Annotated in this window: 829 protein-coding genes, 18 tRNA genes, 2 other RNA genes and 2 riboswitches (2 of these 851 only partly in view); of the genes, 523 read left to right on the forward strand and 326 right to left on the reverse strand. The window is 62.8% G+C overall.

From position 1 onward, the window contains the following. The 7 genes from ACFELO_RS02135 to ACFELO_RS02165 form a co-directional block, all read left to right on the forward strand. Nucleotides 1-101, forward strand: the 3' portion of a protein-coding gene (locus tag ACFELO_RS02135) for a hypothetical protein (RefSeq protein WP_440958930.1). Its footprint begins 322 nt before the window's first position; the window shows 101 of its 423 coding nt (coding positions 323-423); its start codon lies beyond the left edge, outside the window; its stop codon occupies nt 99-101. An 84-nt stretch (nt 102-185) separates the two neighbouring features. Continuing rightward, nucleotides 186-614, forward strand: coding sequence for a hypothetical protein (locus tag ACFELO_RS02140; protein ID WP_440958931.1), 429 nt, complete (start codon nt 186-188; stop codon nt 612-614). A gap of 83 nt (nt 615-697) precedes the next feature. Further along, complete coding sequence (locus tag ACFELO_RS02145) at nt 698-1,099, forward strand: hypothetical protein (RefSeq protein ID WP_440958932.1); 402 nt, start codon at nt 698-700, stop codon at nt 1,097-1,099. Nucleotides 1,100-1,183: 84 nt separating this feature from the next. Continuing rightward, on the forward strand, nt 1,184-1,570 hold the full coding sequence (locus ACFELO_RS02150) for a hypothetical protein (RefSeq protein ID WP_440958933.1): 387 nt from the start codon (nt 1,184-1,186) through the stop codon (nt 1,568-1,570). Between the two features lie 156 nt (nt 1,571-1,726). Continuing rightward, nucleotides 1,727-2,761: a DUF481 domain-containing protein gene (locus ACFELO_RS02155; protein ID WP_440958934.1), complete on the forward strand. Its 1,035-nt coding sequence runs from the start codon at nt 1,727-1,729 to the stop codon at nt 2,759-2,761. An 82-nt stretch (nt 2,762-2,843) separates the two neighbouring features. Beyond that, nucleotides 2,844-4,823, forward strand: coding sequence for a S9 family peptidase (locus ACFELO_RS02160; protein WP_440958935.1), 1,980 nt, complete (start codon nt 2,844-2,846; stop codon nt 4,821-4,823). A 72-nt stretch (nt 4,824-4,895) separates the two neighbouring features. Then, nucleotides 4,896-6,137 carry an MFS transporter gene (locus tag ACFELO_RS02165; protein WP_440958936.1) on the forward strand — a complete coding sequence of 414 codons (1,242 nt, stop codon included), beginning with the start codon at nt 4,896-4,898 and terminating at the stop codon, nt 6,135-6,137. Here ACFELO_RS02165 and gluQRS read toward each other — a convergent pair. Then, nucleotides 6,134-7,006: a tRNA glutamyl-Q(34) synthetase GluQRS gene (gene gluQRS / locus ACFELO_RS02170; RefSeq protein WP_440958937.1), complete on the reverse strand. Its 873-nt coding sequence runs from the start codon at nt 7,004-7,006 to the stop codon at nt 6,134-6,136. The genes ACFELO_RS02165 and gluQRS overlap by 4 nt on opposite strands. 101 nt (nt 7,007-7,107) lie before the next feature. Here gluQRS and ACFELO_RS02175 point away from each other — a divergent pair, with 101 nt between their 5' ends. Further along, nucleotides 7,108-7,770 carry an alpha/beta hydrolase gene (locus ACFELO_RS02175; RefSeq protein ID WP_440958938.1) on the forward strand — a complete coding sequence of 221 codons (663 nt, stop codon included), beginning with the start codon at nt 7,108-7,110 and terminating at the stop codon, nt 7,768-7,770. A gap of 209 nt (nt 7,771-7,979) precedes the next feature. Next, a complete protein-coding gene (locus ACFELO_RS02180; RefSeq protein ID WP_440958939.1) occupies nt 7,980-8,546 on the forward strand; it encodes an HNH endonuclease in 567 nt (188 codons plus the stop codon). Between the two features lie 38 nt (nt 8,547-8,584). Here the strand turns inward: ACFELO_RS02180 and ACFELO_RS02185 are convergent, their stop codons facing one another. Then, a complete protein-coding gene (locus tag ACFELO_RS02185) occupies nt 8,585-9,715 on the reverse strand; it encodes a serine hydrolase domain-containing protein (RefSeq protein ID WP_440958940.1) in 1,131 nt (376 codons plus the stop codon). 159 nt (nt 9,716-9,874) lie between these two features. Between ACFELO_RS02185 and ACFELO_RS02190 the strand changes: the two genes are divergently transcribed. Further along, nucleotides 9,875-10,711 (forward strand): HAD family hydrolase, encoded by an 837-nt coding sequence (locus ACFELO_RS02190; protein ID WP_440958941.1) that lies wholly within the window; start codon nt 9,875-9,877, stop codon nt 10,709-10,711. Here the strand turns inward: ACFELO_RS02190 and ACFELO_RS02195 are convergent. From ACFELO_RS02195 to ACFELO_RS02205, 3 genes are read right to left on the reverse strand one after another with little or no spacing between them, the layout of a single operon-like run. After that, nucleotides 10,708-11,274 carry a demethoxyubiquinone hydroxylase family protein gene (locus ACFELO_RS02195; RefSeq protein ID WP_440958942.1) on the reverse strand — a complete coding sequence of 189 codons (567 nt, stop codon included), beginning with the start codon at nt 11,272-11,274 and terminating at the stop codon, nt 10,708-10,710. The two genes, ACFELO_RS02190 and ACFELO_RS02195, sit on opposite strands and share 4 nt — an antisense overlap. Beyond that, complete coding sequence (locus tag ACFELO_RS02200; RefSeq protein ID WP_440958943.1) at nt 11,274-11,807, reverse strand: disulfide bond formation protein B; 534 nt, start codon at nt 11,805-11,807, stop codon at nt 11,274-11,276. The genes ACFELO_RS02195 and ACFELO_RS02200 overlap by 1 nt, the downstream gene beginning before the upstream one ends. A gap of 55 nt (nt 11,808-11,862) precedes the next feature. Further along, nucleotides 11,863-12,540: an exopolysaccharide biosynthesis protein gene (locus ACFELO_RS02205; protein WP_440958944.1), complete on the reverse strand. Its 678-nt coding sequence runs from the start codon at nt 12,538-12,540 to the stop codon at nt 11,863-11,865. Nucleotides 12,541-12,691: 151 nt separating this feature from the next. Here ACFELO_RS02205 and ACFELO_RS02210 point away from each other — a divergent pair. The 3 genes from ACFELO_RS02210 (at nt 12,692) to ACFELO_RS02220 (ending at nt 15,615) form a co-directional block, all read left to right on the forward strand. Then, nucleotides 12,692-12,778 (forward strand) — tRNA-Leu (locus tag ACFELO_RS02210). A gap of 340 nt (nt 12,779-13,118) precedes the next feature. Continuing rightward, complete coding sequence (locus tag ACFELO_RS02215; RefSeq protein WP_440958945.1) at nt 13,119-15,128, forward strand: tetratricopeptide repeat protein; 2,010 nt, start codon at nt 13,119-13,121, stop codon at nt 15,126-15,128. A gap of 1 nt (nt 15,129) precedes the next feature. Further along, nucleotides 15,130-15,615 (forward strand): hypothetical protein, encoded by a 486-nt coding sequence (locus ACFELO_RS02220; RefSeq protein ID WP_440958946.1) that lies wholly within the window; start codon nt 15,130-15,132, stop codon nt 15,613-15,615. Here the strand turns inward: ACFELO_RS02220 and cydC are convergent. Further along, nucleotides 15,612-17,339 (reverse strand): thiol reductant ABC exporter subunit CydC, encoded by a 1,728-nt coding sequence (gene cydC, locus ACFELO_RS02225; protein ID WP_440958947.1) that lies wholly within the window; start codon nt 17,337-17,339, stop codon nt 15,612-15,614. The genes ACFELO_RS02220 and cydC overlap by 4 nt on opposite strands. Then, the gene (gene cydD, locus ACFELO_RS02230) at nt 17,336-19,084 is read right to left on the reverse strand and encodes a thiol reductant ABC exporter subunit CydD (RefSeq protein WP_440958948.1); all 1,749 of its coding nucleotides are present in this window, start codon (nt 19,082-19,084) and stop codon (nt 17,336-17,338) included. Before cydD ends, cydC begins: the two co-directional genes overlap by 4 nt. A 160-nt stretch (nt 19,085-19,244) precedes the next feature. On the opposite strand from cydD, the gene ACFELO_RS02235 reads away from it, so the two are divergent. Genes ACFELO_RS02235 through cydX form a run of 3 tightly spaced genes read left to right on the forward strand, consistent with a single transcriptional unit; the run spans nt 19,245 to nt 22,123 of the window. After that, nucleotides 19,245-20,822 (forward strand): cytochrome ubiquinol oxidase subunit I, encoded by a 1,578-nt coding sequence (locus tag ACFELO_RS02235; protein ID WP_440958949.1) that lies wholly within the window; start codon nt 19,245-19,247, stop codon nt 20,820-20,822. Nucleotides 20,823-20,834: 12 nt separating this feature from the next. Next, complete coding sequence (gene cydB, locus ACFELO_RS02240) at nt 20,835-21,980, forward strand: cytochrome d ubiquinol oxidase subunit II (RefSeq protein WP_440958950.1); 1,146 nt, start codon at nt 20,835-20,837, stop codon at nt 21,978-21,980. Between the two features lie 17 nt (nt 21,981-21,997). Then, the gene (cydX, locus tag ACFELO_RS02245; RefSeq protein ID WP_009801810.1) at nt 21,998-22,123 is read left to right on the forward strand and encodes a cytochrome bd-I oxidase subunit CydX; all 126 of its coding nucleotides are present in this window, start codon (nt 21,998-22,000) and stop codon (nt 22,121-22,123) included. A 75-nt stretch (nt 22,124-22,198) separates the two neighbouring features. On the opposite strand, the gene ACFELO_RS02250 is transcribed toward cydX, so the two are convergent. Then, complete coding sequence (locus tag ACFELO_RS02250; RefSeq protein WP_440958951.1) at nt 22,199-22,852, reverse strand: helix-turn-helix domain-containing protein; 654 nt, start codon at nt 22,850-22,852, stop codon at nt 22,199-22,201. Nucleotides 22,853-23,071: 219 nt separating this feature from the next. On the opposite strand from ACFELO_RS02250, the gene ACFELO_RS02255 reads away from it, so the two are divergent. The 6 genes from ACFELO_RS02255 (at nt 23,072) to pgeF (ending at nt 29,076) form a co-directional block, all read left to right on the forward strand. Then, complete coding sequence (locus ACFELO_RS02255; protein ID WP_440958952.1) at nt 23,072-24,886, forward strand: long-chain-acyl-CoA synthetase; 1,815 nt, start codon at nt 23,072-23,074, stop codon at nt 24,884-24,886. A 2-nt stretch (nt 24,887-24,888) separates the two neighbouring features. Further along, nucleotides 24,889-25,488: a DUF924 family protein gene (locus ACFELO_RS02260; protein WP_440958953.1), complete on the forward strand. Its 600-nt coding sequence runs from the start codon at nt 24,889-24,891 to the stop codon at nt 25,486-25,488. A gap of 104 nt (nt 25,489-25,592) precedes the next feature. Continuing rightward, nucleotides 25,593-25,823 (forward strand): hypothetical protein, encoded by a 231-nt coding sequence (locus ACFELO_RS02265; protein ID WP_440958954.1) that lies wholly within the window; start codon nt 25,593-25,595, stop codon nt 25,821-25,823. Between the two features lie 61 nt (nt 25,824-25,884). Further along, on the forward strand, nt 25,885-26,820 hold the full coding sequence (locus ACFELO_RS02270; RefSeq protein ID WP_440958955.1) for an alpha/beta hydrolase: 936 nt from the start codon (nt 25,885-25,887) through the stop codon (nt 26,818-26,820). 29 nt (nt 26,821-26,849) lie between these two features. After that, nucleotides 26,850-28,292, forward strand: coding sequence for a protein adenylyltransferase SelO family protein (locus tag ACFELO_RS02275; protein WP_440958956.1), 1,443 nt, complete (start codon nt 26,850-26,852; stop codon nt 28,290-28,292). Nucleotides 28,293-28,296: 4 nt separating this feature from the next. Then, nucleotides 28,297-29,076, forward strand: coding sequence for a peptidoglycan editing factor PgeF (gene pgeF, locus ACFELO_RS02280; protein ID WP_440958957.1), 780 nt, complete (start codon nt 28,297-28,299; stop codon nt 29,074-29,076). Between the two features lie 31 nt (nt 29,077-29,107). Here the strand turns inward: pgeF and ACFELO_RS02285 are convergent, their stop codons facing one another. The 4 genes from ACFELO_RS02285 to ACFELO_RS02300 all read right to left on the reverse strand — a co-directional run bounded on the left by ACFELO_RS02285 (nt 29,108) and on the right by ACFELO_RS02300 (nt 31,862). Continuing rightward, the gene (locus ACFELO_RS02285) at nt 29,108-29,902 is read right to left on the reverse strand and encodes an SDR family NAD(P)-dependent oxidoreductase (RefSeq protein WP_440958958.1); all 795 of its coding nucleotides are present in this window, start codon (nt 29,900-29,902) and stop codon (nt 29,108-29,110) included. Between the two features lie 77 nt (nt 29,903-29,979). Continuing rightward, complete coding sequence (locus ACFELO_RS02290) at nt 29,980-30,396, reverse strand: response regulator (protein ID WP_440958959.1); 417 nt, start codon at nt 30,394-30,396, stop codon at nt 29,980-29,982. Nucleotides 30,397-30,681: 285 nt separating this feature from the next. Beyond that, nucleotides 30,682-30,758: transfer RNA gene (locus ACFELO_RS02295), tRNA-Arg, on the reverse strand. 51 nt (nt 30,759-30,809) lie between these two features. Then, complete coding sequence (locus ACFELO_RS02300; protein WP_440958960.1) at nt 30,810-31,862, reverse strand: phytase; 1,053 nt, start codon at nt 31,860-31,862, stop codon at nt 30,810-30,812. Nucleotides 31,863-32,103: 241 nt separating this feature from the next. Between ACFELO_RS02300 and ACFELO_RS02305 the strand changes: the two genes are divergently transcribed. The 10 genes from ACFELO_RS02305 to ACFELO_RS02350 all read left to right on the forward strand — a co-directional run bounded on the left by ACFELO_RS02305 (nt 32,104) and on the right by ACFELO_RS02350 (nt 42,834). Next, nucleotides 32,104-35,031, forward strand: coding sequence for a TonB-dependent receptor (locus ACFELO_RS02305; protein WP_440958961.1), 2,928 nt, complete (start codon nt 32,104-32,106; stop codon nt 35,029-35,031). A 250-nt stretch (nt 35,032-35,281) separates the two neighbouring features. Then, nucleotides 35,282-36,463: an acyltransferase family protein gene (locus ACFELO_RS02310; RefSeq protein WP_440958962.1), complete on the forward strand. Its 1,182-nt coding sequence runs from the start codon at nt 35,282-35,284 to the stop codon at nt 36,461-36,463. Between the two features lie 18 nt (nt 36,464-36,481). Next, entirely contained in the window at nt 36,482-37,090 is a 609-nt protein-coding gene (locus tag ACFELO_RS02315; RefSeq protein WP_440958963.1) for a hypothetical protein, read from the forward strand. Between the two features lie 11 nt (nt 37,091-37,101). After that, entirely contained in the window at nt 37,102-37,407 is a 306-nt protein-coding gene (locus tag ACFELO_RS02320) for a winged helix-turn-helix domain-containing protein (protein ID WP_440958964.1), read from the forward strand. Nucleotides 37,408-37,487: 80 nt separating this feature from the next. Continuing rightward, nucleotides 37,488-38,006: a winged helix-turn-helix transcriptional regulator gene (locus ACFELO_RS02325; RefSeq protein ID WP_440958965.1), complete on the forward strand. Its 519-nt coding sequence runs from the start codon at nt 37,488-37,490 to the stop codon at nt 38,004-38,006. Next, the gene (locus ACFELO_RS02330) at nt 38,003-38,617 is read left to right on the forward strand and encodes a 2-hydroxychromene-2-carboxylate isomerase (RefSeq protein WP_440958966.1); all 615 of its coding nucleotides are present in this window, start codon (nt 38,003-38,005) and stop codon (nt 38,615-38,617) included. The genes ACFELO_RS02325 and ACFELO_RS02330 overlap by 4 nt, the downstream gene beginning before the upstream one ends. Beyond that, nucleotides 38,614-39,342: an SDR family oxidoreductase gene (locus ACFELO_RS02335; RefSeq protein ID WP_440958967.1), complete on the forward strand. Its 729-nt coding sequence runs from the start codon at nt 38,614-38,616 to the stop codon at nt 39,340-39,342. Before ACFELO_RS02330 ends, ACFELO_RS02335 begins: the two co-directional genes overlap by 4 nt. A gap of 59 nt (nt 39,343-39,401) precedes the next feature. Continuing rightward, nucleotides 39,402-39,824, forward strand: coding sequence for a hypothetical protein (locus ACFELO_RS02340; protein WP_440958968.1), 423 nt, complete (start codon nt 39,402-39,404; stop codon nt 39,822-39,824). Between the two features lie 60 nt (nt 39,825-39,884). Continuing rightward, the gene (locus ACFELO_RS02345; protein ID WP_440958969.1) at nt 39,885-41,987 is read left to right on the forward strand and encodes a TonB-dependent receptor; all 2,103 of its coding nucleotides are present in this window, start codon (nt 39,885-39,887) and stop codon (nt 41,985-41,987) included. Nucleotides 41,988-42,039: 52 nt separating this feature from the next. Continuing rightward, nucleotides 42,040-42,834, forward strand: a complete 795-nt coding sequence (locus ACFELO_RS02350; protein ID WP_440958970.1) for a thermonuclease family protein — start codon at nt 42,040-42,042, stop codon at nt 42,832-42,834. A 3-nt stretch (nt 42,835-42,837) separates the two neighbouring features. Here ACFELO_RS02350 and ACFELO_RS02355 read toward each other — a convergent pair whose 3' ends face one another. The 7 genes from ACFELO_RS02355 to ACFELO_RS02385 form a co-directional block, all read right to left on the reverse strand. Then, nucleotides 42,838-43,743, reverse strand: a complete 906-nt coding sequence (locus ACFELO_RS02355) for an RNA polymerase factor sigma-32 (protein ID WP_440958971.1) — start codon at nt 43,741-43,743, stop codon at nt 42,838-42,840. A 180-nt stretch (nt 43,744-43,923) separates the two neighbouring features. Next, nucleotides 43,924-44,442 carry a CarD family transcriptional regulator gene (locus tag ACFELO_RS02360; RefSeq protein ID WP_009801788.1) on the reverse strand — a complete coding sequence of 173 codons (519 nt, stop codon included), beginning with the start codon at nt 44,440-44,442 and terminating at the stop codon, nt 43,924-43,926. Between the two features lie 282 nt (nt 44,443-44,724). Beyond that, nucleotides 44,725-45,060 (reverse strand): ferredoxin FdxA, encoded by a 336-nt coding sequence (fdxA, locus tag ACFELO_RS02365; protein WP_009801787.1) that lies wholly within the window; start codon nt 45,058-45,060, stop codon nt 44,725-44,727. Nucleotides 45,061-45,132: 72 nt separating this feature from the next. Beyond that, nucleotides 45,133-45,567, reverse strand: a complete 435-nt coding sequence (locus ACFELO_RS02370) for a TerB family tellurite resistance protein (RefSeq protein WP_440958972.1) — start codon at nt 45,565-45,567, stop codon at nt 45,133-45,135. A 24-nt stretch (nt 45,568-45,591) separates the two neighbouring features. Then, nucleotides 45,592-45,876 carry an RNA-binding S4 domain-containing protein gene (locus ACFELO_RS02375; protein ID WP_440958973.1) on the reverse strand — a complete coding sequence of 95 codons (285 nt, stop codon included), beginning with the start codon at nt 45,874-45,876 and terminating at the stop codon, nt 45,592-45,594. After that, nucleotides 45,873-48,689 (reverse strand): helicase-related protein, encoded by a 2,817-nt coding sequence (locus ACFELO_RS02380; RefSeq protein ID WP_440958974.1) that lies wholly within the window; start codon nt 48,687-48,689, stop codon nt 45,873-45,875. Before ACFELO_RS02380 ends, ACFELO_RS02375 begins: the two co-directional genes overlap by 4 nt. A gap of 46 nt (nt 48,690-48,735) precedes the next feature. After that, entirely contained in the window at nt 48,736-49,545 is an 810-nt protein-coding gene (locus tag ACFELO_RS02385; RefSeq protein WP_440958975.1) for a DUF3108 domain-containing protein, read from the reverse strand. A 204-nt stretch (nt 49,546-49,749) separates the two neighbouring features. Between ACFELO_RS02385 and rpmB the strand changes: the two genes are divergently transcribed. Next, complete coding sequence (rpmB, locus tag ACFELO_RS02390) at nt 49,750-50,037, forward strand: 50S ribosomal protein L28 (protein ID WP_009801782.1); 288 nt, start codon at nt 49,750-49,752, stop codon at nt 50,035-50,037. A 76-nt stretch (nt 50,038-50,113) separates the two neighbouring features. Here rpmB and ACFELO_RS02395 read toward each other — a convergent pair whose 3' ends face one another. From ACFELO_RS02395 to ACFELO_RS02415, 5 genes are all read right to left on the reverse strand, one after another. Then, nucleotides 50,114-51,133: an esterase-like activity of phytase family protein gene (locus ACFELO_RS02395; RefSeq protein ID WP_440958976.1), complete on the reverse strand. Its 1,020-nt coding sequence runs from the start codon at nt 51,131-51,133 to the stop codon at nt 50,114-50,116. Between the two features lie 48 nt (nt 51,134-51,181). Continuing rightward, entirely contained in the window at nt 51,182-53,014 is a 1,833-nt protein-coding gene (cobT, locus tag ACFELO_RS02400; RefSeq protein WP_440958977.1) for a cobaltochelatase subunit CobT, read from the reverse strand. A 9-nt stretch (nt 53,015-53,023) separates the two neighbouring features. After that, entirely contained in the window at nt 53,024-54,013 is a 990-nt protein-coding gene (cobS, locus tag ACFELO_RS02405) for a cobaltochelatase subunit CobS (RefSeq protein WP_440958978.1), read from the reverse strand. Nucleotides 54,014-54,131: 118 nt separating this feature from the next. After that, nucleotides 54,132-55,139, reverse strand: coding sequence for a hypothetical protein (locus tag ACFELO_RS02410; protein WP_440958979.1), 1,008 nt, complete (start codon nt 55,137-55,139; stop codon nt 54,132-54,134). Nucleotides 55,140-55,220: 81 nt separating this feature from the next. Beyond that, the gene (locus ACFELO_RS02415) at nt 55,221-55,769 is read right to left on the reverse strand and encodes a J domain-containing protein (protein WP_440958980.1); all 549 of its coding nucleotides are present in this window, start codon (nt 55,767-55,769) and stop codon (nt 55,221-55,223) included. A 136-nt stretch (nt 55,770-55,905) separates the two neighbouring features. On the opposite strand from ACFELO_RS02415, the gene ACFELO_RS02420 reads away from it, so the two are divergent. Further along, entirely contained in the window at nt 55,906-56,181 is a 276-nt protein-coding gene (locus tag ACFELO_RS02420) for a BolA family protein (RefSeq protein ID WP_440958981.1), read from the forward strand. On the opposite strand, the gene ACFELO_RS02425 is transcribed toward ACFELO_RS02420, so the two are convergent. The 3 genes from ACFELO_RS02425 to ACFELO_RS02435 are packed head-to-tail and all read right to left on the reverse strand — an operon-like array spanning nt 56,182 to nt 59,131. Then, entirely contained in the window at nt 56,182-57,468 is a 1,287-nt protein-coding gene (locus ACFELO_RS02425; protein ID WP_440958982.1) for an HlyC/CorC family transporter, read from the reverse strand. It lies immediately after the preceding gene. Next, the gene (gene aroB / locus ACFELO_RS02430; RefSeq protein WP_440958983.1) at nt 57,468-58,574 is read right to left on the reverse strand and encodes a 3-dehydroquinate synthase; all 1,107 of its coding nucleotides are present in this window, start codon (nt 58,572-58,574) and stop codon (nt 57,468-57,470) included. The genes ACFELO_RS02425 and aroB overlap by 1 nt, the downstream gene beginning before the upstream one ends. Next, nucleotides 58,571-59,131 (reverse strand): shikimate kinase, encoded by a 561-nt coding sequence (locus tag ACFELO_RS02435; protein WP_440959883.1) that lies wholly within the window; start codon nt 59,129-59,131, stop codon nt 58,571-58,573. The genes aroB and ACFELO_RS02435 overlap by 4 nt, the downstream gene beginning before the upstream one ends. Nucleotides 59,132-59,252: 121 nt before the next feature. Between ACFELO_RS02435 and ACFELO_RS02440 the strand changes: the two genes are divergently transcribed. From ACFELO_RS02440 to ACFELO_RS02455, 4 genes are all read left to right on the forward strand, one after another. After that, nucleotides 59,253-59,393 carry a hypothetical protein gene (locus tag ACFELO_RS02440; protein WP_440958984.1) on the forward strand — a complete coding sequence of 47 codons (141 nt, stop codon included), beginning with the start codon at nt 59,253-59,255 and terminating at the stop codon, nt 59,391-59,393. Further along, on the forward strand, nt 59,377-61,038 hold the full coding sequence (locus tag ACFELO_RS02445; RefSeq protein WP_440958985.1) for a hypothetical protein: 1,662 nt from the start codon (nt 59,377-59,379) through the stop codon (nt 61,036-61,038). The genes ACFELO_RS02440 and ACFELO_RS02445 overlap by 17 nt, the downstream gene beginning before the upstream one ends. Further along, on the forward strand, nt 61,035-61,976 hold the full coding sequence (locus ACFELO_RS02450; protein ID WP_440958986.1) for a site-specific tyrosine recombinase XerD: 942 nt from the start codon (nt 61,035-61,037) through the stop codon (nt 61,974-61,976). Before ACFELO_RS02445 ends, ACFELO_RS02450 begins: the two co-directional genes overlap by 4 nt. A gap of 100 nt (nt 61,977-62,076) precedes the next feature. Beyond that, nucleotides 62,077-63,057 carry an acetyl-CoA carboxylase carboxyltransferase subunit alpha gene (locus ACFELO_RS02455; RefSeq protein WP_440958987.1) on the forward strand — a complete coding sequence of 327 codons (981 nt, stop codon included), beginning with the start codon at nt 62,077-62,079 and terminating at the stop codon, nt 63,055-63,057. 6 nt (nt 63,058-63,063) lie between these two features. Here the strand turns inward: ACFELO_RS02455 and ACFELO_RS02460 are convergent, their stop codons facing one another. From ACFELO_RS02460 to secA, 3 genes are all read right to left on the reverse strand, one after another. Further along, the gene (locus tag ACFELO_RS02460; RefSeq protein ID WP_440958988.1) at nt 63,064-64,155 is read right to left on the reverse strand and encodes a DUF2235 domain-containing protein; all 1,092 of its coding nucleotides are present in this window, start codon (nt 64,153-64,155) and stop codon (nt 63,064-63,066) included. A 70-nt stretch (nt 64,156-64,225) separates the two neighbouring features. Beyond that, nucleotides 64,226-64,702: a GNAT family N-acetyltransferase gene (locus ACFELO_RS02465; RefSeq protein WP_440958989.1), complete on the reverse strand. Its 477-nt coding sequence runs from the start codon at nt 64,700-64,702 to the stop codon at nt 64,226-64,228. Between the two features lie 23 nt (nt 64,703-64,725). Continuing rightward, nucleotides 64,726-67,506, reverse strand: coding sequence for a preprotein translocase subunit SecA (gene secA / locus ACFELO_RS02470; protein WP_440958990.1), 2,781 nt, complete (start codon nt 67,504-67,506; stop codon nt 64,726-64,728). A 308-nt stretch (nt 67,507-67,814) separates the two neighbouring features. Here secA and ACFELO_RS02475 point away from each other — a divergent pair, with 308 nt between their 5' ends. The 3 genes from ACFELO_RS02475 to ACFELO_RS02485 are packed head-to-tail and all read left to right on the forward strand — an operon-like array spanning nt 67,815 to nt 69,256. Continuing rightward, complete coding sequence (locus ACFELO_RS02475) at nt 67,815-68,615, forward strand: peptidylprolyl isomerase (protein ID WP_440958991.1); 801 nt, start codon at nt 67,815-67,817, stop codon at nt 68,613-68,615. Between the two features lie 60 nt (nt 68,616-68,675). Continuing rightward, nucleotides 68,676-69,101, forward strand: coding sequence for a (deoxy)nucleoside triphosphate pyrophosphohydrolase (locus ACFELO_RS02480; RefSeq protein WP_440958992.1), 426 nt, complete (start codon nt 68,676-68,678; stop codon nt 69,099-69,101). Beyond that, nucleotides 69,098-69,256 carry a Flp family type IVb pilin gene (locus tag ACFELO_RS02485; protein ID WP_440958993.1) on the forward strand — a complete coding sequence of 53 codons (159 nt, stop codon included), beginning with the start codon at nt 69,098-69,100 and terminating at the stop codon, nt 69,254-69,256. Before ACFELO_RS02480 ends, ACFELO_RS02485 begins: the two co-directional genes overlap by 4 nt. Here the strand turns inward: ACFELO_RS02485 and ACFELO_RS02490 are convergent. After that, nucleotides 69,253-70,203 (reverse strand): methyltransferase domain-containing protein, encoded by a 951-nt coding sequence (locus tag ACFELO_RS02490; RefSeq protein ID WP_440958994.1) that lies wholly within the window; start codon nt 70,201-70,203, stop codon nt 69,253-69,255. The genes ACFELO_RS02485 and ACFELO_RS02490 overlap by 4 nt on opposite strands. On the opposite strand from ACFELO_RS02490, the gene ACFELO_RS02495 reads away from it, so the two are divergent. From ACFELO_RS02495 to ACFELO_RS02510, 4 genes are read left to right on the forward strand one after another with little or no spacing between them, the layout of a single operon-like run. Further along, nucleotides 70,179-70,979, forward strand: a complete 801-nt coding sequence (locus tag ACFELO_RS02495; RefSeq protein ID WP_440958995.1) for a ComF family protein — start codon at nt 70,179-70,181, stop codon at nt 70,977-70,979. The two genes, ACFELO_RS02490 and ACFELO_RS02495, sit on opposite strands and share 25 nt — an antisense overlap. A gap of 54 nt (nt 70,980-71,033) precedes the next feature. After that, the gene (gene grxC, locus ACFELO_RS02500; RefSeq protein ID WP_440958996.1) at nt 71,034-71,303 is read left to right on the forward strand and encodes a glutaredoxin 3; all 270 of its coding nucleotides are present in this window, start codon (nt 71,034-71,036) and stop codon (nt 71,301-71,303) included. Continuing rightward, a complete protein-coding gene (locus ACFELO_RS02505) occupies nt 71,300-72,139 on the forward strand; it encodes a carbon-nitrogen hydrolase family protein (RefSeq protein ID WP_440958997.1) in 840 nt (279 codons plus the stop codon). Before grxC ends, ACFELO_RS02505 begins: the two co-directional genes overlap by 4 nt. Beyond that, nucleotides 72,136-72,564, forward strand: a complete 429-nt coding sequence (locus ACFELO_RS02510; RefSeq protein ID WP_440958998.1) for a DUF1178 family protein — start codon at nt 72,136-72,138, stop codon at nt 72,562-72,564. Before ACFELO_RS02505 ends, ACFELO_RS02510 begins: the two co-directional genes overlap by 4 nt. A 3-nt stretch (nt 72,565-72,567) precedes the next feature. On the opposite strand, the gene ACFELO_RS02515 is transcribed toward ACFELO_RS02510, so the two are convergent. Together ACFELO_RS02515 and ubiG are read right to left on the reverse strand one after the other, a co-directional pair. Then, nucleotides 72,568-73,281, reverse strand: a complete 714-nt coding sequence (locus ACFELO_RS02515; RefSeq protein ID WP_440958999.1) for a ZIP family metal transporter — start codon at nt 73,279-73,281, stop codon at nt 72,568-72,570. A gap of 13 nt (nt 73,282-73,294) precedes the next feature. Beyond that, nucleotides 73,295-74,059 (reverse strand): bifunctional 2-polyprenyl-6-hydroxyphenol methylase/3-demethylubiquinol 3-O-methyltransferase UbiG, encoded by a 765-nt coding sequence (gene ubiG, locus ACFELO_RS02520; protein ID WP_440959000.1) that lies wholly within the window; start codon nt 74,057-74,059, stop codon nt 73,295-73,297. Between the two features lie 170 nt (nt 74,060-74,229). Here ubiG and ACFELO_RS02525 point away from each other — a divergent pair, with 170 nt between their 5' ends. From ACFELO_RS02525 to ACFELO_RS02545, 5 genes are all read left to right on the forward strand, one after another. Further along, a complete protein-coding gene (locus ACFELO_RS02525; protein WP_440959001.1) occupies nt 74,230-75,465 on the forward strand; it encodes an aspartate kinase in 1,236 nt (411 codons plus the stop codon). A gap of 100 nt (nt 75,466-75,565) precedes the next feature. Next, a complete protein-coding gene (gene ptsP / locus ACFELO_RS02530; RefSeq protein ID WP_440959002.1) occupies nt 75,566-77,869 on the forward strand; it encodes a phosphoenolpyruvate--protein phosphotransferase in 2,304 nt (767 codons plus the stop codon). Nucleotides 77,870-77,942: 73 nt separating this feature from the next. Beyond that, complete coding sequence (locus ACFELO_RS02535) at nt 77,943-78,818, forward strand: helix-turn-helix domain-containing protein (RefSeq protein WP_440959003.1); 876 nt, start codon at nt 77,943-77,945, stop codon at nt 78,816-78,818. 104 nt (nt 78,819-78,922) lie between these two features. Beyond that, nucleotides 78,923-80,065 (forward strand): flavodoxin-dependent (E)-4-hydroxy-3-methylbut-2-enyl-diphosphate synthase, encoded by a 1,143-nt coding sequence (gene ispG / locus ACFELO_RS02540; protein ID WP_440959004.1) that lies wholly within the window; start codon nt 78,923-78,925, stop codon nt 80,063-80,065. An 87-nt stretch (nt 80,066-80,152) separates the two neighbouring features. Then, complete coding sequence (locus ACFELO_RS02545) at nt 80,153-80,572, forward strand: MAPEG family protein (RefSeq protein WP_440959005.1); 420 nt, start codon at nt 80,153-80,155, stop codon at nt 80,570-80,572. On the opposite strand, the gene ACFELO_RS02550 is transcribed toward ACFELO_RS02545, so the two are convergent. Further along, nucleotides 80,569-81,819: a serine hydrolase domain-containing protein gene (locus tag ACFELO_RS02550; protein ID WP_440959006.1), complete on the reverse strand. Its 1,251-nt coding sequence runs from the start codon at nt 81,817-81,819 to the stop codon at nt 80,569-80,571. The two genes, ACFELO_RS02545 and ACFELO_RS02550, sit on opposite strands and share 4 nt — an antisense overlap. 96 nt (nt 81,820-81,915) lie before the next feature. Here ACFELO_RS02550 and ACFELO_RS02555 point away from each other — a divergent pair, with 96 nt between their 5' ends. The 5 genes from ACFELO_RS02555 to ACFELO_RS02575 all read left to right on the forward strand — a co-directional run bounded on the left by ACFELO_RS02555 (nt 81,916) and on the right by ACFELO_RS02575 (nt 85,746). Next, a complete protein-coding gene (locus tag ACFELO_RS02555) occupies nt 81,916-82,257 on the forward strand; it encodes an ArsC/Spx/MgsR family protein (RefSeq protein ID WP_440959007.1) in 342 nt (113 codons plus the stop codon). Between the two features lie 57 nt (nt 82,258-82,314). After that, nucleotides 82,315-82,899 carry a TIGR00730 family Rossman fold protein gene (locus tag ACFELO_RS02560; RefSeq protein WP_440959008.1) on the forward strand — a complete coding sequence of 195 codons (585 nt, stop codon included), beginning with the start codon at nt 82,315-82,317 and terminating at the stop codon, nt 82,897-82,899. 64 nt (nt 82,900-82,963) lie between these two features. Then, nucleotides 82,964-84,037, forward strand: coding sequence for a peptide chain release factor 1 (gene prfA, locus ACFELO_RS02565; RefSeq protein ID WP_440959009.1), 1,074 nt, complete (start codon nt 82,964-82,966; stop codon nt 84,035-84,037). Further along, entirely contained in the window at nt 84,034-84,891 is an 858-nt protein-coding gene (gene prmC / locus ACFELO_RS02570) for a peptide chain release factor N(5)-glutamine methyltransferase (protein ID WP_440959010.1), read from the forward strand. Before prfA ends, prmC begins: the two co-directional genes overlap by 4 nt. A gap of 255 nt (nt 84,892-85,146) precedes the next feature. Beyond that, entirely contained in the window at nt 85,147-85,746 is a 600-nt protein-coding gene (locus tag ACFELO_RS02575) for a DUF4167 domain-containing protein (protein WP_440959011.1), read from the forward strand. Between the two features lie 77 nt (nt 85,747-85,823). On the opposite strand, the gene ACFELO_RS02580 is transcribed toward ACFELO_RS02575, so the two are convergent. Then, a complete protein-coding gene (locus ACFELO_RS02580; RefSeq protein ID WP_440959884.1) occupies nt 85,824-86,900 on the reverse strand; it encodes a glycosyltransferase family 4 protein in 1,077 nt (358 codons plus the stop codon). Nucleotides 86,901-87,547: 647 nt separating this feature from the next. Here ACFELO_RS02580 and putA point away from each other — a divergent pair. The 6 genes from putA to ACFELO_RS02610 all read left to right on the forward strand — a co-directional run bounded on the left by putA (nt 87,548) and on the right by ACFELO_RS02610 (nt 96,903). Continuing rightward, nucleotides 87,548-90,691: a bifunctional proline dehydrogenase/L-glutamate gamma-semialdehyde dehydrogenase PutA gene (gene putA / locus ACFELO_RS02585; protein ID WP_440959012.1), complete on the forward strand. Its 3,144-nt coding sequence runs from the start codon at nt 87,548-87,550 to the stop codon at nt 90,689-90,691. 296 nt (nt 90,692-90,987) lie between these two features. Next, the gene (locus ACFELO_RS02590) at nt 90,988-92,868 is read left to right on the forward strand and encodes a ribonucleoside-diphosphate reductase subunit alpha (RefSeq protein WP_440959013.1); all 1,881 of its coding nucleotides are present in this window, start codon (nt 90,988-90,990) and stop codon (nt 92,866-92,868) included. A gap of 188 nt (nt 92,869-93,056) precedes the next feature. Next, complete coding sequence (locus tag ACFELO_RS02595; protein ID WP_440959014.1) at nt 93,057-94,016, forward strand: lipid A-modifier LpxR family protein; 960 nt, start codon at nt 93,057-93,059, stop codon at nt 94,014-94,016. 47 nt (nt 94,017-94,063) lie between these two features. Continuing rightward, a complete protein-coding gene (locus ACFELO_RS02600; RefSeq protein WP_440959015.1) occupies nt 94,064-95,074 on the forward strand; it encodes a lipid A deacylase LpxR family protein in 1,011 nt (336 codons plus the stop codon). 187 nt (nt 95,075-95,261) lie between these two features. Then, nucleotides 95,262-96,308, forward strand: a complete 1,047-nt coding sequence (locus ACFELO_RS02605) for a ribonucleotide-diphosphate reductase subunit beta (protein WP_440959016.1) — start codon at nt 95,262-95,264, stop codon at nt 96,306-96,308. A 112-nt stretch (nt 96,309-96,420) separates the two neighbouring features. Next, nucleotides 96,421-96,903, forward strand: coding sequence for a GNAT family N-acetyltransferase (locus ACFELO_RS02610; RefSeq protein ID WP_440959017.1), 483 nt, complete (start codon nt 96,421-96,423; stop codon nt 96,901-96,903). A 52-nt stretch (nt 96,904-96,955) separates the two neighbouring features. Here the strand turns inward: ACFELO_RS02610 and ACFELO_RS02615 are convergent, their stop codons facing one another. Continuing rightward, entirely contained in the window at nt 96,956-97,516 is a 561-nt protein-coding gene (locus ACFELO_RS02615; RefSeq protein WP_440959018.1) for a GcrA family cell cycle regulator, read from the reverse strand. A 232-nt stretch (nt 97,517-97,748) separates the two neighbouring features. On the opposite strand from ACFELO_RS02615, the gene ACFELO_RS02620 reads away from it, so the two are divergent. The 6 genes from ACFELO_RS02620 to ACFELO_RS02645 all read left to right on the forward strand — a co-directional run bounded on the left by ACFELO_RS02620 (nt 97,749) and on the right by ACFELO_RS02645 (nt 103,103). After that, nucleotides 97,749-98,585, forward strand: a complete 837-nt coding sequence (locus tag ACFELO_RS02620) for an ABC transporter permease (protein ID WP_440959019.1) — start codon at nt 97,749-97,751, stop codon at nt 98,583-98,585. A gap of 64 nt (nt 98,586-98,649) precedes the next feature. Beyond that, complete coding sequence (locus ACFELO_RS02625; RefSeq protein ID WP_440959020.1) at nt 98,650-99,834, forward strand: aspartate aminotransferase family protein; 1,185 nt, start codon at nt 98,650-98,652, stop codon at nt 99,832-99,834. A 26-nt stretch (nt 99,835-99,860) separates the two neighbouring features. Next, entirely contained in the window at nt 99,861-100,844 is a 984-nt protein-coding gene (locus tag ACFELO_RS02630; protein ID WP_440959021.1) for an Hsp33 family molecular chaperone, read from the forward strand. After that, entirely contained in the window at nt 100,844-101,341 is a 498-nt protein-coding gene (locus ACFELO_RS02635; protein WP_440959022.1) for a GrpB family protein, read from the forward strand. Before ACFELO_RS02630 ends, ACFELO_RS02635 begins: the two co-directional genes overlap by 1 nt. A 192-nt stretch (nt 101,342-101,533) precedes the next feature. Then, nucleotides 101,534-102,352, forward strand: coding sequence for an ABC transporter permease (locus ACFELO_RS02640; protein ID WP_440959023.1), 819 nt, complete (start codon nt 101,534-101,536; stop codon nt 102,350-102,352). Nucleotides 102,353-102,356: 4 nt separating this feature from the next. Further along, nucleotides 102,357-103,103: an ABC transporter ATP-binding protein gene (locus ACFELO_RS02645; RefSeq protein ID WP_440959024.1), complete on the forward strand. Its 747-nt coding sequence runs from the start codon at nt 102,357-102,359 to the stop codon at nt 103,101-103,103. Here ACFELO_RS02645 and ACFELO_RS02650 read toward each other — a convergent pair. Both ACFELO_RS02650 and apaG read right to left on the reverse strand, forming a co-directional pair. Further along, nucleotides 103,100-104,557, reverse strand: coding sequence for a TrkH family potassium uptake protein (locus ACFELO_RS02650; RefSeq protein ID WP_440959025.1), 1,458 nt, complete (start codon nt 104,555-104,557; stop codon nt 103,100-103,102). The genes ACFELO_RS02645 and ACFELO_RS02650 overlap by 4 nt on opposite strands. A 19-nt stretch (nt 104,558-104,576) precedes the next feature. Beyond that, nucleotides 104,577-104,969 (reverse strand): Co2+/Mg2+ efflux protein ApaG, encoded by a 393-nt coding sequence (gene apaG, locus ACFELO_RS02655; RefSeq protein WP_440959026.1) that lies wholly within the window; start codon nt 104,967-104,969, stop codon nt 104,577-104,579. Between the two features lie 182 nt (nt 104,970-105,151). Between apaG and ACFELO_RS02660 the strand changes: the two genes are divergently transcribed. The 7 genes from ACFELO_RS02660 (at nt 105,152) to ACFELO_RS02690 (ending at nt 113,698) form a co-directional block, all read left to right on the forward strand. Continuing rightward, nucleotides 105,152-106,171: a 2'-deoxycytidine 5'-triphosphate deaminase domain-containing protein gene (locus ACFELO_RS02660; protein WP_440959027.1), complete on the forward strand. Its 1,020-nt coding sequence runs from the start codon at nt 105,152-105,154 to the stop codon at nt 106,169-106,171. A 78-nt stretch (nt 106,172-106,249) separates the two neighbouring features. Beyond that, nucleotides 106,250-106,323 (forward strand) — tRNA-Gly (locus tag ACFELO_RS02665). Nucleotides 106,324-106,782: 459 nt separating this feature from the next. After that, a complete protein-coding gene (locus tag ACFELO_RS02670) occupies nt 106,783-109,533 on the forward strand; it encodes a glycosyltransferase (RefSeq protein WP_440959028.1) in 2,751 nt (916 codons plus the stop codon). After that, nucleotides 109,530-110,291 (forward strand): hypothetical protein, encoded by a 762-nt coding sequence (locus ACFELO_RS02675; protein ID WP_440959029.1) that lies wholly within the window; start codon nt 109,530-109,532, stop codon nt 110,289-110,291. Before ACFELO_RS02670 ends, ACFELO_RS02675 begins: the two co-directional genes overlap by 4 nt. Continuing rightward, complete coding sequence (locus tag ACFELO_RS02680) at nt 110,275-111,744, forward strand: hypothetical protein (protein ID WP_440959030.1); 1,470 nt, start codon at nt 110,275-110,277, stop codon at nt 111,742-111,744. Before ACFELO_RS02675 ends, ACFELO_RS02680 begins: the two co-directional genes overlap by 17 nt. A 4-nt stretch (nt 111,745-111,748) precedes the next feature. Beyond that, nucleotides 111,749-112,918 carry a hypothetical protein gene (locus tag ACFELO_RS02685; protein WP_440959031.1) on the forward strand — a complete coding sequence of 390 codons (1,170 nt, stop codon included), beginning with the start codon at nt 111,749-111,751 and terminating at the stop codon, nt 112,916-112,918. 120 nt (nt 112,919-113,038) lie between these two features. Beyond that, nucleotides 113,039-113,698, forward strand: coding sequence for a YqaA family protein (locus ACFELO_RS02690; RefSeq protein ID WP_440959032.1), 660 nt, complete (start codon nt 113,039-113,041; stop codon nt 113,696-113,698). A 68-nt stretch (nt 113,699-113,766) separates the two neighbouring features. Here ACFELO_RS02690 and ACFELO_RS02695 read toward each other — a convergent pair whose 3' ends face one another. Beyond that, the gene (locus ACFELO_RS02695; RefSeq protein WP_440959033.1) at nt 113,767-115,131 is read right to left on the reverse strand and encodes a glycosyltransferase; all 1,365 of its coding nucleotides are present in this window, start codon (nt 115,129-115,131) and stop codon (nt 113,767-113,769) included. A 266-nt stretch (nt 115,132-115,397) separates the two neighbouring features. Next, the gene (locus tag ACFELO_RS02700; RefSeq protein ID WP_440959034.1) at nt 115,398-115,895 is read right to left on the reverse strand and encodes a SixA phosphatase family protein; all 498 of its coding nucleotides are present in this window, start codon (nt 115,893-115,895) and stop codon (nt 115,398-115,400) included. Between the two features lie 117 nt (nt 115,896-116,012). Between ACFELO_RS02700 and ACFELO_RS02705 the strand changes: the two genes are divergently transcribed. The 5 genes from ACFELO_RS02705 (at nt 116,013) to ACFELO_RS02725 (ending at nt 117,838) form a co-directional block, all read left to right on the forward strand. Continuing rightward, nucleotides 116,013-116,648 carry a peroxiredoxin gene (locus ACFELO_RS02705; protein ID WP_440959035.1) on the forward strand — a complete coding sequence of 212 codons (636 nt, stop codon included), beginning with the start codon at nt 116,013-116,015 and terminating at the stop codon, nt 116,646-116,648. Nucleotides 116,649-116,793: 145 nt separating this feature from the next. Beyond that, on the forward strand, nt 116,794-116,931 hold the full coding sequence (locus tag ACFELO_RS02710) for a hypothetical protein (protein WP_440959036.1): 138 nt from the start codon (nt 116,794-116,796) through the stop codon (nt 116,929-116,931). Nucleotides 116,932-116,954: 23 nt separating this feature from the next. Beyond that, nucleotides 116,955-117,197, forward strand: a complete 243-nt coding sequence (locus ACFELO_RS02715; protein WP_440959037.1) for a hypothetical protein — start codon at nt 116,955-116,957, stop codon at nt 117,195-117,197. Between the two features lie 30 nt (nt 117,198-117,227). Continuing rightward, the gene (locus ACFELO_RS02720) at nt 117,228-117,641 is read left to right on the forward strand and encodes a hypothetical protein (RefSeq protein WP_440959038.1); all 414 of its coding nucleotides are present in this window, start codon (nt 117,228-117,230) and stop codon (nt 117,639-117,641) included. Continuing rightward, entirely contained in the window at nt 117,638-117,838 is a 201-nt protein-coding gene (locus ACFELO_RS02725) for a helix-turn-helix transcriptional regulator (RefSeq protein ID WP_440959039.1), read from the forward strand. Before ACFELO_RS02720 ends, ACFELO_RS02725 begins: the two co-directional genes overlap by 4 nt. Here the strand turns inward: ACFELO_RS02725 and ACFELO_RS02730 are convergent. The 4 genes from ACFELO_RS02730 to ACFELO_RS02745 are packed head-to-tail and all read right to left on the reverse strand — an operon-like array spanning nt 117,835 to nt 121,472. Continuing rightward, nucleotides 117,835-118,962, reverse strand: coding sequence for an ABC transporter permease (locus ACFELO_RS02730; protein ID WP_440959040.1), 1,128 nt, complete (start codon nt 118,960-118,962; stop codon nt 117,835-117,837). The two genes, ACFELO_RS02725 and ACFELO_RS02730, sit on opposite strands and share 4 nt — an antisense overlap. Then, nucleotides 118,959-119,879 (reverse strand): ABC transporter ATP-binding protein, encoded by a 921-nt coding sequence (locus tag ACFELO_RS02735; protein ID WP_440959041.1) that lies wholly within the window; start codon nt 119,877-119,879, stop codon nt 118,959-118,961. The genes ACFELO_RS02730 and ACFELO_RS02735 overlap by 4 nt, the downstream gene beginning before the upstream one ends. Further along, nucleotides 119,879-120,826 (reverse strand): HlyD family secretion protein, encoded by a 948-nt coding sequence (locus ACFELO_RS02740; protein WP_440959042.1) that lies wholly within the window; start codon nt 120,824-120,826, stop codon nt 119,879-119,881. Before ACFELO_RS02740 ends, ACFELO_RS02735 begins: the two co-directional genes overlap by 1 nt. A gap of 1 nt (nt 120,827) precedes the next feature. Beyond that, complete coding sequence (locus ACFELO_RS02745) at nt 120,828-121,472, reverse strand: TetR family transcriptional regulator (RefSeq protein ID WP_440959043.1); 645 nt, start codon at nt 121,470-121,472, stop codon at nt 120,828-120,830. 173 nt (nt 121,473-121,645) lie between these two features. Between ACFELO_RS02745 and ACFELO_RS02750 the strand changes: the two genes are divergently transcribed. The 8 genes from ACFELO_RS02750 (at nt 121,646) to ACFELO_RS02785 (ending at nt 127,425) form a co-directional block, all read left to right on the forward strand. Continuing rightward, nucleotides 121,646-123,241 carry a lysine--tRNA ligase gene (locus ACFELO_RS02750; RefSeq protein WP_440959044.1) on the forward strand — a complete coding sequence of 532 codons (1,596 nt, stop codon included), beginning with the start codon at nt 121,646-121,648 and terminating at the stop codon, nt 123,239-123,241. Between the two features lie 220 nt (nt 123,242-123,461). Continuing rightward, nucleotides 123,462-123,731 (forward strand): hypothetical protein, encoded by a 270-nt coding sequence (locus ACFELO_RS02755; protein ID WP_440959045.1) that lies wholly within the window; start codon nt 123,462-123,464, stop codon nt 123,729-123,731. 266 nt (nt 123,732-123,997) lie between these two features. Further along, entirely contained in the window at nt 123,998-124,249 is a 252-nt protein-coding gene (locus ACFELO_RS02760; RefSeq protein WP_440959046.1) for a hypothetical protein, read from the forward strand. 41 nt (nt 124,250-124,290) lie between these two features. After that, nucleotides 124,291-124,545: a hypothetical protein gene (locus ACFELO_RS02765; RefSeq protein ID WP_440959047.1), complete on the forward strand. Its 255-nt coding sequence runs from the start codon at nt 124,291-124,293 to the stop codon at nt 124,543-124,545. A gap of 112 nt (nt 124,546-124,657) precedes the next feature. Continuing rightward, nucleotides 124,658-124,807, forward strand: a riboswitch (FMN riboswitch). Nucleotides 124,808-124,909: 102 nt separating this feature from the next. Continuing rightward, nucleotides 124,910-125,599 (forward strand): 3,4-dihydroxy-2-butanone-4-phosphate synthase, encoded by a 690-nt coding sequence (gene ribB / locus ACFELO_RS02770; protein WP_440959048.1) that lies wholly within the window; start codon nt 124,910-124,912, stop codon nt 125,597-125,599. Nucleotides 125,600-125,972: 373 nt separating this feature from the next. Then, nucleotides 125,973-126,299 carry a UrcA family protein gene (locus tag ACFELO_RS02775; RefSeq protein ID WP_440959049.1) on the forward strand — a complete coding sequence of 109 codons (327 nt, stop codon included), beginning with the start codon at nt 125,973-125,975 and terminating at the stop codon, nt 126,297-126,299. A gap of 177 nt (nt 126,300-126,476) precedes the next feature. After that, nucleotides 126,477-126,740 carry a hypothetical protein gene (locus ACFELO_RS02780; RefSeq protein ID WP_440959050.1) on the forward strand — a complete coding sequence of 88 codons (264 nt, stop codon included), beginning with the start codon at nt 126,477-126,479 and terminating at the stop codon, nt 126,738-126,740. 154 nt (nt 126,741-126,894) lie between these two features. Continuing rightward, on the forward strand, nt 126,895-127,425 hold the full coding sequence (locus tag ACFELO_RS02785; RefSeq protein ID WP_440959051.1) for an adenine phosphoribosyltransferase: 531 nt from the start codon (nt 126,895-126,897) through the stop codon (nt 127,423-127,425). Between the two features lie 74 nt (nt 127,426-127,499). Here ACFELO_RS02785 and ACFELO_RS02790 read toward each other — a convergent pair whose 3' ends face one another. Both ACFELO_RS02790 and ACFELO_RS02795 read right to left on the reverse strand, forming a co-directional pair. Then, complete coding sequence (locus tag ACFELO_RS02790; protein ID WP_440959052.1) at nt 127,500-128,993, reverse strand: S10 family peptidase; 1,494 nt, start codon at nt 128,991-128,993, stop codon at nt 127,500-127,502. 169 nt (nt 128,994-129,162) lie between these two features. Continuing rightward, nucleotides 129,163-131,730, reverse strand: a complete 2,568-nt coding sequence (locus tag ACFELO_RS02795; RefSeq protein ID WP_440959053.1) for a zinc-dependent metalloprotease — start codon at nt 131,728-131,730, stop codon at nt 129,163-129,165. Nucleotides 131,731-131,879: 149 nt separating this feature from the next. Between ACFELO_RS02795 and ACFELO_RS02800 the strand changes: the two genes are divergently transcribed. Beyond that, the gene (locus ACFELO_RS02800) at nt 131,880-132,773 is read left to right on the forward strand and encodes a 23S rRNA (adenine(2030)-N(6))-methyltransferase RlmJ (protein ID WP_440959054.1); all 894 of its coding nucleotides are present in this window, start codon (nt 131,880-131,882) and stop codon (nt 132,771-132,773) included. A gap of 16 nt (nt 132,774-132,789) precedes the next feature. On the opposite strand, the gene ACFELO_RS02805 is transcribed toward ACFELO_RS02800, so the two are convergent. The 5 genes from ACFELO_RS02805 to ACFELO_RS02825 form a co-directional block, all read right to left on the reverse strand. Then, nucleotides 132,790-134,034: a multidrug effflux MFS transporter gene (locus tag ACFELO_RS02805; RefSeq protein ID WP_440959055.1), complete on the reverse strand. Its 1,245-nt coding sequence runs from the start codon at nt 134,032-134,034 to the stop codon at nt 132,790-132,792. A gap of 44 nt (nt 134,035-134,078) precedes the next feature. Further along, nucleotides 134,079-134,954 (reverse strand): enoyl-CoA hydratase-related protein, encoded by an 876-nt coding sequence (locus ACFELO_RS02810; protein ID WP_440959056.1) that lies wholly within the window; start codon nt 134,952-134,954, stop codon nt 134,079-134,081. 72 nt (nt 134,955-135,026) lie between these two features. Beyond that, nucleotides 135,027-136,124: a redox-regulated ATPase YchF gene (gene ychF / locus ACFELO_RS02815; protein WP_440959057.1), complete on the reverse strand. Its 1,098-nt coding sequence runs from the start codon at nt 136,122-136,124 to the stop codon at nt 135,027-135,029. 115 nt (nt 136,125-136,239) lie between these two features. Further along, on the reverse strand, nt 136,240-137,466 hold the full coding sequence (locus tag ACFELO_RS02820) for a methyl-accepting chemotaxis protein (RefSeq protein ID WP_440959058.1): 1,227 nt from the start codon (nt 137,464-137,466) through the stop codon (nt 136,240-136,242). A gap of 117 nt (nt 137,467-137,583) precedes the next feature. Then, nucleotides 137,584-139,284 carry a methyl-accepting chemotaxis protein gene (locus ACFELO_RS02825; protein ID WP_440959059.1) on the reverse strand — a complete coding sequence of 567 codons (1,701 nt, stop codon included), beginning with the start codon at nt 139,282-139,284 and terminating at the stop codon, nt 137,584-137,586. 288 nt (nt 139,285-139,572) lie between these two features. Here ACFELO_RS02825 and mnmA point away from each other — a divergent pair, with 288 nt between their 5' ends. Next, nucleotides 139,573-140,709 carry a tRNA 2-thiouridine(34) synthase MnmA gene (mnmA, locus tag ACFELO_RS02830; protein WP_440959885.1) on the forward strand — a complete coding sequence of 379 codons (1,137 nt, stop codon included), beginning with the start codon at nt 139,573-139,575 and terminating at the stop codon, nt 140,707-140,709. Between the two features lie 39 nt (nt 140,710-140,748). On the opposite strand, the gene ACFELO_RS02835 is transcribed toward mnmA, so the two are convergent. Then, entirely contained in the window at nt 140,749-142,002 is a 1,254-nt protein-coding gene (locus tag ACFELO_RS02835) for a beta-1,3-glucanase family protein (protein ID WP_440959060.1), read from the reverse strand. Between the two features lie 74 nt (nt 142,003-142,076). After that, a complete protein-coding gene (locus tag ACFELO_RS02840; RefSeq protein ID WP_440959061.1) occupies nt 142,077-142,442 on the reverse strand; it encodes a CPBP family glutamic-type intramembrane protease in 366 nt (121 codons plus the stop codon). Nucleotides 142,443-142,662: 220 nt separating this feature from the next. On the opposite strand from ACFELO_RS02840, the gene ACFELO_RS02845 reads away from it, so the two are divergent. Beyond that, complete coding sequence (locus ACFELO_RS02845; RefSeq protein ID WP_009801696.1) at nt 142,663-143,850, forward strand: thiolase family protein; 1,188 nt, start codon at nt 142,663-142,665, stop codon at nt 143,848-143,850. A 57-nt stretch (nt 143,851-143,907) separates the two neighbouring features. Here the strand turns inward: ACFELO_RS02845 and ACFELO_RS02850 are convergent, their stop codons facing one another. Next, nucleotides 143,908-144,351, reverse strand: a complete 444-nt coding sequence (locus ACFELO_RS02850; RefSeq protein ID WP_440959062.1) for a hypothetical protein — start codon at nt 144,349-144,351, stop codon at nt 143,908-143,910. A 276-nt stretch (nt 144,352-144,627) separates the two neighbouring features. On the opposite strand from ACFELO_RS02850, the gene ACFELO_RS02855 reads away from it, so the two are divergent. From ACFELO_RS02855 to ACFELO_RS02915, 13 genes are all read left to right on the forward strand, one after another. Beyond that, entirely contained in the window at nt 144,628-145,857 is a 1,230-nt protein-coding gene (locus tag ACFELO_RS02855) for a thiamine pyrophosphate-dependent enzyme (protein WP_440959063.1), read from the forward strand. A 3-nt stretch (nt 145,858-145,860) separates the two neighbouring features. Beyond that, nucleotides 145,861-146,874, forward strand: coding sequence for an alpha-ketoacid dehydrogenase subunit beta (locus tag ACFELO_RS02860; protein ID WP_440959064.1), 1,014 nt, complete (start codon nt 145,861-145,863; stop codon nt 146,872-146,874). A 2-nt stretch (nt 146,875-146,876) separates the two neighbouring features. Next, entirely contained in the window at nt 146,877-148,169 is a 1,293-nt protein-coding gene (locus ACFELO_RS02865) for a dihydrolipoamide acetyltransferase family protein (RefSeq protein ID WP_440959065.1), read from the forward strand. Nucleotides 148,170-148,807: 638 nt separating this feature from the next. Further along, nucleotides 148,808-149,257, forward strand: coding sequence for a DUF4442 domain-containing protein (locus tag ACFELO_RS02870; protein WP_440959066.1), 450 nt, complete (start codon nt 148,808-148,810; stop codon nt 149,255-149,257). Continuing rightward, nucleotides 149,257-149,877, forward strand: a complete 621-nt coding sequence (locus ACFELO_RS02875) for a TetR/AcrR family transcriptional regulator (RefSeq protein ID WP_440959067.1) — start codon at nt 149,257-149,259, stop codon at nt 149,875-149,877. The genes ACFELO_RS02870 and ACFELO_RS02875 overlap by 1 nt, the downstream gene beginning before the upstream one ends. A 68-nt stretch (nt 149,878-149,945) precedes the next feature. Further along, nucleotides 149,946-151,043, forward strand: a complete 1,098-nt coding sequence (locus ACFELO_RS02880; RefSeq protein ID WP_440959068.1) for a serine hydrolase domain-containing protein — start codon at nt 149,946-149,948, stop codon at nt 151,041-151,043. Between the two features lie 59 nt (nt 151,044-151,102). Further along, entirely contained in the window at nt 151,103-151,300 is a 198-nt protein-coding gene (locus tag ACFELO_RS02885; protein ID WP_440959069.1) for a hypothetical protein, read from the forward strand. Between the two features lie 114 nt (nt 151,301-151,414). After that, nucleotides 151,415-152,833, forward strand: a complete 1,419-nt coding sequence (gene lpdA, locus ACFELO_RS02890; RefSeq protein WP_440959070.1) for a dihydrolipoyl dehydrogenase — start codon at nt 151,415-151,417, stop codon at nt 152,831-152,833. Nucleotides 152,834-152,886: 53 nt separating this feature from the next. Continuing rightward, the gene (locus ACFELO_RS02895; RefSeq protein ID WP_440959071.1) at nt 152,887-153,846 is read left to right on the forward strand and encodes a cation diffusion facilitator family transporter; all 960 of its coding nucleotides are present in this window, start codon (nt 152,887-152,889) and stop codon (nt 153,844-153,846) included. A 168-nt stretch (nt 153,847-154,014) separates the two neighbouring features. Next, entirely contained in the window at nt 154,015-154,341 is a 327-nt protein-coding gene (locus ACFELO_RS02900; protein ID WP_440959072.1) for a TonB family protein, read from the forward strand. Nucleotides 154,342-154,423: 82 nt separating this feature from the next. Beyond that, nucleotides 154,424-156,463, forward strand: coding sequence for a methyl-accepting chemotaxis protein (locus ACFELO_RS02905; protein ID WP_440959073.1), 2,040 nt, complete (start codon nt 154,424-154,426; stop codon nt 156,461-156,463). A 107-nt stretch (nt 156,464-156,570) separates the two neighbouring features. After that, nucleotides 156,571-156,647, forward strand: a tRNA-Met gene (locus tag ACFELO_RS02910). A 167-nt stretch (nt 156,648-156,814) separates the two neighbouring features. Next, nucleotides 156,815-158,524, forward strand: coding sequence for a sensor histidine kinase (locus ACFELO_RS02915; protein WP_440959074.1), 1,710 nt, complete (start codon nt 156,815-156,817; stop codon nt 158,522-158,524). On the opposite strand, the gene ACFELO_RS02920 is transcribed toward ACFELO_RS02915, so the two are convergent. Together ACFELO_RS02920 and ACFELO_RS02925 are read right to left on the reverse strand one after the other, a co-directional pair. Beyond that, a complete protein-coding gene (locus ACFELO_RS02920; protein WP_440959075.1) occupies nt 158,500-159,162 on the reverse strand; it encodes a response regulator in 663 nt (220 codons plus the stop codon). The two genes, ACFELO_RS02915 and ACFELO_RS02920, sit on opposite strands and share 25 nt — an antisense overlap. Beyond that, nucleotides 159,159-160,364, reverse strand: a complete 1,206-nt coding sequence (locus ACFELO_RS02925) for a hypothetical protein (protein ID WP_440959076.1) — start codon at nt 160,362-160,364, stop codon at nt 159,159-159,161. The genes ACFELO_RS02920 and ACFELO_RS02925 overlap by 4 nt, the downstream gene beginning before the upstream one ends. Nucleotides 160,365-160,530: 166 nt before the next feature. On the opposite strand from ACFELO_RS02925, the gene ACFELO_RS02930 reads away from it, so the two are divergent. From ACFELO_RS02930 to ACFELO_RS02955, 6 genes are all read left to right on the forward strand, one after another. After that, on the forward strand, nt 160,531-164,622 hold the full coding sequence (locus ACFELO_RS02930; RefSeq protein WP_440959077.1) for a PKD domain-containing protein: 4,092 nt from the start codon (nt 160,531-160,533) through the stop codon (nt 164,620-164,622). A 195-nt stretch (nt 164,623-164,817) separates the two neighbouring features. After that, nucleotides 164,818-165,822, forward strand: a complete 1,005-nt coding sequence (locus ACFELO_RS02935) for an efflux RND transporter periplasmic adaptor subunit (RefSeq protein ID WP_440959078.1) — start codon at nt 164,818-164,820, stop codon at nt 165,820-165,822. Then, nucleotides 165,819-169,082, forward strand: a complete 3,264-nt coding sequence (locus ACFELO_RS02940; protein ID WP_440959079.1) for an efflux RND transporter permease subunit — start codon at nt 165,819-165,821, stop codon at nt 169,080-169,082. Before ACFELO_RS02935 ends, ACFELO_RS02940 begins: the two co-directional genes overlap by 4 nt. A gap of 116 nt (nt 169,083-169,198) precedes the next feature. Beyond that, nucleotides 169,199-169,678 (forward strand): hypothetical protein, encoded by a 480-nt coding sequence (locus ACFELO_RS02945; RefSeq protein ID WP_440959080.1) that lies wholly within the window; start codon nt 169,199-169,201, stop codon nt 169,676-169,678. Then, the gene (locus tag ACFELO_RS02950) at nt 169,675-171,111 is read left to right on the forward strand and encodes a peptidoglycan-binding protein (RefSeq protein ID WP_440959081.1); all 1,437 of its coding nucleotides are present in this window, start codon (nt 169,675-169,677) and stop codon (nt 171,109-171,111) included. The genes ACFELO_RS02945 and ACFELO_RS02950 overlap by 4 nt, the downstream gene beginning before the upstream one ends. Nucleotides 171,112-171,136: 25 nt before the next feature. After that, on the forward strand, nt 171,137-171,817 hold the full coding sequence (locus tag ACFELO_RS02955; RefSeq protein WP_440959082.1) for a hypothetical protein: 681 nt from the start codon (nt 171,137-171,139) through the stop codon (nt 171,815-171,817). 34 nt (nt 171,818-171,851) lie between these two features. Here ACFELO_RS02955 and ACFELO_RS02960 read toward each other — a convergent pair whose 3' ends face one another. Beyond that, nucleotides 171,852-172,427, reverse strand: a complete 576-nt coding sequence (locus tag ACFELO_RS02960) for a DUF3299 domain-containing protein (protein WP_440959083.1) — start codon at nt 172,425-172,427, stop codon at nt 171,852-171,854. Between the two features lie 125 nt (nt 172,428-172,552). Here ACFELO_RS02960 and ACFELO_RS02965 point away from each other — a divergent pair, with 125 nt between their 5' ends. Then, nucleotides 172,553-174,400 (forward strand): ATP-binding protein, encoded by a 1,848-nt coding sequence (locus ACFELO_RS02965; RefSeq protein WP_440959084.1) that lies wholly within the window; start codon nt 172,553-172,555, stop codon nt 174,398-174,400. A gap of 70 nt (nt 174,401-174,470) precedes the next feature. On the opposite strand, the gene ACFELO_RS02970 is transcribed toward ACFELO_RS02965, so the two are convergent. Next, complete coding sequence (locus tag ACFELO_RS02970) at nt 174,471-176,111, reverse strand: ATP-binding protein (RefSeq protein WP_440959085.1); 1,641 nt, start codon at nt 176,109-176,111, stop codon at nt 174,471-174,473. Between the two features lie 128 nt (nt 176,112-176,239). Next, the gene (gene cutA / locus ACFELO_RS02975; RefSeq protein ID WP_440959086.1) at nt 176,240-176,575 is read right to left on the reverse strand and encodes a divalent-cation tolerance protein CutA; all 336 of its coding nucleotides are present in this window, start codon (nt 176,573-176,575) and stop codon (nt 176,240-176,242) included. A gap of 48 nt (nt 176,576-176,623) precedes the next feature. Between cutA and queC the strand changes: the two genes are divergently transcribed. From queC to ACFELO_RS02990, 3 genes are read left to right on the forward strand one after another with little or no spacing between them, the layout of a single operon-like run. Next, a complete protein-coding gene (gene queC, locus ACFELO_RS02980; protein ID WP_440959087.1) occupies nt 176,624-177,343 on the forward strand; it encodes a 7-cyano-7-deazaguanine synthase QueC in 720 nt (239 codons plus the stop codon). Beyond that, the gene (gene queE / locus ACFELO_RS02985; RefSeq protein WP_440959088.1) at nt 177,343-177,972 is read left to right on the forward strand and encodes a 7-carboxy-7-deazaguanine synthase; all 630 of its coding nucleotides are present in this window, start codon (nt 177,343-177,345) and stop codon (nt 177,970-177,972) included. Before queC ends, queE begins: the two co-directional genes overlap by 1 nt. Continuing rightward, the gene (locus tag ACFELO_RS02990; protein ID WP_440959089.1) at nt 177,969-178,508 is read left to right on the forward strand and encodes a GNAT family N-acetyltransferase; all 540 of its coding nucleotides are present in this window, start codon (nt 177,969-177,971) and stop codon (nt 178,506-178,508) included. The genes queE and ACFELO_RS02990 overlap by 4 nt, the downstream gene beginning before the upstream one ends. On the opposite strand, the gene ACFELO_RS02995 is transcribed toward ACFELO_RS02990, so the two are convergent. The 3 genes from ACFELO_RS02995 to yczE all read right to left on the reverse strand — a co-directional run bounded on the left by ACFELO_RS02995 (nt 178,505) and on the right by yczE (nt 180,207). Then, a complete protein-coding gene (locus ACFELO_RS02995) occupies nt 178,505-178,723 on the reverse strand; it encodes a hypothetical protein (protein ID WP_440959090.1) in 219 nt (72 codons plus the stop codon). The genes ACFELO_RS02990 and ACFELO_RS02995 overlap by 4 nt on opposite strands. A gap of 90 nt (nt 178,724-178,813) precedes the next feature. Further along, complete coding sequence (locus tag ACFELO_RS03000; RefSeq protein ID WP_440959091.1) at nt 178,814-179,512, reverse strand: pirin family protein; 699 nt, start codon at nt 179,510-179,512, stop codon at nt 178,814-178,816. A gap of 101 nt (nt 179,513-179,613) precedes the next feature. Beyond that, nucleotides 179,614-180,207: a membrane protein YczE gene (yczE, locus tag ACFELO_RS03005; protein ID WP_440959092.1), complete on the reverse strand. Its 594-nt coding sequence runs from the start codon at nt 180,205-180,207 to the stop codon at nt 179,614-179,616. A 110-nt stretch (nt 180,208-180,317) separates the two neighbouring features. On the opposite strand from yczE, the gene yczR reads away from it, so the two are divergent. Then, nucleotides 180,318-181,757: a MocR-like transcription factor YczR gene (yczR, locus tag ACFELO_RS03010; RefSeq protein WP_440959093.1), complete on the forward strand. Its 1,440-nt coding sequence runs from the start codon at nt 180,318-180,320 to the stop codon at nt 181,755-181,757. Here yczR and ACFELO_RS03015 read toward each other — a convergent pair. The 5 genes from ACFELO_RS03015 to ACFELO_RS03035 form a co-directional block, all read right to left on the reverse strand. Then, the gene (locus tag ACFELO_RS03015) at nt 181,754-182,587 is read right to left on the reverse strand and encodes a class I SAM-dependent methyltransferase (protein WP_440959094.1); all 834 of its coding nucleotides are present in this window, start codon (nt 182,585-182,587) and stop codon (nt 181,754-181,756) included. The two genes, yczR and ACFELO_RS03015, sit on opposite strands and share 4 nt — an antisense overlap. Before the next feature lie 145 nt (nt 182,588-182,732). Beyond that, the gene (locus tag ACFELO_RS03020) at nt 182,733-184,778 is read right to left on the reverse strand and encodes a hypothetical protein (RefSeq protein ID WP_440959095.1); all 2,046 of its coding nucleotides are present in this window, start codon (nt 184,776-184,778) and stop codon (nt 182,733-182,735) included. Next, nucleotides 184,778-187,495: a DUF4159 domain-containing protein gene (locus ACFELO_RS03025; protein ID WP_440959096.1), complete on the reverse strand. Its 2,718-nt coding sequence runs from the start codon at nt 187,493-187,495 to the stop codon at nt 184,778-184,780. The genes ACFELO_RS03020 and ACFELO_RS03025 overlap by 1 nt, the downstream gene beginning before the upstream one ends. Next, entirely contained in the window at nt 187,492-188,379 is an 888-nt protein-coding gene (locus ACFELO_RS03030) for a DUF58 domain-containing protein (RefSeq protein ID WP_440959097.1), read from the reverse strand. Before ACFELO_RS03030 ends, ACFELO_RS03025 begins: the two co-directional genes overlap by 4 nt. Nucleotides 188,380-188,386: 7 nt before the next feature. Continuing rightward, nucleotides 188,387-189,385, reverse strand: coding sequence for an AAA family ATPase (locus tag ACFELO_RS03035; RefSeq protein ID WP_440959098.1), 999 nt, complete (start codon nt 189,383-189,385; stop codon nt 188,387-188,389). A gap of 66 nt (nt 189,386-189,451) precedes the next feature. Here ACFELO_RS03035 and ACFELO_RS03040 point away from each other — a divergent pair, with 66 nt between their 5' ends. From ACFELO_RS03040 to ACFELO_RS03060, 5 genes are read left to right on the forward strand one after another with little or no spacing between them, the layout of a single operon-like run. Next, on the forward strand, nt 189,452-190,036 hold the full coding sequence (locus ACFELO_RS03040) for a DUF1285 domain-containing protein (RefSeq protein WP_440959099.1): 585 nt from the start codon (nt 189,452-189,454) through the stop codon (nt 190,034-190,036). Then, a complete protein-coding gene (locus tag ACFELO_RS03045) occupies nt 190,033-190,701 on the forward strand; it encodes an NUDIX hydrolase (RefSeq protein ID WP_440959100.1) in 669 nt (222 codons plus the stop codon). Before ACFELO_RS03040 ends, ACFELO_RS03045 begins: the two co-directional genes overlap by 4 nt. Further along, nucleotides 190,698-190,979 carry a hypothetical protein gene (locus tag ACFELO_RS03050; protein WP_440959101.1) on the forward strand — a complete coding sequence of 94 codons (282 nt, stop codon included), beginning with the start codon at nt 190,698-190,700 and terminating at the stop codon, nt 190,977-190,979. The genes ACFELO_RS03045 and ACFELO_RS03050 overlap by 4 nt, the downstream gene beginning before the upstream one ends. An 11-nt stretch (nt 190,980-190,990) precedes the next feature. Continuing rightward, nucleotides 190,991-192,217, forward strand: a complete 1,227-nt coding sequence (locus ACFELO_RS03055) for a CCA tRNA nucleotidyltransferase (RefSeq protein ID WP_440959102.1) — start codon at nt 190,991-190,993, stop codon at nt 192,215-192,217. Next, a complete protein-coding gene (locus ACFELO_RS03060) occupies nt 192,214-193,734 on the forward strand; it encodes a hypothetical protein (RefSeq protein ID WP_440959103.1) in 1,521 nt (506 codons plus the stop codon). Before ACFELO_RS03055 ends, ACFELO_RS03060 begins: the two co-directional genes overlap by 4 nt. A gap of 7 nt (nt 193,735-193,741) precedes the next feature. On the opposite strand, the gene ACFELO_RS03065 is transcribed toward ACFELO_RS03060, so the two are convergent. Both ACFELO_RS03065 and hemF read right to left on the reverse strand, forming a co-directional pair. Then, entirely contained in the window at nt 193,742-194,566 is an 825-nt protein-coding gene (locus ACFELO_RS03065) for a hypothetical protein (protein WP_440959104.1), read from the reverse strand. Between the two features lie 87 nt (nt 194,567-194,653). After that, complete coding sequence (hemF, locus tag ACFELO_RS03070; RefSeq protein WP_440959105.1) at nt 194,654-195,553, reverse strand: oxygen-dependent coproporphyrinogen oxidase; 900 nt, start codon at nt 195,551-195,553, stop codon at nt 194,654-194,656. A gap of 151 nt (nt 195,554-195,704) precedes the next feature. On the opposite strand from hemF, the gene ACFELO_RS03075 reads away from it, so the two are divergent. The 7 genes from ACFELO_RS03075 (at nt 195,705) to ACFELO_RS03105 (ending at nt 202,030) form a co-directional block, all read left to right on the forward strand. Further along, nucleotides 195,705-197,144: a sulfotransferase gene (locus ACFELO_RS03075; protein ID WP_440959106.1), complete on the forward strand. Its 1,440-nt coding sequence runs from the start codon at nt 195,705-195,707 to the stop codon at nt 197,142-197,144. Between the two features lie 247 nt (nt 197,145-197,391). Further along, nucleotides 197,392-198,009 (forward strand): ubiquinol-cytochrome c reductase iron-sulfur subunit, encoded by a 618-nt coding sequence (petA, locus tag ACFELO_RS03080; RefSeq protein WP_440959107.1) that lies wholly within the window; start codon nt 197,392-197,394, stop codon nt 198,007-198,009. A 14-nt stretch (nt 198,010-198,023) separates the two neighbouring features. Then, entirely contained in the window at nt 198,024-199,313 is a 1,290-nt protein-coding gene (locus ACFELO_RS03085; protein WP_440959108.1) for a cytochrome b, read from the forward strand. A 12-nt stretch (nt 199,314-199,325) separates the two neighbouring features. Next, a complete protein-coding gene (locus ACFELO_RS03090) occupies nt 199,326-200,132 on the forward strand; it encodes a cytochrome c1 (RefSeq protein ID WP_440959109.1) in 807 nt (268 codons plus the stop codon). Between the two features lie 90 nt (nt 200,133-200,222). Next, nucleotides 200,223-200,831 (forward strand): GrpB family protein, encoded by a 609-nt coding sequence (locus ACFELO_RS03095; RefSeq protein WP_440959110.1) that lies wholly within the window; start codon nt 200,223-200,225, stop codon nt 200,829-200,831. Further along, on the forward strand, nt 200,828-201,712 hold the full coding sequence (locus ACFELO_RS03100) for an S-methyl-5'-thioadenosine phosphorylase (protein WP_440959111.1): 885 nt from the start codon (nt 200,828-200,830) through the stop codon (nt 201,710-201,712). The genes ACFELO_RS03095 and ACFELO_RS03100 overlap by 4 nt, the downstream gene beginning before the upstream one ends. Nucleotides 201,713-201,772: 60 nt before the next feature. Next, complete coding sequence (locus ACFELO_RS03105; protein WP_440959112.1) at nt 201,773-202,030, forward strand: hypothetical protein; 258 nt, start codon at nt 201,773-201,775, stop codon at nt 202,028-202,030. 50 nt (nt 202,031-202,080) lie between these two features. Here the strand turns inward: ACFELO_RS03105 and ACFELO_RS03110 are convergent, their stop codons facing one another. Next, nucleotides 202,081-203,301, reverse strand: a complete 1,221-nt coding sequence (locus ACFELO_RS03110) for an alpha/beta hydrolase (protein ID WP_440959113.1) — start codon at nt 203,299-203,301, stop codon at nt 202,081-202,083. Between the two features lie 101 nt (nt 203,302-203,402). Between ACFELO_RS03110 and ACFELO_RS03115 the strand changes: the two genes are divergently transcribed. The 3 genes from ACFELO_RS03115 to ACFELO_RS03125 all read left to right on the forward strand — a co-directional run bounded on the left by ACFELO_RS03115 (nt 203,403) and on the right by ACFELO_RS03125 (nt 204,975). Then, on the forward strand, nt 203,403-204,179 hold the full coding sequence (locus ACFELO_RS03115) for a hypothetical protein (RefSeq protein ID WP_440959114.1): 777 nt from the start codon (nt 203,403-203,405) through the stop codon (nt 204,177-204,179). Between the two features lie 140 nt (nt 204,180-204,319). Then, nucleotides 204,320-204,739 (forward strand): hypothetical protein, encoded by a 420-nt coding sequence (locus ACFELO_RS03120; RefSeq protein WP_440959115.1) that lies wholly within the window; start codon nt 204,320-204,322, stop codon nt 204,737-204,739. 2 nt (nt 204,740-204,741) lie between these two features. Continuing rightward, nucleotides 204,742-204,975, forward strand: coding sequence for a helix-turn-helix transcriptional regulator (locus tag ACFELO_RS03125; protein ID WP_440959116.1), 234 nt, complete (start codon nt 204,742-204,744; stop codon nt 204,973-204,975). A 46-nt stretch (nt 204,976-205,021) separates the two neighbouring features. On the opposite strand, the gene ACFELO_RS03130 is transcribed toward ACFELO_RS03125, so the two are convergent. Then, a complete protein-coding gene (locus tag ACFELO_RS03130) occupies nt 205,022-205,648 on the reverse strand; it encodes a S24 family peptidase (RefSeq protein ID WP_440959117.1) in 627 nt (208 codons plus the stop codon). 138 nt (nt 205,649-205,786) lie between these two features. On the opposite strand from ACFELO_RS03130, the gene ACFELO_RS03135 reads away from it, so the two are divergent. Together ACFELO_RS03135 and ACFELO_RS03140 are read left to right on the forward strand one after the other, a co-directional pair. Beyond that, on the forward strand, nt 205,787-206,137 hold the full coding sequence (locus tag ACFELO_RS03135; RefSeq protein ID WP_440959118.1) for a DUF952 domain-containing protein: 351 nt from the start codon (nt 205,787-205,789) through the stop codon (nt 206,135-206,137). Next, nucleotides 206,134-207,177 (forward strand): quinone-dependent dihydroorotate dehydrogenase, encoded by a 1,044-nt coding sequence (locus ACFELO_RS03140; protein WP_440959119.1) that lies wholly within the window; start codon nt 206,134-206,136, stop codon nt 207,175-207,177. The genes ACFELO_RS03135 and ACFELO_RS03140 overlap by 4 nt, the downstream gene beginning before the upstream one ends. Here the strand turns inward: ACFELO_RS03140 and ACFELO_RS03145 are convergent. Beyond that, nucleotides 207,174-208,487: an MATE family efflux transporter gene (locus tag ACFELO_RS03145; protein ID WP_440959120.1), complete on the reverse strand. Its 1,314-nt coding sequence runs from the start codon at nt 208,485-208,487 to the stop codon at nt 207,174-207,176. The two genes, ACFELO_RS03140 and ACFELO_RS03145, sit on opposite strands and share 4 nt — an antisense overlap. A 43-nt stretch (nt 208,488-208,530) precedes the next feature. Continuing rightward, a complete protein-coding gene (locus ACFELO_RS03150; RefSeq protein ID WP_440959121.1) occupies nt 208,531-209,526 on the reverse strand; it encodes an NAD(P)/FAD-dependent oxidoreductase in 996 nt (331 codons plus the stop codon). A 40-nt stretch (nt 209,527-209,566) separates the two neighbouring features. Between ACFELO_RS03150 and ACFELO_RS03155 the strand changes: the two genes are divergently transcribed. The 5 genes from ACFELO_RS03155 (at nt 209,567) to ACFELO_RS03175 (ending at nt 212,113) form a co-directional block, all read left to right on the forward strand. Further along, entirely contained in the window at nt 209,567-209,989 is a 423-nt protein-coding gene (locus ACFELO_RS03155; RefSeq protein WP_440959122.1) for a thiol-disulfide oxidoreductase DCC family protein, read from the forward strand. After that, entirely contained in the window at nt 209,986-210,144 is a 159-nt protein-coding gene (locus ACFELO_RS03160) for a DUF2256 domain-containing protein (RefSeq protein WP_440959123.1), read from the forward strand. Before ACFELO_RS03155 ends, ACFELO_RS03160 begins: the two co-directional genes overlap by 4 nt. Nucleotides 210,145-210,282: 138 nt before the next feature. Next, nucleotides 210,283-210,633 carry a UrcA family protein gene (locus tag ACFELO_RS03165; protein ID WP_440959124.1) on the forward strand — a complete coding sequence of 117 codons (351 nt, stop codon included), beginning with the start codon at nt 210,283-210,285 and terminating at the stop codon, nt 210,631-210,633. Between the two features lie 302 nt (nt 210,634-210,935). Continuing rightward, complete coding sequence (locus ACFELO_RS03170) at nt 210,936-211,244, forward strand: UrcA family protein (protein WP_440959125.1); 309 nt, start codon at nt 210,936-210,938, stop codon at nt 211,242-211,244. A 146-nt stretch (nt 211,245-211,390) separates the two neighbouring features. Beyond that, the gene (locus ACFELO_RS03175) at nt 211,391-212,113 is read left to right on the forward strand and encodes a tetratricopeptide repeat protein (RefSeq protein ID WP_440959126.1); all 723 of its coding nucleotides are present in this window, start codon (nt 211,391-211,393) and stop codon (nt 212,111-212,113) included. Nucleotides 212,114-212,157: 44 nt separating this feature from the next. Here ACFELO_RS03175 and ACFELO_RS03180 read toward each other — a convergent pair whose 3' ends face one another. The 7 genes from ACFELO_RS03180 to ACFELO_RS03210 all read right to left on the reverse strand — a co-directional run bounded on the left by ACFELO_RS03180 (nt 212,158) and on the right by ACFELO_RS03210 (nt 219,435). Continuing rightward, nucleotides 212,158-214,395, reverse strand: a complete 2,238-nt coding sequence (locus ACFELO_RS03180; RefSeq protein WP_440959127.1) for a TonB-dependent receptor — start codon at nt 214,393-214,395, stop codon at nt 212,158-212,160. Nucleotides 214,396-214,718: 323 nt separating this feature from the next. Beyond that, entirely contained in the window at nt 214,719-215,132 is a 414-nt protein-coding gene (locus tag ACFELO_RS03185; protein WP_440959128.1) for a PaaI family thioesterase, read from the reverse strand. Beyond that, nucleotides 215,129-215,647 carry a PaaI family thioesterase gene (locus ACFELO_RS03190; protein ID WP_440959129.1) on the reverse strand — a complete coding sequence of 173 codons (519 nt, stop codon included), beginning with the start codon at nt 215,645-215,647 and terminating at the stop codon, nt 215,129-215,131. Before ACFELO_RS03190 ends, ACFELO_RS03185 begins: the two co-directional genes overlap by 4 nt. 41 nt (nt 215,648-215,688) lie before the next feature. Then, nucleotides 215,689-216,501, reverse strand: a complete 813-nt coding sequence (locus ACFELO_RS03195) for a hypothetical protein (protein ID WP_440959130.1) — start codon at nt 216,499-216,501, stop codon at nt 215,689-215,691. 77 nt (nt 216,502-216,578) lie between these two features. Next, complete coding sequence (locus ACFELO_RS03200; RefSeq protein WP_440959131.1) at nt 216,579-216,890, reverse strand: DUF6460 domain-containing protein; 312 nt, start codon at nt 216,888-216,890, stop codon at nt 216,579-216,581. Nucleotides 216,891-216,931: 41 nt separating this feature from the next. Next, on the reverse strand, nt 216,932-217,768 hold the full coding sequence (locus ACFELO_RS03205) for a mechanosensitive ion channel family protein (RefSeq protein ID WP_440959132.1): 837 nt from the start codon (nt 217,766-217,768) through the stop codon (nt 216,932-216,934). Between the two features lie 50 nt (nt 217,769-217,818). Continuing rightward, nucleotides 217,819-219,435, reverse strand: coding sequence for a cisplatin damage response ATP-dependent DNA ligase (locus tag ACFELO_RS03210; RefSeq protein ID WP_440959133.1), 1,617 nt, complete (start codon nt 219,433-219,435; stop codon nt 217,819-217,821). A 170-nt stretch (nt 219,436-219,605) separates the two neighbouring features. Here ACFELO_RS03210 and ACFELO_RS03215 point away from each other — a divergent pair, with 170 nt between their 5' ends. Both ACFELO_RS03215 and ACFELO_RS03220 read left to right on the forward strand, forming a co-directional pair. Beyond that, the gene (locus tag ACFELO_RS03215) at nt 219,606-221,255 is read left to right on the forward strand and encodes an AbgT family transporter (RefSeq protein WP_440959134.1); all 1,650 of its coding nucleotides are present in this window, start codon (nt 219,606-219,608) and stop codon (nt 221,253-221,255) included. Between the two features lie 54 nt (nt 221,256-221,309). After that, on the forward strand, nt 221,310-221,933 hold the full coding sequence (locus ACFELO_RS03220; RefSeq protein WP_440959135.1) for a glutathione S-transferase family protein: 624 nt from the start codon (nt 221,310-221,312) through the stop codon (nt 221,931-221,933). Here the strand turns inward: ACFELO_RS03220 and ACFELO_RS03225 are convergent. Further along, on the reverse strand, nt 221,930-224,497 hold the full coding sequence (locus ACFELO_RS03225; RefSeq protein WP_440959136.1) for a ligase-associated DNA damage response DEXH box helicase: 2,568 nt from the start codon (nt 224,495-224,497) through the stop codon (nt 221,930-221,932). The genes ACFELO_RS03220 and ACFELO_RS03225 overlap by 4 nt on opposite strands. Before the next feature lie 103 nt (nt 224,498-224,600). Here ACFELO_RS03225 and ACFELO_RS03230 point away from each other — a divergent pair, with 103 nt between their 5' ends. The 6 genes from ACFELO_RS03230 (at nt 224,601) to pdeM (ending at nt 231,540) form a co-directional block, all read left to right on the forward strand. Beyond that, nucleotides 224,601-226,805, forward strand: a complete 2,205-nt coding sequence (locus ACFELO_RS03230; protein ID WP_440959137.1) for a prolyl oligopeptidase family serine peptidase — start codon at nt 224,601-224,603, stop codon at nt 226,803-226,805. Nucleotides 226,806-226,807: 2 nt separating this feature from the next. Then, complete coding sequence (locus ACFELO_RS03235) at nt 226,808-227,737, forward strand: hypothetical protein (RefSeq protein WP_440959138.1); 930 nt, start codon at nt 226,808-226,810, stop codon at nt 227,735-227,737. Between the two features lie 79 nt (nt 227,738-227,816). Next, entirely contained in the window at nt 227,817-228,782 is a 966-nt protein-coding gene (locus ACFELO_RS03240; protein WP_440959139.1) for a hypothetical protein, read from the forward strand. A gap of 118 nt (nt 228,783-228,900) precedes the next feature. Continuing rightward, nucleotides 228,901-229,662, forward strand: a complete 762-nt coding sequence (locus ACFELO_RS03245) for a carbonic anhydrase (RefSeq protein ID WP_440959140.1) — start codon at nt 228,901-228,903, stop codon at nt 229,660-229,662. Nucleotides 229,663-229,770: 108 nt separating this feature from the next. Further along, complete coding sequence (locus ACFELO_RS03250) at nt 229,771-230,790, forward strand: ligase-associated DNA damage response exonuclease (protein WP_440959141.1); 1,020 nt, start codon at nt 229,771-229,773, stop codon at nt 230,788-230,790. A 39-nt stretch (nt 230,791-230,829) separates the two neighbouring features. After that, complete coding sequence (gene pdeM, locus ACFELO_RS03255; RefSeq protein WP_440959142.1) at nt 230,830-231,540, forward strand: ligase-associated DNA damage response endonuclease PdeM; 711 nt, start codon at nt 230,830-230,832, stop codon at nt 231,538-231,540. Here pdeM and ACFELO_RS03260 read toward each other — a convergent pair. From ACFELO_RS03260 to ACFELO_RS03280, 5 genes are all read right to left on the reverse strand, one after another. Next, on the reverse strand, nt 231,537-232,031 hold the full coding sequence (locus tag ACFELO_RS03260) for a DUF3429 domain-containing protein (RefSeq protein WP_440959143.1): 495 nt from the start codon (nt 232,029-232,031) through the stop codon (nt 231,537-231,539). The two genes, pdeM and ACFELO_RS03260, sit on opposite strands and share 4 nt — an antisense overlap. A gap of 30 nt (nt 232,032-232,061) precedes the next feature. Then, nucleotides 232,062-232,880, reverse strand: a complete 819-nt coding sequence (locus ACFELO_RS03265; RefSeq protein WP_440959144.1) for a TIGR02186 family protein — start codon at nt 232,878-232,880, stop codon at nt 232,062-232,064. Further along, nucleotides 232,880-233,806 carry a sulfite exporter TauE/SafE family protein gene (locus ACFELO_RS03270; protein ID WP_440959145.1) on the reverse strand — a complete coding sequence of 309 codons (927 nt, stop codon included), beginning with the start codon at nt 233,804-233,806 and terminating at the stop codon, nt 232,880-232,882. The genes ACFELO_RS03265 and ACFELO_RS03270 overlap by 1 nt, the downstream gene beginning before the upstream one ends. A gap of 11 nt (nt 233,807-233,817) precedes the next feature. Then, entirely contained in the window at nt 233,818-236,973 is a 3,156-nt protein-coding gene (locus ACFELO_RS03275; protein WP_440959146.1) for a peptidoglycan-binding protein, read from the reverse strand. Nucleotides 236,974-237,171: 198 nt separating this feature from the next. Beyond that, entirely contained in the window at nt 237,172-238,620 is a 1,449-nt protein-coding gene (locus ACFELO_RS03280) for a hypothetical protein (protein WP_440959147.1), read from the reverse strand. Between the two features lie 166 nt (nt 238,621-238,786). Here ACFELO_RS03280 and ACFELO_RS03285 point away from each other — a divergent pair, with 166 nt between their 5' ends. The 7 genes from ACFELO_RS03285 to ACFELO_RS03315 all read left to right on the forward strand — a co-directional run bounded on the left by ACFELO_RS03285 (nt 238,787) and on the right by ACFELO_RS03315 (nt 246,475). After that, on the forward strand, nt 238,787-239,278 hold the full coding sequence (locus ACFELO_RS03285; RefSeq protein WP_440959148.1) for a MerR family transcriptional regulator: 492 nt from the start codon (nt 238,787-238,789) through the stop codon (nt 239,276-239,278). A gap of 94 nt (nt 239,279-239,372) precedes the next feature. Continuing rightward, nucleotides 239,373-241,154, forward strand: a complete 1,782-nt coding sequence (locus tag ACFELO_RS03290; RefSeq protein WP_440959149.1) for an acyl-CoA dehydrogenase C-terminal domain-containing protein — start codon at nt 239,373-239,375, stop codon at nt 241,152-241,154. 73 nt (nt 241,155-241,227) lie between these two features. Then, the gene (locus tag ACFELO_RS03295) at nt 241,228-242,394 is read left to right on the forward strand and encodes an acyl-CoA dehydrogenase family protein (protein ID WP_440959150.1); all 1,167 of its coding nucleotides are present in this window, start codon (nt 241,228-241,230) and stop codon (nt 242,392-242,394) included. After that, a complete protein-coding gene (locus ACFELO_RS03300) occupies nt 242,395-242,802 on the forward strand; it encodes a hypothetical protein (protein ID WP_440959151.1) in 408 nt (135 codons plus the stop codon). After that, nucleotides 242,803-244,011, forward strand: coding sequence for an acetyl-CoA C-acetyltransferase (locus tag ACFELO_RS03305; RefSeq protein WP_440959152.1), 1,209 nt, complete (start codon nt 242,803-242,805; stop codon nt 244,009-244,011). Nucleotides 244,012-244,016: 5 nt separating this feature from the next. After that, the gene (locus ACFELO_RS03310) at nt 244,017-244,286 is read left to right on the forward strand and encodes a hypothetical protein (RefSeq protein WP_440959153.1); all 270 of its coding nucleotides are present in this window, start codon (nt 244,017-244,019) and stop codon (nt 244,284-244,286) included. Next, nucleotides 244,283-246,475 (forward strand): 3-hydroxyacyl-CoA dehydrogenase NAD-binding domain-containing protein, encoded by a 2,193-nt coding sequence (locus ACFELO_RS03315; RefSeq protein ID WP_440959154.1) that lies wholly within the window; start codon nt 244,283-244,285, stop codon nt 246,473-246,475. Before ACFELO_RS03310 ends, ACFELO_RS03315 begins: the two co-directional genes overlap by 4 nt. Nucleotides 246,476-246,529: 54 nt before the next feature. On the opposite strand, the gene ACFELO_RS03320 is transcribed toward ACFELO_RS03315, so the two are convergent. After that, nucleotides 246,530-247,114 (reverse strand): DUF6438 domain-containing protein, encoded by a 585-nt coding sequence (locus tag ACFELO_RS03320; protein WP_440959155.1) that lies wholly within the window; start codon nt 247,112-247,114, stop codon nt 246,530-246,532. A 169-nt stretch (nt 247,115-247,283) separates the two neighbouring features. On the opposite strand from ACFELO_RS03320, the gene ACFELO_RS03325 reads away from it, so the two are divergent. From ACFELO_RS03325 to ACFELO_RS03340, 4 genes are all read left to right on the forward strand, one after another. After that, nucleotides 247,284-248,348 carry a DUF5694 domain-containing protein gene (locus tag ACFELO_RS03325; RefSeq protein ID WP_440959156.1) on the forward strand — a complete coding sequence of 355 codons (1,065 nt, stop codon included), beginning with the start codon at nt 247,284-247,286 and terminating at the stop codon, nt 248,346-248,348. 69 nt (nt 248,349-248,417) lie between these two features. After that, nucleotides 248,418-248,819: a hypothetical protein gene (locus ACFELO_RS03330; protein ID WP_440959157.1), complete on the forward strand. Its 402-nt coding sequence runs from the start codon at nt 248,418-248,420 to the stop codon at nt 248,817-248,819. Between the two features lie 26 nt (nt 248,820-248,845). Continuing rightward, nucleotides 248,846-249,004 carry a hypothetical protein gene (locus ACFELO_RS03335; RefSeq protein WP_440959158.1) on the forward strand — a complete coding sequence of 53 codons (159 nt, stop codon included), beginning with the start codon at nt 248,846-248,848 and terminating at the stop codon, nt 249,002-249,004. 551 nt (nt 249,005-249,555) lie between these two features. Next, nucleotides 249,556-249,726 carry a hypothetical protein gene (locus ACFELO_RS03340; protein ID WP_440959159.1) on the forward strand — a complete coding sequence of 57 codons (171 nt, stop codon included), beginning with the start codon at nt 249,556-249,558 and terminating at the stop codon, nt 249,724-249,726. A 60-nt stretch (nt 249,727-249,786) separates the two neighbouring features. On the opposite strand, the gene ACFELO_RS03345 is transcribed toward ACFELO_RS03340, so the two are convergent. After that, nucleotides 249,787-250,563, reverse strand: a complete 777-nt coding sequence (locus tag ACFELO_RS03345) for a DODA-type extradiol aromatic ring-opening family dioxygenase (protein ID WP_440959160.1) — start codon at nt 250,561-250,563, stop codon at nt 249,787-249,789. 103 nt (nt 250,564-250,666) lie between these two features. On the opposite strand from ACFELO_RS03345, the gene ACFELO_RS03350 reads away from it, so the two are divergent. After that, a complete protein-coding gene (locus ACFELO_RS03350) occupies nt 250,667-251,557 on the forward strand; it encodes a LysR family transcriptional regulator (RefSeq protein WP_440959161.1) in 891 nt (296 codons plus the stop codon). On the opposite strand, the gene ACFELO_RS03355 is transcribed toward ACFELO_RS03350, so the two are convergent. From ACFELO_RS03355 to ACFELO_RS03370, 4 genes are all read right to left on the reverse strand, one after another. Beyond that, nucleotides 251,558-252,577 (reverse strand): hypothetical protein, encoded by a 1,020-nt coding sequence (locus ACFELO_RS03355; protein ID WP_440959162.1) that lies wholly within the window; start codon nt 252,575-252,577, stop codon nt 251,558-251,560. Between the two features lie 106 nt (nt 252,578-252,683). Beyond that, entirely contained in the window at nt 252,684-253,109 is a 426-nt protein-coding gene (locus ACFELO_RS03360; protein ID WP_440959163.1) for a very short patch repair endonuclease, read from the reverse strand. Next, the gene (locus ACFELO_RS03365; protein WP_440959164.1) at nt 253,103-254,284 is read right to left on the reverse strand and encodes an FAD-dependent oxidoreductase; all 1,182 of its coding nucleotides are present in this window, start codon (nt 254,282-254,284) and stop codon (nt 253,103-253,105) included. The genes ACFELO_RS03360 and ACFELO_RS03365 overlap by 7 nt, the downstream gene beginning before the upstream one ends. 2 nt (nt 254,285-254,286) lie before the next feature. Next, nucleotides 254,287-255,459 carry a DNA cytosine methyltransferase gene (locus ACFELO_RS03370; protein ID WP_440959165.1) on the reverse strand — a complete coding sequence of 391 codons (1,173 nt, stop codon included), beginning with the start codon at nt 255,457-255,459 and terminating at the stop codon, nt 254,287-254,289. 104 nt (nt 255,460-255,563) lie between these two features. On the opposite strand from ACFELO_RS03370, the gene ACFELO_RS03375 reads away from it, so the two are divergent. Then, nucleotides 255,564-256,469 (forward strand): hypothetical protein, encoded by a 906-nt coding sequence (locus tag ACFELO_RS03375; RefSeq protein WP_440959166.1) that lies wholly within the window; start codon nt 255,564-255,566, stop codon nt 256,467-256,469. A gap of 54 nt (nt 256,470-256,523) precedes the next feature. Further along, nucleotides 256,524-257,513 carry a tetratricopeptide repeat protein gene (locus ACFELO_RS03380; protein WP_440959167.1) on the forward strand — a complete coding sequence of 330 codons (990 nt, stop codon included), beginning with the start codon at nt 256,524-256,526 and terminating at the stop codon, nt 257,511-257,513. Between the two features lie 5 nt (nt 257,514-257,518). Here the strand turns inward: ACFELO_RS03380 and ACFELO_RS03385 are convergent, their stop codons facing one another. Next, nucleotides 257,519-258,442: an acyl-CoA thioesterase gene (locus ACFELO_RS03385; protein WP_440959168.1), complete on the reverse strand. Its 924-nt coding sequence runs from the start codon at nt 258,440-258,442 to the stop codon at nt 257,519-257,521. A gap of 86 nt (nt 258,443-258,528) precedes the next feature. Continuing rightward, the gene (locus ACFELO_RS03390) at nt 258,529-258,963 is read right to left on the reverse strand and encodes a transcriptional repressor (RefSeq protein ID WP_440959169.1); all 435 of its coding nucleotides are present in this window, start codon (nt 258,961-258,963) and stop codon (nt 258,529-258,531) included. A 181-nt stretch (nt 258,964-259,144) separates the two neighbouring features. Between ACFELO_RS03390 and ACFELO_RS03395 the strand changes: the two genes are divergently transcribed. The 5 genes from ACFELO_RS03395 (at nt 259,145) to ACFELO_RS03415 (ending at nt 266,029) form a co-directional block, all read left to right on the forward strand. Continuing rightward, on the forward strand, nt 259,145-261,271 hold the full coding sequence (locus ACFELO_RS03395) for a TonB-dependent receptor (protein WP_440959170.1): 2,127 nt from the start codon (nt 259,145-259,147) through the stop codon (nt 261,269-261,271). Nucleotides 261,272-261,402: 131 nt separating this feature from the next. Beyond that, entirely contained in the window at nt 261,403-262,050 is a 648-nt protein-coding gene (locus ACFELO_RS03400; protein ID WP_440959171.1) for an OmpW/AlkL family protein, read from the forward strand. Between the two features lie 189 nt (nt 262,051-262,239). Continuing rightward, on the forward strand, nt 262,240-263,052 hold the full coding sequence (locus ACFELO_RS03405; RefSeq protein ID WP_440959172.1) for a SapC family protein: 813 nt from the start codon (nt 262,240-262,242) through the stop codon (nt 263,050-263,052). A gap of 183 nt (nt 263,053-263,235) precedes the next feature. Beyond that, nucleotides 263,236-265,353 carry a protein-disulfide reductase DsbD family protein gene (locus ACFELO_RS03410; RefSeq protein WP_440959173.1) on the forward strand — a complete coding sequence of 706 codons (2,118 nt, stop codon included), beginning with the start codon at nt 263,236-263,238 and terminating at the stop codon, nt 265,351-265,353. A gap of 37 nt (nt 265,354-265,390) precedes the next feature. Beyond that, a complete protein-coding gene (locus ACFELO_RS03415; protein WP_440959174.1) occupies nt 265,391-266,029 on the forward strand; it encodes a redoxin domain-containing protein in 639 nt (212 codons plus the stop codon). Here the strand turns inward: ACFELO_RS03415 and ACFELO_RS03420 are convergent. Further along, a complete protein-coding gene (locus ACFELO_RS03420; protein ID WP_440959175.1) occupies nt 266,023-266,487 on the reverse strand; it encodes a hypothetical protein in 465 nt (154 codons plus the stop codon). The two genes, ACFELO_RS03415 and ACFELO_RS03420, sit on opposite strands and share 7 nt — an antisense overlap. Nucleotides 266,488-266,606: 119 nt before the next feature. Between ACFELO_RS03420 and hisS the strand changes: the two genes are divergently transcribed. Then, nucleotides 266,607-268,100: a histidine--tRNA ligase gene (gene hisS / locus ACFELO_RS03425; protein ID WP_440959176.1), complete on the forward strand. Its 1,494-nt coding sequence runs from the start codon at nt 266,607-266,609 to the stop codon at nt 268,098-268,100. Nucleotides 268,101-268,315: 215 nt separating this feature from the next. Here the strand turns inward: hisS and ACFELO_RS03430 are convergent, their stop codons facing one another. Continuing rightward, nucleotides 268,316-269,320 (reverse strand): hypothetical protein, encoded by a 1,005-nt coding sequence (locus tag ACFELO_RS03430; RefSeq protein WP_440959177.1) that lies wholly within the window; start codon nt 269,318-269,320, stop codon nt 268,316-268,318. Nucleotides 269,321-269,468: 148 nt separating this feature from the next. Here ACFELO_RS03430 and ACFELO_RS03435 point away from each other — a divergent pair, with 148 nt between their 5' ends. Further along, nucleotides 269,469-270,548 (forward strand): glycoside hydrolase family 3 N-terminal domain-containing protein, encoded by a 1,080-nt coding sequence (locus tag ACFELO_RS03435; protein ID WP_440959178.1) that lies wholly within the window; start codon nt 269,469-269,471, stop codon nt 270,546-270,548. A 19-nt stretch (nt 270,549-270,567) separates the two neighbouring features. Here the strand turns inward: ACFELO_RS03435 and ACFELO_RS03440 are convergent, their stop codons facing one another. Beyond that, nucleotides 270,568-271,137 (reverse strand): acyloxyacyl hydrolase, encoded by a 570-nt coding sequence (locus ACFELO_RS03440; RefSeq protein WP_440959179.1) that lies wholly within the window; start codon nt 271,135-271,137, stop codon nt 270,568-270,570. 418 nt (nt 271,138-271,555) lie between these two features. On the opposite strand from ACFELO_RS03440, the gene ACFELO_RS03445 reads away from it, so the two are divergent. Beyond that, complete coding sequence (locus ACFELO_RS03445; RefSeq protein WP_440959180.1) at nt 271,556-271,834, forward strand: hypothetical protein; 279 nt, start codon at nt 271,556-271,558, stop codon at nt 271,832-271,834. A 74-nt stretch (nt 271,835-271,908) separates the two neighbouring features. Here ACFELO_RS03445 and groL read toward each other — a convergent pair whose 3' ends face one another. Continuing rightward, the gene (groL, locus tag ACFELO_RS03450) at nt 271,909-273,549 is read right to left on the reverse strand and encodes a chaperonin GroEL (RefSeq protein WP_440959181.1); all 1,641 of its coding nucleotides are present in this window, start codon (nt 273,547-273,549) and stop codon (nt 271,909-271,911) included. A 52-nt stretch (nt 273,550-273,601) separates the two neighbouring features. Then, on the reverse strand, nt 273,602-273,889 hold the full coding sequence (groES, locus tag ACFELO_RS03455) for a co-chaperone GroES (protein ID WP_440959182.1): 288 nt from the start codon (nt 273,887-273,889) through the stop codon (nt 273,602-273,604). A 294-nt stretch (nt 273,890-274,183) separates the two neighbouring features. Here groES and ACFELO_RS03460 point away from each other — a divergent pair, with 294 nt between their 5' ends. The 3 genes from ACFELO_RS03460 (at nt 274,184) to ACFELO_RS03470 (ending at nt 277,175) form a co-directional block, all read left to right on the forward strand. Further along, nucleotides 274,184-274,834 carry an OmpA family protein gene (locus tag ACFELO_RS03460; RefSeq protein WP_440959183.1) on the forward strand — a complete coding sequence of 217 codons (651 nt, stop codon included), beginning with the start codon at nt 274,184-274,186 and terminating at the stop codon, nt 274,832-274,834. A gap of 196 nt (nt 274,835-275,030) precedes the next feature. Then, complete coding sequence (locus ACFELO_RS03465; RefSeq protein WP_440959184.1) at nt 275,031-276,278, forward strand: EAL domain-containing protein; 1,248 nt, start codon at nt 275,031-275,033, stop codon at nt 276,276-276,278. Nucleotides 276,279-276,326: 48 nt separating this feature from the next. Further along, a complete protein-coding gene (locus ACFELO_RS03470) occupies nt 276,327-277,175 on the forward strand; it encodes a TIGR01459 family HAD-type hydrolase (protein ID WP_440959185.1) in 849 nt (282 codons plus the stop codon). Here ACFELO_RS03470 and ACFELO_RS03475 read toward each other — a convergent pair whose 3' ends face one another. Further along, a complete protein-coding gene (locus ACFELO_RS03475) occupies nt 277,176-277,898 on the reverse strand; it encodes an SIMPL domain-containing protein (RefSeq protein WP_440959186.1) in 723 nt (240 codons plus the stop codon). Between the two features lie 179 nt (nt 277,899-278,077). On the opposite strand from ACFELO_RS03475, the gene ACFELO_RS03480 reads away from it, so the two are divergent. Next, nucleotides 278,078-278,154: transfer RNA gene (locus ACFELO_RS03480), tRNA-Ile, on the forward strand. Nucleotides 278,155-278,157: 3 nt separating this feature from the next. Here ACFELO_RS03480 and ACFELO_RS03485 read toward each other — a convergent pair. The 3 genes from ACFELO_RS03485 to ACFELO_RS03495 form a co-directional block, all read right to left on the reverse strand. Continuing rightward, the gene (locus ACFELO_RS03485) at nt 278,158-278,730 is read right to left on the reverse strand and encodes an alpha-ketoglutarate-dependent dioxygenase AlkB (RefSeq protein ID WP_440959187.1); all 573 of its coding nucleotides are present in this window, start codon (nt 278,728-278,730) and stop codon (nt 278,158-278,160) included. Then, nucleotides 278,727-280,106 carry a M24 family metallopeptidase gene (locus tag ACFELO_RS03490; protein ID WP_440959886.1) on the reverse strand — a complete coding sequence of 460 codons (1,380 nt, stop codon included), beginning with the start codon at nt 280,104-280,106 and terminating at the stop codon, nt 278,727-278,729. Before ACFELO_RS03490 ends, ACFELO_RS03485 begins: the two co-directional genes overlap by 4 nt. A gap of 119 nt (nt 280,107-280,225) precedes the next feature. After that, nucleotides 280,226-281,155 (reverse strand): LysR family transcriptional regulator, encoded by a 930-nt coding sequence (locus ACFELO_RS03495; RefSeq protein WP_440959188.1) that lies wholly within the window; start codon nt 281,153-281,155, stop codon nt 280,226-280,228. Between the two features lie 734 nt (nt 281,156-281,889). On the opposite strand from ACFELO_RS03495, the gene ACFELO_RS03500 reads away from it, so the two are divergent. Together ACFELO_RS03500 and ACFELO_RS03505 are read left to right on the forward strand one after the other, a co-directional pair. Further along, a complete protein-coding gene (locus tag ACFELO_RS03500) occupies nt 281,890-289,770 on the forward strand; it encodes a Calx-beta domain-containing protein (RefSeq protein WP_440959189.1) in 7,881 nt (2,626 codons plus the stop codon). 66 nt (nt 289,771-289,836) lie between these two features. After that, nucleotides 289,837-290,011, forward strand: a riboswitch (yybP-ykoY riboswitch). A gap of 15 nt (nt 290,012-290,026) precedes the next feature. Further along, a complete protein-coding gene (locus ACFELO_RS03505) occupies nt 290,027-290,611 on the forward strand; it encodes a TMEM165/GDT1 family protein (RefSeq protein ID WP_440959887.1) in 585 nt (194 codons plus the stop codon). A 63-nt stretch (nt 290,612-290,674) separates the two neighbouring features. On the opposite strand, the gene ACFELO_RS03510 is transcribed toward ACFELO_RS03505, so the two are convergent. After that, nucleotides 290,675-293,182 carry a TonB-dependent receptor plug domain-containing protein gene (locus ACFELO_RS03510; RefSeq protein ID WP_440959190.1) on the reverse strand — a complete coding sequence of 836 codons (2,508 nt, stop codon included), beginning with the start codon at nt 293,180-293,182 and terminating at the stop codon, nt 290,675-290,677. A 203-nt stretch (nt 293,183-293,385) separates the two neighbouring features. On the opposite strand from ACFELO_RS03510, the gene ACFELO_RS03515 reads away from it, so the two are divergent. From ACFELO_RS03515 to ACFELO_RS03530, 4 genes are read left to right on the forward strand one after another with little or no spacing between them, the layout of a single operon-like run. Next, nucleotides 293,386-294,495: a cytochrome-c peroxidase gene (locus ACFELO_RS03515; RefSeq protein ID WP_440959191.1), complete on the forward strand. Its 1,110-nt coding sequence runs from the start codon at nt 293,386-293,388 to the stop codon at nt 294,493-294,495. Nucleotides 294,496-294,497: 2 nt separating this feature from the next. After that, nucleotides 294,498-295,127, forward strand: a complete 630-nt coding sequence (locus ACFELO_RS03520) for a MotA/TolQ/ExbB proton channel family protein (protein WP_440959192.1) — start codon at nt 294,498-294,500, stop codon at nt 295,125-295,127. Between the two features lie 47 nt (nt 295,128-295,174). After that, complete coding sequence (locus tag ACFELO_RS03525) at nt 295,175-295,543, forward strand: ExbD/TolR family protein (protein WP_440959193.1); 369 nt, start codon at nt 295,175-295,177, stop codon at nt 295,541-295,543. Nucleotides 295,544-295,550: 7 nt separating this feature from the next. Next, nucleotides 295,551-296,258: a TonB family protein gene (locus tag ACFELO_RS03530; protein ID WP_440959194.1), complete on the forward strand. Its 708-nt coding sequence runs from the start codon at nt 295,551-295,553 to the stop codon at nt 296,256-296,258. Nucleotides 296,259-296,270: 12 nt separating this feature from the next. Here the strand turns inward: ACFELO_RS03530 and ACFELO_RS03535 are convergent, their stop codons facing one another. The 3 genes from ACFELO_RS03535 to ACFELO_RS03545 all read right to left on the reverse strand — a co-directional run bounded on the left by ACFELO_RS03535 (nt 296,271) and on the right by ACFELO_RS03545 (nt 301,112). Next, nucleotides 296,271-297,422, reverse strand: a complete 1,152-nt coding sequence (locus ACFELO_RS03535) for an ROK family transcriptional regulator (RefSeq protein ID WP_440959195.1) — start codon at nt 297,420-297,422, stop codon at nt 296,271-296,273. Then, nucleotides 297,419-298,387 carry a glycerophosphodiester phosphodiesterase family protein gene (locus tag ACFELO_RS03540; RefSeq protein WP_440959196.1) on the reverse strand — a complete coding sequence of 323 codons (969 nt, stop codon included), beginning with the start codon at nt 298,385-298,387 and terminating at the stop codon, nt 297,419-297,421. Before ACFELO_RS03540 ends, ACFELO_RS03535 begins: the two co-directional genes overlap by 4 nt. Nucleotides 298,388-298,469: 82 nt before the next feature. Then, a complete protein-coding gene (locus ACFELO_RS03545) occupies nt 298,470-301,112 on the reverse strand; it encodes a TonB-dependent receptor (protein ID WP_440959197.1) in 2,643 nt (880 codons plus the stop codon). Between the two features lie 161 nt (nt 301,113-301,273). On the opposite strand from ACFELO_RS03545, the gene ACFELO_RS03550 reads away from it, so the two are divergent. The 4 genes from ACFELO_RS03550 to ACFELO_RS03565 all read left to right on the forward strand — a co-directional run bounded on the left by ACFELO_RS03550 (nt 301,274) and on the right by ACFELO_RS03565 (nt 310,964). Further along, on the forward strand, nt 301,274-302,620 hold the full coding sequence (locus ACFELO_RS03550; RefSeq protein ID WP_440959198.1) for an MFS transporter: 1,347 nt from the start codon (nt 301,274-301,276) through the stop codon (nt 302,618-302,620). A 160-nt stretch (nt 302,621-302,780) separates the two neighbouring features. After that, complete coding sequence (locus ACFELO_RS03555; protein WP_440959199.1) at nt 302,781-303,596, forward strand: response regulator transcription factor; 816 nt, start codon at nt 302,781-302,783, stop codon at nt 303,594-303,596. A 109-nt stretch (nt 303,597-303,705) separates the two neighbouring features. Continuing rightward, nucleotides 303,706-308,433: an autotransporter domain-containing protein gene (locus ACFELO_RS03560; RefSeq protein WP_440959200.1), complete on the forward strand. Its 4,728-nt coding sequence runs from the start codon at nt 303,706-303,708 to the stop codon at nt 308,431-308,433. A gap of 95 nt (nt 308,434-308,528) precedes the next feature. Further along, complete coding sequence (locus tag ACFELO_RS03565; protein ID WP_440959201.1) at nt 308,529-310,964, forward strand: protein kinase domain-containing protein; 2,436 nt, start codon at nt 308,529-308,531, stop codon at nt 310,962-310,964. Here ACFELO_RS03565 and ACFELO_RS03570 read toward each other — a convergent pair. Next, complete coding sequence (locus ACFELO_RS03570; protein WP_440959202.1) at nt 310,891-311,478, reverse strand: ECF-type sigma factor; 588 nt, start codon at nt 311,476-311,478, stop codon at nt 310,891-310,893. The two genes, ACFELO_RS03565 and ACFELO_RS03570, sit on opposite strands and share 74 nt — an antisense overlap. A gap of 160 nt (nt 311,479-311,638) precedes the next feature. Here ACFELO_RS03570 and ACFELO_RS03575 point away from each other — a divergent pair, with 160 nt between their 5' ends. The 6 genes from ACFELO_RS03575 (at nt 311,639) to ACFELO_RS03600 (ending at nt 322,559) form a co-directional block, all read left to right on the forward strand. Further along, on the forward strand, nt 311,639-315,430 hold the full coding sequence (locus ACFELO_RS03575; RefSeq protein ID WP_440959203.1) for a hypothetical protein: 3,792 nt from the start codon (nt 311,639-311,641) through the stop codon (nt 315,428-315,430). 95 nt (nt 315,431-315,525) lie between these two features. After that, nucleotides 315,526-316,758 carry a hypothetical protein gene (locus ACFELO_RS03580; RefSeq protein WP_440959204.1) on the forward strand — a complete coding sequence of 411 codons (1,233 nt, stop codon included), beginning with the start codon at nt 315,526-315,528 and terminating at the stop codon, nt 316,756-316,758. A gap of 21 nt (nt 316,759-316,779) precedes the next feature. After that, nucleotides 316,780-317,784: a hypothetical protein gene (locus ACFELO_RS03585; RefSeq protein WP_440959205.1), complete on the forward strand. Its 1,005-nt coding sequence runs from the start codon at nt 316,780-316,782 to the stop codon at nt 317,782-317,784. After that, nucleotides 317,781-318,608, forward strand: a complete 828-nt coding sequence (locus ACFELO_RS03590; protein WP_440959206.1) for a hypothetical protein — start codon at nt 317,781-317,783, stop codon at nt 318,606-318,608. Before ACFELO_RS03585 ends, ACFELO_RS03590 begins: the two co-directional genes overlap by 4 nt. A gap of 9 nt (nt 318,609-318,617) precedes the next feature. Then, nucleotides 318,618-320,615, forward strand: a complete 1,998-nt coding sequence (locus tag ACFELO_RS03595; RefSeq protein WP_440959207.1) for a vWA domain-containing protein — start codon at nt 318,618-318,620, stop codon at nt 320,613-320,615. A 168-nt stretch (nt 320,616-320,783) separates the two neighbouring features. Continuing rightward, nucleotides 320,784-322,559 (forward strand): peptidase M61, encoded by a 1,776-nt coding sequence (locus ACFELO_RS03600; protein WP_440959208.1) that lies wholly within the window; start codon nt 320,784-320,786, stop codon nt 322,557-322,559. Nucleotides 322,560-322,586: 27 nt separating this feature from the next. Here the strand turns inward: ACFELO_RS03600 and ACFELO_RS03605 are convergent, their stop codons facing one another. From ACFELO_RS03605 to ACFELO_RS03615, 3 genes are all read right to left on the reverse strand, one after another. Next, nucleotides 322,587-323,696: a pyridoxal phosphate-dependent aminotransferase gene (locus tag ACFELO_RS03605; protein WP_440959209.1), complete on the reverse strand. Its 1,110-nt coding sequence runs from the start codon at nt 323,694-323,696 to the stop codon at nt 322,587-322,589. A gap of 242 nt (nt 323,697-323,938) precedes the next feature. Further along, nucleotides 323,939-326,938 carry a TonB-dependent receptor domain-containing protein gene (locus ACFELO_RS03610; protein ID WP_440959210.1) on the reverse strand — a complete coding sequence of 1,000 codons (3,000 nt, stop codon included), beginning with the start codon at nt 326,936-326,938 and terminating at the stop codon, nt 323,939-323,941. A 267-nt stretch (nt 326,939-327,205) separates the two neighbouring features. Next, a complete protein-coding gene (locus ACFELO_RS03615) occupies nt 327,206-328,987 on the reverse strand; it encodes a peptidase M61 (protein WP_440959211.1) in 1,782 nt (593 codons plus the stop codon). A 334-nt stretch (nt 328,988-329,321) separates the two neighbouring features. On the opposite strand from ACFELO_RS03615, the gene ACFELO_RS03620 reads away from it, so the two are divergent. From ACFELO_RS03620 to ACFELO_RS03635, 4 genes are read left to right on the forward strand one after another with little or no spacing between them, the layout of a single operon-like run. Beyond that, a complete protein-coding gene (locus tag ACFELO_RS03620) occupies nt 329,322-330,584 on the forward strand; it encodes an aminotransferase class V-fold PLP-dependent enzyme (RefSeq protein WP_440959212.1) in 1,263 nt (420 codons plus the stop codon). After that, entirely contained in the window at nt 330,581-331,534 is a 954-nt protein-coding gene (locus ACFELO_RS03625; RefSeq protein ID WP_440959213.1) for an ornithine cyclodeaminase family protein, read from the forward strand. The genes ACFELO_RS03620 and ACFELO_RS03625 overlap by 4 nt, the downstream gene beginning before the upstream one ends. Continuing rightward, nucleotides 331,535-332,854: an APC family permease gene (locus ACFELO_RS03630; protein WP_440959214.1), complete on the forward strand. Its 1,320-nt coding sequence runs from the start codon at nt 331,535-331,537 to the stop codon at nt 332,852-332,854. After that, on the forward strand, nt 332,841-334,310 hold the full coding sequence (locus ACFELO_RS03635) for a S10 family serine carboxypeptidase-like protein (protein WP_440959215.1): 1,470 nt from the start codon (nt 332,841-332,843) through the stop codon (nt 334,308-334,310). The genes ACFELO_RS03630 and ACFELO_RS03635 overlap by 14 nt, the downstream gene beginning before the upstream one ends. Before the next feature lie 19 nt (nt 334,311-334,329). Here ACFELO_RS03635 and ACFELO_RS03640 read toward each other — a convergent pair whose 3' ends face one another. From ACFELO_RS03640 to ACFELO_RS03655, 4 genes are all read right to left on the reverse strand, one after another. Beyond that, entirely contained in the window at nt 334,330-335,301 is a 972-nt protein-coding gene (locus ACFELO_RS03640; protein WP_440959216.1) for an ornithine cyclodeaminase family protein, read from the reverse strand. Further along, nucleotides 335,298-337,331, reverse strand: a complete 2,034-nt coding sequence (locus tag ACFELO_RS03645; protein ID WP_440959217.1) for an amidohydrolase family protein — start codon at nt 337,329-337,331, stop codon at nt 335,298-335,300. Before ACFELO_RS03645 ends, ACFELO_RS03640 begins: the two co-directional genes overlap by 4 nt. Nucleotides 337,332-337,478: 147 nt before the next feature. Beyond that, the gene (locus tag ACFELO_RS03650; protein WP_440959218.1) at nt 337,479-337,958 is read right to left on the reverse strand and encodes an Lrp/AsnC family transcriptional regulator; all 480 of its coding nucleotides are present in this window, start codon (nt 337,956-337,958) and stop codon (nt 337,479-337,481) included. Between the two features lie 134 nt (nt 337,959-338,092). Then, nucleotides 338,093-339,553 (reverse strand): S10 family serine carboxypeptidase-like protein, encoded by a 1,461-nt coding sequence (locus tag ACFELO_RS03655; RefSeq protein ID WP_440959219.1) that lies wholly within the window; start codon nt 339,551-339,553, stop codon nt 338,093-338,095. Nucleotides 339,554-339,817: 264 nt separating this feature from the next. Between ACFELO_RS03655 and ACFELO_RS03660 the strand changes: the two genes are divergently transcribed. The 5 genes from ACFELO_RS03660 to ACFELO_RS03680 all read left to right on the forward strand — a co-directional run bounded on the left by ACFELO_RS03660 (nt 339,818) and on the right by ACFELO_RS03680 (nt 347,205). Further along, nucleotides 339,818-340,333, forward strand: a complete 516-nt coding sequence (locus tag ACFELO_RS03660) for an RNA polymerase sigma factor (RefSeq protein WP_440959220.1) — start codon at nt 339,818-339,820, stop codon at nt 340,331-340,333. Beyond that, entirely contained in the window at nt 340,330-341,364 is a 1,035-nt protein-coding gene (locus ACFELO_RS03665) for a FecR family protein (RefSeq protein ID WP_440959221.1), read from the forward strand. The genes ACFELO_RS03660 and ACFELO_RS03665 overlap by 4 nt, the downstream gene beginning before the upstream one ends. A 133-nt stretch (nt 341,365-341,497) precedes the next feature. Then, nucleotides 341,498-344,179: a TonB-dependent siderophore receptor gene (locus tag ACFELO_RS03670; RefSeq protein WP_440959222.1), complete on the forward strand. Its 2,682-nt coding sequence runs from the start codon at nt 341,498-341,500 to the stop codon at nt 344,177-344,179. Nucleotides 344,180-344,260: 81 nt separating this feature from the next. Next, on the forward strand, nt 344,261-345,976 hold the full coding sequence (locus ACFELO_RS03675) for an alkaline phosphatase D family protein (protein WP_440959223.1): 1,716 nt from the start codon (nt 344,261-344,263) through the stop codon (nt 345,974-345,976). A 200-nt stretch (nt 345,977-346,176) separates the two neighbouring features. After that, the gene (locus ACFELO_RS03680; protein WP_440959224.1) at nt 346,177-347,205 is read left to right on the forward strand and encodes an alpha/beta hydrolase; all 1,029 of its coding nucleotides are present in this window, start codon (nt 346,177-346,179) and stop codon (nt 347,203-347,205) included. A gap of 37 nt (nt 347,206-347,242) precedes the next feature. Here the strand turns inward: ACFELO_RS03680 and ACFELO_RS03685 are convergent, their stop codons facing one another. From ACFELO_RS03685 to ACFELO_RS03695, 3 genes are read right to left on the reverse strand one after another with little or no spacing between them, the layout of a single operon-like run. After that, entirely contained in the window at nt 347,243-348,172 is a 930-nt protein-coding gene (locus ACFELO_RS03685; RefSeq protein WP_440959225.1) for a glutamate cyclase domain-containing protein, read from the reverse strand. Continuing rightward, nucleotides 348,172-348,672 carry a hypothetical protein gene (locus ACFELO_RS03690; protein WP_440959226.1) on the reverse strand — a complete coding sequence of 167 codons (501 nt, stop codon included), beginning with the start codon at nt 348,670-348,672 and terminating at the stop codon, nt 348,172-348,174. Before ACFELO_RS03690 ends, ACFELO_RS03685 begins: the two co-directional genes overlap by 1 nt. 9 nt (nt 348,673-348,681) lie before the next feature. Next, nucleotides 348,682-349,140, reverse strand: coding sequence for a YHS domain-containing (seleno)protein (locus ACFELO_RS03695; RefSeq protein WP_440959227.1), 459 nt, complete (start codon nt 349,138-349,140; stop codon nt 348,682-348,684). Between the two features lie 195 nt (nt 349,141-349,335). On the opposite strand from ACFELO_RS03695, the gene ACFELO_RS03700 reads away from it, so the two are divergent. Further along, on the forward strand, nt 349,336-349,836 hold the full coding sequence (locus ACFELO_RS03700; protein WP_440959228.1) for a GAF domain-containing protein: 501 nt from the start codon (nt 349,336-349,338) through the stop codon (nt 349,834-349,836). Here the strand turns inward: ACFELO_RS03700 and ACFELO_RS03705 are convergent. Together ACFELO_RS03705 and ACFELO_RS03710 are read right to left on the reverse strand one after the other, a co-directional pair. After that, a complete protein-coding gene (locus tag ACFELO_RS03705) occupies nt 349,833-350,264 on the reverse strand; it encodes a hypothetical protein (RefSeq protein WP_440959229.1) in 432 nt (143 codons plus the stop codon). The genes ACFELO_RS03700 and ACFELO_RS03705 overlap by 4 nt on opposite strands. Before the next feature lie 39 nt (nt 350,265-350,303). Continuing rightward, nucleotides 350,304-351,542: a hypothetical protein gene (locus tag ACFELO_RS03710; RefSeq protein ID WP_440959230.1), complete on the reverse strand. Its 1,239-nt coding sequence runs from the start codon at nt 351,540-351,542 to the stop codon at nt 350,304-350,306. Nucleotides 351,543-351,690: 148 nt separating this feature from the next. On the opposite strand from ACFELO_RS03710, the gene ACFELO_RS03715 reads away from it, so the two are divergent. Then, entirely contained in the window at nt 351,691-352,269 is a 579-nt protein-coding gene (locus tag ACFELO_RS03715; RefSeq protein ID WP_440959231.1) for a DsbA family protein, read from the forward strand. A gap of 59 nt (nt 352,270-352,328) precedes the next feature. On the opposite strand, the gene ACFELO_RS03720 is transcribed toward ACFELO_RS03715, so the two are convergent. Both ACFELO_RS03720 and ACFELO_RS03725 read right to left on the reverse strand, forming a co-directional pair. Beyond that, nucleotides 352,329-353,033, reverse strand: a complete 705-nt coding sequence (locus tag ACFELO_RS03720; protein WP_440959232.1) for an SIMPL domain-containing protein — start codon at nt 353,031-353,033, stop codon at nt 352,329-352,331. A gap of 109 nt (nt 353,034-353,142) precedes the next feature. Continuing rightward, on the reverse strand, nt 353,143-355,398 hold the full coding sequence (locus ACFELO_RS03725) for a S9 family peptidase (RefSeq protein ID WP_440959233.1): 2,256 nt from the start codon (nt 355,396-355,398) through the stop codon (nt 353,143-353,145). A gap of 147 nt (nt 355,399-355,545) precedes the next feature. On the opposite strand from ACFELO_RS03725, the gene ACFELO_RS03730 reads away from it, so the two are divergent. Further along, nucleotides 355,546-355,905 carry a hypothetical protein gene (locus ACFELO_RS03730; protein WP_440959234.1) on the forward strand — a complete coding sequence of 120 codons (360 nt, stop codon included), beginning with the start codon at nt 355,546-355,548 and terminating at the stop codon, nt 355,903-355,905. A 3-nt stretch (nt 355,906-355,908) separates the two neighbouring features. On the opposite strand, the gene ACFELO_RS03735 is transcribed toward ACFELO_RS03730, so the two are convergent. Both ACFELO_RS03735 and ACFELO_RS03740 read right to left on the reverse strand, forming a co-directional pair. Continuing rightward, nucleotides 355,909-356,664, reverse strand: coding sequence for an SIMPL domain-containing protein (locus tag ACFELO_RS03735; RefSeq protein ID WP_440959235.1), 756 nt, complete (start codon nt 356,662-356,664; stop codon nt 355,909-355,911). Between the two features lie 69 nt (nt 356,665-356,733). Then, complete coding sequence (locus tag ACFELO_RS03740; RefSeq protein WP_440959236.1) at nt 356,734-358,179, reverse strand: M61 family metallopeptidase; 1,446 nt, start codon at nt 358,177-358,179, stop codon at nt 356,734-356,736. Nucleotides 358,180-358,347: 168 nt separating this feature from the next. Between ACFELO_RS03740 and ettA the strand changes: the two genes are divergently transcribed. From ettA to ACFELO_RS03760, 4 genes are all read left to right on the forward strand, one after another. Beyond that, complete coding sequence (gene ettA / locus ACFELO_RS03745; protein ID WP_440959237.1) at nt 358,348-360,012, forward strand: energy-dependent translational throttle protein EttA; 1,665 nt, start codon at nt 358,348-358,350, stop codon at nt 360,010-360,012. A 10-nt stretch (nt 360,013-360,022) separates the two neighbouring features. Further along, nucleotides 360,023-360,700: a response regulator transcription factor gene (locus tag ACFELO_RS03750; protein ID WP_440959238.1), complete on the forward strand. Its 678-nt coding sequence runs from the start codon at nt 360,023-360,025 to the stop codon at nt 360,698-360,700. Between the two features lie 73 nt (nt 360,701-360,773). Beyond that, nucleotides 360,774-361,535, forward strand: a complete 762-nt coding sequence (locus ACFELO_RS03755; protein ID WP_440959239.1) for a lysostaphin resistance A-like protein — start codon at nt 360,774-360,776, stop codon at nt 361,533-361,535. Between the two features lie 85 nt (nt 361,536-361,620). Then, nucleotides 361,621-362,394, forward strand: coding sequence for a nucleotidyltransferase domain-containing protein (locus ACFELO_RS03760; RefSeq protein WP_440959240.1), 774 nt, complete (start codon nt 361,621-361,623; stop codon nt 362,392-362,394). Here the strand turns inward: ACFELO_RS03760 and ACFELO_RS03765 are convergent. The 3 genes from ACFELO_RS03765 to ACFELO_RS03775 all read right to left on the reverse strand — a co-directional run bounded on the left by ACFELO_RS03765 (nt 362,391) and on the right by ACFELO_RS03775 (nt 364,595). Next, nucleotides 362,391-363,065 (reverse strand): CatA-like O-acetyltransferase, encoded by a 675-nt coding sequence (locus tag ACFELO_RS03765; RefSeq protein WP_440959241.1) that lies wholly within the window; start codon nt 363,063-363,065, stop codon nt 362,391-362,393. The genes ACFELO_RS03760 and ACFELO_RS03765 overlap by 4 nt on opposite strands. Before the next feature lie 135 nt (nt 363,066-363,200). Then, the gene (locus tag ACFELO_RS03770) at nt 363,201-363,821 is read right to left on the reverse strand and encodes an MlaC/ttg2D family ABC transporter substrate-binding protein (RefSeq protein WP_440959242.1); all 621 of its coding nucleotides are present in this window, start codon (nt 363,819-363,821) and stop codon (nt 363,201-363,203) included. A 33-nt stretch (nt 363,822-363,854) separates the two neighbouring features. Then, nucleotides 363,855-364,595 carry an MlaA family lipoprotein gene (locus tag ACFELO_RS03775; RefSeq protein ID WP_440959243.1) on the reverse strand — a complete coding sequence of 247 codons (741 nt, stop codon included), beginning with the start codon at nt 364,593-364,595 and terminating at the stop codon, nt 363,855-363,857. A gap of 192 nt (nt 364,596-364,787) precedes the next feature. Between ACFELO_RS03775 and metF the strand changes: the two genes are divergently transcribed. Genes metF through ACFELO_RS03795 form a run of 4 tightly spaced genes read left to right on the forward strand, consistent with a single transcriptional unit; the run spans nt 364,788 to nt 370,716 of the window. After that, nucleotides 364,788-365,681, forward strand: a complete 894-nt coding sequence (metF, locus tag ACFELO_RS03780) for a methylenetetrahydrofolate reductase [NAD(P)H] (protein WP_440959244.1) — start codon at nt 364,788-364,790, stop codon at nt 365,679-365,681. A 13-nt stretch (nt 365,682-365,694) separates the two neighbouring features. Continuing rightward, a complete protein-coding gene (locus tag ACFELO_RS03785; RefSeq protein ID WP_440959245.1) occupies nt 365,695-366,756 on the forward strand; it encodes a homocysteine S-methyltransferase family protein in 1,062 nt (353 codons plus the stop codon). Between the two features lie 9 nt (nt 366,757-366,765). After that, entirely contained in the window at nt 366,766-369,453 is a 2,688-nt protein-coding gene (gene metH, locus ACFELO_RS03790) for a methionine synthase (protein WP_440959246.1), read from the forward strand. Nucleotides 369,454-369,513: 60 nt separating this feature from the next. After that, complete coding sequence (locus tag ACFELO_RS03795) at nt 369,514-370,716, forward strand: hypothetical protein (RefSeq protein WP_440959247.1); 1,203 nt, start codon at nt 369,514-369,516, stop codon at nt 370,714-370,716. 3 nt (nt 370,717-370,719) lie between these two features. On the opposite strand, the gene ACFELO_RS03800 is transcribed toward ACFELO_RS03795, so the two are convergent. Both ACFELO_RS03800 and ACFELO_RS03805 read right to left on the reverse strand, forming a co-directional pair. Beyond that, a complete protein-coding gene (locus tag ACFELO_RS03800; RefSeq protein ID WP_440959248.1) occupies nt 370,720-371,691 on the reverse strand; it encodes a glutathione S-transferase family protein in 972 nt (323 codons plus the stop codon). A 43-nt stretch (nt 371,692-371,734) separates the two neighbouring features. Further along, on the reverse strand, nt 371,735-372,571 hold the full coding sequence (locus tag ACFELO_RS03805) for a pirin family protein (RefSeq protein WP_440959249.1): 837 nt from the start codon (nt 372,569-372,571) through the stop codon (nt 371,735-371,737). Between the two features lie 185 nt (nt 372,572-372,756). Here ACFELO_RS03805 and rimK point away from each other — a divergent pair, with 185 nt between their 5' ends. Beyond that, nucleotides 372,757-374,184, forward strand: a complete 1,428-nt coding sequence (gene rimK, locus ACFELO_RS03810) for a 30S ribosomal protein S6--L-glutamate ligase (RefSeq protein WP_440959250.1) — start codon at nt 372,757-372,759, stop codon at nt 374,182-374,184. 42 nt (nt 374,185-374,226) lie between these two features. Here rimK and ACFELO_RS03815 read toward each other — a convergent pair whose 3' ends face one another. The 3 genes from ACFELO_RS03815 to ACFELO_RS03825 all read right to left on the reverse strand — a co-directional run bounded on the left by ACFELO_RS03815 (nt 374,227) and on the right by ACFELO_RS03825 (nt 379,084). Beyond that, a complete protein-coding gene (locus ACFELO_RS03815) occupies nt 374,227-374,763 on the reverse strand; it encodes a fasciclin domain-containing protein (RefSeq protein ID WP_440959251.1) in 537 nt (178 codons plus the stop codon). A 175-nt stretch (nt 374,764-374,938) separates the two neighbouring features. Beyond that, nucleotides 374,939-375,343 carry a BLUF domain-containing protein gene (locus tag ACFELO_RS03820; RefSeq protein ID WP_440959252.1) on the reverse strand — a complete coding sequence of 135 codons (405 nt, stop codon included), beginning with the start codon at nt 375,341-375,343 and terminating at the stop codon, nt 374,939-374,941. A 141-nt stretch (nt 375,344-375,484) separates the two neighbouring features. Continuing rightward, nucleotides 375,485-379,084 (reverse strand): hydantoinase B/oxoprolinase family protein, encoded by a 3,600-nt coding sequence (locus ACFELO_RS03825; protein WP_440959253.1) that lies wholly within the window; start codon nt 379,082-379,084, stop codon nt 375,485-375,487. Between the two features lie 210 nt (nt 379,085-379,294). On the opposite strand from ACFELO_RS03825, the gene ACFELO_RS03830 reads away from it, so the two are divergent. From ACFELO_RS03830 to ligA, 25 genes are all read left to right on the forward strand, one after another. Beyond that, complete coding sequence (locus ACFELO_RS03830) at nt 379,295-380,002, forward strand: TerB family tellurite resistance protein (protein ID WP_440959254.1); 708 nt, start codon at nt 379,295-379,297, stop codon at nt 380,000-380,002. Nucleotides 380,003-380,103: 101 nt separating this feature from the next. Beyond that, complete coding sequence (locus ACFELO_RS03835; protein WP_440959255.1) at nt 380,104-380,397, forward strand: hypothetical protein; 294 nt, start codon at nt 380,104-380,106, stop codon at nt 380,395-380,397. A 73-nt stretch (nt 380,398-380,470) separates the two neighbouring features. Next, on the forward strand, nt 380,471-381,382 hold the full coding sequence (locus ACFELO_RS03840; protein WP_440959256.1) for a DMT family transporter: 912 nt from the start codon (nt 380,471-380,473) through the stop codon (nt 381,380-381,382). A 9-nt stretch (nt 381,383-381,391) separates the two neighbouring features. Then, on the forward strand, nt 381,392-382,129 hold the full coding sequence (locus tag ACFELO_RS03845) for an N-acetylmuramoyl-L-alanine amidase (RefSeq protein ID WP_440959257.1): 738 nt from the start codon (nt 381,392-381,394) through the stop codon (nt 382,127-382,129). 68 nt (nt 382,130-382,197) lie between these two features. Then, nucleotides 382,198-382,572, forward strand: coding sequence for a DUF2141 domain-containing protein (locus ACFELO_RS03850; RefSeq protein WP_440959258.1), 375 nt, complete (start codon nt 382,198-382,200; stop codon nt 382,570-382,572). Between the two features lie 75 nt (nt 382,573-382,647). Further along, an RNA gene (gene rnpB / locus ACFELO_RS03855) (RNase P RNA component class A) lies at nt 382,648-383,051 on the forward strand. A 265-nt stretch (nt 383,052-383,316) separates the two neighbouring features. Then, nucleotides 383,317-383,736, forward strand: a complete 420-nt coding sequence (locus ACFELO_RS03860; protein WP_348764603.1) for a division/cell wall cluster transcriptional repressor MraZ — start codon at nt 383,317-383,319, stop codon at nt 383,734-383,736. Next, nucleotides 383,733-384,737, forward strand: coding sequence for a 16S rRNA (cytosine(1402)-N(4))-methyltransferase RsmH (rsmH, locus tag ACFELO_RS03865; RefSeq protein WP_440959259.1), 1,005 nt, complete (start codon nt 383,733-383,735; stop codon nt 384,735-384,737). The genes ACFELO_RS03860 and rsmH overlap by 4 nt, the downstream gene beginning before the upstream one ends. After that, nucleotides 384,734-385,096 carry a cell division protein FtsL gene (gene ftsL, locus ACFELO_RS03870; RefSeq protein ID WP_440959260.1) on the forward strand — a complete coding sequence of 121 codons (363 nt, stop codon included), beginning with the start codon at nt 384,734-384,736 and terminating at the stop codon, nt 385,094-385,096. Before rsmH ends, ftsL begins: the two co-directional genes overlap by 4 nt. Then, a complete protein-coding gene (locus tag ACFELO_RS03875; protein WP_440959261.1) occupies nt 385,096-386,931 on the forward strand; it encodes a peptidoglycan D,D-transpeptidase FtsI family protein in 1,836 nt (611 codons plus the stop codon). Before ftsL ends, ACFELO_RS03875 begins: the two co-directional genes overlap by 1 nt. Further along, entirely contained in the window at nt 386,928-388,385 is a 1,458-nt protein-coding gene (locus tag ACFELO_RS03880) for a UDP-N-acetylmuramoyl-L-alanyl-D-glutamate--2,6-diaminopimelate ligase (protein ID WP_440959262.1), read from the forward strand. The genes ACFELO_RS03875 and ACFELO_RS03880 overlap by 4 nt, the downstream gene beginning before the upstream one ends. Further along, nucleotides 388,382-389,785 carry a UDP-N-acetylmuramoyl-tripeptide--D-alanyl-D-alanine ligase gene (locus ACFELO_RS03885; protein ID WP_440959263.1) on the forward strand — a complete coding sequence of 468 codons (1,404 nt, stop codon included), beginning with the start codon at nt 388,382-388,384 and terminating at the stop codon, nt 389,783-389,785. Before ACFELO_RS03880 ends, ACFELO_RS03885 begins: the two co-directional genes overlap by 4 nt. 15 nt (nt 389,786-389,800) lie before the next feature. Further along, on the forward strand, nt 389,801-390,901 hold the full coding sequence (gene mraY, locus ACFELO_RS03890; RefSeq protein WP_440959264.1) for a phospho-N-acetylmuramoyl-pentapeptide-transferase: 1,101 nt from the start codon (nt 389,801-389,803) through the stop codon (nt 390,899-390,901). A 53-nt stretch (nt 390,902-390,954) separates the two neighbouring features. After that, nucleotides 390,955-392,094, forward strand: a complete 1,140-nt coding sequence (locus tag ACFELO_RS03895) for an FtsW/RodA/SpoVE family cell cycle protein (protein ID WP_440959265.1) — start codon at nt 390,955-390,957, stop codon at nt 392,092-392,094. Further along, complete coding sequence (gene murG, locus ACFELO_RS03900) at nt 392,091-393,188, forward strand: undecaprenyldiphospho-muramoylpentapeptide beta-N-acetylglucosaminyltransferase (protein WP_440959266.1); 1,098 nt, start codon at nt 392,091-392,093, stop codon at nt 393,186-393,188. Before ACFELO_RS03895 ends, murG begins: the two co-directional genes overlap by 4 nt. Before the next feature lie 8 nt (nt 393,189-393,196). After that, nucleotides 393,197-394,591, forward strand: a complete 1,395-nt coding sequence (gene murC / locus ACFELO_RS03905) for a UDP-N-acetylmuramate--L-alanine ligase (protein ID WP_440959888.1) — start codon at nt 393,197-393,199, stop codon at nt 394,589-394,591. Nucleotides 394,592-394,593: 2 nt separating this feature from the next. Then, a complete protein-coding gene (murB, locus tag ACFELO_RS03910) occupies nt 394,594-395,514 on the forward strand; it encodes a UDP-N-acetylmuramate dehydrogenase (protein ID WP_440959267.1) in 921 nt (306 codons plus the stop codon). Continuing rightward, on the forward strand, nt 395,515-396,429 hold the full coding sequence (locus ACFELO_RS03915) for a D-alanine--D-alanine ligase (protein WP_440959268.1): 915 nt from the start codon (nt 395,515-395,517) through the stop codon (nt 396,427-396,429). It begins immediately after the preceding gene. Beyond that, nucleotides 396,417-397,322, forward strand: coding sequence for a cell division protein FtsQ/DivIB (locus ACFELO_RS03920; RefSeq protein WP_440959269.1), 906 nt, complete (start codon nt 396,417-396,419; stop codon nt 397,320-397,322). The genes ACFELO_RS03915 and ACFELO_RS03920 overlap by 13 nt, the downstream gene beginning before the upstream one ends. A 12-nt stretch (nt 397,323-397,334) precedes the next feature. After that, nucleotides 397,335-398,654 (forward strand): cell division protein FtsA, encoded by a 1,320-nt coding sequence (ftsA, locus tag ACFELO_RS03925; protein ID WP_440959270.1) that lies wholly within the window; start codon nt 397,335-397,337, stop codon nt 398,652-398,654. A gap of 141 nt (nt 398,655-398,795) precedes the next feature. After that, nucleotides 398,796-400,370: a cell division protein FtsZ gene (ftsZ, locus tag ACFELO_RS03930; RefSeq protein ID WP_440959271.1), complete on the forward strand. Its 1,575-nt coding sequence runs from the start codon at nt 398,796-398,798 to the stop codon at nt 400,368-400,370. A gap of 213 nt (nt 400,371-400,583) precedes the next feature. Further along, nucleotides 400,584-401,483, forward strand: a complete 900-nt coding sequence (gene lpxC / locus ACFELO_RS03935) for a UDP-3-O-acyl-N-acetylglucosamine deacetylase (RefSeq protein WP_440959272.1) — start codon at nt 400,584-400,586, stop codon at nt 401,481-401,483. A 149-nt stretch (nt 401,484-401,632) separates the two neighbouring features. Next, entirely contained in the window at nt 401,633-402,466 is an 834-nt protein-coding gene (locus tag ACFELO_RS03940; RefSeq protein ID WP_440959273.1) for an outer membrane protein assembly factor BamD, read from the forward strand. A 24-nt stretch (nt 402,467-402,490) separates the two neighbouring features. Next, a complete protein-coding gene (recN, locus tag ACFELO_RS03945) occupies nt 402,491-404,191 on the forward strand; it encodes a DNA repair protein RecN (protein ID WP_440959274.1) in 1,701 nt (566 codons plus the stop codon). Beyond that, nucleotides 404,188-406,275: an NAD-dependent DNA ligase LigA gene (ligA, locus tag ACFELO_RS03950; protein ID WP_440959275.1), complete on the forward strand. Its 2,088-nt coding sequence runs from the start codon at nt 404,188-404,190 to the stop codon at nt 406,273-406,275. Before recN ends, ligA begins: the two co-directional genes overlap by 4 nt. Before the next feature lie 243 nt (nt 406,276-406,518). On the opposite strand, the gene ACFELO_RS03955 is transcribed toward ligA, so the two are convergent. From ACFELO_RS03955 to fumC, 8 genes are all read right to left on the reverse strand, one after another. Then, entirely contained in the window at nt 406,519-407,421 is a 903-nt protein-coding gene (locus tag ACFELO_RS03955; RefSeq protein WP_440959276.1) for an alpha/beta hydrolase family protein, read from the reverse strand. Continuing rightward, the gene (locus tag ACFELO_RS03960) at nt 407,422-408,012 is read right to left on the reverse strand and encodes a hypothetical protein (RefSeq protein WP_440959277.1); all 591 of its coding nucleotides are present in this window, start codon (nt 408,010-408,012) and stop codon (nt 407,422-407,424) included. Between the two features lie 12 nt (nt 408,013-408,024). Continuing rightward, entirely contained in the window at nt 408,025-410,325 is a 2,301-nt protein-coding gene (locus ACFELO_RS03965; RefSeq protein WP_440959278.1) for an ATP-dependent helicase, read from the reverse strand. 92 nt (nt 410,326-410,417) lie between these two features. Further along, complete coding sequence (locus ACFELO_RS03970; RefSeq protein ID WP_440959279.1) at nt 410,418-412,070, reverse strand: chloride channel protein; 1,653 nt, start codon at nt 412,068-412,070, stop codon at nt 410,418-410,420. Nucleotides 412,071-412,112: 42 nt separating this feature from the next. Further along, the gene (locus ACFELO_RS03975) at nt 412,113-412,331 is read right to left on the reverse strand and encodes a ribbon-helix-helix domain-containing protein (protein ID WP_440959280.1); all 219 of its coding nucleotides are present in this window, start codon (nt 412,329-412,331) and stop codon (nt 412,113-412,115) included. A gap of 5 nt (nt 412,332-412,336) precedes the next feature. Next, nucleotides 412,337-413,437 carry an NADH:flavin oxidoreductase gene (locus ACFELO_RS03980; RefSeq protein WP_440959281.1) on the reverse strand — a complete coding sequence of 367 codons (1,101 nt, stop codon included), beginning with the start codon at nt 413,435-413,437 and terminating at the stop codon, nt 412,337-412,339. A 224-nt stretch (nt 413,438-413,661) separates the two neighbouring features. Then, nucleotides 413,662-413,859: a DUF4169 family protein gene (locus ACFELO_RS03985; protein WP_440959282.1), complete on the reverse strand. Its 198-nt coding sequence runs from the start codon at nt 413,857-413,859 to the stop codon at nt 413,662-413,664. 50 nt (nt 413,860-413,909) lie between these two features. Then, nucleotides 413,910-415,301, reverse strand: coding sequence for a class II fumarate hydratase (fumC, locus tag ACFELO_RS03990; protein ID WP_440959283.1), 1,392 nt, complete (start codon nt 415,299-415,301; stop codon nt 413,910-413,912). Nucleotides 415,302-415,471: 170 nt separating this feature from the next. Here fumC and ACFELO_RS03995 point away from each other — a divergent pair, with 170 nt between their 5' ends. Together ACFELO_RS03995 and ACFELO_RS04000 are read left to right on the forward strand one after the other, a co-directional pair. Then, on the forward strand, nt 415,472-416,029 hold the full coding sequence (locus tag ACFELO_RS03995; protein WP_440959284.1) for a DUF6653 family protein: 558 nt from the start codon (nt 415,472-415,474) through the stop codon (nt 416,027-416,029). Nucleotides 416,030-416,115: 86 nt separating this feature from the next. Continuing rightward, entirely contained in the window at nt 416,116-416,475 is a 360-nt protein-coding gene (locus ACFELO_RS04000) for a RusA family crossover junction endodeoxyribonuclease (RefSeq protein ID WP_440959285.1), read from the forward strand. A 53-nt stretch (nt 416,476-416,528) separates the two neighbouring features. Here the strand turns inward: ACFELO_RS04000 and ACFELO_RS04005 are convergent, their stop codons facing one another. From ACFELO_RS04005 to ACFELO_RS04030, 6 genes are all read right to left on the reverse strand, one after another. Next, nucleotides 416,529-417,743, reverse strand: a complete 1,215-nt coding sequence (locus ACFELO_RS04005; protein ID WP_440959286.1) for a hypothetical protein — start codon at nt 417,741-417,743, stop codon at nt 416,529-416,531. Between the two features lie 177 nt (nt 417,744-417,920). Then, nucleotides 417,921-418,577: a hypothetical protein gene (locus tag ACFELO_RS04010; RefSeq protein WP_440959287.1), complete on the reverse strand. Its 657-nt coding sequence runs from the start codon at nt 418,575-418,577 to the stop codon at nt 417,921-417,923. A gap of 196 nt (nt 418,578-418,773) precedes the next feature. After that, complete coding sequence (locus tag ACFELO_RS04015) at nt 418,774-420,444, reverse strand: methyl-accepting chemotaxis protein (protein ID WP_440959288.1); 1,671 nt, start codon at nt 420,442-420,444, stop codon at nt 418,774-418,776. A gap of 120 nt (nt 420,445-420,564) precedes the next feature. Beyond that, the gene (locus tag ACFELO_RS04020; protein ID WP_440959289.1) at nt 420,565-421,776 is read right to left on the reverse strand and encodes an MFS transporter; all 1,212 of its coding nucleotides are present in this window, start codon (nt 421,774-421,776) and stop codon (nt 420,565-420,567) included. Next, nucleotides 421,769-422,212 (reverse strand): PaaI family thioesterase, encoded by a 444-nt coding sequence (locus ACFELO_RS04025; protein ID WP_440959290.1) that lies wholly within the window; start codon nt 422,210-422,212, stop codon nt 421,769-421,771. Before ACFELO_RS04025 ends, ACFELO_RS04020 begins: the two co-directional genes overlap by 8 nt. Next, a complete protein-coding gene (locus tag ACFELO_RS04030) occupies nt 422,209-422,667 on the reverse strand; it encodes an SspB family protein (protein ID WP_440959291.1) in 459 nt (152 codons plus the stop codon). The genes ACFELO_RS04025 and ACFELO_RS04030 overlap by 4 nt, the downstream gene beginning before the upstream one ends. A gap of 256 nt (nt 422,668-422,923) precedes the next feature. Between ACFELO_RS04030 and ACFELO_RS04035 the strand changes: the two genes are divergently transcribed. Continuing rightward, entirely contained in the window at nt 422,924-424,690 is a 1,767-nt protein-coding gene (locus ACFELO_RS04035) for an ATP-binding protein (RefSeq protein ID WP_440959292.1), read from the forward strand. Here ACFELO_RS04035 and ACFELO_RS04040 read toward each other — a convergent pair. From ACFELO_RS04040 to ACFELO_RS04055, 4 genes are all read right to left on the reverse strand, one after another. Next, the gene (locus tag ACFELO_RS04040) at nt 424,687-426,117 is read right to left on the reverse strand and encodes a methyl-accepting chemotaxis protein (protein ID WP_440959293.1); all 1,431 of its coding nucleotides are present in this window, start codon (nt 426,115-426,117) and stop codon (nt 424,687-424,689) included. The genes ACFELO_RS04035 and ACFELO_RS04040 overlap by 4 nt on opposite strands. A 136-nt stretch (nt 426,118-426,253) precedes the next feature. Beyond that, nucleotides 426,254-426,610, reverse strand: a transfer-messenger RNA (tmRNA) gene (gene ssrA / locus ACFELO_RS04045). Nucleotides 426,611-426,635: 25 nt separating this feature from the next. Beyond that, complete coding sequence (locus tag ACFELO_RS04050) at nt 426,636-427,013, reverse strand: VOC family protein (protein ID WP_440959294.1); 378 nt, start codon at nt 427,011-427,013, stop codon at nt 426,636-426,638. Between the two features lie 93 nt (nt 427,014-427,106). After that, the gene (locus ACFELO_RS04055) at nt 427,107-429,362 is read right to left on the reverse strand and encodes a heavy metal translocating P-type ATPase (protein ID WP_440959295.1); all 2,256 of its coding nucleotides are present in this window, start codon (nt 429,360-429,362) and stop codon (nt 427,107-427,109) included. A gap of 162 nt (nt 429,363-429,524) precedes the next feature. Here ACFELO_RS04055 and ACFELO_RS04060 point away from each other — a divergent pair, with 162 nt between their 5' ends. The 14 genes from ACFELO_RS04060 (at nt 429,525) to ACFELO_RS04125 (ending at nt 444,508) form a co-directional block, all read left to right on the forward strand. Continuing rightward, nucleotides 429,525-430,364 (forward strand): thymidylate synthase, encoded by an 840-nt coding sequence (locus ACFELO_RS04060; protein ID WP_440959296.1) that lies wholly within the window; start codon nt 429,525-429,527, stop codon nt 430,362-430,364. A 1-nt stretch (nt 430,365) separates the two neighbouring features. After that, the gene (locus tag ACFELO_RS04065) at nt 430,366-430,887 is read left to right on the forward strand and encodes a dihydrofolate reductase (protein ID WP_440959297.1); all 522 of its coding nucleotides are present in this window, start codon (nt 430,366-430,368) and stop codon (nt 430,885-430,887) included. A 102-nt stretch (nt 430,888-430,989) separates the two neighbouring features. After that, nucleotides 430,990-432,141: an FtsH protease activity modulator HflK gene (gene hflK / locus ACFELO_RS04070; RefSeq protein WP_440959298.1), complete on the forward strand. Its 1,152-nt coding sequence runs from the start codon at nt 430,990-430,992 to the stop codon at nt 432,139-432,141. Nucleotides 432,142-432,144: 3 nt separating this feature from the next. Continuing rightward, complete coding sequence (gene hflC, locus ACFELO_RS04075; RefSeq protein WP_440959299.1) at nt 432,145-433,026, forward strand: protease modulator HflC; 882 nt, start codon at nt 432,145-432,147, stop codon at nt 433,024-433,026. A 159-nt stretch (nt 433,027-433,185) separates the two neighbouring features. Then, nucleotides 433,186-434,586, forward strand: a complete 1,401-nt coding sequence (locus tag ACFELO_RS04080; RefSeq protein ID WP_440959300.1) for a trypsin-like peptidase domain-containing protein — start codon at nt 433,186-433,188, stop codon at nt 434,584-434,586. Between the two features lie 9 nt (nt 434,587-434,595). Continuing rightward, nucleotides 434,596-435,540, forward strand: coding sequence for a tRNA (adenosine(37)-N6)-dimethylallyltransferase MiaA (gene miaA, locus ACFELO_RS04085; RefSeq protein ID WP_440959301.1), 945 nt, complete (start codon nt 434,596-434,598; stop codon nt 435,538-435,540). After that, nucleotides 435,540-436,529, forward strand: a complete 990-nt coding sequence (gene ilvC / locus ACFELO_RS04090; RefSeq protein ID WP_440959302.1) for a ketol-acid reductoisomerase — start codon at nt 435,540-435,542, stop codon at nt 436,527-436,529. Before miaA ends, ilvC begins: the two co-directional genes overlap by 1 nt. Nucleotides 436,530-436,654: 125 nt before the next feature. Continuing rightward, a complete protein-coding gene (locus ACFELO_RS04095) occupies nt 436,655-437,446 on the forward strand; it encodes a TVP38/TMEM64 family protein (RefSeq protein WP_440959303.1) in 792 nt (263 codons plus the stop codon). Between the two features lie 56 nt (nt 437,447-437,502). Then, the gene (locus ACFELO_RS04100; protein ID WP_009801441.1) at nt 437,503-438,543 is read left to right on the forward strand and encodes a rod shape-determining protein; all 1,041 of its coding nucleotides are present in this window, start codon (nt 437,503-437,505) and stop codon (nt 438,541-438,543) included. Between the two features lie 78 nt (nt 438,544-438,621). Further along, nucleotides 438,622-439,467: a rod shape-determining protein MreC gene (gene mreC / locus ACFELO_RS04105; protein ID WP_440959304.1), complete on the forward strand. Its 846-nt coding sequence runs from the start codon at nt 438,622-438,624 to the stop codon at nt 439,465-439,467. Then, nucleotides 439,467-439,973 carry a hypothetical protein gene (locus ACFELO_RS04110; RefSeq protein ID WP_440959305.1) on the forward strand — a complete coding sequence of 169 codons (507 nt, stop codon included), beginning with the start codon at nt 439,467-439,469 and terminating at the stop codon, nt 439,971-439,973. Before mreC ends, ACFELO_RS04110 begins: the two co-directional genes overlap by 1 nt. Before the next feature lie 26 nt (nt 439,974-439,999). Then, nucleotides 440,000-441,877: a penicillin-binding protein 2 gene (mrdA, locus tag ACFELO_RS04115; RefSeq protein WP_440959306.1), complete on the forward strand. Its 1,878-nt coding sequence runs from the start codon at nt 440,000-440,002 to the stop codon at nt 441,875-441,877. A gap of 3 nt (nt 441,878-441,880) precedes the next feature. Further along, nucleotides 441,881-443,026 (forward strand): rod shape-determining protein RodA, encoded by a 1,146-nt coding sequence (rodA, locus tag ACFELO_RS04120; protein ID WP_440959307.1) that lies wholly within the window; start codon nt 441,881-441,883, stop codon nt 443,024-443,026. Between the two features lie 126 nt (nt 443,027-443,152). Further along, nucleotides 443,153-444,508, forward strand: a complete 1,356-nt coding sequence (locus ACFELO_RS04125) for a sodium-dependent transporter (RefSeq protein WP_440959308.1) — start codon at nt 443,153-443,155, stop codon at nt 444,506-444,508. Between the two features lie 68 nt (nt 444,509-444,576). On the opposite strand, the gene pip is transcribed toward ACFELO_RS04125, so the two are convergent. Further along, nucleotides 444,577-445,551 (reverse strand): prolyl aminopeptidase, encoded by a 975-nt coding sequence (gene pip / locus ACFELO_RS04130; RefSeq protein ID WP_440959309.1) that lies wholly within the window; start codon nt 445,549-445,551, stop codon nt 444,577-444,579. Between the two features lie 106 nt (nt 445,552-445,657). Here pip and ACFELO_RS04135 point away from each other — a divergent pair, with 106 nt between their 5' ends. Further along, entirely contained in the window at nt 445,658-446,317 is a 660-nt protein-coding gene (locus tag ACFELO_RS04135; RefSeq protein WP_440959310.1) for a hypothetical protein, read from the forward strand. Next, nucleotides 446,317-446,949: a class I SAM-dependent methyltransferase gene (locus tag ACFELO_RS04140; protein ID WP_440959311.1), complete on the forward strand. Its 633-nt coding sequence runs from the start codon at nt 446,317-446,319 to the stop codon at nt 446,947-446,949. The genes ACFELO_RS04135 and ACFELO_RS04140 overlap by 1 nt, the downstream gene beginning before the upstream one ends. Here ACFELO_RS04140 and ACFELO_RS04145 read toward each other — a convergent pair. From ACFELO_RS04145 to ACFELO_RS04155, 3 genes are read right to left on the reverse strand one after another with little or no spacing between them, the layout of a single operon-like run. Beyond that, on the reverse strand, nt 446,918-448,021 hold the full coding sequence (locus ACFELO_RS04145) for a hypothetical protein (protein WP_440959312.1): 1,104 nt from the start codon (nt 448,019-448,021) through the stop codon (nt 446,918-446,920). The genes ACFELO_RS04140 and ACFELO_RS04145 overlap by 32 nt on opposite strands. Beyond that, complete coding sequence (locus ACFELO_RS04150) at nt 448,018-448,740, reverse strand: methyltransferase domain-containing protein (RefSeq protein WP_440959313.1); 723 nt, start codon at nt 448,738-448,740, stop codon at nt 448,018-448,020. The genes ACFELO_RS04145 and ACFELO_RS04150 overlap by 4 nt, the downstream gene beginning before the upstream one ends. Beyond that, complete coding sequence (locus tag ACFELO_RS04155; RefSeq protein ID WP_440959314.1) at nt 448,737-450,038, reverse strand: glycosyltransferase family 4 protein; 1,302 nt, start codon at nt 450,036-450,038, stop codon at nt 448,737-448,739. The genes ACFELO_RS04150 and ACFELO_RS04155 overlap by 4 nt, the downstream gene beginning before the upstream one ends. A 106-nt stretch (nt 450,039-450,144) precedes the next feature. Here ACFELO_RS04155 and ACFELO_RS04160 point away from each other — a divergent pair, with 106 nt between their 5' ends. Genes ACFELO_RS04160 through ACFELO_RS04180 form a run of 5 tightly spaced genes read left to right on the forward strand, consistent with a single transcriptional unit; the run spans nt 450,145 to nt 454,894 of the window. Further along, nucleotides 450,145-451,320 carry an MFS transporter gene (locus tag ACFELO_RS04160; protein ID WP_440959315.1) on the forward strand — a complete coding sequence of 392 codons (1,176 nt, stop codon included), beginning with the start codon at nt 450,145-450,147 and terminating at the stop codon, nt 451,318-451,320. 49 nt (nt 451,321-451,369) lie between these two features. Beyond that, on the forward strand, nt 451,370-452,524 hold the full coding sequence (locus tag ACFELO_RS04165; RefSeq protein WP_440959316.1) for an MlaE family lipid ABC transporter permease subunit: 1,155 nt from the start codon (nt 451,370-451,372) through the stop codon (nt 452,522-452,524). Then, nucleotides 452,521-453,297, forward strand: a complete 777-nt coding sequence (locus ACFELO_RS04170; RefSeq protein WP_440959317.1) for an ABC transporter ATP-binding protein — start codon at nt 452,521-452,523, stop codon at nt 453,295-453,297. Before ACFELO_RS04165 ends, ACFELO_RS04170 begins: the two co-directional genes overlap by 4 nt. 8 nt (nt 453,298-453,305) lie before the next feature. Beyond that, entirely contained in the window at nt 453,306-454,262 is a 957-nt protein-coding gene (locus ACFELO_RS04175) for an MlaD family protein (RefSeq protein WP_440959318.1), read from the forward strand. Next, complete coding sequence (locus tag ACFELO_RS04180) at nt 454,259-454,894, forward strand: ABC-type transport auxiliary lipoprotein family protein (protein ID WP_440959319.1); 636 nt, start codon at nt 454,259-454,261, stop codon at nt 454,892-454,894. The genes ACFELO_RS04175 and ACFELO_RS04180 overlap by 4 nt, the downstream gene beginning before the upstream one ends. A 74-nt stretch (nt 454,895-454,968) precedes the next feature. Here ACFELO_RS04180 and ACFELO_RS04185 read toward each other — a convergent pair whose 3' ends face one another. After that, the gene (locus ACFELO_RS04185; RefSeq protein WP_440959320.1) at nt 454,969-457,071 is read right to left on the reverse strand and encodes a hypothetical protein; all 2,103 of its coding nucleotides are present in this window, start codon (nt 457,069-457,071) and stop codon (nt 454,969-454,971) included. Between the two features lie 128 nt (nt 457,072-457,199). Beyond that, a complete protein-coding gene (locus ACFELO_RS04190) occupies nt 457,200-457,520 on the reverse strand; it encodes a hypothetical protein (protein ID WP_440959321.1) in 321 nt (106 codons plus the stop codon). 183 nt (nt 457,521-457,703) lie between these two features. On the opposite strand from ACFELO_RS04190, the gene ACFELO_RS04195 reads away from it, so the two are divergent. Together ACFELO_RS04195 and ACFELO_RS04200 are read left to right on the forward strand one after the other, a co-directional pair. Beyond that, the gene (locus ACFELO_RS04195) at nt 457,704-458,918 is read left to right on the forward strand and encodes a DUF418 domain-containing protein (protein ID WP_440959322.1); all 1,215 of its coding nucleotides are present in this window, start codon (nt 457,704-457,706) and stop codon (nt 458,916-458,918) included. After that, on the forward strand, nt 458,915-459,304 hold the full coding sequence (locus ACFELO_RS04200; RefSeq protein WP_440959323.1) for a gamma-glutamylcyclotransferase family protein: 390 nt from the start codon (nt 458,915-458,917) through the stop codon (nt 459,302-459,304). The genes ACFELO_RS04195 and ACFELO_RS04200 overlap by 4 nt, the downstream gene beginning before the upstream one ends. Here ACFELO_RS04200 and maiA read toward each other — a convergent pair. After that, on the reverse strand, nt 459,301-459,945 hold the full coding sequence (gene maiA, locus ACFELO_RS04205; RefSeq protein WP_440959324.1) for a maleylacetoacetate isomerase: 645 nt from the start codon (nt 459,943-459,945) through the stop codon (nt 459,301-459,303). The genes ACFELO_RS04200 and maiA overlap by 4 nt on opposite strands. Before the next feature lie 151 nt (nt 459,946-460,096). On the opposite strand from maiA, the gene hppD reads away from it, so the two are divergent. After that, complete coding sequence (gene hppD / locus ACFELO_RS04210) at nt 460,097-461,164, forward strand: 4-hydroxyphenylpyruvate dioxygenase (RefSeq protein WP_440959325.1); 1,068 nt, start codon at nt 460,097-460,099, stop codon at nt 461,162-461,164. Nucleotides 461,165-461,166: 2 nt separating this feature from the next. Continuing rightward, a complete protein-coding gene (locus ACFELO_RS04215; protein ID WP_440959326.1) occupies nt 461,167-461,661 on the forward strand; it encodes a MarR family winged helix-turn-helix transcriptional regulator in 495 nt (164 codons plus the stop codon). Between the two features lie 37 nt (nt 461,662-461,698). Here the strand turns inward: ACFELO_RS04215 and ACFELO_RS04220 are convergent, their stop codons facing one another. Together ACFELO_RS04220 and ACFELO_RS04225 are read right to left on the reverse strand one after the other, a co-directional pair. Next, nucleotides 461,699-462,151, reverse strand: a complete 453-nt coding sequence (locus ACFELO_RS04220; protein ID WP_440959327.1) for a MaoC family dehydratase — start codon at nt 462,149-462,151, stop codon at nt 461,699-461,701. 24 nt (nt 462,152-462,175) lie between these two features. Continuing rightward, complete coding sequence (locus tag ACFELO_RS04225) at nt 462,176-462,442, reverse strand: CBU_0592 family membrane protein (RefSeq protein ID WP_440959328.1); 267 nt, start codon at nt 462,440-462,442, stop codon at nt 462,176-462,178. Nucleotides 462,443-462,585: 143 nt separating this feature from the next. Between ACFELO_RS04225 and ACFELO_RS04230 the strand changes: the two genes are divergently transcribed. Further along, on the forward strand, nt 462,586-462,900 hold the full coding sequence (locus ACFELO_RS04230; protein ID WP_440959329.1) for an Hpt domain-containing protein: 315 nt from the start codon (nt 462,586-462,588) through the stop codon (nt 462,898-462,900). Here ACFELO_RS04230 and ACFELO_RS04235 read toward each other — a convergent pair. Beyond that, the gene (locus tag ACFELO_RS04235; protein ID WP_440959330.1) at nt 462,897-463,241 is read right to left on the reverse strand and encodes a chorismate mutase; all 345 of its coding nucleotides are present in this window, start codon (nt 463,239-463,241) and stop codon (nt 462,897-462,899) included. The genes ACFELO_RS04230 and ACFELO_RS04235 overlap by 4 nt on opposite strands. A gap of 102 nt (nt 463,242-463,343) precedes the next feature. Here ACFELO_RS04235 and ACFELO_RS04240 point away from each other — a divergent pair, with 102 nt between their 5' ends. Next, complete coding sequence (locus ACFELO_RS04240) at nt 463,344-463,967, forward strand: glutathione S-transferase family protein (RefSeq protein WP_440959331.1); 624 nt, start codon at nt 463,344-463,346, stop codon at nt 463,965-463,967. 56 nt (nt 463,968-464,023) lie between these two features. Here ACFELO_RS04240 and ACFELO_RS04245 read toward each other — a convergent pair whose 3' ends face one another. The 6 genes from ACFELO_RS04245 to ACFELO_RS04270 form a co-directional block, all read right to left on the reverse strand. Beyond that, entirely contained in the window at nt 464,024-465,211 is a 1,188-nt protein-coding gene (locus tag ACFELO_RS04245) for a vWA domain-containing protein (RefSeq protein ID WP_440959332.1), read from the reverse strand. A 2-nt stretch (nt 465,212-465,213) separates the two neighbouring features. Beyond that, nucleotides 465,214-466,038, reverse strand: coding sequence for a hypothetical protein (locus tag ACFELO_RS04250; protein WP_440959333.1), 825 nt, complete (start codon nt 466,036-466,038; stop codon nt 465,214-465,216). Between the two features lie 54 nt (nt 466,039-466,092). Continuing rightward, nucleotides 466,093-466,935 carry an AAA family ATPase gene (locus tag ACFELO_RS04255; protein WP_009801410.1) on the reverse strand — a complete coding sequence of 281 codons (843 nt, stop codon included), beginning with the start codon at nt 466,933-466,935 and terminating at the stop codon, nt 466,093-466,095. Nucleotides 466,936-467,010: 75 nt separating this feature from the next. Next, entirely contained in the window at nt 467,011-467,736 is a 726-nt protein-coding gene (pseF, locus tag ACFELO_RS04260; protein WP_440959334.1) for a pseudaminic acid cytidylyltransferase, read from the reverse strand. A gap of 2 nt (nt 467,737-467,738) precedes the next feature. Then, the gene (locus tag ACFELO_RS04265; RefSeq protein ID WP_440959335.1) at nt 467,739-468,962 is read right to left on the reverse strand and encodes a DUF4915 domain-containing protein; all 1,224 of its coding nucleotides are present in this window, start codon (nt 468,960-468,962) and stop codon (nt 467,739-467,741) included. Continuing rightward, complete coding sequence (locus tag ACFELO_RS04270) at nt 468,959-470,191, reverse strand: N-acetyl sugar amidotransferase (protein ID WP_440959336.1); 1,233 nt, start codon at nt 470,189-470,191, stop codon at nt 468,959-468,961. Before ACFELO_RS04270 ends, ACFELO_RS04265 begins: the two co-directional genes overlap by 4 nt. A 120-nt stretch (nt 470,192-470,311) precedes the next feature. On the opposite strand from ACFELO_RS04270, the gene ACFELO_RS04275 reads away from it, so the two are divergent. After that, nucleotides 470,312-471,040 (forward strand): WbqC family protein, encoded by a 729-nt coding sequence (locus ACFELO_RS04275; RefSeq protein ID WP_440959337.1) that lies wholly within the window; start codon nt 470,312-470,314, stop codon nt 471,038-471,040. A 2-nt stretch (nt 471,041-471,042) separates the two neighbouring features. On the opposite strand, the gene hisF is transcribed toward ACFELO_RS04275, so the two are convergent. From hisF to pseI, 5 genes are read right to left on the reverse strand one after another with little or no spacing between them, the layout of a single operon-like run. Further along, nucleotides 471,043-471,828, reverse strand: coding sequence for an imidazole glycerol phosphate synthase subunit HisF (gene hisF / locus ACFELO_RS04280; RefSeq protein WP_440959338.1), 786 nt, complete (start codon nt 471,826-471,828; stop codon nt 471,043-471,045). Further along, on the reverse strand, nt 471,822-472,454 hold the full coding sequence (gene hisH, locus ACFELO_RS04285; protein WP_440959339.1) for an imidazole glycerol phosphate synthase subunit HisH: 633 nt from the start codon (nt 472,452-472,454) through the stop codon (nt 471,822-471,824). The genes hisF and hisH overlap by 7 nt, the downstream gene beginning before the upstream one ends. Nucleotides 472,455-472,465: 11 nt before the next feature. Beyond that, nucleotides 472,466-473,464: a hypothetical protein gene (locus tag ACFELO_RS04290; RefSeq protein ID WP_440959340.1), complete on the reverse strand. Its 999-nt coding sequence runs from the start codon at nt 473,462-473,464 to the stop codon at nt 472,466-472,468. Then, entirely contained in the window at nt 473,461-474,543 is a 1,083-nt protein-coding gene (locus tag ACFELO_RS04295) for a DegT/DnrJ/EryC1/StrS family aminotransferase (protein WP_440959341.1), read from the reverse strand. The genes ACFELO_RS04290 and ACFELO_RS04295 overlap by 4 nt, the downstream gene beginning before the upstream one ends. Then, the gene (gene pseI / locus ACFELO_RS04300; protein WP_440959342.1) at nt 474,540-475,601 is read right to left on the reverse strand and encodes a pseudaminic acid synthase; all 1,062 of its coding nucleotides are present in this window, start codon (nt 475,599-475,601) and stop codon (nt 474,540-474,542) included. Before pseI ends, ACFELO_RS04295 begins: the two co-directional genes overlap by 4 nt. A 90-nt stretch (nt 475,602-475,691) precedes the next feature. Here pseI and ACFELO_RS04305 point away from each other — a divergent pair, with 90 nt between their 5' ends. Further along, nucleotides 475,692-476,339 (forward strand): class I SAM-dependent methyltransferase, encoded by a 648-nt coding sequence (locus ACFELO_RS04305; protein ID WP_440959343.1) that lies wholly within the window; start codon nt 475,692-475,694, stop codon nt 476,337-476,339. Here ACFELO_RS04305 and ACFELO_RS04310 read toward each other — a convergent pair. Beyond that, a complete protein-coding gene (locus tag ACFELO_RS04310) occupies nt 476,336-478,135 on the reverse strand; it encodes a tetratricopeptide repeat protein (RefSeq protein WP_440959344.1) in 1,800 nt (599 codons plus the stop codon). The two genes, ACFELO_RS04305 and ACFELO_RS04310, sit on opposite strands and share 4 nt — an antisense overlap. A 167-nt stretch (nt 478,136-478,302) precedes the next feature. Between ACFELO_RS04310 and flbT the strand changes: the two genes are divergently transcribed. The 9 genes from flbT (at nt 478,303) to pseC (ending at nt 486,006) form a co-directional block, all read left to right on the forward strand. Beyond that, complete coding sequence (gene flbT / locus ACFELO_RS04315) at nt 478,303-478,704, forward strand: flagellar biosynthesis repressor FlbT (RefSeq protein WP_440959345.1); 402 nt, start codon at nt 478,303-478,305, stop codon at nt 478,702-478,704. Nucleotides 478,705-478,719: 15 nt separating this feature from the next. Beyond that, complete coding sequence (gene flaF / locus ACFELO_RS04320; protein WP_440959346.1) at nt 478,720-479,070, forward strand: flagellar biosynthesis regulator FlaF; 351 nt, start codon at nt 478,720-478,722, stop codon at nt 479,068-479,070. A gap of 230 nt (nt 479,071-479,300) precedes the next feature. After that, a complete protein-coding gene (locus tag ACFELO_RS04325) occupies nt 479,301-480,125 on the forward strand; it encodes a flagellin (RefSeq protein WP_440959889.1) in 825 nt (274 codons plus the stop codon). A 339-nt stretch (nt 480,126-480,464) separates the two neighbouring features. Next, complete coding sequence (locus ACFELO_RS04330; RefSeq protein WP_440959347.1) at nt 480,465-481,289, forward strand: flagellin; 825 nt, start codon at nt 480,465-480,467, stop codon at nt 481,287-481,289. A 110-nt stretch (nt 481,290-481,399) separates the two neighbouring features. After that, complete coding sequence (locus ACFELO_RS04335; protein WP_440959348.1) at nt 481,400-482,224, forward strand: flagellin; 825 nt, start codon at nt 481,400-481,402, stop codon at nt 482,222-482,224. A 106-nt stretch (nt 482,225-482,330) separates the two neighbouring features. Continuing rightward, entirely contained in the window at nt 482,331-483,158 is an 828-nt protein-coding gene (locus ACFELO_RS04340; RefSeq protein WP_009801393.1) for a flagellin, read from the forward strand. Between the two features lie 211 nt (nt 483,159-483,369). After that, nucleotides 483,370-483,669 (forward strand): flagellar protein FlaG, encoded by a 300-nt coding sequence (locus tag ACFELO_RS04345; RefSeq protein WP_440959349.1) that lies wholly within the window; start codon nt 483,370-483,372, stop codon nt 483,667-483,669. Between the two features lie 206 nt (nt 483,670-483,875). Beyond that, nucleotides 483,876-484,709, forward strand: a complete 834-nt coding sequence (locus ACFELO_RS04350) for a flagellin (protein ID WP_440959350.1) — start codon at nt 483,876-483,878, stop codon at nt 484,707-484,709. 121 nt (nt 484,710-484,830) lie between these two features. Further along, the gene (gene pseC / locus ACFELO_RS04355) at nt 484,831-486,006 is read left to right on the forward strand and encodes a UDP-4-amino-4,6-dideoxy-N-acetyl-beta-L-altrosamine transaminase (protein WP_440959351.1); all 1,176 of its coding nucleotides are present in this window, start codon (nt 484,831-484,833) and stop codon (nt 486,004-486,006) included. Here pseC and ACFELO_RS04360 read toward each other — a convergent pair. Both ACFELO_RS04360 and pseB read right to left on the reverse strand, forming a co-directional pair. Then, entirely contained in the window at nt 486,003-486,632 is a 630-nt protein-coding gene (locus tag ACFELO_RS04360) for a pseudaminic acid biosynthesis-associated methylase (protein WP_440959352.1), read from the reverse strand. The two genes, pseC and ACFELO_RS04360, sit on opposite strands and share 4 nt — an antisense overlap. 3 nt (nt 486,633-486,635) lie before the next feature. After that, nucleotides 486,636-487,751: a UDP-N-acetylglucosamine 4,6-dehydratase (inverting) gene (gene pseB / locus ACFELO_RS04365; RefSeq protein WP_440959353.1), complete on the reverse strand. Its 1,116-nt coding sequence runs from the start codon at nt 487,749-487,751 to the stop codon at nt 486,636-486,638. A gap of 110 nt (nt 487,752-487,861) precedes the next feature. On the opposite strand from pseB, the gene ACFELO_RS04370 reads away from it, so the two are divergent. Beyond that, complete coding sequence (locus tag ACFELO_RS04370) at nt 487,862-488,647, forward strand: glycosyltransferase family protein (protein ID WP_440959354.1); 786 nt, start codon at nt 487,862-487,864, stop codon at nt 488,645-488,647. A 112-nt stretch (nt 488,648-488,759) separates the two neighbouring features. Further along, nucleotides 488,760-491,528 (forward strand): hypothetical protein, encoded by a 2,769-nt coding sequence (locus ACFELO_RS04375; protein WP_440959355.1) that lies wholly within the window; start codon nt 488,760-488,762, stop codon nt 491,526-491,528. Between the two features lie 70 nt (nt 491,529-491,598). Here ACFELO_RS04375 and ACFELO_RS04380 read toward each other — a convergent pair whose 3' ends face one another. From ACFELO_RS04380 to ACFELO_RS04390, 3 genes are read right to left on the reverse strand one after another with little or no spacing between them, the layout of a single operon-like run. After that, nucleotides 491,599-492,036: a flagellar basal-body protein FlbY gene (locus ACFELO_RS04380; protein ID WP_440959356.1), complete on the reverse strand. Its 438-nt coding sequence runs from the start codon at nt 492,034-492,036 to the stop codon at nt 491,599-491,601. Further along, nucleotides 492,033-492,359 (reverse strand): rod-binding protein, encoded by a 327-nt coding sequence (locus ACFELO_RS04385; protein WP_440959357.1) that lies wholly within the window; start codon nt 492,357-492,359, stop codon nt 492,033-492,035. The genes ACFELO_RS04380 and ACFELO_RS04385 overlap by 4 nt, the downstream gene beginning before the upstream one ends. Further along, the gene (locus tag ACFELO_RS04390) at nt 492,359-493,462 is read right to left on the reverse strand and encodes a flagellar basal body P-ring protein FlgI (protein WP_440959358.1); all 1,104 of its coding nucleotides are present in this window, start codon (nt 493,460-493,462) and stop codon (nt 492,359-492,361) included. The genes ACFELO_RS04385 and ACFELO_RS04390 overlap by 1 nt, the downstream gene beginning before the upstream one ends. Before the next feature lie 233 nt (nt 493,463-493,695). On the opposite strand from ACFELO_RS04390, the gene ACFELO_RS04395 reads away from it, so the two are divergent. Together ACFELO_RS04395 and dksA are read left to right on the forward strand one after the other, a co-directional pair. Next, nucleotides 493,696-494,115 (forward strand): flagellar assembly protein FliX, encoded by a 420-nt coding sequence (locus ACFELO_RS04395; protein WP_440959359.1) that lies wholly within the window; start codon nt 493,696-493,698, stop codon nt 494,113-494,115. 162 nt (nt 494,116-494,277) lie between these two features. Next, nucleotides 494,278-494,700: an RNA polymerase-binding protein DksA gene (dksA, locus tag ACFELO_RS04400; protein ID WP_440959890.1), complete on the forward strand. Its 423-nt coding sequence runs from the start codon at nt 494,278-494,280 to the stop codon at nt 494,698-494,700. Nucleotides 494,701-494,726: 26 nt separating this feature from the next. Here dksA and ACFELO_RS04405 read toward each other — a convergent pair whose 3' ends face one another. The 5 genes from ACFELO_RS04405 to flgF all read right to left on the reverse strand — a co-directional run bounded on the left by ACFELO_RS04405 (nt 494,727) and on the right by flgF (nt 498,612). Next, nucleotides 494,727-495,101: a hypothetical protein gene (locus tag ACFELO_RS04405; RefSeq protein ID WP_440959360.1), complete on the reverse strand. Its 375-nt coding sequence runs from the start codon at nt 495,099-495,101 to the stop codon at nt 494,727-494,729. A 194-nt stretch (nt 495,102-495,295) separates the two neighbouring features. Next, nucleotides 495,296-496,096 carry a flagellar basal body L-ring protein FlgH gene (gene flgH, locus ACFELO_RS04410; protein ID WP_440959361.1) on the reverse strand — a complete coding sequence of 267 codons (801 nt, stop codon included), beginning with the start codon at nt 496,094-496,096 and terminating at the stop codon, nt 495,296-495,298. 3 nt (nt 496,097-496,099) lie between these two features. Further along, nucleotides 496,100-497,050 (reverse strand): flagellar basal body P-ring formation chaperone FlgA, encoded by a 951-nt coding sequence (flgA, locus tag ACFELO_RS04415; RefSeq protein WP_440959362.1) that lies wholly within the window; start codon nt 497,048-497,050, stop codon nt 496,100-496,102. A 14-nt stretch (nt 497,051-497,064) separates the two neighbouring features. Then, nucleotides 497,065-497,850: a flagellar basal-body rod protein FlgG gene (gene flgG / locus ACFELO_RS04420; protein WP_440959363.1), complete on the reverse strand. Its 786-nt coding sequence runs from the start codon at nt 497,848-497,850 to the stop codon at nt 497,065-497,067. Between the two features lie 27 nt (nt 497,851-497,877). Then, entirely contained in the window at nt 497,878-498,612 is a 735-nt protein-coding gene (gene flgF, locus ACFELO_RS04425) for a flagellar basal-body rod protein FlgF (RefSeq protein ID WP_440959364.1), read from the reverse strand. A 264-nt stretch (nt 498,613-498,876) separates the two neighbouring features. On the opposite strand from flgF, the gene ACFELO_RS04430 reads away from it, so the two are divergent. From ACFELO_RS04430 to ACFELO_RS04450, 5 genes are read left to right on the forward strand one after another with little or no spacing between them, the layout of a single operon-like run. Then, nucleotides 498,877-499,473, forward strand: coding sequence for a flagellar basal body-associated FliL family protein (locus ACFELO_RS04430; RefSeq protein ID WP_440959365.1), 597 nt, complete (start codon nt 498,877-498,879; stop codon nt 499,471-499,473). 12 nt (nt 499,474-499,485) lie between these two features. Then, nucleotides 499,486-500,643, forward strand: a complete 1,158-nt coding sequence (gene fliM / locus ACFELO_RS04435; protein WP_440959366.1) for a flagellar motor switch protein FliM — start codon at nt 499,486-499,488, stop codon at nt 500,641-500,643. After that, nucleotides 500,640-501,038: a DUF6468 domain-containing protein gene (locus ACFELO_RS04440; protein ID WP_440959367.1), complete on the forward strand. Its 399-nt coding sequence runs from the start codon at nt 500,640-500,642 to the stop codon at nt 501,036-501,038. The genes fliM and ACFELO_RS04440 overlap by 4 nt, the downstream gene beginning before the upstream one ends. A gap of 2 nt (nt 501,039-501,040) precedes the next feature. Next, on the forward strand, nt 501,041-501,769 hold the full coding sequence (locus tag ACFELO_RS04445; RefSeq protein WP_440959368.1) for a MotE family protein: 729 nt from the start codon (nt 501,041-501,043) through the stop codon (nt 501,767-501,769). A 40-nt stretch (nt 501,770-501,809) separates the two neighbouring features. Beyond that, a complete protein-coding gene (locus tag ACFELO_RS04450) occupies nt 501,810-505,088 on the forward strand; it encodes a tetratricopeptide repeat protein (RefSeq protein WP_440959369.1) in 3,279 nt (1,092 codons plus the stop codon). On the opposite strand, the gene fliP is transcribed toward ACFELO_RS04450, so the two are convergent. Then, on the reverse strand, nt 505,085-505,861 hold the full coding sequence (gene fliP, locus ACFELO_RS04455) for a flagellar type III secretion system pore protein FliP (RefSeq protein WP_440959370.1): 777 nt from the start codon (nt 505,859-505,861) through the stop codon (nt 505,085-505,087). The genes ACFELO_RS04450 and fliP overlap by 4 nt on opposite strands. Then, complete coding sequence (locus ACFELO_RS04460) at nt 505,858-506,229, reverse strand: flagellar biosynthetic protein FliO (protein WP_440959371.1); 372 nt, start codon at nt 506,227-506,229, stop codon at nt 505,858-505,860. The genes fliP and ACFELO_RS04460 overlap by 4 nt, the downstream gene beginning before the upstream one ends. A 149-nt stretch (nt 506,230-506,378) precedes the next feature. Here ACFELO_RS04460 and flgB point away from each other — a divergent pair, with 149 nt between their 5' ends. From flgB to fliE, 3 genes are read left to right on the forward strand one after another with little or no spacing between them, the layout of a single operon-like run. Further along, the gene (gene flgB / locus ACFELO_RS04465; RefSeq protein WP_440959372.1) at nt 506,379-506,795 is read left to right on the forward strand and encodes a flagellar basal body rod protein FlgB; all 417 of its coding nucleotides are present in this window, start codon (nt 506,379-506,381) and stop codon (nt 506,793-506,795) included. A 30-nt stretch (nt 506,796-506,825) separates the two neighbouring features. Beyond that, complete coding sequence (flgC, locus tag ACFELO_RS04470; RefSeq protein WP_440959373.1) at nt 506,826-507,242, forward strand: flagellar basal body rod protein FlgC; 417 nt, start codon at nt 506,826-506,828, stop codon at nt 507,240-507,242. A 36-nt stretch (nt 507,243-507,278) separates the two neighbouring features. Then, complete coding sequence (gene fliE, locus ACFELO_RS04475) at nt 507,279-507,593, forward strand: flagellar hook-basal body complex protein FliE (protein WP_440959374.1); 315 nt, start codon at nt 507,279-507,281, stop codon at nt 507,591-507,593. 110 nt (nt 507,594-507,703) lie between these two features. On the opposite strand, the gene ACFELO_RS04480 is transcribed toward fliE, so the two are convergent. Together ACFELO_RS04480 and ACFELO_RS04485 are read right to left on the reverse strand one after the other, a co-directional pair. Continuing rightward, a complete protein-coding gene (locus tag ACFELO_RS04480; RefSeq protein ID WP_440959375.1) occupies nt 507,704-510,814 on the reverse strand; it encodes a TonB-dependent receptor domain-containing protein in 3,111 nt (1,036 codons plus the stop codon). Between the two features lie 218 nt (nt 510,815-511,032). Then, the gene (locus tag ACFELO_RS04485; RefSeq protein WP_440959376.1) at nt 511,033-512,907 is read right to left on the reverse strand and encodes a DUF885 domain-containing protein; all 1,875 of its coding nucleotides are present in this window, start codon (nt 512,905-512,907) and stop codon (nt 511,033-511,035) included. Nucleotides 512,908-513,111: 204 nt separating this feature from the next. On the opposite strand from ACFELO_RS04485, the gene fliQ reads away from it, so the two are divergent. The 9 genes from fliQ (at nt 513,112) to ACFELO_RS04530 (ending at nt 524,652) form a co-directional block, all read left to right on the forward strand. Beyond that, nucleotides 513,112-513,375, forward strand: coding sequence for a flagellar biosynthesis protein FliQ (gene fliQ, locus ACFELO_RS04490; protein ID WP_009801362.1), 264 nt, complete (start codon nt 513,112-513,114; stop codon nt 513,373-513,375). Nucleotides 513,376-513,380: 5 nt separating this feature from the next. After that, nucleotides 513,381-514,139, forward strand: coding sequence for a flagellar biosynthetic protein FliR (gene fliR, locus ACFELO_RS04495; protein WP_440959377.1), 759 nt, complete (start codon nt 513,381-513,383; stop codon nt 514,137-514,139). A gap of 10 nt (nt 514,140-514,149) precedes the next feature. Then, complete coding sequence (gene flhB / locus ACFELO_RS04500; protein WP_440959378.1) at nt 514,150-515,226, forward strand: flagellar biosynthesis protein FlhB; 1,077 nt, start codon at nt 514,150-514,152, stop codon at nt 515,224-515,226. Nucleotides 515,227-515,362: 136 nt separating this feature from the next. After that, nucleotides 515,363-517,966: an ATP-binding protein gene (locus ACFELO_RS04505; RefSeq protein ID WP_440959379.1), complete on the forward strand. Its 2,604-nt coding sequence runs from the start codon at nt 515,363-515,365 to the stop codon at nt 517,964-517,966. A 133-nt stretch (nt 517,967-518,099) separates the two neighbouring features. Further along, a complete protein-coding gene (recA, locus tag ACFELO_RS04510; protein WP_440959380.1) occupies nt 518,100-519,182 on the forward strand; it encodes a recombinase RecA in 1,083 nt (360 codons plus the stop codon). A 170-nt stretch (nt 519,183-519,352) separates the two neighbouring features. Next, complete coding sequence (gene alaS, locus ACFELO_RS04515; protein WP_440959381.1) at nt 519,353-522,007, forward strand: alanine--tRNA ligase; 2,655 nt, start codon at nt 519,353-519,355, stop codon at nt 522,005-522,007. Next, nucleotides 522,007-522,465: a nuclear transport factor 2 family protein gene (locus ACFELO_RS04520; RefSeq protein ID WP_440959382.1), complete on the forward strand. Its 459-nt coding sequence runs from the start codon at nt 522,007-522,009 to the stop codon at nt 522,463-522,465. Before alaS ends, ACFELO_RS04520 begins: the two co-directional genes overlap by 1 nt. 103 nt (nt 522,466-522,568) lie before the next feature. Next, on the forward strand, nt 522,569-524,302 hold the full coding sequence (locus ACFELO_RS04525; RefSeq protein ID WP_440959383.1) for a cation:proton antiporter domain-containing protein: 1,734 nt from the start codon (nt 522,569-522,571) through the stop codon (nt 524,300-524,302). Beyond that, on the forward strand, nt 524,302-524,652 hold the full coding sequence (locus ACFELO_RS04530) for a hypothetical protein (RefSeq protein ID WP_440959384.1): 351 nt from the start codon (nt 524,302-524,304) through the stop codon (nt 524,650-524,652). The genes ACFELO_RS04525 and ACFELO_RS04530 overlap by 1 nt, the downstream gene beginning before the upstream one ends. Here ACFELO_RS04530 and ACFELO_RS04535 read toward each other — a convergent pair. Continuing rightward, nucleotides 524,649-524,960 (reverse strand): hypothetical protein, encoded by a 312-nt coding sequence (locus ACFELO_RS04535; protein ID WP_440959385.1) that lies wholly within the window; start codon nt 524,958-524,960, stop codon nt 524,649-524,651. The two genes, ACFELO_RS04530 and ACFELO_RS04535, sit on opposite strands and share 4 nt — an antisense overlap. A 144-nt stretch (nt 524,961-525,104) precedes the next feature. After that, nucleotides 525,105-526,328, reverse strand: coding sequence for an NADP-dependent isocitrate dehydrogenase (locus ACFELO_RS04540; RefSeq protein WP_440959386.1), 1,224 nt, complete (start codon nt 526,326-526,328; stop codon nt 525,105-525,107). 150 nt (nt 526,329-526,478) lie between these two features. On the opposite strand from ACFELO_RS04540, the gene ACFELO_RS04545 reads away from it, so the two are divergent. The 5 genes from ACFELO_RS04545 to rpsD all read left to right on the forward strand — a co-directional run bounded on the left by ACFELO_RS04545 (nt 526,479) and on the right by rpsD (nt 532,549). Next, nucleotides 526,479-527,222 carry an RNA methyltransferase gene (locus ACFELO_RS04545; protein WP_440959891.1) on the forward strand — a complete coding sequence of 248 codons (744 nt, stop codon included), beginning with the start codon at nt 526,479-526,481 and terminating at the stop codon, nt 527,220-527,222. Between the two features lie 193 nt (nt 527,223-527,415). Then, the gene (locus ACFELO_RS04550; protein WP_440959387.1) at nt 527,416-529,464 is read left to right on the forward strand and encodes a methyl-accepting chemotaxis protein; all 2,049 of its coding nucleotides are present in this window, start codon (nt 527,416-527,418) and stop codon (nt 529,462-529,464) included. Between the two features lie 144 nt (nt 529,465-529,608). Then, a complete protein-coding gene (locus tag ACFELO_RS04555; RefSeq protein ID WP_440959388.1) occupies nt 529,609-530,289 on the forward strand; it encodes a hypothetical protein in 681 nt (226 codons plus the stop codon). 16 nt (nt 530,290-530,305) lie between these two features. Continuing rightward, nucleotides 530,306-531,778, forward strand: coding sequence for a hypothetical protein (locus ACFELO_RS04560; protein ID WP_440959389.1), 1,473 nt, complete (start codon nt 530,306-530,308; stop codon nt 531,776-531,778). 153 nt (nt 531,779-531,931) lie between these two features. Next, on the forward strand, nt 531,932-532,549 hold the full coding sequence (gene rpsD / locus ACFELO_RS04565) for a 30S ribosomal protein S4 (protein WP_440959390.1): 618 nt from the start codon (nt 531,932-531,934) through the stop codon (nt 532,547-532,549). Between the two features lie 129 nt (nt 532,550-532,678). On the opposite strand, the gene grxD is transcribed toward rpsD, so the two are convergent. Further along, nucleotides 532,679-533,011, reverse strand: coding sequence for a Grx4 family monothiol glutaredoxin (grxD, locus tag ACFELO_RS04570; RefSeq protein WP_440959391.1), 333 nt, complete (start codon nt 533,009-533,011; stop codon nt 532,679-532,681). A gap of 70 nt (nt 533,012-533,081) precedes the next feature. Then, the gene (locus ACFELO_RS04575; RefSeq protein ID WP_440959392.1) at nt 533,082-533,315 is read right to left on the reverse strand and encodes a BolA family protein; all 234 of its coding nucleotides are present in this window, start codon (nt 533,313-533,315) and stop codon (nt 533,082-533,084) included. 96 nt (nt 533,316-533,411) lie between these two features. Between ACFELO_RS04575 and ACFELO_RS04580 the strand changes: the two genes are divergently transcribed. Both ACFELO_RS04580 and ACFELO_RS04585 read left to right on the forward strand, forming a co-directional pair. Beyond that, the gene (locus ACFELO_RS04580) at nt 533,412-534,362 is read left to right on the forward strand and encodes a M28 family peptidase (protein WP_440959393.1); all 951 of its coding nucleotides are present in this window, start codon (nt 533,412-533,414) and stop codon (nt 534,360-534,362) included. 159 nt (nt 534,363-534,521) lie between these two features. After that, on the forward strand, nt 534,522-534,992 hold the full coding sequence (locus tag ACFELO_RS04585) for a hypothetical protein (protein ID WP_440959394.1): 471 nt from the start codon (nt 534,522-534,524) through the stop codon (nt 534,990-534,992). A gap of 71 nt (nt 534,993-535,063) precedes the next feature. Here the strand turns inward: ACFELO_RS04585 and purL are convergent, their stop codons facing one another. The 4 genes from purL to purC are packed head-to-tail and all read right to left on the reverse strand — an operon-like array spanning nt 535,064 to nt 539,004. Further along, entirely contained in the window at nt 535,064-537,307 is a 2,244-nt protein-coding gene (gene purL / locus ACFELO_RS04590) for a phosphoribosylformylglycinamidine synthase subunit PurL (RefSeq protein ID WP_440959395.1), read from the reverse strand. Then, on the reverse strand, nt 537,304-537,969 hold the full coding sequence (purQ, locus tag ACFELO_RS04595; protein WP_440959396.1) for a phosphoribosylformylglycinamidine synthase subunit PurQ: 666 nt from the start codon (nt 537,967-537,969) through the stop codon (nt 537,304-537,306). The genes purL and purQ overlap by 4 nt, the downstream gene beginning before the upstream one ends. A gap of 31 nt (nt 537,970-538,000) precedes the next feature. Beyond that, complete coding sequence (gene purS, locus ACFELO_RS04600; RefSeq protein WP_440959397.1) at nt 538,001-538,243, reverse strand: phosphoribosylformylglycinamidine synthase subunit PurS; 243 nt, start codon at nt 538,241-538,243, stop codon at nt 538,001-538,003. Further along, on the reverse strand, nt 538,240-539,004 hold the full coding sequence (gene purC / locus ACFELO_RS04605; protein WP_440959892.1) for a phosphoribosylaminoimidazolesuccinocarboxamide synthase: 765 nt from the start codon (nt 539,002-539,004) through the stop codon (nt 538,240-538,242). Before purC ends, purS begins: the two co-directional genes overlap by 4 nt. Nucleotides 539,005-539,293: 289 nt before the next feature. Here purC and ACFELO_RS04610 point away from each other — a divergent pair, with 289 nt between their 5' ends. Beyond that, on the forward strand, nt 539,294-539,614 hold the full coding sequence (locus tag ACFELO_RS04610; protein WP_440959398.1) for a DUF1476 domain-containing protein: 321 nt from the start codon (nt 539,294-539,296) through the stop codon (nt 539,612-539,614). Nucleotides 539,615-539,682: 68 nt separating this feature from the next. On the opposite strand, the gene ACFELO_RS04615 is transcribed toward ACFELO_RS04610, so the two are convergent. The 6 genes from ACFELO_RS04615 to ACFELO_RS04640 form a co-directional block, all read right to left on the reverse strand. Continuing rightward, the gene (locus ACFELO_RS04615) at nt 539,683-540,114 is read right to left on the reverse strand and encodes a thioredoxin domain-containing protein (RefSeq protein ID WP_440959399.1); all 432 of its coding nucleotides are present in this window, start codon (nt 540,112-540,114) and stop codon (nt 539,683-539,685) included. 85 nt (nt 540,115-540,199) lie between these two features. Next, nucleotides 540,200-541,222 carry a D-Ala-D-Ala carboxypeptidase family metallohydrolase gene (locus ACFELO_RS04620; RefSeq protein WP_440959400.1) on the reverse strand — a complete coding sequence of 341 codons (1,023 nt, stop codon included), beginning with the start codon at nt 541,220-541,222 and terminating at the stop codon, nt 540,200-540,202. Between the two features lie 2 nt (nt 541,223-541,224). After that, complete coding sequence (locus ACFELO_RS04625; RefSeq protein ID WP_440959401.1) at nt 541,225-543,021, reverse strand: L,D-transpeptidase family protein; 1,797 nt, start codon at nt 543,019-543,021, stop codon at nt 541,225-541,227. 205 nt (nt 543,022-543,226) lie between these two features. Continuing rightward, complete coding sequence (purB, locus tag ACFELO_RS04630; protein ID WP_440959402.1) at nt 543,227-544,531, reverse strand: adenylosuccinate lyase; 1,305 nt, start codon at nt 544,529-544,531, stop codon at nt 543,227-543,229. Between the two features lie 68 nt (nt 544,532-544,599). Further along, entirely contained in the window at nt 544,600-545,886 is a 1,287-nt protein-coding gene (locus tag ACFELO_RS04635; RefSeq protein ID WP_440959403.1) for a spinster family MFS transporter, read from the reverse strand. A 109-nt stretch (nt 545,887-545,995) separates the two neighbouring features. Then, nucleotides 545,996-547,240: a threonine synthase gene (locus tag ACFELO_RS04640; RefSeq protein WP_440959404.1), complete on the reverse strand. Its 1,245-nt coding sequence runs from the start codon at nt 547,238-547,240 to the stop codon at nt 545,996-545,998. 36 nt (nt 547,241-547,276) lie between these two features. On the opposite strand from ACFELO_RS04640, the gene ACFELO_RS04645 reads away from it, so the two are divergent. Beyond that, nucleotides 547,277-547,666 (forward strand): VOC family protein, encoded by a 390-nt coding sequence (locus tag ACFELO_RS04645; RefSeq protein ID WP_440959405.1) that lies wholly within the window; start codon nt 547,277-547,279, stop codon nt 547,664-547,666. On the opposite strand, the gene ACFELO_RS04650 is transcribed toward ACFELO_RS04645, so the two are convergent. Both ACFELO_RS04650 and radC read right to left on the reverse strand, forming a co-directional pair. Further along, a complete protein-coding gene (locus ACFELO_RS04650) occupies nt 547,663-549,420 on the reverse strand; it encodes an amidohydrolase (protein WP_440959406.1) in 1,758 nt (585 codons plus the stop codon). The genes ACFELO_RS04645 and ACFELO_RS04650 overlap by 4 nt on opposite strands. 52 nt (nt 549,421-549,472) lie before the next feature. Next, complete coding sequence (gene radC / locus ACFELO_RS04655; RefSeq protein WP_440959407.1) at nt 549,473-550,171, reverse strand: RadC family protein; 699 nt, start codon at nt 550,169-550,171, stop codon at nt 549,473-549,475. A 70-nt stretch (nt 550,172-550,241) separates the two neighbouring features. Here radC and ACFELO_RS04660 point away from each other — a divergent pair, with 70 nt between their 5' ends. The 3 genes from ACFELO_RS04660 to ACFELO_RS04670 all read left to right on the forward strand — a co-directional run bounded on the left by ACFELO_RS04660 (nt 550,242) and on the right by ACFELO_RS04670 (nt 553,742). Then, nucleotides 550,242-550,715: a DUF2059 domain-containing protein gene (locus ACFELO_RS04660; protein WP_440959408.1), complete on the forward strand. Its 474-nt coding sequence runs from the start codon at nt 550,242-550,244 to the stop codon at nt 550,713-550,715. 97 nt (nt 550,716-550,812) lie between these two features. Next, nucleotides 550,813-552,216 (forward strand): glutathione-disulfide reductase, encoded by a 1,404-nt coding sequence (gene gor / locus ACFELO_RS04665; RefSeq protein WP_440959409.1) that lies wholly within the window; start codon nt 550,813-550,815, stop codon nt 552,214-552,216. Between the two features lie 149 nt (nt 552,217-552,365). Further along, entirely contained in the window at nt 552,366-553,742 is a 1,377-nt protein-coding gene (locus ACFELO_RS04670; RefSeq protein WP_440959410.1) for a class II 3-deoxy-7-phosphoheptulonate synthase, read from the forward strand. Nucleotides 553,743-553,877: 135 nt separating this feature from the next. Here the strand turns inward: ACFELO_RS04670 and ACFELO_RS04675 are convergent, their stop codons facing one another. Then, entirely contained in the window at nt 553,878-554,144 is a 267-nt protein-coding gene (locus tag ACFELO_RS04675) for an HU family DNA-binding protein (protein ID WP_009801323.1), read from the reverse strand. 206 nt (nt 554,145-554,350) lie between these two features. On the opposite strand from ACFELO_RS04675, the gene ACFELO_RS04680 reads away from it, so the two are divergent. Beyond that, nucleotides 554,351-554,542, forward strand: coding sequence for a hypothetical protein (locus ACFELO_RS04680; protein WP_440959411.1), 192 nt, complete (start codon nt 554,351-554,353; stop codon nt 554,540-554,542). Between the two features lie 82 nt (nt 554,543-554,624). Here ACFELO_RS04680 and ACFELO_RS04685 read toward each other — a convergent pair whose 3' ends face one another. The 3 genes from ACFELO_RS04685 to ACFELO_RS04695 form a co-directional block, all read right to left on the reverse strand. Continuing rightward, entirely contained in the window at nt 554,625-555,056 is a 432-nt protein-coding gene (locus ACFELO_RS04685; protein WP_440959412.1) for a PaaI family thioesterase, read from the reverse strand. A 208-nt stretch (nt 555,057-555,264) separates the two neighbouring features. After that, a complete protein-coding gene (locus ACFELO_RS04690; protein ID WP_440959413.1) occupies nt 555,265-556,266 on the reverse strand; it encodes an NADP-dependent oxidoreductase in 1,002 nt (333 codons plus the stop codon). Continuing rightward, nucleotides 556,263-557,054, reverse strand: a complete 792-nt coding sequence (locus tag ACFELO_RS04695; protein ID WP_440959414.1) for a hypothetical protein — start codon at nt 557,052-557,054, stop codon at nt 556,263-556,265. Before ACFELO_RS04695 ends, ACFELO_RS04690 begins: the two co-directional genes overlap by 4 nt. Nucleotides 557,055-557,212: 158 nt before the next feature. On the opposite strand from ACFELO_RS04695, the gene gltX reads away from it, so the two are divergent. Further along, complete coding sequence (gltX, locus tag ACFELO_RS04700) at nt 557,213-558,565, forward strand: glutamate--tRNA ligase (protein WP_440959415.1); 1,353 nt, start codon at nt 557,213-557,215, stop codon at nt 558,563-558,565. Nucleotides 558,566-559,146: 581 nt separating this feature from the next. Here the strand turns inward: gltX and map are convergent. The 4 genes from map to sfsA form a co-directional block, all read right to left on the reverse strand. Then, nucleotides 559,147-559,971: a type I methionyl aminopeptidase gene (gene map / locus ACFELO_RS04705; RefSeq protein WP_440959416.1), complete on the reverse strand. Its 825-nt coding sequence runs from the start codon at nt 559,969-559,971 to the stop codon at nt 559,147-559,149. Between the two features lie 99 nt (nt 559,972-560,070). Next, nucleotides 560,071-561,675 carry a M28 family metallopeptidase gene (locus tag ACFELO_RS04710; RefSeq protein WP_440959417.1) on the reverse strand — a complete coding sequence of 535 codons (1,605 nt, stop codon included), beginning with the start codon at nt 561,673-561,675 and terminating at the stop codon, nt 560,071-560,073. Between the two features lie 88 nt (nt 561,676-561,763). Then, entirely contained in the window at nt 561,764-562,273 is a 510-nt protein-coding gene (locus ACFELO_RS04715; RefSeq protein WP_440959418.1) for an acyl-CoA thioesterase, read from the reverse strand. Continuing rightward, nucleotides 562,270-562,971, reverse strand: coding sequence for a DNA/RNA nuclease SfsA (gene sfsA / locus ACFELO_RS04720; RefSeq protein WP_440959419.1), 702 nt, complete (start codon nt 562,969-562,971; stop codon nt 562,270-562,272). Before sfsA ends, ACFELO_RS04715 begins: the two co-directional genes overlap by 4 nt. Before the next feature lie 70 nt (nt 562,972-563,041). On the opposite strand from sfsA, the gene ACFELO_RS04725 reads away from it, so the two are divergent. From ACFELO_RS04725 to ACFELO_RS04745, 5 genes are all read left to right on the forward strand, one after another. After that, a complete protein-coding gene (locus ACFELO_RS04725) occupies nt 563,042-563,794 on the forward strand; it encodes a competence/damage-inducible protein A (protein ID WP_440959420.1) in 753 nt (250 codons plus the stop codon). 139 nt (nt 563,795-563,933) lie between these two features. Continuing rightward, a complete protein-coding gene (locus ACFELO_RS04730; RefSeq protein WP_306016800.1) occupies nt 563,934-564,554 on the forward strand; it encodes an ATP-dependent Clp protease proteolytic subunit in 621 nt (206 codons plus the stop codon). 95 nt (nt 564,555-564,649) lie between these two features. Next, nucleotides 564,650-564,738, forward strand: a tRNA-Leu gene (locus ACFELO_RS04735). A gap of 473 nt (nt 564,739-565,211) precedes the next feature. Then, nucleotides 565,212-567,431 (forward strand): hypothetical protein, encoded by a 2,220-nt coding sequence (locus tag ACFELO_RS04740; protein ID WP_440959421.1) that lies wholly within the window; start codon nt 565,212-565,214, stop codon nt 567,429-567,431. Between the two features lie 621 nt (nt 567,432-568,052). Then, the gene (locus ACFELO_RS04745) at nt 568,053-568,481 is read left to right on the forward strand and encodes a hypothetical protein (RefSeq protein ID WP_440959422.1); all 429 of its coding nucleotides are present in this window, start codon (nt 568,053-568,055) and stop codon (nt 568,479-568,481) included. Here the strand turns inward: ACFELO_RS04745 and ACFELO_RS04750 are convergent. Genes ACFELO_RS04750 through ACFELO_RS04760 form a run of 3 tightly spaced genes read right to left on the reverse strand, consistent with a single transcriptional unit; the run spans nt 568,478 to nt 572,699 of the window. Further along, nucleotides 568,478-569,980 (reverse strand): PepSY domain-containing protein, encoded by a 1,503-nt coding sequence (locus tag ACFELO_RS04750; RefSeq protein WP_440959423.1) that lies wholly within the window; start codon nt 569,978-569,980, stop codon nt 568,478-568,480. The genes ACFELO_RS04745 and ACFELO_RS04750 overlap by 4 nt on opposite strands. Nucleotides 569,981-569,988: 8 nt before the next feature. Next, on the reverse strand, nt 569,989-570,579 hold the full coding sequence (locus ACFELO_RS04755; RefSeq protein WP_440959424.1) for a hypothetical protein: 591 nt from the start codon (nt 570,577-570,579) through the stop codon (nt 569,989-569,991). Between the two features lie 17 nt (nt 570,580-570,596). Continuing rightward, on the reverse strand, nt 570,597-572,699 hold the full coding sequence (locus ACFELO_RS04760; protein ID WP_440959425.1) for a TonB-dependent siderophore receptor: 2,103 nt from the start codon (nt 572,697-572,699) through the stop codon (nt 570,597-570,599). Between the two features lie 137 nt (nt 572,700-572,836). Between ACFELO_RS04760 and ACFELO_RS04765 the strand changes: the two genes are divergently transcribed. Next, nucleotides 572,837-573,448: a DNA-3-methyladenine glycosylase family protein gene (locus ACFELO_RS04765; protein WP_440959426.1), complete on the forward strand. Its 612-nt coding sequence runs from the start codon at nt 572,837-572,839 to the stop codon at nt 573,446-573,448. A 188-nt stretch (nt 573,449-573,636) separates the two neighbouring features. Here the strand turns inward: ACFELO_RS04765 and ACFELO_RS04770 are convergent, their stop codons facing one another. Beyond that, nucleotides 573,637-574,683, reverse strand: coding sequence for a serine hydrolase domain-containing protein (locus tag ACFELO_RS04770; protein ID WP_440959427.1), 1,047 nt, complete (start codon nt 574,681-574,683; stop codon nt 573,637-573,639). A gap of 108 nt (nt 574,684-574,791) precedes the next feature. Here ACFELO_RS04770 and ACFELO_RS04775 point away from each other — a divergent pair, with 108 nt between their 5' ends. The 3 genes from ACFELO_RS04775 to ACFELO_RS04785 all read left to right on the forward strand — a co-directional run bounded on the left by ACFELO_RS04775 (nt 574,792) and on the right by ACFELO_RS04785 (nt 578,503). Next, nucleotides 574,792-576,276, forward strand: a complete 1,485-nt coding sequence (locus ACFELO_RS04775) for a LytTR family transcriptional regulator DNA-binding domain-containing protein (protein ID WP_440959428.1) — start codon at nt 574,792-574,794, stop codon at nt 576,274-576,276. A 59-nt stretch (nt 576,277-576,335) separates the two neighbouring features. Continuing rightward, the gene (locus ACFELO_RS04780) at nt 576,336-577,109 is read left to right on the forward strand and encodes a putative hydro-lyase (protein ID WP_440959429.1); all 774 of its coding nucleotides are present in this window, start codon (nt 576,336-576,338) and stop codon (nt 577,107-577,109) included. 149 nt (nt 577,110-577,258) lie between these two features. Continuing rightward, nucleotides 577,259-578,503: a hypothetical protein gene (locus tag ACFELO_RS04785; RefSeq protein ID WP_440959430.1), complete on the forward strand. Its 1,245-nt coding sequence runs from the start codon at nt 577,259-577,261 to the stop codon at nt 578,501-578,503. A gap of 61 nt (nt 578,504-578,564) precedes the next feature. On the opposite strand, the gene murD is transcribed toward ACFELO_RS04785, so the two are convergent. The 4 genes from murD to ACFELO_RS04805 form a co-directional block, all read right to left on the reverse strand. Next, nucleotides 578,565-579,881 (reverse strand): UDP-N-acetylmuramoyl-L-alanine--D-glutamate ligase, encoded by a 1,317-nt coding sequence (murD, locus tag ACFELO_RS04790; protein ID WP_440959431.1) that lies wholly within the window; start codon nt 579,879-579,881, stop codon nt 578,565-578,567. Nucleotides 579,882-579,886: 5 nt separating this feature from the next. Beyond that, complete coding sequence (gene tyrS, locus ACFELO_RS04795) at nt 579,887-581,176, reverse strand: tyrosine--tRNA ligase (RefSeq protein WP_440959432.1); 1,290 nt, start codon at nt 581,174-581,176, stop codon at nt 579,887-579,889. A gap of 87 nt (nt 581,177-581,263) precedes the next feature. Beyond that, complete coding sequence (locus ACFELO_RS04800; protein ID WP_440959433.1) at nt 581,264-582,136, reverse strand: crotonase/enoyl-CoA hydratase family protein; 873 nt, start codon at nt 582,134-582,136, stop codon at nt 581,264-581,266. A 1-nt stretch (nt 582,137) separates the two neighbouring features. Next, complete coding sequence (locus ACFELO_RS04805; protein WP_440959434.1) at nt 582,138-583,307, reverse strand: CaiB/BaiF CoA transferase family protein; 1,170 nt, start codon at nt 583,305-583,307, stop codon at nt 582,138-582,140. Between the two features lie 118 nt (nt 583,308-583,425). On the opposite strand from ACFELO_RS04805, the gene ACFELO_RS04810 reads away from it, so the two are divergent. Genes ACFELO_RS04810 through ACFELO_RS04825 form a run of 4 tightly spaced genes read left to right on the forward strand, consistent with a single transcriptional unit; the run spans nt 583,426 to nt 586,458 of the window. After that, nucleotides 583,426-584,259 carry a sulfurtransferase gene (locus ACFELO_RS04810; protein WP_440959435.1) on the forward strand — a complete coding sequence of 278 codons (834 nt, stop codon included), beginning with the start codon at nt 583,426-583,428 and terminating at the stop codon, nt 584,257-584,259. Further along, a complete protein-coding gene (locus tag ACFELO_RS04815) occupies nt 584,256-584,798 on the forward strand; it encodes an N-acetyltransferase family protein (RefSeq protein ID WP_440959436.1) in 543 nt (180 codons plus the stop codon). Before ACFELO_RS04810 ends, ACFELO_RS04815 begins: the two co-directional genes overlap by 4 nt. 47 nt (nt 584,799-584,845) lie before the next feature. Next, nucleotides 584,846-585,838: an NAD(P)H-dependent flavin oxidoreductase gene (locus tag ACFELO_RS04820; protein WP_440959437.1), complete on the forward strand. Its 993-nt coding sequence runs from the start codon at nt 584,846-584,848 to the stop codon at nt 585,836-585,838. Between the two features lie 17 nt (nt 585,839-585,855). After that, entirely contained in the window at nt 585,856-586,458 is a 603-nt protein-coding gene (locus tag ACFELO_RS04825) for a hypothetical protein (protein WP_440959438.1), read from the forward strand. A 13-nt stretch (nt 586,459-586,471) separates the two neighbouring features. On the opposite strand, the gene ACFELO_RS04830 is transcribed toward ACFELO_RS04825, so the two are convergent. After that, a complete protein-coding gene (locus ACFELO_RS04830) occupies nt 586,472-587,086 on the reverse strand; it encodes a TetR/AcrR family transcriptional regulator (protein WP_440959439.1) in 615 nt (204 codons plus the stop codon). 115 nt (nt 587,087-587,201) lie between these two features. Here ACFELO_RS04830 and ACFELO_RS04835 point away from each other — a divergent pair, with 115 nt between their 5' ends. Then, nucleotides 587,202-588,737, forward strand: a complete 1,536-nt coding sequence (locus ACFELO_RS04835) for an amidohydrolase family protein (RefSeq protein WP_440959440.1) — start codon at nt 587,202-587,204, stop codon at nt 588,735-588,737. Nucleotides 588,738-588,811: 74 nt separating this feature from the next. Here ACFELO_RS04835 and ald read toward each other — a convergent pair whose 3' ends face one another. Continuing rightward, nucleotides 588,812-589,930 (reverse strand): alanine dehydrogenase, encoded by a 1,119-nt coding sequence (gene ald, locus ACFELO_RS04840; protein ID WP_440959441.1) that lies wholly within the window; start codon nt 589,928-589,930, stop codon nt 588,812-588,814. A 211-nt stretch (nt 589,931-590,141) separates the two neighbouring features. Here ald and ACFELO_RS04845 point away from each other — a divergent pair, with 211 nt between their 5' ends. From ACFELO_RS04845 to ACFELO_RS04875, 7 genes are all read left to right on the forward strand, one after another. After that, entirely contained in the window at nt 590,142-590,603 is a 462-nt protein-coding gene (locus tag ACFELO_RS04845) for an Lrp/AsnC family transcriptional regulator (RefSeq protein WP_440959442.1), read from the forward strand. A 54-nt stretch (nt 590,604-590,657) separates the two neighbouring features. After that, on the forward strand, nt 590,658-591,122 hold the full coding sequence (gene queF / locus ACFELO_RS04850) for a preQ(1) synthase (protein WP_440959443.1): 465 nt from the start codon (nt 590,658-590,660) through the stop codon (nt 591,120-591,122). A gap of 186 nt (nt 591,123-591,308) precedes the next feature. Beyond that, nucleotides 591,309-592,202, forward strand: a complete 894-nt coding sequence (locus ACFELO_RS04855) for an alpha/beta fold hydrolase (RefSeq protein ID WP_440959444.1) — start codon at nt 591,309-591,311, stop codon at nt 592,200-592,202. A gap of 2 nt (nt 592,203-592,204) precedes the next feature. Next, on the forward strand, nt 592,205-592,597 hold the full coding sequence (locus ACFELO_RS04860) for a hypothetical protein (RefSeq protein WP_440959445.1): 393 nt from the start codon (nt 592,205-592,207) through the stop codon (nt 592,595-592,597). After that, complete coding sequence (locus ACFELO_RS04865; protein ID WP_009801282.1) at nt 592,594-592,797, forward strand: helix-turn-helix transcriptional regulator; 204 nt, start codon at nt 592,594-592,596, stop codon at nt 592,795-592,797. Before ACFELO_RS04860 ends, ACFELO_RS04865 begins: the two co-directional genes overlap by 4 nt. 153 nt (nt 592,798-592,950) lie before the next feature. Then, on the forward strand, nt 592,951-593,460 hold the full coding sequence (locus tag ACFELO_RS04870; protein WP_440959446.1) for a curlin-associated protein: 510 nt from the start codon (nt 592,951-592,953) through the stop codon (nt 593,458-593,460). 73 nt (nt 593,461-593,533) lie between these two features. Further along, complete coding sequence (locus ACFELO_RS04875; protein ID WP_440959447.1) at nt 593,534-593,968, forward strand: hypothetical protein; 435 nt, start codon at nt 593,534-593,536, stop codon at nt 593,966-593,968. Here ACFELO_RS04875 and ACFELO_RS04880 read toward each other — a convergent pair. Continuing rightward, entirely contained in the window at nt 593,965-594,507 is a 543-nt protein-coding gene (locus ACFELO_RS04880; RefSeq protein ID WP_440959448.1) for a TIGR00730 family Rossman fold protein, read from the reverse strand. The two genes, ACFELO_RS04875 and ACFELO_RS04880, sit on opposite strands and share 4 nt — an antisense overlap. A gap of 140 nt (nt 594,508-594,647) precedes the next feature. Between ACFELO_RS04880 and ACFELO_RS04885 the strand changes: the two genes are divergently transcribed. The 4 genes from ACFELO_RS04885 (at nt 594,648) to ACFELO_RS04900 (ending at nt 601,235) form a co-directional block, all read left to right on the forward strand. Next, nucleotides 594,648-595,646: a LysM peptidoglycan-binding domain-containing protein gene (locus tag ACFELO_RS04885; protein ID WP_440959449.1), complete on the forward strand. Its 999-nt coding sequence runs from the start codon at nt 594,648-594,650 to the stop codon at nt 595,644-595,646. A gap of 51 nt (nt 595,647-595,697) precedes the next feature. Next, nucleotides 595,698-597,530 (forward strand): ABCB family ABC transporter ATP-binding protein/permease, encoded by a 1,833-nt coding sequence (locus tag ACFELO_RS04890; protein WP_440959450.1) that lies wholly within the window; start codon nt 595,698-595,700, stop codon nt 597,528-597,530. A 95-nt stretch (nt 597,531-597,625) separates the two neighbouring features. Beyond that, nucleotides 597,626-599,827 carry a patatin-like phospholipase family protein gene (locus ACFELO_RS04895; RefSeq protein WP_440959451.1) on the forward strand — a complete coding sequence of 734 codons (2,202 nt, stop codon included), beginning with the start codon at nt 597,626-597,628 and terminating at the stop codon, nt 599,825-599,827. Nucleotides 599,828-599,951: 124 nt separating this feature from the next. Next, a complete protein-coding gene (locus tag ACFELO_RS04900; protein ID WP_440959452.1) occupies nt 599,952-601,235 on the forward strand; it encodes an NAD(P)/FAD-dependent oxidoreductase in 1,284 nt (427 codons plus the stop codon). Between the two features lie 81 nt (nt 601,236-601,316). Here ACFELO_RS04900 and ACFELO_RS04905 read toward each other — a convergent pair whose 3' ends face one another. From ACFELO_RS04905 to ACFELO_RS04920, 4 genes are all read right to left on the reverse strand, one after another. After that, entirely contained in the window at nt 601,317-601,520 is a 204-nt protein-coding gene (locus ACFELO_RS04905) for a YgaP family membrane protein (protein WP_440959453.1), read from the reverse strand. Nucleotides 601,521-601,688: 168 nt separating this feature from the next. Beyond that, nucleotides 601,689-603,224: a sodium/proline symporter PutP gene (gene putP, locus ACFELO_RS04910; protein ID WP_440959454.1), complete on the reverse strand. Its 1,536-nt coding sequence runs from the start codon at nt 603,222-603,224 to the stop codon at nt 601,689-601,691. A 53-nt stretch (nt 603,225-603,277) separates the two neighbouring features. After that, nucleotides 603,278-604,570, reverse strand: coding sequence for a glutamate-5-semialdehyde dehydrogenase (locus tag ACFELO_RS04915; protein ID WP_440959455.1), 1,293 nt, complete (start codon nt 604,568-604,570; stop codon nt 603,278-603,280). A gap of 56 nt (nt 604,571-604,626) precedes the next feature. After that, nucleotides 604,627-605,397 carry a pyrroline-5-carboxylate reductase family protein gene (locus tag ACFELO_RS04920; protein ID WP_440959456.1) on the reverse strand — a complete coding sequence of 257 codons (771 nt, stop codon included), beginning with the start codon at nt 605,395-605,397 and terminating at the stop codon, nt 604,627-604,629. 272 nt (nt 605,398-605,669) lie between these two features. On the opposite strand from ACFELO_RS04920, the gene proB reads away from it, so the two are divergent. Further along, on the forward strand, nt 605,670-606,824 hold the full coding sequence (proB, locus tag ACFELO_RS04925; RefSeq protein WP_440959457.1) for a glutamate 5-kinase: 1,155 nt from the start codon (nt 605,670-605,672) through the stop codon (nt 606,822-606,824). A gap of 162 nt (nt 606,825-606,986) precedes the next feature. Here the strand turns inward: proB and ACFELO_RS04930 are convergent. Further along, nucleotides 606,987-607,062, reverse strand: a tRNA-Asn gene (locus ACFELO_RS04930). 319 nt (nt 607,063-607,381) lie between these two features. Between ACFELO_RS04930 and ACFELO_RS04935 the strand changes: the two genes are divergently transcribed. Continuing rightward, nucleotides 607,382-607,738 carry an Mpo1-like protein gene (locus tag ACFELO_RS04935; RefSeq protein ID WP_440959458.1) on the forward strand — a complete coding sequence of 119 codons (357 nt, stop codon included), beginning with the start codon at nt 607,382-607,384 and terminating at the stop codon, nt 607,736-607,738. A gap of 47 nt (nt 607,739-607,785) precedes the next feature. On the opposite strand, the gene ACFELO_RS04940 is transcribed toward ACFELO_RS04935, so the two are convergent. Further along, nucleotides 607,786-607,859: transfer RNA gene (locus ACFELO_RS04940), tRNA-Cys, on the reverse strand. 191 nt (nt 607,860-608,050) lie between these two features. Between ACFELO_RS04940 and ACFELO_RS04945 the strand changes: the two genes are divergently transcribed. The 4 genes from ACFELO_RS04945 to ACFELO_RS04960 all read left to right on the forward strand — a co-directional run bounded on the left by ACFELO_RS04945 (nt 608,051) and on the right by ACFELO_RS04960 (nt 611,951). Next, nucleotides 608,051-608,707, forward strand: coding sequence for a protein-L-isoaspartate O-methyltransferase family protein (locus ACFELO_RS04945; protein ID WP_440959459.1), 657 nt, complete (start codon nt 608,051-608,053; stop codon nt 608,705-608,707). Nucleotides 608,708-608,835: 128 nt separating this feature from the next. Further along, on the forward strand, nt 608,836-610,185 hold the full coding sequence (locus ACFELO_RS04950) for a TolC family outer membrane protein (RefSeq protein WP_440959460.1): 1,350 nt from the start codon (nt 608,836-608,838) through the stop codon (nt 610,183-610,185). Between the two features lie 95 nt (nt 610,186-610,280). Beyond that, on the forward strand, nt 610,281-610,880 hold the full coding sequence (locus ACFELO_RS04955; RefSeq protein ID WP_440959461.1) for a DUF2497 domain-containing protein: 600 nt from the start codon (nt 610,281-610,283) through the stop codon (nt 610,878-610,880). A gap of 93 nt (nt 610,881-610,973) precedes the next feature. Next, entirely contained in the window at nt 610,974-611,951 is a 978-nt protein-coding gene (locus ACFELO_RS04960) for a DUF3137 domain-containing protein (protein WP_440959462.1), read from the forward strand. On the opposite strand, the gene ACFELO_RS04965 is transcribed toward ACFELO_RS04960, so the two are convergent. Both ACFELO_RS04965 and xth read right to left on the reverse strand, forming a co-directional pair. Then, nucleotides 611,935-612,339, reverse strand: a complete 405-nt coding sequence (locus ACFELO_RS04965; RefSeq protein ID WP_440959463.1) for a VOC family protein — start codon at nt 612,337-612,339, stop codon at nt 611,935-611,937. The genes ACFELO_RS04960 and ACFELO_RS04965 overlap by 17 nt on opposite strands. After that, a complete protein-coding gene (gene xth / locus ACFELO_RS04970) occupies nt 612,336-613,127 on the reverse strand; it encodes an exodeoxyribonuclease III (protein ID WP_440959464.1) in 792 nt (263 codons plus the stop codon). Before xth ends, ACFELO_RS04965 begins: the two co-directional genes overlap by 4 nt. Nucleotides 613,128-613,171: 44 nt before the next feature. Between xth and ACFELO_RS04975 the strand changes: the two genes are divergently transcribed. Continuing rightward, nucleotides 613,172-613,561, forward strand: a complete 390-nt coding sequence (locus tag ACFELO_RS04975; protein WP_440959465.1) for a hypothetical protein — start codon at nt 613,172-613,174, stop codon at nt 613,559-613,561. On the opposite strand, the gene ACFELO_RS04980 is transcribed toward ACFELO_RS04975, so the two are convergent. Then, a complete protein-coding gene (locus tag ACFELO_RS04980) occupies nt 613,558-614,235 on the reverse strand; it encodes a nitroreductase (protein ID WP_440959466.1) in 678 nt (225 codons plus the stop codon). The genes ACFELO_RS04975 and ACFELO_RS04980 overlap by 4 nt on opposite strands. Before the next feature lie 60 nt (nt 614,236-614,295). Continuing rightward, nucleotides 614,296-614,637 carry an iron-sulfur cluster insertion protein ErpA gene (erpA, locus tag ACFELO_RS04985; RefSeq protein ID WP_440959467.1) on the reverse strand — a complete coding sequence of 114 codons (342 nt, stop codon included), beginning with the start codon at nt 614,635-614,637 and terminating at the stop codon, nt 614,296-614,298. Nucleotides 614,638-614,735: 98 nt separating this feature from the next. On the opposite strand from erpA, the gene ACFELO_RS04990 reads away from it, so the two are divergent. The 8 genes from ACFELO_RS04990 (at nt 614,736) to tatC (ending at nt 621,105) form a co-directional block, all read left to right on the forward strand. After that, nucleotides 614,736-615,911, forward strand: coding sequence for a deoxyguanosinetriphosphate triphosphohydrolase (locus ACFELO_RS04990; RefSeq protein WP_440959468.1), 1,176 nt, complete (start codon nt 614,736-614,738; stop codon nt 615,909-615,911). 120 nt (nt 615,912-616,031) lie between these two features. Continuing rightward, on the forward strand, nt 616,032-616,865 hold the full coding sequence (locus ACFELO_RS04995; protein ID WP_440959469.1) for an SPOR domain-containing protein: 834 nt from the start codon (nt 616,032-616,034) through the stop codon (nt 616,863-616,865). After that, nucleotides 616,862-617,890: a beta-N-acetylhexosaminidase gene (nagZ, locus tag ACFELO_RS05000; protein ID WP_440959470.1), complete on the forward strand. Its 1,029-nt coding sequence runs from the start codon at nt 616,862-616,864 to the stop codon at nt 617,888-617,890. Before ACFELO_RS04995 ends, nagZ begins: the two co-directional genes overlap by 4 nt. After that, on the forward strand, nt 617,887-618,735 hold the full coding sequence (locus ACFELO_RS05005; RefSeq protein WP_440959471.1) for a segregation and condensation protein A: 849 nt from the start codon (nt 617,887-617,889) through the stop codon (nt 618,733-618,735). Before nagZ ends, ACFELO_RS05005 begins: the two co-directional genes overlap by 4 nt. Continuing rightward, on the forward strand, nt 618,728-619,492 hold the full coding sequence (scpB, locus tag ACFELO_RS05010; protein ID WP_440959472.1) for an SMC-Scp complex subunit ScpB: 765 nt from the start codon (nt 618,728-618,730) through the stop codon (nt 619,490-619,492). Before ACFELO_RS05005 ends, scpB begins: the two co-directional genes overlap by 8 nt. A gap of 144 nt (nt 619,493-619,636) precedes the next feature. Next, nucleotides 619,637-619,879: a Sec-independent protein translocase TatA gene (locus ACFELO_RS05015; protein ID WP_440959473.1), complete on the forward strand. Its 243-nt coding sequence runs from the start codon at nt 619,637-619,639 to the stop codon at nt 619,877-619,879. A gap of 3 nt (nt 619,880-619,882) precedes the next feature. Beyond that, a complete protein-coding gene (tatB, locus tag ACFELO_RS05020; protein WP_440959474.1) occupies nt 619,883-620,302 on the forward strand; it encodes a Sec-independent protein translocase protein TatB in 420 nt (139 codons plus the stop codon). Then, the gene (gene tatC, locus ACFELO_RS05025; RefSeq protein ID WP_440959475.1) at nt 620,302-621,105 is read left to right on the forward strand and encodes a twin-arginine translocase subunit TatC; all 804 of its coding nucleotides are present in this window, start codon (nt 620,302-620,304) and stop codon (nt 621,103-621,105) included. Before tatB ends, tatC begins: the two co-directional genes overlap by 1 nt. Before the next feature lie 18 nt (nt 621,106-621,123). Here the strand turns inward: tatC and ACFELO_RS05030 are convergent, their stop codons facing one another. Continuing rightward, a complete protein-coding gene (locus tag ACFELO_RS05030) occupies nt 621,124-622,020 on the reverse strand; it encodes a hypothetical protein (RefSeq protein ID WP_440959476.1) in 897 nt (298 codons plus the stop codon). Between the two features lie 176 nt (nt 622,021-622,196). On the opposite strand from ACFELO_RS05030, the gene serS reads away from it, so the two are divergent. From serS to ACFELO_RS05080, 10 genes are all read left to right on the forward strand, one after another. Further along, a complete protein-coding gene (serS, locus tag ACFELO_RS05035; RefSeq protein ID WP_440959477.1) occupies nt 622,197-623,471 on the forward strand; it encodes a serine--tRNA ligase in 1,275 nt (424 codons plus the stop codon). Further along, nucleotides 623,468-624,253 carry a 5'/3'-nucleotidase SurE gene (surE, locus tag ACFELO_RS05040; protein ID WP_440959478.1) on the forward strand — a complete coding sequence of 262 codons (786 nt, stop codon included), beginning with the start codon at nt 623,468-623,470 and terminating at the stop codon, nt 624,251-624,253. Before serS ends, surE begins: the two co-directional genes overlap by 4 nt. Continuing rightward, nucleotides 624,250-624,897, forward strand: a complete 648-nt coding sequence (locus ACFELO_RS05045; RefSeq protein ID WP_440959479.1) for a protein-L-isoaspartate(D-aspartate) O-methyltransferase — start codon at nt 624,250-624,252, stop codon at nt 624,895-624,897. The genes surE and ACFELO_RS05045 overlap by 4 nt, the downstream gene beginning before the upstream one ends. A 104-nt stretch (nt 624,898-625,001) precedes the next feature. Further along, nucleotides 625,002-625,412, forward strand: coding sequence for a hypothetical protein (locus ACFELO_RS05050; RefSeq protein WP_440959480.1), 411 nt, complete (start codon nt 625,002-625,004; stop codon nt 625,410-625,412). Nucleotides 625,413-625,478: 66 nt separating this feature from the next. Next, on the forward strand, nt 625,479-626,393 hold the full coding sequence (locus tag ACFELO_RS05055) for a LysM peptidoglycan-binding domain-containing protein (protein ID WP_440959481.1): 915 nt from the start codon (nt 625,479-625,481) through the stop codon (nt 626,391-626,393). A gap of 110 nt (nt 626,394-626,503) precedes the next feature. Then, on the forward strand, nt 626,504-626,872 hold the full coding sequence (yajC, locus tag ACFELO_RS05060; RefSeq protein WP_440959482.1) for a preprotein translocase subunit YajC: 369 nt from the start codon (nt 626,504-626,506) through the stop codon (nt 626,870-626,872). Nucleotides 626,873-626,934: 62 nt separating this feature from the next. Continuing rightward, the gene (gene secD / locus ACFELO_RS05065; RefSeq protein ID WP_440959483.1) at nt 626,935-628,566 is read left to right on the forward strand and encodes a protein translocase subunit SecD; all 1,632 of its coding nucleotides are present in this window, start codon (nt 626,935-626,937) and stop codon (nt 628,564-628,566) included. A gap of 12 nt (nt 628,567-628,578) precedes the next feature. Further along, a complete protein-coding gene (gene secF, locus ACFELO_RS05070; protein WP_440959484.1) occupies nt 628,579-629,562 on the forward strand; it encodes a protein translocase subunit SecF in 984 nt (327 codons plus the stop codon). After that, nucleotides 629,552-629,920 carry an Mth938-like domain-containing protein gene (locus ACFELO_RS05075; protein ID WP_440959485.1) on the forward strand — a complete coding sequence of 123 codons (369 nt, stop codon included), beginning with the start codon at nt 629,552-629,554 and terminating at the stop codon, nt 629,918-629,920. The genes secF and ACFELO_RS05075 overlap by 11 nt, the downstream gene beginning before the upstream one ends. A 90-nt stretch (nt 629,921-630,010) precedes the next feature. After that, complete coding sequence (locus ACFELO_RS05080) at nt 630,011-630,415, forward strand: hypothetical protein (protein WP_440959486.1); 405 nt, start codon at nt 630,011-630,013, stop codon at nt 630,413-630,415. 17 nt (nt 630,416-630,432) lie between these two features. On the opposite strand, the gene ACFELO_RS05085 is transcribed toward ACFELO_RS05080, so the two are convergent. Together ACFELO_RS05085 and ACFELO_RS05090 are read right to left on the reverse strand one after the other, a co-directional pair. Beyond that, nucleotides 630,433-631,767, reverse strand: coding sequence for a serine hydrolase (locus ACFELO_RS05085; RefSeq protein WP_440959487.1), 1,335 nt, complete (start codon nt 631,765-631,767; stop codon nt 630,433-630,435). 78 nt (nt 631,768-631,845) lie between these two features. Continuing rightward, nucleotides 631,846-632,442 carry a superoxide dismutase gene (locus ACFELO_RS05090; protein WP_440959488.1) on the reverse strand — a complete coding sequence of 199 codons (597 nt, stop codon included), beginning with the start codon at nt 632,440-632,442 and terminating at the stop codon, nt 631,846-631,848. Between the two features lie 139 nt (nt 632,443-632,581). Here ACFELO_RS05090 and ACFELO_RS05095 point away from each other — a divergent pair, with 139 nt between their 5' ends. Continuing rightward, a complete protein-coding gene (locus ACFELO_RS05095; protein ID WP_440959489.1) occupies nt 632,582-633,427 on the forward strand; it encodes a squalene/phytoene synthase family protein in 846 nt (281 codons plus the stop codon). On the opposite strand, the gene ACFELO_RS05100 is transcribed toward ACFELO_RS05095, so the two are convergent. Beyond that, nucleotides 633,424-635,364, reverse strand: coding sequence for an alpha/beta fold hydrolase (locus tag ACFELO_RS05100; protein WP_440959490.1), 1,941 nt, complete (start codon nt 635,362-635,364; stop codon nt 633,424-633,426). The two genes, ACFELO_RS05095 and ACFELO_RS05100, sit on opposite strands and share 4 nt — an antisense overlap. A gap of 70 nt (nt 635,365-635,434) precedes the next feature. Continuing rightward, nucleotides 635,435-636,838 (reverse strand): methylenetetrahydrofolate--tRNA-(uracil(54)-C(5))-methyltransferase (FADH(2)-oxidizing) TrmFO, encoded by a 1,404-nt coding sequence (gene trmFO, locus ACFELO_RS05105; RefSeq protein ID WP_440959491.1) that lies wholly within the window; start codon nt 636,836-636,838, stop codon nt 635,435-635,437. A 73-nt stretch (nt 636,839-636,911) separates the two neighbouring features. Here trmFO and ACFELO_RS05110 point away from each other — a divergent pair, with 73 nt between their 5' ends. The 8 genes from ACFELO_RS05110 (at nt 636,912) to ACFELO_RS05145 (ending at nt 644,873) form a co-directional block, all read left to right on the forward strand. After that, nucleotides 636,912-638,081 (forward strand): energy transducer TonB, encoded by a 1,170-nt coding sequence (locus ACFELO_RS05110; protein WP_440959492.1) that lies wholly within the window; start codon nt 636,912-636,914, stop codon nt 638,079-638,081. 3 nt (nt 638,082-638,084) lie between these two features. Further along, a complete protein-coding gene (locus tag ACFELO_RS05115; protein ID WP_440959493.1) occupies nt 638,085-638,807 on the forward strand; it encodes a hypothetical protein in 723 nt (240 codons plus the stop codon). Between the two features lie 55 nt (nt 638,808-638,862). Further along, the gene (locus tag ACFELO_RS05120; protein ID WP_440959494.1) at nt 638,863-639,741 is read left to right on the forward strand and encodes a hypothetical protein; all 879 of its coding nucleotides are present in this window, start codon (nt 638,863-638,865) and stop codon (nt 639,739-639,741) included. Between the two features lie 70 nt (nt 639,742-639,811). Then, complete coding sequence (locus tag ACFELO_RS05125) at nt 639,812-640,813, forward strand: hypothetical protein (protein ID WP_440959495.1); 1,002 nt, start codon at nt 639,812-639,814, stop codon at nt 640,811-640,813. Nucleotides 640,814-640,815: 2 nt separating this feature from the next. After that, nucleotides 640,816-641,772, forward strand: coding sequence for a hypothetical protein (locus ACFELO_RS05130; RefSeq protein ID WP_440959496.1), 957 nt, complete (start codon nt 640,816-640,818; stop codon nt 641,770-641,772). 1 nt (nt 641,773) lies between these two features. Beyond that, entirely contained in the window at nt 641,774-642,757 is a 984-nt protein-coding gene (locus ACFELO_RS05135) for a lysostaphin resistance A-like protein (protein ID WP_440959497.1), read from the forward strand. Nucleotides 642,758-642,816: 59 nt separating this feature from the next. Next, nucleotides 642,817-643,797, forward strand: coding sequence for a hypothetical protein (locus tag ACFELO_RS05140; protein WP_440959498.1), 981 nt, complete (start codon nt 642,817-642,819; stop codon nt 643,795-643,797). 143 nt (nt 643,798-643,940) lie between these two features. Further along, the gene (locus tag ACFELO_RS05145; RefSeq protein WP_440959499.1) at nt 643,941-644,873 is read left to right on the forward strand and encodes a hypothetical protein; all 933 of its coding nucleotides are present in this window, start codon (nt 643,941-643,943) and stop codon (nt 644,871-644,873) included. Here ACFELO_RS05145 and uvrA read toward each other — a convergent pair. Then, nucleotides 644,821-647,703: an excinuclease ABC subunit UvrA gene (gene uvrA, locus ACFELO_RS05150; protein WP_440959500.1), complete on the reverse strand. Its 2,883-nt coding sequence runs from the start codon at nt 647,701-647,703 to the stop codon at nt 644,821-644,823. The genes ACFELO_RS05145 and uvrA overlap by 53 nt on opposite strands. A 220-nt stretch (nt 647,704-647,923) precedes the next feature. Here uvrA and ssb point away from each other — a divergent pair, with 220 nt between their 5' ends. Both ssb and ACFELO_RS05160 read left to right on the forward strand, forming a co-directional pair. Then, entirely contained in the window at nt 647,924-648,442 is a 519-nt protein-coding gene (gene ssb, locus ACFELO_RS05155) for a single-stranded DNA-binding protein (protein ID WP_440959501.1), read from the forward strand. A 145-nt stretch (nt 648,443-648,587) separates the two neighbouring features. Next, complete coding sequence (locus ACFELO_RS05160; protein ID WP_440959502.1) at nt 648,588-649,610, forward strand: alpha/beta hydrolase family protein; 1,023 nt, start codon at nt 648,588-648,590, stop codon at nt 649,608-649,610. On the opposite strand, the gene ACFELO_RS05165 is transcribed toward ACFELO_RS05160, so the two are convergent. Continuing rightward, nucleotides 649,607-650,647 carry a Kelch repeat-containing protein gene (locus ACFELO_RS05165; RefSeq protein WP_440959503.1) on the reverse strand — a complete coding sequence of 347 codons (1,041 nt, stop codon included), beginning with the start codon at nt 650,645-650,647 and terminating at the stop codon, nt 649,607-649,609. The genes ACFELO_RS05160 and ACFELO_RS05165 overlap by 4 nt on opposite strands. Beyond that, entirely contained in the window at nt 650,648-651,223 is a 576-nt protein-coding gene (locus ACFELO_RS05170) for a superoxide dismutase family protein (RefSeq protein WP_440959504.1), read from the reverse strand. 329 nt (nt 651,224-651,552) lie between these two features. On the opposite strand from ACFELO_RS05170, the gene gyrA reads away from it, so the two are divergent. From gyrA to ACFELO_RS05190, 4 genes are read left to right on the forward strand one after another with little or no spacing between them, the layout of a single operon-like run. After that, on the forward strand, nt 651,553-654,321 hold the full coding sequence (gene gyrA, locus ACFELO_RS05175) for a DNA gyrase subunit A (RefSeq protein ID WP_440959893.1): 2,769 nt from the start codon (nt 651,553-651,555) through the stop codon (nt 654,319-654,321). Nucleotides 654,322-654,363: 42 nt separating this feature from the next. After that, nucleotides 654,364-654,855 (forward strand): pantetheine-phosphate adenylyltransferase, encoded by a 492-nt coding sequence (gene coaD, locus ACFELO_RS05180; RefSeq protein ID WP_440959505.1) that lies wholly within the window; start codon nt 654,364-654,366, stop codon nt 654,853-654,855. Beyond that, on the forward strand, nt 654,855-655,823 hold the full coding sequence (locus ACFELO_RS05185) for a peptidylprolyl isomerase (RefSeq protein WP_440959506.1): 969 nt from the start codon (nt 654,855-654,857) through the stop codon (nt 655,821-655,823). The genes coaD and ACFELO_RS05185 overlap by 1 nt, the downstream gene beginning before the upstream one ends. Before the next feature lie 26 nt (nt 655,824-655,849). Next, nucleotides 655,850-656,302: a peptidylprolyl isomerase gene (locus ACFELO_RS05190; RefSeq protein WP_440959507.1), complete on the forward strand. Its 453-nt coding sequence runs from the start codon at nt 655,850-655,852 to the stop codon at nt 656,300-656,302. A gap of 62 nt (nt 656,303-656,364) precedes the next feature. Here the strand turns inward: ACFELO_RS05190 and ACFELO_RS05195 are convergent, their stop codons facing one another. Then, nucleotides 656,365-657,339 (reverse strand): endonuclease/exonuclease/phosphatase family protein, encoded by a 975-nt coding sequence (locus tag ACFELO_RS05195; RefSeq protein ID WP_440959508.1) that lies wholly within the window; start codon nt 657,337-657,339, stop codon nt 656,365-656,367. Nucleotides 657,340-657,420: 81 nt separating this feature from the next. Between ACFELO_RS05195 and queA the strand changes: the two genes are divergently transcribed. Beyond that, entirely contained in the window at nt 657,421-658,485 is a 1,065-nt protein-coding gene (gene queA / locus ACFELO_RS05200) for a tRNA preQ1(34) S-adenosylmethionine ribosyltransferase-isomerase QueA (RefSeq protein ID WP_440959894.1), read from the forward strand. Here the strand turns inward: queA and ACFELO_RS05205 are convergent. Then, complete coding sequence (locus ACFELO_RS05205; protein ID WP_440959509.1) at nt 658,482-658,640, reverse strand: hypothetical protein; 159 nt, start codon at nt 658,638-658,640, stop codon at nt 658,482-658,484. The genes queA and ACFELO_RS05205 overlap by 4 nt on opposite strands. A gap of 117 nt (nt 658,641-658,757) precedes the next feature. On the opposite strand from ACFELO_RS05205, the gene ACFELO_RS05210 reads away from it, so the two are divergent. Next, nucleotides 658,758-659,471, forward strand: a complete 714-nt coding sequence (locus ACFELO_RS05210; protein ID WP_440959510.1) for a hypothetical protein — start codon at nt 658,758-658,760, stop codon at nt 659,469-659,471. On the opposite strand, the gene ACFELO_RS05215 is transcribed toward ACFELO_RS05210, so the two are convergent. After that, a complete protein-coding gene (locus ACFELO_RS05215) occupies nt 659,459-661,006 on the reverse strand; it encodes an acyl-CoA carboxylase subunit beta (RefSeq protein WP_440959511.1) in 1,548 nt (515 codons plus the stop codon). The genes ACFELO_RS05210 and ACFELO_RS05215 overlap by 13 nt on opposite strands. 32 nt (nt 661,007-661,038) lie before the next feature. On the opposite strand from ACFELO_RS05215, the gene tgt reads away from it, so the two are divergent. Beyond that, nucleotides 661,039-662,166: a tRNA guanosine(34) transglycosylase Tgt gene (tgt, locus tag ACFELO_RS05220; RefSeq protein WP_440959512.1), complete on the forward strand. Its 1,128-nt coding sequence runs from the start codon at nt 661,039-661,041 to the stop codon at nt 662,164-662,166. Here the strand turns inward: tgt and ACFELO_RS05225 are convergent. After that, entirely contained in the window at nt 662,163-662,795 is a 633-nt protein-coding gene (locus tag ACFELO_RS05225) for a hypothetical protein (RefSeq protein WP_440959513.1), read from the reverse strand. The two genes, tgt and ACFELO_RS05225, sit on opposite strands and share 4 nt — an antisense overlap. A gap of 108 nt (nt 662,796-662,903) precedes the next feature. Between ACFELO_RS05225 and ACFELO_RS05230 the strand changes: the two genes are divergently transcribed. The 3 genes from ACFELO_RS05230 (at nt 662,904) to ACFELO_RS05240 (ending at nt 665,879) form a co-directional block, all read left to right on the forward strand. After that, nucleotides 662,904-662,979 (forward strand) — tRNA-Lys (locus ACFELO_RS05230). Nucleotides 662,980-663,127: 148 nt separating this feature from the next. Continuing rightward, entirely contained in the window at nt 663,128-663,589 is a 462-nt protein-coding gene (locus tag ACFELO_RS05235) for a YybH family protein (RefSeq protein ID WP_440959514.1), read from the forward strand. Between the two features lie 139 nt (nt 663,590-663,728). Then, entirely contained in the window at nt 663,729-665,879 is a 2,151-nt protein-coding gene (locus tag ACFELO_RS05240; RefSeq protein WP_440959515.1) for a methyl-accepting chemotaxis protein, read from the forward strand. Between the two features lie 7 nt (nt 665,880-665,886). Here ACFELO_RS05240 and ACFELO_RS05245 read toward each other — a convergent pair whose 3' ends face one another. The 4 genes from ACFELO_RS05245 to recQ all read right to left on the reverse strand — a co-directional run bounded on the left by ACFELO_RS05245 (nt 665,887) and on the right by recQ (nt 670,837). Continuing rightward, complete coding sequence (locus tag ACFELO_RS05245; RefSeq protein ID WP_440959516.1) at nt 665,887-666,192, reverse strand: hypothetical protein; 306 nt, start codon at nt 666,190-666,192, stop codon at nt 665,887-665,889. An 86-nt stretch (nt 666,193-666,278) separates the two neighbouring features. Then, on the reverse strand, nt 666,279-666,989 hold the full coding sequence (locus ACFELO_RS05250; protein ID WP_440959517.1) for a TorF family putative porin: 711 nt from the start codon (nt 666,987-666,989) through the stop codon (nt 666,279-666,281). A gap of 93 nt (nt 666,990-667,082) precedes the next feature. Then, nucleotides 667,083-668,459 (reverse strand): ammonium transporter, encoded by a 1,377-nt coding sequence (locus ACFELO_RS05255; RefSeq protein ID WP_440959518.1) that lies wholly within the window; start codon nt 668,457-668,459, stop codon nt 667,083-667,085. Nucleotides 668,460-669,001: 542 nt separating this feature from the next. Then, nucleotides 669,002-670,837 carry a DNA helicase RecQ gene (gene recQ, locus ACFELO_RS05260; protein WP_440959519.1) on the reverse strand — a complete coding sequence of 612 codons (1,836 nt, stop codon included), beginning with the start codon at nt 670,835-670,837 and terminating at the stop codon, nt 669,002-669,004. 118 nt (nt 670,838-670,955) lie between these two features. On the opposite strand from recQ, the gene ACFELO_RS05265 reads away from it, so the two are divergent. The 7 genes from ACFELO_RS05265 (at nt 670,956) to astB (ending at nt 680,054) form a co-directional block, all read left to right on the forward strand. Continuing rightward, nucleotides 670,956-672,164 carry a CaiB/BaiF CoA transferase family protein gene (locus tag ACFELO_RS05265; protein WP_440959520.1) on the forward strand — a complete coding sequence of 403 codons (1,209 nt, stop codon included), beginning with the start codon at nt 670,956-670,958 and terminating at the stop codon, nt 672,162-672,164. A gap of 153 nt (nt 672,165-672,317) precedes the next feature. Further along, nucleotides 672,318-673,385 carry an OmpA family protein gene (locus ACFELO_RS05270; RefSeq protein WP_440959521.1) on the forward strand — a complete coding sequence of 356 codons (1,068 nt, stop codon included), beginning with the start codon at nt 672,318-672,320 and terminating at the stop codon, nt 673,383-673,385. Between the two features lie 256 nt (nt 673,386-673,641). Continuing rightward, nucleotides 673,642-674,934: a cystathionine gamma-synthase family protein gene (locus ACFELO_RS05275; protein ID WP_440959522.1), complete on the forward strand. Its 1,293-nt coding sequence runs from the start codon at nt 673,642-673,644 to the stop codon at nt 674,932-674,934. Between the two features lie 15 nt (nt 674,935-674,949). Next, on the forward strand, nt 674,950-676,209 hold the full coding sequence (locus tag ACFELO_RS05280; RefSeq protein ID WP_440959523.1) for a hydrolase: 1,260 nt from the start codon (nt 674,950-674,952) through the stop codon (nt 676,207-676,209). Between the two features lie 18 nt (nt 676,210-676,227). Next, nucleotides 676,228-677,250 (forward strand): arginine N-succinyltransferase, encoded by a 1,023-nt coding sequence (locus ACFELO_RS05285; protein ID WP_440959524.1) that lies wholly within the window; start codon nt 676,228-676,230, stop codon nt 677,248-677,250. Next, a complete protein-coding gene (gene astD / locus ACFELO_RS05290; RefSeq protein WP_440959525.1) occupies nt 677,250-678,701 on the forward strand; it encodes a succinylglutamate-semialdehyde dehydrogenase in 1,452 nt (483 codons plus the stop codon). Before ACFELO_RS05285 ends, astD begins: the two co-directional genes overlap by 1 nt. Nucleotides 678,702-678,704: 3 nt before the next feature. Then, nucleotides 678,705-680,054 (forward strand): N-succinylarginine dihydrolase, encoded by a 1,350-nt coding sequence (gene astB / locus ACFELO_RS05295; protein WP_440959526.1) that lies wholly within the window; start codon nt 678,705-678,707, stop codon nt 680,052-680,054. Nucleotides 680,055-680,107: 53 nt separating this feature from the next. Here astB and ACFELO_RS05300 read toward each other — a convergent pair whose 3' ends face one another. The 3 genes from ACFELO_RS05300 to ACFELO_RS05310 all read right to left on the reverse strand — a co-directional run bounded on the left by ACFELO_RS05300 (nt 680,108) and on the right by ACFELO_RS05310 (nt 685,018). Then, nucleotides 680,108-681,034, reverse strand: coding sequence for a beta/gamma crystallin-related protein (locus ACFELO_RS05300; protein ID WP_440959527.1), 927 nt, complete (start codon nt 681,032-681,034; stop codon nt 680,108-680,110). Between the two features lie 101 nt (nt 681,035-681,135). After that, on the reverse strand, nt 681,136-682,869 hold the full coding sequence (gene ggt / locus ACFELO_RS05305) for a gamma-glutamyltransferase (RefSeq protein ID WP_440959895.1): 1,734 nt from the start codon (nt 682,867-682,869) through the stop codon (nt 681,136-681,138). A 121-nt stretch (nt 682,870-682,990) separates the two neighbouring features. Continuing rightward, nucleotides 682,991-685,018, reverse strand: a complete 2,028-nt coding sequence (locus ACFELO_RS05310; protein WP_440959528.1) for an AsmA family protein — start codon at nt 685,016-685,018, stop codon at nt 682,991-682,993. Nucleotides 685,019-685,187: 169 nt separating this feature from the next. On the opposite strand from ACFELO_RS05310, the gene ACFELO_RS05315 reads away from it, so the two are divergent. The 3 genes from ACFELO_RS05315 (at nt 685,188) to ACFELO_RS05325 (ending at nt 687,020) form a co-directional block, all read left to right on the forward strand. Continuing rightward, nucleotides 685,188-685,982 (forward strand): M48 family metallopeptidase, encoded by a 795-nt coding sequence (locus ACFELO_RS05315; protein ID WP_440959529.1) that lies wholly within the window; start codon nt 685,188-685,190, stop codon nt 685,980-685,982. 113 nt (nt 685,983-686,095) lie between these two features. Further along, a tRNA-His gene (locus ACFELO_RS05320) sits at nt 686,096-686,172 on the forward strand. A gap of 197 nt (nt 686,173-686,369) precedes the next feature. After that, nucleotides 686,370-687,020, forward strand: coding sequence for a hypothetical protein (locus ACFELO_RS05325; RefSeq protein ID WP_440959530.1), 651 nt, complete (start codon nt 686,370-686,372; stop codon nt 687,018-687,020). A gap of 30 nt (nt 687,021-687,050) precedes the next feature. Here ACFELO_RS05325 and ACFELO_RS05330 read toward each other — a convergent pair whose 3' ends face one another. Then, nucleotides 687,051-687,548: a DUF6491 family protein gene (locus tag ACFELO_RS05330; protein ID WP_440959531.1), complete on the reverse strand. Its 498-nt coding sequence runs from the start codon at nt 687,546-687,548 to the stop codon at nt 687,051-687,053. Between ACFELO_RS05330 and ACFELO_RS05335 the strand changes: the two genes are divergently transcribed. From ACFELO_RS05335 to ACFELO_RS05345, 3 genes are all read left to right on the forward strand, one after another. After that, entirely contained in the window at nt 687,547-688,701 is a 1,155-nt protein-coding gene (locus ACFELO_RS05335; RefSeq protein WP_440959532.1) for an NAD(P)/FAD-dependent oxidoreductase, read from the forward strand. The two genes, ACFELO_RS05330 and ACFELO_RS05335, sit on opposite strands and share 2 nt — an antisense overlap. Nucleotides 688,702-688,757: 56 nt before the next feature. Then, entirely contained in the window at nt 688,758-689,558 is an 801-nt protein-coding gene (locus ACFELO_RS05340; protein ID WP_440959533.1) for a hypothetical protein, read from the forward strand. Between the two features lie 86 nt (nt 689,559-689,644). Further along, nucleotides 689,645-690,799: a DUF2336 domain-containing protein gene (locus tag ACFELO_RS05345; RefSeq protein ID WP_440959534.1), complete on the forward strand. Its 1,155-nt coding sequence runs from the start codon at nt 689,645-689,647 to the stop codon at nt 690,797-690,799. Between the two features lie 48 nt (nt 690,800-690,847). Here the strand turns inward: ACFELO_RS05345 and ACFELO_RS05350 are convergent, their stop codons facing one another. The 4 genes from ACFELO_RS05350 to ACFELO_RS05365 all read right to left on the reverse strand — a co-directional run bounded on the left by ACFELO_RS05350 (nt 690,848) and on the right by ACFELO_RS05365 (nt 693,799). After that, complete coding sequence (locus ACFELO_RS05350; RefSeq protein WP_440959535.1) at nt 690,848-691,339, reverse strand: Hpt domain-containing protein; 492 nt, start codon at nt 691,337-691,339, stop codon at nt 690,848-690,850. Nucleotides 691,340-691,363: 24 nt separating this feature from the next. Further along, complete coding sequence (locus ACFELO_RS05355) at nt 691,364-691,876, reverse strand: response regulator (protein WP_440959536.1); 513 nt, start codon at nt 691,874-691,876, stop codon at nt 691,364-691,366. Between the two features lie 66 nt (nt 691,877-691,942). Further along, entirely contained in the window at nt 691,943-692,701 is a 759-nt protein-coding gene (locus tag ACFELO_RS05360) for an NAD kinase (protein ID WP_440959537.1), read from the reverse strand. 51 nt (nt 692,702-692,752) lie between these two features. After that, nucleotides 692,753-693,799 carry a DUF2336 domain-containing protein gene (locus ACFELO_RS05365; protein WP_440959538.1) on the reverse strand — a complete coding sequence of 349 codons (1,047 nt, stop codon included), beginning with the start codon at nt 693,797-693,799 and terminating at the stop codon, nt 692,753-692,755. Between the two features lie 108 nt (nt 693,800-693,907). Here ACFELO_RS05365 and egtB point away from each other — a divergent pair, with 108 nt between their 5' ends. The 5 genes from egtB (at nt 693,908) to ACFELO_RS05390 (ending at nt 701,301) form a co-directional block, all read left to right on the forward strand. Further along, nucleotides 693,908-695,191 carry an ergothioneine biosynthesis protein EgtB gene (egtB, locus tag ACFELO_RS05370; RefSeq protein WP_440959539.1) on the forward strand — a complete coding sequence of 428 codons (1,284 nt, stop codon included), beginning with the start codon at nt 693,908-693,910 and terminating at the stop codon, nt 695,189-695,191. A 103-nt stretch (nt 695,192-695,294) separates the two neighbouring features. Then, a complete protein-coding gene (locus ACFELO_RS05375) occupies nt 695,295-696,065 on the forward strand; it encodes a class II aldolase/adducin family protein (protein WP_440959540.1) in 771 nt (256 codons plus the stop codon). 207 nt (nt 696,066-696,272) lie between these two features. After that, complete coding sequence (locus tag ACFELO_RS05380) at nt 696,273-696,971, forward strand: hypothetical protein (RefSeq protein WP_440959541.1); 699 nt, start codon at nt 696,273-696,275, stop codon at nt 696,969-696,971. Between the two features lie 80 nt (nt 696,972-697,051). Beyond that, nucleotides 697,052-698,170: an efflux RND transporter periplasmic adaptor subunit gene (locus tag ACFELO_RS05385; RefSeq protein ID WP_440959542.1), complete on the forward strand. Its 1,119-nt coding sequence runs from the start codon at nt 697,052-697,054 to the stop codon at nt 698,168-698,170. Beyond that, nucleotides 698,167-701,301 carry an efflux RND transporter permease subunit gene (locus tag ACFELO_RS05390; RefSeq protein ID WP_440959543.1) on the forward strand — a complete coding sequence of 1,045 codons (3,135 nt, stop codon included), beginning with the start codon at nt 698,167-698,169 and terminating at the stop codon, nt 701,299-701,301. The genes ACFELO_RS05385 and ACFELO_RS05390 overlap by 4 nt, the downstream gene beginning before the upstream one ends. Nucleotides 701,302-701,353: 52 nt before the next feature. Here the strand turns inward: ACFELO_RS05390 and ACFELO_RS05395 are convergent, their stop codons facing one another. Continuing rightward, nucleotides 701,354-701,773 (reverse strand): c-type cytochrome, encoded by a 420-nt coding sequence (locus tag ACFELO_RS05395; RefSeq protein ID WP_440959544.1) that lies wholly within the window; start codon nt 701,771-701,773, stop codon nt 701,354-701,356. Nucleotides 701,774-702,046: 273 nt separating this feature from the next. Between ACFELO_RS05395 and ACFELO_RS05400 the strand changes: the two genes are divergently transcribed. Both ACFELO_RS05400 and ACFELO_RS05405 read left to right on the forward strand, forming a co-directional pair. Beyond that, nucleotides 702,047-705,568, forward strand: coding sequence for an ankyrin repeat domain-containing protein (locus ACFELO_RS05400; protein ID WP_440959545.1), 3,522 nt, complete (start codon nt 702,047-702,049; stop codon nt 705,566-705,568). Nucleotides 705,569-705,578: 10 nt separating this feature from the next. Further along, a complete protein-coding gene (locus tag ACFELO_RS05405) occupies nt 705,579-706,142 on the forward strand; it encodes a hypothetical protein (protein ID WP_440959546.1) in 564 nt (187 codons plus the stop codon). Nucleotides 706,143-706,163: 21 nt separating this feature from the next. Here ACFELO_RS05405 and ACFELO_RS05410 read toward each other — a convergent pair. Next, nucleotides 706,164-706,239, reverse strand: a tRNA-Thr gene (locus tag ACFELO_RS05410). A gap of 160 nt (nt 706,240-706,399) precedes the next feature. Here ACFELO_RS05410 and metG point away from each other — a divergent pair. The 5 genes from metG (at nt 706,400) to ACFELO_RS05435 (ending at nt 711,692) form a co-directional block, all read left to right on the forward strand. Beyond that, the gene (gene metG / locus ACFELO_RS05415) at nt 706,400-708,106 is read left to right on the forward strand and encodes a methionine--tRNA ligase (protein ID WP_440959547.1); all 1,707 of its coding nucleotides are present in this window, start codon (nt 706,400-706,402) and stop codon (nt 708,104-708,106) included. Nucleotides 708,107-708,201: 95 nt separating this feature from the next. After that, a complete protein-coding gene (locus tag ACFELO_RS05420) occupies nt 708,202-708,693 on the forward strand; it encodes a hypothetical protein (protein ID WP_440959548.1) in 492 nt (163 codons plus the stop codon). A gap of 88 nt (nt 708,694-708,781) precedes the next feature. Further along, nucleotides 708,782-710,116, forward strand: coding sequence for an amidohydrolase (locus ACFELO_RS05425; protein ID WP_440959549.1), 1,335 nt, complete (start codon nt 708,782-708,784; stop codon nt 710,114-710,116). A 2-nt stretch (nt 710,117-710,118) separates the two neighbouring features. Then, nucleotides 710,119-710,535: a Rid family hydrolase gene (locus ACFELO_RS05430; protein ID WP_440959550.1), complete on the forward strand. Its 417-nt coding sequence runs from the start codon at nt 710,119-710,121 to the stop codon at nt 710,533-710,535. Nucleotides 710,536-710,552: 17 nt separating this feature from the next. Beyond that, a complete protein-coding gene (locus ACFELO_RS05435) occupies nt 710,553-711,692 on the forward strand; it encodes a DUF819 family protein (RefSeq protein WP_440959551.1) in 1,140 nt (379 codons plus the stop codon). A gap of 52 nt (nt 711,693-711,744) precedes the next feature. On the opposite strand, the gene ACFELO_RS05440 is transcribed toward ACFELO_RS05435, so the two are convergent. From ACFELO_RS05440 to ACFELO_RS05455, 4 genes are all read right to left on the reverse strand, one after another. Then, nucleotides 711,745-713,127, reverse strand: a complete 1,383-nt coding sequence (locus ACFELO_RS05440; protein ID WP_440959552.1) for a sodium:solute symporter family protein — start codon at nt 713,125-713,127, stop codon at nt 711,745-711,747. An 84-nt stretch (nt 713,128-713,211) separates the two neighbouring features. Then, complete coding sequence (locus ACFELO_RS05445; protein ID WP_440959553.1) at nt 713,212-713,949, reverse strand: ABC transporter permease; 738 nt, start codon at nt 713,947-713,949, stop codon at nt 713,212-713,214. Further along, entirely contained in the window at nt 713,946-714,866 is a 921-nt protein-coding gene (locus tag ACFELO_RS05450) for an ABC transporter ATP-binding protein (protein WP_440959554.1), read from the reverse strand. The genes ACFELO_RS05445 and ACFELO_RS05450 overlap by 4 nt, the downstream gene beginning before the upstream one ends. Before the next feature lie 47 nt (nt 714,867-714,913). Next, nucleotides 714,914-716,569 (reverse strand): acyl-CoA dehydrogenase family protein, encoded by a 1,656-nt coding sequence (locus ACFELO_RS05455; protein WP_440959555.1) that lies wholly within the window; start codon nt 716,567-716,569, stop codon nt 714,914-714,916. A 171-nt stretch (nt 716,570-716,740) separates the two neighbouring features. Between ACFELO_RS05455 and ACFELO_RS05460 the strand changes: the two genes are divergently transcribed. After that, complete coding sequence (locus tag ACFELO_RS05460) at nt 716,741-717,778, forward strand: GIN domain-containing protein (RefSeq protein WP_440959556.1); 1,038 nt, start codon at nt 716,741-716,743, stop codon at nt 717,776-717,778. Between the two features lie 2 nt (nt 717,779-717,780). On the opposite strand, the gene rlmB is transcribed toward ACFELO_RS05460, so the two are convergent. Beyond that, the gene (gene rlmB / locus ACFELO_RS05465) at nt 717,781-718,584 is read right to left on the reverse strand and encodes a 23S rRNA (guanosine(2251)-2'-O)-methyltransferase RlmB (protein ID WP_440959557.1); all 804 of its coding nucleotides are present in this window, start codon (nt 718,582-718,584) and stop codon (nt 717,781-717,783) included. 141 nt (nt 718,585-718,725) lie between these two features. On the opposite strand from rlmB, the gene ACFELO_RS05470 reads away from it, so the two are divergent. Together ACFELO_RS05470 and ACFELO_RS05475 are read left to right on the forward strand one after the other, a co-directional pair. Beyond that, nucleotides 718,726-718,811 (forward strand) — tRNA-Tyr (locus ACFELO_RS05470). Nucleotides 718,812-718,949: 138 nt separating this feature from the next. Then, nucleotides 718,950-719,522: a hypothetical protein gene (locus ACFELO_RS05475; RefSeq protein WP_440959558.1), complete on the forward strand. Its 573-nt coding sequence runs from the start codon at nt 718,950-718,952 to the stop codon at nt 719,520-719,522. Here ACFELO_RS05475 and ACFELO_RS05480 read toward each other — a convergent pair. Both ACFELO_RS05480 and ACFELO_RS05485 read right to left on the reverse strand, forming a co-directional pair. Next, nucleotides 719,519-721,066, reverse strand: a complete 1,548-nt coding sequence (locus ACFELO_RS05480) for a S9 family peptidase (protein WP_440959896.1) — start codon at nt 721,064-721,066, stop codon at nt 719,519-719,521. The two genes, ACFELO_RS05475 and ACFELO_RS05480, sit on opposite strands and share 4 nt — an antisense overlap. Nucleotides 721,067-721,759: 693 nt before the next feature. Further along, the gene (locus ACFELO_RS05485; protein ID WP_440959559.1) at nt 721,760-724,792 is read right to left on the reverse strand and encodes a TonB-dependent receptor plug domain-containing protein; all 3,033 of its coding nucleotides are present in this window, start codon (nt 724,790-724,792) and stop codon (nt 721,760-721,762) included. 176 nt (nt 724,793-724,968) lie between these two features. Here ACFELO_RS05485 and ACFELO_RS05490 point away from each other — a divergent pair, with 176 nt between their 5' ends. From ACFELO_RS05490 to ACFELO_RS05525, 8 genes are all read left to right on the forward strand, one after another. Then, the gene (locus ACFELO_RS05490) at nt 724,969-725,877 is read left to right on the forward strand and encodes a LysR family transcriptional regulator (RefSeq protein WP_440959560.1); all 909 of its coding nucleotides are present in this window, start codon (nt 724,969-724,971) and stop codon (nt 725,875-725,877) included. 79 nt (nt 725,878-725,956) lie between these two features. Further along, nucleotides 725,957-726,030: transfer RNA gene (locus ACFELO_RS05495), tRNA-Gly, on the forward strand. Nucleotides 726,031-726,201: 171 nt separating this feature from the next. Next, nucleotides 726,202-727,059: an RHS repeat-associated core domain-containing protein gene (locus ACFELO_RS05500; protein WP_440959561.1), complete on the forward strand. Its 858-nt coding sequence runs from the start codon at nt 726,202-726,204 to the stop codon at nt 727,057-727,059. Continuing rightward, nucleotides 727,060-727,416 (forward strand): hypothetical protein, encoded by a 357-nt coding sequence (locus ACFELO_RS05505; protein ID WP_440959562.1) that lies wholly within the window; start codon nt 727,060-727,062, stop codon nt 727,414-727,416. 227 nt (nt 727,417-727,643) lie between these two features. Continuing rightward, nucleotides 727,644-728,300, forward strand: a complete 657-nt coding sequence (locus ACFELO_RS05510; RefSeq protein ID WP_440959563.1) for a hypothetical protein — start codon at nt 727,644-727,646, stop codon at nt 728,298-728,300. 255 nt (nt 728,301-728,555) lie between these two features. Next, nucleotides 728,556-729,089, forward strand: a complete 534-nt coding sequence (locus tag ACFELO_RS05515; RefSeq protein ID WP_440959564.1) for a hypothetical protein — start codon at nt 728,556-728,558, stop codon at nt 729,087-729,089. A gap of 94 nt (nt 729,090-729,183) precedes the next feature. Beyond that, on the forward strand, nt 729,184-729,804 hold the full coding sequence (locus ACFELO_RS05520; protein WP_440959565.1) for an NAD(P)H-dependent oxidoreductase: 621 nt from the start codon (nt 729,184-729,186) through the stop codon (nt 729,802-729,804). Further along, the gene (locus ACFELO_RS05525) at nt 729,804-731,753 is read left to right on the forward strand and encodes a cation:proton antiporter domain-containing protein (RefSeq protein WP_440959566.1); all 1,950 of its coding nucleotides are present in this window, start codon (nt 729,804-729,806) and stop codon (nt 731,751-731,753) included. Before ACFELO_RS05520 ends, ACFELO_RS05525 begins: the two co-directional genes overlap by 1 nt. Here the strand turns inward: ACFELO_RS05525 and ACFELO_RS05530 are convergent. After that, nucleotides 731,750-732,391, reverse strand: coding sequence for an SDR family oxidoreductase (locus ACFELO_RS05530; RefSeq protein WP_440959897.1), 642 nt, complete (start codon nt 732,389-732,391; stop codon nt 731,750-731,752). The genes ACFELO_RS05525 and ACFELO_RS05530 overlap by 4 nt on opposite strands. Before the next feature lie 283 nt (nt 732,392-732,674). Here ACFELO_RS05530 and tuf (ACFELO_RS05535) point away from each other — a divergent pair, with 283 nt between their 5' ends. The 12 genes from tuf (ACFELO_RS05535) (at nt 732,675) to rpoC (ending at nt 753,252) form a co-directional block, all read left to right on the forward strand. Next, nucleotides 732,675-733,850 carry an elongation factor Tu gene (gene tuf / locus ACFELO_RS05535; RefSeq protein WP_440959567.1) on the forward strand — a complete coding sequence of 392 codons (1,176 nt, stop codon included), beginning with the start codon at nt 732,675-732,677 and terminating at the stop codon, nt 733,848-733,850. Nucleotides 733,851-734,329: 479 nt separating this feature from the next. Then, entirely contained in the window at nt 734,330-737,290 is a 2,961-nt protein-coding gene (locus tag ACFELO_RS05540; protein WP_440959568.1) for a TonB-dependent receptor domain-containing protein, read from the forward strand. Between the two features lie 561 nt (nt 737,291-737,851). Continuing rightward, nucleotides 737,852-740,926, forward strand: coding sequence for a TonB-dependent receptor domain-containing protein (locus ACFELO_RS05545; RefSeq protein ID WP_440959569.1), 3,075 nt, complete (start codon nt 737,852-737,854; stop codon nt 740,924-740,926). Nucleotides 740,927-741,117: 191 nt separating this feature from the next. After that, nucleotides 741,118-741,193 (forward strand) — tRNA-Trp (locus ACFELO_RS05550). Between the two features lie 50 nt (nt 741,194-741,243). Continuing rightward, the gene (gene secE / locus ACFELO_RS05555; RefSeq protein WP_440959570.1) at nt 741,244-741,528 is read left to right on the forward strand and encodes a preprotein translocase subunit SecE; all 285 of its coding nucleotides are present in this window, start codon (nt 741,244-741,246) and stop codon (nt 741,526-741,528) included. A 5-nt stretch (nt 741,529-741,533) separates the two neighbouring features. Continuing rightward, nucleotides 741,534-742,067 carry a transcription termination/antitermination protein NusG gene (gene nusG, locus ACFELO_RS05560; RefSeq protein WP_440959571.1) on the forward strand — a complete coding sequence of 178 codons (534 nt, stop codon included), beginning with the start codon at nt 741,534-741,536 and terminating at the stop codon, nt 742,065-742,067. A 144-nt stretch (nt 742,068-742,211) separates the two neighbouring features. Continuing rightward, nucleotides 742,212-742,640, forward strand: coding sequence for a 50S ribosomal protein L11 (gene rplK / locus ACFELO_RS05565; protein ID WP_440959572.1), 429 nt, complete (start codon nt 742,212-742,214; stop codon nt 742,638-742,640). 2 nt (nt 742,641-742,642) lie between these two features. Further along, nucleotides 742,643-743,353 carry a 50S ribosomal protein L1 gene (rplA, locus tag ACFELO_RS05570; protein WP_009801147.1) on the forward strand — a complete coding sequence of 237 codons (711 nt, stop codon included), beginning with the start codon at nt 742,643-742,645 and terminating at the stop codon, nt 743,351-743,353. A 314-nt stretch (nt 743,354-743,667) separates the two neighbouring features. Continuing rightward, on the forward strand, nt 743,668-744,183 hold the full coding sequence (gene rplJ, locus ACFELO_RS05575) for a 50S ribosomal protein L10 (RefSeq protein WP_440959573.1): 516 nt from the start codon (nt 743,668-743,670) through the stop codon (nt 744,181-744,183). 50 nt (nt 744,184-744,233) lie between these two features. Further along, on the forward strand, nt 744,234-744,608 hold the full coding sequence (rplL, locus tag ACFELO_RS05580; RefSeq protein WP_440959574.1) for a 50S ribosomal protein L7/L12: 375 nt from the start codon (nt 744,234-744,236) through the stop codon (nt 744,606-744,608). Between the two features lie 242 nt (nt 744,609-744,850). After that, nucleotides 744,851-748,930: a DNA-directed RNA polymerase subunit beta gene (gene rpoB, locus ACFELO_RS05585; protein ID WP_440959575.1), complete on the forward strand. Its 4,080-nt coding sequence runs from the start codon at nt 744,851-744,853 to the stop codon at nt 748,928-748,930. Between the two features lie 107 nt (nt 748,931-749,037). Beyond that, nucleotides 749,038-753,252 carry a DNA-directed RNA polymerase subunit beta' gene (rpoC, locus tag ACFELO_RS05590; RefSeq protein WP_440959576.1) on the forward strand — a complete coding sequence of 1,405 codons (4,215 nt, stop codon included), beginning with the start codon at nt 749,038-749,040 and terminating at the stop codon, nt 753,250-753,252. An 84-nt stretch (nt 753,253-753,336) separates the two neighbouring features. Here rpoC and ACFELO_RS05595 read toward each other — a convergent pair whose 3' ends face one another. Continuing rightward, entirely contained in the window at nt 753,337-755,262 is a 1,926-nt protein-coding gene (locus ACFELO_RS05595) for a DUF3422 family protein (RefSeq protein ID WP_440959577.1), read from the reverse strand. A gap of 367 nt (nt 755,263-755,629) precedes the next feature. Here ACFELO_RS05595 and rpsL point away from each other — a divergent pair, with 367 nt between their 5' ends. The 31 genes from rpsL (at nt 755,630) to rplQ (ending at nt 774,261) form a co-directional block, all read left to right on the forward strand. After that, nucleotides 755,630-756,001, forward strand: coding sequence for a 30S ribosomal protein S12 (gene rpsL / locus ACFELO_RS05600; protein ID WP_009801142.1), 372 nt, complete (start codon nt 755,630-755,632; stop codon nt 755,999-756,001). A 12-nt stretch (nt 756,002-756,013) separates the two neighbouring features. Further along, nucleotides 756,014-756,484 (forward strand): 30S ribosomal protein S7, encoded by a 471-nt coding sequence (gene rpsG, locus ACFELO_RS05605; protein ID WP_009801141.1) that lies wholly within the window; start codon nt 756,014-756,016, stop codon nt 756,482-756,484. Between the two features lie 39 nt (nt 756,485-756,523). Continuing rightward, nucleotides 756,524-758,599 carry an elongation factor G gene (gene fusA / locus ACFELO_RS05610; RefSeq protein WP_440959578.1) on the forward strand — a complete coding sequence of 692 codons (2,076 nt, stop codon included), beginning with the start codon at nt 756,524-756,526 and terminating at the stop codon, nt 758,597-758,599. Between the two features lie 53 nt (nt 758,600-758,652). After that, nucleotides 758,653-759,828 carry an elongation factor Tu gene (tuf, locus tag ACFELO_RS05615; RefSeq protein WP_440959567.1) on the forward strand — a complete coding sequence of 392 codons (1,176 nt, stop codon included), beginning with the start codon at nt 758,653-758,655 and terminating at the stop codon, nt 759,826-759,828. Nucleotides 759,829-760,318: 490 nt separating this feature from the next. Further along, on the forward strand, nt 760,319-760,633 hold the full coding sequence (gene rpsJ / locus ACFELO_RS05620) for a 30S ribosomal protein S10 (RefSeq protein WP_009801138.1): 315 nt from the start codon (nt 760,319-760,321) through the stop codon (nt 760,631-760,633). Nucleotides 760,634-760,655: 22 nt separating this feature from the next. Next, a complete protein-coding gene (gene rplC / locus ACFELO_RS05625; RefSeq protein ID WP_440959898.1) occupies nt 760,656-761,396 on the forward strand; it encodes a 50S ribosomal protein L3 in 741 nt (246 codons plus the stop codon). Continuing rightward, nucleotides 761,396-762,034, forward strand: a complete 639-nt coding sequence (gene rplD / locus ACFELO_RS05630) for a 50S ribosomal protein L4 (protein WP_440959579.1) — start codon at nt 761,396-761,398, stop codon at nt 762,032-762,034. Before rplC ends, rplD begins: the two co-directional genes overlap by 1 nt. A gap of 1 nt (nt 762,035) precedes the next feature. After that, a complete protein-coding gene (locus ACFELO_RS05635) occupies nt 762,036-762,329 on the forward strand; it encodes a 50S ribosomal protein L23 (RefSeq protein ID WP_440959580.1) in 294 nt (97 codons plus the stop codon). Nucleotides 762,330-762,350: 21 nt separating this feature from the next. Further along, nucleotides 762,351-763,187, forward strand: coding sequence for a 50S ribosomal protein L2 (gene rplB, locus ACFELO_RS05640; protein WP_440959581.1), 837 nt, complete (start codon nt 762,351-762,353; stop codon nt 763,185-763,187). 14 nt (nt 763,188-763,201) lie between these two features. Then, nucleotides 763,202-763,480, forward strand: a complete 279-nt coding sequence (gene rpsS / locus ACFELO_RS05645) for a 30S ribosomal protein S19 (protein ID WP_009801133.1) — start codon at nt 763,202-763,204, stop codon at nt 763,478-763,480. Between the two features lie 3 nt (nt 763,481-763,483). Next, complete coding sequence (gene rplV / locus ACFELO_RS05650) at nt 763,484-763,864, forward strand: 50S ribosomal protein L22 (RefSeq protein WP_292984317.1); 381 nt, start codon at nt 763,484-763,486, stop codon at nt 763,862-763,864. Further along, a complete protein-coding gene (gene rpsC, locus ACFELO_RS05655) occupies nt 763,864-764,568 on the forward strand; it encodes a 30S ribosomal protein S3 (RefSeq protein WP_009801131.1) in 705 nt (234 codons plus the stop codon). Before rplV ends, rpsC begins: the two co-directional genes overlap by 1 nt. A gap of 21 nt (nt 764,569-764,589) precedes the next feature. Continuing rightward, nucleotides 764,590-765,003, forward strand: coding sequence for a 50S ribosomal protein L16 (gene rplP / locus ACFELO_RS05660; protein ID WP_009801130.1), 414 nt, complete (start codon nt 764,590-764,592; stop codon nt 765,001-765,003). 12 nt (nt 765,004-765,015) lie between these two features. Then, nucleotides 765,016-765,210, forward strand: coding sequence for a 50S ribosomal protein L29 (rpmC, locus tag ACFELO_RS05665; protein WP_009801129.1), 195 nt, complete (start codon nt 765,016-765,018; stop codon nt 765,208-765,210). Between the two features lie 14 nt (nt 765,211-765,224). Next, nucleotides 765,225-765,461 (forward strand): 30S ribosomal protein S17, encoded by a 237-nt coding sequence (gene rpsQ, locus ACFELO_RS05670; protein ID WP_440959582.1) that lies wholly within the window; start codon nt 765,225-765,227, stop codon nt 765,459-765,461. Between the two features lie 39 nt (nt 765,462-765,500). Continuing rightward, nucleotides 765,501-765,869 (forward strand): 50S ribosomal protein L14, encoded by a 369-nt coding sequence (gene rplN / locus ACFELO_RS05675; RefSeq protein WP_009801127.1) that lies wholly within the window; start codon nt 765,501-765,503, stop codon nt 765,867-765,869. A 2-nt stretch (nt 765,870-765,871) separates the two neighbouring features. After that, nucleotides 765,872-766,186: a 50S ribosomal protein L24 gene (gene rplX, locus ACFELO_RS05680; RefSeq protein ID WP_440959583.1), complete on the forward strand. Its 315-nt coding sequence runs from the start codon at nt 765,872-765,874 to the stop codon at nt 766,184-766,186. Beyond that, complete coding sequence (gene rplE, locus ACFELO_RS05685; RefSeq protein WP_440959584.1) at nt 766,179-766,739, forward strand: 50S ribosomal protein L5; 561 nt, start codon at nt 766,179-766,181, stop codon at nt 766,737-766,739. Before rplX ends, rplE begins: the two co-directional genes overlap by 8 nt. A gap of 51 nt (nt 766,740-766,790) precedes the next feature. Beyond that, on the forward strand, nt 766,791-767,096 hold the full coding sequence (rpsN, locus tag ACFELO_RS05690; protein ID WP_022699730.1) for a 30S ribosomal protein S14: 306 nt from the start codon (nt 766,791-766,793) through the stop codon (nt 767,094-767,096). Between the two features lie 11 nt (nt 767,097-767,107). Next, nucleotides 767,108-767,506, forward strand: coding sequence for a 30S ribosomal protein S8 (gene rpsH / locus ACFELO_RS05695; RefSeq protein ID WP_440959585.1), 399 nt, complete (start codon nt 767,108-767,110; stop codon nt 767,504-767,506). 19 nt (nt 767,507-767,525) lie between these two features. Next, nucleotides 767,526-768,059, forward strand: coding sequence for a 50S ribosomal protein L6 (rplF, locus tag ACFELO_RS05700; protein ID WP_440959586.1), 534 nt, complete (start codon nt 767,526-767,528; stop codon nt 768,057-768,059). An 11-nt stretch (nt 768,060-768,070) separates the two neighbouring features. Beyond that, nucleotides 768,071-768,424, forward strand: coding sequence for a 50S ribosomal protein L18 (gene rplR / locus ACFELO_RS05705; protein ID WP_040612431.1), 354 nt, complete (start codon nt 768,071-768,073; stop codon nt 768,422-768,424). An 11-nt stretch (nt 768,425-768,435) separates the two neighbouring features. After that, complete coding sequence (rpsE, locus tag ACFELO_RS05710) at nt 768,436-769,017, forward strand: 30S ribosomal protein S5 (RefSeq protein WP_440959587.1); 582 nt, start codon at nt 768,436-768,438, stop codon at nt 769,015-769,017. A gap of 9 nt (nt 769,018-769,026) precedes the next feature. After that, the gene (gene rpmD, locus ACFELO_RS05715) at nt 769,027-769,221 is read left to right on the forward strand and encodes a 50S ribosomal protein L30 (protein WP_022699725.1); all 195 of its coding nucleotides are present in this window, start codon (nt 769,027-769,029) and stop codon (nt 769,219-769,221) included. 30 nt (nt 769,222-769,251) lie between these two features. Next, a complete protein-coding gene (rplO, locus tag ACFELO_RS05720) occupies nt 769,252-769,734 on the forward strand; it encodes a 50S ribosomal protein L15 (protein ID WP_292984328.1) in 483 nt (160 codons plus the stop codon). 82 nt (nt 769,735-769,816) lie between these two features. Continuing rightward, on the forward strand, nt 769,817-771,160 hold the full coding sequence (secY, locus tag ACFELO_RS05725; protein ID WP_440959588.1) for a preprotein translocase subunit SecY: 1,344 nt from the start codon (nt 769,817-769,819) through the stop codon (nt 771,158-771,160). Continuing rightward, a complete protein-coding gene (locus ACFELO_RS05730; RefSeq protein WP_440959589.1) occupies nt 771,157-771,720 on the forward strand; it encodes an adenylate kinase in 564 nt (187 codons plus the stop codon). The genes secY and ACFELO_RS05730 overlap by 4 nt, the downstream gene beginning before the upstream one ends. Nucleotides 771,721-771,912: 192 nt before the next feature. Then, the gene (gene rpsM / locus ACFELO_RS05735) at nt 771,913-772,281 is read left to right on the forward strand and encodes a 30S ribosomal protein S13 (RefSeq protein ID WP_009801115.1); all 369 of its coding nucleotides are present in this window, start codon (nt 771,913-771,915) and stop codon (nt 772,279-772,281) included. Nucleotides 772,282-772,293: 12 nt separating this feature from the next. Beyond that, nucleotides 772,294-772,683 (forward strand): 30S ribosomal protein S11, encoded by a 390-nt coding sequence (gene rpsK / locus ACFELO_RS05740; RefSeq protein ID WP_009801114.1) that lies wholly within the window; start codon nt 772,294-772,296, stop codon nt 772,681-772,683. A 91-nt stretch (nt 772,684-772,774) separates the two neighbouring features. After that, complete coding sequence (locus tag ACFELO_RS05745) at nt 772,775-773,794, forward strand: DNA-directed RNA polymerase subunit alpha (protein ID WP_348764665.1); 1,020 nt, start codon at nt 772,775-772,777, stop codon at nt 773,792-773,794. A 47-nt stretch (nt 773,795-773,841) separates the two neighbouring features. Beyond that, nucleotides 773,842-774,261, forward strand: a complete 420-nt coding sequence (gene rplQ, locus ACFELO_RS05750; protein WP_440959590.1) for a 50S ribosomal protein L17 — start codon at nt 773,842-773,844, stop codon at nt 774,259-774,261. 92 nt (nt 774,262-774,353) lie between these two features. On the opposite strand, the gene ACFELO_RS05755 is transcribed toward rplQ, so the two are convergent. Next, nucleotides 774,354-774,704, reverse strand: a complete 351-nt coding sequence (locus ACFELO_RS05755) for a VOC family protein (protein WP_440959591.1) — start codon at nt 774,702-774,704, stop codon at nt 774,354-774,356. A gap of 84 nt (nt 774,705-774,788) precedes the next feature. Here ACFELO_RS05755 and ACFELO_RS05760 point away from each other — a divergent pair, with 84 nt between their 5' ends. Then, nucleotides 774,789-775,523, forward strand: a complete 735-nt coding sequence (locus ACFELO_RS05760; RefSeq protein WP_440959592.1) for a helix-turn-helix transcriptional regulator — start codon at nt 774,789-774,791, stop codon at nt 775,521-775,523. A 7-nt stretch (nt 775,524-775,530) separates the two neighbouring features. On the opposite strand, the gene ACFELO_RS05765 is transcribed toward ACFELO_RS05760, so the two are convergent. Then, nucleotides 775,531-776,037 carry a YkvA family protein gene (locus ACFELO_RS05765; protein ID WP_440959593.1) on the reverse strand — a complete coding sequence of 169 codons (507 nt, stop codon included), beginning with the start codon at nt 776,035-776,037 and terminating at the stop codon, nt 775,531-775,533. Between the two features lie 160 nt (nt 776,038-776,197). Between ACFELO_RS05765 and ACFELO_RS05770 the strand changes: the two genes are divergently transcribed. Next, on the forward strand, nt 776,198-777,586 hold the full coding sequence (locus ACFELO_RS05770; protein ID WP_440959594.1) for a Do family serine endopeptidase: 1,389 nt from the start codon (nt 776,198-776,200) through the stop codon (nt 777,584-777,586). Here the strand turns inward: ACFELO_RS05770 and ACFELO_RS05775 are convergent. Further along, nucleotides 777,583-777,978, reverse strand: coding sequence for a hypothetical protein (locus tag ACFELO_RS05775; RefSeq protein WP_440959595.1), 396 nt, complete (start codon nt 777,976-777,978; stop codon nt 777,583-777,585). The genes ACFELO_RS05770 and ACFELO_RS05775 overlap by 4 nt on opposite strands. A gap of 150 nt (nt 777,979-778,128) precedes the next feature. Further along, complete coding sequence (gene purD, locus ACFELO_RS05780; RefSeq protein WP_440959596.1) at nt 778,129-779,421, reverse strand: phosphoribosylamine--glycine ligase; 1,293 nt, start codon at nt 779,419-779,421, stop codon at nt 778,129-778,131. A 130-nt stretch (nt 779,422-779,551) separates the two neighbouring features. Between purD and xseA the strand changes: the two genes are divergently transcribed. Then, nucleotides 779,552-781,009, forward strand: a complete 1,458-nt coding sequence (xseA, locus tag ACFELO_RS05785) for an exodeoxyribonuclease VII large subunit (protein WP_440959597.1) — start codon at nt 779,552-779,554, stop codon at nt 781,007-781,009. Here xseA and ACFELO_RS05790 read toward each other — a convergent pair. The 5 genes from ACFELO_RS05790 to folB form a co-directional block, all read right to left on the reverse strand. Then, nucleotides 781,006-782,409, reverse strand: a complete 1,404-nt coding sequence (locus ACFELO_RS05790; RefSeq protein ID WP_440959598.1) for a protoglobin domain-containing protein — start codon at nt 782,407-782,409, stop codon at nt 781,006-781,008. The two genes, xseA and ACFELO_RS05790, sit on opposite strands and share 4 nt — an antisense overlap. A 107-nt stretch (nt 782,410-782,516) precedes the next feature. Then, nucleotides 782,517-783,875, reverse strand: coding sequence for a protoglobin domain-containing protein (locus ACFELO_RS05795; RefSeq protein WP_440959599.1), 1,359 nt, complete (start codon nt 783,873-783,875; stop codon nt 782,517-782,519). 102 nt (nt 783,876-783,977) lie between these two features. Further along, nucleotides 783,978-784,559: a CDP-alcohol phosphatidyltransferase family protein gene (locus tag ACFELO_RS05800; protein WP_440959600.1), complete on the reverse strand. Its 582-nt coding sequence runs from the start codon at nt 784,557-784,559 to the stop codon at nt 783,978-783,980. Continuing rightward, nucleotides 784,552-786,462: an excinuclease ABC subunit UvrC gene (gene uvrC, locus ACFELO_RS05805; RefSeq protein WP_440959601.1), complete on the reverse strand. Its 1,911-nt coding sequence runs from the start codon at nt 786,460-786,462 to the stop codon at nt 784,552-784,554. Before uvrC ends, ACFELO_RS05800 begins: the two co-directional genes overlap by 8 nt. Before the next feature lie 31 nt (nt 786,463-786,493). Beyond that, complete coding sequence (gene folB, locus ACFELO_RS05810) at nt 786,494-786,907, reverse strand: dihydroneopterin aldolase (RefSeq protein WP_440959602.1); 414 nt, start codon at nt 786,905-786,907, stop codon at nt 786,494-786,496. 95 nt (nt 786,908-787,002) lie between these two features. Here folB and ACFELO_RS05815 point away from each other — a divergent pair, with 95 nt between their 5' ends. Together ACFELO_RS05815 and ACFELO_RS05820 are read left to right on the forward strand one after the other, a co-directional pair. Continuing rightward, the gene (locus tag ACFELO_RS05815; protein WP_440959603.1) at nt 787,003-787,764 is read left to right on the forward strand and encodes an SDR family oxidoreductase; all 762 of its coding nucleotides are present in this window, start codon (nt 787,003-787,005) and stop codon (nt 787,762-787,764) included. Nucleotides 787,765-787,796: 32 nt separating this feature from the next. Beyond that, on the forward strand, nt 787,797-788,288 hold the full coding sequence (locus ACFELO_RS05820) for a hypothetical protein (RefSeq protein ID WP_440959604.1): 492 nt from the start codon (nt 787,797-787,799) through the stop codon (nt 788,286-788,288). Here the strand turns inward: ACFELO_RS05820 and ACFELO_RS05825 are convergent. Next, complete coding sequence (locus ACFELO_RS05825) at nt 788,285-788,659, reverse strand: 6-pyruvoyl trahydropterin synthase family protein (RefSeq protein ID WP_440959605.1); 375 nt, start codon at nt 788,657-788,659, stop codon at nt 788,285-788,287. The two genes, ACFELO_RS05820 and ACFELO_RS05825, sit on opposite strands and share 4 nt — an antisense overlap. A gap of 104 nt (nt 788,660-788,763) precedes the next feature. On the opposite strand from ACFELO_RS05825, the gene ACFELO_RS05830 reads away from it, so the two are divergent. Further along, nucleotides 788,764-788,967, forward strand: coding sequence for a hypothetical protein (locus tag ACFELO_RS05830; RefSeq protein ID WP_440959606.1), 204 nt, complete (start codon nt 788,764-788,766; stop codon nt 788,965-788,967). Between the two features lies 1 nt (nt 788,968). On the opposite strand, the gene ACFELO_RS05835 is transcribed toward ACFELO_RS05830, so the two are convergent. Beyond that, a complete protein-coding gene (locus ACFELO_RS05835) occupies nt 788,969-789,385 on the reverse strand; it encodes a VOC family protein (RefSeq protein ID WP_440959607.1) in 417 nt (138 codons plus the stop codon). A gap of 62 nt (nt 789,386-789,447) precedes the next feature. On the opposite strand from ACFELO_RS05835, the gene ACFELO_RS05840 reads away from it, so the two are divergent. After that, the gene (locus tag ACFELO_RS05840; protein WP_440959608.1) at nt 789,448-790,764 is read left to right on the forward strand and encodes a replication-associated recombination protein A; all 1,317 of its coding nucleotides are present in this window, start codon (nt 789,448-789,450) and stop codon (nt 790,762-790,764) included. Here the strand turns inward: ACFELO_RS05840 and ACFELO_RS05845 are convergent. Continuing rightward, the gene (locus tag ACFELO_RS05845) at nt 790,761-791,369 is read right to left on the reverse strand and encodes a DUF805 domain-containing protein (RefSeq protein ID WP_440959609.1); all 609 of its coding nucleotides are present in this window, start codon (nt 791,367-791,369) and stop codon (nt 790,761-790,763) included. The genes ACFELO_RS05840 and ACFELO_RS05845 overlap by 4 nt on opposite strands. A 110-nt stretch (nt 791,370-791,479) precedes the next feature. Between ACFELO_RS05845 and crcB the strand changes: the two genes are divergently transcribed. The 5 genes from crcB to ACFELO_RS05870 all read left to right on the forward strand — a co-directional run bounded on the left by crcB (nt 791,480) and on the right by ACFELO_RS05870 (nt 795,888). Further along, on the forward strand, nt 791,480-791,866 hold the full coding sequence (gene crcB / locus ACFELO_RS05850) for a fluoride efflux transporter CrcB (RefSeq protein ID WP_440959610.1): 387 nt from the start codon (nt 791,480-791,482) through the stop codon (nt 791,864-791,866). Continuing rightward, nucleotides 791,863-792,840, forward strand: a complete 978-nt coding sequence (locus tag ACFELO_RS05855) for an RluA family pseudouridine synthase (RefSeq protein WP_440959611.1) — start codon at nt 791,863-791,865, stop codon at nt 792,838-792,840. Before crcB ends, ACFELO_RS05855 begins: the two co-directional genes overlap by 4 nt. Continuing rightward, nucleotides 792,837-793,526: an HAD-IA family hydrolase gene (locus ACFELO_RS05860; protein ID WP_440959612.1), complete on the forward strand. Its 690-nt coding sequence runs from the start codon at nt 792,837-792,839 to the stop codon at nt 793,524-793,526. The genes ACFELO_RS05855 and ACFELO_RS05860 overlap by 4 nt, the downstream gene beginning before the upstream one ends. Continuing rightward, nucleotides 793,523-794,263, forward strand: a complete 741-nt coding sequence (locus ACFELO_RS05865; protein ID WP_440959613.1) for an ATP12 family chaperone protein — start codon at nt 793,523-793,525, stop codon at nt 794,261-794,263. The genes ACFELO_RS05860 and ACFELO_RS05865 overlap by 4 nt, the downstream gene beginning before the upstream one ends. A 92-nt stretch (nt 794,264-794,355) precedes the next feature. Next, nucleotides 794,356-795,888, forward strand: coding sequence for an acyl-CoA carboxylase subunit beta (locus ACFELO_RS05870; protein WP_440959614.1), 1,533 nt, complete (start codon nt 794,356-794,358; stop codon nt 795,886-795,888). On the opposite strand, the gene ACFELO_RS05875 is transcribed toward ACFELO_RS05870, so the two are convergent. From ACFELO_RS05875 to ACFELO_RS05900, 6 genes are all read right to left on the reverse strand, one after another. Next, the gene (locus ACFELO_RS05875) at nt 795,885-796,697 is read right to left on the reverse strand and encodes a putative phage abortive infection protein (protein WP_440959615.1); all 813 of its coding nucleotides are present in this window, start codon (nt 796,695-796,697) and stop codon (nt 795,885-795,887) included. The genes ACFELO_RS05870 and ACFELO_RS05875 overlap by 4 nt on opposite strands. A gap of 743 nt (nt 796,698-797,440) precedes the next feature. Then, the gene (gene rnd / locus ACFELO_RS05880; RefSeq protein ID WP_440959616.1) at nt 797,441-798,595 is read right to left on the reverse strand and encodes a ribonuclease D; all 1,155 of its coding nucleotides are present in this window, start codon (nt 798,593-798,595) and stop codon (nt 797,441-797,443) included. Nucleotides 798,596-798,641: 46 nt separating this feature from the next. Then, nucleotides 798,642-799,949: an MFS transporter gene (locus ACFELO_RS05885; RefSeq protein ID WP_440959617.1), complete on the reverse strand. Its 1,308-nt coding sequence runs from the start codon at nt 799,947-799,949 to the stop codon at nt 798,642-798,644. Beyond that, nucleotides 799,946-800,659 (reverse strand): lysophospholipid acyltransferase family protein, encoded by a 714-nt coding sequence (locus ACFELO_RS05890; protein ID WP_440959618.1) that lies wholly within the window; start codon nt 800,657-800,659, stop codon nt 799,946-799,948. Before ACFELO_RS05890 ends, ACFELO_RS05885 begins: the two co-directional genes overlap by 4 nt. Nucleotides 800,660-800,705: 46 nt before the next feature. Further along, nucleotides 800,706-801,320 carry a TetR/AcrR family transcriptional regulator gene (locus ACFELO_RS05895; RefSeq protein ID WP_440959619.1) on the reverse strand — a complete coding sequence of 205 codons (615 nt, stop codon included), beginning with the start codon at nt 801,318-801,320 and terminating at the stop codon, nt 800,706-800,708. Nucleotides 801,321-801,535: 215 nt separating this feature from the next. Beyond that, a complete protein-coding gene (locus tag ACFELO_RS05900; RefSeq protein ID WP_440959620.1) occupies nt 801,536-802,261 on the reverse strand; it encodes a lysophospholipid acyltransferase family protein in 726 nt (241 codons plus the stop codon). A 149-nt stretch (nt 802,262-802,410) separates the two neighbouring features. Between ACFELO_RS05900 and aspS the strand changes: the two genes are divergently transcribed. Continuing rightward, complete coding sequence (gene aspS / locus ACFELO_RS05905; protein ID WP_440959621.1) at nt 802,411-804,228, forward strand: aspartate--tRNA ligase; 1,818 nt, start codon at nt 802,411-802,413, stop codon at nt 804,226-804,228. Nucleotides 804,229-804,290: 62 nt separating this feature from the next. On the opposite strand, the gene ACFELO_RS05910 is transcribed toward aspS, so the two are convergent. The 3 genes from ACFELO_RS05910 to ACFELO_RS05920 form a co-directional block, all read right to left on the reverse strand. Next, complete coding sequence (locus ACFELO_RS05910) at nt 804,291-805,736, reverse strand: pentapeptide repeat-containing protein (RefSeq protein WP_440959622.1); 1,446 nt, start codon at nt 805,734-805,736, stop codon at nt 804,291-804,293. A 66-nt stretch (nt 805,737-805,802) separates the two neighbouring features. Next, the gene (locus ACFELO_RS05915; protein ID WP_440959623.1) at nt 805,803-806,294 is read right to left on the reverse strand and encodes a pentapeptide repeat-containing protein; all 492 of its coding nucleotides are present in this window, start codon (nt 806,292-806,294) and stop codon (nt 805,803-805,805) included. Between the two features lie 54 nt (nt 806,295-806,348). Then, entirely contained in the window at nt 806,349-808,949 is a 2,601-nt protein-coding gene (locus ACFELO_RS05920) for a TSCPD domain-containing protein (protein WP_440959624.1), read from the reverse strand. A 243-nt stretch (nt 808,950-809,192) separates the two neighbouring features. On the opposite strand from ACFELO_RS05920, the gene ACFELO_RS05925 reads away from it, so the two are divergent. Genes ACFELO_RS05925 through ACFELO_RS05935 form a run of 3 tightly spaced genes read left to right on the forward strand, consistent with a single transcriptional unit; the run spans nt 809,193 to nt 810,602 of the window. Beyond that, nucleotides 809,193-809,606 carry an NADH:ubiquinone oxidoreductase subunit NDUFA12 gene (locus ACFELO_RS05925; protein WP_440959625.1) on the forward strand — a complete coding sequence of 138 codons (414 nt, stop codon included), beginning with the start codon at nt 809,193-809,195 and terminating at the stop codon, nt 809,604-809,606. Nucleotides 809,607-809,610: 4 nt separating this feature from the next. Further along, on the forward strand, nt 809,611-810,090 hold the full coding sequence (gene mlaD, locus ACFELO_RS05930; RefSeq protein WP_440959626.1) for an outer membrane lipid asymmetry maintenance protein MlaD: 480 nt from the start codon (nt 809,611-809,613) through the stop codon (nt 810,088-810,090). Nucleotides 810,091-810,134: 44 nt separating this feature from the next. Further along, nucleotides 810,135-810,602, forward strand: a complete 468-nt coding sequence (locus ACFELO_RS05935) for a DUF2155 domain-containing protein (RefSeq protein ID WP_440959627.1) — start codon at nt 810,135-810,137, stop codon at nt 810,600-810,602. Here ACFELO_RS05935 and aat read toward each other — a convergent pair. The 4 genes from aat to aroQ are packed head-to-tail and all read right to left on the reverse strand — an operon-like array spanning nt 810,569 to nt 813,574. Beyond that, nucleotides 810,569-811,219 (reverse strand): leucyl/phenylalanyl-tRNA--protein transferase, encoded by a 651-nt coding sequence (aat, locus tag ACFELO_RS05940; RefSeq protein ID WP_440959628.1) that lies wholly within the window; start codon nt 811,217-811,219, stop codon nt 810,569-810,571. The two genes, ACFELO_RS05935 and aat, sit on opposite strands and share 34 nt — an antisense overlap. 16 nt (nt 811,220-811,235) lie before the next feature. Next, complete coding sequence (gene accC / locus ACFELO_RS05945) at nt 811,236-812,585, reverse strand: acetyl-CoA carboxylase biotin carboxylase subunit (protein ID WP_440959629.1); 1,350 nt, start codon at nt 812,583-812,585, stop codon at nt 811,236-811,238. A gap of 9 nt (nt 812,586-812,594) precedes the next feature. Further along, a complete protein-coding gene (gene accB / locus ACFELO_RS05950; RefSeq protein ID WP_440959630.1) occupies nt 812,595-813,104 on the reverse strand; it encodes an acetyl-CoA carboxylase biotin carboxyl carrier protein in 510 nt (169 codons plus the stop codon). A gap of 23 nt (nt 813,105-813,127) precedes the next feature. After that, nucleotides 813,128-813,574 (reverse strand): type II 3-dehydroquinate dehydratase, encoded by a 447-nt coding sequence (aroQ, locus tag ACFELO_RS05955; RefSeq protein ID WP_440959899.1) that lies wholly within the window; start codon nt 813,572-813,574, stop codon nt 813,128-813,130. Between the two features lie 120 nt (nt 813,575-813,694). On the opposite strand from aroQ, the gene thiS reads away from it, so the two are divergent. The 3 genes from thiS to ACFELO_RS05970 are packed head-to-tail and all read left to right on the forward strand — an operon-like array spanning nt 813,695 to nt 815,181. Continuing rightward, nucleotides 813,695-813,904 carry a sulfur carrier protein ThiS gene (thiS, locus tag ACFELO_RS05960; protein WP_009801070.1) on the forward strand — a complete coding sequence of 70 codons (210 nt, stop codon included), beginning with the start codon at nt 813,695-813,697 and terminating at the stop codon, nt 813,902-813,904. 3 nt (nt 813,905-813,907) lie between these two features. Next, nucleotides 813,908-814,696: a thiazole synthase gene (locus tag ACFELO_RS05965; protein ID WP_440959631.1), complete on the forward strand. Its 789-nt coding sequence runs from the start codon at nt 813,908-813,910 to the stop codon at nt 814,694-814,696. Between the two features lie 56 nt (nt 814,697-814,752). Then, the gene (locus tag ACFELO_RS05970; RefSeq protein ID WP_440959632.1) at nt 814,753-815,181 is read left to right on the forward strand and encodes a VOC family protein; all 429 of its coding nucleotides are present in this window, start codon (nt 814,753-814,755) and stop codon (nt 815,179-815,181) included. A 1-nt stretch (nt 815,182) separates the two neighbouring features. On the opposite strand, the gene ACFELO_RS05975 is transcribed toward ACFELO_RS05970, so the two are convergent. The 4 genes from ACFELO_RS05975 to ACFELO_RS05990 form a co-directional block, all read right to left on the reverse strand. After that, nucleotides 815,183-816,097, reverse strand: a complete 915-nt coding sequence (locus ACFELO_RS05975) for a hypothetical protein (protein WP_440959633.1) — start codon at nt 816,095-816,097, stop codon at nt 815,183-815,185. A gap of 97 nt (nt 816,098-816,194) precedes the next feature. Continuing rightward, on the reverse strand, nt 816,195-816,923 hold the full coding sequence (locus ACFELO_RS05980; protein ID WP_440959634.1) for a DsbA family protein: 729 nt from the start codon (nt 816,921-816,923) through the stop codon (nt 816,195-816,197). Nucleotides 816,924-817,003: 80 nt separating this feature from the next. Continuing rightward, nucleotides 817,004-818,428, reverse strand: a complete 1,425-nt coding sequence (locus ACFELO_RS05985) for a M48 family metalloprotease (RefSeq protein WP_440959635.1) — start codon at nt 818,426-818,428, stop codon at nt 817,004-817,006. Nucleotides 818,429-818,551: 123 nt separating this feature from the next. Further along, entirely contained in the window at nt 818,552-821,239 is a 2,688-nt protein-coding gene (locus ACFELO_RS05990; protein WP_440959636.1) for a ribonuclease E/G, read from the reverse strand. A 534-nt stretch (nt 821,240-821,773) separates the two neighbouring features. Here ACFELO_RS05990 and ACFELO_RS05995 point away from each other — a divergent pair. The 3 genes from ACFELO_RS05995 to prfB all read left to right on the forward strand — a co-directional run bounded on the left by ACFELO_RS05995 (nt 821,774) and on the right by prfB (nt 826,860). Further along, nucleotides 821,774-822,985: an N-acetylmuramoyl-L-alanine amidase gene (locus ACFELO_RS05995; protein WP_440959637.1), complete on the forward strand. Its 1,212-nt coding sequence runs from the start codon at nt 821,774-821,776 to the stop codon at nt 822,983-822,985. Nucleotides 822,986-823,104: 119 nt separating this feature from the next. Next, nucleotides 823,105-825,633 (forward strand): penicillin-binding protein 1A, encoded by a 2,529-nt coding sequence (locus tag ACFELO_RS06000; RefSeq protein WP_440959638.1) that lies wholly within the window; start codon nt 823,105-823,107, stop codon nt 825,631-825,633. A 113-nt stretch (nt 825,634-825,746) separates the two neighbouring features. Further along, a protein-coding gene (prfB, locus tag ACFELO_RS06005; protein ID WP_440959639.1) for a peptide chain release factor 2 occupies nt 825,747-826,860 on the forward strand; the annotation gives its coding sequence in 2 pieces (ribosomal slippage) (nt 825,747-825,815 and nt 825,817-826,860; 1,113 coding nt in all). 75 nt (nt 826,861-826,935) lie between these two features. Here prfB and ACFELO_RS06010 read toward each other — a convergent pair. The 4 genes from ACFELO_RS06010 to bcp all read right to left on the reverse strand — a co-directional run bounded on the left by ACFELO_RS06010 (nt 826,936) and on the right by bcp (nt 830,185). Beyond that, entirely contained in the window at nt 826,936-827,418 is a 483-nt protein-coding gene (locus ACFELO_RS06010; RefSeq protein WP_440959640.1) for a bactofilin family protein, read from the reverse strand. A gap of 67 nt (nt 827,419-827,485) precedes the next feature. Continuing rightward, nucleotides 827,486-828,724, reverse strand: a complete 1,239-nt coding sequence (locus ACFELO_RS06015) for a M23 family metallopeptidase (protein WP_440959641.1) — start codon at nt 828,722-828,724, stop codon at nt 827,486-827,488. 154 nt (nt 828,725-828,878) lie between these two features. Further along, nucleotides 828,879-829,718 (reverse strand): ferritin-like domain-containing protein, encoded by an 840-nt coding sequence (locus ACFELO_RS06020; protein WP_440959642.1) that lies wholly within the window; start codon nt 829,716-829,718, stop codon nt 828,879-828,881. Beyond that, nucleotides 829,718-830,185, reverse strand: coding sequence for a thioredoxin-dependent thiol peroxidase (gene bcp, locus ACFELO_RS06025; protein WP_440959643.1), 468 nt, complete (start codon nt 830,183-830,185; stop codon nt 829,718-829,720). Before bcp ends, ACFELO_RS06020 begins: the two co-directional genes overlap by 1 nt. Before the next feature lie 91 nt (nt 830,186-830,276). Here bcp and ACFELO_RS06030 point away from each other — a divergent pair, with 91 nt between their 5' ends. After that, nucleotides 830,277-833,726 (forward strand): YhdP family protein, encoded by a 3,450-nt coding sequence (locus tag ACFELO_RS06030; RefSeq protein ID WP_440959644.1) that lies wholly within the window; start codon nt 830,277-830,279, stop codon nt 833,724-833,726. Then, complete coding sequence (locus ACFELO_RS06035) at nt 833,723-834,832, forward strand: anhydro-N-acetylmuramic acid kinase (protein WP_440959645.1); 1,110 nt, start codon at nt 833,723-833,725, stop codon at nt 834,830-834,832. Before ACFELO_RS06030 ends, ACFELO_RS06035 begins: the two co-directional genes overlap by 4 nt. Nucleotides 834,833-834,883: 51 nt before the next feature. On the opposite strand, the gene ACFELO_RS06040 is transcribed toward ACFELO_RS06035, so the two are convergent. Beyond that, nucleotides 834,884-835,567, reverse strand: a complete 684-nt coding sequence (locus tag ACFELO_RS06040) for an alpha/beta hydrolase (RefSeq protein ID WP_440959646.1) — start codon at nt 835,565-835,567, stop codon at nt 834,884-834,886. Between the two features lie 233 nt (nt 835,568-835,800). Here ACFELO_RS06040 and ACFELO_RS06045 point away from each other — a divergent pair, with 233 nt between their 5' ends. From ACFELO_RS06045 to ACFELO_RS06095, 11 genes are all read left to right on the forward strand, one after another. Then, nucleotides 835,801-836,268, forward strand: a complete 468-nt coding sequence (locus ACFELO_RS06045; protein ID WP_440959647.1) for an Rrf2 family transcriptional regulator — start codon at nt 835,801-835,803, stop codon at nt 836,266-836,268. Next, complete coding sequence (locus tag ACFELO_RS06050; RefSeq protein WP_440959648.1) at nt 836,265-837,404, forward strand: cysteine desulfurase family protein; 1,140 nt, start codon at nt 836,265-836,267, stop codon at nt 837,402-837,404. Before ACFELO_RS06045 ends, ACFELO_RS06050 begins: the two co-directional genes overlap by 4 nt. Before the next feature lie 21 nt (nt 837,405-837,425). Beyond that, the gene (gene sufB / locus ACFELO_RS06055; protein WP_440959649.1) at nt 837,426-838,937 is read left to right on the forward strand and encodes a Fe-S cluster assembly protein SufB; all 1,512 of its coding nucleotides are present in this window, start codon (nt 837,426-837,428) and stop codon (nt 838,935-838,937) included. 5 nt (nt 838,938-838,942) lie between these two features. Further along, the gene (locus ACFELO_RS06060) at nt 838,943-839,431 is read left to right on the forward strand and encodes a hypothetical protein (RefSeq protein ID WP_440959650.1); all 489 of its coding nucleotides are present in this window, start codon (nt 838,943-838,945) and stop codon (nt 839,429-839,431) included. A gap of 8 nt (nt 839,432-839,439) precedes the next feature. Next, nucleotides 839,440-840,078 (forward strand): hypothetical protein, encoded by a 639-nt coding sequence (locus ACFELO_RS06065; protein WP_440959651.1) that lies wholly within the window; start codon nt 839,440-839,442, stop codon nt 840,076-840,078. Nucleotides 840,079-840,180: 102 nt separating this feature from the next. After that, on the forward strand, nt 840,181-840,945 hold the full coding sequence (sufC, locus tag ACFELO_RS06070; RefSeq protein WP_440959652.1) for a Fe-S cluster assembly ATPase SufC: 765 nt from the start codon (nt 840,181-840,183) through the stop codon (nt 840,943-840,945). Further along, entirely contained in the window at nt 840,945-842,042 is a 1,098-nt protein-coding gene (gene sufD / locus ACFELO_RS06075; protein WP_440959653.1) for a Fe-S cluster assembly protein SufD, read from the forward strand. Before sufC ends, sufD begins: the two co-directional genes overlap by 1 nt. Next, nucleotides 842,042-843,283 (forward strand): cysteine desulfurase, encoded by a 1,242-nt coding sequence (locus ACFELO_RS06080; RefSeq protein WP_440959654.1) that lies wholly within the window; start codon nt 842,042-842,044, stop codon nt 843,281-843,283. Before sufD ends, ACFELO_RS06080 begins: the two co-directional genes overlap by 1 nt. Before the next feature lie 14 nt (nt 843,284-843,297). Beyond that, nucleotides 843,298-843,756 carry an SUF system Fe-S cluster assembly protein gene (locus ACFELO_RS06085; protein ID WP_440959900.1) on the forward strand — a complete coding sequence of 153 codons (459 nt, stop codon included), beginning with the start codon at nt 843,298-843,300 and terminating at the stop codon, nt 843,754-843,756. A gap of 10 nt (nt 843,757-843,766) precedes the next feature. Beyond that, nucleotides 843,767-844,126: a HesB/IscA family protein gene (locus ACFELO_RS06090; RefSeq protein WP_440959655.1), complete on the forward strand. Its 360-nt coding sequence runs from the start codon at nt 843,767-843,769 to the stop codon at nt 844,124-844,126. Between the two features lie 76 nt (nt 844,127-844,202). Further along, on the forward strand, nt 844,203-844,805 hold the full coding sequence (locus ACFELO_RS06095; protein WP_440959656.1) for a glutathione S-transferase: 603 nt from the start codon (nt 844,203-844,205) through the stop codon (nt 844,803-844,805). A 62-nt stretch (nt 844,806-844,867) separates the two neighbouring features. Here ACFELO_RS06095 and ACFELO_RS06100 read toward each other — a convergent pair whose 3' ends face one another. From ACFELO_RS06100 to ACFELO_RS06115, 4 genes are all read right to left on the reverse strand, one after another. Beyond that, on the reverse strand, nt 844,868-845,929 hold the full coding sequence (locus ACFELO_RS06100) for a GGDEF domain-containing protein (protein WP_440959657.1): 1,062 nt from the start codon (nt 845,927-845,929) through the stop codon (nt 844,868-844,870). 95 nt (nt 845,930-846,024) lie between these two features. Beyond that, nucleotides 846,025-847,482, reverse strand: a complete 1,458-nt coding sequence (locus ACFELO_RS06105; RefSeq protein ID WP_440959658.1) for a DEAD/DEAH box helicase — start codon at nt 847,480-847,482, stop codon at nt 846,025-846,027. A 170-nt stretch (nt 847,483-847,652) separates the two neighbouring features. After that, complete coding sequence (locus ACFELO_RS06110) at nt 847,653-848,924, reverse strand: amidohydrolase family protein (RefSeq protein ID WP_440959659.1); 1,272 nt, start codon at nt 848,922-848,924, stop codon at nt 847,653-847,655. Beyond that, nucleotides 848,924-850,351 carry an amidohydrolase gene (locus ACFELO_RS06115; protein ID WP_440959660.1) on the reverse strand — a complete coding sequence of 476 codons (1,428 nt, stop codon included), beginning with the start codon at nt 850,349-850,351 and terminating at the stop codon, nt 848,924-848,926. Before ACFELO_RS06115 ends, ACFELO_RS06110 begins: the two co-directional genes overlap by 1 nt. A gap of 204 nt (nt 850,352-850,555) precedes the next feature. Here ACFELO_RS06115 and ACFELO_RS06120 point away from each other — a divergent pair, with 204 nt between their 5' ends. Next, on the forward strand, nt 850,556-851,401 hold the full coding sequence (locus ACFELO_RS06120) for a penicillin-binding transpeptidase domain-containing protein (RefSeq protein WP_440959661.1): 846 nt from the start codon (nt 850,556-850,558) through the stop codon (nt 851,399-851,401). A gap of 51 nt (nt 851,402-851,452) precedes the next feature. Here ACFELO_RS06120 and ACFELO_RS06125 read toward each other — a convergent pair whose 3' ends face one another. From ACFELO_RS06125 to ACFELO_RS06155, 7 genes are all read right to left on the reverse strand, one after another. Next, complete coding sequence (locus ACFELO_RS06125; protein WP_440959662.1) at nt 851,453-852,244, reverse strand: hypothetical protein; 792 nt, start codon at nt 852,242-852,244, stop codon at nt 851,453-851,455. 154 nt (nt 852,245-852,398) lie between these two features. Further along, nucleotides 852,399-854,546 (reverse strand): DNA topoisomerase IV subunit B, encoded by a 2,148-nt coding sequence (gene parE / locus ACFELO_RS06130; protein ID WP_440959663.1) that lies wholly within the window; start codon nt 854,544-854,546, stop codon nt 852,399-852,401. A 101-nt stretch (nt 854,547-854,647) separates the two neighbouring features. Next, nucleotides 854,648-855,625, reverse strand: a complete 978-nt coding sequence (locus tag ACFELO_RS06135) for a 2OG-Fe(II) oxygenase (RefSeq protein WP_440959664.1) — start codon at nt 855,623-855,625, stop codon at nt 854,648-854,650. Nucleotides 855,626-855,773: 148 nt separating this feature from the next. Next, complete coding sequence (locus tag ACFELO_RS06140; RefSeq protein ID WP_440959665.1) at nt 855,774-856,403, reverse strand: transglycosylase SLT domain-containing protein; 630 nt, start codon at nt 856,401-856,403, stop codon at nt 855,774-855,776. A gap of 215 nt (nt 856,404-856,618) precedes the next feature. Beyond that, on the reverse strand, nt 856,619-859,969 hold the full coding sequence (locus ACFELO_RS06145; RefSeq protein ID WP_440959666.1) for an autotransporter outer membrane beta-barrel domain-containing protein: 3,351 nt from the start codon (nt 859,967-859,969) through the stop codon (nt 856,619-856,621). Nucleotides 859,970-860,173: 204 nt separating this feature from the next. Further along, the gene (gene glnA / locus ACFELO_RS06150) at nt 860,174-861,580 is read right to left on the reverse strand and encodes a type I glutamate--ammonia ligase (RefSeq protein WP_440959667.1); all 1,407 of its coding nucleotides are present in this window, start codon (nt 861,578-861,580) and stop codon (nt 860,174-860,176) included. 56 nt (nt 861,581-861,636) lie between these two features. After that, nucleotides 861,637-861,975 carry a P-II family nitrogen regulator gene (locus ACFELO_RS06155; RefSeq protein ID WP_009801031.1) on the reverse strand — a complete coding sequence of 113 codons (339 nt, stop codon included), beginning with the start codon at nt 861,973-861,975 and terminating at the stop codon, nt 861,637-861,639. A gap of 147 nt (nt 861,976-862,122) precedes the next feature. Here ACFELO_RS06155 and ACFELO_RS06160 point away from each other — a divergent pair, with 147 nt between their 5' ends. From ACFELO_RS06160 to ACFELO_RS06170, 3 genes are all read left to right on the forward strand, one after another. Further along, entirely contained in the window at nt 862,123-863,655 is a 1,533-nt protein-coding gene (locus ACFELO_RS06160; protein WP_440959668.1) for an NAD(P)H-hydrate dehydratase, read from the forward strand. 66 nt (nt 863,656-863,721) lie between these two features. Further along, nucleotides 863,722-865,992, forward strand: coding sequence for an NADP-dependent malic enzyme (locus ACFELO_RS06165; RefSeq protein ID WP_440959669.1), 2,271 nt, complete (start codon nt 863,722-863,724; stop codon nt 865,990-865,992). A gap of 128 nt (nt 865,993-866,120) precedes the next feature. Continuing rightward, a complete protein-coding gene (locus ACFELO_RS06170) occupies nt 866,121-867,485 on the forward strand; it encodes an MATE family efflux transporter (RefSeq protein WP_440959670.1) in 1,365 nt (454 codons plus the stop codon). A 7-nt stretch (nt 867,486-867,492) separates the two neighbouring features. On the opposite strand, the gene ACFELO_RS06175 is transcribed toward ACFELO_RS06170, so the two are convergent. Then, nucleotides 867,493-868,392, reverse strand: coding sequence for a hypothetical protein (locus tag ACFELO_RS06175; RefSeq protein ID WP_440959671.1), 900 nt, complete (start codon nt 868,390-868,392; stop codon nt 867,493-867,495). 62 nt (nt 868,393-868,454) lie between these two features. Continuing rightward, nucleotides 868,455-869,081 carry a methyltransferase domain-containing protein gene (locus ACFELO_RS06180; protein WP_440959672.1) on the reverse strand — a complete coding sequence of 209 codons (627 nt, stop codon included), beginning with the start codon at nt 869,079-869,081 and terminating at the stop codon, nt 868,455-868,457. A gap of 152 nt (nt 869,082-869,233) precedes the next feature. On the opposite strand from ACFELO_RS06180, the gene ACFELO_RS06185 reads away from it, so the two are divergent. Next, nucleotides 869,234-869,318, forward strand: a tRNA-Leu gene (locus ACFELO_RS06185). Between the two features lie 288 nt (nt 869,319-869,606). Here the strand turns inward: ACFELO_RS06185 and ACFELO_RS06190 are convergent. The 6 genes from ACFELO_RS06190 to ACFELO_RS06215 all read right to left on the reverse strand — a co-directional run bounded on the left by ACFELO_RS06190 (nt 869,607) and on the right by ACFELO_RS06215 (nt 873,380). Beyond that, nucleotides 869,607-869,798: a YqaE/Pmp3 family membrane protein gene (locus ACFELO_RS06190; protein ID WP_440959673.1), complete on the reverse strand. Its 192-nt coding sequence runs from the start codon at nt 869,796-869,798 to the stop codon at nt 869,607-869,609. Nucleotides 869,799-869,821: 23 nt separating this feature from the next. Further along, nucleotides 869,822-870,529, reverse strand: a complete 708-nt coding sequence (locus tag ACFELO_RS06195; RefSeq protein ID WP_440959674.1) for a PRC-barrel domain-containing protein — start codon at nt 870,527-870,529, stop codon at nt 869,822-869,824. A 187-nt stretch (nt 870,530-870,716) separates the two neighbouring features. Beyond that, nucleotides 870,717-871,271: a hypothetical protein gene (locus tag ACFELO_RS06200; RefSeq protein WP_440959675.1), complete on the reverse strand. Its 555-nt coding sequence runs from the start codon at nt 871,269-871,271 to the stop codon at nt 870,717-870,719. An 89-nt stretch (nt 871,272-871,360) separates the two neighbouring features. Next, nucleotides 871,361-871,624, reverse strand: coding sequence for a Rho termination factor N-terminal domain-containing protein (locus ACFELO_RS06205; RefSeq protein ID WP_440959676.1), 264 nt, complete (start codon nt 871,622-871,624; stop codon nt 871,361-871,363). Beyond that, nucleotides 871,624-872,811 carry a mechanosensitive ion channel family protein gene (locus ACFELO_RS06210; RefSeq protein ID WP_440959677.1) on the reverse strand — a complete coding sequence of 396 codons (1,188 nt, stop codon included), beginning with the start codon at nt 872,809-872,811 and terminating at the stop codon, nt 871,624-871,626. Before ACFELO_RS06210 ends, ACFELO_RS06205 begins: the two co-directional genes overlap by 1 nt. 59 nt (nt 872,812-872,870) lie before the next feature. Then, nucleotides 872,871-873,380: a Dps family protein gene (locus ACFELO_RS06215; protein WP_440959678.1), complete on the reverse strand. Its 510-nt coding sequence runs from the start codon at nt 873,378-873,380 to the stop codon at nt 872,871-872,873. A 255-nt stretch (nt 873,381-873,635) separates the two neighbouring features. Between ACFELO_RS06215 and ACFELO_RS06220 the strand changes: the two genes are divergently transcribed. The 5 genes from ACFELO_RS06220 to ACFELO_RS06240 all read left to right on the forward strand — a co-directional run bounded on the left by ACFELO_RS06220 (nt 873,636) and on the right by ACFELO_RS06240 (nt 875,629). Next, nucleotides 873,636-873,812: a DUF1328 family protein gene (locus ACFELO_RS06220; RefSeq protein WP_440959679.1), complete on the forward strand. Its 177-nt coding sequence runs from the start codon at nt 873,636-873,638 to the stop codon at nt 873,810-873,812. A gap of 78 nt (nt 873,813-873,890) precedes the next feature. Beyond that, nucleotides 873,891-874,112, forward strand: coding sequence for a hypothetical protein (locus ACFELO_RS06225; RefSeq protein WP_440959680.1), 222 nt, complete (start codon nt 873,891-873,893; stop codon nt 874,110-874,112). 44 nt (nt 874,113-874,156) lie between these two features. Continuing rightward, nucleotides 874,157-874,441 carry a hypothetical protein gene (locus tag ACFELO_RS06230; RefSeq protein ID WP_440959681.1) on the forward strand — a complete coding sequence of 95 codons (285 nt, stop codon included), beginning with the start codon at nt 874,157-874,159 and terminating at the stop codon, nt 874,439-874,441. Between the two features lie 10 nt (nt 874,442-874,451). Beyond that, nucleotides 874,452-874,814, forward strand: coding sequence for a hypothetical protein (locus ACFELO_RS06235; RefSeq protein WP_440959682.1), 363 nt, complete (start codon nt 874,452-874,454; stop codon nt 874,812-874,814). Between the two features lie 11 nt (nt 874,815-874,825). Further along, the gene (locus ACFELO_RS06240) at nt 874,826-875,629 is read left to right on the forward strand and encodes a formate/nitrite transporter family protein (protein WP_440959683.1); all 804 of its coding nucleotides are present in this window, start codon (nt 874,826-874,828) and stop codon (nt 875,627-875,629) included. Between the two features lie 488 nt (nt 875,630-876,117). On the opposite strand, the gene ACFELO_RS06245 is transcribed toward ACFELO_RS06240, so the two are convergent. Continuing rightward, a complete protein-coding gene (locus tag ACFELO_RS06245) occupies nt 876,118-876,843 on the reverse strand; it encodes a PRC-barrel domain-containing protein (protein ID WP_440959684.1) in 726 nt (241 codons plus the stop codon). 193 nt (nt 876,844-877,036) lie between these two features. After that, nucleotides 877,037-877,810 carry a response regulator gene (locus ACFELO_RS06250; protein WP_440959685.1) on the reverse strand — a complete coding sequence of 258 codons (774 nt, stop codon included), beginning with the start codon at nt 877,808-877,810 and terminating at the stop codon, nt 877,037-877,039. 168 nt (nt 877,811-877,978) lie between these two features. Between ACFELO_RS06250 and ACFELO_RS06255 the strand changes: the two genes are divergently transcribed. The 4 genes from ACFELO_RS06255 to ACFELO_RS06270 all read left to right on the forward strand — a co-directional run bounded on the left by ACFELO_RS06255 (nt 877,979) and on the right by ACFELO_RS06270 (nt 880,712). Continuing rightward, on the forward strand, nt 877,979-878,191 hold the full coding sequence (locus ACFELO_RS06255) for a NepR family anti-sigma factor (RefSeq protein WP_440959686.1): 213 nt from the start codon (nt 877,979-877,981) through the stop codon (nt 878,189-878,191). Nucleotides 878,192-878,228: 37 nt separating this feature from the next. Next, on the forward strand, nt 878,229-878,810 hold the full coding sequence (locus tag ACFELO_RS06260; RefSeq protein ID WP_440959901.1) for a sigma-70 family RNA polymerase sigma factor: 582 nt from the start codon (nt 878,229-878,231) through the stop codon (nt 878,808-878,810). A gap of 281 nt (nt 878,811-879,091) precedes the next feature. Next, nucleotides 879,092-880,513, forward strand: a complete 1,422-nt coding sequence (locus ACFELO_RS06265; RefSeq protein ID WP_440959687.1) for a sensor histidine kinase — start codon at nt 879,092-879,094, stop codon at nt 880,511-880,513. 61 nt (nt 880,514-880,574) lie between these two features. Then, the gene (locus ACFELO_RS06270) at nt 880,575-880,712 is read left to right on the forward strand and encodes an entericidin A/B family lipoprotein (RefSeq protein ID WP_440959688.1); all 138 of its coding nucleotides are present in this window, start codon (nt 880,575-880,577) and stop codon (nt 880,710-880,712) included. Between the two features lie 50 nt (nt 880,713-880,762). Here the strand turns inward: ACFELO_RS06270 and ACFELO_RS06275 are convergent, their stop codons facing one another. After that, nucleotides 880,763-881,440: a gamma-glutamyl-gamma-aminobutyrate hydrolase family protein gene (locus ACFELO_RS06275; RefSeq protein WP_440959689.1), complete on the reverse strand. Its 678-nt coding sequence runs from the start codon at nt 881,438-881,440 to the stop codon at nt 880,763-880,765. Then, nucleotides 881,437-882,732, reverse strand: a complete 1,296-nt coding sequence (locus ACFELO_RS06280) for an ATP-grasp domain-containing protein (protein ID WP_440959690.1) — start codon at nt 882,730-882,732, stop codon at nt 881,437-881,439. The genes ACFELO_RS06275 and ACFELO_RS06280 overlap by 4 nt, the downstream gene beginning before the upstream one ends. Before the next feature lie 95 nt (nt 882,733-882,827). Here ACFELO_RS06280 and ACFELO_RS06285 point away from each other — a divergent pair, with 95 nt between their 5' ends. From ACFELO_RS06285 to ACFELO_RS06330, 10 genes are all read left to right on the forward strand, one after another. Further along, nucleotides 882,828-882,998, forward strand: a complete 171-nt coding sequence (locus ACFELO_RS06285) for a hypothetical protein (protein ID WP_440959691.1) — start codon at nt 882,828-882,830, stop codon at nt 882,996-882,998. Between the two features lie 137 nt (nt 882,999-883,135). Further along, nucleotides 883,136-884,812, forward strand: coding sequence for an autotransporter assembly complex protein TamA (locus tag ACFELO_RS06290; RefSeq protein ID WP_440959692.1), 1,677 nt, complete (start codon nt 883,136-883,138; stop codon nt 884,810-884,812). Further along, entirely contained in the window at nt 884,812-888,840 is a 4,029-nt protein-coding gene (locus ACFELO_RS06295; RefSeq protein ID WP_440959693.1) for a translocation/assembly module TamB domain-containing protein, read from the forward strand. The genes ACFELO_RS06290 and ACFELO_RS06295 overlap by 1 nt, the downstream gene beginning before the upstream one ends. Nucleotides 888,841-889,056: 216 nt before the next feature. Further along, nucleotides 889,057-890,487: a trigger factor gene (gene tig / locus ACFELO_RS06300; protein WP_440959694.1), complete on the forward strand. Its 1,431-nt coding sequence runs from the start codon at nt 889,057-889,059 to the stop codon at nt 890,485-890,487. A gap of 178 nt (nt 890,488-890,665) precedes the next feature. Further along, on the forward strand, nt 890,666-891,289 hold the full coding sequence (locus ACFELO_RS06305; RefSeq protein WP_440959695.1) for an ATP-dependent Clp protease proteolytic subunit: 624 nt from the start codon (nt 890,666-890,668) through the stop codon (nt 891,287-891,289). A 244-nt stretch (nt 891,290-891,533) separates the two neighbouring features. Beyond that, nucleotides 891,534-892,808 carry an ATP-dependent Clp protease ATP-binding subunit ClpX gene (clpX, locus tag ACFELO_RS06310; RefSeq protein ID WP_009801001.1) on the forward strand — a complete coding sequence of 425 codons (1,275 nt, stop codon included), beginning with the start codon at nt 891,534-891,536 and terminating at the stop codon, nt 892,806-892,808. Between the two features lie 44 nt (nt 892,809-892,852). Further along, the gene (locus ACFELO_RS06315) at nt 892,853-893,509 is read left to right on the forward strand and encodes a heme NO-binding domain-containing protein (protein WP_440959696.1); all 657 of its coding nucleotides are present in this window, start codon (nt 892,853-892,855) and stop codon (nt 893,507-893,509) included. A gap of 4 nt (nt 893,510-893,513) precedes the next feature. Beyond that, entirely contained in the window at nt 893,514-895,403 is a 1,890-nt protein-coding gene (locus ACFELO_RS06320; RefSeq protein WP_440959697.1) for a putative bifunctional diguanylate cyclase/phosphodiesterase, read from the forward strand. Between the two features lie 228 nt (nt 895,404-895,631). After that, nucleotides 895,632-898,037 carry an endopeptidase La gene (gene lon, locus ACFELO_RS06325; protein WP_440959698.1) on the forward strand — a complete coding sequence of 802 codons (2,406 nt, stop codon included), beginning with the start codon at nt 895,632-895,634 and terminating at the stop codon, nt 898,035-898,037. 174 nt (nt 898,038-898,211) lie between these two features. Beyond that, the gene (locus ACFELO_RS06330; protein ID WP_440959699.1) at nt 898,212-898,640 is read left to right on the forward strand and encodes a MarR family winged helix-turn-helix transcriptional regulator; all 429 of its coding nucleotides are present in this window, start codon (nt 898,212-898,214) and stop codon (nt 898,638-898,640) included. Here ACFELO_RS06330 and ACFELO_RS06335 read toward each other — a convergent pair. Beyond that, nucleotides 898,637-899,236 (reverse strand): peptidylprolyl isomerase, encoded by a 600-nt coding sequence (locus ACFELO_RS06335; protein WP_440959700.1) that lies wholly within the window; start codon nt 899,234-899,236, stop codon nt 898,637-898,639. The genes ACFELO_RS06330 and ACFELO_RS06335 overlap by 4 nt on opposite strands. 249 nt (nt 899,237-899,485) lie before the next feature. Here ACFELO_RS06335 and ACFELO_RS06340 point away from each other — a divergent pair, with 249 nt between their 5' ends. The 4 genes from ACFELO_RS06340 (at nt 899,486) to ACFELO_RS06355 (ending at nt 902,018) form a co-directional block, all read left to right on the forward strand. After that, on the forward strand, nt 899,486-900,652 hold the full coding sequence (locus ACFELO_RS06340; RefSeq protein WP_440959701.1) for a bifunctional chorismate mutase/prephenate dehydratase: 1,167 nt from the start codon (nt 899,486-899,488) through the stop codon (nt 900,650-900,652). Between the two features lie 26 nt (nt 900,653-900,678). Beyond that, a tRNA-Val gene (locus ACFELO_RS06345) sits at nt 900,679-900,754 on the forward strand. A 129-nt stretch (nt 900,755-900,883) separates the two neighbouring features. Beyond that, entirely contained in the window at nt 900,884-901,099 is a 216-nt protein-coding gene (locus tag ACFELO_RS06350) for a hypothetical protein (RefSeq protein ID WP_440959702.1), read from the forward strand. Nucleotides 901,100-901,220: 121 nt separating this feature from the next. Continuing rightward, complete coding sequence (locus ACFELO_RS06355) at nt 901,221-902,018, forward strand: DUF4760 domain-containing protein (RefSeq protein ID WP_440959703.1); 798 nt, start codon at nt 901,221-901,223, stop codon at nt 902,016-902,018. Here the strand turns inward: ACFELO_RS06355 and ACFELO_RS06360 are convergent. After that, nucleotides 902,015-903,298 (reverse strand): glucuronyl esterase domain-containing protein, encoded by a 1,284-nt coding sequence (locus tag ACFELO_RS06360; protein WP_440959704.1) that lies wholly within the window; start codon nt 903,296-903,298, stop codon nt 902,015-902,017. The genes ACFELO_RS06355 and ACFELO_RS06360 overlap by 4 nt on opposite strands. Nucleotides 903,299-903,462: 164 nt before the next feature. Here ACFELO_RS06360 and ACFELO_RS06365 point away from each other — a divergent pair. Together ACFELO_RS06365 and ACFELO_RS06370 are read left to right on the forward strand one after the other, a co-directional pair. After that, nucleotides 903,463-903,539, forward strand: a tRNA-Asp gene (locus ACFELO_RS06365). Nucleotides 903,540-903,612: 73 nt separating this feature from the next. After that, nucleotides 903,613-903,689 (forward strand) — tRNA-Asp (locus ACFELO_RS06370). Between the two features lie 64 nt (nt 903,690-903,753). On the opposite strand, the gene ACFELO_RS06375 is transcribed toward ACFELO_RS06370, so the two are convergent. Then, nucleotides 903,754-904,307, reverse strand: partial view of a lysostaphin resistance A-like protein gene (locus ACFELO_RS06375; protein WP_440959705.1) — the 3' portion only. It continues 151 nt past the right edge of the window; the window shows 554 of its 705 coding nt (coding positions 152-705); the start codon falls outside the window, past its right edge — the gene reads right to left on this strand; its stop codon occupies nt 903,754-903,756.

Consider the following 904,307-nt stretch of genomic DNA (forward strand, 5'->3'; position numbering starts at 1 on the left):
GCCAGCAATGGCAGAGCGTTGAGGTCGGCGAGACCGCGTCCGATCCGTGCTGGGTCTCCTCACGGTCAGGCGAACCGATCCAGGTCACGCGCGAGAGCTAGATCCACCGATCAGAACGCTATGCCCTCGGCGGCGCTGGCAGGCGTCTCGCCGTATTCTGAATACCTTCAAGGGACGATCAGACCATGAGAACGCTTTTCGCGCTGGCAGCAGCAAGCTTCATCACCACGGGCGCCATGGCGACGGACGTGCAGCTTCCCGAGCGCGCTTCCTATACTGCTGTGGTGTTCGATCCGGACCTTCCTGCTGTATATCCTGGTACGGACATTCCCAGCAGACACAGGACGTATTCGTGCCGCCTGGATTTTGATCCCAATGACGACACTCACGAAACCGGGTCGATAAACCTGCAGTGCGGCCAGGATCAGTCATCGACGCTTTCCTGGTCTTACGCCGAAGGTCAATCCATTGAAATTAATGGGGAAGGAATGCCCCATGTAGAGTTTGGCGAGTGCGATGCATGGCCCAGCATTGCTGTGGGTGAGACCGTGTCTGATCCGTGCTGGATGACTTCGCTGACGGGCACACCTGTTCAGGTCACGCGCGAAAACTAGAGCCTGTCATACACCGCTCTGTCTCCGGCGGCGCTGGCAGGCGTCTCGCCGTATTCCGAATACCTGCAAGGGACGATCAGACCATGAAAACGCTTATCGCGTTGGCTGCGGCCAGCTTCATCACTCCCGGCGCCATGGCTTCAGGCGTCCCGTCACCTGAGGGTGAAAACTATTCCTTCGATACGATCTACGTACGCCAGACGCTACACTGTTATGTCCATTTCCTTCCCCATGATGAAGGCTCCCACTCTGGGCCGGTTACGTTTGGGTGTCGTGGTGATGACCCATCGCCTGGCTTTGAGAATTCGGGCGAGTGGTCGTTGGAAGGAGGGATGGTCTCTGTTGATGTCCCGCAGGCCCTTTGGACCATGCAATTCTCTGATTGTGCGCAATGGCCGAGCGTCGAAGTCGGTTACACCCTCATGGCTCCTTGCTGGATGATCTCTGAGACAGACGACAAGATCGAGCTCAGACGCGACAGTTAGAGCCTTGTTTCAGGACGTTATGTCAGCGGCGCAGCTGGCCGTAGCAGCGCCGTATTCCGAATACCCTTAGAGATGGATTTGACCATGAAAACTCTTATTGCGCTGGCAGCAGTCAGCTTCATCACGACGGGCGCCATGGCGACGGATGCGCCCTCTCTTGACGGCGAGCGTTACTCGGTTGAGCTGCCCAACTATGGACCGTGTTTCGTGACCTTCGCGTCTCACTCTCAAGGTGAGACGTCTGGAATGATCTCCATGGCGTGTGGGGAACAAGAGAGCGCTGACCCCGGTCAGTGGGACGATCAGGATTCAGGGGATTTCTCCATTTATGTTCCTGAAGTGTTTCCACAAAGACTCTGGACGTCTGATTGCGAGTCCTGGCCGAGCATTGAAGTGGGTGAGACGGTGTCTGACCCGTGCTGGATGACCTCGACCACCGGCGAACCGATCCAGGTTACGCGCGAGCGGTAGACCTTCACCGCCGTCCCGGCGCTGATTTGCGATTGCAATGGCCCCTCTTGATGCAGTGTTTCCGTGCAGGTCTGGCTGATGGGCCGGGCCTGCACGAAATCTAAACAGTGAGCGTCGCATAAAGGGTCAAAGACCTCGCCGCGTTCAGGATGATCCATGATTTTTCGCGCCTCTGCTCTGGCCATTGTACTGGCTGGAACCACCGCTCCCGCCTTCGCAGACATTCCGGCCGCTTATCGCAATCTGCTTGAGGAAGCGGATCGGCGCGGGGTAAGCGACGCCTATTTTCAGGAAACCGCGGACATGGTCGCGGTCCTGGTCGAGGGCGGACGCGCGGCGGTTCATGCCGATGTCATCGCCCATATGCCCGATCGCGCCAGCGCTCTGAGTGACTGGCCGCTGCCAGCGCCGGAACCGCAACCTGCGCCGGAACCAACCCCTGCGCCCGAGCCTGAACATCGTACGCTTGGCGGTGCGCCCGTGGATCTGGCAGAGGCGCCTGACGGCTCTGGCGGCTGGCTGGCGTCTCCGATCCGGGCCTTGCAGGGTGAGAACTGGTCCGGGCAGATCCGCGCGGGCGTTCAGGTCGAGGACGGCAATTCCGATCTGGTGGACTTCTCATTCGCGGTTGAGCTCGACCGGCAATTGCCGCGCGGCTGGCGGGTCGACAACCAGTTTGAATATTTTCTCACCGAGAACGGCGACCGCACCAGCCGTGATAACTGGCTGGTTGAAAGCCGGGTCTCTCGCGCACTGGAGTCCGGTTTTGGCTATTACGCTGGCGGGTCCTATGAGCGCGACCTGGTCGGCGCTTACGAGCAATCGGCTTTCGCGACTGCGGGCGGGGTCTGGCACGCTATCCAGCGAGAGCGGATGAATCTCGAGTTGCGTACGGGCGCCGGTCATCGCTGGCGTGAACGGGCGGGCAGCGGCGAGATGCTGGAAGACTGGGTGGCGGAAGCCGCGGCTGATTTCAGTTTCCAGATCAGCGAGACCAGCCGGTTTGAATCCAAGACCACAGCCTATGGCGGCGGCGGGTCCCGACTGGATCAGCGCTTCACGCTGACCAATCGGCTGTTCGGGCACTGGGCGGTGCAAACCGGTTTGCATATCGAGCATGAGTTTGAGACCGAACCCGGTTTCGAGCCGACCGATACGCGTCTGGATGTCTCGCTGCTCTATGGGTTCTAGGCCCCGTTATACGAGACAACTTTCACCGCTCCGCGTTTGCCCCTAGTCTTTTGTGAACGTGCAAAGACACCGGGGGACGCACATGACACGGCTTCTGACTTTCCTGCTTGCAGGCTCTACCCTCATGGGCGCTTCGGCGTTCGCCCAGACCGCTGGCGGTCAGTCCGGCTATGACGAAAGCCTTGAGGCCGTCTCGCCAACGGATGAAGCGGTGAGCATTGGTCTGGCGGGTGAAGACCCCGCAGACATTGCCCGGTACCTCTTGGCTGCAAACGGGGCTGCGGGCGGCGCCCAGCTGTCGCCCGATGGCTCAAAAGCCGCCTTCCGCTGGTCGATCACCGGCGAGCCTCAGCTCTGGATCATGGATGCCGAGGGCGGCCAGCCCACGCGTCTGACCTATGGCAATGGCATCACCTTCTTCCGCTGGACGCCGGACGGAGAGAGCCTGATCTATGGCGCGGACAATGACGGCAATGAGCAGGAAGCCTATTTCCGGATCTCGGCGGACGGGCTGAGCGAAGAGCAGGTTTTCCCCGCTGAAGCCGGCGCGTTCCGGGTGTTTGGCGATTTCGGCGCGGATGGTCAGACCATCGTTTTCGCCTCGACCGCACGCAACAATCTCGATTTCGACATCTACACGGCAGACCTTGAGACCGGCGAGCGGTCGATGGTCTATGAGGGCTCATACGCCAACTATCCCGGCGCGATCTCGCCCGATGGCCGCTTTGTGACCGTCAGCCAGTCGCGTGGCGAGGATTCCGATGATCTGGGACTGTTGAACCTTGAGACGGGTGTCTTCACCCGGATTTCTGCGCCGGAGCGGCGCGCCGCCCATGGTTCGGTGAGCTGGCAGGATGATTCCTCGGGTTTCTATCTCGTCTCCAATCGGGAACGAGAGCACAGCGCGCTCATGCGCTATGACGTCTTCACCAACAGCTTCAGCATCGTCGAAAGCGTCGAGCATGATATCGAAAGCGTCGATCTGTGTGGCGAAGCTGACCGGTATCTGATCTGGAGCGTGAATGAGGGCGGCTATTCCCGGCTTCACGCCAAGGATCTCTCCACGGGTGACATGCTCGAGACGCCGGAGCTGGCCGAAGGCGTCTATGGCGTCAGCTGCACCGATCATTCCAGCCGCGTTCTGATCAATGTGAACGGCTGGCGCACGCCGGGCGGCTTCCAGCTCTGGGACATGGAGAGCGGGGCGGTGTTTGACACCTTCCAGGCCTCCATGGCGGGGCTCGATGCAGACCGTCTCGTGCGTCCCGAAGACGTGCGCATCACGGCGCGAGACGGGGTGGAGCTGCAAGGCCTGCTCTATCTGCCCGATGACAGCTCGCGGGTGGATGATCGTCTGCCGCCGGTTGTGTTCTTCGTGCATGGCGGCCCGACGGGGCAGTCGCGTCCGAACTTTGATGCGGTGGTCCAGTATCATGTGGATCGCGGCATGGCGGTGTTTGAACCCAATGTACGCGGCTCGACCGGGTTCGGGCACACCTATGTGACCCTGGATGATCAGGAAAACCGCCTTGAATCCATCGCGGACCTTGTCGACATGCTCAACTGGCTGGGGGAGGACGGTCGCGTGGATGCCGGTCGCGCCGCGGTCGTGGGCGGGTCTTATGGCGGCTATGCGGTGAACGCGGTGCTGGCGAACTTCCCCGGACACTTCAAGGCCGGCGCGTCGTTATACGGCGTGGCGGACTGGGTGACCGCGCTTGATATCGCCTCTCCGGCCCTGAAAGCGTCTGACCGGATCGAGTATGGCGACATCACCGAGCAGCGCTGGCGGGACTATTACACCGAGAACTCGCCCATCCGTCAGGCGGACCAGATCAATGTGCCGGTGCTCTATTCGCACGGCGTCATGGACCCGCGCATTGATATCGCGGAGACCGAGGTGATGGTCCGCACCCTGCGTGAGAATGGCGTGCGGGCGGACTTCATCCGCATTCCCGATGAAGGGCATGGCTGGCGCAAGCTCTCCAATCAGCTCTTCTATTACCGTCGTCAGGCCGAGTTCCTTGAAGAGGTGCTGGGTCTGGAGGAAGGCGGTCAATAGCGGGGCGGGACGTCGCTGAGCTTCAGAAAACGGTCGCTTGCTCCAGAGGAAGGCTCAGCGCAAAGATGCGCCATGAGTTCTGACGCGTCTTCCCCCGCAAAATCCGCCCCTCGCGCCGCCGCCACCGTTTTCATCACGGGCACTGTGGCGATTGATGCGCTGGGCTTTGCGTTGATCATTCCGGTTCTGCCCAGTCTTCTGATGGAGCTGACGGGCGGCGGTGTCGGCGAGGCGGCGCGCTGGGGCGGCATCGCCACTTTTGTATTCGCGCTGATGCAGTTCGTCTTCTCGCCCATTATGGGCGGATTGTCCGATCGCTATGGCCGTCGGCCGGTGTTGTTATTGTCCCTGACCGCGCTGATGGTGGACTTTCTCCTGATGGGGCTCGCCCACGCGTTGATCGTGTTCTTCGTGGCGCGTCTGCTTTCGGGCGTGTTCGCCGCGACTCACTCCACCGCCAACGCCTATATCGCTGACATCTCGACCCCCGAACAGCGCTCGCGCCGGTTCGGGCTGTTGGGAGCGGCGATGGGGGTCGGGTTCGTGCTAGGGCCCGGACTGGGCGGACTGCTGGGTGAGTTGAGCCCGCGCGCGCCCTTCTTTGCGGCGGCGGCGCTGGCGGGTGTGAACGCGCTCTATGGCTGGTTCGTTGTGCCTGAATCCCTCAAGCCCGAGAACCGTCGTCCCTTCTCGTGGAAGCGTTCCAATCCCATCGCCACACTGCTGCGCCTGCGCCGGGCGGAGGGGCTTGGCGTTTTGATATGGGTCTATTTCCTGTCGCACCTGGCCGGCTTCGTCTATCCGGCGGTCTGGGCCTATGTGGGCATCGCCAAGTTTGGTTGGACCGAGGGGCAGATCGGCGTGTCGCTGGTCGCCTATGGCGTGCTGTTCGTGATCTGTCAGGCGGTGATCACACCGTTCCTGATGCCGCGAATCGGCGAACGGCGGGTCATCTGGATCGCCTTTGCGCTGGAGGCTGTCGCGCTGGTCGGGCTGGCTTTCGCCCCCACACCCTTGGTCCTTTACCTGTGGCTCCTGCCGGCCTTGTTCACGGGCATGGAAGGCCCTGCGCTTCAGAAGGTGATGACCGAGCGCACCCCGCCCGACGCCCAGGGCGAATTGCAGGGCGGGCTGTCTGGGCTCGGCGCGATCGTGCTGATCCTCAGCCCGCTCTTGTACACCCAGCTCTTCTTTGCGTTTCAGCAAGGGGTGGGCGGCGTGGTGTTTCCGGGCGCCCCCTTCGTGCTCGCGGCGCTGTTCAATGTCATCGCGCTCGCCCTGTTCGTGATGAGACGACGTCAGACGAGCGTCTAGAGCCCGACGCGATTGCGCAGGCTTTCGGGCGTCTCTCCCGCTTCCCGCAGCGCGCGCAGGGTGAGCGATTGATCGCGCTTGGCGAAGCGCTTGCCGGTTTCATCCAGCATCAGCGGGTGATGGCGATAGACCGGGACCGGCCAACCCATCAGCTCTTGCAACAGGCGGTGCAGATGGGTGGCGAAATACAGATCCACACCCCGGATCACATGGGTCACGCCCTGTAGCGCGTCATCATGGGTGCAGGCGAGGTGATAGCTCGTGCCTACATCCTTGCGCCCCAGGATCACATCGCCCAGCGTTTCAGGCCGGGCGCGCACCTCGCCGGACTCGCCGTCCGGGCCTTCACCGGTTTCGACAAAGCTGAGACGCTCAAACGCCTCGCCCAGATGATCGCGGCAGGCCTTGATGGAGAGCCGCCAGGAGAAGGCCTCGCCTTGCGCCAGCCGTTCTGCTTCTTCATCCGGACTCATAGGCGCTGACGGGCCGGGATAGATCACGCCTTCGGGCCCTTCGCCGGGATGGTGCGGCGCACGGGCGATATCCTCGGCGATTTCGCGCCGTGTCTTGAAACAGCGATAGACAAGGCCCCTGGCGTGAAGTTGCTCCAACGCCGCGTGATAGTCGGGGAAATGCTCGCTTTGCCGACGCACCGGTTTGGGCCAGTCACACCCCAGCCAGCGTAAATCCTCAATCACCGCCGCCTCGAACTCGGGCTTGCAGCGCGTGGTGTCGATATCCTCGATCCTCAGAAGGCAGGTCCCGCCTGCGTCCCGGGCCGCGTCAAACACGGTCATCGCAGAGAAGGCATGCCCCAGATGCAGATAGCCGGTGGGCGAGGGGGCGAAACGGGTGAGGAAGGCGCTCATGGCGCTTGCATATCATTGTGCTGAAGCGAGTGCGAGACTTGGGGTTTTCCTGATCGACCAGCGCTTTATGATCGCGCGGCATATATCAGAGGGGCTTTTCCATGATCTTGATCGACGGTCCGCGCATCGCGCCCAAATCGGGGCAGGCGAACAAGCTGGTCATCCTGTTTCATGGCTATGGCTCCAATGGCTCTGATCTCGCCGGTCTCGCCCAGCACTGGGCCCCGCATTTCCCGGACGTGGCCTGGGCTTCGCCCGATGCGCCTGAACCCGTACCCGGCGCGCCGGGCGGGTATCAATGGTTCCCGATCTCCCGGCTTGATCCTGTCGCGATGGAGCAGGGCGTGCGTTCGGCCCACGCTACGGCGGAACAGTTCGTGGCGTCTGAGTTGCGCCGCTGGGAGGTCGCGCCGGAGAACCTCGTCCTGATCGGGTTCTCGCAAGGCACGATGATGGCGCTGCACACTGCGCTTCGGCGCGAGGTCGCGCCTGCGGGCGTCATCGGCTATTCGGGCGCCTTGCCGGGGCCGGAACGGCTGAAGTCTGAAATGACCGCCAAGCCGCCGATTATGCTGATCCATGGCGATAGCGATGACGTGCTGCCGGTGGGCATGACCTTCATGGCGGCGCAGGGCCTGGCCGAGGCCGGCCATGGCGCGCAATTCCATATTTCGCGCGGCATTCCCCACTCCATCGGCCCGGACGGGCTGGAGCTGGGGCAGCACTTCATTGAGGCGGCGTTGTCGGGCCGTTTGCGCGGCTAGGCCGACTGTCAAACAAGCGTCGAGCCTGTGTCATAGCCATGTCATGCGAACAGGCGTATTGTCCTGTTGTCTCAAGGACCGGGTTGTTGATTCGCTGGATGGATCAGCCCGATGGCTAAGAGGGAGGCGCGTCTTCACGACGACGCTTGCATATCAGGGGGACATCCTCCTTCAGACGCGCCGCCCGGCGCTCATGTGCGGGGGCGGTCATGCGGGTCTTTAAGGCTGCGCCTGATGACCTGAGATGCCTTGTCCTGAACGCGGACTATCAACCGCTGTCCTATTATCCCCTGTCCACCTGGCCCTGGCAGGACGCCATCAAGGCGGCCTTTCTCGAGCGTGTGGACATTGTCTCTGAATACAATACCGAGATCCGAAGCCCGTCGCGCTCGATCCGCGCGCCTTCGGTGGTGGCCCTGCGCGACTATGTCAGCCAGGACCGCCCGCCCGCCTTCACGCGCTTCAACGTCTTCCTGCGCGACGGCTTTCGCTGCCAGTATTGCGGCACGGACAAGCTGGATCAGCTGACCTTTGACCATGTGGTGCCGCGCGCTTATGGCGGCCGGACCACCTGGGACAATATTGTCGCGGCGTGTGCGCCCTGTAACCTCAAGAAGGGCGGACGCACCCCGCGTGAGGCCAAGATGCCGCTCCTGCGCGACGCCGACCGGCCCAGCCAGCATATGCTGCAATCACAGGGGCGGCGGTTTCCGCCCAAATACCTGCACGAAAGCTGGCTCGATTATCTGTATTGGGATGTGGAGCTGGAGGCCTGAGCGCCAGCCTTCGGAAAGGCCAGCGCCTGGCAGGGCTCTTATTCCTCAGGCGCGCGCATCTGCGACAGCGCGCCCTGGATTTGCGGCATGGACATCAGCGTGCTGATCAGCTGGTTGTCGGGGTCAAAGGCGGTGATCAGGTGCAGAAAGCTGCCCAGGCCATTGCCGCCATTGACCATCACCACATATCCGTCCCCGCTCTCCATATCGTAGAGGGCGAGCGCGTTTTCCGCCCAGTCCGACCCGCCATGGAAGATGAAGTGCGCATCGTCAAAGCGTGACACGGACCAGCCCAGCGTATGGCCGTTCTCCGGGCATTCGCTCTGATCCTCCAGCATGCAGGGCGCTTCATTGGCGGTGGACACCTGCTGGGTTCCCCGCGCGCCCGCCATGGGGCCGTTGGCTTCCGCTTCCATCATCCCCAGAAGCAGAGTGGTGTAGTCGCCTGCCGTGACAAAGAGATTGTCAGCAGCGCCGGGGGCGTAGTCGGCCGACTGGATCTCGCCATACTGGCCGTCATGTCCCATGGGCGTCGTCAGATGCGCGGACGGCGCACCCTCTGCGCCCAGATAGGCTTCAGCGTGAAGCGGCGCGAACACCCAGGCCTGCATCAGGTCTTCAAACGGCGTATCCATCCGCCGGGCCAGAAATTCGGCCAGCATTTCATAGGCCGCGCCCGAGTATGAGTAGCCATTCCCCGGATCATAGGTGAAGGCGAGCCGGTCATCATCGTACTGATAGGCCCAGTTCTTCAGGCCCGTCTGGTGAGACAGGATGATCGCCGGGGTCAGAAGCTCATGGCGCGGGTCATCGGCCAGATCGGGATGGACGTACTCGCTGGAGATCGGTTCATCGAGATTGATCTCGCCCGCCGCCGCCAACCGCAAGGTCAGCTCCGCTGTCAGCGTCTTGGCGATCGAGGCGGTATTGAAGAGCGTGTCTTCAGTGACGGGAACGCCCGGCCCCTGTTCGCCGCCATAGGCCGCCCAGGAGCGCTCTCCATCCTCAATGCGGATGATCGCCAGCCCCGCCGACGGGTAGAGCGTCAACGACTCGTCGATCAGGGCATCAATATTTGAAGGCCGTTCGACCGGCGGTTCGGCTTGCGCCATCGCGGTCGCAGAGAGCCCGCCCGCAAGCAGGCCGGCAAGAAGAAGGCGAAAGGTCATGAAGCGTCCCCGTGTGTTTGCGTGTTTGTATGTTGCGGGGGGAAGATGCGCCTCGGGCCTCAATTGGATGCGCCAGCATGGCTTTAGGCGGTGAAGTCGGGGGCGAGCGGGGATAGGATCGGCCCGAATCTGACGCTCTCAGCACCGGACACAGTTGTCATGACCGCAACGCCCACCATCGCCATCGCTTATGATTTTGACGGCACGCTGAGCCCCGGCTCCATGCAGGAGCATTCCTTCATTCCCGAAATCGGTGAGGACAAGGAGGCGTTCTGGGCGCGTGTAAACGGTCGCGCCGCCGATCTGGGCGCGGACAATATCCTCATCTACATGCACGAGATGGTCAAAGCGGCCCAGCGGGAGGAAGTGCGCTTCCGGCGCGAGGATATCGAACGGCACGGGAAGTCTGTGTCATTCTTTCCCGGCGTGGCGGACGGCTGGTTCCAGCGCCTGCGCGACTATGGCGGCGAGCGTGGCGTACGCGTCCAGCATTACATCATCTCGTCCGGCCTGAAGGAGATGATCGCTGCGAGCGCCATTGGCGGCGAGTTCGACGCGATTTTCGCCAGCGAATTCAAATACGACAAGAATGACGTGCCTGAATGGGCGGCGTCGGCGGTGAACTACACCAACAAGACCCAGTTCCTGTTCCGCATCAACAAGGGCGCGCTGAACCTGTCCGACCATAAAGAGGTCAACGCCTACATCCCCGAGGATGATCGTCCCGTACCCTTCCGCAACATGATCTATGTGGGCGACGGGGATACGGACGTGCCCTGCATGCGCACGGTGAAGGAGCAGGGCGGCGTGTCGATCGCGGTCCATCCCGCCGGCGATGCAGAGGGCGCGGTGAAGACCGCCAAGCTCAAGGCGGAGCGCCGCGTTCATATCGCCGCGGACGCCGACTATTCAGACGGTGCAGCGCTGGATGTCTATGTGAAGGCGGCCATCGACAAGATGGCGGCGGTGGAGCGCCTGAAGAGCCTCGAACGCTAGATCCGCTTGCACAGGGCGATGGCGGTCAGGCAGCCCGTGGAGATCAGCGCTGAGAGCGCGGGATAGCCCGCAGCCTCCTTGGCGCCTTCCTCGACGGCGAGGTCCTTGTGCGCGGTTTCCTCGTCACGGAACTGGGCGAACTGGTCCGCCAGCTCGGTGCGGCCCGCCCAGCGCAACTCCTGAACCTGATCGTCGTAATGGCCCTCGATCACCGCCTCGACGGCTTCGGTGCAGGCGTGGGCGGCTTTCTCGCCGAGCAGAGCGGTGCCTGCGCCAAGCGCGAAACCTGCCAGATTGGCGATGGGTGACAGAAGAGTCGGGCGCGCCTTGCCATCCCGGATGTGATCGTCGAACGCCTGCAAATGATGCTGCTCGTCCGCTTCCATGTGCACGAGCTGGCTGGCGATGCGGGCCTTGTCCGGGCGGCCTTTGAAGACCGCGCGCTGGCCCTGATAGATCGCCACGGCGGCGTATTCGCCGGCATGGTCCACACGCACCATGGATTCAATGCGCGAGACGTCGGCCTTGCGGCCCGGGCGGCGGATGGTCTTACGTTGCGCCATTACACGCTCCGATAAGGTTTGCGGAACAGGACAAGGATCGAGATCAGCACAAGAACGCCGCTGATGAGTGCATTATAGCCCGCCATTGATACGCCGAAGAGCGTCCAGGCCGGTTCGTCGCACAGAACGACATTGGTCGCGGTGCTCAGAGATGACAGCAGGTCATCCACACTGATCGTGCTGGTGTCGGCGGCCAGGCAGTCGAGCCGCCAGAAGCCGTACTCGCCGCCTGCGTGGTAGCCCGCGCGCCAGGCGCTGAACGCGGCCAGGGCGGCGATCACCGCTGTGGCCGTCCGCGCCGCCAGGGTGCTTGCAGGTCTGAGAATACGCAAGGCGATGAACAGCAGAGCCCCGGCGATCAGCAGATAGGCATGCGCCCAGCGCTGTCCGATGCAAAGCGGGCAAGGGGCGTAGCGTCCGAAAATTTCAAACCCGAAAGCCCCCAGCAGCAGGCTGGCGGACACAAGCGCGCCGATCAGCGGCCAGGTGTCGGGACGGGTCCAGCGATCCAGAAGTGGGGGCAAGGCGAGCATGGTCATGAACCTAGAGCAGAGACGCGGGAAGGGCGAGCGACAGGGCGACGCAGGGTCAGCCGCGCGCTCCGAACAGGCCCAGAATGAACTCTTTGAGCAGGTCGATAAACGCCGCTCCAAAAAACGTGAAGCCGATGATCAGAAGGCTGATCCAGAAAATCCCGAGAATGAGGCCGGCGAGCACCAGAAGGCCGTCCCGCGTGATCAGTCCAATGGAGGCGATGGCGATGCCAATGCCGGGCGCGGTGTTGGTGGTGGGCAGCGGGATCAGGATGGAGGTGCAGAAGAGCACGAAGATTGCGCCGACCACGCGCTCGGCTGTGGGGCCGGAGAGCAGGGTCAGGCGAGGCCGGGCCAGCGCTTCAAGCCAACCAAACCATTTCTTTGACCAGCGGGCGATCCGCACAAGGCTGGCCTTGTCGAGCGGTCGGTCACGAAAGCTTTTCGGCATCCAGGGATGAGTGCGCCCCGCCGCCATTTGCACGGCGATCGCCATCATCGGCAGGGCGACGACTTGCGGCACGCCGTAAAGGAAAGGCATGCAGACCGGAATGGCGAGCGCAAACAACAAGGCGCCGAAGACGCGCTCACCCAGCGCATCGCTGAAGGCGCCCAGCGACAGCCCGTCTTCGGGGGCGGCCTCGGCGATGCCGGCCAGCGCTGCGGTCAGGGCGACGTCCTGATCGGCTTCGCTTGATCCCGCTTGCGTTTCCTCGGGCCCTGAGTGCGCCATGACGATCATCTCTTACAGGCTGAAATCATGTCTGTCTTAGTGTCAGGCGGGCACGTCGTCCATGCAATCGCGCCGTACACGCCCAACTGAAAAACCGGGCTCGACCAGGTTCGCTTTTCAAGGCATACAGGCCGCTTGCGTCGACATGCGTGCGGGCGTGGCGGAATTGGTAGACGCAGGGGATTCAAAATCCCCCGGGTGCAAGCCCTTGTCGGTTCGAGTCCGACCGCCCGTACCAAAAGCCCAGCCCCGCTGAAGGGCGTTCAGGGGCGTTGTCGCCTCAACTTTCCACAGCTAATTCTGTAGACTGTCTGGCGAGTTGGCTGGCGCCTGCTGAAGGCGTCTACAGGCATTAAGTCTTTGATCGGGCTTTCACTAATAAAATTAGATGAATGAATTCATGGGCTTGACGCCTCGCTCTCAAGGCCCGACTTTTGTCACAAATTCGCGTCTCGAGTGAGAAATCATGAGGTTAGGCGGGATGACATGGTCTACGCTCGGTTAATCCAGATGCATCGGAATCATTCAAAGGGTTATACAGGCAGCGGGGTCGCATCGTCGTTTCAGGAAATGAATCATTGAGCTCCAGCAAACAGCCTCTGGTGATCATCGCTGCTGCGATTACAGATCAGGCGCGCGCCAAGCGCGTCCAGCAAGCTCTGCTGGACCGGGGTGTTCGCGCTGTCCTGTCCACAGAGGTCGGCGTTGCTGAAAAGAATGCTCGCCTGATTGTCCTGTGTTCGCCTGCCTCCCTGAAATGCCAGCCGCTCAATAATTTCCTCGAAGACTTTACCTGGTCCCATGGGGTGAGGCACATCCATGTGGTCGGGATCGAAACCGAGCGCCCTGTCCTTCCTATGGCTCTTCGCGCCGAACGCCGGAGCAACGGATCCTTCTGGACGCTGCCCAAGCCGCCGGTTCTGGGCGCGCTCTATAATGATGAGGCCAGCGTCGAGGTTCTTGCAGACGAGATCACGCACGAGACGAATGCGGATGTCGGTTTGTCCCTGGCCCGGTCTGTGGCGACCAGCGTCGCCCATCGCCCCCTCGCTATCGGTCTGGCGTTCGCGTCGGCCATGATGCTGGGCGTCACCGTCTGGCAAGCGGATCAGATCAGCGCCTATCAGGACGAGGCGGCGCAAGCGCAGGCCTTCACCAGCCGCCTGTTGACCGACATTACCGAACATCTGCCCCACGCAGCGCGGCAGGAAACCCTGATCCGCCTCGCAGATGATCTGACGCGCACCTATCTGGGCTCTGACATTGCGGGATTGTCGGACGATGAGCTGGGTCGCCGCGCGCGCCTGTTCAATCTGATCGGTGAAGCGCGTGACCGTCATGGCCAGCCCCAGGAGGCGCGTGAGGCGTTCCAGGCGGCCTATGACATGACCGCCGCCTTGCTTGAACGGTCCCCCAATTCCCTCCAGCGCGTCTATGATCACGCCCAGGCAGCTTACTGGGTCGGCAACCAAGCCTATCGCAGCGGCGATATGGTAACAGCTTCGACCTATATGGATATCTATGCCGAGATGGCGGAGATGCTGGTGACGCGTGAGCCGGATAACCCCAGTTATCAGGCTGAGCGCGGATATGCGGCGCTGAATCTCGGCGTTATCGATCTCGATACAGGCAACCCTGTGTCCGCGACGGCGCTGTTTGAAGAAGCGGTGAGCATTTTCGAGAGTGGTCTGATCGACGAGCACGTCATTGGCTTGTCCGATCTTGGCAACACGCTGGGATGGCTGGCGGATGCGCGGCGGGATTCCGGTGAACTCGAGCAGGCGCTTGCAACCCGGGAACGCGAACTGGCGCTCTATCGTCAGGAGCTTGAGCAGTCGCCCGGCGTCTCCCGACTGCTGTCGCGGGTCGCGCATGCTCAAGGCGAGATGGCCGGGATCACCAGCGAGTTGGGGCAGGCCGAGCGCAGCGCCGAGTTGCTGGATGAAGCGCTGGATACCGTCAATGCGCTTTTCGAGACTTCTCCCGAGAACGACGCGTATGGCCGCCTTTATATCCAGCTGATCTATCAACGGGCGCGCATTGCGCTGAGCCGTGAAGAAATGGTCCGGGCGCAATTGCTGATCGGCGAAGCGCGTCGCTTGGCGGCGAGGACCAATGAGAACGGCGAGAATGACACGCTCTATCTCACCCGGACCTGGGCCCAGACCCTGGCCGGTGAGCTGGCGTTCAGGGTCGGCTCATACGAGACCGCTGTTCTGGAGACCACGCAGGCGATCAGCGCCGGCGAACAGGCGATCGCCAATGGCAAGGAAATCGCCCGGGCGGCGCTGGCCGATGCCTATTATATCCGTGGTGAAGCGTTGAATGCGCTGGGCCGGCAAGGCGAAGCGCAGACCATGTACCGTTCGGCGCTCAACCAGCTCGGCATGATCGCCGAACCCAAGCCTCTTCGTGCATTTGATCTGGAATCGCGACTGTACTGGCGTCTGGGTGACATGGCTCAGGCCATGCAGTTGCGCCGGTCTCTTGAGGCGCGGGGCTATGAAAGCCTGGCGTTTCGCGATTTCTGGCTCGAAGTGGATCAGGGGCTGACCGCGCAGGCGGAAACCTCGACTCAGGGAGGCTGATATGAGTGGTGTCCAAAAACAGGTCGAGCGGATCAAGGCTTTGGGGCTTCCCGGTCTCGATATCCGGCATATTGGCGTTTACGTCCAACCCAGCGTGCGTGAGGTTGACGGTGAGCTGGTCGACACTTTCACCGCCTATGTGGGTGAGCATGAAGGCAATTTCTCGATCAACTTTCCCACCAAGATGATCTTCGTGATCATGGCGCAGGATTGGGCGTTCGAGCAGTTTGATCTCGATGGCCGGACCTGGGACGGCATCGCTGTCATGCCTTCAGATCAGGATTTCATCGTCACCTTTGGTGATGACACGCGCCAGAGCGTGATCGTCATTGACGAGTGCAAACGCTTCTTCACCTATCGCTACCAGGTGGTCCTTCGGAACACCAAGACGGGTGAGCGTCTGGTCGTGGATCCGGGCGTTGGCAATCAGGATCGTGAAATCCCCGATTTTCCGCCGCCACCGCCGCCGCCGCCCGGCGACTGCTAAAGCTTCGGAAACAGGCGTTTGAGGGTCGGATCGGATTGGCTGAGCGCGTTGGCGTCACCGGCTGAGACGACCCGTCCCTCATCAAGCACCGTCACCTGACGGGCGCGGTCCAGAAGGCGACCGCGATGGGTGACGATCAGCGTGCTGCGGCGCGGATCTTCATCCAGCCACCGGTCCAGCGCATCCAGAAAGTCCGCTTCGGTTTTCTCGTCGAGCCCTTCGGTCGGTTCATCCAGCAGCAGCACAGGCGCGTTCTTCACGAAGGCGCGCGCCAGGGCGATCCGCCGGGCCTGCCCGCCGGAGATGAGCCCGCCCTTTTCCCCGATCCAGGTTTGCAAGCCGTCAGGCAGACGTTTGACGAAATCGGCCGCGCCTGCGCGCTCCAGCGCATCCCACAGGCGCGCTTCATCGGCGTCCGGATCGGCGAGCCTGAGATTGGCGCGCACGGTGGTCGACAACAGTTCGGCGCGCTGGTCGACAAGCGCGAACCGGTTCCGGCTCTGCTCAAGGGCCAGGGCATCCAGCGGAGCGCCGCCCAGCATGATCTGACCTGATTGCGGCGCATAAAAGCGCATCAGCAGCTTGATCAGGCTGGACTTGCCCGCTCCGGATGCGCCCACAAGCGCCAGACGTCCGCCTTCGGGCAGGGACAAGGACACCCCGGACAGGGCGTCGGCTGCCGTGTCGGGATAGCGGAAGCTCACATCCCGGATCTCGATGTCCCAGCGATCGGGCAGGGGGGCGGGTTGATCGGGATTGCTCACGGCAGGCGCAATCTCGCTCAGGGCTTTCAGGCGCCGGGCGGAGGCAGTCGTCTTGCCGTAAAGCTCGGCGGCCTGGACGAGGGGCGCGGCGGCTTCAAAGAGCGCAAAGGCGATGAAGCCTGCGAGGGAGGAGAGCGGGGCGCTGGCGCCGGAGGCGGCGGCGAGGCCGAAGCCGAGGACGAAGCTGACAGGCGCGGCGAGGGCGAGGATCGCGCCATTGATCATGGAGACCGCGGAGAGCTGTGTATGCGCCGCCACAAGACCCGCATTCGCCTGTTCAAGATGCGCGATCACCCGATCGGTGGCGCCATAGGCTTTCAGCTCAGCCAGGCCTGACACAAGATCACCAGCCTCAGCGCGGAGCGTGCTGGCCTCCTGGGTCAGATCCTGCCCGGCCTTGCGGGCGGTCCTGGCGGCCCAGAGCGGCAGGATGACGCTCGCCAGAATAAAGACCCCCAGGACGCCGGGCAGGGCGGCTGGGGCCAGAAAGGCGAGAATGACCGTCGCGAACAGGGCGCCGGTGACAGCCGCCGTCACGGGCGTGACAAACCGCAGATACAGGCTGTCGAGCGCGTCTACGTCCTGGGTGACCCGTGAGAGCAGATCACCGCCCCGCATCCGGCCAAGCCGGGCGGGCGCCAGCGGCGCAACCGTATCAAAAACCCACAGACGCAGGCGCGCCAGAATGCGGAAGGTCGCTTCATGGGTGACCATGCGTTCGGCATACCGTCCGACGGTCCGTCCAAGCGCAAACCCGCGCACGCCGCCAGACGCGAACAGATAGTTGAACGCCCGACCGGCGCCGGCCAGCCCGGCGACAGCGGAGGCGGTGATGAACCAGCCCGACAGGGACAGAAGGCCAATGCCCGCCAGCAAGGTCAGCGCTGCAAGCGCCGCCCCCAGACGCAACCACCAGCGGTCCGGGCGCGCAAGTTTGAGGAAGAAGCGCAGATCGGTCATGCCGCATCCTCCGGCGCCAGTTCAATCACGTGGTCAGCCAGCGCGCGAACCGCCGGGCTGTGGGTGGCGATCAGCACGGTGCGACCGGCGCTGATGCGCTTGAGGGCGTCGAGGAAGCGCGCCTCGGCTTCACCATCAAGATGGGCGGTCGGCTCGTCGAGCAAGACCAGTTTCATATCGACGGCCCAGGCGCGCGCCAGCGCGACGCGCTGGGCCTGGCCCCCGGAAAGTCCGTAGCCGTTCTCGCCGACTTTGGTTTCAAGCCCGTCCGGAAGTCCGGCGGCGAAGTCCATGACGCCCGCTGTTTCCGCTGCACGGATGATACGCTCCCTGGGCAGGGCGTCGTCATACAGGCTGATATTCTCGACAAGGTCGCCGAAGAACACATGGGGGCGCTGGGATATCCAGGCGGCCTGTCCGATCAGCGGCGCGGTCATCGCCTGTCCATCGACCAGAATCTGGCCTTCGGTCAGCGGCGCATAGCCCAGCAGCAGCTTGAGGGCGGTGGACTTGCCCACGCCGGACGGGCCCCAGAGCGCGGTGATCTGCCCGGCGGGCGCATCAAAGCTGAGCGGGGCCAGGCCGCGGCGACCATCGGAATAGACAGAGCCGACTTGTTCGAAGGTCAAAGACGGCGCGCTGTGCAGCGCCGGGGCGACCGGAGCACTTTGCCCGGCCTTGTCCGCAAGTTCGGCCTGTTGCGCGAGGGTCGCCTTCTCAGCCTTTTCCGGCCCGTCAAAGAGCGGCGCCAGCGCTTCGGCCCCTGCTTCGGCGTCAGCGCGGTCATGATAGGCGGCGGACAGGCGACGCAGCGGCATATAGAATTCCGGCGCGAGGATCAGGCAGAACAATCCGGTTCTCAGGGTGATCGTCTCACCGGGATCAAAGGGCAGCTCGCCCAGAAGCGCAAAGCCGATATAGATCGCCGAGCCGGCCACGGAGACGGCGGCGAAGAATTCCAGAACACCGGACGACAGGAAGGCCATCGCCAGAACCTTCATCGTGCGGCGGCGGAAATCGTCCGAAGCCGCGGCGAGCCCTTCGGCTTCACGGTCGGCTGCGTTAAAGGCGTTCAGGGTTTCAAGCGCGCGCAGACGGTCATTGAACCGGCCGGCCAGACGTTGAAGTGTGGTGAGCTGGTCCTTGGAGGCTGCGGCGGCGCCGGCGCCCACCAAGGCCATGAACAGGATCAGGAGGGGCGCTGTGACAAGGAAGATCAGGCCGACCACATAGCTGGCGGAAAACGCCGCCGCCATGATGATCAGCGGCCCCGCCATGACCACGCCCATCAACGGACGATAGCGGCCGAAATAGCCATCGAGCTTGTCGACGGCGTCGATGAGCGAAGATGCGGTCTCACCTGAATCCGAGCGCTCGACATAGGAGGGACCGCGCTCGACCAGCTGGCGCGCCGCTACGGACCGGACCGTTGAGCGCACTTTCAGGGAGGCCAGCACTCCGGTGCGGGTCTCCAGCGCCTGAAACACGGCGCGCAGGGTGGCGCTGACAAGCGCCAGACACAGGCCCGGCCACACAGGCTGGCTGTTCACAAGGGCGCTGACGGCCCAGGCCGCCCCCCAGGCGAAACCGACAAAGACGGCGTACTGAGCGGCGCCGAACGTCGTGCTCAGACGGGTCAGTGCGGATGCGGGCGCGCCCCAGGCTTTCAGACAGGCGGCCAGCCTCGCCTTGCGGGCTTTCTGAGCGGCCTTCATGTCCCCGGCGGACAAATCAGTGTTATTCATAGCCCCCGACATACACGCCCTTGTCCGGATTGAAGTGCGACGCCTCGTCCCATGCGACACCTTGCAGACGATACAAACTAACGCTCTTGGATCATAAAGACATCGGCTGCGCCTGAGGGCGTACTCTTTTAACCGCTGCCTTTTGGCATTGGAGGGTGAAATGGTCGACATGACCGTTGTGGAGCTGTCGCGCTGGCAATTCGCGCTGACAGCCATGTATCACTTCCTCTTTGTACCGCTCACACTTGGACTGTCCATCATCCTCGCCATCATGGAGAGCGTTTATGTGATGACAGGCCGTCAGGTGTGGCGGGACATGACGAAGTTCTGGGGCACGCTGTTCGGCATCAATTTCGTGCTGGGCGTGTCCACCGGGATCACGATGGAATTCCAGTTCGGCATGAACTGGTCCTATTACTCCCATTATGTGGGCGATATTTTCGGCGCGCCGCTCGCCATTGAGGGCCTGATGGCCTTCTTCCTGGAAGCCACGCTGGTCGGCCTGTTCTTCTTTGGCTGGGACCGGATGAGCAAGCTGGGCCATCTGGCGGCGACCTGGTTCATGGCGATCGCCACAAACCTGTCCGCGCTGTGGATCCTGATCGCCAATGGCTGGATGCAGAACCCGGTCGGGTCTGAATTCAACCCCGACACCATGCGCATGGAAGTCACCGACTTCATGGCGGTGCTGTTCAACCCGGTGGCGCAGGCGAAGTTCGTGCACACGGTCTCGGCCGGTTATGTGACGGGCGCGCTGTTCGTTCTGGGCGTTTCGGCCTTCTTCCTTCTGAACCGGCGCTTTGTCGGTTTCGCCAAACGTTCGATGACGGTTGCGGCCGCCTTCGGTCTGGCGGGGGCCCTGTCGGCGGTGGTTCTGGGTGATGAGAGCGGCTACGCCCTCACCGATAACCAGAAGATGAAACTCGCCGCCCTTGAAGCCATGTGGCACACCGAAGAGGCGCCTGCGCCCCTGACGGTGGTCGGTTTTCCCAATCGCGAAACCCATGAAACCGAGCACGCCATCGAGATTCCCTGGGTGCTGGGTCTGATCGCAACGCGGTCGCTTGATACCGAGGTTGAAGGCATTCTTCCGCTGGTCGCCCATGCCGAGACCCGCATCGAGAACGGGGTCCAGGCGTATGACGCGATGATGCGTCTGCGCGACAATCCCGAAGACGCCGAGGCGCGCACCCGGTTCGAGGAAGCCAAGTTCGATCTTGGCTACGCCATGCTGTTGCGTCGCTATGTCGAGGATCCGCGCGAGGCGAGCCCCGAGCAGATCGCACAGGCCGCCATGGACACCATCCCCAATGTGGCGGTGATGTTCTGGAGCTTCCGCTTCATGGCCGGGCTGGGCTTTTACTTCATCGCCCTGTTCGGAACGGCTTTCGTGCTGAGCTCGCTGCGCAAGCATGAAACCCGCTGGTTCCTGAAACTGGCGCTGGTCTCGCTGCCGCTGCCCTGGGTGGCCGCCGAGCTGGGCTGGCTTCTGGCCGAATACGGTCGCCAACCCTGGATCATTGAAGGCGTGCTGCCGACCTTTGAAGGGGTGTCGAGCCTTCATCCCACCCAGATGATCCTGACCATTGTCGGCTTCACCGCGCTTTATGGTGCGCTGGCCGTGGTCGAGGTCACCCTGATGATCAAATACATCCGCCGCGGTCCCTATCCTGACGGGCCGGCGCACGGATCATCCCTGAAACGCCAGGGCGGTTTCGAACCGCTGCCGGCTGAATAGGGAGGAGCGACAATGGACATTCCTCTGTCATACGAACTTTTGCGGGTGATCTGGTGGGCGCTTCTGGGCGTGCTGCTGATCGGCTTCGCAGTCACCGACGGTTTCGATCTGGGTGTGGCGGGGCTTCTGCCCTTCGTCGCCCGGACTGACACCGAGCGCCGTATCGCCATCAACACGGTCGGCCCGACCTGGGAAGGCAATCAGGTCTGGCTGATCCTGGGCGGGGGCGCGATCTTCGCGGCCTGGCCTCTGGTCTATGCCGTCTCGTTCTCGTCCTTCTATCTGGCGATGTTCGTGGTGCTGGCAGCGCTGATCCTGCGTCCCGTGGGCTTCAAGTATCGCTCCAAGCGCAATGACCCGCGCTGGCGCAGCTTCTGGGACTGGGCGCTGTTCATCGGCGGTTTCGTTCCGGCGCTGATCTTTGGTGTCGCGGTGGGCAATGTGCTGGTCGGCGCGCCTTTCCGGATGAATGACGACATGCGCATCTTCTGGGATGGCAATTTCTTCGGCCTGCTCAATCCGTTCGCCCTGCTGTGCGGCCTTCTGAGCGTGACCATGCTGTTCCTGCACGGCGCGGCCTGGTTGTCGATGAAAGCCGAGTACGGCCCGGTTCGTGATCGCGCGCGCACCTTTGCGCCGATCTTCGCCTTCGCGTCCATTGCGTTGTTCGCACTGGCGGGCGCCTGGGTGGCGTTCGGGGATCTGGGCTATCAAGTCACCAACACCGTCGCACCCGATGGCCCGGCCAATCCGCGTCTGACGGAAACCGTGCGCGAAGGCGGCGCCTGGCTTGCCAATTATGGCCGCTATCCGTGGATGATCCTGGCCCCGGTGCTGGGCTTTGGCGGGGCTGTGCTGGCGCTGTTTGGCCTGCGCTCCAATTCGGAGGCGTTGACCTTCATCGGCTCCAAGCTGTCGGTGGTGGGCATCATCTCGACCGTGGGGCTGTCGATGTTCCCGTTCATCCTGCCTTCGAGCATTGATCCCAATGCCTCGCTGACAGTGTGGAACGCCTCTTCCAGTCATACGACGCTGTTCGTCATGCTGATCGTGACGGCGATCTTCCTGCCGATCGTGCTCGCCTACACGGCCTGGGCGTTCAAGGTAATGTGGGGCCGGGTCACGACCGAACAGGTCGAGAGCGGCGATTACTACTAGGACAAGGAGAACAGACGATGTGGTATTTCACTTGGATTCTGGGCCTTGGACTGGCCTGCGCCTTCGCCATCCTCAACGCCATGTGGCATGAGCTGGCGCTGAGCGACACCGGGGACACCGGCAGCTCGGATGAAGCGTTCTGATCGTTTGATCACGGTTGGAAACAAAACAGCCCGGACCTGAGGTCCGGGCTGTTTTGCATCAAGCGTTGGCTTGGATCAGGCCGCTTCGGTGTCGTTGGCCGGGCTGGGCGTGTCTCCCGCTTCGTCATCGGCGAAGGTGCGAACCTTGATCGGACCATCCCAGTCCTTGAGGAGCTGTTCTTTTTCCTCGGTTGTGATCTGCACGTGCGCGCCATGCAGATACCAGCGACCGGCGTCGTCCCGCACGGGGATTTCCGTGGTCCGCCAGTGTGACACCGGATCGCCTTCATGATCGTAGGTCCAGGTCACCTGCATGGAGGCGATGCGCCCCGAAAAGGCGCCCAGATCCAGAAACGCGTCCAGAATCTCGATGACGTCCGAATTCTGTGATTCCAGAACTTCACCGGGTGTGAGGAGGTGGAACGGCGTGCCGTGATCACGCAGCGCTTCGCTGACGGTGTCGACGATGATCTTGCCGTCGACTTCAGCCAGCATGCTGATCAGGTGCGGAGAATGGCTGATCGTGGTGCGGAAGTGCTCGAACAGCGGACGGTGCTCGGGCTCCTGAAGCAGGCGCTCCAGCTTGGTTTCCAGCTGCGTTGACGGCGAAGCCGTGGAATTCTCGAGTCGGGAGACATACGCCTGGCTGACGCCAAGCAGATGAGCGGCAGCTTCCTGCTTCAAGCCGGTGCGCTGACGGAAAGCTCTAAGCTCTTTTCCCCAGTTCATAATTTTAGACCTATTCAATGGTTCTGAGCGATGTGTCGCGTTTATTGAATCTGACTCAGTCACTTATGTGGTCATATTCTCAATCTTGCTGCACTGCAACGCATTCTCGGTTGAAAAATGCGCCTCTGACATGCCGAGCCGAACTTGACCGGACGTTTTCGAGCCGTACTGTCCCCCTCAACTAAACCGCCGGCGGCGGGTACGAGGGAGGATTATGATATGGGCTTGTGGTCGACGATCCGTCGCGAGTGGTATTACACAACGCAGTTGGCGCGCATGCTGGGCGCGCTCAAGAAGATCACCCCGGACTCCGAATATCTGACGCCAGACCTGTTTGAAGACAGCGTCGACAAGCATGCGCAGCGGACGGCCTTCATTACCGAGAGCGGTGTGGAGATCAGCTATGCGCAGTTTGACCGCTATGCGAACCGGGTGGCGAACTGGGCGCTCGCGCAGGGCGTGAAGCCTGGCGACACTGTCGCGCTTTATATGGCGAACCGCTGGGAATACGTGGCGATCTGGTTCGGCCTGTCTAAGGTCGGCATTATGGGCGCGCTTCTGAACAACCAGATCACCGGCCATTCTCTGGCGCACTGCATTGATGTGTCCGAAGCCCAGCACGTGATCGTCGAGGGCGAGCTGGCCGAGCAGTATGAAAGCGCCTGCGCGCTGATCAACTGCAAGCTCATCCCGTGGGTCAGCGATGGCAAACACGCCAAGGCGCCGGGCGGTCAGGACTTTGATGCTGCGCTGTCGGGCCAGTCCGATGTTCGCCCGGACCGCTCCCACCGGGCGCACCTCAAAGCCTCTGATCCGTGCATGAAGATGTACACCTCGGGCACCACGGGCCTGCCGAAAGCAGCCATCGTGGCGCACACCCGCGCCCTCTATTACCTGCAGGTCTTCGGCGTTGCCGGTCATTCCAGCAAGGAAGACCGCATGATGATGGTGCTGCCCATGTACCACGCCACGGGCGGCCTGTGCGGTGTTGGCGCGGCGCTGTCTTTTGGCGGCGCGGTCATCGTGCGCAAGAAATTCTCCGCCACCCGCTTCTGGAAAGACGCCGCAGACACCGGCGCGACCATGCTGATGTATGTGGGCGAGCTGTGCCGCTTCCTGGTCGCCGCCGAACCCAATGAGTGGGAGAAGAAGCACAAGATCCGCATTGCGATCGGCAATGGTCTGCGTCCGGATGTGTGGCCGCGCTTTGTCGAGCGGTCCGGCATTCCGCGCATCATGGAATTTTATGGCGCGACCGAGGGCAATGTCGGCCTGATCAACCTGGATTCCAAGCAAGGCGCGATTGGGCGCGTGCCGCCGCACCTGTCCAAGCGTTTCAACATCAAGCTCGTCAAGTTCGACATGGACGAGGAAGCTCCGATCCGCGACGCCCAGGGCCGCTGCATCGAGTGCAAGCCGGGCGAGGTTGGCGAGGCGATTGGTGAAATCCGCGCCGATGACGCCCGCTATCGCTTTGACGGCTATGGCGATGAAGAAGCCACCAAGAAGAAGATCCTGCGCGATGTCTTCTCCGAGGGCGATGTCTACTTCCGCACCGGCGACCTGATGAAGCGCGACGCCCAGGGCTATTTTTACTTCATCGACCGGGTGGGCGACACCTTCCGCTGGAAGTCCGAGAACGTCTCCACCAACGAAGTCGCAGAAGTCTTCGGCACCCACGAGAAAGTCGTTCAGGCCAATGTCTATGGCGTGGAAGTGGCGGACTATTCGGGCAAGGCCGGCATGGTCGCCCTTGTCACCGAGGAGGGGTTCGACCTTCAGGCCCTGCATGCGCACGTCCATAACGAGTTGCCGCATTATGCACGCCCGCTCTTCCTGCGTCTGAGCAAGGAAACCCAGGACGAGAACACCACCGGCACCTTCAAGCTGAAGAAGACCGATCTGGTGAAGCAGGGCTGGGATCCGGAGCTGATCTCCGAGCCGGTCTATTTTGATGATCCGGATGCGAACGCCTATGTGCCGCTGACTGCGGAGATTCGCGCCCAGATCATTTCGGGTGAGAAGCGGGTCTGATCATGACGCTGCTGCCGGAAGACATTCTGGACTTCTGGTTTGAAGAGGCCGGTCCCCAGGCCTGGTTTGACGTGAACCCGGCGTTTGACGCCCGGGTGCGCCGCAAGCTTGGGCCGGCCTGTCACAGCTTTTTGCAGACGCGGTCGGTTCAGGGACATCCCTGGCTGGTGGAACCTGAGAGTGCGCTGGCCCTGGTCATTCTGCTCGACCAGGCCCCGCGCAATGTCTGGCGCGGCTCCAATGCGGCGTTTGCGCTTGACCCTCTCAGCCGGGAAGCGGCGATGTGCATGCTGGAGGCGGGCTTTGACTGGGCCCTGCCCAAAGAGCGCCGCGCCTTTGTGTATCTGCCTTTCTCCCATTCCGAGGATATCGAGGATCAGGCCCTGTCCGTGCTGATGTGCGAAGAGCGGCTTGGACCTGACAGCGAGAACACCCGCCATGCCCGCGCGCATATGGATGTGATCGCCCGCTTTGCCCGTTTCCCTCATCGGAATGCGGTGCTGGGGCGGACGCCCCGGCCCGAAGAGACGAAGTTTCTGCAAGAGGGCGGTTACGCCCCCGGCTCGAAACGCCCGGCAAAAACGACCCAAGGGCAGTCCTGACTCAGTCTGTGCGCGCTGGAATTATACTAAACAATTGATTTACAAGGGACCTGTTTCGGCAAGCCCTTTGCAGGACGGCTGGCGAACCCCTCAAGGAGCCGTCCATGCCTGCCCAACGTCAGTCCCGCATCACCCCGCTTGATATTCGCGCCATTGCTTTCACGCTGGTGGATCGTCACGGGGATATGGCGCTCAATTATGCCGACATGGCGGTGACCGAGCTTGAGCAGAAGGGTGAGGATGAAAGCGCGAACGCCTGGCGCGTGCTGCGTTGGGAAATCCAGGATGCGTTGGCGGGTGTGATTGAGCGCGAGAGCCCGATCCAGATGCAATAAGTCTGTCTCTGTCACGAGAGTATGTCTTGCGCTAATGCCCCGGCTCACCCAGCTTTAGGCGATGAGCGATTTATCCCTATTCGACACATGGATTAATCAGGCGGGCCTGAACGATCTGTTCAACCCGCAGAAAACCGTCACCGCCATGCGCGACGCCATGGCGAGGATGGAAGAGCTGGTCGAGGTTGCGCCTCCTCCTGTTGAGGAAGTTCACGATATCGAGATTGCGGGTGGTGATAGCCTGCGTCCCGCCCGGGTCTATATCCCCTATGGCGCGCAGCCTGATCACGGTCCGGGCCTGATCTTCTATCATGGCGGCGGTTTCATGGTGGGGTCGCTGAAATCTCATGACCCACTGTGCCGTCGACTGGCGGCGGTGTCCGGGGTGCGTATCTGTTCGGTGGATTATCGCCTGGCGCCGGAGCATCCGTTCCCGGCTGCCGTGGATGATGCCTTCGCGGCGATGGACGCGGCGCTCGCCGGTGAGCTCTCTGCCTATGGCTTTGACCCCGAGCGCATGGCGGTCGGCGGGGATTCGGCGGGCGGCAATCTGGCGGCCACCGTGGCGCGCGACCGTCGGGACCAGCTGCACTACCAGCTTCTGCTCTATCCACTGATGCAGCTTCTGCAGACCAAGAAGGACCGGCCGCGCTGGCAGGAAGGTCCGCTTCTGTCTGAATTCACGCTCGAGGAAATCCGCAAGCATTACATCCGCGACGCTGATCCGGCGGATACCCGGATCTCGCCGCTGCTTGCAGACGATCTCAAAGGCTTGCCGCCCGCCTATATCCTGGCGGCCGAGATGGATCCGTTGCTGGATGAGGGCGCGGCCTATCGCGACCGGATGATCGCGTCAGGCGTCAGCGTGGACTACAGGCTGTGGAAGATGGTGCCCCATGGCTTCCTGAACATGTCCCGCCTGTTCCCGGCCTGTGTAACGGCGATCGAAGAGTCGGCGAAGGCGCTCGACAAGGCGTTTCAAGCCAGACCCTTGTGAGGCGCTGCGGCAGGGCTTAGCTCTGCAGGATGAGCATGACGTCCCGATACCGCCCGGACCCGCGTTTCGCCGCCTTGGGCGATGCGTATTCCGACCCTGTGGAGCCAGCCGGTTTTCCGGAAGCGAACCTGCGCTGGTGGAATGAGCGCTGGGCGCAGGAGATCGGTCTTGGCGCGTTGGATGAGGCCGAGCGCGAGGCGCATTTTCATCGCTTCAAACCCTTGCCGGACAACCAGCCTGTTCCCCGAGCCATCCGCTATCACGGCCACCAGTTTCGCACTTACAACCCGCAGATCGGTGACGGGCGGGGCTTTTTATATGCTCAGTTGCGCGACCGGCATGATCGGTTGCTGGACCTGGGCACCAAGGGGTCTGGCCAGACACCGTATTCGCGCTCAGGCGATGGCCGCCTGACCCTGAAGGGCGCTGTGCGGGAAGTTCTGGCGTCAGAAATGCTGGAAGCCTTGGGCGTTTACACCTCCAAGACCTTTGCCGTTTACGAGACCGGCGAGCAGCTTCATCGCGGCGACGAACCGTCTCCGACGCGGTCCGCGGTTCTGACCCGGCTGCAGCACTCCCATTTGCGGTTTGGGGTGTTTCAGCGGCACGCCTATTTCGAACGTCCCGACCTCATCGGTGAGCTGGTCGAGTATGCGATCGCGCACCTCGTTCCGGAAGCGGCTGATATCGAAGGGGACCGGGCCGCCGCCCTTCTTGAGGCCGTCTCCCGACGATCCGCCCGTCTCGCCGCGCAATGGATGGCGGCGGGCTTTGTTCATGGCGTTCTCAACACAGACAATCTGGTGGTGACCGGGGAGAGCTTTGACTATGGCCCCTGGCGGTTCCTGCCGCATTTCGAGCCCGGCTTCACCGCAGCCTATTTTGACGAGCAGGGGCTGTATGCCTATGCCCGCCAGCCCGAAAGCGTGTTCTGGGCGCTCCAGCAACTGGCCGGCGCGCTGAGTCTGGTCGGGGATCAGGACGCCCTGATCTCAGTGCTGGAAGCCTATCCCGGTCATTACAAGCGCGAGATCATCACCGCCTTCCATCACCGTCTGGGGGTCGAGCCCAAGGGCGATGACAGTGATGGCGCGCTGGTCAGTGGCCTTCTCAACGCCAGTCGGGAGCTCGAAATCCCGTTCGAGGCGCTGTTCTTTGACTGGTTCTGTGGCGAGGCTTCACAAGAGCGGGCGCTCGGGTCGGAACGAGGCGCACTCTACGGCGAGGACGCATTCGCGGCTGTACAGGCTCAGCTGCTGGAGCGCACGCCCGTTCGGGCTGAGCGCCTGTCTCATGCCTGTTTCAGCAAGCCTGCGCCCGTTCACATGACGATTGAGCGGGTGGAATCGATCTGGGCGCCGATCGCAGAGCGGGATGACTGGTTCGCGCTGGAACAGACATTGTCGGATGTGAGCGCGGCGCGCGCCGCCTATGATCTCGGACGTGACCGGGTCGGCTTTCTATCGGAGTAGCGCCATGCTGGACATTCTGCGCGCAGACGGATTTGGCGATGACACTGTCAGTCACGGCTTCACCACACGCGCAGGCGGGGTCAGCCAAGTCCCTTACGCCAGCCTGAACCTGTCCTGGTCGCGGGGTGACGACAAAGCCGCGGTTGAGGAAAACCGTCGTCGTGTGGGGGCCGCGTTCAGCGCCCGCCCTGTCTTCGCCAAACAGGTGCATGGAAACACCGTGATCCGGGTGGATGAAGCCCCTGACGACTGGACGGCGGGTGAGGGGGATGCCCTGATCACAAACCGACCGGGGCTGGCGCTGTGCGCGCAGACCGCCGATTGCACGCCGGTGCTGATGTACGACCGTGAAACCCGCTCCATCGCCGCCATTCATGCAGGCTGGCGCGGTGTCGTGGCAGAAGTGATTCCCGCCGCCATTCGCGCTTTGTCCGAGGCATATGGCGTGCGAACCGAAACGCTTCAGGCGGTGATCGGCCCGGCCGTGAGCGCAGAGAATTACCGGGTTGGACCGGAAGTGCTGGACCAGTTCGAGGCGCTGTTCGGCCCATTGGATGACACATTCATCCTGCCTCGCGATGCTGGAGGCGGGGCGGGCCTGAATGTCTCTGAAGGCGCCCGGCGGCAGCTGATCGCCTCTGGCATTCCCGCTGCAAACATCAGCTGGATCAAGACCTGCACCTTCGCCGAGGAAGGCCGGTTCTTCTCCTGCCGCCGGGCGGCGCGGGACGGGCATGCGGGGCATTTCGGCGGCCAGTGCGGCGTTATCGCCCTGAACGCATAGAGCGGCCCGAAGGCCGCCCCCTTGGTTTTTTTTAAAGCGGGCGGCCGTTATTGGCCTCGACCAGCATACGGCGCAGCTTGCGCATGCCGCCCACCCAACGATCACGCTCGGCGCCTTTCATGGCGGCATAGCCAGCGGTCTGTTCGTGGGTCGTCACCATGAAGCGGTTTTCCTCCATCGCCTTGAGAAGGGTTTGCGCCACGTCCTCAGGCTCGAGATAGCCGCTCAACCCTTGCGCGCCGCCCTCAATGCCCTTCACCAGCGGGGTGTTCACACCTTCCGGACACAGGCACTGAACCTTCAAACCGTCATCGCCATGAGTGATGGCGAGGCTTTCGGCAAAGGACACCGCCGCCGCCTTGGTGGCGGAATAGGGCGCATCGCCGATCTGGTTGAGAAGGCCGGCGGCCGACGCGGTGATGATGAAGTGTCCATGGCGGCTGGCCATGGATTTCGCCAGCAGACGCGCCGCGAACACGCTCGCCATCACATTGACCTGCCAGCACGCATCCCAGGACGGGGTGGGGGCGTCGCCTGCCCCCCAGAGCGGGCCGTCGGACACACCGATGCCGGCATTGGACATGAAGATGTCGACCGGGCCCAGCTCGCGTTCGACCCGATTGATCAGACGCGCCAGCGCAGCCTCATTGGTCACGTCGATGCCTTGGCCGAAGCCGCCGAACTCGGCGCCGGCCTTGGCCGCAGAGTCTGCGTTCAGGTCTGCAATGACGACCTTCGCGCCCTTGTCGTGAAAGGCCTTGGCGCACGCCTTGCCGATGCCGCTGGCGCCGCCTGTGACGATTGCGATTTTACCGTTGAGATCCACGGCTCTGTCCTCCCGGATGGTTTTCCCGGAAGCTTAAACAGTTAAGGACGTGGAGCAAGCGTCGCGGACGTCTGGTCTCAGGCGACGTTCACGGCTGCCTGCAGAATCGCCATCACAATGGTGAGGGCGGCGCGATACTGTTCCAGCGTTTCAGGTTTGCGTACGGAGGATACGACATTGTCGTAGCGCGAACAGACCTGTTGAAGCCGTTCTGAGTCGCCGGAAAACACGATGACCGGGATGTGAGAGAGGGTTTTGTCGCCGGAGATCTGCTCCAGAACCCAGACACCATCCTCGCCAGAGAGTTTCAGGTCCAGGACGACGCAGTCATAGTGGGGATTGGCGCGGATAAACTCCAGAGCCTGCTCGCCTTTTATGGCTCGATCGATGGAGGCTGCGCCCGCTTCTTCCCGCAGCATTTTTTCAAAGAGAAAAGCTTCCTGATCATCGTCTTCAACCAGCAGCAGGGCCGGTTGAGGGTTGCCCGTCGCCATGCTTTCCCCCGAACCTAAATTTTTGTCCATGCTAACGCTAGAGCGCCCCTGTTTGCCTGAAAAGCCTTTATTTAACGGTTTGATGAATTTTGGTTGTAGGTGAGAGGCGTTTGCAGGAAGGCGTAAGGTCTGATCAGGCCTGAAAAGACTCATCAGAATTAGTGAATATTGAGCACTATAGGCGCCAGAACACGGGTGTTACAGAGGCGAAAACAAGAGTTGCGATCTTTTAATCTTGCCGTCATTGGGGGAAGCGTATCAGCCGGGGCTCGCAGCACTCCGGAATGGTGTCCCCGACTGGATTCGAACCAGTGGCCCTCAGATTAGGAATCTGATGCTCTATCCTGCTGAGCTACGGGGACACGAAGGCGCAAAATACGCCGGGATGACGCGGGCGTCACCCCGGCGAATGCTTATTCAGAAGCTTGTGTCAGAGCTGCGCGGATGGACGCCAGATCGGTGACTTTGAAGTTCTGTCCGCCGCTGTCTTCCTCATCATCCTGAGCAAGGAAAACGCCCTCGGGATGGCCCGGAAGGGGCAGGGCGTGAACATCGATGCCATCGGTTTCACTGGTACGGTCGATCTCGCCGCCATTCACCTCGAAGCGGCCGATCAGGCTGTTGTCGGCGGTATCGAATACGGCATAGGCGCTGTCGCCCTGGCTGGAGACGACGAGCCAGGGGGCGGCGTCAGCCTGCGGCCAGAGCGCGACGCCCTCGGCATCGGCCACCAGGCTGTCGGAATTGACGTCGGCGAGCTTGGTGCGCGCATCGCCGGTCGCAGGATCGACGTCATAGACCCAGACCGCGACGTTCTCTTCAGCGACATAGAGCTTGCCGGCTTCGTCATCGACGGCGCAGCCCTCTGCAATGGAGCCGATCTCGAAAGTGCGAACGGTTTCGCTGCGCATGGCGCCGTCTTCAAACCACAGGCGCTGCTGGGTTGCACGGCCGGTATCGTCCTCGGTGACAAAGGCGAACAGGGCGTTGTCGGACGGGCGTTGATAGAGGCACAGACCATAAGGGTCGACAAAATCGAGCGGTAGCACATCACCCGGAGCGGGGCTGACCTCACCGGTCGCCGGGTCAATGAAGAACACGGCCATGGCGATATTGGTGCGGTCCGAAGCGACAGCGATGTCGACGGTCAGCTCGCCGGTCTGGAAGCCATAGCGCACATCCACATTGTTCATACGGCCTGCGGGCAGGTATTGGGCGGTCGCGCCATCGAGCGTGTAGACGTAGAGACCGCTCTTCTTGTCGGTGCCAAGAATGCGCGACCGGGCCGGGTCTTCAGCGCGCCAGAATGCGGGATCGTCCGCCGCATCGCCTGCGCCCGCGACTGCGGCGGTTTCAAGGCTCGCCGGAACAGAGACGCGCGGCAGGACAGGGCCCGCTTCTTCGGCGCAGGCGCTCAGCCCGCCCGCCAGCGATAAAACAAAGAGTGTCGTAAGTGTTGCGCGCATGACGCACCCCCCTGGATCACATGTGAACAGCTCAACTGGCGCTTTGCATAACGGCATAAGCCCGGTTCGAACAAGAGCGCAGCCGCCGCTGTCATCTTGCATACATTCAGTCGACACAAAGCGGTGTCCAAGCCGACACGAAACTGTCGCCTCGGCTCTTCATAAGCCCCCCGTATACGCGCCTCAGGGCGCTCTTTGTTTATTCCGGCTTTGCTCATCGGGGGATTTCGAGATGAAGCGTATGACCACTTTGCTTGGCGCGGTGTCACTGGCGGCTCTGGCTGCAGGCGCAGCCCAAGCTGGCGAGATCACCGGCCGCGTTACCGAAGCGACCGGCTCTGTCGGCCTTCAGGGCGCGATCGTGCGTATTTCTGAAACCGGCCAGACCGTGACCACCTCCCGCGACGGGTCTTTCCGCCTCGGCAATGTGCCGGCGGGCGATTTCACCCTCGTGGTCGATTATCTCGGCGCCGACGCCCAGACCCGCGAAGTCACGCTGATCAGCGCGGACGCAGCGGTCGAGACTAATTTCGTGCTCGGCGCGGATGTGGCGGTCGAGGACAACATCCTGATCATCGGCCAGCGCGGTCAGCTGACCAGCGCGCTGAACCGTCAACGCGCCGCCGACGGCCTGATCTCGGTGCTGTCTGCCGACGCCGTGGATCGTCTGCCCGACGAGAACGTCGCTGAAGCCGCGCGCCGCATCGCCGGCATCAACGTGCTCAACGACCAGGGCGAAGGCCGCTTCGTCTCCATTCGCGGCATCGACCCGAACCTGAACACCACCACGGTGAACGGCGTACGCCTGCCGTCCCCGGAAGCGGACAACCGTCAGGTGCCGCTTGATGTGATCGATTCCGACGTCCTGTCCTCGATCGTCATCTCCAAATCGCTGACTCCGGACATGCCGGGCGACACCATTGGCGGCAATATCGAGATCGAGACCCTGTCGGGTCTGGATCAGGACGAGCGCCTGCTGCAGTTCCGCCTGCGCGGCATCTATGCTGATGTGGTGGAAGAGTACGGCTATCGTGGCTCTCTGACCTTCGCCGACAAGTTCTTCAATGATCGTCTTGGAGTGGCGCTGTCCATTTCCGATCAGGAGCGCTCCTTCGGGTCTGAAAACGCCGAAGTTGACGGGACCTGGAACACCGACGAGAGCGTGCCGTTCCCTGAAGAGTTCGAGAACCGCAATTACGACGTCACGCGGGAGCGCACCTCGGTGGTGTTCAATCTCGACTATGATCTGAACGAGAGCACCAACCTCTTCCTGCGCACGACGTATTCGGACTTTACCGATCAGGAATATCGCAACCGGATCGAGAACAAGTTCGAGGATCCGGACTATGCCGACGCCCTGTCATCGGGCAATGGCGCTTTCTTTGACGCGTCCACGGGCGACGAGTTCGAGGTCGATCGCGACATCAAGGATCGTCTGGAAGAGCAGACCATCTACGCCATCGCCGTGGGCGGCGAGACCTTCGCGGGTCCCTGGACGCTCGATTACCAGCTCGCATACGCCTATGCCGAAGAGGCTGAGCCGAACCGGATCGACTCCGGATTCCGCGCCAAGTTCGATGAGGGCATTTTCGGCGTCAATGTTACCGACGCCCAGATCCCGCAAGTGATCTTTGGCGATGCGATCGCCGAGCAGGCCTATTTCGACGCGGACTCCTACGAGTTTGATGCGCTCGAATTCCTCGACGGCGTCGCAAAGGATGAAGAATGGTCCGCAGAGTTCAACGCACGTCGCGAGATGAACTTTGGCTCCTATTTCGGCTTCATCCAGTCTGGCGTTCAATACCGCACGCGTGAAAAGTCCTATGACGCCACCACGCTGATCTATGACGGCTTTGACGGTCCGGACCTGCTGCTGAGCCAGTTTCAGACCTCTGTGGAATATCCGCTGGCGACCAATTTCGGCCCGGCTGTGGATGCCGGCGCACTGCGCGAGTTCTTCTTTGCCAATCGCGGTGACTTCGAGCTCAACGATATCGACACGGCAGTGGCTTCCAACGCCGACAATTACGGCGCCGAGGAAGACGTGTTCTCGGCCTATCTGATGGGCTCGGTGGATATCAATCGCCTGCGTCTGGTGGGCGGTCTGCGCGTTGAAGACACCCAGTATGACGCCCACGGCTTCGAAATTCTCGAGCAGGAAATCGACACCGCGATCGACGGCGATGTGACCGGCGCGTTTGAAAGCTACATTGCGCCGGCTCTGACCGGCGCGGAGCTACTGGCGAGCGACATTGATGTCGAATACGACGCGGGCGACGATGAAACGGTGATCGAAGGCGATCGCGTCTACCGTCGCGCGGTTACGGCCGAAAACTCCTACACCGATTGGCTGCCCAGCCTGAACCTCCGCTACGAAGCCTCGGACAACATGATCGTGCGTGCGGCCTACTACGCTTCGATCGCCCGTCCGAACCTGGCTCAGGCCGCTCCGCGCCTCGCTTTTGAAGAAAATGACGAAGGTGAAGTGGAAGCTGAGGCCGGCAACCCCGATCTCGAACGTCAGGAAGCGCAGAACTTCGATCTGGCGCTGGAATTCTACCCGACCGAGGATTCGGTCCTGTCTGCAGGCGTGTTCTACAAGTCGATCGACAACTTCATCGCGCAGGTTGTCTACGAAAACACGGTGATCAATGGCGTGGCGCTTGAAGAAGCCACGACCTACATCAACCTCGAAGACGCCAGCCTGACCGGCATCGAGCTGAACTACCAGCAGGCGCTGACCATGCTGCCGGGCCTGCTGCAGCACACGATTGTGGGCGCGAACTACACCTATGTGGACTCCGAGGCTACGCTGGCTGATGGCCGTGAAGTGACCCTGCCGCTGCAGTCGCAGAACGTGGCGAACCTGATCCTGGGCTATGACGATGGCCGTCTGGATCTGCGCGCTGCGGTGTCTTATCGCGACGAGTATATCGACGAGCTGGGCGATGAAGCCGCCGAGGATCGCCTGATCCTGGATCACACCCAGTTCGACTTCTCGGCCAAATACGACCTGACCGAGAATTTCCGCCTCTACTTTGACTACAAGAACGCTTTCGACGAACCGTTCCGTGCGGCTTTCCGCGATGGCGGTCGTGAGCTGAGCTCGCAGTACGAAGAGTATGGTTGGCAAGCCCAGTTCGGCTTCCGCTACACCTTCGGCGGCTAGGTCAGACTTTTTCACTGAGACGAACCCCCGGGGCCCGGCCCCGGGGGTTTTTCTTTGTCAGATACGTCGGGCGAGGCGCTGCGAAACAGGGTTTAGCTCGGGCCTGATTGAAAGCCTATATTTCACAGGACGTTATCGGTGCGTCTTCACCCGGAGACACGATCCGGCGACAAACATTTCGCACTCTGCCAATAAAAGTGGTTTATAAAATAAACTAGTTTGTGTACATGGGGCGGGAAAGGAGATTTCAATGACCACTTCCTCCCCAGAACGGCTTCATGCGCTGGACGCCTTGCGCGCCAGCGCCCTCTTGCTCGGGGTCGTGTTGCACGCGACCTTGTCCTACTTCCCCACGACGGGGGTCTGGCTGATCGCCGATACGGACCGCTCCTCGCTGATGTCGGGCCTGTTCTTCGTGATCCATGCCTTCCGCATGCCCTTGTTCTTCCTGCTTGCGGGCTTCTTCGGCCGCATGATGTACCGACGTATGGGTGCGGGCCGGTTCGCCCTCAGCCGTCTCAAGCGCATCGGGCTTCCATTTGTGAGCCTCTGGCCGATCATGTTCGTGGCCTTCATCGCCCTGTTCATCTGGGGCATGACAACCATGTACGGCCCGCTGCCCGAGGGCGAGGCGCCGCCACTGAACTGGCGCACCGTGCCGCTGAGCCATTTGTGGTTTCTGTATGTGCTGCTGCTGATCTATCCGGCGGCGATCCTGACGGCTCTGGCGGCCAGGATCATTCCGGGCGCCGACGCGCTGGGGCGCGCCGTCGACAAGCTGTTCGCCATGCTGGCCGGTACGCCGTTCCTGCTGGTTGCGCCGGCGGCTCTCGTCGCTGCCCTGGTGTTTTCAGACAGCTCCGGCCCGATCTGGTTTGGCGTGCGTTCACCCGATATGGGATTGTTGCCGAACACGCCTGCGCTGGTGACCTTCCCGTTCGCGTTCTGGATGGGGTGGATGATGCAGCGTCAGATACACGTGCTCGACCAACTCAAAGGTGTCTGGTTCATCAATCTGGGCCTGGCTGCGCTGGCGACGGCCGGGTGTTTTGCTCTGGTCGGATTCAGCCCGGACTTGATGATGGCGCTGTCTGAAATGAAAAAGGCCCTGTTCGGCCTGGCCCTGGGGGTCGCTATGTGGGGCTTCATCTTTGGCTTTATCGGTCTGTTTCAGGCCCTCATGAACCATCATAGCCCTGTCTGGCGCTATCTGGCCGACTCCTCGTACTGGGTGTATCTCGTTCACCTGCCTTTGGTGGTCACGCTCCAGATCTGGATGTTTGACTGGGGGCTGCCAGCGGAGGTGAAACTGGTTCTGATCCTGCTGATCGCAATGCCGATCCTGTTGATCAGCTATCATTTGCTGGTTCGTGGGACCTTCATTGGATGGATCCTGAACGGACGCACCAAGCCGGTCTTCCGGCGTAAATGAGCATAACGGTGGAGCCGCATGACAACCGAAACCGGTTTGGGTGATGACCTGACTTTTATCCGGTCGCTCTTGAAAGAGCGTCCCGTGCAGCTCCGCACCACCGGCCAGCTCTATGGGCTGGCCGGTCTGTGCTACGGGCTTTACGCGCTGGCTTGCGGTTTCGCATTGCTGGGCTGGTCGCCCCTGGGCGATGCCACCTTCTGGATCGGTACGCTGGCATCCAACGGCGTGTTCTGTGTCGGCGTAATCGTCCTGTCCGTACGCGCCAAAACTCCTGAAGGCGTCGCCAACCGCGCGCTGACGGGTGGTTTTGCCGGTGTGGGGATCGCCAATGCGGTGGCGGCCCTTGGCTTTTTCCTGGCTCAGCGCACAGGATTGGGAGCAGAGGTCTGGATTCTCTTTCCCATGGTGGTCGCGGCGTTTCAGGGCGCGTGCTGGTTTCTGGCCGCTCTGGTCACACGCCGTCTTTGGACCGCGGTGATCGCTGCCGGCTGGTATCTCAGCGTGCTGGTTCTGGCCCTGCTGATCAGCATGGTCTGGGCCTATATGCTGGTTCTGGGGGCGGTGCTGCTTCTGCTGATGGCGCTCCCTGGCTGGATCCTGATCCGCTCGGCGTCCAACCCTTAATCTGATCGCTTATGAGTTCGTTTGATATCGATAAGCTTGATGATGTGATCCACAGCCGCTTGCGGCTGGGGATCATGACCTTGCTGGCTGATTCTGAAGCAGAGACCTTCAACGCGCTTAAAGAGGCGCTCAAGGCCACCCAGGGCAATCTCTCCATCCAGCTCAGAAAGCTGGAGGAGGCGGGCTATATCTCCATCGACAAGCAGATCGTCTCTCGAAAGACCCTGACCACGGCTCGGCTGACCCCGGAGGGTCGCAAGGCGTTCGATGCGTATCTGGAAGCTTTGTATTCCATGGTGGGCCGCAAACCTGACTAATCAACACTGGGGTATTGGAGGACGTCGGCGCGCTCCCAATTTTAGTTGCCTTAAGAAACCAATTGGGGCAATCTTACCGTATGACCCGAACCTCCCTGTCCCGCTATCCCTGTCCGGTGGCCCGCGCCGTTGATGTGATCGGTGATCCCTGGTGCTTGCTGGTGCTCAGAGACGCCATCGCGGGCGTGCGCCGATTTTCCGATTTCAGGGACCGGCTCGGCGTGTCGGCGAAAATCCTGACAGACCGTCTGAACCGGCTGGTGGACCAGGATGTGCTGGAGCGTCAGGAGACGAACCCGGGCAAACAACGCTTTGAATATGAGCTCACAGCAAAAGGCCGAGAGCTCGCGCCCGCGCTGATCGCGCTCATGCAATGGGGCGAGCGCTGGACGTTTGAGCCGGGGCGCTCCCCGGTGCGTCTCAGCGTGCGCGACACCGGTGAAGCGTTGGCGCCGATCCGCCTTGAGACCGCTACAGGGCGCGAGGTTCAGGTCGATGACCTTGAGATGAGCGCCACAGAGGCAGCGCCGGACATCACCAAACACGCCTATGCCGCGCTCAAGGCGCGGGCGAACCGCAACAAGGACGCGCAAACATGATTGAACCGGATTTCATCACCGATCTGGGCAGCCCGAACGCCTACCTGGTTCACAAGGTCCTGCCCGGAATTGAGCAGCGCACGGGCGTTCGATTTCGCTATCGGCCTTGCCTTCTGGGCGGGATCTTCAAGGAGACGGGCAATCAGTCGCCCTTCTTCGCCTTCGCCGACATCAAGCACAAGCTTGATTACGAAATGCTCGAAATTCGCCGCTACGTGGCCGAGCACGATCTGGGGGCGTTCAAGTTCAACTCCCATTTCCCGATGAACACCCTGACCCTGATGCGCATGGCGACGGCGGTGGAGCTGGATGCGCCCGACACATTGCGCGCCTTTCTGGATGCGGGTTTTGCGGGGATGTGGGAGCTGGACCGGGATTTCACGCAGGACGACGTCATCAAGGCGCATTTCTCGGACGCCGGGTTTGACGCGGACGCCCTGCTGGCGCGCGCCGGTGACACCGAAGTGAAGGCGCATCTGATCGCTAATACCCAGGATGCGGTCGTACGCGGCGCTTTTGGCATGCCGACCATCTTCGTGGGTGACGAGATGTTCTATGGCAAGGAACGTCTGGCCCAGATCGAGGCCGAAATCAGAAAGCATCTGTCATGAACGGCGCGGCGGTGATCATCGGCGCGGGCGACGCCACGGGCGGCGCGATTGCGCGCGCCTTCGCTCAAGACGGTTACGACGCCTGCGTGGTGCGTCGTCCGCGTCATCTCGATCAGCTAGAAGCGCTGGCGCAGACGATCCGGGACACCGGCGGTCGCGCCCATGCCTATGGCGTGGATGCGCGGGATGAAGACCAGATGACGGCGCTGTTTGACCAGGTCGAGGCTGACGTCGGGCCGATTGAAATCATGGTCTTCAATATTGGCGCGAATGTGAACTTCCCCATCGAGGAGACCAGCGCGCGGGTCTATCGCAAGGTCTGGGAGATGGCCGCCTTTGCAGGCTTTCTTGCGGGCCGGGAAGCAGCGCGCAAGATGATCCCGCGTGAGCGCGGAACGATCATCTTCACCGGCGCAACGGCGTCGGTCCGGGGCGGGAAGGGCTATTCTGCTTTCGCCGGGGCGAAGTTCGCCCTGCGCGCCCTGGCCCAGTCCATGGCCCGGGAGCTGGGGTCGAAGAATATCCATGTGGCCCACGCCCTGATCGACGGAGCGATTGATTCCCCGTTTATCCGGGAGATGTTGCCCGATGTGGACGCGATGCGCGCCGAGGACCGGATTCTCGATCCGGAGGCCATTGCCCGGGCCTATGTCAGCCTGCATCAACAATCACGCTCTGCTTGGACCCATGAGCTGGACCTGAGGCCGTGGGCGGAAACCTGGTAGACCCAGGCTGAGACATTAGGGCCTCTTTGCAGGCGCGTTGCTCTGACCTATAGGGCGATATGTTTCGCCTGTCCCATCCGGTCCTGATCCGCTTCGCCGCGGTCCTCATCGCCCTTCAGGCGTTGTGGTCGTCGGCTGCGAGCACGGCGTACGCCGCCGGGTTTGACGCGGCGAAATACATGTGCGGGCAGGTCGTGCGGGATGCGCAAGCCCGCGCCGCCATAGCCGAACTGGCGGCCCTGACAGGTCTGGAAGACCCGCAACCCGCCCCTGACCATGACGCATCAGACTGTGTCGCCTGCATGCTGGGCCATGCCGTTGCGCTGGCCTCCGACGTCCCGGCGCTAGCCGTCCACTTGGGGGTTGGGCCCGATCCGCGTCCCTTGCGGATTGATCAGGCCAGTCCGCGCCAACCGGCCGGCCCGCCCGTCGGGCTTCGCGCGCCGCCGCTCATGAATGGATCTCTCTTTCGTCGCGCCTGATGGGTGCGTGTTGCGTCCGGTCCTGCCGGGCGCGTGATCTGTTCTGAGACTTTCAATTCCATGACCAAAATTCTGTTTGCCGGCGTATCCACGCTGGCCCTGACCTCTGCCGCTTTCGCCAACGAGGCCGCTCCCGCTCCGCAATCGCGCTGGGTGGATGTGATCACCGTGACCGGCCAGTCCCCGGTCTCCCCTGATCAGGACTCGGTGCTGATTGATCTGGCGCCCGCGACTGCCCCGGACGCCGCCGGTCTCGCCGCCCGTCTTCCTGGCGCAGCGCTGGTCGACAATGGCGCGCTGTCGGGCCAGGTGCAGTATCGCGGCCTTTATGGTGCGCGTGTCGCGGTGCGTCTGGATGGACAGGCCTTCCATTCGGGCGGCCCCAATCTGATGGACCCGCCGCTTCACTACGCGCCCGCGCCCTTGCTGGACCGTCTTGAGGTCACCCGGGGCCCGTCTCCCGTCCGTCAGGGGCCATCCCTGAGTGCAGGCGTGAATGCGGTGTTCAAGCATCTCGGTTACGCGCAGGGCGAGACGCCGGAGCTTCATGCCGACCTCACCGCCATTGTGCGCAGCGTGGATGAAAGCACGGCTGTGGGCGGCGTTGCGGGCCTGTCCACTGCGCGTCAACGGTTTGAAGTGCTGGCCTCGACGGAAAGCGGCGAGGATCTGGATACGCCCTACGGCACGCTCAACGGGACCGGCCATGAGCGCGATGTCTACGGCTTCGGCTATGGCGTGCGTCTGACCGAGACGACCGAGCTGACGGCTGATGTCCGCTGGCAGGAGGGCGGCAATACGGGCAATCCGCCTTTCCCCATGGACATTCGCTTCATGGATACGTCCTCAAGCCGTCTGGGGCTGAACACCGAGCTCGGCGAATGGAGCCTGTCGTTCAAGGCCGGGCACGCGCGTGTGGATCACGCCATGAACAATTACGATCTGCGCCCATCCCCTGCGCCCATGCAGATGCGTGAGACCTTCGCCAGCTCAGAGACCGTCAGCGTCAGCGCAGACGCCGAACGCGCCTTGCAGGGCGGGGTGCTGCGTCTTGGGATCGACCGGGCGGATATTCGCCACGATACGACCGTGACCAATCCGATGAATGCCGATTTCTTCGTCACCCCGTTCCCGGATGTGGAACTGGGCCGGACCGGCGTCTATGCCGAATGGGACGGGCCGTTCTCTGCCTATGAGGTCTATGCCGGTTTGCGGGTGGATGCCCATGACGCGGATGCCGGAACGCCGCGCCTGGGGGCAGCCCTGCCCGCAGGGCCGCGCATGCTGGCGATGGCATTGGCCAATGCGGATCGGTCCTGGGACGACGTGACTGTGGATGGCTTGTTGCGCATCGCTCGACCGATGTCGGAGACGCTGACCCTGCGCGGCGCACTGGCGCGTAAATCGCGGGTTGGCGGGCAGGTCGAACGCTATGGCTGGCTGCCGATCACGGCGTCGGGCGGTCTGGCGGACGGCAATACCTATGTCGGCTCGCTTGATCTCAAGCCCGAAGTCGCCACCAGCCTTGAGGCGGGTTTCGATCTGGAAACGCCACGCGCTTATCTGCGCCCGACGGCTTATGTCAGCTGGGTCGAGGACTATATCCAGGGTGTGCCCGCCGAGCCCAACACGCCCGGCGTGGTTGATACGCCGCTTGAGATGGTCTCGGCCATGAATGGCGATCCGACGCCCTTGCGCTTTTCCAATGTGGACGCCCGGCTTTACGGTTTTGACGCCGATTTCGGTCTGGTGCTGACAGAGCGCTGGCGCATGGACGGCGTGCTGACCTATGTGCGCGGCGAGCGCGATGATGTGAATGACGATCTGTACCGCATCACGCCCGCCACCCTGCGCCTGAGCGCGACCTATGAACAGGCGCGCTGGTCGGCCAGTCTTGAAACGCTGATGGTGGCCGAACAGGACAAGGTCTCAAGCGAGAACAGCGAACAGGTAACACCCGGCCATGTGCTCCTGAATGCGTATGGGCGCTGGGAGGTGAGTGAGCGGGTGAGCCTGTCGGCGGGGATCGAGAACCTTCTGGATCAGCCCTATCGCGACCATCTGGGCGGCTATAATCGCAATGCCGGACTGGGCGTGCCTGTGGGTGAACGTGTGCCGGGCGCCGGCGCCGGGGTCTGGATGCGTCTGAATACGCGCTTCTAGGCTTTGATCTTCTGCGGCTGACGGGCAGACTATTCCCCCGTCGGGGGAGTGGATGATGATGAGGATCGCGTATCTCGCGCTGGTTCTGATTGGCCTGTCAGCTTGCAGGGGGGCTGAGCAAGCGCCGGCTGAAACGGTGGAGCCTGTAGGGGCGCGGACCGGGCATGGCTTTCTGTATGAGACCTTAGAGGGCGTGCGTGAGTACGCGCTTCTCGCCGGAATTCGCGGCGCGGACTCAGATGAGTCTCGTGAGGCGTTGCAGAGTCTGCTCGATGAGGCGGGCGCCGGACTCAGCCTGATCGAGACCGAGGCCGGGCGAGACCGGTATGACCGCCCGGTGGTGATCGCAATGTTCAACAGGGCCGGTGAAACGGTCTTTCTCGATGCTGAAATGGTGACGTCTGGTCACGCGGTCGTCTGGCCTCGACCCGAGGCTGATGCGCGTGCAGACCTGTTGTATGCGCTGGAGGCGGACGCCCGATCTGCGGGTCGGGGCGGCTGGGGCGATGGCGCGTTCTTGATCCGCGCGCCCGACCCGGACCCTCTGGCCCAGCATCTGGATAGCGCGCAGATCATAGAGGGTCGGGTGGTCGCCATCGGGGAGGCGCGCAATGGCCGCCTCTATCTCAATTTCGGCATGAACTGGCGCACCGACTTCACCGTCAGTCTGAACCGCGATGACCGGGAACGGTTTGAGGCGGCCGGGCTTTCCGACCCCTCGGCGCTCGAGGGCGCGCAGATCAGAGTGCGCGGTTGGCTCTATGCCGAGAACGGCCCGATGATCCATGTGCAGAGCCCGTGGCAGATCGAGGTGCTGGATGCGCCTGAACCTGCGGCTCTGCCCTGAGGTCTAGCCTGTGGGCAGCAGCCCGGCTTCCTCGGGGTCGCCCACCACCTCGGTGAGGTAGAGCTTGAGCTTTTTCATCGCCTGATGCTCGACCTGGCGGACGCGCTCCTTGGAAATACCCAGCCGCTCGCCCAGCTTCTCAAGGGTGACGCTGTCTTCACCCAGACGACGTTCGCGGATGATCAACTGCTCTCGCTCGCTCAGACGGCCCAGAGCCTCGCCCAGCCATTGAGCGCGCCGGGCCTGATCGCGGTCTTCCATGACCTGGGTTTCAGGATCGGGGTTCTCATCGGCCAGAAGATCCTGCCACTCGCCCTCGCCATCCTCGGAGAAGGGCGCGTTGAGGGAACGGTCCACAGCAGCGAGGCGGCTCGCCATCTTCTCCACGTCATCCTCGCCCACGCGAAGCGCCTGGGCCACATAGGCGCGATTCTCGGGCGTCAGCTGGCCCGAGCTCGTATCCTTGATGAGGGCCCGCAGACGACGGAGGTTGAAGAACAGCGATTTCTGCGCGGCGGTGGTGCCGGTGCGCACGATGGACCAGTTGCGCAGCACATAGTCCTGGATCGAGGCGCGGATCCACCATGTGGCATAGGTAGAGAAGCGCACTTCGCGTTCTGGCTCAAAGCGGGCGGCCGCCTGCATCAGGCCGATATTGCCTTCGGAGACGAGGTCCGGAAAAGGAAGGCCGTAATGGCGGAACTTGGCGGCGATGGAGATCACAAGGCGCATATAGGCTGTGGTCAGCGCATGCAGCGCCTCTTCATCGCCCTTGTCTTTCCAGGCGGTGGCGAGATTGAGCTCTTCTTCCCGCTCAAGAAGCGGGGCGTCCATCGCGCGCTTCATATACCGTCGGTCGGGGTCGGCGGAACGCGCCGGGGCGGAGCGAGTCTGGGCAGAGTGTGACATCACATTCGCTTTCGTTTCGCATGGGCCTTTGATGTGTTCATCAGCCTATACGAAGCGGGCGGGCGTCTGGATCACGCAATGAGGTGATAGTTCACGAATGGCTGGTCATGAATGCAAAGCGCCCCGCCAGAACAATCTGACGGGGCGTTTGAAGTCTGGTGACTGACAGAGTCCGGCGGCTTAGGCGGCCTTTTTCGTCAGGGTCGTGGTCAGCATTTCCAGAGCCTTCTCGCGGTCGACTTTCTCGACGGCTGCGACTTCACGGACCATGCGGTCGAGTGCGGATTCATAAAGCTGGCGTTCGGAATAGGACGGCTCGGGCTGATCTTCCTGGCGGTGCAGGTCGCGCACGACTTCCGCGATGGAGATCAGGTCGCCTGAATTGATTTTCGCTTCATATTCCTGGGCGCGGCGGCTCCACATGGTGCGCTTGACCTTGGGCTTGCCCTTCAGGGTCTTGAGCGCATCCTTGAGCACGTCATCGCTGGCCAGCGGGCGCATGCCTGCAGCGGTCGCCTTGGCGGTCGGCACGCGCAGGGTCATCTTGTCCTGTTCAAAGGAGACGACGTAGACCTCGATATCAAATCCGGCGACGCTTTCTTTTTCGACGCCCACAACACGGCCCACGCCATGAGCGGGATAGACCACATAGTCGCTTTTCTTGAACGTCTTATTGTCGTTGGCGGATTTCTTGGTCATACGAGGCCCTCTCGTCCAAAGCCTGCCGAACTGATCATGTCTACGAGGTCTAATGGACCGCGCAAAAACCCGCTCTGATCTTGTACGAAGACCAGCGGTCGGGCTTTTTGTGAAACAGTTACATCAAGGCGGTTGCTGTCCCGGAATACGCGCATCTGCGCTCACCGAAGACAAAGACCATAACAGAAAAACTACAATAACTCAACTTGATGCGCAGCAGCGATCATTCCGCCCCCGGAAGGCGGTTAACCGATTGCTAACATTTTGAAGGCGTTCAGGGATTCACGAAGCCGGTTTTTCGGAGAAGTATTTCTCCAGCTTGTTCGTGATCGTCTCGAATTCCTTGTAGTCCGCCGGCGGGTCCTTGCGGACCGTGATGTTGGGCCACTCGGTCGCGTATTTGGAGTTCAGGGCCAGCCACTTGCCGTCCGCATCATCCTCGGTGTCCGGCTTGATCGCCTCGATCGGGCACTCAGGCTCGCACACGCCGCAATCAATGCATTCGTCAGGATGAATGACGAGCATGTTCTCGCCTTCATAGAAGCAGTCCACCGGACAGACTTCCACGCAATCGGTGAATTTGCAGCGGATGCAGGCGTCAGTGACGATATAGGTCATCGCGCAGGCGACCTCGGAACAATGTTGTTAGACAGAAAGTTGGGCGGGACATGGCCCCCCGGGGCGGGTTTGTCAACGGCCCGAGGCGGCATGTCGCGCTTCGGCGCGATCACGATCTGACAGGCCCAGAAGCGGCGCCAGGCGCCGGATCAGGGCATCCTCATGGGCGTCGCGCTCGCCATCAGCCAGAACCACGCGCCATAGATCGGCCAGGATGGTCAGGCGCTGTTCACGTGGCAACTGCTTGACCACATGGGTGAAGCGGTGGTGATCCACGGCCGCCTCGGCCAGGTCTTCGGCTTGTTCAAGCAGTTCTGCAGCGCGCGCTTCATCCAGATCAAATCCGGCGCACAACACCGAGATGATTTCCGCCTCTTCCACGTCTGCATAAATCCCGTCAGACAGCGCAGCCTCAACCAGCAGGACGGCGGTGGACAGCTCCGGGCTCAAAGTCTCTTCGTCCTGGTTTTGAGAACCTGCAAAGAGGCGTTTCAGGGTTTCAAACATGATCGATCCAGAAAAGATAAAGCACTACTCGGTTTCAAGGCTGTAGCATGACTGCGCTTCGGGCGCGGGTCCACGCCGCTCTGGCAGCGCCAGAATGGTCAGCCGCATCGGGTCGGGATCACGGCGGATCACCAGACAATCCCCGGGGCGGACAGGTGCTGCAGGCTTGGTCAGGCGCGTAACCTGGCCGTTGCGGTCAATCCGCACCGCGCCCTTTTCCACCATCTGACCTGCGAGACCGCGCGACTTGTAAAGGCGTGTCCGAAACAGCCACACATCGCAGCGCATGGACTCGCCGTGCTCGCTCATGAGCGGTCTTGATCTGTATCCGCCGTGTCAGACGCGGCAACGGCGTCGGTCGGCATCTGAGGCGCATTGGCGTCGGCTTCAGCCTGAGGCGCTTCGGGCGCCTCTGCTGCAGGCGTTTCACTGTTTGCAGTGTCTGCCTGGGCTTCGGCAGGCTTGGCCTTGGGCTTCTTGCGCGGTTTGCGACGCTTCTGGGAGGCCGGCTTGGGCTGTTCGAGCTCCAGCGCCGCCAGAGCGGCGAACGGTGAATCCGGATCAATCGGCTTGTCTTTCACCGGCGCGGGGCGCGGCTTGTGCGCATCCTTGCGCGGGCCTTTGCCCTGTGGCTTGCCTTTGCCTTGCGGCTTCTGACCCGCCTGAGCCGGGCGCTGGGTCGAACGCGAGCGGCCCGACCAAAGCTCAGGCTGATCCTCGGCGGCTTTCTGCACCCGGCGATAGCCAAGCGCCTTGAGCACTTCACGCAGATCATCGTTCGAGCAGCCCAGAAGCGCAGTCATCGGCGCATTGGGCTCAAACCGGCGTTCCTTGTTCTCCGAGCGTTGTTCGCGAATGAGGTCGGCCAGACGCTCGAGCATGTCCAGACGCACGGCGCGCGGCCCGCAGGGCTGGAAGCCCGCAGCGGCGTAGTCGGCCAGGGTGTGGCGACGCTCATTGGGAATGCTGGTCAGGCCCGGCGGCGGGTTCACCGCGCGCTCGATATCGCCTTCATGGATCGCCTTGAGCATGGACAGGAGCCGTGCGGCGCCCGGCTTGAGAAGCGCGGGCATGAAGACAGCGTGCTCGCCAATGCGCACACCCGCTCGGCGCAAGGACTGACGCTCGGGCACGGACAGGGCGGCCAGCTCGTCGGCCAGCTTGATGCGCGACATGGCGCCAAAGCTTTCCACCAGCTGATAGGCGACGCCGCGGGCGAGGCCATCAAGCTTGCCCTCTTCCTTGAGCGCCTTGCGCAGGGCCAGAAGCGGTTCCAGTCGGGTCTCGGCCTGGCTGGCCGCGAAAGCCATCAGGCGCTTTTCAGCCTGGGCGATCAGCTCGCTCGAGCCCAGCTCGCCGCCAATCAGCGCGACACCGGGGGTAAAGGGATCGCCGCCCGCCTTCAGGCGCCCGACCGGGTCATCCTTCCAGCGCAGCACGCCGTCCTCGCCCAGAGCAAGCTCTGCATCCTCGGCCTGTGAGAGCTGGGAGAGCAGGCGGTTCACCTCGGGGCGGACGGCTTTCATTGCGGCATTCGCCACCGCCCGGCGCGCCAGCGGTTCGCCCGCGGCGTCGGCTTCAAAGCTCAGCCCGTTCAATCGTCCCACGAAATGGCCCTCCACAGTGACCTCGCCCAGGCGGTTCAGCCCGGCTTCCAAATCGGTTTTCTCACGCAACCCCTTCATCAGCGCACTGGTGCGGCGATCGATGAAGCGGGCGGTCAGGCGCTCATGAAGCGCATCGGAGAGCTGATCTTCAACCTCTCGGGTACGGCTCGTCCAATATTCAGGGTCTTTTGTCCAGTCCTTCCGGTGCGCCGCGTAAGACCAGGTGCGCACATAGGCCAGTCTTTGGGCCAGCGCATCCACGTCGCCAGAGGTCTTGGACAGACGGCTTAACTGTGCATCCAGCCAGGCGTCCGGTAAATGACCCTTGGGACTGGTCAGATGCATGTAAAGCGTTGAAATCAGGCGCGCATGATCATCGGGGCTGGTTTTGCGGAAGTCCGGCGTCCGGCACACATCCCACAGGCGCGCCGTACCGCCGCGCGCCGCCGCGCGCGCGCGCACATCCGGAACCCGGGACACCAGATCGAGCACATCTTCATCCGCCGCGCTGCGCACCCGTTCCAGTACAGGATCCGGTGACGGCGCGTTCAGGGAGTGGCGCAGAGAGTCGAGCGAGCTGAGATCAAGATGGCTCTCACGCCAGGTCAGCTTCTTGATCGGCTCGAACACATGGTCCTCGACCCGCTCGATGATGTCCGGGTCCAGCGGACGGGCGTCCGCAGTGTCGCCAAACGTGCCGTCAGACCGGAAACGACCGGCCCGGCCCGCGATCTGACCCACTTCCTGGGGGAAAAGCCGTCGGCGTTTGCGGCCGTCAAATTTTGAATAGCTGGCGAAGGCCACATGATCGACGTCCATGTTCAGGCCCATGCCGATGGCGTCGGTCGCGATCAGGAAGTCCACTTCGCCCGATTGATAAAGCTCGACCTGGGCGTTGCGGGTGCGGGGGCTCAGGGCGCCCATTACCACAGCCGCCCCGCCGCGTTGACGCCGCACCAGCTCGGCGATGGAGTACACATCCTCGGAGCTGAAGGCGACGATGGCGGACCGGCGCGGCAGCTTGGTCAGCTTCTTGGTTCCGGCATAGCTGAGGGTGGAGAAGCGCTCGCGCTCTTCAATCTCGGCCTCGGGAATCAGGTGGCGCAGAATGGGCCGCATGGTGGCCGCGCCCAGAAACAGAGTCTCTTGCGTGCCTCGCGCATGCAGCAGGCGATCTGTGAAGATATGACCGCGCTCGGGGTCGGCGGCGAGCTGGATCTCGTCAATGGCCAGAAAGGCGGGCCGCATGTTCAGCGGCATGGCCTCCACCGTGCACAGGAAATAGCGCGCGGTAGGCGGGACGATCTTTTCCTCGCCGGTGATCAGGGCCACCGAGGCCGGCCCCTTGGCCTTGACCACCTTGTCGTAAAGTTCGCGCGCCAGCAGCCGCAGGGGCAGGCCGAACACGCCCGTCCCGTGCGCCATCATGCGCTCGAGCGCGAGATGGGTCTTGCCCGTATTGGTGGGGCCGAGGATCGCAGCGATACGGCTATCGCCTGCGCGGGCGCGCGACATGACGCTCTCCAGCGAGATTGGGCGAGGACCTTAGAAGGGAAGAGGCCTATTGCGTAGCGTCGCCTGCATATAGCTGCGTGGCCTGGATATTGATCGCGCCGATCCGGGTTTGCGCACGGAAGCGCACCGGGACATGCACGCCATCCACGGGCGCCAGCCAGATCGTGACCGGACGATTGGTCTCTTCCTCGTCAGGACGGTCGCCGGGATCATAACCGCTGATCGGCTCGATAAAGGCCTGACAGCGAATGGCCTCACCACTCCAGGCGCGGGTGTTGACGTCATCCAGACCCAGATTGTTGAAGCGCAGATCATAGCGCGCCTTGCCGTCAAAGACGGGCAGGCGGCCTTCGCACACACCGTTCTCGTCAGTGGGCAGGCTGGTCATCAGGCTCAGAAGGGTCGAGATCGGGTCCAGCGCTCCGGCCCGGTCCTCATCACTGGCGGGCGGTTCGCCCATCGAGCCGAAGGGCGGCTGGACGTCGGGCATGGCGACATCGTCTTCAAAGTTGATTCCGACCACACGCCCCTTGTTGCTGGCATGGTTGATGTGCTCGTAGCGGTAAGGGTGCAGGGCGTCCGCCTGACGATAGCCGTTCGAGGTGGCCTCGATATTGGTGTCGTCAAACCAGCGCAGCAGACCGCCGCTTTCGAAGGTGGCGGCGGCGGAATAGACGCCGTCATTGAAGCCTGCGGTCAGCGAGATGTTCGCGACCTTCAGAATCAGCACCGAGCCGGAATAGCGCACATACAGATGCTCGGGCGGCTCGACGCTTTGCGCCTGAGCGGTTGCGGGCAGAGACGCCATAACCAGCGCGGCGATGGCGGTGCAGGCTTGTTTGGACACTGTCAGCATAAAACTCTAATTCCTTTGGTCCCAGCCGGTCGGCTCAGACTATCTAACGCGGTCTGGCTGCAAGATGAACGCCAGTTTCTATGCGGCTGCGCCTTGACGCAGGCCCCCCGGACCGGTACATCGCCCGCTCTCGCGCCGCACCTTGGGTTCTCCCTCTCGCGGTCGCATATAATTTTACGACTGTTGTGGAACAAGGTGGAAGCCATGTCGCGCCGCTGCGAACTTACTGGGACGGGTCCGGTTTCGGGCAACAACGTGTCTCACGCCAACAACAAGACCAAGCGTCGCTTCCTGCCGAATCTGTGCCAGGTGACGCTCGCGTCTGAGGCCCTGGGCCGCTCCTTCCGTCTGCGCATTGCAGCCAAGGCGCTGCGCAGCGTCGACCATGTTGGTGGTCTGGACCAATTCCTGCTGAAAGCTCGTGATGAGCAGCTCTCCGGCAACGCGCTGAAAATCAAGCGCGAGCTGAAGAAAGCTGCGGCGGCTGCTTAAGCCGCTCACGTTCTGACGCGAGAAACAACGCCCGCCGGAAACGGCGGGCGTTTTTCTGTGTGCGATTGCGGGAAGCCTAGTCGCGCGGTTCGAGCGCGAAGCTCATCAGCAGGGTGCGCTGGCTGTCATTGTAATTGTCGTCCGAGATCAGGAAGAACCGGGTTCCGGCTTCGGTCTCGATGATCGCCATGCCTTCAAAATTATCCACGCTCATCTCATCAGGCTCGATGGCGGCCAGAAGGACGGGGTGCAGTTCGGTGACATTGGCGGCGTCCGCGATCTGCTCGGCGCTCAGATGGAAGATGTGGATGCGATTGCCCACATCCCGCGACCAGAAGCGCTGCAGGATATAAAGGCCGCCAACGCCATCCGCTTCCAGTTCGGTGACGCCGAATTCGGCTTGCATCGCCACCAGATAGGCGTTCCCGGTTATCTCGGGGTCCGTCAGGTGCGTGCGTGAGAAGATGTGCACAGGCGCATCGCCGGTGGTGTGTTCCTGCGCTGACCAGAGCCAGTCGCCAATCCGTGTCACGCCTTCCATACCCGCATTGTTGGACAACGCTTCGGTTCCAAGGGGCGTCCGTATGGGCGTGGGCAGGGCGTCATCCACGCCGCTCCAGTCTGACCCGAGCTCATAGCGCCAGATGCGGTGCTCGCGCTCGAAGCTGACGGCATAGGCGCCGTCGCCCAGATCGGCGAGGCCTTCAGAATCAGCGAAATCCCCGGAGACAGGCTCACCGGCTTCATCCAGAATCGCAGCGATGTGCGGGCTTTCGACACCGCTCAGCGCATCGCCGTCATAAGTGAGGCTGGCCGTCATCCAGTAGCCGCTGTCAGACACCGCCAGCAGGCGCTGGCCATCGTCAGAGACATCAAGCGCGGACCAGCCGCCAAAACGCTCATCGTCCAGATCAAGCGCGACCCCGCCCAGATAGCGCAGCGCGCCCAGCCGCTTACGGCCCGGATCATCGGGAAAGAGCGGAACGGGGCTGGCGGTGAGGCCGGCGGGTTCAGTGGCGGTTTGCGCCTCGCCGCCGCCGCCGCAGGCGATCAGAAGCGGGAAGAGACAGACGGACAGGCTGAGTCGGACAAGCATGCGATCCCCCAATTCAATCTCGCGGACTGGTTGCGGAGTATGCACGCCCTAGCGGCGCTTGTCCTCTTCAAACAGGGCCGCCAGCTGGTCGGTCATGGCGCCGGCAAGCTGTTCCACATCCACAATGGTCACGGCCTTGCGGTAATAGCGCGTCACGTCGTGACCAATGCCGATCGCCAGAAGCTCAACATCGGACTTGTTCTCGATCATGGCGATGACTTCGCGCAAATGCTTTTCGAGATAGGCCGGGGAGTTCGCCGATTGGGTGCCGTCATCCACGGGGGCGCCGTCAGAAATCACCATCATGATCCGGCGCTGTTCGGGGCGGGCCAGCAAGCGCTTGTGCGCCCAGAGCAAGGCTTCGCCGTCGATATTCTCTTTCAGCAGGCCATCGCGCAGCATCAGACCCAGATTGGGGCGGGAGCGCCGCCAGGGGGCGTCAGCGGCCTTGTAGATGATATGGCGCAGATCATTCAGGCGACCCGGATGGGGCGGTTTGCCCTGGCTGAGCCATTCCTCCTTGGAGCGCCCGCCTTTCCAGGCGCGGGTGGTGAAGCCCAGGATCTCGGTCTTCACACCGCAACGCTCCAGCGTGCGCGCCAGAATGTCTGCACAGGCCGCAGCCACAAGGATCGGACGGCCGCGCATGGAGCCGGAATTGTCGAGAAGGAGGGTGACGACCGTGTCGCGGAAGTCGGTGTCCTTCTCCATCTTGAAGCTCAGCGGCATCATCGGATCCATGATGATGCGCGGCAGGCGCGCCGGATCGAGCTGGCCTTCCTCTAGGTCGAAGGACCAGGAGCGTTGCTGCTGCGCCATCAGGCGGCGCTGCAGGCGATTGGCGAGGCGACCCACCGCGCTCTCAAGCCCTTTGAGGTGCTGGTCAAGCGTGCGGCGCAAGCGGCTCAGCTCATTGGCGTCGCACAGGTCTGACGCCTGGATGACCTCGTCGAATTTGGTGGTGAACACCTTGTAGGCGTTGGGATCCTCGCCCGGCGGGCTGACCCAGTTGGGTTTGGCCGATTGCTGGGTTTCGCTCGGCTCGTCATCGGCTTCGACGCGGGTCTGGCTGTCCTCGGCGAAATGGATGTCGTCGGTATCGGCCGCTGTGCCCTTGGCGTCGGCGGCGTCGTCTTCATCCTCGCCCTGATCGGGGTCGCTGTCGGTGTCGTCCTCGCCCGCTTCAGGCTCCTGCTCGACGCCGGCGTCATCCTCGCTGTCGTCGGTGTCATCCTCGTCCTGATCGTGCTCGCCCAGCTCATCAGTCAGATCGAGATCACGGATCACCTGGCGCAAAGCATCCGCGAAGGCCGTCTGATCATCCGCCGCCCCTGCGAGAGCATCGAGCGCCCCACCGGCATGCTTTTCCAGATCCTCGCGCCAGACCTGCATCAGGCCCTTGGCGTCGTCAGGGACCGGGCGTCCGGTCACCCGCTCGCGCACCAGCATGGAGATGGCGTCCTCCAGCGGGGCGGTCTGCCGGTCCTCGGCATGGTTCCAGCCTTCGCGGCGGCAGCGGTCCGCCAGCGCGGCGTCCAGATTATCCGCCACCCCGCGCATCGCCCGCGCGCCCAGGGCCTCGACCCGCGCCTGTTCGGCGGCGTCAAAGATTTTGCGCGCCTGTGCGCCAGGCGGCAGGGCGGACTGGTGGGACTTGGAGTTATGAAGCTGCAGGCGCAGCGCCAGCGCATCCGCCTTGCCGCGCAGGAGCGCGGCATCCTTCGCCGTCATCTTTTCAGGCGGGTTGGGCAGAACGACCTTGCCGCGCGCCAGCGCCGCGTCGCCGCCGAACTTCACGTCCAGCTCGCGATCATGGGAGATCGCGCGCGTCGCCGCGCTCAGCGCACGCCGGAACTGGTCTGCAGACGAAGCGTCAGACATCCCTTGCCCTTAGGCCGCAGCGCCGGGCGACACCGCGCTCTCGGGCAGGTCCTCTCCGAAGACGCGCTGGTAGAATTCCGACACGATGGGGCGTTCCAGCTCATCGCATTTGTTCAGGAAGGTCAGGCGGAACGCGATGCCGGGATTGCCGAAGATCTGGGTGTTCTCAGCCCAGGTCAGCACGGTCCGCGGGCTCATCACGGTGGACAGATCGCCATTGATGAAGGCTTCGCGGCTGAGATCAGCGACGGCCACCATGTCCGCAATCATCTTCGCGCCGGCCTCGGTCTTGCCGTACTCGCCCAGCTTGGCGGCGACGATCTGGCGTTCGGTCTCGGCGGGCAGATAGTTCAGCGTGGAGACAATCGACCAGCGGTCCATCTGGCCCTGGTTGATCTGCTGGGTGCCGTGATAGAGGCCTGTCGTGTCGCCCAGGCCCACCGTGTTGGTGGTGGCGAACAGGCGGAAATTCGGGTTCGGACGGATGACGCGGTTCTGGTCCAGAAGCGTCAGCGAGCCCGAGGCTTCCAGAACGCGCTGGATCACGAACATCACGTCCGGGCGGCCGGCATCGTATTCGTCAAACAATAGCGCGACCGGGCGCTGCACGGCCCAGGGCAGGATGCCTTCCTGGAACTCGGTGATCTGCTGGCCGTCTTTGAGGACGATGGCGTCCTTGCCGACCATGTCGATCCGGCTGACATGGCTGTCGAGATTGACCCGGATCATCGGCCAGTTCAGCCGCGCCGCCACCTGTTCCACGTGGGTGGATTTACCTGTGCCGTGATAGCCCTGCACCATGACGCGCCGGTTGAAGGCGAAGCCCGCCAGAATGGCGCGGGTCGTGGCCGGGTCGAACACATAGGTCGTGTCGATATCGGGCACATGGGCGTCGCGCTGGGAAAAGGCGGCGACCTCGAACCCCGGATCAAATCCAAACAGGGCCTGGCAATCGGCTTTGGTGTCGGGGGTGAGGCTGATCAGGGTATCATCGGTCATACGCGGAAAGGCTCTTTGCTAAAAGCGCGACAGGGTCGGACAAACCATAAGCCTCAGACATAGCCCGTCCAAGCCCTGTCGCCACTCCAGCTCAGCACACAATGTCGCGTCTGCGTGATCAGGCCTCGCAGCCTGACACGACATGGGCGGACAAGTCGCTGATCATCGCCTCTCGAGTCTGCGGGACGCCCTCGACGCCAACCTCCAGCCAGTCATCCAGCGACGCCCCCGATGACAGCGATTGCGCCAGCTGATCAAACACGGCTTCCGAGCCGGTCTTCACGGTCAGATAATCGATGAAAGCGCGCGTCAGACCATAAAAGTGCTGGGCGCCGATCATGTCCGCGCCTTGCGCCGCCAGCGCTTCGCCGGACATCACCATGATGCGCGGGCCCGAGCGGGTTTCCCCCGCCGCGCGCTCCGCCGCTTCAGCCTGCTCCGCCGCCAGGGCCGCCAGCTGCAGGAGCGGATGCTCCATCTCGAAATAGCGCTGGTACTGGCCGGGAAGGTCTGCGGGCAGGTTCTCGCACAAGGAGGCGCGGCGGCTGTCAGTCAGCGCTACGCTTTCCATCAGCACGGCGGCGACTTCATCAAACCAGTCCGGAGCCGCGGCAGCCCCATAGGCGCGGGCATCGCCCATGTCGACCTCGGGCCAGTCATACATGTCCTTTACCCACAGATGACCCAGCTCATGGGCGATGATCGCCTCGGCGTGGCGGACCTTTTCATTGTTCTCGACCCGACCGGCCAGGGCCGCTTCGATGGTCGCATCGATCACCGCTTGCGGAGAGCCTGACATCTGCGCCTCGACCGCCGGGCGGACCTGGGCCTCAAGCTGGTCGCGCATGGCTTGCGGCGACACCCAGGGTTTGACGGTGTAGCCATCCGCCGCCAGTCCGTCTGCGAAGCCGGGATAAAGCGTGCTGTCCTCAATGACGGCGGTCAGCCCGGGCATGCGATGAAACAGCTCGGCGAAACGGATCTCGGCGTCCTGCATGGCCGACAGGATCAGCTCGGCGCGGTCCGCATTGGCGGAAACGGCGAGCAGGTTGTCGTCCTCCAGACAGTGGGCGTCAGCGGGACAAGCCGCCAGCGTGAGCGTGAGTGCAAGTGATGATAGAAACATGTGGTCCTCCCCAGGGTGAAGGGGGAAGGTGACCATGGTCACGTTTCGGGACTCTGTCCGTCAGATTAAGTCTTGGACAGGTTAGCCCATGCCACAGCTTTTGAGGATCTGATAGGCCTCGACCACTTTCTGCAGAAGCTCTTCCATGGACCGGTCCCCGCCATTGGAGTCCGGGTGGTATTGGCGCACAAGCTCCGCATAGCGACGCCGCACAGCGGACTTGTCCGCCTTGGGGTCGAGATTGAGCGTGTCCAGCGCGCGCTTCTGCAAACGGCCCATCCCGGCATTGGGGTCTTCATATTCACGCTGGGCGCGTTCCTGACCGGGGGGCGGGCGATCGCCGAACAGGTCGAACGGGTCGACAAAGCCCTCTTCAAAGCTCTGGCTGGCGTTCTGGGCGGCGCGGCGGGCGCTGGATCCGGCGCCAAAGCTCCAGGTCGGGCGGTGGCCGTAGAAGTCGGCGGCGGCATGCGCCTTGGCCGCATCCTCGCTCATGCCTTCAAAGAAGTTCCAGTCCTTGTTGTACTGGGCGGCATGGGACTGGCAGAACCAGTAGAATTCTGTGCGATTGGCGGGGCTTTTGGGGGCGCGGGCGGTGGCTTTGGAGCGGCACTGGGGATGCTCGCACACCTTATCCTCTTGCCGCGCCTCGTTCTTGGGCGGCTTGATGCGGATGTCTTTAAACCGCGGCCGATATTTGTAAGCGCCATCCATGCGCCTAAGTATGGGGCGCACCGGCCTTAGGAACAATAAACAGAGGATGACAATGTCGAGCGTAAAGCAGCAAATCGAGGATCGTCTGACCGCGGCGCTCGCCCCTCAGAGCCTTGTGATCAAGGACGACAGCGCGCTTCACGCCGGTCATTCCGAGCAGGCCCGGGCGGGTGAAAGTCATTTCACCGTCGAGATCGTCTCGTCTGCGTTTGAGGGCCAGAACCGCGTCCAGCGCCACCGCCTGGTCAATCAGGCGCTGGATGAGCTTCTGAAGGCTCAGGTCCACGCGCTGGTGATCAAGGCGAAGGCGCCAGGCGAAGCAGCCTGATCATTCGTTCTCGCCTTCCGCCTCAGGCTCTTTCTTGAGGCGCATGCGGGTCACCTGATTGCGGCGACGCTCCAGGATCTCGAACTGCACGCCATGGAAACGGAAGATCTGCCCCGCTTCGGGAATGGTCTGGGCTTCGTGGATCACAAGGCCCGCAATCGTCACCGCCTCATCATCGGGCAATTCCCAGTCGAGCGCGCGGTTCACATCGCGCACGGGCGCGCCGCCATCCACGAGGATGAAACCGTCAGGCAGGGGCGTCACGCCCTCAACGGTCACATCGTGCTCGTCCTCGATCTCACCGACGATCTCCTCGATGATGTCCTCAAGCGTCACAACGCCCATCAACGCGCCATACTCGTCCACGACGAGGGCGAAGTGTTCACGCTTCTGACGGAAGGCGGTCAGCTGTTCGAGAAGCTCGGTGGTTTCGGGAATGAACCAGGGTTCGCGCTTGATCGCCTCGATGTCGAGCTTGCTGGCGTCGCCGCCCTCATTGTGAAGCTCGCGCGCCAGATCGCGCACATGCAGGATGCCGACAATGTTCTCGGTGTCGCCGCGATAGAGCGGCAGGCGAGTGTGCGGACAGCTCAGCGCGTCGGCCACCAGTTGCTCCACCGGCTGATCGATGTCGAACATGATCAGGCTTTTGCGGTGGACCATCACGTCATCCACCGTCAGTTCGCGCAGGTCGAGCACGCCGCCCAGCATGTCGCGGTCGGTCTTCACCACGCCGCCTTCCTGGTGGTGCAGGTCGATCTGGCCGCGAATTTCGTCATGGGCGGACAGCACCGGGCCTTCTACCGACAGGCCCAGAATGCGCAGCGTCACCCGCACCAGCCATTGCACGGCGGCGACCACGGGGGCGAAGACCAGCACGAAGATGCGGATCGGCAGCGACACCGCCAGCGCCATCCGGTCGGGGTTGGACAGCGCGTAGGTCTTGGGCAGCACCTCGGCGAAGATCAGCACCAGAAGCGTCATCACCAGCGTGGCGATGGGCACGCCCGCCTCGCCGAACATGGCGAGGAACACCGCCGACGCCAGAGACGCGGACAGGATGTTGACGAGGTTGTTGCCCAAGAGGATCGCTCCGATCAGGCTTTCGCGATCATCGATCAGCCGGTTCACCCGACGCGCGCGATGATCCTTTTCCTTTTCAAGGGTCAGCATCCGCGCCTTGGAGGTGGCGGTCAGGGCGGTCTCCGAGCCTGAGAAGAACCCGGAAAAGGCCAGAAGGCACAAAATGCCAAATCCGGTCCACGCCATCCACGGTTCAAAAGTCATCAGTCCTCAACCTCACTGGACAAAAACGCCGCCAGATCATTCCGATCTGTCTCGCGGGTGATAAAGGCGTCGCCGATCCCCCGCGCCAGGATCAATGTAATCGCGCCGCCTGAATTTTTCTTGTCGTCACCCATGCGCGACAACAGTCGGGCCGCATCATAGGGGCCGCCGGGCAGTTCGGAAATCCGTGCAGGAAGGCCAACCGCTTCAAGATGGTTTTCGACCCGGGCCGCATCCTCGGAGCGGCACAGACCCAGCCGGACGGAATAGCGCAAGGCGAGCGCCAGTCCGCAGGCGACCGCTTCGCCATGGATCAGCGCGCCTTTTTCGGCCTCGGCTTCAAAGGCATGGCCAAAGGTGTGGCCCAGATTGAGCAGGGCCCTTACGCCGCTTTCCAGCTCATCCTCGGCGACGATGCGCGCCTTGAAGGCGACAGCATCCGCAATGGCCTGAACCAGCCCGTCGCCGGTGACCGCATCAACGCCCTGCGCTTCAAGCCGTTCAAACAGTTCGGCGTCCTGAATGAGGCCCGCCTTGACGATTTCGGCATAACCCGCGAGCACTTCGCGCCTGGGCAGGGTGTCGAGAAAGGCCGTGTCAGCGATCACCAGATCCGGCTGATGGAAGGCGCCGATCAGGTTCTTGCCGTGGCGCGTATTGATGCCGGTCTTGCCGCCCACCGAGCTGTCGACCTGCGCCAGCAAGGTGGTGGGGATCTGGATGAAACGTGTACCGCGCTTGAGAATGGCCGAGGCAAAGCCGGTCAGATCGCCCACCGTGCCGCCGCCAAAGGCGATGACGGGTTCGGAGCGTTCCACATTCAGCTCCAGCAGCCGGTCACACAGATGTTCAAGGCTCGACCAGGTCTTTGCGCCTTCACCGCCTTCGATCTCGATGATCTCAAGGCGGACGCCCGCTGCGTCAAACGCCTGATTGAGGCGGGTCGCATGATGGGTGAGGGCTGCAGCGTCCGCCACCACGACGGCCCGGCCGCGTGGCGCCCGCAAGGACAGCCGGTCCGCCCGGCTCGACAGGGCGTCACGGCCGATCACCACTTCATAGGCTCGCGAAGCGGCTTTGACCTCGATTACGCGCAAAACGCTCATCTGGCTTTCGTATCCTGATATTGCGCCAGGGCGTCCAGCACCTGGTCGGCGGATTGTTCATGGCTGCCCACAGAGGTGTCCACCACAATGTCGGCCTGGGCGTAAATCGGCGAGCGTTCGCGTTCAAGTCGCGCCATGATCTCGGCGGGATCGCCCTGAGCCAGCAGGGGGCGGGCGCCGGGCTTGCGCGCCACGCGCTCGACCAGCACATCCAGATCGGCTTTCAGCCAGATCGAGATGGCCTGCGCCTTGATGAGCGCGCGCGTTTCATCATTGATGAATGCGCCGCCGCCCAGCCCGATGATCATGGGTTCGGGCTCTTCAAGCAGGCGGGCGATCACCTTGCGCTCGCCATCGCGGAAGGCCGGTTCGCCAAAATCTGCAAAAATTTCAGCAACGCTTCGGCCCGCCGCGCGTTCGACTTCCTCGTCCGCGTCCGCGAACTCCGCACCCAGACGCCGGGCGAGGCGACGGCCGATTGTGGTTTTGCCCACACCCATGAGGCCTACAAGCGTCACATGACGGCTCAGCACAGGCGGATTGTCAGAATTTGTCATCACACTGTAAGGCTATACGCCAATGCTGCGCAGGCGAGCAATCGCTGCTGACGTCTGGAAAACGCCGCAATCGGCTGCTTTAGTGTACGTTCAGGGCAAGCGACACGGAAAAGGGACCATCATGAAATCCATTCTGATCGGCCTGGGCGTTGGGCTGGTAGTGATCATCGGCGGCTTCATCGCTCTTTTGGGACTTGCGGACGCGAATGCGCCGACGCCCGAGGAAGTGCGTGTCGAGGTGACTGATGCGCTGGTCGATTAAGGCCGCTCTGCTGGCCGCCAGCGTATTGGCGAGCGGTCAGTCTTTCGCCCAGTTCCAGCCTGCGCCGCGCCAGATCGAAGTGGCCCAGCTGGGCGATGTCGATCCGTTCGAGGTTGGGGTGAACCCGGTGCTGCCCGACACGGTCTGGAGCACGGGCCATGCCGGCGCCTTGAATGGCGCCCTGTCGGTGCTGCCGGATCGCGCCAGCCCGGGTTGGACCAGCCCGGCTGCGGCGCGTCTGGCGCTGAACGCCCTGCGCTCGTCCGGTGAACCGCCCCGGGGCGGGCGCGATGATTTCCGCCTTGCCGCCAAACGGGCTGACCGGGCGCTGGCCGCCAGTCGCGCCCAACTGGCCTATGAGCTGTTGTCCCGGACGCCGCGCGTGAACGAATCAGACCCGCTGTCGCGCGTCTTCGCCGAGACCGCGCTTGCCATGGGCCGCACCCAGGAAGCGTGCCGCGCGGCCGATGCGCTTCTGGAAGGTCGGGATGCGGCCTATTGGCTGCGGCTTCGGGCAAGCTGTCTGGCGCTTGATGGCGCAATCCCTGCCGCAGAGCTGACGGCGGAGCTGGCGCGGGCCCAGGCGGAAAGCCCGAATTTCGACATCCTGTTCGACGCGCTGGTTCTGGGGCGGTCTGCGCCGGAAGATTTCCAGCCCCGCACCGCCCTGCAACTGACCTTGCTGGAAGCGTTGGCGCCGGGTGTGCGTCTGGTTCCGCATGAGGATGCGCCGGGCTGGCTGCATCTGGCCGCCGAGCGCACCGGGCCGGCCATCGCCTTGCCCGAGACGCTTCCTGAAGCGCTGGAAACCGCTGTGACCATGGAGGGCGCCGAGCGCGCCGCCGCGCTGGGTGCTCTGATCGGTCAGGATATTGATCGTGAGATTGCCGCTGAGGCGCTGGCGGTGCGTCTGTCCGATGCAGCCCAGCAGGGCCTGTTCATGGAAGCCGCGCTGACTTTCGGTCCGGAAGTGGCGAGTCTGCCGATCACCGAGGATACGCTGGCTCATGGCGTTCACTTCGTGCTGGCGGCGCTGGCGGCGGATGATCTCAACGCAGCCGAGCGCTGGCGTGAAGCGCTGATGGATGGCCCGCCTGCCCCTGCACCTGCGCCTTCGGAAGATCCGCTTGCGGCGCCTGCAACGGATCTGGGTACGCTGCCGTCTCTCGATGGTGAAGCGATTGAGCCGGGCGAAGAAATGGCGGCTGAAGAGCCTGAATGGCAACCGCCGGCGCCTGGCGTGCTTGTCGCGCTCGATTTTGCGCGGGCCATTGCGCTTGATGAAGTGCGCGATGACGCCTTCATGGCCTTGCTGGCGGCGCGGCTTGAGACCGCAACGCCTGAACGCTTGTGCCAGGCGGCAGGTCTGGTTGCGCTGGGCGCGAATGATCAGGGCGAGCTGCAACAGGCGCTGTCCGGGCTGACCCGGCAGAGCGGCGTGATCCCGCCGGCTTTTGGTCCGTTGTTGCTGGCGGCGGGGGCGGGTGCTCTGGGGGAAACCCAGCTGCATGCGGCCTCCTTGCTGGATCGCCATCCGGATGATGCGGAAACCTGCGGTGCCTCCATGCTGGCGCTTGATCATGCGGGGCTGCGGCGTCAGGCGTTGCAGTATCTTCTGGCGCGGGTGATCGAGGACGCCGCGTGAGCGCACGCTCGATCGACCTGTTTCTGGACATGATGGCGGCGGAACGCGGCGCCGCCCGCAACACGCTGGACGCCTACCGCCGCGATCTGGAAGACGCAGCGCAGCGGCTGGGGGCTCAGGGCGTCGGCCTTGAAGACGCCCAGACCAGGCATGTGGAGCGCTTCCTGTCTGATCTGGCCGCAGATGGCTTGTCGCCCGCGACGGCCGCCCGGCGCCTGTCCGCGCTCAAGCGCTATTACCGTTTCCTGCTCAAGGAAGGGCTGCGCGCTGATGATCCGGCGAAGACGCTTTCCGGGCCGAAAAAGCCGCGCCCGCTCCCCAAGGTTCTCAGCGAAAGCCAGGTTGAGGCCCTGTTTGACGCCGCCGATCGGATTGAGGGCGCGGACGGGTTCAGGCTGCGCGCTTTGCTGGAGCTGCTTTATGCTGGCGGATTGCGGGTCAGTGAGCTGGTGACCTTGCCGCTTGCGGCGTTTGCGCGCTCGGAACGCTGCCTCGTGGTGACGGGGAAGGGCGACAAGGAGCGTCTTGTGCCCCTGACCGATAGCGCAATCGCGGCGGTGGAAGCCTACAAGGCGGTGAGGGGGGATCATCTGCCCGCGCGCTCTGTTGCAACCCATGCCCTGGCGTCGCGCTATCTGTTTCCATCCCGGACGGCGAAAGAGGGGCATCTAACGCGGGAGCGCTTTGCGCAAATGCTCAAGGCGCTGACGCTTGAGGCCGGGCTTGATCCGCAAACGGTCAGCCCGCACGTGATGCGTCACGCCTTTGCGACTCATCTTCTGGCGAACGGGGCGGATTTGCGCAGCGTTCAGAGCCTTCTGGGACATGCGGACGTGTCCACGACCGAGATTTATACACATGTGCTGGAGGCGCGATTGAAAGCGCTGGTGCATGATGCGCACCCGCTGGCGCACAATGATACAGCTGACCAAGGGTGAAACCGGCCCGTCATTTGCTCATAACAGTGCATAGATTGCGTCGCGCTTGAGCGCCCATTAGTTTGCGCCCTCCACAAGGGCCCATCCACCAGGACCTTCCATGTCTGATACCACGCGCACCTATCTCGATTTCGAACGGCCCATCGCCGAGCTTGACGCCAAGATTGAAGAACTTGAAAGCGTCCTGTCCCGGAACGGTGAGGACGCCCCTGATGCGGCGGAAGAAATCGCCAAGCTGCGCCAGAAGTCGTCGGACCAGCTCAAAGCGCTGTATTCCAAGCTCGACGCCTGGCGCAAAACCATGGTGGCGCGTCACCCCGAGCGTCCGCACCTGCGCGATTACATTGCCGGCCTGATGACCGATTTTGAGGAACTGGCGGGCGACCGCCGGTTTGGCGAGGACCACGCCATCGTGGGCGGGCTGGGCCGTCTCAATGGCCGTCCGGTGGTGCTGATGGGACATGAGAAGGGTCATGACACCCAGTCCCGTCTCAAACACAATTTCGGCATGGCGCGCCCTGAAGGCTACCGCAAGGCGATGCGCCTGATGGATCTGGCCGAGCGCTTTGACCTGCCGGTCGTCACGCTGGTGGACACGGCGGGCGCCTATCCGGGCATTGGCGCGGAAGAACGCGGTCAGGCGGAAGCCATTGCCCGCTCCACCGAGCGCTGCCTGACGCTGGGCACGCCGCTGGTGAGCGTGATCACGGGCGAGGGCGGCTCTGGAGGCGCTGTGGCGCTGGCCTCGGCCAACACCGTCATGATGCTGGAGCATTCGATCTATTCGGTGATCTCGCCGGAAGGCTGCGCATCCATCCTGTGGCGCGACAATGCCCGTGCGAAGGATGCAGCTCTGGCGATGAAAGTCAGCGCGCAGGACCTGATCGAGCTCAAGATCATCGACAACATCATCGAAGAGCCGGTCGGCGGCGCCCATCGTGACCGCGCGGGCGCCATCCGCAAGGTGGGTGAAGCGATTGAAACGGCCCTGTCGAGCATGGACGGGCTGAGCCCGGTCGAGCTGCGTCAGCGCCGCCGCGATCGTTTCCTTAATATCGGCCGGTCCCTGCTTGAGGGCTAGGCCCTCTCAAAGCCACGCGTCCCGATCAATATCGGCCCAGTCGCGCATGGACTGGGGCCGGTAGTTCGCGTCTTCATGATCAAAGCGCACCCAGACGCTGGGGTGAAACAGCGCCAGCGCTTCGGCGGCTGGCGCCGGGGCTTCTCGCACGCGATCCCCCAGAGCCGCCAGCAGGCCGCCGGGGATCTTGAAGTCTGCCAGAGGATCGGGTTCGAGCCGGGAATCCAGAACCGCGTAATCAATCGCGAGACCCTTGCTGCGCGCTTCGTCGGCCATCCATTTGAGGGCGATGTCAGACAGCGGGGTATTGGCGCTTTCCCCGCCCCCTACGCCGCCATGGGGGCCAATGAACCAGATCTGCTTGAGCGGATCGGTTTTGTTGAGCGCCTCCCTGGAGGCCTCCATCGGGGTCAGCGGAAACGCCTTGCGGGTTTCATCCAGCGCACAGGCATGACGGGCGTTCAGCACCTTGCGGTTCAGCTGGTCGTCGTGGAAGCGATACTCTGCATTCAGTCGCTCATTGATGTCGTGATCGTCCGAGAGGTCCGGGATGCCCAGAGCCCCGACGGTATCCCAGCAGCCCAGGAAATGGATGTCGGGCTCAAACCCGTTGCGCTCCCGAAACTCCCGGCACATCCAGGACGTGGGTTTGAGCTCCTTGGAGCGATAAAGCGCGTAGGCGTCCGGCAGCTTGCCCAGATTGCGCCGGTGCAGGAGCCCTGAATTGTAGATCAGCCCGGCGAGGGAACGCACGGTGTAGGCGCCGCGGGAAAAGCCGAACAACCAGATCTCGTCGCCCTCGCGATAGTTCAGAGACAGGAAGCGGTAGGCGTCATAGATCTTTTCTTCCAGTCCGCCGCCAAACGCGCCCTGCCGCTTCTTGCGCAAGGAGGACAGCATGCGGCTGAACCAGCCCGAATTGCTCTGGGTGAAGGGCGTGCCGACACCGGAGTCGTAATAGACGATCTGCTCGACGGGCCTGTCCGGATTGGAGGTGTCGCAGCCGTCCAGCGAGAAGGCCAGCTTGGCCACATTGGTGGGCACTTTCTGGCTGATGGTTTGCCAGGTGCCGTCGCAACACACGATCAGCCGTTTCATCATTACCTCCGAAAACTGGTCAGGAACCATGACTCCGAAGGGAATTTTGCGCAATCGATGATTTATCGCCTCAGGCGAGCCGGTGTTCGAGCCAGGGCAGCATCCGGCCCGGCGTCAGCCTGGAAGGGCGATCCTCTATGAAACTCGCGCCCATCGCCGTGTAGAAGCCGCGCGCATTGGGATCGGACAGGATGTGCAGGACAGCGGCGTCCGCCATGCGCGCCTGATCCAGCGCCCAGTCATAGAGCGTCTTGCCCAGGCCTGAGCCAATGGCTTCGGGGGCGATGAAAAGAAGGTCCAGCATCACCGCGAGACCACCTTCGGCCTCATAGGGGGTGCTGATTTGCGCCAGCCCCATAGGCAGGCCGGTTTGCCAGGCTGCAATGGCGCGGCCTTCGCTGGCGGCGTCCGGATCAAGACGGAGCACCGTCTCCATCTTCGCCATCATGTCCGCATCATAGCCCCAGAACGCCTTGGAGCGCAGGATCATCGCATTGACAGCGTCAAACTGATCCGGCTCCAGGCGCGTCAGGCTAGTATCGGGCATGAAGCCTCACTTTGGCGTCAGGATCAGGCCTGGCCGATCGCCCCGTGGCAATGCTTGAACTTCTTGCCAGACCCGCACGGGCAGGCCGCATTGCGCGGCACGCGGCCCCAGGTGTCGGGGTCGTTGGGATCCACATCCTGAGCCGCGATACGCGTGGCTGACGGCGACGGCGTGGTTTGCGGCGGCTGGGAGTCACCATCCGCCATCTCGTTGCGGCCGGTCTGCGGGTCGATGTGCTGGGCCTGCATGTTTCGCGGCGCCTGAGGCGCTTCCGGCGCCGGGGCGCTCTGGGACATGCGCAGGGCGAACAGGACGCGCGTGGTCTCATAGCGCAGCTGGTCGAGCAGGTGCTCGAACAGGGCGAAGGCCTCGGTCTTGAACTCGTTGAGCGGGTCGCGCTGGGCGTAGCCGCGCAGGCCCACAGCCGAGCGCAGGGCGTCGAGATTTTGCAGGTGATCGCGCCAGTTCTGGTCGATGGTCTGCAAGAGGATCTGCTTCTCGATGCGGCGCATCAGGTCCGGGCCGATATTGGCGGCCTTTTCGGCATAGGTCTCGTCGACCACTTTCATCAGGCGCTCGCGCATTTCCTCGTCGGCGATGCCTTCCTCGGCCGCCCAGTCCTTGATCGGAAGCTCGAGGCTGAAATATTTCAGCACGTCCTCGTTCAGACCCTCGATATTCCACTGGTCGGCATAAGCGCGCGCCGGGATGTGCTGGGTGACAAGGTCCTCGACCGTGGTCTCGCGCATGTCCGTGATGACGTCAGAGACATCCTTGGAGGTCATGAATTCGATGCGCTGCTCGAAGATCGCCTTGCGCTGATCGTTCATCACATCATCGTATTTGAGGATGTTCTTGCGGATATCGTAGTTGCGCTGCTCGACCTTCTTCTGGCTGGTCTCGACCGCTTTCGTCATCCAGGGGTGCTGGATGGCTTCGCCTTCTTTCAGGCCCAGCGTGCGCATGATGCCATCCAGGCGTTCCGGCGCGAAAATGCGCAGCAGATCGTCTTCCACAGACAGGAAGAAGGCGGAGCGGCCTGGGTCGCCCTGACGGCCGGACCGGCCGCGCAGCTGGTTATCGATGCGGCGGCTTTCATGGCGCTCGGTGCCGATCACGAAGAGGCCGCCGGCTTCCAGCGCCTGCTTCTTCTTGTCGGCGACTTCGGCTTCAAATTGCTCGCGTTTGGCTTTCAGCGCGGCGTCATCGGGATCGCGGCCTGCGGCTTTCTCCGCCTCGACCCATTCCTGCAGATTGTAATCGACACTGCCGCCGAGCTGGATGTCGGTGCCGCGGCCGGCCATGTTGGTGGCGATGGTCACAGCGCCCGGCGCGCCGGCCTGTGCGATGATGCCGGCTTCCTGCTCGTGATAACGGGCGTTCAGCACCTGGTGCGGGATCTTTTTCTTCTTCAGGAAGTCCGAGAGCCGCTCGGACTTCTCGATGGATACCGTGCCGACCAGAACCGGCTGGTTCTTGGCGTGGGCGTCCACGATCGCCTCAAGGATGGCGTTGAATTTCTCGGCCTCGGTGCGATAGAGCTCGTCTTCCTCGTCGATCCGCTGCACCGGACGGTTGGTGGGCATTTCCACCACGCCCAGCGAGTAGATGTCGTGGAATTCGTCGGCCTCGGTGGCCGCGGTGCCGGTCATGCCGCCCAGCTTCTTGTAGAGGCGGAAATAGTTCTGGAAGGTGATCGAGGCCAGCGTCTGGTTTTCAGGCTGGATGTCGACGGTTTCCTTCGCCTCGATGGCCTGGTGCAGACCGTCCGACAGGCGACGACCGGGCATCATGCGGCCGGTGAATTCGTCGATCAGCACCACCTTGCCTTCACGAACAATGTAGTCCTTGTCACGCACGAACAGCTTGTGCGCTTTCAGGCCCTGATTGACGTGGTGGACGACAGAGATGTTCTCGATGTCATACAGATCGGCGTCGGCATCCAGCAGCTCGCGCTCTTTCAGGAGCTGCTCGATATGCTCGTTGCCTTCCTCGGTGAAGGTGCAGGAGCGGGCCTTCTCGTCGATGGTGTAGTCTTCTTCGTCCAGCAGCGGGATGATCGCGTCGATGGTCTTGTAGAAATCGGTGCGGTCTTCGGTCTGGCCTGAGATGATCAGCGGGGTCCGCGCTTCGTCGATCAGGATGGAGTCCACCTCGTCGACGATGGCGAAATGGTGCTCGGCCTTTTCAAGCGGGCGGCCGCCGAACTGGACCATGTCGTTGAGCGCGTACTTCATGTTGTCGCGCAGATAGTCAAAGCCCAGCTCGTTATTGGTGCCGTAGGTGATGTCGCAGCCATAGGCGGTGCGACGCTCGGGGTCGCTCATGCCATGGATTATGACGCCCGTGGTCATGCCCAGCTTGGCGAACACCCGACCCATCCATTCAGAGTCGCGTTGCGCCAGATAATCGTTCACCGTCACCACATGCACGCCCTTGCCCGGAAGTGCGTTCAGATAGGCGGCGAGTGTGGAGACCAGCGTCTTGCCTTCACCCGTGCGCATCTCCGCGATATTGCCCCGGTGCAGCACGATGCCGCCCATCAGCTGGACGTCGTAATGGCGTTGGCCCAGCGCCCGCTTGGCGGCTTCACGCACGGCGGCGAAGGCCTCGGGCAGCAGGCTGTCGAGGCTCTCGCCGTTTTCATGGCGCTCGCGGAATTCAACCGTTTTGTTCGCCAGCGCTGTATCATCAAGCTCGACAAAGTCAGGCTCCAGCGCATTGATCTTGTCCACGATGGGACGCATGCGCTTGACCTCGCGGTCGTTGGAGGAGCCGAAAAGCTTGCGGGCGATGTTGAGCATGACGTATCTGCCTTGACGGGCGAACAATGAATTAAGGACGGCGTGAGGACGACAGGCGGAGCCTGGTCGCATCTCTGACGTCGTAGAAGGTCACTGGTGACTTAAGGAGGCCCTGATTGACTGTCAATCAAGCCCGCCGTCTGCTTGTAGCAGCTGCGTTGATCACGACTGCGTTCGCAGGGGGCTGTAGCCCCCAAGATACTGAAGAATCACAACCTCGTGGGGCAAGTGCGTCACAGGCGGGACTGCGCTTCATCGCTGAGCGTGACGTTGCCCCGTCCGAGATTGCCGCTCGCGTCGGTGAAACCGTGATCACGGTCGAGGATGTGCGCCGTGAGGCGGTGACGCTGGGACTGACGGATACGCCGCAGGCGCTGATGCCGACCGATCAGGTGTTTCGGGACATTGTGTCAGACCTGATCGACCAGCGCCTTCTGGCTCTGGAGGCCGTGGCGCGCAACGTTCAGGATGAGGAGGAGGCCCGCTTGCGGCTGGCCGCCGCCGAGGAACGCATTCTGGGCAATATCCTGGTCGAGAACGCCATTGCGTCCGCCGTCACCGACGATGCGATCGAGCAGGTTTATGAGGAGCAGAGCCGGCTCGCTCCCCGCACGGAGGAAATCCGGGCGCGGCACATCCTTGTGGAGACGCGCGAGGAAGCGGTCGAGGTCGCCCGCCTTCTGGCCGAGGGCAGTGATTTCGGTCAGCTGGCCGCTCAAGTCAGCCGCGATCTGGCGACCCGGTTCAGCGGCGGGGATCTGGGTTATTTCACCCGCACGGGCATCCTGCCGGGTTTTGCGCAAGTGGCGTTCGCCACAGACGAGGGTGCGGTGAGCGCGCCGTTCGAGACCGAGTATGGCTGGCACGTGCTGCAGGTCATGGACCGGCGCTTGCAGCCGCGTGAAAGCCTTGAGGAAGTGCGGCCCAATATCGTGCGGTTCCTGACCTTGCAGGGCATTGATGACCTTCTGGAGGTGCTGCGCGAACGCTATCCGGTGACGCGTGTCGCCGGTCGGGCCCCGAGCGCCCTGCGCACGACCGAGCCGAGTGCAATCCCGCCTGAAGACCTTGATACGCCGGAAGAGGCGCCCGGGCAGGATGCGCCCTAGGCCTTAATGGCCCATATACCCTGTCCTCAAAGACCGCTTTAACCAGAATGGCCCAGTGTTATGAGTTCTAGTCTGTTGCTTGTGGTGGCGTGCGCGCTTGTCGATCCGGATGGTCGTGTGCTGCTGGCCCGGCGTCCTGAAGGCAAACAGCATGCAGGGCTCTGGGAGTTCCCGGGCGGCAAGGTGGAACCGGGCGAGAGCCCTGAGCAGGCCCTGACGCGGGAGCTGCGTGAGGAGTTGGGGATAGAGCCATGCGAGCAATGCCTGCAGCCCTTCGCCTTCGCATCCGAAAAGCTCGAGACGGGCGGGCATCTGCTAATGCCGCTCTATGTATGCCGGCGCTGGGACGGGTTCATCAATCCAACCGAGGGCCAGGCCATCGCTTGGGCGAAACCCGACCAGTTCCGCGACTACGCCATGCCTCCGGCCGACAAGCCGCTGGCGGCGGAATTGCGCGACAGGCTGGTCGGCTCACGCGTCGGTTGATCGAGGACGAGAGCGGGGCGACCGCCATCGAGTACGGTTTGCTGGTCGGTTTGCTGGGCGTTGTGGTGATCACCGCCGTGTCGCTTCTGGGCAATCAGCTCTGGGCGCTGCTTCAGACTGTCAGCACCACTATCAGCACTGCCTCGGGCGGCTAACCCGCCGTGTCGCCGCTCTTGTGCTCGGTAACGCCCAGAGCCTCCGCCAGACTGACTTGCGCCGAGCCGGGACGTTTGGGTTTGGGCTGATCGGGATGCGGCGCCCATCCGGCGAAATGAATGATCTCGAACGTCGCCGGGATTTTCCCGTCCGCTTCCGCGAAGGCCTCGGCATAGGCCTCGGCGGTTTTCACAAACAGGCTCTTGGTGCCCGGCGTTCGGGGGCGGTCATAAAGCGCATTGGTTTCGCCCATAGCTCGAAGATCGCGCATCAGGACGAAGGCATTGCCATAGCGCGCCTTCACCCGGTCCACATCTGACACGGGAAGCGTGAAGCCGGACCGGCTGAGCAATCCCGCCATGTCCACCGTGTCCGCAAAAGGCGATACGCGACGGGGCGCGGGGTCTTCGTCTGTGACCTTCTGAAAGCTCTGGCGCAATTCGGTCAGCGTGGCCCCGCCCAGCAGCGCGCCGGCAAAGAAGCCGTCAGGCTTGAGCGCGTGATTGATCTGGATCAGCGCGCCGACAATGTCATTGGTCCAGTGAAGGTTGAGACAAGAGATCACCATATCCACACTCTGCGGTGCAATGGGCAGGCGCTCTTCATCCAGACAGGCGGCGGTCACATCGCTCAGGCGCGCCATGTCGGGTGAAAGATCGGTTTCTATCAGGTGCTTGATCTTGGCTTGTGCACCGGGACGGTCTTTCAGGGCGCGTCCGATCGCGCCGCCGCCGCCCAGCACCAGACAGGTGTCGAAGTCGCGCGTTACGCTTTCTACGCGATCCAGAAGATCATCTGCAGCGCGAGCGTGTAAAAAGTCGTAGGCTTGAAACTCGCGCGCGGCGCGGTTCCGACGACGGGCCAGCAGCCGCCGGTCAAACAGGGCGGGCGGGCCGCCTTCGGGTTGAGGGGCGGGTTTGGATGAAATCAGCGTCACCGGGCTCATGGTCGAGATATGGACCCAATACGCTACGAGGCAAAGCCCTGGCGCTGTGGCGGGTCTGTGCGGACATCGTCTGGCCGCCGCTCTGCCCGGTGACAGGCGCGCCTGTTTCCGCGCCCGGCGAGCTCTCTCCCGGCGCCTGGTCGGATGTGCGTTTTCTCGACGCCCCCTGGTGCGCCAGTTGCGGGATGCCGTTCGACTATCCCATCGGCAAGGGCGCGGTGTGTGGCGCTTGCGCTGCGCAAGACACCCCGCCCTGCCGGATCAGTCGCGCCGCCTTTGTCTATGACGAAAAAAGCCGCCGCCTGGTGCTGATGCTCAAGCATGCAGGCCGTACGGATGGACTGGATGTATTCGGGCGCTGGATGATGCGGGCAGGCGGTGATGCGCTTGAAGGCGCGGACGCGCTCATCCCGATCCCGCTGCACGCCAGTCGCTTGCGCAAACGGCGCTTCAACCAGTCTTTCCTGCTGGCGCGGGCCTTGTCGCTACACTGCGGTCTGCCGGTCGAGCCGCATCTATTGGCGCGATCGCGTTCCACCCCCAGCCAGGGCGGGCTCAGCGCCAAGGCGCGCCAGCGGAATGTGGCGGGCGCGTTCTCGGTGCGCGCGGCGATGAAACCCTTTGTCCGGGGGCGGCGTTTTGTCCTTGTGGACGACGTGCATACGACCGGCGCAACCTTGCAGGCATGCGCAAGGGTTTTGAAACGCGCCGGCGCCGAAGATGTGACCGCGATCACGCTGGCGCGCGTTGTGAAACCTGTCGACCCGCTTAAATAAAGGGCGAATGCGGAATGATCCGCTCCCCCCGGATGAACAGACAAGGAGGGCCTTATGGCCGCCGTCACGATTTATACTCGCCCCATGTGTCCGTACTGCGTGCGCGCTGTCTCGCTTCTGAAAAAGAAGGGCGTCGCTTTTGACGAGATTGACGCGGGCTTCGATGTGAAGAAGAAAAAGGAGATGGTGGATCGCGCCAATGGCGCGCGCACCTTCCCGCAGATTTTCATCGGCGACACCCATGTGGGCGGTTGCGACGACATGATGGCGATGGAAAATGCGGGCAAGCTTGATGACCTGCTGCGAACCGAAGGAGCGCTATGAGCGCCGTTAAACTCGCCCTGATCCAGATGCGTTCCGGCGTCGACCCGGAACGCAATCTGGACGACGCCGAAGCCCTGATCCGCGAAGCGGCGGCTGCTGGCGCAAAATTCGTCCTGACCCCTGAGACCACGACACTGGTCCAGAAGGACGCCGATCAGCTGTTCGGGCAGATTCACACCTCCGAGGTGGAGCCCGCCATCGTGCGTTTCGCCGATCTGGCGGATTCCCTCGGCATCGATCTTCTGATCGGTTCGATGGCGCTCAAGGGCGGGGCGTCTTCGGATGGCCGCGAACGGGCGGTCAATCGCTCCCACCTCTTTGGTCCGAACGGGGCGCTGAAAGCGACCTATGACAAGATCCACATGTTCGATGTGGCGCTGGGTGGCGGCGAAACCTACTCAGAATCGACCAATTACGCGCCGGGCGATCGCGCTGTCCTGACCGAGGCGGCGGGCGGCAAGCTGGGACTGTCCATCTGCTATGATGTGCGCTTTGCGGCGCTCTATCGTCGACTCGCCAAGGCGGGCGCCCAGATGATTTCGGTGCCGAGCGCCTTTACCCGTCCGACAGGCCGCGCCCATTGGGAAACCCTGCTCAGGGCGCGCGCCATCGAGACCGGCAGCTTCATCCTCGCTCCCGCCCAGGGCGGCAAGCATGAGGATGGTCGCAAGACCTGGGGCCATTCCATGGTCATCGGGCCATGGGGCGAGATTGTCGCCGCCTTTGATCATGACGAGCCGGGCGTGCTTCATGCCCAGATCGACCTTGATGAGGTGGAGTCCGCCCGCTCGCGCATTCCGTCCCTGAACAATGACCGGGAGTTCACGGGCCCATGATCCGCTACGCGCTGTCTTGCGCGGACGGGCATGCGTTCGAGGCCTGGTTCCGCAATTCAGACGATTTTGACGTCCAGAAAGACCGCGGCCTGGTGGAGTGCCCCAGCTGCGGCTCCATTGAGGTCTCAAAGCAGCTCATGGCGCCCTCGGTGCGCACCGCGCGCAAGAAGGAAGCCACCGCCAACAGCGCGCCCGACTTCGAAACGCTGGCGCGGCAGGTGCAGGCCCATATCCGCTCCAATTTTGACTATGTGGGCGAGGATTTCGCTCGTGAGGCCCGCGCCATTCACAAGGGCGATGCGCCCGAGCGCCTGATCTATGGCGAAACCACCGCGGATGAACGTGAACAGCTGAGCGAGGAGGGCGTGCCCTGCGCGCCGCTGCCCGAACCCTTCGCACCGACGCCGCCCAAGAAGGCGAACTAGGCGCTAGAGGAAGAGGTCGCCGGCAAGGCCCAGCGAGAAGCCCAGCACGGCGCCCAGCGGCGGCGCCCAGCTCTTCTCAAGTTTCACTTCCGGAGCCACGTCCTGGAAGGTCAGGAACAGCACGCCGCCTGCCGCGAACACCATCAGCGCCCCCAGAACCATCTGATTGGGGGCGAAGATCATCACCCCGAGGGCCGCAGCGATTGGTCCCAGGAGCGGCATGAGCAGGAAGGGGAAGTAGGTCTTCATCGCGCTCTCCTCGCTGCTGGCGGCCCGTTCGCGGAAAGCGTTGAAGGCTTCGGGAAAGTTCTGCAGGCCGATCAGAAGCGCCAGCAGAAGGCCCGCCTCGGCGCCGGTCGCCAGCATGGCCCCGAGCGCAATGGCTTCAGGCAGATAATCCACCAGCATGGCCATGAGCTGGCCCATGGACTTGCCGCTGCGCCCCAGAGTGCGGTCGATGAAGAAGAAGCAGATCCCGCCCGCAATGAAGGCCGCGAGCGCCATCCAGCCCGGCATTAGCTCGACGCCCTCGGGCACCAGCACCAGCGCCACCGCCGCGATCAGCACTCCGCCGCCAAAGGCGATTACGCCGTGACGCAGCTCGCCAGACATCCAGTTGGGGTGAACCTTGTCCCACAAGGCCAGCGCCGCGCCGAGCGGGATCGTGGACCCGGCGAGCAAAGCGAACAGGACGGCCTGGGACAAGGGTTCAGACATCAATGCGCTCGTGTCAGGCGGGTTTCACCGATCCCATCAGATAGTTCACGCCAGAATCTGCGGAGATGAAGAACAGGTCCTTGAGCGGGTTATAGCTCACGCCCACTGGCTCCATCACGTCCAGCCCTTCGGCTTTCAGGGCGGCGCGCGCTTCCATCGGTTTGACGAGCTTGTTGAAACGGTGGGTGCCGCGCGGCAGCCAGCCCAGCACGTATTCGGCGCCAAAGATGGCCGTGGCGAAGGCGCGGGGCGTACGGTTGATCGAGCCCACGATCATCATGCCGCCCGGTTTCACCATGCGGGCGCAATCGCGCAGGAACTGGTCGGGATTGGCCACATGCTCGACCACTTCGAGATTGAGCACCACATCGAATTGCCCCGGTCCGCCTTGTTCCAGCAATTGCTCGGCGGTGCCGTGACGATAGTCGATGGAGAGGCCGTTCTCCTCGGCATGCACCAGCGCGGTCTTGATGTTCGCTTCGGCGGCGTCAACGCCCGTAACCGAGGCGCCGAGGCGGGCGATGGGTTCGGAGACCAGACCGCCGCCGCAGCCGATATCGAGCACTTTCAGGCCCTTGAGCGGTTCAGCGCCCTCGGTCTTGAAATGGCGGCTCAGAATCTCGCGGATATAGGTCAGCCGCGCCGGGTTGAACTTGTGCAAGGGCGCGAATTTCGACGTGGGGTCCCACCATTCCCCGGCCATGCGGGAGAATTTCTCGACCTCTTCAGGATCGATCGAGGGCGTGGACAAGGCAGTCGGGGCTTCGGCCTGGGCCATGACGGGCTCCTTACACATCCCGGCGGATGAACGGTGATGCGCATTTGCGCTGATATCGCCGGTTTTGTACCAATCGCGCCGCAATATGGTCCCATCGCTCGCGTTTATCGACCCTGTTGCGCCGTTTGCCGCATCTTCAATTCTGATCGATCCCTGACTGGAGGACGCCCATGACCGCTCCGCGCCTTGTGCTGAAATTTGGCGGCACCTCCATGGCCAATCCCGAACGCATCGCCCATTCCGCCTCCATCGTCGCGGCCGAGGCCCGTGCAGGCAAGCAGGTCGCCGTGGTCGTTTCGGCGATGGCGGGCGAGACGGACCGGCTTCTGGGCGCGGCGGAAGCGCTGGGCGGCGGTCTGGGCGAGATCGAGACCGATACGGTTCTGGCGGCGGGCGAACAGGCCAGCGCCGCCCTGATGGCGCTGGCGCTCAAGCGTGAGGGTTTCCAGTCTGAATCCGTGATGGGGTGGAGCCTGCCCATTCTGGTCGAGGGCCCGCCCGGCAGCGCCAAGATCACCGATATTCATGGCGCGCTGCTGGACGAGCTGATGACCGCCGGAGTGATCCCAGTGGTCGCGGGATATCAGGGCCTGAATGCCGAAGGACGGCTCGCGACTTTGGGCCGTGGCGGCACCGATCTCAGCGCAGCGGCTGTGGCGGCGGCGGTCGGGGCGGAATGCGACATCTACACTGATGTGGACGGGGTCTTCACCACCGATCCGCGTATTGCGCCTGAAGCGGTAAGGGTTGAGCGCATCAGCCATGACGCCATGCTGGAACTGGCGGCCATGGGCGCGAAAGTGCTTCAGACCCGCTCGGTCGAGTACGCCAAGGCCAAGGGCGTCACCCTGCGTGTGAAGTCGAGCTTCCTTCCGGCGGGGCAAAGCGCTGGCACCGAAGTGACGCCTGAAGCGGAGATCGCTGAAAAGCGCATCGTCTCCGGCGTCGCCTATGTGCGCGATCAGGCGCGCCTGTCCATTCATGGCGGGGAAGGGCCCCAGGCGGCTGAATTGCTGTTCGCGGCGCTGGGTGAGGCGGATGTGGATGTGGACATGATCGTGCAGGCGCGCGCCCGCTCGGGCGGCTCGGTCGTGGAGTGTTCGGTGGCGGGGCGGGACTTGCCGCGAGCATTGGCCGCAGCCGAGGCGGCGGCGCGTCCGAACGGGCTCGAGGTGCGCTCTGAAACCGGGCTCGCCAAGGTGTCGGTCGTGGGCACCGGCCTGCGGGGCCGGGCCGATGTAGCCCGCACCCTGTATGGGGTTCTGGCGCGGGAGGAGATTGCCGTGCGCATGACCGCCACTAGCGAGATCAAGATCTCGGCTCTGGTGGATGCGGATCATCTTGAACACGCTGTGCGTGCGCTTCACGCCGCCTACAGGTTGGGTGCGGCGCCGTCCAAGGCTTGACGAACCCCCCTTAAACAAGGCCTCTATCGCCTTACTGCCAGACTCGACCGGGTGCGCCCCCGTTTGTGACGGCCCCAGACAGGATGCCTGACAGAACGCCATGACGCCCAAAAGCCTGTCCACCGCGCGCGGCCCGCGCCGCCTGCTAAGCCGTATCCGCGACCTGATGGCGGCCCAGGAAGATGCGCAAAAGCGCCTCGACCGGCTGACGGATATCATCGCGGAAGAAACCGGCGCGGATGTGTGCTCGATCTATCTGGTGCGCCCCTCGGGCGCGCTGGAGCTGTCCGCCACTCACGGTCTTGACGCTTCTGCGGTGCACCGGGTGCGCCTGCATGCGGGCGAGGGCCTTGTGGGCGAGGTGGCGCGTCGGGCGCGACCGTTCGCTGTGGAGGATGCGCCCTCCCACCCCAGCTTCTCCTACAAGCCTGAAACGGGCGAAGAACCGTTCAAGAGCTTTGTCGGCGTGCCGATCCTGCGGGGCGGTCGTCTGGTCGGGGTTCTGACCGCCCAGACCGGCGCGGTGCGCCCCACGACAGAAGAAGAGATCGAGACGCTTCAGACCGTCGCCATGCTGCTGGCCGAGATCGTCACCTCGGGCGAGCTGGTGCAGGCGGAGGGCTTCGCCGAACTTGAAGTGCGCCTGTCCAAACCTGAACGCTTTCAGGGCCTTGCCCTGTCGGCGGGCGTTGTGCGCGGCGTTGCGGTGAAACACGAGCCGCATGTGCTCTCAACGCGTCTGGTGGCTGATGACGCCGCCGCCGAGGAAGCGCGGCTGAACGAGGCCATCACGCGTCTTCGTCGCTCGGTGGACCAGCTTCTGGATTCCGGCCGCGTGCCCATCGGCACGCCTTCGCGTGAAGTGCTGGAAACCTATCGTATGTTCGCCCATGACCGCGGCTGGCTGAACCAGCTGGGCGAGGCGATCCGCGCAGGTCTGACGGCGGAAGCCGCCGTGGAGCGGGTGCGGAACGAACATCGCGCACGCCTGATGAAGGCGCGCGATGCGCACTTCCAGGAGCGCCTGCACGACCTTGAAGACCTGGCCAATCGCCTGCTGCGTCACCTGGCGCGCACCGAGGAGTCCGAAGAGGACAGCCTGCCCGAGAACGCCATCATCGTGGCGCGTTCGGTGGGGCCGGCGGAGCTTCTTGAGTTTGATCGTACGCGCCTCGCCGGCATCGCGGTCGAGGAAGGTTCGGTCACGGGCCACGCCGCCATCGTCGCGAAGGCCCTGGGCATCCCCATGGTCGGCCGCCTTGATGGCGCGCTCGACCGGGTTGAAGAGGGTGACAGCGTCATTCTGGATGGCGAATTCGGTCTCTTGCATGTGCGTCCCAATGAGGAAGTGCGCACGGCCTATGACGAGCGCATCGAGGCGCTTGTGGAGCGCCAGCGCACCTTCGCGCATCTGCGCGACGCACCGACGAAAACGGCGGACGGTCAGACGCTGACCCTGGGCATGAATGCCGGACTTCTTGTGGAGATGAACCGGCTGGAAGACACAGGCGCGGCGGGCGTGGGCCTGTTCCGCACCGAATTCCAGTTCATGGTCGCCGACACCCTGCCACGCCTGAGCGCGCAGATCGAGCTGTACAAGGCTGTGTATGAGGCAGCAGGCGACAAGCCGGTGGTGTTCCGTACGCTCGACCTGGGCGGGGACAAGGTGACGCCTTTCATCCCCTCCATGCGCGAACCCAACCCGGCGCTGGGCTGGCGGGCGCTTCGCATGGGCCTCGATCGCCCGGCGCTGACCCGCTATCAGCTGCGCGCACTGGTGCGCGCGTCTGCCGGACGAACGCTCAATGTCCTGTTCCCGATGATCTCAGTGGCGGAAGAGCTGGCCGCGGCGCGGGATGTGCTCGAGCGGGAGCTGGATCTGGCGCGGCGTCATGGCCATGACGCGCCGGATGAATTGCGGGTGGGCCTGATGCTGGAAACCCCGGCGGTTGCCTTTGCCCCGGAAGCCTGTCTGGAGCTCGCCGATTTCGTCTCGGTCGGCGCCAATGACCTGATGCAGTATTTCTTCGCAGCGGATCGACAGAACCCCAGAGTCTCAGATCGTTACGATCCGATCAGCGCACCTGCCTTACGCTTGCTTAAAGATGTTCGGCAAGCGTGTGACAGCTCTGGCAAGCCTGTGAATGTGTGCGGCGAGCTGGCGGGACGACCGCTGGAGGCGTGCGTATTGGCGGCGCTGGGGTATCGCAGCCTCTCAATGGCGGCAGGATCGATCGGCCCGGTTAAACAGGCGCTAGCGGGCTGTGATCTCGGCCTTCTAACGCCTTGGCTGGAAGCCGAAATTCAGCAAGGCGCGAAAATCGGTCCCGTTTCCTTACGGGACAGGATGCTCCGCGCTGGAAAAGAAATCGGTTTGCCGCGAGAAGTTGTTGATAAAAACTAAAGCATTTGGTTGAATAACCTTGAGTGAGGCTGGGGCGCCACACTAGAGGGGAGCGTCCGTTGTGACGCAGAAAATGGCGAACGCGAAGATGCGCGATTACGAACCGATGTCTGACGAGACAGGCTATGTGCCTGTTGACGCGGTGTTTAGTGCGCCAGCCCCGGCGCTTGAAGGCGTGAGCCTTGGCGAACGCCTGCGACTGAGCCGCACCCATGCCGGTCTGACCCTGGACAGCGCCTCGGCGCGAACCCGCATCAAGCGCGATTATCTGGACGCACTCGAAGCGATGGATCCGCGCGGTCTGCCGTCCAAGGCGTATGCCGTCGGTTATCTGCGCACCTATGCCGCCTTCCTGGGGCTCGACGTTGCTGATTGCGTGCGTCAGTTCAAGGCCGAAGTGGATTGTGATGCGGGCCGCGGTGAACCGACCGCGCCGCAGGAACGTCGTGAGATCAAGCTGCCGCGCGGCCTGGTTGGCGCTGTGCTTATTCTGGGCGGTGTTGTGGTGGCGGCTGGCTGGTACGGCAATTACGTCACCCGCGCGGAAGCCTTTGCGGGCGCCGCTGCGCCCATGGACGCGCTGATGCGCGCCGAGACCCCGCTCGTGGAACTGGAAGCCTCGTCTGCGCCGAGCCGCGCCGCCATCTGGTCGGGCCTGCCGGACGCCAATGCCGGCAATACGCTGGTTCTGGAAGCGGGCGGGCGCGTGGATATCGAAGTGCGTGACGCCTCGGGTCGCATCCTGGCGGCGCGTGAGCTGGAGCCGGGCGAGCTGTACCGTGCGCCGGACGAGCCGGGCCTGACGATCTCCACCAATGATGCGGGCGCCGTTCTGGTGCGCGCGGCTGGGCGCCCGCTGGGCCCGCTGGGCGAGCCGGGTCAGGCGATCGACAATGTGTCCGCCGCCGAGTTCGTGCTGACCGCGCTGCGTGAAGCTGAAGCGGGCTAAAACTGCGCTTGAGTGATGCGTCGGCAGGAACGGGGCTCGCTAGGTCCCGTTCAAACGCTTATATCCCTTACTGACTGGAACCTGCTCCCAAGCGAGGCGGCGACATGGCGGTTGAAGACCACACCAAGGTGCGGCCCTGGCGGATGATTGACCGCCGCAAGAGCCGTCAGATCCATGTGGGCAATGTTCCCGTGGGCGGCGATGCGCCGATCTCGGTGCAGTCCATGACCAACACGCCCACCTCGGACGCCAATGCGACGATCAACCAGATTCGTCAGCTGGAAGAGGCGGGTGCGGATATTGTGCGCGTCTCCTGCCCGGACACGGACTCCACCGCAGCTTTCAAGACGATTGCGAAAGCCGCCAAGGTTCCGCTCGTCGCCGACATCCATTTTCACTACAAGCGCGGCATTGAAGCGGCTGAAGCGGGCGCGGCCTGCTTGCGGATTAATCCGGGCAATATCGGCTCGATGGACCGGGTGAAAGAGGTGGTCTCCGCCGCTCGTGATCATGGCTGCTCGATCCGTATCGGGGTCAATGCCGGGTCGCTGGAGCGTGAACTTCTGGAGAAGTATGGGGAGCCTTGCCCCGAGGCGATGGTGGAAAGCGCGCTCAATCACGCGCGCATCCTCGAAGACCTCGATTTCCGTGAATACAAGATTTCGGTAAAGGCGTCGGACGTCTTCCTCACGGTCGCCGCCTATCAGGCGCTGGCCGAAGCCACCGACGCCCCGCTCCATCTCGGGGTGACCGAGGCGGGCGGTCTGCGTACGGGCGGGGTGAAAAGCTCGATCGGCATGGGCTCGCTGTTATGGGCCGGGATCGGTGACACCATACGGGTCTCCCTGTCCGCCAACCCGGTGGAAGAGATCAAGGTCGGCTATGACATCCTCAAATCGCTGGGCTTGCGCACCCGCGGCGTGAACATCATCGCCTGTCCCAGCTGCGCGCGTCAGGGCTTTGATGTCATCAAGACCGTGGAGACGCTGGAACAGCGGCTCGAGCACATTTCCGAACCGATCTCGCTGTCCATCATTGGCTGCGTGGTCAACGGCCCGGGCGAGGCGGCCTATACCGATCTCGGCTTTACCGGCGGCGGCAAGGGGGCGGGCATGCTCTATTTCGCCGGACAGGCGGACGAGAAAGTCTCCAACGAGACCATGATCGAGCGCATTGTCGAAGCGGTCGAAGACAAGGCGTCAAAGATGCGCGCCGAGCGCGAAGCGTCCGAAGCCGCCGCGCAATAGCGCTCAGTTTGCGCTTTCCAGCCTGACCCGCATGCGCTTAGCTTGCCCCCGAGCCGCCGTCAGAGTGGCCTGTCAGGGGAGAAGACCATGTTTGTGACCATCATGACGCCCGTGCTGATGCTGGTGTGCTGGACGCTGATCATGTGGCTGTGGATGTACGCCACACGCATTCCGGCCATGCAGAAGGCCGGGCTGAAGCCCGCCGAACTCAAGGAAAAGTCCCAGCTTGATGTCTTGCCGCGCTCGGTGCGACAGGTCGCGGACAACTATAACCATCTGCACGAGCAGCCCGTCGTGTTCTATGCGCTGGCGATCTACAGCCATCTTGTCGGCGTTGCGGATCCGCTCAATATCGGACTGGCCTGGGCCTATGTGATCCTGCGCGTGGCGCACAGCATCTTCCAGGCGACCGTGAACTTCGTGCCGGTGCGCTTCGTGCTCTTCAGCCTGTCCAGCATTGTGCTGATCGTGATGGCCGTGCGCAATCTGCTCGCCCTGATGGTCTAGTCGGGCAGCCGGGCGTTTTCGGGCGTCCGGCCGGCCGCTTCGGCGAACAGGCGGGTGATTTCGGGCTCCACGCTCGAGAAATCGCCAAACTCGCGGGTCTCGGTGTTGATATTCACCGCGACCGCCATGCCCAGCTCGGGATACAGGATCAGCCAGCTCATCGCGCCGCGGCTGACCCCGCCATGGTGGACGATGCGCACGGGCGCATCCTCGCCAAATCGGGTCGTGCTTTCCGGGTTCACACGCCAGCCCAGCGCATAGCCTTGCTCATTCACTTCGCCGGAGTTCAGGCGCATGGGCGTCCAGAACCGCTCACGCGTGGCTTCAGAGATGTAGTTGTCATCCAGCCAGGCGCTGGCGACCTGCACCAGATCGACCGAGCGCGCATAGAGCCCGCCGCTGGGCCAGCGCTGGCTGACATTGACGGCGCCACGCGGGCGGACCTGTCCGTTCTGGCGGGACTGATAGAATTGGGCGACATGCTCAGGCGCAGGCCCGGCATTGGCGCGGACAGGCGTGGTCAGGTTCAGCGGCGCGCGAACCTCGCGCTCCAGCAGGCTGGCATAGTCCAGACCCGAGGCCCGCTCGGCCAGCACGGACGCCACCACCACGTCGAACGAGTTGTAGTAAAAGTCCTCGCCGGGCTCAAAGAGCAGGCGCGAGCCATCCACCAGGCCGAGGCTCTCTTCCACCGTCTCATACTGGCGCTTCATGCGTAGGGTTTCATAGGCGTCGGGCCAGTCTGAATTGTTTTCGTACCCGGGAAAGCCCGCCGTATGGGACAGGAGCTGGTCCAGTTCGAGTTCCAGCCAGTCTTCGTTCGGGGCGTCGGGGAAATAGTCGCCAACCGTACCGTCGGGATCGAGCACGCCCTGGTCGACCAGCCGGGCAATGACAGTCGCGGTCATGGCTTTGGAGGTGGAGCCGATGCGGAAGAGGGTGTCCGGTGTCGCAGGGGCTTCAGTGGCAAGGTCAGACCAACCGGCGCCTGCCGACCAGACCAGCTGGCCATCGATCGCGACGGCTGCGGTCACGCCCGGTACGCCAAATTCAGCGCGCATGGCTTCCAGCTCGGCGGCGGCTTTTGCGCCAGCTTGCTCAAACCGGTCATCATAGGCTTCAAAGGTCAGCGGGGCAGTGTCCGGCAACGCCTTCCAGCCCCATTGGGTGCTGAAGAAAACCCACGCAGCCACGATCAGGGCGAGGCCCAGGATCAGCTTCAGGATGAGTTTGAGTGATGACGGCATGACTGTCCCCCGCGGCGTCTTGAGATGCAGGGCCTGTCTTGCCTGAAAGGCCTGACCCGGCGATGAACAGGGCGTATACGATACAAGGGGTAGGGAATGAACCGGGTTTTCGGCCTAAAAAACTGCGATACCTGTAACAAAGCCGTGAAGGCGCTCAAGGCGGACGGCGTCGCGCATGACTTCATCGATATCCGCGCCGAGGCTGATCTGGCGGACCGGGTTCCGGTCTGGCTGAAGGCCGTGGGCGCAAAAGCGCTGATCAATACGCGCTCCACCACCTGGCGCGGTCTGGATGAGGCCCAGCGTGCGCGGGTTGAGGCAGACCCGGCAGGTCTGCTGATCGAGAATCCGACCCTGATCAAGCGCCCGGTCATCGAAAGCGGGGAAGCGATCAGTGTCGGTTGGTCAGATCATGTGCGCAAGGCGCTGCAGAGCTGACCCGTTATGCGCAAACGGCCCTATCGAAGCGGGGCCGGGCGCACTAGATTGATGCTCATGAAAAAATCTATCTGTGTGTATTGCGGCTCCAATCCGGGCGCCGCAGCTGAATACGCCCTGGCCGCGAAAGCGGTGGGCGCGAAACTGGCCCAGAACGATATCCGCCTGGTGTATGGCGGCGGTCAGGTGGGGCTTATGGGTCTGGTGGCGGACGCCTGCATCGATGCGGGCGGGCAGGTCTTCGGGGTGATCCCGGACTTTCTCCATCAGAAGGAAATCGCCCATCCGCGTGTGCAGGACATGCACATCGTCACCTCCATGCACGAACGCAAGCTGATGATGGCGGAAGCCTCTGACGCTTTTATCGCCATGCCCGGCGGCATCGGCACGATGGAAGAGCTGTTCGAGGTCTGGACCTGGTCACAGCTCGGTCGTCACAAGAAGCCGGTCGGCGTTCTGAATGTGAACGGCTATTACGACAAGCTGCTGGGCTTTATCGACCACATGACCGAGGAAGGCTTCCTCCTGGACAAGCACCGCGCCATGCTGGTGCGGGGCGAGACCATCGAGGAGCTTCTGGAGAAGTTCGAGGCCTTCGAACACCCCGGCATGATCGCCACGCTGGAGGCGGGGCAGGTCTGAAACCCGCTCTCGCTGCAGCCTCTCCCTCTTTCCAAAACGCGCGCTCGGGCGTAACTGATCGACCATGAGTATTCAGGACGCAAAGCTGGACCAGGTCATTGACCGGTTCGATCAGGTCGAGGCGCGTTTGAGCGCAGCCGCGGACCCCGACGAGATTGTTAAGCTCTCCAAGGAGCACGCCGAGCTCAAGACGGTGGCCGAGAAGGCGCGCGAGCTGAAGACGGCGCGCGAAAGCTTTGAAGAGGCCGAGGCCATCATCGAGGATGGCTCTGACCGGGATATGGTCGAGCTGGCCGAGGAAGAGCGTCAGGATCTGAAAAAGCGTCTGCCGGTTCTGGAGCGAGAGCTGCAGCTGTTGCTGATCCCCAAGGATCGCGATGACGACGCCTCCATCATGCTGGAGATCCGCGCTGGTACGGGGGGCGACGAAGCCGCCCTGTTCGCAGGCGATCTGTTCCGCATGTATGAGCGGTACGCCGCGAATAACGGCTGGAAAGTCGACGTTGTCGAAGCGTCTGAAGCCGAGGTCGGCGGCTACAAGGAGATTGTCGCCTCGGTCAACGGCAAGGGCGTGTTCGGCAAGATGAAGTTTGAATCCGGCGTCCACCGGGTTCAGCGCGTGCCGGTGACCGAATCCGGCGGCCGTATTCACACCTCCGCCGCCACCGTGGCAGTGCTGCCCGAGCCCGAGAATGTCGAGATCGACATCAAGGACGAGGATATCCGCATCGACACCATGCGCGCCTCCGGCGCGGGCGGTCAGCACGTGAACAAGACCGAATCTGCTGTGCGGATGACGCACTTGCCCACTGGCATTGTCGTGGTCAGCTCGGAAAAGTCCCAGCACCAGAACCGCGCCATCGCCATGCAGGTCCTCAAGGCGCGCCTTTATGAAAAGGAACGCCGGGAGAAGGACGAGGCGCGCGCCGCCGAGCGCAAGGGCCAGGTCGGCTCGGGCGACCGGTCAGAGCGCATTCGCACCTACAACTTCCCGCAGGGCCGGGTCTCCGATCACCGTATCAACCTCACTCTCTACAAGCTCGATGAAATCCTGTCCGGCGATGCGCTGGACGAGGTCATCGACGCGCTTCTGTCTGAAGACCAGGCCGCCAAACTGGCGGCGATGGAAGAGGCTTGAGCCTGACGCGTCGTACGGACCATCTGCGCGCCGCCGCCGAACGCCTGTCCGCCGCCGGGCTGGAGGACGGGCCGGATGAAGCACGGCGTCTGTTGCTGGCGGCGAGCGATCTGTCGTCGGCGCGGCTGCTGACCGAGATGAACGCGCCCATGCCGCCCGAAGAGCAGGCGCGTTTTGACGGCTTCATCGCGCGCCGTGAACAGCGCGAGCCGCTGTCACATATCCTGGGAACCCAGCCGTTCTGGACGCTGGAACTCAAGGTCACGCGCGATGTGCTGACTCCGAGGGCGGATACCGAAACTCTCATCGAGGCGGCCCTGAAGGCCTTTCCGGACCGATCCGCGCCTTTGCGCATTCTTGATATTGCGACTGGTTCGGGCGCGATCATCCTGGCGCTTCTGAGTGAGTTTCCGAACGCGACGGCAATTGCGACCGATCTGAGCGAGGCGGCTTTGGGCGTGGCGCGAGAGAATGCGGCGCTGACGGGACTGTCTGATCGTGTGCGCTTTCATCATCAGAGCTGGGCGGAGGGGCTTGAGGGCCCGTTTGATCTGGTCGTCTCCAATCCGCCCTATATCGCCGCTTCGGTGATCGATACGCTGGAGCCCGAAGTGCGGGTGTTTGAACCGCGCATGGCGCTTGAGGGTGGAGAGACCGGGTTCGAGCCTTACCCGCACCTCTTTGCGGAAGCGGGGCGTCTTCTGGCGCCGGGCGGGCTCGCCCTGCTCGAAATCGGCTATGATCAGGGGGCTGTGTCAGTTGAAGCCGCGCAGCAGGCCGGCGCGAAAGAGGCCAGGATCATCAAGGATCTGGCCGGTCATGACCGGGTTGTGAGCCTGCGGTTTTCAGTCTGATCGCGTTTGCGTGCAGAAAAGTGTTGGAATCTGCCTCCAGCTGCGTCTAGGGTGCGGACAAGTCCAGCGGGTGATGCAGGTCGGAGCAGGGGCTGTTCTGACGCGATTACCGGGCGCCCCGCTGACCCATTGGCCCATACGCTATCGAGTTCGACCGCAACCTTCTGATTGCGCTCGCGCTGATAGACGCGGATTTCGCGGATCGTATCGGCTGAAACGGTACCAACAAGCCGAAAAGAGACCAGGTTCTTGAACATGAAGCGTCAACGCGGACGAGGCCGAAAGGCCGGATCGCCCAGCAACCGCTCATATGAGAGCAACGGGCCGGACGTTAAGGTTCGGGGCGCGCCCTCTCATATCTATGACAAGTACATGCAGCTCGCGCGTGACGCCTCCTCTGCAGGCGATCGTGTGATGGCTGAAAACTATTACCAGCACGCCGAGCACTATCTGCGCATCATGCAGGCCAACCAGCCCAAGCGTGATGAGCGTGACGACCAGAACACTTCCGGTGACGATTCTGACGGGGCCGATGATGTCTCCGAGAACGGCGCCGAGAGCTCTGGCGACAATGGCGGCTCGGCTCAGCAGCCGGACGAAGCGCCGCGTGCGCGCCGCCAGCGTGGCCGTCGCCGTCGCGATGAGCAGCCGAGCGAGGATCCGCTGCAGGTTGTTGATCCGGAAGGCGCTGAATCCTCGTCCTCTTCTGATGAAGGCGGTGCTCAGCCCTCCAGCGAGGAAAAGCCCAAGAAGCGCACCCGCACCCGTCGTACCAAGGCGGACATCGACGCTCAGAAAGCGCTTGATGCGGCTGAAGGCGAGTCCGAGAAAAAGGATAAGGGCGAAGCAGCCTGAGCTGTTCGGCCTGACCCCGAACAAAAAAGGCTGGAGCATTGCTCCAGCCTTTTTTGTTTCGGCGTGTGTCGGCGGGATCAGCCGCCGCGGCCCAACCGGCGCAAACGGCGCCAGAAGCGGCGACGCTCTGGGCGGGGCTGGGGCTTGAGGTTCTGCACGAACTCCTCCGCGCAGGCGCGCCAGGAGTACTTCTCGGCATACGCCCGGCAATCCTCGCGCTTCATTTCAAGCGCCTCAAGGCAGGCGGTCTTCAGGTCATCATTGACCGAACCCGCATTGGAACCGGGGATGATGTCCTTGGGGCCGTTCGCCACATAGGCGGCCACCGGCGTGCCCGTAGCCATGGATTCCAGGATCACGAGGCCGAAGGTGTCGGTGAAGCTGGGGAAGACCATGACATCGGCGTCCGCGAAATGGCGCGCCAGCTCGTCGCCGGACTTGTTCCCGGTGAAGACGACCTCGGGATAGTTTTCCTTCAGCTCTTCCAGCTGCGGGCCGGGGCCAACGACGACCTTGGTGCCCGGCAGATCGAGATCGAGGAAGGATTCAATATTCTTTTCGACGGCGACGCGTCCGATATAGACGAAGATCGGGCCTTCGAGGCCTTCATAGACGCTCTTGCCGTCCATATGGCGCTTGTCAGGGTGGAACAGCTCGGTGTCCACGCCACGCGCCCAGGGGGTGATGTTGTTGAAGCCGCGCTCGGCCAGGAGGTCGCGCATGGAGGGCGTCGCCACCATCAGGCGGTTCCCCGAATTGTGGAAGCGCCGCATGAACCAGTATCCCGCCGACAGCGGAATGAACGGGAAGCGCGCATTCACATATTCAGGAAACTTGGTGTGGTAGCTGGTCGTGAAGGGCAGCTTCCACTTCAGGCAGATCGCCCGCGCGGCCTGACCCAGCGAACCTTCGGTCGCGATATGGATCGCTTCGGGTTCGAACGCCTTGAACCGGGCTTCGAGGTCCTTGCGGGCCCCGACGGCCATCTTGATCTCGGGATAGGTCGGCAGCGGGAAGGTCTTGAAGCCGAGGCCGGGGTGGATGACCTCCACCTCATGACCCATGGCGCGGCACTCTTCCACGGTGCGTGACAGCGTGCGGACCACGCCATTGACCTGCGGCTCCCACGCATCGGTGACGAGCATGATGCGCAGCGGCGCGCTTTCCTCCATGACGAGGACCTCCAGAACCTGTGTCTCTTAAGGCCGGTTTAGCGTGTTTTCGTCGTTTGTCGAAGGGCTGTCGGCGCCCGGCTGCGGCCGGCGCGTCAGCTGTGGAACGCTTCCCCGACTGCCCCGTTGATAAAATGTGCAAGCTTTGTCTGCGCTGCCACAGCGCAACAGAGGTTACGGAGGCAATCATCAGTGAAGGACCTGTTTGCAGGCAGGCGCTTTACCGAAAACCAGACTTTGCAGATATCCCGCGCAGCATGCGTGATATCCAACGCGAGTATGTGTCGAACGCAATAGATTTTGCGATCTATACAAAGACTTTCATGTTGGCCGAAATAGAAAATTTCGCCTCGGAAATCTGCCCCGGTTGCGATTGCTGAAATTAAAATCTGCGGTGAAGTAAAGTTTAAAGGGTGCTGACATGAGTCGATCTATGTTTGAATATGCTGAAAACAATTTAGATATTTTCAGCTCAAAATAAAATCTATGCAGTTATGCTGCAATGCGAAGCTGTGCGGACTTGTACTGATGCTGAATAGCCGGGGTTGAATTCTATGGCTTCAGCAAGCATTGTCCGCGGCAACAGGGCCGGATGCGCCGGCCGCTCTGGGTTCGAGAGGCTTTGGACCATGCGCGATTGGACAGACGTATCTATCGATTGGGATGCACTGGACGGCGAGAAATTCGCCGACGAACGCCAGGCGGCCCGAAAACTGGAAGCCGCGGTTGGCTTGAGCCCGGAAGGGCGCCAGGCAGCCAGCGACGCCGCGATCAAGCTTGTTGAGCAAGCGCGCGAGACGCGCCATGGCGGCGGCCTGATGGAAAGCTTCCTTCAGGAATTCGGCCTGAGCAACAAGGAAGGCCTGGCGCTGATGTGCCTGGCGGAAGCCTTGTTGCGCGTTCCCGATGCGGACACGGCGGATGACCTGATCGCCGAGAAGATCGGTTCGGGCTCCTGGGTCGAGCACGCCTGGAAATCCGATAACTGGCTGGTCAACGCCTCCACTCTGGGCCTGATGATGACCGGCTCGATCCTGAAGGTGGATTCGCGCGCCGAAAAGAATCCCGGCGAGTACTTCAAGCAGATGGCGGGCCGCATGGGCGAGCCGGTCATCCGCGCTGCAGTCAAACGCGCCATGCGTATTCTGGGCGAGCAATTCGTTCTGGGCCGCGATATCGAAGGCGCCATCAAGCGCGGTCGCGGCTGGAAGACCTATGGCAAGGTGAAGCCGCTTTTCAGCTTTGACATGCTGGGCGAGGGCGCGCGCACGGAAGAAGACGCCAAGCGGTATCTGGACAAGTATCGCCACGCCATTCGCGTTGTCGCTGAAAAGCGCCAGGACGGTTCGGTCGAGAATGTGGACGGGGTCAGCGTCAAGCTTACGGCTCTGCATCCCCGCTATCAGGCTGTGCGTCAGGCGCAGGTGATGGACGAGTTGTATCCGCGCGCGCTGGAACTGGCGCAAATGGCCAAGGACGCCGATATCGGCTTCAGCCTCGACGCGGAAGAGAGCGACCGTCTCGTTATCCAGCTCAAGATCTTTGATCGTCTGGCGCGCGAGCCTTCGCTGGCGGGATGGGATGGTCTTGGCATTGTGATCCAGGCCTATCAGAAGCGCGCCATGAGCGTGCTCGAAAAGCTGATCGAGCTGGGTCAGGAAACGGGCCGTCGCTTCATGGTGCGTCTGGTGAAGGGCGCCTATTGGGATACCGAGATCAAGTTCGCCCAGATGAACGGCCAGACCGATTTCCCGGTGTGGACGACCAAGCCGGCGACCGACCTCAACTATCTGGCCTGCGCCCGCAAGCTGCTGGCCGCGCCGGACGCCGTCTTCCCGCAATTTGCGACCCATAACGCGCACACCCTGTGCGCCGTGCGTCAGATCGCAGCCGAGACGGGCAATCCGCCTTATGAATTCCAGCGTCTGCACGGCATGGGCGAACCGCTTTATGCAGCCGCCGCTCAAACCTATGCCGATCTCGGCGCTGTGCGGGTCTACGCCCCGGTGGGCAGCCACCAGGATCTGCTGCCCTATCTGGTGCGGCGTCTGCTGGAGAACGGCGCGAACACCTCGTTCGTGCATGCGTTCCTTGATGAAGATGTGCCTGCCGCAGACGTGGCCAGCGGACCGTTCAAGGCGGCGGCGACGCTTGATCGTCACCCCTTCATCTCTATCCCGTCCAAGCTCTATGGCCCGGACCGTCTGAACTCCAGGGGCATGGACCTGACCCAGGCCAAGGTGCGCCAACGTCTGGCGGAGGCCCAGCAGGCCTTTGATGACGGCGCGCCCTATGCCTGCGGACCGATCATCAATGGTGACGCCCGTACGGCGGATGGCCAGCCGATGGTGAGCCCGGCGGACAAGGATTTCACCGTCGCCACGCTTCACGAAGCGACGAAAGACGATGTGAAGACCGCCTATGACATCGCCAAGGAGGCTCAGAGGGCCTGGAACGCCAAGGGCGGACCGGCGCGGGCGAAAATCCTGCGTGATATGGCGGACGCTCTGGAAGCCAATACCGACCGGCTGATGTCGCTGATGGCGCGTGAGACCGGCAAGACCTTGCCTGACGGCATCGCCGAAGTGCGAGAGGCCGTCGACTTCCTGCGCTATTACGCGGTTGAGGCTGAAACCAAGTTCGGCGATCCGGTGCGCTTGCCCGGCCCGGCCGGGGAGACCAACCATCTGGGTCTGGGCGGTCGCGGCGTCTTCGTCTGCATCAGCCCGTGGAACTTCCCGCTGGCGATTTTCACCGGCCAGGTGGCTGCGGCGCTGGCCGCGGGCAACGCCGTGCTCGCCAAGCCGGCCGAGCAGAGCCCGCTGATCGCGTTTGAAGCGGTGAAGATCTATCTTGAGGCGGGCCTGCCCAAGGATGTGCTCCACCTCTTGCCCGGTGACGGCAAGATTGGCGGCGCGCTGTCTGAGCTGCCCGGCGTGGATGGCGTGGCCTTTACCGGCTCCACCGAAGTCGCGCGCATCATCAACCGCACGCTGGCGGCCAAAGATGGCCCCATTGTGCCGCTGATTGCAGAGACGGGCGGGCTGAACGGCATGTTCGTGGACACTTCGGCCCTGCATGAGCAGGTGATCGATGACGCGATCAACTCCGCCTTCGGGTCTGCGGGCCAGCGGTGCTCGGCGCTGCGCGTCCTGCTGATTCCCGAGGAGATTGGCGATTTGCTGATCAAGGGGCTCAAGGGCGCGATGGACATGTTGACCCTGGGCGATCCGTCAGATGCCTCGACCGATATTGGTCCGGTGATCGACGCGGAAGCGCGTCAAATGCTGGAAGACCATGTCGCGGAGATGGAATCCAAGGCCAAGGTTCTGCACCGGGTGCCGCTGAGCGCCGAGATGGCGGCCAAGGGCGAATACTTCGCACCGACGCTGGTGGAGATCAGCTCGCTCGATCAGCTCACCGAAGAGAAGTTCGGGCCGATCATGCATGTCATGCGCTACAAGCGCGCTGACCTTCTGAAGGTCGCCCGGCAACTCGCGGACAAGGGCTACGGCCTGACCCTCGGGGTTCACAGCCGTCTGGATCGATTCGCGGATATGGTTCGTGCGGCGGTGCCTGCGGGCAATTGCTATGTGAATCGCAACATCACCGGCGCGGTCGTCGGCGTGCAGCCGTTCGGCGGCGAGGGCCTGTCCGGCACTGGTCCGAAGGCGGGCGGTCCGCATTATATCTACCGCTTCGCGACCGAGCACACGGTGACCATCAACGTGGCTGCGCAAGGCGGAGACCCCGAGCTTCTGTCTCTGGGTTAACCCGACGCTGATTGCGGGCTTTGCGGCCCGCATCAGATATCCACAAGAAACCGCATTTATCCCCGGGCCCGGACTCCTTAACGAGTCCGGGCCCGGAGCGTTTTCTGGTAGGACTTTGTTTACGAAAAAAGCGGCTGGGGACCGGTTTGACCCGTTGACGGTCAGTAGGGACCCAAGCACTATATGTAGCGGTTTCCGGGGGAAGCCGCACACCATGTATAGGTTTTTCTTAAGCAGCGCGCGGGAAAACGGCCTCTCGCAGGCATAACGCGCGACGCCAATTGGAGCGGGTAGAGATGACGCCTTTCGACCAAGCCCACGCTACCGGAGCCCGCGCACAGGAGTCCGCTTCTGCCCTGCGCGGTAAGCCCAAGGCTGTTCAGCTTCGTCTGGTTGATAAGGTTAAGACGGACCCGTCCCGGGATGCGCTTCTGACCGATTTCGGCAAGAAGACCCTGGTCGACCGTTATCTGCTCCCCGGCGAATCCTATCAGGACATGTTTGCGCGCGTTTCGACGGCTTACGCCGACGATCTGGATCATGCGCAGCGCCTTTATGACTACATGTCCAATCTGTGGTTCATGCCGGCGACGCCCGTCCTGTCCAATGGCGGCGCAGATCGCGGCCTGCCCATTTCCTGCTTCCTGAACTCGGTGGACGATTCGCTGGGCGACATCGTCTCGACCTGGACCGAAAATGTCTGGCTGGCGTCCAATGGCGGCGGCATCGGCACCTATTGGGGCAGCGTGCGCTCGATCGGCGAGAAAGTCGGTCAGAACGGCCAGACCTCCGGCATCATTCCGTTCATCCGCGTGATGGATTCGCTGACGCTGGCGATCTCTCAGGGGTCGCTGCGTCGCGGCTCTGCGGCTGTGTATCTCGACATCCACCACCCGGAAATCGAGGAATTCCTCGAGATCCGCAAACCGTCGGGCGACTTCAACCGCAAGAGCCTCAACCTTCACCACGGCCTCAACGTCTCTGACGCGTTCATGGAGGCCGTCGCCAAGGATGAGGAGTTCGAACTGATCTCCCCGCGATCCGGCGAAGTGGTGAAAACGGTCAATGCCCGCAAGCTGTGGCAGAAGATCCTTGAGGTCCGTCTGCAGACCGGCGAGCCCTACATCCTGTTCTCCGACACGGTGAACAACAATCTGCCCGCTCACCAGCGCAAGCTGGGCCTGAAAGTGCGCCAGTCCAATCTGTGCTCGGAAATCACCCTGCCGACCGGCATCGATCATCTGGGCAATGACCGGACTGCCGTGTGCTGCCTGTCCTCTCTGAACGCCGAGAAGTTCCTTGAGTGGAAGGATGACGAGCGCTTCCTGGAAGACATCTTCCGTTTCCTCGACAATATCCTGCAGGACTTCATCGAGCGTGCGCCGGATGAAATGGAGCGCGCGAAATATTCCGCTGCGCGGGAGCGGTCGGTCGGGCTGGGCCTGATGGGCTATCACTCCTTCCTGCAGAAGATGAATGTGCCGTTTGAATCCGCCATGGCCCAGTCCTGGAACAAGCGCATGTTCCAGCATATCCGCCAGGGCGCGGACAAAGCTTCGGTCAAGCTGGCCGAAGAACGCGGCGCTTGCCCGGATGCGGCCGAGAACGGCGTGAAAGCGCGCTTCTCTCACAAGCTGGCGATTGCGCCTACCGCGTCGATCTCCATCATCTGCGGCGGCACGTCTGCGGGTATCGAGCCGATCCCGGCCAATGTCTATACGCACAAGACCCTGTCAGGCTCCTTCACCGTGAAGAACCCGTATCTTGAGCAGGTTCTTGAGGAGAAGGGCAAGAACACCCCGGCGGTGTGGGCGTCCATCCTCGAGCACGAAGGTTCAGTGCAGCATCTGGATTGCCTCGATGAACTGGAGAAGGACGTCTTCAAGACCGCCTTCGAACTGGATCAGCGCTGGGTCATCGAGCACGCTGCGGACCGTTCGCCCTATATCTGCCAGGCGCAGTCGCTGAACCTGTTCCTGCCGGGTGACGTGAACAAATGGGACCTGCACATGCTGCACTGGTCGGCATGGGAAAAGGGCGTCAAATCCCTGTACTATTGCCGCTCGAAATCGGTGCAGCGCGCGGCTTATGCCGGTTCGGGCGAGAAGGACGAGATGGCCAAGTCGCTCAGCGATGCTGCGCCCAAGGATTATGACGAGTGTCTGGCCTGCCAATAGGCGAAAATTTTTTCGAATAAATGGAAAACCCCGGCCCTGTGCCGGGGTTTTCTGTATTCAACTCAATGAATCCAAAGGCCTAATTGCTTTTAGGGTCTGTTAACCTTAAAGAAGGCTCCTTGATCAAAGAATAGCCATTGTTCATGGTATGATTTCCATATTGCAGGTTGAAGCCGATGGGGACCGGTATGACCACGCCGTACGAAAGCAAAGCAATGAGAGTGAGCCAGAGCGCCAGCGCTCTTGCTGCGCTGTTTGCTGCAGCGGGCGTGGTGGTGCTTTTCGGTCCGTGCGAGCGTTCTATCGCCCAGCAAAATCAGGCGTCTCAAGAGACGCGCGCAATGATTCTGGGGCCCCTGCAGGCCGAGCTGCCGTCCAACCGTATCGTGTCGACGCGCTCCGATTTCACGGCTTCCCAGGTTCTGGGGCGCTCTCCGAGCTATATCGATTTCATCGGCTCTGATTCGGCCTCATCGCTTCCTGATGCCGCGCGCCTGGCTGGTGTTGCGCTCAGCGTGCGCTCTGACAGCGCCGCCATGGAAGGCTTCTCGGCTTTCTATCAGGCGGGCGCCACCCTGGTTGAAACGCCGTCTGGCGGTCGGATCTCCGTATCCCTGTTTGATGGACGCGCGCCGGATGCAGCGCTGTCGGCCCTGTCAGACTCCTATGCTGATATTGCAGGCAGCACTCTCGACCCGGCGGGGCGGTCCGCACGCCGGATGACGCTACGCTATGAGAACGCCTTTGATTCCCATGGCGGACCGGATGGTCTTGACGTGAGTGTTGCGCCGCGCGCCGGGGTCTCAATCGGTCAGAATGGTCCCGCGGCGGAAGCCGGGGCGACCGTGCGCCTTGGCCAGTATCTGGATGAAGGCTTTGGCGAGGATCGTCCGGCCTGGTGGTTCTTCGCCGGGGCGGATCAACAAGCGCTGATGTATGATCCGGGCGCCGGTTTCGACATGCGCAACGCCCTCGCCATGGGCCCGTACGCGACTGTGGGTGATGCACAGGCCGGCATCGCCGCTCGCTTTGGCGGCGCGGACATCTCCTTCGCCTATATCCAGCGTGAAACCCGCTATGCGCTTCCCAATGAATCCTGGGAAACCTCTGAAGGGTTTGCTGCGTTCTCATTGACGTTGCGTCGATAAGCTGAGAACGCTGCGCCTTCAGCGCGGCGGAAGGGTTGCAAGTGATCATGAGACGAATGTTCGCGCTTCTCGGAGCGGCGGCCCTGATGTGCGTGAACGTGCCGCGCGCCGAGGCGCGCGATCATCCGGTGGAGGCGCAGCCCGAGGATGGCGGCGTCCTGACCCTTGTGGTGGAGAACGATCTCTTCGGAGGCACGGACCGGCACTATACGAACGGCGTACGCCTGGAATGGGTGGCGCCTGAAGACGAGGTGAGCCGTTGGCTGACACAGGCGGCTCGCACCCAGCCCTTCGTCAATCTCAAGGGCGCACGCGTTCGGCAGGGCTTTGCGCTGGGCCACACGCTCTACACCGCCAGCGATATCACACTTGAGAATCCGCCGTTTGACGACCACCCCTATGCGGCGCATCTGAGCCTGAACTGGTTCGCTTCAGCACGGACACCCAATAGCGAACACACCATCCTCGTGGATGTGGGACTGATAGGTCCGAGCGCCCAGGGCGAGTTCATTCAGCGCACCTGGCACCAGATGATCGACGGACAGGAACCGCGAGGCTGGGACACCCAGCTGCATGACGAGCTGGTTTTCGCGATTTCAGGTCAGCGCACCGAGCGAATCCATCAATGGCGGATCGGTCAGTATACTGCTGACATCATGGGCCATGCGGGGATGACCCTGGGCACGCTGCGAACGGACCTGTCCGCAGGGGCGACGGTCCGATTCGGCACAGACCTTCAGGATGCCTTTGCGCCGCCCCGTCTTCGCCCGGCTCTGGCCCCGTCGAGTCTGTACACGCCGACACAACATATAGCCGCCTATGTCTTCGCGGGCGTGGGCGGCTATGCCGTGGCGCGGGATGTCTTTCTGGACGGCAATACGTTCCGCGACTCACGCTCGGTAGACCGAAATGTCTGGGTTGGCGATGTGCAGGCAGGCGCGGCCATTCACCTCAATCACTACCGGCTGGCCTTTACCTATGTGGTGCGCAGCGAGCAGTATGAGACCCAGAATGGTCCGCAGCGTTTTGGCGCGATCTCTGTGTCGCGCGCCTTCTAGCGTCGGGGCTGTTTGAGTCGCGCCGGGGTCAAGTTTCTTCCTTCGTGGAAAACCGGATTAATACACTGGAAACCAGACTCATTGCGACACAATATCTAGTGGACCTGAGGGGCTGAGGCGCTATCTGTCGTGTCAGACGCGCGCCAAGCCCTTCGAACAGAACGCGCAGAGCCGAGAAAGAATCGCCATGAAATCCGTCATCGTAGACCGTCCGGGCCTTTTGACTCCCAGCCTGACCTACAAGCCGTTCCGCTATCCGTGGGCGTATGATTTCTGGAAGATCCAGTCCCAGGTTCACTGGCTGCCCGAAGAAGTACCGCTGGGCGAGGACTGCAAGGACTGGGCGACCAAGCTGACCGACAAGGAGCGCAATCTGCTGACGCAGATCTTCCGCTTCTTCACCCAGTCGGATGTGGAAGTCGGCGCGAACTACATGGAAAACTACATGCCGCTCTTCAAACCGGTTGAAGTGCGCATGATGCTCGCCGCCTTCTCCAACATGGAGACGATCCACATCGCTGCCTACGCGCTGCTGCTGGAAACCATCGGCATGCCCGACACCGAGTTCTCCGCCTTCATGGAGTACGAGGAGATGGCGGCCAAGCACGACTATCTGGGCAAGTTCGGCTGTGAGACCGACAAGGACATCCTGACCTCGATGGCGGTGTTTGGTGGTTTCACTGAAGGCCTGCAGTTGTTCGCCAGCTTTGCGATGCTGATGAACTTTCCGCGCTTCAACAAGATGAAGGGCATGGGGCAGATCGTGTCCTGGTCGGTGCGCGATGAGTCGCTGCACTGCGAAGGCATGATGAAGCTGTTCCACACCTTCGCCGAAGAAACCGGCGCGCTGACCAAGGGCGTGAAGGACGATATCGCCGATTGCTGCAAGACGGTGGTCAGCCTTGAGGACAAGTTCATCGAGCTGGCGTTCGAGGCCGGTGAAGTCGAAGGCATGACGCCCGAGGACATCAAGAACTACATTCGCTACATCGCCGACTGGCGCATGAAGCAGCTCAAGTTGCCGACCATCTATGGCGTGGAAGAGCACCCGATTCCGTGGCTGACCGAGATCCTGAACGGGGTCGAGCACGCCAACTTCTTCGAGGCGCGCGCCACCGAGTATTCCAAGGGCGCAACCCAGGGCGACTGGCATGGCGATGCGGGCGTCTGGTCAAACTTCGACAATATGATGATGAAGCGCGCGATGACCGCGGGGGCGACCCCGGCGGAGTAAATCCGGCCTTCAGTCTGGTTGATGAAAACCCCGGCGGGTCAGACCTGCCGGGGTTATTCGTGTCACCAGCTCGTGATTGGGCGGCGGCGTCTTGGCTCTATAAAATAGGGCCATGATTGAACGCGATGCCTCATTACTCCGGTTTGCCGATCTTGGCGCAGTCCCGCCTGACGCACTCGTCGCGCATATGAATGATCCGCGTGTGGCGGCGCATCTGCCCTTGCTGACAGAGCGCTGGGGCATTGATGAGGCGCGCGCCTTCCAGAGCGCCAAGCAACAGCGCTGGCTGGAAGACGGTCTGGGCCATTGGGCGATCTATTCAGGGCAGCGCTATGTGGGCTGGGGCGGGTTCGAGAAAGAGGGCGAGGTCTGGGATTTCGGCCTGGTGCTGACCGCGGATGCATTCGGCCTGGGGCGTCAGGTCTTCCTCAAGGCGCTCGACTTTGCCCGCAAGGATGACCGGATCGAGCGGATCAGCCTCCTGCTGGCGCCGTCCCGCAAGCACCTCTCCGCCCTGACGCGCTATGGCGCGGTCTTTGTGGGTGAGGACGACTATGCCGGCCAACGCTTTCTGAGATACGAGCTCACGCCATGAAAAAAGCCCCGGCCGGTGACCGGGGCTTTTGTCTGTCAGGTTTGATCCCCGACTAGAAGTTCACGCGGCGGGCCGCTTGCAGGCTGTCCAGCACGGCCTTGGCGTCATCGCCGGGTTTGCGCTTGCGCTTGGCTTGCGGCTGGTAGGCCAGCTGGGCGTGGGCTTCGCAATAGGCGTTGCCGACGCCGGAATGGCGGCCGCAAAAGCGGAATTCGGTATCGGTCGGATCGCCGATCGGCCATTTGCACATGCCTTCGCGCAGGGTCAGCACGGTGGCGTATTCGCCGTTCGGCAGCTTGGCCGCATCCTTCGGCGCGGTCAGCGGCGCAGATTTGGCTTCTGCAATGACGGCCTTGGGTTTTGCAGGCGCCGCCTGCGGTGCGGCAGCCTTGGCGACTGCGGGTTTGGCTGCAGCCGGACGGGGCGCGGGGCGCGGCGCCGGACGACGGGCCGGACGCGAGGGCGCAGCGCGGCCGGACAGGCCCAGGCGGTGCACTTTGCCGATCACGGCGTTACGGGTGACCCCGCCAAGCTGCTTGGCGATCTGGCTGGCGCTCAGGCCATCGGCCCACAGCTTTTTCAGGGTTTCCACACGGTCTTCGGTCCACGCCATGGCGGTGCGCTCCTCGCCCAATTAAGCTCATCCACATATCCTACACCTAGTGATAGGGTCATTGCGTTGCCCTATATCTTGGGTGTGAACACGAGATACAGTATCTGCTGAGGCGCTAGGCACAAGATGCCGACTCGAATCGCCCGTGGATAACTTCTTACGCATTGCATGGCCTCAACAGGCCGCGACCGGCGTGCTAGATGCGCGTACAGAGCCTTAAGGGGAGTCGCTCATGTCAGATCAAGCCGCCTCGGCGCCGCAATCCACAGCTGTTTCGGATATCCCCCAGCCCAGGCCTCTGGGGGCGGTGAACTGGCTGGGTCTGTGGACCCTGTACAAGAAGGAGGTGCGCCGCTTCCTGAAGGTGAGCTTCCAGACCGTACTGGCGCCGGTGGCGACCACCTTGCTGTACATGATCGTGTTTTCGCTCGCGATCGGATCGCGCCGGGGCGAGGTGATGGGCGTGGATTTCACCGCCTTCGTCGCGCCGGGCCTGATCATGCTGGGCATGCTCAACAACAGCTTCGCGAACTCGTCCTCCTCGCTGATCGTCGCGAAGGTGCAGGGCAATACGGTTGACTTCCTGATGCCGCCGCTCTCGCCAGGCGAGCTCGCCGCCGCCTTTATCGGCGGGGCGGTGACGCGCGGCGTGATTGTCGGCGCAGCCACGGCGCTGGCGGTGGCGCCTTTCGTGGACGTCTCCATCAGCCATTTGTGGGCGATGCTTTATTTCGGCCTGTCGGCGGCGGCGATGATGTCGATGATCGGGCTGATTGCGGGGCTGTGGGCGGAGAAGTTCGACCATCTGGCGGTCATCACCAACTTCATCATCATGCCGCTGGCCTTCCTGTCGGGCACCTTCTACTCGGTCGAGATCCTGCCCGAGCCGTTCTACACGATCAGCCATGTGAACCCGGTCTTCTTCATGATCGACGGCTTCCGCTATGGCTTTATCGGGGCGCATGACAGTCCGCTTCTGATCGGCGGGCTTGTTGTTCTGGCGATCAATGCCGCGCTTCTGGTCGCGTCCTACCTGCTTCTGCGCTCAGGCTGGCGCTTGAAGAGCTGACGCGTCTGGTCCTAGATCACCCACTCATAGTTTTCTTATCCCCTTTCCACCCAGGGAGCCTTTCATGCCGAAGCCGTTGATGGACACCTATTCGCCGCCCAATCTCGATTTCGAGCGTGGCGAAGGCGCTTATCTGATCGAGAAGAGCGGCGAGAAATATCTCGACTTCATCTCCGGCATCGCCGTGAATGCGCTGGGCCATTGCCACCCCAAAGCCGTGGCGGCGCTCAAGGAGCAGTCCGAAAAGCTGTGGCACACCTCCAACATGTTCCGCGTGCCGGGGCAGCTGGAGCTGGCGGACAAGTATTGCCGTGACAGCTTTGCGGACCGGGTGTTCTTCACCAACTCCGGCACCGAGGCGATCGAATGCGCACTGAAATCGGCGCGGCACTATCATTTCGCCAATGGCCGCCCCGACAAGTATCGCATCATCACCTTCACCGGCGCGTTCCACGGTCGGACCTATGGCGGCATCAATGCGGGCGGCAATCCGAAATATCTCGAGGGCTTCGGCCCGGCGATGGAAGGGTTCGACCAGGTCGAATTCGGTGACTTTGAAGCGGTGAAAGCGGCCGTGACCGAAGAAACCGCCGCCATCCTGATCGAGCCGGTTCAGGGCGAGGGCGGCGTTCGTGCGGTTCCCGATACCTTCCTGCGGGGCCTGCGCGAGCTGTGCGACGCCCACGGCATGTTGCTGATCTATGACGAAGTGCAGTGCGGCGCAGGCCGGACCGGTAAGGTCTGGGCGCATGAATGGGCCGAGAACGCCAAGCCGGACATTATGGCTGTGGCCAAGGGTGTCGGCGGCGGCTTCCCCATGGGCGCCTGCCTGACCACCGAAGCGGCGGGCGCACACATGGTGATGGGCACGCACGGATCGACCTTCGGCGGCAACCCGCTGGCCATGGCGGTCGGCAATGTCGTCTATGACGAGATTTCGCGCCCGGGTTTCATGGATGAGGTCAATGCGATCTCCAACAAGCTGCGTCAGGCGCTGTCAGGTCTTGTGGATGCACATTCCGACAAGGTTGAAGAGCTGCGGGGCCGTGGACTGCTGATCGGACTGAAGCTCAAGGACGCCTATGGCAACCGTACGCTTGTCGGCAAGGCGCGCGATCACCATCTTCTCATGGGCGCGGCCGGAGACAATGTTGCTCGTATGGCTCCGCCGCTGATCATCACCGAAGATCATGTGCGTGAAGCAGTCAGCGCCCTCGACAAGGCGCTTGGCGAGCTGCAGCCTGAGTAACAGACAAGCGGAACGAGACGGAACGTATGACCGATAGCATTTCTACTTCTGGTCCCGACGAACTGGGCGCCGGCGACAACATCGTTCTTACGTTCCAGCTTGAAGGGTTAAGCGTGCGAGGGCGCTTTGTTCGTCTCGGTGAGACGATCAATCAGATCCTGTCCTCGCACGACTATCCCCCTTCCGTGTCCCGCCTGGTGGGTGAATGCGCCCTGGTGGCCATTCTGATCGGGGATTCCCTGAAGTTCGATGGCCGCCTGATCGTTCAGGCTAGCGGTCCGGGCTCTCAGGGCCAGAACATTGAAGGCAGCGGTGCGGTCGGTTTCGTGGTGGCGGACTTCGTGCCGGGCCGCGGCGTGCGCGCCTATGCCAAGTATGATGCTGATCGCGTGCAGGCGCTTGAAGCCCAGGCGGATGGCCCGTTAGGTCCGCTCGACCTTCTGGGCAAGGGTCATTTCGTCATGACGATCGATCCCGGCGAGGGGATGGAGCGCTATCAGGGCGTGACTGCGATCGAGGGTGAAACCCTGGCCGCCAGCGCCGAGCATTATTTCGCCCAGTCCGAGCAGGTGCCGACGCGTTTGCGACTGGCTGTCGGCCAGCAAGTACTGGATGGCGGTGAAACGGTCTGGCGCGCTGGCGGCGCGCTGATCCAGAAGCTGGCGGGTGATGACAGCCGTCCTTCCGACGCAGCTGACTTCGAGCATGCGCTGGCGCTGTTCAACACCGTCGAGGATGACGAGCTGATTGATCCCGAGCTGACGGCGGGGCGCGTGCTCTATCGTCTGTTCCACGAGGATGGCGTCCGGGTGCAGGCTGAGCGTGAAGTCCTGCGCTATTGCACGTGCAACCGGGAGCGTCTGGCTGAATTGCTGGCCCGATTCCCGGCCGACGACCGCGAGCACATGGCCAAGGATGACGGCTCCATCGCGATGACCTGTGAATACTGCAAGAGCGAGTGGAAGTTCACCGCGGGCGAGATCGACGCTGCAGCCAGTGCGAATGATTGATGAGCGATGACGCCGCGGTCTTTCAGCTAAGTCCCGATCCCGACGACGCGCGTCGCCGGGCTCAGGCGGCGTTCGAGACCTGGCGGCGTCAGCATGGTCGCCAGCTTCCGCGTTCGGCCGAAGTCGAGCATGTCGGCGCAACCTCTATCGAGGGCTGTGAAACCACTGGCGACCTCGACATCGCCGTGCGTGTTCCCGAAGACGATTTCAGTGCGGCCCGCGACTATCTCGACCGGACGCACAAGCCCAATCCGCGTACCGCCCGTCGCAAGGGTTTCGCGGTCTTTCAGGCTCCCGGCTATGCGCTTGATGTCAGCGTTCAGCTGGTTGTGACGGGCGATGAGCTTGACCGTCTGACGGACTTCCGCGACGCCTTGCTGGCGGACCGATCGCTTCTGGCGCGCTACAATGCGCTCAAGCGCGCCTATCGGGGACGCGAAATGGCGCGTTACCGTGAGGCCAAGGCGGCGTTTGTCAGAACGGTTCTGGGCGGCTGAACTTGAAGACGAGATTTAGCGCTCCGGGATGCACGCTTGGTGTGGACATCAGCCGCATTGGGGTTCATCAATGCGCCCTCTTTCGCCAGAGCGGCGAAACGGGTCCGAACAGCCTCGCCAATCAGACATCGCCACGCGATAAGGCTGTCGGTCCGTTCGGGTTAAACGCCTTGGCTGATAACGAGTTTGCGTGTGTCTGAGCCCTATCGTTACCGATCCGATTCCAATCCCGTCGCGGATGCCTGGTTCGACATCGTTGAGGGGCTGAGGCGTCATCCCTTGTGGGTCCGTCTGGGCCTGCAGGAAGTGAACCAGCTCTATCGCGGCTCCATGCTGGGCGCGATCTGGATCATTGTCTCCTTTCTCGTTTTCGGCGCGGCGCTGATCTGGTTCTTCGGCGCGATCAGCGATAGCGACGCCAACTGGTTTGCAGCCTATCTGCTGCTGGGCTTCTGGGTCTTCCAGTTCGCCTCGGTGTCCATCACCTCGGCGAGCACGGTCTTCATGGCGGCGGAGGGCTGGCTTCAGTCCCAGCGGCTGCCCTTGACCTTGTTTGTGTACAAGCTGGTCTTCCGGAACGTCTTCAATTTGATCCTGACCGGCGTCGCGGTGGTGATCGCGATGATCTATCTGCGCCACCCGATGACCTGGCAGGCCCTGTGGGCCATCCCGGGCGTCTTGCTGCTGATCTATAACGCCGTCTGGAGCACCTTGCTGATCGGTCTGATCACCACGCGCATCCGGGACCTTCAGCACATCATTTCCACCATCATGCGCTTCGCCTTCTTCGTGACGCCCGTCCTGTGGGAGATCGACAGCCTGGGCGATCGCGGGGCTGTGGCGCACTTCAACCCGCTGACCCATTACATCGCGATCATCCGTGATCCCTTGCTGGGAGATCCCATCTCGAGCATGCACTGGTGGGTGGTGTTGACGATTACGGTGATCGGTTCGATTGGCACCTTCTTCGCTTTCGCCCGTTTCCGCAGAAGCCTGATCTTTTGGTTGTGATGAGATGAGCCGGGTCATTCTGAGAAATGTCGACGTCACCTTCACGGCGCGTCGCGTCAAGTCCCGCAAGGGACCTGACCAGACCCCGGAGGGGGAGCGCGTCTCTGGTGGGCTGATCGAGCGCGAAGGCGGCAATCTGAATGTGCACGCCCTGCGCAAGCTGTCCCTCGTTCTCAAGCCGGGTGATCGGCTGGGCGTTGTTGGACGCAATGGTGCGGGCAAGACCACGCTCCTGCGCACCATTGCAGGCATCTATCCGCCGCGCTCGGGCACGGTCGCGGTGGAGGGCAAGATCGCCACCATGTTCAATATCGGCCTCGGTATGAGCATGGATGACACCGGATATGAGAACATCCGGATCGCGGGCATTGTGGCGGGCAAATCCCATAAAGAGATCGAGGCGATGATTGATGATATCGCCGCCTTCACCGGGCTGGGCGATTACCTCGATCTGCCGATCCGCACCTATTCACAGGGCATGGCCATGCGGTTGAAGTTCGCATGCGCGACCGCCTTTGACGCTGACATCCTGCTGTTTGACGAATGGCTGGGCGCCGGTGACGCTGCGTTTCAGTCCAAGGCGAAAGCGCGCATGGGCGAGATGGTGGAAAGCGCCGGCATTGTCGTTCTGGCGACCCACAATCCCGAGCTGATGCGCACGGTGTGCAACAAGGCCATTGGCATGGTCGAGGGCCGGATCGTCATTCGCGGCAGCGTGGATGACGTGCTTCAGGCCTTCAAGGACGGCTAGCCGCGCCAGAAGCGAGGCGCCATCAGCACGAAGATCACCATGATCTCGAGCCGACCGATGATCATATTCGCGGTCATCACCCATTTCGCCTGGGCGGGCAGGGCCTGAAACGAGCCGGCCGGGCCGATAATGTCGCCCAGCCCCGGGCCTACATTCGCAAGCGTCGTGGCGGCGCCGGTCACCGCCGTCACCGGATCAAGCCCGATCAGGCTGAGGATCGACGCGCTGACCCCGAAGGTCAGGAAGAACAGGAAGAAAAAGCCCAGCACCGAGCGCACGGTTTCGTCCGGGACGGTCTGGTTGCGATAGCGGATCGGCTTGACCGCGTTGGGGCGGGCGTATTGCGCGATATAGGCGTTCATCGCCGAAGCTGCGATCTGATAGCGGAAGATCTTCACCGAACAGCTGGTAGAGCCCGCGCAGCCGCCAATGAACATCAGGACGAAGAAGATGCCGGCCGCCCCGCCGCCCCAGAGCCAGAAATCGGTCACCGCATAGCCCGTGCCGGTGAGCACCGAGACCGAATTCACCGCCGCCAGGCGCCAGGCGGGGAGATGGGTGTGATCGTGGGGGTCATGGATCACCAGCCAGATGGTCAGCAGAACCGTGGCGGTCAGGGCGACCATCAGGAAGGCGCGCGCCTGCGGGTCAAAGATCAGAAGGTCCGGGCGTCCCTGGGCAGCGCGCAGGAACAGGACGAAGGGCAGGCCCGCCAGCACCATGAAAACCAGCGCCACGATGTCCGCCCCGCCATCGGAAAACGCGCCGATCGAGCTGTCATGGGTGGAAAAGCCGCCGGTCGCCACAGTGGTCATGGCGTGGTTGATGGCTTCAAAGGGCGTCATCTCCGCGCCCAGATAGGCGATGAAGCACAAGAAGGTCAGCACCAGATAGACAATCCCGACCGCAGCGGCGATCTGTCCGGCGCGGGGCAGGGCCTTTTCAGACTTGTCCGAGCTTTCAAGGCGGAAAAGCTGCATGCCGCCAATGCCCAGCAAGGGCCAGATCGCCATGGCGGTGACGATGATCCCCACGCCGCCAATCCACTGCAGGATGGAGCGCCAGAGCAGGATCCCGGCGGGCAGGTCCTGAAGGCCGGTCAGCACGGTGGCGCCGGTGGTGGTGATCCCGGAGGTGGCCTCGAACAGGGCATCCGTCCAGCTGATATCAAGCCCTGAGAGCTTGAGCGGGATGGCGGCTGCGATCGACAGCACGATCCACGCCCCGCCTGTCAGAAGGATGGCGCCGCGCGCCGACAAGTCCTTGGTGGCGCCTCGGCCCATCAACGTCATGATGCCGCCCAGAGCCAGACCCAGCCCGCCCGCGCCGAAAAAGGCGTGCGCCGCCTGGGCGTCGTCATGCAGGTCCGCAATCGCCGGCGCAAACATGGCGGCGGACAGGCTGGCGAGCATGACGCCCAGCACGAACAGAACGGTGCGACCGGATGCGCTCAAGGGATGCCTCGTCGCCGCACTAGTGCAGGGTCACGGTGTTGTAGGGGGAATCGAGCGCGAAGCCGGGGATCAGCGCCTCGAACTTCTCGCCGCTTTCGGTGCGCATGGCGTAGCTGCCGCGCATGAAGCCTGACGGCGTGCGCAGCGGCGCCCCCGAGGTATAGGCGAACACTTCGCCCGGTTCGATATGGGGCTGTTCGCCCACCACGCCGGGCCCCTGTACGATCTCGGTCTGGTTGAACGCGTCGGTGATGCGCCATTCCCGGCTCATCAGCTGCACGCTCTCAGCGCCCTGGTTCTCGATCTCGATGGTATAGGACCAGACATAGCGGCCTTCATCAGGCTCGGACTCATCCTCGCGGAAAGCCGGACGCACGCGGATCATGATGTTCCGGGTGACTTCTTCGTACATGGTCGGCCTTCCTTGTGAGCTCGCAAGCATCAGACCCAGATAGACGCCCGGGCTCAAGCAAAATAGTGCCCGGACGCAGCCACGCGCTTGTGCGACAGTGCCGCTTGCTGGACAAGGCCGGGTTCAAGCGCGGACACTCTGGGCGCTGAAATGATTCTGTTCGCCAGCCGGATTTAGACCCGATGACCCTTGCCCCCGGCATTCTGCCTGACCGCGCCCTGCATGACGCTCTGTCTCAGGGCTGGATCACCTCAAGTCTGGATCTCGAGCCGGGCCAGATCCAGCCTGCGAGCCTGGATCTGCGGCTGGCGCGCCGGGCCTGGCGCTTGCGGGCGAGTTTCCTGCCGGGGCCAGAGCGAACTGTTACGGCTTGTCTCGATGATGACGTCGTCATGCACGAGCTCGATCTTGAGGGCGGGGCGGTGCTGGAAACCGGCTGCGTCTATCTCGCCGAGCTTCAGGAAAGCCTGAGCCTGCCCGAGGCGGTCGCCGCCTTCGCCAATCCCAAAAGCTCGACCGGGCGGCTGGATGTCTTCACCCGCGTGATCGGGGATCGCTCCAGCGCCTTTGATCAGGTGCGCGTGGGCTATGATGGCCCGCTCTATGTGGAGATTTCCCCGCGCACCTTCTCGGTGCTGGCGCGGCCCGGCGACCGGCTGGTGCAGGTGCGGCTGCGCGCCGGTGAGATGAAAGCGCTCGATGCGGTCACGCTGTCAGTTGATCTCAAGGCCGGGGACGGCCAGCCCGTGGGCTATCGCGCCAAGCGTCACAGCCCGCTTGTGGACCTTGTGAAAGTGGGCGCGCACGATCCCGAGCGCTTCTGGGAGCCGATCTATGCCCCCAATGGCCGTATCGTGCTCGATCCCGGCGAGTTCTACATTCTGTGTTCGCGAGAGGCCGTTAGCGTGCCGGTGGATCAGGCGGCTGAAATGGCGCCCATCGCGCCCGAGATTGGCGAGTTCCGCGCCCATTACGCGGGCTTCTTTGATCCGGGCTTTGGCGTGGATGCGGCGGGCGGGGCCGGTTCGCGCGCCGTTCTGGAAGTGCGCGGCCGGGATGTGCCCTTCATCCTTGATCATGGTCAGGCGGTCGCCCGCCTTGTCTATGAGCCCATGTCGTCAGACGTTGGAACGCCCTATGGCGTGGCCGGTTCGAACTATCAGGCTCAGGGCCTCAAGCTCGCCAAGCATTTCAAGAGCTGAGGCGGCGCGGCGCTGATCGCTCCTGCGCCAGAGCGCTTGTCGCTGACCGGCAATCTGGTAAGAACATTTCAGCGCCTTGCGGGTGTAGCTCAATGGTAGAGCGAGAGCTTCCCAAGCTCCAGACGAGGGTTCGATTCCCTTCACCCGCTCCACGCTTTTCCTGAGATATCATGCCGGCGGCATGATCCGGTCTTCGCACAGATCGCCCCGCAGTATCGCAAGGCTTCGAACTGTATGAACGCCTCACGTCGGCTTTGATCTGACCGCGGGGCTGACAGGGAAGCCTGTCGCATTCGGATGCGCTGACGCCATAAAAAACGCAATAGTTTCAAGAAACTTGCGCTTGTCCAGAGTTCGCGTTATCGCATTCGTCGGACACTGGATTTCGCCTGTGAGGCAATTACATGAGCTCTGTTTCTGCCAAGTTTTCATGGCGGTCTGCACTGGTCTCGGTCAGGAAGGGTCTATGGCCTCATCGGTATTTTGCTGGGACAGTTTTTGTTCTTGCGGGTATATATTTTATTTTATCCGGCGCTAATTTTCACGCCCTCTCACAAGGTCAGGCCGCCTGGGACGCGCCCGGAGCCGCCAGTATTCGCGGTCTCGCGCAGGTGTTCGGGCTTGGCGTCCTTCTCGCGCTCTCCCTGTCGGCGCGGAGCCTGCTGCGCGCTTTTGACAAGGCGTCTGTGGGCTGGCTCGCGTTTGCGGGCGTCACGGGTGGATTTCTGGTTTATCGCCTGTTGCTGGCCGGTTTGACCTATCCGGGAATTCTGAGCCCGGATCTCGAGCACATGATCCATATGATCACGAGCTTTGAGATCACCGACAAATACAGCTTCCCGGCCACCCTTTTGACGCTGGCGGGGGCGGGGCTGACCGGCTCGATCACCGGCATCATCGCCCTGGAATCCGCGCTGCAGCTCTGCGGCGTCTATCTGGCGGTGAGCTATGCCTTGCGCAGCCGGATGAACCTTCTGGCGTCGGGCGCCTTGCTGGCGGCGCTTCTGGTGCTCCCCGCTTCGCTCTTCTTCTCGATCTATCCGGGGCGCGATGCGCTGTTTCTCTACACGCTCAACGCGGCGTTTTTCCTGCTGGCCCTGCGCAAGCTCAACGCGGATGAGAACCAGAACGTCCTGGCCGAGATCGCCACGGGCTTCACGCTTGCCCTGCCGCTGACCATGCGGGGGGAGGCGGTGGTCATGGCGCCGCTCCTGCTGCTCGGGATTGGCCTTGCGGCGAAGTCGCTGCGGGCGAAAACTCTAATGGCGGCGGGGTTCTTGCTCGCCAGCCTGGGGCTGACGCCGTTCCTGAGCGACCAGTCAGAGCGGATGTATGGCGAGCGCAACTATACTGCGACGGCGCTGCTCAATCCCGTGCACGAGATCATCTACCTGTCCGGGGAAGAGATGAGCGGTCGCGCCGGCTTCATGCGTCCGCGCGGCGATCTGCGTGAGCCTCTGGAGAAGGTCTCCCGTGTCGTGGACCTGGAGATCGCCAGACAGAGCTATGACTCCGGTAATATCGGGCTCTGGTTCAATCCTGACGCCATACGGCATGGCGCAAGTGATGAGGACTGGGCCGCCTTTCATGAGGGTGCGATCGAGCTTCTGGTTCAGAACCCGCATATCTATGCGGCCAACCGGGCCCGGGTTCTGGTCGCGACCAACGGGCTGACCCACACCATCCTCTATCCGCACCGGTCTCGCGCTGAGGATTATGAGCGAAGCGTGCAATTTCAGGCGCTGGCCCGGCCCGGATATGATCCGCAGCAGGTCGAGCGCACATTGCGTCTGGGCGCGTGGGCCAGCTATTTCACGGGCTATCACGGGTCTGCCAGCTGGATCATCTGGAGCATGCTGCCGGCGCTCGGTCTCAGCCTCCTGGTGCTGGCTTTCTGGAGAAGCGTGCCGCTCGCTGCGGTGCTCTGCCTTGCGAATCTGGCACGGTGCGGGGCGGTGGCGCTGACGGCGCCTGCGACCTTCGTGACCTACTATTCAACGCTCTATGTCAGCGTCTGGGTCATCGTGATGATCGCGCTGGGCGAATTCTCGGTTCGCCACGCGCGGGCACAAGCCGCCAACCATTTCAACGATCAGATCGGCAAGGTGAGCTCGCTGATCGTTTTCGCCGGCATTGGCGGTGTGGGCTGGTTGCTTGATTTTGGTCTGTTCACCGCGCTGACAAGCTGGGCGGCCGTTCCGCCCGGCCTCGCGAATGTCGCGTCTTCCCTGACGGGCGCCCTCTTCGCCTTCACCTGCTACGCCTTGACCCGATGGGGTGGCGGAGCCTCGCCGCGCCCCGGCCAGATCATTGTCTATGCAGGCTATCAGCTCATCGCCATCGGGGTGTTTTCGGCACTCGTCTCGCTCCTGTCCGGCTTTTTTGCTGCGGGCGGGCTGTCGATCACCGATTGGATTCTGGCGCCGCTCGCCGCAAAAGTGTGCGTGACGCCCGTCAATCTCCTGATGAACTATCTTGCCAGCCAGTTCATCCTCAAACCCGGTCAATCCAAACTGGTGAGCCTGTCCATGACGTCCAGCACCGCCGCCGCAGGGGCGAACAAGCCACGCACCCTGGTATTCATTCCCGCCTATCGGTGCGAAGCGCAGATCGGTCGTGTCCTTGCTCAGCTCAAAGGGCCGGCGGCCGACTGGGTGAGCCAGGTCATGGTCGTCGACAATCAATCCCCTGACGGAACGATCGAGGCTGCCCATGCCGCCGCCCGGGAGCTGTCCGTGCCCTGGGTGATCTGGCGGAATGCCGACAATTACGGGCTCGGGGGCTCTCACAAGGCGGCCATGCGCTATGCCCGTGAGAACGGCTTTGACTATCTCGTGGTGCTGCATGGCGACGATCAGGCCGACATCAACGACCTGAGAGGGGCCTTCGTGTCGGGCGAGGCCTTTGCGCATGACTGTTTCCTCGGCGCGCGCTTTGCGCCCGGGGCGCGCCTGCAGGGCTATTCGTGGTTCCGGACTTTCGGCAATCAGGTTTACAACCTGCTCTTCTCGATCGTGTGTCGTCGTCGGGTCTATGATCTGGGTTCCGGTCTCAATCTCTATCGCGTCAGCGCGCTTGAGATGGACACGATCAACCGGCTGCCTGACGATCTGACGTTCAATTATGGCATGCTCATGCTGAGCTATGCCCGTCAGCAGGACGTCGTTTTCTTCCCCATTTCCTGGCGGGAAGAGGATCAGTCGAGCAATGTGAGACTGTTCCGGCAGGCCATGCGCGTCCTCTCGCTTCTGGGGCAGCGCGCCTGGGATATGCGATCCTTCTTCGAGCAGGACCATCGTCTTGTCCGGCATGAGGCGTATACCGGCACGATCGTTCATCAATCCGAGACGACGGAAACTTGATTGATATCTCGGCCATAGCGATTGCACTCGCCTTCTATCTGGCCTCTCAGCTGTTGCGTGCTGTGCGGATCGCCATGCTGTGTCTGGATGACCGCACCATGATGCGTCGACTGGTTGCGGTGCATCTGGTCACGCTGCTGCCGGGCGCTATCCTGCCCTTCAAGAGCGGCGAGCTGCTCAGGGTCGCCGGTTTTGTCGCCGCTGCGCCCAATCGTCTGGCGGGCGCGCTGGTCTGGATCATCGAGCGGACCGCGGATTCAATCACGCTGGCCAGCCTGCTTGTGGCGTTGACGGTGCTCGGGCCGGCGGAGTCCGAGATGCGCCTTCTGATCATTACCCTGTTCCTGTTCGCGTTCAGCGCGCTGGGAAGCGGTCTGGCCATTCGCGAGATCGTCCCGTTCCTGCATGACGATCTGCTCCTGCGAAGCCGCAGTGAAAACGGCCTGAAGGCCCTGAAGCTCGTCATCGCGTCGCGTTCTCTGGTCGCCAGTGCGGAAACCATGCTCAAGGGGCGCGTGTCTTTGCTCGTCCTGCTGAGCGTGATGATCTGGATGCTGGAGCTGGCCTGTGTCGCCGTATTGCTCGACAGCGCCTCGCTGGCCCACGAGATCGGGGACGCTTTCAGCCGGGCGGTCATTTCGGGCTATGAAAATGACAATAAACGACTTTTCGTTCTGGGCTCGCTAACCGGCGCGGGCGTCATCCTCAGTCTGGTGCTTGTTATCGCGAAGAGGCGAAATCATGACGCTTCAAAATAGCTCCCAACGCCCTGTCATCATCTATGATGATCGCGAGGTCGTCCAACCGCCTCTGTCCCTGATTGTCGGCCATCGCGGTTTCGGCGCTGTTCGCGTGCGAAACCAGAGCCTGTTCTCGCGCTTGCGCGACGCCTTGCCGGACTGGGCTCAGGGCCAGCTGGTCCGGGTCACCGGCACGACACAACTGCACAGCCCGGACAACGCGCTGCCACATCTGTCTGACGCCAGGGGCGTCATCCTGATCGCCGCGCGCGGCGCCGTGCTTGATCCGGAAGGTTTTGCGCAGCAGATCGAACGCCTGGCGCTTTCGGACCGTTCAATCATTGACCGGCGGCGGCACCCGTTGATCCGGGGCTTCGTCACCGTTGCCGATTTTCTGGACGAATGGGAGGCGTTCGCCCGTGCGCCGCTTCATATCGAGGCTGGCGAATGGACAGACCCGGCGCTGTTCGCCGAGCCCCATACCCTGGTGGATATTTCGGACCGGTCACGCTTTCTCGACTTCATTGCCGGCGCGACCTCGCCTCGGGAGTTCAACCAGATCCAGATTGATCCGCTGGTCTACGTCAAACGCTCCAGCGACAAGGCCAAGCTCAAGGCCGAGCATGATTATTATGACCTGATACCGGCGTCTATGAAGCCGTGGATGGTTGGCGCCTACAACTATTCCGAGGCAGGCGAGACGGCCCAGTATGAAATGCCCCGGCGGTTTTATGCCGACGCGGCGATTCAGTGGATCCACAACGCCTGGGATGTCACGACCTTTGGCCGGTTTCTGGATCGCATTTTCGCGTTTCTTGATGGACGCCCGACCCGGAAGGCCCAGCGTTCAGAGGTCGAGGAGATCGCGCGCCGCCTGTATGTCGACAAGGTGCGCGAGCGGTTCGGTCAGTTGCAGAACAGCGAGCGCGGCGCACAGGTTCTCGCCTTGCTTCGCGCCTCAAATGGCGGATCAGAACTACTCGCCGCATACGACACCTATTTCGAACGCGTCGAGCGCCAATGGTCGAGCCTGCGCGGCGCAGACCAGCTGGCGATTGGCCACGGCGATCCGTGCTTGTCCAACATCCTTTATGATGACACCTCGCTGACCCTGCAGCTGATCGACCCCAAAGGGGCGACGGAGGAGGCCCAGCTCTGGACGCACGCGCTGTATGACTACGCCAAGCTCTCCCATTCCATTCTCGGAGACTACGATTTCATCAACAACCGGATGTTCAGGATCGAGCTGACGGCGGATGCCCGACTGGATCTGGCCTTGCTGGAGCAGACGCGAGAGGCCTTCAAGGCAGAGTTCCGCAAGCGCATATCCGAGCGTATGGACCCTGATGTGCTTCGTTTGGCCGAAGCCTCGCTCTTCCTCTCCATGCTCCCCCTGCATCTGGACCATATGGACAAGGTTGCGGCCTTCCTGATGCGGGCGAAGACAATTCTTGCGGAACTGAAACACTAAGATCATGACTGACCCCGTGCGAAACCTCATCGTGGATGTCGACGGCACGCTGTGCCCGACCAAAAGCGCAACCGATCGCTATTCCGATCTGGTTCCCTATCCAGAGATGGTGGAGATGCTGCGCAAGCGGCAAGGCGAAGGCTTCCGGATCATCCTGCATACGGCGCGCAACATGCGCACCCACAAGAGCGATCTCTCACTGATCAACCGCCATACCCTGCCTACGCTGATGGATTGGGTGGAGCGTTGGGATATTCCCTGCGATGGCGTCATCGTTGGCAAGCCCTGGCCGGGCCATGACGGCTATTACATTGATGACCGGGCGGTGCGTCCCTCTGAATTCCTGTCCATGGACCATGATGCGCTTAGCGCCAAGCTGGCTGATGAGCGCGAGGCTTTCGCCGCGCTGCGAGCGGGCCATGGTGCGGCGCCGACCAATATCGTGATCACGATGGCGGGGCTTGGAAGTCGTTTCAGGAAGGCCGGTTATACGCTGCCCAAATACGAGATCGAAGTGGGTGGCCGAACGCTTTTCGACTGGTCCATGCTCTCCCTGCGACAGTTTTTTGCGCGACCCTATCGGCTGATCTTCGTCATGCTCGACGAGATGCAGGCCGAACCCTTCGTGCGCAAAGCCTGCAGCCAGTCCGGTCTGGATATCCATGGCCTGGTCAATCTGCCCGAACTGACGGACGGGCAGGCGAGCTCGGCGCTTGCAGCCCGCGATCTGTGGAGCCCTGAAGCGCCGCTCCTGATCTATAATATTGATACCTTCGTTGAGCCTCAGGCCTTGTCCCCCGAGGATATTCCGGAGGGCGCGGACGCCTGGGCGCCGTGCTTCAAGGCGGGCGGGGATCACTGGAGCTTCATCCGTATGGATGAGAGAGGCGACTGGGCGGTCGAGGCGGCAGAGAAGCGGCGCATCAGCTCCAACGCGACGATCGGCTTGTACTGGTTTTCATCCGCGGGCTTGTACGAAAAGCTCTATCAGGACCACTTCGCATCAGGCCAGGGGGAAGAGGCGGGAGAGCGGTATGTCGCTCCCATGTACAGCACGTTGATCGCACAGAACGGCAAGCTTGGGGTCTCCATGGCGCCAACCCGGACAGTACACCCGCTGGGCACGCCTGCCGAGGTGGAGCGGTTCAATCCGCCACGTGATCTGTCGCGCTAAGCCGGACGAAAAGTGTGTGTGGGGATGTGGCTCTGCCCTGCACGGCATGAGCTGCTCAAACCCCACACTGCGGCGACGCGACCGGATGCGCTTTGGCGCTTTCAGGTGTAAATCGTTCTCATGAGCGAGACCCAAGCGCCCTCCAAACGCCCTCTGCGCTGGCGTCGCCGGATCCGGATCTGGCGGGCAAGGCTCGACCGGGCGGCGCGCGGCGCCTGGGCGTTGCCGGCGCTGTTTGCGGGATCGGTGCTGGAAAGCACGCTGCTGCCCTGGCCCATCGAGTTTCCGCTTCTGGCCTACATGCTGCGCGGTCGACGTCAGGTGGTCGAAGCGACGCTGGTGGTGACGCTGGGATCGGTGCTGGGCTGCGTGTTGAGCTATTGGGCCGGTCGTCTGGCGCTGGACCTCGCGGCGGATTTCATCAATGCGCGGCCCGGGCTGGCGGTGTCGCTGGAAGGGGCGCGAGAGAAGATCGACGCCTATGGCGCGTTCGCAGTGGGCTTGTCCATGCTGTCGCCCGTGCCGGTCCAGCTCAGCTCGTTCGCGGCGGGCGCCGCGCAGATCCCGGCTTTGCTTTTTGTCGTTGCGGCCCTGATCGGGCGTCTGATGCGCTATGGCGCGATGGGCGTGCTGATCTTCATCTTTGGCCAGCGCGTATTGTGGGCCTGGGCGCGTTTGCCGGTCTGGTTGCGCCAGTTGATCATGTTGGGCGTGCTGGTGCTGTTCGCGGTGATGATGGGAGCTGCGATCTATCTGGTTGCAGGCGCGCCTAGCGCATGAGGCGCTGACCGGTTTCCAGTCCGAACAGGCTGAAGACATGGGTCAGCAGCATCAGGAAGAACACCCCGCTAGCGAGGGCGATCAGCGTCCACGGAATAAGCCGCGGCTTGAGCGGATTTGAGGGCTTGCCGCTGCGCCAGGCGGCGAGCGCGAACAGGGCGGCTGCGGCGGCCATGAGCAGAAGCGTAATCGTAAGCGTCATCGGGCGTTTCTCTGCGGGCGCGGGAAACGCCATGCTGGGTCTTGTCCCACAGATAGGGTTGGCGTGGCAGTTCACGCAAGGCCTTCAGCGCGGCCGGCGCCTGAAGCAGCCAGTACGCCGGCATGCTCAACACATGTTCAGGACGGGGCGTGAACCCGGCGCGCCGGGCGGCGACCATGGCGCAAACCATGGCTGATGCGTAGGCGCAGGCCATCAGGGCGGCTCCGGCGGTCCAGAGCGCCCCCCAGCCCGGGATAAGCCCCAGAAGCAAGGCCCCGGCGCCCATGACCAGAAGGGAGGGCGCATGAATGAGGGCGCTCAGCATGTTGGCGAGAACTGTAAAGGTCAGGCTCAGCACTCCGCTCCAGCCCAATGTGTCGACGAGCCCTCTTGGATCGCGCATATGCACCAGCCAGGTGATGAAGTGTCCCTTGAGCCAGCGGCTGCGCTGGTGGGTCCACGCTTTCAGGGTGATCGGCGCTTCTTCCAGTGTCCCCGGTTCGATCAACGCGGCGCGCCAGCCCATTCGTCCCATGCGAAAGCCCAGATCCGCGTCTTCCGTGACGTTGAACGGATCCCAGCCACCACATTCAAGCAGTGCGTTCCGGCGGAAGACATTGCTGGTGCCGCCCAACGGCAAGGGCCAGCCGAGCCGGGACAGGAGAGGGAGCAGGGCATGAAACTGGGTTGCGTATTCAAGCGCAAACTGGGCCGTCAGCCAGTTTTCGGTGCGATTGTACCAGCCCAGCGGCGCCTGAACGACGCCCAGCTTCTCGTCAGCCGCGAATACCTCGGCGGCATGGCGCAGCTGGTCGGGGTGGGGGGCATCCTCGGCGTCATAGATCGCGATCAGATCACCACGCGCAATCTGCAAGGCGGCATTGAGGGCGCGTGGCTTGGTCATCGGGCCAAGCGGCGGCAACACCACGACCCGCAAGGGTGTGCGTCGTCCAAGCGCCCGGGCTGCGGCGCGGGTCGACTGATCCCGGTGCTCCAGTGCCAGAATGATTTCGAGCTTGCTGCGCGGGTAGTTCAGTCTTGAGAGCGCCGCGATGAGGCCGGGCAGAACCTCGGCCTCATCGTAAAGGGCGACAATGACGCTGATGACCGGAAGATCCTGTTCTGGCAGGGTTTGAGGCGATGGAGCCTGACGCGGCGCCAGGGCGGCGCTGATGCGCAGGGCGCTCTGCCCGATGACGCCCAGCGTCGCCGCCATAACTGGCAGAACCATCGTCTGGGCCGGCAGAAGGGTCGCCAGAACAAGCAGAAATGCGAACGGCCCAAGCATCAGCGCGAGGGGAGGGCGCAAAGTCCGGCCGGCGCTGGCGAGCGGATTCAGCTCGCGCAACCCGTAGGCCGCCTGATGCATGTCGAGAGGTTGTGCAGGCCGGTCGTTCCATGAACGCCGGTTCCGATGCGTTCTGAACGCCATGGTCATTGTCGCAGCCCCCTGAGTGCCCGAGCTGCGACGTAGTTAATATTCTCTTAAAAGGAGAATCAATCGGCTTTGGGGTTGAAATACAAAATTCGTCGGGAGGCGACGGGGCGCTTATTCTTCACTGTGACGTCGAAAGCGGCGAATGCGCTCGTGGGCCAGCCATAAGGCAAGTCCGCTGCGGCTTCGGCCTGGCCGGCGAGCAGATGCACCAGAGCGCCAATGCCGGGATTGTGACCGACCAGCATGATGGCCTCGGCCCCGCCTTCCAGTTGTTCGGCGATGGCGCGTTCAAGCATGTCCGGAGAAGCGTGATAGAGCGCCATCGGGTCGGTGACCGGCGGTTCGCCGACACTGGCGCTGATGCGTTTCCAGGTCTCTCGCGTTCGCCGGGCCGGGCTGACCAGTGCATGGGTGACCTTCAGACCTACGCTCTCAATCGCCTGTGCGGCCCGATCCGCATCCGACACGCCTCGTTCGGTCAGGCCGCGATCGAAATCGTCTTCGGCCTGCATCCGGTCAACGGCTTTGGCGTGGCGCATGGCGATCAGCAGCGGCATGGGGCATTATCCTCGGGCGACGGTATTTGCAGGGCAGACGGGTTGCGATGCGCCGCCCCTCTCTCCAAGTAAAGCCGTGTTTGACGCCCCTCGCAAATGCTCAGATGGAGATAAATTATGGGTCTGCTGCTTGGCGATATCGCCCCGAACTTCGAAGCGGAAACCACCGAAGGCAAGATCAAGTTTCACGACTGGATCGGCGATGACTGGGTGGTCTTCTTCTCCCACCCCGCAGACTATACCCCGGTCTGCACCACCGAGCTCGGTTACACCGCCAAGCTGAAAGACGAATTCGCCAAGCGCGGCGTGAAGGCCATCGCGCTTTCGGTTGACCCGATCGCCGATCACCATGGCTGGGTGAAGGATATCGAAGAGACCCAGGGCGTGAAGATGAACTTCCCGATCATCGCTGATACCGACCGCTCGGTGTCCGAGCTCTACACGATGATCCACCCCAATGCGGACCCGAAAGTCACCGTTCGCGCGGTCTACATCATCGACCCGAACAAGAAGATCCGCGCCACCTTCACCTATCCGCCGAGTGCGGGCCGGAACTTCAACGAGATCCTGCGCCTGATCGATTCCCTGCAGCTGACCGATGGCTACAAGGTGGCCACTCCGGTGAACTGGGAAGATGGTCAGGACGTGATTGTCGTGCCGTCCCTGTCCGATGCCGACGCCGACAAGCTGTTCCCTAAAGGCTATAACAAGATCAAGCCGTATCTGCGCACCACGCCGCAGCCGAACAAATAAGACTTACAGCGCTCTAGCTGAAAACAACGGCCGCTCCGATCTTCGGGGCGGCCGTTTTTTTTCGCTTTCTTGGTCAAGGGTGCTTGACGTGAAGTGAGCTTTACATCATATGTGAAGCACGCTTTACACAACACAGGAGGGCGAGATGTCTGCAGAAGGAATGAAAGCGATGTGCTGGATCGCGATGTACGCGCTGGCCTTCACCCTGGCGCCTCTTGGCGCAGCCACGGTTGATCCGCAGGCCGCATCGATCATCACCGCTCAAACCCGGGCTCAGGCCTGATCGTATCGGGAAAGGAGACTTCCATGACTTTTGCTCAATCCTTCCGCCGCATCGCGGCAATCGCGCTTGTCAGTGTTTGCGTCCTGTCCTGGGTCACGCTGGGTCTGACGGTGCTGTTTGACGGGCCGAACCCGCTTCTCATTGCTTCCGTGATCGCTGCTGCGGTCTCCACTGAAGCCCTGTTCTGGGTCGGCGGCGCGCTTCTGGGCTGGACGGCGTTCGCCAACCGTGCGCGCCTCTGGAAGCAACTGACCGGATCGGCTTAGAAAGAGATCAAAGGATCAGGGAGCGCGAGCGTGACACGAGTGCTTGATATCATCATGCCTGAAACCGCCTCGGCGCCGTCAAAGGCGCGCCAGCGGTATATCCTGCGCTCGTCCCTGATCGGCGGGGCGCTGGGCATGCTGATCGGCCTGAGCGCCGTAGGCAGCGTGCCCGATCTGGCGCTGATCGTGTCGCCGATCCTGCTGGTCGCGCTGGTTTATGAGTTCAGTGCACTCATGCGGGCGCTCGACGAGCTGCAGTCCCGCATTCACATGACCGCGCTTGCACTCGGCGGGGCCGCCTCCGCGACTTTCATGACCAGCTGGGCGCTTCTGGTGTCCGCAAACATTCTGCCGCGCTCTGACATCGAGCTCGCCTTTGGCCTGCCCCTGATGGGGCTCGGCTATTATCTTTCGCTCTTCTTTGTGTCGCGGCGTTACGAATGAAGAACGCCATCAAGCAATTGCGGGCGGAGCACGGATGGAGCCAGGCGGCTTTGGCCGACAAGCTCGACGTGTCGCGTCAGACTGTGATCTCCATCGAAAACGGCAAGTATGATCCGTCCCTGCCGCTCGCCTTCAAGATTGCGCGGGTGTTCAGTCAGTCCATCGAGACAATTTTTGACGACGAGAACGCTGTCTAGTCCAGTGTACGCCGGTACCGGCTCAGAGCCAGGGCGGCGATGACGACAAAGAGCGCTGCCAGCGGCCAGAGTTCGCCTGTAATGTCCGGCAATCCAGCCCCCTTCAACATGATCTCGCGCACCGCCTTGATGAAATGGGTGGTCGGCAGGGCGTTGCCCAGCACTTGCGCCCATCCCGGCATGCCGGCGAAGGGGAACATGAAGCCGCTCAGAAGGATCGAGGGCAGGAAGACGAAGAATGTCATCTGCATCGCCTGCATCTGGCTGCGCGCGATGGTGGAGAACAGGAAGCCCAGCGACAGGTTCACCAGCACGAACAGGCTGACTGCCGCCGCGAAGGCCAGCGGGTCTCCCAGGAAGGGCACGTTGAACAGCCCGAGCGCCAGCACGAGCATCAATCCGGTCTGCAAGACACCCACGACGATGTAGGGCGCGATCTTGCCCGCCATCACCTCGATGGGGCGCGTCGGCGTGGACAGGAGGGTCTCAAGCGTGCCGCGCTCGGCTTCGCGAGTAATCGCCATGGAGGTCATCATCGCCATGGTCATGGTCAGGATGGTCCCCAGAAGCCCCGGGACAATGTTCACCGCGGTCCGGCCTGCCGGGTTGTAGCGCCGGTGAACAATGGCCTCGACCGGGCTTTGATCCTCCACCCGGTGCGTTTCGGGGCTGAGGGCTTCGGACACGATGCGGGGGAAGGCGCCGGATGCGCCGCCAGCGGCGATAGGATCGGTCGCGTCCACATCCAGAAGGATTTGCGGACGTTCACCCCGGGCGTAGGCGCGCTCGAAATCGGGCGGAATACTCAAGACGAAACCCGCCTGGCCGCTGACCAGGGCTTCGTTCGCCGCCTCGGCCCCGTCCACGCGACCGACAATGTCGAAATAATTACTGGTTTCCATCGCTTCCACGATGGCGCGACTGGCCGGCCCCCAGTCGCCGGCTTCCACCAGTGTGCGCATGTGACGGGGATCAGAGTTGATGGCGTAGCCGAACAGCAAGAGCTGCATGACCGGGATGGCCACCATGATGGCGAAGGTCAGCCTGTCACGCCGCATCTGGACAAACTCCTTGGCGGCGACCGCCAGCACGCGGGCGAATGATCCCTGAAAGCCGTTGCTCATTGTCCGCCCTCCGTCCCGGTCATCAGATAGATGAAGGCTTCTTCCAGCCCGGTCTTGGCGGGGCTGACCTCCAGCCCATCCTGTTCGCGATAGGGAGCCAGCGCGGCTTCCAGCTGTTCAGGATCCTTGCCGCTGACATGGATGGCGGATCCGAAGCGGGCGATCTGGTCGACGCCGGACGCTGTCTTGAGTGCTTCATAGACTGGCGCGAGATTGCGGCCTTCAATGCGCCATGTAGTCAGGCCCACGGCGGCGGGGATGTCGCTCGCGGGCGCATCAATCAGTTTGTGACCATAGGCGATGAAGGCGATGAAATCGCATTGCACGGCCTCGTCCATATAGTGGGTGGAGACCAGCACGGTGACGCCCTTTGCGGCCAGCTTGCGGATGCGGTCCCAGAAATCGCGCCGCGCCTTGGGATCAACCCCGGCGGTGGGCTCATCCAGTAGAAGGAGGCCGGGATTGTGGAGCGAGGCGGCGGCCAGCGCCACGCGCTGTTTCCAGCCGCCGGACAATTGCCCGGTCAGCTGTTTCGCCCTTGGGGTAAGGTCATATTCCTCCAGCGCGGCGTTCACGACCGCCTTGCGGTCTTTCAGGGCGTGGAGGCGCGCCATGAATTCAAGGTTTTCCCGCACGCTCATGTCTTCATAGAGCGAGAAGCGCTGGGTCATGTACCCCACTCGCGCCTTGATGGCGCGTGTCTGGGTGCGGATGTCATAGCCGAGCGCGGTCCCCTGACCTTCGTCCGGGGTCAGAAGTCCGCACATCATGCGGATCGTGGTGGTCTTGCCCGAGCCGTTGGGGCCCAGAAAGCCATAGATCGCACCCTTGGGGACCTGCATGTTGAAGTCGTCAACGACGGTCTTGTCCCCGAAGCGTTTGGTCAGTCCCTGGACCTCGATCGCGTACTCGCTCATCAGCCTGCATCCGGCCGGGGGGTGAGGCGCAAAGGGGCGCCGGGTGGCGGAACTACGCCGTCAAACCGCGCTTCCGCCCTGAAAACCAGGCGTGAGCGTTCCTGATCGGAATAGATGATGGGCGGGGTGAACTCCGCTTCCGCATCGATCACACTCAACCGCGCCACCATCGTGTCAGGGCAGCCGTCACACTCGACCGCGAAGACATCGCCGATCTGATAGGCGCCAATCTGCGTTGCAGGCAGGAAGAGCACGGCATGGACTGCACCATCGGGCAGGAACCGCAATCCGGGTGCGCCGGGCCCGGCGACTTCGCCCTCTCGCGCGAGCACCCGCTCAACACGCCCATCCGCCGGAGCGCGGACCGTCCGGCGGTTCAGACTTTCTTCCAGACGCGCCGCATCGGCCTGTGCGGCGCGGGCGGTTGCGGCCAACGCTTGAAGCTGACCATCGCGCGCCGGCATTTCGGCGAGTGTGAGCGCTTCGCTGAGCTCAGCCACCCGGGCATTCGCAGTCGCCGCGGCGGCTTCGGCCTCATCCAGACGCGCGCGCGGGGCGAAGCCTTGATCGAACAGGCGTTGTGCCCGGTTGAGCGCGTCGCGCGCCCGGATCTGTTCGGCGCGCGCCTGGCTGAGACGGTCTCTGGCGGCTTCCACTTCCGGAGCGCGACCGCCGGTTGAGGCGTCAGCCAGACGCGCCTCGGCGGCCTGAGCCTGTTGCTGTGCGGCTTCAAGCGCGAGACGCTCCGCCTCGCTTTCCAGAGTCAGCAAGGGCTCTCCCGCCTCAACCCTTTGTCCGTCGACTACCCTGACCGTCTCTACGCGACCGCTGGATTCCGGCGCCAACATCAGAAAATCACCTTCGGCGTACCCGTAGCGCACGTCGGGTGATGGCGGATTGCAGGCGCAAAGCGCCAGGAAAAGGCAGACGGAAAAAGCCGTGCGCATGTCAGCGCTCCCTGTGATGAGGCGGTGCGGGTTTGAGGCCATGAAACAGAAGGTCGGCCAGCTGGTCGGCGAGTTCAATCGGATCAAGATCGGGATCGTCATCCTGGGCGAAGAGGGTCGTCACCAGGACATGTGCGAGCACCGGCCCCATGAAGGCGCGCAGAACAACTGGCGTGTGAACCGGGCGAAACGTTCCCTGATCCATCCCCGCCGTGATCAGGCGTGTGAGGGCGGCCTGACCCACATTGATGACACGCTGGCGATAGTATTGCGCCAGGTCCGGGAACCGCGCCGCTTCAGCGAGGATGAGACGCGGGGCCGCCGAGATATCCGGGCGTGAGAGTGTGCTGAGCGCCATGCGCAGGCCCGTGCGCAATGCGACCTCGGGGTCAAGCTCTGCGCCCGCTTCCGCAAGATCGCTCAGGGCATCGGCTACACGGGCGGCGGATTGCTCCACCAGGGCTTCCAGCATGGCTTCCTTGGAGGGGAAGTAGAGATAGACCGCACCTTTGGAGAGCCCCGCGCGTCGGGCGATATCCTCCACCCGGGTGCTGGCGAAACCGGTTTGCGTGAAGGCATCAAGCGCGGCGGCGAGGATTTCCTCGGGTCGGGCTTCGGGGCGGCGACGTCGTATGGATGCGGTCATTCGTCTTCATAACTGACCAATGGGTCACTAACAAGGCGGAACTGACTGCGTGGTCATTAAGCTTTCGTGACGTTCATTCACCTGCGTCCGCTCGCCATCAGAGTTGACCGGACGGGGCTGGAGTTCTACTTGCGCTGCTTCAATTCACTTCGCAGCAGGAAAAGAGACCCGCGATGACCGATTTCGCCGCGCTCGCCCAGAATGCCAAGGCCTGGCCCTTTGAACAGGCGCGCCTGGTGCAGAAACGGGTGGAGAAGAGCGGGCTCAAGGGCGACGCGGTCATTTTCGAGACCGGCTACGGTCCGTCCGGCCTGCCGCATATCGGCACGTTTGGTGAAGTGGCGCGTACCGCGATGGTGCGCCATGCCTTCCGCGTTCTGACCGAGGACAAATATCCCACCAAGCTCATCGCCTTCTCCGATGACATGGACGGCATGCGCAAGGTTCCCACGAACCTTCCTAATCAGGACATGCTGGTTGAACATCTGGGCAAGCCGCTGACCGATGTGCCCGATCCTTTCGGCACGCATGAAGGCTTCGCCCAGCACAATAATGCGCGCTTGCGGGCGTTCCTCGACAGCTTCGGCTTCGAGTACGAGTTCCGCTCCGCCACGCATGAATACCGCTCGGGCGCTTTTGATGAGACGCTGATCCGCGCGCTCGAGAAGTTTGATGACATCATGGCGGTGATGCTGCCGACCCTGGGGGCGGAGCGTCAGGCGACCTATTCGCCTTTCCTGCCGATCTCGCCCACCACGGGCCGGGTGCTGTATGTGCCGATGAAGGCGATCGACGCGAAAGCGGGCACGATCACCTTTGAGGATGAGGACGGGACCGACATCACCCTGCCGGTAACGGGCGGCAACACCAAGCTGCAGTGGAAGCCCGATTTCGGCATGCGCTGGGCCGCGCTGGGCGTGGATTTCGAGATGTTTGGCAAGGACCACCAGGCCAATGCGCCGGTCTATTCCAAGATTTGCCGCATCCTCGGCGTCGAGCCGCCGGTGCAATATGTCTACGAGCTGTTCCTGGATGATCAGGGCGAGAAGATTTCCAAGTCCAAGGGCAATGGCCTGTCGGTCGAGGAATGGCTGAGCTATGCGCCTCAGGAATCGCTGTCCATGTACATGTTCCAGAAGCCTCGGACGGCCAAGCGCCTGTATTTTGACGTGATCCCCAAGGCGGTGGACGAGTATCGCCAGCATCTGCGCGCCTATCCCGATCAGGCCGAGGACAAGCAGCTGGAGAACCCGGTCTACCACATCCATGCGGGTGAGCCGCCCAAGGCGGGCGCGGACATCAGCTATTCATTGCTGCTCAATCTGGTGTCGGCGGCGAACGCGCCGGACAAGGCGACGCTGTGGGGCTTCATCGCCAAATATGCGCCGGATGTGACGCCCGAAAGCGATCCGTTCCTGGATCGTCTGGCGGGCTATGCGCTGGCCTATTACGAAGAACAGGTCAAACCGCACAAGATCTATCGCGCCCCCACCGAGATGGAGCGGGCGGCGATGGAGGATCTGCTGGCGCGGTTCAAGGCGCTCGATCCGTCCGAGACCGACGCCGAGCTGATCCAGACCGAGGTCTATGCGGCGGGTAAGAGCCAGCCGTTCGAGAACCTGCGTGACTGGTTCCAGGGCCTGTATGAAGTGCTGCTGGGGCAGAGCCAGGGGCCGCGCTTTGGCGGTCTTGCCGCGCTGTATGGTCTGCCGGGGACGATCGCCCTGATCGAGCGCGCGCTGGCAGGTGAGGATTTGTCTAAAGCCTAGGTTGCGTCAAGGCCAAAGATGCGCCCCGCAGCTAGCAAGTTGCGGGGTTTTCTTGGTTTTTAAATGCAACTCCCGATGAGTTGACCGTTCAACCAGAGGCGTATTTCATTTCTCCTGTTCGGTGTGCGAATTCAATTCATGGTTTGCCATGTGGCCAGCCGCGATTGCGTCATCCTGAGCACAGCAAAGGGCTAGTCAGCCTGAAACAATGGAGACTTACATGAAAGCGTTCACTCTTGGTCTTTCGCTTGTCGCTTCGGCTGCGGCGCTTGCTGTCCTTCCGACCTCTGCGGTGTCTGCAGGGCAGCCTGAGCCTGTCTATTACATCACCTATTATGCGGATGCGGCGATGACCCAGCCGGTCGGCTATGTTCAGCAGGTCTGCGACAGCTGGGGCGTCGGCTATGGACCGACCTTCGGTGAGTATGGTCCCTATGAAGACCGTTTCCTTGCTGGCTATTGCCAAGATGGCGTCCTGATCTGGATCTAGGACGTCGCCATCGTCTGGACATGCTTTTCCAGCGCTGAGACTCCGAACCCCGCTGTTCTGAACGGCGGGGTTCTGGTTTTCGGGTTGTTGACGAAACAACCAACAGGGGTATTCTGTCCTTGTGGGTCAGTCACCGGCGTCGCACAGGCAATCAACTGTATGCCGTCGCCGGGGAACTCAAACTGCGTCGATTCCGGCCCTTGGAAGGGCCTCAATCACCGCTGCGGGCTGGCGCCCGTCTGGCGGACCGAGGAGGAGACGACATCATGACGTTCAGGATTGTCAGTGCGGCTGTTGCAGCCGGGATCGCGGTGAGTGCGGCATCCATGGCGATGTGGCCGAATACCGAACGGATGTACGAGTACACCTATTACAGCGACGCCAGCAAAACCACGCAGGTCGGCTTTTCATTCGATCAGTGCATCAATGGGCATGTCGTGCCCGGCCAGGCCCATGGTACCGCGACGCAATACTATACGCGTCATGTGATCGGTCAGTGTCCCGGCTATCTGTACTAGGTCCGATCTAGTCCCAATTCCTTGAAAAAATGGAGATATCCATGCTGAATATGAAAGCTGTGCTGGGCGCTGCGACGCTCGCCATTGGCGCTGCCGCAGGCCTGACTTCGCAGGCGGGCTCTGCCGAACCCATGTATTTCTATTATTTCTATTCTGACGCCAGCAAGACCGACATGGTCGGCTTCCGTCGGGATATCTGCAACAATGGCTATATCACTTCGGGTCCGGTCGCGGGCTATGTCACGGCCTATTACGACACCGAGTTGATCGGGCAATGCCCGGGCTATCTGTACTAGGTGACGCCAGGCGAGGCGGGTGGGTGTCTGTCCATTCCGCCTCGCGCCACCTTGCGAAGATCAATCCCTGCCGCCAGACTGCCAAGGCGCTGGATCGTCTCCGGCGCGTATTGCTTGTTCTCAGGGCAGGGTGAAACTCCCGACCGGCGGTATCCGTATGTTTTACGGGAGCCCGCGAGCGCCCGCCGCTTTTTGCGACGGGGTCAGCAGATCCGGTGAAACGCCGGAGCCGACGGTATAGTCCGGATGGAAGAGAACACAGATGGCGCATGCCTTCAGGCCGCAAGCTGACTTGCGGCGTGCAGGGCTATGGGCTGTCTCTCTGACGCCCTGGTTCAGGCCTGTTCAACGCAAAGGCAGGACCATGAATCAGATTGATAAAACCGGTTTTCACTCCGACAGCACGCCGCAAAGTCGCGTCAGGGCCGCTATCGCGTCCATTCGCGCGGGCCGGGGTGTTGTGATTACAGATGATGAGGGGCGCGAGAATGAAGGCGATCTCGTCTTCGCTGCGGATAGCCTGACTTCATCGCAGATGGCGCAGTTGATCCGCGACTGCAGCGGCATTGTCTGCCTGGTTATGGATCAGGCGAGGGCTGACCAGCTGGCCCTTCCGCCCATGGTGACGGACAATTCCGCGCGCTATGGCACCAATTTCACCGTCACCATCGAGGCCAGGGAGGGCGTGACGACAGGCGTCTGCGCAAGAGATCGCGTGACGACCATTCAGGCCGCTATCAAGGCGGATGCACGGCCAGAGGATCTCGCTCGGCCAGGCCATGTCTTCCCGCTGGTCGCTCATCCCGAGGGGCTGGCGACGAGGCGGGGCCATACCGAAGCCACGCTGGCCCTGATGGGGCTTGCAGGTCGCCAGTCTGCTGGCGTGCTGTGTGAGTTGATGCACCCGGATGGCGAAATGATGCGATTGGATGCACTCAGGGCGTATTGCACAACGCATGAGCTGGCCTGGGTCACCGTGGATGATCTCGCCACCTGCGATCCTGCTCAAGAGTCTGAAAAGAAGGCGGAAGTAGAATTATCCACAGCCTTGTGAAATTCGTGACACAAAACTGCAAAATATCTCCGCCGCGATAAGTGCTTCAGAAATTTACCAGTTTTGATCCGTCGAGAAAGCCGGCCCGCGAGCATCGCTCGTCGGGGCGGCTTTTTTGTTGTTTAATATCAATGGCTTTCAAATTTTAGGGATTCGTGAAGTTTAAGTCGAGGCCCCACTTTTCATCCGTATCCAGATGTATTACATTTATATGACTGTTGGGTGACAGATCGATAACCAAGGCGACGGTCAAGGCTTCAGCGCGCAGGATTCACCCCCCTGGAGAAGGACTGAACTGGCCCAAGCCCCAATAGCGGATCGCAATGCCGAGAGGCGCGGCGGTCCGTGGCAAAAAAAGTGAGGAGTGAACCCAATGAAGCATCTGATCAAAACCGTCGCCGCTGCGTCCGTTCTGGCCTCTGCCGGCCTGTTCGCCGCCACGGCGCAACAAAGCCAGGAATTCACCTTTGCGGTGGATCGCGCTGAACTCACCTCGCCGCAAGCGGTGCGCGTGGCCTATCAGCGCCTGAACGTCGAAGCCGAGCGCTATTGCGAAGCCATGGCCCTTCCGATCAATGAGCAGGCGTACTGCCGCGCGGATGTGGTCGAGCATGTGGTCAGCGCCGTGTCCCATCCGGGTCTGAGCGATCTGCATGTGGAACGCACCCGTGAAGCCCGTTACGTGGCTGATCGCGGCTAAGCCCTGACGCTCTATCGGCGTTGGTTCGCCAGCGCCTATCAAGACGGCCCGCCAGCGTTCAGCTGGCGGGCCGTTTGGTTTTTGCCTGGTCCCTCTGGATTTTCGGAATGGACCCGGATTGGCTTGACGCTTTTGGGGCGTGTTCGTAGCCTGAGTTCTCCCAAAAGGAGAATTGCTATGAAGAAGATGCTTGCTATTGCGAGTTCGGCTCTGGTTCTGGCGGCCGGGGCTGCGGGCGTACTGCATGCGCGTGCCATCGAAGCGGTGCACAGCTATGTCTATTACAGCGACGCCTCACAGACCGAGGTGGTCGGGCTCAGCATTGAGATGTGCCTGCAAGGCGGCGTGGTTCCCGGGCGCGTTTCGGGCACACAGACCGCCTATGTCTCGTCCAGCGTGATCTATTATTGCGATACGGCGACGGGTTCGATCCTGCCCTGATCGGTCCTTGACTGGCGCTCTGGTGCGGGTGACCGCGCCAGAGTCGCCTTGTCCATGAACGCGGGTTCGGCTTGACGCTGCGTTGCACCTCTTCAATGCTCGGCTTTCAGAGGGCAGGGTGCGCCTGCCTGTCATTTCCGAGCCGGAGCACCCCATGGACCATATCAAGTCCGCTATTCGCACCATTCCCGACTATCCCAAGCCCGGCATCATGTTCCGGGATGTGACCACGTTGCTGGGCGATCCGGGCGCGTTTCGCGCAGCGGTGGACGCCATGGTCTTTCCGCATGCAGGCAAGAAGATCGACAAGGTTGCGGGGATTGAGGCGCGCGGTTTCATCCTGGGCGGGGCGGTCGCTCACCAGCTCAGCGTCGGCTTTGTGCCGATCCGCAAGAAAGGCAAGCTGCCGCACAAGACGATCAGCCAGTCCTATGAGCTCGAATACGGCACGGACGAGGTCGAGATCCATACGGACGCCATCAAGCCGGGCGAGAGCGTTCTGATCGTCGATGATCTCATCGCCACGGGCGGCACCGCCGAAGCGGCGATCAAGCTGATCCGGGCTGCGGGCGGCGAGGTGGTCGGCTGCTCCTTCGTGATCGACCTGCCCGATATCGGGGGCGCCAAGCTGATCGAAAGCCATGGCGTGAAAGTGGCGAGCCTTGTGGCGTTCGAGGGCGAGTAGGCCAGCTCCATCCCGCACAAGAAAAAGCCCCGGAGCATCGCTCCGGGGCTTTCTCGTTCATAAGGCTGCTGCGCTTACTCGATGAAGTTACGCACATCCTCGGCCAGCTGCTCGATGGAGGGCTGGTGCAGATACATCATGTGGCCGGACATGTAGTAGTGCATGTCGATGCGGCTCTGATCGTAACCGGGACGGTTGAAGGTCATCTCGGTGGCGAAGAAGGGCGTCGCCAGATCGTAATAGCCATTGGCCACCATCACGCGCAGATCGCTGTTCTGGCGCATGGCGCGTTCCAGCCAGGGTGAGACGTTGACATAGCTGTTGTCGCCGCCGGCGGGACCGGCGTCCCAATTCCACTGACGCACGCCGCCCAGCGGGGTGTAGGGCCGGGTGATGTCCACGCCCAGAGTGCGGGTGTAGTAATCGAGCATGGAGGCGGTGTAGGCGCCGTCAATGCCATAGCCGGACGGATCGCCCTCGGGGTTCTCTGACACGCCATCTTCCTCAGGGCCGGTGAAGCGACCGTCAAAGCGCCCCACGGACACGCCCTGATCACGCAGAAGCTCGGTGCGGAAGCGTGACAGGTTCACGCGCAGATTAGCGCGGTCGATGAAGGAGCGCGACAGGCCGGTGAAGCTCGCCAGACGGTCGATGATCTCGTTACGGTCCTGCGCATTCAGAGTGTGACCACGCACCAGCGCCGGCAGGTATTCGTCCGTGGCGAAGGCGCGGGAATCCGCGATGAAGGCGTCAAAGTCATTGTTCCAGGCGCTGCGCTCCACCTTCTCATGATACCAGGCGGTCGCGGCATAGCCGGGCAGCAGGCCGACATAGCCGACTTCGTTGCCGGGATTGGTCGCGTCGAGCGAGAAGTCCAGCACCACCGAGATCAGGATGATCCCGTTGATGGACACGTCATTCCAGCCCGCTTCCAGCTGACGCATCAGCGCAGCGGAACGGGTGGTGCCATAGCTTTCGCCAATGATGTATTTCGGCGAGGCCCAGCGCTGGTTCTCGGTCAGCCAGCGACGAATGAAAGCGGCCACGGACGCGGCGTCTTCATCCACGCCCCAGAACTCTTCTCCGGCGTCGGTGTCGCCCAGCGGACGGCTCCAGCCCGTGCCGACCGGGTCGATGAAAACGAGGTCGGCTTCATCGATCAGGCTTTCAGGGTTCTCACGCACGGTGAAGGGCGCGGCGCCGTCATCGCCCGGCGGTTCGCTGGGCAGCACGACGCGCTGCGGGCCGAACATGCCCATATGCAGCCAGAGCGAGGCCGAGCCCGGCCCCCCGTTGAAGATGAACGCCACCGGGCGGCTGCGCGGGTCAGAGACGCCTTCACGCAGATACGTGGTGGAGAAGATCGAGCCGGTCGGCTCGCCCTCGTCATTCTCGAGATAGGTTTCAGCCGCGATGGCGCGGTAACGCACGCGTTCGCCGCCTGCGGTGATCTGGCCGGTGGATTCCCAGCGGCCCGGCTCGGGAATCTCGGGCGTGCTGTCTTGGGCCAGCATCGGGCTGGCAAGCATGAGCGCCGCGCTTAGCGCGGCGGCGGCGGTGCGGATCATCTCCGTCTCCTTTTCCCCTAGACGCCTCGCTCCCCGAAAATGCGGGGGCGAGTGTTATAATGAAACGTTGTGCGGTTCCGGGCGGGGACGGTCAAGTTCAGACATATGACCCTCCCCAAACGAAAACCGCCCCCGTCCGGGGGACGGGGGCGGTGATCAGTCAGCTCGCTTAGCCTTCGAAGGCGGCGATCAGCGTGCGAAGGTGAGCGCGGTGCGCCTTGGCTTCGCGGGAGCCGGTGAGATCCGGCATCCAGGCCGGGCCGACCCAGCCTTTCACGTCCTGGATCGAGGCCAGGGCCGCAGAGCGGGCGACCGGCGAATATTCGCTGTCGCCGGTGATGCCGATCAGGGTGCGCAGATATTCCACCTGCAGGTTCTGACGATAGGTGTTCGGCTCGCCGCGAATATCGTCGGCGTAGACCACTTGGGTCAGGTCCTGCAGATAGTCAGCGACCGGATAGTCGCCGCCATACTGACGGGCGTCGTTCATGCGATCGAGCATGTTCGGGTGCAGCAGGTGAGCCATGACGGCGCGCTGCTGGGAGAAGGCCCGGTCATGCAGGGCCGGATCTTCGTCCGTGCCGAAGTGATTAAACAAGCGACGCTGGCGCTGCAGATGATCAAGATAGGCTTCTTCGGCAGCGAAGGCGTCCGGACCGAACAGGGCGGCGTCGAGCACCTCAAGCGCCTGTTCCTGCTTGTCACGCGGGACCGGCACGAACGGCGTTTCAGCACCCGGCTGGCCGACGACGGAGCGGTTGTTGTAGATGCCGCCAATGTGACGGCTGGCGACGTTGGCGGCGCCGAAGCGCTGGCCCGACAGCACCAGATAGCTCGTCAGAAGCGGCTGGTAGGTCTCGCCCTCTGTCTCGAACTGTTCGGGCAGGGTGCGCAGCGTGTCATTGATCACCGCGACGCGCTCGCCCGCCCAGGTCACCGGGTCAGAAGAGAGGTCGTTGATCATCACCCGCGGGTCGGAGTGGATGCCCGGGCTGCGCATGTCGTCCGCATCATTGCCGAAGGCCAGAGCCGGATCGGTGGACCGTTCCAGAATGGCGGGCAGGGCGTCGGTTTCCGGGGTGTAGCCATAGCTGATCGCCCAGATGTCGTAAGGGCCGGGCGTCTCCTGAGAGTACTGCACGGTCTCTTCGCCATTATGCGGCAGGTTCAGCGCTGGATAATCCATGATGGAGCCGGTCACGCGTTCACCATTGGCCAGTTCCTCAAGGGACACGGTCGAGGTGGCGCGCATATTGTGCATCAGGCCCATCGTGTGGCCGATCTCGTGGATCACGAGATAGTGCAGGGACTGGCGGATCAGCTCGTCGATCTCGACCGGGCCCGCGCCTTGAGCCTGAAGCGTGGCAAGGCCCGCCATGGTCTCCATTTGCAGGTGCTCTGCAAAATTGCACATGGCGCCGTGCGCGTCGTGATCATGCTCGACGACCGGCTCGCCGGTCATTTCGGCCAGTTGCTCGGCCGGCAGCCATTGGCTGAGGCCTGCAACGTCAAACAGCTCCGAATAGCGGATGCGGTTCGTCAGGAAGACGTATTCCAGCATGATGTCCGCGCCCATGATTTCGCCGGTGCGCGGGTTGGTGAAGCTGGGGCCATAGCCGCCAAACGGAGGCGTGGGCGAGGACGTCCAGCGCAGGACGTTGTAGCGAATGTCGCCAGCGTCCCATTCAGCGTCGTCGGGCTGGACCCGCACTTCAACCGCGTTGGAGAAACCCGCCGCTTCAAAAGCGATGTTCCAGGTCAGGGCGGCGTCACGGATGGTGTCACGCAGCTCGACCGGGGTGGTGTTCTCGATCCACCAGACGATCGGCTCGACCGGATCGGAGATCTCGGCGGTCGGGTCCTGCTTGACCAGACGCCAGCGATTGATGACGTCGTCATAGGGCGTCACCGAGGTGTCGGTCAGATTGGTGATTTCCTGGCCGAAATAGCCCACGCGGAAATCGTCAGCGCGCGGCTCATAACCCTCTTCGGGCAAGGCCAGGAAGCTGTGCTGGACGGTCACCGCGATGGCGCGCGCATCGGTGATCTCTGCGCCGCCGCCATTGCGGGGGCTGTCGTCGGTGTAGACGTACTCGACGACCACATCGGTATTTTCAGGATAGTTGCGCACATCCAGAACACGGGTGCGGTCACCGGAGAGACGCCCCATGGAGAAGGCGTTCTCGGCGCCCGGACCGCGCGGAGCGTTCGGCTTGATCTGGGACAGATCCTCGCCGCTCAGCAGCGAGTCGATCTGAACGAGATAGCGAGCCGCGTTCTCGTCATCGCCTTCGGTCTCGGCCGCAATCTCCAGCACGGCCAGCGGTGCGCGGGTGATGTTGGCGTGCGAGGCGCGCGCCAGGGCGTTGTCCTCGTCAAAGGAGAAGCTGGTGTTCTCTGCGCTGATCTCGATCTCGCCGTAATGCTTGGCGAAGCTCAGGATGCGGTTGTCGCGGAACTGGCCACGGAACAGACCGGTGCGCGGTGCGCCATCTTCTGCGTAGGTGAAATAGACGAACTCGTCATCGAGCTGGTCGGCTGCGATCTCCATATAGAGATCGCCGTTTTCCGGATCACGATAGAGCGGAAACAGACCATCGATGGCTTCAAATTCTTCAGTGAAGCTTTCGATGGTTTCCGCTTCATCGTCTTCGCCCTCGTCCTGGGCGTATGCGGGCGCGCCCGCTGAAATGGCTGCGATGGCTGCTGCAAACCACAGGCTGCGAAACTGCGACATCTCCAAGCCCTCCCCTCTTGATTGCCGTACAAGTGTGACAAACTAGGCTGGACAGCGGGCGAGCGCAAAGATGTGATCTCTTACAGTTTGGTCACAATTGTGCAGAACCCGGCGCATCTGAAACGGCATCGAGCTTCAAGCGAGAACTCATGAACTATCGTCACGCTTTCCATGCAGGCAATTTCGCCGACGTGCTCAAGCATCTGGTTCTGGCGCAATGCCTTGAACATCTTGGCAAAAAGTCCAAGCCCTACCGGGTGATCGATACACATGCCGGGGTTGGGGCCTATGACCTGACCGGGGATGAGGCGCGCCGCAGCCCTGAATGGAAAGAGGGCATTGGCCGACTGCTGAAAGCGGACATTCCAGCCGGGATGACAGACGCGCTCGCGCCTTATCTTGATGTGGTGCGGGGCGTGAATGACGGCGATGCGCTGACCGCCTATCCCGGCTCGCCCGAGATCGCGGCGCGTCTGGCGAGGGACGAGGACCGCATCCATCTTTGTGAATTGCACAAGGTGGATTCCGTCACGCTCGATCAGCGCTATGCCCGGGATGCGCGGGTGAAGGTGCAGGCCATGGATGGCTATCGCGCCTTGCCGGGACTGGTGCCGCCGCGTGAGAAGCGCGGTCTGGTGATGATCGACCCGCCGTTCGAGCATCGTGACGAGATGGCGTTCATGGCGCAGGCCGCCAAGTCAGCGCTGGAGCGCTGGCCCACCGGAACCTTTATCTTCTGGCGTCCGCTCAAGGATTTGTGGGCGCAGGAGCGCTTTGACGTGGGTCTCGCTGAATGGCTGATCGCTGATCAGGGCCTTGAGGGCGAGAAGCTCCTGCGCGCCGATATGTGGGTGCGTGAGCTGAGTGAGGAAGGCCCGCTCGCCGGCGCCGGAGTCGTCGTGGTGAACCCGCCCTTCAATCTGGAGGAGCGGCTCCTGAAGCTCCTGCCCTGGCTGACAGAGCTTCTGGCGCAGGACGAGGGCGCAGGCTGGCGTCTGGATGGCTGCATCAATGATGACAGCCTGATGGTGGATGAATTCTAGTCTCTCTGGCCGCGCCTCAGGCGTCGGGTTCGTTGGCTTCACCCACACCGAACAGCTTGCCCTTCTCGGTCCACAGCACGATCAGAAAAGCGATCGCGCCCAGTACGGTGAAGCCGACGGTGATGGGCAGAACCGTGCCGTTATAGCCCTGACCGATCACGGACCCCAGAACAGCGCCCGCCATGGCGGTTGAAGAGCCATAGAGCGCCGCTGTAGTGCCCGCCCGGTCGCCCGCGGGTTCCATGGACAGGGCGGAGAAGTTCGCCCCGATCATCGAGAACAGCATCAGCGACGCCATCAACAGCGGGAAATAGGCGATGAAGGGAGGGTTTCCGAACAGGGCGAGGGTCATGTTCACCCCGTTGACCCCGAGATAGGCGATCAGGGCGGAGTGGGAGATGCGGCGCATCCCCAGTCGGCGGACGATCTTGGCGTTGATGATGTTGGCGCCCGCCAGGCCAAGCGCGATCACCGCGAAGGCGATCGGGAACATCGCGCCCAGCTCGTAAAGTTCCGCCAGCACCTGCTCGGAGGTCGCGATGAAGGCGAACAGAGCCCCCATGATGAAGCAGGACGCCGTCAGATAGCCCAGCGTCAGCCGGTTCGAAGCCGCCAGAGCGTAATTCTTCAGCGCGGACCCGAGGCGCAGCTCGATCCGCTTGTCCGGATGCAGGGTCTCGGGCAGGCGCATCATCATCCACACCGACAGGGCGCTCGCCATCACGAACAGGAAGATGAAGATCACGCGCCAGTCGCCGCCGAACAGGATCAGCTGGCCGATGCTGGGCGCCAGGATGGGCGCGACCGTGAACACGGTCATGGCGAAGGACATGATCTCGGCCATGCGTCGGCCGGAGACGAGGTCACGGACGATGGCGACCGCGATCACCCGGGTCGCCGCCGCCGCGACGCCTTGCAGGGCGCGCGCTGCGACCAGCGCCCAGAGCCCTTGGGAGACCAGGCACAGTACGGTCGCGATCAGATAGCCTGCGAGGGCGATCAGCAGCGTCTTGCGCCGTCCCAGTGCGTCAGACAAGGGCCCGAAGCCCAGCTGGGCGAGGCCGAAGCCGAACACATAGGAGGTGATCACCAGCTGGCGGTCATTGCCCGGCGCGCCCAGCGCATGACCGATTTCGGCCAGCGCGGGCAGCAGGATGTCGATCGAAAGGGCGTTCAGCGCCATCAGGAAGCCGACCATGGCGATCAGCTCCCGGGTGGAAATCTGGGGGCGGAGCGGGTCTGGAGATTGCAAATGCTGCACGAAAGCCTCCTAAGCGCATCCTGCCCCTGTCACGGGCCGGACTATCAGTATTGGGGATCTGTGTCCCAGGGCCATCCGGGCGGGTAATCCACGGGAACAGAGCCTGGGAAGTGGGGGGTACGCTTCTCAAGGAAGCTTGTCACGCCCTCAGCCGCATCTGGCGACATGCCCCGATGGAGAATCGCCCGGCTTTCAAGGCGGTGGGCCTCCATGGGATGACTGGCCCCCAGCATGCGCCACAAAAGCCGACGGTTCATGGCGACAGAGACTGGCGCTGTGTCCTTAATAAAAAGATGCGCACGTTCGAGGGCGCGTTTGAGAACAGCTTCGGGCGTGTCGGCCAGTTCGCTGACCAGACCGCGCTCCAGCGCTTCTTCGGCCAGGAATGTGCGGCCGGACAGGCCCCAGTCGAGCGCCGCCTCGACGCCCACAAGCCGGGGCAGGAACCAGCTGGCGCAGCCATCCCAGGCGATGCCGCGCTTGGTGAAGGGCAGGGCGAACTTCGCGCCCTTGAGCGCCACCCGCGCATCCATGGGCAGGATCATGGTTGCGCCAATGCCCACGGACGCCCCGTTGATGGCGGCGACGACGGGTTTCTCGCTGTCAAAGATGCGCAGGTTCAGGCGCCCGCCGAAATCACGCCATTGGGGATCGGTGTCCACCAGCTCGCCTTCGGCCTGGGCCGTGGCGACGGCGTTGAAGGTTTCAGCGCCCAGCGACAGGTCGGCGCCGGCGCAAAAGGCGCGACCTTCGCCGGTGACAACCACGGCGCGCACCTTTTCGTCGGCGTCAGACCGGTCGAACGCGTCCGCCATTTCCTCGCCCATCTGGACGGTGAAGGCGTTCATGGCGTCCGGTCGGTTCAGCGTCAGAAGCGCAATCGCGCCCTGTACGTCATAGCGGATGGTGGAATAGCTCATATCACTCCCCGGATTACTTTTTCCGGGGAGCTTAAGCGCTTAATGCTGGTCCGTCAGCTCTTGCGTGAGGCTCTAGACGTTGAATTTGAACAGCATGACGTCGCCATCCTGGACGACGTATTCCTTGCCTTCCTGACGCAGCTTGCCCGCTTCGCGCGCGCCGCTTTCACCCCCATTGGCGACATAGTCATCAAAGGCGATGGTCTCGGCGCGAATGAAGCCGCGCTCGAAATCGCCATGGATGACGCCAGCGGCCTTGGGGGCGGTCCAGCCCTTGCGGATGGTCCAGGCGCGGGCCTCTTTCGGGCCGGCGGTGAAATAGGTCTGCAGGTCCAGAAGGGTGTAGCCCACATGGATCAGACGATCGAGGCCCGGCTCGTCCAGACCGATCTCGGAGAGGTATTCGGCGCGCTCGTCATCTTCCAGCAGCGCCAGCTCGGATTCGATCTTGGCGGAAATCACGACGCAGGCCGCGCCTTCCTTTGACGCACGCTCTTCAACCATTTTGGAGAATTCATTGCCGGTTCCGGCGCTGTCTTCATCCACATTAGCCACGAACATCACAGGCTTGGAGGTCAGGAGCTGGAGCATTTTCCACTCCTTGCCCATGTCCTCGGGCACGTCGGCGTTCCGGGCCGGGCGGCCTTCACGCAGCTCGGCGAGCGCCAGATCCACCAGTTCGATAGTGGCTTTGGCGTCCTTGTCGCCGGACTTGGCTTTCTTCTCGAGATTGGCGCGGCGCTTTTCGAGGCTCTCCATGTCGGCGAGCATCAGCTCGGTCTCGACGGTCTCGAAATCGGCCAGCGGATCGATCTTGCCCGCAACGTGCGTGATGTCGTCATCCTCAAAGCACCGCAGCACATAGAGGATGGCGTCGGTCTCGCGGATATTGGCCAGGAACTGGTTGCCCAGACCTTCGCCCTGGGACGCGCCCTTCACCAGACCCGCAATGTCCACAAAGTTCATGCGGGCGGGGATGATGGTCGCAGAGCCTGCGATCTCGGCCAGTTTGGTCAGGCGCGGCTCGGGGACAGCCACTTCGCCCACATTGGGTTCAATGGTGCAGAACGGATAGTTCGCCGCCTGAGCCGCCGCCGTCTGGGTGAGCGCGTTGAACAGGGTGGACTTGCCCACATTCGGCAGACCGACAATCCCGCATTTGAAACCCATGGCGCACGCCTCCTGAACATCCTTGCCGCGACCGGCTCGCTTTGGCGGGCCGTATAGGCCGGATGCGCTAATGAGGGAAGGGGGGCGGACAGACGCGCCCGGGTCTGAAGCGGGTCTAGGCCGCGTTCACGGCCTCAAGGAAACCATCGATCCGCTCAGACAGATCATTGGCGTTGGTGCGCAGCTGGCTGGCCATTTCCGCGATCTGGTTGGCGGCGGCCACGGCGTTCGCCGCGCCTTGCATGACCTGCGCGCTGTCCTCGTCCACCGCCTGGGTTTTCTGTGCAGCGGTCTGGGCGGTGCCGGAAATCTCGGCGACGGCGGCGGTCTGCTGCTCAACCGCGGAGGCGCTTTCGGCGGAGGCGGCGTCGATCTCGGTGATCTCTTCCACAATGGCTGCCGCAGTTCTGGACGCGTCCTGAACGCTGGCTTCAAAGCGGGAGATCCGCTCGCCAATGGTTTCGGTCAGCTTGGTGGTCTGGGTGGCGAGCGCCTTCACTTCGCTGGCCACGACCGCAAAGCCCTTGCCGGCCTCGCCCGCGCGGGCCGCCTCGATGGTGGCGTTCAGCGCCAGAAGGTTGGTCTGCTCGGCCACGGCGTTGATGCCGGAAATGATCTCGACCATATCGCTGAGCGCCGAGGCCATCTCGGTCATGCTGGCCTGGCTTTCCTGGGTACGCTCGGCCGTGCGACGGGTCAGGTTGGAGACGCGCTCGGCGGAGCCGCGCACCTCGTTGATTGACACGTTCAGCTCTTCGGTGGCCGCGGCCATGGTCTGCACGCCATTGCTGGCTTCCCGAGCCGCCTCGTTCATGGAGGAGGCGCGGGTCTGGCCGTCCTCGGCGGCATTGCGGGAGGTCTCGGCGGCATGGACGACTTGTTCGAGCAGGGCTTCCACAGCGCGCAGGGTCTGGCCCGCGCCGGTTTTGAAAGTCTCGATCTCGGCTTGAAGTTTCTGAGCGCGCTCGGCTTCGGACGCCTTGCGCGACAGCTCGCCGGCAGAGGCGGCTTCGGCGTCGCGCAGTTGAACCGTCATATGGTTGAGCGCTTTGGAGATGCGGCCGATTTCGTCGCCCCGGGCGTCCATCTGCTCATCGGTGCTGCGGTCGCCTTCTGCGACGGCGTCCATGCGCTCCGCCAGATCGAGCATCGGCTTGAACATGCGCTGGATGACAGGCCAGGCCGCGACCGCCGTGATCCCGCCAGCAATCGCCGTAGCCAGCAGAAAGCCGATCCAGCCCGCGCCCAGAGCCGCGTAGATTGCGGTCTTGAGCATCACTCCGAAGGTCATGAGGCCCAGAAAGACCAGAATGAAGCGAACGGAAAGCGGAAGGGCGGGCATGGCGCATCTCACAGGTTTCGACTGATACGCTGATGCGGCCGGTTCGGTTAATCCCCCCCTAATGGATGCAGGTAAAACCACACCAATCAGAGGGGAATGCCATGAATATTCGTATGCTTAGGCGGCGCGAACCGATTTGAGGAAGTCGTTGATGGTGCGGGACATGGAGGACGCGTTCGTTTCCAGCTCCTGGCAAAGGGCGGCGATCTGTTCGGCATTGGTCACTGATTGCTCGGCGCCCTGCATGACGGTGCTGGTTTCCTCATCCACCAGACCGGTGCGCTCGGCGGCCGTCTGGGCGGAGCGGCTGATCTCTGCGACGGCGGCGGTTTGCTGCTCGACCGCCGAGGCGCTTTCCGAAGACGCCTGATCAATCTGGATCATGGCTTCAGCGACGCTCTCGGTCGCCTCGCCAGCGTCCTGAACCAGGGATTTGAAGCTCTGGATCCGGGCGTTGATGGTCTCGGTCAGTTTTGTGGTCTGTTCGGCCAGCGCTTTCACTTCACTGGCGACCACCGCAAATCCCTTGCCTGCTTCGCCGGCGCGCGCGGCCTCGATCGTGGCGTTCAGAGCCAGAAGGTTCGTCTGCTCGGCGACGGCGTCGATGCCCGCGATGATCTCGGTCATGTCGCTGAGGGACTCGCTGATGTCTTCCATCTTGGCGCGGCTTTGCTGGGTCTGACCTGCTGATGCTGAAGTCAGGTCCGCGACACGCGCCGCAGACCCGCGCAGCTCCCCGATTGATGCGTTCAGCTCTTCGGTGGAAGCGGCCATGGTCTGCACGCCGGCGCTGGCGGCGCGCGCCGCTTCGCTGACCTTCACCAGACGATCCCGGCTCTCGATGGAAGTGGATCGGGTTGCTTCCGCCGAGGCGTGAACTTCGCGAGCGGCTTCGGTGACCGCGCCCAGCACTTTCTGGGCGACGGCCTCGAACTTGGAGATTTCATCCGCGAGATGTTTGGCGCGTTGCGCTTCGGCCGCCTGATTGTCGCGTTCGGATTGGCGCAGGGTCTCGGCGTCGCGTAGCTTGGCGCAGAGATCACGCACTGCTTGGGCAATGCGGCCGATCTCGTCCTTGCGATCAAGGAATTGATGGTTCGGCGTGTAATTGCCATGGGCCACTTCGCCAATTGTGCCTGCGACCGTGTTGAGCGGCGCCAGCGCCTTACGGCTCACCCAGAAACCCACGCCCCCTGCAATCAGAAGCGCCATCAGCGCCAGAAGGCCCGTGATCATGAAAACATGATTGCGCGTGGCGATGATGGCCGCTTTCTCGACGCCCACATACAGGATGCCGATGGTCTCGCCATCCGCGGTGAAGACCGGCTGGTAAGCGGTGAAATAGTCTTTGCCCAGAATTGTCGCCTGACCGCGGAAGCCTCGACCGGCCATCATGGAGTTGTAGACCGCGCCCTGACCCAGCGGCGTGCCGACCGCGCGATTGCCATCGGGCTTGATGATGTTGGTGGTGCGGCGGAAGAAGTCGTTCTCGGCCTCGGACCAGATGAACAGGGTGGCCGTCTGTCCGGTCTGCTGGCCGATGGAGTCGATCATTTCATGGGAGGCGAATTCGGGCAGGGCAGGCGCGACCAGCCGTGTGATGGCGCCCTCGCTGTTATAGGTGACGTCCAGTTCAGGGAGGCGGGTCGCCTTCAGGCTCGCCGCGGCCACGCGCAGGTTCATTTCCTGAGCTTCCGAGGCGGAGCGCGAGATCGAGTTATTGATCACCCAGCCTGCCGAGATGGCCGTCAGCGCGATCCCGATGGCGACAAGGCCCAGGATCAGGGCGACGAGCCGTGTAACGAGAGAGTTGGACATCAATATCCCCATGTATGACTTCACTCACACACGTCATGAGTGTGCCTAACAAAATCTGAAAAAGTCTCCGGCAAAGGCGTTAACAAACAAAATGTGATCTGGTCGTGTGGTCTTGAGGGGCTTATGGCCTTATATGCCGCGCTCCAATTGCTGTTCGTCGCCGATCTTGACCCGGCGAGGGAGAGGATGATGACGACACTGATTTCCAACGCCCCGCGTCCGAATGCGGGCGCGCCAACGCCTGACATGCCCAAGCCGGCTCTGGATGAAGCGCGCGTGGATGCGCTGATGGCCGAGTACGGGCTGACGGGCGAATTCCTCAATCTGGGCGGCGAGCCCTCTGACCACCGCGTGGTTGCGGCCATGTCCGGCGGCGTGGACAGCTCCGTCGTGGCGGCGGTGCTGCATCGTGCGGGCTATCAGGTCGTGGGCATGACGCTGCAGCTTTATGACCATGGCGAAGCGGTGCACCGCAAAGGCGCTTGCTGCGCGGGACAGGACATTCATGACGCCCGCCGCGTCGCCGAGGCCATGGGGTTCGCCCATTATGTGCTCGACTATGAAACGCGCTTTCGTGAGGCGGTGATCGAGGATTTCGCCGACACCTATCTGGCGGGCTTCACGCCGATCCCCTGCGTGCGCTGCAATCAGTCTGTGAAGTTCGCGGACCTTCTGGCCACGTCCAAGCAATTGGGCGCGGACTGTCTGGTCACGGGCCATTACATCCAGCGCACGATGACCGGGAACCGGCCCGAGCTGCGCCGGGCGGCGGATGCGGGCAAGGACCAGTCCTATTTCCTGTTCGCGACCACCGAGGAGCAGCTCGATTACCTGCGCTTCCCGCTAGGCCATCTGAACAAGGAGCAGACGCGCGAGCTGGCGGCCGCGCTGGGTCTGATCGTGGCGGCCAAGCCCGACAGCCAGGATATCTGCTTTGTGCCCGACGGTGATTACGCCTCGGTGGTGGAGAAGGTGCGTCCCGGCGCGTCCCGCCCCGGTGAGATCGTGCATCTGGATGGCCGGGTGATGGGCGAGCATGACGGCGTATTGCGCTACACGGTCGGCCAACGTCGCGGCCTCGGGATCGCCACGGGCGAGCCGCTCTATGTGGTGCGTCTGGATGCGGAGAACGCGCAGGTCATCGTGGGCCCGCGCGAAGCCTTGCAGGTGCGCAGGATCACCCTGACGGATGTGAACTGGATCGGCGATGGCGATCTCAGTGAAGCGGACGGTCTGACCGTCGGCATCAAGGTGCGCTCCACCCGTCCGCCCAAACCGGCGGTTCTGGACGTGGGCGAAGACGGCGTCTTCGTGCTGCTGGAAGCGGGCGAAGAAGGCGTCGCGCCGGGCCAGGCCTGCGTTTTCTATTCCCACCCCGATCACGACCGGGTGCTGGGCGGCGGCTGGATCCGCGCGACGGCTTAGGATCAAGGCGGGCCGGGGTGATCCCGGCCCGCTTTCACCTTACTGATCGGTGATCACCAGGCTCATGGACGTGCAGGTCCCGATGGCGGGCGCTGAGGTGACGGGCGCTCCGGGCACGTCATCGAATGAGAAGCCGTAGCATACCCCGTCGATGAAGTGCTGGTGCAGGGTCTGTGAATACTGATTGCTCTGCACGTTCCCGGGATACCAGCGTGAGGGTTTGTCCCAGTCGCCGGTTTCGGTGAAGACACCGCGGTTCAGCGCGGCCGCGATATATTTCTGTGCGTTCTGAATCTCGACCGATTGTCCCGCCACATCCAGCGGTCCCGTGCTGGCGATCACTTCCAGCGTGGTGGGCTTGTTGATCGTGAAAGCGCTGGGGGAAGAGAATTCCAGCGCGTCGTTCACCGTCTTTGCGCTGTAGCTCACCGCCCCGACCTCAAAGGTCAGCGCGTGGGTCTCATAATGGGTGAAGCCTGCATCAATGGCTGTATCAAGGTCATCAGCCTTGTCGGTGAAGGCCATGTCCGGGGCGAGAAACCGCAGGACGGCGCCAGACTGTTCCATATAGCCCGCGGCGTAATCAGGCGGCAGGTTCTTGAGGTCGTTGATCAGATCGGCGACGGGCGTTGAGCCGCTGAGATCAAGGCCGAAGGTTGAGTATGTGTCGTCCGCGGTTCGGCCCTTGATCGCGATGCCCAGGCTGAAGAAGTCCACATTGGTGGTGTTGCAGAAGCAGACCGACTTGCCATTGGAGGCCGGGGTCGCACAGTTGAGCTCGACAAAGTCCCAGCGATATGTGCTGCCTGCGCCTTGCGGTGCAGGACTGGGCAGGGCGAAAGAATAGCCGACCTTGGTCGAGTTGATCTGCATGACCGCTGGCGCGTCGAGCGTGATGGTCAGATGACCCGATCCGGCCAGTGACTGTGCGGCGTCGGACGGATCAAGGAACGGGATCTTGAGAACCCGATAGTCCTTGTTCTTGACGGTGTGCTTGGGCAGCTGGTCGAGCGTGACGTCATAGGTCGTCTGGAAGTCGATGCTGGCCCCGCCGTTAGCCGGCGTGTGGCCCGTCTCGGAGTTGACCACATGCACGACGGGCTTGGTCCAGTCATCATGATTTGCGCCGCCGCCGGTCAGCCAGGTGATGTCCAGAATGTCCGGAGAATCGAGCGCCATGCGGTTGGCGGTGAAGCTCAGATGGACCGTGCTGGCCGTTGTGATCCGGGACTCAATCAGAATCTGGAAGTAATCGGGATCGTCCGGCAGCGGGGTGGGAAGCGTGTGCGTCATGGTGTGTCGCCCTTGAATTTCTCCTCACAGGAGAATTGCCCGGTTGAGGCGGCGTGTCCACGGCGTCAGTGGCGCTAGCCCGTCCCGGCTTTCCAGCTCACCACCACGATCCAGTGCAGCACCACGGCAGGCCACAGACTGCCGGAGCGGTGGGTGAGGATGGTGCACAGCGCGCCCAGTACGGCGACGAGGATCAGAAAGGCCGGATCAAGAAAAACGGGCTGCGCCATGGGCAGGTCGAGCCAGACCTGTAGCGGGTGCCAAAGCACAAATGCGATCAGAGACAAAGCGCTGAGCATCCAGCCCTGTACAGAGCCAATCCGACGAGGCTGGAAAATCCCCCGGAAGACCAGATCCTCACCCAAGGCGGGCAGAACTATCGCCACCACCGCCAGAAGTAGAAATGCATCCGGATCATTCCGAACTCCGGGCAACGCCATAGAAAAGTGAATGGGGCTCATAAGTATGTGAATTGCGAGGGCGCAAAGCCCGAAAAGCCCGAGCGCACCTAGTCCCTCGGCCAGGTCTCGCAGGCCGGGGCGGGTCTTCATCCGGAGTGCTGCGTATGCGAGCAGACTTGACGCGGTGCGAAACAAGGCCTTTCTCTCCTGCCCAATGACCGGCCGCCGAGCCGGCCGCAATAATGATAGGAGACGGACAATGAGTGCCGAAGATCCGATTGTCATCGTTGGCATGGCTCGCACCCCGATGGGCGGCCTGATGGGTGAACTGGCGGGTCTGTCCGCCAACGAGCTGGGCGCCGAAGCGGTGAAAGCCGCCCTCGCCGAAGCCGGCGTCGCGGGCGACGATGTGGACCTCATCTACATGGGCAATGTGCTTAGCGCTGGCCAGGGTCAGGCCCCTGCGCGCCAGGCGGCCATCAAGGGCGGTCTGCCCAAGTCTGTGGAAGCGACCACGCTGAACAAGATGTGCGGCTCAGGCATGCAGGCCGCCATTATGGGCCGTGCGTCCATTGCTTCGGGTGATGCCTCGGTGATCGTGGCGGGCGGCATGGAATCCATGACCAACGCGCCGCACCTGCTGCCGAACCACCGCACCGGCTTCAAGTATGGCCATGACGTGATCAAGGACCATATGGCCCAGGACGGTCTGGAAGACGCGTATGAAGGCAACGCCATGGGCGTGTTCGCCGACATGATCGCACGCGAGCACCAGTTCACCCGTGAGGACCAGGACGCCTATGCCCTGGAAACCCTCGCCCGCGCCATCCGCGCTACCGAACAGGGCGATTTCAAGCGCGAGATCACCCCGGTCACCATCAAGGACCGCAAGGGCGAGACGGTTGTCGAAACCGATGAACTGCCCCGCAAGGCGCGACCGGAAAAGATCCCGAGCCTGAAGCCGGCCTTCGGCAAGGACGGCACGGTCACCGCTGCGAACGCCTCTGCGATCTCTGACGGTGCGGCTGCGCTGGTCATGATGCGCCAGAGCGAAGCGGAACGTCGCGGTCTCAAGCCGCTGGCCAAGATCGTCGCCACCGCCGCCCACGCCCATGAGCCGGCCTACTTCACCACCGCGCCGGTTCCGGCCATGCGCAAGGTTCTGGAGAAGGCGGGCTGGACCAAGGATGATGTGGATCTTTGGGAAATCAACGAAGCCTTCGCCGTGGTCCCCATGATCGCGATGAAAGAGCTGGGCCTTTCCCATGACGTCGTGAACGTCAATGGCGGCGCCTGCGCGCTGGGTCACCCGATCGGCGCGTCTGGCGCGCGCATTATGGTCACCCTGATTGCGGCGCTGGAAAAGCACGGCAAATCCAAGGGCGTCGCCTCGCTCTGCATTGGCGGCGGCGAAGCCACCGCAGTCGCGATCGAGCGCCTGAACTAGTCAGCGCCTGACACTGCAACGAGAAAGCCCCGGTCATCTGGCCGGGGCTTTTTCATGTCAGTCGAGATAGAACACGTCTTCCTCGGGCGGTTTGAGAATATCGGGCAGCGGGTCCTCGAAATTCTGGGGCAGGCCCACCGTCATCAGGGCCGCCTCCCAGTTCACGCAATACTGCGACAGGGCGCCAGACTTCTGGGCGGCGCGGGCCAGTCTTTGCGCGGCGTTGGCGCCATGCGTGTGCGCCAGCCAGGCGAGCGGCAAACCGTGCGGCACATAGACCGCGAGCCCCTGAAGAAAGCCTTCCCAGTCCTGTTGCGGGTCATAGCCGTCAAGTTTGCGAAAATCGAAGATCGCGCCCTGTATGCGATCAGTCGTGATGCGGCGCTGCAGCTCTTGCAGATTGCCCATGGCGCCGCGCACGGTCTCTGCGCCCGCAACTGCGAGATACCAGATGCGAGGCCGTTTGGAGATGAGCATGCTCGCCAGATTCGCGCGCGTCATGGACTTCAACCCTTTTGGAATATCGCCATGATTGTCGAGGATGTAACTTCTGATTTCTAAATCAAGTGGACCATAGATCGGGATGAAGCTCCGCAAACGGGGGAATAGCGCGCGGTCAAAGCAGTTCGGTCGCACTCAGTCTGACGGCGAATCCGGCATTCATGATGCGGCGCAGCATGGCTTTGTCCGCTGCGCGTCGCTTGCCAAAAGCCTCTCGGATCGCTACCTCGCAGCCCGAAAAGCCTTGTATGGCTTGAAGAAACGTACGGACAAAGCATGTCGAACGGCCAATCCCGCTTCCATGTTCCGACCCCGCCTTATCGGCCGGGGGACGAGCCCGACTTCTCTCATCTGGAGCTGCAGAAGGCGGGCGAAGCGCCGCGTCCTGATCCGGCTGCCAGCTGGCAGGAAACCCGCGATCTGGCCACGGGCCTTGTGGGCGTGCTCGACCATAACCATCAGGCCGTCGGCGCCTGGAACCCGGAGCTGAGCCCGGAAGTCCTGCGCGAGGGGCTGAGCCATATGGTGCTTACGCGCATTTATGACGAGCGCATGCTCAAGCTGCAGCGCCAGGGCAAGATGAGCTTCTACATGAAGTCGCTGGGTGAGGAGGCGGTCGCCGTCGCCGCGGCCATGGCGCTCAAGCCCACCGACATGGTGTTCCCCAGCTATCGCCAGCAAGGCATCCTGTTCGCGCGCGGCCGCAACATCGTGGACATGATGTGTCACTGCATCTCCAACAGCCGCGACAATCTCAAGGGTCGTCAGCTGCCGGTGCACTACACCTGGGCCGAGGGCAATTTCTTCACGATTTCGGGCAATCTGGGCACCCAGTTCCCGCAAGCCGCCGGCTATGCCATGGCCTGCGCCTATAAGGGCGAAGATCAGATCGCGGCGAGCTGGATTGGCGACGGCACCACGGCGGAAGGCGATTTCCACGCCGGTCTGACGCTGGCGTCCACCTATCGCGCGCCGGTGATCTTCAATGTCGTGAACAATCAATGGGCCATTTCCTCCACCCAGAACATCGCCCGCGGCGATGCGCCGACCTTTGCGGCGAAGGGGCTGGGCTATGGCCTCGCCTCGATCCGGGTGGACGGCAATGACTTCCTCGCCGTTTACGCCGCCACCCAATGGGCCGCAGAGCGCGCCCGTCAGGGCAAGGGCGCTACGGTGCTGGAGCTGTTCACCTATCGCGCCGATGCGCACTCTACCTCCGATGATCCGACCAAGTATCGTCCCAAGACCGAGTTTGAGCGCTGGCCGCTGGGCGATCCTGTCGAGCGCCTCAAACAGCATCTGATCGGTAAGGGCGAGTGGGATGAAGAGCGTCAGGCCAAGCTGGAAGAGCAGATGACCGCGCTGGTGGTGAAATCCTACAAGGAAGCGGAAAGCCACGGCACGCTGCACGAAGGCCCGCTTTCGCCCACCGAAAGCATTTTCGAAGATGTCTACGCCAAGCCCGACTGGCGCCTGCGTCGTCAACGTCAGGATCTGGGGGTTTAAGTCATGCCAGCGATGAACATCATTCAGGCGCTGAACTCGGCCATGGACGTGCTCCTGGAGCGCGATCCGGACGTTGTGATCTTTGGCGAGGATGCGGGCTATTTCGGCGGCGTCTTCAAGGCGACCGACAAGCTGCAAGACAAGTACGGCCTCGACCGGGTGTTCGACACCCCGATCAACGAGGCGGCGATCGCCGGCATGGCGGTCGGCATGGCGGCCAAGGGCCTCAAGCCCATCGCCGAGATCCAGTTCGCCGACTACATCTTCCCCGCCATCGACCAGATCATCTCCGAGATGAGCCGCATCCGCTATCGTTCGGCAGGTCAGTTCACCTCGGGCTGCGTGGTGCGCTCGCCCTGGGGCGGCGGCATTCGCGGCGGCCAGACCCACTCGATGAGCCCGGAAGCCTTCTTCACCCATGTGCCAGGCCTGCAGGTCGTCGTGCCGTCCAACCCCTATGACGCCAAGGGCCTTCTGATCGCGGCGCTGGAAAGCGGTGATCCGGTGATCTTCTTTGAACCCAAGCGGATCTATAATGGCCCGTTTGACGGCGTGCCGGACACGCCGCTGAAATCCTGGGCCAAGCACGCCAAGGGCGAAGTGCCTGAAGGGTATTATACCTGCGAGCTGGGCAAGGCCGAAGTGGTGCGCGAAGGCGAAGCCTGCACGGTCATCGCCTATGGCACGCTGGTTCACGTCGCTCAGGCCGCCGCCGAAGCGTCCGGCATTGATGCGGAGATCATCGATCTCAAGACGCTCGTGCCCTACGATATCGAGACCATCGCGAAATCGGTCAACAAGACCGGTCGCGTTGTCGTCGCGCAGGAAGCGCCGCGCACGTCCGGTTTCGCCGCCGAGCTGGCCGCCCAGATCCAGGAAGAATGCTTCTACGCGCTTGAAGCGCCGATCTTCCGTCTGACCGGCTGGGACATTCCCTATCCGCACGCCCATGAATGGGCGTACTTCCCCACGCGCGACCGCTTTGCGCGCGCGATGAAGACCGTGACGGAGGCCTGAGCATGAGCGAATACAAGTACAAGCTCCCCGATGTGGGCGAAGGCGTTGTCGAGGCGGAAATCGTCGAATGGCACATCAAGGTCGGCGACACCGTCACAGAGGACCAGCACATCCTGGATGTGATGACCGACAAGGCGACCGTTGAGATCCCCTGCGCGGTGAACGGTGTGGTCAAATCCATTGTCGGCGAGCCGGGCGAAGTCATCGCGGTGGGCACCGAAATCCTCGTCATCGATGTGGACGGTGAAGTGCCAGACGATGTCGAGAACACGGCCGAGCCTGAAGCCAAGGAGGCGCCCAAGGCCGAGGCCCCGAAAGAAGAGCCGAAACCGGAACCCAAGCCGGAGCCCAAACCGGCTCCTGCAGCGGCTGCTCCGGCGAAAACCGCCGCGCCTGCGCGGCCCAATGGCGAGCGTCCGCTGGCGAGCCCGGCGGTGCGTCAGCGCGCCCTCGAGGCTGACATTGATCTGGCGCATGTGCCGGGCACCGGGCCTGCAGGCCGGATCACCCATAACGATCTTGATGATTTCATCGCAGCGGGCGGTCGTCTCGTCTCCAAGGCGGGCGGGGCTGGCGCGTCGAAAGCGCCGCGCACCGGCAAGCAGGATGTGAAGGTCATCGGCCTGCGCCGCAAGATCGCCGAGAACATGGCGCACGCCAAGCGCACGATCCCGCACATCACCTATGTGGACGAGATCGATCTGACCGCGCTCGAAGACCTGCGCGCGCACATGAATGCGAAGAAGTCAGACGACCAGACCAAGCTGACCATCATCCCCTTCCTGGTGATGGCGCTGGTCAAATCCCTGCCGAAATTCCCGCAGGCGAACGCTCATTTCGACACCGACGGCTCATTGCTGACCCAGCATGACGGCATCCATTGCGGCATCGCCGCCGCCACGCCCAACGGGCTGATGGTGCCGGTTATCAAGCACGCCGAGTGTCTTGATATCTGGGAGGTCGCGGCCGAGGTGAAGCGCCTCGGGGACGCCGCGAAAGCCGGCAAGGCCACCAAGGAGGAGCTGACGGGTTCGACCATCACCATCACCTCGCTGGGCGCCATTGGCGGCATCGTCACCACCCCGGTGATCAACCATCCCGAGACCGCCATTATCGGCGTGAACAAGATGCAGACCCTGCCGCGCTATGACGAGGTGGGCCGCGTGGTGCCGAAGAAGATCATGAACCTGTCTTCGAGCTTCGATCACCGCATCGTGGACGGCTATGAAGCCGCGCTTCTGGTGCAGGAGATGAAGGGGTATCTGGAAAACCCCGCGACGCTGTTCATGGATTAGGACGAATGCTTTCGCGCTTCTTGGATCGGTTTTCCGGGGCGGCTGCGGTCTATCTAACGATAGCCTTGTTGAGCATATTTGGGTTGCCTCGTTTGGGCCTTGGGAGTTGGGTTCCCTATGTGATTATGGGAGCTTTCTTTCTTGTCACCATCTTCGTTGTGGTGCGAACGGCTTTGCTTGGCATGAAACAAGACAAATAGACTCCCAACGCATTCTCAAAGCCTGGCCCTCGCGCCGGGCTTCATTCTGATAGAAGCCCCCGCGTCATCCCGGCTCAGGCCAGGGATGACGGTGTGTTTGTGGCAAGTGTCGCATGGGCCTCCGGATCAAGTCCGAAGGCCGAGAGGTTGAGACTTTTCCCTCTCGGTCCTCGGGCTTGACCCGGGGACCCACGAGCGGCTCAGCTGCAGGAATAATATCGACATTGACGAGCGTCCCTCTCCCCTTCCTGAGGGGAGAGGACAGGTGAGGGGTGAGCCGCGCTTGATCCTTTAGACGCAGCGTGTCGGATGCGTACCCCCTCACCCAGCCTCTCCCCCTTGGGCAAGGGGGAGAGGAGAACTCACTCGGACCAACTTCCCCTTGCCACCCCCATTCCCGCCTCCTAATGTCACCAGTGGTGACATTAGGAGGGTTTGATGTCGATCTATGAGATGATCCGCGACCATATGGATAAATCCGTGCCGTTCGCGAAAGTGACGGGCGTTGAGCTGGTCGAGCTTTCGCCAGAGCGTGGCGTGGCGCGGCTCAAGAAACGCCCGGAGGTGGAGAACCACATCCAGACCATGCATGCGGGTGCGATGTTCACTTTGGGCGAGGCGGCCTCGGGCGCGGCGCTGGGCGGCGTGCTGGGCGAACTTCTGATGTCGGTGCGACCCGTGGCGGCGGACGCCAGCATCAAGTATCTCAAGACCGGCAAGACTGATCTCATCGCCACCGCGACCGCCAATGCCGACGCCGAAGCGATCCGCAAGGAGCTCGCGGAGGTCGGCAAGGTGGTGTTTGACATCAATGTCGCGATCACCGACGCCGAGACTGTGACTGTCGCCGAGATGGTCGTGAACTGGCACGTCAAGAAAACGGGCTGATGGCCGGGCGCAAATACCATCATGGCGAGGTGCGCCAGACGGCGGTCAGAGCGGCGCTCGACCTGATCGAGGCCGAGGGCGCTGACGCCCTGACCATGCGCGCCCTGGCCAAGGCGGTAGGCGTCGATCATCGCGCGCTCTACCGCCATTACCCGGACCGTGACGCGGTGCTGGCCGAAGTCGCCGCCGAGGGCTATCGCCAGCTTCTGAGAGCGCAACAGGCGGAGTGTGAAGGCGCGTCAAACCCGCTTCAAACCGCGTTCGAGGTCTATGTCCGCTTTGCGCTCGACCGCCCCCATCTGCATGCCCTGATGCTGACGCGCTCCCGTGCGGCGATGGATGCGCATGCGGCGCTATGGGAGGCGGTCAAGGACGAGCTGGATCAGCTCATGGTCTGGTCGCGTCAGGCGTTGGGGGCCGAGAAGGGCGAGCGGGAAACCGACGCCCGCGATCTCGCCTTTGCGGCGCTGGCGGCGGCCTATGGTCTGATCACGCTGGCGGGGACGGCTTCGCTGATGGCCCGCAGCCCTGAAGATTTGCGCCAGTTCGTCTCCGATCAGGTGGCGGGCGTGCTGGACGGCCAGCTCCTGCGGTTCAAGGCGTTGAAGCTCGAGCGGTAACGTCTTACGCCGAATTCACCCAACGGGCGGTCTCATCTGATAGGCTTTCTCCTGCAAGGAGGATTGTGATGATGAAACACGCCGCATTCGCTACAGCGCTTTCACTGTTGACCGGGGCGCTCGCCAGCGCCCAGACGCCGGCGGAGACGTTCGAGAGCGGGCTCGCGGAGTACCGGCGAAGTCATCACATCCCCAGCCTGTCTGTCGTGGTGCTGCGGGACGGCGAACCGGATGTGGAAGCCTATCTGGGCTGGTCCGATGACGAGGGCGAGCTTCCGACCACGGCTGACACCACCTATTTCATCGCATCTGTGACCAAAACCGTGTCGGGAACGACGCTGTTTCTGGCTGATGAGGCGGGTGAGATTGATCTTGATCGCCCCATGGCGGATGCCGAGGACTGGCAAGGCCTATGTGACTGGTTTCCGGACTCCGGGATTCCGCTGGCGGGCGGCGAGGTGGAGGGCGTGATCATGCCCGACTTCAGCTGTGCGGGTCAGACCCTGCGCCAGGTGGTGAACATGCAGGCCAATGGCGAGCCGGGGACCGATTTCTGGTACAATGCGCTCGTCTTCGCTCGTCTGGGTCGCTGGGTTGATGAAGTGCATGAGCGCGACTTCCGGTCTCTCGTGCGCGCCTATGTGCTCGATCCACTGGCGATGACCGACACCATGGCGGGCTGGCATGACATCCAGAATTTCCATGTGCTCAGCCATCTGGCGCCGCCCTTCTTCTTTGATGGCGAGCGCGTGGTCAAACAGCCCTTCCCCGATGACGATTTCCGGGGTGCGGCGGGACTCTACATGACGCCGATGGATCTGGCGCGCTTTGACCGGGCGCTGGATGACGGCACGCTTCTGACGCCCGGGCAGCGTGACGCCCTGTGGACGCCGCCCAACAATCCCGACGGTTCGCCGTCTGAATACGCCCATGGCTGGTTCCTTGAAGACTATCAGGGCGAGCGGCTGATCTTTCATTCAGGCTGGCAGCCCGAGGCCTATTCGGCGATCTATCTGAAAGTTCCTGATCGGGGGCTGACGCTCATCGCCTTCGCCAACAGCGAAAGCCTGTGGTGGCATAACCGACCGGATCGGTCGGAAATCGAGCGCTCTGATCTCGTTCAGGCCTTCTTCGCGGCTTATGGCATTGGCGAAACCACGCCCTGATCGGGAACTTTCGTCTCGGCCCTCGCGTTCATCACCCAGCACAGACAAAGGGTGATGAGATGAAAACGTTCGGCATTTTCCTGATTGGCGCGCTTTTAGCGATTGGCGGTCTGACCTGGGCGCTGGTGCAGGTCGGCATTCCGGCCACCTGGATCGTGATCGCAGACATGATCTTGCTGGGCGTGGCGGTGGCCAGCGGCGCCGGGCTCACCAAACGCTGGGCCGATAACACCAAGGTCAATGTCGAGAAGGGCTAATCTGTACGGACCTTTACTGGAGAAGGGGCAGGATTCAGCCTGCCCCTTTTTTGTTGTGCTCTGACAGTCTAAACACCAGCCCAATCCATACCGGATCTCGCAGGAGTTTTGCTCATGGCCCAGTCTAAAACGTGTCAGGTTCTCGTCGTCGGCGGCGGCCCGGGCGGCTATCCGGCCGCCATTCGTGCGGGCCAGCTGGGTCTGGACACCATCATCGTGGACAAGCACGGGCTGGGCGGCACCTGCCTGAACCGGGGTTGCATCCCGTCCAAGGCCTTCATCCACGCTGGCTCCAAGTATGAGGAGATGGTCCATCACGCCGAGAAAGACGAGATGGGCCTCAAGGTCTCCAACCCCACGCTCGACATGGCGGGCGTGACCGGGTGGAAGGACGGCATCGTCTCCAAGCTCACCAAGGGCGTCGGCCAGCTTCTCAAAGCGGCGAAGGTCGAAGCGATTGCGGGCTGGGCGACCTTCAAGAACGCCAAGACCTGTGTGGTCGAGATGGAAGACGGCGAGACCGTCGAGATCACGGCGGAAAACGTCATCCTCGCCACGGGTTCAAAAGAGACCGAGCTGCCCTTCATGAAATTCGGCGGCCATGTCATCGGCTCCACCCAGGCGCTGGAGCTGACCGAGCGTCCGGAAAAGCTGGTGGTCGTGGGCGGGGGCTATATCGGCCTCGAGCTCGGCATCGCTTTCCGCAAGATGGGGTCCGAGGTTGCGGTCGTGGAAGCGCTCGATTCCATCCTGCCGAGCTATGACAAGGAGCTGATCCGCCCGGTCCAGATGTGGCTGAAGAAGAACAAGGTCGCTCTGCACACCGGCTGCAAGGCCAAGGGCGCGGTCGAGGAGAGCGGCAAGACCTATCTCGAGTTCGAGGACGCCAAGGGCGAGATCCAGCGCATCGAAGCGGACAAGATCCTGGTCGCGGTGGGTCGCAAGCCGGTCACCGAAGGCTGGGGGCTTGAGAATATGGGCCTCGACATGGATGGCCCGTTCGTGAAGATCGACCATCAGTGCCGCACCGCCATGCGCGGCGTCTACGCCATTGGCGACCTCGTCGGCGAGCCGCTTCTGGCGCACAAGGCCACCAAGCAAGGCGAGCTGGTCGCCGAGATCATCGCCGGCCACAAGCGCGCTTATGACCCGGTTTCTGTCGCCGCGGTGTGCTTTACCGAGCCCGAGCTTGTCGGTGTCGGCTTGACGCCGGACGAAGCCAAAGCCAAGGGCGAGACCGTGATCACCGGCAAATTCCCGCTGGCGGCGTCCGGCCGGGCGCTGACCATGGAAGGCGGCGCCGACGGCGGCTTTGTGCGCGTCACCGCTCGCGAGAGCGATCATGTGATCCTCGGCATTCACGCCGTGGGCAAACACGTTTCTGAGTTGTCGGGCGAGTTCGCCCTGGCGCTGGAGATGGGCGCGACGCTGGAAGATGTGGCGGGCACCATCCATGTGCACCCGACCCTGACCGAAGGGTTTGCTGAAGGCGTGCTGACCGCGCTGGGGCATCCGATCCACATTTCGGTCTAGGCAACGTTATGTCATCGCTTTTCCCCGCTCGTTAAAGCGGGTAGGGGAGGGCGATGACTGACGAACACGCTCACGACTCTCACGATCCCCATCATGGTCATGACCACCATCATGATCACGGCCATGGTCATTCGCATGCCCATCCGGTGGACAGCCGGAACGAGACGCGCACCCTGATCGCAGCGGCCCTGACCGGCGGGTTCATGCTGGCCGAGGTGATTGGCGGCCTGCTCACCGGCTCGCTGGCGCTGCTGGCGGACGCCGCGCACATGCTGACGGACTTCGCAGCGCTGATTTTAGCCTGGGGGGCGTTTCGCCTGTCACGCCGACCGGCGACCGACAAGCGGTCTTACGGCTATGACCGGCTGCAGATTCTCGCCGCCTTCGCCAACGGGGTGACGCTGTCCATCCTTGTGGTCTGGATCGCCTGCGAAGCGGTGATGCGCCTGTTCAACCCCAATGAGATCGAGGCCACAGGCATGGCGGTCATCGCCGTTCTGGGGCTGCTTGTGAATATCGCCGCCTTTGGCGTTCTGCATGGCGCGGACAAGGACAATCTCAACATCCGCGGCGCGCTCGCCCATGTGATGGGCGATCTTCTGGGCTCTGTGGCGGCCATTATTGCGGCGGCCGTGATCTGGTGGACCGGCTGGACGCCCATTGATCCGCTTCTGTCACTTCTGATTGCGGCTCTGATCGGGATATCGGCCTGGCGGCTGGTACGCGATGCGGGGCGCGTGCTGCTGGAAGCGGCGCCGGACCATATCGACCCAAGCGTGTTGCGCGCGGACCTCACGGCCGCCATTGAAGGCGTGCGCGATATCCATCATGTCCATGTCTGGTCGTTGACCCCGGACCGGCCCATGGCCACGCTCCACGCGCGTATTGCTGCGGATGCGGACGCGCCTGCGATCATCCTGGCGATCAAGTCCCGCCTGGCGGAGCGCTACAAGCTCACCCATGTCACGGTGGAGATCGAGACGGGGCCCTGCGCGGACGCAAACACGCACTAGCGTATATTTACCTCGCGTTAGGCATACACCTTAAACGAAGATTCAGCCCTTTCTGTCATAAACCTCACCAGTCGGACGTTCTAAGAGCGGACACACGTTCAGGCGTCGACGTTTTGGGAAGATTGTGGGCCTCAGAAGAGGACCCCCTTGCAAGGTTTGGGTGTGACTATGAAAAAGTTTGCTGGTGTTTTCGCTGCCGTGTCTCTGATCTCCGCTTTCGGCGCCGTTCCGGCGCTGGCGCAAGAGCCGGAACTGGTCGAGGCTTCCGCTCCGGAATTTCCGCGTGCGGCCGAGCGTCGTGAAATCGAAGGCCATGTGGTCGTGCGTTACAATGTGACCGCCGACGGCGCAGTGGCTGACGTTGAAGTTGTCGAGGCCACTCCGGCCGGCGTGTTCGAGCGCTCTGTGCTTCGCGCTCTGGAAGACTGGCGTTACGCCTCTGGCGCAGGCGCCCAGGGCGTTGAGCGCCGCTTCGATTTTAACTTCGGCGGATAAACCTTTTATCAAGACGGCGCAGTCAGATAATGGCTGCGCCGTTTTTGTGTTTTGAAGTATTAACCTTAATTGGGGCTAACCGATGGCGATCTCGTTCCACTCTGTGCAGTCGCGCCTGCTGGCTGCATTCGCCGCCGTGATCGTGATTACTCTGGCGACCAGCGCCGCAGGATTGTTTGCGTTCTCCAGTTCGAAGAATGCGCTGGATGTGATCGTAGAGGAATCAGCCCCCCGCGCCGCCGCAGCCCAACGTCTTGAAGCCGCCTCCGGCGCTCTGACGGGCGAGCTGGCGGCCTTTTCGCGTTCGCGCGATACTATTGACCAACAGGTTTCCGCGTCTCGTCTGGATACGCTGATGGGCGAAGCCAGCGCCGCGATCGACTCCCTGCGTCAGGCGGGTCTGAGCGCGGCCAACGCCGATGCACTCAGCGAAGCGCTTAACGGGGTGGGCTCGGCTGTGTCCGACGCCTCCGGCCCGGTCAGCGCCAAACTCGAAGCCATCTCCTCCCGCGAGCGCGCCATGCGTGAAGTGCTGCGCCAGCGCGCCGCCGTCTCCGAGATGCTGGAAGCGGCGCTGGATGAAACCAGCGATGAAGGCGTGATCGAAACCCTTCTGCGCTCTTCCATGGCCGTGAACCTTGTGGCGGCCCGCTTCGCCGAGCTGAGCACCGCTGACAGCCCGGGCGAAGTCTCTGAAATTCAGGACGAATACTACTACGCCGCCGATGATCTGAGCATCAACATGGCCATTCTGGGCGATGTGGCGACCGATGAGCTGCGCGGCGCCATCGATACGCTTCTGGCCTATGCCGAAGGCGATCAGGGCATGTTCAACCTGCGCTTGACCGAACTTGAGATGATCGACGAGACCGAAATGCTCGTTGAAGACGCGCGCATCATGGATGCAGCGCTCGCCGAAATCGTCACCCAGACCCGTGAAGCCGCGCTTGCTGACCAGGCGCAGGCCAGCCAGGGCGGTCTGAACGCCATGGCCTTTGGCTCCGCCCTGATGTGGGTGTTCGCGGTCCTGTCGGTCGCTGTGGGTGGTGCTGTGGGTTACTTCTACGTCTCCCGCAACCTGCTGACCCGCCTGACCCGGATCGCGCGCGCCATGAAAGAGCTGGCCAAGGGCAATCTGGGCAACGAGATCCACGACGAGGACAAGGACGAGATCGGCGAGATGGCCAAGGCCGTCGCCGTCTTCCGTCAGAACGCCATCGAGCGTCAGCGTCTGGAGCAGGAAAGCGAAGCCGAGCGACTGGCCCGCGAAGCGCGCGCCAAACGGATCGAAGAGCTGGTCGCCCAGTTCGACGATGTGTCCCGCCGCGCGCTTGATGCTGTGGGTAACGCCGCCGAGGAAATGGAAAGCGCCGCAACGGCTCTGGATCACTCTTCACGCAGCGCTGGTGAGACCACGGCGCGCGTGAACGCCTCGGGCGGTCGCGCCGCCGAGAACGTGGACACGGTGGCCGCCGCCGCCGAGGAGATGACCGGGTCGATCGCCGAGATCGCCCAGCAGATTTCCCGCTCCACCGAGATTGCCCAGGACGCCGCCAACCGCGTTCAGGCGACCAACACCGATGTGGCCCAGCTTGATGAAGCCGCCGCCCGGATTGGCGATATCGTGAACCTGATCGAGGGCATCGCCGAGCAGACCAACCTTCTGGCGCTGAACGCCACCATTGAAGCTGCGCGCGCCGGTGAAGCCGGCAAGGGCTTTGCGGTGGTCGCCAGCGAAGTGAAGACCCTGGCCGAGCAGACCGCGAACGCTACCAAGTCCATCTCCGACCAGATTTCCGGCATTCAGGGCGCAACGGGCAAGACCGTGTCCGCCATCGAGAATATCGGCGAGGTCATCTCGGAGATGAACAACATCTCCGCCGCAATTGCTGCGGCCATGGAAGAGCAACGCGCCGCTGCGTCTGAAATCACCCGCGCAGCCCATGAAGCGGCGTCTGGCACCCGCGAAGTGGCTGAATCCATCGGCCATGTGGACGCCGCCGCCGCCGAGACCGGCCAGTGCGCCGCCCAGGTCAACTCGGCCAGCCACGCGCTGAACACCGAATCCTCGGGTCTGCGCAAGGCGGTCAGCGAGTTCCTCGCCTCGGTGCGTGCGGCCTAACTGACTTTGGTGTCGCCGCATCAGCGCGGGCCCCTTGCAAGGCGGCCCGCGCGCGGTTATACGCCTCCCTCCGGTTCGCAGCCCACCCTGCTGCGGACAGATGGTTTGGCTGGGTAGCTCAGCTGGTTAGAGCGCACGACTCATAATCGTGAGGTCGGGAGTTCAAGTCTCCCCCCCGCCACCACCACCCCTTTCCTTTGAGATTGAAACACCGCCCTGCACGCGCGCAGCTCTTTGCGTCTGACTGCGACCCCCATGAATTGGGGGGCGGGGAACGCTTATCCGCATTGACCTTGACGCCGGTATCAGATGTTTTCCATCCGATGACGCCAGGGGCAGGGGTGAGGACCGGTGAGCCGGACGAATGTCTTCAAGATCACAGCGATCCTCGTGATCCTCGCCAGCGCGCTCTGGGTGCAGGTCTGCACGGTGGGCGGCGTCTCTGCGCCTCGGGACGATGTGCGCGTGGTGGTCGAGCGCTCTTCCTATATGAACCGGCGTGTCGCCGGTCTTGAAGACGCGCCGACGCTGGGCCAGCGCGCCGGGCTGCTCCCGGCGGGGCGCTATCGCTATTACTGGCCGCTCGAGCGCGAAGACTTTCCCGAGGGGCGGGTGGGCGTGTTCATTGGGGATAGCGGCGGCATGACATTCACGCTGGTCAATGGCGCGCTGATGAGCCGGAGCGTGCCCCAGGGCCTCAATGTTCCGGGGCTGGGCGCGCAATGGCGGTTGACCGAGGCGCCCTCGAGCGTGCTGGTGCCCGGCGCGAACCGGATCGAGCTGGTGACCGATCATGAACCCCTGCGGACCGGCTTGCGCGTCTGGCGTATCGGCGCGTACGAGCAGATGTCGCAACGTCTGCAGCGCTGGGTGTCCTGGCTGTACTGGATGCCGCGGCTGGCTCTGGTGCTGGCCGGACTTGGCGTGGGGCTGAGCCTGTCGGTCATTCTCGCCTATGGGGGCAAGAAGCCCTCCCATGTGATCTGGGGCGGGGTGGCGATCGTCTATCTGGTTCAGGTCTTCACTGCCCTGGTGGGCGGGCTGGTCTTCAGCCCCGGATGGGTGGCGATGATCGGCTATGTCACGCCCGTGCTGATCGCCCTTGGTTTGATGGCGCAGGCCAATCGGACGCGCGCCTTTGCGGGCGACTGGCGGGCCTTCAATCCGGACCGCGTGCTGTTCACGCTGGCGATTGGCGCCAACGTACTTCTGGTCGTCGGCGGCTTTGTTCCGTTGGGCGTTCTGTCGCCGACCCTGATGCTGACGTTGGGACTTCTGAGCGTCGGGTCTCTGGTCGTCATCGAGCCTGCGGCGGACCTGTTCCGCCTGATCGCCAAGCGCAGCTCGCGCATGCAGGCCCTGACCCGGAAAGTGCATGAACAGGCCCTGGAGCTGGACGAGAAGAGCCGTCAGGTCGCGTATGAAATGCGCAACCGGGCCATTCTGGAAGAGCGCCAGCGTTTCACCCGCGACATCCATGACGGCATTGGCGGGCAATTGCTGTCGCTGCTGCTGCGCATCCGCAGCGGCGTCATGGACAATCGCAATATCTCAGAAGAGATCCAGGCCTCGCTCAATGACTTGCGGCTGGTGGTGGATTCCATCGACCATGTGGGCGACGATCTGGGGGCTGCGCTGACGACCTTCCGGGTGCGCGCGGAACCGCAGATGAAGGCGGCGGGGATCGGCTTTGACTGGCGCCAGCCGGATGAGCTGCGGGGGCATTTGCGCGGCACAGGCGCAACGCTGCACCTGTACCGGATGATCCAGGAGTGCCTCGCCAACGCCATCCGTCACGCCCGGGCGAGCCATCTGATGGTCCGGATCGAGCAGCCTGCGCCTGACCAGCTTGTGCTGAGCATTCGTGATGACGGGGTGGGGATCAGCCGCGATCAGGCCGGAGCGCCGAGGGGCAAGGGTATCCGCAACATGTATCGCCGGGCTGAACTGCTGGGCGCCGAGCTGGCGATCGAGCCGTGTTCGGAGGAAGGCGGCACCTGTGTGACGATCACCGCGCCGCTCATGCGCTCTCAGGATCAGATATTGATCCAGCCCATGTGAACCGCCTCGAACACGGCTTCCGATTTCGAGCGCACATCCATCTTGCGATAGATCGATTTGACGTGGTCGCGGACCGTGTGGGGCGAGATGCCCATGAGCTGCGCCGCCTCGTCATAGGACATGCCCTTGGCGAAGAGGGCGAGGATTTCCGTCTCCCGCTCGGTGAGGACGGATTTTTCCAGCGGCGCCTTGGCGTCCTTCTGTTCGCGCACCAGTGACAACAAATGGCTGGCGGCCTGCGCGCTCATCGGGCTCGCGCCCTTGATGGTGTCGCGAATGTGCTGAACGATCAGTTCGGGCTGGGAATCCTTGAGCAGATATCCGTCCGCCCCTGATTCAATGCTCTTCATCACGCTCAGCCGATCCCCCAGAACGGTCAGGATCAGCGCCTTGCTATGCCCGTTCTGAGAGAGCTGTTCGACGAACTCGGTGCCCGAGCCGTCCGGCAGTTGCAGGTCCACCAGACAGATGTCGGGGGCGGGGCCGGTCTCGAGCGCCGCTCGGGCTTCCGCAAGGGTCGCCGCGGCGAAGGCCAGCTCGAAGCCGTCCTCGTTGGAAATGGTGTGCCGCAGATAGTCTCGCATGACATCATCGTCTTCGAGCACGCCAATGGCGATGCTGGCCTGTGTCATCGTCATTGGTCTTGTCCCGCCCCGTCCTGATCCCAGCAATTTCCATAAAGTTGATTGGGAGAGTCAATCCAGGCCTGAGGCGTCCCGGGGAGAGCGCCTCGTCCGATGACCGATTGCACCATCAGGCCATCATGGATGTTCATCATTCTCCACTCGGGCCCGAACCGGGCGGCGCACAGGGCATGGCCCTCGCTCTGAGTCGAGATCGCCTCTCCAGCAATGGGAGGCGTGAAACCGATTTCCGCGCCGGTCCAGGCCATCTCGTCGATGAAGTCGAGCGCCTCCTCAGGAACCGGCAGACCCTGGGGGTGAAGGCAGGCCAGGGGCAGCGCCACGCTGCAGGCGGTATCCCCCACATAAGGGTCACAATGACCGCGCTCGTTCTGATCGGTGCAGGAGAGCTCCAGAATGCTGTCATCCAGCGGATTCGCCATGACGATGAAACTCGTTCCCTGATGGGCGGGCGGCTCCAGGCAGGCCGCGACCCCCACGAAGTCCACCATGGTGTCCTCGCTGATCGCATACTCGACCGAGACCGCGGACTCCCCGCCTCTGACCCACTCCAGCAGGTTGGCGTACTGACGGGGCAGGGGTGATTTGTCGGGGTTGAGACCGACCGGGAAGGTCAGGTCTTCAAGGCGGGCGTAGAACAGCTCTCCATCGGCGGTCCAGGGCGAGGGCTCGCCGGATTCTACCCGGATGAAGGTCTCGATATGGGCGTGCCCGTCCGAGGATTTGTTGATCAGGTCGCCGATGGTGATCGTGTCATTGCGCGGTTGAGCCCATTCGCGAATGCGCATGGCGATCAGGCCGTCAACGGTGCGCGGGGACAGCTCAAGATGGTCCACCAGCACCTGATCGAGACGGTCATCGTCATAGACGCGCTCAACGCCCACCGAACCGTGTGAGAACCGTTCGGCCAGGAACAGGTAGAGCGCGCCGCGTGCAATGGTCTCGTCGCCGCTTCTGGAAAACTCGTCCTCCACACCGCGCAGGACGATCTCTTTTGTTTCCCCGCGCGCGCACTGGAATTGCTCCAGCCGCTCCATGCCGGTCAGGGGCGCCGTGTCAGAACCGCCCTGACCCCGCTCCAGACGGATCGGAGCGCCCTGAAGTCCTGTCAGGAACAACACGGCGCTCGCAATGCCGATCAGGGTTCCCAGAACCAGGACGACGAGCAGGGGGAAGATCGAGCCGTAAAGGCGCATGAAAAGGCCTGCAGGATAAGAAACTTTGCGCGTATAGCCCGCTTGCGACAGCGCGCCTCCCCCACGTTTGTGGGGTCTTCCCCTCGAAATCAAGGATTTAGAAGCGGCCCACACTCGGACCGGGGTCTCATCGCGAGGCCGGGTCCTCAACACCTGGGACGTAACCATGCAAAGACGAACTAACCTGAGCGGGTATGGGGCCCGCTTAAAAGAGCCGGGGCTCAGTCGCCTGGCGGGACTGACGGGCGCGGCCTTGTCCGTGCTTCTGGGCGCCAGCGCCTCGGCGGTGGATGTGACCAGCAAACCCTCATCGCTGACCTATCAGGATGTGTCCGGCTACTGCCATGTCACGGCCGCCGCCAACAGCTTCGAGGTGTTTGGTCGCAATCAGGACACGGGCAATCTCGATACCTTCGATTTTGCGATCTACAACGCCTCAGGCCTCAACCAGGTCTGGGGATCAAACCTGAGTGTCCAGGATAACTTCACCCAGCAATTGCCGGCGGAGACCATTGCGATAACGCTCTTCAGCGGTCCGGCCCCGCTGTATTTCGGCATTGTGGATACGGGCGCGGCCAGCGTTGCAGGGCCTGCGGGCGGCACGGTGGTCGCCGGCGTAGAGCTTGACCAGGCCGCCATGTACGCGGCAGGCGGGCGTTGCCGAGTCCTCGCCAATGCCATGGACACCACGGCGCCGACCGTGACCAGCATTGTCCGGCGTCAGGTGGAAAACACGGATGCGGACTCCCTGACCTGGCGGGTCACCTTCTCCGAAGCGGTGCGCAATCTCAGCGGTGCGGATTTCGCGGTGACCGGCGCCACCGTCACCTCGAAAACTTTTCAGGTCATATCCTCCTCCGTATATGACATCACTGTCAGCGGCGGCACGTTGACCAACCTGCCCAGCGGCACGGTGGGGCTGGGCTTTGCCGGCGGTCAGGATATCGAGGACCTCTCGGCCAATGCGCTGACAAACACCACCCCGACCGGCTCGAACGAGACCTATAACGTCACCAACGCGGCCGACACGACCGCACCCCTCGTCAAGAACGTATTCCGCAACAATCCGGCGACCGCGACCACCAGTTCAGACTCCCTGGAGTGGCGCGTGACCTTCTCTGAAGACGTCGCCAATGTGGACGCCAATGACTTTGTCGTGAACGGAACCACGGTGGCGATGATCTCCTACAGCCAGGTCTCGGCTTCGGAGTATCTGATCGAGGCCTCTGGCGGCGCGCTGGTGAACCTGCCCAATGGCACGGTGAGTCTGGGCTTTGCTGGCGGGCAGAATATTGCGGACCTCGCGGGGAATGCGCTGACCAACACCACGCCCGGGAGCGCCAACGAGACCTATACGGTCACCAATTCGGCGCCGGTGAACCAGGCGCCGGTGATCTCCAGCGTGACCGCGTCTGAACCCACGGCGTATTTCGACCCGAACGCCAGCTCGGCGAACCGCGTGTCCGTGGTTCTGACCGCGCGGTATTCGGACGCCGATGGCGATACGCTGACCGCAAGTTTCCAGCGTCAGAGCGGGCCCGCCTCCACGTCTGACAGCCCCAGCGTCAGCTCCACTCGTTTGCGTCAGACCTTCTATCAGCCTGCGAGCGCGGGTGTTGCGGTCTATGATGCGACGGTGAGCGACGGTAATGGCGGCTCGGATTCCGGTCAGGTCTCGGTGAACTGGGTGGTGAACACGCCTCCGACGGCGAGCGGCCCGACCGATCAGAGCCCCGCTGGCGTGCTGCAACTGGGTACGGTCCTGACCCTGAGCGCGGGCGCCGTGAACGACGCCGATGGTCAGCCCCTGACCTACACCTGGACGCAGACGGGCGGTCCTGACGTGACCCTGAGCGATTCCAGCGCGGCCAACCCGACCTTCCCTGCGCCTGCAGGCGGCGGCAGCTTCACCTTTGATGTGGTCATCTCTGATGGCGTGAACTCCATCACCCGCACGATCACCATGACTGTGGACGTCGAGAACCAGCCTCCTGTGGCGCAGCCGGACTTCGGTTCGCAGAACGGCAATGCCACTGGCGATTCCTCGTCTGGCGATGTCGTGGTCGAGCCGGGCGCACCGGTCTATCTTGATGGCCGTAGCTCCACCGACCCTGAAGGCCGCACCCTGAGCTATGTCTGGCGTCAGATCTCGGGCACGCCGGTGCAGCTGTTCGACGGTGACAAGCCGATCGCCTATTTCCTTCTGCCAGAAGCGACTGCGACGCCGGCTTCATCTGCGGCAATGGGGACGGCTTCGGCGTCCTCGCCCCAGGTGACGCCCGTGCTGTCCGACATCGTGTTTGGCCTGGTTGTGTCTGATGGCGAGCTGTCCTCTGCCGAGGCGACCCTGACGCTGGATGTCAGCACCAATAGCCGTCCTGTGCCGCAAGCCGGCGGGGACCGTGTCCTGCACGGTCTGGACAATGGCGACACGGTTCAGCTTGACGCCACCGCCAGCTCTGACGCTGATGGCGATGCACTCAGCTATGCCTGGTCCATCATCAGCGGCAATGCCAGCCTGAATGACGCGACCATCGCCCAGCCGATGCTGACCTATCACGGCTCCAACTCTGATGGCGTGGACGATGTGGTCGAGCTGGTACTGGTCGTGAGCGATGGCGTCTTTGACAGTGCGCCGCTCGCCCTGACCTACACTTTCCAGGACAACCGCGCGCCGATCGCCAATGCCGGCGCCAATATCTCAGGCATTGACGGCGGTGAGGTTGTCACCCTGAACGGTTCGGCCTCCACGGACCCGGACGGGGATGCGCTGAGCTATCGCTGGACGCAGGTTTCGGGCCCGACCGTGACCCTGTCTGACGCCAACACGGCCTCTCCGAGCTTCACCGCTCCGGATGTGGACGCCAACACCCAGCTGGTCTTCGAGCTGGTCGTCAGTGACGGCAGCGTGGACAGCGTTGCGTCGCAGGTGACCGTTTCGGTGCGCCCGGTGGGCTCGATCACCATTCTCACCCAGTCCATGGGCGGGGATTCCAGCTTCACCTATGTGTCCAGCCTGTCGGCCCTGTCCGGTTCGGTCGGCACGTCCGGCGGTCAGGCCATGCTGGTCGCTGACGCCGTGGGTGCAGGCCGCTATTCGGTGACCCTGCAGGACCCGCGCGACAGCGGTTATGCGCTGACGGCTCTGGCCTGCACCGATGCGGACTCCGAAGGCTCCGTCAGCTCTGGCGAAGCGGTGATCAACCTGGCCCCGGGCGAGGATGTGACCTGTACCTTCACCGTGGTGAATAGCCGGGGCGCCGCCCAGGAAGCCATTCAACAGATGCAGGCCCAGCGTGGCGCGCTTCTGCTGAGCAATGGCCCCTCCGCCGCGCGTCGTCTGGAGCGTGTGAATGGCGCGCAGGTGCGTCAGAGCGGCGTTCAGGTCGCAGGCCTGCAGCTGATGGACGGCCAACGTGCGCCCGTCAGCCTGTCCATGACCGATGCCGCCTCCTCTCTGGCGATGAGCCTGAGCAGCCTGCTGGGCGAGTCTGCGTCCACTGGCAAAGGCAGCTTTGACCTGTGGGGCGAGCTGACCCTGGCCGAGTTCGACAGCGCCGGTAAGAGCGGCGACTTCTCGCTGCTCTATCTGGGTGCGGACTACATGGTCACCGACCGTCTTCTGGTCGGCGTGCTGGCGCAGATCGACACGTTCGACAGCTCCAGCGCCAGCACTGTGGGCGATGGCAAGGGCGACGGCTTCATGGTCGGCCCCTACGCCACCGCGCGCCTTGCGGACAATCTGTACGCCGATGTCCGGATCGCCTGGGGTGAAGCGGACAACGAGATCAACCCGCTGGGCACGTTCGTGGACGAGTTCGACACCAGCCGCGTGCTGTTCTCGGGCAGCCTGACGGGCGACTATGAACTTGGCGGTTCGCTGAGCCTGCGTCCGACTGTGGAGTATCGCAGCTTCAACGAAACCCAGAAGGCCTACACGGACTCTCTGGGCGTTCTGATCCCGGAAAGCGAGCTGAGCCTGAACGAGCTGAGCTTTGCGCCGATGCTGCAAACCCGTCACCAGCAACTGGACGGGGATGTGTGGACCGCCTTCATCGAAGCAGAAGGCATCTACAATTTCGGCGACACGGTGGTTGGCGTCTTTGACGAGGACTTCCGGGTCCGCTTCGAAGGCGGCGTCGACTGGGCGTCCGAAAACGGCTTCCGGGTTTCAGTCAAAGCCTTCCTGGATGGCGTTGGCGCGGACGAGTTTGAAGCGCACGGCGTGCGCTTCGCGGTCAGCCGGACCTTCCACTAGGTCCTGATCGTACTCGACGAAGGATGGCGGGGCTCTCGGGCCCCGCCATTTTTTTATGGCGACGCCCCACGGTCTCGCGCCCAAGGTGCGGCACACGCGCGCGGGGCAGTGACAAGTCTCCAACACTTATCTATTTTGATAAGTGACAAGTGCGCCGGGCGTGAGTCCCGCTGATAGCGCACAAGGAGGACATGCATGATCCGATCGATGGTGCTGGCATCGCTCGCCCTGGTTCTGGGCCCGGCTGCAGGCTGGGCGCAAAACGCCGCTTATGATCCGTTCGAGGTCCGGGAGACCTTCATCCGGGATCAGAAAGCCGTGTTCGCCACGGTTCAGAGCGTGGATGTGACCATGGCGCGGGCGCGCCTGTCGGGCACGATCGGCGAGCTGCGCATTGATGAAGGCGACCGAGTCGAGGCGGGTCAGGTGCTGGCCGTCGTGGTGGATGATCAGCTTGCGCCGCAGATCGGTTCACTCAATTCCCAGCTCGCTGCTGTGACGGCTCAGCTGGATCAGGCGCGGGCCGATCTTGCGCGCGATGAACGCCTGTTTGAGCGGGGTCTTGTGGCCGAAGCGCGCCTTGAAGCCGCGCGCACCCAGGTCGAGGTTTATGAAAATCAGGTGGCTTCCGCGCGCCAGCAACGCGCCGTCACCGTCCAGCGGTCGCGTGAAGGCGATGTGCTGGCCCCCGCCACCGGGGTGGTCCTGTCCGTTCCGGTCACTGCCGGCTCTGTCGTCATGCCGGGCGAGCAGATCGCCGAGATCGCGACCGATCTATATGTGCTTCGCCTGTCGGTGCCGGAGCGCCATGCCCGCTTCATCGCCGAGGGGGATCCGGTCCAGCTGGATGCAGACGGCGCGTCCGAGGACGGCCTCGCCAACACCGGCACGATCCGCCAAGTCTATCCGCGCATCGAGGCGGGCCGCGTCACCGCGGACGCTGTCGTGGAAGGGCTCGGAGATTTCTTTGTGGGCGAACGCGTCCGCGTTCTGATCCACACTGATTCCCGACCGGGCATTCTCATTCCCTCCGAGCTGATCGATACCCGCTACGGGCTTGATTATGTCAGCGTGCTTGATGCGGAGGATCACCCTCATGACGTGGTGGTCCAACGCGGCGGCGTGCACTCTGATGAAGAGGGCGCCCTGGTTGAAATCCTGTCCGGCCTGAAGCCGGGTGACCGTCTGGTGCAGCCATGAAACTGGGACTGTCCGGACATCTGGCGAAGGGGTTCATCCGCTCGCCGCTCACCCCGCTGTTTCTTCTGGCCGCTTTGGGGCTGGGGCTGATTGCGCTCCTGACCATCCCGCGTGAGGAAGAGCCGCAAATCTCGGTGCCCATGATCGACATCATGGTGCGCGCGGATGGGCTGGCCGCGTCTGACGCCGTCGAGCTGATCACCGAGCCGCTCGAAGCGATCATCTCGGGCATTTCCGAGGTGGAGCACACCTATTCCAACACCATGGATGATCAGGTTCTGGTGACGGCCCGTTTCAAGGTGGGCGTGGCCGAGGACCTTGCTGTCCTGCGGGTTCATGAGGAAATCCGCGGTCATTACGACCAGTTGCCGCTGGGCGTGCCCGAGCCGTTGATCGTGGCGCGCGGCATCAATGACGTGCCGATCCTGACCCTGACCCTGAGCCCGGAGCCGGGCTTTGGGGAACGCTGGACGGATGCATCCCTGCTGACGCTGACCGAAGAACTGCGGTCGCGGCTGACCTCGGTGGACGGCTCGGGCCTCAGCTTCATTGTGGGCGGTCGGGCCGATCAGGTTCGCATCGAGCCTGATCCGGAGCGTCTGGCGCTTTATGGCGTCACCTTGCAGCAGCTGGCGGGCAAGATCGCGTCGGCCAATTCCGCTTTCCCCGTGCGCCCGGTCTACCAGAACGGTGCAGTGGCGCAAACCCTTGTGGGGGAAACCCTGCGCGATCCGGCCTCCATCGGCCTTCTTCTCCTGACAACGCGTGACGGACGCCCCGTCTATGTCCGCGATGTGGCGGACGTGGTGATCGGGGCTCAACCCTCCGATCACCGCGTCTGGTCCCTCAGCCGGGACAGCGACGCCCATGCCGAGGAGGCACATGGCGCGACCGGAGAGTGGACGCGTGCGCCGGCGGTGACGCTGGCGCTGGCCAAGCGCCCCGGCGCGAATGCGGTCGTGGTGGCCGAACAGGTTCTTGAAACGGTGGACAGCCTGCGCGGGACGCTGATCCCGGACGGGGTGAAGGTCGAGATCACCCGCAACTATGGTGAAACCGCCGCGGAGAAAGCCAACGAGTTGTTCTTCCACCTTGGCCTCGCCACGGTCTCCATCGTCGTGCTGATCGCGCTGATGGTGGGCTGGCGTGAATCCATCGTGGTGCTGGTGGTTATCCCCACCACCATCCTGCTGACGCTGTTTGCCTCCAATACGCTCGGCTTCACCATCAACCGGGTCAGCCTGTTCGCGCTGATCTTCTCCATCGGTATTCTGGTGGATGACGCCATTGTGGTGATCGAGAACATCGCCCGCCACTGGGCGATGAAGGATGGCCGCAATCCCGTTGACGCCGCCGTGCAGGCCGTCGCCGAAGTGGGCAATCCCACCATTGTCGCGACCCTGACCGTGGTGGCGGCGCTGTTGCCCATGCTGTTCGTGTCGGGCCTGATGGGCCCCTACATGGCGCCGATCCCGATCAACGCGTCAGCTGCGATGATCTTCTCCTTCTTTGTCGCCATGCTGATCACGCCCTGGCTGATGGTGAAGATCGCCAGCAATGCCGGCGAACACGCCCATGGCGCTGAGGACAGCGAGACCCGTCTGGGGCGCGCCTACCGGTCTATTGCCGGATGGGTGGTGCATAGCCGGGCCCGCGCCTGGACCTTCCTGATCGGGGCGGGCGTGATGACGCTGGTCATCATGATGATGATCCCGGTCGGGCTGGTGACGGTCAAACTCCTGCCCTTCGACAACAAGTCCGAATTCCAGGTCATTGTGGACCTGCCTGAAGGCGCGAGCCTTGAGGATACCGAACGCGTGCTCTTTGAAGCCGCTGACGTCCTGTCGGGTGTGGAAGAGGTGATGTCGATCCAGGCCTATGCCGGCACGTCTGCGCCCTTCAACTTCAACGGTCTGGTGCGCCACTACTTCTTCCGCACGAACCCCGAGCAGGGCGATCTGCAGGTCAATCTCGCCTCGCGGCATCACCGCTCGCGCCAGAGCCATGACATCGCCCTCGAGGCGCGCGAACTTCTGAGCCATATCGCCATGCCCGAAGGCACGGTGATCAAGGTGGCGGAAACCCCGCCCGGACCGCCTGTTCTGGCGACCTTGCTGGCCGAGATCTATGGCCCCGATGGCGAGACCCGCCGTGCGGTGGCTTCTGAAGTGCGCCGCATTTTTGAAGCGGTCGACTACATCGTGGATGTGGACGACAGCTTTGGCGCCAGCAGGCCGCGGCTTCAGATCGTGCTCGATCAGGACAATCTCGAATTTTACGGCGTGGAGCAGGGCGATGTCTTCGACACGCTGCGTATCCTTCTGGATGGCCGCGCGGTGGGGTACGCCCAGCAGGGCGATGACCGCAATCCGCTGGCGATCACGATTGATCTGCCCCGGTCCGGCCGGGTCTGGACCGAGCGCCTTCTGTCAACGCCGGTTCCTGCGAACCTCTTGCCGGGGGATCGCACCATCGTCGAGCTCGGGGATGTGGTGAGCGTGCGCGAGGTTGAGGGCTCGCCCGTGATCTATCGCCGCGATGGCCGCTTTGCCGACATGGTGATGGGCGAGCTGGCGGGCCGTTATGAAGCGCCGATCTATGGCATGGGCGCTGTGGCCGAACGGATCGAGAGCGAGAGCTGGCCTGAAGACCTGCCGCGACCGGACATCCGCCTGTTTGGTCAACCGCTCAGCGATGACGCGCCGACCCTTCTGTGGGATGGCGAATGGGAGATCACCTATGTGACCTTCCGCGATATGGGCGCGGCCTTCATGGTGGCGCTGGCGGGCATCTATGTGCTGGTGGTCGCCCAGTTCGGCTCCTTCCGGGCGCCATTGGTGATCCTGACCCCTGTGCCCCTGACGCTCATCGGCATCCTGATCGGTCACGCCCTGTTCGGTGCGCCATTCTCGGCCACGTCCATGATCGGTTTCATCGCCCTTGCGGGGATCATCGTGCGGAACTCGATCCTTCTGGTGGACTTCATCCGCCATGAGGCGCGAGCCGACGAGACGCTGCGCGAAACGGTGCTGAGGGCCGGGGCGATTCGCTTCAAACCGATCCTTCTGACCGCTCTGGCGGCGATGCTGGGCGCGTCGGTGATCCTGTTTGACCCGATCTTCCAGGGGCTGGCGATTTCGCTTCTGTTCGGGCTGTTGTCCTCGACCTTGCTGACCCTGCTGGTGATCCCGGCGGTCTATGTGGTCTTCAAGGATCCGGACACGCCGTATCAGGGTGATGTGAAAAAACCGCAGGCCTGAGTCGAAAAAAGGGAACTCAACGAAACTTGAACCGTTCTGGTTGCCGGGCGGACACCTTAAGCATAGGTTAACCTTAACAGAGGGTGGACGCTTGGGTGAGGCGGGGACAGGCGCGCATGAACGATCAGGATCGTTATTCCTACGGACTGGCCTGGCTCTGGGCTCTCATCGGGGTGATTGTGATCATCCTGCTGATTTTCGGCGGCTGGCGGCTGACCGTCATCCTCTGGGGCAGTGAGGATGAGGACCCGATCTATCAGGCCTGCACCGAGACCTATGGCGACAATAATTGCCAGTGCTTCGCCGGGATTCTGAGCGTTCAGCTCTCCCAATACGCCTATCAGTCCTATGTGCGTGATCTGGAGCGCGACACCTATCGTCGGCGGTATTTCGACGGTCGTCTGGCGCAGAACAGCTTTACCGGGCGCGATGCGCGGGTGTGCGTGGATGCATCCGATATCTGCGGCGTGCCGGTCTGCGAGCCGCCCCGCTATGACTATTATCAGGACAGCTATGGCGCGGATGGCGCCTATGCACCGCAAAGCCAGGAGCGCCCCTATGGCGCCAGTAGCGGGACGTGGGGTGAGGATCAATGAATCGCTTCTCGATCCTTGTGACCCTGGCGCTGGGGCTGATGCTGGCAGGCGGGACGGCGGCGTTCCTGGTGTCTGACAGTGCGGCGCGCCAGTCCTTCTTTGACTTCCAGCCCGAGCCTGAACCCGACGATGAGCGGATCAGCGTGTCCTCGTCTGATGATGACTGGGAGCCGCGCACCCTCTCGGAGGCCTCGCGGCAGCAAGGGCGCTGGGCGCCGCGCGGCGGGCGCAGCGGTTATCAGGGACCGGGCTATCAGGGCTCAGGCTATTATCAGGGCTCGGGCTATCAGAACCCCAATAGCTGGCTCAATCCCAACCGCAGCTGGTTCCCGCGCAATCGCGATTCCTTCCCGGCTGAACCCTGGCCCTTCCATCTCGAGACGGTCGATCCTGACACCAGCGGCACCAACGCCACGCTGGTCTGTGTCGAGGGCGCGGCGGAATGCGTGCCCCGGCCGATCGCGGCGCGGGTCTATAGCGAGGCGGCGCGTTACTGGCTGCTGCGCGGCGATGCGGAACTGACCACGCTGGAGCTTGATTGCGGCGAGACCTATTCCTCGGTCATCGATTTCGGCTGCGAACGCGCAGGCGGTCGCCCTCTGATGCCGGAATCACGGGACGCGGCGATGCGCTACTGGAACCGTTCGGTGGCCTGGGGCCGTCCGTTCGGCGCGCAATCCTCGATCCTCGCCCAGCGTCGCTTGCAGGCCCACCTTGTGGACTGCCCTGTCACCCAGGAGAGCCTGGCGCGCATCGCCCGCGATCCTGAAAGCCGGATGGCGGATGTTATCGGTCTCAATCTGCGTCAGGCGGCCTTGTCGGCTCTGGGCTATTACAATGGCTCGATTGACGGCACCTATGGTGCGGAGACGCGCCGGGCCGTCCGCGCCTTCCAGCGCGAGCTGGGCTATGACGAGACCGCGTCCCTGACCCCGCGTCAGACCGCTCAGCTGATGTGTCATGCCGCCCAGACCGCCCGCGATCCCAGCGTCCAGAACGTTCTGGGGATCATGCATGCGGTGGGGCTGGGCGTGGTGCAGAACACCGACCTGGCGCTGGAATGGCTGGAGATGGCGGCGGTGCGCGGTGATCCTGACGCCAATTTCAATCTGGCTGTGATCTATGGCACGGGCGCGGTGTTCGGCTCCTACCGTCTTTGCGCCATCGTGGAAAATCCCGAGCGCGCTGACGCCTATCTGCGCGATGCAGCGGATCTGGGTCACGGACTGGCCCGGCGGTTCCGCACCACGCCGGAACTGACACGGGCTCCGAACGCGCAGGCGCGCTGGGCGCGCATCCGTCAGGAGATCGAGGCGGAAGCCAGTGAAGAGCCCGGTCGTGGGGAACGGGCGATGGAAATCCTGCGCAACGCCATGCGCGCCCGCGTCCCCCCGGCTGACGCCGGGTGTCTGGACGCCAATGCGAGCCGGTGACGGCGAGATCAAGAGGACAGGACCGATGCGCAAATTGACCCTTCTCAGCGTGCTGATCAGCGCCGCCGCGCTCGCAGGCTGCAAGACCGATCCCGTCTATGTGGACCCGGTCGGCCCTTACTATCCGCCCGCTGTTTCGCCGGTTGAGGCCACAGCAGACGCGCTCGCCATCGATACGGCGCTGCAGGTGTGCGAGGTGGATTCCCTGCGCGCCCAACGCGATGAACGCATCGAAGCGGCGCGGGCGCTTCTGATCACCGGCTATGCTTCGGGCGGCGACGTCAATGAGCGCTGGGAAGAGACCGAAGGCACGCTGCGCGTCGACCAGCCGCCCTCAGGTCCGCAAACCGAGCGCACCGAGATGCTGCGGGCGTTCGAGCTGGATCTCGATGCCGCCTATCGCTTCGCCGAAGGCTCGTGCCGGGCCTATGCCGCCTGCATGCATCAGCGCGATTACCAGGAAGGCGCCTGCATCGGCACACTTCATTCCTGGGAGCGGGCTCAGGACCGTTTCACGGATGTATCGCTGTCGCTGGCGGAAATCCGCGCCGAGATTGCTGCGCCGGGCCGGTATCGTCCGGACTACGGGCATGGCCATGACCGCAACCGCTATGATCGCCGCCATCACCGGTCCCGCCGGGACCGCGATTGCGAGGGCGTGATCGCAGACCTGTTCACGACAGACGCCTGCGATCGTCGACACTAGAGCTCAGAACGGACGCCCTCGGGCGTCCGTTTTGCTATCGGGTCTGATAGGGCTCAACCGAGCGCACCACCATGGAATAGGCGGTGGCCGCGAGATCGGTGTCCACGCGCTCCAGCTCCATGCGGCCTTCGACCCAGACCGGCTCCCACAGGCTGTTGAAGCGGATCAGCTCGGGCGAGCGCAGATAGACGATCTGGTTCGGCGGCGGCGGCGGGGTGTGAACACAGGCCCCGTGATAGGGCAGCAGCAGGAATTCGCGTGCCGAGCTGTTCTCGGAGAAGTCGAGCGGCAGGATATAGCCCGGCATCCGCACCACCAGCCCGTCCAGATCCTCGACGACATTGAACGTGCCGTACTGACCTTCAATCGTGCTTTGCTGGCCGAGCTGGCTCAGCAGCGAAGGGTCGGCGCGGCCCTCGCTCAAAGCCTCAAGCGCCTCCAGATCTCGATCGGGCAGCAGATCGCTCCAGGCCAGTATCTCGGCAGGAGCCGCGGGATCGACCGCCTGAAGGTCTGTCTGGTTGATGTCTTGTGACTGTGGCGCGTCTTCACTGCAGGCCGCGACCATAATGCAAGCAAACAGGCTCAGAGCGATTTGGCGGAAGATCACGATTAACACTCCCGTAAAGGATTGCGGCCTTCTCTGTAGAGGGAGAGAGAAGTGCACGCAGTTTTAAGAACTTTATGTCACAAACCATCTGAAGAGCCGCGAAAAGCGGTCACGGAGGTGGCGTAATGGGTCGTATAAACCCATCGGAACTAAATCAGAACCCGGACATCAAGCGTCGTACGCGTGAAGCGCAGTACGATCTGGTGTCAAAGGGCGCGCTCCGAGCGGTCCCGCTCAATGTTGTGAACGCCCTTCTTCTGGGGGTGGTCATTCAGCCATTTGTCAGCACGCTTGCGCTGGCGGGATGGTTGGCGGTCCTGTGCGTGGCTCCATTGTTGCGCTTTCTGGCCATGTGGCGCGCGCGCCGCGCCGGTCGTGCGCCCAATGAATCCGAAATGTATGTCTATATCGCCCTGTCAGCCCTTGTTGGCCTGGCCTGGGGGGCGACGCCGCATCTTTTGTCTTCGTCCACACCGACGCTGGTGGCCCAGATTGTCGGGCTGGTCATTGCAGGCATGGCGGCGGGGGCCGTTCTGACGTCTGCCGGCGAGCGCCGCGTCATCCTGGCCTATGCCGGACCGTCGCTGGGATTGTGGGCCGTGGCGTTGATCAGCATCGATCAGTCAACGGGCACGCTGGGCGCCGTGATGCTGGCGGGCTTCCTTCTGGGCATTACCATGCTCGCCAAGACCTACGCCAACACGCTTCTGGCCTCTGTCGCCGCCAATCTGGCTCTGGAAGAAGCCAGCAAGAAAACCGCAGAACAGGCCGCCGCTCTCGCGCGCCTGGCTGAACATAATGACCAGGCGGCCCGCAAGGCCGAGGAATCCGCCCGCTCAAGCGCTGTCATGCTGGCCAATATGAGCCATGAGCTGCGCTCGCCGCTGAACGGCGTGCTGGGCATGGGCCAGTTGCTGGACAAGACCCGCCTGACCGATGAGCAATCCTTGATGGTGTCGCGCCTTCTGGAGAGCGGCGAGAAGCTGGAAAGCCTGATCAATACGGTTCTGGAAGTCTCCCGCATCGATGCAGGCCGCATGGAGCTGGTGGTCGAGGACATTACGCCCTGCGATCTTGCAGACCGCTTGCGCCGCGAGCATGCGCCTCACGCCGCCGCCAAGAACATCGATTTTAACGTGACCTTTGAGGGCGAGGGCGGTCGGGCCCTGCGTGCGGATGGCGGACGCCTGATGCACATGTGCCGGATCCTGGCCAGCAACGCCATCCGTTTCACCAATGAGGGCGGCGTCACGATCAAGCTGGACATGCGTGAAAGCCAGCAGGGCGTCTCCACGCTGCGCATCGCCATTCAGGATACCGGCGAGGGCGTGCCTGAAAGCTCGCGCGATCAGTTGTTCAACGCCATGGGCACGGATTCTGTGGACGAGAACATCAAGCAGGCCGGCACGGGGCTCGGGCTTCATCTGGTGCGCAAGCTTGCCGAGATGATGCATGGCGATGTGGGCTATGAGCCGCGCGAGGATGGTGAAGGCTCGGTCTTCTGGTTCGAGGTCAAACTGCGTCACTCCATGAAGGCGGACCGGTTCGCCGATGGCGAGCAGATGTCGGTCTCAAGCCGCCGCTTGCGCGTGCTCGTGGGGGAAAGTGAACCGGCGCTGCGCTCTGTGCTGCTGGGCTATCTGAAATCATTCAACTGCGTGGTCACCTGCGCCGGCAGTTCTGCCGAGCTGCTCGATGCGCTGGGCGCGTCAGCCTATGACGCCGTGATCCTGGGCCATGAGCTGGCCGACGCCGAGGCTGAAGACGCGTCTGCGGATGTGCGCGCCCTGCCGTCCACGGCGGCAATGACGCCTATTCTCCGGCTCGTTCCGGATCTGGATGCCCCCTTGCGGGTGAACGCGATGGAGACCCAGGTGCGGTCTCCGGTAACCGCTGAAGTGCTGATGGACGGGCTCAAGCAGGCGCTGGCCAATGACCCCATCGCCAATGCGCAGCTGTATCGGATCGCCTGATCTCCAGCAGAACTCAAGACACAAAAAAGCCGGCGGTGACGCCGGCTTTTTCTTGTTCAGGGATGAGCGATCAGGCTGCGCCGTGCAGGCGTTCTGATCCGGACATGGTCCAGTCCGAAGCGAGCAGCCGGTCCATCTCGGCGAAGAAGGCGTCACGCTGGATGGGCTTGGAGGCGTAGCCATCCATGCCCGCGCGCAAACACTCCGCCTGCTCTTCGCGCATGGCGTTGGCGGTCAGCGCCAGGATCGGGGTCGATCGCACCGGGCTTTTCATCTGCCGGATGCGTTGGGTGGTCTGAAGCCCGTTCAGCCCCGGCATGCGCACATCCATCAGGATCAGGTCAAAGGCTTCGGTCTGAAGCAGGTCGAGCGCTGCTTCGCCGCTGTCGCAGATCGTGCAGCTCCACTCGCGCAGGTTCAGAAAGCCCTCGATGACCGCCTGGTTGATGGCGTTATCCTCAACGAGCAGGATTTTCGGCGCATGGCCCTGGGCCGCTGCCGGCAGAGTGTTCTGGTTCATGTCATGCGGTCCGGATTGATCCTGCGCCAGACCCAGCGGCAGTTCGAACCAGAAGCGGGCGCCACGTTCCACATGCGGGTCACACGCGATGGCGCCATCCATCAGCTCGACAAGCTGCTTGCAGATCGCCAGCCCCAGACCCGTCCCGCTGGCCGATTGCCGGGCTTCGGGCTCGGCCTGCATGAAGGAGGTGAATAGGCTGGGCTGAGCCGCGGCGGGCACGCCACAGCCGGTATCGGTCACTTCACCACGCAGGATGACGCGGGTCGGTGTGAGTGGCGTCAACGTCAGCAGGACATCCACATCGCCCTGATCGGTGAACTTGATGGCGTTGCCGATCAGGTTGAACAGGATCTGTTTCAGCCGCACCGGATCGCCCATCAGCGCTCCGGCCTCGGCGCCTTCGGTGCGGACCGAGAAGCGCAGCCCCTTGCCCTGCGCACGACCGCGCCAGAGCTGGGAGGCGGTCTCGGAAAGCTCCTCAAGGGTGAAGCGGGTCGCGCTGAGCTTCATCTTGCCCGCTTCGATCTTGGACAGGTCCAGCACGTCATTGAGAAGATGCAGCATGACATCTCCGGCGCTCTGAATGCTTTCGGTCAGCGTGCGCTGTTCGGCGTCCAGTCCGGTCTCCTGCAAGAGCTGGGTCAGACCCATCATGCCGCTGAGCGGGGTGCGGATTTCATGGCTCATTGTGGCGACAAACTCGGACTTGATCCGGTTCGCCGACATCGCTTCCAGCCGCGCCTGGCCCAGCTGTTCGGCAAGAGCGACCAGCTTGCGGTTCCGCTCTTCGCTTTCAGACTGGATCATCCGCATCAGGCCCACGCCCGTGCCCACCCCGGCATAGCGGCCGTTCTCGGTGATGATGAAGCCGTCAAACAGGGCCGAGATGCGGTCAGTGACGATGTGGCGGCTCAGCTGGGAGAGCAGGTGGTTGCTCTCAACCACCAGCGGATCCTTGTCCATGACATAGGTGACAGGCCGCTTGGCGAACAGCGCCCGGCCATGGGTGTCGGCCATGCGCAGGAAGAAGGCGTTGCGGGCCACCAGACCGATGGGCCTGGCGTCATCCACCACGGCGCAAACCAGAAGGTCGCTATCCTCGGAAAACAGGTCATAGACCTGAGAGCCGGTAATGCCGGGATCCAGAACAGGGGCGTTTTGCAACAGGGTGCGAACCGTACGGCTCATCTTTTCGGGCTCCGGCGCTCGTCCAGTAAAGGGTGTGCGCAACAAACACGCCGGGCGATTTCCGCCGCCTTAATTGAAGGCGTGTTTCACGGAAGCTTCATTGAAAAGTCGCGTTATTAAACCTGCGGTTACGCCGTCTCGCTCCGCACCCATTGCGTGAAGCCCGCAGCACTGAGCGCCGCCTGGCTCTCAAGCGCCAGAATACAGGGCTCATCATAGGGGTGGAGGGCCGAGATCGCGTCCCGCGCGCGCTCTACGCTCGCCGCCGAGGTCTTGAACAGGGCGATGATTTCACGCTCGCTCTGCACCGCGCCCTCCCAGCGATAGATCGACCGGCTTTCTCCCAGAATATTGGCGCAGGCGATCAGCCGGTCCTGCAGCAGGCGGGAGGCTGCGCGCTCCACGCTCTCCATGTCAGGCCAGGTAGTGTAAAGGACGATGACGCAATCGGTCGTGTCGGTCATGGACGAGCTCCTTGCAGGCGCGGCTCATAAGCAAGATATACTGGCTACATGGATACACGCTCTTCTTCAAACGCGGCCCTGGTGCTGTTCTCCGGCGGCCAGGATTCCGCCACCTGCCTGGCCTGGGCGCTGTCGCGCTTTGACCGGGTGGAGACCATCGGCTTTGACTATGGCCAGCGCCATGATGTGGAGCTGACCGCCCGCCAGAGCGTGCGCGCTGAAATGCTCAAGGCGTTTCCGGACTGGGCGGAGAAGCTGGGCGAAGACCGGCTGGTGGACTTGTCGGGCTATGGCGCGCTGGCGGAAAGCGCGCTGACCGCGGACATGGAAATCGTCATGACCGAGCAGGGATTGCCCTCGACCTTCGTGCCGGGGCGCAATCTGGTCTTTCTCACCGTCGCTGCCGCGCTCGCCTATCGGCGCGGCATTGATGTGCTGGTGGGTGGCATGTGCCAGACCGATTATTCGGGCTATCCCGACTGCCGTGAGGACACCATCCAGACCCAGGCCAAAGCGCTGGGGCTGGGGCTGGACCGGCCGACCCGGGTCGAGACGCCGCTGATGCATCTCGATAAAGCGCAAACCTGGGCGCTCGCACACGAGCTGGGCGGGGAGGCGCTGGTCGATCTGATCGTCGAGCACAGCCATACCTGTTATCGCGGTGAGCGCGGCCAACGCCATGACTGGGGCTATGGCTGTGATGATTGCCCGGCTTGCGAGCTTCGCAAGAAAGGTTGGGCCCAGTGGCGCGAGGGTGCGGCAGGCTGATGACCTATTCCGTCAAGGAAATGTTCCTGACCGTTCAGGGCGAGGGTGGCCAGACGGGTCGTCCAGCGGTGTTTCTGCGCTTTGCCGGCTGCAATCTGTGGAGCGGCCTGGAGCGCGATCGTGCGAGCGCGATCTGCCAGTTCTGCGACACGGACTTTATCGGCGTGGATGGCGAAAACGGCGGCAAGTTCAAGACTGCAGACGCCCTGGCCGAAAAAGTCGCGAGCCTGTGGCCGGGCGGGGGCGAGCCTTATGTGGTCTGCACCGGCGGCGAACCCTTGCTGCAGCTTGATGCGCCCCTGATCGACGCCCTGCATGCGGCGGGCTTCAGGATCGCGGTCGAGACCAATGGCACGATCGAGGCGCCCGACGGCATCGACTGGGTGTGCGTCAGCCCCAAATCCACCGCGCCGCTCAAGCAGACCTCGGGTGATGAGCTGAAACTGGTCTACCCCCAGCCTGACGCCATGCCTGAGCTGTTCTCAGGGCTCGATTTCAGGCAGTTCCGCCTGCAGCCCATGGACGGGCCGGAGCAGATGAAAAATGCTCAGGCCGCATTCGAGTATTGCCTGAAGCATCCCCAATGGATGCTCAGCCTGCAAACCCATAAATGGATCAATGTACCATGAGCGACGACCTGACCCTTCGCGTTGCACAGGTCGCGGATATGCCAGCCCTGTCCGCGTTGATGGATCTGGCGATCAACCGCTTGCAGGACGACTTTCTCAGCCCTGAACAGGTCAAGGCCAGCCAGGCCTTTATGGGGATCGACACCCAGCTTGTGAAAGACGGCACCTATTTCATGGTGATGCGCGGGGACGCGATTGCCGGCTGCGGAGGCTGGAGCTATCGCGCCACCCTCTATGGCGGCGATCACACGACCGACCAGCGTGATGCGCGAGAGCTCGATCCCGAGACCGAACCCGCCAAGGTGCGCGCCATGTACACCCATCCCGACCATACCCGACAGGGCGTGGGCCGTATGATCCTGAACGCGTGCGAAGACGCGGCGCGAAGCCAGGGTTTCAAACGGGCGGAGATGATGGCGACCCTGTCAGGCCAGCCGCTCTACGCCGCGTGCGGCTATGCCCCGATCAGCGAGGAAGCCGCCATTGCGGACGGTATCAGCGTACCGCTGGTGAGGATGGGCAAGGCGCTCGTCTAGGCGGGCGTCTGGTCGCAGAGCTCAGAGACGAACTTGTTCTCGGGCGCGGTCTTGCCGGGTGTCACCGCATCCACCGTGCCGATCACCACCTTGCCGGCGGTTCCCACCACCGCGCCCGTGGCTCCGACGGCCAAATCGGCGGTCTGCACCACGATGCAGCCGGGCGTCAGCATCAGACCGGCGAGCGCGATCATCACAAGGGCAGGGCGCGTCATGGCGAACTCCACAGAAAACCCGGCAGAGCAGGGGGCTCCACCGGGTCTTCTGAATAACGCCTGGCGCTTAAGGCCGGGTGAAGATGGCGGCTAGAGCGAGTCCACCATCACGATTTCGGCGTCCTCGATCGCGGTGATCTCGATCACCGGTTCATCGACAATCGCCGCCCCGTCGCGCGGGCCCAGAGTTTCGTCATTCACCGTCACGGCGCCCTTGGCGAGGCCGAGATAGGCATGGCGTCCCGCCTCAAGCGTATAGCGGGTGGACTGGCCCGCCTTCAGCGTGCCGCCCAGAACCCGCGCATCGGCGCGGATAGGCAGCGCGTCCGTGTCGCCCTTGCGGCCTGAAGCCAGCACCACCAGCTCACCGGCCCGGTCACCCTTGGGGAAGGTCTTGGTGTCCCAATAGGGATCGCCGCCGCGTTCATCGGGCATAATCCATATCTGGAAGATGCGGGTCAGCTCGCTTTCCTGATTGTACTCGGCGTGGCGGATGCCCTTGCCTGCGCTCATCACCTGCACATCGCCCGCAATCGTACGGCCTTTATTGCCCAGGCTGTCCTGGTGGGTGATAGCGCCGTCACGCACATAGGTGATGATCTCCATCTCCGCATGGGGGTGCGGGGGGAAACCCGTGCCGGGCTGGATTTCATCATCATTCCAGACCCGCAACGCTCCCCAGCCCATCCGTTTGGGATCGTGATAGGAGCCGAAGCTGAAATGGTGTTTCGCATTCAGCCAGTCGATCTGAAACGCGCCCAGATCCTCGAAATAACGAACATCGATCATGACGACCCTCCTTGGCTCGTGTGTTGACCACACAGATAGCGAGAGGCGGGCCCGCCATTAACCGGAGGGTTGGACGGTGAGTTTTGCTGATCTGGAAAGGATCATTCCGCAGGCGCCGGGACGGGCGCCGTTTGCGGCTTCAAGGTGAAGCGCGGCAACAACCAGTGCACCAGCGGTCCGATGGAGATCGCATAGAGCACCGTGCCGATGCCCACCGTGCCGCCCAGAGCAAACCCGCTCGCCAGCACGCCAAGCTCGATGCCCAGCCGGACTCGGCCCACCGGCCAGCCCGTGCGGCCGCACACACCCGTCATCAGACCATCGCGGGGCCCCGGGCCCAGACCGGCGCCAATATAGCTGGCGGTGGCGAGGCCATTGAGCCCGATGGCGCTGACCAGCAGGACAGCGCGGAGCGTGTAGCTATGATGCTCTGGAACCACCAGCAAGGTCAGGTCCGCGACCGTGCCGATCAGCAGCACGTTCATCACGGTCCCGATCCCCGGCTTCTGCTTGATCGGCCACCAGGCCAGCAGCACCAGAAGGCCGACCAGATTGACGGTCATGCCAAAGCTCAGACCGATGCGGTCAGACAGGCCCTCATGGAACACATCCCAGGGATCAAGTCCCAGATTGGCGCGAACCATCAGGGCCAACGAGACGCCATAGGCCGCAAGGCCCAGGTGCAACTGGATCATACGTTTTATCAACATGGCACGCATCAACACCAAGCTTGGCCCTAAAAAATAGGGCCAAGCTTCACCCCTTGGCGCTATGATGGCGAACGGGCCCGCAACAGGATGACGCCATGTCAGATCGCTCTCTTTCCCTACTTGGTCTGCGCCGTCTGATGCAGGACTGGCGGCAGACATCCTCCGCCCCCGCCTATCGGCAGATCGCCAATCGTCTGCGCTTCGCCATTCTGGACGGACGGATCGGGCTGGGGGTGAGATTGCCCGGCGAGCGCCGTCTGGCGGATGAGCTGAACGTGGCGCGGATCACCGTGTCCCAGGCCTATGACCTGTTGCGTTCCGACGGTTTTCTTGAAAGCGGGCAGGGGCGTGGTTCGGTGACCGCGCTGCCGGATGGCGCGGAGGCGCTGCAAGAGGGTGCGAGCACGGAAAAGGGCCTGATGGATCTGGCTGCGGCGACAACCCGCGCGCATCCCGATCTCGCGCCCGCCTATCGCAAGGCGATGGAGCATTTGCCCGCGCTCTTGCCCCATTCGGGTTACGAGATGCGCGGCGAGATTGGCCTGCGTCGGGTGCTGGCCGAACGCTATGCCGAAATTGGCGTGGCGAGCTCGCCTGATCAGCTTCTGATTTCCCAGGGCGCCCAGCACGGTCTGGTGCTGCTGATCCGCGCCTTCCTCAAGCCGGGCGATCAGGTGGCGGTGGACCTGCCCAGCTATCCCAATGCGCTTGAGGCCTTTCACCAGGCGGGCGTGCAGATGCGCGGCTATCCTGTGACCGAGGATGGCTGGTCGGTGACCGAGCTGGAGCGCGATCTGGCGCAGGGCCGTTACAAGATGGCGTATCTGATCGCCGACCATCACAACCCCACTGGGCAGGTGATGAGCGCAGACGCCCGCGTCCGGCTCGCCCGCGCCGCCAAGCGCGGCGGGGCGCTCTTGGTCCTTGATGAATGCGTGCGCGAGCTGTGGCGCGATGCCCCGCCGCCCGCTCAGGACCCGCCCGCTCATTATCGCGCGCCTGTGGTGCGGCTGGGATCCGCCAGCAAGGTGTTCTGGGGCGGCTTGCGCACGGGCTGGATTGCGGCGGACCGGCGCATCATCGATCAGGTGCACGCCGCCCGCTCGTCGATTGATCTGGGCGGACCGCCGCTGGAACAGATCACCACGCGCATCCTCTATGAGGATTTCCCCGACGCGGTTGAGCGTCAGCGCGCGCACTTGCGAGACGAGCACGCCTTTCTGAGCGCCGAGATCGTCCGGCGCTTTCCGGACTGGGCCAGCCTGACGGTCAAAGGCGGCATGTCGCTCTGGCTACGCCTGCCCCAGCCTGTCAGCACCGAGCTGTCGGCGGCGGCGCGGGATCTGGGAGTGAAGCTGGAGCCGGGGCCGCGCTTTTTCCTGCAGCAGGGCGGGGCGCATCATCTGCGCCTGCCTTTCAGCCGGGACCGGGATTTCATGGTTCAGGCGCTGGACCGGCTGGAGCAGGCCTGGGGGCATGTGTGCTCAGGTCAGCGGGCCGGCTCTGAGGCGCGCGTGACGGCGCCGGTCTTCTAGCGCGATGCGGTCATCGGTTTGACGGCGGTAAAGACGAAGACGCCGCAGACATCATTGGTCAGAAGGCCGTGATAGGCCGACAGGATCAGGCGCATGCTGGCGTCTTCAAAGCCTGCATCGGTCAGGTCCTGCACAAAATCCCAGCCCGGAATGGCGAAGACCAGGCTGCCTTCGTCGGGGCGCGTGGGATTGCCGTGATATTCCGGTTCCATCAGATGCTCGACGCCGTCCGGCCCCAACCGCGCTTTCTGGATGCGGGTGGGGCTGCCCATGTGGAAGGGCACGGTGCCGACGAATAATCCACCCGGTTTGAGAATGCGCGCCGCTTCTTTCAGGGCTGCATCCAGATCGGGGACATGCTCGAGCACCTCGCAGCTGACATAGGCGTCAAAGCTGTCATCCTTGAAGCTGAAATTCTGGATGTCCTGATGCATCAGGCCCGGATGCGCGCTGCGGTCCTCGGCCGTGGGCAGAAATTCCGACCCCACAAAGCGCGGGAAATGGTCGCGCAGTCGCGCGGCGAACGGCGACAGGCTTTCCGAGGCGTAGACGTCCAGTTTCTCTTCCCGGCCACACGCATAGGTGCGCAGCACGTGCAGGACGGCGCGCGTGCGAGAATTGCTGGAGTGCGCGACCAGGCTTTCACGCAGATTCTCACGATTGAAGTCGATCTGATCCGGCGGGGTTGGCCCCAGATAGGGATCGTTCAGCCCCTGTTCGGCGATGCGCTGGATGGCGTGATCGCGCATGGCTTCAAGGCGTGAACGCCATTGCGGGAAGAAGCTCGACCATTCGTCCTGCGTGCGAAAGCCCAGTTCAAGATAGTCCATGATGATTAACCGGAGCGTTTTGCGCCTACGTGTTTGAGGCGAATGGAAGAAGCAGCGCGCAGACTAGGCGAGCTTGCGGGGGCTTACAATGACGCGAGCAGAAGCGGGGCGCCCGGATGCAGCAATTCAGGTCAGGGGCGGGGGGCTACGCGCCTTCCCGCCGCCAGGCCAGAGCCAGCAGGCCCAATGCCAGAAGCGCGATCAGCAGGCCGGGGGCCAGCGGGACGGATTGGGCGTCGGTGACCAGATAGGCGTTGTTGCGCTTGAGCCCCGCCCAGTTCATGCCTGACTGGCGGGCGCGTGCATTGGTGCGCCGCAGATCAGGCAGCTCGACCGCATCCCCCAGCGTGAAGATGCCGCCATCACTGGACTCCACCAGCGCGGCGAACCCTTCGGGGTTCGGGCGCAGATCGCGGTATTCCAGCGGGTTGAGGGGGCCGGACGCTGTCACGGTCGTCAGATCGCCTGAGCGCAGGCGGACAAGGCCCTGCTCGCGCGCGGTCATCCGCTCTGTGTAGACCCCCAGCCCGGTCTCATCCATTTCAACACTGTCCTGTGCGCCAGACAGCCATTCGATCTCAAGCTCGGGCACGTCGTCAGACAGGGTGTTGCGGGTGACTTCCAGCTCGCCATTGACGACGCGGGCGCTCAGCCGCTCTTCATCAAGCTCGGGCTCGCCCATCAGCCAGTGCGCCACCCGGCGGAAGAGTTCATCATGGGGGCCGCCGCCCTCATAGCCGCGCGCCCATAGCCAGGCCTGATCGGACAACAGGATCGCCGCGCGCCCCTGTCCTTCATGGGACAGGGTCAATAGCGGATCGCCATTGGGGGCTTCCAGAACGGTTTCGCCCGAGAGCGGCCGCGCGCCAATGCGGCGGAACCAGGGGCCCCATTCGCTTTCGCCGGACAACATGGGACGGGTGACGGGATGGCGTTCGCCGATCTCGCTGATCTGCGGGATGAAGCTTTCCTCGCTGATCTGGCCGGTGGGCGCGGCGGGTAGCACGCTCGCCAGCGGGGAGCGCGCCACGCTTTCAGGCCCGGCGAAGGGCGGGCCGGTGGTGACCAGAAGCGCGCCGCCGTTTTCGACATAATTGGCGATGTTGTCGAAATAGAGCGGGCGCAGGATGCCGCGACGGCGATAGCGGTCAAAGATGACGAGATCAAACTCATCAAGGCTCAGCTGAAACAGCTCGAAGACCGGAAAGGCGATCAGCGCCAGCTCGTTGGCGGGGACGCTGTCATCCTTGTCCAGCGGGCGCAGAATGGTGAAGTGCACCAGATCAACGCTGGGGTCGGATTTGAGAAGATTGCGCCAGGCGCGCGCGCCGTTATGGGGCTCGCCGGTGACCAGCAGCACACGCAGTCGATCCCGCACCCCGGTGACATTGACCGCGGCGCGGTTGTTGATGAGGGACAATTCGCCCTGACCCGGCTCCACCTCGATCTCGACCACATTCGGACCGCGATTGGCGATCTCGGCCTGAACCGTGACGTCCTGCCCAATCTGGACGCGAGCGCTGATCGGGTCGCCGCCATCCACATAGAGATTGACCATGGCGGTGCCGGTGGCCGCGCCCTCATCCTCGACCCGCAAGGTGAAGCTGACCGGGTCGCCCACAAGGCCATAGCGCGGCGCCTGTGAGACAATGAGGCGACGGTCGCGCGCAGTCGGGTCGCCGGTGAGGAAGTGATGGACCGGCGCTTCAAGGCCCAGAGCATCCGCATCAGGCGGGGCGTCATGGACCTGACCGTCAGAGGCGATGATCACCCCGGCCAGACGATTGCGGGGGGCTTGGGACAGGCCCTGCTGCAGGGCGCGGTTCAGCCGCGTGCCGTCTTCAGAGGTCCCGCCGCTGATCTCCACAAGGTCCAGCAGCGGATCGCTTTGCGCCAGCGCGCGCAGGGCCTCTGCGGTTTGCTCCGCTGCGCTGGCGCGCGTGCCGATCTGCATGGAAGCGCTGTCATCAGTGATCAGCACCGCCACATCGCTCAAGGGCTCGCGGGTTTCCTGCACCAGCGCCGGGTTCAGCAAAGCGCCGGTCAGCACCAGTCCGGTCAAAGCGCGCCAGAGCCAGCCCTTGAGGCCACGCGCCAGCGCAAAGAGCGCAACACCAAGCGCCAGTGCGCCCAGCCCATAGGCGAGCACGGGCGGCACAAGCGGGGAGAAGGAGAGCGTTACGGCGTCCATCAATCCTGTCCCAGTCGCTGCAGAATGGCGGGCACGTGGACCTGGTCGGCCTTGTAGTTGCCGGTCAGGGAATACATGGCGAGATTGACCCCGAAACGGATGGCCAGCTCGCGCTGGCGCGGTCCGCCCTCAACCGGGGCGAGGGGGCGGCCCTGCTCGTCAATGGCCCAGGCCGCGGCCCAGTCGGCGGATCCGATCACAACGGAAGACGCGCCGTCCCGGCCCGAGCTTTCAGGGTTGGCCTCAACCCAGATCGCCGTGTCGGGATAGCGGCCGGGAAACTCGCTCAACAGATAGAAGGTCCGGCCCAGAACATGGTCGTCGGGCATTTGCTGCAGCGGCGGGACTTCCACTGAATCCAGCACCCGCACCAGACCGGGATGGGGTGCGAGACCCCGGCCCGAGGCGCGACCGTCTCGGGTGTCAAAGACGATCAGCCCGCCGGCATTCATATAGGCGGTGACGCGCGCGGCGGCTTCGGGCGACAGCGCGGGGGCGTCCTCGGTCAGCGGCCAATAGATCATCGGATAGAACAGGATTTCGTCGGTTTCGATATCCACGCCCACGGGAGCAACCGGCTCAACCGCGCTGCGGCGCGTACTTTCGCGCGACAGGCCCGCAAGGCCCGCGCGGCTGATATCGTCAATGCGCGCATCGCCGGTCAGCACATAGGCGAGGCGCACTTCCAGCGCCTGTTGTTCAATGTCCTGAACGCTTTGCGCCTGAGCGTCAGACGGCAGAGCGCCGAGGCCCAGCACGGCGGCAAGCGCCAGCGCGCCGAAATTGCGGGTTGCGAAGGGCAGGCGACCTGACAGGAACAGGGTGATCAGGCCATCCAGGCACAGAAGGATCAGGGCGAGGCTCAAAAGCGGACCGGCCAGACGGGTCTCGATCCCGCCCGCGCCGGTGCGATAGGTGGCGCCGGGCAGGTCGCGCGCGATCAGCGCCAGACGGTCGCCGGGCTGCATCACATTGAGCGCCGCGCTGGCCGCGCCGAGCGTCCAGATGCCCGGCGGGGTGGTCGCGCTGGCGCGTGCGGTGGTGAAGGCGTCCGCCGCAATCATCTCGGCCTGGGTGGAGGGTTCGGTCAGCAGGCCATCGGCGTTGAGCTGACGTTCCAGCCCCCAGGCGCCGCCCTGGGGCGGGGCGGGATCGGCGCCGCCGCTCAGCGACAGGACGCGTTCGAGCATGGCCGGATAGAGCCCTGACAGCGGCAAGGAGGACCAGTCCGGTCCGGCGGTGACATGGAACAGCACCACCCAGCCCTGACCATAGCGATCAGCGGTGACAAGCGGCGTGCCGTCTTCAAGACGGGCCCAGACCTTGGCGTCAAGATCGGGACCGGGCTCGGCCAGCACCTGACGGGTGATCTGCGCTTCGGTGGGAACCGGAAGCCCGGAGAACGGGCTTTCATCGGGGAAGGGCGCAAGCCCTTGCGGGGCTTCCCACGCCATCGCGCCGCCAAACAGCCGCCCGCCTTCCCGCAAGCGGACGGGCAAGAGCGGATCGGCGCGGGTGGCGAGGTTGGGGCCAGAGAAGCGAATGAGAAGCCCGCCCTCGTTGACGAATTCGGTCAGGCGGTCATCCTCGATCCGGGCATTGTCGACCATGACCAGCGCAGAGGGCTCGCTTTGCAGCAAGGTCTCAAGATCGCCGCTCACCAGCTCCGCCGAGCCGGCCAGCGCTTCGCTGGCATAGTGGTAGTCGGACAGCAGCGGCTGGCGGTCGCCGCCCGCATCAGGACGCAGCAGACCCACGCGCGGACGCCGCCAGCGGTCGCCGGTGATATGGGTCGCGCCCGCCGAAGCGAAGCGGTCCAACGTGATGCGGGCGATCTGGTTGCGCAGATCAAGCGGCAGGCTGGCTTCAAGGTCCAGACGCTGCTCGCCCGCTTCGAAAGCCCCGTCCAGACGCGCCAACGCCTGACCGTCTGCGCCCAGAGCAGTCAGGGCGACGGGGCGCTCGACCTCGCTGTCGGCGCGGACAAGACGCACGGTAAAGCCATCGGGCTCCACGCCCACACGGTTCAGGCCGATGGCGGTCTGATCGGGTTCGGGCAGGACGACGCTCAGGGAACCGTGAGCGTTGAGCAGCCGGGCGAGGGCGCGGTCGCCCGCGTCTTCAGACACGCCATCACTGATCCAGACCGTGTCAAAGCGCTCGGGCGCGCCTTGCTGGCCAAGGATCGTTTCAAGGCGTTCAGCAGTGATGGCGCGGGCGGGCGGCCAGGCGCGCAGCTCATGGGCGTTCAGACGCGAGAGCGCGTTGCTGGCGGGGCCGAACTGCAGATCGGTCTGGCTGGCGGGCGCGCCGGTGAAGACCAGCAGCACGTCCCGGCCTTCGCTGCGCGCAGCGATGAGCTGGCTGCGGGCCTGGGCCTGCATGTCCGGCCAGCCCGGCGCCGAGCGCCAACCGTCGTCAACGAGCAGCAGGAGCGGGCGGTCCGAATTGATCTCGGTTTCGGGGCTGAGGATCGGACGCGCCAGCGCCAGCACGATCAGCCCCGCCATCACCAGGCGCAGCAGCAAGAGCCACCAGGGCGTTGATTGCGGGGTTTCGGGCGTCCGCGCGAGGTTCTGCAGCAAGCGCAGCGGCGCAAAGATCACCCGCGAGGGCGCAGGCGGCGTCGCGCGCAGCAGGAACCACAACAGCGGCAACACCAGCAAGGCGGCCAGCGCCCAGGGCGCGGCGAAGGCAAGCGGTCCCAATGCGATCATGAATGCGGCTCTGACAGGGTCTGATAGAGCGCCATGACGGCGCTTGCGGCGGGACGATCGGTGCGATGGGTGATCAGGCGCCAGCCATATTGGCGTGACAGGTCCGCCAGTTCTGCGCCGTGACGGGCCCAGGCCTCGCGATAGGCGGTGCGGGCGTCTTCGGCGCGGCCAAACAGCAGACTGTCGCCGCTGGTCGCGGCTTCAAAGCGGGTGCGGCCCTTGAAGGGGAAATCCTCTTCGGCCGGATCGACAATGCGCAACAGCGCGCCGCCTGCGCCCTGAGCAGCGAAGCGATTGAGACGGGCGCGCCAGGTTTCGACCGGATCGAGGAAATCACTGGCGATCACAAGGCGCGCATGACGGGGCAGGTCGGCGGCTTCAACATGCTCGACCGGGCCTTCGCCCAGCGCCAGTGCGCGGCTGACGGTTTCCAGCCCCTGCCGGCCCGAGCGGGCGCGTCCGGTTTCGCCCCGCACGGACAGGCGCTCGCCACCGCGGTTGAGCAGGCTCGCAATCGCCATCAGGCAGACCGAGGCGCGTTCCTTCTTGATAGGCAGGCCGCGCGAATGAAGCTGCATGCCCGCGGACCCGTCGCGCCAGAAATAGACGGCGTTCGCCGCCTCCCATTCCACTTCGCGGATATAGAGATGATCGCCCTGGGCCGAGCGGCGCCAGTCGACAAAGCGCGCGCCATCCTCGGGCCGGTGGTGGCGATACTGCCAGAAGGTTTCGCCCTGACCCGCGCGGCGACGGCCATGCACGCCATGAGAGACGCTGGCGGCAATACGCTCGGCTTCCGCCAGCAGCGCCGGAAAACGCGCCGCCGCTTCCTCCGCATCATGGCGCAGGCGGGTCATATAGGTCGGGGCGGAAGCCTGGCTCATCAGTACTCTAGGCGGCGGCGTGGGCGAGGCGGTCGATCAGGGCGTCCAGCTGTAAGCCCTCGGCGCGGGCGGCGAAGCTGAGCGCCATGCGGTGCTTGAGCACGGGTCCGGCCAGCGCCAGCACGTCTTCGGTGGACGGGGCGAGGCGGCCTTGCAGCAAGGCGCGGGCGCGGACGGCCAGCATCAGCGCCTGACCGGCGCGGGGACCAGGGCCCCAGCTGACGCCTTCGCGCACATCCGCATCGGTGGAGCGGTCCGGGCGGCATTGCTCCAGAAGCGACAGGATCGCATCGAGCACCTGTTCGCCGACCGGCATGGCGCGGACGAGTTGCTGCAGGTCGAGGATTTCCTGTGCGCTGAGAACGGGTTCAGCCACGGCGTCTTCAGAGCCGGTGGTCGCCAGGAGGATGGCGCGTTCCTGATCCTTGTCGGGATAGGGCACGTCGATCTGCATCAGGAAGCGGTCAAGCTGGGCTTCGGGCAGCGGATAGGTGCCTTCCTGCTCGATCGGGTTCTGGGTCGCCAGCACGTGGAAAGGCTGGGGCAGGTCATGGCGTTCGCCCGCCACGGTGACAAAGCCTTCCTGCATGGCTTGCAGGAGCGCGGCCTGGGTGCGGGGGCTGGCGCGGTTGATCTCGTCCGCCATCAGGAGGCGACAGAAGACCGGGCCGGGGATGAAGCGGAAATGGCGTTTGCCCTCGGCATCCTGATCGAGCACTTCAGAGCCCAGAATGTCCGCTGGCATCAGGTCGGGGGTGAACTGCACCCGCTTGTCCTCAAGCCCTGTCACCACCGCCAGCGCATGCACCAGGCGGGTTTTCGCCACCCCCGGAGGGCCGACCAGCAAGCCATGCCCGCCTGACAGGATCACTGCGAGCGACTGTTCGACCACATCATCAAGCCCGATGATGGAGCGGGCGATGGACTGGCGAACTTCCACGAGACGCCCGGTTGCAGCGTCTGCGCGCGCTGAAAGCGCCTGTACGTCTTCCTTCGAGGTGGGCATCGGCTTACATCCTTGAACGAGGCAGTTTTCTGATCTCAAACATGGCCGCAGCCAGAGGAGGTGTCCATGGGCGCACCGAAGTCTGAACAAGATGCAATGCAGTCGCTGCTCTCGGCGGCGCAGGCGATCGACACCGCAGACGGCTATCCCCCGGTAGACAAATGGGAGCCTGATTTCTGCGGTGAGATGGATCTGGTCATCCGTCGCGATGGCAGCTGGTGGCATGAGGGCGCGCGGATCGGGCGCGAAAAACTGATCCGCCTGTTCGCCCGCATTCTGAGAAAAGACGAGAACGGCAAGACCTATCTCGTCACGCCGGTGGAGAAGATCGAGATCAAGGTCGAGGCCGCGCCCTTCCTGGCCGTGCGGGTGGATCGCACCGGCGAGGGCAAGGATCAGAATCTGGGTTTCCTGACCAATCTTGATGACGCGGTGATCGCCGGGCCTGAACACCCGATCCGGGTGGAGACGGGCGAGGATGGCGAACCGGACCCTTATGTGCATGTGCGCGGACGGCTGGAAGCGCTGATCACGCGCGCTGCCTTCTATGATCTCGTGGAGTTCGCCGAACGCGGCGAGGACGAGACTGGCGAGCCTTGCATGGGCGTCTGGAGCCGCGGCGTGTTCTTTCCGCTGGGCCCTGTCGCATGAGCGAGGACGTCGAGGCGATTCTCGCGCGGTTGCGGACGGTTCTGGACCCTGTTGAGGGCTCGATCCCGGACAAGCCGTCGCGCGGGGATGGCGATCTCAATGACATGCCGACCCCGTCCGGCCGCAAGCTCAAGCCTGCCGCCGTGCTGGCGCTGCTGGTCAAGCGCGAGAGCGGTCTGACCGTGCTGTTCACCCGGCGGGCGGACCATTTGCAGGCCCATGCCGGTCAGGTGAGCTTTCCCGGCGGTCGCCAGATGGCGGGGCGCGAAACGCTGGCCGAGTGCGCCCTGCGCGAGACAGAGGAAGAGGTGGGCCTGACACCCGACCAGATCACGCTTCTGGGCCGCTGGGAGACCTATGAGACGGGCACCGGCTATGCTGTGACCCCCTTTGCGGGCGTGATCGAGCCGGGCTTTGATCTGTCGCCTGATCCGGGTGAAGTGGCGGAAGTGTTCGAGACCCCGTTTGGTTTCCTGATGGACCCGGACAATCACAAGCTCGAGGAGCGCGAATTCGCCGGGATGTTGCGGCGGTTCTACGCCATGCCCCATAAAGGCCGGTATATCTGGGGGGCGACGGCGGGCATGCTGCGCGCCCTGTCGATCCGCTATGCACAGGGGCGACCCATGCAATCAGTCCGGTCCGTAAGGGAGAGCCGCTCATGATCCGCATCTTTCTGCTGATGCTCGTCGCCTTCACACTGCCCTATCTCGTGGCGCGCATCCTTCTGGCGGCTGGCGTGCTCAAACACTCGATCACAACCAGCCTCGGCATTCTTATGGGGCTGGGCGCTGCACTGGTGATGCTGGTGGTGCTCGTCCTGATCGAGACTGATCCCGGCTCCCGCGACGGCGCCTATCAACCGCCCCGGCTTGAGGATGGCGAGATCCGCCCCGGCCAGTTCGAGGAGCGCGATCCGCCGTCTCCCGAAGACCCGATCTAGCGAGCCTGATCATGCGGCTGGACCCTTCCGAGCACGCCTTTCTGAGCGCGCCTGACACGGTTGCGGTCATGGACGCCCTCAGCCCCGGCGAGAGTGATCGGGCGCGTATTGTGGGCGGTGCGGTGCGCAATGCGCTTCAGGGCGTGCGGGTTGAGGATGTGGACATCGCCACCCAGCTGACGCCCCGGGAAATCCTGGATGCGCTCAAGGCGGCGGGCATCAAGGCGATCCCGACCGGGCTCGATCACGGCACCATCACTGCGGTGGTGAAGGGCAAGCCGTTCGAGATCACAACCCTGCGCAAGGATGTCTCCACCGACGGACGTCGCGCCGTCGTCGCCTTCACCACGGACTGGACGATCGACGCCAGCCGTCGCGATTTTCGCCTCAACGCGATCTATGTGCGCCGCGATGGCAGCCTGTTTGATCCTTATGACGGGATTGCGGACGCGCTGGCGCGCCGGGTGGTGTTTATTGGCGACGCCGATCAGAGGCTGGCCGAAGACGTGTTGCGCATCCTGCGCTTTTACCGCTTCAACGCCTGGTATGGCTCGGAACTGGATGCGGACGGCCACGCCGCCTGCATGCGTGCGGCGCCCTTGCTGAGGGCGCTGGCGCGCGAGCGGGTCTGGAAGGAGATCAAGAAGCTTCTGGCCGCGCCAAACCCCGGACCTGTGGTCAAAGCGATGCAGGAAGGCCACGTTTTTGATCCAGTTTGGCCGGAACGGCTCGACTTAAACTTTCTCTTAAGCATAATTAACAGCGACAGAGGGAAAGGGCGCGCGCCTGACACGCTCATCAGAGCGGCGGCGTTGTGCGGGGGAGATGTCACCACAGTGCGGAAACTGGCGAGCCAGATGAAAGCGTCAAACGCGGAGACCGATCGCCTTGTGGCGATGTGCGCGCCCGTGTCTGGCGCTGCCGATTCGGTGCGGCCGGGCCTGGATGCGCCGGCGCGGCGCCGGGCCTTGTATGCGCTGGGCGCACAGACGTTTTCCGATTGCATGCGGCTCGCCGAAGCGCGAGGCGAGGGCGATGCTGACGCCGACCTTGAAGCGGCGAGCGACTGGTCCAGGCCGGCTCCGCCCGTGACGGGGCGCGATCTTCTCGCTCTGGGGTTCGAGCCCGGTCCGCAGCTGGGCGCGGTCATGAAGACGCTGGAAGCGCGCTGGATCGACAGTGATTTCACGCTGGATCAGACGGCGTTGCTCGCGCTTGCCCGGGAGGCTCGGGGGTGAGCCTGTCCGAGCTCTTCTCCCTGCGCTATCGCGCACGGGTGGGCAGCGGCGAGCTGTTCGCGGCGGACCTTCATCTGCATGACCGTCGTGCGCTTGAGGAGAAGGCCAAGGCGCTCAACTTCACGGAAGCCGAGACGACGAACGCCTTTGTCGATGCCGAGATCGCTCTGCGCATCCAGCTCGCCAAGACCATCAGCGCGGCCAATGAGAAGCGCAAGATCAAGGACTTGCCGCGACGGGCGCGCCAGACCATGGCTGACGCCTATCTGCAGGCGAACCGGGCGCACTGGTCGGCGGTCGCCGAAGCGCCGGGCTTTGAGAATCTGTTCCAGACCGAAGGCGAGATTTCCAATCGTGATCCGCTGAACGGAGAGAAATGGGGCATCACCGCCAACCTCCTCGTCTTTGACTTCGTGGAGGCGTTCTTTGATCTCTTGCCCGGCGAGGAGCAGCTGGAATTCAGCCGCGACCTCAATCAGCGCCTGCAGCGCGGGGAATCGCGCTGGTATTTCCAGCTCGGGCGCTGGCGGCGGGATGACTGGCCGCGTGAGCGCGACAGCCAGTTCGATCAGATCCTGTATTCGCTCAAGAGCCAGGCCGATCAGGCGCTGACCGCGCAGGACAACAAGATTCGCAATGGCGAAGGGGTTGAAGCGGGCGAAACGCTTGATCCCCAGAAGGTCTCGCAATCGCTGTCCGAAGCCGCGCGCAGCCTGTGGGAGGCGGATCGGCTGCTCGATTCAGACCTTCTGTCCAAGAAGGTGCGGCACGGGGCGGCGGTGCGCGCGGCGCGTCATGCGCTCGATGAATGCCTGACCCATTTCAAGGGCAAGCTCGAAGGCCCGTTCGTGAAGGCCAAGCCGCCCAAGGATCGCAAACCCGCGCGCGGTCTGCCGCGTCTGGGCGCGCCCGCGACGGACAAGTCGGCGCTCAAGGGCGTGTCGAACGGCCTCGCAGCTGCGATCCGGATCGAGATGATCGGCAAATGGCTCGCCCATGGCGGGCCGGAAAACCTCAAGGACCAGCGGGTCAGCGCGCTTGATCGCGCCAGCCTGGCCGAAATGCTGCTGCGTCTGGTCCTGTTCGGCCTGCCTGAAACCGACAGCCCTGATGATATCGAGGAAGCCGAAGCGGAGGAAATCCGCAGCTATTCCAGGATTACGGGGGTGCGCAAGGCGCCCAACAAGGGCGGCAAGCTGCTCAACCATGGCGAAGGCAGTCTGATGCTGAACATGGATGATGAGGCCAGCGCGCGCCTTGCCGTCGATGTGCTGGCCCGGTTGTGCCAGTTCGCCACGGGTTCGGCGGGTGCGTCTTCGGACATGGCCGAGCTGCGCGCGACCCAGCCGCTGCATCGTGATTTTGACGCTGTGGGCGATTTCCCGCGTCGGGCCGAGCCGGCCTTCTGGCAACTGGCGACGAACTGGATCCTGATGGGAGGCGCCGGGGCCGCGCTGATCGGTCTGGGCTTTGTGCTGGGCCTGCTGGCCGCCGGGTGGACGCCGGGCGTCCTCTGATCAACGCCTATTCGTCCGTGCCGCTTTCGCTCACAGGGGCGATCGCACTCTGGTTCTCGGACAGGGCTTCAAGGCGGGCATAGGCGGCTTCATCGCCGCGACGGGCGCGCTCGACCAGGTCCTGGACTGCTATATAGCGGTTTTCGAGCTCGCGGCCCTCACGCTGGCGCGCTTCAGAGCCGACCTGGGTTTCAAGACGGGCGCGGAACTCATCCACCACATCCTGACTGTTGCGCTGGGCGATGCCGCCTTCACCGTCCGACAGGGCGTTGAGCAAGGCGTCGAACGGGCTCTGGGACAGGCTCAGATCGGGCGCCTCGACGCCGGCATTCACCGATTCCTGCTCGACAATGGCGGCCATGGTCTCGCGCGTGCCGCGATAGCGCTCGGAGTTCTGCTCTTCCTCGGACAGGGAATCAAAGAACTCGATATAGGCGCGCGCCCGGGTCAGCACGTCGCCGGTATGCTCGGGCGAGGTGAAGGCTTCGCGCTCACGCGCCAGCATCTTCATGCGGGTCTCGCGCGCCGTGTCGGCGTCCAGATCGGGCTTTTCCAGCACCGAGGCGTAATTGTCCTGATAGGCGCGGGCGCCAGCGAGCGCGTTACGGAAGATCGCATCGCCCCGCTCCGCCATCAGGGCGTCCACACGCGCTGAAGAGCCATTGAGCACGGCGCGCGCAGCGGCGGACAGGCTGACGGTGTCACTGGCGCTTTTGGAGGCGGGGTTCTGGTTTGACGCGCCCGAACGCGCTTTCGCCGTTTCGCCTTGCGTGGCGGCGTTCGCGCCATTGGGGCCCAGATACGGACCCTGGGTTCCAACCGTGTTGACCATGTCTCGCTCCCTGGAGGCGGCAAGCCGATTCCATCAAGCGATGCGGTGAGTCTGCTAACCGGTCGTTAACGCAGATTAAGACTTCGCTTACGGCCAGCGCGCATGGGGCGGCATGGAGGACAGGATCGAGTTGATATTGCCGCCGGTCTCAAGGCCGAACTTGGTGCCGCGATCGTAGAGCAGGTTGAACTCGGCATAGCGGCCCCGGCGCACCAGTTGCTCCTCGCGGTCATCCTCGGTCCAGCTCTGGCCCATGCGTGTCTTCACGATCTCGGGATAGGCGCTCAGGAAGGCCTCGCCCACATCGCGGGTGAAGGCGAAGTCCGCATCATGATCGCCCGTGTCGAGATGATCATAGAAAATCCCGCCCGTGCCGCGCGGCTCGGCGCGATGCTTGAGCCAGAAATACTCGTCACACCAGTCGGTGAAGCGCGTGTAATAGCCCGGATCATGGGCGTCGCAGGCGGATTTCGCGGCGTTGTGGAAGCGGACTGAATCCTCGAACGCCTTGTCGCGTTGATAGTCCTGGGTCGGGTTCAGATCCATGCCGCCGCCGAACCAGCTCAGCGTGGTGGTGATGAAGCGGGTGTTCATGTGAACCGCCGGCACATGGGGATTGCGCATATGCGCGATCAGCGAGATGCCGGTGGCGTAAAAGCGCGGATCGGTTTCCGCGCCCCGCACGCGAGCCGCGAATTCTGGGCTGAACTCGCCAAAGACGGTGGAGACATGCACGCCCACCTTCTCGAACAGGCGGCCATGCATCATGCCCATTACGCCGCCGCCCAGCTCGTCCTGGCCGTCGCCGCGTTTCCAGGGCGTCAGCTCGAACCGCCCGGCGTCCCCGGGGTAGAGCGCAGGATCCGCCGCGTCCTCAAGCGCTTCGAAGGCGGTGCAAATCCGGTCTCGCAAGGCTTCAAACCAGGCTTTGGCGTCATTGCGACGCGCAGCCAGAACATCGGTGCTGGGTTTGTGGTTCGCGGACATGCTCGCTCCTCAAGGTCTCGGGCCGTGCGAAAAGATACATACGACCCGGCGCTGGCAAGCCAAAACGGCGCCTGAAGCGCTGGCGCAGGCGCAAGCCGGGCTTTAGGCTCCGCCTCCAGAGATCCGGCCTGTATATGGAATTCCGAGCACCATGATTGATCCGTTGTCCGACCTGCATGAAGCGCGTCGCCGTGAAGACCTGCTGGGCGTGTCCAATGAATTGCGTCGCCTGATTGCGGCAGACGCCCAGCTGGGCAGCCAGTGGGGGGATGTCGCCGGGATCGCGATGCAGGTGGGCGATGAGATCGCATGCCTGAAGGCCGCCGAACTCCTGACGCGCGCCTCGCCCAATTATCCCCAGTCCTGGCTCTGGCTGGTCACGGCTCTGACCGGGCTCGGCCGGCATCAGCAGGCGCTGGAAGTCATCGAACGCCTGATCGCGCAGCAACCCAATGATCCCGCGCTCCAGCGCCGGGCCGGGCGGGCGCTGCTGGAGCTGGGTCGCACCAATCTGGCCGAATTGAGCTTCCGTCGGGCCATCAGTCTGGATCGTTTTGACGTTCTGGCCTGGGAAGGGTTGGCGGAGTGCATCACGTTTGAATCCGGATCGGCGGAGCTGGCGGCGCTCGAGGAAATGCGCCTGCAGAACACCGCCAACATGTCCTCCACCGAGCGCGGCGCGCTCGCCTACACCCTGGCCAAGGCCTATCGCGATGTGGGCGAGACGGCTGTGGCGGCCATGCGCGTGGCGGAGGGGGCTGCTTTCTGTCGGGATGACACGGCCTTTGACACTGATCTTCACGAGACATCGGTCAAGGCGATCATCGCCAGCTATGAGCCGCAATTTGTCGACAAGCACGAGGATGCCGGCGTCATCGATGGTCGTCCGGTGCTGGTGATCGCGCCGCCCTGCGCCGGGGCTGACTGGCTGAGCGAGGTGCTGGCGGCGGATGATGAGGCGGGCGCCCTACAGCGCGGCAATGGCCTGTTCTGGCTCAATGCGACCCCGCTCGGCGATCAGACGCTGTCAGAGATTTCCGAAGCCATCGAGGCCGGCTGGGGGCGCAATGTGCTCGGAGATGTGGGCAAGCGCTATCTCAGCCAGGCCGAGGAAGCGCTTGGGCATGCCGCCAAGCGAATCATTGACCCGACCTCGTTGTCCGAGATGGCCGCCGGCGCTTATGGCGTCTGCCTGCCCGCCGCCCGGATCATCCGGATCGTTCGCGATCCGCGTGATCTGGCCTGGTCGATCTACAAGACCCGCTTCCGCAAGGCACGTCACTGGACCTATCACCCTGATGACATCGCTCGCGTCCTGGCGTGCCATAATCAGCTGTGCGCGCACTGGGAAACGATTTTCCCGGGCCGCGTCCTGACCGTGCGGTATGAGGACTTCCTGTCTGATCCGCAGGCGGTGGCGCGTCAGGCCGCGCAGTTCATCGGGGTCGACGCCGATGCAGCCGCGGCGGAAGCCTGGTTGCGGTCCGAAACCCTGAAAACGGACGCCATCGGCGTTCACAAGGAAGCGGGCGAGCGCTTTGAACCGCTTGAAGCGGCGCTGGCGCGCGCGGGTCTGATCGAGGTCGGATAAACTGATTTTTCAGGGGATAACCGCAATTCGCGGCGAAAACCGGGCGATTTTACGGGATAATCTGGTTGAAAAATAAGGGGGGTCGCATTAATCCGCCCCTCTATCCGCGTTGTATGCTTACCGGGGCTGCGTCAGCACGTCGCACCGACAAGCCGCAGCGTTAGGCTAAGTCTGAGATCGCGCGCTAGCGTGCGTAGGGTCTGCCAGGCCCTGCGGGGCGGGCAGTTCGAATTCAAGAGGTCGGCACGTGACGGACGTGAACAGCAATCCTGAGACCGGTGGCGATGAGCCGTCGCGTCGGGACTTTCTCTACATCGCATCGGTCGGAGCGGTAGGCGTCGGCGGCGCTCTCACCCTGTGGCCGTTCATTGATCAAATGAACCCGGCTGCGGACACGCTCGCGTTGTCCACCACCGAGGTGAACATCAGCACCATCGAGGAAGGCGCCGAAATCACGGTGATGTTCCGCGAGCGTCCGCACTTTGTGCGCCGCCGGACCGCGCAGGAGATTTCCGAAGCGGCCGAGGTGGAAGTCTCGCGTCTGCCGGACCAGCTGGCCCGCAACGCCAACCTCGAAGACAGCGCTCCGGCGACCGACGAGAACCGCTCGACCCTGTCCGCAGGCGTTGATGACGGCGTCGAAGTGGATCAGGCGCTGCGCGCCGCCATGCTCGTGACCAGCGCGAACTGTACGCACCTGGGCTGCGTGCCGACCTTCGCGGCCGGTGACTATGAGGGCTGGTTCTGCCCGTGCCACGGTTCGCACTATGACACTGCCGGCCGTATCCGCCGTGGCCCGGCTCCGGAAAACCTGCCGATTCCGCCGATGACCTTCATCTCGGCGACGACGCTGCGTCTGGGCTAGGGGGAGAGCAAGTTATGAGCGGACCGAGCACTTACGAACCGAAGACCGGCATCGAGCGCTGGCTTGACCAGCGCCTGCCGATCGTGCGCCTGGGCTGGGACTCCTTTGTGGATTTCCCGACCCCGCGCAACCTGAACTACTGGTGGACCTTTGGCGGCATTCTGACCGTCTGCCTGATGGTCCAGATCCTGTCGGGCATCGTGCTGGCCATGCACTATGTGCCGCACATTGATTACGCCTTCGCCTCTGTTGAGCGCATCGACCGTGATGTGAACTTCGGCTGGCTGCTGCGGAACATTCACGCCAACGGCGCATCCATGTTCTTCCTGGCGGTCTATCTGCACATCCTGCGCGGCCTGTACTACGGCTCCTACAAGGCTCCGCGTGAGCTGCTGTGGATCCTGGGCGTGGTGATCTACCTCCTGATGATGGCCGCCGCCTTCCTGGGCTATGTGCTGCCGTGGGGCCAGATGTCCTATTGGGGCGCAATGGTGATCACCAACCTGTTCGGCGCGCTGCCGCTGATCGGCACGCCGATCACCGAATGGCTGTGGGGCGGCTTCTCCGTGGGCAACGCCACGCTGAACCGCTTCTTCTCGCTGCACTATCTGATCCCGTTCCTGATCGCAGGCATTGTGGGTCTGCACGTGTGGGCGCTGCACGTTCCGGGCAACAACAACCCGACGGGCCTGAGCATCAAGACCAAGGCGGACACGCTGCCCTTCCACCCGTACTACACGGTGAAAGACGGCTTCGCGATCATCGTCTATCTGATCATCTTCGCCTTCTTCGTGTTCTACTGGCCGGACGCTCTGGGCCATGCGGACAACTATATCGAGGCGAACCCGCTGGCGACGCCGTCCCATATCGTGCCCGAATGGTACCTGCTGCCGTTCTACGCCATCCTGCGGGCTGTGCCTGACAAGCTGGGCGGCGTGCTGATGATGTTCGGCGCCATTGCGGTGCTGTTCGTTCTGCCGTGGCTGGATACTTCCAAGGTGCGCTCCATGCGTTACCGTCCGCTGGCGCGCTGGTTCTTCGTGTTCTTCGTGATCGGCGCTCTGGGCCTGGGCTGGGTCGGCGCCGAACTGCCGGACAACAAGGTTCCGGTGCTGGGCGCGATCGGCCTGAACTTCCTGTGGCTGGGCCGTATCCTGACCCTGTACTACTTCGCTTATTTCCTGGTGATCCTGCCCCTTCTGGGCTTCATCGAGAAACCGAGCCAGCGTCCGGCCTCCATCGAGGAATCGGTTCTTGGCAAGGGCAAATCTGACGCGTCGACTTCCGTCGCGCCGGCCGAATAAGGAGAGCGCTAGATGAAAACGATCCAACGTCTCCTGGCTGCGGCTGTCGGCGCTGTCATGCTGTCGACCCCGGCGGCTCTGGCCGCTGGCGAACAGCACCATCCCGAAGAGCATGACTGGTCCTGGGAAGGTCCTTTCGGCACCTATGACAAGGGTGAGCTGCAACGCGGTTTCCTGGTGTATCAACAGGTCTGTTCGGCCTGTCACTCCATGAACCAGCTTCACATCCGCAATCTGGGTGAAGAGGGCGGTCCGTTCTTCTCCGAAGAATTCCCGAACCCGAACGACAACCCGATCGTGCGCGCCATCGCGGCGGAGTACATTGTCGAGGATGGCCCCGATGAGCTGGGCGACATGTTCGAGCGTCCCGGTCGTCCGTCTGACCGCTTCCCGAACCCGTTCGCCAATCCGCAGCAGGCCGCGGCGTCCAATGGCGGCGCGATCCCGCCGGATTTCTCGGTGATCATCAAAGCCCGTCACAGCGGTCCGGAATACATCCGCTCGCTGCTTCTGGGCTATGATCATGAAGCGCCGCACGACGTGAACGTCGCTCCGGGTCAGTACTACAACCCGTACTTCCCGGGCGGTCTGCTGGCCATGCCGCCGCAGCTGCAGGACGGTCTGGTCGAGTATGCTGACGGCACCGAAGCGACGACCGAGCAAATGGCTCATGACGTGGTGACCTTCCTGACCTGGGCGTCAGAGCCGCACATGAATGTGCGCAAGAAGATGGGCCTGATGGTCATGATCTACCTGCTGGTTCTGGCGGGCCTTCTGTATGCCGCCTACCGTCAGGTCTGGTCGAACGTGAAGCACTAGGCTTCCCGTTCAGACGACAAGAACAGCGGGCCGTCCGAAGTTTCGGGCGGCCCGTTTCTTATGAAGGCCACGGGTGGTAAAGGACCGAGGATGAGCCGCGATCCCATTCATGTCTCCACGCCGGATCCCGCCTGGGCGGAGGAAGGCCTCGCCTGGGCTGATGCGGTCTGCCGCGCGCTCGGCTCGAATGCGCTGCGCGTTGACCATGTGGGCTCGACCGCCGTGCCCGGCCTCGCCGCCAAGGATGTCATCGACATTCAGGCGCTGGTCGTGGATCTCGATGATCCTGATCTGATCACCGCCATGAAGGCCGCAGGGTTCGTGCACCGCGCCGAGAATCTGGGCGATGAGCCGCATCCTGACACGACGCCCGTGCTGGGGCCGGATGACTGGCGCAAGCTCTACTTCCGCGAAGGCAAGGGGGAGCGCCGCCTGCATATCCATGTGCGCCGCAACGGGGCAGCAGGAGCGCGCAACACGCTTCTGATGCGCGACTTCCTGCGCGATGATGACAGTGCGCGCCGTGACTATGGCGACTTCAAAATGGCGTTAGCGGACAAGACACGCAGCGACCGTTCGGCCTATCAGGCGATCAAGCGGCCCTTCATTTCCACCGTCCTGCGGTCGGCGGAGAGCTGGGCTGAAATCCATCGCTGGGCGCCGGGCGTGCCCGATTCATACTGGAGAACCGAAGAATGAGCTGGAAACTCGGGATCATCGGCGGATCGGGTCTGTACGGACTGGATGGGCTTGAGGATGTACGCAAGGAGACGGTGGACACCCCGTGGGGCAAACCCTCCAGCGATCTCGTCCATGCCCGTCTTGAAGGCGTGGAGCTCGTGTTCCTGGCCCGCCATGACGAGGGCCACCGCATTCCGCCGAGCGACATCAATTATCGCGCCAATATCGACGCGCTCAAGCGCGCGGACGTGACCGATGTGCTGTCGCTGTCGGCAGTGGGCTCGCTCAAGGAAGAGCTGGCGCCGGGCGCGTTCGTGGTGGTCGACCAGTTCATCGATCGCAGCTTCGCCCGCACCAAGAGCTTCTTCTCCGAAGGCTGCGTCGCCCATGTGGCGATGGCCGATCCTGTGTGCTCGCGCCTGTCAGCCATGGCGGCGGATGCGGCCGAGGCGGCTGGCGTTGAGACCGTGCAGCGTGGCGGGACTTATCTCGTCATGGAAGGACCTCAGTTTTCCACCCGCGCAGAGAGCCAGCTCTATCGCCAATGGGGCTGCAGCGTGATCGGCATGACCAACATGCCCGAAGCCAAGCTCGCCCGTGAAGCCGAGCTGCCCTATGCCAGCGTCTCCATGGTTACCGATTACGATTGCTGGCGGACCGAGGACGCCGATGTCGACATTTCCGACATCCTCAAGACCATGCACGCCAACACCGCTCACGCCCATGCGCTGGTGCGTCATCTGGTGAAGACGATGGCCGCCAGCCCTCGCACTGACAGCCCGCAGGGCATCGAAAAGGCGCTCGAGTTTGCGATCATCACGGCGCCGGAAAAACGTGATCCGGAGCTTCTGGCCAAGCTTGATGCCGTGGCGGGGCGCGTTCTGGGGAAATCGTCTTAGGGTTTCCCTTTTCAGGGGAATTGGCTAGGCTCTTCTCATTCAAAAATGGAGGAGAGCGTTATGCGTGCCCTGAAACTGATCGCCGGACTGGCGGCTGGAGTGAGCGTGCTTGCGTCATCGCAAGCGTTTAGCGCCAGCCTGACGATGAGCGCCACCCACTACTATGTTGATTTCTATATGGGTAATGTTCAGGTGGGCCATGGCGAGGTCCATTGTGCGGACCAGCCGTTCGAATACATCCTGATCTGGGGCACCAATCAGGGCGAGCGCGTGGTGTCCGGCCGCGAGAACTGCCCCAGCCTGCCTTTCCCGTTCTGAGTGATGGTGGGGCTGAAACGCCCCACCTTACACAGATGAGCGCCAGACGCTCAGGACGCGTCCTGAGGGAAGGCTTCGGCCAGCCAGGCGGCCAGCGCCACGTCGCGCACATCGCGGGTGTGTCCGGTGCTGAACACGGTGAGGCGGGTGTCATAGCCCGCCTCGCTCAGTAACCCATGGGTCAGCTCCGTCGAGAGCTTGAAGCCGGGCTCATATCGTCCTGCGGCAAAGCGGAAGCGGGCATGGGGCAGGTCAAAGGCCTCGACGCTGCGTAACCGGCCATAACCGGACGAATAGGCCATCACCCAGCCAAACACATCGCCGCGCAAATAGCCCGCATGACGGGCGAAGCTGGCCCCGTTTGAAAAGCCCAGCACCGCGCGTTGCGTCCGGTCCGTGCTGGCCCCGAACTGCGCACTGGCCCAGTCGGTCAGCGTGTCGGTGAAGAAGGCCAGATGCTGCTCGGCGCGGTTCTCGTCCTGATACCAGCCGATCAGATAGTCGGCTGCGCGCAGATCGGTGGGAAAATCCGAGCGGTCCTCGACCACGCCCGCTGGACCTGACAGAGCCCCCACAAGGATTAGCGGCGCCAGCTCACCGGCCTTGATCGCGGCCTCGATCTGATGGGCGAAGTGCTCGGTTTCCGCCCCGTCGGTCATGAACACAACCGGATAGGGACCTGACGCCGTATCATGGTCGGGCGGCAGGTAGACATGGACCCGGCGGGTCTCGCCATGTACGGGGCTGTAGACTTCGTGGTGTTCAATATGCCCGTCCAGCATCTCGACGCGCGCCGCGATCGCCGGGGCGTTCGGGCCGCGCCAGTCCAGGCTGGGAGCAGTCTCGTCATCGAGATCGGCGGAGAGGATGAGGTGCACCATGGCTTCCTCCATCCGCTCAAGCCGCAGCCTCGCTGCGAAGCGACCCGCCCCGACCGGGGTCAGCGGCATGTTCAGCGTGCCGGAGACCGAGAGCGTCTCTTCGGTCTCGCTGCGCGCCAGCACCGTCAGGGCGCCAGTTTGCAGATCCGGCGCAAGGGCGAAGGCCTCGCCCGCAAGCGCTTCGTCGACTTCAGCGACCGTCAGGTCATCAATCGGCGTCTGACACGCCAGCAAGGCTGTCGCTTTCTGTTGCGCCTGCAGGCTGCCGGGCGTGGGCGTGTATGCCTCGACTTCAGTGCACACAGGATAGGCGCGCCAGTCAAAGGGTGGCGGAACATCGGCCTGGGCCAGGCTGAGCGCCGCCCAGAGTGCGCTTGTGACGGTGAGCATGATTGAGGCCTCCTCAAGGTTATGGTCTTGTTGGACGCACCAGGCGTCGGCCCGACCCATAAATGAGCCGGACGCCCAAGCCCCCATGAGGATTTTTCACAATGATGCGAGCGCTTTGCCTGTCGGCCCTTCTTCTTTCCGTTTCTTCTGCGGCCTTCGCCGAGGCGCCTGCGCCGGCAGTGGAGGCGTTTGAAACCGGGCAGTGGGGCGCCGCGGAAAGCGCGGCGTCCAGTGCGGCGACGGATGTGGATGCGCTGATCCTCGCCTCTGAAGCGGCACTGATGCCGATCACGCTTGATCAGGCCGAGGGGCTGTCGCGTCGTGACCGTCGTGAGGCGGCGTTGCGGGCGCAGGAATATGCCGAAGCCGCTCTGGCGCTGGAGCCGGACAATGCCGAGGCGCATCTGCGGCTGGCCGCCGGGCTGGGCTATCAGTCGCGCTATGTGAACAAGATCCGCGCCGTGATGATGGGCCTGCCGCAGCAAGGGCGCGACCACATGATCGAGGCAATGCGCCTTGACCCCTCCGAACCCTGGGCGCCCGCCATGCTGGGCGCCTGGCATCTTGAAGTCGTGCGTCGGGCGGGCGAGGGCATGTTTGACGCCAATGAGGCCGAAGGCCTGTCCCTGATGCGTCAGGCGGTGGAGATGGACGGCGCGCCCGCGGCCATTCCCTATCGCTTCGCCATGGCGCTGGTCGCGGCCGACCCGGCTGTGCATGGCGAGGAGGCGGGCCTGATGCTCAACCGGGCCATGGAGACCGCAGAGGCGGACGCTGTGGGACAGGCGATATCCGGGCTGGCGGCGCACCTCCTGGAGCTTGTGCAGACCAATCCTGCAGCCGCGCAGGAAGAAGCGATCCGTTTGCTCGAGGAATAAAATCAACGACTTGCTCTGGGGTGGGCAGGCTTTCTGTCAAAAATATCGGCCATGAAGTCGAAAATATTTGACATGGGGTCTGCCCTCTTTTACATCTCTGCATGTCAAAGAAATTCGACATGAGATCAAAGGAGTTTGACATGTCGTTCCAAGAAAAAAGCAATCTGGTCATGACGGTCATCACAGCCCTGGTGTACGGGGCGTACTTTGCGGTGGTCATGCCGCCGGCCCTGTCGGACGGGCCATCTATGGACCTTGTCGGGCCGTATCTGTTCGCCGCCGTGGTCTTTCTGGTCGTTGGCGGCGTCGTGGGGCACATCCTTGTCGCCATGGCGGCCCCGAAGGACGCCGATGATGCGGATGAACGCGACAAGCTGATCGAGATGCGTGCGGATGCGCGCTCCGGGTATGTGCTGGGCGCAGCGGCAGTGCTTGCACTGGGTCTGGCCCTGATGGAAGTGGAGCTGTTCTGGATCGTGCACATGATCCTGGGCGGTCTGGTGGCGTCCGAGCTGGTCAAGGGCGTGTTGCGCGCAATCGACTACCGGGTGGGGCTGTAGGCATGGCGAAATCCACCCAGATCCGGAATCGCATCCGTGAATTGCGCTTTCATGCCGGCGAGATGACCCAGGCCGAGCTTGCCAAACGCATTGGCGTCACCCGGCAAACCATTCTCGCCATCGAACAGGGCAAGTACTCCCCCTCCCTGGAAGTGGCGTTCCTGATCGCGGAGGTCTTCAAGACGCCTCTGACCGAAGTGTTCGAATACGCGCCCGACGGTCCCCCTAAGACCTGACGGCGTTCAGCGCCCTCGCATGGACAGGCATGCGGGGGCGTTGGCCTTACTGACTGGCCCAGACGATGCGCGCCATCCAGACAATATCGCGAGTGGGAACCGAGCGGTTGTCATAGGCGGGGTTCAGCGAGATCAGCTCCACACTGTCCGCGGTGACGCGTCCCAGCTCCTTGGCCATCACTTCGCCCGCACGGGTCTTGACCACCACGCGGTCGCCGCGCCGCGGCGGCGCGTCCGGGCTGACGACAATGCGGTCGCCATGGCGGTATACGGGCGCCATGGATTCCCCTGAAATCTCGAGCGCATAGGCGCCTTCGCCCTCATCGCCGGGAAAGCGGATATCCTCCCAGCCCGAGCCGGTGGGAAAACCCGCATCATCGAAATACCCATGATCGCCTGCCTGCGCGAAGCCCAGCAGCGGCACCGAGCGACCCGCCGTGCGCCCCATGGCGAGCGCCGCAAAGTCATCAAAGCTGACCCGTGTCGCTTCAAGCGCCTTGGCGAGGCTTTCGGTGGAGGGCCAGCGCGGCTTGGCGCCGTCCGCGCTGGTGCGCTTGGACGGGTTGAAGGTGGTGGGGTCGAGCCCGGCGCGGCGCGCCAGTCCCGAAGGGGTCAGGCCAGCGCGATGGGCCAGGCGGTCAATTCCGGTCCAGATCTGGGTGTGGGTCAGCATCGGCATCCCGTATAACGCGACTCATATTACCCCTATAGCAGGAAAAAAATCCTTTTGGAATGCAGGGGCGGTGAGCTGCAGCGCCAAGTCCGCCGTGATGCTTGCACCCTGCGGCCGGGCGTCGTATCGGCCTAGGCCATGACCGAGTTGATTTATCGCATCGCTGATCCCGCCGCGCTGGCGGCGGCCTCCCTGTCCGGCGCCTATGAAGGCGAAGCCCATGACAAGGCGGATGGCTTCATTCACGCCTCGACGCTGGACCAGCTCGCGGACACGCTTGTGCTGCACTATGCCGAGGCGGAGCGTCTTGCCGTGGCCGAGATCGAAGTGAACGCGCTGGGTGAGACGCTGAAATGGGAAAAATCGCGGGGCGGGGCCCTGTTTCCCCATGTCTACGGGGCGATTCCTTTCGCCGCGATTTCCGGCGTGCACCTGATCAAACGTGATGAAGAGGGCGCCTGGCGCCTGCCGCCGGAGTTGAGCCGATGAGCGACGTCCTCGCCAGACTTCTGACATTCCTGCCTGCCGAGACGGCGCACCGTACGGCGCTCATGGGATTGAAAGCGGGGTTCGGGCCCAAGGCGATAAAGCCTGCGGACCCTATCCTGAAAACGGCTCTGGCGGGGCTCGAACTGGCCCACCCGGTGGGGCTTGCCGCCGGCTTTGACAAGAACGCCGAGGCGCCGGACGCGCTTCTCAACGCCGGTTTCGGCTTTGTGGAAGTGGGGGCGGTTACGCCCCGCCCGCAGCCCGGCAACCCGCAGCCGCGCCTGTTCCGCCTGCGCGAGGACAAGGCCGTCATCAACCGTATGGGCTTTAACAATGAAGGCCTTGATGCGGTGAAGGCGCGCCTTGAAGCGCGTCAGGACAGCTCGTCCAAAGCGGAAGGGCCAGTGGGCGTCAATCTGGGCGCCAACAAGGATTCCGAAGACCGGGCCAACGATTATGCGATCCTTCTCAAGGCGCTTTCGGGGCTGGCGGACTTCTTCACCGTCAACATCTCATCGCCCAACACGCCCGGCCTGCGCACCCTGCAAACCGGGGATGCGCTCGATGAGCTTCTCAAGAAGGTCAATGATGCGCGCTGGGCCGAGCCGGTCTTTCTCAAGGTCGCGCCCGATCTCGATGAGGCGGGCATTGAAGCCATCGTCAAAGCGGTCGAGACGCATGCCCTGTCAGGCCTGATCGTCTCCAACACCACGCTCGAGCGCCCTGACAGCCTCAAGAGCCACCATAAAGGCGAGGCAGGTGGTCTGTCCGGCCTGCCGCTGAAGACCCGCTCCACCGAAGTGCTGCGCCAGTTCCGTCGTCTGACCGGGCCGGACCTGCCGATCATTGGCGTGGGCGGCATTGATGGCCCGGATGCGGCCTATGCCAAGATTCGCGCCGGGGCGAACGCGGTCCAGCTCTATACCGCGCTGGTCTATCAGGGCCCCGGTCTGGCGCTGAAGATCCGCGATGGTCTGGCCGAACGCCTGAAAGCGGATGGGTTCGAGCGCTTGTCTGATGCCGTGGGCGTGGACGTCTAGGTCTCAAAACTGCGCTTGAGACCCGGCCAGCCGACCATCAGTGTTCCTGCGCGTGCAACGTAGTAGAGCAGGAAGGCCAGCCACAGCCCGTGCGCGCCCCAGAGCGGGCGCAGGGCGGCGTCCAGCGCCAGATAGATCAGCAGAGCCGCGATCATCGCATTGCGCATCAGCGGGCCGCGTGTGGCGCCGATCATCAGGCCATCCAGCTGCCAACTGGGCATGCCCAGTAATGGCACCAGCGCGCACCAGACAAGAAAGCTGCGCGCGGACAGGCGGGTGGCTTCATCGGTCGTCATCAGGCCGATGAACGTATCGCCCAGCATGAAAAATCCCAGGCTGAGGATGAGCGAGAAGCCAAGCGCCAGCTCACTCGTCAACCGGAAGGCGCGCATCAGCCTGTTCCAGTTCTTCGCCCCGGCCGCACGTCCTGTCTCTGCTTCGGTGACATGGGCGAAAGCGTCGAGGAAGAAGGCGCAGATCGAGATGTACTGCATCAGGATGGCGTTGCCCGCCAGCACGTCCGCGCCTTCGCGCAGGCTGGCGATATTGAACCAGGTGAACCCGGCCAGCAGCGCCAGCGTGCGCAGGAAGATGTCGCGATTGACCGAGAACAGGCGCCGGATTGCAGCCTTGTCCCAGAAGGCGCTTCCAGGGGCCGGGCCGCGTTGGCGCAGGATCAGCAGGATGATCACGGCCGCCGCCAGAAGATGCAGCCATTGAGAGGCCGCGCTGGCCGCGCCCACCCCGGCGACGCCCATATCCAGCCCCAGCACGAACAGAACCGACAGGCCGGCGTTCAGCACATTCAGCACCGCCTGCAGGATCAGGGCGCGACCGGTCAGCCCCAGGCCGATCAGCCAGCCATAGACGGCGAAGCCTGCAAAGGCGGCGGGCGCACCCCACAGCCGGGCGTTCACATACTCCCGCCCCAGACCCTCAACGTCGGCGGGGCTGTCAAACAGGGCGAAGACCGCAGCTTTCAACGGTGTCTGGAACAGAAGAAGGGCGATGCCGATCGCCGCGCCGATTGCACCAGCCCGCCATAATACGGCGCGCAGTTCGCCTTCGTCCGCGCGTCCGTCGGCCTGTGCGGTCAGCGCGGTGGCGCCCATGCGCAGGAAAGCGACCGACCAGAAGAAGACGTTGAACACCAGCCCGCCAAGCGCCACAGCGGCGATGGCGTTGGTGTCCGCCGTGCGTCCAATGACGGCAAGATCCACCAGCCCCACCAATGGCGAGGCTATGTTTGCGCCCATGATGGGCAGGGCGCGCAGGAAGACCTGCTTGCGGGTCAGGGAGAAAGCCGTCATCCGGGCTGGATAGCGGCAAGGGTGGAAGCTGGCGAGCGGGAAATCAGTCTGCGAGCGCGTCGCCCAGTGCGTCACCGGAATCCCAGGCCAGTTCGGCGCGCGGTCCCAGACGCCAATCCCCGGCGCAGCCCAACGTCCCTGTCGGGTCGAGCGCGAAGGGCGTGCCGGGGGCCTCGGTCACCAGGGCATAGCGCCAGCGATGGGCTTCACACCATTCAGGCATGGGCAGGCCAAAGCGGATGAAGGCTTCTTCGGTCAGGGCGCGCGCGACGGTTTCGGGGTCGCTCTCCAGAAAGGCTTCAGACCAGTCCGGCGAGGCGTGCAGCACCCAGGCGTCAGGGCCATCCTGACCGGGGCGGGAGTTCATTCGCGCCATCCAGCGCACGGCGCCGCCCAGCAGCTTGGCGCCATCAAAGCCGAGATCGGCCGGATTGCCGGGCACCGTCATCACCGCCCAGCAAGGCGAGAGCTTTGCGTTCAGCGCTTCAGCGATCAGGTCAGAGAAATCACCATCGCTGCGGGCCAGAAACTCGATCAGTTGTTCCGGCGGCAGCGTCAGGACAACACGATCAAACGGACCTTCCACATGCCCGTCCTCAAAGTGGATCGTCCAGGCGCCCGCGTCTCCGCGCACACGGCGAGCGCGGACGCCAAACCGGGCGTCAAAACCGCTCAGCGCCGTCTTGACGATGGCGCTCATGCCGGGCACGCCGACCCAGCGGGTTTTCTCGCGCAGACTTTCTGCATTGCCGCCACGATCAATGGAGACCGTTCGCGCCGTCCACAGCCCAGCGGCGCCTTGAGCTTCTGCGTCCTTTAGGAGGCGGGTGAACCCTTCCCCGGTTGCAGTGAGAAACTGGGCGCCATGATCAAAATGAATGAGGCCAAGCGGGGTTTCTGCGCGGCGCGTCGACATGCGTCCGCCCGGGCCGAGCCCCTTGTCAAACAGCACGACCTCGACGCCGCGGTCAGAGAGCGCGCGTGCTGCGGCTGCCCCGGCCAGTCCGGCCCCAATCACTGCTGCGCGTCGCTTCGCCACCCTGTCTTCCTCGCATTCCCGGTCTAAATTCAGCATTGTTATGGCTCTAGAAAGCTCAAAACCTGATGAATCCAACCCCGATGATGCAGTCACAACTGCATCTGTCGAGGTGTTTTATGATGGGGGGTGTCCCTTGTGCCGGTCAGAGATGAGCTACTACCGGGCTCGGGGCTCAAATGCTCAGTTTACGGATTTAACCCGAGGCGAGGTTTCCCCTGAAGGCGTCTCCTGCGACGCCGCCCTGAAACGCTTCCATGTGCGCGACGAAACCGGGCGCCTGCGCTCTGGCGCCGCCGCCTTTGCCGCGTTATGGCGTGTGACCCCCGGCTGGCGCTGGCTGGGGCGGATTGGCGGCGTTCCACCTTTCGTGTGGATCGGAGAAGGGCTCTATCGTCTGTTCTTGCCTATCCGTCCCGCCTTGCAGATGCTGGTCATCCGATTGAGCAAGGAGCGCGCATCATGAAGGGCCCCGCACCCCGCCGTCAGAAAGGGGACTTGCCGGAGAAGGTCTGCCCGGTCTGTGAGCGCCCGTTCTCCTGGCGCAAGAAATGGGAGCGGAACTGGGAAAGCATCAAATATTGCTCCCGGCGTTGCGCCTCTCAGCGCCAGAAGTCTTGATGGCGAGCAAATGACAAAAGTCTCATCTGATCGTCAGCGCACGGTTAGGTAGCCTGTTCTAGCGTCGTCCGTGAAGTCAGGGACCGGCTCCGTAAGAGAGCGGCTCAGCTTCAACTGGTCGAATTAGGAGAACAGGTCATGTCTATGGTCACGGTCATGCTCGCCAGTATGGCGGGTCTTGCACTCACCCCCGTCGCCGCCCAGGACGACGCTGGCGTCGAGAATACGCGGGTCATCAATTACGCAAGCGAAATACTTCATACCGATGAAGGTGTGGAGCATGTTCGCCAGCTCATCGCGAATTCGGCGCGGTCTGTCTGTCACCAGCCTGGTCGCGATTATGCGCGCTACAGCGCCCAAACGCGTCGCTGCGTGGAAGAAGCCTATCGCGAAGGCATCGAGCAGCTGCAAGTCAAGGTCGCAGAAGTGCGTCAGGTTTCCCGAACCTATGCCGCGGCTCTTGTCAGCTCTGAAACGTCGGCTTACTAGTTGCCGGAAAATTCATTTTTGGAACAACAGCCTTAGTGCTCACGAGGCTGTTCCCCTGGCCCCCGCCCGCGTCAAGCAGGCGGGGGCTTTCTTGTTATACGAGAATTCTGTCGTGTAGACCGGGATCGGCCGCCTTTTTGGGTTTGGCATGCATTCGTGCAGGTCAGACCTGCGCCAATGACCGTGCGCCTGTCATATCGGTGTTGCAGGGCGCTGACAGAAAAGCCCTCGCCGGGATGACCCGGACTGGTTGGACATAGAGCCACTTTCATATGGTTCGTGTGCGAAATAAGGATATTCCCATGCGTTTTGTTGCTGCAGCCCTGATCGCCGTCGCCCTCACTGGCGCCGCTTCCGCTCAATCGGCCGAGACGGTTGAAATCGAATTCCGCCCGTCCGAGCTTACGAATGTTGAGCGCCTGGACGCGCTGCGTGACCGTATCCGTCTGGCGGCGATCGCTGTGTGTGACGCGCGGAACGCCCGCAGCCTGACCGAGCAGCGTCTGGCTCGCGAATGTGTCGCTGAAGCGCGTCGCACGGGCGAATCCCAGCTTAACATCGCCGTGGCGCGCGCGAACGGCGTCATCGAGATGGCGGCTGAAGTGCGCTAGGCGCCTCAGCCATCCAATGAAGAACGCCCCGCCAGGTTTCCGGCGGGGCGTTTTTTGTTCAACGGGCGTACGCGTGTGAGGAGCGTTTCTTGCCGACCAGTCGCGTATCCGGATAGATAACGGTTGGGGCCTTGAGGGGGAGAGACATGCCGTTTCTGTTTGGTGGACATTTCATTCTGGCGGTTCTTTGCGCGGTGCATGTCATCCGCACGCGTCAGGAAATGTACTGGCTGTTGTTATTGTTCATGTTTCCGCTGCTGGGCTCAGTCGTCTATTTTCTGGCGGTGATGGCGCCTGATGTTTTCGGGGCTCGAGGCGTTCAAGCTGCAAGCCGCGCGCTTGATCCGGGGCGTGAGCTGCGCGAAGCGCGCAAGGAACTGGCGATGCGGCGCACGGCGGGCGTGCTGAAACGTGTCGCTGAAGCGCATATGGCGCTGGGACAGTATGAAGACGCGCTCGCGCTCTACGAAGAAGCGGCCAGAAGCGCATTCGCGGATGATTCCGGACTTTTACAGGGCAAGGCTTCGGCGGAATTCGAATGCGGTCGATATGAGGCGGCGCAGGAAACCCTTTCAGAGTTGCGCAAGGCGCATGGCGCGGCGCGTCTGCCCCACGCCCATCTGACCTATGCCCGCACCCTGTTCGCGCTGGGGCGTGAGGACGAAGCGTTTGCCGAGTTTGAAGCGGTGAGCGCCTATTTTCCCGGCGCTGAGGCGAAAGCGCGCTGGGCGGAAGCGCTGGATCAGGCAGGGCGCCATGATGAGGCGCGAGCCATCTGGCGAGAGATCGTCGAGACAGCCCGCATCATCCCGGCCCATAGCCGGAAACTGCAAAGCCGCTGGATCAATATGGCGCGGTCGCGCGTCTGAAGCGCTGACCCGCCCGGAGGCAGGTCAGCTTTGGCTTCAGTGGGTCAGTACTGAACGCGCAGTTCGACGCCGAAGGTGCGCGGGTCACCCGGTTGCACGAAGGTGGCGTCATAGGGATAGCTGCCCGAGAAGGGCGGCGTATAGGGTGCGGTCCGCGACGAATTCCGGAAGGAGATATTGTCGATATAATCTTCGTCCAGCAGGTTATCGACGAAGAAGTAGATCGCGTAATTGTCTGCTTCATAGCCGATTTTGGCGTCTACAACGGTGCGGGCGTCAATGGTGGCCGGATACTCGGTCACGCCGTATTCCAGCGTGCGCGGGTTCTCGATGCTGACCGTGCGGGCATTGTCGCCGCCGTCAAAGCTCTCATCCTCGAAAGTGACAGAGCCGGTGGCGAAGAAGCCGCGATCATTGCGGTAGGTCGCCCCGAAGCTGCCCGAGAAGCTCGGCGCCTTGCCGAACTCATTGCCGACCAGCGATCCCGCGCCGACAGCGCCCGTGGCGTCGGAGGTGAACTCGGTGTGCAGATAGCCGAAGGTCAGGAAGGCATCGATATTGTCGGTGATGTCGTAGGACGCCTCGATCTCGAGGCCATACGCTTCTGACGAGCCCAGATTGGCCGGCACATCTTCACCGGTCGGCCCTTCGACGGAGCCGATCTGATTGGTCCAGTCGATGTAGAACACATTGGTGTTCGCCGTCAGACGGTCATTCTGGTAGCGGAACGCCACCTCATAGTTCCACAGCTTCTCCTCGTCCGCGTCAAAGATCTCGATCTGGCCGGTTGACTGGTTGAGATAGCTCGACTGATAGCCCGGCCGGGTGCCGCGCGCGGCGGCGAAGGTGGTGGAGAAGGTGTCGGTCCAGTTGAACATCACCGAGGCCTTGGGCGAGATCAGGGTCTGTTCAAAGGTGGAATTGGTGTCCCCGGCGGCGCGGCCGATGGCGGTCTCGTTCTCGAACCGCTCGACCCGCAGGCCGCCGCCCACGGTGATGAATTCGTCCATCAGCGGGAAGAAGATGTCGCCATAGGCGGCCGCGATGGTGATGTCTTTGTTCCGGCTGGAAATGCTGCCCTGATTGACCGGGAAGGGGTTGTTGTACGGATCGGAGACCACACCGAAATAGTGCAGGTTGTAGGTGGAATCCATGTGGTCGTAGTACAGACCCGCTGCGCCGTAAAAGCGTTCAAAATCAAAACGTCCACGCAGTTCGGTCGCAAAGATCTGCTCGTCGGGGAACTCGCGATAGGTACGGCCATAGGTCGGTTCGTTGGAGTAATCGACCTCGGCATAGGTGTCTTCAGAGGCGTCCGTATAGCCCGCCATGAAGCTGAGATCGAAGTGCTCGTTGACCCGGTAGTTGGCGTTCAGTTGCGCCGTGGTCATGCGGTATTCGCGGTCCTCGATGGTGTCGATGATCGATTTGCGGCGATCGCCATGGTCTTCCATCAGGAAGATTTCGAGCGGCACGGAATCCAGACCCGTATCAAAGTTATAGGACGCCAGAGAGATCGTGGCGTTGAAGTCCGGCGCGAAATCGGGCTGCCAGCGCAGCTTGCCGCGTACGTTCAGAATGTCGCGATAGTCCGGATCATCCACATTGCGGGTGGTGTTCTCGATGGCGCCGTCCGTATGCCCGGCTTCCAGAGCCAGGCGGCCGGTCAGGCCCAGCTGTTCAGATATCGGGCCGCTGATGGCGAAGGCGCCGGAATAGGTGTTGTAATTGCCGGCGATGATGCGGCCTTCCGCCTCGAACTCATCCGTCGGATCCTTGGTCTGGATGAAGACCGAACCCACGGGGGTCTGGCGGCCGCGGGTGATCTGCACGCCGCGATAGATTTCCAGTTGCTGGACATCCCAGGTCGATTGCGCGCCCGCAAAGAGGTTCAGGCTGAAGGCGTCCGCCGGCACGATCAGGCCGTCAATATAGACACCTGACACCGGCTGACCCGCCGTGGAGGCGCCGCCGGTCTGGTTGGTGTTATTGTTGATGCCGCGAATGTTGAAGTTCAGCTCGCCATTGTTGGAGGAGACGTTGGCGACCCGGCGCAGAGCGTCGAAATAGTCGTCGAAATTGCCGTCTTCCAGCGTCAGGTCGCCAATGATGGCGACCGAGGTCGGGGTTTCCTGAACGGTGCGGTTCAAGCCCTCGCCATAAACGGTGATGACGTCATTGGTGGATCGGTCACGCGCGGGCGCATCCTGATCGGACTGCGCGGCGGCGGCGCCGGCGGCAAGCGCGATGAGCGCCACCGACGACATGAATTGCTGGATCATAATCTACCCCTGTTGAGAGCGGCCTGGTTCTCAGAGCCGTACGGGGGCAGGTAGCGAGTCTTCTTGTCAGAATTTCAAAGCTGACCACACTGTATATTGAACAGAATAAGACAAAACGCTCAATTGGCGAGAAGTTCTACGTGTTTGTCACCAGAGATCGGTAATTGGAATATTATTAATTCTGGCCAAGTCTAAAATTTTATTTGCTTGTCGCTTCAATGCACCTGAGCGGGCGCCGGACGCATCCTGACAGGCGTACAACACGCACAGATGTCACGCCCATCATTCTTTCATGATGCTTCGCGTGTGAAGCAAGTCTGGCGCTAGTTCCCAGCCTTGACCGGCTTGATCAGGAAATGGCCGTGCAGGCTGGCGATGGGCGCGGCGCGGCGTTCCTGCCAGGCGTCCACCCTGACATTGGCGACGCGGGATCCCTGTCGGGTGATCGAGGCGCGGGCATAGACATCCTGGGGCTTGCCCGGGCGCAGATAGTCCACCGCCACATCGATGGGCTTGGGCAGGGTCGCCAGATCTGTGAAGGCCAGGAGCCCGGCCGATGCGGTGATCTCCATAAAGGCGCCAATGGCGCCGCCGTGAAGGGCCGGGATCAGCGGATTGCCGATCAGCCATTCATCATAGGGCAGGATGGCGGTCAGCTCGTCGCCATGATCGTCAAACCGCACGCCCATACGGCGCACATAGGGGCTCGACTGAAGCTTTTGCAGACGCTCGTTCATGACGCGGCGCCTCCGGCTTTCTCGTTGGCGACATGCTGCTCCACCTCGGCGCGGGCGCGGGCGCGTTCGGCGGCGGCCTGGCTGGCCTTGGTGACCATGAAGGCGGCATGTGCGGTGGCGACGGGATCGGTCTCGTCACCGTCATGGGCGATGGCGCTGACAAAAGCGATCAGGCCGGACACCTTGACGGTTTTCGCTTCGGCGATCACATCGCAGCCCGGTTTGGCGGGACGCATGTAATCAAGCCGCAGATCCAGCGTGGCGACGGCCTGATCGCCGCCCAGACCGGCGAAGGCCGCAGTGCCGCAAGCATGGTCGAGCAGGGCGGTGACCACGCCGCCATGCATGACGCCGGTTTCAGGGTCGCCGATGGATTCAGGCTGATACGGGGCGCGGATCACCGCTTCGCCTGGGCTGACGCGCACGAGCTTCATGCCCAGCGCGACGGCATGGGGGCTGCCATCGACCAGAAGACCGGCGAGGGTGTCGAGTTTGTCTTGCAGAGTATCGCTCATGAGAGCGCTTGTACTTGGAAGCGATGCGGCTTTCCAGCCGGTCAGTCACGCAGGCGACGGCGCACCAGCGTTTCCAGCCCTTCCACGACTTCCATGCGTTCTTCCAGCGATTCACCTTGCAGATCGGCAAGGCGACCCAGAGAGGCGCGGTGAAGCTGGATGATCTCGCGTTCGCGATCGCCCAGCGCGTCCACGCTGGCCAGGAAGCGTTCGAGAGAGCGGCCGATCCGGGCGGACAGCTCGTCGCCCCGGCGCAACATGGAGAAGATGATCGACTGGGCCTGGGCGCGGGCCGCCTGAAGGGGCGTCGTCTTGCCGTCAGCCACATCGCGGTCGCGCTTGAACGCGCCAGCGCCCTCGGCGCTGCGGACGCGACGGTCCGGTCCGTTGTAATTGGCGGTCTTCACAAACGAACGCGGACGCTGGGTGATCTCGGTCAGGCGCTCGGTCACGCCACGCGGCGACACCGGACGCAGGGCCAGGGTGTCAGCGCCTGCATCGCGCGCCGCTTCAATATCCAGAAGCGTGTGCTTGGTGGAGAGGATCATGGTGGGGGTGCGGTTGGCGTCACCCCTGGTGCGACGCAGCTTGCGGATGGCGTGCGCAGCGTCCAGGCGCTCATCGCGCCAGTCCACGACCATGAGCGGATTGTCGGCGTTCTCTGCGAACCAGATGGCGGATTCAGGCGTTGAGCAGGTCTGGATGCGCTCCGCGCCGGCAAAGCGCAGGATGTCCACGGTTAACCGACGAGAGAAGGGCGTGGGATCACAGACAATGATCGCGCGCTGGCGCCAGTCCATGCCGTCGCCGGTTTCAGTCTCGTCGTTGACGTCTATGTCGAGCTCAGCCGCCACAAATCCCCCCTCGCAGGCCTAGAAAACCTGTCTAAGCCCAAGAGGTGGAGATTGTCTTATGGAAACCGATTTTGCTGTTAGCGCTTGGTAAACGCGCGGATCAGATGCACCGCCAGCCAGATCGGCAGGACGATGACTGCGCCCAGGAAGAAATAGCGCAGGGCCCAGCGCACAGATGCGCCGATGGAGTCAAAGAAGGACGCCCAGGCGTCACCCACGGTCTGGAAGAAATCGACCCAGAGATCGGCGGGATCAACCTGAAACACCGCCAGGACAAGACCCACCAGAACGCAGAGAAGAAAGACGATCATGAGATCGGCGAACCGCACGCTCAGAATGCGCTGAAGCATGGACTTGCGTCCGGCGGAGTGCGGGGTCGGTTCGCTCATGATCGTCTGTCTCTCATGCAATTAAGGCGGTATCGCGGCGATCAGCCTTCCTTGTGGATCTCCACAGAGTGCGGGTAGGGGATCTCGATGTCGTTGGAGTCAAACGCGATCTTGACCTTCTTGTTCATGTCGAAATGCAGGGCCCAGTAATCGGTCGCCTGGCACCAGGCGCGCACGACATAGTCGACGCTGGACGCGCCATGCGCTTTCACTTCCACAAACAGGGCCGGCTCTTTCATCACGCGCTCATCGGCCTCGAAGGTGGAGCGCAGGACCGAGATCACCTTTTCGATGTCATCGTCATAGCTGGCGGAGAACACAAAATCGCACCGGCGGGTGGGGTAGGCGGAATAGTTGGTGATCACATCGCCCCAGGACTGGCCGTTCGGGATGATGATCTGCTTGTTATCGGGGGTGTTCAGCTCGGTGTAGAACAGGGTGATGTCTTTCACCGACCCGGCGACGCCCGCCACTTCCACATAGTCCCCGATCTTGTAGGGGCGGAAGAAGATGATCATCACGCCCGCCGCCACGTTCGATAGCGTGCCCTGAAGGGCGAGACCGATGGCCAGGGTCATGGCGCCCAGCGCGGCGACCAGAGAGGTGGTTTCGACGCCGAAGCGGGTCAGGACTGCGATGATGACAACCGCCAGAACGCCGTATTTGGCGATCGAGGCGAAGAAGCTCGCAATCGTGGGGTCCATTTTGGGATTGCGATCGGGGATGGAGCGAATGGTGCGCCCGACCGCGCCGGCGATCATGAAGCCGACGATCAGGATGATCGCGGCCATGCCCACATTCATGACCATCTGCAGGCCGATTGTGGTGAGGTATTCCTGTGCGCGCTGGATATCGAACGCTGCGGGCGTCGTGCTCATGTCCGGATGGTCCCCTGACTGGTCAAATTCAGTTAATCCTTGCGATAGCACTAATTTGCGGGACGGTCGAACCGTTCCTCCAAGAGCTGGTGCAGGCGTGTCAGCCAGTCCGCTTCACCCGCAGGTTTGTCCCAGCGGATACGGTGAATGCGCGGAAAGCGCATGGCGATCCCGGACTTGTGCCGGGGGGAGCGATTGAGCCCTTCAAAGGCGATCTCCAGCACCAGTCCGAAATCAGGCCGCGCCTTGACGGCCCGGACCGGGCCGAAGCGGTCCACTGTGTTGTCGCGGACGAATTTGTCGAGCTGTTTGAGCTCCTCATCAGTAAAGCCGAAATAGGCCTTTCCAACAGGGGCCAGCACCTGCGCGCCATCCTCCTCGCGCCAGACCCCGAAGGTGAAGTCCGAATAGAAGCTTGAGCGTTTGCCATGCCCGCGCTGGGCGTACATCAGCACGGCGTCGACCAGGAAGGGATCGCGCTTGTGCTTCCACCACGGTCCTTTGGGGCGCCCGGCTTCATAGACGCTGTCGCGGCGCTTGATCATCACCCCTTCCGCCTGGGCATGGGGCGGGTCTGAGCGCAGCGTGTCCAGCTCACTCCACTGCTTAAAGCGGATCGTGTCGGACAGATCAATCCGGGCCGTCGGCGTGCGCTCCACCAGCGCTTCGAGCCGTTTGCGACGTTCGGTCAGAGTCAGGCGACGCACATCCTCATCCCCGTCCACCAGAATGTCATAGGCGCGGATAAAGGCGGGCAAACGCGTCAGCATTGCCTTGGAGACGGTCTTGCGGTTCAGCCTTTGCTGCAGATCAGAAAACGGCGCGACATCGCCGTCGGGCGAGCGCACCAGAAGCTCGCCATCAATCGCGCCTTCAAACTCCAGCGCCGCCAGCACATCGGGGAAGGTGTGGGAGATGTCGTCGCCCGTTCGGGTGTAAAGCCGGCGCACGCCATCCTCGCTGACTGCCTGAATGCGGATGCCGTCCCATTTGTACTCGGCGATGAAGTCAGACGGTTCGAGCGTCTCAAGCCCGCCGTCCTCGACGGGGTGCGCCAGCATGACAGGACGGAACGGGGCTTTCGCCGCGTTGACCGGCTTGTCGGCTTTGCCCTCAAGCCAGGCGAACACGGCTTCATAGGGTGGCTCGAGACCGTGCCACAGCTCCTCGATTTCGGTGATGTCCACATCGCCAAAGCGTGCGAGAGCGGTCTTGGCGAGGCGAGCCGAGACGCCCACCCGCATGCCGCCAGTGACGAGTTTCAGAAGCGCCCAGCGGCCCTGGGCGTCCAGCGCATCCAGCCAGCTTTCGATCAGGGCGGGGGCGTTTGTGCGGCTGACCGTCATCAGCCCGTCGATCACCTCCACAAGGTCGGGGGCGCGGTTCGCGCCATGACGTTGCGGCCAGATGAGGGCGGCGGTTTCCGCAAGATCGCCGACATAGTCATAGGACAGCTCGAACAGCACCGGATCGACGCGTTCGCTGACGAGCTGGCGAATGACGGCGGCCTTGGCGGTCTTGAAATCGAACGCGCTGGTCAGCGCCGCCAGGGCATAGCCCCGCTCGGGATCGGATTGGTCGCGGAAATGCTCCACCAGCAGGCGCAGCTTGCCATTGCGCTGGGGCGTATAGGACAGGCGGTCCAGAAGGGCGGCGAAGCGTTCCATGCCCCAAGCATATAGGATTATAGGCTCGAAATGCCGCCCGGAAGCGCAGGGTGGATGATAACCCTAGTTGCTTTGGGTTTTAGTTTGCGCCCGGGCCCTGTATCCCTGTTCACATGTAAAAGTTTACGGCGCGCTCACTCATAAGAGCCGCTGTGGTGATGGGGAGCATCATGAGCGACCAAGCGCGCGAGACTGCGCAGACCGAACACCAGACCGGCTTTCTCGGTCTGATCGAACGGGCCGGCAACCGACTGCCGGATCCGGCTTTCATCTTCCTCTATCTGATCATCGCCATGGTGATCATTTCCGTGATCACGGCGGTGATGGGCGTGTCCGCGTTCCACCCCACCCAGACCAATCCGGACGGCTCCGCCGTTCTGGTGGAGGCGCGCAGCGTTCTGAGCGGCGCCAGCCTGCAGCACCTGCTGGTCGAGATGCCCGAGATTTTCACCGGCTTTCACCCGCTGGGTTATGTGCTGGTGGTGATGCTGGGTGCGGGCGTCGCCGAACGGGCTGGCCTGTTCGGCACGGCCATGCGCGCCGCCGTACGTGACGTTCCCAAAATGCTGCTCACCCCGGCGGTGGCGCTGGTGGCGATGATGGGCAATCTGGCCGCCGACGCGGCCTATGTGGTGCTGATCCCGCTGGCGGGCGTCATCTTCGCGGCGGCGGGCCGTCACCCAATTGCGGGCATCACGGCGGCCTTTGCGGGCGTGTCGGGCGGTTTCTCCGCGAACCTTCTGCCGGGCCAGCTGGACGCGCTGCTGTTTGGCGTCACCGAGGCTTCGGTGATCGCGATGGTGCCGGACTGGACGATGAACATTGTCGGCAACTGGTACTTCATCGCCGCCATGACGGTCATTTTCATGCCGGTGATCTGGTTTGTGACCGACCGTATCGTCGAGCCGCGTCTGGGCAAATGGACAGGCGGCGCCTCGACGGGCGCTCAGGCAGGCGATGATGATCCGGACGCCGAGCTGACCGCGGGCCAGAAAAAAGGCCTGTGGCGGGCGCTCTGGGCTGTTCTAGGCGTCAGCTTTATCTGGCTGATCATGGCGGTGGATGTGGTCGCGCTCGTGACCGGCGGCTCTGCGTCGCTCTATGGCGGGGATGTCCCGCTGGTGAATGAGGCTGCTCTGGCCGAGGGGCAGGGCATCGCCATCGCGCTGGTGCCCTTCTTCCGCTCTCTGGTGGCGGGCTTCATGATCATGTTCCTTCTGGCGGGCGTCGCCTATGGTCAGGCGGCTGGAACGGTGAAAACCCATCGCGACATCGTCTCGATGATGGCCGAAGCCATGAAGGATATGGGCTATTACCTCGTGCTCGCCTTCTTCGCCGCTTACTTCGTGGAGATGTTCAACCAGTCGCGTCTGGGCATCATCACCGCGGTCAATGGCGCGAACGCCATCGAGCAATCGGGCTTGCCGCTGCCGCTGGTTCTGGGCCTGATCGTGCTGTTCTCGGCGGTGCTGAACCTGTTTGTGGGCTCGGCCAGCGCCAAATGGGCGCTGATGGCGCCGGTTCTGGTGCCGATGCTGATGCTGTTGGGCGTCAGCCCGGAAATGGCGACCGCCGCCTATCGCGTGGGTGACGGCTCGACCAACATCATCACCCCGCTGATGGTCTATTTCCCGCTGGTGCTGGTGTTCTGCCGCCGCTGGGTGGACGGGTTCGGCATTGGTTCGCTGACGGCCAGCATGGTGCCCTATTCGATCTGGCTTCTGATCACGGGCATCATCATGACCATGGCCTGGGTCTATCTCGACCTGCCGCTGGGGCCGGGTGCGACGGTGGAATACATCCTGCCGAACGCCAACTAGTCACAAACGCCGGGGGCTCTGCTCCCGGCGTTTTCATTCCTGCCGGAGGCGATCATGCCCCTCATCCTGCACCATCTCGAGCTGTCCCGGTCCGAGCGGATCATCTGGCTTCTTGAAGAGCTGAACGCGCCTTACGAGATCAAACGCTACAAGCGTGACCCGCAGATCCGGCTCGCCCCGCCTGAACTGGCGCAGAAGCACCCTCTGGGCAAAGCGCCGCTGCTGGAGCTGGAAGACGGACGGGTGCTGGCGGAGACCGGCGCCATCGCGCAATACTTGCTGGAGCGATTTGACGCCGACCATGCCTTGCATCCCACGCCGGATGCGCCGGGACGGCTGAAATATCTGGAATGGATGCACGCGTCCGAAGGCGCGGTCTTCCTGCCCTTCCTGATGAGCACCTATTGCGAGGCGACGGGGCTGAAGGACTCCCTGCTGGACCAGTTCATGGAAGGCGAGCGCGCCAAGGCTTTCGCCCATATCGAGGCGCACCTGAAAGCCCATGACTATTTCGCAGGCGAACAGTTCAGCGCGGCGGACTGCCTGATGGGCTTCCAGCTCGATGCCATCGCCAAGCGCGGCGGCGCGAAAGACGGCTCGGCCCTCAAGGCTTGGCTGGACCGGGTGCATGATCGCAAAGCCTACAAGGCCATGCGGAAGGTGACGGACGCGGATTAACGTCCCATCGCCTCCGCAATCAGGTCTTCCTCGCTGGCTTCGGCCAGGATGGCGTCCATCGCCTCGCCATGGCGGATGGGTTCGCGGCCCACTTCCAGCATCACCGGCACGGCCAGCGGGCTAATCTGATCGAGATGCACCGCTTCCACATGACCCGCCACGCGCACCAGCGCGTCTGACAGGCGGCGCACATCCAAGAGCCCCGCCGCGGCGTCCGCCCAGGCGGCCTGCATCAGGATGTGATCGGGCTCATGATCGCGCAGGACGTTGTAGATGAGGTCGGCGGAGAAGGTGACCTGCCGACCCGTCTTCTCCTGCCCCGGAAAGCGCCGCTCGATCAGCCCGGCGATCAGGGCGCAGTTTCGAAACGTACGCTTCATCAGATCGCTCTCGGCCAGCCAGGCGTCAAGATCGTCGCCCATCATGTCTTCGGAGAAGAGCGCGCTCATATCCACGTCCGAGAGGTCCTTGCGACCCCAGACCGCCAGCGCATATTCGTTCGCCACAAAGCCCAGAGGCTGCTTGCCGAGACGCTCCAGCCGCCGCGTCACCAGCATGCCCAGCGTCTGGTGGGCGAGGCGGCCTTCAAACGGATAGCAGACAAGCCAGGACTTGCCCGCCCGCGGGAAGGTCTCCACCAAGAGGCTGTCGGGCGCAGGCAGCTTTGACTTCTGCCGCTGGATATCCAGCCAGTCGCGGACCTGTTCGGGCAGGAGCGACCAGCGGTCAGGATTGTGCACGAGTTCACGCACCCGCGCGGCGAGGAAGGTGGAGTAGGGGAATTTGCCGCCTTCAAAGCTGGGGATCTTCGGGTCTTCGGCGCTCGACCGGCTGACGAGGCAATCGCCGCCGCTGACCCCTTCAAAGCTCAATATCTGGCCTGCAAACATGAAGGTGTCGCCGGGACTGAGCTGGTCGGTGAACCATTCCTCGATCTGACCCAGCATCTTGCCGCCCATCAGGCTTGCGCCCTGTGCGCCGCCGCGGGCGACTTCATCAGGACGCACCAGACCGCGATTGCCGCGTCCGCGCTGGGGTTTGGAGGCGCCGGTGCGTCGCGCCAGCCGGACATTCAGCATCGGCGCTTCGATGATGGTGCCCACATTCATGCGGTGGCGCTGGGCCATTTCACGGTTGCGCGCCCGCCACAGACCGTCTCGGGTCTGAACGAGACGCTTGAAGCGGTCATAGCTGCCGAGCGCATAGCCGCCATCGGCGACGAAGGCGAGCACGCGGTCAAACGTCTCACGCGGCAGTTCGGCATAGGGCGCCGCCGCCGTGATCTCTTCAAAAAGCGCCTCCGCCTTGAACGGGTCCCCACAGGCGCGGCCCATCACGTGCTGAGCCAGCACATCGAGCGAGCCCGCTTTCAACGGATCGCCATCGAGCGCGCCCGCAAGCACCGCTTCGGCGGCGCAGGCGCATTCCAGATGCTCGAAACGGTTGGTGGGGACCAGCACGGCGCGGCTTGAGGCATCGAGCCGGTGATTGGCGCGCCCGAGCCTTTGCAGCAGGCGCGACGTGCCCTTGGGCGCGCCCATCTGGATCACCAGATCCACATCGCCCCAGTCGATCCCCAGATCGAGGGTGGAGGTGCACACGACAGCTTTCAGAACGCCCGCGCCCATCGCCGCTTCCACCTTGCGGCGTTGCTCGACCGAGAGCGAGCCGTGATGCAGGGCAATGGGCAGATTGTCGTCATTGATCGCCCACAGTTCCTGAAAGGTCAGCTCGGCCTGGGAGCGGGTGTTCACGAAGATCAGCGCCGTGCCCGCGCCCTTGATCTGCTCATAGACCGCTTTCATGGCGTGACGGCCTGAATGGCCCGCCCAGGGAATGCGTTCCTCGGGCGTCATGATCTGGACTTCAGGGGCCGCGCCCGCCGTTCCGCGCACGATGCGGGCGAAGCAGGCGTCATTGCCTGAACCCTGCGCCGACAGCCAGCGCGCATGGCCCATCTCGTCCTTCACGGTGGCTGACAGGCCCACCCGGCGCATGTTCGGCGCATAGCCCTGAATGGCCGCCAGCCCCAGCGCCAGCAAATCGCCGCGCTTGGAGGCCGCGATGGCGTGCACTTCGTCGATGATCACGCATTGCAGGTCTTCAAAGAAGGCGCTGGCGTTCTCCTGCGCGCAGAAAAGGGCGATCTGCTCGGGCGTGGTCAGAAGAATGTCCGGCGGCCGGGCGCGCTGGCGCGTGCGTTTGCTGGCCGGGGTGTCGCCGGTGCGGGTCTCGACGCGCAGATTGAGACCCATCTCCTCGATGGGCGTCATCAGATTGCGCGCCACATCCTGGCTCAGAGCCTTGAGCGGGCTGATATAAAGCGTGTGCAGGCGGTGGGGGCGATCCTTGCCCTCGCGTTCTGAAATCTCGGCCAGATCAATCAGGCTGGGCAGGAAACCGCCCAGCGTCTTGCCGCCGCCTGTAGGTGCGATCAGCAGCGCAGCCTCGCCGGCCTGAGCGGCGGCGACCATTTCGCGCTGGTGCGCGCGCGGAGCCCAGCCCCGGCTGTCAAACCAGGCTTCAAACCGTTCCGGCAGGGCGGGGAGGCGGGCGTGCTTCATCGGTGAAAGAGATAGCATGCGGGAGGGGCGGGCACAGTCTTTCCTCAGCGCGCATCCCGCCCTAGTCTGCCGCGCAACATAATAACCTTTGAGGAGACGCCTGATGCGCGCAGCCCTGTTCGCCTTTGCATCCGTTCTGGCCCTGACCGCCTGCAGCCAGCCGGCGGCGCAAACCGACGCGTCTGCCGATGCCGATGCGTCCGCCCCTGCGACAACGCAGATCGCGGCGCCGGTCTATCCCGAAACGCGCACGGTCGATCAGGTGGATGTCTACGCGTCGGCGGCCGAGGGCGAGGTGGCGGTGTCTGATCCCTATCGCTGGCTGGAACAGGATGTGCGCGAGTCTGAAGACGTGGCGGACTGGGTGAACGCGCAGACCGAGGTCACCAACGCCTATCTTGATCAGTTGCCGGGGCGGGGCCGCATCGCCGCGCGCCTGTCAGAGCTGTGGAATTACGAGCGCTATGGCCTGCCCGCCAGCCGCCAGACCGAAGCGGGTCTGCGCTATTTCTTCAACCGTAATGACGGGCTGCAAGACCAGTCGGTCTTCATGGTTCAGGACGGGCTCGACGGTGAAGCGCGCCCGCTGATCGACCCCAATGAATGGGCGGCGGACGGCACGACCGCGCTGGCGGGCACGGTGCCCAGCCCGGATGGAACCAGGCTTGCCTATCTGATTGCTGATGGCGGCTCGGACTGGCGCTCGATCCGGGTGCTCGACGTGGAAACCGGTGAAACCCTGTCTGACGAGATCGAATGGGTGAAGTTCTCACCCTTGAGCTGGGCCAAGGATGGCTCGGGCTTCTTCTATTCGCGCTATCCGGCGCCGGAAGAGGGCGAGGCCTTCACCGCGCTCAATCTCAACCAGGCGATCTATTTCCATGAACTGGGGACCGATCAGAGCGAGGACGTTCAGATCATGGCGGATCCTGACGCGCCGGAAGTGGGCTGGCGCGGCTCGGTCAGTGATGATGGCCGCTATCTGATCATTGGTTCGTCCACCGGCACCGATGGCAATGGCGTTCACATCCTCGACCTTGAAGCCGAGGGCGCCGAGCCGGTCGAGATTTTCGAGGGTTTTGGCAACAACCATTCCTATGTGGGCAATGACGGGGAAACCTTCTGGTTCCTGACCGATCTGGACGCCCCCAATGGCCGGATCGTTTCGGTGTCCCTGTCTGATCCCTCAGCCCTGACCGATGTGGTGGCCGAGGGCGACGGCCCGATCACCGGCGCCAGCCATGTGGGCGGTCATCTGATCGTCGAGACCATGCGCGACGTGGCGAGTGCGGTCAGCGTCTATACGCCTGCGGGCGCCTTCGTGCGCGAGGTGGACCTGCCGGGCCTGGGCGTCGCGTCCGGCTTTGGCGGCGATCCGGCGCGCAGCGAAACCTTCTATTCCTATGAAAGCCTGAACCAGCCGCCAGCGCTCTATCGCTATGATGTGGAGACGGGGGAGAGCGAGGTCTTCCGCGCCCCGGACCTGACCTTCAATCCCGATGACTATGTGGTCAGCCAGACCTTCTATGAGAGCACGGGCGGGGCGCGCATCCCGATGTTTGTCGCCCACCATCGTGATGTGGACCCTAATGGCGCTCGCCCGACCCTGATCTATGGCTATGGCGGCTTCGCCATCACCCGCCGCCCCGATTTTGACGTGCGGCGCCTGCAATGGATGGAAATGGGCGGTGTCTACGCCATCGCCAATCTGCGCGGCGGTTCGGCCTATGGCCGCGACTGGCACGATGCCGGGCGTCTCGCGAACAAGCAGAACGTCTTTGATGACTTCATCAATGCCGGTCATGCCCTGATCGATATGGGCTGGACTAGCCCGGACCACCTCGCCATTCATGGCCGTTCCAATGGCGGTCTGCTGGTGGGCGCGGTCGCCAATCAGGCGCCGGACCTGTTCGCCGCGGCGCTGCCGGCGGTGGGCGTGATGGACATGCTGCGGTTCAACCAGTTCACTGCAGGCCGGTTCTGGGTGGATGATTATGGCAGCCCGCAGGACCCGGAGATGTTTGACGTGCTCTATGGCTATTCGCCCTATCACAACATCCCCGAGACCGGCGATTATCCCGCGACGCTGATCACCACCGCCGATACCGATGACCGCGTCGTGCCGGGCCATTCGTTCAAATACGCCGCGGCCCTTCAGGCGGCTGAGACGGGCGACGCCCCGACCCTGATCCGCATTGAAACGCGTGCAGGCCATGGCGCCGGCACCCCGGTCTCCAAACTGATCGAGGAAGCGGCGGATCGCTGGGCCTTCATCGCCTACCACACCGGTCTCGAGATCGAGGACTAGTCATGGGGGACGCCAGCCAGCGCCTGAAAGCCCTTAAGGCCGCCCTCGACAAGGGGCAGGAGAAGCCGGACCGATGGTTTGCGATCTTTCTGCCCACAGTGAGGCCAAAGCGGGGTTTTGAGTGGCTGGCGTCCGCCTGTCTGTTCTCGCTTGAAGGGTCGCCGGATACGCTCGCTGACGCCTTGCGAGACCGCTATCAGGCTCTGGCTCAGTATGTGGGCGGCATGCCGCTTCAGCTGCAGTGGGCCGAGGCGGCGCTGACCTTGCGCCTGGGCATCGACCCGCACGTTTATGGCGGGTTGCGCAATATGCCGGATTTGGGGGCTCGTCCGGCAATGGCTCTGTGCGCGCTTGATGCCCGACTTGATAATGCCGCCGCCCAAGTGAATGCCGTACGCAAGGAAATCCGCCCCTGGATGACCAATTATGTGACCGGCATTGATGGTTTGATGGCGGCGTATAGCGCGGCTCATGTCGCGCGTGGGGACTGCCCGGACAAGGCGCGTGCGGCGAATGAGCGAGCCGAAGCCGTGTTTGCAGCGCACAAGGCTGCAAAGAAAGCCAGCAAGGAGGGCGCGCGCGCCTGCGCCGCGTTTGGCGAAGACCCCGAGCGCGTGCTGGAGCGATTTCTGGGTCTGTTGAGCGCTGCGGAGAGCTTCAGGGCGCTCAAGCGTGTTCAGACTGGATTGCTGCTGGAATGGGCGTGTTACGGCCTTGGCGAAGCAGAGGCCGAAGCGTTGGAGCGCTGGCTCCACATTGCCGGGGAGTCCAAGCGGACAGACCGACGCATGCAGGCGCGTCTGGCCTTCCTGCTCTGGGCGGGTGATGCACAGACGGGGGCGTCGCTTCGGCTCGCCATTGCGGCCACCGCTCTTTCGGCGGAAGCGGCGCTGACATCGGCGGAGGGCGCGGATTCAGGTAGTGGGGTCTAAGCACGGCGTCGGTCGCAAGTTTTTGCCTTCCGTCCTGCTCCCCTGTAGTCTTGAGCCCTACAGGCCAGACGAGGGTTTCATGAGCGATACGGATTATCTTCAACGCCTTGAGGCTCTCTACCAAGCATTCAGGGATGGACGCCCGCGGCCTGACTCACTCGCGTCCTGGCTGTCATCCGCCTGCCTTCTGACCCATGACAGCGATCCGCAAGCGCTTGTGGCGCTGGTGCGCGCCAAGCATGAAGAGATCAAGGCCGGGGTGGGCTGGCGTTCGCCAACAGGCGCGCTGCGCTGGCTTTATGCAGCGATGCTGGCCCAGAACGACATCCCCGTGGAACGCTTCCTCGCCGCGCGCCGGGCCTTGCGCGATTGCTTGTCCTGGTATGAGCGCAGCAAATTGTATGCGGGGGGCTCGCGGGCGGCGCTGATGCTGTGCGTCGGCTCGAGCGAGGACACGCCGATTGAACAATTCCTGGAGATGCGCGCAAGGCTCTCTCCACCCTGGTGGCGCTCCAATGCGGCTATCACTGATACCTATGCTGCGATCCACGCCGCACGCGGCGATGATCCGTCAGAGGTTCTGGCGCAGCGCGAAGCGGCGGAGGCCGTCTTCCGCGCCCATCCGCGGTCTCGCGGGCATGCCCGAGATGGCGGCAAGATGTGTGCGCTGTTGAAGGTGGATCCACAGGAGGCGATGGCGCGATTTGAAGCGCTTGATGCTGCACGCGAGATCCACAAGCCTTTGCGGCGCTACGGCTTTCGCCAGCGTTACGTGCAATGGGCCATTCAGGGATTGAGCGTGGAGGACGCCCTTGCAATCGATGCGGTGCGTCAGGCCCTGCCGCGGTCAACACCCACCATTGCCGATGCGCGCACGGCGCTGGCGCATCTGGTTCATACGGCCGGGCGTTCGGGCCTGCAGGACGGGGCGCTTAGCGCCATGGACGCGGTCATCGCCGCTCAAACCGCCATGATGGTGTCAGTCATCACCGCCAGCACGGTTGTGACCACCGCCAGCTCGAGCTCGAACGGGTCTGGTGCTTAAGGTTGAGTTAGCCATCCTCCGCGCAACTCTGTGACGCGTCATTAACTCCCCCTGCTCAACACTCCCGCCAGCGCTGAAACAGTGCGCGTTTCCATAATCGGGACAGTTGGAGTGGGATATGCGTAAGAGTTTACTGGGGTCTGCGATGGCGGCGTCGGCCGTGCTCGCGCTGGGCGGCGCGGCGATCGCGCTCGATCATCATGGTCATTCTTCCTGGAGCTATGACGGTGAGGGCGGCCCGGAGCATTGGGGCATGCTGTCAGCGGAATACGCGAGCTGCTCCTCCGGTCATGAGCAATCGCCGATCGACCTTCATGCGGTGAGCGATCATGAAGATTCCGTCCCCGAGCTTCATTGGGACGACGGTGACGCGTCAGTGACCGACAATGGTCACACCATCAAGGTTGATCTTGAAGACGCGGGTTCTCTGCATCTGGGCGACCGGGAGTATGAGCTGGTCCAGTTCCACTTCCATGCGGGCAGCGAGCACACTGTGGATGGCCATCAATATCCACTGGAAGTTCACTTCGTGCACGTGTCCGAAGACGGTCATCTGGCTGTGGTCGGCGTCTTCTTTGAAGAAGGCGAAGCGAACCCGGCGCTGGATGAGATCTGGGCTGCAATCCCGCATGAGGGTGAGCACCATGAAGTCGATGATGTCGACCCGAGCGCCTTCCTGCCGGCCGATCACAGCGCCTGGCGCTATGCCGGCTCGCTGACCACCCCGCCGTGCTCGGAAGGCGTCGCCTGGACCGTCATGCAGACGCCGATCTCTGCATCGGCGGAGCAGATTGCGGCCTTCGCATCGCACTATGATCACAACTACCGCCCGGTTCAGCCGCTTCATGCGCGGCGCCTGGCTGCGGGCGGTCTGCACTAGCACAGCCCGTAAAGGGCGGCGCCGCTCTCTCTCCCCCCTCAGCGGCGCCGCCACCTTACGGTCAGGTCTCAGGTTTCCCGGTCACTGAAGACGGCCTATGTCTTCTGCATGATCCGACCTGACCAGCTTCTCAAGGAAACCGAGCGCGGCCTGTGGTGTGAACCCGGAGGCTTCTTCATTGATCCCATGCGGCCCGCCGAGCGGGCTCTGGTCACCCACGGGCATGCCGATCATGCCCGCGCCGGGCATGCGCGTGTGCTCGCGACGCCAGAGACCCTCGCCATCATGGCGGCGCGCTATGGCGAGGATTTCACCCCCGATCCGGTTCCTGTCCGCTATGGCGAACGCCTGAAAATCGGGGAGGTGGAGGTCAGCTTTCATCCGGCGGGGCATGTGCTGGGCAGCGCCCAGATCCGGCTGGAATGGAAGGGGCTCGTGATCGGGGTGTCGGGGGATTACAAGCGTCGTCGTGATCCGACCTGTGCGCCATTCGAAGTCTTTCCCGCCCATGTCTATGTGACCGAGGCGACGTTTGCGCTGCCGGTTTTTCGTCATCCGGATGATGCGGGCGAGATCGCCAAACTTCTCAAAAGCGTCCGCCAGAACCCGGACCGCACCCAGCTTGTCGGCGCGTATGCGCTGGGCAAGGCGCAGCGTGTGATCTGCTTGTTGCGCGAAGCGGGCTATGACGCGCCGATCCATATTCATGGCTCCATGGAGCAGCTCTGCAAGCTGTACCATGATCATGGGGTTGAGCTGGGCCCGCTCGCCAAGGCGACCCTGAAGGATGGCGAGGGGGAGAAACAGGACTTCGCCGGGAAGATCGTGATCGGTCCGCCATCCTCCTTCCAGACCGCCTGGGCAAGGCGTTTTCCCGATCCGCTGGTCAGTTTCGCCTCGGGCTGGATGCAGGTGCGCGCCAGGGCAAGACAACGCGGCGTGGAACTGCCTTTGATCCTGTCAGACCATGCCGACTGGGACGAGCTGACCCAGACCGTGCGCGACGTGAACCCCGAGGAAGTCTGGATCACTCATGGCCGCGACGATGCGCTCGCGCGCTGGGCCGAGCTTGAGGGCTACAAGGCCCGGCCATTGTCGTTGGTGGGATATGAGGACGAGGATGAGTAGCGCCTTGCCTCGGCCCGCCGGGCGCGCCTAACTGACGCCATGACCTCGCCGCAACGCACGCCCCTTGCCGACCCCGTCACCATGACGGTGAACGGCGCCCGCCTGATCGCCGATCCGTCCGGCGTCGCGGTGTTGGCGGATGAGGGCGTGCTGCTGGTCAGTGATCTGCACTTTGAAAAGGGCAGCGCCTATGCGGTGCGTGGCCAGTTCCTGCCCCCCTATGACACCCGCGCCACCTTGCGGAAACTGGCGGACGCTATTGCTCTTTATCAGCCGCGACGCGTGGTGGCTTTGGGCGACAGTTTTCATGATCTCGGTGCGGATGACCGCATGGCGCCGGACGATGCGGACGCGCTGTCTGAGCTTGTCGCGTCGGTTGAGGACTGGCTGTGGATCGAGGGCAATCACGATCCCAAACCTCCCGCCCGCTTTGGCGGTCGCGCCGGGTTCGAGCTTGATCTTGGCCCGCTGCATCTGCGTCATGAACCGCAGGCGGGAGATTATCCCGGTGAGATCGCGGGGCATCTTCATCCTTGCGCCAAGATTTCCGGGCAAGGGCGGCGGGTGCGGCGGCGCTGTTTCGCCACCGATGGCGCGCGGCTGATCCTGCCCGCTTTCGGGGCGTTCACGGGCGGGCTGAATGTCTGTGACCCCGCCTATGCGCCACTCTTCCGCGTACGCCCGCACGCCTACATGCTGGGCCGGGACCGGGTCTATGCGGTCAGCGGCGCCCGGCTTCTGGGCGACTAGAGGCTGAAGGTTGGCGAGCTGCGCACGAAGGCAGTCAGCGCCAGGCACAGCACGACCACCGCGGTCAGGAAGAAGCGCAGCGGCATGTACCAGCCGGGGAAGGTGGCGCCGCGAATGGCGGTGCGGTCCCACAGGAACTGGATCACAAAGCCCAGGATCAGAAGGCCCCAGCCGACCAGCTCCAGATCGAACGGCAGGCCGGGCCGGTTCCAGACCTGGATCACGACGGCGACCCAGCCTGACAGGCTGAGGAGGATGGAGAGCAGCATCACGCCCGAGCGCGGGGTGTCGCTGCGAATGACCAGCTCGCTGGCCCAGCGTCCGCCCGCCAGGAAAGACAGGATGACAGCGGCGTAGACCGGGAGGGCCGTCGCCGCCTGCAAGGCCGCCTGACCGCCCGCCATCACGCCGATCGCGCCCGCCAGGAAGGGCAAAAGCCCGCCAAAGCCGAGGATCAGGACCAGAGGGGGAGCTTCGCTAAGACGTTGCATGACAGGCGCCTCGTATCAGGGATCAAACCGTCAGCGCCGCTGGGTGACCGCGGCCGCCGTCCATCCCGCCAGCATGGCCAGAAGGACCGAGATAAAGGCGTACACGACCGGACGGTTCTGGGCCAGATCATAGATGGTCCGCTCGACGCCCGCCTTCACCACAGTCAGATCCGTGCGCCTTGTTGCAATGGGTTGTCCATCCCGGAACAGGTACACATCTGCGTTATAGGTGCCGGTGGGGGTGGTCGGCGGCAGGATCACCCGCGCCCGGAACAGCCCGCCTTCCAGAAGCTCGACGCCGCCCGGCGCCTCGCCATAAAGGCCGCGCCGCGCCTTGTTGCGCACCAGCGCCGCGCGATAGTCCACGATCTCGCCCCCCAGATCGGTCACCATCACATTGCGCACCCCGAACAGGGTTTCACGGCGGATGCTTTCAGGGGCGTAGAGCCGCACATGGTCCATGCCGATCTGGTTGCGTCGCAGGGCGGAAAAGCTGGCGAAATCGGACAGCGGTCGCGTCGAGGCCACGGCGTAGTAACCCGCCACATCCTCAAACCGGACCGGCGCGGCGTTGATCCAGATGCCCAGGACGCGGCGCTTCTGCATGACCCGAAGATCGCCCGCCGGGCCGCGCACGGCGACGACGATGTCATCACCTTCCTGCAATCCGGTCGCCGCGCCATAAAGCGTGAGTTCGGCCCCGGCGAAGGTGGAGCGGATCTCCACCACATCCTCGGTCAGGGCGGCGGCGATCTGGGCCGGAGGCTGCACGCCTTCAGGCGGCGCTGCGAAAGCGGTCACGCCAACAGCGGCGATGAGGAGCAGGGCGAGGCTGAACTGTCTGAACATCACTGCCCCCCCGGCGCGTCGATCAGCACGAACAGGTCGGCGGGCGTGCTGGCAAGATCCCAGGCCAGTTTCAGGCAGACGCTGACCACGATCAGGGCGAGGAGGGCGCGCAGCTCTTCTGCGGGGATCTTGCTGGTGAAGCGCGCGCCGATCTGCGCGCCCACCACGCTGCCCAGGATCAGAATGCCCGCCAGAACCATGTCCACAGTCTGGTTTTGCACCGCCTGCAGGAAGCTCGTCAGCGCAGCGACGAAGAGGATCTGAAACAGGGAGGTGCCGATCACCACATTGGTGGGCATGCGCAACAGATAGATCATGGCGGGGACCATGACGAAGCCGCCGCCAACCCCCATCAGCGCGGCCAGCCCGCCGACCAGAAAGCCGATGGCGATGGGCGGGATCACGCTCATATAGAGGCCGGAGACAGCGAAGCGGGTCTTGAAGGGCAGGGCGTCAATCAGGCCGCGTTTGCGGCGCTTGGGCCGGACCGGTCCGCCTGCGCCCCGGCGTCGGCGAATGGCGTTCACGCTCTCCACCAGCATCAAACCGCCGATAACGCCCAGAAAGCCGACATAACAAAGCGAGATGACAAGATCGATCTGACCCAGACGCTGGAGCAATCCGAAGAGCTGGACGCCCGAAATCGAACCCGCAACGCCGCCGATCAGGAGGATCAGCCCCATCTTCACATCCAGCGTCTTGCGCCGGAAATGGGCAAGCGCGCCGGAGACCGAGCTGGCGACGATCTGGTTGGCCTGACTGGACACAGCCACGGCCGGAGGAATCCCGAGGAAGATCAGGATCGGGGTCATCAGGAAGCCGCCGCCCACCCCGAACAGGCCCGACAGAAAACCCACGCCCAGACCCAGGCCGAGCAAGAGCCACAGGTTCAGCGAAATCTCGGCTATGGGCAGGTAGATCTGCACCGCGCCGCGCCCTAGCCGGCGGCGGCTTGTTCAAGCCGTGAGAGCAGGGTGCTGTCCACCCGGTCTGACACGGTCAGGCCTTGGGAGCGGCGGAAGTCGCGAATGGCGTTGCGTGTGCGCGAGCCCATCATCCCGTCTGCGGGTCCAGGCTGATAGCCCAGCTGGGACAACAGCGCCTGCGCCCGGGCGATTTGCGCAGGACTGGCGACAGCGCCGGTTTCCCAGGGCTGGGGCGCGTACTCGCCCTGAGCTTCAGGATCAGAGGCGCGCGGGGTGAAGTTACGGGCGACGGATTCTGCGGCGGCGCGCTGTTCCGGCGTCAGCATGGAACGCAGTTCGGCGGCGGAATTGCGCGCCTCGGCGTCACCGGAATTGGCGGCGATGGTGAACCAGGCATAGGCGTCAGCCGGGCTTTGCGGCACGCCGAAGCCTTCCTTGAACAGGAGCGCGATATTCACCTGGCTGTCCACGAGACCATAAAGCGCGCCCTGCTCGAACCAGCGCGCGGCGGTAGCCTGGAATTCGGGCGTGGATTCGGCGTTGATGAACATGCCGCCAGCATCATGCATGGCCTGCACATTGCCGTTCTCGGCGGCGCGCGCCATCCAGTCGCGGGCCGAGGCCGGGTTGGCGGGCACGCCTTCGCCATTGGCCAGCATCAGCGCAAAGCGGCGCTGGGCGGCGGGAATGCCTTGCTCTGCGGCGCGGCGCATCAGGGCGGCGGCGTCTGAATAGCGTTGGTCTTCAAGCTGCTGCAGCGCCAGCTGATAGCGCGCCACGGCGTCGCCGCTGGCGGCCGCGCTTTCAAGGCTCGGCGCTTCATCCACGGATGAGGCGCGCGGTTGCGGCGCGGCTGCAGGGGCAGGGACCGGAGCCGGGGTCGGAGTGAGGTCCGCCTGAGGCTGGGCATTGTCAGCCTCACCCGGCGCAGCTTCGGCTTCAGGCGCTGACAGTGCTGCAGCCTCGTCCTGCGCAGGCGTGCGCAAGGCTTCGGGCGTAGGCTCGGAGAGGTCAGCCGGTTCGGAGAACAGGTTCGACAGGGAGGCGGAGGGGTCTGCGGTCAGAGCGGAGTCTTCAGGACCGTTGATCGCCTCGAGCACCAGCATGCCTGCCGCCGCGGCGATGGCCAGGAAGCCGAGCGCGCTTGCGCCTAGCAGCAGCGTCTTGTTGGAGCTGCGCTTCTCTTTCTCGACCGGCGGTGTCCAGCCGGCTTCGCCGCCACGATTGGCGCGAACCTGCTTGCGGGCCTTGGCCAGGAAGTCTGCATCCGCGGTTGCGCCCATGGCGGCGGGTTTGCGCGGGGCCGGGGCCGGTTCGGGAGCCGGTTCCGGCGCACGGTTCTGCGGTGCTGGCTGGGGCTTCGGCGTTACAACCGGGCCGGGCTCAGGCCGGGTGAAGGAAGAAGGACGCGCCGGTTCCGCCTTGATGTCGAAATCATCATGGGCGGGCAGGGCGAAATCGTCATCCGCATCTTCATTGCTGACCCAGTGGTCAGGGGCTTCGGGCAAGGGCTTTGAGAAGTCATTGATGGCGTCGTCGGCTTGCTGGACGATAGCCTTGGACTCTTCCTTGTCCTTGGACTTGCCCTTGCGGCCTTCAATCGCTTCCAGTCGAATCGCCAGCGCATTCATCGCCTTCTGAACAGGCGAGAGCGCTTCGGATGTGTCCTGACGGGCCTGATCCAGACGCTCGTGCAGGCCGGTCATGGCCTGTTCGATGCGCTGGGCCGTGCGTTCTTCAGAAGCGCGAATCCGGGTTTCAAGATCCTGCTCGGAATTGGTCGAGCGAGAATGTTCGAGACGTTCAACAACCTGGGCCATGCGTTCGCCCGCTGCTTCGACCGCCTGCGCTGACCGATGCTCAGCCTGCTGCACGCGATCTGCCAAGTTTTCCCCAAGCTTGGCCACCTGTTCGCCAATCCGCCGCATGGCGACAGTGTTGTCCTGGCGAACTTTTTCGAGACGCGCTTCGATGTCGGCGCGATCTTCTTTTGATTGTCGTTTGGCTTCGGCTTCGTCCAGACGGCGCTGAAGACGCTGCTCGGACCGATCCAGTCTCTGGTCCACGGCGCGCGCCAGTCGGGCCACTTCCGCGCCAATGCGCTGAAGGGAGTCAGACTGGCGCTGCTCAGCGGCGCGCAAACGTGTTTCCGCATCCGCCAGCGCGCGCTCAAGTCGCGGGCTGTCAGCGTTTTTGGACACTTCGGCGATCTGACGCGCACATTCGCTGCGCGTATCACGGATTACGTCGGCGACCTCGCGCGCCAGCGCATCAATGCGGCGCTGGACGTCTTCATCCTTGAGCGCGTTCGACTGGACGCTTTCCAGCTGACGCAGGCGCGCATCAAGCTTTTCCTGCGATCCCGCCAACGCTTCAGCGGCCCGTTGGGTGGCGCTTTCAGCAGAAATGATGCGGCTTTGCAGCGAACGGGACGTGTCCTGCAAATCAGAGAGCAGCGACTGGGTGCGCTCATCTCTGGTCTCGACCAGATCGCGCAGGGCGCGGGTCTCGTCGGTCAGGGTCTTTTCGGTGTCTTCCAGACGCTGGCCCAGCTTTTCAAGGCCCCGCTCGGCGCTGTCGCGACGGCGTTCTTCCTTGTGCGCCAGATTATCCAGCTCGGTGCGGACATCGCGCTCTGTCTCGTAAAGACGGCCCGCCAGCTTGCCGACCGTGGTCTCGACCGCTTTCACCGCTGCCGGGTCCGCGCCATTGCCGGTGCCGGTGCGTTCCAGACGCCTCACGCGATCAAGCAGTTCGTCCTGCTGCGCGCGCGTGCGTTTGAGCGCGTCCTGCGCGCTTTCGCCATCCTCATCCACGCTGTCCTCGATCATGTCGAGGCGGCGCGAGATCGCGGTGACGGACTGATCGATATGTGACAGCGCCTGTGTGGAGCGACGTTCAGAGGCTTCAAGCCGGTCGGAGAGACGCTGAACCAGCTCGCTCAGCTGGTCGTCATGACCGGGACCGCCATCATCGCCGCCGCCGAAACCGGGGAAGCGGGAGAGTTGGTCATCCCAGTCCTTGGCGTTGTCGGACACGCCGTCATCCATGATGACACGATTGAGCCATTCGCCCAGCGTCATACCCTCACGCCTCGCCGCAGATTTGGCGAGGGCGCGGGCGCGGGGATCAATCCCCTTCACACTCCAGGGCGCCACAGGCGGCATGCCGACTCATCTCCATTGTCCAGCCTCGACCCTATAGACGCGGTTAATATTGTGTAAACCAGTCTGGCGGGCGCCATATCTGGTATTTCCACATGGAATCACCGCTCCGGCGGGCGAACGCACGGACCCAACTCTGAATCAAGAGCAGGTGATGCGGTTAACGCCTCGTAAATCTCTCTTAAACTGGAGAGAATCTGATCACTGAACCGGAGTGGAGGAGGCGGAAGGCAGCCAGTAGGGAGCCAGTTCGCTCATGCGCGCTTCCAGAAGGTCGGCCTGAGCCAGCGGCGTATCGGCCACCGGGCGGGGCAGTCGTCGTCCCAGGTCAAACAGGGACCAGGCCGGCGCCGGCGCCCCGGCCGCCAGATACCGCTGGCCAAGCTGCCAGTAGGCGTCGGGGGCGTAGGGGTCGAGGATCAGGGCTTCCGCCAGCAATTGCGCGGGATCAAGGTCGGGACGCGCTTGCAGTCCGACCCGGCCCCAGCTGATCAGGGCATTGGCCGTCAGAAGGCGCGCGGCGGCGCCGGCATGGCCCTCGCGGTCGATGAAGGGCGAGATGAGCTCGACCGCGCGCGCCGGATCATTCTGCGCCAGAGCTTCCAGGCCTTCAGAGAGGGCGCGGAAGTCTTCATCCTCACGTCCTTGCAGGGCCAGGGCGCTGGCATAGGCGCAGGTCAAACGCTCAGAGCCGATGGAGGCTTCGGGGCAGGGGCCGAAATTGTGGGTTTCCTGCAGCTGGACCAGCAGCGCGCCAGCATAATCGCTGTCTTCCTGAAGGCTCTGGCTTTCGTCAAAGAAGTCCTGAACGCTGGGCTCGGCCTCGCTCGAAAGGGCCTCTTGCGCCGCATCAAGAACGCGGCTGAGCCGATCCGCGCCCGCGTAGATCATTGTCGCGTCCTCGGGCAGGGGCGGCAGAAGGGGCGGATCGATCTCGGTTTCATCCACGCGGGTCCAGCGCTCAAGGCGGCCTGCCGGGCTGTCCGGGCTGTAGACGATGAAGCTGAAGGCGCAGGGAAACTGCGCGGACCGGGACAGTCGGGCCAGAATGTCGGGATGGATGGGCGCCACATAAGGCAGCCAGGCCAGGGCGCTGGCGGAATGGGGCGCGTCAAGTGCGGGCGCTTCGCACGCGCTGTCCTCGCCGCCATAATCGGCGGTGAACACCAGCTCGTCATTATAGAGCGCCATGAATCCATTGGCCGTTTCGGTCAGGGCCATGGAGCCGCTCTGGCTGGCGACGCCGGTCGCCGCTTCCAGCCAGACCCGGTCAAAGGTGCCCGCGCTGCCGAAATTGATGACCTCGCGTCGGCCGCCTTCGCTGAGCGCCACATAGATGTCGAGATGGCGCCGCGCTTCGGCGTACAGGCTGGTCTTGATGATGTCGGTCTGGTTCGGCGCCTGGGCGAAGAGGGCACGGTCGCCGGCGTCCAGCCACATCTGCGCGCCTTGTTCGGTCACCCAACTGGCCCAGTCCTGACCATAGCGGACGCTGCGGGTCCGCTCGCCGCGCACCGTGTTTGTGCTGACCGATGAAATCTCGACCTGCCAGACTGCCGGGACCTCGTCGGGAATGGCCGGCGCGGTTTCGCTTTGCGCCCAGGCTGTGGGCAACAGGAAAAGGCAGGCGGCGAACGCGATCAGGCGCATTTGCAAATCCTTGGCCGGGAGAACGGCGAGTCTGCTTCAGTTAACCGCCAAATCAATCGAGGAATGCGGCGGGGTCAAGGCGTCTATAAGACAAGGTTGAGGGCGTCGCACGGATGTCATGAGATTGACGTTGACGTTCACGTCAAGGCGCATACACTCCCCCGCCATGACTCAGACCGCGCCTTCTGATGTTGAACTGTCCATCCGCGAGATCGCGGAGCGGTTCGACGTAACGCCGCGCACCCTGCGCTTTTACGAGCAGAAAGGCCTGCTCAATCCCAAGCGCCGGGGCGGGTCGCGCTGGTACTCTGCTGCGGATGTGGCGCGTCTGTCGCTGATCCTGCGCGGTCGCCGCGTCGGCTTCTCGCTGGAGGAGATCGGTGAGATGCTCGATCTGGAAGCGCTCGCCGCCCGGTCGCACGAAACCCTGTCGCGCAATCTCAAACGGTTCCGCGCGCGCATTACGGTGCTCGAACAGCAACGCAATGATATTGAAGACGCGCTGGCGGAACTCAATGCGGGCTGCGCCTGGCTTGAAGAGCGGCTGGCCGACCGCGAGCCGTCTGAAGACATCAAGCGCCGCGCCGCCGCCTTCGAAGCGCTGGCGTCCGCCCGACTGACGCAATGGTCCGGCCATGCGCCGGACGATCCGATATGACGCTTTCGCGAAGAGCTTGTGACAGGGCTCGACGCGCACCGGCCGACATGGCCCCATACCTATAACCACCTCGACCCCTACGGAGACGGTCCCCATGCCCGACTACAAGGCCCCAAATCGAGACCAGAAGTTTGTGCTGAACGAGCTCTTGAATGTTCAGCAATACAGCGACATTCCCGGCTTCGCGGATGCGTCCGAGGATATCGTCAACGCCATCCTGGAAGAGGGCGGCAAGTTCTGCGAAGGCGTTCTGCACCCGCTCAACAAGGTCGGCGACCATGAGGGCTGCAAGCTTGATGACGGCGTGGTCACCACCCCGACCGGCTTCAAGGGCGCTTATGACCAGATGACCGAAGCCGGCTGGACCGCACTGTCCGCCCCGGCCGAGTTCGGCGGTCAGGCGCTGCCGCACTATCTCAACCTCGCTTTCAACGAGATGGTCACCAGCTGCAACATGGCGTTCGGCATGTATCCGGGCCTGACCAACGGCGCGGCGCAAGCCCTGCTGGTGGGCGGCACCCAGGAGCAGAAAGAGCTCTACCTGCCGAAAATGTTCTCCGGCGAATGGTCGGGCACCATGAACCTGACCGAGCCTCATTGCGGCACCGATCTGGGCATGCTGCGCACCAAGGCGGTTCCGCAGGGCGACGGCACCTACAAGATCTCCGGCCAGAAAATCTGGATCTCCGCCGGCGAGCACGAGATGAGCGGCAATATCGTTCACCTGGTGCTGGCGCGCGTTGAAGGCGCGCCGCAGGGCGTCAAAGGCATCTCGCTGTTCGTGGTGCCGAAATACCTGCCGGACGCCGACGGCAATCCGGGCGAGCGCAACTCGCTCAAATGCGGCGGCCTGGAAGAGAAAATGGGCATTCACGGCAACGCCACCTGCGTCATGAACTATGACGAGGCGACCGGCTGGCTCGTGGGTGAAGAGAACAAGGGCCTCAAAATCATGTTCGTCATGATGAACGAGGCGCGTCTGGGCGTGGGCCTGCAGGGCCTGGGCCTGGCGGAAACCGCGTACCAGTACTCTGTGGCGTTTGCGAAAGACCGTATCCAGGGCCGCTCCCTGACCGGTCCGAAGAACCCGGACGGCCCTGCCGACCCGATCATCGTGCACCCCGATGTGCGCCGCATGCTGATGGACCAGAAAGTGTTCGTGGAAGGCGCGCGCGCCTTCACCTACTGGACCGCGCTGCAAGGCGATCTCGAGCACAAGGCGACCGATGAAGCCGTGCGCGAGAAAGCCGGCGATTTTATGGCGCTGCTGACCCCGATCGTGAAGGGCTACCTCACCGACAAGGGTTATGAGAGCGTCTCCACCGGCCTGCAGGTTCATGGCGGTTCGGGCTTCACCCGTGAGTGGGGCATCGAACAGCTGCTGCGCGATGCACGCATCACCCTGATCTATGAAGGCACCAACGGCGTTCAGGCGCTTGATCTGGTGGGCCGCAAGCTGGCCATGGCCGGCATGCGTCCGATCAACTCCTTCTTCGGCGAGCTTGATGATTTCATCGCCGAGAACCAGGGCAATGCCGACCTCAAGCTCTATGTGGACGGCCTCGCAGACGTCAAAGCCAAGCTCCAGAAAGCCACCAACTGGCTGGTCGAGAAGGGTCTTGAGAACTTTGACAATGCCGGCGCGGCCTCGACCGATTACCTGCACCTCTTCGGCCTGACCTGCTTTGCCTATATGTGGGCGAAAATGGCCAAGGTGGCGGCAGCCAAGAAGGGCGACAGCGACCCGATCTACGCGACCAAGCTCATCACGGCGAAATACTTCGTCGAGCGCTGGCTGCCGCAGGCGGACGCCCATCTGGCCCGCATCGAAACCGGCGCCGAGACCATGATGGCCCTCGAAGCCGAGGCGTTCTGAGACTGACTGCGAAAAGCCCTCCGTCCCCGGGATGGAGGGCTTTTTGCCAAGACACTTCTGGGAGGAGACAGAAATGACGGCGCAAGTCCTCAATGTGCCCAAGCCTGAATGGCTGGACCAGGAAGACGTGAACATCTTCGACGGGGCTGTTCGCAGCTTCATCGAAAAGGAAGTCCTGCCCCATGGCGACCGCTGGGAGAAAGCCGGCGTCGTGGATCGCGAGGTCTGGAACAAGGCGGGCGAGAACGGGCTTCTGTGCCCGGCCGCGCCTGAGGAATACGGCGGAGCGGGCGGCGACTGGCGCCATGACTACGCTTTCCACATGGCCATTTCGGAAATGGGCGTGGATGGCTGGGGCGCGAGCCTGCACAATTCCATCGTGGCGCCCTATGTCTGGCATTACGGCACCGAAGAGCAGAAGCAGCGCATCCTGCCCAAGCTGATCTCGGGCGAGTATGTCGGCGCGATCGCCATGACCGAGCCGGGTGCGGGGTCTGACCTGCAAGGCATCAAGACCACGGCCGTCAAGGACGGCAATGGTTACAAGATCAACGGGTCCAAGACCTTCATTACCAATGGCGGCACCGCGAACTTCATCGTGGTCGTGGCAAAGACCGATCCCAAGGGCGGCGCAAAGGGCACCTCGCTCTTCCTGATCGAGACTGACGGGCTGGACGGCTTCCGTCGCGGTCGCAATCTCGACAAGGTTGGCATGAAGTCCCAGGACACCGCCGAGCTGTTCTTTGAGGACATGAAAGTCCCCGCCGAAGCCCTGCTGGGCGAAGCGGAAGGCCAGGGCTTCTTCCAGCTGATGGAACAGCTGCCGCAAGAGCGTCTTCAGATCGCGGTTCAGGCCGTGGGCATGATGAAGCGCGCCCTCGCCGAGACCATCGCCTACGTCAAGGAGCGCAACGCGTTCGGCAAGCCGGTGATGGGGTTCCAGAACACCCAGTTCAAGCTCGCCGAGCTGAAATCCAAGGCGACCATCGCCGAGGTTTTCGTCCAGCATTGCTCTGATCTTCTGATCAAGGGCCAGCTGGATGCGGCGACGGCGTCGATGGCGAAATACTGGACGACGGACATCCAGTGCGAGCTGATCGACGAATGCGTCCAGCTGCATGGCGGCTACGGCTTCATGAATGAATACCCGATCGCCCGCATGTGGCGGGACTCGCGGGTGCAGCGCATCTATGGCGGCACCAACGAGATCATGAAACTGCTGATCGCCCGGACGCTGTAAGTGACGCGCGGACAGATCATCGTGCTGGCGGCGAGCGGCCTTCTGGCCGCTTGCTCTCAGAGCGCCCCTCAGGCTGAGACTGAGCGGCAGTCGCCGCGTGAGTATTTCGAGCAGACCTTTTCGGGCCGCTGGGGCGTTGACGCCAGCTGTTCCGAAGAGGGCATGTTCCGGTTCTCGCCCGATCATCTGACGCTGTACGAACGGTCCTGCGAGGTCATCGGCCTGACCCGCAATTCCGACCGCATGTCGGTGCGCACGCGCTGTCAGGAAGAAGGCCAGCCCATGGCCGACAATACGCACACCCTCTTTCTCGTCTCTGACGACACAATTCGCGTCGAGGACGGGCATTACGAATGGATACGCCACGCCTGCGGCGCGGTGGAAGCCCAAACACAGGGAGCCCAGTAAATGACTGAAGCTTACATTTATGACGCCACGCGGACCCCGCGCGGCAAAGGCAAGAAGAACGGCACGCTTCACGAAGTGACCGCGCTTCAGCTCGCCACCCAGCAGCTTGAAGCCATCCGTGAGCGCAACAATCTCGACACGTCCTTTGTGGACGACGTGATCCTGGGCTGCGTGTCGCCGGTGGGCGAGCAGGGCGCGAACATCGCCCGCGCCGCCGCGATCAACGCCAACTATGCCGAGACCGCCTCGGGCTTCCAGGTCAACCGCTTCTGCGCCTCCGGCCTTGAAGCTGTGAACCTCGCCGCGGCGAAAGTCATGTCCGGCGAAGCCGACATGGCCATTGGCGGCGGCGTGGAAGCCATGTCCCGCGTGCCGATGGGCTCTGACGGCGGCGCCATGGCGGTCGACCCGGAAATGGCGTTTGACCATTACTTCGTGCCGCAAGGCGTGTCCGCCGACCTGATCGCCACCAAGTACGGCTATTCGCGCGACGATGTGGACGCCTATGCGATTGAATCCCAGAACCGCGCCGAAGCGGCCTGGAAAGAGCGTCGCTTCGACAAGTCCATCGTGCCGGTGAAAAACCAGCTCGGCCTCGTCCAGCTTGACCATGACGAGCACATGCGCCCGGGCACCGACATGCAATCGCTGGCGAGCCTCAAGCCGTCCTTCAAGGACCTGTCGGCGTTCGTGGGTCTCGATAAAGTCGCGATGCAGAAATATCCCGACATCGAGAAGATCAACTTCGTCCACCACGCCGGCAACTCCTCCGGCATTGTGGATGGCGCCGCCGCCATCCTGGTGGGCACCAAGGAAATGGGCGAGAAGCTTGGCCTCAAGCCGCGCGCAAAGATCCGCGCCATGGCCTCTATCGGGTCCGAGCCGACCATCATGCTGACCGGTCCGGCTCCGTCCGCCCGCAAGGCGCTCGCCAAAGCCGGCATGAGCCCGTCCGACATTGATCTTTATGAAATGAACGAGGCGTTCGCGTCTGTGGTTCTGCGCTTCATGGAAGATCTCGGCATCGAGCACTCCCAGACCAACGTCAATGGCGGCGCGATCGCCATGGGTCACCCGCTGGGCGCAACCGGCGCGATGATCCTCGGCACCGTGCTCGACGAGCTTGAGCGCACCGGCAAGGGCACCGGCCTCGCCACGCTTTGCGTCGGCGGCGGCATGGGCACCGCAACCATTATCGAGCGCGTCTAGAGCCAATGACTGATCCCGCACCAGAGGTTCAAGAGGACAAGACCCCGTCAAAACCGGGCGGTCTGCCAATCGGCTTGCTGATTGGCGTCGTGCTGGGCTTTGCGCTCGGTCTTCTCAGAGGGGATGTCGCTTCCGGCGCCGGCCTGGCCGTCGCTTTCGGCATCTGCTTCTGGATCCTCTCTCCACTGGTCCGGAAGATCCTCGATCCCAAGACATCTGACGACGCCGCTGAGGACAGCGACAGCGCGTCATCACAGGAGAAAGACTCCAAATGACCTATACGCATTTCAAATTCGAGGTGGACGGCGACGGCATCGCGCTCATCACCTTTGACTCACCCAACGTCTCCATGAACGTTCTGTCCAACTCCGTCATGCAGGAGATGGGTCAGATCGTCGAGAAAATCGGCTCTGACGACGCCATCAAAGGCGCGGTTATCACGTCGGGCAAGAAAGCCTTCTGCGCGGGCGCGGACCTGTCCGAGCTGGGTGGCGGCATGGCCGACCTCAAGGGCCTGTCCGAAGACGAAGCGAAATCCAAACTCTTCGACACCGCTTACCGTCTGAACCAGTCGCTGCGCGCGCTGGAAACCTGCGGCAAACCCATCGCAGCCGCGATCAACGGTCTGGCGCTGGGCGGCGGCTTTGAAGTCACCCTCGCTTGCCATTACCGCGTCATGGCGACCGACACCGGCGCCAAGCTGGGCCTGCCTGAAGCGCTCGTTGGCGTTCTGCCGGGCGGCGGCGGCACCCAGCGTCTGCCGCGCCTGATTGGCGTCATGAACGCCGCTCCGGTCATGCTGCAAGGCAAGCAACTGGACGCGGACACGGCCAAGGCGCAAGGCGTGGTCCATGAGATCGCACCGCTGTCCGAGATCGTCGCCAAGGCGAAAGAGCTCGTCAAAGCCGATCCGATGGGCGGCAAGCAGCCCTGGGATCAGGACAAGTTCAAGATCCCCGGCGGCGGCCCTTACCACCCCGCCGGCCTGCAGGTCTTCATGGGCGCATCCCCGATGCTGCTGAAAGAGACCTACGGCAACTACCCGGCCCAGCGTTACATCCTGTCCTGTGTCTATGAAGGCCTGCAGGTCCCGATGGACGCCGCCCTGCGCATCGAGAGCCGCTATTTCACCAAGCTGCTGATGCGTCCGGAAAGCCGGAACATGATCCGCTCGCTCTTCCTGTCCAAGCAGGCGCTTGAAAAAGGCGCGCGCCGTCCGGCCGGTGAAGAGAAAGCCGAGATCAAGAAGATCGCCGTCATCGGCGCCGGCTTCATGGGCGCCGGCATCGCTACGGTCTCCGCTCAGGCGGGCATCGAAGTGGTGCTGATCGACGTCAATCAGGAAGGCGCGGACAAGGGCAAGGCCCATGTGGCGGCGCACTTCGCCAAGGGCGTCAAGCGCGGCAAGCTCACCCAGGAGAAGGCGGACGAGAAGACCAATCTGGTCACCGCGACCACCGATTACTCGCTCCTCAAAGACGTCGATCTCGTGGTCGAGGCCGTGTTCGAGAATTCCGAGCTCAAGCACTCCATCACCAAGGCGGCGGAAGAGCACCTGCCCAAAGACGCGATCTTTGGCTCGAACACCTCGACCATTCCGATCACCTCTCTGGCAGAAGCCTCTTCGCGTCCGGAGAACTTCATCGGCGTTCACTTCTTCTCGCCGGTCGAGAAGATGATGCTGGTCGAGCTGATCGTGGGTGAGAAAACCGGCGGTCGCGCTATCTCGATGTGTCTGGACTTCGTGGCCAAGATCAAGAAGACCCCGATTGTCGTCGCCGACACCCGCGGCTTCTACGCCAACCGCTGCGTGATGCGTTACATCGAGCAGGGCATGTACATGCTGACCGAAGGCGTGAAGCCGGCCCTGATCGAGAACGCCGCCAAGATGGCCGGCATGCCGGTCGGCCCGCTCTCGCTGCAGGACGAAGTGGCCATCGATCTCGGCTACAAGGTGCTTCAGCAGACCAAGAAGGATCTGGGCGATGCGTTCGAGGACACCCCGAACGCGGAAGTCATCGAGAAGATGTACGAGCTGGGTCGCTATGGCCGCAAGAACCAGAAGGGCTTCTACGTCTATACCGACGAAGGCAAGCAGCTCTGGGACGAGCTCGATCAGTTCGCGCCGAACGGCAAGCTGCTCGACGAGCAGCCTGAGGTTCAGGAACTGAAGGATCGCATCCTCTACGCCCAGGCGCTGGAAGCGGCCCGGACGATGGAAGAAGAGATCGTCGCCGATCCGCGTGAAGCCGATGTTGGCTCCATTCTCGCCTGGGGCTTTGCGCCCTATACCGGCGGCGTGCTGAGCTTCATCGACACCATTGGCGCCAAAGCCTTCGTGGAACGCGCCGATGCGCTGAAAGCCAAATACGGCGCACCGTTTGAAGTGCCCGCCCTGCTGCGCGAGATGGCCAGCAAAGGCGAGACCTTCTACGGCCGCTTCGCTCCGGCGAAAGCTGCGTAAGGCTCAGGCCTGACCAGAAAAGAGCCCCCGGCGCCAGCGGCGTCGGGGGCTTTTTTATTCGTCAAAGCCGCACTCTTCGCGGGGGAAGCCATGACCCCAAATGTGTTCACGAGGAAGCTCAGAAAAGCGGGATGAATCCACAAGCAGGTTTTTGGCGAACAACAATTCTCGGGCGTGATCCACAATGGCGCTTAAGGCGATTGCATCTTCACTCAGGCGCGTTGGTCTCGGGCGGGTTTGGGAAGACTCGCGGTCTTCGATCCTGCAGCCAGCATACCAATACAGTTCAATGGAGTTTCCACTGGAGAACGAGACGGAAATGTAAGCGCTCGGGTGGTCTGTTACGAAGACGGTGCAATTGTGACTGCCGGGCTCAACCGAGTTGCGCGCCAGAAACTCGTTTTCACTCAGGGTTCGGACAAGTGCCTGAAAACTTTGCTCAGGCAGGACGCTCGAGTGCGGGCCTTCGACATTAGTGAAGTGCAACCCGCAAAACAGGTAAGCATCATCGGGCTCGATGGAGACGATATAGCTGGGGCAATAGCCGAAACATCCAGTTTGCTCGACCCGGATTTCCTCGATCTCCTCATAGGAGATTTCAGCCGCCGGGGCTTGTTCCACATAGGCAAATTCGAACACGGATGTCTCTCCTCAACGGCTCGAACGCGCAGTATGCGTGAATCCATGACTCTGGCGAGTTGGATTTGTAACTCGCCGGTTCGTCCGTCAGCTGTCAGGCTGGGTCTGCATCCAAAGGGACGGGATGCGGCATCATCAGATGACAGACTGCAAACGGGGACACGACGCCATGCTCACCACACTCACCGCCTTCGCCGCACTGACGCTCGCACAGGCCACAGAACCCGGCATTGATTTCTCAGGCGTGCAGGAGCCTCTAGGCGGCGAGCCGACGCGGGTTCTGGTGTTGGGCACGGCGCACCTCAATCAACTGCCAGAAGGCGCGCTCAATCCCGGCGATCTTGATCTGGTGCTCGACCGGCTTGAAGCCTTCGCGCCCGACATTATCGCGGTTGAATCGATTGGCGGGCGCGGCTGTGACGAGCTGCGCCGCTATGAGCCGCTCTATGAGGGCGTGGCGGAAAGCTATTGCCGGGACCCTCAACCGGCGCTCGATGTGCTGGGCATGAGCCAGCCTGAAGCCTATCTCGCCGCGCGCACGCGCCTGTTCGAGCTGGCTGACGCGCCGTCCGCGACCGAGCGTCGTCAGCTGGCGCTGCTATTGCTGGGGGCGGGTGAGCCCTGGTCCGCCGCGCTTCAATGGGCGCAGCTGGACGAGGCCGAGCAGGTCGCCGCTGACGGTCTGACCGACGCGCTTGCGGCTTCACTTGATCGCATGCTCGTCAGTCGCAACGAAAATGCGGCGCTGGCGGTGACGCTGGGCGCGCGGCTGGGCCTTGATCATCTGGCGACCATGGACGATCACACGGCGGATTCGATCTACGCTTTCGCGCCGGGTACGCTGGGCGAAACCATCCAGTCGGTCTGGGCGCAGTCCGATCCGGCGGTGGATGATGTGCACGCCGAGGCCACCAACTATCTGGGCTCGCCCGAACTTGTGTTGGCCGGATACCGCTTCATCAACTCGCCACGCTATCAGCGCGCCACGATTGATGGAGATTTCGGCCTGGCCGCAGCCACGCCGGACAATGATGCGGTCGCCCGCCAGTATGTGAGCTGGTGGCAGACCCGCAATCTGCGCATGACGGCCAATATCGTCGAGGCGACGGGCAATCAGCCCGGCGCGCGGGTGCTGGTGATCGTGGGTGCGTCCCACAAGGCGTATTTCGACGCCTATCTCGATCAGATGCACGATTGGGAGCTCGTCAGCGTGGATGAGGTGCTGGCGGACTGATCTTTCCCGGAACGGGGCCCGGTGGATGCGCGTTGTTTGATCAAGGACAACAGCAAGAAGGAGGCGGAAATGGCTTCCCACTATTCCACCGACGCCGCCCCGGCCGATAATCAGGCCTTCGCCCAACCCTTTGATGAAACGAAGGCCATGGGCAGAAAGGGCGAGCTTCGTCCTGACGACGCCAAGCTGGGCGATACCGTGGTTCCGGTCGATCAGGCGCTGGATGGCGCCCGCGGCGAGCGCTTTGGCGAGACGGTCGATCAATCTTCCGCAGGTCGACTTGGCGCGAGCGATGAGACTGTTGAACGTCTTGCCTCCGACAAGGCCGACAAATCCAAGTCGAAGGAAAAGACCAAAGAGAAACCGGATGACAGCCCTGATCCCGATGACGAGGAAGACAAGCTCGATGACGCCCTCGACGACAGCTTCCCGGCCTCTGACCCGCCGCCCATCCGTCCGGGTGAAGGCTAGGGTCGCGGATCAGATTGGAGATTGTCATGGCGGATACGTCAGAACACACGAAGTCGCAAAAACCGGAATCTCTGGATCGCGAAGCCCAACGCCGGCGAGAGGCGGGCGCTGATGGCGCTGAAGCGGACAAGGTGCCCCGACCTGGGCCGTCCAAGTACAAGGACGCCAAAACATCCGACGACTGAGAAGACGCGACTCATGTGTGAAAGCCGGGCCCGGGGCCCGGCTTTCATGCGTTTGAATGAAGCCGGTGTTCCAACGAAGTTATGGTGGTTTCTTCTTGAAAGAATATCGATATTCCATTTGTTAACAGGTTCGTTAACCAATGTGCTTGAGTGTAGCTCAATCCTTTGCTTAACATTGAAGCGTTGGAGGGTGATGTGCTCTTTGGCGGTCTCGTTTCCGCCATCTGCTCCGGTCTCCAGCGTGTCAGGCTTCCCTCGGTCCTGACGGGCGGTTCCCCTCAACTGCCGCCCATGCCTACCGGTCTCTCCCCTGGAGGCCGGCAGCCCCTGGGTCCACGCAGGCGTCGGCTCTGCACGGTCCCGTGTGCAACCACCGCCCGCCGCCCCGTCCCATCCAGCGGGGCCGGGCGGTGGGTCCATATCCGCCATACGGTATGTGACAGAACGCAGCGCAGCGTGAACAAGATGGCCAAGGTTTAATCCGGCTCCGTCTTGGCGATCTGCATTCGGCTCTCCAACTCCAGATCAGGAGTTCATTTGTGGAGGTCGATATGTATTTGAGAAATGAGGATGCGCCCGCCAACGACAATGCACGCAGTCCGGCTCCGACCGAGCAGCCGGTTCATGAAGACCCGGCCTTGCGCCGCCGCCGCATCGCAGCCGATGAAGCCGAGCGCGAGCATATCTTCAGCCCGGGGCCCTGGGACTGGAAAACGCCCTGACAGCGTGTGACATCTGAATGCACAAACGCCCGGAGTTCAGCTCCGGGCGTTTGTGTCTGGTCAGAGGGGGATGGACCAGATGTCCATCGCCAGAGCGGCGTGGGTATAGCTTTCATGCATCTGAACGCCTGGCCCGGCGGCTGCGCCAGCGGCGGCGATCAACGGGCGATAGTGCTCGGGGCTGGGATGATTGCGCTGGGCGTTCGGGGCGGACCGCCAGTCTTTCAGAGCGTCCCAGTCACCGCTTGCCATCGCCGTGCGGGCCCAGTCTGCAAAGGCGACCGCGAACGGGGCGGGCGGTGCATTCTCCGGCGCTGACAAGGCGTCACGCAGGGAGTGCGTCAGCGAGCCCGAGAAGATCAACTGGATATTCTCCTGGGCCAACGGCGCGAGCGCGCGCCCCAGAGCCCAGCTGTCTTCATCCGTGCTGAACCGGCTCGGCAGCGAGATCTGGATGACCGGGATCTGGGCGTCAGGCTCCACCAGCGCCAGCGGCACCCAGGCGCCATGATCCAGTCCGCGATGCGCGTCGGGCACGGCGTCGATGCCTGCGGCGTTGAGTCGGGTGACGATGTCCTCGGCCAGTTCGGGCGCGCCCGGCGCAGGCCAGATGAACCGGTGCAGCTCTTCGCTGAAGCCCCTGAAATCGTGAATGGTGACCGGGCGGGTCGAGGAGGTGACGGCGACCGGGCCGTTCTCCCAATGGGCGGACACCACCCCATAGGCGGCGGGCGCCGGCAGGGTGTCGCCCAGGCCGATCAGGAAGTCACGGGCAGGGGATCGCCCCGTCAGAAGGGTGGGGGCGCCATGAGAGAGAAAGAGGGCAGGGCGGGTCATGTGACATCATCCGAACAAATCCATGTGATATGTGAGATGACAAATCCAGCCCCAGATTATAATACCCGCAAATCGGGATTTACTCTTTCCCTAAAGGAAACACATGGACCGGATCGACGCCCTCCGCCTGTTCGCCGCTGTGGCTGAGCTTGAAAGCTTCACCCGTGCTGCCGAACGGCTTGGCATGACGGCGGGCGCCGCATCCAAGCAGATTTCGGCGCTGGAAGAGCGCATGCAGGCGCGCTTGCTGGAGCGGACCACGCGGTCTGTGCGGCTCACCGACGCCGGGCGCGCCCTGCTCGAACGGGTCGGGCCCTGGCTGTCTGAATATGACGCCATCGAGAACGGCCTGGTCGCGGAACAGGCGGCGGCGGCGGGCATGCTGCGCGTTTCCGCGCCGGTGGATTTCGGCTCTTCGCGCCTGATCGAGCCCGTCACCGCCTTCATGGCGAAATGGCCCGGCGTTGAAGTCCGGCTCGAGTTTTCCGATCGTATGGTCGATCTGGTGGATGAAGGTTTCGATCTCGGCGTCCGAATCGGCCAGCTGGGGGATTCCAGCCTGATCGCGCGTCGTCTGGCGCCTGCGCCGCTGAAAGTTCTGGCGAGCCCGGGATATCTCAACGCAGCGGGCGCTCCCGAGCATCCCTATGACCTGTCCCGGCATGACTGCATCATTGATCGCAACAAGCCCGCCCCGAACCTGTGGCGCTTCCAGCGCGAGGAGGAGAGCGTCGAGGTGAAGGTCTCGGGCCGACTGACGCTGAACGGCGCCCGCGCGGCGGTGTGCGCCGCCGCCCATGACGCCGGCATCGCCAGTTCTCCGGCCTGGGCTGCGCATGATGCGCTGGCCCGGGGTGATGTGGTCGAGATCCTGCCCGAATGGGCGCCGGACCACCGCGATCTCTGGGCGGTCTTTCCCTCCAACCGGTATCTGGCGCATCGGGTGCGATTGCTGGTCGATCACCTCAAGGATTGGTTCAAGGACGGGCTCTAATTAATCGTCATCAGGATTTCCAATGTAACTATCAAAAATAAGATATGTTGGTGCGCCAGATGGGTCTCTCACATAGAATCCTGAAATTATAACTTTATCGCTTTCCATTGCGTCAAGGATTTCTGTTAAGAGCTTTCTCTTTTCGTTTTTTCTAACAAGAAAATTCACTATTTTGCTTGAAGATGTTTCTCGTATTTTTCCCCATCCATTCTCTTTGTCGTACCGTTTTAGGGAGCCGGCAATAATACTTTTGTTCGTATCAATGGTATTTCCTGAAAGCCCTTCGATGTCTACAATGGTAATGTTGTCGGATTTCTTAGATTTTTCGTCTTCTGATATTATAGTCAAATTATCCGCGGATTTTCTGAGTGGTATACCTATTTCATACATTTGAGGTCGAATTTTATTAATTAAATCAAACTTTTTCTCCGAACTGACTTCGGAGAATGCTTGATAATCACTACCAATGGAGGCGTGCCTATCCATTCTTTCAACCAAAGAGTTTAGTTTTTCAATTATTTCGGAGTTTAAATCTAAAGCTTTGTCTCTATTTTTTAATTCTTCTTTTAGGTGGTTAATATATTCTATTGAAACATCGTGATCGCTAGCGCTCTTTCTGGCGATTTCATCTATGAGTTTCATAATGGGCTTGTTGTGTTCTTCGATTATCGCTCTTGCGTGATCAGATTGAAGCGACTCGGCCTGTCTTTTAGTTGGAAGAATAAGTGAAATGGCATATTGGATGACCATTCCAAGTGGGACGCTAATAAATGTTGAGGCTCCAGTTTGCAGTATTTCTTGAACTACTATTTCCCATGAGCCTTTAATCGGGGTCGAAACACGAAAGTGCGTATCTGCAACATTTCGCGTTATTCGTTTGGGGATTTCTCCGTGCTTTTTAAAAGAATCTAATGTGTACAGAAATCTGGCAGCACCATATTGGAAGCGGGCAGATTCGTAAAAGTCCAAAACGCCTTCCGAGGCGATTTTTCCAGAAAATTTGAACTCAACCGTTGGCATTGATGCGGTGCCCCCTTGCAAGTGCTGGGGGATGGTAAGCTTAAGCTCACGTTGCAGTCAATTCAAAGCCTTAACTGTGGAAATCTCCGATCACCTGCAACCTCTCTTAGTGGCCCAGAAACGCCCGCAGCCGTGCGCTCAGCGCGTCGCGATCCTTCATCTCGCATTCCCAGATCACCAGAACCTGCCAGCCGAGGGCTGAGAGCGCAGCAAGACTGGATGCGTCACGCGCCACATTGCGCCCGATCTTGTTGCGCCAGTAGTCGGCGTTCTGCCTGGGCTGGCGGGACCCGCGCGCACAGTCATGGCCATGCCAGAAACAGCCATGCACGAAGATTGCCTTGCGGCGTCCGGGGAAGACCAGATCAGGTTTGCCGGGCAAATCCTTGCGATGCAGGCGAAAGCGATAGCCCAGCGCATGGGCGAGCCGTCGCACGATCATTTCGGGCTTGGTGTTCTTGCCTTTGACGGCAGCCATGACCCGGGCGCGTTCTTCGGGCGTGAAAACATCGCTGCCCTTGGGGCTCACCATGGCAGGCGGCCACGGCCCACCAGCGTCCAGCCCATCCAGTTGCGAATGCCGGGAAGGCGACAGCTCAATCCCATGAACGCGTCTCGCAGGACGCCGATGATCGCCGAGCTCGACTGAAACACCGGCGTCAGCGCCCGGCTCATCAGGGTGTAATAGCCCGCCACCGGCTTGCGCTCGGCTTCAAAGCGTTTGAGCGCATGCACGGTCGGCGCCTCATCCTTGAGCTGACGGGCGAGGCTTAGCGCATCGCACAGCGCCAGATTGGCCCCCTGACCCAGTTGCGGGCTCATGCCGTGGGCGGCGTCGCCGATCAGCACGGCCTTGCCGTTTCGCCAGCTGGGGCAGACGCAATCGCGATAGCGGGCTTCGGCGAAGGTTCCGGCATCGCTGACCGGGTCAATGACATCCGCCGCGCGCGGCCAGAGTGTGCGCAAGCGCGCCTTGAAGGCGTCCAGCCCGTCCGCATGCCAGGCGGGAATGGCGTCCCCGCGCAAGGACCAGAAGAAGCTGACGCCCGGCCGGCCTTCGGGATCGGCGGGATTATCCCCGACGGGCAAGAGCCCGATCATCACCCCGCAGCCGCGATAAACCTGATCGAGCATGCCGTCCCGCCGTCCGTTCGGATCAGGCAGGATCGCCCACATCGCGCCCCAGGGATAAACCGGATCGCGCGCGGTCGGGCAGATCTGACGGCGTAGACTGGAATGAGAGCCATCCGCCGCGATGACGAGATCAAAGGGCTCGCTTATCTCGCCGGTATCCAGCTCCAGCCGGGGCTGGTTGTTCAGATCGTGCAGGGTGCGGACGCCCTGTCCGGTCCGCCAGTCGATTGATGTTTCAAGCGCGGCTTCGTGCAGCAGGTTGAACAGGCTGGCGCGGTGAATGCCGACCCCGCCATCGCCCGGTCGTCCGTCGGCATAGCGCAGATCCAGCACGGTTCGGCCCTTGGGCGTGCGTCCGATCAGGCGGGTGACATGCGCGCCGCGGGCTTCGGCTTCCTGCCTCAGCCCCATCACGCCCAGCGCTTCAAGGCCGGAGGGCTGCAACAACAGGCCCGCGCCCAGCGGGCGCGGCGCGTCAAAGCGCTCAAATACGCTGACCTTATGGCCATCCCGGGCGAGCAGGGCGGCGCTGGCCAGCCCGGAAATCCCGCTGCCGATGATGGCGATCTTCATGACTATTCCGCCGGCTCGCTTGCGGGCAGGACCGCGCTCGCATGTTCCAGAATTGGCTCGAACAGGCCTTCGCGCAGAAAGGCGACGACGGGCGCGGCGACGCCATCGCCCGCCAGATGCAGGCCCGCGCTTTCGCGCTTGGGCAGCTTGTAATGGTCGGGCAGGCCCATCAGTCGCGCATATTCACGCGCGGTCATGGGACGTGTGCGCACCCGGCCGGAACGGACCGAGACAATAAATTGGCGCGAGGACCCGCCGCCGGGCGTGCGCAGGCAACCCGCCAGGCCGTCAAAGCGCACTTCGGCGCGCTGGACGCGCTCGCCTTTTTCCATCCGGGTCCGGCGATAGAGCGCCCCGATCACGGGCGTCTCGGATTGGCGCGCGGCCTTGAGCTTGGCCTTGTTGCCCGGGCTCATCATGGCCAGCAGACGCCGGGTCTCTTCCGGGCTATGCCAGGGCGTGCGCCGGGTCGGCTCGATCAGATCGCCCAGCGTCTGGTTCGGGATCGGCGGCACGGGCAGGGCCCACCACAACCAGTTGGCTTTCAGCGTTTCGGGCAGGCGTTCCGCCGCCTTGCGCACCGCGCGGGTATGGAAGGGGGAAATACCGTCCGGCGCTTCATCGAGCACCAGCTCGTCTGGGATGGGGATGTCCTTGCGCAACGCCACCACAAACAGGCGCGGACGCGATTGCGGCACGAACCAGCGCGCATCGATCTCCAGCGCGCCCACCCGGTAGCCGCCCTCATCCAGCGTCTGGCACAGGGCGACGAAATCGGCGCCATTGGAGCAGGTCAGAAGTCCGGTGACGTTTTCCAGCGCGATCAGCTTGGGCGCGCGGCCTTCGGCTTTCAGGGCCTCGATCAGCTTCCAGAAACCATAGAAAACGCCGGAGCGTTCTCCCGCCAGACCCGAGCGCGGCCCCGCCAGGGACAGGTCCTGACAGGGAAAGCTCGCCCAGGCCAGATCGGCCTCGCCCGGCAGGTCGGACGGTTTGAGCGCACAGACATCGCCCTGATGGAAATGGTCATCGCCGAAATTGTCGCGATAGGCGTTCGCCTTGTCAGCATCGATATCATTGGCGAACCGGCAGCGCCAATGCGCGCCGAGCCCCAGGCGCGCCATCCCGCCGCCACAGAAGAACTCGTAATAGCCGTATCGGGAATCACTGCGCATGAGCGCCAGCATACAGGCTTGGCGCTTTTGACGAAGCGCGAGAGAGCGCTAAAGTGCGCTCGACTGTGAAGGGCAGGGGCGGTCAGCTTCAGGATGACGACGATATGAGGCGTTTTTTCGTCCGCTATGCGGGACTTTTCGGGCTGGCGCTGATGGCGAGCGCCTGTAGCCAGACATTGCAGCCGCCGCCGGCTCCAATGGCCAGTTTCGGCGTCCCCGCCGAACCGCGGGCTTTCGCGCCAACGCCCAGTCTTGCGCCCAACAACCGGCCCGATGCCGAGCCGGTCTCCGGCTATGAAATCGATGGCGCCGGATTTTACGGCGATCTGCACTTTCTTGAGGCGGACGGCGCTGTGCGTGCGATCTATGCGCATGCCGTGGACGGCGACGTGACCATGCACGCCGAACTGCGTCCCGAAAGCCCCTGGCTGCATGACGGTGTTCGGCGCTTTGAAGGCTTCGCCGAAAACGGCGACACCCTCGTGGTGGAGCTGGAAGCGGGCGTCTGCGAGATGAATGGACGCTCCTATGGCCGGTTCGCCCACATCGAAACCGAGGCGGGCGTCTTTCAGGGCTGCGCTTCTGAAATCGGCCCGCAACCGAGCTGGTCTGATGATCTGCCGCGTTATCTGCCGATGATCCGGACTTGCCTGGATCAAAGCCAGTCTTCGTCCATGGCATTTGTGCGGGGCGCGGGGCGTGCTCAGGTGCTGCATGTGCAGGACAACGGGCCGGACGCGGTGGTGCGCATGCGCTTTGGCGAGTCCGGGCGCTGGGATTGTTCGCTTGAAGGCGGGCAGACGCGCTGGCGCGTGGTCAGTGACGAGGCGCCGGTGCGGCCGGGTGAAAGCGATCCGGTCTTTATCCTGAACGCCATGCCCGAAGCGGGCGAGGCCTGCGCGATCTATGAGCGGGTGGTGGACCAGAATGGCGAGACGCTGGGCGCGCTGGGTTATGACGCCTGCATGACCGGACCGATGGCGCAGCTGGAGCCCGGTTTGCGCTTCTAAAAACCGGTTCGGGACATCTGGCGGAGCCTTTCCGACTCGCGGCACAAGGGCGGTATGATGATACAGGTTCTGACAGCATCGGCTCTGGCCGCCTTGACCTGCAGCGCCGCCCAGGCGGAGCTGCGCGATGTTTCCGTGTTGCAGGAGGCCGGGCGCACCCAGCTCTGGCTCAGCTTTGACGAGCAACCTCAAGCGGTTGAGGTTCTGCCGGGCGAGGGGCTGGTGCTGCATGTGGATGGCGTCAGCGCGGAAGGCTCGCGCCGCATCGAGCCCGCCGTTCGCGGGCCGGTCTCCGCACTGGCGCTCAGCCGGGCGCCGAACGGCGTGTCGATTTCCGTGTCCGGCGCGTTCTCCCGTGGTGAGGCCGAAGTGCGTCAGGGCGGCGTTCTGGTGACGCTTCTGAACGTGACCGGCGTCTCCACGCCGATCACCCGGACCCCGCCGCGCACGCACGCAACCGAGCAGAGCCATACGGCGTCCACGGCGCCGGCGACGCAACCGGCGCACGCCGCGCCGTCGTCAGACCATTCCGCGCCGGCATCCGCGCACGGGTCTGATGCGGGTCACGCCTCATCAGTCAGTGCAGCGACCAGCCATGCCCAGCCGGCTCACGCCGATGCCGGTCATGGCGCGGCTGCATCTTCTGACTCTCACGCGACCTCAGCCCATGAACCGGCGACCGGGCAACCGCTTGAGCTGGGCGGTGATGTGGTGATCGATGAAAGCGTGTGTCCGGACTCTGCGGCCCGTCTTGCGGATGCGCCCTGGGATCTGAACCTTCTGTCCACCCACGCCGACTGCCTTGTCAGCATGGGCGACAGCGAGGGCGCTGTGGCGTTGTACCAGCGCGTGCTGGCGTTTGACCCGCGTCACTTCCAGGCGGCTCTGGGGCTGGCCCGCATTCTCAGCGATCAGGGTGATCATCAGGCCGCAGCGGAGCTGTTTGACACCGCTGCCAGCGCCGCCCGGACCGATGGTCAGGCTGTGCAGGCCCGGATGGCGGCGCGCCGCGCCCGCGAGCTGGCCGGATCAGGCGGGCAGTAGCTACGTTAGAGCGACAGCTCGGGCCGGGCTTTGGCCTGTAGGTCAGCTAGCCTGTCAGCGCTGACCCTCTCTAGTTTGCGGGTTTTCAGATTGAGCATGCAGGCGACCGCTTCCATGCTCCACAAGGCTTTTCCGGTCACCGGATCAAGCGCCCAGTGCACCAGCGTGCGCACGGTCTCGCTCGCAGATTTCAGCCCGGACCGGATTACGAAGCCTTCTCCCTGAGACGGGAAGCGACGGAAGTTGAGCCGGGATTCCAGCACCGCACTGGCGACCGTCAGCGGCGTATTGTCGGCGAAGGCCTGCCATTGCTCGGGGAAGCCGTCGCTGAAATGGATGACGCTGTCAGAGACCTTGCCGATGCCAAACTCGGCCCGCATCCGGCCAAAGGCGTCCAGCTCGTCGCGATTGATCCGGCCGCGCCCGATTTCCTGCAAGTCCAGCTTATCCGCTTGTGTCAGGGAGAGGGCATCGCTGGCCGGGGTCTGGCTCAGGCTGCGCGGCGTCAGAATCTCGGGACGCTCGATCAGGCTGGCGCTTAAAGCCTTCAGGCTGCGTTGAGGCCAGGAGAACACGCGTCCTGTTTCGGCATGCGAATGTTCGGCGCGGATTTCGAAGGTCGCCGCCGGGATATCGCTGGCGGCGTGGTAGAGGATCATCGCCACGGTCAGGCTGGTCTCGTCATGACTGACAACGCCGCCGGAAATCCGCAAGGGCGCGCCGGGGCGGGCTTCGGCGAGGAAGCGGACCGTGACATCGCGCGGGATCAAGGTGGCGGTGGCGTCCGGGGCGAAGGCGTGATGCATGCCCAGATGATCAGCGAGTCCCGCGAGGGCTTCCTGGGCTTTCGCCATGTAGAACCGGACATTGAGATGGCCCAGCTCGTCACATTCCCACGCATTGGCGTTGCCGCGCCACAAGACCTGCATCCGACGAACTCCCGTAACTGTTTATCGGGAGCCTAGGCCGGTTTGGCGGGGCTGTCAGGGCGCCGGGGCGCAAAAGCCGATCGGCGTCAGTTCGCGCAGCGTGCGCACTGCCCGTAATGCTCGACCACGCTGCGGCTGACGATGAAGCCCTCAGGCGTGTCAGACGGGGCGCGATGCATGTGACGCTCGTCCACATTGCCGCACGACTCGCAGATGAACAGCTCGGCTGACCCTGTGCAGGGATCATCCTCATCATGACCGTTCAGGCAGGCTGTGTAGGCGTTCAGCGCCTCGACCTTGTGAGCGAGCCCCGCGCGGGTGAGAAAATCGAGCGCGCGATAGACCGTGGGCGGTTGCGCCGCGCCGCCCGGTTTGAGCGCTGACAACAGGTCATAGGCCTTCACCGGACCGCCGGCTTCCACCAGCAATTCCAGCACCCGCCGACGCATGGGCGTCAGAGACAGGCCGCGCTCGGTGCAGAACCGTTCGGCGGCGTCTAGCGTTTGAATCGCACTGTTCATGGTTACCATCCTAGCCGCTTTCCGTGGGCAGGGCGAGCGTTCGAGCCAGCCCTTTACAACGCCAGGGGAACGAACCTTGCCACTTCTTCATCTGAATAGGTGGGATTCCCAACTTGATGCGCCAAGGGGGTGACGTTATGACATTACGTAACGTGACTTTATAACATTGCGGGGTTGTTCCATGGCGTCTCATTCCAATTACGCACGCAAGCTGGGGGCTGCGGTCAGCCTGCTGGCGCTCGCGGCTCCGACCGCACTGGCGCAGGCGCCCGACGCGGCTGCAGAAGAGGACGTGATTGTCGTCCGGTCGGCCCCTTTGCAGCTGGCCAGTGAAGAGATGGTGGGCTCGGTCGAGGTCGTGTCCGCGCGTCAAATCGAGCGGGATCTCAATGGCAATATCGCCGACACGCTGGATCGTCTGCCGGGTGTGAGCAGCACCTATTTCGGACCCGCGGCCGGTCGCCCGATCGTGCGCGGCCTGGGGGCGGACCGGGTGCGCATGCTGATCAACGGTCTGGGCGCTCTGGACGCTTCCAGCGCCAGCCCGGACCACGCGGTCTCGGCGGAAGCGCTGGGCGCCCGGCAAATCGAGGTTCTGCGCGGTCCGGCCGCGATTGCTTATGGCGGCGGCGCTGTTGGCGGGGTGGTGAACGTGCTCGATGGCCGTATCCCGACCGAACGCAATGACGACCGCATTGATGGCTATGCCTATCTGGGCGCCACAAGCGTGGATGAGGGAACCCAGGCCGCGGGCCGCGTAACTGCGGACTTCAATGGTCTGATGATCCAGCTCGAAGGGCTCAAGCGCGAGGGAAGCGCTTTCGACATTCCGGGTTTCGCCGAAACCGAAGCCCTGCGTGAGGAGCATCATCATGAGGATGAGAACCACGAGGAGGGCGAGGATCATGAGCATGAGGAAGAAGAACCCGCCTACGGCGAAGTGCCCGATTCCGACTACACGTTCGAGACTTATTCCGGCGCAGTTTCGCTGGTGCGCGACTGGGGCTTTATTGGCCTGTCGGTGAAGGAGACGGACGCTGAATACGGTCTGCCCGGCCACTCGCACGCCCATGAGGACGAGCACGACCATGAAGAGGGCGAGGAGGATCATGACGAGGACGAAGATCATGATCACGAGCACGAGGGTGAAGAAGCCCCGCGCCTTGTGCTGGACCAGACCCGCATTGATTTGCGCGGCGAGCTGAACCGGGACGCGCTATTCAACCGTATCCGCTGGAGCTTCGCACACGCCCATTACACCCATGCCGAGCTGGAAGAGGGCGAGATCGGGACCTTGTTCCGCAAGAACGGCTTTGAAGGGCGGGTCGAGCTGGCCCATGACCATGGCGACAACCGTCAAGGCGCATGGGGCGTTCAGGCCCTGACCCAGGATTTCTCCGCCGAGGGCGAGGAAGGCTATATCGAACCCGTCACGACCCAGGACTGGGGGGCCTTCGTCACCGAACGTTGGGATAATGGCGACTGGGGTCTGGAAGGCGGGTTGCGGGTCGAAACCCGTGAACTGAGCGGTCAACGCGCCACGCGCTCGTTTGATACCGTGTCTGGTTCAGGCTCGCTGTTCATTCGTCCGACTGAGGACTGGTTCATCGCCGCGACCCTGTCGCGCACTGAACGCGCACCCACGGATGCTGAAGTCTTCGCTGACGGTCCGCATGCCGCCACCCGCGCCTATGAGCGCGGCAGCCTCGATCTGGATACGGAAACAGCCTGGTCCGGCGAGTTCACCGCGCGCTTCAGTGGCCAACGTCTGTCGGCGGAGGGCAATGTCTTCTACGCCGATTATGACGGCTTCATCGGTCTGTTCCCGACAGGCGAGGAAGAGGACGGCTTTGATGTCTTCGAATACCGCCAGGCCGACACGGCGCTTTATGGCTTTGAAGCCCTGATCAATGCAGACCTTGGCGCGGTGCGCGGCTGGGCGATCAGCGGGGAGCTTGGCCTTGATTATGTGCGGGGCAAAGTGGATGGCGGCGGCGACCTGCCACGCATTCCGCCTCTGTCATCCAACCTCGCCCTGATCGCCGAGCAAGGCATCTGGTCGGTGCGTGGCGAGGCGCAGCTGGTGGCGGATCAGGACGAGACCGCCGCATTCGAGACCGAAACCGACGGCTACGCCCTGTTCAACGCGGATCTGGAAGTCACGCCGTTCACGGATCGGGACGTGCGCGTCATCCTGGGGGTGCGCAACATCACCGACGAGGAAGGCCGGGTGCACACCTCCTTCCTGAAAGACCAGGTGCCGCTGCCGGGCCGGAACTTCCGGATCGCTGTGCGCACCAGCTTCTAAAGCAGGGCTCTTCCCTTCCCTGCGGCAGGGCGCCGCGCGTCAGCCGGACGCGCGGCGCCTTGCCATATATCAAACTTCCGCGAGCGGGCGCAGAAAGTCCCCATCCTCACTATGGGAAAAGGGACGAACCCATGAAAAAGCTCCTTCTCGCCGCCGCCGGCGTTGTCGCACTCACCGGCATGACGGCTCCTGCCGCTCTGGCCGAAAAAGGCGACTGGCAGTTCCGCGTGCGCGCCATCACTGTTCAGCCTGACGAAGGCGCCGACATCCAGGCCATTGGCGGTGATGTCGACATCGACAGCTCGGTCGTGCCGGAATTCGACATCAGCTACTTCTTCACCGACAACATCGCTGCCGAACTGATCCTGGGCGTCACGCCGCACGACGTGATGGCCGTGGACACTGCGGTGGGTGATCTGGATCTGGGCGACGTCACGCTGCTGCCGCCGACCCTGACCCTGCAATACCACTTCAACCCTGAAGGTCAGGTCCGTCCGTATCTGGGCGCTGGCGTGAACTACACGATCTTCTTCAACGATGATCTGCCCTCAGGCACCATTCTGGACGGCATCGACTATGACCCGTCCTTCGGTCTGGCGCTTCAGGCTGGCGTTGACTACGCGATCAACGAACGCTGGTTCCTGAACTTTGACGTCAAGAAGGTCTGGATCAACACCGACGTGACCGTTGACGCCAGCACCGCTCTGAACGCTGTGGTCAATGCAGACGTGGATATCGATCCGTGGATCGTCGGCGTCGGCTTCGGCTGGCGTTACTAGAACCCTCTGCAAGGGGTGGCCCTGAATTCAGTCCTCCCCCAGAGGTAAGGGGCCCATCACGGGCGTTCCGCAATCGCGGGGCGCCCGTCTTGCATTGCAGCCCCTGATCTTGATGCGTGTGTCCCGTTATGTTGCCTCACAAGCGGGTCTGCGCTAACGATCCATCAACGTTTCAAGAGGGGGAGCCCCATGGCCGACGCCGCCGCCAACAAGCCGACCTTGACCGGGTCCTTGCCGCTTTACAAAAATCCTGAGCCGCTGAACCCGCAAGAGCATCAGGGCAAAGGTCTGCGCTATAATGACCGCCCGTTCGATTTCCTGAGTGAATCGCACTTCGTGCCGGTCACCCTGGGTGAGTTCGGCGCCACCGGCTCCCGCTTCCCGATCATCTTCCTGGGCGAGCACCGGACCCCGGTCGCAGCCATGGGCCTTCAAGCGGGTCAGAACCTGTTTGTGGATCCCACCACGGGTCATTACGAGCAGTTCGCCTATCTGCCGGCTTTCGTGCGCCGCTACCCGTTCGTGGCCGCAAACCACGGCCCGGACAGCGATCGCTTCACCGTTTGCGTGGACACCGGCTCTCACCTGTTCTCGGACAATCCCGAGCAGCCGTTCTTCAATGACAAGGGCGAGCCGACCGAATTCACCAACCGTGCGATCGACTTCGTGCGCCGCTTTGAATCCGACGTGAAACTGACGGAAGACTTCGTCAAGCGTCTGATCGAGCTGGACCTGTTTGACCAGCAACAAGCCACCTTCCAGCCGCGCAACGCCCAGGGCGAACCCCAGGGTGAGCCGCAGGTGATCGCCAGCTATTGGGGCGTGTCCTCTGACAAGCTGCGCGCTCTGAAGCCGGAAACCCTGGCCGAGCTGCGTGACAACACCTATCTGGGCGCGATCTACGCGCACATGCTGTCTCTGGCGAACTGGGAAACCCTGATTTCCCGCGCTGGCGCGCGCAACGCAGGTGCAGGCGCTCCGCCGCCCCCGCCGCAAGCCTAAGCGATCTTATCTCGCAAGACGGACAGACCGGCCGGAGCCCTGCTTCGGCCGGTTTTTCTTTGCGCAGGGTTCACCCGCTTTCACAAGCCCGTCAGGCCGGTTTCGTTCGGGCCGGTGAACAGGCTATATCAGCAGGGAAGGATCATTCCCTCCTGATCCCCTGCGTCCCGAGGAGCCCCTGACGTGACACGCCTTCTTGCCCTGCTGCTGATCCTGTGTTCCAGCGCCCCGGCCTTGGCCCAGTTCGGTTCATCCGAGCCCATGGTCGACGCCGCCCTGGTCTCGGACCGCACCTCTGTCGCACCGGGCGAGACGTTTTATCTGGCGTTGCATCAGCAGATCACGCCCGGTTGGCACACCTATTGGCGCAATCCGGGAGATTCCGGCGAGCCGACCCGGCTGGATCTGGACTTGCCGGACGGTTGGTCCGCCGGCGGGATGATCTGGCCGGCGCCGCACAGTTATGACCTCGGCCCCCTGAGCAATTACGGCTATTCGGCAGAAGTGACCTTGCCGGCGCCTGTCACGGTTCCGGCCAATGCGGCGCCCGGCCCGCTGACGATCACCGCCTTCGCTACCTGGCTGGTGTGTGAGGACATCTGCATCCCTGAAGAAGCGGATCTGACGCTGACCCTTCAGATTGGCGAAACGGCAGTGGATCGCGCGGGTGAAGCCCTGATTGCGCAAGCACTGGAGCTGGCGCCGGTCGAGGCGCCGGACATGCGCGCCGGGCTTGAAGGCGACAGCAACGGTCTGGTGCTCACCCTCAGTGATCCGCGCTTTGCAGGGGCAGTGCTCTCGGACGTTACATTCTACCCCCACGAGTCGGGCGTGATCGACCATGCCGCTGATCAGGCCCTTATTCATGAGGGAGAGGATCTGCGAATTGACGTGGCTTCGGGCTATCTCAGCCGCAATGGCGTGGATCAGCCGCGCACTGGCGTTCTGGTCTATACGGCGCAGCGTGGCGATGCGTGGACCGAGGAAGCGGTGGAGTTCACGGCGCGCAATGGCCTGCGCGTGAATGAGCTGGCCGCGGCCATGCCCGCTACTCCGGCAGGGTCGGACGAGGAAGGGGGGCAGCCTGCGCCCGCTCCGCAATCGATCGGTTTTCTGCAGGCCGCCGGTCTGGCGCTTCTGGGCGGTCTCATCCTCAATCTGATGCCGTGCGTCTTCCCGGTTCTGTCCATGAAGGCGCTGACCCTCGTTGAAAAGCGGGGTGCGGAACGCAATGAGGCGCGGACGCTCGGGCTTGTGTTCGCTGCGGGCGTGATCGGGACGTTCCTGGTGCTGGGCGGGATGCTGCTGGTCCTGCGGGTTGCAGGTCTGCCTGCGCTCTGGGGCATGCAGCTTCAGGCCCCGCTGGTGGTGGCGGGACTGGCCACCCTGATGTTCCTGATCGGCCTGAACCTCCTGGGCGTGTTCGAAATCGGCACGTCTCTGCAATCGGTTGGCTCCGGCGTGAAGGATAGCGGGCGTCGCGGCGCCTTCCTGACCGGCGTGCTGGCGGTGTTTGTGGCCGCGCCCTGCCTTGCGCCCTTCATGACCGGGGCTTTGGCCTTTGCCCTGACACAGCCCGCGCTGGCCTCGCTGACGATCTTTGTCTTCCTCGGTGTGGGGCTGGCTTTCCCCTTTGTGCTGGTCAGCTTTGTGCCGGGCCTTCTGAATCTTTTGCCGCGACCGGGGCCCTGGATGACGCGGTTTCGGGAAATCCTCGCCTTCCCGATGTTCGCCACGGCGATCTGGCTGGTCTGGGTGCTGTCCGCGCAATTGGGGTCCAGTGGCGTGCTGTGGCTGATGCTGGCGCTATTGGCGGTCAGCTTCACGGTCTGGGCGCTGCGTCTGAGCGGCGCGGTCGGTCGGGTGATGGTTGTGGCGGGTGTCTTGATGACTCTGGGGTCCTTGTCGGTGACCGCGCGCATGGAGCCGGTGACCCGAACTGCGCCTGGCCAGAGCGAATGGGCGCAATGGAGCGACAGCGCAGTTCTGGAGGCCCAGGCCGCCGGACGCCCGGTGTTTGTGGACTTCACCGCCGCCTGGTGCGTGTCGTGTCAGGTGAACAAGCTGGGCGCGCTGTCTGACGGGCAGGTGAAAGCCGCGTTCGCTGAACAGAATGTGGCGCTGTTCCGCGCCGACTTCACCAACCGCGATTCTGTCATCGCGGAGGCTTTGGCCCGGCATGGCTCGGCAGGGGTTCCGCTCTACCTTGTCTATCCGGCCGAAAGCGGTGAGCCTGAGATCCTGCCGCCCTTGCTGACAAGCGGCATCGTGATCCGGGCGATCAATGACGCCGTAAACTAAAGACACAAGACGGGTTCAACACTGGGGAGTGACGCCTATGAAGACGCTTTCACGCCGTACGCTGGGGCAGGCGATGGGCCTTGTTGCCGCTGCCGCCCTGACCGCATCCGCCTTCACGCTTGAAGCCTTTGCCGAAGTGGTGACAGGCGAAGCCTCGCCGGCCTTCTCGGTGGAAACCGCAACGGGTGAGTTGCTGTCGCTTGAGAGCCTGTCAGGGCAGACCATCGTCCTGGAATGGACCAATCATGGCTGTCCCTATGTGCAACGCCATTACGGCTCCGGGCATATGCAGACCTTGCAGGCGAGCGCCGCTGAGGATGATGTGGTCTGGATCCAGGTGATCTCGTCCGCACCGGGCGAGCAGGGCCATGTAGACGCTGAAGAAGCGCTGGCGCTCAATGTCGAGCGGGGCGCAAACCCGGCCCATGTGGTGCTCGATCCATCCGGGGATCTGGGCCGGCTCTATGACGCGCGCACGACGCCGCACATGTATGTCATCGATGCCGGCGGCGTGCTGCAGTATCAGGGCGGGATCGACGATCAACCGCGTCCGCGCGAGGGCGATCCCGAGCCGACCGATTATGTGACACTGGCGCTGGCGGCGGTCAGCGCAGGCGAGACGCCCGACCCGGCTCAGACGCAGCCCTATGGTTGCAACGTCAAATACGCTCACTGAGCTCCGGTTTCAGCCGGACAGGACAGGCTGAGCGCCGCCGCCTGCGCGTCAGGCGTGGCGGCGATCTCGGCGGCCTGTCCGGTCAACCGGGCGACCTCCTGATAGACGCGGGCGTGATCGGCGCGGGTCGCGGGCTCTGACAAGAGGTTGGCGCGAAGCTCGGCGTCCTCGCTCATGCCGCGGAAGATGCAGCGTAAATCCATTGGGCCGCCACTTTCATCAACGGCGCGCGACAGACGATGGGCCTCCAGCGCAAACTCGCTGAGATCGGTCAGGAAGGCGTCTTGCGGCGGCAGGGCCTCAACGGGCACCGCCGGGCTGCGCGCCATGTCCTGCGCCCGGGCCTGCGCCTGCGCCTGCAAACGCTGGGACAGCGCGACCAGATCTGCAGACAGATCGGGCGAGGCGGCGGGCGTGCTGATGGCGCTGGCGATGATGACAAGCGTGTGAGCGAACATGGACGACATCCGGTTTTTTGTGCTTAGAGCGCCCTGCAAACCCGGCGCCGCTTGATCCTTGCGTCATGCAAGGCTAATCCGCAGGCCCTTCGATACTTTTAATCTGAGCGAGCATCCTCATGGCCAAGACCAAGGCGTTCCGTCCCAAAGCCCGTCGTCCCCGTGGTTTTGAGGATCGCGCGGCGCATGTGTTGCGCGCCGAACGCGCGCTCGTGGGCGCTGCAAGCGCGGTTTATGAGCGCTGGGGCTTTGAGCCGCTTGAAACCCCGGCCTTTGAGTATGCCGATGCGCTGGGCAAGTTCCTGCCCGATGAAGAACGTCCCAATGAAGGCGTCTTCGCCATGCAGGACGATGACGAGCAATGGATGGCGCTGCGTTATGACCTGACGGCGCCGCTCGCCCGTTTCGCCGCCGAGAATTTCCAGGATCTCGCCAAGCCCTTCCGCCGCTATCAGTTCGGTGAAGTCTGGCGCAATGAGAAGCCCGGGCCGGGCCGTTTCCGCCAGTTCGTCCAGTGCGATGCTGACAGTGTGGGCGCGCCGGGCCCGGCGGCGGATGCGGAGATGATCGCGCTGGCCAGCGAAGTCATGGGCGCTGCGGGTCTGGGCGGGGATGAGTTCGTCATCCGCGTCAATGATCGCCGCCTTCTGGATGGCGTTCTGGAGCGTCTGGGTGATGCGGCGTCCGAGAAGCGTCTGCGTGTCCTGCGCGCTATCGACAAGATGGACCGTCTGGGCCTTGAGGGCGTCGAGCTGCTTCTGGGCGAAGGTCGCAAGGATGAAAGCGGCGACTTCACCGAAGGCGCCGGGCTGGACGCTGATCAGCGCCGCCATGTGCTGAATTTCATCGAAGCCGGGCAGGTGGGTGATGCGCTGACCGGCGCCGCCCGCAATACCGAAGTCCTCAAGCGCCTCACGGCGGCGCTGGGCGATACCGAAGCGGGCAAGCTGGCGGTCGCCGATCTTGAGACGATCACGGCCGTGCTGGATGCTTTAGGCAAATCAGCCAACTGGACGCTCGACACCTCGGTCGTGCGCGGGCTGGGTTACTATACCGGCCCGGTGTTTGAAGCAGAGCTGCTGGCGGAAGCCACCTACGACGATGGCTCGCCCATCCGCTTCGGCTCTGTGGGCGGGGGTGGTCGCTATGACGATCTCGTCAGCCGCTTTACCGGCCAGGCCGTGCCGGCGACCGGATTCTCCTTTGGCGTCAGCCGTTTCGCCTCGGCCCTGTCTGCGCTCAAGCGTCTGGATGCGGCCAAGGCCGACCCGCTGGTGATCATTGTGGCGGCCGAGAAGGACCGCATGGCGGACTATTTCTCGGTGGCGGGTGAGCTGCGGGCGGCCGGTCTGCGCGCTGAAGCCTTCATTGGCGGCGGCAATATGGGCAAGCAGCTCAAATACGCCGACCGTCGGGAAGCGGAGTTCGCCGTGATCATCGGGTCCGAGGAACGCGAGAAGGGCGAGGCCCAGATCAAGGACCTCAAACTGGGCGCACGCCTGGCCGCCGAGATCACCGATAACAAGACCTGGCGCGAGGAACAGCCCGCCCAGTTCACCGTCGCGCGCGATCAGATCGTCAGCGCTATCAAGGCGCGTTTGGCTGGCGCCTGAATGTGGCGAAATTGCAGCAAGGCGAAAGATCGCCTGACTCTAGGGGCTTGACGTTCCTATGACGGTTAGGCCAACGTTTATTCAGACAGGGCCTGACCGTCTTGTCTCTTAAGTGGTGTCTCTGGGGAGGAGACGTCTCTTAATCGACCAACCAGAATCTTTAAGCCCGGCGTCTGATGACGCCGGGCTTTTTTTCTCTGCTCTATACGTATCGTCTAGCGACGGGGCGGCAGCGGCGGCCGGGGCGGGGTGCTCGGACCGCCTTCGAGCTCCTGGCCCTGTTCAGAATTGCGCCAGGCGTCGAGCCAGGTTTCCTTCTCGGCGCCGGTCAGTTCCCGACCATTGACCCAGACCCGGGTCTCGCCATCACGTTCGATGATGCGCACCTGACGGTCCTGATAGTGATGGGCGTGGCGCGGGGCTTCCACATGGTGGTCCGGATGCCAGTCCGCACGCTCCTCACGCAGCTCGGCCAGGCTCTCTTCCAGCTCTTCCCGGGCTTCACGCAGCTCTTCGCGATCCTGACGGGTGAGGGGCACCTGCTCACCGTCCTCGGTTTTCCAGCCACGCTCCAGCGTCCGGTCAATGGCGGCCAGGCCGGTTTCAAGCCCGGTCTCGGCGGCCATCAGCCCGGCCTGGGCGATTGATTCTGCATCAATGGAGATGGAGATGGCGCGGCGCTCGCTTTCTTCCGCGCGTTCCATGGCCCGACGCGCCTGACGCTCGGCACGGCGTACATGGCGCTCGGCGTCGCGTTCTGCGCGCTCGGCTGCGCGTTCGGCCAGACGCTCGGCGCGTTCAGCACGACGCTCGCTTTCCTCCACGATGACTTCGATACGGGCCTGGAGCGCTTCCTGATCGAGGTTGAGGCGATCAATGGCGATGTGGAAGCCAGAGCCTTCGGAGAACATGGCGGTGAGGGATTCGCCCAGCTCTTCCATTTCTTCCTCGAATTCCTCGATCTCATCCTGCGACCAGCTATGAGCGTCGAAATCAAAGTCGAGGGAGAGCGAGGCGGTGTCGCCATCCTCAAGCGCGTTCTCGATCACATGAATGGCGTGAGCGCCGTCACGCACGACAATGCGCTCGCCATTCACGATCAACACGTTCTGATGGCGATCATCATCGCGAGCGTACTCGGTTGCTGCGCCGGCAGAGGCGCATGCAACCAGAAGCGGGGCGGCGGTGACCGCAGCGGCGGTCGCGATCCAGTGTTTCATGAGGTGTCCTCCCTGTTGCAGGCACTCTGCTACCGCTCGCCTTACAGCTGTGCGTCCGCGGGCTTAAGTTTTCGTCATATTGGTATGCAACTGGACAGGCGCGCCGCCGGGCACTAGCAAGACCCTTGAGGGACAAGGCGGAATGGCAATGATTTCACGACGCGGCGTATTGGCGGGCCTGGCGGCGCTTGGGGCGGCTCCGGCCTTTGCGGGCACAATCACACTCGATCAGTTGGTGGGCGAGAGCCTGATCCTCGGTTTTCTGGGCAGCACGCCGGACGCCGAGGGCGCGGACCGGATCGAGCGCGATCTGGCCGAGGGGCGCATCGGCGGCGTTCTGTTCCTGCGCCATAACGCCCGTACGCGCGAAGGCGTTCTGGGACTGGCGCAACGCTTTCGCGCCGCCGCGCCGAACGCCTGGCTCGCCATCGATCAGGAGGGCGGTTTCGTTCAGCGACTGACGGATGAGATGGGCTTTACCGACATACCCACCGCCGAACAGCTGCTGGATATGGGGCTGGAGAATGCCCGCCCCGTCTTTGCGCAAGCGGCGGCGGAGCTGGCCCGAAGCGGTTTCTCGATGAACCTCGCGCCTGTCGCAGACCTTCAGCATGAGGGCAATCAGGTGATTGATCGCTGGGCCCGCGCCTTTGGCGATGATCCTGAAACCGTCGCCGCCTATTGCGGCGCCTTCATAGACGCCATGGAAGCGGAAGGCGTGGCCTGCGCTATCAAGCACTTCCCCGGTCACGGGCGCAGTGAAGGCGACAGCCATGACGGCTTTGTCGATATCACCCAGACCTGGGACGAGATCGAGGCTGCGCCCTTTGCGCGCCTGATCGATCAGGACAAGGCCCATCTGATCATGGGCGGGCACCTGATCAACCGGCGGCTCGATCCCTCGGGCAATCCCGTCACGCTGTCAGCCCCGATCATTCAGGGCCTTTTGCGCGACCAGATGGGATATCAGGGCGCAGTGATCACTGATGATCTCGATATGGGGGCGATCCGGAACCAGTATTCGCGCGAACAGGCGATCGTTCAGGCCCTTGCGGCGGGCAATGACCTTCTGTTGATCTCGAACTCGGCGGATGCCGACCCGGATCTGTCGCGTCGTGCTGTGGACTGGGTCGGTGCCGCGCTGGATGATGGACGTCTGAGCCTTGAGCGTTTGTACGAAGCCAACACCCATATTCACTCGCTGAAGACGCGCATCGGGCGGGGCTGACCCCGCCCGTCCATCGCGTCTAGCGGAAGCGATAGCTCATCCGCAGGCCCAGCTCGTCCAGACCCTGATTGCGGCCGCTGCCAAGGATCTGGCCGTGGGAATGGTGTTCGTAGAACACGCCGGCGGACCATTGCTCGCTGATGGCGTAATCCAGCCCGAACCCGGTGCGGAACAGCCAGTCTGATCCCAGAAGGGCGCGGGTGTCCTTGATGCGCTGGGCTTCAACCGGGCCGTCGCGATCCGGATACACTTCCAGCACGCCGTCATTATAGCTCAGCCCGAACGAGAACTCGCCGCTCAAACGGTCAGTGAAGCCGTAATCCCAGGCGAGGCCCGCCGTGACCAGATTGGTATAGCCCTGGGTGCTGATGCTGGCGGACAGGAAGGGGCGCGGGGACCAGACCGGCTCCAGGAAATCCGGGCTTGCAAACAGCAGGTCGCCGACAATCTGCGGGCCATCCTCGGTGTGGTCGGTCAGGTCGTGCGCGGCGACGCCAAGGCGAATCTCTTCAATGCCGAAACCGGGGCTCTGGGCCTGAGCGGCGCTGGTGAGTGACAGAGCGAAAAGCGCGGCGGCGATACGAAGCATGTAAGAAACCTCTTGAATGGATATCCCTGACATACCGCCATGGTTAAACCTTGACCAGCCGTGTGATGACAACCGTCGAGAACCATTGTGATCTGTTGCCTCGAAGTCGCTGGCGGCATCTGAGAGAAATCGCGTGTATGGACACAAAATAACGTGTGTGCAGGCACGGTTTTAGTAGCTTGAGGGCGAAATCTGACTGGAATGGCTCACCGTGATGAAACAAGACCGGCCTCGCTCCCCCAAGAAGACTGCTGTGATCGATTTGCGGCTGTCTGACGAGCTCAAGCAAGCCTTCGTGGCCCAGTGCCAGGAGGACAATGAGACCGTCAGCGGGGTCCTTCGCGGTTTCATCACCGCTCATCTAAGAGCGCGTGCAAAACAGAAAGCCGCTCAGCGGCTTCGAAGGAGTCTTCTGACCATGATTGAATCCCTGCGTATGATCCTGACCACTGGCGTCACCGGCGGCGGCGCCGTTGCGGCGGCTCTCATTCTGAGCCCGGTGGCCATTGAGGTGCTTTCAGACGCCCCTGTCGGCGGGCCGATCGTGTCCGCTGAAGCGCCGTCAGAGGGCGTGACGGTTGCTCTGTTCGAAGTGGCCCCGATTGCGCCGACGACGGGCCCTGAAGTCACGGCAATGTCTGAGGGGCAGAGCGACGGGCCGGTCTCCCTGTCGACACGGGTTGCCGCGTCGCTCTAGGGGCGGCGGCGCCAAACAAAAAGGGCGGCTCCATCGAGCCGCCCTTTCCATTTGGTTGCGTGTGCAAGCGGAGCTTAGAAGCCCATGCCGCCCATGCCGCCCATGTCCGGAGCCGCCGGAGCGCCGCCGTCTTTCTTGGGCTTTTCAGCAATCGCCGCTTCGGTGGTGATCAGCAGGGAGGCGACGGAAGCCGCGTCCTGCAGAGCGATGCGGGAGACCTTCACCGGGTCGATGACGCCGGATTTCACCAGGTCTTCGTATTCGCCGGTCTGAGCGTTGTAGCCGAAGTTCACATCGGAGCTTTCGAGCACTTTGCCCACCACGATGGAGCCTTCAACGCCAGCGTTCTCGGAGATCTGGCGGATCGGAGCCTGCAGCGCGCGCGCCACGATGGCGACGCCCTGGTTCTGGTCTTCGTTGTCGCCGGTCACGCCATCAAGAACCTTGGAGGCTTTCAGCAGCGCGATGCCGCCGCCCGGAACGATGCCTTCTTCCACCGCAGCGCGGGTGGCGTTCAGGGCGTCGTCGACGCGGTCCTTGCGCTCTTTCACTTCGATTTCCGAAGCGCCGCCGACCTTGATCACCGCAACGCCGCCAGCCAGCTTGGCCAGACGCTCTTGCAGCTTCTCTTTGTCGTAATCAGAGGAGGTGTCCTCGATCTGACGACGGATCTGGTTCACGCGGCCTTCGATGGCTTCTTTCTCACCTGCGCCGTCCACGATGGTGGTGTCGTCTTTGGTGATGTTGACCTTCTTGGCGGTGCCCAGCATGTCGAGCGAGACGTTCTCGAGCTTGATGCCGAGATCCTCGGAGACGACCTGACCGCCGGTGAGGACGGCGATGTCTTCGAGCATGGCCTTGCGACGATCGCCGAAGCCCGGAGCCTTGACGGCTGCGATTTTCAGGCCGCCACGCAGCTTGTTGACCACCAGGGTCGCCAGCGCTTCGCCTTCAACATCTTCTGCAATGATCAGCAGCGGACGGTTGGACTGGACGACAGCTTCGAGGACCGGAAGCATCGGCTGCAGGGAAGACAGTTTCTTCTCGAACAGCAGGATGAACGGGTCTTCAAGGTCGGCCACCATCTTGTCGGCGTCGGTGATGAAGTACGGCGACAGGTAGCCGCGGTCGAACTGCATGCCTTCCACGACGTCGAGCTCGGTCGCCAGCGACTTGGCTTCCTCGACGGTGATCACGCCTTCATTGCCGACTTTCTCCATGGCGTTGGCGATCATCTCGCCAATTTCTTTTTCGCCGTTTGCGGAGATGGTGCCGACTTGCGCGACTTCAGACGAACCCTTGATCGGGGTCGCGGTGGATTTCAGCTGCTCGATGACCAGGGCCACGGCCTTGTCGATGCCGCGCTTGAGGTCCATCGGGTTCATGCCGGCGGCGACAGACTTCATGCCTTCGCGCACGATGGCCTGGGCCAGAACGGTTGCGGTGGTGGTGCCGTCGCCCGCTTCGTCATTGGTGCGGGAAGCGACTTCGCGCACCATCTGGGCGCCCATGTTCTCGAACTTGTCTTCGAGTTCGATTTCCTTCGCCACGGACACGCCGTCCTTGGTGGTGCGCGGTGCGCCGAAGGATTTCTCGATCACCACATTGCGGCCTTTCGGGCCCAGGGTGACTTTCACGGCGTCGGCGAGGATATCCACGCCCTTGAGCATTTTTTCGCGGGCGGAAGCGCCGAACTTAACGTCTTTGGCAGCCATTGTTCGTCCCTATCTTTGAGTAGATGTCAGTCTTTGAGCGAATGCGCGGCGATTAGCCGATCACGCCCAGGATGTCGGACTCTTTCATGATCAGCAGATCCTGACCTTCCAGAGCGATCTCGGTGCCGGACCATTTGCCGAACAGGATGCGGTCGCCGACCTTGACGTCCATGGCGATCAGCTCGCCCTTGTCGTCACGGGCGCCCGGGCCCACAGCCACGATTTCACCTTCTTGCGGTTTTTCCTTGGCGGTGTCGGGAATGATGATGCCGCCAGCGGTCTTGGATTCTTCCTCGACGCGCTTCACCACAACGCGGTCCTGGAGAGGACGAAAGTTCATTGCCGGTACTCCGTTTTTGAGCTTTGGCTCGTGTGAGAACTGTTTGAGCGGACCAGGGGGCGAGGGCGTTAGCACTCTCTTGCCCTGGCTGCTAACAGCGGCGGAGGTAAGAGGCTGGGCGCGAGGCGTCAAGAGCGTCGGGCGACATTTTTCCGCCCATATTTTCAGCTTCTTCGGCGCTGGTTCAGACTGCGTTCATGCGCCCGTCGCGCATAGTTGTTAAGATAGAGCTATCTAGACGTGGAACTTTCAGAGTAGTTCTGCGTTTTAGGGGACGCTTACGGGAGAGATTTGATGTTTCGTTCTTTGATCGCTGCTGCTCTGGCGCTTGGCCTGGCAGCTGCATGCACCACCACCGACCAGTACGGCAACGTGACCCGCAACAACACCGGCACCGGCATTCTCGCCGGCGCAGCCGCTGGCGCCCTTCTGGGCACGCTGGCGGGCGGTGATGACCGTCGCAACGCCCTGATTGGCGCAGGCGTGGGCGCCCTCGCGGGCGGCGGCGTCGGCAATTATATGGACCGCCAGGAAAACGCGTTCCGCGAACGCCTTCGTGGTTCGGGCGTGACCGTGCGTCGCGTCGGCAATGACCTGTATCTGGTGATGCCGGGCGATGTGACCTTCGCCACCAACTCCGCTCAGATCGATGGCCGTTTCGGTCCGGTCCTGAACGATGTGGCTGACGTGCTGATGACCTATCCGGCCACCTATGTGGACGTGATCGGCCATGCCGACAGCGTGGGCGACGCCACCTACAACCAGACCCTGTCCGAGCGCCGGGCCAGCTCTGTCGCCGCCGAGCTGATTGCACGCGGCGTCATGCGCGACCGCCTGTATGTGGCCGGCATGGGCGAAAGCCAGCCGATCGCCTCCAACGACACCGACTCCGGCCGTGCGGCCAACCGTCGGGTCGAGATCAAGATCGCCCCGCACACCTCGTAAGCCACGAGGCGGGAGACCGCGATTAACCGAAGGCGCGTCCGCATGTGCGGGCGCGCCTTTGTTTTTTCCGTTTGTCCACGGCTCACAGCGTTAACGTTCTGACAAGTCCGGTTAACGCAGCTTATGATCGCTGAAATGAGTGTGATTCGTTGCGCTTAGGCCGAGCGGGCCAAAGCAGCGACATTCAGGAGCGACGATGCCGCGCGCAAGCGACATATTGGTGATCTTAACCTATGCGATGGTCGCCATCGTCGCCGCGCTCGCGTTTGACCGGTTCGGGCTGATGTCGGCCGAGCTCGCCTGGATGATGGGCGCGCTGGTCTTCCTGATTGGCGGGCAGGTCCACGCCTCGGTCGCCCGCGCTGAAGAGCGCAAGGTCTTTGAAGACGAGATCCACCAGCTCAAGGCCGCAAACCTGACCATGCTGGATGAGTTGAGTGCGGCGCAGGACCGGATCGACGCGCTGGCGGAGACCGCCACGGCCAGCCCGTCAGCGCCGGTAGTTGAAGCGCCTGCCGCCCTTGAGCTCAACCAGCCACTTGCCGCGTCCAGCGGCGATGCGCATGGCGCCGATGAGCGTCTGGTTGCAGAAATCCTTGCCAGGCTTGACGGCGGTCGGGGCGCTCCGATGGAAGCCCAGGCCCCGGATGCGGCCGATCTGGTGCGCCGGGCGCTCGATGATAACCGCGTCGATCTGTATCTCCAGCCGGTCGTCGGCCTGCCCCAGCGTCGCACCTATTTCTACGAAGGTTATACTCGCATCCGTGACGAGAGCGGGCAGGTCATTGCGCCGGTCACTTTCCTGAAGGCGGCGGAAGAAGCGGGTCTCATCACGGATGTGGACAATCTTCTGCTGCTGCGTTGCGTGCAGATCGTACGCCGCCTGACCAAATCCGACCGCCGTGTCGGCGTGTTCTGCAATGTCTCGATCCGCTCGCTTGCCGATGAAGATTTCTTCCCGGCCTTCCTCGATTTCCTGCGCCGCAATTCCGATCTGGCGGGCGCGCTGATCTTTGAAATGCCGCGCGCCCAGTTCGAGAACCGTTCCGCGCTCGCCGCTCGCAACATGGCGCGTCTGGCCGATTTCGGCTTTCGCTTCTCGATTGATCAGGTCAATGACCTCAACATTGATCTCGCCGAGCTGCAACGCGCGGGCGTGCGCTTCATCAAGGTGGCGGGTGACCGCCTGATCGCCGCCGCCCATGGCGCCGAGCCCATCGCCGGGCGTGAGCCGGGCGCCCTGCGTCCTGAAGACGTGGCGGGCCTGTTTGCGCGTTATGGCGTGGATCTGGTGGCCGAGAAGATTGAATCTGAAAGCACCGTGGTCGAGGTTCTCGACCTCGATGTCGCCTACGCTCAGGGCCATCTCTTCGGTGCGCCGCGTCCGGTGCGCGATGAAGTGATCAGCGAAGCGGACAACAAGCTCCGCCGCGCCGCGGGCTAAGCCGATTTAGCCGTTGACCGTCTGGCGGGGCTCACCTAGTCCACAGCCATGACCCAATTCCCCCGCCTTTCCGACCTCGCCGCCGATTACGACGCCATACTGTGTGATGTCTGGGGCGTCATCCGTGATGGCTCCGACCTTCTGCCCGAAGCGCTCGACGCCCTGCGCCAGTATCGCGCCCAGGGCGGGGTGGTGGTCCTCGTCTCCAATTCGCCACGCCGGGCCGCCTCGCTGGAAACCTTCCTGCATCAGATGGGGGCGGGCGAGGATGTGTGGGACGCAGCAGTCAGCTCGGGCGAGGCGACCCATGCGCTTTTAAAGACGCGCGCGCCGGGCCCGGCCTTCAAGCTGGGGCCGGATACCGATGATGCGCTCTATCGCGATACGGGGCTGGAGTTTGCGAAACTGGAAGACGCCGCCTTCATCTCCTGCACGGGCCTGTTTGACTGGTCCAAAGAGACGCCGGAGGACTATACGGACCTTCTGACCGAGGCGAAATTGCGTCGGCTCGACATGATCTGCGCCAATCCCGACATCGTGGTCCAGTTCGGCGACGGGCTGCGTTATTGCGCGGGAGCGCTGGCGGCGAAATACGAGGCGCTGGGCGGCAGGGTGATCATGGCGGGCAAACCCCATCCGCCGATCTATGACCTCGCTTATCGCGAGATCGAGCGCCTGCGCGGTGAAGCCGTGGACAAGGCCCGCATTCTGGCGATTGGTGATGGCCCGATCACCGATATCAAGGGCGCGCAGGCCGAGGGCGTGGATGCCCTGTTCATTGCGGGCGGCATTCTGGCTGAGCAGTTCGGCGGCGCCTTTGACGCTGACAAAGCGGCCGCCCTCCTGAAGGAAGACGGCCACGATGCGCGCTATTGTGCGCCCAAGCTGGTCTGGTGATCAGCCGTCGATTTCCCAGGCGCCGTTGACGGTGATGGACACCACCAGCTCGCCGCCCGAAACCGGGGTAGCGCTGTCTTCCATGACCATGGCGCGCGAGAACATCACCGGCTGGGGCGCATAGCCGCCGCTTTCAGAGAAGTTCAGAAGGCGAGTCACGCTGAAACCGGCCGCTTCCGCGTACAGGTCGCGGGTCGCGTATAGCTCGGCCACCGCGCGGCGACGCGCTTCGGCTTCGGCCTCATCGGCTTCAGAGCTTGAGAAGGTGACGCCGTTAAGCGAGTTGGCGCCCGCCTCGAACAGGGCGTCAATCGCCGGGCCGACAGCGTCCACCCCGCGCACCAGTGCGGTCACGGTGTTCTGGGCGCTATAGCCGGTGATCTGGCGCGTGCCGCCATCGCGCGACGAAACCTGCGAATAGATCGGGCTGACATTGAGCTGGCTGGTCTGGATGTCGCGCGCTTCAACACCGGCTTCATCAAGCGCCGCGAACACTGCCTGCATGCGTTGGGAATTGGCGCGCAGGGCCTCGGCTGCGGTGCGGGCCTCGGTCACCACGCCCGCAGAGACCTGAGCCTGGTCCGGGCTGATGCGAACTTCGCCCGTGGCGGACAGGTTCAGTTGCGCGATCTGTTGCTCGGCGGGGGCGGTCTGCGCCAGCGCCTGCGCGGGCAGGACGGTGGAGCCCAGCAGGGCGACGGTCAGAAATGCGGTGCGGATCATAATAGCTCTCCCAGTGTGTGTTTAACCAATCAAAGCGCCGACAAGCGACAGGGTCATGACCGAAACGCGGTTCTTTGATGGCCGTTCCCTGAACATCCGTTCAGCTGCGCTTCGCCGTCATCCCTGCTTTGCCAAGTTCGCTTCACGCGCTATCAAACACACAAGCTGATTTTCTCAGCGGGCCTGTAGCTCAATTGGTTAGAGCCGGCGGCTCATAACCGCTTGGTTGGGGGTTCGAGTCCCTCCGGGCCCACCATTTCTAACTTTTTCTATTCATGAGTTTCATCGTCCGGAAGGTCAGGGATACGCGGCGAGTTCTGGGCTGGCGCACGCCCTTGATCACATCAGACTTTCGGGCCGGGATGGCATGGGTCCAGTCATAGCGGGCTTCGCCGGACAGGATGAGGAGTGAGCGGGGTTCCAGTCGCAGACTGATACGATCATCCGTGTGCGTGTTCCGTAGCTCCATCTGCGCGCCGCCCGTCAGGCTGAGGGAGGCGATGGCGGGACCAAAGCAGGGCGCGCAATCGATATGGGCCGATATGCCTTGCCCTGGGTCATATTCATTGATGATGACCTGATCGGGGATGGCGTCAAACTCGGATATTTGAGCGATGTTGTGAGCGAGGGGCGCGAGCCAGTCAGGCAGCGGCCCGAGCCGCATATCCGGGCTCACGGTCCGGGCGCGGTAATCATAGCTCCAGCCATAGTGCTGGACCCGGCGTTTCAGGTCAGAGCGCCAGGGCTGGCCATCCACCGTCGCAAGCAAGTCTTCAGCCGTTTGGCTGGAGAGATAGGGATCCAGAAGTCGTGCGCCGTGAGGGGGCTTCATTGCCCCGAACCGATGAGTGTCAGCTCGGTCTGGCGGCCGTCCAGAAAGCGCACGGTTTCACCGTCGAAGAAGGCGTCCTCCTCGGTGCGGAAATCCACCACCTGGCCGCCCCATTCGGGCACGGCGTTGTAAGAGGTCAGCTCGATGGACCATGCGGTGTCAGCGTTGATCAATCCTGCGCCGCGCGGATCGGCGTCCTGATTGTCCCAGAAGCCGATGGCCGGGCCGGCGCCATGGCCGTGCGTGCCGATGGGGTGGGAATAGATCGACGGGTCGAGCCCTTCCGCAATCGCCTGCGCCCGCGCCCGCGCCAGAACCTCATTGCCGCTCAACCCGGTTTCAAAGTGCGACATCAGAATGTCCTGAACCCGGTTGCTGGCGGCGAGGCCTTGCCGCAGCCCTTCGGGCGCTTCGGTCTCGCCGGGCTTGAGCACATAGGCGAGATGCTGGGTGTCGGTGTTCAGACGTAGATAGGTGATACCGAAATCGGTCCACAGAAGATCGCCCGGCTCGATCACGGTATCGCCGCCCAGCATGGTGTCGGCGCCTTCGCGCTGGATGCCGATGGAGGGGTGGAACCAGGGCGTCAGGCCCAGACGGGACAATTCCTCGCGATACCACCAGACCACGTCATCGGCGGTGGTCACCCCCGGCGTGATGACTTCATTGGAAAACGCGCGCCCGATCAGGGCGTGGGCGATCCGCACCACGCCGGGATAGATCTCCACTTCCGACGGCGTGCGGGTTTCAAGCCAGCGCACGGCCAGCGTTTCTCCGGACATGATCCGCTCTTGGTAAGCGTCGGGAAGGGCGCTGGTCATGAGCCGGTACTGGCTCAGCGTCATGCCGTCGCCAAAGGCGGTCATGTCCGAATAGTTGATGGCGATATTGGCGGGGTCGCGCTCGACGATGATGTCGGCGACAGCCTGCCATTGATCGGGTTCCTCGTCCGGATTCCAGGACGGCTCGAACAGGCCGGCGAGGCCATAGCGGCTGACCGTCAGCCGCTCGATGGGCTGGCCGTCGCCGGGGTCGGAGAAGATGAGGATGGTGCGACGGCGTGCGGCCATGCTGCGCGCATCGAGCAGGCTTTCCACTACCGGCTCCTCGAAATATTCCCGCGACATCAGCACCCACATGGGCACGCCCTGTTCGCGCATGATCTGCGGGATGATGGTGTCCAACCGCTCCTCGAGAATGCGGTCGATCACCACGGCCCTCTCGCGCAGGGGCAGGATGGGCGGAAGCCCGGGATGGCTGTGCTCGACCTCGCTCATGGGAAAAACGGGCGGCGACTGGGTCTGCGCGACTGCCGGAGCCCCCGTCATGAGTATGGCCAGCACCGTCGTCAGTGCGCTGGCGAGGGGCGTAATCATAAAGGGCATGGCTCGCGCTTTCGGGTTTCGTGACGCTGGGTCCGGGGTGGAAAGCATAATCGCGGCGCGAAAGGCGGAATGTCCAGTAGCGTACGGGTCTTTTGCGATCGGTGTGCCGACTACGTCGCCGCTTGCGCTGCAGCCGCCGCCTGCCGGAGGGCGACGGCGATTTCTGCTCGCAGCCATTTATGGGCGGGATCATTGGTGTGGCTGGATTTCCAGGTCATGTAGATACGCTCTTCGGGATAGTCGAAGGGCAGGTCGTAGATCGCCAGCGGATAATTGCGCGAGATCGCCCGGGCGAAGGCGGTCGGCATGATCGCAACCAGATCCGTCGTCATCAGGATGTGCGGGAAGGACCAGAACTTGGAGACCGAATAGGCGACGTGTCGCTGGATATCGAACCGGCGCAGCGCCTCGTCCAGCCTGGACAACGCCCGCACCTGCGGGAGTAGCGCCACATGGCCGAGCTTGCGGAAATGATCGAGCGTAAACTCGCCCTCGATGTCTGGGTGATCCTTGCGCGCGACCATCGACAGGTGCACGGGCGCGAGCGCCTCACACTGTGTCTCGCGACTGTCCAGCATGAAGCCCGAAATCACCAGATCCAGCGATCCGTCATTCAGCCCCTCGTTCATGGGCGTGTTCAGAATACCCAGATTTTCAATCGAGACCGTCTTGAACTTCTGGATCTGACGGATCACGTGCGGCATCACGATGGGCTCCATAGCATCCAGCACGACGATGCGGAAATGCCGGCTTGTGCTTGCAGGATCAAAGTGCTCCTCGGGCGCCACGCCGTTCTGGATCAACTGCAAGGCGTCGCGCACCGGCCCGATCATCTGGACGGCCCGTGTGGTCGGCTCCACGCCGCGACCGGCGCGCACGAAAAGCGGATCATCGAGACTTTCCCGCAGGCGCCGCAGGGCGTTCGAGATGGTGGGCTGGCTCATTCCCAGTCGGCGGGCGGCCTGGGAAATGTTGGCGCACGAATAGACCGCTTCGAAGACCACCAGCAGGTTCAGATCCAGGTTCTTCAGGTTCGCCAACGACTTGCCTCCACAGAACTATTTCGAAAATGAATGTACTTCATTTGAATTATTTGGCTATCAAGTCGTTTAAACTTTGTAAAGGATTGCGCGCGGCGGAGAGCGCCTCGCAGACGCTTCTGAGGGGGGAGTGACGCGGTGCGGCCCGCTCAAGGGTAGCAAGAGCAAGTAAGAACATGAAAAGTCAGGGGTCTGTGACACCGGGCGGCGCAAAGCCGTTTTCCGGAGCGGGGGAAGTTTGCGCCAGCGTCAAGCGCGCGTTCACGCTTGCATCGCGCACGCTGGCGCTGGCCGTGTTCGGAGCGGGCGTGACGGCCGCGGCTGCACAGGCTCAAGGTTGGAGCAACCCGTCCGTCAGCCTGTCTCTGCCGTCCGACGACAGGTGCGTCGCCGGCCCATACAGCAACTCTAGCTACACAGAAGTGCGGGCCCAATGGACGGCCTACAACACCAACCCCAGTGGCGGCGATGAGCTTCGGCTTGTCACCTGGGATGAACGCGATTCTTCGGCCGCGATAGAATCCACTGTGCCTAATGCAGGCCCGGGTCAGCTGGCGCAGCAGACCCATACCCGTAACCAGTTTAATACCCGCTTGGTGGCGGGTAGATATCTGTACTACGGCCTCAGTGGCGATTGGGCGTCGGGAAGCATCCGGTCCTGGAACCAGCCGCCCACCAGCCCACCGGACGTATCCGCTCCGGCGGACGGAGTGGCCGGCTACACGAGTCTGGACATGACGACAGACCCCGATTGCGTCCCCCGGCCTGAAATAGAAGTTACCGGCGACGGCTGGAACATCGCCGATGGCGACAGCTCCCCGCGGGCGCTCGACCATACGGATTTCGGCTCGGTTGATGTGAGTGGCGTCCAGACCTTCCGGACCTTCACCGTGACCAATTCAGGCACCGGCACACTGACCCTTGGCAGCAATGCGGCCAGCCTTTCTGGCCCTGCAGCCGCTGACTATGTGATCACCTCGCAACCCGCGACGAGCCTGGCGCCAGGCGGCACAACTACGGTCGTGATCCGGTTCGATCCGTCCGCCGCCGGGACGCGTAGCGCCACCCTGACAATCGCCAACAATGATAGCGATGAGTCCCCGTTCAATTTCGCCATTCAGGGGACCGGTGTGGTTCCTCCAAGCGTCACGCTGTCGGTCTCGACCATCAGTGCGTCCGAAGGCGACGGCTCGGTGGTGCTGACGGCGACGCAGTCCAGCGCGACTGTGCAAGCGACCACGGTCAATCTTTCCTATTCGGGGACGGCCAGCGGATCCGGCGTCGATTTTACGGGCCCTGCCAGCATCACCATCCCCGCCAACGCGACCTCGCAAACGGCCCAGATCAGCTTTGTGGACGATACGGTTGATGAGGATGACGAGACGATCATCGTCGATATCGCGTCAGTGTCTGGCGGGAACAGCGCGATCGAGGACGGCGTTCAGCAACAAACAATCACGCTCACCGACAATGACGCCGCACCAACGATCAGCATCGCTGACGCTGAAGATACGGAAGGGAGCGGCGCCCTCGACTTTGTCGTCTCACTGAACGCCGCATCGACCCGAACGGTCACGGTTGTCTACGCGACAAGCAATTGGACCGCCTCCGCCGGAACGGACTACACGGCGGCAACGGGCACGGTGACCTTCAACCCCGGCGAGACGAGCAAGTCCGTCTCCGTCACTCTGATCGACGATGGGGTGGTCGAAAGCGATGAATGGGTGACGGTGATGCTGTCATCGCCCACGAACGCGACGATTGCTGACTCCAGCGCCACGGGCACGATCCTCGATGACGATCAGCATTCCGACGTGACGCTGTCGGTCTCCACCATCAGCGCGTCCGAAGGCGATGGCTCCGTGGTCCTGACGGCGACAAAGTCGAGCGCGACATCAGAAGCGACCATCGTCAATCTCTCATATTCGGGCACCGCGAACGGATCCGGCATCGATTATACCGGCCCCGCCAGCATCACCATCCCGGCCAACGCGACCAGCCAAACCGCCCAGATCAGTTTTGTGGACGATGCTGCCGATGAGAGTGACGAGACAATCCATGTCGACATCGCCTCAGTCACCGGCGGAAACGGGGCGACCGAGGACGGCGTCCAGCAAGTAACGATCACGCTCACGGACAATGACGCTGCACCCACGATCAGTGTCGCTGACGATGAGGAACTGGAAGCGAACGGCGCGCTTGATTTTGTCGTCACGCTCAGCGCTGCGTCGACCCAAGCGATCCTGGTCGATTACGCCACAAGCAACTGGACCGCGTCTTCGGGAACGGACTACACGGCGGCTTCAGGCACGCTGACCTTCGCCCCCGGCCAAACGAGCAAATCCATCCCCGTCACTCTGCTCGATGATGGGGTGGTCGAACGCGATGAATGGGTGACGTTGACCCTGTCATCGCCCACGAACGCGACGATTGCTGACTCCAGTGCGCGGGGCACAATCACGAACGATGACACTGCGACGCTCTCGATCGCAGATGTCCAGAACCAGGAGGGGGCAGGGCTGACCTTCACCCTCACCCTAAGCGCGCCGGTGGACACCGATATTCGCTATAAGGCCAGTACCACGGACGGGACGGCGATTGCGGGGGATGATTACACCGCGCTCGGTAGTGGGTCTCTGCGCACCATTTCCGCAGGTGATCAAACGGTGAGCCTGCCGGTGACGATTGCTGATGATGGGCTTCCCGAAGCGGACGAGACCTTCACGGTGACGTTGTTTGATCTCGACCCTGCGAGCCGTGATGTGACGCTGGGCGACGCCAGCGCTACGGGCACGATCCTCAATGACGACCAGTATCCTGATGTGACGCTCTCCGCCTCGCCGACGACCCTTGCGGAAAACGGCGGGACGAGCACGCTGACCGCCACACTGTCCGCCATCTGGAGCCAGGACGTCACTGTGGCGCTGGCCTATTCCAATGCCAACGCCACCGGCCCGGCCTCCATCGTGGTGCCTGCGGGTGACCTGACCGCAACCGGGACCGTGACCGCGGTCGATAACGCCATTGATGAACCCGATCGCACGGTCGAGGTGTCGGTGGATTCCGTCACCAACGGGGTTGAGGACGGCGTGCAGGCGGTGACGCTGACGCTGACCGATGACGAAGGCGCGCCGAGCCTGTCCATTGCGGACGTGTCGCTGAACGAGGGTGCGTCTGGAACAAAGGCGATGACCTTCACCGCCACGCTTTCAACTGCGTCGGCGCAGACGGTCACGGTCGATTATGCGACCTCGAGCGGCACAGCGACCGCCAATGTCGACTTCGACACGGCGACCGGCACGCTCAACTTCGCGCCAGGGCAAACCCAGCAGACGTTTGATGTGACGATTAACAGCGAGAACCGAGTTGAGCTCGACGAAACCTTCACGGTCACCCTGTCCTCGCCGACCAACGCGACCATCGCCGACGCGACCGCGACCGGTACGATCCTGAACGACGATGCCGCGACGATCTCCATCGCCGATGGTCAGCGCCTTGAAGGGGATGCCTCTGACAATTCGCTGAACCTGTTGGTGTCGATGAGTGCGCCTGTGGACGTGTCCATATCGCTGACAGCCACGACATCGGATGGCACGGCGACGGCGCCTGCGGATTATCACGCAGTGTCCGCCGCATCCTATTCGATCTCCGATGGCCAGATGGGACGTTTCATTCCGGTCAGCACCAAGGCCGACACTGAGTTCGAGCCGGACGAAACCTTTACGCTGACGCTTGCTGATCTCGATGCGTCCGGCCGCGCCGTGACCTTCTCCGACGCGACGGCGACAGTCACCATTCGCAATGATGACGCCGCCCCTGAAGTGACGCTCTCTGCTTCGCCGACAACCATCGCGGAAAACGCCGGGACGAGCACGCTGACCGCCACGCTGTCTGCGACTTCGACCGAGGATGTCACTGTGACGCTGGCCTATTCCAATGCCAACGCCACCGGCCCGGCCTCCATCGTGGTCCCGGCGGGAGACCTGACGGCGACGGCGACTGTGACAGCGGTGGATAACGCCATCGATGAACCCGATCGCACGATCGAGGTCTCTGTGGATTCCGTGACAAACGGGACCGAGAACGGCGTGCAGGCGGTGACGCTGACGCTGACCGACGACGAAGGGGCGCCCAGCCTCTCCATTGCGGATGTGTCGCTGAGCGAAGGCGCATCCGGGACGAGCACAATGACCTTCACGGTCAGCCTGTCGGCGACGTCAGGCCAGACGGTGACGGTCGACTATGCGACTTCAGACGGTACGGCCACGGCCGGGGCGGATTACACCGCCGCCTCGGGGACGCTCACCTTTACCCCGGGCCAGACCCAGCAGACCTTTGACGTCACGGTCAGCGGGGACAATGTGGTGGAGCTGACCGAAACCTTCACCGTCACCCTCTCTTCGGCGAACAATGCGGCGATTTCGGACGCCTCCGCGACCGGCACGATCACGAACGATGATTCCGCGACGCTCTCCATCGCCAATAGCGGAGTGTTTGAGACCGAAGCCGATCAGCCTGTGTCCCTGATCGCCACCCTGAGTGCGCCGGTGGATACGAGCATCAGTTTTGAAGCGAGCACCGCAGATGGTACGGCGACAGCGCCGTCCGACTATGACGCGATGGTCGACCGTTCCTGGAGCATCAATACGGGCCAGACGACCGTCAGCGTTCTCGTCAACGTCAAGGGCGACGCCGCGTTTGAGCCCAATGAGACCTTCACGGTGACGATGGCCAATCTGGCCGCGTCCGGTCGTGATGTGACGTTCGCCGACACCTCAGGCACGGTCAGCATTCTCAATAACGATTCCGCGCCCAATGTGACGCTCTCTGCTTCCCCGACGACGATTTCGGAAAATGCCGGGACGAGCACGCTGACCGCGACGCTGTCCGCGACCTCGACCGAGGACGTCACTGTGTCGCTGGCCTATTCCAATGCCAACGCCACCGGCCCGGCTTCCATCGTGGTCCCGGCGGGCGACCTGACGGCGACGGCGACCGTGACGGCGGTCGACAACACTGTCGATGAACCCGATCGCACCATCGAGGTCTCGGTGAATTCCGTGACGAACGGGACCGAGAACGGCGTGCAGGCGGTGACGCTGACGCTCACCGACGATGAGGGGGCGCCGAGCCTCTCCATTGCGGACGTCTCGATCAACGAAGGCGCGTCCGGCACGAGCACGCTGACCTTCACAGTCACACTCTCCACGGCGTCGGCGCAGACCGTCACCGTTGATTATGCAACATCCGACGGCACGGCCACGGCCGGTGCGGACTATACCGCCGCCTCGGGGACGCTCACCTTTACCCCGGCCCAGACCCAGCAGAGCTTTGACGTCACGGTCAGCGGTGATGCTGTCGTGGAAGCCAGTGAAACCATCACGGCGACCCTGTCCTCGGCGGCCAATGCTGTGATTGGAGATGCCAGCGCGACGGGCACAATCACCAATGACGATGCAGCCAGTCTGTCGATCTCCGATGTAACCCAGGCCGAGGGTGATGCGGGGACGACCGCGTTTGACTTCACGGTCAGCCTGTCCAACCCGATCGATACGTTGATCAGCGTGGACGCCGCGACCGCGGACGACAGCGCGACGACCGCAGACGGAGACTACACGGCAAACACACAGACGCTGACCTTCGCCGCCGGTGCGGTGAGCCAGACGTTCACGATCCATGTTGCGGGCGATACGGACTTTGAAAGCGATGAGGCTTTCCTGGCCCAGCTGTCCAATCTGCAAGCGGGTGGACGAAACGTGTCGATCGCTGATGCCTCGGGGCGGGGCGTGGTCCAGAACGATGACGGTTCTCCGCCGCCTTCGCTTTCGGTGGCCGATGTCGCGATCAATGAGTCCGACGCGGTGGCGACGATCCGTGTGACGCTCGATGCGCCGTCGGCGGCGCCCGTCAGCTTTAACTGGTCGACCGCGGATAACAGCGCGATTGCACCAGGCGACTATAGCGCCGTTACGAACAGGGCGGAGACCATTCCCGCGGGAACGACCCGGCTGGATCTCTCCGTCCCGATCACGGACGATGCAGAGGAAGAGCCCTCCGAGACCTTTACTGTCACGCTTTCCGGCCTTTCGGGTGCGATTGCAGCGGATAGCGAGGCGGTCGTCACCATCAACGCGAACGATATCGCCGTGCCGGATGTGACGCTCAGCACCAGCGCGCCTGATCCCGTGTCAGGACCGTTCGAAGTGGTCGTCGACTTCACAAGGCCTGTGACGGGGCTGGAGCTCGCCGACTTCACGCTCGTGAATGCGTCAGCGGTCGAGCTCACAGGTTCGGGCGAGCGTTATACACTTGTGGTCCAGCCCAGCGGCGACGGTGCGGTCAGCGTTGAGTTGCCGCAGGCTTCAGCGTACGGCTCCACGGGGCATTCCAACACCGCGTCCAATACGATTACACGGCAGGCGGATGGCACGGCGCCGGAGCTGGTGATCATGCTTCCTGGCGCAGAGACCATGGGCGAGTTCTCCGTAGACTTTGCGTTCTCGGAGACGGTCATGGGCTTTGAGCTCTCTGACATCTCGGTCACCAATGGCACGGCGAGTGATTTTGAAGGCTCGGGTGCAAATTACAGCGTTCTGGTGACGCCAACGACGGTCGGCTCGGTCGGGATCGAGGTCGGCGCGGGCGCAGGTGCGGACGAGGCCGGCAACGCCACCCTGGCGGCGACAGCCAGCATTGAGGCGTCGCCCTCGGCGAACGGGGTCACTCTGGTTCTCGCTCCCGGTCTCGGCGACCCCGGTTTGGAGGTCGATTCCTCGACGCTGACCAATCCCGGCGCCGAACCGCTCGCTTTCCTGGCCAGCGCGGATGTGAGCTGGCTCGATATCACCCCTGTGTCCGGAACGGTGCCGCCCTTTGGTTCGCTGGATCTGACAGTCGCCCTCAATGAGCTGGCGGAGAACCTCGAACCTGGCGAATACGTCGCCACGATTACCGTCGCCTCAGGATCGCGCGGGCCGGTGAACTCCACATCGGGAGACGGCTCATCCTCGCACAATGGCACGCTGGTCGATATCCCGGTCTCGCTGAACGTGGAGGCGCGCTTTGGCGACGTCACCCTGATCGTGACGACGCCCGCGGGCGCCTCGGGGAATGCAAGCTTTGGCATTGCCTCTGACATTGCGGCGTTTGACGGGCTGACCCTGACGACGAGCGGTGGGAGTGCGAGCGTCAGCACGGCGGATCTGTTGTCCGGGACCTACGCGATCGTGCAGAGCCTGCCCGTCGGCTGGCGGACGGAGTCAATGTCGTGTGCAGGCGATCTGGATGGCGGCTCCAGCTTTGACGCTGAGGCGGGAACCCTCCAGCTCGACCTCGATGCGAACGAGAGCCTAGTCTGTACGATCGAGAATGTGCGTGATGAAGACGCTGTACGCCTCGCCACGCAGCGTGCAATCCGCGGGTTCCTGGCGCGCCGCGCTGACCGGATTGTGGAGGCTGCACCCGATCTGTCGCGTCGCTTCTCCGAACGCGACAGCACACGTCGCGGGGCGTTTGGTGCAAATGTGGACGGCTCGGGCCGCTATCAGATGAACCTGGCCGGATCGCTTGCCGGTGCGCGCGGCGCAGCGGCAGCGGCCACACCGGACATTGCGGGTGTGACCAATTATGAGCGACCCGTGCTTGACGGTTGGGACGTCTGGTTTGCAGCGGAAGTTTCCGGCGTAACGGATAATCGTGCAGGCGAGGGCGCCAGCTCTGATTTCGGCATCGCCCAGCTTGGGGTCGATTATCAGCTGTCCGACACGCTCATTCTCGGCGTTCTGGCGCAGTACGACTGGATGCAGGAGACGGCCGAGACGATCTTCGAGGACGCCGGAGCCATAGCGGGCGCCCGTCTGGAGGGCGAAGGCTGGATGGCGGGGCCCTATGCGGTCTGGCGCATTCGGGATTCCCTGACCCTCGACGCGACGGCCCTTTATGGTCGCTCCTCCAACCGCGTTGATCCGCTGGGCGTTTATGAGGATGAGTTTGATACCGGGCGCTACATGATCCGCGCCAATCTCACGGGCGAGTTCGCTTCGGGGGCCTGGCGCATGCGTCCCAAGGCAGGGCTCGTTCACTTTGAGGAACGCCAGGACGGGTATGTGGACAGCCTCGGCATCACGATCCCGGACCAGACTGTCAGCCTTGGCCGGCTGCACGCCGGTCCGGAACTGGCCTGGCGTCATGTCGGAACCTCGGGCGGCTGGCTGGAACTGACGACAGCAGTCAATGCGGTGTGGGACTACCAGCCCGCAGAGCTGTTCAACGAAGCCGGCCTTCTGACGGGTGGGAATGACGATCTGCGCGCGGATGCGCGGTTCGGCCTCGCCACGCAAACGCCCTGGGGCGCGCTGATCCGCCTTGAAACCGGGTTCGACGGTATCGGCATCGGCGACTTTGAAGCCAGAAGCGGCCGGTTCGAAATCCGCATTCCGTTCGGCGCTGCAGGCTCTGGCGGCGGTGCAGCGACGGGATTTGGTTCGACGCGGTTTGACGCTGGCGAGTGCGACGATCTTGCCGGAAACGGCTACGCGTTTGCCGCCGGGGTGGCGCAGGACTGCGCCTCGCACATGTATGGCGCTTCGACTGGCGCCGGTCTGGCTCGCCAATAACCGGAGGGGCGCGCTGTCTTTGAGGCGTGTTCGGGGTTGCGGTCCCGAGCGCCAGCGTGGTACTTGCCCGGCGTTACTTGGGGAGTAGCCACCGCCTCGCGGCGGATCTTCGCGTCAACATACTTGGTCGAGAGGCCATGGCGCGTTGAGAGCGGTCCTACCGTTCCGGCGAGACCAATGACACTGCGCTTCCGCACGCTGGGCGGGGAGCGTGATGTCTTTGGTTCGTTGTCAGCCCGGCCGGAATATTGATCAAGTGGAAGCTTTCCTGACCTCGACCGCGGTCGTCGCCCTTGCTGAAATCGGCGACAAGACGCAATTGCTGGCCATCGTTCTCGCGACGCGTTTCAGACAGCCGGTTCCGATCATCCTTGGCATACTGGCGGCGACGCTGGCCAATCACGCGCTTGCGGCCTTGCTGGGCTCACAGGTCGCCTCCTTGCTGGAGGGCGCCTGGTTCAGCTATCTGGTGGCCGCCTCTTTTATCGCCATGGGTTTGTGGACGCTGATCCCTGACACTCTGGATGACGAAGAGGCGCCCGCCCCGAAATTCGGCGCTTTCCTGACGACTTTTGTGGCGTTCTTCCTGGTGGAGATGGGCGACAAGACCCAGCTGGCCACGATCGCGCTCGGCGCGCGCTTTCACGATGTATTCCTTGTCGCCACAGGTACGACGCTTGGCATGATGCTCGCCAACGTGCCCGCGGTTTTCCTGGGCAATGCACTGATCCAGCGTGTGCCGCTCAATACCGTCCGCTACATCGCAGCGGGTCTGTTCATTGTGATCGGCGTCTGGATGCTGGTGGAAACGCTGGGGCTTTTGTCCAGCCCGCTTGGCTAGGGATCAGCCGTGGCGTTCTCAGGCCCCGCAGCATGGTGCTCCGGGGCCTGAAATCACTGCCTGCTAGATCCGGTAGTTGAGACCGAACCAGATGCTGCGTCCCTGCTGATACGGGTTCGTGGAGGAATAGTCCGTATTGGGCAGGTCGTTGAACAGGTTGGAGACGCGCACTTGCAGATCCACCTGGCCAAAATCCGTTTCAGGCAGGCTGTAGGTCACGTTGAAGTTCGTCCACAGCGAGGCGTCACGTGTGACGGTGTCAAAAAGATCATAACGCACGCCGTCCACGACTTCGTTCACGCCTGTATCGTCAATGATCTCGTATTCGCCGCGGTAATAGAGCCAGAGCGTGGTGCTCAGCGTGTCAGACAGCCAGCTAGACTGCAGGCTGATATTGGCTTCGAGCGGGGTGGCGAAATCTTCCTGGATCCGGATCGTTTCCAGCTCGGCCATCGAGATGATCTCGCCATTGTACAGAATGAAATCAGTCGCGAGGCCTTCAGGGTCGAGGATGTCAAAATAGCCGCCGGCATTGTCTGAACGCGAGGTCAGGTCTTCCCAGTGCACATTCGTCGACAGGGTGTGATTGCGCCAGGAGCCGACCCATTCCGCACTGATCCCCACATAGTCCTTCGCGCCTTCATTGGTCGGGAAATAGACGGTGCGCAGGAAGGTGTCGCCGTCCTGGGTCTCTTCAAGCCGTTCGCTGGGGCTGCGGACCAGTTGATCGCGATGCCAGCGTTGCACGCCCTTCAGGCGTCCGACCCCGTTCAGGAGCGGGAAGGTCAGAGCCGCCGTAAACTCGTCGCTATAGGGGGTGTCCAGCGTGCTCGGCCGGTACTGGGTCAAATGGCTGACGCGGGTCAGAACCCAGTCATCACTGCTGTAAACAAGGTCGCTGCCCGAGATCACGCCTTCGCGCTCATAGCGATAGAGGTCAGGATACTGGGAGCGGATGTCATAACCGACGAAGTCGCCCGCATAATACCGGTTGCCGCCTACAGTGAGCTGCCAGTCCGGGGTGATGGACCAGACCGCGCTCAGTCGGGGCGCGATTTCGGTGTTCTCCAGATAGTCATTGCGGGAGGCGCGCAAGCCGGCGCGAATGTCGATGGGCCCGAAGCTCTGGAAATGCTCGACCCAGGCCGAAGCCTGATTGATCTCCACATTGGCTTCATAGGCCTTGTAATCGAACCGCACTGGCAGTGCGATTTCACCATCGATACAGGCGGGATCATCCGCATCAAGGCAGACCGTATTCGGGTCATACTCGCCGCGTGAATAGGCGTAATTGTCCTGAAGGCGGGCCTTATAGGCCTCGGTGCGGGACAGCTGGGCGCCGGCGCTGAACTCGCCGCCCAGGAAGGGGCGGGTCAGGCTGGCTTCAAGCGTGTATTCGCTCTGGTCCTGGTCAAGATCGCCGAACCCGCCGACGGTGCAATTGGTCGAAGAGCAGAAATCAATGCTGGGCGCGTCCGAGCTCCAGGAGAAGTTATTGGTCGGCGCGGTGCGGCTCATGTCCGAATAGGCGTAGCTCGCCTTGATGTTCCAGACAGTCTCTCCGGTTTCGCCATCCAGCTCCAGCTTGCCCGTCAGACCACCGCCCTGGCTGACGATCAGATTATCGATGCCGTTCTGGTTGGCGGCTTCGCTCTCATAGGGGCTGTAAATCACACTGCCGGTGAGCTGCAGGGCATCAGAGAACTCATAGACGCTCTTGATCAGGAACTGGTCGCTCGTCGAGGAATGGCCCCTGAAGTTTCCGCCATAGCTTTCGTTGAGCTGGTAATCGACTTCGGAGACGGTGCGGCCAAAGCCCAGAAGAACGCTCATCTGCTCGTTGATGGGAAGATCGACCGTGCCGTGGGCGCGCCATTTGGTGAAGGTCGGCGGCGGGTTGGAATCATCGACGTCGAGGCCGTCTACATAGATGTAATCGACCAGATCATCACTTTCATATCCGATGCGAAGGCTCGCGCCGAACGTGTCGGAGGGATTGCGGACGACGGCATTGACGACGCCGCCGCTGAAATCGCCGTAACGCGCGGACACGTTGGAATCGCGCAGCTCCAGCGCGCCGATCAGGCTGGGATCCAGAAACACGCTCTGCGCGCCGGCCCCTGAGACTTCATTGTAGTTGAACGGGTTGTTTTCCGTAACGTCATGGACATTGCTGACCGACACGCCATCCAGCATGAACAGGTTGTCGTAGATCTGCCCGCCGGAGATGGAGATGTCGGATGGACGCAGGTCCTGAAGGTCCTCCTGATCGACCGAGAAATGGTTCACGCCGTGACGGACGAAGGGCGCCAGCCGCAGCACGTCCATGAGATCGCCTGAGCCTGATTCATGGTTCTCGATCGCTTGCTCGCCCACGATGGACAGGCCTGAATCGACCGCGTCAAAGCCCGTATACGCCGGTTGAGGCGCCGGGGTTTCGATCACCTCGACGGGCGCCAGCTCGACGCGGGTCTGGCCCTCTTCCTGTGCCGTGTCGTCTTCGACGGTCTGGGCGTAAGCGGGTGCTGCGGTCAATGCAGCGGCGAGCGCGAAAAATGATGCCTGTTTCATCAGGACCCCCATGGAAATGTAATACGCAGTTTTGCGTCCAATAATGAGAAGCATTCTCATAATCAAGCGGCGTTCCTGAAATTGCTCCTGCGTCGTTCTGCCTCAAGCCATTGAAAAACATGAAATTGCGACCGGAGGCCGCAGGAAATGCATGTTGCAAACGTTTCTCAGTTGCGTAGAACGGGCGTTCAAAGGAGGCCGTTTTGCGCTCGTTCGTCTTGTTTTGTGTCTTTGCCGCCGGCCTGTTCGCGCTGGTCTCGACCTCTGTGGGGCAGGCGTCTGTCCCGGCGCCCGAGCGCGCGTGCGGCGCCCAGATCTGTGACCGGGGCGCTGCCTTGCGTGAGGTCTATGAAGGGGACCCGGCGCACTGGCCGAAGGCGCATCTGGATGCGGATATCGAATACGTGGAGCTTGGCGCGCTTGAGCGTCCTGAGCTCCGGCGCGATGACCCTGTCGCCCAGCTCGGCGCGCGCCTGTTCGACGATCCGGTTTTGAGCCGGTCCGGGCAGTTCAGCTGCGCCAGCTGCCACAGTCCGGACATGCGCTTTACCGACGGACAGCGCAGCTCGTTCGGGCATGATCGTCAGCAGGGCGCACGCAATGCGCCGACCCTGCTCGACAAGGCCCAGCAGCCGGGCTTCATGTGGGATGGGTCAGCGACCAGCCTGGCGCATCAGGCGATGATGCCGATCACCAATCCCATAGAGATGGCGGCTGACCGTGCCCTGGTAGAGGCCAGGCTCAACGCCGATGCGTCCTATCAGGAGGCCTTTGCGCGAGTATTCGGAGACGACCAGATCACCCTTGAGCAGGTCTCCGAAGCCATCGCCGCCTTTGAGATGACGCTCTACCGCACGACGCGGTTTGACCGCTTCATGCGCGGCGAGCATCAGCGACTGAGTGATCAGCAAATCCTGGGATTGCATCTGTTCCGGACCACGGGCCGCTGCGCCAACTGCCATATGGGGCCGCGCCTGACCGATGACGACTTCCACAATCTGGGTCTTCATTTCTATGGCCGGTCCCGCGAAGACCTGGGGCGCTATGCGATCACGGGTGATCCGGCCGATGTCGGCGCCTTCCGCACGCCCAGCCTGCGGCATGTGGGCGAGACCGCGCCCTATATGCATAACGGTCTGATCCCGCATCTGCATGGCGTGATCAATATCTACAATGAAGGCGGCGCCCGTCCGCGGCCTCGGGGCGATCTCGTTGACGATCCGCTCTTCCCTGAAACCAGTGACCGCTTGCACGAGCTGGAGCTGACCGCCGAGGAAAGGAGCGCGCTCGAAGCCTTTCTGCGCGCGCTATAGCCATGATGCTGTCCGAACTCTCCCAGGGTGGCATGCTCGCCCTGACCCTGATCCCGCTGCTTCTGTGCTCCATCGTGGCCCTGGCGCTGATCCTGGATGCGCTGTTGCGGATGCTCCTGACGCCCCGTTTGCGGGGCCGGACCGCCGAGGCGATTGAAACCTCTGTCCTGGGCGGTCACCCGTTCGAGGCGCTGGATCGGTTGATCGCCGAACGCGCGTTCTTCTCCCGGTCGGCAAGCCTGCTCAAAGCGCGTGCGGCCGATCCCAAGCCCCTGCGGGACGAGGCGGTCAGTCTCGCCCTGTCACAGGATGTGCGCGAACTGACGGCGCGACGCAGCGCACTGGTTACCCTGGCGGGATTGAGCCCCATGCTCGGGTTGCTCGGTACGGTGCTGGGCATGATGGAAGCCTTCCGGGCGCTCGAAGCGTTCTCCGGCCCCATCGAGCCTTCAGTGGTTGCGGGTGGTTTGTGGCAGGCCATGATCACCACGGGCGTGGGGCTGGCGATTGCCGCGCCCTGTTTGCTGGTCAGCGCACTGGTGAAATCCTGGGCGGACCGGAAAGCGGCGCGGGCCGGCGTGATGCTCAGCCAGATCTCGATTGCGCTGGAACGTCAGGGCGCATCCTCATGATCCGGGCGGAGCTTCCAACTTCGACGGAGGAGGGGGAAACAGGCGCGGTGCTGACGCCGCTCGTGGATGTCGTGTTCATGCTGGTGGTGTTCCTGCTTCTGACCGCCAACGCCGCGCCCTTCGCGCTGGAGGTGAACACCCCGGCGTCCGAGCATGCGCAAGCGGTCAGCGAGCCTGAACCGATCCTGATCGTCACGCCCGATGAGGATGGCGCCTGGCGGATCAATGATCGTCGCCTGCACGAAGCGGATGCGCTTGAAGCGCTGCGGGCGCTGGTTCAGGCGCAACCTGATAGCGCTGTGATCATCACCACAGAAGCAGACGCCCGTGCGCAAACCCTGATTGATGCGCTCGATCTGGCGCGCAATGCCGGTGCAGACCGGGCCGAGATCGCGGCGCGCCCGGCGCAGGATTGACGCCGTCATGGGGGTGGTTCGGCTCGTTCTGATTTCGGTGGGGATTCACGCGGGGATCCTGTGGGGCTGGCTCGTGTCCAGACCTGCAGAGCCTGCCGTTGTGGAAGCTGCGAGTCTGTCCGTGTCTTTGGGGTCGAGCGGTGCGTCCAGCGGCGCCGTGCAATCGGAGCCTGAAGCCCCGTCCGAGCCAGAGATAGCGCCTGAACCATCGGAACCGGATCCTGTGCCTCAGACCGTCAGACCTGAACCCGTGGCGCGTGTTCGTCCGCCATTGCCAGACCCTGAGCCCGAAGAGCCAGCGACAGAGCACTCTGAAGCCAGCCCTACATCGCTTGCCGGCGCCCAGTCGCTGAGCGGGAATGACGAGCCGAGCGATCAGGTTGATACGGATGGCGACACAGATCAGGCCGGGTATGAGCAGGCGATCCGCTCTCACGATGGCGAGGTGCTGGCGCGGTTCATTGCCGCCAAACGCTATCCGCCCCGCGCCCGGATGCAGGGGCGAGAAGGTGTGGTTGGGGTCGAGTTCACTCTTGATGCCAGCGGTCGTGTCTTGCGTGTGCGGATACTGGACGGCTCGAGCCATGACGCGCTCGACAGGGCCGTGCTGGAGCAAGTGGAGCGCGCCACACCGTTTCCACCTCGCCCCGACAGGCTGAACTGGACCACGCGCACCTACCGCACCGAGGTGCGGTTTTCCCTGCAGGAACGGTAGGCGTTCGGTCGGTCAGCCGCGCTCTGCTGTGGTGAGCAATCGCGATTTGACGGCCAGACTCGCCGCGCCAATGACGCCAGCCAGGGACCCGTGTTGGGAGGCGGTCAGGACGGGAGCGGGGAGTTCAGCCGTTTTGGCGAACCCTTCGCCGCCGCCAAAGGCGCGGTCGGTGTTCACCTGCTCGCACACTGCTTTGGAAATGGCGCCCGGCAAGCGCCCGCCGATCACCACGACGGAAGGGTCAAACAGGCGTGTGGCGACATAGATGGCCGTTTCCAGCTGGGCGCCGGCCCGTTTGATCCAGCCCTGCAGGGCCGTGTCGCTGGACTGATACAGAGCCTGAAGGTCCGGAAAATCGATCCGGCCTTCATGCCCGGCGTCCCGGAGGGTCTGGAACAGGTCCATGCCAGAGGGGCGGGGCTGATCATCGGGATAGAGCACGCCGACCAGGGCGGCATTGCCATGAGCGCCCCGGAACGCCTCTCCCTTGTGCATCAGGCCGCCGCCTACCCCATGGCCGATATGGATCAGCATCAGGGACTCAACCGAGCGGCCATACCCCAGAAGCTGCTCGCCAATGGCGGCGGTGAGGGCGTCATTCTCGAAAAAACAGTCGAGCTCGATATCGCCCGCCAGTGCTTGACGGATATCCACATCACGAAAGCGCGGGAAATACGGGTGCGCCTTGAGCCGTACGCCATCAGGCAGGAAGTCGCCCGGCAGGGTGAAGCCGACGCCCAGACAGCGCTCTGGAGGCGCGCCCGCCTTTTTCAGGAGGTCCGGGATCAGCGCTTTGACCTGCGCAGAAATCTCCGCAGGATCAGGGTCTTCACTGGACAGCCGGACGCTCTGATGGGCGAGCATTTGCCCCTTCAGGTCCACGGCTCCGGCCTCGACGAAGGCGTGGGAGAAGTTTACCCCGATCGAAAAGGCGCCGCGGCGGTTGATGGACAGAGGGCGCGCGGGTTGTCCCCGCGCGCCGCTGCGCTCCACCGTCTCGGTGACCAGGTTTCTTGCGGCCAGATCGCGCGCCAGCCCGGTCACCGCCGCAGGCGTCATCTGCACCCGGTCTGCAATGTCCCGTCGTGCGATCGGGCCAAAATGCCAGATCTGCTCCAGAACCCGTTTCTGGGAGGGCGTCAGATCAAACAGCGCTTCACTCATTCGTCGTGTCCGGGCCTGCAGTTACGGGGGCCGAAACGCGCGTCGAGATAGCTTTGCAGACGCAAGGGGCGACCTGTCATGATGACGTCTGCGCCAAGATCGATCAGACGGCCCCAGCCCGCATCCGGATCCACCAGGGAGACGGTGTCGGAATACCCTCCGCTCCAGCGCGGCTGTACGGCGACCATCATGATCCGTTTTCCGGCGAGGCGCTCGTCCGCGCGGCCATCAATCCAGTTTTGCGGATCATCAATCACGACTTCGAACCCGACGGGTGCGTAGGCGTCAAACTCATCCAGACGCTCGCTGAACGGACGGTCGGAATACCAGATGATCGGCATGTGCATCTGCACATCGGTCAGGTCGAGCCGGGAGATCATCGGCTCCGACCCGGATCGGCGATCCCGGCCGACAATGTTGTCGGGGATCTTGAAGAACACCGTGTCCATCGCATCCGCCTCGCGTACAGCGGCGACAGCGGCGTTGAACACGTCGGTGAAGCCATGAAGGGAGTCGGTCTTGATCTCGAGATTGATCAGGAGATCATCGCCCGCTGCAGTCAGCACTTCAGCCAGGGTGGAGACAGGCAGGCCGGTCAGCGCAGCGCCCGGTTCGCCAGTGCCTTCCCGCAAGTGATGGCTGCGAATCTCCGCAAGCGACATTTCGAAGGTGTAGCCATAGCCATCAGTCATCCGCCCCAGCGTGGAGTCGTGAAAGACGATCAGCTGGTCGTCAGCGGTCAGGCGAACATCAATCTCGATGGCTTCAATGCCGAGCCGGATGCAGTCGCGGACGGCCATAGCCGTGTTTTCCGGCGCCTCGCCATGGCAGGCGCGGTGCGCGACGATCATCGGGCGCTCAAGCTCTGGCGCGCGGAACGCTTCCGACAGTGAAGACGGGCAAGATTGCGCCGCAGCCGCAGGGGTGATGGCCGCCATGGCGCACAGAAGGGAGATCCATTTCATAGCAAACTCCTTATCGGGAAATCGGGTTGAAAAGAAAGACCGGCCGGAGCCTCAGGGGGGACTCCGGCCGGCAAGGCTGCGCCTAGTATTTGTAGATCAGGCCCACCCAGGCCGAGCGACCGTAATCGCGGGTCCAGGCTGTGCGTCCGTAGGAGAGCTGGCGGTCCTGAGCGTTGTCGCCGACATTGCGCGCTTCGGCGAACACCTTGAAGCCATTGTCGAAATTGTACCGCGCCCGCAGGTCGATCCAAGTCTGGTCGTTGATGTGCTCGTCAAAGGTCGGTGATGAAGAGCTGACCGAGATCAGATAGTCATCACGGTATTTCCAGGCGGCCCGGAATTCAAAATCGCCCGGCGCCCAGAACACGGCCAGATTGGCGATGTTGGAAGGCTGGTAGAGCAGGCCGGACAAGTCACGCTCGACCCCGTTGCTCATCTCGATAGTGAAGCTGCTGTCGATATGGGCGTAGTTGGCGGTGAAGCCGACATCCGCGAGATAGGGGCTGATCCAGTCCAGAGAGTTGATCGTTGCCCCGATCTCGATGCCGGACAGCTCGGCGCTGTTGGCGTTATCGGGCTGACGTCGGGTTTCAAGATATTCGACGCCGCCCACCATGACATTGCGACGGGTGCTGCGGGTGAAGATCTCGTTGTCGATCTCCTTGGCGAACACGCCTGCGGAAATCACGCCGTCCACCGACGGCATGTAGTACTCCACCGACAGATCGAAATTGTCAGACAGGCGCGGTTGCAGATCCGGATTGCCCGAGCTGATGGAGATGGTCTGCATGGTATCATCCATGCTCATCGAACCCAGCACCGCCAGATCATCATACTCGCCCCGGCCCAGCGTGCGGCTGTAGGCGGCGCGCAGGCGCAGATTGTCCGTCACATCATAAATGGCGCTGGCGGAGGGCAGGAATTCCTCGTAGCCGCCGCTTTCACGGACGAATTGCAAGGAGCGGTAACCAGAGGAGTCCACATCGGTGTCTTCATAGCGGACGCCCGCGCGCAGGACGTAATTCTCGCCCGCATAACGCGCCTGCAGATAAAGGGCCGTGATGTCTTCCTGCACGGTGAACTCGCTGGACAGGCCTTCATCATCCTGGTCCTTGCGGTCATCCCACTCGGCCTGCGTCGCCTCAAAGAAGTTCAGATAGGCGTCATGGTCGATGAAGTGCTGGGGCGCGTTGGTGAACAGGTTCGGGTCAAACTCGTGGGCGAAGTCCAGCAAAGCCTGGTCCATCGAGAAGGCGCGGGTGTTGGCGGAGTTCGGCCGGTAGTCATGGTCAAACAGCTGGTCCTGGAAGCGCTCGTCCGTGCGATAGCTCAGGCCCGTCTGCAGACCCCAGCCCAGATCGCCGCTCTCGGCGTTGAAGCCGTAATCGAGCTTGAACTGGAAGGCGTCCTGCTCGTTGATATCCAGACGCGGGCGGTAGAATACAGCCGTATAGAGCGCGCCATTGAGATAGTTTTCCGGGTTGGTCAGGGTCAGTTGCGGGTACTGACCGGAAATGTCGTAGGTGAAGCCCATCCGGGTTTCGTTGGCCGTCGTGGTGTCAAACCGGATCTGGTAGAACGGGTTCTCGCGCTCGCCCTGGGCCCGGGTGATCAGGCCGGACAGGACGTGGTTCTCGCCCGGCGTCCAATCAAACCGCCCCGTGACGCTGGACAGCGTGTTCGTGTCGCCCTGCAGGAAGTACTGGCTGTACACCCGGCCTTCCATCACTTCGCCGCTGGTCGGGGTCAGATTGCCGGGAATATTTCCGCGACGATTGCGGAACAGCGCGTTGTCCCAGCGTTGCTCGGTGTCGGTTTCTTCAAACCAATAGCCTGAAATCGCGGCATAGAACGTGCCCGGGCGCTGGTATTCGAACTTGCCGAAAATGCCCTGGCGCTCGATCTCGTTGGTGTACTGATAGGCTTGGACGCCATGAGGAACCAGGGTGGCGCCGGGCTCTGCGTCTTCATATCGGGCGCTTGAAACCCGCGATCCGTCCGGGTTGAAGAAGTCATACTCATTCCACGACACGCCCGGCAGCCAGGTGTCGTTGGTGGCGTTCAGATAACTGCCTGACAGCACCAGACCGAACTGGTCCTGATCGCCGAACGTGGTGGTGAAGGCGAAATCACCGCGCGTGCCCAGATCATGGTCGCCCGGCGCATCGGTATGATCGGATCCGCCCAGTGCGCCCCGTGCGGCGAAGTAGACGCCATCGGTATTGAACGCGCTCCGGGTGCGAACAGCGATGTTTCCGCCCAGTGAGTTGCCGTCCATGTCGGCAGAGAAGCTTTTCTGAACTCCTGTGACATCAATCACGTAGGAGGGGATGACCGACAGCTGGGTGGCGCGGCCATTATTGCGGGTCGAAGGCACGATCGCGCCATCAATGGACAGGTAGTTGAAGTCAGACCGCAAGCCGCGAATGACCACGAACTCGGTGTCCCCGTTGCGATCCTCAGTGGACACGCCGGCGATGCGGGTCAGGGCTTCAGCGACGGAGAAGTCAGGCAGGGCGCCAACATCGTCAGCGGTGATGAAGTCGGCGATGACATCGGCATCGCGCTTCTGTTCGACCGCGCGCTGGTTCTGCAGGCGCGCGCCGGTCACGACGATGACATCCTCAACAGGCGTTTCGCTGGTTTGCGCGATCGCCGGGGCCGAATAGGCCAGGATCGAGGCGCCCGTCAGAAGGGCGCAGGCATAGGATTTTGAAGTGGTCATGGTCCATCCCCCATAGGTGAAACGTCGCGGCTCCTGATCGACGCAGGCGGGGAGATATCAGCGGGTTGCGACACTTTTGTTTAAATCAATCAATTTAATTTAATATATCATCGAACCGTCATATCAGGCGCTTACACACGCTTTGAAGTGTGGGGGCGAGCATGCAGGCGTCAGCTTGGCGGAATGAGGCGAAGGCGGCCGGATACGCCACAGGCAATTTTGCAAAGAACCTGCTCTGGGGGGCGGCGGACATCATCCTGCTGTTCGCCATGACCGACCTGGCGGGCATAGACCCCGCTATCGCAGGGCTGATCCTGCTGGTGTCCCTGGTGTTTGATGCGGTTGTTGACCCGATGGTCGGGGCGCTGGCGGATCGTCTGCGCACGCCGTTTGGCAAGTATGGCGTCTTCATTCTTCCGGGCAGCGTTATGGCGTCGTCCTGTTTTGTCTGGATGATCCAGTCCGCCACCACGCCCGGGAAAGCCGTGCTCGCCATCGCTCTGGCGGTGTTCGCCTTCCGGATGACCTATTCGCTGATTGACCTGCCGCACAATGCCCTGATGTCGGTCGCGTTCAGCAAGAGCCGCCAGCGTGCGCGTCTGGCCGGGTACAGGTTCTTCTTCAGCTCGATGGCGTCCTTGTTGTTCGCTGTCTGGCTGGGGCCGGTGCTCGGCAGGCAGGGGGCGGAATCCGCGCAGGCGCTGCGCAGTTTCGCCTGGCTTGCGGCCGGCCTGTCTGCGCTGACCATGGTGCTCGCCTGGTCGATGGTGCGAAAGCCAGACCGGCAGGCCGTACGATCAAGGCGTCAGCAAGCCGGGAGCGAACGGATCGGTGACCTGTTCTCGAACGGTCAGTTCCAGCTCATTCTGGCTCTTGGCGTGCTGGGCGGACTTGGGCCGCCCCTCTTCGCCAAGACGCTCGCCTATTACACTGTCTATGTGCTGGAAGCGTCGCACCTGAGCACGCAGGCGCTGACGGCGATCACGATCGGTCAGCTCGCAGCCTTGCCGCTCTGGATCATAGCCGGTCACCGTTTTGAGAAGGCGCGCTTGCTTCAGGCGGCGTATCTATTGTCAGGCGCGGCATTCCTTTTAGCGAGCTGTCTGGGTCCGACCTGGCCGAGTGTCTATGTGCTCGGTGCGGCGTTGGGCGGGGCGGGATTGTCCGGCGTCTATTCCATCATCTGGGGGATGATGCCGGATGTGTTCGACTGGCTCGAACACCGCACGGGCGCCCGTCATGAAGGAATGGGGTATGGCGTTGTCATCTTCCTGATGAAGGCGAGCAACGCCCTTGCGACGGGAGCGATGGGGCTCGCCCTGTCACATGTGGCCTACACGCCCGGTGAGAGCCAGTCCCCGCTTGTGGTCGGCGTGCTTCAGGGCGTCTCCGGGATCGCGCCGTTCATTGTGGCGCTATGCGCGGTCTGGATCTGCACGCGCTACCGCATAACGCACAGGCTTCAGGAGCGGCTGGCTTCAGGGAAGGCGGGACGTGAGGCGGCATGACTTGATGCGGCGGCGTATAAAATTAGTCCCCGTCCATCAGGGCTGAGCGTAGTAGGTTGCCTTTAAGTTTTTGTCAGGGCTGGTGTTTTCATCATGGGGGCAAGGGTGCTCTACTGTCGCTATTCCGGTTCACTCCAGTCTGGCTGAACAACTGAAATCCATGCCCATCGACAATGCCTTTAGCGAGCGGATCTACACGCTCTGGGACGAATTGTCCGACCTTGGCGCCGCCAGAGCCGAAGAGTCGCGTCGATATCTTCTTTCCGAAGTCGCCGACATGGTCGATGCGCGCCAGGCTGACTGGATCGGCGTGGTCCGTCTGTCCCAGACCATGTACCGGGATCCGATGTTCGGCTGGCGGCCCCGCAGCGTATTTGCCCTGCACCCTGACCCCAACATTGCAAATGTCATCAAGGAGGCCTTCAGCCAGATGGAGCAGGGCGCTCCGGATGTCACGACGGTCCGCAATGCAGAGCTCGCCGGAACCTTCAGGGCCTTCAGGCTGGATGAACTGGCGACGCGTGAATGGTACGAGGGAGAGGCATACAAAACCAATTACCGCGCCATTGATCGTCTTGATTCAATCTGGGTTGGCATACCCGTAAACGAGGATGTGGAAGTCCAGATCGGGTTTCACCGCGCGCTTGATCAGGCCCCGTTTGATGACGGAGACAAGGAGATCGTCAGCCATGCCCTGCGCGGCATTCGCTGGTTCTACCGTCAGCAGATGCTTGCGGAGGGGGTCGGGATGGCGTCAGAACAGCTGACCCCGACCGAAGGGCAGGTCTTGCAGGGATTGTTGCGCGGGATATCCGAACGCGAGATCGCCGAAGAGAACAGCCAGAGCCCCCATACGACCCATGACCATGTGAAGCGGATCTATCGCAAATACGGCGTTTCCAGTCGCTCCGCCCTCATGGCCCTGTGGCTCGGGCGGCAAGCCCCCCCTAATCCGGGGATTCAATCTGATCGGTGAACGGACAATAAGCGCCGGTAAAGCTTGGAGTTTTGCTATCGCTTAAGTGGTGATGCATCGGGTGTGCGCCTCAGGCGCGACAGCTCCGGGTCAACTTACCGGAGGTCTCATGTCGCGCCACGCTCAGAACTCGAAGCTTGCTCCAAACCCGTGCGTGGGGGCGAACCGCGCCAAGCGCCCATTGCGCGCCTTCTGCCTGACGCTGCTGGCGTCCAGCGCTCTGGTCGGGTTCGGGCAGGCGCAGGCGCAAACCATCAACTCTACGGGCGTCGTCATCGACGGGGTCAGCGGGGGGGCGTTCGGGTCTGACTTCTGGACCTCTTCAACCTCTGTCGGTTTTAGCGCTCCCGGCGAACTCACAATTTCGAATGGCGGCACATTGAGAGGACCGGCCGCGAGTTACGTGGCGCATGTCGGCAATCAGAGCGCTGGCACAGCGACCATTACGGGTGCTGGATCGCGATGGTACGATATCAACCAGCTCCGGGTGGGGTGGTCGGATACAGGGACGCTGAATATTCTCGATGGGGGGGAAGCCAGCACCCGGGATGCTCGCGTGGGCGGTTTTTTTCGCGGGAACGGCGAGGTGAACGTCGCTAATCCCGGTTCGCGACTGCTGGTTTCCAACCTTCTCAGTCTGGGTGACGATAGAGATGCCGGAGGTGTTCTAAACATTACCGATGGCGGCTCCGTGACGTCCACCAATGCCTCGGTGGGTTTTGCCACACAGAGAGATAACCGGGCCACTATTTCCGGAGCTTCTTCAAACTGGACGGTGACGAGTGGCGCCATGCAGGTCGGCAGGGCGGGTCGGGGAACGTTGACGCTGACGGATGGCGGGACGCTGACCTCCGCCAGTCGCGTCGACCTCGCCTTGAGGGCCGCCGCCACAGGCACGATCAATTTCGGCGCGGCGGCCGGAAATCCAGCGCTCGCGGCTGGCAGTCTTGTCAGTGATGAAATCCGCTTTGGCGAAGGGGATGGTGTGATTGTGTTCAATCACATCGACGCCGGTTTCACGCTTGCGTCAGATATCACTGGAACGGGTCGCCTCGAGGTGCATTCGGGCACGACGATCCTGACCGGCGTCAACACCTATACCGGTCAGACAACCCTGTCCGGCGGCACGCTGCGGGCGGGAAGTGATGGCGCCTTTTCAAGCGGGGCGTCCTATGCGTTCACCGGTGGGGTGCTGGATCTGAACGGTTTCAACGCCAGCGCGTCAGGACTGAGCGGTACGAACGGGACCGTCCGGCTCAACGGAGCGGATTTCACGCTCAACCAGGCCACGGACAGCAGTTTTGGCGGCCAGCTGACCGGGACGGGGCGGTTTGTCAAAACAGGAGATGGGCGGCTGACTTTTACGGGTTCCAGCACGGCATTTGATGGAACTGTCGGGGTGTCGGGTGGTGTGCTTGAGCTGCGGAACAGTTTTTCGAGTGCGGGCGCCGAAATCGGGAGCGCGAACAGTCGGGTCCATGTTCTGGGGGCATCCGCCCGCTGGGCTTTGAGCGGCGCTCTTGATGTTAAACATTCAGGTGTCTTGCAACTCTCTGGCGGTGGCCTGGTGGAGGCCGCTGGCTCCGTCAATCTGGTCGATGGCGGGATGATTGTATTCGGTGCTGATGCAGGTGAACTCGCGATAGGCACGGGCAAGTTGATCGCGCAGGAGATCCAGTTTCAGGATACAGGCGGCGATGCGCGAGGGCGTCTGGTTTTCAACCATACGGACGGTGACTTCACGCTGGCCTCCAACATCAGCGGCAACGGCGCGGTGGAAGTGCATTCCGGGACAACGGTGCTGACGGGGCGGAACACCTACTCGGGCGAAACGCGCGTCGAGGGGGGCGTGCTGCGGGCCGGCAGTCTGACCGCCTTCTCCAACAATAGCCGCTATGTACTCAATGGCGGCACGCTGGACCTGAACGGTTTCAACCTCTTCATGGAAGAGCTGTCGGGGACGGGCGGCACGCTGGCGCTGGGCGATGCGGGCCTGACGATCACTCAGGATGTGGAAACAGAGTTCGGCGGCGCCTTTACCGGATCAGGCTTTCTGGTTCTTGATGGCGACGGACGTATGGCGCTCACGGGAGCGACCACTGCGTTTACAGGCGGGATGTCGCTCCGCAATGGCACGCTGGATATTCTCAACGGTTTCACAAGCTCCAGCACCTATGTCGGCGGGACTCCGGACCAGCCGGGGCATGTGAATGTCACCGGCGCGGATGCGCGCTGGGACCTGAACGGCTTCCTGGAGCTGGGGACTTTGGGGCCGGGCGTGCTCACCATTCGCGAGGGCGCCGTCGTTTCTGTGTCAGGCCCGGTCACCCTGGCCGATGGCGGGGTGATTGTCTTCGGCGCGGCAGCGGGTGAAGCGTCTGCGGAGACGGGCCAACTTCTGGCTGACGAGATCCGGTTGAGGAATATGGGCGGCGATGCGCGAGGGCGTCTCGTCTTCAACCATACGGACGGTGACTTCACGCTGGCCTCCAACATCAGCGGCAACGGCGTGCTGGAAGTGCATTCCGGGACAACGGTGCTGACAGGGCGGAACACTTACGCGGGCGAAACGCGCGTCGAGGGGGGCGTGCTGCGGGCCGGCAGTCTGACCGCCTTCTCCAATAACAGCCGCTATATACTCAATGGCGGCATGCTGGATCTGAACGGTTTCAACCTCTTCATGGAAGAGCTGTCGGGGACCGGCGGAACGCTGGCTCTGGGCGATGCAGGCCTGACGATCACTCAGGATGTGGAAACAGAGTTCGGCGGCGCCTTTACCGGATCGGGGTTCCTGGTCGTGGACGGGGACGGTCGGCTGACCCTTGCGGGGGCGACCACCGAGTTCACCGGAGGCGCGCTGATCCGCAATGGCACGCTGGATATTCTCAACAATTTCACCAGCGCCAGCAGCTATATCGGGGGGGCGCTGAACGAGCCGGGGCATGTGAATGTCACCGGCGCGGATGCGCGTTGGGATCTGAATGGCTTCCTGGAGCTGGGGACTTTGGGGCCGGGCGTGCTCACCATTGACGAGGGCGCCGTCGTTTCCGTGACAGGCCCGGTCATGTTGGCCGATGGCGGTGTCATCAATATCGGCGCCGCAGCGGGCGAGGCCGCGACCGCGGCGGGCACGCTGGAAGCAAGCGCTATCCGTTTTGGAGCCCAGACCGGCAGACTGGTCTTCAATCACACAGACACCGATCTCGTTTTCGCGACGGATATCACCGGATCGGGAGGGGTGGACATCTATTCGGGCGTCACGACCCTGAGCGGCGAGAACGCCTATCTGGGCGGGACGCGGGTCGAAGGCGGCACGCTGGTCGTCAACAGCATGATCGGATCGGTTGATGTCGGAGCTTCGGGCAGGCTGGGGGGCTCTGGTCGAACGGGTGACGCTCTTGTCATGGGAACGCTGGCTCCGGGAAATTCCATCGGAGCATTCATGGTGGACGGCGATCTGACCCTGGGCGCGGGTTCGGTCCTTGAAATCGAAGTCGGCGGACAGGGCGTCACCCCGGGCGTGAATAATGATCTCTTGTCTGTCAGCGGGCTTGCGACCATCGACACAGGCGCGGTTCTGGAGGTGAAAGGTCAGGGGGGGCGCTCTGACTTCGACCTGATCAATACCTATACGGTGCTGTCAGCCCAAAGCGGGATTGCCGGCGGCTTTGGCGAGGTGCTTGATCCCTTCGCCTTCATGGACGCCTACCTTCTGTATGAAGGCGGGGATGTTCAGCTGGTCCTTCAACGCAATGATATCGACTTTGCAAGTGTGGCTGTTACCCGGAACCAGCGCGCCACGGCACAGGCGCTAAACAGTCTGGAGGCGTCATCGCCGCTTCGCCGGGCCATGCTGGGGTTGTACCAGAGCGAGGCTCCGGAGGTTTTTGACGCGTTGTCGGGTGAGCTCCATGCCTCGACGGCAACCGCTCTGGCGGGCGATGCCCGGCAGATGCAGCAGGGCATGCTCTCACGCCTGTCTGATCGAAACGCGCCGGGGGCGGACCCGCAATCGGGCGCCTCGGTCTGGCTGCAGGCATATGGCGCCTGGGGGGATTACGCAGGAACAGATGGCGTGCGCGACCTTGAATCCGAAGGTCTGGGCGCGGTGTTCGGCGCGGATACGCAACTGGCGTCGGGACTGACCCTTGGTGTGGCGGGCGGCTATATGCGTTCGAGCTATGAGCGTCAGGGCTTCTCCGCCTCGGTTGATGCAGACAGCTATTTTGCAGGCGCTTATGCCGGTGCTGAACTTGGGGCGGTGGCCCTGCGTCTGGGGGCGTCCTACGGCGATCACGGCCTGTCGACGCAACGCCGCGTCGCCTATTCGGGCCTGACCGAGCAGCTGGTCGCCGATTATGACGCGTCCAGCGTGCAAGCCGGCGCTGAAGCCAGCTGGGTGATGAACCGGGGAGGCGTCGATCTCGAACCCTTCGCAAGTCTTGACTATCTGCATCTGGATTCCGGCAGCGTCAAAGAGAGCGGCGGCGTCGCCTCGCTGACCGGTGCGGTGGAGGAGATAGACACGGTTCACTCCACGCTGGGCCTGCGGGCCGGGCAGACCGTGAGCGTCAGAGGCGTCAGCACCGTACTGACCGGCCAGCTGGGCTGGCGTCATGCCTATGGTGATATTTCTTCAGACGCATTGATGGCGTTCGAGGGCGGCGACCTGTTTCAGGTGTCCGGCGTCTCCGGGGCGCGGGATGCCGCACAGTTCAGTGCAGGAGCCCGCATGGACGTGTCGCCCTCAACCCAGCTGAGCGTGGGATATTCAGGTCTTCTGGGTGACCGGCTCACCCGGCATGGCGTGCAAGTGCGTATGAAGGTCGGCTTCTAGGGCGGGCGCTTGGCAGTGGGCGGTCAGAATACTTTTGCCATCCATGCTGCGCTTGCGGTCTAATCTCCTTCGAGAATCCATGCAGGGGACAGGATATGGATTGGGGGATTGTCAGTCGGCATCTGGATACCCTTCTGGATCAGCCACCTGAGCGCAGACAGGCCTGTGCGCGAGAGCTTGCCGGCGGGGATGAGGCGTTGTTCCAGGCGCTGCTGTCCATGCTGGCGGGCGTTGAGGAGGCTGACGGTTTTCTGGACAGCCCGTTCGCGCCATCCGCACAGTCTGAAGGCGACGCCCCCGCAGGGGTTCTGCCCGAGGGGCGGCGTCTGGGCGCCTGGGAGATTGTCCGGCTTCTGGGGCGTGGCGGCATGGGCGAGGTCTATCTCGCCCGCCGGGCTGATGGGGGGTTCGAGCAGGAAGCGGCGCTCAAAACCCTCGGGCCGCTGGAAGCGGACGGCGTCCAGCTGTTCGAGCAGGAACGCCAGACCATTGCGCGTCTCGAGCATCCCGGAATCGCGCGCTTGCTGGATGGCGGGATCGACGAGGACGGGCGGCCCTTCATGGTTGTGGAACGGGTGAGCGGTCACCCGGTCGACGCCTGGTGCGAGGCGCACGAGACCAGCCCGCAGGCGAAGATCGGTCTGATCCTGGATGTGTGTGATTGCGTGGCCTACGCCCATGCGCGTCTGGTGGCGCACCGGGACATCAAGCCCGCCAATATCCTGGTGGATGAGGCCGGGCGCGTCCGTCTGATTGATTTCGGCGTTTCGGCGGCGCTTGAGAGCCGTGAAAGCCGCCCTCTGACGCGCGGTTATGCGGCGCCGGAAACCGTGAGCACAGGGGAAGCGGGGACCGCGGCGGATATTTATGCGCTGGCGGCCAGCCTGTTCGAGCTGCTGACCGGAGAGCCGCCTGCAGAAATCGGGGCGTCGGCCCTGTCTTTCGCCGCCTGGTCCGCGCAAGGCGCACCCGTCCGGTCGCTAGAAGAGATGAGCCGCGGCCGGGCATTGCCCGGTCCCTTGCGCGCGGATTTGTCCGCCATTCTGGGCAAGGCGCTTCATGCCGATCCCGCGCAACGCTATCTCAGCGTGGATGCGTTCGCTGCGGATTTGCGCCGCGCGCTTGCACATGAACCTGTTCGAGCGCGCGCTGATACGCTGATCTATCGCACCGGGCGGTTCCTGTGGCGCAATGCGGCGGCGTCTTTGGCCGTGACCGGGCTGGTGCTGGCGCTTGCTGGCGGTCTGGGCGCCTCGGTCTGGCAACAGGCCCAGATCCGGGCGGAACGCGACAGCGTGGTGCGCGAGCAGACCCGGCTTGCCTCGGTTCAGGACTATCTCTTCTTCATGCTGCGCGATGCTGCGGCGATGGAGGGAGAGGGCGATATCCGCTCTGTCATCGATCAGGCCGCTGAACGGATGAGCGAGCGACTGGCCGAAGATCCCGAGACCGGCGGTCGGGTGCTGCACGCCCTGTCCGAGCTCTATTTTCACGTCAATGACTATGAAGCGGCCGAGCCCTTGTTGCGGCGACTGGTGGCGATGGAAGAACTTCCGCCCGATCTGCGGGCCAGTGCAGCCTATGATCTGGCTCAGGTCAGCCTGCGCCGTGGCGAGCCAGAGCTGGCGCGCACCCAGCTTGATGTGGCGCAGAACTTCTGGAGGACCGATACCCTGCAATATCGCAGAGAGCTGGCGGATTCCCGATTGGTTGAGGCCCGCTTGCTGCGTGACGAGGGGCGGATCGAGGATGCGATCAGCCTGCTTCAGACCGAGCTGCCTGAAATGATCGCGCTGAATGGCCCCGATTTCCGTGAAACGGGCGTCTTCCACAATGATCTGGGCGTCATGCTGATGTCTGCAGGGCAGCTGGAGCCAGCGGCCGAGCAGCTGGCGCGGGCGCGCGAAATCTGGCGCCTGAACGATCTGGGTGACGGGCCGGATGCGTTGAACACGCTGAACAATCTGGCGGCGGCGGAATTCCTGCTGGGACGGCCCGAGCGCGCTGCGCCGGTTTTCGCCGAGGCGGTTGAGGTGCGCGAAGCGCTTTATGGTCCGTCGGCAGCGCTGGCGGCGGTGCTGGGCAATTACGGCAAGTCCCTGATCGCGTTGTCGCAGTTTGAGGATGCCGTCGCTGTTCTGTCGCGGGCGCGCTCCATGGCGCTGGAATTTGCAGGCGCGGGGAGCCTGCATTTCGCCGCGTCCAGCTCAAGCTATATGGAAGCCCTGATCGCGGCGGGACAGGTTGAGCAAGCCGTGGCGGTCTTTGCGGCGGACGAAGTGTATGTCAGCGAGAGCGAAGCGCGCGGTTCGCCCGCTCAGGCCGCCTTTGATGTGGGTGCGGCGCGCGTCCTTGCCGAGACTGGTCAGCTGGTGCAGGCGAGTGAGCGGCTGGGGCGAGCAGAGACGATTTTTGCGTCTCTGGGCCCGGCAGGTGCGCGTTATCTCGCTGTGATTGCTAGTTTGCGTGAGCAGTATGGGCTGTCAGAGTCGGCCCCGTCAGTTCCTGGTGCAGCCACGCACGAGCCTTGAGCCAGTCGCGCTGGGCGGTCTTGCGCGAGACGCCGAGAATCTTGCCGGTCTGGTCTTCGGTGTAACCGCCGAAGAAGCGCAATTCGACGACCTTGCCCAGACGTGCATCCAGCGTTTTGAGCCGGGAGAGCGCATCATTGAGCTCGACCAGCTGTTCGTCGCTCTCCCAGAACGGATCAAGGTCCTCAAGAAGCGGATCGATTTGTCCGGCGCCGCGTTTGGCGGCAAGGCGCGAGCGGGCGTGATCGACCAGAACATGGCGCATGGCGACAGCGGCCGAGGACAGGAAGTGATTGTCATCCACGAAGATGTCCTGCCGACGCAGCTTCAGCCAGGCCTCATTGAGAAGCGCGGTGGTGCGCAGGGTTTCCCCGGCGCCAGAACGTCGGCGATGGCAGCGAGCGATCCGCCGCAACTCGTCCCACATGGCGGGCACCAGCACTTCCAGGCCGGCCTCATCCTGAAGCGGGGTTGAAGGCTCAGCGGCCTCATCAATGCGGACTGCGTGCGTCATGCGAATACGTTCCTGTCTCCCCCGCGTCCTAGTCTTTGAAATTTTCGAACAAGTTTCAACTGTTATGCGTCGCAGCATTCTGGTCCTCGCCTGATGTCCCATTTCGCGGCGGGTTTGCGTTTCTTCCCATGACACAGGCGAGCATCCAGGGGAGACGTACATGTCCGGGGACAAAATCGAGATCGCGACGGGCGCTGTGGCGCTCTTGCGGGGCGCCATGCTGGGGGCGCTTCTGCTGGGCGGGGCGAACGCCAGCGCGCAGGACGCCTTGTTCGACCGGAGCCCTGAGGCGCAGGACCCTGATGAGATTGCGCGGGTCTTCGGTGTTGAGGTGGATGCGCTGCCGGACGGTTCGGTCTGGCGTCGCCTGCGCAGCGTCGATGGCCGCCGCGACGGATTGCAGCTGGAAATTCCCGCCACCCTGTCCGCGGCGTGGAGCGCGCCGGCGCCGTATGCCGTGAGCTGCCCGGTCATGCTGACCATCAGCCGGACGGGTGATGCGCCCGGCTCGACGGGGCTCGTCTCCAATATTCAAATGGTCATGATTGATGGCGGCGGGCTGGGCGGCGGCGTCTTTTCCGGCATCGTGGACGGCGAGGCGATGACCTCGCCGATGAGCAGCGCGCTGGATATTGATCCCACGGTGTCTCGCCCCAACGGGGCGCTGGCGACGGCAGTCGTGATGCCGGGGCCGGGGTGTCAATCGCTCATGGACGCCATGATGCAACATGCGCCCGGCAGCGGCGTGGATGAGGTGTTTAACCGTCCTGATGTGCAGCGCGAACTGGCCGAGATGGAGCCAGAAGAGCGTCGGGCCATGGAGGCGGCGGTTCGGGAGAATGCAGGATTGCTCTCGGCGATCCGGTCGACCGGCATGTCCCCGGAGGAGCTGCAGACAGCGGCCTGTTTCGCACAGGCCATCCCGGTGGTGCGGGTGCTCGACGCCAGCCCCGAACGGTTTCACCTGCTGATCGCAGGCACTGTGGAAGGCCCCGATGAAGAGCTGTGCCCGGTCGTGTCCGCGCGCGCGCAATTACATGTGGGCGCCCCGATTGATGACACTTTGCTCAGCGTTGTTTCCCATTCTCCCGAACCGGTCATCCTGCGCGGACCGGACCAGAACACGCTGGAATGCACCAACAACGATCCCACATCGCCGCTGGTCGAGCTGGTGTTCTCCCAGCCGGTCGCCCGGCGCAGTCTGCAGGACAATGTCCGGCTCATGGAGCTGGGCGCTTCTGGTTGGGAAGACACCGGCTATACCTTCAGCACGGATGGCCAGGGGCTCGTCTATCTGGAACGCGATCAGTATCTCGAACCGCTGAGCCGCTACCGGGTCGAGGTGACGGGGGGGCAGAATGGCGTTCGGGGTCTTGGCGAGAACACGGTGCTGGATGGCGGCTATGTGTTCGATTTCCAGACAGCGCCGGTGAGCGACAGCGCCAGTTTCGAGGCGGCTTATTCAGACGCGGTCGAGTTTCACGCCTATCAGGGATCACGCGATGCGCCGGTTCTGCCCGATCGTCCGGTCGTATTGCGCTCCGAATTCAACTGGAACGCAGCGGATGAGAACCGCCCGGAAGAGACCTTGCCGTCCCATATGTGCGTGCGGGTGCAAGCGCAGGAGGTGAACGCCAGCCGGGGTGCGCCCGCCCGGTTTGACCCGACTGATTTTCCGTTCCCGCGCGAAGACAGCGTCACCGAGCAGTCGCGCCGCATGGGGCGGGACCGGGCCCTTGTGACGGGCTGGACGCCCGGACAGGGCGAAGCGCGTCAGGCCCGGCTTGAGGCGACCTATTCGCTGGTCAACTTCACCTCCGCCAATTCAGGCGCCCAGACGCCGGAGCTGACCTATCAGCCCGAGCGTCAGGTCGAGGTTTTGCCCCGCTCCGTCACCATCCCGGTGAGGATGTTCACGCTGGCCTTTGATGATCAGGCCGATCTCGATGATGTGGTCCTGCCCGATCAGGGCGATGAGGTGAACCTGACCAATCAGGATCAGCGCAATCATGAGCGCCTGAACGCGGGGGCGCGTCAGCTCGCCGGCTATATCGCATCGGACTGGGCGCTGGTGCAGGACGCGGGCCGGCGCTTCATGCCGCTCAATGCGATGCCGTTCTCGCAGGCGGGGGTGTACCCCATGCGAGGGGTGGGGCAGACACTGAGGACAGTCGATGACGAGGGTGAAGAGGAGACTTTTGACCTCTCCGGCGGCGCCGAGAATGGCGCGTCCGATCTGGCGCTCCTGACGCGTCAGTTCGAGGAGACCTATCGCCGGGCCATTCTGCCGTCCTGTGTGGGATCGCAGATGTGTCTGGGCGTTCTGCCCATCCCCTATGGCGGCGCGCGCGCCTTCTACGATGCCGAGGGGCGTCATCGCGGCATGCTGATCGGGCTGGATTCACTTCCCTATCGGCATCGCCTTCCCCCGGTGATCGTTCACGAGGTGGGGCATGCACATGGTCTGGCTCACGTCCCCAATGACTATAACCGGCGTTCCGAGCAGGCCCTGATCGTGCGCGAAGTCGCCAATCTCAGACGTCGTGGGCCTTTGCGCTGGACGGGGATCGATCAGGTTATGCTGTGGCCGGACGGGCATGTGGGCTATCGCCACTCCGAGGATGGCAATTCAGAACATCGTGACCTGTGGCCGCTGATGTACAACACGGCCCTGAACCCGCTTGAGGGCGGGATCCAGACGGACCAGTACGAACAGCTGGTTGCTTCCATGCAGAACGGGCGTTCGACCAATCCGAACTATTTTGGTCCGCATCCCGAGCTCTCCCACTCTTCCAGCCAGTCCATGCATGCCGTGCTTGCAGAGATGCACCGCCTTCGTTGGCGCGAAACGGTGGCGGATCGTGAACCCGAGCTTGAAACACTGGTCCATATCGCCGAGGGCGATCGGCCCGGCATGGCCATTGGTCTCGGGCTGGTGCGCGACGCATCCGGATGGCGCATTCCCTATCATCCCGTCCTGACAGCGACCCTGGCCGCTGTCGAGCAGGGCGCTGATGAGACGGGTGACCTTCTGGTGCGTGTTCTCGATGCTCAGGGACGGGTGCTGGCCAGCCGTCGGATGGGCGCCCTGTCGATGCGCGGCGTCGACCCGGTCTGGCTAAACGGCTTCCTGCCGCTCTCTACAGAAGAAGCGTTGGCGGTGCGCAGGCTTGAATTCGTGGATGCCGGTCGGAGCCGGACGCTTGGCGCGATCGACATTGCGCAGATCGATCCTTCTGGACGCGTTCAGGTGCGGCAGAGCGGTGAGCAGATCATGGCGAGCTGGACCTCCGGGGGCGCTGGTCTTGAGGCGCGTGTCTTCTGGCGGGGTTCGGATGGGATCGAGCAACTGGTCTGGTCTGGTGCAGATGCCGGACAGGTGCAGATCGATCGCTCGTCAATCACGCTGTCTGAGGATGGCGGGCCGGGGCAGCTGGTGGTCGAACGCACAAACGGGGTGGCGCTCCAGCGTATGCAGGCGCCGCTGGCCCTGTCCGGGCTCGAAGAGCCCCAGGCGGACCCATTCCCTGTGGTTCAGGCGGCCTGGGTTGAGGAGCCGGTCATGGATCGGGCGTCGGGCATAGCGTCATCCGCGCGGGGCGTCGCCGGGTTCGAGTTTCCCGCCGGGGTCGAGGTGAACGGGCCCTTGCCGGTGTTGCACCGGGCTGGATCGTCAGTGGAGGACGAGGCGCAAGCACCAGTCGAGGAGGGGTTTGAGCGTCAGGACGACATGCTGGTGCGCACGCCGAACGATGCCAGTTGCACGATCACATCGGCTGATCTTGATGCTTTCATCAACTTCCAGCTCGCTTCCTTGCCCGAGGAGATGCGCGGGGAGATCGCCGCCGAGACCCGGGGGGAGATGCAGGCTGCGTTGGCTGACCCGAACTATAATCGACAGGGGCTGTGTGACGCACTGGAGGCGATCCGCAGCGCGGAGAGCCAGCCCTGACGGACAGGTTTGCGGGGCGGTGAAGTTTTTTTATCGCCCCGATGTCCCATTCCTCCCGCCCCTTCCGTTTCTGTTTGTAGATGGAGGGACCACTCATGAAACTTATCAGGACCACCACCCTGACGCTGGCCGTGCTGGCCTTGCCGCTGTCCGCTTGCGGAAAGTCCGACGAGGAGCGCGCCCGGGATGAAGCCGTTGACGCTCTGGCTCAGGCGCTGGGCAGTCGTGAAGCCGCCGAACAGATCGCCCGGGTCGGCGAAGAGGTCGCAGCTGAAGAAGCCGGATCGGCCGAGGCGTTCCAGCAGACCTTTGACGCCATGATGCGTGAGGCCGGCATGCGGGCGGCCGCAAATACCCAGGGTTTTGATGCGCATCCCGCAAACATGCGGGCGGGGGCAGGCGTGCGCGAGGGAGAAACCCGCTTGCGCGCCGGCTTCTCGCCCGATCCCCACATGTTGACGGTGCATGCGGGCGGCAGGCTTGAGATCGCATCCCAGGACGGTCTTCAGGCCTGCCGCGGTTATACTGAGGCTGAGCCCAACCATGCCCTGACCTATATGAGCGACGGCCAGGCACAGCTGGTGATCGATTTCGCTTCGTCTGGCGATGCGTCGCTGACGGTGCGGGCCCCGAACGGGCAATGGTATTGCAATGACGATTACGGCAGCAGCCTGAACCCGCGCCTGGTGTTCGCCGCGCCGCCCACCGGCCGCTATGACATCTGGGTGGGTAATCTCTCTGCGGTCGAGAGTCTGGAAGGCCAGCTGAGCTTCTCAGCTCAAGGCGATGACTCTCTGGATGCGGCGGCGAACCGTCCTTACGAGATGGCGCAGAATTTTCTGGCGCAGGCGATCGCCAGCCAGACGGGCGCCTTGCCGGCAGGCGTGGAGCCCGGGACCGGGATCCAGATGGAGACTGTCCCTGTCGACACCAGCGCTGCAGCGTCCGGCGGTCGACATGATTTCCGCGGCGAAGCACGCGGCTTGAGCTTGCCTGTCGAGTTTGGCGGCGCGCTGGATCTGTCCGTTCCGAGCTCGTTCCGGTGTCTGGGCGGGTTTGCGTCCGCGCCTTCCGCAGAGCTGCGCTATCGCGGCAATGGCGGCGACCTCTTCATTTCGGGACAGGCCTTGAACGACACGACGCTCGCTGTGCGGGCGCCGGATGGGCGCTGGTACTGCAATGACGACGCCTGGTCGCTCAATCCGGGTCTGCGTTTCGTGAACTCCGAGCAAGGGCTCTACCAGATCTGGATGGGGTCCTATGGCGCGCAGCAGACCGGAGAGGCGCAGATCCATGTGTCCTCCACCGGTTTCGGCCCGCAGAACTGATCCGGGAAGGGGAGAACCATCATGTGGGATTTCAGTCTTTCACGCGCTTTCGGAATGATGTTGCGCACCATGCCTTTCCTGCTTTTCCGCCTCGCGGTCTATGCCGGCATCGCGGTGGCGACGGTTCTTGTGACCGGCGTCGGCGCCGGTCTGGGCTGGGGCTTTGGCGCTCTGGGCGGGTCTGATGGCCGCGCTGTCGGGGCCATGTGGGGCGCGCTGGGCGGTCTGGGGATTGCGGGCGGCGCGCTTTACCTCGCCCGTGAGTACATCCTGTATCTGGTCAAGGCGGCGCATATCGCGGTGCTGGTGGAATTGCTGGACGGCGACACATTGCCAGAGGGCAAATCCCAGATCGATCACGGCGCCGCTGTGGTCAAATCGCGCTTCGCCCAGTCCAGCGTCCTGTTCGGGCTGGATCAGCTGATCAAGGGCGTCATCGCCGCCGTGACAGGTCTGCTGGACGGCGTGGCTGCGGTTCTGCCCATTCCGGGGCTGAACAATATCGTCGGCATCCTGCGGGCTTTTCTGAAAGTGGCGGTCGGCTTTGTGGACGAGATCATCCTCGCCTACGCCATCCGCACCAAAAGCGAGAACCCGTGGGCCTCTGCGCAGGATGCGCTCGTTTATTACGGCCAGAACTACAAGGTGATGCTCAAGAACGCCGCCTGGCTGGCGGTGATCATCTATCTGCTGTCCTTCCTGGTGTTCCTGGTGATGCTGGCGCCTGCTGCGGCGGTGGTCTGGCTGATCCCTGGCGCCTGGTCGGCAGGCGGGGTCATCTTCGCGCTGATCTTCGCCTGGGCGGTGAAAGCGGCGCTGATCGAGCCGTTGGCCGTCACCTGCATGATGCAGGTCTTCTTCAAGACCATTGAAGGCCAGAGCAAGGATCCCGCCTGGGAAGCCCGCCTCGATGGCCTCTCGAACAAATTCGGAAAAATCAAAACCAAAGCAGCGCAATGGACTGGCGCAGCAACCGGGCAGGGGACGCACGGTCAGGCCGGTTCGCAACAGGAGACAGGCGCATGACCTATCTGAAATCCATCAAGACCCTTCTCGCGGCGGGCGCCGCGCTTGGCCTCGTTATGGGCGCAGCCCAGGCCCAGTACGATCCGGGCCGCGATACGGTGGTGATCACCCGCGCCGACAATGGACAGGGCGCCGATATCAATGTGCGAGGCAGTCTGACGCCGCAGGACATGGCGATCCTTCTGGGCATTACGCCGCCGCCGTCTGATGACGCCAAGCTGATCATGGAACAGGGCCAACCGCCGCGCTGGAGCACGCAGCCGCTGGACGTGATTGATGTGGAGCTGGGCGGTGACGGGTCTGTCGAGATCGACCTGTTTCCCGACGCGATGCGCCGGCCGCCCGCCAATCCGGCGCCGCGGGACACTGCAGGGTCTTCGCGATCAGCGTCCAGCGGTTCAGCGATCCAGCCGCGAAGCGGCATGTGGCAGGCCGACGCCCCTTCCGTGCGGACCGAAGGCTGCCCCTCTGTGATCGCCAGCAATATGGGCGGCTTCATGAATGCGGGCCGCTTTGACACCGGGCCGCGTCAGGTCACGTTCGATGGTCCGTTCAATCCAGCGGCCCTGCCGGGCCTCAGCGACCAACTGAACTTCAGCTGGCTGCAGATGGATCCCAATACCTGGATCGGCACAGCCGATCTTCCCGGAACGCAAGGCATGACGCCGAGCATGCAGTTGACGGTGCGGCTTCTCTCTCCGGTCGAGATGCAGACGGTGGGCGTTGTCAGCCTGAACTTCCCTCAGCAGCTGCTTCAGACGCTGGGCGGCGGTGCTGATTGCCGTGCGGTGTCAGAGACCGTCATGCGTCGGATTTCGGACTAGGGGGAAGCCATGAAATCTTCTGTTTCCCGCTGCGCCCGCCGCAGCCTGCTGGGCGCTTCGGCGGCCCTGCTTACAGTCCTGACCGCGCCTGTGATGGTCGCTCAGGCCCAGAGCCAACCCGATACGGTGCTGGTGCTGGACGCCTCCAATTCCATGTGGGGGCAGATCGATGGCGTGGCCAAGATCGAGATCGCGCGCGAGGCGCTGGGCGATTATGTCCGCTCCATCGCGCCGGACACCCGCCTGGGTGTGTTCGCCTATGGCCATCGTCAGGCCGGGCGCTGTGACGATATCGAGCAGGTTCGCGCCCTGTCGCGCGTCAACGCCGATCAGGTGATCGCTCAGGTCAATGGGTTGACGCCGCGAGGCAAGACGCCGCTGACCGACGCCATCCGTCAGGCCGCCGGCGCGCTGGGCTCTGAGGGCGGCTCCATCATCATCCTCACCGATGGTGTGGAGACGTGTGGCGGCGACGCCTGCGCGCTCGCCGCCGAGCTGGCCGCATCCGGCATTGATCTGACCGCCCATGTGGTCGGGTTCGACATCCAGACGCCGGGGGACCGGGCCAGCCTGTCCTGTATCGCCCAGCAAACGGGCGGGGTGTATCTGGACGCCGCCAACGGTGAGGAACTGGCCGAGGCTCTGGAAACCGCCGCCCGGACGACGCCGCAAAGCGTCGCGCCCCGGTCGGTCGCCCTGTCGGCGCGGCTGGAAGGCTCGAACCGGTCCGTCACTCAGGCGAGCTTCTTCGTGATGGACGCCACGGGTGCTGTGCTTCTGGATGGCGGTGCGGGACCTGTTGATCTTCGTCCCGGTCGGTATCGCGCCGTGGCGCTGACCGATCAGGGGAATGGCGCTGTGGAGGCCGAGGTCACAAGTGATGCGCCCGATGTGATCATTGTCCCGATTGCGGCGGAGATCCCTGAAGCCAGCATGACTCTGGACGGTGTGGCCCAGGCCGGACGCCCGGCCCGGTTCAGCTGGGAAGGGCCTGATGGCGAGGATGATTACCTGCAGCTGGCGCTAGCGGATGGTGCGCCGACCGAGGTGGATTACTCCGCCTGGACCCGGGACGGTTCGCCCGCTGAAATCGTCATGCCGGGAGAGCCGGGCGCCTATCAGGTGCAGTACCGGTCCGCCTCGCTCAATCAGGTCCTGGGGTCGACGGTGTTCAATGTGGAGCCGAGCCTGGCCACGATCGACGCGCCTGACAGTGTGGCGGTCGGCGGGGTGATCGAGGTGCGCTGGACCGGCCCGGACGAGGAGGGCGACTGGATCGGCTTTGTGCCGGTCGGCGGTGTGGCGGGTCAGCTGGCTGGCTACAGCTATGCCCGCACCGAAGATTCTGACGGGGACACGCTGAGCATTCCCGTGCCCGGCCAGGAAGGCCCGATGGAGCTCATCTACGTACTGGAATCTGACAACACGGTGCTCGCACGACGGACGGTGATGATTGAGGATGTGGAGGCGCTCATCGAGGCGCCATCCGAGGCCATGGGCGGCGGCGCCATTACCGTCGCCATCAATGCGCCGAGCATGGAACGTGACTGGGTCGGCATCGTTGAAGTCGGCGCCGGGGCATCGGTTTATGTCCGCAACGCCTGGGCCTCCGTGGACGGCGCTAGCTCGATGTCGCTGCGCGTGCCCGGCGCGCCCGGCGATTATGAAGTGCGCTATATCCGCGAAGCCGCTGACGGAGCGACGATCCTCGCCAGCCTGCCGCTGAGCGTGGTTGATGGCGGGGTGACGATTGAAGCCCCGGCGTCGGTGGCGGCCGGGGAGAGCTTCACCGTCACTACAACAGGTCCGGGACTGGAAAGTGACTATATCGACTTTGCACGCCCTGATACCGCCCTCGGCGATTACTCGCTGGGGTGGGGCAGCGTGTCCGAGGACGGTTCAGCGTCGCTGACCGCCCCTGATGAGCCGGGCCAGTACCGGCTGCGCTACATCATCACCATTGGCGCTTATCACGTTCTGGCGGAAAGCCGGATCGAGGTGCGCTAAATCCGATGCGAACGGGCCGGGCGGAGCTGCAGACTCCATCCGGCCTTTTCGTGTGCGTGAGGGCGTCGATGGAGAGGTTTATGCGTTGTCGCCGCTCCTTGCGCGTTCAATCGCAAGAATTTTCCTGTCTGCCACGCTAGACTGACCCACAACATGGAGGGTCAGGATATGCGGTTACGATATGGTCTGATGTCAGGCGTCATGGCGCTTGCGCTGATGGGGTGCGGCGTCGCGAATGAAACGCCCGGATCCGAGGCCGCACCGTCGTCCCGCGCGTTGGAGCTGACGCTGGCGCCGGTTCAGGCGGAGAACAGCGACGCGATTGAAACCGTTGAGCTGACCTATGCCTTTGAAGGCATCAGCGTTCAGGCGGGTGAGCCGCTGTTCCGCCTGCCTCTGATCGCATCCAATGTGGATACGGTCGCCACGGTGCTGGAGAACCTGATCGCCGAGGATGATCAGGGCGAGATCCCGCTCAGCTTTGAAGATGTAGACTTGCCCGAACGCTCGGCGCGAGACGCGGTCAGCGGCGGACCGTCCCGGCAATGGCTGGCAGGCCGCGATACGGTCGGCGCCGTGACCGTGCGCTATTCGGTTCCCGCCGATGCAACCTTGCCCCCGCGGGGGCCGGCCCCGCCCTTCGGCTTCAGCAATAAGGGCGAGGGAGTCTCCGCCGCCGGCCATATCTTTGTCGTCTTGCCGCCGGGCGAAGAGCCCTATGACACGATCGTCAATTGGGACCTGTCCCGGGCGCCGGACGGCGCGCGCGGCTTTAGCTCGCTTGGCGAAGGCCGGGTCGAAGCCCCCCGGCCCATGACCGGGCAGGAGCTGCGGATGAGCTTCTATATGGCGGGCGATCTTCTGAGCTGGCCCGAGCCCACGCCAGAGACCGGGTTCTTCGGCGTGGTTCAGGGCGAGCCGCCCTTTGACGGACAAGCGCTGCTGAGCTGGGCCGGTGAGCTCTACGACGATTATTCAGGCTTCTTCGGACAAGAGGAGACGCCCACCTATGGCGTCTTCATCCGCTATAATCCGATCAATGGCGGCGGCGGCGTCGGCCTGCACCATTCCTTCGTGCTGACCTACAAGGAAGACAGCACCAATGTGGCCGGGCTCCAGTCCACTTTGGCCCATGAGATGTTCCACACCTTCCAGCCCTTTATCGCCGAGCCGGGTGGGCTTGAATCCTCCTGGTTCGGGGAAGGGCTCGCGGTGTTCTATCAGGCGCGTCTGCCGCTTCGTTTCGGGATGCTGAGCCCTGAGGAATTCCTAGAGGACCTCAATTTCCATGCGGGGCGCTACTACACCAGCCTGATGGCGACCGCGCCCAATTCCGAGGTGCCGGCGCGCTTCTGGGCTGATACCCGCATCCGAACACTGCCCTATGACCGGGGCATGCTCTATTTCGTCACCATTGATGACGCCGTAAGGGAGGCCAGTCAGGGCGAGCGGTCGCTCGATGATCTGATGCTGGAGATGCTGCATCGTCAGCAAGCAGGCGAGACCCTGACGAACGCCGTCTGGGAAGAGGTTCTGCAGGCGGAGTTGGGCGCTGACGCTGTCACCGGCTTCCGTAATTTTCTGGACGGGGCGATGCCCGTTCCCGCTTCAGACGCGTTCGGTCCATGCTTTGAACGCACAACGCGCCCCATGCGCCGTTATGAGCTGGGGTTTGATACGGCGGTTCTGGCGGAGCCCACGCGCATCATTCGCGGCCTTGAGCCGGGCACGGCGGCGGCTGAAGCCGGGCTTCAGAACGGGGACGAGATCGTTCGTCCGGTGCCCCAGGACGCTCTGCAAGGCAGTCAGGATGCGCTTCTGACGCTTGAAATTCGCCGCGGCGAGGAGACCTTCGAAGTCACCTATCTGCCGCGCGGCGAGACCGTGGATGCGTATCAATGGGAGCGGGTGGAAAGCGTTCCGGCGAGCGCCTGCGGCCTCTGAACCGAGCCTCGGACCGGCTGCGTGAGGTCAGACGACCTTGCGCAGCCGGGTCTGGCGATACAGGGCGAGTCCTTCGCCAAAACGGCTCAGAGCATCTTCGAGCTGACCGGGATCCTGCACATATCCAAGACGCACATGACCGGCCAGGCCAAAGAGTTCGCCCGGCGCGACGATGACGTTGTTGTGGTCCATGAGCCAGTCGGAGAAGGCGTGGGTGTCTTCGATGTCGTTGAGTTTGAGGAAGGCGACGCAACCATGCTCGGGCAGTTCACCCTCAACCCAGCCCGCGTCACGCCATTGCTGGATGTGACGCTGCATGACGGGGCGGGCCGCCGCCGACAGGGTCTGGACGTAGGCGTCAAAGCGATCGCTGTTTTCGAGCACCAGAGCGGCCATGGCATGGCCAAGCTTGGACACCCCGAACGAGAAGTGATCGTTGTAGTGCCTCAGGGTTCGAAGCGCTTCACCTGACGCGATGATCCAGCCGCACCGCAGGGTGCTCAGGCCGTAGATCTTGGTCAGCGAGCTGATAGTGATGAAACGCTCGGAGCGTTTGGCGCCGATGGATTGACGGTCGTGCCGCGGGCCGTAATCGCGATAGACCTCATCCACGACGACCCAGAAATCATGCGTTTCGGCCAGCTTGGCGAGGGCGTCCAGCTGATGGCCCGGCACGGGATAGCTGGACGGATTGTGCAGGTCGGAAATAACCACCATGCGCGTCTGAGGCGTCAGTGCGGCCTGCAACGCATCAAGATCAAGCTCGAAGCGGGGCGCGCGTCGGGTGAAATGGGTGACCGTAAGCTGATTGGCGTTCGCGAGGCTGTCGAACAGCTCGAAGCGCGGCGTCTCCACCAGTACATGATCGCCGGGATCAAGCAGGGCCCGGTAGACCGTATGAAGGCCTTCGGTCGCGCCTGTTGTGCAGATGATCCGCTCACGCGCCACGTCATAGCGTTTGGCGAGCGCAGCGACGGTATAGGGATTTCCGCCAATGAAAGCGCTGGTGTAGCGGGGCGTCGCCGGCTCGGTGAAGGCGCGGGCGATCAACTCCTGGAGCAGGGATTTCGGCTCGGGTACAGCGCTGTCAAACAGCGCCAAGGCGTCACGCGGCTCTTTGGAGAGCCTGTCGATCATCCTGCGTATCCACGACGCATATTCCATGCGGTCTGTACTTCCTGCTGCTGTGCAGCCGCTGGTCCAGAGGCTCCCACATCCGTTTTCTATCGGCGGGTGCGAGGCTTTTTTATGTGATCAGCGGCGCGGCCCCGAAAAAGGCCGCATAAAAATTTCCCGCGTCGTGTCAGAGGTATGACTGTGTCTGAAACGCGGAGCGCAATCGGGAGCGCCCGTTTCGGGGCGCTCCCGGTCACTGTCAGCTAGAAGCGGTAGTTGGCGCCGACAAACCAGCGACGACCCAGGATGTCGCCATAGCTGAGCGAGGGGTAAGAGGGCTCTTCATCGGTAAAGTTGATGACGCCCGCCCGCAGGCTCAGATCGTCGGTCAGCTGGTACTGGCCCGAAATATCATGCGTGATATTGGACTCGAGCACCGGGTTGGGATTGTTCTCGATATTGGCGCCCGGCGCTGCGAGCACTTCATCAAGATAATAGGCCTGGTAGGTCATGCGCAGCGGACCGCGGGTCCAGATGGCGTCGAACCGGCCAACCCATTCAGGCTGATCATCGGTGCCGTCGGTGCGAATGAAGGTCGAACCGGTGGCCGAGGTGGTCAGCAGGCTGGTGTGGGTCGCTTGCAGACCCAGCGAAAGCTGACCGGGATCGAAGCTGGTGAACCAGCTGTCGAGCGGCATTTCGTACTGGGCGTAATAGACCTCGCCTTCGTAACGGATCTCACCGGCGTTCACCGTGGTTGAGCGACCCGCCACCACTGTGCCCGCAGGGCTGGTGCCGTCCGGAGCGGCAAGACGGGTGAAGGCGGCGCAAATGTCAGCTGGCTGGTCGGCGCTGTCATAGCAGGTCGCCATGAACTCTTCATTGGTGAAGGCGGACAGGCCGTCGGTCAGATCGATCTCGATCCGGTCCACAGTCAGGGTCAGGCCCGGAATGAAGCTCGGCTCGAACACGAACCCATAGGTCCAGGTGTCGGACACTTCGTTTTTCAGATCCCGGTTACCGCCTGAGGTGATGTAGGTCAGGGAGAAGTTCTCGGCCGGGTTCTGGAAGGTCGCCAGATCGCCATAGTTCGGATTGGCCGCCCATTCCGCTTCACAGTTCGCGCGACGGATCGCCGGGTTCGGGCCCGAATTGATGCGGTCCGCATCACACGGGTCGATGCCGGAGCTGCCGAGCGAAACGCTCGTCGGTGCGAACAGCTGGGTCAGGGTCGGCGCCCGGAAGTTCCGGCTGCGCGAGGCGCGCACCATCAGATCGTCGCTGATTCGCCAGCGCAGACCGGCGCCCCAGACGGTTTCGGCGTCGGTGATGGAGTTGTCGACATAGCGGAAGGAGCCGGAGAATTCGAGTTCCTGCACGAAGGGCAGGGTGAAGTCGCCGCCCGCCAGCGGGGCCAGGACCTCCACAGAGAGTTCGTCCGTCTTGTAGTCGCCTTCTTCAGCCGACACCTGGTTGCCGGTGCCCACCAGGCCCAGACGGTTGGCTTCCATCGGCGTGAAGGTCGCATCTTCATAGCGGTGTTCGTACGCCAGCACATAATCGATCGGGCCCGCGGGCAGGTCGAACAGGGTGCTGCCCAGAGTCGCCAGGAAGTCGAACTGGGTGTTGGAGAAATCCTCGCCCGTCCGAACCGAGACATAGTTCTGTGCTTCTGCGGAGATGTTGCCGAAACCGAAGGGGTTCAGCGGGGCGCAGGACGGGTCGTCATTGGTTGTGTCCGCATCTGCGTTGATTGCGCAGACAATGCCGTCCGCTCCGTTGCGCACGGCGTTCAGAGCATTGTTGAAGTGAGCATTATGCGCACCCCAGGAGCGGATCTCGCCTTCGACCGAGGCGTAGGCGCCTGAGACGGTCCAGTAGAAATCGCGCTGACCGAATGCGAACTCGCCTTCAGCGCCCAGCAGGGCGCGCCAGGTATCCGTGGTGTGGGTCTGCTTGTCTTCAGGGAAGAGCTGGCCGTCAAAATGCTTGGACATCCACATGGGCGCGCCAACGGCGAAGCCCGGATTGACCTGGGTGAGCGATGCGATCGCGTTGTCGGTCAGGAACGGGTTGTTGACCGTGAACATGATCGGGCCCGAGCCGCTGGCCGCGCTGTTGAGCACGGTGCGGGAGACGCCCTGGGGACGCTCTTCGGCTTCGGTTGAGGAGTACATCACTTCGGCCGTCAGGCGCGTGGTCGGCGAGACGTCATAATGGCCGATCACGTTCGCGGCGAAACGCTCAACGCCCGTGCGCAGGCCGGCAAGGTCGCTATAGCGGAAACCGTCGCCGCCTTCGGCGAAGGGGATGCCGAGAATATTGCCCGGATCATAGGCGATGACATCGCCATTGGCGCCGAACTGGATCGGGCTGCCATTCAAGCGCGCCAGGAAGTTCGGGGGCGGCGCGGGCGTGCTGTAGATCACGCCATTGGTGTTGAAGTTCCAGAAGTGCGCCGGGATCACCTCACGCACAGACGGGATGCCGTCATCGGGGCCGGTGTCGAGCGGGTTGCCCTGGGTCAGGCGTGCGAGGTTGGAGCGCGGGCGATCGGCGAACTGCAGGCTCGGCGTGTCGGACCATTCGACGTTGAAGGCCACATTGCCGCGATCTTCGGCGAAGTTCGTGCCGCCGGTCAGGCGGATCGAGGGCTGGGCGTAGTCATTGTACTCCCAGGAGTCGCCGTATTGCAGGTCGATTTCCAGACCTTCGAAATCGTCAACGAGAATGTAGTTCACCACGCCGGCGATGGCGTCAGAGCCGTACACCGCAGCGCCGCCGCCCTGCACGATCTCCACACGTTCGATCAGGCCCGTCGGGATGATGTTGGCGTCAACCTGGGCGTCGCCGAGCCCGCTGGAGGTGGTCACGAAGCGACGGCCGTTCACAAGGCTCAGCGTGCGGCCGCTGCCGAGGCCAAACAGGGACGGGTATTGCTGACCCGAGCCGCTGGAATTGCCGCTGCCATCCGCCTGGTTCAGCTGCGGCGCCATGGACGGAATGTCGTTCAGTGCGTCCGCGGCCGTCAGATAGCCCCGGTCCTGAATGGACTGGGCGTCAATTTCGGAGACCGGCGCCGGCGTCGAGGACACCGAGCGGCGAATCCGTGAACCCGTGATGACGATGACTTCTGAAGCGGCGGCTTCAGCGGTCTCGGTTTCAGTCTCGGTTTGAGCCAAGGCGCCAGGCGTGGCGCTGAGCACGGCGGCTGTCACCAGCGCGGTGGTTGAATACAGCCGTTTCAGAGTGTGACGTTTCATACTGCTTCCCCATTAGGCTTTCGCTGCACCCGGTCGTGTGATTGTTCTGCAGATCCGGGCCCGTCCTGATTTCCAGTTTCATCCATAGCAGGCGAAATATTTAGGCGTTCTGAGGGAGGTGAATGCCAATCTGTGAGAGGTCTATGCGCGGTTTTTGAAAGAAGGCGCAAAATTTCTCCTATCGTGACGAACGTGCGATACGCTTCTGGAATAAAGAAAAACCCCGCAGCGGTTGCTGCGGGGTTCGTCTCACATAGAAGGCGTGGCTCAGAGCGGACACTGATCGTCGTCAACGTCCTCGACACGGCTCCACGTGTAGACCGTAGCTTCATCTCCACGCGGCAGGTATTCCACGGTGAATCTGTCATCGCCGCGGCCTACTTGCAGGGTCAGCGTCAGCGACGGGTCAGACTGCACCCGTTCAAGCGCGACAGGTTCAAGAATTCGATCGCCATCGCGCAGGCCTGCAGCCTCGGCCGTCGAGCCTTCGACAAGGCCCGTGACGATGCGTTCGCCGCTGCTGAGCGTCGAGGCGTCAAAGCCCAGCTGGAAGACCCGGCTTGGCGTTTCTTCGCGGGTAAAGCAGGGCCCAAAGGCGTCCGAGGGCGGAATCTGGATCTCGCCCGCCATCATGGCCTGGAAGCGGCCGCGAGCCTCCTCGCCCAGCTCGGCGGCGATCAGGTCTTCCCAGACTTCGGGCGTGAACGGATCACCGGCTTTCCGAATGGCGTCTATCTGGAAGAAGATATCATCCATCGTACGCTCGCCATGGCTGGCTTCACGGATACGCGCATCCTCGCCGGCGAAATACAGGGAGCCTCGGTCATAGGGCAGGGTGCGCACCCGCGTGTCGCGCCAGAACAGATACGGGATCTGGTCGTTAGGCAGATCATTGATGGCGTTGGTGTAGTAGCGCCGGGCGTGGCTGTTCACGTCTTCAATGAAGGCTTCCGGGCTCAGAAGGCCGTATTTGAGCGGCACGCGGCGGGTGTAGAACACGTTCATGCCTTCGGAAAACCAGGAGGTCGCGCCCGGAGGGCCTGCCACACCGCCAATCCATTTATGGCTCATCTCGTGGATAATCGTGATTGCGATGTCCTCTAGATCAGCGGTGTCCTGCGGATAGGACAGCATGAAGGAATTGGTCAGGCCCGCGCCGCCGCCACCCGCATATGGATTGGGGCGGGACATGAAGGTGTAGGGTTCGGGGTTCTCGATCCTGAAGAAATCAAGCTGGGCATCATAGACCTCTTCCGACCAGGGCATGGTCTCTTCGGGGTCAAATGGCGGCTCTCCGATCCAGTAGGCGCTGAAGGCGTGGTCCTCGCCGTCGGTGGGATAGCGGCCAACCGGTCCGGCCATGTAATAGGCGGTGCTCAGCATGCCGGGCGGACCCTGAAGTTCGGTGAGGTTCCTGCCGAAGCTCGTAACGCCGATCGAGTTCTCCGGCATCGCGCTCAGATCCCAGTCGATCGTGATGTCGAACGGCTGCTGGATGTCGGGCGTCACAAGGAAGGTCACGCCAGCGCCGGTTACGACACTTTCGTTCAGCCGAAGATCAAAGGGCGGTCCGGCGCCCAGCGTCGGCGGAACCAGCTCGATCGGCGCCCGGTAATGCACAGTAACGGGGCCAGACGTGTCCCGTTCAGGCAGCCAACGCCGGAAATAGATGAAGTTGTTCGGGTCGGCGGGATTGTCAGCGCGGGTGAGCGTGATCGGGCCATTAGCGTCTGAAGCCTCGACCGGCGCCACCTCGCCCTCGCCATAGGGCGCGCCCATAACGCCTGCAAAAATTGCAGGAGAGGTCAGGAAGGGTTCGCCTGCGGTGAAGTCATGCCCCTCGATCTCAACGACCACGTCCACATAGGCGTCGCCTGACAGTCCGCCGGGCGTCAGCGTGACGCTCATGTCCGGAAAATCGGGGCCGGGCGAGGTGTCCGCCGCCGCCTGTGCGCCATCCTGGGGGGCGTCTGCGCAGCCGGCGATGAGCGCCAGGCTCGCCGCCGCCAGGCTGAGCGCGCCCAGACGTGTGTGTGACAGAATCCCCATGAATCGTCTCCTAGATCAGGTCATCTCGGCCTCCTCAGAGAGGCTCTTGGGGCCAGTGTAACCAGCGCAAATCGGAAGGATTTGCTGAATCATGAGAGGTGAAGGGGTTTTTTATGCTGGCCGGGGTGTCTGGGTGCGGGGCGACGCCTGTGTCTATGCAAGGCAGGCAGCGCATCGGCGGAAGGAGAAACTCTTCGTGAAACCGCACGGTGGCGCAATTGTTATGCGTATCTCCCGTCAGTCAGGCTTGATTTGGCATGAAATAGAGGGCGGAGCTGGCCTATCCTGCGTGCCAGTCTGACGTCTGATCGAAGACCAAGCAGGGGAGGTCATCATGAACTCAGCATTTAAGGGCGCGAAACTGACGCGCCGCGCCTGTCTGGTCGGAGCGGGCGCTGCGCCGCTGGCCGCGAGCGCGATGGGCAAGGCCGCAGCCCGGACCCTGAAGCAGGAGGCGCCTTTGCCTGATCATGACGAGTTTGGCGATATTCAGGGCACGTATCTCAATTCCGGCTCGGTTCACCCATTCAGCCGCGGAGCCCGCCGTTCGGTCGAGACCTATCTCAATTCACGCAGCATGAGCGGGGAAGAGGCGGACTACAGCCTGTATGGTCTGCGCCAGAGCGTGCTGGCGCGCTATGCGGCGCTGATCAATGCCGAGGTGTCTGAAGTCGCCTATATTTCAAGCACGTCGGCGGGCGAGGCGCTGGTCGTCAAAGCGCTGGGTCTGCCCCAGCGCGGCGGCCGCATCGTCACCGACGCGCTGCATTTCTTTGGCTCCTTCCACCTCTATAACGAGCTGAGCGCAGCGGGCATGGATGTGGTCATCATCCGCCCCCGCGAGGATCATCAGATCCATCTTGAGGACATGGCTGCGGCCATGACCGACAATACCGTGCTGGTCGCGGTGTCGGCGATCTCCACCATCAATGGCTTCCAGCACGATCTCGCCGCCGTCGCCGAAATGGCGCACGCCTATGGCGCTAAGGTCTATGTGGACGCGATCCACGCCATTGGCGCGGTCCCGTTCGACGTGAAGGCCAGCAATATCGACTTCGCCGCCGGCGGCAGCTTCAAATGGCTGATGGGCGATATGGGATTGGGCTTTGCCTATATCCGTCAGGATCTGATCCAAGAGGTTGAGCGTCCCTGGGCGGGCTATCACCAGCTCGCGACCTTCGCCAGCCATGTGTATCCCTATGACGAGCCGGGCGAAGTCGCCTTTGAGACTGGCGCGCGGGAGGATGCGACGGGGCTGTTCGCCATGGGCACCTTCTCCAATACCGGCGTCGCGCATCTGGACTGGTCGCTCGATTACATCACACGTCTTGGCGTTGAAGCCATTCAGGCCCATCGCCAGCCGCTGATCGAGAAGGCGCGCCGGGAAATGCCGCGTCTCGGGTTTGAACCCCTGACCGCGGAAGACAGCACCGGCCCGCTGATCAGCTGGGCGCGGGAAAATGCGCGCGCTGATCTGCATGATCGTCTGTCCGCAGCGGGGATTGAAGTTTCGCTTTCGCGTCACCGCCTGCGTATCTCGCCCTCCGTGTTCAACACCGAAGCGGATATCGACCGGGTGCTGGAGGCGCTGTCTTGACGACAGCGCCCCTGTTTCTGGACGCGGAGACGGTCGCGCTCAGGCTGGACTATTCCGCCTGCATGGACGTGCTGCGTCCGGCGATGATCGCCCTGTCCTCAGGGGCGGAGAACCCTCTGCTGCGCAGCTTCATGGCGTTGGGCGAAGGACGGACTTTCGCGCTGATGCCGGGCAGTCTGGGCGAGGGGCAGGGCTTTGGCGCCAAGCTGGTGAGCGTCTTTCAGACCGAACAGGGCAAGACCCATAACGGCCTCGTCATCCTGTTTGATCCAGACACTGGCGCGCCAGTCTGCGTGGCGGATGGCGGCGAAGTCACCCGCATCCGCACCGCCGCGATGAGCGCGCTGGCGACCGATGTGCTGGCACGGCCGGACACACGTCATCTCGCCATTCTGGGCGCCGGGGTGCAGGCGCGCGCACATGCCGAAGCGCTCATGGCTGTTCGCGATTTTGAGGCCATCAGCCTGTGGGCGCGCAACGCCGATCAGGCCCGAGAAGAGGCGCAGACGCTGGAAGCGGTTGCCGGCGTCCCGGTCCGCGTTTTCAGCGTCGCGCAAGAGGCGGTGAGCGGCGCGGACGTGATCTGCACGGTCACGGGCGCTTGCGATCCGGTTCTGTCCGGTGACTGGGTGAAGCCCGGCGCGCATGTCAATCTGGTCGGGTCTTCCGGTCCAATGGCGGCGGAGACCGATGCAGCTTTGCTGAACATATCCACCGTCTTTCCCGATCACCGCCCGCATGTCCTCGCCCACGGTGGCGAAGTCCTGCGCGCGATCGAGGCGGGCGTGTTCTCGGCGGACCAGCTTGGACCGGAAATCGGCCAGGTGCTGGCCGGGGAGCAGCCGGGGCGGCAGTCCGATCAGGACATCACGGTGTACAAATCACTGGGACACGCGGTTCAGGATCTGAGCGCAGTGGCCTGGCTATACAAAACGCATGGGGAGAACTGAATGAGCCAGGATGATCAGCTGAAGCAGGGCGTTGGCCTGTTCCCGGTCATTGCGCTGGGGCTGGGAACCGCGATCGGCGTGTCGATCTTTTCGGTGATTGCTCCGGCCACCGCGCTGGCCGGCCCGGCCATGCTGCTCTCGGTCGTGCTGGCCGCGGTCCCCATGTTCGTCATCGCGGTCACCTACGCTTTCATGGGCTCGGCCCTGCCGGCATCCGGCGCATCCTATGAATGGCCGCGCCGCTTCGTGTCCGAAAAACTCGCCTTCATCATCGTCTGGCTCAGGATCGCCGGGAATGTGGGGGCGATGTTCATTCTGGCTCTGGTGCTGGTGCGATACCTCTCCTTCATCGTGCCCTTGCCGACCAAGCTGACCATGGCGGGGTTGTTCGTGCTGGTGTTCGGGCTGAACATTCTGGGCGTCTCCATCGCCGCGACGGTCCAGACCGCCTTGATGGTGGTGCTGGTGGCCTTTTTCGCAATCTTCGTGGGCTTTGGCGGCGTGGATGTCTCGCCAGAGGCCTTCACGCCCTTCCTGGGCGGCGGATGGGGCGGCGTCTTCGCGGCCATTCCGTTGCTGGTCGGTCTGTTCTTCGGGATCGAGGCCGCCACCGAAGTGGGCGGTGAGGTGCGCAACAGCCGCCGCAATATTCCGCTGGGCATCGCGCTGGCGATTAGCACCGCCGTAGTGGTGTATCTGCTGGTCGGGGGCGTCACGCTGGGCCTTCTGGGCGCAGAGCGCCTCGCCGCCAGCGAAACCCCGATCCTTGACGCGATGGCCGAACTTGTAGGGCGGGAGCTGGCCCAGCCCATCGTCGCGCTGGCCGCTGTCGCCGCCATTGGCACTTCGCTTAATGCTCTGGCGATGGGCTTCAGCCGTTCGCTCTACGCCATGGGGCAGAGCGGGGCTCTGCCGTCTGTTCTGGGCCGCGTGCATCCACGCTTCGGCACGCCCTATGTGGCGCTGATGACCATGTTCGTCGCCTGCATTCTGGGCCTGTTCATGCCGACCAGCCTCGCGCCGCTTTTCCTCGCGGTGAACATCCCGACCCTGCTGAAATTCTGCACCACCTGCCTGTCCTCGATCGTGGTCGTGCGCACCCGGCCCGAGCTCTATGAAAATGCCGGGTTCAAGCTGGGCAAGGGCGCGACTCAGGTCTGGGCGGTGCTGGGCATGGCGATGGCCCTGCTCGTCACCGCGCTCGGCGTGTCCACCGACTGGCGCCCCTATCTGGCGCTGGGCCTGTGGGGGCTGGTGGGCGTCGGTGTCTATCTGTTGCGTCCGCTCTGGACCAAGGAGAACTCTCATGAAGCTGTTTAAACGCACCATTCTGACAAGCGCTGCGCTGGCCGCCGCGCTCTGGCTTGAGCCGGTCTCCGCACAGGAGCTGGAGACAGGTCTCAGCGCGCAAACATCTCATGAGGGCGTGTTTGACGGGGTGAGCGTCCGTTATGACGCGCTGGTCGAGACCAGCCTTCTGCCCGGCGCAGATGGCGAAGTGGCGGGCCGCCTCGTCACCACAAGCTATATCGCTCACAACGCGGGCGAGGCGTCCGAGCGGCCTGTGCTGTTTCTGTTCAATGGCGGTCCTGGCGCCTCCACCACGCCGCTGCATCTGAGCGCCTTTGGCCCGATGCGCCGGTTCGGCAAGGGCGAGACCGCCTATATGCAGCCCAATCCCGACAGTCTTCTGGATACCGCGGACCTGGTGTTCATCGACCCGGTCGGCACGGGCTTCTCCGTCCCCGAGACCGAAGAAGACGGCGCGCAATTCTGGAGCCGGGAAGGGGATGCGCTGTCTGTAGCGGCGGTGATCGAGAGCTGGCTGGAGCGCCATGGTCGCACGGCCTCGCCGCGCTATGTGCTGGGACAGTCCTACGGAACGCTGCGCGCCGCCGAGATCGCCCGTCTGGCGCCTGAACTCAATCTCGATGGCGTCCTGTTGTTCGCGCTGGTGCCTGATCGTCAGGATGGCGATGCGTCCTACGCGCTGAGCTTTCCCAGCATGAGCGCGGCGGCCTGGTATCATGACCGGATCGAGCGTGAAGGCCGCAGTGCAACGGACGTCTTTAATGAAGCTGTGGACTATGCCCAGGCAACCTATCTGCCGGCGCTGGCCGAAGGCGACGCGCTGGCCGAGGCTGACAAAAGCGAGATCGCCACAGCCTTGTCCGGCTTCATGGGGCTGAGCGCGCCGTACATCCTTGAACACGATATCCGGCTCAGCAATCGCGACTTCATGTTCGAATTGCTTGCCGATGAAGGTCTTCGCACCGGCCAGCTGGACGCGCGCGCGACCCGGCGTCTGGATGCGCCCGCGCAGCGGCCACCCTATGACGATCCGGGCCTGAGCTATCATCCGGGCGAACCGTCTGAACCCGAAGGGGAGCCGGCGTTCAGCTTTGATGCAGACGCTTATCCCTCCATCGTGGAAGCCTATTACGACGAGGTGCTGGGCTTTGATCCCGAGCGGCCTTACCGGGCGCTCAATCTCGATGTGAACTCGGCCTGGGATCATCAGGGCTGGCAGCCGGCCATTCCCTATCTCGCCACAGCGATGGAGAACGATCCTGATTTGCGTCTGTTCTGGGCGGCGGGAATATTTGACCTGTCCACCCCGGCCTATGGCGGGCGCTATGCGCTCGATCAGGCGGGCATTCCCGCTGACCGGCTGACCGCCGCCTATTTCCCGGCAGGCCATTCGGTGTTTGTGGGAGAAGAGAACCGCGCGCTTCTGGGTGAAGCGGTGCGCGCCTTTCTGAGCCCGCAGAACTGAGGCGTTCGCCTGCGCGCCCCTAGAAGGGGTGCGCAGGCAGGCCCAGCTCTTCAGCCTTCATTTCAAGATATCGCCCGCAGACCAGATCCTGAACGATATGGCCGAGCGATTTATAGGCGGTGATGGCATCCCTGTCGGGGCGACCGGAGACCTTGCCGTCATAGACCTCGCCGATCTCTCCGACGATATGGGCGTCATCGATGCGGCCTGACGCCTTGGCGTTCAGGAATTCTGCGCCCTGGGCCAGCACGCCTTCGCGGTGGTCGGCGATGAAATGGCTTTGCGCCACCAGATCATCATCCACTTCGGCGGGGCCGGCATAGCTTGAGCCCACAATGTTGATATGCGTGCCGGGTTGCACCCACGCGCCCTTCACCACAGGGGTGGGGGAGGCGGTGACCGTGCAGATGATGTCGGCCTGTTCGACCGAGGCGCGGATATCGGTGCTGGTGGTGATTTTGAGGCCGGTCCGCCCGCGCAGGATCTCCGCCATCGCTTCGGCTTTGGCGAGATTGCGTCCGGTCAGGATCACGTGCTTGAGCGCGCGGATTTTGGAGATGGCGAGAACGTGAGAGCCTGCCTGTTCGCCATAACCGACCACGGTCAGGCGTTCGGCGTCATGACGGGCCATGGCGTTGGTCGCCGCTGCGCTGGCTGCGCCCGTGCGGATCGAGGTGACCTCGCCCGCATGAACAAGAGCGGTCGGCTCACCCGTTTCCGGATTGAACATCAGAACGCCGCCCTGATGAGATTGGCGTCCCTTGTCCGCATTGCCGGGAAAGACGCTGACGAGCTTGGCGCCGAAGGCGTCAATCTCCCCAAGCGCGCCCGGCATCACGCCGAACATGCGACTGTCGGCCATGCGCAGGATCGAGCGCAGAGGCTGGATGCTTTGTCCGCGCGACAGCGCCAGCATCGCGTCCCGCATCAGCGCGATGGTCTCTTCATAGGTGAGATGCTCGCGCACAAAGTCCCGGCCGATCACTCTCATTGGACAGGCTCGGGCAGGGCGACAGGCTCGGCGAACGGCTGGATGCCAAGCGCGCGATGGATTTCGGCGGGCAGATAGGCGACGCCGTCCTTCATCACCAGACGGATCTCGCGAATGTTGGAGATATTCTCCAGCGGATCATTGGGGATCAGGAAGAAGTCTGCGCGCTTGCCGATCTCGATGCTGCCCAGCATGGCCTCGCGGCCCAGATAGCGTTCGGCTTCAAGCGTCGCCAGCGCCAGGGCGCGGGCAGGGCTGATGCCCGCTTGCACATAAAGCTCCACTTCCCGAAGGGCCGGGAAACCGAAGCTGGAATCGGTGCCCGGCAGAAGTTGAACGCCGCGATCATCCAGAAGCTTCATCGTGTCCAGAAGGCTTTGGAAGCCATTGCGGTATTCCGCATCGGTCTCCTCGCTATCCACCGTCACGAAGGCGCGGCGGCGATTGCGTTGAAAGCCGATGGGCATGTGCTCCACATGGCCCGCCGCGGCGCTCGGAAACTCGCCGGACCGGCTGAGCATGAGAAGCTCAAGGGTCACTGCGGTCGTATCCAGCGCCGTACCGTGCTCGACCATCAGGTCAACCGTGTGCTGAACCTCATCCGAGTTCAGATCCAGCATGGCGGCGCGACGCATGCCGGTCAGGCGGATCGGGGTGCGGGTGTCTTCATCCGCTTCCAGAAGCCAACCCAGCATCAGCTGGTTGATGTGGGAAATGTCGTCATAGCCCGCTTCGATCACATAATCGGGGCTGACAAAGGCGGGCACGTGGCCGGTCACGCCAAGGCCCCAGGCATGGGCTTCTGCGATCACGGGGGCGATCCAGTCGCCGGGCAGGGAGTTATAGATCTTCACCTGCCAATAGCCGTGGCTGGCGTACCAGCGCACCGCTTCCAGGGCGTTATCCAGCGTGTCCGCGATGATGCCGGTGCGCACCGAATAGGGGCTGCGGCCTTCCAGCATGCCGTTGGGCACAGTGCGCGGGCCGGCCAGTTCGCCGGCCTCGATGCGATTGATCAGCCGGATCAGGCCTTCAGGGTCATTGCCCATATCCCGCACGCTGGTGACGCCCGCCGACAGATAGCGCAGGCCCGTGCCCGAATTGATGTGGGCGTGCATGTCATGAAGGCCGGGCACCAGAACGCCGCCTTCGCCATCAATGATCTGATGATCCTCGCCGATCCAGACGGTCGCGTCAGGCTGCACGCCGACGATTTCTCCCTGGAACACGGTAACGGCGGACAAACCGGTCAGCGCGCCAGCCTCGGGATCAAAGATCCGCACATTACGGATCACGACCGGGCTTTCAAACTCGTGGGCCAGCTGGTCCTGCAGCTCTTCCTGATGGCGCACTTCAAATCCGGCGCTCAGCTCGGCCAGTTGCGGTGCGAGTTCGGCATACTCTTCCAGAATGGTCATGCCTGAAATGCTGGCGATGAGGCGAAGATCCTCGTCCATCACCACATAGCTGGCGCCAAGATTCAGCCCGGTCAGGCGGTAGACCGTGGCGTCCTCCAGGCCTTCAATGGGGGCCTCGAGCGGAACGGCTTCGACCTGCAACTCGCCCGCCGGAGCGACAGGCAGGGCGCTTTTACCGGTCGCCAGCACCGCCCGCACATACATGCCGGCGCTCCAGGGGCTGCCGTCAGCGGCTATGTAGAGCCGGGGTTCGCTGACCTCGATGACGCCGCTGTCAGACTGGCTGTTCCATTCAAGCTGTCCGTCAGACTGGCTCATCGTCTCGTGAACCGGATCGCCGAACAGCGAATGGCCCTCAATGGTCCAGCTGACCGGAATGCCGTCTGCGTTCAGCGTCAGGCTTTGCTGATTGCCCGCACCGCGCCCGTTATTGTCGACATCATACTCGATCCCGACCTGATCCCCGTTCGTCGTGGCGTGGAGATAACCGACATTTTCGCCAGCCGCGATAACCACATAGGAATCCGTGCGGGGTTCCTGGGCCTGAGCAAGGCCGGTTAAGAAGGAGGCGTTGAGAAAGGCGAGGCCGAAAGCGGCTTGAAGCAGGCGCATGAGCGGAAGACTCCGTTCTGAAAACAGGGCGCCTGAGGGCGCTTCATGCAGACTAGCCCCAGTGTGGTCGATAATTTTATCTATTGAGGCCTGCGGACCCGTTCGGGCGGGAAAATTATCCCGTCAATGTGAGGGCTGGCGATCGATCTAAGTCTCAGAGATGTGGACCGGAAGCGCCGTGGTATTCTTCATTTGCGACAGTGCGACGATGGAGCTGACATCTTCAACGCCGGGCAGTTTCAGGATCGTATTGAAAATAAACTCTTGATACCATTTGATATCCGGAGCCACGACCTTGATCATGACATCGCGTTCTCCTAGGATGGAATAGCATTCCACGACTTCTGGAATGGACATGACGCCCCGGACAAATTTTTGCCGGTCAGCATCGGCCAGGTAAGAGATTTTCAGCTGGGCGAAGACGTGCAGATTGACGCCCAGCTTCTCCGGATCCAGCAGGGCCACCTGAGCCTTGATATAGCCTTCCTCGCGCAGGCGCTGGATGCGGCGCCAGCAGGGCGATTGCGACAGACCCACCCGGTCCGCCAGTTCGGCGGTCGAGATCGAGCAGTCCTTCTGCAGTTGCTCGAGGATGCGGACATCGATGGCGTCCAGCTTCTGGCTCATGTTGACTCTCCCCAAATGCTTGCGCATGCGATTTCCGGCTTCCGCCAAAAACCCGGATGAAAAATTACAATTTCATCTGAGGGGTGATTAAACAATCTGCCAAACCAGAAAACAACAGAATTGTTGCGCTGCAGCTAACGGGTCATGAAGCGGCGCAAATCCGACGTCATGTCGCGCAGCGCCCGAGGGTTGATATAGGCCATGTGCCCGCCCTCATACTCGGCCACCCAGATGCGACGCCCCCCATTTTCCAGGTGATCGGCCAGATAACGCGCCGGCCCCAGCGTGGTGGTGGTGTCGTAAAGGCCGGTCCCGATCAGCACGCCGAAGTCTTCAGATGCGGCCAGCGCAGCTTCCAGCTGTGACGCATAATCATAGTCGTCAAACGGGCCGCCCATGCCGCCCGTGGGCAACCAGCGCCAGTCCGAGGCGTTGGGCGCGCGCCAGGCGTACTCTTCCATGGGCAGGCTGATCTCGAGCGTTTCGGTGAAATGGGCGGACAGGGCCTGAGGCACCCAGCTGGCGACCGGACCAAACGGGTCGGACGGGCGCTCGCCCGCCGCCGGGGCGTCGCCCACATACCGCGCATCATAGACGGCGAGGCGCTGGTTCTCATCAGACAGCAGGACGCTGCGGAACGCCGCCTTGGTGATCGACAGCCGGTTCTCGAGGAAGTACGCGGCCGGAACGCCGGTATAGGCGTGCAGCTGGTTGGCGATGGACCGACGCTGGCGCTCCGGCAGGGCTTCGCCTTGCGCCAGAGCCAGAAGGTAATCGCTCATCGCCCAGGCATGGACCTCGTCGACAAAGTCGATCATCGACGACCTGCCGCGATCCGCCTTTCCATGATAGGCGGCGATGGCGGCGAGCGAGGCCAGATTGGTGGCGTGCGAGACAATGTTGTCGGCGCGCTGGGAGGTCTCGATCATGTTCACGGCCTGACCAAGCAGGATCACGCCCGCCAGCGGCTGGCTGTCCGCCATCAGCCCGGCGACAACGCTGGCGCGCAACGTGCCGTAGCTTTCCCCCAGCACATAGACCGGCGCGCCGGTGCGCCCGTGATCGTCCAGCCAGCGGGAGATGAAGTTCGCGGTCAGTTGCGCATCGCCCATCACGGTCAGAAGCGCGCCTTCCTCATCCTCGCCGATGACGCGGCTGAAGCCTGTGGCGGGCGGGTCGATGAAGACCATGTCCGCCACATCCAGCAAGGAATGAGCGTTGGCGGTGGTCTCGGCGTTGGGCGCGACAGGTCTGGCGGGGTCGGAAGGCGCATCAATCCGCACCGGGCCCAGCCCGCCCACATGAAGCCAGCTCGACGGGGCGCCGGGGCCGCCATTGAACAGGAACAGGACCGGCCGCTCTTGCGGGGCATCGGTCTCAACAAGATAGGCGGTCGTCACCATGCTGACGGCGGGAAGCTGATCCGTCGCCGCCATCTCGGTGCGCTCAACCCGCGCCTCATAGCTCACCTGCTGGTAATTGAAGACGCCTTCAAAGCGGGTGTTGGCGTTCAGGGTTTCGGTCTGGGCCAGAGCCGGCAGAGAGAAACAGCTGGCGAGCGTCGTTGCGAGGAGGGCGGCGCGAAAGGCGATCATGGTCATATCCGTGAATGGCTTTGCCCCTACTCTAAGCGGGAGGGCGCGCATGGATCGACCTCGAATTTCTGTCTCCGGTATTCGGATTTGCGTAGGTCATGCGCGTCCGGCGGCCCAGCGGGAAAATTTAGTCCATCGATCAGCAGGCGTGCAGACCGCGTCACTCCGGGGGAGGCGGCTGATACCGACGCCCGGAACGGGCGAGTCGTATTGCGGTGCAGCACGGGCTTTGATAAGGCCCCTCGGGTCTGGTTGGGAAGCGCCATGCCCAAGAGCCTTCAGCGTCTGTACCGCCTTCACGGCGCCAGCTTGATTGCGGCGCTGAGAAAGCGCTTTGGCGAAGGCCCGCCTGATCCCGAGGACGCGGCCCATGCCGCAATCATCAAATACATCGAGCTGGACGGGGATGACGAAGTGGCGTCTCCGCGGGCTTTCCTGTTCGCGATGGCGCGGAACCTGATGGTGGATGAATTACGGCGCATGGACGTGCGTCGTCGCCATGCCGAGCAGGAAGACTGCAATCCGCTTGTTCCGAAAGTGGAAGAAACCACGCCTGAAAACGTCTTACTCAATAGGGAGCGTCGCGCGCGGCTCAATGAGGCGGTGCGTGCGTTGCCAGAGCGTCAGCGGCGCTTGATCATCATGAGCAGGATCGACGGGTTGAGTTACAAACAGATCGCCGAACGCACAGGGCTGTCCCAGGCCGGCATCAGCCGGGAGATCACACGGGCCCTGGCGACGTTACAGGCGAAGCTCACCGAGGGAGGCGCGCCGTCATGACGACGACGCAGGGCATCACCGAACAGGCGCAGGCCTGGATGAGCGAGCATCTCGCGGGGATGACGGCTGCACGCAAGCGGGCCTTCCAGGACTGGCTCGCAGTGTCGCCCGATCATGGCGCAGCGTTCGCGTCGCTCCAGTCGCTGTGGGACGAGCTGGGCTGGGATGAAACGCTGAACGCCGAAGCGCTCGCCATGGATGAAAGCGAAACAGCGTCCCGACCCGCCTCCTGGATGGATCGCGCCGGAGCGGTGCTGGAGCGTTTTGAAGGCTGGCTGGCCGGCGGCGTCGCTGCGGGCGTGGCGGCGGCTGTTGCGCTCATGTTCTTCCTGCCGGTGATGAGCGCACCGACTCCTGAGGTGCAGGAGGCTGAAACGGGTCTCGCCCGGCTGGATCATTACGCCACCTCGGTTGGCGAGATCCGCGTCGTGGCGCTGGCCGATGGCTCGCAGGTGACGCTGGGCGGCGCGACCGAGATCGAGGTTCGTCTGGCGGCGGACCGTCGCGATATTCGCATGGTGTCTGGCGGGGATGCGCTGTTTGACGTGGCGCATGATCCCGAGCGCCCCTTCCGGGTGGATGCGGGGCGGGTGTCGGCCACGGTTCTGGGCACCGTGTTCGAGATCAACAGCGCCAGTGCGGCGGCGACGGTCAGCGTGGTCGAGGGCCGGGTGCGGGTCGCGGACGAGGGGCATCAGCAGGTGCTGGGCCCGGGTGAACGCGTGACCGCTCAGGCCGGGCGCGGCTGGTCGCATGAGACCTTCAACGCCGATCATGCGGCCCGCTGGATCGAGACGCGCATGGTGTTTCGTGACGCGCCTCTGTCGCAGATCGTGGAAGACGTGAACCGCTATTTCCCCGCAGGGGTGACGCTGCAGGACGAAAGCCTTGAAAGGCTGCGGGTTACATCCAGTTTCCGCATAGATCAGCTGGAAAGTGCGCTCTCGGGAATAGCGTTAAGTCATGGCCTAAGGGTTGAAGGCGATGCGTCCGAGGGTTTTATTTTAAGCCGTGGCGCCTCTTCTCAATAAGAACTTTTTGTTAAATCGTCTTCAAAGCTGAAACAGCCTGTCACCTCTCTTCGTCAAAAGGAGGCGAGGCCGGAAATCCGGCGCGCCTGAGTTTTGATTTCGCCCGCTGGGGCGAACCTTGAGGGGGTATCCCATGACCAACGCTGTTTTCCGCCGCGGGCGCCTGACGCTCGGCACGGCGCTGACCGCCGTCCTGCTGGCGACGTCCGCCACCTACGCCCAGGCGGGCGAGGAAATCCGCATCGGGGCGCAAAACCTCGACGCGGCTATTGAAGCGCTGGCCGAGCAGAGCGAGCTGGTGATTGTTGCGCCGGGCGCGCTTCTGGATGGCCTGCGGTCGCCGTCTGTTAGCGGCACCAGTGACCCGTATGAGGCGCTGGCCCTTCTTCTGCGCGGCACCAACCTCACCTATCGCGTCTCGGGGGATGACGCGGTGGTGATCGAGCCGATCACTCGCGCCGAGGAGCGCGAGGACACACAGGGCCAGATGGATGTGATCATGGTGCGCGGCGCGCGTCTTGATCCGCTGAACCAGCTGCAGACCGAAGCCACGGACTCCCTGACGGGTCTGTCGCGTTCGCTTCTGGAAACCCCGCGTGCGGCCAGCCGGGTCAGCGAGATCACCATCGAGCGTCTGGGCATGGAAGACGTGGATGACCTGATCACTGCGGTTCCGGGCACCTACACCGCCAGCTTTTTTGGCGTTCCGGGTAACCTCAATGTCCGCGGCACCCTGGCCGACACCTATTTCCAGGGCTTCAAGCGCATCGAGAACCGGGGCAATTTCTCCTCGAACCTGAGCGCGGCGGCCTATGTCGAGATCCTGCGCGGCCCGTCCTCCCCGATCTATGGTCCGGGAAAGGTCGGCGGCCTTCTGAACTTCATCCCGCGTACGGCGCGTGATGGCGAAGACGGCGGCTATGTGGACGAGATCACCGGCTCCATCACCGGCACGCTGGGCTCTTACAATGAGCGCGTCATCTCCGGCGAAGTGGCGATCCCGGCGGGGAATGGCGGCTTCCATTTTTTCGGCGAGTACGAGAACTCTGAGTCCTATTACGACTTCATCGAGCCCGAACGCCTGAACCTTCAGGGCACCTATATCACCGAGCTGGGCAATGGCTGGACCGCCGAGTTCAACGCCATGTATTTCGAGGAATCCGGCCAGATCCAGACCCCGGGCTGGAACCGCGTGACCCAGGCGCTTGTCGATGACGGCACCTATATCACCGGCTGGGACACCGACATGCAGGATCTCGACGGCGACGGCTATCTGAGCGCCCCCGAGATCGACGCGGTTGTCGGCACCTATTGGGGCACCTCCAATATCCGCCAGATCGCCGAGTACTATGGCGCGAACCGTCCCGAGTTTGCGCTGGATGAAGGCGTGGGCACGACGACGCTCGACGGCAGCAACATCTTCGCGGACGCGGGCGACTATAACGACAGCGAGACCCTGACCGGCTATGCCGCGCTGTCTCGCGAAACCGCCCGCGGCGACACTGTGAAGTTCGAGCTGTTCGGCGATCACATCGAGAACCAGCGCTTCAACAGCTTCGGTTTTGCCGCCGATTATGAAGCGACCGCGTTCGAGGCGCGCGCCAGCTACGCCTTCCACAATGATTTCGGCGACAATATCAGCGCGGATTCCGTGGTCGGTCTGTCTTATCGCGACCATGAAGCCAAGCAGTATGAATCCTTCCTGTCCGGCTATGTCGCGCTTGACCGCCGGGACCTGTCACGCGGTCCGACGGCCACCGATCGCATTCTGGCGCCGGGCATGGAAAACGGTGAGGCGAACTGGGACTCCCGCTGGGATATGGAATGGAACTCCCAGGCGGCGTTCGCGGTGTCTGACATCACCCTGTATCAGCGGCTGAGCCTGCTGGCGGGCCTGCGGTATGACTATTTCGATGTGCAGGCGATCAATACCGGCGAAACGGTGTACGGCATCGCCGATACGCTGGTGACCGGCGATGACGACGCGCTGACCTGGTCCCTGTCCCTGCGCTATGAAACCCCGTGGGGCATCACGCCTTACGTCACCTATGCCGAGCCCAAGGCGCTGGAATCCACCCAGACCGGCGGCGTCAGCACCGGCACCATCAATGCCAATCTCTTCATCTCGCCGTCCGAGCTGACCGAGTTTGGCGTGAAGTTCTCGCTGCTGGACGGCAACCTGTTCGGCTCGCTGGCCTATTACGAGCAATACCGTCGTCAGGCGGACATGCTGGGCAATATCGACGGCACGACGTCTGAAGGGCTTGAGGCCGAAGTGCACTGGCTGGCGACCGACAATCTCGCCTTCACGGGCGCGGCGACCATCCAGCAGACACAAGTGGATGCGCCGGGTGCGGGCAAGGGTGAATACCTGCAGGTCCGTCCCGACCAGTTCGGCGTGGATCCGGTGCTGGGTTATGGCGGCACCTTCGCGTTCAACAATGCGGGCTATGTGGCCGATCTGGCCGATGGCTATGAGCTGACCACCATGCCGGAAACCGTGTTCAGCCTGTTCGGCACCTACACGACCGACCCGTTCATGATGGGCGAGCGTGAAATGGTGGCGGGCCTGACTGCGGGCGCGACCCATGTCTCCGAAACCGGCGGCATCTTCACCAACGATATCGAGCTTCCCGCCTACACCCTGGCCCGTCTGTCGGGCTTCCTGGAAGCGGACGCGTTCACCGTGTCCTTCAACGTCGATAACCTGTTTGACGAGCGCTACTTCACCCCGTCCGCCGAGGTGTACAAGGAAGTCGCCGTCATGCCGGGTCTTCCGCGGACCTTCCGTGTGCGTGTGACCTACGATTTCTAGGCCGCACTGACCCCCGGGCCGGGCGGGCGCAACCGCCCGGCCTTTCTTTTCCGATATCCCTTCTGTTTCGAGGAGGCCCTGATGGCCGCTCCGTCCCTTCCGTCCGTTTTCTCCGCAACCCGCCGCCAGATGCTGGGCGGTCTTGGCGCGGGCTTCATCGCGCTGGGCGGCTGCGCCAGCACGCAAGCGCGCGCTGACAAGCCCGCCCGGTTTGACTGGGGCGTGGCGAGCGGGGATCCCAAGGTGGACGCCATCGTGTTGTGGACGCGGGCTGTTCCGGTGGACGCGGCGTCTGATGTACGCGTCCGGTTCGAGCTGGCGCGTGATGACGCCTTTTCAGACATTGTCCGTTCGGGGGTGGTCGAGACCCATGCCGGGCGCGATTTCACCGTGAAGGTGGATGTGCGCGGGCTGGAGCCGGGCATGCGCTATGTCTACCGCTTCATCGCCGGGGATGAGACCTCCACAGTCGGGCGTGCGCGCACCCTGCCGGAAGGGGATGCGCCGGTGCGTCTGGCGCTGGCCTCCTGCGCCAACTTCCCGTCCGGTTTCTATAATGCCTATCGCGAGATCGCGAACACGCCTGACCTCAATGCAGTCGTCCATGTGGGCGATTACATCTATGAATATGGCCAGGACGAATATGACGGCGCGACCGGACGTCGTCTGGGCCGACTGGTGGCGCCGCCCCATGAAATCCTGACCCTTGCCGATTACCGCGAGCGCTTTGCCTGCTATCGCGCAGACGAAGACCTTCAGGCCGCCCACGCCGCCGCCGCCTTCATCACCATCTGGGATGACCATGAGACGGCGAACAATACCTGGACGGGCGGTTCGAACAATCATGACGAGGGCGCGGAGGGGCGCTGGCTTGACCGCCGGGATGCGGCGCTGCAGGCCTATTTCGAATGGATGCCCATGCGCGACCCTGAGCCAGGCCAGCCGCGCGAGCGTCTGAACCGGGTCTATGATTTCGGCACGGTGGGCACGCTTCTGGTGATCGAGACGCGACTGACCGGGCGTTCCGAGCAATTGAGCTGGTCACGCGACATGCCGTTGACCGAAACCGGCGAGTGGGATGTGGAGCGCTTTGAACGCGAGGTGCTGGCCGACCCGTCCCGCTCGATGATGGGGCCCGAGCAGGAGGCCTGGCTGGAAGAGGCGATGACCCGCTCAAAGGCGCGCGGTGCGCGCTGGCAGATCCTCGCCAACCAGACTGTGATGGCGCGCATGCGCACGCCTGACTTCACGCAAGCGCTGCCCGCGCCGCTGGTCGAGGCGGCGTTCGCCAATGGCGGCTATGTGTCAGGCTGGCTGGAGCGGTCTCGTCTGCACCTGCCGGCGGGCCTTGATAGCTGGGACGGCTATCCGGCGGCGCGGCGGCGCCTGTATGACAGCGCCCGGCGAGCAGGGTCTGATCTCGTCGTACTGTCCGGCGACAGCCATATGTTCTGGGCCAATGACCTGCACCACCCTGCCGATGAAGGGCAGGTTGCGGTCGAGTTCGGTGCGGCGGGCATCACTTCGCCCAGCGGATATGGCTATCTCGATGATGGCACGGGCGTGGTCTTTGATGTGGCCGAGCGGGAGATGGCGGCGTTCAACCCTGATGTCAGCTTCGCCAATGTCCGCGATCACGGCTATGTCCTGATCACCGCCGAGCGCGAGGCCGTTACGGCGGAGTATTTCAAGGTCAGCACTATCGAGAGCCGCGACTATGTGGCCGAACGCTTCCTGGCGGTGCGCAGCCGGCCCGGCGATGGCGCGGGCCCGTCCGCTCTGGAACGCATCGACTGAGGCGGGTTCCGCCGCCTTCACGCAATCTGCGCCAAAAGCCGCGCCATTTCCGACAGACACTGCAAATCCTGACATGTGTCAGGTGTTTGGTCGCTGATCTGTCGTGAAATGGCGCTAGGGCGATGCCCGGCGCGAAGGCAGGGTTTAGGGGACTGACCTTCCGCTTGTTTTGTCACCGCAGACAGGAAGGCGGAAAGAAAATGAAACTTGGTCGATACATTGGTCTGGGCCTGTTGGCCCTGGTCCTCATCTATCTCGGGATTGCGAGCTATATGGTGCTGACCCGCACCCACGATCCCTTTGCAGAGCACCCCATCAGCGAAGAGGCCTGGCGCGGCATTCAGGCCTATGGCGGCACGTCATTCTCCCAGGACGTTCCTTATGAAACCCGCACCGTCAGCGCGCGGGACGGAGTCGAGCTCGACCTGCGGGTCTATGGTCCGCAAGGCGACACGCAGATCGTGTTCCTGCATGGCGTCAATTCCAACGCCAGCCAGCTCAATCACGCCGCCGGGCTTTTGCAGGCGGCGACGGGGGCGCAAGTGATCACGCCCGATGCGCGCGGGCATGGGGCGTCGGGCGGCGAACCCTATCGCGTCGATCATATCGGCCAGTACGAGGAAGATGTGGCCGACATCCTGGCCGCCCTGCGCGCCGAAGCGCCGGAAGGCCGGGTGTTCCTTGCGGGACATTCCATGGGCGGCGGCGTCGTTCTGCGTTCGGTCATGCTCGGGGATCGGCCGGATGTGGACGGCTATGTGCTGTTTGCACCGAATTTTGGCGACGGTCCGACCCGTCACGCCCCGCGTGAAGAGGAGGACCGCCCGCGTGACCGGGATGCGGCCAATGGCTGGATCGTTTTTGACTCCAAGGCCTTCATCGGCGTTCTGATGTACAACATGCTGGGCATTACGGCGGCGAATGACACCCCGGTCCTGTACTTCAATGACCCTCAGGGCGGGGCGGATTATTCCTACGCGGCGGTGATGTCAGCCCAGCCGACCGTGCCGCGGGATGCGCCCAAGGCCCTGTCCGAACTGGATGCGCCCTTGCTGGTGATGATCGGATCGCATGACGAGGTGTTCAATGCGGGCGCCTATCCGGACTTTGTCGCTGAACATGCCGGTGCGGAGTCCGACGTCGTGATCGTTCACGAGCTGAACCATAACCGGCTGATCAATGACCCGCTGGTCATGGCGCGCGCTGCGGACTGGATCGCCCGGCACTAGCGGTTCAAACGGCCAGGAACAGGCCCGTCTGGCGATGTCAGGCGGGCCTGTTTGCATTTGCCAGCGCCATCAGCGCATCGCGCTTGGCCAGATGCGTTTCGAGCGGCAGGCCATCAATCGTTGGGGCTGACAGCGCTGTCACGCCGTCCACGGCGCCCGCGCTCAGGGCGGCAGAGAGGCGGTGGCATTCGCGCGCATCACTGACCGCATCGCGCCAGACGGCCGCGTCTTCGGGCGCGACATGGCGCATGGCCGCGGCGAGGGCGTAGCTGGTCCAGTGGCTGACGCCCGCCACAATCAGGGCGTCCGCGCCGGTTGCACTGGCGATGGTCTGGCCCTGATCGATATGGGTGAAGAGTGCGGCTTTGGGCAGGGCGCCCATGCCGATCTCATTGCCGCCATCACCCGCCGCCAGCCGCGTATAGCCCGAGCGCGGGCTGAACACGGCGTCAAAGGCGAGCGTGTGGGCGCTGAGATCGCTCGCCCGCATGGAATAGCAGCGTCCGTCAATGGCGCGTCCGGGGCGTTCAATGGCGAAGACCGTCTCCACACCGCGCGCCTTCAAGGCGGGGTCAAGCGCGTCCGCCGCGTCAGGCGTGAAGAGTGTGCTGGCGGGCAACCCCGCCTCGGCCACAAGGCGTTCGAGAACCGGCGCGCAAGGCGCATCGGTGACGATCACGACCTCACGTCCAAGCGCGGACAGGGCTTCGGCAATGGCCAGAACGGTGAGCGGCCCATCGGTTTCGGCTGCAGGGCGTTCGGCGTGAGCCACGTAGAACCCGGTGAACAGAGCAATTGGGCTGCGCGTTTGCGCCAGATGCCGCGCCGCACGTTCCAGCCCGCCCGCCGCATGGGGCGCCAAGGCGTCCGCGCCCCGGCTCGCCCCCTGCGCCAGTTCCGCCTCCAGCGCCGCAAACAGCGACTGGCGGTCGCGGACAGGCGCATCGGAGGCGGGGGCGGTGGTCATCAGCCAGCGTGTCCTTTCAGGGTGCGCAGCGCTTCGCCGCCGCGCAGGACAGCCAGCATCGCGCCTGCAACCCATGTGATGCAAGCGGCGATGAACAGGGCCGGGCTCCATTCGGTCGGCTGGCCGTCCATCCAGGCGGTGGGCGTTTCAATCCCGAGCGGGGTGAACAGGTGAAAGACGATGGCCCCGCTCATCACCCCAAGCGCCAGAAGACCGCCCAGCGTCTGGCTCAGCGCCGCATGACCGGACTTGCGCGTGGTCAGGAGGATGAGGAACGGAAGACCCAGCACCAGCAAGGCGGCGGTCAGCTCCGCCAGCCCGATGATCCAGGGGCCGGCGGGATAGAACAGGTCAATGCCGGACCAGTCGCGCAGGGTCGTGAAGATGTGCTGCGGGGTTTCATGCCCGGTGAACTTGAACCGCAGGGAATCCAGAAAGATCGCGGAGATCCAGACGCCCAGCCCGTAGGCGGGAATTTTGCGAAAGAGTGACCCGGACATGCCTGTCTCCTACTGGTTCACGAGATCGGGGTAATTGGCGTTCGCCCGTTCGATATGACCGGGAATGTCCACGCTCCAGCGCTCTTGCACCTGCGTGTTGTAGTTCAGGTACAAAACGCCATCGACAATGTTCCAGACATTGGGATCGCCCTTGGCGGTATAGCCTTCCGAGATCGCCCAGGCGCAATAGCCGCCATAGGCGGGCGCATAGGCTTCAGGGTCTGCCAGGAACAGGTCGAGATTGGCCTGGCTGGCGAAGCGGAACTCTGCGCCGCGCCATTCGGTCGAGAATTCGCGCTCGCCCCGGATCGCTGCGCCTTCAGTATGATAGGCCACAGCGTCATAACCGCCGACGGCGGTGTTGTTGAAGCGTCCGGTATAGATCGGATCCTCGGCGAAGGCGGCTGCAGTCGGCAGGGCGGCGCCGGTCAGGGCCAGGGCGGCGGCGAGGGCAAAGGCGTTACGCATGGTCATCTCCCATCTTTCCGGCGGGCGCGCCGGTCAGGTCAGACATACGCCAAGTAGTGTAGTACCGCTCTACACAGCATTGCACGAGCGCGTGATCGCGGAGTGATCACACTTGTTTGCACACGGGTGCTGGCGTCCGTGCGCCAGCGCGCCTAGATGTGCGCAAGATACAGTCAGAGAAGACAGGAGCCGGTCATGGCTGAAGAGATGAGCACGGCGGTCGAGGGCGAAACCAAGGCCGAAGCCTATGTCCGCATCTGCAAGGAAATCGCCGCTATCGTTGCAGGTGAAACCAGCCATACCGCACGCTACGCCACGGCGTCCTGCCTGCTGGCGCACAATTTCGGGCCGCGCTTTTTCTGGACCGGCTTCTATGTGGTGGACCCGCAAAAGCCCAAAGAGCTGGTGGTCGGCCCCTATCAGGGCACGCTAGGCTGTCTGCGTATTCCGTTCGGTCGTGGCGTGTGCGGCGCAGCAGCTCAGAGCGGCGAGACCCAGCTGGTACGCGATGTGGAGGCGTTCCCCGGCCATATCGCCTGCGACAGCCGCTCAAAGTCGGAAATCGTCGTGCCTGTGTTTGACGCCGAGGGCGCGCTTGCAGCCGTTCTCGACGTGGACTCCACCGAGCTCGATGCTTTTGACGCCGAGGATCAGGCGGGGCTGGAAGCGATCTGCAAGATCCTGCTGACGGCCTAGAACAGCCAGAAGAAACGACGGCGACGCGGTTCTTTGGGCTCGCCTGTATCGTCCTGCGACGCTGCGGATTCGGGCGCTCGCTCGGCCTCTCCCATCAGGGCGGTGCGCGAGGCGTCGTTCATCTGCGGCGGCGCCGGGGCGCAGACATCCGCATCACACAGGGCCGCATCCATGCCGGACAGGCTGGCGCTGGAGGCGAAGCTGACAGAGCCGCCGGAATAGGCGGACAGGCCCATGCGCGAGCGGACCGTATCGCGGAACGCATCAGCACGGGAGCTGAGGCTCTCGGCCCGCTCCTGGTTTTCCTGAAGGCGTGACAGATCGGCCGGGCGCGGAGCACGCACCGCCGTTGCGACGTCATCCAGACGGGCGCGGGCCAGTGCTTCGCGGGCGCGTTCGATGTTCAGACGGGTCGGGTCTTCGCTCATCATCGCCTCCTGTAGGACGTGTGAGGGCAGAGGGGCAGTTTACGACTTTTTAGCATACCACTCAAATCCGCCGGTGCGCGAGATCATTGCGACGTCGACCTCGCCGCCGACGCCGGTCTGGGTCTGATGCAGATCGCTCTTGAGAATGTTGAGCTCCACCAGAGCCTTGGCAGTTTCGCCCATTTGCTTTTTGCCCGAGGCGGCGACCACGGCGATGAACGGGTCGATGAATTCTTCCTGCGAAATCGTGCGCGCCGTGTGGATGAATTCGGCCGATAGCGAGAGCAATTCAGAATCACGCATCTCGCCCATGACCCGGCTGATCTCATCCTCGCCAAGACCCGCCTTTCTGAGCGCGATCTCGCTGGCGGCTTCGTTGGTCACCATGTTCATCGAGGCCATCACGTCGAACATGTAAGGGTGAACGCCCCGCAGGAAGGCGTGGGTCATTTCCGCCTGCGCGAATGTGCGCAGATAGGCGTTGGGGCCGTTTTCCACCCCCACCTGGGTCGTCTCGTCATGGGCGCGCTTGATCACGCCATCCACCATGATCGACGCGTAATAGTGGCTGTAGACCGGGAAGACATCGCCTTCGCCAAAGCCCGCAAACACAAGACCGGCATAGGGTTCCAGGAAGGCGGGTTTGGTGATGATCAGATAGGCGAAGTCAAAAAGCTTGTCGCGGATGCTGTCCTGCAGGCCGAACGGGCCGAGCGCCTCTCCGATCAGGGCGTCCAGCATGCCGGCGTAGCGCTCATAGAAGCGCTCGCGATCGAGCTCTGCAAAGACATCCAGGCTGGCGCGTTCCGCCCCGCCTTCATCTTGCAACAGGTGCGCGCGATACAGATCGAGCGCGCCTTCAAATGCGGCGTCGTCGGTGGCGTACTGGGTCGGAGCGTGCTGGCGCAGATTGCGGGCATGGTTGAGCACGGTCAGCATTGCGGCGCGCATCAGATGCTCAAGTTCCTCCAGCTCCTCCTTTTCGGGGAAGAGCTGGCGGTTATTGTCGATGAAGGCGAAGAAGGCCTCGGCGCAGGCTTCGACGCTGTCAAAGTCCAGCTCGCCATGGGAACGCTTGAAGGCGTGCGCGATATGGGACCAGGACCGGCCCAACACGTCGCCGCGCGAATACACCATCACCGCCATGTTCGGACCGAGCTGCAGGATCTTTTCCGCTTCCAGCGTGACGACCGATCCCGGCCCGCCGCCATAGGTGACCGCGCTGTCCGCGGCCAGCACGACGGCCTGCCGGTTCATGATCATGACTTCCGATGTCATCGCCGCCCATCCCCCTCGGCCCGCATCACGGCTCATTCATTTGTGACTGGCCGCCATACGCGATGCTGTTAACAGAACGTTAGCGCCCTCCGGCGTGGCTGTTAAGCTGCACACGATCAATTTCTCCTCGCGCCCGGGATTTTGCGACATGAATGACACGACCTCCGCCCCGCTTCGCTGCTATTTCGCCTTCCGCAGCCCGTACTCAAGATTGGGACTGCACAAGCTGGCGAAGGCCGGTTTCACGGGTGAGCTGATCCCGTTCATGCCCAGCAAGGAGAGCGGCTTTGTTGATCCGTTGTCCAACCCCAAAAAGCGCGATTACCTGGTGCAGGACGTCTACCGCATGACGGTGCGTCAGGGCTTGCCGCTGGCGCTGCCCGACCCGTTTGATCCCGATTACACGCCCTCAAACGCTGCGTTTCACGCGGCGAACGCGGCCGGGCTTGGCATGGCGTTCGCGCTCGCCGTCTCTGATCTGCGCTGGGGGCAGGGGCTCGATATCTCCAGGCCGGATGTGCTCGAGAAAGCGGCGATAATGTCCGAATGGGAGGGGTTCGACCCTGACGCGCTGCCGACCGGCGATGCGCTCAAGTCGATCCTGCGCGACTACAGCCAGCAAGCCGACGCAGACGGCGTCTTCGGCGTGCCCTTCCTGATTGATGGCGCGGACAAGTATTGGGGCCATGATCGCTTTGATCTCTGGCTCGAAGCGCAAGCGGGGTAGGGGAGGCTTGCTTGGGGGGCGCGGAGCAAGTCCGAGGCCCCCGAGCAAGCCCGGTCATTCTAATCTTCAGCGGGGCAGAGGGTTTCGTAAGTGGCTGTGACGCTCACTTTCGCCTCGGTCACGAAGGGATCGGTCTCGGTCTCGTCGCGGCCAGAGAAGCCTGCAACAAGGGCAACGACGCCTTCATAATCGTCTGATCGTCCTGCGCTAGCCTGGACGCGGATCAGCTCCCCGATACGGCAGCCGAAGGCGTTTGCGGTTAGCTCTGCATGGGTGCGGGCATCAGCTTCGGCCGCCCGGATGACTTGTGACTGGATATCCAGACCTTCCGGCATGATGAAGTTAAAGTACTGCGTGCCATAAACTTCGCCGATCGAAGAGAGGTTTTGCTTGAAAGCGAGCAACTCCGCTTTCGAGCCTCTAACAGTGATCCTGAAGGCTCTGGCGTACCGGTTCTGATCCGTCCAGTCGATAAATATGTTCTGGAACCAGTTAGAGTTTACTTGATCTACGGTGGGGTGCGTATTGCCCCGTTCCAGCACGTTTGAGGCTTCTGGCCCGATCAGCGCGTCTAACCGGGGCTCCAACTCGGAGAGCCTGCTCGCTTCTTCCAGCCGCAGAAGGAAGGCCGCATCTGCAGAGTCCGCCCGATACTCGACGCTTCCGTTTCCTCTTGCGGTTATTTCTCGAGGCGCTTGCGCCATTGCGCCTGACGCCAGCCCCCCTGCGAGCGCCAGTGCGCTCAGAGCTGTGGTGAGTTTCATCGCATCCCCTCCTGCGTGTGTGAGCACACTCTAGAGGCGGCTGACGCTCGCGCAAACAAAAACCCCGGAGCGTGGCTCCGGGGTTTTCGCGTTTAGCGTGACGGAAGACCTAGTCTTCGTCATCCTCGGCCAGTTCGCGGCCGAAGAAGTCGTAGATCGTGGTCCACAGATGGCGTTGCAGGGCGGGCGGGCGCACGCCGTGACGCTGACCGGGATAGGTCATCATCTCAAACAGCTCGCCGCGTTCCTGCAGCTCGGCATAGAGCCGGGTGGCGTGATCAAAGGTGACATTGTCATCCGCCATGCCGTGGACCAGCAGGGTCGGGGTTTCATAGCCATCAAGATGGGCGAAGGCGGAGCCTTCATAATAGCCGCTCTCATTGGCCTGCGGGGTGTCCATATACCGCTCGGTGTAATGGGTGTCATAGAGCGACCAGTCGGTCACCGGCGCGCCCGACACCGCCGCATCAAACCGGCCCGGCGCCTGCAGCGTGGTCATCAGCGTCATGTAGCCGCCATAGGACCAGCCCCACAGACCGATGCGGTCATTGTCCACGAAATCGAGGCTTTCAAGGTAATCGAGGCCCGTCAGCTGATCGCGCACTTCCACCGTGCCCATCTGGTCATGAAGCGCCGCTTCAAAGGCCAGGCCCCGGTTCCAGCTGCCGCGATTGTCGAGTTTGAACAGGATATAGCCCTGATCGGCGAACAGCTGATCGCGCGCGCCGACCCAGCTTTTGTAGACCGACTGGACGTGCGGGCCGCCATAGACCTGCACAATGGCCGGGCAGGGGGTTTCCGCCGTGCAGTGTTCAGGCTTGAGCATGGACCAGTAAAGCTCGGTCACCCCGTCATCGGCCAGCACCGTGCCGAACTCCGGCACAAGATGGCTGGCCAGGAAGGGCGCATAGGGGTGGTCGGCGTTGATGGCGTTTTCCTCGATCCAGGCCACGCGCTCGCCTGACATGTCATAGAGCGCGGTCTGGGGCGGGGTGTCAGGATCGGAATAGCTGCCGATAAAGCCCGTGCCGCCCTGACCCAGGCTCACGCCCCAGCGGCCTTCGCCTTGGGTGATCCGGACCGGCTCACCGCCTTCAAACGGCACGGCGTACAGATGGCGCTCCAGCGGGCTCGTCATCCAGCCCTCGAAATAGACCGTCTCGCCGTCTTCAGACTGGCCGGCGATGCCGTCCACGACCCAGTCGCCCGAAGTGATGGCGCGCGCCTCGCCCTCGGCGCTGACGTGATAGACATGGCGGAAGCCGGTGCGTTCGGACGTCCACAGGAAGCCGCCATCCTCGAGCGCGCGGAAATCGCCGGTCAGGTTGATCCAGGCGTCGTTTTGCTCGGTCAGCACCACTTGGGTCGCGCCGGTGGTCGGGTTCGCGGCCAGAATATCCAGTACGGTCTGGGCGCGGTTCTGGCGCTGGGCGTAGAGCGTGCCGCTGTCCTGGCTCCAGTTCACACGCGCGAGATAGATGTCAGTCTCTTCACCCAAATCGACCTTCGTGCGCTCGCCGGTGGCCACATCGATGACATGCAGCTCGATCAGCACGTTCGGCGTGCCGGCGCGCGGATAGCGCTGGTCTGTGACGGTGACGCCCTCGGCGTTGATGCCGAAGCGGGGCACGATCTCGACCGGCGTCTCGTCAATGCGCGCAGCGGCGACATAGCGACCGTCCGGGCTCCACCAATAGCCGGTATAGCGGCTCATCTCTTCCTGGGCGACGAACTCGGCGACGCCCCAGCTGATCGCGCCGCCGCCTTCGGTCGTCAAAGCGCGCTCTTCGCCGGTGTCCAGATTGTGGACCCAGAGGTTCTGGTCGCGAATAAAGCTCACATAGGCGCCGTCCGGGCTGACGCGGGCGTCGGTCTCGAACGCCTCGGTCTGCATCAGGCGCTCGGCCTCGCCGGAGTTCACATCCACGTAGAAGACATCGCCATCGAGCGGCACGAGGATCGCTTCACCCGTCTCGTCCCAATCATAGCTGACAACGCCGGAGGTGGAGATGCGGGCGCGCTCGCGATACTGGATTTCGGCTTCTGACAGCTCGCGCTCATCGGGCGCCAGAACCGCGGAATCCACCAGCATGTAAGTGCGGCCATCGGCAAGATCCATCGCCCACAGATCGGTGACCGTGCGGTCGTCATCCTTGGGGCGCAGGAAGGTCACGCGCTCGCCATCGGGCGAAAAGCGCAGGCCGCGCGGCGTCGCGCCGGCAAGGTTCGCACTGCCGAACACATCCTCGATGCTCAGGGCGGCGGGATCGGTGATGGCGGGGTCAGCGGGGGCGGAGGCCCCGGACGTTGTGGCGCAGGCGGTCAAGGCCAGCAGGCACACGCAGGTGGACAGGGCGTGGCGCATGAGAACTCCCCTTCTCGTGTTTGTTGGCCGGGAAGCTAATGGCTGAGGGGGCGGGGGACAACGCCCGGCGCCGCGTCGTAACCGATCTTAAGCACTTGGGGGCGCATACTCGCCGGGTCCGGAAGTCAGGATTTCTGGGAGGCGCTCATGCCTTTGCTCACTACGTTCGCCCTCTCCGTCAGCCTTGCCGTCAGCGCGCAGGGCCAACGGTTTCCCGTGATCGACGTGCCCAATGATCCGGCGGCGCGCTATGACGTGCTGATGCTGGTGCCGATCCGTGGCGGCAATCTGGAGATTGTCACCCGCCGCGTGGGACGGCGCGGGGAGACCTTCGTGCAGCGTGAAATCAACTGCCGCGAAGGTCTCGTGCGTTATCTGGGCCAGGGCCATACCGTGGACGAGATGAACGCGGACCACCGCAATTACTTCATGGAACCCATCGACCCCAACTCTATCTCCGGCCATATCGCCGATTATGCCTGCACGCATGTGGAGCGGCCGGAGTAGGGGTTAGTCGTTGGAGGCTGGAGCCGGATCGACGAGTTCGAAGACGACCTCGATTTGACGGATTTCCCTGACATCCTCCGGAGCAATGTTGATCTGCCTGGCGGGGGTGATCCGTTCTCCCGTAACAACAATCATTTCAGGATCCGAGGGCAGAGGTGGAGACCTGAAATAGTCACTTGAGGGCTGGATCGAAATGATCTCACCAAGCTCAAGCCCTGACGCTTCAGCCATCATGGCCGCTGACTCACGGGCATTCGTGAAGGCATGTTGAGCGGCGGCCCTTCCGAGGGCTTCAGTATTGGCAGAGACAAAGTCCCCAAGCTCGACATTCAACACGCCCAACTCATTGGCCAGACTTGCCATGTTTCCCGCAAGACTCGTGGGGGAAAGGGTGATCTTGATATCCTGCGAAACGACATAGGCGAGGGCATCGCATGGCGCGCCTACAAATATTGTCCGGTTCTGCCCCCTTGGGCAGTCTTGTTGGATATCAAGGTCTTGAGTACGCAGGTCGAAGCTCTCAAGGCCCTCAAGCTGCGGAAGCTGTTCCTCCAGCGTTGTGAAGAGGGCCTGCGCCTGTTCCAGAGCCTCGGCCCGGGTCTCTGCGCGCGCGGCAATAGAAAGCTCCATCACGGCGTAGTGCGCAGGTTCCATCGCCCATCCCTCGGCGGTCACTGTCAGAGTGCGCGGCGTTTCAGGCTCGCAGGCGGCAAGGAGCGGGCTGGCCAGTAGCAAGGCCGGAAGAATGAGCTGTTTCATGTGATTTCCCCCTATTGGAGAAACCATACGTCATTTTCGGCTGGTGGGAATGCCCTGATTGGCTCGCGTCTATTGCCCCACAATCCCCGCCGCACACGCCTCAAGCGCTTCAGAACCCGGCTTGATCCGCAAATGAGCGTGGGCGTCGGCTTCCAGACACTCCGGCAGCGTCAGTGCGCGCAGGTCGATCAGCCTGCCCTCGACAATGTAGCGCTGGTAATCGGCGTCGAACCGCTCGCCGAGCGCGTCACGCAGGGCAGCGTGAAGCGCCTGATCTGACAGGGTGCGCGGTTCGCCCTCCGCTACCAGCGCGTCGGCGCGATCAATGAGATTGGCGAGCACGCGGGTCAGGCCTTCACCGCCCTCGGTTTTCAGGATCGTGTCCCAATGCAGCGCCAAGAGGGAGCCGCGCTGATAGGGCAGGCGCTCGGTCTGCTCGCTCTCAAACAGGCGCTCATTCAGCGCTTCGGCGGGCAGGGTGTTCACGTCTGATGTCATGTACGCGGTCCACAGCGCGTCCATGTTCGCGGCGTACTCATCAAGCGTGATGCGGCCGGTCTGGAGGAGCAGGCGCTGGGTGAAATACTCGGTGAAGCCTTCGGTGAACCAGGCGCGGGCGGGATCGGTCGCCTCATCGGTCTGACCGGCCCGGCGCGGAATCCATTCGTGCAGCACTTCATGGGTGATGGTGTGGATGAGGTTTTCTTGATCGGCATTGGGCGTGGCAAGCAGGAAGAAGGCTTCGTCAAAGCCTGACCCGATCACCGCCGAGCCCTGGGGCAGCTCTGGCAGCGGCGTCACCATGACGAAGTATTGCGCAAACGCCGGGTCTTCAAACAGGCTTGCCGCCTGGCCCAGAGTCTCCGCCGTCACGGCATGCAAGGTCGCGTCATCAAGCGGCCAATCGCCCCGGATCGCCGAGCGTAAAGCGAGATCGTTCACATCGGTCGTCTCCATCCGGAACGCCCCAAAAGCGAACAGGCCGTTGGTCAAGGCCTCGTAAGGCAGGACGGCGCTCTCGCCTGCCTCATCAACAGGACGGTTGAATGCGCCGCCGTCTGGCAGGCTCACGCGCACCTCCGTCACCGCCCCCTCAAAGTCTGGCAACACCGCGCCGCCCGCGAAGAAGGCGTAGTCAGGCTGCAGGACGGGCCGCATGCCGGGCAGGCGTTGCACCCCCCATTGCGGCTCGCCCTCATAGTCCTGGGCAATGTCATAGCGGATCTCGACCGGCCCAGCGGGTAAGGTGTTTACAGACAGCGACGCGCCATCCTGTTCAAAGGCCAAAGGCCCGTCCGGACCGATCACGCGTATATCGCTGACGAGCTGGGTCAGGTTCTCCGCCGGTCCCCATTGCTCGGGGAAGCGCAAGGCGAGGCTGTCGCCCGCCTCTGCGTCAAAGCCCAGAGCGATTGTGACTATACGCCAGTCCTCTCCTGTCTGGCTGACCGATACGGAGTGTGGCGCGGCAGTCTGTTGCGTGGCGGCCAGCGCCAGTGCGATCAAGGCATTCATCTGTGTCTCCCCCATTTGGGGAAAGCCTGACACGTCGCTCGCGCGGTAACACGTTACACTCTGGAAAGCGTGGCGCGTCTTCGCCTACAGCCCCGATTGCATCCGCCCCCCTATCTCCGCTATAGCGGGCGCAAAGTTTCAGCCCCTCATCAATGGAGCGCTGCGCCTATGGCCGCGTATCAATACGTCTATCACATGGACAATCTGGCGAAGACCTATCCCGGCGGGAAACAGGTCTTCTCCGGCATCTCGCTGCACTTCCTGCCTGACGCCAAGATCGGCGTGGTGGGCGTGAACGGTGCGGGTAAATCCTCGCTGCTGCGCATCATGGCCGGCCAGGACACGGACTTCACCGGCGAGGCCTGGGCGGAAAAGGGCGTGCGCGTGGGGTATCTGCCGCAGGAACCCAAGCTCAACCCTGACAAGACCGTGTGGGAAAACGTCATTGAAGGGTCTGAGGACAAGCAGATCTATGACGCCTACAACGCCATCGCCATGCAGCTGGCCGAGGATTATTCCGACGAGCTGATGGAGAAGATGACCGAGCTGCAAGAGCAGGTCGATGCGCGTGATGCTTGGGACATCGATTCCAAGATCGAGATGGCGATGGACGCGCTGCGCTGCCCGGCGCCGGATGCGGACGTGACCAACCTGTCCGGCGGTGAGCGCCGCCGCGTGGCGATCTGCCAGCTCTTGCTGTCCAAGCCGCACATGCTGCTGCTCGACGAACCGACCAACCACCTTGATGCGGAAAGCGTCGCCTGGCTTCAGAACCACCTCGAGAACTATCCGGGCGCCGTTCTGATCGTGACCCACGACCGTTACTTCCTGGACGCCATCACCACCTGGACGCTCGAACTCGATCGCGGTCAGGGCGTGCCTTACAAGGGCGGCTATTCGGACTGGCTGGAGCAGAAGGCCAAGCGCCTTGCGCAGGAATCCCGCGAAGAGGGCGCCAAGCAGCGCGCTCTGGCCCGGGAACTGGAGTGGATCCGCGCCGCGCCGAAAGCGCGTCAGGCCAAGTCCAAGGCGCGTATCAAGTCCTATGAAGAAAAGCGTGACGCAGCGGAGAAGGAAAAGATCTCGACCGCCGTCATCCGCATTCCCCCGGGCCCGCGCCTCGGGGGCAATGTGGTGGATTTCGACCATGTGTCGAAAGGCTTTGATGATCGCCTGCTGATCAACGATCTCGACTTCAAACTGCCGCCGGGCGGCGTTGTGGGCGTGATCGGTCCGAACGGCGCGGGTAAGACCACCCTGTTCAAGATGATCGTCGGCGACGAGAAACCCGATAGCGGGTCTGTCACCCTAGGCGAGACCGTGAAGCTGGGTTATGTGAACCAGTCCCGCGATGCGCTCGACGCCAACAAGACCGTCTGGGAAGAGATTTCCGACGGCAATGACATGATCATGTTGGGCGAGCAGGAAGTGCCGAGCCGGGCCTATGTGGGCGCGTTCAACTTCAAGGGCGGCGACCAGCAGAAAAAGGTCGGCGTCCTGTCCGGCGGTGAGCGCAACCGCGTCCACCTCGCCAAGATGCTGAAGGAGGGCGGCAATCTGCTCCTCCTCGACGAACCGACCAACGATCTCGACGTTGAAACCCTGTCGGCTCTGGAAGCGGCGCTTGAAGACTTCCCCGGCTGCGCCGTGGTGATCTCGCACGACCGCTTCTTCCTTGACCGGATCGCCACCCACATCCTCGCCTTTGAAGGCGACAGCCATGTGGAATGGTTTGAAGGCTCGTTCACCGACTATCTGGCCGACAAGAAGCGCCGCCTCGGGGATGACGCCCTGGTGCCCAAGCGCGTCAAGTTCCAGAAGTTCGAACGCTAGGACTTGCACGATGACGTCAGCTGAACGCCGCCGCCTGACCGCTTTCATTGCGGGACGGCGGTGGGCGTCGCTGGCGGTGATTTGCGCGGCGCTCACGGGCGCCGCGCTTATTGTGTTCATGCTTGCGCAGCCTGAATGGGTCTTCCGCTCCCCTGTTCTGATGCTCCTGCTGCCTGTTTTGATCGTCACGGCGCGGTGCTGGCGTGCGCCCCTTCAATGGCGCGGCGCACTCGCTGATCTCAAGGCCGATGCCGTCGAAACCGCCAGCGGCGTCGGCCATGTGCACTGGCGAAGACGTCCCGGCTTGTTCTCGGGCATGAGCGCAACGCTGGAGCTTGATGGCAAACAGTTCGCGCTCGAGGATGATATGGCGGGCGCGGTGACGCCGGGTATCTGGTTAAGCGTGCGCTACGCCCCGGCTTCGGGCGCCTTGTTGTCCATTGAGCGGGCGTCTCAAGCAGAGGCGGGGCTGGATCCGGTCCTCGCCGATCAGCTCACCGAGCGCGAGCGGGCTCTGCTGGCGCTTCTGGCCGAAGGTTTGAGTGACAAGGCGATTGCGCGTCGGCTCAATCTCTCCCCCACCACCGTGCGCACCTATAACAGCACGCTCTACGCCAAGCTGGGCGTTCAGGGGCGCGGCGAAGCCGTCAATCTTGCTCGTGGCGGCATACCGACATCTGCAGACTGACACATCGCTGACATCTGTCGATAGGCGCGGGACTCTCCGCGCAACAGCCTCCTCCCATGCAAGGGAGGACATCATGCATCAAGACACAACACAGCCGGTCTGGCGATTTCGCGACGGCATCATCGTGCTCGCCACAGCCATGGCCGCCTATACGGTCTTGAGCTGGGCGCATATGGCGCTGGTCAGCGAAACCGTCGGGATGGAGGCCTATCTCGGTTCGGGCGACAGCCTGCCGCTCAAGATTCTTGTCATCAGTCAGCTCAGCAAGGCGGTCGCGCTTCTGGGCGTGCTCTGGGGGCTGGGCCTGTTGCTCAAGGGACTCGACTGGCGGGCTGTGGGATTAAGGCCTGTCGGCACGGGCTGGTTGCTGCTCGGCGCGGCCGCAGGCGTAGGGTTCACCGCGACAGGCTTGATGCTGGTGAAGGCGCTAACAGGGCTGATCCCGTCCTGGGCGATGATGACCCGGGCGCCATTTGACTTTGGCCCTTCAGCTTCGCCCGGCATGATCGCGGCCTTTGTCGGCATGACGCTGATCGTGACGCCTTTCGCCGAGGAGGTCTTCTTTCGAGGCTTTGTCTACAAATGGATGAAAGGGCACCGCCCGGTCTGGCTGGCGGCGCTCGTCTCCTCGATCATTTTCGGCGCGTCCCATATTGTCCCGCATCAGGCGATCAACGCGGCGGTGATGGGGCTTGTGCTGATCTGGCTCTATGAAAAGTCAGGCTCGATCTGGCCCGCCGTGCTCGCCCACGCCGTCAACAATGGCTTGGGTGTCGGGCTGGGCGCGCTGGCCGCACAAGGGCTGTTGCCGGCTTTCCTGACCGCGCCGGGCTGAGCGTGAAGTTTTCCTGACGGGGCGGTTTGACGTTGCGCGCAAGGGTGCGTCTCGATAATCCTGAGGTGCTGGCCTGGAGGATGTTATGACCAGCACATTTCCCGAACTTCATCAGCGGTTCCTGGACCGCGCCCTTGCGGTCTTCGCTCAGGAACCGGGACTGGCCGCGGTTCTGGGCGGCGGCTCACTGGTCCATGGCGGTTTTGACGCCTGGTCCGACCTTGATCTGGTGCTCGTCTATGACGCCCCGCCTGTCACATTGGATGACAAGCGCGCGTTGGCGATGCGACTGGGGGACCTCGTGTCCTCCTTCACCGGCGAACATGTGGGTGAGCCGCGCCTTCTGATCGCGCTTTACGAGCCTGAGCTATTGCATGTGGACCTGAAGTTCGTGGACGCCACCGAACTTGATCAGCGGGTGGAGCGTCCCGCGATTTTATGGGCGCGAGACCGGGCGGCGCTGGAAGCGCGTCTGGATCAGGCGCAGATCGCCTGGCCGCAGACCGATGCGCAATGGCTGGAGGATCGGGCCTGGATCTGGCTGCACTACGGGGCGAGCAAGCTGGGCCGGGGCGAGCTTTATGAAGCCATCGGCATGTTGGGCTTCTTCCGCGAGCAGGTGCTAGGGCCGATGCTGGCGCGGCGTCTGGGCTGGCCCGAACGCGGGGTGCGCAAGATCGATGAGGCGCCGGGGGCGGACGCGCTGAAGGCGACGCTGGCGAGTGCGGACCGTGATGCCGTTCGGGACGCCTTGAGAGCGGCGATTGCGGCTTATCTCGACCTGCGATCCGATGCGCCGCCCGCCAAACCTGCGCCCGGAATGCCGGACGCCTTGCTGGCATATCTGGACCGGACCTAGCCCTTCACATACCGCTCAAGTCTTGCGCTGACGGCCTCGAACCAGTGCGCTACATGGGCGCCGTCCACGAGGCCGTGATGGACCTGAGCCGACAGGGGCAGGGTGAGGCGGCCCCAGGCTTCCATGCGCCATTGGCCAGCGGCGATGGACGGCGTTGCAGCGAAGGCGCCGCCGCCGCTTCGGGGATGCTCGATGGAGCTGAAGCGCAAGAAGGGCAGGCCGGTGCAATAGAGCTGGCCGCATTCAGGCCCCGCTTCGACATTCGTGCGCATCTCGGTCGCGCTTTCCGCCTCTGCCTTGTCGGCGTGATAAGCGCTGATGAAGGCGGCAAGGTCTTCGGTGAAGGGCACGTAGGAGAAGTTCACATGGCCCTGCGCGTTCCGGACGGTGTAGCTGGGCAGCAGTGACTGGATGCGGAAAGGCTCGCCGTCCGGCGTCAGACGCCAGCGGAAGGCGTCCACATCCAGACTTGCTCCGCAAATGGCGTGGAACAGCACCGCAAAGGGCGGCAGGCCTGCCTGCTTGGCCTTGGTGACGAAGTCGGGCGCTTCGAGCTCGGCGGTCAGGTTCAGCCGGGGATCATCCATGCCGTCAAACCAGCGAAGCTGGGCGGCGCGCTCGAACGGGGTGTCCTGCGCAGGGATGATTTCGGGTGCGGGGAAGGCGGCCATGGCGCGAGTTCCGGTCTGACTAGGACGGACGTTGCGACACGAGGGCCGGAAACGAAACCGCCGGAGCGCGCTCGTTAGCGCGCCCCGGCGGGGCATTCAACAGGCGTCGTTCAGGCGCGACGCTGTGTCTTGGGACTAGCTGTCCTGGCCGGGCTCGCGATTGCGCAGCATTTCGGTGGCTGCGCTGACATTGCCGCCATTATCGCCAATCACCGACAGGATCTGCTCGCGCTGGGTCTGGGCCAGCCAGACGCCCAGCACTTCCACGTCCACCGCTTTCAGGTCGCCATTGGTGTCCAGAATGCGCCAGTTCACCTCGAACTCTTCGCCTTCAGGACCGCCATAGACGCGCGAGCGGACGATATAGTCACCCGGATTGCGGGTGACCGAGCCGGTCACGTCCAGTTGCTGACCGGCATAGGCGCTCAGCTCGCTCTCGTAGACGCCAATGGCGTAGTTGCGGAACGCGGTGCGGAATGCGGCCAGCTCGTCTTCAGACGCCGTGCGGCGATAGCGACCCAGCACGAAGTTGGAAATGCGATCCACATCGGCCAGTTCGTCGATGCGATTGCGGAAGTCCTGACGCACGCTGGCCAGATCCGTCTGACCCGATTGAAGCTCGGTCAGGGTCTCGATCACCTGGTTGGCCTGGGTCTGGACAAAGGCTTCGGCGTCTTCCGCCGTGGTGGACTGGGCCAGAAGGGCGGCGGGGGCGGCCAGCGCCAGCGCGAACGCCGAAATCAGGGTTTTCATCATCGGGGAGTGCTCCTTGCCGCCGTTTCGGCGTGCTTATTCGAACTCAGGCAGGTTCTGGTAGTCCTCGTCCGTCGCGCCCTGGCTTTCGATGAAAGCGGTGCGGGACTGACGCCAGGCCGAACGCGCCTGAACATAGGGATCAATTGCGGTGCGATTGAGGCTTCCAAGGGTGTCATCAAGATCGGCGCGAATCTGGGTGCCGTTCAGGGCGCGCAGACCCCAGGCCCAGGCTTCTCCGGATTCCTCCTCGCTCCAGTTCAACGGATGAGGATAACGATCGACGAAGCGTCCGGTTGCATCGCGCAGGTTCGACGGGCCGATTAGAGGCAGCACCAGATAGGGGCCATCCTCCACGCCCCAATGGGCGAGGGTCTGGCCAAAATCACGACGGTGCTGCGGCACGCCTTCATGGGTGGCGACGTCAAACACGCCCGCCAGACCGATCGTGGTGTTCATCAGGAAGCGGCCCACGGTGTCGCCAGCAGCTTCCACATCGCCCTGCAACAGGGCGTTCGCGAACACGACCGGCTGGTTGAGATTGGTCATGAAATTGCGCACGCCGGTCTGGACGGGATCAGGGGTGACGGCGTCATAGGCGCGAGCGCCCGGACCGATCACGGCCTCATCCAGCGTCTGGTTCACCGCGAAGATGGCGCGGTTGGTCGGCTCGAACGGGTCGCCGGTCTCCTGCGCCAGTTCACGCGATGCGCAAGCGGTCAGGCTGAGCGCAGCCAGCATGACTGCGGCGTAGGAGGTGAAAGCAGGGATGCGCATGGGGCGTCCTTTGGATCGGATATTCGGATGGGTGCAATGTCGTGTCTGGGGCCGGGATATCAAGTCAGTGTGATCCATTAGGTACTGTTCCGGAGTGAATACAGCCTTGCTCATGCGTCAATAATCGCATAAAGATATCTTTATGTGGATGTGTCGCGCGACGACGCGGCGCGCAGCCAGGGCAGGATGGTGATGACCGTGAGTGGCCGCTCCTCTTCACAAGGGACGAAAGTGTCCTTTGAATTCTTCCCGCCTAAAAGCGAGGAAGCCGAGGCGAAATTGTGGTCGTCCATCGAGCGGCTTTCCCCGCTTGCGCCCGAATTCGTGTCCGTGACCTATGGCGCGGGCGGTTCCACGCGTGACCGCACGCACCGCACCGTGCGCCGAATCGTGTCGGAAACCGACATGAAGCCCGCCGCGCACCTGACCTGCGTCTCCGCCACCTGCGAGGAAGTCGACGAAGTCATTCGCGATTACTGGGAAGCGGGCGTGCGCCATATCGTGGCGCTGCGCGGCGACCCGCCTGAAGGCCTGGGCGAGCGCTACACGCCCTTCCCGGGCGGCTATGGCAATTCGGCGGACCTGACCCGTGGCATCAAGGCCATTGGCGATTTCGAGGTATCGGTGGGCTGCTATCCTGAAAAGCATCCCGACAGTGCGGACTGGGATGCGGACCTTGATATGCTCAAGGCCAAGATCGATGCGGGCGCGACCCGGGCGATCACCCAGTTCTTCTTCGATCAGGATGTCTATTTCCGGTATCTCGAGCGCGTGCGCAAAGCGGGCATCGACATCCCGATCGTGCCCGGCGTGATGCTGCAGCCCAACTTCAAGGGGCTCAAGCGCATGGCGCAAATGTGCGGCGCGCACATCCCCGACCGCATCCATGCCGTCTATGAGGGCCTGGATGAGGATGCAGGCACGCGCGAGCTGGTGACCGCGCACCTCGCCGCTGAAATGTGCGAAAAGCTCAATCAGGGCGGGGCGGAGGCGTTCCACTTTTACACCCTGAACCGGGCCGAGCTGGCCTTGTCCACTTGTGCTTTGCTGGGCGTTAAGTCCCTTCACGACATTAAAGCCGCCTGACAGGACGAGCGACATGACCAAAGCTGAACGCCGCGCTGCGCTGAACGCGCTGGCGCTGGAGCGCATTCTTATCCTTGACGGCGCCATGGGCACCCAGATCCAGACCCTGAAGCTGGACGAGGCAGGCTATCGCGGCGAGCGGTTTGCGGACTGGTCCTGCCTGATCCAGGGCAATAACGACATCCTGAACCTGTCAAAGCCCGATGCTGTGCGCGCCATTCACAAACAGTATTTCGATGCTGGCGCGGACATGGTGGAGACCAATACCTTCTCCGCCACCTCAATTGCCCAGGCCGATTACAAGATGGAGGGCCTCGCCGCCGAGATCGCCTCCGAGGGAGCGCGTCTGGCGCGGGAAGCCGCCGATGAGGCCGAGGCCGAGACCGGTTCGCCGAAGGCTGTATTGGGCGCCATCGGACCGACCAACAAGACGCTGTCCCTGTCGCCCAATGTGGAAGATCCCGGCTTCCGCGAAGTGACCTTTGATCAGGTGCGCGAGGCCTATGCCGAGCAGGTTGAAGCCATGGCCGAGCATGTGGATTTCTTCCTGATCGAGACGATCTTTGACACGCTCAACGCCAAGGCGGCGATCAAGGCGATCCTGGATCTGCGCAATGAAGGCCGGATCGACACAGACATTCCGATCATCCTGTCGGGCACCATCACCGATGCGTCCGGCCGCACCCTGTCGGGCCAGACCACCGAAGCGTTCTACAATTCCATTCGCCACGCCCAGCCCTGGGCGGTGGGGCTCAACTGTGCGCTCGGCGGCAAGCAATTGCGCCCCTATGTGGCCGAGCTGGCGCGGATCGCGGAATGCCATGTGCTGGCCTATCCCAATGCGGGGCTGCCCAATGCCTTTGGCGAGTATGACGAGACGCCGGATGAGACCGCCGCCTTCATCGCGGACTGGGCGCAATCGGGACTGATCAATATTGCGGGCGGCTGCTGCGGCACGACCCCGGCCCATATCGCCGCCATTGCGCGCGACGCGAAATCGGGCATGCCCCGTCCGCCCAAGGATCGGGTTCAGGCGATGCGCCTGGCCGGTCTTGAACCTTTCGAGCTGGCTTGAGGAGCCAATATGTCTGACGCCTCACCCTCTCGCGCGACCTTCGTCAATGTGGGCGAACGCACCAACGTCACCGGCTCGGCGAAATTTCGCAAGCTGATCAAGGCGGGCGATTACGCCGCGGCGCTGGATGTGGCGCGCCAGCAGGTGGACGCCGGCGCCCAGATCATCGACGTGAACATGGATGAGGGCTTGCTTGATTCAAAGCAGGCCATGACGACCTTCCTCAATCTGATCGCGGCCGAGCCCGACATCGCCCGCGTGCCGATCATGATCGACAGCTCCAAATGGGAGGTAATCGAGGCGGGCCTGAAATGCGTGCAGGGCAAGGCGATCGTCAACTCGATCTCCATGAAGGAGGGCGAAGCCGACTTCCTCAAGCACGCCCGGGCCTGCAAGGATTATGGCGCGGCGGTCGTCGTGATGGCGTTCGACGAAGAAGGGCAGGCCGATACCGCCAGGCGCAAGATCGAGATTTGCGAGCGCGCGTACAAGACGCTGGTCGACAAGGTCGGCTTTGATCCCAACGACATCATCTTTGATCCGAATATTTTCGCCGTGGCGACCGGGATCGAGGAGCACAATAATTACGCGGTGGACTTCATCGAAGCCGCCCGCTGGATCCGCCAGAACCTGCCCGGCTGTCATGTCTCGGGCGGTCTGTCGAACATCTCCTTCTCCTTCCGCGGCAACGAGCCGGTGCGCCGGGCCATGCACTCGGTCTTCCTCTATCACGCCATCAAGGCGGGTATGGATATGGGGATCGTCAACGCCGGCCAGCTCGACATCTATGACGAGATCGACCCTGAACTGCGCGAGCTGGTCGAGGATGTGATCCTGAACCGTCGCGAGGATGCGACAGAGCGCCTGCTGGACGCCGCCGAGCGCTATCGCGACTCCGGTGAAGCCGCCGAGAAGCAGGACGAAGCCTGGCGCGCCCTGCCGGTGGAGGAGCGGCTCAAGCACGCCCTCGTCAAGGGCATAGACGCCTATGTGGAACAGGACACCGAGGAAGCCCGTCAGGCGGCGGAGCGCCCGCTGCACGTGATCGAAGGCCCGCTGATGGCGGGGATGAATGTGGTCGGCGACCTCTTCGGCGAGGGCAAGATGTTCCTGCCCCAGGTCGTCAAATCCGCGCGCGTTATGAAGAAGGCTGTGGCCTATCTCTTCCCCTTCATGGAGGAGGAGCGCCTCGCCAGCGGCGCCGAGGCGGAAGCCGCCGGCAAGATCATCATGGCGACCGTCAAAGGCGATGTGCACGATATCGGCAAGAATATCGTCGGCGTCGTGCTGCAGTGTAACGGCTATGATGTGGTCGATCTGGGGGTGATGGTCCCGGCGGAGAAGATTCTCGAAACCGCCCGCGCCGAGAAGGCGGACATTATCGGCCTGTCGGGCCTGATCACGCCGTCGCTGGATGAAATGGTGCATGTGGCGTCCGAGATGCAGCGTCAGGGCTTTGACCTGCCGCTGATGATCGGCGGCGCCACGACCTCGCCCGCCCACACGGCGGTGAAAATCGAGCCCGCCTATTCCAAGGCGCCGGTGATCCACACCACGGACGCCAGCCGGGCGGTGGGGATCGTCTCGCGGCTTCTGTCCAAAGAGGAGCGCCAGCCGCTCTGGGATGAAGTCTCGTCGCGCTACGCCACCATTCGCGAGACCCGCGCCCGCACCCAGGGCAGCCGCGACCGTGTAAGCCTTGAGGATGCGCGTCAGAACGCGTTCGACGCCGATGCAGGCGACTACCAGCCCGTGGCGCCGCAAAAGTCCGGCCTGACCACGATTGATGATGTGCGTCTGGCCGATCTGGTGGACTATATCGACTGGACGCCCTTCTTCTTCTCCTGGGAGCTCAAGGGCAGCTATCCGGCCATTCTTGATGATCCGAACCGCGGAGAAGCGGCGCGCAACCTGTTCAAGGATGCGCAGGCCATGCTCAAGACCATGGTCGAAGAAGACTGGCTCAAGCCGCGCGGCGTTGTGGGGCTCTGGCCCGCCAAGCGTGACGGTGATGATGTGATCGTCTTCGCTGATGAGGAACGCAACGAGGAGGCCGGGCGCTTCTTCGGTTTGCGCCAGCAGACCCGCAAGGAGGGCGACAAGCCCAACTTCTCCATCACCGATTTCGTCTCCTCAACGCAGGACGACTGGATTGGCGGTTTTGCCGTGACGGCGGGCGAGGGTGAACAGGCGATCATTGACCGCTTCAAGGCGAACAATGACGACTATTCCGAGATCCTGTTCAAATCGCTCTCGGACCGGTTTGCCGAAGCCTTCGCGGAATACCTGCACCAGCGCGTGCGCCGCTCGATCTGGGGCTATGCGCCGGATGAAGCCCTCGGCAATGAGGAGCTGATCAAGGAAGCCTATGCCGGCATCCGCCCGGCGCCGGGCTATCCCGCTCAGCCCGATCACACCGAGAAAGATGTGCTGTTCAAGCTGCTCGAAGCGACGGAGCGCACTGGCATCACCCTGACTGAAAGCTGGGCGATGAGCCCGGCCTCGTCCGTGTCGGGGCTCTATCTCGCTCATCCGGACAGTGTCTATTTTGCCGTGGGTCGGATCGCCAGGGATCAGGTCGAGGACTACGCCAGGCGCAAGGGCTGGACCCTAAAGCGGGCTGAGAAAGAGCTCGCTCCGATCCTGGGCTATGAGCCCGATGCAGACGCCGCCGCAGCAGCAGAGGCAGCGGAATAGAAAAGGGGTTGCTACATTTGTAGCATCATGATTGAGTTTCCCTCCAAAGGGAGAACTCTCATGCTCAAGATGATGCTTGCCGCCTTTGCCGCCGCCATGCCTTTGCAGTCCGCCCTGGCGCAGACAGGGGCCGAAACGGAGGCGGAGCTGCCCGGTCGGCTCGATTCCTATTTCCAGATGACGCCGGAAACGCTTGAGGGGTATGCGCCCGAAGGCAATGAACTTGGGATGACGACGCAGCTCTTCAGCTTTGTCGGGCGCGAGGATCTGACCCAGCGGCTGCAGGAGAACGCTTATAGACGCCCAGCATGTTCCGTGCTGCGTGAAGACGGATTGCAGGCAGTCGTGGAGGCGGTGGGTGACGCCCGGGTCGTGATGATCAATGAGGCGCATGACGATCCCTATCATCGCTGGGTTATCGCCCGTCTCGCCGAGGCTCTGGCGCCTGACTTCACGGTCTTTGCTGCCGAGACCTTTTCAAACGAAGGGGATGTGGAGACGCTTGTTCCAGAAGCGAGCATGGATATCGGCTGGTATTCAGGCGAGCCGATTTACGGGCGTCAGCTCAGAACGCTGGTCGACCTTGGATATCGCTTTGCGGCCTATGAAATCACGCAGGAGCAACGCCTTGTCGACCCGAGCGAAGGCTTTATGGCGAGCATTGCCGAGCGGGAAGAGGCGCAGGCGGTCAATTTTATCGCGAACGCGCTGGAGGCTTACCCGGACGCCCGCATTCTTGTTCATGTGGGCTATGCCCATCTCAGTGAAGTGGGAGGCGAGGATGATGATGACACATCGCGATGGTTCGCGGCGCGCCTGCGTGACAAGACGGGCATCGACCCTCTGACAATCACCCAGACGTCTTGCAACGTTGAGTCAGGGGCGCCGATAGCCGCCCTGACTGAAAGCCCGTTGGTTGATGGCTCGAACTTGCCTGATACCCAGAGGCAACCGGGCTGGGTGGATCTGTTTCTCGGGCGCCCGCCCATGAGCTTCACCGATGGGCGTCCCGACTGGCGCTACGAGATCGGCGATAAGCCTGTCGCCGTTCCCGAAGACTTTCTTGCTGAAGAGGGCCGCGTCATCATCGAGGCGCGCGCGCCGGGCGAAGACCTGGAGATGATCCCCGTTGAGCGGCTGATGCTCTATCCGGGTGAAACACTGCCGCTCCTGCTGCCGGAAGGTGAATGGGTGCTGACGGCCTGGACTGAGGACGGCGCATTTGGAGACCCCGTCACGGTCAGCGCGCCGTCAGCGCCCTAGCGCTTACGCCGGATCGCCATCCGCCACATGAATATCCGGGCCCAGCGGAACCACGGCGGTCGGGTTGATCATGTCGTGGCTCTCGTAATAGTGCCGCTTGGCGTGTTCGAGATTGAACAGATCGCCGACCCCGTGCTGCGTATGCAAGCGGCGGGCATAGGCATTGATGTTCGGATAGTCGATCAGGTGCTTGAGATTGGTCTTGAAGTGGCCGTGATAGACCGGATCAAACCGCACCAGCGTCGTGTAGAGTCGCCAGTCGGCTTCGGTCACATCCTCGCCCATCAGATAGGCGCGGCCGTCTGACAAGCGCTCCTCGATCCAGTCGAGCGCCTTGAAGAGCGTCGTCACCTCTTTGGCGTAAACGTCCTGAGAGGTGGCGAAGCCGGATTTGTAGACGCCGTTATTGATCTCATCATAGACGCGGGCGTTCACCGCATCGATCTCTTCTCGCAGAGCTTGCGGGTAGTAATCGCCCGGCTTGGCGCCGACATCGTCAAAGGCGGAGTTGAACATGCGGATGATGTCCGCGCTCTCATTGGAGACAATGGTGTTGGTCTTCTTGTCCCACAGCACCGGCACGGTCACCCGGCCCGAATAGTCGGACTTTGCGGCGGTATAGACCTGGTGCATGAACTCGGCGTTGTGAATGGGGTCGGCGATGACGCCGGGGCCGTCTTTGAAGGTCCAGCCGTTCTCGCGCATCAGCCAGTGCACGACTGACAGGTCGATCATGTCTTCCAGGCCCTTCAGGCGCCGGAAGATCAGGGTGCGGTGCGCCCAGGGGCAGGCGAGAGAGACATAGAGGTGATAGCGGCCCGGCTCGGCCTTGAACCCGGCCTTGCCGGTCGGTCCCGCTTCGCCGTCTGCGGTCACCCAGTTGCGGAACATGGCTTCAGAGCGTTTGAAGCTCCCGCCATTGGATTTGGTGTCATACCATTGATCATGCCAGACGCCGTCGACGAGCAATCCCATGAGTTTCTCCTTCTTTTGCGCCCCTGCAGATGAGTGAGCCGGTCTAGAACCGGCCCTGCTGGTAATCGAGCATGGCCTGACGCACCTCGCCCTCGGTGGTCATCACGAAAGGCCCGCCCCAGACGATCGGTTCGCCAATCGGCTTGCCGGCGGCCAGCATCAGCCGCGCGCCCTTGGGGCCGGCCTTGATGCGGATGGTGTCACCGCGCCCGAACACGCCGAGCTGGGCTTCGGTCAGCTTCATGCCGCCCGCTTCGACCTCGCCGGAATGGACCGCGATGAAGGCGGTCTTTGCAGCCGGGATGGGTTCCTCGAAGGTCGCGCCCGGCTCCATGCGCAGCTCGGCGTAGAGCGGGTCGACGGTGATGTCAGTCACAGGCCCCTGGACGCCGGTCGAGGTCTTGCCGGTGACGATCTTGGCGACGACGCCGTCCCGCACGTCAGAGGGGACGCGGTTCTCGTCGAACTCCTGATAGCCCGGCGCTTTCATCTTCTCGGCCTTGGGCAGGTTCACCCACAGCTGGAAGCCGCTCATCATACCGTCTTCCTGCTCGGGCATTTCAGAATGGATGATGCCGCGCGCGGCGGTCATCCATTGCACGCCGCCCGGCTCGATCACGCCCTCATGGCCCTTGTTGTCCTTGTGACGCATCCGCCCCTCGACCATGTAGGTCACCGTCTCAAAGCCGCGGTGAGGGTGGGGCGGGAAGCCCGCCAGATAATCGCCCGGATTGTCCGAGTGGAACTTGTCCAGCATCAGGAACGGGTCCAGCACCTGCAGGTCCGGCGTGCCCAGAAGCCGGGTCAGCTTGACCCCGGCGCCATCCGAGGTGGGGCGGCCTTGGGTAATTTTGATGATCGGGCGATAATGGGCGCTCATCTCAGCCTCCGTTGTCCTTGTTCGGCAACAAGATGGGGGCGCATAACCACAATGACGAGGGCGTATTCAGACAGGCAGCTTTTCCGTTTCGGGAATAATCAGCCCTTGCATCAACTCGCGATGGACGAAACCCTAAGAGCGCTGTAACGCATCGCCTTTGAATTTTTACCGGAGGAACTGACGGCATGTCCCAGGAGCCGTTCGTCCTTGGCTGGGAAGAATGGGCCGCCTTTCCCGGGCTGGCTCTTCCCGCCATCAAGGCCAAAATCGACACCGGCGCGAAGACCAGCGCTTTGCATGCCGTGGCGATCGAGCCGTTCGGTCCTGCGAACAAGCCTCAGGTCCGCTTCGTCATGCATCCCATTCCCGATCAGCCGGATCTGGAAGTGGTGTGCGCAGCGCCTGCGGTGGATCGCCGTGAGGTGACCTCGTCCAATGGCGAGACCGAGCTGCGTTGGGTGATCGAGGCGAAAGTCACGATTGGCGAGCGCACCTGGCCGATCGAAGTGACGCTGACCAACCGCGAGAACATGGCCTACCGCATGCTGCTGGGCCGTTCGGCGATTCTGGATGACATGGTGGTCAGCCCGACCCAGTCCTGCGCGCAGAAAGAGCTCAGCTATGATCTCTATCAGCACTTGCCGCGCAGCAAGCCGGTGCACCGCCCGCTCCGCATCGCCATTCTGACGCGCGAGCCGAAGAACTATTCCTCCCAGCGTCTGAAAGAGGCCGCCGAGGCTCAGGGGCACGTGGCGGAAATGATCAACACCGCGCGCTGCACCATGGCGATCAACGCCCTGTCGCCGGCGATCTATTATGACGGTCGCCGTCTGCCGCGTTATGACGCCGTCATCCCGCGCATTGGCGCGTCCATGACCAATTATGGCATGGCGGTTCTGCGTCAGTTCGCCATGACCGGCGCCTATATTCTCAATACGCCGGACGCCATTGGCGCCAGCCGGGACAAGCTCTACGCCCACCAGGTTCTGGCGCGGGCGGGTATTGGCATGCCAACAACGGCGTTCGCCCACTCGCCCAAGGACACCAAGAACCTGATCGAGCATGTGGGCGGTGCGCCGCTGGTGGTGAAGCTTCTTGAGAGCACGCAAGGACGCGGCGTCGTGCTGGCGGAAACCGGCAAGGCGGCGGAGTCCGTGATCGACGCCTTCCGCGGCCTCGACGCCAACTTCATCGTTCAGGACTTCGTCAAGGAAGCCTCGGGCGTGGACATTCGCTGCTTTGTCATTGGCGGCAAGGTGGTCGCCGCGATGAAGCGTGAGGCGCAGGCGGGCGAGTTTCGCTCCAACCTGCACCGGGGCGGTCAGGCGAGCCGGGTGCGCATTTCCAAGGAAGAACGCTCTGCGGCGGTCAAGGCCGCGCGGGCGCTGGGGCTGTCGGTTGCGGGCGTGGACATGCTGCGCTCTGACGAAGGACCAAAGGTGCTTGAGGTCAACTCATCGCCGGGGCTTGAAGGCATCGAGAAGTCGAGCGGCAAGGACGTGGCCGAAATGGTTATTCACCAGATCGAGTCCCATGTGCGCGCCCTGCACCGTCCGCCGGCCAAGCGCCGCAGCAGCAAATCCAAGGCTGCGGACTCAGCGGCCAGCGAATAGGCAGGTCCCAGGCGCTCCTCGAGCGCCTGGGAGAAAGCCTTGCTATTCAGGCATGATGACACTGTCGATGACGTGGACCACGCCGTTGGAGGCGTCCACGTCCGCGGCGATCACGTGTGCGCCGTCGACCATGACGGAGCCATCCTCGCCAACCACGACGCTCACCGTGTCACCCTGCAGGGTGGCGAGCTCGTAGGAGCCTGGAGCGACCTCTTCGGCGAAGTACTCGCCCTGAACCACATGATAGGTCAGGATCGAGGTCAGCTGGTCGCGGTTTTCCGGTTGCAGCAGGCTGTTCAGCGTGTCCTCGCCAACCGCCGCGAAGGCGTCATTGGTCGGGGCGAAGACGGTGAAGGGGCCATCGCCGGACAGGGCGTCGACCAGCTCGGCGGCCTGCAGCGCCGTCACGAGGGTCGAAAAGGTCTCGTCGCCGGTTGCGATGCTGACGATCGACGGTTGGCTGGCGTGATGATCCTTGGTCAGTTTGGGGGTGGAGGCGGCGTCGGTGTTGAGTGCGAGGGCCGGCGCAGCGAGCGCAGTGCTCAGGGCCGCAGCGGTCAGAACAGTCAAGGTACGCATGTCTGTCTCCGTAGTGAGTGTGTGAGCGGACCTGACGGACAGGCCGTCAGGCATTCCAGTCTTTCCGGAACACACTGGGGTACGGAGAGGTTGCAAATCCGGATCAGAATTTCGCACGCCATCTGTTCACGGACGCGTAATCTGACTGCGGTTTGCAGGGAAATGAGGCAGGACCCTAGATCGACGCGTCCCGGTCCGTCGGACGGAAATAGGTTTCCAGCCCGCCATCCAGATTGGCCAGCCAGGTCACGCCCGGATGCTCATGCAGTTCGGGTTCATCACTGATCGTCGCCGCTGTGATGACTTTCAGGGGCCAGTCAGGGAAGAGCGCGGCCTCACCATAGGCGATGTCCAGGATCGCGAATTCCTCGTTGCGGCGATCATCCCAGATGCTTTCCAGTATCGAGCGGATGACCTTGGGCGAGCCTTCCAGTGCATGCAGGCAGCGCTTGCCGTTCATCAGGAAAGCCGATGTGACACCCATACGGGTGTTGTACTCCGCGCTGCCGCGGATCAGCGACTCAATTTCCGCTACGCCGAGATCGGCGCGCAACACGCTTCGATACGCGACTCGGAACACCCAAGTCTCCCGCTGGATTCCTGTAAACTTGGCAGGAGGTTATGGAAAACAGCCGCTTAAAAAAGGTGTATTCGCTACAGTGAACGCATTTATTGTAAGTCTGAGCAGTTCTACGCGTATTCGGAGAGGGGTTTGACTTGTTTATGCTCCTGCGCCGCCCCCTCCGGGGGTAAGAATTTCAAGGATTTCACCAGGGTTTACGTCAATCCGGAACAGTGCATCCAGGAGTTGCCGTTCGCCATCTGCTCGCCAGAGGAACTGTGCGCCCGATTGTCCCGCCGCGCCGCCCCGAAGACCGGCAGGCTGCTCCTTGCGCCGGCCAGACAGGAGCGCCGCCTGCATGGGTTCGAGGAAGGCGATCTTGCGGATGGATCCATCCCCGCCCCTGAAGGCGCCATCACCGCCTGATCCATGGCGCACGGCGTGGGCGATGACCCGCACCGGATAACGCGCTTCGAGGACTTCCGGGTCGGTCAGGCGTGAATTGGTCATATGGGTGTGTACGGCGTTCGCGCCGGCAAAGCCTGAACCGTCGGCGTAATAACCCGCGCCTGCGCCGCCGCAGATGGTCTCGTAATACTGGCGGGTCTCATCACCGAAGGTGAAGTTGTTCATGCTGCCCTGGGCGCAGGCCATGCGGCCCGTCGCCATGAACAGGGCGTCCACCACCAGCTGGCTAGTCTCCACATTGCCGGCCACCACCGCAGCGGGCGGAACGGGATTGAGCAGGCTGCCTTCAGGCACGATCAGGGTGATGGGTTTCAGGCAGCCTTCATTGAGCGGGATGGCGTCATCCACCAGGCACCGCAGCACATAGAGCACCGCCGCGCGCGTCACCGCGCTCGGAGCGTTGAAATTGCTGGGGCGTTGTTCGGACGTGCCGGTAAAATCGATGACGGCGGTGCGTTCGGTCTGGTCAACGCTGATCCGGACTTTGATGACCGCGCCATCCTCCAGCCGCATCTCGGCCTCGCCGTCTTTCAAGGCTTCGATGACCCGGCGCACGGCGCGCTCGGCATTGTCCTGCACATGGCCCATATAGGCGCGCACGACCGCCGTGCCCTCGCTCTTGTTGAGCTTGGTCAGCTCGGCTGCGCCTTTCGAGCAGGCGGCGAGCTGGGCCTTGAGGTCGGCGATGTTCTGGGCCGGATTGCGGGCCGGATAGGCGCCGGACGCCAGAACCTTGCGCACGGCGTCCTCTTCAAATCGGCCCTGTGTGAGGATCTTCACACTGTCGAAGATCACCCCTTCCTCGTCGATGGTTTTCGAAAAGGGCGGCATGGAGCCCGGGGCGATGCCGCCGATATCGGCATGGTGCCCGCGGGAGGCGACATAGAACATGCGCTCGCCGGTCTCGTCGCACACGGGCTGGATGACGGTCACGTCGGGCAAGTGCGTGCCGCCATTATAGGGCGCGTTCACCGCCACCGCGTCGCCCGGGCCAAGATCGGGATGGGCGTCCACGGCTGCGCGCACGCTGGCGGACATTGAGCCCAGATGGACCGGCATGTGCGGCGCGTTCGCGACCAGACCGCCCTCGGCGTCAAACACCGCGCAGGAAAAGTCGAGCCGCTCCTTGATGTTCACCGAGTGGGCGGTGCGCTCGAGCACCACGCCCATCTGTTCGGCGATCGACATGAAGCGGCGGTTGAAGAGCTCCAGCCGGATCGGATCAAGGCTTGTATCGCCCGCTTGCAGCGGCGCTGCGGCTTCATGGGTCAGGACCAGCATGCCGTCGGCCAGACGGTCCGCCCGCCAGCCCGGATCAAGCACGATGGTCTGGTTGGCGTCCATGATCAGCGCCGGGCCGGAGACGCGGGCTTCAGCGCCCAAATCGCCAAGGTCGTAGACCGGCACGCTCTGCGTTTCGCCCTGAATGTGCATGGGGGCGTCCGCGCGGGGCGTGACATCCCCGGCTTGTGTGTCGAGGTCCGCTTCGGCGCGGGGCGCGCCCGCCGGGGCGCCTTCCGCATCCGCGGCGGCGGAATCCAGGATCAGTACGGCGTTCTCGGGCGTAAAGCCGAACAACTGGCTGTGCGCGGCGTCAAACTCGCGGCGCATGGTCGTCTCGTCCGCCCAGGCGACGGGCAGGGCGGTATCGGAGCCCTGAACGCGAATGCGCACTTCGCGGCTGACCTTGATGTCGCGCGCATGTTGGGACTTCAGGGACGCAAGCGCCTCGTCCTCGAGCTGGGCCAGAACCCGCTCCGCAGCTGCGAGGCCGTCTTCATCAAATACGATCTCTAGCCCGGCCTGACGCGTGTCGCGCAGCGGGGCGAGGCCGATGCCGTAGGCGGACAAAAGTCCGGCCTTGGGATGAATGAGGGCTGTGCGCATGCCCAGGGCTTCCGCCACCTTGCAGGCATGCTGGCCGCCGGCGCCGCCAAAGGCGTTGAGCGCATAGCCGCGCGGGTCCACGCCCTGGGCGGTGGAGATCTGTTTGATGGCGTCCGCCATCGCTTCAATCGCGACCGAGAGGAAGCCTTCCGCCGCCGCTTCGGGGCTTTCCAGACCCATCTTGTCCGCCAGCTTGCCAAGGGCTGAGCGCGCCGCTTCAACATCAAGCGGCTGGTCGTGCGTGGGGCCGAACACCTTGGGGAACCAGTCCGGCTGGATACGGCCCAGAACCACATTGGCGTCGGTGACCGCCGCTGGCCCGCCACGGCCATAGCAGGCCGGTCCCGGATCGGCGCCCGCGCTGCGCGGGCCGACCCGCGCGCGCTCGCCGTCAAAGTCGAGCACCGAGCCGCCGCCCGCCGCCACGGTATGCACGCTCAGCATGGGCGCGCGCAGCACCCGGCCATCAAGGCTCGCCATATCGGTGCGCGAATAGCTCTCGCCATCAAAGCGGGACACGTCGGTGGAGGTGCCGCCCATGTCAAAGCCGATGACCTTGTCATGACCGGCGGATTTGGCGGTCAGCGCCATGCCGACCACGCCGCCCGCAGGCCCTGACAGGACCGCATTACGCGCCTTGAAATGCTTCGCGCTCGACAGCCCGCCGCCTGATTGCATGAAGTAGAGGGGCGCGCCTTCAAGGCCCCGGTCCACACGGCCCACATAGTCGCGCAACACTGGTTCGAGATAGGCGTCGATCACGGCGGTGGAGGCGCGGGGAACCAGCTTGATCAGCGGGCTCGCCTCGCTGGAGCACGTCACGTGGGTGAACCCGGCTTCGCGGGCCAGTTTGGCGGCAGCCTGTTCGTGGGCGTCATTGGCGTGGGCGTTCATGTAGGCGATGGCGACGCTTTCAAATCCGTTCGCCTTTGCGCTCTTGAGCGCGGCCTTCACCGCTTCGGCGTCAAAGGCTTCGACTTCCTGTCCGTCGGTGGCGATCCGGCCTTTGACCTCAATCGTCTGCGCGGGCAGGGGGGAGGGGCGCTTGATCTCCAGGGCAAAGATGTCCGGGCGGGTCTGATCGCCAATGCTGAGGATATCGCCAAAGCCGGTCGTCACGAGGAACAGGGTCTTCGCGCCCTCCAGTTCCAGCAAGGCGTTGGTGGCTACTGTCGTGCCCATCTTCACCGCCGCCAGCACGCCCTGCGGCAGCGCTGCGCCGGTCTCAACGCCCAGCAGACGGCGCACGCCTTCGGTGGCGGCGTCTTCATAGGCGGCGGAATTGGACAGCAGCTTGAGCGCTTTCAGCTCGCCGTCCGGCGTGCGCCCGATGATGTCGGTGAACGTGCCGCCGCGATCAATCCAGATTTCCCATTCAGCTTGGGCGGCGTCAGATCGGGTCACGCAGAACTCCTTGGCGGCGAAAGTGTCAGCCAGACGCTATGAACAGCATACCTTGCCCGGACAGAGCAAGAACGCGCCCGCATGTGCGACAGGAGTCGGATGCGGGAAATCATGGCGTAAAGGCCCACTCTTGGGTATTATTTCGCGGATGCAGCGTCGTCCTTTCATCCCATGCCGCCTTGGCGGCGGCTCGCCACGGGAGGCGAGGGTATGAGCTTTTGGCGCAGACTGGCTGATTTCATTACCGGACATCACGATCCGTTCGAGTGCCGGGGCAAGGACTGCCCCCCCGGCCGCGCGGTCGATGACGCTGAATTCGCCATGGCCCTGATCGGGCTGGGCGCGAAAATGGCGAAGGCTGACGGCGTCGTGACCCGTAATGAGGAACGCGCCTTCCTGCAGGTCTTCCGCGCCCCGCCGGGCTTTGAGGATTCGCTGCGCCGCGCCTTTGATCTCGCCAAGCAGACGACGCTCGGCTTCGACGGCTATGCGCGTCGGCTGGGGCGGCGCTTCAAGGATCACCCGGCCGTGCTGGAGGACGTGCTCGACGGCCTCTTCCATATCGCCAAGGCGGATGGGCGGGTGACTCGCGACGAGGATGACTTCCTGGCGCAGGTGGCCGAATTGTTCGGGTTTTCCGAGCGCGAGTATGATCGCATCCGGGTCGGTCATCTGGGCGCGCCGGAGGATGATCCTTACGTCATACTGGGGATTGAGCGGGATGCAGACGATCAGGCGGTGAAGACGGCCTATCGACGCGTGGCGTCGCAGAATCACCCCGACCGACTGATCGCGCGCGGCGCCCCGGCGGAGATGCAGCGCATTGCGGTGGAGAAGATGGCGGTGATCAACGCCGCCTATGCTGCGATCACCCGTCAGCGCCGGATGGGCGGCGCGATCGCGGCGCCCGCTGAATGACAAATCCTTCACGCTTTGGGATCGAACATTGACCTGAGGCGTTCACTTCCCAGATGATCTTTATGAGGCTGGGACTGATGACTCACCGTGGAGAGCTTGTAATGACGCACCAACCGACCTTTGACGGAGGCAGCCTGATGAACGCAATGCGCGCCCTTCTGGCCGGTGTGGCGGCGATCGCGGTGATCGGTCTCGTGCTGGTGCTGGCGGCTTTCCTGACCATGGCGGCCTTTGTGGTCGCGGGCGTCGCGGCGGTTGGCGCGGCAGGCTATTGGGCCTGGCGCAAGCTGACCAAGGGATCGCACAAGCGCTCTGCCGACGAGACCGTGCTGGTCGCCCGTCGGGGTCCGCATGGCTGGACCGTGGACGGCGAGGATCAGCCGCGCGGCGCCTAGGCGTCACACTCTGAAAAGCATCGTGAGCGACACAGTGCTTGCAGGCGGGAGCCGGCTCGCTTAGAGCCGGTTCATGTCTTTACGCCACTTCGCACTCCTGTTTGGCATCTGTCTGGTCTGGGGCTTCAATTTCGTTGTTGCGAAATGGTCCCTGTCCGGAACTCCGGTGCTTGTTGAGGGGTTCGAGGGCAGCCCGCCCTTCTTCTTCGCGTTCCTGCGCTTCTTCCTGCTCTATGCAGTGCTGGGGCCTTGGCTGCGGCCAATCCCCAAGCGCATGGGCGCCGTGATCGGCGCAGCTCTGACCATGGGCGCGATCCAGTTCGCACTATTGTTCGTGGGATTGCGGTACGCCTCGCCCTCCGCCATCGCCATCGTGGTGCAGCTGGCCGTGCCTTTCACCACGGTGCTGTCGATCATCTTCCTGAAGGAAAAAGTGCGCTGGGTGCGCGGTTCGGGCATGGCGATCGCCTTTGTGGGGGCGGCGCTGGTGGTGTTCAAACCCGCGGAATTCTCTTTTACCGCCGGATTGATGGCGGGCGTCGGCGCCGCGTTCGCGGCGGCCGCAGGCTCCATTCTCGTGAAGAAGGCGGACATGTCCGCCATGTCACTGCAGGCCTGGATTGGTCTGATCTCCTGGCCGCCGCTGCTTGTGATGACCGTGTTGTTCGAGCGCGATCAGATCGCGGCCTCGCTTGACGGCGGCTGGCTGTTCCTGGCGTCATTGGCGTTTACCGTGCTGCTGGTGAACATTTTCGGGCACGGCTCCTTCTACTTCCTGCTGCGCCGGTATGACGCCTCGCTCATTGCGCCCATGACACTGATGGGGCCGCTGATCGGGGTTGTTCTGGGCGTGGTGCTGCTGGGCGACCCGGTGACCTGGCAGCTTATCGTTGGCGGACTGTTGGCTCTGGCGGGGGTAGGCGTGGTTGCAGCGCGTCGGGCGGAAACCGTTGGGCCGACCACGCCCATCGGACGGCCGCGCTAGGGGAGCATCATGCAGGTGATCAAGCACGTATCTCCCAATTTCAACGCGCGTCGCCTGCCGCTTTCCATGCTGGTGCTGCATTACACAGGCATGGAGACGGGCGAGGCTGCGATCGAGCGCCTGGCGGATTCTGATGCGGGCGTCAGCGCCCATTATGTTGTCGAGGAAGATGGCCGGATCATCCAGATGGTCGCCGAGGACAAGCGGGCCTGGCATGCGGGCAAAGGCGTCTGGCGCGGCTGCGAGGACGTGAACTCCGCCTCCATCGGAATCGAAATCGTCAATGGCGGGCATGATTTCGGCCTGCCCGATTATCCAGAGGCCCAGATCGAGGCGGTGCTTGCCCTTTCGCAGGCTATCCTTTCCCGCCATCCCATTGCCGCCTGCGACGTGATCGGTCATTCCGATCTGGCGCCGGATCGCAAACAGGATCCGGGCGAGAAGTTTCCCTGGAAGCGTTTCGCCGAGGCGGGCGTCGGGCTGTGGCCTGACCCTGTGAAGCCCGGCTTTGCGGCATCCTCGCCAGGCGAGGACGGGGCGTCGGTTCTGGGCTTGCGTCAGGCCCTGCTTGAGATTGGTTATGGCGTGGATCCGGCGGGCGCGTATGACGACGCGTTGAAGTCGGTCGTTCTGGCGTTCCAGCGGCGCTTCCGTCCGGGTGAGCTTACAGGTGTCGCGGATGAGGCGACGTGCGCCCTTGTCGAGGGGCTTCGCCGGAAGGTGACATCTGTCACCCCGAAAAGGTGACGCCTGCAACCTGATCGCCGGGGCAGGGCCGGGCAGTATGGGGACAACGAAGCAAAGGAGCTTGCCCCATGTTGTTGCCCCTGATCGCCATTCTGGGCTCTGTGTCCGTCACTGTCAGCACTGAGAACCCTGAGGGCGACATGTATGTCTCGATCTGCTCGGAAAGCACCTTCCTGAGCGGCGCCTGTGAGCATGGACAGCGCCGGGCCGCCTCGGCTGAAGATGTGTTCGTGTTCGAGGATGTGCCGGCGGGCCAGTGGGCCGTGCAGGTCTGGCGTGACCCGGAAGGGGATGGCGAGATGCGCACCATGGCCTATGGCATCCCCGCTGAGCCGATCACCATTTCCAATGACCCGCCGATGAATTTCGGCCCGCCGCAGTTTGCCGATGCAGCGGTCACGGTCACCGAAGAAGGCGCTGAAATCGCGCTTTCCGTGAACTGACATAGCCTGCCTCGCTATGGGAAGACTGGCCGTCGCGCTTGACCGCGGCGGCCTTTTTCGTGATGGGATGGGCTATCAGAGGGCCGGGCGGCCGCTGCTGCGAGAGGGGAAACCCTGCAGGAGAGGAAAGTCCGGGCTCCATGGAGGCAAGGCGCCGGGGAAATCCCGGCGGGCCGGTTTTCCGGTTCAGGGACAGCGCCGCAGAAATCAAACCGCCGCACCCCGGTGCGGCAAGGGTGAAACGGTGGGGTAAGAGCCCACCGCCCCGACCGCAAGGAAGGGGGCACGGCAAGCCCCGCCTGGAGCAAGACCGAATAGGGACCCGCGTTGCGTTTCGGCGTAACAGACGCGCCTCCGCGTCGAGGTCCGGGTAGGTTGCTGGAGGCGTCGTGCAAGCGGCGTCCTAGAGGAATGGTCGCCCCCGGTCATCACTATGGGATGGCATGGGACAGAACCCGGCTTACAGGCCCTCTGATCCTTTCTTTCAGGCATTTATGGTAGGCCAAAGGTTAACGCCGGGCCCGATCTGTTCTCAATCTGTTCTTGGTTTTGTGTCCCGCTATACGCGGGATTTTCTGTTTTCATGCGGGAAAACGCGCGTTCGAGTATGTTGAGACCATTGTAACCCATGCTTTCCCATGTTATCCCATAGTTAACCCGCCAAGATGGGGCGCGGGTGATTATGGGGCTTAGCCGGTCATGTTCGTCTCAACGACGACAAACGGAATCGATGCGAAGGGGCGGGTGTCTGTACCGGCCGACTTCCGCGCGACCGTGTCCGGCCAGGGCTTTCCCGGCATCTATGTCTGGCGCTCCTTCAACGGCCCGTTCCTTGAGGGCGGCGGTCAGCGTCTGCTGGAAGATTATTCGGACGCGATCGAGGATCTCGATCCCTATGATCCGGCCCGGACCGCATTCGAGCGCGTGATCTTTGGCGGTGCGAAAGCGCTGAGCTTTGACTCCACGGGTCGTGTCTCCCTGCCCAAGGAATTTCTCGACCATGCCGGCCTCGACAAGCAGGCGGTCTTCATCGGCATGGGCAAGCGGTTCGAGATCTGGGATCCGACCGCGCATGCCGAACAACAGGTCGATGATCTGAGCTTTGCACGCGACAACAAGTCTGCGCTGCGCCGCCCGTCCCGTCGTCGGGGAGATGAGGCATGAGCGATCAACCGCATATCCCGGTGATGCTGGATGAAGTGCTGACCCATCTGCAGCCGCGCGATGGCGGCCTGTACGTGGATGGCACGTTCGGCGCGGGCGGCTATACGCGCGGCATTCTGGGCGCGGCGGAGTGCCGGGTGCTCGGCATTGATCGTGACCCGAGCGCGCGGGAAACCGCCGAGCGCATGAAACCGGCCTATAAGGGGCGCTTTGCGTTCGGCTTTGGCCCGTTCTCCATGATGGAAGACATCATCGAAGCGGCGGGCAGCTCGGGCGTTGACGGCGTGGTGCTCGATCTCGGGGTCAGCTCCATGCAGCTTGATCAGGCCGAGCGCGGCTTCTCCTTCCAGAAGGACGGCCCGCTGGACATGCGCATGTCCCAGTCCGGCCCGACGGCGGCGGATGCGGTGAACCATCTTGAGGCCAACGAGCTGGCGGCGATTTTCAAGGTCTATGGCGAGGAGCGTCATGCGCGCCGCGCCGCGAACGCCATTGTGCGCGCTCGCGAAATTGAGCCGATCACCCGCACGCTGGTGCTGGCGGACATCATTGGCAGGGCGGTCGGCGGCAAGCCGGGGCGCATCCACCCCGCCACGCGCTCGTTCCAGGGCTTGCGGATTTATGTCAATGACGAGCTGGGCGAGCTGGTGCGCGGGCTGCAAGCCGCCGAGCGCGTGCTCAAGCCGGCAGGCCGTCTGGTGGTGGTGACTTTCCACTCGCTGGAAGACCGCATCGTGAAAACCTTTCTGCGTGAGCGCGCCGGCATGACCGGCGGCGGCTCGCGCCATCAACCGGAAATTCAGGCCGAACGCGAACCCAGCTTCTCGCTGGTCAGCAAGAAGGCCCAGTCCGCCACCGAGGCTGAAGCCGCTGAAAACCCGCGCTCGCGATCGGCCAAGCTGCGCGCTGCGATCCGCAACGAGCATGAAGCCTGGCCGCGTGAGGATGAAGGCTTTGCGGGCGTGCCGCCCTATCGCCGTCTTGAGGAGTGTGTTCAATGATCCGCATCGTTGAAATCGTCGGCGTTCTGGTCGCCGCAATCCTGCTCGCCGCGCTTTATGTGGCCAAGTCCGGCACAGCCAATGATCAGGAAAAGCTCGCTCAGCTGCAGGCCGAGCTGGCGCGCGAGCGTGGCCGGATCAGCGCCCTTGATGCGGAAATCTCTCACCAGGAAGAGCCCGAGAATCTGCGCCGCCTGGCGCGCGCCTATCTGGGGTTCGAGCCGGTGCGTCCCGAGCAGGAGCTGGCCTTCTCCGAGTTGCCGCGCCTGAGCGGCGAGGGCGCGCCGGAAGGTCTGCGTGATCCGCAAGAGGCGGCGCCGACGGCGCGCGTTTCTTACGCCCAGCCCGGGCGTCGTTGATGAAGTTCCTCCGTCGGTTCTCGCGGCGTGTGCGGGTCAGTGATGACCGTCGCGCAACGCCGCCTGCGCCGGTGGAGAGCGCTCCGGCGCGCGCCATGCAGCGCCTGCGTATCGAGAACCGGTCCAACAAGGCGGGCCGTCGCCGTTCGCGCCTGAGCGTCATCGGCCTGGTGCTCAGCGTCGGCTTTGTGGTTTCTGCTGGCCGCGCGGTGCAGGTCGCCGCCTTTGGAGCGTTCGCCGATGATGAGGCTGAGACCGTCATCGCTGAAGCCGCGCCGGTGCGTCGCGCGTCGATCCTGGACCGCGATGGCGAAATTCTCGCCGCGACCCTCGATTTCCACTCGGTCTACGCGGACCCGCTCTATGTCTGGGACGCCGAGGAAGTCGCCCGGCAACTGGCGACCGTCCTGACCGATATCGATGTGGAGCGGCTGACCCGTCGCCTGTCGTCCAATTCGCGCTATGTGCCGATCGCGGACGGGCTGAGCCCGCGCGTGCGTCAGGCGATCCACCTCTTGGGCCTGCCGGGCATCTTCTTTGAGGTCGAGCCGGGCCGCATCTATCCCAAGCAACGCGTCGCCGCCCATCTTGTCGGTTATGTGGATGGCCAGATGCACGGCGCCGCGGGGGCTGAATACGCGTTTGACGCCGAGCTGGCTGAAGGCGGCCGTCCCGTCACCCTGTCCATCGACCTGACCGCGCAATACCGGGTGGAAAGCGTGCTGCGTGAACGCATGGCCGCACACCAGGCGGCGGGCGCCTCCGCCGTGCTGATGCGCGTCGGCACTGGCGAGATCATCGCCATGGCGTCGTTGCCCGATTACGACCCCAACCGCTTCGCAGAGGCGACGGCGCCGGGCTCTGACATTGATCCGCTTTTCAATCAGCCGGTGAACGGCGTGTATGAACTGGGTTCGGTCTTCAAGCCGCTGGCGCTGGCTGCCGGTCTGGAAGCGGGCAGCGTGCACATGGATGACGTCTTTGACGCCTCCACGCCTGTGCGCATCGGCGGACATGTCATCCGCGATTATCGCGGTGAGAACCGGCCGCTGACCGCGCGGGAAATGGTGCTTTACTCCTCCAATATCGCCGCGTCTCGCATGGCCGATACAATCGGTGCGGATGATCTGACCGGCTTTTATTCTGATCTGCGCCTCTTTGAAGCGCCGCCCATCGAGCTTGCCGGCGCGGCGTCGCCGAACCTGCCGCGTCGCTGGGGGCGGATCCAGACGATGACCGCGTCTTACGGGCATGGTTTTCAGGTGAGTCCGCTGGCGCTGGCGTCCGCCTATGCCGCGCTCGCCAATGGCGGCGTTTACACCCCGCCAACCTTGCGCCCCGTCGCCCCTGGCGAAACCGTCGCGGGCGTGCCCGTGATGAGCCCGAATGTGGCGGCGCAGGTGTTGGGTGTGATGCGCGAATATGTGGCGCGATCCCAGACGGGATCGGCGGATGTGGACGGGCTGGCGGTGGCGGGCAAGACCGGCACGGCGGAACGGGTGATCAATGGCGCGTATGTTGAGGGCAACACCTTCAACACCTTTGTCGCCATATTTCCGTTCGATGATCCGCAATATGTGCTGACCGTGTCGATGGACCGGCCTCACCCGACCGCTGAAACCCACGGGTTCTCGACTGCAGGCTGGACGTCCATGCCGGCGGCGGGCGAAATCATCCGCTCTCTGGCCGGTGTGCTGGACATTGACCGACATGACGCCGACCCTGAGGCGCAAGTCTCAGTGGTTGCTGAACTGTTTGCTCCCCGCCCGCGGCTCGTGGCTCCGTCCGAAGAGCCGGTCGCGCTGGAAGACGCCGTATCCGAGGACCCGCAATGATCCGTTCTCTTGCTGACCTTCTGCCCGAGACGCTGAGCGCGCCCCAGGGGGCTGAGGGCGTGGAAGTGACGGGCCTTGCCCTTGATAGTCGCAAGGTGAAGCCCGGCGATCTGTTCGCGGCCCTGGCGGGCGTGAAAGTGGACGGGACGCAATTCATCCCCATGGCGATCGAGAAGGGCGCGGTTTGTGTCCTGGCTCCCACGGGCACGACAGCGTCTGTCCCGGTGATCGAGGCCGAGGACCCGGCTGAAGCCCTGTCAGCCATCGCTGCGAACTTCTATCCGCGCCAACCCGCCACCATTGCTGCGATCACGGGCACCAACGGAAAAAGCTCGACGGTCGAGTTCCTGCGCCAGATCTGGGCGAAGGCCGGGATCGAGGCGGCGGCCCTGGGCACGCTGGGGGTCACCCGCTCCTCGGGTCGCACCGATGTGGGCTACACCACGCCAGACGCCATCGCGCTTCATCAGAGCCTCGACAAGCTGACCGAGGAAGGCGTGACCCATCTGGCGATGGAAGCCTCCTCTCACGGGCTCAAGCAGCGCCGCATGGACGGGGTGCGCCTGTCCCTGGTGGGGTTCACCAACCTTACGCAGGATCATCTCGACTACCATCCTGATTTTGAAGACTATTTCGCCTCCAAAATGCGACTGTTCTCTGCGCTTGCCCCGATGGGGACGCCGGCCGTCATCAACATGGATTCAGACTGGTCCCAGCGTGTGGCGCAGGCCGCGCAATCCGCGGGGCTCAGCCCGATCGAGATCGGCTGGCGCGGTCGGGATCTGACCGTGCACGAAATCACCCCGCACCCGGCAAGCCAGATGGTGCGCTTCTGCTGGAAGGGTGAGGAGCACGAGGTTGACCTGCCGCTGATCGGCGAGTTTCAGGCGGCCAATGCGCTGGGCGCCGCCGCCATGGCCATTGCCAGCGGCGTCGCGCCCGATCAGGCGTTCGACGCCATGAGCCAGCTGGCCGGCGTCGCGGGGCGTTTGCAGACGGTGGGCGCGACGAAAGCGGGCGCTCCGATCCTGCTCGATTACGCCCACACCCCTGATGGGCTCGACAAGCTGTTGCGCGCGGCGCGCCCGCATACCCAAGGCCGGATCATTCTGGTGTTCGGTGCGGGCGGGGATCGTGACCCGACCAAGCGCGCGCCCATGGGCGAGATTGCGGCGCGTCTGTCAGACATCGCCATCGTCACCGATGATAATCCGCGCAGCGAAGATCCGGCCAGCATCCGCAAGACCATTATGGCGGCCTGTCCGGGAGCTCGGGAAATCGGTGATCGCGAAGCGGCGATCCGTGCGGGCATCGAGATGCTTGAAGCGGGCGATGTGCTGCTGGTGGCGGGCAAGGGGCATGAGACCGGCCAGATTCTGGCTGACCGCGTCATTCCCTTTGACGAAACCGAGATCGTCACCCGCATCCTCAAGGAGCTGGGGGGCGAGGCATGAGCGAACCGCTCTGGACCGCAAAAGACGCGGCGGAGGCGTCACAGGGGCGTCTGACCGAAGGCGGTTGGGCCGCCACGGGCGTTTCCATCGACACGCGCACGCTGCAGCCGGGTGATCTGTTTGTCGCCCTGACGGCGCAACGCGACGGGCATGACTTCGCCCAGGCTGCGCTCGACAAGGGCGCCGCGGCGGTTCTGGTGTCCAATCCTGAAGTCTGTACAGGCCCGCGCCTTGTCGTTGATGACGTGCTCGACGGTCTGATCCGTCTGGGGGAGGGCGCGCGCCGTCGTTCGGACGCGATCCGGGTCGGGGTGACCGGCTCGGTCGGCAAGACCAGTGTGAAAGAGGCGCTGGCGGCGGTCTTCCGCAAGGCGGGGCCCGCCCATTGGTCTGAAAAGAGCTACAACAATCATTGGGGCGTGCCGCTGACTTTGGCGCGCATGCCGCAGGCGACCCGCCATGCCGTCTTCGAGATGGGCATGAACCATAAGGGCGAAATCGCCGAGCTGACGCGCATGGTGCGTCCGCATGTGGCGATGATCACCAAGATTGCTCCCGCCCATCTTGAAAATCTGGGCTCTATGGAAGGCATTGCCGGCGCCAAGGCCGAGATTTTTGAAGGGCTTGAGGCGGATGGCGTTGCGGTCATTCCGGCGGATGACGAGTTCGCGCCGCGCCTGATGCAGGTGGTGCAAAGCTCGGGCGCCGGATTCATGCTCGATTTCGGACTTACTCCGGGCGCCGCGGTGCGCATCCTGTCCTATGACGAGGGACCGGATGGAGGCGTGGGCCGCATGGATGTGATGGGCAAGCCGATGGATTTCCGCCTGCGCCTTCCCGGCGCACACCAGGCGGTGAATGCTGCAGGCGTGGTTGCGGCGGCTCTGGGCGCCGGCGTTGAACCGGATCTGGCGCTTGATGCGCTGTCCGAACTCAAACCCACGGCCGGCCGGGGCGTCACCTTCTACGCCCAGGTCGCCAAGGGGCGGGTCATCGAAGTGGTCGATGAAAGCTATAACGCCAACCCGGCCTCCATGCGGGCGGCCTTTGGCGCGCTCAAACTCAGAAAGCCGCAGGGGCAGGGCCGCAAGCTCGCTGTCATCGGTGAAATGCTGGAGCTGGGGCCCGATAGCCGCGCCCTGCACGCCGCTCTCGCCGAACCGCTGGTTGAAGCGGGCGTGGATCATGTGATCGGGGTGGGCGAAGGCGCTCGGGCGCTGATGGATGCGCTGCCGACCGATCTGCGGGCCGCCTGGTGCGAGCGTGCAGATACTGCCGTTGAAACGCTCACCGAACTGGCGCGGGATGGCGATGTGGTCCTTGTTAAGGGATCAAACGCTTCTGGCGTTCATAAACTTGTGTCATCGCTGCGCGACAAAGCCAAACCTGCCTCCGCCTGAAGGGCCTGACCAAACATGCTTTATCTTCTGCTGTCTCCGTTCGCAGACCAGTTCCAGGCCCTTAACCTGATCAATTATCTAACGTTTCGGACCGGGGCGGCGATGATGACCGCCTTCATTCTGGCGCTCGCGATCGGCAATCCCTTCATCGGTTGGCTGCGCACCAAGGGCTCCCAGCCGATTCGCACGGACGGGCCGGAAAGCCATATCATCGCCAAGGCGGGCACCCCCACCATGGGCGGGTTCATCATTCTGGCGGGCATTCTGGCGGGGACCCTGATCTGGGCCGATATCACCAATCCCTATCTGTGGGTGGTGATTTTCGTGACAGCCGGATTTGGCGGCATCGGCTTCATCGATGACTGGCGCAAGGTCACCAAGAAATCCACCGAAGGCCTGTCCGGCAAGGGCAAGCTGATCCTGCAATTCGCCATCGCAGCGGTGGCGGTCGTGGCGATGGTCTATCTGCTCGATACCGCGCCGGATACGCCGGAGAATTTCGCGACTTCGGTGGCGGTGCCCTTCTTCAAGGATCTGATGGTCCCGCTCAGCTTCGCCTTCTACCTCTTCGGCATGGTGGTGATCGTGGGCGCGTCCAATGCGGTGAACCTCACCGATGGTCTCGACGGCCTTGCTATCGTGCCGGTGATGATCGCGGCGGGCAGTTTCGGCTTCATCGCCTATTTCGTCGGCTCTTCGGTCTATTCTGAATACCTGTTCCTGAACTTCACGCCGGGTACGGGTGAGCTTGCCGTGATCTGCGGCGCGATGATCGGCGCGGGTCTGGGCTTTCTCTGGTACAACGCCCCGCCCGCCATGGTGTTCATGGGCGATACCGGGTCTCTGTCTTTGGGCGGCGCGCTGGGGACCATCGCGGTCGCTGTGAAGCACGAGATCGTTCTGGTGATTATCGGCGGCCTCTTCGTGCTCGAGGCGGTGTCGGTGATGGTTCAGGTGGCCAGTTTCAAACTGACCGGCAAGCGCGTCTTCCGCATGGCGCCGATCCACCACCATTACGAAAAGCTGGGCTGGGCGGAATCCACCATCGTGGTGCGGTTCTGGATCATCGCCTTCGTGCTGGCCCTGATTGGCCTGTCGACCCTGAAACTGCGCTAGACACGTCCTGCCGGTCTGAACCGCGCAAGGAGCTATCGAACTAGGAAGAGCCCATGAGCACCCGACGCAAGGCCGGATTGTGGAGCGGACTGGACCGCCCGATCCTGGTCATCGTGATCTTTCTGATGACGATCGGGATTGTTCTGGCCTTCGCCGCCAGCCCCGCCGCGGTTGAACGCAGCAGCTGGATCGATGATCCGTTCTATTACCTGTATCGGCAGCTGGCCTTCATGGGCGCCGGGCTGGTGATCCTGGCGTTTTCCTCGGCCCTGTCATTGACCGGGGTTCGGCGGTTCGCAGGGCTGACGCTGGTATGCGCGTATGTGGCGTTGATCCTGGTGTTGGTGATTGGTGTGGAAGTCAATGGCTCCACCCGCTGGATTCGTCTCGGACAGTTCTCGCTGCAGCCTTCTGAATTTCTCAAACCGGCTTTCGTGGTGATCGCCGCCTGGCTGTTTTCCGAGGAAGATCGCGGCGCTCCGGTCTATGGCCGGCTGGTGGCGTTCGGCCTTTACGGGCTTGGTGCATTCTTGTTGATGCAACAGACTGATTTTGGGCAGACGACGCTTTTGACCTTATTGTTTGGAGCCTTGCTGTGGTCCGGCGGACTGTCGCTGGCCTGGACGGCGGGGCTGGCGGTTGTGGCTAGCGTGGGCGGTTTTCTGGTCTACAGTAGTGTGCCCTACATCCGTAGCCGCATCGCCGATTATCTGGGACTGACACAGACGGATGGCCCCACCCAGACCGGTCGCGCCATCGAGGCCATGTCCCATGGCGGCATCTGGGGCGTCGGCCCGGGCGAGGGGCAAGTCAAGCATCTGCTGCCTGAAGCGCATACCGACTATGTGTTTTCCGTCGCAGCCGAGGAGTACGGGCTGATCGCCTCGCTCGCCATTATCGGTCTTTATGCGTTGCTGTTTGCGCGCGCATGGATGTTGTGCCTGCGGCTCAATGATCCCTTCGCCCAGCTGGCGACATCGGGGCTTGCCCTGTTGTTCGCACTGCAGGCGCTTGTGAATATCGGGGTGAATCTCGATATCGCGCCGTCCACGGGCATGACCTTGCCCTTCATCTCTTACGGCGGATCATCCATGCTGGCCTTGTGTTTCTCCGCTGGCTTGTTGCTGGCGCTGACCCGTCGCCGCCCCGGCGCCTATGCGCCCCGCACCCGCCAGGGAGACTTGCCCGCGTGACCCCGAAACGTCTGCTCATCGCCGCCGGTGGCACTGGCGGCCATATGTTTCCTGCCCGCGCCGCCGCAGATGCGCTGATCGCACGCGGCTGGTCGGTGAAGCTTGTCACCGATGCGCGCGGCGCGCGCCACGCAACCGACTTTCCAGGCGAACCGGTCAGCGAGGTTGAGGCCTCAAGTCCGTTTTCCAAGAACCCTGTAAAGATGGCCCAGTCGGTGATGAAGCTGACCCGGGGCGTGTTTCAGGCGCGTCGCATCATGGCCGAGTACCAGCCCCATGTGGTGGCGGGCTTTGGCGGCTATCCGGCGTTCCCGGTGCTGACTGCAGCCTGGATGTATTCCATTCCCCGCGTCATTCACGAACAGAATGCGGTGCTGGGCCGGGTGAACCGCTTGTTCGCCGGTTCGGTGGTCAGCGTGGCGTCCGGCTTTGCCCGACTGGACAAACTGCCGTCCGGCGCCGTGCACGCGGTCACCGGCAATCCCGTGCGCGCCCACGTGTTGGCGGCGCGCGAGGTGGAATACGCTCCGCCGGCGCCGGGGGGTGAAATCCGACTGCTGGTGCTGGGGGGCTCGCTGGGGGCGCGCATTCTGTCGGAAACTGTGCCGCGGGCCATTGCCGAGCTTCCTGAAGATCTGCGCCTGCGTCTGAAGGTCGTTCAGCAAACGCGCGAGGAAAGCCTCGACAGCGCCCGCCGGATCTACGCCGACGCCGGGGTGCAGGCCGAGCTGAGCCCGTTCTTCCGCGATATGGGGCGGCTTTACGCCGAGACCCATCTGGTGATCTCGCGCTCGGGCGCGTCTTCGGTGTCTGAAATCGCTGCGATTGGTCGTCCCGCCATATTCGTGCCGCTCGCCATCGCTATGGATGATCACCAGACGGCGAACGCTCAGGGTCTGGTCCGGACCGGGGCTGCGGAGATGATCACGGAAGCGGATTTCACCGTGGATCACCTGCGAGCGCGCCTTGAAACGCTGTTGTCGGACGGCGAAGCTCTGGATGCGCGTGCGCGCCTGGCCCGGACAGAGGGCCGACCTGACGCTCATGAGCGTCTTGCTGATCTGATTGTACAAGCTGCGGAGCCTAAACTCTGATGCCGCCCATTGATCTCGCCGCCTCGGTTGGTCCTGTTCACTTCGTCGGTATTGGCGGCATTGGCATGAGCGGCATCGCCGAAGTCATGCTGACGCTCGGCTACAAGGTCACGGGCTCTGACATCAAGGACAGCGCCAATGTCCAGCGCCTACGCGAGAAGGGGGCCGTGGTTCATATCGGCCACGCTGCAGAGAATGTGGACGGCGCAGGGGCGCTCGTCGTCTCGAGCGCGGTCAAGAAGGACAATCCTGAACTGGTCGCCGCGCGCGCCAGGCGCACCCCGGTCGTGCGCCGGGCGGAAATGCTGGCCGAGCTGATGCGGCTCAAGCATGCGGTGGCGGTGGCGGGCACCCATGGCAAGACCACCACGACTTCGCTGGTCGCCTGCCTGATGGATGCGGCGGGCTTTGACCCAACGGTGATCAATGGCGGCATCATTTCCGCCTATGGCTCGAACGCCAAGATCGGCGAGGGCGAGTGGATGGTGGTTGAGGCCGACGAAAGCGACGGGTCCTTCCTCAAGCTGCGTGGCTCGGTCGGGATCATCACCAATATCGACCCTGAGCATATGGAGCATTACGGCTCGTTCGACGCCCTGCGCGACGCTTTCGCCCAGTTTGTCGAGAACCTGCCGTTTTACGGATTTGCGGTGCTGTGTATCGACCATCCAGAAGTGCAGGCGCTGGCCGCACGGATCGAGGATCGCCGGGTCATCACCTATGGCTTCTCTCCGCAAGCGGATGTGCGCCTATCAAACCTCGTCATGGATGAGACAGGCGGCCATTTCGACCTGACCTTCCAGCCGCGCGGCGCCGAACCCGTCACCTGGGCGGGGATGAGCCTGCCGATGATGGGTGAGCACAATGTGCTCAACGCGGCGGGCGCTCTGGCGGTGGTTCAGGCGCTTGGCGGCGGCGAGGAAGAAGCTCGCACGGCGCTCTCGGGCTTCACCGGCGTCAAGCGCCGCTTCACCATCACGGGTCAGGCCAACGGCGTAACCGTGGTGGACGATTATGGCCACCACCCGGTCGAGATCAACGCGGTGCTGAAAGCCGCGCGCCAGCGTGTCGGCGCGGGGCGCGTGCATGCGGTCGTCCAACCGCACCGCTATTCGCGCCTGCATGATCTGTTTGAGGATTTCTGCACCTGCTTCAATGACGCAGACAGCGTCTGGGTGACCCCGGTCTATGCCGCAGGCGAAGCCCCGATCGAGGGCGCGAGCCAGGAATCCCTGGTGGCGGGCCTTCAGCGCCACGGCCACCGCAATCCGAACGCCACGACGCGCGAAACCCTGCCTGAGGATCTCAAATCGGTCATGCAGCCGGGCGATCTGATCGTGTGTCTGGGCGCGGGCGACATCACCGCCTGGGCGGCCGAGCTGCCCGCCCGCCTGGAGGCGTAAGCATGGCCTGGCCGTCTCTTCTCGGTCGTTTGCCCCAGGTGCGCGGCAAGCTGATCGAGAACGCCTCGCTGGCGGACATCACATGGCTGCGCGTGGGTGGTCCGGCGCAGGTTCTATTTCTGCCTGCAGATGCGGCTGATCTGGCGCGCTTTCTTGCCGAAACCCCGCGCGATATCGAGGTGCGGGTGCTGGGCGCAGGGTCCAATACGCTGGTGCGTGATGGCGGCCTGCCGGGCGTGACGGTCAAGCTCACCCCCGCTTTCGGCAAGGTCGAGGCGCTGGAGAACAATCGCATTCGCGCCGGCGCCGCCGCGCTCGACAAGATGGTCGCCAAGGCCGCCGCGAAAGCCGGGATCGCCGGGCTGGAATTTTACGTGGGCGTGCCCGGCGCGATTGGTGGCGCGCTGCGCATGAATGCGGGCTGCTACGGGACCGAAACCAAAGACGTTCTGGTCGAGGCGGTCGCGCTGGACCGCACCGGGCGGCGCATCATCGCGCCGGTGTCCGAGCTGGGCTACGCCTATCGTCATTCAGATGCGCCCGAGGACTGGATCTTCATCGAGGCGGTGTTTGAGGGGCAAGCCGATGAGCCTGCCGCCGTCACCGAGCGCATGAACGCCATCACCGAGCGTCGCGAGGCGAGCCAGCCGATCCGCGAAAAGACCTCTGGCTCCACCTTCAAGAACCCCGATCCTGAAACCTCGGACGGGCGCTCGGCCTGGCAGCTCGTGGACGCCGCGGGCTGGCGCGGCAAGCCCATTGGCGGCGCACGCTTTTCAGAACAGCATTGCAACTTCCTGATCAATGACGGCACGGCGACCGCCCATGATCTCGAAACCCTGGGCGAGACCGTGCGCGCCGAGGTGAAAGACAAGTTTGGCGTCGAGCTTCACTGGGAAGTCAAACGGATCGGAGAGCCTTGAATGAGCAAGCATGTGGCGGTTCTGCTGGGCGGTCGCAGCCCGGAGCGTGACGTGTCCCTGGTCTCGGGCAAGAAGGTGATCGAAGCGCTGGAAGCCAAGGGCTATCAGGTCGCCCCGATCGATCCGCGCGATCATGACTGGATCCGCCAGCTCGAAGGCGTCAATCCCGATGTGGTCTTCAACGCCCTTCATGGTGATTGGGGCGAGGATGGTCGGGTGCAGGGCGTGCTCGATTATCTGGGCTATCCCTACACCCATTCCGGCGTCGCGGCGTCGGCGCTGGCCATGGACAAGCAGCGCGCCAAGTCGGTGCTGCGCGAGGCGGGCATCCAGTGCCCCGAAGGCCAGCTGATCAGCCGGTTCGAGGCGGCGCGCGAACACGTCATGAAGCCGCCCTATGTGGCCAAACCCAATGCGCAGGGCAGTTCTGTGGGCGTGGTGATCGTCAGCGAAGGCGCGAACCGTCCGCCCGCCATTCTGGGTTCGGAAGACTGGCCCTATGACGAGGAAGTGTTGATCGAGCGCTTCATTCCGGGCCGCGAGCTGACTGTCGCCGTCATGGGCGACAAGGCGCTGACCGTCACCGAGATTGTCCCCAAGACGGCCTTCTATGATTACGACGCGAAGTATTCCGATGGCGGCTCGGTGCACCAGCTGCCCGCCGATGTGCCGCAAGCTGTTTTCGACGAATGCATGGCTGAGGCGCTGAAAGCCCATCAGGTGCTCGGCTGCCGTGGCCTGACCCGGTCTGATTTCCGGTATGATCCGGAAACGGGCGGCGTGTGGTTACTCGAAATTAACACCCAACCCGGCATGACTCCCACATCCCTTGCGCCCGAACAGGCGGCGCACTGCGGCATCGGTTTCCCCGATCTCGTAGCGTGGATGGTGGAGAATGCGGCGTGTCCAAACTGAAGGCCGTCGGCGCTCGAGACACATCGAAAGCCCGGCGAAAGTCAAAGACAGCCCCCAAAGCGGCGGGCGGGCGCAAGCTGTCCAACTGGGCGGCGGCGCAATGGCGCGCGGCTCGCAACCGGGCGGGCTATGCCTTCAAGCTGATCCTCACCGTCTGCGGCGTGCTCCTGGCGGGCACGGTCCTGATCCTCATCGCCTTTGGTCAGCTTGATGATGTGGGCGGCATGGTGGCGGGCCGTGCCGAGCGCGAGCTTGAGACCGCGGGCTATACGCTGGACTGGCTGGATGTGGCGGGCGCTGAACGCACGGGCGTTGAAGAGATTGCGCTGGCGGTCGGCGCTGCGCCGGGGCTGGGGCTGAGCCGTGTGGACCTCAATGCTGCGCGCGCGTCTGTCCAGTCGCTCAGCTGGGTGAAGTCTGCGCAAGTGCTGCGCCTGTGGCCGGACCGTATCGCCGTGCTGATCGAGGAGCGCGAGCCCTTCGCCATCTGGCAGATCAACCAGACGCACCATGTCATTGATGCGGATGGCTATGTCATCGACGCGGCGGACCCGCGCGAGTTTCTCGATTTGCCGCGTGTGGTGGGCGAGGGCGCGAACCGTGAGGCGCAGTCGGTAATCGCGCTGATGGCGCTGCATCCCGAAATCCGCGACCGCGTCACCAATTCCATTCGCGTCGGCGAGCGGCGGTGGAATCTGCGGCTTCAGAGCGGTGGTGATGTGCTGCTGCCCGAGGATGATCCGGCGAGCGCGTTGGCGCTTCTGGCGGCCATGCATGAGGAACGCGGCGTGCTCGATTACGAGGCGCAGATCTTTGATCTTCGCAATGCGGGTGAAATGGTGATGCGGCCCTGGCCGGATCGGGCGGCGGAACGCGCAGGGCGAGGGGCTTAAGCGATGGGTGCGATGGGGTTTTTCAAGTCAGGAGGCGCAGCAAGCGCCGCCACGCCGCCGCGCAAGGCCGGGGTGTTCGCCGCGCTTGATATCGGCGCGTCCAAGACCGTGTGTTTTATCGCCAAGACCGAAGAGACGCTGGCGGGCCTGCGTCCGCGTGTGATCGGGGTCGGCCATCAGTCCACCCGCGGCGTGCGCGCGGGTCAGGTGGTGGACGTCAATCTGGCCGTTGAAAGCATCCGCGCTGCAGTGGAGAACGCCGAGCGCATGGCGGGGCATACGGTGAGTGAAGTCTTCCTGGCCGTTTCCGCCGGGGCGCCGTCGAGCGCGCGCATTTCGGTCGAGATGGATCTGGCCGCCCGAGAAGTCACTGACCGCGATCTGCGCCGCATCCTCGCTGAAGCACTGCGTCGCCACCATGAGCAAAAGCGCGTGCTGCTGCATGCTCTGCCGCTCTCCTGGCGCGTGGACGGTCATCGCGGGGTGAAGGATCCGCGCGGCATGTTCGGCGAAAGCCTGGGCGTGGACCTGCACCTTGTCAGCGCCGCCTCGGATCCGCTGCAGAACCTCATTTCCTGCGTCGAGCGTTGCCAGCTCACCGTCGCAGGCGTGGCGGCGACGCCGTATGTCTCCGGAATTGCGGCTTTGGCCCCGGATGAGCGCGATCTGGGTGCGCTGCTGATCGATATGGGCGCACACACCACGACCGTGGCGGTCTTCAATGAAGGCGCATTGCAGCATGTGGACGGCGTGCCGGTTGGGGGGGCTCACGTCACCAACGATATCGCACGCGGTCTGTCGACGCCGGTGAACGCGGCGGAGCGAATCAAGGCGCTGCATGGCTGTGCGCTTGATAGTCCGGACGACGACCAGATCATGATCGAGACCCCGCCGGTGGCGGGCTCGGGCGTCGTGACCATGAACCAGCAACCCAAGGCGCTGTTGAACGCCATCATCCGCCCGCGCCTGGAAGAAGTGTTCGAGATGGTCCGTGACCGGCTGGACGCGGCGGGCGCCGCCAGTGCATCGGGGCGGTCTGTCGTCCTGACGGGCGGCGCGGCGCAACTGCCTGGCGCAACCCAGCTGGCCGGCCGTGTGCTGGGCAAGCAGGTGCGTTTGGGGCGTCCGGACACCCTCGCAGGTCTGGGGGATGCGGTCTCGGGGCCGGGCTTCAGTGCGGCTGCCGGTTTGCTGCTGCGCTGCGTGCAGGGGCCGTCCGAAGCGATCTCCGGCCCGCCCCGGTTTGATCAGGGTCCGGCCCGCATTCGCGAGCGTGCGACAGGCGAGACCGGCATGAAAGCGGTCTGGCGCTGGTTCGCAGAAAGTTTCTAGACTCCCAACACGGACTCAGGGTCCTGTTATTGTATGCGAAAAAAGGTTTGCTCCGAAGGGAGCGGCTTAACGCTCGATTAAACAAGCAAGCGCAGTCTCACGGGGTGATTCGTTAACCCTGCCGCCCCACGGAGACCTGCCATGCCCTTGAACCTTTCCGCGCCAGAAACTACCGAACTCAAGCCTCGCATCCTTGTGTGTGGTGTCGGCGGCGCCGGGGGCAACGCCGTTAACAACATGATCGACGCCCAGCTCGAGGGCGTGGACTTTGTGGTCGCCAACACCGACGCGCAGGCGCTGCAGCGCGCGCGCACGGATCGCCGCATCCAGATGGGTGCGGGGATCACGGAAGGTCTGGGCGCTGGGGCGCGTCCGGAAGTGGGTGAGCAATCCGCAGAAGACTCCCTGGCCGAGATCCAGGAGCATCTGCAAGGCGCACACATGGTGTTCATCACCGCCGGCATGGGCGGCGGCACCGGCACCGGCGCAGCGCCCGTGATCGCCCGCGCGGCGCGCGAACAGGGCATCCTGACCGTTGGCGTGGTGACCAAGCCGTTCCATTTTGAAGGCACCCGCCGTATGCGCCTGGCCGAAGCCGGCATCGAGCGCCTGCAAGAGCATGTCGACACCCTGATCATCATCCCGAACCAGAACCTGTTCCGGATCGCCACCGAGAAGACGACCTTCGCGGAAGCGTTCGGCATGGCGGACCAGGTCCTGCACTCGGGCGTGCGCGGCATCACCGACCTCATGGTCATGCCGGGCCTGATCAACCTCGACTTCGCCGACGTCCGCACCGTGATGAACGAAATGGGCAAGGCGATGATGGGTACGGGCGAATCCAGCGGCGAGAAACGCGCCGTGGAAGCCGCTCACAACGCCATCAACAACCCGCTTCTCGACGATGTGTCGATGAAGGGCGCCAAGGGCGTGCTCATCAACATCACCGGCGGCATGGACATGACGCTGTACGAAGTCGACGAAGCGGCCAACGAAATCCGCAACGAGGTCGATCCGGACGCCAACATCATTGTCGGCTCCACCTTCGATCCCGAGCTCGATGGCATCATCCGCGTGTCCGTCGTGGCCACCGGCATCGACGCCGAGCTCAATGAAATGCACGACCCGCGCCGCCGTCAGGGCTCTGAGCCGGTCGCTCCGGTCTGGAAAGGCCGCGAAACCCGCCCCCAGCGTCAGACCGAGCCGCTGGTGCGTCGCGCCTCTGATGCGGTCGCCGTGAACGAGACCCCGCGCGCTGAATCCCACGCGGCCCCGCATGTGACGGCCCGCGCCGGCGACACGGTCAGCGCACCGGACAGCTTTACGGGCGGTCAGCCGGTTCATCCCGTCGCCAAGCCGGCGGTTGTTGAGACCCGCGAGCGTCTTGAGCGTGAAATGACCCACCCGTCCGAGCCGCAGGCGCACATGCAGCACCAGCAGCCGGTCGAGGCGCAGCCGCAACAGCCCGCAGCGCATCAGCCGCAGGCTGAGGAAAGCCAGCCGGCGCGTGAGCCGCGCCGGGGCCTGTCGCTGTTCGGTCGCCGCAAGTCCGCACCGGCCGAGCACAAGGCTCCGAGCCAACCCGAGCGCCCCTCCGTGGTGCGTCCGGTCGAGGCCGCGCCGCGTCCGAGCCAACCCTCTGGCGACCTGTTCGGTGAGGATCTGGACGAGAACGAGCTGGAAATTCCGGCCTTCCTGCGCCGCCAGGCCAACTAGGCTCCAGCGCTAATCCCTTGAAAACGCGTCGCTCTGGTCAATCAGGGCGGCGCGTTTTTCATTGGGCGCTCCGTTTCGTAACACGGTGCAACAATCGTTTAATTGCGGGATGCATCACGGTCCGTAGTGTGCAGGGTGAGGGGCGTAGCCTGTTAAGCATCTTCATGCGTTTCAGGCTCATGGATTGATAAAAGACTGGATTGGGCTTGCTTCATGATTGAACGCGCAACATTGGCGGCGCCGGCGGTTTGCGCCGGGATCGGCCTGCACACCGGAGCCCGTGTCCGCATGGCGATGAAGCCCGCTCCGCTCGGGGCAGGCATCGTCTTTGAACGGACCGACCTTCAGGTGTCTGACCGCCTTGTTCCGGCGCGCCGCGAGTTTGTGCGCTCGACCGATCTGGGCACCACTCTGGTTAATGACGCCGGCGCATCGGTTGCGACGGTGGAACATCTGATGGCCGCTCTGGCCGGTCTGGGCATTGATGATCTGATCGTCGAGCTGGATGGACCGGAAGTGCCGGCTATGGACGGCTCGTCCGCGCCGTTTGTCGATCTGATCCTGCATGCAGGTCTGAAGACCCGCCCGGCGCCGCGCAAGGCGCTGCAGGTTCTCAAGCCGGTCGAGGTGGAGGATGGCTCGCGCCATGCCGTGTTCCTGCCGGCGCTGCGTCCGGCCATCGATGTGGAAATCGACTTTGATGATCCCGCGATTGGCCGTCAGCACTTCGCCTTTGAAGTCAGCCGCGAGAATTTCCAGCAGCTGGTCGCCCCGGCGCGCACCTTCGGCTTCCGTCGGGAATTCAGCGCGCTTCTGAAAGCGGGCCTGGCGCGTGGCGGCTCCATGGAAAACGCCGTGGTGGTCGATGACGATGGCGTCGCCAATCCCGAAGGCCTGCGTTTCGCCGACGAGTTCGTGCGTCACAAGGCGCTGGATGCGTTGGGAGATCTGTATCTTCTGGGCGCTCCGATCATCGGGCTCTACAAGGCGCACCGTCCGGGCCATGGTCTGAACGCCAAGGCGCTGGCGGCCCTGCTGGCGGATGAAACCGCCTGGCGCTGGACGTCGATGGCCGATACGTCGGTGCACAGCGAGCGTCTTGTTCACTCCTGATTTCCCGTCAAAAGCCGATCTTATTCACACTCGGCCTGATAGGGTGCTTTTGCCCGCGCCCGCGATGGGTTAAACCATTCTCAATACCTAAGAGTCCGCTGCGTCCCGAACCTCGGGGCAGGCGGTCGCCGGCTTGAGGGCGTGCGTCCATGAAGACTGTTCTGCGTTTTGCTGTAATGGGCGCCGTCGCCTTGTCCCTGACTGCGTGTGCAGGGCGGGATCGTGAAGAGCTGGCCTATGTGGAACAGCCCGTTGAGCTGCTTTACGCGGAAGCCTTCGAGAAGATGCAGCGCCGTCGCTATGACGAAGCCGCGGCCTATTTCGACGAGGTTGAACGCCAGCACCCGTTCTCTGAATGGGCGCGTCGTTCCATGCTCATGGCCGCTTACGCCAACTATCGCCAGTCCAAGTATGACGAGGCGATTTCGGATGCGCAGCGTTTCATCGCCCTGCACCCGGGCAATGCCAGCGCGCCTTACGCCTATTACCTGATCGCGCTGTCCTATTACGAGCGCATCTATGATGTCGGTCGTGACCAGTCCACCACCATGCAGGCGCTGCAAGCGCTGGAGCAGGTGGTGCGTCGCTATCCCGATACGCCTTACGCCCAGGATGCGCGGCTGAAGATCGACATGACGCGCGATCACCTGGCCGGCAAGGAAATGAGCGTTGGCCGCTGGTATCTGCGCAATGGCTATCATCTGGCGGCGATCAACCGCTTCCAGAACGTGATCCGTGAGTACGAGACCACCAGCCACACGCCTGAAGCGCTGCACCGTCTGGTCGAGGCCTATGTCAGCCTGGGCGTGGACGAGGAAGCGCGCCAGATCGCTGCGGTGCTGGGTTACAACTTCCCCGGCTCAGAATGGTATGAGGACAGTTATGATCTGCTCACCTCGCGCGGCATCGCCGTGCCGGGGTCTGAAGATCAGGAGCGTGAACCGTCCCTGCTGCGGCGCGCCCTGAACCGCGTCTTCGGCTAAGCTCGAACCAGATTGCGAACCTGAATGCTGGCTTCGCTCTCCATCCGAGACATCGTCCTGATCGACACGCTCGATCTGACGTTTGACGCCGGTTTGTCCGCACTGACGGGCGAAACTGGCGCGGGCAAATCCATCCTTCTGGGCGCTCTGGGGCTGGCGTGCGGGGAGCGAGCCGAACGCGCCCAGGTGCGCGCGGGGGCGGACAAAGCCGTGGCGACCGCCCTGTTTGAACCGCCCGTGGGCCATCCTGTGTACGCGCTGCTGGATGAGGCGGGCGTGACCGTGGAGCCGGGCGAGCCGGTGATTCTGCGCCGCACCCTGACCTCCGACGGTCGCTCGCGCGCCCATGTGAACGACCAGCCCGCCAGCGTGGGGCTTCTGGCCTCTCTCGGTGAGGTGCTGGTGGAGATCCATGGCCAGCACGATGGCCGCGGCCTGATGGACCCCAAAAGCCATCGCGGCATGCTGGACGCCTATGCGGACGCTGAAGCTGAACTCAAAGCGGTGAAAGCCGCATGGAAGGCGCTGAGCGAGGCGCGCAACCGGCTCGAAGAGCTGACCGAGGCGCGCGACAAGGCGGCCAGCGAACAAGCCTTCCTGCGCGACAGCGTGGATGCGCTGGAAGCCCTCAACCCGCAAACCGGCGAAGAGGACGGCCTCGCCGCCGAGCGCAAATTCCTGCAGCAGGCCGAATCAGCCCTCACAGAGCTCAATGACGCCATGGATGCGGTCGCCGGTGGCGACGGCCTGTCCAACCGGCTCAATACCGCTTTGCGCGGTCTGGAACGCGTCCGTGCGGCGCTCGAAGGTGCCGAGGGCGGTGAAGGCGAGGCGGGCGCGGCCCATGCCTCGGTCGAGCGCGCCGCCGGGGCGCTCGATCGCGCGCTCATTGAATTCAATGAGGCCGAGGAAGCCCTGTCTGAAGCCGCCGCCCGCTTTGATGTGGAGCCGGGGCGCCTGAATGAGGTGGAAGAGCGCCTGTTCGCGCTGCGCGCCGCCGCCCGCAAACATAATGTGGACGTGGATGAGCTGGCCGAGCTGCGCGATCGCCTCGCCAGTCGTCTGGACATGATCGAGCACGCAGATGACCGGCTGAAAGAGGCCGAAGGCGCGCTCAAGGCGGCCGAAGCCGATTATGCCCGCGCCGCCAGGGCCCTGACCTCCAAGCGTCAAAGTGCGGGTGACGCTCTGGCGAAGGCGGTCGAGGCCGAGCTGGCGCCCCTGAAAATGGACAAGGCGCGCTTTCGGGTGCGCGTTGAAACCGACGAGACAAAACCTGGCGCCTCGGGCTGGGACAAGGTCGCCTTTGAGGTCGCCACCAATCCCGGCGCGCCGTTCGGGCCGCTCGACAAGATCGCCTCGGGCGGTGAGCTGTCGCGGTTTGCACTGGCGCTGAAGGTCTGCCTTGTGGGCGAGGATGCTCGCACCATGGTGTTTGACGAGGTGGATCAGGGTGTGGGCGGCGCTGTCGCTGATGCCGTCGGCTCGCGCCTCAAACGCCTTGCCGAGACCGGGCAGGCGCTCGTGGTGACCCATAGCCCGCAAGTGGCCGCACGCGCCGATGCGCACTATCGTATCGAGAAGGCGGAGCAGGGCGAGGGCATGCGTACTACGGTACGGCGTCTCGCCGAAGCGGACCGCCGCGAAGAGATCGCCCGCATGCTGTCGGGCGCCGAGATCACCGACGCGGCCCGCGCCGCCGCCGACCAGCTGATGGGCTCATGAACGCTGCGATGAAGGATGTGGAGGCGCTGTCCTCCGAAGAAGCCGCCACCGAACTCGAACGTCTCGCCCGCGAAATCGCCAAGCATGACAAGGCGTATTACGAAAAGGACGCGCCGAAGATCTCGGATGCGGCCTATGACGCCCTGCGTGTGCGCAACAGCGCCATCGAAGAGCGCTTTCCCGAACTCAAGCGCAAGGACAGCCCGTCTGAGCGCGTCGGCGCGAAACCGTCCGAGCAGTTTGGCGAAGTGGTTCACGCCGTGCCCATGCTGTCGCTGGGCAATGCGTTCGAAGATCAGGATGTGCGCGATTTCGCCGACCGCATCCGCCGCTTCCTCAATCTCAGGGACGAGGCGCTGGTCTTCACCGCCGAGCCCAAGATCGACGGGCTGAGCGCCAATCTGCGCTATGAAAAGGGTGAGCTGGTGGTGGGCGCCACGCGCGGCGATGGCCGAGCGGGCGAGAACGTTACCGCCAACCTCAAGACCATTGCCGACATTCCCCACACGCTGACAGGCGATGTGCCTGATGTGCTGGAGGTGCGCGGCGAGGTTTATATGAGCCATGCCGACTTTGCCCAGCTCAATGCCATGCAGGAAGAGCGCGGCAAGCCCGCCTACAAGAACCCGCGCAATGCGGCAGCAGGTTCCCTGCGCCAGATCGACCCCAATGTGACCGCCGAGCGCCCGCTGCGGTTTTTCGCCTATGCCTGGGGTGAGTTGAGCGAGCCCTTGGCAGACACCCAGTATGACGCGGTCAAACGCCTCGGGCAGCTGGGCTTTGTGATCAATCAGGACATGGAGCGGGTAGAGAGCGTCGAGGCTGTGCTCGCCCATTATCGCGCGCTTGAGGCCAAGCGCGCCGATCTTGGCTATGACATTGATGGCGTCGTCTACAAGGTGGATCGGCTCGACTGGCAGGAGCGGCTGGGCTTTGTCGCCCGTGCGCCGCGTTGGGCCATTGCGCACAAATTCTCGCCGGAAAAAGCCGTCACCCGGCTTAATGATATCGACATTCAGGTGGGCCGCACGGGCGCTTTGACGCCGGTCGCCAAGCTCGAACCCGTCACCGTGGGCGGCGTCGTGGTGTCAAACGCGACTTTGCACAATCAGGACGAAATCGAGCGCAAGGATGTGCGCGTGGGTGACATCGTGATCATCCAGCGCGCCGGCGATGTGATCCCGCAAGTGGTCGAGGTCGTGCTCGACAAGCGTCCTGAGGGGGCCGAGCCCTTCGCCTTTCCCACCCTATGCCCCGTCTGCGGCAGCCATGCCGTGCGCGAAGAGGGCGAGGTCGTTCGCCGCTGTACGGGCGGGCTGATCTGTGACGCCCAGGCGGTGGAACGGCTCAAGCATTTTGTCTCAAGAAAAGCCTTCGACATTGAAGGCCTCGGCGCAAAACAGATCGAAGCCTTCTTCCATGAGGGGCTGGTCAAGCAACCTGCTGACATCTTTACCCTGCGGGCGCGCAATGAGGCGGGGGCGATCACCCCGCCCATCCAGACCCGTGAAGGCTGGGGCGAGCGCTCTGCGGCGAACCTTTTTGGCTCCATTGACCAGCGCCGCAATATCGGGTTGGCGCGCTTTCTGTTCGCGCTCGGCATCCGCCATGTGGGCGAGGAGACCGCCCGCCTGATCGCGCGCAGCTTTACAAGCTGGCAGGCCGTGCGCGAGACGGCGGAAGCGGCGAACGAGCCTGGCGAAGCCTTCGCCGCCTTCATGGAGATTGACGGCATTGGCGAGACGGCGGTCAAAGCCCTCGCCGAATTCTTCGCCGAAAGCCACAATCAGGATGCGCTCAACGCCCTGCTTGAGCACGTGAATGTCGAAGATGCCGAACAGGTGGCCGCTGAAAGCCCCGTCGCGGGCAAGACCGTGGTGTTCACCGGCTCACTCGAACGCTTCACCCGCGATGAGGCCAAAGCCAAGGCGCAATCGCTGGGCGCGAAGGTGTCCGGTTCCGTCTCGGGCAAGACCGACATCCTCGTTGCCGGTCCCGGCGCGGGCTCCAAGCTGAAAAAGGCGCAGGAGCTTGGCGTTCAGACCATGACCGAGGATGAATGGCTCGCGCTCATCGGGGGGTGACTCGTCTCCCTCTCAAAGTGTCATTCACCGGTTTATCCGGTGAATCCATGCCGTGACCTTCGATCAGAACAACCGGCATGGATCCCCCGCATGACGCGGGGGATGATAATGAGTGATTGTTAGAAGTATGTGTCATCCCGGCCTGGAGCCGGGATCTACTGAAAGCGTCTCTGGGGGCAGAACGAAGTGGCTCCGGTAGATCCCGGATCAAGTCCGGGATGACAGGGTTGAGAGGGAAAAAACCTACTCCCCCAGCAACCGCTCCACCTCACCCAGAATAACCGCCCACGCGGGCGCGGTCGGGTCGATGAGCTCGAAATGACCGGCGTTTTCCAGCGTGATCTCGGTGACCGTATCGCCAGCGGCTTCGGCTTCAGCCGCATAGGCCGCGCCGAACAGCGGCGGCACGATGGGGTCGAGGTCGCCTGACATGATCACCTGCTCCACATGCATTGGCAGCAGCTGATCGGGTGAGGTGTCTGCATAGGGCGTGTCGCCGGGATGACCCGCGATCAGGGCGTCCACCGTGTCCGGCTCGCCGCAGCGGCCGGGGCCTTCGGCGCGGTAAAGCTCAAGATCATTGATGCCCGCGAGCGTGATGACGCCGTTGGGGATGAACGGGTCTTCCACATAAAGCGGCGTGTCCTGCAGCTGGCCGCGCGCGGCGGCCCATAATGCCAGATGCCCGCCTGCGGAGTGGCCCATCAGCACGGTGCGGCGCGGATCAATCGGATAATCGCGAGTGAGCTGGCGGGCATAGTCCACGCCCCAGGCCACGCTCTCAAACGTCCCCGGATACCCGCCCGTCTCATGGCCCAGACGCGGATAGGTGATGTTCCACACCGCGATGCCGCGATCCTTGAGATCGGCATTGAGCTGGTCCTGCAGGATGGTGCCCGGAATAGCCGCCTGCCAGCAGCCGCCATGGATCATGATGACCAGCGGGAAGGGGCCATCGCCGTCCGGAAGCCACAGCTCGCCATATTGCTCCTCGCCCTCGCCGTACTCGATCCGGGCGTCAGCGGGTGCGCGTTCCCGGTCGAGAAGGTTCTGCCAGCTGATCGGGCGCGCGTCGGCGTGCGGGTCTTGAGCGCAAGCAGGTGCGGCGAGGAGGAGGGCGGCGGTGAGGCAGATGGCGAGGCGCATTTATTGATCCGTTTGAAAACTGATGTGAGAGAAGAAAGTCTGAGCCTGAACAATTAAATCATTGATTTCTTGTCGCTCTTCCGCGCCGGAGTGCATGAAGGACCACCCATCTTCGAAAACATCCTTGATAATGGAAAGCAGGTCCAAGCCCAATTGAGGCAATCCTGCTTTCTCGATTGACCACACCATAGGAGAATAGTGAGCAAACTTATTTCGTAAGCTTTGAAGCAACTGGAATGATTTGAATTGTGAATCTGAAATTGAAATATTTGGACCTGCCTCTTCTAAGCGCTTCTCAGCACCGCTGAGGCGAGAAATCAAAGTGGCTGGATCCGCAAGGCGTTCTTTAAATTTCCCCGATAGATTGCCAGACGTCAAAGAGGCATACGTTTGGTTTGCGCTTTTCTCGGTAAGGGCGCCAATTTGTGCTGACCCTGATAGATTGCAGACTGCAGCACCCTGAAGAGCGCTAAACAGTGATATTAAGGCCCATTTCCAAGCAGCAGGGTCGGCTTGAGTATCAATTAGAGATCGATTGAGTTGCCTCAATGAAGATAAAACGTCTGAGCGCTCAGTAAATCGTATCCACATTGGGTTTCATCCCTAAGGCGCCGCTTCTACAAAGCTGGCGACGACCTTTTTCTCGCCGGCCTTGTCAAAGGCGACGGTGAGCTTGGCGCCGTCGGCGGCTTTGACGGTGCCATAGCCGAATTTCTGGTGGAAGACGCGGTCGCCGCGTTTCCATTTCGAGTTTCCGCCCACTGAGCTGGTGTCAATCAGCGTGGCCTTGCCCTCGATGACGCCGGGATCGGCGCGGCGGCCGGACGCCTTGCTGGCCTGGAAGCGTTTCCAGCCGGGGCTTTCATAGCTCGATTTGAAGGGGTCGGCGACTTCCGCCACGCCCTCAAAACCCGGCCCGGCGTCGTAATAGCCGGTTTCGGATTTGGCTTCGCAATGCTCGGGCGGCATTTCGTCGATAAAGCGCGAAGGCAGCACCGATTGCCAGCGGCCAAAGATCATCCGGTTGGCGGTGAAGCTGATGACGGCGCGTTCGCGGGCGCGGGTGATGCCCACATAAGCCAGGCGCCGTTCCTCTTCGAGCGCCGCCGTGCCGCCTTCATCCATGGAGCGTTGGGAGGGGAAGACCGTCTCTTCCCAGCCCGGGAGGAAGACGAGCGGGAATTCGAGGCCCTTGGCGGCGTGCAGCGTCATGATCGAGACTTCATCGCCGTTCTCGGTGCGGTCGGCATCCGAAACGAGGGCGATGTGCTCAAGGAAGGCTTCAAGGCTGTCAAACTCGCCCATGGAGCGGACGAGTTCTTTCAGGTTGTCGAGCCGGCCAGCGGCCTGCGGGCTCTTGTCCTCGCGCCACATGGCCGTATAGCCGCTTTCATCGAGAATGATTTCGGCAAGCTCGTCATGGCGCATGGTCTCGGCCTGCTCGGCCCAGCGTTCAAGATCGCGCAGGAAGGCGATGAGGCCGGTGCGGCCCTTGCCCTTGATCTCGTCGGTCTGGGTCATCAGGCGCGCGGCCTCGGCCATCGAAACCTGCGCGCCGCGCGCGGCCATGGCGATCTTCTGCACAGACGTATCGCCAACGCCGCGCTTGGGGGTGTTCACCACGCGCTCGAACGCCAGATCATCTGACAGGCTGCGCACCAGCCGCAGATAGGCGAGGGCGTCGCGGATCTCGGCGCGTTCAAAGAAGCGCGGTCCGCCGATGACCTTGTAGGGCAGGCCCAGCATGATGAAGCGGTCTTCAAAGGCGCGCATCTGCCAGGACGCCCGCACCAGAACGGCGATGTCGGAATGCTTGCCGCCGCCCTTGATGTGCGCCTCGATCTCGTCGGCGACAAAGCGCGCTTCCGCTTCGCCGTCCCACAGGCCCGAGACCTGAACCTTGTGACCGGCCTGATCCTCGGTCCACAGCGTCTTGCCCAAGCGCGCCTTGTTGGCGGTGATCAGGCCCGCCGCCGCGCCGAGGATATGGCCGGTGGAGCGGTAATTGCGCTCGAGCCGAATGACCGTCGCGCCGGGGAAGTCCTGTTCAAAGCGCAGGATGTTGTCCACCTCCGCGCCGCGCCAGCCATAGATCGACTGGTCGTCATCACCCACGCAGCACACATTGCCAGACCCGCGCGCCAGAAGCCGCAGCCACAGATACTGGGCGACGTTGGTGTCCTGATATTCGTCCACCAGCAGATAGCGGAACTTGCGATGGAAGTCGGCCAGCACATCGTCATGGTTCTGGAAGATGGTGATGTTGTGCAGCAGAAGATCGCCGAAATCGCACGCATTCAGTACGCTCAGGCGATCCTGATAGAGCTTGTAGAGTTTCTGGGCCTTGCCGTCCGCGAAGCTCCACTTGTCCTCTTCGGGGATGCGTTCGGGCGTCTGGGCGCGGTTCTTCCAGCCATCAATCAGGCTGGCGAGATGGCGCGGCGTCCAGCGTTTCGTATCAATGCCTTCAGCCTCGAGGATCTGCTTGAGAAGCCGCAGCTGGTCGTCGGTGTCGAGAATGGTGAAGCTCGATTTCAGGCCCACCAGCTCGGCATGCCGGCGCAGAATCTGGGCGGCGATAGAGTGGAAGGTGCCCAGCCAGGGCAGGCCCTCGACCTGTTCGCCGATGATCTTGCCCACCCGCTCCTTCATCTCGCGCGCGGCCTTGTTGGTGAAGGTCACCGCCAGGATGTTCCAGGGCTGCGCCTTGCCGGTGGCCAGAATGTGCGCCAGCCGCGTGGTCAGAACGCGCGTCTTGCCCGTGCCCGCGCCTGCCAGAACCAGCACCGCGCCGTCAATCGCCTCGACCGCCGCGCGCTGTTCGGGGTTCAACCCGTCCAGATAGGCGGCGTTAGCGCTCGGCGCCCGCGGGGCCGCCTGCTGGGAAAGGGGAAGAGAGGACATGACGCAGGCTTTCGCACTTCGATTCGCAGATGAGAACGAAACTAGCACATCCGTAAGCGAAACGTAGGGGCGGCGATGTCATAGGTCAGGCGCTAGCGATGCTCTTCCTCATGCCGGGCCTGCAGCGCGTGGGCGTAGGCGGCGTGGGCGTCGGCCTTGGTGATATAGCCCACAATGGGCTGGTCGCCATGACGGGAGCGGACCTGCGCCCCGTCGATCTTCTCGGCTGAGAAGAAGCCCATCACCCGGCCCAGATAATCATCGTCATAGACGCAAGGCTCATCGAGCTCGCCCCGGGTGTCATGGCTGTCGAGCGGGGTCATGATATCGCGCGCGCGAATGGTCTGCAGGATGACGCGGGCATCGCCCTGGGTGAGGTCAAAGCCGTGCCGCTCGACCTGCTTGTGAAAGAAGCTGCCCTTGGTGATCGAAGTGGTGATGACGCTGGCCAGCGACACGCAGACCAGTAGCGCGATCGAGGCTTCATAGCTGGCGGTCAGTTCAAACACGATCAGCGTGGTGGATAGCGGCGCGCCCAGCACCGCCCCACCCACAGCGCCCATGCCGATAACGGCGAAATAGGCGCTGCCGGCGCTGTCCGGGCCCAGAATGGGAGCGATCAGCGCACCATAGAGCGCGCCCAGCATGGCGCCGAGATAGAGCGAGGGCGCGAAGATGCCGCCGCCAAAGCGGAAGGCCATGGTGGCGACGATGGCGGCGAGCTTGAGCACGATCAGAGCGGCCAGCGTGGCGATGGCGTAACCGCCCGCAAGCGCGATCGAAGTCGCTTCATAGCCCACCCCCAGCACCTCTGGCGCGAGCAGGCCGAGCCCGCCGATCAGCAGCCCGCCGAAGGGCGGCAGGATCCAGAGCGGGATGGAGAGCGCTTGCGCCCGGGTCGCCAGATGGCGCGGCACGTTGAAGGCCAGCATCACACAGGCGATGGCGAGCGCGGCGGAGACGAGACCGAGCGGAATGATCGCGATGAAGTCCGCAAGGCTGGCGGGGGGGACCTCGGGAACGGAAAAGGCAGGCGTGGCGCCGAAATGGATGCGCGAGAGGATGGCGCCGATCACACTGGCGGCGGCGACCGGGCCGATCGAGCGCAGCGCGTAATGGCCCAGCACGACCTCGAAGGCAAAGAGAGCGCCGGCGACAGGGGCATTAAAGCTGGCGGCCACCGCCGCCGAGGCGCCGCAGGCGAGCATGATGCGCGCGCCCCGCGCCGGCAGGTTCAACGGTTGGCTGATAAAGCTTGCGAGCGCGGCGCCCAGATTGACCGATGGACCTTCACGTCCGGTCGAACCGCCCGCGCCAATGGAGACCGCGTGCACAAGGGCGGACCAGACGCTGGGCATCAGCGCCATCTTGCCGCCCTGGGCGGCGCGCGCTTCCATCACATCCGCCACGCCCTCGGCGCGGATTTCAGGCAGCCATTTGGTCTTAAGGCCCACATAAAGCAGGAGCGAGACGACGCAGCCGCCTGCGACGGGCGCCAGGATCACCATGATCGCGGGGAGGGTGGAGGCGGTGCTGGCGAGGCGTTCGGAGAACTCGCCAAAGGCGATGAGCTGGACGGACTGGATCGCAAGGCGCAAACCGATCGCCGCATATCCCGCAACAACGCCCACCACCAGCGCCAGCAGCCAGAGCGCAGGGGAGCGCCCGTCCGCAAAGCTGTTCTTCAGATAGCGAAGCAGTTTGTCGAGTGGCGAAAGGGGCGGCGGGGTGACGGCGGTGCTCATGCCCCCTTCAAACCCCGCACGCCGCGTATCGTCAACTCCGGATCAGCCCTGATCGACTGTGAGCGCGCGGTTGAGCGCCCACACCCGGCAGGCGCTCGACAGCGGCTGGTCAGGCTCACGCAACTCGTCGATCGAGGTGATGAGCCCGGCCAGGGATCCGCCGGTTTCGTTCAGCTCTGCATCGATCACGGACCAGAACTCCGGCTCGAGCGCCAGAGAGGTTGCGTGTCCTCTGAGGGTGACTGAACGTTTTTTAAGCATGGTGTCTAGGCCAGTTCCTTGAGCGCTTCGGCGTTGAAGTCTTCGAGATCCTCAAAGCGGCCATCCTTGACCTTGCGGGCCCAGGCGAAATCGGACAGCAAGGCCCGGCCCACGCCAACGAGATCAAACTCGCCCGCATCCAGACGCTCGATCAGCTTGTCGAGGCCGGACTTTTCAGAGGCTTCACCCATAAAGGCGCCAATGAAGTCACTATTAAGGCCAACAGATCCCACGGTGATGGCAGGCTTGCCAGTCAGCTTCTTCGTCCAGCCGGCCAGATTGAGGTCAGAGCCTTCAAATTCGGGCAGCCAGAAGCGGCGGGTGGAGGCGTGGAAGATGTCGACGCCGGCTTCAGAGAGCGGCGTGAGGAAGGCTTCGAGCTCATCCGGGGTTTGCGCCAGCTTGGCGTTGTAGTCCTGCTGTTTCCACTGCGAATAGCGCAGGATCAACGGCAGGTCCGCCGGGATGCGGGCGCGGACGGCGCGGATGATTTCCTGCGCGAACTCGGTGCGGGAGAGGAGGCTGCCGCCATATTTGTCATCGCGCTGGTTCATGCCCTCCCAGAAGAACTGGTCGATCAGATAGCCATGGGCGCCGTGCAGCTCAATGGCGTCAAAGCCGATCTTCGCCGCGTTCTCGGCGGCTTCGGCAAAGCCCAGAATGGTGTCGTCGATCTCGGCCTGGGTCATCGGCTCGCCGACTTTCTTGCCGCCGGGCATGATGCCGGACGGGCTGTCGGACGGCGCGTCCGGGTGCGGACCGGTGCCCGGCTTGCGCGCCAGACCCACATGCCAGAGCTGGGGCGCGATCTTGCCGCCCTTGGCGTGGACCGCGTCGACCACCTTCTTCCAGCCCGCCAGAGCTTCTTCGGTGTGGAAGTTCGGGATCGCCGGATCAAAGCTGGCGCCGGGGCGGTTGATCGTGGTGCCCTCGGTGATGATCAGGCCGACATCATTGTCCGCACGGCGTTCGTAATAGCCGACCACATTGTCGTTCGGCACGCCGCCCGGACTTTTCGAGCGGGTCATGGGCGCCATGACGATACGGTTCTTGAGCTGGAGCGAGCCGAGCTCGAAGGGTTGGAAAAGGGCGTTGGTGTTCGACATGGAAGGGTCCCCTGAAAGCACGAATGAACGGCGATCAGTTGGATATATCGCGTGCGACAATCAAGGGCAAAACGTCAGACTGCGCGCAAACTGTTTTCTGGCGACAGGATATTGCTCTGACATTTCAGAACAATACGCAGTTTGCCCTATGGGCGTTTTAGCCGGCGTTTCCTGATGCGGCACGTGCCGAAATGAAAACGGCGGCTCATCGAGCCGCCGTTCTGTCAGGTCTCTGACCCGTCTTTATCTGTTTCGCGCTTGTGCGCGTCCAGCGCCGCCTTGCGTTTGGCTTCGCGCGCTTTTTCAAGATCGCGCTGGGCCTTGGGCGTACCGAACTGGACGCGATTGGTTTCGGCCTGTCTGGCCTTGTCCTCGCGCGCCTTCTTTTTGCGGAACTGACGCAGATTGATCGGCTGGGTCATGAGAGCCTCCAAGGCTCCGCCGCCGCGGCGGCGGAGCCGAGCGTTCGGCCTTATTTCGGGCCGATCATGTCTTCGGGGCGCACCACGCGGTCAAACTCTTCCTCGGTGACGAAGCCGAGTTTGATGGCTTCCTCGCGCAGGGTGGTGCCGTTCTTGTGGGCGGTCTTGGCGACGGTAGTGGCGTTGTCATAGCCGATGGTCGGCGCCAGAGCGGTCACCAGCATCAGCGAGCGTTCCATGATGTCGGCGATGCGCTGTTCGTTCGCTTCGATGCCGACGACGCAATTGTCGGTGAAGGAATGGCAGGCGTCGGTGATCAGCTTGGCGCTGGTCAGCACGTTGTAGGACATCATCGGCTTGAAGACGTTGAGCTGGAACTGGCCCTGGCTGCCCGCAAAGCTGACGGCGGAATTGTTGCCCATCACCTGGGCGCAGACCATGGTCATGGCTTCGCACTGGGTCGGGTTCACTTTGCCCGGCATGATGGAGCTGCCCGGCTCGTTCGCCGGCAGGGAGATCTCGCCGATGCCGCAACGCGGGCCGGAGCCCAGCAGGCGGATGTCGTTGGCGATCTTGAACAGCGACACTGCCGCCGAGTTCAGCGCGCCATGCGCTTCCACCATGGCGTCCTTGGTGGAGAGGGCCTCGAACTTGTTCGGCGCGGTTACGAAGGGCAGCCGGGTCAGGCTCGCCACTTCCTCGGCGAACTTTTCAGCAAAACCGATCTTGGCGTTCAGGCCTGTACCGACCGCGGTGCCGCCCTGGGCGAGCTCATAGAGCGCCGGAAGGGCGCTTTCGACACGGCGGATGGCGTTGTCGATCATATGCACATAGGCGGAGAATTCCTGACCCAGCGTCAGCGGGGTGGCGTCCATCAGGTGCGTGCGGCCGATCTTGATGATGTCCTTGAACGCTTCGGACTTGTCATTGAGCGCATTGCGCAGGGTCTGCAGCGCCGGGACCAGATCGTGCTTGAACACTTCTGCCGCGGCGATGTGCATGGCGGTGGGGAAGGTGTCGTTGGACGACTGGGAGCGGTTCACATGGTCATTGGGGTGAACCGGGTCTTTGGAGCCGACCTCGCCGCCCAGAATCTGGATGGCGCGGTTGGAGATGACCTCGTTGGCGTTCATGTTCGACTGGGTGCCAGACCCCGTCTGCCAGACCACCAGCGGGAAATGGTCGTTGAGCTTGCCTTCGGCGACTTCCAGCGCCGCGGCGGCGATGGCGTCGCCCAGCTCGGGCTCGAGATTGTCGAGCGCCATATTGGCTTTGGCGGCGCAATGCTTGACCACGCCCAGGGCGCGGACCAGCGGCAGAGGCTGGGTCTGGCCGCCGATCTTGAAGTTCATCAGCGAGCGCGCGGTCTGGGCGCCCCAGAGCTTGTCGGACGGGACTTCGAGGGGGCCGAAGGAATCGGTTTCAACACGCATCTCGGTCATGGGTCTTTCTCCAGTACGGCGTGGGCCTTGTATGGGGCGTCTATAGGCCCGCAGAGCAAAGGCAGGCAAGGCGCACCTTGGTCGCGTCCGCGTCGATCTGCACCTGATTGAACCAAAATGGGCTGGGCATGCACCTGTCTGTGAACGCACAGCACGCACAGGAGGTTCAGATGGATGCCTATAAGGGCGCGGCCCGGCTGATCGGGATGAGCGACGCAATCTGGGCCCGGCACGCCCATCCGCTCAGCGTCTGGAGCCGCATGCTGGCGGCGCCGGTGATTTTTGCGTGTCTGTGGAGCCCGGTCTGGATTGGCTGGTACGGGGCGGGCTTTATCGTGATGGCTGTAGTGTGGATGTGGATCAATCCGCGCCTGACCCCGCCGCCGAAGAGCGGACGCAGCTGGGCCAGCAAGGGGGTGATTGGCGAGCGTATCCTGATCAATCGCAAGACGGTCCCTGTGCCCAAGGGTTATCAGCGCGCCGCCTTCCTGACCTCGACCCTCTCGGGCCTGTTCATGCTGGGCTTTGTGATCGCCTATATCCGTCTCGATATGCTGGCGGCGGCTCTGGCCTGGCATGGCTCGGCGGTGGCGAAATACTGGTTCGTGGACCGGATGGCCTTGCTTGCCGAACGGATGGAAGACCGCCATCCTGTCTATGCCGCCTGGCTGGCGGGCGACTGGAGCGCCACGCTGGAAGACAGCGATGCGGCGCACGAATCGCCGTAAGCAACATCAATCAGGGTCCCATGTCCCGCTTTGTTTCACTGCCGCCGGATTATTGGGACCAGCTTGACTGGATCGGGAGAGGGAAGGTGCAAGCCTCCGCCATTGATGGATCGCTGAATGTGCGCGTGGACGCGCTGACGTCCCAGACGCGCAAGTTCAAGGAATTGATCTCGGCTTTCTTCCGCACCGAGTTCAAACGGGTGCGCCCGAAATACGGCCCGTTTGAAGTGGTGATCGAGATCGAGCGCACCGAGAACACCCCTGTGCATGACGTGGACAATGTGGCCAAGGCCATTCTGGATGCGCTGACGGGCGTGGTGTTTCACGATGACAGCCAGGTCCAGCGCCTGCATGTCGAGAAGGTTCTGGGCGAGCGCGCCCGCGTAAAGGTCCGCGCCCGGCCCATCGGTGAGTTGACCCGAACCGATCAGGCTGACGCCGCCTGAAACGAAAAACGCCAGGGCGAGGCCCTGGCGTTTCTGTCTGGATACAGGCGGGTCTAGAACTTGTAGCCCAGCGTCAGCCAGTATTTGGTGCGATCGGCCGGTGCGGGCGCGATGTCCGGGCCATCATAGTCGGCCATCTCGAAAGACAGCTCGATGTCATTGGCGAAGCTCAATCGGACATAGAGGTCGAACTCTTCGCCCAGATCGGCGCCGGTGTTTTCCGCTTCAAAGTCGTGCCAGACGATGCCGGCGCGCCAGCCTTCAATGGCGGAGCCTTCCACGCTTGCGCCATAGCTCAGATCCACATGCAGGTCCTCAAGACCATCCGCGGGCGCCGCGCGACCGCCGCCATGGAACACGTCCGCCCAGCCGGCGGTGCCGTGATTGGCCGCCAGCGGGTTGGCGAAGGCGTAGGTTCCGTCACCGGACACCACGTCATAGCCCAGGGCGAACCGGGCGCCCTGATAGGACAGGGCGAGGCCGCTATCGATCAGCGTGTTGTCAAAGTCTGCGGTTGCGGAGCCGGAATCGTTCTGCGCGGCGACCAGCAGGTCATAGCTGACGCCCACTTCGCCCAGTGTGGTCGAGCCGGTCAGGCGCGCGCCATAAGTCGTGTTTGACAGGTTCTCGCGGCCCGGTTCCGGGATATCGATCAGATAGACGAAACCAGCCAGCTTGAAGGCGTCGCTGATGTCGTAACCCGCATGGAACAGGTGCGCATCGGTCTCCCAGTTGACGTCGTCACCGGGGCCCCGGTTCAGCTGCCAATGGTAGACATAGTTGGCTGAGAACGCGCCGTGTTCGAAGCTGACCAGGGCGGCGTCGTGCGAGTTCTTGTCCTGGCGGTGTCCCGGCGAGCCGATGATGCGGTTGCCGTCAAAGCCCAGATACTGGCGCCCCACGGTGAAGGACCATTCGTCGTTCGGCTTGAAGCCGAGCTGGGCCCGGTTCAGTTCGGTGAAGTCGGGATCATTGATCGTGGCGTAAGCCGGCAGCGGGTCAAGCGAGGTGTTGCGATCGTCATCACCGGCCAGAGTGACGCTGTTCTCGATTTCCGCGAGGAAGGAGAAACGCGTGTCCGCCGGTTTGAAGCGCACGCCGACGCGGCTGCGCAGGGTAAGGGATTCCGCTTCCAGCTTGCCGGTCTGCTCAACTGATTCATAGCGCGCCCGGAAGTCGCCAAAAACCTCGGCTGATTGAGCCAGCGCGGCCTGGGGAAGGAGCGCTGCGCCTGCGCCTAGCAGCAGGGTGAGTTTGTAAGTCTTCATGTCCAGCCTCTTCGGTCGGAGACAATGCCAATCCGGACGCCCCCATGAGGTCACCCGATGCTGCCGCCATTAAGAGCTGAAATGCTTCAAGTTTGGTTAGTCAGGTGTTCAGTATGAGGCACACGAAAAAGCCCCATCCGGATCAACAGGATGGGGCTTGGCTTCAAAGATGTTTTGTTACTCGGCGATCTGGCTGGACACGCTGCGCGGGCGTATAGACTGCACGGCGGCGAAGATCAGGGCGCCGACCATGAAGACCGCCAGCAGGTGAATGACCCAGCTGAGAATGCGGAGCGCGTCTGCAATCTGATCCCGGGTCCGGGGCATCTGCGCCACAAGGGTCTCCACCTCAAGAAGCTGGACCTGCATCTGAAGGTCGAGACGGGTCAGGGCCAGCGCTTGCTCTTCCTGAACCGCGACAGGCGAATTGTTCGCGCCCAGGCTGGCGGCCTGAAGCACCACCCGGCGGATCGCAGGCAGGGCTTGGTCAAGCTCACCGAGAGGCGTGCGAAGCGCGCTGTCGCGTCGGGTCAGCGCAATGACTTCATTCAGAGCGACTTCATATTCTTCGAGATTGAGCAGGAGCGCTTGCATGCGTAGCGGGCTGGGTGCGCTGACCATGGCCTGAGCGTCGCGCATCAGCGAGGCCTGGTCCTTCTCCAGGGTCGAGGCGGCATAGCTCAGCTCGATCCTGTTCTGAGCTTGGCTTTCCAGATGTCGAATGGAAGCCCCCAGCACGGAGCTGGCAACCGCGTAGACCAGCAGAAGCAGGAGCGGCAGGGTCGGCAGGCCCTGACGTGAAAGCGGTGAGAGAGCAGACGTCCAACCGGTCATGGTGATCTCCGTTGCGTTGCGCTTTCTCGCTACGGGCGAATCGCGCGCCATTCTTCTCCAGACTGTGTACGGGGGTTTCTTAAGGTAGTATTGACCAGGAGGTTGTTCCCGCTCCCCGGCACACGCCATGCGAGAGTGCGGCGACATAAAAAAAGGGACGCCGAAGCGTCCCTTTTCATTGCGTATTTCGGCCTGATCAGGCGCGCATGGTCTGAACGAAGCTTTCAAACTCTTCTTTCCAGGCTTCATGGCGATCGGCCATTTCCTGAGCCGCAGCCAGAACCGATTTGGAAATCTCGTCGGTCTGGTGGGTGAACTCGACCACTTTGGCGACGCTTGAAGCAGCATCGCTGGATCCTGAATCGGCGCGCTGCGCGGATTCTGCGATTTCAGTGGTGGCTACGCGTTGCTGGTCGATAGCGGCCGCGCAGCTGGTGGCCAGCTCGCCCAGTTGCCGCACCGCTTGAAGGGTGCGGTCCGTGGAGGCGGCCGTCTTCTCGGAAGCGGACTGGATGGCGTTGATTTGCGCGGAGATCTGCTGGGTGGCGTTGCTGGTCTGCTCCGCCAGCTCTTTCACCTCGCTGGCCACAACGGCGAAGCCCTTGCCGGCTTCACCGGCGCGGGCGGCCTCGATCGTGGCGTTCAGCGCCAGAAGGTTCGTCTGGTCCGCAATGGTCTCGATCAGGGTGACGATCTCGCCAATGGCCTGAGCGGCTTCGGAGAGCTGGGATACGACCGTTGCGCTTTGCTCGGTCTCGTCGCCGGCTTCCTGGGACAGCTCGGATGTGCGGGTCACCTGTTCGGACACTTCGCGGATCGAGGCGGCCAGTTCTTCAGAGGCGGCGGCCACGGCCTGAATGCCGGAGGCGGCTGCGCCCGATGCCGTCTGGGCGTCGCGGGACAGACCCGATGCTTCGCTTGAAGAGCTCTGCATCTGGGACGCCGAAGAGGAGAGCTGCTGGGAGGCCGCCATGACAGAATTCAGAAGTTCGCTCGAGCTGGCCTCGAAACGGCCGACTGCGCTCTCGATCTCTTTCTGACGCTCAAGGCGTTGTGCAGCTTCGCGGTTCTGATTGGCGTGCACTTCATCAGCGCTGCTGAGCGCGGACTGCAAGGTGGCGATCGCCCGGCCAAGATCGCCGAACACGTCCTTGCGGCGGGTTTCGTCGATGCTCATGTCGCGCTCGCCATCGGCCAGCTTGCCCACGAGGGACTGGATGGAGCTGACCGAGCGGGTGATGCTGCCGCCAATGATATGGGTCATGGCCATCAGGCCGGCGGCGGTCAGGATCAGTGCAATAAGGCTGACCCATTGAGAAATGGCGGCAACGCTGTCGCGCGCTTCCCAGGCTTCATCAAGCAGGGCGCGTTCGCCGTCCCGGACAATCTCGATATTGGTGTCCATCCGGTCGTCATAGATCGCGAGGGCATCAATGAAGCGCTGCATGTCGAGCTCGGAATAGGTCGCCACGTTCGCCGCGGCGGTCTCGATCAGCTCGTTCAGACCCGGTACGTCTGCACGGATAGCCGACAGGGCGTTGCGGAATTCGGGAACCTTGATCATCCCCTCGACATCGGAAAGGGCTGTCTCGAAGTCGGTGAGGTTCGCCAGGGCGGCTTCTCGGCGTTCCGGCGTCGGAGAGCTCGCCATCAGATAGGTATCGCGCAGCAGGGAGGTCAGGTCTTTTTCAAGCCCGCTCGCGGCTACGAGGTTTTCAGTGGCGTGCGTCGCGCGATCGTCGACCCGCTGGCTCACCGTGCCCATCAGAAAGTTCGCGCCGACATACACCAGCATGAGGATGATGGATGCCCCGGCGATCATGCGCAGGCGCGCGGTCAGCGAAAACTGATCAAGCTTATTGATCATGGTAGACCCCTGTCTTTCAGCTCGATTGCGCAATTCATGTAAGGAATTCAGACAAGGATGGCGCAATCCTTAAATAAGGTGTGCGCTTAGCCGGTTAATATATGTTTGCACTAACGACGTTCACCGACGCCCGTTAGCGAGGCGACGTGACTCTGGGCGCCGCCTCAGGCTGAGCATGGCCAAGACGCCCACCGCTGGCCCCAGAGCCAGCGGCCAGAACGCGAAACGCCAGCCAATCAGCTCGGCCCAGACCGGCAGGAGCTGAACCGTGATGAGGGTCAGGGCGAACCCCAGGGCGGTTTGCAGGGTCAGGATCGAGCCGGCCTTGTCGGGCGGAGCCAATTCGGCCGCCGCGGCCGAGAACTGGGCGGAGTCTGCAATCACGGTGACCCCGTAGATCAGCAGAAGCCCGATCATCACAAGGGCGGGCGCTGACCAGGCCCAGGCGCTCAAAAGGGCGCAAGAACCGCTGGCGGCCATGGCGATGCTGGTGACCAGCGTGCGCCCGACCCGGTCCGCCAGCCAACCCGCTGCCAGGGATCCCGCAGCGCCAATGGCGACAATGGCGAAGGTGAGCCCGGACGTGGAGAAAGACGGGGAGAGCGCGCGATCTTGCGCCCAGACCGTGACGAAAACGCCCACCCAGGCCCAGAAAGCGTAAAGCTCCCACATATGCCCCAGATAGCCCAGATTGACCCGGGCGAGTGCGGGATCGGTGAAGGTCAGCTTTACCGCGCGTGGATCAAATCCCGGCGCGCGGCGGAATGCGGGGCCTGCCCTGACGCACAGGATCAGTCCGGCGCTGGCCAGCGCGGCGATGCCTGAGAGCAGGAAAGGTGCGCGCCAGTCGAGATTTTCTGTCAGCAAGGGGGCCAGATGCGGACTGGCCGAGCCCAGGGTCAGTGCGCCAACCAGAAGTCCGATCAGAAGGCCCGTATCCCCGCGCGCCCAGCTGGCGGCGAGTTTCATGCCCACGGGATAGACGAAGGCGAGGGCCGCGCCCGCGATCAGCCGGCTCAGCGGCATCAGCATCCCGCCGGGTGGCAGGATGAGAGCGGTCAGGCTCATCAAGCCGGCGATCACGGCCCCGCAGGCGAAAACGCGTCGGGCGTCGTACCGGTCAGCAAGGCCGAGGCTTGCGCTGGTGAGCGCCCCGATGACAAAGCCCAGCTGCACGGCGCTGGAGAGCGCTGCGCCGTCAAAGGTGGTCAGGGCGCCTGTGGCCTGAAGTCCGGGAAGTGCGGCGGCGCCGGCGAACCAGACGGATAATGCAAGGACCTGCGCCAGCGCGATCAGCGCCAGATGGCGCGGCTTGCCGACCAGGTCAGTCATTCTCGTAGGGGCGAAGGGCGGCGGTTGCGCTTGCGGTGGCGCACAGCACGCCGTCCGCGTTCCACAACCAGCCTTCGGTGAAGGCCACGCTGGAGCCCAGGCGAACGACCTGACCGCGGGCGCGAGCCCTGTCCGTCATCAGCGGGCGCAGAAAGCTGGTCTTCATTTCAAGCGTGGGCACGGCGAATTTCAGATCGCCAGCGATAAGGGTGGACAGGCTCATCGCTTCATCCAGAAACCCGGTCACGATCCCGCCCTGGGTCGAGCCATTGGGATTGAGAAATTCGGGACGAGCCTCGAACCAGGCTTCGACCCATCGCTCTTCGGGGTGAAGGTCGATCAGCGAGAAGCCGAAATGACGTGTCGCCGCCGGCATCCGGGTCTGGTCGGAAAACAGCGCCAGGAGGTCATCCCGGCGGCTGGGCGTGCCGCTCACTCTTTATTCCGGAACGCTTCAAGGCTGACGACCGTGCCTTCATTGACCTGGTCTGAGCCATCGCTGTTTTTGGGCGTGTCGTCAGGCGAAGGCGCCGCGTAGTCAAAATGCAGGCGGAAGCCGACGCTGGGATCGTGGAACCGGGTGACCGCGCGCCACGGAACCTTGAGGTATTTGGGTACGCCGCCAAATTTCAGCGTCACTTCAAAGCCGGCGTCATCCACTTCGAGGTCCCAGAACTGGTGCTCAAGGACGATCGTCATTTCTTCGGGATAGGCGCTGGCTAGGGATTCATCGATGTCGCAGCCCGGATCTGACGTACGAAAAGTGATGTAGAAATGGTGCGCGCCCGGCAGACCATCGCCTGCCGCTCGTTCCAGAGACTTGCGAACAACCTCACGCAGGGCTTCCTGTGCGAGCTGTTCATATTGCATCAGGTCTTTAGCCACCTGCATCGCCCTTTCCCAGCCACGGCAATCTGAGGGGAAGCGTACCGGTTCCCTGCGATGCGTCAATCGGTCGTCACCGCTGAGCGCACCTGATGGAACATCGCCGCGAGGCAAAGGGCGCATGGTTGTTTTCGTATAAGATGACTTTGAGGCATTTGTGTAGGAGTCTGGCAACGAAACTCTAAGGTCTGTGATGTAAGAGGATGCAAAGGGTCGGGGCCGCCTGAAGTGATGAGGGCGCAAGGCTCTGGGGAGACAGACGATGCATTCCGTACTCAATCGATACTGGCCGAGTTCCGATACTCAGGACCGAATGGGCGTCGCATCTGAACGTCTTCTGACCGTCTTTTGCCTGCTGGCGGGTTTGAGCGGCTTGTGCGTGAACATCATCAACACACGCTACCTGCCCGATTATGCGGCCGAGGTGGGGACCGGGTTCGCCCTGACGGTTCTGCTGCTGATCGCCCCCTATCTGATCAATGGCCGCCCCCATTTCGAATTTCGGGTCCGTGTAGTCGGGCTGGTCGTGGTCGGGTTCTTGGGATTGCTGTCCCTGATCAACGGCAATCTTGTGAATGTGAACAATATGGCGCTGGTGCCGGCCGTGCTCACCTTCTGCCTGGTGCTGGGCGTGACGGACGGCCTGCTGATCGTGGTGTTCAGCATTGGCGTTTACATCACCACGTATCTCATCACGCGTACCGGAAGCGGTGCGTCCCTGTCTCAGGAGACCTTGCTTGCGGGGCTGGTCCTGTCCCAGGTTTTCGTTTTTGTCTCGGCGGCCTTCTTCCGTGTGAACATGATGGCGGCCGTCAACGCTTTGGCGGCGGAGAAGGCGAAAGCGGAACAGGCCAATCAGGCGAAATCGCAATTTCTGGCCAATATGAGCCACGAAATCCGCACGCCGTTAAATGGCGTGCTGGGGATGACGGCGGTTCTGGCCCTGTCCAAGCTGGATGAGCGTCAACGCAAGGCCGTCGAGGTGATCCGCCTGTCCGGTGACCATCTACTGTCCACCCTCAATGACATTCTGGACCTCGCCAAGATCGACGCCGGTCAGATGGATGTGGAGACGGTTGAGTTCGTCCTCGGGGACGTGACCGAGCAGATCCAGTCCCTTTATGCGCCGCAGGCGGAGAAGGCCGGTCTGAGCTTCTCGCTTCGCTTTGAGCATGGCGTCAGCGCTCAGAGCCTGCGCGTTGGCGATCCGACGCGTCTGAGCCAGATCGTGCATAACCTCGTGTCCAATGCGCTCAAATTCACGCGCAAGGGCGGCGTGCGTCTGAGTTTCTCCCAGGATGAGGCCAACGAGGAGCTGATCCTGCGCGTTCGGGATACGGGTTGCGGGATGACCGCAGAACAGATCGATCGTGTCTTCATGCCGTTCACCCAGGCGGATTCCTCCACGTCTCGCGAGTATGGCGGCACCGGGCTGGGGCTCTCTATCGTCAAGCGCCTGCTTGAGGTGATGAAGGGGCGCATAGAAGTGGAAAGCGAACCTGATGTGGGCACGCTGTTCACGGTGTATCTGCCGTTCAGGGCCGTTCGCGGCAATGGTCAGAGCGCTGAGCCTGCCGATTCCTGCGATTGCACGGGCGCCCTGAAGCCGGGGCTGAAAATCCTGGTGGTGGATGATTGCGAGACCAATCAGACGGTGGCGGCCGGACTGCTGCGCGCCTGCGATGTGGAGGTCAGCCTGGCCGGAGACGCACGGGCGGCGCTCGATCATTCACAGACGATCGATTTTGATCTGGTCCTGATGGATATCCGCATGCCGGGCAGGGACGGGATCGAGGTTCTGGGCGATTTGCGCGGCGCGCGTGAAGTCGATGGCCGCGCGATGCCGCCGGTCATCGCCATGACAGCCAATATCATGGCCCATCAGGTTGAAAGCTACATCGAAGCCGGATTTGTCGACACGCTCGCCAAGCCTTTGCGTCAGGACGTTCTGGTGCAGGCGGTGTCAGATGCTGTGTCCGAAGCTGCCGGTTCGTCCAGCGAGGCGCCCGCTTCGGCCCGGATGGCCTAGTCGACGCTTTTCGTGCGATAGGCCAGCCGTAGCCCGCCCCAGTGCCGTCCTTGAATATGGATGGGCGCGCTCAGATCCTTCATCATTGCAAACCGGCCCGCGCCCATGTCCCGGCGATAGGTTTGAAGAAGAACCGGCTTGGTGTTCTGTCCGGCGCGCAAGCCAACCCGGTCATCGAATATCCGACGGTTGCGGCAGTTGGCGGCGTTCCAGTCCGGATCCGTTCCCTGGGGCTTTGAGAATTTCAGATTGTGGGTCGGCAGATAGCCGTTCCGGTCTACCGCCGCGCAGAAGACGATGTCGGGATGGCTGTCAGCGGCGGCTTCCTGAATGGGCGGCAGCAGCGCATCTGTCAGTGCGGTGAAGCGGGTCATGAACTGCTGCGGGTTGGAGCCCTGGATTGGCGCATACTCGGCGTCAAAGAAGTCTTCGAGCATGATCTCTCCGCGCTCCAGCGCCTGAGTGAAGGCGGCTTCGATCTTTGATTTTGCATCCTGCAGCGTGGCGATGAAGGCGCTGTCGCGGGTCCGGGCGCCCTCGAGAGCATTGCGAACGATCATCGCGTCCGCTTCATCCACGGTCTGGCTGATCTGGTTCGCGGAGGTATCCAGCGCCTCGCTTGACTGACTGACGACGCCGCTCAGGTCCTGAACCCGGTGCGACAGGTTCTGCGTGCGATCATGAATGGCGCGCGCATCGCGCGCCGCCGCCGCGCTGGAGCTGGACATGCCGGTAACAGCGTCAGACATGCCGGTGACCAGCCGGCTCAACTGATCGGTGGACTGGCTCACCTGCTCGCTGGCGCCAGCGGCAGTCTGTCCAAGCCCGACGAGCGTATCGCTTTCCCCACGGATTTCCTTGAGCAGCTCCTGAATGCTCAGGGTTGCGGTCGCAGTTTCGCTGGCCAGCGCCTTGACCTCGCCAGCCACTACGGCGAAGCCGCGACCGGCTTCACCGGCGCGCGCGGCTTCGATCGTCGCGTTCAGGGCCAGGAGATTGGTCTGGCTGGCGATGCGCTCGATGGCGCTGGACATGTCCCCGATGCGATTGAGTGCGTTGAGCAGGACACTGACCTGGTCCTGCATGGCGCCGACGGTGGAAACGAGCGTGGCGATATCCTCGCCCGTACGTCCCAACGCCGTGTCCGCTTCCGCCATGGCGGAAGAGGCGCTGCGGGCATGGGTTTCGGTTTCTTCAGCGACAGACAGGATGGATCGGCTCTGCCCCAGAGTTTCCTCGGCATCCAGGCCAAGCTCTGAGAACGCCTGCTTGAGACCCAGAATAGCCCTGGAGGTTTCGTCGATCAGACCCGACACATCGGCCATGGAGACGCCGAATGTGGAGAGCGCATCCGAACGGGAATCCGCATTCAGATCAGGTGCGTCAGGATGTGGAAAGGCGGCTGCGGGGTCAGGTCGTGACGACATGCCGGTCCCCAAACGAGTACGAATCTGTGAAGCGCAAGCTTCGCCGCCGAGCGATTAAGAAAACCTTCCACATGCCCGTGGACCGGATGAGACAAAGGTCTCAGCGCTGTCGGCAAAGCTCTGTCATGGGGAGGGAAGTGGGGGCTTCTGTTGCCAGGCGCCCCCGAGCCCCGCCTGACCTTGCTAGAGGTCAGGACTTAAGTGCGAGATACCCGCGCTGCTATGCAGCGAGAGCGACCTCTTCAGCATAGTTGTCGTTGGCAACTACTAAATATGGGCTGGTAACGAAGCCCATTCGGGCGAAAGCCACGTCTTTAGCCATCTGTCGATCCTATTCGGCCCCATGCTCGCCGCCCAACGTGCGGAGGAGAATTGGTGGAGCCGCCGGGATTCGCACCCGGGTCCAGTCTGGTTATTACACGCGCGTTTATCGCCATAGTCCGCCGAAGCGAACGCTATGAATATAGGCGATGCGCCCGGAGGGTTAAAGAGGGCGGGCGCATCGCCACTGGGCTGGATCAGCCCATTTTCATGATGAAGGCGTTGAGTTTATTGCCGTCCAGATCGCGGAAATAGGCGGCGTAGAAGCTGTCGCCACGCCAGCCCGGCTCGCCTTCGCAGGTTCCGCCCAGCTCCAGCGCGGTCTTGTAGATTTCATCCACATGCGCTTCGTCACGCGCCGCCAGGGCCACCATGACGCCATTGCCAACCGTGGCCGGTTCGCCATTGAAGGGCTTGGTGAGGCCAATGCCTGCACCGCCATCGGGCTTGCCCCAGGCGATGAAATTGCCCGGATCCTCCATCATGCGCGGCGTGTCGAGCAGCGCCGCAATGCGGTCATAGAAGGCCGCTCCCTTTTCAAGATCATTCGTACCGACAGTGACATAACCAATCATGGCGTGTTCCCCATTTGTTCAATAAGCAAACAGAACCATGAAGCCCGGCATGCGGCAAGTTAAATCGCTCGCGTATCAGTGGAAAACTGAGCCCTAAGCCTTAAAGGCGCGCAGCCTCAAGGCGTTGGTCAGAACACATACGCTGGAGGCGGCCATGGCGGCGGCTGCGAAAATGGGCGACAGCGACCAGCCGAAAACCGGAGTGAACACACCCGCAGCCAGCGGGATCAGCAAGGCGTTGTAGCCGAACGCCCAAATGAGGTTCTGGCGGATATTGTTCAGCGTTGCGCGGCTGAGGCCCAGAGCCGTCGCCACGGCGGCCGGATCATCACGCATCAGGACGACATCGGCGCTTTCCAGCGCAATGTCAGAGCCCGAGCCCATTGCGATCCCGACATCGGCCTCGGCGAGGGCGGCGGCGTCATTGATGCCATCCCCGATAAAGGCGACCGGGCCATAGGCTTTGCGCAGCGACGCAACAGCCTGGTATTTCTCGTCCGGCGGCGTTTCAGAGCGAACATCCTCAACACCCAGGGCCTGACCGACGGCTCGCGCCGAGGCTTCGGCGTCACCTGTGATCATGGCGAGGGTCAGGCCGTGTTCGCGCAGCGCGTTGAGGGCATCGAACGCGCCCTTGCGGATCGGGTCGGAGACGCCGAAGGCGGCGCGAAGGCTCTGACCGCGCGCCAGGAAGATTACCGTCACGCCGCGCTCATCGAGCTCCCCGATGGCATCCGCAAGCGGATCCAGCTCAACGCCAAGACGGCGCATGAAGCGTTTGGAACCCAGATAGACAGGCTCGCCTTCACATTCGGCTTTGACGCCGTAACCGGATTCCGCCGTCCAGTTCTCCAGCGTGGGCAGGGTCAGTGATTGCTCTTCCGACGCGTTGAGAATGGCACGCGCAATCGGGTGCTCGCTGGTGCGTTCCAGCGCGGCGGCGAGGGCAAGGGCGTCCTGCTCGCTCACGCCCTTCACCGTATGAAGCGCGGTGAGGGCGGGTTTGCCCTCGGTCAGGGTGCCGGTCTTGTCAAAGGCGGCGACGCGCACATTGGACAGACCCTGCAGCGCCTCGCCCTGACGGAACAGAACGCCGAGCTCCGCGCCCCGGCCTGCGCCCACCATGATGGAGGTTGGGGTGGCGAGCCCCATGGCGCAGGGGCAGGCGATGATCAGCACGGCGACCGCCTTCACCAGCGCTTCGCTGAGCCCCGCCTCAGGCGCCAGCGTCAGCCAGGCGAGGAAGGTGACAAGCGCGATGGCGATGACGGCGGGCACGAAATAGCCCGTGACCCGGTCGACCAGCGACTGGATGGGCAGTTTTGCGCCCTGGGCCTGTTCGACCATGGCGATGATCTGGCTGAGCATGGTGTCCGCACCGGTCCGTTCGGTGCGGATGACCAGCGCGCCCTCGGCGTTCATCGAGCCGCCAACAACCTCATCGCCCTGGCACTTGTGTACGGGTACGGGTTCACCAGTCAGCATGGATTCGTCCACATAGGACTGGCCACTCTCCACGACGCCATCCACCGGCAGGCGTTCACCGGGACGCACATGCACGAGATCGCCGGGCATGACCGCGTCGAGCGCCAGCTCCACAACCTCGCCCTCGCGCTCAATGCGGGCGGTTTGCGGGCGCAGACCGATCAGCTTGCGGATCGCGGCGCTGGTGCGGCCCTTGGCGCGCGCTTCCATATACCGGCCTGCCAGGATCAGCGTGGTGATCATCGCGGCGGCTTCGAAATAGACATGGCGCGCATCGGCAGGGAACAGTTCAGGCGCCAGCAGGACAAGCGTGGAATAGGCCCAGGCCGCGCCGGCGCCGAGCGCGACCAGCGCATTCATTTCGGGCGCCAGACGAAGCAGCGCCTTGCCGCCCAGCGTGAAGAAACGCCGACCGGGGAAAGCGAGCACCAGGCTCGTCAGCACAAACTGGATCGACCAGCTCAGTGTCTGGCCCAGGGTGTTCATGACGAAATGATGGAAGCCGGGGATCATGTGCCCGCCCATCTCCAGCACGAAGACCGGCAGGGTCAGCACGGCGGCGAGGATCAGCTGGCGTTTGAGATCGGCTTGCGCGGCGGCCTTTTCAGCCTCATCTCGGGCGGCGCGATCGGGGGCCGGATCATAGCGCTCGGCCTTGAAGCCCACGCTTTCCACAGCCGCAATCAGCTCGGCCTCATCCAGATCCTTCCCCGTCACCTGAGCGCGGGAGGTGGCGAAGTTGACATTCGCCCGCTCAACGCCCTCGGCCTTGGACAGCGCGGTCTCCACCTTTCGCACACAGCCAGCGCAGCTGAGGCCGGACAGAGAGAGGGTGAGGGCGGTCGGGGCGGAGTTCTGGGTCATGGCGATGAGATCGGACCTTCCTGCTTCACATGCAAGTGTCTGGATATGCGGCGCGGCTGCGGTTTATCCGCGCAACAGGCTTGCAGCGCCTGTCAGCGCGACCTTTATCGAATCAATAGCCGGGTTAGACTTCGCCCTGACCCCGGACCCAAGGAGACCGCCATGGTGCTCGCAGACACGCCCAAGCCCTATGTCGGCTCCCCCATCGAGCGCGCCTATCTCGATCTCCTGCACGAGATCATGGAGACGGGCGAGGACCAGACCGACCGCACGGGCACTGGCACACGCGGTGTCTTTGGTCGCCAGATCCGCTGCGATCTCAAGGACGGCTTTCCGCTTCTGACCACCAAGAAGGTCCATTTCAAATCCATCGCGGTGGAATTGCTGTGGTTCATCAAGGGCATCACCAACGTCAAATGGCTGCAGGAGCGCGGCGTCAGCATCTGGGATGAATGGGCGGACGAAAACGGCGAGCTGGGTCCGGTCTACGGCAAGCAATGGCGCCGCTGGGAAGGTCCCAATGGCGAGGAGATCGACCAGCTCGCGGGCCTGATCGAGCAGATCAAACAGAGCCCGGATAGCCGCCGCCATATCATCAGCGCCTGGAACCCGGCTGACGTGCCCTCCATGGCGCTGCCGCCCTGCCATACGCTGTTCCAGTTCAAGGTTCTGGGCGGACGCCTGCACCTGCAGCTCTATCAGCGCAGCGCGGACATGTTCCTGGGCGTGCCGTTCAATATCGCGAGCTACGCCCTGCTGCTCGCCATGGTCGCGCAGGCGACGGGCTATGAGCCGGGCGAGTATGTGCACACCTTTGGTGACGCCCATATCTACTCAAACCATTTCGATCAGGTGCGCGAACAGCTCTCGCGTGACCCCCGCGCCCTGCCGACGCTGAAACTCAACCCGGATGTGACCGACCTCTTCGCCTTTGAGTACGAGGATATCACGCTCGAAGGCTACGACCCCCATGCGCGCATCTCCGCGCCGGTGGCGGTGTAGGATGGGTCACATCAAGCTCGCCATTGTGGTCGCTGTTGCAAAGAACGGCGTTATTGGCCGGGACGGCGATCTGCCCTGGCGAATCCCGTCTGATCTCAAGCGGTTCAAGCAGGTCACGCTGGGCAAGCCTGTCGTTATGGGACGCAAGACCTGGGACAGCCTGCCGCGCAAGCCGCTGCCGGGGCGGGCGAATTTCGTCATCAGCCGGTCTGTGACCGCCGCCGCGGGCGCTTATGTCTTTGCTGATGTGGACGCCTGTCTGGAAGAGGCGCGCGGCGCCGCCATCGAAGCGGGCGTGGATGAAGTCTGCCTGATCGGCGGGGCGCAGCTTTACGCCGACCTCCTGCCCAAAGTGGACCGGATATATCTGACTGAAGTCGATCTTGAACCCGAGGGCGATGCGGGCTTCCCCGAGCTCTCGGATGACGACTGGCGCGAAGTGAGCGCTGAGACGGTCGAAGCGGCCGAGGGCGATGATGCGGGCTTTTCGCTGCGGGTTCTGGATCGCGTCCGGGCGTCATAGCGCAGCATCCCGATACCGGTTTTACTTGAACCGGAGGCGCGGACCCGCCAAATACTCGTATACCGAATAAAACACGAAACCTTATAACCAGCGGGGAGATTCATGCCCTGGAACGACAATGCAGGCGGCGGCGGCCCTTGGGGCTCCGGCGGCGGCGGTCAGAATAACAACAACCCCTGGGGGCGTGGCCCCAACGGTCCGGGCCGCGGCCCGTCCGGTGGGGGTCAGGAACCTGATCTTGAGGAACTGGTGCGCCGGTTCCAGCAATGGCTGGGCGGCAAAGGTCCGCGCGGCGGCGGACGTAATGGTTCCGGCAAAGGCGGTTCCGGCGGCGGCATCGTCGGTGTGGTCGCTGTGCTGATTGGCCTGGGCGTGATCACCGCAGCCTCTGTCTATCAGGTCGGCCCCGGTGAAGCGGGCGTCGTGCAGCGTTTTGGCGAATACGTGCGTACCACGGGCGCAGGCCTTCGCATGAAGCTGCCTTACCCGATCGAGACGGTTGAGACGGTGAATGTCACCGAAATCCGCTCGATCACGATCGGCACCACGCCGCAGGAAGCGCTGATGGTCACCCGCGACGAGAACATCGTGGACCTGTCCTTCACGGTTCAGTGGCAGGTCGATCCGACCCGCGTGCGCGATTACGTCTTCAATGTGCGAGACCAGCGCGCCATGGTTCAGGCCGTCTCTGAGAGCGCCATGCGTGAAGTCGTCGGTACGTCCGATCTTCAGCCGATCATCGGCAGTGGCCGGGGTGAAGTCGCCCAACGGGCCGAGGAGATCATTCAGGATACGCTGAACCTTTATGAGGCGGGCATTCAGATCGTGGGTCTGCAGCTGCAGGAATCCGCTCCGCCTGAAGGCGTTATCGCGGCCTTCCAGGACGTGATCAGCGCCGAACAGGACGCTGAGGCCAACGCGCTGCAAGCCACTGCCTACGCCAACCGTGTGGTTCCTGAAACGCGTGGTGAAGCTGTGCGTCTTCTGGAAGAAGCGCGGGGTTATCGCGACCAGGTGGTTGCCGAAGCGCAAGGTCAGGCTGATCGCTTCAACGCCATCTACAACGAGTACGCCCAGGCGCCGGATGTCACCCGCGAACGGATGTATCTGGAAACCATGGAACGGGTTCTGGGACGCTCTGATCTTCTGATCCTGGATCAGAATGGCGGGGCCGTTCCCTATCTTCCGCTCGACCAGCTGGGTCGGAACCGGGGCGAAGCCAACCGCGCCGCAGGCTCGGGTCAGGGAGGCTAGATCATGAGAATTCTGTCTATCGCCCTTGTGGTCATTCTGGGCGCGCTGTTGATTGCCGCCGCCACAGCCACCTATACGGTCAGCGAAAAGCAATCCGCGCTGGTGCTGCGCTTCGGTGATCCGGTTCGGGTCACCAACGAAGTCGGCGATCAGGAATCGGGTTTGCACTTCAAGCTTCCGTGGGAAGAAGTGCTGATGTTCGACAAGCGTAATGTCGAGTTCGACATGCGCCCGCAACAGCTGCAGGCCGGTGACCAGGAACGTCTCGAAGTGGACGCCTTCCTGCGCTACCGCATCGTTGATCCGCTGCGCTATTATCAGACGGTTCGCAATGAAGCGGGCGCCAATGCCCGTCTTGGCTCGATCATGGAAGACGCGCTACGCGCTGTGGTCGGCTCGATTTCCTCTCAGGACGTCATCTCCGGCCAGCGCGCCGAGTTGATGGACCGGGTGGAGCGTTCCGTGGACGCCGCCGTCACCCGCGCCGATCTGGGCATTGAGGTCATCGACGTGCGCATCCTGCGCGCCGACCTGCCCAATGAGGTCGAGGAACGCGTGTTCCAGCGCATGCGCTCTGAACGTCAGCAGGAAGCGGCACGCATCCGCGCTGAAGGTGAAGAACGCGCCCGTCAGATCCGCGCCTCTGCGGATCGTGAAGCCACGGTGATCCTGGCGAACGCCCGCGCCGATGCGGACCGCATCCGCGGTGAGGGCGACGCCCAGCGGAACGCCATCTACGCGTCTGCCTATGGCCGGGATGCGGAATTCTTCCGCTTCTATCGCTCGATGATTGCGTACGAGACGGCTTTGCGGGACGGCACCCCCATCGTGGTGGGGCCGGACAGCGCCTTCTTTGACTATTTTGAATCCCAGAACGGTCGTTAACGGGCGTCTGAGACATTCAAACAAGGGAACGGCCGGGCGCAAAACGCCCGGCCGTTTCACTTTTTAAGGCTCAATGTCAGGTCTGCGCTTGGCGGCGCCGGGGCGGCGCCGTTAAGAGTTGTGGCCAACGGAAAAAGAGTTCGACCACGGGGAATGCTCATGCGCGTGCTTGCTGCTGCGATCTTTGCTACGGCCCTGGCGCTTGCGTCGGCGGCGACCGCCGCAGCGCAGCCCAATGACGGCTTCGCCGATCTCAATGACCGGCTGAGCCCGGCCGTGGTCAATATCGCCACAGCCCAGCGTGTCGGCAGCGAGGAAGGCTCGCCCCTGTTCGCGCCCGGCACCCCGCTTGAGCGCTATAACGACCTGTCAGGCAATCGCCTGCGCATGCAGCGCTCGCTGGGGTCGGGCTTCATCATCGACGCCGAAGGCATCGTCATCACCAACCACCACGTTATTGATGGCGCGGATGAGGTTGAGGTTGTCCTGCAGAACGGTCTGGTGCTCGACGCCGAGATCGTGGGCAGCGATCCCGCCACTGATATTGCCGTCCTGCGCGTACAGCCTGATCAGCCGCTGCCAGTCGTCCAGTTTGGTGACAGCGAAGCGGCGCGTGTAGGCGAATGGGTCGTCGCGATCGGCAACCCGTTCGGTCTGGGCGGATCGCTGACGGCGGGCGTCATCTCGGCGCGTGGCCGCGAGATCGGCGGCGCCTATGACGACTATCTGCAGACCGATGTGGCCATCAACCGGGGCAATTCCGGCGGTCCGCTGTTCAACATGGATGGCGATGTGATCGGCGTGAACACCGCGATCTTCTCGCCCACCGGCACGTCAGTGGGCATTTCCTTCTCCGTTCCGAGCGCCATCGCCGTGCCCGTGATTGACCAGCTCATGGAGTTTGGCGAGACGCGCCGCGGCTGGATCGGCGTCAATGTGCTCGAAGTCACCCGCGATATGGCGCAGGCCATGGGGCTGAACGAGCCGCGCGGCGCGCTGCTCACCCGCATCGACCCTGAAGGCCCCGCGGCGGACAGCGGTCTGGAAGCTGGTGATGTCATCCTGGCCTTTAACGGTCGCCCGGTGGCCGATGATCGTGTGCTGCCGCGCATCGTGGCCGAGACCGAGCCTGGCTCCCGAGTGGATGTGGAAGTCTTCCGCCGGGGCGAATCCCTGACCCTGCCGCTCGACGTGGAACGCCTTGAAGAGGAGGGGAGCCCCACCCCGCCGGCGGGCGCCGAGCTGGACGAGGATGGCGCGGGCCCGGCGATCGAGGGCGATCTGTTCGGCATGACCCTTGAGCCCATTACCGACGCCCTGCGTCGCCGCTATCGCATCCCGACCGATGCCACGGGGCTGGTGGTCACCGAGATCGACCCCAACAGCGATGCAGCGGGCAAGGTGCGCCCCGGCGATGTGGTCGAGGAAATCGCCTGGACCCGGGTCGAGGGTCTTGAGCAGGCGCGTGAGCTGGTCGGCCGTGCGGGCGCAGACGGCGCGCCGGTTCTGTTCAGCCTGAACCGTCAGGGGCAGTATGTGCTTGAAACCCTTCGGCGCTAGAGCGTGCTGATGGGGACGTCTGCTGACATCCTGTTTCTCGCCGGACCCACGGCGTCCGGCAAAAGCGCGCTGTCGCTTCATGCCGCGCGTGCGCTGGATGGCGAGGTGATTAACGCCGACTCCATGCAGGTCTATGACGGGTTGGGTGTGATCACCGCGCGCCCGGAACTCCATGAAATGGGCGGCATCCCGCATCATCTGTTTGGAGTGATCGATCCGTCCGAGCGTTGTTCTGTGGGGCAATGGGCGAAGCTGGCGCTGGCCGCCATCAAGGATGTGACGGGCCGGGGCAAGCGAGCGGTGCTCGTCGGCGGCACGGGACTCTATTTCAAGGCGTTGGTGGATGGACTCGCCCCGACGCCGGACATCCCCCAAGCTGTGATCGCCGAAGTGAACGCGCTCTATGCGGGCGGCGGTCTGGACGCGCTGCGTGAGGCGGCGGAGACGCTGGACCCGGTCGGCGCAGCGCGGGTGGAGGCGGGGGACCGCCAGCGCCTGATGCGGTTGATCGCTGTGGCCAAGGCTAGCGGCCGCCCCCTGTCTCAAATCCAGTCTGAGACGCGTCCGCTGATCGAGCCGGGCCGTGCTGTGGGAGTGGTGATCGCGCCGGACCGGGACGGGCTTTACGGCCGGATCGAAGCCCGCTTTGACCAGATGGTGTCCCATGGCGCGCTGGAAGAAGCCCGCGCCATCGCCGAACGCCGACTGGACGCAGACCTGCCCGCCATGAAGGCTGTGGGACTGCCGCCGCTGATTGCTCATGTACAGGGCCGGCTCGATCTGGATGACGCCATTGAGCTCGCCAAGCGCGACACCCGCCGCTACGCCAAGCGCCAGTTCACCTGGTTCTCCAACCAGCACCCGGACTGGGCGCGCGTCAGCTCGCTCGACCCGGTGACGGCGCGAGCCGAACTTGACCACATCCTCCTCAAGCCTTTCTTCGGAGCCGCATGATGGCTGAACCGCTCTATCAGGCCGATCTCGATCTTGGCCCGCTCCAGACCGAGACTCTCGCCATTATCGGCTATGGCAATCATGGCCGGTCGCATGCGCTCAATCTGCGGGATATGGGCGCGAAAAGCGTGCTCATCGCCTTGCGGGAGGGATCGCCCTCGCGCGCCAAGGCCGAAGCGGACGGATTTGAAGTCGTCTCCATGGCCGAAGCGGCGCAGCGCGCGGACATGCTGTCGCTGCTGGCGGCGGACGAAGCTCATGGCGAGATCTGGCGTGAGCATATCGCCCCCCATTACCGTCCCGGCATGACGTTGATGCTGTGTCACGGCTTTTCGATCGAGTACGGCGTCATCGAGCCTGCAGACGATATCGATGTGGTGCTCGCCGCCGCGAAAGGACCGGGCGGCGCGGTGCGCTCAAGCTTTGAGAAGGGCGGCTCCCTGATCGGCTTCTGGGCGGTGCATCAGAACGTCACCGGCAAGGCTGAAGCCCGGGCGAAAGCCTATCTGGGCGGTCTGGGATGCGGGCGCGCCGGGGTCTATTCGACCACGTTTGGCGAAGAAGCGCTGGCGGATATTCTGGGTGAGCAGGCGGTGCTGGTGGGCGGCGTTTGCGCTCTGGCGCGCGAGGGCTATGAACAGCTGGTAGCGGCCGGGATCAGCCCGATCATGGCCTATATCGATACCGTCCATGAGATCAAATACATCGCCGACCTGATCCAGTCTCGCGGCATTGCGGGCATGTACGAAGCCATCTCAGATACCGCCGAGTTCGGCGCCCATGAGGTGGAAGGCCCGATCCGCGATGCGGTGCGTCCGGTCTTCGAAGCGATCGTCAAAGACGTCACCGCGGGCGATTTCGCCCGGCGCTGGGTGGCGGACTATGAGAAGGGCCGAGCAGGCCTCAAGGCCATGCGGGGCAAGGCCGCCGAGCATGAGCTGGAGGAGACGGGACGCCTGATCCGCCGCGCCTCTTCCTTCGGAGACTGAAGGCGCGGGAAAATTCATTGCGGCGCCCGATTGCCAGCAGTGTAAAAAAGCGTATGCGTACCGCGCCTCGCGCCGGATGGATGACTGTCCGGGGGTGAGGGCCATTGCTGCCGGATATGACCGCCATGAACCCGCTTGTTCGCTTCTTCACCCGGATGGACGCCCGCGCCGCCCGTGCGATTTACATCTCGCTGGGCCTGTTCGCGCTGGTGATCGCCATTTTCCTGACGGGCAAGTTCGTACTGGACATCGAGCCGGGCCAGATCGGAACCTGGTTCGAGAACGCCGCGGACCAGTGGTACGCCCTGCCGGTCACCATCCTGATCTTCACGGTTCTGGCGTTTGTGGGCGCTCCGCAGTTTGCGCTGATCGGCGCCGCGGTGTTCGCTTTCGGCCCGCTGATGGGTTTTGTGTACTCCTGGATCGCGACCATGTGCTCGGCGACCGTGACCTTCTACGCCGGGCGCCTGGCCGGTGCGGACGCCGTGCGCCGGTATGGCGGCAAGACGGTGAACCGCATCTCGGAATTTGTCGGACGCAACGGCTTCTTCGCCTCCATGATCGTGCGAATCGTTCCGAGCGCGCCCTTCATCGTGGTCAATATGGCGGCCGGTGTATCGCGCATGAGTTATTTCGCCTTCATCGGCGGACTGGCGGTTGGCGTGCTGCCCAAAACGGCGCTTGTGGTGTTCGCAGGCGGTGGATTGATGGCGCTTCTGTCAGGGGGCGGATGGGCCGCAATCCTTGCCCTCATTGGGATTGTCGTCGTCTGGATCATCTTCATGCTGATGGCGCGTCGCTGGCTGCGCGGCCCGGAAACAGAGTTAAAAAATCCCGTGGAAGACTCAGCTGACGCTGAAGCTGAGACGGGTGAGCGGCTTGCAATCAGTGACGCGCCATCGCACAAGGAGTCATGATACTTGCCCTAGCGCGGCGACTCGCCAGCTGCGCCTGACAGACAAAGAGGCAGAGAATGTTCTCCAGCGTGTTCGGTCTCCTTTCCGCGGATATCGCCATCGATTTGGGGACGGCGAACACATTGGTCTATGTCAAAGGCCGTGGCGTCGTTCTGAATGAACCTTCTGTCGTGGCCTACAAGGTCGACAAGGGTCGCAAGCATGTGCAGGCCGTTGGCGCCGAGGCCAAGCTGATGCTGGGCAAGACCCCGGGCAATGTGGAAGCCATCCGGCCGATGCGTGACGGCGTGATCGCCGACTTCGACGTGGCCGAAGAGATGATCAAGCACTTCATCCGCAAGGTTCACAATCGCCAGACCTTCGTCAGCCCGCAGGTCGTGATCTGCGTGCCGTCCGGCGCAACCGCTGTGGAACGCCGCGCCATTCATGAAAGCGCCGTCGGCGCGGGCGCTCGCAAGGTCTACCTGATTGACGAGCCGATGGCGGCGGCGGTGGGCGCAGGCCTGCCGATCGACGAGCCGACCGGCTCCATGATCGTCGACATTGGCGGCGGCACCACCGAAGTGGCCGTGATGTCGCTGTCGGGCATCGTCTATTCGCGCTCGGTCCGTGTGGGCGGCGACAAGATGGACGAAGCCATCATCAACTATATCCGCCGCTCGGCGAACCTTCTGATCGGTGAAACCTCCGGTGAGCGGATCAAGAAGGAAATCGGTTCGGCCACCCCGCCGCAGAAAGGCGAAGGCCTGACGCTGGACATCAAGGGCCGGGACCTGATGAACGGCGTGCCGCGCGAGATCGTGGTCACCGAAGCGATGATCGCCGACGCCCTGTCCGAACCGGTCGAGCAGATCGTGGAAGCGGTCAAGCAGGCGCTGGAAGCGACTCCGCCGGAACTGGCCGCCGACATTGTCGACAAAGGCATCGTGCTGACCGGCGGCGGCGCTCTGCTGCGCAATCTGGACACCGAGCTTCGCGACCGCACCGGCCTGCCGGTGAGCCTGGCGGACGAGCCGCTTTCCTGCGTCGTGCTGGGCTGCGGCAAGGCGGTCGAGAATCTGCGTCTGTGGCGTCCGATCCTCGCAGAAGCGGTTTAATCGGTTTAGGCGAGCCTGCGAGGGGGGACTTCCAGCTTGGCTCAACGGCGGAGTTCCAGACGGCGAAATGACGAAGGCGTGCGGTTCCCTCCGCTGCTGTTCATCGTCTGCATCTTCGTCAGCTGCATTCTCATCTATCTGGATCGTCCTGAAAGCCGCCCCCAGGCTCTGACCAGCCTGCGCGCGGGCTTTAATGATCTGGCGACGCCGGTTCTGGATCTGGGCGTGCGTCCGTTCCGCGGCTTCGCCAATATCGGTCCGTGGTGGAAGCGCCAGTTCGAGCTGGCCGAAGAGAACCGCGCCCTGCGCATGCAGGCGGCCGAAATGCGCGCCTGGCGGGACGCCGCCCTGTCCTTGCAGGAACGCAACGCCCGCTACCGCGAAGCGCTGAACCTTCAGGCGGACGCCGCCGAGGATCGCATCAGCGCCTGGACCGTGGCTGACCGTTCAAACGCCTTTGTGCGCTCCCGGCTCATTGACGCCGGAACCAGTGAAGGCGTCCGCCCGGGCTATCCCGCCGTGAACGTCTATGGCCTTGTGGGCCGGACCGTTGAGGTTGGCCGCAGTTCAAGCCGCGTGCTGCTTCTGACCGACATCAACTCCCGCGTCGCTGTGATGGCGGATCGGTCAAACGCCCGGGCCCTGCTGGTGGGCGACAACACCGAATTTCCCCGTCTTGAATATCTCGGCGCCGAACCGGACCTTCAGGAAGGGGACCGCATCGTCACCTCCGGTGATGACAATGTCATGCCGCGCGGGGTTCCTGTGGGCCAGGCGGTGCGCGACAGGGACGGGCGCTGGCGCGTGGCCCTGTTCAGCCGCGCTGCGCCGATCGACCTGATCTGGATCTGGCCGTTCGAGCCGGTGTCCACCCCGGAAGCCGATCCGGTCCCGGAGACCGAGTTTGAGGGAGGGGCGAACTGATGCGGCCATCGGTAGAACGCAATAATGGCGGCGCCGATCTGGTGCTGTTTGTCGTGACCATGCTGGTCGCTCTGGTCCTGCATGCCCTGCCGAGCCGGCTGGGCGGGGGTCCGGATCTGGCGCCGGCCTTTCCGCTGATCGCTCTGTTTATCTGGTCCGTACGCCAGCCCTGGTTCATTTCTCCGCCGGTATTGCTGCTGGTCGGCGTGATTCAGGACCTGCTCGCAGGGGCGCCCATGGGGGTCTGGGCGCTGTCCTTCCTGGTGGCGTTCAGCGTCATGCGCCTGCGCGAAGCAGATGGCGCAGGCGAGGTGGGGCCGCTGGCTCTGCGCTTCGCCCTGACTGCGGGCGCCGCGTTTGGCGTGGCCTGGGGCGCGGGATCCTTCGCTATTGGCGCCCCTGTGGCGCCAGGACCGTTGATTACTGAGGCGGTTCTGACCATCCTTCTGTTTCCGATATTCGCCTGGCTGTTCGCCCGGCGGAAGGAACGCAGCACCTTCTCCTAACGCAGCAGACCCGAGAAAGAGCGCGCATGCGTCGCGACAAGCAGGAAGCCCAGGCCCAGTTCAATCGTCGCTCGCTTCTGTTGTCGGGCCTGGGGGCTGGTGCGTTCGCAGCGCTGGGCGCACGCATGTACGGGCTGCAGGTGCTGGAGCAGGACGCCTATCGCCTGCTGTCAGAACAGAACCAGTTCAATTTCCGTCTTCAGCCGCCGGCGCGCGGTCGCTTGCTGGATCGTTTCGGCGAGCCTCTGGCGGAAAACCGGGAAAGCTACCGCCTGATGATTGTTCGCGATCAGGCGGGCGACCCGCGCGCGGCGCTTGAACGTCTGTCGCGCTACATGCCGCTGAGCGAAACCCGGATCGATCGCATTCTGCGCGCCGTGTCACGGACCTCGCGCTTTACACCCGTCACCGTGGCCGAGGATCTCGACTGGGAGACCTTCGCCCGCATCAATCTGCATCTGCCTGATCTTCCGGGCATCACGCCGGATGTGGGCGAGGTGCGCACCTATCCGCGCCCGTATGATTTTGCGCATGTGACCGGCTATGTGCAGGCGGCGCCGCCGGAAGCGGCCAACGATGACCCGCTCTTGCTGCATCCCGGTTTCCGCATTGGCCGGACCGGCGCAGAACTTCAGCATGAGGATGAGCTGCGGGGGGCGGCCGGTCAGCTCAAGGTCGAGGTGAACGCCACCGGCCGCGTCATGCGCGAGATTCCGGAACAGTCCATTCCCTCGGTGCCCGGTCGAGACGTCACCCTGACGCTGGACGCGCGGGCGCAGCGCACCGCGATGGAAGCGCTGGGCGATCAGAGTGGGGCTGCCGTCGGCATGGACGTGATCACGGGAGAGATCCTGGTGTTGGCTTCCACGCCCAGCTTTGATCCCAACGCCTTCGTGCTGGGGATCGGCCAGGAGGCCTTCGCAGCGCTGAACAACAATCCGTATCGGCCGCTTTTCAATAAGGCGACCACCGGGCTCTATGCGCCAGCGTCGACCGTGAAGGTCATGTCCTCGCTAGCCGCACTTGAACACGGCGTGGTGGATCCGGACGAGACGATCTATTGCGGCGGCCATACGCGGCTGGGCAATCGGGACTTCCACTGCTGGCGCCGACAAGGCCATGGCCGGGTCAATCTGCATGAAGCCGTGAAAGGCTCGTGTGACGTCTATTTCTATGAAATGGCGAACCGGCTTGGGATCGAGCGCTATAACGAGATGCTTGAAAGCTGCGGCCTGGGGCAGTTCTTCGAGATCGGGCTACCCTATCCGCGCCGGGCCGAGGGCCTGGTGCCGGGGCCGGCATGGAAACGCGCTCGCCGCAACGAGCCCTGGACCACGGGCGACACCTTCAATGTCGGCATCGGGCAGGGCGCGCTTCTGAGCTCGCCGCTGCAGCTGGCGGTTATGACGGCGAGGATCGCCACCGGCCGCCGGGTCATGCCGACCTTGTCGCGGGTTGAAGGCGCTGCGCCGCAGTTTGAATCCATGGGCTGGACCGAAGAGCATCTCGAGCATGTCCGTCTGGCCATGTCCGGAGTGGTGAACGAGCCGGGCGGGTCCGCCTACTGGCCGCTGGGTACGCGCGGTATTGACCTTGAGGGCGTGCAGATGGGCGGCAAGACCGGCACGTCCCAGGTGTATTCCATCAGCACGGAAGAACGGGCGGCAGGCTTGCGCGATCAGGAGGATCTGCCCTGGCGTCTACGCAATCATGGTCTGTTCGTGAGTTACGCGCCCGTCGCCGCGCCGCGTTACGCCGTCACCGTTGTGCTCGAACATGGTATTGGCGGGACGCGTGCAGCGCTTCCTGCCCAGGCTATTCTGCGCGATCTGGTCCGTCGTGACCCGTCCAATGCGCGCCCCGATGTCATCGCCTCGGCGAACCGTCCCAGCACGGAAGGCTAGGTCATGGGCGTTTTCACCCAGTCCGCACCGCGGGGGTTCCGGGGCAAGCTGTTCGAGATCAACTGGGCGTTTGTCCTGCTGATTCTGCTCGTCGGTCTGATCGGCGTCGGCATGCTGTATTCGGTGGAGGGCGGCGCCTGGAATCCCTATGCCTCGCGCCATGCCTTGCGTCTGGGCGTCGGTCTGATCGCCATGGTGGTGATCGCACTGTTTCCGCCACGCTTCTGGATGGGGATCGCCTACCCGGCCTTTCTGGGGGCGTTGGTCCTGTTGATCGGCGTGGAGCTGATCGGCACGACCGCCATGGGCGCGCAGCGCTGGATCGATATCGGTCCCATCCGCATGCAGCCTTCGGAGATCATGAAAATCGCGCTCGTGCTGGCGCTGGCGCGATATTATCACGACCTGCCCGAGGAGAAGGTCTCCTCGCTGGGAGGGCTCATCATTCCGGCCCTGATGATCGCTGTGCCCATGGGGCTGATCATCAAACAGCCCGATCTGGGCACGTCGCTGCTGCTGGCGGCGACGGGCGTCGTGATCGTGTTCCTGGCCGGGCTGAGCTGGAAGGTCATCATCGGCGCAGGGGTGCTGGGCGGCATCGGCGGCGGCTTCTTCTTTCAGTACGGCCTGCAGGACTATCAGCGCCGACGCATCATGACCTTCATCAACCCCGAGGATGACCCCATGGGGGCGGGCTACCACATCCTGCAGTCCAAGATCGCGTTGGGCTCAGGCGGGATGACCGGCAAGGGCTATATGGAAGGCACCCAGGCGCACCTGAACTTCCTGCCCGAAAAGCAGACCGACTTTATCTTCACGATGCTGGGCGAGGAGTTCGGCTTTATCGGCGGGCTGGTCGTGCTGTCGCTCTACGCCCTGATCCTCGCGAACTGCATTATGATCGCCACCTCCTGCCGCTCCGTCTTCCTGCGGCTGGTGGTGATGGGCGTAGCCACGACCTTCTCACTTTATGTCTTCATCAATGTGGGCATGGTCATGGGCATGCTGCCCGTGGTGGGGGTGCCCCTGCCGATGATCTCCTATGGCGGCACTGTGATGATGACGGTGCTGATCGGGCTCGGCCTGATCCTGGGCGCACACGTGCATCGCGATACCGAACCGCCCAAAGGCGCAGGATTGTTCGGTTAACGCCGCATTGCCCAACTTGACCACGGGCCTCGGATCGACCAACCTCCCGCGCCAAACCGTCGCAGGACGGTATCGGATTTATAGCACGCGCCTCACAGGCGCGGCTGAGGGGAGGAGACTGCACACATGGCGATGGGCGGCGCGAGCGCGCACGGGACTTGGAGCAGCCGTTTCGGCTTTCTGATGGCGGCGATCGGTTCGTCCGTCGGCCTGGGTAATTTCTGGCGGTTTCCGTATACGGCGGGCGAAAACGGCGGCGCGGCCTTTGTGCTGATCTATCTCGCCTGTGTGGCGCTGATCGGTTTCCCGATCCTGATGGCTGAGCTGAGCGTGGGCCGTCACGCCCGCCGCTCCGCGGTCGGTTCAACCCGCAAGATGGCGTTTGACGCCGGCGCGTCAGAGCTGTGGTCCATCGCTGGCTGGGTCGGCATGGCCGGCGGCGTGATGATCCTGTGCTTCTACTCGGTCGTGGCGGGCTGGGTCGCGTCCTATGTCTACAAGATGTTCACCGGCTCCATGGCCGGCATGGACCCGGCCGCAGTCTCTGACGTCTTCGGCCAGCTTGTGGGCGACACCGGCACGGTGATCCTGTGGCACACCCTGTTCATGGGCGTGACCATGGCGATTGTCTGTTTTGGCGTGATCAAGGGCATTGAGCGGACGGTGTCGATCCTGATGCCGCTCTTCTTCCTGATGCTCGTGGGCATGGTGATCTATGCTGGCGTGACCGCGGATATGGGCGCAGCGATCAATTATCTGTTCGCGCCCGATTTCTCCAAGATCACCCCCCAGACCTTCCTGGAAGCGCTGGGCCAGGCCTTTTTCTCCATGAGCGTGGGCTCGGCCATCATGATCACCTATGGCTCCTATCTGTCGCGCGACGACAACCTGCCCCAGTCGGCGGGCATCATTGCGGGCTCGGATACGCTGGTGGCCATCATTGCCGGTCTGGCGATCTTCCCGTTCGTCTTCGCCTTCGGCCTCAGCCCGGATGCAGGCCCGGGCCTGTTCTTCCAGACCCTGCCGGCGGCGTTCTCGCAAATGCCGGGCGGCCAGTGGGTGGGTGCAGCCTTCTTCTTCCTCGCCCTGATCGCGGCGCTGACGAGCTCGATCTCGCTCTTGCAAGTGATCGTGGCGTTCGGCGAGGAGCACACCGATTTCGGTCGGGTGGGCTCGGCGCTGTTCTTTGGCGCGATCATCTATCTGTTCGGCGTGGCCGCAGCCTTCTCGGGCGATTTCTTCGACATTCTCGACAAGGTGTCCGGCACGATCCTGCTGCCGCTGGGCGGTCTTCTGATCGCGCTGTTCACCGGCTGGGTGGTGTCCAAATCGCTCATGCAAAAAGAGCTGCCCCATGCCGGCGAGAAGTTCTTCGCCTACTGGCGCTTCACCATTCGCTGGCTGGCGCCGGTGGCGGTGGGCCTGATCATTGTGACAGGTCTGGCCAGCATGTTCGGTCTGACCCTGCCGTTCATCGGTTAGGACCAGACGAATTCCAGACAAAAGCCCCGGTCGATGACCGGGGCTTTTTCTTTGCGTCAGTGGCTGGCCTAACCGAAGCGGCGGGCGAACATGTCGGTCGCGCGGACGAGCCCGTCGACAATGCCGGGCTCGCCTGCGGCATGGCCCGCATCGCCTACAAAATTCAGCTGCACACCCGGCCAGGCCTGGGCCAGAACCCAGGCGGTGCGCGGTGGGGTCACCATGTCATAGCGCCCCTGCACGATGACGCCGGGAATTTCCTTGAGATGGTCCGTGTCTTCGAGCAGCACGCCTTCGCGCTCAAAGAAGCCGCCATGATGGAAGTAATGCGCCTCGATCCGCGCAAGCGCATCCGAGCGGTGCGGGTCGGGGTTCACATGTTCCGGCACGGTGCTCATCGAGATCAGGGCGCTTTCCCAGCTCGACCAGGCAAGGGCGTCTTCACGGCGCTCATCCATGCTGGCGCCGGATGTGAGGCGCTTGTAATAGGCGCCGATCACATCGTCCCGCTCTTCAGCGCTCAAACGATCGGTCAGGCGGCACCAGGCGTCGGGAAACAGCCGGTTCGCACCATCCTTGTAGAACCAGTTCAGCTCATGGCGGGTGCAGGTGAAGACACCGCGCAGCACCATGGCGAGCACCCGGTCCGGGCAGGCGCGAGCATAGGCGAGCGCCAGCGTGGCGCCCCATGAGCCGCCGAACGCCACCCATTTGTCGATGCCCAGATGGACCCTCAATTGCTCGATATCATTGACCAGATGGGCGGTGGTGTTGTGCTCGAGCGAGGAATAGGGACGCGAACGGCCACAGCCACGCTGGTCAAAAACGATGATGCGGTAGCGCCTTGGATCAAAGAAGCGTCGCATGGCGGGGGCTGCGCCGCCGCCCGGTCCGCCGTGCAGGGTGATCACGGGAACGCCGTCAGGACGCCCGCAATCCTCGTAATACAGGCTGTGGCCCTGTCCCACATCCAGGAACCCCGAATGATGCGGGGTCAGGGGCGGGTACAGGCCCAGACGGCGATGAGAGCGAACTGTGTCCATTTTTCCCGTGCTAATCAGCGGATTAACTTTCAAGTCTGTTTACCGTGAGACTATGTCGTTTTATCACTATGTGGAACCAGCTTCGCGAGGGGGAGTTGGTCTCTGTATGAAGGATCGCTTCGACATGCACACGGTCGTCAGGACTCTGGGCCTGGTTGTCGGTTTCTGCGCCTGCACCGCTGCTCTGTCAGGGTGCGCCAGCCAACCGATCGCCCTGGGCGCCGAGGCCCAGGTTGATATCGAGGCGGAAGCGCGACTGCGCACCCAGGCGTCCAGACTGAGCGCGCTCGTGGATGATCAGGGCTGGACGCTCAGTTCCGGTCCTGCCGACGCAGCCCGCGAATTCTTCAGCCGTCTTGTGAACGGCGGATCCGCCGACACCTCCGAAACGGACCCGGTGACGGTCTATCTCGAAGCTCAAGACGGCAATGCAGCCCTCGCTTTTCATGAAGACCTCGCGCAGTTGATCACGCTGGCGCAGGGCGTTTCAGATGCCGCTATGCAGATCAGCACCAGTGCTCAGGGGCTTGGGCAATCCACGCTGACGCAGGATCTGGCCTCCGCCGAAAGCGCGCTGGGCGCCGTCCGTCGCGCGGAAGAGTTTTTCCTCGCTGTTTCCGAACATTTGGGCGCGTCCGCGGACGAAGCCCAGGTCGAGCAATCGCTTCAGTCTCTGGCGGAGGAAAAGTCTCGCCTGGCTGATGCTGCGGACACGCTGGCGGAACTTCGCTGGGCGGCGCAATCCAATCTGGGCCTTTCAAGCTGATGACACAGACCATTCCGGGCGACGCGCTCGACCCGCAAACCGTCAAGGGCTTTCTCGCTGATGACGAAGGTCAGGCTTTGGCCCGTCACGCTCTGGCCGCGGCGCAGGCTGCGCCGGGCGCGTTCGTAGAGGTTGGCAGCTGGTGCGGGCGTTCCAGCGTCTATCTGGGGCGCGCCGCACGTGAGGCTGGTCGCGTGCTGTTCGCCATCGACCATCACCGCGGCTCTGAAGAGCATCAGCCGGGCGAGGGTTATCATGATCCCGAGCTGTTTGACGCGGATCTGGGCCGGGTCGACACCTTGCCGGCATTACGCCGCACGGTGGCGCTTGCGGATCTGGAGCAGAGCGTGGTCCCCGTGGTCGGCCCCTCTGCAATTATTGGCGCAAACTGGTCTGCGCCTTTGAGCTTTGTGTTCATTGATGGCGGGCACGCCATGCACACGGCTCTGGCCGATTATCGCGCCTGGGCCGGGCATGTGGCGCGCGGCGGGCTGCTGGCCATCCATGACGTCTTCCCCAATCCCGAGGATGGGGGGCGCCCGCCTTACGAAATCTGGAAACTGGCCGTCGCCTCAGGCCTGTTCGAGCCGGTCGAGCGGGTCAATACGCTCGAGATTCTGCGTCGCCTTTAAGCCAGGCGTCAGGCCGGGCGTGGCGGATCAACAGCTCTGAGCCATTGCTGAGCCCATACAGCGCGTCAGCGGCCAGAACGACTGCGCCCGCCGTCCAGCTGGGGCGTTCCTTGGGCCAGACCTGACCCAGCTCGAACTGCCAGCCCATCCAATAGCCTTCGCCATCACGCGCCAGCGGCGCCAGGGCGCCCAGCAGACGTTGCGCCCGGACGGTCTCGCCAATGCTGAGACAGGCCAGAGCCAGCTCGGCGGTTTCTGCGGCTGTGATCCAGGGTTCCTCGCTGACGCAGCGGCACCCCAGATCCTCGACCACGAAGGTGTCCCAGCCCGCATGTAGATGCGCCTTGGCGCCGAGGCCTGTCAGCACGCCCGAGAGCACCGGATAATACCAGTCCATGGCGTAGCGGGAGCGATCCTCACCCAGCCGGTCAAAGCGGTGTGGTCTGTCGGTGAAGGTCTGGGCGATCTTGCGGCGCGCGCGGGCCCAGTCAGGGCGCGTCTGATCAAGCGCGTCTGCGATGCGTAGACCGCATTCCAGACTTTTATAGAGCGAGGCGTTGCCCGCTTTCAGCGAGTCCACGTCTTCGAGCGGCTGACCGTCATCGGGCTTGCGCCAGACCACATCGCCATGGGGCGTCTGATGGCTGACCACCCAGTCGAGCGCTTTGGAGATCATGCCCGCATGGCGAGCGATCAGGCGCGGCTCATCCAGCGCCAGCGCGCAGCGCAGTATTGTAACGGCGGCATAGCCGGTGAAATTGGTGTCATGGGCGGTGATAGGGTTTTCAGGCGGCGCAATCCGCTCACCGCTTTCATCCATCGGCACGCCCGCGCCCAGCTCGCCCAGCCAGGAGCCGTCTTCGTGCTGGCGCTCGGCCAGGGCATCCAGGGCTGAATGAACCGCCGTCTCGCGCCCGGCGACGGCCAGCGCCATGGCGCTTTCACCATGGTTCCAGGGGTCCCAGACACCTGTCTCGATCCAGGGGATCGCGCCGTCGCGCTGCTGCAGGTCCTCGATCCGGTCCGCGCAGGCGGCGATGTCGACGCCGATGGATTGCGGGCGATGGCTCATGCCGCGTCCTTCTGGAAGTACAGCGCGACGGATTTGCCCATCACCGGGTTCAGCGCGGCTTCGGTCCAGCGCGTCAGGCGCGGCTTCTCCATCAGATCCCATTCCAGGAGTTTGCGGAAGGCGCTGACCGTGCGGCTTTCTTCCTGACGCTCCCATTTCGCGCAGCGCAGCCACCAATAGGGCGAATGGAGCGCGTGCGCCCAATGGCGCTTGTAGGGGCGATAGCCGCGGCTCGCGACCCGGTCACGAAGCTCATGGTCCTTGAAGATGCGTACATGACCGCCGGGCGTGTTCTGATAGCCTTCTGACAGGGCCCAGCAGATCTTCTCCGGCCAGTAGCGCGGCACGGACAGGGCAAAGCGCCCGCCCGGTTTGACGATGCGGGTGATCTCATCCAGCGCGGCGTCCACATCGGGAAGATGCTCGAGCACTTCAGAACAGATCACGACGTCAAAGCTGTTGTCGGCAAAAGGCAGTCGGCCCGCATCCCCCACACACCACACCGCGCTGCGCGGCGGGGTCTGGGGCGGCGGGGGCAGTTCGAAAAAGCCGTCGACTGCGCTCTTGAGATCCTCAAGGCTGAGGTCGAGCATGGTCACGTCGAGCGCCTTATCATGCCAGTAGAAGGCATGGCTGTGGCGGCCCCGGCCGCAGCCAAGGTCCAGCACGCGCTGGCCGTCCTGAAGGTCCAGCGCATCAAGGTCCAGGGTCACCATCATTGGGCGGCTAGCTCCGTCACATCCGGCAGGCGTCCGCGTTCGGCGAGCGCGTCATAATAAAGATCAAGGCTGGCGCGGGCATGCTCATCCCAGCGGAAGGCGTTATGCGCCCGCGCGGCGCAGGCCGCGCTCATCTGGTGTTGCAGTTCGGGGTCTGACAAGACGCGTTCCAGCGCCTCCGCCAGCCCTTCGGCATCCTCGACTTCGGTGACCAGACCGGCATCGCCTGCGACTTCAGGCAGGGCGCCGCCGCGCGAAACGATGACGGGCGCGCCGCAGGCCATGGCTTCCGCTGCCGGAAAGCCGAAGCCTTCAAAGCGGGAGGCGGACACAAAGACGGTCGCCTTGCGATACAGCGCCACGATCTCGTCCTGGCTGAGCCCGGAAACAAACTCGACGCTGTCCAGAAGCCCGGTGTCGATCAGGGCGCGCCTGGTCGGGCCGTCGCGCAGCTGGCCAATGACGGTCAGACGCGGGGTGCGACCGCGCGCTTTCAGTCGGGCCATGGCGTCGATCAGCACATCAAGGCCCTTGATGGGCACGTCGGCGCTGGCGAGGGCGAGGACATGATCTTTGTCGCGTTCGACCGTCGGGTCGGGGCTGAAGCTCTCAAGATCAAGGCCGTTGAACGCGACGCGAACCCGGCTCGGGTCAACGCCGCAATAGCGGGCGTATGATTGCCGGGCTGCGTCGGAAACCGCGATGAAACGCGGCAGGGCGCGGGCGGCTTTCGCTTGATGGTCGACAAAAGAGTGCCAGCGCCGGGTCAGCGCGCGCCGCCACCAGTTCGCAGCGCCCGCGACCGCAAAGTCACGATCGATGGCGATGGGGTGATGCAAGGTGGTGATGACCGGCAGGTATTTGTCGACTTCGGCCATGGACAGAGCCAGCGTCTGGTTGTCATGAATGACGTCGAACTGGTCGCCATGTTCAGCCACCCAGGCCTCAAGGCGCATGGCGTAGCTGATCATTTCGGCGAAAGCGCCGGTATTGTGCGCCAGCCATTCGGTGCGGTCCGCCCGGTCGAACAGCATTTTCCAGCGCAGTTGCAGGAAGGCGTTGTCGACACTGAACAGATCAAGCGAAGGCAGCTCGATCAGGCCAATATCAGGATCAAGATCGGGATAAGGCGGGCCGGATATGACCGACACGTCGCAGCCCTGATCGGCAAGCGCACGCGTGAGGGCGCGCACATAGACGCCCTGACCGCCCACATGCGGCGCGGAGCGATAACTGGAGACCAGCACGCGCAAGCGCGCGGCACGGGTCTGGGGCGGATCAAGGACGGCGTCTCTCATGAAGGCGCGAAGCTATCGCCAGCTGCGCTGGAAACCAAGAGCAAACAGTGTTCACTCTACCGTTCTGCATGCTTTCTTCTTGCGCAAGGTCAGGGTAAGCAAGCCCATGTTCGCATTGCCGGTCCAGATTCCGCGCTCCGTGCGCTTCGCGCTGTTCTACGGCGCCTTCTATCTGGGGTTCGGCGCGTACCTGCCCTACATGCCCGTCTGGTATGAAGCCCGTGGTCTGAGCCCTGAAATGATCGGCGCCGCCGCCGCCGCCTCGATGGCGGGGCGCATGATTGCGGCGCCGCTCGGGGCCATGCTGGCGGACCGGGCGCCCAAAAAACAATGGGCGGTGCTGACCTATGCGCTGGTGTCGTTCTTTGCTTTCGCCGCGTTTCTGCCGGCCACCAACCCCTGGGCGATCATCGTACTGGCCGGTATCGCCGGGGGCGCCTTCACCGGCATCATGCCGATCATCGACGCCTTTGCGATCCAGCAATCCACGCGCAAGAAGTTTGCCTTCGGTCCACCCCGCGCCTTTGGCTCGGCGACCTTCATTCTGGGCAATGTGGGTGCAGGCTGGTTGATCGGGGAGCTGGGGGGGGAGGCGGCGCTCGGCTGGACGCTGATCGGCGCGGGGCTTGCGGTGCTGACGGCGTTGATGCTGCCTCCGGGACGGAACCAGCCCCATATTCGCCCGCACGCCGAACAGCCCCGGGGCGGCGTTCTGCACGCCATGATCTCCAATGGTCTGCCGCTGGCTTTCGCCGCCTCGGCGCTGATCCAGGGCGCGCATGGTTTCTACTATGGGTTTTCAGCCGTCGCCTGGCGCGCCGAAGGGGTGCCGTCGAGCGCAGTGGGCCTGCTCTGGGCGACCGGCGTGGGCGCTGAAATCGTTTTCCTGGCCTTCTCGGGACGCGTCCTGCACCGGGTCAGCCCGGCTCTGATGCTGTCGCTGGGAGGCGCAGCGTCTATCCTGCGCTGGCTGGCGCTGGCGGTGTCTCCCCCGCTGTGGATGTTGTTTCCGCTCCAGCTGCTGCATGCCCTGAGCTTCAGCGCAACCTATCTCGGTTTCCTGCGTTACGCCGCGGATAATAGCCCCCAACGCTTTGCATCCATGGCGCAGGCCATCAATTCCGCTTTCTCTGGCGGGTTGATCCTGGCGCTGGCGGCCTATGCGTCCGGGTTTGCGTTCAAGGCGTTCGGCGCTGGCGGGTTCGCGATCATGGCCATTCCCTCAGGATTGGGCCTGATCTTCGCACTCTGGCTCGTGCAATCGTCGCGAACACAGACATAATGGGGTCATACTCCCGGTTATCGTCAGGGATGCAGGGGAAGCGGGGACCATGACAGCAGCGATCGCCCAGGAGCGCCAGACGGCGGAACTGACCACGCGTCAGGACGGCGCCCGGCTGATCGTGGAGCCCAAGGGGGACTGGCTGATGGAGGCGGTGGGCCGCTTTGATCGCCGCCTCAAACGCATCGAGAACGAGACCGACCCGCAGAATCTGGTCATCGACCTGTCCGGGCTGGGCCGGATCGACACGGCCGGCGCGTATCTGCTGGGCCGGACGCTGAGCCGTTGCAACGACCCCGGATCGGACAGCCATTTCATCGGCGAGCATCAGACGGCGCGGCGAATGATGGGCGAAATGCTCGAACGACTGGCTGATTGTCCCGAAGAGGAAACAACGCCGCGTGGTGTCGTCACCACGCTGGCGCGGATTGGTCAGGGCGTGGAGGACGGACTGAAGGAAACCGTGGAATCCTTCGCCTTCTTTGGTCGCACCTTCACCACGGGCCTGAGTGTTCTGGTCAATCCGACCAAGATGCGCTGGACCTCGACCATCCACCTGATGGAGACGGCGGGCGTGGACGCGCTGCCGATCATCTCCATCCTGAGCTTCTTTATCGGCGCGGTCGTCGCCTTCATGGGCGCAAGCCTTCTGGAGACCTTCGGCGCCTCGGTGTTCACCGTGGATCTGGTGGGCATTGCGGTCTTGCGGGAGTTTGGCGTCATCATCACCGCCATCCTGCTCGCCGGGCGATCGGATTCCGCGTTCACGGCGGCGATCGGCTCGATGAAGATGCAGCAGGAAATCGACGCCATGAAGGTGATGGGGCTCGATCCGTTTGAAGTGCTGGTGCTGCCCCGGGTCATCGCCTGCGTCGTGATGGCGCCCTTGCTGACGCTGTCGGCCATGGTGGCGGGTGTCTTTGGCGGCATGCTGGTGAGCTGGATGACGCTCGATATCTCGCCGAATTTCTTTCTGACCCGGCTCAACGACACCATCGATCTCAAGCATTTCCTGGTCGGCATGTCCAAGGCGCCGGTCTTTGGCCTCGTGATCGCCATTGTGGGCTGTCGTCATGGCCTTCAGGTGGGCGGTGATGTGGAAAGCCTCGGGCGTCGTGTAACCACGTCTGTGGTGCAGGCGATCTTCGCGGTGATCGTCATCGATGCCCTGTTCGCCATGATGTATCTGGAGCTAGACATATGACCGACGCTCCCCTGATCGAAGTGCGCGGTCTGCGCAGCCAGTTCGGCTCCCATGTTGTCCATGACGATCTCGACCTTGAAGTGCGTCAGGGCGAGATCCTGGGCATTGTCGGCGGGTCGGGCACCGGCAAATCCGTGCTGGTGAACACCATTCTGGGCCTGAAGAAACCGGATGCGGGCGAGGTCCTGTTCCGGGGGCAGGCGATGTCGCAGCTCAACGCCCGGGATAGATTGGCGCTCGAGAAGCGCTGGGGCGTGCTGTTCCAGTCCGGCGCGCTGTTCTCGTCCCTGACGGTGCAGGAAAACGTCATGGCGCCCATGCGCGAGCATTTGCGCATGCCGGTCAGCCTGATGAAAGAGCTCGCTGATCTTAAGATCGGCCTGGTGGGGCTGGCGGGCGAGGCGGGCGGCAAGCTGCCTTCAGAACTGTCGGGCGGGATGAAGAAGCGTGCGGGGCTGGCCCGGGCGCTGGCGCTGGACCCGGACATCCTGTTTCTGGACGAGCCCACAGCCGGGCTTGATCCCATCGGGGCCAGCGCGTTCGATGATCTGATCAAGGAATTGTCGGAGACCCTCAACCTGACTGTGGTGATGATCACCCATGATCTCGACAGCCTGCATGCGATCTGTGATCGGGTGGCGGTGCTGGCGGACAAGAAGGTGATCGCCAATGCGCCACTGTCGGAGCTGACGCGCAATGAGCACCCCTGGATCCAGGAATATTTTGGCGGTCCGCGTGGACGCGCCGTGTTAAGACAAGCGGCCGAGGACTAGGACAGGTCATGGAAACCAAAGCCCATCACGCCATTGTCGGTTTCTTCGTCGTCTTCCTGACGGTGTCCGGGGTCATGCTGACCTTGTGGCTCTCAGGCGCGTCGCTCGACAAGGAATTCCGCGAGTATGACGTCGTATTTGACGGGGCCGTCCGTGGTCTGCGACCGGCGTCCGAAGTGCGCTTTAACGGCATTCAGGTCGGCGAGGTGACCGAGCTGGGGCTGAACCCGGACAATCCCGGACAGGTGATCGCGCGCATCCGTGTGAACGTCGAAACCCCGGTGAAGTCCGATTCCGAGGCCCAGCTTGAACCCCAGGGCCTGACGGGTCTGTCCTATATCCAGATTTCTGCAGGCTCCCCGAATGCCGAGCGTCTTGAAAGTCGTCCAGGCGACCGGGCCCCGCGCATCTACGCCACTCAGGCCCAGATTGATCAACTGGTGGAAGGGGGCGAAAGCCTTCTGGAATCCGCCCAGCTCAGCTTTGTGCGGGTGAGCCGACTGCTCAGCGATGAAAATCTGGAAAGCCTGACCAACACCCTCAACCATATCGAGACGATTACCGGCAATCTGGCGGAACGCGAATTGCTGATGACGGAAGCCCGTGCTGCGCTCAACTCCATCCGCCAGGCCGGCGATGACGTGTCCGTGGCGGCTAGCGCCATGCAGCAATTCGCCGAAGTGACTGAGCGTTATGTGGTTAATGACCTGACCCCCGCGACGCTGGACACCGCCGCTGCGGCGCAGGAAGTGGACCGCACCGCGCAAGAGACCTATGACGCGCTGGTGTCGATCCGGCCGGGCGTGGAAGAATTTTCCGAGGATGGTCTGACCCAGCTGACCGCAACCTTGCGCGATCTGCGCTCGCTGGTCGCTGCGCTCGAGCGTGTCGCGCTGGAGCTGGAGGCGGATCCGGCCGGATTTATCGCCGAACCTGAAGGCGCTGAAGTGGAGGTGCCGCGATGAGCACGATGAGCAAGTACGCGCTGGGCGCGCTCGCGGCGATGAGCCTTGTGGCGACGCCGGGCTGTATTTCCCTGCTGCCTGAAAGCGAGCCGGTTTCGCTCTACCGCCTCAATGGTCTGGTGGAGGACGAGCAGGCGCCGTCTCCCAACGCCCAGACGCTGGTCGTTGACCGCATCACGGCGCCGCGCGGGCTGGCTGTGGACAAGGTGGCGCTGCTGCGTGATGGCGAGCTGGCCTATATGGCGGGCGCAGCCTGGCTGTCGCCGGCGCCGGTGATGGTGCAAGACCGCATCCTCGACATCCTTCAGAGCGAAACGCCGGAACTGATCCCCGCACGCACTGAGGACGGGGTCGAGGCGCGCTATCGCATGCAGATCGAATTGCGCCGGTTTGAGGCCGAATATGATCAGGGTCCCAACCGGGCGCCGGTCATCCAGATGCGCGTGATGGCGCGTCTGATCGATCGTGACGAGCGTACGCTTGCCGCGGCGCGCCGCTTTGATGTCAGTGTGCGCGCCAGCGATAACCGCCAGAGCGCGCTGATCGCCGCCTTCAGCGAAGCGACCAATGACACGGCGCGCTCGCTGGCTGAATGGTCCGCCGGGGTCGTCTGCGCTGAAAGCGGCTGCTGAGGCCTCAGGGCATGTCTGAAACGAAAAGGCCGGCTTCGATGGAAGCCGGCCTTTTTGTGTGTGCTGTGGCGGGGCTAGTTGTCGCGACCGCCGCGATTGCGCTTGTCGTCATCCTTGTTGGCGGGCGGCGTCTCACCGGAATCTGAATCCATATTCGCCAGCAGGTCACGCCAGCGCCAGCTGGCTTCCTTGCGGGCCTTGGCGACGCCATCGCGGATGCTGTCACGGACCGGATCATCCTCGTCATCAACGAAGTCCGCCTCGTCCTCATCATCCTCGTTGGCGCGGGTCGGCTCGACTGCTTTCAGCGCAGGCTTGGACTCTTCCTTGCGCCGCGCACGCTCGGCCTTGCGCTCCTCGACCTTGGACGCTTCCCAGTCCTCGTCGCGCGTTTTGCTGTCTGCGCGTTTGGGAGCGCTCTCTTTGCTCTCGGACTTGGATTTGCCTGCATCCTCGTCCTTGCGACGGGCGCTCAGCGGATCAGGCAGCTCGTTGAGATTGAGATCGAGCGGTTTGTGACCGCCCGCGACGGCGCCCATGCGCAGGATGAAATCGCTGAGCAGCTCATAGTTCTGGCGAATGCGAGACTGGAACAGGGCATCGATATCGCGCGCCTGATCCGATGCCGTCTGCGCGGTTTCGTTGAGCTGGCTCAGACCATCTTCAAGGGTGCGCTGCATAGCCTTGGCCGCGTTGCGGGCGGCGTCCGGCGCATCTTCGAGCTTGCTGCGCAGACCTGACAACTCATCCTCGATCCGGCGGCTTTCGCGGCGAGCCGCATCGAGAGTTTCCGACAATTGCTTGCGGACCGCTTCAGCAGCTTCTTCGGCGGCCTTTTCGGCGCGGGCGGTCAGATCCTCGGCTTCACGCAGGCGCGCCTGATAGGCTTCGTCCGAGCGACGCGCGACGTCAAAGCCGCTCTCGCTCACGCGCTCCAGAGCGGCTTCAGCGTCATCAGCCTGCTTCTTCAGGCTTTCGCCCGCTTCTTCAGCCGCTTCACGGGCCGCGCGCGCTGCGTCGCGCATGCGATCAAGTGCACGCTCCTGGGCGCGGGCGGCTTCCTCGCTGCGTTCAGACAGGGAATTGGCGAGATCCTTGGCCTGACCCAGAGCCTTGTCGACGGCGTCCAGGAACACTTCGCCGGAATTCTTGGCGGTGCTCTCAAGGATTTCAGCGCCATCGCGCGCCTTGCGCGTCATGGTCTCAAGCTCGGCCTTGTGGAAGTCGAGCGCGGCGCCGATCTTCTCCTGCTCCTTGCGCAGGGTTTCGGTCACGTCCTGAAGACGGTCGCGATGCTTGAGATAGGCCTCTTCCAGCCCGTCGGTGCGATTGCGCAGCATGTCAGAGAAGTCACGCAGCTCGGTCGCGCGGGCATCCAGTGACAGAGCCACGCGATCGCCGGCTTCTTCGGCAGCCTGACCGGCGGCGCTCAGGCGTTCGGCGCCGGACTTGATCAGGCGCTCGCCCGCCGCGGCCTTGGCGTCGGCCAGCTCGGCTGCGGCGGCGACCATCTTGGACTGGTCCTGAATGGCGGCCGCGATCATTGCCGCCTTGTCATCCAGGCCTTCGGACACATCGTTGAGGCGCAGACGTTCCTCACGCAGCTCGCGGGTCAGTCGCTCGGCGCGCTCACGGGCGCGGGTCGAGCCGTCCTCAAGGCTTTCGGCATGGTGAGTGATGACCTCTTCCATGGCGGCAAGCCGGGCCAGCGCGCTTTCCATGGCCTTGTTGACGCGATCGACCTGCATGGTGATGGCGTCTGCCAGTCGCGAGGCGTCCTCCTCGGCGTGTTCGGTGGGGGTGGCGAGGCGCAGTACCGCGGCGTCGAGGCGCCGGGCGCGAGAGCCGGCGCGCGCCACTTCCCGGCCCAGAAGGCCCGCAAGCACGAAGAGGAGGGCGGGCGCGGCTGCAAAGACCGACAGGCCCGCCAGTTGAGCCGGGCTCAGCGCGGTGAGATCGGTATAGCCGGCGAGATAGGCCGCTGCGCCGCCAAACCACAAAAGACCAAAGGCTGCGCCGCCGAAAGCCAGCCAGCCGCCGCCTTCGGTTCGGGGCGCGGGCGCATCCATCAACGGAGCCAGGGGTTTGCGGTTCACCGTATCCAGCATGCCGCCGGACGCTTCGGTGATGACGCTTTCCTCAAGCTTTTCAGTATCTTTCGTGTCGTTGGCAGCCATGACGTCTCGTCTGGTTTGGCGCGTTCGCACATGCGGATGTGGCCGTGAAACGGCTATCCTAACAGAAACGCGCAGCTCTGCAGGTCTGTTTGTTCAGACCTCGTGTTTAAAGCCAGACAGTGAGTCGTTCAAAGCGTGGGAAGCGCCGGGCGGCTCGGTATGGTTTCGCAATCATTAAGAATAATGATTTGCGCCGTCGTGCGGATCGTCCGGTCCTCTGAAGAAGCGGAGCCGGCCTGGATCATAAGGGCCGGGCTGCACAGCGACTGCGCGTTCTGAACCGAGACGGACAGGGCGGCCGGATTGAGCAGCGCGCCTTCAATCTCTTCGCGGATTTCATGCGGCGCCATCTGCACCGCCCGGGGATCCTGCGCGCGTTCATAGCCCAGTCCCAGGAAGGACAGGGCGGCGGCGAGGATCATATGGGCGAAGTCGATCAGGAGCGTCATGTCAGAAACCAGCATACGGGCGAACAAAGCTATGCAACCACGTGAACGCGGAGACAAGTTCAGGGCGTCCTGATTTTCATGAACTCTTCGTAAGGCGAGAGCTGTCCGGACGTAGAACTGTCTTGCGCTGTGGCCAAAATACGGTGAGCTTGCACTGAACTGGAAATGAAGACGGGGGGCGTCGTGAACCAGCATACAGCACCAGTGGCCGCCAAGGACCGCTTTGAAAGTCTGGACGTCCTGCGCGGACTGGCCGTGCTCGGCATTCTGATGGTGAATGTCCAGGCCTTCACCATGGCCTCAAACGCCTATGTCTATCCGCCCGCGCATATGGATCTGACCGGCGCCAATCTGACGGTCTGGTACATCACGCACGTCTTCTTCGAGATGAAGTTCATCACGATTTTCTCGGCGCTTTTCGGCGCGGGGATGTTGCTGATGGTGGGCGATGAGCCTGACGCCTCGCGCAAGCTGCACTTCTCGCGCATGACCTGGCTTCTGGTGATCGGCCTCATCCACATGTTCGGCCTGTGGTTTGGCGACATTCTTGTCACCTATGCCCTGGGCGGCTTCATCATCGTGTTCTTCCGGCGCATGTCGCCGGCCAAGCTGATCGGCTGGGGCCTGTTCTGGACGGCGCTTTCAGGGCTGCTGATGATCCTTCTGATGGCGAGCTTTACCCTTCTGCCGCCGGACATGACCGCTGTCGATGTGGGCATGGCCTACACGGATGAGCAGCTGGCGGAACTCGTCGGGACCTATCAGAGCGGATATCTGCAAAGCCGCATCCCCAATGCCGCAAACGGGCTGGGCAATATCCTGATGTTCGCCTTCTTTGGCGGCCGGATCGTCGGGGTGATGCTGCTGGGCATGGCGCTGTTCAAGCTGGGCTTCCTTCTGGGACGCTGGAACGTGCGAAATTACGTGATCGCGGCGGCGGTCGGGCTTGGCGTCGGCCTGCCTCTGGTCGCCTGGGGCGGTCAGGTCGCAATTGATCATGCCTTCTCTCTCGATACGATCTGGGTGCACACCGCGACAAACTATGCGGGCAGCCTGTTGGTCAGCTTCGGTTATGCCGCCCTGATCAATCTCGCCTGCAAGGCGCCCTGGCTGAAGCTGGTCCGGATGCCGCTGGCGGCGGCCGGGCGCATGGCCTTCACCAATTACCTCACCCAGACCATCACCATGGTGTTCCTGACGGTGGGCGGGATCGGTCTTGGGCTGTTCGGCCAGCTCGAACGCGTGGATCAGGCGCGACTGGTCATTCTGATCTGGGCGGTGCAGCTGATCATCTCGCCGCTCTGGCTCAGCGTGTTCCGCTTCGGTCCGTTTGAATGGCTCTGGCGCAGCCTCAGCTATGGCAAGCTGCAGCCCTTCTTGAAGAAGTCTGACGCGTGAGCGAGGTCCGGGCGGGCGACGCCTTTGCGGTCTATGGCCTGTTAAGAGCGGGAGAGAGCGGATTTGCGCAATTCGGGCTTGAGCAGGCCTTCGCGCCGCTTGGCCCCTGCGTGCTGCCTGGCCAGCTTTATGATCTGGGCGCCTATCCCGGCCTTGTGGAGGGCGAGGGGCAGGTGGTCGGCGAAATGTTCGAGGTACGCGATGCTTCGGTCATGCCCAAAGTCGACGCCTATGAAGATTACTGGCCCGAGGATCCGGCGCGCTCGCGCTATGAACGCCGCAAGGTCCGGCTGATCGAGCCGGACCGGGACGCCTGGGTCTATGTCTGGGTGCTGGGCGTTCAGGACGCCCGGCTGATCCGGAGCGGGGACTGGTTCAAGCGCTAGATCGCGTCGGGCTGGTTCTCGGGCGCCGCGCGCTCGAACTCGGGCAGGGCGCGGGCGGCTTCGTCCGCCGCCACAAGCCGGGGGTAGGGCGCCAGGTCCACGCCAAAGCGGCGGGCGTTGAACATTTGCGGCAACAGATAGATTTCCGCCAGCGTCGGGCCGTCGCCAAAGGTGAAACCGTTCTGGCCGTCCGCTTGTTCCGCCAGCTTTTCCAGCGCATCAAACCCGAGGCTGATCCAGTGACGCGCCCAGGCGGGGCCCGCCTCTGCGTCATCGCCCGCCAGCTCGCGCGCCTTCTTCAGGATGCGCAGGTTCTGCAGGGGGTGGATGTCACAGCCGATCGCCGCTGCGAAGGCGCGAACCTTTGCGCGTTTGATCGGGTCAGAGGGCAGCAGCGGACGCTGGGGGAAGGTCTCCTCGATCCATTCGAGAATCGCGACGGACTGGGTCAGGATTTCCCCATCCACTTCCAGCGCCGGCACCAGTCCCTGCGGGTTCTTGGCCTTGTAGGCGTCTGAATGCTGTTCGCCCTCAACCAGGTTCACGCCCACATAGTCAAAGGGCACGCCCTTCCAGTTCAGCGCAAGCCGGGTGCGATAGCTGGTGCCGGAGCGAAAATAACCGTGCAGGACCAGTTTCATGGAACAATTCTCCGCAGTTTGAGGGGGCGTCGCTGACTTAGGGGGTGAATTTAGTTGCAAATGATACTATCTTCCGCCACACGACGATGCGCGCCGAAACCGGACTGATCAAGCCATTCGGCGCATCACGATTGATTTAAGGGAGCGCCCCATGGCCGATCTGTTTGAGAACCCGCTGGGCACCGACGGCTTCGAGTTCGTCGAGTACACGAGCCCGGAACCGGAAAAGCTTGAAGCGCTGTTTGAAAGCCTCGGCTTCACCGCCGTCGCCAAGCACAAGACCAAGAACATCATCCGCTACAAGCAGGGCGATGTGACCTTCCTGGTGAACAAGGAAGAGACCGGCCAGGCCGCTGACTTCCGCAAGGAACACGGCCCGAGCGCGAACGCCATGGCGTTCCGCGTCAAGGACGCCAAGAAAGCCTATGCCGACGCCATCGAGCGCGGCGCCGAGCCGTTCGGCGACGGCGTCTGGACCGACGCCATTCCGTCCATCAAGGGCATTGGCGGCTCCGTCCTCTATCTCGTGGACACCTATGGCGATGCGACGATCTATGATGATCTGTTCGAGCCGATCCCGGGCGCCGAGGATAAAGGAGGCGTGGGCCTTGAGGTGCTCGATCACCTGACCCACAACGTGATCAACGGCAATATGAACAAGTGGGCGAGCTTTTACGAGAACGTCTTCAACTTCCGCGAAATCCGCTATTTCGACATCAAGGGCCAGCACACCGGCCTTCTGTCTCGCGCCATGACCGGCCCGTGCGGCAAGCTGAAGATCCCGCTGAACGAAAGCTCTGACGATCAGTCCCAGATCTCTGAATATCTGCGTGAGTACAATGGCGAAGGCATCCAGCACATCGCCCTGACCACGCCGAACATCTATGAGACCGTCGAGAAGCTGCGCGAGAACGGCGTTGTCTTCCAGTCCACGCCGCAAACGTATTACGAGCTCGTGGACGAGCGCGTGCCGAACCATGGCGAGGATCTGGAGCGTCTGAAGAAGAACTCCATCCTGGTCGACGGCAATCCGGAAACCGGCGATGGCCTGCTGCTGCAGATCTTCACCACGACCAATATCGGTCCGATCTTCTTCGAGATCATTCAGCGCAAGGGCAATGAAGGCTTCGGCGAGGGCAACTTCAAGGCCCTGTTTGAATCTATCGAGCTCGACCAGATCCGCCGCGGCGTGATCAAGACCGAGCCGGCCGCCGAGTAATCTTGGCGGACGACGCCCGCATAACTCCGGACGCAGGCGAGGGCGCAAGCCTTCGCCTGCCGTCCTATGTGCCGTATCGGCTGTCGGTGACGTCGAACAAGGCGTCCAGCCTGATCGCCAAGGCCTATCAGGCCCGGTTCGGGCTGACGATCTGGGAATGGCGGGTGATTGCGGTCCTGGGTGAGGGCGAGGCCCTGACGGCCCAGGCGGTGTGTGAAGCGACCGCCATGGACAAGGTCAGCGTCAGCCGCGCCATCCGCGCGCTGGACGAGCGCGGGCTGGTGGCCCGGATCCGAAACAAGCAGGACCGGCGCGCCAGTGATGTGTCACTGACGCCCGAGGGGCAGGCGATCTACGCCGAAGTCGCCCCCCTGGCGCTTGATTATGAAAAGAAATTGCTTGAGGCGTTCAGCGATGAGGAGCGCGACCAGCTGATGAGTCTCCTCGACAAGCTGGAAGCGCAACTTGATGAAGTCGGGCAGGCGTTCGAACGCTAGAGCTCTGTTCTGGTCGATCTCGGTCGACCAAAAAGCTTTAGCCCTGAGCGATCAGGCTGAGCCATTGCGCGATCAGCGCAGGGCTTTCAGAGCCTTCAATCTCGACCGTCACATCCTGAGTCAGCTGCAGCTGGCCCGGCTTGCGTTCGATGACGTTCGCAAGCGTGAACGTGCCGCGGATCTTTGACCCGACCCGAACCGGCGTCAGGAAACGGACTTTCTCAAAGCCGTAATTGATGCCGATCACGCCTGCGGGAAAGTCCGGCAGGGCCTGCTCGCCGAAATGGCTGAGCATGGACAGCGTCAGGAAGCCGTGGGCGATCGGACCGCCGAACGGGCTTTCGTTTTTGGCGCGTTCCGGGTCCACATGAATGAACTGGTGATCTTTGGTCACGTCCGCAAAGGCGTTGACCTGATCCTGAGTGACCTCAAACCAGTCCGACGAATGCGATTGGCCCACACGGGCCTTGTATGTGTCTAGCAAGCTCATGGCGTCACTTGAACGCTAAAGCGCTTAACCGTCAAGTGACTGATCGCCTCGACGCCGCTTGATCACCCATTTCACGAGACCGAAGATCGAGATCGACAGCCAGCAGATTTCGATCACGAAACTGGCGAGGTTGAACGTCACCATCAGCGAGACAATCAAGAGGGATGCGCCGCACAGATTGAGCAGAAGATAGCCGAGCCCGTCGCTTCTCACTTTCTCGATCTGCAAGAGGAAATAGCCCGCCAGCACGCAGGCCACGCCCATCAGTCCGATGATGTCGGTCAGGGTCATATGAGGCGGGTCCTTGTGACGCGAGTTGAGGCTCTGGCCATACTGTCCCCGCGCGCGGGGAACAAGTCATGCGGCTGCGTGAAGGTCTGTTAACGGCCGGGCCTTTAGGGTTCGGCGTTCATCTGCATGGAGGGTTGGTCGCGATGAGCGCGCCCGTTCTGGACCGAGACCATCTTGAACAATACACGGCCGGCGACGCCGCGCTTGAAGCGGAATTGTTTGGCCTTCTGGCGGCGCAAATCGAGGCGTGCGTCAGCGCCTTGAAGGCGGCCAGCTCAGAACGTGATTGGCGTATCGCGGCCCATACTCTCAAGGGCGCGTCGCGCGGGGTCGGGGCGATGGAGCTGGGCGAGGCGTGCGCGCTGGCGGAAGAACGCTTTGGCGATGCAGAAGCGCTGCAGGCGGTTGAGACGGCGGCGGATCGCGCCAGCAACGCCATGGCGGCTGTGCGCGGCTAGCGCGTCTTGTCCCAGACCTTGAATTCATAGGCGATCGACTGCTCAACCAGCTCGCGCCAGACCGGTTCGGCGATCTCGGCGGGAAGCCCGGCGGGTTCGGCGGCCTTGAGCACTTTCGTCACCACATCCTCGATGCGCTCTTCATCGCGCACCACATCCCGGCTGGGTTTGATCCGGGCGGCGGCCTGCATATAGCGCGAACGTTCAGCGATCAGCGCCACCAGCGCCCGATCCATACGGTCCACGCCGTCACGCACCTCCGCCATGGTCTCGCACGCTTCAGGAGCGGTGCGGGCGTTCAGGTCATCCAGATCAAAATGGGCAGGTGATTTTGAAGTCATGTGCGGCGTTATAGGCTGAAGTTTGAGCGCTCCAAACCCCTTCGTCGCATTGCATCATGCCGGGGCGCAGCTAAAACGGCGGAAGAAGAGCAGGAGAGCGCCATGCAGCCCGTCACCCTTTACGGCAATATCGAGAGCGGCAACTGTCTGAAGACCCTGTGGGCGGCGAAAATCGCTGATGTCCCGCATGACTGGGTCGAGGTGGATATTTTCGGCGGCGAGACCCGCAGCGATTCCTTCCTGGCGCTGAACCCGGCCGGTCAGGTGCCGGTGCTGCGCCATGAAGATGGCCGCACTCTGGCCCAGTCCAACGCCATCCTGCTTTACCTGCTCGATGGCACGGCGCTCATCCCGTCAGACCCGTTCAAGCGGGCGGTGATGATGCAATGGCTGTTCTGGGAGCAGTATTCGCACGAGCCCTATATCGCCGTGCGGCGCAGCGCCCTGCGCTTCAAGGGCGCGAACGAGGCCGATCTCGACCCCGAGCTCTACGCCAAGGGCCGCCGCGCGCTGGGCGTGATGGAGATGAACCTCATCTCGCAAAGCTTCATGGTGGGCGAAGAGATGAGCGCAGCGGACATCGCGCTGGTGGCCTATACGCGCGTCGCCGATGAGGGCGGCTTTGACCTGTCTGAATTCCCCGCCGTCAATGGCTGGGTGCGCCGCGTGGAGAGCGCGCTGGGCATCGAGCATGGCCAGGCGGCGGTGCATGGCGATCCCGAATAATCGCCTGACGCAGCATGGATGAAAAAAAGGGGCGGTTCGACCGCCCCTTTTTGTCTCTACCGCCGTTTGGCCAGTTCCTTCATCGCCTTGTCCACGCCCGACAGGGTCAGGGGGAACATGCGCTCCTCGCCGATGATCTCGCGCACCAGCTGCACCGAATAGGTGTGCGGCCACCAGCCCTCGGGCGTGGGGTTCAGCCAGATCAGGTGGGGATAGGTCTCTTTCAGGCGACGCAGCCAGACCCCGCCCGCTTCCTCGTTCCAGTGCTCGACCGACCCGCCCGGATGGGTGATCTCGGTCGGGGACATGGCGGCGTCACCCACGATCACGACCTTGTAGTCGCTGGGGTATTTGTGCAGCACATCCCACATGGAGCGGGTTTCGGTGCGCCGGCGCAGATTGGACTTCCACACGCCCTCATAGATGCAGTTGTGGAAGTAGAAATACTCAAGATTCTTGAACACGCCCCGCGCCGCCGAGAACAGGCGTTCGGTGAGATCGATATAGGGGTCCATGGACCCGCCCACATCAAAGAACACCAGCACTTTCACCGCATTGCGACGCTCGGCGCGCATCTGCACATCCAGATAGCCCTTGCTGGCGGTGGCGCGGATGGTGCCTTCAAGATCGAGCTCTTCCTCGGCCCCGTCGCGCGCGAACTGGCGCAGGCGGCGCAGCGCGACCTTCAGGTTTCGGGTGCCCAGCTCGCGCTCGGAATCAAGATCCTTGAAGCGGCGGTTCTCCCAGACCTTGTTGGCTTTCTTGTTCTTGGACTGGCCGCCAATGCGCACGCCGTTCGGGCTCCAGCCCGAATTGCCATAAGGGCTCGTGCCGCCGGTGCCGATCCATTTATTGCCGCCTTCGTGGCGCTTTTCCTGCTCCTTGAGACGATCCTGCAGCGTCTTCATGAGCTGGTCGAAATCCATCTCCTGCAGCGCTTCCATCTCCTCTTTGGTGAGATGGCGCTTCATCTGGGCGGTCAGCCAGTCCTCGGGGATCTCGTCAGATTTGAACAGATCGCCCAAGGCCTCGATGCCCTCGAAATGATGGGCGAAGACCTTGTCGAACTTGTCGAAATTGCGCTCATCCTTGACCAGCGCCGCCCGACTGACCGCGTAGAAGCTGTCCACCTCCTGCTCGATCGCGCCTTTTTTCAGGGCTTCAAGCAGGGTGAGATATTCCCGGGTGGAGACCGGGATCTTGGCGGCGCGCAGATCCGTGAAGAAGCGGTGGAAGAGGGCCATGGCTACTCCTCGAGCAGGGTGTCCACCAGAGCGAACAGGTCGGCCCGTGCCGCGTCCTGATCCGCTGCCGGATAGCGCATCATATAGGCGGTGAGGGCGCCGTCATGGGCGCGGGTTCCCAGCACCACACGCTGAACGCCCGTAGGAGCCGGATGCTCGAATACGCGTTCATACACGGTCACGCCATCCGCACTTTCAAGTTCGATCCAGCTCTCGCGACGCGCTTCGGGGATGGTGTTCAAAAGCGCGTCCATCGCAGCGGGGCTGTCGCTTGCGTCCACATATTGCAGGCGCAAACCGAAATCATCGAGCGACCAGTACTGGCAGCCCGGCGCGTCATAGATGTCAAACAGCAAGAAGCCGTCTTCCATCATGGCGCAGCTGAGCTGGTCATGAACCACCGTATCGCCCTCTGCCCGCCAGCCGGCGTTTTCAGGGTGCAGAGTGACGAACTGCGCGGTCAGCGCTTCGCCGTCTTCGCCCGCCAGGGTCACGCCGCGCCATTGTTCGGCGGCAAGATGGGCCGGATTGGCGGCAAGGCCGGGCGGCAATTCGCCCATCCCGCCCAAAATCTCACGCCCGGCCGCCGCATGCATGGTCGCCTCGCTCCAGTCGGACTGGCGCGCATTGATATCGGTCAGCATGTGCCGGACCCGGTATTGCGACAGCGCGTCCGGCGCCGCCTCAAGCGCGATCAGCGCCTGATCCTCGGCCTGATCATAGTCGCTCGCGAACATGGCCTGCATGGCGCCGCGCAGAGGCTCCATAAAGCTGGGGTCCGGTTGCGAAGCGAGGCCCAGGGCGGCGGCGAGAACAAGCGTTTTCATAACGGGAACCTTTGGGGGCTAAGTAGATAAGGCAGTTAATTCTGTGCCTTAGCCTTAGCCTTCCCGGCGCGTCATGAAAGCCAGACGTTCGAAAAGTTGAACATCCTGTTCGTTTTTTAACAGAGCGCCGTGAAGCGGCGGGATCAGCTTGCGGGTGTCGCGTTCGCGCAGGATCGCCGGGTCTATGTCTTCAGCCAGAAGAAGCTTGAGCCAGTCCAGTAATTCGGAGGTGGAGGGCTTCTTCTTCAGGCCCGGCGCGCTGCGCACCTCAAAGAACATCTCCAGCGCTTCGGCCAGAAGATCGCCCTTGATGCCCGGGAAGTGGACATTGACGATCTGCTCCATCGTTTCCTCGTCCGGGAAGGCGATGAAGTGGAAGAAGCAGCGGCGCAGGAAGGCGTCCGGCAGCTCTTTCTCGTTGTTGGAGGAGATGATCACGATGGGGCGCTGTTCGGCCTTGATCGTTTCGCCGGTCTCGTAGACGTAGAATTCCATCCGGTCGAGCTCCTGCAGGAGGTCGTTGGGGAATTCGATGTCCGCCTTGTCGATCTCGTCGATCAGCAGGACCGGGCGCACGTCGGAATCAAACGCTTCCCACAGCTTGCCCTTGCGGATGTAGTTCTTGACGTCATGGACCTTGTCGTCGCCCAGCTGTGAATCGCGCAGGCGCGCCACGGCGTCGTACTCGTAAAGGCCCTGGTGCGCCTTGGTGGTGGACTTGATATGCCACTCGATCAGCGGCGCCCCCAGAGACGCAGCGACCTGGCGCGCCAGTTCGGTCTTGCCGGTGCCCGGCTCGCCCTTCACCAGCAGCGGACGTTCCAGAATGATGGCGGCGTTCACCGCTGCGGCCAGCTCTTCGGTGGCCACGTAATCCTTGGTGCCTTCAAAACGCATGATCGGGTTTTCCCCTGTTTTTCTGTACCCTACGAGCGTTCCCCCACGCCCGGTTGCAGCGAATTCAGCTTCACTCTAACGCTGTGCTTCGCCCGCGTCATCCGCGCGCAACGCCTGGAACATAAGCTCGGCCCGGCGCCAGTCATACTCGGTATCAATATCCTGAACGCGTTCAGGTGCAATTGTGATCGGTATGGAACGCGGTGAAAAAACCGGGGCTTCTTCCAGCAAGGCCTTGGGGCGACACCAGAAAAACTGCGCGGCGTCGTGAAAGGCTTCTTCCAGATCCTGTGATCGTGAACGGATGAATTCGGGATACATGGGCGCCAGACCCGGCCCGGTCTCGGACTGCACCTGACGCAAGGCGCGCTGCACCGGGAAGGCGAAGGGCGTGACCGAGATGGCGTAGTCCTGAGCCGGTGCGGCGACCAGGGCGTCGTGGCCGCGCTTGATATCCGACGCGCTCAGGAAGGGGGCTGTAGCGTAGATCGCGCAGACCAGATCCGGGCTTTCGCCGGTGATCTCGGCCATGGCGGTCATTGCGTGCTTAATGACGGGGATTACGCCGGTGAAGTCATCCGCCAGCTCGGGGGGGCGCAGGAAAGGCGCGCTGGCGCCGGCGGATTTGGCGACCTCGGCGATTTCGGGATCATCCGTGCTGACCACCACATGATCGAACACGCCTGTTTCGAGCGCGGCCGCGATGGGCCAGCTGATCATGGGCTGGCCATGGAAGGGGCGCACATTCTTGCGCGGAATGCGCTTGGAGCCGCCGCGGGCCGGGATGACCGCGATCTTCATGATCAGCGCCTGGTGTTCAGCGCGATGCCGTGGATTTCCGACACCGTGGAGGGCAGATGGAAGCTCTTGGACACCTTGGTGTGCTCATCAAACACGGTGATGGCGGTGTCGATGGCGATGTTCTGGCTGACGCCCATGGCGGCGGAATAGTTCCGGTTCCGGCTCTGACCGATGAAGAAGCGCGCGCCGTCATGGGCAAGGCCGCGGGCGAAGCCCGGAAACTGCCCCACACTCTGGGCGTTGTTCTTCAAAAGGCGCCCGCGCAGGGAATCCAGCACCACCAGCGAGCCGTCCACAAAGTCGATCGAGTGCGGCATCCACAAATCCGAGATGACCGGGCCGACCCAGCGTCTGTCCGCCAGATCATATTCCAGCACGACCCCGTCAAACACGTCCCGCTTCCAGTTGCCGGTGGCGGAGAACATGGACAGGTAGACGCTGTCACCCAGCACCAGAATGTCATTGCAATGGTGCTGCGCCGAGCCGGTGCGCGCCTGTTTGGGGCTGATCGGGATGCGATCGATCTCGTCGCCGTCTTCGGAATAAACGAGGATCGCATCGAGATAGGAGCAGGCGATGAAGTATTGCCGCTTCTCTTCCGACCAGCTCACGCCATGACAGCGCGCGCCCTGGGGCAGGGCGAAAGCCTTGAGGATGTTGTAGTCGCGGTCAAAGGTGATGAGGCCGCGCTCGTCATCAATGGCGATGAAGTGCTCGCCATGGGGGCGCAGGCCGTGGAAATTGCCTTTGAAGACCTTGCGGAAGCTATGCTTCGCGCCGGAGATGGTCAGCTCATAGAGCCCGCCGCCGGCTTCGGGATCATCCAGCGGCGGCAGGCCGCAGGTGAACAGTACTGTCTCCTCAAGGCTCTCCATCTCCGCGATGATGCGCAGATCATTAAGCACCGGGCTGACGACGAAGTCCTGACCGGGAACAAGGCCGAAGCTCGCCAGCTGTTCGCCCACTTCCACAAACGACGTGGTGCAGATCACCACAAAGGGGCGGGGCGACGCGCCCTTCAGGCTGTCCGGCTTGGCGATGGTCAGCCCGGCCTGGCTCTCGCCATGCAGATTGGGATTGTTGTCGACGATCCCTGTCACGCCCTTGATCCGGCGCAGGGTCTTGTCAGCGATATTGCCGGCGCCCGCCAGTACGATGGGCCGGCCCCGGCCACGCACATTCACATCGGCGAAGGTCGTAAACTCGGCTGTTGTCGTGCGGCTCATACCTCGGCGCCCTTGACCATGTATTGCTCGCGACGCGGATCATTCTTCTCAAGGTGGACCGGGCCATAGCTTGATGAGCCGCCCCAGACATCATCCTTGACCCATTGATCATTCTCAATGCGCCAGACGCGCGGATCGCGGAAGGTGTCGCAGATCCGGTCGAACTCGGCCTCGCTCATATCGACATATTTGAGCCAGCGCTCGAGATCGCGGCGCGGCTTGATGTGGTCATGCTTTCTGACCATTTCGAGCCCGGTCTTGTAGTCCATGATCCCCAGCCGCACGTCCTGGGTGGCGTGGTCGGTGGCGCGGCCATAGCCGAACTTGATGAACTTGAGATAGTCGTGAATCCCGTTCTCGTGCATGTCGTCGAGATTGGAGATTTTGCGGTAGGTGCGTTCGAACGGGTATTCGGCTTTCTTCCAGCCGTATTCGGCTTCGGCCACGGCGGCGCACTTGTTGCCGTTCCACTTCTCGTAAAAGCCCAAGTAAACGCCGCGCACGCCGACCCGGTCGATCTCCTCGTCTGAGGGATAGATCGCAAAGTCGAGTTCTTTCTCGGTCAGACCCATTTTCAGGTCCGGGCGGCCATGGCGCTCCAGCCCTTCATCGGTGAAGTCATCCCAATCGAGCCCGTGCAGGTCATGCTCCTTGCGGGTCTTGGCGGTAAACTCAGGGAAGTCTGAATAGGAGAACATGCCGCCCAGATCGACCCAGCCATGATCGCCCCACAGCATCAGCGGGATGTTGTGCAGGACCGCCTGCTTGATCGGGTAGGTCTTGATGCCGGCGTGGTTATGCCAGTTCATGTCGCCATGCAGCTTGAACCCCAGAAGGTTCATCTTGATCAGCGTATCTAGGCCGGGGCGATAGATGATGTGGTCGGCGGCGAAGGCCTCGCGCATCAGCTGGAGATTATACTCGCCCTCGGGCAGGAAGTTGTTGCCATGATAGGTGACCAATAGCGGGCGCAGGCCCAGCTTTTTGACCGCCAGATGGGTCTGGTAATAGCTGTCCTTGCCGCCGCCCACAGGGATGACGCAATCATAGCCTCTGGGATTGCGGTAATCGGCCACCAGCTCTTCAAGCATGGCCCAGCGTTCGTCCCAGTCGATCTCGACGGTCTGGCCCGCCACCCGGCAGCCCGAGCACACCCCGTTCTCGTCATAGGTCAGCGGCGCCGCTGACGAGCTGGGATAAAAACAGGTCTTGCAGAACTGGACACTCATGGCGCTTCCCTCAGGCTGGGATGTGGCGAGGACGAATCATCGCCGTGCTTAAGGGTAACAAAACGCCTGAATCGTTAAGTTTAGCCCAAGCGATGCACCACAAACGGGAAGGGCGGGCCCATGCGAACCCTGAGCGCACATCAGCCGGTCTACCTGCCGGGGTTGATCCTGTTTCACAAGATCGCCCTCAGCGATGTCTTCGTGCTGCTGCCGGACGTGCAGTTCCAGCGCCATAGCTGGCAGCAACGCAACCGGGTGCGCAATGGCCAGGAGGCGATCTTCCTGTCGGTGCCGGTGAAGAAATCCGGTGATCTGCATCGCACGATCCGCCAGACCGAGATCGCAGCCGAGCCCTGGCGGAAAAAGCATCTGACCACGCTGAAACAGGTCTATGGCAAGCGGCCGCATTTCGACGCGTATTTCCCGGCGATCGAGGCCCTGATCGAGCGTGACTACCCCAACCTTTCAGACCTCAACTGCGCGCTGATCCGCCATTTTTGCGAGGTTCTGGAGCTTGATGCACGAATTCTGGATAGCGCTGAGCTGGACCATGAAGGCGAAAGCCAGGACCGGCTGATCTCGCTTTGCCACGCGGCAGGCGCGGACGCCTATATCTCCAATGTGGGAGCGGCGAGCTATGTGGATGAGGCGGGTTTTTCCGCCAATGGCGTCACCCATTTCTGGCAGGCCTTTACGCCGCCCGAGTACCCGCAGGGCAAAGCCTTCCTCCCCAGCCTCTCCATCATCGACGCCCTGTTCAATCTGGGCCCGGACACGGCGAAACTGGTGCGCAGCTGTGGAGAGATGACGCGGGATCTCAAGCTGGCGCAGGCCGCGCTTGAGGCCTGAGCCTACATCCGCACGTCAAAGCCGGCGCGTTGCAAAGCGCGCTTGCCGCCACGATCGGCGAGTTCCTTGAAATGCCAGATATTGGCGGCAGCGACGGCGTCCGCGCCCGCTTTGAGGCCCTTGGCGTAATGCTCGTACACACCGACACCCGAACAGGCGATGACCGGGATGGTGACAGCCTGTGAGACCTGCTCGATCAGGGCGACATCATAGCCCGTACCGCGCCCGTCGCGATCGAGGCTCTGCAACAGGATTTCGCCGGCGCCGCGGTCTTCGGCCTCTTTCGCCCAAGCCACCGGATCACGGCCTGTGGCGGTCCGCCCGCCCTGGGTCATCACTTCATAGCCGTCTTCAGTCTGGCGCACGTCGATACTGACGACCATGGCTTGCGCGCCGAAGCGTTTGGAGACCTGGGTGATCAGCTCGGGCGTTTCAAAGGCTGCGGTGTTGATCGCGACCTTGTCGGCGCCGCGCTTGAAGATGTCGCGCACCTGATCGAGCGAGGTGACATGCCCGCCCCAGGTCAAAGGCATGAAACAATGGCTCGCCACCGCTTCGAGCACCTCCATGGCGTCGGCATAGGCGCGATTGCCCGCATCGCGGCGGCCCTGCGCCAGTCCGGCGGTGCGGGAGATATCAAGATAGATGAGCTCGTCCACCTTCCACTCGTTAAAGCGCGCCACCTCGTGCAGGGGATCGCCAATGATCTGATGGGTGGTGAACTTTTCAGAGCGGACCAGCTGGCCATTCATCAAGAGGAGGACCGGGATCAGACGCGGCATCAGCATGAGGCGACGAACTCCAGCCAGTTGTTGAGAAGGGCAAGGCCGGCCTTGTGGCTTTTCTCGGGATGGAATTGCGCCGCCCAGACAGATCCGTGCTCCAGCGCGCAGACAAAGCGCTCGCCATGCTCGCTCCAGCCCGCTGCGTCTTCTGCGCGTTCGGGTTCGCAAACAAAGGAATGGACGAAATAGAAGGCTTCATTCTCGGGCAGGCCCTTGAACAGGCCCTCCGTCTTTGTCGCCTCCACATGGTTCCAGCCCACATGCGGCACGCGATAGGGCGGATCATGGGGCGGCGGCGCGAGGCGACGCACCTTGCCGGGCACAATTCCCAACCCCTTGTGCTGGCCATGCTCGGCGCTTTCATCGAGCAAAAGCTGCATGCCCAGACAAATGCCCAGAAGCGGGCGATGCTGAGCGGCGATCTCGTCCTTGAGTAGCTGGGCGAGGCCCAGCTCCTGCAGATGCGCCATGCCTTCGCCAAACGCGCCCACACCGGGCAGGACCACGCCCTTCGCAGCGCGCAGCACGCCGGGGTCATGGCTGACCACGACCTCTGCGCCCAGATGCGCGAAGGCGTTTCTGACCGAGGTCAGATTGCCCATGCCATAGTCGATGATCGCAATCGTCATGAGCGCTTCGCTTATTGTCCCAAAAGGGCGTTGATCGCCTCGGCGGCGCGGCTCATGCCAAGCCCGTCAATCAGTTCGGGGCCCTTCTGGCTCAGGGCTTGAAGGGCGTCCTCATTCTTGAGAAGGCCATTCAGATGCGAGGACAGCTGTTCGAGATTATCGCCGTTCTCATGGCCCAGATTGATCAGGGCGCCATGGTCCTCGAACCAGTCGATTTCCGGGATCAGGTTTTCAAGCTGCGGGAAGACTAGCGATGGTGTTCCAGCCGCCAGCGCTTCATAGACCACCATGCCGCCGGTCATGATAGCGACGGGCGTGCGGGCGAGATGGCTGGCGACCTGGTGGGCGGGCAAGCCCTGCTTGGCGATGCCGCCATTATAGACCGCCATCTGCTTGAGGGCGTCAAAGTCGGGAAAACTCGACCCCACGATGAGGATGAAAGGGTGGGGTCTGGACAGCGCAGGTCCATGCTCGGCCAGCATCATCGCCCAGTCGGTCGCGCGCTCGCCACCGCCGCAAATAGCGATGACCGGCCCGTTGCGAGGCTCGTCATGGCGGGATTTGGCGAAGACGGGGGCAATGAGTGAATACGCGCCGCCACAGAGCGCCTGACCATCCGCGCGCAGATTGGGATAGCTGTGATACCGCTCGATCACCGTCCCGTTGATCACCAGATCGGCGGGGGCGTCAGAGCCGAAATCATCAATCATGATCCGCTTGAGCTGGGGCAGGGCGTCCAGCGCCTCCCAGAGCAGCGGGTCCTTTGCCGGTTGATCGACCAGCACGGCGTTCGCGCCGGTCTCGATCACCAACGCCTTCAGGAAGACATCCACCGGGCCCTTGAGCGGGACGATCTTGTCATGCGGGAAAAAGTCCTTCAGCGCGTCGCCCTGACCCAGAACATGGACGGTCGGGCGCTGGGGCAAAAGGTCGAGCAGGCGAGAACAGCGCGCCGCATGCGCGAGGCCGGTTTCGTGCAGGGCGTCCACACGGATGATCAGGGAAGTCATGTCAGCGCCTCCAATTCAGTCTCGATCACGGTGCGCGCCGTGTTGATTCTGGCGGCATCATAACGTGCATCGAGCCAGAGATTGATCACAGACCTGGACCAGGCGTCTGCATCTGGATGCGCGTCCTGGCGGGTCAGCTTCGGGAAGGACTGGCTCAGTGACGGATAATTGGTCCCGGCGTCGATGTCGGCCTTGCGAAGGGCCTCCACCACAAAGTCCCGCACTTTCGGGTCTGCCCTGACGATCAGCCGCCAGGGGGCGGTCTGGTTGAGGTCGATGACCTGCAGGTGCGGGTCAAAACCGCTGAGCGCCTCGATCCAGGCGTCCCGGCGTTCCTGACGTTCGGCGAGCCGGGTTGGCAAATGGGCGAGGGCGCGCAGAAGCGGCTCTTCGGTTTCGGGATCAAAGCCGAAGCGAAGCTGGCGCATTTCCTCAACCAGGGTGTTTTCAATGTCGGCAGACCGGCCCGCATTGCGCAGGGCGCGGCGTTCAAGCATCAGCTTGTCCTCATCGCGCTCCGCCCAGTCATCCAGTCCGGGGTAGCGGGCAGTGATGCGCTTGAGCTCTTCGGCCAGCGCCTTGTCGCGCGTGATCACCGCACCGCCAGAACCCGCGTCCAGCACCTTGCCGGGACCAAAGCTCACTATGCGTGCGATATCCTCAAGCCGGGCCTTCGGTGCAAAGCTTGAGGCGTTCGCGTCATTCTCGACCGTGACCCAGCCCAGCTCGCTCGCAGCCTTCCGAGTCTCGCTAAAGTCGAGCCGGAATCCATAAAGATGCGTGAGCAGAACCGCGCCCTTGCGGCCGGGGCGGGAGAGTATGCGAAGCTGTCTGGCCAGCGCCGCGTCTTCATTGATCCCGGTTTCGGCGCTGACCGGCGCCAGGCGCACTTCCGCGCCGCTGGCCCAGGCGCAGGCCAGAAGGCTGGGGCAAGCGTTGGAGGGGATCAGAATGGAGGAGCGGCCATGCAGGCCGAGCGCTTCAAACAACGCCAGATGCGCCGAGCGCGCCCGTCCGAACAGGATGGCCTGTCCGCCGTCAAACGCCTTGGCGAGCGCTGATGCTGCGCGTTCCGTCATGCGGTCCCGTCAGAGATCATTGACCAGTCCAGCGGGTCGCCGAAGCTGAGATCACGCGCCGCGGTCCGGCCCAGCACCTTCGTCCATTCACGCGGATGCAGGCCGCCGCCCGGACGCACCGAGCGCACATTGTCCTCGGTCAGGGTTTCGCCTGCCTTGATGTCGCGCGTGACATAAAGCGAACGGCGCACAGTGCGTGACCCGACTTCCGATTGCGCCAGCCCCTTGCGCACGCCGCCCAAAGCGGCATGGGCGTTGCGGGTTTCCTTCACAAGCGAGGCCAGCTCATCGGGCTCCAGCGAGAAGGCGGCGTCCGGTCCGCCATCCGAGCGGCGCATTGTGACGTGCTTTTCGATCATCCGGGCGCCCAGTGCCGTCGCAGCGACAGGAGCCGCGATGCCCGGCGTATGGTCGCTGAGCCCGATGGGCAGCTGCAGGCGGGCGATGAGGTCGGGAATGGTGTTCAGATCCGCCTGCTCGATCGGGGTTGGATAGCCCGAGGTGCAATGCAGGATGCACAGGCGCTCGCACCCGGCCTGTCGAGCAGTCAGCACGGCTTCGATGATCTCGTCCCAGGTCGCCATGCCGGTGGACATGATCAGCGGGCGGCCGGTTTGCGCGGCATAGGTGATCAACGGCAGATCAATGAGTTCGAACGAGGCGATCTTGTAGGCGGGGGGCTCGAACTGTTCGAGAAAATCAACCGCGGTGAAATCAAACGGGGAGGAGAACACCTCCATTCCATGCTTGCGACCCGCCTCGAACAATGCGGCGTGCCAGTCCCAGGGCGTATGCGCTTCCTCATAAAGGTCGTGCAGCTTGCGGCCGTCCCAGAGCCCGCCTTTGAGCACAAAGCCCGGACCATTATGGTCGAGCGTGATGGTGTCGGCGGTATAGGTCTGCAGCTTCAGGGCGTCCGCACCGGCCTCGGCGCAGGCATGGATGATCTCCAGCGCGCGCGACAAATCCCCGCTGTGATTGGCCGAGAGCTCCGCCACGATCACGGGCGGGCGGCTGTGATCCTCGATCTGGTCAAACACGGAAGAGGGGGCGGCCATGACAACGCTCCTGCCGGTTGAGGGGGCTTGTTTACTGTTATGATGAGTCTTGGTTCATTAAGAATGAAGCCAGATGGAGAGCGTCGTCAGATGACCTTGAGCGCGCATAACGCCCGGCAATGGGACGCGTTTTACAAAACCTCCCAGACGCGCGTTCCCTATACTGACGCGGCTGTGTTCGCGGTGATCGCGCTGTCGCGAGATCCCGATGCCGTGGTGTTCGAGTTCGGCTGCGGCAATGCCCAGAATCTGGGGTTCTTGCGCAGTCTTTTTCCAGACGCGACGCTGCTGGGCTGTGATGTCTCTGAACAGGCCCTGCTCAAGGGACGGCGAACCTATGACGGGCTGGGTCTGTTTGTGAGCGGCGATGCGCTGGGCCTGAAGCCCGGCTCCATTGATGTGATCCTTGAGCGCGCCACCTTGCAGCACATCCCCAAGCCCCTGGCGGCGCGCTATGTGCGGGAGATGTATGACGCGCTGAGGCCGGGCGGGCGGGCGTTTTTCGAGGTCGCCAGCACCGATCATGGCTATGCTCGCATGGGGGACGGGTCCGAAGATCCGGTCTTCGGGCATCGGGTCTTTTATGATCTTGAGGAGTTGCGGGCGCTGTTCTCGGATTTTCAGGTGGATCAGGTTTTTGATCGCCGAAGGATGCAGGTCGAGGGCGCCGGGCAGCAAAATGGCCGCCCCGTCTATGACGAAGCGGCCCTTCAGCTTTACCTCACCAAACCGGCCTAGCCGTTGCGGGCATCGACTTCTTCGGCAAGCGCCCCGGCGACCTGTTTGAGGATCGCGACCCAGTCCGCATAGCCCTTGCCGAAGAAGGAGCGTGTGGTGGGGAACCAGGGCGAGCGACCGGCGCCCATATGGCTCCAGATGCGCGGGTGCGGGTGGATATACCAGATATTGCCGCCCGCCGCCGCGCCCAGCGATGTGGTCGCGTTGGTGGGGCCGATGACCACATCGCATGCCTTGGCGAGCGCAGTGACCTGATCGAGATCGTTCTTCAGGTCGATGCCCTCAAGCGTATGCACATCCACGCCGAACTTGGACCTGACATAGGCGATATCCTCTTCCGCATCGCCATATTGCAGATTCACGAAAGTGACGCCGGGCGTTTTCAGCACCGGCTTCCAGAGCTCGAACGCCGAGAAGTGCTTGGATCGCTTGGCGTCCATCTTCAGCGACTTCCACAGAATGCCGACTTTCAGCCCCTCGGGCAGTTCGGCAAGCTTTTGACGCCAGTGCTCCAGATCCTCCTGCTTGGGCTTGAGCACAGGCTCCTTGGCGAAACTGTCGAGCGAGGTGCGGAAGGCGCGGGCCGGTTGGGCAAACGGCGTCCAGTAGTCAAATTTCAGCCCGTCTTCAAAGCCGATAACGCCCCGCAAATCCTTGCCTTCGCGCTTGATCGTGCGGTGGGTGCCGACAATGGCCTCGGGATAGACCGCCTGGATCATTGCCATGAGGCGTTTCTCGACCGCGATATAAAGCTGACCATCCGGGCCGATGGCGTCGATCAGATCGCGCCCCAGCTGCAGGAACAGGATTTCGTCGCCCAGCCCCTGTTCGCCGATCCACAGAACCTTCTTGCCGCGAATGGCCTCGACATCGTCGCCATCCCAACGCGGGGCGTCGATCAGGAAGTGGGTGACGTTCGTGTATTCAGGCTCCAGGCGGCTTTTGTACAGATCCCAGCCTTCCTCAAGTTGTCCGAGCGCCAGCAAAGACTGGGACAGGCCGTGGGACATGATGATCACGTCCTTCTGGGAGGCGGCGGTTTTCAGCGCTTCACGGAAATGATGCGCCGATTTTTCCGGCTCTCCCAGGAGTTCGTAGGCGAAGGCGGTGTTGTGGTGCGCGCGGGCGAAATCGGGCTGCAGGCGGAGCGCCTCGCTGTAGAAGGTCAGGGCCTGCTCGGGCTCGCCCTTTTCAAGCAGCGTCGTGCCAAGCGAGTTCCAGAAGTCCTTCTCTTCGGGGTTGGCGTAGATCGCCGCCCGCAAAATCTCGATGGAATCCTCAAACTTGCCTTGGTCGCGCAAGACACCGGAAAGGTTGATCACGCCCGCCGGATGGTTGGGGGCCAGCTGCAGGAACAGACGGAGGAATTTCTCGGCCGCCGGCATCATGTCCAGCTTCCAGGCCAGCATGGCGAGGTTGAGATAGATCTCGGAATTGTGCGGATTTAGCTGCCAGGCGCGCTCGTAGAATTGCAGCGCCCTGGCCAGACGTCCGAGGCGTTCCAGACAAATGGCGAGCGCATGGTTGGCGAGCGAGCTCTGGGGCGCGATGTCCACGGCATCCAGGCAGAGCTGAGCAGCCTTCGCCGCCGAGACGCGGTCGTCATCCACGATCTTCATAGCGCGTTTGAGCAGGCCGATCGCCTTGGGCGGCAGATTGTCGTCCTTGCTTTGAGCAGAGGAAAGCGCGCGCTGGACTTCAGTCGAGGCCGCTTCGTCGCGCCGGCCCTGAATGATGCGGACGGCTTCTTCTTCCCCGGCCGCCAGCTCCGCTTCAAGATCGAGCAAATCGCTCATTACGCATTATCCCTTGCAGTTTATGACGCCAGCAACGGATGGTTCGATTAAGGTTATGCTAATACTGTGCGTCTGCGGCTCAGCAACGGTTTCTTCACTCTGTCCTGCTTGAGTGTATGAGGTCGGGAGCTGTCAGGCCGCGCCGACGATGAAGGGTCAAACTAGTCATGCCGCTTAAGCTGTCTTTGAAGCCGGGTGAGAAGTTCGTTCTGAACGGAGCCGTGGTTGAAAATGGGGATCGCCGGGCGACCCTGGTGCTGCAAAACAAGGCCAGCGTGCTGCGCGAAAAGGACATCATGCAGGAGCATGAAGTCGATACGCCGGCCAAGCGCATCTATTTCCCCGTCATGATGATGTACCTCTCATCAACCAGTCAGGACGGATTATATGACGAATTCGTTCTGCGTATGACAGAGTTCATGAATGCCGTGGGCTCATCGGAGATTCTCTCCGAGTGCGTCTCTGTGAGTCGCGAGGTCATGGCGGGCGAGTTCTACAAGGCGTTGCTGCGTTGCCGGAAGCTGATCCAGTACGAAGCCAAGCTTCTGGCTGGTCCTGACGGGGCATAAAGAGGCGAAGCGTTCATGTCGTACCAGGCCTATAAAACCGCATCTTCCCGCACCGAAGACCCGCGCCAGACGGAATACCGTCTGCTGGGCGAGGTGACCCGGGGGCTGATGGAAGTGCGGGATGCGCCCAAAAGCGAGATCCGCAAACGCGTTGCCGCGCTGGACCGGAACCGGCGCGTCTGGTCGGCTTTTGCGGCCGATTGCGCCAGCTCTCACAACAGCCTGCCCGATTCCCTGCGCGCCGGGATCATTTCCCTGTCGATCTTCGTCTCCAAGGAGACGAGCTCGGCCATGCGCGGTGAGACGGATGTCGAGACCCTGATCGACATCAACCGGACGATCATGCAGGGGCTTGCGCCCTCCTGATCCGGCGGTCTGCGCGGTAAATCTCCCCTCCCGGTCGTTTTTGCCGGGTCGTTTGGGGTGCGCCTGACGGGCGCTCACGGCGCCTGATTTCAAGTCATTGAAAAATAGCCTGTATTTAATGCTGCGCGCGCGTCATGCGCGGCATGGGGATTGCTCTGGCCATAGCGGGACAAAATGTCCGCCGGCCAAGAACAGGCCGTTCGCTTCCAGAACGGAGGAACCCCACAATGATCGTTTCTGTGAACACCAACTCTGGAGCCATGATCGCGCTCCAAAATCTGAACAAGACCAACATGGACCTGCAAACTACACAGAACCGGATCAACACCGGTCTGGAAGTGTCTAGCGCAAAGGACAATGGCGGCATCTACGCCATCGCCCAGCGCATGCGCTCCCAGGTTTCTGGCTATGGGGTCGTCGGTCAGATTCTGGACCGGGGCGAGGCGACGCTCGACGTTGCGCTTGCTGCCGGTGAAGCGATTTCGGATCTGTTGATCGAGATGAATGAGAAGGCTTTGGCGGCGTCAGACGCATCCCTGGATACGGCTAGCCGCAGTGCTCTGAACGAAGATTTCAAGGCGCTGCGTCAGCAGATTTCCACGATCGTCAGCAATGCCGAGTTCAACGGTGTGAACCTCATCGATGGTTCGACCAACTCATTCGTGGCGCTGGCCAATCAGGACGGCTCGAACACTATCACTGTGAGCGCGGAAAACATGTCGCTCTCCGGCTCGATTGTGTCCCTGTCGGCCACGGCGTCGTTCGCGACCGCCACCCAGGCCAGCAATATCGCCTCTCAGATCGGCACCACGCTGGATTCGGTGAACTCGGCGCTCGCGCGTCTGGGCACCAAATCCAAGTCGCTGGAGATCCACTCCACGTTTGTCACAAAACTTTCCGACGCTCTGGAAGTCGGGATCGGCAATCTGGTCGATGCGGACCTGGCCAAGGAGTCTGCAGAGTTGCAGGCGCTTCAGGTCAAACAACAGCTGGGCACTCAGGCGCTTTCGATCGCCAACCAGCAACCGCAATCCATCCTGTCCTATTTCGGCTAGGGCGAGCGGTTCGGGCCGGGATTGTTCACGCAATCCCGGCCTTTTCTTTTCCGGAAAGGTTTGATTAACCAAATCAACTTCCGGCCGCCCGGCGCCACCCGGCAAGACTTGCCTCGCCCGGCAAAAATTACCCAGCATAACCGGCAATAAGTGCCCATTTTGCGGCGCAGGGTAAATGGTTTTTCGCCTGCGCTGCGACGAACAATCAATGGGTTAGGGGGTGTTTCTTCGGCAAAGGGTGAATCTGGCCCCAGCTTTGCTCCTAAGAACGCGGACCAGAAGGTCTGACGCGCAAAATGCACGTCACATCAAACGTAGAAACGTTACAGGAGCCAAGAAATGGCGACGATCAATACCAACCCGGGCGCAATGATCGCCCTGCAGAACCTGAACAAGACCAACATGGACCTCCAGCAGGTCCAGCAACGTATCAATACGGGTCTTGCGATCTCCTCCGCAAAAGACAATGGCGGCGTGTTCGCTATCGCTCAGTCCATGCGTGCTGACGTGGCCGGCTATAGCGCCGTGTCGCAATCGCTGGATCTGGCCCAGTCGACCGTTGATGTCGCACTGGCTGCGGGTGAGGCCATCTCCGACCTGATGGTCGAGATGAAAGAGAAGGCGCTGGCTTCCAAGGACGCCTCTCTGGACACCGCGTCTCGCAACGCGCTCAACGAAGACTTCAAAGCCCTGCGTGATCAGATCGGCACCATCGTGGCCAATGCCGAGTTCAACGGCACCAACCTGATCGGCAACGGCGCAGCTGACGTCGTCGCTCTGGCCAATGCGGATGGCTCCAACACCCTGACTGTGGGTGCGGAAGACCTCAGCCTGACTGGCGGCACCCTGTCCATCGGCACCGCGACCGAGATCAACACCGTGGCTGCAGCCAGCACCGCTGTTGCCGCCATCGAAGCCGGTCTCGACAACCTGAACACCGCCCTGGCTCGTCTGGGTACGGGCTCGAAGGCGCTGGAGATCCACTCCACCTTCGTCACCAAGCTCTCTGACGCACTGGAACGCGGTATCGGCAACCTGGTCGACGCCGACCTGGCGAAAGAGTCCGCACGTCTTCAGTCGCTGCAGGTCAAGCAGCAGCTGGGCACCCAGGCGCTGTCGATCGCGAACTCCGCGCCGAGCTCTATCCTGAGTTACTTCCGGTAATTCAAACCCAGTTTCGGCGGCCGCGTCATAGAAGATGGCGAGGCCGCCGGATAGCTGGCGCGCAAAAAGCGCGTCTCACCCGTAGAAACGGAACTTGAAGGAGCCAAGAAATGGCGACGATCAACACCAACCCGGGGGCCATGATCGCCCTCCAGAACCTGAACCAGACCAACAAGGATCTGCAACAGGTTCAGCAACGCATCAACACCGGCCTTGCGATCAGCTCGGCCAAGGACAATGGCGGCGTGTTCGCCATCGCCCAGTCGATGCGTGCAGACGTGGCGGGCTACAAGGCCGTCAACCAATCGCTGGATCTAGCTCAGTCCACCACGGACGTGGCGCTGGCTGCCGGCGAAGCCATCTCTGACCTGCTGGTCGAAATGAAAGAGAAGGCGCTGGCGTCTGCTGACACCTCGCTGGACACCGCGTCCCGCAACGCCCTGAACGAAGACTTCACCGCGCTGCGTGACCAGATCGGCACCATCGTGGCGAACGCCGAGTTCAACGGCACCAACCTGATCTCCAACGGCGCGACGGATATCTCGGCTCTGGCCAACTCTGACGGCTCCAACACCATCACCATTGGTGCGGAAGACCTCAGCCTGACCGGCACCACGATCACCCTGACGGCTGGTTCCCAGATCAACACGACCACGCTGGCGAACACCGCTGTGTCCGCCATCGAGACCTCCCTGGACAACCTGAACTCCGCACTGGCTCGCCTCGGCACCGGTTCGAAGTCTCTGGAAATCCACGGGACCTTCGTCAACAAGCTGTCGGACGCCCTCGAGCGGGGCATCGGCAACCTGGTCGACGCGGATCTGGCGAAAGAGTCCGCACGTCTTCAGTCGCTGCAGGTCAAGCAGCAGCTGGGTACGCAAGCGCTCTCGATCGCGAACTCCGCACCGAGCTCGATCCTGGGTTACTTCCGGTAATCCATAAGGCTTCGAAGGCGGGCTCATAGAAAATGGCCCGCCTTCGGAAGTGTCGCACAAAAAGTGCGTCGTAACCGTAGAAACGGAAATTTGAAGGAGCCAAGAAATGGCGACGATCAATACGAACCCGGGCGCAATGGTCGCCCTCCAGAACCTGAACCAGACCAACAAGGATCTGCAACAGGTTCAGCAACGCATCAACACCGGCCTGGCGATCAGCTCGGCCAAGGACAATGGCGGCGTGTTCGCTATCGCCCAGTCGATGCGTGCAGACGTGGCAGGCTACAAAGCGGTGGGTCAGTCTCTCGACCTGGCGCAGTCCACTGTGGACGTGGCTCTGGCCGCTGGCGAGGCGATCTCCGATCTCCTGGTGGAAATGAAGGAAAAAGCGCTGGCTGGCGCCGACTCCTCTCTGGACACCGCATCGCGCAACGCTCTGAACGAAGACTTCAAAGCCCTGCGTGACCAGATCGGCACCATCGTGGCGAACGCCGAATTCAATGGCACCAACCTGATCAACGGCACCCAGACCGGCGGCATCTCGGCTCTGGCCAATGCTGACGGGTCCAACACCCTGAATGTGGGTCAGGAAATCATGTCGCTGGGCGGCACCAACGTGACTGTGGCTGCGACGGCGTCGTTCACCACGGCTGCTGCGGCGTCCGGTCTGGTGGCGACCATTGAAACCTCGCTGGACAACCTCAACACGGCTCTGGCCAAGTTGGGCACCGGTTCGAAGTCTCTGGAAGTTCACAAGACCTTTGTGGGCAAACTGTCTGACTCTCTGGAAAAAGGCATCGGCAACCTGGTCGACGCAGACCTGGCGAAAGAGTCCGCACGTCTTCAGTCGCTGCAGGTCAAGCAGCAGCTGGGTACGCAAGCGCTCTCGATCGCGAACTCCGCGCCGAGCAACATCCTGGGTTACTTCCGGTAATCCATAGCGGAATCGGCCGGGGTGTAACGTGGGGTTCCGCCCCGGCCGATCTTCCCAGGTGAAACGTCAGAGAGCATAGGGAGAAAGCAGGAGGCGCCGACGCCGCCAAAGCGTCGACGAAAAGAACATGAATATTGGTAGTATCGTACCGATCACAAATGCCCAGGGCGTAGCTCCTGAGCCAGACCCGTCTGAAAAGGCTGTCGCTTCCTTGTCCCGACGTGGACAGGTGGGTGGCGAGGAGACTGACAAGTCAGTCGCCGAGCAAGGCTCAGCCGTCGTTCAGAAGTCCGCAGATCTCGAACGGATCGAGTCCCTGCGTGATCGTGTGAACGCCAGCCTGCGGACCCGTCTGCAGATCGACCGGGAAGAAGAGAGCGGCAAGTTCATCTACCGCCTGTTCGATCCGGAAACCGGCGAGGTCATGCGTCGCTGGCCGCCCGAGAAGTATCTCGATCTGATCGCTTTCCTGAAGGATCAGCAGGGCGGTGTCGTTGACCAGATCGTCTGATTGCCTCTCGGCAGATTTGAACCGGCATACCGGCAAAAATTAACCATGCGTAGCGCTGGCGGCCCAAGGCTGCGCGGCGCCGATTTGATTCAAGTTGTTGTTTTAAAGAAGGGTTGAGCGTTCTGGCCGAATTGGCCCATGGATTGCTCCTGTATGCGGTGAGCGGCCGTCGAATGCGGCGCAGTATTGCAATCGGGAGAAGACCAATGGCGCTCAGCGTCCACACCAACACCTCGGCGATGATCGCCCTGCAGAACCTCAACAAGACCAATGAGGACATCCAGGGCGCCCAGAACAGGATCAACACCGGCCTGCGCGTGTCTGGCGCGAAGGATAACTCCTCGGTGTACGCTGTGGCGCAAGGCATGCGCTCTGATATCGGCGCACTGGGCTCTGTGAAGTCCTCACTGGATCGCGCCGTGTCCATCGGCGATGTCGCGATTGCCGCCGGCGAGTCCATCTCCGATCTCCTCATCCAGATGCGCGAGAAAGCCACCGCCGCACTGGACCCTTCGATCGATACCTTCTCCCGTCAGGCCTATGACAGCGACTTCAAGGAGCTGCTTGACCAGGTCCGGGTGATCCTGACGAACGCCGAGTTTGACGGCGCGAACCTGCTGAACGGCTCGCTGACAAATGGCATCGCCTTCCTGGCGGATGCGGATGCGACGCGGTCCGTCACACTGGCTGGCCAGAACCTGTCGATTGGCGGGTCGATCATTACGCTGGCGGCGACCGCCAGCCTGGGCACGGTCACGTTGTCGGGGCAAGTAGTCAGCGCGATTCAGAACAGTCTTGATAACGTCAACCAGGCGCTCGCCAATCTGGGTTCCGACCTCAAGAAGATGGAAGCGCACCGGACCTTTGTGGGCAAGCTGACCGACAGCCTGACCGAAGGCGTGGGCAATCTCGTGGACGCTGACCTCGCCAAGGAATCCGCCCGCCTGCAGGCCTTGCAGGTCAAGCAGCAGCTGGGGGTCCAGGCGCTCTCGATCGCGAACTCCGAGCCGCAGATTATCCTCAACCTGTTCGGCGGCTAATCCGCTTTCTGACATCACCACCACGGCGAACCGTCCGACTTCTCCCGATGTCGGGCGGTTTGTTGTTTCAGGGGCAGCCGGACTCGGCGCACCCTGACGCCAGGTTTCAGGGAGCGAAGGCATGAGCGAGCGCTTTTTGCCCTACGGGCGGCAGTGGATCGACGAGGCGGATATCGCCGCCGTTACAGCCTGTCTGCAATCAGATTACCTCACCACGGGACCGGCGGTCAGCGCCTTCGAGGAGGCCTTCAAGGCGGCGGTCGAGGCGCCCCATGCCCTGTCCTGTCACTCCGCAACCGCAGGCCTTCATCTGGCTTATGACGCGCTCGGGCTGAAAGCCGGGCAGTGCGCCATAGTTCCCTCTATCACCTTCGTGGCGACCGCGAACGCAGCGCGCTATTGCGGCGCCGATGTGATCGTGTGCGATGTCGACCCGGACAGCGGCCTGATGACCCCTGAAACCCTGTCGGACGCCCTGACGCAACTGGACGGGCGGACAGGTCTGATCGCGCCGGTGCATCTGGCGGGCGTGCCATGCGATATGGCCAGGCTGAGCGAACTGGCGCGCGGGCATGGATTGTCTGTTGTCGAGGATGCCTCGCATGCGGTCGGAAGTCTGGATGAGAGCGGAGCGCCCACGGGCGCTTGCCCGCATTCTGACGCCGCCATCTTCTCCTTCCATCCGGTCAAGACGCTGGCGTGCGGGGAGGGGGGCATGGTCACCACCCGTGACGCCGCACTGGCGGAGCGTGTCGCCCTGGCGCGCTCTCATGGCATTGTGCGCGACGCGTCACGATTTGAGCGTACCGAAGGCGCGGATGAGCCCTGGTGGTATGAGATGCAGACGCTGGGCTGGAACTATCGCATGCCCGATATCAATGCCGCGCTGGGATTGTCACAGCTGAAAAAGCTGGCCCTGTTCGCGGGGCGTCGTCGCCAGCTGGCGCAGACCTATGAGGGCCTGCTGGCGGGGCTGGGGCCGCACCTCTTGTCTCCGGCGGGGCGGTCTGGCGTGGATCCGTGCCGGCATCTTTACAATGTGCGGATTGATTTCGAGGCGGTGGGCAAAAGCCGCGCTCAGGTCATGGCGGAGCTGCGCGATCAGGGCGTGGGAACCCAGGTGCATTACATCCCGGTCCACCAGCAGCCTTATTACACAAGACTTTATGGCCAGCAGAATTTGCCGGGCGCCGAGCGCCATTATGCGCGCACCCTGTCGCTGCCGCTCTATCCCATGATGGAAGATGAGGACCCGGCGCGCGTTGTGACTGCGCTACTGGGCGTGCTCGGCCTTTAGGCGGACCGCTTTTCCATCAGCGCCCAGGTCGGATTGTCCAGAGCGCTGGTGCGCTTCCAGGCAAAGCCGTCCGCGACGACTTCCAGATCCTTGAAACGGTCCATGAAGAAGCCTGCAAAGTCGCGCTTCCACAGATGGTCGGTCATGCCGCGATAGACCAGCTCGACCGGGTCGGGATTGAAGTATTCCGACACCAGAATAAAGCGCTTGGACACGCGATACATCTCGTCGGCCACCTGACCGAGATTGTCCGGATGGACGTGGATCAGCACGCCATTAGTGAAGACAAGGTCCATACTGGCGTCATCAAAGGGCAGATCCTCGCCCCGTCCGGCGCGGATATGGCTTTTCGGCAGCACGCCGTCCCTGATCAGGGTTTCGCGTGCGCTGTCATTGGGTTCGACGGCGAACAGCTCGGCGTCTGACAGGCGCTGCAGGGCGCGCTGGTTCAGACCCAGATTGCAGCCCACTTCGCAAATGGTCTTCGGTTCGCGCGTGCCAAAGGCATCCAGCCAACGTGACCACAGGCGCGTGCGCGCCCGGATACGGAATTCCTCGGGGCTGCAGCGCTGGGTGTATTCGTCGCCGAACTCGCCCGACCAGGTGTTCACGGGATCATGGGACATGGATCAGGCCTTCCGCGCGAGCTTTTCGTTGAGAATGGTCTGAAGCGCCCGGGCGTCGAGGCGCTCGGGGTTGGAGTCAGACTGGTATTCAAAGCCTTCAGGAACCGGCACGGCGCCGTCTGCAAACCATTCCGCACGCAGCCGCTCGGAATTGTGCGGTAGGATCACATAGCGATCCTCCAGCTCCACGGTGGCGCGGGAATCATCGGCCGGGACCATCACCTCGTGCAGCTTCTCACCCGGGCGGATGCCCACCATCTTGTGCGGCAGGTTCGGCGCGATCGAGCGCGCCAGGTCCACCGTGCTCATAGAGGGGATTTTCGGCACGAACACTTCGCCGCCCTTGGCCATTTCCAGCGCCGACAGCACGAAGTTCACGCCTTGCTCGAGCGTGATCCAGAAGCGCGTCATGCGCGGATCGGTGATGGGCAGATGATCTGCGCCTTCGGCGACCAGCTTCTTGAAGAAGGGGACGACCGAACCGCGCGAGCCGACCACATTGCCATAGCGCACGACCGAGAAGGTCGGGCCGTCTTCACCGCCCATATGCTGGGCGGCAGTGAAGATCTTGTCGGACGCCAGCTTGGAGGCGCCATACAGATTGATCGGACTTGCGGCCTTGTCGGTGGACAGCGCGCAGACATGCTTCACGCCGCGCTTGATGGCGGCGCGCACGACATTCTCGGCGCCGAAGACATTGGTGCGCATGCACTCAAACGGATTGTATTCCGCGATCGGCACGTGCTTGAGCGCGGCTGCATGGACCACCACGTCCACACCGCGCATGGCCATGTCGAGCCGGCCTTCATCGCGCACATCGCCGATGAAATATCGCATGAAGCGGTGCTCTTCAGGATTGAAGCGCTGGGCCATCTCGTACTGCTTGAGCTCGTCGCGCGAGAACACGATCAGCTTCTTGGGCTTGTACTCGTTGATGACGGTCTGGACGAAATGATGCCCGAACGATCCGGTCCCGCCCGTAATCAGGATGGTCTTGCCATTCAGGTCGATGCGGGGGGTGCGGAAGTCGCGCCCGAGAAACAGGCGATCCACGTCATCCGAGGCGCGTTTCGAGGTGTTCGGCGGCTGGCTCATCGAGAACGACTTTCCATAGTTCATGGATCACAATTCAGGCCACGATCATGGGTGTCGGTTAACGGCCCGTTAGGCGGGTAAAACTGATACTCGGATTCGATGGAAGCGACAGCTTCCCAGCCTCGGGGGACAGGATGGGCGCGACGGTGATCGTTCAGGCGGGTGGCGGGCTAAGCGCCTTGCCGGACCGTGAGCTTGTTTCCCTGGGCGGCCGCACCGCCTTGTCCTGCACGCTCGAAAGGGCCCGCCGCATACCAGGCGCGGAGCTTGTGGTGTGTGCGGTTCCTGATGATCGCGAACATGATCTGGTCGCCGAGGAAGCCGCCGATTGCGCCGTCATGGTCGTGCGCGGTCCTGCGGCGGACCCGCTCGGACTTGTCAGCCAGGCGGCGCGTGAGGCCGGGGCTGACACGGTGGTCCGCATCACCAGCCAGTGTCCGGTCATCGATCCGATCATCGCCGGCGGCGTGCTTGGACTGCTCACCGACGCCAATGCCGATTACGCCTCCAACACCATGCCTGCCAAGTTCCCGCACGGGCTTGATTGCGAGGCGTTTTCCGCCTTGTTGCTGGATGAGGCGGACCGCAAGGCGGATACTCTGGCCGAGCGGCGTTCGGTGACGGGCTGGATGCGTCGGCATCCGGGGCTGACCCGCGCGAACCTGACCGGCCCGGGCGGCGGGCTTGAACATTTGCGCTGGACGCTGGAGACGCCTGAAGACGCGGCCTTCCTGCAAGCCCTGTTCTCGGAGCTGGGGTCAAAGGCCCTGACCGCGACCGCCGCCGAGATGGCCGCGCTTTGCCTGAGGCGCCCGGATCTGAGCGAGCTCAACGCTGATCGCGTGGACTATGCCCGTCTGGTGTCGCCAGAACGCGCCAGTGTTGAAACCCGGCCCATGCGGTTCCCCTTTGCCGCCTGAAGGCTTGATGGGGCGTTTACTCTAAATCCTAACGATTTGTTTGCTCGTAAGGTCGTAATCTGCCTTCCGATGCAACAGGTGCGTCGACCTTTTGGGATTTGGGCTGCAGACGATGGTCATTTCGTCCAACCTTCTTAGCGCCTGGTATGGCGCACAGAGTGCGGTGGCGCTGTCGCGGACGACAGCGTTCTCTTCCTCTGCGTCAAATTCCCAAAGCGCCAGCCAGTCCAAATCGAGCGAAGTTCTGCCGCCGTGGGATGCACGCGGTGAAATCGAGGCGCTCGACGTTCTCAAGCGCAGTGCGCTCGCCAATGGCGTCTTCTTTGACAAGAAGCTGGGTGATTTCGCCAAGCTCGATGTGAGCGAGGACGAGAAGCAGCTCTTCGCCATGTATCAGGGGCTGCGTCGCTTGCAGGCTCTGGGCTCGGAAGCCGCTGAAAAGACGACCACCGATACCCGCCGTGATTTCCTGAACCGCCGGTTCCAGGAAGGGCTCGAGCAGCTCAACAGCTTCTTTGGCGATCTGGACCTTGAGGGCGTGACCGTCCTCAAGGGCGAGGAATTGTCCAAGGCCGAAAGCACGCTCGCCATTTCCCGCGGCGTTTCCGAATACACGACCTCGATCGTTCATACCGGCGCCTTTGACGCCGAAGTGGACAATTTTCAGGGTGATGTCTCCTTCACGATCAATGTGAAGAAGTCCGGCGTCAGCACCCCCATCGCCATTGATTTGGCGAACATGGGCGCGACCCCGCGCACGCTCGACAATGTCGCCGACTATATCAACACCGAGCTTGAGGCGGCGGGCATGCTCAGCCGGATCGAGCGGGTGAAGATTGGCGAGAAGGACGAGAACGGGATCATCCCGGGCAATGACTTCGGCTTCAAGATCAAGGGCATCCTGACCGAAACCGTGAGCTTTGAACCCGCCAGCGGCAATCCGGCGGTCTATATGGTCGGCGTATCCGGCGACCGCGAAGGCGCGGGCGGTCAGCTGACCAAATATGTCGACATCGCCAATGGCGGCGAGGCGGCCTTCATGCGCCGCATCGAAGCGGATGGCAGCGTGACGACCACCGATGTCGCCGTGCCCGGCGGTGAAGAAGGTGAAACTGAAACCCGCACCAAGACCGAATCCAATCCCCTGCGCATTCTGGACTCCGTTCAGGGCGCGGATGGCGGTCTGTATGTGGTGGGCTATGCCTCCAAAGGCGTGGCCGGACAGACGATCAAGGGCGAGCAGGATCTGATCCTGATGCGCTATGACACCACCGGCAAACAGGTCTGGGCCCGGACGCTGGGCGCAGCGGGCAGCGCCGAGGGTGCGTCCATCGCGCTCGACGCCAACGGCAATGTGGTCGTGGCCGGTTCCATCGAGGGCGAGCTGGGCGATACGACCCAGCTGGGCGGTTCGGATTCGCTGGTTTCCAAATTCTCCGCAGATGGCGTCGAGCAATGGACCAAACGCTTCGGCGGCAATCAGGATGACAGCGCAACTGCGGTCAGCGTCGGCGCTGACGGCACGATCTATGTCGCTGGTCAGACGGATGCGCCCCTCGGGGGCGTGGTCAATGCGGGCAAGGCTGACGGTTATCTGCGCGCCATGGATGGCGACGGCAATGTCATCTACACGCGCGCCGCAGGCGCCAGCGCCGGTGAAGACAGCGCCCAGTCCATCGCCCAGGCGACGGATGGCGGCCTGATCATCGCCAGCGAGGTGGATGGCCGCGCGGTGCTGACGAAATACGCCGCCGGAGACGACGGCACGGGCGCGGCTGTGTGGTCCATGGATCTGGGTGATCTGGATGGCGGCCGCATTGGCGAAGTCACCGTCGGCGATGACGGCGCGATCTATCTGGCGGGCGCCGCCGGCGCAGGCTTTGCGCCTTCCGCGCCGCTGACGGCCAATGCCGGTGGGCGCGACGCCTTCCTGATGAAGATTTCCGACGGCCCGAGCGCAAGCGTGGACTTCACCACCTTCCTGGGCTCGGCAGAAGACAACTCCGCCAGCTCGGTGACGGTCAGCAATGGCGTCGCCTATGTCTCGGGCAAGACGTCCGGCGCCTTGCCGGGGCAGACCCAGACGGGTGACCGGAACGCTTTTGTGGCGGGCTTTGACACGACCAGCGGCGCGGTGACCTTCACGCAGCAGCTGTCCGGTCGTGGCGGTCTGGCCGAAGCCAATGCTGTCGTGGTGGACCCTACGGGCGACAACGCGCTGGACAAAATGGGCTTTCCGACCGGCGAAGTGCGCTATGCCGACAGCCGCGTAATCACGGCACGGTCGAGCGTGCGTGAAGGCGACCATTTCTACATCTCTGTGGATGGCGGCCGGAAGAAGAAGATCACCATCGACGCGGACGAGACCATGCGGTCTCTGACCTTCAAGCTGAACGCGGTGCTGGTGCTGGACGGCAACTCGGATGTGCGTCGCTCCGCCAATGGCGACATGCTGCGCATCAAGCCCAAGGAAGGCGTCAAGATCGAGCTATTCGCCGGTGATGACGGCCGCGACGCGCTGTCCGGACTGGGACTGCCTGAAGGCTCGATCATCGGCAAGGGCTCGCTTCTGGACAAGGATGACAGCACGTCCGACGCGCCCGAAATCTTCGCCATGGAGCTGCCGACCTCATTGTCGATCTCCAGCAAGGACGGCGCCGCCAAGGCGCTCGAAGCTCTGACCAAGGCCCAGTCGGTCATTCAGCGCGCCTATCGTGACCTGACCACGGACCCGGCGCTGAAAGCGCTTCTGGACGGGCCGCAGGCCGGCAAGCGCGGCGGGACCGTGCCATCCTATCTGTCGGCGCAAGTTCAGAACTATCAGGCCGGTCTCGACCGCCTTCTGGGCGGCGGGGGCGGATCCACGCTCGGCCTGTTCTGATCCGCCGACATGCAGATACAAAAAAGCCCCGGAGCCTGGCTCCGGGGCTTTTGTCTGTCAGGGCTGTGCGTCAGACCGTCTGGTTATAGGCAAGGGCGGAGACGCCGGCGCTCTTGGCGCCCGGGCCATAGCCCGCGTGCGATTGCTGCTGACGGGCCGCTTCATCGGCAATGGCTTTCACGAGGCCTTCGGTCAGCGTCTTGAGCGCTTCCACCGCATCGCCATTGCGGGCGAGGGCGGCTTCAAAGGTCTGGGTGGAGGCTTTCAGACGCGCTTTCAGCTCCGGAGCAATGCCGGACAGGCGCGAGCGGTCCTTGCTCGCCAGCTTGGTTTCGGTGCGATAGAGCGTGGCGAGCTTGGTCTTCTCGGCCTGAAACTCCACCGCCTTGTGGGGCATGTGAGATTCAAACAGCTCGGTTTCCTGCTCCAGAAGCTCGGTCAGGCGGCCGGTCAGCTGGATCAGCGCCTGGGCGCGTTCGGTCGGATTAGCGGCTGCGAGTTCGGTCATTCTGCGCCTCCTTCTTGCAGGGCGAGCATTTCACGCATGACGGAGTCGGCAAGGCCGATCCCGCCAGCCTTCGCCATCACCTTGGCGTATTCTTCGTTGAGCATGGATTTGAAGGCGCTTTCACCCGGTCCGCCGCCAAAGCTGGACTCGGTGCTTTCGCCCAGCATGTGCTCCATCATCTGCGCCAGGAAGACCGCTTCGAAATCCTCGGCGGTCTTGCGCATCTGGTCAGGCGATTGCGCCGCGTTGGGGCGCGAGGACGAGCCCGCGCCACGGGCGGCGAGCATCGCGTTCTGCATCTGGGCGTCGAGAAGTCCGTCCATCACAGCACCTCGATTTCAGCTTGCAGCGCGCCGGCCGCCTTGATGCTTTGCAGGATGGTGATCATGTCGCGCGGGCTGACGCCGAGGGCGTTCAGGCCGTCCACCAGTTCGCGCAGGCTCACCGTGCCGTTCAGCACGCCAAACTCGCGCATTTCCTCTTCGGCGGTGACGTTGGTGCGGGGGACCTGCACCGTCTGGCCGCCATCGGCGAAGGGCAGGGCCTGGCTGACTTCCGGGCTCTCGGTGACCGTGATGGTCAGACCGCCCTGGGCGATGGCGACGGTGGACACGCGCACATCCTCGCCCATGACAATGGTGCCGGTGGATTCATCAATCACCACGCGGGCGCGCATGTCGGTCTGAACGCGCAGCTGTTCGACCTCGGCGAGGAGGGCGACCATGTCGCCTTCAAAATAGAGCGGGCGGGTCAGGGCCACCGTGGAGGGGTTCTGGGCTGCGGCGGCGTCAGCGCCGAGATAGGCGTTGATGGCCTGGGCCATGCGGCGGGCGGTGGTGAAGTCGGGATTGCGCAGGGCGAGGCGGATCTGGGCCTGACCGGCAAGATCCCATTCCAGCTCGCGCTCGATCACGCCGCCATTGGCGATGCGGGCATTGGTCGGCACGCCGCGGGTGATGGAGGCGCCATCGCCTTCGGCGGCAAAGCCGCCAACCGCCAGAGAGCCCTGAGCGACAGCGTAGACATCGCCATTGGCCGCCATCAGCGGGGTGGCGATAAGCACCCCGCCCTGAAGGCTGTCCGCATCGCCAAGGGCGGAGACCGTCACGTCAACGCGAGAGCCCTGCATGGCGAACGGCGGCAGCTCGGCGGTGACGATGACCGCGGCCACATTGCCGGTCCGCAGATCGGCTTCACGAACATTGATGTTGAAGCGCTCCAGCATGGAGTTCAGGGCCTGACGGGTGAACACCGCGTTGCGCAGGGTGTCGCCCGAGCCATCCAGGCCCACCACCAGACCGTATCCGACCAGCTGGTTGTCCCGCACGCCTTCGACATCGGCGATATCCTTGATTCGCGGATTCGCCTCCGCAAGGGGGGCGATGAGGCAAAACAGCAGGGCGATGGCGATGAAAAGGCGGGTCATGCTGGCGGAGTTCTCCGACAAGGAAGTTTTCTACATCTGTCCCATTGCGAGAAACATGCCAGTTTGAGCGAGGTTAAGTCATTGAAGTTACGTGGGATCGACTGGGTAAAGCTTGCCGCGTTCAGGTGGGGCTCCAAGAGGTGGGCAAATCATGCCCATAGGCGCCGTTTAAGCAGTCATTAAGTTTGATTAAGCACACTGAGTGCATGCTTTGAGAGGTTTCGAAGGGCATTATGAAGGTCAATTCCTCCCGGCCCGTACAGGGCGCGTCGAGCGCAAAGCGCAAGGACGCCGCATCCAGCGCTTCGGGCTTCGCACCCGAGGGCGCGTCGTCGACCGGCGGCGCGGTGTCCGCGTCTGCGCTGAGCAGCGCATCGGCAATCGGATCGGTGGATGCCCTTCTGGCGCTTCAGGGAACGGGCGACGCCCTGTCCGGAAAACGGCAGGCGACCGAACGGGCCTTCTCCCTGCTTGATATTCTCGATGATCTCAAACTCGCCCTTCTGGACGGCGTGCTGCCGCGCGACACGCTGGTGAAGCTGATGGAAACGCTTCAAAGCCGCCGCGATGCGACTCACGACCCGCGTCTGGAGGCGGCGCTGGATGAGGTGGAGATCCGCGCAGCCGTTGAGCTGGCGAAGCTAAGCTCCTGATCCCCTTGTGACAAAGGCGAATGCGCCCGTCACATCTTGTTCATGGGGCTGTTGAAATAACGCTGCAACCGTATGAGCAGATTGACTTGATCTTGACGGTCGATATTCTCCGCCGCGCTCAGGCCGGCGGGGGCTGCATACGGAGACGGTCTCATGAGTGTTATGGATTCAAGCATTGAGCTGCCGACGGGCTACCGTCCCAGCGAGTCCGAACCCTTCATGAATGAACGCCAGAAAGAATATTTCCGGCGCAAGCTGATGGCTTGGAAGGAGGAGATTCTCCGTGAGAGCCGTTCCACCCTTTCAAATCTTCAGGAAGATATCGGCGCTCTGCCCGATCTGGCGGACCGTGCGTCCACCGAGACCGATCGTGCGCTCGAGCTGCGCGCCCGGGATCGCCAGCGCAAGCTGATTTCGAAGATCGAGGCGGCCCTGCGCCGGATCGAGGAAGACGAGTACGGCTATTGCGAGGAGACCGGCGAGCCGATCTCTCTGGCGCGTCTGGATGCGCGTCCGGTGGCGACGCTGAGCCTTGAAGCCCAGGAGCGTCATGAGCGCTCCGAGCGCGTCCACCGCGACGACTGAGTGGCAGGCGGGCTGTAACGACGGCTTCAGGCGTTGCCGGCCCGACGCCAGTTCTCATCACCCTTGAGGTATTCGATCGCCTCCTGAACGGAGGGGAACGCCTGTGCGTTGACGCCGCTACAGGTCAGCAGCTTGGATGCGCGCGCACTCACCACCAGGGTTTGCGGGTTGAAGATGTAGGCGATCTTCACGCGGCGAGGCATGTGAGTGACAATATAGCCCAGACGCTCTGTGAACTCCGACAGAGTGTAGCTCACAGTGCATTTGCTATAGTCGAAGATCACTCCCGACCATTGCGGCTCATTGTTCAGCCGCTCACACAGCAGAACCTGGCTGCGTGCTGTGATGTCATTGGTTTCAAGGCCATGCATCGTGTAACGCAGAACGCCAATTTCTGGCATTTCCTCGCGTTCAAATGACCATCCATTCATAGTTTCACAGCCGTGCAGGGGAGCTTCAGAGGCCGTCAGAGTGTCAGATCAAGTTTGAAAAATGGTTACACTGAATGCCTTTAGTATTTGCGACAGGTTCGCGAAAAAACAAGGCGCGACCAGAGGATCGCGCCTTGTTCAGACCGGGTGTTGAAAGCGCGTTCTCAGAACGGCCAGAGCAGGTTGTAGAGCTCCTGGCCCACGGGAGGGCGCTGCATTTCCGAGATATGGCCACGGCCGCCATAGGAGATACGGGCTTCAGCGATTTGCTGGTGATCGATGGTGTTGTCTGCAGCGATGTCCTGCGGGCGCACGATGCCGGAGATCAGAAGCTCGCGCACTTCGTTGTTGATGCGCACTTCCTGACGGCCGTGGATCACCAGATTGCCGTTCCACAACACGTCGACCACGATGGCGGCGGCGGTGAGTGTGATGCTCTCGGAGCGGTTGATATTGCCCGCGCCCTGGGTCGATGAGGACGAGCCAAAGCTCGCAAGGCTCGCCGGGTCCACAGCATCATTGAAGAACTGGCCCAGTGCGGCCTCCCCGCCAAAGAAATTGGTCAGGTTTGAGTCCTCGGACGTGTTGCGAGAGCGCGTCGTCTGGTTGGACACCTGGGCGCTGTCGGAGATGTCGATGTTCACCGTCAGGATGTCGCCCACATGCGCCGCGCGCGGATCGCCGAAAAAGGTCGTTGAATTGGCGGCGCGCCACAGCGAGTTGGGATTGTTGCTCTGGGCGCGAGCTTCCGCGATGGCGCGGGCGCGCGCCAGACGGGCGGCTTCAGCCTGACCTGCGGTCGGGCCGTTCGCGCCAGCCTGCCCGGTCAGGGCGGCGGCGTTGTCGATGTCGTGCATGGGCGGGGTCTGACCCACATAGGAGAGCCGGTCCGTAGTCGCGCAGGCGGTCAGGGAGAGGGCGCCCAGAATGACAGCGCTGCTCAGAAGAAGGCGTTTGGTGATCATGGATCAGGACTCCACGGATGACGCGCCGGACCGGCCGCCAAGGACGCTGGCGCGGCCCGGGCCTTCGACCCAGGCTTCGACCGTGCGGTTGGATTGAAGGTTCACAAAGCGGATGAACGCGCCTTCGCCGCCGTTTTCAAGGGCGCGCGCCTGAGCGCTCAGGGTCAGCGGGCCGACCTGATAGACCAGCGAGACCAGCTCGCCGCGCTCCACCACGATCGGCGGTTCGACGTCATAGCTGCGCACCGGACGGTCCGGGCTCAGCGCACGCCGGGCGGACATGCCCACCAGCGCATCCTCGGCCAGGATGATTTCACCGCGCACCTGATTTTCAGGCAGGCGCACCCAATCGACATCGGCGGCGGTAATCGTGTCGCCGCGGGCGATGTTGCGGTTCAGCACAGGGACATCGGCGACGCGCTGCGCCCGGCCAGAAACGGTGAGGGTGTCGCCGCCCGGATAGGGCGCGATCTGGGCGCGAAAGAGGTTGGAGCTGGCGTCATGGTCAAAGCTGACCATTTCAGGGCCGCCCAGCGTATCGATCGGGGCGAACAGGTCCTGACGCAGGCTGGACAGGTTCACGGCGTAGACATGGCCCGTTTCCACGAACAGGGCCTCTTCCACCATGGCGCTGATCTCCGATGCGCTGACGGTGCGGGCTTCGCGCTCCACGGTGACGCGCAGTACGCCGCCGGCGTTCGCCCACGCCAGCCCCTGACGGGCGGCGACATCGCGAACGAAGGCGGGGTCCAGCGAGAGCGAACGCCCCGGCGCCGGAGCGCGGGCCAGCATGACCTCGCCAGCAACGCCGGCATTGTCGAACAGGTCCGACAGGGTGATGACCGCATCGGCGCTGACCAGGCGCTCCTTGAGCACCACGGGCGTTGCGGCGTCTTGCGCCTGCGCCGCGCCAGCGGCGGAGAGCGCCAGAATGAAAGCAAGAGTGCGAAGCATGGGCTAACGCGTCCTCAGCGCAGGTTGGAGGAGGTGGCGAGCATCTCGTCGGCGGCGGTGATCACGCGCGCATTCATCTCATAGGCGCGCTGCGCCTGGATCAGCGAGGTGATCTCGGTGACGGCGTCCACATTGGACACTTCCACAAAGCCCTGACGCAGCGTGCCGAAGCCCGGATCCGCCGGAGCGCCCAGATTGGGAGCGCCGGACGCCGCGCTTTCCAGCAGCAGGTTGTCGCCGATCTGCTCCAGGCCCGCTTCGTTCGGGAAGGTCGCCAGCTCGAACTGACCCACCACTTGCGGCTGGGGCTGGCCATCGAGCAGGACCTGGACCTGGCCCTGCGGGTTGATCGCCACCTGACGCGCTTCGTTGGGCACCACGATGCCAGGCATCACGGTGTAGCCGTCGGCGGTGACGATCTCGCCATTGGGGCTGAGCGAGAAGTTGCCGGCGCGGGTATAGGCGTCATTGCCGTCCGGCATCTGAACGCGGAAATACCCCTGGCCGGAGATCGCGATGTCATAGCGGTTGTTGGTTTCGCTCAACCCGCCCTGTTCGGCGATGCGGTAGACCGAGCCGGCATTGACGCCGAGGCCGACCTGAACGCCCGTAGGCACGATCGTGCCGGCGTCCGAGGAATTGGCGCCGGGCTGGGAAATCGTCTGGTACAGCAGGTCCTCGAACTCCGCGCGCTGACGTTTGAACGCGATGGTGTTCATGTTGGCGAGGTTGTGGGAAATCACCTCGACGGCCAGTGACTGGGCTTCCATCCCGGTGGCGGCGGTAGACAGTGCGCGCATGCGAGCGCCCTCCTTCAGAACAGAAAATTATGGCCGACCGAGGCGATCAATCGCCTTGCGGCTGAGCTCGTCGGTGTCGTTGATCATGCGGGTGACCGAGGTGTAGGCCCGGCTCACTTCCATCATGGTGGTGATTTCCAGCATCGGGCGGACATTGGAGCTTTCCAGAAAGCCCTGCTTGATCTGCGGGGCTTCATCGAACACGCGCTCGGCGTCGTCCGGCGCCATGTAGCGGTTGTCGCCAGTCTTGTTCAGAACGCCCTGATCGGCGAACTGGGCGACGCCCACTTGCGCGATCTGCTGGCCGTTTTGCGTAATGACGCCGCTTTCCCCGATGCTGATCTGACCGGCGTTCAGGTCGAGCACGATCGGCGCGCCGCCGGCATCCAGCACGCGCGCGCCATCATTGGCGACCAGCTCGCCCTGGGGGCTCAGCGTAAAGGCGCCGTCGCGGGTGAAGCGCTCACCGGCGTCGGTTTCCAGCATGAAGAAGCCGTCGCCCTGCAGCGCCAGGTCCAGCGGACGGCTGGTGTGGGTGAGGGCGCCCTGGCTGAAATCGCGGCCCATCGCCCATTCGTCGACGAACTTGGCGCGGTTCGGGCCGTCCTCGTGACGGGCGCGCATGGAGGTGTCGGGCTCCAGCATCATGCGCTCGGCCTTGAAGCCCTGGGTGTTGGCGTTGGCGATATTGTTGGCGACCACATCCATCTGCCGACGCAAGGTCAGCTGGCGGGTCAGTCCGATCAGCATGGTGTTGTCCATCGCCTGAAGTCCTTCTGAACACGGTTGCTGCGGCTTCTGGCAGCGTCATCAGACTCATGGCAAACACCGTGCCATGGTTAACGTGTTGAAAAATATACATCTGATTGAGAGTGAAGGCGCTTTGGGCGGCGAGCCTTGCCTGTCTGTGGTCGGGGCGTGGGAAAAATCTGCCCAGCGAAGCCGTTTCCAAACGGATCGTTAACCGCAGCACTGATTAATCGTTGGCTGAACAGTCCAAATCCGCAAGCCAAGGGAATCATCTTCATGGCTGAAGAGACCGAAGACGAGGGCCGCGAAGACGGCGTCGAAGGTGAAGAAGGTGAAGAGGGCGCCAAGAAAGGCGGCCTGAAGAAGATGATCCTTTTCATCGGCTTGCCGGTGATCCTCGTCATTCTTGCCGGGGTGGCCGGGGCGTTGTTCTTCCTGGGCGGCGGCGAGGAGGAAGCCGCAGCCGAGGGCGAGCATGGCGAGGCCCATGGCGAAGCCTCCGTTGACGGGCATGGCGGGGGGCATGGTGATGACCATGCCGCGCCTGAAGCGCACCTGGCTGAATTATTCCGGTTTGAAGAGCCGCTGATCGTGGACATGTCCGGCCCCGATAACCGTTCGGTTCTGCTCGAGGTCCAGATTGCGCTCGCCTATTCCGATCACGACGTCGGAGAGATGCTGCATCGTGAGGACATCCAGATGCTGCTGCGGGATGAATATGTGGAATTCTTCCGGGCCTTGCGGGTGGAAGACATTGACGGATCGACCGGATCACACCGCATTCGGATGGAGTTGATCCGCCGCACCAATCTGGTGCTGGCCCCCAAGACTGTGGATGGCGTGCTGCTGCCCAGTTTCGTGATGCAGCAATAGCGGAGACCGGAATTGAACGACGATATCGATCAGGATGCGTTGGCGGCTGAATGGGAAGCCGCAGCCTCGGGCGATCAGCCCGACTTCGACTCCTTGGGCGATGACGGCGACGATCTGGCGTCTGAATGGGAGGCCATGGTCGACGGGGACGGCGAGACCTTCCTGCCCCAGCACCAGTCTTCCGGTCCCGAGCGCATCCTCAATCAGGAAGAGATCGACTCCCTTCTGGGCTTCTCGGTCTCTGATGATGACGCCAATGAGCGCTCGGGCATCCGGGCGATCATCAACTCGGCGCTGGTGTCCTATGAACGCCTGCCGATGCTGGAGATCGTCTTTGACCGCCTTGTGCGGCTGATGACGACGAGCTTGCGCAACTTCACTTCCGACAACGTCGAGGTGAGCCTGGACAATATCTCCTCGATCCGCTTCGGGGACTATCTGAACTCGATCCCGCTGCCGGCCATTCTGGCGGTGTTCCGCGCCAAGCAGCTTGATAACTACGGCCTGCTGACGGTGGACTCCAACCTGATCTACTCGATCGTGGACGTCTTGCTGGGCGGCCGTCGCGGCACGTCGGCCATGCGGGTGGAAGGGCGGCCCTACACCACCATCGAACGCACGCTCGTCCAGCGGATGATCGAGGTGGTGCTGGCTGATGCCCGTCAGGCGTTCGCGCCTTTGACCGAAGTTGATTTCGATCTTGATCGCGTCGAGACGAACCCGCGCTTTGCGGCCATTGCCCGCCCGGCGAACGCGGCGATCCTCGTGAAGCTGCGCATAGACATGGAAGACCGGGGCGGACGCATCGAGCTTCTCTTGCCGTACGCCACGCTCGAACCCATCCGGAAAATGCTGCTGCAGCAGTTCATGGGTGAGAAGTTCGGTCGCGACAATATCTGGGAAAGCCACCTCGCGACCGAGCTGTGGTCCACCAAGATGGAGGTCAGCGCCGTCCTAGATGAAATGCGCAAGCCGCTGGGCGAGGTGATGAATCTGAAGGTCGGCGACACGTTGATGCTGGACGCCGGACCGGACGGCCTGATCGAGCTGCGCTGCGGCACGGTTCCTCTGGCGCACGGTCATATGGGCCGAATCGGGCACAACATAGGCGTTCGTCTAGACCGTCCGCTCAGCGCGACGGCGAAGAAAAGTTTGATGGGGTTCTCATGACGCTCGCCGGTCTCGCCTTTGAAGCGCTTGTCTGTGTTCTGTTGCTGATGGCGGTCATCATGTGCTGGCGCGTGGATCGTCGCCTGCGCGCGCTCCGCAATGGTCAGGACGGCCTGGTCGGCACGATCACCGCGCTGAATGATGCGGTGGAGCGTGCACGCGCCACCCTATCCGCCCTGGACCGTGCGACGCGCGATGGCGGGGAAAGCCTGCGCGAGGAAGTCGACCGCGCCCGCAAGCTCGCCGATGAGTTGCGCTTTCTGTCGGGCGAGGCGGATGTCACTGCTGAACGTCTGACCCAGCGTCCGCGGCGTGAGGCGGCGCGTCCTGAAGAGGATGATCCCGAAGCTGCCCGCTCGCGTCGGCGACTGAATGCGTTGAAGGCGCTGCGCTGATCATGACGCCTGTTCGCCCCCTCATGTTGCTGACGGTCGTGCTGGCCGGTCTGCTGGGCCTGAAAGCCCTGTCGCTGGCTGATGAGGCGGCGACGCTGATTTCCGAACGCGCCGATGCCGCCAGCGCGCCGCCGGCCGATGACGGTCATGGCGGCGGCGGGGAAGATGAACACGGCGCTGACGAGCCTGCCGAAGAGGTGGATGAGGGACCGGCGCCGCCTGCCGCCCCGCCGCCGTCGGCGACCCCGGCTATGCGCGCTGCGCCGACCACGGCCCAGCTGGGGCTGGAGCGTCGACTGGCCGAGCGCCGCCGTTCACTGGACCAGCGCGAAGCTGAACTTGATACCCGCGAGCAGTTGCTGACGGTCGCCGAACAACGGGTAGATGACCGGGTGAGTGAGCTGGAAGGTCTGCGCGATGAAGTGCGCGGTCTTCTGGGCATGCTGGATGAACGCCGTCAGGCGCAGATCGATTCAATCGTCGCGGTTTACTCCCAGCTCGAGCCGCCGGCCGCCGCCGACATCCTCACCTCCATGCGGGAAACCGACGAGATGACGCTGCTGCTGGTGGCTGAACAGCTGCAGAATTCCAATGCGCGCAAATTCGCCGCGATCATGGCCGAGATGCAGCCTGCCTTCGCCGCCGAGCTGACCTATATGCTGCGCATGCGAGCAGAACCGCCAGAAACCACCGCGGAAGCGGAGGCCCGCCTTGATGCGGCGGCGGGATAACCGGCTCCGTCTTCTTGCCGGGGCGGCGCTTGGCGTCGTGATGTCCGCGTCCGCGCTGGCTCAGGCGCCGGCGCGTATCGATGTTTCACGTCAGGGCGCGACCGCGCGCGTGCAGATCAGCCTACCCGAGCTGGAAGGGGCGGGGCTCACCGCTGACGCCGAAGTCGCCGCCGGCGCCGTACTGGTGGCGCGTCTGTCCGAAGCGATCGACGCGGACATGTCCGAGATCACCGCCGCCTTGCCCGATTATGTGGCGATGGCGCGGCTTGATCCTGATGGCCGCACCTTGCGTCTGGCGTTGAACCAGACGCTCGAGAGCCGGGTCTCGGTCTCCTACAACATGATCGCGATTGATCTGGCCCCGCCCGGCTCTGCGCCCTTGCCCGATATCGTCAGCCCCTATGAGCTGGCCCAGCAAGAACGCGATCGTCAGGCGCAGGCCCGCGCGGCGGCTGAGGCCGCCGCCGCGAACGCGCCGCCTCCGGCGCTGCCTGTCGATCTTCGCATTGGTGAGGCGGCTGAATATACGCGGCTGGTTTTCCAATGGCCCGAAGAGGTGACCTATTCGCTCGAGCAGGGCGATGACCGGGCGGTGCTGACCTTCTCGCGCGCCGCCCAAGCCAATCTGTCCGAGCTGACGGCGTCGCCGCCGCGTTTCATTGACGCTGTGACCCAGCGTGCGGCTGACACCCTGTCGCTCTCCTTCCTGCTCTCGCCGGGCGCGGAAGCGCGGGTCTGGTCCGATGAGCCCGGACGCGTGGTGTTTGACGTGTCGGTCGGCGCTTCTGGGGGGACAGATTCCGTCATCGCCGCCTTGAGCGAGTACGCTGATCAGCTCGAGGCCCAGTCTCTCGCCAACGCCGATCCTGAAACACCAGAAGAGACGCACGCCGCCAGCGAGCATGACGCCGGGGCGGATCACCATGATGCGCCGGTTGTTGAAGAGCATGCCGATCCGGTTCCGCCTTCGGGCATTGTACCGCTAGAGGCGCGCCGCAGCGGTACGGATGTCGTGCTCAGCGTGCCGTGGGAGGCCCTTCCCGGGGCTGCCGTGTTCCGGCGCGGCGGGGCGATCTGGGTCGTGTTTGATGCCGCGGCCGAGCTGGATGTGGGCGAGTTGTCTGCGCTCGCTGGGCGGCATATTCGCAGCTATGATGTGCTGAATGGCCCTGATTACACCGCGATCCGGATCGAGGCGCCCAACTCCACCCAGACCGATGTGCGTCCTGTGGGGACAAGCTGGGTTCTGACCTTTGGCGAAACGGTTGATCAGCCGCCCATGCCGATCCGGGTTCTGCGTGAGACCGGGGTGAACCGCCCCGCGCGCCTGCGCTTCAATTTCAGCGGCGCCCGGAGCGTGCGGGAAGTCGCCGACCCTGTCGTGGGCGATACGTTGCTGGTTCTGACCAGTGACGGCGAGAAATACGGCGTCATTTCTCCGCGTCAGTATGTGGAAGCGATCATGCTGCCGTCCACCCAAGGGGTGGCCCTGCAGCCGCTGGCGGACGATCTGGAATTCATGGTGCGCGCCGGCGGCGCCGATCTGACCCGTCCCGGCGGTCTGGCGCTGACGCGGGCCGCAAGCCCCGGCCTGTCTGGCTCGCTGGATCGTCCGGTGACGCCCGGCTTTCTTGATCTCGCGGCCTATCGGGGCGAGCGCCCCTATCGCGACAGCAAGGTCCTGTTGCAAAGACGGGCTTCCAATCTTGATTCCGAAGCCATCCTGAACCTGGCGCGCTTCCAGCTCGGCTGGCAGTTGTCAGCCGAAGCGCTGGGGCTGGTGGAGCTGGCGGTAGAGGAAAACCCCTCGCTGGACTCGACCCCCGAGATTGCCGCCCTGCGCGGCGTGGCCAGCTACATGATGGGACGGTATGAGGACGCCGAGCGCTATTTCTCCAATCCGGTCCTCGTAAACGACCCGGCGGCCCAGCCCTGGCGCGGGGCGATTTCGGCCCAGCTGGGCGACTGGCCGCTGGCGCGCCGTCGCTTCGAGCAGGGGCGTGAGGCGATCTATTTCATGGACCCGGTCTGGCGTGCGCGTCTGACCGCTTTGCACGCCATGTCGGCGCTGAAGACCAATGATCTGGGCGCCGTGGAGCCTTTGCTCAATGTCGTGATCGCCGAGGATTATGACCCTGAAGCGCGCGCCGAGGCGGGCCTTGTCGAAGCCGGCCTTGCGGCGGCGTCCGGCGATATCGATCAGGCCATCGCGCTTTATGACGAGCTGAGCCGCTCGGACTGGCGTCCGGCGCACGCCCGCGCCCTGCTTGAAAAGGTCCGGCTTGAAGTCGCTGACAATCGCATCCCGCTTGATGAAGCGGTGGAGATGCTCGAAAGCCTGCGCTTTCGCTGGCGCGGCGACGATGTGGAGGTCGAGGCCTCCACCATGCTGGGCGAGGTCTATGCGGAAGCCGGGCGCTATGGCGAAGCGCTTGAGACCATGTCCAACGCGCTGTCGCGTTTCTCCAATACGCCCGAGGCGCGCCGTCTGAGCGTGCGTCTGGAAACCCTGTTCCGGGATATTTTCCTGAACGGCGATGGCGATCGCATGGACCCGATGGAGGCGCTGGCGCTCTGGTATGAGCATCAGGATCTGACGCCGCCGGGGCCGGACGGTTTGCGCATGGCGCGGCGGATCGCGGCGCGTCTGGTTGAGGTCGACCTTCTGGAGCCGGCTTCCGAGCTTCTGGCGCACCAGGTCTTCGAACGCACTGTGACAATGACGTCGCTGGCGCGCGCCCAGGTCGCCGCCGATCTGGCGCGGGTCTATCTCATCGACAACCGGGCGTCAGACGCCTTGCGAGCGCTCGACAGCACCCGGATCGCCGGCTTGCCGACCACTCTGGTGGATGAACGCCGGGTCCTGCAGGCCCGCGCGCTGGCCGCACTGGGCCGGACCGAGCACGCTCTGGAGCTGGTCGCCTATGATCAGGGCCCCGAAGCGGACCGGCTGCGCGCCGATATCGCCTGGGATGGCCGCAACTGGTCGGAAGCTGGACGCCTGATGGAAGCCCTTTTGGGAGATCGGTGGCGCAGTGATCGCGCACTCTCCCCGGCCGAAGCCCATGACGTTCTGCGCGCCCTGATCGCCTATGCGCTGGTTCAGGATGAAGCGGGCATGGATCGCGTTGTCGCCCGGTATGGTCAGGCCATGGGCCAGACCGAACACGCCGCCGCGTTCAATACGGTCGCCACTCGCAGCGTGCCTCCGGGCGACAGCCGTTTGAGCGCGCTGGTGGGGCAGATCGCCAATGTGCAGCGAACCGACGCCCTGATGGCCGGTTTTGGCCAGTATGATGAGGCCGGGCCTGAAAGCTAGCCGGGCGGGGGCATCCGCTCGAAACTTTGAACGAGCGAGCCGATCACCAGCGACCAGCCGTCCACAAGCACGAAGAAGATGAGCTTGAACGGCAGCGAGATGATCACGGGCGGCAGCATCATCATCCCCATCGACATCAGGATGCTCGCGACCACCAGGTCGATGATCAGAAACGGGATGAACAACAAAAAGCCGATCTCGAAGGCGCGCCGCAATTCCGAAATCATGAAGGCCGGCGCCACCACATGCACGGGCGTGTCCTGTGCGGTCTCGGGCTCCTCGCCGGAAATGTTCAAAAACAGGCCCAGATCCTCTTCGCGGGTATGGGCCAGCATGAAGGTCTTCACGGGCTGGGCGGCGGCGCTGAACGCTTCCTGATTGCTCAACTGGCCGGACAGGAGCGGCTCGACGCCGTCCTGATAGGCCTGGGTGAAGACCGGCGCCATGATGAAGGCGGTCAGGAACAGCGATAGCGAGATCAGGACCGCGTTCGGCGGGCTCTGCTGCAGGCCCATGGCGGTCCGCAGGAGCGAGAGCACGACCACAATCCGGATAAAGCTCGTGGTCATGATCAGGATGGACGGCGCGAGGCTGAGCACGGTCAGCAGCGCGATCATCTGAAGGACGCGCTCGGTTAGCGCGGTGTCCGTGCCGCCCAGAGAAATCGACAGACCCGGACCGGTCGCTGCGGCATGCGCTTCTGGCGCGCCCAGAAGCGCGAACAGGGCGAGGACCAGGGCTCCGCCCATATGCAGCCAGCGCAAGCGCGTCATTGACCGCCTCCCAGACGGGTGACCGAAGCGCTTTCAACGTCCGGGCTCTCGTCTTCAGACGGGGCGACAGGTTCGAACACCGGGTCTTCCCGGGCCGGGCCGCGTTCAAGCACCTGCTCGCGCTCCCCGCCCAGCAGCAGGACGTGTTCGGTGTCATCGACCCGGACGATCACGACCTTGCGGCGCGGATCCAGAATCAGCGTCTCGGTGACAGACAGGCGACGTTTGCGCGGATGCGGCGACCAGCGGTCCAGGGCCGGCAGAGCGCCGGTCCAGCCCGCCCGTCTGGCGAGCACCGCGAATCCGCCTAGAAGACCCAATACAAGGATGAGGGCGGCGAAATATCGTATGATATCAAGCTGGTCCAAAGTCGCTTCGTCCTGTGCGCGCAGCTGGAAAACGCTGGCGCGTCCCCCCAAGCCTCAAGCCCTAACGGGAGTCGGCGGGCGAGTTAAGCTCTCCTTAACCGGCGCGGCTCAGGGTGATGAATGCAAAGTTAACTCTGGCGGAGGCGCCGATGCGCCCGGACGACATACCGCTTCTGGCCATGTTGCGCGACACGATGGGCTATCACGGCGCCCGTCAGCGTGTGATTGCGGAAAATGTGGCCAACGCCAACACCCCCGGATACACGCCGAACGATATTCCGCGCAGTGAATTCGAGCGGGTTCTGGCCGGCCAGCAGGCCCAGGGCGCCAGCGGTCTGCGCACCACGCACGCCATGCATTATGGCGGCGAGACGGGTGGCGGATCGGCGCAATACCGGGCCGAACGCTCGCCGGACAGTGAAACCACCGCCAATGGAAACTCGGTGGTGATCGAAGAGCAGATGGTGGACGCCAACGAGAACCGGATGCGGTTCGAGACGGCGCTCAGCCTCTATCAGAAGAGCCTGAACATGATCCGTATGGCGAGCCGCTCGCCGGGTCAGTGATCCTAAGCAACGCCAGAAAGGCAGAGAGCTATGGTTGATCGCGTTTCTGAAACCCTGCAGATCTCTGCAGCCGGCCTGCGCGCGCAATCCTCGCGCATGCGTGTCATCGCCGAGAACGTGGCGAACGCGGAATCCACCGCGCGCACGCCTGATGAAAATCCCTATCAGCGCCAGATCCCGGTCTTTGAATCCGGGTTCGACCGTCAGGTCGGCACCGAGCTGGTGCGCATGAATGATGTGGCGCTCGATGAGTCCGATTTCCGCATGGTCTATGAACCGGGCCACCCGGCGGCTGATGGCGAGGGCTATGTGAAATATCCCAACGTTTCCTCGCTGGTCGAGCTGATGGACATGCGCGATGCGCAGCGGTCCTACGAAGCGAATCTGACCATGGTGGAGGGCACGCGCCGCATGCTCGAGCGGACGCTCGACCTGCTGCGCCGCTAAGACGTTGCGTTCACGGCTCTAGAAAGGGGCTGAGTTATGGATCTCGCTGCCATTCGCGCCTATACGGCCGCCGCCCAGCAAGCCGCTGGCGTTCAGCCGTCTTCCCAGACAAACCCGGTTTCCGAAGCCCAGGGCGGCGATTTCGGCGACATGGTCATGAATGCGGTCGAGTCTGTGCAGCAGACCCTGCAGCAGTCCGAGACGATGACGGCCCAGGCCGCGACCGGTCAGGCCGACCTTGTGGACGTTGTGACGGCGGTCGCCGCCGCCGAGGTGCAGCTTGAGAGCGTCGTCGCCGTGCGCGATCAGGTGATCCGCGCCTATCAGGAAATCCTGCGCATGCCGATCTAGAAGAGGCTTCTGGCGCTCCTTTCTGTGCGCGCCTGTCGTCCTGATCCGCTTCAAAAAAGAAAACCCCCGGAGCGTGGCTCCGGGGGTCTCTTTTTGCACCGAGCGCCGCTTTAGAAGCTGGCGTTCACGCCGGCGTAGAAGAAGCGTCCACGCGGCCCGGCGGGACGCGAGTACTGGCCCAGATAGGGCTCTTCATCAAAGGCGTTGTTGATGCCGCCATAGATCTCGAGCTCTTCACGCAGATAGTAGGAGATCGAGAAGTCATGCACCCAGGAACCGTCGGTATGGGTGATGTTGGCGAAGTCCGGATCGCTCTCAAGGTCATCGAGCTCGATACCGCCCAGCAGCTGCTCGGACTCGTACCGGCCTTTCCAGCCCAGAGACAGATCGCCCAGGCTCCAGTTGGCGTTGAGATTGAAGATCCATTCCGGGCGGCTCATCGTGGTGAGCACGTCCGTCACCTCGTCGGGCGCCGAGACGTCACGGGTCTCTTCATTGGACAGGAAGTTGGTGCCCAGCGAAGACAGGCGCAGCTCGCCTGCATCCTCAAGACCGAACATTGAGGGCAGGTCGAAAGCGTATTCCACACGCCAGTCGATACCGCTGGTTTCCACGGCCGCCAGGTTCACATAGCCCGAACGGAAGCCGGTGATGTAACCGATGGTCGGGTCACGATCGATGGCGGCGCAGAACTGGTTGCTGGTCGTGGGAGCATCCACGCAGTTCTGGGCGATATCGAAGGCGCCGAGCTGGTCGATCAGGCCATCGATTTCGATCTTGTAGTAATCGACCGTGACCGTCAGACCATCAAACAGGCCGCCAAAGTCTTCGACCGGACGCCACACGCCGCCAACGGTGAAGCTGTCGGCTTCTTCCGGAGACAGGTCGGCGTTGCCGCCGCTCTGGCCGGGGATGCGGGCAGAGACGTAATCGGTCGAGTTGTAGGTATCGATCGGGATGCCGATCAACGCCTCACAATTGGCCCGACGGAATTGCGTGCCCGCGTCGATGAATTGCGGGTTACACGGGTCCTGGCTGGCGCCGAGGCTGACTGTGAAGGTCGGCGAATAGGCTTCCGTGATGTTCGGAATCCGCACCGCCCGCGACACGGTGGAGCGCAGGGTGAGGGAATCCACGACGGTCCAGCGAGCGCCCACCGACCAGGTGTCGGTTTCGCCGAAGGCGTCGTAATCGGAATAGCGATAGGCGCCGTTCAGTTCAAAGTCCTCGATAAACGGGACGTCAGAGATGACCGGGATCAGGATTTCACCGAAGAATTCAGACACTTCGATCTGGCCGGACGAGGCGTTGACCGGCCCGCCATTGGAGTTGATCGTGCCGAAGGTCAGGCCAGCCGCGCTATAGGCGTCCGGCGTGTAAGCGCTTTCTTCCTTGCGGTATTCATAGCCCAGAGCAAAGCCGATCGGGCCTGCCGGCAGAGAGAAGAACTGCTCGGACGTGCCTGACAGGGTCGCCAGGAAGTTGCGCTGTTCGATCTCGTTCTGCGCGGTGCCCGGCTGGAAGATGAAGTCCGCCGCTTCCTGACTGATCGAGTTCACGCCCATGATGTTGATCGGCACGCACTGGCCATCGCCGGGGGTGAAGGTCGTGATCTGGAAGCCGCCATTTTGCGCCGGATAGGGCGAGGACGGCGGCACGTTCGCGTTCGGATCAATGTCGGACCGACACACGATCTCGCCGGTGATCGGATCCTCGACGGCGTCAATCGCCGCAAAATAGCGATCCTCAAGACGCAGACGGGACGTGATGTCCGCATCGGTGCGGCCATAATTGTAGGACAGCTCCCAGTCAAAGCCGAGCTCGGGGATGAAGCCGCGCAGGCCGGCCACGCCACGCATGGTCTTGCGTTCGGCGATCGGGTTGCTCCGGGTGGTGATGTCCAGAACGTCACGGGACACAGCGATCAGGGGTTCAATCCCTTCGGCCCGCAGGGTTGCGAGCTGGGCGCGCAAGGCGGGGTCGATGAAGGGGTTGTCTTCGGAGATCGGAATGTCGTCGTTGAAACCGTTGACCTGATTGCTCTCGATGGTCTCGGTGAAGATGTATTTGGCGTCCGCAAAGAACTCGACATTCTCGGTCAGCTCATAGCTGAACGCGGTCTGGAACAGGAAGCGGTCGGTCTGCGGCAGCAGGATCTCGTCATCCGGCGTTGCGTACACGCCGTCGCCGCCGCTGGCGTTGAAGCCGTCGATGAAGATGTCGCCCGGATTGTAAGGACGCAGAACGCCGTTTTCGTCGACAATCTGACAGGTCGGGATGGCGGAGGCGCCAATGGTGTTACACCCCGGAACCCCGCCGCTGAGCACCGCTTCTTCAAAGGCGCTGGCATAGCCCGCAGTCAGGGCGTCGCCGAGCGCGATGATGCCGTAATGGCTCGAGATCGGCAGGCGATAGTTCGGCAGCCAGACGTTCGAGTAACGCGCGTCAATGCCGGTCGCCGGGCCATTGGGCATGAGGGAGTAACGGCCCGTGCCACCAAAATCGCGGTCCCCGGCCACGATGGATTCCGTGGACTGGTATTCGGCGGCGAACACGATATCGGCGCGGCCATCGGCGCTTTCAAAGCCGTTGGCAAGCGAGACGAAGTATTCTTCCGCATCCCCTTCGCCCGAAATGCCGGCCTGGGTGCGCACTTCCATGCCGTCAAACGAGGCGCCGTCCCGCATGAGGAAGTTCACGACCCCGGTCACAGCGTCGGCGCCGTAAACAGCGGAGGCGCCGCCGGTCAGCACTTCGACACGCTCGAGAAGCGCGGTGGAGATGGTGTTCACGTCAACCGACGAGGTGCCTTCAATGCCCGGAACATGGCGGCGACCGTTCTCGATCACCAGCGTCCGTTCAGTCCCCAGATTGCGCAGGTTCAGCAGCGAGGCGCCCAGCGGCGTGCCGTTGAAGGCGGAGAAGGTGCCCGGCAGCGAGGCTTGCAGTTGCGGCGATTCGCGCAGCAGCGCGGTGATGTCGATCTGGCCGGAGGTGCGAATGTCATCGCCGCCAACGCCGATCACCGGGCTGACCGCTTCGAGCGTGCCATCGCTTTGCAGGCGGGAGCCTGTAATCACGATGGTGTCGCGCGCTTGCGGTTCTTCGGCGGCGTCTTCCTCGGCGGATTGTGCGTAAACCGGCGCAGAGATCAGTGCGCTCAGTGAGGCCCCGGCCAGAGCGAACGAACGAAGGCTCCGGTTCTTGATAAATGTGCTCATGTGTCTTTCCCCGATTTGGGCCTGGTTTTTAAACTTCAGGCCAAGGTGAAAGACTGCCTCGGTGGTGCACCGCAGCAATGTAACAGGGAATTAATGAATCGGGTTTGCGTTTTGTGCACTCGTATGGAGCGCTCTTGCTCGAATACCGAACATGAAAAGCCCCGCAAGACTGCAGTCCTTGCGGGGCTCCTGTGTGAAAACGGGTTGGATAGAGGGGGCTAACCCGCCTTCACCGTTGCGATCCAGGCGTTCACGCGCTCTTCCAGCATGGGAAGCGGCAGCGGCCCGGCGGTCAGAACCGCATCGTGGAAGCCGCCCCAGGTGAAGTCGTCGCCGAGCTCCTCCTGAGCGTGGAACAGAAGATCCTGGATGAACATCATGCCGGTCTTGTAGGACACCGCCTGACCCGGCCAGACGATGTAGCGCTCGACTTCAGGGGTGATGTCACCCTCGGTCATCGGAGTCGCTTCGAGCATGTAATCGATCGCTTGCTGGCGGGTCCACTGGTAATGGTGAATGCCGGTGTCGACGACCAGACGCGCCGCGCGGAAGACCTCATAGGACAGGCGGCCGAAGTCCGAGTACGGATCTTCGTAGAAGCCCATCTCCTTGCCCAGCCATTCGGTATAGAGCGCCCAGCCTTCGCCATAAGCGGAATTCCAGGCAAAACGCTGGAACATCGGCACATTTTCCAGTTCCTGGGTCAGGGCGATCTGGAAGTGGTGGCCCGGTGCGCCCTCGTGCAGCGACAGGCTTTCCAGAAGATAGGTCGGGTTGTCCGGCATGTGGGACAGGTTCACGTAGTAATAGCCCGGACGGGAGCCATCGAGCGCCGGCTGGTTATAGAACGCGCCGGTGGCGGTGGCTTCACGCCAGGGCTCGACCGCACGCACTTCCAGCGGCGCCTGGGGCAGGGAGTCAAAGTATTGCGGCGCGACGTCCATCACCCGGTCGATGACGGCGGTGGCGCGGTCGAGATACTCCTGACGGCCTTCAGGCGTGTTGGGCAGCTGGAACTGCTCGGCGGTGCGCATATAGGCGAAGAAGTCCTGGACCGAGCCTTCAAAGCCGACCTGGGCCATGATCTCGCGCATTTCGCCATGGATGCGCTCAACCTCGGCCAGACCGCGTTCGTGGATCTGCTCGGCGGTCATGTCCGGAATTGTGGTGAACTGGGCCAGGGAGGCGGCGTAGGCGGCCTCGCCATCGGGCAGTTTCCACACGCCGTCCCGGTCGTCAGAGATCGCTTCCATGCGGTCAAGCGCCGCCATGTAACGCTCCATCGCCGGAACGTAGACGTTCAGCAGCGCATCTTCGGCGCGCATGATCAGGTCGGTCTTGGCGTCATCATCAATGTCCAGCGCGTCGACCTTCGCCTTGAAGTCGGCGAACAGGGCGCTGTCCTCGGCGCCGTCCTCGAACGGCGCGCCGGTCAGCTGGGACTGGGCCGATGCGGTCAGGCGCGGATAGGCGAACAGCGGCAGGGTGACGCCGTTGGCGGCGCGCTCTTCCGCTTGCGCGGTCAGGGTGTCGATCACTTCACCGATGCCATTCAGACGCGACACATAGGCCTCGGCATGGGCTTCTGACTGCACCTGATGATTGTTGATCAGGAAGGTGGTCAGGTCCGAGACGGAATCCCCCATGGGCGAGAAGACATAGCGGCTGTCGCGCACGGCGAACTGGCGCGCGTCGTTCTCGGCGATCTGGATCGCGAAATCGTAGGAGACCCGGCCAGCCTCGGTCAGATCGTCACGATCAAATTCGCGCTGCATTTCCTCGACACGGCGCTGAGCGCGCTCGTAATTCTCGATCTGCGCAGCTTCAGAGCGGTCATCCCATTGGCCATAAGCCTCGGTGTCCGCAATCATGCCCAGATAGGTCTGGATTTCGGGCGAGCGAGCCACCTCGTCCATGAAGGCGTCCTGGAAGCCTTCATACAGGCGGTCGGTTTCGCTCTGCGCCGCCTCGGACTGGCTGGCGGTGCTGGTCATGCTGGCGGCGTTCACGGCCACATGCGCGCCATCATGGGCATGAGCGCCTGCGGCCAGAAGCGCGGCGGTTGCGGCGCTGCAAAGAAGCATCTTGATCATTCTGGTCTCCCCGTTGGCGGCCCCCGGACCGCTGATCGAGCGCGCATGCTGCACCTTTGCGGGCTGTGCGCCAATCTGAGCGAACATGACAAATACTTTAGCCGACGCCTTTTGCGACGCTCAGAGCGTTCCGACTTTGCGCTTTGAGCCAGAATCCGTGCATGCTGGTCAGATATCCGCTCGCGCATCAGAAGGAAGCGCATCATGACCGCTGGCGAAGTCCTTGATATCGGCGCAGAAGCCATCTGGGTCATGCTGGGCATGGCCGCCCCGGTCATGCTGATCGGGCTGGCGGTTGGCGTCTTGATCGCCCTGTTTCAGGCTCTGACGCAAGTGCAGGAAATGACGCTGGTCTTCGTGCCGAAGATCATCGTGATCTTTCTGGCGCTGCTGATCTTCCTGCCGATGATGGGCGCGCTTCTGAACGGCTTCATGCAAACCATCGCTGACCGAATCGTCGCAGGCTGACGGCCATGCTGGCCGGTTTCGACATTTCCCTGAGCCTGTTCGCCGCCGCCATGGTGTTCGCGCGGATGGGCGGCATTCTGATGCTGATGCCGGGTATTGGTGAAACTTCCATTCCGGTCCGCTTGCGTCTGGCGTTCGCCCTGGCGTTCTGCTTCGTGATCGGCCCGATTGTCGCGCCGTCCCTTCCGGCGCCGCCGGACACGCTGGCGGGACTGGGCGTGACGATTGGCCTTGAAACCCTCATCGGGGTGATGATCGGTGCCGCCTCGCGCATCCTTCTGACCGCGGGCGCCATCGCCGGTCAGATCATCGGCTACCAGACCGGCCTCGCCATGGCGCAGTCCTTTGACCCCGCGCAGGGGCAGGCCGGGGTGCTGCCCGCCCAGTTCCTGAACCTCATCTTTATCGTGATTGTTCTGGTCACGCCCCTGCACCAGGAGATGCTGCTGGCGGCGGCGGGCTCCTATGAGCTGATGCCGGCGGGCCAGCCGCCCCTGTGGGGGGATGCGGCCTTCTGGGCGCTGGAGCTGTTCATCGACGCCTTCACCATTGGCGTCCAGATCGCCAGCCCGCTGATCGTGTTCGGCCTAGTGTTCTATTTGGGGCTCGGGGTGCTGTCGCGCCTGATGCCCCAGGCGCAGATTTTCTTCATCGCCATGCCGCTCAACATCCTGATCGGCTTTTCCATCATGGCCATGTCGCTGGGCGCCATGGTGATGCTGTGGACGGACCGCTATGAGCGGTTCGCCTCGACGCTGAACTGAGGCGGGCGCGATGGCGGAAGGCGAAGACAAGTCAGAAAAGACAGAAGAGCCGACAGACCGCAAACTCCGGCAGGCGCGGGAAGAAGGCGATGTTCCAAAATCCCAGGAAGTATCGGGCTGGTTCACCCTGACAGCCGGGCTGGCCATGCTGGCCTTTCTGGCTCCGGGCATGGTGCGAAACCTTGCGGAGATGCTGTTGGTGTTCCTGGCCGAGCCGCATGAGCTGGCGGTGGATCCCTCCGGCGCCGTGACGCTCGCGGCGGCGACCGCCATGCGCCTTGTGCTGGTGGTGGGGCTCGCCTTCGCCACGCTGCTGGTGGCGGCGATCTTCGGCAATCTTGTCCAGACAGGGGTGATGTTCACGCCCAAGAAAATCGCGCCCAAGCTCGACAAGCTCGACCCGATCAAGGGTTTGACCCGCATGTTCGGGCCCGAGGGCTGGATGAACTTCTTCAAGGGCGTCGGCAAGATGACGATTGTCGGCCTCGCCATCGCCGCCGTGCTCTGGCCCCGGCGCAATGAACTGGCGGTGCTGCCGGGCGTGGCGCCGATCGGCATTCTGCAGGAGGTCTACTCCGCAGCCATCCAGCTGATGATCGCCGCGCTGATCGCCTACACGGCCATTGCGGTTCTCGATTTCCTGTTCCAGCGCAAGCAGTACATCGACCGTCACAAGATGAGCCGCAAGGAAATCCGTGACGAGATGAAGGACACCGAAGGCGATCCCATGATCCGCGCCAAGCTGCGTCAGATCCGGCAGGAGCGGGCGCAGCGCCGGATGATGGCGCGGGTGCCGGACGCCGCCGTGGTGATCACCAACCCGACCCACTATGCCGTGGCGCTGGAGTATGAGCAGGGGCGGACCCCTGCGCCCATCTGTGTGGCCAAGGGCACGGACGAGGTCGCCTTGCGCATCCGGGCGCTGGCCGAGGAACACAATATTCCGATCGTCGAGGATCCGCCTCTGGCGCGCGGCCTGTTCGCCAGCGTGGAGCTGGAAGAAGTCATCCCGCCCGAACATTTCAATGCGGTGGCCAAGGTTATCGGCTATGTTCTGATGCTGGCGGGCAAGGGGCCGAAATCCTGACCGCAGCGCTTTTTGGCGCGCGCCGGAAATTCAGGACCCTCACGCTGAAGTATGGTTAACTTTAACCTGTGATGCTGCGCGTTCGAATCGTGGACTCGCCTGCGCCAACCCCGGCCTGAACCCTTCGGAGCCTGTCATGTCAGACCTCCCGCTTTCCGCTCAACATGCGTCCCCCGCAGATGAGGCGACGCCCGCAGCTGCGCCTCGCAAGTCCGAGGACGCCGCGCAGGCGGAAAGCCCGCTGACCCGGCCTCTGACCCGGCTCATCTTCTGGACCGCCAGCCTGGGCGCCCTGATCGCTGCGGCGGTGGCGATCTTTGCGGGCGCGGGAGCGGGCTGGAATGGTGTGATCCTTCTGTCCGGCATCGCTTCGGTCGCGCTGCTGCTGATGTATGCGCTGGCGGCGGGCGAGACGGCGGGGCGGTCCCTGATCGATTCAGCCGATCGCAAACGCGCGACGGGCGGGCAGGCCGCCCATGCCATGGCGGTCTGGCCGGATCCTGTGCTGATCACCGACCCCCAGGGCCGCGTGGCCTGGGCCAATGCAGCCTATGTCAAACTGGCCGAGGCGCTGGCGGGCGCCGCGTCTGACGGCACGCCGGCTGTGCCCGAGCGCCTGTTCAGCGGATCGGGCGCCGGCGCGGTCTATCGCCTCAATCGCGCCGCCTCTGCGGGTGAACGCGCCCGTGAAGTGGTCGGGCGCATCCCGCTCGGGGGCGGGGAGAGCGTGGTCTATGCCGCAGATGTTTCCGTGCTCGACGATGGCGGCGTGCTCTGGCGGTTCTCGGAACTGCGCGACGATGGCCCGCTAGAGGCTGAAGAGACGCCGGACTGGGCCGATCATGCCCCGGCCGGCCTGTTCAGCGCCGACGCTGAAGGCCGCATTCTTGCGGCGAACGCGACTTTGCGTCATTGGCTGGGCGTTAGTGACGAGGCGGCCCTGAAGCTGCAGGACATCACCTCGGGCGACACCGCCGCTGCCTTTGCTCAATCGCGCGGGGCGGAGGGCGTGATGCGTCTGGATGCCCGTCTGAAGAACGCTGAGGGCGAAGAAACCCCGGTGGTGATCTGCGTCAGCTGGAATGATGACCGCCCCGCCAAGGCGCGCGCTGTGGTCTATGAGCAGTCCCTGACCGGCGCGCCCGCGGGGGTGGCGGCGCCGGCCGGCGTGCAGGAGACCTCTCCGGTGGGCACCGCATTGGCGGGCGGCTCCTTTGATGAAATGTTCGCGACGGCGCCCTTCGGCGTGGCGCGTCTGGATGATGCGGATCCTGCGGTTGCCGTGATCGAGGACGCCAACCCGGCGCTTCTGAAGCTGTCAGGCGGGGCCGCTGTACCCGGCGCGACGTTTGAATCCCTGTTCGAGATCGGCGGCGATGGCCGGATCGACAATGTGCTGGGCTCGGCGCTCGCCGGTCGCGGTGAACCCAGTGAAGTGCGCCTGAAGGCGGGCGAGGACGGCGAGCGCGCGGTGCAGGTCTTCCTGTCGCCCTCCCGCGACGGCAAGCGCGTTGCCTATGTGGTTGATATTTCCTCCTGGAAAGCGCTGGAGCAGCAGGTCGCCCAGGCGGGCAAGATGCAGGCCGTCGGTCAGCTCGCCAGCGGTGTGGCGCACGACTTTAACAACATGCTCACTGCGATCCGCCTCAATGTCGGCGAGCTGCTGAACCGTCACCCGGTGGGTGATCCGTCCTATCAGGACCTGCAGCAGATCAACTCCACCGTCACCCGTCAGGCGGGGCTGGTGCGCAAGCTGTTGGCGTTCTCGCGCAAGCAGACCTTCCGCAATACCGTCTTTGATATTTCCGACGTCCTGTCTGATTGCTCGATCATGCTGGGCCAGATTCTGGAAGAGACGGTGCGTCTGGACATCAAGCATGGCCGTGATTTGCCGCTGGTCCGGGCCGACCGCAACCAGATCGACAATATCCTCGTCAATCTCGCGACCAATGCGCGGGACGCCATGAAGTCCCAGGGCGGCGGCGTTCTGACCATCACCACCGAGGCGGTGAGCGCCGAGGATGTGGCCCGTGCAGGGGCGCCGAACCCGAAAGACGGCGACTGGGCGGCGATCCATGTGTCCGATACGGGCACCGGCATGGACGAGGCGACCCTGAAGAAGATTTTCGAGCCCTTCTTCACCACCAAGGAGGCCGGGCAGGGCACCGGGCTTGGCCTCGCCACCGTTTATGGCGTGGTCAAGCAATCAGGCGGTTTCCTGTTTGTGGATTCCGAAGTCGGCAAGGGCACGACCTTCCATATCTATCTGCCCGGCCATGTGCCGAGCGAGGAAGAGCAGACCGAGCTGGCGCGCGAGGAAGCGGCCAAGACCGCCGAGCCTGTTCCGTCTGATCTGGCGGGCAAGGGGCGCATCCTGTTCGTCGAGGACGAGGACGCGGTGCGCGCCATCGCCGCCAAGACGCTGGTGCGTCGCGGCTATGATGTCGTGGAAGCCTGTGACGGCGAGGAAGCGCTGGAAATTCTGGAAGAAGAGCCCGAGAGCTTCGACCTTCTGATTTCCGATGTGGTGATGCCGGGGCTTGATGGGCCGGGGCTTCTGAAGGCCGGGCGTCATCTGCTGGGCAATGCGCGAATCGTCTTCATCTCCGGCTATGCCAAGGAAGAATTCTCCGACACGCTGTCAGACGATCTCGAGATTTCCTTCCTGCCCAAGCCGTTCGATATCCAGCAACTCGCCGAGCGTGTGAAGGAAGAGCTGGCGGCGCGACAACGCGCCTAAAGCCCTGATCGCGCTGGGGCGCCTGCCGCTGTTCTCATGCGGAATATGTTCCTGTTGCGTTCCTGGAACAAAATAAGTACGGTTGGCTTCATTGCCCGACTCGGTCGGGCGTGAAATAAGGAGGGCCGACCTGATGGCACAGTCAAATCTGCGCGTGGTGAAAGACGGCGACATGGATAAACAAAAAGCGCTTGAAGCGGCCCTGACTCAAATCGATCGCGCCTTTGGCAAAGGCTCGGTGATGAAGCTGGGCGCCAAGCCGGACCAGGACATTCAGGCGATTTCCACCGGCTCTCTGGGCCTGGATATCGCGCTGGGCGTGGGCGGCCTGCCCAAGGGCCGGATCGTGGAAATCTACGGCCCGGAAAGCTCGGGCAAGACGACGCTCGCCCTGCACACCGTGGCGGAATGTCAGAAGGCGGGCGGCACCGCAGCCTTTGTGGACGCCGAGCACGCGCTTGACCCGGTCTATGCCCGCAAGCTCGGGGTGGATGTGGGCGAGCTGCTGGTCTCCCAGCCGGATGCCGGCGAGCAGGCGCTCGAAATTGCCGATACGCTGGTGCGTTCGGGAGCAATTGACGTGCTGGTGATCGACTCCGTGGCGGCTTTGACCCCGCGCGCCGAGCTCGAGGGCGATATGGGCGATTCCCTGCCCGGTCTTCAGGCCCGCCTGATGAGCCAGGCGCTGCGCAAGCTGACCGCCTCGATCTCCAAGTCCAAATGCCTGGTGATCTTCATCAACCAGATCCGCATGAAGATCGGCGTGATGTTCGGCTCGCCCGAAACCACGACCGGCGGTAATGCGCTGAAATTCTACTCCTCTGTGCGTCTGGACATCCGCCGCATCGGCGCGATCAAGAACCGCGATGAGGTGATCGGCAACCAGACCCGCGTCAAAGTGGTCAAGAACAAGGTGGCCCCGCCCTTCCGCGAGGTCGAGTTCGACATCCTGTACGGCGAAGGCATTTCCAAGACCGGCGAGCTGCTGGATCTGGGGGTGAAGGGCAATATCATCGAGAAGTCGGGTTCCTGGTATTCCCACGACTCCGAACGCATCGGTCAGGGCCGCGAGAACGCGCGTCAGTTCCTGCTCGACAATCCCGAGATTGCAGACCGGATCGAGGCGCAGGTGCGCAAGAATGCGGGCCTCATCGCGGATGAGCTGCTGGTGGGTCCGGGTGAGGATGATGATCTGGACGACGAAGCCACCGGCTAGGGCTGCGTTTAAACTGCCGCATCACCCCTGATTTCGGTGATGAATCTACAACGGGCGCTTGGCTTGACCGGGCGCCCGTTCGTATATGGGGGAGAACCGATATCCAAAGGCCGCCGCTTGAGCAGGCGGCCTTCCTCTCAAACGCCGCGCGCCAGCGCCCGGAGTGCCCCATGACCGCCTTGCGCGATATCCGAAGCCAGTTCCTCGATTTCTTCGCCAAAGAAGGCCATGAGATCGTCCAGTCCGCGCCTCTGGTGCCGCAGGATGATCCCACCTTGCTGTTCGTGAATGCGGGCATGGTGCCGTTCAAGAACGTGTTCACCGGGGCTGAGCGTCGCGATTATGTGCGCGCCACCAGCTCGCAGAAATGCGTGCGCGCCGGCGGCAAGCACAACGACCTGGATAATGTGGGCTATACGGCCCGCCACCACACCTTCTTTGAAATGCTGGGGAATTTCTCTTTCGGCGACTATTTCAAGGACAACGCCATCGAGTTCGCCTGGAAGATGGTGACCCAGGAGTTTGGCCTGCCCAAGGACAAGCTGCTGGTGACGGTCTATTCCGAGGATGAGGAAGCCGCGGGCCTGTGGCGCAAGATTGCGGGCCTGTCTGATGACCGTATCATCCGTATCTCCACCTCGGACAATTTCTGGTCCATGGGCGATACCGGCCCGTGCGGTCCGTGCTCTGAAATCTTCTTTGATCACGGTGAGAACATCTGGGGCGGCCCTCCGGGCTCACCCGAAGAAGATGGCGACCGCTTCATCGAGATCTGGAACCTCGTCTTCATGCAGTTCGAGCAGCAGGCGGGCGGTGAGCGCATCAACCTGCCCAAGCCCTCGATCGACACGGGCATGGGCCTTGAGCGCATCGCGGCCGTGCTGCAGGGCGTTCACAACAACTATGATGTCGACCTGTTCAAGACGCTGATCAACGCCTCTGAAGACGCGCTGAAGGTGAAGGCCGAGGGCGATGCGCTGGCGAGCCACCGGGTGATCGCCGACCATTTGCGCTCCACCTCCTTCCTGATTGCGGACGGCGTGACGCCGTCCAATGAAGGCCGGGGCTATGTGCTGCGCCGGATCATGCGCCGCGCCATGCGCCACGCGCACCTTCTGGGCGCTAATGAGCCGGTCCTCTTCGGTCTGGCGAAAACCCTGTCTGACGAGATGGGCGAAGCCTTCCCCGAACTGCCGCGCGCCCTGCCGGTGATCGAGGAGACCCTGCGCGGCGAGGAAGAGCGGTTCCAGCGCACGCTGGGCCGCGGTCTGACCCTGCTTGATGAAGCCACCGCCAACCTCAAGGAAGGCGATGCGCTGCCGGGCGAGACCGCGTTCAAGCTTTATGACACCTATGGCTTCCCGCTGGACCTGACTGAGGATGCGCTTCGCACCCGTGGGCTGAGCGTGGATCATGCCGGGTTTGACGCGGCCATGGAGCGCCAGCGCGCCGATGCCCGCGCCAGCTGGACCGGGTCCGGCCAGGCGGCGCCGGATGCGCTCTGGTTCGAAGTCCGCGACCGTCTCGGCGCAACCGATTTCACGGGCTATCAAAATCATGACGGCCAATCGGAGCTGACCGCCATCATCGCCGATGGCGCCGAGCAGTCCGCGCTGTCGTCCGGGCAGGGCGCGGAGCTGATCTTCAAATCCACCCCCTTCTATGCCGAAGGCGGCGGTCAGATCGGTGATGCGGGCGCCATCACTTTCGACAATGGCGCGACCTTCACGGTCACCGACGTGCAGAAACGCGCAGGCTCGATCTACGCCCATATCGGCGTTCTGGAAGGCGGTTCGATCAAGGTTGGCGATACGGCCGCTCTGAACGTGGATGCCGAGCGCCGCACGAAAGTGCGCGCCAACCACTCCGCCACGCACCTGTTGCACGCCGCCCTGCGCGATGTGCTCGGCCCGCACGTCACCCAGAAAGGCTCCTATGTGGGGCCGGACCGTTTGCGGTTTGACTTCTCCCACGCCAAGGCGCTGACCGAGGCGGAGACCCGGGCCATCGAGGCGCAGGTCAATGCGGTGATCCGTCAGAATGCCGAGGCGAAAACCGCCGAAATGACGCCCGAGAAGGCGATCGAGGCGGGCGCGCTGGCGCTCTTTGGCGAGAAGTATGGCGAGACCGTGCGCGTGCTGGCCATGGGCTCTTCGCTCAAGTCTGATGACAAGGCCTATTCGGTCGAGCTGTGCGGCGGCATCCATGTGAACCGCACCGGCGATATCGCCCTGTTCAAGATCGTGGGTGAAAGCTCCGCCGCCGCCGGCGTGCGTCGCCTGGAAGCGGTGACGGGCGAAGCGGCGCGGCAATGGCTCGAGACCGAAGCGAACAAGGCGAAAGACGCGGCAGCGGCCCTGAAAGTGCCGACCGTTGAGCTGGTGGAACGCATCGAGGCGCTGCAGGCCGAGCGCAAGACGCTGGAGCGTCAGCTCGCAGAAGCCAAGAAACAGCTCGCCATGGGCGGGGGCGGCGGCGCTGCGCCGGCCGGTCCTGAAGAGATCAATGGCGTCAAGCTGATCGCCCGCGTTGTCGAAGGCGTTGGCGGCAAGGATCTGCGCGGTCTCGTGGATGAGGCCCGCAAGCAGATGGGCTCGGGCATCGCCGCCTTTGTGGGCGTCAATGAAGGCAAGGCGGCGCTGGCTGTGGGCCTGACCGATGACCTTGTGGGCTCGATGAGCGCGGTCGATTTTGTGCGTGCAGGCTCTGCCGCCGTGGGGGGCAAGGGCGGCGGTGGTCGTCCGGACTTCGCTCAGGCGGGCGGCCCGGATGGCGACAAGGCCGAAGACGCGCTGGCGGCCATTCGTCAGGTTCTGGCGGGCTGATGGTCAAGCGAGCCAAGCCGGGCGCTGATATCCAGCTGACAGGCGACAAGGCGGTGGCGAAACAGATCGCCGCCGCCCGCACCGCCTTCAATCAGGCGCTGTCGGACCGCGATTATGCCGCCATCGAAGCCGCCCTGTGCGAAGACTGCACCCTGGTGCCCGGAGATGACGCCGAGCTGATGGCCGGGCGCGACGCCCAGCTGGACGCCTGGCGCTCGATCATCACTCAGGCGCCGGATGTCAGCTATGTGCGCTCGCCCATGCGCATTGATGTGGGCGAGGACGGGCTTCTGGCCGCCGAGACCGGGCGCTGGAAAGGCCAATGGTCCGCCCAGGGCTTCGAAGTGCGCTATGCGGGCCGGTATTTCGCCAAATGGCGCCTTGATGGCGATGACTGGCGCATCGCGTCCGAAGTCTTCGTCACGCTCAAGCGCGAAGGCGGCCCAGCGGGCGGCTAGGGCGCTTTCGCCGCACCGTTTTTGTCCCCGTCATTCATAAAGCGTCTGGACTTTCGCGTTTAGGGTTAACCTCAAGGCCAATTCGGGCGAAGAGGGGCGCACTATGGAACACGGGCATGGCTATGAAATCTGGTTGAAGGATGCGGTGGTCTTCCTGATCGCCGCCGGCGTCGTGGTGCCGCTCTTTCGCCTGTTCAAGCTCAGCTCGGTTCTGGGGTTCCTGATCGCGGGTCTCGCCTTGGGGCCGTTTGCTCTGGGCGGGCTGGCCGAACGTTTCACCGCGCTGGAATGGGTGACGATTTCCGAGCCCGAAGCCGCCAAGCCCTTTGCGGAGCTGGGCGTGCTCTTTCTCCTGTTTCTTCTGGGGCTTGAGCTGTCCTTCAAACGGCTCTGGCAATTGCGCCGGGCCGTGTTTGGCGCCGGGGGATTGCAAGCCTTCGGCAGCGCCGCCGTTCTGGGCGTGGCGTGTTTCTTGATCGGTCAGACCGCGCCTGCCGCTCTTGTGATCGGTCTGGCGCTGGCGCTGTCCTCGACCGCCATTGTCATGCAGATCATGGCCGAGGAACGCCGTACGGCGGCCCCCGTCGGTCGCGCGTCACTGGCCGTTCTTCTGATGCAGGACATTCTGGTCGCGCCGATCCTGATCCTTGTAGGATTCCTGACGCGCGATTCCGGGGTGGATATTGGCGCGGCGCTCTTAAGCGCGCTGTTTCAAGGGCTTCTGGCGCTCGCCTGGATCTTGTTGCTGGGGCGTCTGGTGCTGCGCCCGGTCTTTCGCCTGGTCGCCAAGGCGGGCGGGCGTGATCTTCTGATGGCCTTGACGCTTGCTGTCGTGGTGGGCGCTTCCATGTTGACCGCGGGCGCGGGCCTGTCTCTGGCGCTGGGGGCGTTTCTGGCCGGTCTGATGCTGGGCGAGACCGAGTTCAAGCATCAGGCCGAGATCGATCTCGAACCCTTCAAGGGGCTCTTGCTGGGCGTCTTCTTCATGACCGTCGGAATGGGCCTGGACCTGGGCGCGGTGTGGCAGAATGCGGGCGTGGTCATTGCGGGCCTGGTCGTGATGCTTCTGGTCAAGGCTGCGCTGGTCTATCTCGCCTGCCGCCTGTTTGCGGGCGATCATCGCCTGTCGCTGGAGGCGGCCTTCCTTCTGGCCCCGGCGGGCGAGTTCGCCTTTGTGGTGCTGGCCACCGCCAGCGCGGGCAGTGTGATCCCGGCGGACGTGTCCACGCTGGTCGCCGCCATCGCAGGCCTGTCCATGCTGATGACCCCGGCGCTGGCCGCGATCGGTCGCAAGCTGGCCGCCGAGCCCGAGGGTAGTGCAGGGCAGGGCGAGCTGCCTTCAGATCTGGTGGAGATGGAAGGTCATGTGATCATCGCCGGCTTTGGCCGGGTGGGGCGCACCATGGCGCGGGTGCTGGAGACCGAGAATGTCTCCCTGATCGGGCTTGATATGAACGCCCAGAAGGTCGCCGACGGGCGTCGCGAAGGCTGGCCGGTCTATTACGGTGATGCGGGACGCGAGGAGTTTCTCGAACGCGCTGGCGCTGCACGGGCGGACATGTTCGTCGTGACCGTCGACAATCCTCAGAAAGCGTCTGACATGGTGCGCACCGCGCGGCGCTTGCGCCCGGACGCGCTGATCCTCGCCCGCGCGCGGGATCGGCGCCATGCGGTGGAGCTGGAAGCGGCGGGCGCCAGCCATGTCACGCTTGAGACCGCGGAAGCCGCCTTGCAGCTCGCAGGCCGGGCGCTTGAGGATATGGGTCTGAGTGCGGATACGGTACGGGACCGTCTGGCGGCGGAGCGCGAGGATGTCTACGCCTCCGAGATCGCCTGATGAGCCAGCCTGTGAGCTTTCAGACCGTCGCCAGTGACGCGCTGGTGTTCTGGGAACGCGGGCGCGTGATCTACAACGTCGTACTGCTCGCTGCGGTGATCGCGGTTCAGGGTCTGGATGTGGCGAACTGGAATGGATTCGGGCTCAGCCTGCCCGAGCTGATCGTCATGGCGATGGGCGCGAATGTTCTGTATTGCGCAGGCTATCCGGCGGACCTTCTGGTCCAGATGTCCCGCTTTCGCGGGCCCTGGCGCCATGCGCGCTGGCTGCTCTGGGGGCTGGGCACGGGCTTCGCCCTGATGCTGGCGTTGTTGTTCCTGCTGGCGCAACAGCCTGAAGCGGTCACCTAGTTCGGACGGTCGTCCAGAATATCGCTGGGGCGACGACCTGCGAGGTCTTCTGGCACGCCCATCGCGCGGTCGCGGGCATAGCGATCCTCGAACTCTTCCTGACGACGCTGGAACTCTTCCGCAGTCTCGTAGCGCTCGGTGCGGGCGGCCTCCATGCTGCGCTCGATGCAGGTGTCCCGCGCAGCCTTGTCGCTGATCTCCCGGCACTCGGCATAGGCGGACCGCCGGTCATAGGTGTCTACGGAGACGCAGGCGCTCAGCGCCAGAGGCGCAGACAGGCCCATGAGGAACAGCATGCGGCGTTTCATGATTGGCTCCATAAATTAAAGTCTGACTTTAACACGCAAGGCGGGCTGAGACGCGAGTTAAATCTTGGACAGCTGGAGCCGGACACAAAAAAGGCCGGGCAAGCGCCCGGCCTTTTCCAGTCTAAGTGTGAAAGGTGAGACGCCTTACACCTTGTCTTTCATGACTTCGGCAAAGCGCTCGGCCACGGTGTCGAGGAAGCCCTCGGTGGACAGCCAGCCTTGCTGATCGCCGACCAGCAGCGCCAGGTCCTTGGTCATGTAACCGGCTTCGACGGTCTTGATGATGGTCTGCTCCAGGCTTTCGGCAAAGGCTTCAACCTGCTCATTACCGTCCATCTTGCCGCGGTATTTCAGGCCACGGGTCCAAGCGAAGATCGAGGCGATGGAGTTGGTGGAGGTCTTCTCGCCGCGCTGGTGCTGGCGATAGTGACGGGTCACGGTGCCGTGCGCGGCTTCCGCTTCCACGGTCTTCCCATCCGGCGTCATCAGCACCGAGGTCATCAGGCCCAGCGAGCCGAAGCCTTGCGCCACGGTGTCGGACTGAACGTCGCCGTCATAGTTTTTACAAGCCCAGACAAAGCCGCCGGACCATTTCATCGCAGCCGCCACCATGTCGTCGATCAGGCGGTGCTCATAGATGATGCCCAGCTTGTCGAAGTCGGCCTTGAACTCGCTCTCATAGACTTCCTGGAAGATGTCTTTGAAGCGGCCGTCATAGGCTTTCATGATGGTGTTCTTGGTGGACAGGTAGACCGGCCATTTACGGTCGAGGCCATAGCGCAGCGAGGCGCGGGCGAAGTCGCGGATCGACTCGTCCAGGTTATACATGCCCATGGCCACGCCGGAGCTCGGGAAGTCGAACACTTCGTGGGTGATCGGCTCGCCGCCGTCAGACGGGGTGTAGGTCAGGGTCAGCTTGCCCGGACCCGGCACTTTCATGTCGGTGGCCTTGTACTGGTCGCCAAAGGCGTGACGGCCGATGACGATCGGCTTGGTCCAGCCCGGAACCAGCCGCGGCACGTTCTTGATCACGATCGGCTCGCGGAACACCACGCCGCCAAGAATGTTGCGGATGGTGCCGTTCGGCGACTTCCACATCTTCTTCAGGCCGAATTCCTCAACCCGGGCTTCGTCCGGGGTGATGGTGGCGCATTTCACGCCAACGCCGTAATGCTTGATGGCCTCGGCGGCCTCGACGGTGATCTGGTCGTCGGTCTCATCGCGCTTCTGGATCGACAGGTCGTAGTATTTCAGGTCGATGTCCAGATAGGGCAGGATCAGCTTTTCCTTGATCAGCGCCCAGATGATGCGGGTCATCTCGTCGCCGTCGAGTTCGACGACCGGATTGTCGACTTTGATCTTGGCCATGAAGCGTGTCTTCCATGTTCTGTGGGCATGTGGTGACGCACATGGGATGTGCGACATGCCATGTCGAGGGGTGGACGAATGTGTGGCGGGTGTCTAGCACCGCCTCGCGTGAAGAGAAAGAGGGCGCCCGTGACTGAGTCAGACCCGACCATGGTCGAACCCCAGACCCCTGTCTTTATTCTGGTCGAGCCCCAGATGGGCGAGAATATCGGTGCGGCGTGCCGTGCGATGGGCAATTTCGGGATTCCCGAGCTGCGGATCGTCAATCCCCGCGACGGTTGGCCCAATCCCAAGGCGGTGTCGATGGCGACGGGCTCGCCGGTGCTCGGCAACGCCAAAGTCTATGCCACGCTGGAAGAGGCTGTGGCTGATTGTCAGCTGCTGTTCGCCTCGACCGCCCAGCCGCGCAACATGGTCAAGCCGGTCTTCACGGCGCGTGAGGGCATGGCTGAGATCCGCGGCCATGTGGAAGCCGGTCAACGGGTCGGCGTGTTGTTCGGGGCCGAGAAATCCGGCCTGCCCAATGCTGCGATCACGCTGTCGAACGCGATCATCACATTGCCGGTGGATCGCAGTTTCAGCTCGCTCAATCTCGCCATGGCCGTCGGGGTCTTCGCCCATGAATGGCGGGCGGGCGAGCCGACCCCGGCAGAGTTCAAGCCGCTGGAGGATCGCGCCAGCGAGCAGGAGATGCAGGCCTTCTATAACCATCTTGAGGATGAGCTGGAGCGGGCTGGCTTCTTCTATCCGCCCGAAAAGACGCCCCTGATGATGCAGAACCTGATCAACGCATTCGCGCGCGGAGGGTTAACGCTGCAAGAGGTGCGCACCCTTCGCGGTGTCATCAAGGCGCTGGCGATAGGCCGGGGCAAGGCACGCATTGAACGTAATTAGTCAAGCGAATCCATAGGTTGATTATATCTGTATTCGCATCGCCAAGGATGATCTCCTTAGGGGCGAGATCGATCACCTGATTTACAATCCTGAGAAGAAACGGCGCCATTCTGAAACCCTGTGAAGTGCTTACAGGGAGAGCACCGTGCTGAATTCATTGTCGCTAAGGACCCAGCTATTCGGCGGGTTCGGAATGATGGCTGTCATTGTCATCGTGATGGTCGTGGCGGGGTTTGTGTTCGCTTCGGCCAGTGGCGCCAATTTCGCGCGCTTCAGGACAATCTCTCAGGCCTCCGTGGATATGGCGTCCATTCAGGAGACCGTCGCCAGTTTTCGCAACGACACCTATGTCTACAGGGTGACCGGCGACCCGGCGATCGCCGAAGAGGCGCGGACAAGCCGGGAGCATCTGGTCAACGAAATCGTCGAGGCGCAATCGCGCATGTCCAATGACGAGGTTCGCAACGATCTCGCCCGCGTTGACCAGTTCGGTGACCAGTACGCTGAAGCCTTCGAGCAATATATCACCCGACGCCAGTTGCTGGATGACGAGATCACCGCCCTGACCGATTTCGAGGACCGTTTGCTCGGGCAGCTGGGTGATACGCTGGCGGTGGCTGAAATGATGGGGGCGGACCAGTCCATGCTGCTGGTCGCTGAGAGTATCCGGGCATTGCTTCAGGCGCGTTATTATGGCCGCCGTGCGCTGACCGAAGGCTATGGTCCCAGCTATGACCGGGCTCAGTCCGAGCTTCAGACCATGCAGTCCATGCTGAGCCGGGGGCTGCAATCTGATGGTCAGATCATGACCGGCGCGGTCCAGCCCATTCTTGATGATGTCATCCTCTACAATGAGAGATTTTCTGCGGCGGTCGACATCACCGAACAACTGAACGCCCTGTCGCGCAATGTTCTCGATCAGATCGGGCCGCAACTTGCCGGCGCGGTCAGCACTGTTGTCTCTGATGTGGTCGAGCTTCAGGACCAGGCCGGACAAGAGATCGAGGCCGCCTTCACCCAGCAAAAACTGTTCAGCACGGTTCTGGGACTGGTCGGGCTGGGATTGGCGATTCTGGGCGCCTTCATGGTCGTCCGTCTGATCATGTCCAATGTGAGCGCTGTCGTTAGCGGCATCGCCCGCGTCCGCAAGGGAGACCTCGAGTTCAAGGTCCGCGGCGTGAATCGCAAGGATGAGCTGGGCGATCTGTTCCGAGCTGTCGAGGATTTGCGGACGGGTGAGATCAACCGCATCCGTATGGAAACAGAGGCGCTGGCCTCCAGCAAGGAGCGTGAAGAGCGCTCCCAGGCGACGCACGACGCCATTGATGTCTTCCGGCACAAGGTCGAGAGCATCCTGAAGATTCTCGCCGAGCGGACCCATGAGATGCGCCATACCGCAGGGCGTCTCAACTCTCAGGCCACCTTCGCCAATGAACAGGCGAGGACGGCGGACAGCGCCGCCGGTGAAACCGCCTCCAGCGTCGAGACAGTTGCAGCTGCGGCCGAGGAGCTGGCGAGCTCGATCCAGGAGATCGCCCGCCTGACCGAAAGCGCATCCGAGAAGGTGTCTGACGCTGGTCAGCGCTCGCAACACTCGGTGGATCAGATCGAAGCGCTGGCGGACCGGGTGTCGAGCATCAATGACGTGATCGACCTCATCAATGATATCGCCGAGCAGACCAATCTTCTGGCGTTGAACGCCACGATCGAGGCGGCGCGCGCTGGCGATGCGGGCAAGGGCTTTGCGGTTGTTGCAAGCGAGGTGAAGGACCTGGCCGAACAGACCAGCAAGGCGACCGAGAGCGTCGCCAGCCTGGTGCGAGACATCCAGAGCTCGATGAGCGGTTCGGTCGATTCCATCCGGGGCATCGCCAAGATGAGTGACGAGATCAACGAAGCCACCGCCTCGATCGCCAGCGCGATCGAGGAGCAGGGCGCCGCCACGCGTGAAATCTCTCAAAGCACGTCGCGCGCCGCAGAGAGCACCGCGACGCTGGCCAAGGGCGTGCGCGATGTCGGCGAGGCTGTGGCGGACACTGAAAGCGCGGCGGGGATGCTGGAGCAGACCTCTGACGCCTTCACCAGCCAGTCCGACACCTTGCGCGAAGCCGTTGAGCAATTCTTCGAAGCGATCAAGGAAGGCCCGCTCAACCGTCGTGAAGGGGATGACCCCGGCTATAAGGGACCGGAGCGTCGCAAGAGCGGGCAATCGCGCGAGGCATCCGTGAAGACAGCCGCCTGACCCCCATGGGCGAAGCTGCCGTCAGGCCGTCCTTCCTGCGGGAAGGGCGGCCTGTCTGCTTTTGGGGCGGGTTGCGTCGGGCGGTATCCAGACGCGCCGTTATCCTTTACTGAGGAGAGGTTTGAAGGATCCGCCAGCAGCGTCATGGCCCAGACTGAGACCCCATCCACCAATCCGTTTGCTGATCTTGTGCGCCGCTCCGGACGCTGGTCGCCGCCTGACTGGGTGTTCCTGCCTGCGTCGGCGCTGGTGACAGGCGGGCTGATTGTTCTGGCGCTCAATCTGCGTCCGGGCACGGTCGAACCTGAAATCTCCGATACGCAATTCATCATGGAAGCCGAAGCCCTGGCTCAGCTTATTCCGGGGCCGGGCACGCGCTTTGAGCTGACCTATGGACCGGCTGGCGAACCCATTGCGCGCCTGAGCGCGACCGCGTCGTTTGAGGCGGCCGGTCTGTTGTCGGCAGGCGTGGGGGCGGCCCTGCCTGCAGAATGGGAAGCCAACGCCATTGGTCGGGTCGTGCGTTTCGAGGTGGAGGCGCAAACCGCTCAGGACTCCCGTATCGAGCAGATTCGTCTTGGGTATTTCACCGTGGGGCATGGCGATTCCGAACGCACCCTGCGTCCGGTCACAAGCAGCTGGTCCACGGTAGGCCTGTGCTATCAGGTCTCGCCCTCCGCCCAGCCCAATGGTGCGGAATGGCTGGGCATCTGGCCCGGAGACGCCGGAGACGGACAGGCTGTGCTGGTGCGCTCGGTCCGACTGACGCTGGAACCGGAAGGCGAGAGCCTGGCGCAGTGTGAAGCGCGCCTGTCAGAAAGCTGAGGCGCTGGAGCTGGTCATGACGCTCTGGTGCACGTCTGTGTCATTGATTCTCGGGGTTCTGGGCCCGGCCTGGCGGCGGATGCTGCTGGGCGTGTTTCTGGCGGGGCTGGGCTATCTGGCGTTCCTGCCCGCTTTTGAAGGTCGGCAAGAAGCGGTTCAGGTCGCTGCGCTGATCGAGCTCACGACCAGCGGTCAGATAGCTGTCCGGGGCGATGACCGCCTCAATACGGACCGGCTGGGTTTTGCGGGCCCCTGGCCTTCAGGTCTGCCGGGCGACGGTCGGACCGGATATGCAGGGCAGGCGCTTGAAGACACGTCGCCGCCGGGCGCGGCTGACAGCGCTCAGCGTCGCGCGCATCCTTTGACCCTGGGGCTTCTGGCGCCCATGCGCTATCTCGCCCGAGGCTGGAGCTGGCCGGATCAGATCCGCTTTTACAGGCTGGGTGTCTGGTGCCTGGCCATACTTGGCTTTGCCGCGAGCGTGGGGGCGGCGCTGCGCTACGACTATATCGACCCGGGAAAAGCCGTGTTGATGGCGGCCTGGCCATTCATGTTTCCCCAGTTTTTCGCGCAGATGACGGCGGTGGGCGGTTCGGGCGTGACCCTGGCCTGTCTGGGCTTCGCCAGTGCAGCCCTGATCGCTCTGTCGCGCCGCAATGAGCTGACGGCGAGCCTTGGGCTCGGGCTGGCGCTGGGGCTGGGCATCTGGGCCGACACCCTGACCCTGGCGGTCTGGCTCGGGTTGGGCGGTTATTTCATCTGGCGGGGCGTGGTGCTTCACAAGGCGCAGAGGCTGGATGGGGAATGGCTGGTCCTACGCGTCTTTTCCATGGGGCTGGCGCTGCTGATCGGGGCAGGCTGGCTCATCTACGTTGTCACCAGCGCTCAGGCTCCGATGGCGTCGCCCGGGCTGGATCAGGGCTTCATCGTTCGGCTCTGGTCGATTCTGGCCGCCTTTGCCGGGGATGGCGGCGCGTCGGGCCTTCTTCCAGGGCCGGGCTGGCGCGCAATTGCGCTGGGGCTTCTGATCCTTGTCCTGATGCGCTGGGAATTGTACTGGCGCGCCTTGCCCGCAATCGTCAAAGCGCCCGCCTTCATCCTGCCGGTTTACACCCTCGGGGTCCTGCTGATGGGGCTGAGGGGTGTTGCCGATCTTTCAGACCTGCATGTCCTGGCGCCCATGCTGGCCCTGATCGCGGCGCTCTCCTGCCGGGCCTCTGCCCTGTTGATCACGCTGGTGACGCTGGGAATGTTCGGTGCGCTGGCGCACGGGCTGTTGCAGGCGTCGGTCTTTTCAGGCTGCGCCGTCTACCAGCCCGAGCTGGGCCGGTATGGCTATGAGACCGCATCCTGTCTTCTGAACGCGGACGCGCTGGAGCAGGTCAGCGCGCCTGGCTTCGCCCTGAAAGCGCTGGCGGTCGGGGGGCTGAGTGCGCTCAGTGCGCTTTATAGCGTGTGGCGGCAGGCTTCTTGGCAGCGCGGCGATTGACTCGCGGGCGGTGTTTGCTCATAACCCGTGCTTCCCTCGCTCGCCGGCTTGCCGGACGAGCCTTGTTTTCATGGCAACGGACGATGCGTGGACCGCCGTTTGAATTGCCCTGACCGAGGGATCAGGGCCGGGCCGCGTCACGAAGGAAAGACTATGTCGAAGCGTCATTCGCAGAAATACAAAATTGACCGCCGCATGGGCGAAAACATCTGGGGCCGCGCCAAGTCCCCGGTGAACAAGCGTTCCTACGGCCCGGGTCAACACGGCCAGCGCCGCGCCGGCAAGCTGTCGGACTTCGGTCTGCAGCTGCGCGCCAAGCAAAAGCTCAAAGGCTATTACGGCAACATCACCGAGAAGCAGTTCAAGCGCATCTACACCGAAGCGCAGCGCCTGAAAGGCAACACGGCTGAAAACCTGATCGGTCTGCTGGAAAGCCGTCTGGACGCGATCGTGTATCGCGCCAAATTCGTGCCGACCGTCTTCGCAGCTCGCCAGTTCGTCAACCACGGCCACGTCCGTGTGAACGGCAAGCGCGTCAACATCGCCTCTTACATGGTCAAGCCGGGTGATGTGGTTGAAGTGCGCGAAAAGTCCCGCTCCATGGCTCTGGTGCTCGAAGCGCTGGGCTCTCCGGAACGTGACGTGCCTGATTATCTCGACCTCGACGCCAAAGGCATGAAGGCTGTCTTCACCCGCAAGCCGGAATTCAACGAAGTTCCGTACCCGGTGAAGATGGAGCCGAACCTGGTGGTCGAATTCTACTCCTCGTAATTTTCGAGGACGAAGAGACACGGAAAAGCCCGCTGCCACGCAGCGGGCTTTTTCTTTGGTCGCTTGGACGCAGAAACAAAAAAGCCCGCCATCAAAGGCGGGCTCTTGTCGTTTCAGGAGCGCGGCGGCCTAGGCCTCCACGAGACCCTTTTCCTTGAAGAGCTGTTGCAGCTCTCCCGCTTCGAACATCTCCTTGACGATGTCGCAGCCGCCGACGAATTCACCCTTCACATAGAGCTGGGGAATGGTCGGCCAGTCCGAATAGGTCTTGATGCCCTCGCGCACGGCGTGGTCTTCGAGCACGTTCACGGCGGCGTATTCCACGCCCACATGATCAAGCACGCGCGCCACCACGGAGGAGAAGCCGCATTGCGGGAAGGTGGGGGTGCCTTTCATGAACAGGACGACGTCGTTTTCGGTGACGGCTTTCCTGATCGCTTCCTGAGTGGCGTCGTCAGACATGGGAGAGGGTTCCTTATGGTGCGTTCGCCCAAAGATGGGAGGGCGAGCGGGAAAGTTCAATCGGGGTGCGTCAGCCCGGTGTGCGGGTTTCCAGCGCCAGGGCGTGCAGCTCGCCGCCCATGCGGCCCTTCAGAGCGGCATAGACCAGCTGATGCTGCTTGACGCGGGACAGGCCTTCAAAGGCGTCCGAGATGACCACAGCCTTGTAGTGATCGCCGTCGCCGGCGAGATCTGTCAGTTCGACCTCGGCGCCGGGAACGCCTTCCTTGATGAGGCTGACAATGTCTTCAGCATTCATGGGCATGGCGTCTCTCCTGCGCAGTGCTAGGGTGAGCCATACCATCACACCGGGCGCGCCCGGAACCCTAGCTTTCACAGGGATATTACGGAGATTCGTCTAATGCTGCTGTCCGCTTTGTTGCTCACCACGGCTCTGGCCGCCCCGGCTGCTTCTGATTGCACCGGCCTGGAGCCGCAGGCCTGGGCCGATCTGTGCGTGATCAGCTCTGACGAAATGAAGGGCCGCGAGGTGGAAAGCGAAGGCAATGCCCGTGCGCGCGCCTATATCATCGACCGCCTGACTGAGATGGGCGTCGAGACGGTGGGCGAGGGGTATGAGCACCCCTTCAGCTATGAGCAGGCGCTTGATTTCCGCGATCCCAATTCACCGCGCGAGACCGTGAACGCCGTCAATGTCATTGGCGTCATTCCCGGCGCGGACCGTTCGCGCGCCATCGCCGTGACCGCCCATTATGACCATGTGGGTCAGAACGAAGCGGGCGAGATCTATAACGGCGCTGATGACAATGCGTCTGGCGTAGCCGCGCTGCTGGCGACGGCGGCGCACTTTATGGCCAACCCGCCCGAGCACGACATCCTGATCATGGCGTTCGACGCCGAGGAAGCCGGCCTTCGAGGCGCTCGTGAAGTGGTCGCCCATCCGGTCGAGGGCGCGGCGCCGGTCGCCTTCAACCTCAATTTCGACATGCTGGGCTATAGCCCGGACAATGATATCTGGGCGGCGGGTCCGTATCACACGCCCGCTCTGACGCCGATCGTGGAAGAGATTGCGGCCGAGGCCTCGATCATTCTGGCGGCGGGGTATGACAGCCCGGACGAAGACCCGCGCAATGACTGGACGCTGTTGTCCGATCAGGGCGCCTTCCATATGGGCGGCATTCCCTTCCTCTATCTCGGGGTTGAGGATCACGAGCACTATCACCAGACGACCGATGAGTTCGAGACGATCAGTTCTGACTTTTTCCTCGGCGCGGTGAGCGTGGCGGTGGAGCTGGCAGAACGCATTGATGCCGATCTCGATACGGTGATCGGTCAGGACGCGGCTCAATAGCAGATCGCCAAGTGATTGATGCGGCGCACAATTTGCGCCGCATCATGAAATCATAACAAAAATAAACACCGTTCACTTTTCAAAGTGTGGTGATGCACCTATGTATACGCCGTAAATAGCGGCGCATACCCGATTATGGGTGTCATCAGGGAGAGGACCATGTCCACCGCACTTCGTACTGTTTTCGCTGGCGCAGCACTTGTTCTGGCCGGTTTTGGCGCAGCTCAGGCGCAAGAATGCCCCACTGCTCCGATGTTTGTCGGCGTGTCCGGCCCCAACTCTGATGTGCGTCAGTCCGCACGTCGTGTGGACCAGGGCGACTGGCGCAACGCGGCGCACTTCGCGTCTGAAGCGCTGGAATCGGGCACCTCGAACCGCAACAAGAATGCGGCCGCGATCAATCTGTGCGCCGCACTCGCCAATGAAGGCGATGCAGGCACGGCTGACGCTTGCGCCACCGCCATCGAGCGCAATGGCGACAGCTGGGAAGCCTACACCAACCGCGGCGGCGCCTTCTGGCTGGCCGGTGATCACGCGTCCGCCGCTGCTGACTTTGCCCGTGCGGCGGAGCTGGGCGCGGGTGAAGCGGCGGTCGCCCACAACGCCGCACTGGCCCAGTGCAACGGCTAATCGGCTGACAGGCTGAAACGAAAAAGGCCGGGGCATCGCCCCGGCCTTTCTTTTTTGCGCTCTGGCCGAGCCTATTCGGCGACACGCGCTTCCGGCTCGCCGTCCATCAGGGCCGGCATGAAGCCTTCATGGGCCTGTTTGAGACGGATCAGGTCCACGGCGTGACCGCCATTGATCGAGATGAAGCGGCCACCGGCCAGACCCACCACTTCGACCGTCACGTCCGCCGCTTTGGCGTCCGCGCGCAGGGCCTCGGCCTTGTCCGCGTCGGCGGCGATCAGATAGCGGCCCTGATCCTCACCGAACATCCAGGCGAAGACGGGCAGGGCGCCCGTATAGGCCAGCTTGACGCCCACGCCTGCGGCCATCGCCATATCAGCGGCGGCGCAAGCCAGACCGCCGTCAGACAGGTCGTGCACGGCGCTGACCTTGCCCGCGCGGATCGCGGTGCGGACGAAGTCGCCATTGCGTTTTTCGACAGCCAGGTCCACGCGCGGCGAGGCGCCTTTTTCCTGACCTTCGATTTCACGCAGATAGAGCGAGGCGCCCAGCTCGCCGCGGGTTTCACCCACCAGCAGCAGCACCTGGTTCACTGTCATGCCGCCAAAGCCCATGCGCTGGCTCATATCCGGGATCAGGCCCACAGCGCCCACCGCCGGGGTCGGCGGAATGGCGACGCCATCGGTCTCGTTGTAGAGCGAGACATTGCCCGACACGACGGGGAAGTCGAGCGCCTTGCAGGCCTCGGCCATGCCTTCCACGCAGCCCACGAACTGACCCATGATTTCGGGGCGTTCGGGATTGCCGAAGTTCAGGCAGTCGGTGATCGCGATCGGGTCGGCGCCCACAGCGGTGAGGTTCCGCCAGGCTTCGGCCACGGCCTGCTTGCCGCCCTCGAACGGGTCCGCAAAGCAATAGCGCGGGGTGCAGTCAGTGGTGATCGCCAGCGCCTTGTTCGTGCCGTGAACACGCACGATGGCCGCGTCGGCGGGGTCTTCAGAGCTGGCGGCCGTATCGGCCATGACGTGCCGGTCATACTGACGCCAGATCCAGCGCTTGGACGCCATGTCCGGGCTGCCCATCAGGCTCGCCAGCACCTCGCCCAGATGCTCGGGCTGGTGCAGGTCTGCCGGATCGATGGAACCGCGCGCTTCGGCGGGGAACCAGGGGCGGTCGTATTTGGGTGCGTTCTCGCCAATCGGATCGAGCGGCAGGTCGCAGACCACTTCGCCCTTGTGACGCAGGACAAGACGGCCATGCGGCGCGGTCTTGCCGATGGTGGCGACATCCAGATCCCATTTGCGGAAGATACGCTCGGCCACATGCTCACGGCCCGGCTTGATGATGATCAGCATCCGCTCCTGGGATTCTGACAGCATCATCTCATAGGCGGTCATGTTCTCTTCGCGCTGGGGCACGTGATCAAGATCAAGCTCGATCCCCAGCCCCCCCGACGAGGCCATTTCCACCGAAGAGGAGGTGAGACCGGCGGCGCCCATGTCCTGGATCGAGCTGATCGCGTCTTCGCTCATCAGTTCGAGGCAGGCTTCGATCAGCTTCTTCTCGGTGAACGGATCGCCGACCTGCACGGTGGGGCGGTTCTCTTCAGAGCCTTCGCCGAATTCCGCCGACGCCATGGTGGCGCCGTGAATGCCGTCGCGACCGGTCTTCGCGCCCACATAGAGGACAGGGAAGTCAGGCTCGCGGGCTGCGGCGGTGAATATCTTGTCGGCATCGGCCAGGCCCACAGCCATGGCGTTCACCAGGATGTTGCCGTTATAGCCCTTGTCGAAATTGGTCTCGCCGCCCACGGTCGGCACGCCCACGCAGTTGCCATAGCCGCCAATGCCCGCGGTGACGCCCGCGACCAGCTGACGGGTCTTGGGGTGCTTGGGATCGCCAAAGCGCAGCGCATTCATCAGCGCCACCGGACGCGCGCCCATGGTGAAGACGTCGCGCAGAATGCCGCCCACACCCGTGGCCGCGCCCTGATAGGGCTCGATATAGCTGGGGTGGTTGTGGCTCTCCATCTTGAAGATGGCGGCCTGACCGTCGCCAATGTCGATGACGCCGGCGTTCTCGCCGGGGCCATAGATCACCTTGTCGCCCTTGGTGGGGAATTTGGACAGGTGCAGGCGCGAGGATTTGTACGAGCAGTGCTCGGACCACATGACCGAGAAGATGCCGAGCTCCACAAGGTTCGGCGCGCGGCCAAGCTCCTTGAGGATGATCTCGTATTCATCAGCGGTGACGTGATCGAGGGCGATCTCTTCAGTGATGCCGTCGGCGTAACGCGGGTTCACAGCTTCGCTCATGACAGTTTCCCCAGCACGCTTTCAAACAGGGCCAATCCATCGGTTCCGCCATGATCGGCGTCCACGGCGCGTTCGGGGTGGGGCATCATGCCCAGCACATTGCCCGCCGCATTGGTGACGCCCGCAATATCGCGAGCGGAGCCGTTGGGATTGTTGGCGTAGCGGAAGACCACCTGGCCTTCGCCTTCGATCCGGTCGAGGGTGGCCTCGTCGGCGAAGTAATTGCCGTCATGGTGCGCGACGGGAATGAGGATCTCCTTGCGGTCGGCATAACCCTTGGTGAAGCGGGTGTTCGCCGTTTCCACCAGCAGCGGCGCTTTCTCGCACACGAAATGGAGCGAGGCGTTGCGCATCAGCGTGCCGTCCAGGAGCCCGGCTTCGGTCAGGATCTGGAAGCCGTTGCACACGCCCAGCATGGGCACGCCGGCTTCGGCTTTCTTCTTGAGATCATTGACGATCGGCGAGCGCGCAGCGACCGCGCCCGAGCGCAGATAGTCGCCATAGGAGAAGCCGCCGGGGACCATGATGAAGTCCAGCCCCTCAGGCAGTTCGGTCTCTTCATGCCAGACCATGGCCGGCTTGACGCCGGTGACGGCTTCGAGCGCCATGGCCGCGTCGCGGTCACAGTTCGAGCCGGGGAAGACGATGACGGCGGTTTTCATGTCAGATCCGCTTCTTGCTCGTCCGAACGCCCTAGGCGCTCAGCTCGATGTCGTAATTTTCGATGACCGGATTGGCGAGCAGCTTGTCGCACATCTCGGCCACGCGGCTCTGGGCTTCTTCGGCGTCAGCGGTGTTGAGATCGATCTCGATCAGCTTGCCCTGACGCACGCCCGCCACTTCACCGAAACCCAGATGGTTCAGCGAGTTGGAGACGGCCTGACCTTGCGGGTCCAGAACGCCGGGTTTGAGGTAGACATGAACGCGCGCTTTCATTCCGGAGACCCCTCTTCGGTAACGGAACCGTTTTCTTTCATGATGCCGAGGCGGCGGGCCACCTCTGCGTAGGCTTCGGTTACATTGCCGAGATCGCGGCGGAACCGATCCTTGTCGAGTTTCTCATTGGTGTTGGCGTCCCACAGACGGCAGCTGTCGGGGCTGATCTCGTCAGCGAGGATCACCCGCGGCATGTCGTTCTGGTCGTAGACGCGGCCAAATTCGAGCTTGAAGTCGATCAGGCGGATGCCGACGGCCATGAACATGCCGGACAGATAGTCGTTCACGCGCAGGGCCATGGCGATCATCTCGTCCATGTCCTGGGTGGTCGCCCAGTTGAACGCGGTGATGTGCTCTTCAGCCACCATCGGGTCTTCCAGCGCGTCGTTCTTGTAATAGAACTCGACGATGGAGCGCGGCAGGGCGTCGCCTTCGGTCAGACCGAAGCGCTTGGCGATGGAGCCGGCGGCCACATTGCGCACCACGACCTCAAGCGGAATGATTTCCACTTCGCGCAGCAGCTGCTCGCGCATGTTCAGGCGCTTGATGAAGTGGGTGGGGATGCCCATACGGCCCAGATTCTCCATCACGAATTCGGAGATCCGGTTGTTCAGAACGCCCTTGCCTTCCAGCACGGCTTTCTTCTGGGCGTTGAAGGCGGTGGCGTCATCCTTGAAATAGGCCACGACGGTGCCGGGTTCCGGACCTTCGTACAGGATCTTGGCCTTGCCTTCGTAAAGCATTTTGCGGCGGGACATCAGCAGCCTCGCTCCGGCTTGAGGCGCGTCTTGCGGCGCGCGAGTGGGGCGTCGGCCCGCTGTGATGTCGCTGGGATCAGAGACGTCGCGCCCGGGCCAAGCCATGAGAAACGCGAAACGGCCCGTCGCCGCGGGCCGCTATCGTGGCGCCTACATACGCGAGGCGGGTCCTTACATCAATATCTGTGCTGAACCCTGTTACCGCCCAGGGTAACGCGATTGATAATCTGTGCCGCTGCGGCTAACTCTTTCCCTCAACAGTATTGATGTCTGGGGTTGAAGGACCACCGCCATGTCAGGTTTCGACGATCGCGAAAACGCTTTCGAAAACAAGTTTGCTCACGATCAGGAGCTCGAGTTCAAGGCCGTCGCGCGCCGCAACAAGCTTCTGGGCCTGTGGGCCGCCGAGCTGATGGGGCTGTCCGGCGATGACGCCGAAGCCTATGGCAAAGAGGTGGTCAAAGCCGATTTCGAGGAAGCCGGCCACGAGGACGTGTTCCGCAAGATTCGCGGTGATTTCGACGCCCGCGGCATCGAGCAGACCGACCACCAGATCCGTCACAAGATGGACCAGCTTCTGGAAGAAGCCCGCACTCAGGTGCGCGAAGGCTAAGCCCTTCCCCTTCCAAGCCATCAACGGCGGCGCAGGCTCTGCGCCGCCGTTTTCATGTCCGGGTCCGGCTAAAGCCCGAAGCGTTCCCGGTCGGCGATGAGATCCAGCGCGTAATCCAGCGCGCCTGCGATATCGGCTTCGGAATACGCCATCGTGATCCGCGCCAGCACATCGCCTGTGTCGCGATCGATCAGCAGGACAAAGCCCGTAGCGTCCGACACAGCGTCATAAGCGGGGCGAATGCCTTCCTCGCTCGCGCGCTCGGCCAGGGCGCTGCGCCGACCGAAGGACGAATCAAAGCGGACCTGTTCGAGCGGCGCCTGCGCATACTCGGCCATCACCCGCTCATAGCGCGGCTCAAGAATCTTGCACGGCCCGCACCAGTTGGAGCGAAACAGCGCGGCGACGAGACGCGGGTCTTCTGCGGTCGGGGACTGGGCCGAAGCGGCAGGTCCGAAACCGAACACAGCCATCACGATGAGGCAGAGAATACGGGGCATCAGGCAAGGCTTTCTGCGGGTGATTGCCTGATCCTACCAGCCGTGACGCAAAACGGGCATCACCTGGCTGTGAAGCGGGTGAGGGTCACGATTCCCCGCGCCCCCAACGCGCCCGGCTGCCGCGCCCGTCCACATGTACGAAGGGGCCGTGCACGGCGTTCGCGCCATAGGCGCCAATGCCGCCTGCGCTCAGATCCGTTCGCCCCCGGAACAGCCGGTCGGCGAAATCATAGAGAAAGTTGGCGTCCGCGCGCGTGATCCGGCCATCGCCATTGAGGTCATCCATGACCCCGTCCCCGCCTTCCACATCGGGATAGATGTCGGCGGCGTCGCCATACATGTGTCGCGACAATCGGGCCGAGCCGATGGCGGTATTGTAGAACGGCGTGCGAAAGCCGCTCATGACGAAGAAGCTTTCCGCCTCGGTCAGGCCGTCTGCGCGCAGTTCGTCAAGCAGCGCTTCAAGCCGGTTGAGCAGGCTGGGCGTGACCATGACGAATTTGGGCCAGTGGCCGGGCTGCTGCTTGCACAGGAACTGGCCCAGCGTGAAGCTGGGCGAGACCGGGACGTCCAGATCGTCCTCCGTCACCCGGATCAGACCTTGCGGCGCGTCCTGGGGGTAGCTGCCGATCCGATACCCTTCCACCACCTCTTGTCCTTCAAGGGGTTTGAGCACGAAGACTGACAACAGGGCGTGACCACCCTCCAGATCAAAGATCCGGATCTGGTGAGCGCCCGGCGTATCCGGTGCGGTGAAGCTGTGGCTTGTGTCCAGACCGGCCGGTTCCTCGCCATCGATGGAAACAGACACCCCGGTCTCGCTTTCAAGCGCCAGCGTTTCGCCGGGCATCAGCGTCGCCTGCCAGATTGCATGCGGCATGGGTTCGCCATCCACGGCGAGAGACAGGGCCGTGTCTTCGGTCGGCTCAGCCTCTTCCAGATCCGCCAGCTGCGCGTTGAGCGCTTCGGTCAGGTCAATGACCTGGCCTTGAGGCTCGGACGAGCTTGCCTCTTCAGTCGCGTTCGGATCGGCGGGGGTCTGGGCCTGACAGGCGGTTGTGCTCGCCAGACACAGGCTGAGTGTGAGTGCGGATGCGCTCAGTTTCATGCCTAGATGTGCTCCGGATTGCCAACGGTCAGCGGCGAATTGTTGATCAGTGCGATCAGCGCCGGGTCGCGCTCATAGACATCATGGTGGAACACCACATCGCCATCGTCTTCGACCTCAACGGTGCGGTAGACCACATGGACCGGCAGGGGCGTTTCCAGATCGATGCGCTGGTTTTCACCGGATGCGACCGCGTTCGCGATCATCGCTTCGGCGTTCTGGCCGGTGACCGCTTCCACCACCCAGGCCGCCATGGCCTGCGGGTCTTCAAGCCGGATGCAGCCTGAAGAAAACGCGCGCTGGTCGCGCTCGAACAGATGCCGGGTCGGCGTGCCGTGCAGATAGACCGAATGTTGGTTGGGGAACATGATTTTCAGTTCGCCCAGAGCGTTGTTGGCTCCCGGATCCTGGATCAGGCGCACCTGCTCGGCGACCTCATCGGAGGTCCAGTCGATCATTTCCGCACTCAGGGGCTGACCGGAATTGCGATCAACCACCTTGTAGCCGCGATCGCTCAGATAGGCCTCGTCTTCACGGATATGGCTCAGCTTGTCGCGCACCAGAATGCTGGTGGGCACATACCAGTGGGGGTTGGCGACGATATATTCGATTTGCTCATCCATCAGCGGCGTCTGACGGGTGCGCTGACCGACGATGGAGCGCATCTCGATGTCCACATGGCCATCGCGGATCGCGCGCGTGCGATAGGCGGGAATGTTCACCTCGATATAGCGGTCGCCGAAATCGGGTGAGGCGTTGCGCCAGCGCTCAAGATTGGCGTCGATCCGCGCCAGCTTGTCCTCTGCGGTGACGTTCAGCGCAGCGACTGTCGCCGGGCCCAGAACGCCATCCACCTCAAGCCCGTTACGGGCCTGAAACTCCCGCAGGGCGGATTCGACTTCGGGGGTGAAGGTCTGCATGGCGGCGCGCCAGTCATCGGGGCTCACCGGCGCCGCGTCACCCGGCGCGGTAATGAAGGAAACCTGGGTCAGCGGCGGCATGTCCGCGTCACGGTCAGCGACGAGCGCCGGATCGCGCGGACGGTCGATCTGATAGCCTTCCTCACGCAAGCGCGTGCGCAAGGTTTCGATCACCGGGCTGACATCACCCAGCTCCAGAAGGTCGTCGGGTTCGGGAATGGGCGTGAAACCGCCCGACTTGATATACCCGTCATAGGTCTGGCGGGCCTTGAGCAGGTCGTCATACTGGCTGTGTGCGACTGACAGTTCGGAATAATCAAGCTCCGCAGCGCCCGCATGAGCCAGCATCTGATCCAAAGGCAGCGGCGTATCGCTCCCTTGGGTGGCGCGTGCGGACAAACCATTCAGGCGACGGTCAGCGAGTGCAATGAATGCGGCGGACAACTGGATGTCGGCGCGGGCCGCAGATTGCGCTGAACCTGCATCCAGATCGCGCGCGGCTTCGCGCAGGGTGCGCAGGGCGTCTTCGCTCAGGGACAGCCCTTCTTCGGGCGCGGTGGCGTAGGCGCTGATCAGTTCGCGTGCGCCGTCCTCTGTCCAGATCGGATCAAAGACGCGCATGGCATAGGCAGTGTAGAGCGCTTCCTCGAGCGTATGCTCGGCATCGTGAGCGCCGGGCTGGGGCTCTGGCGCCAGCGCTTCTTCGATCGCGGCGGAGACCGTGCCGTCCGGGATATGACCCGCCGGGCCGGTCTGCTCGCCGACGATCTCGGGATCCAGACTTGAGAGAAGCGTTTCTGTCTGACCGGACGCGGCGAACGGGGAGGAGATCGCGGCGGCGAGAACAAAGGCGGCGGCAGTGGTTTTGTAGTGTTTCATCATCAAGCTCACGAGTAGCGCCGGTGAGCTTAATCAAAGCGGAGTGCAGGGCCTGGGTTCCGAGAAAACTGTATGTGCAGTTTGTGATGTTTTCTATGGAACCTTTCCCCGGATTGTTCGTTTCATGTCTGTCCCCGTATGCACGTCCCCCAACAAAAACGCCGCCCGTTTCGGGCGGCGTTTTCTGTTCCGGCAGGGGCGGAGCCTAGCTCTCGCCGAAGACGCGGGCGAAGATCGTGTCCACATGCTTGAAGTGGTAGCCCTCGTCAAAGCAGGCTTCGATCTGGTCGTTGGACAGAAGGGCGGTCACGCCTTCATCGGCCTTGAGATGCTCGACCAGCTTGCCGCCTTCATCCCAGGTTTTCATGCCGTTGCGTTGGACGAGGCGATAGGAATCCTCGCGTGAGGCGCCAGCCTGGGTCAGGGCCAGCAGGACGCGTTGGGAATTGTGGATGCCGCCATAGGCTTCCAGATTCTCACGGCAGCGGTCCTCGTGCACGATCAGCCCCTCGATCATCGAGGCAGTGCGGTGCAGGGCGAAATCAAGGTGCACGGTGGCGTCCGGGCCGATGCCACGCTCGACGGAAGAGTGGGAGATGTCCCGCTCATGCCAGAGCGCCACATTTTCCATGGCCGGGGTGACGGCGGAGCGCACCAGACGCGCCAGACCCGTCAGGTTCTCGGTCAGGATCGGGTTGCGCTTGTGCGGCATGGCCGACGAGCCCTTCTGACCCTTGGAGAAGTATTCCTGCGCTTCGCGCACTTCAGAGCGCTGAAGGTGGCGCACTTCGATGGCGATGTTCTCGATGGAGGAGGCGATCAGGCCCAGCACGGCGAAGAAAGCCGCATGGCGGTCGCGCGGGATGACCTGGGTGGAGATCGGCTCGATGGCGAGACCCATCTTCTCGGCCACATGGGCTTCAACGGCGGGGTTCACATTGGCGAAGGTGCCGATGGCGCCGGAGATGGCGCAGGTGGCGATCTCTTCACGTGCTTTGACAAGGCGGGCGCGGCTGCGATCAAGCTCGGCATAAAAGCGCGCGAACTTCAGACCCATGGTGGTCGGCTCGGCGTGGATGCCGTGGCTGCGGCCGATGCAGGCGGTCATCTTGTGCTCGAAGGCGCGCTTTTTCAGCGCGGCCAGCAAGCGGTCCATGCCCTCAAGCAGCAGATCGGATGCATTGCGCAGCTGGACCGCCAGGCAGGTGTCCAGAACGTCAGAGCTCGTCAGGCCCTGGTGAACAAAGCGGGCATCCTCGCCCACAAGCTCGGCCAGATGGGTCAGGAAGGCGATGACATCGTGCTTCACTTCGCGTTCGATTTCGTCGATGCGATCGACGTCGAACTCCATGTCCTTGGCTTTCCACACCGCCTTGGCGGCGTCAGCGGGGACAACCCCCAGCTCGGCCAGCTTGTCGGTGGCGTGGGCCTCAATCTCGAACCAGATGCGGTATTTCGATTGGGGGGACCAGATGTCGGCCATTTCCGGCCGGGTATAGCGAGGGATCATGGGGCGCGGCTCTCACGTCTTGGAAACGGGCAGGTTTGCGCGCAAACAGCGCTAACCGGCCCGCCGCGTCAAGTGCGAGACTTCAGATCGCGCTTGAGCGCATAGCCCGCGGCCACGAACAGCACGGCGGCGAGGGCGAAGGCGGAGCTGCCCGCCATCAACGCCAGACGCAGGGCTTCGCCTTCGCTGTGCGTGTTGCGCAGGAAGTCTGACAGAGCGCCCACGGCCAGCGGCCCCAGGCCAATGCCGATCAGGTTGTTGAAGAAGCCGATAATGGCTGCGACCGCTGCGCGGGAGGCGGGCGGGGTGAGGGTTTGCGTCGCCGCCAGCCCCGGCCCGATCCACGCATAGCTGAGCAGCAGCGGGATGGCGAAGAAGAGAAGGCTCATCCCGCCATCACGCACCATCAGCCCGCCCAGGAAGAAAGGCACGGTCAAAAGCAGGGTGATGCCGGGAATGACGCCATAGGCTTCCGGGCGGTTCGGGCCGATCCGGTCTGCGATCCAGCCGCCTGCGACAGAGCCGATCAGGCCCAATGCAAACAGCGGCGAAAGACCTGCGCCGACCTCTTCCAGCGTCATGCCTTGGGACCGGATCAGGAAGGAGGGCGCCCATTGATACAGGCTGTATCCGGCGAACGAGGTGACAGCGGCCGCAGCCGTGAACAGGCGCAGGGAGGGCGTGGCGATGACCAGCTTTAGGGCGCCGAGCGCATTGGCTTTCTGCGCCCGCAGGGCTTCGGTGTCGAACATGCCGCGCTTGGGCTCTTTGACCAGAACCAGCAGCACCAGCGCCAGCAGAACGCCCGGCAGGCCCACCAGCACAAAGGCCCAGCGCCAGTTCAGCGCGTCGGCGATAAAGGCGCCCAGCGCCGACCCGGCGGTCAGGCCCAGCGGCGCGCCGACCGAGAACAGGCCAATGGCGAAGGCCCGCTTGGAGGGCGGGAAATAGTCAGACAACACCGAATAGGAGGGGGAGACCCCGCCCGCTTCGCCCGAGGCGACACCGATGCGCGCCAGCAGCATCTGGATGAAGTTGCCCGCCATGCCCGACAGCGCGGTGAACACGCTCCAGACCACGCAGGCCGCTGCGATCAGGCGCACGCGGTTGGTCCGGTCCGCCAGGATGGCGATGGGAATGCCAAGCGTGGCGTAAAACAGCGCGAAGGCGGTCCCGCCCAACAGCGCGAGCTGGCTGTCGCTCAGGCTGAGATCGGTCCGGAATTCTTCTTGCAGGACGGCGAACACCTGCCGGTCCATGAAGTTCACCAGATAGACCACCAGCAAGACGCCCAGAGCCGTCCAGGCGTTTCTGGCGGCGGGGCGTTTCGCGGTGAAAGGCGCGGGGGTGCTCATGGCGATCCCTCGGGGGCGGCTCAAAAGAGGCCGGGTTATGCGATAGGGCGGTGATTCAGTTAAAGGCTCGTGTGCATTACAATTCCAGTCAGGATGACCCCTTAAGCGCTTAGAGAGCGAGCATATCCGGGGTGATCGGACGGGTCCGGTCCAGAGAGCGGGCCTGATCGGGCAGCGGGTATTTCAGCCCCGAACCGCAATTGAAAAGAACCACTTCGGCGTCCTTCTCGATCAGGCCGCGAGACAGTGCGGACTGACAGGCGGCCAGCGTCGCGGCGCCTTCGGGACACAAGAGCAAGCCGTCTTCACGACCGCAAAGCTGACGTGCGTTTTCAATCTGGGCGTCAGACACCGCCAGCGCTGCGCCGCCGCTTTCCCGAACGGCGCGCAGAATCAGGAAGTCGCCAATGGCCTTGGGCACGCGAATGCCCGAGGCGACTGTATGGGCGTCGAGCCATTCAGGCGCATGCTCTTCGCCCGCCTCGAACGCCTTGACGATGGGGGCGCAGCCTTCAGCCTGCACGGCGAACATCTTGGGACGTTCCGAGCCGATCCAGCCCAGCTTCTCCATCTCGTCGAACGCTTTCCACATGCCGATCAGGCCCGTGCCCCCGCCTGTGGGGTAGAAGATGGCGTCGGGGAGTTTCCAGCCCAACTGCCAGGCCAGCTCGATCCCCATCGTCTTCTTGCCCTCGATCCGGTAGGGCTCCTTGAGGGTGGAGACGTCAAACCAGCCCATCTCCTCTTTCAGCGCCCCCACAATGGCGCCGCACTGGTGGATCAGGCCGTTGACGCGAAACACCTGTCCGCCCTGGGCCGCGATCTCGCGCACATTCACTTCGGGCGTATCGGCGGGGCAGAAGGAATAGGTCGTCATTCCTGCGCGGGCGCCATAGGCCGACAGGGCGGCGCCTGCATTGCCGTTCGTGGGCATGGCCATGGTTGTCACGCCAAAGGACTTGGCCATGGAGACGGCCAGCGCCAGCCCCCGCGCCTTGAAGCTGCCCGTGGGCAGGCGGCCTTCATCCTTGACCCAGAGCGGGGCGGTCAGGCCCAGCGAGGCAGCGACGTGGGGCGTCTCGATCAGGGGCGTATCCACTTCGCCCAGCGAGACCACATCCTCATTGCGCGCCACGGGCAGCAGCTCGCGCCATTTCCAGAACCCGGCGTCTTCATCGGCGGGGCGGGCGGCGAGGGCGTCGCGATCAAGCTCGTGCTTCATCGCTTCAAGATCATAGCGCGCCAAGAGCGGCCAGCCTTCCGGGGAGAGGTTGTGCGCGGTGTCCTTGTCCAGCCGGGCGCCCGTCATGGAGCACTCGAGATGGGTGAAATAATTGGACGGGGCAGGGCGCATGGGTCACCGTGAGGGCAAATCGAGAAGGAGGCAGGCATGCCGGTCCTGGGTGTAGGTGGCATTTTCGTGAAGTCGGCTGATCCTGACGCGAGCAAGCGCTGGTATCAAGAGGTTCTGGGTTTAGAGCTTAATTCTTATGGGGGATTTGATTTCGCCCATGCCGATGCAGCTCACGCTTTTGGCGAGGGCGCGCGGACGATCTTTGCCCGTTTCGAGGCGGGGTCGGACTATTTCGAGCCGTCCGAACAGACCTTCATGATCAACCTGATCGTTTCCGATATGGACGCCCTGCTTGAACGCATCGCGGCCTCGGGAACCGCGCTGATCGGTGAACCGCAGAGCTTTGACTATGGCCGCTTCGCCTGGGTGATGGACCCTGATGGCGTCAAGGTCGAGCTGTGGGAGCCGGCGAAACCGGCCGCCTAGCGCGTCATCTGTCCCCAGGCGGCTTTGAACAGCCGTCCCAGACGGTCCAGCGACCAGCCGCGCTGATCAACAGGGCGTCCGGCGATCCAGGTTTGCCGGGCGGTGAAGGTTTCGCCCGCGTCCAGCGCCGCGACAGGATCGCGGTCAAACCAGACCAGGTCAGCGCGCTTGCCCACTTCCAGCGAGCCGGTGTCATCGTGCAGGCCCAGCTGGCGGGCGGCGTTGAGCGTCATCATCGCGAAGGCGTCCTCGGCGGCAATGCGCTCTCCCAGACGGTCGCCCTCTGGCGTCTGTCGCATGACGGGCAGGGCCATGACCCGTGCTGCATCGATGGTGCTGGCGGGATGATCGCCATGGATCGTCACCACGGCGCCGCTTTCAAGCGCAGCGTGAATGGGCATGTAGCGGCCCGCGCGATCAGGGCCGAACATCGCCTCCAGCCGGTGGCCGTAATAGCCGATATGGTCGGGGAAAAAGCCCATCGAGACGCCAAGGCTAGCCGCCCGCTCGATCTGCTCCGGCGTCGCCAGCGCCAGATGCTCCAGCCGGTGATGCAGATCCGGATGGGGAAGGGCGCGCTGGGCGGTTTCGATGACATCAAGCGCCAGATCAATCGCCCGCTCGCCCTGAACATGGAAGGCTAGCTGATGGCCTGCAGCCTGTGTGTCGAGCGCTTGGGCGAGGGCGGTTTCAGGCGCCAGCGCGAGCGGTCCGCGCCAGCCCGGCGGCAAGCCCAGCACCTCGGCGTTGAACCGGCTGTCAGCATAGGGCGTTTCGGTGGCCGCGCCGCCGACGAAGGGCGAGCCGTCGAGCCAGAGCTTCAGGCCCGCAACACGGGTGATGGTGTCGTGTGCAGCGCCCTCAAACACGCCGTATCCGGTCCCGGTCTGCTCTGGCAGCAGGTAAAGGACGGTATTGAGGGGCGCGCGGGGATGGCTGGCGACGTCTGAAAGGATCGCCAGCGGATCGCGCGCCCGTCCCACCAGCCCGGTGATGCCAATGGTCGTGTAGCCTGCCTGCGCATAGCGGGCGTAGGCGTCGGCCAGGATGAATTCGAGCGCGGCGTCCGAGGGCGTGGGGACGCCGGCCATCAACTGGCTCACCGCGTCCACTTCGACCACGCGTCCGGTCAGGGCGCCGCTGGCGTCGCGCTCGAAATAGCCATGTTCGGGGTCCGGCGTTCCGGCATGTATGCCGGCGGCCTCAAGGGCGGCGGAATTGGCGAAGGCTTCATGCAGCATCTGGGTCAGAACGACGAGCGGGCGGTCGGGCGACAGCGCGTCAAGCTCGGTGCGGGACGGGGCGTCCACATCGCCCAGCAGCACCGGATCCCAGCCAAACGCAATGGCCCAGGGGCTGGGGCCGCCGCGCGCGAGGCCTTGCTCGATCAGGGCCATCACTTCTGCCCGCCCGCCGTCATGGGGGCCGGACAGGTTGATCGCCTGACCTAAAAGCCCGGTCGCGAGCGGATGGGTATGCGGTTCAATCAGGCCGGGTGTCAGGGCGCCGCCTTCAAGATCAAAGCGCCTGACGCCTCGCGGCGCCTGCGCTTGGACGCTTTCAAGATCACCTACGGCGATGATCACGCCGTCGCGCATATAGAGCGCGTCAGCTGTCTCAGGCGACGCCGCGGTGCGGATCACGCCGTTATGGAAGAGTACGGTTTCCGGCGCATTGGCGGATCGGGCGGACAGCCCGAACCCGATGGCCAGCACGACGAGCAGTGCGAGGCTCGCCCAGATCATACGCGCCATGGCGCACCTCCCCCTGTGTTTGTCTTTTGTCTCAGGCTAAAGCCCTGAAGCGCTAAAGCAAACCCAGACTCTTGAAGCTGGCGGTGCGTTCACGTCCGATCACCAGATGGTCGTGGACGACAATGTTGAAGGGCTTGGCGGCGCTTATGACCAGCTTGGTCATCTCGATATCAGCGTGAGAGGGTGTCGGGTCGCCGCTGGGATGATTGTGAACAAGGATCAGGGCGCTGGCGTCGAGCGCCAGGGCGCGCTTGACCACTTCGCGCGGATAGACCGGCGCGTGATCGACCGTGCCGCGCGCCTGATGCTCGTCCGCAACGAGGCGGTTCTTCTTGTCCAGATACAGAACCCGGAATTGTTCGGTGGCGGCGTGCTGAAGGGCTGTGCGCAGATAATCAAGAAGCGCCGACCAGCTTGAGAGGATGGGCCGCCCCACCACTTGCTCGCGCGCCATGCGCACCGCCAGCGCCTCGATGAGCTTGAGATCAAGCGCGGTCTTTTCCGAAACGCCCTTCACATCTTTCAGCTGATGCAGCTCCGCCGCGCAGACCCCGCCCAGACCGCCAAAGCGGGCGATCAGCGCCTTGGCCAGCGGTTTGACGTCGCGGCGCGGGATGGAGCGGAAGAGCGCCAGCTCCAGCAATTCGTAGTCCGCGAGCCCCTGTCCGCCAGCTTCAGAGAAACGCGCGCGAAGCCGGTCGCGATGACCGGCATGGGGCAGGGTGGTGTTTGGGGGCAGGGTATCCGTCAATGCAGGCTCGCCAGTTCGTAATTCTCCTGATAGGAGAATACCGATAATTGGACTGACTTGGAGGGGAAATATGATCCGTCTTGTCCTGGCTGCCAGTGCAGCCGTGTTTCTGGCCGCGCCGAGCCTGGCGCAGTCTGACGATGATGTGCGCCTGGCTGAGGCCGAGCGTATGATGGAGCTGACGGGCAGCTCTGATGCCACGTCGATGATGATGGGCATGATGATGCCGACCATGGAGCCAGTTTTGCGCAGTCAGTTTGCTGCTGCGTCTGACGCCCAGATATCCGAGGCGCTGGCGCTCATTGAGCAGACGATGACCGATCTCGTGCCGCAGATCGTGAGTGAGGGCGCGTCAGCCTATGCGGCAGCTTTTACGCTGGAAGAGCTTGAAGAAATCAACGCGTTTTACGAAACCGAGACCGGCCAGAAGCTGGTCGTGTCCATGCCGCAACTGATGCAGGAAGTCGCACTGGTCTCCGAACAGATGGGTATTGAGGCCATGCAGGGCATTCAGCCGCAGATCGAAGCCATCATGGCCCAGTAAGCGGTTTCCCCATCTTCCGTCCTTCCGTGATTTGACCTAACCCATCAGTGTGCACACATACGCAGACGTTCGAGACTGAATCACGGAAGGGCGCGCAATGGCCGATCACGAGTTTGACTATGACCTGTTCACCATCGGGGCCGGGTCAGGCGGCGTGCGGGCCTCTCGGCTGAGCGCGATGCTGGGCAAGAAAGTCGCCGTGGCCGAGGAATACCGCCCTGGCGGCACCTGCGTGATCCGCGGCTGCGTGCCCAAGAAATACATGGTCTACGCGTCCAGCTTCGCCAAAAGCTTCAAGCAGGCCAAAGCCTATGGCTGGTCTGTGGGCGAGCCAGAGTTCAGCTGGCCGACCTTCCGTGACACCATGAATGCCGAAGTGGACCGTCTGTCCGGCATTTATGCGCGCAATCTCGCCAATGCCGGCGTCGAGCTGATCGAGGATCGCGCCGAGCTGGAAGGGCCGAACACCATTCGTCTGGTCAATCAGGACCGCACGGTGACGGCGAAGCATATCCTGATCGCCGTGGGCGGCGCCCCGAACAAGGACGACACGCTGCCGGGCGTCGAGCATACGATCACCTCCAACGAGCTGTTCCACCTGCCCAAACTGCCCAAGCACATCGTCATTGCGGGCGGGGGCTATATTGCGGTGGAGTTCGCCCAGGTCTTTGCCGGGCTCGGCGTCGAGACCTGCCTGGTCTATCGCGGCGAGACCGTGCTGCGCGGCTTTGACGATGATGTACGCACCGCCGTGCATGAAGGCCTGAAAGAGGCTGGCGTGCGGGTGATCACGCATGCGGTGTTCAACAAGATCGAACTGACCGACGAGGCTGCAGGTCTCAAGAGCGTCACGCTGGATAATGGCGATGTGATCGAGGATGTGGATCAGGTCGTCTTCGCGATCGGCCGCGATCCTTACACCAAAGGGCTGGGCCTTGAGGCGGCGGGCGTCGAGGTCAATGGCAAGGGCGCGATCAAGGTCGATGAGTATTCAAAGACCAGCGTGGAAAATATCTACGCCGTCGGCGACGTCACCGACCGGGTGAACCTGACGCCCGTGGCGATCCGCGAGGGCGCGGCCTTCGTGGATACCGTCTATGGCGGCAAGCCCAACGCCTATGACCATTCCACGATTGCGAGTGCAGTGTTCACCCAGCCGCCCGTCGGGACGGTGGGCCTGACCGAGGCTGAGGCCCGCCATCAGTATGGCGAAGTGGATATCTATAAATCCCAGTTCCGCCCGATGAAGGGCATCATCACCGATCATCCCGACCGGATGATGATGAAGATGATCGTGCGCCCATCCGATCAGGTCGTTATCGGCGTGCATCTGGTGGGCGATGACAGCCCGGAGATCATCCAGGCCGTGGGCATTGCGGTGAAAGCAGGGCTGACCAAGGCCCAGTTTGACGCCACTTGCGCGGTCCACCCCAGCGTCGCCGAGGAATTGGTGACGATGAAAGAGAAGTGGATTCCGCCTGAACTGCGCGCTGCGGAGTAAAGCCGTTGATCCCGCGTGGTGAATTAATCACCGCGTCACCCCTATCGTTGCTTTTTGCACGCAGTGCGCCCCGAAGCGGTCCTTCGGGGCTTACTGCGTTGCACAATCGCCGTTACTATGTCCGGCCAAATACAAGAAAGGCGAAGGCCATGACGATGTGGAGCCCTGAGAGCTGGAGATCCAAACCTGGCAAGCAAATGCCGGCTTATCCCGACATGGATAAGCTTTATTGGGTGGAATCCGAGCTCGCCAAGCGCCCGCCGCTGGTCTTTGCAGGCGAAGTGCGTCGGCTGAAAAGCCAGCTGGCCAATGTCTCCGCCGGGCAGGCCTTCCTGTTGCAGGGCGGCGATTGCGCCGAGAGCTTCAAGGAATTCTCAGCAGAGACCGTGCGCGACACCTTCCGCGTCCTGCTGCAGATGGCGGTGGTGATGACCTTCGCCAGCGCCAAGCCGGTGGTGAAGGTGGGTCGCATTGCCGGTCAGTTCGCCAAGCCGCGCTCGTCTGACGAAGAGACGATCGACGGGGTGACCCTGCCCAGCTATCGCGGGGATTCCATCAATGACATGGCCTTCACCGAAGAAGCCCGTGTGCCGGATCCCGAGCGCCTGATCCGCGCTTACGACCAGTCCGCGGCGACGCTGAACCTGCTGCGTGCGCTGGCGTCGGGCGGCTATGCCGACCTTCACAACGTGCACCAGTGGACGCTGGATTTCCTGGCGGGCAGCCCGGCGGGTGAACGCTATCAGGAATATGCCGACCGCATCGGCGAGGCGCTGGCCTTCATGCGCGCTTGCGGCGTGACGCCCGACGGCGCGCCGTCACTGGAAGGGGTGGATTTCTTCACCTCCCACGAAGCGCTGCACCTGCCGTTCGAGCAGGCCATGACCCGGATGGAGAGCAATTCGGGCCGCTGGTATGACACGAGCGCCCATTTGCTGTGGATCGGCGACCGCACGCGTCAGCCCGATCATGCCCATGTGGAGTTCATGCGCGGCATCGAGAACCCGATCGGGCTCAAATGCGGCCCGTCTCTGGACCCCGATGAGCTGATCCGACTGATCGACGTGCTCAATCCGCGTGATGAGGCCGGTCGTCTGATCCTTTACGTGCGCATGGGCGCCGACAAGGTGGCTGACGGTTTGTTGCCGCTGGTGCGCAAGGTGCAGTCTGAAGGCCGCAATGTGATCTGGTCGTGTGACCCGATGCACGGCAACACCCATAAGGCCGCCAATGGCTACAAGACGCGTGATTTCGACAAGGTGCTGTCTGAACTGCGCACCTTCATCGAGGTTCTGCGCGCGGAAGGCGCCGAGCCGGGCGGGGTGCATTTCGAGATGACCGGCCAGGACGTGACCGAATGCGTTGGCGGCGCCGGGCATTTGTCCGAAGCGGATCTGTCGAGCCGCTACCACACCCACTGCGATCCGCGCCTGAACGCTGACCAGGCGCTGGAGATGGCGTTCCAGATCTCTGACGCCCTGAAGCCCGCCCAGGGCCTCAAGCGCAATGTGGTGGCCGCTGAATAGGCAAGCCGCCCTGAAAGACCACAAAAGCCCGGCTCAATGAGCCGGGCTTTTTGCTGGGGCTGGCCCCAAAAGAAAACCGCCGCCCTTTCGGGCGGCGGCTTCGCATCAGCATATCCGCCCGAGGGCGGGAAACGCTTAGATGTCTTTCAGCGCAGACGCCGGGCGGAAGGCCAGTTGCGTCTTGGCTTTGGACATCATTTTTTCGCCGGTCCGCGGGTTGCGCACTTCGCGCGCTTCGCGGTGTTTGGCGTGGAAGGTGCCGAAGCCCGCCAGCTGCACGGAGTCGTTGGACTTCGCTGCGCCGACGATGGCGTCTGCGAACGCATCGATGGCGTCGCTTGCCTGGGCTTTGGTGATGCCAGCTTTGTCGGCGATGGCTTTGGCGAGTTCAGATTTATTCATCAGGGTTCCCCCCTTGGTTTGAAAAGGCGGAGCGTGGGAATCGCAACCCGCCAACGTTGGACAGCGCCATGAAGCGCGATTCTGATCCCTGATTGCAAGGCTATACAGGCGTATCCGCTGAATTGGTTTGCAGTCCTAACGGGAAATTACGCGCTATGGTAAACAAATGGCTACGAAAACGGCCCGTTGTTTGCTGTTAGGAAACCATGACCTACGCACCTGTCTCATGGCTGAACAGAATCAGCGCTATCGGCCTCGCGGTCGCTGCGACCTGCCTGTCCTATGCAGGCTTCGTTCACATGTTCGGAAACGGCACGCTGGCGTGCTTTGTCGCCGCTGTGATCGGTGGCGGCATTGTCGGACGCATGCAGCGCGCAGCCCGGGAGGGGCGCGCCTAGATCCGCGCCGGATCGTGTGCGCGTTGAGCCGATCCCTGATCTCAGGGACGGACGGCTGTCGATGTGGGCTGAAAGGAAGAGGCTAGTCTTCCTTGTGGTCGCCGCGGCGCTGGGGATAGAGCACCATCTGGGTGCAGCGGAAGACCGCGATTTCCTTGTTGTCGCCTTCGCGCCAGCAATTGGCCGACCAGACCTGGGTCGTGCTGCCGCGATGGATGGGCACAGCCTCGCCAAAGACCCGGCCTTCGCGTGCGGTGCCAAAGAAGCTTGAAGAGACTTCAATCGTCGTGAACCCGATGGAGCGATCAGGCATGTTCATGCCTGCACCATAGCCGGCGAGCGTATCGAGCATGGCGATGATGGACGCGGTGTGCAGAAAACCGGTTGGGGCCTGAAGTTCGGGCCGCACCGTGAGGGCGCCGCGAATGCGGGTCTGGGTGGCTTCGATGACCTCAAGACCGACCAGGCCGGCGAGACGACCTTCAGCGCGCGCATTCAACTGATCTACGTTCATGGAAACCCTCGCCCCCTTTGATCGGGACCGTCCTGTCTCAAACAACGATACGGGTAACCATTAAAGCCAAAGTCTTCACAAGACGTATAACAGGCGTGTCGGCGAGAGAAAAACGCGCGCGACGGATGTGTCCTTGGATTCAAGGGCCTGCACTGATGCAGGCGGCGAGTGCGCGGAAGCCCTGAGGCGGGATTCCGCGCGCTCAGCGTTAAAGCTTGACCAGCATCTTGCCGATATTGGCGCCGGTGAAGAGCCCCATGAAGGCGTCCGGCGTCTGATCAATACCTTCGTAGACGGTGTCACGGGTCTTCACCTTGCCCGCCATCATCCAGTCAGACAGATCCGAGATGAACTCGCCCTGCAGATCAAAATGGTCAGACAGGATGAAGCCCTGGACTTTCAGCTTCTTGGCGATGATCTGGGTCAGATTGGTCGGGCCGGGCAGGGGCTTGTCATCATTATAGCGCGCGATCATCCCGCACACCGCCATGCGGCCATGCGCCTTGATGACATCGAGCGCGGCCTGGAGGTGATCCCCGCCCACATTCTCGAAATAGGCGTCAACGCCGCCAAAGGGTTCAGCGGCGGCGCGCACGGCGCCTGCCAGATCGTCGGTCGCCTTGTAATCGACCACGGCGTCCGCACCGATTTCCGAACAGAAGGCGGTTTTCTCTTCGCCGCCAGCGGTCGCGATAACGTTTGCGCCCATGGCTTTGGCGAACTGCACCCCTGCGGACCCTACCGCGCCGGCTGCGGCGCTCATCCACAGGGTCTCGCCCGGCTTGAGGTCGATGATGCGTTTGAGGCCGATATAGGCGGTCATGCCCGTCAGGCCGGCCACGCCCAGATAGGCTTCGGGCGGCAGGACGCTGGCGTCGATCTTGGTCAGCGTGTTGGCGGGTGCGATATAGCCTTCGCGCCAGCCCTTCATGCTCATCACCCAGTCGCCTTCCTCAAAGCCTTCAGCTTTGGAGGCGACGACCTGCCCCACCGCGCCGCCTTCCAGCGGAGCGCCGACGGCGAACGGATCGATATAGGTTTTCACCCCGATCATGCGGCCGCGCATATAGGGGTCGACGGACAGCCAGGCGTTCTTGACGAGGACCTCGCCTTCGCCCGGTTCGGGAAGCTCCACTTCCGCCATTTCAAAATAGTCTGATTTCACGGGGCCCGTGAAATGCTGGGTCAGGCGGATTTCGCGAGAATTCATGGCGCTGTGTCTCCCCTCAGCTCGATGATGTCCGTCACATTCAGATCAAAGCGATGCTCCAGCACCTGATCGAGTGTGACGATCTGCAACAGCAAGGTGAGGATTAAGGTGACGGGGGTCAACAGGACGAAGGAAAAGAGCTTCAGTAATGTGCCTGTGAGGGTGCTGGCGTAATGCGCCGAAAGCACCCGCCCGGTGACATAGAAGTAATATACGATCACCAGGATCAGGCTGAGTATGAGGTTCGCCTCATTGCTGATGAAGGGCATCAGGATCAGCGTCAGGATATTCTGGACCGCCATCATGGAGTTGATCGTGGTCAGATAGACCAGCACGGCGCCGTATAGTGTGCGTTTGGGCGCATAGGCCTTGAACAACAAGGCGTAAGGCAGGGCCGAGAGCACCGTGATCGGCCAGATGAAGACCTGAAGCCAGAAGCTCCAGACCGCATTGACCTCTTCAAGGTTTGTGCCTTGCCCGATCAGCCATGCATCCAGGATTTCAGGTCCTGCCGGGGCGAAGCTTTCCACATTCTGCGCATCCGGCCCGGCGATCAGGACGGTCAGCGTCATGTAGATGCCGAACAGGAAGACCATTAGCCGGACCGGGTTGGCGTAGCGCGTATTGTCTTGCTGCAGCACCGCGCCCGCGACCCGCTCGGGATAAAGAAATCCATCTTTCAGCGTGTGAATGAAGCTGCGGTTCCAGCCCATCAGGCTGTCCAGCATCTCATCGAGCTGAGGCCCATTGGGCCCCGGATCCGTCGGCGTTTGCGGCTGCTGGCTCATCACTCTTCCCCAGGCAAGGGGGCAAGGATCACCCTGTCCGCGCCAATCATCAAGCGCCTCTTCGCACTCGCACGTTTGACGGCGCGAGGTCGGCGGTCTAAAGCCGCGCTCTAGTTCGCGCCCCTGTGCGCCCTGTCTCAAAATCAGAGTCTGTATCCATGACCGTGAAAGTCCGTTTCGCTCCCAGCCCCACCGGCAAGCTGCATGTGGGCAATGTGCGCACCGCCTTGATGAACGTCCTGTTCGCGCGGGGCCAGGGCGGGCAGGTGCTGTTGCGGATCGATGATACCGATATCGAGCGCTCCACCCTCGAGAACGAAGACGCGATCCGCGCTGACCTCACCTGGCTGGGGCTGAGCTGGGACGAGACCTTCAAGCAGTCCGAGCGCTTTGACAAATACGAGATCGCCAAGGCCCAGCTGATCGAAAAGGGCCTTCTGTATCCGTGCTATGAGACCGAGGACGAGCTCGATCGCAAACGCAAGATCCAGCGCGCCCAGGGCAAGCCGCCGGTCTATGACCGCGCCGCGCTGAGCCTGACTGATGACGAGAAGGACAAGCTGGAAGCCGAAGGCCGCAAGCCGCACTGGCGCTTCAAGCTGTCGGGCGGTCGCATCGAGTGGACCGATCTGGTGCGCGGGCCGAGCCATATTGAAACGAGCTCGGTCTCTGACCCGATCCTGATCCGCGCCGATGGCAGCTATCTGTACACTCTGCCGAGCGTGGTGGATGACCTTGAGTCCAACGTCACCCACATCATTCGCGGCGAGGACCATGTCACCAACTCCGCCGCGCAGATCGAGATTTTCGAAGCGCTGGGCGGCAAGGGCTCGGCGCCCGCCATGGGGCATATGGCGCTGCTGGTGGGCGCGGATGGCGACAAGCTGTCCAAACGTCTGGGCTCGCTGTCCATCGAGGACCTGCGTGAGATCGACGGCTTTGAGCCGATGGCTGTGTGTTCGCTGCTTGCCAAGATCGGCACGTCTGACGCTGTAGACGTGCGCTCGGAGCTGCAACAGCTCGCCGAGGAGTTCGATTTCGGCAAGCTGTCGCGCACCCCGGCCCGTTTTGACCCTGAAGAGCTCAAGCGCCTGAACGCCAAGCTGGTCCATGCGATGGACTATGCCGATGTGCGTGACCGTCTGGCCGGGCTGGATGCGGATGGCGGAGAGGCGTTCTGGCTGACCGTGCGCCCCAACCTCACCGTGTTGAAGGATGTGGTGGAATGGGCGCGCCTGATCGAAGGCCCGGTCACTCCGGCCATCGCCGATGAGGATGCGGACTTCGCCGCCCAGGCGGCCGAGCTTTTGCCTGAAGGCGAGCTGACCGTTGACAGCTGGGGCGCGTGGACGAACGCGCTGAAAGAGGCGACCGGCCGCAAGGGCAAAACCCTGTTCCTGCCGCTGCGCATGGCGCTGACCGGTCAGCAGCGCGGTCCGGAAATGGGTGAGCTGCTGCCGCTGATCGGTGCGGAAAAAGCCAAGGCGCGCCTTAAAGGCGTGACCGTCTAGGTCCGGCTTTCATCTGAACAACAAAACCCCGGAGCCACGCTCCGGGGTTTTTGTTTATGCGCCAAGAGCCCCGCGCGTCGACGCAGGGGGAGAGCAAAGACGGGTCGCGCGAGAGCGGGGCGTCTAGCGTTTCAGTGGGGTATTTGAGAACCGAACCCGGCTCCCGCGCTTGAGATGTTTTATCGGGATCACCGTCCGGAGACTTCTGCGCTGTCGCGCCGCCGGTGCAGTCACCGCCTCATCAGACGCCGCTGCCCTGGACCGCCCGGTGATTGCCCGCCTTTTCGCACAAAGGCCGCGTTACAGCCTCTGTCCTCGGGACACCCCGCCCCTCCCAGCCTGAACGCGCCGGCCGCCCGCCCTGGAAGGAACGAGGCCGAGTATGGGGGAAGGTGGGGTGGGGGCGGATAAGTTGGCGTTTACCCATAAACTGAAACCCCGGCCAAGCGTAGCGCCGAGCCGGGGCCTCCATCAGAATAAGGCGCTTTTCGCGGAGGGAGGTCCCGGGTCTTCGCTGCGCTCGCCCGGGAATTCAATCTCTATCGTCACTGACAGGATAAACTCGCGTCACAGCAAGGCGACTAGCCGCAGGGCGGTTGGTCGAGACCGGCCGGAGACTTGGTGAACAGCTCCACCCCGTCCTTGGTGACGCCGACCGAATGTTCGAACTGGGCGGACAGGGATTTGTCGCGGGTGACCGCGGTCCAGCCATCGCTGAGGATCTTCACGCCCGGCTTGCCGATATTGAGCATGGGTTCGATCGTGAAGAACATGCCTTCCTCGATCTTCGGTCCCGTGCCGTATTCGCCAAAGTGCAGCACGTTCGGTGCATCATGGAACAGGCGGCCGAGGCCGTGGCCGCAGAAATCACGCACGACGGAATAGCGCTGGGCTTCGGCGTATTCCTGGATGGCCGCGCCGATATCACCGAAGGTGTTGCCCGGTTTGACCATTTCGATGCCGCGCATCATGGCCTCATAGGTCACTTCCACAAGGCGGGCCGCCTTGCGCTTGACCTCACCCACGCCGAACATGCGCGAGGTGTCGCCATGCCAGCCGTCCAGCACGCAGGTCACGTCGATATTGACGATATCGCCTTCGCGCAGGGGTTTCTTGTTCGGGATGCCGTGGCAGACGACGTGATTGATCGAGGTGCAGCTGGATTTGGTGTAGCCGCGATAGAAGATCGTGGCCGGCGCCGCGCCATGGTCGAGATAGAATTCACGAACCAGATCATCGAGTTCCTGGGTGGTGACGCCCGGTTTCACATGCTCGACCAGCATGTCCAGTGCGCGCGCGGACAGCTGCCCGGCCTTGCGCATGCCATCGAAGTCTTCCGGCTTGTGGCGCTTGATATGCCCAGTGCGCGTCGGCGCGTCGTCGAGATCCAGCCCGGTGTCAGTCACGTTTCATCCGTTCGTTGCCTGACCCCTATATAAACGCGCCCGGGCCGTGATGGAATGTTCCACGGTCCCGGGCGCGCATTCGTTCGCAGTTGAGGGCGTCTACTGGGCGAAGAAGCTGTCTTCGTTCCAGTGCGGGGTCTCGTCCGCATTGGCGATGGCGTCGATGATGGCGAGGTTGATATTGGCGAACTTGGCGCCCTGATCAAACATCACGCCCGCATCGGCTTCATCGCCCGGGGCGTGATAGTCGCCGCCCAGGAAGTTCAGGAAGCCCTGGCCCTCGTCATCGTCCGGATTGGGGCTGGAGAAGCCGGTCATCAGGAAGACAGACGGCACGCCCTGGCGCACGAAGTTGTAGTGGTCAGACCGCACGAACAGCGCCTGTTGCGGCATCGGATCGGGCGACAGCGATGCGCCCGCGCCTTGCACGGCGGCTTCGGCGATCGGGCCGAGGCTGGAATGCTCGGCGCCGAAGGCGATCAGGTCGTTGAACTCATAGCGGATGACCGGCATGTCCAGATTGACGTTGGCCACCATGCCTTCCATCGCCGGGGTAATGTTGGCGGCGATGTGGGCTGAGCCCAGAAGACCTTTTTCCTCAGCGGTCAGGCCGATGAAAACGACGGGGCGACGCGGGCGGTCCATCTCGGCCATGGCGCGCGCGGTCTCGATCATGATCGCCGAGCCCGAAGCGTTGTCGAGCGCGCCGTTGCAGATCCGGTCCACTTCTTCTTCCAGGCGGCAGATGCCGACATGGTCGAGGTGGGCGGTGACGATCACCGGCTCGTCGGCGAGGGCGGGATCAGAGCCCGGCAGAACGCCGACGACATTGTCTGAATAGACCATTTCACGCTCGGTCTTGGCCGAGATCGAGAGGGCCTGGTTGAGGTCAAACCCTTCAGGCGCCTCGCCATTGATGGCGGCTTCGACCATGGCGGCATAGTCCTGGCCTGCGGCCTCGAAAAGGCGCGTGGCCACAGCGTCGGAAATGGCCGCGCGCACCTGCAGCTCGGCGGCGGCGGAGGCGGCTTCGGTCGTCATGCTCTCGCCTGCGGCATAGGGCGCCATACGCTCGAAGGTGAAGCGGGACAGGCCTTCGGGCATCACCGAGATCATGCCGATGGCGCCGTTGTCGGCGGCGTATTGCGCCTTGGTGCGGCTGGAGTTGAGGTGTGCGCTGATATCAGACGGAAGCTCGCCCGGCGTGCCCATCAGCACGACGACGATCTTGCCCTCGACATCGAGGCCTTCGTAATCGTCAAAGCCCAGTTGCGGGGCATCAAGACCAAAGCCGACGAACACCGCGTCCGCGTCCACGCTCGCGTCATCCAGAACGGCATGGGCGGAAACGACGAAATCCTGGCCCGGGTTCAGGGCTTCTCCGTTGAGGATGAAGCTGGCTTCGTCCTGATTGGCGGACATGACCTGCAGCGGCACCGGGGCGCGATAGCCCTCCATGCCGCCCGGCTCAAGGCCGATCAGGCGGAACTGGCTTTCCATATAGGCGGCGGCGATGTCATAGCCGCGCTCGCCTGCTTCACGGCCTTCCAGAAGGTCGTCGGCCAGAAAGCGGATATGGGCTTCGATCGAAGATGCCGCGACAACCGGCGCAGCCGATTGGGTCTGAACCTGTTCGGTCGCCGGAACAGTCGCGCAGGCGGTCAGCGCGATAACGCTGGCCGCAGCAGCAAGAAGATTACGCATGAAAGTCTCCCCTTAATCACGGCCGGACTATAGGCCCGTGCTCGCGGCTGGAAAACTTTCTGCTCTGTAATGCGCAGCCCGGCCGGCGTCAGCCCCGTTTCAGCCCGGCGTCCAGCGCGTCCGCCGCCAGACTCAAGTCCTCGGAAGGCTTGCCGTAATGGCGGGCGAAACTGTCGATCATGCGGGCCGGTCGCCCGGTTGAAAGCTGGAAGCAGACCAGCCGGGTCACCGCGCGAAACACGGTTTCCCCGTCCGAAATGCGGCGGAACTGATACCAGCGCTCGGCGCGCAGCTTGCCGTCAGAACGGGCGATCCAGACCGCGCAGGCGATCTCGTCGCCCGTGCGGCAATGGCCCAGATAATCGGCCTCGGTGCGCAGGATCGCCATGCCGCGATCCACGGTGCGGCAGTCCTGACGAGTGAAGCCGTCCGCCTCCCAGTGCGCCCAGGCGGTCTGGTCCGCCCATTTGAGATAGACCGAGTTATTGGCGTGATCAAAATCGTCGATATCCTCCGCCTTCACCGTGACCGGCAGAAGGAAGGGGGCGGGCAGATCCCAGCCGCTGTCATCGGGGTTCAGCACAATGGTCTCGCTCACAGTCTCACCTCGATCTCTCGGATCACCTCGACCCCTTGCAGGGTCACGTCGCACGCCCATGCGATCACCTCAACACCTGCTGCAGCCGAGTCGCGCAGGGCCAGAGCGTAATCGGGGTCAAGATCGTCCGCCGGGGCGAATGTCTCGCAATCGGAGCGCTGGACGATAAACAGCTGCACGGCGCGATGGCCTTGGCGCACCATCTCGGTCAATTCGCCCAGATGCTTGGCGCCGCGTGTGGTGACGCTGTCAGGAAACTCCGCCAACCCCGGCGTGCGCATGAGGTGACAGTTCTTCACTTCCACATAGCAGGCCGGGTGGTCTTCGCGTTCCAGCAAAAGGTCGATGCGCGAATTGACGCCATATTTCACCTCGCGTTTGAGGCTGTCATAGCCGGACAATGTCGGAATGGTTCCCGCCCGGATCGCCTCTTCGGCGAGGGCGTTAGGGCGATTGGTGTTGATGCCCACCAGAGCCCCGTCCGCTTCCAGCACTTCGAGCGTGTATTCGAGCTTGCGCTTGGGATCGTCGGTATGGCTGAGCCAGCAGCGGCTGCCCGGATCCTTCAGCCCCAGCATGGAGCCCGGATTGGGGCAGTGCGCGGTCACGGTTTCCCCGCTCTCAAGCGTCACATCGGCGAGGAAGCGTTTATAGCGCTGGATCAGAACGCCGGGATGGAGCGGGGCGGCAAATCGCATCACGAGACCTTGGAGAGCGGGCAGGGCGGGACCATAGTCTGCCCGACCACGCACGCAAGAGAGGGCGGCCATGAGCGAAACCGAGAGCAACACTGTCAGCGCCGGGATTGTCGTTATCGGCGATGAAATCCTGTCGGGCCGCACCCGCGACATCAATGTGCAGCAGATCGCCGAATTCCTGGCGCCGCTGGGCATCGGTCTGAAAGAAGTGCGTATCGTCTCGGATGATCAGGACGCCATTATCGAGGCGGTCCGCGCCCTGTCGGCGCGCTGCGATTATGTCTTCACCACGGGCGGCATCGGCCCGACCCATGACGACATCACCGCGGACGCCGTCGCCGCCGCGTTTGGCTGCTCCATCGATGTGCGCGATGACGCCCGCGCGATTCTGGAAGACTGGTATGCCAAGGCGAAAACCGAAATCACGCCCGCCCGCTTGCGCATGGCGCGGATCCCCGACGGCGCGGTGCTGATCGACAACCCTGTCACCGGCGCGCCGGGCTTTCAGATTGAGAACGTGTTCGTGCTGGCGGGCGTGCCCAAGATCGCCCGCGGCATGCTGGAAGACGTCGCCCCGCGTCTGACCCGCGGCGCCGTCACCCATTCGGTCACCGTGCGGCTCGAAAACGCCCGCGAGGGGGATCTGGCCGAAGCGGTGGGCCAGCTGCAGATCGATTATCCCGCCGTGTCGCTGGGCTCCTATCCGTGGTTTCAGGAAGCCGAGGACGGTTCCATCACCCGCGGCGTCGCTTTGGTGGCGCGCGGAACCGATCAGGACGTGCTGGCGGACGTGGAGCGCGCGCTGCAACGCTTTGCAAATTAGCGCACCGAGGCAACCGCGCCTTAAATACGCTGGAGGCCATGCTTGCCGTCCTGCGCGGGCCATCTTACGTTTTGGCCTGAACCTGCCTTACCGGCCCTGAACTCTCAGGGCTCCCAGCCTGATTTGAGGACCGCCGCCGATGTCTTACGGCTATACCGACCCGATCATCCGCAATGACGACGAAGACGGCGAAGACAAGGACGCGCCGAAAACCCCCGATTATGTGGGCAAGGCGCTCTTTGAAAGCCGGACCATCCTGATCACCGGGGGCATCTCGGACAAGACCGCGCGCGAGGTTTGCGCCCAGCTGTTCGCGCTGGCGGCCAAGTCTGACGACCCGATCCTGATGGTCATCTCCTCGCCGGGCGGTCATGTGGAATCGGGCGACATGATCCACGACACCATGAAGTTCATCAAACCGCGCGTGATCGTGCTCGGCTCGGGCTGGGTGGCGAGCGCCGGGGCGCTGATCTATGTGGGCGCCAATAAAGAAGACCGTTACGCGCTGCCCAACACCCGCTTCCTGTTGCACCAACCGTCCGGCGGCGCCGGCGGCATGGCGTCCGATATCGAGATCCAGGTTCGCGAAATGCGCTCCATGCGCCAGCGTCTGAACCAGATTTTCGCCGACGCCACGGGCAAATCGCTCGAGCAGATCGAGAAAGACACCGATCGTGATTTCTGGCTGTCCGCCAAGGACGCTGTGGAATACGGCCTGTGCGGCAAGATCATCACCAGCCAGGACGAGATCAAACGCTAAGGGGCTCCCCCTTCTGCGAAACGTCAGCGGGCCGGACTTGGAAAAGTCCGGCCCGTTTCGTATTCAGGATGAACGGTGTTCGACGAGCACACGCTGCGGGCGTGGCGGAATTGGTAGACGCACCGGACTTAAAATCCGTTGGGCGGTAACGCCCGTGCCGGTTCGATTCCGGCCGCCCGCACCATAGTTTAAGGCGTTAAAATCGATATATAGCTTGTAATAGTTCGCCGAAAGGCGGCAAGCGACCCTGCCTCGGCCAGAATGAGGTCCTCTGGAGCTCCGCGTATTAGCTCTGGCGGTAACCCTCGCCTCAAAGCTCACGCGAGAAACCTGTTCTTATATCAATCGGGCGTCGCCGCATCCGCTACCGGTGCCCCTGAGGTGAAGATCACTGACCACGACTCTGCTAAGGTCAATGGCGAAACTCTGCGATGCTTCGATAGAATCCTATGTATTGCATGATCTTCGCTGTCGCCTTGCGACCGAAGCGATGAATCGGGAGATACTTTGGTTAATAAGTTCTTTGTGCCTGCACGTATTCGGTATATTGGTCTGTAAGTGAGCTACAAAAAAACAATATTAAGACGATTTAGGCGGATACGCATTCGCTCACTTAAGCGTATCCGGTTGTCAAAAAAACTTGTCCAAAAATCACAAATGCTTACTGCCGTTTACTTAGGCTGGTTCAATGCGCGTGCGCGCGCAACAAACTTGGTCGGTCAATTCTTACACTGGGTGATCTTCTTAACGCTCTTAGGGCTCGCAGGCCTAACCGCATATCCGTTGGTACAAGTAGACTCATACGGCATCGGCCAGTGGCTAAGCGGAGTCGATTCCAATTCGGTGGAGAGCGTAGCTATCACGATAGGTGCTGGGCTTATCGGTGCAACAGCGGTCATTTCTTCGCTTATTTTGTTTGCAATGCAGGTGAACGTGGAACGAATGCCACATGGCCTCTTTCGCCGTTTGAGCCGTGACCGGTTCCTTTTAGGGGCATTTGGAACGTCCTTTCTGCTCGCGTTGTGCGTGACATTCTCTCCGTTACTTCTTGAGCCAATGTGGGCGGTTTGGTGGACAATCTGGGCGACCGTCTACGTTATCTGGCTGTTCTATCTGGCCTACGAACGTAGCCTCAACCTTGTTAATCCATCCAAGCAACTCGCGATATTGGCTCGTGAGGCAACAGACGACTTAAAGCGGTGGGGCAAGCACGCACGACGTCTTGGCCCCGCGTACGCGGCATCGCTACCGGCGCTCGATGAAGAAGACCCTTTCACTTCACGCCACGATTTCGGAATGCTGCTCTTCTTTAGGGGGCACCCTCATTGGCAGAGCAAGTCTAAGCAGGCTGTAGATTACGCCATCTCAATGGCGCATCGTGCCGCAGAGCATGGCGACTACGAGGCGTCTGCAACGGCACTAAAGGTTATCGGTCACATCAATCGTGGATACATCAAAGCAAAAGGCCTGACCTTCTTTCAACATACCCCATTTTTCGCGAATCCGCTCTCAGGCGATGAATTCATCACCCATTCTTTGGAGCATCTGCGCCAAACAATTGCCATTGGCTTGAAGCGAGGTGACGAGCAACAGATCATCCAAGTCCTAGATGCCTACGCAGGTATTGCAGTGGCATATCTTGAAGTAGACTACGGACAAGATCATGCAAGCTACAGCGAAACTTCGCTAGCTGCAGGTTATCTATCAAGTGATCTGAAGCGCTTGGCAGAGACCGAGCTCGCTGACGTTGTCATGAACGGAATACGACAGCTCGGCGCGGTAGCCCGCGCAGTCGTCGAAAGAGCAAAGCCGGAAGAGACTCATACGATAATTGATGCGCTTGGAGTTACGGCCATTTCGTCGCTCGCCAGAACTGCGAAGGGTGACTTAAGCGGCGTCGCAACGGGTATTTCCGTTGGTGAGCTTTCCAAACTTTTTAGCACGCTCTTGGCGTCAGACCATTACGAGGTCAGCCACACCCTTTCGGAAATCCAAAAACAGGTCACCCTTATTGCTACCCTCGTGATTCAGACGCCAGACGCGGCGCTTGGCATCCCACATAGCAGTACGCTCGGAGCATTTTACAGCCTGACAAGTGATGATACGACTGCGAGAGCGTTACAGCGACTAAGCGAAATATTGGTGGAACGGCCCGCCGAAGATGAGCAAGCCAGACGGATTCTTCGGCACTTGGAAGGCTGGGCTGACCAACTAGCAATCAGCCAACGCAAGCTTCTTCAGACGACAATAGAACGCCGTTCACAGTTTGTGTTCGACCTCACCCACTGGCTATCACACGTTACGAAGGTGCTGCTCTATTTAACGACAGCTCCTGCCTGCGCCAACCATACGAGGCGCGAGCTACGCAAACATGCCTTTTGGATAGCGAGCGCGTTTTCGTGGATTCCCGCGGACAAAGAAGTGGTCGCGTGGATCGAAGCTTTCCGCGTTACCGATCAGCTGTTTGATATGACCCGGCTTGCCTATCAGCTTGAATTAAAGCCGGACGAAACGATTGGATATTGCAAGCTGCTACTTGATTGGGCTTTCAAAGCGAGCCGAGAGCCGAATGGTTGGGCAATCCTGGAAAGGGGTCTCAGCGGCTTAGTTGCTCTTGCTGTCGCAGACGGTGCGCAGACAATCCTACTCGCGTTAATCCGGTCGAGGCTGAAGTCCGAGCCAGATTTCCCACAAGATGAACGCGATAGGACCGCGCGAAGGCTGCGCAAGAAATCGCGGCGGCTTGGCTATGAGAACTATCGCCATTCGCGAATTGATGCCGCGCTTCGGGACATTGATCCAGAAAGTGGACGCGAGTGCCTCATTGCAGTGGCGGATCTGCTCTCTCCTGCCACTGCCAGCGAACTCCAAAGATGAAGGTTCCTCTACGTGACAGACCTTGTTATTAGTCGGAGGTTGAAAGATGAAGCCATAGCTAAGGAAATACATCGTCGGTTCCTTGAGCATGACCTGAAGATTTTTCTCTCTAAGATGTGTCGAAACCGAAGCTCGGCTTCGGGAAATTTGAGTGCATTCTCCCCAACCCCCATGCAACAAGACCCTGCGCAAACAGTCACCGTAGTTTAACGCAAGCTTCTTTGCCCCGTTCGTCCATCCCGGTCAGCGCTTCTCCTCGGTCTGGCGTCAGCGCAGACTTTTGCAGGGGATGTGACCGGGATTGTGCGTACGCTTGGTGGGCGATATAGCATATGCACTTAAAATCCGTTGGGCGGTAACGCCCGTGCCGGTTCGATTCCGGCCGCCCGCACCATCTGTTTCTGGTTCTCCCTCGCTCCGCTCGGTCGATCCTCGCTTCGCTGCGGGCGCGCGTTCGCGCTTGCGAGCCCCTTGGGCTCGAGTTTCCTGTTCTCCCTCGCCTTACTGCGCGCGGTCTTTGGCTTTGCGAGCCCTTCGGGCTCGGCTGAACAGGGTTGAGGTCTCACCCTGCCGCTCAAGTCGCTCAGACGTTATTAAAATATAATCAGGCAGGAAGGTCGGATGAGCCGTCCTGTCTTTGCCAATCAGTTGATCTGTGAACGCCCGAGGGTCTGGTATCTGGCGATCGGCGCGGATGTTACGATTGACCAGTCCGTCGCCGGGGTGCGGCGGATGGGTTTGCGGCTTGTGGCGCAACCTGTTCAGGGCCTGATCATTGATTATCGCGCGGCGACTCTGCGACGGCATCCCTTCGAGTATACCGAGCTGGCCTTGTCGGTCAGTATGTATATCCCGCCGACGGTCCTGATCGCCTACATCACCGGGCCCCGAAACTCAAAGAAAGCGGCGCTGATGGTCAAGTTGTTGCGGGACCGGAACTATGCCGCGCGGGGTTTTCAGCGCTGGGGTGAAATGACGGGCTGGCTGAGTTGTCCGCCAGATCTGATGGATCCCATCCCGCGCAGCTCTGAGAACGTCGTCCTGCTCTAGGCGCACCCGGCGTTTTGACGGCCATTGATCAAGGCATTGCCCGCCAGAACCAGCGCACTAGCAATCATGCCCAGGAAAACGCCCCAGGCGGCAGGGGATTGATAGCCCTCGACGCCATACGCCAGAAAATGCGCGCTGGCGCCGATCACGATGAGGGCGGCGCCGCCCAGCTTCAATCCCAGAGATAGCTGCGCGCGAGACGGGACCAGCATGCCGATCCCTGTCACGGCCAGCAGGCCGATCCAGAACACCGGCGCCAGCAGGCCATCAGGAACGCCCAGCACCCGGTCGAGGGTCAGGCACAGGCCGATCAGGGCGACAGGGCCCCAGACGAGCGCGATCCAGGCGCGCTCCAGAAGCGGTTGCGGGCCGGATTTGCGCGCCCGTTTGTGCAGCCAGAGCTGAACGCCGCTGACGCAGACCACACACAAAGCGAGACCGAGGGCGACATAGACGAGCTTGATGGACAGCCCGCCCCAATTGCCGAAATGCAGATTGTAGACGGACGCCATGGCCTGTTGGCCGAACGCGCCATTATCAAGCCCGGTCTGGCCGATGAAGCTCCCGTCCGGCGCAAATTGCAGATATTCGCCGAAGATCAGACGGTCGGGCGCGGCGGTCAGGATCTGCAGCGTCTGCTCGTCCTCGCCCGGATGGTGGATCTGTACGATCCACGGGATCAGCCCCTCGGCTGCGAAGTCCTGCTCGACCACGCGCAGGGCCTGCGCCGCATCGGGCAGGGGGCCGGCGGGGGCGGCCTGTTCGGCGCCCGCGCCAAATACCGTGTCGAACATGTCGGTGACGGTCATGTCCGGCTCTGATTGCGCCAGCACCAGCGCGGTGATGGTGGCGAGGCCCAGGGCTGCGCCGGTCAAGGGGATCATGACATGGAACGGCGCGCCCCAGACCGACAGGCGGTTATGCCGGTCCGCGAGGCTCAGCTGGCCATTGCCGGGCTTGTGGCTGCGGAAGGCGTCCCGGAAAACGCGCGGATGAGCGAGAAAGCCCGAGATCACGAGCGCCATCATCATCACGCCCATCAGGCCGACCACGATCAGACCGAGCGTGGAGGGCAGGTGCAGATAGTAATGCATCCCGATGAGAAACTCGGAGAAGCCGTGATCAATGGGCTCGCCCAGATTGGCCTCTTCATCGATGAACCAGTAGGTGTCTTCATAGCCGCCCGCCAGACGCGGTGAATCCGGGGTTGGCATGAAGATCATGATCTCATGCGGCGTTTCCCCTGCAGCGCGGGCATGGTCCAGCACGGCCTGCGCCGCGCTTTGCGCCAGCTCGGGCGAGGCGCGCTGCATCTCTGTGATATGCGGTTGCTCCCAGCGGGCGAACTCGGCGTGGAACACGACCAGCACCCCGCTCAGCGAGACGATGTAGAGAAGCGCGCCCAGAATGACGCCGATCCCGGCATGGGCCGACAGCATGCGCGCCACCAGCTTGGCGGAAAGGTCGGGCCAGACAGAGGTGCGGGCAGAGGCGGCCATGGATGGTCTCACGAAACGGATGTCGGAAGGAGGAGCGCCAGAATAGCGAAGGCGGCGGTGAGGCCGGCCAGCGCGGCGCAACGCCAGCGCAAGGGCGCCTCAAGGGCGCAAACCACGGCCAGGGCCGCCCAGCCTATGGGCGCAAACAGGAACACGACCAGAAGGCCGTCCGGCATGGACCAGCCGATCAGCCGGGTCAGACGGAAAATCGCGATCGAGGCGATCAGCGTCACTCCGAGCGCGACCGGGCCCGCCAGCAGGCTGACCGCAATGGTGCGCAGGCTCGAGAACCAGCGCGGTCGCAGGCTCGGCGCTGTTGTGGTCGCAGTGGAGGAGGGTGCGCCGACGATCTGGATCATGCCCGGCGTCATCAAGCCCATCGCGCCCAACATGGGGGCGATAAAGGCTGTGGTGACGCCCAGATCCGGGCCAAGCGCATAGACCAGGGGTCCCGTTGCGATGATCATCAGGGCCCAGCCGGCCATCAACAGGCCGGTGTGCGCGCTCTGACGCCTGAGCCAGGACTGCCGAACCAGCGCCAGGCCCAGAAGGCCCAGCGCCAGTCCGACGATCAGTGCTAAAATCGAAGAGGTCGACACGATCTCAGCACTCGATCCTAGAAGCGCTTTGCAACGCGAAGATTGACAGTGCGCTCCTCGCCCGGGAAGCAATCGCCCCGCGCCAGACAGCTGCCATAGTATTCCTCGTCAAAGAGGTTGCGGACGTTCAGAGCCACGCTCCAGTCCTCAAGCTCATACGCGACCAGCAGGTCGGCGAGGGTGTAGCTGTCAGAGACGATGCGCACGCGGTCGCCATTGACGATGCTGATGCCATTGCTCTCCCGCTCGCCCACATAGCGCACGCCTGCGCCGACACGCAGATTGTCGAGCACGGCGGGGCGGAACTCGGCCCAGAGCGACGCCTGTTCGTCAGGGATGACCGAGAAGGGCACGCCATTGGCGTCTTCAGTGTCCAGAAGGGTCAGGGCGGCGTCGAGCTTCAGCTCGCCCACGCCCAGATCAAAGCTCGTCACGCCTTCCAGCTCGAAGCCGGTGACGCTTGCTTCGCCTTCCTGCTGGGACGGCGCGGTCGGCAGGGCGACCGGGTTGGGAAGGTTGGTCTGGGTGATGTCGAAATATGCCAGCGTCAGATAGGTGCGGGTGCCGACCGGCTGATACTTGATGCCGATCTCGACCTGCTCGCCTTCCTGAGGTTCCAGCGCCTGGCCGTTGAAGGCGTCGATGCCGATCACCGGCTCGAAGGATTCTGCGTAGCTGACATAGGGCGAGAAGCCGTTGTCGAAGGCGTACAGAAGCCCGACGGAATAGGTGATGGCGTCATCGTCCTGGCTGACGGCGCCGGTTTCATTGCTGACTTCATCCGCGCGCAGGCCGGCATTGAAGATCCAGTTCCCCCACGAAATCTGGTCGTGCAGGTAGAAGCCCCAATAATCGGTCTCGCTGGAGGTAAAGGTGCGCACGGCGTCGATCTCGGCCTGGGTCGGAAGACCGTCGCCATAGACCGGGTTGAAGACGTTGATCGTGCCCTGAACCAGGTAGGAGGACTCACTGTCCAGCTCGACATTCTGGTAGTTCACGCCCGCCAGAACCTCATGCTCGAAGGCGCCCGTCATGAAGTCAGCGCGAACGCGCGTATCAAAGGCGAGCTGTTTGGAGCTGGCTTCGCTGTCATACCAGCGGCGGCCATAAAGGGCGTCGCCATTGGGCAGGATGCGCGGCACGCCCGTACCAGCGAACACCACCCAGCTCTGACGATAGGTCGAGCCGGAATCGCGCCAGCGTGCAGTGCCTTCCAGCGTGAAGATGTCATTGAGGCGGTGGCTGCCGATCACGGTGAGGGCGGTGGAATCCGTCTCATAGGTGTTGAAGCCCGGCTCGCCCAGATAGGTGCTCGGCTCGATCGTCTCGCCGGTGGCGCTCGGATAATAGGTGCCGGTCAGCGGAATGAACTGGCCGGCGGCGTCGCCGTCGCGGTCGTCATAGTTGAACAGCAGGTTGATCTCGGTGTTCTCGCCCGGCGTCCAGGTGAGCGACGGCGCCAGCGCAATGGCGTCGTCATTGACGTAATCGACCTGGGTGTCGCTGTCGCGCACCACGCCGACAAAGCGGGCATAGAGCGTGTCCTCGATCAGCGTGGTGCTGAAATCGCCCGCCAGCTCGGCGCGGTCATGGGTGCCATAGCTCGCCACGATCTCCTGACCGAGATCGGGACCGGCCAGCTTGGACGCCAGGTTGACGATGCCGCCCGGAGAGCCCTGGCCATAGAGCACCGAGGCCGGACCCTTGAGCACTTCCACCTGATCGATCGTGTAAAGGTCGGGGCGGGTGTTGTTGTAATTGCCGAACAGCGCCTGAAGGTTGTCGCGATATTCGGGCACATCAAGGCCGCGCACGGTGAAGAAGTCGCCGCGCGTCGCAAAGCCATAGGCCTGCCCCAGAACGCCGGACGTGTAGTTCAGCGTGTCGCTGAGGTTCAGCGCGCCGCGCGAGATGAAATCATAGGAGGTTTCAACCGACACCGACCGCGCGGTCTCAAGGATCGGCGCGCTGGACTTAGTCGCGCCAAAGGTCCCGAGCGCGCCGGTCACGACGATCACGTCTTCGGATTCAGGTTGAGCGTTCGGTTCAGACTGGGCGTGCGCCGTGGCTGCGAGGGTCATCAGCGCGCAGGCGCCCAGAAGGGAAGTGCGGAAAGACATAAGGAAACCCCGTTTGAAATCGTGCGATCTCCTTAATGCGGGTCATTCTCAATATCAACACACAATGAGAATGAATTGCAGACTCGAATGTGTCGCCTGCAGTTGACCGTTTCAGATCTGAAGGGCCCGATAGGGGCATGACCCAGCATGTCCATGATCATTGTCTGTCTGCCGCTGCAGCGTTGAGCCCCGAGCTGCATCACTCGATTGAGCGGCAGGGCGTGCTGTCGCCATGGGCTGCGCCGAGCCTGGCTTTCCCCGTGTCCCTGTGCCGGTCGGTAGCCGGGCAGCAATTGAGCGTTAAGGCGGCGGCCTCCATCTGGGCCCGCGTTGCAGCCCTCAGTGAAGCCCCGGAGGGCTTGCTGGAGGTCTTTTGCGAGGATCAGGCGGATCAGATGCGCAGCTGCGGCCTGTCAGGGGCCAAGGTGAAAACCCTGATCGCCATTGCCGAGGCCAATCGGCAGGGCGCGCTGGAAGCAGACGCCTTGCGCGCCTTGCCGCCGCAAGCGCGATCAGACCGGCTGGTTGAGATCTGGGGCGTGGGCCGTTGGACGGCGGACATGGCCAATATCTTCTATTTCGGTGAGCCGGACATCTGGCCCGATGGCGATGTAACCGCGCGCAAGACCTTGGAAAAGCTGACCAGCAAGCGCCGCAAGACGGTCCGGACCGCCTCGCGGTTTGCGCCCTATCGCTCGTATCTGGCGCGCTATATGTGGCGTCACGCCGATGCGCCGCCCGATCTGTGATTGCAGCTTCGCTGAACGATTTTCCCGCTGACGCGTTTTCAGGTCGGTGCTGATCCGTGATCAGCGCCATGTGAGCGGAGGCTGGTCCGGATCGCACCCTTCAGGCGGCCCTTTGCGGTTGTCCTGCAGCGATCGCATTGGTGTCCGTCTGGGTCGGGCGCCCGGAGCGATCCGGGCGCCCGATGACCTTACTGGGCGTATCCTGCGAACAGATCAGCCAGCGCCAGAGCCAGCGGATAATGGTTCTCGCCTTCCGCATTCCCGGTCGTGGCGACAACCACTTGCGGCTCGACATAGGCCATCACGAAGCTGCGGCCGCCCGGGCTGCCGCCCGAATGGGCGGCGTAGTGCAGGTTCAGGCTGGGCTCAAAACCCGCTTCCATGCCGTACACATAGCTCACCACATCTCCGCCATTGGTCTGGATGGGCTGGAAGGCGGCGTCGATCTCTTCAAGGCTCAGCAAATCGCCGGCCGCAAGCGCAGCGCCAAAGCGCGCCAGATCACGGCTCGAGGCGATCAGCCCGCCGCCGCCGAACTTGCACTCGGCGGACAGAGGCATGGGCTCAAGCCCGTCACCGGCATCGAAATAGGGCGTGGCCTTGTCTGCATCCACAGCATCCTTGTGCGCCAGATAGACATCGCCCAGCGTGGCGTGCATGGCGGCGTCAAAGCTGTCTTCGCCGGTCAACTCGACCAGAAGATGGCTCAAAAGCACGAAGCCATAGGTGGTGTATTCGTGGCGGGCGCCCGGCGCATCGATCAGCGGATCATGGATGAAATGGCCCAGCGCATCCGCCGGGACTTCGCAGCGACGATCGCTGAAGGCCAGCCAGTCGGCGTCGCCGGTATAATTGCGCACGCCCGCCGTATGGCTGAGCAGTTGGCGCAGGGTCACATCCTGATAGCTGTCGGGCAGGGCCGGATCGATGCCGCGCACGGACTGGTCAAGGTCCAGCCCGTGATGGGCTTCAAGGCGCGCGAAAGCGAGGCCCGTCATCATTTTCACGGTTGAATAGACGTTATAGTCCGTATCGACGCCGTCGCGTTCGCTGCGCATCGTGCCGCCCTCGGCTTCAAAGACGATCTCGCCATTGACCATCACCGTGGCGTTGAGGGCGGGATAGCCCTGGGCGAACTGATCAAAGATCGCCTGCGCGGTTTCGGTCTGGCTCTGGGCGCAGGCCGGCAGGGTGATCAGGGCGGCGGCGCCGAGTGCGGCAATGAAGGTTTGCATTGAACGCGTCCTTGTTGTCGTTTGCGTGGGGAGAGGCGGAGACCGCCAACGCCTTCTGTGTGCAGGCGGTTTCGCGCCGCGAAAACTTGAAAAGGACGAACGTCTCAAATGCAGGGTGAACGGCTCAAGGCTCTGACAGTCCGGCTAGGACAGGCCCTGCGACCCTGGGAGGCGGCGCTGGCTGCGCTGGTCACAGCGCTTCTGCTGATGGCGCCCTGGCCGGGGGAAGAACCACCGATCTGGCTGGCCGAGGAGGTCGAGATCGTCACACCGGACACAGCTTCTGGCTGGCGGACAGCCACTTTGTGGAGCCTTGACCCTGAAGCCGGAACGATCCGGCTCCGCTGGGAGGCTCCGGAAGAGGCGTTTGAGACCGGCGCCCCGATGGCGCTCGCTTTGTCCGGGCCGTTTTCCGCCGAGGCCTTTCTGAATGGCGAGGCTGTGGGCGCCAAGGGACGCCCGCTTGGCCCGGAGGGGGATGAGCGCGCCGGGCCGATCGACAGCCTGATCGCGCTTCCCTCAAACCTGATCCGCCCCGACGGCAATATCATCGAGCTAGACGTGTCCAGCACGCGCGCGGGCTATGATCCGGCCGTCATCCTGCAAACAATGGGCGTGACGCCGTATCGCGCCGATGCGCGACGATCCTTGCGCCTTTATGCGCCGACGCTGGGACTGGCGGGTGTTCTGGCCGTGCTGGCGGTGGGGCTGATCCGTCTGGGACAGGACCGCTCTGACAAGGCGCTGTATTGGCTGGCGGCCGGTCTTGGCGCGCTCGTCATCGCCGCGCTGGCGGAGATGTCCCGCGCCTATGTCAATTATCCCTATAGCTGGCACCAGCCGCGCCAGGCGGTGATCCTGATCGGGATGACGCTCTATTGTCTGGGTGTTCTGGCCTTCCTGGTCCAACGGTGGTCGCTGGGCCGGGGCTGGCTGTGGAGCGTCAGCGCGGCAGGCGTTCTGGGCGCGCTGGCGGGCGTGATTGTTTACGACGGCTATGACGGCAAGATCATCCTGTCCACGATGGCGTTACTGGGGGCGGGGCTGGTCTGGTGCCTGGTGGCCGGCTGGCGTCAGGACCGCAATGCCTGGGCGATTGGCGGACTGATCGCAGGTCTGCTGGCGGTTAATTTCGTGGCGCCGGGCTGGTTCATCGATCTGGGCGTGTACGCTCTGACGGCGGTGGGTTTCGGGGTGTGGATGGTGCGCTCCCCGGACCTTCTGTCACCGGCGCGGCAAGCCGCACCGACGGCGCCGCAGCCCCGGCAGGCGGTGCTGAGCGTGCAGTCCACGGGCCGGATGCATCGCGTCGCGCTCGAGGACATCGTGTTCCTGAAAGCGGCGGGCAATTACACCGAGGTGCATCGCTGCGGCGGCGACTGGCTGCTCGATCAGCGCGGGCTGGCGGCGGTGCTGGAAGAGGCGGGAGACGCCCTTCTGCGGGTCCATCGCTCCTATGCCGTGAACCTGGCCAAGGTCGAAGCGCTCCTGACCCGGCCCGGAAGCCGGTATGCGCTCAGCCTCGTCAACGGGGGCGAGGCGCCGGTCGGGCGCTCCCGCGTGGATGCGGTTCGGGATGCAATGTCTCGTTAATCATGGCTTGCGCCACAGGCGGAACTGACGTGAACTGGCGTCAGATCAAGGACTTCGCAATGACTGACCCGCACTCGCTTCGTGATGCTCACCTTTCGGCTGTCCGCTCGGGCGTCTATGACCAGCCGACGACCGGGCTCTGCCCCGGTTTTGCCCAGGCCAATCTGGTGATCCTGCCGGCGTCCATGGCGTATGATTTCCTGCTGTTCACCCAGCTCAATCCGCGGCCCTGTCCGCTTCTGGGCATGAGCGAGCCGGGCGATCCGACCATTCCCAAGCTGGATGTGGATGTGCGCACCGATGCGCCGCGTTATGAAGTGTTCCGCGATGGCGTGTTCAGCGAAGAGCGCACGGATCTGAGCGAAATCTGGCGCGAGGATCTGGTCGCCTTGCTGCTGGGCTGCTCCTTCACCTTCGAGCACGCACTGCTGGCGGAAGGTCTGCCGGTCCGCCATATCGATGCGGGCCGCAATGTCCCCATGTATCGCACCAATCTTCAGTGCACGCCGGTGGGGCCGTTTGCAGGCGGCATGGTTGTGTCCATGCGCGGCTATCCGCCCGAGCTTGTGGAGCGCGCCAGCGAGATTACCGGCCGCTTCCCCGGCTCTCATGGCGCGCCTGTTCATGTGGGTGATCCGGCTGAGATTGGTATTTCCGACATCATGACGCCTGATTTTGGCGACGTTCCCGTGCTGGAAGAGGGCGATGTTCCGGTCTTCTGGGCGTGCGGGGTGACGCCGCAGGCCGTGGTGCTGGATTCAAAGCCCGAGCTGGCGATTTTTCACAAGCCGGGGCACATGATCATCACGGCGCAGCGCGACGCGGTGGTTTAAAGGCGCAAGGCCCGCTAGGGTCGCTTCATTACCGATTTTCGTGAGCCGATATGACGTCCTTCCGCCTTTGCTTCCCAAGACGCCTTGATGGGCAGAACGGGTACGCCTTTGAATATGATGTTCCGGGCCTGGGAGCGTTCACGGAGACGGTGGTTTTTCCGGACGATGCCGACTTTGACCGGCTGGACCGCACGGTGCTGGCCGGTCTGGTGCGGATGTCCGCCATCCTGATCGGCACCAGCTATTACAAGGCGGCGCCTGCTGCGCTGATCGAGCCTGACTTTGCGCTGAACGAGGCTGAGCGTCATCTGTTCGAGCTGGCCTACGGGCCGGGGCTGGGCGAATTTTATGTGCGCAATGACTTGCCGTATCCGCCTGAATTCACGGTGAAAGCCGAGCCGCGCATGAATGCGCCGCACGCCCCGGAATTCCGCACCGAAGATGTGCGCGCTGCGGTGGCCTTTGGCGGCGGCAAGGACAGCCATGTGGCCGCCAGCGTCATCAAGGCGGTGGGCGCGGATGTCGAGCGCGTCTCCCTGATCCTGTCAGACAGCGTGGGCGAGCGCCTGGTGGCGATGAGCGAGACGCCGGTGACCCTGATCCGTCGAAGGATTGATCCGCGCCTGATTGAGCTGGGCAAGGCGGGCAAAGTGCTCAACGGCCATATCCCGATCACGGGCGTAAACTCTTGTCTGATGACGCTTTACGCAGCCGCCAAGGGGCTTGATTGGGTCGTGTTCGCCAATGAACGTGCAGCGAGTGAACCGACGATGGAAAGCAATGGCCATCCGGTGAACCACCAGTTCTCCAAATCGCTGGAGTTCGAGGACGCGCTGCGCAACGCCTTCGCCGCCAATGCCGTGCCGGTGACCTATTTCTCCATCCTGCGCCCGGTGAGCGAGCTGTGGACGGCCCATTATCTGGCGACCGCAGGCGAGGATGCGCTGGAGATCTTCGCCAGCTGCAACCGCAATTTCGTCTTTGCCGGCCCGAATGCCCTGCCCAAAGACCGGCGCTGGTGCGGGGAGTGCGCCAAATGCGTCTACACCGCCGTTCTGATGGCGCCCTTCCTGTCTGTGGAGCGCCATGCGCGGGTGTTCCAGAGCCAGCCGCTGCATGATCCCAGGAACCTTGATTTCCTGCGCGAGATCGCCGGGCTGACCGACGCCAAGCCTTGGGAGTGCGTCGGGGAGCGACGCGAGGTCGCCGCCGCGATCACCCATCTTCTGACTGATGCGGAATGGGCGAAAGCCCCGCTGATACAGGCGATTGAGGGCGAGTTGTTCACCCAATGGGACCGCGCGGACCTTGAGCAGGCCTGGTCAGAGGCGCTCGACGCCCGATCCGAGCATCGCATGCCGGGACCGGTCGCCGAACTTATGAACGCAAGCTGATCTCTTGCGTGAAGTTGAGCGCCGGAAAGCTCAAAGCCTGAATTGAATCAGTGAGTGCGTTTTATCCCAGCCTCTTCGCGGCTTGCGTGAAGGCGTCGCCGCGCGCGCCGAAATAGGTAAAGGCGGAGCCTCTGGGGGCCGCAGGGCTCATCATCACCACGCCGCCTTCAGGCAGGGCGTCGTAGGCGCGCTTCACAGCCCGCTCAAAGTCTGGTTCGTAAGTGGTTATATCCGCATGCGGACCTGATTTCAGGGCGTCCACGATGGCCGGACCGTTCTCCGGAATGGTCACAATGGCCTTGATCCGGGTCTCGTTCTGCAGGCCTTCAGCGAGTGGCGCATAGTCCTGCTCGCGGTCTTCGCCCCCCAGAATGAGGCTGACGGGGCGGTCCGGAAACGCCGCCAGCGCCAGAAGGCACGATTGCGGCGTGGTGCACAGCGTGTCGTCGATGAAGTCCACGCCATTGAGCGTATGAACCGTCTCCAGCCGGTGCGGTAGGCCCTTGAAGCTTGCAAGGCTCTCGAACGCTTCATAGGCGCTCAGTCCCAACCCTTCGATCACCGCCAGCGCGGCGCAGGCGTTCGCGGCGTTATGCGCGCCCGGCAGAGCGGGAATGCGGCCCCAGTCTTCTGAGCCCTGATGGATCACGCCGTCGGGCGCATGAAAGCCCTCCGCCTGGTCATACCAGACGGTATTGGGGCGGTGGACGAACAGCGAGCTGAGCCGGGAATCCTTCGCGCTCATCACGCCGCGCGCATTGGGATCGAGCTGGGCGAGCCGCGCCTTGTCGCGGCGGTATTGCTCGACGCCGCGATGCCAGGGTGCGTGATCATTCAACAGGTTGAGGAAGATGAACCAATCCGGCGCGTGGACGAGATCCGCGATCTGATAGCTCGACAGCTCCAGCACCACGATCTCGGCGCCCTCAGGCGTGTCGATGACCGGCTCGCCGATATTGCCCGCCAGAACCGCGTTCACATCGAGCGATTTGAGCATGTGATGCAGAAGGCTCGACGTGGTGGATTTGCCCTTGGTGCCCGTCACCCCGATCACGGTCTGATGGGCGGGTTTTGAGGCGAACCACAGATTGGTCTGGCTGGTCAGCTCCGCGCCGAGATCCATCGCTTCAGCCAGGCGCGCATCATAGAGCGACACACCTGGCGATTTGATGATCAGGGACTGGCCCGCTTTCTCGATGACTTGCGCCAGATCGTCCTGCGCGACGTACTCTACGCCGTCAGGCAGGTCGGAAGGCTCTTTTGCGTCAATCACATAAAGCGTTGCGTCAGAGCGCGAGCGCACATGGTTGAGCGCGGCGCGGCCTTCCTTGCCGAAGCCCCAGATGAAGAGGGAGTCGAACTCGGACAGCGGCGTCATGAGGATTACCCGTTAAAGCGGATGAGGAAGCGCTTGGCCTTGCCCACGCTCATCACCACGGCGCCGGCGCCGGTGCGATGCTCGCGCAGATCGGCGTTTTCATCCTGCACCTTCTGACCATTGAGCGAGACCGAGTTCTGCTTCAGGAGGCGGCGCGCCTCGCTCTTGGAGGCGCTGGCGCCCAGCTCTTCAGCCACAAGCGCATCGATCAGCGCCAGCGGCTCGTTGGCGCTGGCGTCCAGCGTCGGCACGGCGCGGGCGATCATGTCGATCAGCTCGGCGCCGAGATTGTCCGATTTGCCTTTGAAGATCACGGTGGAGGCCTCGATAGCGAGATCGGCGGCTTTCTGGCCATGCACGCGCGCAGTCAGAAGCTCGGCGAGGGCCTTTTGCGGCAGGCGCAGATGCGGCTCGGCCTGGGTCAGCTCTTCAAGCTGGCCGAGATCCACGTCGGTCAGCCATGAGAGGAATTTCGGCGCATCGGCGTCCGCGCTGTTGAGCCAGAACTGGTAGAACTCATAAGGGCTTGTCAGGTCAGGATCGATCCAGACCGCGCCCTTTTCGGACTTGCCGTATTTCTTGCCTTCAGAATTGGTGAGGAGCGGGTAAGTGACCGCATGGGCCTGCACGCCTTCGATACGGCGCATCAGGTCGACGCCGCCGACGATATTGCCCCACTGGTCCGAGCCGCCCATCTGGATCTGGACATTATGGGCGCGGTGCAGGTGCACGAAGTCATAGCCCTGCAGGAGCTGGTAGGAAAACTCGGTGAAGGAGATGCCCTGATCGCGGTTCTCGATGCGGTTGCGCACCGAATCCTTGGTCAGCATGGCGTTGACCGAGAAATGCTTGCCCACATCGCGCAGGAAGCTGACCACATCCATCTTCCGCCACCAGTCGGCGTTGTTCACGAAGATGGGCTCCGGCCCGTCGGTCAGCGCGAACAGGCGCTCGAACTGTTTGCGCTGGCCTTCGATATTGGCCAGCACCACGTCCTCGGTCTGCAGATTGCGCTCGGCGTCCTTGCCGGACGGGTCGCCAATGAGGCCCGTGGCGCCGCCCAGCAGCACCACAACCTGACCACCACGCTGGCGATAGCGATCCATGCCCAGAAGCGGCATCAGATTGCCCGCATGAAGGCTCGGCGCGCTCGGATCAAAGCCCACATACATCGCCGGCTTGTGCTCGTTGATATAGGCGTCAGTCAGCTCGGGGGTCTTCTGGTTGAGAAGGCCGCGGGCTTCCATATCAGCGAGGAAGGGCGTGGCTTTGGGGTCTGCGAGGCGAACGCTCATGAGGCTCTCTTGGCGGTAGGGACAGTCAAGCCTTCGGCTTAGCCGCCCCCACTGCTTCTTGCAACGCCGTCATGGCGTTCGGCTCAGTCACTCCATGCGGTCATAGGGCGTCTTCTCGACCTCCGCCGCAATGGGATCGCCGCCATCGCGTTCGGCCACGGCTTGCTTGAAGCCCACCTCCTGGGCGCGCTGGCGGAACCACATGCCTTCAGGCGAATGCCGCGAGACGCCATCAAACACGGTCGCCAGCATCTGGGTGTTGGAAATGCCCATGGTCTCATAGGCCTGATTGACCACCATCTTGGTCATCATCAGCTGGTTCTTGGGCACGCCCTGCAAGCGCCCCACAAGACGGTCCACGGCGGCGTCGAGCTCGGCTTCGGGCACCGCTTCCAGCGCCAGTCCGATGCGCTCGGCCTCTTTGCCGTCAATCAGCTCGCCGGTCATCATCATGCGCTTGGCCTGCTGCGGGCCCAGGCGATACACCCACATGGACGGTGTGGGCACGCCCCAGACACGGGCGGGCGGATAGCCGATGCGCGCATCCTCGGCCATGATCACGAAATCACAGCACAGGGCGATGTCCGACCCGCCCGCCGCCGCGGCGCCATGCACGCGGGCGATGGTGGGCTTGTGACAGCGCCACAGGCTCATGAAGTCGAGCGTGTTCTGGTGCATGAAGGCGTAGTCGATCATCGGGTCCCAGGGCATGTCCTGGCTGCCCGGCAGCTCGCCTTCGCGCTCGGCGTAATCCTTCAGGTCATAGCCGCCGCAAAAGCCTTTGCCCGCGCCTTGCAGGACGATCACATGCACCGCCGGGTCGCGTTCGGCCTTTTTGATGGCGGCGGCGATGTCGCCGGGCATCTTGTCATTGATGGCGTTCAGGCGCTCGGGACGGTTCAGGGTGATCGTGCAGACCCGGCCTTCGACCGAGTACAGCAGGGTGGAAAATTCGCTCATTTCAGTCTCCGCAAATGCGTGCGATCAGGGCGTCATCCACCCCGGCTTTTTCAAGAACCATGCGGGTGTCTGCGCCCAACTTGCCCGAGCAGGTCGCGCCCTGGCCGGGGCGTTCGCCGTCAAAGCGGGCCGCTGCGCCGGGCAGGCGCACCGGGCCGGGGCCGTCCGCCTCGCCCTCATAGGTGAAGCCGCTGGCGGCGAGCTGGGGATGGGTCAGAATATCCTCTGATGTGTTGACCTTGCCTGCCGGCACGCCCGCACTGCGCAGACGGTCCAGCAAGTCATCCACGGACTGGTGCTCGGCCAATGGCGCGCAGGTCTCGCGGATGAAATCCCAGTTGATGAAGCGGCTGGCCATGTCCGCGCAGCGCGGATCATCGAGCAGCTGGGGCGCCCCGACCACTTCGCACCAGGCGACGAACTCCTTTTCAGACAGCATGACCACGACGAACCAGCCATCGGCCGCCTTCCACGGACGATAGACCTTGGCGATGTTGGGGCCGGGCTGAAGCGGGTCCTTCAGCGTCAGGGGCATGTGCACATCCATCCAGCTGAAGGCGAGGGCGGCTTCCAGCATGGACACCGCCACATGGCGGCCCGCGCCGTCGCGCTCACGCCCCACAAGCGCGCTGGTGATCGCCTGACACAGATAAAGCCCCGCCACCTTGTCGCAGATATATTGCGGATAGAGCTCAGGCTCGGGCTTGTCCGGGCGGGCGGCGAGCCCGCTCTCGGCCTGGATCACCGGGTCATAGGCGCGCACATCGCTCAAGGGATCCCACGGGCCGAAGCCGGTCACTTCAGCGACGATCAGCCCGTCATGGCGCTTGCGCAGGCTGTCGGCGTCGAGCCCCAGCTTCTTCGCGGCGGCGGGGCGATAATTGTGCATGACCACGTCAGACTGCTCGACCAGCGGGGCGAGGGCGGCGCGGCCGTCCTCTGTCGAAAGGTCGAGGCTGATCAGCGCCTTGCCGCGGTTGAGCGTCTGGAAGGTGGAGCTGGAGCCGTCCTTGGCGATGAAGCCCAGACGGCGCACGAGATCGCCGCCGGGCGGTTCGACCTTGATGATATGGGCGCCCTGCTGGGCGAGCGTCAGGCTGGCGATGGGACCGGCGACGACTGTCGTCAGGTCAAGCACTCTCAGCCCGGCCAGGGGTGTGGCTGGGGTCATGGTCTCCTCCCGTAAGCGCGCGATTTTTCGCGTCATTTCGTCCAGACTGGCCCAGCCTGATGGCGCGGACAAGACAAGCTGATACGGTGAATGCGATTAGTTCGGGAGAATCGCCCTGATGCGGGAAACGGTGACAATCAGCGCGATACAGGCGCTGGCCGAAGCAGACCCGGTTTTTGTGGAAGCGAGCTGGTTCCTGCCCGGATCGGGCATGACGGGCGAAGAGGTGTTCGAGGAGCGGCGCCTGCCGCGCGCGGTCTATTTCGACATTGATGGCGTCTGCGATGCGACCTCATCCTTGCCTCATATGGCGCCCGGCGCGGCGGCCTTCGCCCGCTGGCTCAGCTGGCACGGGCTCAGCGGCGGCGAGAAGTTCATCATCTATGACCAGACATCCATGGTGGGCGCCGCGCGGGTCTGGTGGACCTTCCGCCGCTTTGGCTGCGATGTGCGCATTCTGGACGGGGGCTTGAGCGCCTGGCGCAAATCGGGTGGCGCGATCGAGAGCGGCGAGATATTCCGCCGCCATCCCGCCTTCGAGCGCACCCCGCGCATGATCTGGGACGACACCGTCACCTGGGAAGACGTCTCCCACGCCACCCGCTCGGGCAAGGCGCTGGTGGTGGATGCGCGCTCCAAGGGCCGGTTTGAGGGCACGGAACCCGAACCGCGCAAGGGCCTCAAGTCAGGCCATATCCCCGGCTCGATCAATCTGCCTTTCCCGCAGCTTCTGACCCCTGAAGGCAAGCTGAAGACCGAAGACGCGCTGGAAGCGGCTCTGCCGCGCATCAGTCGCGACACCCGCATCATCACGACCTGCGGGTCGGGCGTGACGGCGGCGATCCTGAGCGCGGCCTTCCTCAGCGCCGGGTTCCGGGATGTGCGCCTGTATGATGGCAGCTGGGCCGATTGGGGCGCCCGCGATTTGCCCGTGGAGACCGGCCCGGCATGAGCGTGACACTGACGGTGCATGACACGCTGGCGGATGCGCCAGACCCGGTGCGCGCGGATGTGTGGGCGCTTGTGTGTGAGGCGGATGACGCCTTCTGGCCGCCCCTGCGGGCGCGCACGCCGGAGCAAGGCCTGTCGGTGGGCGCTGGCGAGGTGCTGGACGACGAGCCTGATGCGTACTGGGCGTCGATCCAGTCCCATGCGCTGATCACGGCGGAAGAGGGCGGACGCGTGCTGGGCATGATGAGCGTGGCGCGGGACAAGCGCCTGGATGCGCTCGATCTGACGGCCAGCGCCTATCTGTCGACCCTGATCGTCAGCGAATCTGCGCGCGGCCGGGGGCTCGCCCGTCAGCTCTATGCGCGCCTGTTTGATCTGGCGCGCAGCTGGTCGGAGGCGCCCAATGTGGCCACCCGCACCTGGAGCACCAATGCCGCGCATTTGCCGCTGATCGCCCAGCTGGGCTTTGAAGAAAGATTACGCCTTAAGGATGATCGTGGCGTCGGGATCGACACCGTGTATTTTCTTAAACCGCTCTGAGCGCTTTTCTTGCGCGAAAACTGCGCTAGCCTGACCACAACACTGTTATGCCAACCGCAGGGGAGGAAGCCCGCGTGTCCGAACTCAAATGCCTCAAAGGCAAGCTGCGTCTGCCCGTCATCGGCTCGCCGCTGTTCATCATCTCCAACCCCAAGCTGGTCATCGCCCAGTGCAAGGCGGGCATTGTCGGCTCGTTCCCGGCGCTGAATGCGCGCCCGCAGAGCCAGCTTGATGAATGGCTGGACGAGATCACCTCCGAACTCGACAGCTATAACAAGGCCAATCCGGACGCCCCGGCGGCGCCGTTTGCGGTGAACCAGATCGTCCACCGCTCCAATGACCGTCTCGAGGCTGACCTCGCCAGCTGTGAGAAATACAAGGTGCCGCTGGTGATCACCTCGCTAGGCGCCCGCGAAGAGCTGAACCAGGCCGTGCATGGCTGGGGCGGCGAGACGATGCACGACATCATCAACATCAAGTTCGCGCACAAGGCGCTGGAAAAAGGCGCGGACGGCCTGATCCCGGTATGCGCCGGCGCGGGCGGCCATGCCGGCACTCTGTCGCCCTTTGGCCTCGTCAGCGAGATCCGTGAGTTCTTTGACGGCCCGATCGCGCTGTCAGGCTCCATCTCCACGGGCGCCGGTGTTCTGGCGGCTCAGGCGCTGGGCGCGGACTACGCCTATATGGGCTCGGCTTTCATCGCCACCGAGGAAGCGCGCGCCAGCGACGCGTACAAGCAGTCCATCGTCGACAGCACGGCGGAAGACATCATCTATTCCAACCTCTTCACCGGCGTGCACGGCAATTATCTGCGCAAGTCGATCGAGGATGCCGGGCTTGACCCGAACAACCTGCCTGAAAGCGATCCGTCCGCGATGAACTTTGGCTCGGGCGGCAATACCGACGCGAAGGCCTGGAAAGACATCTGGGGTTCGGGGCAGGGCGTGGGCTCGATCAAGAAGGTCCAGAGCGCGGGCGCCTATGTGTCCGAGCTGCAGGCCCAGTACGAAGCCGCCAAGCAGCGCATCTGCGGCGGCTAGGCCAGGAAGACGGGGCGATGGGGGAAATCGGCGCGCTTCTGGGCAGGATCATCAACAACCTGCCTGACAGCCTGTTGCTGGAGTCGCTCATACTGGGCGCTCTGGCGACGGTGCTGACCGCTGTAATCCGTGTGGTCTGGGCGGGGTCGAGCTGGCTGATCGAGCGGGCGGTGTTCCTTCTGTCCCGCTCTCTCACCCATCACGTCATCTATCTGGGCCCGGTGGAGGCGTTTCCGCCTGGCATCCGCTTCAGCGTGCTGATCATCCGTTTCGGCACGGACCAGTACATCTCCACCATGGCCAGTGATCGCGAGCGCATGGTGGGGCGGCTGCAGCTGAAGATTTACCCGGCTGAAGTGCGCGGCAAGAAGGATGGCGCCTATCTGTCCTTCCGGGTGCCGGTTCACAAGCGGCTGGGCACCCAGTTCAAGATCTTTGCGGATGTGGAGCCGGGCGTTGAACTCGATGAGATCATGCAGGTCTTCAACGACAATGAGGAAATTCACGAGGTCAGCGTGTCGGACAGCAAGTTCGACCGCCGCATCTATTTCCTGCTCAAGGACTACGCCCAGACCCAGACAGTGGACGGGCCGGTGAACAATTTCATCTTCCCGGTCTGAGGCATCTGGAGCCTCACCCCTTCACCTCATGCACCCGCATCAGGATGGCGTGGATCATCGCGTCCCGCTCTTCCGGCGTGCGCGCGTCGAGCTGCATGGGCGCGGTCGCACGGCCTGAGATGATCAGCTCGGCGAGACCGTGCACCACTGACCACGACGTCATCAGCAGGGTGGTGCGCCGGGTTTCGTCCATCTCATCGGGATAGAGCGCGTTGACGCCATCGGACAGCTTGGCGAAGGCGGCCAGAGACGCCTCGGCGAAGTCGGGATGGCTGCGGTCAGGCTTTTCTGACGCGAACATCAGCTGGAACAGCGCCGGATGGGCTTCGGCGAAATCCACATAGCCCAGCCCCAGCGCCACAAACTGGTCCACGGCGCCCGGTCCGGTCTGCGCCTGCCGTTTGTCCTGCGCGGCGATCAGCCGCCGATACCCGTCTGCGCCCAGTGCGCTCAGAAGTCCGGTCATATCCTTGAAGTGATGCGCCGGGGCGGCGTGGCTGACATTGGCGCGCTTGGCGGCGGCGCGTAGCGAGAACCGCTCCAGCCCGTTTTCGGACAGTTCGCCCTCCGCCGCCTTCAAGAGAAGGGCGGGCAGATCGCCTTTATGATAGGGCTGCTTAGCGGTCATGGCGGTTTTCCGGGTGGGCTTTCGATTTCCAACTTGACACTGACAAGATAGCGCGGCTAGCCTATCTTGACAATGTAAAGATACAGGCGTGGTCAGACGCCTTGAGGAGATAACAATGTTGAAATGGGGCCTTCGGATTCTGGGCGTCTTCGTTCTCTTGAACGTGCTGGGCGCAATCGGCGCCTTTGTGGTGATCGACCGCTCGATCGTGGAGATGTTTGGCGGGCGCACGCCCGTCATCGCGCTGGAGCCGTCTCATGAAACGCCAGAACGCTATGTGCTCGCCAATGTGCGGGTGCTGGAGCCGGGATCAGAGCGGTTCTCCGCGCCTATGGATGTGGTGATCGAGGGTGGCGTGATCGCTGATATGGGCCCGGATATGGCGCAGCGGGCCAACGCGCCGGTGATGAATGGCGAGGGGCGCTATCTGATGCCGGGCCTGACCGATTCCCATGTGCATTTATGGAACAGCCAGAATGATCTGGCGCTCTATCTCGCCTATGGCGTCACCCAGATCCGCGAGATGCACGGCCTGTCCCATCATCTTCAATGGCGCGACGAGATTGCCGAGGGGGATCTTCTGGGCCCTGACCTCTATGTGGTGGCCGCCCAGATCGCGACCTATGACTTCGCCGAAGGCCTGTGGCAGTCCTGGACCTCCAAGCGCAATGTCGCGCGCACGCCGGAAGCGGCGGACCAGATGGTCCGGGATCTGGCGGCGGAAGGCTATGACGCGGTGAAAGCCAGCAGCTATCTCAGCCTGAGCGGCTATCAGGCGGTCAGCGCGGCCAGTGAAGACGTTGGCATTCCGCTGGTGGGCCATATCCCAGTGGCGGCGCGGCTGGATGATCTGTGGGTGTCCAATCAGAGCGAAGTCGCCCATGTGGAAGAGTTGATCAAGGGACTCGATCGCGACTTTGGCGGCTATGGCGTCAGCACTGCCGGTGAGTATCTGGACTATGTGATGACGCATCGCGACGCGGTCGCCCGGCACATGATCGACAATGAGATCGTGCTCGCCTCTACGCTAGCGCTGGTCTCGAGTTTCGCCCAGCAGAAGACTGACACCGAGGACGCGCTTGAAACCGCGCCGGTCAATCTGGTCAATCCCGGCGTCGCCGAGGGGCGCGCCATGGGCTGGCTGCCGGATGTGAACATCTATTCGGTGCCGCAACAGTATCGCAATGAAGGCTGGCGCGACCGCTACCAGACCTACTGGACCACCTATGCCCGGGCGCAGCAGCTGATGTTCGAGGCTGTGCTTGAAGCGGGCGTGCCCATGGTGGCGGGGACAGATGCGAACGTGCCGGTCATGGCGCCAGGCTATTCACTGCATCAGGAGCTGGCGGCTCTGGTTCAGGCCGGGATGACGCCTGCGCAAGCGCTGGAATCGGCGACAGGAACGCCGGGCCGGTTCATGGACTGGAATACGGGCCGGGTGCTGCCGGGATTCCGCGCCAATCTTCTGCTTCTGAACGCCAACCCGCTCGAAGACATCCGCAATATCAGCCGCATCGAAGCGGTGGTGATGCATGGCGAGGTGCATGCTCGCGACGAGCTGGATGCTTTGCTGGATGCGGTCGTGGCCGCCAATGACAGCGCGCGTCAGACGCCGCTCGATCCGGCCTGGCGGCAGCCGGTAACCCGGTAAGAACCTGGCCTCACAGGCCAGAAAAAACCCCGGCTCATCGAGCCGGGGTTTCAGGTTTCGAGCTGTAAGAGGAGTTACAGCACGGTCAACCAGTCGGGCTTCACATAAGGCACGCCCAGATCGTCGGCGGCGTCCTTGAAGGTCACCTCGCCCTCGGCGACGTTCAGGCCGCGCGCGAGGTGGATGTCGTCATTGAGGGCTTTCTTCGTGCCCTTGTCGGCGAGCGCCAGGGTGAAGGGCAGGGTGGCGTTGGTCAGCGCCAGCGTCGAAGTGCGCGCCACGGCGCCCGGCATGTTCGCCACGCAATAGTGCACGATGCCGTCCACGATATAGGTCGGGTCCTGGTGGGTGGTGGCGTGCGAGGTTTCAAAGCAGCCGCCCTGGTCGATCGCGATATCCACCAGCACTGCGCCTTCTTTCATCGTCGCCAGCATGTCGCGGGTGACCAGTTTCGGCGCAGCTGCGCCCGGCACCAGCACTGCGCCGATAACGAGATCGGCTTCCGCCACTTCCTCGGCGATGGCGCCTTGAGTGGAGAAGCGGGTCTTCACCTGACCGCGGAAGAACTGGTCGGTTTCCGCGAGCTTCGGCAGGGAGCGATCGAGCACGGTCACGTCCGCCCGCAGGCCCAGCGCCATTTCGGCCGCGTGAGAGCCGGACACGCCCGCGCCCAGGATCACGACCTTGGCCGGGGTCACGCCCGGAACGCCGCCCATCAGCACGCCGCGGCCGCCCGCGGCCTTGTGCAGGGCGTTCGCGCCCACATGCACCGACATGCGGCCCGCCACTTCAGACATCGGACGCAGCAGTGGCAGACGGCCGTTTACGTCGGTGACGGTTTCATAGGCGATGGCGATGCAGCCGGATTTGCGCAGGCCTTCGACCTGTTTGGGATCGGGTGCGATGTGCAGATAGGTGAACAGGGTGTGGTGCGGCTTGAGCATCGCCGTTTCGGACGGCTGGGGCTCTTTCACCTTCACGATCAGCTCGGCGGTGTCGAACACAGACGCGGCGTCCGCCAGGATCTGGGCGCCCGCCTCAACATATTCCTGGTTGGAGAAGCCTGCGCCATTGCCGGCGCCGTCCTGCATATAGACCTCATGGCCATGCGCGATCAGCTCGCGCGCGCCATTGGGGGTCAGGCCGACCCGGTATTCGTGGTTCTTGATCTCGGTCGGAACACCAATGCGCATCAATCTGCCTCCCGGCTGGCCGAGCCTGTATGGGGGAGGGCTCGACGGTGTGATTTTGCGCGGAAAATAGGGATTATGTGCAGTATCCTGCAAGTAAAATTGTGATGTTCGAATTATTTTGCGTTTAGGTGTCAAAATGCGCCATGATGCGCTGCGTCATTGCACGTGTTCAGCGTGCCGACGCTAGAAATTTCGACGAACGGAAGACTGCATGAAACTCGACGATATCGACGCCGCCATTTTGGGCGCGCTTCAGGAGGACGGACGTCTGACGAACGCCGACCTCGCCGAGCGAGTCGGTCTGTCGCCGTCCGCCTGTCATCGCCGGGTGAAGGCGTTGGAAGGCGAGGGCGTAATCGGGGGATATACCGCGCTGCTGAACGCCAATCGGGTCGGTCGCGGTCTGACCGTGATCGTGCTGGTGACGCTGGAGAACCAGAAGCGCGAGACCATGGAGGCGTTCGAGCGGGCCGTGGCGGGGATCGAGCATGTCAGTGATTGCTATCTGACCACCGGGGCGGAGGACTATTTCCTCCAGCTTCAGGTGCGCGATGCGCGCGATTACGAGCGGGTTCACCGCGAGCGCCTGTCCGGCCTGCCCGGCGTGGCGCGGCTCGTCTCCAACATCGCCATGCGCACGGTGTTTTCCCGGCGGGCGATGAGCGTTCAGTAACGCAACAGGCCAAGCCCCATTGCCGCCAGCGCGCTTCAGCGCTAAATCGCGCGCATGACCGATGAACGCTATTCCAAGCTGGACATGCTGGGCTCGGACGCGAGAGCGGCCGAGACCCCTGAAGAGGCGCGTCTTGAGCGGGTTGAGAACCCCACTCGGAACGCCGACTACATGATCCGCTTCGCCTGTCCGGAATTCACCTCGATCTGCCCGGTGACCGGCCAGCCCGATTTCGCCCATCTCGTGATCGACTATGCCCCGTCCAAATGGATCGTGGAGAGCAAGTCGCTGAAGCTCTTCCTTCAGAGCTTCCGCAATCATGGCGCCTTCCACGAAGCCTGCACGACCATGATCGGGCAGCGCCTGGTGGATGAGCTGGACCCCAAATGGCTGCGTATTGGCGGCTATTGGTATCCGCGCGGCGGCATCCCGATTGACGTGTTCGCCCAATGGGGCGAGGCGCCCAAAGGGCTGTGGATCCCCGATCAGGGCGTGCCGTCCTATCGCGGTCGCGGATAACACATTTAAACGCATGAAGATTTAAGCCCTCCCGGCGCTCGCCGGGAGGGTTTTTTCTGTGCGCTTCGCTCTGGTCAACCCGACAGAATGACAGGTAGGTCGGTATTTTTGTCAGGTGTTGTTGACATGTGTGATGGGTGTCAGGTATGCATGACATATCGTCAGCTAGTCCTGAAAGGACGCAATATGTGTTCGAAAAACTCCAATCGCATCGGCGCCTTTGTCGCCATCGCTGTCGGCGTGGCCGTGGCGATTGTTTCCGCCAATCAGGCCCGCGCTGAAGACCGGGTCGTGGTTGAGCGCTCCGGCGCCGAGCAGGGCGCCAGCGTGGTCTACATTCCCGGCCTAGCCACGCCGGGCGCCGTCTACGGACCCACGGTCGAGCGTCATTCGGACTGGGACAATCATGTCGTGACCCTGAAAGGGTTCGGCGGCGGCGCCCAAGCGCCCGAAGCGCTGGAGAATGTGGTGGAGGGCGCCGCGCTCGACATCGCCGCATATCTGGAAACGGAAAACCTGCAAGATGTGGTGCTGGTGGGCCATTCCATGGGCGCACAGGTGGCGCTGCTGACCGCGGGCGCCGCGTCAGACCGGGTCGCTCATGTGATGGTCGTGGATTCTGCGCCGTTTCTCACCGGTCTTATGCAGCCGGGCGCGACGCCGGACATGATGGCGCCGCAGGCGGATGCGATCCGTCAGCAGATGAGCAATCTGCCGCGCGACGCCTATCTGGGGATGATGGCGCAAGGCCTGTACGTGCAGTCCATCACGACTGAAGGTCAGGCTCAGGTCATGAGCTGGATCGAAGGCGCGGACCAGATGGCGGTTGCCGCGGCCACCGCCGAGCTGATGTCCACCGACTTTGCGCCGTATCTGGCTGATGTGCAGGCGCCTGTGACCCTTCTGTATGCCGAATTCCCTGAAATGGCGCCGGAACAGATCCGCCAGATGTTCGTGAGCCAGTATGAGGGCAAAGTCGAACTCGAGGCGCGCGGTGTGGCCGACTCACGCCATTTCATCATGCTGGACCAGCCTGAGCGCTTCGCCGAGGAAATCGAGCGCGTGGTGGAAGGAGATTGATCATGACCATGACCCCTGCCGCGAAGACCTATATGCGGCGTATGCTGATTGTGATGGGCGCCTATATGGTCCTGCTGTTCGGCGCCGTCTGGGCTGACAACCATCTGGAACTGAGTCAGCCGCTCCGCATTGTCCTCAGCCTTCTGCCTGTCCTGCCAGTCATCGCATGCATCGGAACGATCATCGCCTTTGTCCGGGCCATGGATGAGGTGCAGGCCCGCATCGTGCTGGAATCCACCCTGATCGGGGCGATCGTGGTGGCGGTGGCGAGCTTCACCTACGGCATGCTGCGCGGCGTGACCGATTGGCCCGGGATTTATGAGGTCTGGTATCTGCCCGCCTTCATCGCCGTATCGGGCATCGCGCAGATCTTCGTGAAAAGGCGCTACCAGTGAAGAACCGTATCCGAGTACTTCGCGCGGAGCGGCGCTGGTCCCAGGCGGATCTCGGTGAGCGGGTCGGCGTCTCGCGCCAGGCGATCAATGCGGTGGAGACCTCCAAGCACGACCCGTCCCTGTCGCTGGCTTTCAAGATCGCCGAAGCCTTCGAGGCGAAGATCGAGGATGTCTTCGATCCCCATGGCGAGCCGGACTGAATAGCCCGTCGCCTTGAATTCGCCCCGTCAGTGAATGGCCTGTTCAGCTCAATCAATTGAAGCTGAACAGGCTTTTCCATTCGGGTTCAGCAAGCCTCTGCCAGTCTCTCCTTGTCACGGACGCTGATGTCCGATCTGAAAGGGAGACACTCCATGCTCAAACGCTCGCTTTTCGCTGCTGGCCTCGGTCTGACCGTCCTCGCGCTGGCGCCGACCGCACACGCCCAGTCACGCAATTCCATCGAAATCCGTCAGTCCGGTTACGCCAATGAGCTGGCCGCTCGCGTGGACGGTCATCGCAACCGGCTGAGCCTTGAACAGCGCGGCGTGCGCCAGTTCATCTCCACCTTGCAGGACGGCACGCGCAATGGTGCGCAGGTCTCCCAGGAGGGCGGCGACAATCAGGCCGGCCTCAACCAGCAGGGCCGCCGCAACCGTGTCGTCATCGGTCAGGAAGGCTGGCTCAACGACGCCTTCAGCTCGCAGTCAGGCTACGGCAATGTGGTCGGTGTCGCCCAGATTGGCGAGGGGCATCAGGCCATTACCAGCCAGGAAGGCTCCAACAATGCGCTGGGCGTCATCCAGATCGGCCGTGGCCAGTTCACCGATGTGCGCCAGACCGGGTCAGGCAATGTGACCCTCGTCATTCAGGGCGGCTTCTAGGTCATGACGTGAAAAATGTGTGAGACGGCCGGCTCCCGGCGTCGGCCGACACCCCCAAACAGGAGGAACAGCCATGCGTATGACATCCATAATTCTGGCGATCTCCGGCTCTGTCGGCCTCGTGGCGGCCTGCGCCCATGCGCAATCTGAGACGGTCGCCGGCTCTGACGCCAAAGCGCCATCGCCTTGTGCGCTCAGCCTGATGCAAACCGATACCGGACGCGCGCTCATCGCCGAAGCGGCGCCCGGTCTGGTCGGGCGCTGGTCTCTGCAGGCAGGTGGTCCTGCAATGATGATGGAGCAGTCCGGCGATCTTGAAGATCGTCCGGCGGATCAATGGCGGCTGGCGCGTCTTGATCTGGCGTCCCCGTCTGGCCCCGCGCCAGAACTGGACACACTGCGTCCCGGTCAGACTGTGATCAGCGGTTCACCCGATACTCCGGTGTTCGCGTCCTTACAGATCGAGGATGAGGCGGGACGCCTGATTTGCACCGCCGAGCTGGGCTAGGCCGTCCACTCGCTTTCAAGGCGGTTGATGGCGGCGTCCGGCTCCGCGTGAAAGCTGATGGTGCGGATCACATTGTCTTGAGCGAATCCGGCGTCGACCACTTTCAGGAGCAGGGTTTCCAGAGGTCCCCAAAACTCTGCATCCAGAAAGGCGGCGGGTTTCTCGTGGCGGCCCAGCTGGCGCAACATGATCATGTCGAAGATTTCTTCGAGCGTGCCCGCGCCGCCCGGCAGGACGAGAAAGCCGTCCGCTTCTTCAACCATGATGGCCTTGCGGGAGGCGAGGGTGGCGGTGATGCGCGGCTCGACGCCTTCTTGCAGGCCTTCCAGCGGAATCAGGAATTCGGGGATGACGCCCAGAACCTCGCCGCCTTCTTCGAGTGCGGCCCGGGCCAGTCGGCCCATAAGCCCCGACTCAGCGCCGCCATAGACCAGTCGAAGCCCTTTGCGGGCGATGGCGCGGCCCGTGTCTTCAGCCAGTTTTGCAAATCGGGCGTCACTGCCCTCGCTCGATCCGCAAAATACGCAGATGCTCCGCATTTTCGCCTCACAAATTTTCGATAAAGTCTGCAAACGCGGATTGAAACGTACAGACGAGACGTTCAGCATTACCAAGATGGCGCATTCGGCGCGAGGCTTGCATAGCAGTGCCGACCCGTCAGAACGTGAGGAGTACGCTCATGGCCGCAACGCGGTCCTTTCTGATTGCCACAGCCCTGCTGATCATCGCCGTCGCCGCGGCGGCGATCTTCATTGTCATGCGTCCCGGTCCCGGTGTGATCGGCGCGCCCGACACGCCTGCCGCCACGCAACCGGCCCAGTCACCGGCCCAGTCGAGCCAGGAGACTTCAGCGCTGATCCCGCCCACCTTCGATATTGTGCGCGTGGATCCGCGCGGCACTGCAGTCATCGCAGGCCGCGGCGCCCCGGGCTCTGAAGTCGTGCTGATGGTGGGGGAAGAGGAAATCTCCCGCGTCTCCATCGATAATGCCGGCGAATGGGTGATGATCGTGGATCGTCCGCTGCCCGCCGGCTCGGTTGAGCTGTCGCTTCTGATGATCACGCCCGCCGGTCAGGAAATCCGCTCCGATCAGGTCGTTGTGGTCTCTGTACCGGAAGGCCGTGATGAAACCCCGCTTGTGGTGCTCGGGCGTCCGGGTGAGGCGAGCCGTGTCCTGCAGGGGCCGTTTGATGGCTTGACTGTAGGCCCGCTGTCGCTGTCCACCGTGGACTATGATGACAGCGGCGCCGTGATCTTCGCCGGTCGGGCGGATCCGGGCTCTGATGTGCGGGTTCTGGCCAATGGCGATGTGGTGGGCCGCACCACGGCGGATGATGCCGGGCGCTGGGTGATCCGCGCCGGATCTGCATTTGCGCCGGGCGTCTATGACCTGCAGGTGGACCAGCTGGATGAAGACGGCCGCGTGACGGCTGTCATCGTCCTGCCGTTCGAACGGGCCGAGCCCGAAGCGGCGCGCGCCGCCCAGCAATCGGGCCGTGTCATTGTGCAGCCGGGCAACTCGCTCTGGCGGATCGCCCGTCGTCTGTATGGCGAAGGTCTGCAGTACACGGTGATCTACGAAGCCAATCGCGATCAGATCCGCGACCCCAATCTCATCTATCCCGGCCAGGTCTTCAACGCGCCGGGCGATGAGGCCGGAGACGACTCCCGGCAATAAGGCGCCGGGGCGGCATGGTGCCGCCCCGCACCTCGCCCTAAATAGGGCTTCATGCGACATCACGATTCCGCCAATCCCACAGAAGGCCCCGCACCCGAAGGGCGTCTGGGGGAGGCCATTTCACGCCTTCTCGCCATTCTGGCCTCTGACGACATGCGGCGCTGGCGCCCACGCATGGCGATCGCCTTTCTCATCACGCTGGCGTCCAAGGGCTTCGCGGTGGCGTCGCCGATCGCCTTTGGCGAGGGGGTGAACGTTCTGACCCGGGGCGCCGTGGATGGCGCACTGGCGATGGGGCTGTTCGGTTCTGCGGCGCTGATGTTTCTCGCCTATGGCCTGTTGCGCTTCGCCTCGACCGGGGCGCCGCAACTGCGCGACGCGATCTTTGCCCCCGTCTCCCAGGACGCGCAGCGCCTGACCGCCGTGCAGGGCTTTGCGCATGTGCAGACCCTGTCGCTGAGCTTTCATCAGACCAAGCGCACCGGCGCGATGAACCGCATCATTGATCGCGGCGCCAACGCGGTCGATTTCCTGCTGCGCTTTCTGGTCTTCAACATCCTGCCTGCGCTGGTCGAGCTGGTGCTGGCGGCGGTCGTGGCGGCGGTTCTGTATGGCTGGGCGTTCTCGGTGATCATCGTGGTGGCGGTCATCGCCTATGCCGTGGTGACCGGGCTGATGACCGAATGGCGGGTGAAGCTGCGCCGTCAGATGAACGAGGCGGACACCGAGGTGAACGCCCGCGCTGTGGATACCCTGACCAATTTTGAGACAGTGAAAGCCTTTGCCGCTGAACAGCGCGAGGCGGACCGGTTTGACGCGGCCAAGACGCGTTATGCCGAGGCGGCCTCAAAGTCTCAGCAGAGCCTCGCCGGGCTGAACGCGGCTCAGGCCGCGATCATGAATGGCGGCCTGCTGGCGGTGGCGCTGACGGGCGCCTTCAAGGTGCTCAATGGCCAGCTGGAGGCCGGCGATGTCGCCGCCCTGACGCTGATGCTGATGAATGTCTATCAGCCGCTGAACATTCTGGGCTGGGCCTATCGCGAGATCAAACAGGCGAGCGTGGATCTCGAACGCCTGTTCCAGACCCTCAAGCTCAAGCCTGAAGTGGCTGACAAGCCCGATGCGCCCGCGCTGGCGCTCAAGGGGGGCGGCGTCCGGTTTGAAGGCGTTAGCTTTGCTCATGATGGCCGTGACCGGTCTGTGTCCGATGTCAGTTTCGAGATTGCGCCGGGCAGCTTTGTGGGCCTCGCCGGACCGTCGGGCGCGGGCAAATCCACGCTGCTGCGCCTTCTGTTCCGTTTTTATGATCCTGATGAAGGGCGTGTGCTGATTGACGGGCAGGACATCGCGGGCGTCACCCAGTCGAGCCTGCGCAATGCGCTGGGGCTGGTGCCGCAGGATGTGGTCCTGTTCAACGATACCTTGCGGGAGAACATCCTGTATGGCTGGCCCGAAGCGGATGAGGACGCCTTGTGGGATGCAGTGGAGCGCGCCCGGCTGGGCGAGTTTGTCCGCTCCCTTCCCAAAGGGCTTGAGACCCGGGTCGGCGAACGCGGTTTGAAACTGTCCGGTGGTGAGAAGCAACGGGTCGGCGTCGCCCGGGCGATCCTGAAAAACCCGCCCATCCTCATTCTCGATGAAGCGACCTCGGCGCTGGATTCCGAAACCGAGAGCGAGGTTCAGGCCGCGCTGGCCGAAGCGGCGCGCGGGCGGACGACCATCGCCGTGGCGCACCGTCTGTCCACCATCGCCAAGGCCGATCAGATCATCGTTCTGGAGGATGGCCATGTGGTGGAGCAGGGCGATCACATGGCGCTGCTCGGTCAGGAGGGGCGCTACGCCTCCATGTGGAGACGCCAGGCCGAGGCGGGTGAGCTGGCGTAATTCGCCGGGTATTTGGCAGGTCGTTTTTTCGACCCATTCGTGCATAAGAACCGCTTGGCCTGACGGGACGCAGGCTCTGACCGGGACATGGGCGAATGATGACCTCTTTTCTCAAGGCCGCTTTGGGCGGCCTGATGCTGGCGGCGTCTGCGTCGGCGTCTGTGTTCGCCTGTGATTTTGACGACGCGGACGGGCCGGACGTGGCGCTGGTGCTTAGCGGCGGCGGCGCGCTCGCCAGCACCCATGTGGGCGCGCTCAAGGAAATCGAGGCGCTGGGCGTGCCGATCCATTGCGTGGTGGGCACATCCATGGGCGCCGTGGTTGGCGGGCTATACGCCGCGGGTTATTCGGCCGCCGAGATCGAGGACATTTTCACCTATACCGACTGGGCCGAGGTGTTCAGCGGGCGCCCGCCGCGCGAGGACCAGTCCTATCTGCAGTCCGAACGCTCATCAGACTATCTGACCGGCGCACTGATCGGGCTGGGCGATGACGGTGTGCGTCTGCCCGGGGGAATCCGGTCGATGCGCGGTCTGCGTCGGCATTTTCGCGAGCTGACCTTTCATGTGCCCATGGATGCGGACTTCAACGCCCTGGCGATCCCGTATCGCGCTGTGGTGACGGATTTCGCCACAGGTGAAGCGGTGGCCCTGTCCTCAGGTGATCTGGTGCAGGCCATGCTGGCGAGCATGGCCGTGCCCGGCGCCTTCCAGCCGCGCGAGATCGAGGGCGCGCTTTATGTGGATGGCGGCATGGCGGCTCAATTGCCGGTGCGCATGGCGCAGGCTATGGGCGCCGACATCATCATCGCCATCGACACCACGGTCGAACCGCCTGCGCCCACAGCCTCGCCCAGCCTTGCAGATACGATGCAGCAGCTGATCCGCGTTTCGGTCTGGCGCAATCGGCAGGAAGACGTTTCCCATCTTGATGCGGATGACCTTCTTCTGACCCCGTCGCTGGACGGGCTGAGCACCACGGCCTTTGAGCGCGCCCCGCATGGCGTGGCCTCAGGTCAGGCGGCGGCGCGCGCCCAGGAGGCCCGGTTGCGGGAGATCGCCGCGATTGCTGCGCCCTCCCGGGCCCGCGTGCTGGCGCGCACCCATCCTGCCCAGATGGCGGATGCGGACCTGCGGGTGGTCAACAATACCGCGCTCAACGACACGCTCTTGAGTGCACGCGCCAATGTGCGCCCGGCGCTGGAAGATGATGAAGCGGTGCTGAGGCGTCGTCTGAACGCCCTGACGGCATTCGGCGCGCTGGGCGAAGCCGATCTCGCGCAGGACACGCATGGGCTCGTGCTGATGGTGGATGAGCGCGATATCGGGCGCAGTCAGCTGGAAGGCGGGGTGCGTCTGTCGAACACGTTTGAGGGCGATTCCACCTTCTCCGTGCTGGCGCGCTATTCCCGGCGCCCGTTCTCGCATAGGGGCGGAAATTTCAGCCTGTCCATGGAGCTTGGGACGACCAACGGGCTTGAAGCCGTCCTGCAGCAGCCCTTCGGGGCGGCCGGGCGATATTTTTATGAGCCGAGCCTGTACTACGAAGGGGAGGAGATCCCGCTCAATATCGGCGATTTGCGGCTGGGCGAATTCTGGGACCAGAAGGCGGGCGGGCGTCTGCGGTTTGGTCGTGAGCTGGGTGATTGGGGCGTGATCTATGCGGGCGGCGAAGTGCGCCGGGGCCGCACAGAGACCAAGGTGTCCCTGCTGGGGGACATCGATCCTGTGGTCTACACGCTGGCCGGCTTCGGCGGCGGGTTGCGGGTGGATACACTGGACCATGTGAGCTGGCCCACCCGGGGCGTCGCCCTGAGTGGTGAGGTGTATCAGCTTTACAGCATCGGGGATGACGGCTCGGACACCATCCAGCTTGAAGCCTCTGCGCTGCGCACATTCGAGCTGGGCGATGGAACGCTTCTGGCCGGGTTCCGAACGGGCGCGGTCCAGAATGACAATGATGACCCGGTGGATCTGATCTCGCTCGGGGGCTTCCGGTCCATCTCCGCCTATCCCCAGAACGCCATTCCGACGAACGCCTATGTCTATGGCTCTCTGGAAGCCTATGAGCGGCTGGACCAGGCCGGCGCCCTGTTCAACGTGCCGGTCTATGTCGGCGTCCTCCTGGAAGCGGCTCATGTGGAGCTTGATATTCTGGGGCCGGGCGAGGCGGGCGCCACCTATTCAGGCGCGCTCTATCTGGGTGTGGACACCCTGCTGGGCCCGGTCATTCTGGGCGGCGCCATCGGTGAGGAGGGGGCGGGCGGCGTCTTCTTCCACCTGGGGGGGTCCTTTTAAATTATACACTTTTGATAATTGATATGCGACTATCTGCCTTATGGCGGGTAGAGGCCATCGGGTCGATGCTGACCGCCAGAAAACAGACCTCCGCAAGAGAGGCTGCATCAACGGGAGGAGCAGCATGGCTGATATCGTTATCCTGGGTGCGGGTCTGGGTGGATTGCCCATGGCCTTCGAAGCGCGTGAACAGATGCGCAAGACGGACACCATCACGGTGATCAGTGACTCCGCGACATTCCACTTCACCCCGTCCAACCCCTGGGTGGCGGTGGGGTGGCGAGACGCCGAGCAGATCAAGATCGAGCTGGCGCCGCTGCTGAAAAAGCGCGGGATCGGCTTTATCCATTCCGCCGCCAGCAAGGTTCATCCCGACCGCAATGAAGTCGCGCTGAGCAATGGCGAGAGCGTTCGCTATGACTATCTGATCATCGCGACAGGGCCCAAGCTCGACTTTGACGCCATTGAAGGGCTGGGCCCGCATGGCGGGCATACCCAGTCGGTTTGCCATGTGAACCATGCCGAGACCGCGCATGAAGACTGGCAGCGTCTGCTGGCCGATCCGGGGCCGGTAATCGTTGGTGCGGTTCAGGGCGCGTCCTGCTTCGGCCCGGCCTATGAACATGTCTTCACTCTGGAAACCGATCTGCGCCGCAAGAAGATTCGCGATCAGGTGCCCATGACCTTCGTGACGTCCGAACCCTATATCGGCCATCTGGGCCTGGATGGGGTGGGCGACACCAAGGGCCTGCTTGAGCATGAGCTGCGTCAGCGCTCGATCAAATTCATCACATCCGCCCGCATCACCCGGGTGGAAGCAGGCCTGATGCATGTGGAAGAGGTGGGCCGTAAAGGCGAGGTTGTTGAAACCCACGCCCTGCCATTCAAGCATTCCATGGTTCTGCCGGCCTTCAAGGGCGTGGATGCGGTCTTTGGTGTTGAGGGGCTGGTGAATGAAAAGGGGTTCGTGCTGGTGGACCGCCATCAGCAGAACCCCAACTGGCCGAACATCTTCTCGGTCGGCGTGTGTGTCGCCATTCCCCCGATCGCCAGCTATCCGGTGCCTGTGGGCGTGCCGAAGACGGGCTTCATGATTGAATCCATGGTGCGGGCGGCGGCGCAGAACATTCGCGCCCTGATCGACGGGCGCCCCATGAAGCATGAATCCACCTGGAATGCGGTCTGCATCGCGGATTTCGGCGATGGCGGCGTGGCGTTTGTGGCCATGCCGCAGATCCCGCCGCGCAATGTGAACTGGGCGCTGGAAGGGCGCTGGGTGCACATGGCGAAAGCCGCCTTTGAAGGATATTTCATGGGCAAGATGCGCCGCGGGGTCAGTGAACCCTTCTATGAGCGCATGATGCTGGACATGCTGGGCATCACCAAGGTGCGCGACAGCAAGAGCTGATCAGCTCTTCAGACCCAGACAAAGAAAAACCCCGGCGCTGGGGACGCCGGGGCTTCTCGCCTGACGACTGGGGCGAACCTTCTAGGAAAAGGCGCCGCCAGGCTTCACCCCCATGGCCTTGAAGATCATGGCGGCGGGACAAAAGCCGGTGAAGCTGGACTGAACCAGGTTCAGGCCCACGAACGCTGTCAGCAGCAGCCAGTACGGGCTGTAGAGCTGAGACAGCAGCAGCGATACGAGAACCATGGTTCCCGCGAGAAGGGTGACTGCACGTCCGATAGTCATTTTCGCCTTACTCATTATCAGTTTTGATAATTGATAACTGATATGAGGTCCAGCGCCGATCTCTTCAATGTGGCGGACTGACGCGGCATCAAATTTTTTGACGGCTCATACGAAAACGCCGGCCCCATGAGAGGCCGGCGTTTTGCTGAACGAGGCAGGGCGAAGCGCCTAGCCGTGTTCTTCGATATGCGCTTCCATAGCGTCGTATTGCTCTTTCACCTTGCCGCGCGGCGGTTTGGTGACGGCGTCCGTGATCAGGATGGCGAGAGTGGAGGCGATGAAGCCCGGCACCATCTCGTACATGATCGAGGACAGCGAATTGCCATCGATGGAAATCGGCGCATAGAGCCAGAACAGCACCACGAGAGCGCCCGTGACCATGCCGGCGATGGCGGCGGAGCGGCTCATATTGCGGCGATACAGGCTGAACAGGATCAGTGGGCCGAAGGCGGCGCCGAAACCGGCCCAGGCGTTGGACACCAGATCGAGGATCGAGCTGGAGCGGTCAAACGCCAGCGCAATGGCCACCAGCGACACGACCAGCACCGACAGACGGCCGATCAGCACCAGTTCCTTCTGGCTGGCGTTGCGGCGCAGGAAGGTCTTGTAAAAGTCTTCCGTCAGCGAGCTTGAGGACACCAGAAGCTGGCTGGAGATCGTGGACATGATCGCCGCCAGGATCGCCGCCAGCAGGAAGCCGCCCACCAGCGGGTGGAATAGAATCTGGCTCATCAGGATGAAGATGGTTTCGGGATCGGTGAACTCGATATGGGCCTCTTCGATCACCGCGCCGTTCTGGGTGACGAAGGCGAGGCCGAATATGCCGGTCAGCACCGCGCCGATGACCGTGACGATCATCCAGCTCATGCCGATCCACCGCGCCACGGCGACATCCTTGAGGGTGCGGATCGCCATGAAACGCACGATGATGTGCGGCTGGCCGAAATACCCAAGACCCCAGCTCATCGCCGAAATGATGCCCAGTATGCTCATGGATGTGAGCGGGTCGGGTATCATCGACATGTAGTGCGGTGCGTCTGAAGCGGCGCGGGTCGTCGCCAGGATCTCGCCCAGCCCGCCCAGCTGGGTGAAGGCGACGATGGGCACCATCACAAGGGCAATGAACATGATCACGCCCTGCACGAAGTCGGTCAGGCTGACCGCCAGGAAACCGCCGAACAGGGTGTAGGCGATCACCACCCCCGCCGTCACGAACAGGCCGAGGCGGTAATCAAGGCCGAAGCTCGCCTCAAACAGCTTGCCGCCCGCGACGACGCCGGACGAGGTGTAGAGCGTGAAGAAGATCACGATCACCACCGACGACAGGATGCGCAGCACACGCGTGTTGTCGTGAAAGCGTTTCTCGAAATAGTCCGGAATGGTGATCGCGTCGTCTGCGACCTCGGTGTAGACGCGCAGCCGGGGCGCCACGAGCAGATAGTTGAAGTACGCCCCGATGACGAGGCCCACGGCGATCCACGCCGCGCCAAGGCCAGAGACATAGACCGCCCCCGGCAAGCCCATTAGCATCCAGCCCGACATGTCGGACGCGCCTGCGGACAGGGCGCCGACGGCGGGGTGAAGTTGACGCCCGCCCAGCATGTAGCCGGACACGTCGTCCGTGGATTTCTTGTAGGCGTATAGCCCGATGCCCAGCATCAGAACAAAATACGCACCAAGCGATACAAGCGCTTCAACTTGCATGATGGCCCCCGAGTGAACGCGTTAAAAGGTTCGATAAATCTATGTTTTTGGGCTTACGGCCGGGTCTGGCCGTTGCCGCGGACACGGTATTTGAAGCTGGTCAGTTGCTCCAGCCCCACTGGTCCGCGCGCGTGCATTTTACCCGTCGCAATGCCGATTTCCGCGCCCATGCCGAACTCGCCGCCATCAGAGAACTGGGTGGAGGCGTTGTGCATGACCACAGCGGAGTCGATCTCGTTAAGGAAGCGCTCGGCCACGCCCGCGTCTTCGGTGACGATGGCGTCCGTGTGGGCTGAAGAGTGCTCGGTCACGAAGGGGATGGCCTCATCGGGGCCGTCCACCAGCTTCAGCGACAGGATGGTGTCGAGAAACTCGGTATAGAAGTCCTCATCGGTCGCGGGCTTGATGCGGGAGTCGATCTCGCGCGCTTCGGCTTCGCCGCGCACTTCGCAATCGCCCAGGGCGTCCATCGCCATCGGCAGGAAGTCTTTGGCGATGCTGCGATCGACCACAAGACTCTCTGTGGCGCCGCAAATGCCGGTGCGGCGCAGCTTGGCGTTCTTGACGATCGCCGCCGCCTTGCTGAGGTCCGCCGCCGCGTGGACATAGGTGTGGCAGTTGCCATCCAGATGCAGCAGGGTCGGCACGCGCGCCTGATCCCGCACCAGCGAGACAAGGCCCTTGCCGCCACGCGGGATCACCAGATCCACGTAATCGGCGCAGGTCAGAAGCGCCTGCACGGCGTCGCGGTCCGTGGTGTCGATCATCTGGATACAATCGAGCGGCAGCTCCGCCGCTTCCAGACCCTTGGCGAGGCATTCGACGATGACGCGGGTCGAGTTCAGGCTTTCAGAACCGCCGCGCAGGATGACGGCGTTGCCTGATTTCAGGCAGAGTGCGCCGGCGTCCGCGCCCACATTGGGGCGGCTCTCATAGATCATGCCGATCACGCCCAGCGGCGTTGCGACCCGTTCGATGGTCAGCCCGTTCGGGCGCTCGGTCGTATGCAGCACGCGACCGACCGGATCGGGCAGCTCGGCGATCTTTTCCAGCGCATCCGCGATCGCGCCCACCCGTTCATCATCCAGGATCAGACGGTCAATGAAGGCGGCGGGCTTGCCAGCAGCCTTGACGCTTTGGACATCCCTGGCGTTCGCCTCCAGCAGCCGTCCGCAATTGTCGCGAAGGGCCTGGGCGGCGGCGGTCAAAGCCTTGTTCTTGCGCTCGGTCGAGGCAGAGGCGAGCGAGCGGGCGGCGGTCGCAGCGCGACGGCCCAGCTCATTCACATAGGCGGTGACGTCTTGGGTGTCGGTCATGTCTTTCATCCGGCTGAGAACAGCGGTCATACGGTGGCTGGCTCCTTTGTAGCGTCTGTTATCGGGGGCGGGCGAGTTAAAGCTGATCAGCGCAGTTCAACCGCGCGCGAATAGGCGGCGTTGAGCGCGGCGTTGAGACGTTCATCAAGCACGCCGTCGCCATTCAGGGCGTTCACGCCCGCAGCGGTGGTGCCGCCCTTGCTCATGATCGAATTGCGCAGGTCCTCGAACCCGGCTTCGTCTTCAAGGGCGAGGGCCATGCAGCCCGCGACCGTCTCGATGACGAGGCGGCGCGCATCCTTGGGGTCAAAGCCCTGAGCTTCGACCGCTTTCTGATAGGTGCGGGCGAACTCGAACACATAGCCCGGGCCGCTGCCCGCGGCGGCGGTGATGCGGTCGATCTGGTCTTCCTCATCAAGCCAGATCGCTTGCCCAACGGCTTCGCCCAGGATGGTTCCGAGCTCCTTGTGGTCTTTGGTGGCGCGGTCATCGGCATAGAGGCCGCTGACGCCGCGCCCCACGCGGGCGGGCATGTTCGGCATCAGGCGCAGCGCGCTCACGCCGCCAGCGGCTTCGGAGACCTTCGCAGCGGACGCGCCGGCGGCGATGGACACCACACAACCCGTTTCCTTGAGGAATTTGGCGGCGGGCGGGATGGCGACATCGATCAGCTGGGGCTTCACGGCCAGGATCATGGCGTCGAAACGCTCATCCTGAGGCAGATCCTCCACTGACTTCACCCATTTCGCCCCGAGGGGCAGTTTGGGTTCGCCAGGGTCGACGACCGTCACTCCGACGCCGCCGAGCTTGATCCACCGCGAAAGCAGGGCGCCGCCCATGTTTCCGCATCCGACCATAATCAAATTCCAGCGCACGATGCCTCCGTCTCTGCTGTGCAACACATGTGCGTCAATCCAGTATGACGCGACGCCGCATCATTTAGATGACGAAGCAAGCTATTTCAACTCGATGCACAGTTTAGAGGCTGAAACTTCCCGTAAACTACGCTTTTATGAGGCTTTATCGGGGCTGGAAATTCACGGGGCCTGCCCTTGAAATCTTTCGAACAAAAAGTATGTTTCCTGCGTCTGAGCGGCATACTGCGCCGCGTCACAGGAGAGGTATTGTTTTGTCAGATCGCCAACGCGTCGTTGTTAAAATCGGCTCATCGCTGCTCGCGAACGAGGAGCATCTCACCCTGCGCTACGCCTTCATGCACGGGGTGATGGAGGATGTCGCCCGGTTGCGCGACGAGGGCATAGATGTCGTCCTGACCTCGTCAGGATCGGTGGCGATCGGTCTGTCGACAATTGGAGTCGCGCCTGAAGAGGCCGGCCTTCTGGACAAGCAGGCGGCGGCCGCTTGCGGGCAACCCCTCCTGATGAACGCCTACAAGCAGATCGCCCTTGAATACGGTTTTGATATCGCGCAGGTGCTGGTGACGCTGGATGATCTTGAGGATCGCCGGCGCTTCCTGAACACCAAGAACACCATCACGCGCCTGATCGAGCATGGCGTCATGCCGATCGTGAACGAGAACGACTCGGTGACCACCCAGGAGCTGAAGGTGGGCGATAATGACCGCCTGGCCGCCAAGGTGGCCCAGATGGTCCAGGCCGATCAGCTGGTGATTCTGACCAGTGTTGACGGTCTTTACGACCGCAACCCGGAAGACGAGGGCGCCCAGCACGTTCCGGTGGTCGAGGATGTGTCTGAATATCTCGAGGTCACGAGCTCGGTGAGTGCGCTGGGCACTGGCGGCATGCTGACCAAGATGCGCGCCGCCAATATGGCCCAGAATGCCGGGGTTGAGACCATTATCGGTCAGGGCGAGGTGGATCGTCCCGTGTCAGCCCTGCTCAAGGATGAGCGTCGCCACACCAAATGCGTGGCGCTGGGCGATCCGGACAGCTCCTGGGCGATCTGGCTGACGGACCGCTTGCAGCAGGCCGGCGGCCTGGTCGTGGACGAGGAGACCGCCGTCAAGCTGCGCAAGGATCGCACCGATATCGGCCGTGAAGCCGTGGTGTCCGTGCAGGGCGAGTTCAACAAGGGCGATGTGCTGCACATCTATGATGAGGCTGGCGAAGAGCTGGCGCGCGGCATGTCCAACTTCACCTCGGCGGAGATACTGCTCCTGGCCCGGAACACCGACATGGAGCCGTCTGATCTGCTCGGCTACGAATCAAAGCCGCGAATCATCTCTGCGGACAATATGGCCGTGCTCAAGGAGCACCATTTGCCCTGGGATGCGCCGACGGATTCGGTGCGCATGGTCAGCTAGGCTCAGGCCTGTCTGAACGGGACTGAAGAGAGGGGCGCGTCGAGCGCGCCTTTTCTTTTGCGCGATGGCGGGGGAGAGGTAATCCCAAATGCGAGCAGCCCCGCCTTGATGATCAAGGCGGGGCTGGCTGCTCACACTTCAGTGAAAGGTCATCGCCGCTGATGGCTCCTCGGGACGGGCTCGAACCGCCGACCCAGCGATTAACAGTCGCTTGCTCTACCAACTGAGCTACCGAGGAACACTCATCAGCGATGAGGTGGTGTGTATATCCATGGCGCCTGAGACGATCAAGCGGCTGTGTGCAGCCCGATGCAGTTTCGTTTCAGTTCGCCGTGGAGCAGGCAAAAAAATCGGGAGCCCGGAAGCTCCCGAAAAGGCATTGGGTGGATGGTGGGGTGTCTTCGAAGGAAGACGAGTAAACAAATACTGAGTCGGGAGTTAACAACGGCCTAACGTTAATGGAAATTCTCCACATTTTCCCACAGGGCCGATCTGCTCGCAGAACGTCTGTCAGTGTGCTACTTTGCCTTTAAAACAAAGCAGACGGGGAGGTCGTCATGGCCGAGCGCAGCGCCAGTTATCAAGAGTTCTGGCCCTTTTACCTTCGTGAACACGCCGAGGCGGGTACGCGATACATGCACTATGCAGGCACGCTTATCGGTACCGCGATTCTTCTCGCGGCGCTCATCACGCAAACCTGGTGGGCGATTCTGTTGTGGCCGCTGACGGGGTACGGTTTCGCCTGGGTCAGTCACGCCTTTATCGAACGTAACAAGCCGGCGACCTTCATTCACCCGTTCTGGTCCTTCATCAGCGATTACCGGATGACGGCGCTGGCCTTCACGGGACGGCTCAAGCCGGAACTGGTGAAGGCGGGCGTGCTGGAACACCCGCACGCGCAGGCTGCGGAATAGTCCGCAACCTTTGAATAACCCCCGAGGGGGGAATGTATGGGAAAGGGTGGAGGCGCCACCCGGAATCGAACCGGGGTACACGGATTTGCAATCCGCTGCGTCACCACTCCGCCATAGCGCCGTCCTGTGGTGGGACGGCATCTATACAAAAGCGCGAGGGCGCCCGCAACGCGCTTTGAGCGGGCTTTGACAGCTTGCGCTGTACAATAATGCAGTGGCCTGGCGCCGCAGGGGCGTGACTTGGCCTTGCAGGTCTGAAACGGGGCGCGATATAAGCGGCCCGCAGATTCAACAAGGGGACGCCGTCGCGCCATGTCCGAATTCGACACTGCCCGCCTCGCCATGGTCAACAGCCAGATTCGTCCGAACGATGTGACTGATCATCGTATCCAGGACGCGATGGCGGACATTCCGCGTGAGCGCTTCCTGCCCAAGTCGCAGTCGGCGAAAGCCTATGCTGATATCGAAGCCCGGGTCGCCGAAGGTCGCTTCATGCTGACCCCGCGCGATCTGGCCAAGCTGATCCAGGCCGCTGACATCCGCCGGACGGACGTGGTCCTCGATGTGGCGTGCGGCCGGGGATACTCCACCGCTGTCCTGTCGCGCATGGCCGAGACCGTCGTGGGGCTCGAGCAGAAAGATCTCGGGCTGGCGGAGAAAGCAACCGACGCGCTGAACGCCATTGAAGCGGACAATGCTGTGGTGGTTGAGGGCGATCTGGCCAAGGGCGTGCCGGGGCAGGGCCCGTTCAATGTGATCATCGTCAATGGTTCCGTCGCCGAGCCGGCTCAGGCCTGGCTGGACCAGCTGGCGGTCGGCGGTCGTCTGGCTGTCATCGTGCGCGACGGATCGGTGGGTCAGGCGCGTATCTATACCAAAGCGCAGAACTCTGTGGGTGACCGGAATGTGTTCGACACGACCGCGCCCTATCTGCCGGGTTTCGAGCCGGAAGCAAAATTCGCCTTCTGACGCGGTACGTTACAGAACCGTATGGCGAGGGTGACATTTTGCACCGTACACCGCACGCCGCGCGCCGTATAAGAAGGCGTGTCGGGATTGCGCGTTTTTGCGCAAGGGATGGTCAAGAGGGACGCCCCATGAAACGTTTTCTGTGCGCCGCCGCACTGTCGGTTCTGTCAGCAGGTCTAGCGCCCTTGGGACTGGCGCAGGCGCAATCGCTGACCGAAACGCTCGTCGCCGCTTATGAATCCAACCCCCGGCTGGGCGCCCAGCGGGCCAGCCTGCGCCAGTCCGAGGAAGGCTACTTCCAGGCGCGCGCCGGACTGCTCCCCAGCCTGTCAGCATCCGGTTCTGTCGGCGAGACGGTGGAAACCTGGGGCGGCGCTCAGGAAAGCGATAGCTCCAGCTATGGCCTGACGCTGAACCAGTCCCTGTATCGCGGCGGCCGCACGCGCGGCAATATCGACGCCTCCCTGGCACGGATCGAAGCGGCGCGCCAGCAACTGCGCTCCACGGAACAATCGGTGCTTCTGGATGCGGTCAGCGCCCATATGAATGTGGTGCGCGATCAGCAGGTCGTCGCCATCCGCAGCAATAACGTCGAGGTTCTGGCCGAACAGCTTCGCGCGGCGCGCGATCGTTTCGAAGTGGGTGAGATCACTCGTACGGACGTCGCCCAGGCCGAGGCGCGCCTGTCGGGCGCTCGCGCCCAGCTGTCGGCGGCCCAGGCCGCGCTGGCGGCGTCTCGCGCCGGTTATGCCGCCGTGACCGGTGTCGAGCCGGTCGAGCCCGTCAATACGGGCCCGGCTGAACAGGCGCCGGAAGAGTTTGCAGATGCGGCCGAAGTCGCGATCAACAGCAATCCCGATCTGTTGGCGGCCCAGTATTCCGAACAGGCGGCCGAGTATGCCGTCCGCGTCGCGCGCGGCGCCCAGCTGCCCGAAGTCGGTTTGCGGGCTTCCGTCTCTGAAGGTCGGGAAAGCGATTTCTCGGGGCAGGGGCGCGGCAGTGCGTCCATCACCGCGAACGTGACCATGCCGATTTTCACCGGCGGTCTGAACCAGTCCAGTGTACGCCAGGCGCGTGCGGCGGCCGATCAGGCCCGCCTGTCCGGCCTGACGATCCGCCGGCAGGTGATCGAGGGCGCGACGAACGCTTGGAACAATTATCTGGCGGCGCTGGCCGTGATCGAATCGAGCCGTGAGGCGGTTCGCGCCAACGAAATCGCCTTTGAAGGCGTCGAGCAGGAAGCGCTGGTGGGTCTGCGCACAACGCTGGACGTGCTTAACGCTGAACAGGAATTGCTTAATTCCCGTCTGGAGCTTGTGCGCGCCGAACGGGATCTCACCGTGGCCAGCTATGCCTTGCTTCAGGCGATGGGCCAGCTCGACGCCCAGAGCCTCGGCCTGCCGGTCGATGCAGAGGACGTTCGGTCGCGTTTTGAGCAATCGCGTGGCACTAACTTCGACTTAACGCCCTGGAATTAGACCTTGGAAATCAAGGATGGGCGCTGGACAGCTAAGGCTTGCCGCGCCTAACCTGTGTGCCGCCGTTTACCCCTCGACGGACGAAGGACGTCTCTATGGCTCAGGATACCGACCAAGAACCGACGATGGAGGAAATTCTCGCCTCCATCCGCCGTATCATTAACGAAGACGAAGAAGAGCCGAAGGCTGAAGAGGCCGAAGCCGAGGTCGAGGAGCCCGCTCCCGAGCCCGAACCCGAGTTCGAGGCGGAGCCGGAACCCGAGCCCGAGCCTGAAGTCGAGTTCGACGCTGAACCCGAGCCCGAGCCGGAACCTGAAATGGACATGGACGATGCGCTGGAACTGACCGAGCGCGTCGAAGATGAAGATGAGCCCATGGATGTGGCCGATGATCTGATGATCATGGACCGCGAGCCTGAGCCCGAACCCGAGCCGGAACCTGTCTTTGAAGCCGAGCCTGAAGACGAACCGGAAGACGCTCTGATCGACGCGGCCCCGGCTTCCGCCGCTGCTGGCATGTTCGCAGCGCTGTCTGAAAACCTGCGGGTCTCTTCCCAGCAGGGCCAGACGCTTGAAGGCATTGTGCGCGAACTGATGCGTCCGATGCTCAAGCAGTGGCTGGACGAGAACCTGCCTTCCATCGTGGAAGAGAAGGTCCAGGCCGAGATCGAACGGATTGCGCGCCGCGGCCGCTGATCGGCCCTGCGTGACTTCTGATATACAGACGGGCGCCGTATCGCGGCGCCCGTTTTGTTTTGCCCTTGAAGACTGATGACGACGAGCTGACCCATGCGTGACCTGACCCAGGCGATTGCAGAATTGACCCCCTGGCTGGAGGGGCTGGAGAGCGAACGCAAATCCGCAGTGGCGCAAAGCTATAAAGGCCTGGCGCTGGGCGCTGCCGGCGCTGCGGCCTGGGTACTGGTTTGCTATGCGGCGTCCTGGCCCGTGCCTGTCATGTTTGTGGGCGGCGTGGTCATCTTCATCGGGCTTATGGCCTGGGGCAGTCATCGCCTCAACAAGCTGCGCAAAACCGTAAAGGCCGGGCTTAATGACCGCTTCGCCGAGGCGTTCGGCATGCGCTATCGCGCGGAAGTTCATAATCCGATCCGCTTTGATGCGTTCCGAGAGCATGATCTGGTGCCGACCTCGGACCGCAAAAGCTTTGAAGACCTGTTTTCCGGCGAGGTTCATGGCGCCGATTTCGACCTCTATGAAGCCCATCTTGAACAGCGCCGCCGCACCAAGAACCGCACCTATTACGTCACGGTGTTCCGCGGTGTCCTGATCCGCATCAACTTTCCCCGCACGGTGGAGGGCGTCACGCTGGTCAAGCGGGATGCGGGCATGTTCAACGCACTGGAAGGCTGGGCGAAGAAGACGTTCAGCGGCAAGAAACTCGAGCGGGTCGGGCTCGTGGATCCAACCTTCGAGAAGGCGTTCGAGGTTTATGGCACCGATCAGGTGATGGCGCGCTATCTGTTGACGCCGTCCTTCATGGAGCGGCTCCTGAAGCTTGAAAGCGTGCTCAAGGGCAAGAATGTCCGATGCGTCTTTGACGAGAATTTGGGCGAGGGCGCAGGCCGCGGCGAGCTGCTGATTGTGGCCGAGACCGGCAACAAGTTTGAAGCCGGCTCCATGTTCAAGCCGCTGACCGATCAGTCACGCATCGCAACGCTGCACGGCGAATTCTCGATGATCGACGATATCATTCATACGGTTCTGGAGCCCGCCAGCGAAGGCGGCGGCGTCAGCCCGCAGGCTTAGGCTCCAGCAAGTCCCAGCGATTGCCGTAAAGATCGCGGAACACCGCGACCTTGCCGTAGGGTTCGTACCGCGTGTCTTCCTCAAAACGCACGCCCTCGCGCTCCATCTGCGCGCGTTTGGTCTCGAACTCGGTCGTGTGCAGGAAGAAGCCGACCCGATCGCCGGCGCAGGCGCCGATGGCCGCGACTTGTTGCACGCCTTTGGCCTTGGCCAGCAGAAGCGTCACGCCGCCGTCGCCAGCGCCGATCTCGACCCAGCGTTTGCTTTCACCCAGATCCTGATCGCTGATCAGAGTGAAGCCGAGCGCGCGCGTGAACCAGTCAATGGCCTCATCATAATCCGCCACGAGATAGGTGATGGCGGCGAGGGTTTGGGAAGGCTGGCTCACAGGTCGAACACGCCCACGAACGGCACGTGGTCAGACGCTTTTTCCTTGCCGCGCACATCTTTGGCGATTTCGACCGATTTCAGACGGTCCGCCGCTTGCGGGCTGAGCAGGAGATGGTCAATACGAATGCCGTTATTCTTCTGCCAGGCGCCTGCCTGATAATCCCAGAAGGTGTACTGGTGCGCCCGGCCATCGGCTTGCAGGAAGGCTTCTGAATAGCCTAGCCACAGAATCTCGGCGAATGCGTCCCGGCTTTCAGGACGGATCAGCGCATCGCCCTCCCAGGCGGCGGCGTCATGCACATCGCTGTCGCGGGGTATGAGGTTGTAGTCGCCTGCAAGGATCACTGGCTCTTCAAACGCCAGCAGCGAACGGGCATGCGCCTTCAGGCGCTTCATCCAGTTGAGCTTGTACTCGTATTTGGGGCCGGGCGCGGGATTGCCATTGGGCAGGTAGATCGAGGCGACGCGGACCGGGCCGCTGTCAGCGCTGATCACCGCTTCAATGTATCGGGCCTGCTCGTCTTCCGCGTCGCCGGGCAGGGCGCGCTGGCTGATCTCCTCGATGGGCCGCTTTGAGAGCAGGGCGACGCCGTTATAGGTCTTCTGCCCCACCGTCTCGACATTATAGCCCAGCTCTTCGATCTCCAGCCGGGGGAAGCCTTCATCCACCGTCTTGATCTCCTGAAGGCAGACCACATCCGGGCTTGCCTCCCTGAGCCAGTCGAGGACGTTGGGCAGACGCGCCTTGATCGAGTTGACGTTCCACGAAGCGACGGACAAGGTCATGGGGATGCTCCCGATCATTGGGGCCCGAAAACGGGGGAAACTGCATGCGCGATATGGCGGACGAACCCGCGCCGAAAACCTACACGGTTTTGACCGTGATTCTGATGGGGCTTGCGACGCTGCTCGCAGTCGTCATCGGCTTTGTGAGTTTTGGCCTCTATCTGCCCAACCTCATGACCTTCTCCCAGGTGCTCAGCCAGGATCATGTGGACAAGGCCGCGCTCGCCGCCTTCCTGTTCCTGTCCGCAGGCCCCGTCATGGCGGCGGCGGGGCTGATCTTGGGATGGATCAGCTTTGTGTTCTTCAAGGCGCCTAGGACAGGCGTACGGCTGGTCTTTTTCGTGCCTGTGATCTGGGTGGTCGCCGTGCTGGCCTATTTTGCTGTGATCACCAGCGCGTGCGACGGTAGTTTCACCTGCGGCGTGTCGCTCTAGAAGCCCTCAAACCGCGCAATCTCGTCCACCGGCGCGCGCTTGGAGCGCAGCGTGTTCACGGGCGCGTCCGGATCGGCATAGCCAACCGCCATGCCGCAATAGACCTGATCGGGGCTCTCGACGCCCAGCGCCTGCCCGACAGTCTTGCAATGCGGCGTCCAGGCTTCCTGAAAACAGGTGGCGAGGCCGCGTTCTTCCGCCACGAGGGCGAGGCTCATCATGAACATGCCCAGATGCGCCCATTGATTGGGGTTCATCCGCTCATCAATCAGGAAGAACAATCCCACTGGCGCGCCGAAGAACTGATAGTTCTGCATCAGCCAGTTCAGGCGCCCCGCCTTGTCCTCGCGCGGCACGCCCATCAGCGCGTACATGTCCTCGCCCAGCTCGTAGCGACGTGAGCGATAGGGCTCCCAGAGCTTTTCTGGATAGACCGGGAAGGCGGCCTCGTCGTCGAACGGGTTCTCGGCGAGCTTCTTTGAGACCGAGTCTATCACCCGCTGACGCGCATCGCCTGTCACCGCGACGACCTTCCAGGGCTGAAGATTGCCGCCGGACGCAGCAAAGCGGGCGTCGTCGATCACGGCGCGCAGCTCGGCTTCAGGCACCGGCTTGTCGAGAAAGGCGCGTGTGGAAATGCGCGTGTGCAGCGCGTCTTTGACCGATTGGCTCATGATCTCTCCCCTGGATTTGTTTTTCCGAAAGGGAGCGCGAAACCAGGGCGGCTGTAAAGATCAGATCGAGAAACTCGTGCCGCAGCCACACGCTGCAGTGGCGTTGGGGTTTTTGATCTGGAAGCTGGCGCCGATCAGCTCGTCCACATAGTCGATGACCGAGCCGGAGAGGAACTCCACGCTCATCGGGTCGATCAGCACGGTCGCGCCATCGCGTTCGATACGCAGATCATCCTCGCGCGCCTCGTCGGTCAGATCATACTTGTAGGAAAAGCCCGAACAGCCCCCGCCCTCGACCGAGAGACGCAGATAGCGCGAGCCCTGCGCCTTCACGATCTGATTGATCTGCGCGGCGGCGGAGGGGGACAACGAAATGTCTGCAGTATCGATAGTGGTGCTCATGAGCGTTTGACTTTCCACGTCTGGCGTTTCGGCCTCGCATCAGTATATGGACGTTCCTGACGCCTGAAAAAAGACCTCAACAGACACAGGAGCTGGAGATGGCCCAGATGCGCGCCCCTTATGCCTGCGATCCGGCGAAAAGCCGCGGCCGGCATCATCCCCAGCCTGAAAGCGCCATGCGCAGCGCCTTCCAGCGTGACCGCGACCGGATCATCCATTCGAGCGCCTTTCGCCGTCTGAAGGAAAAGACCCAGGTTTTCGTGGCCCATGAAGGCGACGCCTATCGCACGCGCCTGACCCATTCTCTGGAAGTCTCCCAGATTGCGCGGACGCTGGCGCGGGCGCTGCAGGTGGATGAGGATCTGGCGGAAGCCAGCGCGCTCGCCCACGATCTCGGCCACCCGCCCTTCGGGCATTCGGGCGAGGACGCCTTGTCTGAATCCATGGTCGATTTCGGCGGCTTTGATCACAACGCCCAGACCCTGCGCGTGGTCACCAAGCTGGAGACCCGCTATCCCGAGTTTGAAGGCCTGAACCTTGCCTGGGAAACGCTTGAGGGCGTGGTCAAACATAATGGCCCGCTGATGAAGGCGGGCGATGACCCGAAGGTTTTGCCCTGGGGCTTCCGCGCCTATCCGGGCTGGCAGGCGCTGGAGCTTCACACCCATGCGGGCATCGAGGGTCAGATCGCGGCCTTGTCCGATGATATCGCCTACAACAATCACGACATTGATGATGGCTTGCGCTCGGGCATTCTGAAGATCGAGCAGCTCATGGACCTGCCGTTGGTCGGGGATGTCTTCCGCCGTTGCCGGACGCGCTATCCGGATATTTCCGAGAACATCCTGATCCATGAAGCCGTGCGCGAAATGATCGGCCTTATGGTGGCGGACGTTCTGGACGAGACGCGCCAACGCCTGAAAGAGAGCGGAGCGGACAGCCCTGAGGCGGTGCGCGCACTGGATCGTCCCATGGTGTCCTTCTCGGACGGGATGACCGAAAGCCTCGCTGCCGTGCGGCGCTTCCTCTATGCGAACATGTATCTGCATTACAAGGTCAAGCGCATGAAGGAAAAGGGCAAAATGGTGGTTCGGGACCTGTTCTCGGCCTTCCTGTCCGACCCCATGCTGCTGCCGACCGGGCTGCAACGCGAAGCCGGCGGAGCCGGGGAGGAGGCCACGGCGCGCGTGGTGTGCGACTACATCGCCGGCATGACGGATCGGTACGCCATCGAGGAGCACCGCAAGCTGTTCCATGTGGAAGGCTGGGGCTGAGCCGAGCCCGGCTGTGGAAAATCATTTCAGGCAGGGCGACTCACGCTCATCGCTCTTGCTATGGTCTGGCCTGCCATAGATCGCCGAATCACGGCGACGCTCTCCGGTGTGGGACGTGACATGACCGACGACGACACCCGTTACGGGGCCTATGCCCCGCCGCCTGACGAATACGACACTTATGACGCGCGTGAAGAGGAACAGGACCGCCGCGGCTGGCTGTTCCTGGGCGCATCCGCGGTTGTCTTCGTGCTGTTCGTAGCGGTCGTTTACAACACCTTCCAGCTGGGCGTGCGCGAACGCGGCGAGAACCCGGTAATCACCGCCGACGCCGAACCCTATCGCGTGGCGCCGGAAGATCCGGGCGGTTATGAAGCGCCGGATCAGGATCTCTCCGCCTATGAGCTGCGCGAAAGCGGCGAGGGCGAGGCCGAGCTTGAAACCCCGCCGGCGCGGACCGTTTCCGAAGAGCCGGTGGTTCAGCAACCGGCGCCGCAAGACGATCAGCTGCCCGCGCTGCAGGTGGAAACCGCCAGCGCGGATGCCCTGGATGACCGCACGCCCGCGACGCCTGAACCTGCAGCGGTCGAGCCGGAACCGGAACCCGAGCCGGTGCGTACAGAGCCTGCGCGTCCCGATCCTGCGCCGACGCAGCCTGCGCCCGCGCAGACCCGGCCTCAAACCCAGCCGACCCGCCAGGTCGAGGGCGCCTATGTGGCCCAGATTGGCGCTTTCCGCTCGGTTGAAGATGCGGAAGCGGGCTGGGTGGCGTTCACCAGCCGTTTCTCGGATCTCGCCATGGGCCATGCGCCCGATATCCAGCGCGCAGACCTTGGTGATCGCGGCGTGTTCCATCGCTTGCGGGTCGCCGCCTTCGCCACGCGTGAAGACGCAGCGAACTTCTGTGCGTCCCTGGATGCGCGGGGGCAAGCCTGTCTGGTGGCGCGCCGATGAGCGTGAGTGCTGCGCTTTACGGGCTGGAGGGGGAGACCCTGACGCCGGACGAGAAGGCCTTTTTCCGGGATGCCGATCCCTGGGGCTTCATCCTGTTTGCGCGCAATGTGGATACGCCCAAGCAGGTGCGTCGTCTGACGGGCGCTTTGCGAGAGGCCGTGGGCCGGGAAGCGCCGGTCTTCATCGATCAGGAAGGCGGCCGGGTGCAACGCCTGCGTCCGCCCCATTGGCGCGCTGCGCCGCCGGCGCGCATCTTCGGCCAACTCTATGATCGCGAGCCGGAGCTGGCGCTGGAAGCGGTGAAACTGAACCACCAGCTTCTGGGTCATGAACTGATTGATCTCGGCATCGATGTCGACTTCGCCCCCTGTGCGGACCTGTCAGTGCCCGGCGCCCATGACGTGATCGGCGATCGCGCCTTCCACACCGAGCCTCAGCCCATTGCGCAGATGAGCACGGCGGCGCTTGAAGGACTGCTCGATCAGGGCGTTCTGGGCGTCATCAAGCATTTGCCCGGCCATGGCCGGGCGGCTGCGGACAGCCATCTCGAGCTGCCGGTCGTCACCACCGACGCCGAGACGCTCTACACGCGCGATTTTGAAGCCTTCAAGGGCATCAAGGGCGCTCTGATGGCGATGACCGCCCATGTGGTCTACGCCGCCATCGACAGCGAACACACCGCCACCCAGTCACGCGATGTCATTGATGGCGTGATCCGGGGCGAGATCGGCTTTGACGGCCTTCTTATGACCGATGATCTGTCCATGCAGGCGCTGGAAGGCTCTTTGCGCCATCGCGGCGAGCGGGCGCTGGCGGCGGGGTGCGAGCTCCTCATGCATTGTAATGGCAAGATGGATGAGATGGTTGAGGTCGCCCATGCCGCGCCTGACCTGTCTGGCAGGGCGCGAGAGCGTGCGGGCGTGGCGCTGGATGCGCGGCATAGCCCGAATGTGTTTGATCCCGTTGATGCGATTGAGCGTCTCAGGGTGCTGTTTGAAGATGGGGGCGTGCCGCTGACGTCATGACCGACCTGTTTGACGGTTTCGAGGAGGATGATGATTTCTCCGCCGCCAAGGAGGCCGGCGCGACCGAAGCGCTGATTCTGGATATCGGGGGCTGGGAAGGCCCGCTGCACCTGCTTCTGGCGCTGGCGCGCAAGAACAAGGTGGATCTCGCCGTCATTTCGATGGTCGAGCTGGCGGACCAGTATCTTGTCTTTATCGACAAGGCCCGCACCCACCGGCTCGACATCGCGGCGGAATATCTCGTGATGGCGGCCTGGCTGACCTATCTCAAATCGCGCCTGTTGCTGCCCAAGCCGCGTCCGGATGATGACGAGCCCGAGCCCGAGGTGATGGCGGCCGCGCTGGCTTTCCGTTTGAGCCGTCTTGAGGCGATGCGGGCGGCGGGGGATGCGCTGTTTGCACGGGCGCTCAAGGGACGGGACGTCTTTACGCGGGGCGCCCCTGAAGGCGTGCGCTCGATCCGGACGCCGCTTTATGAAGCCGAGCTCTACGATCTTCTCAAGGCCTATGCCTTGCGGCGCGAGCGCCAGTCCTTTGCAACCTATCAGCCCAAATCGCCCAATGTTTACAGCCTGGAACATGCCCGCAAGCGCCTGACCGGCGTGGCCCGGACGTTGTCCGGCTGGGCGCGGCTTGATGAGCTTCTGCCGGATGAGGACGAGCTGGGGTATGACGCGCCGAGCCAGGATTCGGTGCTGGCCTCCTCGCTTCTGGCCGCGCTTGAGATCACCAAGCATGGCGAGGTGCGCCTGCGTCAGGATGAGACCTATGCGCCGATCTGGATGCGCCGCGTTGCTGAAGCGGCCGGCCTGACAGAAGCCGGGGAGGGCGCCGATCATGGCTGAACGTGACGACGACCCGATCAGTGAAGCGATCAAGGCGTTGCGTGAGCAGGCGCAGGCGACACCGGCAGGCGATGACGGGCCTCCGGGCGTCCGGCTGGCCATCGATAATGACACGGCCCTCCTGCGTATCGTCGAGGCCTTGCTCTTTGCCGCCTCAGAACCGCTGGATCTGGATACCCTGCGGGCGCGCCTGCCCGAGGACACCGATGTGCGCGGGCTGATCAATGCGCTGCAGTCGAAATACGCCGAGGCGGGCGTGAACCTTGTCGAAGTGGGCGGGCGCTGGCGCTTTCAGACGGCGGATGATCTAAGCTGGCTGTTGCGCACCGAGCGCGAGGAGCCGCGCAAGCTGTCCCAGGCGGCGCTCGAGACGCTGGCCATCATCGCCTATCACCAGCCGGTGACGCGGGCGGAGATCGAGGAGATTCGCGGCGTCGCCGTCTCCAAGGGCACGCTCGACCAGCTTCTGGAGATGAAGTGGATCCGCCTGCGCGGGCGTCGCCGCACGCCCGGGCGTCCGGTGACCTATGGCGTGACCGATGCCTTCATGGACTATTTCGGCCTCGCCAATCTGTCTGATCTTCCCGGCGTGTCGGACCTGAAGGCGGCGGGCCTGTTGTCGAGTCGCTTGCCGCCCGACTTCTCCATTCCGGCGCCGGGGCAGATCATCCCGGACGCGGATGAGGATTTGTTCAGCGAGGATGAAGCCGCCCAGTTCCATATGGACTTCCTGGAAGGGGAAGACCCGGACGCCTGAGGCTGTGTCACTGAAATGTCGAAGCACAGCTGACCGGCTTATTGGACCCGCGCGCGGATATCCTCTAGTGAAGTGAGACCTAAGCGCCCCCGCGCGGCTTGCCGCGCGCAGCGCATCGGACACCGTTTGCAAGGAGAGCGTCTCATGGGTGCGCATTGGACGGGTATTCTGATCGTCGTCGTGCTGCTCGTGCTGCTGTTTGGCGGCCGCGGCAAGATTTCCGGGCTGATGGGCGATCTGGCCAAGGGCGTGACGGAGTTCCGCAAGGGGCTGCGTGATACGGGCGATGACGAGAAGTCCACGACCTCTCAATCCACCGCCGCGCTGAACGATGGCGCGTCCGAGGATGCGCGCCCCGCCCGCGAGGACGAGCGCACCGGAGGCTAGGCCATGAACCCGGCCTTTGGTTTTCAGGAGCTGATCGTCATCGTCATTCTGGCGCTGGTGGTGGTGGGGCCCAAGGACCTGCCATTGATGGTGCGCCGGGTGGGCAAGATGATCGGTCAGATCCGCGCCACCGCGCGTGAATTCCAGCGCAGTTTTGACGAGCTGGGCCGGGAGGCCGAGCTTGCTGAATTGCGCAAGGAAATCAGTTCTCTGAAGTCCAACAACCCGATCAAGGAAATGGAGCGCGATTTCCTGGAGGCGGACCGGGACATGCAACGCGATATGGAAGAGCGTCCGCATCCGCGTATCGCCAAACCCATGTCGGATCCCGATCCGCAAGGAACGGATATGCTGATGCCCGATCCGGAAGCGCCGGCCGCCAAGGCGCCCGCCGGTGAAACCGGCAAGCCCGGAGAGGGCTGATGTCCACCCCTGAACTTGAGCATGATGACGAGGTGGAAGCCTCGCGCGCGCCGCTGATGGCGCATCTGGAAGAACTGCGCGACCGCCTGATCTGGGCGCTGGGCGCCGTCGTTATCGGCTTTGCGGTCTGCTTCTTCTTTGCCGAGTGGATCTACAATGTGCTGCTGGTGCCGTTCGAGGACGCCGCCCGTCAGGTGCGCGGCGACGCGCTGGACCTGCAGCTGATCTTCACCGCGCCGCTCGAATTTTTCTTCGTCAAGCTCAAGCTGGCCTTGTTCGGCGCTATCGTGCTGGCCTTCCCGATGCTGGCCTATCAGGTGTGGGCCTTTGTGCGGCCCGGGCTCTACAAGAATGAGCGTCTGGCCTTTGCACCCTTCCTGCTGGCGTCACCCGTGCTGTTCGCGGCGGGCATGGCGTTTGTGTATTACGTGATCCTGCCCTTCGTGATGAGCTTTGCGCTGGGGCAGGAACAGATCGGCCAGGACGGTCGCGCCAGCATCCAGCTGCTCACGCGCGTTTCTGAATACCTCAACCTTGTCACCACGCTCGCGCTGGCTTTCGGGGTGAGCTTCCAGCTCCCCGTGCTGCTCTCGCTGCTGGGCAAGGCGGGGATCATCACTTCGGGTGATCTGATCCGGTTCTGGAAGTTCGCGCTGGTGGGCATCGCCGCCTTTGCCGCCTTCGTGACGCCGCCCGATCCCATCAGCCAGCTCTTCCTGGGCGCGGCCATGTTCGGGCTGTATGCGCTATCGATCCTGGCGGTGAAGCTGGTGGAGCGCAAACCCGAAGAGGATGAGGGCTAGGCCTTTGGTGACGCCAAATTATTTGGCGTTATTCGAAACCGGGCTCGCCTCGTCATAGACTTCACACAGCATCAGATAGGCCGCGCGGTCATCACGGGCTGCGCTTTGCAGTCTGGCGTCACACCGCACGCCGAACTCATCGCCGCGACCAACCGAGCAGACATTGGTGGGCGTTGAGATGGCGAGGCCGTTCGTCTCTGCGCATTGCCCATAAAGCCGGGTCTCCGCCTCCGCCTTCAGGGCATCAGACGCCACCGTATAGACATTGACCGGCATAGCGTCCGGGCAGTCCGGGCCGGCGCCGCAGCTGAAATACTGATCGACCTCGAGCCAGCCCTGGAAATAGGCCCGGTTCGGGACGCCGCCATTGCAAAATTCAGGGCGGATATCACACAGGCTGATGGTCGTGGTCAGCCGGGTCGTCGCCTCACGCCGCTCTTCCGGGCTCCGGGCGAATTCGGGCGGCAGGGTCTGCATGCTGACCAATTGCTCAACCAGCGTTGCGGTCGGCGGAATCGATCTCAGCGCCTCGACGCTGCGGGTGCAATTGCCCAGACGTTCCAGAACCGCTGGCAGATGGCTGGTGTCATAAGACGCTTCTTCTTCGGCGATGCGGCTCAGGCTGGTCTGGCTCAGATTCAGATTGTCCAGCGTGCGGACGCCGTCCATTTCCGACAGAAAATGACGCCAGTGTCGCTCGACGTGCAGCGGGGTCAGGTCTTGAGAGATTTCCAGCCAGCTCTCCTGATTGGGGTAGAGCCAGGATCCGACCGAGGTCCAGGTGACGTAGCACTCATACTGATCGAAATGACGCACGCCATTCATGGCGTCCTCACGCCCGCGTTCATACGCTGCGATAAGATCCGGATGCATCTGCGCTGTGAAAAGGGCCGCCGCCGCGATGAAAGTGTGCATGGGTCCCGCCTGCTCTGAACTTGCCTGTCAGGACAGGCTAGCTTCTGGTCTGGATGTTTCAAGGTGAGGCGGGACCTGAAGCGTTCACGCCGAGCTGAACATCTGGCTGTGGACGTGAACGGCGCGTGCGCGTATCACGCGGGTTCCTTTCACACGTTCGACCTTCGAGTTCTGACATGCACGATATCCGCCTGATCCGCGACGAGCCGGCCGCATTCGACGCCGCCATGGCCCAGCGCGGCCTGGAGCCGCAAGCCCAGCGCCTGATTGATCTGGATGCGCGCCGCCGCGAGGCGACCACGCGTCTGCAGGAAGTGGAGACCGAGCGGAACTCAAAATCCAAGGAAATCGGCAAGGCGAAAGCCCAGGGCGATGAAGACCGCTTCAACACCCTGCGCGCCGAGGTCGAGAGCCTGAAATCGGAAATGGAGCGCCTGACCGAAGAAGCGCGAACCGCCGAGGAAGTGCTCAACCAGCATCTGGCGGCTCTGCCGAACCGTCCCGCCGAGGATGTGCCTGAAGGCGCTGACGAGACCGATAATGAGGAAGTTCGGGGCTGGGGCGAGCCGCGCCAGTTCGACTTTGACGTCGCTGATCACGTCACCGTGGGCGAGCGTCTGGGGCTGGATTTCGAACGCGCAGCGGCTCTGTCGGGCGCGCGCTTCGCTGTGCTGCAAGGACCGCTGGCGCGTCTTGAACGCGCACTGGGCCAGTTCATGCTGGACCTGCAGACCACCGAGCACGGCTATCGTGAAACGTCCGTGCCCTACATGGTGCGCGATGAAGCGCTGTTCGGCACGGGTCAGCTTCCCAAATTTGCTGAAGACCTGTTCCGCACCACCGATGATCGCTGGCTGATCCCGACCGCCGAAGTGCCGCTGACCAATCTGGTGCGCGATTCGATCCATGCCGAGGACAGCTTCCCGATCCGCATGACGGCGCTGACGCCGTGCTTCCGGTCTGAAGCGGGCTCGGCAGGGCGCGATACGCGCGGCCTGATCCGCATGCACCAGTTCCTGAAGGTCGAGCTTGTCTCGATCACCACGCCCGAGCAGTCCGAAGAGGAGCTCGAGCGCATGACCCAGTGCGCCGAGGAAGTGCTGCGCCGTCTGGAGCTGCCCTATCGCGTCATGAAGCTGTGCACGGGCGATATGGGTTTCTCGGCCCGCCGCACCTATGACATCGAAGTCTGGATGCCGAGCCAGGACACCTATCGCGAGATCAGCTCGTGTTCGACTTGCGGCGATTTCCAGGCGCGCCGCATGAATGCGCGCTATCGCAAGGAGGGCGAGAAGAAGCCGGACTTCCTGCACACGCTGAACGGTTCGGGTCTGGCGGTGGGCCGCGCGCTCGTCGCGATCCTTGAGAACCACCAGCAGGCGGACGGTTCGGTCTACATCCCCGAAGCGCTGCGTCCGTATATGGGCGGGATCGAGGCGATCCAGCCGTGAGCCAGCCGCGCATCCTTCTCGTCAATGATGACGGCATTCATGCGCCGGGCCTGAAAGTGCTTGAGGAGATCGCGCGCACCCTGTCAGACGATGTCTGGACAGTGGCGCCGGCGGAAGAGCAATCGGGCATGGGCCGGGCTTTGACGCTGAATGCGCCTCTGCGCGTACAGCAGTACGACGACAAGCGGTTTTCTGTCTCCGGCACGCCGACCGATTGCGTGCACATGGCCATGGACATCCTGATGAAGGATGCGCGTCCGGACCTGCTGCTGTCGGGCGTGAACTCGGGCCAGAACATCGCCGAAGACGTCACCATGTCCGGCACGGTCGCCGCCGCCATGCATGGCGTGCAGATGGGCGTGCAATCGATCGCGCTGTCTCAGGCCTATGGCTTTGAGGGACGCGCCAAGATCCGCTGGGAAACTTCCCGCGAACATGGTCCGCGCGTGCTCAAGGCGCTGCTCGATGCGCCCTGGAGCCAGAACACGCTTCTGAATGTGAACTTCCCCGACCGGGCGCCCGATCAGGTGGCGGGCGTGGAAGTGACCGCTCAGGGCCAGCGCGATCAGGTGGTGCTGCACGCGGATGCGCGCACCGATCTGCGCGGTCGGGACTATTACTGGCTGGGCTTTAACGGCAAGCTGTCCGACCCGGCGGCGGGTACGGATTTGCGTGCGGTCTATGACGGCCGCATCTCCATTACCCCGCTGCATCTCGATCTGACCAACTACGAAGCCCGGACCCGTCTGAAGACTGCGCTGGGAGAAACGCTCGACCGATGACCGGCATGCCCGACACCCGCATGATCCAGCTTGTTATGGCGCTGCGGCGGGCGGGCGTCTCGGACAAGTCCGTGCTGATGGCGATCGAGCGCACGCCGCGCGAGCTGTTCGTGCCGCAGGGCTTTGCGGATCAGGCGTTCGAGAACCGGCCGCTGCCGATCGATTGCGGTCAGACCATCTCCCAGCCCTTCGTGGTGGCGGCGATGACCGAGGCGCTCAAACTCAATGACCGCTGCAAGGTGCTCGAGATCGGCACCGGTTCGGGGTATCAGGCCGCCGTCCTCGCGCGCCTGTCGCGCCGGGTCTATACAGTTGAGCGCTACCGCACACTGGCTAAGGAAGCTGAAGCGCGGTTCCACCAATTGCGTCTGTCCAACATTGTTCCGCGCATTGGCGATGGCTCTGTGGGCTGGCCCGAACAGGCGCCGTTTGACCGCATCATTGTCACGGCGGCGGCGGCGACGCGCCCAGACGCCTTGCTCCAGCAGCTCAAGCCGGGCGGCATCTGTGTGGCGCCAGTGCAGAACGGTACGGTGCAGACCCTGATGCGCTATGACTGCTCGGACGAGGGCGAGATCAGCGAGACTGCGCTTTTTGACGTGCGTTTCGTGCCACTTGTCCCGGGCGAAGCCCGCGCGCTCTAGTGGTAATAATTATCGCTTTCAAAAAACCCGGGACTGCGTGTTAATCTCTCCCTCCGGGGGAAGAGACGGCGGGCTTTCGCTCGCCTGAGCACAAGGAGTTCGACATGAAATCCATGATCGCCATGACTGCGCTGGGCGCGTCGATGATGCTGGGCGGGGTTGCCCTGGCTCAGTCCGATGACAGCGCTCAATCTGTTTTCATTCCTGAAGGCTATGAGCTGACGGGTGAGAGCCGCACCTGCCTGTCCACGCGCGTCATCGATGATATCGATACCTCGCACGAGAACGCCTGGATCGTCACCATGACCAATCGTGACAAGTTCCTCACGCGTGTCAGCAATGGCTGTTCGGCTGCGACCAGCCCGTTCACCTATATCAGTTATCAGGTGTCCGGCTCCCAGCTGTGCCGGGGCGAGATCGTGCGCGTGATCGATCAGGGCACGCATTCGGCTGCCGGCAGCTGTGGCATTGGCGAGTTCGAAGAACTTGGCCGCCTGCCTGAAGACGCGAGCTAAAGTCAACACACGGTTAACGCTCATAAGTCATCCTGCCCTTTCGTTGGACACGATAGGGCAGGGTGCATGCGCCCCAGACTGCGCACAATTTTGCTGGGACTGAGCGTCGCGGCGGCTGTGTCCGCTTGCGCTGCTCCTTTGCGTGCGCCCGCTCCGATCGAGCGCGGCGCCTCTGGCGCTTCCGAGCGGGGGCAGGCCAGCTGCGGGCGGAGCGTGACGGTCCAGTCCGGTGATACGCTTTACGCGATTGCACAACGCTGCGGCGTGTCCCTGTCCGACCTCGCGGCGGAGAACGGTCTTCGCGAGCCTTATACCCTGCAGCGCGGGCAGACGGTTCGCTTGCCCGGTCCATCCACCTACACGGTGCGTCGCGGCGACAATCTTTACCGGATCGCGCTGGCGCACGGCATGACCACGCAGGAGCTCGCGCAGCTCAACGGTTTGCGTCAGCCCTATACGATCTATCCCGGCCAGGACCTTTCCGTTCGGGGGCAAGCGCGCACCCGTGTCGCGCAAGCCCAGCCCGCTTCCGGGGGATCCAGCGCGCAACCCTCTGCGCCGCCGCGGCGCGCCAGCCCGCCGCCGCGCGCCTCCACTGCAAACGCACCCAGCTTCCAATGGCCGCTACAAGGCCAGATCATCACGCCCTATGGCGGAGCGGAAAGCGCCCGCATCGACGGCATTCGCATCGCCGCGCGTCTGGGCGAGCCGGTTCGCGCCGCTGCGGACGGCGAAGTTGTCTATGCCGGCAATGAGCTGCAGGGCTATGGCGAGCTGGTGCTGATCCGCCATGAAAACAACTGGGTGACGGCCTACGGGCTGAACTCGATCCTGCGTGTGAATGTGGGGGATCGCGTGACCGCCGGTCAGCATATCGCCGATGCCGGCGCCTCGGGGTCGGAGACCCGCACCGCGCTTCATTTCGAGGTCCGGCGCGGGGTCAGTCCAGTCGATCCGATGCAGGTTCTGCCCGCGCGCTAGAGCCCGGCTGAGTAAATCCGGTGAGCACGTACCGCCGGGTCTTGTTGCATGCCGCGCGCACCCCGATATATTCCGGCAATCCCAAATCGCTCGTTCTTATCGGAGCCGCCATGTTTTCTGCGACCGACTCTGTCTTTCTCGCCACCGCCGCCGCTTCTGGCGCCCAAGGCGGGCTGGGCTACATGATCATGCAGTTCGCCCCGTTCATCCTGATCTTCGTGGTCTTCTATTTCCTGCTGATCCGTCCGCAGCAACAGAAAGCTAAGGCGCATCGCGCGATGGTCGAAAGCCTGCGCAAGGGCGACGAAGTCGTCACCCAGGGCGGCATTCTGGGCAAGGTGACCCGTGTCGCCGAAACCGAAGCTACGGTCGAACTGGCTGAAGGCGTCCGGGTGAAAGTGCTCAAGCACACCATCCTGGAAGTGCGTACGCGCACCGAGCCGGCCAATGATGCGGCTGACGAAAAGTCTGCTGACTAAGGCCTGACTGATATTCCGGCGTCGGGTCCTGGGCCCGGCGCCGCCGGACGCTTGAGTGCCCCATGCTGTATTTCGCTCCCTGGAAGACGACGGTTGTCACCCTCGTCATCCTGATCGGCCTGTTCTTCACCCTGCCTAATTTTGTGCCCGAAAGCGTCCGTCTGGATGCGAACGGCGAGCCCAAGGGCGTGTTCACGGTGCTGCCGCACCAGACCATCAATCTGGGTCTCGACCTTCGGGGCGGCTCCCACCTGGTCTTCCAGGTGGATATGGATGAAGTCCGCCAGGAGCGTCTGGAGAACCTTCAGGATGATGCGCGCAGCGCCCTGCGCGAGGATCCGCCGGTTCTGATCTCCGGTTCACCGGCTGTCGTGGAAGGCCAGGTCATTGTGCGCCTGTCCCGTCCTGAAGACATGCAAAGGGCCATGGAGCGCCTTGAAGAGCTCAGCGAGCCGATCACGACCGCTTCGGGCCAGCAGGGGATGAACCAGACCCTGTCCATCAGCCAGGACGATGATCGCACCATCCGCATGGGCATCACCGAAGCGGCGCTGGAGTCCATTCGCCAGCGCACGGTCACCCAGTCTATCGAAGTGATCCGTCGCCGGGTGGACTCAACCGGCACCACCGAACCCAATATTGCCCGTCAGGGCGATGACCGGGTTCTGGTTCAGGTGCCCGGTGAAAACAATCCGCAGCGCATCATCGACATTGTCGGCACCACGGCGCGCCTGACCTTCCACATGGTGGAAGAAGGCGTGACGGTGAACCCGGACGGCACGGGCCGCACGCCGCCGGGCGTGATGATCCTGCCCTCAGAGCGCTCTGGCGAACCTTATCTCGCAGTTCAGCGCCGACCGCTGGTGACCGGCGAGCAGCTGGTCAATGCCGGTCAGGCCTTTGACCAGAACGGCCAGCCGGCCGTGAGCTTCCGCTTCAACACCACCGGCGCCCGCGCTTTTGCGGACGCGACGACCCAGAACCGCGGTCGCCGCTTCGCCATCGTGCTGGACGACCGGATCATCTCGGCGCCTGTGATCCGCAGCCCCATCACCGGCGGCTCGGGCATCATTGAAGGCGGCTTCACCATCCAGACCGCGACCGACCTGTCCAACATGCTCAATGCCGGCGCGCTGCCCGCGCGTCTGACCCCGGTCGAGCAACGCACCGTGACGGCGTCCCTGGGCGCTGACTCGGTGGCGCGCGGCGAGACCGCGGTCCTGATCGGCTTCGGGCTGGTCATCGTCTTCATGGCGCTCGCCTATGGCTTCTTCGGCATCGTCTCGACGCTGGCCCTGCTGGCGAACATCCTGCTGTTGCTGGGCGCGCTGTCGGGCCTGCAGGCGACTTTGACCCTTCCGGGCATCGCCGGCATCGTTCTGACCATCGGCATGGCGGTGGACGCCAATGTGCTGATCTTTGAACGCGTCAGGGAAGAGTACAGGCTCGGGCGAACGGTCACGACCGCGTTCGAGGCCGGGTATTCGCGCGCGCTCTCGGCGATCCTGGACGCCAACATCACCACGCTGATCGCCGCCGCCGTGCTCTACATGCTGGGCGCGGGGCCGGTGCGCGGCTTCGCCGTGACGCTGGGTCTGGGCATCCTGACCTCGGTCTTCACCGCTTTTGTGTTCTCACGTCTTTTGATTTCGATCTGGCTGCGCACCAGCCGACCGAAAAAGCTGGCAATGTAAGGGGAGGCGATCATGGCGCTTGCACTCGTCCGTCTCATTCCGACCGACACCAACATCCCCTTCATCAAGGTTCGCTTTGCGGCTTTCCTGGTCTCGGTCGCGCTCATTCTGGGCTCGCTGACCGCGTTCTTCACGCTGGGGCTCAATTTCGGCATCGACTTCCGGGGCGGCACCGCCATCGAGGTCCGCACCGAAGGGGCTGCGGATCTGGGCGCGCTGCGCACGGTTCTCGAAGGGCTCGATCTGGGCGATGTCCAGGTTCAGGGCTTTGGCGCCGAGAACGAAGCGCTGGTGCGCGTCGGTCAGGTGTCTACTGAGCGCGCCAACGCGCTTGAAGGTCATGAAGTCGAGAATGAAGCCGAAGCCCAGCAGGCGGTGCGACAGTTCGTGTCCGCCACGCTCGAGCAGGAATTTCCCGGCATCACCTTCCAGAAGATCGAATCCCTGAGCCCGCAGGTTTCTGGCGAGCTTGTGGTCGCGGGCGCCAGCTCCATCGGCGTCGCGCTGGTCCTGATGCTGATCTACATCTGGTTCCGCTTTGAATGGCAGTACTCGGTGGGCGCCGTGCTGGCGCTGATCCACGACGTGATCGCCACGATCGGATTCTTCGCCATCACCCAGCTCGAGTTCAACCTGTCCACCATCGCCGCGATCCTGACGATCGTGGGCTATTCGATGAACGACACCGTCATTGTCTATGACCGGATCCGCGAGGACTTCCGCAAGTTCAAGACCCGTCCGACCACCGAAGTGCTCAACAGCGCCATCAACTCGACCCTGTCGCGCACCATCCTGACCTCCGGCACCACGATGATTGCGATCGTGGCCATGGCGATCATTGGCGGTCCGGCGCTGCAAGGGTTCGCGCTCGCCCTGATCTGGGGTGTGGGTGTGGGCACCTATTCGTCGATCTTCGTGGCTGCGCCGCTTCTGACGCTGACCGGCGTCAAGCGGGATTCAGGCGAGGAGTCCGAGGGCGGCGCTGTTGCCCCGTAACGCCAACAGCATCTCCCTGCCGCCCATTGACGCGTTCGGCGATGGCGGCTTCCGCATCGCCGGAGTGCGCAAGGAAGGCGCGACCCTGATCGTGGACGGGGCGGCTCGCGGCTGGACGCGTCAGGGTGACGAACTCAGCGTTGACGATCTGCGGATATTCCTCGACCGGCCAGACCGTCCGGACATGCTGGTGCTGGGAGTGGGGGAGCGTTTGATCCATCCCCCCGCCAGTGTCAGGAAGGCGTTCCGTGAGGCCGGGATCGGTCTTGAGGTAATGGATACGGCGACCGCTTGTCGGACCTACAACCTGCTTGCAGGTGAGGGGCGAAACATCGCCGCAGCCCTGCTGCCTGTTTAGGCTTTGTTTACGGCATCTGGTGTTTGTTCCGTTTGCGATTAAGTCCTTGCTGTAAGCGGCTTTTTCACGATTTTCTCAGGTGAGTGAAGAATGCCGAATCAGGTCGAGACGCTCCAGATCATCGAAAAAACCCTGAAGGGCTCCATCAGTTACACAGCCATTCTCGGCTTCACGATGAAGCCCTTCCTGGCGGAAGCGGTGGAAGGCTATACGCGCAAGGCGCTGAGCCACAAGGTTCTGATCGTGGACTACCGCAGGGGCGACCCGATCGTCGAACCTCATGATATCCCGGAGTTTTTCGCGCGTTGTGGCGATATCTGGACCAAGCCGGAACAGTTTATCTACCTGTATAATGACGCGAACCGCATGCGCACGGCGCATCTGAGCAAGCTGGTCTTGCAGCGCGGCGGCAAGGCGATCGCCCTGCCCAGCTGGCAGGCCGTCGTCGAGCATCTGGGATATGATCTCGGCGACGACCCTATGGACAGCCTGTAAGCGGGGCTGGCGCAGTCTCAGGACTCGGTCGTGACAGCGTCATAGACAAGCCGGTCAAAGACCGCGCGGGCGCCGATCGTTTCGGATGTGGTCGGGCCCGGTTGCTCCTGGCTCATGATCACGGCCACCACGCCGGTCGACGGGCTGACGAAGAACTCGGTGTCGAAATAGCCCGACCAGCCGAAATCGCCCACATTGCGCACGGGGTGCTCGCCGGGGCCGTCATAGACCACGCCCACGCCATAGCCATATCCCAGATCAATCGCATCCATCCGGTCCGGCATGCGGTCCGCTTGCACATGGGCGGTCGTCATCTGATCGACCATTTCGCGTGACAGCAGGCGCGCGCCTTCATACTCGCCGCCATTGGCCAGCATCTGTGCGAAACGGATATAGTCGTTCGCGGTGGACAGAAGGCCTGCGCCTCCGGCCTCGATCGGACTGCGCGGGATCGTGTCCTGGGCCTCTGCAATACGGGTCAGCTCACCGTCCTCGCCATGGGTGTAGAGCGCAGCGAGATCGCGGCGTTGCTCATCGCGCAGGAAGAAGGTGGTGTTGTTCATGCCCAGCGGGCGGAAAATGCGCTGCTGGGAGAAGTCCTCGAGGCTCTGTCCGGACGCCACCGCCACCACATGCCCCAGAACATCGCTGGCGTAGGAATAGAACCAGGCCGAGCCGGGCTGGAAATAGAGCGGCAGGCCGGCCAGCGTTTCCATCCGGCTGTCCATGTCGCCTTCGGCGGAATAGATGTCGCCGTCGATATAGAGCGCGCCCAGATTGGACTCGTAGTCAAAGACATATCCAAGGCCCGATGTGTGGGTCAGAAGGTCTTCGATGGTGATTGGACGATCAGCCTCGACCGTCGGAATCTCGTAGTTCTCATCGCGCTGCAGCGAGGTCGCCACGCGGGCATTCGCGAAGGCGGGGATGTAGTCGCTGACGGGGTCATCCAGCGCGATCACGCCGTCTTCCACCAGCATCAGGGCTGCGACCGCGGTGACCGGCTTGGTCATCGAGGCGATGCGCACCACCGTATCGGCGGCCATCGGGCGCTCGGCTTCAATGTCGGCGTAGCCGGCGGTCGCGGTATGCACAACCACGCCATTGCGGGCGAGCACGGCGACATAGCCTGAGCGCTGGCGGGCGGCGGTGAGTTCCACCAGTCGGCTGTCCAGCTGGGCGAGCCCGGCCTCGGTAAAGGCCTGGGGCGCGGGAGCCGGAGCGACGCTCTCCGCCGGGGCTGACTCGGGCGCCGGCGTTGCGGCGGGCTCGCCGCAGGCGGACAGGGTGAAAGCAAGCGCGAGCGCTGTGAGCGAGGCGCCTGTGCGCCAATGAGTGAAATCGATCCGCATGAGGCCCCCCGAAGACATAAAAAAAACGGCTGCGGTGAAGGTCACCGCAGCCGCTCTTTTCGTCAACGCTTAAACAATTCAGGCGTTGGCCAGGTTCTGGTTGGCGAAGTCCCAGTTCACGAGCTTGCCCAGGAAGTCGCCGATATAGTCGGGGCGACGGTTCTGGTAGTCGAGATAATAGGCGTGTTCCCACACATCCATGGTCAGGAGCGGGGTGGCGCCGTCGGTGATCGGGTTTTCAGCGTTCAGCGTCTTGCGCACTTCCAGCTTGTCGCCGTTCTTCACGAGCCAGGCCCAGCCCGAACCGAACTGGCCGGCGCCAGCGGCTTTGAATTCCTCGACGAATTTGTCGAAGGAACCGAAGGACGCGTTGATGGCGTCTGCGATGGCGCCGGTCGGCGCGCCGCCGCCATTGGGCGTCATAGAGTTCCAGTAGAAGGTGTGGTTCCAGATCTGGGCGGCGTTGTTGAACACGCCCATGTTTTTCTCGGACCAGCTTTTCTTGATGACCTCTTCCAGGCTCAGGCCTTCATAGTCGGTGCCTTTGATGGCGTCATTGGCCTTGTCGACATAGGCTTTATGGTGCTTGCCATGGTGGAAGCTCAGGGTTTCGCCGGAAATGTACGGCGCCAGAGCGTCTTGGGCATAGGGCAGGTCGGGAAGAGTAAACGCCATGTCGGCCTCCTTTGGGAGTGTGAGCGAGAGGGTGCTCAAAAGGTGCGGCGGCCTGTTGGAAGACCGCCATACTCAGGTATTACGCACGGCCTAGATATGGGTTCCATCTGGCGCCTGTCTACTGGCGAGAGAGAAAACCGTGACCGATTTCGACAGCTTGCTGGCCGCGAACGACCCCGAACGGCGCATGGCGGCGCTTTTTGCGCCTGCCGAACTGCGTGCGCGGCTCTATGCACTCTATGCCTTCTATCACGAGATCGCCCAGATTCCCGACAAGGTGTCCGAGCCGGTGATCGGGGAAATGCGGCTGGCCTGGGCGCGTGAAGCGACGGCGGACCTGTTCGCCGACCCGCCCAAGGTGCGCCGCCATGACATCTATGAAGCCCTGTCGGAATTGCGTGAGGCGCCGGGCGGGCCCGATGAGGCCGCGCTGATCGGTCTGGTGGAGGCGCGCTCCGCCGATCTGGGTGAGGGGCCGTTCCCGACCCGCGAGGACCGCCGCGATTATGTGGACCGGACGTCCGCAGCGCTGATGCGCGCCGCCGCGAGACTTCTCAAACCTGATCTCGACCTTGGGGGGGAGGCCGGAGCCGCCTTGCAGGCAGCCGGGCGCCTCTGGGGCTTCACAGGGCTGCTACGCGCCTTCGCACCACTGGTGCAGGCCGGGCGACCTCCTTTCAGCGCGGACGAGCTGGCGGGCGCGGATATGAGCGAGGCGGACCTGATGTCGGGCCGCAAGCCCGAGGCCGCCAAGGCGGCGCTGTCGGGGATCCTCGAAGAGGCGAGGGAGGCGGCCGGCATGCTCAGCCGCACCCGCAGCGCCTTGCCCGCCGAAGTCTTTCCGGCGGTGGGCTATGTTACATTGGCGCGGGGCTATCTTCGAAGCGCGCAGGCGCTGGAAGATCCCTATCGAGAACAGATCACGCGCGCGCCGCTGGGGCAGAACGCGCGCCTGACCTGGGCGTCCCTGACCGGGCGGGTCTAGTCGCCGATCTCCTCGTTCAGAAACGCGGCGATGGCTTCAAGCACTGTCAGGCGCGTAGGGTAATCCTCAAGCCCGTGATCGCCGCCGCGCATGCGGACAAACTCCACATCCTTGCCGGCCTGGCGCAGGGCGCGCTCCATGATCCGGCTCTGCTCCTCTGGCACAACCGTGTCATCGCGGCTGTGCAGAAGGAGGACGGAGGCCTGGACCGCATCGGCATGCTTGGCCGGAGAAAGCGCCCGCAGCTGGTCGCCTGTGGCGCGGCCATCGGTTTCTCCGCTGAAATGCTGGTTCCAGTAGCGGAAGGTTTGGGAGTCCCGGCCAAAGCGGTTTTCAGCATAGTTCAGGAAGTTCTCGGCGTCTGACAGAGCGTTGATCGCGATGGCGCACTCATAAAGCTCCGGCGTGAAGGCTGCTCCGGCCAGGGCGGCATAGCCGCCATAGCTGCCCCCGGCGATGCAGATGCGGTCTGCATATCCCTGTTCCCGCAACCAGGCGGCGGCGTCGCTGAGATCATGCTGCATGACGCCCAGCCCCCATTCGCCATAGCCAGAAGCCTCCCAGACCTCACCAAAGCCGGCGGAGCCGCGGAACTGGGGCTGCATCACGCCATAGCCCTGGCTGGCCAGGAAGTGAGCGAAATAGTCAAACCCGTCCACATCCCGGCTCGCGGGGCCGCCATGGACAAACAGGACGAAAGGATGAGGACCGTCACCCTCGGGCAGGGCGAGATAGGCGGGGATGCTGACGCCATCGCGGGCCGTGTATTGCACCGGTTCGCGTTGGGGCAGGGGCTGGCCATAGAGTTCGGGATAGCGAGCGCGCAACGGCGTCACATTCCAGCTGGCCAGATCGACCAGATAATAGACCTCCGGCGCATCCGCTTCGCTGACCCCGATCACGACCTTCATTCTGTCCGGCGTCCAGTCCACAAGCGTGACGACTGAACCGGCAAAGCTCTGATCAAGATTGCTCTGCAGGGCAGCAAGCTCTTCATCGAACCACATGACCTGACGGCGTTCGGTGACCAGGTTGACGCCCGCCACATAGCCGCGATGCGGATCAGTGCGGACCTGGCCCACGTCATAGCGCGGGTTCTGATAGACGACGTCGCCCCAGCTGCCATCCGCAATCGACATCTTCTGAAGCAGGCTGACGCCATTGCCCTGATCATTAAAGCGCGAGATCAGCAAGGACTGGCCGTCCTGAGTGAAGCCTTCCACCGAGAGATCGATAAGCCGCTGGCGCGCCTCGTACAGCGTGCGCCATTGGTCATTGTCTTCTATCGCGATCTGGAACTGGTCCAGGCTGTTATTGTAGCTCAGTCGGACGAAGCTTTGGCCGTCCGGCGAGGCCAGCCAGCCGATCGTGGTCTCGTTGCCGCGCGCGACCAGCGTCATGCGGCGCCCGTTTTCCGGATCGACGGCATACAGGTTCAGGGCGTTGCGGGTGTCACGAAGCGGAATGTACAGCCGCCCGGTCTCGGGATCCTCGCCGGCGATTGTGGCTGTATCGAAGTTATAGCCCAGATCCCGGCCTTCGCGGATCAGCTGTTCAGCCTCCAGCGTGTCGGCGTCAATGCTGACAAGGGCCTGAAAGTTCACATCGCCGGTCACCACACCGACTTCACGCGTGCGCCCGGCGCGCGCCATCACCGTGTCTTCATCGGTCCAGAACGTGGAATAGGCGCGCATATTGCTGAAGTCAGCGGCTTCCTGCGCACCCGTTTCAAGATCCATCACGACCACATAGCGCGCCTCGCCCTCATGCGTGACAAAGGCGATGCGGTTTCCGTCCGGTGAGATGGATAGACCTTGCGTGCCGGGAAGGCGCGCGAAGGATGAAGCGGGCAGGGTCTGAGCCTGGCAGGCGGCGCCGAAGAAGAGCGTCAAAGACAGAACAATGGCGCCAGCAGCGCGAAGCGTGGATGCGATCATGGATTCCCCCTGTGGGGGAAGGTTTCATCGAGACTTCGGCCAGATCAAGAGAAAGTTCTGTTACGGCTGCTTATTCAGCGGCTTGCTGGTCGTCTTTCAGCCAGGCGTCAATATCGCTCAAAGCGCGGGCGCTCATGGCGCGTTTCTTGGCGACGGACTTGTCCTTGCCGCGCAGGCGCTTGCCTTCGGCGTCCTTGGTGGGCGCCTCGATGTCGGGGAACAGGCCGAAATTGACGTTCATCGGCTGGAACGCGCCTTTCTTGCCCGGCACATGGCCCGTCGTGATGTGGGTCAGAAGCGCGCCCAGCGCCGTGGTGGGCGGGGGCGGGGTGAAGTCCCGGCCCAGCTTCTCGGCCGCCGCGAACCGGCCGGCCAGCAAGCCCATAGAGGCGCTCTCCACATAGCCTTCAACGCCGGTGATCTGACCCGCGAAGCGCAGGGACGGGCGGGCTTTCAGGCGCATCACGCCATCCAGAAGCTTGGGCGAGTGCAGGAAGGTGTTGCGGTGGATGCCGCCAAGGCGGGCGAAGCTGGCGTCCTCCAGCCCCGGGATCATCTTGAACACGTCGGTCTGAGCACCGTATTTCATCTTGGTCTGGAAGCCGACCATGTTGAACAGCGTGCCCAGCGTGTTGTCCTGGCGCAGCTGGACCACGGCATAGGGTTTGGTGTCCGGATCATGGGCGTTGGTCAGCCCGCGCGGCTTCATCGGGCCGTGACGCAGTGTCTCGCGACCGCGTTCGGCCATCACCTCGATGGGCAGGCACGCGTCAAAATAGGGCGTGTCCTTCTCCCATTCCTTGAACTCGGTCTTCTCCGCCGCCAGCAGCGCGTCCACGAACGCCTCGTACTGCTCCTTGTCCATGGGGCAGTTGATATAGGCGGCGCGGTCTTCCTCGGTCTCGCCCTTGTCATAGCGCGATTGCTTCCAGGCGATGTCCATATTGATAGACTCCGCATAGAGGATCGGCGCGATGGCGTCGAAAAAGGCCAGCTCACCCTCGCCGGACAGCGCGTGCACGGCCTCGGCCAGCGCCGGAGAGGTGAGGGGGCCGGTGGCCACGATCACGCTGTCCCAGTCTTCTGGCGGAAGACCGGCGATTTCCTCGCGCACGATCTCGATATTGGGATGGTTTTTGATGGCCTCGGTCACGGCGTCCGAGAACGCGTGACGGTCCACAGCAAGGGCGCCGCCCGCAGGCACCTGATGCTTGTCGCCCATCGCCATGATCAGCGAGTTCGCACGGCGCATCTCTTCATGCAGAAGGCCGACCGCGTTCGTCTCCGCATCGTCAGAGCGGAAGGAGTTCGAGCACACAAGCTCGGCCAGCCCTTCGGTCTGGTGCGCGAAGGTCGGGCGTACGGGACGCATCTCGTGAAGGACGACGCGGGCGCCGGCGTTCGCGGCCTGCCAGGCGGCTTCAGAGCCGGCCATGCCGCCGCCGATGATGTGGATCGGGGTCATATCAGTCATGGGCCGTGCATATAGTCGCGAAGCGGGTGCGGCTCAATCACCGGGGGCTGCAGCTTGCTTGACGAATGGCGATATGAAATTCACCCTGTGCGCGAATATGGGGGTGGATATGCGCATTTTCAGTGTTTTGATGGTCTGGCTTATGGCAGCCGCAACTGCGTTTGCGCAGGACGAGCCGCTGCCCGAAAGCGTGTCCACGGCCTATCTGGCCTATGAAGCCGCCGTTGAAGCAGGCGATGCGCAGGCTGCGGCTGAAGCCGCCGAGCAAGCCTGGCGAGCTGGGCTAGAGGCCGGCATTGATGCCGAAACACTGGGCGTTCTGGCTGAAAACGCGGGATATTCTGCTTTCAGATCCGCACGATACGAGCTTGCGCGCGACGCGTTTCTGAGCGCTGCGGAGCTCAATCGCGCCGCTTCCGGAGATCCGTTTCTGCTCGCACGGGCCCTGAGGACTGCCAGCGATGCACAGATGCGACTGGGCGAAAACAGGCAAGCGGAAAGAACGGCGGAAGACGCGCTGGAGATTCTGGAAGGGCTAGCCTCTCGGCCGGAAGTAGATGCTGAAATCGCTGTGGCGAATGCGACGATCTCAACGTCGCGCTGGCTGCGGCATTATTACCGGGCCGCCGGTCGATATGGCGAGCAAGCAGTCCTCGCCGCCCGTCGCGCAGGAATTGCTGACGCCGCCTTGTTCGGCGTCGCGGCCTTTCAGGCGGGCGCTTACTATTCATATGAAGACGACCCACTGGAGGCGGCCTACTGGTTAACGGTCGCCCACGCCACGCTGGACGCTGGCGGGGGCGGCGACGATCTGCGCATGGCTGCGTCCGCCTGGTCCTCCGCAGAACGGGCGGAACTGGATCAGGACGAGCTGTCCGCCTTGCTCGAGAGGCTGAGACAGGACGAGGTCTATAAGCCGGACTTTGAACGGGAGATGGAGGACGAGTCCTTCATGTCTGTGCCGGGGCGTGTTGACGCCATTCCCGTCCGGCGCTTTCCCCCGGACTATCCCACGGATGCGCTTTGGGCGGGCGTGGAAGGTTTTGCGTTGATGAGGTTCGACGTGAATGAGGAAGGACGCACCGAAAATGTCGAGGTGGTCTATTCCATTCCTTACCGCGAGTTCGGTGAAGAAGGACTGCGCTCTGTGCGGCGTTGGCGCTATGAGCCTGCCACAGAAGACGGCGTTCCGGTTGTCAGACGGGGCATGGTGACCCGCCTGGACTACCAGCTTGCGGATTAGCGTATGGCGATGCTGAGCACGTTCCTTTCCGCTTTTGCTCTGAATGCGAGCGTGATGCATTCCGGAACTGCGTTAGCGGACGACCAGATCCAGCATCTCTCGCAAGCCTGGGCGTCCGGAAATGCGCGCCATGCGCTCAGCACGTTCGAGGCGGCTTTCGAGCTTGAAGCTGAAGGCCCGTGCGCGATCAGCCCTTACGCGGCAGGCCTTGCCTATCGCGTGGGCCTGCTGGACGCGTCCGGGTACCATTTCAACATCGCTTTGCGCATAGACGCTCGAGTTGGCGGTTTGACCGCTGTGCAGCGAGAGGTCGCGCAATCCATGAAAACCGAGCCAGGTGAGCGTGTTTCCGAAGACCGGCTTTTCCTGTTTTCGCCCTACGCTCACAACCCGGATGAACTGGGTGTCTGCACGGATCGCGGCTTCCCTGATTTGCCCCAGGCGCAGACAGGACAGGGTGTTGAGGCCATCATCTATGTGAGAGCGTTTTGGTCGGGATCCTCCAGGGGGCGGGAGCTGAGGGAGGTTGTCCTTCTGGATGCCTATCCTCCTGTCGAAGGTGAGGCTCTCGCGAACCAGATGATCGGATATCGTTTCGGACTTGAGGGCAGAGGCTGGCTTGTCAATCGATATGCCTTCACGCCCTGCTTCAGGACCTCTTCGCGAAGACGGATCTTCGAGGTCTGCCGTCAGGGGTTTGAGGCTTTCGCCACGCAAACGGACTGAACCTCTTGCCCTCATGCGCTTGGCCTGACCCTCATTTCGGGCTAACTGGCGCATCATGAAACTCTTCGATCCTCGCGCTCTGGGCGCCGCCTTCCGCTTTGTTCTGGACAATCCGATGCCGGTTCTGGCCGCCGCGGGCCTGTATGGCGTCGTGTTTGCGGTCCAGTCGCTCCTGACCGCCTACGCCCATGCCTATGCGCCGGGCGCGGCGCCGGGGATGATCCTGTTCATGGTCGCAGCCTTTGGCGCCTTTGTGGTCGGTTGGGCGAGCCTCGCCCGTCAGGCGCTGGGCCTGCCGCAAAAGGGCTTTTACGGGCTGACGCTGGGCGGGGATGAAGGCCGGCTCGCCTGGGCGTTGTTCCTGGTTCTGCTGCTGCTGAGCATCATCCTGATGACGGCGGGCACGGCGCTGTCTTTCATGATTGCGGGCCTTGCCTTCACCGATATGGATCCGGGCATGCCCCAGCCGGAGGGGTATGTGAACCTGTTCGAGCTGATGGGCCCGGGCGCCCTGGCGATTTCCGCGCTTCTCGTTGCGGTCTTTCTGGTGTTCAGCGTGTGGCTGATCACGCGTCTGGCGCTGACGGCGCCCGCGACGATCCAGGAGCGGGCGGTCCGCGTCCTGTCGATCTGGCCGCTTTCACGCGGGCGCAGCCTTGAGATCGCCCTGACGACGCTGGCGAGCCTTGTTCCCGGCGTCATCGTGCTGGCGCTGTTTAACGCCCTGAGTGTGGCCCTGTTCGGCGCCGGACCGGCCATCGCCCGGTCCGCAGCTGGCGAGGCGGGGATGCTGACCATCAATCCGGCGCTCTATCTCGTCATCAGTGCGATTTATGGCGTGGGCAAGATCGCCCTGCTGGCGGCGCCGCTGATCGCGATGCTGTGTGCGCTCTATGGCGTTTACAAGGACGAAGGCGAAATCCCGTCTGAATAGGGCGAGACCTTTCTGACCGTCTGGGCTATCCTCTCACGCGAATGCTTCGTTCGGACACGCGGGGGGAACCATGTCCAAGCCCAGCTATAATTTCATCGATGGCACCTTCCATTTCTTCAAGGTGTTCGGCCAGCGGCCCCTGAGCGTCCTGTGGATCGCTCTGTGGCAGGTGGTCCTTTATGGCGGCTTTGCGTCGCTTCTGATTTACGGCGCATGGCCGGTGTTCGAGCTGCTGCTCGCCTATGAGGGCAAGGGTGAGCCGCCTGAAGCTGAAGTTCTCGCCGCCCTGATGCAGGGGGCGGGATATCTGTCTCTCGGCGGGTTCGGACTCCTGGTGAGCGCCCTGATGCTTCAGGGGGCCTGGCTTCGGCTGTTGACGCGCAATGAAGTCGCCGTCGGCATCCCGATCCGCTTCGGCGCCGATGAACTGCGCCTGTTCGTGGTCAATCTGGCCTTCTGGTTCTTGCTGGGCATCGGTCAGCTTGTGACCGTGATGCTCTATGTGTCTGTGAACGCCGGATTTGTCGCCGGGGGAGAGCCGGGCGGTGTCGCGGTTCAGGCGCTTGTGAACACGGTTCTGACCATTTTTGTGGTGCTGGGCTGGCTGCTTTGCCTGCTTGGCTTTGCGCCTGCGCCGGCGCTGAGCGTGCGTCAGCGGGGCATAAAGCTGTTTGACGGCTTTGCCGCGGCCCATGGCGTCATGCTGTGGATGTTCCTGTCCTATCTGGTTCTCGTGCTTGTCAGCTTAATGGGTTACATGGTGGTGGGCCTGCTGCAAAACGGCGTCATTCTGATCGGTTCGGCTGACATGCTGGGCCTTGTGACGCAGATCGAAGAAACCACGGATACGCAGGTGGTGTTTGATATTCTGCGTGAGGTGTTCAGCGATCCGGTCTTCCTGATCTGCCTGGGCGTCGTGATGATCCTGCAATTCATCTATGAAGCGATTGTTCAGGTCAGCTGGCATGGCGTCGGCGCGTATGTGGCCGTTCGTCATGATGGTGGTCTGCCGCCCGAAACGCCGCTCGAAGCGCCCGCCGCTTCAGTGGGACAGGCGCCGAGCGAGGGCTGACCATGACAGATACGACCACGACGCCTGCTCATCGGTTCACGCTGGGCGGGGCGCTGGGCTTCGGCTTCGACGTCTTTCGCGCCCGACCCAAATCGGTCCTGATCCTACTGATCATCCAGACGCTCCTCTGCACGGCATTGTATCTGGGGCAGTACATGCTGCTGGGCTATATGGCGCGTCAGGGCGTTCAGGCTGCAGAGCTGGGTGACAGCGCCGGGGCCTATGTCCTCAACATGCAGTTTTCCTCACTCAGCTCTGTATTCTCCTTGCTGGGACTGCCGCTCTGGCTCTGGCTGGAAGCGGTCTGGCTGACGCTGTTCATGAGCGGCCGCTTCACCCTCTGGCCGGGCTGGGCGGGGATTGGGCGACTGGCGCTCAGCTGGCTCATCCTGTTTGGCGTTTATCTGGCTTCCCTTTTTGCGGTGTTCCTGGTGAGCATGATCGGCGGCGTGATTGCGGTCATGATCATTGAAAACGGGACGGGTGACAGCAGCGTCGCCGTCGTTCTGGTGGCTGTTGGATTCTTCGTGTTGTTGCTTCTCGCCATGTCGGTTGCGCTGGCCGTGTTCTCGGGTTTGCCCGCGCATGCGCTGTCCGGGCGGTTTGACATCGGCGGGGCGATCCGCACCGGGTGGCGCCATGCGGCGGGTCTGACAACAGCGTGGATCGTCTTCACCATTCTCTACATGCTGGTGATTGTCATCAGCTATGGCGTGATTGCCGCCTGGGTGGGGGAGCATGTGGTCAGGACCTTTGAAGACGCCTTCCAGAACCCGTCTGATCCGCTGATGTCGATGCGGCTTTATGCAGAGCTGGTTCCGGGCCCGGACAAGCTGGGGATCAGCGCGCTCGTTCTGTTGCCAGTGACCTTCCTCATGGGGGTTGTGATGCTGATGGCGCGCGGCATCAGTGCGAAACTCGCCTTGTCCATGCCCGAACCCGAACAGAAAGCCGCCTGACATGACCCAAGCCCTTTACGCGCCCTGGCCGGAGACGGCTCGCCGCACCTGGGGGTGGGGTGCGTTGGGGCTGATGGTGGCGGGCTATCTCGCCTCTTCGGTTCCTGTGGTGATTGGCACGGTGATCTACACCATTGTCCACACGGTCTCGTCGGGGAACACCGACCCTCTGGCGGCGCAGCAGGCGCTGAGCGAGAACACGCTCACCGTGCTCTTGCCGCTGATGCTGACCCAGTTCATCACCTGGGCGATCATGACGCTTGTCTGGGTCAAGGTGTTCGAGAAGCGCCCGCTCTCCACCATCGGGCTTTATGGCAGAGACTTTTTAGGGCGTTACCTGTTGGGCCTGCCGCTGGGCATGGTGCTGGTGGTGCTGGTCAGCGTGGCCGCAACGCTGCTCAGCCTGGGCGCCGCGCCGGCGTCTGATCTGGCGATGGACGATATGGATCCGTCGCGCGCGATCGGACAGGCGGCGCTGATCGCCTATGCGGGGCTGTTCCTGGGCTTCCTGCTGCAGGGCGGGGTGGAGGAGCTGGTCTTTCGTGGCTGGCTGATGAGTGCGCTGACCGCGCGCTGGGGCAAGACGCTGGGCGTATTGGTGGCGAGCTTCGCTTTCGCCTTCTTGCACCTTCACGTTTTCATCTCCGGGCTGATATATGGCGTCCTCGCGCTCAGCGGCATCGGCCTCACGGGGCTCGTCTTCGCCCTCACGGCCCTGTGGCGGCGTTCGATGATCGAGGCCGCCGCCGCCCATGGCGCCTTTAACGCCGTCGCGGTCATCGCGCCGACCTTCGCGCTGATGGCGTCAGACCCCGAGCAGACCATCCACACCGCCGTGGCCGAGGTGTTCAGCTCCGCCACAGGACTTGCGGGCGCCGAGAACGTCACCCTCGGCCCGGAAACCTACGCCCAGCTCATCGCCATGGGCGGGCTGAGCGCGATCATGCTGATCGGTCTGATCCTGCGCGGGCGGAAATCTCAATAGGCCTTGTTTTCCCTCAAATGGCGAATAGTCTTGCGTAAATCGCGACGCAGGGGGGAATCGTGGCGCAATCCTTTTATGAACCTGAGCGGTTTTCCGTGCACTCGGCGGTGGTCCGGTGGTTTCGCTGTTTCAAGCACCGCCCTGTCGCCAGCTGGACCCAGCTGGCCTGTGACTGGGTATTGCTCGGGACGCTTGCGACTGGCTTCGGGCTGCTCGTCATTGCGCCCTTGATGGAACAGCTTGAGACAGATGCCGAGCAGACCCAGAATCTCGGGTTGTTCCTGACCGGTTATCTGGGATTTGCAATTCTCTTCATGGTCTACATCTGGGTGGTGGATGCGGCGTGGAACCGCCTGCTGACCGGTCGCCCGATGAAACGCGCAATTCCCTACCGGATCGGCGCTGATGAGTGGCGTAGCCTTGTCGTGTATGGGGTGAGCAGCGCCATCATCATGGGCGTGAGCATGGGAATTTATATGGTTTTGGCCATCGCCATGCTGGTCGTCATGCTGGCTGTTAACGGGGTAGCGGCGCTCGGCGCTACAGCTGGTGATCCGAGTTCCGCGCAGTTCTGGGTGGTGCAGCTGCTTCCGTTCGTCATCCTGCTCTTCATGATGCTCGTCACAAACTATATCGGCCTGCGCCTGAACACAGGCGCACCGCTGGCTATCAAGCGACAACAGCTTGATGTGTTGGGGGGCTGGGACGCGACGAAACCCTTCGCCGGACGTCTCCTCGTCGCTGGAGCCGGTATTATCATTCTCGGCTATGTGCTTATTCTTGCAGTACAACTCGGGGCTGTCTCCGCCGTGATGATCGTTGCGCCAGAAACCAGCGCCGACACGCTCCCCATAGCCGATGGCCTTGCCATGATGGGTGTCATCGGCTTTGCCATGCTGGCCTATTACCTGATGTTCCAGATGGTGCGCGGCGTGGTCGCCGAAGCGGCCATGGTGGCCACAGCCGGGGATGCAGCCTCACAGACGGAAGCTACCCCGCCAGCTTCGCCTGACGCGCCTGCCCCCACTCCGCAGGGGTGAGAGCGGCTATCGGCGTGACAGTAAGACGGCGAGAAGGGCGACGTCCCAAATCACGCTGCGAGAAGATTCCCCAAATCGGAGAATGTGTTGGATTTCTTCCCCTGGCTTGGCATAACGGCGCCAAGCCATGACCGGGGGGAATCATGACAGATCAGGCCTTCTCCATTCGATCCGCCTTGAAGCGGGGCGTTCAGACGGTGCGGCGCGCGCCGGGCCGGGCGAGTGTCCTGTTCGGGCTGGATGCGCTGGGCGTCCTGCTGGTGCTCACGCCCTATCTGATGGTGATGGCGGGGCGACTGTCCCAACTTCCTGCAGCGGGCGGCGCCTCTGTTGGCGCGGGCGCTCTGCTGGCCTTCGGGCTGGCGTTCTTCGGCGTTCCGCTGGTGTATCTCGCCAGTGAGGCCGCCTGGTATCGCTTCCTGACGGGGCAGCCCGCCAAGCCGGGGCTTCCCTGGCGTCTTGGGGCGGATGAGGGGCGGCTGGCGCTGACCTATCTCGTCATCGGTCTGGCTCAGTTCGGCGTCACGCTGATGGGCGCCGTCGCCTTGTTCCTTTTGCTTCTTGTAATCGGCATCCCCTTTCAGCTTTTTGTGATGGTTGCCGGGGAGTTGGCCGGACGCGCGCTCGTGATCGCGGTAATGCTTGTCGGCTCACTGACTATCGTTGGAACAGCCCTGACCTATGCCAGCCGCCTGTCCACAGGCTTGCCCCTCGCCATTGTCACAGGTCACTTCCCGCAACTATCAGCCTGGAGACACACTCATCCCTTCGCGGAGCGTTTCGTGCTCGGCTATCTGGGCGCGGTGTTCGCGCTGGGGCTTATGGGCCTGATCGTGAATGCGCTGGCCCTGGCGCCGCTGGGGCTGGGGCTTCAGGCCATGCAACAGGGGCAAACGGTCAATCTGACCGCAGCCCTGATCATCGCCATGATCGGCCAGCTGATCTTTGCTGCGCTTTTCCAGCTGGTGATCCGCGGCTATCTGGCGGAGGCCGCTTTGACCTCCGCCCCGGCGGAGGGCGCGCTTACCCCGCCAGCTTCGCCTGACGCGCCTTGTCCCGCTCCAGAAGCGGTTTGAGATAGCGTCCGGTCCAGCTCGCCTCCACCTCGGCCACGTCCTCGGGCGTGCCGCAGGCGACGATCTCGCCGCCGCCTGAGCCGCCTTCAGGGCCCAGATCCAGCAGCCAGTCGGCGGTCTTGATGACATCGAGATTGTGCTCGATGACGATGACGGTATTGCCCTGATCCACGAGCTCATGCAGCACTTCGAGCAGCTTGCGCACATCCTCGAAATGAAGCCCGGTGGTGGGCTCGTCGAGGATGTAGAGCGTCTTGCCGGTCGAGCGCTTGGCGAGTTCCTTGGATAGCTTCACCCGCTGGGCTTCACCGCCCGAGAGCTGGGTGGCGGGCTGGCCCACCTTCACATAGCTCAGCCCCACCTGCTTGAGCGTCTCCATCTTGTCGCGCACCGACGGCACCGCCTTGAAGAATTCGGCGGCCTCCTCGACGGTCATGTCCAGCACATCGGCGATGGACTTGCCCTTGAAGGTCACTTCCAGCGTTTCGCGATTAAAGCGTTTGCCGTGACACACATCGCACTCGACATAGACATCGGGCAGGAAGTGCATCTCGATCTTCACCACGCCATCGCCCTGGCACGCCTCGCAACGCCCGCCTTTGACGTTGAAGGAGAAGCGGCCCGGCTTGTAGCCGCGCGTCTGGGCTTCGGGCAGGGAGGCGAACCATTCGCGGATCGGCGTGAAGGCGCCGGTATAGGTGGCCGGGTTGGATCGCGGCGTGCGCCCGATCGGGCTCTGGTCGATATCAATGATCTTGTCGACCTGATCGAGCCCCTCCACCGTATCGTGGGGCAGGGGCACCTGGGAGGCGTTGTTGAGCCGCCGCGCCGCCGCCTTGTAGAGCGTCTCGATGGTCAGGGTGGATTTGCCCCCGCCTGACACGCCCGTCACACAGGTCAGAACGCCCAGCGGATAGGCTGCGTCGATGTTCTGCAGATTGTTGCCGGTCGCGCCCTTCACGGTCACGGCGCGGTTCAGATCCACCGGGCGGCGCTGTTCGGGAACCGGCACCATGCGCTTGCCGGACATGTACTGCCCGGTCAGCGAATTGGGATTGGCGGCGATTTCCGCCGGCGTGCCCGCTGCGATCACTTCACCGCCATGCACGCCCGCAGCCGGACCCAGATCGACGACATAGTCCGCTGTCTCGATGGCTTCTTCATCGTGTTCCACGACCAGCACGGTATTACCGAGATCGCGCAGGCCGCGCAGGGAATCGAGCAGGCGGGTATTGTCGCGCTGGTGCAGGCCGATGGAGGGCTCATCCAGCACATAGAGCACGCCCGTCAGGCCCGAGCCGATCTGGCTGGCGAGACGGATGCGCTGGCTTTCCCCGCCCGACAGCGTGCCCGAGGCGCGGCTGAGCGTGAGATAATCGAGCCCCACATCGACGAGGAATTTCAGACGGTCGCGGATCTCTTTCAGGATGCGGCGCGCGATTTCCTGCTCCTTGGGCGACAGCGTCTCCTCGATGGAGGCGAACCAGTCGCGCGCATCCTTGATGGATTTCTCGCCCGCTTCGGAAATGTCGTGTCTGGCGATCTTTACCGCCAAAGCTTCAGGCTTCAGGCGCTTGCCGTGGCAGACATCGCAGGGCTGGCTCGATTGAAAGCGCGCCAGATCCTCACGCACCCAGGTGGAATCGGTTTCCCGCCAGCGGCGCTGCAGGTTCGGCATCACCCCTTCAAACGCCTTGGAGGTGGTGAACTGGCGCAGCCCGTCCTCATAGGTGAACTTGATCTTGTCCTTCGTGCCCTGGAGCACCGTCTTGCGGAAGGCTTTGTCGAGATCGCGCCAGGGCGTGTACATGCTGGCGCCGTAATGGTCCGCGAGGGCCTGCAAGGTCTGCTGGTAGAGCTTGGAGGTGGCGCGGCTCCAGGGCGCAATTGCGCCGTCATAGAGCGACTTGTCCCGGTCAGGCACCACCAGATCCTCGTCAAACTCAAGGCTCTGGCCCAGACCGTCACAGGACGGGCAGGCGCCGAACGGGTTGTTGAACGAGAACAGGCGCGGCTCGATCTCTTCAATCGTGAAGCCGCTGACCGGGCAGGCGAATTTCTCCGAGAACACGATCCGTTCGCCGGTCTTGTGCTCGCCATGATCAGACGCGAACTCGGCCATGGCGATGCCGTCCGCCAGCCGCAGGGCGGTCTCAAGGCTGTCAGCGAGGCGCTGTTCCAGCCCGTCCTTGGTGACCACCCGGTCCACCACGACATCGATATCGTGCTTGAATTTCTTGTCGAGCTCGGGCGCCTCTTCGAGCGCGTAGAACTCGCCATCCACCTTCACGCGCTGAAAGCCCTGCTTCAGAAGCTCGGCGAACTCCTTGCGGTATTCGCCCTTCCGGCCCCGCACGATGGGCGCCAAGAGATACAATCGCGCGCCTTCACCGAGCGCCGTGACACGATCCACCATCTGGGAGACGGTCTGGGCCGAGATCGGCTCGCCCGTCGCAGGCGAATAGGGCACGCCGACCCGCGCCCACAGAAGACGCATATAGTCATAGATCTCGGTGACGGTGCCTACGGTCGAGCGCGGGTTCTTGGAGGTCGTCTTCTGCTCGATCGAGATGGCGGGAGACAGCCCTTCGATGGAATCCACATCGGGCTTGCTCATCAGCTCCAGGAACTGGCGCGCATAGGCCGACAGGCTCTCCACATAGCGGCGCTGGCCCTCGGCGTAGATGGTGTCGAAGGCGAGCGAGGACTTGCCTGATCCCGACAGGCCCGTGAACACGATCAGCTCGTCGCGCGGCAGATCGACCGACACGCCTTTGAGATTGTGCTCGCGCGCGCCGCGCACGGAAATGGTTTTGAGCTTGTCAGACATGGATGACGCAAAGTCCTTCACTGGCGGGCTGCCGGGCGGCGTATCGGGCGTTACTTAGGCCTCAAGGTCTCCGCTATCCACCGTTCAGGCGCCGACAGCGGCGCCCGGTGATGGACTCAGAGGCCCGGATGGGCTTCGTTAACGTCCGACTCGCGCCTCAATTGACGCGCGGAACGGAATGTGAACAAATACCACGCGAAAGACAAGCGGGAGACGCGGCATGGCGGGCAGTGTGAACAAGGTGATCCTGGTGGGCAATCTGGGTGCGGACCCCGAAGTGCGTCGCCTGAACAATGGCGACCCGGTGGTCAATCTGCGCATCGCCACTTCGGAAAACTGGCGCGACAAGTCCACGGGCGAACGCCGCGAGAAGACCGAATGGCATAACGTCGTGATCTTCAACGACAACCTCGCCAAGGTCGCCGAGAACTATCTCAAGAAGGGCTCGAAGGTGTATGTCGAGGGTCAGCTTCAGACCCGCAAATGGCAGGACCGCGACGGCAATGACAAATACACCACCGAAGTGGTGCTGCAGCGCTTCCGCGGCGAGCTGACCATGCTCGATGGCCGCGGCGAAGGCGGCGGCGGCGACCGCATGGGCGGCGGCTATAACAATAACCAGATGGATGATCGCTCCGGCGGCGGCTATGGCGGCGGTCAGGGCGGTGGCGGCCAGCGCAACAACGCCCCGCGCGAGGACTTCACCTCCGACACGCTGGACGACGACATCCCGTTCTAGGGTTTGTTCCATCGATGATATGAAAAGCCCGGCGCATCGCGCCGGGCTTTTTCGTGCCTTGCGGACGTTTAATCCCGATTGCCTCGAATTAAGTTGTTCTGTCTTGAGCAGTTTCTAGCCTGCCTTTCAGAACAGGGAGGCAGGCATGCTGAATATGATCATGGCTCTGGCGCTTGTGAGCGTTCAGGCTGAAACGCAAGTGCCTGAGGGCTATCCGGGCTGGGTCTATGAGGACAGCCGAACGATCCAGACCGTGGATGAGCGCGATCTTCATTTCTATCTCGACCATCCTGATGACGGTGAGCGCGTACCGCTCCTCTTGCTGGTGGATGGCTCAAGCTGTGTGGGCCAGCTGCGCCCTAATATGCGCTATGACTACCGTCCTGGTCCGGAGCGCCCGGCTCGCTATGCCCGGCTGATGGTGGAGAAGCCGGGCGTGGCGCCGGAGGCTTCCTACGGCTCGGAGTGCACTGAGGGCTTCCTGCGCCATTACACCATCGACAATCGTGTGCTCGACCATCTGCGCGTGCTGCAGCACCTGCGCGCCACTGCAGACTGGTGGAATGGCGAGCTTCTGGTCTGGGGCTGGTCGGACGGCGGCGATATCGCGAGCCAGCTGGTCGCCTATTACCCGCAAGTGACCCGCGCCGTGCTGGGCGCCATGGGCGGCGGCTATACCATGGCCGAGCATTTCGAGGATTTCTGGGCCTGCCCGGAGGAGCGCGTTTCAGGCGAGGAGCGTGAGGCCTGCATCGCCGATCTGCGCGCGCAGTTTGAACGGATGGAGGACAACCCCACCTGGCGCGAGACCTGGTCTGGCCATGACAATAGCTGGGCGGTCTGGCCCACACGCCTCAATTCGCGACTGGTGCACCTTCTTGAGGACAATACGATGCCGATCCTGATCGTGCATGGCGAGAAGGACCGCAACGGCACGCCGGTTGAGAGCGCGCGGGCTCTGGTGGACGCGCTGGACGCGTCAGGAAACACCGCGTTCGAGTATTGGGAAATTCCGTGCATGGGGCATGGCTGGGGCAACTTGCCCGAGGCGCAAGGGAATGCGCTGGAAGAGGGCATGCTGGACTGGTTGCTCGGGCAGGAGATCGCGGCGGATGGACCGCCGCGCCTTGGCCAGCCTGAAGGCGCGGACTGTCCGGCGTCTGACTAGGGCGTGAACCAGTCGAGCTTGGCGGTGGTCTGATTGCCGCTGGGCTGGGCGGCGCCGGCGATGGTAGCGATGACATTGCGCACCGTCACGGCGCCCAGACCATGACGCGGTGTGGGCATGCGGCCCATGTCCGACCAGCTGTCTGATTGCGGATCATAGCGCCAGACCTGCGCGTAGACGCCGCCGCCGGAATTGTCGAACCACTCACCGCCAAACACATAGAGCGCGCCTTCAACGCTGGCGCAGGCGAGCCCGCCCGCGCCGCGCGGCCCGGCTTCGGGCTGGGGCAGGGGCGCACGCACCTCCCAGCTATCGCTTTGCGGGTCATAGGCTTCGTGAGCGGGCGTATTGCCGCCAGATACCGTGCGTCCGCCCACCACATGCAGGCGCCCGTTCAGTTCGGCGCCGGCGGCGGAATTGCGCGCGGTCGGCGCCGGAGCGGCGGTCGTCCAGACCTGAGCGGCGGGGTCGAGCACGATATGGGCGTTCGTGTCGGCATGATCGCCCCAAGCCTTGTTGCTGAGGCCGGCCGGGCGACGCCCGGTGACCACGTGCAAACGGCCATTGATTGCGACAGCGACCGTTTCGGCATAGGGCTGGGGCATGGCGGGGCCATTGCGCCAGCGATTGCGGTCGGGATCGAAAACGCGCACGCCCTCGCTCATCGCCCAGAGGCCGCCGGTCTGGGCGGTGAAGCCGCCGACGGCGTACACAAGGCCCTCAAGTCCAACCAGATTGGGGTGATGCAGCGGGACGGGCAGGCGCGGACGCTCCCGCCAGCTCACAGCGTCCGGCGCCAGCGAGAAGACGCGGTCGGAGACGCCGATGCGACCTCCGCCCACATCCGGGCTGAGCCCGCCCGCCACATAGATCACATCGTCCAGCACGGCGGGGTAGATCTCCTGGACCCGCATCGGCAGGTCCGGCCCGTCGCGCCAGAGCGCTTCGGGGCTTTCCTGCGCCATCCCGCGTCCAGCCAGGGTCAGCGCCAGCGCGCCAGCGCCGATCCCGGTAAAGGTCTCCCGCCGCGACAGCATTTAGCGCGACGCCTCGATCACGCCGCACACATGGCGGGCGCCGGCGCCGCCAATGGGTTGGGTGGAATGATCGTCTTCATTGTCGTGGATCACCAGCGCGGAGCCGTCTTCATCCAGAAGCGCCGGGGCGTCGTATTCGCCGTGCAGGCTGACGCGGTCGGTGAAGACCTGAGCGCGCAGGGCGCCGTCCTCGTGCACATAGATGTTGGGCAGGTCGGCATTGTCCGGGCCGTCCGCGTTCAGAAGACCGTGGTCGTGGCCTGACGGATTGATGTGGCCGCCGGAGCTGGTGAAGTCGTCATTCGAGCAATCGCCAAGCATGTGCAGGTGCACGCCATGCCAGCCGGGGGCGGACTCATTCTGGGTGTCGAGCTGAATGGTGATCAGCACGCCGGACGGGCCTTGCTGGAAGCGGGCATGACCGATCTCGTTGCGTTCACGATCGATCAGCGTGGCGTAGGCTTCGTTGGGCTGATGGCTTTCGGTGCCGTGATGGTCAGCCGCAAAGGCCGGGACGCTGAAGGCTGCGGCGCCCAGGGCGGCTGCGCAGGTCAGGGTGCGAAGGGGGCGTTTCATGGGGACGTCTCCTGTAAAGCTATACCTTCAACGTAGTCGACATCGATGCGGATGCGAGCCCGTCTGCGTCAATTCAGGGCTGAAATTCCAGAATATCCGGTCTTAAACGTAAAACCGCATTGAAACCGTGGACACAGCCGCGTGCCGCGTTTGCCGCCCGTTCCCGGCCTTGCTAGACATATCCTCTAACCGTGCGCAGGTGATTCACGGCGGTTTCCGCCTGTCTGCGCCCGACCAACGTCTCTTTTCGCGCGCCGCATCCTAAGGGGTGAGGGGCGCGCGCCAGCCAGGACGAAACGACTTTGAGCGATTTGCCCCCTGAAACGCCCATGGATGAAGACCTTCCCGCCGCGCCCGGCGGACCGATGGTCGCCATCGAAGACGAGATGAAGCGCAGCTATCTCGATTACGCCATGAGCGTGATCGTGAGCCGCGCCATTCCCGATGCGCGCGACGGCCTGAAGCCGGTGCACCGTCGCATCCTGTGGGCCATGCATGAGGGTGGCTACAGCAAGGACAAGGCGTACAAGAAGTCTGCAAACGTCGTCGGCGACGTGATGGGCCGCTATCACCCGCACGGCGATAGCGCGATCTATGACGCCCTGGCGCGTATGGCGCAGCCCTTCTCCATGGGCCTGCCCCTGATGGACGGCCAGGGCAATTTCGGCTCCATGGACGGCGATCCGCCCGCCGCCATGCGTTACACCGAGATCCGCATGGATCACCCGGCGGAAGCGCTGCTGGCCGATATCGACAAGGACACGGTCGAGTTCCGCGATAACTATGACGGCTCCAAGCAAGAGCCGGTGGTGCTGCCCGCGCGCTATCCGAACCTTCTGGTCAACGGCGCCGGGGGCATTGCGGTGGGTATGGCCACCAATATCCCGCCTCATAACCTCAACGAGGTGGTGGACGCCACCGTGGCGCTCCTGGATCAGCCCGACATCACCGACACCGAGCTTCTGGAGTTCGTGCCGGCGCCGGACTTCCCGACAGGCGGCGAGATCATTGGCCGCTCGGGCGCGCGCAAGGCGCTGCTGGAAGGCCGTGGCTCGGTCATCCTGCGCGCCAAGACCTCGATCGAGGATATCCGTCAGGGCCGCGAAGCCATCATCGTTCACGAGATTCCCTATCAGGTGAACAAGGCCACGATGGTCGAGAAGATCGCCGAGCTGGTGCGCGACAAGCGCGTCGAGGGCATTTCCGATCTGCGCGATGAATCCGACCGCTCCGGCGTGCGCGTGGTGATCGAGCTGAAGAAGGACGCCAACGCCGAGGTGATCCTGAACCAGCTTTATCGCTGGAGCCCGCTGCAGACCTCGTTCGGCGTCAACATGCTGGCGCTGATCGGCGGTCGTCCGCAACAGGCGGGCCTGCGCGTCTTCCTTGAGACCTTCATCCATCACCGCAAGGAGGTGGTGGTCCGCCGCACCAAGTTTGACCTGAAGAAAGCGCGCGACCGCGCCCACGTCTTGATCGGTCTGGCGGTGGCTGTGGCCAATATCGACGAGATCATCGCCCTGATCCGCCGCGCGCCCGACCCGCAGACCGCGCGTCAGCAATTGCGCGACAAGGCCTGGCCGGCCAAGGATGTGGCGCCGCTGGTGGAGCTGGTCGCTGACCCGCGCTCCCAGATCAAGGATGGCGAGATCCGTCTGACCGAAGAGCAGGCGAAAGCCATTCTCGACCTGCGCCTGCACCGTCTGACGGCGCTGGGCCGCGACGAGATCGGGGATGAGGCCAACAAGCTGGCCGAGACGATCGCCGACCTTCTGGACATTCTGCGCAGCCCGACCCGCATCCGCGACATCATCCGCAACGAGCTTCTGGACTCCAAAGCCAGCTTCGGCGTCGAGCGCCGCTCGGCGATCATCGAGGGTGATCTGGGGATCGAGGACGAGGACCTGATCCCGCGCGAAGACATGGTCGTCACCCTGACCCATGGCGGCTATGTAAAGCGCACCGCGCTCTCGACCTATCGCGCCCAGAACCGCGGCGGCAAGGGCCGTGCGGGCATGGCGATGAAGGACGAGGATTTCGTGGCGACGCTGTTTGTGGCGTCCACCCACGCGCCGCTGCTGTTCTTCAGCTCTGACGGCATGGTCTACAAGACCAAGACCTGGCGCCTGCCGCTGGGTGCGCCGAACACCAAGGGCAAATACCTGACGAACCTCTTGCCCAGCCTCAATGACGGCGCCTGGATCACCTCGGTGATGGCGCTGCCCGAGGATGAGGAGAGCTGGGATCAGTACGACGTCATGTTCGCCACCACGGCGGGCACGGTGCGTCGTAACAAGCTGTCTGACTTCGTGCAGGTGAACCGCAACGGCAAGATCGCCATGAAGCTGGACGAAGAGGGCTCGAAAATCCTCGACGTGCGGCTCTGTAATGAGGATCAGGACGTGCTGCTGGTCTCGGCCGGCGGCCGGGCGATCCGCTTCCCGGTGGGCGATGTGCGCGTCTTCGCGTCGCGCAATTCCACCGGCGTGCGCGGCATCCGCCTGAAGGGCGATGACCGCCTGATCTCCATGGCGATCCTGAACCATATCGACGTCACCACCGACGAGGCGCGCGCCTATATGAAGCACGCCAACGCCATGCGTCGGGCCGCCGGGCTTGAAGAGGATGATGCTGTCGTCAGCGCGCCTGAAGACGGCGAAGCCGGCGCAGACGTGGCGCTGAGCCCCGAACGCATCGCCGAGCTGGGCGCGGCGGAAGAGTTCGTGCTGACTGTGGCTCAGGATGGCCTCGGCAAGCGCTCGAGCGCTTATGATTATCGCGTCATGGGACGCGGCAATCAGGGCGTGGCGGCGCACGACATGAGCAAGGTCAAGGAACTCGCAGCCTGTTTCCCTGTCATCGACGGTGACACTGTCATGGCGGTCACCGATGGCGGTCAGCTGATCCGCTTCCCGGTGGACACCGTGCGGATCGCGGCGCGTGCGACCAAGGGCGTGCGGTTGATCCGTCTGGCGGAAGGCGAAAAAGTCGTGTCTGTTGTCCGCATCGCCGAGAGCGAGGACGGCGCCAGCGCAGATGAGAGCGGTGAAGAGGGCGAGGCCCCGAACACCCCGGATGCGCCGGAAGACGAGAACTAGACCGGGGCTTCACCACCAGGCCCGGCTTCGGGGAGTATAGCCATGAAAAAGCGCGTCGCGCTCTATCCGGGCACGTTCGATCCCATTACGAACGGCCATCTGGATATTATCGGCCGGGCCGTGAAGCTTTATGACAAGCTGGTCATTGGCGTGGCGCGCAATGACGCCAAGGGCCCGTTATTCAGCTTTGACGAGCGGGTCGAGATGGCGCGCGAACTGGCGGAATCCGTGGCGGGCGACACCGAGATCGAGGTGCTGCCGTTTGAAGGGCTTCTCATGCACTTCGCCGAGAAAGTCGGCGCCAATTCCATCATTCGCGGCCTGCGCGCCGTGTCGGACTTCGAGTACGAGTTCCAGATGGTGGGCATGAACCAGCGCCTTAATGCGGACATTGAAACCGTATTCCTGATGGCTGACCCGCGTCACCAGGCGATCGCCTCGCGTCTGGTCAAGGAAATCGCCAAGCTGGGCGGGGATATCGACCCCTTCGTGCCGCAGCTTGTCAAAGACCGTCTGCTGGAGAAATTCGTCTGATGCGCACCACCGCCTCCCTGTTCGCCACCGCCTGCCTGTCAGCCCTCATGCTGACGGCCTGTGCTGAAGCTGAAACCGAGACTGAAGCCGAGACCGCGACGCAAGACAGCGGCGCGTCGTCATCGACGCCGGCCGCCGCACCGGCGGAGCCGGGCGCAGACATTATCGCCAATGCGCCTGACAGCGCCTGGCGCACGGTGGATGCCGAAGACCTCGTGCATCTGGTGACCAACAAGGGGGAAGTCTGGATCGAGATCCAGGACGAGTTCACCCCGATGCATGCTGCGCGCATCCGCGAGATCGCCGAGACGAACTGGCTGGACTGGAAAGTGTTTCACCGGGTGATCGACGGCTTCATGGCTCAAGGCGGCGGCGCAGTGGACAATCCCAGCATACAGGCGCCGTTTGATCCTCTTCAGGCCGAGTTCGGCATTCGTCGCGATCCCAATGAAATCCCCGTCTACGAGACCCAGGAACGGCGCTCCACCGAGCGCGGACCGATGGCTCAGGCCGGGTACTGGAATGGCTTCCCGGTCGGCACACAACCGTCTGCTCTGGCCGGGATCGTCGCGGATGGCCGGGTGGAGAGCTGGCTGCTGCATTGCGACGGCGCCGCCGCCATGGCGCGGACGAACGACCCCAACTCGGCGAATGCGCAATTCTATATCGTGCGCGGGGAGGCCGAGCACCTGAACACCCAGTACACGGTCTGGGGCAAGGTGCGTCAGGGACAGGACGTGATCGAGAGTCTGAATGTCGGCACGCAGGGACAGACCCTGGGCTTCCGTCCGGACATCATCGAAGAGTTTGAAATGGCGACCCAGATGGACAATGCGCCGACGGTGCAGGTCATGGATACCAGCTCGCCGACTTTCAGCGCCTATCTTGAAGCGCTGGCCGCGAGCCGCGATAACGGCCGCCTGCCTGATATCTGCTCAATCGACGTGCCCGTGCGCGTCCTCGACTAAGAACACATCCCCAAAAGGAGGCCGTCGTGTCCGACGCCAACCAAAACCTGGTTTTCACTCTTGAAGGCGGCGACGTTGTCATCCGTCTGCGCCCTGATCTCGCGCCCAAGCATGTGGCGCGTATTTCCGAACTGGCGGCTGACGGCTTCTATGACGGCCTGACCTTCCACCGCGTCATCGATGGCTTCGTGGCTCAGGGCGGCTGCCCGAACGGCAATGGCATGGGCGGCTCTGGCCAGAACATCCCTGCGGAATTCAACGATGAACCGCATGTGCGCGGCACCATGTCGATGGCCCGTGCGATGGACCCGAACTCCGCTGACAGTCAGTTCTTCATCTGCCTGGACGCCGTGCCGTATCTGGATGGTCAGTACACGGTCTGGGGCGAAGTCATCGAAGGCATGGAACACGTGGACGCGCTGCCCAAGGGCGAGCCGCCGGCCAATCCGGGCAAGATCGTCAAGGCCGAGCTGCGCTAGGCGGCCGATCCATACACGAGTGAAACGGGCGGCCCATGGGGCCGCCCGTTTGCGTTTCTCGGTCAGGCGCCGCAGCGCTCCACCAGGGTCATGACCGGGCGATGATCCGAACCGGCGTCCGGCGCCACGCCCGTGCGTGAGGCGCATAGATCCTCGCTGATCCAGATATGGTCTATGCCAATGACCGGAATCGGCAAAGCGCGTTCTGACGGCCAGGTCCGCAGACCGTGTGTGATGCGTTGCAGCGGGTCGAGCGATTGCGCCAATAAACGCATCTGGAAGCCATGTTCGGCTGTATTGAAATCGCCAGCCAGAATTTGGGACTGATGGGTCTGATCCGCGATCAGGCCGGCCAGACGTTCGCGATGATAGGCGTACAGGTCCGGGCGTGTCGGGCGTGCGAAATGCGTGCTGGTCAGGCGCAGCGGCGCGCCCTGAAACTCGATCTGCATATAGGCGATTGGCACGGTGCGGTACGCATCGCAGCCTTGCTCGATCACGGGCAGGCGCGAGATCAGTGTGGCGCCCCAGGGGCAGCGGATCTGGTGGGGAAATTCAGCTTCGAGGCTTTGCGGGATCTCGCGCAAGCTCCCGCCGATTTCCTGCAGGAAGGCCACATCGAAATCCCCGTTCCGCAGGAAGGCGATGGCGGCGTCATGGTCGCGGTTCAGATTCCACAGATTGAAGGTGACAAGTCTTAACGCCTCTCCGGTCTCGCTGCGTGGCGGCAGGGCGTCCGGCCGGGCAATGAGCTGGGCGTAGGGCAGGGCGAGGAAGACCAGCGTGGCGCTGGCCGCCATGCCGATGCCGCGCACCAAAAACAACCCCTTCGCCCGGAATACCCATAGCGTGGTGAAAACCGTCACGCCCGCCAGGACCGGCAGGGGCCAGAGCATGTTGAAGACATCGGCCTTGGGATAGACCCGTCCGGTCAGACTCAAACCGATGACAAGCGCCAGTCCCAGACAGGCGCCGATGCAGGCCAGCCAGGAGAGAATTTGGTACACCGCTGGCAGGCGGTTCGGCGTCGGGATCATGGGGCGTTCTGTCTCGATGGCTGGCGGGCGGTCAATGAGGTGCGTATATCACCGCCAGCTTGAAGGAAGGTTATGACCCAAATGAGACTGACCGATTTTGACTTTCACCTGCCCGAGGACCGGATTGCGCTGCGTCCGGCCCGGCCGCGCGACAGCGCGCGCCTGTTGCAGGTGAAGGATGGCGGTCTGTCTGACCTGGGCGTGCTCGACCTTCCGAACCTGCTCGAACCGGGCGACCTTCTGGTCTTCAACGATACCCGCGTCATTCCTGCAGCGCTGACAGGCGTTCGCCCGGCGCGCGCCCATGGCGGCGGTGGAGATGTGGAGATCGAGATCAATCTGCACAAGCGTGATGACGAAGCCGTCTGGCGCGCCTTTGTGCGTCCGGCCAAGCGCCTGAAAGAGGGCGACACGCTGCAGTTCAAGGGCGGGCTGACCGCAGAAGTGTCCGAGAAACGCGAGGGCGGGGAGGTCGTTCTGACCTTTGATCGTGCGGGCGTTGAACTCGACAAGGCGATCGTTGAGGCCGGGGCGCCGCCGCTGCCGCCCTATATCGCGTCCAAGCGCGCCGCCGATGCCGCTGATCTTGAGGACTATCAGACGGTCTATGCCGCGCCGGACAAGGCGGGCTCGGTCGCTGCGCCGACCGCAGGCCTGCACTTCACCGATCATCTGTTTGACGCGCTCGACGCGCGCGGCATCAAGCGCACCCATGTGACCTTGCATGTGGGGGCGGGGACTTTCCTGCCGGTAAAGACCGAGGATTTGTCCGAGCATCAGATGCATGCCGAATGGTATTCGGTCAGCGAAGAGGCGGCGCGGATGATTAACGAGACCCGCAAGGCGGGCGGTCGCATCATCGCCGTGGGCACCACTTCGGTCCGCACGCTGGAAAGCGCAGCGGACGAAGACGGGACGGTCCGCGCCGAAGCGCGCGACACCGCGATCTTCATCACGCCGGGCTATCGCTTCAAGGTGATCGACGCGCTGATGACCAATTTCCACCTGCCCAAATCCACGCTCTTCATGCTGGTCAGCGCGCTGGCGGGATATGAGGAGATGAAGGCGGCCTATGCTCACGCCATCGCTGAGCACTACCGCTTCTTCTCCTACGGCGATTCCAGCCTGCTCTGGCGGAAGGGCTAGGCGCCTGCGCCGCAAACGCCGCCCGCATCCACCTCGTCATAGCCCTGTCGGCTGAGATAGACGGCGCAGCCGCAAGCAAGCTCCGGATCGGCTTTCACGGTCTCTTCGTTATCCAACACCATCAGGCACAGATATTCGTACTCGTCTTTCATCATGGCAGGCTCCTTTTTGCGGGGCTCATCCTGCGCCTGCCTGATGATCACGGTCCAATCGATAGTTTGTGTGCGTGCCAGTGAGGGGCTCTATAATGGGGGCAGCACAGGAGCAGACTAATGCCGGTAATCTGGACGGAATGCCTTGAGGGAAGCGGGGTCTGGCGCGCGGTCTATGACTGCCCGACCTTTGGTGAGGTGAACGCGCTGGCGATCCGGCTCGGTGAGCTGGAGCTCGCGGTTCTCAGCCCGCCGCCGGATCCTGAGGGCGTGTACCTGGAGGCTCTGAGCCATCTGGGTCGGGTCACGGCGCTGATCGCGCCGAATGCTGCGCATACGTCCGGTCTGGCGAGCTGGAAACAACGCTGTCCGGATGCCGGGATCTATGCCGCCGACGCGGTCACCGCGAAAGTGGCGAAGGCGTGTGGTGAGACGGTTCAGCCGGTCAGCCGGATGATCTGCCCGGAGGGCGTGATGATCTATGCGGCCCCCGGCGTGACCAGCGGCAGCCTGTTCATGATTTCAAGCCGGGGCGGAAAGATCGTCGCTTATCTCGATGAACTGGTCGTCTGCATGCGTGACTGGCCGCGCAACTGGCTTTCAAAAGCGCTCTATTTTCTGACCGGAACGCATCCGGGGCTGACCCTCAATTACCTCTTCCTGCACTGGTTCGGGAAGGACAAGCTCGCGCTCCTGACAGACGCCGAAAAGATTGCGCAGCGAGCGGACATGATTTGCGGGGCGCACGGGATGACCGTCGAGGACATTGAAGACCTCAGCGGTGTTCACTCGATGATCCGGTTGGAACGCGAGCTGCGCGATCACGGGCGGTAGCGCGTTCCAGGCTTGTCGCGGGTGCGCAGCTTGGCGGTCAGGTTGGCGAACTCGGTCAGGAGCGGCCTTGTCTCGGCGGGGTCGATGATCTCCTCGATCCAGAACCGCTCGGCGGTCTTGAACGGATCGGAGAGGTCCTTCATCCGGGCGCGCAATTCGGCTTTCAGCGCTTCAGGATCCTCGGCCTTTTCCAGCACCGATTTGAACGCGGCTTCCACCCCGCCCTCAAGCGGCAGCGAGCCCCAGTCGCCCGACGGCCAGGCATAGCGATAGCGGAAGCGGGTATGGTCCATCATCGCCGCGCCCGCCACGCCATAGGCCTTGCGGATCAGCATGGTGCACCAGGGCACGCTGGCCTGATAGATCGCTGACAGGGCGCGGGCGCCATGACGGATCGTGCCGGCGCGCTCGGCGCGGGTGCCGATCACAAAGCCCGGCACATCTACGAAATGCACCACGGGCAGGCGGAAGGTTTCCGCCAGATCCACAAAGCGGATGATCTTTTGCGCCGCTTCCGCGGTCCAGCCGCCGCCATAGACATTGGGATTGCTGGCCAACACCGCGACGGGCCAGCCATCGAGCCGGGCGAGGGCGGTGATCACCGAGCTGCCGAAATGACGGCCCATCTCGAACACGCTGCCCTGATCGAGCGTCGTATTGAGGATGGCGCGCATGTCATAGCCAAAGCGCTTGTCCTTGGGCACGATCTCGCGAAGGCTGTCATCCTGACGCTTGGGATCATCACTGGGGGTTATGCGGTCCGCCGCATCGCCAGCCATGTCAGGCAGGTAGGAGAGGAACCAGCGCGCCGCCTCCATGGCGTCCGCTTCACTGGCATAGGCGTCATCCGCGGCGCCCGCGGCGAGCTGCAGGTCTGAACCGCCCAGCTCTTCCTTGGTGACATGCTCGCCCACGCCCGCGACCACGGGCGGGCCGGTGATGAACATTTGCGACTGGCCCTTGACCATCACGCAATAGTGCGAGGATACAGCCCGCGCCGCGCCCAGTCCCGCCACGGGGCCAAGCGCGAGGGAAACCACGGGCACGCGTTCGAGATTGGCGACCACCTGATCCCAGGCCGGATTGAAGGGGACATAGCTCGCGCCCATGTCGAGAATGGATTTGACCGAGCCGCCGCCGCCCGTGCCCTCGATCAGCCGGATCAGCGGCAGGCCCAGCTCGCCCGCCATCTTTTCCGCTTCGATCTGCTTTTCGACGATCGCGGCGTCTGCGGCGCCCCCGCGCACCGTGAAATCATCGGCGACGACGGCCACAGGGCGCCCGCGCACCGTGCCGCGCCCGAAGATGCAGTTGGCCGGGGAGAAATCCTCAAGCCCGCCATCGCTGCCCGCGCGTGCTTTTCCGGTAATGGAGCCGATTTCGCGAAAACTGCCCGGATCGAGTAAAAGGTCGAGCCTTTCCCGCACGTTGAGGCGACCTGCCGCCTTCTGACGGGCCAGTTTTTCCGCCCCGCCCATGTTATGGGCCAGCGCCTGACGCTTGCGCAAATGGGCGATTTCGTCTTTCCAGCTCATTCAAGTCACTCCCGCACTATCGCCAGGTTCTGATGCCCAGCTTCGATTTCGATCTTCACGCCACGGATGGCGCCGCCCGCACCGGTGTTCTCAAAACCCCGCGCGGAGATATCCGCACCCCCGCCTTCATGCCCGTGGGCACGGCGGCGACGGTGAAGGCGCTCTATCCTGAACAGGTTAAGGAAGCTGGCGCGGATATCATACTGGGAAATACCTATCATCTGATGCTGCGTCCCGGCGCCGAGCGGGTGAAGCGTCTGGGCGGGCTGCATCATTTCATGCGCTGGGACGGCCCGATCCTGACGGACTCAGGCGGGTTTCAAGTCTGGTCGCTGTCGGACCTGCGCCAGATGAGCGAGGAAGGCGTCGCGTTCAAAAGCCATCTTGATGGCTCAAAGCATATGCTGACGCCCGAACGCTCCATCGAGATCCAGGCCGACCTTCTGGGCGCCGACATCTCCATGCAGCTTGATGAGTGCACGCCCTATCCGTGCGAGCGCGATGCGGCGGCGAGCTCCATGCAGCTCTCGCGGCGCTGGGGGAAGCGTTCGAAAGAGGCGTTCGGCGAGCGGTCAGACCAGGCGCTGTTCGGCATTGTCCAGGGCAGCACCTATGAAGACCTGCGCAGGGAGAGCGCGGAAGGGCTGATCGAGATCGGCTTTGACGGCTACGCCATTGGCGGCCTCGCGGTGGGCGAGGGGTTCGAGATGATGTGTCAGGTGCTTGATGTCACCACGCCGCATCTGCCCCATGAGCGTCCGCGCTATCTGATGGGCGTGGGTAAACCGATTGACCTTGTGGAAGCGGTTGCGCGCGGCGTGGACATGTTTGACTGCGTGCTGCCCACGCGCTCGGGCCGTCATGGTCAGGCGTGGACGGACTGGGGGCCGGTGAACGTGAAGAACGCCCGCTTCGCCGAAGACACCCGCCCGATGGATGAAACGCTCGATTGCCCGGCCAGCCGGGATTATTCGCGCGCCTATCTGCACCATCTGATCCGGGCAGGCGAATATCTGGGCTCGATGCTGCTGTCCTGGCACAACATCGCCTATTTCGAGAACCTGACCGCGCGCATGCGCGCCGCCATCGCGGCGGGCGAGTTCGAGGCGTTCCGCGCCCGGTTCCACGCCCGCATGGCCGAAGGCCCGGACGCGATCTAGTCAGCGTCTTCGGGCGTGTTGAGCAGATTGTAGGCGCTCATCGCTTCGATCAGGGTGTCACGCTCACAGCCCTCTACATCAAAGGCGCCGCGTAACCAGGCGCGGCGTTTTTGCGCCAGTTCCTGTTCCAGGCGGGCGGCGGCTTCAATCTCGCCTGCGCGTCCCAGAAAGCGCACGACGGGGCGTACCGGGTTCAGCCCCACAATCGTGTCGCGCGCGGCATCCGCGGCCAGATCCGGGGCGTCCTCGGCGATCGAGCTGGCGAACCGGGACGAGCGATCCATCATGCTTTCATCCTCGTCTTCATCACCAGGGGCGGCGTCTTCAGCGGCGGGCGCCTCCACATCCGGGCCCAGCAGGCTGGTCAGGCGGGCAATGTCGCGCGCCACGGTCGCACAGCTTAGCGCTGCGCCGGAACCGCCATAGGGGGTCGGAACCGTCTCGTCGCCATTATCAATGACGATCTGGCCCGGACGTGACCGGGGCAGGCCGACCGTGTCCGAGGCGACAGATTCGGTGCGGCCCAACGGCGTGCGCGGCAAATCGGGCAGGTCCGGCAGGCTGGAACAGCCTGTCAGGATGAGGGCGGAGACAGCGTAGATCTGTGCTTTGAGAAAGGGGCTCTTCATGGTTTTGTCCTATCACGATCACGCAACTGCAAAAGAGGTGTTTTCCCGCATATAGCCGGGTTGACCACTTTCGGAACCGGCTATAGGTTCCGCGCCTCTCGAGACGGAGAGCCGATAGCTCAGCTGGTAGAGCAACTGACTTTTAATCAGTAGGTCCAGGGTTCGAATCCCTGTCGGCTCACCACTTCCTCCCCCTGAAAATTCAGTGTCTGGCGGATAGTGGTGATCCCCGCTTTGCGGGTGTGTTCTCGATCTTTCCTTTATACCCCGGCCCTTTCAAACGTTGACCTGACCTCGGGACGCGCTTCACTCTGTCTGTGTTCAGATAACAGATGGGGCGTCGCATCATGATTGTCAGTGCGCTGGCGGCAGCATTTCTCATTCAAGGGCAGCCTCAGGAGCAGAGTTGCAGCGGCGTCGGCGCCGAGGTGGAGGCGATCTGCGCGGTGCTGAGCGCCCAGCAGGACGCCTGGAATGAAGGTGATATTCCCGGGTTCATGGCCGGGTATTGGGCGAGCGAGGATTTGCGCTTTGCATCCGGCGGCTCTGTCACCACAGGCTGGAGCGCGACGCTGGAGCGCTATCTCGCCCGCTATGACACGCCTGAAGCCATGGGCTGGCTGGCCTTCACCGATCTGGATGTCACACAGCTGTCAGAAGAGGCCGCCTATGTGTTCGGGCGCTGGACGCTCTATCGTGAAAGCGATGAGCCGACGGGCCTGTTCACGCTGATTCTGCGCAAGGAAGCCGAGGGTTGGCGCGTGGTGCATGACCACACGTCGTCAGCAGATTAGGCCGAATCTCACTCATCAATAAATTTTATGCTGAGTAAGTCTCTGAAATCATGGTTGTCAACAAATTCACTCTACAGGTGATTTAGACTTTCATCACAACTTGATCTGCACCCTCGGTTCAAAGCCTTGAGGGTGCATCATGCTTAACAAACTGCCCGTCGCTCACCTGTTTGGCCTGATCAGCCTTGGAGGGTGTCTCTTGCTGGGCGGCGTTCTGGGAACCGCCGCCGTTATCGAGAGCCGGGAAGCGGAACGTCATTCGGCGATTTCCCGCCTTGAAGCTGTTGAGCGCTCACGCCTTTCCTCGATCCGGCACTATCTCGAATACGTCGAGGAAGACGTGCATTTGCTGGCGCACAGCACGGCAGTGATACACGCCATTGAACGCTTTCATGACGCCTGGGAAGAGATGCCAGGCGCGGCAGGCGCCGAGATTCGTCGCCTTTATCGCGATGAGAACCCTTATGCGGGATCTGAACGGATCAATCTCGTCGATGCAGGGGATGGCTCTGAATATTCCGTGGTTCATGAGGACCTGCATCCCTGGTTTCGTGACTATCACGATAAGCGCGAATATGCGGACATCTACCTCTTCGATTTGGAGGGGAATCTGCTCTACAGCACAGAGAAGAAAGATGATTTCGCGACCAATTTCCTGACGGGTCCGTATCGGGACACGCATCTGTCCCAGGTCATGCAACAGGTGCTGGCCATGGAGCCAAGCGAGACGGCTCTGTCAGACTACGCTGAATATGCGCCCGGCGGGGGACTGCCCGCCAGCTTCATGGGGTCGCCGGTTTTCGATCATTATGGCAATCGTCTGGGCGCGATTGTGGTCAAAATGCCCACACACGAGCTTGATCTGCTGATGGCGGAAGACGTGGGTCTGGGAGAAACCGGCGACGCCTATCTGATTGGCGAGGACGGCATTCTGCGCACCCAGCCGCGTTTTCATAACGGCGAGGCGAGGTTGAGCATCCAGCTGCCACAGGACATCGTGCAGATGACCTTTCATGCTGCGGGCGATGACCATGTCATCGAGGCGGATGACTGGCGCGGGGTTCACGCCATGGCCATTGGCGACCATTTCGAGTTCCTGGGCGTTCATTATGGCGTCGTGGTGACCCAGTCTACGCACGAGACCTTCGCTGTCGCACGGGCTCTCGCCTGGCGGATCATAATCACGGCGTTTGTGGTGACGGCTTTGGTTGCGGGGATCAGCTTCTTGCTGGCCCGGAAAGTGGCGCAACCCATAGCCCGGCTGGCGACAACCACGGATCGGATTTCCGGCGGAGAACTGCAGCTCGAGGTGCCGTACGGGGAAGCGACCAATGAGATCGGCGCCTTGTCCAGGGCGCTTGATGGGTTTCGGTTGAGCAGCATCCGGCAGCGGGAACTGGAAGAGAATCAGAAATCGCTGGAGGCGCAGGCCAAGACCGCGCGTCAGACCGAGCGTCGGCGTCTGGCGGATGAATTCGAGACCAAGGTCGGCGGCGTCGTGACCATTGTCAGCTCGGCCGCGACCGAGTTGAGCGCGGCGTCTCAAAGCCTGTCCGCCACAGCGGAAGAAACCTCGGCGCAGACCAAGGCGGTGTCTTCGGCGGCGGGTGAGACGACGAACAATGTTCAGAGCGTCGCCAGCGCGGCGGAGGAAATGGCGGCTTCCATCGCCAATATGCGCGCCCGCGCCCAGTCCACGGCGGACCAGGCCCGACAGGTGAAGGGCGAGGCGGAAAGCACGGTCGAGAAGGTCAGCCATCTGACCCAGGCGGCCAGCCGGATTGGCGAGGTGGTCGATCTTATCCAGTCCATCGCCGAGCAGACCAATCTTCTGGCGCTGAACGCCACGATCGAGGCGGCGCGCGCCGGCGAGGCCGGCAAGGGCTTTGCGATCGTGGCGCAGGAGGTCAAGCAGCTGGCGTCCCAGACTGCAAACGCGACCAAGGACATTGCGGACCAGATCTCCCAGATTCAGTCAGCGACCGGAGAATCGTCAGCGGCGATCCAGAGTGTGGCCGACGTGATCGGCGGCTTGAGCGCGACCGCGCAGGACATCGCAGCAGCGGTGGAGGAGCAGGCTGCGGCGACTACGGAGATCGCACGCAGCGCAGCCGGGGCGGCGGACAATACCCGCAATGTGTCGGACAATATCGATGGCGTTGTGATGGCGGCGACCGAATCCTCATCCGCAGCCGCTCAGGTCAACACGGCATCAAGTGATCTGACGGTTCAGGCGGAAGCCCTGCGCGCGCAGGTGGATGAGTTCCTGTCCAATATCCGCGCGTCCTAGGCCGGGCTCACCAACCGCTCCACCAGCTCAGGATGTGAAGCGCCAGAGCGCCGGCGCCCAGAATCACCCCCAGCCAGGCGACATCCGCAAGGCTGCCCTTGGGGCGTTTAACGGGAGTGTCCTGAAACGGCGCGGGCGTGTCCTGAAGGGAGGAGAGCGATTGCGCGTTTCGCGTCATGCGTCGTCTCAGCTCCTTCTCGGCCAGGCGCCGGGTGCGGGTATTGTATTTCTGGTGCGCCACGAACAGGCGCAGATCCGTTTCGGTCGCGGCGGTCAGGGATGTGTCTGAGGGCAAGCGGAATACGGGACGCATGGCGGCGGCTCTGTGGGCTGGGAAGAGACAGGCAAGCGGCCTGAAACGGTCTTACCCGCTTCAGGCCGCCGTGTAGGGCGTCGGGACTAGAACGACTTGGCGATGGTGAAGACCGCCGTGGCGTCAGACCCGTCGGTATCCTCGCTGGTGTCGATATAGGCCAGAGACCAGTCGACGCCGTAGGCCGCGCCGCCAATCCCGATGGTCCAGTCGATCTTGTCGTCGCCATCGCCATCAAGATCGCCAAAGGCGCCGGTTTCATAACCGATGCCCAGTGACAGGCTGAGGCCGGATTCGCCCAGCGGCGCTGAACCGGAGAGGTTCAGATACAGGTTGTCGTCATCACCGAGATTGTCCTGTTCAGGCGCGTAGGCGATGGTGCCCGTGGTCTCGAGGATGCCGATCATGCCGGTCAGGCTGCCGTAAACTTCGCCATAGGCGACATCATCGGCCCCGGGATAGAAATAGCCGAGCACGCCCACATCATAGCTGAGCGCGCCCACCGTTCCGCCATAACCGGCATACAGGTCGAGCTCGAGTTCGGAATTGCCGACCGGCTCGATGCTCGAGCCCCAGGTGCCGACATAGAAGCCGGACTCGAACGCCACATCGAAACCGCCCTGGATCGCGAGGGTTTCATCGCTCAGGGAAGCGCCGCGGAACCGGTAGTCTGTGGTCAGGGCGACATTGGCGGAAATTTCCTGAGCCTGGGCGGCGCCCGTCATCGGCGCAAGGCAGGCTCCGCCGAGAAGCGCGAGCGGAAGCGCACGTTTGGCGAGAGAAAGAGCGCGTTTCATTGAATTTCTCCATCTTTGGTTGTAGTGTGAGGCAGGGTGCGTTTGCGTTGACGATGCGAGGCGGCCTTGGTGCTGCCGCCTCGCACCAGAGCGTTATTCGGCCGGTTTGACCTTGTCGGGGACGAATTCGGGGTAGGCGCTGTGTCCAAGCTCGGACAGGTCGCCGCCCACATCTTCCTCATCCGGGTTCAGGCGGATGCCCAGGGTGACTTTCAGGGCCAGCCACAGCACGAAGCTGGTGACGAAGACGAATGCCCCGATGGCGCCAACGCCGACAGCCTGGCCGATAAAGCTGGCGTCGGAATTGGTCAGCGGAACCGCCATGGTGCCCCAGATGCCCGCCATCAGGTGGACCGGGATGGCGCCGACCACGTCGTCAAGACGGATGGCTTCGAGCAGCACTGCGCCGAAGGTGGCGATCACCGCGCCGACAGCGCCGATCATGATGGCTTCCAGAATGGTCGGGGTCAGCGGCTCGGCCGTGATGGCGACCAGACCCGCCAGCGCGCCGTTCAGGACGGAGCCCAGATTGGCTTTGCCTTTGCCGATCAGCATGGAGACGATGTAGGCGACCACAACGCCGGATGCGGCGGCCATATTGGTGTTGGCGAAGATCTGCGAGACCGCCGTGGCGTCCGCCGCGCTGCCCAGAGCCAGCTGGGAGGCGCCGTTGAAGCCGAACCAGCCAAACCACAGGATGAAGGTGCCCAGGGTCGCCAGCGGCAGGGATGAACCGTGCATGGCCACCGGCTTGCCGTCGACAAAGCGACCGCGACGCGCGCCCAGCAGGATCACGCCCGCCAGAGCCGCCCAGCCGCCCGTTGAGTGAACCAGCGTGGAGCCGGCGAAGTCGGAGAAGCCGAACTGGCTGTCCAGCCAGCCTGTGCCCCACTCCCAGGAGCCCTGGATCGGGTAGATCACGCCTGCCAGAACCGCGGTGAAGATGAAGAAGGCGCCAATACGCACGCGCTCGGCGACGGCGCCGGACACGATCGAGGCGGTGGTGGCGACAAACACCATCTGGAAGAACCAGTCAGAGGCGCTCGAATAACCGTTGGCTGCGATGTCGATGGCCTCGTCAGCCGCCGTTTCGGACGGGCTCCACATGGAGGGCGTACCGAAGAAACCGCCATGGGCGTCCACGCCCGAATACATGAGATTATAGCCGATGACGAAGAACATCAGGCCGGCGATGGCGTACAGGCCGATATTCTTCAGACAGATCACGGCGGCGTGCTTGGTGCGGACGAAGCCGGCTTCCAGCATGGCGAAGCCGGCGGCCATCCACATCACAAGAAAGCCGCCAATCAGGAACAGAAGCGTATTGAAGATATAGGCGCTTTCCTCGCTGACTTCGGCGAAGGCGGCTTCAGAAGCCAGCGCTGTGAAACTGAGTGCGGTCAGCGCCAGAGCCCCCAGGCGCAAGGCGCGCGCGCGCAGTGTCGTCTGCGCGCCGTTTAAAGTGTTCATGAGTATGTCCTCGGTCGCACGTTGACGGGCCGGGTTCACCCCGGAGCCGGCCTGTCTGATCGAATGAAAGCGACGAAGACCGCCATGAGATAGCGGTTGGGAAAGCCGGTTTGCTTCGGCTGAATTCTGTTTCATTCTTGCCTCCGTCGCGGTTTGCGGCGGCCGGCGGTGCGTCTCTAAGGGCGGGCGCAGCTTGGGCTGCGTCTCTCGTTAACAAAACCTTTGCAGAGTGTTTTTTGCGCCGCAACAAAAAAGTGAAAAAAATATAATCGCACGCAGATGTTTATGGCCGGAACGCAACAGTTCGCCTGAATACAAGATTTGATTGTACAGGAAGAAAGAAGGCGGGCTTTGCCCGCCCTCTAGTTTTAGAGACGACCCCGAGGCCGCTCCTGAACGCTCTCAGTTTTGTGACGCTGCCGCATATAAAAATCACAAACATTCGGACAAATGCGTTATGCGTGCACGGATGGCGAGCGCCAAATCCCGACATTAGAGCGCGAGGGCGCTATTGCGGGCCAAAAATCGCGCATTGGTACGACTTATTGCTCGCTTGCAATTACGGCGAGAAAATCCGCGCCGTATCGTTCCAGCTTGCGAGCGCCAACGCCGAATATTTGAGACAGGGCATCCAGGTTGGACGGTTTTTCCTTCGCCATCTCGATCAGCGTTCTGTCGGCAAAGATGGTGTAGGCCGGTTTGCCGGCCTCCTTGGCCAGTTCAAGCCGTCTCTTGCGCAGTGCGGTATAAAGCGTGCGATCGGTCTCTGACAGCAGCTCGTCGGCGGCGTCGCTGGGGCGGGCGCGCGAAGACCGCACGCCGCGTTGTTCTTCGGGGGGGCGGAGTTTGACGCTCTGCTTCCCAAAAAGGATGTCCTTGCCCTTGGGCGTGATCACCCATTCGCCGTGTCCATCGATGGGCTGGTCTATGGCGCCCGAGGCGAAGAGCTGGCGGAAGACGCTCATCCATTGTTCCTTGGACAGGTCTTCGCCAACCCCGAATGTGGGCAGGCCGTCATGACCACGCGCCAGAACCTTGTCGGTCTTTAGCCCTCTCAGCACGCTGATCAGATGCTCCAGCCCGAAACGCTGACCGGTGCGGGCGATGGCGGACATGGCTTTCTGCGCCAGCACGGTGCCATCGATCAGCTGTGGCGGGTCATCGCACAGATCGCAATTGCCACAGGGTTCGATCTCATCGCCGAAATAGCCCAACAAGGTCTGACGGCGGCATTGGGGCGCCTCGCAATAGGCGATCAGGGCGGAGAGGCGGCGCATTTCCATGCGCTTGCGATCCTCATCAGACTCGCTGTCGCTGATCTGACGCCTGCGCAGAGCCGCATCGCTGAGAGACCAGAGCATCAGCGTGTCCGCCGGGTCGCCATCCCGTCCCGCCCGTCCGATTTCCTGGTAATAGGCTTCCATGGATTTGGGCAGGGCGGCATGGACCACATAGCGGACATCGGGTTTGTCCACGCCCATGCCGAAGGCGATGGTGGCGCACATGACCACGCCATCGCCCTTCACAAACTCGTCCTGGCGGAAACTGCGCGTCTCTGAGTCCAGGCCCGCGTGATAGGACAGGGCGTAAACGTCCTCGGCGCGCAGCTTGTCCGCCATCTCGTCACACGCCTTGCGGCTGGCGCAATAAACAATGCCGGCTCTGTCCGAGCGCGCCTTGACGAAATCAATCACCTGGGCTGCGCCTTGACGGCGCGCGCCAACAGCCAGGTGCAGGTTGGGCCGGTCAAAGCCTGAAACGAATTCATCCGGCGCCTGCTCGAACAGGCGGGCGCTGATGTCCCGGCGCGCTGCGGCGTCTGCGGTGGCGGTAAAGGCGGCGATCTGGGGGCGTCCGGCGGCCTGCGCGAACTCGGAGATGCGCAGATAGTCCGGGCGGAAGTCGTGGCCCCATTGAGAGACGCAGTGCGCTTCGTCCACGGCGATCATGGTCAGGCCTGCGCGGCCCAGCCTTTCTGCGAGGCCGGGAACCGCCATGCGCTCGGGCGCCATGTAAAGAAGCCGCAAGCTACCATCATCCAGAGCGCGCCAGGCGGCTTCCCGGTCATCGGCTTCATCGGTTGAGGTCAGGGCGGCGGCGTTGACGCCTGCAGTCTGAAGCGCACTGACCTGATCGCGCATCAGGGCGATCAGGGGCGAGATGACCACGGTCAGTCCGCCCCGCATCAAGGCAGGCAGTTGATAGCACATCGACTTGCCGCGCCCCGTCGGCATGACGGCGAGCACATCCCGGCCCTGAAGGACGCTGTCGATGATCTCGGCCTGACCGGGGCGGAAGTCGCGATAGCCGAACACCTCGGCCATGGTCTGACGGGCCTGTTCGAGTTGCGGGGAGGGCGTCGAATCGCTGTGCATCATGCGGGCAGGCTAGGCGGCGGAATCCGCGGAGCAATACGCAAGCGCTGCTTGCGCTGGCGCGGGCAGGGGGCTAGCCCAGAAAGTCGAACGCTCGCCGCGTGTTGATAAGGAGACGCCCATGACCCTCGCGCCATTGTCCCATATCAAGGTCCTGGACCTGTCCAGGGTGCTGGCCGGTCCCTGGTGCGCGCAAATCCTGGGAGATCTGGGCGCTGATGTCATCAAGGTGGAAAACCCCGCCAGCGGAGACGACACCCGGCGTTGGGGGCCTCCCTTCCTGAAGGATGAGGCGGGCGAGGATGCGGACGCGGCCTATTATCTGTGCGCCAATCGCAACAAGCGCTCTATCGCCGTCAATATCGCCGAGCCGGACGGGCAGGCGCTGCTCAGGCGTCTGGCGGAACAAAGCGATGTGGTCATCGAGAACTACAAGACAGGCGGCCTGAAGAAGTACGGGCTGGATTATGAGAGCCTGAAGGCGATCAACCCCGAGCTCGTCTATTGCTCGGTGACGGGTTTCGGGCAGACCGGTCCCTGGGCCAGCCAGCCGGGCTATGACTTCCTGATTCAGGCCATGGGCGGTCTGATGAGCGTGACCGGGGATGATGCGCCGACGAAAGTCGGCGTGCCGGCGGTCGACCTGTTCACGGGCGTCTACGCCGCCGGCGCGGTCATGGCCGCTCTGATTGCACGCACAAAAGGGCAGGGCGGGCAGCACATCGACATGGCGCTTTTTGATGTGCAGGCGGCGATGCTCGCCAATCAGGCCGCCAATTTTTTCGTTTCAGGCCGGGCGCCGGGGCGGACCGGAAATTCTCACCCGAATATTGTTCCGTATCAGGATTTCCCGACGGCGGACGGGCGGTTGGCGGTCGCTGTGGGAAATGACGGTCAGTTCCGGTCTTTTGCAGCAGCTCTGGGGCGAGCGGACTGGGCCGATGATTCGCGTTTCAGGCGTAACGCCGACAGGGTGGCGAATCGCGAAATCCTGATTGCGGAAATAACCTTGACCCTGGCGAGTTCGTCCACGGAGAACTGGATGAAGGCGCTGCATGAAGCCGGGGTGCCTTGCGGCCCGATTTTGCAGCTGGATCAAGTGTTCAGCCATGAACAGGCGCAGGCGCGAGAGCTGGCTTTCACCCTGCCCATGACGGGGGTTGGAGCGACGCCGATGATCGCCAATCCCATGCGTCTGTCAGAGACCGGACCGCAATACCATCGGGCGCCGCCCCGGTTCGCCGAGCACACTCAGGAGGTGTTGCAAGAACGCCTCGGCATCAATGAAAACGAATTTCAAAGCCTCCAGAAGCGTTCTGTGGTGCGCTGAGAGGGCGGTAATCGGCTGCATTACAGTGGTGTTGTGCAATTAAATCAGCTATCGATGTTCCCAACACGGAACCAAAGCTCCGGCTGGTGCGTTGGGGTCGATGTTGTACTTAATGCTCACACGAAGGGCGTTTTCCGCCCGGAGGGGGATAGGATGAAAGCAAAGCTTCTTTCGGCAGTCGCCGTTGGGGCCATCCTCGCCGCGCCGTCCATGGCGGTTGCGGACGAAGGTTGGTATGTCAGCGGTGCGCTGGGTTATGGCGCTCCGGGGGACGTTGATGTCTCTGGCGCGCTGAACGGCGAGATCCAGGGCGAAGGTGATATTCGCGAAAAGCTGGCTCTTGGCTACCAATGGGCCAACAACTGGCGTCTTGAGGGTGAGCTGGCTCACCGCTTCAACGACACCGGCGCAGTTGGTCATTTCGAGGACAGCAGCTCGGACTTCCAAGTCTGGTCCGGTATGCTGAACCTCATCTATGATTTCGACACGGGTTCTTTCTGGACGCCGTACCTGGGCGCTGGTCTGGGCTGGGCTCAGTCTGACCTCTCCGCGATGGGTTGGGACACGGGCACCTATTCCCCGGCTTCCACCTACATCACGGTGAACGATTCCGACACGACCCTCGGCTATCAGCTGATCGCGGGCGTCGGTTGGGCTCTGTCGCGTAACCTGACCCTGGACACCGAGTATCGTTACTTCGGTTACGGCGGCACCGATTACGCCCCGAACACGCAACTGGACCGCGTTGGTGGTCACGAGGCCTGGATCGGCCTGCGCTATCTGTTCTCCGCTCCGGAGCCTGCAGCGCCGCCGCCCCCGCCGCCGCCCCCGCCGCCGCCGCCCCCGCCGCCGCCTCCGCCGCCGCCTCCGGCGCCGGAATGTGAAGACGCCGGCTTCGTGGTGTACTTCGCTTGGGACCGTTCCGAAATCTCCAGCCAAGCGGCTGCAGTGATCAACCAGGCGGTCAGCCAGGCTCGCAACTGCGGCGTGGCTTCCGTGAGCATCGACGGTCACGCTGACCGTTCGGGCGCTGCATCCTACAACGTTGGCCTGTCCGAGCGTCGTGCTCGCGCGGTCCGCGATGAAATGGTGCGCCTGGGCGTTCCGGCTTCCGCCATCTCCCTCGAGGCCTTCGGCGAAAGCCGCCCGGCCGTCGAGACCCCGGATGGCGTGCGTGAGCCGCTGAACCGTCGCGCAGAAGTGATGATCGACCTGAACTAGGTCTATCGCACTGGCGAAAGATTGCGGCCCGGGGCGTTTCGCCCCGGGCCGTTTTTGTTTCTGCATGCAGGCCTGAGGCGCTGTTAGGTCAGTCTGGGTGCGTTGCAGCACCCGCTGAGCGGGCGCCGCAGGGCTGGCATCCCTTTCTGGGGGCGGGTTGACCCCGTCGCGCCCGCATCGCAAGTACCTGCCATCACCGACTTACAGTTTACGTCCGGCCGGTCCCGGCGCGGCGTACGGAGCAAGGATCAGTCCGATGAGCAAGCCGGATACCCCCTATCGCAAACGCGCGCTGGGCGACCGCGCGCTGAGCCCTGAAACCCTGATGATGAGCTATGGCTTCGACGCCAAGATGTCCGAGGGCTCCATCAAGCCGCCGGTCTTCCTGACCTCGACCTTCGCCTTTGCGACCGCGGAAGAGGGCGCCGCCTATTTCCGTATCATGGGCGGCAAGAAGGAAGCGGGCGATCCGGAGACGGCCGGGCTTTTGTATTCGCGCTTCAACAACCCGAACATGGAAGTTCTGGAAGACCGTCTGGCGGTGTTTGAAGGCGCCGAAGACGCGCTGGTGTTCTCCTCGGGCATGGGGGCGATCTCCACGGTCCTGATGGCGCATTCGAAGGCTGACGATGTCATCCTGCAATCGACCCCGCTCTATGGCGGCACCGAAACCCTGATCCGCTCCATCCTGCCGCAATACGGCATCGCCAGCGCCGACTTCTTCGCGGGCGCCTCGGAAGAGGAAATCCGCAAGGTCGTGGATGCGGCCATGGAGAAGGGGCGCATCTCGGTCCTCTATTGCGAGACCCCGACGAACCCGACCAACGAAGTCGTTGATCTTCAGCTCATGGCGAAGCTTGCTGACGAGATTGGCGAGCGTCAGGGCCATCGTCCGCCGGTGGTGGTGGACAACACCATTCTGGGCCCGATCGGCCACAAGCCGCTCGAGCTGGGCGGGGATATCGTTGTCTACTCGCTGACCAAGTATATTGGCGGCCACTCTGACCTCATCGGCGGTGCAGCCCTTGGCGATTCAGATCTGATGTTGCCGGTACGCAAGCTGCGCTCGGGCATGGGCACCAATCTGGACCCGCACACCTGCTGGATGCTCGCGCGGTCGCTGGAGACGGTGACGCTTCGTATGCGCGCGGCCTTTGAGGGCGCCCGCAAGGTGGCCGAGTATCTGCGCGATCATCCCAAGGTGAAGAAGGTCCGGTATCTGGGCTTCCTGAAAGAGGGCACGCGCGATTATGAGGTCCACAAGCGTCAGTCCGGCGACATGCACGGCTCGACCTTCGCCTTTGACGTCGAAGGCGGTCAGGACGCGGCCTTCCGCATGCTCAATGCGCTGAAAGTGGCCAAGCTCGCCGTGTCTCTGGGCGGCACCGAGACGCTGATCTGCCATCCGGGCAGCACCACGCACGCCGCGGTGGACAAGGAACTTCAGGCGCGTCTGGGCTTTGATCCGGGCATGGTGCGCGTGTCGATCGGGGTGGAAAATCCCGACGATCTGATCGCCGACTTTGAACAAGCCCTCAAAGACGCCTGAGCCAGAAGGACTTCCATGACTGACATCACCCTCGACCAGGACGAACGCGATATTCTCAACTGGGTGGAAAGCCGGGGCGATCACATGATCGGCACGGTGAAGACCTGGTCGAGGATCAATTCGGGCAGCCGGAACGCAGACGGTCTTGAGGCCATGCGGACGGCGCTGTCTGACGCGTTCGCCGAACTTGAGGGCGATGTCAGCGCGGTCGAGCTCAAACCGTCCACGACGGTGGAGCTCGACGGTGAAATTCGTGAAGTGCCCTATACGCCGTCCATGAAGGTGTCCAAGCGGCCTGACGCGCCTGTGCGCATCGTGCTGACCGGTCACCATGACACGGTGTTCCCGAAAGATAGCGGGTTCCAGGACTGGCGCCTGCTGGATGACGACACCCTGAACGGGCCGGGTGTTGCGGACATGAAGGGCGGCTTGCTGGTCATGCTGCACGGCCTGCTGGCGCTGGAACGCAGCCCCTGGGCCAAGCAGATCGGCTACGACATTCTGGTCAGCCCGGATGAGGAAATCGGCTCGCTGGGCTCAGGCCCTGTCCTGATGGAGCTGGGCTCCAGGGCGCATGTGGGCATGACTTATGAGCCGGCTCTGGCGGATGGGTCCCTGGCGGGCGCCCGCAAAGGGTCGGGCAATTTCTCGCTGCGTTGTCTGGGACGCGCCGCCCATGCCGGTCGCGAGCACCATCTGGGTCGTAACGCCATCGTTGCAGCGGCCGACTTTGCGCGCTCCCTTGATCTTCTGAACGGTCAGCGCCCTGACGTCACTTTCAACGTGTCCCGCATTGATGGCGGCGGCGCGCCAAACGTCGTTCCGGATCTTGGCATTTGCCGGTTTAATGTCCGGGTGAAGACCGAAGAGGATGCGATCTGGGCCAGGTCCTCGATCGAGACGCTGGTCCAGGCTGCGAATGCCCGAGACGGCATTACAGCCGACCTGCATGGTGGTTTTACACGGCCGCCCAAGCCCATGAGCCCTGCAAACCAACGTATGTTCGACTGGACGCGGACGGCGGGTCAGGCCATAGGTTTGGACATAAAGTGGGCCGATACCGGCGGCGTCTGCGAAGGCAATAATCTATGGGCGTCCGGCTGTCCGAATGTGGATACGCTGGGCGTGCGCGGCGCCGATATTCACTCTGACCGCGAGATCGCGAAGCTGTCGAGCTTTGTCGAGCGGGCGCAGTTGTCAGCGGTGATGTTGATGCAGTTCGCACGCGGACGGTTCAACGCTCAGGACGCCCGGGCCCTTGCCCAGGCGAGCTAGAACAGAGGGGGACGCGCCATGCTCGTGGTGCGCGCCGCACGGTCTGACGACCATGCCGCATTTGTAGAACTTGCGCGGGCTGCAGGGCCAGGCTTCACCAGCCTGTCGCTGGATGATGAGGCTCTGCACGAGAAGCTCCTCAAATCCGAGCAGGCCTTCGAAGGCGTGCTGACGGATCGCTCGGACTGTGTCTACCAGCTGATGCTGGAGGATTCGGTGACCGGACAGGTCTATGGCACGGCGGCCGTGAAAGCCGAGGTCGGGGTGAAGAAGCCCTATTTTGACTTCAAGATCTTCACCATCGCCCAGTCTTCCCGGGAAGCCGAGCGCCGGTTTGACATGGACGCGATGCTGCTGGTGAATGATTTTGCAGGCAGCACCGAGGTTGGCTCGCTGTTCGTGAGCGACGCCTTGCGGGGCTCCGGCGCCGGACGGCTGACGGCGCAAAGCCGCTATATGCTGGTCGCGGCGGACCGCACCCGTTTCGGCAACCGCATGCTGTCCGAGCTGCGCGGCGTGGTCGAGGATAATGGCGAGTCCGTCTTCTACGAGCACGTCACACGCCCCTTCTTCCGCATGACCTTTGAAGAGGCGGACGCCCTGTCCGCGGCGACCGATAATCAGTTCATTCTGGACCTGATGCCGCGGTCCGCGATCTTCCTCGATCTGCTGCCGGACGAGGTCCAGGCGGTGATCGGCAAGACCCATCCGCACGGCGCCAACGCCCTCCGGCTGCTGGAGTCCGAAGGCTTCCGCTATGACCGCTATGTGGACATTTTCGATGGCGGGCCGCTGGTCAGCTGCGAGACCGAGGATGTGCGCACCATCAAGGATAGCCGCCTGATGACCGTGGCGGACGGCGCGCCGACCCGCGTGACGATGCGCGCACTGGTGTCCAATAACGACCTGCCTGATTTTAGATGTGTGCATGCAGAGGTGAGCGTCCAGGGTGACGCCGTGTCTCTGGATGCCGACGCCGCCCGCGCGCTGGATGTCAGCGCCGGACACACCGTACGCCTGTGGACGAAGGAGCTTAGCTGATGGCGCATTCCGCTTTTATCTCGGGACAATGGGTGTCGGGCGGCGGCGCCGCGATCAGCTCGCATGACCCGGCGACCGGCGATACGGTCTGGACCGGTCAGAGCGCCACGCCTGAGGTCGTGAAAGAAGCCTTTGGCGCTGCCCGCGCGGCTTTCGCTGACTGGGCGCTGACGCCGTATGACGAGCGCCGCGCCGTGGTTGAAGCCTATGGCGAGATCGTCAAGGCGGAAGCCGATCACATCGCCCAGCTGATCAGCCGTGAGACTGGCAAGCCGCGCTGGGAAACCGTCGGCGAGGCGGGCGCCATGGCGGCCAAGGTGGGCGTTTCCATCGCCGCGCATGACGAGCGTGCGGGCCGCAAGGTCACCGAAACCGAGTTTGGCGAAGCCGTGCTCGACCACAAGCCGCTGGGCGTGATGTTCGTCCTCGGCCCGTACAATTTCCCCGGCCATCTGCCGAACGGTCACATCATTCCGGCGCTGCTGGCGGGCAACACCGTGGTGTTCAAGCCGTCCGAGCTGACCCCGGCGGTTGGTGAGTTCATGGTCCAGTGCTGGGAGAAGGCGGGCCTGCCCGCCGGCGTGCTCAATCTGGTTCAGGGCGCGCGCGAAACCGGCGCCGCAGCGCTGGATGACGCCGAGCTTGATGGCGTGCTGTTTACAGGCAGCTGGAACACGGGCGCTTTCATTCACAAGAAGTTTGCGGGCCGCACGGGCGTGCAGCTGGCGCTGGAAATGGGCGGCAACAATCCGCTCGTCGTCTGGGACGCCGCCGATGCCGATGCCGCCGCCCGCATCGCTGTCCTGTCGAGCTACATCACCTCTGGTCAGCGCTGCTCCTGCGCGCGTCGCCTGATCCTGCCCAAGGGCGCGGCGGGCGATGCGGTGGTTGATCACCTCGTTGAGATGATCGGCAAGCTCAGCGTCAATGTCTGGAACGCTGATCCCGAGCCCTTCATGGGACCGCTGGTATCCGCTCAGGCGGCGGCGCATGTGCTCAAGGCGCAGGATGATCTGATTGCGCTGGGCGCCAAGCCGATCGTGAAAGCCGAGCGTATGGCGCTGGGTGACGCGTTCGTCAGCCCCGGTTTTCTGGATGTGGACGGCGTAGACACGCCGGACGAGGAAGTCTTCGGCCCGCTTCTGCAAGTGCGCCGGGCGGACAGCTTTGAAGCCGCGCTCAAGGAAGCCAATAACACGGCCTACGGATTGTCTGCGGGCCTCGTGTCTGACTCTGAAGAGCTGTGGAAGCAGTTCTGGGCGGGCAGCCGCGCCGGCATCGTGAACCGCAACCGTCCGACGCCGGGCGCCGCCTCCACCATGCCGTTTGGCGGTCCGGGCCAGTCGGGCAATCTGCGTCCGAGCGCCTATTACGCTGCAGACTATGTGGCCTATCCGGTCGCAACCCAGGCGGCGGCGACGGTCGAGAAAATGCCGGTCAAAGGGCTCTAGGTCATGAGCGCGGTGGAAGCCAATTTCGACGGTCTTGTCGGCCCGACCCATAATTATGGCGGGCTCGCGCCGGGTAATCTGGCGAGCGCCAAAAACTCCGGCTCCATTGCTGCCCCTCGTGCGGGCGTGTTGGAAGGGCTGGCCAAGGCCAAAGGCCTGGCCGATGCCGGTCTGGTGCAGGGCGTGCTGCCGCCGCAGGAGCGTCCCTTTATTCCGCAGCTCAAGGCGCTTGGCTTTTCCGGTTCCAATGACGGCGCAATCTGGGAAGCGGCCTACAAGGCGCAGCCTGCGCTGGCGCTGAACATGCTGTCGGCCAGCTCCATGTGGGCGGCGAATGCGGCGACGGTCAGCCCGAGCGCGGATACGGCGGATGGCCGTCTTCACTTCACGCCCGCCAATCTGCTGACGGCGTTGCACCGCTCCATCGAGGGAGAGCAGACCCGCCGCGCTCTGTCTGCGATCTTTCCCGATGCGGCGCACTTTGCCGTGCATGACACGCTGCCCTATCAGTCCGCCTTCGCCGATGAGGGCGCGGCCAACCATGTGCGGCTCTGCGCGGAACATGGCGCGGAAGGCGTCGAGATTTTCGTTCATGGCCGGGATGCGTTTGAAGCCTGGGACGGCAAGTTCCCGGCCCGTCAGACCTTGCAGGCGTGTGAAGCGGTGGAGCGCCGCCATGGCCTGAAAGGCGAACGCACTGTCCATATCCGCCAGTCGCGCAAGGCGATCGAGGCGGGCGCCTTCCATAATGACGTGGTCTGCGTCGGGACCGGCCCGGTCCTGTTTTTCCACGAGCATGCCTTTGAGGACAAAGCCGCAGCGCTTGCCGCGATCCGCAAGGCCGCGGACGGTCTTTTCGAGCCGGTCTTTGTTGAAGTCCCCGACGCCGAAGTGCCGCTTGAAGACGCCATCACGTCTTATCTCTTCAACTCCCAGCTTCTGATCTGGCCGGGCGAGAGCCGTCAGGTTCTGGTGGCGCCGAAAGAGACCGAAGAGACCGCCTCCACCAACGCCTATTGCCAGCGCCTTGTGGACGGCAATACGCCCATCGGCGCGGTGAAGTTCGCGGATGTGCGTCAGTCCATGCGCAATGGCGGCGGGCCGGCCTGCCTGCGCTTGCGCGTGGTGCTGACCGAGGCCGAGCGTCAGGCCGTCAATCCCAAAGTGATGATGGATGACGCGCTTTATGCGCAGCTGACGGCTTGGGCGAACACGCATTATCGCGAAGCCATGGCGCCGGGCGATCTGGGCGACCCGGCCCTGGTGGATGAAAGCCGGCAGGCGCTGGATGCCCTGACCGGCATTCTGGGGCTGGGATCAGACTTCTATCCCTTCCAGCGCGAAGGCGTCTGAAAACAAAAACCCCGGCGCTGGCGCCGGGGTTATCTTTTGCCTGATGGGCGGGGTTAGCGCACGCAGAGCACGTCCACGAGGGCTTCATTGCCCTGAACCGTCCGGCGCTCAGAGATGGACCACACCGAGCCCCTTGCGCGTTCAACACCGTAATGAACGGCGCGGTTCATGCCGCTGGCGCGGCACAGCGCGTCGGCTTCCTGATCGCCACAGCGGCCATAGCTGCGGCTGTCGCAGGCGGAAATGGCGTAGCCGTTTGATGTCGGGCGCGCGAAGAACACCGATTGCACGCCATTCACGCCGCCATCAATCCGGCTGGAGCCATGGCCGGGGCGGCCGGGATAGCCGTAATCATCATTCGGACGACGTTGATTGGTCGCCGAGCTGATCTCACGGTTCAGATTGTAGGCGTTCAGGTTGCGAACATCGCGATCAATCTCGACGCAGCGACCGCCAAAATCAGCGTGCTGGCAGAAGGTCCAGTCACCTGAGTGCACCTCGATGGACTGGGCGGCGTCGTTGAAGCCCAGCCGGTTCAGATTGCTCGTCGGTTCGATCAGCGTGACGCTGCGGCCCGAGAAGTTCGGCCCGGACCAGAGCGTGACGCCATTATCGCGGGTCCGTCCCCGGCGCCCCTGATCGTGGACGGGACGGATCGAGCTGATCCGGTCGTTGAACGCCCATTGGGTCATGTTCGGCAGATCGGAATCGATCACCTGGCAGGAGCCGCGATAGCTGGAGTCGATGCAGACTTCCCACTGACCGCCGCTGACCCGGATCGAGCTGGCCATATCATTGAAGTTCAGCCAGTCGAGGTTTTCCGCATCGGAGTCGATCACAACGGAGCGGCCCTGATAGTTCGGCTGATCATACAGGGTGATCGAGGGGCCGCGGCCGCGATCAGAACGCTGGGCTTCGGCAAGGTCTGCGGTCACAACGAGACCGGCCATGGCGGCAAGCAAAACAGGGGCGAAACGCATATCAGTCTCCTAATGACCAGATCAGACTATGCCCTGGTTTATGAGCCGTCCAACCTGAACCGGGACTGAAAGTGATTTCGCCCCTATGTTCATACAAGGCTTTAATAGCCTTGGGCGTTTCCGTCCTTGCGCATCTCGCTGGCGCCATGGAGCACCCCGGTTTCGCGATCACGCCAGATGGCCTGATAGCCGCCAAAGCCGCCATCGGATGCGCCGATCACATGGCCCCGCGCTTCCAGCGCCGCGCGGACCTCTGCGGGCACGCCGCTTTCAAGATGCACCACGCCTACGCCCGCGGTTTCACCTGCAGCGCCGGTTTCAGAAGTCGAGCCTTCATGGCGCCAGCGCGCGGCGTCGCCGGCTTCCTGAACGTTCAGACCGAAATCGATGATGTTGGAGACGATCTGCACATGACCCTGGGGCTGCATGCCGCCGCCCATCAGGCCAAAGCTCATCACGCCATCGCCGTCCTGGGTGATCATTGCGGGGATGATGGTGTGGAAGGGACGCTTGCCGGGCGCGTAGACATTGGGGTGGTTCGGATCGAGGCTGAACAGCTCGCCCCGGTCCTGGAACATGAAGCCCAAGCCGTCGGCCACAAGGCCCGAGCCCATGCCGCGGAAGTTCGACTGGATCAGCGAGACCATCATGCCGTTGCCGTCTGCGACAGTGAGATAGGTGGTGTCGCCATCCTCCAGGATCGCCGGGTCGCCATGGGTGACGCTTTCCATCGCCTGATCCATGGAGATGAGCGCACGGCGCTGGTCGGCGTACTCCTCGCTCAACAGGGCCTCGACCGGGGCCGGAGCAAAGTCGGGATCGGCATAAAAGCGGGCGCGGTCTTCAAAGGCCAGACGCTTGGCCTCGATCTGCAGGTGCAGGGCCTCGGCGCTCATGAACCCCATCGATGCGAGGTCATACTCTTCAAGGATCTGCAGCATTTGAAGCGCTGCGATGCCCTGACCCTGGGGCGGCAGTTCCCATACGTCATAGCCGCGATAATTGACGCTGACCGGCTCTACCCATTCCGAACGGTGGTTGGCGAGGTCCTCATAGCGGATCCAGCCGCCAATACGTTGCATATAGGCGTCAATGGTGCGGGCGATCTCGCCTTCATAGAAAGCGTCGCGACCGCCCTCGGCGATCTGGCGCAAGGTGTTGGCGAGATCGGGATTGCGGAAGATCTCGCCTTCGCGCGGGGCATCGCCATCTTCAGTGAGATAGGTGGCGCGGGCATTGTCGAACTCCTCGAACTGGCCTTGCTCGAACCGGTTCTGGAAGATCGACATGTTGCGATCCCAGTAATAGGCGATCGTCTGGGTGAGGGGGAAACCCTCCTCGGCATAGCGAATGGTGGGCGCCAGCACCTCATCCATCGGCATGTGCCCAAAGCGCTCATGCAGCGTGTACCAGCCATCCACCGTGCCGGGGACGGAGACCGGCATGGCGCCCAGCGGAGGGATGGCCCCGTCTTCGCCGACGGTCTCGATCACCGCGTCATAGCTCAAGCCCATGGGCGAGCGACCAGCGCCGTTCAGGCCATAGACCTGACGGGTTTCAGGATCATAGACGATGACAAAAATGTCGCCGCCCATGCCGTTGCCGGTCGGCTCCATCAAGCCGAGCGCGGCGTTCGCGGCGATGGCGGCGTCCACTGCGTTGCCGCCTGACTTGAGGATGTCGAGGGCCACCTGGGTCGCCAGCGGGTGGGCCGTGGCGGCCATGCCATGGACCGCCGTCACCGGGGAGCGGGTCGCGAAGTGATCGCCGCTCACCCGATCGCCGGGATAGAAGTCCTGTGCGCCCGCGGACGCTCCGAATTCGCTAAAGGCCATGGCGGCCACCATTCCGGCTGCGGCGATCTTGTTCATCAGCTTGCTCCCCGAGTGTGGGGGCGGACGTCGAGGCCCGCCCGTTCGGGGGCAGTAGATAAGCCGCAGCCAGAGGGATCAAGGCCTAGTTCGGCTGCTCGCCACCTTCTTCCTCGTCCGGGGCGTCTTCCTCGGGCTGGTTGCGGTTGTTGTTCAGGAGCTGCCCGAACAGGCCGCGCACCACGTCTTCAGGAGAGGTTGGAGCATCCTCTTCGCCCTCGCTGTCACCCGATTGGCGCAGCAGGCGCCCGGCTTGCTGGCTGAGCAGGTTGCGCGCCACCGCCTCGAAATCGATGCGAGCAGAGACGCTGTTGAAGCCGCCTTCAAGGCGGACCGGCACTTCAAGGCCGCGCAGGTCCAGCTGGCCGCCCTGACCGGTCAGCGACTGAACGGCGCGCGGGGTGAGGCGGTAGTCAATGTTCTGGGCGCCCAGATCAATGCGGCCATCGCCGAGCACGCGCAGCAGCGGGCTGAGCATCTGCAGGTCCTGATTGGTGACGACGCCATTGGTGACCGTGAAGCTGCCGCCCAGGGTGGAGAAGTCGGTCTGTTCGGTTTCGGCAAAGGCGGTCGGCAGGGCGCGGTTTTGCAGCGCCGTCTGCACGGTGCGGATCATCTGGGCGAGGTTCACCCCCTTGATCGCGCCGTCATTGAAGCCGAACTGACCGCTGCCGGAGAGGGAGTTCATGATCGCTGCAGGGCTCGCGCCGCTGGCGGTCAGGTCCACGCTGAAGCCGCCATCCCCGATCAGCCGGTCAAACTCGGCCGCAGCGATCAGGAAGGGCTGGGCTTCCAGCGCATCCAGCGTGGCGTTGAAGGAGAAGCTGGGCGTGTTGGAGCGCGCGTTGATCACGGCGATCGCTTCACCCGTACCGCCATAGAGCTGGAACCGGTTCAGGCGCGCGGTCATGCGTCCCTGGTCCACGGTGACGAGCGCGGTGACATCACTGACCTCAATATCGCGCGCCTTCAGCTCGTCAGCCCGGATGGTCAGTTCTGAATCCAGCGTCCGCAGCGGCGCCAGATCAATCGGTTCATCGCTCCATTGCGATACGCCTGAATTGGCGCCGGTGCGGTTCGCTTCAGGCGCGCTGTCAGCGGGGATGTAAGGCGTGAGGTTCAGCATGGCGGTGCTGAGCTCGCCAGTGATGCGCGGGCGCGCGCCGGCATAGTTCAGCGTCATCGCGCCCTGAGCGTTGATATCGTCAAAGCTGATGCGCGCATCCCGCAAGCGCACCACGCCAGGCTCGCCGGAGACGGCCGAGCGGGCGCTGAACTGACGGAAGATGTCGCCATCAGGCAGGTCCGAGCCGAGATAACGCGCCAGCGCCCGCAGAGGCAGGGTGACGTCCATATCCCCGTCAAAGGCCAGCTCGGTGCTTTCCAGAAAGCGGCCTTCCAGGCTGAGGTCGGCGAGGGGGCCGTTCAGCGTGGTCGAGAAGGCCGTCTCCTGACCTTCGAAAAAGCCACGCAGCGAGGCCAGCTCGGCGTTGAAATTCATGGGGCGGCCATCCGCTTCAAACGAGCCGCGCAGGCGCACCGGCTGATCCACCGAGGGCAGGTCGATGGACAGGTCCAGCGCATCAAACCGCCGGGTCTGCGAGCCGTCATCAAAACTGACAGAGCCGTTCTCGATGCGCACATCGCCGAAGCTCGCTTCAAAGGGCAGGGCGCCGGGCTGGCGGACGAAGCCTTCATCCGGCGTGGACTGCGCGACCTGTTCGGTATTGTCGCCAAAGGTCCAGTTATTGCCGCGCGCATTGGTCTGCAGGCGGATCACCGGATCAACCAGCACGAATTCCTCGATCTCGATCTGGCGCTGCAGAAGCGGGATCAGCGCCACCGAAACCCGCATTTCCTGCATTTGCGCGAAGGGCTCGTCGCCAAAGCCCGGCGCGTTGGCGATGCGGGCGTCCCGGGCGCGAACCTGCAATTGCGGCAGGACCTGCAGCCGGATATCGCCTGCAAGGCTGACTTCACGGCCGAGCGCCTCTTGCGCGGCGGTCTCTGTGCGTTCGCGGATCAGGTCGGTGGGGATGAGGGCGGGCGCCAGAACGGCGACGCCGATCACAAGGGCGACAAGGACCAGGAGGGCGATGAGTAGACGGCGCATGAGGTGACTCCTGAGCGTGCAAGTGCGGCGGCGACCTGGCTGAGCTTGCGGAATTCCCGCGATCAGCGACAATGATTTACCATATCGCTCAGCTTGACCCCAGCCGGTAACGGAGGGTGTTGGCGATTTCATGGCGAAACGGCCTGAAAGCAGTAACAGGGGACGATCTATGACCGAGGACGAACTCAACGCCTTGCCGCGTGTCACCATGGGGCGGCGTGAATTGCTGGTGGGCCTGGCGGCCGGCACGGTCTTCCCGCTGGCGGGGTGCGCCACCGATGGCGGCGGACTGGGCGCGGCCCTTGTGTCTGACGCCCAGATCATGCAGGCCTCACAGGCGGCGTGGGAGCAGGCGCGCCAGCAGGAGCGCATCAGCCAGGACCGCACCCTGAACAACACCATTCGCCGTGTGGGTCAGCGCATCGTGCCCGCCTCGGGCATGACCCAGTATGAGTGGGAGTTCGTGGTCTTTGATTCAGACCAGCAGAACGCCTGGGTTCTGCCGGGCGGCAAGGTCGCCTTCTATCGCGGCATTCTTGAAACCATGAGCAATGACGATCAGGTCGCGACCGTCATGGGCCATGAGGTCGCCCACCTCAGCCGCAATCACGCCGCTCAGCGCGCGCGTCAGCAGGCGACCGCCGGTCTGGGGCTGGCTGTGGTCAATGCAGGCCTCGGGGCGGCGAACGTCCAGAACATCGACACCTGGTCCGGCATTCTGGGCACCGGCGTGACCTATGGCGTGCTCTTGCCCTATTCGCGCCAGCATGAGCTGGAAGCGGATATTCTGGGCGTGGATTACATGGCCCGCGCGGGCTATCGCCCGTCCGAAGCGCTGGAGTTCTGGCGCGCCAAATCGGCCCAGAATGCGCGCCGCCCGGTGGAGTTCATGTCCACCCACCCGTCCGACTCCACACGCATTGAAAACCTGCAGCGGCACATCGCCGAGCAGGGTTATGCCTAGGGGGCTGACCACGGGTGTACAAAGCGCAGAAACGGGTCTTGCGCGCCGCCGCGCCCGGCGCTAGTTTCCGCGCCCTGTCGTGAGGGCTCCGGCCCCGACAGGGCGCAAAGCGTGCCGCCTTAGCTCAGTTGGTTAGAGCGCTAGATTGTGGATCTAGAGGTCTCCCGTTCGAACCGGGAAGGCGGTACCATCTTCTCTCTGAAAACGATTTCAGCGTGACATGCACGATTCGCCTCTTGAGCGAATTGTGATTTTCAAGCCGTTGTTCCAACAGCGCTTATTGGACTGATCCACAGTTTCCGCCCAAATCGTTAACGCGAGGTCTTGTGCCTTAGCCGTTTTCCGACACCATATTTTTCTACGCGAATCTCCAGCCATGAGGCGGATATGGGACGGTTGAGTTCAGGCGGCGCCCAGTTTGTGATCATCGAGAGTGATCCGATTTACTCGGAATCTGACCTCGACAGGATCTGTACGCGTCATGATATCGCCACCAGCCATCGCAATGCGCTCAAGAAGGTGCTGGAGGAGGCGGGGCAGGTTTATCTCGACCAGATGCAGCTGAGCGGTCGCCCGACCCAGACCATTCGCCTGCGTCAGGACCTTCGCAAGGGTCTCTGCCTGCTGTCAGAGCTGATCGAGCTGGTTCCGGACATGCATAGCGCTGGCCCTGCCGGTGTGGACTCCGCCCATGCGTCAGCGCTACGGGAAGGGGATCGCCATGTGAAGTCCAAGGCGACCAGCTCGCTCGGGCTATTGGCGGATGCGCCTTCCACGCTGTCCTATCTGCGGGATGTCTATGAGGCGGCGCTTGAAAGCGCGGCCCGCGGCGCCCGTGGCGCGCCCGAGCGCGCCCGGACGCTGGATCGCTGGCGCAGCCCGGTCATTGAGTTCTACACGCGCACGCTCGGCCGGTCCTGGATGGATACCGGCACCGAACATGATGGCGAGCGCTTCATTCGCGATTGCCTGGCTGTTCTGGAAGACGGCGCGGCTCAGGCCGAGCAGGATGAGCGCGCCACCGAAGCGACCGGCTGACGCGCGTCTCCTGACTTAACCCCTGCAGGTCTAGCGGCTACCGCCCGCATCTTCTGACGCGGCGGCGGCGCGTTCTGCGATCAGGGCACGCGCCGCGTCGGCGCTGTCCACTTCCTCAATCGTCGAGATCCGGCAACGTCCGCCGTCCGGAACCACGAGATATTCCAGATTAGCGTTACAGATCCGGGTGCGATCAGGAAAGCTGAGCCCCACCTGCAGGCCGCGCTCCAGCCCGTAGCAGGAGTTCCGCGTGGTCACCAGGTAATGACGGCTGGCGCCGCCATTGAGCAGCAAATGCTGATCATCCAGCGTCGAATAGCCGTTGATATTCATGATCCGCACGCATTCGCGGGCCGGGGCCTCTTCAGCCTGCGCCCAAGCCTGAACGGGCGTTGCGAGTGCGGCGGTGATCGCGACCAAACCACTCAGGGCCGATACGGTTGCAGCTTGCGCCATGGCTATGCCTTTCATGTCGGAGTACATCAGACGCGCTGATGTCGTCTCGCCCAACGGGATATCCCGCCCCATGCCTTCTCGCAGTCTAGCTCAAAACCTGCCCGATCACACCCTGATCGTCGGGGGCGGCGCAATCGGACTGGCGTGCGCCTGGGCGCTGGCGGATTCGGGCGGCCGGGTCACGGTACTGGACGCCGCCGAGACGGGGCAGGGCGCTGTCTGGGCCTCTGGCGGCATGCTGGCGGCGGGGTTTGAAGCCTGCTTCGAGCTGGAGCCGGATCACCCCCTGGCGGAACCCTATGCGGCCTTTCTGAGAAGCGCGCAGCGGCTCTGGCGCGAGTGGGCCCCGAAGGTGCAGGCCCTGAGCGCGCAGGCGCTTGGATATGATCAGCAGGGCTCGCTGACGCCGGCTTTCCGGTCTGGAGAGACTGAACGCCTTGATCAGGCTGAAGCGCTCGCCAAACGCTTTGGCGTTTTGACCGAACGGGTGAGTGCGCAAGCGCTGAGCCGTATGGAGCCCAATCTGACGCCCGCTCAGGGGGCGCTGGTCTTTCCCAATGACGGTCAAATCGACAATCGGGCGCTTGGCGCTGTCCTGAAAGATGCGATCAGGTCCCGGGGCGGCGAAGTGATCGAGCAGGCCAGAGCGGTTTCCCTCCTCCGCGAAGGGGGGCGCGTCTGCGGCGTTCGTCTTCAGGGCGGCGATGAATACAAGGCGGACTGCGTGGTGCTGGCTACGGGCGCGGAGCCGTTCGACGGTGTGCCGGAGTTTGCGCGCATGATCCCCGTGAAGGGGCAGATGGTCCGTTTTGACTGGCCGCGCGCCGCCGCTCCGCAACGCGTGGTGCGTGCGCTGTCCATCTATCTGGCGGCCAAATCCGGTGGACGGCTGATTGCGGGGGCGAGCAGCGAGCCGGGCGAAACCAGCCTTGAAACGGATGCGCAAACGATTGCACGGCTGGTCGAGGCTGCGCAGGCGGCGTTGCCGGGGCTCGCGGGTGTGGCGGCGGTCGAGCAATGGGCCGGGCTGCGTCCTCAATCGCGGGACAGCATGCCGATCGTCGGGGCCAGCGAGCCGGGGCTCTATCTGGCGCTGGGCGCCTATCGCAATGGCGTTCTGGCGGCGCCGGGCATGGCCTTGCTGCTGCTGGAGTCGCTGGGCGCGACGCCCCGGACCGCAACGACGGATTATTTCTCACCGGACCGGCTGGCGCTCAGGTCTTAACGAATGTTTACCACATGGCTGCCAAAGTGAATCCGTAACGATTCGCGGTGAGCGCCATGTCCAACCCTATCAACCCTGCAGGTTCGAACGCCTTCTCGCCGTCCCGGCTGATCGCTCAGGCGGCGGAGCGCACGGGGGCCGATTTTGACTTCCTGATGCGCACCGCCTCGCGCGAGAGCGGGTTTGATGCGGGCGCGCGGGCCACCACGTCCAGCGCCGCCGGAATGTTCCAGTTCATCGAGCAGACCTGGTTCGCCATGGTCGCCCGCTATGGCGACCAGCACGGCATGGCGGAGGAAGCGGCGTCCATCCAGCAAAATTCCGACGGCCGCTTCCAGATTGCGGATCCGGCGCAGCGCGAAGCTGTGCTCAATCTTCGCTTTGACCCGGAAGCCGCGTCCTTCATGGCGGGTGAGCTGGCGGCCGAGAACGCCTCGCGCATCGAGAGCGCCATCGGGCGCACGCCGACCACGGGCGAGCTCTATGCGGCGCATTTTCTGGGCGCAGGCGGAGCGATCCGCTTGATCCAGGGCGTCGAGACGAACCCGACCCAGCGCGCCGATCAGCTGTTCCCCAATGCGGCTGCGGCGAACCGCCCGGTCTTCTATCAGCAGGGGCGGGCGCTGACGGCGAGCGAGTTGATGGAAAAGCTCACGGGGGAGGCTGTCACGCTGACGCGTGAGGTCGCACAGGTGCGCGACACTGCCTCGCCGGTCACCGCCATGGCTTCGTCCTGGGCGCGGTATGCGCAAGCCGGATATGGCAATGCGCGTGTGGGCGACGGTGTCCTGTCTCCGACGGTGGTCGAGATCCTCGCTTCCTTGCGGGCGCCGGAACGGTCGTCTTCCGAAAGATAAAACAACGATAAGTCGCGCAACAGGTCGTTAACTTCTTGTTGAGACGCTAGGGGCGCGAACAGACCAAGTATGAGGCTTGTAGTGCCATGACTGTTCAGACCCTGCGTGCGCGTTTGACGCGCGACGATATCCAGCGTCTGTCTAACGCCACTGACGCCGAAGGCCGTGCGCTTGCGGCGCGCAAATTCTGCGCCCGTTTCGCCTCGGTAGACCTGAGTGAAGACGAGCGCGCGATCGGTTCGGAGGTTGTCCGCCTTCTGGCCGAAGACGCTGCGGAAATGGTCCGCCGCTCGCTTTCCGTCACCCTGCAGCGCTCGACCCATTTGCCGCCGGATGTGGCGCGCAAGCTGGCCGAGGATGTGGACTCCATCGCCCTGCCGGTGATTGCGGGCTCGCCTGTCCTGTCTGATCAGGATCTGGTGCAGATCGTGCGCACCTCCTCGTCCCGACGCCAGGCCGCTGTTGCAGCGCGCGCCTCGGTGTCCGAGATCGTGGTGCACGAGATTGTGGAGCTGGGCGATCGTGAGGCGGTGAAAATTCTCGCCTCCAATAACGGCGCCCGATTTGATGATCGCGGCTACGCCTCGGCCCTGAGCCGGTTCGATGGCGATGCCGATGTTCTGGACCAGTTCGTTCTGCGCAATTCGCTGCCGGTGAGCATCACTGAAAAGCTGATCGCCCATATCTCTGACGAGGCCATGCAAAAGCTGGTCAACCGGCATGCCTTGCCGGCGCAGCTGGCGGTCGAGCTGGCGGAGGGCGCCCGTGAACGAGCTACTGTGGACCTTGTAGAGCAGGCGGGCCTGTCAGATGAGCCGCGCCGCTTTGTTCAGCAGCTGCAGATGAATGGCCGGCTGACGCCGTCCCTGATCCTGCGTTCGCTGTTCCGCGGCCATATGAGCTTCTTTGAGCATTGCATGGCCGAGCTGGGCGGTTTGAGCCATGAGAAAGCCTGGCTGCTGGTGCATGACGCCGGAAGCCTGGGCCTTGAGACCCTGTTCAAGCGGTCCGGCATGCCCGAACGCATTCTGCCGGTTGCCCGTTCGGCGGTGTCCGCCTGGCATTCGCTGGAAGTCGGGCCGAACGGTACGCCGGATATCGTGCGCTTCCGTCGCTTGTTGGCCGAACGCATCCTGACCCAGTTCCAGGGCGTGCCGCAGGCCGAGCTGGACTACATCATGGACCGTCTGGACGCCGACGAAAGCGAACTCGGTCGCACGCATCTCGCCGCAGCGAGCTAGCTCGCGCGGCGATCCGTCTACACTTTCAGGCTAAACTGTCGGCGCGGATCAGTCCGCGCCGACAAGTGCTATGACTTGGGATTCCAGCTCTTGGGCGAGCTGGCGACCCACAGGGTCTTCATCAGACCGAATATTCTGGATCAGGGCGGCGCGGATCGCGCCGGCATGGGCGCGGACCAGAGCGATGGGGGCGATCGAACGACGTTGCTTGGTCTCGATCAGCTTGGCCAGTGACCCGGAAATGCGCGAAATGATCGGAAACTCGTAGGTCGCGCCCAGGCCGCGCAGGTCGTGAGCGCTGGTGAACAGCATTTCACCGCTCTCGCCCAGCAGACCATCCTGACTGACGGAATCCATCAGCGCTTCCATCTTGGTGACCTCTTCGGCCAACCAGTCCTGGAATTGGTGCTTGATCTGGCCAAGCGCCATTTCGGCCCGTTCGATCGCAGCCTGATCTGCAGGAGGCAATTTGCCGCCAACCTTGGCCTTGAGCATGTTCGGCGGATTGATGATCTCAACCGATTTATCAGGTTTTGCCATGCTTAGGAGGCTCCGCTTCCCATCTTAATTCTTGACCCCATTACCCACGCGCCGGTCGTCGCTCGCGGGCGTCACCACCTTACAGCGCCGGTCGGGTCCGAAAAAGCTCTTCGAATCCACAAAACGCCTCGGTTTTCTAAAGATCGACGAAATGTGTTGGTAAATGCTTTCCGGGCTGAACGGTTTCACCATGAATTCGTTCACGCCCGCATCTCGGGCGATCTGAACGCGTTCGACGTCAGCATAACAGGTCAGCAACAATATGGGCAGGGTGGGGCAGGGACTTGTCGCCGGGTTTCGGACCCAGCGGACCAGAGCCAGACCGTCCACGGGCTTCATTTTCCAGTCGCAGATCAGCAAATCCACATGTTCATGCTGCAGGACGTCCATCGCTGCGCGGACATCACCCGCTTCATAAATGCGCGCCGCGCCCAAGGCGTTCAGGATGGTGCGCAGAATTCCGCGCAAGGGCGCATTGTCGTCGACAATGAGCACCGTCATCCGGTCCAGGGTCAGATATGCGTCGCTGGGCTTCAAAGGGAGCTCCCTGCCTCTTCCGGCAGAACCTAGCGATCACTCTTTAATGGCCGGTAAGCCACGGGGTTAGGTCGCGAACTGCTCAAGCAGGATGCGTTCGTCCAGCGCCCGTCCCTTGTCAAACAGCATGGTTAGCGTGTGTCCGGGCGCCTGACAGATGGTGACCGTCTCGGCGTCCCGGAACTCCTTGTTGTCCGCCACGACCGCCACGGGGCGCTTGCGGGGCTCCAGAATGTCAAAGCGCACCATCGAGGATTGACGCAGCAGGGCGCCGCGCCAGCGTCGCGGACGGAAGGCGCTGATGGGCGTCAGCGCCAGAAGTGTCGCGTCCAGCGGCAGGATGGGGCCATGGGCGGAAAAGTTGTAGGCCGTCGAGCCTGCTGGGGTGGCGACAAGAACGCCGTCCGCCGCGAGCTCTTCCAGCCGCGTCTTTCCATCCACGCTGACCCGGATCTTGGCCGTCTGGCGGGTTTCGCGCAGCAGGGAGACCTCGTTGATCGCAAGGGCCTCGAAAGTCTGGCCCAGCGTATCGCGGACTATGGCGCGCAAGGGGTGGATCTCGGCCCGCTCCGCCTGTTCCAGCCGCTCGACCAGATTGTCCATGCACGGCTCGTTCATGAGAAAGCCGACCGAGCCGAAATTCATCCCGAACACCGGAATCTTGCGGCCCATCACCGAGTGGAGCGCGTCCAGCATGACGCCGTCGCCGCCAAGCGCGATCAGGACATCGGCGTCCAGCAACTGGACTTCGCCATAACGTTCGATCAGCTCGGCCTTGGCCGCTTGGGCGTCATCACGATCTGATGCGTGGTAAGCCAGGCGCATATCGGCTCCTGTCTGCTCGCCCTGAAAGCCGGGAATGGAGAAAGGAAGGGCTTAGTGGATTGAACCGTCTGCACTCATCCGGTGCAAGGCCTGACGTGCGGCGTCCCGCGAGTATTGCTGATAAAGCTCACCCACAGCCCGTTTCGCAGAATCCGCCGGCAAGGGATGCGCCCGACCCTGGTCGCACAGCGCCTCATAAAACAGGTAGGCGTGATCAATATTCATCGCCATCGCGCGTGCGGCCAGAATGGCGACGCGGACGGGCGAGCGACGCAGCGCCTGTCTCCAGTCCGCGGGCTCTAGCCCCGTCAAGCGGGCCACGGCGTGGTCGGAGATATCTGAGCGTCCGTTCTGTGTGGCGCGCAACACATCTTCGGCGTTCAGCGCCTCGATCTCGTGCATCTGGTGGCTGAGGGTTTCGCCCAGCATGTCCAGATCCTCGCCCGCATCATTGTCGGCAAGGCCGGACATGCGCGGCAGGACTTCCGGGCAGACATCCTCAAGGAGCGCCTCAACAGCTTCGCCCGCGATCTCGTAAAGGACGGCCGCGAATTCACGTTCGAGCTGACCGCGTCCGCCAAGCGCGTCCTGGAGCAGGGCGTCTGTCTTGATGAGGTCGGCGGTTTGTTCGGCGCAGCGTGCGTTCAGCCTGGCGCCCAAATTCCTGAACAGTTTCAGTAGGCAGTCGCGCTCGCGGAAACTGCTGAGGCGCTCGGCGAGCGCTTCGCTGATCGCTGCGCGGCGCGCCAGGCTGAGGCGTTGCTGGGGACCCAGCCCGGCAAGCGCGAGCAGATCCTGCTCTTTCAGGCGATCGGAATACTCAAGGATGGGACTTGAGATTTCAAAGGCGTCAAACGCCAGCGCCCGGATAGCCTCGAGCGGCGCCCAGGGGCATTCCGCCAGACGCAAAGCCGCACGTGCGCGGACACGCGCTTCGGCGGCCCGTAAAAATCCCGTGAGATGGACGTCGATCTCACCCAGCACAGGTTCAGGCAGGGCGCGAAGCGTGCAAAGATCGGTGATGGCCAACGCTTTGCGCCCCGCCCGTTCGGAGGGCAGGGTGTGTCCAGTAATAGGGTCCGAGGTCGAACGCAGCATTAACCCCTCATGCCAAATCGGCCTGACCTAGCGATTCGTGTGCAACAAATTGGCTGAATCTTAGTTAGTGAATCATTAGCAACGGCGGAGATCGAAGTGCCAAAAGACATGAATGCAGTTGCATTTACCGCTTTGAAGGAGCGCTTTAAGGCGGTTCGGTCCCGTACGGAGGCCCTGGCGGCAGTCTTTTCTGCAGAAGATCTGTGTGTTCAGACCATGCCCGATGTGTCGCCGGGCAAATGGCATCTGGCCCATGTGACCTGGTTCTGGGAGACCTTCCTGCTCAAGGAAGTGCGGCCGGACTACACGCCCTTTGATCCGCGTTTCAACTACCTGTTCAATTCCTATTACGAGGCGGTCGGTGAGCGCCATGCACGTCCTGAGCGCGGCTTCCTGACCCGTCCGAGCCTTGAAACCGTGCTGGCGTATCGCGCCCATGTGGACCGCGCCGTATGCGACTGGTTCGATCACGCCGAAGCGCGCCTTGTGGAGGCGTTCCGGACAGTGATCGAGACCGGCTTCGCCCATGAGGAGCAGCATCAGGAATTGTTCCTGACCGACATCAAGCATGTCCTGTCGCGCAACAGCTTCCCCGAAGCCGGCTATCCGCACATGCTCGAGGAAGCGCCTCATCTTGCCCCGATGCAGCCTGACCCGGTCTGGATCGCGTTCGAAGGCGGCCTGTTCGAATTTGGTCATGAGGGCGAAGACTTCGCTTTTGACAATGAAGGGCCGCGGCACAAGGCGTGGCTGGAGCCCTTCGCCCTGGCGAGCCGGCCTGTGACCAACGCCGAGTACGTGGCCTTCATTGAGGCGGGCGGATACGCGCAGCCGGAACACTGGCTGTCAGAGGGCTGGGCGCGCATGCAGGCGGAGGGGCGGAGCCATCCCTTCTACTGGCGCCGCAAGGACGGGCGCTGGTCACACTTCACCCTGCACGGGGAGCAGCCCTTGCACCCCGAGGCTCCGGTCAGCCATCTGGATTATTTCGAGGCCAGCGCCTTTGCGAGCTGGGCGGGCTGTCGCTTGCCCGAAGAGCGGGAATGGGAATTCGCTGCGTGCGAGCTTGACCCTGCTCAGGGGCGCTGGGCGGATCCAGACGGGCGGCTGGACCCCGAGCCGTTGAAGCAGGGCTCCAGCCTGCAGGCGATGTATGGCGAGGTCTGGGAATGGACGCGTTCGGCCTATTCCGCCTATCCGGGCTATGCGCCTGCTGAGGGCGCCATCGGGGAATACAATGGCAAGTTCATGTGCGGCCAGTTCGTGCTGCGTGGAGGGTCGTGCCTGACCTCGCCTGACCATGCCCGTGCGACGTACCGCAATTTCTTCCCGCCGGATGCGCAATGGCAAATGACGGGGCTGCGCCTGGCCAAGGACGTTTCGCCGCGCTGACGCCGTACTGGCAGGCATGGGCATTGAGCCGGAAATGCGGTAAACAGTGTTTACAAAACCGTCGGAGAGCGGTTCGCATACGGCACCAAGAGGGAGGAGCGTTATGGACGACGCCAGCCAATTCTCAGTCAAGGATCAGGTCACCGAGGATGAGTGGAAGGCGCGCTGCGACCTTGCTGCGCTCTACCGTCTCGTGCGGATGCACAAATGGGACGACCTGTTCTTCACTCACATCTCCATGCGGGTTCCCGGACCTGACGAGCACTTTCTGATCAATCCGTTCGGGCTGCTGTTTGAAGATGTGACGGCGTCCAATCTCGTGAAGGTGGACATTGACGGCAATGTGCTGCCGCCCTCGCGCTATGGCATCAATCCGGCGGGTTTCACCATCCACTCCGCCATTCACCATGCCCGCCCGGATGTGAAGGTCGCCATGCACCTTCATACCGATCAGGGTGTGGCTGTATCCGCCCAGAAACGCGGTCTGCTGCCGATCTCCCAGCTCGCCATGAACGTGATGAAGGATGTGACCTATCACGACTATGAGGGCATCGCGCTGGATGCGGACGAAAAAGAGCGACTGGTTGGCGATCTGGGAACCAACAATCTCATGATCCTGCGCAATCACGGTACGCTGTCGGTCGGCGACCACCCCTTCAGCTGCTATCTGCGCATGTACCTTCTGGAGCGCGCCTGCTCGATCCAGACGCTGGCCCAGGGCGCGGGCGCCGAGCTTATCGAATGGGACGACGCCATGCAGACTCGCGTTTTCAAACAGGGTGAGGAAGGGGTGACCAATGAGTTGTTCCTGGAAATCGCCTGGCATGCCCTGCGCGCCCGCATCGATCGCGAAAGCCCGGGATATGACGTTTAAAGTTCTCCCATAAGGGGAATTTCTGGACAGCTCGCCACTCTTGCGCTTGTATGCCCGTAAGGGAGAGGCGCAATGGGTGGCGGCGTCCATGGGATCAGATGGCGATGGCGCGGAGTGCGCGCATTTTGTTGTCTGGCGCCTGTGCTGGTCTGCCTCTTCGGAGAGAGCGCCTATGCTGGCGCCTGGACCCGAGCCAAGGGAGAGGGGGTGATCCTCTCCTCTTTCAGTCATCATCAGTTTGATCTGGGGTTTGCCGGCTTTGAGTATTCAAAGCTCGAGAGCGCCGTATATGCAGAATACGGCCTGACCGACCGCTTTACGCTCTATGGCCGCCTGTCTCGGGAAACGCGAATTCATGTCGCGCCGGCGCCCCGGCAAGCCGGTGAGACACGCGATCATACGGTGCGGACGGTCAGTTCGGCTCTGGGTGAGAGCGAGCTTGGCGTGCGGACCCGACTGATCTCATCTGGGCGATGGACGGTGAGTGCGCAGGCGGGTGCAGTCCGCTTTGCAACCGAACCCAATCCTCTCCTCAAGCCCGGGACGCGCTGGGGCCTGGATAGCCGCCTTCTGATTGGCCGAAGCCTGGGGCAAGCCCAGTTCATTGAGGCGCAGCTGGCTCGCCGCCTGGGCGGGGAAGGCGAGGACGGCGAAACCCGTCTGGATCTGAGCTGGGGCGTGCGGCCCGCCGAGCGTTGGCTGATCCTCGCCCAGAGCTATTCCGCCTGGGGAGAGGGCGGTTGGGGCGCTTATCGAACCGCGTACGAAAGCCACCGGATTCACCTCTCCGTGATCGCGCCCGTCACTGAAGGACTTTCCTTACAGCTTGGTGCAATTAATTCAGTGTCCAGCGACAGGATCGCGCCCGAAACTGCGTACATGATCTCGCTTTGGCGTGAATTCTAAATGCATTGCAATGTGCGATTTTTGATTTTCGCATTAAACGGCGCATATCGGGCATGTGAGTGATTTCAGGAGACGGGGTTATGCAGCGTTGGCTTTTTCTGGCCGCTACCGGGGTGATCTTTGCGATCATGGCGATCGCGGTCGCTGTGCGCGCCATGACGAGTGGCGGTGAGCAGGCTGGCGGCTGGGGCGGTGATCAAACCCTTGTTTCTGCCTACACGGTTCAGTCTGAAACCTTCGCCGATGTGGTCGAAGCGCTGGGCACTGCGGGCGCTAATGAATCCGTCAACGTCACCGCCAAGGTCTCTGATGTGATCGCCCGGCTGGATTTTGATTCCGGCGCCCATGTGGAAGAAGGCGATATCCTGGTCGAGCTGGCGGACGCCGAAGAAGCAGCCGGACTGAGCGAAGCCCGCGCCACCCTGCGTGAGACCCAGCGTGACATTACCCGTATTCAGGACCTGACGGACCGGGGCGTGGCGTCCCGCACCCGTCTGGATGAAGCCCAGGCCGCTTATGATCGCGCCCGCGCTCGTGTGGAGGCGATCGAGGCGCGCATGGCCGATCGCATCATCCGGGCGCCGTTCTCCGGCGTTATCGGTCTGCGCAATGTCAGCGTGGGTGAACTGGTCGGTCCGGGCGATGTCATCGCCCAGCTCGACGATACCTCCATCATCAAGCTCGATTTCACGGTGCCCGAGCGTTTCCTGTCGGTGATCGAAGCCGGTCAGACCGTAAGGGCGCGCAGCTCGGCCTTTCCGGACGCGGTGTTCTCGGGCGAGGTGAGCCAGGTGGACAGCCGTATCGACCCCACCACGCGCACCGTCACCGTACGGGCGTTGATCGACAATGAAGCCGGGCGGCTGCGTCCGGGCATGTTGATGACGGTGGAGCTCCGCCGTGATGAACGCGAGAGCCCGGCCATCCCCGGCTCGTCCATCGTGCGCTTTGACGAACAGACCTTCGTGTATCTCATCGAGGACCGCGAGAACGGCCCGGTGGCTGTGCGTCGGGACATCGAGCTGGGCCTGCGCATCGCCGGCATGGTCGAAGTGCGCCGGGGTCTTGAGCTGGGTGACCAGATTGTTTCCGAAGGCGTACACCGCGTGCGCGAAGGCGGCGCCCTTCGCATCGCCAATGCACCCGCCCAGGGCGGTGGCCGGGGTCTTGAAATCCAGACTGGCGAGGCCGCCCAATGACCCTGACCGATGTCGCCGTTCGCCGTCCCGTGCTCGCTTTCGTGGCGAGCGCCCTGATCATTGTCTTCGGCTTCATGGGGTTACGCGATCTGCCGCTGCGTGAAATGCCGGATGTGGACCGCCCCGTCGTGTCGGTCAGCGCGGACTATCCCGGCGCCAATGCCGAGGTGATGGAGAACCGCGTCACCCAGGTCATCGAGGACAGCCTGTCGGGCATTGAGGGGGTGGACACCATCAGCTCTTCGTCCCGGGACGGCTCGTCTCGCGTCACCATCACCTTCACGCTCGAGCGCGATATCGAAGCCGCCGCCAATGATGTGCGCGATGCGGTGTCCCGGATCCGCGACCGCATGCCCGAAGACGTGCAGGACCTTGAAGTGTCCAAGCAGGACAGCGATGCGCGTCCCTTCCTGTGGTACATGCTCGGCTCGGACCGGATGACGTCCGAAGAGCTGACCGATTATGCGGATCGTTTTATCGTGGACCGCTTCACCGTGCTGGATGGCGTGGCGAACGTCCGGATTGGCGGGCAACGTCGCTATGCCATGCGCATCTGGCTCGATCCCTATGAAATGGCGGCTCGCTCGATCACGGTTGCGGATATCGAGAACGCGCTGCGCAGCGAGAATGTCGAGGCGCCTGGCGGCGCCGTGGAGACCACCGACACTCAGCTTTTTGTCCGGGTCGAGCGCCTGTTCGCCGATGAAGAGGCCTTTGCCCGTATGCCGATCCGTGTCGCCGATGATGGCCATGTGATCCGGCTTGGGGAAGTCGCGGATGTCGAACTCGCTGCGGAAGAGCACCGCGCCATGTTCCGCGGCAACGGTCAGAACATGGTGGGGCTGGGCTTTGTGCGTCAGAGCAAGGCGAATTCGGTTGCCGTGGCGGAGCAGATCAATGCCGAGATTGATCGGCTGCAGCCGCAATTGCCCGAAGGCATGGTGATCATTCGCGGCTCGGACGACACCGTCTTCATCAAGGAATCCATCAAGGAAGTCTGGCGCACCTTTGCTGTGGCGGCGACGCTGGTGGTTCTGGTGATCTATCTGTTCCTGGGCAGCTTCCGCGCGGCCATCGTGCCTGCCGCCGTGGTGCCGGTGTGCATGATAGGCACGTTTGCGATCCTTGCGGCCGGTGGGTTCTCCATCAACATCCTGACGCTGCTCGCGCTCGTGCTCGCAATCGGCCTCGTAGTGGACGATTCCATCGTGGTGCTGGAGAACATCCAGCGTCGTGTGGATCTGGGTGAACCGCCCATGCTCGCCAGTGAGCGCGGCGGACGTCAGGTCTTCTTCGCGGTGATTGCTACCACGGCCGTGCTGGCGTCCGTGTTCATGCCGCTCATCTTCCTGCCGGGGCTGATCGGGCGCATTTTCGCCGAGCTGGCGGTGACCATCACGGGCGCCGTGGTGTTGTCGAGTTTTGTCGCCCTGACCCTGTCCCCCATGATGACCTCCAAGCTTCTCAAACCGAGCTCGGATCTGCGGGGGCCTGCGAAATGGGTCAATACCGGCCTCGACAAGCTCCAGAATTCCTATCGTCAGAGCCTGAGCCTCATTCTGGGCGTGCCGTGGATCGTGGCGCCGCTGATCCTCGTCGCCGTCGCTGGTTCGGCTTTCATGTTCTCGAAGCTTCCGGGCGAGCTGACCCCGCCTTCCGACCGAGGCAGCTTCTTTGGCATGGTCAGCGCGCATCAGGGCGCCAGCTTTGACTACATGTCCGGCCAGATGATGCAGGCCGAGGAGATCGTGAACAGCTATCTTGAGACCGGCGAGCTGCGCCGCGTGCTCATCGTCTCTCCGGGCTGGGGCGGCTCTGGCTACAATTCCGGCATGGTCATCGGCAGCATGGCGGACTGGGACGAGCGTCGTCCGGGGGATGAGATCGTCAACGAGATCAATGCCCGACTTGGCCAGCTTCCGGGCGTGCGGGCGTTTGTTTCCATGCGGTCGCCTTTGGGCGGCGGTGGCGGCGGGGACGATATCCAGTTCGTCCTGCAAGGCCCCGATTACGACATGCTCAACCGCGAGGCTGACCGGCTGATCGCGGACATCGCCGAGCGTAATCCCAACCTCATCCGGCCGCGCAAGGACTATCAGCCCACCGCGCCGCGTCTGCTTGTGGATATCGACCGTGAACGGGCGGCTGCGCTGGGCGTTTCAGTTTCTGACATCAGCCGCACGCTGCAAACCCATCTGGGGTCGCGACGCGTGGGCCAGTTCATTGACCGGGGCGAAGCTTATAACGTGATCTTGGAAAACCGTCAGGCGGACCGGTCCAGCCAGAACGACCTTGAGACGCTGTTCGTCCGGGCCAGTTCCGGCGATCTCATCCCGCTGTCGAGCCTGGTGAATCTGCGTGAAGTCGGCGAGGCGCCGTCTCGCTCGCGCATCGACCGTCAGCGCGCCGTGACGGTGTCGGCCACTATCCAGGGCGACTACACCATTGGTCAGGCCGTGGAATGGCTGGACGCCTGGGCGGCGGATACCCTGCCGCCGGAAGTGGGTACGACCTATGTGGGTGAGGTGCGGGAATTCCTGCGCTCCAACAACGCGATCTACTTCGCCTTCGGTCTGGCGCTCCTGATCGTGTTCCTGGTGCTCGCGGCCCAGTTCGAGAGCTTCATCCAGCCCGCCGTGATCATGCTGACGGTGCCGCTGGCGGTCGCGGGCGGTCTGTTCGGCCTCTATATGGGCGGGTCCAGCCTGAACATCTTCTCCCAGATCGGATTGATCATCCTGATCGGTCTGGCGGCGAAGAACGGCATCCTGATCGTGGAGTTCGCCAACCAGCTGCGTGAGGAGGGCATGACGCTCGCCGAGGCGACGCTGGAAGCCTCTGTGACCCGCTTGCGTCCGATCCTGATGACCGGGGTCTCCACCGCCATCGGCGCCTTCCCGCTGGTGATCGCCACGGGACCCGGCTCGGAGACGCGGGTGACCATCGGTCTGGTGATCTTCACCGGCGTGATGGTGGCGACGCTCTTCACCCTGTTTGTGGTGCCGGCGGTCTATGGCGTCCTGGGGCGGTTCACCAAGACCCCGAACTGGGTGTCGCGCCAATTGGAGCGGGAGGCCCGGGACGTGCGCGGCGCCGACCCGGTCGACCCGCCCGCGGCGCCAGCCGAATAAAGAAAAACCCCGGAGCGAGGCTCCGGGGTTTTTTGTTTCCAGGCGTGAAGGCCTAGTGCGTGTTGATCGCCAGCCAGGCGATCAGGTCATGGCGATCCTGTTCATCGCGCAGACCGGCAAAGCTCATCCGGTTGCCCGGAATATATTCGCGCGGATTGGTCAGATAGGCGTCCAGCGTTTCGGCGGACCAGACGATTTCGGACTCAGACATGGCCGGGGAGTAGCGGAAATCGTCCTTGTGACCGGACTCACGACCGAACACGTCATGCAGGTTCGGGCCGACCATGTTGCGACCGCCTTCTTCCACCGTGTGGCAGGCCTGGCAGCGTCGGAAGATGCGCGCGCCATTGTCCACATTGGCGCTGACATAGGGCTCGCCCAGCTCGGCGAGGATGGCGCTCTGGGCGTCATCTTCCGCGTGTGCGGCCGTGGTGAGGGCGAGGGCGGCGAAGCCGGCGAAAATCATACGCATGGGCGCTTACTCCTGTTGGTCTCAGGTCTGGGTGAGCATCTAGCGCGCATGCCAGTGAGAGGCAAATGCGCCAAGAGTCGCAGGCATGGCCCGCATCGCTCATGGGCGGAGTGATAGCGCGAAACATGTCCGAAATCAGACAGTCATGGCAGTTTGCACGCCCGAGCGACGCAAGCGTGTCAAACATGCCAGGGACGTTGTGATTGACCCGATGCGCCTGCGTGTGGATCACTGTTCTTCTGTGAGTTGAATGCGTCTGACGGAGAGCGCCTGATGTCAGCGAAATTTGCAAGGCCGTTCCGGATCGGGATCTGTGTGCTCGCCCTCGGGCTCTCATCACCGGCTTTCGCCCGACAGGAGAGCCAGTGTCAGGCGGGCGAGCTGTTTTATTCTGCGGACGCCTATCTGGGACTGGCGACCCAGGAGGAGCGGGATCGCTTCGCCGCCAATGCGCTCGTGCAGATGTGGGGGGAGGTGACGCCCGACATCGCCAATCTCGCCAATCTGCAAGCGGTCACCGATTATTCGGGCGCTCTGGCGCCCTCAACGGCGGCGGTGGAGCGGGCTCTGGCCCTGTCTGCCGCTGAACGCAGCACCGCACTGGCAGGGCGCAGTTTCACGGTGGGGCGTCTGAACCGTGTGCTGGACTCCCTTGAGAGCGGCTCGGGCCTCACCGCGCGTCTGGGACCCGCGCTTGGGGCTGCAGGCCAAGGCATTGATGGCGTCAATATTCTCTATCATTCCGCGAACGCCATACGTACGGGCGACCGGACGTCCAAGGCGCTCGCCATTCAATCAGCCATGTCGCTGGCGCGAGCCCGGCTCGCCAGCTCCTGGGGTGGTTCCCTTGGCCCGATGATGGGCATGGTGGGCTTGCTGGAATACTCGATCAATGCCTTCGGGACGGATGCTTGGAGCCGTTACGAGGACTATTGGTGGCAAGCCTATGTCGGGTATGCGCGTGAGCATCATAACCTGACGGCCCTGCAATGGGCGGAGCTCTACCAGAACGAGGGACGCGCTGGCGTCGAGCGCAGACTGGACGCGTTCTGGAACGATCCGGACTACACCGTTGATGCTCTGGGCGGGATGTATAATCGGGGGGCTTCAGAGCGATTGTCCATCGCCCGTTCCGCCTATGCCGAGGCGGAGTATCAGCGTGTCTTCGCTGCGCGCTACATGATCGAGGTGGTGGAGCCGCGATTGATGCAGGGGTTCTCCCAGCAGGCGGACCGTCTTCTGGACGAGGCCATGTCGCGCTTTGAGGCGGCGTGCGAGGACGCGCTTGCAGAGGCGCAAGCCATAGATGCGGCGCTCGCGCTGATCCGTGCAGCGGGCGAGGCGTCAGAATACGACGCCGACAGGGTGCTTGACGCTGTGTTCGAGAATGATCTGGAGACGATCCGAAACGCGCTCGCGTCGGGTTTTGACCCCAATCAGAGCCTGGAAGGCGACACGCCCATGCCATTCATGTACGGCGCGGGGATCTATCTGTCGCGTGACCCCTCGCTGGCGTCGGCTATTGCGGCCCTGGTCGCAGGCGGCGGGGATCTTCAGCCCGCCCGACCATCAGGAAACTTCGAACCGATTGTCGTGCCGATCGGAGAGGGCAATGAGGCGGGCGCCCTGGCGCTGCTGGATGCAGGGTATCGCTCTCGCTTCAGCGCCTCTGAGGGCGACACGATCATTCGTCGCGCGGTGATCGCCGACATGCCCGGTCTGGTCCGGCGTCTGGTAGCGGACGGGCATGTGGTCAATGTGATCGGTCCTGACGGGGTTCCCCTTCTGATGACGGCGGTCAATCGCGGTCAGGAGGAGAGTGTCGCAGCGCTGCTGGAGGGGGGCGCAGATCCGAACGCCCGGGGAAACGCTGAAGGCGCGCCGCTGCATCTGGCCGCCAATCGCGGTCAGGCCGGCATTGCGCGGAGGCTGGTTGAGGCCGGTGCGCGCATCGACGAGATCATGTCCCCCGGCAACCGGCCTTTCACGCCTTTGATGATCGCCGCCATGCAGGGGCGGGACCAGACTGTCCGCGTCCTGGTGGAGGCGGGGGCTGACCGGTCGGTCCGGGCCAGCCAGGGGACCGCTGCAGACTATGCCCGCGCCAATGGCCATATCGACATCGCCGATTATCTGGACGCGCTGGCGGGGCCTGCCCGGGTCAGGCTCAGTCTGGACATGGTCGCGACGGATTACTCGGTCTCCGAGGACCGGTCCGCAACGTTGGTGATCAGTGAAGGGGCGGAGGCGTTGACCTCGGTCGAGATCGTCAGCAGCGACCCCTCCATCCTGGCGATCACGCAGCAACCCGATCTGGGGGATCTGCGCCCGATGCTGCGTGATGTCGAGGGGCGGGGCGCCTCCTTCGGATTCGATGCGCGTTCGGTCGGGAGCGTCACTCTGACCGTGACCGCCCGCACGCGCTCGGGGACGTCGGTCAGCGCGCGCAAGAGCGTGCAGGTCACCGTGTCTCCGCGAGAGGCCGGACGGGAGGTCGCGGACGCGGCCCGTGAGTATGACGGCGCGCGGGTCCGCGCGATTCTTCAGGCGCAGGACGCCAGCATGCAGCGCGCGATCCTGCAAAGCTGCGCGCGGGGAATATGGCCGGCGTGCGAGCAGACGATCGCCGGGTTCGCGGCGATGCACTTTGCGTATGCCGGAGATGTGCAGACGCTGGCGGCGCTGGCGGGTACGGGCCTGTCGCTGGACTATGTGTCCAATGATGGCGCGCTGACCCCTCTTCTGGCCGCTGTGACGCGGGGACATGCCGAGGCGGTCGACTTCCTGCTGCAGCAGGGCGTTGATGCGGACGAGATCACGCCGCTCGGCTATTCCGCCATCGCGGTCGCCGCAGCCCGGAATGATACGGGCATGGTTCAGCGCTTGCTGGCGGCCGGGGCCGATCCGAACCGGGGGGCGCTGCATGACGGCGCCACGGCCTTGCACCATGCCGCCATCCACAACAACACCGCCATGATTGACCTTTTGACCCGTCATGGCGCGGAGGCGCTTCCCGATGGGGGCGGCCATGCGCCGGGCTATTACGCGTTCTGGCTGCATCAGAACGAGGCTCTGGCTGTGCGGCTGGGCTATGGCGAGGCGCGCGGATACGCCGAGCGTGAACGGCGACGCAACGAACCGGGTTTTGACTGGGCGGAGTTCGCCCGGCGTATGGAGCCTGCCCTGCAACAGACGATGGTGGAGCTGCAGGCGGCCCAGAACCAGTATTATGCGGATGTCGCCGCCGCCAACAGCCGCTACGAGGCCGGGATGCAAGGGGCGCGTCAGCCGACTTCTTCAGCGCCGGCCTATGCCACGTCTCCGAACGCCGGATTGCCCAGCCCGTATGCGTCACAATGGGCGACGCCCGCCCCTTCTGCAGCGAGTCCTGTTGCGCCGGAACGCCCGGCCGCGGGTTCCGGCTCGGCCGAGTTGCCCCAGTGCCAGACCTATGGCGAGTTGGCCGTGTTCGGGCAGCGACCGGGCGGATCCCAAGTCCATCTGAAAACGCTCTATGTGACGCGCGATACGCTGGCGTGTCGTCGGGGCTCGACCCGGTTTCGCCCTTCCAGCGAGGGGAGTGACTTCGTCACGGCGTGCGGCGTGCGCTATCTCGCCATCCATCCCAGCTTGAACCGGTTCACACAGAACCTGATTGATGTGATCGAGGATGGCGGTTCGAGCTATCGCATCGACGCCCGTGACATAGAAGGGGGTGTGGATTGCACGGTGGATGCGTCCAGCGTGCCCTTCATGTCCATCCTGCGATCAATCGCCGACCGCGGCCCGCTCTAGGAGCTCATCCATGATCCGTATGATGTTGAACCTGTCAGCAGCGGCGGCGGTGTCTTGCACGGCCCCGTCACTGGCGCTCGCGCGTCAGGCCGACCCCGCTACGCTTGATCTTCAGGCGTCGCTGGACGGCGTGGTGACGATGGGGCTCGAGCCCCTTCTTGATCTGGCGCGCGGGGCGCTCGAACACGGCGCTGACCCGCTGGCGCCGGTGGAGGCTCAGGGCCATAGCGACAGCTATGCGTATCTGATTGCTCTGGCGGAAGACGCCTGCGAACGCGAAGCGCAGGGCCTGGGGATGGGGCATGACTGGCGTGCAGTCACCTATGAGGTCTTTGCCCTGATGCAGGCGCGCGGCGCGCCGCCCTCCTATGCGCGTGACTTTCTGGACGCGGCCATGACCCCTCCAGGACAGGAGGTGGTGTTCACGGGGCAGGCGTCAGGCGTGCGTGCAATGCGCGATCGCATGGCGGTAACTGCCCATGCCCTTCAATCGACCGCCGAACCGGACGCTGCGGGTTTTGTGCGTCATGACTGGGCCGAGGCGTATGAGGGGATGAAGCGGGACGAGGGCTAGCCTGTGCGCAGGCGGGCGCCGTGGCGCCGGTTGAGGGACTCGAACCCCCGACCTTCGGTTTACAAAACCGCTGCTCTACCAGCTGAGCTAAACCGGCGCGTTTGCGCTTTCTACGCGGGACAGGTTGATTTGGGCAAGCGGTGTCGCATGGTCGAATGCAGACAGGCGGCGCTGACGCTGAACCGGGCCGGTTTCCCTTTGCGCCGGGCTTGGGTAAGAGTGCGCCTTTAATCCTGTGACAGACCGGATCGACCCATATGGCCCGCATTCTCATCACCAGCGCCTTGCCGTACATCAATGGCATCAAGCATCTCGGCAATCTGGCCGGCTCCATGCTGCCTGCAGATGTGTATGCGCGCTTCATGCGTCAGAGCGGTCATGAGGTTCTGGCGATCTGCGCCACTGACGAGCATGGCACGCCCGCCGAGCTGGCCGCCGCGGCTGCCGGGCAGGATGTGCGCGCCTATTGCGACGAGCAGCACGAGATCCAGAAATCCATCGGCGCGCAGTTCGGGCTGAGCTGGGACTATTTCGGTCGCACCTCCTCAAAGCAGAACGCCGAGCTGACCCAGCACTTTGCTGAAACGCTGGAGAAGAACGGCCTGATCGCCGAAGTCGTCGAGCAGCAGGTCTATTCCATTGATGACGCCCGCTTCCTGCCCGACCGCTATGTGGAGGGGACCTGCCCCAATTGCGGTTTCGAGAAAGCGCGGGGCGACCAGTGCGATAATTGCGGCAAGCTTCTGGACCCGATCGAGCTGATCGAGCCCTATTCGGCGGTGTCAGGCTCGAAAAACCTTGAAGTGCGCGACACCAAGCACCTTCAGCTCAAGCAGACGGTGATGGAAGAGCGCATTCGCGCCTGGGTGGACGCGGCGGATGGCTGGCCGGGCTTCGCCAAATCCATCGCCTATAAATGGCTCGATGAAGGCCTGCGCGACCGCACCATCACCCGCGATCTGAAATGGGGCGTGCCCGTCACCAAGGACGGCCAGCCGCGCGAAGGCTTTGAAGACAAGGTCTTCTATGTCTGGTTTGACGCGCCCATCGGATACATTTCCGCGACCCGCGAATGGGCCGAGCAGACCGGCGGCGACTGGGAAAGCTGGTGGCGCACCGACAAGGGCGCCGAGGATGTCCGCTATGTGGAATTCATGGGCAAGGACAATGTGGCCTTCCACACGGTCAGCTTCCCCGCCACGCTTCTGGGCTCGGAAGAACCGTGGAAGACGGTGGATGCGCTGAAGGCCTTCAACTGGCTCACCTGGTATGGCGGCAAGTTCTCCACCTCCAACAAGCGCGGCGTCTTCATGGACCAGGCGCTGGAGCTGTTGCCCGCTGATTACTGGCGCTGGTATCTGACCGCCTATGGTCCCGAGGGCTCTGACGCGCAATTCACCTGGGACCACTTCCAGGCGAGCGTGAACAAGGATCTGGCGGACGTTCTGGGTAATTTCGTCAACCGCATCCTGAAATTCGGCGCGTCACGCTTTGAGGGCGTGATCCCCGAGGGCGGAACGCCGGGCGAGGCGGAAGCCTGGCTCGAGACCGAAGTCTCAACGCGCCTTGCCAACATCGCCAGCCATTACGAGGCGATGGAATTCAGGAAGGCCGCAGCCGAGACGCGCGCTCTGTGGGCGGCGGGCAATGAATACCTCACCAAGGCCGAGCCCTGGGTGCATTTCAAGACCGACAAGGATCAGGCCGCGCTGGGCGTGCGCATGGGCATCAATCTGGTGCGCCTGTGCGCCATCGCGGCCCAGCCAATCATCCCGGAAGCCGCCGGCAAGATCCTCGCCGCCCTGGGCCTTGAAGGGGCGCAGGACTGGCCGACGGGTGACGCGAAGGCGATGCTGTCCGCGCTGGAGCCGGGACGCAGCTTTGAGCCGGCGGATATTCTGTTCGCCAAGATCGAGGATGATCAGGTGACAGAGTGGTCAGAGCGCTTTGGCGGCGCCGCCTAGGGGCGAATCGCGGCGCTGACTTCTCACCTTACGGTTAGTCATTCGTTTAGGCTGACTTGGCATTGTCTGCGCTTGACTTGACGATGGGGCTGGCGATGAGCGAGACGGCGACCTTGGGTGAGGGGATGCTTTCAGCGGAGGCGCTGAAAGCCGCCAACGTGCATCCCGACACCGGCCTGGCCACCGACTATCTCAATCATTTCAATGAAGTGGTCATGCTTCTTGAGATGCTGCCCGACATGCCCGATTTCGCGGACGAAGTGCTGGCCTGGGAACCCGTGGCTTATGAAGAGCATTTCGAGCGCACCAATTATGTGGGCAAGGAAACCGTGATCGCGGCCTATGCGGCGGTGGATCATGTGCTCAAGGCGCATCTGGAAACGATTGTCGCCGCTGTGAATGTCGAGCTCATGCGTGCGCAGGACAAGGTGCGCGAAGGTGACTTCGCGGGCGCCTCCGCCATGGCGGGCAGCGAGATTGAATCCCTGCTGGCGGCTGCTCGCGCAGCGGTTCAGGGTCGCATCGAAGGCGAAGGCATCGACGACAGCGCCGCCGCACAGGCCGCTGCTGACGCCCTCTTCGACTAGGCGTTCTGGCGGGCGCCCCTCCCTTTATGCGTTGACCTCTCCAGGCTGGCGGTCTGCAATGTCGCCAACGAAAAAGGGGAGTCGCACTATGCGTCATTTGTTCATGGCCGCCGCCGCAGGGCTGGCGCTGACCGCACCATCGTTTGCGCAGGATGATCTGCGCACTGCAATCAGCGCCGACTGGGATAATCACCTCCAGGCGCTGTACGAGCATTTCCACGAGAACCCCGAGCTGTCCTTCATGGAGACCGAGACCGCGGCGCGTCTGGCCGAAGAGCTGCGCGGCGCCGGGTTTGACGTGACCGAGGGCGTGGGCCGGACGGGCGTTGTGGCGGTGATGGAAAATGGCGATGGTCCGACCATCATGCTGCGCGCAGACATGGATGGCCTGCCGGTGCGCGAAGACACCCCGGTCGAGTATATCTCTGAAGTGATGGGCGAAGACCGGATGGGCAACACCTTCCCGGTGATGCACGCCTGCGCGCACGATACGCACATGACCTCGCTGGTCGCGGCGGCGCGCTATATGAGCCAGAACCGCGATGACTGGTCCGGCACGCTGATCCTGATCGGCCAACCCGCCGAGGAAGTGGGGCTGGGCGCGCTCGCCATGCTGTCTGACGGCCTTTATGAGCGCTTCCCGACGCCGGACGCCGTCGTCTCCTATCACACCTGGGGCTATATGCCGGCGGGCGTGATTCGCTATGCGCCGGGCTGGGCGATGGCGAATGTGGACTCCGTGGACCTCTATGTGCGCGGGATTGGCGCCCACGGCGCCTCGCCGCATCTGGGCAAGGACCCGGTGGTGCTCGCCAGCCAGATCGTCACCAATTTGCAGACGCTGGTCAGCCGCGAGCTGTCGCCGTTTGAAACCGGCGTCGTGACGGTCGGCGCCTTCAACGCCGGGACCAAACACAACATCATCTCGGATGAAGCGCATCTTCAGATCACCGTGCGCTCTTACACCGATGAAGTCCGCGAGCGTCTGATCAACGGGATCGAGCGTATTGCACGGGGTCAGGCGATGGCGGCGGGCCTGCCTGAAGAGCTGATGCCGGTGATGGAGGTCGAGGAGACCTACACCCCCGCGCTTTATAACGATCCGGCCCTGTCCGATCAGGCAGGCGCCGTGCTGGCGGCCCGCTTTGGCCAGGACGCCGTGGCGACAGCCGATCCGGTGACCGGCGGCGAGGACTTCTCCCGCTATGGCCGCACCGATGAGGATGTGCCGATCTTCATGTTCTGGGTGGGCGGCGCCCCGCAGACCGTGTGGGAAGAGTATCAGGCGCGCGGGGAAACCCCGCCAGCCAACCACTCGCCCTTCTTCTATCCCGACGGCGAAGGCGCCGTGACCGTGTCCTCTGAAGGCATGGTCGCAATCGCGCTGGATCTGTTCGCCAATGGCGTGCCGCAAGGCGAATAGCGGTGAGCCAGGACCGTCCCGACATCCAGCGCGTCACGTCTGGCGCGCCGTGGGAAGACCTGGTCGCCTATCGGCGCGTGGTGCGCGTCGATAGGCAGGTCTTCGTGGCGGGGACGGTTGCGGTGGACGAGACGGGGCAAGCGTTTGCGCCCGGCGATGCCGGGGCGCAAACCTCACGATGTCTTGAAATTATCGCCGATGCGCTCGACAAGGCGGGCTCTCATATCTCACACGTGGTGCGCACGCGCCTGTTTGTGACCGATATGAGCGTTGAGACCCAAAGGGCGGTTGGAGCGGCGCACCGCAGGGTGTTCGCCGACTTTCCGCCCGCCTGTTCCATGATCGGGGTGGCGGCGCTCGCCAGCCCTGACTTCATCATCGAAATTGAAGCCGATGCGGTGATCCCGCCCGGCGTCTAAAGACCCAGGACCCTTTCATGGATGCTTCCCTGATCCCCGCCGATAACAATCTAGCGGTGATGGCGGGCCTGACCGCGATTGCTGCGGCCGGCTTTCTTCTGGAAAAGACCAAGTTCGGCGCGCTCCTGACCGGGACGGTCTGGACCATCCTGCTGGCGATCCTGGCGTCCAATCTGCGGCTTTTGCCCTTTGACGCGCCCGCTTACGGCTTTGTCTTCACCTATGCCGTGCCGGTGCTGATCCCGCTTTTCCTGATGAAGGCGGACCTCAAGCGCATCTTCTTTGAAACCACGCGCATGACCGGCGCCTTCCTGATCGCGGCGTTCGCAACGCTGGTGGGCGCGCTGGTCGCGGCCTTCGTGCTGCCGCTGGGCGAGCATGAGGTGGGGATTGCCGCCTCCCTGACCGCCTCCTATGTGGGCGGATCGGTGAACTTTGCAGCGCTGACCGATGTGACGGGCGTGGCCGAGAACGCCCCCGGCATCGTTTCGGCCATGTTGGCCGCGGATAATATGGCGAGCGCCGCCTATCTGGGCCTGTTGGCGATCCTTCCCGGTTTCACCTTTATCGCCAAGCGCTTCGTCAAACGTGATCACACCGAAGGTGAAGTCGAGGAAGCGGGCGAGGCCAGTGAGGGGCGCGCGACGCCGCTGAGCCTTGGTCTGACGCTGGCCTATGCGCTGATCGTCGTGGCGCTGGGCGACTATCTGACCCGGCTGAGCGGTCAGCCGCAGCTGCGCTATGTGATCATCACCGTGCTGGCGCTGATCCTGCCCACAGCGATCCCCGGCCGGATGGCGAAGCTGCATGGCGGGTTCGAGCTGGGCGTGGTGTTCGCCTTCCTGTTCTTTGCGGCCATCGCAGCGGGCGCAAATGTGGTGCAGCTGGTGACCAATGCGCCGATGATCATCGCCTATATCGCGATCCTCTTGTCGATCCACGCAGTGATCGCCTTCACGCTGGCGAAGTTCTGCAAGCTGTCTCTGCCCGAGATCATCATCGCCTCGAACGCCGCCATTCTGGGCGCCACCACGGCGCCGGCGCTGGCCGCGGCGAAAGGCTGGCGGGATCTGGTGACCCCGGGCGTTCTGGTGGGCGTGCTGGGCTATGCGCTGGGCACTGTGCTGGGGACAATCGTCTTCAGCATATTGGGCTGACGCTCGGGTCCATGAACGGCATGCGCGGGGCGGTCAGTGACCGCCCCGTTCGCTATTCAGCGCGCGCGATAGCGGTTGTCGCGGTTACAAAACCGACGCCGACATAGGCGACGGCCGCCGCAGCGATGGACAAGAGGAAGCCGCCGGGGATCGCGAACACGAAGTCCGCCAGCCAGATCGTCACCAGCCCGGCGGCTAGGGCGGCGAGGGCGCTCCACTCCCCGCCAAAGCGGAAATGAAGACCGATCAGCAGCGACACGAACAGGCCTGCTGAACCCAGCGAGCTTGCCAGCTCCACCAGGCCGTAAATGCTGTCGCCCGAGAAGGCGACGGTCAGGGCGGCGAGCCCCGCCACAGCCGTCAGGACGCGGGCGGCGATCAGTTTCTCACGCGAATCCGCCTTGGGGCGCAGGCGGCCATAAAGGTTCTCACTGGCGAGGCCCGACACCGCCAGAAGGGCGGAGTCCACGGTCGACAGGACGGCGGAGAACAGGGCGCCGACAAACACCACGAACAGGGCGCTGGGCATCAGCTCGGCGGCCATGAGCGGCAGGTAGAGATCGCCTGCGGCAGGATCAAACCCGGCGCCGGCGCCAATGAGGCCGAAGACCAGCGGGAAGGCGCCGAACAGCAGGTAGAGCCCGCCCGCCAGCAGGCCGCCCCGAACAGCCGTCTTCGCGGTTCTGGCGCCCAGGAAGCGCGCGATCATCTCTTGCGCCACCAGAGAGCCCAGGATCGGGATGGCGAAGGCGTCGATGCGTTCGATCCAACTTTCACCGGGCGGGACCAGGACGAACTGGGACGGGTCGATCATGGCGATGCCATTGGCGAGCCCGTCGGTGCGTTGCAGCAGCAGGACCATCATGATCAGAAGGCCCGCCAGCACCACGCCGGTCTGGACGAGATCCGTGATGACATCGCCCAGAAGCCCGCCCAGCAGGGTGTAGGCGATGACCAGTGCGCCAGCGCCCAGAAGCGTCGCCGTGACCGGCAGGTCCGTGACTGCGCTCAGAAGGGCGGAGAGGGCGATCAGCTGGGCTGCGGCCCAGATGATGGAGGTGGGAATGGCGACCAGGGCGGCGGCGACTTCAGCGCGCTTGCCAAACCGTTCCCGGAAGAAGTCGGCCAGCGTCATATAGCCCTTGGACCGCATGGCGCCCGCGACCAGCAGGGCGGAAGCGACCAGACATAACGCATAGCCCACGGGTTCGGCCCGCGCGCCCGCCAGCCCCTCATCGGCGATGGCGGCGCTGGCGCCCATGACGGTCTCACCGCCGAACCAGGTGGCGAAGAGCGATATCCCGAGCGTGAAGACGCCCAGACGGCGCCCCGCGACAAGATAATCAGAATCCCCCGAGATCTTGCGCGACGCCCAGACAGCGATGCCCATTTGCAAAATGATGTAGGCGATCAACCCGATCGTCAGCGCCGACATACGCTCCCCCCGTTTCAGATTTTTCTGAACAGGGCGGTTAGCCGATCACAGCGCGCAAAGGCAAGCCGCTTTTGACCCGGCGCACTAGCGCCAGTCGCGCCGCGCCAGCCAGATGCAGGCGATGACAAAGACAATGGCGCCGCCCGCTGCTCCCGTGAGCAGGGCCTGATCGGCGCGCCCGGCTTCGCTGGCCAGCATGTTCACCGGCAACAGCCAGGGGAAGAAGATCCCGTACCGGGATGAGGTCGCGACAACGGAGACAAACACCCCGCCAATCCCCACGATCACGGGTGTGGCGAAGTTGGAGGCGGCATGGGCGATTGTGAACTGGATCGCCGTCATCAGCAGGCTGGCGAACCACATCTTCAAGAGGAGAGACGCCATCAGCGCATAGGGTGGGCGCCCTTCCATCACGAGATCGGGGTCGATCATCTGCACCAGATGCCCGCCGCCCAGAACGCCCAGAGCCACGCCCGTGGAAATGAGCGCGGTGACAGAGAGTGTGACGATGGCCTTGGCGCTGAACACCACGACCTTGGGCACGGGTTGGGCCAGGCTCCACGTCCAGCCTGCACAGCCGTGCTCGATTCCGGCCATGAGCGCGGTCAGGGCGGTTATGGTCAGCGGCATGAGCAGATAGGCCCAGATGGCCGCGCCGCTCATCGCCAGCTGATCCCAGTTCTCGGTTATGTCGCGGGACAGAACGACCGCCACGACCATCAGCCCGAGCATGAGCGGCGGAGCGGCCGCCAGCAGCAAGACCAGCGAGCGGTTCAGCTTCATGCCCTCGGCCAGAACGGCGCGGTACAAAGTGAGGATCATTGCGGCAGGCCCCGGCCTTCACCCGTCAGCTTGAGAAAGAGGCTTTCCAGGGTGGGCTTCTGTTCGCGCAGGCCGGAGACGCCGATACCGTCCTCTATGAGGGCGTTGACGAGCGCCTGACGCTCTTCACGCGACAGGCTGAGATGGATGCGGACCTGGTCCGCTTCCCGTTCAGCCAGAACATTCTGATCAAGAAAGCGCTGAACAAGGGCTTCGGGACGGTCAGTCTCGATGAGCAGGACTGAGGGCGCAGCGCTGGACAGCTTTTCCAGCCGGTCCTGAAACACCAGACGGCCCCGGTCGAGCAGGGCGCAATGGGTCGCCATCTGCTCGATCTCACTCAGCAGGTGGCTCGACAGAAACACGGTGGCACCCAGCGTTGAGGGCAGGGAACAGATCAGCGCCCGCATGTCTGCAATCCCGGCGGGATCCAGACCATTGGTCGGCTCATCCAGAATGAGAAGGCGGGGGCTGCCCATCATCGCCCGCGCAAGCGCCAGACGCTGACGCATGCCCAGCGAGTAGCCCGACACCTTGCGATCCATGGCGTCAACGAGGCTGACCCGCTCGAGCGCTTCAATACCCTGCTTGACCGGACGCCCGGACAGGCGCGCGGCGAGCGTGAGAATCTCCCGCCCGGTCAGGTTGGGATAGAGCGCCGGGCTTTCCACAATCGCGCCGACGCCGGAGAGGGCGCCGGATCGGTTGCGGGTCAGATTGCAGCCATTGAGCAGGATCTCGCCGGACTGGGGCGCGATCAGCCCCAGCAGCATCCGGATCGTTGTCGTCTTGCCGGCGCCATTGGGGCCGAGAAATCCGAACACCGAGCCTTCCGGCACGGCCAGATTGAGCCCGTCAACAGCGGTGATGTCGCCGAAGGCCCGGCACAGGCGTCTGGTTTCAATGGCGAATGTCATGGCCGGACGATCCCGGAGTCGCCTCTGAAGGTCAGCTTAATTTTCGTTTATACGGCGAGCCGGGCGCGGTTGATCAGCCATTCATGATCGATTGCGGCCTCACCAGCGCCCAGAGAGGTCGGGTTCTCTGCAATCCGGCGCCCGATATAGGCGTCGGCCGCCGGCTCCAGTCCGGCGCGGATGAGGGTGCTGGCGGTGAGCGCGGTCGCGGCCCATTCGGCAAAGCGCCGGGCATCCGCCTCGCCAATGCCGCCCGACGCCATTTTCGTCAGGGCGTTCAGACGCGCATCAAGGGCGGGGTGCTTGCCGAAGGCTGGCGCCAGCTCGGCGGCTAGCGCATCACGCGCCGCTTCATCACGCGCCAGCGCCCGTAGCACGTCGAGCGCGATGACATTGCCCGAGCCTTCCCAGATCGCGTTGAGGGGGCTCTGACGGAACATGCGGGGCAGGGGGTGCTCTTCCACATAGCCGGCGCCGCCATGGGCTTCCATGGCCTCGTAGGTCAGATAGGGCGCCCGCTTGCAGATCCAGTATTTTGCAATCGGGGTCAGAAGGCGAGCCAGCGCAGCTTCCTGTGGATCGCTTTCGGCCTTGTCAAAACTTTCCGCGACGCGGAAAGCCAGCGCGATGGCCGCTTCGGCCTCCATGGACATCTCGCCCAGCACTTCGCGCATGAGCGGCTGATCGATCAGGCGGCGCTGGAAGGCGCTGCGCCGGTCCGCATGCCAGACGGCATAGCCCACGCCATTGCGGATCAGACCCGCCGACCCGGCAAGGCAGTCCAGGCGGGTGTGGTTGACCATCTCGATGATGGTGCGCACGCCGCGCCCCGGCTCGCCCACACGGCGGGCCCAGGCCTCTTTGTATTCAATCTCGGAGCTGGCGTTCGATTTGTCGCCCAGCTTGTCTTTCAGGCGCTGGATCTCGATCGTGTTGCGCTCGCCATCGGGCTTCCAGCGCGGCACGAGGAAACAGCTCAGCTGGGCGTTATCGCCTTCGCCCTCATAGGCCAGCGTCAGGAAGCCGTCGCTCATGGGCGCCGAGCAGAACCATTTGTGGCCGGTGAGGGTGACGACATCCCCGTCAGCGGACTCTGCGGTGGTGGCGTTGGCGCGTACATCCGAGCCGCCCTGCTTCTCGGTCATCGCCATACCGAGCGTCAGCCCCACTTTCTCTTCAGGCGGCAGGAAGCGCGGATCATAGCGGCCCGAGGTGACGCCCTGGATCCAGGGGCCGGTCCAGTCGGCTTTCTTCAGGGCCGGCACGCAGGCATAGGTCATCGATTGCGGGCAACACACGCCGGCATCCGCCGTTCCCATCAGCATGAGCAGCGCTGAGTGCAGCGAGTGCGGCGCCTGATCCACGGTCCAGGCGGCGGAGGATACGCCATGGGAAAGGCCCAGCTCCATCAACGCGTGATAGGCGGGGTGGAACTCAACTTCGTCAATCCGGTGACCAAAGCGGTCGAAGGGTTTGAATTTCGGCGGGTTTTCATTCGCCACCCGGCCGAGATCCTGAATGGCGTCAGAGCCGACTTCGGCGCCCATGGAGGACAGGCGGTCAGCGTGCGCATCCGCGCCATTGCGAGAGAGGGCCTCTCGCAACATGGCGTCATCTGCGTACCAGTTCACACCGACAAGCGGTTCGGACTGGTTCGAAACGGTGTGCGTGGAAAGCTCGGATCGGGGGGCGTGATGTCTCATGGGCGCATAAAAGCGCGATGCGCCGTATCTGTCGACAGGTCCGACATGGAGAAAAGTTTAGCCTGTCGCAATGTTGCGGAGGGATGACTTCGTCCAGCATGCACACAGTATCGATGACCGGGGGCACATCCGGGGTCGGTCAAACAAAACACTCAAGCAATGAGGGTCGATATGACGGTCATGGTTCTGGCGCTGGCGACGGCGATGCAAGCGGGCGGCGCCCCGGTTGTGGAGATTGAAAATTTCATTGGCACTGTCCGGGTCATTGAAGGCGCGACACTGGATGCGCGTATTGAACGGGCCGGGGAGGCCCGTGCAGATATCCGGACTTCGGGCGGCGCGCTTGAAGTGGATGGCGGTGAGAACATGCGCCGCGTGCAGTGTTATGGCGGCTGGCGCGATCAACGCGTGGGCCGGAGCCGGCGTGACGCGAAGTCCTTTGATGAGCTGCCGGTTCTGATCATCACCACGCCGTCAGCGGTCTCGTTTGAACTCGGCGATTCCGTGGTGCACGCCGAGCTGGGCGATACGGCGAGGCTCGAAGTCGAGCTGTCTGCTTGCTCCACGCTCAACGCCGGGGATGTGGCAGGCGATGCGCGTCTGGCGATTCCCGGCTCGGGCAATGTGCGCATTGGCGAAATCGGCGGCGCCCTCGACGCCGCGCTGTCTGGCTCCGGCGCTCTGTCGGCCCGTGATATCGGCGAGACCGTGGAGCTGGCGGTGTCCGGTTCGGGCAATGCGGAACTGGGTGATGTGGGCAGCGATATGGTGGTCGGCATTTCCGGTTCAGGCCATGTGCGCGCCGGTCATGCCGCCAGCCTGGACGCCAGCGTGTCCGGTTCCGGCAATGTCGAGATCGGCAATGCCCGTGAATTCGTCCGCTATGCCGCGTCCGGCAGCGGTGATCTGAGGGTGGGCGCGACGTCGGACGTCTATGTGCGCAGCTCGGGCTCGTCCAACCTTGAGGTCGCCAGCATGGATGGCGTTCTGAACATTTCGAGCGGCGGTTCGGGCGATGTGCGCATTGAACAGGGCCGCGCTGTCAGCGTGGAGGCCGTGCTCGGCGGCTCGTCGGAACTGTGGTTCGGCGGTACGGCGGGAGATGTGGACATCCGCGTCAGCGGCGGTTCGGACGCCTATATCCGCACCGTCACTGGCGAGCGGAACATCCACACCTCGGGCGGCGGTGACTTCAGCACCGGCCGCTAGGATCACTCCGGTTTCGGATTGATCCGGGGATCAAAGCGGGAAGCCTCATACAGCGCGATCGCAGCGGCGTTCGACACATTGAGGCTTTCCGCCTTCGGTCCCATCGGGATGCGCGCCAGCGCCGAGCAGTGCTCGGCCACGCGCGGCCGCAGACCCGTCCCCTCTGCACCCAGCACCAGCACCAGACCCGGCCCGGCGTTCGCGGCAACCTCGTCGCCCAGACGCGCCTCGGCTTCACCGGCGAGGCCGATGACATAGCGTCCGGCTTCCTGCAGCGCGATCAGCGTGTCGGCGATATTGGTCACCTGCACATGAGGGATGGTCTCCGCCGTGCCCACTGCGGTCTTGCACAGGGCGCCGAAGAAGGGCGGAGATTTGCGGTCCTGCACGATCACGGCGCGCACGCCGAACGCTGCGCACGACCGCAGTATGGCGCCCACATTGTGCGGATCGGTGATCTGATCGAGCACAACAAGCAGTCCGTGAGTCGGCTCCAGCACTGCATTGAGCGATTCAGCAGGCGGGGCGCCGGTCTTCAGCGCGAATCCCTGGTGCACCGCGCCTTCAGGCAGACGGGCGGTGATCTGGCCGGGCAATTCGATGTCCGCCAGCTTCTGGAATGTGGCGTCCAGCTCGGTCGCGGCATTGCGCGTCACATGCAAAGAGATGTGTTTTCTCTTGGGGTTAGCCAAAGCGGCCAGGACCGCATGACGTCCCCAGATCCAGCCCTGATCCGGGCCGTCTCGGCGGGCTGCATTTCGTGCTGCAGAACCCTTTTTATCGGTGTTGCGCCGTTGAAAAGCCATGACTATAGTCCGCGCTCCAAATCAGGGAGCGGCCTCGTTAAAGCCCTTGGCGCTTCGGCGCAATCGGCATCTGCGGTTGATCCTTGAAATGGCCCGTCGGCTGACCTCCCAATCAGCCGTCGCCGCGGATGCGGACCCTGTGGAGGGGTGGGAGAGTGGTTAAATCCAGCAGACTGTAAATCTGCCCGTTTCGGCGTACGCTGGTTCGAATCCAGCCCCCTCCACCATTCCTTCCCGCTGCGAGGCTCGCGCGGTTGAAGCTGACCCTCACAAGTCTGACCCTTATCGCTCTGATCATTGAACAGATTTCGCTTCTCTGTCGGTCCTGATGCGTGTTGCATGGGGCGGCAAGCAAGGGGAGTGCGATGCCGAGTCGATCTGACGCCATCCTGTTCCTGCTCGGACTGGTGGTTTACACGGCCGGGCAGATTTCAATCAATCTGATGGGCGCGGTGACGCGCGCTGAGGCGCCGGTCGATATCAGTCACTGGCTGATGCTCCTCGGCGTGGTGCTATTGCTGCCGTTTGCGCTGCGCCAACCGCAACGCGGCCTGCATCTGATCGCGACGCCCGTGCTTGTGATCGGCGTCGTGTGCGTGATCGGCATGTGCACGCTCGACCTCATGTTCTGGAGCCTGCCAGACAATGCCTACCGCAATGATCTGGCGATGCGGCTGGTGGACTCCCCGATGCTGTGGGGGCCGTTCATGCAATGGGGCAGCAATGAGGTCTTCACGCTGGGCGTGGCGCTGCCCGCGCTGGCCTATTGGAGGGTCTCGAAGCCGGGCGTGGTGCTCGTGGTGCTGGGCGCAACAGCAATCGCCGCCGGCCCGCACTGGTTCAACGTCACCGGCTTCATCCTGCTCACGGCAGGCTATGGTCTGGCGCTGGCTGGCGCCTGGTTTCATGCCGCGCCCGACCAGCCGGAAAGCGCCTAGGGCGCCGCAGACCCGGTTTCAGGCTCTTCAGGCTCGACTTCTTCAACCTCGATTTCCGCTTCCGGCTCCTCTGAGTCCGGGGTCGCTGCGTCGTCCACCTGAGGCGGATAGGCATAGCGGGGCAGGACCGGCTGATAGTCGGGCCTGTCGGCATGCTCGGCGAACCAGCCAAGCTCGGTATTGATCTTGAAGAGCTGATAGCTGAGGCGGCTGTAATTGTGCGGCTGGTCGCTCGCCACATAGAGCTGTGTCGGGGCGCCGGCCGCCTGCACCCCCCGATGCATCATGATGGCCTGGGTCGGCGGGACGCGGTCATCGCTTTCACCGACGAAAAACAGGGTGGGGGTCGTGACTTTCCAGGCGTTCCAGAGCGGGGACTGGGCCTGATAGAGCGCGGCGTCCGCGCCTTGCTCCCACGGGGCAGCGCCGAACCAGGGCGTGCGGTTGAAGCGCGTATCGCTCTCGCCATACATCGAGACCCAGTCTGACGCGCCGGCGCCCGATGACGCCGCGGCGAACCTGTCCGTCTCTGTGATCAGGCGATTGGTCATGTGTCCGCCTGCGCTCCAGCCCATGAGGATCAGCCGGCCGGGATCGGCGAAGCCGCTTGCCACCATGGCGTCCACGCCAGCGAGCACATCGGTGTCGGCATGGGTGAAGTATCCGCCCACCATGTCGCGCATGAAGGCGTCGCCATACCCGACGCCGCCGCGATGGTTGGGCAGGAGCACGCCATAGCCCAGCCCTGTCAGGACGGGGATGGCGCGTGAGGTGTTCCACGATCCGAACTGGGAGGAGGAGCGCGGCCCGCCATGCACGATGGTGACAAGCGGGACCGTATCGCCGGGCTGATACCCCACGGGCCGGACCAGCAGCCCCTCGATGCGCTGACCATCCGCTGCGGTCCAGCTCACGGCTTCCTGCGCGGGCAGGCTGAAGCGCGCCACCAGATCATCATGCCAGTGCGTGACGGGCTGAAAGCCGGTTTCGGTCGTGCCCAGATACATCTCCCCCGGCGTCCGGGCGTCGGTGCGAATGAAGCTGTGAAGGCCGGTATCGGGATCAAAGCTCCAGTCTGAAATCACATGGTCGCCCTCGGTCAGCCGGGTCAGGCGGCCACTGGCCAGAGCGTAATGATAAAGCTGGGTGCGCAGGCCGGTATTGCCCAGCAGGAACAGACCCGTCGAAGTGGCGTCCCAGCCAAAATCAACAATCTCCATCGCCCTGTCGGGCAGGATCAGCGTCGCGGCGTCATCGCCCACGCGCTGGACGAACAGATTGTCCTCGTAATAGGGCTCGCCCGCCGCATTTACGGTGGCGGCATAGGCCAGATACGCTCCATCCGGCGACAGGGCGGCGCCGGATTCAGAATGGGTGTTGGTGGTCAGCCTGGTGAAGCGGCGGTCTTCAAGGTCAAACAGCCAGACCTCGCCCGCCTGACGGTCATCGATCAGCGGGCCGGGCGCGGAGCTCACCAGGAGGCTGCGACCGTCTGCGGACACGTCATATCCGCGCACATAGCCGTCAGGGGCGGCCAGAACCATGTCGGTCTCCCCGCTCTGCAGGCTGACCGACCAGATCAGATCCGGTTCGTCCGTGTCATAGGGCTGGATCGTCCAGCGTTTGCGCCGTTGCCAGTCCGCAAGTTCGGAAAGGGGCTCTTCGGCGCGGAAATAGATCGTCTGTCCGTCCGGCGCCCAGACGGGGGAGGAGACCGGGCTGCCGTGTTGGGTCAGGCGACGCATGTCTCCGGTCTCCACCGTGTAGAGATAGAGCTGGTCGTCATCATCGTCCTCGAACTCCATGACGGTGACGAAGGCGTCGCCGCGGGGCGACCAGACCGCATTGTCGATCAGCGCATCCTCGCCTTCGGGCAGGGTGACCGGAATCTCGGAGTTGTCGGTCAGGCGACGGATGTGCAGCGCGGTGTCGCGCCGGTTCCTGTCCCATTCCACAAAGCTGACGGTAAAGCTGTAATACCGCCCGCCGGGCGCGGCCTGAGGCGCGCCCACGCGCTGAAGGCTCAGAAAGTCGACCGCGTTCATCGCGGGCGGCTCGGTCTGGGCGAGGGCGGGCAGGTTCAGGCCCAGGGCCGACAGCCCCAAAGGGATCAGGATACGCGACAGGTCAAAGCGGCAGGCAGGCATAGGTCTCGGGTCTCTTCCAGGTGAAGTCACAAACAAGAAGGGGCGCACCAGATGGCGCGCCCCCTCACAGTATCAGGCTTTGATCACGTCCTAGAACTGGGCCGTGACGCCGAGATAGAACTCGCGACCGGTCGGGTCGTTGAGCGACTCGGAGATGTTGCGGTCACTACCATTGTCCAGACCGGTGGGCAGAAGCGGGCCCAGATTGTCGAACAGGTTGTTCACGCCGCCATACACTCGGTACTGGTCGTCTTCACCAAAGGTGTAGCTGGCGTAGATGCGGTGGAAGTACTCGTCATCCGCCTTGAAGTACCGGTCATCGCCCGGATTGGCGTTGTTGAGCAGATCGTCGATCCCGCCTTCCGCATAGGTGACCGTATAGCTCATGCGGAACGGACCTTCGCGATAGCCCAGACGCAGACGCGCCTCGTTCTCCGGCGTGTTGATCTCGCCCAGAGAGGTGGAGGTCAGCACCGTGCCGCCAATGCCTTCGAATTCGACTTCCTGGGTGATGTAGTGGCTGTAGCGGAAGTCGATGTCGAACCGGCCGGGAATCTGGGGCAGCTCGAAGCGGTAATCGAGGGACATGTCGATCCCCTCGACCGTCTCACGATCAAGGTTTTCCTGATAGTTGATCACTTCGACCACTTCCCCGGTATTGGGGTTGCGGGTGATCACGTCACAGAATTTGTTGTTGGGGAAGTCCGCGGACGAATAGCACAGGTCCACGACGTCCTGGGATTCAATCGAGGTGATCGCGTCCTCGATCTGGATCGAATAATAGTCGACGATCAGGGTGAGGTTGTCCACCCAACGCGGCTGGAAGATGGCGCCGATGGTGAAGGTGTCGGCGGTTTCTTCCTGAACGTTCGGATTGCCCGCATTCGGCCCGTAGACCGAGCTGCCCGGATCGAACTCATAAGGCGCGTTCGTGGACGGGTCGATGTTCTCGGGGTTGGCGAAATAGGCCTGGATGCCCGGAGAGGCCAGGCAGTTGGCGCGCACGATGTCGAGATCGGCGTTGGCGCCGCCCGAACCGGACGGTTGCGACAGGCCGGTGCCGTCCGCCATCAGGCCTTCGCACGGATCGATCAGGTCATCGGAGTCCGGACGCGGCGGGGAGAACAGCTCGGTGATGTTCGGCGCACGCTGGGAACGCGAGTACTGGGCGCGCAGACCGAAATCGTCGATCGGGCGCCAGACCATGCCGGCGTTGTAGCTGAAAATGGCGCCGACCGTATCATAGTCTGCAACCCGGGCCGCGGCCTGGAAGTTCAGCTGATCGGCGATGAGCGGCACGTCGATCTCGGCATAGCCTTCGATCACTTCATAGCTGGCGCTCATTGTCGGGAAGGTGGACAGCGAGGTGCGATACCGGTCCTCGGTCGTGGGATCGCCATCAAGGCCGCCCACAACATCGCCATCGGGGTCACCCGTAACGTCCTGTTCTTCACGACGGTATTCGACGCCCGCAGCGGTTTTCACCGGGCCGGCCCAGATGTCGAACAGCTCGCCGGTGATGTAGCCGCCGGCGGTGTACTGGGTGCGCGACTGGGTCGCAAAGCCGTCATAGCGGATGTAGTTCGCAGCCGCTTCGGAGATCGAGCCTTCGCCAAACAGGTTCAGCGGCACGCAGCCATCCGCACGAGCAGCGGCGTCAACGCACTGATAGCCGCCATTGCCGTCGCTCTCGATGTCGAGGGCGCGCTGGGCGTTGTAGAAGTTCACCTCGTTCGGGTTTTCCTGATCCTGGGTGAAGTGGCCATAGGTCGCGAAAGCCGTCCAGTCGAAGCGGTCGTTCAGTTCGCCGTTCAGGTTCGCCATCAGGCGCAGCGTGGTGCGTTCGTTGATCCGCGCCTGCTCACCCAGCTCCACAAGGCGACGGGTAAAGGAAACAGACCCTGACCGGGTTTCCTGGACCGCATCGGGGATGAAGGGGTGGTTGGAGGCCATGTCGCCGACGGTGAAGGCGTCAAGCACGCCGAAGGTGTTCGATGACCCCAGCGTCTGATAGCCGCCAGCCGTGACGGATTCGATGTCGGAATAGAGCGCGGTGAACGAGCCCTCGATGCTCGGGGTGAACTCGTAGGACGTGGTCAGGCCAATGTTCAGAAGCTCACGGGAAGAGAGCAGGGTGCGGCCCGGACGGTAGTTATAGCCGTCCACATCAGAGAAGAAGTCAGAAGAGCCCGAACGGTCGCTGGGCTGCAGGGACTTGTCGTTGAACCATTGGCCGTCGACGAACCAGGCGTCGCCGCTTTCAAACACGCCGCCCGGGGTGTAGCTGGACCGGCTGCCCAGGAAGCAGTGGCGCTCGGGGAAGTCGGGGGTGCAGCCCGGTGCGTTGAGCTGGTCGGCAAAGGCGTCGTTGGACGAGGTGGAAGGATCATCAAAGCTGATGGCCGCGATCGATTCCGGACGCGTGTCATCGGCGCGGATCATGGCGAGGTCACGGTATTCCACGCCGAACAGCGCATAGCCGCGATCATTGTCAAAACGCGTGCCCCACAGTGCGTTGGCGCGATACTCGTCGCCGCCGCTGGCTTCGGGGGTGGTGTAGCGCAGATCCACTTCCACGCCCTCGAAATCATCTTCGAGCTTGAAGTTGGCGACGCCGGCGATGGCGTCCGATCCGTAGATGGCCGAGGCGCCGCCGGTGGTGACTTCGGTGCGTTCCACAAAGCCGAGCGGGATGGTGCCCAGGCTGACGCGGTCGGAGTTACCCGAGTTGGATACGGCGCGCATGCCGTTGATCAGGACCAGGGTCCGGTCATCGCCCAGACGGCGCAGGCTGATGGTGGACAGGCCGCTCGTCTGGATCAGGTTGTTGGAGTTCTTCGGCGACACGGAGGCGGACACGCCCGGCAGCTCGATCAGCGCTTCGGCGAGGTCGGTGGTGCCGGTTTCCTGCAGGTCGTCCGCGCTCAGGATCTGAAGCGGCACAGCGGATTCCGCGTTACTGGCGCGTTGGATGCGCGAACCGGTTACCGTAATTACATCCTCAGCGGGTGCTGCGGCGGCTTCACTCGCCTCTGATGCGTTTTGTGCATTGGCGACTGGTGCTGTAAGCGCGTACAGAGCGATCAGGCAGCTTGCGCTAAGTAATTGTGATTTAATACGCATTATATCCCCGTGGAGGCTTTGTTTGATGCCGTTGCCTTGCTCGCCAGCTCCTGAAAGACCCCGTCAGCAGCAAGGATTCGAATGTGTAAGCTCTGTGAAATAAGGGTTCGACATCAAATGCGTATCCCTCATAATGTGTTGCGATAACTGCAATGCGTTGAAAAGGCTTGTGTTTGATGGACCTTGTCTGGCTTGAGGACCTGTTGAGTGTTGCGGAGAAGGGACACTTCGCACGCGCAGCAGAGGCGCGGAACGTCTCGCAGTCGGCTTTGACCCGCCGCATCCAGGCGCTGGAGCGCTGGGCGGGCGGGCCGCTTCTGGATCGCAGCACCCATCCCATCTCCCTGACACCGGCGGGCAAGGTCTTCAGCGCCCGGGCGCGCGATATTGTGGGGCGGGCGGCGACCGCGCGAGCCGAGCTGCGTGAGCAGGCGCGCACCCATCGCGACAGCATCACCATCGCCTGTCTGCATACGCTGGCGCTGCACTATGTGCCCGAGCTGGTGGCGGATCTGCAGAGGAGCATCGGGCCGTTTCAGGCGACGATCGTGGCCGAGACCCGCACGATCAACCAGTATCTGGAAGCGCTGAGCAATCGGCAGACCGACCTGTTCTTGTGTTTCACCTATCCGCAAGTGCCGTTGGGCATCACGCTGGATGGCGTGCCCCAGCTCAATCTGGGCGATGAAAGCTTCGCGCCCTATCAGGCCGTGGATGCGCCGCCGCTGGATCTGGGAGACGCCAATGGCCCGGCCATTCCCTATCTGCAATATGGCGCGACGGCCTTTTTGTCCCGGATCGCCGAGCGGATGACCTCGGGCGCCCCCTTTGAGGCGCGCCTGCAGCCGGTGTATCGGGCGACGCTGGCGGAAAGCCTGGCGAGCGCCGCCTCGCGCGGGATGGGGGTGGCCTGGCTGCCGGGCAGCATCGCCCAGCCGCTGGTCAACAGCGGTCAGCTGGCCGCTGTTCCGGGGCCCTGGCGGGCGCGCCTGTCGGTGATGGCGATTGGCGCCACCTCGAACCGGTCGCCGCTTCTGGATGAGGTCTGGCGCCAGCTCCGGGAAATCGCCGAGCGCAAACCCTGAACCGCGCGGGAGCTGCAATCTCACCGTCCGTGCCGTCTCGACAAGGGCAGGCGGGACACGCTATCAACGCTGTCCCGGCGCGGGTGTAGTTCAATGGTAGAACGGCAGCCTTCCAAGCTGCATACGTGGGTTCGATTCCCATCACCCGCTCCAGCACCCCTCCGAAAAGCCTTGGTTTGTAAACGCTTTCCCTGATCCGGGCCGCGGTTCTACTCACATCTCTACTCAAAGGCAGAATTCCTGCCCGCGGGCGACCGCGAACGCTGGGCGCATCCCAACCGTCTGGGCTCCACGATTGTCATCAGCGACAGCACGGGCGCGGTGGTGGATGCCCACACCTATTCCCCCTTCGGCCAGGCGGGCGAGGGCGATGGCGGCTTCCCCTTCCGGTTCACGGGGCAAAAGCTCGATCCCGAAACCGGGCTCTATTACTACAAGGCGCGCTATTACGATCCGGAGCTCGGAAGGTTCCTCCAGACCGATCCCATCGGATACGCGGATCAGATGAATCTCTACGCCTATGTGGGCAATGATCCGATCAATGCGACCGATCCGACGGGGGAATCGATTTGGGATTTCCGAGATGGCTTTATGGCCGCCACTGCTGCAAACGAAGCGATTTTAGCGCATCGAAAGGCGCTTCGTGGAGAGCTGGGCGCTCAAGCTCAAGGGCGTGCCCGAAACGTTAATAGGGCGATTGGCGCCGCTGTTGGACTAGCATTACGGAACGGTATGGTCGTTGTAGAAAACCCTAATCTTCTGGTTGATGTGGTAATGGATGGTGCAGCCGCACTTGGCGAGTCCTTGGGCGATGAGCAGTTCCGCGATTATGCTGCCGGGGCTAGTGCCCGCTTCTATGTAGAGGTACGTTATACTCGAGCTAATCGCAGGCTCCCCCGCGGTATTCAAGTTGGAAAGCTTGGCTTTGCTGGCGCTCGAGCAGCGTACGGGCTTGCCGTGAACGGTATGAACAATGTTTTCAACCAAATGGAAGCAGCAGGCGTATCGCCAGATATTCTTTCGAACGAACAGCTTGGTTCTATTGCGGCTGCCGCTGCAGCCGGTCTGGGCGTTGAGTACGATAGTGAAGCGAACCAGATTGTTGTGAGCGGCACTTGGAATAGACCGGGTTCGAGAATTCAAGCTAGTGTGACGCATACGATTGATCTGGAAGAATCGTAAATGATAACATCATCTAATTATGGGGCTTTATGCCTTAAGTTTATCCCTGTTATCGCAAATGCGATTGGGGCGACTTGGTTTGTTTTTCTATTCAATGGTCGATTTTCAATTGATCTAGATATCTACATCTATATGGGGCTATTCTTTTTGGTGCTAGGTTCGGCTTTTTCTCTTTGGGGTGCGCGCGAAAAAGAAAGGAAACTATCGAGTTTAATTTTTTTGATATTGTCTACTATTTCAACAATATTTGTTGTGTTTGCAAGTTATGAAAAGTCTATGATAGTTCTGGTCGGCTTGGTACTTGCTCTAACTGCCATTTATTCCATTGATGAAATTATTGGCTTCTGGCGCACGTGAGGCTGATTGAGCCAATTGGTCTCTCAAGTGCGCCTTATGGTGTCTATAATCAAAATGTGGGTGATGCACATGAATGTAGAAATCGTCATGTGTGTTTGAGGCTCTCTTGGGACATACAAAAAAGCTGAACGTGATCTTATCGTTTGAATGTGATTTTGTGTCTGACCTATTAGTGCGGTGCTTTGATGAGGCGCTGTTCTAGATGCTCCGCGCTTGCCGGGTTTCACATGCGCAAACGTAATAAGGAAGCCAGCCCCTTAAAGAGAAGTACCGGCGCGCCGACCCATGCCGCCCACGGCCGAACCGTCACCCATTCCTATGCCTATGCTCACCCCATGGGCTTGCGGACTTCTGCGGTGCATGACGGGCTGACGCTGGGCTATCAGTACGACACGTTCGGGCGCATCATCGCGCAAACCCATCAGAACGGGCTTGCGGTGTCTTATGCCTATGACGTGGCGAACAATCTTGTGGAGCTCACCTATCCTGACGCCAGCCGGGTCGCTTATGGCTATGACGCTTTGGGTCGGGTGATCTGTGCGGAAGAGGGCGCGGCGAACTTTAATGATCCCTGCGCATCGGCGGGGCGGCGCCTCGCCAGCATCGCCTATGACGCCCAGTCGCGCCGGCAGAGCATCAGCTACGCCAATGGCGCGACCGCGCTCTTTGGCTATTCCGCGCGCGGGTATATCCGCTGCCATGACATCAACCTGAGCGGCGCTGCGGCCTCGGCGTGCAATGGCGCGGGGGCGGAGGTGGCTTATGACTTCACGTCGAACGGCGTGGGTCAGATCCTCAGTGAAAGCCTTACAAGCACGCTCAGCGGCGAGGATCTGGTCTGGCGGCCGTCTTTCTCGGCGAATGAAGTGCTCTATGGCGCGTAGCAAGCTTACGCGAGTCTTGCCCATATTACCGATGCTTCACTAGGGTTTGTCGTCGGTCTCGGCTCTGCTGGTTTCGCGCCAGACAGATGGAGATCGCCGCACATGCCTTTGACCCTCAGCTCGCTCGCCCTGACTCTTGCCTTCAACGCTTGCTCCGGAGCGGAGTGTCTGGAGGCGCAGACCTGGCCAGCGCCCATACGAAGTGTTGAGGGCGCGAGTCTTGTTTCCCCCGTCTTGCCAGAGGCGCGTATCAGTGTGCCGGACGCGGCGGTCTATATCGGGGCAAAGCGCTGGGCGCTCTATGATGCTGTGGATGCGGAGATGCATCTGTTCGTCGAAGCGGGCGAAGACCGGATTGTGGATCGGCTCTACTGGATCCAGTTCGAGGCCTATCTACCGAGCCTGCCTGATGCGGCGTATGACTTTCACCGCTCTGATTTGGAGCGGCGCGCGCTGGGCGACGCCGAATTCTTCGTGCGGGCGCGCTTTGGCGTCGGCGAGGGGGATGTGCCCGAGCCCGGCTCTGACAACGCCATGATGCGCGCCGTGCTGGCGGACGCCGGTTATGCCTTGCCCGCCGAGACCATCAACGCGACCATGAAGCACATTCTGGATCCCGAGGATCCGCGCGAAGAGCTGATGATCATCTATATCGAGGACCTTGAACCTACGGGGGCGACCATGGACGAAATCATCGAGACCCGCCTCGAAGGCCCGCTCTGGGCCGGATTGTCCCGGGGCGTGCTTGATCGCGCCCAAGCCCGGATCAGCGTGGAGGGGGTGGAGTAAGAAGCATCGCTTCCAGCCCCGCCCGATTGCGCTTATCGCCCGAAGCGCGGCATGTTGATCCGGAACGGGTCAGCCGGGTCGGGAAGGGCGAAGCATGTCACGGGTACTGGTCTATTTCGCACATCCCGGACGACGCTATTCGCGCGCCAATCTGACCATGGCCGAGGCGGTGGACCATCTAGCCGGGATCAGCTTTGTCGACCTTTATGAAGAATACCCGCGCCACGATATCGACATCGAGACCGAGCAGGCCCGGCTTGCCGATCATGACGTCATCGTCTTCCAGTTTCCGCTGTTCTGGTATTCCACGCCCTCCTTGCTGAAGGACTGGATCGATCTGGTGCTGGAGCATGGCTTCGCCTATGGCGAGGGCGGCGAGCATCTGAAGAACAAGGCGCTGTTGTGCGCGATTACGGCCTCCTCCGCGGAAGAGGCGTATTCGCCTGATGGGTTCCAGCACTATCCCTTGCGCACCTTCCTGACCCCGCTCGAGCAGACGGCGCGCTTGTGCCAGATGAGCTTCCTGCCGCCCTATGTGCTCTATGAATCGCTGAAGGCGTCCGAGGATGAGCGTCTGATCGCGCATACGCGCGGCTATAAACGCCTGCTGATCGGTCTGCGCGAGGGCCAGTTTGATTATGAGGCGGCGCGGACATTCGACCTTTTGCAGGCGGACGGTCTGGATGCGGTTCTCAAGGATGAGGCGCGGGCGTAATGGGCGATTTCCTGCTTCTGACGACACTGTTTCTGGGCGCCGGGGTGATCGCGGTGCCGCTGGCCGCCCGTCTGGGGCTGGGCTCGGTGCTGGGCTATCTTCTGGCGGGGATCGTGCTGAGCCCGGTCCTGGGCCTCCTGCATGTGGACGTGATCGCCATCCAGCACTTCGCCGAGTTCGGCGTGGTGATGATGCTGTTCATCGTCGGGCTGGAGCTTGAGCCCAAGCGCCTGTGGGAGATGCGCGGGCGCTTGCTGGGGCTGGGCGGTTTGCAGGTGCTCCTGACCGCGCTTGCCGTCTTTGGCGTCTGCACGGCGCTGGATCTGCCCTGGCGGCAGGGCGTGGCGATCGGCTTCATCCTCGCCCTGTCCTCCACCGCCATCGTGCTGCAGACCCTGACCGAGCGCGGCCTGATGAGCTCGGATGGCGGGCGCAGCAGCTTCTCGGTGCTGTTGTTTCAGGACATCGCCGTCATCTTCATGCTGGCGCTTTTCCCGCTTCTGTCGGCGCCGGATCTGGTTGCGAGCGTCGGCGCCCATGCCGCTGAGGCGGGCGGACATGGCGGAGCAGGGGGCGACCTGGCGCCGTTTGCGCACCTGCCCGGTTGGGGCAAGGGGCTGGTCAGCCTGGGCGCCATCGCGCTTGTGGTGGGGATCGGCAGCTATCTGACCCGGCCGCTCTTTCACTTCATCGCCATGGCGCGCCTGCGCGAGCTTTTCACCGCCGCCGCCCTGATGCTGGTGGTGGGGATCGCCCTGTTGATGACGCTGGCGGGCCTGTCCCCGGCGTTGGGGGCGTTTCTGGCGGGCGTCGTACTGGCGAATTCCGAATACCGCCATGAGCTCGAAAGCCATATCGACCCGTTCCGGGGCCTGTTGCTGGGGCTGTTCTTCATCACGGTAGGCGCGGCGGTGGACTTCCAGCTGCTGGCCGATCAGCTGTGGACGACGCTGGGGCTGACGCTCGGGCTGATCGTGCTCAAGGCGCTGATCCTGTTCGGGTTGAGCCTTGTATTCCGCATTGGCGGCTCGGATCGCTGGCTGTTCACGCTGGGCCTCGCACAAGCGGGCGAGTTCGGATTCGTGCTGCTGACGCTGACGGTGTCGGAAAGCATCCTGCCCCAAGCGGTGTCGAGCCAGCTCCTGCTGGTGGTGGCGCTGTCCATGCTGCTCACGCCGGGCCTGTTCGTACTCTACGGCCGCATCTGCAGCCTGATGGCCAAGGCGCGGGAAAGCGCGCCGGCGGACGAGATTGATTCCCACGCCGAGATCATCATCGCCGGTCACGGCCGGGTGGGCGGCATCGTCAACCGCATGCTGCGCGCCTATGGCCACGAGACGACGGTTCTGGACTATTCCTCCAGCCAGCTCGAGGCGCTCAGGGCGTTCGGCTTCAAGGTCTTCTTCGGGGACGCCACGCGGCCGGACCTGTTGCACGCCGCCGGGATCGATCGGGCGAAGCTGCTGATCGTCGCCATAGACAATCGCGACCAGATCACCGAGCTGGTGCGCTATGTGCGCAAGCATCACCCTCATGTGCATGTGATCGCGCGGGCGACCTCACGCGAGCATGTCTACGATCTTTATGCCGTGGGATGCCGGGACATGATCCGGGAGACGTTTGATTCCAGCGTCCGCATCGGGCGCAGCGCGTTTGAGGCGCTGGGCGCGCACCCGTTTGACGCCGAGCAGATGTGCCGGGCCTATGTACAGCAGGACCGCCTGAACCTGCGCGAGATGGCCGAGGTCTATGACCCTGAAGTGCCCAATCACAAGAACCCGGCCTTTGTGACCCGGGCGCGGGAGGTGCTGGCCCGTCAGCGTGACGAGCTGAGCGGGGGCGGGCGCGTTCTTGGCGCCATGAATGACCGGCGCTGGTCGCCCCCCACGCCCAAGGATGTGCGGGTGGAGCGCGACCAGGCGCGCTCCGACCCGAAAACACCGGACTAGGCCGCTTTCACATGGGCCATGGCGTCACTGATTGATTGGGCGCCGCTTGAAAGCTCGAAGACTGCGCCGGACGCTTCGGGCACGCTGACGCAGCGCTCCAGCACCTCGGCCACATCCTCGCGCGAGACCTCAGAGCCGCTGACATGGTCGGGCGAGACCTCCACGCACCCGGTTCCGGGCTTATTGGTCAGCGAGACCGGGCGGACAATGGCGTAGTCGATGCCGGCGGTCTGAAGGTGCGCGTCAGCGGCCTTCTTGGCTTTCAGATAATGGCGCAGACCTTCAGGGCCGTTCTCGGGGTTATCGGTTCCCACCGAGCTGAGCATCACAAAGCGGCGCACGCCGGCGCGCTTGGCCTTCTCGATCAGGGAGATCGCGCCGTCCCGGTCGATCGTGTCGGTGAGCGCGGCGGGCGTGTCGCCGCCCGAGCCCGCCGCGAAGATGACGGCGTCCATGCCTTCGGCGACATCATCGGGCAGATCGGCGAGATCGGCGGTGCGGGTTTCGACGCCCTTGGGCAACACGCTGAGGTCTGAACTCTCGCGCACGAGCGCAACAGGGGTGCGCCCCGATTGCTGGATCTTGAGGGTGAGGGTGCGGCCGGTGAGGCCGGTCGCGCCAGCGATGAGAATACGCATGGTGTTCTCCTTGTTCTTGCTCAGCACCGGGCGAATCCCGAGCCTTGATAGTGAACGAGGAGGGCGGGCATTCGTTCCGGTCCGCATGCGGCGGCGCCGCCGGGCGGCCTGTGAAAACACCCTGTCATCTGCAGAAGCCTGCGCTCTTGGCGCTTTCTCCCTTGCCTTGGGCGAGAACGGGCGCTATGCCCCGCGCAATCGCCCTGGCGCATCGTTCAGCAGTCGGACCGTCGGCTGATGCAAAGCGCCGTAAATCCATGTTCCAGCTTGAGGGTCCACGACAATGGCCAAGGAAAAGTTTGAGCGTACGAAACCGCATGCCAATATTGGCACGATTGGTCACGTTGACCACGGCAAGACGACGCTGACCGCCGCGATCACGAAGTACTTCGGTGACTTCCGCGCGTATGACCAGATTGACGGCGCACCGGAAGAGAAAGCACGTGGCATCACGATCTCGACCGCGCACGTGGAATACGAGACGGATGCGCGTCACTATGCGCACGTCGATTGCCCGGGCCACGCCGACTACGTGAAGAACATGATCACCGGCGCTGCGCAGATGGACGGCGGCATCCTGGTTGTGAACGCCGCTGACGGCCCGATGCCGCAGACGCGCGAGCACATCCTTCTGGCCCGTCAGGTCGGCGTGCCGGCTCTGGTGGTGTTCCTGAACAAGGTCGACCAGGTTGACGACGAAGAGCTGCTGGAGCTCGTGGAGATGGAAGTTCGCGAACTTCTGTCCTCTTACGACTTCCCGGGCGACGACATTCCGATCATCGCGGGCTCTGCGCTTGCGGCGATGGAAGGGCGTGATCCGGAAATCGGCGAGAACAAGATCCGCGAACTGATGGCGGCTGTGGATGAGTACATCCCGACCCCGGAACGTCCGAAGGATCAGGACTTCCTGATGCCGATCGAAGACGTGTTCTCGATCTCTGGCCGCGGCACCGTGGTGACCGGTCGTATCGAGCGTGGCATCATCCACGTTGGCGACGAGATCGAGATCGTGGGCATCCGCGACACCCAGAAAACGACCTGCACGGGCGTTGAGATGTTCCGCAAGCTGCTCGACCAGGGCGAAGCTGGCGACAATGTCGGCTTGCTGCTGCGCGGCATCGACCGTGAAGGCGTTGAGCGTGGTCAGGTTCTGGCCAAGCCGGGTTCGATCACCCCGCACTCCAAGTTCGAGGCTGAAGCCTACATCCTGACGAAGGAAGAGGGCGGTCGTCACACCCCGTTCTTCTCCAACTATCGTCCGCAGTTCTACTTCCGTACGACGGACGTGACCGGTGTTGTGACCCTGAAAGAGGGCACCGAGATGGTCATGCCGGGAGACAATGTGGAAGTGTCTGTCGAGCTGATCCAGCCGATCGCGATGGAAGAGAAGCTGCGCTTCGCCATCCGTGAAGGCGGCCGGACCGTCGGCGCGGGCGTTGTGTCCAAGATCACCGAGTAAGCTCTACGCTTCACTCGCCAGCGCAAGCTGCAAGAACGCCCCGGAGCTCGGCTCCGGGGCGTTTTTTTATGGCGATAATCCGGGGCTGGAGGGGCAGGGCGGGGCTGTGCGACACAAGTCGGAGGCTCCGGAATACGGCTGGACCGGTCTGTTTGCACTGATTGCGCCCCCGAATCGCTTTGGCGGTAAAGTTGCCTGAAAATCCCCCTTTGAGCTTTCGCTGGTTCGGACAAAGCCCGCTTCTTGGCTGATATCGGCGAAAATCACGCAATCAGGACCTACAAATGTGATGTTTCTGTCACGTTATTAATCAGAACGTGTGTCGTGAGGTAACGCTGTGTTGACCCTGCTTTTTGGTGCGCCGTAAGCTTTTGTTATGCCCGTATAAATGAGTGCGGGCACGCACAAGTGTCGGTCGTTCGCACCTTAAAAAGGGGAGGTGCGGCGGCTCTGTTTTCATATGAAGCGGGGAGATTTTTATGCTTCAAAGCAAAGCACTGGCTCGTAAGCTGCTCTGCGCCACCATGCTGTCCAGCATGGTCGTTGCAGCGCCTGCAGCATTCGCGCAGGAAGACGAGGAAAGCGCCGCGACCGAGACCATTACGGTCACCGGTACGCGTATCCAGGCGCCGAACGTCGTCGCAACCAGCCCGGTGAACTCCATTGGTCAGGAAGAGCTGGATTTCCAGATGACTCCTGAACTGGAGCGGGTGTTCCGTGATCTTCCTGTCACCATTCCGGGCGACGGCGCGAACGTGAACAACGGCACCGCCGGCGCCGCCACGGTCAACCTGCGTGGCCTGGGTTCTGGCCGCTCGCTGATCCTGATCGACGGCAAGCGTATGGTTCCGTACAACTATAACGGCCTTGTCGATATCCAGACGCTCCCGGCTTCCATGGTCGAGCGCATTGATATCGTGACCGGCGGCGCGTCCGCCGTGTACGGTTCTGACGCTATGGCAGGCGCCATCAACTTCATCCTGCGTGATGATTTTGAAGGCCTGGAAGTGTCCGGCACCACCTCGATCACCGAAGATGCTGATGGCGAAGTCTATTCGCTCGACTCCCTGATCGGCACCCAGTTCGACAACGGCGCTGGCCATGTCATGCTCGGCGCGAACTACACGCGTCGTGAGGGCGTGCTGCTGGGCGATCGTGACTTCGGCATCGTGGGCGTCAGCTCCACCAACGGTTCCGGCCTTGACGGCTCGGTCGTTCCGGCTCCGGCGGAATGCGCCAGCCCGAACGTCGTCGGCGTCAGCGGTTCGGGTTCCACCACCTCCATGCCGGCGGTGCTGGACCTGGTTGGCGGCTCCCTGCAGTTCCGTGCGGACGGCTCGCTCGGCGATCGCTGCACGCGCTTCAACTTCAACCCGTACAACTATTACCAGACCCCGCAGGAACGCTACTCGTTCACGACGGTCGGCAACTATGAAATCAACAACCACTTTGATTTCTACACCCGCGCGACCTTCTCTGCGACGAACGTCCGCCAGCAGGTCGCTCCGTCGGGCGTCTTCGGCAACGTGTTCGAAATCCCGCTGATGAACCCGTTCCTGACGGATTCTGCGCGTCAGAGCATCATCGCCAACATCAATGGCGAGCTGGCTGCTGACCCGACCCTGAGCCTGGCTGAAGCGGGCGTCATCGACCGCAACAGCGATGGTCTGCTCGACCTGGGCGACTCCCTCGAAGTGGCGGTCCGCCGTCGTACGCTGGAACTGGGCACCCGCTCTGAAGATTTCGATTCGAACATCTTCCAGATCGTGCTCGGCATGCGCGGCGACCTGTTCTTCGGCGACTGGACCTATGACACCTCGTTCCAGTACGCGGAATCTGACCGTACGACCGTTCGCGGCGGCTACACCAACGTGGCCAACATCGCGACCGCTCTGAACACGATCTCCGATACCCAGTGCGAAACCCCGGACGGCTCGGTGACTGACGGCTGCGTGCCGATGAACATCTTCGGCCCGTTCGGCTCGATCACTCCGGAAGCTGCGGCTTACGGCAGTGCAACGGCTCTGCAACAGCAGCTGTATGATCAGACGGTTGCATCCGCGAGCATCTCCGGCTCGATCCCGCTCACCAGCCCGTTCGCTGAAAACTCTGTGCTGCTGGCGTTCGGCGCCGAGTACCGTGAAGAAAACGGCGCATTCATTCCCGATGAATGCCTGAAGCTTCCGCCGGTCAGCTGCCAAGGCGGCGCAGGCGGCAACCAGCTTCCGATCGCTGGCGGTTTCAGCGTCTATGAAGGCTTCGGCGAAGCCATCATCCCGCTGGTCGAAGGCCGTCAGTTCATGGACAGCCTGCAGGCTGAACTGGGCTTCCGTTACTCCGAGTATGACCCGGGTGAGGGCAACGAAACCTGGAAAGCGGGCCTGAGCTGGGCTGTGAACGATCAGCTGCGCTTCCGCGTCATGCAACAGCAAGCTGTTCGCGCACCGAACGTGGGCGAACTGGCGTCGCCGGTCACCACGGGCCTGGACAACGCTCTGTCTGATCCGTGCTCGTCCACCAATGCCGGCAACATCGACGCCGAACTGCGCGCCCGTTGTATCGCCACCGGCATGCGTGACAGCCAGGTCGGCAATGTGAACGACATCGTGTCGGGTCAGATCAACGTGTTCTCGGGCACCAATCCGACCGCGCTGCCGAGCCCGGAAACCTCCACCTCCTTCACCCTGGGCGCCGTGTGGCAACCGGAGCTGGGCGGTGTGTTCTCCAACACCTCTATCTCGCTCGATTACTATGACATCGAGATCGAGGACTACATCGGCACGCTTTCTGGTCAGGAAGCTCTGGATGCCTGCTACGTGGTCGGCAATGACGCGGCTTGCGCTGGCGTGAACCGTATCAATGGCGGTCTGAGCACTGCAGGTTCCGGTGTTGAAGCCTTCATCACCAACCTCGAATGGCGCAAAGCGGAAGGCCTCGAGCTGTCCGCCTCTACCGACATCGACCTGCCGGAAGGCTTCGGCAGCCTGAATGTCGGCCTGAACGCCAACTATTATCTGGCCAACGAGCGTCTCTCTGCAGAGACCAGCCCGGTGACCGATTGTAACGGCTACTACGGCAAGACCTGTGACCCGGTGCCGGAACTGCGCTTCACGCAGCGTACGACCTGGTCTGCTGGCAGCTATGACGTGAGCCTGCTGTGGCGTCACATCGGTTCGATGGATGTCGAGCCGGGCCAATCGGCTGCACTGTTTGAAGCCTTCCGCTCCATCGACGCTGTGGATTACTTCGATCTCACCGCGCGTTGGTACATGACCGAGAACGTCAACCTGTCGTTTGGCGTGGACAACCTGCTGGACGAGCAGCCGCCGATCGTCGGCTCTGACACCGGCACCACCTCGTTCAACAGCGGCAACACCTTCCCCAGCATGTATGACATTCTGGGCCGCACCTACACCATTGGTGTGAAGGCGAACTTCTAGATCCTCCCGGAGTGATCTGATGAGAGGGGCGGCCCATTGGGCCGCCCCTTTTGTTTTGCCCTCTCAGGAGCTCTCAGGCGCGTTTCGAGGGGTGTCGCCATGTGTCGCCACATATGAGCTGAGTAGGGCTGAGGCGCTTGCTGCGCCATAGGGGAGCGGGGGAAGGGGGGGTGACTCGTCCCCCTGAGGCGGAACGCCGGATCATGCTCAAAGTCAGGACGCGCTCCTTCACTCTAACGGTGTATTCTACCAGTAGTAGCGTTCCAGAGGTTGAAATTCATTACGCCGCCGTAATAGTTACCATTTAGCAACATTGCCACAATCTGGACAAAATCTGTCTATTTTGGTCATAAAACACGATAAATGGCGTATTTGTATCAATCCAAGATGACATAAACGGCAAATTTGCAACACTGGTATTGCGCCTACACGTCACTCTGAAAAGTTCACTTTTAAGGAGAAACAGGCGGCGCCTAACGTGCGCCATCCACTCAGCCATGAGTGCGACCTGTTTTCACGGCCCGTTTGGCGGGCCTTGCCTCAGACTTCGGGGAGACGTGAATGTCCTATAAGAATCTCAAGACTTGGGCGCTGGCCTCAAGCCTGCTCGCCGGCCTCGGCGCTGTCAGTGCTCCGGCTCTGGCCCAGGAAGAGGGCGATAACGCCCAGCAAGACATCATCCAGGTGACCGGCACGCGCATCCAGCGCGGCAACATGACCGAGGCGACCCCGGTCAACACCTTCAACTCCGAACAGTTCGAGCTGTCCGGCGCCGTGAACACCGCCGAACTGCTGCGCACCCTGCCGGCCGTTGGCGTGTCCTCGCTGACCTCCACCAACTCCAACTTCACCGTTGCGTCCTCGGGTGTGAACACCATCGAGCTGCGCAACCTGACCGAAGACCGCACCCTGGTCCTGATGAACGGCCGCCGCTTCGTGGCGGGCCTGCCGGGCACCAACAATGTGGACTTCAACTCCATCCCGACCGAGCTGATCGACCGCGTTGACGTGGTGACCGGCGGCGCGTCTGCGGTTTACGGTTCTGACGCCCTGGCTGGCGTTGTGAACGTGATCCTGAAAGACGACTTCGAAGGCGTCGTGGCCTCTACCCAGGCCGGCATCTCCGACGAAGGCGATGACGAAACCTACCGCGCGTCCGTGACCATGGGCTCGCTCTTTGACCAGGGCCGCGGCTCCGCCGTCATCTCCTCCACCTGGTCGCGTGAAAACGGCGTGTACGCCCGTGACCGTGACGGTCTGGCGTTCGACGGCCTGTCCCGCGCCTATTTCGACCCGACCGTCGAAAACTGGCAGGAAGACGTGATCCCGTATTACTCTTCCTACTCCGAGCGTGGCCGCATCCTGATCCCGGGTCTGACCGCTGCCGGCGCCCCGACCAACGCTGCAAGCCTGGTTTATGATGAGACCACCGGCCAGGTGCGTCCGTTCACCTCTGCGAACGCTGACGGTTCTCCGCTGGACGGCTTCAACCGTCAGGCATACCGCGCCATCGCGGTGCCGACCGAACGTTTCACCTTCTCCTCGCTCGTGAACTACGAAGTGAACGAGAAGATGAACTTCTTCTTCGAAGGCACCTATGCGTCCACCGAGACCTCGTCTTCGCTCGAGCCGTTCGCTCTGGCGTCTGACGATGTGTTCGGCGACAACGCAGCCCAGTTCGTCGATGTTGACGGCGACGGCGTCTATGACCGTTCCACCAACGGCATTTCCATCCTGAACCCGTATGTGCCGCTGGCCATGCGTGAAGCCGCCCGTGAAGCTGCAGACTTCGACGGTGACGGCATCCAGGACATTGCTGACGAAGATCTGGTGGTCGGCTTTGTGCGTCGTATGACAGAAGTCGGTCAGCGTTCCTCTGACAACACCCGTCAGACCGCACGCATCGTGTTCGGTGTGGACGGTGAGCTGACGGAAAACTGGTCCTATGAGGTCAGCGCCAACCTGGGCCGCACCACCCAGTCGCAACGCTCCACCGGTCAGGTCAACGTTCTGAACCTGCGCCAGGCGCTCAACGCGACCACGATCAACGGCGAAATCGTCTGCGCAGACGAAATTGCCCGCGCTCAGGGCTGTGTCCCGGTCAACGTGTTCGGCATGGGTTCGATCTCTCCGGAAGCGGCTGCGTACATCAACGCTCCGTCTTCGCGTCAGGCTGAAATCACCCAGCAAGTCTATCAGGGCTTCCTGTCTGGCGATCTGGGCTTCGCCTCTCCGTTCGCGGAAGAGAATGTCCAGGTTGTCTTCGGTGCGGAATACCGCTCTGAGGAATCCGAGAGCGTTCCGGATGCACTGAGCCAGTCCGGCCTGAACGGCGGCAACGTCTCTCCGGTCGTGCGTGGTGACTTCCAGGTGGCAGAGATCTTCGCCGAAGCGGAACTGCCGCTGGTGCAAGGCCGTCAGTATGTCGAAGACCTGCGTCTGAACCTGTCTGCGCGTGCGTCTGACTACACCACCGTGGGCCAGACCTTCGCCTGGGCTGCAAACCTGCAGTACACCCCGGTGGACATGCTCCGCTTCCGCGCCCAGTACTCTGAATCCGTGCGTGCGCCGAACATTGGCGAACTGTTCCAGCCGCCGGCTGAAACCTTTGAAGGCGCTGATGACGTCTGCGCAGGCCTGACCCTGTCCGGTTCCGACCCGGCCTTCTTCAACGCTTCTGATGACTCCACCTCGGGCATCGATTCCTCCACGGTCAACTCTGCGATCGCTCAAGCTTGCTTCGCGGACCCGTCCGTGGCGGCGCGTGTGAGCCGTGACGGTTTCTACATCCCGACCCAGGGTGAGATTCAGGGCATCGCCGGCTTCAACGGCGGCAACCCGAACCTGTCCGAAGAAAGCGCAACCTCCATCACGCTGGGCGCTGTGTTCTCTCCGGAATTCGGCAACCAGTGGATCGACAACTTCGCTCTGTCTGTTGACTACTTCAACATCGAGATCGAAGACGCCATCTCCGGCATCGGCCGTCAGACGTCTGTGAACCAGTGCTATGACAATGGTTCTGGCGTCTACAACGCCAGCTCGGTCTTCTGCTCCAACATCGTGCGTTACGCTTCCGGCCCGTCTGTCGGCGCCATCAAGGAGCTGAACGCCCTGCAGCAGAACCTGGCGACCATCGAAACCGCCGGCATCGACGTCCAGGCCAGCTACTTCCTGGGCCTGAACGATGTGTTCACCAACTCCAGCTGGGCTCTGGGTGACCTGAACTTCACCCTGACCTACGGTTACCTGGAGAAGTGGGAGCAGGAATCGTTCCCGGGCGCGGACGTGATCGACTACGCCGACACCGCCGGCCTGTTCGAGCACGAAGTCCTGTTCTCCACCGTCTACCGCAACGGTCCGCTGACCGTCGCCTATGACATGAACTGGATGCCGGAAACCCGTCTGGAAGCCACCGGCGACCTGGCTGAAGCCATGGTTCCGTCTGCAACCTTCCAGGACGTGCAAGTGCGATGGGCGTTCGAGAACCAGCTCGAGCTGGTCTTCGGTGTGGACAACCTGACCGACGAGTTCATCAAGTACGGTCAAGGCTTTGACTCCACCGGCACTGGCACCGACGGCGCCATCTACGACGCCATTGGTCGTCGCTGGTATGTGGGTGCGCGCAAGACCTTCTAAGTCTTGAACGAACCTCATATTTGAGGAGCGGCGGGCCTTATGTGAGGCCCGCCGCTTTTTTATGGGAAAAGGGCTTTCCATCCGGGCTCAGGCTCGGTAAAAGACCGGCTTCCGAATAACGGCCCGCTTCGTTTGTGCGCGCGCAATCCCTATATGGAGAGTGCGAGCACGCGCCGCGGGCCGCTGGGTCTAGGGGTGTAGCTCAGCTGGTAGAGCGACGGTCTCCAAAACCGTAGGTCGGGGGTTCGAGCCCCTCCGCCCCTGCCAGGCCCGCAACACGTGATCGGTGACGTGCCGAAGGGAAGATGACGAACGCCATGGCGCGAGACACGAAAAACCGCTCGTCCGGCAAGGCCGGCGCCGCTGGCAAGGCGGGTGCTGCGCAGCCTGCGCCGCCCGCACGCAAGCGGACGACGAGCCCGCTGAAGTTCTTCAGCGAGGTGCGTCAGGAGGGCCGCAAGGTCACCTGGACGTCGCGCAATGAAACCCTGGTCTCCACCATCATGGTGGTGGTCATGGCGTCGTTCGCGGCGCTGTTCTTCTTCGGCGTCGATTCGATCATCGGCTTTGTCGTGAATCTTCTTCTGGGCCTGGGAGGCTGATCGGAATGGCTGCGAAGTGGTACATCGTCCACGCCTATTCCAACTTCGAGAAGAAGGTGGCTGAGGCGATCAAGGCTGAGGCTGCGCTGCAAGGGCTTGAAGACAAGTTCGAAGAAGTGCTCGTGCCGACCGAAGAGGTCGTCGAGGTGCGCCGCGGTCGCAAGATCAACGCAGAGCGCAAATACTTCCCCGGCTATGTGCTGGTGAAAATGGACATGACGGACGAGGCCTACCACCTCGTCAAGGACACCCCGCGAGTGACGGGCTTTCTGGGTTCGGGCCGTCGTCCGACCCCGGTTCCGGAAGCTGAAGTGCGCCGCATCATGGGCCAGATGGAAGAGGACGCCGAGCGTCCGCGTCCGACTGTCTCTTATGAAGTGGGTGAGACCGTGCGCGTCATCGACGGTCACTTCCAGAGCTTTAACGGGCTCGTCGAGGAAGTGGACGACGAAAAGGGCGTGCTCAAGGTCGCCATCAATATTTTCGGCCGGGCCACCCCGGTCGAGCTGGAATACGCTCAGGTCGAGAAGATCGCCTGATCGTAGACTGGTGCGGGAGGTTCCGGCGAAAGACCATGCCGGAGCCGCACCGCGCCGCCCATCGAGAGGAGCCGCGCTTTTCCAAGCGCGGCTTATTGTGCAATCCCCAGGCGTTGCTTGCAGCGCTGTTAGGAGGACAGGGACATGGCGAAGAAGATCGCGGGTTACATCAACCTGCAAGTTCCCGCCGGCGCAGCCAACCCGTCGCCGCCCATCGGGCCGGCGCTGGGTCAGCGCGGTGTGAACATCATGGAATTCTGTAAGGCGTTCAACGCCAAGACCCAAGAGATGGAAAAAGGGATGCCGATCCCGACCACCATCACGGTCTATCAGGATAAATCCTTCACCTTCATCACGAAGACCGCCCCGGCGAGCTTCTTCCTGAAGAAGGCTGCAAAAGTTCAAAAGGGTTCTGGCGAGGCCGGCAAGGCTGCGCCGATCGCCACCGTGACCTCGGCCCAGTGCCGTGAGATCGCGGAAGCGAAATTCAAGGACCTGAACGCAAACGACCTGGATGCCGCGACCAAGATCATTGAAGGGTCTGCGCGCTCCATGGGCTTCGAGGTGGTGTAAGCATGGCCAAGATTGCTAAGCGTATCGCCGCCGGCCGCGAAGGTCTGGACCGCGAAAAACTGCACACCGTCACTGAAGCTGTGAAGCTGGTGAAAGAGCGTGCGACCGCCAAGTTTGACGAAACCATCGAAGTGGCCGTCAATCTGGGTGTTGACCCGCGTCACGCTGACCAGATGGTCCGCGGCGTCGCTAACCTGCCCAACGGCACTGGCCGCTCCATGCGCGTCGCCGTGTTCGCTCGTGGTCCGAAGGCTGATGAAGCCAAGGCTGCTGGCGCCGAAGTCGTGGGTGCGGAAGACCTGGTCGAGCAGATCCAGGGCGGCGAGATCAACTTTGATAAAGTGATCGCCACCCCGGACATGATGCCGCTGGTCGGTCGCCTGGGTAAAGTCCTGGGTCCGCGCGGCATGATGCCGAACCCGAAAGTCGGCACCGTGACCATGGACGTGACCAAAGCGGTCGAAGCGTCCAAGGGCGGCGCTGTTGAATTCCGCGCTGAAAAAGCCGGTATCGTTCACTGCGGCGTCGGCAAGGCAAGCTTCTCTGAAGCCGCCATCGCCGAGAACGTGCGCGCTCTGCTGGAAGCTCTGGTGAAAGCCAAGCCGACCGGCGCCAAGGGCCAGTACGTCAAAGCCATCGCGCTGAGCTCCACCATGGGCCCGGGCGTGAAAGTGGACGTGGCTGAAGCGTCTGCACCGGCGGAAAACGCGTAAGCGTATTCGCTGGACCTGAGTTTCCGTCAGGGCGATCTGATCGTCCTGACGGATGTCCGGACCGGGAAGGGGGCTTCGGCTCCACAAACGGTCCACCTGTCCGAGATCCTGGGGGAGGCCTCGCGCCTCTTAATCCTACCGGCCCCGGGTGAGACAGAGCGACGATCGATACTCTCAGCCTCGCGCTGGAAGGATCGGTTCGAGCCCTGGGACAGGCCAACGCCGCAAGGCGGCCTGATCCGATGTGGAGCAGGCCTTCCTGCGGCGGCTTGAGCGAGCCGTCCATAGGGGGCGGCTCAAAAAGGGAGACCGCAATGGATCGTACGACCAAAGAAGCGGCGGTCGAGGAGCTTTCGGAAATCTTCGAAAGCGCCGGATCCGTCGTGCTGACCCGTTATTCGGGTCTTACCGTTGCGGAAATGACCAAGCTGCGTGGTGATCTGCGTGCGGTTGGCGGCAAACTCAAAGTTGTCCGCAACCGTCTCGCCAAGATCGCGCTGAAGGGTCAGAAAGGCGAGGCCGCCTCCGACATGTTCGAAGGCCCGGTCGCAATCGCTTATTCTGAGGACTTCACGGCTGCGCCGAAAGTTGTCGTGGAATTCGCCAAGTCGAACGACAAGTTCGACCTGGTGGGCGGCTTCATGGAAGAGGAAATCTTCGACGCCAAAGGCATCGAAGCACTCTCCAAACTGCCGTCTCGCGAAGAGCTTATCGGCGCCATCGCGGGTCGTCTCCTGGGCCAAGCTGGCGAAATCGTCTCGCGCATCACCGCGCCGGGCAACACGCTGGCCGCTCAGATCGAGACCATCCGGGAAAAAGCCGAAGCCTAGTCGTCTCTGCACATCGAACCGATACCCTGATTACCGCAAGGAACTGAACCATGGCTGATATCGCCAAACTCTGCGAAGAACTGCTGTCGCTGACCATCCTGGAAGCGAAAGAACTCAACGACCTTCTCGAAGAAAAAGGCATCAAGCCGGCCGCCGCTGCTGTGGCCGTTGCTGGCCCGGCTGCTGGTGGCGACGCTGCCGCTGCAGAAGAGAAAGACGAGTTCGACGTGATCCTGGTCGACGCTGGCGACAAGAAAATCAACGTCATCAAAGAAGTCCGCGCCATCACCGGCCTGGGCCTCAAAGAAGCCAAGGAACTGGTTGAAGCCGGCGGCAAAGCCGTCAAAGAAGGCGCAGCCAAGGCCGAAGCTGAAGACATCAAGAAGAAGCTCGAAGAAGCAGGCGCTAAAGTCGAGCTCAAGTAAGGCGTGTTCGGGCCGGACTTGGTTCTGGCCCGAAGACGTAATACGACGTACGGGCGCGCGGGGATTCCCGCGCGCCCGTCACGCCGTTAAAGTTTCCTCTGCAGGTCGTTCCGTTCTGGGGCCTGCAGGCGGACCGCGACGGAACACCCCTCGTTCCAGGCGCGGTTTACCAGAGCGGGTCTTGGGGGACCTTGGGGTCCTAACGCAAGCGCCAGGCTGTAGAGCCTGCGAAGGGAGCGGAAATGGGTCTGTCGTTTACCGGCAAGAAGCGCATTCGCAAATCGTTCGGCCGTATTCCCGGTGCGGTCGAGATGCCGAACCTCATCGAGGTTCAGAAGCATTCCTATGAACAGTTCCTGATGAAGGACACCGCCATTGCGGACCGCCCGGATGAAGGGCTGCAGGCGGTGTTCAAATCCGTCTTCCCGGTGAAGGACTTCTCCGAGCGCGCTCTGCTTGAGTTCGTCTCCTACGAATTCGAACCCCCCAAATACGACGTTGAAGAATGCGTCCAGCGCGACATGACCTATGCAGCTCCGCTGAAGGTCAAGATGCGCCTGATCGTCTTTGATGTGGACGAGGAAACCGGCTCCAAGTCCGTCAAGGACATCAAGGAGCAGGACGTCTATATGGGCGATATCCCGCTCATGACCGACAAGGGCACGTTCATCGTCAACGGCACCGAGCGCGTCATCGTCTCCCAGATGCACCGCAGCCCGGGCGTATTCTTTGACCATGACCGCGGCAAGACCCACGCGTCTGGCAAATACCTGTTCGCCGCCCGGATCATTCCGTATCGCGGCTCCTGGCTGGACTTCGAGTTCGACGCCAAGGACATCCTGCACGTGCGCATCGACCGCCGCCGCAAGCTGCCGGCGACGACGCTTCTGTATGCGCTCGGCCTCGACAAGGAAGAGATCCTGTCCACCTTCTATGGTCGCGTGACCTATGAAGCGGGCAAGGACGGCTGGACCATGCCGTTCGTGAAGGAACGCTGGCGCGGGATCAAACCGCAGCGCGACCTGATCGACGCCAAGTCCGGTGAAGTGGTTGCTGCTGCTGGCAAGAAGATCTCTGCGCGCGCCGCCAACAAGATGGCCGAGGACGGTCTCGAAAACCTGCTGGTCTCTTCTGAAGAGCTGATGGGCAAGTTCGCGGCCGAAGACCTCGTGAACGTTGAAACCGGTGAAATCTTCGCCGAAGCCGGCGACGAGCTGACCGAAGAAGTGATCAACGCGATCAACGAAGCCGGTGTCGACAGCCTCGACATTCTGGACATCGATGGCCTGTCCATCGGCGGCCACATGCGCACCACGCTGGCGGCTGACAAGAACGACAACCGTGAGCAGGCGCTGATCGACATCTATCGCGTCATGCGCCCGGGCGAGCCGCCGACGCCGGAAACGGCTGAAGCGCTGTTCGCGGGTCTGTTCTTCGATCCGGAACGCTATGACCTGTCTCCGGTCGGCCGCGTGAAAATGAACATGCGTCTGGACCTTGAGTGCCCGGACGATGTCCGCGTGCTCCGTCAGGAAGACATCATTGAAGTGCTGCGCGTCCTTCTGGACCTGCGGGACGGCAAGGGTGAGATCGACGACATCGACAACCTGGGCAACCGTCGCGTCCGCTCCGTGGGCGAGCTGATGGAAAACCAGTATCGCGTCGGCCTGCTGCGCATGGAACGCGCCATCAAGGAGCGTATGGGCTCGGTCGATATCGAGACCGTGATGCCGCACGACCTGGTCAACGCCAAGCCGGCGGCCGCCGCCGTGCGCGAATTCTTCGGCTCCTCGCAGCTGTCGCAATTCATGGACCAGACCAACCCTCTGTCGGAAGTCACCCACAAGCGCCGCATGTCGGCGCTTGGCCCGGGCGGCCTGACCCGTGAGCGCGCCGGCTTCGAAGTCCGCGACGTGCACCCGACCCACTATGGCCGGATCTGCCCGATTGAAACGCCGGAAGGCCCGAACATCGGTCTGATCAACTCGCTGTCCACCTATGCGCGCGTGAACAAGTACGGCTTCATCGAGAGCCCGTACCGCAAGGTCGAGAACGGCAAGCTGACCGATCAGGTGGATTACCTGTCCGCGATGCAGGAAAGCCGCTTCTCCATCGCGCAGGCGAACGCCGGCGTGGACGAGAACGGCATGCTGGCGAACGAGTTCGTCAACTGCCGCGTGGGTCCGGGCCGTGACGCCACCCTCGTGCCCCGTGAAGACGTGGACTATATCGACGTGTCGCCCAAGCAGGTGGTGTCGGTTGCGGCCTCGCTCATTCCGTTCCTGGAAAATGACGACGCCAACCGCGCTCTGATGGGCTCGAACATGCAACGCCAGGCCGTGCCGCTCGTCAAAGCGGAAGCTCCGCTTGTGGGCACCGGCATGGAAGCTGTCGTGGCGCGCGACTCCGGCGCCGCCGTCGCTGCGCGTCGGGATGGTGTGGTCGAGCAGGTGGACGCCCAGCGTATCGTGGTCCGTGCGACCGGCGAGATCGGCGCGGCGGAATCCGGCGTCGACATCTATCGTCTGTCCAAATTCCAGCGCTCCAACCAGTCCACCGCGATCAACCAGCGTCCGATCGTGCGCGTGGGCGACCTGGTGCGTTCAGGCGACATCATCGCGGACGGTCCGTCGACCGATCTTGGCGATCTGGCGCTCGGCCGGAACGTGCTCGTCGCGTTCATGCCGTGGAATGGCTACAACTTCGAGGACTCCATCCTCATCTCCGAGCGTATCGTGCGTGACGACGTGTTCACCTCGGTGCACCTGGAAGAGTTCGAGGTCATGGCCCGCGACACCAAGCTGGGCCCGGAAGAGATCACCCGCGACATCCCGAACGTCGGCGAGGAAGCCCTGCGCAACCTCGACGAAGCGGGCATCGTGGCGATCGGCGCCGAAGTGGAAGCCGGCGACATTCTGGTGGGCAAGGTGACGCCGAAAGGCGAAAGCCCGATGACCCCGGAAGAGAAGCTGCTGCGCGCCATCTTCGGTGAGAAGGCGTCTGACGTGCGCGACACCTCGCTGCGTCTGCCGCCGGGCACCACCGGCACCATCGTGGAAGTCCGCGTCTTCAACCGTCACGGTGTGGACAAGGACGAACGCGCCATCGCCATCGAGCGTGAAGAGATCGAACGTCTGGGTGAAGACCGGGACGACGAGCTCGCCATCCTCGAGCGCGACATCTATGGCCGTCTGCGTGAAATCCTGATCGGCAAGTCCGCCGTGTCGGGGCCGAAAGGCTTCAAGAAGGGCGAAGTCACCGCTGAGGCGCTGGAAGAGGTTCCGGCCAGCCAGTGGTGGAAAGTCGGCCTTGAAGACGAAGCCGCCATGGCAGGCGTCGAGGCTCTGAAGAAGCAGTACGATGAGTCCAAGGCTCGCCTGGATCGTCGCTTCGAGGACAAGGTCGAGAAGCTGCAACGCGGCGACGAGATGCCCCCGGGCGTGATGAAGATGGTCAAGGTGTTCGTGGCGGTGAAGCGCAAGCTGCAACCGGGCGACAAGATGGCCGGCCGTCACGGCAACAAGGGTGTTATCTCCAAGATCAACCCGATCGAGGACATGCCCTTCCTGGAAGACGGCACGTCTGTCGACATCGTTCTGAACCCGCTGGGCGTGCCGTCGCGCATGAACGTGGGTCAGATCCTGGAAACCCATCTGGGCTGGGCCTGTAAGGGTCTGGGTCGCCAGATCGGCGAAGCCTATGAAGCGTACAAGCGCAATGGCGACCAGGGCGATCTGAACCAGATGCTGATCAAGGCCTATGGCGAAGATCAGGAGCTGCCGGAGACCGAGGAAGAGCGCGCCGAACTGGGCCGCAACCTCGCGAATGGCGTTCCGATCGCGACCCCGGTCTTTGACGGCGCGCGTGAAGACGACATTGTTGATCACCTGCAACGTGCGGGCTTTGACAAGTCAGGTCAGTCGACCCTGTATGACGGCCGGACGGGCGACCAGTTCAAGCGTCCCGTCACCGTGGGCATCAAGTACCTGCTGAAGCTGCACCACCTGGTGGACGACAAGATCCACGCTCGCTCCATCGGCCCGTACTCGCTCGTCACCCAGCAACCGCTGGGCGGCAAGGCGCAGTTCGGCGGCCAGCGCTTCGGCGAGATGGAAGTGTGGGCGCTGCAGGCTTACGGCGCCGCCTACACCCTGCAGGAAATGCTGACGGTGAAGTCGGACGACGTGGCGGGCCGCACCAAGGTCTACGAGGCCATTGTGCGCGGCGACAACGCCTTCGAAGCCGGCATCCCGGAAAGCTTCAACGTGCTGGTCAAGGAAATGCGTTCGCTTGGTCTGAATGTGGAGCTGGTCAACCAGTAGGCTGACCGGATCAGACAAGAGAGCGAGCGATCGCGTAGCGGATATCAGGCGGCGGGCCCGGCCCCCTCACACCGGCCCCGCCGCCGCCACCGTCAAGGAGACGGACCATGAACCAAGAGGTCATGAACATCTTCAATCCCTCCGCCGAAGGCCCGTCCTTCGACCGGATCCGGATTTCGCTGGCCAGCCCGGAGAAGATTCTCTCCTGGTCCTTCGGCGAAGTGAAGAAGCCCGAAACCATCAACTACCGCACGTTCAAGCCTGAACGTGACGGCCTGTTCTGCGCCCGTATTTTCGGCCCGATCAAGGACTATGAGTGCCTGTGCGGCAAGTACAAGCGCATCAAGTACAAGGGCATTATCTGCGAGAAATGCGGCGTTGAAGTCACCCTGGCGCGCGTGCGCCGTGAGCGCATGGGCCATATCGAGCTCGCTGCGCCGGTGGCTCACATCTGGTTCCTGAAATCACTGCCGTCCCGGATCGCGCTGTTCCTGGACATGGCCCTCAAGGATGTGGAGCGCGTGCTCTACTTTGAAGGCTATGTGGTGATCGAGCCGGGCCTGACCCCGCTTCAGAAAAACCAGATCCTCACCGAGGAAGAGTATTACGAAGCCGTCGACGAGTACGGCGAGGACGCCTTCACCGCCGGCATCGGCGCGGAAGCCATCCGTGAAATCCTCTCCACGATGGATCTGGAAAAAGAAGTGGAGCAAATGCGCGAGGAGATGGGTGAAACCGGCTCCGAGCTGAAGCTGAAAAAGCTCGCCAAGCGCACCAAGCTCATCGAATCCTTCATGCTTTCCGGCAACAAGCCGGAATGGATGATCCTGACCATCGTGCCGGTCATTCCGCCGGAACTGCGCCCGCTCGTCCCGCTGGACGGCGGCCGGTTCGCCACGTCGGACCTCAATGACCTGTATCGCCGCGTCATCAACCGGAACAACCGCCTCAAGCGCCTCATCGAGCTGCGCGCGCCGGACATCATCATCCGTAACGAAAAGCGGATGCTGCAGGAATCCGTCGACGCCCTGTTCGACAACGGCCGTCGTGGCCGCGTGATCACCGGCGCCAACAAGCGTCCGCTGAAATCGCTGTCCGACATGCTCAAGGGCAAGCAGGGCCGGTTCCGTCAGAACCTGCTCGGCAAGCGCGTGGACTATTCAGGTCGTTCCGTGATCGTGGTGGGCCCGGAGCTGAAACTGCACGAATGCGGTCTTCCCAAGAAGATGGCGCTCGAGCTGTTCAAGCCGTTCATCTATGCGCGTCTGGACGCCAAGGGCCTGTCGGGTACCGTCAAGCAGTCCAAGAAGATGGTGGAAAAAGAGCGTCCGGAAGTCTGGGACGTTCTGGATGAAGTCATCCGCGAACACCCGGTCATGCTGAACCGTGCGCCGACCCTGCACCGTCTGGGCATTCAGGCGTTCGAACCCAAGCTGATCGAGGGCAAGGCCATCCAGCTTCACCCGCTGGTCTGCGCCGCGTTCAACGCCGACTTCGACGGCGACCAGATGGCCGTGCACGTGCCGCTGAGCCTTGAGGCCCAGCTGGAAGCGCGCGTCCTGATGATGTCGACGAACAACATCCTGTCGCCCGCCAACGGCAAACCGATCATCGTTCCGTCCCAGGATATCGTGCTGGGCCTGTACTACCTGTCCATCGTCAAGGACGGCGAGCCGGGCGAGGGCATGGTCTTCGGCACCATGGGCGAGATCGAGGCTGCGCTGGATTCCGGCGTCGTGACCCTGCACGCCAAGGTCAAGGCGCGCTATTCCGGCGTTGACCGCGAAGGCAATGAATACACCAAGGTGATCGACACCACGCCGGGCCGCATGAAGCTGCTCGAGCACCTGCCCAAGCACCCTGAAGTGCAGCCGGACGTGCTCGATGGTCTGCTGACCAAGAAAGCCGTCGGCGGCCTGATCGACATCGTCTATCGTCACACCGGCCAGAAATCGACCGTGATTTTCTGCGACAAGATCATGGCCCTGGGCTTCAAGGAAGCGGCGCGCGCCGGCATTTCCTTCGGCAAGGACGACATGCTGATCCCGGACGCCAAGAAGGATCTCGTGGGTGAAACCCGCGCCCTGGTTGGCGATTACGAGCAACAGTATGTGGACGGTCTGATCACCAAGGGTGAGAAGTACAACAAGGTCGTCGACGCCTGGGCGAAGTGCACCGACAAGGTTGCGGACGCCATGTATGACGAGATCTCCAAACCCGTTAAGGCCGAAGACGGTCGCGACGGCGAGGTGAACTCGGTCTACATGATGGCCCACTCCGGCGCCCGGGGGTCCAAGAACCAGATGAAACAGCTCGCCGGGATGCGGGGCCTGATGGCCCGTCCGGACGGCTCGATCATCGAGACGCCGATCATCTCGAACTTCAAAGAGGGCCTGACGGTTCTGGAGTACTTCAACTCCACCCACGGCGCTCGTAAGGGTCTGGCGGACACCGCGCTGAAGACGGCGAACTCGGGTTATCTGACCCGTCGTCTCGTCGACGTGGCGCAGGACTGCATCGTCACCGAGTTTGATTGCGGCACGTCTCAGGGCATCACCCTGGGCGCCGTGGTCAATGGCGGCGACATCGTCGAGCCTCTCAGCCAGCGCGTTCTGGGCCGTCACACCGCGGAAGCGGTCAAGGATCCGTCCTCGGGCGAGGTTCTGGCGCCGGCCGACACCTATCTGGATGAAGAGCTGGCCCAGGCGCTTGAAGACGCCGGCGTCAGCACCATCAAGGTGCGTTCGCCGCTGACCTGTGAAACCCGCATCGGCGTTTGCGCGACCTGTTACGGTCGTGACCTGGCGCGCGGCACCAAGGTGAATATGGGTGAAGCGATCGGCGTGATCGCGGCCCAGTCCATCGGCGAGCCGGGCACCCAGCTGACCATGCGGACCTTCCACATCGGTGGTACAGCGCAGGTGTCCGAGCAGTCCTTCATCGAAGCCACCCACGAGGGCAAGGTCGCCTTTGTGGAGCGCAATACGGTGCAGGCCTCTGACGGCTCCTTCATCGTGATGAGCCGGAACATGCAGGTTCAGGTCACCGACAATGACGGCAACCCGCTCGAGACCTACAAGCTGCAATACGGGGCAAAGCTGCGCGTGGATGCGGGCGAGAAGGTCAAGCGCGGCGCGCGTCTGGCCGAGTGGGACCCGTACACCATGCCGATCGTCACCGAGGCCGGCGGCCGGGTGAAGCTGATCGATGTCATCGACGGCCTGTCGGTGAAGGAAGATACGGACGAAGCCACCGGCATCGCCTCCAAGGTGGTTGTCGACTGGCGCGGCACGGGGTCCAAATCCAACTCGATCCAGCCCGCCATGGTCGTCACCGACGAGAATGGCGAGCCGGTCAAGTTGTCCGACAAGCCGGCCAACTACATGCTCTCGGTGGGCGCCATTCTCTCCGTCAATGACGGCGACATGGTCCAGCCGGGCGATGTTCTGGCCCGTATTCCGACCGAAGGCGCAAAGACCCGCGACATCACCGGGGGTCTGCCGCGTGTGGCGGAGCTGTTCGAAGCGCGTCGTCCGAAAGACCACGCCGTCATCGCCGAGATGACCGGCCGCGTCGAATTCGGTCGCGACTACAAGAACAAGCGCCGTATCTCCATCACGCCTGAAGGGGATGATGCGGAGCCGGTGGAATATCTGGTGCCGAAGGGCAAACACCTGACGGTCCAGGAAGGCGACATTATCCAGCGCGGCGAGTATCTGCTCGACGGCAACCCGGCCCCGCACGACATTCTGCGGATCCTGGGCGTTGAAGCGCTGGCTGACTACCTGATCAACGAGATCCAGGAAGTCTATCGTCTGCAGGGCGTGCCGATTAACGACAAGCACATCGAAGTGATTGTCCGGCAGATGCTGCAGAAGATGGAAGTCACCCATCCGGGCGATTCTCCGTATCTGGTCGGCGAACAGGTCGACAAGATCGAATGGCTCGAAACCAACGAGAAGCTGGAAGCGGAAGGCAAGCGCATCTCCGTGGCGGACCCGGTTCTGCTGGGCATCACCAAGGCGTCGCTGCAGACCCGCTCCTTCATCTCCGCGGCCTCCTTCCAGGAGACCACCCGCGTGCTCACCGAGGCTTCGGTGCAGGGCAAGGTGGACACCCTTGAGGGCCTGAAAGAGAACGTCATCGTGGGCCGCCTGATCCCGGCGGGCACGGGCTCCATGATGCGTGAGTATCAGGTTGAGGCCGATGCGCGTGACGAAGCGCGGATCGCTGAACAGAAGAAAGCCGTGGATTCCGGTGATGAGGCCCTGCCGGCCGAAATCGCGGAAGCCGCTGCTGAAGAGGCTCAAAGCGAAGACTAGGTCTGTCGCTCAGATCTGAAGCTCAAAGCCCGCCAGCATATGCTGGCGGGCTTTTTGTTTGATGATGGAGTTTAGCGCGGCGGATTAATGACCGGACAGTGCAATCAGCTGGGGCGCGAGTAGCCCCAGAACAGATGCACCCACTGTGATGAAGCTGAGTATGAGAACCCATCGGGTCATCTTCGTCATGGCGGATGTCATCGCCGACATCTTGTTGGTCCGGACCCGGTCTGTCTCAGCGCGCGCAAGCGCGATCAGCTCCGCCAGGCGGGTTCGCGCCATCTCGTACTGTTCGGCGATGCGGATGACGTTCCGGGCGGACCCTTCAAATCGGCGCAGATATTCCCCAACGGTCTGGTGACCGGGCATGCGCGCTTCACGCAGGCTTTCGATCCGCTCCTGGGCGAGGTTGAGATAGGTCTCGGTGCTTTTGGCCGAAGGTGTGAGGCCGTCTGCAATGAAGAAGTTGAGCGAGGAGAGACGGGCGTCCAGCTGGAGGAGTTGCTGGATATGCTCCTGCAGGCGCTTCTCGTAGGCATGGGCGTCATTGCCTTCGGTTTCAGCCAGCTTGGAAAGGTCGCCCGAGAGCTTGTCCAGTTCGATATTGACGCCGTCTGTTACGGTCTGGGCGCAGAAGAAATACGAGTAGTCACGCAGTCCGAGCATGCGGTAGGTGGCGATGTCGTAGATGCGCTTGAGCAGACGGCCGCGTTGCTCATCGCTCATGCCGAAATCAATGACGACAACACGGCTGGCGCGCTCGGCGTTGTGATGCTTCCGGCTGTGTTGCTGCAGATCCGCCAGCAGAAACGCGCGATCACCCACAACGCGGCTCATGATGAAGTCCTTGCGTTCCCAGTTCGCGCGTGTGGGGTCTTTGGTCCCGAAAAACGGTTGGGCGAAACGCACCAGAAGCGTCTGCAAGCGCTCAAATTCTTCAGGATTGAGGCCGGCGTCCAGAACGCCAGGATGGCTTCGCACCTTCCAAAGAAGGGCCTGATCGCGCGCCGTTACACGGGAGTTGTCCCAGATCAGCAGTTTCTCGATCGGCAACATCCAGACATGGGAAACTGACAGGAGGTCGCCACACCATCTGAAGGAGCGGGCGGTCTCCGGGCAAAGCGCTTGCAGGCGCTGTTCAAAACCGTCAATCGCCGTGCGACCGGTATTGATGCTCTCCACATTGTCAAAGAAGGCGTCGTCACTGTCGGCCAAGGACGTGTCCGGGGCTGTGGAGCTCAGGGGAGGGAGGTGCCCCTCATTGTAATCTTCGATGACCGTGAAGTTCTGGTTCAGGCCATAGAGCTCCCAGTTCAGCCGAAGATCCTCTCCCCCCTCCAGCTCTGGCGACCGGGGAGAATCGGCCGTCTTTTTCCAGAAGTTGAACCAGCGCTTCCGACTGGCTCCGCCTGTGCGGTAGGGCAGAAGCGGCCGGGCTCCGAACCGCCCGTCTGCCTGCTCGAGACCCAGTGTGTCAGGCAGGTGGAGCGGTCCATCTTCCTCGTATAGCCGTTCAAGGCGTTTGATTTCCGCGCGCGCCAGGGATGCGTAATCCGGCAGCGTGCTACGCTTGTTCATATAGTCCTTGTAGACCTCGCCCAGCATGTCCGAAGCCTCGGAGGGCGTAATCTGCAGACTGGGCGAATATGTGGGAGACAAGCCCCGGATATAGGCTTTGACCGCGTTCCGGCGCTGATACAGCAAAGCGTCTCGACTTTGCAGGAACTGCCTGGCGAGTGTTTCGTCCAACTGAACATGTACGGGCGCCTTGTTGGCGAGAAGCTGTTCAGTATTGAAAGGGGCGTCCGCCTCCTGTTCCGGGGAGAGGGCAGAATCACTGGCCACGATGTGCTCGCGGACTCTGTCAGCCAGGCTGGGAAAGATCCTCACCATATGGGTGGCGCGGACATAAGGGCGGAGCGGGAAGGGTTGGCGTTTGTGAATTTCATGGATCAGCGGCTCACGATCCATGTAGGCGCTCTCACGCCAATTCTCGTGGTTATGGTCCATATCACCCCCCTCTGGCAGGACACGCACTACGTTACGGGTGCATTAACCACGCGGCAAGCGTGTATTCCCGGCCTAAAAGTGTCTAGAATCCGGGGCTTCGAGAGCCTGTAAATTTCCCCTGCGTGTGATCTTGACGGAATGGCCTGCCCTGAGTAGGTTCCGCGCTCGATTTCGGGGGTGAGCCGTAATCCGTCCTGAGTCCGCTGCGGACGAGGGGTTTTGGATTAGACGTCGCCCGGAACAGAAAAACACAAGCTTCAACACCGTCCGCGGACGAACGGCAACAGTCGTCGCGCCCCGGTCGGGTTTTCGCGTCTTGGTCACGCATTCGGACGGGAAAACAGGAACAGGAACGGATAGAGGCCTGATGCCTACAGTTAACCAGCTCATCCGCAAACCGCGGAAAGACAAGCCGAAGCGGAACAAGGTTCCCGCGCTTCAGGCGTGCCCGCAACGCCGTGGCGTTTGCACGCGCGTGTACACCACGACCCCGAAGAAGCCGAACTCCGCGCTTCGTAAAGTCGCCAAGGTTCGCCTGACGAACGGCTATGAAGTCGTGAGCTACATCCCGGGCGAAGGTCACAACCTGCAAGAACACTCCGTCGTGCTCATCCGCGGCGGCCGTGTGAAAGACTTGCCGGGCGTGCGTTACCACATCCTGCGCGGCGTTCTGGATACCCAGGGCGTTAAAGACCGTCGTCAGCGTCGTTCGAAATACGGCGCCAAGCGTCCGAAATAAGGAGAGGCGTTCATGTCTCGTCGTCACCGCGCTGAGAAGCGCGAGATTCTTCCCGACCCGAAATTCGGCGATCGCGATCTGACCAAGTTCATGAACTACATCATGATCGACGGTAAGAAATCCGCCGCTGAAGCCATCATCTACGGCGCCCTCGACATCATCGAGGAAAAAGTGAAGCGCGAGCCGGTTCGCGTCTTCCACGAAGCCATGGACAATGTGGCTCCGGAAATCGAAGTGCGCTCCCGCCGGGTCGGCGGCGCCACCTACCAGGTGCCGGTTGAAGTTCGTCCGGACCGTCGCAAGGCGCTCGCCATTCGCTGGCTGGCTGCTGCGGCGCGTAACCGCAACGAGAACACCATGCGCGAGCGGCTGGCCGCTGAGCTCATGGACGCCGCTTCCAACCGCGGCTCCTCGGTCAAAAAGCGTGAAGACACGCACAAGATGGCCGAAGCCAACCGCGCGTTCGCGCATTACCGCTGGTAAATCCAGCTGACGCTTGAATCCTGATTAAGGACCCTCCCCATGGCCCGCGACTACAAAATCGAGGACTACCGCAACTTCGGCATCATGGCTCACATCGATGCTGGTAAAACCACCACGACCGAGCGGATCCTCTACTACACCGGCAAATCGCACAAAATCGGCGAAGTGCACGATGGCGCTGCGACCATGGACTGGATGGAGCAGGAGCAGGAGCGTGGCATCACGATCACGTCTGCTGCGACGACCTGTTTCTGGAAAGAAAAGCGTCTGAACATCATCGACACCCCCGGCCACGTGGACTTCACCATTGAAGTCGAACGTTCGCTGCGGGTGCTCGATGGCGCGGTCTGCTGCCTGGACGCCAACGCCGGCGTCGAGCCGCAAACCGAGACCGTGTGGCGTCAAGCGGACAAGTACAAAGTTCCGCGGATGATCTTCATCAACAAGATGGACAAGCTGGGCGCGGACTTCTTCAACTGCGTCGAGATGATCAAGGACCGCCTGGGCGCCAACCCGCTTTGCGTTCAGCTTCCGATCGGCATGGAAAGCGACTTCGAGGGTCTGATCGACCTGGTCGCCATGAAAGAGCTGATCTGGATGGGCGAGAACCTGGGCGCGACCTGGGAAGTGCGCGACATCCGTGAAGAGCTGGCCGATCAGGCCGCCGAGTACCGCGAGATGCTGGTCGAGACCGCTGTCGAGCAGGACGAAGCGGCTATGGAAGCCTATCTGGAAGGCGAAGAGCCGTCTGAAGAGCTTCTGAAAAAGCTGATCCGCAAGGGCACCATCGCTCTGGCGTTCAACCCGATCCTGTGCGGCACCGCGTTCAAGAACAAAGGTGTCCAGCCTCTGCTTGATGGCGTTGTGGACTTCCTGCCGTCTCCGGTGGAAGTGGCCGCGATCAAGGGCATCGATGCGAAAACCGAAGAGCCGATCGTGCGCAAGGCGTCTGACGACGAACCGCTGGGCACGCTGGCGTTCAAGATCATGAACGACCCGTTCGTGGGCTCGCTCACCTTCTGCCGCATCTATTCGGGCACCCTGTCCACCGGTCAGACCGTGCTCAACACGGTCAAGGAGAAGAAAGAGCGCATCGGTCGTATGCTGCTCATGCACTCCAACAACCGTGAAGACATCAAGGACGCATACGCAGGCGACATCGTCGCGATTGCAGGCCTGAAAGACACCACCACGGGCGACACCCTGTGTGATCCGGCTCACCCGGTGATCCTGGAGCGCATGGAGTTCCCCGATCCGGTGATCGAGATCGCCATCGAGCCCAAGTCCAAGGGCGACCAGGAGAAGCTCGGCGTGGCTCTGGCCCGTCTGGCGGCTGAAGATCCGTCCTTCCGCGTGTCCTCTGACGAGGAATCCGGTCAGACGATCATCGCCGGCATGGGCGAACTGCACCTGGACATTCTCGTCGACCGCATGAAGCGTGAATTCAAGGTCGAGGCGAATGTGGGTCAGCCGCAAGTGGCTTACCGCGAAACCGTGGGCACGGCTTACGAGATCGACTACACCCACAAGAAGCAGTCGGGTGGTTCGGGTCAGTTCGCGCGCATCAAGCTGCAGATCGAACCGGCCGAGCCGGGCGAAGGTTTCACCTTCGAGTCCAAGATCGTCGGCGGCTCCGTGCCGAAGGAATACATTCCGGGCGTTGAAAAGGGCCTGAACTCGGTGCGTGAAACCGGCCTGCTGGCTGGCTTCCCGGTCATCGACTTCAAAGTGACCCTGGTCGACGGCGCCTATCACGATGTTGACTCCAGCGTCCTGGCCTTCGAAATCGCAGCCCGCGCTGCGCTTCGCGAAGCCAAGTCCTCGCTGCGCATGAAACTGCTTGAGCCGATCATGAAGGTCGAAGTGGTGACCCCGGATGAGTACACCGGTTCTGTCATCGGCGACCTGAACTCCCGCCGCGGCCAGATCCGTGACCAGGAAATGCGCGGCAACGCCACGGTGGTGAACGCCTTCGTGCCGCTGGCGAACATGTTCGGTTACGTGAACAACCTGCGTTCGGCCACTCAGGGCCGCGCCCAGTTCACCATGCAATTCGACCACTACGAGCCGGTGCCGCAAGCCGTCGCCGACGAAGTGATCTCCAAAATCGCGTAATTCGGATCTTCGATCCAAAGAAACGACGCCTGTCTGAAGAGTAGGAAGAGACAATGGCCAAGGAAAAGTTTGAGCGTACGAAACCGCATGCCAACATCGGCACGATTGGTCACGTTGACCACGGCAAGACGACGCTGACCGCCGCGATCACGAAGTACTTCGGTGACTTCCGCGCGTATGACCAGATTGACGGCGCACCGGAAGAGAAAGCCCGTGGCATCACGATCTCGACCGCGCACGTGGAATACGAGACGGATGCGCGTCACTATGCGCACGTCGATTGCCCGGGCCACGCCGACTACGTGAAGAACATGATCACCGGCGCTGCGCAGATGGACGGCGGCATCCTGGTTGTGAATGCAGCTGACGGCCCGATGCCGCAGACGCGCGAGCACATCCTTCTGGCCCGTCAGGTCGGCGTGCCGGCTCTGGTGGTGTTCCTGAACAAGGTCGACCAGGTTGACGACGAAGAGCTGCTGGAGCTCGTGGAGATGGAAGTTCGCGAACTTCTGTCCTCTTACGACTTCCCGGGCGACGACATTCCGATCATCGCGGGCTCTGCGCTTGCGGCGATGGAAGGGCGTGATCCGGAAATCGGCGAGAACAAGATCCGCGAACTGATGGCGGCTGTGGATGAGTACATCCCGACCCCGGAACGTCCGAAGGATCAGGACTTCCTGATGCCGATCGAAGACGTGTTCTCGATCTCTGGCCGCGGCACCGTGGTGACCGGTCGTATCGAGCGTGGCATCATCCACGTTGGTGACGAGATCGAGATCGTGGGCATCCGCGACACCCAGAAAACGACCTGCACGGGCGTTGAGATGTTCCGCAAGCTGCTCGACCAGGGCGAAGCTGGCGACAATGTCGGCCTGCTGCTGCGCGGCATCGACCGTGAAGGCGTTGAGCGTGGTCAGGTTCTGGCCAAGCCGGGTTCGATCACCCCGCACTCCAAGTTCGAGGCTGAAGCTTACATCCTGACGAAGGAAGAGGGCGGTCGTCACACCCCGTTCTTCTCCAACTATCGTCCGCAGTTCTACTTCCGTACGACGGACGTGACCGGTGTTGTGACCCTGAAAGAGGGCACCGAGATGGTCATGCCGGGCGACAATGTGGAAGTGTCTGTCGAGCTGATCCAGCCGATCGCGATGGAAGAGAAGCTGCGCTTCGCCATCCGTGAAGGCGGCCGGACCGTCGGCGCGGGCGTTGTGTCCAAGATCACCGAGTAAGCTCTACGCTTCACTCGCCAGCGCAAGCTGCAAGAACGCCCCGGAGCTCAGCTCTGGGGCGTTTTTTCATGGCGAAAACCCGAGGTTGGAGGGGCAGGGCGGGGCTGTGCAGGTTTGTGACAGAACAATCTGCGCAGCTCTATTGTTTAAAAGGTGCGTTGGGGATACATACGACTCGTCAGCGCCGAGTCACTCGTCGCGCCAGGCGTCTATGGCGTCGTTTAAGCTCTTTGACAGCCCGACAGGGCGATCAATTTCCCCGTCTATGCGCATTGCGCGCCTGGCGAAGAGTTTAAACTGCCGATGCGGTGGTGAATCTTGTGACTAGGTGTTGACGGGGAGGGGCGGAGCGCGTATTGCACGGTCCCTCTGACGAGCTGGCAGTGCCCTAGGGCAAACGCAGTTCTCGAAGCGAAAAAAATTTGGATTGCAAGAGCTGCCGGGGCGATCCGTCCTTTGCGCGGCTCTTGTGCATGTTGGGACCGGACCGATGGCGCAACAAAACATCAGAATCCGCCTGAAGGCGTTCGACCACCGCGTGCTCGACACTTCGGCGCGTGAGATCGTTTCCACCGCAAAGCGCACCGGCGCGAATGTGCGTGGCCCGATTCCGCTGCCGACGCGGCTGGAGAAATTCACTGTTCTGCGCGGTCCGCACGTCGACAAGAAGTCGCGCGAGCAGTTCGAAATCCGCACTCACAAGCGGATGCTGGACATCGTAGACCCCACCCCGCAGACCGTGGACGCGCTGATGAAGCTCGACCTGTCTGCTGGTGTGGACGTCGAGATCAAGCTGGGAGCGTAAGGCCATGAAGCAGGCTGCATCCATGCGCACTGGCCTTCTGGCCAAGAAGCTGGGCATGACCCGCGTCTTCACCGAAGGCGGCGATCATGTTCCGGTGACCGTGCTTCACCTGGACGGGCTCCAGGTGGTTGCGCAGCGCACCTCCGAAACTGATGGCTATACCGCTGTCCAGCTGGGCGCGGGCAAAGCCAAAGCCAAGCGCACCTCCAAGGCGATGCGCGGCCACTTCGCAAAGGCATCTGTCGAGCCTAAGCGCAAGCTGGTCGAATTCCGCGTGCCGGAAGATGCGCTGATCGAAGCGGGCGCCGAGCTCTCCGCCGAGCACTTTGTGGTCGGTCAGAAAGTCGACGTGTCCGGCACTTCGATCGGTAAGGGCTTTGCTGGCGGCATGAAGCGCTGGAACTTTGGTGGTCTGCGCGCCTCGCACGGCGTGTCGATTTCCCACCGTTCCCACGGTTCGACTGGTCAGTGTCAGGACCCGGGCAAGGTTTTCAAAGGCAAGAAGATGGCCGGTCACCTCGGTTCCGAGCGTGTCACCATCCAGAGCCTGGAAGTCGTGCGGGTCGACGCTGAGCGCGGTCTCGTGCTCGTGAAGGGCGCCGTGCCGGGTTCCAACGAAAGCTGGGTCGAGATCCGCGACGCTGTCAAAGGCGTTGGCGCTCAGGACCTGCCGTACCCGGCCAAGCTGATCGAAAAAGCCGAACCGGCTCCGGCCGAGGCTCCGGCTGAGGCTCAAGAAGCCCAGGACGAAGGGGCTAACTGATGAAACTCGATGTTGTGACGCTCGATGCCGGCAAGGCCGGCTCGATTGATCTCTCCGATGCCGTGTTCGGCATCGAAGAGGTCCGCGCGGACATCCTCCAGCGCGCCGTCAAGTGGCAGCTGTCGCGCCGTCAGGCCGGCACCCACAAGACGAAAGAGCGCGGTGAGATCTCCCGCACCAAGAAAAAGTTCGGTCGCCAGAAAGGCGGCGGCGGCGCCCGTCACGGTTCCCGCAATGCCCCGATCTTCGTGGGCGGCGGCGTGGCTCACGGCCCGCGCGTTCGCTCTCACGCGACCGATCTGCCGAAAAAAGTGCGCGCTCTGGCGCTCAAGCACGCCCTGTCCACCAAAGCCGGCGCCAAGCAGCTGGTGATCCTGGACGAGGCGCGCCTTGATGAAGCCAAGACCAAGGCCCTGACCGAGAAATTCTCGAAACTGGGTTGGTCGAACGCGCTGATCATTGATGGCGAAACGCTGGACGAGAACTTCGCCCGCGCCGCCCGCAACATCCCGCTGATCGACGTTCTGCCGGCGCAAGGCCTGAACGTTTACGACGTGCTGCGTCGTGACGTGCTGGTCCTGACCAAGGCGGCTGTCGAGAAGATCAACGAGCGGCTCGCGCCGCAGGAGGCTGCGTAACATGCCCGCTGCTCGCCATTACGACACCATTCTGTCGCCGGTGATCACCGAGAAAGCGACCATTCTCTCTGAAGAGAACAAGGTTGTGTTCCGCGTGCCGCTGTCTGCGAACAAGAAAGACATCGCCGAAGCGATCGAAGAGCTGTTCAAGGTCAAAGTTAAGGCTGTGAACACCCTCGTTCAAAAAGGCAAAACCAAACGTTTCCGCGGCATTGCGGGCAAACGTGACGACGTCAAAAAGGCGGTTGTGACCCTGGAAGAGGGCCACTCCATCGACGTCAGCACTGGCCTGTAAGCGCGCAGAGGAGAGAGACCCATGGCTCTGAAGACTTTCAAGCCGACCTCGCCTGGCCGCCGCGCTCTCGTGCTGGTGGACAAGTCCGAGCTGCACTCCGGTCGTCCGGAAAAGACCCTCGTTGAAGGTCTGACCAAATCGGGCGGTCGCAACAACACCGGCCGCGTGACGTCTCGTCGTCGCGGCGGCGGCGCCAAGAAGCTGTACCGCGTCATCGACTTCAAACGTCGTAAGTTTGACGTGCCGGCGACTGTTGAGCGTCTGGAATACGACCCGAACCGCACCGCCTTCATCGCACTGATCAAGTACGAAGACGGCGAGCTGGCCTACATCCTTGCTCCGCAGCGTCTGTCTGCCGGCGACACCGTCGTCGCAGGCGAGCGTGTGGACGTTAAGCCGGGCAACGCCATGCCGCTGAAAGCGATGCCGGTCGGCACCATCATCCACAATGTGGAGCTCAAGCCGCTCAAAGGCGGGCAGGTCGCCCGTTCCGCAGGCGCTTACGCTCAGCTCGTGGGCCGCGACGCCGGTTACGCTCAGGTTCGCCTGATGTCTGGCGAGCTGCGCATGGTGCACCAGGACTGCATGGCGACCGTTGGTGCGGTTTCCAACGCTGACCACCTGAACACCAATCTGGGTAAAGCCGGTCGCAAGCGTCACATGGGCAAACGCCCGGCCGTTCGCGGCGTGGCCATGAACCCGGTCGATCACCCGCACGGCGGCGGCGAAGGCCGCACCTCGGGCGGTCGTCACCCGGTCACCCCGTGGGGCAAGCCGACCAAGGGCCGCAAGACCCGGTCGAACAAAGCCACTGACAAATTCATCATTCGCTCGCGCCACGAGCGCAAGAAACGCTAAGGGACGGCTGCGCCATGCCTCGTTCTGTCTGGAAAGGTCCGTTTGTCGACGGATACCTCCTGAAGAAAGCCGAAGCTGCTCATGACGGCGGCCGCAAGCAAGCGATCAAAACCTGGTCGCGCCGCTCGACGATCATGCCGCAGTTTGTGGGTCTGACCTTCCAGGTCCACAACGGCAATAAGTTCATTCCGGTTCTCGTCTCCGAAGAGATGGTCGGTCACAAGCTGGGCGAATTCGCTCCGACTCGGACCTATTACGGCCACGCGGCAGACAAGAAAGCCAAGAGGAAGTAAGCGATGGGCAAGGCTGCAAATCCCCGCCGCGTCGCGGATAATGAAGCGCGCGCAAAGCTGCGGATGATCCGCATCAGCCCGCAGAAGCTCAATCTCATTGCCCAGCTTATCCGTGGCAAGAAGGTTGAACGCGCTCTGGCTGACCTGGAATTCTCGCGCAAGCGTCATTCCGCCGACGTCAAGAAGGTGCTCGAGAGCGCCATCGCCAACGCGGAAAACAACCACGGTCTGGACATCGACTCTCTGGTCGTGTCCGAGGCCTATGTGGGCAAAAACCTGGTCATGAAACGCTTCCGCGCCCGTGCGCGTGGTCGCGGCGCCAAGATCCTGAAGCCGTTTTCCGAGCTGACGATCGTCGTGCGTGAAGTTGAGGAGGCCGCCTAATGGGTCAGAAGGTTAATCCGATCGGCCTGCGCGTCGGCATCAACCGCACCTGGGAATCGCGTTGGTTCGCCAAGGGCGAAGAATACGCTGACCTGCTGCACGAAGACCTGCGCATTCGCGAGTACCTGAAAAAGGAACTCAAGAACGCGTCCGTGTCGCGCATCATCATCGAGCGCCCGCACAAGAAGTGCCGCATCACTATTCACACGGCTCGTCCGGGTGTCGTGATCGGCAAAAAAGGTGCGGACATCGAGAAGCTGCGCCGCAAGGTCTCGAAGATGGTTGAGGGCGAAGTGTTCCTGAACCTCGTCGAAGTGCGCAAGCCGGAAGTCGACGCGACCTTGGTCGCCGAGAGCGTGGCTCAGCAGCTCGAACGCCGCGTGGCTTTCCGCCGCGCCATGAAGCGTTCGCTGCAGACCGCCATGCGCATGGGCGCCCTGGGCTGCAAGATCATGTGCGGCGGCCGTCTGGGCGGCGCAGAGATCGCGCGCGTCGAGAAGTATTCTGAAGGTTCGGTTCCGCTGCACACTCTGCGTGCGGACATCGACTACGGTTTCGCTGAAGCCAAGACCGCGATGGGCATCATCGGCATCAAGGTCTGGATCTACAAAGGCGAGATCATGGAACATGACCCGATGGCGCAAGAGCGTCGCATGCTCGACTCTGGCGAGCAGCGCACCCGCTCTGGCCGTCAGGCAGCGTAAGCGGAACGAGGGAGTAGCACCATGCTTCAGCCGAAGCGCACCAAATTCCGCAAGGCGCACAAAGGCCGCATCCACGGTCAGGCCAAAGGCGGCTTCACGCTGACCTTTGGTTCCTATGGCCTGAAAGCGGTCGAGCCGGAGCGGATCACCGCCCGTCAGATCGAAGCGACCCGTCGTGCGATCACCCGTCACATGAAACGGGCCGGTCGCGTCTGGATCCGGGTGTTCCCGGATCTGCCGGTGTCCAAGAAGCCGACCGAAGTCCGGATGGGTAAAGGTAAAGGCTCTCCGGAATACTGGGTGGCCAAAGTCAAGCCGGGCCGGATCATCTTCGAAATCGATGGTGTTCCGGATGATGTGGCACGCGAAGCGCTCCGCCTGGGCGCCGCCAAGCTGCCGATCAAAACCAAGGTCGTCACCCGTCCGGGTGAGTAAGAGGAGGGTAGTATGAAAGCCGAAGACGTCCGCGCTCTTAGCGACGATCAGCTTCAGGACGAACTCCTCAAGCTGAAAAAAGAACAGTTCAACCTGCGTTTCCAACAGGCCACCGGCCAGCTGGAAAACACTGCGCGCTTTAAGCAGATCCGCCGGGACATCGCCCGGGTCAAAACGGATCAGCGCCGCCGCGCGCTTGAAAATTAAGGGGGCTTGGGTCCATGCCGAAGCGCATCCTTCAAGGCGTCGTGGTGAGCGACAAGCAGGCTAAAACCGTGATCGTGCGTGTTGAGCGCACCTTCCTGCACCCCCTGCTGCGCAAAACCGTGCGCCGTACGAAGAAATATCACGCCCACGACGAGTCGGGCGCGATCAAGGTTGGCGAGCGTGTCCAAATCCAGGAATGCACGCCGAAGTCGAAGCTCAAGCGGTGGGAGGTCATCTCCGACCAGGCGTAAGCCTGATCGTGGATGATCCACTATTAACGGAGGATCGCGATGATCCAGATGCAAACCAATCTGGACGTGGCCGACAATTCCGGGGCCCGCCGCGTGCAGTGCATCAAAGTGCTGGGCGGCGCGAAACGCCGCTACGCAGGCGTTGGCGACATCATTGTCGTCTCGGTCAAGGAAGCCACGCCCAAGGGCCGCGTTAAGAAGGGCGACGTCCGCAAGGCCGTCGTCGTGCGCACCGCTCGCGACATCAAACGTCGTGACGGCAGCGTCATCCGTTTCGACGGCAACGCGGCTGTTATCCTGAACAACAACAACGAGCCGGTCGGCACCCGGATCTTTGGCCCGGTTCCGCGTGAACTGCGCGCCAAGAACCACATGAAGATCGTCTCGCTCGCGCCGGAGGTCCTGTAACCATGGCTGCGAAGATCAAAAAAGGCGACAAGGTCATTGTCCTGACCGGTCGCGACAAAGGTAAGACCGGCGAGGTCACCCAGGTTCTTCCCAAGGAAGATCGTGTGGTGGTGTCTGGCGTCAACGTGGTGAAACGTCACCAGCGTCCGACCCAGACGGCCCCGGGCGGTATTGTTGAGAAGAACGCGTCCATCCACGTGTCCAACGTGGCTCTGGCCGATCCGAAATCCGGCGAAGCCACCCGTGTGGGCTTCAAGGTCGAAGACGGCAAGAAGGTTCGCGTGGCCAAGAAATCCGGTGAGGTGATCGATGGCTGACGTTGCTGAATACGAACCGCGCCTGAAGACGAAGTACCGCGAGGAAATCCGCGCGCGTCTGAAGGAAAAGTTCGGTTATGCGAACGAGATGATGATCCCGCGCCTGGAAAAGGTCGTGATCAACATGGGCGTTGGCGAAGCGGCTCAGGATTCCAAGAAAATCCGCGGCGCGCTTGCTGATCTTGAAGCCATCGCCGGCCAGAAGCCGGTTGGCACGGTCGCCAAGAAATCCATCGCAGGCTTCAAGCTGCGCGAGGAACAGGTGATCGGCGCCAAGGTGACCCTGCGCAAGGATCGTATGTACGAATTCCTTGATCGTCTGGTGACCATTGCTCTGCCGCGCGTCCGCGACTTCCGCGGTCTGAACGGCAAGAGCTTCGATGGCCGGGGCAACTACGCGATGGGCCTGAAAGAGCACATCGTGTTCCCCGAGATCGACTACGACAAGGTTGAGAAGATCCGCGGTATGGACATCGTTGTCTGCACCACGGCTACCACCAACGAAGAAGCGAAGGCCCTGCTGGCCGAGTTCGACTTTCCGTTCTCGAACTAACGCAGCAGGAGAGCGGGACCATGAGGGTCTCGCACGCGAGGAGAAAACTGAATGGCTAAGAAGAGTGCAGTCGAACGCAATCTCAAGCGCCAGCGCCTGGCTCAGCGTTTTGCCGCCAAGCGTGAAGCACTGAAAGCGATCGCACGCGACACGGACAAGCCGGTTGAGGAGCGCTTTGCGGCGCAACTGAAACTGGCCTCGCTGCCGCGCAACTCGGCGCCGACCCGCATCCGTAACCGATGCCAGGTGACCGGCCGCCCGCGCGCGTATTACCGCAAGCTGAAGATGTCGCGTATTGCGCTGCGTCAGCTGGCCAGCCACGGGTTGATCCCGGGCATGGTCAAGTCGAGCTGGTAGGAGGGATTTAGATGTCCGTGAACGATCCTCTCGGCGATATGCTGACCCGTATCCGCAACGCGCTGATGCGCAAGCGGACCTCCGTGGTGACCCCGTCCTCGAAACTTCGCGGCCGCGTGCTCGAAGTGCTCCTGGAAGAGGGCTTCATCCGCGGTTACACCGAGACCACCGACGCCAAGGGCTTCAAGCAGTTCGAAATCGAACTGAAGTACCATGAAGGCCTGCCGGTGATCTCCGACATCAAACGCGTGTCCAAGCCGGGCCGTCGCGAATACCGCAAGGTGCGCGATCTGCCGCTCGTCATGAACGGTCTGGGCATTGCCATCATTTCGACCCCGCAGGGCGTTATGAGCGACGCAGCCGCGCGCTCCAAGAACGTCGGCGGCGAAATCCTTTGCCACGTCAGCTAGAGACAGGGAGGCCAGAACTATGTCGCGTCTAGGCAAACTGCCTGTCGAAATCCCCAACGGTGTGACGGCTAACGTCACCGGGGCGCAGGTGTCGGTCAAAGGCCCGAAAGGCGAACTCAGCTTTGAAGCGCCCACTTGTGTGCGCCTCAAGCAAGAGGACAACGCTATTTCGGTCGAAATGGCTGAAAACTCGAAATTCGCGAAAGCCATGTTTGGCACCGCGCGCGCTCGCATCAAAAACATGGTGCAAGGCGTGACCGAGGGCTTCAAGAAAGACCTCGAGCTGATCGGTGTCGGTTATCGCGCTCAAATGCAGGGCAGCGACCTCAAGCTCTCGCTCGGCTTTTCTCACGACGTGATCTACACCCCGCGTGCGGGCGTGACGATTGCGACGCCGAAGCCGACCGAGATCACCATTGAGGGCGCCGACGCCCAGACCGTGGGTCAGACCGCGGCGGAAATTCGCGAATTCCGTCCGCCGGAGCCTTACAAAGGCAAAGGCGTGAAGTATTCGAACGAATATGTCCGCCGTAAGGAAGGCAAGAAGAAGTAAGGGGCCAGGCGATGAAATCTGCTGCAGAACAAATGCGGCGCCGCGCTCAGCGCACGCGCACCCGGCTCCGCAAAATGGGCAACGGCCGTCCGAGGCTCTCGGTCTTCCGTTCGTCCAAGAACATTTACGCCCAGATCATCGACGATGCGAACGGCGTGACCCTGGTGTCTGCTTCCACGATGGAAAAAGACAACAAGATCACCAAGTCCGGCGTCGAAGCCGCTGCCGAAGTCGGCAAGCTGGTTGCAGAGCGGGCGAAGGAAAAAGGTTTGACCGATGTGGTTTTCGACCGCGGCGGTTACATCTTCCACGGGCGTGTGAAAGCGCTCGCTGACGCCGCTCGCGAGGGCGGTCTGAACTTCTAAGGAGCGAACGCATGGCACGAGAAGACAATCGCGGCCGCGATCGCCGCCGCCGGGACGAAGACAACGCCGAACCGGAACTGGTCGACAAGCTGGTTCAGATCAACCGCGTCGCCAAAACCGTGAAGGGCGGCCGGAACTTCCAGTTCGCCGCTCTCGCAGTGGTCGGCGATCAGAAGGGCCGTGTCGGCTTTGGTCAGGGCAAGGCGCGTGAAGTGCCGGAAGCCATCCGCAAGGCGACCGAAGAAGCCAAGAAAATGATGGTGCGCGTGCCGCTTCGTGAAGGCCGTACCCTGCACCATGATGCAAAAGGCCGTTGGGGCGCCGGTAAGGTGATCCTGCGTTCCGCCCCTCCGGGCACCGGCGTCATCGCCGGCGGTCCGATGCGTGCGGTGCTGGAATCGCTCGGTGTTCAGGACGTGGTCGCGAAATCGACCGGTTCGTCCAACCCGTACAACATGGTTCGCGCCACGTTCGAGGCCCTGAAGGCCCAGAACAGCCCGCGCACCGTGGCCGCCAAGCGTGGCATCAAGGTCGCGGATCTGGTCGAGCGTCGCCAAGATGGCGCCAGCTCGCCGGAAGCCATCGAATCCTAGGAGGGACGCATGGCTGAACAAAAAACCCTGGTGGTGCGCCAAACCGGCAGCCCCATCCGCCGTCCGAAGGACCAGGCTGCGACTCTCAAAGGTCTGGGCCTGGGCCGCATCGGCCGCGAGCGCGAACTTGAAGACACCCCGTCTGTTCGGGGCATGATCCGCAAGGTCGCTCACATGGTTGAGATCGTGGAGGAGCGCGGTTAATCCCGCGCCCTCTCACCAAGGAGACAAACGATGCGCTTGAATGAACTGCGCGATAACGACGGCGCGACCAAGTCGCGTATGCGTGTCGGCCGTGGCATCGGCTCTGGCAAGGGCAAAACCGGCGGACGCGGCGTTAAAGGCCAGAAGTCTCGCTCGGGTGTCGCCATCAAGGGCTTTGAGGGCGGTCAGATGCCGCTCTATCAACGTCTGCCCAAGCGTGGCTTTAACAAGCCGAACCGCCTGGCATTCGCTGAAGTGACCCTGGCCAAGCTGCAAGCTGCTGTGGACGCTGGCAAGCTCGACGCGAAAGCGCCGGTCGATGCCGAAGCGCTCATCAAGGCTGGCGTCATCCGCCGCGCCAAAGACGGCGTGCGCGTGATCGGCGGCGGTGAGCTGAAAGCGAAACTTGAGCTGACGGTTGCTGGCGGCTCCAAGCCGGCGATCGAAGCGGTGGAAAAAGCAGGCGGTAAAGTCACCGTTCTCGCCAAATCCGCCAAAGATCAGTCCGAATAAGCTGGCGTTGAGATGGACCGCTTCCTAACTGGAAGCGGTCCCTCCGCGCTTTGAGGGCTTTCTCAGGGAGCATCCGACCGATATGGCGTCAGCCGCTGAACAGCTCGCCCAGAACATGAATTTCGGGGCGTTCGCCCAAGCGAAGGAGCTGCAGAAGCGCATTCTGTTCACGCTCCTGGTCCTGGTCATCTACCGCGTCGGCACCTTCGTGCCGGTCCCGGGCATCGATCCCACACAGTTTGCGCTGGCCTTCCAGCAGCAATCCCAAGGCGTTCTGGGCATGTTCAACATGATGTCCGGCGGCGCTGTGGAGCGTATGGCGATCTTTGCGCTGAACGTGATGCCGTACATCTCGGCCTCCATCATCATGCAGCTTATGGCGGCGACGATCCCGTCTCTTGAGCGCCTGAAGAAGGATGGCGGCGAGGCCGGTCGCAAGCAGATCAACCAATACACCCGCTATCTGACCGTGGTTCTGGCCGCCGCCCAGGCGTTCGCCATCGCCATCGGCATGCAGACCGTGACCGACGGGGCGTCCATCGCCATTAATCCGGGTCCGTTCTTCCTGATCACGACGGTCACCACGCTGGTGGGCGGCACCATGTTCCTGCTGTGGCTGGGTGAGCAGATCACCGCCCGCGGCGTGGGCAACGGCGTGTCCCTGATCATCTTCGCCGGCATTGTGGCCGAGCTTCCGCGCGCGCTGGTCAATGCGCTGCAAGCGGGCGCTTCGGGCAGCATTGCGGGCCCCGTGATCATTGCGATGCTGGTCGGCATCGTTGTCGTGCTGGCGTTCGTTGTGTTCATGGAACGCAGCCAGCGCCGACTGCTGATCCAGTATCCCAAGCGTCAGGTGGGCAACCGCATGATGGGCGGCGAATCAAGCTTCCTGCCGCTCAAACTGAACACGGCAGGGGTGATTCCCGCGATCTTCGCGTCCTCACTGCTGCTGCTGCCGGCGACCATCCAGGGCTTCTCACAGGCCGGTCCGGACTGGCTGGGCAATATCGTGGCCATGCTTGGCCCGGGTCAGCCGCTGTTCCTGGTCTTCTACGCCGCGATGATCGTGTTCTTCACGTTCTTCTACACGTCGCTGGTCTTCAATCCGGAAGAAACGGCGGACAATCTGAAGAAGTATGGCGGCTTCCTGCCGGGCATCCGTCCGGGCAAGCGCACCGCTGAATATCTGGACTATGTGCTCTCACGCCTGACCGTTATCGGCGCCGCGTATCTGACCATTGTCTGTGTTCTCCCCGAGTTCCTGAAGGCGCAAGTTTCAGGCATCCCGTTCTACATCGGCGGCACTTCGCTGCTGATCGTGGTGTCGGTGACGCTTGATACTGTCGGCCAGATCCAGTCCCACCTGCTGGCGCACCAGTATGAAGGCCTGATCAAGAAGACCAAACTGAGGGGGCGCAAGCGATGAACCTGGTACTGTTCGGCCCGCCGGGGGCGGGGAAGGGCACCCAAGCCAAGCGTCTGGTCGCTGATTACGGATGGCTGCAGCTGTCCACCGGCGACATGCTCCGCGCCGCGATTGCGGCCGGCAATGAACTCGGCCGCAAGGTCAAGGATATCATGGACCGTGGGGATCTCGTTTCCGACGAGATCGTCATTGCCCTGATCGAGGAACGCCTGCCGGAAGCTGAAATTGCCGGCGGCGCCATTTTCGACGGTTTCCCGCGCACCGTGGCTCAGGCCGAAGCGCTGGACGAACTCCTGCAATCGCGTGGCACGCAGATCGGCAAGGTCGTGCGGCTGGTGGTTGATCAGGACGAGCTGGTGTCGCGCATGGAAAAGCGCGCCGCTGAAGAAGGCCGCGCCGACGACACCGTCGAGGCGTTCAAGGTTCGGCTCGAGAATTACAACGCCCAGACCGCGCCGCTGATTCCCTATTATGAGGGGCAGGGCAAACTGTCTGATGTGGACGGTATGGGTCAGATGGACGAGGTCGCTGCACGCATTGCAGCTGCACTCGACCAATAAAGAGCAGCTTCCAGGCCGGTCCGGTCTGGAAAAACAGGACGGGTGGCTTCCCATCGCGGTTGACGCGACAGGTGAGCGCCTATAATAAGCGCCCTTCGCTCGCAGGGGCAGACGTCGAAATAAGCGCCGCCATACCGGTTGCGCTCTTTCAGCGTCTTCTGCTGCGAAGGCTGATGAGACAAGGAGAGCGTCGTGGCACGTATCGCCGGCGTCAACATTCCGACTAACAAGCGCGTCACGATCGCGCTGCGCTATATCCACGGCATCGGCCCGGCTATGGCGGCGGAAATTTGTGAAAAGGTGGGTATTCCCGCCGAAAAGCGTGTGAGCCAGCTCACCGACGCTGAAATTCTGCAGATCCGTGAAGCCATCGACGCTGGCTACACCGTGGAAGGCGATCTTCGCCGTGAAGTCGCGGTGAACGTGAAGCGTCTGATGGATCTGGGCTGCTATCGTGGCCTGCGTCACCGTCGTGGCCTTCCGGTCCGCGGTCAGCGCACGCACACCAATGCGCGCACCCGTAAAGGCCCGGCCAAGCCGATCGCCGGCAAGAAGAAATAGGGAACGAGGGTAATGGCAAAAGAACCGTCCCGCGTCCGCCGCCGCGAGCGCAAGAATATCACGGCTGGCGTCGCGCATGTGAACGCCAGCTTCAACAACACCATGATCACCATCACCGACGCTCAAGGGAACGCGATTTCCTGGTCGTCGGCTGGCGCCATGGGGTTCAAGGGCTCGCGTAAATCCACGCCGTACGCTGCGCAGGTTGCTGCTGAAGATGCAGGCCGTAAAGCGCAAGAGCACGGCGTCAAGACGCTTGAAGTCAAGGTCTCCGGCCCGGGTTCGGGACGTGAGTCCGCGCTCCGCGCGCTGCAGTCTGTCGGTTTCACGATCACGACGATCCACGACGTGACCTCGATTCCGCACAATGGCTGCCGTCCGCCGAAGCGCCGCCGCGTCTAAATTCTTTCAGCGTCTGAGGCGCTGATTGACGACTTTGGTCCGGCGCGCAGCCTTCTGGCTGTCGCGCCGCACGCCTGAAGGGGTGATGTCCGTGATTGAAAAGAACTGGCAGGAACTGATCCGCCCGATGAAGCCGGAAATCCAACCTGGCTTTGATCCGGTGCGCCAAGCCAAGATCATTGCTGAACCGCTCGAGCGCGGCTTCGGCATGACTCTGGGCAATGCGCTGCGCCGCATTCTGCTGTCCTCTCTGCAGGGCGCGTCGATCACGGCGGTGCAGATTGATTCCGTTCTGCACGAGTTTTCGTCCATCAAGGGCGTGCGGGAAGATGTCACCGACATCATTCTGAACCTCAAGCAGGTCGCGCTTCGCATGCACGGCGAAGGTCCCAAGCGTCTGACCCTGAAAAAGCAGGGCCCGGGCGAAGTGACCGCTGGCGACATCGAAGAGACCGCTGACGTCGAGATCATCAACAAGGATCACGTCATCTGCACTCTCGACGAGGATGCGGATGTGCGCATGGTCCTGACCGTGAACACCGGCAAGGGCTATGTCCCGGCTGACCGCAACCGCCCCGAAGACGCCCCGATCGGCCTCATCGGCGTGGATGCGCTCTACAGCCCGGTCAAGCGCGTGGCCTACCGCGTGGAGAACACGCGTGAAGGTCAGGTGCTCGACTATGACAAGCTGATCCTGGAAGTCGAAACCAACGGCGCTGTGACCCCTGAGGATGCAGTGGCCTATGCGGCTCGCATCCTGCAGGACCAGTTCCAGATCTTCGTGAACTTCGAAGAGCCTTCCGAAGCCCGTGCGGCCGAGGACGACAAGCCGGAGCTGGACTTCAACCCTGCCCTGCTGAAGAAAGTCGACGAGCTGGAACTGTCGGTCCGTTCGGCGAACTGCCTGAAGAACGACAACATCGTCTATATCGGCGACCTCATTCAGAAGTCCGAGGCGGAAATGCTCCGCACCCCGAACTTCGGTCGCAAATCGCTTAACGAGATCAAGGAAGTTCTCGCACAGATGGGTCTGCATCTGGGCATGGACGCGCCGAACTGGCCGCCGGAGAACATCGAAGATCTCGCCAAGAAGTATGAGGATCAAATCTAGGAGGCGCGCCGCGAGGCGTCCCTAACCGGGATTGAAGGAGAAAACCGATGCGTCATGGCGTCGCCCACCGCAAGCTTAACCGCACTTCGACTCACCGTCGCGCCATGTTCGCCAACATGGCCGCATCGCTGATCGAGCACGAACAAATCGTCACCACCCTGCCGAAGGCCAAAGAGCTCAAGCCGATCATGGACAAGCTCATCACCCTGGCCAAACGCGGTGATCTGCATGCTCGCCGTCAGGCGATCTCCAAGATCCGCAACAAGGATCAGGTGGCCAAGCTGTTTGAAACCCTCGGCCCGCGTTATGAAGAGCGTCAAGGTGGTTATACCCGCGTTCTGAAAGCCGGCTTCCGTCATGGCGACAACGCCCCGATGGCAGTGATCGAGCTGGTTGATCGTGACCCCTCCGCCAAAGGCGCCGCCGACCGTGCGCGCGAAGAGGCTGTCGAGGGCGCTGAAGACTAAGGTCTTCGCACTTTCACACGAGACAAGGGCCGCATCCTTCGGGATGCGGCCCTTTTCGTTTCTGCGGATGCGGATGCGGATGCGGATGCGGATCAGGCGGAGAAACAGATCTTGTTGCCGTCCAGATCACGCACATAGGCGGAATAGAACGGGCCGCGCTGTCCGGGCTGGCCCTCATTCAGACCGCCCAGCTCAAGCGCCAGGGCGTGGATGGCGTCGACCTGGTCCGGGGCGCCGACATTGAAACCGATCATGGTCCCGTTCCCATATGTCGCCCGCTGACCGTCAAAGGGCTCAGCGACCGCGAAGGCGTAGCCATCGCCCAGCCAGTATGTCATCCGTTCGGTCTGCGCCGCCTGAACAATGCCGAACCGGGCGAATATCGGGTCATAGAATGCGATGGCCGCCGCCATATCGTTGGTGCCTGCGACGAAGTAATTCATGTGCACGGCGTCTTCTCCTGTGTGCGCCTGGGGTGGAGAGGGGACGCTATTGGCAAATATGACCTTTTGTGTCGTATTTGATGCATGGCGAGAGCAAACACATCCAGTCGATTGCACCGGCTTGAACGGCTGACAGCGCAGCTCAAGGCCGAACCGTTTTGCATCATCAAGGATCTGGCGAAGGCGCATGGCGTGAGTGAACGCACGCTGTTGCGGGATCTGGCAGTGCTCAGGGAGCAAGGCTTGCCAATCGAGGCGGATCGGGGACGGGGCGGAGGCGTCCGGCTCGACCGGAGATGGGGCGTCGGGCGCTTGAACCTCGACTATGCCGAGGCGGTGGATCTGCTCATCGGCATCGAAGTGGCCCAGAAGCTCGAGACACCCGTCTTCCTGGCCAATCTTGAGAGTGTGAAACGACAGCTGATCGCGTCCTTCTCGCCTGACAAGCGCGAGCGGGTTGAGGCCCTGAAATCACGTATCCTGGTCGGCGTGACCTCATCGACCCTGGTGCAAGCCAGCGCGTCTCAGTCTTCGGCGCCTGTCATCAAGGCTCTTCATCAGGCCTTTATCGACAGGGAAGGGCTTCAGGTACGCTATCAGAGAGAGGACCTGACCCTGTCTGAGCGGTTGATCGAGCCTCATTACCTGCTGCTCAAATACCCGGTCTGGTACGTGCTCGCCTATGATCACCTCAGGGAGGAGACGCGGACTTTCAGATGCGACCGCATTTTGGAGGCGCACCTGACCGATACGCGCTTCTCATTGCGTCCCAGGGCCGATTTCGAGCATGTGTGGGAAGAGGGCGCGCTGCTGGCCTGAAGGCGCGCTATTCGCCGCCAAGCGCCTTACGCGCCTTGGAGCGGTGCTCGTCCGTGATGGCGCCGCCCACCTGCAGGATGATGGTGGTGAGAACCGTGCCATCGTCGGCATAGCCGATCAGCCCCAGGAAGTCGGGGATGATGTCGAAGATCCACAGGAAGTAGAGAAGCCCGAGCGCCAGCGCGGCGCGCGCCTTCAGCGGCGCATCGGGATCGCGCATGGCGTAATAGGCGGCCACCAGGTCTTCCAGAAAGGGGATCTGACGGGCGACGCGCTGAACCTTGGGCCAGAAATTGGCCTCGACCTTGGCTTCATCGCGCTCGAACTCCGCTTCGGTCCGCTCCGCGGCTTCTTCAACCCGCTGGCGGGCCAGCTCCTCGGCGCGATCAAGCGCGGTGGTGCGCCCGTCCTTGTAGAGCGGGGCGTACGCTTTCTCGGCGCGCGTCTGTATCTTGGCCAGGGCCTTTTCACCCTTGCCGCGCCTGAAGATGAAGGTCTCGATCCGGTTGCGCATGAGTTGTCCCCCTTGGGGCAGTATAGCTCGTTTTTGGACGGGGGCGCGACGATCTTGCGAAACCGTAATTGCTCAGCCCCTGTTCAGACCGCTTGCGCGATCTTAAATCGGCCTGACATTTGCTTTTGTGTTTGCAGGCTTACCCTGAGGAGATTGCTCCATGTTCCGAACCCTGTCGCTTGCGCTGATGACCAGTGTGGCCCTTGTCGCTCCCGGTGCGGCTCAGGAGCGGGCGGTTCCTGACAATCAGGTCCAGATGCAGTTGTCCTTCGCCCCGGTTGTGCGACAGGCCGCTCCGGCTGTGGTGAACGTCTATTCCCGACGTGTCATTGCTCAACGCACGCCCTTCGCTGGCGATCCCTTTTTCGAGCGCTTTTTCGGACCGCAAGTGCGCGAGCGTGAGGTCAATTCCCTGGGCTCGGGCGTGATCGTGGATTCCACGGGCGTTATCGTCACTAATAATCACGTGGTGCAGGGCGCTCAGGATCTTCGGGTCGTGCTGTCTGATCGCCGGGAGTTTGAGGCGGAGCTTCTCTTGGCCGATGAGCGCACCGATCTCGCCGTGCTCAAGATCAACACTGAAGAACCGCTTCCGGTCCTGCCGTTTGACGAGGCTGGCGATAGCGAGGTCGGCGATCTTGTTCTGGCCATCGGCAACCCGTTTGGTGTCGGACAGACGGTGACGAGCGGCATTGTGTCTGCTCTGGCGCGGACGGATGTCGGGATTTCGGACTATGCCTTCTTCATTCAGACCGATGCGGCGGTGAACCCGGGCAATTCCGGCGGCGCGCTCGTGGACATGGAGGGCCAGCTGATCGGCGTGAACACGGCGATTTTCTCGCGCTCCGGCGGCTCAAACGGTATTGGCTTCGCCATTCCTTCCGAAATGGTGCGCACGGTGGTCGAGGCGGCGCTTCAGGATGGCGAGATCGTTCGCCCCTGGCTTGGCGCTCGTCTGCAGCCGGTGACCCAGGACCTGGCGAGCTCGCTGGGGCTTGATCGCCCGCGCGGCGCCATTGTGGCGGACATCTGGGAAGGCGGGGCGGCTGATCGCGCCGGACTTGAGCAGGGCGATGTGGTGGTTGCGGTCGATGGGGTCGAGGTGAATGACGAGGTGGGCGCGCGGTTCCGTTTCGCCACTCGCATGATCGGCGATAACGCGGCGCTGACCGTCTTGCGGGACGGAGAAGAGCGTGAGCTGACCGTTGAGGCCGAACCAGCTCCGGGCGCCATAGAAGGCGCACGTATGGAGATTTCCGGAGAGAACCCGCTTCATGGCGCCGAGCTGGTGCAGCTAAGCCCGGCCTTCAATGAGGAGAACGGCATCGATCCCTTCATGGACGGGGTGCTGGTCTCTTCGGTGGCCCGTCGCTCGGCGGCCGCCTATTTCGGCTTCCAGCCCGGCGACCGGATCCTGTCTGTGCAGGATGAGCGCGTGGACAATCTGGTCGATCTCAACCGGATCCTCCGCGAAAAGGATGGCTCAAGCAGCTGGCCGATCGAGATTGAGCGGCGGGGCGAGCGCTTCTCGCGCAATCTGTCGCTCTAGCCGGTTTGCGCCCATGACGGTGTGATGAGGTCCCAGTCCAGCCAGGACCTGGCCTCATCCACATCATGAAATTGTGCGATCAGCCGGTGTTGCAGGCTGATGGTCGTGTCGATCAGGGTGTATTCAAGTTCCTGCCGCTCTGAACCGGGGTCATAGACAACGGCGATCCGTCCCATGCCGCCCTTCAGAAGAGCGGACATGGCATGCCCGAATGTCACCGATTCCGTTTCACTGAGCTGCGAGTGCGATACGCCGGGAATGACCAGAAGCCGGATCCGGTTGCGATAAGAGCAGTTGCTTACAAACTGCAGCAGTTGTTGTGCGCCCTCATGGGTGAAGGCCTCTCCAACATCCACAATGACCCGGTCATGACCTTCTTCGATGATGCGCATGTCCACCCGATGTGGTTATATTAAATGACCACACTACAAGTATGCCGATAGGGCCGGGTGACAAGTGCTTTCGTTCAAGTCCGAACGCGCCAGGCTACGTCCTCATCTGAAACGGATCCACTACGGTTCAAACGGGCACGGACAGCATCGCTAGTCGCGCGCCAGGGCGCGCCAGGCGATGTCGCGACGGCAAATGCCCTCCGGCCAGTCAATCGCATCCACAGCCTTGTAGCAGCGCTCTACGGCCTGTTTGAGGTCGTCGCCTACGGCGGTGACGTTCAGCACCCGACCGCCATTGGCCACCAGATCGCCGGCTTCATTGGTTCCGGTCCCGGCGTGGAAGATGGAGACGCCCTCGATCTCGCCCGCCTCTTTGACGTTCGAGATGACAGAGCCCTTGTGGTAATGGCCGGGATAGCCCCGGGTCGCCATCACGACAGTGGCGGCCGGGCGGGCCTGATCAACGGTGGGCAACAATTGCTGGAAGTCCCGCTCCGGCATGCCGCCCGTGGCGCAGGCCAGAAGCGCCGGGACAATGTCATCCAGCATGGACGCCATCAGAACCTGACATTCAGGGTCGCCGAAGCGCACATTGAACTCGACGACCTTGGGGCCTTCAGGCGTGATCATCAGACCGATATAGAGCACGCCCTGATAGGGGTGGCCGGCCTCATACAGGCCGTCGATCATGGGCGCGGAAACTTTTTCGTCGACTTCGGCCATCAGCTCGGGCGTCATCACTGGAGCAGGACAATAGGCGCCCATGCCGCCGGTATTGGGGCCTTCGTCATTATCCAGAAGCCGTTTGTGATCCTGGCAGGCGGGCAGGGTGATGCGGTTCTTGCCGTCAGTGAGCACGAAGACGCTGGCTTCCTCGCCATGCATGAACTCTTCGATCACAAGCTCGGCGGAGGCGTCGCCGAACTTGCCCGACAGCATTTCCTCGGCTTCCGCCTTCGCTTCGTCCAGCGACGGGGCGATCACAACGCCCTTGCCGGCGGCCAGACCATCGGCCTTGAGCACATAGGGCGCGTCCAGCGTGTCGAGGAAGGCCTTGGCCTTTTCCGCAACGGTGAAGCGGCCATAGCGCGCGGTCGGCACGCCGAGCTTGGCCATCAGATCCTTGGAGAAGCCCTTGGAGGCTTCAAGCTGGGCGGGCTCCCTGTTCGGGCCGAAGACGTCAAATCCGCGCGCGCGGATGCGGTCTGCGGCGCCGAGCGCCAGCGGGACTTCGGGACCGATAACAACCAGGTCGGGCTCAAGCTGCAGGACGAGTTGCTCCAGCTTCTCCACATCATCGGGCTGAACGTCAAAACAGGGGCCGAACTGATCCATGGCCGGGCTGCCGGGGGCGGACCAGATGGTGTCCACCAGCGGGCTTTGGGAAATCTTCCAGGCGAGTGCATGCTCGCGGCCGCCCGATCCGATGATGAGAATGTTCATGTCCCGCCCTTGCCGTCTTGCTGGTGAGAGGTGTGTCTGGTTCTGTGACAGGTGAATGGCCCTGACTGGCGCGCACGTCAACGGCGCCAGAGCGGTACACGTCGTCCGAATCCGCGGTTAGGGTGGGCGCATGACAGACGATGCCGCCTCCAATACGCCCGAATATACGGTTTCCGAGCTCTCCAACGCCCTCAAGCGAACGGTGGAGCAGGCCTATGACCATGTGCGCGTGCGCGGCGAACTGGGCCGTGTGACGGTCGCCAAGTCCGGCCATGTCTATCTCGACATGAAGGACGACAAGGCGGTCATTGACGGCGTGATGTGGAAGGGCGTCGCCACATTGCTCAACTTCCGGCCTGAAGAGGGGCTGGAGGTGATCGCGGAGGGGCGGCTGTCCACATTCCCCGGCCGCTCGAAATACCAGATGATCATCGAGCGCATGGAGCCGGCGGGTGAAGGCGCCCTGATGGCGCTTCTGGAAGCGCGCAAGAAGGCGCTGGCGGCGGAAGGCCTGTTCTCGCCCGACCGCAAGCGCGCTCTGCCCTTCCTGCCGCGCGTGATCGGCGTCGTGACTTCACCCACCGGCGCAGTGATCCGCGATATCCTGCATCGTCTCGAGGATCGTTTTCCGACCCATGTCCTGCTCTGGCCGGTGCTGGTGCAGGGCGACAAGGCGGCGGATCAGATCGCGCACGCCATTGAAGGCTTCAACGCCATTGAGCCGGGCGGGCCGGTGCCCGTCCCGGACGTTCTGATCGTGGCGCGGGGCGGTGGCTCGATAGAGGATTTGTGGTGCTTCAATGAGGAGCGGGTGGTGCGTGCTGCAGCGGCCTCGCGCATTCCCCTGATCTCGGCGGTCGGGCATGAAACCGACACCACACTGATCGATTACGCCTCGGACCGTCGCGCGCCGACGCCGACGGGCGCAGCCGAGATCGCCGTGCCGGTGCGTCGCGAGCTTGTGGAGCGCATCTCGACCAACTCCGCCCGCCTCATGAGCGCTCTGGTGCGAGGACTTGATCGCAAGGCGGCGGATCTGAAATCCGCCTCGCGCGGTTTGCCGACTCCCAAGGCCATGCTCAATGAGAACGGCCAGAAGCTCGACTTCATCGCCAGCCGGCTGAATGGCGCCGCTCTGGCGGGGCTGGAGCGCAAGCAGACCCGTTTGCAGGCTGCCGCGCTGCAGATGCGCCCCTCTGCGCTCAGACGGGATCTGGTGATCAAGGGCGAGCGTTTCACACAATCCGGCGCGCGACTGGATCAGGCCTTCCGCCGGGAAGTAAGCGATCAGTCGAGGTCCCTGGCGTCACTGGGCGCCCGACTTGAGGCCCTGTCGCACAAGTCGGTGCTCAAACGGGGGTTTGCGCTGGTGAAGGACCAGACCGGCGCGCTGGTCCGCCAGGGCGCTGCCTTGCAGGCGGGGCAGGTGGTCACGCTGGTGTTTGACGATGCAGCGCGGAACGCCGTCATTGAGGGCGCGGCTCCAACGTCATCGCCCTCTGCGCCTCCTGAAACTGCGCCTCGGCCCAAGCCTGCGCCCAAGCCGAAGAAGCGCCCGCCCAATCCGGATCAGGGCAGCCTGTTCTAGGCGGCGTTGAGCTTGCTGAGGAACACGGTCATGTCGTTCTGGAGCTGGCTTGCAAGCTGTCCGAGCGAATCCGAGGCCTGCACGACAGATTGCGCTGCGCTGCTGGTTTCTTCCGCGCCGCTTTGCACAAGCAGGATCTCTTCAGAGACAGAGCTGGCGCTGCGGGCCGTCTGATCGGTCGTCCGGCTGATCTCGGTGGTGGCGGAGCTTTGCTCTTCAACCGCGGTGGAAATGGTCACGCTGACGGTATTCACGCGCTCGATGGACGCGGTGACCGACTGTATGGCGCTGACGGCTTTCGCCACCACGCTCTGGATGTGAGAGATCTGCTGGGAGATCTGTTCGGTGGCTTTTGCGGTCTGGCTCGCCAGCGCCTTCACTTCACTGGCGACGACGGCGAACCCTCGCCCTGCCTCACCGGCTCGGGCGGCTTCTATCGTGGCGTTCAACGCCAGCAGATTGGTCTGATCTGCGACGGTCTCGATGAGGGAGATGATGTCGCCAATCGTATCGGCGGCCTCACTCAGCTGGACCATGGTCCGGCTGGTTTCCTCCGCTTCGGCATGAGCGCCGCTGGCGGTTTGTGAGGAGAGGGCGACGTTCTGCGCGATCATGCGAATGGCGCCATCAAGCTCGGCCGCAGACTGAGCCACCATCTGGGCGGTGACATTCGCTTCCTCGGCGGCGGCAGCGACGGTTTCCGAACGGGAGGAGGCCGTTTGCGCCGTGCCGGACATGGAGCGGGCGGTCTCGGACAGCTCCAGCGCGGCGCTGGACACGGTGTTCACGATGGTGGAGACAGAACGCTCAAAGTCCTCAGCAAGGCGTTGACGCTCCTTGCCGCGCCGTTTGCGCATATCGCCTTCAATCGTGCTCAGACAGAGATCCATGTCCAGGAAAGCGGCCTTGGTCAGCGCCTGGATATCCGTATCCAGCTGATCAAGGGCGCCGCGGCGCATCAGGCCAGCTTGTTTCAGTCTCAGTCTGCTCAGGGCGCGTAGAAGGCCGCTGACCACTTTCTGATACGCGGCGAAATACCAGCGTTGCTCCAGACCCAGGCGCGCATGCGTCATGCCGATCCGGGTGACCGAGGTGATGTAGTCTTCGCCAAACCGGCCGCTGCAGATTTCCATCCAGTGATCGAACTGTTTCTGCTGGGCGTGTTTGCGGATGGCGTCGTCGGGAAAGAAGGCGGCGGTTGCAGGCGTTGAAAGGACGTCCGCATAAAACTGGTCCAGAACGCCCGGCAGCGACTGCTCAATAACGGGCTTCAGCCGACGGATCGCGTCGCGGTCAGTTTCTGTAAAGTCCAGAAATTCAAGGCGGGAATTCAAATCGCACCGAATTTCGGCGCTCGCTTCGACGACATCAGCCGCGAAGGACCCAGACGCTACGCTCATAACAATAGTACCCGATGCAAGTTGCGCGCGAGAAAACCCTAAATATTATTACGAATCAATAATATAGAGGGTTTCCTTGCTCTGGCGCCCTACATAGGGGGTCCGGTTTAAGCGGCTCTTAATCGGTCCAGGAAATCAGTCACATCCTTGCGAAGCTTGGCGGCTTGTTTGCCCAGCTGGTCAGAAGAATTGACCAGACCCTTTGCCGAAGTCGCGGTGTTTTGCACACTACTGAGCACACCGGCGATGGTCTGGGACACCGAGCCTGAGCTTTGTGCTGTCTGTTCCGTGTTTCGACTGATTTCTGCTGTGGCGGCGTTCTGTTCTTCCACAGCCGCCGAGATCGAAGTGGAGACGCCATTCACACGCTCAACCGAGCGGGCGACATCTTCAATGGCTTCGACCGCACTTTTCACAACGGACTGTATGTTGTTGATCTGTTGTGAGATTTCATCCGTCGCCTTCGCCGTCTGACCGGCGAGCGATTTCACTTCGCTGGCTACGACTGCAAAGCCCTTGCCGGCATCGCCAGCCCGCGCGGCTTCGATGGTGGCGTTCAGGGCCAGCAGGTTGGTCTGCTCGGCCACCCCCTCGATCAGAGTAATGATCTCGCCGATTTTTTGGGCGGCTTCGTCCAGCGTGTTCATTGTCTCACGCGTCAGTTCAGCCTGGCGAGCAGCCTGGGAGGAGCCCGATGCGGCTTCACCGGCGCTGGCGGAAATTTCCTGGATCGCCTTGGTGAGTTCCGACGAGGCGCCGGCGACGCTTTGCGCCGTCGCTGTTGCTTCTTCAGCTGCTGCTGCAACAGTGGAAGCCTGCTGCGAGGAGGTCTCGGCATCGCGCGCCATGGTCCGGGCGCTCTCTGCGAGATCGGTCGAGGTCTGGGCCAGAGTGTCGGAAATTGCGCCGATCTGGCTTTCCATCTCGTTGGCGAGCTGGTCAAAGATCGCCAGACGTTCTTCATTCTGGCGTTCATAGATCACAGTCAGAACCAGCTCCATATCGAGCATGACGGCCTTGACCAGAACAGAGACCCGATAGCGAGCCGCTTCCGAGTGACGTCTCCAGTTGATAGGCGAGCCCTTTTTGCGCTGGTCGTTGAGCACAGCCTCTATGAGGCCCATCATCAGGAAGTTATAGGCGCCGAAATACCATTGGGGCTGAAGTTTCAGCCGCGCATGCGCATCACCAATGGCGGTGACCGAGCGCGTATACTCATCGTCGAACTTGGCGTCCGCGATCTTCATCCAGTGTTCAAGCTGCTTGTCGCGAGCGTGCTTTACGCCTGCCTCGCCTCCAAACATGCTGTAGACTTCAGGCCAGCCTTTCAAATGCTGATAAAAGCCATCCAGCGTGGCTGGAAACTCTCGGGCGATAACGGGTTTGAGTTCTCGAAGCAGTTCACGTTCCTGCTCCTTGATTTTCATGAAGGCGATGCGGGTCTGGTAATCAATCGAGAACGTCATTGGGAACCTGCGAAGGATTGTGAATCGCAGCGAAGTTGCGTGCGCGTTCACACTCAATCCAAGCTGGTTAACAGGACGCTTCCCTCATGCGGCGAACCGCGTTCAACGCACGAACGAGGTTTTCAGATACGGGAGTGCCGACCACACGGTCAGGACGGCCAGGAACCAAACCGCTCCGATCCAGTAGTGATACCAGAGCGCGGGATCTCTAAACCCGATCAGGATGATGACGAAGGGGGCCGCAGTAATCACCATCTGGAGCGCAGTCTTCAATTTGGCGGTCGCGGTCACCGTCAGGACGCCCTTTGAAGGGTGGATAAAGCGCAGGGTTGTAATGGCGATGTCCCGACCCAGAATCACAAGGACCGGCAGGACGAGATAGGCGTCAAAACCGCTGATCACGCAGTACGCGACCAGATAGCCGCCCACGAGGAACTTGTCTGCGATCGGGTCGAGCAGGGCGCCCAGTGCGCTCTCCGCATTCATGGTCCGCGCCAGCCAGCCATCGAGCCAGTCGGTGAGGGCCGCGATCACCAGAATGAGCCCCGCCAGAACACCGAGCCTTATCGCGTCTGATTCCAGCCCGGCTTGTGAACTTTGAACCAGCAGCCAGCCGCCAATGACGCCCGCAAGGGCGCGTCCGACGGTGAGGGCGTTGGGGATCTGTCGCAGCAGGCTATTCATGGAAGTGCTCATAGATCTTGCGGGCGAGGGCTTTGGACACGCCATCCACCGCTTCAAGGTCCGCCAGATTGGCGCGGGAGACGGCCTTGGCCGACCCGAAATGCTTCAGGAGCGCGCTCTTGCGCGTGGCGCCGACGCCGTCGATCTCATCGAGCGGGTTTTCCCGTATCTGACGGGCGCGCTTGGCGCGGTGACCGGTAATGGCGAAGCGGTGCGCCTCGTCGCGGATGCGCTGGAGGTAATACAGAACCGGATCGTTCATCGGCATGCGGATGGGCGGCTTGCCCGGCATGTAGAACACTTCGCGCCCTGCATCCCGGTCCGGGCCCTTGGCGACCGCGGCGACCGCCACATCATCCACACCCAGCTCCTCCATCACTTCCATGACCGAAGACAGCTGACCCTTGCCGCCGTCAATCAGGATCAGGTCCGGCACGGGTGCGCCGTCCTCGCGCTCTTTCTGCAGGCGGGTGAAGCGGCGCCGGATCATCGCCTGCATCATGGCGAAGTCGTCATTGGTGGCGGCGTCGTCGCCTTTCATGTTGAATCGGCGATAGCTTTGCTTGTCGAAGCCTTCAGGCCCGGCCACGATCATCGCGCCGAGCGCGTTCGTGCCCTGGATGTGAGAGTTGTCATAAACCTCGATGCGTTCGGGGCGCTCTTCGAGTTCAAAGATCCGCGCCACCCCATCCAGCAGCTGCGCCTGAGAGCGGCTTTCCGCCAGCGTCCGGCCCAGGGCTTCCTTGGCGTTGTGTTCAGCGGCTTCGACCAGCGCCTTCTTGGAGCCACGCTTGGGCGTCTTGATCTCGACCGGATGCCCGGCGCGCAGGCTTAGCGCTTCGGACAGTAGCTCGGCCTGCTGCGGATCAGAGCTTGTCAGGATCAGGCGCGGCGCCGGCTTGTCGTCATAGAACTGGGCGATGAAGGCGGACAGGATTTCATCGGGCGCCGCGTCCTGCTCATGCTTGGGATAGAGCGCGCGATTGCCCCAGTTCTGACCGGCGCGGAAGAAGAAGATCTGCACGCAGGTTTTTCCGCCCTCCTGATGCAGGGCGATGACATCGGCAGCCTCCACCCCGTCCGGATTGACGTCTTGCTGGCTGGTGACGGCGGCGATGGCGCGGATGCGGTCGCGCAGCTTGGCGGCGGTTTCAAAGTCGAGATTTTCCGACGCGGTCGTCATCTCTTCCTGAAGCCGCTGGCGCAACGTGTTGGATCGTCCCGAGAGGAAATCGGTCGCTTCGCGCACCAGCTCATCATAGTCGGACGGGCTGACAAGATCGACGCACGGCCCGGCGCAGCGCTTGATCTGATAGAGCATGCAGGGGCGGGTTCGGCCCTCATAAACGCTGTCGGTACAGGTTCTTATGCCGAAAGCCTTTTGCAGCGTGTTCAGCGTGTTGTTCACCGCGCTGGGGCTGGCGAAGGGGCCGAAATAATCGCCCTTGGCCTTGCGGGCGCCGCGGTGCTTGATCAGCTGCGGGCTCTCATGATCGCGGCGGATCAGGATGTAGGGAAAGCTCTTGTCGTCGCGCAACAGGATGTTGAAGCGCGGCTTGAGCCGCTTGATCAGGTTCGCTTCCAGTAGCAGCGCTTCGGTCTCGGTGCGGGTGAGCACGAACTCCATCGACCGCGTCAGCGAGATCATCAGGGCGATGCGGTTGGTGTGCCCGCCGGACTTGGCGTAGTTCGAGACCCGGTTCTTGAGCTTGCGCGCCTTGCCCACATAGAGGACTTCGCCATCCTCGCCATACATGCGGTAGACGCCCGGGCCCTGGGACAGGTTCTTCACATAGTCGGCGATGATCTCCGGCCCGGTGCGATACTCCTTCGCCGCCGGCCTGGGACCAGCGTCAGAGGATTTGTCGAGCGGGGGCGCGTCGGGGCGGTTGGCTTTGACCATGGGCCTAAGATAGGCGCGAATATGTGAGTCGTCAGCGCCAGCGGCTGAGGCTGACGCCCACGCTTTCGGCATCCTCGAGCGCAGTCAGCTTGTCGAGCGTCAGATCAAGGCGTTTCACGCGCGGATCGGCAAACAAGGTGTCGGCGATTTTCTGGGCGAGGTCTTCCAGCAAATCATGGTGGGCGGAGCCTACGATCTGACGCACGGTCTCGGCCATGGCGGCGTAGTTCACGGCCTCCCCAAGGGCGCCATTGGGATGTGTGGCTTCGGGCGCGACTTCCGCGGTCAGGCTAATTTCCAGCGGCTGCTTGCGGCCGCGCTCTGAATCATAGACGCCCACTTCCGCGTCGAGGCGCAGGCGATTGACGCGCACGCTGACCTGTTCGCCCGCAAAATCAGGGCGCGGCGTTGCGGCGTTGTGTGCAGCCAGGGCGTCGAGTTTCATAAAGCGGCCTCTACATCCAGTCTCTGAGAGGGGTATAAGCCGGAATGGCCCGCTGCCAAACCGCTCAGGGCCGATAGAGTGCAGATAGGATTATCATGGGCGATCTTGTGACCGCAAAACCCGCAGCGCTTGTGACCGGCGGCGCCAAGCGACTGGGCCGCGCCTTCATCGAGGCGCTGGCGGCGGACGGCCATGATGTGATCATCCATTACAACAGCTCAGCCGACGAAGCCGAGGCGCTGGCGCGCGAGCTCAAGGGCGTGCGCGCCATTGCGCTGGGCGCGGACCTGTCACAGCCGGAAGAGACGGCAGGCCTGATCGCCCGCGCGGCCGACGCGCTGGGGCCGGTGGGGGTTTTGGTCAATTCCGCGTCCATCTTTGAACAGGACCAGCTTGCTGATCTGGGTGCTGAGAGCTTTCACCGTCACATGACGGCGAACACGCTGGCGCCGGCGCTTCTGACCAAGGCCTTGGCCGGGCAGGGGCTGGAACGCGCCTGTGTGGTCAATGTGCTCGACTACAAGCTCTTCAATCTCAACGCCGATTACTTTTCCTACACGCTCAGCAAAGCGGCGCTCAAAACCATGACGGAGATGCTGGCGAAGTCACTCGCCCCGAACGTGCGGGTCAACGCCATCGCGCCGGGCCTGACCATGCCGAGCGCGCATCATTCGGACGAGGATTTCGAGCGCGTGCATGACGACACGCCGCTCCAGCAGGGCTCGACACCGGAGGATCTGGTGGCGGCGCTGCGCTTCTTCGTCAATACGCCGTCCGTGTCCGGTCAGGTCTTGTGCGTGGATGGCGGCCAGCATTTCGACCCCAGGCTCAGTCGGGACGTGTTTGAGGCGCTTTGATGCATTCTGAGAATGAGGGTGACCAGCCAGACTTGAAACTGACCTTTCGAATAGCGCTCACATATATGGCGAGCGTGACAGGCGCTTGTTTAATAAGCTATTTTCTACCCGAGATTTTTCGCACTGAAATCAAAAGATACGCCATTGTGGCTGTGATCGTGTTTGGGGCGATGGCTACCTACAGGTTGCGTCGCGCCCAATCCATCATCCCCGAGGTCCTCAATTGGGGGGTGATCTCAGGGATGTTCGTTGGATTTATCTATGGTGCGGTCATCCAAATATCGGGGGGGAGCATTTTGCATTATGCTCAACATTTGCCCCAAGAGCCCGATGCGCAGGTGGTTGTTTGGGCGGTCCTTGGTGGCGTGACCTTGATTATGTATCTGGTGCCGATGGCGCTGGGTGGAGCTGCAGGCTTTCTCGCCAGCTCGGCTGCGCTTTTCGCGTGGCGGGGCTTTGATAGACGCACCGTGCTGGTCTGCGCGATCGTAATTCCAGCCTTTATGGGGTGCGTTTTGCTCTAACCCCGACGCACCACGGCCTTTTCGCCCCAGCTTGGGCGGCGGATCTCGACGGCGACGAGGCCCGGCAGGGTCTTCTCGAGGCGTTCGAATACCCAGAAGGCGATGGCTTCGAGCGAGGGGTGCTCCAGACCTTCCACATCATTGAGGAGGCGGTGGTCGAGCTGGTCCTTGATCTTGTTGATCTCGGATTCCATTTCCCAGAAATCCTTGACCATGCCGCTTTCAGCCGCACGCGGGCCGGTGATCGTCACCGTGCCGGCGAAGGAATGCCCGTGCATCCGCGAAAACGGATGATCGGCGTCCTTGTGCTCGAAATGGTGCGCGGCGTCGAAGGTGAAGTCCTTCGAGATTTCCAGGTGAAGATCGGTCATGGTCAGGGTTTCATGCTCAAGCAAGGCGCGCCATATACAGGCAAAGCGCACAAAAGAGAACCGTTCCCGGCTGTTTGTCGCAGTCCGGGCCAGAGAGAGACGATATGAGTGAAACGCCCGCCCGCCCGTCCGTGTCCAAAATCACCCTCTTGCTCTGGGCCTTGCCGGTTCTTGTTGGCGTGGGCGTGCTCGGCCTGACTTATGCGCTCCACTGGGAGCCCTGGTTCGGCTTCGCCAGCATCATTGCGGGCGCGCTTCTAACCGTCATGTTGGTCGGCAACCACTTCCATGTGGGTCCGGACGCCTAGCTCAGGCCTGAGACTTCATCGTCACCAGAGACCAGACATGGCCATACGGGTCGCGCACCTTGCCGTGACGGCCGAAGAATTCATCAGTCAGCGCACGCACTGACGTGCATCCGGCGTCAATGGCGCGGGCGTACCAGGCGTCGGCGTCATCCACCTGCAGGCTGATCGTGAAGGTCGTGCGGTCGCCCAGCGTCGGCGGCGCCACATTGCCGATCATGGCTTCGTGCTCGGGGAACTCGTCCGCCAAATAGATCGCCCCGCCATTGATGCGCAGGCTGGCATGACCCAGCTTGCCTTCAAACTCATAGCGCTCGGCTTCTTCGGCGCCGAAGGCCCGTTCATAGAAGGCGATGGCCTCGATGCCATTGCGCACGCTCAGATAGGGCACGACCGGGCTGGGTTTCGGCGTTTCACTCATCTCGACACTCCACTGGTGTGAACATTTGCGAACACGGGCCAGCTTAGCCCATAGTCCGCGCCATGAGCGATCTGTTTTCTTCCGCCGGTCTTGAGACCGAAGCGCCGCGCCCGCTGGCTGACCGTTTGCGTCCGCAAACCCTCGATGAGGTCGTGGGACAGGACCATGTGCTGGGCCCGACCGGGCCGCTGGGGCGCATGCTGGCGCAGGGGCGTCTGTCCTCCCTGATCCTGTGGGGGCCGCCGGGGGTGGGCAAAACCACGATTGCGCGCCTTCTGGCCGAGAAGGCGGGGCTTGAGTTTGACGCCATTTCGGCGGTGTTCTCCGGCGTCGCCGATCTCAAGAAGGCGTTTGATCGCGCTCGCGCCCGGCGTCAGGCGGGACGGGGCACGCTGTTGTTCGTGGACGAGATCCACCGCTTCAACCGCGCCCAGCAGGATGGCTTTTTGCCCGTGGCCGAGGAGGGGATCATCACCCTTGTGGGCGCCACCACGGAAAACCCCAGTTTCGAGCTGAATGCCGCGCTTCTGTCGCGCTGTCAGGTGATGGTGCTCAAACGGCTCGACGCCGAAGCGCTGGAAAAGCTGCTCAAGCGCGCCGAGGCCGAGGAGGGGACGACGTTGCCCCTGACTGAAGAGGCGCGCGAAGGCCTGATCGCCATGGCCGATGGCGATGGCCGATACATGCTCAACCTTGCTGAAGAGCTGATCGCGCTGGAGCCCGAGGCGCCGCTCGACCTCAAGGACCTGTCGTCAGTCTTGCAAAAGCGCGCCCCGGTCTACGACAAGGACCGGGAGGAGCATTACAACCTCATCTCGGCGCTGCATAAGTCCGTGCGCGGCTCGGACCCGGACGCGGCACTCTACTGGCTGGCGCGCATGTTGAGCGCGGGCGAGGACCCGCTCTATCTGGCGCGGCGGATCGTGCGCATGGCGAATGAGGAGATTGGCCTCGCGGACCCCGGCGCCGTGCATGCGGCGCTCGCGGCCAAGGATGTCTATGAGTTTCTGGGCAGTCCCGAGGGGGATCTGGCGCTGGCGCAGGCCGTGGTCCATATCGCTTGCGCGCCCAAATCAAACGCTGTCTACACCGCCTGGAAATCCGCCCTGCGCACCGCCAAGGGCACCGGCTCGCTAATGCCGCCCGCCCATATCCTCAACGCCCCCACCAAGCTCATGAAAGAGGTGGGCTATGGCAAGGGCTATGAGTACGACCATGACGTGGAAGGCGGCGTCTCGGGCCAGAACTATTTCCCCACGGAAATGGGCAAGCCGCCGACCTTCTACGACCCCAAACCCCAAGGCCGCGAAGCTGCGCTGCTGGAACGGCTGGAACGGTTTCGGGCGGTCAGGGCGGAGCGGGCGAGGCGGGGGGATTAGGCGCTGGCGTCCATATCATCCGGCAGCTGCAAGGGCTCCGGCGCTGGCCCATAGCGGTTGGGGCCGGACTGGCCTTTTGCAGTAACGAGATAGGCGCCTAGAAGGTGATGCCAGACAGCATAGCTGAAGGCTGAAAGAGCGCCATTCACAAGCGGGCCCAGACCCGCCATCGCATCAAGGCAGACATAGACCCCGACCGGCAATACCTGAGGCAGGTACGCCCAAAGCCCTGAGCGCCCCAGATCATGCAAGCGACGCATTCGCCAGAAAATGGTTTCGAGCCAGAGAAGGTTCGCGATGAGCACCATCGCGGCGAGACAAGCGAGTAGGAGCGCGATGAATGTTGCTGCTGACAGATCAAGCAGGACGCTTGCACTCACCAAGATGCAAATGCTCACGAAAGCGCAGAGCAGCAAAATGAGCTGGGACTGACCTCTGGCGCGCCAATAGCGTTCTCTGAGATCGAAAAGGGCGGGATTGCTGGCGAGCCAGATATGAAGCCAGCGTTGCTCAGGTTTAGCCGCACGGCCCTGGGGGCTGTTTGAGAGCCTGAGAGTGTCCAGGACTTCAGGTCCCAAGGCCTTGAGCTGGTGATAGATCAGCACGCGATTTCTCCCTCGGCGCGAAGTCTCGCCCGCTTTTCTCACCCTCGCAAGCCATCCCCACCGCCTGATCCCCTTGCGCCTTCGCGCTCACGCGCCTAACCCTCTCGGCCATGCAACATGTGCTTCTCATAGCGCTGGGCGGCGCGCTGGGCGCGGTGTCGCGGCACTTCGTCAATCAGGCGGGCTTAAGGCTCATCGGGCCGGAATGGCCGTACGGCACGTTCACGGTGAATGTGCTGGGCTGTCTGATGATGGGGCTGCTGGTGGGCTGGCTGGCGGTCGCAGGTCGTCCGGACGCCACCGAGCTGCGCTATGCGCTGGGCGTCGGGTTTCTGGGCGCGTTCACGACGATGAGCGCCTTTTCCCTGGATGTGCTGGTGATGGTGGAGCGCAAGACTTATGTGATGGCCGCGATCTATGCGGGCGGCACGCTGACGGCCTCTCTGGCTGCGGTGTTCGTCGGGCTGATCCTGGCGCGAAAGGTGTTTGCCGCATGAGCGGAGTTCAGACGATTGAAGTCACCCGCGATGAAGACGAGATGCGCGTCGATCGCTGGTTCAAGAAGCGGTTTCCTCATGTCAGCCATGGCATGATCGAGAAATTGCTGCGCACGGGGCAGATCCGTGTGGATGGCGGCCGGGCCAAGGGCAATCAGCGCCTCAATGCCGGCCAGTCCGTGCGCGTGCCGCCCATGCCGGACGCCGGCGAGCCGCGCGAGCAGGGCTCGATCACCCGTCAGGATGCGCAGTTCGCGCGCTCGCTGGTGATCTATGAAGACAAGCAGATGATTGCGCTCAACAAGCCGCCGGGTCTGGCGGTGCAGGGCGGCTCCAAGGTGACGATGCACCTTGATCATCTGCTGCAGGCGTTCGGCAAGGGCGATCAGAAGCCCAAGCTGGTGCACCGGCTCGATAAGGACACCTCCGGCGTTCTGGTGGTCGCCAAGACGGCGCAAAGCGCCAAGCGCCTGTCGCGCCTGTTCCAGACCCGCGATGTGAAGAAGACCTATTGGGCGATCTGCCTGGGCCTGCCTGTACCGCGGGCGGGCGAGATCAAGGGCTTCATGAAGAAGGCCATGGAAGGCGATCGCGAGCTGATGGTCGGCGCCCGTCATGGCGAGGAGGGCGCCCAGCACGCGCTGACCCGTTATGCGGTGGCCGATAATGCCGGTGCGCGGGCGAGCTGGGTCGTGCTGCGGCCCGAGACCGGGCGCACCCACCAGCTGCGCGTGCACATGCAGGCCATGGGGCATTCCATCTATGGCGACGGCAAGTACACCTGCGACTATCCCGATCCCGAGGGGCTGTCGCGCAAGCTGCACCTGCATGCGCGCAAGATCGAGATCCCGCGCGAAGGCCAGAAGCCGCTGGTGATCGAGGCGGACCTGCCCAAGCACATGGCCGACAGCTTTGACGCGCTGGGCTTTAATCCCAACGACAATCTGATGCTGGTCGAGGAGGCGCTCGAATGAGCGAACTCAAGCTCGCCGTCTTTGATATTGACGGCACGCTGGTCGATAGCCGCGAGGTGATCCACCGCGCCATGAGCCGCGCCTTTGAGCGCGCCGGTCTGGGCGAGATCGCCTATGACAAGGTGCGCATGATTGTCGGGCTGGAGCTGGGCGAAGCCGTCGCCCAGCTGGCGCCGGCCGACTATCCCGCCGATCGGGTGCCCGAGCTGGCCAATTTCTACAAGCAGGCCTTTGTGGAGATGCGCGCCCAGGACGGGTTCTCCGAACCGCTTTATGCGGGCGCGAAAGAGACCGTGGAGCGCCTCGCCGATGAGGGCTGGCTTCTGGGCGTGGCGACCGGCAAGGCGCGGCGCGGGCTCGACATCGTGTTCGAGCACCATGACCTGCACAAATACTTCCAGACGCTTCAGACCGTGGATGGCGGGGCGGGCAAACCCGATCCGCGCATGGTGCTGGACGCAATGAAGGAAACCGGAGTGGACGCCCATCGCACGGTGGTGATTGGCGACACCAGCTGGGACATGCGCATGGCGCGCGCGGCGAAGACCCATGCGCTGGGCGTCAGCTGGGGCTTTCATACGCCTGATGAGATCGCCGAGGGCGGCGCCCATTCCATCCATGATGAATTTGACTGTCTGAATGCGGCGCTCGACGCCTTTGGGGAAAACGGAGCCAGCGCGGCATGAGCATGTCCAAGGCGAAAGCCGAGAACCGGGAACTGCCCAAGCGTTTCTATAAAGAGGTGAGCCTTCAGCCCGGCGAGGGCGGCTGGTCCGTGCTGCTGGATGGCCGTCCGGTGAAAACCCCGGCCAAGCGCGCCCTGCAAGTGCCCTCTGAAACGCTGGCCAAAGCCCTGGCGGCGGAATGGGCGGCGCAGGAAACGGTCATTGATCCGTTCACCATGCCCATCACGCGCATCCTGCATGTGGCGCTCGACCGGATCGCGGATGTCCGCGAAGGCGCAGCAGAGGAGGTGGCGAATTTCGGACGCACCGATCTTCTGAGCCACCGCGCCGATGAAAGCCAGCTGGCCGCCCGTCAGGCCGAGCTGTGGGACCCGTATCTCGACTGGGCGAAGACCGCGCTTGACGCGCCGCTCAATGCCGCAGCGACCGTGCTGGCGCTGGAACAGCCTGAAAGCTCCATCGCGGCGCTCAAGGCCCGTGCACTGGCGCAGGATGATCTGCGCCTGACGGCGCTGGTCAGCGTGACACCCATCCTCGGCTCGGCGATCCTCGCCTTTGCGCTGCTGGAAGGCGAGGCGGACGCCGAAGCCGTCTGGCAGGCTGCGCGCGTGGATGACGACTATCAGACCGAGCGCTGGGGCGAGGATTCTGAAGCCGCGCTCGCCGCCGCCAACCGCAAGCGTGACCTCATTGCGTGCGAGACCGTGATGCGGTCTCTGGATGAGGCGGGGCTCTAGAGGCGCCATATTCGCCAAACCTCTGATTTGCGCCCATCGCCGAACCGGTGCTAGCAAGCTCATAACGAACAAATATCTTGGGAGTGTGGCTGATGAAAGCCGTCCTGGAACAGCTCGACGCGAAACGTGAAGCGGCCCGCATGGGCGGGGGCGAAGCCCGCATCAAGGCTCAGCATGAAAAGGGCAAGCTGAGCGCGCGCGAGCGTCTGGACGTGCTGCTGGACGCAGGCAGCTTCGAAGAGATCGACATGTTCGTCGAGCACGACTGCACCGAGTTCGGCATGGCCGACAAGAAAATCCCCGGCGACGGGGTGGTGACGGGGTCCGGCACGATCAATGGCCGCTTGGTCTATGTCTTCGCCAAGGATTTCACCGTGTTCGGCGGTTCACTGTCCGCCGCCCATGCCCGCAAGATCTGCAAGGTGCAGGACGCGGCGCTGAAAAACGGCGCACCCATCATCGGCCTGTTTGACGCCGGAGGCGCCCGCATCCAGGAAGGCGTGGACGCGCTGGGCGGCTATGCCGAGATTTTCCAGCGCAATACGCTGGCCTCGGGCGTGATCCCGCAAATCTCCGTCATCATGGGCCCGTGCGCGGGCGGCGACGTCTATTCGCCCGCCATCACCGACTTCATCTTCATGGTGAAGGACACTTCCTACATGTATGTGACGGGCCCGGACGTGGTCAAAACCGTCACCAATGAGGTCGTCACCCATGAAGAGCTGGGCGGCGCATCCGTCCACGCCAAGAAATCCGGCGTCGCCGAGGGCGCATTCGAGAACGATATCGAAGCGCTGGTCCAGGTCCGCCGTCTGATCGACTTCCTGCCGGCGTCCAACCGCGAAAAGCCGCCGGTGCGTGAGGTGTTTGACGCCCCGGATCGCGCCGAGCCGAGTCTGGATACGCTGGTGCCGCCGAACCCGAACAAGCCCTATGACATCAAGGAATTGATCGAGAAAGTGGCCGATGAGGGCGATTTCTATGAAATCGCACCCGATTACGCCACCAATATCGTGGTGGGCTTTGGCCGGATGGAAGGCCAGACCGTGGGCTTTGTGGCCAACCAGCCGCTGTCGCTGGCGGGCGTGCTCGACATTGACGCCTCCAAGAAAGCCGCGCGGTTCGTGCGCTTCTGCGATGCCTTTGAAATCCCGCTGATCACCTTTGTGGACGTGCCGGGCTTCCTGCCGGGCACCAAGCAGGAATATGGCGGGCTGATCAAGCATGGCGCGAAACTGCTGTTTGCCTATGCCGAAGCCACCGTGCCCAAGCTGACCGTCATCACCCGCAAGGCCTATGGCGGCGCCTATGACGTGATGGCGTCCAAGCATTTGCGCGGTGATGTGAACTATGCCTGGCCGAGCGCTGAAATCGCGGTGATGGGCGCCAAGGGCGCGGCGGAAATCATCCACCGCAAGGATCTCGATAATCCTGAGAAAATGGCCGAGCACGTCAAGGAATACGAAGATCGCTTCGCCAACCCGTTCGTGGCGGCCTCACGCGGCTTCCTGGATGACGTGATCCAGCCCCACAACACCCGCTTTCGCCTGATCAAATCCCTGCGCACCCTGCGCAACAAGGAACTCACCAATCCCTGGAAGAAACACGACAATATTCCACTTTAGGGGCTTCTGGGTTTGAGTATTTTGTCAGAATTGTTGCCAAATGCAGAAGCTGAATATTCCTGTAGTGTTGTATAGCGGAATTTTGCCGCAGTGGTTTCTGGTAAGTTTTCTAGAAGTCCCCAATCTTCGATAAGGGGCTTCATTCTTTCGGATCCATGTATGGAGAGGCCATTCAAGGCCATTAATGCCAATTCTGGCTCGCTAAGCCTTGATTGAAATAGTCTTATTTCTAGTCTATATTTTTCTTTGGTTTGTTGATCTGTTTCGTTTTTATATTTTGTGTCTAGAAATTTAAAATAGTGAAAAACAACTCTAAGGTAATGATCTAGTCCATTAGATATTTTATCTCTCGCTTTCTCGTACATATCAACTTCATAGTATAATTTGCCGGAAGAATTTAAGCTTAACTCATTGTTGAATCGTATTGCCTCGAGCCCGATCTTTATTATTGGCCCGTTCCCTGCGGGCTTCATGACGTTAATATTTGTCAGTGTTTGTATATACGTTTCTTTGTGTGAGTTAATATTTCTCTCGAAATTTTGCTCGCGCATTTCCCTTTGAAGGGCGTTGAACTCAAAGTTTTGAACGAAAATTCCGTACAACACTGCAAAGAATGTCAATGCTAGGAAACCTGTTCCGATGGATCCAGCGATGAGTCCTCCAAACGCAGCATAGTCGTCAATATTTATCGAGAGCGGAAGCCCAAAGCTTATAGTTAAGTATATTGCGAGTGGGGCGCATAGCGCTAAGAAAAATACAACTGCAGATAATGCAAATGGGGCTCGATAGGATTTTGGATTGCTGTTCACGATGGACTGCTTGCTCAGGGGGGGGGGCTGATAGAGGCATTTACCATATCAAAGTGCAATCTTTCCGGGAAGCGTTTAATGCGTATGAGTTGTTTTCTTTAATCGTGATCAAGGCGATTTATCCTCACCCACCCAAACCGCGGCTATCCTCCCACTCTCCCCGGTGGAGAGGCGGATCGCGACCGCTGGTTTGGGACGGGGAGCGGCGGCGCAGGCCGTCGGTGAAGCCTTGAGTCTTGCAGGGCTTCGCAAGCGTCGGGAAGGCCGGTTCGCGCTTACCCTTTGCCTTTGACACACACTCCGAGCCGGTTTTCCCGCGTTCGCCCCCTCAGCCCTTTGGGCGTGAGGCGTTTTGGCGTGTGTGTGGATGCTAGTGTCTCTTTCCCCGCGCAGGCGGGGATCCAGAGCCGGATGTGTAGCGCTTTTTGATTTCTGGGTCCCGGACGGAGTTTACCCTCAACTTGATTGGGGGCCGGGAAAGAGGGGGGATAGAAACTTCTCAAACTGTCATCGGACGGCTTGTCCGGCCGATCCATGCGAGTTGCTTGGATCAAAGGGCACGGCATGGATTCACCGGATAAACCGGTGAATGACAGGGTTTTGATGCTTTGAATACTTTCGTCAGGATGATGATGGGGCTGAAACGCAGCGTTCGATTTAAACCTCCCTCGTCATGGCAAGGCGTGTCCTTGCCATCTGATCCCAAGATCAGGTCTTGGGATGACGGGGCGGGGGGGAAACCGCTATTCCAGCTCGACCGCTTCGACCTTGCCGTTTTCCAGCACCAGAGCCAGCTCGCCGCGTTTCAGGCGCAGCGCTTCGGCGCCGAACACGTCCCGACGCCAGCCCTTGAGGGCGGGGATGTCGGCGTCATCGTCAGCGGCGAGTTTTTCAAGATCGGGCACGGTGGCGATCAGGCGGCTGGCGACGCCTTCCTGGTCGGAGACGACCTTGAGGAAGACTTTCAGCATTTCGATGATCGGGCCCAGATTGGGCGGGCTGGCTTCGGGCTTGTCCACCTTGGGCGCATAGGCCTTGGGGTCCGCCAGCGCTTCGGTCATCAGCGCGATCAGGCGCTCGGCCGGCTTGGAGCGTTCAAAGCCCTTGGGCACGGCGCGCAGGCCCTTGAGATCATCAAGCGAGGTCGGGGCGGCGTGCGCGAGCTCATACAGGCCATCATCCTTGATGATGCGCGAGCGGGGCATGTCGCGGGTCTGCGCTTCGGTTTCGCGCCATTCGGCGGCGGCCTTGAGCGCAGCGAGCCATTTGGCCGTGGTCTTGCGCAGCTTCAGACGCTTCCAGGCGTCTTCCGGGTGCATTTCATAGGTGGCCGGATCGGTGAGGGTTTTCATTTCCTCGGCCAGCCAGGCTTCGCGGCCCACCTTGGCGAGTTTCTCACGCAGGATCGGGAACAGGTCGCGCAGATGGGTCACATCGGCGAGCGCATATTCCTTTTGCTTGTCCGACAGCGGGCGGCGCGACCAGTCGGTGAAGCGCGAACCCTTGTCCAGATTCACCTTCACCAGCGCGCGCACCAGATTGTCGTAGGAGATTGAATCTCCCAGACCCACGGCCATCGCCGCGATCTGGCTGTCAAACAGCGGTTTGGGGATGATGCCGCCGCCTTCGTGGAAGAAGATCTCCAGATCCTGCCGGCAGGCGTGGAACACCTTGATGACATTCTGATCGGTCAGAAGGTCATAGAAGGGCTGAAGGTCGAGACCCTCGGCCAGAGGGTCGATCAGCACTTCGGTGTCATCGCCTGCCGCCTGAATCAGGCACAGCTGCGGCCAGAAGGTGCTCTCGCGCATAAACTCGGTGTCTACGGCGACATATTCGGCCTGGCGCAGCTTGGCGCACGCCCGGGCGAGGGACTCAGTATCGGCGATCCATTCCATGGCTCGCTCGAATATACCGAACTTCGCCCTTTGGCGAGCCCTCTGCTCACTGAGTGTTTTTACGCCGCACCAGCATGCGCGAGGCGATGAAAAGCGCCGCGCCCAGAGACCCCAGAGCGACGAAGCCATAGGCCGCCTGCAGGGGCAGGGCGCTGGCCCCGATCAGCAAGAGCACCAGCGGACCCAATGTGCCGCCGAGGCCATTGAGCACGCCGGAGGCGGCCAGCAGACGCCCGCGCATCTCTTCCTTCGCGCGGCGTTGCGCCATGGCCTGCAACGGCACCAGGAACAGGCCGCCGCCGACCGCCGACAGGGCGAGATCGATCAGGATGCGCCAGTTGCCCCGGTCCGTTAGGAAAGCGTCGGCGCTGATCAGCGCTGCGTCCGGCGCGCGGCCCAGCGTGTAGAGCGCAATATCGGCGGGGAAGACGGTCAGCATGATCGCGCCGATCAGCGAGAAGCGCAGGGCGTCGCCGGATTTGGCCAGCGAGCCGCAGATCACCGCGCCCAGCGCCGCCCCGATGGTGAAGATCAGTTGGAAGACGGCGACCACGCCTTCATCCGCGCCCAGAACATCGCGGGTGAAGAGCGGCAGGACGGTGATGACCGCAGCGGCCAGCATCCAGAACCAGGCGACGCCCAGCAAGGGCCGCAACACGTCGGGTGCGCGGAACGCAAAGCCCAGCATGCGCGGGGTTTCCCAGATCACGCCCAGAACGCCCCATCGCACCTTCAGCTCGGGATTGCCGCCCGGCGCCGGGGTCTGCTGGCGCATGGCGATCCAGCCCAGCACCGCCATCACCACCAGCAGCGCGCTGATCAGGGGCACGCCCCAATCGGGCGCGATCAGCAAGGTGCCGCCAATGGCGCCCACAAGGATGGCCACATTGATGGCGCCCGACAGCGCGGCGTTGGCGGGCACCAGCTCTTCGGGCTGCATCAAAGAGGGCAGGGCGGAATTGCGCGCGGGCAGGAAGAAGGTTGATTGCACGCCCATCAGGAAAAGTGTGACCAGCAATGCGAGCGGCAGCTGGAACAGAAAACCGATGGCGGCGAGGATCATCAGGATGATCTCGGCGAACTTGGCGATCCGCATGATCTTCGTGCGGTCATAGCGGTCCGCCACCTGACCCGCGATGGCGGAGAAGGCGAAGATCGGTACGGTGAAGGCGGTGGCCGCCAGCGGCACCATGATCTGGTTATCAAGGCCAAACACCGTCCAGCCCTGATAGGTGGCGAGCGCCACCAGCGCATAGCGGAACAGATTGTCGTTGAAGGCGCCGAGGGTCTGGGCGATCCACAGCGGCAGGAAGCGCCGCTGGGTCATCAGGGTGGAGACGATCTTCAGGCTCATTTCAGGCCCTCCTTCACCAGCGCGTCGGTGCGCGCTTCGATCACGGCTTCCAGCCGCTGCATGAATGCGTCCTTCTCAAGTCCGGGCTCGATCGGGTCGAGAAACTCCACCACCGCGCGGCCCGGGGTCTTCTTGAAGGATTGCTGGTCCCAGGCGAGGCCCAGATTGGTGGCCACCGGCACGCAGGGCCGATTGAGGTCAGCGTAAAGGTGCCACACGCCCTTGCGATAGGCGTGTTTCTCGCCTGGCGCGGCCAGATGGCCTTCAGGGTAGATCAGCACGTCCCGGCCTTCGCGGCGCAGCATGTCGAGGCTCTCGTTCATCCGGGCGCGGGCGTCATCGCCGCCGCCATTGGACAGCACGATCGCGCCCAACTTGTTCAGGATGCGGCCCACCAGCGGGAAGCGATACAGGTGATCGCCCGCCACAAAGGACAGATTGGCCAGCTCGGACACCATCACAAAGCCGTCGCCCCAGCTCTGGTGCTTGGCGGCGATAACGGCGGGCTGGCGCGGCAGACGATCCCGCCCGCGCACCTCGACGCTGACGCCGGCGATGAAATAGAGCGCGACCAGCTGGGCCGAACCGTACATCTGGATGCCATAGGCGAGGGGCTTGCGGCCCGGAATGAGCGCCAGCAGCGAACAGACCAGCGCGAAGATGACGGTGATCAGCCAGTAGGCGACGAAATAGGCGGCGGAGCGGATCATGGGAATCCTCCTTTAGCCGTCGTGGAAAGGTGTGAGGGAGAGAGGCTCAGGCCGCCATGAGTGCGGCAAGGGCCGCGCGGGCCAGCTCGGCCTTGCGCGCGGTCATCAGGCCGTGCAGCCGTCCGGCCATGCGGTGAGCGGCGGGCTGGAGCACCACGCCGAGCGCGGCGGCGGCTTTCAGCTCGGGATCGCCTTCGGGGCAGTTTCCGGCCTTGATGGCGCGGGCGATGGCCTCGGCGATCAGGCTGACCGGGTCCGGGCGGCCCTCCCGCTCGGTGCGGCCAAAGCGGAACATGTGGATGAGGTGATACTCAAACAGGGCCGGGTCTTCGTCCGCCGCCTCGCAATAGACCTCGACAACGCGGGTGACGGCGTCTTCAAAGCCGCTCGCGTCTTCCAGCGCTGTTTCCACCAGATCGAACAGGCGTGAGTGGATGGCTTCAAACAGGGCTTCCGCCAGCACTTCCTTGCTCTTGAAATGACGGTAGATCGAGCCTTCTGCGACCTGAGCCGCGCTGGCGATCTCGCGGGTGGAGACCGCATCGACGCCGTTCTGGGAGAACAGCACCAGCGCTGCGCGTTCGATCCGCGCCTTGGCGGTGCCGTCCACGGCCGTCACGCCGCGGGGATCAGAGGCGCCGGGAAGTGCGTCATTGGCCATTTGGATCTCTCCAGGGCTAAGCCCGCGGAACTGCGAGCGGCGGATATTGAAGAAGTGAGCGTTCACTCACCATGTGCTCACTATGGCGCGGGCAATGGGGTGTGTCAACACTGAGTGAGTGTTCACTCACTGTGTGGGGCGCGCCGTGCTTTAAGGCATTGGGAGATTGGGAGGATTGTGGTGTTTGAGGCGTTGTGGCGCTGGCAGGGAAGCGCTTAGTCGGTGCTGCGCAAGGCCAGGGCTTCCGCCTCCAGCACCCGCGTTCGGGCGTCCACACGCGCCTGCAACGCCGCCATGAAGCTGCGGCTGTCGCTGTCGGCGCTCATGGGCGGCAGGAACTCGATGATCGCCGTGCCCGGATAGAGCACAGGCTCCTGCTCAGGCCAGAAACAGCCCAGATTGGTGGCGACCGGGATGACGGGGCGGTCGAGCACCTGCGCCAGACGATGCACGCCCTTGCGGAAGCGCCGTCCGCCGCCCACAGGCGTCAGCCCGCCTTCAGGGAAGATGAGAGCGGAGCGCTGGTCCTTCATCAACCGCGCCACGCCGTCATCCAGTGCGCCATTGGCGCGGCGACCGGCGTCATTATCCACCACCACCGCTTCGGCCCGCTGCAGGTAGAGCCCAACCAGCGGGAAGCGCAGCATGTGGTCGCCGATCACATAGGCGAGGCGCGGATCACGGGCGAGATGACACAAGCCGTCGCCATAGGATTGATGCTTGGCGGCCAGAATGACCGGTTGATCCTCGGGGATGTGCTCAAGACCGCGATACTCGACCTTCACGCCGCACATGCGCAGCCAGCGCCGGAAGAGTTTGGCGAACGCGCCGATGGCGAAGGTCGCCGGTCTCGGGCCGGGCCAGAGAAGGAGCGGCGAGCACAGAATCGCCAGCGTTCCCGCCAGCGCCCAGAAGCCGGTATGGAAGAACTTGGCGCGCATTGAGGCAAATTCGATGTGTTCGCTTCGCCTCACAAGCGCCCAGTGTGCAGCGCTTTGCGCTTAACTCTGTTGCATGGCTTGACAGAAAGGCCGCAAACGTTCCTTTTCCAACCGCTTCTCGACCGCCCAATTGAAACGGACGAATTTCCATGCACGCCTATCGCACCCATACCTGCGGACAGCTGCGTAAAGCCCAGGTGGGCGAAACCGCGCGTCTTTCCGGCTGGATCCATCGTAAACGCGACCATGGCGGTCTGCTGTTTGTGGACCTGCGCGACCATTACGGTCTGACCCAATGCGTGCTGGAGCCTGATAATCCCAATTTCGCGACCCTCGAGCGCATGCGCGCGGAAAGCGTTGTCACCGTGACCGGCAAGGTCGTGGCGCGCACCGAGGACACCGTGAACCCGAACCTGCCCACGGGCGAGGTCGAGCTGCTGGTCGAGGACCTGGTGGTCCAGTCCGCTGCTGAAGAGTTGCCGCTGCCGGTGTTCGGTGAGCCGGACTGGTCTGAGGAAGTGCGCCTGAAGCACCGCTATATCGACCTGCGCCGCGAGAGCCTGCACAAGCGCATCGTGCTGCGCTCCAAGATCATCGACTCCCTGCGTCGCCGCATGGTCGATGAGGGCTTCACCGAATACCAGACCCCGATCCTGACGGCGTCCAGCCCGGAAGGCGCGCGCGACTTCCTGGTGCCGTCCCGTCTGCATCCGGGCCATTTCTATGCACTGCCCCAGGCGCCGCAGCAGTTCAAACAGCTGATCATGGTGTCCGGCTTTGACCGCTACTTCCAGATCGCGCCGTGCTTCCGCGACGAAGACGCCCGCGCCGACCGCGCGCCGGGTGAATTCTACCAGCTTGATATGGAAATGAGCTTTGTCACCCAGGACGAGGTCTTTGGCGTGATCGAGCCGGTTCTGGCGGGCGTGTTCAACGAATTCGCCGATGGCCGTGAAGTGCCCGAGGGCGCTTTCCCGCGTATCCCGTACGCCGAAGCCATGCGCAAATACGGCTCGGACAAGCCCGACTTGCGCAACCCGATCGAGATGGAAGCCGTCACCGAGCATTTCGCCGGTTCGGGCTTCAAGGTCTTTGCGGGCATGATCGAGAAAAACCCGAAAGTGGAAGTCTGGGCGATCCCGGCTCCCAAGGGCGGCAGCCGCGCGTTCTGCGACCGGATGAATTCCTGGGCGCAGAAGGAAGGCCAGCCGGGTCTGGGTTACATCTTCTGGCGCGAAGAGAACGGCGCGCTGGAAGGCGCAGGCCCGATCGCCAAGAATATTGGTCCCGAGCGCACCGACGCCATCCGCACCCAGCTGGGTCTTGAGGCTGGCGACGCGGTGTTCTTCGCCGCAGGCGAGCCGTCCGCGTTCGCCAGCTTCGCGGGCAAGGCGCGCGACGTGGTGGGTCGTGAACTGGATCTGTTTGAGAAGAACGTCTTCCGCTTCTGCTGGATCGTCGATTTCCCGATGTATGAATGGGATGACGAGAACAAGAAGGTGGAGTTCTCCCACAACCCGTTCTCCATGCCGCAAATGGATCCCGAAGACTTCATGGCGCTCGGCAAGGACGACCATGAAACGCTTCTGGGCCTGAAAGCCTGGCAGTATGACATCGTCTGTAACGGCATCGAGCTGTCTTCAGGCGCGATCCGGAACCACCGTCAGGACGTGATGCTGAAAGCCTTTGAATTCGCCGGTTATGGCGCGGACGTGGTGGAAGAAGCCTTTGGCGGCATGCTGAACGCCTTCCGCTATGGCGCTCCGCCGCACGGCGGCATTGCGCCGGGCGTGGACCGCATCGTGATGATGCTGGCCGATCAGGAGAACCTGCGCGAAGTCGTGATGTTCCCGAAAGACCAGCAGGCCCGCGACCTGATGATGAACGCGCCGGCCCCGGCCGAGATGCGTCAGCTGCGCGAACTGCACCTGCGCACGGTCGTTCCCGAAGCCAAGAAAGAAGGCTAGGGGCTCAGCCTCAGCCAGACATGAAAACGGCGGGTCATCGACCCGCCGTTTTTCTTTATGGCTTAGCGCTCGTCCTGAGGCGGTTGCGGCGGATGGGGCGGCTGGGGCCGCTGATCGATCTCGTCCCGGCGCTGACGACGTTCCTCGGCGCGCTGGGCGGCTTCCTGTTGGCGGCGGGCGCGTTCGGCTTCCTGCTCGATGCGGCGCGCTTCAATGCGCTCCAGCTCGGCCTGCATGCGCGGGGTGGGCAGTTTGGGCGGAAAGACGGGCGCGGCGTCGGGCGGAGTCGGCGTTTCCAGCACCGGTTTGGGCGCCGGGCTTGCCTGTTCGAGAATGCTGCGGATGTGTTCTCCCAGCTCGGTGGGATGAATGTCGAACTCCCAGCTTGCCGCTTCCAGATCGCCGCTGGCCTGGGCCTCCGCCAGGGCGCGGGCGGCGACGCGCAGGGAATCGCGCACCGCCTCTGCAGTGGCCTGTTCGATCGCCCGCTCAACGCTGTCCTGGCTTTCAGACTCATTGATGCGCACAGTGATGTCTTCTGCGGCGTTGCGCAGTTCGGTGACCGCCTGACGCAGGGCCACCGCCATCTCACGCTCACGCATGCGGGTGGCTAGGCCGTTTTCCGCCAGGGCGGCTTCCAGCTCGGCGCTGGCGCGTTGCAACTCGTCGCGCTGGGTCTCAAGGCTTGGGGCCGGGACGGCCGCTACCGCTTCGGAAGAGCGGCGCAGCGTGAAGACCAGCGCGCCATCCTCTGAGCATCGGGTCAGGGAGTAGTCAAAGGGCAGGCGGGTGTTCTCGTCGCCGCAGACATGCTGGAAGTTCTCCGCGCTCAGCCCGTTGGCGTCGCGCAGATCGCTCGAGGACAGATTGACTGCCATGAAGCGCGCATTTGAGAAGTCTGCATCCCGCAGATCGGAATAGCTCAGATCTGTGTTCTCGAAGATCACGTTCTGGAACAGGCTGCCGCGCGCATCCACGCCCCGCAGACGGGCCCCGAAGAAGTGCGCGCGCGTCAGGTTGGCGTCACGCAGATCCGCATGACTGAAATCGGCCTGGCGGAAGACTGAATCCGGCAGATTGGAGTCGCTCAGATTGGCGGCGCTCAGATCGGACAGAAGGAAGACGCTGCCATTGAGGTCCGCTTCATCCAGATTGGCGCCGCGCAGGCTCACCTGGTGCGCACGCAGGCGCACCAGCAAGGCGTCTGACAGGTTTGCGCCATCCAGAGACACATTCGACAGGCGGGCCTCTATCAGGGTCGCTTCATTGAAGTCAGCCCCGGACAGGTTGAGGTCGACCAGCTGGGCGCCCAGCATCTGTGCGTTGGAAAAGTTGGAGCCTGACAGATCGCCGCCGACGATTTGCGCGCCGGCCAGATTGCCGTCAGCAAAGACACAGGACCGGCAATCGCCGCCGATATACAGACGGCGGTGCGGTTCACCGGCATGTCCGGAGGCGGACAATCCCGTGGTCAGAGCCAGAGCCAGTATGACAGTGCGAAAAGGCATGCCCTAGATGTAGTCCGCCTGCCGTCAGGGAGCGACTTAAATCGTAGTAAGTTGCAGTGAACCCGTTTAGCGGCAACGCGGAATCGACAGGCCGTGAGGCAGTTGCGTGCTCTCATCGCCGCAAGCGAGATTGAGCTGGGACTGGGTCAGACCCCGCGCCGTTTCCATCTCGGCCCCTGACAGATTCGCGCCTTCAAGTCGCGCGCCTGTCATGTCCGCGCCGCCAAAATAGGCGCCGACGGCTGTCGCCCGGCTCAGATCGGCATGGGCGAAGCTCGCCGAGGTGAACCGCGCGCCGAAAAGATTGGCGATCGAGAGGTTGGTGCGCGAGAAATTCGCCCGGTTCATGGTGGCCAGACTCAAATCCGCCTGACGCAGGCGCGCGCCGGAGACATCCACGCCCGGCAGGTCCAGATAACTCAGATCCGCCTGGAACAGATTGCATCCCGGACAGGACTGACCGGCCTGAACGCGCGCGATCTCGCTGGCGTTCTGGGCGAAAGCCGGGCTTGCAAGCGTCAGAGCCAGGCCCAGAAGGGCCGAAACCTGTTTCAACATGGCGCACACCTTGTCTGTTACCGGTCTGCGTCTCGCAAGTTTCAGGCCTTTATACTAGACCTTGCCCGCCCAACCGCAGGCGTCGCAGCCCAGAAGCCCGGCGTTTTCGATCACGGTGAAATGGCCGCATTCAGGGCAGGGGTCGCCATGATAGTTGACCACATGCTCTTCGAGCCGCTCCACATTGGCGCCGCCCGAAGAGACGCCCCCTGATTTGGGTTTGGGATCGAACTCGAAACCGCTGCCTTCTGCAGCGCCCTCAGGCTTTCCCGGCTTGGGGCGGCTCCCCAGCATGACCACATTGTCCGGCAGCTGGCCGCGCGAGAAGCCCTTGGAGATCAGGCTTGTGGGGTCGGCTTCCCGGATCAGCTTCTCCTGCTCGACACCTTTGCCAAGTCCGCCCGGATCGTAATTGTGCGGATCTGTCTGGGCGAGATCCTCGCGTCCCAGATAGCTCACCGCCAGCTCACGGAAGATGTAATCCAGGATCGAGCTGGCGTGCTTGATGGAGTCGTTTCCATCCACATCGCCCGCAGGTTCGAACCGGGTGAACAGATAGGCGTCCACATATTCCTCCAGCGGCACGCCGTATTGCAGGCCGATGGAGATGGAGATCGCGAAATTGTTCATCAGCGAGCGGAAGGCGGCGCCTTCCTTGTGCATGTCGATGAAGATTTCCCCGAGCTCGCCATCCTCGAATTCCCCGGTGTGCAGATACACCTTGTGCCCGCCCACGGTGGATTTCTGGATATAGCCCTTGCGGCGATCAGGCAGCTTGCGGCGCTCGGCGGCGCGCTCGACATATTTCTCCACCACGCGCTCGACCACGCGCTCCTCGGCGATCACCGAGCGGCGCACGGAATCCCCAGTCTCGTATTCGATGGTGTTCAGAAGGTCATAGAGCGCATCACCCTCGCGGCGGATCGCAAGGCCGGTCAGGCCGCGGCGCGCGCTGGACACGATCAGGGCGCCCAGCTCCTCGATCGAGCTTGAACCGGGAAGCGCCAGCTCAAGGCTGGCCGTGCCTTCCAGCACATCCTCACAGGCTTCCGCCATCGCAAGGCGCGCCTCAGGCGCAGGATCCGCAAAGACGGCGCGCAGGGCGGGGCTCAGCGTCTCGCAATCATCCAGTCGACCGGCGCCGTGCACATAGCGCTCGGCGGCGACCACTTCGAGCGGATCAACACCCAGCTTTTCCAGAAGGCGGGGGCCCGCTTCGTCAAAATGCTCCGGGCTCAGCCCGCAGCGGCGCGCAACTTCCGGACCCAGGCTCCAGCGGTTGATGGCGAAGCGCAGCGGGACGCCATCGCTCAGCGCGGCGTCGATCCGGGCGAAACCGGCCTCGTCCACGCCGGCATTTTCAAGCTGTGTGATCCAGTTGGCCGTATGACCGGCCAGCGCGCCGGCGCCCAGGGCGTGGCGGCGTGCGATTTTCTGCTCGTCTTCGGGCAGGGCGCTCAATGCCGCGCTCACACAGAAGGCGAAGCTGCGACCGCCGGGGGCGTCCAGTGCGGCGGGCGGGTGAACGCCGACCGATTCAGCGCCCACAAGGCCGGTCGCCATCGGGTCGGGCCGTTCCAGGCTGACAGGCGCCGGAGATTCGCTGCGCACAATACGCAGGATGTGTTTGGAGCGCTCGCGTGCATCCTCGCTGTCATAGGGCAAGGCGAGGGCCGTCAACGCGGCGCCCAGGCCGGTCAGGACGACAGAGCCGGAAGTGCGCTCCGCCACATTGCCCCACAGGCGCGCCGCATAGGCCAGTCCGTCCTCATCAAGCGCCTGATCGCTGACAAACCGTGCAAGGTTGAGGACAACAGCGACCGGCTGCGAAGGCTGGGCTGGGGTGAAATGCAGGGCCGGGCGGCCATGGGTCCAGACCGCTTCGGACAGGCGGTTCATCACCGCGCGGGCGCTCTGACCATCCGCCAGCCGCGCATCCGCTTCCACAGCTTCAAAGAAGGCCGGGTCGAGCTGCACATCCGGCAGTTCGGGGGCGGGCGGGGTGGAGAACAGGCCTTGCTCCGGCGTGATCAGGCCCTGTCGGGCGCGCGCAATGGCGCGCTCGATCATGGCGTCCGGCGCGCCATCGCGGCGGGCGGCGCGCACGGCGCGGGCCAGCGCCCGGTTGCGCCGCGGGTCAAAGCATTCGTCATCGCCGCCATCACAGTTGACGCAGGCGAGGGCGACCGCCTCCAGACGCTCGGCCAGAACCCGCGCACCCACATTGGCGGCGGCCTGGCCCATTTCGGCGGCATTAAGATCGTTGATCGCCTCGGTCAGGCCTTCCGCGCCGATGACAGGGCGGGCGATGGGAGCGAGCAGAGCCTCGCCGCGCCAGAGCGCTGCGACCGGGGAAGCTTCACGATGCAGCAGGCTCGCCAGCAGCTCGTCGCGCTCGACCTCGCCATCTTGTGACAGAAGCTCGGCCAGCTCGGCCAGAACATGCCCTGCGTGAAGCTGATCGCCGGGCTGGGCGTCGCTGAGCGCCACAAGCGCCGCGATATTGCGAGCGTCCCAGCCTTCAGGGGCCAGCAGTTCAACTTCGGCCTCATCACCGACAGCGTCAGGATCAGGGCTTTCCGCCTGACGGCTCAGGAAAGCGAAATCATCCAGCGGGGAAACACCGTTACGGGAGAGGCGGCGGTGATGGCTCATGACGTCTCCTAGCACTCGGGCGCGCGAATCACCGTCATGGTACCGGAGGCGCCCGCCCGGAGTCGAAGCTTGAACAGGGCCCTCTTAACCCGAACGTGGAAAACTGCCCTGTCACAGCGACCAAAGGGCCACGCTGCGCGACCGAAAGCAGGGTTTTGGCGCCCAAATGCGGGCCCATGACTGGACCCGAAGGGTGCGCAGGGGCATATAGCGGTCACGAGTATTTTGTTGAAGGAGCACGCCATGCTTGGCCTGCTGTCAAAAGCTTTCACCTGGTGGAATGGCGCGTCTGCTGGCGCAGCCTGGACGATCTGGCGCTCTGGCGAGCTCGTCGGGGAAGACGAGTTCGGCAACAAATACTATCAGGAACGCAAGGGCGGCACGGGCGCGGACGGCAAGGCGCGCCGCTGGGTCGTCTATAACGGCTATGCCGATGGTTCCCGCGTGCCGTCTGACTGGCACGGCTGGATGCACCACACCTTCGACGAAGCGCCGGCCAATGCGCCGCTGCCGCGCAAGGACTGGGAACAAGAGCACCAGCCCAACCTGACCGGCACGCTGCACGCCTATCGCCCGACCGGCTCACTGACCCAAGGCTCTGCCCGTCAGCGTCAGGCCACGGCGTCGGACTATGAAGCCTGGACCCCGGGAGAGTAAGCCCATGCGTGGCGGCGCCATTCTTGAGACCGTTCTCGGCCTGATCGTCTTGCTCGCTGCAGGCGCGTTCTTCATCTACGCCCAGGGGCAGGTGGACGACGGCACGGGCTCGGATGGCTACAAGCTGACGGCGCGTTTCTCCTCGGTTGGCGATTTGACCCGTGGCGCCGATGTGCGTGTGGCGGGCGTGCCGGTCGGCACGGTGACCGCCGTGCGTCTGGACCAGGAAACCTATTTCGCCGAAGCCGAACTCGAGCTGAACGGCGAGATCCAAATTCCGACCGATTCCACTGCGAAAATCGCAACGGCCGGCCTTCTGGGCGGCGCGTTTGTGGAGATCGAGCCGGGCGGGGACATGGATGTCCTGTCTGCCGGTGGCGAGATTTCCTACACGCAAGGCGCGGTGGATATGTTTGACCTGATCGGCCAGGCGGTGATGAATCGCGGCTCTTCATCTTCGCAAGGTGAAGGCTCGGAGTCCTGAACAGGGCCTTGGTCTCGCCGCAAACGCCTGACAGAGTGATGACCATGATCCGCACCCTGCTTCTCACCGCCGCTGTCTCTGCCGCTGTTTGCACCGGCGCAGCCCCTGTCTTTGCGCAAAGCGCAGAGGACGAGAGCTCTCAGGCGCAAACGCGCACTCCGTCGTTTCAGGACCCTGAAGCGCCCGAGCTGACGTCCGAGCCGGGCTCGATCGTGGTTCTGCGCGGCCTGGACAAGGTGACGGCCCGCACCCGCGATTTCGAAGCGCCGATTGGCGAGGAAGTGCAATTCGGCGCGCTGTCGATCACTGTGCCCTATTGCCGGAAGCGCCCGCCCGAAGAACCGCCGGAAGTGTACGCCTTTCTGGAGATCGAGGATCGCCGCACGGATGGCTTCGGCGTCCAGGCGGAAGGCGAGCTGATGTTCTCGGGCTGGATGTTTGCGTCTAACCCCGCGCTCAACGCGCTGGAGCACCCCGTCTATGACGTCTGGGTGATTGACTGCAGAAGCTGATCGCCGCTCACGCCCTCAGGCAGGGCGAAGAAGTCTGACGGCTGGTCCTTGGCCGCATCCAGCAGATCACGATAGGTCGATTGCGCGATCGTCTCGGCGCCGAAGCGGGTGAGGTGGTCGGTGTTGAACTGAGTGTCCAGCAAACGATAGCCGCCTGTCTTCAGGCGGGCGATCAACGCGACGAGCGCGGCCTTCGAGGCGTCCGTCTCACGTGAGAACATGCTTTCGCCGAAGAAAGCGGCTCCCAGAGAGACGCCATAAAGCCCGCCCGCCAGCTTGCCGTCCTTCCACGCCTCGATTGAATGGGCGTGCCCCTCGGCATGCATGTCCAGATACAGCATCAGGATCTGGTCATTGATCCAGCTGTCCTCGCGACCAGGCGCGGATGCGGCGCAGCTGCGCACGACAGTCTCGAAGCACCGGTTCACGGTGAAGGTGAAGGCGTCGCTACGGACAGTCTTTTTCAGGGATCGGGGGATGTGGAAGCGGTCGAGCGGGATGACTCCGCGCTCGTCCGGTTCCAGCAGATAGACCCGGGTGTCGCTGCGCGACTCCGCCATCGGGAATACGCCGCGTGCATAGCAGGCCAGCAATTCCTCAACGCCGAAGCCGCGCATGACAGGTCTCCGAGGCCTATTTGCCCTGACGCTCGGCCAGCCAGCTTTCCAGCCAGCGGATATGGTAGTCACCGCTCAGGAAAGCCGGTTCTTCCAGCAGCGCCAGATGAAGCGGAATGGTGGTCTCCACGCCGCTCACGACCATTTCGGACAGGGCGCGCTTGAGGCGCAGCAGCGCCTCTTCACGGTCCCGACCGTGCACGATCAGCTTGCCGATCATGGAGTCGTAATAGGGCGGAATGCGATAGCCCGAATAGAGCGCGCTATCGAGGCGCACGCCCAGACCGCCCGGAGCGTGGAACTCGGTCACCGTGCCCGGAGAGGGCGTGAAGGTTTCCGGGTTCTCCGCATTGATGCGGCATTCGATGGACCAGCCCTCGAACTTGATGTCGTCCTGGGTGAAGTCGAGCTTGTGGCCGGCTGCAACGCGAATCTGCTCGCGCACCAGGTCGATGCGGGTGATCGCTTCGGTGACCGGGTGCTCCACCTGAAGACGGGTGTTCATTTCGATGAAATAGAACTCACCGTTCTCATACAGGAACTCGACCGTGCCGGCGCCGCGATAGCCGATGGCTTTCACAGCGTCGGTGACGACTTTGCCGATCTTGGCGCGGGCTTCTGCATCGAGCGCCACGGAGGGCGCTTCCTCGAGCACTTTCTGGTGGCGACGCTGCAGCGAGCAATCGCGTTCGCCCAGATGCACCACATTGCCGTGCTGGTCGGCGAGGACTTGGATCTCGATATGGCGCGGCTTGCCGAGATATTTCTCGATATACACAGCGCCGTCGCCGAACGCCGCCTGGGCTTCGGAGGAGGCCGTCTGCAGCGCGCTTTCAAGCTTGTCTTCGCTTTCCGCCACCTTCATGCCGCGACCACCGCCGCCAGAGGCGGCCTTGATCAGCACCGGGAACCCGATGTCGCGGGCAACCTTGCGGGCCTCGTCCATGTCGGTGATGGCGCCGTCAGAGCCCGGAACGACCGGAATGCCGGCGTCCATGGCGGCCTGCTTGGCGGTGATCTTGTCGCCCATCAGGCGGATCGTCTCGGCGGTCGGGCCAATAAAGGTCAGGCCGTGGGCTTCCACGATCTCGGCGAAGCGGGCGTTCTCGGACAGAAAGCCATAGCCGGGGTGGATCGCCTGGGCGCCGGTGATCTCGGCGGCGGCCATGATGGCCGGCACATTGAGATAGGAGCGACCAGCGGGCGGCGGGCCGATGCAGACGCTTTCATCGGCCAGACGCACATGCATGGCGTTGGCGTCAGCTTCAGAGTGCACCGCGACCGTCTTGATGCCCATTTCCTTGCAGGCCCGGTGGACCCGCAAGGCGATCTCGCCGCGATTGGCGATAAGGACTTTATCAAACATGAGCGCCGCCTAGCTGATGATGAACAGGGCTTCGCCGTATTCCACCGGCTGCGCGTCATCGACCAGCAGCTCGGTCAGAGTGCCCGATTTCGGGGCGGTGATCGGGTTGAAGGTCTTCATGGCTTCAACCAGCAGGATGGTCTCGCCTTCCTTCACGCTGTCGCCAGCCTTCTTGAACTGGTCCGCTTCCGGGGAGGGACGCAGATACACGGTGCCGACCATGGGAGAGGTCACAGCGCCCGGATGGCTCTTGGCGTCAGCGGCGCCGGTCGCTGCCGGAGTTTCCGGAGCGGAAGCGGAAGCGGGCGCCGGAGCCGGTGCGGCGGCCGGAGCAGGCATGGGCGCATGCATGGGCTGGGAGGCATAGATCGCGGGCGCAGCGGTGATTTCGCGCGCGACGCGGATACGCAGTTCGCCCTTTTCGACTTCGATCTCGGTGAGTTCGGTGTCGTTGAGAATATCGGCCAGCTCGCGCACGAGCTTGGAATCGACCTGCGGGTTCGACGTGGTGGACGCCATAGGTTCACTACCCTTTCTAGTCATTATTTCGCACGCGCCTGCGCCAGTTGCACAGCGGCTCTAATCCCCAGCTCATAGCCGCGCGCGCCTAAACCGCTGATGGTGCCAGCGGCGGCAAGTGACACATAAGAGACCGCACGAAAGGCCTCTCGCGCAACAGGCTGGGACAGATGCACCTCTATTGCAGGCACGTCTACCCCTTTGATTGCGTCGAGCAGTGCAATCGATGTGTGCGTGTAGGCGGCGGGATTGATCACGATGGCGGAGCCCTCGTCGCCCGCCCTGTGGATCAGCTCCACCAGAACGCCTTCATGGTTGGTCTGCTCAAAAACGATGGATGCGCCAAGGCTTTCAGCGGTTTGCTGACACAGCTCTTCAATGTCGCCAAGCGTGGTCGTGCCGTAAATCTCGGGCTCGCGGCGTCCCAACAGGTTGAGATTGGGGCCGTTCAGCACGAAGACGGGTTTCAGGGTCGACACGTTTGCTCACTCCGAGAAGGCGGAAGGGCGCCCGCGCGCCTTGACTGCCAGCCCCGGTTCTACGACCTGATGGGGGTGTGAACAAGCAAACCCGTGCGTGGGACGCAGGTCATGAGCCAGATAGACGTCGAGTTGAACGGGGAAACCCGCCAGATCCCTTCCAGCCTGACCCTGAAAGGGCTGCTGGAGCATTTGGAGCTGGATCCTCGCAAGGTCGCCGTGGAGCGTAATCTCGAGATTGCGCCGCGCGACGGCTACGATTCGATTCGCATCGAAGCGGGCGACCGGCTCGAAATCGTGCATTTTGTCGGAGGAGGGTGAGCCATGACCGCTCAGACCCAGGAAGACGCCCCGCTGGTCGTGGCGGGCCGGACGTTCAAGTCGCGCCTGATCATCGGCACAGGCAAGTACAAGACCTATGAGCAGAACGCGCGGGCGCTTGAAGCGTCAGGCGCGGACATGATCACCGTCGCTGTGCGCCGGGTGAACCTGTCTGACCCCAGCCAGCCACGGCTCGTCGATTTCATCGACCCCAAGCAATATACCTTCCTGCCCAATACGGCGGGCTGCTTCACCGGCGAGGATGCAGTGCGCACCCTGCGTCTGGCGCGCGAAGCGGGCGGCTGGGACCTTGTGAAGCTCGAAGTGCTCTCCGATCCCAAGCACCTTTACCCGGATATGGCCGAAACCCTTCGGGCTTGCGAAATGCTGGTCAAGGAAGGCTTTGAGGTCATGGTCTATTCCTCGGATGACCCGGTCTACGCCAAGCGTCTTGAGGACGCGGGCGCGTGCGCGATCATGCCGCTTGGCGCGCCGATCGGTTCGGGCCTGGGTATCCAGAACCCGGTCAATATCCGCCTCATCATCGAAGAGGCGAAAGTGCCTGTGATCGTGGATGCGGGTGTGGGCACGGCCTCAGATGCCGCTGTGGGCATGGAGCTTGGCTGTGATGGCATCCTGATGAACACCGCCATCGCCGAGGCGAAAGACCCGGTGCGCATGGCCAGCGCAATGAAGCACGCCGTCATTGCGGGCCGCGAAGCGTATCTGGCGGGCCGGATGCCGAAAAAGCGTTATGCCGATCCGTCGAGCCCGTTGGCAGGCCTGATCTGAACCGCTTGCCCGCGTTCTTATAATGTTCCATGGTGTCGCCTGTCAGGGAGGACGCCATGGAACAACGTATTTCAATGATTACGCTTGGGGTTTCAGACCTCGCACGCGCTCGCGCCTTCTATGAAGGCATGGGATGGTCAGCGCTGCCGTCTGAGAGCGAGCAGATCGTCTTCTTTGACCTGAACGGGGTGATTGTCGGGTTGTTCGGCGGCGCTGCGCTGGATGCGGATATGGGCCGTCAGAACCCGCCGAACGGGCGTGTGGCGCTGGCCTATAACGTCCGCAGTCGCGAGGAGGTGCAGCCGATTCTTGAGCAGGCTGCACAGCTCGGCGGCGCGATCCTCAAGCCCGGTGAGGACGTCTTCTGGGGCGGGCATTCAGGCTATTTCGCCGACCCGGACGGTCACGCCTGGGAAGTGGCGCACAATCCTTTCTGGCAGATTCTGGACGACGGGCGGATCAAGCCTGAACCGCCCGCTTGCTGATCTAGGACGCGCTGGAGCGGCGCAGGGCCTCGGCGCCGACCGGCAGATCATCCAGAACATCACCGCAGACCGGACGCGCCACGCGTTCGCCGCGCATCATCAGGCTGTGCTCATACTCGCGCAGGGCCGTGCCGCCCAGGCAGGGCAGGACATGGGTGATCTCGATCATGTCCCGCTCGGCCATTCCGCGCATGACCGCGGCGGCGAGGGCGTCGCTGACCAGCGCATTGACCTGCCAGGCGCGCTCGGCGCCCGACCAGGCCCCATAAGCGCGGCCTGACGGGCCGACCATCAGCTCATTATCGGTTTCGCGCATACGGATCGGGATGAGCGGGAACCATTCAGGCCCGTTATAGGGCGGGTAGGTGGTGTCCCAGCGGGCGCCGACGCTGAACCAGGGGCTGTCATAGAAGAAGGGCAGGATATTCAGCACGCCATAGACGCGGCCATCGGCCCAGCCTGCTTCTTCCACGCCGGGCCAATAGGCCTCGCGGCGGGCGGCGACGGGTTCATCCATGATGATCCGTCCGGTCAGACGGTCAGTGATCCAGACCCGGCCCAGAAGGGCGGCGTCCATATGGGAGCCGAAATCCGGCCCGTCCACATGATCAAAGTCCAGCGAGATGACATAGCGCGCCTGATCGCGGTGGGGCGCAGCGAGACCGGCCTGTTCGAGCGCGGCCTCGAACCGGGGACGCAAAATGGTGCGATTGGGTTCAGGCAGGAACCAGGAGAATTGCGAGGTCCCGGTGACCGGGCCAAGCGCCATCTGGTGATAGAAGGGGCTGGCGGCGTCGACATGGACGCTTTGGGTGATCAGCGGTTGCGGGGACTGGCGCGCAGAAACAGCGTCGACATTGGCGCAGGCGGTCAGTGAAAGCGCTGCAGCGGCAGCAAGCAACAGTCTCGATTGCATGGTCATCCCCTCAAAATCGCGGGGATGATTCACTATAAGCGGGAAACAAGCTGTAAACGGCGCCGGGATTTATACCCGGCGCCGTTTCAGAGTGTGCTTAACGTGACAGCGCTTCGGTCACAGCCCGGTTCAGGCCCTCGATATCAGCGCCCGGGATGACGGTGTCGCCCACGATGAAGAAGGGCGTGCCGGTGATGCCGATGGACTGGGCCAGCTGGCGAACTTCGGCGAGCTGGCGGGTGATGTCTTCTGATTCCATTTCCGCACGCATGGCGGCGACGTCCACGCCCGCCGTGACGGCGAAGGCATCAATGCGGTCGTCGGGCAGGGGGCCGCTGGCGTTCATGACAGCGTTGTGGAACGCCTCATAGCTGTCCGGGGCAATGCGCCAGACAGCCAGAGAGGCGCGAGCCGCATTGGTGGATTGTTCGCCGCGGATCGGGAATTCCTTGAACACAAAGCGCACCTGGTCGCCATGCGCTTCAAGGGTCTCCTGGATCCATTCATTGGCGACGGTGCAATACGGGCAGCGATAGTCAAAGAATTCCACCACGGTCACGACCGGGGCCTCGGCGCCCACAGACGGGTCGCGGGAATCGCCGAACAGCTGGTCTTCGCTGGAGGTGACGGCGCCCATCATGGCGTCCTGCTCGCGCTGACGGGCGCGACGCTGCAGTTCGATCAGCGCTTCCTCGATGATCTCGGGGTTCTGCAGGATGTAGTCACGCACGATCTGTTCGATCTCCGCGCGGTTGGCCGGTTCTTGCGCCGGGGCGCAGGCGGTCATGCCCAGGGTGACGGCGAGGGCGAGCAGCAAGGTGCGCATGAAAACTCCAGTCAGAAATCAGATAAGCGTCGACACCGCGTTTAGCGCGTTTGATGCAGCGGGCACAATCACAAGCGCGTTCAGGGCTGCAACAGCGACTGCCGGTCCAGGCTCTGGAAGTTCGGGCGGCGCTCGCGTTCACGCCGGTTCCATTCGCGCATCTCGCGCGTATCGGGCCGGGTGACCGCCAGGATTTCGGTGGCGCGAACCCAGGCTTCCGTCCCGCGTTCGAGCTCTTCCTGGGCGCGTGTGGCGAAGATATGCGCCTGCATCTGGTCGCCGACCGCATAGGCGCGTTCCGCTGTCGCCAGCTCCGCCTCTGCAATCTCGCCCAGTTGCTGGTGAGCGAGGGAGCGTTGATACCAGGCGTAGGGGTTCTGGGGTTCGCTGACGAGCGCGATCCGAAGCTGGCTCAGCGCTTCGCGGGCATTCGCCTCTTCATTGGTGGCGATCAGCGCCGAGGCGTAGCCAATGCGCAGAAGCGGCGCATCGGGCAGGATTTCAACCGCCCGCAGATAAGGCTCGATGGAGCGCTCGATAAAGCCGCTCTCATAGAGCATCTGGCCCTTCAGCTCGAAGAAGAAGGGGTTCTCCGGCTCCATCTCGAGCAATTCATTGACGGCGCTCTCGGCCTCATCGGTCAGGCCCTGCTTGTAGAACGCCACTGCACGGGCATAGCGCGCCGGGATCGAGGTGTCGGTTTCAGGGTAGCGTGCGAAAGTCTGCGCGGGCGGCGCCATGAAGCCGATGATCTTGGCCTGAAGCCGTTGCAGCTCGGCGATTTCTTCTTCGGTATCGGTGACGTCTGCATAGGGAGACGCTTCCACATTCCGGCGCAGCGCCGCCACCCGGTCCGCAGACAGCGGGTGAGAGCGGAAATATTCCCAGCGGCGCTGGAAGGAGATTCGTTCCTGATAGGCGAGGCGCTCGAAGGTCGCCACGAGCCCCCGACCCGATTGCTCGGTCTCGGTCAGAAAGCGCACGGCGGCCTGGTCGGCGGAGGCTTCCTGGGACCGGGTATAGGTCAGCATGTTCAGCTGACCGAATTGCGGAGCGGACGCCATGATCGCCGCGCCAGCGTCCGGCGCGCCGGCGAGCGCTGCGATCAGGCCCACGCCCAGAGAGGCGGCCATGGTGGCGATGCCGGCCCGGCTGGCTTCGCCGCGCCGGATGATGTGGGCGCCTTCGATGTGGCCGATTTCGTGTGCAATCACACCTTTGATTTCATTCGGACTTTCAGCGCGGATAATCGTCCCGGTGTTCAGGAAGATGTTCTGGCCGCCCGTGACGAAGGCGTTAAATTCCATGTCGCCGACAAGATAGAAATCAACCGCGCTGACATCGAGACCCGCGGCCACCAGCAGCGGATCTGTGTACTCGCGCATGGCGAGCTCGGTCTCGGTATCCCGGATCAGCCCCTGACCGTGTGCGCTGGCGAGACCGGCCAGAGCCAGACCTGCCGCCGCCGCCAGATGGGCGATGCCGCTCCGCATGGATTTGAGCATTCAGAACGCCTTCCTCAGTGTCAGCCGACCCAGCCAGAAGCAAAGTCTATCGCCTTGCAGGGTGACACGCCAGAGAAGGTGAAAACGGCGCCGGAAGTGTGACATCCGGCGCCGTTTGTTTGCCTAGCTCAGGCCGAGAAATTTGGAGGATTTTTGCCACCAGCCGCGTTTGGCGGGGCGGGCCTCCTGGGAATCACCCTCGTCAGATGCGCTCTGCGCTTCCTCGGGGGCGGTTTCAGCCTTGGGTTCTGGGGCCGGTTCGGCCTTGGCGTCTTGCTTGTCCAGCTCAGCCTTGGCCTCCTTAACGCTCAGCTCGGCAGGCGCGCTGGCCTGTTCCATGGCTTCACGTGCGGCGACATCGGTATTTTCCGGCTCGGCCTTCTTGCGGCGCGTGCGACGCTTGGGCTTTGCGGCGTCCGCTTCGGCCGCGTCCTCTTTGGGCGCTTCGCTTTCAGCGGCGACCTCGGTGTCTGGCTCGACCTTCTTGCGACGCGTACGGCGCTTGGGCTTGGCCGGAGCCTCGTCTTCGGCCGCTGCCGGTTCAGCTTCGGCTTCAGGCGCTGAGGCTTCATCGGCTTGCGCCGTCTCGTCCGCCGGTTTGGCGCGGGTGCGACGACGACGTTTCGGCTTTGCGGGCGCTTCCTCTTCAGACGTCGCAGCGTCTTCAGAGGCGCTCAGCTCTTGCGCAGACTCATCGCCGGGCTCTTCAGAGGCGGCTGCCTCTTCCGTCGCCGTTTCGACGCGATCAGCGGGTTTGCGGCGACGACGGCTGGGGCGCTTGCGACGCGGGGCCGCTTCTTCCTCGCCGTCCTTGGCGCCGAAGGGCTCGGACTCAGACGGTTCGATCACCTGAAGACCGGCGACTTCCTCGTCGGAGCCGGCATCAGAGGCGTCAGCCCGGGGTTCGTCGTCAGCGCTCTCGAGTGCGGCCTCGGCGTCGTCCTGCGAACCGGCTTCATCATTGCGCTTGCGGCGATTGCGACCACCGCGGCGACCGCGACGACGGCGCTTCTTGGAGCCATCGTCATTGGTCTCTTCAGACGCGGACCGGGCCGGGCGGGCTTCGCGCTCGGTCGCTTCGTCCTCGTCCTCGATCTCGTCGACGTCATCATCCACATCGATTTCGACCGCGTCAGCACTGGTGAGCGGCGTCTCCGCGCGTGCGGCTTCCGCCACGGCGCGGGCCTGTTCCCGGCGGCTTTCCAGACGCTCGAGCTGGCAATCGGGACGGATCAGGCTGTCATCGGCATCCACCGTGACGCTCATTTCATAGCGCGCCTCGATGGCGGTGAGGTGATCACGCTTTTCATTGAGGATGTAGAGCGCGACTTCCGGCGAACAGCGCAGGCGCGCCTTGGCGGTGCGGCCGCGAACGCCTTCCTCTTCCAGCGTGCGCAGAGCCACGAGCGCGCTCGATTCGATCGAGCGGATATGGCCCGAGCCCTGGCAATGCGGGCACGTGTCCGAAGAGCCTTCCACCAGCGAGGTGCGGCGACGCTGGCGGCTCATTTCCATCAGGCCGAACTGGGAAATGCGGCCCACCTGCAGGCGGGCGCGGTCGCGCTTGAGCGAATCCTTCATCTTCTTCTCGACGGCGCGAACATTCTTGTTCTCGTCCATATCGATGAAGTCGATGACCAGAAGGCCGGCGAGGTCGCGCAGACGCATCTGGCGCGCCGCTTCTTCAGCGGCTTCCATGTTCGTCTTGAGCGCCGTCTGCTCGATATTGCGTTCCTTGGTCGCCTTGCCCGAGTTCACGTCGATGGAAACGAGCGCTTCGGTCGGGTTGATGACGATGTAGCCGCCGGATTTGAGCTGCGCGATGGGCGAGTGGATCGCCTCGAGCTGGCTTTCCACCTGATGGCGCAGGAAGAGCGGGGTGGCGTCGCGGTAGTGCTGGACCTTCTTGGCGTGGCTGGGCATCAGCATGCGCATGAAGGCCTTGGCCTCCTTGTACGCGTCCTCACCCTCGACCAGCACCTCGTCGATCTCCTTGTCATAGAGATCGCGGATCACGCGTTTGACGAGATTGCCTTCCTCATAGATCAGCTTGGGTGCGCTTGATTCCAGCGTCGTCGTGCGGATCGTCTCCCACAGGCGGATCAGATAGTCGTAATCGCGTTTGATCTCGACTTTGGTACGCGCAGCGCCCGCAGTACGGATGATCAGGCCCATGCCCTGGGGCACGGCCAGCTCGGACACGGCTGATTTCAGGCGCTTGCGGTCAGACGCATTGGTGATCTTGCGCGAAATGCCGCCGCCGCGAGCGGTGTTCGGCATCAGCACGCAATAGCGGCCGGCGAGCGACAGATAGGTGGTCAGGGCGGCGCCCTTGTTGCCGCGCTCTTCCTTGGCGACCTGCACCAGCAGCACCTGACGGCGCTTGATCACTTCCTGGATCTTGTATTTGCGCAGGAAAGAGCGGCGACGGCGCGCCGCTTCGTCGATCAGATCGTCCTCATCGGGCGCGGGGGCGTCTTCACCGTCTTCATCGGTGTTGGCGTCTTCGCCCAGATCCGCTGCGACTTCGGCTTCCGCCTCGCGCAGGGCGGCGCGATCCTCATGCGGGATCTGATAGTAATCGGGGTGGATCTCGTTGAAGGCGAGAAAGCCGTGCTTGTTGCCGCCATATTCCACGAAGGCCGCCTGAAGCGAGGGCTCTACGCGTGTAACCTTGGCGAGGTAGATGTTGCCGCGAATGGGCTTCTTGGAAGCCGACTCGAAATCGAATTCCTCAACCCGATTGTTGTCGACAATCACCACCCGGGTCTCTTCCGGGTGGGCGGCGTCGATCAGCATTTTGCGTGACATTAAAAAACGCTCCATACCGCACGCCGAGAGCCGCTCTCGACAAGGAGGCGGCGTCAGACATGCAGCGATTGTGGATGGAACGCGCTCGGCGGCGATCTGTTCTTAATAAAGATGATCTCGCGGCGGGAGCGCGCATCATGGGTCTGTCCTTAACCGGGCAGGGGCGGTTCTGATTCGAACTGTCACCCATGCGCCAGCTGTTCTGGCTTGTGGCGCCGGCGGCGGGCGTGAGCCCTCCCGCGTCGTCCAGAAATCTGTTTGGTCTGAAGATTTGCGCCGGAGCGCGGATCTTCAAGGGTCTTCGGTGCAGGCGGCGCGCGGACGCGTCCGTTCCTGACTGTCGAACATAATCACATTGCACGAGAATGTCGCCAATGAAAAGCGAGCTTCGCCGTGTTAGAGTCTCGTAAAGGACTCGCTAACCGAATCTCAAGGCGTGTCGTATTATGTTGTCGCAGACTGGAGTTTTGCGCGCTCTGAAATGACGCAAAACCCGCTTGGGACCTCGGGATGGTGGTGGTCATGATGCGATTGATGGCGAATGTTGTCGCTTGCGCCCTGGCGTTGACCTCAGGGTCGGCGTTCGCGTCCGACATAACCAAAGTCCGCTTTGGCGCCTATGAAACGCATACCCGCATCGTCATCGAGAGCGAAACGCCGCTTGATTCCCGCGCCTTTACGCTGGCCGAACCTGTCTCCCGTCTGGTGGTCTCCTTTGACCAGGCCGGTTGGGATGTGCCCGAGCTGCCGAACCGTCAGGGGCAGGGCGATGGGCTGGTCGGACGCTTCCAGTTTGACGGGCAGGCGGGCGCGCCGCGCCTGGTGTTCGCGCTGAACGAGCCGTCTACGGTTGATCATCATTTCTCTCTGGATCCGGACGGCGGCGGCTATCGCACGGTCGTGGACCTCATTCCGGTGGGTTCAAGCACTTTCCAGCAAGTGTCGGGCTTCCCGTCCGAGACGACCAATATGGCGCAGTTTCTTGTGGAAAACGCAGTGGTCTCCGCGGCGCCGCCGGCTTGTGAGGCCGTGCGCGTGGTGATCGACCCTGGCCATGGCGGACGTGATCCGGGCGCTCTGGCGCGCTTTGGTGGCGGCGACGAGGCGGATGTGAACCTCGCGGCGGGCCTTGTGCTGCGCGATATTCTGAACGCGACCGGCCGTTATGAAGTCATCATGACGCGGGATCGCGATGTGTTTGTGGACCTGTATGACCGGGTCGAGATCGCGCGTCAGGCGGAAGCAGACCTGTTTATCTCGTTGCATGCCGACTCGGCGGGCTCATCTTCTACGCCTGAAGGGGCGACGGTGTACTCCATGAACCACCGCGCCGTTGACCGGGCGCGCTCGCGCGCCATCAGCCAGGGCGACTGGGTGGATTCCAACCGTCCTGAAGAGGTCTCGCGTATCCTTGTTGAAATGTCGCTGACCAACAAGGAAAGCCAGTCTGAACGCTTCGCTGACGCCCTGCGCACCGAAGTGGGACGGGTGAACCCCTTGTTCCGGGATACGGCGATGCGCGCGAACTTTGCCGTCCTCATTGATGCGGAAGTGCCTGCGGTGCTGTTCGAGATGGGCTTTCTGACGAACCGCAATGACGCCAATCGTCTGAACAGCGCGACAGACCGGCGTCGTCTGATGCAGTCTGCCGCCGCAGCGATCGATGCGCATTTCGCCCATTGTCAGGGCGGCGAGGGCGAGCGTTACATTGCCCAGAACAACACGTCCGCCTCCAGCACCCGCTGATCTGGCCTCTTATCTGCATAGACCATTGGGTTGACGGCCAACCCACGCCATAATAGCGCCATCTGCGGGCGTAATAAGGCGTGGGCGGGCAGGCCTTGCGCGCCGTCTAAGAGGGCAAGATGAAGCTGTTGAGTTGGAAAAACGCGTTGCGCGCGCTGATTTGGGGCGTGAGCGCGGCGGTGGTGCTGGGCGTGATCGGCGTCATTGCAGGCGCGGTCTATGTGGTCCGGGTCACCGATGACCTTCCCGATTACCAGCAGCTGGCGGAATACGAACCGCCGATCATGAGCCGGGTTCATGCGGGCGATGGCCGTCTGATCCAGGAATACGCGATCGAGCACCGCGTCTTTGTCCCGATCGAGAACATCCCGCCGCTGGTGATCGACGCCTATCTGTCGGCCGAGGACAAGAATTTCTACAATCACGGCGGCGTGGATTATCTGGGCATGGTCCGGGGCGGCATTCGCTCGATCATTTCCCGGATCCGCAATCCCAACGCAGCGCTTCAGTCTGGCTCCACCATCACCCAGCAGGTGGCCAAGAACTTCCTGTTCAGCTCTGACCAGCGCATTGATCGCAAGATCCGCGAAATCGTCATCGCGCGCCGCATGGAGCGCGCCTTCACCAAGGACCAGATCCTCGAGCTCTATCTCAACGAGATATATCTGGGGAACCGCGCCTATGGCATTGCGGCTGCGGCGCTGAATTATTTCGACAAGTCGCTGGACGAGCTGGAACTGCATGAAGCGGCCTATCTGGCCGCTCTGCCCAAAGGGCCCAGCAATTACCACCCCACTCGCAACACCGAAGAAGCCATCGGGCGTCGCAACTGGGTGATCTCGCGCATGATCGCTAATGGCGTGGTCAGCCGTGAGGCTGGCGAGGCGGCGATGGAAATGCCGCTCGAAACCACCGAGCGTCTGGACGGCGACGAGTATCTGGCGGCTGAGTATTTCGTCGAGCAGGTGCGTCGCGAGGTCTTCAACCGCTACGGTCAGGATCAGCTGTATGAAGGCGGTCTGTCGATCCGCACCACGCTGGACACCCGGATGCAGCTTGCAGCCCGTCAGGCCCTGCGCAACGGCCTTGAGGACTATGACCGGCGTCACGGCTATCGCGGTCCTGTCACGACGCTCGAGAATTTCGACGCCTGGCCGGATCAGCTGTCCGAGATCGAGCCGCCTGCGGATATGGATGAGGGCTGGCGTCTGGCGGTTGTGCTGGAGCTGACGGATTCAGACGCCATGATCGGCTTTGCAGATCGTAGCCGGGGCCGCATCCCGCTCTACGCCCTGGCCTGGGCGCGCGAACCGCGTCGGGATGAGAACGGCTTCCCGCGCACGGGCGGCGCGATCAATCGGCCGTCCGACGCGCTGGAGCTTGGTGATGTGGTGATCGTTGAGGATCTCGTCGCCGAGGATGCTCCCGAGCAAACGGTCGAGGATGATCACTATGGCCTGCGTCAGCTGCCGGCGGTGAATGGCGGCATCGTGGCGATTGACCCGTTCACCGGACGGGTCCTGGCCATGGTCGGCGGCTATTCCTTCCAGCACAGCCAGTTCAACCGCGCGGTTCAGGCGCGTCGTCAGCCGGGCTCCTCCTTCAAGCCCTTCGTCTATGCGGCTGCGTTGGAAAACGGCTACACGCCCGTCTCCATCATTCTGGACGCGCCGTTTGTGGCGTCCGGCGATGCGGAGATGCGGTTCTATCGTCCGCAGAACTATTCGGAAGTCTTCTACGGGCCCTCGACCCTGCGTCGCGGGCTGGAGCTGTCGCGGAACGTCATGACCGTGCGTCTGGCGCAGGATATGGGCATGGCGCCGATCGTGGATATTGGCGAGCGCACCGGCATCTATGATGACCTGCAACCGACCCTCGCCATGTCGCTGGGGGCGGGGGAGACCACCCTGATGCGGCTGATTGGCGCCTATGGCGCGCTGGTCAATGGCGGCCGTCTGATCGAGCCGGCCCTGATTGACCGGGTCCAGGACCGTTCGGGCGACACCATCTACATCCATGACGAGCGTGAGTGCGTCGGGTGCGCCGTTCCGGGCGGTTATGATCCGTCCCTGCATGAGCCGCGCCTGCCCGAGCTTGGCGAACAGGTCATCGACCCTGTGACCTCCTATCAGATCGTGCACATGCTTGAAGGCGCGGTGGAGCGCGGCACTGCGACGGCGCTGCGCTCTCTGGGGCGTCCGCTGGGCGGCAAGACCGGCACCACCAACGACTTCCATGACGCCTGGTTCGTGGGCTTCAGCCCGGACCTGGTCGTGGGCGTCTATGTGGGCTTTGACAATCCGCGTCCTCTGGGCTCGGGCGAGGCGGGCGGCCGTGTGGCGGCGCCTGTGGCGGCTGAATTCCTGGGCACGGCGCTTGAGACCTATTCCGTCGCTCCTTTCCGGGTGCCGGACGGGGTGAGCCTGGCGCCGATTGATCGCGAGACCGGCGAACCGGGCGTGATCGGTCGCCCCGGCGTGATCCTTGAGGCGTTCAAGCCGGGCACCGAGCCGCAACGCGGCCAGAGTGCAGCGGAAGAAACCCTCAGCTTTGGCGCCAATGCCTTGGGGATTGATTTCTCCGATGGCAACCAGCCCGATACGCCCGATGATGAAGAGGAAGAGGATGCACTGGGCGGGCTTTACTAGCCTTTTGCATCTGCGCTTCCGAACCTAACAGGCGCAGTCCCTTGTCCGGGGGCTGCGCCTCGTTTATCGACCCCTTCCAGAAATGTCCTTCCCAGACCATCAGGAGATCCGCCATGCGCGCCGAGATCGCTGAACTCAAAGACGCCATCGAACAGTCCACCGCCTTGCTACGGAGGCGTCTTTGACTGGCCTACGGCCGAGAAAAGACTGGATGAACTGAACGCCAAGGCGGAAGACCCCACGCTGTGGGACCGGCCGACCGAGGCCCAGGCGCTCATGCGGGAGCGCAACCGCCTTGATCAGTCCATGACCGAGGTGAAGGAGATCGATGCGGATCTCGCCGACACCCTCGAGCTTGCTGAAATGGCGGAGATGGAGGGCGATGACGACCTCTATCAGGACGCGACCGAGGCCCTGAAAGGGCTCCGCGCGCGCGCGGGCAAGGCCGAGCTGCAGGCGCTTCTGTCCGGGGAAGCGGATGGCAATGACAGCTATCTGGAGATTCACCCGGGCGCGGGCGGCACCGAGGCGCAGGACTGGGCCTCCATGCTGGCGCGCATGTACACCCGCTGGGCCGAGAAATCGGGCTACAAGGTCGAGGTGATCGAAGCGCAGGCGGGCGAAGAGGCCGGGCTGAAATCCATCACCATTCTGGTGAAAGGCGAGAACGCCTATGGCTGGCTGAAGACCGAAGCCGGCGTGCACCGTCTGGTGCGGATTTCGCCTTATGACAGCTCGGGGCGCCGCCATACAAGCTTCGCCTCGGTCTGGACCTATCCGCTGGTGGATGACGCCATTGAGATCGAGATCGAGGACAAGGATGTCCGCACCGACACCTATCGCGCCTCAGGCGCGGGTGGTCAGCACATCAACAAGACCGATTCCGCCGTCCGACTGACCCACGAGCCGACCGGCATCGTCGTGGCCTGTCAGACCGATCGCTCCCAGCACAAGAACCGGGCGAACGCCTGGACCATGCTGCGCGCCCGTCTGTACGAGCTTGAGCTGCAAAAGCGCGAGGAAGCGGCGCAAGCCGATGCGGATTCCAAGACCGATATCGGCTGGGGCCACCAGATCCGCTCTTACGTCCTGCAGCCCTATCAGATGGTCAAGGATCTGCGCACCCAGGTGGAGACGTCCGACACCCAGGGCGTGCTCGATGGTGATCTGGATGACTTCATGGCTGCGGCTCTGGCGCAGCGTGTGGGCAAGACCGACGAGGACTGAGGCTCCGTTCACCTCAGGAAATGAAAAGGGCCGGTGCATCGCACCGGCCCTTTTGCATTCAGTCTGTCACAAGTCTCAGGACTTCGACGTGAAGGGGTCGTTGGCGACCGCCTTGTCAGAGCTTGCAGCAGCGGCCGCCGGCGGCGGCGTGGTGGAGGACGCTGAAGACGAGCTCGTCGGGGCTGCGCTCTGAGCTGCCGGTTTCGCAGCAGCGGGCGAGGGTTTTGCGTCCGACAGCGGGTCGGAGGAGCGTTTGCACAGGCCGTCGAAATACGCGCCGCTCTCGATAGCGAGGGTCGCGTGGATGACGTCGCCTTCAACGCGTGCGGTCGAGGACAGCTGAACCTGACGGGCGCGAACGGAGCCGTTCACACGACCGCGGATCACCACGTTCTCGGCGACCACTTCGCCCTTGATGGAGGCTTCCTCGCCAATGGTCAGGTCGGTGGCGCGAACATCGCCTTCAACTGTGCCGTCCAGCTGCACTTCGCCATCAGAGACGATGGAGCCGATGATCTTCAGATCGGAGCTCAGGATGGAAGGGGCTTTGGCTTTCATGGCGGACCTCTTGGTCGGAGCAGGAGCGGCGGCGGCTGCAGGGTTGTCGCTGGGGGGCGTATCTTTTTTAGTGAACATAGCGTCCGGCTCTTATGTAGTCTTCGGGGTCAATGTGCTCGCCGCGGAACCAGATTTCATAGTGGAGGTGCGTTCCGGTTGAACGGCCGGTCGACCCCATCCCCCCCAGTCTTTGTCCCAGCTCCACTTCATCGCCGCGGCGCACGTCGATGGAATGAAGATGGCCATATCGCGTGCGGAACCCGTAGCCGTGATCCACTTCGACCGTACGACCATACCCGGCTCGCCAGCCCGCGTAAACGACCCGACCTGAAGCCGGTGCAACAATAGGCGCATTGCGGAAGGCGGCGAAGTCCTTGCCGGCATGCATGGCAAGGCGACGGGTGAACGGATCGATCCGGGCGCCATACCGCGAAGTTTCGCGGAAAGGCCCGTCAATCGGCAGTCCCAGCGGCGTTGCATTGAGCAGCGCCTCGACCTGCTCGCTCTCCACAAGCCGGTTGGCGATGCGGGCGACGCGAGCATTGAACGGGTCTTCGAGATTGAGCGCATCACTGAAGAGCGGCGCCTGATCCAGACTGATCAGCGGGCCGCCGGTGCCGCCGTCTTCACTTTCCAGCGGACCTTCCTGCATGGCCTCGTCAACGCGCATGCCGGTCAGACGCAGCACGGCGCGCAGATTTTCCAGCCGACGCTCGGCCGCGTTCTCGGCCTCTGCAAGAGCGGCTTCCTGATCTGCGAGCAGGGCGGCGACACGTTCTTCGGCGAGGCCGTCAAAGGCTTCCTCGCCAACCGGATCCAGCAGCGCCTGGCGCGGATCAGGGTCGGCCGGAGAGGCGGCCATGAGAATGCGGCCTTCATCAAGGCTGGGGCTCTCGCGCTCTTCACCCACAGACAGGTCGTCGGCGAAATCGAGCAGGCGACGCAGGGTGTCATGGCGCATCTGGAATTCGCCCGCCGTGCGGTCGAAGGCATCCGTGCGCGATTCCATATAGGCGATGGCGGCGGCCTCTGCGGCGCGCGCTTCATCAACCTCATTGCGGTATTCCGCTTCGATTTCAGCAAATTGTTGCTTGGTGCGATGATCCGCGCGCCCGTCCAGCAGCATGCCGACCGTGGTCAGCGACAGCCAGACGGCAAGCAGACACACGCCACCGATAGCCGAGAGCTGCATCTCGGTCGTTATAGCGAAGTATCGCACCTGACCTTCGGTCCGGTGATAGATCTGCCGATCAGGGAAGCGCTGTTTGATCTGCTCCCACGGCCCGGCCAGTAGTCGTTTCACCATCCGACTGCGTTGCCTCGCTATCCTCGCCCCTCGACGCGCTATCTGGCATGATAACGCATCGTTTATCAACTGATCCGTTGCAAGCCTCGTTCCGGTCCCTATGGGACAGGTCTGAATTTGTCCGGTGCGTTGGCGCGTCTTGCAAGCGCTGGTTTCATGAGAGCACGTCCGCCAAGGGCTCATAGAAGCATCCCGGCAGCCCCGCCGCAGTGCGTGCAGGCTCGTTGAAGGGGCGCTTGAGAGCGCCATGAAAGTAAGTCGAGACGAGGCGGTGGAAGCAGTGCTCGGCCGATTGCGTTTCATCGCGGCACACATGCTCGAACCAGCGCGCCCCTGCGGCGACATGGCCCACCTCTTCGTCGTAGATGACCTTGAGAATGGCGACGCTCGCCGCATCGCCCACCGATTGCAGCTTGTCGATCATCATCGGGGTGACGTCCAGGCCGCGCGCTTCCAGCACCAGAGGCGCTATCGCCAGTCGTGCGGCCAGATCGTCAGCTGTATTGCTGGCGGATTCCCATAATCCGTCATGGGCCGGCACATCGCCGTAATCGCCGCCCATCTCCTGCAGGCGACGCCGCACCAGGGTGAAGTGACGCGCCTCGTCATCCCCCACGCTGATCCAGTCCGACACGAAGGCCTGGCGCTGATCGTCCGCAATGCGCGGATCGCCGGCAAAGCGCGCCACCATGTCAAAATGCAGATCGATGGCGTTGAGTTCGATATGGGCCACGGCGTGCATCAGTGCGAAACGGCCCTCCGGATTGCCCAGTTTCCGCTTGGGCACCTGGGCGGGCGGCCTGAGTTCGGGACGGGGCGGTCGACCGGGGGCGTCCGGCGCGCAGGCGCGCGCGCCACGCTCCGGAGCCTGCAATCGGCCTGCGTTCCAGTCCTCAGCGACCGCATGGGCCAGCCGGACTTTGTCCGAAGGCTCTGGCGCCGCCACCACGCGGGCCGCCATTTCCATCACACAGGGCAGGGCCGTCTGTCGCATCAGGCTGCTTTCACCGCCTCAAGCACAGCGTCCACATGTCCCTTTACGCGCACTTTGCGCCAGACCTGCCGGATGACGCCATCCGGGCCGATGAGATAGGTGCAGCGCTCGATGCCCATATAGGTGCGGCCATACATGTTCTTCTCGACCCAGGCCCCGTAGGCCTCGATCACTTCGCCAGATTCGTCAGAGCCCAGGATGACCTTCAGCTCATGCTTGTCGCGAAACTTGTCGTGCTTGGCTACGGTGTCCTTGGACACGCCGATGACAACCGCACCTGCGGCGTCAAAGTCCCTGATCGCTTCGGAAAAGCCGATCGCCTGCGTTGTGCAGCCCGGGGTGTCATCCTTGGGATAGAAATACAGGACGACAGATTTGCCCTGCAGCTCACGTAATGACACCTGGCGGCCGCCATCTGCAGGAAGCGTGAAGTCAGGGGCCTTGTCGCCGGGCTTAAGCTCGCTCATGAGTGTTGTCCTTGATGATTTCCGAACCATTGGTGCGGAAGATTGTCATTTCGTCCCGCCGCGTCCAGTCGCGACCCGACTTTGAGTTCACATGCGCCGTATCGCCCGCCTGTCACTTCTGTACCTGCTTGAAGCGATTGCTGCGCTTCTGGCGCTGGCTGTGGTGGCGTTCGGCGCGGCGCTCTGGCGACTGGCGGAAGGCCCGGTGAATGCGGAGATGATCCGGCCGGTCGTCACCGAAGTGCTGCTGGACGCCGTTAAGGGCGATGCCGCGGCCATTGGTGATCTGGAGATCAGTTTCGATCCTGCCTACGCCGCGCTCGTGGTGACGGCCCGGGACGTCAGCATCTCGCGCGCCGATGGGGATGTGATCATTGCGTCTGACCAGATCGAGGCCGGAGTGGCCCTTGATCTTCTGATGACCGGACGCATAGCGCCGGTCAGCCTGGAAGCTAGTGGCGGCACGCTCTGGCTCTACCGTGACGCACTCGGACGGCTGACAGGCGGGCTGGGCGCGCTTGAAGACCGCTTCGGCGCATCCCGGCAGAGTGATGACGCCGTTCCGGATTTCGACATGAACCAGGCGAGCCGCGTCTTTGCGCGTCTGCTCCGGGTGGATGTGTCTGATGTCACCTTGCAGATGCGGGACGAGTATCACGACTGGACCGGCCTTTTCACAGGCATGGGCGGCGTGCTCGAGCTAACAGACGGCGCCTTGTCCCTCAGGGCTCAGGGCGGTCTCGTGACATCCGCAGGGCTCGCGCCGATCACCCTTGATGTGCAGTCGGGACGGTCGCTTGAGAGCGTGTTTGTCGAAGCGCGCCTGTCAGATCTCGTCCCTGCAGCGACGGCGCCAATGCAGGGACCGTTCACAGGGCTGGCCGCGCTCGATGCGCCCTTTGACATGCATCTCGTCTTTGACGCCTCCCGTGAGGCGGGCCTGCGACAGGCCAGCCTGCAGATGGAGGCGGACACCGGGGTGATCCGGTCCGGCGGACAGCAGACCGCTATTCGCACGGCGCGGATCGATGCGGCGCTTGATGTGGAGGCCGGACGTCTGGACCTTCATGATCTGAGCGTGGACTCCGATCTTCTGACCCTGTCGTTGAGCGGGGCTTTGCATGACTTCTCGACCTATGATGACGCCATTCCAGCCCGTGCGCTGTATGAGCTGACATCCGGGGCGGGGCGTCTTGATCTGAACGGTGTGTTTCCCGAACCCCTGCACTGGAATTCCGCTGATCTGGCGGGGCGTCTCGATATTGATGAGCGCCTGATCAGCTTTGAGACCCTGAACGCCGTCCTGCCTGCAGCGACTGCACGGTTCACCGGATCGCTGGCGATTGAGGACACCGACGCCGGATTGCGGCCCACAGTGAAGCTGAATGGCCCCGTCGAAGGCACGCTCAGCAAGGCGGATGTGCTGAACCATTGGCCGGTCGATTTCGCGCTTGGCGCCCGTGACTGGGTCCGTGACAGCATTCTGGACGGGCGGATCAATGGCGCCACGCTGGATCTCAACCTCCGCGCTGAGGCTCTGGCCGCCAAGGCGATTGAAGACGAGGATCTGACGCTCAGCTTCAATTTCACCGATGCGGACGTGCGCTATATGAGCACCATGACACCCCTGATGGGGCTGTCAGGAAACGCTGTGCTGCGCGGCAATTCGCTCTCTCTTGAAGGGGCGGGCGGCCGGATCGGCGATATCGAGGCGACCCGCATCTATGTCGACATCCCGCGTCTGAACCCCAAGGGCGCGATCGCCCGGTTCGGAGGCAGTGGCGTCGGTGATGTAGACGACATCCTGATGCTGGTCAGTGAGCCTCCACTTAATCTCGCCAGCGAGTACGGCTTCAGCCCCCAGTCCTTTGGCGGGCATGGGGCGCTGAGCTTTGAAATCCGTCGTCCCATGCTGCGCTCGGTCCCGGCGGAAGACCTGGGCTATGAGTTCTCCGGTGAGTTTGAGGATGTGTCCGGCCCGGCCGGGCCGCCCGGCATCGATCTTAGTGACGGGACTGTGGCGATTTCCGTGACGCCGGAGGGGCTGAATGCGGAAGGCGATGCGCGCATTGCGTCCGCTGATGCCCATATCGTGTGGTCGGAGACGTTTGGATTGGGCCCGGACGCAGACCCCACGCAGGTGCGGGTCAGCTCGGTCATGACCGCCCGGGAGCTCGATCAGATCGGTTTGCCGCTGCGCCGCTTCATGGATGGCGCCGTTGGCGTGGAAGCAGTGCTGACCGGACGCGGGCTCGAGTTTTCACAAGTGAGCCTGGATCTGGATCTGGACGACGCCGCCATCGCCCTGCCGGCCAATCTCTGGGACAAGCCATCCGGGGAGCCCGCAACCGCTGCCCTGTCGGCAAATATCTCCAACGAAGGTGCGATCCGCCTCGACCGGCTACAGCTGAACGGTGAGGGCGTGGTGCTGGATACCAGCGCCGAGCTGGCGGAGGACGGACGGCTGCTGTCCGCTGAGGCGGCGCGCGTCTTCATTCGCGACCGTATGGATCTGAGCGCCGAGATTTCACGTCCCGATGGTCCGGAGGGCGTTCTGGACATCGCCGTCAGCGGACCCTTCCTGGACGCCAGGGACCTGTTCGGCATGGCCGCCCCCTCCGGCGGCGGCGATTTGAACGCCGCGGTGAACTTTGAAGGCGTGCTGGGGCGTGTTCTGGTGCGTGATCAGGCGTTCACCAATGTGGGGCTGACGCTGAACACCCGTCCGGAGGGCGTTGCGCGCTTCGTGCTTGAGGCGGATGCGGCGGGTGGTCCCGTTATTGTCCGGTTCGAACCTGAAGAGGGCTCCGGCGTGCGTCGGCTTAGCGCCCTGGGGCCGGATGCGGGGCTGCTGCTGTCCGCCTTTGCCGGTTTTGACAACATTTATGGCGGCGCCCTGATGCTCAATGGCGTCGCGCCGCCGCTGGGCCAGCCGGGCGGTGTGAGCGGCGAGATCGAGGTTGAGAATTTCACCCTGAACCGCATGCCTTTGCTCGCGCGCATTCTGGCGGCCGGTTCGCTGGAAGGGCTGGGCGGTCTGTTGAGCGGTCAGGGCATCGGGTTTGAACGGCTGGAAAGTCAGTTCGTCTGGCAGGACGGCATTCTGGAAATGCGCGACTCTCGCGTCGCCGGTCCCTCGCTGGGCGCGACCTGGACGGGGCTTGTGGACTTCAGCGAAGAGCGGTTGACCGTGAACGGCACATTACTGCCGTCCTACGGCGTGAACTCCATTCTGGGTTCAGTGCCGGTTCTCGGCGAGCTGTTCACCTCGCGTCAGGGCGAGGGTGTGATCGGGGTGACCTTCTCTGTCAGCGGCCCCTTCAGTGAAACCCGGGTCACCGCCAATCCTCTGTCCGCGCTGGCCCCGGGCGTGTTCCGCCGCATCTTCGAAGGCACATCCGCCGAGCGCGAGCTTGATGCGCTGGAAGCCGAGCGCCGCGCCGAACAGGCCGAAGCCGCGCAGGAAGAGGAAGCGGAAGCGCCGGAGCCAACCGCCTCTGAACCCACACCCGAGACCGAGAGCCAACAGGATACGCCATGATCACGATCGGATTGATGAGCGGCACCTCGCTGGATGGCGTGGACGCTGTTCTGCTGGACACCGATGGCGAGACCATTTCCCGTTTCGGTCCGGGCTGCGAGACGGCGTTTGAGCCCCAGGAGCGTGCGGTGCTGAAAGCGGCGGTGGACGCGGCGCTGGTCTGGCGGTTCGAGGGCGAGGAGCCTGCGATTTTCCGGGATGCTGAGCGCGTGCTCACCGAGACCCATGCGCGGGCGGTGGAACGGGTCGCCGCAATGGCGAACCTTGCCGTCACCGATATTGAACTTGTGGGCTTTCACGGTCAGACGGTGGTCCATCACCCGCCCAAGGACGGGCGACACGGTCAGACCCGCCAGCTGGGGGAAGGGCAGGCGCTCGCGAACCGGCTGGGCGTTCCGGTCGCCTATGACTTTCGCACCACCGATATGGCGGCGGGCGGACAGGGCGCGCCCCTGGCGCCGATCTACCATCAGGTGCTGGCGCGCTGGGCGGGTCTCGAGCAGCCTCTGGGCGTTCTCAATATTGGCGGCGTCGCCAATCTCACGCTGATCCGATCGGATGGTCAGCTGGAAGCCTTTGATACCGGTCCCGGCAATGGCCTGATCGACGCCTGGGTTGAGGAGCGCACCGGCGAGCCCATGGATCGCGACGGCGCGCTGGCGTCTCAAGGTCGGGTTCTGGAAGCCGGGCTGGCGGAATTGCTGGCGCATCCGCATTTCGCGCTGGAAGGCCCCAAATCGCTCGATCGCTGGGACTTCTCGCTCGATGCTGCGCGCAATCTGAGTGTGGAGGATGGGGCCGCGACCCTGTCCCAATTCACCGCTGAAGCGATTGGGCTTGGGCTGAAGGCCTGCAGCGAGCGTCCCAAGCGGCTGATCGTGTGTGGCGGAGGCCGCAAGAATGCCGACCTTCTGCGCCGGATCAGCGCGGCGACGGGAATCTCCGTCTGCAATGCCGAGGCCGTGGGCTGGCGCGGGGATCTGATCGAGGCGGAGGCCTTTGCGGTGCTGGCGGCGCGCACAGAGCGCGGCTTGCCATTGAGCTATCCGGGTACAACCGGCGTTGCGGCGCCGCAAACCGGCGGCCGGCTCGTTCATCCCGCATAGAAAAAGCCCCGGCCAGCTGACCGGGGCTTTTCATGTCGGCTCGGGCGGCGCCTAGCGCTTGCCGGTGCTCGCCATCTCGGAGCGCTCGATTTCCACTTCCGGAAGGCGCTTGTCGAGATAGGTCTTCACGGACGTTTCGAGCGGATCAAGGTGATCGGTGAACAGGTGCCCTGCGCCCTTGATGATGTCGTGGGTGATCACGATGCCTTTCTGGGTGCGCACCTTGCTCATGGCGCGCTCCATCTCATCGTGCGGCACGATGGCGTCAGACTCGCCGTGCGCGATCAGGCCCGAAGCCGGGCAGGGCGCGAGGAAGCTGAAATCATACATGTTGGTCGGCGGAGAGACCGAGATGAAGCCCGCGATCTCCGGACGACGCATCAGAAGCTGCATGGCGATCCAGGCGCCGAAGGAATGCCCGGCCACCCAGCAATAGGAGGCGTTCGGGTTATGCGCCTGGGCCCAGTCGAGCGCCGTCGCGGCGTCAGAGAGTTCGCCCAGACCCTGATCATACGTGCCCTGGCTGCGTCCCACGCCGCGGAAATTGAACCGCAGCACGGAAAAGCCGCGCGCCTTGAACTCGTCATACATCATGGTGGTGACCGGCGTGTCCATATGACCGCCGCCACGCGGGTGCGCGTGAAGGATCAGCGCGACGGGCGCGCCAGGGGTCTTGGAGGGGCTGTATTTGCCTTCAAGGCGGCCGGCCGGGCCGGGAATGATAACGTCGGGCATGGAAGGATTACGGGTCCTGCTGCAATTTCCCTAGCTCTGCACTCAGGAATTGATTTCCAGGTGGTGCAAGGAGTATGGGAAAACCAAGTCCTAATACTTGACTCTCGCGCTAGGGATATTAGCTCCCTGATACGCGATCGATGTGAGACAAACGGGTCGGCCTCATAGCACAGCCGGGCCGCATAATGCGAGCGCGCCGCGCTTATTTGTTCGGGTTAGCCAAGGAAATTGTCATGAAGCTGAGCACCAAGGGGCGTTACGCAGTGATGGCCATGGTCGATCTGGCCCAGGCCAGCCTTGAGAAACCCGTGCCCCTGGGCGACATCGCCTCGCGTCAGGAAATCTCGCTCTCCTACCTCGAACAATTGTTCGCAAAGCTGCGCCGCGCAGGCGTGGTCAAATCCGTGCGCGGTCCGGGCGGCGGCTACAAGCTGGCGCGCCCGCTCAAGGAAACCCGTATCGCCGACATCATGCTGGCGGTTGAAGAGCCGGTGGATGTGACCCGCTGTCAGGGCAAGGCGAAGGGCTGTCTGGAAAGCGGTCGCCGCTGTATCACTCACGATCTGTGGGATGAGCTGAGCCGCCATATCCATCTCTTCCTCAATGATGTGACGCTGGAAGACGTGCTGGAGCGCCGTGTCATGGGCATGTCCATGCGGCGCCGGACAGGTGACGCCCAGCTGGAGGCGGCGGCGGAGTGACGGTCTATCTCGACCATAACGCGACCGCTCCGGTCCGGCCTGAGGCCCGCGACGCCGTGATGGCGGCGCTGGAGGCTGTGGGCAATCCGTCCTCGGTCCACGGGCCGGGGCGGGCGGCGCGCGCCCGGGTCGAGGCCGCGCGCAGCGTGATCGCGAAAAAGATCTGCGCGCGGGCGGAAGACCTTGTCTTCACCTCGGGCGGCACTGAAGCGAACAATCTGGGCCTCAAGGCCGGGATCGCCGCCGGCGCGACCCGTGTCATCGTCTCGGCGATTGAGCATGATGCAGTTGGCGCAGCAGCGCAGACGCTGGGCGTTCCTTGTGAAGTCTGGCCAGTTCTGAAGTCCGGTCAGGCGGATCTCGATTGGCTCAAAGATCGCCTTCAACGCGCTGAAACAGAAGGTGAAACGCCGATCCTGTTTGCGTTGATGGCGGCCAATAACGAGACCGGCGTGATCCAGCCCTATTCGCAAGCGGGCCTGATGATCCGTGAGGCAGGCCATCTCTATCACATCGACGCCGTGCAAATGCTGGGCAAGGCCGGGTTTGATTTCGCCGGTTCGTTTGCGCATTTCGCCGCTTTCTCCTCCCACAAGCTCGGCGGACCCCAAGGCGTGGGCGCTCTGGCGGTGGCCTGTGAAGCCGGTGTGGCGCCGCAACTGATCGGCGGCGGACAGGAAAAGAACCGTCGTGCGGGCACCGAGAATGTCGCCGGGATCGCCGGGTTCGGTGCAGCGGCGTCTGTTGCGGGCGAAGACAAAGAACTGAGCCAGATCAAGGCTTTGCGTGATGATCTGCAAGCGCGGCTGAAGGCGGGTGCGCCCGAAATCCCCATTTGGGGCGAAGACGCAGACCGGCTGGACAACACCTTGTGTCTGTCTGCGCCGGGCTGGCCGAGTGAAATTCAGGTTATAGCGCTTGATCTCAATGGCTTCGCCGTGAGCGCCGGCTCGGCCTGCTCATCGGGCAAGGTGCGTAAATCCAAAGTGCTCGAAGCCATGGGCGCGTCGGCGGCGGATGCGGAAAGCGCGCTGCGCATTTCGCTGGGCTGGACGACGACGCAAGACGATATCGAGGCGTTCGCGAACGCCTGGCTGTATGAATATACCCGTCTGCGCCCTCGCGCTGCGGTTTGAGACTGAAGAAGGAAGCGGCTTATGCCTGCGGTCAAGGAAACCATCGAAGACGTACGTCAGCTTGAATCTGACAAGTACAAGTACGGCTTCACCACCGAGATCGAGCAAGAGCGCGCGCCCAAGGGTTTGAGCGAAGACACCGTGCGCTTCATCTCGGCGAAGAAGGGCGAGCCGGAATGGCTGCTGGAATGGCGCCTGGAAGCGTTCAAGCGCTGGACCCAGATGAAGGAGCCGGACTGGGCCAAGGTCGGTTATCCGCCCATCGACTATCAGGATGCGTACTATTACGCCGCGCCGAAAGATGCCGCCAAATACAAGAGCCTGGACGAAGTTCCTCAGGAGCTGCTGGATACCTACAAGAAGCTCGGCATTCCGCTGAAAGAGGCCGAGGTTCTGTTGGGCGTTGAAGGCGCTGACGCGAGCGCCGCCGAAGCGCGCAATGAAAGCTCACAGCGCAAGGTGGCCGTGGATGCGGTGTTTGACTCCGTCTCTGTGGCGACGACCTTCAAGGAAGAGCTCAAAAAGGCCGGCGTGATCTTCATGCCGATCTCGGAAGCCGTTCACGAGCATCCCGAGCTGATCAAGAAGTATCTCGGCTCGGTCGTGCCGGTGACCGACAATTTCTTCGCTACGCTCAATAGCGCGGTCTTCTCGGACGGCTCGTTCGTCTATGTGCCCAAGGGCGTGCGCTGCCCGATGGAGCTGTCCACCTATTTCCGGATCAACGCCGAAGGCACCGGCCAGTTTGAACGCACGCTGATCGTCGCGGATGAGGGCGCATACGTGTCCTATCTCGAAGGCTGCACCGCGCCCATGCGCGACGAGAACCAGCTGCACGCCGCCGTGGTGGAGCTGGTGGCGCTTGATGACGCCGAGATCAAATACTCCACGGTGCAGAACTGGTGGCCGGGCGATGCGGACGGCAAGGGCGGGGTCTACAACTTCGTCACCAAGCGCGCCGACTGCCGGGGCCGCAATTCCAAAGTGAGCTGGACCCAGGTCGAGACCGGCTCCGCGATCACCTGGAAATATCCGTCCTGCGTTCTGAAGGGCGATAACAGCCAGGGCGAGTTCTACTCCATCGCCGTGACCAATGGCCGTCAGCAGGCTGATACCGGCACCAAGATGATCCATCTGGGGCGCAATACGAAGTCGCGCATCATTTCCAAGGGCATTTCGGCGGGCAAATCCGACCAGACCTATCGCGGGCTCGTCTCCGTGCATGGCAAGGCTGAAGGCGCGCGCAATTTCACCCAGTGTGACAGCCTGCTGATCGGTGATACCTGCGGCGCACACACCGTGCCCTATATCGAATGCAAGACGCCCAAGGCGACGCTGGAGCATGAGGCGACGACCTCCAAGCTCTCCGAGGAACAGCTCTTCTATGCGCGTCAGCGGGGTCTGGATGAAGAAAGCGCCGTGGCGCTCCTGGTGAACGGCTTCTGCCGCGAAGTGCTGCAGGAGCTGCCCATGGAATTCGCTGTGGAAGCCCAGGCCCTCCTGAAAGTCTCGCTCGAGGGGAGTGTGGGGTGAAGCCAGTGAATGAGATCGTCCAGGATTTCGTTGTTCCCTTGATAAGCGATGAGGGCTCTGTGCTGGCGGGGTCTCATCTAAATCGAGATGGGTTGGACTATTCAGAGGACTCTTTGAAGTTTATCGATGCTTATCTAGGTAAGCTTCATCTGAAGCAGGTAAGACCAAAATTCTTTAGTAAACCAGTTTCAGAGCAAGAAGGTTTCGATCTCACAGTCATCCGTACAGGTGCTTATGTCGGTGAGGTCTTAAGGCGCTCTAGCGATATAGATTACAACTGGTTTTCTTTTAAAGAGTGGATTCAAGAAAACCCTGAGAACAAACAATTGCTGGGTGCTGCGCCGACGCCTTCAACAGTTTTTGTTTTGTCAGGAAATGGAAGCACTCTTTTCCCCTTGGCCAAGGTCGAGAAGGCTATCTTGAATGGTCCAGAGGATAACGTGAGCGCCTTTGTGCGAGTTCTGAAGGTGCCGCTGCAAGGGAGTGTGGAGTGATACGTCTGATGCCTTTCCCATTGCTTGGCTGCGTCTCTCTGAGCGCCATGCTTCTAGCGGCTTGCAGTGAGGCGGCGGCGCCGTCTGTGGCGCAACCCGGCGCCCGTCTCGCCATGTGCGGCGAAGGCCTCGCGGAAGGCTGCGTGCAGCTGGTCACCGATACGACGGGCCTGATCTATTCCGTGACCGAGGGCGGTTATGAGTTCCGCGTTCTCGCGATCGAAGACGGCGCGGAGCTGCAGCGCTTCGGCGAAGAGCATGGCAACGCCGTGTCCGGCCCGTCGCTTGAAGACCTTGATCAGGACGGCGATCTGGAGCTGATCGTTCCGGACTTCACCGGCACTGTGAACACGGTCTATCGCATCTGGCAGCAGGTCAGCGACGAGCGTTTTGAACCTGCAGGCGAGGTGAGCGGGTTTGATCTGACGCCGGACGTGCAGACGGGTCTGATCGGCATTTCCTCCCGCGGCTCGGCGGTTCAGTACAGCTACACCACCTATGTGTTCACCGAGGACGGGCTGGTGCTCGTCTATCAACTCGATACCGATTACGCCGACGCTGCCTGTGTGCTGACGCAAGGACCGGCTTTTGAAGCCTCAGGCCATGATGCGGACCTGTTGCTGAATGCCTGCGAGGCGGAGCTTTAGGGCGAGACGAATTGCGCGCGCTTTTCTGCGCTGCGCCTGAACGATAAAGGGTTCGAGCCGGCCTCCCTCTCATGCGCCGGCGCGACGATAAGGAAGACGACCATGTTGGTGATTGAAAACCTGCAAGCGCGCGTGGATGCGGAAGACGGCGACGGCCGCCAGATCCTCAAAGGCGTAAGCCTGAAAGTCCCTGCGGGTGAAGTCCACGCGATCATGGGGCCCAATGGCTGTGGCAAGTCCACCCTGTCCTATGTGCTCTCGGGCCGTGACGGTTATGAGATCACTGGCGGCTCCATGAGCTTTGACGGTCAGGACCTCGCCGAGATGGAGCCTGAAGAGCGCGCCGCGGCGGGTGTCTTCCTGTCCTTCCAGTACCCGGTTGAAATTCCCGGCGTTCCGACCCTGACCTTCGTCAAGGAAGCGCTGAACGCCCAGAAGCGCCTGCGCGGCGAGGAGGAAGTCCCGGCGCCGGCTTTCATGAAGCTGGCGCGTGAAGCTGCGGCTCAACTCGGCATCAGCAATGACATGCTCAAGCGCCCGGTAAATGTGGGCTTTTCGGGTGGTGAGAAGAAGCGCATGGAGATTTTCCAGGCGCTGATGCTGCAGCCCAAATTCCTCATCCTCGACGAGACGGATTCCGGCCTCGATATCGATGCGCTGAAGGTGGTCGCAGAGGGCGTTAACGCCCTGCGCAATGAAGAGCGCGGGATGCTGGTGATCACCCACTATCAGCGCCTGCTCGATTACCTCAAACCTGATGTCGTCCATGTGATGGCGGCGGGCCGTATCCAGGAAACCGGCGGGCCTGAGCTGGCGCTCAAGCTCGAAAAAGAGGGCTATGACAAATACGCAGGCGAGGCCGCGTAATGACGGTTGCGCTCAAACTCACCGAGATGGAGACGGCGCTGATTGATCAGCTGCCGTCTGATGCGCCTTTGCGCGCTGTCCTCTCCGAACAGGGCTTGCCCCATCGCCGGGTGGAAGACTGGAAGTGGACCGATCTTCGTACTGTGGTGGGCAAGCTGCCCGCTGATCTGGGCGTTCTGACCTTCACCATTTCGCGCGAGCCGGACGGCTGGGCCGAGCAGGATGAAGAGCCGAGCCTGCTGATGCCGCGCCTCGCTTCCGCACTTGGCGAAGACATTCAGGTCTATACGCTGGAAGACGGTGAACGTCTGGAGCTGGGCATTGAAGCCAGCTCCGGCGTCTCCAACCAGCAAGTGCTGGTGCTGGTGCCTGAAGGCGTGAAAGCCGAGCTGGTTGAGAGCTATGCGGTCGAGGCTGACGGTTTCGCCAATCTGACTCTCGTCATCGTGGTGATGCCGGGCGCCGAGCTGGATCGTGTGATCGAGCAGCACGCGTCTCCGGATGCGGCGCTGGTCGTGACGAGCCTCATTGATCTGGCGCCGGGCGCAAAGCTGAACCAGACGACGCTTGGCTTCGGGGCGAAACTGGCCCGGCTTGAAACCCATGTCAGCCATGCCGGCGAGGGCGCCGAGCTGCAGCTTGACGGCGCCTATGTGCTGGATGAGGGCCTGCATCTCGATCAGACCTCTGTGGTGCGCCATGAAGGCCCGAACGGCGTGACGAAAGAGCTGTTCAAGGGCGCCGCGGCCAAAGGCGCGAAGGGCGTCTTTCAGGGCAAGGTGCATGTGGAGCAGGCGGCCCAGAAGACCGATGCCCAGATGCAGCATCGCGGCCTGCTGCTGGACGAGAAGGCCGAGATCGACGCCAAGCCCGAGCTTGAGATCTACGCCGACGACGTGGTCTGCGCCCATGGCAATGCTTTTGGCGCGCTGGATGAGGATGCGCTCTTCTATATGCGCCAGCGCGGCATTCCCGATTACAAGGCGCGCGCTCTTCTCACTCAGAGCTTCCTGGCGGAACCGATTGAACGCGTGCGTGATCAAGAAGACCGTGAGCGCCTGATGGCCCGCCTGATGACGGCTCTGGAGGCGCTGTGATGACCGCAGAGCTGAAAACCGCGAGCGGGCTGGATGTGGCGGCGATCCGCAGCCAGTTCCCGATCCTGACGCGCGAAGTGAATGGCAAGCCGCTCGTCTATCTCGACAGCGCGGCGTCGGCTCAAAAGCCCGAAGCGGTGATCGAGGCGGTGGCGAATGTCTGGCGGCATTCCTACGCCAATGTTCACCGGGGCCTGCACACGCTCGCCAATGAAGCCACCGAGGCCTTCGAGGCGAGCCGGGGCAAGCTGGCGTGTTTTCTGGGCGCGGCCTCGCCGGACCAGATCGTCTTCACCCGCGGCGCGACCGAGGCGATCAATCTGGTGGCCGACAGCTTTGGCGCAACCCTGAAGGAAGGCGATGAGATCATCGTCAGCCAGATGGAGCATCATTCCAACATCGTGCCCTGGCACTTCCTGCGCGAACGCAAGGGCGTGGTCCTGAAATGGGCTCCGGTGACCGGTGAGGGCGCGCTCGACATGGCGGCGTTTGACAGCCTTCTGACCGAGCGCACGAAGATGGTGGCCATCACCCACATGTCCAATGTGATGGGCACGGTTTCTCCGGTTGAGGCCATCGTTGAGAAGGCGCATGCGGTCGACGCAGCGGTGCTGATCGACGGGTCTCAGGGCGCGGTACACATGCCGGTGGATGTGCAGGCTCTGGGCTGTGATTTCTATGTGGTCACCGGGCACAAGCTCTATGGCCCCAATGGCGTCGGTGCGCTCTATGCGGCGGGCGATTGGCTGGATCGGCTACGGCCCTATCAGGGTGGTGGCGAGATGATCGCCGAAGTGCGCGAGGACGGCGTCGTCTACGCCGACGTGCCGCACAAGTTCGAAGCCGGCACCCCGGTCATCGCCGAGGTGATCGGGCTGGGCGCGGCGCTCGACTGGCTTTCCGGCCTCGACCGCATCGCGCTCATGGAGCACGAGCGCCAGCTGATGGACCGGTTCGAGGCGGGGCTCGCGGACTTTGACGGCCTGACCATTCTGGGGCGTACCCAGGACAAGGGCGCCATCACCTCCTTCAGCCTGGACGGCGCGCATCCGCACGATCTGGCGCAATTGATGGACAAGTATGGCGTCGCTGTTCGGGCCGGGCACCATTGCGCCCATCCGCTGATGCAACGCTTTGGCGTTGTAGGCACCGTGCGCGCCAGCTTCGCCGCCTATAACACCGCGGCCGATGTGGACGCCGCGCTCGATGCATTGCGAAAAGCCAAGAGCTTTCTCATCTAGAGGTCATGATGAGCATGGATACTGAAAACAAGGCCGAGGCGCGCGACGTGCTGGATCTGGGAGCCGCCCCGTCCATGACAGAGGACAGGCCGGTCGAGACCGCGGCGGCGTCAGCTCAGCCTGCGGATGCGGAACCCAAGCCGGAGCTTGATATTCCCCCGGAAGAGATCGAACGCATCACCCATGATGTGATCGAGGCGCTCAAAACCGTGTTTGACCCCGAAATCCCGGTCGACATCTACGAGCTGGGCCTGATCTACCAGGTCGATCTGGAGCCCGATAACATCCTGAAGGTGGAAATGACCCTGACCGCGCCGGGCTGCCCGGTGGCGGGCGAAATGCCGGGCTGGGTTCGTGACGCCTGCGAGACCGTGAACGGCGTGGATCGCGCCGATGTTACGCTGACCTTTGATCCGCCCTGGTCGCCGGACCGGATGTCGGACGAAGCCAAGCTGACGCTGAACATGTTCTGAGGAGCCGATCATGGCCCGACAAAGACCCAAGGCTGTCACCCTGACCGAAGCCGCCGCCGAGCGCGTCAAGAAGCTCATGGCGGACCGCGATGCGGGCTATCTGCGCGTCGGAGTCAAGAATGGCGGCTGCGCCGGCATGGAATACGTCATGGATTACGTCGCCGAACCCGATCCGCTGGACGAGCGGGTCGAGGATCAGGGCGTGGAAATCGTGGTGGACGCCAAGTCCCTGTTATTCCTGCTGGGCGCGCAGATCGACTATGAGGTCACTCCGCTTCACGCCAAATTCGTGTTCCGCAATCCCAACGAGACCGATGCCTGCGGTTGTGGCGAGAGTGTGACTCTCGTACCTGCACAACTGGCGGACTAGCGCTCAGCCTGCGACCAAAGCTTGCCTTTCTCAGGGACGCACGGCCTCATGCCGGTTCTGATGGAGGACTGGTGCTGTGAAACTCTTTGTGTCGCCGACCTCGCCCTATGCACGCAAATGCCGGGCGCTGATCATCGAGAAAAGCCTGGAGCACAAGATCGAGGTGATCGAGTGCGATCCGCGCAGTGATCCGGTCGAGCTTCTGGAAGCCAACCCGCTCGGCAAGGTTCCGGCTCTGTCCCGGGAAGGGGCTCCGGCGCTGATGGATTCGCCGCTGATTTGCGAATTCATCGACAGCCTGGATGATGAGAACTGGATCCCCAAGCGCGGAGCAAGCCGCATTCTGGTTCTGCGCCAGCAGGCTTTGGCTGATGGTCTGATCGATCTGACCATTGGACGCCGGATCGAGATGCAGCGGGACGCCGACAAGCAATGGGATTTCTGGTCAGAGCGTTGGGAGCGCGGCATTCGCCGGACGCTCGACACACTCTACGCGGATCGCGGCCAGTATGAGCGCTCGGTTGATCTGGGCGCGCTGAGTGTCGCTGTCGCGCTTCACTATCTCGACTTGCGCTACGCCGAGTTTGATTGGCGTTCCGCGTATCCGGAGCTAGGAGAGTTCGCCGCCCGCTGGGATCAGCGCGCCAGTTTCGAGCAGACACGCCCGCCTGCAGCCTGATCGGGATAACAAAAAAGCCCTCATCCGCGGATGAGGGCTTTTTTCTGGCTGATCGTTGAGGATCAGGCGGCGGCTGTGCCGCGCCCCGTGCTCATGTCCGCGCCATCAACCGTGACACGGTTCCGGCCTTTCTGCTTGGACTTGTACAGATTGGCGTCACACCGTTCGATCAGGCATTCAACGACTTCAGAGGGGCGGAATTGCGAGACGCCCATCGAGATCGTGATATTGCCCAGATCCTCATTGGTGGATTTGCGCAGAAGGCGTTTGCTCTCAACGACCTGACGGATTTTCTCAGCCACGTTGGCAGCGTCCTGCAAGGACGTGTTCGGCATCACGATGCCGAATTCCTCACCGCCATAGCGCGCCACCACATGATGATCGGAGGCGTAACGGGTCAGGCAGGCGGAAACGAACCGGATGATCTGGTCGCCCGTCTGGTGTCCCCAGGTGTCGTTGAAGCGTTTGAAGTGGTCGATATCGCACAGCACCAGAGAGAACGGCGTTCCGGTCAGGTCCGCGTCCCGTCGCGACTTGCGCATGGCTTCATCAAACCGTTTGCGGTTGGCGACGCCGGTCAGGGCGTCGGTCATCGCTTCCTCGCGCACTTTTTCAAGATTGCTGCGAAGCTGGTTCACTTCCTGGCTGGTTTCCTGCAGACGGCGTTCCAGATCGCGCGAGCGGCGCTGCATGCGCGCCGTAGCCGCGACAAGGCCTTCAACCATTTGCTTGATAGCGCTGGCGTCCGTCACCTTGTCGAGACGACCTGTTGCGCCGGCCAGTTCCGCGCCATAGGCGGCGGTGTCCCGTTCAGCAGCTTGCAGCGTCTGGACCACAGAGCCCAGCTCACGGCTCATTGCGCCTCCAGCGTCCAGAACTGCGCTCTGGATGCGCTTGAAGCTGAAATGCGTGTCGTAGAGATCTTCAAGGAGCTCGGAGGACATCGGCTCATCCCGATCCAGATGTCCCTGAATGACCGAACACAAGGACGGTATCGTATCAGACACATATGCGGTGAAAATCGCATAGTTGTGCGGCGTGGGCACCAGCCCGAGACTAGCCATCAAATCAAGCGCTTTGCGCCCGATCTCGATACCTTCAGCAGCGTGTAGACGACCGTTCAAGACGAACCCCTGACCTTGGACCGCTATTCTGCGGTTCTTGGCGGGAACTATCGCATCTGAATCGAAAGATCGGGTAAACGCGTCGCAGATTTTGCCTAGGGAAGCGCCGGACGGAGCAAAAATTCCGGTACGTGATCACCAAAGCCGACCGGGCTGAGATCGCGCTCGTGGCGGTCATAACGGTCTTTCCGGTCCTGACGAGAAGAGCGCTCATTGCGGGCAGGGCGTTCTTTACGTTCAGTTTTTTCCGGCGCCGGGGCGCGTTCGGAAACCGTTTCCGCCTTGGGGGCGTCTGCGGCGGGCGCTTCGGCTTCAGGCTTGTTACGCGACCGTGAACGGCGGCGAGATTTCGGTTTCTCTTCAGAGCTCGCAGTTTTGGGCTCTTCAGACGCAGGCGCGGCGGCTTCAGCAGGCGCAGGCTGTGCCTTGCCATCGAGTTTGAGCTCGGCGGGCTCCTGGCCGATCAGCTTGACCACCTTGGCCAGGGCCTTGTTGTCCTCGGAAGAGACCAGCGTGACCGCTTCACCCTTCTGGCCTGCACGGCCGGTGCGACCGATGCGGTGCACATAGTCGTCAGCGTTACGCGGAATGTCGACGTTGAACACATGGCTCACGGCCGGAATGTCGAGACCGCGGGCCGCGACGTCAGATGCGACCAGAAGACGCAGTTCGCCGGATTTGAATTCGGCAAGGGTCTTCATGCGCTGGTTCTGATCCAGATCCCCGTGGATGGGGGCTGCCGAGAAACCGTGGCGCTGCAGAGAGCGCGCGACAATATCCACATCGCGTTTGCGATTGCAGAAAATGATGCCGTTCTTCACGCCGTCGCGGTTGATGGCGTCGCGCAGGGCTTCACGTTTGGTGCGCGCCTGATTGTCGGAAACGCGGACGATGTACTGGGTGATGGTGTCCGCCGTCTGTGCCGGGCGCGCCACTTCAACCCGCTCGGGATCGCGCAGGAAGGTGTCGACCAGATGCTTGATCTCCGACGGCATGGTCGCGGAGAAGAACAGGGTCTGACGACGCGGCGGCAGCAGCTTCAGAATGCGTTCGATATCAGGGATGAAGCCCATGTCGAGCATGCGGTCGGCTTCGTCGATCACGAGGATCTCGACACCGGTCAGCAGGAGACCGCCGCGTTCGAAATGGTCCAGCAGACGTCCCGGGGTCGCGATCAGAATGTCAGCGCCCTGATCCAGGATTTTCTTCTGGGGTTCAAACGAGACGCCGCCGATCAGCAGGGCCATATTGAGCTTGTGGTTCTTGGCGTAGAGCTTGACGTTGTCCGCCACCTGCGCCGCCAGTTCCCGCGTCGGCGCCAGCACCAGAGAGCGCGGCATGCGGGCGCGGGCGCGGCCGCGCGACAGGCGCTCGATCATCGGCAGGGTAAAGGATGCGGTCTTGCCGGTGCCGGTCTGGGCGATGCCCAGAACATCCCGCCCGGTGAGCGCAACCGGAATGGCGCCCTCCTGGATCGGAGTGGGCTTTTCGTAACCGGCGTCAGCAATAGCTGACAGGAGTGCGGGGCTCAGCCCGAGGTCTTCAAACGTCATGCGCCTCTGAAGTCGCTTATCGGTCAGGATCGGGATCGATCCTGTCTAACCGGCGCCAGCTCATCCGGCGCAATTGCGTGGCGCGAACATAAAAGGCCGGCGCGCGCTGTCAACGCGGCCGGCCCTTTTCTGTGACTTAATCGCCAGTGTGTGGCGTTTAAGGGACGCGATCAGTGCTCGTAGGCGTACTCGTGATCGTTTTGCAGCTCCGCGTAGCGGTCCCGCAAGCGGGTCTGACGGGTTTCAAGGCTTTGAACCTCGCCATTGATGACGACGCTGGTGGGCGCGCTCATGACTTCGAGCGGATCGCCATCCCAGACCACAACATCAGCCGTATAGCCTGTCGCCAGGGCGCCAAACCGGTCGCCCACGCCGTAGATTTCAGCCGGCGTCAGGGTGATCGCCCGGAAGGCGTCGTCCCAGTCCGCGCCATGCGCGACGGCGATGCCGGCGTGCTGGGCGAGGAGACGCGGGTTGAAATAGAGGTCGGATCCCAGCGTGGTGTAGGCCAGCTGGACTCCCGCCTCATGCAGGATCGACGCGCTTTCATTGGTGGTCGCCAGGGTGTCAAAGCTGTCGGGCAGATTGCGCATCGGGTCGATGATGACCGGAATGCCGGCATCCGCCAGCTCATCCGCCACCAGATGCGCTTCACCGCCGCCTGCGATGATCACGCGGATGGCCGGATACTGCTCGGCGAAGGCGATGGCGCGCCGGATGTCCGCCGCCCGGTCCATCAGCATGACCAGCGGAATTTCGCCCCGTACCGCGCCCACAAGCGCCGCCGCGTCATAGCGGTCAATCGCATCGCCTTCATGGTGGGACATGAAGCGGCCCGGATAGAAGCGCGCATCCTCGATGGCGGCGCGCAAAAAGGCCCAGGCTGCGGTGCGGGACCCGCCCGCGGTGCGACCGCCGGATTGCGACATGTCAACCAGCATGAACTGGCGCGTGGCGAACAGGCTGTCAGGAGACCCCGATGCATCCGCCAGAGCGCCGCGACCGGCCAGAATGGCTGAGCCGGTGGCGGGATGAACCGCAAACCGGGTCACGCCTTCAAGGCGGGCGGACGCGATATGGGTGCCGGACGGGTTGAAGCCGTCCGCCACATCAATCGCCGCGGTGAAGCTGCTTTCGTCTGCAGCGTCATCATGGGTGGAGGGCTCGGCGCCCACCTCGATCAGCCCGAGTTGGGTCTGCGGGTGGAACAGGCCCGGCGTGATCCAGCCGCCTTCGGCGTCGATGACTTCCGCACCTTCGGGAATGGTGATGTCAGAGCCGACATCGACGATGGCGCCGTCACGCACCACTACGGCGCCATTCTGGATGACGCCGGCGCTGGTGTTGGTGACCACGCGGCCATTGTTGATGACGAGCGTCTGGGCGCTGGCGGGCGCGACAACGGCGGCGGCCAGCAGAAGCGAGGTCAGGAGCTTTTTCATCAGTAGTCTCCTTCACCAGGTTGGCCGAGCATGAAGTCGCGCACGGTGCGACGCTCGGGATCAGCGCGGTCAAACATCAGCGCGCCGTCGATATAGACATTGTCCGCCAGAGCGTAGCTGGAGAACGGATGGCCGGACCACAGGACGAGATCGGCGCGTTTGCCTTCCTCGATCGAGCCAGTCTGGTCGAAAATGCCGAGCGCGCGGGCCGGGTTCGAGGTGAACCAGCTCACAGCGTCCGCGTCAGAAATATCAAGACCCATGCGGCGACCATCAGAGAGCGCCTTGGCGACCTCGTGATTGAGGCGCTGGATGCCCAGATCGGAATCCGAGTGGATCATGGCGCAGGCGCCGCCCGAATGCGTGAGCGGCAGGTTTTCGCGGATGGAATCATAGGCTTCCATCTTGAACCCGCCCCAGTCGGCCCAGACGGCGGCGCAGGTGTTGTGCTCGGCCAGAATGTCGGGGATTTTGTAGGCTTCCACAGCGTGGTGGAAGGTCGTCACCTGATAGCCGAACTCGTCCGCCATATCGAGGATCTGGACCATTTCGTCCGCGCGGTAGCAGTGCATCTGCACCAGAATCTCGCCGTCGAGCACGCCCATCAGCGTATCGAGCTCGAGATTGCGAGTGGGCGGCGAGACGTCTTCGCCGTTTTCGGCCGCTTCCCAATAGTCATTCCAGGACCGGCGGTACTCCACAGCGCGCTGCCAGGCTTCACGATAGCCGGCGACATTGCCCATGCGGGATCCGGGCGCGCGGCCCTGATTGCCGTAAACCCGCTTGGGGTTTTCGCCACACGCCATCTTCAGCGTGTAGGGCGCGTCCGGGAATTTCATCCCCTGCACAGAGCGCGAGGGCACATTGCGCAGGGTCACGCCGCGACCGCCAAACAGGTTCGCGGAACCGGGCAGGATGTGCAGCGTGGTCACGCCAGAGGCGAGGGCGGTGTCAAACCCGGGGTCCTGCGGCCAGAGGCCATGCTCGGCCCAGACTTCAGCGGTGACCGGCGCGGTGACCTCGTTGCCATCCTGGTGTGCGTTCACAGACGGGGACGGATAGACGCCCAGATGGGAGTGAATGTCGACAACCCCCGGCGTGATGAATCGGCCTTCGGCGTCAATCACGCTTGCGCCTTCAGGGGCGGTGAGGCCCGCGCCGATGGCTGCGATGCGACCATTCTCGATCAGGATGTCGGTGTTTTCCAGCTCGCCGCCGACACCGTCAAATACGGTTGCGCCGGTAATGAGCGTGACGCCGGACGGAACCGGCTCATAGGTGCTCGGGAACGGATTGGCGTCATAGCGGACCACGTCCACATCGCCGGTCTGCCCCGATCCTGTACCAGTGTCGTTTGAGCACGCAGCGAGGCCGAAAACGGACAAGGCCGCTATCGACGCGCCGAGCGTCTTCAGTGTTCTGTGCACGGAACTCTCCCCTTATTGTCGCGCCGGTCGCGAGGCGCGGATCGCGAAGCGCGCAGACTGGCTTAATTTGAAGGGGTGAGGGAAGGGGTTACTTGATAACGTGTGATGGAGAAGCGCCCTCAATCCACCAATGGCGCCATTTCCGCCCTGTCTTCGCCTTTTTGCCCTGTGATGGGTGACGGGCTTCATACAAGGGACGCACCGATGAAATCTGTATCACTGGGCCTGGCCCTGACCTTCGCCCTGATCAGCACGTCGCCTCTTCAGGCGCGGTATGAGTCCGCCGAGATCGTGCTCAGCCGCGCCGCCCATGCGCAGTCGATCGGCGATCGACAGGTCAGCTTCATTGCGCGCGATCTGGAAACCGGCACGAGCTATGTGCTTGAAGGCAGTGAGCCGGACCGTCGCCGCGGTCCGTGGTCTACTTTCAAGATTCCCAATCTCGTCATTGCGCTGGAAACAGGAGCCGCCGAGAGCCTTGATACGGAGCTGCCCTGGGATTCCGAGGCGCGTCCTCCCGCCGGATACTGGCCCGAAGACTGGCGGCAGGATCAAACCCTCAGAACCGCATTCACTCGCTCTGCCGCCTGGGCGTTTCAGGATCTGGCGGTGCAGATCGGTTCAGACACCTATCAGGACCTTCTGCCGGCCTGGGCCTATGGCGATGCTGAAGTCGCTGACGGATCGGATAAATTCTGGCTCGATCACACGCTGGAAATCTCACCGCGTGAGCAGATCAGTTTTCTTGAGCATCTGCTGAACCGGGAACTGGGTGTCAGCGAGGACAGCCTGGCCGCGCTCAATGAGGTGTCACTGGCCGGCCAACGCCCTGATGGCGAGCTGCATGGCAAAACCGGCGCGGGCCCTGTGGTGTTGTCTGATCAGGATGGGCGCTATGAGGGTTGGTATGTCGGCTATCTGGTCCGCGAGACCAGGGCTCCGATCGTCTTTGCCCTGCATGCGGAAGCCTCAAGCTTCAATGGCATCCGGACTTTCCGCCGGGAGATGGCGGAAGAGATCCTGTTTGATGTCACAGCTCTGGCGGACTGAAACATGAGGGCGGGTTCTCAATGAAAGCCCGCCCTCTTGTCCGAGGGGGGATCAGTCTTCGGACTCTGACGGCTCGTGATAGGCCGCAGACCAGATATGCGGGCCAATATCGCATTGCAGGTTCGCATACGCCTGACCCACCTGATACGGCCCGTCCACGACCGGACATTCACACGTGGTCAACCCGTTCTCATCCTCGCGGCACGGCGCCGTCATGCACCCCGCATAGGTCGGGTTTTCGATCTCGGTGCAGTCGGTTGAGCCGAACTCGTGCACATTGCTGTAGATGAACGAGAAGGTTGAGATCAGCGTGGCGCTGTCCAGCTCGGGGTAGAGCGTTTGCGGCGCCCCGGCGGCCGGATTGCCCAGGGCGGCGCAAACCGGCGCCATCTGGCATTCTTCTGCTTCCGCGATGACCCCGTCTTCAACATGACAGATATCGCGCTGGTTCTTCATGTTCAGGCAATTTGAGCCGTCTTCATGGCACAGCTCCATCGTGTCATGTCGAACCTGCTCGTTCAGGATCGAGCCGATCTCCACATAGTTCCAGACGAACTCGCCTTCATGCATCCCGCTCGGCACGGCGTAGCAGGTGCAGGCTGCGGTATCTTCCAGGTTGGGGTTACACGGCAGAGGCGGGGAGCTTGTACCCGGTTGAGTGGGTTGATCTCCGCCCGGCCCGGAATAATAGCACAGCGCGAACCCGTTGCCGCGGCACGCCAGAAAGTTCGTGGCGGAATCAAAAGCGTCCGCATCCGGCGGTTCGTGTCCCTGCGCAAGGGCGGGAGCGCCAAGGCACCACACGGCCAAAGCGGCGAGCAGACATGTCAGGCGGTCAGTCATGGGAATCTCCGTCACACCAGAACCGTTTGCGGGGCTGGATGGAACGGCGATGCCCCCGCTGCGGAGGTCACCCTAGATCAGAAACAACCCACAGGCGAATCTTTAGGCGATGTTTCGCCTTTTCGCTGTTCTGAGGCCTGCGCCATGCGAGGGATCAGACGTCCACGTCTTCCACGAAGGGGGCGTTGTCCTGAATGAACTGGAAGCGCAGTTCCGGCTTCTTGCCCATCAGCGTCTCCACCAGAGCATCTGCGCTTTCGCGCATTTCCGGTGAGACGACTACGCGGGCGAGCGACCGGCTCTCGGGCAGCATGGTCGTGGATTTGAGCTGGGGCGGGGTCATCTCGCCCAGACCTTTGAAGCGGCCCACCTCGACCTTACCCTTCTTGAAGGCGGTTTCCAGCAGGCGGTCCTTCTCGGCATCATCCTGGGCGTAGAGCGTCTTGCCGCCCTGGGTCAGGCGATAGAGCGGCGGCTGCGCCATGAACAGGCGGCCTGATTCAATCAGGCCCGGCAGGAACTTATAGAAGAACGTCGCCAGCAGGGCGGCAATGTGAGCACCGTCCACGTCAGCGTCACACATGATGATGACGCGCTCATAGCGCAGGTCTTCAAGATCGAATTTCTTGCCCGGCTGGACGCCAAGCGCCAGCAGCAAGTCAGAGATTTCCTGATTGGCGGCGATTTTGTCGGCGGTTGCAGACGCGACGTTCAGGATCTTGCCGCGCAGAGGCAGGATGGCCTGGGTCTTCCGGTCTCGCGCCTGCTTGGCGGAACCGCCTGCAGAATCACCCTCCACAAGGAAGAGCTCTGCGCCTTCAGCGGAATTCTGCGAACAGTCCGCCAGCTTGCCCGGCAGACGCAGTTTTCGCGTTGCGGACTGGCGTTTGACCTCTTTCTCGCGCTTGCGCTTGAGACGGTCTTCGGCCCGATCCACGGCCCATTCCACGAGACGTGCTGCGTCCTTGGGACGACCGGCCAGCCAATGATCGAACTGGTCGCGAATGGCCTGCTCGACCAGACGTCCCGCTTCCAGAGTGGACAGCCGATCCTTGGTCTGGCCCTGGAACTCAGGATCCTTGATGAAGACCGAGATCAGAACACCGGCGCCGCCCATGACGTCGTCTGCGGTGATCTGGGCGGCCTTCTTCACATTTGCGAGCTCGCCATAGGCGCGAAGGCCCTTGGACAAGGCCGAGCGCAAACCCTGCTCGTGGGTGCCGCCCATGGGCGTGGGCACGGTGTTACAGAAGCTCTGGCAGAAGCTGTCATCGGGGCCAAACCCGTTTTCGGAAAAGGCCACGGCCCATTCCACGGCGCCCATGCGGCCGTCACGCTCGACCCGTCCTGCGAACTGATCGGTGACCAGCGCTGCGCCTGGCGTCAGCTCGACCAGACGATCGGCCAGGCCGCCGGGGAAGGCGAGGGTGGTTTCCGCCGGGATTTCCGTGCCCTCGACCAGGCTTTCAGGGCATTTCCAGCGGATCTGCACGCCGCGACGCAGGAAGGCTTTGGCGCGCGCCATGTTGAAAATCCGCGGCGCCTTGAGCACGGCGCGCGGACCGAAAATCTCCGGATCGGGCTTGAAGCGCACGGTCGTGCCACGTCGGTTCGGCGCGCCGCCAACCTTTTCGACCGGGCCTTGCGGGATGCCGCGCACATAGATCTGACGCCAGAGCGTCTTGTCGCGGGCCACCTCGACTTCAACGAGCTCGGACAGGGCGTTCACAACCGAGACGCCCACGCCATGCAGACCGCCTGCGGTCTGATAGGCCTTGTCGGAGAACTTGCCGCCGGCGTGCAGCGTGGTCAGCACGACTTCAAGCGCGGACTTGTCCGGGAATTTGGGGTGCGGGTCGACGGGAATGCCGCGACCGTTGTCAGAGACGGAGACGAAGCCGTCCTCGTCCATGGTGACTTCGATGCGGTCGGCATGCCCGGCCACTGCTTCGTCCATGGAGTTGTCGAGGATCTCCGCGAACAAATGGTGCAGGGCGCGCTCATCGGTGCCGCCGATATACATGCCCGGACGCTTGCGCACAGGCTCAAGGCCTTCCAGCACCTCGATCGAGGATGCGTCATAGCCTTTGTTTTCGGCCGTTGCAGCCGGGAGCGGGCTCGGCGTGCTGACCGGCTTGGCCGGTTCAGGTCTGGGCGCGACCGGCGCAGGCTCGCGCGGCGCCTCGGAAGCCTGGGGCGCAGGCGCAGGTTCAGGCGTCGTCACGCGCGGCGCGGACGGCGTCGCAGGCCCTTTGGGCCCGGACGGAGCGGAGAACAGATCGTCTTGCGAATCATCAGCCATCACCGCGTAATTTGCCCCAGCCCCGGGCCCGGGTGTAGGGCCCGAAGCAGCCTGAACCGCATTGCGATGTGGAAATCCGGTCTCTGGCCCGCTTCTCGGCCCTAACGGATCAGTTTGAACGCTCTCAGGATCTTCAGAAGCGCCTGTTTCACGCGCGACAGGAAGCGCAGGGTATAGGTGCGCACGGGCGGCAGGTTGAACGGAAGAACCCGCGATGACAGGTGCTTGATCACGGCGGCCTGCTCGACTTCCTTGTTCTGATAGAATTTCAGGAACAAATCCCGTTTCAGGATGAGGTTATGGATCTTGTGATACATGTCCTCGGTCACGGTCGCGCCGATCTGGAAGTCATCAGGCAGCGGGAAGTGGACGTAGTGGGTCGTATGGTTGCCGCGGATCTCATCCTGCGGGCGGTCCTTGGTATAAAAATACAGCGCCAGAGACTTTCGTGACTCATCGCCCTTGTCCTTGGGGATGTTGATCCTCTGAAAGCCGTGCCAGGATTTGTGACTGGTCTCGTGGATGATCGCCCGGTTGAAGATCGGCGAGAAGGCCTTGAAATAATTGGTTTCAGGTTCTCTGGGGTCCTTGTGGAGCTCAAGGCTGCCGCCCCATTCCTCCTGCCAGCCCGGATTCAGGTAAACGAGCAGGTTCAACCGGCGATGATACTGGTTGCGGTCGTCGTAGTTAAAGTCCAGATGGATATCCAGCTCTGCATTGTGCAGGTTTTCGTGCGTGCCGCCGCCATACATGTTGTCGCCACCCCAAACCAGACCTTCAATTCCGGTAATAGAGGTTAGCCATTTGGTGATTTCGCCACTCTCGAGAGCCGCGTGTATGGCCTTGTACGCCGGTCCGATGCTTTGAATGTCCGAGTTGACGTCTTTGTTCCCGTCCTCTCCAAACTCGTTCACGGCTCGGCTTTTGGCGAATGAGGGAAATTCTTCGACAAGCCGGGTGGCGAGCGCAGCGTCCAGAAAGCCGTCTACGCAAACGTGTTTGAACGGGTCGCCCTGTTCAAACTGTAACCGGAACATATCGGCGTTATCGCGTGAATACTCGGAAATCACGTGTGACATATCTAGCTCTAACTGTTCAGGTTTTTCTCAAGGGACGCCGCAGAATCGTGCGCTGCCGGACAGTCCCACAAATAGATCCGCTTTTGAAGCTGATCTTGCGAGCTCAGTGGGAGAGCGTGTCGCTGGACGTCGCCGGTTGGCGTGAAACTCAGAAGAACGGGATCAGCCCGCGATTGAGCCGCCGTTCGCAGCGACTGATCTGGGCGTCATACCGTTCGGTATCGGTTTGAACCGTACGGGCGGCGCGCAGCAGCCAGTCCTTGCTGGCATAGGTGCGACGGTTATAGCCGCCATGGCCCTCGTGATACGCCAGATAGAGCGAGTAAGGGTCATCCAGAGAAATGCCGGACAGCCGTTGGGATTTGTTGGCGTACCAACCGATGAAGTCCACGGCGTCGCCGAAATCGTCCCGATCCGCGCCGCGACGCCCCGTGTCCTCGCGATACCAGTCCCAGGTGCTGTTGAGCGCTTGGGCGTATCCATAAGCGGAGGAGGGGCGTGCGCCCGGGATGACGCCCAGAAGGCGGCGGCGTGCGGGGCGGGCGTGTCGGTTGAAACTCGATTCCTTCTTCAGGAAGGCGAGCTGGGTTCCGGGCGAGATGCCCCATCGGCGCTCAGTGCGCTGCAAGTCACGCCACCAGCTGCGGTTGTCCTGAAGGATAAGGCAAGCATCATGAACCTGATCGGGCGGTCCGGATGCACACCCTGACAGCAGCATGAGGCCAACCAGGCCGAGAATGACAGAGCGCATCACCATGGCGGCACTTTGGCCTGACACGGTTAACTGGCGGTGAAACGCGCGGCCCCCGAAAAAGAAAACGCACGCTGGTGACAGCGTGCGTTACCGAATTGAGGGATTGTGAGGGGTCGGCGCGCCTGCGTCGCACGCGCCGACCCAATGTCTTCGCCGTCAATGCATGGGGTCAGGACAGGAAGACCATCAAGTCCTAACAGATTCCCCTCATGCGTGCAATCGGCCTATGTGAAGTTGTTCTAGAATGTCAGGCGGATAACCAGACGAGCGACATGGCGCACGAAGTCATCACGGACGTCGGCGTCATAGGCGAAGGTGAAGGTCGAATAGTCGGAGCCTGCACTGAAGCCGAAGCCCAGAAGGGCGCCGGAATTGGCCAGTTGCTCGGACCGCAGCGTGAACGGATTGCCGTCCTCGCCGAACTGAGCCGTGGTTTCGCCGCCAGAGCTTGAGAACTCACCCCGATAACCCACGCGAATGGAGGGGGCCCACCAGGAGGTGTCGGTGCCGAAGCGACGCGCCAGCGTCAGCGTGCCCGACCCCAGGAAGGTGGAGGAGTCGCGGTCGTCGACGATCAGCGCCAGATCGGAGATGGCGTCCGCATTCGTGCCGGACGTGGTTTCCGAATAGCCGCTTTCAAACAGGGTCAGGTAGGTGAGGTCCGCTTCTGGGCGCAGAACCCACTTGCCGAAGGCGAAGTCGCGACCGGCCTGGAAGCTGGCGGTGGCGTGCCAGCCGCTCCAGTCTGCATTGGTCAGCGCGGTGAAGTCACCAATGCGGATCTCGCGATCGGTCTCGAAATAGTCATAGCCGATGCCGACATTGCCCGAGATGTCGAAACCGCCGAGCTCCATTGCGGCATAGCCGCCGAACTGGCCGGACATGGAAACCATCGGTTGGTCAAAGCCGTTGGTTTCTTCAATCTCGCTCGCCGCGCCAACAAGCTGGACGCCAACGGCGTAGAACGGTCCCACGGGACGGTCCAGACCGACCGCCAGACCCACGCCTTGGCCACGATAGCCGGGACCGAACGCCGTGCTGGAGCGGTCGGCATAATAGCCAAATTCCTGGATCCAGACGCCGGCGAGATCGTCGGGCGCCAGACGGGCATTGCGCAAGCGGCCCTGAAGGGCGCCCGCTGCAGCGTCGTTTGCAGCCAGTGCGAACTGGATGGCGCTGGCGGCGTATTCAGGCAAAAGCTGGTCGTACGCGCCGTAGAATTGTTCGGCGGTGCGCAGGCTTGCGAAGGCGGCGCCCAGCGATTCGATGCTTTCAAACGCGGCGAGCGCTTCATCATAGGCGGCGGCCTGATTGGCGTGCATGCCCAGTTGTTCCGCCGTCTTCAGCTCGAGGGTGAGGACGATCTTGTTGCTGTCCTCGCTCGAGCGTTCGAGGCTGGCATTGTAGAGGAAGGGTGAGTCCGACGTGTTCAGGGCGTCGGATTCATTCGCGATGGTCAGCGTACCAGCGGTGATGATCTCGAACGTGCCGCCCTGGCCGATGACGTTTTGCAGACCGACGGAGAGGGACGAGCCTTCCTCGAAGGTGACGTCACCCGTCGCGTTCACGAACGCGTTCACCCGGTCTTCAGAGTCGATCACCACTTCCAGAACGCCGCCATTGCGGAAGATGGCGTCGCGCAGGGCAAGGGCGTCAGAGCCGGTCAGGCCGATCTGGCCATTGGTGACATCAAGAACCAGGTCGCCGTCCGCGTCGCTGATCGCGCCATTCAGAGAGCCGTTGTTGATGACAAGCACGTCGGCGCCGAGGCCGAAGGAGATATCGCCGTTTACAGAGCCGGCATTGATTTCGACGCGGTCATCGCCGTCGCCCAGCAGGATGTCCCCGCGAATGATCGGCGTGCCGATCGCTTCGCCTTCATCATCATAGGCCTGTTCCTGGATGATGCTCAGGCCGCCATGATTGTTGCGGGCATCAATGGCGATGGTCTCGATATCCTCTTCAGAGAACTCATCGGTCAGGGAGTTGGTGACGGCGCTGATGGAGCCGCCATTGCGGATTTCCTCAAGGCTGTCGTCATTGGAGCGAATTGCAATCGCGCTCTGACCGCCCCCGTTCACCGTTGCAGAGATCGTTCCGGTCGCGTTGAGGATGGCGCGGAGCTGGGAGTTCTCATCGAGATCCAGTGCAATCGCGGAGCCGGTTCCGAAAGCGTCGTCCGCGAAACCGTCCTCGGCATGACCCAGGCTCGCAAAAGCGCGGATGATGCCGGTGTTATGGAAGGATTCTGCCTGCGCGCCTTCGCCGAAGCGAACGGCGGTCGCGACGCCGTCATAGGCGGTGGCCTGGATTGTGTTGACGTTCTGCACGCCATTCGCGCCCAGAATCACCGAGCGCAGCACGCCCCCGTCATCACGGCCGACAATCAGGAACGCCGTCGCATCCTTGCCGTCGAAAATGCCGTTATTGGCGATCGTGCCTTCGTTGACGACGGCATATCCAAGAAGGTCGTCCTCTTCGTCATCATCGGTGCGGCCGGTGGTGTAGTCATCGGGCAGCAAAACTTCGCCGATGACCTGATCACCCGTACCATCCTCATCAGGACGAATCTCGAGTGCGGCGCCCGTGCCGGTATAGGCCTGGATCGTGCCGGCTGCAGAGATGAAGACGCCATCGGTGACGGAGCCGGCGATCAGGAAAGCGGATCCGGAATCCAGATTGTCCGCCACGTCGCCACGCTCGAGCGCCTCAGCTTCATTCTCGAACAGCTGCATCAGCTCTTCGCTGAAGCGGCGGGTGGTGCGATAGCCATAGGCCTGGATCGTGCCGACTGCGCGAATGCCGCCGCCCACATCGCCTTCCACGACAGCGCCCTGGCCGCCAGGGCTGACCGCGGTGACATTGCGGATTTCCACATCGCCGCTGACATTGTCCTCAAGCGAGATGCCGCGGCTGTTCTCACCGGTCACGGCGATGGTGCCCTGAGAGGTGAAATTGCCATCAATGGCGGTCACGGCGCGGACGGCGAAGCTGTTCTGGCCCTGAACGACCACAGAGCCCGTGCTGGTGATGGTCACGTCGCCCGTGAGAGGGTCCTGACCCGCAATCGGGTCGAAATTCTCGTCGACAGCGCCAATCAGCAGGCCGGTCTTGTTCTGATCCTGAGCGAATGCGCCGTCAGCCTCGCCATCGGGATCATCCACTTCACCGTCGCCATCGGCGTCGCGCAGGTCATCCGTACCGCTGTCCACGCCATCATCGCTGTCATCCAGGAAGACGCGTCCGCCAAGGGTAAGGTCGCTTTCCACGCCCGGATCGACCTGAATGCCGACCGCGCCATCCACGTTGACGGCTTCGCCATCCGCGTCTCGGTCATTGATCCGGATGATCGAGCCGTTCGTGGTTGTCAGATTGTTGTCGGAGTTGATGTGGACGGCCGGTCCGGGAACGCCGATGAGCGTCACCCGGCCATTCGCGCCGATGACAATGTTATCGGCATTGCCTTCGCCATCCGCATCAGCGGTTTCGACCGGCTCGGTGCGTTCGTCATTGATCTCTTCATCCGCCCAAGCCGGGGAGGAAGCAATCAGGGCTGACAGGGAAACGGCGGCGAAAAGGCTGCGGCGCATGCGTCGGTCTCCGGTCGGGCGCAAGTTCACAAGAGGTGAACCATACGTGCGTCTGGACATCTTTCTAGCCCATGGTTTTTCCCGCGTCGACCGTCGCCAGACCCCGGGCGCAGCCAATTTCGCTTTGTGAAGAAGAGGCTGAAATGAAAACGGCCGCCCCGGAGCGTTCCGGAGCGGCCGTGAAAGCCTGCAGAGGCCTTATGACTACACTTTGTAGTACAGCTCGAACTCAACCGGGTGTGGGTGATGTTCGATGCGGGACACTTCTTCCATTTTCAGGTCGATATAGGCGTCGATCTGATCGTCATCCATCACGCCGCCCTTCTTGAGGAAGTCGCGGTCGGCGTCGAGAGATTCGAGCGCCTGTCGCAGAGACGAGCAGACGGTCGGGATGTCCTTGAGCTCTTCAGCCGGCAGGTCGTAGAGGTCCTTGTCCATCGCGTCGCCGGGGTGGATCTGGTTCTCGATGCCATCAAGGCCCGCCATCAGCAGCGCGGCGAAGGTCAGGTACGGGTTGCCAGCCGGATCGGGGAAGCGGGTTTCGATACGCTTGCCCTTGGCGGACGGCACGTGCGGGATACGGATCGAGGCGGAACGGTTGCGGGCCGAGTAGGCCAGCAGCACCGGCGCTTCAAAGCCCGGAACCAGACGCTTGTAGGAGTTGGTCGACGCGTTGGCGAATGCGTTGATCGCACGGGCGTGCTTGATGATGCCGCCAATATAATAGAGGCAGGTGTCAGACAAGCCGGCGTACTTGTCGCCTGCGAACAGCGGGTTGCCGTCTTTCCAGATCGACTGGTGCACGTGCATGCCGGAGCCGTTGTCGGCGTAGACCGGCTTGGGCATGAAGGTCGCCGTCTTGCCATAGGCGGCGGCGACGTTGTGCACGATGTACTTATAGGTCTGCATGCGGTCGGCCATCTCGGTGAGGGTGGAGAATTTCATCCCCAGCTCGTGTTGAGACGGCGCCACTTCGTGGTGATGCTTCTCGGGCTGCAGGCCGAGTTCTTTCATCACGGACAGCATTTCAGAGCGCATGTCCTGAAGCGAATCGATCGGCGGAACCGGGAAATAGCCGCCTTTGGGCCCCGGACGGTGGGCGAGGTTGCCGCCTTCCATCTTGGTGCCGGAATTGTAGGGGCCTTCGTCGGAATCGAGCGCGTAGAAGGTGTTGTTCTGGGCCGTTGACCAACGCACGTCATCAAAGACGAAGAATTCGGCTTCCGGGCCGAAGAAGGCCGTGTCGCCAATGCCGGAAGCAGCCAGGAAGTTCTCGGCTTTCTTGGCCGTGGTGCGCGGGTCGCGGTTATAGGCTTCACCGCTGTCTGGCTCGAGAATGTCGCAAACGATGGACAGGGTGGTCTGCTGGAAGAACGGATCGACTGAGGCGGTCTTCACGTCGGGCATGAGGACCATGTCGGACTCGTTGATGGCTTTCCAGCCGCCGATGGACGAACCGTCGAACATCGAGCCTTCTTCAAAGAAGTCTTCGTCAACCATGTCCACGTCGAAGGTGACGTGTTGCAGCTTGCCGCGCGGGTCGGTGAAGCGCAGGTCGACGAATTCGATGTCTTCGTCCTTGATTTGCTTGAGGATCTTATCAGCAGACATGGCAGGGTCCTTAATTGCTGGCTGTGGGTGCTGGCGGGCGATTGCAGTATTCGGGGTCAGATGGCGTCATCATCGGTTTCGCCGGTGCGGATGCGGATCGCGCCTTCCACCGGGAGGATGAAGATCTTGCCATCACCGATCCGTCCGGTCTGGGCGGCGGTTTGAATGGCTTCTACGGCGGCCTCGACACGGTTGTCGGGGATCACAAGCTCGATTTTGATTTTCGGCAGGAAGTCGACGACATATTCCGCGCCGCGATAGAGCTCGGTATGGCCTTTCTGGCGGCCAAAGCCCTTGGCTTCGGTGACGGTCAGGCCTTGGAGTCCGATCTCTTGCAGGGCTTCCTTTACGTCGTCCAGCTTGAACGGCTTGATGATCGCTTCGATTTTTTTCATTCGGGGCCTCCGCTCACGACTGGCACGCTAAAGGACACGGTCTGCACTGCAAGACATCGTATCGACGCGTAGATGCGCAAAATCTAGGATGCTTCATGCGTGAGCGTAAATGCTCGAAGTTCGTGCAAAATTCGGGAGTCGCAGATTATGCCAGAGCAGCCTCATGCCATTCTGACGGTCTCAGCCATGCAGGATGCGGACGCGTACGCGATCGCTCACGGCGTTTCTGGCTGGCGACTCATGCAGATGGCGGGACAGGGCGTCGCCCGGGCCATTCAGGACAGATGGGCGCCACGACCGACGGCTGTTTTGTGCGGATCGGGCAATAATGGCGGCGACGGATGGGTTATTGCGTCCCTTCTGGAGGCGGCGGGCTGGCCGGTCCGGGTGTACGCTTTTACCGATCGCGCCCGCCTTGCGGGCGACGCGGCCCGGGCGGCGTCTCTCTGGACGGGAGAGATCGAGAGTTTGTCCTCATGCCGTCTGGACGAGCACGAGCTTGTCGTGGATGCGATGTTCGGCGCCGGATTGAACCGGGCGCTGGAGGGAGAGTCGGCCCGTCTGGCGCAAGACAGTCACCGCTTTGGCGGAGTGTGTGTGGCGGTGGATGCGCCCAGCGGACTGTCCGGAGATGCCAGCGTTCAGGAGGGATGCGTATTCCGGGCGGACCTGACCGTCACCTTTCACCGTTTCAAACCTGTCCATCTCCTGTCGCCTTCACGCGCTTTGTGTGGCGACACGGTGCTGGTTGATATCGGGATTCCGGAAGGCTGGAGTGAGGCGGCGACGGTTACTGCAACCCTCAACCATCCTGACCTCTGGTCTGTGCCCGGGGCGGATGTGGACAGGGACGCCCACAAGCACAGTCGCGGTCGTCTGTGCGTGCTCGCAGGCGGCTATGGCGCGACTGGCGCCGCCAGGCTGGCTGCGCGGGCCGGGCAGATCGGCGGAGCGGGGTTTGTGACGGTGTTGTCGGGGCAGGGCGCGTTGAATGAGATCGCCTCTGCTTCAGACAGTCTTGTCGCCAGGACTTTCGATCAGGAGGCTCCGTTTGGCGATGTTCTTGAGCAATATCGCGCCAGCGCAGCGGTCATGGGCCCCGGAGCCGGGGTGGATGATCGGTTGAAGGCGCGCGTGCTGTCCGCCTTGAGCCGCAAAATTCCGCTCGTCCTCGATGCGGATGCGCTGAGCGTCTTTCAGGATGAGCCTGACAGCCTGTTTGCGGCCTTGCATGACCAGTGTGTGCTGACACCTCATGCTGGCGAGTTCGCCCGATTGTTCCCGGACCTGACGGACGCATCGCTCAGGGCGAACAAGATTGAACGGACGCGGCTGGCGGCGCAGCGATGCGGCGCTGTCGTGGTGTTCAAGGGGGCTGATACGGTCATCGCATCCCCGCAGGGTGATGTGCGGGTGAATGTTCACGCCAGCCCTCGTTTGGCGACTGCGGGGACTGGGGATGTGCTCGCCGGCCTGATCGGCGCGTTCCTGGCGCAGGGCGAGAGCGCCCGGGATGCGGCGTCCGCTGCGGTCTACGTTCACGGAGAGGCCGGTCGTCGTCTGGGAGCGGGGGGAATAGTGGACACAGTGCTCGAGAAGTTGCCGCATGCGCTTGAAGCAGTTTCGGCCGCCATGTTCCGGAAAGCAGCCCTGCAGCGATTGATGCGTCCGTCGGTGTAGCAAGCGACCGCGCAGACGCGTATAGCTCAGACACGTTCCACCACACCAGATAGATCCATCGCCACCATGTCCGATACCGAAAAGCTTTCCTCGACCGACGCCGACGCGCTGGAATTTCACCGCGCGAGCCCGCCGGGCAAGGTTGCGATGATCCCCACCAAGCCCATGGCGACGCAGCGCGATCTTGCGCTGGCCTATTCGCCCGGCGTGGCGGCGCCGGTGCGGGCGATCGCCGAGAACCCCGACGCGGTCTATGACTACACCTCCAAGGGGAACACGGTCGCCGTCGTGTCCAACGGAACGGCGATCCTGGGGCTGGGCAATCTGGGTGCAGCGGCCTCCAAGCCGGTGATGGAAGGCAAGGCGGTGTTGTTCAAGCGCTTTGCGGACATTGACGGCTTTGATCTCGAGATCAACTACACCGACCCCGACAAGTTCGTTGATTGCGTGGCCGGGTTTGGCGACAGCTTTGGCGGCATCAATCTTGAAGACATCAAGAGCCCGGAATGCTTCGAGATCGAGGCGCGCTTGCGCGAGAAGCTCGATATCCCGGTGTTCCATGACGACCAGCACGGCACCGCGATCATCGCTGCCGCAGGCCTGATCAACGCCTGCCATCTGACCGATCGCAAGTTCGAGGATGTGAAACTGGTGCTGTGCGGCGCCGGGGCGGCGGGCCTGTCGGTGCTCGAACTGGTGAAGTCTTTGGGCGTACAGCACGACAATGTCACCGTCGTGGACGTGAACGGCGTAGTGCATACCGGCCGGAATGATCTGCATGACCGTCTGGCGCAACATGCCCGCACCACTGACCTTCGTACGCTGAAGGAAGCGATGGTGGATGCGGACGTTTTCCTGGGGCTGTCCGCAGGCGGCGTGGTCACACAGGACATGGTCAAATCCATGGCCGCCGATCCGATCATTTTCGCCATGGCGAACCCGACGCCGGAAATCATGCCAGACGAGGTCCGCGCCGCGCGTTCAGACGCGATCGTGGCGACTGGCCGTTCTGATTTTCCCAATCAGGTCAACAATGTGCTGGGCTTTCCTTACATCTTCCGTGGGGCGCTGGATGTGCGCGCCCGGACGATCAATGAGGAGATGAAGATCGCCGCAGCACGCGCGCTGGCCGATCTCGCCCGTCAGGACGTTCCCGATGAAGTGTCCACCGCGAACAAGTCTGATGGCGGTCTGCGCTTTGGCCGCGACTACATCATCCCGTCGCCCTTCGATCCGCGCCTGATCAGCTTTGTGCCGCCCTATGTGGCGCGCGCCGCGATCGAGACGGGCGTGGCCCGTATCCCGATCGAGGATGAAGAGAAGTACCGCCAATCGCTGGCGCGTCGTCTTGATCCGACCGCAGCGCTTCAGCAGCGTGTCACCCAGTCCATTTCGGGCTCGGGCAAGCGTATCGTCTTCGCCGAGGGCGAGGAGCCGTCCGTCATTCGCGCCGCATTTGCGTTCCAGTCCCAGGGGCTTGGGCAGGCGGTGCTGGTGGCGCGCGAGGAAGTGGCCCGCGCGAACATGCGATCACTGGGGCTGCCGGACGATGTGCTGGAAATTCAGAATGCGCGCTTGTCCGATCGCAATGCGGACTATGCCGACTGGCTCTACAAGCGCTTGCAGCGTCGGGGCTATCTGCGCCGGGACGTGCAGCGCCTTGTGAACAATGACCGAAATGTCTTCTCCGCCTGCATGCTCAAGTTCGAGGATGCGGACGGCATGGTGACGGGCGTGACGCGCCATTTCACCAACACGATGAGCGATATCCGGCTGGTGCTTGATCCGGCTCCGGGGGGGCGTGTCATCGGCCTGACCGTGGCGCTGGCGCGGGGCAAGATGCTGGTCATCGCCGATACCAACGTCACCGAATTCCCTGATTCCAACGGGCTGGCGGAAATCGCTGTGGGCGCCGCCCATGCGGCGCGTCGCCTGGGTCTCGACCCGCGTGTGGCTTTCATGAGCTATTCCACCTTCGGCAACCCGCCGGGTGAGCGGACCACCAAGGTCCAGAGCGCCGTGTCGCGTCTCGATCAGCTCGATCTCGACTTTGAGTATGAAGGCGAGATGGCGGTGGATATCGCACTCGACCCCAACCACCGGGATCGCTACCCGTTCTCGCGCCTGTCTGACGCCGCCAATGTCCTGGTCATGCCGGCGGTCCACTCAGCCTCCATTGCCGCGCGTCTTCTGAAGGCTGCGGGCGGGGCGACGGTGATCGAGGGGCTTCTGATCGGGCTGGAGAAGTCGGTTCAGGTCGCCCGTGTTGGCTCGAATGTCTCTGATATCGTCAATCTGGCAGGTCTCGCTGCCTATGATCTGAACCAGACGAGCTGAATAGAAGGCGAAGCGCGGACCTTTAGGAAGGTTTGAACAGGCTTTTCCACTTCGGCCATGGAACAGCGCCATGGGGTGTCCTACCTATGGCGCTGTTTTGATTTCTCCGAATTGACGAAAGCGTTCCCATGGCCTCCACCCGCGCCTCGAACGACCTGACGCAAGGGTCGGTCTTCCGTCATATCGTGCGTCTGGTCGCGCCGATGAGCTTCGGCATTCTGGCCATGATGCTTGTCGGGGTGATCGACGCCTACTGGGTCGGACGACTGGGCACGGACCAGCAGGCCGCCGTCCAGTTCGTCTTTCCAGTCTCCATGCTGGTGATGAGCATTTCCATTGGTCTGGGCGCCGGGGCGGTGTCCGTGGTGGCGCGTGCGGCCGGGCGGGGCGATGGAGAATCCACAAAACGCGTGGCGACAGACGCGCTCAGCCTGTCCTTCATCATGGTGCTGGCGGTCAGCGCCATCGGTATTCCCCTGATAGGCCCGGTGTTCCGGGCGATGGGCGCAACCGATCAGATGATGCCCTATGTGCATGAATACATGACGATCTGGTTCGCAGGGGCGGTCTTCATGGTCGGACCTATGGTGGCGAGCAATCTGCTGCGGGCGATGGGCGACGCCATCGTGCCGAGCGTCATCATGATCATCGCGGCCTTCATCAACATGATCCTCGACCCGCTGCTGATTTTCGGGTTTGGTCCCATTCCCGCGATGGAGGTGACGGGGGCCGCGCTGGCGACCCTGATCGCCAACATGGCCGTTTTCATGATTGCGGTCGGGGTCCTGGTCTTTCGCGAGAAGATGCTCGATTTCAGCTGGCCCGGTTTTGACACCCTGTTCTGGAACTGGCGCGAGATCGCGCGGATCGGCGCGCCGGCCTCGGGCTCCAACATGATCGGCCCGCTCGCCAACACCCTGGTGTTTGCGGCCATGGCGCCGTTTGGAGAGCCCGCCGTCGCAGGTCTGGGCGTCGGGATGCGGGTGGAGGCGCTGGCCCTGATCCCGCTGTTCGCCCTGTCAGGCTCCATCGGTCCGATTACAGGGCAGAATGGCGGCGCCGGTCTGGAAGACCGGGTGCGCGAGGCTTTCGTCAAATCCTTCCTGTTCTGCGCAGGCTGGGGCTTTGCGATGGCGGTGCTGCTGTTGGTGCTGGGCCGGTTTCTGGCGCCGGTCTTTCTGCCGTCCGAGGGCGGGCAGGCCATCGCGATCACGTATTGGGCGATCGCGCCCTTCGCCATGGGCGGTTACGGCGTGGCCATGGCGGCGGCGGCGGGTTTCAACGGTCTTGGTCGTCCGCTCATTGGCGTCGCCTGCAATGCTTTTCGTGGCTTCGTCCTGATTATCCCGCTGGCCTGGCTGGGCAATCTACTGGGCGGCGCGAACGGAGTGATCTGGGGATTGTTTGCGGCGAACCTGATCGCCGGCGTGGTGATCGCCGTCCTGGTGCTGAAGTTTGCGCCCCTGACCGCCAAGGAGGGCGGCAAACGCTAGGCGCGGTTCAGGCGGTCAGGTCGAGAGAGACGGGGACGGACAGTTCGCCGCGCTCGATCATCTTGATCTCGAGCCGGACCGCGATCAGCTCGTCCTGTACATCGCGTTTGTACTCGGTGACATCCTCGTCCAACGCTTCCAGGTCTTCGTCGAGCGCTTCAAACGCGTTGTCGCGCGCCTTGTCTTTCGCCAGGAAAGCGGACTGGATCTTCGCCGTCTCGAACAATTCCTGGATCTTGCGTTTCAATCCATCGACAGAGCGGACGAATTCTTCATCGCCCATCAGCTCGCCCAGACGGGCGTCCAGCTCATCCACGGACCTGCTGGCCATCTGAGGACGCGCGGCATTGCTCACGGCATCCGGGACTGCAGGATCAGCATCCTCTTCCGGTTCTGTTGATGCATCCGCCTCGGCTTCACGGTGTGCTGCAGCGCTGACGTCGGCATCAGTTTGTTCGCCATTGGCGGAGGCGTCTTCACCGGCTGCGGTGTTCGTGGTGTCGGGGGCTGCAGGACTTGCCGCCATCGCCATCAGGCCTGCGCTGCCGACCGCGTTCATGTCGCCGCCCGCATCCTTGTAGGCCTTGAGCGCAGACTTGAGTTCCTTGACCAGATGGCGAAGCGCTTTCGCCATCTCCTTGGGGTTCTGCGCGTACAATTCCTTGATGATCTTGAGCTGCTCGCGGACGGCCTCGACCCTTTCTCTCGCCCGGTTGCGGGAGGCCTGTTTCTGCTCGTCCGGCGCACGCTTCATCGCGTTCAGCGCTTCGCTGAGCCGGTCCTGAACCTCGGTGGAGGCTTTGGGTGCAGGCTGGCCCTGTGCGGACGCCGCACGCTTGCTTGCACCGGACGCCAATGCGCCAGCGTTATAGAGCGACGAGACGAAAGAGGCGCTTAATGTGGCCATGCGAGCTCCATTCTGGAGCCGCCATCTTCACGCAAAGGGCTTAAAACTCCGCTATCGCAGCGTTAGCGTCGTATCAGAACCATTCCCAGCTCGGCCTTGTCGTTCATTCCGGGATGAGGATAAGGGCGCGCTTGGGTGTCAGGCCAGATCCAGCGTGTGTCCGGGAACAGTGCGCGCATGGCGTCCAGACTGCAGCCATAGGGCGGGCCGCCCAGCTCTGATTTTTGCATGAAGAGCGCGAGCAGCTTGCCGCCGGGCTTCAGGCAGGCCTGGGCCATGGCTTCATAATCCTCCCGCCGTCTGGGATGGATCGCGCACAGGAAGGTCTGCTCGTACAGCGCATCAAATCCGCTCTCTGGCCGCCAGGCGAGGCCGTCTGTCTCGATCGCCTGCGCCGTTACGCCCAGAGCATCAAAACGGGCCTTCTGCCAGGCAATGGCGCTCGGCGCGATATCGGTCGCCGTCACCTCAATCCCTTTGGACGCCAGAAAGCCGGGTTCCTGACTGCGTCCGCAGCCGGGCGTCAAAAGGGATTGGCCGGGCAGGATCTCGCCTTCGCGCACCCAGTCCTCCGCCGCCGGGTGGATGCCCTGACGCTCCCATGGCGCATCATCGGATCGGAAACGTGCTTCCCAGTCGACGCCAGACCGGTCTTCAGAGATGGGCGGAGGGGAGAGGGGATCAGACATCGCAGCGCCTTTAGCCGAAGATGTCTCATGATGGCGTCTGGGGGCGAGGCGTCCAGACCCGGAAGCAGACGATGGCGCTATGCGTTCAAACGGCAAAGGCAGATTGACCATCGGTCGCGCCAGACGCTAACTCTGCGTCCTGTCTTGCCTGTGCGGGTGTGGCGGAATTGGTAGACGCGCTGGATTTAGGTTCCAGTGTCTTATGACGTGGAAGTTCGAGTCTTCTCACCCGCACCACTTCTTTCGGTTCTCCCTCGCCTCCGCTCGGTCGATCCTCGCTAAAGCTGCGGGCGGCCTTAGGCCTTGCGGACCTGCGGTCCGGAATTCCCTGATCCTCAAGCCTGTGCGGGCTTTCGCTCCTCGCTTCGCTGCGGGCGGGCGTTCGCCCTTGCGGACCTGCGGTCCGGTTAGGGGGCTCCAGATCGACCTGGTCGATCGTCGCGGCGCTGTGGGCGTCCCTGCATCCAGATACATTTCGGGCGCTGGAACGGGGAGACTTCCAGCGCCCGAGACCTGGCGTATGGCCTAGCGGCGGGTGGCGATGATCCAGACCGCGTGGATGATGCCAGGCACATAGCCGAACAGGGTCAGGAGGATGTTCAGCCAGAAGTGCAGGCCCAGACCCACCTGGAAGAAGACGCCCAGCGGCGGCAGCAGAATGGCCAGAAGAATGCGCAGGATGTCACCGCCGGTCGCGGTCGCTTGTTGCGTGCTCATGATGGTCTCCTTCAATCAATAAATCAGGACGCCGGGGCGGCGCTCAGGAACAGGGTGGTGTCACGACCGGCCAGCGCATTGAGCTGGGCCTCGTTGACATTGGCGGCCACGGTCCAGCCCTGGGGCTGGTCGTAATCAAGCTGCACGGCATTGACCGGGATGCGGCCGTCCATATCGCTGAACGAATGCCAGCCCCGGCTTTCAAAGTGCACGGCCAGCACCGCGCCGCCTTCGCTGATCTCAAGGTCGTCAATTGCGATCGGGGGCGTGTCGGCGTTCACAGAGATCGCTTGCCCCATCAGGGCGCTGACAGAGCGGGCGTTGTCGTACTCGGACGCCCAGTTCAGGCCGATCGGTTCATAGCCGCCTCCGGCGCGCAGCAGGTCGAAATCAGCACGCGCGACATCGGTGCGCAGGATTTCATCGCCCGGCTGACCCGCCAGATAGACAAGGTCTGCCGCAATGGCGGCGTCAGCGCCCAGAAAACCGGGATTGCTGACCACTACCGCCTGCAGCTGTCCGGTGTCATCCAGCAGCAGATCCTTGATCTGGACCTGACCATCTTCCAGCACGAGGCTGGAGCCCAGAAGGGTGGAGGCCAGATAGAAAGGCTTGCCTTCAACCGTTTGCTGGACCAGCGAAATGTCCTGCGTTTCGACGCCTTGCGTGAAGGCCGCCGCGGACAGTCCAGCCAGCGCAGCAACAGCGGTCAGGGTCATGGCGGTCTTCATGGTCAGGCCTCCTTCGAGATAACTCAGGCTTGTCCATGAAACGTCCCAGCCCGGACCGGGTTCCCGATTCGTGAAGGATTAGTGAGTCGGGCAAGCGGGTGCGGTTCATGAAAAGCGCCCTGCCGCGAGCAAATCGCGACAGGGCGTCAAAGTCTGTTTTTATTGGGAAAATATCGATCTGGTGTGATTACCAGGCTTGCCGATAGGTCAGTCCGACAAAGCTGGATTCCGCTTCCCAGCTGTTCTCGCCAAACCGGATCTTGCGCTCCTGGCGGATATAACCGGCCGTGACTGCGCCGTGCTCATTCAGGGACATGCCGATGCCGGCAAAGCCGTCGGCCACGCCCACTTCGCCGGCGACACGGGTGAGGGCGCTGACGCCGCCGCCGCCCGGGCGCATGATCACTGTCTCCTGGTCATAGGAGACAATCAGGCTCAACCGGCTGATGGACCGGAATGCGAGCGGGTTGGTCTCCAGCTCCAGACCCACGCCAAGCGCGGACAGCTCGTCACTGTCATTGCGGCTTTCGTTCTGGGCGGAAATCATCGGGATCAGGGACGGGCTGTGTTCGCCACCCAGTGGGATGGACCAGCTGCTCTGGCTCGTATCGCCGAATTCTGCGTGAAGCTGATCGGTGAAGTTGCGCAAGATGGCGTCCGGCGCCTGAGCGGGACGGAGGACGTTCACATCCGCTGCGGTCGCAGTTTGCAAGGTCAGCAATAAAGCGGTCGTCACGAACATGCAGTCCTCCTTACATCAGCCTGTTGGGACAACGCGTAGCAAGCAGAGACGTTCCCAATATTGTGTAGGCGAATGACGGAGTGTGATGATTACTGACCGTCCCGCAGGGCCTCGATCAGCTGGTCCTTGTTCATGTCAGACCGGCCATCTACGCCGATCTCCCGGGCGCGTTCATAGAGCTCATCCTTGGTCCATTCCTCGTAGGGTTTCTGGCGTCCGCCCTTCGCCGCGCTGTCATCATTGCTGGCCTGGGCGTTGGCGATCCGGGCGGCCTTGGATTTGGAGGCGCCGTCCTCACGCAGCGCCTCATAAGTGTCGTCATCCTTGATTGAAGGGCCATGATCCCTGGTCATCAGGCGTCTCCTTTTTCGGGTTCGGGGGATGGGGCTGGAGTGGGGTCAATCACTCTGCCGTCCGCCCGCGCGACCATCAGGGTGCGTGTCGGATAGGCGAACTCCACGCCTTCCTCGGCGAACTTGCGCACCAGAGCGACGTTCACCTTGTGGCGGACATCCATATAGACCTCATAGTCCATGCTCTGGGCGTGACAGACGATTTCGAACTCAAGCGCGCTATCGCCAAACCGGGCGAAATGGGCGCGTTCAAAGCGAACCTGTTCAGTGTCATCGATAATGGCTTTGACCCAGTCCGGAATCCTGTCGAGCTGGTCTGCGCCGGTCTGGTAGGTGACGCCGATCTGGAACAGCCAGCGCCGCTCGTCGAGGCGCTGATAATTGCGGATCGTCTCGTCCAGCAGATTGGTGTTGCGGATGATGACTTCCTCGCCGGACAGTGAGCGCAGGCGGGTTGTCTTCAAACCGATCTTGCTGACCGTGCCCAGAAAATCGCCGAACTCGATGAAGTCGTCGCGCTGGAAGGGCTTGTCAAACAGGATGGAAATTCCGGCGAACAGATCGCTGAACAGACCCTGAGCCGCCAGGCCAATCGCAATGCCGCCAATACCGAGGCCAGCAATCAGGGCCGTGATGTCTACGCCGGCATTGTCGAGCACCAGCAGCAGGGCGGCGGACCAGATGAAAGTGCTGATCGCCCATTTGATGATGGCGATGCCATTCCAGACCGCACTGCGATTGTCCGAGCGTTTCAGCGCACGCCGCTGGACCAGATCCACCAGGAGGCCGCGTATGATGGCGGCGATCTGAATGATCAGGATCAGGCCCAGCACATAGAGGATCGCATCCACAACGGGGGCGGGGGCGCCGGTCGCGCCCATCCCGATGGCGGCGCCGATGACAAGGAAGGTCATGGCGGAAAGCCGGTCCGCAGCCCCCAGGACCACATAGGCGAGGCTGCCCTTGTCCACCCGCTGACGGGCAAGGGAGACGCCCCATTTGATGATCATGGCCGCAACTGCGACACCGAGGGTGATGGCGAGGGCGAGTGTGACGGCCTGGGTGTCTTCCGAGATCCAGTCCATCAGCACGGAGATCGCAGTCCGGCCCTGTTCAACCACACTCTGGACGTTGGCCTCCATGGCGGTGAGGGCTTCTGAAGCTGCAGAATCCTGTGGTTGGCTCATCGTCTTTCCCCATATGAAAAAGCGGGCCCGAGAGCCCGCCTTTCCAAAGCATTCAGCGCTTATTTGTCGGCGATGATCGAGTTGAGCATCCAGATCGCCTCTTCATGCCAGCTCATGCGCTCGATGAGCATGTCAGCGGTCACGAAGTCCTTCTTGTCCTCGCACCATTCGATGGCGTCCCGCATGGATTTCACGGCGGTGCGGTGGTCATCGATCAGCATTCTCACATGCGCTTCGGCGGACTGCTCGAGATCGTAGTCCTGAATGTCGGACAGCTCGCCATACTTGCGGTAGGACGCCGGCGCTTTTTCACCCAGGGCGCGGATGCGCTCGGCGATCTCGTCAATGGCGGCGTGCAGGTTCTCGTAGTGCTCTTCAGTCAGCTTGTGCAGGCTGTAGAAGGTCGGGCCGACGACGTTCCAGTGCACGCCCTGCGTCTTGATGAAGAGCATGTAGCTGTCAGCCAGGACCTTGCCCAGCTCGCCCGCGATCTTGGCGCGGTCTTCAGGCTGAATGCCGGCTTTTTGATCAAATTGAGCGGTTTTGGAAGCAAGAGCGGCGCTGCTCATTATCAATCTCCATCATGTTGCGGGCCGATAAAACACATCAGATGTGAAAAAGGTTCCGCAGTGGAGTGTATAAAGTTCCTCAATCTCGCATCAGAGACTTGGAGTGGCCCGGGAAATACGGGCGTGGTGCGGATGTCGGCTATTGTATGCTTTATATATAGGCGAAAACTTTTGCAGTGGTTTTGAAATTTTCTGGAACCTGTTTGATTGCGGGGCGTTTGTTGTGAGCCTGATTGAAACTCACGGAGCAAACCCATGCTGAGACTGGCCCTTGGATTTTTCGTCGTCGCCCTGATCGCAGCCCTGTTCGGTTTTGGCGGCATTGCAGCTGGCGCAGCGTCTATCGCGCAAGTGCTGTTTTTCGTCTTCCTGGTTCTCTTCGTAGTGTCGCTTCTGTTCGGCGCGCTGCGTGGTCGAGCCCCCCGGGTCTGACCCTGAGGCGACCATATGAAAGCGGTGGGGCTCGCCCCGCCGCTCTCCTACTCAACAAAACCCAAAAGGATTGAAATCATGAAAAAGTTCGCACCTCTGTTCGCCGCTCCGTTCCTGCTGACCGCCGTCGCATGTTCGGATGGCCCCGCTGAGAACGCTGGCGAAGACATGGATGAAGCCGTCGAGAACGTGACGGGTGAAGACCAGGACACGTTCGAAAACGCTGGCGAAGAGATGGATGAAGCCGTGGATGACGCCGAAGACGCGATGGATGACGCCACGGACGAACCGTCTCGATAAGACGCAAAGATCGCCCAGCCCTATACTTCAGAAAGGAGAGCACCATGGCACGCGCCGCTGCTAAACCCGAAGTCACGACTGAAGAACTCAAAGCTGATCTGGATTCTCTGCGCGAGGATATGAACCAGCTGGTGGGCGATCTGTCCAAGGTCGTTCAGCAGAGCGGAGAGAATGGCGTCAAGGCCGGCAAATCCGTTTTCGAGGACGGTCTTGAAGCGGCCGAGGAAGCCCCTGACCAGCTTCGCGAACTTATTCGCGAGAATCCGCTGGGCGCTTGTGGCGCCGCCATTGGCGCAGGCTTCATCGGCGCTCTGTTGATGCGCCGCTAGGGAGCCGGTCGTGAACGCTCTGCTGATACCCATCGCGCTGATTGGCCCGATCATCGGCTTGGTGTTCGCCACCCATGCGGGGTGGAGCTGGGCGTCAGCCCAGTTCTCCCCCTGGGTGGCCAGTGCGCTGATCGGCGCTATCTATGCCTGTATTGGCTCGATCGCCGCAGCAATCCTTTTATGGAAAGCCAACCGCAAAGAGCCGCCTTCTGAAAAACCGTCCAGTTCAGCGTCGCCCCTGGCGCTCGTTGAATTGGCCATGAAGCGTAAGCCTTTGCAAACAACCGCGACCCTTATGGGGTTCGGAGCGCTCCTGGCGCGAAAACCAAAACTGGCCATGGAGACCTTGTCCAGGTTTGCGCTTTCCAAATAAAGGGTCTGCCCTTGTCGAAAAAATCGGATCATGAGCTGCGCGCCAAACGCCTTGCGGCGCGCAGCGAAATTGCGTCTAAAACCCTCTATTCCGTCATTGCAGAGACCGGCAAGGAGGAGCTTCTACGCCCTTCGAGTTCTCTGCTCTACTCAGCCCTCACGGCCGGTCTGGCCATGGGGGCTTCCGTCTTGCTGATGGGCGCGATCGAGAAAGCGGTCGGCGAGGCTTCCTGGAGTTCACTGGCGATCGCCGTGGGCTATCCGGCAGGTTTCCTGCTGATCGCCATGGCGCGTATGCAGCTTTTTACCGAGAACACGCTGACGGCCGTGCTGCCTGTCACCAAGAACCGCCGTTGGCGCTCTGTGCGTCTTCTGGGGCGGCTCTGGGCGATTGTGCTGTTTGGCAATCTGGTTGGCGCGATCGCGATTGGCGCCGTGCTCAGTTACGTGACAGAGCCGGATCTGTTCGAGGCGATGGTGACGGCCTCGTCACACATCACGCACAGGGATGCTCTGGGCAATTTCGTATCAGCCTTGCCGGCCGGATTCCTGATCGGGCTCATGGCCTGGTCATTGCCGGGCTTGCCCTACGAGAAGCTGGGAGCCGTGTTCATCGTCACCTATCTCGTCGGGGCGGGCGGCTTTCCACACATCGTAGCAGGCACGGTCGAGACGACGGTGCTGATCGTCGCCGGCATCTGGGGCGTGGGTGAGGGGCTGGGCTTCATCCTGCCCGTCCTGCTCGGCAATACGCTTGGCGGCGCCGCACTGTTCGCGGGTCTCGCCTATGGTCAGGTGCATGAAGAAATCGACTAACCCGGGAAGTTTCACCGGAACCTCTGCCAGCGCGGGGCGTTAGTGAGATATCCCGGCCCCCCTCCGGGATGATTGACGACCCCATACTGCGAAGGTTCACCCTCCCCCTGACCGCCTTCCGCAGTCTTTTTGAAGCCGCCCTCGATTTGAGGGCGGCTTCTTTATGTCCGAGGGGCTGAAACCGTTATCTCTTGAAGCATGGCCTGTTTCGAAGCCTTGAGGGCCTGACAGTAGGTCGTGTGCGAAGGCTGGAGAGAGGGGGCGCTCCAGCTCCAGTCAGGTTTGACCGACTGTGCTTCAGTGTCTCAGAGCTTCGTTAGCGGATCAGTCATAGACGACAAGAGCGCTGTATCCGCCTGGCGCCGCTGGGCTGACTGCCATGGCGAGGTTATCCCGAATCCGAAACTTGGCGCAGGTTGAGACATGCAAAAAAGGGGGCGCGCCGAAGCGCGCCCCCAGTTTTTGGGGTTGGTCAGTCCCCTTATGGCCTAGCGGCCGTCAAGATAGGCGCCGGTGTTCACCGGGGTCTCTTCCATGACGCGGACATCGTCAGACGTCATGTCAGAGGTGACGGTCCAGCCCGATTCAGCGGTGTAGGCCAGCTCGAGCTCGTCAAAGTCGACGAGGCCCACTTCACCGCCAAGGCCCAGGAAGCCGCCATCGCGGATGATGGCATATTCGCTTTCGCCTTCGAGGGTGAATTTCACGTCCTCAAGATGGGCGATGGTTTCGCCAGCTTCATTGAGGATCGCAGCGCCCGTCAGGTCGCTATAGAACAGGTCGCCGTCTTCACGTTGATCTTCGATGGAAACCACAAACGGGCTGTCCTGAATGGCTTCGGCGTCGTCCAGCTGTGCATCGGTCAGGGACGCGGTCACAACCAGTTCGCCTTCAGCGTCATGGGTGATGGTCGCCGCCACAGTGGACACCGCGACTTCTTCATCGAAGAGGCCCAGGAAACCGCCGCGAGAAATGATCAGCGCTTCGGGGTCGCCGGAATCATTCATGCGGATGTCGGTGATCGAGGAAGCGCCGTCAGCGTACTCCAGATCCGAGCCGACAATGTCGGAGGCCTTGACCATAGAGGTGGTCATTTCAGCTTCTGCGCTCGTTTCCACTTCGGTGTGCATCTCGGCTTCCTGCGCCTGGGCAGTGGCCAGCGCAGTGGTGGAAATCAGAGCGATCGAGGTGGTCAGCATCAGCTTGTTCAACATAACGTCTCTCCTTCTTGCTAGCGATCAAGTCGAACGCAATCAAGAAACGTTGGTCGAGGAGAAGTGTTCCATGAAATTGATAGTCTTTTTCATGATTATATTGCGGCTAAAATTTGAGTGCTTTTGCTATGGCGCAAACAAAAAAAGAGCGCCATGGCGGAGCCATGACGCTCTTTTCGGGAGAGCGGGTGCTTTATTCGGCAGCGACCGGTTTGCGTTCAAAGAAGAACAGTGCCTGGCTGATCGTGGCTGAAACCGTTTCAGGCATGAAAGGTTTGGTCACCAGATAGGTGGGCTCGGGTTTTTCACCGGTCAACAGACGCTCGGGATAGGCGGTGATGAAGATCACCGGAACATTCATCTCGTCCAGAATGTCCTTCACGGCATCAATGCCGGAGCTGTCATCGGCCAGCTGGATATCGGCGAGCACAAGGCCTGGAGGTGATTTCTGAGCCAGGGCAACGGCCTGATCGCGCGTACGGGCGACGCCGGTCACGGTGTGGCCCGCGTTCTCGACGATGGCGCGAAGATCCAGTGCGATAACCGGCTCATCCTCGATAATCATCACACGGGTCGCCAGACCTGCATTGAGTTCCTGCTGGGCGGAGACCAGCAGGGATTGGGCTTCCGTGTCGTCAATACGCAGGATCTTGGCCACATCCTCGATCGAGAAGCCTTCGACGGAGGTCAGCAGCATTACCTGACGAGCTTTCGGGGTCACATGAGAGAGCGGGCTTGCGTCCCCATCGACATCGCTGGTGTCCAGTTCCGGGCTCCAGCAGGCATGAAACAGCTGGAAGAGTGCGACCTGGGGAGGCAGGTCCTTGCCCAGCTCTTCATTCCCTTCAACCGCTGCTTCAAGGCAGGCTCTCACATGAGCATCGCCGCTTTGTTGTGAACCGGTCAGAATGCGCGCGTATCTGCGCAAATAGGGAATGTGTGCGCGAATAGCAGAAACAAAACTCATTTTGGGCTCTCCCCACAAAACTGTGTCGATAGCTAACGACCGACTGAAGAAAGGGTTCCAAAAAAATTTGTCTTTTTTCGGAACCCGATCCGTCTGACGGCGTTCTTTATACAAATCGGCCGTACTGGCCAGACCGAACTGACATGAGAATGGCGACTAAGAATGGCAATGTCTGAGGACAAGAATGGCGCACGCGGCGCCCCGGATCCGTCCCTTGTGCAGCGGACCCGCAAGCAGCAGGAAAACATTGGCCAAGGTTTAAGGCATATGTTTGATTCCGTGCTGGATGAAGGGGTTCCGGACGATTTCGCCGATTTGCTTGACCGTCTTGAAGAAGGCGAAGCAAAACGTGGCGGACAGAAAGGTGGCGCCCGTGAGTAAGGTCGGTTCTGAAACTACCGGCTTGTCGCCGTCCGAAATGATGACGCAATCGCAGTTCCGGCAGGAACTCACTGACGCCATCCCTCACATGCGCGCTTTTGCACGAAGTCTGACCGGTGATGCCGCCAGTGCGGATGATCTGGCGCAGGACGCCATGATGAAGGCGTGGTCAGCGCGCGACAAGTTCAAGGCCGGCACGAATTTTCGCGCTTGGGTTCTCACGATTGTGCGCAACCAGTTCTACTCCGACAAGCGCCGGTCCTGGCGACAGGCGGAATGGGATCAGGAGCTTGCCGAGCGTACGCTGCCTGCAGTGGATAACCAGGAGCAGATTGTTGCGCTGGATGAATTGCGTCGGGGGCTGCATGAGCTGCCCGATGATCAGCGCGAAGCTCTGATCCTGGTCGGAGCAGGCGGTTACTCCTACGAAGAAGCCGCCGAGATTTGCGGCTGTGCGATAGGTACGGTGAAAAGCCGGGTGTCACGCGCCCGTCTGGCGCTTGAGGGCATCATGAAGGCGGGGCCGGCGGCAAAGGCCAATTCCGACGGCATCGCAGCCTCGGATGCAGTTGATACGTTGCTTGATCAGGTCAGCGACCTGGCGGAACAGGCGCGCTGAACATGCCATTCAGAGCGCGTGGGGAGATGACCGGGCGGTTGCGATTTGTGCTGGCCCTGGTTCTGGCTGTGGCGCTGTTCCCGCTTTTGCTGATCGCCATGGCGCAAACCTGGAGCGAGGCCCGTGAAGAGCAGCGCGTCCAGCGGGATCGCATGATCATCCTGGGTGCGCTCGCAGCCTCCGAGCTCAATGAATCTATTTCTCGCGCGCAAGGCGTTATCGACGCTGTATCGACCCGCGGCTTTGCTTTCATGAGCGCGCCGGGCGGGTGCAGTCGGGCCATGGCGCAAATCGCCAGTGGCGATAGCGTTCTGACGAATATCGCGCTGACCAATCCGGATGGTGAAATCATCTGCTCTGCGCTTGATGATGCGCAGAACCTGAGCATGGTTGATGAGCGTTGGTACCAGCGCTTGCAGGACGGCTCGGAGCAATCGGTGTCCGGTGTTCAGCTTGGTCGTGTTTCACGTCGTCCAATTCTGGTGGTGGCGTCTCGCCTCGGGCAGGACCCGGAGTTCCGCGGGGCTGCCGCTGCGGCCATTGATGTTCTGCAGGCCTCGCGGATTCTCATCGACAATGCGATGGATGAGGGCAGCCAGGTTATCTTGCTGACACCTGAAGAGGCGCGTGAAGTTGATACCGAACGCATACTCAAGCCTGTGGCGATCGATCTTGAGGACGAACTGCTCCGGACCGTTCTGGATGTGACCAGGCCGGAGCCTGTTCAGGTGAGAATTGATGGTCATCTGACGCCGGCCGTCATTACGCCTCTTGTCGATCAACAGCTGGCGCTAATGCTGGTCTCACCGGCGCCCGCGGCGCAGTGGGGGCTGATCTCTGTTGCGGCGACATTCCTCGTGCCTTTGCTGATGTACGCACTGGCTCTGGCCAGCGTCTGGCTTGCGGTGGACCATTACGTACTGCGCTGGTTGGGCTATCTTCGTCGCATCGCAGCCGTATATGGCAGCGGACGTCTGGATGTCATTCCGGTTCGGGCGCGCAACGCACCGCGTGAAATCCGGGGACTTGCGGAAACCATGGCCGAAATGGCCGCTTCTCTCGAGGAGCAGCATAGCGAGCTGGAGGCTGCGGTCGAGCAACGTGGCGCGCTATTGCGCGAGATCCACCACCGCGTGAAAAACAACCTGCAGATCATTGTAAGTCTTCTCAATCTTCAGGCGGGCCGTATGTCGGACGGGGAAGGGCGCGCAGCGCTCATGGAGGCCCGGCGTCGCATCAATGCGCTCTCGTTGGTTCACAGATCCCTTTATGAAGCGGATGACCTGCGAGCCGTTCACATGCCGGGCTTCCTGGCCGAACTGGCGATGAACCTGCAGCAGGTCAGTGATGATGGCTCACGGTCCATCAGTGTTCAGGCTGAGTGCGATGATGTGTCGTTCGAGCCCGATACCGCTGTGCCAATCGCTCTGTTCGTCACCGAGGCTGTCACGAATGCGTACAAGCACGCTTTTGAAGGGCGCAAGTCGGGGCGCGTGCTCATATCGCTTAAAGCCAGCTCCGCCGATGATCTGACCTTGAGGGTTAGTGATGATGGTGTGGGGATGTCCGAGACGGCGTCACAAGGCACCGGATCGTCTCTCATGGAAGCCTTCGCGATGCAGGTTGAAGGGGAGACCTGGTCTGAACGAAATGCAGAAGGCGGTATGGATTTCATCCTGCAGGTTGGTGAAGAAAAGAACTGAAGAACCGGGAACTTCTTTCGAAGCGAAGCGTTTGATAAGAGCCATAATTGAGGAGGCTGATATGAAGTACGCTATGCTTTGCGCTCTGGCCGTGACCACTCTGATCCTGACGGGCTGCAATACGATTGCAGGGGCTGGCCGGGACATTGAAGAAGCCGGCGATGCGATTGAAGATACGGCTGAAAACAACCGCAACTAGGCTCTTCCTGGCCTGAATTGGAAACGGCCCCGTCTTGGACGGGGCCGTTTTCATTGGGCGCATGCCTTGATGAAGCGCCGGAACAGTCGTCTCATATCTGACCTGTATACCAGCAATTCGGGATGAAACTGCACGCCCATCCGTAAAGGCGTGTGATCTGCTTCAATGGCCTGAACGCCGCCTCGCTCCCCGCAGGCCGTGGCGTGAAAGTCCGGTGCAATCTTCCGGACGGCGCGGCGGTGAAGGCTGTTGACCATGACCGTATTGGCCGGGCTGACGGCTTGTGACAAAAGGCTCTCGCCCTGCAGCGTGACCGGCTTGCGAAAGAATGTGTATCCAAGAGGGCCGTTCGGCCAGTTCTGGGTCAGCTCCGCATCAAGTTTCTGATGCAGGTCTCCGCCATAAAACACGTTGAGCATCTGCAGGCCGCGACAAATTCCCATTACGGGAAGGTCATGGTCCCGGGCGTGTTGGAGCCAGCTGATTTCCAAAGCATCACGTTCAGGGTCAAACCGGCTTTCGACCTCGATGCTGGCGTCATAACGGCTGGGGTGGATGTCGAGCCCGCCCATCAGGATCAATCCGTCGAAACGGCGTTCTCCTGATGTCGGCTCATGGCGCAGGCGCCGGGGTTTGCCGCCCGAGATCGAAATCACGAACCACACCAGGGCTGATAGCAGATGATCGCCTTTGGGGGCCGTCACATATGCGATTACCGGCCGGCTCATGAACTCATGGAGTCAAAGCTGACTTCGGGAGGGAGTTCGCCGAATTTCATCAGATGGGAAACGATGAACAGTGCGCCCAAAGCGGCCGCCGGGTCATCCTTCGCCAGCAAGTCCACGTCCAGCGCCGAGCGGTCCATCACCCGGTGTGTGACATCCTCCAGCGCTTCCTTGGCGGCTTTAGCGTCTGACAACGATGTGATGAACCGACCGAAATTCTTCAGGCTGAAGCCATCAGCATTCTTAAGACGGTCCCAGCTTTCCGACAGTTGATTGGCGTATTCGCTTTCGCTGAAAGCCCCATCCACGGCTGAGGGGATCCAGGCGAGGGGAACTTGTGAACGGTAGCCGATCTCCGGCATGCCCGGTTCGGACTTCAACTCGCCATACAGCGTCAATTCTGCAAGAAGCCTCGCATAGTCCACGCCGCTCAGCGTGGAGTGGCGCAAACCTGCCCAGAAGCGCGCATTGACCTCAATAACGACGGGAGTGTCTGCCGGATCGCCGCTCCACATGAAATCGGTCTCGAAGACACCGGTCCAACCGGTTGCTTTCGCGATCTTGCGGATGTCGTCCTCGAACGCTTCGGTGGAAACGGTTTCCCGCACCACTCCGGCGCCGGCTTCGCGGGGTTGGTTCTCAAGATTGGTGTAGGCGGACAGGACGAGCACTTCGCTGTTATGCGCCAAGGCGCTGACGCAATAATCCTCTCCGGTTTCCAGCGACTGGGCCAGAAGCGGATATTGGTCGCCACGCTGTTTCAGATAGGCCTCATAGGCCTTCTTATCCTGAACCTTGGAGATCCCGCGCCCGCCCGCGCCGCGGCTGGGCTTCATGAGGACCGGAAAGTCCATATCCGGTCCGTTGCGCGCTTCTTCCTCCGTTTCAAAAAGTTCTGTCCGGGGCGCATTGATGTCATGCTCTTTAACCAGCTTTGCAAAATGGTGTTTGGGCGTGACCTGCTCGATCGAGCGCTCTTCCGGGGCCGCCAGCCTGGCGTTGGAGGGCAGTTCGCTGCGATGGCGCGCCAGGGTTTCCATATCCTCAAAGCCGGGCATGACCAGGACTGTGGCGTCAGGAAACTCCTCACAGATAGCGGCGATGTCCTTGGCGTATTTGCGCCCCTCGGAAGGTTCGCAGACCGTGCGGGTCTCGTCGCAGTACTTTGAAAATGAGAGGGCTGTCAGCCCGATCGTGTCCAGTCCGACGACCCGGTCTACGATCGGGTGGACGGATTCCGCCATGGTCAGCGCCATCAGGCTGCGACCGTAGGTAATCAGAGCAATTGTCTTCATGCGCGACAAACGCGGGAATGATCAGCGGGTTCCAATTTTTTTGGAACCACAGGGCCGGATGCGCGTTTGAAGCACGAGAAGCGATGGAGCAGGAGATGAAAAATCAAAAACCAAGCCCTGTTGTCCTGATCGGCGTAGCAATAATTCTGGTGCTGATCGCCACCCTGGCGACACTGATTTGGCAGGAAGCTCAATCTGATACGGTCGAGATCCAGTTCGGTGACGGCGAAATCCGATTTGAGACCGGGGGGCTCAAAGGGGATTGAAATCAGGGCCGGTTGTTTTTTGGCCATGATTGGGACGAATACGGTATCTAGGCGGCGAAGCGTATGCTCCGCCGCTCTTCTTCGTGCGTATTAGGTGAACTGAGTTTTCGATGGCCGCACTTCGGGCGTTTGTCCTCATGGCGATAGCCGCAAGCACCGCCACCGCTCAGGCGCAGACCGTCAATCTGAAAGACGTGCAGAACCCGACGCTCGCCAATGCTCTCCAGTCTCTGATTGATGAGCGCTCAAAGTCAGGAAGCGCCAATACGCGCGCTTCGGCTGACCAGCTTGTTCGGTATCTGAGATCGGAAGGTTATTACACGGCGCGCGTTATCGTTGACCAAAGCGATGACGCCCCTGTCTTCCAGGTGACGCCGGGTGAGCAATTCCATTTCACGGCGGTGGATGTACGCGCCGGGCAACAGCAGGCGGCCCGGGACGTCGTGATGCGGTCTCTGCCGATTTCAGTCGGAGACCCGGTCCGTGCGGAGGATGTCCTTGAGGCGGAGACCGAAGGCCTGCGCGTGCTCAGAAACTCAGGCTGGCCAGACGCCCGGCTGGAAGACCGCACGGTCACTGTTGATCATGCGGACGCCAGTGGCGAAGCCCTGTTTGTCTATGATGCGGGCGTAGAAAGTCTTTACGGGGAAATTTCTCTGGAGACAGATCGCTGGCGTGAGAGCTTCGTCCGTCGCCTCTCGCCCTTTCAGCCGGGAGAGCGCGTCAGTGCAGCTGAAATGCGTACTTTTGAAGGACGGCTGGAAGCGCTTGAGAGCATTTCCAGTGCAGCTGTAACGCTAGCCGAGCCGACAGGGGCCAGCCAGCCAGAGCAACGGGGCGTGCTGGTTTCCGCCTCGCCCGCGCCGCGCCATGTGGCTGAAGCGGGCTTCAGCCTGTCCACGAGCGAAGGCGTGGGTGTGAGCGGAGCGTACCGGCGCCGTAATCTGTTTGGCGGTGACGAGACGCTGGACGTGAACCTGAACCTGGCGACCGTGCAGAGCGGCCTTCAGGTGGAGCTGAGCGCACCGCACTGGCGACGTCTGGGGCAGGCGCTGACCCTGGAGGCGAGGGCCCAGACTGAAGAAACAGACGCTTATGATTTGCTTGAAGTCGGTGTCGGTGCGCGGGTGTCCCGACCGATCACAGATGCGCTGAGCGTCTCTGTCGGAGGGGATCTGAGCGTCTCCCACAGTGAGAACGAGACTTTGGACCTCAATGTCTACACTGGCTCTGTCTCCGTGGGCGCAGTCTGGGACCAGCGTGACAGTGCCATTGCGCCAACACAGGGCAATCTTGTGTCGCTGGAGGTATCGCCCACCGTTCTGGCGGGAGACGCGTCATCCACCTATTTCAGGACCATCGGGGAAGGGCGCACCTATCAAAGGCTGACATCCTCTCTGATCATCGCCGGTCGCTTGCGGGCCGGGGGACTCGTCGGAGCTCCGCTCGAGACCCTTCCTCCAGAACAACGCTTCTTTGCAGGCGGTGGCGGTTCGGCGCGCGGTTATGACTACCAGTCGCTATCCCCACGCAATGAAGAGGGGGACCTGATCGGCGGCCGGTCTATCGTTGAATCCAGTCTTGAACTGCGCTGGCGGCGCTCCCGCCGGTGGGGTGGGGTGTTATTTGTGGATTCCGCTGCGGCCGGACGGGATGAAACACCTGATTTCGGCGCTGTCCGGAGCGCGGTCGGCGTGGGCCTTCGATACTATCTCGACTTTGCGCCTTTACGGCTTGATATCGCGACCCCGCTGGATCCTGATTCCACAGATGCCGAGATACAGCTCTATATCGGGCTGGGAGAGGCGTTCTGATGCGTGCTTCCGGTTATCTCCGCCTTGCCTGCGCAATCGTTCTCGGCATCGCTCTGCTTCTTGCGGGGGGGCTCTTCGCCCTGACGCAGGGACCGGGCCGAGCCCTTGTCAGCCAGCTAGTTGATGGTCGCACTATCAGCGCGATCGGTACGGTTGGCCTGTCCGGGCTGGAAGGCGACATTCTCTCGGATTTCAGGATCGAGCGACTGACCCTGTCGGATGAAGAGGGAATATGGCTCGAGGCCGAGGGCGTGCATGTCTCATGGCGGGCGCCGTCACTTCTGGGATCCTCTATCCATATCGAATCTGTTGTTGCGGATAGCTTGAGGGTTCTGCGACGGCCCGAGCTGGAACGGGGCTCCGCCTCGAGCGGTGGAAGCTCGCGCGGGGTTCGCCTGAACCAGCTCGGCGTGTCCGAGCTCGTGCTCGATGCGCCTGTACTGGGTGAGCGCGTTACGATGCGCGCGCACGCCTCTCTGGTGAGTGCGGCCCGGCAGGGACAGACTGTCACGGCGGAGCTCGTCCGTACGGACGGCGCCTCTGACCAGCTGATCGCCGCATTCACTAGAAGCGCCGAAGGGGTGATGGAGGGGGAGCTTTCCGTTCTTGTGGAGGCGGATAGCCCGTTGGCTCAACTGGCCTACACCGAGGGGCGCGGCTTTTCGCTGCGGGCCGCAGTTGAAGGTGATCGGCAATCCGGTGAGGCGGACTTTGTCTTTACCGTGTCAGATCAGGTCGGGATCGAAGGGCAGGGGCGTTGGCGGGACGGTTCGTGGAGGCTGGATGCGGATACAAATGCACAAGCCTGGCCGGCCTTGCCGTCCACCGTTCAATCCCTTCTCTCTGGCGGTCGGTTGTCCGGTCAGGGTGAGCTTGAGCCGCGCACCGGTGAACTGCGCTTCACAAGCGCTGCGGGGGATATCCGTGTCAGCCGCTCTGTGACCCCACAGATAGATATTGAAGGCACGCTGAACGAACAGGGGCTCGCCCTGCTCTTGCCGGAGGCCGTCTCGGTGCGGAGCGCCCTGTTCGACGCTCGGCTGAACCCTGACGATCAGGCGCAGTGGCTGTCAGGCGATGTCATCGCTGAGGGGGTCAGTCACCCTCAGCTCGCGGCTGATGTCGTGAACGCCCGGTTCGCCTTGGGGCGTCAGGATCAGGACTACAGCTTTGATCTGGACGGTGAAGGCCAGACCGTTCAGTGGGCGAACGCCCGTGCCGGCGCCGCGCTGGGTGATGTCGTGCACTTTGCCGCCAATGGCGTTTATGCCCGCCCTGATCAGCTCATCCGCTTGAATGCTGCGCGTATTCGCTCAACCGGTGTCTCACTTGATGGGTCCGGGGGTATCGCCCTGTCGCCGTTAAACTTTGAGGGCCGTTTCACCCTGGCTGTCGACGATGCGGGACGGCTACAGGACGGCCTGTCCGGTCCTGTGACCGTGTCCGGGCAGGGCGGCGGTGATGCCGTCATGCTGCGTCTGGAGGGAGAAGGGCTTTCGGGCGCAGGCGCACCCTACGCCCTTGCGACGGGACTCACCGGAGACGCGCGCGTGGCGTTCGCGGACGGCTTTGAGGTTTCCGATCTTGATCTTGAGGGGCGGTATTTGCGTGTGACCGGCGGCGTAAGCCGCAATGCGCAGGAGCCCGCATGGCAGGGGCAGCTGGACTATGCCGTCAATGTCGAGGGGCTTGGTGTGGGCGGTTTGTCGGGCGTGGTGGCCGGTGCGGCCAGGCTCGATCAGGCCGATGAGGGGCTGTCTGCACAGCTTCAGGCCCAGGCGGATACTCTGGATCTGGCGGGCGTGACGCTTGAGGCGCCTGTCTTGCGCGTGGAGATCGCCCCGCAGACCAGTGGCGGTCTGGTCGGTGACTGGCGTTTCGATGCCCGAACTTCCGAACGCACTCTGGCGCTCGCGGGGGATATTGGCTGGGATGACGGCGCCGGCCGTCTGGATATGGCGTCCGGCCGGTATGCTGATATCGCGGTAGAGGGGGAAGCGCAGCTGACGCCTGACGCCCTGATTATCAGTTTCGCGGCTCGTCAGGATGGCGCGATCCAGCTTTGGTCAGCCTCACTGGATTATTCAGCGCCTCGCGAAGCGCTTATGGAGGGTGATCTGGACCTCTCCGCCTCGCTGGAAAGCTACCGCATGTCGGGTGTGACGCTGAACGCGATGGATGCCCGTCTCTCCGGGCCCATGCAAGGGCTGACATTCGAGCTCAATGCCGACGGGGCTGTCTCTGAACCGTTCCATATCGCGATTGGCGGTCCGGTCTCCTACGGCGATGCGGGGCTGCGCACCTCCCTGGACTTTGCGGGAGAGGTGACGGACCGGACGCTGACTTCACCGCAACCGCTTGAAATCAGATATGAAGCGGGGGAGCTGATCGCCCGAACGCGCTTGGCTCTGGACGGGGCCGGGCTGGAGTTTGCGCTTCAGCGCGGTTCAGACAGCACAGAGCTTCAGTATGCGTTGAGCGCGATCCCGGCCGATCTGGTCATGGGGCTTCTGAGCTTGCCTCAGGCGGAGGGGGATCTCGCATTTGATGGCCGGTTCATTCGCGAGGATACGATCTGGACGGGGCAGTCCACACTCGGTGTATCCGGGCTTTCCTCTGCGTCAGAGCCTGCGCTGGGCGCGTTGAACGGTGAGATGCGGCTCGAGGTTCAACAAACCGGGTCTCAGATTTCAGGCGATTTCACCGATAGCGACCTGGAAATCGGGATCGATCTCGAACGTGAGGGCCAGATGACCGGCCTTGGTTCGCTCCTGGAGCCTGACTGGCGAGGGGATCTGCGCGTAAACGGCGACGTGGCGGTGCTCGCTGCGCTCTACATGCCAGAAGGCGAGGTTCTGCGCGGCATCCTGTCCGTCAATGCAGAGATCAATGGCCTCGATACGTCCGGGCAAGTCCGTTTCCGCGATGGCGCGCTGCAATCGGCGATCGCCGGACGGACGTTCGAACCGATCAGCGCCGAGGGCGGATGGCGCGATGGCGCCTTGATCATCCAGTCCGTGCAGGTCGGGGAAGGCGGAAAGAGCGGCGCGACGGCGCAGGCCGAGTTCCGGGCGACGTCCGAAGGGCTGGAAGGCGAGGGCCGGATCGAGCTCAATCAGTTGTATCTTGTAGACCGACCGGAGCTTTCTGGCGGCGCTTCAGGATTCGCCGACTTTACGCTGCAGCAGAGGGTGGTCACGCTCACGGGCGAAGCGGACATCCAGCGTCTGGATGTCCGACCTTCCGGTGGTGGCGGCAGCTCGATTCCCCAGATCGAGGTGGAAGAACTCAATCGTCCTGACGTTCTGGACCAGGCCTATCGCCGCCCTGTCAGGATCGAGCTTGATTACCATTTGCGTGCGGATGACCGTCTGATGGTCTCAAGCCGCGCCTTTAGCAGCGAATGGTCGGCGGATGTTCATGTGACCGGGACGGCGAACCGTCCGAGTCTGTCCGGCCAGGCCAATCTGATTTCGGGGCAGGCCTCGCTTTTGACCGCGCCGTTCAACCTGACAAGCGGGACCGTGACGTTTGACGGGCCGGTCAATCAGACCCGGCTCGCGATTGAAGGGCGTCACGAAGCTGCTGATCTGACCGTTATCGGACGGGTCGAGGGTTCAGTCCGGGCGCCTGAAGTCCATTTTGAAAGCACGCCGTCTCTTCCCGAGGACGAGATTCTCTCGCGCTTGCTCTTCGGGTCGGGCGTATCCGATCTCAGCGCCTTGCAGGCCTCACAGCTTGCGGCGCAATTGTCTGGTGCGGGCTGGCTGGATGCGATGGCGGATGTACGCGCTGCGCTGGGCGTGGATCGCCTGGACGTGCGCCAGAACGCCGATGGCGCCGTGACGGTTCTGGGCGGGCGTCAATTGACCGAGGATGTCTATCTGGAACTGGAATCCGGGGTCGGCCAGGCGCTGGGATCGGCCCGTATCGAATGGCGTCTCAATCCCTCTCTTGTACTGGCGTCTGAAGTCAGCGGGGATTCCAGAAATGAAATCTCACTGAGTTGGCGCAGAAGTTTTGATTGAGTTGAAGCGGGTATGATGCTGATAAGGCGTCATCTGCCTGGTCTCTTCGTTCCGGTTTTTACGGGCCGGAGCGTCGGGCTGCACATATTCACCGCCGCTGGGCGTTGCGTCTGCAAATTCTGCATGACATAACGCGCGCTCATTCCCGGCCGCCGCCGGCGCGTTCTTGCGTGTCCGTGCATGGCGGCGACCGCTTTCTAACAAGGCCTCGCCAAGATGAACGTAGTTGAAAAATCCGCTGAAGGGCTCTCGCGCACGTTTGAGGTTGTCGTGCCCGCGTCGGAGCTCGAAGCCAAACTGACCGCCAAGATCGAAGAGATTCGCTCTGAAGTGCGCCTGAAAGGCTTCCGCCCCGGCAAGGTGCCCGCCAACCACATCCGCAAGATGTTCGGCGCCTCGATCATGGGCGACATTCTTCAGGAGCTGGTCCCGCAAGCGACCCAGGACACCCTGGACGAGCGCAAGATCCGTCCGGCGTCCCAGCCGGCCGTGGACGTGAAGTCCGATCCTGAAGACGTTCTGAAAAACGGCGCAGACTTCTCTTTCGAGATATCCCTCGAGATCATGCCGGAATTCGACACGATCGATCCCAAGACCCTGAAGCTGACCCGTCCGGTCGCCAAGGTCGCGGACGAGCAGGTCAATGAAGCCCTCGAAGAGCTGGCCAAGCAGGCCGTCTCTTATGAAGAGAAAAAAGGCAAGGCCGCGGATGGCGACAAGGTCGTGATCGACTTCGTCGGCTCCATCGACGGTGAAGAATTCCAGGGCGGCGCAGCTGAAGGCGCCGAGCTGGTTCTGGGCTCTGGCCAGTTCATCCCGGGCTTTGAAGACCAGCTGGTCGGCGCCAAAGCCGGCGACAAGGTCGATGTCAAAGTCACCTTCCCGGAAGAGTATCAGGCTGCCCACCTTGCCGGTAAGGACGCTGTCTTCGCCACCGAGGTGAAGGAAGTTCAGGCGCCGGGCGAAACCCAGATTGATGATTCCCTGGCCGAGCGCCTGGGCCTGTCTGATCTGGAAGCGCTGAAAGACGCCCTGTCCAAGCGCTTTGAGAGCGAGCACGCTCAGGCCTCTCGCATGAAGGTCAAGCGTTCGCTTCTGGACGAGCTTGATTCCGCCCATGATTCTGTCGATCTGCCGGCCAAGATGGTTGAGCAGGAGTTCGAGCAGATCTGGCGTGAAGTGAAGAACGCGATCGAAAACGATCAGCTCGATGACGAGGACAAGGACAAGTCCGAGGACGAGCTGAAGGCCGATTACCGCAAGATCGCCGAGCGCCGCGTGCGTCTGGGTCTGGTGCTGGCCGAAATCGGTCGCAAGGCCAATGTGGACGTCACCCAGGAAGAGCTGGCTCGCGCCGTGAACCAGGAAGCACAGCGCTTCCAGGGTCGTGAGCGTGAAGTGGTCGAGTTCTATCAGAAGAACCCGGGCGCCATTCAGGCCCTGCGCGCGCCGATCTACGAAGAGAAAGTCGTCGACTACATCCTCGAGCTGGCGGATGTGACCGATCAGGAGATCGATCGCGAAGCCCTGTTTGCGGATGACGATGAGGCTCCGGCCGCCGAAGCGAAAAAGCCCGCCAAGAAGAAGGCTCCGGCCAAGAAAAAGGCGGCTCCGAAGAAAAAGGCAGAAAAGTCCGACGAGGACTAATCCCGCCTTAACCTGATCGGGACCATCAAGGCCCGGGTCTTGCCTCTCAGATGAGGGGAAAAGGCCCGGGCCTTGTGCATTTGAGGGTTTGCGTGCAGGCGCGGGCCTTGCCACAGTGCATACCCATGGCCAAATCAGGCCGACCTAGACGAACACTGCTTTCCTTGAGGAGCTGGCTATGCGTGAGCCGCAGGATGTGATGATGAACCTCGTTCCCATGGTGGTCGAGCAAAGTGCGCGGGGCGAACGCGCCTACGACATCTATTCGCGCCTGCTGAAGGAACGCATCGTTTTCGTCACGGGTCCCATTGAGGACCATATGGCGAGCCTGATGGTGGCCCAGCTGCTGTTTCTTGAGTCGGAAAACCCGAACAAGGAAATCGCGATGTACATCAATTCGCCGGGCGGTTCGGTCAGCGCGGGCCTCGCGATTTATGACACCATGCAGTACATCAGCTGCCCGGTGGCGACCGCTTGCGTCGGCATGGCGGCGTCTATGGGTTCGCTGCTGCTGACTGCTGGCGACAAGGGCATGCGCTTTGCGACGCCGAATGCGCGCATCATGTTGCACCAGCCGTCGGGCGGGTTCCGCGGCACCACAGCTGATATCGAGCGCCACGGCGAGGACATCCTCAAGATCAAGCGCCGTATGAACGAGATTTACGTCAAACACACCGATCAGCCGCTCGAGAAAGTCGAGAAAACGCTCGATCGGGACTTCTACATGGATGCGATGGAAGCCAAGGAATTCGGCCTCATTGACCATGTGTACGAAAAGCGCGGCGGGGCTGAAGCGTCCTGAAACGAGTCAGGGCTGTCTCAGTCCTGAGCATGTAAGCCGCGCTGCGCCAGAGACGGCCAGCGCGGTTTTGCATGCTTGATCCACCCCCTCTGGCTGTGATCACATGCGGTATGGAAACGTTTCGCTAAGGTCCGGCCTTGATCTTGCAGGAAAGGGCCGAGTCACTTTTGAGCTATAAGGTGACTTTTCAGGCCACAGCGAACCAACCGCGCTACGGCGCACAGCGGGACCGACGGGAGCAGCCATGACCAAGGCGACCACAGGCGACGGAAAGAGCACTCTGTATTGCTCCTTCTGCGGCAAGAGCCAGCATGAGGTCCGCAAGCTGATCGCAGGACCGACCGTGTTCATCTGCGATGAGTGCGTTGAGCTGTGCATGGACATCATCCGCGAGGAGAACAAGACCTCGCTCGTGAAATCCAATGAGGGCGTGCCCAGCCCGCAGGAGATCTTTCAGGTCCTGCAGGACTATGTGATTGGCCAGGCCAAGGCCAAGCGCGTGCTGTCCGTGGCGGTGCACAACCACTACAAGCGCCTCAATCATGCCGGCCAGAACGGCGATGTGGAGCTGTCCAAGTCCAACATTCTGCTGATCGGCCCGACGGGCTGCGGCAAGACGCTGCTGGCCCAGACGCTGGCGCGCATTCTGGACGTGCCCTTCACCATGGCCGACGCCACCACGCTGACCGAAGCCGGTTATGTGGGCGAGGACGTGGAGAACATCGTTCTCAAGCTGCTGCAGGCGGCGGACTACAATGTCGAACGCGCCCAGCGCGGCATCGTCTACATCGACGAGATCGACAAGATCAGCCGCAAGTCCGACAACCCGTCCATCACGCGTGACGTGTCGGGCGAGGGCGTCCAGCAGGCGCTTTTGAAGATCATGGAAGGCACGGTGGCTTCGGTTCCGCCCCAGGGCGGCCGCAAGCACCCCCAGCAGGAATTCCTGCAGGTGGACACCACCAACATTCTCTTCATCGTGGGCGGCGCGTTTGCCGGCCTTGAAGGCATCATTTCCCAGCGTGGCAAAGGCTCCGCCGTCGGCTTTGGCGCCGATGTGCGTGACCCGGACGCTCGCCGTCAGGGTGAAGTGCTGGCCGAGGTCGAGCCGGACGATCTGACCAAGTTCGGTCTGATCCCGGAATTCGTGGGGCGTCTGCCGGTCATCGCAACGCTGGAAGACCTCGACGTTGCGGCGCTCGTGCAAATCCTGACCGAACCGAAGAACGCTCTGGTCAAGCAGTATCAACGCCTGTTCGAGATGGAAGGCGTGGGCCTGTCCTTTACCGAGGACGCGCTGACGGCCATCGCCGAGAAGGCGATCAACCGCAAGACCGGTGCTCGGGGCCTGCGTTCGATCATGGAGGGCATCCTGCTCGACACCATGTTCGACCTGCCCAGCCTTGAAGGTGTGGAAGAGGTTGTGGTCAACGCTGAAGTCGTGACTGGCGATGCGACCCCGCTTTACATCTACGCGAAGTCCAAGGGTGAGGCGGCGACCCCCAAACAGGGCGCCTGATCCGTTCCTGCGGGATGGATGAAAGAACAGAGGGCCGGAGCGGCATGCTCCGGCCCTTTCTCGTTAAAGCCGCGGCGCTGCACAGCTGTGACACGGTTTGTTATGCCAAACGCTCAATCCTGTCTGAATTGCAGGCGGGAGAAGCGGCGGCCATGTACGGAATGGTCAATCAGGGCGTCAGAGCCTTTATCGTTGAGAACTTCGGCGAAACAGACTGGTCGGAAATCTGCAACGCAGTGGGCTTGTCCGATCATGAATTTGAAGCGATGGCGACGTATCCGGACGCTGTCACCTATGACCTCGTCAAAACCATTTCCGCCAAGTACGACATGCCGCCCGAACGGGTGCTGGAAGTCTTCGGGACCTATTGGGTCGAGTATTCGGGGCAGACCGCTGTGGGGCAGCTGCTTCGGTTTGGCGGCAATGACCTGCTTGAACGTCTGGACAGCCTGAACGAGCTGCATGAGCGCATCAAGCTGTCCATGCCTCACCTCAAGCCGCCATCCTTCGATTTTGTGGAGCTGGAAGAGGGCCTCTTTTCACTCAGATACTGGAGTGAACGCGACGGCCTTGAAACCATGGTGATCGGTCTCGTTCGTGGTTTGTCCGAGCAGACCGGACAGGCGATTGAACTTTCTCAGGACGCCGAGCCCGCCGTTCAGGACGCTCGCGCCAGCTTCACCATCCGGTTGGTGGGGTGATGCGATGAGGGCGAGTCCCGCTCAAACAGCGTTTCTGGATCAAATTTTGCCCTTCGGCGGTTTCGTCACTGCGGATGGGAGCATCGAGCATCTCGCGCCAGCTCTGAAAAAAGCCGTCGGTGAAACTGCCGTGGAGCTCAACTTCTTTGACCTGTTCAGGGTGCGAAGCCCGCGCTCACTCAGAAAGTCGCGCTCTATCACCGACTTTCTGAATGAACGTGTGTCTGTCGATTTTCTGGCGCCAGGGTCGCAAGAACCTCTGGTTCTGCGCCTGCATGTTTGTCCCACGCCGAACACGCCGGACCTGTTCGTTTTTAACTCATCGTTCGGCGTGCATCTGAGCAAGGCCGTTGATCTGTTTGGTCTGACCGAGCGCGACTTCTCACCTGCCGACCCCTCTGTTGACCTGCTTTACGTCATGAAGACCCAATCCGCCTTGCTGGCGGACAGTCAGGCTATGGCGACGCGTCTGAAAGAGGCCAAGGATGCGGCCATGGAGTTGGCGCTGACTGATCCGCTGACCGGTCTGCCCAACCGTCGCGCACTGGCACGCCATCTGGAAACCGTACTGGTCGCCGGCCACCCCGGTGAGCGTCTGGCGGTGGTTCATGTGGATCTTGATCACTTCAAGCGGGTCAATGACACGTTGGGTCATGCGGCTGGAGATGAAGTTCTGGGGCGGGTGAGCGCCATTCTGAGCCGCGCCGTGGGAGAGGGCGGCATGGCCACCCGTATCGGCGGTGACGAGTTTGTGCTGCTGGTCCCCATCGAGGACGATTCCCAGATACCGCTGCTCGAGATGGCCCGAGATTTGATCCGTACGATCTCAAGGCCTGTCATGATTGCGGGCTATCAGGCACAGATCAGCGCCAGCATCGGGATTACGTTTGCTCGGGCCGGAGAGAAGAAGTCGGTTGATGATGTGCTGTTGGAAGCGGACCTGGCGCTTTATGAGGTCAAGACCAATGGCCGGGGGCGTGTCCATTTCTACGATACGGCGCTGAGCTCTCGTCAGGCGCTCGTCCAGTCTCTCACGCGCGATCTGGAGCCGGCCATCGCTTCGGGTCAGTTTGAACCGTTCTATCAGGTGCAGGTGGATGCGCTGACCGGCAAGGTCTATGGCGCAGAAGTCCTGGCGCGCTGGCGCCACCCGATCCATGGACTGCTGACGCCCGCCACCTTCCTTGTGATATCGGAACGCTCGAGGCTTACGGAGAAGATCGACAACTCCATTCTGACCCAGGCGCTCGACCACTTTGTTCAGTGGAAAGCACATGGGCTGGAATTGCCGCATCTGTGTTTCAACATCACCGCCGACAAGCTCTCGGACGTCTCGTTCCTGGAGACCTTGCAGCGTGAGACGCAAGCTAGAGACATCGACCCTTCCGAAGTCATGATCGAACTCATGGAGTCGATCCTGATTGATGGCGGCAAGCCTGCGATCAGGAAGGCGACTGAAGACCTGGCGGATGCAGGTTTCCGTCTGGCGCTCGATGATTTCGGCACCGGGCACGCTTCGATCGCGTCCCTGATTGCAGTGCCGGTGCATCTGGTGAAGATTGACCGCTCCTTCGTCACGGGCATCGACCAGGACAGCAAGCGACAGATGCTCACCCAGGCCATCGTCTCACTGGCGGCGGGGCTGCGCCTTGAAGTGCTGGCGGAAGGGGTGGAAACCCCGGAAGAAGCTCAAACGCTGACCCGGCTGGGGTGCTGGAAGTTCCAGGGCTATCTGTTCAGTCGGCCGGTCCCGCCAGAAGACTTCCATGACCTGCTCAAGCAAACCGACTGGGCGACCTTCTGCCTCGATTGTGGTCTCGAGGATGACTGGCCGACCCATGAAGAGCTGCTGCGCCATGTGCGATTGGCTGGGCCGCAGTCAGCCGCTTCATAAAGTCCCAACCCTGACAGACTAGTCTGGGCCTTCAGATCGATCCGGCTGCACACCGAACTGACCCGCAGGCTTGAAGCCTCTAGGCGCCGCCTCCACTTGTTTAGGCACGCAAACACGGCGAGGTTCGGCTTGATGAGCGGGCCTGGTCGTGAAGGCCGATGCCGCAAGGGTCGGCGAGGTTGAGTTGCGCCCCGGAACGGGGGTGACCCGGCCCATTGGAGAATGACTATGAGCGACACAAAAACGCTTCCTCTGCTGCCGCTGCGCGACATCGTCGTGTTCCCGCACATGATCGTGCCCCTGTTCGTGGGCCGCGAGAAATCGGTGCGGGCGCTTGAAGAAGTCATGCGCGCGGACAAGCAGATCCTGCTGGCCACCCAGAAGAACGCCGCCGACGACGATCCAGCCCATGAGGCGGTTTACACAGACGGCGTCGTCGCATCCGTGCTGCAGCTTCTTAAATTGCCTGACGGCACCGTGAAGGTGCTGGTCGAGGGCGGTCGCCGTATGACGATTACCCGCTTCCTGGACAATCAGGCCTATTTCGAAGCGGAAGCCGAGCTGGTCGAAGAGAAGGTGGCTGATCCGGCTGAGGTCGAGGCGCTGATGCGTGCTGCGGCCGAAAAGTTCGAAGACTACGTCAAGCTCAACAAGAAAGTCCCGCCCGAGGCGCTGTCTGCTGTGGGCGAGATTTCTGACGCCGCAAAGATGGCTGACACCATCGCCGCGCATCTGTCGGTGAAAATCTCCGAGAAGCAGGAGCTGATGGCCAATTCCAATGTCGCTGAACGCCTCGAAAAGGTGTTCGCGCTGATGGAAGGCGAGATCAGCGTGCTGCAGGTCGAGAAGAAGATCCGCAACCGCGTGAAGCGGCAGATGGAGAAGACCCAGCGCGAATATTATCTGAACGAGCAGATGAAGGCGATCCAGCGCGAGCTGGGTGAGGGTGATGACGGTCGTGAAGAACTGACCGAACTCGAGGAGAAACTCGCCGAGGCCAAGCTCAGCAAGGAAGCGCGCGAGAAGGCCGAGGCCGAGCTCAAGAAGCTGCGTCAGATGAGCCCCATGTCGGCGGAAGCCACTGTGGTGCGCAACTATCTGGAATGGATGCTGGCGCTGCCCTGGGGCAAGCGCAAGCGCCTGAAGAAGGATCTGGGGCAGGCCGAGCAGGTTCTGGACCGCGATCATTTTGGCCTTGAGAAGGTCAAGGAACGCATTGTCGAGCATCTTGCGGTTCAGACCCGCGTGAAGAAGATGCGCGGCCCGATCCTGTGCCTTGTTGGCCCTCCGGGCGTGGGCAAGACCTCGCTGGGCCGCTCGATCGCGGAAGCGACGGGGCGCGAGTTTGTGCGCGTGTCGCTGGGCGGCGTGCGCGATGAAGCCGAGATCCGCGGTCACCGCCGGACCTATATCGGCTCCATGCCGGGCCGCATCATCCAGTCGCTCAAGAAAGCCAAGTCCACCAATCCGATCATCCTGCTGGATGAAATCGACAAGCTGGGCGCGGACTATCGCGGCGACCCGGCCTCGGCGCTGCTCGAAGTGCTCGATCCGGAACAGAACTCCACCTTCAACGATCACTATCTGGAAGTGGATTATGACCTGTCCGACGTGATGTTCATCACTACGGCGAACACGCTGAACCTGCCGCAACCGCTTCTGGACCGCATGGAGATCATCCGTATCGCGGGCTATACGGAAGATGAGAAGGTCGAGATCGCTCGCCGTCACCTCATCCCCAAACAGCTCAAGACCCATGCGCTGAAGCAAGCCGAGTGGACGGTCGAGGATAGCGCCCTGCGTGACCTGATCCGTTACTACACCCGAGAAAGCGGCGTGCGGAATCTGGAGCGTGAAATCGCGCGTCTGGCCCGCAAGACTGTGCGCAAGCTGGTGGCCGGTGACGCCGAGCATGTGACGATCAATGCGGACAATCTTGATGAGTTCGCTGGCGTTCGGAAGTTCCGCTTCGGCGAAACCGAAGCCGAGGACAAGGTGGGTCTGGTCACGGGTCTGGCCTGGACTGAAGTGGGCGGCGATCTCCTGACCATTGAAGCGGTCAAGATGCCCGGTCGCGGCGCCATGAAGGTCACGGGCAACCTCAAGGACGTGATGAAGGAATCCATCTCGGCTGCGAACTCGTTCGTGCAGAGCCGGGCTCCGACGCTCGGGATCAAGCCGACCGTGTTCCGCACGACCGACATCCACGTGCACGTGCCCGAAGGCGCAACACCCAAGGATGGCCCGTCAGCGGGCGGCGCCATGATCACCGCCATCGTGTCAACGCTGACCGGCGTGCCGGTGCGCAAGGATGTGGCGATGACCGGTGAGATCACCCTGCGGGGTCGTGTCCTGCCGATTGGCGGCCTGAAGGAGAAACTGCTGGCGGCCCTGCGCGGCGGCGTGAAAACCGTCCTGATCCCCAAGGACAATGAAAAGGACCTCGCCGAGATCCCGGACAACGTCAAGGAAGGGCTCGAGATCATTCCGGTCGAGACGGTTGAGGAAGTTCTCAACACGGCGCTCGCCGAACCGATCAAGCCTGTGGAGTGGACGGAAGCTGAAGCTGCAGCACTTGCAGCCCTGCCGGGCTCTACGGAAGTCAGCGGTGGGGGCGAACAACGCCCTCACTAACAGACCTGCAGTCTGATGAAGGCCCCGGAGCATGCTCCGGGGCCTTTTCTATGCCGGGGCGAGAACAGTTTAGACGTTTAGCGACTTGGCTTTCCTGACCAAACTGGGATAGCGATAAAACTGTCATGTCCACGTCTCGTCAGATCGGCGGGTCATCGAGTCGAGAGTGAGTGAATGAGCGACACCACCCCCCGATTGTATTCCGCCGTGATCAAAACCGCTGAGCGCTTGCGTCAGGAAGCGGATTCCGTGGTGATCGAAGCAGCGGGTCTGACAGTCGCGCAGGCTGCGCTTCTGGGCGTGGTGATCCGTGACCCTGAGGCCACCCAGAGTGACATTGCCGTGCGCCTTGAGCTGTCTGAGCCCGCCGTAACGCAGATGGTGGCGCGTTTGCAGCGTGAAGGTCTGATCGAACGCACGCGCGACGCCAGCGACCGTCGCCGTTGGCGGTTGAAAGTCAGTGCGGAAGGCGTGGAGAAGGCGGGGCGTGCGCGCCTGGCGTTTGAAGGCGTGAATGCTCGCCTGGAAAAGATGATGGGCGAGGCGACGGCGCATGATGTCGCCGAGCGCCTGACCCGTCTGAGGCTTGAGCTGAAAGACTAGTTTTCCGCCACTTCATCAAGAATGCGGACCGTTACGATCTGCACCGGCTCGGTGATGAATTGCGGGTAGGGGAAGCTTTCCGGAGCGTGCTCCAGGCTCGCGGGCGCCATCCAGATCCGCTCCACGACATCCATGCCTTCCGTCACCGCCCCAAAGACGGCGTAGCCGGATTCATCGGGATTGCGGCCATCTGGGCCGGCGTCGAGGCCTGGATAGTCATTGACCATGATGAAGAACTCGGTGGTCGCCGTTCCCGGTTCATCGCGCGCCATGGAAATTGCGCCCCGGCTGTGGGTGAGGCCTGTCTCAAGTGTGCTCTCATGCGCAATGCCCTCAGCTTCAGGAAGCCCGTCAAAGCTGTGTCCGCCCTGAATGAGGTTCATTGGCGCGACGCCCTCGCGCTCATTATCGTCACGGACGGTGCGATAGAAGCTTCCGCCATCAAAATGACCTGCCCGGGCATGGGCGATGAAATTGGCGACGGACACTGGAGCCGCGGTCTCGTTGAGCTCGACCTCAATATTCCCGTGGGTGGTCTCGATCACGGCATGAGGCAGCGCGGTCATCAGGGCGGCGGTGGTGAGGGCGGTCAGCATGGTCTGGATGTCCTTGAGGCAAGTGAGCCGCTATCGGGCGGTGTTGCGTGAAGAATGTCAAATGTCCGGCCATAAGGGCTTGACCGAAGCTCTGCGACCATTCCATGCTGCAACGCATGATGACTGCGAACCTCTTTTTCTTTGGCGGCTATTTTTATCGTCCCCTCGGGGCCGGTTGACGCTGCTTGCTTGCAAGAAAAAGTCACCAGCCCCGCCCGATGGCGGGGTTTTTTATTGGGAGATGAGGCAATGAGCCCGACCAAGCCGCATGACGAACGCCAGATCCTGCGTCAGGCCATTGATGCGACCGATTCCGAGATCCTGAAGATACTGGCGGAGCGTCGTCGCCTCGTTGAAGCCCTTGTGGCGCTGAAGGCGGGCGATCAGAGCCCTGTCCGTGACACCGAACGCGAACGCGCTGTGATCGAACGCGCTGTAGCGAAAGGGCGCGAGCTGGGCCTGTCAGACAGCTTTGTGGAGACGCTGTTTCAGGCGATCATCGATGACTCCCTGCGTCGCCAGCGCGCCACGCTGGATGCCCGGGTTGGCGATGCGATGCTGACCGAAGCGCGTGTGGCCTATCTCGGCGGCCCGGGTTCATACTCCCAGTTCGCAGCGAATGCGCACTTTTCGGGCCGGTATTCCGGCGTGGCTCCAGTGCTCAAGCGCGACTATGCCGCCATCTTCAAGGCGCTGGAGGATGGAGAAGCCGATTACGGTTTCCTGCCGATCGAGAACACGGCCACGGGCGGGGTGAACGAGGTCTATGACCTGCTGCGGGACTCCAATCTCAAGATCGCCGGCGAGCACCATATGAAGATCCAGCACGCCCTGATGGGAAAGGCGACCGATCTCGGCCCGGTGCGCACCGTGTATGGCCACCCGCAAGCCCTGCGTCAGGCGCAGCGATGGCTCAATTCGCGCACGGATCTCAAGAAAATCCCGGTCACCTCCACCACACGGGCGCTGGAGCGCGCGCTGGATGAAGGCCCGTCCGTTGCTGCGGTCGCAGGGCCGGACGCCGCGCGCCTCTTCGGTCTGAACGTGATCGAGCCCAACATTTCCGATTTCGAGGGCAATGAGACCCGTTTTGTCGCTCTGGCGGTTGATCCAGCGCCGGCGTCGCCGCTCTTGCCGTGCAAGACCTCGCTCGTCTTTATCACGTCGGATGCCTCGGGCTCGCTTGTGGATGCGCTGGACGGCTTCCGTCAGCACGGGGTGAACATGACCAAGCTTGAAAGCCGCCCGGTTCATGGCGCGCCCTGGGAGCAGATGTTCTTTCTCGATCTGGAAGGGCATGAAGAAGACAAGGCCGTGGCGCGTGCGCTTGAGCACCTTGCGGGACATGCGAAATCTGTTCGACGTTTCGGCTCATACGGTTCTGACCGCTTGAAGCCGACCCAACTTGAAGGCTAAAAGGGCGACCCTTCCGAGTCGGAAGCGGGTGGTTAGCTCAGCTGGTAGAGCAACTGGTTTACACCCAGTAGGTCGGCGGTTCGACCCCGTCACCACCCACCATCCGGCCTGGACTTCACTTACAGGACCCAGAGTGTCGGGATATTTCCCCATTGCCGCCGCCGAGCGGCTCGGACAGTCTTTCTGTTCAGTACTGCGAGTTCGGGCTCGCAGGGTCGGGGAGTGCGCCTGATGAGTACGTTTGACGCGTTCAAGGCCGCCCATGCCGGTACGGACTTTGAGGACTACGCCGCCTTCGTCAAAGCGATGGATGAGGCGGGCCTTGAAGGCGAGGATCGGCAACGCGCCTATTCAGCCTGGCGACTGGGCTGGAGCCGGGCGACGCTGGGCGCTGAATCCGCTGAACTCAAAGAGGTTCGCCGGGGTCGGATCAAACGTTGGGTCTAGCCGGTTTAGCTTGCATGCCCGGTGCAAAATTTTTATATATAGCGAGTAGTCAGACATCCTCTGAAGGGTTTGAAGATGAGCCAGCGCGGCGGAATGCACGGACACTAGAGCGGACTGAGGCATGCGAACCCCGGTCCCGCCTGAGCTCGCACAAGCCTATCTGGACGCTATCCGGGCCTATGAAGCTGTAGCTGCGCAGGAGTCTGCGCCTGCTTGGCTTGATCCTGTTTTCTGGGCGACCACCGCTACGGCCCTGGCAACCGCCGGGTTGGTCTGGGTGGCGTTTCGTCAGGTCGGTGCGCTGATCAAGGATGCTGACAATCGCGACAGGACCGTTCGGGACGAAGCGCGTCGCCAGAACACGCTGACCTTTCTTCTGCAATCTGAATCAGATCGCGAAATCCTTGAAGGCTACAAGGCCTATGGCGAGCTCTTCATCGAGCGAGTGAATACGCTGACGCCGCGCATGATTGTCGATCCCGGCGCAAGCACTCTGATGCCTCATCAGCTCGAAAGCGCGCGCAGCGCCTATCGCCGGGTTCTGCGGGTTCTCAATGTGATGGAATTGGGCGCTGTCGGTATCAAGAACAATATACTGGACGAGCGGGTGTTGTTTGACTGGTGGGCGGATTTCTATGTGGCGTCGTTCTGCCGGATGCTCCCTGCCGTGGCCGCCATTCGCGTCATCAATTCAGGATATGAGACCTTGGGGCAGGGCAGTCCGGCTCCGATGAATGCGGATGCCCTGTTTTCGGGGGCGCAGGACCGGGCGCGGCGTTGGCGCGATGCTTTGGAGAAAGTCCATCCTGAGAACCGGGTCTACGACCGCTATCGCGCCTATTTCCATCAGGATCTGAAATGGTGGATGGGCCGGATGGATACCCCGCTCATGGATATCTATGCCGAGCTGGAGCGCTAGGGCTCCAGTCGCGCATCCAGAAAGTCGAGGAAGGCGTTCCAGTCCTCGGCGCGCACGCCATGCGTGGCCGGGCGGATGTGATAGGCGAGACGCCCACTGGCATCCATCTGATCAAGCCGGGTCTGGTTCAGGCCATCAACGCCATACAAGGACCAGACCGGGCTCGCCGCTTCGGCGGCGCGCCAGGCGCCGGCCGGGTCAGACCAGACATCACGCCAGCTATTACCCAGAAGCACGCTGCGAGGGGCGATCAGCGCGAGCAGGTAATGGGCGTCCAGCGGCAGCTCGTCCTCATGCTCGGCATAGGCGGCATAGCCGGGTGCAAACCAGTGCGGATAGCTGTCGGTGATTGAGCCAATGGGCTCTCCCAGATTGTCCCGATGCAGTGAGGCGCCCCCCGTGCCGGACTGGTGCGCGAGAACCACGCCAATCCGCTCATCGCGCGCTCCGGCCAGCAAGGCCGCCTTGGCGCGGCGGGAATGGCCCATCACGGCCAAACGACTGGCATCAATCTGCGGATCGGTTTCGAGAGCATCTGCAACGCGGCTCATCATCCAGGCCCAGACCCCGATGACCCCGGGGCGATCGGGCGCGTCCGGATCAAGGCCGAGCGCGCTGAGCGTTTCGCCATGCAGGCTGGCGCGGTCCGGGGCGATATCGCTTTCATGCCAGGCGGCGACGGCATAGCCCCGACGCAGGATCTGTTCGATCGGCGGGCTGACGACATATTCGCCAAAGAAGCTGCTGGCGTACTCTTCCAGCATTGAGCCGGTGGGTTCGCAGTAAGACGGGACCGGGTTGCGGTTGAGCGAAATGTCCGTGCGAAGAAGCTGGGCCTGAAGACCACAATCGCTCGGGATGAGAATCGCCGGCGCCGCGCTGCTTGAGCCATTGGGAGTCACTAGCGCCAGATCAATCACGCCCTGACCGTCATCGGGAAGGGAGATCAAGAGCGTCAGCATTTCCAGCCGCCCCGCGCCATTATAGGCGGCGTCATCAATCAGCGCTCTGGACGTCACCTCGACGACACCCACAGGCAAGGGCGCGCCATAGAGCGTTTCAGACAGGAGCGCCTGAACCTCTGGCCGGGCCTGTATCCAACCGTCCAGCCCGTTTTCCAGACCGGGCAGGGACGGTTCTGCGTCCGGGCCTGCGCCGGTCGGGCTGGCGGTCATCATGATGTATCGAACCGGGCTGCAGGAGGCGGCGATGCCGAGCAGCAAGGGGGCGGCGAGCGCCAGAAACAGGCTGGTTCTGAGCAGGGGGCGGGACTGTGTCATCGGGGCAGCTTAGCGCTCGAGTTAAAGCGCTGCGAGCGGCTTCACGTGGCTGTGATTTTCCCACAGTGAGGCGCTGCACTTGCTGGCAAAACCCGCTTGACCGTCGTGCGGAGCGCCTTTAGACACACGCTTCCTGACGCGGCCATGCGCCGCGAATGATCTGAGCGGGTGTAGCTCAGTTGGTTAGAGCGCCGGCCTGTCACGCCGGAGGTCGCGGGTTCGAGTCCCGTCACTCGCGCCAGTTCAGATCAGCAGGACAAGCCGCCACAGGCGGCTTTTTGATTTCGCCGGACCTGTCTGGCGTATCGATCCGGGCGGGTGTAGCTCAGTTGGTTAGAGCGCCGGCCTGTCACGCCGGAGGTCGCGGGTTCGAGTCCCGTCACTCGCGCCAGTTCGGATCGATTTCTCTTCCCCGACAAGACGATAGCGACGCGACCCGATCCGGAGCCGTGTGTCTAGATATCAAGCTGGAAGAACAACGCTGTGAACACCAGGCAGTCAACGCTGGCGTGCGCAATGACGAGCGGCCAGAGATTACGCTTGTACAGCACGAACAAAACGCCCAGCGCGAGGCCAATGAGTCCGGTGACGATCAGACCGCGCAGGCCCTGATAATACACATGGCCATAGCCGAAATAGAGGGCGGGCAGGAGGATGGTGAGCACGGTCATGAAGACGTCGCTGCCCAGACCGTCTCTCAGTCGGTTGATCATGTAGCCGCGGAAGAACACTTCCTCGCCCAGACCTGCCGCGAGGATCGCAATGGCGAGCCAGAGCAGATAATGGGGCAGGCTTCCATCGGCTACGGCCCCGAAGCGATCCATCACGCCCTCAGGCTCCTGGGTCATGAATTCAAAGCCCAGCGCGCCGCCCAGCATTGCCGCGCCAACACCGGTTCCGAGGATGGAGATGATCGCCAGAAGGCTTTGAAAAGGCAGCAATAGCCAGGATTTCAGCTTCGGCAGGCGGACGAGGCCGTAATGGCGCCAGCTCAGGCCACGAAAACTGA

Source organism: Oceanicaulis sp. LC35 (genome assembly GCF_052055585.1).
GTDB lineage: Bacteria > Pseudomonadota > Alphaproteobacteria > Caulobacterales > Maricaulaceae > Oceanicaulis.

What these genes read in the sequence shown, in the direction of transcription:
- ACFELO_RS02140 (WP_440958931.1), top strand. Translation starts at nt 186, where the DNA reads ATGAGAACGCTTTTCGCGCTGGCAGCAGCAAGCTTCATCACCACGGGC.
- ACFELO_RS02145 (WP_440958932.1), top strand. Translation starts at nt 698, where the DNA reads ATGAAAACGCTTATCGCGTTGGCTGCGGCCAGCTTCATCACTCCCGGC.
- ACFELO_RS02150 (WP_440958933.1), top strand. Translation starts at nt 1,184, where the DNA reads ATGAAAACTCTTATTGCGCTGGCAGCAGTCAGCTTCATCACGACGGGC.
- ACFELO_RS02155 (WP_440958934.1), top strand. Translation starts at nt 1,727, where the DNA reads ATGATTTTTCGCGCCTCTGCTCTGGCCATTGTACTGGCTGGAACCACC.
- ACFELO_RS02160 (WP_440958935.1), top strand. Translation starts at nt 2,844, where the DNA reads ATGACACGGCTTCTGACTTTCCTGCTTGCAGGCTCTACCCTCATGGGC.
- ACFELO_RS02165 (WP_440958936.1), top strand. Translation starts at nt 4,896, where the DNA reads ATGAGTTCTGACGCGTCTTCCCCCGCAAAATCCGCCCCTCGCGCCGCC.
- gluQRS (WP_440958937.1), bottom strand. Translation starts at nt 7,006, where the DNA reads ATGAGCGCCTTCCTCACCCGTTTCGCCCCCTCGCCCACCGGCTATCTG.
- ACFELO_RS02175 (WP_440958938.1), top strand. Translation starts at nt 7,108, where the DNA reads ATGATCTTGATCGACGGTCCGCGCATCGCGCCCAAATCGGGGCAGGCG.
- ACFELO_RS02180 (WP_440958939.1), top strand. Translation starts at nt 7,980, where the DNA reads ATGCGGGTCTTTAAGGCTGCGCCTGATGACCTGAGATGCCTTGTCCTG.
- ACFELO_RS02185 (WP_440958940.1), bottom strand. Translation starts at nt 9,715, where the DNA reads ATGACCTTTCGCCTTCTTCTTGCCGGCCTGCTTGCGGGCGGGCTCTCT.
- ACFELO_RS02190 (WP_440958941.1), top strand. Translation starts at nt 9,875, where the DNA reads ATGACCGCAACGCCCACCATCGCCATCGCTTATGATTTTGACGGCACG.
- ACFELO_RS02195 (WP_440958942.1), bottom strand. Translation starts at nt 11,274, where the DNA reads ATGGCGCAACGTAAGACCATCCGCCGCCCGGGCCGCAAGGCCGACGTC.
- ACFELO_RS02200 (WP_440958943.1), bottom strand. Translation starts at nt 11,807, where the DNA reads ATGCTCGCCTTGCCCCCACTTCTGGATCGCTGGACCCGTCCCGACACC.
- ACFELO_RS02205 (WP_440958944.1), bottom strand. Translation starts at nt 12,540, where the DNA reads ATGGCGCACTCAGGGCCCGAGGAAACGCAAGCGGGATCAAGCGAAGCC.
- ACFELO_RS02220 (WP_440958946.1), top strand. Translation starts at nt 15,130, where the DNA reads ATGAGTGGTGTCCAAAAACAGGTCGAGCGGATCAAGGCTTTGGGGCTT.
- cydC (WP_440958947.1), bottom strand. Translation starts at nt 17,339, where the DNA reads ATGACCGATCTGCGCTTCTTCCTCAAACTTGCGCGCCCGGACCGCTGG.
- cydD (WP_440958948.1), bottom strand. Translation starts at nt 19,084, where the DNA reads ATGAATAACACTGATTTGTCCGCCGGGGACATGAAGGCCGCTCAGAAA.
- ACFELO_RS02235 (WP_440958949.1), top strand. Translation starts at nt 19,245, where the DNA reads ATGGTCGACATGACCGTTGTGGAGCTGTCGCGCTGGCAATTCGCGCTG.
- cydB (WP_440958950.1), top strand. Translation starts at nt 20,835, where the DNA reads ATGGACATTCCTCTGTCATACGAACTTTTGCGGGTGATCTGGTGGGCG.
- cydX (WP_009801810.1), top strand. Translation starts at nt 21,998, where the DNA reads ATGTGGTATTTCACTTGGATTCTGGGCCTTGGACTGGCCTGCGCCTTC.
- ACFELO_RS02250 (WP_440958951.1), bottom strand. Translation starts at nt 22,852, where the DNA reads ATGAACTGGGGAAAAGAGCTTAGAGCTTTCCGTCAGCGCACCGGCTTG.
- ACFELO_RS02255 (WP_440958952.1), top strand. Translation starts at nt 23,072, where the DNA reads ATGGGCTTGTGGTCGACGATCCGTCGCGAGTGGTATTACACAACGCAG.
- ACFELO_RS02260 (WP_440958953.1), top strand. Translation starts at nt 24,889, where the DNA reads ATGACGCTGCTGCCGGAAGACATTCTGGACTTCTGGTTTGAAGAGGCC.
- ACFELO_RS02265 (WP_440958954.1), top strand. Translation starts at nt 25,593, where the DNA reads ATGCCTGCCCAACGTCAGTCCCGCATCACCCCGCTTGATATTCGCGCC.
- ACFELO_RS02270 (WP_440958955.1), top strand. Translation starts at nt 25,885, where the DNA reads ATGAGCGATTTATCCCTATTCGACACATGGATTAATCAGGCGGGCCTG.
- ACFELO_RS02275 (WP_440958956.1), top strand. Translation starts at nt 26,850, where the DNA reads ATGAGCATGACGTCCCGATACCGCCCGGACCCGCGTTTCGCCGCCTTG.
- pgeF (WP_440958957.1), top strand. Translation starts at nt 28,297, where the DNA reads ATGCTGGACATTCTGCGCGCAGACGGATTTGGCGATGACACTGTCAGT.
- ACFELO_RS02290 (WP_440958959.1), bottom strand. Translation starts at nt 30,396, where the DNA reads ATGGCGACGGGCAACCCTCAACCGGCCCTGCTGCTGGTTGAAGACGAT.
- ACFELO_RS02300 (WP_440958960.1), bottom strand. Translation starts at nt 31,862, where the DNA reads ATGCGCGCAACACTTACGACACTCTTTGTTTTATCGCTGGCGGGCGGG.
- ACFELO_RS02305 (WP_440958961.1), top strand. Translation starts at nt 32,104, where the DNA reads ATGACCACTTTGCTTGGCGCGGTGTCACTGGCGGCTCTGGCTGCAGGC.
- ACFELO_RS02310 (WP_440958962.1), top strand. Translation starts at nt 35,282, where the DNA reads ATGACCACTTCCTCCCCAGAACGGCTTCATGCGCTGGACGCCTTGCGC.
- ACFELO_RS02315 (WP_440958963.1), top strand. Translation starts at nt 36,482, where the DNA reads ATGACAACCGAAACCGGTTTGGGTGATGACCTGACTTTTATCCGGTCG.
- ACFELO_RS02320 (WP_440958964.1), top strand. Translation starts at nt 37,102, where the DNA reads ATGAGTTCGTTTGATATCGATAAGCTTGATGATGTGATCCACAGCCGC.
- ACFELO_RS02325 (WP_440958965.1), top strand. Translation starts at nt 37,488, where the DNA reads ATGACCCGAACCTCCCTGTCCCGCTATCCCTGTCCGGTGGCCCGCGCC.
- ACFELO_RS02330 (WP_440958966.1), top strand. Translation starts at nt 38,003, where the DNA reads ATGATTGAACCGGATTTCATCACCGATCTGGGCAGCCCGAACGCCTAC.
- ACFELO_RS02335 (WP_440958967.1), top strand. Translation starts at nt 38,614, where the DNA reads ATGAACGGCGCGGCGGTGATCATCGGCGCGGGCGACGCCACGGGCGGC.
- ACFELO_RS02340 (WP_440958968.1), top strand. Translation starts at nt 39,402, where the DNA reads ATGTTTCGCCTGTCCCATCCGGTCCTGATCCGCTTCGCCGCGGTCCTC.
- ACFELO_RS02345 (WP_440958969.1), top strand. Translation starts at nt 39,885, where the DNA reads ATGACCAAAATTCTGTTTGCCGGCGTATCCACGCTGGCCCTGACCTCT.
- ACFELO_RS02350 (WP_440958970.1), top strand. Translation starts at nt 42,040, where the DNA reads ATGATGATGAGGATCGCGTATCTCGCGCTGGTTCTGATTGGCCTGTCA.
- ACFELO_RS02355 (WP_440958971.1), bottom strand. Translation starts at nt 43,743, where the DNA reads ATGTCACACTCTGCCCAGACTCGCTCCGCCCCGGCGCGTTCCGCCGAC.
- ACFELO_RS02360 (WP_009801788.1), bottom strand. Translation starts at nt 44,442, where the DNA reads ATGACCAAGAAATCCGCCAACGACAATAAGACGTTCAAGAAAAGCGAC.
- fdxA (WP_009801787.1), bottom strand. Translation starts at nt 45,060, where the DNA reads ATGACCTATATCGTCACTGACGCCTGCATCCGCTGCAAATTCACCGAT.
- ACFELO_RS02370 (WP_440958972.1), bottom strand. Translation starts at nt 45,567, where the DNA reads ATGTTTGAAACCCTGAAACGCCTCTTTGCAGGTTCTCAAAACCAGGAC.
- ACFELO_RS02375 (WP_440958973.1), bottom strand. Translation starts at nt 45,876, where the DNA reads ATGAGCGAGCACGGCGAGTCCATGCGCTGCGATGTGTGGCTGTTTCGG.
- ACFELO_RS02380 (WP_440958974.1), bottom strand. Translation starts at nt 48,689, where the DNA reads ATGTCGCGCGCCCGCGCAGGCGATAGCCGTATCGCTGCGATCCTCGGC.
- ACFELO_RS02385 (WP_440958975.1), bottom strand. Translation starts at nt 49,545, where the DNA reads ATGCTGACAGTGTCCAAACAAGCCTGCACCGCCATCGCCGCGCTGGTT.
- rpmB (WP_009801782.1), top strand. Translation starts at nt 49,750, where the DNA reads ATGTCGCGCCGCTGCGAACTTACTGGGACGGGTCCGGTTTCGGGCAAC.
- ACFELO_RS02395 (WP_440958976.1), bottom strand. Translation starts at nt 51,133, where the DNA reads ATGCTTGTCCGACTCAGCCTGTCCGTCTGTCTCTTCCCGCTTCTGATC.
- cobT (WP_440958977.1), bottom strand. Translation starts at nt 53,014, where the DNA reads ATGTCTGACGCTTCGTCTGCAGACCAGTTCCGGCGTGCGCTGAGCGCG.
- cobS (WP_440958978.1), bottom strand. Translation starts at nt 54,013, where the DNA reads ATGACCGATGATACCCTGATCAGCCTCACCCCCGACACCAAAGCCGAT.
- ACFELO_RS02410 (WP_440958979.1), bottom strand. Translation starts at nt 55,139, where the DNA reads ATGTTTCTATCATCACTTGCACTCACGCTCACGCTGGCGGCTTGTCCC.
- ACFELO_RS02420 (WP_440958981.1), top strand. Translation starts at nt 55,906, where the DNA reads ATGTCGAGCGTAAAGCAGCAAATCGAGGATCGTCTGACCGCGGCGCTC.
- ACFELO_RS02425 (WP_440958982.1), bottom strand. Translation starts at nt 57,468, where the DNA reads ATGACTTTTGAACCGTGGATGGCGTGGACCGGATTTGGCATTTTGTGC.
- aroB (WP_440958983.1), bottom strand. Translation starts at nt 58,574, where the DNA reads ATGAGCGTTTTGCGCGTAATCGAGGTCAAAGCCGCTTCGCGAGCCTAT.
- ACFELO_RS02435 (WP_440959883.1), bottom strand. Translation starts at nt 59,131, where the DNA reads ATGACAAATTCTGACAATCCGCCTGTGCTGAGCCGTCATGTGACGCTT.
- ACFELO_RS02440 (WP_440958984.1), top strand. Translation starts at nt 59,253, where the DNA reads ATGAAATCCATTCTGATCGGCCTGGGCGTTGGGCTGGTAGTGATCATC.
- ACFELO_RS02445 (WP_440958985.1), top strand. Translation starts at nt 59,377, where the DNA reads ATGCGCTGGTCGATTAAGGCCGCTCTGCTGGCCGCCAGCGTATTGGCG.
- ACFELO_RS02455 (WP_440958987.1), top strand. Translation starts at nt 62,077, where the DNA reads ATGTCTGATACCACGCGCACCTATCTCGATTTCGAACGGCCCATCGCC.
- ACFELO_RS02460 (WP_440958988.1), bottom strand. Translation starts at nt 64,155, where the DNA reads ATGAAACGGCTGATCGTGTGTTGCGACGGCACCTGGCAAACCATCAGC.
- ACFELO_RS02465 (WP_440958989.1), bottom strand. Translation starts at nt 64,702, where the DNA reads ATGCCCGATACTAGCCTGACGCGCCTGGAGCCGGATCAGTTTGACGCT.
- secA (WP_440958990.1), bottom strand. Translation starts at nt 67,506, where the DNA reads ATGCTCAACATCGCCCGCAAGCTTTTCGGCTCCTCCAACGACCGCGAG.
- ACFELO_RS02480 (WP_440958992.1), top strand. Translation starts at nt 68,676, where the DNA reads ATGAGTTCTAGTCTGTTGCTTGTGGTGGCGTGCGCGCTTGTCGATCCG.
- ACFELO_RS02495 (WP_440958995.1), top strand. Translation starts at nt 70,179, where the DNA reads ATGAAATCAGCGTCACCGGGCTCATGGTCGAGATATGGACCCAATACG.
- ACFELO_RS02490 (WP_440958994.1), bottom strand. Translation starts at nt 70,203, where the DNA reads ATGAGCCCGGTGACGCTGATTTCATCCAAACCCGCCCCTCAACCCGAA.
- grxC (WP_440958996.1), top strand. Translation starts at nt 71,034, where the DNA reads ATGGCCGCCGTCACGATTTATACTCGCCCCATGTGTCCGTACTGCGTG.
- ACFELO_RS02505 (WP_440958997.1), top strand. Translation starts at nt 71,300, where the DNA reads ATGAGCGCCGTTAAACTCGCCCTGATCCAGATGCGTTCCGGCGTCGAC.
- ACFELO_RS02510 (WP_440958998.1), top strand. Translation starts at nt 72,136, where the DNA reads ATGATCCGCTACGCGCTGTCTTGCGCGGACGGGCATGCGTTCGAGGCC.
- ACFELO_RS02515 (WP_440958999.1), bottom strand. Translation starts at nt 73,281, where the DNA reads ATGTCTGAACCCTTGTCCCAGGCCGTCCTGTTCGCTTTGCTCGCCGGG.
- ubiG (WP_440959000.1), bottom strand. Translation starts at nt 74,059, where the DNA reads ATGGCCCAGGCCGAAGCCCCGACTGCCTTGTCCACGCCCTCGATCGAT.
- ACFELO_RS02525 (WP_440959001.1), top strand. Translation starts at nt 74,230, where the DNA reads ATGACCGCTCCGCGCCTTGTGCTGAAATTTGGCGGCACCTCCATGGCC.
- ptsP (WP_440959002.1), top strand. Translation starts at nt 75,566, where the DNA reads ATGACGCCCAAAAGCCTGTCCACCGCGCGCGGCCCGCGCCGCCTGCTA.
- ACFELO_RS02535 (WP_440959003.1), top strand. Translation starts at nt 77,943, where the DNA reads ATGGCGAACGCGAAGATGCGCGATTACGAACCGATGTCTGACGAGACA.
- ispG (WP_440959004.1), top strand. Translation starts at nt 78,923, where the DNA reads ATGGCGGTTGAAGACCACACCAAGGTGCGGCCCTGGCGGATGATTGAC.
- ACFELO_RS02545 (WP_440959005.1), top strand. Translation starts at nt 80,153, where the DNA reads ATGTTTGTGACCATCATGACGCCCGTGCTGATGCTGGTGTGCTGGACG.
- ACFELO_RS02550 (WP_440959006.1), bottom strand. Translation starts at nt 81,819, where the DNA reads ATGCCGTCATCACTCAAACTCATCCTGAAGCTGATCCTGGGCCTCGCC.
- ACFELO_RS02555 (WP_440959007.1), top strand. Translation starts at nt 81,916, where the DNA reads ATGAACCGGGTTTTCGGCCTAAAAAACTGCGATACCTGTAACAAAGCC.
- ACFELO_RS02560 (WP_440959008.1), top strand. Translation starts at nt 82,315, where the DNA reads ATGAAAAAATCTATCTGTGTGTATTGCGGCTCCAATCCGGGCGCCGCA.
- prfA (WP_440959009.1), top strand. Translation starts at nt 82,964, where the DNA reads ATGAGTATTCAGGACGCAAAGCTGGACCAGGTCATTGACCGGTTCGAT.
- ACFELO_RS02575 (WP_440959011.1), top strand. Translation starts at nt 85,147, where the DNA reads ATGAAGCGTCAACGCGGACGAGGCCGAAAGGCCGGATCGCCCAGCAAC.
- putA (WP_440959012.1), top strand. Translation starts at nt 87,548, where the DNA reads ATGCGCGATTGGACAGACGTATCTATCGATTGGGATGCACTGGACGGC.
- ACFELO_RS02590 (WP_440959013.1), top strand. Translation starts at nt 90,988, where the DNA reads ATGACGCCTTTCGACCAAGCCCACGCTACCGGAGCCCGCGCACAGGAG.
- ACFELO_RS02595 (WP_440959014.1), top strand. Translation starts at nt 93,057, where the DNA reads ATGACCACGCCGTACGAAAGCAAAGCAATGAGAGTGAGCCAGAGCGCC.
- ACFELO_RS02600 (WP_440959015.1), top strand. Translation starts at nt 94,064, where the DNA reads ATGAGACGAATGTTCGCGCTTCTCGGAGCGGCGGCCCTGATGTGCGTG.
- ACFELO_RS02605 (WP_440959016.1), top strand. Translation starts at nt 95,262, where the DNA reads ATGAAATCCGTCATCGTAGACCGTCCGGGCCTTTTGACTCCCAGCCTG.
- ACFELO_RS02610 (WP_440959017.1), top strand. Translation starts at nt 96,421, where the DNA reads ATGATTGAACGCGATGCCTCATTACTCCGGTTTGCCGATCTTGGCGCA.
- ACFELO_RS02615 (WP_440959018.1), bottom strand. Translation starts at nt 97,516, where the DNA reads ATGGCGTGGACCGAAGACCGTGTGGAAACCCTGAAAAAGCTGTGGGCC.
- ACFELO_RS02620 (WP_440959019.1), top strand. Translation starts at nt 97,749, where the DNA reads ATGTCAGATCAAGCCGCCTCGGCGCCGCAATCCACAGCTGTTTCGGAT.
- ACFELO_RS02625 (WP_440959020.1), top strand. Translation starts at nt 98,650, where the DNA reads ATGCCGAAGCCGTTGATGGACACCTATTCGCCGCCCAATCTCGATTTC.
- ACFELO_RS02630 (WP_440959021.1), top strand. Translation starts at nt 99,861, where the DNA reads ATGACCGATAGCATTTCTACTTCTGGTCCCGACGAACTGGGCGCCGGC.
- ACFELO_RS02635 (WP_440959022.1), top strand. Translation starts at nt 100,844, where the DNA reads ATGAGCGATGACGCCGCGGTCTTTCAGCTAAGTCCCGATCCCGACGAC.
- ACFELO_RS02645 (WP_440959024.1), top strand. Translation starts at nt 102,357, where the DNA reads ATGAGCCGGGTCATTCTGAGAAATGTCGACGTCACCTTCACGGCGCGT.
- apaG (WP_440959026.1), bottom strand. Translation starts at nt 104,969, where the DNA reads ATGTACGAAGAAGTCACCCGGAACATCATGATCCGCGTGCGTCCGGCT.
- ACFELO_RS02660 (WP_440959027.1), top strand. Translation starts at nt 105,152, where the DNA reads ATGACCCTTGCCCCCGGCATTCTGCCTGACCGCGCCCTGCATGACGCT.
- ACFELO_RS02680 (WP_440959030.1), top strand. Translation starts at nt 110,275, where the DNA reads ATGACGCTTCAAAATAGCTCCCAACGCCCTGTCATCATCTATGATGAT.
- ACFELO_RS02685 (WP_440959031.1), top strand. Translation starts at nt 111,749, where the DNA reads ATGACTGACCCCGTGCGAAACCTCATCGTGGATGTCGACGGCACGCTG.
- ACFELO_RS02690 (WP_440959032.1), top strand. Translation starts at nt 113,039, where the DNA reads ATGAGCGAGACCCAAGCGCCCTCCAAACGCCCTCTGCGCTGGCGTCGC.
- ACFELO_RS02695 (WP_440959033.1), bottom strand. Translation starts at nt 115,131, where the DNA reads ATGGTTCTGCCAGTTATGGCGGCGACGCTGGGCGTCATCGGGCAGAGC.
- ACFELO_RS02700 (WP_440959034.1), bottom strand. Translation starts at nt 115,895, where the DNA reads ATGCCGCTGCTGATCGCCATGCGCCACGCCAAAGCCGTTGACCGGATG.
- ACFELO_RS02705 (WP_440959035.1), top strand. Translation starts at nt 116,013, where the DNA reads ATGGGTCTGCTGCTTGGCGATATCGCCCCGAACTTCGAAGCGGAAACC.
- ACFELO_RS02710 (WP_440959036.1), top strand. Translation starts at nt 116,794, where the DNA reads ATGTCTGCAGAAGGAATGAAAGCGATGTGCTGGATCGCGATGTACGCG.
- ACFELO_RS02715 (WP_440959037.1), top strand. Translation starts at nt 116,955, where the DNA reads ATGACTTTTGCTCAATCCTTCCGCCGCATCGCGGCAATCGCGCTTGTC.
- ACFELO_RS02725 (WP_440959039.1), top strand. Translation starts at nt 117,638, where the DNA reads ATGAAGAACGCCATCAAGCAATTGCGGGCGGAGCACGGATGGAGCCAG.
- ACFELO_RS02730 (WP_440959040.1), bottom strand. Translation starts at nt 118,962, where the DNA reads ATGAGCAACGGCTTTCAGGGATCATTCGCCCGCGTGCTGGCGGTCGCC.
- ACFELO_RS02735 (WP_440959041.1), bottom strand. Translation starts at nt 119,879, where the DNA reads ATGAGCGAGTACGCGATCGAGGTCCAGGGACTGACCAAACGCTTCGGG.
- ACFELO_RS02740 (WP_440959042.1), bottom strand. Translation starts at nt 120,826, where the DNA reads ATGCGCACGGCTTTTTCCGTCTGCCTTTTCCTGGCGCTTTGCGCCTGC.
- ACFELO_RS02745 (WP_440959043.1), bottom strand. Translation starts at nt 121,472, where the DNA reads ATGACCGCATCCATACGACGTCGCCGCCCCGAAGCCCGACCCGAGGAA.
- ACFELO_RS02750 (WP_440959044.1), top strand. Translation starts at nt 121,646, where the DNA reads ATGACCGATTTCGCCGCGCTCGCCCAGAATGCCAAGGCCTGGCCCTTT.
- ACFELO_RS02755 (WP_440959045.1), top strand. Translation starts at nt 123,462, where the DNA reads ATGAAAGCGTTCACTCTTGGTCTTTCGCTTGTCGCTTCGGCTGCGGCG.
- ACFELO_RS02760 (WP_440959046.1), top strand. Translation starts at nt 123,998, where the DNA reads ATGACGTTCAGGATTGTCAGTGCGGCTGTTGCAGCCGGGATCGCGGTG.
- ACFELO_RS02765 (WP_440959047.1), top strand. Translation starts at nt 124,291, where the DNA reads ATGCTGAATATGAAAGCTGTGCTGGGCGCTGCGACGCTCGCCATTGGC.
- ribB (WP_440959048.1), top strand. Translation starts at nt 124,910, where the DNA reads ATGAATCAGATTGATAAAACCGGTTTTCACTCCGACAGCACGCCGCAA.
- ACFELO_RS02775 (WP_440959049.1), top strand. Translation starts at nt 125,973, where the DNA reads ATGAAGCATCTGATCAAAACCGTCGCCGCTGCGTCCGTTCTGGCCTCT.
- ACFELO_RS02780 (WP_440959050.1), top strand. Translation starts at nt 126,477, where the DNA reads ATGAAGAAGATGCTTGCTATTGCGAGTTCGGCTCTGGTTCTGGCGGCC.
- ACFELO_RS02785 (WP_440959051.1), top strand. Translation starts at nt 126,895, where the DNA reads ATGGACCATATCAAGTCCGCTATTCGCACCATTCCCGACTATCCCAAG.
- ACFELO_RS02790 (WP_440959052.1), bottom strand. Translation starts at nt 128,993, where the DNA reads ATGATCCGCACCGCCGCCGCCGCGCTAAGCGCGGCGCTCATGCTTGCC.
- ACFELO_RS02795 (WP_440959053.1), bottom strand. Translation starts at nt 131,730, where the DNA reads ATGTCGCAGTTTCGCAGCCTGTGGTTTGCAGCAGCCATCGCAGCCATT.
- ACFELO_RS02800 (WP_440959054.1), top strand. Translation starts at nt 131,880, where the DNA reads ATGAACTATCGTCACGCTTTCCATGCAGGCAATTTCGCCGACGTGCTC.
- ACFELO_RS02810 (WP_440959056.1), bottom strand. Translation starts at nt 134,954, where the DNA reads ATGAGCTATTCCACCATCCGCTATGACGTACAGGGCGCGATTGCGCTT.
- ychF (WP_440959057.1), bottom strand. Translation starts at nt 136,124, where the DNA reads ATGGGTTTCAAATGCGGGATTGTCGGTCTGCCGAATGTGGGCAAGTCC.
- ACFELO_RS02820 (WP_440959058.1), bottom strand. Translation starts at nt 137,466, where the DNA reads ATGCCCGCCCTTCCGCTTTCCGTTCGCTTCATTCTGGTCTTTCTGGGC.
- ACFELO_RS02825 (WP_440959059.1), bottom strand. Translation starts at nt 139,284, where the DNA reads ATGTCCAACTCTCTCGTTACACGGCTCGTCGCCCTGATCCTGGGCCTT.
- mnmA (WP_440959885.1), top strand. Translation starts at nt 139,573, where the DNA reads ATGGCCGAGTACGGGCTGACGGGCGAATTCCTCAATCTGGGCGGCGAG.
- ACFELO_RS02835 (WP_440959060.1), bottom strand. Translation starts at nt 142,002, where the DNA reads ATGACGCACACGCTTCCCACCCCGCTGCCGGACGATCCCGATTACTTC.
- ACFELO_RS02840 (WP_440959061.1), bottom strand. Translation starts at nt 142,442, where the DNA reads ATGGCGTTGCCCGGAGTTCGGAATGATCCGGATGCATTTCTACTTCTG.
- ACFELO_RS02845 (WP_009801696.1), top strand. Translation starts at nt 142,663, where the DNA reads ATGAGTGCCGAAGATCCGATTGTCATCGTTGGCATGGCTCGCACCCCG.
- ACFELO_RS02850 (WP_440959062.1), bottom strand. Translation starts at nt 144,351, where the DNA reads ATGACGCGCGCGAATCTGGCGAGCATGCTCATCTCCAAACGGCCTCGC.
- ACFELO_RS02855 (WP_440959063.1), top strand. Translation starts at nt 144,628, where the DNA reads ATGTCGAACGGCCAATCCCGCTTCCATGTTCCGACCCCGCCTTATCGG.
- ACFELO_RS02860 (WP_440959064.1), top strand. Translation starts at nt 145,861, where the DNA reads ATGCCAGCGATGAACATCATTCAGGCGCTGAACTCGGCCATGGACGTG.
- ACFELO_RS02865 (WP_440959065.1), top strand. Translation starts at nt 146,877, where the DNA reads ATGAGCGAATACAAGTACAAGCTCCCCGATGTGGGCGAAGGCGTTGTC.
- ACFELO_RS02870 (WP_440959066.1), top strand. Translation starts at nt 148,808, where the DNA reads ATGTCGATCTATGAGATGATCCGCGACCATATGGATAAATCCGTGCCG.
- ACFELO_RS02875 (WP_440959067.1), top strand. Translation starts at nt 149,257, where the DNA reads ATGGCCGGGCGCAAATACCATCATGGCGAGGTGCGCCAGACGGCGGTC.
- ACFELO_RS02880 (WP_440959068.1), top strand. Translation starts at nt 149,946, where the DNA reads ATGATGAAACACGCCGCATTCGCTACAGCGCTTTCACTGTTGACCGGG.
- ACFELO_RS02885 (WP_440959069.1), top strand. Translation starts at nt 151,103, where the DNA reads ATGAAAACGTTCGGCATTTTCCTGATTGGCGCGCTTTTAGCGATTGGC.
- lpdA (WP_440959070.1), top strand. Translation starts at nt 151,415, where the DNA reads ATGGCCCAGTCTAAAACGTGTCAGGTTCTCGTCGTCGGCGGCGGCCCG.
- ACFELO_RS02895 (WP_440959071.1), top strand. Translation starts at nt 152,887, where the DNA reads ATGACTGACGAACACGCTCACGACTCTCACGATCCCCATCATGGTCAT.
- ACFELO_RS02900 (WP_440959072.1), top strand. Translation starts at nt 154,015, where the DNA reads ATGAAAAAGTTTGCTGGTGTTTTCGCTGCCGTGTCTCTGATCTCCGCT.
- ACFELO_RS02905 (WP_440959073.1), top strand. Translation starts at nt 154,424, where the DNA reads ATGGCGATCTCGTTCCACTCTGTGCAGTCGCGCCTGCTGGCTGCATTC.
- ACFELO_RS02920 (WP_440959075.1), bottom strand. Translation starts at nt 159,162, where the DNA reads ATGACGATGACACAGGCCAGCATCGCCATTGGCGTGCTCGAAGACGAT.
- ACFELO_RS02925 (WP_440959076.1), bottom strand. Translation starts at nt 160,364, where the DNA reads ATGCGCCTTTACGGCTCGATCTTCCCCCTGCTCGTCGTCCTGGTTCTG.
- ACFELO_RS02930 (WP_440959077.1), top strand. Translation starts at nt 160,531, where the DNA reads ATGCAAAGACGAACTAACCTGAGCGGGTATGGGGCCCGCTTAAAAGAG.
- ACFELO_RS02935 (WP_440959078.1), top strand. Translation starts at nt 164,818, where the DNA reads ATGATCCGATCGATGGTGCTGGCATCGCTCGCCCTGGTTCTGGGCCCG.
- ACFELO_RS02940 (WP_440959079.1), top strand. Translation starts at nt 165,819, where the DNA reads ATGAAACTGGGACTGTCCGGACATCTGGCGAAGGGGTTCATCCGCTCG.
- ACFELO_RS02945 (WP_440959080.1), top strand. Translation starts at nt 169,199, where the DNA reads ATGAACGATCAGGATCGTTATTCCTACGGACTGGCCTGGCTCTGGGCT.
- ACFELO_RS02950 (WP_440959081.1), top strand. Translation starts at nt 169,675, where the DNA reads ATGAATCGCTTCTCGATCCTTGTGACCCTGGCGCTGGGGCTGATGCTG.
- ACFELO_RS02955 (WP_440959082.1), top strand. Translation starts at nt 171,137, where the DNA reads ATGCGCAAATTGACCCTTCTCAGCGTGCTGATCAGCGCCGCCGCGCTC.
- ACFELO_RS02965 (WP_440959084.1), top strand. Translation starts at nt 172,553, where the DNA reads ATGGGTCGTATAAACCCATCGGAACTAAATCAGAACCCGGACATCAAG.
- ACFELO_RS02970 (WP_440959085.1), bottom strand. Translation starts at nt 176,111, where the DNA reads ATGAGCCGTACGGTTCGCACCCTGTTGCAAAACGCCCCTGTTCTGGAT.
- cutA (WP_440959086.1), bottom strand. Translation starts at nt 176,575, where the DNA reads ATGACCGACACGACCGATTGCGTCATCGTCCTTTACACTACCTGGCCT.
- queC (WP_440959087.1), top strand. Translation starts at nt 176,624, where the DNA reads ATGGATACACGCTCTTCTTCAAACGCGGCCCTGGTGCTGTTCTCCGGC.
- queE (WP_440959088.1), top strand. Translation starts at nt 177,343, where the DNA reads ATGACCTATTCCGTCAAGGAAATGTTCCTGACCGTTCAGGGCGAGGGT.
- ACFELO_RS02990 (WP_440959089.1), top strand. Translation starts at nt 177,969, where the DNA reads ATGAGCGACGACCTGACCCTTCGCGTTGCACAGGTCGCGGATATGCCA.
- ACFELO_RS02995 (WP_440959090.1), bottom strand. Translation starts at nt 178,723, where the DNA reads ATGACGCGCCCTGCCCTTGTGATGATCGCGCTCGCCGGTCTGATGCTG.
- ACFELO_RS03000 (WP_440959091.1), bottom strand. Translation starts at nt 179,512, where the DNA reads ATGATCGATGTTCGTTATTTCGAGGATCTGGGCGCGTTTCAGATCGAC.
- yczE (WP_440959092.1), bottom strand. Translation starts at nt 180,207, where the DNA reads ATGATCCAGTTGCACCTGGGCCTTGCGGCCTATGGCGTCTCGTTGGCC.
- yczR (WP_440959093.1), top strand. Translation starts at nt 180,318, where the DNA reads ATGTCAGATCGCTCTCTTTCCCTACTTGGTCTGCGCCGTCTGATGCAG.
- ACFELO_RS03015 (WP_440959094.1), bottom strand. Translation starts at nt 182,587, where the DNA reads ATGGACTATCTTGAACTGGGCTTTCGCACGCAGGACGAATGGTCGAGC.
- ACFELO_RS03020 (WP_440959095.1), bottom strand. Translation starts at nt 184,778, where the DNA reads ATGGACGCCGTAACGCTCTCCTTCTCCCCGCTTGTGCCGCCCGTGCTC.
- ACFELO_RS03025 (WP_440959096.1), bottom strand. Translation starts at nt 187,495, where the DNA reads ATGATCGCATTGGGACCGCTTGCCTTCGCCGCGCCCTGGGCGCTGGCC.
- ACFELO_RS03030 (WP_440959097.1), bottom strand. Translation starts at nt 188,379, where the DNA reads ATGAGCCAGGCTTCCGCCCCGACCTATATGACCCGCCTGCGCCATGAT.
- ACFELO_RS03035 (WP_440959098.1), bottom strand. Translation starts at nt 189,385, where the DNA reads ATGCCCACCTCGAAGGAAGACGTACAGGCGCTTTCAGCGCGCGCAGAC.
- ACFELO_RS03040 (WP_440959099.1), top strand. Translation starts at nt 189,452, where the DNA reads ATGGGCGCACCGAAGTCTGAACAAGATGCAATGCAGTCGCTGCTCTCG.
- ACFELO_RS03045 (WP_440959100.1), top strand. Translation starts at nt 190,033, where the DNA reads ATGAGCGAGGACGTCGAGGCGATTCTCGCGCGGTTGCGGACGGTTCTG.
- ACFELO_RS03050 (WP_440959101.1), top strand. Translation starts at nt 190,698, where the DNA reads ATGATCCGCATCTTTCTGCTGATGCTCGTCGCCTTCACACTGCCCTAT.
- ACFELO_RS03055 (WP_440959102.1), top strand. Translation starts at nt 190,991, where the DNA reads ATGCGGCTGGACCCTTCCGAGCACGCCTTTCTGAGCGCGCCTGACACG.
- ACFELO_RS03065 (WP_440959104.1), bottom strand. Translation starts at nt 194,566, where the DNA reads ATGGTCAACACGGTTGGAACCCAGGGTCCGTATCTGGGCCCCAATGGC.
- hemF (WP_440959105.1), bottom strand. Translation starts at nt 195,553, where the DNA reads ATGTCCGCGAACCACAAACCCAGCACCGATGTTCTGGCTGCGCGTCGC.
- ACFELO_RS03075 (WP_440959106.1), top strand. Translation starts at nt 195,705, where the DNA reads ATGATTGATCCGTTGTCCGACCTGCATGAAGCGCGTCGCCGTGAAGAC.
- ACFELO_RS03085 (WP_440959108.1), top strand. Translation starts at nt 198,024, where the DNA reads ATGAGCGGACCGAGCACTTACGAACCGAAGACCGGCATCGAGCGCTGG.
- ACFELO_RS03090 (WP_440959109.1), top strand. Translation starts at nt 199,326, where the DNA reads ATGAAAACGATCCAACGTCTCCTGGCTGCGGCTGTCGGCGCTGTCATG.
- ACFELO_RS03095 (WP_440959110.1), top strand. Translation starts at nt 200,223, where the DNA reads ATGAGCCGCGATCCCATTCATGTCTCCACGCCGGATCCCGCCTGGGCG.
- ACFELO_RS03100 (WP_440959111.1), top strand. Translation starts at nt 200,828, where the DNA reads ATGAGCTGGAAACTCGGGATCATCGGCGGATCGGGTCTGTACGGACTG.
- ACFELO_RS03105 (WP_440959112.1), top strand. Translation starts at nt 201,773, where the DNA reads ATGCGTGCCCTGAAACTGATCGCCGGACTGGCGGCTGGAGTGAGCGTG.
- ACFELO_RS03110 (WP_440959113.1), bottom strand. Translation starts at nt 203,301, where the DNA reads ATGCTCACCGTCACAAGCGCACTCTGGGCGGCGCTCAGCCTGGCCCAG.
- ACFELO_RS03115 (WP_440959114.1), top strand. Translation starts at nt 203,403, where the DNA reads ATGATGCGAGCGCTTTGCCTGTCGGCCCTTCTTCTTTCCGTTTCTTCT.
- ACFELO_RS03120 (WP_440959115.1), top strand. Translation starts at nt 204,320, where the DNA reads ATGTCGTTCCAAGAAAAAAGCAATCTGGTCATGACGGTCATCACAGCC.
- ACFELO_RS03125 (WP_440959116.1), top strand. Translation starts at nt 204,742, where the DNA reads ATGGCGAAATCCACCCAGATCCGGAATCGCATCCGTGAATTGCGCTTT.
- ACFELO_RS03130 (WP_440959117.1), bottom strand. Translation starts at nt 205,648, where the DNA reads ATGCTGACCCACACCCAGATCTGGACCGGAATTGACCGCCTGGCCCAT.
- ACFELO_RS03135 (WP_440959118.1), top strand. Translation starts at nt 205,787, where the DNA reads ATGACCGAGTTGATTTATCGCATCGCTGATCCCGCCGCGCTGGCGGCG.
- ACFELO_RS03140 (WP_440959119.1), top strand. Translation starts at nt 206,134, where the DNA reads ATGAGCGACGTCCTCGCCAGACTTCTGACATTCCTGCCTGCCGAGACG.
- ACFELO_RS03145 (WP_440959120.1), bottom strand. Translation starts at nt 208,487, where the DNA reads ATGACGGCTTTCTCCCTGACCCGCAAGCAGGTCTTCCTGCGCGCCCTG.
- ACFELO_RS03155 (WP_440959122.1), top strand. Translation starts at nt 209,567, where the DNA reads ATGGCTCTAGAAAGCTCAAAACCTGATGAATCCAACCCCGATGATGCA.
- ACFELO_RS03160 (WP_440959123.1), top strand. Translation starts at nt 209,986, where the DNA reads ATGAAGGGCCCCGCACCCCGCCGTCAGAAAGGGGACTTGCCGGAGAAG.
- ACFELO_RS03165 (WP_440959124.1), top strand. Translation starts at nt 210,283, where the DNA reads ATGTCTATGGTCACGGTCATGCTCGCCAGTATGGCGGGTCTTGCACTC.
- ACFELO_RS03170 (WP_440959125.1), top strand. Translation starts at nt 210,936, where the DNA reads ATGCGTTTTGTTGCTGCAGCCCTGATCGCCGTCGCCCTCACTGGCGCC.
- ACFELO_RS03175 (WP_440959126.1), top strand. Translation starts at nt 211,391, where the DNA reads ATGCCGTTTCTGTTTGGTGGACATTTCATTCTGGCGGTTCTTTGCGCG.
- ACFELO_RS03180 (WP_440959127.1), bottom strand. Translation starts at nt 214,395, where the DNA reads ATGATCCAGCAATTCATGTCGTCGGTGGCGCTCATCGCGCTTGCCGCC.
- ACFELO_RS03185 (WP_440959128.1), bottom strand. Translation starts at nt 215,132, where the DNA reads ATGAACGAGCGTCTGCAAAAGCTTCAGTCGAGCCCCTATGTGCGCCGT.
- ACFELO_RS03190 (WP_440959129.1), bottom strand. Translation starts at nt 215,647, where the DNA reads ATGAGCGATACTCTGCAAGACAAACTCGACACCCTCGCCGGTCTTCTG.
- ACFELO_RS03200 (WP_440959131.1), bottom strand. Translation starts at nt 216,890, where the DNA reads ATGAGCGAACCGACCCCGCACTCCGCCGGACGCAAGTCCATGCTTCAG.
- ACFELO_RS03205 (WP_440959132.1), bottom strand. Translation starts at nt 217,768, where the DNA reads ATGAGCACGACGCCCGCAGCGTTCGATATCCAGCGCGCACAGGAATAC.
- ACFELO_RS03210 (WP_440959133.1), bottom strand. Translation starts at nt 219,435, where the DNA reads ATGGAACGCTTCGCCGCCCTTCTGGACCGCCTGTCCTATACGCCCCAG.
- ACFELO_RS03215 (WP_440959134.1), top strand. Translation starts at nt 219,606, where the DNA reads ATGAGCGACCAAGCGCGCGAGACTGCGCAGACCGAACACCAGACCGGC.
- ACFELO_RS03220 (WP_440959135.1), top strand. Translation starts at nt 221,310, where the DNA reads ATGCCCCTCATCCTGCACCATCTCGAGCTGTCCCGGTCCGAGCGGATC.
- ACFELO_RS03225 (WP_440959136.1), bottom strand. Translation starts at nt 224,497, where the DNA reads ATGAAGCACGCCCGCCTCCCCGCCCTGCCGGAACGGTTTGAAGCCTGG.
- ACFELO_RS03230 (WP_440959137.1), top strand. Translation starts at nt 224,601, where the DNA reads ATGCGCGCAGCCCTGTTCGCCTTTGCATCCGTTCTGGCCCTGACCGCC.
- ACFELO_RS03235 (WP_440959138.1), top strand. Translation starts at nt 226,808, where the DNA reads ATGGGGGACGCCAGCCAGCGCCTGAAAGCCCTTAAGGCCGCCCTCGAC.
- ACFELO_RS03240 (WP_440959139.1), top strand. Translation starts at nt 227,817, where the DNA reads ATGAGCGATACGGATTATCTTCAACGCCTTGAGGCTCTCTACCAAGCA.
- ACFELO_RS03245 (WP_440959140.1), top strand. Translation starts at nt 228,901, where the DNA reads ATGCGTAAGAGTTTACTGGGGTCTGCGATGGCGGCGTCGGCCGTGCTC.
- ACFELO_RS03250 (WP_440959141.1), top strand. Translation starts at nt 229,771, where the DNA reads ATGATCCGACCTGACCAGCTTCTCAAGGAAACCGAGCGCGGCCTGTGG.
- pdeM (WP_440959142.1), top strand. Translation starts at nt 230,830, where the DNA reads ATGACCTCGCCGCAACGCACGCCCCTTGCCGACCCCGTCACCATGACG.
- ACFELO_RS03260 (WP_440959143.1), bottom strand. Translation starts at nt 232,031, where the DNA reads ATGCAACGTCTTAGCGAAGCTCCCCCTCTGGTCCTGATCCTCGGCTTT.
- ACFELO_RS03265 (WP_440959144.1), bottom strand. Translation starts at nt 232,880, where the DNA reads ATGTTCAGACAGTTCAGCCTCGCCCTGCTCCTCATCGCCGCTGTTGGC.
- ACFELO_RS03275 (WP_440959146.1), bottom strand. Translation starts at nt 236,973, where the DNA reads ATGCCGCCTGTGGCGCCCTGGAGTGTGAAGGGGATTGATCCCCGCGCC.
- ACFELO_RS03280 (WP_440959147.1), bottom strand. Translation starts at nt 238,620, where the DNA reads ATGCGCCTGATCGCGTTCGCCGCCTGCCTTTTCCTGTTGCCCACAGCC.
- ACFELO_RS03285 (WP_440959148.1), top strand. Translation starts at nt 238,787, where the DNA reads ATGACTCAGACCGCGCCTTCTGATGTTGAACTGTCCATCCGCGAGATC.
- ACFELO_RS03290 (WP_440959149.1), top strand. Translation starts at nt 239,373, where the DNA reads ATGCCCGACTACAAGGCCCCAAATCGAGACCAGAAGTTTGTGCTGAAC.
- ACFELO_RS03295 (WP_440959150.1), top strand. Translation starts at nt 241,228, where the DNA reads ATGACGGCGCAAGTCCTCAATGTGCCCAAGCCTGAATGGCTGGACCAG.
- ACFELO_RS03305 (WP_440959152.1), top strand. Translation starts at nt 242,803, where the DNA reads ATGACTGAAGCTTACATTTATGACGCCACGCGGACCCCGCGCGGCAAA.
- ACFELO_RS03310 (WP_440959153.1), top strand. Translation starts at nt 244,017, where the DNA reads ATGACTGATCCCGCACCAGAGGTTCAAGAGGACAAGACCCCGTCAAAA.
- ACFELO_RS03315 (WP_440959154.1), top strand. Translation starts at nt 244,283, where the DNA reads ATGACCTATACGCATTTCAAATTCGAGGTGGACGGCGACGGCATCGCG.
- ACFELO_RS03325 (WP_440959156.1), top strand. Translation starts at nt 247,284, where the DNA reads ATGCTCACCACACTCACCGCCTTCGCCGCACTGACGCTCGCACAGGCC.
- ACFELO_RS03330 (WP_440959157.1), top strand. Translation starts at nt 248,418, where the DNA reads ATGGCTTCCCACTATTCCACCGACGCCGCCCCGGCCGATAATCAGGCC.
- ACFELO_RS03335 (WP_440959158.1), top strand. Translation starts at nt 248,846, where the DNA reads ATGGCGGATACGTCAGAACACACGAAGTCGCAAAAACCGGAATCTCTG.
- ACFELO_RS03340 (WP_440959159.1), top strand. Translation starts at nt 249,556, where the DNA reads ATGTATTTGAGAAATGAGGATGCGCCCGCCAACGACAATGCACGCAGT.
- ACFELO_RS03345 (WP_440959160.1), bottom strand. Translation starts at nt 250,563, where the DNA reads ATGACCCGCCCTGCCCTCTTTCTCTCTCATGGCGCCCCCACCCTTCTG.
- ACFELO_RS03350 (WP_440959161.1), top strand. Translation starts at nt 250,667, where the DNA reads ATGGACCGGATCGACGCCCTCCGCCTGTTCGCCGCTGTGGCTGAGCTT.
- ACFELO_RS03355 (WP_440959162.1), bottom strand. Translation starts at nt 252,577, where the DNA reads ATGCCAACGGTTGAGTTCAAATTTTCTGGAAAAATCGCCTCGGAAGGC.
- ACFELO_RS03360 (WP_440959163.1), bottom strand. Translation starts at nt 253,109, where the DNA reads ATGGTGAGCCCCAAGGGCAGCGATGTTTTCACGCCCGAAGAACGCGCC.
- ACFELO_RS03365 (WP_440959164.1), bottom strand. Translation starts at nt 254,284, where the DNA reads ATGAAGATCGCCATCATCGGCAGCGGGATTTCCGGGCTGGCCAGCGCC.
- ACFELO_RS03370 (WP_440959165.1), bottom strand. Translation starts at nt 255,459, where the DNA reads ATGCGCAGTGATTCCCGATACGGCTATTACGAGTTCTTCTGTGGCGGC.
- ACFELO_RS03375 (WP_440959166.1), top strand. Translation starts at nt 255,564, where the DNA reads ATGAGGCGTTTTTTCGTCCGCTATGCGGGACTTTTCGGGCTGGCGCTG.
- ACFELO_RS03380 (WP_440959167.1), top strand. Translation starts at nt 256,524, where the DNA reads ATGATGATACAGGTTCTGACAGCATCGGCTCTGGCCGCCTTGACCTGC.
- ACFELO_RS03385 (WP_440959168.1), bottom strand. Translation starts at nt 258,442, where the DNA reads ATGCAGGTCTTGTGGCGCGGCAACGCCAATGCGTGGGAATGTGACGAG.
- ACFELO_RS03390 (WP_440959169.1), bottom strand. Translation starts at nt 258,963, where the DNA reads ATGAACAGTGCGATTCAAACGCTAGACGCCGCCGAACGGTTCTGCACC.
- ACFELO_RS03395 (WP_440959170.1), top strand. Translation starts at nt 259,145, where the DNA reads ATGGCGTCTCATTCCAATTACGCACGCAAGCTGGGGGCTGCGGTCAGC.
- ACFELO_RS03400 (WP_440959171.1), top strand. Translation starts at nt 261,403, where the DNA reads ATGAAAAAGCTCCTTCTCGCCGCCGCCGGCGTTGTCGCACTCACCGGC.
- ACFELO_RS03405 (WP_440959172.1), top strand. Translation starts at nt 262,240, where the DNA reads ATGGCCGACGCCGCCGCCAACAAGCCGACCTTGACCGGGTCCTTGCCG.
- ACFELO_RS03415 (WP_440959174.1), top strand. Translation starts at nt 265,391, where the DNA reads ATGAAGACGCTTTCACGCCGTACGCTGGGGCAGGCGATGGGCCTTGTT.
- ACFELO_RS03420 (WP_440959175.1), bottom strand. Translation starts at nt 266,487, where the DNA reads ATGTTCGCTCACACGCTTGTCATCATCGCCAGCGCCATCAGCACGCCC.
- hisS (WP_440959176.1), top strand. Translation starts at nt 266,607, where the DNA reads ATGGCCAAGACCAAGGCGTTCCGTCCCAAAGCCCGTCGTCCCCGTGGT.
- ACFELO_RS03430 (WP_440959177.1), bottom strand. Translation starts at nt 269,320, where the DNA reads ATGAAACACTGGATCGCGACCGCCGCTGCGGTCACCGCCGCCCCGCTT.
- ACFELO_RS03435 (WP_440959178.1), top strand. Translation starts at nt 269,469, where the DNA reads ATGATTTCACGACGCGGCGTATTGGCGGGCCTGGCGGCGCTTGGGGCG.
- ACFELO_RS03440 (WP_440959179.1), bottom strand. Translation starts at nt 271,137, where the DNA reads ATGCTTCGTATCGCCGCCGCGCTTTTCGCTCTGTCACTCACCAGCGCC.
- ACFELO_RS03445 (WP_440959180.1), top strand. Translation starts at nt 271,556, where the DNA reads ATGATTGAATCCCTGCGTATGATCCTGACCACTGGCGTCACCGGCGGC.
- groL (WP_440959181.1), bottom strand. Translation starts at nt 273,549, where the DNA reads ATGGCTGCCAAAGACGTTAAGTTCGGCGCTTCCGCCCGCGAAAAAATG.
- groES (WP_440959182.1), bottom strand. Translation starts at nt 273,889, where the DNA reads ATGAACTTTCGTCCTCTCCAGGACCGCGTTGTGGTGAAGCGCGTCGAG.
- ACFELO_RS03460 (WP_440959183.1), top strand. Translation starts at nt 274,184, where the DNA reads ATGTTTCGTTCTTTGATCGCTGCTGCTCTGGCGCTTGGCCTGGCAGCT.
- ACFELO_RS03465 (WP_440959184.1), top strand. Translation starts at nt 275,031, where the DNA reads ATGCCGCGCGCAAGCGACATATTGGTGATCTTAACCTATGCGATGGTC.
- ACFELO_RS03470 (WP_440959185.1), top strand. Translation starts at nt 276,327, where the DNA reads ATGACCCAATTCCCCCGCCTTTCCGACCTCGCCGCCGATTACGACGCC.
- ACFELO_RS03475 (WP_440959186.1), bottom strand. Translation starts at nt 277,898, where the DNA reads ATGATCCGCACCGCATTTCTGACCGTCGCCCTGCTGGGCTCCACCGTC.
- ACFELO_RS03485 (WP_440959187.1), bottom strand. Translation starts at nt 278,730, where the DNA reads ATGAAGCCCCCTCACGGCGCACGACTTCTGGATCCCTATCTCTCCAGC.
- ACFELO_RS03490 (WP_440959886.1), bottom strand. Translation starts at nt 280,106, where the DNA reads ATGATTACGCCCCTCGCCAGCGCACTGACGACGGTGCTGGCCATACTC.
- ACFELO_RS03500 (WP_440959189.1), top strand. Translation starts at nt 281,890, where the DNA reads ATGACGACAGACCCCGATTGCGTCCCCCGGCCTGAAATAGAAGTTACC.
- ACFELO_RS03510 (WP_440959190.1), bottom strand. Translation starts at nt 293,182, where the DNA reads ATGAAACAGGCATCATTTTTCGCGCTCGCCGCTGCATTGACCGCAGCA.
- ACFELO_RS03520 (WP_440959192.1), top strand. Translation starts at nt 294,498, where the DNA reads ATGATGCTGTCCGAACTCTCCCAGGGTGGCATGCTCGCCCTGACCCTG.
- ACFELO_RS03530 (WP_440959194.1), top strand. Translation starts at nt 295,551, where the DNA reads ATGGGGGTGGTTCGGCTCGTTCTGATTTCGGTGGGGATTCACGCGGGG.
- ACFELO_RS03535 (WP_440959195.1), bottom strand. Translation starts at nt 297,422, where the DNA reads ATGAGTGAAGCGCTGTTTGATCTGACGCCCTCCCAGAAACGGGTTCTG.
- ACFELO_RS03540 (WP_440959196.1), bottom strand. Translation starts at nt 298,387, where the DNA reads ATGAAATGGATCTCCCTTCTGTGCGCCATGGCGGCCATCACCCCTGCG.
- ACFELO_RS03545 (WP_440959197.1), bottom strand. Translation starts at nt 301,112, where the DNA reads ATGACCACTTCAAAATCCTATGCCTGCGCCCTTCTGACGGGCGCCTCG.
- ACFELO_RS03550 (WP_440959198.1), top strand. Translation starts at nt 301,274, where the DNA reads ATGCAGGCGTCAGCTTGGCGGAATGAGGCGAAGGCGGCCGGATACGCC.
- ACFELO_RS03555 (WP_440959199.1), top strand. Translation starts at nt 302,781, where the DNA reads ATGCCCATCGACAATGCCTTTAGCGAGCGGATCTACACGCTCTGGGAC.
- ACFELO_RS03560 (WP_440959200.1), top strand. Translation starts at nt 303,706, where the DNA reads ATGTCGCGCCACGCTCAGAACTCGAAGCTTGCTCCAAACCCGTGCGTG.
- ACFELO_RS03565 (WP_440959201.1), top strand. Translation starts at nt 308,529, where the DNA reads ATGGATTGGGGGATTGTCAGTCGGCATCTGGATACCCTTCTGGATCAG.
- ACFELO_RS03570 (WP_440959202.1), bottom strand. Translation starts at nt 311,478, where the DNA reads ATGACGCACGCAGTCCGCATTGATGAGGCCGCTGAGCCTTCAACCCCG.
- ACFELO_RS03575 (WP_440959203.1), top strand. Translation starts at nt 311,639, where the DNA reads ATGTCCGGGGACAAAATCGAGATCGCGACGGGCGCTGTGGCGCTCTTG.
- ACFELO_RS03580 (WP_440959204.1), top strand. Translation starts at nt 315,526, where the DNA reads ATGAAACTTATCAGGACCACCACCCTGACGCTGGCCGTGCTGGCCTTG.
- ACFELO_RS03585 (WP_440959205.1), top strand. Translation starts at nt 316,780, where the DNA reads ATGTGGGATTTCAGTCTTTCACGCGCTTTCGGAATGATGTTGCGCACC.
- ACFELO_RS03590 (WP_440959206.1), top strand. Translation starts at nt 317,781, where the DNA reads ATGACCTATCTGAAATCCATCAAGACCCTTCTCGCGGCGGGCGCCGCG.
- ACFELO_RS03595 (WP_440959207.1), top strand. Translation starts at nt 318,618, where the DNA reads ATGAAATCTTCTGTTTCCCGCTGCGCCCGCCGCAGCCTGCTGGGCGCT.
- ACFELO_RS03600 (WP_440959208.1), top strand. Translation starts at nt 320,784, where the DNA reads ATGCGGTTACGATATGGTCTGATGTCAGGCGTCATGGCGCTTGCGCTG.
- ACFELO_RS03605 (WP_440959209.1), bottom strand. Translation starts at nt 323,696, where the DNA reads ATGATCGACAGGCTCTCCAAAGAGCCGCGTGACGCCTTGGCGCTGTTT.
- ACFELO_RS03610 (WP_440959210.1), bottom strand. Translation starts at nt 326,938, where the DNA reads ATGAAACGTCACACTCTGAAACGGCTGTATTCAACCACCGCGCTGGTG.
- ACFELO_RS03615 (WP_440959211.1), bottom strand. Translation starts at nt 328,987, where the DNA reads ATGGGGATTCTGTCACACACACGTCTGGGCGCGCTCAGCCTGGCGGCG.
- ACFELO_RS03620 (WP_440959212.1), top strand. Translation starts at nt 329,322, where the DNA reads ATGAACTCAGCATTTAAGGGCGCGAAACTGACGCGCCGCGCCTGTCTG.
- ACFELO_RS03630 (WP_440959214.1), top strand. Translation starts at nt 331,535, where the DNA reads ATGAGCCAGGATGATCAGCTGAAGCAGGGCGTTGGCCTGTTCCCGGTC.
- ACFELO_RS03635 (WP_440959215.1), top strand. Translation starts at nt 332,841, where the DNA reads ATGAAGCTGTTTAAACGCACCATTCTGACAAGCGCTGCGCTGGCCGCC.
- ACFELO_RS03640 (WP_440959216.1), bottom strand. Translation starts at nt 335,301, where the DNA reads ATGAGAGTGATCGGCCGGGACTTTGTGCGCGAGCATCTCACCTATGAA.
- ACFELO_RS03645 (WP_440959217.1), bottom strand. Translation starts at nt 337,331, where the DNA reads ATGCGCCTGCTTCAAGCCGCTTTCGGCCTCGCCTTTCTCAACGCCTCC.
- ACFELO_RS03650 (WP_440959218.1), bottom strand. Translation starts at nt 337,958, where the DNA reads ATGAGCCAGAAGCTGGACGCCATCGATGTCCGCATCCTCGAGCAACTG.
- ACFELO_RS03655 (WP_440959219.1), bottom strand. Translation starts at nt 339,553, where the DNA reads ATGATCGCCTTTCGCGCCGCCCTCCTCGCAACGACGCTCGCCAGCTGT.
- ACFELO_RS03660 (WP_440959220.1), top strand. Translation starts at nt 339,818, where the DNA reads ATGCCCAAGAGCCTTCAGCGTCTGTACCGCCTTCACGGCGCCAGCTTG.
- ACFELO_RS03665 (WP_440959221.1), top strand. Translation starts at nt 340,330, where the DNA reads ATGACGACGACGCAGGGCATCACCGAACAGGCGCAGGCCTGGATGAGC.
- ACFELO_RS03670 (WP_440959222.1), top strand. Translation starts at nt 341,498, where the DNA reads ATGACCAACGCTGTTTTCCGCCGCGGGCGCCTGACGCTCGGCACGGCG.
- ACFELO_RS03675 (WP_440959223.1), top strand. Translation starts at nt 344,261, where the DNA reads ATGGCCGCTCCGTCCCTTCCGTCCGTTTTCTCCGCAACCCGCCGCCAG.
- ACFELO_RS03680 (WP_440959224.1), top strand. Translation starts at nt 346,177, where the DNA reads ATGAAACTTGGTCGATACATTGGTCTGGGCCTGTTGGCCCTGGTCCTC.
- ACFELO_RS03685 (WP_440959225.1), bottom strand. Translation starts at nt 348,172, where the DNA reads ATGACCACCGCCCCCGCCTCCGATGCGCCTGTCCGCGACCGCCAGTCG.
- ACFELO_RS03690 (WP_440959226.1), bottom strand. Translation starts at nt 348,672, where the DNA reads ATGTCCGGGTCACTCTTTCGCAAAATTCCCGCCTACGGGCTGGGCGTC.
- ACFELO_RS03695 (WP_440959227.1), bottom strand. Translation starts at nt 349,140, where the DNA reads ATGCGTAACGCCTTTGCCCTCGCCGCCGCCCTGGCCCTGACCGGCGCC.
- ACFELO_RS03700 (WP_440959228.1), top strand. Translation starts at nt 349,336, where the DNA reads ATGGCTGAAGAGATGAGCACGGCGGTCGAGGGCGAAACCAAGGCCGAA.
- ACFELO_RS03705 (WP_440959229.1), bottom strand. Translation starts at nt 350,264, where the DNA reads ATGAGCGAAGACCCGACCCGTCTGAACATCGAACGCGCCCGCGAAGCA.
- ACFELO_RS03710 (WP_440959230.1), bottom strand. Translation starts at nt 351,542, where the DNA reads ATGACATCGGAAGTCATGATCATGAACCGGCAGGCCGTCGTGCTGGCC.
- ACFELO_RS03715 (WP_440959231.1), top strand. Translation starts at nt 351,691, where the DNA reads ATGAATGACACGACCTCCGCCCCGCTTCGCTGCTATTTCGCCTTCCGC.
- ACFELO_RS03720 (WP_440959232.1), bottom strand. Translation starts at nt 353,033, where the DNA reads ATGAAACTCACCACAGCTCTGAGCGCACTGGCGCTCGCAGGGGGGCTG.
- ACFELO_RS03725 (WP_440959233.1), bottom strand. Translation starts at nt 355,398, where the DNA reads ATGCGCCACGCCCTGTCCACCTGCGTGTGCCTGCTGGCCTTGACCGCC.
- ACFELO_RS03730 (WP_440959234.1), top strand. Translation starts at nt 355,546, where the DNA reads ATGCCTTTGCTCACTACGTTCGCCCTCTCCGTCAGCCTTGCCGTCAGC.
- ACFELO_RS03735 (WP_440959235.1), bottom strand. Translation starts at nt 356,664, where the DNA reads ATGAAACAGCTCATTCTTCCGGCCTTGCTACTGGCCAGCCCGCTCCTT.
- ACFELO_RS03740 (WP_440959236.1), bottom strand. Translation starts at nt 358,179, where the DNA reads ATGAATGCCTTGATCGCACTGGCGCTGGCCGCCACGCAACAGACTGCC.
- ettA (WP_440959237.1), top strand. Translation starts at nt 358,348, where the DNA reads ATGGCCGCGTATCAATACGTCTATCACATGGACAATCTGGCGAAGACC.
- ACFELO_RS03750 (WP_440959238.1), top strand. Translation starts at nt 360,023, where the DNA reads ATGACGTCAGCTGAACGCCGCCGCCTGACCGCTTTCATTGCGGGACGG.
- ACFELO_RS03755 (WP_440959239.1), top strand. Translation starts at nt 360,774, where the DNA reads ATGCATCAAGACACAACACAGCCGGTCTGGCGATTTCGCGACGGCATC.
- ACFELO_RS03760 (WP_440959240.1), top strand. Translation starts at nt 361,621, where the DNA reads ATGACCAGCACATTTCCCGAACTTCATCAGCGGTTCCTGGACCGCGCC.
- ACFELO_RS03765 (WP_440959241.1), bottom strand. Translation starts at nt 363,065, where the DNA reads ATGGCCGCCTTCCCCGCACCCGAAATCATCCCTGCGCAGGACACCCCG.
- ACFELO_RS03770 (WP_440959242.1), bottom strand. Translation starts at nt 363,821, where the DNA reads ATGATGAAAACCCTGATTTCGGCGTTCGCGCTGGCGCTGGCCGCCCCC.
- ACFELO_RS03775 (WP_440959243.1), bottom strand. Translation starts at nt 364,595, where the DNA reads ATGCGCATCCCTGCTTTCACCTCCTACGCCGCAGTCATGCTGGCTGCG.
- metF (WP_440959244.1), top strand. Translation starts at nt 364,788, where the DNA reads ATGACCGTGAGTGGCCGCTCCTCTTCACAAGGGACGAAAGTGTCCTTT.
- ACFELO_RS03785 (WP_440959245.1), top strand. Translation starts at nt 365,695, where the DNA reads ATGACCAAAGCTGAACGCCGCGCTGCGCTGAACGCGCTGGCGCTGGAG.
- metH (WP_440959246.1), top strand. Translation starts at nt 366,766, where the DNA reads ATGTCTGACGCCTCACCCTCTCGCGCGACCTTCGTCAATGTGGGCGAA.
- ACFELO_RS03795 (WP_440959247.1), top strand. Translation starts at nt 369,514, where the DNA reads ATGCTCAAGATGATGCTTGCCGCCTTTGCCGCCGCCATGCCTTTGCAG.
- ACFELO_RS03800 (WP_440959248.1), bottom strand. Translation starts at nt 371,691, where the DNA reads ATGGGATTGCTCGTCGACGGCGTCTGGCATGATCAATGGTATGACACC.
- ACFELO_RS03805 (WP_440959249.1), bottom strand. Translation starts at nt 372,571, where the DNA reads ATGAGCGCCCATTATCGCCCGATCATCAAAATTACCCAAGGCCGCCCC.
- rimK (WP_440959250.1), top strand. Translation starts at nt 372,757, where the DNA reads ATGTCCCAGGAGCCGTTCGTCCTTGGCTGGGAAGAATGGGCCGCCTTT.
- ACFELO_RS03815 (WP_440959251.1), bottom strand. Translation starts at nt 374,763, where the DNA reads ATGCGTACCTTGACTGTTCTGACCGCTGCGGCCCTGAGCACTGCGCTC.
- ACFELO_RS03830 (WP_440959254.1), top strand. Translation starts at nt 379,295, where the DNA reads ATGAGCTTTTGGCGCAGACTGGCTGATTTCATTACCGGACATCACGAT.
- ACFELO_RS03835 (WP_440959255.1), top strand. Translation starts at nt 380,104, where the DNA reads ATGACGCACCAACCGACCTTTGACGGAGGCAGCCTGATGAACGCAATG.
- ACFELO_RS03840 (WP_440959256.1), top strand. Translation starts at nt 380,471, where the DNA reads ATGTCTTTACGCCACTTCGCACTCCTGTTTGGCATCTGTCTGGTCTGG.
- ACFELO_RS03845 (WP_440959257.1), top strand. Translation starts at nt 381,392, where the DNA reads ATGCAGGTGATCAAGCACGTATCTCCCAATTTCAACGCGCGTCGCCTG.
- ACFELO_RS03850 (WP_440959258.1), top strand. Translation starts at nt 382,198, where the DNA reads ATGTTGTTGCCCCTGATCGCCATTCTGGGCTCTGTGTCCGTCACTGTC.
- rsmH (WP_440959259.1), top strand. Translation starts at nt 383,733, where the DNA reads ATGAGCGATCAACCGCATATCCCGGTGATGCTGGATGAAGTGCTGACC.
- ftsL (WP_440959260.1), top strand. Translation starts at nt 384,734, where the DNA reads ATGATCCGCATCGTTGAAATCGTCGGCGTTCTGGTCGCCGCAATCCTG.
- ACFELO_RS03875 (WP_440959261.1), top strand. Translation starts at nt 385,096, where the DNA reads ATGAAGTTCCTCCGTCGGTTCTCGCGGCGTGTGCGGGTCAGTGATGAC.
- ACFELO_RS03880 (WP_440959262.1), top strand. Translation starts at nt 386,928, where the DNA reads ATGATCCGTTCTCTTGCTGACCTTCTGCCCGAGACGCTGAGCGCGCCC.
- ACFELO_RS03885 (WP_440959263.1), top strand. Translation starts at nt 388,382, where the DNA reads ATGAGCGAACCGCTCTGGACCGCAAAAGACGCGGCGGAGGCGTCACAG.
- mraY (WP_440959264.1), top strand. Translation starts at nt 389,801, where the DNA reads ATGCTTTATCTTCTGCTGTCTCCGTTCGCAGACCAGTTCCAGGCCCTT.
- ACFELO_RS03895 (WP_440959265.1), top strand. Translation starts at nt 390,955, where the DNA reads ATGAGCACCCGACGCAAGGCCGGATTGTGGAGCGGACTGGACCGCCCG.
- murB (WP_440959267.1), top strand. Translation starts at nt 394,594, where the DNA reads ATGGCCTGGCCGTCTCTTCTCGGTCGTTTGCCCCAGGTGCGCGGCAAG.
- ACFELO_RS03915 (WP_440959268.1), top strand. Translation starts at nt 395,515, where the DNA reads ATGAGCAAGCATGTGGCGGTTCTGCTGGGCGGTCGCAGCCCGGAGCGT.
- ftsA (WP_440959270.1), top strand. Translation starts at nt 397,335, where the DNA reads ATGGGGTTTTTCAAGTCAGGAGGCGCAGCAAGCGCCGCCACGCCGCCG.
- ftsZ (WP_440959271.1), top strand. Translation starts at nt 398,796, where the DNA reads ATGCCCTTGAACCTTTCCGCGCCAGAAACTACCGAACTCAAGCCTCGC.
- lpxC (WP_440959272.1), top strand. Translation starts at nt 400,584, where the DNA reads ATGATTGAACGCGCAACATTGGCGGCGCCGGCGGTTTGCGCCGGGATC.
- ACFELO_RS03940 (WP_440959273.1), top strand. Translation starts at nt 401,633, where the DNA reads ATGAAGACTGTTCTGCGTTTTGCTGTAATGGGCGCCGTCGCCTTGTCC.
- recN (WP_440959274.1), top strand. Translation starts at nt 402,491, where the DNA reads ATGCTGGCTTCGCTCTCCATCCGAGACATCGTCCTGATCGACACGCTC.
- ligA (WP_440959275.1), top strand. Translation starts at nt 404,188, where the DNA reads ATGAACGCTGCGATGAAGGATGTGGAGGCGCTGTCCTCCGAAGAAGCC.
- ACFELO_RS03955 (WP_440959276.1), bottom strand. Translation starts at nt 407,421, where the DNA reads ATGCGCCTCGCCATCTGCCTCACCGCCGCCCTCCTCCTCGCCGCACCT.
- ACFELO_RS03960 (WP_440959277.1), bottom strand. Translation starts at nt 408,012, where the DNA reads ATGTGGATACGATTTACTGAGCGCTCAGACGTTTTATCTTCATTGAGG.
- ACFELO_RS03965 (WP_440959278.1), bottom strand. Translation starts at nt 410,325, where the DNA reads ATGTCCTCTCTTCCCCTTTCCCAGCAGGCGGCCCCGCGGGCGCCGAGC.
- ACFELO_RS03970 (WP_440959279.1), bottom strand. Translation starts at nt 412,070, where the DNA reads ATGAGCACCGCCGTCACCCCGCCGCCCCTTTCGCCACTCGACAAACTG.
- ACFELO_RS03975 (WP_440959280.1), bottom strand. Translation starts at nt 412,331, where the DNA reads ATGCTTAAAAAACGTTCAGTCACCCTCAGAGGACACGCAACCTCTCTG.
- ACFELO_RS03980 (WP_440959281.1), bottom strand. Translation starts at nt 413,437, where the DNA reads ATGTCGAACACCAACGCCCTTTTCCAACCCTTCGAGCTCGGCTCGCTC.
- ACFELO_RS03985 (WP_440959282.1), bottom strand. Translation starts at nt 413,859, where the DNA reads ATGACCCAGCCGATCAATCTGCGTCAGTTCCGCAAAAAGAAGGCGCGC.
- fumC (WP_440959283.1), bottom strand. Translation starts at nt 415,301, where the DNA reads ATGACCGAGATGCGTGTTGAAACCGATTCCTTCGGCCCCCTCGAAGTC.
- ACFELO_RS03995 (WP_440959284.1), top strand. Translation starts at nt 415,472, where the DNA reads ATGGATGCCTATAAGGGCGCGGCCCGGCTGATCGGGATGAGCGACGCA.
- ACFELO_RS04005 (WP_440959286.1), bottom strand. Translation starts at nt 417,743, where the DNA reads ATGAAGACTTACAAACTCACCCTGCTGCTAGGCGCAGGCGCAGCGCTC.
- ACFELO_RS04010 (WP_440959287.1), bottom strand. Translation starts at nt 418,577, where the DNA reads ATGACCGGTTGGACGTCTGCTCTCTCACCGCTTTCACGTCAGGGCCTG.
- ACFELO_RS04015 (WP_440959288.1), bottom strand. Translation starts at nt 420,444, where the DNA reads ATGATCAATAAGCTTGATCAGTTTTCGCTGACCGCGCGCCTGCGCATG.
- ACFELO_RS04020 (WP_440959289.1), bottom strand. Translation starts at nt 421,776, where the DNA reads ATGACTGACCTGGTCGGCAAGCCGCGCCATCTGGCGCTGATCGCGCTG.
- ACFELO_RS04030 (WP_440959291.1), bottom strand. Translation starts at nt 422,667, where the DNA reads ATGCAGGTGGCTAAAGACCTGATGCAATATGAACAGCTCGCACAGGAA.
- ACFELO_RS04035 (WP_440959292.1), top strand. Translation starts at nt 422,924, where the DNA reads ATGCATTCCGTACTCAATCGATACTGGCCGAGTTCCGATACTCAGGAC.
- ACFELO_RS04040 (WP_440959293.1), bottom strand. Translation starts at nt 426,117, where the DNA reads ATGTCGTCACGACCTGACCCCGCAGCCGCCTTTCCACATCCTGACGCA.
- ACFELO_RS04050 (WP_440959294.1), bottom strand. Translation starts at nt 427,013, where the DNA reads ATGATTGGTTATGTCACTGTCGGTACGAATGATCTTGAAAAGGGAGCG.
- ACFELO_RS04055 (WP_440959295.1), bottom strand. Translation starts at nt 429,362, where the DNA reads ATGACCCAGAACTCCGCCCCGACCGCCCTCACCCTCTCTCTGTCCGGC.
- ACFELO_RS04060 (WP_440959296.1), top strand. Translation starts at nt 429,525, where the DNA reads ATGGTGCTCGCAGACACGCCCAAGCCCTATGTCGGCTCCCCCATCGAG.
- ACFELO_RS04065 (WP_440959297.1), top strand. Translation starts at nt 430,366, where the DNA reads ATGGGTCACATCAAGCTCGCCATTGTGGTCGCTGTTGCAAAGAACGGC.
- hflK (WP_440959298.1), top strand. Translation starts at nt 430,990, where the DNA reads ATGCCCTGGAACGACAATGCAGGCGGCGGCGGCCCTTGGGGCTCCGGC.
- hflC (WP_440959299.1), top strand. Translation starts at nt 432,145, where the DNA reads ATGAGAATTCTGTCTATCGCCCTTGTGGTCATTCTGGGCGCGCTGTTG.
- ACFELO_RS04080 (WP_440959300.1), top strand. Translation starts at nt 433,186, where the DNA reads ATGCGCGTGCTTGCTGCTGCGATCTTTGCTACGGCCCTGGCGCTTGCG.
- miaA (WP_440959301.1), top strand. Translation starts at nt 434,596, where the DNA reads ATGGGGACGTCTGCTGACATCCTGTTTCTCGCCGGACCCACGGCGTCC.
- ilvC (WP_440959302.1), top strand. Translation starts at nt 435,540, where the DNA reads ATGGCTGAACCGCTCTATCAGGCCGATCTCGATCTTGGCCCGCTCCAG.
- ACFELO_RS04095 (WP_440959303.1), top strand. Translation starts at nt 436,655, where the DNA reads ATGAACCCGCTTGTTCGCTTCTTCACCCGGATGGACGCCCGCGCCGCC.
- ACFELO_RS04100 (WP_009801441.1), top strand. Translation starts at nt 437,503, where the DNA reads ATGTTCTCCAGCGTGTTCGGTCTCCTTTCCGCGGATATCGCCATCGAT.
- ACFELO_RS04110 (WP_440959305.1), top strand. Translation starts at nt 439,467, where the DNA reads ATGCGGCCATCGGTAGAACGCAATAATGGCGGCGCCGATCTGGTGCTG.
- mrdA (WP_440959306.1), top strand. Translation starts at nt 440,000, where the DNA reads ATGCGTCGCGACAAGCAGGAAGCCCAGGCCCAGTTCAATCGTCGCTCG.
- rodA (WP_440959307.1), top strand. Translation starts at nt 441,881, where the DNA reads ATGGGCGTTTTCACCCAGTCCGCACCGCGGGGGTTCCGGGGCAAGCTG.
- ACFELO_RS04125 (WP_440959308.1), top strand. Translation starts at nt 443,153, where the DNA reads ATGGCGATGGGCGGCGCGAGCGCGCACGGGACTTGGAGCAGCCGTTTC.
- pip (WP_440959309.1), bottom strand. Translation starts at nt 445,551, where the DNA reads ATGGACACAGTTCGCTCTCATCGCCGTCTGGGCCTGTACCCGCCCCTG.
- ACFELO_RS04135 (WP_440959310.1), top strand. Translation starts at nt 445,658, where the DNA reads ATGAAGGATCGCTTCGACATGCACACGGTCGTCAGGACTCTGGGCCTG.
- ACFELO_RS04140 (WP_440959311.1), top strand. Translation starts at nt 446,317, where the DNA reads ATGACACAGACCATTCCGGGCGACGCGCTCGACCCGCAAACCGTCAAG.
- ACFELO_RS04145 (WP_440959312.1), bottom strand. Translation starts at nt 448,021, where the DNA reads ATGAGCCATCGCCCGCAATCCATCGGCGTCGACATCGCCGCCTGCGCG.
- ACFELO_RS04150 (WP_440959313.1), bottom strand. Translation starts at nt 448,740, where the DNA reads ATGATGGTGACCCTGGACCTTGATGCGCTGGACCTTCAGGACGGCCAG.
- ACFELO_RS04155 (WP_440959314.1), bottom strand. Translation starts at nt 450,038, where the DNA reads ATGAGAGACGCCGTCCTTGATCCGCCCCAGACCCGTGCCGCGCGCTTG.
- ACFELO_RS04160 (WP_440959315.1), top strand. Translation starts at nt 450,145, where the DNA reads ATGTTCGCATTGCCGGTCCAGATTCCGCGCTCCGTGCGCTTCGCGCTG.
- ACFELO_RS04165 (WP_440959316.1), top strand. Translation starts at nt 451,370, where the DNA reads ATGACAGCAGCGATCGCCCAGGAGCGCCAGACGGCGGAACTGACCACG.
- ACFELO_RS04170 (WP_440959317.1), top strand. Translation starts at nt 452,521, where the DNA reads ATGACCGACGCTCCCCTGATCGAAGTGCGCGGTCTGCGCAGCCAGTTC.
- ACFELO_RS04175 (WP_440959318.1), top strand. Translation starts at nt 453,306, where the DNA reads ATGGAAACCAAAGCCCATCACGCCATTGTCGGTTTCTTCGTCGTCTTC.
- ACFELO_RS04180 (WP_440959319.1), top strand. Translation starts at nt 454,259, where the DNA reads ATGAGCACGATGAGCAAGTACGCGCTGGGCGCGCTCGCGGCGATGAGC.
- ACFELO_RS04185 (WP_440959320.1), bottom strand. Translation starts at nt 457,071, where the DNA reads ATGGCTGCCAACGACACGAAAGATACTGAAAAGCTTGAGGAAAGCGTC.
- ACFELO_RS04190 (WP_440959321.1), bottom strand. Translation starts at nt 457,520, where the DNA reads ATGACGCTCCTGATCGACTTCGCCCATATGATCCTCGCCGCCGCCCTG.
- maiA (WP_440959324.1), bottom strand. Translation starts at nt 459,945, where the DNA reads ATGAAACTGGTCCTGCACGGTTATTTTCGCTCCGGCACCAGCTATCGC.
- hppD (WP_440959325.1), top strand. Translation starts at nt 460,097, where the DNA reads ATGGCCGATCTGTTTGAGAACCCGCTGGGCACCGACGGCTTCGAGTTC.
- ACFELO_RS04220 (WP_440959327.1), bottom strand. Translation starts at nt 462,151, where the DNA reads ATGAGCTTGCTAGACACATACAAGGCCCGTGTGGGCCAATCGCATTCG.
- ACFELO_RS04225 (WP_440959328.1), bottom strand. Translation starts at nt 462,442, where the DNA reads ATGACCCTGACCGACATCATCGGACTGATGGGCGTGGCCTGCGTGCTG.
- ACFELO_RS04230 (WP_440959329.1), top strand. Translation starts at nt 462,586, where the DNA reads ATGAGCGCGCCCGTTCTGGACCGAGACCATCTTGAACAATACACGGCC.
- ACFELO_RS04235 (WP_440959330.1), bottom strand. Translation starts at nt 463,241, where the DNA reads ATGACTTCAAAATCACCTGCCCATTTTGATCTGGATGACCTGAACGCC.
- ACFELO_RS04240 (WP_440959331.1), top strand. Translation starts at nt 463,344, where the DNA reads ATGCAGCCCGTCACCCTTTACGGCAATATCGAGAGCGGCAACTGTCTG.
- ACFELO_RS04245 (WP_440959332.1), bottom strand. Translation starts at nt 465,211, where the DNA reads ATGGCCCTCTTCCACCGCTTCTTCACGGATCTGCGCGCCGCCAAGATC.
- ACFELO_RS04250 (WP_440959333.1), bottom strand. Translation starts at nt 466,038, where the DNA reads ATGAAAACGCTTGTTCTCGCCGCCGCCCTGGGCCTCGCTTCGCAACCG.
- ACFELO_RS04255 (WP_009801410.1), bottom strand. Translation starts at nt 466,935, where the DNA reads ATGCGTTTTGAAGGCACCAAGGATTACGTGGCCACCGAAGAGCTGGCC.
- pseF (WP_440959334.1), bottom strand. Translation starts at nt 467,736, where the DNA reads ATGAAGATCGCGGTCATCCCGGCCCGCGGCGGCTCCAAGCGCATTCCG.
- ACFELO_RS04265 (WP_440959335.1), bottom strand. Translation starts at nt 468,962, where the DNA reads ATGAGCCGCACGACAACAGCCGAGTTTACGACCTTCGCCGATGTGAAT.
- ACFELO_RS04270 (WP_440959336.1), bottom strand. Translation starts at nt 470,191, where the DNA reads ATGAGTGTCCAGTTCTGCAAGACCTGTTTTTATCCCAGCTCGTCAGCG.
- ACFELO_RS04275 (WP_440959337.1), top strand. Translation starts at nt 470,312, where the DNA reads ATGCGAACCCTGAGCGCACATCAGCCGGTCTACCTGCCGGGGTTGATC.
- hisF (WP_440959338.1), bottom strand. Translation starts at nt 471,828, where the DNA reads ATGCTGATGCCGCGTCTGATCCCGGTCCTCCTCTTGATGAATGGCCAG.
- hisH (WP_440959339.1), bottom strand. Translation starts at nt 472,454, where the DNA reads ATGACGATTGCGATCATCGACTATGGCATGGGCAATCTGACCTCGGTC.
- ACFELO_RS04290 (WP_440959340.1), bottom strand. Translation starts at nt 473,464, where the DNA reads ATGACTTCCCTGATCATCCGTGTGGACGCCCTGCACGAAACCGGCCTC.
- ACFELO_RS04295 (WP_440959341.1), bottom strand. Translation starts at nt 474,543, where the DNA reads ATGACGGAACGCGCAGCATCAGCGCTCGCCAAGGCGTTTGACGGCGGA.
- pseI (WP_440959342.1), bottom strand. Translation starts at nt 475,601, where the DNA reads ATGGCCGCCCCCTCTTCCGTGTTTGACCAGATCGAGGATCACAGCCGC.
- ACFELO_RS04305 (WP_440959343.1), top strand. Translation starts at nt 475,692, where the DNA reads ATGACCTTGAGCGCGCATAACGCCCGGCAATGGGACGCGTTTTACAAA.
- ACFELO_RS04310 (WP_440959344.1), bottom strand. Translation starts at nt 478,135, where the DNA reads ATGAGCGATTTGCTCGATCTTGAAGCGGAGCTGGCGGCCGGGGAAGAA.
- flbT (WP_440959345.1), top strand. Translation starts at nt 478,303, where the DNA reads ATGCCGCTTAAGCTGTCTTTGAAGCCGGGTGAGAAGTTCGTTCTGAAC.
- flaF (WP_440959346.1), top strand. Translation starts at nt 478,720, where the DNA reads ATGTCGTACCAGGCCTATAAAACCGCATCTTCCCGCACCGAAGACCCG.
- ACFELO_RS04330 (WP_440959347.1), top strand. Translation starts at nt 480,465, where the DNA reads ATGGCGACGATCAATACCAACCCGGGCGCAATGATCGCCCTGCAGAAC.
- ACFELO_RS04335 (WP_440959348.1), top strand. Translation starts at nt 481,400, where the DNA reads ATGGCGACGATCAACACCAACCCGGGGGCCATGATCGCCCTCCAGAAC.
- ACFELO_RS04340 (WP_009801393.1), top strand. Translation starts at nt 482,331, where the DNA reads ATGGCGACGATCAATACGAACCCGGGCGCAATGGTCGCCCTCCAGAAC.
- ACFELO_RS04350 (WP_440959350.1), top strand. Translation starts at nt 483,876, where the DNA reads ATGGCGCTCAGCGTCCACACCAACACCTCGGCGATGATCGCCCTGCAG.
- pseC (WP_440959351.1), top strand. Translation starts at nt 484,831, where the DNA reads ATGAGCGAGCGCTTTTTGCCCTACGGGCGGCAGTGGATCGACGAGGCG.
- ACFELO_RS04360 (WP_440959352.1), bottom strand. Translation starts at nt 486,632, where the DNA reads ATGTCCCATGATCCCGTGAACACCTGGTCGGGCGAGTTCGGCGACGAA.
- pseB (WP_440959353.1), bottom strand. Translation starts at nt 487,751, where the DNA reads ATGAACTATGGAAAGTCGTTCTCGATGAGCCAGCCGCCGAACACCTCG.
- ACFELO_RS04370 (WP_440959354.1), top strand. Translation starts at nt 487,862, where the DNA reads ATGGGCGCGACGGTGATCGTTCAGGCGGGTGGCGGGCTAAGCGCCTTG.
- ACFELO_RS04375 (WP_440959355.1), top strand. Translation starts at nt 488,760, where the DNA reads ATGGTCATTTCGTCCAACCTTCTTAGCGCCTGGTATGGCGCACAGAGT.
- ACFELO_RS04380 (WP_440959356.1), bottom strand. Translation starts at nt 492,036, where the DNA reads ATGACCGAACTCGCAGCCGCTAATCCGACCGAACGCGCCCAGGCGCTG.
- ACFELO_RS04385 (WP_440959357.1), bottom strand. Translation starts at nt 492,359, where the DNA reads ATGGACGGACTTCTCGACGCCCAGATGCAGAACGCGATGCTCGCCGCC.
- ACFELO_RS04390 (WP_440959358.1), bottom strand. Translation starts at nt 493,462, where the DNA reads ATGACCCGCCTTTTCATCGCCATCGCCCTGCTGTTTTGCCTCATCGCC.
- ACFELO_RS04395 (WP_440959359.1), top strand. Translation starts at nt 493,696, where the DNA reads ATGAAGGTCAATTCCTCCCGGCCCGTACAGGGCGCGTCGAGCGCAAAG.
- dksA (WP_440959890.1), top strand. Translation starts at nt 494,278, where the DNA reads ATGGATTCAAGCATTGAGCTGCCGACGGGCTACCGTCCCAGCGAGTCC.
- ACFELO_RS04405 (WP_440959360.1), bottom strand. Translation starts at nt 495,101, where the DNA reads ATGCCAGAAATTGGCGTTCTGCGTTACACGATGCATGGCCTTGAAACC.
- flgH (WP_440959361.1), bottom strand. Translation starts at nt 496,096, where the DNA reads ATGATCACCAAACGCCTTCTTCTGAGCAGCGCTGTCATTCTGGGCGCC.
- flgA (WP_440959362.1), bottom strand. Translation starts at nt 497,050, where the DNA reads ATGCTTCGCACTCTTGCTTTCATTCTGGCGCTCTCCGCCGCTGGCGCG.
- flgG (WP_440959363.1), bottom strand. Translation starts at nt 497,850, where the DNA reads ATGCGCGCACTGTCTACCGCCGCCACCGGGATGGAAGCCCAGTCACTG.
- flgF (WP_440959364.1), bottom strand. Translation starts at nt 498,612, where the DNA reads ATGGACAACACCATGCTGATCGGACTGACCCGCCAGCTGACCTTGCGT.
- ACFELO_RS04430 (WP_440959365.1), top strand. Translation starts at nt 498,877, where the DNA reads ATGGCTGAAGAGACCGAAGACGAGGGCCGCGAAGACGGCGTCGAAGGT.
- ACFELO_RS04440 (WP_440959367.1), top strand. Translation starts at nt 500,640, where the DNA reads ATGACGCTCGCCGGTCTCGCCTTTGAAGCGCTTGTCTGTGTTCTGTTG.
- ACFELO_RS04445 (WP_440959368.1), top strand. Translation starts at nt 501,041, where the DNA reads ATGACGCCTGTTCGCCCCCTCATGTTGCTGACGGTCGTGCTGGCCGGT.
- ACFELO_RS04450 (WP_440959369.1), top strand. Translation starts at nt 501,810, where the DNA reads ATGTCCGCGTCCGCGCTGGCTCAGGCGCCGGCGCGTATCGATGTTTCA.
- fliP (WP_440959370.1), bottom strand. Translation starts at nt 505,861, where the DNA reads ATGACGCGCTTGCGCTGGCTGCATATGGGCGGAGCCCTGGTCCTCGCC.
- flgB (WP_440959372.1), top strand. Translation starts at nt 506,379, where the DNA reads ATGCGCCCGGACGACATACCGCTTCTGGCCATGTTGCGCGACACGATG.
- flgC (WP_440959373.1), top strand. Translation starts at nt 506,826, where the DNA reads ATGGTTGATCGCGTTTCTGAAACCCTGCAGATCTCTGCAGCCGGCCTG.
- fliE (WP_440959374.1), top strand. Translation starts at nt 507,279, where the DNA reads ATGGATCTCGCTGCCATTCGCGCCTATACGGCCGCCGCCCAGCAAGCC.
- ACFELO_RS04480 (WP_440959375.1), bottom strand. Translation starts at nt 510,814, where the DNA reads ATGAGCACATTTATCAAGAACCGGAGCCTTCGTTCGTTCGCTCTGGCC.
- ACFELO_RS04485 (WP_440959376.1), bottom strand. Translation starts at nt 512,907, where the DNA reads ATGATCAAGATGCTTCTTTGCAGCGCCGCAACCGCCGCGCTTCTGGCC.
- fliQ (WP_009801362.1), top strand. Translation starts at nt 513,112, where the DNA reads ATGACCGCTGGCGAAGTCCTTGATATCGGCGCAGAAGCCATCTGGGTC.
- fliR (WP_440959377.1), top strand. Translation starts at nt 513,381, where the DNA reads ATGCTGGCCGGTTTCGACATTTCCCTGAGCCTGTTCGCCGCCGCCATG.
- flhB (WP_440959378.1), top strand. Translation starts at nt 514,150, where the DNA reads ATGGCGGAAGGCGAAGACAAGTCAGAAAAGACAGAAGAGCCGACAGAC.
- ACFELO_RS04505 (WP_440959379.1), top strand. Translation starts at nt 515,363, where the DNA reads ATGTCAGACCTCCCGCTTTCCGCTCAACATGCGTCCCCCGCAGATGAG.
- recA (WP_440959380.1), top strand. Translation starts at nt 518,100, where the DNA reads ATGGCACAGTCAAATCTGCGCGTGGTGAAAGACGGCGACATGGATAAA.
- alaS (WP_440959381.1), top strand. Translation starts at nt 519,353, where the DNA reads ATGACCGCCTTGCGCGATATCCGAAGCCAGTTCCTCGATTTCTTCGCC.
- ACFELO_RS04520 (WP_440959382.1), top strand. Translation starts at nt 522,007, where the DNA reads ATGGTCAAGCGAGCCAAGCCGGGCGCTGATATCCAGCTGACAGGCGAC.
- ACFELO_RS04525 (WP_440959383.1), top strand. Translation starts at nt 522,569, where the DNA reads ATGGAACACGGGCATGGCTATGAAATCTGGTTGAAGGATGCGGTGGTC.
- ACFELO_RS04530 (WP_440959384.1), top strand. Translation starts at nt 524,302, where the DNA reads ATGAGCCAGCCTGTGAGCTTTCAGACCGTCGCCAGTGACGCGCTGGTG.
- ACFELO_RS04535 (WP_440959385.1), bottom strand. Translation starts at nt 524,960, where the DNA reads ATGAAACGCCGCATGCTGTTCCTCATGGGCCTGTCTGCGCCTCTGGCG.
- ACFELO_RS04540 (WP_440959386.1), bottom strand. Translation starts at nt 526,328, where the DNA reads ATGGCCAAGATCAAAGTCGACAATCCGGTCGTCGAACTCGACGGCGAC.
- ACFELO_RS04545 (WP_440959891.1), top strand. Translation starts at nt 526,479, where the DNA reads ATGGTCGAACCCCAGACCCCTGTCTTTATTCTGGTCGAGCCCCAGATG.
- ACFELO_RS04550 (WP_440959387.1), top strand. Translation starts at nt 527,416, where the DNA reads ATGATGGCTGTCATTGTCATCGTGATGGTCGTGGCGGGGTTTGTGTTC.
- ACFELO_RS04555 (WP_440959388.1), top strand. Translation starts at nt 529,609, where the DNA reads ATGGCCCAGACTGAGACCCCATCCACCAATCCGTTTGCTGATCTTGTG.
- ACFELO_RS04560 (WP_440959389.1), top strand. Translation starts at nt 530,306, where the DNA reads ATGACGCTCTGGTGCACGTCTGTGTCATTGATTCTCGGGGTTCTGGGC.
- rpsD (WP_440959390.1), top strand. Translation starts at nt 531,932, where the DNA reads ATGTCGAAGCGTCATTCGCAGAAATACAAAATTGACCGCCGCATGGGC.
- grxD (WP_440959391.1), bottom strand. Translation starts at nt 533,011, where the DNA reads ATGTCTGACGACGCCACTCAGGAAGCGATCAGGAAAGCCGTCACCGAA.
- ACFELO_RS04575 (WP_440959392.1), bottom strand. Translation starts at nt 533,315, where the DNA reads ATGCCCATGAATGCTGAAGACATTGTCAGCCTCATCAAGGAAGGCGTT.
- ACFELO_RS04580 (WP_440959393.1), top strand. Translation starts at nt 533,412, where the DNA reads ATGCTGCTGTCCGCTTTGTTGCTCACCACGGCTCTGGCCGCCCCGGCT.
- ACFELO_RS04585 (WP_440959394.1), top strand. Translation starts at nt 534,522, where the DNA reads ATGTCCACCGCACTTCGTACTGTTTTCGCTGGCGCAGCACTTGTTCTG.
- purL (WP_440959395.1), bottom strand. Translation starts at nt 537,307, where the DNA reads ATGAGCGAAGCTGTGAACCCGCGTTACGCCGACGGCATCACTGAAGAG.
- purQ (WP_440959396.1), bottom strand. Translation starts at nt 537,969, where the DNA reads ATGAAAACCGCCGTCATCGTCTTCCCCGGCTCGAACTGTGACCGCGAC.
- purS (WP_440959397.1), bottom strand. Translation starts at nt 538,243, where the DNA reads ATGAAAGCGCGCGTTCATGTCTACCTCAAACCCGGCGTTCTGGACCCG.
- ACFELO_RS04610 (WP_440959398.1), top strand. Translation starts at nt 539,294, where the DNA reads ATGTCAGGTTTCGACGATCGCGAAAACGCTTTCGAAAACAAGTTTGCT.
- ACFELO_RS04615 (WP_440959399.1), bottom strand. Translation starts at nt 540,114, where the DNA reads ATGCCCCGTATTCTCTGCCTCATCGTGATGGCTGTGTTCGGTTTCGGA.
- ACFELO_RS04620 (WP_440959400.1), bottom strand. Translation starts at nt 541,222, where the DNA reads ATGAAACTGAGCGCATCCGCACTCACACTCAGCCTGTGTCTGGCGAGC.
- ACFELO_RS04625 (WP_440959401.1), bottom strand. Translation starts at nt 543,021, where the DNA reads ATGAAACACTACAAAACCACTGCCGCCGCCTTTGTTCTCGCCGCCGCG.
- purB (WP_440959402.1), bottom strand. Translation starts at nt 544,531, where the DNA reads ATGATCCCTCGCTATACCCGGCCGGAAATGGCCGACATCTGGTCCCCC.
- ACFELO_RS04635 (WP_440959403.1), bottom strand. Translation starts at nt 545,886, where the DNA reads ATGAGCACCCCCGCGCCTTTCACCGCGAAACGCCCCGCCGCCAGAAAC.
- ACFELO_RS04640 (WP_440959404.1), bottom strand. Translation starts at nt 547,240, where the DNA reads ATGCGCCCTGCCCCGTCCAATTATTTCACCCATCTCGAGTGCTCCATG.
- ACFELO_RS04645 (WP_440959405.1), top strand. Translation starts at nt 547,277, where the DNA reads ATGCCGGTCCTGGGTGTAGGTGGCATTTTCGTGAAGTCGGCTGATCCT.
- ACFELO_RS04650 (WP_440959406.1), bottom strand. Translation starts at nt 549,420, where the DNA reads ATGGCGCGTATGATCTGGGCGAGCCTCGCACTGCTCGTCGTGCTGGCC.
- ACFELO_RS04660 (WP_440959408.1), top strand. Translation starts at nt 550,242, where the DNA reads ATGATCCGTCTTGTCCTGGCTGCCAGTGCAGCCGTGTTTCTGGCCGCG.
- gor (WP_440959409.1), top strand. Translation starts at nt 550,813, where the DNA reads ATGGCCGATCACGAGTTTGACTATGACCTGTTCACCATCGGGGCCGGG.
- ACFELO_RS04670 (WP_440959410.1), top strand. Translation starts at nt 552,366, where the DNA reads ATGACGATGTGGAGCCCTGAGAGCTGGAGATCCAAACCTGGCAAGCAA.
- ACFELO_RS04675 (WP_009801323.1), bottom strand. Translation starts at nt 554,144, where the DNA reads ATGAATAAATCTGAACTCGCCAAAGCCATCGCCGACAAAGCTGGCATC.
- ACFELO_RS04680 (WP_440959411.1), top strand. Translation starts at nt 554,351, where the DNA reads ATGACCTACGCACCTGTCTCATGGCTGAACAGAATCAGCGCTATCGGC.
- ACFELO_RS04685 (WP_440959412.1), bottom strand. Translation starts at nt 555,056, where the DNA reads ATGAACGTAGATCAGTTGAATGCGCGCGCTGAAGGTCGTCTCGCCGGC.
- ACFELO_RS04690 (WP_440959413.1), bottom strand. Translation starts at nt 556,266, where the DNA reads ATGAATTCTCGCGAAATCCGCCTGACCCAGCATTTCACGGGCCCCGTG.
- ACFELO_RS04695 (WP_440959414.1), bottom strand. Translation starts at nt 557,054, where the DNA reads ATGAGCCAGCAGCCGCAAACGCCGACGGATCCGGGGCCCAATGGGCCT.
- gltX (WP_440959415.1), top strand. Translation starts at nt 557,213, where the DNA reads ATGACCGTGAAAGTCCGTTTCGCTCCCAGCCCCACCGGCAAGCTGCAT.
- ACFELO_RS04710 (WP_440959417.1), bottom strand. Translation starts at nt 561,675, where the DNA reads ATGCGTAATCTTCTTGCTGCTGCGGCCAGCGTTATCGCGCTGACCGCC.
- sfsA (WP_440959419.1), bottom strand. Translation starts at nt 562,971, where the DNA reads ATGCGATTTGCCGCCCCGCTCCATCCCGGCGTTCTGATCCAGCGCTAT.
- ACFELO_RS04725 (WP_440959420.1), top strand. Translation starts at nt 563,042, where the DNA reads ATGAGCGAAACCGAGAGCAACACTGTCAGCGCCGGGATTGTCGTTATC.
- ACFELO_RS04730 (WP_306016800.1), top strand. Translation starts at nt 563,934, where the DNA reads ATGTCTTACGGCTATACCGACCCGATCATCCGCAATGACGACGAAGAC.
- ACFELO_RS04740 (WP_440959421.1), top strand. Translation starts at nt 565,212, where the DNA reads ATGCTTACTGCCGTTTACTTAGGCTGGTTCAATGCGCGTGCGCGCGCA.
- ACFELO_RS04745 (WP_440959422.1), top strand. Translation starts at nt 568,053, where the DNA reads ATGAGCCGTCCTGTCTTTGCCAATCAGTTGATCTGTGAACGCCCGAGG.
- ACFELO_RS04750 (WP_440959423.1), bottom strand. Translation starts at nt 569,980, where the DNA reads ATGGCCGCCTCTGCCCGCACCTCTGTCTGGCCCGACCTTTCCGCCAAG.
- ACFELO_RS04760 (WP_440959425.1), bottom strand. Translation starts at nt 572,699, where the DNA reads ATGTCTTTCCGCACTTCCCTTCTGGGCGCCTGCGCGCTGATGACCCTC.
- ACFELO_RS04765 (WP_440959426.1), top strand. Translation starts at nt 572,837, where the DNA reads ATGACCCAGCATGTCCATGATCATTGTCTGTCTGCCGCTGCAGCGTTG.
- ACFELO_RS04770 (WP_440959427.1), bottom strand. Translation starts at nt 574,683, where the DNA reads ATGCAAACCTTCATTGCCGCACTCGGCGCCGCCGCCCTGATCACCCTG.
- ACFELO_RS04775 (WP_440959428.1), top strand. Translation starts at nt 574,792, where the DNA reads ATGCAGGGTGAACGGCTCAAGGCTCTGACAGTCCGGCTAGGACAGGCC.
- ACFELO_RS04780 (WP_440959429.1), top strand. Translation starts at nt 576,336, where the DNA reads ATGACTGACCCGCACTCGCTTCGTGATGCTCACCTTTCGGCTGTCCGC.
- murD (WP_440959431.1), bottom strand. Translation starts at nt 579,881, where the DNA reads ATGACGCCGCTGTCCGAGTTCGACTCCCTCTTCATCTGGGGCTTCGGC.
- tyrS (WP_440959432.1), bottom strand. Translation starts at nt 581,176, where the DNA reads ATGAGCGTTCGCCTCGCAGACCCCAAAGCCACGCCCTTCCTCGCTGAT.
- ACFELO_RS04800 (WP_440959433.1), bottom strand. Translation starts at nt 582,136, where the DNA reads ATGAGCGAATTTTCCACCCTGCTGTACTCGGTCGAAGGCCGGGTCTGC.
- ACFELO_RS04805 (WP_440959434.1), bottom strand. Translation starts at nt 583,307, where the DNA reads ATGACCCCAGCCACACCCCTGGCCGGGCTGAGAGTGCTTGACCTGACG.
- ACFELO_RS04810 (WP_440959435.1), top strand. Translation starts at nt 583,426, where the DNA reads ATGCGGGAAACGGTGACAATCAGCGCGATACAGGCGCTGGCCGAAGCA.
- ACFELO_RS04815 (WP_440959436.1), top strand. Translation starts at nt 584,256, where the DNA reads ATGAGCGTGACACTGACGGTGCATGACACGCTGGCGGATGCGCCAGAC.
- ACFELO_RS04820 (WP_440959437.1), top strand. Translation starts at nt 584,846, where the DNA reads ATGCCAACCGCAGGGGAGGAAGCCCGCGTGTCCGAACTCAAATGCCTC.
- ACFELO_RS04825 (WP_440959438.1), top strand. Translation starts at nt 585,856, where the DNA reads ATGGGGGAAATCGGCGCGCTTCTGGGCAGGATCATCAACAACCTGCCT.
- ACFELO_RS04830 (WP_440959439.1), bottom strand. Translation starts at nt 587,086, where the DNA reads ATGACCGCTAAGCAGCCCTATCATAAAGGCGATCTGCCCGCCCTTCTC.
- ACFELO_RS04835 (WP_440959440.1), top strand. Translation starts at nt 587,202, where the DNA reads ATGTTGAAATGGGGCCTTCGGATTCTGGGCGTCTTCGTTCTCTTGAAC.
- ald (WP_440959441.1), bottom strand. Translation starts at nt 589,930, where the DNA reads ATGCGCATTGGTGTTCCGACCGAGATCAAGAACCACGAATACCGGGTC.
- ACFELO_RS04845 (WP_440959442.1), top strand. Translation starts at nt 590,142, where the DNA reads ATGAAACTCGACGATATCGACGCCGCCATTTTGGGCGCGCTTCAGGAG.
- queF (WP_440959443.1), top strand. Translation starts at nt 590,658, where the DNA reads ATGACCGATGAACGCTATTCCAAGCTGGACATGCTGGGCTCGGACGCG.
- ACFELO_RS04855 (WP_440959444.1), top strand. Translation starts at nt 591,309, where the DNA reads ATGTGTTCGAAAAACTCCAATCGCATCGGCGCCTTTGTCGCCATCGCT.
- ACFELO_RS04860 (WP_440959445.1), top strand. Translation starts at nt 592,205, where the DNA reads ATGACCATGACCCCTGCCGCGAAGACCTATATGCGGCGTATGCTGATT.
- ACFELO_RS04870 (WP_440959446.1), top strand. Translation starts at nt 592,951, where the DNA reads ATGCTCAAACGCTCGCTTTTCGCTGCTGGCCTCGGTCTGACCGTCCTC.
- ACFELO_RS04875 (WP_440959447.1), top strand. Translation starts at nt 593,534, where the DNA reads ATGCGTATGACATCCATAATTCTGGCGATCTCCGGCTCTGTCGGCCTC.
- ACFELO_RS04880 (WP_440959448.1), bottom strand. Translation starts at nt 594,507, where the DNA reads ATGCGGAGCATCTGCGTATTTTGCGGATCGAGCGAGGGCAGTGACGCC.
- ACFELO_RS04885 (WP_440959449.1), top strand. Translation starts at nt 594,648, where the DNA reads ATGGCCGCAACGCGGTCCTTTCTGATTGCCACAGCCCTGCTGATCATC.
- ACFELO_RS04890 (WP_440959450.1), top strand. Translation starts at nt 595,698, where the DNA reads ATGCGACATCACGATTCCGCCAATCCCACAGAAGGCCCCGCACCCGAA.
- ACFELO_RS04895 (WP_440959451.1), top strand. Translation starts at nt 597,626, where the DNA reads ATGATGACCTCTTTTCTCAAGGCCGCTTTGGGCGGCCTGATGCTGGCG.
- ACFELO_RS04900 (WP_440959452.1), top strand. Translation starts at nt 599,952, where the DNA reads ATGGCTGATATCGTTATCCTGGGTGCGGGTCTGGGTGGATTGCCCATG.
- ACFELO_RS04905 (WP_440959453.1), bottom strand. Translation starts at nt 601,520, where the DNA reads ATGACTATCGGACGTGCAGTCACCCTTCTCGCGGGAACCATGGTTCTC.
- putP (WP_440959454.1), bottom strand. Translation starts at nt 603,224, where the DNA reads ATGCAAGTTGAAGCGCTTGTATCGCTTGGTGCGTATTTTGTTCTGATG.
- ACFELO_RS04915 (WP_440959455.1), bottom strand. Translation starts at nt 604,570, where the DNA reads ATGACCGCTGTTCTCAGCCGGATGAAAGACATGACCGACACCCAAGAC.
- ACFELO_RS04920 (WP_440959456.1), bottom strand. Translation starts at nt 605,397, where the DNA reads ATGGTCGGATGCGGAAACATGGGCGGCGCCCTGCTTTCGCGGTGGATC.
- ACFELO_RS04935 (WP_440959458.1), top strand. Translation starts at nt 607,382, where the DNA reads ATGGCCGAGCGCAGCGCCAGTTATCAAGAGTTCTGGCCCTTTTACCTT.
- ACFELO_RS04945 (WP_440959459.1), top strand. Translation starts at nt 608,051, where the DNA reads ATGTCCGAATTCGACACTGCCCGCCTCGCCATGGTCAACAGCCAGATT.
- ACFELO_RS04950 (WP_440959460.1), top strand. Translation starts at nt 608,836, where the DNA reads ATGAAACGTTTTCTGTGCGCCGCCGCACTGTCGGTTCTGTCAGCAGGT.
- ACFELO_RS04955 (WP_440959461.1), top strand. Translation starts at nt 610,281, where the DNA reads ATGGCTCAGGATACCGACCAAGAACCGACGATGGAGGAAATTCTCGCC.
- ACFELO_RS04960 (WP_440959462.1), top strand. Translation starts at nt 610,974, where the DNA reads ATGCGTGACCTGACCCAGGCGATTGCAGAATTGACCCCCTGGCTGGAG.
- xth (WP_440959464.1), bottom strand. Translation starts at nt 613,127, where the DNA reads ATGACCTTGTCCGTCGCTTCGTGGAACGTCAACTCGATCAAGGCGCGT.
- ACFELO_RS04975 (WP_440959465.1), top strand. Translation starts at nt 613,172, where the DNA reads ATGCGCGATATGGCGGACGAACCCGCGCCGAAAACCTACACGGTTTTG.
- ACFELO_RS04980 (WP_440959466.1), bottom strand. Translation starts at nt 614,235, where the DNA reads ATGAGCCAATCGGTCAAAGACGCGCTGCACACGCGCATTTCCACACGC.
- erpA (WP_440959467.1), bottom strand. Translation starts at nt 614,637, where the DNA reads ATGAGCACCACTATCGATACTGCAGACATTTCGTTGTCCCCCTCCGCC.
- ACFELO_RS04990 (WP_440959468.1), top strand. Translation starts at nt 614,736, where the DNA reads ATGGCCCAGATGCGCGCCCCTTATGCCTGCGATCCGGCGAAAAGCCGC.
- ACFELO_RS04995 (WP_440959469.1), top strand. Translation starts at nt 616,032, where the DNA reads ATGACCGACGACGACACCCGTTACGGGGCCTATGCCCCGCCGCCTGAC.
- nagZ (WP_440959470.1), top strand. Translation starts at nt 616,862, where the DNA reads ATGAGCGTGAGTGCTGCGCTTTACGGGCTGGAGGGGGAGACCCTGACG.
- ACFELO_RS05005 (WP_440959471.1), top strand. Translation starts at nt 617,887, where the DNA reads ATGACCGACCTGTTTGACGGTTTCGAGGAGGATGATGATTTCTCCGCC.
- scpB (WP_440959472.1), top strand. Translation starts at nt 618,728, where the DNA reads ATGGCTGAACGTGACGACGACCCGATCAGTGAAGCGATCAAGGCGTTG.
- ACFELO_RS05015 (WP_440959473.1), top strand. Translation starts at nt 619,637, where the DNA reads ATGGGTGCGCATTGGACGGGTATTCTGATCGTCGTCGTGCTGCTCGTG.
- tatB (WP_440959474.1), top strand. Translation starts at nt 619,883, where the DNA reads ATGAACCCGGCCTTTGGTTTTCAGGAGCTGATCGTCATCGTCATTCTG.
- tatC (WP_440959475.1), top strand. Translation starts at nt 620,302, where the DNA reads ATGTCCACCCCTGAACTTGAGCATGATGACGAGGTGGAAGCCTCGCGC.
- ACFELO_RS05030 (WP_440959476.1), bottom strand. Translation starts at nt 622,020, where the DNA reads ATGCACACTTTCATCGCGGCGGCGGCCCTTTTCACAGCGCAGATGCAT.
- serS (WP_440959477.1), top strand. Translation starts at nt 622,197, where the DNA reads ATGCACGATATCCGCCTGATCCGCGACGAGCCGGCCGCATTCGACGCC.
- ACFELO_RS05045 (WP_440959479.1), top strand. Translation starts at nt 624,250, where the DNA reads ATGACCGGCATGCCCGACACCCGCATGATCCAGCTTGTTATGGCGCTG.
- ACFELO_RS05050 (WP_440959480.1), top strand. Translation starts at nt 625,002, where the DNA reads ATGAAATCCATGATCGCCATGACTGCGCTGGGCGCGTCGATGATGCTG.
- ACFELO_RS05055 (WP_440959481.1), top strand. Translation starts at nt 625,479, where the DNA reads ATGCGCCCCAGACTGCGCACAATTTTGCTGGGACTGAGCGTCGCGGCG.
- yajC (WP_440959482.1), top strand. Translation starts at nt 626,504, where the DNA reads ATGTTTTCTGCGACCGACTCTGTCTTTCTCGCCACCGCCGCCGCTTCT.
- secD (WP_440959483.1), top strand. Translation starts at nt 626,935, where the DNA reads ATGCTGTATTTCGCTCCCTGGAAGACGACGGTTGTCACCCTCGTCATC.
- secF (WP_440959484.1), top strand. Translation starts at nt 628,579, where the DNA reads ATGGCGCTTGCACTCGTCCGTCTCATTCCGACCGACACCAACATCCCC.
- ACFELO_RS05080 (WP_440959486.1), top strand. Translation starts at nt 630,011, where the DNA reads ATGCCGAATCAGGTCGAGACGCTCCAGATCATCGAAAAAACCCTGAAG.
- ACFELO_RS05085 (WP_440959487.1), bottom strand. Translation starts at nt 631,767, where the DNA reads ATGCGGATCGATTTCACTCATTGGCGCACAGGCGCCTCGCTCACAGCG.
- ACFELO_RS05090 (WP_440959488.1), bottom strand. Translation starts at nt 632,442, where the DNA reads ATGGCGTTTACTCTTCCCGACCTGCCCTATGCCCAAGACGCTCTGGCG.
- ACFELO_RS05100 (WP_440959490.1), bottom strand. Translation starts at nt 635,364, where the DNA reads ATGATCGCATCCACGCTTCGCGCTGCTGGCGCCATTGTTCTGTCTTTG.
- trmFO (WP_440959491.1), bottom strand. Translation starts at nt 636,838, where the DNA reads ATGACTGATATGACCCCGATCCACATCATCGGCGGCGGCATGGCCGGC.
- ACFELO_RS05110 (WP_440959492.1), top strand. Translation starts at nt 636,912, where the DNA reads ATGAAATTCACCCTGTGCGCGAATATGGGGGTGGATATGCGCATTTTC.
- ACFELO_RS05115 (WP_440959493.1), top strand. Translation starts at nt 638,085, where the DNA reads ATGGCGATGCTGAGCACGTTCCTTTCCGCTTTTGCTCTGAATGCGAGC.
- ACFELO_RS05120 (WP_440959494.1), top strand. Translation starts at nt 638,863, where the DNA reads ATGAAACTCTTCGATCCTCGCGCTCTGGGCGCCGCCTTCCGCTTTGTT.
- ACFELO_RS05125 (WP_440959495.1), top strand. Translation starts at nt 639,812, where the DNA reads ATGTCCAAGCCCAGCTATAATTTCATCGATGGCACCTTCCATTTCTTC.
- ACFELO_RS05130 (WP_440959496.1), top strand. Translation starts at nt 640,816, where the DNA reads ATGACAGATACGACCACGACGCCTGCTCATCGGTTCACGCTGGGCGGG.
- ACFELO_RS05135 (WP_440959497.1), top strand. Translation starts at nt 641,774, where the DNA reads ATGACCCAAGCCCTTTACGCGCCCTGGCCGGAGACGGCTCGCCGCACC.
- ACFELO_RS05145 (WP_440959499.1), top strand. Translation starts at nt 643,941, where the DNA reads ATGACAGATCAGGCCTTCTCCATTCGATCCGCCTTGAAGCGGGGCGTT.
- uvrA (WP_440959500.1), bottom strand. Translation starts at nt 647,703, where the DNA reads ATGTCTGACAAGCTCAAAACCATTTCCGTGCGCGGCGCGCGCGAGCAC.
- ssb (WP_440959501.1), top strand. Translation starts at nt 647,924, where the DNA reads ATGGCGGGCAGTGTGAACAAGGTGATCCTGGTGGGCAATCTGGGTGCG.
- ACFELO_RS05160 (WP_440959502.1), top strand. Translation starts at nt 648,588, where the DNA reads ATGCTGAATATGATCATGGCTCTGGCGCTTGTGAGCGTTCAGGCTGAA.
- ACFELO_RS05165 (WP_440959503.1), bottom strand. Translation starts at nt 650,647, where the DNA reads ATGCTGTCGCGGCGGGAGACCTTTACCGGGATCGGCGCTGGCGCGCTG.
- ACFELO_RS05170 (WP_440959504.1), bottom strand. Translation starts at nt 651,223, where the DNA reads ATGAAACGCCCCCTTCGCACCCTGACCTGCGCAGCCGCCCTGGGCGCC.
- gyrA (WP_440959893.1), top strand. Translation starts at nt 651,553, where the DNA reads ATGGATGAAGACCTTCCCGCCGCGCCCGGCGGACCGATGGTCGCCATC.
- coaD (WP_440959505.1), top strand. Translation starts at nt 654,364, where the DNA reads ATGAAAAAGCGCGTCGCGCTCTATCCGGGCACGTTCGATCCCATTACG.
- ACFELO_RS05185 (WP_440959506.1), top strand. Translation starts at nt 654,855, where the DNA reads ATGCGCACCACCGCCTCCCTGTTCGCCACCGCCTGCCTGTCAGCCCTC.
- ACFELO_RS05195 (WP_440959508.1), bottom strand. Translation starts at nt 657,339, where the DNA reads ATGATCCCGACGCCGAACCGCCTGCCAGCGGTGTACCAAATTCTCTCC.
- queA (WP_440959894.1), top strand. Translation starts at nt 657,421, where the DNA reads ATGAGACTGACCGATTTTGACTTTCACCTGCCCGAGGACCGGATTGCG.
- ACFELO_RS05205 (WP_440959509.1), bottom strand. Translation starts at nt 658,640, where the DNA reads ATGATGAAAGACGAGTACGAATATCTGTGCCTGATGGTGTTGGATAAC.
- ACFELO_RS05210 (WP_440959510.1), top strand. Translation starts at nt 658,758, where the DNA reads ATGCCGGTAATCTGGACGGAATGCCTTGAGGGAAGCGGGGTCTGGCGC.
- ACFELO_RS05215 (WP_440959511.1), bottom strand. Translation starts at nt 661,006, where the DNA reads ATGAGCTGGAAAGACGAAATCGCCCATTTGCGCAAGCGTCAGGCGCTG.
- tgt (WP_440959512.1), top strand. Translation starts at nt 661,039, where the DNA reads ATGCCCAGCTTCGATTTCGATCTTCACGCCACGGATGGCGCCGCCCGC.
- ACFELO_RS05225 (WP_440959513.1), bottom strand. Translation starts at nt 662,795, where the DNA reads ATGAAGAGCCCCTTTCTCAAAGCACAGATCTACGCTGTCTCCGCCCTC.
- ACFELO_RS05235 (WP_440959514.1), top strand. Translation starts at nt 663,128, where the DNA reads ATGGGGCGTCGCATCATGATTGTCAGTGCGCTGGCGGCAGCATTTCTC.
- ACFELO_RS05240 (WP_440959515.1), top strand. Translation starts at nt 663,729, where the DNA reads ATGCTTAACAAACTGCCCGTCGCTCACCTGTTTGGCCTGATCAGCCTT.
- ACFELO_RS05245 (WP_440959516.1), bottom strand. Translation starts at nt 666,192, where the DNA reads ATGCGTCCCGTATTCCGCTTGCCCTCAGACACATCCCTGACCGCCGCG.
- ACFELO_RS05250 (WP_440959517.1), bottom strand. Translation starts at nt 666,989, where the DNA reads ATGAAACGCGCTCTTTCTCTCGCCAAACGTGCGCTTCCGCTCGCGCTT.
- ACFELO_RS05255 (WP_440959518.1), bottom strand. Translation starts at nt 668,459, where the DNA reads ATGAACACTTTAAACGGCGCGCAGACGACACTGCGCGCGCGCGCCTTG.
- recQ (WP_440959519.1), bottom strand. Translation starts at nt 670,837, where the DNA reads ATGATGCACAGCGATTCGACGCCCTCCCCGCAACTCGAACAGGCCCGT.
- ACFELO_RS05265 (WP_440959520.1), top strand. Translation starts at nt 670,956, where the DNA reads ATGACCCTCGCGCCATTGTCCCATATCAAGGTCCTGGACCTGTCCAGG.
- ACFELO_RS05270 (WP_440959521.1), top strand. Translation starts at nt 672,318, where the DNA reads ATGAAAGCAAAGCTTCTTTCGGCAGTCGCCGTTGGGGCCATCCTCGCC.
- ACFELO_RS05275 (WP_440959522.1), top strand. Translation starts at nt 673,642, where the DNA reads ATGAGCAAGCCGGATACCCCCTATCGCAAACGCGCGCTGGGCGACCGC.
- ACFELO_RS05280 (WP_440959523.1), top strand. Translation starts at nt 674,950, where the DNA reads ATGACTGACATCACCCTCGACCAGGACGAACGCGATATTCTCAACTGG.
- ACFELO_RS05285 (WP_440959524.1), top strand. Translation starts at nt 676,228, where the DNA reads ATGCTCGTGGTGCGCGCCGCACGGTCTGACGACCATGCCGCATTTGTA.
- astD (WP_440959525.1), top strand. Translation starts at nt 677,250, where the DNA reads ATGGCGCATTCCGCTTTTATCTCGGGACAATGGGTGTCGGGCGGCGGC.
- astB (WP_440959526.1), top strand. Translation starts at nt 678,705, where the DNA reads ATGAGCGCGGTGGAAGCCAATTTCGACGGTCTTGTCGGCCCGACCCAT.
- ACFELO_RS05300 (WP_440959527.1), bottom strand. Translation starts at nt 681,034, where the DNA reads ATGCGTTTCGCCCCTGTTTTGCTTGCCGCCATGGCCGGTCTCGTTGTG.
- ggt (WP_440959895.1), bottom strand. Translation starts at nt 682,869, where the DNA reads ATGGCCTTTAGCGAATTCGGAGCGTCCGCGGGCGCACAGGACTTCTAT.
- ACFELO_RS05310 (WP_440959528.1), bottom strand. Translation starts at nt 685,018, where the DNA reads ATGCGCCGTCTACTCATCGCCCTCCTGGTCCTTGTCGCCCTTGTGATC.
- ACFELO_RS05315 (WP_440959529.1), top strand. Translation starts at nt 685,188, where the DNA reads ATGACCGAGGACGAACTCAACGCCTTGCCGCGTGTCACCATGGGGCGG.
- ACFELO_RS05325 (WP_440959530.1), top strand. Translation starts at nt 686,370, where the DNA reads ATGGGACGGTTGAGTTCAGGCGGCGCCCAGTTTGTGATCATCGAGAGT.
- ACFELO_RS05335 (WP_440959532.1), top strand. Translation starts at nt 687,547, where the DNA reads ATGCCTTCTCGCAGTCTAGCTCAAAACCTGCCCGATCACACCCTGATC.
- ACFELO_RS05330 (WP_440959531.1), bottom strand. Translation starts at nt 687,548, where the DNA reads ATGGGGCGGGATATCCCGTTGGGCGAGACGACATCAGCGCGTCTGATG.
- ACFELO_RS05340 (WP_440959533.1), top strand. Translation starts at nt 688,758, where the DNA reads ATGTCCAACCCTATCAACCCTGCAGGTTCGAACGCCTTCTCGCCGTCC.
- ACFELO_RS05345 (WP_440959534.1), top strand. Translation starts at nt 689,645, where the DNA reads ATGACTGTTCAGACCCTGCGTGCGCGTTTGACGCGCGACGATATCCAG.
- ACFELO_RS05350 (WP_440959535.1), bottom strand. Translation starts at nt 691,339, where the DNA reads ATGGCAAAACCTGATAAATCGGTTGAGATCATCAATCCGCCGAACATG.
- ACFELO_RS05360 (WP_440959537.1), bottom strand. Translation starts at nt 692,701, where the DNA reads ATGCGCCTGGCTTACCACGCATCAGATCGTGATGACGCCCAAGCGGCC.
- ACFELO_RS05365 (WP_440959538.1), bottom strand. Translation starts at nt 693,799, where the DNA reads ATGCTGCGTTCGACCTCGGACCCTATTACTGGACACACCCTGCCCTCC.
- egtB (WP_440959539.1), top strand. Translation starts at nt 693,908, where the DNA reads ATGAATGCAGTTGCATTTACCGCTTTGAAGGAGCGCTTTAAGGCGGTT.
- ACFELO_RS05375 (WP_440959540.1), top strand. Translation starts at nt 695,295, where the DNA reads ATGGACGACGCCAGCCAATTCTCAGTCAAGGATCAGGTCACCGAGGAT.
- ACFELO_RS05385 (WP_440959542.1), top strand. Translation starts at nt 697,052, where the DNA reads ATGCAGCGTTGGCTTTTTCTGGCCGCTACCGGGGTGATCTTTGCGATC.
- ACFELO_RS05390 (WP_440959543.1), top strand. Translation starts at nt 698,167, where the DNA reads ATGACCCTGACCGATGTCGCCGTTCGCCGTCCCGTGCTCGCTTTCGTG.
- ACFELO_RS05395 (WP_440959544.1), bottom strand. Translation starts at nt 701,773, where the DNA reads ATGCGTATGATTTTCGCCGGCTTCGCCGCCCTCGCCCTCACCACGGCC.
- ACFELO_RS05400 (WP_440959545.1), top strand. Translation starts at nt 702,047, where the DNA reads ATGTCAGCGAAATTTGCAAGGCCGTTCCGGATCGGGATCTGTGTGCTC.
- ACFELO_RS05405 (WP_440959546.1), top strand. Translation starts at nt 705,579, where the DNA reads ATGATCCGTATGATGTTGAACCTGTCAGCAGCGGCGGCGGTGTCTTGC.
- metG (WP_440959547.1), top strand. Translation starts at nt 706,400, where the DNA reads ATGGCCCGCATTCTCATCACCAGCGCCTTGCCGTACATCAATGGCATC.
- ACFELO_RS05420 (WP_440959548.1), top strand. Translation starts at nt 708,202, where the DNA reads ATGAGCGAGACGGCGACCTTGGGTGAGGGGATGCTTTCAGCGGAGGCG.
- ACFELO_RS05425 (WP_440959549.1), top strand. Translation starts at nt 708,782, where the DNA reads ATGCGTCATTTGTTCATGGCCGCCGCCGCAGGGCTGGCGCTGACCGCA.
- ACFELO_RS05435 (WP_440959551.1), top strand. Translation starts at nt 710,553, where the DNA reads ATGGATGCTTCCCTGATCCCCGCCGATAACAATCTAGCGGTGATGGCG.
- ACFELO_RS05440 (WP_440959552.1), bottom strand. Translation starts at nt 713,127, where the DNA reads ATGTCGGCGCTGACGATCGGGTTGATCGCCTACATCATTTTGCAAATG.
- ACFELO_RS05445 (WP_440959553.1), bottom strand. Translation starts at nt 713,949, where the DNA reads ATGATCCTCACTTTGTACCGCGCCGTTCTGGCCGAGGGCATGAAGCTG.
- ACFELO_RS05450 (WP_440959554.1), bottom strand. Translation starts at nt 714,866, where the DNA reads ATGACATTCGCCATTGAAACCAGACGCCTGTGCCGGGCCTTCGGCGAC.
- ACFELO_RS05455 (WP_440959555.1), bottom strand. Translation starts at nt 716,569, where the DNA reads ATGAGACATCACGCCCCCCGATCCGAGCTTTCCACGCACACCGTTTCG.
- ACFELO_RS05460 (WP_440959556.1), top strand. Translation starts at nt 716,741, where the DNA reads ATGACGGTCATGGTTCTGGCGCTGGCGACGGCGATGCAAGCGGGCGGC.
- rlmB (WP_440959557.1), bottom strand. Translation starts at nt 718,584, where the DNA reads ATGGCTTTTCAACGGCGCAACACCGATAAAAAGGGTTCTGCAGCACGA.
- ACFELO_RS05475 (WP_440959558.1), top strand. Translation starts at nt 718,950, where the DNA reads ATGCCGAGTCGATCTGACGCCATCCTGTTCCTGCTCGGACTGGTGGTT.
- ACFELO_RS05480 (WP_440959896.1), bottom strand. Translation starts at nt 721,066, where the DNA reads ATGGTTCTGGCCGCCCCTGACGGCTATGTGCGCGGATATGACGTGTCC.
- ACFELO_RS05485 (WP_440959559.1), bottom strand. Translation starts at nt 724,792, where the DNA reads ATGCGTATTAAATCACAATTACTTAGCGCAAGCTGCCTGATCGCTCTG.
- ACFELO_RS05490 (WP_440959560.1), top strand. Translation starts at nt 724,969, where the DNA reads ATGGACCTTGTCTGGCTTGAGGACCTGTTGAGTGTTGCGGAGAAGGGA.
- ACFELO_RS05505 (WP_440959562.1), top strand. Translation starts at nt 727,060, where the DNA reads ATGATAACATCATCTAATTATGGGGCTTTATGCCTTAAGTTTATCCCT.
- ACFELO_RS05510 (WP_440959563.1), top strand. Translation starts at nt 727,644, where the DNA reads ATGCGCAAACGTAATAAGGAAGCCAGCCCCTTAAAGAGAAGTACCGGC.
- ACFELO_RS05520 (WP_440959565.1), top strand. Translation starts at nt 729,184, where the DNA reads ATGTCACGGGTACTGGTCTATTTCGCACATCCCGGACGACGCTATTCG.
- ACFELO_RS05525 (WP_440959566.1), top strand. Translation starts at nt 729,804, where the DNA reads ATGGGCGATTTCCTGCTTCTGACGACACTGTTTCTGGGCGCCGGGGTG.
- ACFELO_RS05530 (WP_440959897.1), bottom strand. Translation starts at nt 732,391, where the DNA reads ATGCGTATTCTCATCGCTGGCGCGACCGGCCTCACCGGCCGCACCCTC.
- tuf (WP_440959567.1), top strand. Translation starts at nt 732,675, where the DNA reads ATGGCCAAGGAAAAGTTTGAGCGTACGAAACCGCATGCCAATATTGGC.
- ACFELO_RS05540 (WP_440959568.1), top strand. Translation starts at nt 734,330, where the DNA reads ATGCTTCAAAGCAAAGCACTGGCTCGTAAGCTGCTCTGCGCCACCATG.
- ACFELO_RS05545 (WP_440959569.1), top strand. Translation starts at nt 737,852, where the DNA reads ATGTCCTATAAGAATCTCAAGACTTGGGCGCTGGCCTCAAGCCTGCTC.
- secE (WP_440959570.1), top strand. Translation starts at nt 741,244, where the DNA reads ATGGCGCGAGACACGAAAAACCGCTCGTCCGGCAAGGCCGGCGCCGCT.
- nusG (WP_440959571.1), top strand. Translation starts at nt 741,534, where the DNA reads ATGGCTGCGAAGTGGTACATCGTCCACGCCTATTCCAACTTCGAGAAG.
- rplK (WP_440959572.1), top strand. Translation starts at nt 742,212, where the DNA reads ATGGCGAAGAAGATCGCGGGTTACATCAACCTGCAAGTTCCCGCCGGC.
- rplA (WP_009801147.1), top strand. Translation starts at nt 742,643, where the DNA reads ATGGCCAAGATTGCTAAGCGTATCGCCGCCGGCCGCGAAGGTCTGGAC.
- rplJ (WP_440959573.1), top strand. Translation starts at nt 743,668, where the DNA reads ATGGATCGTACGACCAAAGAAGCGGCGGTCGAGGAGCTTTCGGAAATC.
- rplL (WP_440959574.1), top strand. Translation starts at nt 744,234, where the DNA reads ATGGCTGATATCGCCAAACTCTGCGAAGAACTGCTGTCGCTGACCATC.
- rpoB (WP_440959575.1), top strand. Translation starts at nt 744,851, where the DNA reads ATGGGTCTGTCGTTTACCGGCAAGAAGCGCATTCGCAAATCGTTCGGC.
- rpoC (WP_440959576.1), top strand. Translation starts at nt 749,038, where the DNA reads ATGAACCAAGAGGTCATGAACATCTTCAATCCCTCCGCCGAAGGCCCG.
- ACFELO_RS05595 (WP_440959577.1), bottom strand. Translation starts at nt 755,262, where the DNA reads ATGGACCATAACCACGAGAATTGGCGTGAGAGCGCCTACATGGATCGT.
- rpsL (WP_009801142.1), top strand. Translation starts at nt 755,630, where the DNA reads ATGCCTACAGTTAACCAGCTCATCCGCAAACCGCGGAAAGACAAGCCG.
- rpsG (WP_009801141.1), top strand. Translation starts at nt 756,014, where the DNA reads ATGTCTCGTCGTCACCGCGCTGAGAAGCGCGAGATTCTTCCCGACCCG.
- fusA (WP_440959578.1), top strand. Translation starts at nt 756,524, where the DNA reads ATGGCCCGCGACTACAAAATCGAGGACTACCGCAACTTCGGCATCATG.
- tuf (WP_440959567.1), top strand. Translation starts at nt 758,653, where the DNA reads ATGGCCAAGGAAAAGTTTGAGCGTACGAAACCGCATGCCAACATCGGC.
- rpsJ (WP_009801138.1), top strand. Translation starts at nt 760,319, where the DNA reads ATGGCGCAACAAAACATCAGAATCCGCCTGAAGGCGTTCGACCACCGC.
- rplC (WP_440959898.1), top strand. Translation starts at nt 760,656, where the DNA reads ATGCGCACTGGCCTTCTGGCCAAGAAGCTGGGCATGACCCGCGTCTTC.
- rplD (WP_440959579.1), top strand. Translation starts at nt 761,396, where the DNA reads ATGAAACTCGATGTTGTGACGCTCGATGCCGGCAAGGCCGGCTCGATT.
- ACFELO_RS05635 (WP_440959580.1), top strand. Translation starts at nt 762,036, where the DNA reads ATGCCCGCTGCTCGCCATTACGACACCATTCTGTCGCCGGTGATCACC.
- rplB (WP_440959581.1), top strand. Translation starts at nt 762,351, where the DNA reads ATGGCTCTGAAGACTTTCAAGCCGACCTCGCCTGGCCGCCGCGCTCTC.
- rpsS (WP_009801133.1), top strand. Translation starts at nt 763,202, where the DNA reads ATGCCTCGTTCTGTCTGGAAAGGTCCGTTTGTCGACGGATACCTCCTG.
- rplV (WP_292984317.1), top strand. Translation starts at nt 763,484, where the DNA reads ATGGGCAAGGCTGCAAATCCCCGCCGCGTCGCGGATAATGAAGCGCGC.
- rpsC (WP_009801131.1), top strand. Translation starts at nt 763,864, where the DNA reads ATGGGTCAGAAGGTTAATCCGATCGGCCTGCGCGTCGGCATCAACCGC.
- rplP (WP_009801130.1), top strand. Translation starts at nt 764,590, where the DNA reads ATGCTTCAGCCGAAGCGCACCAAATTCCGCAAGGCGCACAAAGGCCGC.
- rpmC (WP_009801129.1), top strand. Translation starts at nt 765,016, where the DNA reads ATGAAAGCCGAAGACGTCCGCGCTCTTAGCGACGATCAGCTTCAGGAC.
- rpsQ (WP_440959582.1), top strand. Translation starts at nt 765,225, where the DNA reads ATGCCGAAGCGCATCCTTCAAGGCGTCGTGGTGAGCGACAAGCAGGCT.
- rplN (WP_009801127.1), top strand. Translation starts at nt 765,501, where the DNA reads ATGATCCAGATGCAAACCAATCTGGACGTGGCCGACAATTCCGGGGCC.
- rplX (WP_440959583.1), top strand. Translation starts at nt 765,872, where the DNA reads ATGGCTGCGAAGATCAAAAAAGGCGACAAGGTCATTGTCCTGACCGGT.
- rplE (WP_440959584.1), top strand. Translation starts at nt 766,179, where the DNA reads ATGGCTGACGTTGCTGAATACGAACCGCGCCTGAAGACGAAGTACCGC.
- rpsN (WP_022699730.1), top strand. Translation starts at nt 766,791, where the DNA reads ATGGCTAAGAAGAGTGCAGTCGAACGCAATCTCAAGCGCCAGCGCCTG.
- rpsH (WP_440959585.1), top strand. Translation starts at nt 767,108, where the DNA reads ATGTCCGTGAACGATCCTCTCGGCGATATGCTGACCCGTATCCGCAAC.
- rplF (WP_440959586.1), top strand. Translation starts at nt 767,526, where the DNA reads ATGTCGCGTCTAGGCAAACTGCCTGTCGAAATCCCCAACGGTGTGACG.
- rplR (WP_040612431.1), top strand. Translation starts at nt 768,071, where the DNA reads ATGAAATCTGCTGCAGAACAAATGCGGCGCCGCGCTCAGCGCACGCGC.
- rpsE (WP_440959587.1), top strand. Translation starts at nt 768,436, where the DNA reads ATGGCACGAGAAGACAATCGCGGCCGCGATCGCCGCCGCCGGGACGAA.
- rpmD (WP_022699725.1), top strand. Translation starts at nt 769,027, where the DNA reads ATGGCTGAACAAAAAACCCTGGTGGTGCGCCAAACCGGCAGCCCCATC.
- rplO (WP_292984328.1), top strand. Translation starts at nt 769,252, where the DNA reads ATGCGCTTGAATGAACTGCGCGATAACGACGGCGCGACCAAGTCGCGT.
- secY (WP_440959588.1), top strand. Translation starts at nt 769,817, where the DNA reads ATGGCGTCAGCCGCTGAACAGCTCGCCCAGAACATGAATTTCGGGGCG.
- ACFELO_RS05730 (WP_440959589.1), top strand. Translation starts at nt 771,157, where the DNA reads ATGAACCTGGTACTGTTCGGCCCGCCGGGGGCGGGGAAGGGCACCCAA.
- rpsK (WP_009801114.1), top strand. Translation starts at nt 772,294, where the DNA reads ATGGCAAAAGAACCGTCCCGCGTCCGCCGCCGCGAGCGCAAGAATATC.
- rplQ (WP_440959590.1), top strand. Translation starts at nt 773,842, where the DNA reads ATGCGTCATGGCGTCGCCCACCGCAAGCTTAACCGCACTTCGACTCAC.
- ACFELO_RS05755 (WP_440959591.1), bottom strand. Translation starts at nt 774,704, where the DNA reads ATGAATTACTTCGTCGCAGGCACCAACGATATGGCGGCGGCCATCGCA.
- ACFELO_RS05760 (WP_440959592.1), top strand. Translation starts at nt 774,789, where the DNA reads ATGGCGAGAGCAAACACATCCAGTCGATTGCACCGGCTTGAACGGCTG.
- ACFELO_RS05765 (WP_440959593.1), bottom strand. Translation starts at nt 776,037, where the DNA reads ATGCGCAACCGGATCGAGACCTTCATCTTCAGGCGCGGCAAGGGTGAA.
- ACFELO_RS05770 (WP_440959594.1), top strand. Translation starts at nt 776,198, where the DNA reads ATGTTCCGAACCCTGTCGCTTGCGCTGATGACCAGTGTGGCCCTTGTC.
- ACFELO_RS05775 (WP_440959595.1), bottom strand. Translation starts at nt 777,978, where the DNA reads ATGCGCATCATCGAAGAAGGTCATGACCGGGTCATTGTGGATGTTGGA.
- purD (WP_440959596.1), bottom strand. Translation starts at nt 779,421, where the DNA reads ATGAACATTCTCATCATCGGATCGGGCGGCCGCGAGCATGCACTCGCC.
- xseA (WP_440959597.1), top strand. Translation starts at nt 779,552, where the DNA reads ATGACAGACGATGCCGCCTCCAATACGCCCGAATATACGGTTTCCGAG.
- ACFELO_RS05790 (WP_440959598.1), bottom strand. Translation starts at nt 782,409, where the DNA reads ATGAGCGTAGCGTCTGGGTCCTTCGCGGCTGATGTCGTCGAAGCGAGC.
- ACFELO_RS05795 (WP_440959599.1), bottom strand. Translation starts at nt 783,875, where the DNA reads ATGACGTTCTCGATTGATTACCAGACCCGCATCGCCTTCATGAAAATC.
- ACFELO_RS05800 (WP_440959600.1), bottom strand. Translation starts at nt 784,559, where the DNA reads ATGAATAGCCTGCTGCGACAGATCCCCAACGCCCTCACCGTCGGACGC.
- uvrC (WP_440959601.1), bottom strand. Translation starts at nt 786,462, where the DNA reads ATGGTCAAAGCCAACCGCCCCGACGCGCCCCCGCTCGACAAATCCTCT.
- folB (WP_440959602.1), bottom strand. Translation starts at nt 786,907, where the DNA reads ATGAAACTCGACGCCCTGGCTGCACACAACGCCGCAACGCCGCGCCCT.
- ACFELO_RS05815 (WP_440959603.1), top strand. Translation starts at nt 787,003, where the DNA reads ATGGGCGATCTTGTGACCGCAAAACCCGCAGCGCTTGTGACCGGCGGC.
- ACFELO_RS05825 (WP_440959605.1), bottom strand. Translation starts at nt 788,659, where the DNA reads ATGACCGATCTTCACCTGGAAATCTCGAAGGACTTCACCTTCGACGCC.
- ACFELO_RS05830 (WP_440959606.1), top strand. Translation starts at nt 788,764, where the DNA reads ATGAGTGAAACGCCCGCCCGCCCGTCCGTGTCCAAAATCACCCTCTTG.
- ACFELO_RS05835 (WP_440959607.1), bottom strand. Translation starts at nt 789,385, where the DNA reads ATGAGTGAAACGCCGAAACCCAGCCCGGTCGTGCCCTATCTGAGCGTG.
- ACFELO_RS05840 (WP_440959608.1), top strand. Translation starts at nt 789,448, where the DNA reads ATGAGCGATCTGTTTTCTTCCGCCGGTCTTGAGACCGAAGCGCCGCGC.
- crcB (WP_440959610.1), top strand. Translation starts at nt 791,480, where the DNA reads ATGCAACATGTGCTTCTCATAGCGCTGGGCGGCGCGCTGGGCGCGGTG.
- ACFELO_RS05855 (WP_440959611.1), top strand. Translation starts at nt 791,863, where the DNA reads ATGAGCGGAGTTCAGACGATTGAAGTCACCCGCGATGAAGACGAGATG.
- ACFELO_RS05860 (WP_440959612.1), top strand. Translation starts at nt 792,837, where the DNA reads ATGAGCGAACTCAAGCTCGCCGTCTTTGATATTGACGGCACGCTGGTC.
- ACFELO_RS05865 (WP_440959613.1), top strand. Translation starts at nt 793,523, where the DNA reads ATGAGCATGTCCAAGGCGAAAGCCGAGAACCGGGAACTGCCCAAGCGT.
- ACFELO_RS05870 (WP_440959614.1), top strand. Translation starts at nt 794,356, where the DNA reads ATGAAAGCCGTCCTGGAACAGCTCGACGCGAAACGTGAAGCGGCCCGC.
- rnd (WP_440959616.1), bottom strand. Translation starts at nt 798,595, where the DNA reads ATGGAATGGATCGCCGATACTGAGTCCCTCGCCCGGGCGTGCGCCAAG.
- ACFELO_RS05885 (WP_440959617.1), bottom strand. Translation starts at nt 799,949, where the DNA reads ATGAGCCTGAAGATCGTCTCCACCCTGATGACCCAGCGGCGCTTCCTG.
- ACFELO_RS05890 (WP_440959618.1), bottom strand. Translation starts at nt 800,659, where the DNA reads ATGATCCGCTCCGCCGCCTATTTCGTCGCCTACTGGCTGATCACCGTC.
- ACFELO_RS05895 (WP_440959619.1), bottom strand. Translation starts at nt 801,320, where the DNA reads ATGGCCAATGACGCACTTCCCGGCGCCTCTGATCCCCGCGGCGTGACG.
- ACFELO_RS05900 (WP_440959620.1), bottom strand. Translation starts at nt 802,261, where the DNA reads ATGCGCGCCAAGTTCTTCCATACCGGCTTCTGGGCGCTGGCGGGAACG.
- aspS (WP_440959621.1), top strand. Translation starts at nt 802,411, where the DNA reads ATGCACGCCTATCGCACCCATACCTGCGGACAGCTGCGTAAAGCCCAG.
- ACFELO_RS05910 (WP_440959622.1), bottom strand. Translation starts at nt 805,736, where the DNA reads ATGCCTTTTCGCACTGTCATACTGGCTCTGGCTCTGACCACGGGATTG.
- ACFELO_RS05915 (WP_440959623.1), bottom strand. Translation starts at nt 806,294, where the DNA reads ATGTTGAAACAGGTTTCGGCCCTTCTGGGCCTGGCTCTGACGCTTGCA.
- ACFELO_RS05920 (WP_440959624.1), bottom strand. Translation starts at nt 808,949, where the DNA reads ATGAGCCATCACCGCCGCCTCTCCCGTAACGGTGTTTCCCCGCTGGAT.
- ACFELO_RS05925 (WP_440959625.1), top strand. Translation starts at nt 809,193, where the DNA reads ATGCTTGGCCTGCTGTCAAAAGCTTTCACCTGGTGGAATGGCGCGTCT.
- mlaD (WP_440959626.1), top strand. Translation starts at nt 809,611, where the DNA reads ATGCGTGGCGGCGCCATTCTTGAGACCGTTCTCGGCCTGATCGTCTTG.
- ACFELO_RS05935 (WP_440959627.1), top strand. Translation starts at nt 810,135, where the DNA reads ATGATCCGCACCCTGCTTCTCACCGCCGCTGTCTCTGCCGCTGTTTGC.
- aat (WP_440959628.1), bottom strand. Translation starts at nt 811,219, where the DNA reads ATGCGCGGCTTCGGCGTTGAGGAATTGCTGGCCTGCTATGCACGCGGC.
- accC (WP_440959629.1), bottom strand. Translation starts at nt 812,585, where the DNA reads ATGTTTGATAAAGTCCTTATCGCCAATCGCGGCGAGATCGCCTTGCGG.
- accB (WP_440959630.1), bottom strand. Translation starts at nt 813,104, where the DNA reads ATGGCGTCCACCACGTCGAACCCGCAGGTCGATTCCAAGCTCGTGCGC.
- thiS (WP_009801070.1), top strand. Translation starts at nt 813,695, where the DNA reads ATGAGCCAGATAGACGTCGAGTTGAACGGGGAAACCCGCCAGATCCCT.
- ACFELO_RS05965 (WP_440959631.1), top strand. Translation starts at nt 813,908, where the DNA reads ATGACCGCTCAGACCCAGGAAGACGCCCCGCTGGTCGTGGCGGGCCGG.
- ACFELO_RS05970 (WP_440959632.1), top strand. Translation starts at nt 814,753, where the DNA reads ATGGAACAACGTATTTCAATGATTACGCTTGGGGTTTCAGACCTCGCA.
- ACFELO_RS05975 (WP_440959633.1), bottom strand. Translation starts at nt 816,097, where the DNA reads ATGCAATCGAGACTGTTGCTTGCTGCCGCTGCAGCGCTTTCACTGACC.
- ACFELO_RS05980 (WP_440959634.1), bottom strand. Translation starts at nt 816,923, where the DNA reads ATGCGCACCTTGCTGCTCGCCCTCGCCGTCACCCTGGGCATGACCGCC.
- ACFELO_RS05985 (WP_440959635.1), bottom strand. Translation starts at nt 818,428, where the DNA reads ATGCTCAAATCCATGCGGAGCGGCATCGCCCATCTGGCGGCGGCGGCA.
- ACFELO_RS05990 (WP_440959636.1), bottom strand. Translation starts at nt 821,239, where the DNA reads ATGTCACGCAAAATGCTGATCGACGCCGCCCACCCGGAAGAGACCCGG.
- ACFELO_RS05995 (WP_440959637.1), top strand. Translation starts at nt 821,774, where the DNA reads ATGGCGAATGTTGTCGCTTGCGCCCTGGCGTTGACCTCAGGGTCGGCG.
- ACFELO_RS06000 (WP_440959638.1), top strand. Translation starts at nt 823,105, where the DNA reads ATGAAGCTGTTGAGTTGGAAAAACGCGTTGCGCGCGCTGATTTGGGGC.
- ACFELO_RS06010 (WP_440959640.1), bottom strand. Translation starts at nt 827,418, where the DNA reads ATGAAAGCCAAAGCCCCTTCCATCCTGAGCTCCGATCTGAAGATCATC.
- ACFELO_RS06015 (WP_440959641.1), bottom strand. Translation starts at nt 828,724, where the DNA reads ATGGTGAAACGACTACTGGCCGGGCCGTGGGAGCAGATCAAACAGCGC.
- ACFELO_RS06020 (WP_440959642.1), bottom strand. Translation starts at nt 829,718, where the DNA reads ATGCGACAGACGGCCCTGCCCTGTGTGATGGAAATGGCGGCCCGCGTG.
- bcp (WP_440959643.1), bottom strand. Translation starts at nt 830,185, where the DNA reads ATGAGCGAGCTTAAGCCCGGCGACAAGGCCCCTGACTTCACGCTTCCT.
- ACFELO_RS06030 (WP_440959644.1), top strand. Translation starts at nt 830,277, where the DNA reads ATGCGCCGTATCGCCCGCCTGTCACTTCTGTACCTGCTTGAAGCGATT.
- ACFELO_RS06035 (WP_440959645.1), top strand. Translation starts at nt 833,723, where the DNA reads ATGATCACGATCGGATTGATGAGCGGCACCTCGCTGGATGGCGTGGAC.
- ACFELO_RS06040 (WP_440959646.1), bottom strand. Translation starts at nt 835,567, where the DNA reads ATGCCCGACGTTATCATTCCCGGCCCGGCCGGCCGCCTTGAAGGCAAA.
- ACFELO_RS06045 (WP_440959647.1), top strand. Translation starts at nt 835,801, where the DNA reads ATGAAGCTGAGCACCAAGGGGCGTTACGCAGTGATGGCCATGGTCGAT.
- sufB (WP_440959649.1), top strand. Translation starts at nt 837,426, where the DNA reads ATGCCTGCGGTCAAGGAAACCATCGAAGACGTACGTCAGCTTGAATCT.
- ACFELO_RS06065 (WP_440959651.1), top strand. Translation starts at nt 839,440, where the DNA reads ATGCCTTTCCCATTGCTTGGCTGCGTCTCTCTGAGCGCCATGCTTCTA.
- sufC (WP_440959652.1), top strand. Translation starts at nt 840,181, where the DNA reads ATGTTGGTGATTGAAAACCTGCAAGCGCGCGTGGATGCGGAAGACGGC.
- sufD (WP_440959653.1), top strand. Translation starts at nt 840,945, where the DNA reads ATGACGGTTGCGCTCAAACTCACCGAGATGGAGACGGCGCTGATTGAT.
- ACFELO_RS06080 (WP_440959654.1), top strand. Translation starts at nt 842,042, where the DNA reads ATGACCGCAGAGCTGAAAACCGCGAGCGGGCTGGATGTGGCGGCGATC.
- ACFELO_RS06085 (WP_440959900.1), top strand. Translation starts at nt 843,298, where the DNA reads ATGGATACTGAAAACAAGGCCGAGGCGCGCGACGTGCTGGATCTGGGA.
- ACFELO_RS06090 (WP_440959655.1), top strand. Translation starts at nt 843,767, where the DNA reads ATGGCCCGACAAAGACCCAAGGCTGTCACCCTGACCGAAGCCGCCGCC.
- ACFELO_RS06105 (WP_440959658.1), bottom strand. Translation starts at nt 847,482, where the DNA reads ATGACGTTTGAAGACCTCGGGCTGAGCCCCGCACTCCTGTCAGCTATT.
- ACFELO_RS06110 (WP_440959659.1), bottom strand. Translation starts at nt 848,924, where the DNA reads ATGAAAAAGCTCCTGACCTCGCTTCTGCTGGCCGCCGCCGTTGTCGCG.
- ACFELO_RS06120 (WP_440959661.1), top strand. Translation starts at nt 850,556, where the DNA reads ATGAAATCTGTATCACTGGGCCTGGCCCTGACCTTCGCCCTGATCAGC.
- ACFELO_RS06125 (WP_440959662.1), bottom strand. Translation starts at nt 852,244, where the DNA reads ATGACTGACCGCCTGACATGTCTGCTCGCCGCTTTGGCCGTGTGGTGC.
- parE (WP_440959663.1), bottom strand. Translation starts at nt 854,546, where the DNA reads ATGGCTGATGATTCGCAAGACGATCTGTTCTCCGCTCCGTCCGGGCCC.
- ACFELO_RS06135 (WP_440959664.1), bottom strand. Translation starts at nt 855,625, where the DNA reads ATGTCACACGTGATTTCCGAGTATTCACGCGATAACGCCGATATGTTC.
- ACFELO_RS06145 (WP_440959666.1), bottom strand. Translation starts at nt 859,969, where the DNA reads ATGCGCCGCAGCCTTTTCGCCGCCGTTTCCCTGTCAGCCCTGATTGCT.
- glnA (WP_440959667.1), bottom strand. Translation starts at nt 861,580, where the DNA reads ATGTCTGCTGATAAGATCCTCAAGCAAATCAAGGACGAAGACATCGAA.
- ACFELO_RS06155 (WP_009801031.1), bottom strand. Translation starts at nt 861,975, where the DNA reads ATGAAAAAAATCGAAGCGATCATCAAGCCGTTCAAGCTGGACGACGTA.
- ACFELO_RS06160 (WP_440959668.1), top strand. Translation starts at nt 862,123, where the DNA reads ATGCCAGAGCAGCCTCATGCCATTCTGACGGTCTCAGCCATGCAGGAT.
- ACFELO_RS06165 (WP_440959669.1), top strand. Translation starts at nt 863,722, where the DNA reads ATGTCCGATACCGAAAAGCTTTCCTCGACCGACGCCGACGCGCTGGAA.
- ACFELO_RS06170 (WP_440959670.1), top strand. Translation starts at nt 866,121, where the DNA reads ATGGCCTCCACCCGCGCCTCGAACGACCTGACGCAAGGGTCGGTCTTC.
- ACFELO_RS06175 (WP_440959671.1), bottom strand. Translation starts at nt 868,392, where the DNA reads ATGGCCACATTAAGCGCCTCTTTCGTCTCGTCGCTCTATAACGCTGGC.
- ACFELO_RS06180 (WP_440959672.1), bottom strand. Translation starts at nt 869,081, where the DNA reads ATGTCTGATCCCCTCTCCCCTCCGCCCATCTCTGAAGACCGGTCTGGC.
- ACFELO_RS06190 (WP_440959673.1), bottom strand. Translation starts at nt 869,798, where the DNA reads ATGAGCACGCAACAAGCGACCGCGACCGGCGGTGACATCCTGCGCATT.
- ACFELO_RS06195 (WP_440959674.1), bottom strand. Translation starts at nt 870,529, where the DNA reads ATGAAGACCGCCATGACCCTGACCGCTGTTGCTGCGCTGGCTGGACTG.
- ACFELO_RS06200 (WP_440959675.1), bottom strand. Translation starts at nt 871,271, where the DNA reads ATGTTCGTGACGACCGCTTTATTGCTGACCTTGCAAACTGCGACCGCA.
- ACFELO_RS06205 (WP_440959676.1), bottom strand. Translation starts at nt 871,624, where the DNA reads ATGACCAGGGATCATGGCCCTTCAATCAAGGATGACGACACTTATGAG.
- ACFELO_RS06210 (WP_440959677.1), bottom strand. Translation starts at nt 872,811, where the DNA reads ATGAGCCAACCACAGGATTCTGCAGCTTCAGAAGCCCTCACCGCCATG.
- ACFELO_RS06215 (WP_440959678.1), bottom strand. Translation starts at nt 873,380, where the DNA reads ATGAGCAGCGCCGCTCTTGCTTCCAAAACCGCTCAATTTGATCAAAAA.
- ACFELO_RS06220 (WP_440959679.1), top strand. Translation starts at nt 873,636, where the DNA reads ATGCTGAGACTGGCCCTTGGATTTTTCGTCGTCGCCCTGATCGCAGCC.
- ACFELO_RS06225 (WP_440959680.1), top strand. Translation starts at nt 873,891, where the DNA reads ATGAAAAAGTTCGCACCTCTGTTCGCCGCTCCGTTCCTGCTGACCGCC.
- ACFELO_RS06230 (WP_440959681.1), top strand. Translation starts at nt 874,157, where the DNA reads ATGGCACGCGCCGCTGCTAAACCCGAAGTCACGACTGAAGAACTCAAA.
- ACFELO_RS06245 (WP_440959684.1), bottom strand. Translation starts at nt 876,843, where the DNA reads ATGTTGAACAAGCTGATGCTGACCACCTCGATCGCTCTGATTTCCACC.
- ACFELO_RS06250 (WP_440959685.1), bottom strand. Translation starts at nt 877,810, where the DNA reads ATGAGTTTTGTTTCTGCTATTCGCGCACACATTCCCTATTTGCGCAGA.
- ACFELO_RS06255 (WP_440959686.1), top strand. Translation starts at nt 877,979, where the DNA reads ATGTCTGAGGACAAGAATGGCGCACGCGGCGCCCCGGATCCGTCCCTT.
- ACFELO_RS06260 (WP_440959901.1), top strand. Translation starts at nt 878,229, where the DNA reads ATGATGACGCAATCGCAGTTCCGGCAGGAACTCACTGACGCCATCCCT.
- ACFELO_RS06265 (WP_440959687.1), top strand. Translation starts at nt 879,092, where the DNA reads ATGGCGCAAATCGCCAGTGGCGATAGCGTTCTGACGAATATCGCGCTG.
- ACFELO_RS06270 (WP_440959688.1), top strand. Translation starts at nt 880,575, where the DNA reads ATGAAGTACGCTATGCTTTGCGCTCTGGCCGTGACCACTCTGATCCTG.
- ACFELO_RS06275 (WP_440959689.1), bottom strand. Translation starts at nt 881,440, where the DNA reads ATGAGCCGGCCGGTAATCGCATATGTGACGGCCCCCAAAGGCGATCAT.
- ACFELO_RS06280 (WP_440959690.1), bottom strand. Translation starts at nt 882,732, where the DNA reads ATGAAGACAATTGCTCTGATTACCTACGGTCGCAGCCTGATGGCGCTG.
- ACFELO_RS06285 (WP_440959691.1), top strand. Translation starts at nt 882,828, where the DNA reads ATGAAAAATCAAAAACCAAGCCCTGTTGTCCTGATCGGCGTAGCAATA.
- ACFELO_RS06290 (WP_440959692.1), top strand. Translation starts at nt 883,136, where the DNA reads ATGGCGATAGCCGCAAGCACCGCCACCGCTCAGGCGCAGACCGTCAAT.
- ACFELO_RS06295 (WP_440959693.1), top strand. Translation starts at nt 884,812, where the DNA reads ATGCGTGCTTCCGGTTATCTCCGCCTTGCCTGCGCAATCGTTCTCGGC.
- tig (WP_440959694.1), top strand. Translation starts at nt 889,057, where the DNA reads ATGAACGTAGTTGAAAAATCCGCTGAAGGGCTCTCGCGCACGTTTGAG.
- ACFELO_RS06305 (WP_440959695.1), top strand. Translation starts at nt 890,666, where the DNA reads ATGCGTGAGCCGCAGGATGTGATGATGAACCTCGTTCCCATGGTGGTC.
- clpX (WP_009801001.1), top strand. Translation starts at nt 891,534, where the DNA reads ATGACCAAGGCGACCACAGGCGACGGAAAGAGCACTCTGTATTGCTCC.
- ACFELO_RS06315 (WP_440959696.1), top strand. Translation starts at nt 892,853, where the DNA reads ATGCTCCGGCCCTTTCTCGTTAAAGCCGCGGCGCTGCACAGCTGTGAC.
- ACFELO_RS06320 (WP_440959697.1), top strand. Translation starts at nt 893,514, where the DNA reads ATGAGGGCGAGTCCCGCTCAAACAGCGTTTCTGGATCAAATTTTGCCC.
- lon (WP_440959698.1), top strand. Translation starts at nt 895,632, where the DNA reads ATGAGCGACACAAAAACGCTTCCTCTGCTGCCGCTGCGCGACATCGTC.
- ACFELO_RS06330 (WP_440959699.1), top strand. Translation starts at nt 898,212, where the DNA reads ATGAGCGACACCACCCCCCGATTGTATTCCGCCGTGATCAAAACCGCT.
- ACFELO_RS06335 (WP_440959700.1), bottom strand. Translation starts at nt 899,236, where the DNA reads ATGCTGACCGCCCTCACCACCGCCGCCCTGATGACCGCGCTGCCTCAT.
- ACFELO_RS06340 (WP_440959701.1), top strand. Translation starts at nt 899,486, where the DNA reads ATGAGCCCGACCAAGCCGCATGACGAACGCCAGATCCTGCGTCAGGCC.
- ACFELO_RS06350 (WP_440959702.1), top strand. Translation starts at nt 900,884, where the DNA reads ATGAGTACGTTTGACGCGTTCAAGGCCGCCCATGCCGGTACGGACTTT.
- ACFELO_RS06355 (WP_440959703.1), top strand. Translation starts at nt 901,221, where the DNA reads ATGCGAACCCCGGTCCCGCCTGAGCTCGCACAAGCCTATCTGGACGCT.
- ACFELO_RS06360 (WP_440959704.1), bottom strand. Translation starts at nt 903,298, where the DNA reads ATGACACAGTCCCGCCCCCTGCTCAGAACCAGCCTGTTTCTGGCGCTC.